Origin of the sequence: Flavobacterium sp. PS2 (assembly GCF_046250155.1) — a bacterium.
Lineage (GTDB): Bacteria > Bacteroidota > Bacteroidia > Flavobacteriales > Flavobacteriaceae > Flavobacterium.
The window spans coordinates 4094676-5017421 of the sequence record NZ_CP176426.1 but is presented as its reverse complement, the minus strand read 5'-3'; the positions used below and the strand labels follow the sequence as shown (position 1 = coordinate 5017421).

General features: G+C 32.8%; 704 protein-coding genes, 12 tRNA genes, 6 rRNA genes, 2 other RNA genes and 2 pseudogenes (1 of these 726 cut by a window edge). 367 read left to right on the top strand and 359 right to left on the bottom strand.

All coding sequences use genetic code 11. From position 1 onward, the window contains the following. Positions 1-115: 115 nt before the first annotated feature. The 8 genes and pseudogenes from ACJ6WR_RS21690 (at position 116) to ACJ6WR_RS21655 (ending at position 8276) form a co-directional block, all read left to right on the top strand. Positions 116-544, top strand: a pseudogene (locus tag ACJ6WR_RS21690) (DUF5713 family protein). A 143-nt stretch (positions 545-687) separates the two neighbouring features. After that, on the top strand, positions 688-1278 hold the full coding sequence (locus ACJ6WR_RS21685; RefSeq protein ID WP_409416467.1) for a hypothetical protein: 591 nt from the start codon (positions 688-690) through the stop codon (positions 1276-1278). A gap of 160 nt (positions 1279-1438) precedes the next feature. Next, positions 1439-1819: a hypothetical protein gene (locus ACJ6WR_RS21680; protein WP_323490313.1), complete on the top strand. Its 381-nt coding sequence runs from the start codon at positions 1439-1441 to the stop codon at positions 1817-1819. A 464-nt stretch (positions 1820-2283) separates the two neighbouring features. Beyond that, on the top strand, positions 2284-2568 hold the full coding sequence (locus ACJ6WR_RS21675; RefSeq protein ID WP_039114348.1) for an immunity 17 family protein: 285 nt from the start codon (positions 2284-2286) through the stop codon (positions 2566-2568). A gap of 510 nt (positions 2569-3078) precedes the next feature. Next, on the top strand, positions 3079-4467 hold the full coding sequence (locus ACJ6WR_RS21670; protein ID WP_409416466.1) for a serine hydrolase: 1389 nt from the start codon (positions 3079-3081) through the stop codon (positions 4465-4467). Between the two features lie 619 nt (positions 4468-5086). Next, complete coding sequence (locus ACJ6WR_RS21665) at positions 5087-5803, top strand: hypothetical protein (RefSeq protein ID WP_409416465.1); 717 nt, start codon at positions 5087-5089, stop codon at positions 5801-5803. 163 nt (positions 5804-5966) lie between these two features. After that, positions 5967-7400, top strand: a complete 1434-nt coding sequence (locus ACJ6WR_RS21660; RefSeq protein WP_409416464.1) for a hypothetical protein — start codon at positions 5967-5969, stop codon at positions 7398-7400. A gap of 168 nt (positions 7401-7568) precedes the next feature. After that, positions 7569-8276, top strand: coding sequence for a DUF2071 domain-containing protein (locus ACJ6WR_RS21655; protein WP_039114352.1), 708 nt, complete (start codon positions 7569-7571; stop codon positions 8274-8276). Positions 8277-8408: 132 nt separating this feature from the next. Here the strand turns inward: ACJ6WR_RS21655 and ACJ6WR_RS21650 are convergent. The 9 genes from ACJ6WR_RS21650 to ACJ6WR_RS21610 all read right to left on the bottom strand — a co-directional run bounded on the left by ACJ6WR_RS21650 (position 8409) and on the right by ACJ6WR_RS21610 (position 25332). Further along, positions 8409-8481, bottom strand: a tRNA-Met gene (locus ACJ6WR_RS21650). 218 nt (positions 8482-8699) lie between these two features. Further along, on the bottom strand, positions 8700-10328 hold the full coding sequence (locus tag ACJ6WR_RS21645; protein ID WP_409416463.1) for a glycosyl hydrolase family 18 protein: 1629 nt from the start codon (positions 10326-10328) through the stop codon (positions 8700-8702). A 175-nt stretch (positions 10329-10503) separates the two neighbouring features. Then, the gene (locus ACJ6WR_RS21640) at positions 10504-12447 is read right to left on the bottom strand and encodes a beta-1,3-glucanase family protein (RefSeq protein ID WP_409416462.1); all 1944 of its coding nucleotides are present in this window, start codon (positions 12445-12447) and stop codon (positions 10504-10506) included. A gap of 263 nt (positions 12448-12710) precedes the next feature. Continuing rightward, on the bottom strand, positions 12711-16040 hold the full coding sequence (locus ACJ6WR_RS21635; RefSeq protein WP_409416461.1) for a family 16 glycosylhydrolase: 3330 nt from the start codon (positions 16038-16040) through the stop codon (positions 12711-12713). A gap of 714 nt (positions 16041-16754) precedes the next feature. Then, positions 16755-19685, bottom strand: coding sequence for a triple tyrosine motif-containing protein (locus tag ACJ6WR_RS21630; RefSeq protein WP_409416460.1), 2931 nt, complete (start codon positions 19683-19685; stop codon positions 16755-16757). Positions 19686-20238: 553 nt separating this feature from the next. Next, on the bottom strand, positions 20239-21573 hold the full coding sequence (locus tag ACJ6WR_RS21625; RefSeq protein ID WP_409416459.1) for an anaerobic C4-dicarboxylate transporter family protein: 1335 nt from the start codon (positions 21571-21573) through the stop codon (positions 20239-20241). After that, positions 21570-22979, bottom strand: coding sequence for an aspartate ammonia-lyase (gene aspA / locus ACJ6WR_RS21620; protein WP_039118548.1), 1410 nt, complete (start codon positions 22977-22979; stop codon positions 21570-21572). Before aspA ends, ACJ6WR_RS21625 begins: the two co-directional genes overlap by 4 nt. 29 nt (positions 22980-23008) lie before the next feature. Then, on the bottom strand, positions 23009-24058 hold the full coding sequence (locus ACJ6WR_RS21615; protein WP_039114361.1) for an asparaginase: 1050 nt from the start codon (positions 24056-24058) through the stop codon (positions 23009-23011). 32 nt (positions 24059-24090) lie between these two features. Beyond that, complete coding sequence (locus tag ACJ6WR_RS21610; protein ID WP_409416458.1) at positions 24091-25332, bottom strand: DcaP family trimeric outer membrane transporter; 1242 nt, start codon at positions 25330-25332, stop codon at positions 24091-24093. 619 nt (positions 25333-25951) lie between these two features. On the opposite strand from ACJ6WR_RS21610, the gene ACJ6WR_RS21605 reads away from it, so the two are divergent. The 4 genes from ACJ6WR_RS21605 (at position 25952) to ACJ6WR_RS21590 (ending at position 32016) form a co-directional block, all read left to right on the top strand. Next, positions 25952-26608 (top strand): succinate dehydrogenase cytochrome b subunit, encoded by a 657-nt coding sequence (locus tag ACJ6WR_RS21605; protein ID WP_409416457.1) that lies wholly within the window; start codon positions 25952-25954, stop codon positions 26606-26608. Positions 26609-26615: 7 nt separating this feature from the next. Next, positions 26616-28526, top strand: a complete 1911-nt coding sequence (locus tag ACJ6WR_RS21600) for a fumarate reductase/succinate dehydrogenase flavoprotein subunit (protein WP_409416456.1) — start codon at positions 26616-26618, stop codon at positions 28524-28526. Positions 28527-28541: 15 nt separating this feature from the next. After that, on the top strand, positions 28542-29288 hold the full coding sequence (locus ACJ6WR_RS21595) for a succinate dehydrogenase/fumarate reductase iron-sulfur subunit (protein ID WP_039114368.1): 747 nt from the start codon (positions 28542-28544) through the stop codon (positions 29286-29288). Between the two features lie 346 nt (positions 29289-29634). After that, the gene (locus ACJ6WR_RS21590; RefSeq protein WP_409416455.1) at positions 29635-32016 is read left to right on the top strand and encodes a mechanosensitive ion channel family protein; all 2382 of its coding nucleotides are present in this window, start codon (positions 29635-29637) and stop codon (positions 32014-32016) included. 33 nt (positions 32017-32049) lie between these two features. Here ACJ6WR_RS21590 and ACJ6WR_RS21585 read toward each other — a convergent pair whose 3' ends face one another. Then, positions 32050-32916: an AraC family transcriptional regulator gene (locus tag ACJ6WR_RS21585; protein WP_039114369.1), complete on the bottom strand. Its 867-nt coding sequence runs from the start codon at positions 32914-32916 to the stop codon at positions 32050-32052. 163 nt (positions 32917-33079) lie between these two features. Here ACJ6WR_RS21585 and ACJ6WR_RS21580 point away from each other — a divergent pair, with 163 nt between their 5' ends. The 8 genes from ACJ6WR_RS21580 (at position 33080) to ACJ6WR_RS21545 (ending at position 49243) form a co-directional block, all read left to right on the top strand. Beyond that, positions 33080-34000 carry a dihydrodipicolinate synthase family protein gene (locus ACJ6WR_RS21580; protein ID WP_039114372.1) on the top strand — a complete coding sequence of 307 codons (921 nt, stop codon included), beginning with the start codon at positions 33080-33082 and terminating at the stop codon, positions 33998-34000. 300 nt (positions 34001-34300) lie between these two features. Next, the gene (locus ACJ6WR_RS21575) at positions 34301-35884 is read left to right on the top strand and encodes an aldehyde dehydrogenase (NADP(+)) (RefSeq protein WP_039114375.1); all 1584 of its coding nucleotides are present in this window, start codon (positions 34301-34303) and stop codon (positions 35882-35884) included. A gap of 3 nt (positions 35885-35887) precedes the next feature. Further along, positions 35888-36898: a 4-hydroxyproline epimerase gene (locus tag ACJ6WR_RS21570; protein WP_039114377.1), complete on the top strand. Its 1011-nt coding sequence runs from the start codon at positions 35888-35890 to the stop codon at positions 36896-36898. A gap of 77 nt (positions 36899-36975) precedes the next feature. Further along, positions 36976-38211 carry an NAD(P)/FAD-dependent oxidoreductase gene (locus ACJ6WR_RS21565; protein WP_039114378.1) on the top strand — a complete coding sequence of 412 codons (1236 nt, stop codon included), beginning with the start codon at positions 36976-36978 and terminating at the stop codon, positions 38209-38211. 4 nt (positions 38212-38215) lie between these two features. Continuing rightward, positions 38216-39511: an aminopeptidase P family protein gene (locus tag ACJ6WR_RS21560; RefSeq protein WP_409416454.1), complete on the top strand. Its 1296-nt coding sequence runs from the start codon at positions 38216-38218 to the stop codon at positions 39509-39511. A 632-nt stretch (positions 39512-40143) separates the two neighbouring features. Then, positions 40144-43338 (top strand): SusC/RagA family TonB-linked outer membrane protein, encoded by a 3195-nt coding sequence (locus tag ACJ6WR_RS21555; protein WP_409416453.1) that lies wholly within the window; start codon positions 40144-40146, stop codon positions 43336-43338. 11 nt (positions 43339-43349) lie between these two features. Continuing rightward, the gene (locus ACJ6WR_RS21550; RefSeq protein ID WP_409416452.1) at positions 43350-44807 is read left to right on the top strand and encodes a SusD/RagB family nutrient-binding outer membrane lipoprotein; all 1458 of its coding nucleotides are present in this window, start codon (positions 43350-43352) and stop codon (positions 44805-44807) included. A 473-nt stretch (positions 44808-45280) separates the two neighbouring features. Then, positions 45281-49243, top strand: coding sequence for a M43 family zinc metalloprotease (locus ACJ6WR_RS21545; RefSeq protein WP_409416451.1), 3963 nt, complete (start codon positions 45281-45283; stop codon positions 49241-49243). Positions 49244-49342: 99 nt separating this feature from the next. Here ACJ6WR_RS21545 and ACJ6WR_RS21540 read toward each other — a convergent pair whose 3' ends face one another. The 4 genes from ACJ6WR_RS21540 to ACJ6WR_RS21525 all read right to left on the bottom strand — a co-directional run bounded on the left by ACJ6WR_RS21540 (position 49343) and on the right by ACJ6WR_RS21525 (position 52703). Next, a complete protein-coding gene (locus ACJ6WR_RS21540) occupies positions 49343-49942 on the bottom strand; it encodes a hypothetical protein (RefSeq protein WP_409416450.1) in 600 nt (199 codons plus the stop codon). A 69-nt stretch (positions 49943-50011) separates the two neighbouring features. Continuing rightward, positions 50012-50611 carry a hypothetical protein gene (locus ACJ6WR_RS21535; RefSeq protein WP_409416449.1) on the bottom strand — a complete coding sequence of 200 codons (600 nt, stop codon included), beginning with the start codon at positions 50609-50611 and terminating at the stop codon, positions 50012-50014. Between the two features lie 73 nt (positions 50612-50684). Then, on the bottom strand, positions 50685-51284 hold the full coding sequence (locus tag ACJ6WR_RS21530) for a hypothetical protein (RefSeq protein WP_123912161.1): 600 nt from the start codon (positions 51282-51284) through the stop codon (positions 50685-50687). A gap of 12 nt (positions 51285-51296) precedes the next feature. Further along, the gene (locus ACJ6WR_RS21525; protein ID WP_086896386.1) at positions 51297-52703 is read right to left on the bottom strand and encodes a hypothetical protein; all 1407 of its coding nucleotides are present in this window, start codon (positions 52701-52703) and stop codon (positions 51297-51299) included. A gap of 330 nt (positions 52704-53033) precedes the next feature. On the opposite strand from ACJ6WR_RS21525, the gene ACJ6WR_RS21520 reads away from it, so the two are divergent. Both ACJ6WR_RS21520 and ACJ6WR_RS21515 read left to right on the top strand, forming a co-directional pair. After that, a complete protein-coding gene (locus tag ACJ6WR_RS21520; RefSeq protein WP_409416448.1) occupies positions 53034-53411 on the top strand; it encodes a hypothetical protein in 378 nt (125 codons plus the stop codon). 425 nt (positions 53412-53836) lie between these two features. Continuing rightward, positions 53837-54574, top strand: a complete 738-nt coding sequence (locus ACJ6WR_RS21515; RefSeq protein WP_409416447.1) for a hypothetical protein — start codon at positions 53837-53839, stop codon at positions 54572-54574. A 176-nt stretch (positions 54575-54750) separates the two neighbouring features. Here ACJ6WR_RS21515 and ACJ6WR_RS21510 read toward each other — a convergent pair whose 3' ends face one another. From ACJ6WR_RS21510 to ACJ6WR_RS21500, 3 genes are all read right to left on the bottom strand, one after another. Then, the gene (locus ACJ6WR_RS21510; protein ID WP_086896376.1) at positions 54751-55962 is read right to left on the bottom strand and encodes a Xaa-Pro peptidase family protein; all 1212 of its coding nucleotides are present in this window, start codon (positions 55960-55962) and stop codon (positions 54751-54753) included. A 366-nt stretch (positions 55963-56328) separates the two neighbouring features. Beyond that, positions 56329-57396: a proline racemase family protein gene (locus ACJ6WR_RS21505; protein ID WP_409416446.1), complete on the bottom strand. Its 1068-nt coding sequence runs from the start codon at positions 57394-57396 to the stop codon at positions 56329-56331. Beyond that, positions 57389-58363: an ornithine cyclodeaminase family protein gene (locus tag ACJ6WR_RS21500; RefSeq protein WP_409416445.1), complete on the bottom strand. Its 975-nt coding sequence runs from the start codon at positions 58361-58363 to the stop codon at positions 57389-57391. Before ACJ6WR_RS21500 ends, ACJ6WR_RS21505 begins: the two co-directional genes overlap by 8 nt. Positions 58364-58517: 154 nt before the next feature. Between ACJ6WR_RS21500 and ACJ6WR_RS21495 the strand changes: the two genes are divergently transcribed. After that, on the top strand, positions 58518-59810 hold the full coding sequence (locus tag ACJ6WR_RS21495) for a S28 family serine protease (protein WP_409416444.1): 1293 nt from the start codon (positions 58518-58520) through the stop codon (positions 59808-59810). Between the two features lie 193 nt (positions 59811-60003). Here the strand turns inward: ACJ6WR_RS21495 and ACJ6WR_RS21490 are convergent, their stop codons facing one another. Both ACJ6WR_RS21490 and ACJ6WR_RS21485 read right to left on the bottom strand, forming a co-directional pair. Next, complete coding sequence (locus ACJ6WR_RS21490) at positions 60004-62160, bottom strand: TonB-dependent siderophore receptor (protein ID WP_409416443.1); 2157 nt, start codon at positions 62158-62160, stop codon at positions 60004-60006. A gap of 95 nt (positions 62161-62255) precedes the next feature. After that, complete coding sequence (locus ACJ6WR_RS21485) at positions 62256-62594, bottom strand: hypothetical protein (protein WP_409416442.1); 339 nt, start codon at positions 62592-62594, stop codon at positions 62256-62258. Between the two features lie 145 nt (positions 62595-62739). Here ACJ6WR_RS21485 and ACJ6WR_RS21480 point away from each other — a divergent pair, with 145 nt between their 5' ends. Next, positions 62740-63174 carry an META domain-containing protein gene (locus ACJ6WR_RS21480; protein WP_409416441.1) on the top strand — a complete coding sequence of 145 codons (435 nt, stop codon included), beginning with the start codon at positions 62740-62742 and terminating at the stop codon, positions 63172-63174. Between the two features lie 283 nt (positions 63175-63457). On the opposite strand, the gene ACJ6WR_RS21475 is transcribed toward ACJ6WR_RS21480, so the two are convergent. Next, positions 63458-63811: a helix-turn-helix domain-containing protein gene (locus ACJ6WR_RS21475; protein ID WP_039114399.1), complete on the bottom strand. Its 354-nt coding sequence runs from the start codon at positions 63809-63811 to the stop codon at positions 63458-63460. A 109-nt stretch (positions 63812-63920) separates the two neighbouring features. Between ACJ6WR_RS21475 and ACJ6WR_RS21470 the strand changes: the two genes are divergently transcribed. Further along, on the top strand, positions 63921-64553 hold the full coding sequence (locus ACJ6WR_RS21470) for an NAD(P)H-dependent oxidoreductase (RefSeq protein ID WP_409416440.1): 633 nt from the start codon (positions 63921-63923) through the stop codon (positions 64551-64553). 271 nt (positions 64554-64824) lie between these two features. Here the strand turns inward: ACJ6WR_RS21470 and ACJ6WR_RS21465 are convergent, their stop codons facing one another. Continuing rightward, entirely contained in the window at positions 64825-65277 is a 453-nt protein-coding gene (locus ACJ6WR_RS21465; protein ID WP_409416439.1) for a hypothetical protein, read from the bottom strand. Between the two features lie 331 nt (positions 65278-65608). Then, positions 65609-66241: a hypothetical protein gene (locus tag ACJ6WR_RS21460; protein ID WP_409416438.1), complete on the bottom strand. Its 633-nt coding sequence runs from the start codon at positions 66239-66241 to the stop codon at positions 65609-65611. A 617-nt stretch (positions 66242-66858) separates the two neighbouring features. Here ACJ6WR_RS21460 and ACJ6WR_RS21455 point away from each other — a divergent pair. The 5 genes from ACJ6WR_RS21455 (at position 66859) to ACJ6WR_RS21435 (ending at position 70858) form a co-directional block, all read left to right on the top strand. Then, the gene (locus ACJ6WR_RS21455) at positions 66859-67404 is read left to right on the top strand and encodes a DUF4494 domain-containing protein (RefSeq protein WP_039118561.1); all 546 of its coding nucleotides are present in this window, start codon (positions 66859-66861) and stop codon (positions 67402-67404) included. Between the two features lie 724 nt (positions 67405-68128). After that, positions 68129-68617 (top strand): hypothetical protein, encoded by a 489-nt coding sequence (locus ACJ6WR_RS21450; protein WP_409416437.1) that lies wholly within the window; start codon positions 68129-68131, stop codon positions 68615-68617. A gap of 326 nt (positions 68618-68943) precedes the next feature. Beyond that, entirely contained in the window at positions 68944-69339 is a 396-nt protein-coding gene (locus ACJ6WR_RS21445) for a hypothetical protein (RefSeq protein ID WP_039114405.1), read from the top strand. Between the two features lie 369 nt (positions 69340-69708). Continuing rightward, complete coding sequence (locus ACJ6WR_RS21440) at positions 69709-70185, top strand: hypothetical protein (RefSeq protein ID WP_039114406.1); 477 nt, start codon at positions 69709-69711, stop codon at positions 70183-70185. A gap of 268 nt (positions 70186-70453) precedes the next feature. After that, positions 70454-70858, top strand: coding sequence for a hypothetical protein (locus ACJ6WR_RS21435; protein ID WP_039114407.1), 405 nt, complete (start codon positions 70454-70456; stop codon positions 70856-70858). 241 nt (positions 70859-71099) lie between these two features. Here the strand turns inward: ACJ6WR_RS21435 and ACJ6WR_RS21430 are convergent, their stop codons facing one another. Beyond that, a complete protein-coding gene (locus tag ACJ6WR_RS21430) occupies positions 71100-71522 on the bottom strand; it encodes an MgtC/SapB family protein (RefSeq protein ID WP_039114409.1) in 423 nt (140 codons plus the stop codon). A 363-nt stretch (positions 71523-71885) separates the two neighbouring features. On the opposite strand from ACJ6WR_RS21430, the gene ACJ6WR_RS21425 reads away from it, so the two are divergent. The 3 genes from ACJ6WR_RS21425 (at position 71886) to ACJ6WR_RS21415 (ending at position 73496) form a co-directional block, all read left to right on the top strand. Then, complete coding sequence (locus ACJ6WR_RS21425) at positions 71886-72092, top strand: hypothetical protein (RefSeq protein WP_409416436.1); 207 nt, start codon at positions 71886-71888, stop codon at positions 72090-72092. 12 nt (positions 72093-72104) lie between these two features. Continuing rightward, entirely contained in the window at positions 72105-72314 is a 210-nt protein-coding gene (locus ACJ6WR_RS21420; RefSeq protein ID WP_039118520.1) for a hypothetical protein, read from the top strand. Positions 72315-72608: 294 nt separating this feature from the next. After that, entirely contained in the window at positions 72609-73496 is an 888-nt protein-coding gene (locus ACJ6WR_RS21415; protein ID WP_409416435.1) for an S-adenosyl-l-methionine hydroxide adenosyltransferase family protein, read from the top strand. Positions 73497-73562: 66 nt separating this feature from the next. On the opposite strand, the gene ACJ6WR_RS21410 is transcribed toward ACJ6WR_RS21415, so the two are convergent. The 5 genes from ACJ6WR_RS21410 to ACJ6WR_RS21390 all read right to left on the bottom strand — a co-directional run bounded on the left by ACJ6WR_RS21410 (position 73563) and on the right by ACJ6WR_RS21390 (position 77986). After that, entirely contained in the window at positions 73563-74618 is a 1056-nt protein-coding gene (locus tag ACJ6WR_RS21410; RefSeq protein ID WP_323490280.1) for an NAD(P)-dependent alcohol dehydrogenase, read from the bottom strand. Positions 74619-74692: 74 nt separating this feature from the next. Continuing rightward, entirely contained in the window at positions 74693-75097 is a 405-nt protein-coding gene (locus tag ACJ6WR_RS21405; protein ID WP_409416434.1) for a cupin domain-containing protein, read from the bottom strand. A gap of 189 nt (positions 75098-75286) precedes the next feature. Then, positions 75287-75703, bottom strand: coding sequence for a cupin domain-containing protein (locus tag ACJ6WR_RS21400; RefSeq protein ID WP_086894490.1), 417 nt, complete (start codon positions 75701-75703; stop codon positions 75287-75289). A gap of 188 nt (positions 75704-75891) precedes the next feature. Beyond that, positions 75892-76764: a helix-turn-helix domain-containing protein gene (locus tag ACJ6WR_RS21395; protein ID WP_409416433.1), complete on the bottom strand. Its 873-nt coding sequence runs from the start codon at positions 76762-76764 to the stop codon at positions 75892-75894. Positions 76765-77302: 538 nt separating this feature from the next. Beyond that, positions 77303-77986 carry a Crp/Fnr family transcriptional regulator gene (locus ACJ6WR_RS21390; protein WP_039114420.1) on the bottom strand — a complete coding sequence of 228 codons (684 nt, stop codon included), beginning with the start codon at positions 77984-77986 and terminating at the stop codon, positions 77303-77305. A 178-nt stretch (positions 77987-78164) separates the two neighbouring features. Here ACJ6WR_RS21390 and ACJ6WR_RS21385 point away from each other — a divergent pair, with 178 nt between their 5' ends. Further along, positions 78165-78536 carry a glycine cleavage system protein H gene (locus ACJ6WR_RS21385; protein WP_039120345.1) on the top strand — a complete coding sequence of 124 codons (372 nt, stop codon included), beginning with the start codon at positions 78165-78167 and terminating at the stop codon, positions 78534-78536. Continuing rightward, the gene (locus tag ACJ6WR_RS21380; RefSeq protein WP_039114423.1) at positions 78533-79129 is read left to right on the top strand and encodes a methyltransferase domain-containing protein; all 597 of its coding nucleotides are present in this window, start codon (positions 78533-78535) and stop codon (positions 79127-79129) included. The genes ACJ6WR_RS21385 and ACJ6WR_RS21380 overlap by 4 nt, the downstream gene beginning before the upstream one ends. Before the next feature lie 84 nt (positions 79130-79213). Here ACJ6WR_RS21380 and ACJ6WR_RS21375 read toward each other — a convergent pair whose 3' ends face one another. Then, positions 79214-79747 (bottom strand): 5' nucleotidase, NT5C type, encoded by a 534-nt coding sequence (locus ACJ6WR_RS21375; protein ID WP_409416432.1) that lies wholly within the window; start codon positions 79745-79747, stop codon positions 79214-79216. A gap of 84 nt (positions 79748-79831) precedes the next feature. On the opposite strand from ACJ6WR_RS21375, the gene ACJ6WR_RS21370 reads away from it, so the two are divergent. Next, positions 79832-80581 carry a DeoR/GlpR family DNA-binding transcription regulator gene (locus ACJ6WR_RS21370; protein WP_409416431.1) on the top strand — a complete coding sequence of 250 codons (750 nt, stop codon included), beginning with the start codon at positions 79832-79834 and terminating at the stop codon, positions 80579-80581. Positions 80582-80891: 310 nt separating this feature from the next. Here the strand turns inward: ACJ6WR_RS21370 and ACJ6WR_RS21365 are convergent, their stop codons facing one another. The 5 genes from ACJ6WR_RS21365 to ACJ6WR_RS21345 form a co-directional block, all read right to left on the bottom strand. Further along, complete coding sequence (locus ACJ6WR_RS21365; protein ID WP_409416430.1) at positions 80892-81266, bottom strand: hypothetical protein; 375 nt, start codon at positions 81264-81266, stop codon at positions 80892-80894. 169 nt (positions 81267-81435) lie between these two features. After that, positions 81436-82869 carry a TolC family protein gene (locus ACJ6WR_RS21360; protein ID WP_409416429.1) on the bottom strand — a complete coding sequence of 478 codons (1434 nt, stop codon included), beginning with the start codon at positions 82867-82869 and terminating at the stop codon, positions 81436-81438. Then, positions 82862-86029 (bottom strand): efflux RND transporter permease subunit, encoded by a 3168-nt coding sequence (locus tag ACJ6WR_RS21355; RefSeq protein WP_409416428.1) that lies wholly within the window; start codon positions 86027-86029, stop codon positions 82862-82864. Before ACJ6WR_RS21355 ends, ACJ6WR_RS21360 begins: the two co-directional genes overlap by 8 nt. Positions 86030-86149: 120 nt before the next feature. After that, positions 86150-87232 carry an efflux RND transporter periplasmic adaptor subunit gene (locus ACJ6WR_RS21350; RefSeq protein ID WP_039114432.1) on the bottom strand — a complete coding sequence of 361 codons (1083 nt, stop codon included), beginning with the start codon at positions 87230-87232 and terminating at the stop codon, positions 86150-86152. A 176-nt stretch (positions 87233-87408) separates the two neighbouring features. Continuing rightward, a complete protein-coding gene (locus tag ACJ6WR_RS21345; RefSeq protein ID WP_039114434.1) occupies positions 87409-87792 on the bottom strand; it encodes a hypothetical protein in 384 nt (127 codons plus the stop codon). 450 nt (positions 87793-88242) lie between these two features. Here ACJ6WR_RS21345 and ACJ6WR_RS21340 point away from each other — a divergent pair, with 450 nt between their 5' ends. From ACJ6WR_RS21340 to ACJ6WR_RS21320, 5 genes are all read left to right on the top strand, one after another. Next, complete coding sequence (locus tag ACJ6WR_RS21340; protein WP_039114438.1) at positions 88243-88614, top strand: hypothetical protein; 372 nt, start codon at positions 88243-88245, stop codon at positions 88612-88614. Positions 88615-88694: 80 nt separating this feature from the next. Then, the gene (locus ACJ6WR_RS21335; RefSeq protein ID WP_409416427.1) at positions 88695-89546 is read left to right on the top strand and encodes a hypothetical protein; all 852 of its coding nucleotides are present in this window, start codon (positions 88695-88697) and stop codon (positions 89544-89546) included. A 65-nt stretch (positions 89547-89611) separates the two neighbouring features. After that, on the top strand, positions 89612-91606 hold the full coding sequence (locus ACJ6WR_RS21330; protein WP_409416426.1) for a TonB-dependent receptor: 1995 nt from the start codon (positions 89612-89614) through the stop codon (positions 91604-91606). A 125-nt stretch (positions 91607-91731) separates the two neighbouring features. Further along, entirely contained in the window at positions 91732-92802 is a 1071-nt protein-coding gene (locus ACJ6WR_RS21325) for a nitronate monooxygenase family protein (RefSeq protein ID WP_086894481.1), read from the top strand. Positions 92803-92833: 31 nt separating this feature from the next. Beyond that, positions 92834-94243 (top strand): MFS transporter, encoded by a 1410-nt coding sequence (locus ACJ6WR_RS21320; RefSeq protein ID WP_086894482.1) that lies wholly within the window; start codon positions 92834-92836, stop codon positions 94241-94243. Positions 94244-94470: 227 nt separating this feature from the next. Here the strand turns inward: ACJ6WR_RS21320 and ACJ6WR_RS21315 are convergent, their stop codons facing one another. Together ACJ6WR_RS21315 and ACJ6WR_RS21310 are read right to left on the bottom strand one after the other, a co-directional pair. Then, entirely contained in the window at positions 94471-95769 is a 1299-nt protein-coding gene (locus tag ACJ6WR_RS21315; protein ID WP_086894483.1) for a M20 family metallopeptidase, read from the bottom strand. 124 nt (positions 95770-95893) lie between these two features. After that, complete coding sequence (locus tag ACJ6WR_RS21310; protein ID WP_409416425.1) at positions 95894-96541, bottom strand: DUF1349 domain-containing protein; 648 nt, start codon at positions 96539-96541, stop codon at positions 95894-95896. A 67-nt stretch (positions 96542-96608) separates the two neighbouring features. Here ACJ6WR_RS21310 and ACJ6WR_RS21305 point away from each other — a divergent pair, with 67 nt between their 5' ends. After that, positions 96609-97400 (top strand): response regulator transcription factor, encoded by a 792-nt coding sequence (locus ACJ6WR_RS21305; RefSeq protein ID WP_086894484.1) that lies wholly within the window; start codon positions 96609-96611, stop codon positions 97398-97400. A gap of 97 nt (positions 97401-97497) precedes the next feature. Here the strand turns inward: ACJ6WR_RS21305 and ACJ6WR_RS21300 are convergent, their stop codons facing one another. From ACJ6WR_RS21300 to ACJ6WR_RS21285, 4 genes are all read right to left on the bottom strand, one after another. Further along, on the bottom strand, positions 97498-98883 hold the full coding sequence (locus ACJ6WR_RS21300; protein WP_086894485.1) for an efflux transporter outer membrane subunit: 1386 nt from the start codon (positions 98881-98883) through the stop codon (positions 97498-97500). A 350-nt stretch (positions 98884-99233) separates the two neighbouring features. Continuing rightward, positions 99234-102383, bottom strand: a complete 3150-nt coding sequence (locus ACJ6WR_RS21295; RefSeq protein ID WP_409416424.1) for an efflux RND transporter permease subunit — start codon at positions 102381-102383, stop codon at positions 99234-99236. A gap of 6 nt (positions 102384-102389) precedes the next feature. Further along, positions 102390-103514 carry an efflux RND transporter periplasmic adaptor subunit gene (locus ACJ6WR_RS21290; protein ID WP_409416423.1) on the bottom strand — a complete coding sequence of 375 codons (1125 nt, stop codon included), beginning with the start codon at positions 103512-103514 and terminating at the stop codon, positions 102390-102392. 8 nt (positions 103515-103522) lie between these two features. After that, on the bottom strand, positions 103523-104020 hold the full coding sequence (locus ACJ6WR_RS21285; protein ID WP_039120256.1) for a DUF2480 family protein: 498 nt from the start codon (positions 104018-104020) through the stop codon (positions 103523-103525). 471 nt (positions 104021-104491) lie between these two features. Here ACJ6WR_RS21285 and ACJ6WR_RS21280 point away from each other — a divergent pair, with 471 nt between their 5' ends. Next, a complete protein-coding gene (locus tag ACJ6WR_RS21280) occupies positions 104492-105067 on the top strand; it encodes a metalloregulator ArsR/SmtB family transcription factor (RefSeq protein WP_207621520.1) in 576 nt (191 codons plus the stop codon). A gap of 190 nt (positions 105068-105257) precedes the next feature. Here the strand turns inward: ACJ6WR_RS21280 and ACJ6WR_RS21275 are convergent, their stop codons facing one another. The 3 genes from ACJ6WR_RS21275 to ACJ6WR_RS21265 form a co-directional block, all read right to left on the bottom strand. Beyond that, positions 105258-107228 carry an OmpA family protein gene (locus tag ACJ6WR_RS21275; protein WP_409416422.1) on the bottom strand — a complete coding sequence of 657 codons (1971 nt, stop codon included), beginning with the start codon at positions 107226-107228 and terminating at the stop codon, positions 105258-105260. Positions 107229-107239: 11 nt separating this feature from the next. Continuing rightward, positions 107240-108145: a type IX secretion system membrane protein PorP/SprF gene (locus ACJ6WR_RS21270; protein WP_409416421.1), complete on the bottom strand. Its 906-nt coding sequence runs from the start codon at positions 108143-108145 to the stop codon at positions 107240-107242. Between the two features lie 64 nt (positions 108146-108209). Then, a complete protein-coding gene (locus ACJ6WR_RS21265; protein WP_409416420.1) occupies positions 108210-114788 on the bottom strand; it encodes a choice-of-anchor L domain-containing protein in 6579 nt (2192 codons plus the stop codon). 381 nt (positions 114789-115169) lie between these two features. Here ACJ6WR_RS21265 and ACJ6WR_RS21260 point away from each other — a divergent pair, with 381 nt between their 5' ends. Next, on the top strand, positions 115170-118118 hold the full coding sequence (locus tag ACJ6WR_RS21260) for an ATP-binding protein (RefSeq protein ID WP_409416419.1): 2949 nt from the start codon (positions 115170-115172) through the stop codon (positions 118116-118118). A 38-nt stretch (positions 118119-118156) separates the two neighbouring features. Here the strand turns inward: ACJ6WR_RS21260 and ACJ6WR_RS21255 are convergent, their stop codons facing one another. From ACJ6WR_RS21255 to ACJ6WR_RS21240, 4 genes are all read right to left on the bottom strand, one after another. Further along, positions 118157-118789, bottom strand: a complete 633-nt coding sequence (locus ACJ6WR_RS21255; RefSeq protein WP_086895904.1) for a response regulator transcription factor — start codon at positions 118787-118789, stop codon at positions 118157-118159. 129 nt (positions 118790-118918) lie between these two features. Next, positions 118919-120022 (bottom strand): lipase family protein, encoded by a 1104-nt coding sequence (locus tag ACJ6WR_RS21250; RefSeq protein ID WP_409416418.1) that lies wholly within the window; start codon positions 120020-120022, stop codon positions 118919-118921. Positions 120023-120327: 305 nt separating this feature from the next. Continuing rightward, positions 120328-120504: a hypothetical protein gene (locus ACJ6WR_RS21245; protein WP_165572124.1), complete on the bottom strand. Its 177-nt coding sequence runs from the start codon at positions 120502-120504 to the stop codon at positions 120328-120330. Positions 120505-120512: 8 nt separating this feature from the next. Continuing rightward, positions 120513-120728, bottom strand: a complete 216-nt coding sequence (locus ACJ6WR_RS21240; protein ID WP_039115590.1) for a hypothetical protein — start codon at positions 120726-120728, stop codon at positions 120513-120515. A gap of 181 nt (positions 120729-120909) precedes the next feature. Here ACJ6WR_RS21240 and ACJ6WR_RS21235 point away from each other — a divergent pair, with 181 nt between their 5' ends. After that, entirely contained in the window at positions 120910-121416 is a 507-nt protein-coding gene (locus ACJ6WR_RS21235) for a GNAT family N-acetyltransferase (RefSeq protein WP_039115591.1), read from the top strand. A 20-nt stretch (positions 121417-121436) separates the two neighbouring features. Here ACJ6WR_RS21235 and ACJ6WR_RS21230 read toward each other — a convergent pair whose 3' ends face one another. Together ACJ6WR_RS21230 and ACJ6WR_RS21225 are read right to left on the bottom strand one after the other, a co-directional pair. Further along, positions 121437-121826: a hypothetical protein gene (locus ACJ6WR_RS21230; RefSeq protein ID WP_039115592.1), complete on the bottom strand. Its 390-nt coding sequence runs from the start codon at positions 121824-121826 to the stop codon at positions 121437-121439. Between the two features lie 215 nt (positions 121827-122041). Next, complete coding sequence (locus ACJ6WR_RS21225) at positions 122042-122389, bottom strand: winged helix-turn-helix transcriptional regulator (protein ID WP_039115593.1); 348 nt, start codon at positions 122387-122389, stop codon at positions 122042-122044. A gap of 152 nt (positions 122390-122541) precedes the next feature. On the opposite strand from ACJ6WR_RS21225, the gene ACJ6WR_RS21220 reads away from it, so the two are divergent. The 3 genes from ACJ6WR_RS21220 (at position 122542) to ACJ6WR_RS21210 (ending at position 124543) form a co-directional block, all read left to right on the top strand. Further along, positions 122542-123345 carry a DNA alkylation repair protein gene (locus ACJ6WR_RS21220; protein ID WP_039115595.1) on the top strand — a complete coding sequence of 268 codons (804 nt, stop codon included), beginning with the start codon at positions 122542-122544 and terminating at the stop codon, positions 123343-123345. Between the two features lie 181 nt (positions 123346-123526). Continuing rightward, entirely contained in the window at positions 123527-123907 is a 381-nt protein-coding gene (locus tag ACJ6WR_RS21215; RefSeq protein WP_039115596.1) for a hypothetical protein, read from the top strand. Between the two features lie 33 nt (positions 123908-123940). Next, positions 123941-124543, top strand: coding sequence for a DNA-3-methyladenine glycosylase family protein (locus ACJ6WR_RS21210; protein ID WP_039115598.1), 603 nt, complete (start codon positions 123941-123943; stop codon positions 124541-124543). A 245-nt stretch (positions 124544-124788) separates the two neighbouring features. Here ACJ6WR_RS21210 and ACJ6WR_RS21205 read toward each other — a convergent pair whose 3' ends face one another. Continuing rightward, positions 124789-125544, bottom strand: a complete 756-nt coding sequence (locus tag ACJ6WR_RS21205; protein ID WP_039115599.1) for a 4-hydroxy-tetrahydrodipicolinate reductase — start codon at positions 125542-125544, stop codon at positions 124789-124791. A 238-nt stretch (positions 125545-125782) separates the two neighbouring features. On the opposite strand from ACJ6WR_RS21205, the gene ACJ6WR_RS21200 reads away from it, so the two are divergent. After that, positions 125783-126160 (top strand): YdeI family protein, encoded by a 378-nt coding sequence (locus ACJ6WR_RS21200; RefSeq protein WP_039115601.1) that lies wholly within the window; start codon positions 125783-125785, stop codon positions 126158-126160. Positions 126161-126238: 78 nt separating this feature from the next. Here ACJ6WR_RS21200 and gldM read toward each other — a convergent pair whose 3' ends face one another. Both gldM and gldL read right to left on the bottom strand, forming a co-directional pair. Beyond that, on the bottom strand, positions 126239-127777 hold the full coding sequence (gldM, locus tag ACJ6WR_RS21195) for a gliding motility protein GldM (RefSeq protein WP_039115602.1): 1539 nt from the start codon (positions 127775-127777) through the stop codon (positions 126239-126241). A 48-nt stretch (positions 127778-127825) separates the two neighbouring features. Beyond that, positions 127826-128479, bottom strand: a complete 654-nt coding sequence (gene gldL / locus ACJ6WR_RS21190) for a gliding motility protein GldL (RefSeq protein ID WP_039115604.1) — start codon at positions 128477-128479, stop codon at positions 127826-127828. A gap of 376 nt (positions 128480-128855) precedes the next feature. Here gldL and ACJ6WR_RS21185 point away from each other — a divergent pair, with 376 nt between their 5' ends. Then, the gene (locus tag ACJ6WR_RS21185) at positions 128856-128993 is read left to right on the top strand and encodes a hypothetical protein (protein ID WP_409416417.1); all 138 of its coding nucleotides are present in this window, start codon (positions 128856-128858) and stop codon (positions 128991-128993) included. Positions 128994-129210: 217 nt separating this feature from the next. Here the strand turns inward: ACJ6WR_RS21185 and ACJ6WR_RS21180 are convergent, their stop codons facing one another. From ACJ6WR_RS21180 to ACJ6WR_RS21165, 4 genes are all read right to left on the bottom strand, one after another. Continuing rightward, positions 129211-130263, bottom strand: coding sequence for a UDP-glucose--hexose-1-phosphate uridylyltransferase (locus ACJ6WR_RS21180; RefSeq protein ID WP_409416416.1), 1053 nt, complete (start codon positions 130261-130263; stop codon positions 129211-129213). 6 nt (positions 130264-130269) lie between these two features. Further along, entirely contained in the window at positions 130270-131436 is a 1167-nt protein-coding gene (galK, locus tag ACJ6WR_RS21175; protein WP_409416415.1) for a galactokinase, read from the bottom strand. 407 nt (positions 131437-131843) lie between these two features. Continuing rightward, positions 131844-132320, bottom strand: coding sequence for an MEKHLA domain-containing protein (locus ACJ6WR_RS21170; protein WP_409416414.1), 477 nt, complete (start codon positions 132318-132320; stop codon positions 131844-131846). 11 nt (positions 132321-132331) lie between these two features. Then, positions 132332-134038, bottom strand: a complete 1707-nt coding sequence (locus ACJ6WR_RS21165) for a thiamine pyrophosphate-dependent enzyme (RefSeq protein ID WP_409416413.1) — start codon at positions 134036-134038, stop codon at positions 132332-132334. A gap of 453 nt (positions 134039-134491) precedes the next feature. Here ACJ6WR_RS21165 and ACJ6WR_RS21160 point away from each other — a divergent pair, with 453 nt between their 5' ends. Then, complete coding sequence (locus ACJ6WR_RS21160; protein WP_409416412.1) at positions 134492-136270, top strand: ABC transporter ATP-binding protein; 1779 nt, start codon at positions 134492-134494, stop codon at positions 136268-136270. 95 nt (positions 136271-136365) lie between these two features. Here the strand turns inward: ACJ6WR_RS21160 and ACJ6WR_RS21155 are convergent, their stop codons facing one another. Together ACJ6WR_RS21155 and ACJ6WR_RS21150 are read right to left on the bottom strand one after the other, a co-directional pair. Next, on the bottom strand, positions 136366-136761 hold the full coding sequence (locus ACJ6WR_RS21155) for a DoxX family protein (RefSeq protein WP_039115611.1): 396 nt from the start codon (positions 136759-136761) through the stop codon (positions 136366-136368). Positions 136762-137002: 241 nt separating this feature from the next. Continuing rightward, positions 137003-137455 (bottom strand): Hsp20/alpha crystallin family protein, encoded by a 453-nt coding sequence (locus ACJ6WR_RS21150; RefSeq protein WP_039115613.1) that lies wholly within the window; start codon positions 137453-137455, stop codon positions 137003-137005. A gap of 319 nt (positions 137456-137774) precedes the next feature. On the opposite strand from ACJ6WR_RS21150, the gene ACJ6WR_RS21145 reads away from it, so the two are divergent. Together ACJ6WR_RS21145 and ACJ6WR_RS21140 are read left to right on the top strand one after the other, a co-directional pair. Next, complete coding sequence (locus tag ACJ6WR_RS21145) at positions 137775-138179, top strand: hypothetical protein (protein ID WP_039115615.1); 405 nt, start codon at positions 137775-137777, stop codon at positions 138177-138179. A 5-nt stretch (positions 138180-138184) separates the two neighbouring features. Then, positions 138185-138871, top strand: coding sequence for a VIT family protein (locus ACJ6WR_RS21140; RefSeq protein ID WP_039115616.1), 687 nt, complete (start codon positions 138185-138187; stop codon positions 138869-138871). Here the strand turns inward: ACJ6WR_RS21140 and ACJ6WR_RS21135 are convergent. The 14 genes from ACJ6WR_RS21135 to ACJ6WR_RS21070 form a co-directional block, all read right to left on the bottom strand. Next, positions 138868-139614 (bottom strand): rhamnogalacturonan acetylesterase, encoded by a 747-nt coding sequence (locus tag ACJ6WR_RS21135; RefSeq protein WP_409416411.1) that lies wholly within the window; start codon positions 139612-139614, stop codon positions 138868-138870. The two genes, ACJ6WR_RS21140 and ACJ6WR_RS21135, sit on opposite strands and share 4 nt — an antisense overlap. Before the next feature lie 330 nt (positions 139615-139944). Beyond that, entirely contained in the window at positions 139945-141306 is a 1362-nt protein-coding gene (locus ACJ6WR_RS21130; RefSeq protein WP_409416410.1) for a glycoside hydrolase family 28 protein, read from the bottom strand. 156 nt (positions 141307-141462) lie between these two features. After that, positions 141463-142284: a pectinesterase family protein gene (locus ACJ6WR_RS21125; protein ID WP_409417944.1), complete on the bottom strand. Its 822-nt coding sequence runs from the start codon at positions 142282-142284 to the stop codon at positions 141463-141465. Between the two features lie 50 nt (positions 142285-142334). Next, positions 142335-143459, bottom strand: a complete 1125-nt coding sequence (gene pelA, locus ACJ6WR_RS21120) for a pectate lyase (protein ID WP_409416409.1) — start codon at positions 143457-143459, stop codon at positions 142335-142337. 6 nt (positions 143460-143465) lie between these two features. Continuing rightward, positions 143466-144689 (bottom strand): glycoside hydrolase family 105 protein, encoded by a 1224-nt coding sequence (locus ACJ6WR_RS21115; RefSeq protein ID WP_409416408.1) that lies wholly within the window; start codon positions 144687-144689, stop codon positions 143466-143468. 21 nt (positions 144690-144710) lie between these two features. Then, positions 144711-145841 (bottom strand): glycoside hydrolase family 105 protein, encoded by a 1131-nt coding sequence (locus tag ACJ6WR_RS21110; protein WP_409416407.1) that lies wholly within the window; start codon positions 145839-145841, stop codon positions 144711-144713. Positions 145842-146178: 337 nt separating this feature from the next. Continuing rightward, positions 146179-147147: a DUF4861 family protein gene (locus ACJ6WR_RS21105; RefSeq protein WP_409416406.1), complete on the bottom strand. Its 969-nt coding sequence runs from the start codon at positions 147145-147147 to the stop codon at positions 146179-146181. A gap of 11 nt (positions 147148-147158) precedes the next feature. Beyond that, positions 147159-148094: an alpha/beta hydrolase fold domain-containing protein gene (locus ACJ6WR_RS21100; protein ID WP_409416405.1), complete on the bottom strand. Its 936-nt coding sequence runs from the start codon at positions 148092-148094 to the stop codon at positions 147159-147161. Positions 148095-148212: 118 nt separating this feature from the next. Then, entirely contained in the window at positions 148213-149916 is a 1704-nt protein-coding gene (locus ACJ6WR_RS21095; protein ID WP_409416404.1) for a RagB/SusD family nutrient uptake outer membrane protein, read from the bottom strand. 11 nt (positions 149917-149927) lie between these two features. Next, positions 149928-153101, bottom strand: a complete 3174-nt coding sequence (locus ACJ6WR_RS21090; protein WP_409416403.1) for a SusC/RagA family TonB-linked outer membrane protein — start codon at positions 153099-153101, stop codon at positions 149928-149930. A gap of 814 nt (positions 153102-153915) precedes the next feature. Continuing rightward, positions 153916-155472, bottom strand: a complete 1557-nt coding sequence (locus ACJ6WR_RS21085; protein WP_409416402.1) for a DUF4957 domain-containing protein — start codon at positions 155470-155472, stop codon at positions 153916-153918. Positions 155473-155508: 36 nt separating this feature from the next. Then, the gene (locus ACJ6WR_RS21080; protein WP_409416401.1) at positions 155509-157320 is read right to left on the bottom strand and encodes a RagB/SusD family nutrient uptake outer membrane protein; all 1812 of its coding nucleotides are present in this window, start codon (positions 157318-157320) and stop codon (positions 155509-155511) included. A gap of 18 nt (positions 157321-157338) precedes the next feature. Next, a complete protein-coding gene (locus ACJ6WR_RS21075) occupies positions 157339-160548 on the bottom strand; it encodes a SusC/RagA family TonB-linked outer membrane protein (protein WP_409416400.1) in 3210 nt (1069 codons plus the stop codon). Positions 160549-160589: 41 nt separating this feature from the next. After that, on the bottom strand, positions 160590-162023 hold the full coding sequence (locus ACJ6WR_RS21070; protein WP_409416399.1) for a glycoside hydrolase family 28 protein: 1434 nt from the start codon (positions 162021-162023) through the stop codon (positions 160590-160592). A gap of 292 nt (positions 162024-162315) precedes the next feature. Here ACJ6WR_RS21070 and ACJ6WR_RS21065 point away from each other — a divergent pair, with 292 nt between their 5' ends. Next, positions 162316-163344, top strand: coding sequence for a LacI family DNA-binding transcriptional regulator (locus ACJ6WR_RS21065; RefSeq protein ID WP_409416398.1), 1029 nt, complete (start codon positions 162316-162318; stop codon positions 163342-163344). Between the two features lie 578 nt (positions 163345-163922). Here the strand turns inward: ACJ6WR_RS21065 and ACJ6WR_RS21060 are convergent. The 8 genes from ACJ6WR_RS21060 to ACJ6WR_RS21025 form a co-directional block, all read right to left on the bottom strand. Then, entirely contained in the window at positions 163923-165545 is a 1623-nt protein-coding gene (locus tag ACJ6WR_RS21060) for a UxaA family hydrolase (RefSeq protein WP_039115644.1), read from the bottom strand. 2 nt (positions 165546-165547) lie between these two features. After that, entirely contained in the window at positions 165548-167014 is a 1467-nt protein-coding gene (locus ACJ6WR_RS21055) for a tagaturonate reductase (RefSeq protein ID WP_409416397.1), read from the bottom strand. A 196-nt stretch (positions 167015-167210) separates the two neighbouring features. Beyond that, positions 167211-167879: a bifunctional 4-hydroxy-2-oxoglutarate aldolase/2-dehydro-3-deoxy-phosphogluconate aldolase gene (locus tag ACJ6WR_RS21050; RefSeq protein WP_409416396.1), complete on the bottom strand. Its 669-nt coding sequence runs from the start codon at positions 167877-167879 to the stop codon at positions 167211-167213. 11 nt (positions 167880-167890) lie between these two features. Beyond that, on the bottom strand, positions 167891-168913 hold the full coding sequence (locus ACJ6WR_RS21045) for a PfkB family carbohydrate kinase (RefSeq protein WP_409416395.1): 1023 nt from the start codon (positions 168911-168913) through the stop codon (positions 167891-167893). Between the two features lie 344 nt (positions 168914-169257). Beyond that, on the bottom strand, positions 169258-170664 hold the full coding sequence (gene uxaC / locus ACJ6WR_RS21040; protein ID WP_409416394.1) for a glucuronate isomerase: 1407 nt from the start codon (positions 170662-170664) through the stop codon (positions 169258-169260). A gap of 21 nt (positions 170665-170685) precedes the next feature. Beyond that, on the bottom strand, positions 170686-171468 hold the full coding sequence (locus ACJ6WR_RS21035) for a gluconate 5-dehydrogenase (protein ID WP_039115651.1): 783 nt from the start codon (positions 171466-171468) through the stop codon (positions 170686-170688). 6 nt (positions 171469-171474) lie between these two features. Next, positions 171475-172311, bottom strand: coding sequence for a 5-dehydro-4-deoxy-D-glucuronate isomerase (gene kduI / locus ACJ6WR_RS21030; protein ID WP_039119502.1), 837 nt, complete (start codon positions 172309-172311; stop codon positions 171475-171477). Positions 172312-172391: 80 nt separating this feature from the next. Continuing rightward, positions 172392-173837: an MFS transporter gene (locus tag ACJ6WR_RS21025; RefSeq protein ID WP_039119501.1), complete on the bottom strand. Its 1446-nt coding sequence runs from the start codon at positions 173835-173837 to the stop codon at positions 172392-172394. A gap of 349 nt (positions 173838-174186) precedes the next feature. Here ACJ6WR_RS21025 and ACJ6WR_RS21020 point away from each other — a divergent pair, with 349 nt between their 5' ends. The 4 genes from ACJ6WR_RS21020 (at position 174187) to ACJ6WR_RS21005 (ending at position 177400) form a co-directional block, all read left to right on the top strand. Beyond that, a complete protein-coding gene (locus tag ACJ6WR_RS21020) occupies positions 174187-175131 on the top strand; it encodes an alpha/beta hydrolase (protein ID WP_409416393.1) in 945 nt (314 codons plus the stop codon). A 161-nt stretch (positions 175132-175292) separates the two neighbouring features. Further along, complete coding sequence (locus tag ACJ6WR_RS21015; protein ID WP_323491237.1) at positions 175293-175742, top strand: YhcH/YjgK/YiaL family protein; 450 nt, start codon at positions 175293-175295, stop codon at positions 175740-175742. A 107-nt stretch (positions 175743-175849) separates the two neighbouring features. Then, a complete protein-coding gene (locus tag ACJ6WR_RS21010; RefSeq protein WP_323491238.1) occupies positions 175850-176662 on the top strand; it encodes an SDR family oxidoreductase in 813 nt (270 codons plus the stop codon). A gap of 177 nt (positions 176663-176839) precedes the next feature. After that, positions 176840-177400, top strand: coding sequence for a DUF2911 domain-containing protein (locus ACJ6WR_RS21005; protein ID WP_409416392.1), 561 nt, complete (start codon positions 176840-176842; stop codon positions 177398-177400). A gap of 112 nt (positions 177401-177512) precedes the next feature. On the opposite strand, the gene ACJ6WR_RS21000 is transcribed toward ACJ6WR_RS21005, so the two are convergent. After that, positions 177513-178307 (bottom strand): AraC family transcriptional regulator, encoded by a 795-nt coding sequence (locus ACJ6WR_RS21000; RefSeq protein ID WP_409416391.1) that lies wholly within the window; start codon positions 178305-178307, stop codon positions 177513-177515. 128 nt (positions 178308-178435) lie between these two features. Here ACJ6WR_RS21000 and ACJ6WR_RS20995 point away from each other — a divergent pair, with 128 nt between their 5' ends. From ACJ6WR_RS20995 to nadB, 5 genes are all read left to right on the top strand, one after another. Beyond that, positions 178436-179602, top strand: coding sequence for an MFS transporter (locus ACJ6WR_RS20995; protein WP_409416390.1), 1167 nt, complete (start codon positions 178436-178438; stop codon positions 179600-179602). Then, on the top strand, positions 179599-180354 hold the full coding sequence (locus ACJ6WR_RS20990; RefSeq protein WP_323491242.1) for a metallophosphoesterase family protein: 756 nt from the start codon (positions 179599-179601) through the stop codon (positions 180352-180354). Before ACJ6WR_RS20995 ends, ACJ6WR_RS20990 begins: the two co-directional genes overlap by 4 nt. Before the next feature lie 183 nt (positions 180355-180537). Continuing rightward, positions 180538-181164, top strand: coding sequence for an MCP four helix bundle domain-containing protein (locus ACJ6WR_RS20985; RefSeq protein WP_086894979.1), 627 nt, complete (start codon positions 180538-180540; stop codon positions 181162-181164). 442 nt (positions 181165-181606) lie between these two features. Then, entirely contained in the window at positions 181607-182539 is a 933-nt protein-coding gene (nadA, locus tag ACJ6WR_RS20980; RefSeq protein WP_409416389.1) for a quinolinate synthase NadA, read from the top strand. Between the two features lie 18 nt (positions 182540-182557). Continuing rightward, on the top strand, positions 182558-184081 hold the full coding sequence (nadB, locus tag ACJ6WR_RS20975) for an L-aspartate oxidase (protein WP_409416388.1): 1524 nt from the start codon (positions 182558-182560) through the stop codon (positions 184079-184081). 63 nt (positions 184082-184144) lie between these two features. Here nadB and ACJ6WR_RS20970 read toward each other — a convergent pair whose 3' ends face one another. The 5 genes from ACJ6WR_RS20970 to ACJ6WR_RS20950 form a co-directional block, all read right to left on the bottom strand. After that, complete coding sequence (locus tag ACJ6WR_RS20970) at positions 184145-185305, bottom strand: FAD-dependent oxidoreductase (RefSeq protein ID WP_409416387.1); 1161 nt, start codon at positions 185303-185305, stop codon at positions 184145-184147. A 30-nt stretch (positions 185306-185335) separates the two neighbouring features. Next, positions 185336-186103, bottom strand: coding sequence for a DUF6597 domain-containing transcriptional factor (locus ACJ6WR_RS20965; RefSeq protein ID WP_409416386.1), 768 nt, complete (start codon positions 186101-186103; stop codon positions 185336-185338). Positions 186104-186401: 298 nt separating this feature from the next. Next, positions 186402-187682 (bottom strand): MFS transporter, encoded by a 1281-nt coding sequence (locus tag ACJ6WR_RS20960; RefSeq protein WP_409416385.1) that lies wholly within the window; start codon positions 187680-187682, stop codon positions 186402-186404. A gap of 22 nt (positions 187683-187704) precedes the next feature. Further along, a complete protein-coding gene (locus ACJ6WR_RS20955; RefSeq protein ID WP_039119484.1) occupies positions 187705-187932 on the bottom strand; it encodes a hypothetical protein in 228 nt (75 codons plus the stop codon). A gap of 9 nt (positions 187933-187941) precedes the next feature. Beyond that, complete coding sequence (locus tag ACJ6WR_RS20950) at positions 187942-188538, bottom strand: TetR/AcrR family transcriptional regulator (protein ID WP_039115701.1); 597 nt, start codon at positions 188536-188538, stop codon at positions 187942-187944. 341 nt (positions 188539-188879) lie between these two features. Here ACJ6WR_RS20950 and ACJ6WR_RS20945 point away from each other — a divergent pair, with 341 nt between their 5' ends. The 7 genes from ACJ6WR_RS20945 to ACJ6WR_RS20915 all read left to right on the top strand — a co-directional run bounded on the left by ACJ6WR_RS20945 (position 188880) and on the right by ACJ6WR_RS20915 (position 195278). Then, on the top strand, positions 188880-189611 hold the full coding sequence (locus ACJ6WR_RS20945) for a YggS family pyridoxal phosphate-dependent enzyme (protein WP_409416384.1): 732 nt from the start codon (positions 188880-188882) through the stop codon (positions 189609-189611). Between the two features lie 31 nt (positions 189612-189642). Continuing rightward, a complete protein-coding gene (locus ACJ6WR_RS20940) occupies positions 189643-190356 on the top strand; it encodes an AAA family ATPase (RefSeq protein WP_409416383.1) in 714 nt (237 codons plus the stop codon). A gap of 359 nt (positions 190357-190715) precedes the next feature. Further along, positions 190716-191015, top strand: coding sequence for an ArsR/SmtB family transcription factor (locus tag ACJ6WR_RS20935; protein WP_039119480.1), 300 nt, complete (start codon positions 190716-190718; stop codon positions 191013-191015). An 11-nt stretch (positions 191016-191026) separates the two neighbouring features. Next, positions 191027-192133 (top strand): NADH:flavin oxidoreductase, encoded by a 1107-nt coding sequence (locus ACJ6WR_RS20930; RefSeq protein ID WP_409416382.1) that lies wholly within the window; start codon positions 191027-191029, stop codon positions 192131-192133. Between the two features lie 500 nt (positions 192134-192633). Beyond that, positions 192634-193371 (top strand): DsbA family oxidoreductase, encoded by a 738-nt coding sequence (locus ACJ6WR_RS20925; protein ID WP_409416381.1) that lies wholly within the window; start codon positions 192634-192636, stop codon positions 193369-193371. 165 nt (positions 193372-193536) lie between these two features. Beyond that, complete coding sequence (locus ACJ6WR_RS20920) at positions 193537-194817, top strand: acetyl-CoA C-acetyltransferase (protein WP_409416380.1); 1281 nt, start codon at positions 193537-193539, stop codon at positions 194815-194817. 5 nt (positions 194818-194822) lie between these two features. Then, positions 194823-195278, top strand: a complete 456-nt coding sequence (locus ACJ6WR_RS20915) for a DoxX family membrane protein (protein WP_409416379.1) — start codon at positions 194823-194825, stop codon at positions 195276-195278. Between the two features lies 1 nt (position 195279). On the opposite strand, the gene ACJ6WR_RS20910 is transcribed toward ACJ6WR_RS20915, so the two are convergent. After that, the gene (locus tag ACJ6WR_RS20910; protein WP_323491254.1) at positions 195280-196194 is read right to left on the bottom strand and encodes an EamA family transporter; all 915 of its coding nucleotides are present in this window, start codon (positions 196192-196194) and stop codon (positions 195280-195282) included. A gap of 105 nt (positions 196195-196299) precedes the next feature. Between ACJ6WR_RS20910 and ACJ6WR_RS20905 the strand changes: the two genes are divergently transcribed. From ACJ6WR_RS20905 to ACJ6WR_RS20890, 4 genes are all read left to right on the top strand, one after another. Then, entirely contained in the window at positions 196300-197721 is a 1422-nt protein-coding gene (locus ACJ6WR_RS20905; protein WP_409416378.1) for a PLP-dependent aminotransferase family protein, read from the top strand. 422 nt (positions 197722-198143) lie between these two features. Further along, on the top strand, positions 198144-198725 hold the full coding sequence (locus ACJ6WR_RS20900; RefSeq protein ID WP_409416377.1) for a TetR/AcrR family transcriptional regulator: 582 nt from the start codon (positions 198144-198146) through the stop codon (positions 198723-198725). Positions 198726-198780: 55 nt separating this feature from the next. Continuing rightward, the gene (locus tag ACJ6WR_RS20895) at positions 198781-199266 is read left to right on the top strand and encodes an acyl-CoA thioesterase (protein WP_039115715.1); all 486 of its coding nucleotides are present in this window, start codon (positions 198781-198783) and stop codon (positions 199264-199266) included. Beyond that, positions 199259-199627: a nuclear transport factor 2 family protein gene (locus ACJ6WR_RS20890; RefSeq protein WP_409416376.1), complete on the top strand. Its 369-nt coding sequence runs from the start codon at positions 199259-199261 to the stop codon at positions 199625-199627. The genes ACJ6WR_RS20895 and ACJ6WR_RS20890 overlap by 8 nt, the downstream gene beginning before the upstream one ends. A gap of 337 nt (positions 199628-199964) precedes the next feature. Here ACJ6WR_RS20890 and ACJ6WR_RS20885 read toward each other — a convergent pair whose 3' ends face one another. Beyond that, positions 199965-202223, bottom strand: a complete 2259-nt coding sequence (locus ACJ6WR_RS20885) for an acyl-CoA dehydrogenase (protein WP_409416375.1) — start codon at positions 202221-202223, stop codon at positions 199965-199967. A 194-nt stretch (positions 202224-202417) separates the two neighbouring features. Between ACJ6WR_RS20885 and ACJ6WR_RS20880 the strand changes: the two genes are divergently transcribed. Further along, entirely contained in the window at positions 202418-203170 is a 753-nt protein-coding gene (locus tag ACJ6WR_RS20880; RefSeq protein ID WP_039115845.1) for a porin family protein, read from the top strand. A gap of 162 nt (positions 203171-203332) precedes the next feature. Here ACJ6WR_RS20880 and ACJ6WR_RS20875 read toward each other — a convergent pair whose 3' ends face one another. Beyond that, positions 203333-204121 carry an SDR family NAD(P)-dependent oxidoreductase gene (locus ACJ6WR_RS20875; RefSeq protein WP_409416374.1) on the bottom strand — a complete coding sequence of 263 codons (789 nt, stop codon included), beginning with the start codon at positions 204119-204121 and terminating at the stop codon, positions 203333-203335. 61 nt (positions 204122-204182) lie between these two features. Continuing rightward, entirely contained in the window at positions 204183-204755 is a 573-nt protein-coding gene (locus ACJ6WR_RS20870; protein ID WP_409416373.1) for a Crp/Fnr family transcriptional regulator, read from the bottom strand. A gap of 164 nt (positions 204756-204919) precedes the next feature. Between ACJ6WR_RS20870 and ACJ6WR_RS20865 the strand changes: the two genes are divergently transcribed. After that, positions 204920-205228 carry a hypothetical protein gene (locus tag ACJ6WR_RS20865; protein WP_323491258.1) on the top strand — a complete coding sequence of 103 codons (309 nt, stop codon included), beginning with the start codon at positions 204920-204922 and terminating at the stop codon, positions 205226-205228. Between the two features lie 300 nt (positions 205229-205528). Here ACJ6WR_RS20865 and ACJ6WR_RS20860 read toward each other — a convergent pair whose 3' ends face one another. The 5 genes from ACJ6WR_RS20860 to ACJ6WR_RS20840 all read right to left on the bottom strand — a co-directional run bounded on the left by ACJ6WR_RS20860 (position 205529) and on the right by ACJ6WR_RS20840 (position 213634). Further along, a complete protein-coding gene (locus ACJ6WR_RS20860) occupies positions 205529-206788 on the bottom strand; it encodes a BamA/TamA family outer membrane protein (protein WP_409416372.1) in 1260 nt (419 codons plus the stop codon). Positions 206789-206818: 30 nt separating this feature from the next. After that, a complete protein-coding gene (locus tag ACJ6WR_RS20855; protein ID WP_409416371.1) occupies positions 206819-208276 on the bottom strand; it encodes a DUF1254 domain-containing protein in 1458 nt (485 codons plus the stop codon). Positions 208277-208617: 341 nt separating this feature from the next. Further along, a complete protein-coding gene (locus tag ACJ6WR_RS20850) occupies positions 208618-210834 on the bottom strand; it encodes a glycoside hydrolase family 3 C-terminal domain-containing protein (protein WP_409416370.1) in 2217 nt (738 codons plus the stop codon). Between the two features lie 210 nt (positions 210835-211044). After that, positions 211045-212691 carry a DUF6377 domain-containing protein gene (locus ACJ6WR_RS20845; RefSeq protein WP_409416369.1) on the bottom strand — a complete coding sequence of 549 codons (1647 nt, stop codon included), beginning with the start codon at positions 212689-212691 and terminating at the stop codon, positions 211045-211047. Positions 212692-213016: 325 nt separating this feature from the next. Then, positions 213017-213634 carry an outer membrane beta-barrel protein gene (locus ACJ6WR_RS20840; RefSeq protein ID WP_039115730.1) on the bottom strand — a complete coding sequence of 206 codons (618 nt, stop codon included), beginning with the start codon at positions 213632-213634 and terminating at the stop codon, positions 213017-213019. Positions 213635-214051: 417 nt separating this feature from the next. Here ACJ6WR_RS20840 and ACJ6WR_RS20835 point away from each other — a divergent pair, with 417 nt between their 5' ends. The 8 genes from ACJ6WR_RS20835 to ACJ6WR_RS20800 all read left to right on the top strand — a co-directional run bounded on the left by ACJ6WR_RS20835 (position 214052) and on the right by ACJ6WR_RS20800 (position 222430). Continuing rightward, the gene (locus ACJ6WR_RS20835; RefSeq protein ID WP_409416368.1) at positions 214052-214606 is read left to right on the top strand and encodes a hypothetical protein; all 555 of its coding nucleotides are present in this window, start codon (positions 214052-214054) and stop codon (positions 214604-214606) included. Between the two features lie 87 nt (positions 214607-214693). Further along, entirely contained in the window at positions 214694-215371 is a 678-nt protein-coding gene (locus tag ACJ6WR_RS20830) for a response regulator transcription factor (protein WP_039115732.1), read from the top strand. Next, on the top strand, positions 215364-216626 hold the full coding sequence (locus tag ACJ6WR_RS20825; protein WP_086895032.1) for a sensor histidine kinase: 1263 nt from the start codon (positions 215364-215366) through the stop codon (positions 216624-216626). The genes ACJ6WR_RS20830 and ACJ6WR_RS20825 overlap by 8 nt, the downstream gene beginning before the upstream one ends. A 71-nt stretch (positions 216627-216697) precedes the next feature. Next, complete coding sequence (locus ACJ6WR_RS20820) at positions 216698-217132, top strand: PepSY-like domain-containing protein (protein WP_052250122.1); 435 nt, start codon at positions 216698-216700, stop codon at positions 217130-217132. A 177-nt stretch (positions 217133-217309) separates the two neighbouring features. Further along, positions 217310-219724 (top strand): TonB-dependent receptor domain-containing protein, encoded by a 2415-nt coding sequence (locus ACJ6WR_RS20815; RefSeq protein ID WP_409416367.1) that lies wholly within the window; start codon positions 217310-217312, stop codon positions 219722-219724. Between the two features lie 8 nt (positions 219725-219732). Further along, a complete protein-coding gene (locus ACJ6WR_RS20810; RefSeq protein ID WP_409416366.1) occupies positions 219733-220476 on the top strand; it encodes a hypothetical protein in 744 nt (247 codons plus the stop codon). Between the two features lie 96 nt (positions 220477-220572). Further along, positions 220573-221454 (top strand): diacylglycerol/lipid kinase family protein, encoded by an 882-nt coding sequence (locus ACJ6WR_RS20805; RefSeq protein ID WP_409416365.1) that lies wholly within the window; start codon positions 220573-220575, stop codon positions 221452-221454. 145 nt (positions 221455-221599) lie between these two features. Then, on the top strand, positions 221600-222430 hold the full coding sequence (locus ACJ6WR_RS20800; protein WP_409416364.1) for a helix-turn-helix domain-containing protein: 831 nt from the start codon (positions 221600-221602) through the stop codon (positions 222428-222430). Positions 222431-222805: 375 nt separating this feature from the next. Here ACJ6WR_RS20800 and ACJ6WR_RS20795 read toward each other — a convergent pair whose 3' ends face one another. After that, on the bottom strand, positions 222806-223564 hold the full coding sequence (locus ACJ6WR_RS20795; protein ID WP_039119462.1) for a phosphatase PAP2 family protein: 759 nt from the start codon (positions 223562-223564) through the stop codon (positions 222806-222808). Positions 223565-223823: 259 nt separating this feature from the next. Here ACJ6WR_RS20795 and ACJ6WR_RS20790 point away from each other — a divergent pair, with 259 nt between their 5' ends. The 9 genes from ACJ6WR_RS20790 (at position 223824) to ACJ6WR_RS20750 (ending at position 229613) form a co-directional block, all read left to right on the top strand. Continuing rightward, positions 223824-224258 (top strand): hypothetical protein, encoded by a 435-nt coding sequence (locus ACJ6WR_RS20790; RefSeq protein WP_409416363.1) that lies wholly within the window; start codon positions 223824-223826, stop codon positions 224256-224258. Positions 224259-224424: 166 nt separating this feature from the next. Then, the gene (locus tag ACJ6WR_RS20785; protein ID WP_409416362.1) at positions 224425-224973 is read left to right on the top strand and encodes a DUF2199 domain-containing protein; all 549 of its coding nucleotides are present in this window, start codon (positions 224425-224427) and stop codon (positions 224971-224973) included. A 7-nt stretch (positions 224974-224980) separates the two neighbouring features. After that, complete coding sequence (locus ACJ6WR_RS20780; RefSeq protein ID WP_409416361.1) at positions 224981-225436, top strand: hypothetical protein; 456 nt, start codon at positions 224981-224983, stop codon at positions 225434-225436. 51 nt (positions 225437-225487) lie between these two features. Next, positions 225488-225898, top strand: a complete 411-nt coding sequence (locus ACJ6WR_RS20775; protein ID WP_409416360.1) for a hypothetical protein — start codon at positions 225488-225490, stop codon at positions 225896-225898. A gap of 102 nt (positions 225899-226000) precedes the next feature. Further along, on the top strand, positions 226001-226381 hold the full coding sequence (locus ACJ6WR_RS20770; RefSeq protein WP_039115747.1) for a hypothetical protein: 381 nt from the start codon (positions 226001-226003) through the stop codon (positions 226379-226381). Positions 226382-226436: 55 nt separating this feature from the next. After that, entirely contained in the window at positions 226437-227456 is a 1020-nt protein-coding gene (locus ACJ6WR_RS20765) for a TQO small subunit DoxD (protein WP_409416359.1), read from the top strand. 119 nt (positions 227457-227575) lie between these two features. Beyond that, positions 227576-228034: an RDD family protein gene (locus tag ACJ6WR_RS20760; RefSeq protein ID WP_409416358.1), complete on the top strand. Its 459-nt coding sequence runs from the start codon at positions 227576-227578 to the stop codon at positions 228032-228034. Between the two features lie 8 nt (positions 228035-228042). After that, positions 228043-228435 carry a VOC family protein gene (locus tag ACJ6WR_RS20755; RefSeq protein ID WP_409416357.1) on the top strand — a complete coding sequence of 131 codons (393 nt, stop codon included), beginning with the start codon at positions 228043-228045 and terminating at the stop codon, positions 228433-228435. Between the two features lie 470 nt (positions 228436-228905). Continuing rightward, positions 228906-229613, top strand: a complete 708-nt coding sequence (locus ACJ6WR_RS20750) for a DUF4328 domain-containing protein (protein ID WP_409416356.1) — start codon at positions 228906-228908, stop codon at positions 229611-229613. A gap of 23 nt (positions 229614-229636) precedes the next feature. Here ACJ6WR_RS20750 and ACJ6WR_RS20745 read toward each other — a convergent pair whose 3' ends face one another. Both ACJ6WR_RS20745 and ACJ6WR_RS20740 read right to left on the bottom strand, forming a co-directional pair. Next, positions 229637-230026 (bottom strand): DUF1634 domain-containing protein, encoded by a 390-nt coding sequence (locus tag ACJ6WR_RS20745; protein WP_039115856.1) that lies wholly within the window; start codon positions 230024-230026, stop codon positions 229637-229639. Between the two features lie 4 nt (positions 230027-230030). After that, on the bottom strand, positions 230031-230867 hold the full coding sequence (locus ACJ6WR_RS20740) for a sulfite exporter TauE/SafE family protein (RefSeq protein ID WP_409416355.1): 837 nt from the start codon (positions 230865-230867) through the stop codon (positions 230031-230033). Positions 230868-231222: 355 nt separating this feature from the next. Between ACJ6WR_RS20740 and ACJ6WR_RS20735 the strand changes: the two genes are divergently transcribed. The 5 genes from ACJ6WR_RS20735 to ACJ6WR_RS20715 all read left to right on the top strand — a co-directional run bounded on the left by ACJ6WR_RS20735 (position 231223) and on the right by ACJ6WR_RS20715 (position 238896). Continuing rightward, complete coding sequence (locus tag ACJ6WR_RS20735) at positions 231223-231894, top strand: response regulator transcription factor (protein ID WP_039115752.1); 672 nt, start codon at positions 231223-231225, stop codon at positions 231892-231894. A gap of 2 nt (positions 231895-231896) precedes the next feature. Further along, positions 231897-233255: a sensor histidine kinase gene (locus ACJ6WR_RS20730; RefSeq protein WP_409416354.1), complete on the top strand. Its 1359-nt coding sequence runs from the start codon at positions 231897-231899 to the stop codon at positions 233253-233255. A 96-nt stretch (positions 233256-233351) separates the two neighbouring features. After that, complete coding sequence (locus ACJ6WR_RS20725; protein ID WP_086895964.1) at positions 233352-234638, top strand: TolC family protein; 1287 nt, start codon at positions 233352-233354, stop codon at positions 234636-234638. 27 nt (positions 234639-234665) lie between these two features. After that, positions 234666-235754: an efflux RND transporter periplasmic adaptor subunit gene (locus ACJ6WR_RS20720; RefSeq protein ID WP_086895963.1), complete on the top strand. Its 1089-nt coding sequence runs from the start codon at positions 234666-234668 to the stop codon at positions 235752-235754. A 37-nt stretch (positions 235755-235791) separates the two neighbouring features. Next, a complete protein-coding gene (locus ACJ6WR_RS20715) occupies positions 235792-238896 on the top strand; it encodes an efflux RND transporter permease subunit (protein ID WP_086895962.1) in 3105 nt (1034 codons plus the stop codon). A gap of 261 nt (positions 238897-239157) precedes the next feature. Here ACJ6WR_RS20715 and ACJ6WR_RS20710 read toward each other — a convergent pair whose 3' ends face one another. Further along, positions 239158-239985 carry a helix-turn-helix domain-containing protein gene (locus tag ACJ6WR_RS20710; RefSeq protein ID WP_086895961.1) on the bottom strand — a complete coding sequence of 276 codons (828 nt, stop codon included), beginning with the start codon at positions 239983-239985 and terminating at the stop codon, positions 239158-239160. Positions 239986-240086: 101 nt separating this feature from the next. Between ACJ6WR_RS20710 and ACJ6WR_RS20705 the strand changes: the two genes are divergently transcribed. The 21 genes from ACJ6WR_RS20705 (at position 240087) to ACJ6WR_RS20605 (ending at position 259655) form a co-directional block, all read left to right on the top strand. Continuing rightward, entirely contained in the window at positions 240087-241004 is a 918-nt protein-coding gene (locus ACJ6WR_RS20705) for a ketopantoate reductase family protein (protein ID WP_086895960.1), read from the top strand. Between the two features lie 454 nt (positions 241005-241458). After that, positions 241459-242052, top strand: coding sequence for a TetR/AcrR family transcriptional regulator (locus ACJ6WR_RS20700; RefSeq protein WP_039115765.1), 594 nt, complete (start codon positions 241459-241461; stop codon positions 242050-242052). Positions 242053-242476: 424 nt separating this feature from the next. Then, complete coding sequence (locus ACJ6WR_RS20695) at positions 242477-243622, top strand: efflux RND transporter periplasmic adaptor subunit (RefSeq protein WP_409416353.1); 1146 nt, start codon at positions 242477-242479, stop codon at positions 243620-243622. A 10-nt stretch (positions 243623-243632) separates the two neighbouring features. Next, positions 243633-246794: an efflux RND transporter permease subunit gene (locus tag ACJ6WR_RS20690; RefSeq protein WP_409416352.1), complete on the top strand. Its 3162-nt coding sequence runs from the start codon at positions 243633-243635 to the stop codon at positions 246792-246794. 131 nt (positions 246795-246925) lie between these two features. Then, a complete protein-coding gene (locus ACJ6WR_RS20685; RefSeq protein ID WP_086895969.1) occupies positions 246926-248344 on the top strand; it encodes a TolC family protein in 1419 nt (472 codons plus the stop codon). A 292-nt stretch (positions 248345-248636) separates the two neighbouring features. Further along, complete coding sequence (locus ACJ6WR_RS20680; RefSeq protein WP_409416351.1) at positions 248637-249989, top strand: hypothetical protein; 1353 nt, start codon at positions 248637-248639, stop codon at positions 249987-249989. Between the two features lie 404 nt (positions 249990-250393). Further along, positions 250394-250780, top strand: a complete 387-nt coding sequence (locus tag ACJ6WR_RS20675) for a hypothetical protein (RefSeq protein WP_409416350.1) — start codon at positions 250394-250396, stop codon at positions 250778-250780. A gap of 151 nt (positions 250781-250931) precedes the next feature. Next, positions 250932-251537, top strand: a complete 606-nt coding sequence (locus ACJ6WR_RS20670; protein WP_323491286.1) for a cyclic nucleotide-binding domain-containing protein — start codon at positions 250932-250934, stop codon at positions 251535-251537. Between the two features lie 74 nt (positions 251538-251611). Beyond that, on the top strand, positions 251612-252352 hold the full coding sequence (locus tag ACJ6WR_RS20665; RefSeq protein ID WP_409416349.1) for a GNAT family N-acetyltransferase: 741 nt from the start codon (positions 251612-251614) through the stop codon (positions 252350-252352). A 518-nt stretch (positions 252353-252870) separates the two neighbouring features. After that, on the top strand, positions 252871-253248 hold the full coding sequence (locus ACJ6WR_RS20660) for a DoxX family protein (RefSeq protein WP_409416348.1): 378 nt from the start codon (positions 252871-252873) through the stop codon (positions 253246-253248). A gap of 224 nt (positions 253249-253472) precedes the next feature. Continuing rightward, positions 253473-253682, top strand: a complete 210-nt coding sequence (locus ACJ6WR_RS20655; RefSeq protein ID WP_039115779.1) for a hypothetical protein — start codon at positions 253473-253475, stop codon at positions 253680-253682. A 92-nt stretch (positions 253683-253774) separates the two neighbouring features. Beyond that, a complete protein-coding gene (locus ACJ6WR_RS20650) occupies positions 253775-254161 on the top strand; it encodes a VOC family protein (RefSeq protein WP_039115780.1) in 387 nt (128 codons plus the stop codon). Between the two features lie 28 nt (positions 254162-254189). Further along, positions 254190-254699 carry a DinB family protein gene (locus ACJ6WR_RS20645; RefSeq protein ID WP_409416347.1) on the top strand — a complete coding sequence of 170 codons (510 nt, stop codon included), beginning with the start codon at positions 254190-254192 and terminating at the stop codon, positions 254697-254699. A gap of 44 nt (positions 254700-254743) precedes the next feature. Beyond that, the gene (locus tag ACJ6WR_RS20640) at positions 254744-255217 is read left to right on the top strand and encodes a DUF1440 domain-containing protein (RefSeq protein ID WP_409416346.1); all 474 of its coding nucleotides are present in this window, start codon (positions 254744-254746) and stop codon (positions 255215-255217) included. A gap of 69 nt (positions 255218-255286) precedes the next feature. Further along, positions 255287-255982, top strand: coding sequence for an alpha/beta hydrolase (locus ACJ6WR_RS20635; RefSeq protein WP_409416345.1), 696 nt, complete (start codon positions 255287-255289; stop codon positions 255980-255982). A 195-nt stretch (positions 255983-256177) separates the two neighbouring features. Further along, positions 256178-256633 carry an SRPBCC domain-containing protein gene (locus ACJ6WR_RS20630; protein WP_409416344.1) on the top strand — a complete coding sequence of 152 codons (456 nt, stop codon included), beginning with the start codon at positions 256178-256180 and terminating at the stop codon, positions 256631-256633. Continuing rightward, complete coding sequence (locus tag ACJ6WR_RS20625) at positions 256634-257197, top strand: YdeI/OmpD-associated family protein (protein WP_086895922.1); 564 nt, start codon at positions 256634-256636, stop codon at positions 257195-257197. It abuts the gene before it with no gap. 210 nt (positions 257198-257407) lie between these two features. Next, the gene (locus ACJ6WR_RS20620) at positions 257408-258199 is read left to right on the top strand and encodes a helix-turn-helix domain-containing protein (RefSeq protein ID WP_409416343.1); all 792 of its coding nucleotides are present in this window, start codon (positions 257408-257410) and stop codon (positions 258197-258199) included. An 89-nt stretch (positions 258200-258288) separates the two neighbouring features. After that, on the top strand, positions 258289-258717 hold the full coding sequence (locus ACJ6WR_RS20615; protein WP_409416342.1) for a DoxX family protein: 429 nt from the start codon (positions 258289-258291) through the stop codon (positions 258715-258717). Positions 258718-258740: 23 nt separating this feature from the next. Beyond that, the gene (locus tag ACJ6WR_RS20610) at positions 258741-259085 is read left to right on the top strand and encodes a cupin domain-containing protein (RefSeq protein WP_409416341.1); all 345 of its coding nucleotides are present in this window, start codon (positions 258741-258743) and stop codon (positions 259083-259085) included. A gap of 135 nt (positions 259086-259220) precedes the next feature. After that, a complete protein-coding gene (locus ACJ6WR_RS20605; protein ID WP_409416340.1) occupies positions 259221-259655 on the top strand; it encodes a DUF6526 family protein in 435 nt (144 codons plus the stop codon). Positions 259656-259841: 186 nt separating this feature from the next. Here the strand turns inward: ACJ6WR_RS20605 and ACJ6WR_RS20600 are convergent, their stop codons facing one another. After that, positions 259842-260552: a LytR/AlgR family response regulator transcription factor gene (locus ACJ6WR_RS20600; protein ID WP_409416339.1), complete on the bottom strand. Its 711-nt coding sequence runs from the start codon at positions 260550-260552 to the stop codon at positions 259842-259844. A 1-nt stretch (position 260553) separates the two neighbouring features. Next, positions 260554-261591, bottom strand: coding sequence for a sensor histidine kinase (locus ACJ6WR_RS20595; protein ID WP_039115800.1), 1038 nt, complete (start codon positions 261589-261591; stop codon positions 260554-260556). Positions 261592-261755: 164 nt separating this feature from the next. Here ACJ6WR_RS20595 and ACJ6WR_RS20590 point away from each other — a divergent pair, with 164 nt between their 5' ends. The 7 genes from ACJ6WR_RS20590 to ACJ6WR_RS20560 all read left to right on the top strand — a co-directional run bounded on the left by ACJ6WR_RS20590 (position 261756) and on the right by ACJ6WR_RS20560 (position 271005). Beyond that, positions 261756-263141: a TolC family protein gene (locus ACJ6WR_RS20590; RefSeq protein ID WP_039115801.1), complete on the top strand. Its 1386-nt coding sequence runs from the start codon at positions 261756-261758 to the stop codon at positions 263139-263141. Positions 263142-263153: 12 nt separating this feature from the next. Then, complete coding sequence (locus ACJ6WR_RS20585) at positions 263154-266438, top strand: efflux RND transporter permease subunit (protein ID WP_409416338.1); 3285 nt, start codon at positions 263154-263156, stop codon at positions 266436-266438. Then, a complete protein-coding gene (locus ACJ6WR_RS20580; protein ID WP_409416337.1) occupies positions 266428-267516 on the top strand; it encodes an efflux RND transporter periplasmic adaptor subunit in 1089 nt (362 codons plus the stop codon). The genes ACJ6WR_RS20585 and ACJ6WR_RS20580 overlap by 11 nt, the downstream gene beginning before the upstream one ends. Before the next feature lie 782 nt (positions 267517-268298). Continuing rightward, positions 268299-269261 (top strand): hypothetical protein, encoded by a 963-nt coding sequence (locus ACJ6WR_RS20575; RefSeq protein ID WP_409416336.1) that lies wholly within the window; start codon positions 268299-268301, stop codon positions 269259-269261. Positions 269262-269443: 182 nt separating this feature from the next. After that, a complete protein-coding gene (locus ACJ6WR_RS20570) occupies positions 269444-269641 on the top strand; it encodes a hypothetical protein (RefSeq protein WP_409416335.1) in 198 nt (65 codons plus the stop codon). A 336-nt stretch (positions 269642-269977) separates the two neighbouring features. Further along, positions 269978-270463 (top strand): hypothetical protein, encoded by a 486-nt coding sequence (locus ACJ6WR_RS20565; protein WP_409416334.1) that lies wholly within the window; start codon positions 269978-269980, stop codon positions 270461-270463. A gap of 98 nt (positions 270464-270561) precedes the next feature. Further along, complete coding sequence (locus tag ACJ6WR_RS20560) at positions 270562-271005, top strand: hypothetical protein (protein ID WP_409416333.1); 444 nt, start codon at positions 270562-270564, stop codon at positions 271003-271005. Positions 271006-271201: 196 nt separating this feature from the next. On the opposite strand, the gene ACJ6WR_RS20555 is transcribed toward ACJ6WR_RS20560, so the two are convergent. From ACJ6WR_RS20555 to ACJ6WR_RS20535, 5 genes are all read right to left on the bottom strand, one after another. Further along, positions 271202-272056 (bottom strand): DUF3828 domain-containing protein, encoded by an 855-nt coding sequence (locus ACJ6WR_RS20555; RefSeq protein ID WP_409416332.1) that lies wholly within the window; start codon positions 272054-272056, stop codon positions 271202-271204. Further along, positions 272057-272962: a hypothetical protein gene (locus tag ACJ6WR_RS20550; RefSeq protein WP_409416331.1), complete on the bottom strand. Its 906-nt coding sequence runs from the start codon at positions 272960-272962 to the stop codon at positions 272057-272059. Positions 272963-273064: 102 nt separating this feature from the next. Further along, positions 273065-273841 carry a hypothetical protein gene (locus ACJ6WR_RS20545; protein WP_409416330.1) on the bottom strand — a complete coding sequence of 259 codons (777 nt, stop codon included), beginning with the start codon at positions 273839-273841 and terminating at the stop codon, positions 273065-273067. A gap of 66 nt (positions 273842-273907) precedes the next feature. Further along, on the bottom strand, positions 273908-274792 hold the full coding sequence (locus ACJ6WR_RS20540) for a hypothetical protein (RefSeq protein ID WP_409416329.1): 885 nt from the start codon (positions 274790-274792) through the stop codon (positions 273908-273910). Between the two features lie 2 nt (positions 274793-274794). Next, entirely contained in the window at positions 274795-276939 is a 2145-nt protein-coding gene (locus tag ACJ6WR_RS20535; RefSeq protein ID WP_409416328.1) for a glycoside hydrolase family 104 protein, read from the bottom strand. A 296-nt stretch (positions 276940-277235) separates the two neighbouring features. Between ACJ6WR_RS20535 and ACJ6WR_RS20530 the strand changes: the two genes are divergently transcribed. From ACJ6WR_RS20530 to ACJ6WR_RS20475, 12 genes are all read left to right on the top strand, one after another. Then, positions 277236-277556 carry a helix-turn-helix transcriptional regulator gene (locus tag ACJ6WR_RS20530; protein WP_039119268.1) on the top strand — a complete coding sequence of 107 codons (321 nt, stop codon included), beginning with the start codon at positions 277236-277238 and terminating at the stop codon, positions 277554-277556. After that, positions 277553-278050 carry an SRPBCC domain-containing protein gene (locus ACJ6WR_RS20525; protein WP_039119269.1) on the top strand — a complete coding sequence of 166 codons (498 nt, stop codon included), beginning with the start codon at positions 277553-277555 and terminating at the stop codon, positions 278048-278050. Before ACJ6WR_RS20530 ends, ACJ6WR_RS20525 begins: the two co-directional genes overlap by 4 nt. A 499-nt stretch (positions 278051-278549) precedes the next feature. Next, complete coding sequence (locus tag ACJ6WR_RS20520) at positions 278550-278999, top strand: GNAT family N-acetyltransferase (protein WP_409416327.1); 450 nt, start codon at positions 278550-278552, stop codon at positions 278997-278999. A gap of 121 nt (positions 279000-279120) precedes the next feature. After that, positions 279121-279978, top strand: coding sequence for an EamA/RhaT family transporter (locus tag ACJ6WR_RS20515; RefSeq protein ID WP_409416326.1), 858 nt, complete (start codon positions 279121-279123; stop codon positions 279976-279978). An 8-nt stretch (positions 279979-279986) separates the two neighbouring features. Beyond that, complete coding sequence (locus ACJ6WR_RS20510) at positions 279987-280481, top strand: DNA-deoxyinosine glycosylase (protein ID WP_409416325.1); 495 nt, start codon at positions 279987-279989, stop codon at positions 280479-280481. Between the two features lie 99 nt (positions 280482-280580). Then, the gene (locus ACJ6WR_RS20505) at positions 280581-281150 is read left to right on the top strand and encodes a pentapeptide repeat-containing protein (RefSeq protein WP_039119274.1); all 570 of its coding nucleotides are present in this window, start codon (positions 280581-280583) and stop codon (positions 281148-281150) included. Between the two features lie 437 nt (positions 281151-281587). Beyond that, positions 281588-282112 carry a GNAT family N-acetyltransferase gene (locus ACJ6WR_RS20500; RefSeq protein WP_409416324.1) on the top strand — a complete coding sequence of 175 codons (525 nt, stop codon included), beginning with the start codon at positions 281588-281590 and terminating at the stop codon, positions 282110-282112. A gap of 686 nt (positions 282113-282798) precedes the next feature. Beyond that, positions 282799-283560 carry an MlaE family ABC transporter permease gene (locus ACJ6WR_RS20495; protein WP_039115822.1) on the top strand — a complete coding sequence of 254 codons (762 nt, stop codon included), beginning with the start codon at positions 282799-282801 and terminating at the stop codon, positions 283558-283560. Between the two features lies 1 nt (position 283561). Next, entirely contained in the window at positions 283562-284338 is a 777-nt protein-coding gene (locus ACJ6WR_RS20490) for an ABC transporter ATP-binding protein (RefSeq protein ID WP_409416323.1), read from the top strand. Positions 284339-284358: 20 nt separating this feature from the next. Beyond that, complete coding sequence (locus tag ACJ6WR_RS20485; RefSeq protein ID WP_039115824.1) at positions 284359-285171, top strand: MlaD family protein; 813 nt, start codon at positions 284359-284361, stop codon at positions 285169-285171. A gap of 85 nt (positions 285172-285256) precedes the next feature. After that, positions 285257-286456, top strand: a complete 1200-nt coding sequence (locus tag ACJ6WR_RS20480; RefSeq protein ID WP_409416322.1) for an NAD(P)/FAD-dependent oxidoreductase — start codon at positions 285257-285259, stop codon at positions 286454-286456. 21 nt (positions 286457-286477) lie between these two features. After that, positions 286478-286738 (top strand): SemiSWEET family sugar transporter, encoded by a 261-nt coding sequence (locus ACJ6WR_RS20475; RefSeq protein WP_409416321.1) that lies wholly within the window; start codon positions 286478-286480, stop codon positions 286736-286738. A gap of 56 nt (positions 286739-286794) precedes the next feature. Here the strand turns inward: ACJ6WR_RS20475 and ACJ6WR_RS20470 are convergent, their stop codons facing one another. From ACJ6WR_RS20470 to ACJ6WR_RS20460, 3 genes are all read right to left on the bottom strand, one after another. Further along, the gene (locus ACJ6WR_RS20470) at positions 286795-287814 is read right to left on the bottom strand and encodes a helix-turn-helix domain-containing protein (protein WP_409416320.1); all 1020 of its coding nucleotides are present in this window, start codon (positions 287812-287814) and stop codon (positions 286795-286797) included. Between the two features lie 255 nt (positions 287815-288069). Then, complete coding sequence (locus ACJ6WR_RS20465; RefSeq protein ID WP_039119281.1) at positions 288070-288408, bottom strand: hypothetical protein; 339 nt, start codon at positions 288406-288408, stop codon at positions 288070-288072. Positions 288409-288459: 51 nt separating this feature from the next. Beyond that, on the bottom strand, positions 288460-288621 hold the full coding sequence (locus tag ACJ6WR_RS20460) for a DUF1328 family protein (protein WP_039115832.1): 162 nt from the start codon (positions 288619-288621) through the stop codon (positions 288460-288462). A 547-nt stretch (positions 288622-289168) separates the two neighbouring features. On the opposite strand from ACJ6WR_RS20460, the gene ACJ6WR_RS20455 reads away from it, so the two are divergent. After that, positions 289169-291442 (top strand): glycosyltransferase, encoded by a 2274-nt coding sequence (locus ACJ6WR_RS20455; RefSeq protein WP_409416319.1) that lies wholly within the window; start codon positions 289169-289171, stop codon positions 291440-291442. A gap of 205 nt (positions 291443-291647) precedes the next feature. On the opposite strand, the gene rrf (ACJ6WR_RS20450) is transcribed toward ACJ6WR_RS20455, so the two are convergent. The 5 genes from rrf (ACJ6WR_RS20450) to ACJ6WR_RS20430 all read right to left on the bottom strand — a co-directional run bounded on the left by rrf (ACJ6WR_RS20450) (position 291648) and on the right by ACJ6WR_RS20430 (position 296925). Further along, a 5S ribosomal RNA gene (rrf, locus tag ACJ6WR_RS20450) occupies positions 291648-291757 on the bottom strand. A 167-nt stretch (positions 291758-291924) separates the two neighbouring features. Then, positions 291925-294809, bottom strand: a 23S ribosomal RNA gene (locus tag ACJ6WR_RS20445). Between the two features lie 174 nt (positions 294810-294983). Further along, positions 294984-295057: transfer RNA gene (locus ACJ6WR_RS20440), tRNA-Ala, on the bottom strand. A gap of 160 nt (positions 295058-295217) precedes the next feature. Beyond that, positions 295218-295291, bottom strand: a tRNA-Ile gene (locus ACJ6WR_RS20435). A gap of 120 nt (positions 295292-295411) precedes the next feature. Further along, positions 295412-296925 (bottom strand): 16S ribosomal RNA (locus tag ACJ6WR_RS20430). Together the 16S, 23S and 5S rRNA genes with 2 tRNA genes alongside form the textbook arrangement of a ribosomal RNA operon. A gap of 1548 nt (positions 296926-298473) precedes the next feature. Here ACJ6WR_RS20430 and ACJ6WR_RS20425 point away from each other — a divergent pair. The 4 genes from ACJ6WR_RS20425 (at position 298474) to ACJ6WR_RS20410 (ending at position 311465) form a co-directional block, all read left to right on the top strand. After that, positions 298474-307917: a gliding motility-associated C-terminal domain-containing protein gene (locus tag ACJ6WR_RS20425; protein WP_409416318.1), complete on the top strand. Its 9444-nt coding sequence runs from the start codon at positions 298474-298476 to the stop codon at positions 307915-307917. A 136-nt stretch (positions 307918-308053) separates the two neighbouring features. Further along, a complete protein-coding gene (locus tag ACJ6WR_RS20420; protein WP_039116682.1) occupies positions 308054-308965 on the top strand; it encodes a type IX secretion system membrane protein PorP/SprF in 912 nt (303 codons plus the stop codon). An 11-nt stretch (positions 308966-308976) separates the two neighbouring features. After that, positions 308977-310914, top strand: coding sequence for an OmpA family protein (locus tag ACJ6WR_RS20415; RefSeq protein WP_409416317.1), 1938 nt, complete (start codon positions 308977-308979; stop codon positions 310912-310914). 80 nt (positions 310915-310994) lie between these two features. Further along, positions 310995-311465, top strand: a complete 471-nt coding sequence (locus ACJ6WR_RS20410; protein WP_409416316.1) for a hypothetical protein — start codon at positions 310995-310997, stop codon at positions 311463-311465. A 161-nt stretch (positions 311466-311626) separates the two neighbouring features. On the opposite strand, the gene ACJ6WR_RS20405 is transcribed toward ACJ6WR_RS20410, so the two are convergent. Continuing rightward, a complete protein-coding gene (locus tag ACJ6WR_RS20405) occupies positions 311627-311818 on the bottom strand; it encodes a hypothetical protein (RefSeq protein ID WP_039116677.1) in 192 nt (63 codons plus the stop codon). Between the two features lie 224 nt (positions 311819-312042). Here ACJ6WR_RS20405 and ACJ6WR_RS20400 point away from each other — a divergent pair, with 224 nt between their 5' ends. Beyond that, complete coding sequence (locus ACJ6WR_RS20400; protein WP_409416315.1) at positions 312043-312309, top strand: helix-turn-helix transcriptional regulator; 267 nt, start codon at positions 312043-312045, stop codon at positions 312307-312309. Between the two features lie 275 nt (positions 312310-312584). Here the strand turns inward: ACJ6WR_RS20400 and ACJ6WR_RS20395 are convergent, their stop codons facing one another. The 9 genes from ACJ6WR_RS20395 to ACJ6WR_RS20355 all read right to left on the bottom strand — a co-directional run bounded on the left by ACJ6WR_RS20395 (position 312585) and on the right by ACJ6WR_RS20355 (position 327979). After that, a complete protein-coding gene (locus ACJ6WR_RS20395) occupies positions 312585-313769 on the bottom strand; it encodes an MvaI/BcnI family restriction endonuclease (protein ID WP_409416314.1) in 1185 nt (394 codons plus the stop codon). 75 nt (positions 313770-313844) lie between these two features. Beyond that, positions 313845-314735 carry an HNH endonuclease gene (locus ACJ6WR_RS20390; protein ID WP_409416313.1) on the bottom strand — a complete coding sequence of 297 codons (891 nt, stop codon included), beginning with the start codon at positions 314733-314735 and terminating at the stop codon, positions 313845-313847. A 170-nt stretch (positions 314736-314905) separates the two neighbouring features. Continuing rightward, a complete protein-coding gene (locus ACJ6WR_RS20385) occupies positions 314906-316507 on the bottom strand; it encodes a DNA cytosine methyltransferase (protein WP_409416312.1) in 1602 nt (533 codons plus the stop codon). Next, a complete protein-coding gene (locus ACJ6WR_RS20380) occupies positions 316507-316779 on the bottom strand; it encodes a helix-turn-helix transcriptional regulator (protein WP_409416311.1) in 273 nt (90 codons plus the stop codon). Before ACJ6WR_RS20380 ends, ACJ6WR_RS20385 begins: the two co-directional genes overlap by 1 nt. Positions 316780-316783: 4 nt before the next feature. Continuing rightward, positions 316784-317026 (bottom strand): hypothetical protein, encoded by a 243-nt coding sequence (locus ACJ6WR_RS20375; protein ID WP_409416310.1) that lies wholly within the window; start codon positions 317024-317026, stop codon positions 316784-316786. A 34-nt stretch (positions 317027-317060) separates the two neighbouring features. Further along, positions 317061-317384, bottom strand: a complete 324-nt coding sequence (locus tag ACJ6WR_RS20370; protein ID WP_409416309.1) for a hypothetical protein — start codon at positions 317382-317384, stop codon at positions 317061-317063. Positions 317385-317748: 364 nt separating this feature from the next. Next, complete coding sequence (locus ACJ6WR_RS20365) at positions 317749-318801, bottom strand: PD-(D/E)XK nuclease family protein (protein WP_409416308.1); 1053 nt, start codon at positions 318799-318801, stop codon at positions 317749-317751. A 7-nt stretch (positions 318802-318808) separates the two neighbouring features. Beyond that, complete coding sequence (locus ACJ6WR_RS20360) at positions 318809-324724, bottom strand: DEAD/DEAH box helicase (RefSeq protein WP_409416307.1); 5916 nt, start codon at positions 324722-324724, stop codon at positions 318809-318811. Beyond that, the gene (locus ACJ6WR_RS20355; protein ID WP_409416306.1) at positions 324725-327979 is read right to left on the bottom strand and encodes a hypothetical protein; all 3255 of its coding nucleotides are present in this window, start codon (positions 327977-327979) and stop codon (positions 324725-324727) included. Between the two features lie 535 nt (positions 327980-328514). On the opposite strand from ACJ6WR_RS20355, the gene ACJ6WR_RS20350 reads away from it, so the two are divergent. Next, positions 328515-329807, top strand: coding sequence for a PD-(D/E)XK nuclease family protein (locus ACJ6WR_RS20350; RefSeq protein ID WP_409416305.1), 1293 nt, complete (start codon positions 328515-328517; stop codon positions 329805-329807). Positions 329808-330033: 226 nt separating this feature from the next. On the opposite strand, the gene ACJ6WR_RS20345 is transcribed toward ACJ6WR_RS20350, so the two are convergent. After that, entirely contained in the window at positions 330034-330159 is a 126-nt protein-coding gene (locus tag ACJ6WR_RS20345; RefSeq protein ID WP_409416304.1) for a hypothetical protein, read from the bottom strand. A gap of 306 nt (positions 330160-330465) precedes the next feature. After that, the gene (locus ACJ6WR_RS20340) at positions 330466-330924 is read right to left on the bottom strand and encodes an RNA methyltransferase (protein WP_409417943.1); all 459 of its coding nucleotides are present in this window, start codon (positions 330922-330924) and stop codon (positions 330466-330468) included. 261 nt (positions 330925-331185) lie between these two features. On the opposite strand from ACJ6WR_RS20340, the gene ACJ6WR_RS20335 reads away from it, so the two are divergent. The 10 genes from ACJ6WR_RS20335 to ACJ6WR_RS20290 all read left to right on the top strand — a co-directional run bounded on the left by ACJ6WR_RS20335 (position 331186) and on the right by ACJ6WR_RS20290 (position 344477). Then, positions 331186-331719, top strand: coding sequence for a GNAT family N-acetyltransferase (locus ACJ6WR_RS20335; RefSeq protein WP_409416303.1), 534 nt, complete (start codon positions 331186-331188; stop codon positions 331717-331719). A gap of 405 nt (positions 331720-332124) precedes the next feature. Beyond that, the gene (locus ACJ6WR_RS20330) at positions 332125-333603 is read left to right on the top strand and encodes an ankyrin repeat domain-containing protein (RefSeq protein ID WP_409416302.1); all 1479 of its coding nucleotides are present in this window, start codon (positions 332125-332127) and stop codon (positions 333601-333603) included. A 48-nt stretch (positions 333604-333651) separates the two neighbouring features. Continuing rightward, entirely contained in the window at positions 333652-334134 is a 483-nt protein-coding gene (locus ACJ6WR_RS20325; protein ID WP_409416301.1) for a DUF2271 domain-containing protein, read from the top strand. A gap of 86 nt (positions 334135-334220) precedes the next feature. Continuing rightward, the gene (locus ACJ6WR_RS20320) at positions 334221-336410 is read left to right on the top strand and encodes a PepSY domain-containing protein (protein ID WP_409416300.1); all 2190 of its coding nucleotides are present in this window, start codon (positions 334221-334223) and stop codon (positions 336408-336410) included. Positions 336411-336620: 210 nt separating this feature from the next. Beyond that, on the top strand, positions 336621-337628 hold the full coding sequence (locus tag ACJ6WR_RS20315) for an FAD:protein FMN transferase (protein ID WP_409416299.1): 1008 nt from the start codon (positions 336621-336623) through the stop codon (positions 337626-337628). Between the two features lie 55 nt (positions 337629-337683). Further along, positions 337684-338325 carry a GNAT family N-acetyltransferase gene (locus tag ACJ6WR_RS20310; protein WP_409416298.1) on the top strand — a complete coding sequence of 214 codons (642 nt, stop codon included), beginning with the start codon at positions 337684-337686 and terminating at the stop codon, positions 338323-338325. 1027 nt (positions 338326-339352) lie between these two features. Then, positions 339353-339838 (top strand): DUF4625 domain-containing protein, encoded by a 486-nt coding sequence (locus tag ACJ6WR_RS20305; RefSeq protein WP_242667511.1) that lies wholly within the window; start codon positions 339353-339355, stop codon positions 339836-339838. 6 nt (positions 339839-339844) lie between these two features. Further along, positions 339845-342280 carry a TonB-dependent receptor gene (locus ACJ6WR_RS20300; RefSeq protein ID WP_409416297.1) on the top strand — a complete coding sequence of 812 codons (2436 nt, stop codon included), beginning with the start codon at positions 339845-339847 and terminating at the stop codon, positions 342278-342280. Between the two features lie 31 nt (positions 342281-342311). Beyond that, on the top strand, positions 342312-343229 hold the full coding sequence (locus tag ACJ6WR_RS20295) for a DUF4625 domain-containing protein (RefSeq protein WP_409416296.1): 918 nt from the start codon (positions 342312-342314) through the stop codon (positions 343227-343229). Between the two features lie 30 nt (positions 343230-343259). Beyond that, positions 343260-344477 carry a hypothetical protein gene (locus tag ACJ6WR_RS20290; RefSeq protein WP_409416295.1) on the top strand — a complete coding sequence of 406 codons (1218 nt, stop codon included), beginning with the start codon at positions 343260-343262 and terminating at the stop codon, positions 344475-344477. A gap of 264 nt (positions 344478-344741) precedes the next feature. On the opposite strand, the gene ACJ6WR_RS20285 is transcribed toward ACJ6WR_RS20290, so the two are convergent. Next, positions 344742-345533 (bottom strand): polysaccharide deacetylase family protein, encoded by a 792-nt coding sequence (locus tag ACJ6WR_RS20285; RefSeq protein ID WP_409416294.1) that lies wholly within the window; start codon positions 345531-345533, stop codon positions 344742-344744. Positions 345534-346190: 657 nt separating this feature from the next. Between ACJ6WR_RS20285 and ACJ6WR_RS20280 the strand changes: the two genes are divergently transcribed. Both ACJ6WR_RS20280 and ACJ6WR_RS20275 read left to right on the top strand, forming a co-directional pair. Next, a complete protein-coding gene (locus tag ACJ6WR_RS20280) occupies positions 346191-347186 on the top strand; it encodes a metal-dependent hydrolase (protein ID WP_409416293.1) in 996 nt (331 codons plus the stop codon). Positions 347187-347587: 401 nt separating this feature from the next. After that, on the top strand, positions 347588-348805 hold the full coding sequence (locus ACJ6WR_RS20275; RefSeq protein WP_409416292.1) for an erythromycin esterase family protein: 1218 nt from the start codon (positions 347588-347590) through the stop codon (positions 348803-348805). 116 nt (positions 348806-348921) lie between these two features. On the opposite strand, the gene ACJ6WR_RS20270 is transcribed toward ACJ6WR_RS20275, so the two are convergent. The 7 genes from ACJ6WR_RS20270 to ACJ6WR_RS20240 all read right to left on the bottom strand — a co-directional run bounded on the left by ACJ6WR_RS20270 (position 348922) and on the right by ACJ6WR_RS20240 (position 356606). Beyond that, the gene (locus ACJ6WR_RS20270) at positions 348922-349626 is read right to left on the bottom strand and encodes a hypothetical protein (RefSeq protein ID WP_409416291.1); all 705 of its coding nucleotides are present in this window, start codon (positions 349624-349626) and stop codon (positions 348922-348924) included. A 412-nt stretch (positions 349627-350038) separates the two neighbouring features. Beyond that, the gene (locus ACJ6WR_RS20265; RefSeq protein WP_039114121.1) at positions 350039-351496 is read right to left on the bottom strand and encodes a glycosyltransferase family 2 protein; all 1458 of its coding nucleotides are present in this window, start codon (positions 351494-351496) and stop codon (positions 350039-350041) included. A gap of 304 nt (positions 351497-351800) precedes the next feature. Then, positions 351801-352784 carry a helix-turn-helix transcriptional regulator gene (locus tag ACJ6WR_RS20260; protein WP_409416290.1) on the bottom strand — a complete coding sequence of 328 codons (984 nt, stop codon included), beginning with the start codon at positions 352782-352784 and terminating at the stop codon, positions 351801-351803. Positions 352785-352981: 197 nt separating this feature from the next. Further along, positions 352982-353452, bottom strand: a complete 471-nt coding sequence (locus ACJ6WR_RS20255; RefSeq protein WP_409416289.1) for a helix-turn-helix domain-containing protein — start codon at positions 353450-353452, stop codon at positions 352982-352984. A gap of 355 nt (positions 353453-353807) precedes the next feature. Further along, positions 353808-354302 (bottom strand): TlpA family protein disulfide reductase, encoded by a 495-nt coding sequence (locus ACJ6WR_RS20250; RefSeq protein WP_039114098.1) that lies wholly within the window; start codon positions 354300-354302, stop codon positions 353808-353810. Between the two features lie 460 nt (positions 354303-354762). Beyond that, complete coding sequence (mqo, locus tag ACJ6WR_RS20245; protein WP_409416288.1) at positions 354763-356355, bottom strand: malate dehydrogenase (quinone); 1593 nt, start codon at positions 356353-356355, stop codon at positions 354763-354765. Further along, positions 356352-356606: a hypothetical protein gene (locus ACJ6WR_RS20240; protein WP_039114095.1), complete on the bottom strand. Its 255-nt coding sequence runs from the start codon at positions 356604-356606 to the stop codon at positions 356352-356354. Before ACJ6WR_RS20240 ends, mqo begins: the two co-directional genes overlap by 4 nt. A 370-nt stretch (positions 356607-356976) precedes the next feature. Between ACJ6WR_RS20240 and nagA the strand changes: the two genes are divergently transcribed. Further along, entirely contained in the window at positions 356977-358110 is a 1134-nt protein-coding gene (nagA, locus tag ACJ6WR_RS20235) for an N-acetylglucosamine-6-phosphate deacetylase (protein ID WP_409416287.1), read from the top strand. A 333-nt stretch (positions 358111-358443) separates the two neighbouring features. On the opposite strand, the gene ACJ6WR_RS20230 is transcribed toward nagA, so the two are convergent. Next, positions 358444-358812 (bottom strand): helix-turn-helix domain-containing protein, encoded by a 369-nt coding sequence (locus tag ACJ6WR_RS20230; protein ID WP_039120302.1) that lies wholly within the window; start codon positions 358810-358812, stop codon positions 358444-358446. A gap of 163 nt (positions 358813-358975) precedes the next feature. On the opposite strand from ACJ6WR_RS20230, the gene ACJ6WR_RS20225 reads away from it, so the two are divergent. Beyond that, positions 358976-359506: an NAD(P)H-dependent oxidoreductase gene (locus ACJ6WR_RS20225; protein WP_409416286.1), complete on the top strand. Its 531-nt coding sequence runs from the start codon at positions 358976-358978 to the stop codon at positions 359504-359506. Positions 359507-359865: 359 nt separating this feature from the next. On the opposite strand, the gene ACJ6WR_RS20220 is transcribed toward ACJ6WR_RS20225, so the two are convergent. Beyond that, the gene (locus ACJ6WR_RS20220; RefSeq protein WP_409417942.1) at positions 359866-360348 is read right to left on the bottom strand and encodes a MarR family winged helix-turn-helix transcriptional regulator; all 483 of its coding nucleotides are present in this window, start codon (positions 360346-360348) and stop codon (positions 359866-359868) included. A 5-nt stretch (positions 360349-360353) separates the two neighbouring features. After that, the gene (locus tag ACJ6WR_RS20215) at positions 360354-360842 is read right to left on the bottom strand and encodes a GNAT family N-acetyltransferase (protein WP_409416285.1); all 489 of its coding nucleotides are present in this window, start codon (positions 360840-360842) and stop codon (positions 360354-360356) included. 397 nt (positions 360843-361239) lie between these two features. Here ACJ6WR_RS20215 and ACJ6WR_RS20210 point away from each other — a divergent pair, with 397 nt between their 5' ends. The 11 genes from ACJ6WR_RS20210 to ACJ6WR_RS20160 all read left to right on the top strand — a co-directional run bounded on the left by ACJ6WR_RS20210 (position 361240) and on the right by ACJ6WR_RS20160 (position 369750). Continuing rightward, a complete protein-coding gene (locus ACJ6WR_RS20210) occupies positions 361240-361617 on the top strand; it encodes a hypothetical protein (RefSeq protein ID WP_086894197.1) in 378 nt (125 codons plus the stop codon). A 271-nt stretch (positions 361618-361888) separates the two neighbouring features. Beyond that, positions 361889-362191: an urease subunit gamma gene (gene ureA / locus ACJ6WR_RS20205; RefSeq protein ID WP_039114087.1), complete on the top strand. Its 303-nt coding sequence runs from the start codon at positions 361889-361891 to the stop codon at positions 362189-362191. Positions 362192-362207: 16 nt separating this feature from the next. Beyond that, entirely contained in the window at positions 362208-362588 is a 381-nt protein-coding gene (gene ureB, locus ACJ6WR_RS20200) for an urease subunit beta (RefSeq protein ID WP_039114086.1), read from the top strand. Further along, a complete protein-coding gene (gene ureC, locus ACJ6WR_RS20195; RefSeq protein ID WP_039114084.1) occupies positions 362578-364293 on the top strand; it encodes an urease subunit alpha in 1716 nt (571 codons plus the stop codon). The genes ureB and ureC overlap by 11 nt, the downstream gene beginning before the upstream one ends. A 35-nt stretch (positions 364294-364328) precedes the next feature. Further along, on the top strand, positions 364329-364838 hold the full coding sequence (gene ureE, locus ACJ6WR_RS20190) for an urease accessory protein UreE (protein WP_039114083.1): 510 nt from the start codon (positions 364329-364331) through the stop codon (positions 364836-364838). Beyond that, positions 364828-365517 (top strand): urease accessory protein UreF, encoded by a 690-nt coding sequence (locus tag ACJ6WR_RS20185; protein ID WP_039120290.1) that lies wholly within the window; start codon positions 364828-364830, stop codon positions 365515-365517. Before ureE ends, ACJ6WR_RS20185 begins: the two co-directional genes overlap by 11 nt. Before the next feature lie 22 nt (positions 365518-365539). Next, the gene (ureG, locus tag ACJ6WR_RS20180; RefSeq protein WP_039114119.1) at positions 365540-366178 is read left to right on the top strand and encodes an urease accessory protein UreG; all 639 of its coding nucleotides are present in this window, start codon (positions 365540-365542) and stop codon (positions 366176-366178) included. Beyond that, positions 366178-366978, top strand: coding sequence for an urease accessory protein UreD (locus tag ACJ6WR_RS20175; protein ID WP_409416284.1), 801 nt, complete (start codon positions 366178-366180; stop codon positions 366976-366978). The genes ureG and ACJ6WR_RS20175 overlap by 1 nt, the downstream gene beginning before the upstream one ends. Further along, entirely contained in the window at positions 366975-367673 is a 699-nt protein-coding gene (locus ACJ6WR_RS20170; RefSeq protein ID WP_039120287.1) for a sulfite exporter TauE/SafE family protein, read from the top strand. Before ACJ6WR_RS20175 ends, ACJ6WR_RS20170 begins: the two co-directional genes overlap by 4 nt. A 76-nt stretch (positions 367674-367749) precedes the next feature. Then, positions 367750-368664 (top strand): urea transporter, encoded by a 915-nt coding sequence (locus ACJ6WR_RS20165; RefSeq protein WP_409416283.1) that lies wholly within the window; start codon positions 367750-367752, stop codon positions 368662-368664. A gap of 240 nt (positions 368665-368904) precedes the next feature. Beyond that, the gene (locus ACJ6WR_RS20160) at positions 368905-369750 is read left to right on the top strand and encodes a DMT family transporter (RefSeq protein ID WP_039114076.1); all 846 of its coding nucleotides are present in this window, start codon (positions 368905-368907) and stop codon (positions 369748-369750) included. Between the two features lie 276 nt (positions 369751-370026). Here ACJ6WR_RS20160 and ACJ6WR_RS20155 read toward each other — a convergent pair whose 3' ends face one another. Continuing rightward, positions 370027-371343 (bottom strand): hypothetical protein, encoded by a 1317-nt coding sequence (locus tag ACJ6WR_RS20155; RefSeq protein WP_409416282.1) that lies wholly within the window; start codon positions 371341-371343, stop codon positions 370027-370029. Between the two features lie 9 nt (positions 371344-371352). Further along, positions 371353-373938 (bottom strand): TonB-dependent receptor, encoded by a 2586-nt coding sequence (locus tag ACJ6WR_RS20150; RefSeq protein WP_409416281.1) that lies wholly within the window; start codon positions 373936-373938, stop codon positions 371353-371355. Positions 373939-374108: 170 nt separating this feature from the next. Between ACJ6WR_RS20150 and ACJ6WR_RS20145 the strand changes: the two genes are divergently transcribed. Further along, positions 374109-375158: a helix-turn-helix transcriptional regulator gene (locus tag ACJ6WR_RS20145; protein ID WP_409416280.1), complete on the top strand. Its 1050-nt coding sequence runs from the start codon at positions 374109-374111 to the stop codon at positions 375156-375158. A gap of 451 nt (positions 375159-375609) precedes the next feature. Here ACJ6WR_RS20145 and ACJ6WR_RS20140 read toward each other — a convergent pair whose 3' ends face one another. From ACJ6WR_RS20140 to ACJ6WR_RS20125, 4 genes are all read right to left on the bottom strand, one after another. Then, positions 375610-378192 (bottom strand): CotH kinase family protein, encoded by a 2583-nt coding sequence (locus ACJ6WR_RS20140; protein WP_409416279.1) that lies wholly within the window; start codon positions 378190-378192, stop codon positions 375610-375612. Between the two features lie 196 nt (positions 378193-378388). Further along, complete coding sequence (locus ACJ6WR_RS20135) at positions 378389-378859, bottom strand: DUF962 domain-containing protein (RefSeq protein WP_409416278.1); 471 nt, start codon at positions 378857-378859, stop codon at positions 378389-378391. 180 nt (positions 378860-379039) lie between these two features. After that, positions 379040-379543: a hypothetical protein gene (locus ACJ6WR_RS20130; RefSeq protein ID WP_409416277.1), complete on the bottom strand. Its 504-nt coding sequence runs from the start codon at positions 379541-379543 to the stop codon at positions 379040-379042. 163 nt (positions 379544-379706) lie between these two features. Continuing rightward, positions 379707-380921 carry a TMEM143 family protein gene (locus ACJ6WR_RS20125; protein WP_409416276.1) on the bottom strand — a complete coding sequence of 405 codons (1215 nt, stop codon included), beginning with the start codon at positions 380919-380921 and terminating at the stop codon, positions 379707-379709. A 436-nt stretch (positions 380922-381357) separates the two neighbouring features. On the opposite strand from ACJ6WR_RS20125, the gene ACJ6WR_RS20120 reads away from it, so the two are divergent. After that, positions 381358-381966 (top strand): YkgJ family cysteine cluster protein, encoded by a 609-nt coding sequence (locus ACJ6WR_RS20120; protein ID WP_039114067.1) that lies wholly within the window; start codon positions 381358-381360, stop codon positions 381964-381966. Positions 381967-382223: 257 nt separating this feature from the next. On the opposite strand, the gene ACJ6WR_RS20115 is transcribed toward ACJ6WR_RS20120, so the two are convergent. Beyond that, a complete protein-coding gene (locus ACJ6WR_RS20115) occupies positions 382224-382580 on the bottom strand; it encodes a hypothetical protein (protein ID WP_086894209.1) in 357 nt (118 codons plus the stop codon). 357 nt (positions 382581-382937) lie between these two features. Then, positions 382938-383264 (bottom strand): hypothetical protein, encoded by a 327-nt coding sequence (locus ACJ6WR_RS20110; RefSeq protein WP_409416275.1) that lies wholly within the window; start codon positions 383262-383264, stop codon positions 382938-382940. A 349-nt stretch (positions 383265-383613) separates the two neighbouring features. Here ACJ6WR_RS20110 and ACJ6WR_RS20105 point away from each other — a divergent pair, with 349 nt between their 5' ends. Then, positions 383614-385080 carry a glycoside hydrolase family 130 protein gene (locus ACJ6WR_RS20105; protein WP_086894211.1) on the top strand — a complete coding sequence of 489 codons (1467 nt, stop codon included), beginning with the start codon at positions 383614-383616 and terminating at the stop codon, positions 385078-385080. Between the two features lie 320 nt (positions 385081-385400). Here the strand turns inward: ACJ6WR_RS20105 and ACJ6WR_RS20100 are convergent, their stop codons facing one another. The 11 genes from ACJ6WR_RS20100 to ACJ6WR_RS20050 all read right to left on the bottom strand — a co-directional run bounded on the left by ACJ6WR_RS20100 (position 385401) and on the right by ACJ6WR_RS20050 (position 406559). Continuing rightward, the gene (locus ACJ6WR_RS20100) at positions 385401-386402 is read right to left on the bottom strand and encodes an isoaspartyl peptidase/L-asparaginase family protein (protein WP_409416274.1); all 1002 of its coding nucleotides are present in this window, start codon (positions 386400-386402) and stop codon (positions 385401-385403) included. A gap of 187 nt (positions 386403-386589) precedes the next feature. Continuing rightward, positions 386590-387492 carry an ROK family protein gene (locus ACJ6WR_RS20095; RefSeq protein WP_409416273.1) on the bottom strand — a complete coding sequence of 301 codons (903 nt, stop codon included), beginning with the start codon at positions 387490-387492 and terminating at the stop codon, positions 386590-386592. 177 nt (positions 387493-387669) lie between these two features. Next, positions 387670-389130: a glycoside hydrolase family 125 protein gene (locus ACJ6WR_RS20090; protein ID WP_409416272.1), complete on the bottom strand. Its 1461-nt coding sequence runs from the start codon at positions 389128-389130 to the stop codon at positions 387670-387672. Positions 389131-389134: 4 nt separating this feature from the next. Then, positions 389135-391420, bottom strand: a complete 2286-nt coding sequence (locus ACJ6WR_RS20085) for a GH92 family glycosyl hydrolase (protein ID WP_409416271.1) — start codon at positions 391418-391420, stop codon at positions 389135-389137. A 202-nt stretch (positions 391421-391622) separates the two neighbouring features. Continuing rightward, positions 391623-393899: a GH92 family glycosyl hydrolase gene (locus ACJ6WR_RS20080; protein ID WP_409416270.1), complete on the bottom strand. Its 2277-nt coding sequence runs from the start codon at positions 393897-393899 to the stop codon at positions 391623-391625. Positions 393900-394164: 265 nt separating this feature from the next. Continuing rightward, entirely contained in the window at positions 394165-396156 is a 1992-nt protein-coding gene (locus ACJ6WR_RS20075; RefSeq protein ID WP_409416269.1) for a beta-mannosidase, read from the bottom strand. A 647-nt stretch (positions 396157-396803) separates the two neighbouring features. After that, positions 396804-398318, bottom strand: coding sequence for a SusD/RagB family nutrient-binding outer membrane lipoprotein (locus tag ACJ6WR_RS20070; protein ID WP_409416268.1), 1515 nt, complete (start codon positions 398316-398318; stop codon positions 396804-396806). Positions 398319-398334: 16 nt separating this feature from the next. Next, complete coding sequence (locus tag ACJ6WR_RS20065; RefSeq protein ID WP_409416267.1) at positions 398335-401424, bottom strand: SusC/RagA family TonB-linked outer membrane protein; 3090 nt, start codon at positions 401422-401424, stop codon at positions 398335-398337. A 309-nt stretch (positions 401425-401733) separates the two neighbouring features. Beyond that, positions 401734-402744 carry a LacI family DNA-binding transcriptional regulator gene (locus ACJ6WR_RS20060; RefSeq protein WP_039114058.1) on the bottom strand — a complete coding sequence of 337 codons (1011 nt, stop codon included), beginning with the start codon at positions 402742-402744 and terminating at the stop codon, positions 401734-401736. A gap of 369 nt (positions 402745-403113) precedes the next feature. Further along, on the bottom strand, positions 403114-404079 hold the full coding sequence (locus tag ACJ6WR_RS20055; protein ID WP_409416266.1) for a type I phosphomannose isomerase catalytic subunit: 966 nt from the start codon (positions 404077-404079) through the stop codon (positions 403114-403116). Between the two features lie 377 nt (positions 404080-404456). After that, on the bottom strand, positions 404457-406559 hold the full coding sequence (locus tag ACJ6WR_RS20050; protein WP_409416265.1) for a glycoside hydrolase family 97 protein: 2103 nt from the start codon (positions 406557-406559) through the stop codon (positions 404457-404459). A gap of 268 nt (positions 406560-406827) precedes the next feature. On the opposite strand from ACJ6WR_RS20050, the gene ACJ6WR_RS20045 reads away from it, so the two are divergent. The 14 genes from ACJ6WR_RS20045 (at position 406828) to ACJ6WR_RS19980 (ending at position 422872) form a co-directional block, all read left to right on the top strand. Beyond that, positions 406828-407184, top strand: coding sequence for a hypothetical protein (locus ACJ6WR_RS20045; protein ID WP_409416264.1), 357 nt, complete (start codon positions 406828-406830; stop codon positions 407182-407184). A gap of 164 nt (positions 407185-407348) precedes the next feature. Further along, positions 407349-407711 (top strand): heavy-metal-associated domain-containing protein, encoded by a 363-nt coding sequence (locus tag ACJ6WR_RS20040; protein WP_409416263.1) that lies wholly within the window; start codon positions 407349-407351, stop codon positions 407709-407711. Positions 407712-407870: 159 nt separating this feature from the next. Next, a complete protein-coding gene (locus ACJ6WR_RS20035) occupies positions 407871-408359 on the top strand; it encodes a TlpA family protein disulfide reductase (RefSeq protein ID WP_409416262.1) in 489 nt (162 codons plus the stop codon). Between the two features lies 1 nt (position 408360). After that, complete coding sequence (locus ACJ6WR_RS20030) at positions 408361-408888, top strand: heavy-metal-associated domain-containing protein (protein WP_409416261.1); 528 nt, start codon at positions 408361-408363, stop codon at positions 408886-408888. A 2-nt stretch (positions 408889-408890) separates the two neighbouring features. Continuing rightward, on the top strand, positions 408891-409697 hold the full coding sequence (locus ACJ6WR_RS20025) for a hypothetical protein (protein WP_409416260.1): 807 nt from the start codon (positions 408891-408893) through the stop codon (positions 409695-409697). A 392-nt stretch (positions 409698-410089) separates the two neighbouring features. Then, positions 410090-410449: a hypothetical protein gene (locus ACJ6WR_RS20020; protein WP_409416259.1), complete on the top strand. Its 360-nt coding sequence runs from the start codon at positions 410090-410092 to the stop codon at positions 410447-410449. Positions 410450-410603: 154 nt separating this feature from the next. Then, positions 410604-411086 carry a TlpA disulfide reductase family protein gene (locus ACJ6WR_RS20015; RefSeq protein ID WP_039119092.1) on the top strand — a complete coding sequence of 161 codons (483 nt, stop codon included), beginning with the start codon at positions 410604-410606 and terminating at the stop codon, positions 411084-411086. A 72-nt stretch (positions 411087-411158) separates the two neighbouring features. Next, complete coding sequence (locus tag ACJ6WR_RS20010; RefSeq protein WP_409416258.1) at positions 411159-413129, top strand: cytochrome c biogenesis protein CcdA; 1971 nt, start codon at positions 411159-411161, stop codon at positions 413127-413129. 392 nt (positions 413130-413521) lie between these two features. Further along, complete coding sequence (locus tag ACJ6WR_RS20005; protein ID WP_409416257.1) at positions 413522-414202, top strand: response regulator transcription factor; 681 nt, start codon at positions 413522-413524, stop codon at positions 414200-414202. Beyond that, a complete protein-coding gene (locus ACJ6WR_RS20000) occupies positions 414199-415584 on the top strand; it encodes an ATP-binding protein (protein WP_409416256.1) in 1386 nt (461 codons plus the stop codon). Before ACJ6WR_RS20005 ends, ACJ6WR_RS20000 begins: the two co-directional genes overlap by 4 nt. Positions 415585-416205: 621 nt before the next feature. Continuing rightward, entirely contained in the window at positions 416206-417378 is a 1173-nt protein-coding gene (locus ACJ6WR_RS19995; protein ID WP_409416255.1) for an efflux RND transporter periplasmic adaptor subunit, read from the top strand. A 400-nt stretch (positions 417379-417778) separates the two neighbouring features. Next, positions 417779-420892: an efflux RND transporter permease subunit gene (locus ACJ6WR_RS19990; protein WP_409416254.1), complete on the top strand. Its 3114-nt coding sequence runs from the start codon at positions 417779-417781 to the stop codon at positions 420890-420892. Between the two features lie 11 nt (positions 420893-420903). Further along, a complete protein-coding gene (locus tag ACJ6WR_RS19985; protein ID WP_409416253.1) occupies positions 420904-422196 on the top strand; it encodes a TolC family protein in 1293 nt (430 codons plus the stop codon). 16 nt (positions 422197-422212) lie between these two features. Further along, on the top strand, positions 422213-422872 hold the full coding sequence (locus ACJ6WR_RS19980; protein ID WP_409416252.1) for an outer membrane beta-barrel protein: 660 nt from the start codon (positions 422213-422215) through the stop codon (positions 422870-422872). A 455-nt stretch (positions 422873-423327) separates the two neighbouring features. Here the strand turns inward: ACJ6WR_RS19980 and ACJ6WR_RS19975 are convergent, their stop codons facing one another. The 3 genes from ACJ6WR_RS19975 to ACJ6WR_RS19965 all read right to left on the bottom strand — a co-directional run bounded on the left by ACJ6WR_RS19975 (position 423328) and on the right by ACJ6WR_RS19965 (position 428645). Beyond that, positions 423328-424710, bottom strand: a complete 1383-nt coding sequence (locus tag ACJ6WR_RS19975) for a PepSY-associated TM helix domain-containing protein (protein ID WP_409416251.1) — start codon at positions 424708-424710, stop codon at positions 423328-423330. A gap of 279 nt (positions 424711-424989) precedes the next feature. Beyond that, positions 424990-426222 (bottom strand): DUF4374 domain-containing protein, encoded by a 1233-nt coding sequence (locus ACJ6WR_RS19970; protein ID WP_409416250.1) that lies wholly within the window; start codon positions 426220-426222, stop codon positions 424990-424992. A 26-nt stretch (positions 426223-426248) separates the two neighbouring features. Then, positions 426249-428645 (bottom strand): TonB-dependent receptor, encoded by a 2397-nt coding sequence (locus ACJ6WR_RS19965; RefSeq protein ID WP_409416249.1) that lies wholly within the window; start codon positions 428643-428645, stop codon positions 426249-426251. 108 nt (positions 428646-428753) lie between these two features. On the opposite strand from ACJ6WR_RS19965, the gene ACJ6WR_RS19960 reads away from it, so the two are divergent. After that, on the top strand, positions 428754-429785 hold the full coding sequence (locus ACJ6WR_RS19960) for a helix-turn-helix domain-containing protein (protein WP_409416248.1): 1032 nt from the start codon (positions 428754-428756) through the stop codon (positions 429783-429785). Positions 429786-429994: 209 nt separating this feature from the next. On the opposite strand, the gene rclC is transcribed toward ACJ6WR_RS19960, so the two are convergent. The 13 genes from rclC to ACJ6WR_RS19895 all read right to left on the bottom strand — a co-directional run bounded on the left by rclC (position 429995) and on the right by ACJ6WR_RS19895 (position 443545). Continuing rightward, complete coding sequence (gene rclC, locus ACJ6WR_RS19955; protein WP_409416247.1) at positions 429995-430552, bottom strand: reactive chlorine resistance membrane protein RclC; 558 nt, start codon at positions 430550-430552, stop codon at positions 429995-429997. A gap of 82 nt (positions 430553-430634) precedes the next feature. Next, positions 430635-431483, bottom strand: coding sequence for a helix-turn-helix domain-containing protein (locus ACJ6WR_RS19950; RefSeq protein WP_409416246.1), 849 nt, complete (start codon positions 431481-431483; stop codon positions 430635-430637). 7 nt (positions 431484-431490) lie between these two features. Continuing rightward, entirely contained in the window at positions 431491-431838 is a 348-nt protein-coding gene (locus tag ACJ6WR_RS19945) for a hypothetical protein (protein ID WP_039114036.1), read from the bottom strand. A gap of 107 nt (positions 431839-431945) precedes the next feature. Then, positions 431946-432170, bottom strand: a complete 225-nt coding sequence (locus ACJ6WR_RS19940) for a hypothetical protein (protein WP_409416245.1) — start codon at positions 432168-432170, stop codon at positions 431946-431948. A gap of 103 nt (positions 432171-432273) precedes the next feature. Further along, the gene (locus ACJ6WR_RS19935) at positions 432274-432516 is read right to left on the bottom strand and encodes a hypothetical protein (RefSeq protein ID WP_409416244.1); all 243 of its coding nucleotides are present in this window, start codon (positions 432514-432516) and stop codon (positions 432274-432276) included. A 282-nt stretch (positions 432517-432798) separates the two neighbouring features. After that, positions 432799-433581, bottom strand: a complete 783-nt coding sequence (locus tag ACJ6WR_RS19930) for a hypothetical protein (RefSeq protein ID WP_409416243.1) — start codon at positions 433579-433581, stop codon at positions 432799-432801. A gap of 199 nt (positions 433582-433780) precedes the next feature. Next, on the bottom strand, positions 433781-433993 hold the full coding sequence (locus ACJ6WR_RS19925) for a DUF5808 domain-containing protein (RefSeq protein ID WP_039114031.1): 213 nt from the start codon (positions 433991-433993) through the stop codon (positions 433781-433783). An 87-nt stretch (positions 433994-434080) separates the two neighbouring features. Further along, positions 434081-435430: a DUF4302 domain-containing protein gene (locus tag ACJ6WR_RS19920; protein WP_409416242.1), complete on the bottom strand. Its 1350-nt coding sequence runs from the start codon at positions 435428-435430 to the stop codon at positions 434081-434083. 44 nt (positions 435431-435474) lie between these two features. Next, complete coding sequence (locus tag ACJ6WR_RS19915; protein ID WP_039114029.1) at positions 435475-436341, bottom strand: putative zinc-binding metallopeptidase; 867 nt, start codon at positions 436339-436341, stop codon at positions 435475-435477. A gap of 19 nt (positions 436342-436360) precedes the next feature. After that, positions 436361-437836 (bottom strand): RagB/SusD family nutrient uptake outer membrane protein, encoded by a 1476-nt coding sequence (locus tag ACJ6WR_RS19910; protein ID WP_039119112.1) that lies wholly within the window; start codon positions 437834-437836, stop codon positions 436361-436363. A gap of 12 nt (positions 437837-437848) precedes the next feature. Next, the gene (locus ACJ6WR_RS19905) at positions 437849-441556 is read right to left on the bottom strand and encodes a SusC/RagA family TonB-linked outer membrane protein (RefSeq protein ID WP_086895868.1); all 3708 of its coding nucleotides are present in this window, start codon (positions 441554-441556) and stop codon (positions 437849-437851) included. 154 nt (positions 441557-441710) lie between these two features. Further along, entirely contained in the window at positions 441711-442844 is a 1134-nt protein-coding gene (locus ACJ6WR_RS19900) for a FecR family protein (protein ID WP_409416241.1), read from the bottom strand. An 89-nt stretch (positions 442845-442933) separates the two neighbouring features. After that, entirely contained in the window at positions 442934-443545 is a 612-nt protein-coding gene (locus ACJ6WR_RS19895; RefSeq protein ID WP_039114026.1) for an RNA polymerase sigma factor, read from the bottom strand. 755 nt (positions 443546-444300) lie between these two features. Here ACJ6WR_RS19895 and ACJ6WR_RS19890 point away from each other — a divergent pair. Beyond that, positions 444301-445170, top strand: a complete 870-nt coding sequence (locus ACJ6WR_RS19890) for a cupin-like domain-containing protein (RefSeq protein ID WP_039119115.1) — start codon at positions 444301-444303, stop codon at positions 445168-445170. A gap of 139 nt (positions 445171-445309) precedes the next feature. Here the strand turns inward: ACJ6WR_RS19890 and ACJ6WR_RS19885 are convergent, their stop codons facing one another. Continuing rightward, on the bottom strand, positions 445310-445936 hold the full coding sequence (locus ACJ6WR_RS19885) for an alpha-ketoglutarate-dependent dioxygenase AlkB family protein (RefSeq protein WP_409416240.1): 627 nt from the start codon (positions 445934-445936) through the stop codon (positions 445310-445312). Between the two features lie 120 nt (positions 445937-446056). Here ACJ6WR_RS19885 and ACJ6WR_RS19880 point away from each other — a divergent pair, with 120 nt between their 5' ends. Further along, on the top strand, positions 446057-446818 hold the full coding sequence (locus tag ACJ6WR_RS19880; RefSeq protein WP_086895864.1) for an XRE family transcriptional regulator: 762 nt from the start codon (positions 446057-446059) through the stop codon (positions 446816-446818). Between the two features lie 8 nt (positions 446819-446826). On the opposite strand, the gene ACJ6WR_RS19875 is transcribed toward ACJ6WR_RS19880, so the two are convergent. Together ACJ6WR_RS19875 and ACJ6WR_RS19870 are read right to left on the bottom strand one after the other, a co-directional pair. After that, on the bottom strand, positions 446827-447219 hold the full coding sequence (locus ACJ6WR_RS19875) for a response regulator (protein WP_409416239.1): 393 nt from the start codon (positions 447217-447219) through the stop codon (positions 446827-446829). 86 nt (positions 447220-447305) lie between these two features. Next, the gene (locus ACJ6WR_RS19870; RefSeq protein WP_409416238.1) at positions 447306-448721 is read right to left on the bottom strand and encodes a sensor histidine kinase; all 1416 of its coding nucleotides are present in this window, start codon (positions 448719-448721) and stop codon (positions 447306-447308) included. Between the two features lie 386 nt (positions 448722-449107). On the opposite strand from ACJ6WR_RS19870, the gene metN reads away from it, so the two are divergent. Genes metN through metQ form a run of 3 tightly spaced genes read left to right on the top strand, consistent with a single transcriptional unit; the run spans position 449108 to position 451633 of the window. After that, entirely contained in the window at positions 449108-450139 is a 1032-nt protein-coding gene (metN, locus tag ACJ6WR_RS19865) for a methionine ABC transporter ATP-binding protein MetN (RefSeq protein WP_409416237.1), read from the top strand. Beyond that, entirely contained in the window at positions 450132-450785 is a 654-nt protein-coding gene (gene metI, locus ACJ6WR_RS19860; protein ID WP_039114016.1) for a methionine ABC transporter permease MetI, read from the top strand. The genes metN and metI overlap by 8 nt, the downstream gene beginning before the upstream one ends. A gap of 29 nt (positions 450786-450814) precedes the next feature. Beyond that, positions 450815-451633 carry a methionine ABC transporter substrate-binding lipoprotein MetQ gene (gene metQ / locus ACJ6WR_RS19855; RefSeq protein ID WP_409416236.1) on the top strand — a complete coding sequence of 273 codons (819 nt, stop codon included), beginning with the start codon at positions 450815-450817 and terminating at the stop codon, positions 451631-451633. Between the two features lie 170 nt (positions 451634-451803). Here the strand turns inward: metQ and ACJ6WR_RS19850 are convergent, their stop codons facing one another. After that, positions 451804-452799, bottom strand: a complete 996-nt coding sequence (locus ACJ6WR_RS19850; protein WP_409416235.1) for an NADP-dependent oxidoreductase — start codon at positions 452797-452799, stop codon at positions 451804-451806. A gap of 92 nt (positions 452800-452891) precedes the next feature. Between ACJ6WR_RS19850 and ACJ6WR_RS19845 the strand changes: the two genes are divergently transcribed. After that, positions 452892-453266 (top strand): winged helix-turn-helix transcriptional regulator, encoded by a 375-nt coding sequence (locus ACJ6WR_RS19845; RefSeq protein WP_035627884.1) that lies wholly within the window; start codon positions 452892-452894, stop codon positions 453264-453266. On the opposite strand, the gene ACJ6WR_RS19840 is transcribed toward ACJ6WR_RS19845, so the two are convergent. The 4 genes from ACJ6WR_RS19840 to ACJ6WR_RS19825 all read right to left on the bottom strand — a co-directional run bounded on the left by ACJ6WR_RS19840 (position 453263) and on the right by ACJ6WR_RS19825 (position 457090). Next, positions 453263-453562 (bottom strand): hypothetical protein, encoded by a 300-nt coding sequence (locus ACJ6WR_RS19840; RefSeq protein ID WP_409416234.1) that lies wholly within the window; start codon positions 453560-453562, stop codon positions 453263-453265. The two genes, ACJ6WR_RS19845 and ACJ6WR_RS19840, sit on opposite strands and share 4 nt — an antisense overlap. 496 nt (positions 453563-454058) lie before the next feature. Next, a complete protein-coding gene (locus ACJ6WR_RS19835; RefSeq protein ID WP_409416233.1) occupies positions 454059-455417 on the bottom strand; it encodes an amidohydrolase in 1359 nt (452 codons plus the stop codon). Between the two features lie 10 nt (positions 455418-455427). Continuing rightward, positions 455428-456129, bottom strand: coding sequence for an ankyrin repeat domain-containing protein (locus tag ACJ6WR_RS19830; RefSeq protein ID WP_409416232.1), 702 nt, complete (start codon positions 456127-456129; stop codon positions 455428-455430). Positions 456130-456217: 88 nt separating this feature from the next. After that, complete coding sequence (locus tag ACJ6WR_RS19825) at positions 456218-457090, bottom strand: AraC family transcriptional regulator (RefSeq protein WP_052259454.1); 873 nt, start codon at positions 457088-457090, stop codon at positions 456218-456220. A 396-nt stretch (positions 457091-457486) separates the two neighbouring features. Between ACJ6WR_RS19825 and ACJ6WR_RS19820 the strand changes: the two genes are divergently transcribed. Both ACJ6WR_RS19820 and ACJ6WR_RS19815 read left to right on the top strand, forming a co-directional pair. After that, positions 457487-458071 carry a hypothetical protein gene (locus tag ACJ6WR_RS19820; protein WP_039114009.1) on the top strand — a complete coding sequence of 195 codons (585 nt, stop codon included), beginning with the start codon at positions 457487-457489 and terminating at the stop codon, positions 458069-458071. Between the two features lie 4 nt (positions 458072-458075). Beyond that, positions 458076-458900 carry a hypothetical protein gene (locus ACJ6WR_RS19815; protein WP_323490898.1) on the top strand — a complete coding sequence of 275 codons (825 nt, stop codon included), beginning with the start codon at positions 458076-458078 and terminating at the stop codon, positions 458898-458900. Between the two features lie 93 nt (positions 458901-458993). Here ACJ6WR_RS19815 and ACJ6WR_RS19810 read toward each other — a convergent pair whose 3' ends face one another. From ACJ6WR_RS19810 to ACJ6WR_RS19785, 6 genes are all read right to left on the bottom strand, one after another. Next, complete coding sequence (locus ACJ6WR_RS19810) at positions 458994-460964, bottom strand: OmpA family protein (RefSeq protein ID WP_165763231.1); 1971 nt, start codon at positions 460962-460964, stop codon at positions 458994-458996. Positions 460965-460985: 21 nt separating this feature from the next. Further along, the gene (locus tag ACJ6WR_RS19805) at positions 460986-461900 is read right to left on the bottom strand and encodes a type IX secretion system membrane protein PorP/SprF (RefSeq protein ID WP_039116768.1); all 915 of its coding nucleotides are present in this window, start codon (positions 461898-461900) and stop codon (positions 460986-460988) included. 9 nt (positions 461901-461909) lie between these two features. Beyond that, positions 461910-463157, bottom strand: coding sequence for a gliding motility-associated C-terminal domain-containing protein (locus ACJ6WR_RS19800; protein ID WP_409416231.1), 1248 nt, complete (start codon positions 463155-463157; stop codon positions 461910-461912). A 126-nt stretch (positions 463158-463283) separates the two neighbouring features. Then, the gene (locus ACJ6WR_RS19795; protein ID WP_409416230.1) at positions 463284-465689 is read right to left on the bottom strand and encodes a beta strand repeat-containing protein; all 2406 of its coding nucleotides are present in this window, start codon (positions 465687-465689) and stop codon (positions 463284-463286) included. Between the two features lie 83 nt (positions 465690-465772). Then, positions 465773-470434: a hypothetical protein gene (locus ACJ6WR_RS19790; RefSeq protein ID WP_409416229.1), complete on the bottom strand. Its 4662-nt coding sequence runs from the start codon at positions 470432-470434 to the stop codon at positions 465773-465775. A 944-nt stretch (positions 470435-471378) separates the two neighbouring features. Continuing rightward, entirely contained in the window at positions 471379-471849 is a 471-nt protein-coding gene (locus ACJ6WR_RS19785; protein ID WP_409416228.1) for a hypothetical protein, read from the bottom strand. Positions 471850-472082: 233 nt separating this feature from the next. Here ACJ6WR_RS19785 and ACJ6WR_RS19780 point away from each other — a divergent pair, with 233 nt between their 5' ends. Further along, a complete protein-coding gene (locus tag ACJ6WR_RS19780) occupies positions 472083-474653 on the top strand; it encodes a phosphatidylglycerol lysyltransferase domain-containing protein (RefSeq protein ID WP_409416227.1) in 2571 nt (856 codons plus the stop codon). Between the two features lie 339 nt (positions 474654-474992). After that, the gene (locus tag ACJ6WR_RS19775; RefSeq protein WP_131474517.1) at positions 474993-475397 is read left to right on the top strand and encodes a hypothetical protein; all 405 of its coding nucleotides are present in this window, start codon (positions 474993-474995) and stop codon (positions 475395-475397) included. A 356-nt stretch (positions 475398-475753) separates the two neighbouring features. Here ACJ6WR_RS19775 and ACJ6WR_RS19770 read toward each other — a convergent pair whose 3' ends face one another. Then, positions 475754-478309 (bottom strand): adenosylcobalamin-dependent ribonucleoside-diphosphate reductase, encoded by a 2556-nt coding sequence (locus ACJ6WR_RS19770; RefSeq protein WP_409416226.1) that lies wholly within the window; start codon positions 478307-478309, stop codon positions 475754-475756. Positions 478310-479610: 1301 nt separating this feature from the next. On the opposite strand from ACJ6WR_RS19770, the gene ACJ6WR_RS19765 reads away from it, so the two are divergent. Both ACJ6WR_RS19765 and ACJ6WR_RS19760 read left to right on the top strand, forming a co-directional pair. After that, on the top strand, positions 479611-480114 hold the full coding sequence (locus ACJ6WR_RS19765; RefSeq protein ID WP_409416225.1) for a CAP domain-containing protein: 504 nt from the start codon (positions 479611-479613) through the stop codon (positions 480112-480114). 326 nt (positions 480115-480440) lie between these two features. Next, on the top strand, positions 480441-480947 hold the full coding sequence (locus ACJ6WR_RS19760; RefSeq protein ID WP_409416224.1) for a CAP domain-containing protein: 507 nt from the start codon (positions 480441-480443) through the stop codon (positions 480945-480947). 112 nt (positions 480948-481059) lie between these two features. Here ACJ6WR_RS19760 and ACJ6WR_RS19755 read toward each other — a convergent pair whose 3' ends face one another. Beyond that, the gene (locus tag ACJ6WR_RS19755) at positions 481060-481956 is read right to left on the bottom strand and encodes a carbohydrate kinase family protein (protein WP_409416223.1); all 897 of its coding nucleotides are present in this window, start codon (positions 481954-481956) and stop codon (positions 481060-481062) included. Positions 481957-482103: 147 nt separating this feature from the next. Then, complete coding sequence (locus ACJ6WR_RS19750) at positions 482104-483270, bottom strand: MFS transporter (RefSeq protein WP_409416222.1); 1167 nt, start codon at positions 483268-483270, stop codon at positions 482104-482106. A gap of 104 nt (positions 483271-483374) precedes the next feature. On the opposite strand from ACJ6WR_RS19750, the gene ACJ6WR_RS19745 reads away from it, so the two are divergent. From ACJ6WR_RS19745 to ACJ6WR_RS19705, 9 genes are all read left to right on the top strand, one after another. Next, complete coding sequence (locus ACJ6WR_RS19745) at positions 483375-484208, top strand: AraC family transcriptional regulator (RefSeq protein WP_086895893.1); 834 nt, start codon at positions 483375-483377, stop codon at positions 484206-484208. Positions 484209-484635: 427 nt separating this feature from the next. Then, complete coding sequence (locus ACJ6WR_RS19740; RefSeq protein WP_409417941.1) at positions 484636-485625, top strand: type IX secretion system membrane protein PorP/SprF; 990 nt, start codon at positions 484636-484638, stop codon at positions 485623-485625. 310 nt (positions 485626-485935) lie between these two features. Then, entirely contained in the window at positions 485936-487042 is a 1107-nt protein-coding gene (locus tag ACJ6WR_RS19735) for a helix-turn-helix domain-containing protein (protein ID WP_409416221.1), read from the top strand. Between the two features lie 131 nt (positions 487043-487173). After that, on the top strand, positions 487174-487971 hold the full coding sequence (locus ACJ6WR_RS19730) for an SDR family NAD(P)-dependent oxidoreductase (protein ID WP_409416220.1): 798 nt from the start codon (positions 487174-487176) through the stop codon (positions 487969-487971). Beyond that, the gene (locus ACJ6WR_RS19725) at positions 487968-488951 is read left to right on the top strand and encodes an NAD-dependent epimerase/dehydratase family protein (RefSeq protein ID WP_409416219.1); all 984 of its coding nucleotides are present in this window, start codon (positions 487968-487970) and stop codon (positions 488949-488951) included. Before ACJ6WR_RS19730 ends, ACJ6WR_RS19725 begins: the two co-directional genes overlap by 4 nt. A 179-nt stretch (positions 488952-489130) precedes the next feature. Further along, positions 489131-489691 carry a 2'-5' RNA ligase family protein gene (locus tag ACJ6WR_RS19720; RefSeq protein ID WP_409416218.1) on the top strand — a complete coding sequence of 187 codons (561 nt, stop codon included), beginning with the start codon at positions 489131-489133 and terminating at the stop codon, positions 489689-489691. Positions 489692-489796: 105 nt separating this feature from the next. After that, positions 489797-490726 (top strand): helix-turn-helix domain-containing protein, encoded by a 930-nt coding sequence (locus ACJ6WR_RS19715; RefSeq protein ID WP_409416217.1) that lies wholly within the window; start codon positions 489797-489799, stop codon positions 490724-490726. A 102-nt stretch (positions 490727-490828) separates the two neighbouring features. Beyond that, positions 490829-491554: an SDR family oxidoreductase gene (locus ACJ6WR_RS19710; RefSeq protein WP_409416216.1), complete on the top strand. Its 726-nt coding sequence runs from the start codon at positions 490829-490831 to the stop codon at positions 491552-491554. Between the two features lie 19 nt (positions 491555-491573). Then, on the top strand, positions 491574-492341 hold the full coding sequence (locus tag ACJ6WR_RS19705) for an SDR family oxidoreductase (protein WP_409416215.1): 768 nt from the start codon (positions 491574-491576) through the stop codon (positions 492339-492341). A 98-nt stretch (positions 492342-492439) separates the two neighbouring features. On the opposite strand, the gene ACJ6WR_RS19700 is transcribed toward ACJ6WR_RS19705, so the two are convergent. Beyond that, entirely contained in the window at positions 492440-492811 is a 372-nt protein-coding gene (locus tag ACJ6WR_RS19700) for a DoxX family protein (protein WP_409416214.1), read from the bottom strand. 104 nt (positions 492812-492915) lie between these two features. Between ACJ6WR_RS19700 and ACJ6WR_RS19695 the strand changes: the two genes are divergently transcribed. After that, positions 492916-493275, top strand: coding sequence for a winged helix-turn-helix transcriptional regulator (locus ACJ6WR_RS19695; protein WP_039116263.1), 360 nt, complete (start codon positions 492916-492918; stop codon positions 493273-493275). Positions 493276-493535: 260 nt separating this feature from the next. Here ACJ6WR_RS19695 and ACJ6WR_RS19690 read toward each other — a convergent pair whose 3' ends face one another. Then, complete coding sequence (locus ACJ6WR_RS19690) at positions 493536-494630, bottom strand: DUF695 domain-containing protein (protein WP_409416213.1); 1095 nt, start codon at positions 494628-494630, stop codon at positions 493536-493538. A 426-nt stretch (positions 494631-495056) separates the two neighbouring features. Here ACJ6WR_RS19690 and ACJ6WR_RS19685 point away from each other — a divergent pair, with 426 nt between their 5' ends. The 7 genes from ACJ6WR_RS19685 to ACJ6WR_RS19655 all read left to right on the top strand — a co-directional run bounded on the left by ACJ6WR_RS19685 (position 495057) and on the right by ACJ6WR_RS19655 (position 502203). Next, the gene (locus ACJ6WR_RS19685) at positions 495057-496148 is read left to right on the top strand and encodes a sensor histidine kinase (protein WP_409416212.1); all 1092 of its coding nucleotides are present in this window, start codon (positions 495057-495059) and stop codon (positions 496146-496148) included. 5 nt (positions 496149-496153) lie between these two features. Further along, on the top strand, positions 496154-497488 hold the full coding sequence (locus tag ACJ6WR_RS19680) for a sigma-54 dependent transcriptional regulator (RefSeq protein WP_039116267.1): 1335 nt from the start codon (positions 496154-496156) through the stop codon (positions 497486-497488). A gap of 230 nt (positions 497489-497718) precedes the next feature. Beyond that, positions 497719-498282 (top strand): DMP19 family protein, encoded by a 564-nt coding sequence (locus ACJ6WR_RS19675; RefSeq protein WP_165572320.1) that lies wholly within the window; start codon positions 497719-497721, stop codon positions 498280-498282. Between the two features lie 214 nt (positions 498283-498496). Further along, a complete protein-coding gene (locus tag ACJ6WR_RS19670; RefSeq protein WP_039120246.1) occupies positions 498497-498880 on the top strand; it encodes a GreA/GreB family elongation factor in 384 nt (127 codons plus the stop codon). Positions 498881-498945: 65 nt separating this feature from the next. Beyond that, the gene (locus tag ACJ6WR_RS19665) at positions 498946-499926 is read left to right on the top strand and encodes a helix-turn-helix domain-containing protein (protein ID WP_039116270.1); all 981 of its coding nucleotides are present in this window, start codon (positions 498946-498948) and stop codon (positions 499924-499926) included. 194 nt (positions 499927-500120) lie between these two features. Next, on the top strand, positions 500121-501101 hold the full coding sequence (locus ACJ6WR_RS19660; protein ID WP_409416211.1) for a helix-turn-helix domain-containing protein: 981 nt from the start codon (positions 500121-500123) through the stop codon (positions 501099-501101). A gap of 70 nt (positions 501102-501171) precedes the next feature. Continuing rightward, entirely contained in the window at positions 501172-502203 is a 1032-nt protein-coding gene (locus ACJ6WR_RS19655; RefSeq protein ID WP_039116273.1) for a helix-turn-helix domain-containing protein, read from the top strand. Between the two features lie 146 nt (positions 502204-502349). Here the strand turns inward: ACJ6WR_RS19655 and ACJ6WR_RS19650 are convergent, their stop codons facing one another. The 17 genes from ACJ6WR_RS19650 to ACJ6WR_RS19570 form a co-directional block, all read right to left on the bottom strand. After that, positions 502350-502739 carry a hypothetical protein gene (locus ACJ6WR_RS19650; RefSeq protein WP_409416210.1) on the bottom strand — a complete coding sequence of 130 codons (390 nt, stop codon included), beginning with the start codon at positions 502737-502739 and terminating at the stop codon, positions 502350-502352. A 120-nt stretch (positions 502740-502859) separates the two neighbouring features. Next, a complete protein-coding gene (locus ACJ6WR_RS19645; RefSeq protein ID WP_409416209.1) occupies positions 502860-504827 on the bottom strand; it encodes an OmpA family protein in 1968 nt (655 codons plus the stop codon). A gap of 20 nt (positions 504828-504847) precedes the next feature. Further along, complete coding sequence (locus ACJ6WR_RS19640) at positions 504848-505768, bottom strand: type IX secretion system membrane protein PorP/SprF (RefSeq protein WP_086896373.1); 921 nt, start codon at positions 505766-505768, stop codon at positions 504848-504850. 36 nt (positions 505769-505804) lie between these two features. After that, positions 505805-507103 carry a gliding motility-associated C-terminal domain-containing protein gene (locus tag ACJ6WR_RS19635; RefSeq protein ID WP_409416208.1) on the bottom strand — a complete coding sequence of 433 codons (1299 nt, stop codon included), beginning with the start codon at positions 507101-507103 and terminating at the stop codon, positions 505805-505807. A 623-nt stretch (positions 507104-507726) separates the two neighbouring features. Next, positions 507727-510144: a hypothetical protein gene (locus ACJ6WR_RS19630; protein ID WP_409416207.1), complete on the bottom strand. Its 2418-nt coding sequence runs from the start codon at positions 510142-510144 to the stop codon at positions 507727-507729. 70 nt (positions 510145-510214) lie between these two features. Further along, positions 510215-514573 carry a hypothetical protein gene (locus ACJ6WR_RS19625; RefSeq protein WP_409416206.1) on the bottom strand — a complete coding sequence of 1453 codons (4359 nt, stop codon included), beginning with the start codon at positions 514571-514573 and terminating at the stop codon, positions 510215-510217. A gap of 627 nt (positions 514574-515200) precedes the next feature. Continuing rightward, on the bottom strand, positions 515201-516847 hold the full coding sequence (locus ACJ6WR_RS19620) for a hypothetical protein (RefSeq protein ID WP_409416205.1): 1647 nt from the start codon (positions 516845-516847) through the stop codon (positions 515201-515203). A gap of 98 nt (positions 516848-516945) precedes the next feature. Further along, positions 516946-519714 (bottom strand): hypothetical protein, encoded by a 2769-nt coding sequence (locus ACJ6WR_RS19615; protein WP_409416204.1) that lies wholly within the window; start codon positions 519712-519714, stop codon positions 516946-516948. Positions 519715-520548: 834 nt separating this feature from the next. Beyond that, complete coding sequence (locus tag ACJ6WR_RS19610; protein WP_409416203.1) at positions 520549-521772, bottom strand: sterol desaturase family protein; 1224 nt, start codon at positions 521770-521772, stop codon at positions 520549-520551. A gap of 141 nt (positions 521773-521913) precedes the next feature. Continuing rightward, complete coding sequence (locus ACJ6WR_RS19605) at positions 521914-523200, bottom strand: Glu/Leu/Phe/Val family dehydrogenase (protein ID WP_409416202.1); 1287 nt, start codon at positions 523198-523200, stop codon at positions 521914-521916. Between the two features lie 647 nt (positions 523201-523847). Continuing rightward, positions 523848-524441, bottom strand: coding sequence for a 2OG-Fe(II) oxygenase (locus tag ACJ6WR_RS19600; RefSeq protein ID WP_409416201.1), 594 nt, complete (start codon positions 524439-524441; stop codon positions 523848-523850). 160 nt (positions 524442-524601) lie between these two features. Continuing rightward, positions 524602-526065, bottom strand: a complete 1464-nt coding sequence (locus ACJ6WR_RS19595) for an AAA family ATPase (RefSeq protein WP_409416200.1) — start codon at positions 526063-526065, stop codon at positions 524602-524604. Positions 526066-526216: 151 nt separating this feature from the next. Further along, positions 526217-527335 (bottom strand): vWA domain-containing protein, encoded by a 1119-nt coding sequence (locus ACJ6WR_RS19590; protein ID WP_039115200.1) that lies wholly within the window; start codon positions 527333-527335, stop codon positions 526217-526219. A 106-nt stretch (positions 527336-527441) separates the two neighbouring features. Next, the gene (locus ACJ6WR_RS19585) at positions 527442-527822 is read right to left on the bottom strand and encodes a YchJ family protein (RefSeq protein ID WP_409416199.1); all 381 of its coding nucleotides are present in this window, start codon (positions 527820-527822) and stop codon (positions 527442-527444) included. Positions 527823-527840: 18 nt separating this feature from the next. After that, positions 527841-528062, bottom strand: a complete 222-nt coding sequence (locus tag ACJ6WR_RS19580; protein ID WP_409416198.1) for a hypothetical protein — start codon at positions 528060-528062, stop codon at positions 527841-527843. Positions 528063-528067: 5 nt separating this feature from the next. Further along, the gene (locus ACJ6WR_RS19575) at positions 528068-528220 is read right to left on the bottom strand and encodes a hypothetical protein (protein WP_165572120.1); all 153 of its coding nucleotides are present in this window, start codon (positions 528218-528220) and stop codon (positions 528068-528070) included. After that, on the bottom strand, positions 528220-528765 hold the full coding sequence (locus tag ACJ6WR_RS19570; protein WP_409416197.1) for a hypothetical protein: 546 nt from the start codon (positions 528763-528765) through the stop codon (positions 528220-528222). Before ACJ6WR_RS19570 ends, ACJ6WR_RS19575 begins: the two co-directional genes overlap by 1 nt. Positions 528766-528853: 88 nt before the next feature. Here ACJ6WR_RS19570 and ACJ6WR_RS19565 point away from each other — a divergent pair, with 88 nt between their 5' ends. The 4 genes and pseudogenes from ACJ6WR_RS19565 to ACJ6WR_RS19550 form a co-directional block, all read left to right on the top strand. Then, complete coding sequence (locus ACJ6WR_RS19565) at positions 528854-529105, top strand: hypothetical protein (protein WP_039115206.1); 252 nt, start codon at positions 528854-528856, stop codon at positions 529103-529105. 213 nt (positions 529106-529318) lie between these two features. Beyond that, a complete protein-coding gene (locus ACJ6WR_RS19560) occupies positions 529319-529759 on the top strand; it encodes a KTSC domain-containing protein (RefSeq protein ID WP_039115207.1) in 441 nt (146 codons plus the stop codon). Between the two features lie 252 nt (positions 529760-530011). Next, positions 530012-530773: a DUF4369 domain-containing protein gene (locus tag ACJ6WR_RS19555; RefSeq protein WP_035628626.1), complete on the top strand. Its 762-nt coding sequence runs from the start codon at positions 530012-530014 to the stop codon at positions 530771-530773. 18 nt (positions 530774-530791) lie between these two features. Further along, positions 530792-531178, top strand: a pseudogene (locus ACJ6WR_RS19550) (TlpA family protein disulfide reductase); the annotation flags it as partial. Between the two features lie 131 nt (positions 531179-531309). Here the strand turns inward: ACJ6WR_RS19550 and ACJ6WR_RS19545 are convergent. From ACJ6WR_RS19545 to ACJ6WR_RS19445, 21 genes are all read right to left on the bottom strand, one after another. Beyond that, positions 531310-531462: a hypothetical protein gene (locus ACJ6WR_RS19545; protein WP_409416196.1), complete on the bottom strand. Its 153-nt coding sequence runs from the start codon at positions 531460-531462 to the stop codon at positions 531310-531312. A gap of 389 nt (positions 531463-531851) precedes the next feature. Beyond that, positions 531852-531932 (bottom strand) — tRNA-Tyr (locus ACJ6WR_RS19540). Positions 531933-532215: 283 nt separating this feature from the next. Further along, positions 532216-532905: an MBL fold metallo-hydrolase gene (locus tag ACJ6WR_RS19535; protein ID WP_409416195.1), complete on the bottom strand. Its 690-nt coding sequence runs from the start codon at positions 532903-532905 to the stop codon at positions 532216-532218. Continuing rightward, a complete protein-coding gene (locus ACJ6WR_RS19530; protein ID WP_409416194.1) occupies positions 532905-533648 on the bottom strand; it encodes a 4'-phosphopantetheinyl transferase family protein in 744 nt (247 codons plus the stop codon). Before ACJ6WR_RS19530 ends, ACJ6WR_RS19535 begins: the two co-directional genes overlap by 1 nt. After that, entirely contained in the window at positions 533638-534609 is a 972-nt protein-coding gene (locus ACJ6WR_RS19525) for an acyltransferase domain-containing protein (RefSeq protein ID WP_409416193.1), read from the bottom strand. The genes ACJ6WR_RS19530 and ACJ6WR_RS19525 overlap by 11 nt, the downstream gene beginning before the upstream one ends. Before the next feature lie 88 nt (positions 534610-534697). Beyond that, a complete protein-coding gene (locus ACJ6WR_RS19520; protein ID WP_409416192.1) occupies positions 534698-535444 on the bottom strand; it encodes a polyketide synthase in 747 nt (248 codons plus the stop codon). Beyond that, entirely contained in the window at positions 535432-536220 is a 789-nt protein-coding gene (locus ACJ6WR_RS19515) for an enoyl-CoA hydratase/isomerase (RefSeq protein ID WP_409416191.1), read from the bottom strand. The genes ACJ6WR_RS19520 and ACJ6WR_RS19515 overlap by 13 nt, the downstream gene beginning before the upstream one ends. Then, positions 536211-537458 (bottom strand): hydroxymethylglutaryl-CoA synthase family protein, encoded by a 1248-nt coding sequence (locus tag ACJ6WR_RS19510; RefSeq protein ID WP_409416190.1) that lies wholly within the window; start codon positions 537456-537458, stop codon positions 536211-536213. The genes ACJ6WR_RS19515 and ACJ6WR_RS19510 overlap by 10 nt, the downstream gene beginning before the upstream one ends. 23 nt (positions 537459-537481) lie before the next feature. Continuing rightward, positions 537482-538741, bottom strand: a complete 1260-nt coding sequence (locus ACJ6WR_RS19505; protein ID WP_409416189.1) for a beta-ketoacyl synthase N-terminal-like domain-containing protein — start codon at positions 538739-538741, stop codon at positions 537482-537484. Positions 538742-538757: 16 nt separating this feature from the next. Beyond that, the gene (locus tag ACJ6WR_RS19500) at positions 538758-538991 is read right to left on the bottom strand and encodes a phosphopantetheine-binding protein (RefSeq protein WP_039119633.1); all 234 of its coding nucleotides are present in this window, start codon (positions 538989-538991) and stop codon (positions 538758-538760) included. A gap of 21 nt (positions 538992-539012) precedes the next feature. Further along, a complete protein-coding gene (locus ACJ6WR_RS19495) occupies positions 539013-540332 on the bottom strand; it encodes an FAD-dependent monooxygenase (protein ID WP_323491529.1) in 1320 nt (439 codons plus the stop codon). Between the two features lie 47 nt (positions 540333-540379). Continuing rightward, the gene (fabD, locus tag ACJ6WR_RS19490; protein WP_409416188.1) at positions 540380-542650 is read right to left on the bottom strand and encodes an ACP S-malonyltransferase; all 2271 of its coding nucleotides are present in this window, start codon (positions 542648-542650) and stop codon (positions 540380-540382) included. 30 nt (positions 542651-542680) lie between these two features. Beyond that, the gene (locus ACJ6WR_RS19485; RefSeq protein ID WP_409416187.1) at positions 542681-543991 is read right to left on the bottom strand and encodes an NAD(P)/FAD-dependent oxidoreductase; all 1311 of its coding nucleotides are present in this window, start codon (positions 543989-543991) and stop codon (positions 542681-542683) included. Positions 543992-544034: 43 nt separating this feature from the next. Further along, on the bottom strand, positions 544035-545837 hold the full coding sequence (locus ACJ6WR_RS19480) for a cytochrome P450 (RefSeq protein ID WP_039115224.1): 1803 nt from the start codon (positions 545835-545837) through the stop codon (positions 544035-544037). A gap of 22 nt (positions 545838-545859) precedes the next feature. After that, positions 545860-546195 carry a hypothetical protein gene (locus ACJ6WR_RS19475; protein WP_039119627.1) on the bottom strand — a complete coding sequence of 112 codons (336 nt, stop codon included), beginning with the start codon at positions 546193-546195 and terminating at the stop codon, positions 545860-545862. Between the two features lie 31 nt (positions 546196-546226). After that, a complete protein-coding gene (locus ACJ6WR_RS19470) occupies positions 546227-553957 on the bottom strand; it encodes an SDR family NAD(P)-dependent oxidoreductase (protein WP_409416186.1) in 7731 nt (2576 codons plus the stop codon). A 1-nt stretch (position 553958) separates the two neighbouring features. Further along, positions 553959-564902 carry an SDR family NAD(P)-dependent oxidoreductase gene (locus ACJ6WR_RS19465; protein WP_409416185.1) on the bottom strand — a complete coding sequence of 3648 codons (10944 nt, stop codon included), beginning with the start codon at positions 564900-564902 and terminating at the stop codon, positions 553959-553961. Between the two features lie 5 nt (positions 564903-564907). Continuing rightward, on the bottom strand, positions 564908-581188 hold the full coding sequence (locus ACJ6WR_RS19460; protein ID WP_409416184.1) for an SDR family NAD(P)-dependent oxidoreductase: 16281 nt from the start codon (positions 581186-581188) through the stop codon (positions 564908-564910). A 34-nt stretch (positions 581189-581222) separates the two neighbouring features. Then, positions 581223-594881: an SDR family NAD(P)-dependent oxidoreductase gene (locus ACJ6WR_RS19455; protein WP_409416183.1), complete on the bottom strand. Its 13659-nt coding sequence runs from the start codon at positions 594879-594881 to the stop codon at positions 581223-581225. Positions 594882-595270: 389 nt separating this feature from the next. Continuing rightward, positions 595271-597232 (bottom strand): ATP-binding protein, encoded by a 1962-nt coding sequence (locus ACJ6WR_RS19450; protein ID WP_409416182.1) that lies wholly within the window; start codon positions 597230-597232, stop codon positions 595271-595273. Between the two features lie 146 nt (positions 597233-597378). After that, positions 597379-597618 (bottom strand): hypothetical protein, encoded by a 240-nt coding sequence (locus ACJ6WR_RS19445; RefSeq protein ID WP_409416181.1) that lies wholly within the window; start codon positions 597616-597618, stop codon positions 597379-597381. A gap of 111 nt (positions 597619-597729) precedes the next feature. On the opposite strand from ACJ6WR_RS19445, the gene ACJ6WR_RS19440 reads away from it, so the two are divergent. Next, on the top strand, positions 597730-598404 hold the full coding sequence (locus ACJ6WR_RS19440) for a response regulator (protein WP_039115234.1): 675 nt from the start codon (positions 597730-597732) through the stop codon (positions 598402-598404). Positions 598405-598683: 279 nt separating this feature from the next. On the opposite strand, the gene ACJ6WR_RS19435 is transcribed toward ACJ6WR_RS19440, so the two are convergent. From ACJ6WR_RS19435 to ACJ6WR_RS19425, 3 genes are all read right to left on the bottom strand, one after another. Continuing rightward, positions 598684-600435 carry an alkaline phosphatase D family protein gene (locus tag ACJ6WR_RS19435; RefSeq protein WP_409416180.1) on the bottom strand — a complete coding sequence of 584 codons (1752 nt, stop codon included), beginning with the start codon at positions 600433-600435 and terminating at the stop codon, positions 598684-598686. A gap of 195 nt (positions 600436-600630) precedes the next feature. Continuing rightward, positions 600631-601350 (bottom strand): hypothetical protein, encoded by a 720-nt coding sequence (locus tag ACJ6WR_RS19430; RefSeq protein WP_409416179.1) that lies wholly within the window; start codon positions 601348-601350, stop codon positions 600631-600633. A 781-nt stretch (positions 601351-602131) separates the two neighbouring features. Beyond that, on the bottom strand, positions 602132-602962 hold the full coding sequence (locus ACJ6WR_RS19425; RefSeq protein ID WP_039115240.1) for a M57 family metalloprotease: 831 nt from the start codon (positions 602960-602962) through the stop codon (positions 602132-602134). A 530-nt stretch (positions 602963-603492) separates the two neighbouring features. Between ACJ6WR_RS19425 and ACJ6WR_RS19420 the strand changes: the two genes are divergently transcribed. Continuing rightward, complete coding sequence (locus tag ACJ6WR_RS19420) at positions 603493-606201, top strand: S8 family serine peptidase (protein WP_409416178.1); 2709 nt, start codon at positions 603493-603495, stop codon at positions 606199-606201. Between the two features lie 625 nt (positions 606202-606826). On the opposite strand, the gene rrf (ACJ6WR_RS19415) is transcribed toward ACJ6WR_RS19420, so the two are convergent. The 7 genes from rrf (ACJ6WR_RS19415) to ACJ6WR_RS19385 all read right to left on the bottom strand — a co-directional run bounded on the left by rrf (ACJ6WR_RS19415) (position 606827) and on the right by ACJ6WR_RS19385 (position 614524). Continuing rightward, positions 606827-606936 (bottom strand): 5S ribosomal RNA (rrf, locus tag ACJ6WR_RS19415). Between the two features lie 167 nt (positions 606937-607103). Continuing rightward, positions 607104-609988 (bottom strand): 23S ribosomal RNA (locus ACJ6WR_RS19410). Positions 609989-610162: 174 nt separating this feature from the next. Then, positions 610163-610236 (bottom strand) — tRNA-Ala (locus tag ACJ6WR_RS19405). A gap of 144 nt (positions 610237-610380) precedes the next feature. After that, positions 610381-610454: transfer RNA gene (locus ACJ6WR_RS19400), tRNA-Ile, on the bottom strand. A 120-nt stretch (positions 610455-610574) separates the two neighbouring features. Continuing rightward, positions 610575-612088, bottom strand: a 16S ribosomal RNA gene (locus ACJ6WR_RS19395). Positions 612089-613142: 1054 nt separating this feature from the next. Continuing rightward, entirely contained in the window at positions 613143-613835 is a 693-nt protein-coding gene (locus tag ACJ6WR_RS19390) for an SIMPL domain-containing protein (RefSeq protein ID WP_039119921.1), read from the bottom strand. Positions 613836-613885: 50 nt separating this feature from the next. Next, complete coding sequence (locus ACJ6WR_RS19385) at positions 613886-614524, bottom strand: rhomboid family intramembrane serine protease (protein WP_409416177.1); 639 nt, start codon at positions 614522-614524, stop codon at positions 613886-613888. 113 nt (positions 614525-614637) lie between these two features. Here ACJ6WR_RS19385 and ACJ6WR_RS19380 point away from each other — a divergent pair, with 113 nt between their 5' ends. Then, positions 614638-615507, top strand: coding sequence for a lysophospholipid acyltransferase family protein (locus ACJ6WR_RS19380; protein ID WP_409416176.1), 870 nt, complete (start codon positions 614638-614640; stop codon positions 615505-615507). A 114-nt stretch (positions 615508-615621) separates the two neighbouring features. Here the strand turns inward: ACJ6WR_RS19380 and ACJ6WR_RS19375 are convergent, their stop codons facing one another. Further along, positions 615622-616383: a hypothetical protein gene (locus ACJ6WR_RS19375; RefSeq protein ID WP_409416175.1), complete on the bottom strand. Its 762-nt coding sequence runs from the start codon at positions 616381-616383 to the stop codon at positions 615622-615624. Between the two features lie 253 nt (positions 616384-616636). Continuing rightward, positions 616637-618025, bottom strand: a complete 1389-nt coding sequence (glmM, locus tag ACJ6WR_RS19370; RefSeq protein ID WP_409416174.1) for a phosphoglucosamine mutase — start codon at positions 618023-618025, stop codon at positions 616637-616639. A 189-nt stretch (positions 618026-618214) separates the two neighbouring features. Here glmM and ACJ6WR_RS19365 point away from each other — a divergent pair, with 189 nt between their 5' ends. The 8 genes from ACJ6WR_RS19365 to ACJ6WR_RS19330 all read left to right on the top strand — a co-directional run bounded on the left by ACJ6WR_RS19365 (position 618215) and on the right by ACJ6WR_RS19330 (position 633012). Beyond that, positions 618215-618799: an ACP phosphodiesterase gene (locus ACJ6WR_RS19365; protein WP_039119914.1), complete on the top strand. Its 585-nt coding sequence runs from the start codon at positions 618215-618217 to the stop codon at positions 618797-618799. After that, positions 618796-620481 (top strand): gamma-glutamyltransferase, encoded by a 1686-nt coding sequence (ggt, locus tag ACJ6WR_RS19360; protein ID WP_409416173.1) that lies wholly within the window; start codon positions 618796-618798, stop codon positions 620479-620481. The genes ACJ6WR_RS19365 and ggt overlap by 4 nt, the downstream gene beginning before the upstream one ends. A gap of 130 nt (positions 620482-620611) precedes the next feature. Then, positions 620612-622396, top strand: a complete 1785-nt coding sequence (locus ACJ6WR_RS19355; protein ID WP_039116373.1) for a chloride channel protein — start codon at positions 620612-620614, stop codon at positions 622394-622396. A gap of 63 nt (positions 622397-622459) precedes the next feature. Further along, the gene (locus tag ACJ6WR_RS19350) at positions 622460-623413 is read left to right on the top strand and encodes a Fic family protein (protein ID WP_409416172.1); all 954 of its coding nucleotides are present in this window, start codon (positions 622460-622462) and stop codon (positions 623411-623413) included. A 333-nt stretch (positions 623414-623746) separates the two neighbouring features. Beyond that, positions 623747-626578, top strand: a complete 2832-nt coding sequence (gene uvrA, locus ACJ6WR_RS19345; RefSeq protein ID WP_409416171.1) for an excinuclease ABC subunit UvrA — start codon at positions 623747-623749, stop codon at positions 626576-626578. A 163-nt stretch (positions 626579-626741) separates the two neighbouring features. Further along, positions 626742-627470: a TIGR00730 family Rossman fold protein gene (locus tag ACJ6WR_RS19340; protein ID WP_409416170.1), complete on the top strand. Its 729-nt coding sequence runs from the start codon at positions 626742-626744 to the stop codon at positions 627468-627470. 198 nt (positions 627471-627668) lie between these two features. After that, positions 627669-630416 carry an aminopeptidase gene (locus tag ACJ6WR_RS19335; RefSeq protein WP_409417940.1) on the top strand — a complete coding sequence of 916 codons (2748 nt, stop codon included), beginning with the start codon at positions 627669-627671 and terminating at the stop codon, positions 630414-630416. A gap of 187 nt (positions 630417-630603) precedes the next feature. Further along, complete coding sequence (locus tag ACJ6WR_RS19330) at positions 630604-633012, top strand: thiamine pyrophosphate-dependent enzyme (RefSeq protein WP_409416169.1); 2409 nt, start codon at positions 630604-630606, stop codon at positions 633010-633012. A gap of 218 nt (positions 633013-633230) precedes the next feature. Here ACJ6WR_RS19330 and kdsB read toward each other — a convergent pair whose 3' ends face one another. Next, positions 633231-633965, bottom strand: coding sequence for a 3-deoxy-manno-octulosonate cytidylyltransferase (kdsB, locus tag ACJ6WR_RS19325; protein WP_039119328.1), 735 nt, complete (start codon positions 633963-633965; stop codon positions 633231-633233). A gap of 140 nt (positions 633966-634105) precedes the next feature. Between kdsB and ACJ6WR_RS19320 the strand changes: the two genes are divergently transcribed. Further along, the gene (locus ACJ6WR_RS19320; protein ID WP_409416168.1) at positions 634106-635431 is read left to right on the top strand and encodes a PQQ-binding-like beta-propeller repeat protein; all 1326 of its coding nucleotides are present in this window, start codon (positions 634106-634108) and stop codon (positions 635429-635431) included. Positions 635432-635665: 234 nt separating this feature from the next. Here the strand turns inward: ACJ6WR_RS19320 and ygiD are convergent, their stop codons facing one another. Together ygiD and ACJ6WR_RS19310 are read right to left on the bottom strand one after the other, a co-directional pair. Next, entirely contained in the window at positions 635666-636508 is an 843-nt protein-coding gene (gene ygiD / locus ACJ6WR_RS19315) for a 4,5-DOPA dioxygenase extradiol (RefSeq protein ID WP_409416167.1), read from the bottom strand. Positions 636509-636588: 80 nt separating this feature from the next. Next, positions 636589-638013 carry an ATP-dependent RecD-like DNA helicase gene (locus ACJ6WR_RS19310; RefSeq protein WP_039116366.1) on the bottom strand — a complete coding sequence of 475 codons (1425 nt, stop codon included), beginning with the start codon at positions 638011-638013 and terminating at the stop codon, positions 636589-636591. Between the two features lie 153 nt (positions 638014-638166). On the opposite strand from ACJ6WR_RS19310, the gene ACJ6WR_RS19305 reads away from it, so the two are divergent. Beyond that, complete coding sequence (locus tag ACJ6WR_RS19305; RefSeq protein WP_409416166.1) at positions 638167-638988, top strand: DUF3822 family protein; 822 nt, start codon at positions 638167-638169, stop codon at positions 638986-638988. Beyond that, positions 638985-639587 carry an RsmD family RNA methyltransferase gene (locus ACJ6WR_RS19300; RefSeq protein ID WP_039119323.1) on the top strand — a complete coding sequence of 201 codons (603 nt, stop codon included), beginning with the start codon at positions 638985-638987 and terminating at the stop codon, positions 639585-639587. Before ACJ6WR_RS19305 ends, ACJ6WR_RS19300 begins: the two co-directional genes overlap by 4 nt. Before the next feature lie 337 nt (positions 639588-639924). Here the strand turns inward: ACJ6WR_RS19300 and ACJ6WR_RS19295 are convergent, their stop codons facing one another. Both ACJ6WR_RS19295 and ACJ6WR_RS19290 read right to left on the bottom strand, forming a co-directional pair. After that, on the bottom strand, positions 639925-642021 hold the full coding sequence (locus ACJ6WR_RS19295; RefSeq protein WP_409416165.1) for a TonB-dependent receptor domain-containing protein: 2097 nt from the start codon (positions 642019-642021) through the stop codon (positions 639925-639927). Then, positions 642018-642974 carry a hypothetical protein gene (locus ACJ6WR_RS19290; RefSeq protein ID WP_409416164.1) on the bottom strand — a complete coding sequence of 319 codons (957 nt, stop codon included), beginning with the start codon at positions 642972-642974 and terminating at the stop codon, positions 642018-642020. The genes ACJ6WR_RS19295 and ACJ6WR_RS19290 overlap by 4 nt, the downstream gene beginning before the upstream one ends. A gap of 86 nt (positions 642975-643060) precedes the next feature. On the opposite strand from ACJ6WR_RS19290, the gene ACJ6WR_RS19285 reads away from it, so the two are divergent. Both ACJ6WR_RS19285 and ACJ6WR_RS19280 read left to right on the top strand, forming a co-directional pair. Next, a complete protein-coding gene (locus ACJ6WR_RS19285) occupies positions 643061-644476 on the top strand; it encodes a sensor histidine kinase (RefSeq protein WP_409416163.1) in 1416 nt (471 codons plus the stop codon). A gap of 105 nt (positions 644477-644581) precedes the next feature. Then, on the top strand, positions 644582-645271 hold the full coding sequence (locus ACJ6WR_RS19280) for a response regulator transcription factor (protein WP_409416162.1): 690 nt from the start codon (positions 644582-644584) through the stop codon (positions 645269-645271). On the opposite strand, the gene ACJ6WR_RS19275 is transcribed toward ACJ6WR_RS19280, so the two are convergent. Together ACJ6WR_RS19275 and rnpB are read right to left on the bottom strand one after the other, a co-directional pair. Beyond that, complete coding sequence (locus ACJ6WR_RS19275; protein ID WP_409416161.1) at positions 645268-646200, bottom strand: ketopantoate reductase family protein; 933 nt, start codon at positions 646198-646200, stop codon at positions 645268-645270. The two genes, ACJ6WR_RS19280 and ACJ6WR_RS19275, sit on opposite strands and share 4 nt — an antisense overlap. Positions 646201-646368: 168 nt before the next feature. Next, an RNA gene (gene rnpB, locus ACJ6WR_RS19270) (RNase P RNA component class A) lies at positions 646369-646688 on the bottom strand. Between the two features lie 123 nt (positions 646689-646811). On the opposite strand from rnpB, the gene ACJ6WR_RS19265 reads away from it, so the two are divergent. Further along, the gene (locus ACJ6WR_RS19265) at positions 646812-647105 is read left to right on the top strand and encodes a hypothetical protein (protein WP_039116360.1); all 294 of its coding nucleotides are present in this window, start codon (positions 646812-646814) and stop codon (positions 647103-647105) included. A gap of 421 nt (positions 647106-647526) precedes the next feature. On the opposite strand, the gene ACJ6WR_RS19260 is transcribed toward ACJ6WR_RS19265, so the two are convergent. The 4 genes from ACJ6WR_RS19260 to ACJ6WR_RS19245 all read right to left on the bottom strand — a co-directional run bounded on the left by ACJ6WR_RS19260 (position 647527) and on the right by ACJ6WR_RS19245 (position 649438). Then, a complete protein-coding gene (locus tag ACJ6WR_RS19260) occupies positions 647527-647943 on the bottom strand; it encodes an NIPSNAP family protein (RefSeq protein WP_409416160.1) in 417 nt (138 codons plus the stop codon). An 8-nt stretch (positions 647944-647951) separates the two neighbouring features. Beyond that, positions 647952-648392: a nuclear transport factor 2 family protein gene (locus ACJ6WR_RS19255; RefSeq protein ID WP_409416159.1), complete on the bottom strand. Its 441-nt coding sequence runs from the start codon at positions 648390-648392 to the stop codon at positions 647952-647954. Positions 648393-648579: 187 nt separating this feature from the next. Continuing rightward, positions 648580-648951, bottom strand: coding sequence for a LysM peptidoglycan-binding domain-containing protein (locus ACJ6WR_RS19250; protein ID WP_039119312.1), 372 nt, complete (start codon positions 648949-648951; stop codon positions 648580-648582). Between the two features lie 7 nt (positions 648952-648958). After that, positions 648959-649438: a BON domain-containing protein gene (locus ACJ6WR_RS19245; RefSeq protein ID WP_086896426.1), complete on the bottom strand. Its 480-nt coding sequence runs from the start codon at positions 649436-649438 to the stop codon at positions 648959-648961. Between the two features lie 406 nt (positions 649439-649844). On the opposite strand from ACJ6WR_RS19245, the gene ACJ6WR_RS19240 reads away from it, so the two are divergent. From ACJ6WR_RS19240 to dnaX, 3 genes are all read left to right on the top strand, one after another. Next, complete coding sequence (locus ACJ6WR_RS19240; RefSeq protein WP_409416158.1) at positions 649845-650264, top strand: lipocalin family protein; 420 nt, start codon at positions 649845-649847, stop codon at positions 650262-650264. A gap of 132 nt (positions 650265-650396) precedes the next feature. Next, positions 650397-651059 carry a hypothetical protein gene (locus ACJ6WR_RS19235; RefSeq protein WP_409416157.1) on the top strand — a complete coding sequence of 221 codons (663 nt, stop codon included), beginning with the start codon at positions 650397-650399 and terminating at the stop codon, positions 651057-651059. Positions 651060-651118: 59 nt separating this feature from the next. Next, positions 651119-652204: a DNA polymerase III subunit gamma/tau gene (gene dnaX, locus ACJ6WR_RS19230; protein WP_409416156.1), complete on the top strand. Its 1086-nt coding sequence runs from the start codon at positions 651119-651121 to the stop codon at positions 652202-652204. Positions 652205-652217: 13 nt separating this feature from the next. Here the strand turns inward: dnaX and ACJ6WR_RS19225 are convergent, their stop codons facing one another. After that, the gene (locus tag ACJ6WR_RS19225; RefSeq protein ID WP_409416155.1) at positions 652218-652415 is read right to left on the bottom strand and encodes a hypothetical protein; all 198 of its coding nucleotides are present in this window, start codon (positions 652413-652415) and stop codon (positions 652218-652220) included. Between the two features lie 85 nt (positions 652416-652500). On the opposite strand from ACJ6WR_RS19225, the gene ACJ6WR_RS19220 reads away from it, so the two are divergent. Next, the gene (locus tag ACJ6WR_RS19220) at positions 652501-652845 is read left to right on the top strand and encodes a DNA polymerase III (RefSeq protein ID WP_082001868.1); all 345 of its coding nucleotides are present in this window, start codon (positions 652501-652503) and stop codon (positions 652843-652845) included. A 140-nt stretch (positions 652846-652985) separates the two neighbouring features. Here the strand turns inward: ACJ6WR_RS19220 and ACJ6WR_RS19215 are convergent, their stop codons facing one another. From ACJ6WR_RS19215 to ACJ6WR_RS19185, 7 genes are all read right to left on the bottom strand, one after another. Further along, positions 652986-653564, bottom strand: coding sequence for an NAD(P)H-dependent oxidoreductase (locus tag ACJ6WR_RS19215; protein WP_039116351.1), 579 nt, complete (start codon positions 653562-653564; stop codon positions 652986-652988). A gap of 6 nt (positions 653565-653570) precedes the next feature. Next, entirely contained in the window at positions 653571-654602 is a 1032-nt protein-coding gene (locus ACJ6WR_RS19210) for a saccharopine dehydrogenase (RefSeq protein WP_409416154.1), read from the bottom strand. A gap of 58 nt (positions 654603-654660) precedes the next feature. Next, positions 654661-655221 carry a Crp/Fnr family transcriptional regulator gene (locus ACJ6WR_RS19205; RefSeq protein ID WP_409416153.1) on the bottom strand — a complete coding sequence of 187 codons (561 nt, stop codon included), beginning with the start codon at positions 655219-655221 and terminating at the stop codon, positions 654661-654663. A gap of 45 nt (positions 655222-655266) precedes the next feature. Further along, a complete protein-coding gene (locus ACJ6WR_RS19200) occupies positions 655267-655863 on the bottom strand; it encodes a TMEM175 family protein (RefSeq protein ID WP_409416152.1) in 597 nt (198 codons plus the stop codon). Between the two features lie 107 nt (positions 655864-655970). After that, a complete protein-coding gene (locus tag ACJ6WR_RS19195) occupies positions 655971-656861 on the bottom strand; it encodes a Ppx/GppA phosphatase family protein (protein ID WP_409416151.1) in 891 nt (296 codons plus the stop codon). Between the two features lie 56 nt (positions 656862-656917). Further along, positions 656918-658996, bottom strand: coding sequence for a polyphosphate kinase 1 (gene ppk1, locus ACJ6WR_RS19190; protein WP_086896183.1), 2079 nt, complete (start codon positions 658994-658996; stop codon positions 656918-656920). Continuing rightward, on the bottom strand, positions 658993-659478 hold the full coding sequence (locus ACJ6WR_RS19185; protein ID WP_409416150.1) for a SixA phosphatase family protein: 486 nt from the start codon (positions 659476-659478) through the stop codon (positions 658993-658995). The genes ppk1 and ACJ6WR_RS19185 overlap by 4 nt, the downstream gene beginning before the upstream one ends. 803 nt (positions 659479-660281) lie before the next feature. Here ACJ6WR_RS19185 and ACJ6WR_RS19180 point away from each other — a divergent pair. From ACJ6WR_RS19180 to ACJ6WR_RS19170, 3 genes are all read left to right on the top strand, one after another. Beyond that, positions 660282-668396, top strand: a complete 8115-nt coding sequence (locus ACJ6WR_RS19180) for a choice-of-anchor L domain-containing protein (protein WP_409416149.1) — start codon at positions 660282-660284, stop codon at positions 668394-668396. Positions 668397-668547: 151 nt separating this feature from the next. Beyond that, complete coding sequence (locus ACJ6WR_RS19175; RefSeq protein WP_086895497.1) at positions 668548-669465, top strand: type IX secretion system membrane protein PorP/SprF; 918 nt, start codon at positions 668548-668550, stop codon at positions 669463-669465. 98 nt (positions 669466-669563) lie between these two features. After that, positions 669564-671501 (top strand): OmpA family protein, encoded by a 1938-nt coding sequence (locus ACJ6WR_RS19170; protein ID WP_409416148.1) that lies wholly within the window; start codon positions 669564-669566, stop codon positions 671499-671501. 374 nt (positions 671502-671875) lie between these two features. Here ACJ6WR_RS19170 and ACJ6WR_RS19165 read toward each other — a convergent pair whose 3' ends face one another. From ACJ6WR_RS19165 to pyrR, 6 genes are all read right to left on the bottom strand, one after another. Then, positions 671876-672388 carry a CAP domain-containing protein gene (locus ACJ6WR_RS19165; RefSeq protein WP_039120355.1) on the bottom strand — a complete coding sequence of 171 codons (513 nt, stop codon included), beginning with the start codon at positions 672386-672388 and terminating at the stop codon, positions 671876-671878. 174 nt (positions 672389-672562) lie between these two features. Further along, positions 672563-673207 carry a pyridoxamine 5'-phosphate oxidase gene (gene pdxH, locus ACJ6WR_RS19160; RefSeq protein ID WP_409416147.1) on the bottom strand — a complete coding sequence of 215 codons (645 nt, stop codon included), beginning with the start codon at positions 673205-673207 and terminating at the stop codon, positions 672563-672565. 176 nt (positions 673208-673383) lie between these two features. Next, on the bottom strand, positions 673384-674289 hold the full coding sequence (locus tag ACJ6WR_RS19155; protein WP_409416146.1) for a ribonuclease Z: 906 nt from the start codon (positions 674287-674289) through the stop codon (positions 673384-673386). Between the two features lie 156 nt (positions 674290-674445). After that, positions 674446-674778: a hypothetical protein gene (locus ACJ6WR_RS19150; RefSeq protein WP_039120358.1), complete on the bottom strand. Its 333-nt coding sequence runs from the start codon at positions 674776-674778 to the stop codon at positions 674446-674448. Between the two features lie 73 nt (positions 674779-674851). After that, a complete protein-coding gene (locus ACJ6WR_RS19145) occupies positions 674852-675778 on the bottom strand; it encodes an aspartate carbamoyltransferase catalytic subunit (protein ID WP_039112741.1) in 927 nt (308 codons plus the stop codon). Between the two features lie 95 nt (positions 675779-675873). Then, positions 675874-676413 (bottom strand): bifunctional pyr operon transcriptional regulator/uracil phosphoribosyltransferase PyrR, encoded by a 540-nt coding sequence (gene pyrR / locus ACJ6WR_RS19140; RefSeq protein WP_035620405.1) that lies wholly within the window; start codon positions 676411-676413, stop codon positions 675874-675876. 297 nt (positions 676414-676710) lie between these two features. On the opposite strand from pyrR, the gene ACJ6WR_RS19135 reads away from it, so the two are divergent. Together ACJ6WR_RS19135 and ACJ6WR_RS19130 are read left to right on the top strand one after the other, a co-directional pair. After that, positions 676711-678186 carry a T9SS type A sorting domain-containing protein gene (locus ACJ6WR_RS19135; protein WP_409416145.1) on the top strand — a complete coding sequence of 492 codons (1476 nt, stop codon included), beginning with the start codon at positions 676711-676713 and terminating at the stop codon, positions 678184-678186. Between the two features lie 373 nt (positions 678187-678559). Then, positions 678560-678709, top strand: a complete 150-nt coding sequence (locus tag ACJ6WR_RS19130) for a type II toxin-antitoxin system ParD family antitoxin (protein ID WP_409416144.1) — start codon at positions 678560-678562, stop codon at positions 678707-678709. A gap of 131 nt (positions 678710-678840) precedes the next feature. Here ACJ6WR_RS19130 and ACJ6WR_RS19125 read toward each other — a convergent pair whose 3' ends face one another. Continuing rightward, complete coding sequence (locus ACJ6WR_RS19125; RefSeq protein WP_409416143.1) at positions 678841-681585, bottom strand: fibronectin type III domain-containing protein; 2745 nt, start codon at positions 681583-681585, stop codon at positions 678841-678843. Positions 681586-681856: 271 nt separating this feature from the next. Then, the gene (locus ACJ6WR_RS19120; protein WP_409416142.1) at positions 681857-683062 is read right to left on the bottom strand and encodes a DUF418 domain-containing protein; all 1206 of its coding nucleotides are present in this window, start codon (positions 683060-683062) and stop codon (positions 681857-681859) included. Between the two features lie 256 nt (positions 683063-683318). Here ACJ6WR_RS19120 and ACJ6WR_RS19115 point away from each other — a divergent pair, with 256 nt between their 5' ends. After that, positions 683319-683492, top strand: coding sequence for a hypothetical protein (locus tag ACJ6WR_RS19115; protein ID WP_165572322.1), 174 nt, complete (start codon positions 683319-683321; stop codon positions 683490-683492). Positions 683493-683553: 61 nt separating this feature from the next. Here ACJ6WR_RS19115 and ACJ6WR_RS19110 read toward each other — a convergent pair whose 3' ends face one another. The 9 genes from ACJ6WR_RS19110 to ACJ6WR_RS19070 form a co-directional block, all read right to left on the bottom strand. Continuing rightward, entirely contained in the window at positions 683554-685170 is a 1617-nt protein-coding gene (locus ACJ6WR_RS19110; protein ID WP_264207009.1) for an ABC-F family ATP-binding cassette domain-containing protein, read from the bottom strand. 291 nt (positions 685171-685461) lie between these two features. Further along, positions 685462-686235 carry a TlpA family protein disulfide reductase gene (locus tag ACJ6WR_RS19105; RefSeq protein ID WP_409416141.1) on the bottom strand — a complete coding sequence of 258 codons (774 nt, stop codon included), beginning with the start codon at positions 686233-686235 and terminating at the stop codon, positions 685462-685464. Between the two features lie 563 nt (positions 686236-686798). Beyond that, complete coding sequence (gene chiA / locus ACJ6WR_RS19100; RefSeq protein WP_409416140.1) at positions 686799-691640, bottom strand: T9SS-translocated chitinase ChiA; 4842 nt, start codon at positions 691638-691640, stop codon at positions 686799-686801. Positions 691641-692011: 371 nt separating this feature from the next. After that, entirely contained in the window at positions 692012-694078 is a 2067-nt protein-coding gene (locus ACJ6WR_RS19095; protein ID WP_409416139.1) for a beta-N-acetylhexosaminidase, read from the bottom strand. A 155-nt stretch (positions 694079-694233) separates the two neighbouring features. Continuing rightward, positions 694234-696171 (bottom strand): glucosamine-6-phosphate deaminase, encoded by a 1938-nt coding sequence (nagB, locus tag ACJ6WR_RS19090; protein ID WP_409416138.1) that lies wholly within the window; start codon positions 696169-696171, stop codon positions 694234-694236. A gap of 108 nt (positions 696172-696279) precedes the next feature. Beyond that, a complete protein-coding gene (locus ACJ6WR_RS19085; protein ID WP_039112754.1) occupies positions 696280-697857 on the bottom strand; it encodes a RagB/SusD family nutrient uptake outer membrane protein in 1578 nt (525 codons plus the stop codon). A 13-nt stretch (positions 697858-697870) separates the two neighbouring features. After that, a complete protein-coding gene (locus tag ACJ6WR_RS19080; protein WP_039112755.1) occupies positions 697871-700894 on the bottom strand; it encodes a SusC/RagA family TonB-linked outer membrane protein in 3024 nt (1007 codons plus the stop codon). Positions 700895-701484: 590 nt separating this feature from the next. Continuing rightward, a complete protein-coding gene (locus tag ACJ6WR_RS19075; RefSeq protein WP_409416137.1) occupies positions 701485-703074 on the bottom strand; it encodes a RagB/SusD family nutrient uptake outer membrane protein in 1590 nt (529 codons plus the stop codon). A gap of 146 nt (positions 703075-703220) precedes the next feature. Then, entirely contained in the window at positions 703221-706253 is a 3033-nt protein-coding gene (locus tag ACJ6WR_RS19070; RefSeq protein ID WP_409416136.1) for a SusC/RagA family TonB-linked outer membrane protein, read from the bottom strand. 443 nt (positions 706254-706696) lie between these two features. On the opposite strand from ACJ6WR_RS19070, the gene ACJ6WR_RS19065 reads away from it, so the two are divergent. From ACJ6WR_RS19065 to ACJ6WR_RS19055, 3 genes are all read left to right on the top strand, one after another. Then, positions 706697-707731 (top strand): sensor histidine kinase, encoded by a 1035-nt coding sequence (locus ACJ6WR_RS19065; protein ID WP_240474703.1) that lies wholly within the window; start codon positions 706697-706699, stop codon positions 707729-707731. Then, positions 707721-708422: a LytR/AlgR family response regulator transcription factor gene (locus ACJ6WR_RS19060; RefSeq protein WP_039112758.1), complete on the top strand. Its 702-nt coding sequence runs from the start codon at positions 707721-707723 to the stop codon at positions 708420-708422. Before ACJ6WR_RS19065 ends, ACJ6WR_RS19060 begins: the two co-directional genes overlap by 11 nt. Before the next feature lie 178 nt (positions 708423-708600). Further along, positions 708601-710070: an MFS transporter gene (locus ACJ6WR_RS19055; protein ID WP_039112759.1), complete on the top strand. Its 1470-nt coding sequence runs from the start codon at positions 708601-708603 to the stop codon at positions 710068-710070. A gap of 186 nt (positions 710071-710256) precedes the next feature. On the opposite strand, the gene ACJ6WR_RS19050 is transcribed toward ACJ6WR_RS19055, so the two are convergent. The 4 genes from ACJ6WR_RS19050 to ffs form a co-directional block, all read right to left on the bottom strand. Then, positions 710257-710751, bottom strand: coding sequence for a hypothetical protein (locus ACJ6WR_RS19050; protein WP_039112760.1), 495 nt, complete (start codon positions 710749-710751; stop codon positions 710257-710259). A 92-nt stretch (positions 710752-710843) separates the two neighbouring features. After that, complete coding sequence (gene fsa / locus ACJ6WR_RS19045) at positions 710844-711500, bottom strand: fructose-6-phosphate aldolase (protein ID WP_039112761.1); 657 nt, start codon at positions 711498-711500, stop codon at positions 710844-710846. A gap of 144 nt (positions 711501-711644) precedes the next feature. Then, entirely contained in the window at positions 711645-712448 is an 804-nt protein-coding gene (locus ACJ6WR_RS19040) for an SDR family oxidoreductase (RefSeq protein ID WP_086893909.1), read from the bottom strand. Positions 712449-712641: 193 nt separating this feature from the next. Beyond that, positions 712642-712739, bottom strand: an RNA gene (gene ffs, locus ACJ6WR_RS19035) — signal recognition particle sRNA small type. Between the two features lie 88 nt (positions 712740-712827). On the opposite strand from ffs, the gene ACJ6WR_RS19030 reads away from it, so the two are divergent. Beyond that, entirely contained in the window at positions 712828-713883 is a 1056-nt protein-coding gene (locus tag ACJ6WR_RS19030) for a glutaminyl-peptide cyclotransferase (protein WP_409416135.1), read from the top strand. A gap of 154 nt (positions 713884-714037) precedes the next feature. Beyond that, positions 714038-715276, top strand: coding sequence for an imidazolonepropionase (gene hutI, locus ACJ6WR_RS19025; RefSeq protein ID WP_409416134.1), 1239 nt, complete (start codon positions 714038-714040; stop codon positions 715274-715276). A gap of 616 nt (positions 715277-715892) precedes the next feature. Here the strand turns inward: hutI and ACJ6WR_RS19020 are convergent. Continuing rightward, positions 715893-716771, bottom strand: coding sequence for a hypothetical protein (locus ACJ6WR_RS19020; protein WP_323490751.1), 879 nt, complete (start codon positions 716769-716771; stop codon positions 715893-715895). A 95-nt stretch (positions 716772-716866) separates the two neighbouring features. On the opposite strand from ACJ6WR_RS19020, the gene ACJ6WR_RS19015 reads away from it, so the two are divergent. Continuing rightward, positions 716867-717928 carry a formimidoylglutamase gene (locus ACJ6WR_RS19015; protein ID WP_086893911.1) on the top strand — a complete coding sequence of 354 codons (1062 nt, stop codon included), beginning with the start codon at positions 716867-716869 and terminating at the stop codon, positions 717926-717928. Positions 717929-718015: 87 nt separating this feature from the next. Continuing rightward, positions 718016-719269, top strand: coding sequence for a DEAD/DEAH box helicase (locus tag ACJ6WR_RS19010; protein WP_039112767.1), 1254 nt, complete (start codon positions 718016-718018; stop codon positions 719267-719269). A gap of 83 nt (positions 719270-719352) precedes the next feature. Here ACJ6WR_RS19010 and ACJ6WR_RS19005 read toward each other — a convergent pair whose 3' ends face one another. The 3 genes from ACJ6WR_RS19005 to aroC form a co-directional block, all read right to left on the bottom strand. Beyond that, positions 719353-721536, bottom strand: coding sequence for a response regulator (locus ACJ6WR_RS19005; protein WP_409416133.1), 2184 nt, complete (start codon positions 721534-721536; stop codon positions 719353-719355). A gap of 200 nt (positions 721537-721736) precedes the next feature. After that, on the bottom strand, positions 721737-723029 hold the full coding sequence (locus tag ACJ6WR_RS19000) for a dicarboxylate/amino acid:cation symporter (protein WP_039117399.1): 1293 nt from the start codon (positions 723027-723029) through the stop codon (positions 721737-721739). Positions 723030-723087: 58 nt separating this feature from the next. Further along, a complete protein-coding gene (gene aroC / locus ACJ6WR_RS18995; RefSeq protein ID WP_039112770.1) occupies positions 723088-724146 on the bottom strand; it encodes a chorismate synthase in 1059 nt (352 codons plus the stop codon). A 189-nt stretch (positions 724147-724335) separates the two neighbouring features. Between aroC and ACJ6WR_RS18990 the strand changes: the two genes are divergently transcribed. Next, positions 724336-725160, top strand: a complete 825-nt coding sequence (locus ACJ6WR_RS18990) for a UDP-2,3-diacylglucosamine diphosphatase (protein ID WP_039112771.1) — start codon at positions 724336-724338, stop codon at positions 725158-725160. A 127-nt stretch (positions 725161-725287) separates the two neighbouring features. Beyond that, positions 725288-725773, top strand: coding sequence for a hypothetical protein (locus tag ACJ6WR_RS18985; RefSeq protein ID WP_039112772.1), 486 nt, complete (start codon positions 725288-725290; stop codon positions 725771-725773). Positions 725774-725827: 54 nt separating this feature from the next. On the opposite strand, the gene ACJ6WR_RS18980 is transcribed toward ACJ6WR_RS18985, so the two are convergent. The 4 genes from ACJ6WR_RS18980 to bshA all read right to left on the bottom strand — a co-directional run bounded on the left by ACJ6WR_RS18980 (position 725828) and on the right by bshA (position 728814). Next, a complete protein-coding gene (locus ACJ6WR_RS18980; RefSeq protein WP_409415691.1) occupies positions 725828-726679 on the bottom strand; it encodes an IS3 family transposase in 852 nt (283 codons plus the stop codon). Between the two features lie 14 nt (positions 726680-726693). Next, positions 726694-727128: a transposase gene (locus tag ACJ6WR_RS18975; protein ID WP_409415690.1), complete on the bottom strand. Its 435-nt coding sequence runs from the start codon at positions 727126-727128 to the stop codon at positions 726694-726696. Positions 727129-727213: 85 nt separating this feature from the next. Next, on the bottom strand, positions 727214-727639 hold the full coding sequence (locus tag ACJ6WR_RS18970) for a protease complex subunit PrcB family protein (protein WP_039112773.1): 426 nt from the start codon (positions 727637-727639) through the stop codon (positions 727214-727216). A 23-nt stretch (positions 727640-727662) separates the two neighbouring features. Continuing rightward, positions 727663-728814 carry an N-acetyl-alpha-D-glucosaminyl L-malate synthase BshA gene (bshA, locus tag ACJ6WR_RS18965; protein WP_039112774.1) on the bottom strand — a complete coding sequence of 384 codons (1152 nt, stop codon included), beginning with the start codon at positions 728812-728814 and terminating at the stop codon, positions 727663-727665. A gap of 361 nt (positions 728815-729175) precedes the next feature. Between bshA and ACJ6WR_RS18960 the strand changes: the two genes are divergently transcribed. Next, the gene (locus tag ACJ6WR_RS18960; protein ID WP_409415626.1) at positions 729176-730360 is read left to right on the top strand and encodes an IS4 family transposase; all 1185 of its coding nucleotides are present in this window, start codon (positions 729176-729178) and stop codon (positions 730358-730360) included. A 264-nt stretch (positions 730361-730624) separates the two neighbouring features. Here ACJ6WR_RS18960 and ACJ6WR_RS18955 read toward each other — a convergent pair whose 3' ends face one another. The 5 genes from ACJ6WR_RS18955 to ACJ6WR_RS18935 all read right to left on the bottom strand — a co-directional run bounded on the left by ACJ6WR_RS18955 (position 730625) and on the right by ACJ6WR_RS18935 (position 735666). After that, positions 730625-731107 (bottom strand): hypothetical protein, encoded by a 483-nt coding sequence (locus ACJ6WR_RS18955; protein WP_039112776.1) that lies wholly within the window; start codon positions 731105-731107, stop codon positions 730625-730627. A 118-nt stretch (positions 731108-731225) separates the two neighbouring features. Beyond that, positions 731226-732017 (bottom strand): (Fe-S)-binding protein, encoded by a 792-nt coding sequence (locus ACJ6WR_RS18950; protein WP_035620482.1) that lies wholly within the window; start codon positions 732015-732017, stop codon positions 731226-731228. A gap of 139 nt (positions 732018-732156) precedes the next feature. Beyond that, positions 732157-733491: a (Fe-S)-binding protein gene (locus ACJ6WR_RS18945; protein WP_039112777.1), complete on the bottom strand. Its 1335-nt coding sequence runs from the start codon at positions 733489-733491 to the stop codon at positions 732157-732159. 9 nt (positions 733492-733500) lie between these two features. Further along, positions 733501-734460, bottom strand: coding sequence for an MlaD family protein (locus tag ACJ6WR_RS18940; RefSeq protein ID WP_409416132.1), 960 nt, complete (start codon positions 734458-734460; stop codon positions 733501-733503). Between the two features lie 51 nt (positions 734461-734511). Further along, positions 734512-735666 (bottom strand): N-acetylmuramoyl-L-alanine amidase, encoded by a 1155-nt coding sequence (locus ACJ6WR_RS18935; protein ID WP_039112779.1) that lies wholly within the window; start codon positions 735664-735666, stop codon positions 734512-734514. Positions 735667-735748: 82 nt separating this feature from the next. On the opposite strand from ACJ6WR_RS18935, the gene ACJ6WR_RS18930 reads away from it, so the two are divergent. Then, a complete protein-coding gene (locus tag ACJ6WR_RS18930; RefSeq protein ID WP_039112938.1) occupies positions 735749-738454 on the top strand; it encodes a putative LPS assembly protein LptD in 2706 nt (901 codons plus the stop codon). A gap of 49 nt (positions 738455-738503) precedes the next feature. Next, entirely contained in the window at positions 738504-738884 is a 381-nt protein-coding gene (locus ACJ6WR_RS18925) for a RidA family protein (RefSeq protein ID WP_035620489.1), read from the top strand. Here the strand turns inward: ACJ6WR_RS18925 and ACJ6WR_RS18920 are convergent. The 6 genes from ACJ6WR_RS18920 to ACJ6WR_RS18895 all read right to left on the bottom strand — a co-directional run bounded on the left by ACJ6WR_RS18920 (position 738865) and on the right by ACJ6WR_RS18895 (position 747593). After that, on the bottom strand, positions 738865-739239 hold the full coding sequence (locus ACJ6WR_RS18920) for a methylglyoxal synthase (RefSeq protein ID WP_409417939.1): 375 nt from the start codon (positions 739237-739239) through the stop codon (positions 738865-738867). The two genes, ACJ6WR_RS18925 and ACJ6WR_RS18920, sit on opposite strands and share 20 nt — an antisense overlap. A 163-nt stretch (positions 739240-739402) precedes the next feature. Then, positions 739403-739777, bottom strand: coding sequence for a methylglyoxal synthase (locus tag ACJ6WR_RS18915; protein WP_039112940.1), 375 nt, complete (start codon positions 739775-739777; stop codon positions 739403-739405). Between the two features lie 14 nt (positions 739778-739791). Continuing rightward, the gene (locus ACJ6WR_RS18910; RefSeq protein WP_039117402.1) at positions 739792-740643 is read right to left on the bottom strand and encodes an N-acetylglucosamine kinase; all 852 of its coding nucleotides are present in this window, start codon (positions 740641-740643) and stop codon (positions 739792-739794) included. 136 nt (positions 740644-740779) lie between these two features. Beyond that, the gene (gap, locus tag ACJ6WR_RS18905) at positions 740780-741784 is read right to left on the bottom strand and encodes a type I glyceraldehyde-3-phosphate dehydrogenase (protein WP_039112782.1); all 1005 of its coding nucleotides are present in this window, start codon (positions 741782-741784) and stop codon (positions 740780-740782) included. Positions 741785-741875: 91 nt separating this feature from the next. Beyond that, entirely contained in the window at positions 741876-742862 is a 987-nt protein-coding gene (pfkA, locus tag ACJ6WR_RS18900) for a 6-phosphofructokinase (RefSeq protein ID WP_039112783.1), read from the bottom strand. Between the two features lie 291 nt (positions 742863-743153). Continuing rightward, positions 743154-747593: a translocation/assembly module TamB domain-containing protein gene (locus ACJ6WR_RS18895; protein WP_409416131.1), complete on the bottom strand. Its 4440-nt coding sequence runs from the start codon at positions 747591-747593 to the stop codon at positions 743154-743156. A gap of 227 nt (positions 747594-747820) precedes the next feature. Between ACJ6WR_RS18895 and tsaD the strand changes: the two genes are divergently transcribed. The 8 genes from tsaD (at position 747821) to ACJ6WR_RS18855 (ending at position 754948) form a co-directional block, all read left to right on the top strand. Continuing rightward, positions 747821-748843, top strand: coding sequence for a tRNA (adenosine(37)-N6)-threonylcarbamoyltransferase complex transferase subunit TsaD (tsaD, locus tag ACJ6WR_RS18890; RefSeq protein ID WP_039117404.1), 1023 nt, complete (start codon positions 747821-747823; stop codon positions 748841-748843). 3 nt (positions 748844-748846) lie between these two features. Beyond that, entirely contained in the window at positions 748847-749560 is a 714-nt protein-coding gene (locus tag ACJ6WR_RS18885; protein ID WP_409416130.1) for a 16S rRNA (uracil(1498)-N(3))-methyltransferase, read from the top strand. A 156-nt stretch (positions 749561-749716) separates the two neighbouring features. Then, positions 749717-750355, top strand: coding sequence for a DUF4159 domain-containing protein (locus ACJ6WR_RS18880; protein ID WP_409416129.1), 639 nt, complete (start codon positions 749717-749719; stop codon positions 750353-750355). Positions 750356-750365: 10 nt separating this feature from the next. Beyond that, a complete protein-coding gene (locus ACJ6WR_RS18875) occupies positions 750366-750860 on the top strand; it encodes a TrmH family RNA methyltransferase (RefSeq protein ID WP_409416128.1) in 495 nt (164 codons plus the stop codon). 158 nt (positions 750861-751018) lie between these two features. Next, complete coding sequence (locus ACJ6WR_RS18870) at positions 751019-751975, top strand: zinc metalloprotease (RefSeq protein ID WP_409416127.1); 957 nt, start codon at positions 751019-751021, stop codon at positions 751973-751975. 129 nt (positions 751976-752104) lie between these two features. Next, positions 752105-753196: an AI-2E family transporter gene (locus ACJ6WR_RS18865; RefSeq protein ID WP_039112792.1), complete on the top strand. Its 1092-nt coding sequence runs from the start codon at positions 752105-752107 to the stop codon at positions 753194-753196. A 2-nt stretch (positions 753197-753198) separates the two neighbouring features. Next, entirely contained in the window at positions 753199-754377 is a 1179-nt protein-coding gene (locus ACJ6WR_RS18860; RefSeq protein WP_409416126.1) for a THUMP-like domain-containing protein, read from the top strand. A 4-nt stretch (positions 754378-754381) separates the two neighbouring features. Then, the gene (locus ACJ6WR_RS18855; protein WP_039112794.1) at positions 754382-754948 is read left to right on the top strand and encodes a hypothetical protein; all 567 of its coding nucleotides are present in this window, start codon (positions 754382-754384) and stop codon (positions 754946-754948) included. Position 754949: 1 nt separating this feature from the next. On the opposite strand, the gene ACJ6WR_RS18850 is transcribed toward ACJ6WR_RS18855, so the two are convergent. From ACJ6WR_RS18850 to ACJ6WR_RS18790, 13 genes are all read right to left on the bottom strand, one after another. Further along, the gene (locus tag ACJ6WR_RS18850) at positions 754950-755615 is read right to left on the bottom strand and encodes a M15 family metallopeptidase (protein ID WP_409416125.1); all 666 of its coding nucleotides are present in this window, start codon (positions 755613-755615) and stop codon (positions 754950-754952) included. A gap of 137 nt (positions 755616-755752) precedes the next feature. Then, positions 755753-756214, bottom strand: coding sequence for an SRPBCC domain-containing protein (locus tag ACJ6WR_RS18845; protein ID WP_039117410.1), 462 nt, complete (start codon positions 756212-756214; stop codon positions 755753-755755). A gap of 4 nt (positions 756215-756218) precedes the next feature. After that, positions 756219-756695 (bottom strand): SRPBCC domain-containing protein, encoded by a 477-nt coding sequence (locus tag ACJ6WR_RS18840; RefSeq protein WP_039117411.1) that lies wholly within the window; start codon positions 756693-756695, stop codon positions 756219-756221. A gap of 251 nt (positions 756696-756946) precedes the next feature. Then, a complete protein-coding gene (locus ACJ6WR_RS18835; RefSeq protein WP_409416124.1) occupies positions 756947-757189 on the bottom strand; it encodes a phosphoribosylpyrophosphate synthetase in 243 nt (80 codons plus the stop codon). Positions 757190-757297: 108 nt separating this feature from the next. Then, positions 757298-757936 carry a hydrolase gene (locus ACJ6WR_RS18830; RefSeq protein WP_409416123.1) on the bottom strand — a complete coding sequence of 213 codons (639 nt, stop codon included), beginning with the start codon at positions 757934-757936 and terminating at the stop codon, positions 757298-757300. 55 nt (positions 757937-757991) lie between these two features. Beyond that, complete coding sequence (locus ACJ6WR_RS18825) at positions 757992-758630, bottom strand: isochorismatase family protein (protein ID WP_039112802.1); 639 nt, start codon at positions 758628-758630, stop codon at positions 757992-757994. A 40-nt stretch (positions 758631-758670) separates the two neighbouring features. Continuing rightward, positions 758671-759195: a YceI family protein gene (locus tag ACJ6WR_RS18820; protein WP_052259411.1), complete on the bottom strand. Its 525-nt coding sequence runs from the start codon at positions 759193-759195 to the stop codon at positions 758671-758673. A 30-nt stretch (positions 759196-759225) separates the two neighbouring features. Then, a complete protein-coding gene (locus ACJ6WR_RS18815) occupies positions 759226-760101 on the bottom strand; it encodes a pirin family protein (protein WP_409416122.1) in 876 nt (291 codons plus the stop codon). 7 nt (positions 760102-760108) lie between these two features. Next, positions 760109-760399: a GNAT family N-acetyltransferase gene (locus ACJ6WR_RS18810; RefSeq protein WP_039112804.1), complete on the bottom strand. Its 291-nt coding sequence runs from the start codon at positions 760397-760399 to the stop codon at positions 760109-760111. 275 nt (positions 760400-760674) lie between these two features. Beyond that, positions 760675-761265, bottom strand: coding sequence for a Crp/Fnr family transcriptional regulator (locus ACJ6WR_RS18805; RefSeq protein ID WP_039117414.1), 591 nt, complete (start codon positions 761263-761265; stop codon positions 760675-760677). A 308-nt stretch (positions 761266-761573) separates the two neighbouring features. After that, the gene (locus ACJ6WR_RS18800; protein WP_039112806.1) at positions 761574-762605 is read right to left on the bottom strand and encodes a hypothetical protein; all 1032 of its coding nucleotides are present in this window, start codon (positions 762603-762605) and stop codon (positions 761574-761576) included. Continuing rightward, positions 762596-763834 (bottom strand): hypothetical protein, encoded by a 1239-nt coding sequence (locus ACJ6WR_RS18795; protein WP_039112807.1) that lies wholly within the window; start codon positions 763832-763834, stop codon positions 762596-762598. The genes ACJ6WR_RS18800 and ACJ6WR_RS18795 overlap by 10 nt, the downstream gene beginning before the upstream one ends. A 241-nt stretch (positions 763835-764075) precedes the next feature. Then, the gene (locus ACJ6WR_RS18790; RefSeq protein ID WP_409416121.1) at positions 764076-764303 is read right to left on the bottom strand and encodes a hypothetical protein; all 228 of its coding nucleotides are present in this window, start codon (positions 764301-764303) and stop codon (positions 764076-764078) included. Between the two features lie 270 nt (positions 764304-764573). Here ACJ6WR_RS18790 and ACJ6WR_RS18785 point away from each other — a divergent pair, with 270 nt between their 5' ends. After that, complete coding sequence (locus tag ACJ6WR_RS18785; protein ID WP_409416120.1) at positions 764574-766514, top strand: oleate hydratase; 1941 nt, start codon at positions 764574-764576, stop codon at positions 766512-766514. A 156-nt stretch (positions 766515-766670) separates the two neighbouring features. Here ACJ6WR_RS18785 and ACJ6WR_RS18780 read toward each other — a convergent pair whose 3' ends face one another. The 8 genes from ACJ6WR_RS18780 to ACJ6WR_RS18745 form a co-directional block, all read right to left on the bottom strand. Further along, entirely contained in the window at positions 766671-767948 is a 1278-nt protein-coding gene (locus ACJ6WR_RS18780; protein ID WP_409416119.1) for a RidA family protein, read from the bottom strand. A 505-nt stretch (positions 767949-768453) separates the two neighbouring features. Next, positions 768454-770583: a DEAD/DEAH box helicase gene (locus ACJ6WR_RS18775; RefSeq protein ID WP_409416118.1), complete on the bottom strand. Its 2130-nt coding sequence runs from the start codon at positions 770581-770583 to the stop codon at positions 768454-768456. Next, on the bottom strand, positions 770583-771896 hold the full coding sequence (locus ACJ6WR_RS18770) for an ATP-binding protein (protein WP_409416117.1): 1314 nt from the start codon (positions 771894-771896) through the stop codon (positions 770583-770585). The genes ACJ6WR_RS18775 and ACJ6WR_RS18770 overlap by 1 nt, the downstream gene beginning before the upstream one ends. After that, complete coding sequence (locus ACJ6WR_RS18765) at positions 771893-773644, bottom strand: tellurite resistance TerB C-terminal domain-containing protein (protein WP_409416116.1); 1752 nt, start codon at positions 773642-773644, stop codon at positions 771893-771895. The genes ACJ6WR_RS18770 and ACJ6WR_RS18765 overlap by 4 nt, the downstream gene beginning before the upstream one ends. A 303-nt stretch (positions 773645-773947) precedes the next feature. Beyond that, positions 773948-774021, bottom strand: a tRNA-Arg gene (locus tag ACJ6WR_RS18760). A 117-nt stretch (positions 774022-774138) separates the two neighbouring features. After that, positions 774139-774212, bottom strand: a tRNA-Arg gene (locus tag ACJ6WR_RS18755). Positions 774213-774242: 30 nt separating this feature from the next. Further along, positions 774243-774317: transfer RNA gene (locus ACJ6WR_RS18750), tRNA-Pro, on the bottom strand. An 18-nt stretch (positions 774318-774335) separates the two neighbouring features. Then, positions 774336-774419, bottom strand: a tRNA-Ser gene (locus tag ACJ6WR_RS18745). Between the two features lie 239 nt (positions 774420-774658). Between ACJ6WR_RS18745 and ACJ6WR_RS18740 the strand changes: the two genes are divergently transcribed. The 3 genes from ACJ6WR_RS18740 (at position 774659) to ACJ6WR_RS18730 (ending at position 777708) form a co-directional block, all read left to right on the top strand. Next, positions 774659-775837, top strand: a complete 1179-nt coding sequence (locus ACJ6WR_RS18740; RefSeq protein ID WP_086895074.1) for an acetyl-CoA C-acyltransferase — start codon at positions 774659-774661, stop codon at positions 775835-775837. A 66-nt stretch (positions 775838-775903) separates the two neighbouring features. Further along, positions 775904-776665: a C40 family peptidase gene (locus ACJ6WR_RS18735; protein ID WP_039112820.1), complete on the top strand. Its 762-nt coding sequence runs from the start codon at positions 775904-775906 to the stop codon at positions 776663-776665. A gap of 98 nt (positions 776666-776763) precedes the next feature. Continuing rightward, positions 776764-777708 (top strand): DUF6985 domain-containing protein, encoded by a 945-nt coding sequence (locus ACJ6WR_RS18730; protein ID WP_409416115.1) that lies wholly within the window; start codon positions 776764-776766, stop codon positions 777706-777708. A 205-nt stretch (positions 777709-777913) separates the two neighbouring features. Here the strand turns inward: ACJ6WR_RS18730 and ACJ6WR_RS18725 are convergent, their stop codons facing one another. Continuing rightward, a complete protein-coding gene (locus ACJ6WR_RS18725) occupies positions 777914-778756 on the bottom strand; it encodes an AraC family transcriptional regulator (protein WP_039112821.1) in 843 nt (280 codons plus the stop codon). Between the two features lie 120 nt (positions 778757-778876). Between ACJ6WR_RS18725 and ACJ6WR_RS18720 the strand changes: the two genes are divergently transcribed. The 4 genes from ACJ6WR_RS18720 (at position 778877) to ACJ6WR_RS18705 (ending at position 781886) form a co-directional block, all read left to right on the top strand. Next, positions 778877-779863, top strand: a complete 987-nt coding sequence (locus tag ACJ6WR_RS18720) for an aldo/keto reductase (protein WP_409416114.1) — start codon at positions 778877-778879, stop codon at positions 779861-779863. A 150-nt stretch (positions 779864-780013) separates the two neighbouring features. Beyond that, the gene (locus tag ACJ6WR_RS18715; protein ID WP_039117384.1) at positions 780014-780616 is read left to right on the top strand and encodes an NAD(P)H-dependent oxidoreductase; all 603 of its coding nucleotides are present in this window, start codon (positions 780014-780016) and stop codon (positions 780614-780616) included. A gap of 2 nt (positions 780617-780618) precedes the next feature. Beyond that, complete coding sequence (locus tag ACJ6WR_RS18710) at positions 780619-780897, top strand: putative quinol monooxygenase (RefSeq protein ID WP_039117385.1); 279 nt, start codon at positions 780619-780621, stop codon at positions 780895-780897. Beyond that, positions 780894-781886, top strand: coding sequence for a zinc-dependent alcohol dehydrogenase family protein (locus ACJ6WR_RS18705; protein WP_409417938.1), 993 nt, complete (start codon positions 780894-780896; stop codon positions 781884-781886). The genes ACJ6WR_RS18710 and ACJ6WR_RS18705 overlap by 4 nt, the downstream gene beginning before the upstream one ends. Positions 781887-782001: 115 nt before the next feature. Here ACJ6WR_RS18705 and ACJ6WR_RS18700 read toward each other — a convergent pair whose 3' ends face one another. Next, positions 782002-782709: a class I SAM-dependent methyltransferase gene (locus ACJ6WR_RS18700; RefSeq protein WP_323490776.1), complete on the bottom strand. Its 708-nt coding sequence runs from the start codon at positions 782707-782709 to the stop codon at positions 782002-782004. Positions 782710-783147: 438 nt separating this feature from the next. On the opposite strand from ACJ6WR_RS18700, the gene ACJ6WR_RS18695 reads away from it, so the two are divergent. Beyond that, positions 783148-784416 carry a DUF2130 domain-containing protein gene (locus ACJ6WR_RS18695; RefSeq protein WP_409416113.1) on the top strand — a complete coding sequence of 423 codons (1269 nt, stop codon included), beginning with the start codon at positions 783148-783150 and terminating at the stop codon, positions 784414-784416. Positions 784417-784768: 352 nt separating this feature from the next. Here the strand turns inward: ACJ6WR_RS18695 and ACJ6WR_RS18690 are convergent, their stop codons facing one another. Then, the gene (locus tag ACJ6WR_RS18690; protein WP_409416112.1) at positions 784769-785569 is read right to left on the bottom strand and encodes an META domain-containing protein; all 801 of its coding nucleotides are present in this window, start codon (positions 785567-785569) and stop codon (positions 784769-784771) included. Positions 785570-785787: 218 nt separating this feature from the next. Here ACJ6WR_RS18690 and ACJ6WR_RS18685 point away from each other — a divergent pair, with 218 nt between their 5' ends. From ACJ6WR_RS18685 to ACJ6WR_RS18670, 4 genes are all read left to right on the top strand, one after another. After that, positions 785788-786372, top strand: coding sequence for a DUF4202 domain-containing protein (locus tag ACJ6WR_RS18685; protein ID WP_323490778.1), 585 nt, complete (start codon positions 785788-785790; stop codon positions 786370-786372). Between the two features lie 126 nt (positions 786373-786498). Beyond that, a complete protein-coding gene (locus tag ACJ6WR_RS18680; protein WP_039112831.1) occupies positions 786499-787158 on the top strand; it encodes a response regulator in 660 nt (219 codons plus the stop codon). Positions 787159-787608: 450 nt separating this feature from the next. Next, complete coding sequence (locus ACJ6WR_RS18675; RefSeq protein WP_409416111.1) at positions 787609-788877, top strand: alginate export family protein; 1269 nt, start codon at positions 787609-787611, stop codon at positions 788875-788877. A gap of 246 nt (positions 788878-789123) precedes the next feature. Next, positions 789124-789825, top strand: a complete 702-nt coding sequence (locus ACJ6WR_RS18670; protein ID WP_409416110.1) for a hypothetical protein — start codon at positions 789124-789126, stop codon at positions 789823-789825. A gap of 626 nt (positions 789826-790451) precedes the next feature. On the opposite strand, the gene moaA is transcribed toward ACJ6WR_RS18670, so the two are convergent. The 16 genes from moaA to ACJ6WR_RS18590 form a co-directional block, all read right to left on the bottom strand. Beyond that, entirely contained in the window at positions 790452-791459 is a 1008-nt protein-coding gene (moaA, locus tag ACJ6WR_RS18665; protein ID WP_409416109.1) for a GTP 3',8-cyclase MoaA, read from the bottom strand. Further along, on the bottom strand, positions 791446-792360 hold the full coding sequence (moaCB, locus tag ACJ6WR_RS18660) for a bifunctional molybdenum cofactor biosynthesis protein MoaC/MoaB (protein ID WP_039120569.1): 915 nt from the start codon (positions 792358-792360) through the stop codon (positions 791446-791448). The genes moaA and moaCB overlap by 14 nt, the downstream gene beginning before the upstream one ends. Before the next feature lie 3 nt (positions 792361-792363). Then, entirely contained in the window at positions 792364-792795 is a 432-nt protein-coding gene (locus ACJ6WR_RS18655) for a molybdenum cofactor biosynthesis protein MoaE (protein WP_086895088.1), read from the bottom strand. A gap of 213 nt (positions 792796-793008) precedes the next feature. Next, the gene (gene moeB, locus ACJ6WR_RS18650) at positions 793009-794085 is read right to left on the bottom strand and encodes a molybdopterin-synthase adenylyltransferase MoeB (RefSeq protein ID WP_409416108.1); all 1077 of its coding nucleotides are present in this window, start codon (positions 794083-794085) and stop codon (positions 793009-793011) included. A gap of 11 nt (positions 794086-794096) precedes the next feature. Then, positions 794097-794333 (bottom strand): MoaD/ThiS family protein, encoded by a 237-nt coding sequence (locus tag ACJ6WR_RS18645; RefSeq protein WP_409416107.1) that lies wholly within the window; start codon positions 794331-794333, stop codon positions 794097-794099. After that, the gene (cobA, locus tag ACJ6WR_RS18640; RefSeq protein ID WP_409416106.1) at positions 794330-795124 is read right to left on the bottom strand and encodes a uroporphyrinogen-III C-methyltransferase; all 795 of its coding nucleotides are present in this window, start codon (positions 795122-795124) and stop codon (positions 794330-794332) included. Before cobA ends, ACJ6WR_RS18645 begins: the two co-directional genes overlap by 4 nt. Then, positions 795121-795702, bottom strand: coding sequence for a molybdenum cofactor guanylyltransferase (locus ACJ6WR_RS18635; RefSeq protein WP_409416105.1), 582 nt, complete (start codon positions 795700-795702; stop codon positions 795121-795123). Before ACJ6WR_RS18635 ends, cobA begins: the two co-directional genes overlap by 4 nt. A gap of 26 nt (positions 795703-795728) precedes the next feature. Further along, positions 795729-796475, bottom strand: coding sequence for a sulfite exporter TauE/SafE family protein (locus tag ACJ6WR_RS18630; RefSeq protein WP_086895092.1), 747 nt, complete (start codon positions 796473-796475; stop codon positions 795729-795731). A gap of 8 nt (positions 796476-796483) precedes the next feature. Beyond that, the gene (gene glp, locus ACJ6WR_RS18625) at positions 796484-797656 is read right to left on the bottom strand and encodes a gephyrin-like molybdotransferase Glp (protein ID WP_409416104.1); all 1173 of its coding nucleotides are present in this window, start codon (positions 797654-797656) and stop codon (positions 796484-796486) included. 243 nt (positions 797657-797899) lie between these two features. After that, entirely contained in the window at positions 797900-798148 is a 249-nt protein-coding gene (locus ACJ6WR_RS18620) for a DUF6755 family protein (protein ID WP_039112843.1), read from the bottom strand. A gap of 23 nt (positions 798149-798171) precedes the next feature. Then, on the bottom strand, positions 798172-798684 hold the full coding sequence (locus ACJ6WR_RS18615) for a Rieske (2Fe-2S) protein (RefSeq protein WP_039112844.1): 513 nt from the start codon (positions 798682-798684) through the stop codon (positions 798172-798174). An 11-nt stretch (positions 798685-798695) separates the two neighbouring features. After that, positions 798696-799265: a 4Fe-4S dicluster domain-containing protein gene (locus tag ACJ6WR_RS18610; RefSeq protein ID WP_409416103.1), complete on the bottom strand. Its 570-nt coding sequence runs from the start codon at positions 799263-799265 to the stop codon at positions 798696-798698. A 17-nt stretch (positions 799266-799282) separates the two neighbouring features. After that, positions 799283-801499, bottom strand: a complete 2217-nt coding sequence (locus ACJ6WR_RS18605; RefSeq protein ID WP_409416102.1) for a molybdopterin oxidoreductase family protein — start codon at positions 801497-801499, stop codon at positions 799283-799285. Positions 801500-801577: 78 nt separating this feature from the next. Beyond that, positions 801578-802630, bottom strand: coding sequence for an MFS transporter (locus tag ACJ6WR_RS18600; protein WP_409416101.1), 1053 nt, complete (start codon positions 802628-802630; stop codon positions 801578-801580). Positions 802631-802658: 28 nt separating this feature from the next. Further along, complete coding sequence (locus tag ACJ6WR_RS18595) at positions 802659-804251, bottom strand: magnesium transporter MgtE N-terminal domain-containing protein (protein ID WP_409416100.1); 1593 nt, start codon at positions 804249-804251, stop codon at positions 802659-802661. 20 nt (positions 804252-804271) lie between these two features. Continuing rightward, entirely contained in the window at positions 804272-805747 is a 1476-nt protein-coding gene (locus tag ACJ6WR_RS18590) for an MFS transporter (RefSeq protein ID WP_323490789.1), read from the bottom strand. Between the two features lie 1120 nt (positions 805748-806867). On the opposite strand from ACJ6WR_RS18590, the gene ACJ6WR_RS18585 reads away from it, so the two are divergent. From ACJ6WR_RS18585 to ACJ6WR_RS18555, 7 genes are all read left to right on the top strand, one after another. Further along, positions 806868-809990: a SusC/RagA family TonB-linked outer membrane protein gene (locus ACJ6WR_RS18585; protein ID WP_409416099.1), complete on the top strand. Its 3123-nt coding sequence runs from the start codon at positions 806868-806870 to the stop codon at positions 809988-809990. Between the two features lie 15 nt (positions 809991-810005). Beyond that, positions 810006-811475, top strand: a complete 1470-nt coding sequence (locus ACJ6WR_RS18580) for a RagB/SusD family nutrient uptake outer membrane protein (protein ID WP_409416098.1) — start codon at positions 810006-810008, stop codon at positions 811473-811475. A gap of 29 nt (positions 811476-811504) precedes the next feature. Continuing rightward, positions 811505-813436, top strand: a complete 1932-nt coding sequence (locus ACJ6WR_RS18575; RefSeq protein WP_409416097.1) for an arylsulfatase — start codon at positions 811505-811507, stop codon at positions 813434-813436. Positions 813437-813806: 370 nt separating this feature from the next. Then, positions 813807-814886, top strand: a complete 1080-nt coding sequence (locus tag ACJ6WR_RS18570; RefSeq protein WP_409416096.1) for a sterol desaturase family protein — start codon at positions 813807-813809, stop codon at positions 814884-814886. 4 nt (positions 814887-814890) lie between these two features. After that, complete coding sequence (locus ACJ6WR_RS18565) at positions 814891-815616, top strand: thioredoxin domain-containing protein (protein WP_409416095.1); 726 nt, start codon at positions 814891-814893, stop codon at positions 815614-815616. 375 nt (positions 815617-815991) lie between these two features. Beyond that, the gene (locus ACJ6WR_RS18560; protein WP_409416094.1) at positions 815992-817254 is read left to right on the top strand and encodes a YeiH family protein; all 1263 of its coding nucleotides are present in this window, start codon (positions 815992-815994) and stop codon (positions 817252-817254) included. A gap of 40 nt (positions 817255-817294) precedes the next feature. Beyond that, entirely contained in the window at positions 817295-818938 is a 1644-nt protein-coding gene (locus ACJ6WR_RS18555; RefSeq protein WP_409416093.1) for an arylsulfatase, read from the top strand. A 312-nt stretch (positions 818939-819250) separates the two neighbouring features. Here the strand turns inward: ACJ6WR_RS18555 and rocD are convergent, their stop codons facing one another. After that, positions 819251-820504, bottom strand: coding sequence for an ornithine--oxo-acid transaminase (gene rocD / locus ACJ6WR_RS18550; RefSeq protein ID WP_039118170.1), 1254 nt, complete (start codon positions 820502-820504; stop codon positions 819251-819253). A 147-nt stretch (positions 820505-820651) separates the two neighbouring features. Between rocD and ACJ6WR_RS18545 the strand changes: the two genes are divergently transcribed. The 5 genes from ACJ6WR_RS18545 to ACJ6WR_RS18525 all read left to right on the top strand — a co-directional run bounded on the left by ACJ6WR_RS18545 (position 820652) and on the right by ACJ6WR_RS18525 (position 826356). Beyond that, positions 820652-821104, top strand: coding sequence for an Lrp/AsnC family transcriptional regulator (locus tag ACJ6WR_RS18545; protein WP_039112858.1), 453 nt, complete (start codon positions 820652-820654; stop codon positions 821102-821104). A gap of 43 nt (positions 821105-821147) precedes the next feature. Further along, entirely contained in the window at positions 821148-823349 is a 2202-nt protein-coding gene (locus ACJ6WR_RS18540) for a penicillin acylase family protein (protein WP_409416092.1), read from the top strand. Between the two features lie 102 nt (positions 823350-823451). After that, positions 823452-824225: a dienelactone hydrolase family protein gene (locus ACJ6WR_RS18535; RefSeq protein WP_039112860.1), complete on the top strand. Its 774-nt coding sequence runs from the start codon at positions 823452-823454 to the stop codon at positions 824223-824225. A 42-nt stretch (positions 824226-824267) separates the two neighbouring features. Continuing rightward, positions 824268-825332, top strand: coding sequence for a DUF3667 domain-containing protein (locus tag ACJ6WR_RS18530; protein WP_039112861.1), 1065 nt, complete (start codon positions 824268-824270; stop codon positions 825330-825332). Between the two features lie 7 nt (positions 825333-825339). Beyond that, positions 825340-826356: a M28 family metallopeptidase gene (locus tag ACJ6WR_RS18525; protein WP_039112862.1), complete on the top strand. Its 1017-nt coding sequence runs from the start codon at positions 825340-825342 to the stop codon at positions 826354-826356. Positions 826357-826578: 222 nt separating this feature from the next. Here the strand turns inward: ACJ6WR_RS18525 and rho are convergent, their stop codons facing one another. Next, the gene (gene rho, locus ACJ6WR_RS18520; RefSeq protein WP_039112864.1) at positions 826579-828420 is read right to left on the bottom strand and encodes a transcription termination factor Rho; all 1842 of its coding nucleotides are present in this window, start codon (positions 828418-828420) and stop codon (positions 826579-826581) included. Between the two features lie 186 nt (positions 828421-828606). Between rho and ACJ6WR_RS18515 the strand changes: the two genes are divergently transcribed. Together ACJ6WR_RS18515 and ACJ6WR_RS18510 are read left to right on the top strand one after the other, a co-directional pair. Further along, on the top strand, positions 828607-829017 hold the full coding sequence (locus ACJ6WR_RS18515) for a DUF4293 domain-containing protein (RefSeq protein ID WP_039112865.1): 411 nt from the start codon (positions 828607-828609) through the stop codon (positions 829015-829017). 166 nt (positions 829018-829183) lie between these two features. After that, the gene (locus tag ACJ6WR_RS18510; protein WP_035619889.1) at positions 829184-829846 is read left to right on the top strand and encodes a response regulator transcription factor; all 663 of its coding nucleotides are present in this window, start codon (positions 829184-829186) and stop codon (positions 829844-829846) included. A 107-nt stretch (positions 829847-829953) separates the two neighbouring features. Here ACJ6WR_RS18510 and ACJ6WR_RS18505 read toward each other — a convergent pair whose 3' ends face one another. Beyond that, the gene (locus ACJ6WR_RS18505) at positions 829954-830115 is read right to left on the bottom strand and encodes a hypothetical protein (RefSeq protein ID WP_409416091.1); all 162 of its coding nucleotides are present in this window, start codon (positions 830113-830115) and stop codon (positions 829954-829956) included. Between the two features lie 422 nt (positions 830116-830537). Between ACJ6WR_RS18505 and ACJ6WR_RS18500 the strand changes: the two genes are divergently transcribed. Both ACJ6WR_RS18500 and ACJ6WR_RS18495 read left to right on the top strand, forming a co-directional pair. Then, positions 830538-832232, top strand: coding sequence for an ATP-binding protein (locus ACJ6WR_RS18500; RefSeq protein ID WP_409416090.1), 1695 nt, complete (start codon positions 830538-830540; stop codon positions 832230-832232). Positions 832233-832405: 173 nt separating this feature from the next. Beyond that, positions 832406-834103 carry an ATP-binding protein gene (locus ACJ6WR_RS18495; protein WP_409416089.1) on the top strand — a complete coding sequence of 566 codons (1698 nt, stop codon included), beginning with the start codon at positions 832406-832408 and terminating at the stop codon, positions 834101-834103. Position 834104: 1 nt separating this feature from the next. On the opposite strand, the gene ACJ6WR_RS18490 is transcribed toward ACJ6WR_RS18495, so the two are convergent. Beyond that, complete coding sequence (locus tag ACJ6WR_RS18490; RefSeq protein WP_409416088.1) at positions 834105-834602, bottom strand: metallophosphoesterase family protein; 498 nt, start codon at positions 834600-834602, stop codon at positions 834105-834107. A 213-nt stretch (positions 834603-834815) separates the two neighbouring features. Beyond that, complete coding sequence (locus ACJ6WR_RS18485) at positions 834816-836732, bottom strand: SPFH domain-containing protein (RefSeq protein WP_409416087.1); 1917 nt, start codon at positions 836730-836732, stop codon at positions 834816-834818. Between the two features lie 535 nt (positions 836733-837267). Here ACJ6WR_RS18485 and truA point away from each other — a divergent pair. The 56 genes from truA (at position 837268) to ACJ6WR_RS18205 (ending at position 882199) form a co-directional block, all read left to right on the top strand. Then, positions 837268-838002, top strand: a complete 735-nt coding sequence (gene truA, locus ACJ6WR_RS18480; RefSeq protein WP_039112870.1) for a tRNA pseudouridine(38-40) synthase TruA — start codon at positions 837268-837270, stop codon at positions 838000-838002. 54 nt (positions 838003-838056) lie between these two features. Beyond that, the gene (locus ACJ6WR_RS18475; protein ID WP_409416086.1) at positions 838057-839811 is read left to right on the top strand and encodes an ABC transporter ATP-binding protein; all 1755 of its coding nucleotides are present in this window, start codon (positions 838057-838059) and stop codon (positions 839809-839811) included. 250 nt (positions 839812-840061) lie between these two features. Then, positions 840062-841450 carry a dihydrolipoyl dehydrogenase gene (lpdA, locus tag ACJ6WR_RS18470; RefSeq protein WP_409416085.1) on the top strand — a complete coding sequence of 463 codons (1389 nt, stop codon included), beginning with the start codon at positions 840062-840064 and terminating at the stop codon, positions 841448-841450. 186 nt (positions 841451-841636) lie between these two features. Continuing rightward, the gene (locus tag ACJ6WR_RS18465) at positions 841637-842095 is read left to right on the top strand and encodes a copper resistance protein NlpE (RefSeq protein WP_323490805.1); all 459 of its coding nucleotides are present in this window, start codon (positions 841637-841639) and stop codon (positions 842093-842095) included. 245 nt (positions 842096-842340) lie between these two features. After that, positions 842341-842850: a TPM domain-containing protein gene (locus tag ACJ6WR_RS18460; RefSeq protein WP_409416084.1), complete on the top strand. Its 510-nt coding sequence runs from the start codon at positions 842341-842343 to the stop codon at positions 842848-842850. Positions 842851-843294: 444 nt separating this feature from the next. Then, positions 843295-844740 carry a rhomboid family intramembrane serine protease gene (locus ACJ6WR_RS18455; RefSeq protein ID WP_409416083.1) on the top strand — a complete coding sequence of 482 codons (1446 nt, stop codon included), beginning with the start codon at positions 843295-843297 and terminating at the stop codon, positions 844738-844740. 201 nt (positions 844741-844941) lie between these two features. Continuing rightward, positions 844942-845709, top strand: coding sequence for a DUF6882 domain-containing protein (locus ACJ6WR_RS18450; RefSeq protein ID WP_409416082.1), 768 nt, complete (start codon positions 844942-844944; stop codon positions 845707-845709). Positions 845710-845718: 9 nt separating this feature from the next. After that, positions 845719-846492 carry a hypothetical protein gene (locus tag ACJ6WR_RS18445; RefSeq protein WP_409416081.1) on the top strand — a complete coding sequence of 258 codons (774 nt, stop codon included), beginning with the start codon at positions 845719-845721 and terminating at the stop codon, positions 846490-846492. Between the two features lie 96 nt (positions 846493-846588). Continuing rightward, positions 846589-847155, top strand: a complete 567-nt coding sequence (locus ACJ6WR_RS18440; RefSeq protein WP_323490810.1) for a hypothetical protein — start codon at positions 846589-846591, stop codon at positions 847153-847155. Positions 847156-847212: 57 nt separating this feature from the next. Next, positions 847213-848469, top strand: a complete 1257-nt coding sequence (locus tag ACJ6WR_RS18435; RefSeq protein ID WP_323490811.1) for a retropepsin-like aspartic protease — start codon at positions 847213-847215, stop codon at positions 848467-848469. A gap of 148 nt (positions 848470-848617) precedes the next feature. Then, positions 848618-849241 carry a class I SAM-dependent methyltransferase gene (locus tag ACJ6WR_RS18430; RefSeq protein ID WP_409416080.1) on the top strand — a complete coding sequence of 208 codons (624 nt, stop codon included), beginning with the start codon at positions 848618-848620 and terminating at the stop codon, positions 849239-849241. Positions 849242-849243: 2 nt separating this feature from the next. Then, positions 849244-850146 carry a PhzF family isomerase gene (locus ACJ6WR_RS18425; protein ID WP_409416079.1) on the top strand — a complete coding sequence of 301 codons (903 nt, stop codon included), beginning with the start codon at positions 849244-849246 and terminating at the stop codon, positions 850144-850146. A 38-nt stretch (positions 850147-850184) separates the two neighbouring features. Further along, the gene (locus tag ACJ6WR_RS18420) at positions 850185-851066 is read left to right on the top strand and encodes a DUF4349 domain-containing protein (RefSeq protein ID WP_409416078.1); all 882 of its coding nucleotides are present in this window, start codon (positions 850185-850187) and stop codon (positions 851064-851066) included. Positions 851067-851075: 9 nt separating this feature from the next. Further along, positions 851076-851507 carry a GNAT family N-acetyltransferase gene (locus ACJ6WR_RS18415; protein ID WP_409416077.1) on the top strand — a complete coding sequence of 144 codons (432 nt, stop codon included), beginning with the start codon at positions 851076-851078 and terminating at the stop codon, positions 851505-851507. A 559-nt stretch (positions 851508-852066) separates the two neighbouring features. Then, positions 852067-852969 carry an arginase family protein gene (locus ACJ6WR_RS18410; protein WP_409416076.1) on the top strand — a complete coding sequence of 301 codons (903 nt, stop codon included), beginning with the start codon at positions 852067-852069 and terminating at the stop codon, positions 852967-852969. Positions 852970-853079: 110 nt separating this feature from the next. Further along, positions 853080-853757: a carbonic anhydrase gene (locus ACJ6WR_RS18405; protein ID WP_409416075.1), complete on the top strand. Its 678-nt coding sequence runs from the start codon at positions 853080-853082 to the stop codon at positions 853755-853757. Between the two features lie 82 nt (positions 853758-853839). Then, positions 853840-854526: a hypothetical protein gene (locus ACJ6WR_RS18400; protein WP_409416074.1), complete on the top strand. Its 687-nt coding sequence runs from the start codon at positions 853840-853842 to the stop codon at positions 854524-854526. A 31-nt stretch (positions 854527-854557) separates the two neighbouring features. Then, positions 854558-854956 carry a hypothetical protein gene (locus ACJ6WR_RS18395; protein WP_039118195.1) on the top strand — a complete coding sequence of 133 codons (399 nt, stop codon included), beginning with the start codon at positions 854558-854560 and terminating at the stop codon, positions 854954-854956. A 112-nt stretch (positions 854957-855068) separates the two neighbouring features. After that, complete coding sequence (locus tag ACJ6WR_RS18390; RefSeq protein WP_409416073.1) at positions 855069-855404, top strand: hypothetical protein; 336 nt, start codon at positions 855069-855071, stop codon at positions 855402-855404. Between the two features lie 39 nt (positions 855405-855443). Then, positions 855444-855785: a nuclear transport factor 2 family protein gene (locus ACJ6WR_RS18385; RefSeq protein ID WP_409416072.1), complete on the top strand. Its 342-nt coding sequence runs from the start codon at positions 855444-855446 to the stop codon at positions 855783-855785. Positions 855786-855831: 46 nt separating this feature from the next. Next, positions 855832-856290 carry a DUF6896 domain-containing protein gene (locus ACJ6WR_RS18380; protein ID WP_409416071.1) on the top strand — a complete coding sequence of 153 codons (459 nt, stop codon included), beginning with the start codon at positions 855832-855834 and terminating at the stop codon, positions 856288-856290. Positions 856291-856402: 112 nt separating this feature from the next. After that, positions 856403-856942, top strand: a complete 540-nt coding sequence (locus tag ACJ6WR_RS18375; protein ID WP_052250013.1) for a GNAT family N-acetyltransferase — start codon at positions 856403-856405, stop codon at positions 856940-856942. Between the two features lie 35 nt (positions 856943-856977). Further along, positions 856978-857712, top strand: coding sequence for a class I SAM-dependent methyltransferase (locus tag ACJ6WR_RS18370; RefSeq protein WP_409416070.1), 735 nt, complete (start codon positions 856978-856980; stop codon positions 857710-857712). Between the two features lie 104 nt (positions 857713-857816). Continuing rightward, positions 857817-859316, top strand: a complete 1500-nt coding sequence (locus ACJ6WR_RS18365) for a serine hydrolase (RefSeq protein ID WP_409416069.1) — start codon at positions 857817-857819, stop codon at positions 859314-859316. Positions 859317-859331: 15 nt separating this feature from the next. Further along, positions 859332-859529: a hypothetical protein gene (locus ACJ6WR_RS18360; RefSeq protein WP_323490823.1), complete on the top strand. Its 198-nt coding sequence runs from the start codon at positions 859332-859334 to the stop codon at positions 859527-859529. After that, positions 859530-859856 (top strand): DUF2085 domain-containing protein, encoded by a 327-nt coding sequence (locus ACJ6WR_RS18355; protein WP_409416068.1) that lies wholly within the window; start codon positions 859530-859532, stop codon positions 859854-859856. A gap of 92 nt (positions 859857-859948) precedes the next feature. Further along, the gene (locus ACJ6WR_RS18350) at positions 859949-860491 is read left to right on the top strand and encodes a Crp/Fnr family transcriptional regulator (RefSeq protein ID WP_039112897.1); all 543 of its coding nucleotides are present in this window, start codon (positions 859949-859951) and stop codon (positions 860489-860491) included. A gap of 76 nt (positions 860492-860567) precedes the next feature. Continuing rightward, entirely contained in the window at positions 860568-860819 is a 252-nt protein-coding gene (locus ACJ6WR_RS18345) for a hypothetical protein (protein ID WP_039112898.1), read from the top strand. A gap of 48 nt (positions 860820-860867) precedes the next feature. Next, positions 860868-861380 carry a ClbS/DfsB family four-helix bundle protein gene (locus ACJ6WR_RS18340; protein WP_409416067.1) on the top strand — a complete coding sequence of 171 codons (513 nt, stop codon included), beginning with the start codon at positions 860868-860870 and terminating at the stop codon, positions 861378-861380. 577 nt (positions 861381-861957) lie between these two features. Further along, complete coding sequence (locus tag ACJ6WR_RS18335; RefSeq protein ID WP_409416066.1) at positions 861958-862179, top strand: DUF2798 domain-containing protein; 222 nt, start codon at positions 861958-861960, stop codon at positions 862177-862179. Further along, on the top strand, positions 862176-862844 hold the full coding sequence (gene ribB / locus ACJ6WR_RS18330) for a 3,4-dihydroxy-2-butanone-4-phosphate synthase (protein ID WP_409416065.1): 669 nt from the start codon (positions 862176-862178) through the stop codon (positions 862842-862844). The genes ACJ6WR_RS18335 and ribB overlap by 4 nt, the downstream gene beginning before the upstream one ends. 3 nt (positions 862845-862847) lie before the next feature. After that, positions 862848-863417, top strand: a complete 570-nt coding sequence (locus ACJ6WR_RS18325; RefSeq protein ID WP_409416064.1) for a Crp/Fnr family transcriptional regulator — start codon at positions 862848-862850, stop codon at positions 863415-863417. A 125-nt stretch (positions 863418-863542) separates the two neighbouring features. Beyond that, complete coding sequence (locus ACJ6WR_RS18320; RefSeq protein ID WP_409416063.1) at positions 863543-864241, top strand: formylglycine-generating enzyme family protein; 699 nt, start codon at positions 863543-863545, stop codon at positions 864239-864241. Positions 864242-864251: 10 nt separating this feature from the next. Next, on the top strand, positions 864252-864758 hold the full coding sequence (locus ACJ6WR_RS18315; RefSeq protein ID WP_409416062.1) for a GNAT family N-acetyltransferase: 507 nt from the start codon (positions 864252-864254) through the stop codon (positions 864756-864758). A 106-nt stretch (positions 864759-864864) separates the two neighbouring features. Further along, a complete protein-coding gene (locus tag ACJ6WR_RS18310) occupies positions 864865-866259 on the top strand; it encodes an alpha/beta hydrolase family protein (RefSeq protein WP_409416061.1) in 1395 nt (464 codons plus the stop codon). Between the two features lie 7 nt (positions 866260-866266). Continuing rightward, positions 866267-866581, top strand: coding sequence for a barstar family protein (locus ACJ6WR_RS18305; protein WP_409416060.1), 315 nt, complete (start codon positions 866267-866269; stop codon positions 866579-866581). Positions 866582-866616: 35 nt separating this feature from the next. Then, on the top strand, positions 866617-867198 hold the full coding sequence (locus ACJ6WR_RS18300) for a TIGR00730 family Rossman fold protein (RefSeq protein ID WP_323490832.1): 582 nt from the start codon (positions 866617-866619) through the stop codon (positions 867196-867198). A gap of 21 nt (positions 867199-867219) precedes the next feature. Then, on the top strand, positions 867220-867768 hold the full coding sequence (locus tag ACJ6WR_RS18295) for a hypothetical protein (protein WP_086894007.1): 549 nt from the start codon (positions 867220-867222) through the stop codon (positions 867766-867768). A gap of 87 nt (positions 867769-867855) precedes the next feature. Then, positions 867856-868506 (top strand): hypothetical protein, encoded by a 651-nt coding sequence (locus tag ACJ6WR_RS18290; protein ID WP_409416059.1) that lies wholly within the window; start codon positions 867856-867858, stop codon positions 868504-868506. Between the two features lie 37 nt (positions 868507-868543). Next, complete coding sequence (locus ACJ6WR_RS18285; RefSeq protein WP_409416058.1) at positions 868544-868924, top strand: VOC family protein; 381 nt, start codon at positions 868544-868546, stop codon at positions 868922-868924. Between the two features lie 38 nt (positions 868925-868962). After that, complete coding sequence (locus ACJ6WR_RS18280) at positions 868963-869721, top strand: hypothetical protein (protein ID WP_409416057.1); 759 nt, start codon at positions 868963-868965, stop codon at positions 869719-869721. Positions 869722-870062: 341 nt separating this feature from the next. Further along, on the top strand, positions 870063-870455 hold the full coding sequence (locus tag ACJ6WR_RS18275; RefSeq protein ID WP_409416056.1) for an ACT domain-containing protein: 393 nt from the start codon (positions 870063-870065) through the stop codon (positions 870453-870455). A gap of 16 nt (positions 870456-870471) precedes the next feature. Beyond that, a complete protein-coding gene (locus ACJ6WR_RS18270) occupies positions 870472-871329 on the top strand; it encodes an AraC family transcriptional regulator (protein ID WP_039116142.1) in 858 nt (285 codons plus the stop codon). A gap of 88 nt (positions 871330-871417) precedes the next feature. Continuing rightward, entirely contained in the window at positions 871418-871930 is a 513-nt protein-coding gene (locus tag ACJ6WR_RS18265) for a DUF1772 domain-containing protein (RefSeq protein WP_323490840.1), read from the top strand. A gap of 12 nt (positions 871931-871942) precedes the next feature. Next, on the top strand, positions 871943-872338 hold the full coding sequence (locus ACJ6WR_RS18260) for a DUF5367 family protein (RefSeq protein WP_409416055.1): 396 nt from the start codon (positions 871943-871945) through the stop codon (positions 872336-872338). Between the two features lie 44 nt (positions 872339-872382). Beyond that, the gene (locus ACJ6WR_RS18255; protein ID WP_409416054.1) at positions 872383-873075 is read left to right on the top strand and encodes an aspartate/glutamate racemase family protein; all 693 of its coding nucleotides are present in this window, start codon (positions 872383-872385) and stop codon (positions 873073-873075) included. Between the two features lie 52 nt (positions 873076-873127). Beyond that, a complete protein-coding gene (locus ACJ6WR_RS18250) occupies positions 873128-873877 on the top strand; it encodes a DUF3667 domain-containing protein (RefSeq protein WP_409416053.1) in 750 nt (249 codons plus the stop codon). A gap of 65 nt (positions 873878-873942) precedes the next feature. Continuing rightward, a complete protein-coding gene (locus ACJ6WR_RS18245) occupies positions 873943-875682 on the top strand; it encodes a CocE/NonD family hydrolase (RefSeq protein WP_409416052.1) in 1740 nt (579 codons plus the stop codon). A gap of 293 nt (positions 875683-875975) precedes the next feature. Next, entirely contained in the window at positions 875976-876734 is a 759-nt protein-coding gene (locus ACJ6WR_RS18240; protein WP_409416051.1) for a methyltransferase domain-containing protein, read from the top strand. A 25-nt stretch (positions 876735-876759) separates the two neighbouring features. Then, positions 876760-877224 (top strand): SRPBCC family protein, encoded by a 465-nt coding sequence (locus ACJ6WR_RS18235; RefSeq protein WP_409416050.1) that lies wholly within the window; start codon positions 876760-876762, stop codon positions 877222-877224. 238 nt (positions 877225-877462) lie between these two features. Beyond that, the gene (locus tag ACJ6WR_RS18230) at positions 877463-878263 is read left to right on the top strand and encodes a class I SAM-dependent methyltransferase (protein ID WP_409416049.1); all 801 of its coding nucleotides are present in this window, start codon (positions 877463-877465) and stop codon (positions 878261-878263) included. Positions 878264-878291: 28 nt separating this feature from the next. Next, positions 878292-878717, top strand: a complete 426-nt coding sequence (locus ACJ6WR_RS18225) for a DUF3995 domain-containing protein (protein WP_409416048.1) — start codon at positions 878292-878294, stop codon at positions 878715-878717. 52 nt (positions 878718-878769) lie between these two features. Further along, positions 878770-879225 (top strand): GyrI-like domain-containing protein, encoded by a 456-nt coding sequence (locus tag ACJ6WR_RS18220; protein ID WP_409416047.1) that lies wholly within the window; start codon positions 878770-878772, stop codon positions 879223-879225. A 151-nt stretch (positions 879226-879376) separates the two neighbouring features. After that, the gene (locus ACJ6WR_RS18215) at positions 879377-879949 is read left to right on the top strand and encodes a Crp/Fnr family transcriptional regulator (RefSeq protein ID WP_039117214.1); all 573 of its coding nucleotides are present in this window, start codon (positions 879377-879379) and stop codon (positions 879947-879949) included. A 78-nt stretch (positions 879950-880027) separates the two neighbouring features. Beyond that, entirely contained in the window at positions 880028-880474 is a 447-nt protein-coding gene (locus tag ACJ6WR_RS18210; RefSeq protein WP_323490850.1) for a carboxymuconolactone decarboxylase family protein, read from the top strand. Between the two features lie 297 nt (positions 880475-880771). Beyond that, positions 880772-882199, top strand: coding sequence for an L-serine ammonia-lyase (locus ACJ6WR_RS18205; RefSeq protein ID WP_086894021.1), 1428 nt, complete (start codon positions 880772-880774; stop codon positions 882197-882199). Between the two features lie 204 nt (positions 882200-882403). Here ACJ6WR_RS18205 and ACJ6WR_RS18200 read toward each other — a convergent pair whose 3' ends face one another. From ACJ6WR_RS18200 to ACJ6WR_RS18160, 9 genes are all read right to left on the bottom strand, one after another. Next, complete coding sequence (locus tag ACJ6WR_RS18200) at positions 882404-884122, bottom strand: ATP-binding protein (protein WP_409416046.1); 1719 nt, start codon at positions 884120-884122, stop codon at positions 882404-882406. Between the two features lie 373 nt (positions 884123-884495). Then, the gene (locus ACJ6WR_RS18195; RefSeq protein WP_039116163.1) at positions 884496-885623 is read right to left on the bottom strand and encodes a histidine kinase; all 1128 of its coding nucleotides are present in this window, start codon (positions 885621-885623) and stop codon (positions 884496-884498) included. Positions 885624-885712: 89 nt separating this feature from the next. Further along, positions 885713-886789, bottom strand: a complete 1077-nt coding sequence (locus tag ACJ6WR_RS18190; RefSeq protein ID WP_409416045.1) for a porin — start codon at positions 886787-886789, stop codon at positions 885713-885715. 492 nt (positions 886790-887281) lie between these two features. Beyond that, on the bottom strand, positions 887282-887848 hold the full coding sequence (locus tag ACJ6WR_RS18185; RefSeq protein WP_039116165.1) for a K(+)-transporting ATPase subunit C: 567 nt from the start codon (positions 887846-887848) through the stop codon (positions 887282-887284). Between the two features lie 91 nt (positions 887849-887939). Further along, positions 887940-889973, bottom strand: a complete 2034-nt coding sequence (kdpB, locus tag ACJ6WR_RS18180; protein ID WP_409416044.1) for a potassium-transporting ATPase subunit KdpB — start codon at positions 889971-889973, stop codon at positions 887940-887942. Positions 889974-889984: 11 nt separating this feature from the next. Further along, positions 889985-891706: a potassium-transporting ATPase subunit KdpA gene (kdpA, locus tag ACJ6WR_RS18175; protein ID WP_409416043.1), complete on the bottom strand. Its 1722-nt coding sequence runs from the start codon at positions 891704-891706 to the stop codon at positions 889985-889987. Between the two features lie 92 nt (positions 891707-891798). Continuing rightward, complete coding sequence (gene kdpF, locus ACJ6WR_RS18170; RefSeq protein WP_016362011.1) at positions 891799-891876, bottom strand: K(+)-transporting ATPase subunit F; 78 nt, start codon at positions 891874-891876, stop codon at positions 891799-891801. A 269-nt stretch (positions 891877-892145) separates the two neighbouring features. Continuing rightward, the gene (locus ACJ6WR_RS18165) at positions 892146-892427 is read right to left on the bottom strand and encodes a hypothetical protein (protein WP_035626556.1); all 282 of its coding nucleotides are present in this window, start codon (positions 892425-892427) and stop codon (positions 892146-892148) included. Positions 892428-892753: 326 nt separating this feature from the next. After that, positions 892754-894097, bottom strand: coding sequence for a sigma-54-dependent transcriptional regulator (locus tag ACJ6WR_RS18160; RefSeq protein WP_409417937.1), 1344 nt, complete (start codon positions 894095-894097; stop codon positions 892754-892756). Between the two features lie 738 nt (positions 894098-894835). Between ACJ6WR_RS18160 and panB the strand changes: the two genes are divergently transcribed. From panB to ACJ6WR_RS18130, 6 genes are all read left to right on the top strand, one after another. Beyond that, the gene (gene panB / locus ACJ6WR_RS18155) at positions 894836-895654 is read left to right on the top strand and encodes a 3-methyl-2-oxobutanoate hydroxymethyltransferase (RefSeq protein WP_039116170.1); all 819 of its coding nucleotides are present in this window, start codon (positions 894836-894838) and stop codon (positions 895652-895654) included. 205 nt (positions 895655-895859) lie between these two features. Beyond that, entirely contained in the window at positions 895860-896549 is a 690-nt protein-coding gene (locus ACJ6WR_RS18150; protein WP_409416042.1) for an RluA family pseudouridine synthase, read from the top strand. Positions 896550-896621: 72 nt separating this feature from the next. After that, positions 896622-897950, top strand: a complete 1329-nt coding sequence (locus ACJ6WR_RS18145; protein ID WP_039116172.1) for an aldehyde dehydrogenase — start codon at positions 896622-896624, stop codon at positions 897948-897950. Between the two features lie 197 nt (positions 897951-898147). Next, on the top strand, positions 898148-898945 hold the full coding sequence (locus ACJ6WR_RS18140; RefSeq protein ID WP_039117203.1) for a hypothetical protein: 798 nt from the start codon (positions 898148-898150) through the stop codon (positions 898943-898945). Positions 898946-899039: 94 nt separating this feature from the next. Continuing rightward, positions 899040-903068 carry a PAS domain S-box protein gene (locus ACJ6WR_RS18135; RefSeq protein WP_409416041.1) on the top strand — a complete coding sequence of 1343 codons (4029 nt, stop codon included), beginning with the start codon at positions 899040-899042 and terminating at the stop codon, positions 903066-903068. 97 nt (positions 903069-903165) lie between these two features. After that, positions 903166-904020 carry a neutral zinc metallopeptidase gene (locus ACJ6WR_RS18130; protein ID WP_039116177.1) on the top strand — a complete coding sequence of 285 codons (855 nt, stop codon included), beginning with the start codon at positions 903166-903168 and terminating at the stop codon, positions 904018-904020. Positions 904021-904354: 334 nt separating this feature from the next. On the opposite strand, the gene ACJ6WR_RS18125 is transcribed toward ACJ6WR_RS18130, so the two are convergent. The 5 genes from ACJ6WR_RS18125 to ACJ6WR_RS18105 form a co-directional block, all read right to left on the bottom strand. Then, positions 904355-904428, bottom strand: a tRNA-His gene (locus ACJ6WR_RS18125). Positions 904429-904765: 337 nt separating this feature from the next. Continuing rightward, a tRNA-His gene (locus ACJ6WR_RS18120) sits at positions 904766-904839 on the bottom strand. A gap of 77 nt (positions 904840-904916) precedes the next feature. Then, positions 904917-905633 (bottom strand): bacillithiol biosynthesis deacetylase BshB1, encoded by a 717-nt coding sequence (gene bshB1 / locus ACJ6WR_RS18115; protein WP_409416040.1) that lies wholly within the window; start codon positions 905631-905633, stop codon positions 904917-904919. A 129-nt stretch (positions 905634-905762) separates the two neighbouring features. Beyond that, positions 905763-906827 (bottom strand): chorismate-binding protein, encoded by a 1065-nt coding sequence (locus ACJ6WR_RS18110; protein ID WP_409416039.1) that lies wholly within the window; start codon positions 906825-906827, stop codon positions 905763-905765. 10 nt (positions 906828-906837) lie between these two features. Further along, positions 906838-907266 carry a PaaI family thioesterase gene (locus tag ACJ6WR_RS18105; RefSeq protein WP_409416038.1) on the bottom strand — a complete coding sequence of 143 codons (429 nt, stop codon included), beginning with the start codon at positions 907264-907266 and terminating at the stop codon, positions 906838-906840. Positions 907267-907391: 125 nt separating this feature from the next. Between ACJ6WR_RS18105 and ACJ6WR_RS18100 the strand changes: the two genes are divergently transcribed. From ACJ6WR_RS18100 to ACJ6WR_RS18065, 8 genes are all read left to right on the top strand, one after another. After that, entirely contained in the window at positions 907392-908888 is a 1497-nt protein-coding gene (locus ACJ6WR_RS18100; protein ID WP_409416037.1) for a hypothetical protein, read from the top strand. Positions 908889-909227: 339 nt separating this feature from the next. After that, on the top strand, positions 909228-911078 hold the full coding sequence (locus tag ACJ6WR_RS18095) for an endonuclease (RefSeq protein ID WP_409416036.1): 1851 nt from the start codon (positions 909228-909230) through the stop codon (positions 911076-911078). A gap of 877 nt (positions 911079-911955) precedes the next feature. Continuing rightward, entirely contained in the window at positions 911956-915630 is a 3675-nt protein-coding gene (gene purL, locus ACJ6WR_RS18090; protein WP_409416035.1) for a phosphoribosylformylglycinamidine synthase, read from the top strand. Continuing rightward, on the top strand, positions 915631-916599 hold the full coding sequence (locus tag ACJ6WR_RS18085) for a hypothetical protein (protein ID WP_409416034.1): 969 nt from the start codon (positions 915631-915633) through the stop codon (positions 916597-916599). A gap of 362 nt (positions 916600-916961) precedes the next feature. Continuing rightward, a complete protein-coding gene (locus tag ACJ6WR_RS18080; protein WP_086894033.1) occupies positions 916962-917399 on the top strand; it encodes a hypothetical protein in 438 nt (145 codons plus the stop codon). 504 nt (positions 917400-917903) lie between these two features. Next, positions 917904-919679: a long-chain fatty acid--CoA ligase gene (locus tag ACJ6WR_RS18075; protein ID WP_039113980.1), complete on the top strand. Its 1776-nt coding sequence runs from the start codon at positions 917904-917906 to the stop codon at positions 919677-919679. Between the two features lie 231 nt (positions 919680-919910). Continuing rightward, on the top strand, positions 919911-920960 hold the full coding sequence (locus ACJ6WR_RS18070) for a proline iminopeptidase-family hydrolase (protein ID WP_409416033.1): 1050 nt from the start codon (positions 919911-919913) through the stop codon (positions 920958-920960). A 325-nt stretch (positions 920961-921285) separates the two neighbouring features. Then, positions 921286-922746, top strand: the 5' portion of a protein-coding gene (locus ACJ6WR_RS18065; RefSeq protein ID WP_409416032.1) for a reverse transcriptase family protein. It continues 54 nt past the right edge of the window; 1461 of the gene's 1515 nt are visible here — the first part of the coding sequence; the start codon lies at positions 921286-921288; the stop codon falls past the right edge of the window.

The following is a 922746-nucleotide window of genomic DNA, read 5'->3' as shown; positions in this document are numbered from 1 at the left end:
GAATATATATGAAAATAAATAATGTGTGAAATTTATCACACATATCTACCTAAATTTGGATAGCTCTGTGTAGTTTTGTCACACATATAAATAAGTTAGTACTAATTTTATAAAAATGAAAAGACATATTATTGTAATAATTTCTCTGATTTTGTTTTCTTGTAATGGCCAGCAATTGAAAAATCAAAACGCAATAGTAAACCAAGAAAATTTAAAAAACGAGAAAATGAAAAATTATGCTTATTTAAAAGATATGTATGCTGATTCATATTTTCCAAAATTTCTCGTTGACAAAGTGAAAACAATTCTTATTTAACTATGCATTGATATTGAAAAAACATCGCCGAAAAATCTTGACGAACTTTATAAGTTAACACATACAGCGACTATAAAAATAAATGATTTACAAAACGAATTCTTTGAGCAAAACAGCGATATTGAAACTGGTGCTAGAGAATCGATTGGGGCAGACTTTGACTTTATAGCTAAAGCATATAGATTCAATGCTGATGTAGAAGAACTGATTGCTCCCAGAGAATGGTAAAAAACGCTAACAGCTACAACTACGGATTTAGGCAATTAGATTAATGGAAAGTTGGTTTTGTATTTGGTAAATCCGAGAATAGGGCTAAATTTCAAAACCCGCTTTGGCCCTAGAACATTACCAGCTATTTAACAGAATTGCATATGAAAGAATATTGGCTTTTTATAAAAACTCCAGATCATTACGGAAACTCGGAGATTATTCAGATTGATGAAGATATCATTGATTTTTTTGTTGTTGAAAAAATCAATGATATTTGTCTAATAAAAAACAGAAATGAAAAATTAAGTGAAACAGAACATAAATTTATAAATCAAAATCGAATTAGATTTTTTAGAAAAGGAAAAATTCATAAAATTTTAAGCGATGAAGAATCTATAACTGAAGATTGTATATTCGAAAACGATTACGAAAAACTAAACGCAACAGAAACTGAATTAACAGAAACTGAAATTCAGAATTTAAAGTTTGAGTTTAATTGGAATGGAGAAAAAATGAATCTTAGATTCAACGAGATTTTGGACTCACCAGTTATACAAGAAATAGACAAACGTTTGAATAAAGAAGGAAGTAAAATTGTACTTGAAAAACTAAATAAAACGCTATTTCTTTCACTTTATACAGACAATTATCTTGATAAACTAATTCCAATAAAATATGTTGACAAACAAAAGATGATATTATATGGTTTCCCAAAAGAACCTTATCAAATTAATTGTCCAATAGTAGAATAAAAAATGGCTGCTAACAGCTACTAGAGCGAATTTGAACAATCGGCTTAATCGAAAGTTGGCTTTGTATTTTGGAATGATTTAGCAAATTAGATAATGGGCTTAATTTAGTCCCAAAGCCTCTGTATTAGCAGAACGTTAGTAACTATTTTAAAAACCTTATATGAAAGAAACAATTTTGTTAATAATCCTTCTCATTAATCTCAATACTTATTCACAAGAAAAAAAATGTTCTGATTATAAAGTGGGTAAATTCACATATACCAATCCTATTTACAAAAATTGGAAGATATTGCGAAATGAAACTGAACAAATAGAAACTGACAAAGTAAATAAAATTGAACTCCGAGCTTCAATAAATTGGGTATCAGCTTGTGAATATATTTTAACTTACACAAAATTTAATGATTCCGAAAATCATTCAATTGTGGGACAAAAAATAAATGTCAAAATAATTAAAGTTGGAAATGAAAGCGTTATTTGTGAATCAGAGGGTTTGGGAGCTAAACTAGAATTAGAAATGGTTCTTGAAAAGGAAAAATAAAATGTTCAAAATACTTGAGAAAATAACGGAATTGATTGGTTGGTTTAAAATTGTGATTTCGCCAACTTTGTTAAGTTTGGAAATTGGATGCATTGTTTATTATAATATTTAAAATTTAGCCGGATTAATTTTAGGAATTAAAATTTCAATAATCGGGCTAATTTGTGGAATTGTGCTGGCTACAAAGAAGTTCAAAACAACTGGAACTATTCATTTTTTGTCAAGAGTTAGCGCAACGCCAGAATTGTACAACATAAACGAAACATCTGAAAAATAAAAAACAGTTGCTAATAGTTACTACAACGGATTGGGGCAATTGGCTTACTGGAAAGTTGATTTTGTACTTGGAATGATTTGCAAAGCAAAAAAATAGGACTAAATTTACTATCAAATCCTCAGTAGTACTGAGACGTTATGTGTCATGCTTTCACGACCACTTGCCTGACAAAAATAATTATTAAAAAATGGATGAATACTTAACAAAATATAGTGACATATTCTCAAATTTCATAAAACAAAACCCAGAATATTTTTATCTGTCTATTTCTGCTATTTCACTTTTATTTTTTATAGGGAGTATTAGAAAATGGGATTGGATTATAAATAAAAATGGAAATTATTATGAAAGAGGAATGTTCTTTTGGATAAATATTTTTGGTGAAAAATTAGTGAGACTTTATATTACAATACTATCAGCAACTGTAACTATAATATGTTTGATTATATTTTTTTATTATAAATCATTTTGAATACCCGATAGCACGGATTTGCAATTCGTGCCTCAAACGTTTGTCTCGTCCTAAAATAAGTTTACATATTTATTTTACCCTACTCCCCGAAGAGTTCTCATGGAAAGCTGTGCGAATGTCTCCTGACTTCGCTCAGGATGACAGACGAAAAAATTACTGCATAAAAAAAAGCTCCAGATTTCTCTGAAGCTTTGTCTTAGTAGCTGGAAGCATTCAATTATCTAACCATATTATCTTGGATTATTACAGTATTTTAGCATGCGTATCTTATTTTTTTCAGCTTGTTGTTTGTTTTAACACTCATATAAATGCTAAAAAGCATCACTCAAATTAAAAAGCCTTTTGAAAATTGTAGTGAAAAAAAATATATATTTGAAAATAAATATTGTGTGAAATTTATCACACATATCTACCGAATTTGGGGCTTTGTATGGTTTTGTCACACACATAAATAAGTTGGTGGCAATTTTGCGAAACATCTCACCTACATTAATTAACAAGAAATAAAAAATGAAATTAACAATTACAATCGGACTTCTTTTAATTGCACATCTTACATTTGGACAAGACAGAATTCAAAAAATTGACAGTTTGCTCAATTCTCTTTATTCAAAAGAGAAAATCAATGGAAATTTTCTAATTGCAGAAAAAGGGAAAGTTATTTATAGCCATAGTTTTGGACTTGCAAACGAAACAACAAAAGATAAATTGAACGAAAATTCGATTTTTGAATTGGCATCTTGTTCAAAGCAGTTCACAGCTATGGGGATAATGATACTTAAAGAAAAAGGGAAGTTGAATTTGGACGATGACATCAAAAAATACTTACCTGAACTTTCTTTTTATAAAGGTATAACTGTAAGAAACTTATTAAATCATACTGGAGGTTTACCAGACTATATGCAGCTTATGGATAGTTTATTTGACAAATCTAAAATTGCCACTAACAAAGACATAATTAATATATTTAGTGAGCATCAACCAAAAATAGTATTTGAGCCAAATACTAAATGGGAATATAGCAACACGGGCTATGCACTATTGGCATCAATAATTGAGAAAGCATCGGGTTTGACATACGCTGACTATCTAAAAACAGCTATTTTCCAACCGTTGAAAATGAAAAATACCTTTGTTAACAATCGTAGATTATCGCCAAAGAAAATTGACAATTATGCTTTTGGTTATGTTTACTCAGATAGTTTGAAAAAATATGTTTTACCAGACGAATTGAAAGAAACTAAAATTGTTATTTGGCTTGATGGTGTTGTTGGAGATGGATCAGTTAATTCAACTGTAAAGGATTTATTGATTTGGGATAGAGCATTATATACCAATAAATTACTCACAAAAGAGGGAATGAAAGCAGTTTTTGAATTAGCAATTTTGAAAGACGGAGCTAAAAGGAATTATGGTTTTGGTTGGGGAATTGAAGAAAATGCTGATTTTGGAAAAATTGCAAACCATGATGGGGGGTGGCCAGGTTATGTAACTTTTATCGATAGACATATTACAAATGATAAAACAATAATAATACTTCAAAATCACAACAACGTTTCAATTCCTTCTAAAGCAATTAGAAATATTCTATATAATAAACCATTGCCTGTGCAAAAAATCAGAAAAGAAATTATGATTACAACTGAAGAACTTCAAAAGTTTGTTGGGACTTATGAAGTTGAAAAAGATTTTGAAATCAAAATTTCATTAGATAAAGACCAACTATTTTCACAATTGACAGGACAAAAGGTGTTCCCGATATTTGTAGAAAGTGAAATGTTATTTTTCTACAAAGTAGTAGATGCACAAATTCAGTTTGAAAAGAGCGATAAAGGAGAAATTTCAAATTTGTTTTTATTACAGAATGGAAAGAAGATAGAAGCAAAACGGACGAAATAAAACTGTCCTGTTCTTCGAAGAGTTCTTATTAAACGCTGTGCGAATGTCTCCTGACTTCGCACCCACAATCTAAAGTAATTAAGCAAGAGTTGCTTTCTACGAATTTCTTGCGTAATTATCTTTGCGTTCCTTCGACTTCGCTCAGGATGACAGACGAAAAAATTACTGTATAAAAAAAAACTCCAGATTTCTCTGAAGCTTTGTCTTAGTAGCCCTAACGAGACAATTCTCGAACCATTTTGTGAATGACTTAAAAAAAATAAATATTATTTTATATTGATTTCCATGTTTAAATTTGATCTTAGTCATTTATAATATTGAATCAGTGGAATAAAAGTCTGTTTATTTAGTTCTTATTTTATTCTCAGAAAGTAGAATTAAATTAGAATTTAAACAAGAATTAGCTTGACATAAATTTTATACCTATTGAAATTGCACTCATATATGTACTAAAGGATTCAACAAATATAAGTTCGTTTGAATATTGTTAAGTAAATATCCTATTTTTGAAAACAAATAAACACTGACATTTGTCAGACATAGCACCCCACTTTAGGGTAGATAAGTCGGATTTTATCAGACATATACACAAGTTGGTAGAAATTTTAAAAAACACATCATGTCATTAAATATTACAGGAATTTTAATAGATTATCTTCCAGATTCAAAAGTGCATTACGATTCAAAAGATTTTGAAGTATCATTGATTAATCAACTTTCTCCAAAAAATCTTTCAATAACATTTATTAAAAATTCAACATTGATTTTACTTGACAAAATTTTCTTTGAAAATGTTAATGAAGAAAAAGAGTTGACAAGTTTAGAAAAAGACATTTCGGAAATTTTTCCAAAGAGTAATGTTTGGATTTTTGTGCTAAATGATATAATTGACTTTTTTGGTTTTAGTAGAATAGAAAATGGAATTAAAATTCGTTCAAAATTTATAGGACAGGGACGCCCTTTCCTTGACTATGGAGATTTGCATATTGTTGAACAAAAAATTTATGATGAGTATAGTGAAATTCTTTTTTCAGACGAATATATAAAATCAATATTTGACGAAAAATTTGAGAAACTTGATGAGATTGAGGTAAAAAAGCAATTTTTAGTTTTTAGAGATAAAATTTTAAATAAGAAAAACATACAAAATAATTTTGCTTATTTAAGTGGTAATATGGAATCGTATTATATTGAAAATCTTTTTGAAAAAATAATTGAAATAAAGTTGCTTGACCTATTAGAAATTAAATTTGTAACCTTTAAAAAATCTAAATTCAATTTTAATAAAGAATCATTAAAGAATTATATTTTAACGGCAAAGTCCCAAATCTTATAAAAAAACTACTGCCAACAGATGCTACAACGGATTTGGGCAATAGGCTTAATGGAAAGATGGTTTTGTATTTGGGATGATTTGTCAAATTCGAAGAAAGGGCTTAATTTAGTCCCAAACCCGCTGTAGTCCCAAGACGTTGGCAGACATTTTAACCTAAAAAATCGTGAAAAGAATAATATTAAGTATTTTACTGTTCAATTTCATTAATTGCAACTCTCAAATAACAAAAGAATTAGAAAATTTTATTAAACCTTTTGAGGATTATAAAACTTTCAATGCAATGGGTTGGAAAAATGATTCAATTTCAAAATTGTTAAATAAAAAAGCAACTGAAGAAGAATTAGTTTATCTTTCATTAAATGGTAAAAACACTTTTATAAAAGGAATTTCAATTGAAACATTAATAAATAGCAAAAGTAAAAAAGTATTTGATGTTTATGATAATTTGATTGATTCAAAAGACACGTTAGTTTATTCAACTGAATGTTTATCAAGCAATGAAAGTTTCCCGAATTTTATGTTTCAAAGCTTGACTTTTAATCGAAACTATTCAAAAGATGAAATAACTTCAAACAAAGAAATATTAGTTCATAAAATATTAAATAAAAATCCAATAAATGTAAAATTGTTGGAAAGCATAAATTATTGGATTCCGCAAAATGAAGAATTCTATGAACCAATAAGAAAAATTGTATCAGAAAATAAGTCTTCTGCCCTATTAGTTACTATAGCAAAATATAAAAAAGAAAATGATATAGAATTAATTAAAAGCTTCGGAATAGATGCTTTACCAGCAATTGAAGAATTTCCAAACAAACAATTCAGAGAAATATTAGAAAACAATATAAAATTTGACGATTTTCAATATATGTTTGCTTTAGCAAAATCCTGTACTCCAGAAACTGTTAAAACAGTTGAAAAAGCTGTTCAACTCAAAATTGAAGATTTGAAGAATAATGATTGTGGAAATTACTGTTTAAGTACAATTTACAATCAAATTGAAATGAATAAATGTGAATTATTTTATCCAACTTTAGAGAAATTATGGCTTACAAATAAAATAATCTCATACAATATTCTGGATAATTATAAAAAAAAACATTCAAAAATAGAAACAAAAAATTTCCTTTTCAATGGTTTAATGTTAAAAGGAAAAGCAGAAATTATTCATAAAAATATTTACGATGATAGTGATTTCGTAGAAAATATGGAAAGTGGTTTGACTTGGAATAAAGAAGGTAAATTAATTCATATCTTAAACGAGTTAAAAAAAATATCTAACGCAGAATATTTAAAAGCTTTAGAAAACAACATAATCGAAAGCGAGGATTTAGGTTTGCCAAATTTTGTTGAAGAATTAAACGACAATAAAAGTTTATTGATAGTTAAAAATTCATTCATTGATAAACTCAAAATAAATAAAAATGCTTATGGTTTGTTATCAATAATGGAAGCAATTAAATTATTAAACGATAAAGAAACTTTTAATAAAGGTTTTGAAGTTATAAAAACCAGAAAAGAGGAATTTAAAAAATTTCCTGGTTGGGAAAAAGACTTGAAAGATTTTGTAAATGAGAACAACTTAACATTAGAATAAAAAACGTATGGCAACACACGCTACAAGCAATTTAGACAATTGGCTTAATGGAAGTCAGTTTTGTATTAGGGATTATTTGGCAAATCCAAAAACATAAATCTTAATTTAATCCCAAACCCGCTGTAGTGCCAAGACGTTATAGCCAATGGTACAAAAACCGAAACAACAATGATAATCCCGACAATACACGGATATATGGACAGAAGAATTTTAATCAACTTCACAGCTGACCCAAAATCGGTGGAGAAAATTATTCCGTTTCCTTTTAGACCAAAACTATACAAAGACAAAGCTATCGTTGGAATTTGCTTAATCAGACTGAAAAACATAAAACCAAAAGGATTTCCTGACTTTGTTGGTGTAAACTCTGAAAATGGCGCTCACAGAATTGCGGTGGAATGGGATGAAAATGGTGAGACAAAATCAGGAGTTTATATTCCACGCAGAGACACTTCATTAAAATTAAACACACTTGTTGGTGGACGAGTATTTCCAGGCAAACACTATTACGCGAAATTTAATGTAGCTGAAAAAAACGGAAATTATCATATTGCCTTTAAGAGTTCAGACAACACCGAAATATTAATTGATGCCACGGAAACAAAAGTATTTAGCGATAATTCAATTTTTGAAACATTAAATAATGCTTCAGACTTTTTTGAAAATGGTGACCTTGGATATTCACTAAACAAAGATAAATTTGACGGACTAAGATTGAAAGCATACAATTGGGAAGTTCGACCTCTTAACGTTCAAAATGTAAAATCAAGCTTTTTTGAAAACGAAGATATTTTTCCAAAAGGTTCGGTGACTTTTGACAACGCATTGCTTATGACAAATATTGAACACGAATGGAAAAGTGAAACGGATAAATAACCACTGGCTATAACAGCAACTACAACGGATTTTGTTCTCTACTTGCACGAGCGTCCCGTTCGTGAACAAAACATGGACAAACATATCAAAACGAAAAAAAGCTCCAGATTTCTCTGAAGCTTTTTGTCTTAGTAGCGGGAACAGGACTCGAACCTGTGACCTTCGGGTTATGAGCCCGACGAGCTGCCTACTGCTCTATCCCGCGTTGTTTCGGGTGCAAAGATACGTAGTCTTTACGGTTATACAATGGAAAAAATGAATTATTTTTAAATAAAATTAAGTACTAAACTAAGTACACTACTTAATTTACTGTAAGTCAATAAACTTAGGGGTTTAATCTCAAAAAAAAGAAGTTCAGTTTATAAAACTAAAACCTGATTCTATGTAGAATCAGGCTTTTTAATTGTGAGGAATAGTCAAATACTATTTTTTTATAAAACGTTTTACTGTTTTTGTACCATCTTTATCTAAAACAATCAGATATATTCCTGCTTTTAAACTTGAAACATCAAGACTGTTATTAATAATCTTTTGTCCAGAGATTGCAGCTCCAGTTTGAGAATCTACAATACTAACATTAATACCAGTAACATCTGTTGTAAAGAAAAGCGTATTCTCTACTGGACTAGGATATACGATTAAAGAATCTGTTTCTTCTATTTCCGAATTTAAAGAAGCTACTTTTGCAGTTGATCCAGATTTAGTGATTTTAATCCAATTAATATTTACCCCACTATTCTGAATGTAGATTCCAAAATTATAAGTACCTGCATTTACATTTACCGTTTGAGATACAGTTTGCCAATTTTGCCAACCTCCCGTATTTGGAATGTTAACAGCTCCTAACTGAATTATACCTGCATTTAAATCCGAGGATATTCTGGCACCATTTACAGCACTTGCAACTCTATATTCAATTACGTATGAGCCTGATGTTGGAAAATTAATGTTAGAATATGCCATCCAATCTCCTGTATCGGCATAACCTACATTTAATCCTCCCCCTGTATCTGTTGTGGCTTCTGTTTGAACTCCACTCATCGATGAGTAATTTTCTGCTTGAATTAAAACTGTACCTACTGGTGGTTGCCCGGCATTTACTACTTGATCAATAGCTGTTAACAAAGATTTAGAACCAACTGCATCTTGAGATAATTCCCAAATCATAACTCCACCTGCATTTTGAATCGCAAATGTCGTTTTTTGCTTAATTGTTGGAATTCCGTTATAGTAAATTGTGCTGGCAACTTGATCCGTATTTTCTGCACCAGGATACGTATTTACAATATTAGCGTATGAAATTCCCTGATTTGCAGAACTTCCAAAACCGTATCCGTAAAACGGAAGTCCTATTATAGCTTTGCTTGCTGGTAATCCTCTGCCTGTCCAATAATTAAACTGATTAACTGCCATACTGTATGGAGAGTGTTGACCCGGACTTCCCGGAGCCCAAGGACCAGTAGCATCATAAGCCATAATATTAATCCAGTCAAAAGCGGCGAATGTAGATGATGGTACATTTGCTCCTCCATATCCTTCAGAAAGTGCTGCTGTAATTAGCTTACCATTTGCATGTAATTTGGCTGCAAGAGCAATTACAAAACCTCCGTAATCACTATTAATCGCTGGGCCTTCTAAATCCATGTCGACACCATCAAAATTATGGGCAACTACATAATCATATATTTTTTGAATAAATGCTGTCCTGTTGGCACTCTTAATCAGATTAAAATAATTGTCGCGAATTGCACCACCTTCAGATACGGAACCTCCACCTAGGGATACAAAAACTTTCACATTTTGGGCATGTGCTGCTTGTATAATTGTATTACTTCCTGAATTAAAAGATAAATATCCATTGGCATCTGGATTTTCGAATGCAATGTTAATGTGGGTTAATTTACTGTATTGAACGCTACTTGAAAATGCATTAAGGTCAATCCAGTTAGGGATGTAAGCTATTACTTTTTTCTGGGCAATTGACAAATTGAAAACTCCCAACATCAAAATGATTATACATCTTGATCGCATTGTTTTGTAATTGTTTTTCATAGGGCTTGTTTTTAAAATTAGTAGGATTTATAATAAATTAATTTATATAGTAGGTTACATAAATTTACACTAAAAACTAACCATATAAGTGATGTAAGTTCATTTTAGCTTACGCTTATTTATAGCGCTAATACTTACTTATATCACTTATAAGGTTAAAATAATTTCTCTAAAACTATTTTTTTATAAAACGTTTGACAATTTTTTTACCGTCTTTCTCAAAGATAATCAAATAAATTCCTGATTTTAAATGCGAAACATTTATACTATTATCTGTTGCTTTTTGTCCAGAAACCGCAGTACCAGTTTGAGAATCAATAATACTAACATCTCCTCCTGCTAGATCTGTTGTATAAAAAAGTGTATTTTCTACTGGGCTTGGATAAATAATTAACGAACTCGGTTCTTCTATTTTTGTGTCTATTGAAGCTACTCTTGCTGTTGCTCCTGTTTTAGTTATTTTAATCCAATTAATGTTTACGCCTGAATTCTGAATGTAGATTCCAAAATTGTAAGTACCTGCATTTACATTTACTGTTTGAGATACCGTTTGCCAGTTTTGCCATCCTCCTGTGTTCGGAATGGAAACATTTCCTAAGGGAATCGTTCCGGCATTTAAATCCGAAGATATTTTTGCACCATTTACAGCACTAGCAACTCTGTATTCAATTAAATATGCTCCTGTCGTTGGGAAATTGATATTATTATAAGCCATCCAATCTCCAGTATCTGTATATCCTACATTCGAACCTCCATCGGTATCTGTGGTTGTTTCTACTTGAATTCCGTTCATGGCAGAATAGTTTTCGGCTTGAATTAAGGTTGAAGATGGCGTTGTAGGTGTTGATCCTCCATATCCTCCAAAAACAGCAATTACTTTGGTAGGTTGTGTAGTATGAAGTGATGGAGATTGATCAGCAACATCATCATAAGCAAATCCGTAAGCCAGATTATCAACACTTATACCTGGCAAATGCCAAAATTTAGAATAATGATTGGTTGGGTTAACTTGGTAAAATTTTGATGCATCATACCAATTTTGTTGCCCAGGATTTGGAGTAGTCACATTTACTACATGCCTGTTAATTGCTGCTGTTAATTGTGCCTGAATTACAAGATCCAAATCACCATCTACAAGTCTTCTGTCTAAGACTCCTTTACCTTCAAGTGCTTCTTGAGTTGATGGTCGATATTGCACTCTTCCTGTACGTCCTACAAATCCTCCAGATTGCCCAACCATTTCTAGTTGTTCGCCTATTACTCTGCCTTTAAAAACACCTGCATCTCCTGCATAAAATATTAAATCTTCTGTTTTATATTTATTCCAGATGGCATCAATATAGGGTTTTAAATAATTGGCTTGAGCGCCTACGGTAGTTCCTCCTGTTCCATCTGCGAAGGCTGGAGTTTTAGACGGCGCAGTAATTTCACCCGTTGCATCATTAACACATCCCTGAAATTGTGATGGTACATTGGCTTTAAATGCTGCAACTATATCAGCATGTTTTTTTAACTCCCCTACTCTTTTTTGGTATCCATTGGCTCCAAATAATTCAAGTCCCATTGGGTATTTATACGAATCTACTCTGGATGGATTACCAAAAAATCCATATTGATTATTAGTAAGTTCTATAATTTCATATAAAATACCTTGATTAGGATCTGTTACGTTTAACGGATTTGGCGATGTATATCCAGATGGTGCTCCATTGGCTCCAAAAAAGTAAAAATACAACTGCTGTCCTTTGGCTATAAAAACCCTGCAACCTGCAATTTGAGGCAACGTAAATGTTTTATTCGGAATTTCACTCAATTTGGTAAAACAATTAGCGTATTTTGAGTTTTGTCCCGGTCCTGTATTTCCTCCAATAGTAGGTCCTGTAACGGTATTGTATGATGAACTCATTGGTAATACCTGACTTGTTTTTGCATTTACCCAAACGTGGTTGCCTGTTGTATAATCAATACCTACAATTGCTACGTACAATTCATTGTCATTAAATGTAGATGTGTTGTTTATTGTAAACGGTATCGGCCCTTGTCCGTACATAAAATTCGATAGCAGCATAAACAGCAATACTGCAATAAAAGGGATTTTTTTAAATTTAAAGTTCCTCATGTTTAAAGTTTTTTTGGGGTTAGTAATAGTATATATTCAAAAGTTAGTAGGCGTGAATGCAATATCATTAAGTTAAGAAAACAACTGTAATGTTTTGCCGAATAAATCTCTCGCAAAGACGCCAAGTCGCAAAGTTTAGGCTTGATTTTTTTTGCGACTTGACGTCTTTGCGAGAAAAATTATAGTTCAAAAGCTTAACTTAATGACATTGAATTAAATGTTGGTTGTAATTATTTAAGCTTATTACAACCAACAAGTTTTAATTATTCTTTAATGATTTTTTTAATCCAGGATTTTTGATCTGATGTAAAGTTTAGAATATAGATTCCTTTAGAAAGCCTACTAATATCGATAACACTTTCATTTGCTTTAGCATCAACCTTATTCTGTAACATAGCATTACCAGATAAATCATAAACGGTAATCATTTTATTATCTAATTTTCCAGATGATGAAACTTGGATATAACTACTCGCAGGGTTTGGATATATATTTAAACCTGTAGTTTCTTCTTCAGGAATTTCGTTTGTTACAATAGCCGACATTTTTGCTGTCGAAGCTGATCCATAAGCTTCTATCTCAAACAATGAATAACCGTAAGGAGTCAACGCTTTGGTTGTACATAAAATTCGGATGTATCTTCCTATTCCGCTTACTACTAAATCATCTGTACCACCATCACTAGCAGTTTGTGTGTTTACAGTTTCATTTTCGGTAAAAACATTATCCGCAGAAATTTGTACTTTATATTGTGTTGCGTAGGCAGCTTCCCATTTAAGAACAACACGATTAATATTGTAATTACTTTGTAGGTCAACATAAACCCATTCGCTTGTATTTGCAAAACTACTTGACCATCTTGTACCCGCATCTCCATCTGTTGCTTTCGCAGAAGAAAAAGTTGTATTTTCTTCGCTTGAAGCTAAAGTTGGTTTAGCCAAAGCCAAATTAACATCGTTACTTGGAACATCTGTAGTAACTAAATTTACACTTCGGATATTATCAAAATAATAAGTGTTTCCTGAACTCGTTCCTGGCTCGAATAAAAATACAAAACGATTTACCTCATTATCTAATGTAGATGCATCTGGCGCACTTGCATATGTAAACACAAGCGTGTGCCAAGTATTGGTTTGTTTTACAACCGCCTGATATACACTATGTCTTCCTACAGGAAAATTAGACGGGATTGATGCACTACTTTCTGCTTGCCAAGAAATAATAGATCCTACTGGTGCAGAAGTGTAAACATCTATTGCAAACTTTTTAGTTCCTTTTTTAAAATCTCCAATATTGTTTAAAGTTGTAGTAAACGAAAAGTTATCATATAATTCAGTTGATTTTCTAACATATTTACCAACTGATGATGACGTATTTATTCCGCTTGCACTAGGATTAACCGTATTTGGAGTATAGGTTCCGATGGCATCTCTAAAAGTAATATTATGTATGGTTTGATAATCTTCATAAACTACTCCTGCCGTAAAAGTATCTGGCAATTTAGTAGAACCAATTCTTATATTATCAAAATAGTATGTATCGCTTGTATAAGAACCTGAATTAACCAAGATTACCATTTGGTTTATAGCCAAATTTGATGTTCCTTCATCGGGGCTTGAATTATAATAAAAGGTAAGTGTTTCCCATTGATTCTGTTTAGTAGTCATTGCTACATAACTACTGTTTCTTCCTGTTGGAAAATTTGCAGGAAGCGATGTTAAACTGTTTTCCAGATTCAAACTAACAACTGTTCCTACTGGTGCTGATGTGTAAACATCAATCATTATTTTATTCGTCTGGTTCTTTAATAAACCTGCATCTTCGATACTATTTTGTGTATTAAAAAACAACACATCATATTGTTCGGTTACATTACGAACATACTTTGCCACATTTGCAGAAGCATTAACCGAATTTGCACCAGGATTAGCAACTACCGAATATGTTCCTGTTGTAGTTCCTTTTATAATCTTATTGATACCGTCATAATTTTGTAAAATATCGGTCGCAATAATTGGCTTTTCGGGTGCGGCTTTTGTGAGTAAATTATCAAAATAATATGTCGCTCCAGAATTAGAGTTGGACTCAAATAAGAATACTACATTATTAATAGACAAAGCACTTGTATTGGCATCTATTACTTTTTCAAATTCAAATTCTATCGTTTCCCATTTATTTTGTACAGTTGTAGTAGCTTTATAACCACTATGTCTTCCTGAAGGATAATTAATAGCTGTTGTTACCAAACTATTTTCTAATTGCATTGATATTTTTGTCCCCACTGGTGCAGAGGTATAAATATCAAATGAAAGTCTTTTTCTGCCATACACATAATCATTGGCATTGGTAATTGTTATGTTTTTTATATTTAATACATCATATATCTCTGAAGCATTACGAACATATTTCCCAACAAGTGCAGATGTATTCACTCCTGTAGCCGACGGATTTGCAACTGCCTCGGTTAAAACTCCTGTTTTATTTAGATAAACTATATTTCTGTTAGACTGAAAATCTTCATGTATTTTCTCAACAGGCAAAGACGGTTCTGTAGTTACAGCTATTTTATATGTTTTACTATCGCATCCATTTACTGTTGCCAATACCGAAACATCTCCTCCAGTTGCTCCCCAATTTACATTAATTACATTGGTTCCTTGTCCTGAAGTTATTGTTGCCCCAGATGGAACTGTCCAAGTATAATTTGCTCCCGCAATAGCGTTTACAGAATATGTTTTGTTGGTTGCATTGGCATATACTTTTGCAGCTCCAATTACGCCATTGGCAAAACTACCATCATAAACTCGTACATAATCTACTAATAATTTTGCAGGAAAATCAGCTGGATTAGGTGCTACTCCTGCACCATTTACACTTGTATAAGGCGTTCCTAAACTCCCGACTGCTAAGTTTAAAATGATATAAAATTTATTATCATTAAATGGCCATCCTCCATTTACAGTAGTATTAGGACTTGCTGTATGAAATAAATTCCCATCTATAAACCATTTTATACTATTTGGTCCCCACTCTACAGCATAAACGTGAAAGTCTGTAGATAAATCCGTTGGAGATGTATAACTTCTACCTGTATAATGATATCCGCCTGCATCGTAATGTAGTGTTCCATCTACCGATTTTGGACTTTTATGTTTGGCTTCCATAATGTCTATTTCACCTGTAAAAGGCCATGTTCCAGTTGCTCCCTCTGGCAACATCCAGAAAGCTGGCCATGCGCCCACTCCCGAAGATAGTTTCATACGCGCTTCAATTCTTCCATATTTTAAAGAATATTTCCCTTCTGTAGTGAGCTTTGCAGAGGTATATGGCTGATCAGGAAATTGTGAGTTTGGCTCATATTTAGCTTCGATATTTAAGTAACTATTTGTACCCTCTTTAACTATCGTTGCCTGGTTTGGATTATACCTTTGCGCTTCGGCATTACCAAAACCACAAAGCGATGGACAACCGTTACCTGTAATACTTTGCCATTTACTACCATCGATTGTAGTACCATTAAACTCATCTGCCCAAACGAGTGTATTACATTGAGAATGTAATTTAATAAAAGGTGACATTACTAAGAATGCCATCAGAATAAACTTTTTTAAAAATTGTAGGTTATTCTTCGGTGGTTGGCCGAGAAAAAAGTTTTTTTGTTTCATAGTTTTTTGTTTTTTGGGGTTAAAAATTATTAAACTCAAAAAGAACTATCTGTAAAAAATAGATTCTTTTTTTATTAATAACTCACAATATTAACAAACAAACTACTATAAACTCACATTTGCAAGTACGGTTTGACTACGGTGCTAAAAAAACAAACACTACAAAAACTTATCAATACAGCAAAATAAATGTGGTTTTATTAGGGATTAAAGCGTTCATTGACTGTCATTAATTTTAAAATCCTTTTAATCTGTGGCAAAATTAACCGCAAAGGACACAAGGGGTTACGCAAAGAGCGCAAAGTTTTAAAAATTAGTGCAATTAGTATAATCTGTGGCGAAAATTAACCGCAAAGGGCACAAAGCTTTTACGCAAAGTTCGCAAAGAATTAAAATCTGTTTAATCTTTTAATCTGTGGCAAAATTAACCGCAAAGGACACAAGGGGTTACGCAAATTTCGCAGAGAATTAGAATCTGTTTAATCCTTTAATCTGTGGCAAAAAGGAACACGGATTAAACGGATTTTCTATCTATTATTTTTAAAAATCTGTTTTTAATCCGCGTCTTTACTTTTGTAAATCCGTATCATCCGCGTCCCTATCCGTGTTCATTTATAGACAATTTAAGATTGCGGTTAAGCTTTAAAAGTTGAGTATAAACTCCGTAATATTTGCCTCAGATGAAAGGTGGAGTTTCTTACGGATACGATATCTGGTATCTTCTACCCCTCTAACCGAGATGCCTAAAAGTGGTGCTATTTCTTTGGTATTGAAATTCATACGCAAATAAGCACACAATCGCATATCGCGGGGCGTTAATTCGGGATAACTTGCTTTTAAACGTTGGATAAAATTATCGTGGAGCTGATTAAAAATTTCTTCAAACTCATTCCAATGTTTATCTCCTTGCAATTCATGATCAATTATTCGATTGATTTTGGTTAAGAAACCCAAATTTATAGCGGAATCATTCCTTTTATCAATTTGATTAATAAGTTCCTTTATAGATAATAAAATTTCATTAAGATGTATCAAATTGACTGTATTTGAAGCTACTTTGGCATTCTTGAGATTAATTGTAGCTTCTAAGTTTTCACGAATCACATTCATGTTTTCTTGTTCTAATAACAGTTTTTGCTCATTAAATGCTGCTTGGTTTAGCAATAGTTCTTTTTCCTGATCTAGAATTAATTGTTGTCGCTTACGTTCTGCTAATTTTTTTTGATATTTAATAATAACATAGATTAGAGTTCCAAAAAGGAATAAATACAAGATATAAGCCCAACTCGTTCTGTACCAAGGCGGCAGAATTTCAAATTTAAAAACAGCTTCTTCGCTTACTACATCATATATATTCTTGGCTCTTACATGAAAAGTGTATTCGTTTTCGGGTAGATTAGTGTATTCTTTTTCTGTTTGTAGTCCCCAATCAGACCATTTTGGTTCAAAACCTTCTAGCCAATATTCGTATTTTGTACCATCGGCATCATCATACCAAAGTGCAGCAAACGAAAAATGAAGTGCATTTTTAGAGTAAGGCAAGGCTGGATAAAATTTATCATTTGTAGTTGTTTCCTTTGCCGAAAGAACATCGTATCTGCTTGAATATAATAGACTGTCTTTTGGAAAAATACTTTTTACTTCGGATATAACTGCTTTGTATTTTAAACCATAGCTTTTATTTTTAATACTATTATAATGAATCAACCCGTCTTGAGTGCCAAAAAATACATCTCCCTCTTGAGTAGTTTGTATGTTTTCGAAGCCAGGAATATATAAATACCTCAGTTTTCTAAAAGGTAATTCTTCTATAGAAAAACTTCCATCCTTTTTTTTATCAATTCTTCCTGTATTATCTCCCGAAACATACCAAATAGCGCTTTTATTGTCGGATTTGAGTAATCTGATGTGATTATTCATACCCAAATACGTTTTAAAAACAGCATCGGGAATCATTCGTTTTGTATAAGAATCTTGTTTGTAAACCCCTTTTGTAGTACCAAAAAGAATTTTATTATTTAGCTTGACGGTATTCAAAAATATACTCGACGGAAAACCGTCTTTCTTGTCATAAAAATGCATGCTTGCAATACTATCAAACGTATTATTCAATCTTATTTTAAAGATTCCCTTGTATCCATGTGCTATCCAAATATTATCTTCTTTATCAATTGTAATTACTCTGCTACTTTCTTTAAAGCCTTTAATTTTAAACTGATATACCCAGGATTGATTTACCTTTTTTAATAAATATAATCCCGAATATCCTCCCACTAATAACAAATTGGGATGATTTGGCATAACTACACCTTGCCATGCTCCATCTGTTTTTGCAACTAATTTTGCTGCACTTCCGTTTATCTCGAATATTCCGTTTTTTTCGAAAGCCAAAAGTACATTATCAAAAACACCAATGTTCCATACCGTTTCAGACATTCCCGCTACACGCTGAAAATGTATATTTCCGTGTTGCCCAAGTTTATATTTCTCCCAATCCAACCAAAACAATCCATTATCCGTTCCTATATATAACTTATTTTGATAAATCTGACTGCAATATATTTTGGTTTCGAAGTTTGTGGTATCCAGAATTCTTGATAATGGCGATGAAATTTGAATAAGCGCAATCCCATCTTTAAGTGTTACCCACAAATTACCTGCTGCATCGAGCTTAAGATTGGTAACATACTCATTTTGCAAACCCATTTGCTTATTGATATGCTGAATTAAGTGTCCGTTTTTATCAATAATAATGAGTCCGTTTTCTCGTGTTCCAATAGCATAATATCCATCTGGAAGAAGAATACCAACAGAAACCTGATTTTGTTTTAAAAGATAATCTGCTTCGGTTTTTAAAGGTTTTAATTGGTTGTTCTTGTAAATAAAAAAGCCGTCTTTTTGAGTTAATACTGTTAGGTTATTTTCGGTTCCGAATAGCTTCAGGATTTTCATTCCTGCAAATTTAGAACCGCCATCAATAGAAATCAACTGATCATCTTTTACTTTAAGTAATCCTTTCTTATTATCTAATACATAAAGATTAGTGCTAATTTTAAAAAACTCATCAAAACTCGTAGTAGCTTTTATAACTTGAATTTTATTATTCTTATAAATAAAAAGAGCTTCGTACGAGAAAAAAATTACTTCATCATTATGAACAATAGTATGCCATACATCACTAAAATTTCTGGATGAAACTGGAAGTAATTTAACTAAAGATGTATAGTCGTATTGACCATTTGACTGTTTGGTTACAAACCCAAAATCGCCTTGAGCACCTATAAAAATTTTATCGTTTTTATCTATTGCGAGGGAGCGAACCATACTCTTGTTTTCTGGCTGCATAATTATCCCCCATCTTACTCCATCAAATTGTAATAAACCAAAATGATTGGCAAAATACATCATTCCTTGAGAGTCTTGTAAAACATCCCAATTCTCTGAAGCTGCTTTATAGGTTTTAGGGCTATAATTTGTTATAAAAGGAACACCTATTTTCTTAATTTGAGCGTTAAGTACGAAGGTTACAAATAAAATAGAGATACATAAAAATCTAATTCTAAATTTGATCATTTTGTTTTATACAGTAGGTTATTTTTGGTGCTTTTACAGCGACTATTATAAAAAAACTTCTGGGGCAAGAAATTCTTTTAAACAAAAAAAACGTTTTTAGTATTATTCAAAAAGCACTAAAAATTAGTATTTCGAATTAATTAAAAACGAATATATAAAATCAAATATATAAAAAAATATTTTGTAGTAAGGATGTAATAGATTGCTAATTTGAATTTTAGCAGCTACTTCCTGTAGTAATGGTAGCAGTAATACTTCAAGTAAAAAAAAGATTCCACAATACTCAAAATTAATCTGTTCGTTATAATTAGTTTTGACACATAGGCAGACTCAACATTAAAAGGCGTAAGTATTCTTTGATGCAGATTTCAAAAGATTTAAGCTGATATATGCAGATTCATTTACTAATAAATCTGCTCTAATCTGTATTATCTACGTGAAAAAAATCTTTTGCTGATTTTAAATCCTTAATCGAAACTTTATAGGTTTAAAATTAGTAATGATTTGCTTTTCTTGCATTATGAAACAAGAAAAACAAATCATTAATTAAGTACTATAAAAACATGCTTAATAAAAAACCTGAAGCGATAGTTACAGCAATGGTAACAAGTCCGGGAAGCATAAAACTGTGATTAACTACATATTTCCCTATACGAGTTGTGCCTGTACGGTCAAAATCCATGGCAGCGACTAATGTAGGATAACCCGGTAATATAAAGTCGGCATTTACAGCTGGAAACATCGCTATAAGATGTGGCTGACCAATTCCTAAAGACAATCCTATTGGCATCATAATTTTTGTTGTAGCAGCCTGACTAAAAGTCAATGCTCCCATAATTATCAAGGCAAAGGTAAAAGTAAAAGGATACTCTGATGTTATATCTCTAAAAGTGCTTTCTATTAAAGCATTATTTGCTCCCATAAAAGTGGCACTCATCCATACTACACCTAAAACTGAAACAATTGCAGTAGCCATTGATGTAAACAAACTCATTTTTGCTACCAACACTGGAGGCGTTTTGGTAATTATCATTATCAATGCCGAAGCCGATAATGTTATCATGATTATTAATCCTGTAAGGTTAATTGCTCCATCTGCTCCTACCGCAAATCCTGCAGTTCCTTCTCCAACATTTGGAATAAATTGCGGAAATGCTCCAAAAAATATGATGAGTAATATGGCACTACCAAAAATAAATACTGCTGTTTTTGCACCTGGTTTTAACTCTCTATTTGTTTCGGCTGTTTTGTTTATACTCTCAGTAAATTCAGGGTCTTTCATTTTTTCGATAAACTCTGGATCATCATTAAGTTCTTTGCCTTTTTTCCATACCGAAATAACACCCGCTATAATACCTATCATACAAGCAGGAATACATACTTTCATTATATCTACAACTGCTGTAGAATAAGCTAGTATTGCTGCCAATGAAGCCGTTGCCGCACTCATTGGGCTACCCGTAAGTGCCATGTGTGATGCGATAACAGATATACTTAACGGTCGTTCTGGTCGTATTCTTTTCTTGGCTGATACTTCGGCTATAATAGGTAGTAGTGAATATACTATATGCGCTGTTCCTGCAAATAGACATAAAAAGTAAACTGTAAATGGCGCTATAAAAGTTATATACTTCGGATTACGTCTAATAATCATCTCGGCAATACTTACCAAATAATCCAAACCTCCAGCTGCCTGTAAGGTGGCAGCTGTGGTTACAATGGCTAAAATGATAAGAAGTACCGCTATAGGCGGATCAGCAGGACGCATATGAAAAAACAAGACAAAAATAAGCAGTCCTATCATTCCCATAACTCCCAAGCCTATCCCTTTAAGCCGTGACCCAATAAGGATCATAGCCATAAGTATAGCGAACTGTACTAATATCATGAAGTGATGAATTTAGGATTAATAAGGTTTTCTATAGAGTAAATCTCCTCCCATTTGTCTTGGGTAATTAGCTTTCTTTCATTTACTACAATATCGTGTATCGATTTACCTGTTTTAAGTGCTTCTTTGGCAATACTTGAAGAAGCTTCGTATCCTAAAATTGGGTTAAGTTGTGTAACAATACCAATACTATTCATTACTAAATCTTTTGCATGTTCTGCATTGGCAGTTATACCTACAATACATTTATCTTTTAAAGTATTGCAAGCTTTAGTAAGATACTCTAATGATGTAAACAAGGCAAACCCAATTACTGGCTCCATTACATTTAATTGCAATTGACCCGCTTCTGCTGCCATTGTAACCGTTAAATCGGCACCAATAACATAAAAACAAGTTTGGTTTACTACTTCGGGTATTACAGGATTTACTTTTCCTGGCATAATCGAAGATCCTGGCTGAAGCGCTGGCAAATTAATCTCATTAAATCCACAACGAGGTCCGCTACTTAATAAGCGAAGGTCATTACAAACTTTACTCAATTTTATGGCACTTCTTTTTAAAGTTCCACTTACTTCTACAAAAGCACTTGGGTCGTAAGTCGCTTCAAATAAATCGCCTGCAAGCGTAACAGGAACTCCACTTACTTCGGCAAGGTATTTTACACAAAGTTCTGGATACCCTTCTGGAGCATTTACTTTACTACCAATGGCAGTTGCTCCCATATTTACCTCTGTAATTAATCTTTCTGATTGGCGCAAACGAATTACATCTTCGCCTATTGTTGTTGCAAAAGCATTAAACTCTTGTCCTAATGTCATTGGTACAGCATCTTGTAATTGCGTACGTCCCATTTTAATAACATTAGCAAACTCTTTTCCTTTCTGAAAAAAGGCTTCTTGCAGTTGCGCTAAGGCTTCTGTAAAATACTCTATTTTAAGATAAATTGCTATTCTAAAAGCCGATGGATAGGCATCATTTGTACTTTGTGAAAGGTTTACGTCATTATTAGGATGAAGGTATTGATACTCTCCTTTTTTATGTCCCATATATTCCAATCCCAAGTTGGCAATTACCTCATTAGCATTCATATTGGTGGATGTACCTGCTCCTCCTTGAATAAGATCACTTATAAACTGGTCTGCAAATTCTCCTGCAATTAATCTATCACAAGCATAAATAATAGCTTCAGCCTTTTTTGCATCTAATACACCAAGATCTCTGTTGGCCATTGCTGCAGCTTTTTTCACATGACCAAAAGCCTTAATAAATAAAGGTTCTGATCCAATAGGAATTCCTGTTATATCAAAATTTTCTTTGGCACGTACTGTCTGTACTCCATAATAACAATTGTTTGGTATTTCTTTTTCTCCAAGAAAATCATGTTCTGTACGAAAGTTGCTCATAATGTAATGTGTTAAATTATTAAAGGAAATTAAAAACGGAAGAAATAATCTTGCAGTTCTTTTTTGTTTTTTGATTTTGTAAGTCCAAGCATCAATAATATTCTTGCTTTTTGCGGACTAAGATTATCTGATACTACTGTACCAAGTTCATTGTCATTTGTTTCTCCATCAAGCACTACTCTGCCTTCTAGACAACGGCTTGAGCGACAAACTGCTATATTTGCTTTAGTAGCTTTTTTTATAGCTTCGGTAAAAGCTTTAGAGAAATTTCCGTTTCCAACACCAGCTATTACAATACCTTTTACTTTTTGTTTTACTAAATAATCTATATATTCTGGAGAGGCATCGGCATACATATATACAATTTCTACTTTAGGTAATTTTGTGTTTTTATTTACTTCAAAAGGTCCTTCTTTTGCTGTTTCTCTTACCGATGATTTGTAATATTCTACACGGCCATCATATACTTCTCCTAGCGGTCCAGAATCTGGTGATCTAAAAGCATTTACTTTTGTTGTACTAGTTTTAGTAACTTCTCTGGAATCGTAGATTGATTCATTAAAAGATACTAATACACCACGCCCTTTACTTTTAGGATCTGCAGCGACAGTAATTGCATCAAAAAGATTTTTAGGTCCATCTGCACTTATAGCTGTTGCCGGACGCATAGATCCTGTAATTACAACAGGTAATTCATGCGGTAAAACTAAATCAAGAAAATAAGCTGTTTCTTCCTGAGTATCAGTACCATGCGTTATAACGACACCATCTGCCTCATTTTTACTAAATATTTCATTAATACGTACAGCTAGTTTTTTCCATATTTCAATACTCATATCCTGACTACCTACAGAAGATATTTGTTCTCCGCTAATATCTGCAATAGCGTTTATGCTCGGAATACTTCCTATAAGATCAGCTACAGGAATTTTACCCGCAGTATATCCAGCTCTATCCGAAGATTTTCCTTCGCCTGCTATAGTTCCACCCGTGGCAAGAATTATGATTCTGGGCTTTTGTTGTCCAAAGGCCAAAGATGTTGCAATACACAACAAAAATACAAGTACTAATTTTTTCATTTTTTAAAATATTTATTTGGTTAATCCTGATATTAGAAATTAAATAGCATCCCAAAATTGATGCGAACGGCGTTAGCTCCTTGTGTACTTCCATCGGCATATTGCAATTGTTTGTACCCTATTTGTGGTTCAAGTGCAATTGTCAGAAAATCAAAGAAGTCATACGATGCGTTAAGCGTAAACTGGTAATTTGTCATTCGGTCCCAACCTGCTAGTGTACCTGCTCCATCATAAAAATGATTATAAGAAGCCATAACCATCGAGTGAAACTTTTTATTAAAGAAACGTTCGTACGAAATAAAACCAGCATGTACAGGTAATAGATCTAGTTTTCCTGAAAAATCTGATCTGGCAAAACCATCAAGACCTGATCCTCCTACAGCTAGAAAATAATCACTAATTCCCTTACCGATTGTCCATTGTGCTTGCAGATTATTTACTAAACCTGATTTTTTTCTAAAAAATATACTTGTCATGGCAGTAACACCACCACCACTTTGAGAATCAAATTCAAACTCTGTTTTTCCTGCTGCAATATCCTCAGAGTCATAAGCAATACTGCGATAAAGACCTGATAATTTCATGAAACCTCCGTTATCAAAAGCATATCGTATACCAGCCACAGCATCGGGAGCTCTAGAGGGAGCATAATCTACACCATGAGTTGGACTTAACGTATAATCATACAAACGGCGCGGCTCCATATACTCTGCCGAAAGCATAAAAGAGGTATGTCCGTTTTCTTTAAAAAGACCTGTGTAACGTACTTGAATCCTACGAGAAAGTACCATACCAGTAGGTCCGTCCCAATCTAATAATGGCGAAGGCCATAAGGATGAATCACCAAAATTTGACCAAGTTTGCCCTACTGTCCAATGATCATACTGAACGTAAGCATGACGCAGCCTAAACTGAGACGTATTATTAGCACCTTCAAAATCAGCTTCTAACATTGATTTTAATTCTTTACCATTATTTAATTGTATCGTGCTAACAAAACGCAACTGCGACTGTCTCATATCCATACTAAAAGAAGGTATATCTAAACCCGAAACATCATTATTATGAATAAGAAACGAACTATTACCCGCAAGGCTTCCCTTAATATCATAAATACCATTTAATTTAAGTCTTCCTATAAGTCTGGCTGTAACTTTGGGTTTCCCATTTAAAGTATCTTTAGACTCTACAGCCATTAATTGGGCATTTAATGAGTTGGATAACAATACACAGGAACAAAAAAGAACCAATAGCAAAAGTTTGTTTTGTTTCATAAATTATATAAATAAGGGGGGTATAATAACGAAGTTTAATTACTTTCTTTTTGAGAATAGTTTATATAATTACACCATTACAGATGTATTAACAACGGTATAGGATAAATTAGAATTTCTATCTAGATAAACTATTTAGAAAATTGCATTGTGGTATTGTAGACGGGCCTAAAAAATTTAATCCATTCTAATCGGATTAGGCTTATTGCTATAACAAAGCTTGTATTAAAACACAAAAACATCAGTCGGTTAAAGGGTATCTTTTTCATACAATTCCTAAGATTAGATTTAGTATACAAAATCATTGATACAAACAAATATAAAAATAAATAGTACAAAATCTTACAAAAAATAATTTGTTTATTCTTGAAAATTTACCTATTACATAATAACAGGGGTGCTTATTTTTTAATACTTCATTATTAATAGAATATTATGGCTAAATATTAAAGAATAAACAATGTTTAATTTTTAGGCATTTTTTTTCAGAAAAATAGGATATTGATTATTTACACCCATTCCATTTTACGTTTTTAATTAAAAGATTCAATCTAAAATTAAATGAATTATAGTAAATTAGGATTCCCTTAATATTAAGTCTTAAAAAATCTTGCAAATAATGAAATCTACTACTTTAAAAAACAAGATGATTATCGCAGCTACAGGCCTTTTCTTATGCTTTTTTCTTGTGATACATCTGCTTGGTAACTTACAACTTTTTTTACCCGAAGATCAGGCAAGAGAACAATTCAATTGGTACTCTAAATTATTGTCAGGCAATATGTTTATAAAAATTATTTCCTGGGTTTTGTATTTATCCTTAATCGGACATGCAATTTATGCAATAATTGTTACTATAAAAAATAATACTGCAAGTAAACAAAACTACCATTATGACAAAAGAAATTTTGCCAGTGCATGGAATAGTCGGAACATGGGCATATTAGGTACAATCCTACTCCTATTTCTTATCATACACTTTAAGGATTTTTGGTATGTATATAAATTTACTAACCTGCCTGTAGATGCAGCAGGAAATAAGGATTTATATGAGATTGTTGTACAATCGTATTCGCAACTATGGTATGTAATAATTTATGAGATATCATTTATAGCATTAGGTTTCCACCTATTACATGGTTTTTTTAGTGCCTCGAGAACAATGGGACTTTATCATCCTAAATATGTAAAAGCTATAAAAGTATTTGGATGGGGATATACCCTAATTATCACAGGAGGTTTCATGGCAATTCCCCTTTATATTTATTTAAAATAGTATGAAAATGAGAGATTCAAAAATACCAGATGGCCCACTTGCTGATAAATGGAATAATTATAAAGCCAAAGCAAAACTTGTAAATCCTGCTAACAGAAAGAAACTTACTGTTATAGTTGTAGGAACAGGACTTGCAGGATCTTCTTGTGCGGCATCACTTGCTGAACAAGGATACAACATTAAATCATTTTGTTTTCAGGATTCGCCCAGAAGAGCACATTCAGTCGCTGCACAAGGTGGTGTAAATGCTGTTAAGAATTATAAAAACGATGGCGACAGCGTGTATAGAATGTTTTACGATACTATAAAAGGTGGAGATTTTAGATCTCGCGAAGCCAATGTGTATAGATTAGCCGAATGTTCAGCTAGTTTAATAGACCAATCGGTTGCTCAAGGTGTTCCTTTTGCAAGAGAATATGGAGGTTACTTAAACAATAGATCCTTTGGAGGCGTACAGGTTTCCAGAACCTTTTATGCGCGAGGACAAACAGGACAGCAACTTTTGCTTGGAGCGTATCAATCACTTCTTCGTCAAGTAAACACTGGTAAAGTTACCATGCATACGCGTCACGAGATGCTCGAATTGGTTTTGATAGATGGCAAAGCCAAAGGAATTATAGCGCGTAATCTAGAAACTGGAGCCATAGAGCGTCATGCTGCCGATGCTGTAGTACTTGCAACAGGTGGTTATGGTAAGGTGTATTACCTTTCTACGCTTGCTATGGGCTGTAATAGTTCGGCAATATGGCGAGCACACAAAAAAGGGGCTTATATGGCAGGCGTAAGTTGGATTCAGTTCCATCCTACTTGTCTTCCTCAACATGGAGAAAATCAGTCGAAGCTTACTCTTATGTCTGAATCATTGCGAAATGACGGTCGCATTTGGGTTCCTAAAAAAGCGGGAGACGATAGAATTCCTAATGCTATCCCCGAAGAAGAAAGAGATTATTATTTAGAACGTCGATATCCTGCCTTTGGTAATCTTGCTCCTAGAGATATTTCTTCACGAGCTGCCAAAGAACGAATTGACACTGGTCATGGTGCCGGACCAATGAAGAATGCCGTTTATTTGGATTTTTCGGATGCAATCGCTGTACAAGGCAAGAAAAACATCGAAGCCAAATACAGCAACCTTTTTGCTATGTATGAAAAAATCAACGGAATCGATGCTTATAAAGAACCTATGCTTATCTCGCCAGCTGCACATTTTACAATGGGCGGACTTTGGGTAGATTATGAACTTATGACTACAATTCCTGGATTGTTTGCCCTTGGTGAAGCCAACTTTGCAGATCATGGAGCAAATAGACTTGGTGCAAATTCTCTGCTTCAGGCTTGTGTCGATGGCTATTTTATAGCTCCCTACACTATTCCTAATTATTTGTCTGGCGAACTAAACGCTTCCCGAATTAGTACCGACCATCCCGCTTTTGCGGAAGCAGAAAAAACGGTTAGAGATCAATTAAACCAATTTTTACAAAGCAAAGGAAATTTATCAACTGATTATTTCCATAAAACCATAGGACGATTATTGTATGAAAAATGCGGGTTATCCAGAAGTAAACAGAATCTTGAAGAAGCAATTGTAGCCATAAAATCTTTGAAAGCTTCTTTTGAAAAAGACTTACTAATAACTGGTGATGATACATTAAATAGTGAATTAGAAAAAGCCGGACGTGTAGCCGATTATATTGAATTAGCTGAGCTTATGTGTTACGATGCATTACAAAGAGAGGAATCTTGCGGAGCGCATTTTAGAGAAGAATACCAAAGTAACGAAGGAGAAGCAGTACGAAATGATGCCGATTTTTGTTATGTGTCGGCTTGGGAATGGAAAGGAGAATCAAATCCTCCTGAACTACACAAAGAGCCTTTGGTATTTGAATCAGTAGAACTTGCAGTACGTAGCTACAAATAATTAAAACTAAAAGAGATGAAATTATATCTAAAAATATGGCGCCAATTAAATGCCAATTCTAAAGGAGAAATGGTAGATTATGAAATAGATGGCGTAACCGAACATATGTCTTTCTTAGAAATGCTCGATCTTTTAAACGAATCACTTATCCAACTACGGGAACGCGTTATAGAATTTGACCATGATTGTAGAGAAGGTATTTGCGGACAATGCGGTGTTATGATTAATGGTAGAGCGCATGGCCCATTAAAACATACTACAACTTGCCAACTCCATATGCGAAGTTTTAAGGATGGCGACACTATATATATTGAACCATTTAGAGCAACGGCTTTTCCTGTAGTACGGGATTTAAAAATTGACCGAACCGCATTTGATTCTATTATAACTGCTGGTGGTTATATTGGAGCTTCAACCGGACAGGCGCCCGAAGCAAATAGTATTCCTATATCCTACGAAACCGTCGAAGCGTCCTTTGATGCAGCAGCTTGTATAGGTTGTGGTGCTTGTGTTGCGACTTGCAAGAATTCTAGTGCAGCATTATTTGTTGGCGCCAAAATAACTCACCTAGCATTACTCCCACAAGGAAAAATTGAAGCATCAAAAAGGGTTTTGACAATGGTAAACCAAATGGATTCTGAAGGTTTTGGAGCTTGTTCTAACACCGAAGCATGCGAAGTAGAATGTCCGCAAGGTATATCGGTACTTTCTATCGCAAAGATGAACTACGAGTATAATAAAGCATTGGTAATGAAGAAATAATCTTTCATATTGTTTGCCTATAAAACTATTTAAACTATATAAGTTTATAAACACTTCGCTTAAATAAACTTACATCACTTATATAATTAGCTTTTCTTAGATAACAGTTTTAAAGCCATTTAAGGGAATACTAAATCTTTAAACACGAATTGCACTAATTAACACGAATCTTAATGATTAAATTGGTTTGTGAAATTAATTCCACAAACCAATTAGTGAAAATTAGTGCAATTCGTGTTTCTTTTTTGTATCTATATCCAGAAAACTGGCAATAGTTTTTGACCCAAACAAAACTTAAAGTTTGGATTTTGTAAGCATATTTTTCTAAATTTGACGTCTTAAATACATGATTTATATTATGCGTCATAACAGAAATTTTATTTGTCTTTTATCCTTACTAACGATACTGTTCTTCTCACCGTTTGCTTACTCACAAGCCACAACAACGGCTACTCCAGATACTGCTAAAACACAAGGTAGTGGGAAATTATTTGAAGATTCGACCAAGACCGATAGTGACTATCTTATGGCTATCGAAAAAGCTGGAGAGGTTTTGCAATCTGCTTATAATGACGCAGTTTTTGAAGGAAGTACATTTCATCTGTTTACTGAAATAGATAGAACTCAAAATAAACTAGATCTTATTCTGGCTAATTTAAAAGGAGCTAATCCAAATGTACGAAATCAGCAAATGTATCGTATTGTATTAGAAGAAATTCGTCAGGAATTAGACGAACAAAATACTGCCATAAATTTACGCAACAAAAACCTTGATAAAATCAAAGGCCGATTTGCTGACTTACGCAAAGACAAAGCGCTAATTACACTATTAAAAGATACCATACTTCGCAAGCAATTTAAGAGCGAATTTTTAAATCTTAAAAAGACTTATTTAAGTACAGATAGCCTCATGAATCACAATCTAGAGGTTCTTAATACTAAAAACAGACTGACGGTACAAAGAAAAATAGCTGTTTCGAGTGCATTATTAACTGTAGAAAAAAAGCTTGAAAAATCTGGAATAAGTATTCTTGGCAGAGAATATCCTTTTATATGGAATACTAGCGATACGATTGCCAAAAAAGACATATCGCAAAATATTAAAGCAAAAGTAGCTATAGAGAATAGCGTGGTATCATACTATTTAAATTATAGTATCGGCGGACTAATCACTCTTACATTTTTTATGGGATTATTAGCTTGGTACATTTCTCGCAATCTTAAATACCTAAAAAATAACAATCATTTTGAGAACCTTACATTACTAAACTTTAAATACTTAAATAGTGGCATTATTATTCCTGTAATTGTAATTGGGCTTAATATTGCCATCGTAAGTAATTTATATGCTCCCGCCCTATTTATAGAATCATTACAGTTGATACTGCTTGTGGTACTTACTTTTCTATTTAAAAATCATTGGTCTAAGGAATCAATGCGAAACTTGTTTCTATTAGTAGGATTATTTTCTGCGCTTTGTTTCCTGGATTTATTTATCGGGGTTGGCTTGTTCCAACGTTGCGCTTTTATCCTAATTAATGTCTTCGGAATACGTTATGGATTAGTTCAGCTTAAGAGTATTAAGGATCAATTATACATAAAGGGATTCTTTAAATGGGCAAGTATAATATTCATAGGTTTAAATGGTTTGGCTATTGTTTTTAATATTTACGGTAGAGTTTCTCTCTCAAATATGTTAAGCCTTACTGCCTTTATTGCAATTACTCAAATTATTGCACTTAGCGTACTATTAAAAATAATTCTAGAAATAATTCTTTTACAAATATATACGACAAGAATCAAACGCGGAATCGAAACCATTTTTGATCATGAGAGTTTATCAGATAATCTAAAAAGACCTTTTATAATAATAATCAGTTATATGTGGTTGGTGGTGATTGCATCCAATTTAAACATTTGGGAATCGCTACGTGCATCATTTACATCACTATTAACCCACCCAAATACTATTGGTAGTATAACATTTACCTTGGGTAATATTGTTTTGTTTTTTATTATAATCTGGATGGCTCACCTTCTGCAAAAATACGTTGCTTACTTTTTTGGTGAAGTCGATGATGAGAATGAAGAAAATGTAAACAAACGCCAACATTCTAAATTATTAATAACACGTCTTGTGGTATTAATTGGAGGTTATTTATTGGCTGTAGCCGCATCAGGAATGCCGCTGGACAAACTAAGCATTTTATTGGGTGCTTTAGGAGTTGGTGTTGGACTTGGTTTGCAAAACATTGTAAGCAATTTTGTGTCGGGTATTATTTTAATTTTTGATAAACCAATACAAATTGGCGATGTAATCGAAATTAGTTCTCAATCTGGTCGCGTAAAAGCAATGGGACTTCGTACAACTAAAATTAATGCTCCAAATGGTGCTGAAATAATAATTCCAAATGGTAACTTATTATCTCAAAATATTACCAACTGGACTTATACTGATAACTTTAAACTAGTCGAAATTTCCTTTGATGTTGAAGGCGACATTGTTCCAGATGATATTAATTTAATTGTACTTGAAGCACTTGAAACTCAAACATTGATAAACAATTCCAGAACTCCACAAATTTATTATACCGCCATATCTGATGGTAATTATAAATTACTAGTGAAATTCTGGTGCAGTATTTATCGCACCGAAGAAACTATTAGTAGTGCACGCCAAGTATTGTTTAGTAATTTTAAAGCTAAAGGTTTAAAATTTTCAACATAAAAAACACTTAAAAAATGGATTTTAAAATCATAGCTATGCTTTTTCTTTCCATTTTAACATTTGAGATTTGCGGTATGCAAGGGGAGAAATTCCTTTTATTTCTTTAAATTTTCTATTGAAATTAGAAATATTATTAAACCCACATAATTCTGAAACTTCCAGTACAGATAACTCTTGTGATCTGGATAATAACTTCCCTGCCCGCTCAATCCGGATTTCTATCAGGAACTGAAAAAATGTCTTGTTGGTCCGGACTTTAAAGTATTTGCAAAAAGCATTTTTAGTCATATTTGATAATGCAGCGATTTCCTCCAGAGTAATATTCTTCTGAAAATTAGTCATAACGTACTCAAAAACCGTTTGCATTCGCTTTCCTTCATTATCTGTGATTTTCTTATCATATATATAACTAGAAAGTGGCGTTTTATTCTCTTGAGATAACTTCTTGGTTATTTCCAGAAAAAGAATAAAACGATCAAATTCATTTACCTTTTTTATTTTTTTAAATGCCTTAACAACTTTATTTGAAGGATTATTAACCACAAAACCATTCTTACTGTTTTCCCAAAATGGCTGAATGTCTTTTAAAGCAGGAAGCGTAAAAAAATCTTTCCCAAAAGAGTTAGTCGTAAAAAACAATGTTAGCATTACCGAAAGCTCGTTGGTATTATTTTCGCTTCTAAATACATGTGGTAAATTACTACCAATAACTACAACATCTCCTTTTTGATATGGAGAAATTGTGTCGCCTACAAAAATGGTTCCTTCGCCATTCTCGATATAGCTTATTTGTATTTCTTCGTGTTGGTGCAATTTATCATAAAAAACAAATTCTACGTCTTCTTGATAAATGAGCGAATCTTCTTTAGTTTTTGGAATCTTAAATGGAAATACTTTCATAACGGATTAATTATATTCTATAAATATAAAAAAATGTATACATATTAAGTAATAATTTTAAAAATTAGTATAAAATCGGATAATATAGTATCTTTTTGTGATAACTTACCTAATTACATATTTGCAGGTTATAAATATTTTTGAAAAAATTAAAATCGTAATTATGAGTATTCAATGGAAAGGCGTTATGCCAGCAGTTACAACAAAGTTTACTGCCGATGACAAGTTAGACTTCGACATGTTTGGAGTAAATGTAAGAGCTCAGCTCGAGGCAGGTGTTTCTGGGATTATCCTGGGAGGTACACTTGGAGAAGCAAGCACTTTATTAGAGGATGAAAAAAAAGAATTAATCAAAGAGACTATTAATATAGTTAACGGGCAAGTACCGGTGATTATGAATATAGCCGAGCAAACTACTCGGGCTGCGATTCAAGCTGCTAATAAAGCAGAAGAAAATGGTGCAAAAGGATTAATGTTATTACCTCCTATGCGTTACAATGCAGCAAGTCATGAAACAGTTACTTATTTCTCTGAAGTGGCAAAAAGCACTTCACTTCCTATCATGATTTACAACAATCCTATTGATTACAAAATTGATGTATCATTGGATATGTTTGAAGAAATTTTGAAATTTGATAATATTCAGGCAGTAAAAGAATCTACAAGAGATATATCTAATGTTACCCGAATTATAAACCGTTTTAAAGGTCGTTTAAAAGTATTATCTGGTGTTGATACATTAGCATTAGAAAGTATTTTTATGGGTTCTGACGGATGGGTTTCTGGTTTAGTAGATGCGTTTCCAGCTGAGACTGTCGCTATTTTTAAATTAGCAAAAGCTGGTAGAGCCGAAGAAGCATTGGCTATTTACAGATGGTTCTTGCCTTTGTTAGAACTAGACATTAACCCACTATTGGTACAAAATATAAAACTGGCAGAAGTTGCTACTGGTCTGGGAACAGAATTTGTTCGTGCACCAAGATTACCACTTCATGGAGCAGAAAGAGAAAGAGTTTTGGCAATCATTGCAGAAGCATTGCGCACTAGACCAACTCTTCCAGATTATAAATCCATAGTACTATAAAGCATACATTACCCGTTGAGGTAGATTATATTTTAACACGTAAAAACTTATTCGTTAAAATTGATTTGTAATTATATTATGTAAATGCAAATAAGTAAAACTTGTAGTACAATACGTCAAAATTATTTTTACAAAATCCTCCCCAACGGAGTTAACAATAATATTCTTTTTTAAGTTTAGTTAGATTTGTTTTTAGTTTGGTTTGTTTTTGAGCTGGTTATTAGAGTAGATAGCCAGCTCATAAAACATAATATTTTTTTTAACAAGTCTGGATTTAATTATAATCTTAATACATAAAAAATGATTACAGGAAAAAATTATATAGGAAGCAAGCTTAAAGCTGATGGAACAAAAACCTATAAAACAATAAACCCACAGTTAAACATAGAAAATCCCTGGACATTTACAGAAGCTACTCCAGAGGAAATTGATGAAGCTGTAGCATTAGCAAATGATGCTTTTAAAGTTTATAGAAATTGTCCAGCTCAAAAAAAGGCAGATTTTCTTAATGCAATTGCTGAAGAAATCCTTGCCCTTGGCGATGAATTATTAGAGGTATATTGTACAGAATCTGGTTTCCCAAAAGGCAGAGCCGAAGGAGAACGAGGTCGTACAATTTTTCAGTTACGCTCATTTGCAAATATGCTTGCTGAAGGAAGCTGGGTTGAAGCAACAATAGATACTGCAATTCCAGACAGACAGCCTTTACCAAAAGATGATTTACGTAAAATGTTAGTTCCATTAGGTCCAGTTGTTGTTTTTGGATCTAGTAACTTTCCGTTTGCATTTTCTACAGCAGGTGGCGATACAGCATCGGCATTGGCAGCAGGTTGTCCAGTAATTGTAAAGAGCCACTCTATGCATATAGGAACTGGCGAAATGGTAGCCTCGGCAGTTATAAAAGCAGCCAAAAAACACAATATGCCCGAAGGTATTTTCTCAAACCTAATTGGTAGTGGTGTAACACTTGGAGCAACTTTAGTAAAACATCCACTTGTAAAAGCGGTAGGGTTTACAGGAAGTATTAATGGTGGTAGAGCTTTATTTAATTTAGCATCGCAACGTCCGGAGCCTATCCCTGTATTTGCAGAAATGGGAAGTATTAACCCTGTGGTTATTTTGCCAGAGGCTTTAGAAAAAAATAGTAATAAATGGGCAACTGCCTATGCAAATTCTATTACCTTAGGAACAGGTCAGTTTTGTACTAATCCAGGATTACTATTAGGAATAAAAGGAGAAAAATTAAATCAATTTATGGAGCAATTAGCCGAAGAAATTGAAAAAATTGCGCCTTCATGTATGTTACATCCATCTATTAAAGACGACTTTAATAATGGCAGAGAAAAAATAAAATCTCAAAATGGAGTAAGTACTATTGCGGAATATAAAGGTGAAATATCTCCTAACTATGCACCACAAACTATACTTACAGTAAATGGTAAAACATTTCTGGAGAATGCTACATTAAGTCATGAAGTATTTGGTCCATTTTCTATTGTGGTACAATGCGAAAATGATGAGGAATTAGAAAGAATTATTAATAAATTAGACGGACAGTTAACAGGTACTATACTTGCAGAACCAAAAGAGATAGCTAATTCTAATACTATTATTGATGCTTTACAAAGCAGAGTTGGAAGATTAATTTTTAATGGCGTACCTACAGGAGTCGAAGTTTGTGCTTCGATGATTCATGGTGGTCCCTATCCTGCTTCATCGGATTCTAGATTTACAGCCGTAGGAATCCATGCCGTTAAACGTTGGGTACGACCATTTAGTTATCAAAATTGGCCAGACGAATTACTACCGAGCGCATTACAGAACCTAAACCCCTTAAAAATTACAAGAACCGTAAATGATATAATAACCAAGAAATCTATTTAGTTTATGCCAAGAAAAACTTTTTTTTGTGTCGATGCACATACTTGCGGTAACCCAGTGAGAGTGGTTGCCGGAGGCGGTCCAAATTTGGTTGGGAATAATATGAGCGAGAAACGCCAACATTTCCTGAAGGAATATGATTGGATTCGCAAAGGGCTAATGTTTGAACCACGAGGTCATGATATGATGAGCGGTAGCATACTTTACCCGCCAAGTAATCCTGAGAACGATTTTGGTATTTTATTTATCGAAACATCAGGTTGTTTGCCTATGTGTGGCCACGGAACTATCGGTACAATAACAATTGCTATCGAAGAAGGTTTGATTACGCCTAAAATTCCAGGGAAAATAAAAATGGAGGCTCCGGCAGGTTTGGTTCAGATTGAATACCAACAAACAGGCAAAAAAGTAGATTGGGTACGATTAACTAATGTAAAATCATACCTCGCTGCCGAAGGACTTACTGTAGATTGTCCTGAACTTGGCGAAATAGTTTTTGATGTTGCTTATGGCGGAAACTATTATGCAATCGTAGATCCTCAAGCCAATTTTTCGGGAGTACAAGATTTTACGGCAGGAAAAATTGTTCAATACAGTCAGGAAGTTCGCAAGCGCATCAACGAGAAATATCCTAACCTTTTCATTCACCCAGAAAATAGTACTATTCGCGATGTAAGCCATATGCTCTGGACAGGTGATCCTATTGATCCAACATCTTCAGGAAGAAATGCTGTTTTTTATGGAGATAAAGCCATTGATCGTTCTCCGTGCGGAACAGGAACTTCGGCTAGACTTGCTCAGCTTCATGGAAAAGGCAAATTAAAGAAAGGCGAAGATTTTATTCACGAAAGTTTTATTGGCAGCAAATTTATAGGAAGAGTTGAAGAAGAAACCACTATTGGAGATATTAAAGCCATCGTGCCAAGTATACAAGGATGGGCAAAAGTATATGGATATAACAATATAATCATTGATGAAGATGATGACCCTTATGCATTTGGTTTTCAGGTAATTTAACAAAAATATAATCCAAAATAAATCGTTGGTTTAGAGAGCATAATTCTTACCGATGATTTTTTAAATTTATAAGTATAATGAAAAAAGTAAGTATTATTGGTGGGGGAATAATCGGACTATGTTCAGCGTATTATTTAGCAAAAGAAGGATATCAAGTTGTTGTTTTCGATAAGTCGGATATGACAGATGGATGTTCCTACGGGAATGCAGGAATGATTGTTCCCTCGCATATTATTCCGTTGGCACAACCAGGAATGATTACACAAGGAATAAAATGGATGTTTGATAGTCAAAGTCCGTTTTATGTAAAACCTAGATTAAGCATGGATTTGGCAAATTGGGGATTACAATTCTACAAACATGCCAATAAGCAACATGTAGAAAAAGCAATGCCAGCACTTTGTAATTTATCTCTTTTTAGCAAAGAATTGTACCAGGATTTTATAAAAGAAAGCAATTCTTTCTTTTATGAAAAAAAGGGTCTTTTGATGCTTTATAAAACAGAGAAAACTGCCGAAGAAATAAATCATGAAGGAAAGTTAGCCGAATGTTTTGGTCTGGAAGTAGATTACCTTTCTAAAGACGGAGTAACAAAACTAGAAACAGGAACTAGTACTGATGTAATAGGTGGCGTACATTATAAAAGTGATGCGCATATCTATCCTCAAAAATTCATGCAATTTATAAAAGATGAATTAAGCCGACTGAATGTAAAAATCCATAACCGGACTACAGTAGAAGATTTTGTAATAAAAAACAATACTATAACCGAAATACTTACTGATATGGGACCTTTTATGACCGACGAAGTTGTTTTGGCGTGTGGATCATGGAGCCCAAAAATTGCAAAAAAGCTAAATCGGTCCATTTCAATATTACCAGGAAAAGGATATAGTTTTACTCTAAAAGATGTAAATATAAAACCTTCTATACCTGCCATTTTATGCGAAGGAAAAGTTGCTGTTACGCCTATGAACAATGATATCCGTTTTGGAGGTACAATGGAAATTACACATACAAACGATACCAAAATTAACAAAAACAGAGTTCAGGGAATTGTTAATAGCATTAATGAGTTTTACCCTGATTTAAAAATTGAAATGCCAAAAGAAGAAGAAACATGGTACGGATTTAGACCTTGTACTCCATCAGGAATGCCAATAATTGCAAGAGATAAAAGAATAAAAAACTTAACTTTGGCAACTGGACATGCCATGATGGGATTAAGCTTGGCACCAGCAACAGGTAAAATTGTTTCGGAAATTATTTCTGGAAAAAATACCTCTGTTAATACACAAATGTTTCAATTATAAAATTATGAGATACGAATCGATACCTTCTTCTTCATTTATCGAAAACAGAAAACGTTTTTCGACAAAAATGAATCCAAATAGCATTGCTATTTTAGTTTCTAATGATGTAATGCCTAATAATGCCGATGATGTTATGGGGTTTGCACAAAATAATGATTTGTTTTACTTAACAGGAATCGATCAGGATGAAACTATTTTGGTTCTTTTTCCAGATGCTTATAAAGAAGAAAATCGAGCTATTTTATTTGTAAAAGAAGTAAGTGAGCATACTAAACTTTGGGATGGTGATTTCTTAACCAAAGAAGAAGCAACAGCAATATCGGGTATAAAAAACGTAAAATGGATTCATGAATTTGAAAAATCTTTGCAGCTTTTTGCTTTTGAAGCTGATGCCTTTTATTTAGGACACAACGAGCATATAAAAAGAGTAACATCAGAAATGACTACTCGCCAAGACCGAATGATACAATGGTGTAAAGAGAAATACCCGTTGCATCAATACGATAGAGTTGCTAAGATAACTCGTGAATTACGACCAATAAAATCAGACGAAGAAGTTGCGCTAATAAAAAAAGCTGTAGCTATTAGTGTAAAAGGTTTTAAAGGACTTCTTAGCGCTGTTAAACCAAACATAAATGAGTTTGAACTAGAAGCAGAACTTATTTATGAAGTAATAAAAAATGGAGCTACACGTCATGCTTTCAAACCTATTATTGCGTCTGGAAAAAATGCCTGTGCCTTACATTACAATTCTAATGATGCGATATGCAAAGAGAATGATATGATTCTGGTAGATTTTGGTGTTTGTTATGCCAATTATAATTCAGACACTACAAGATGTGTTCCTGCAAACGGAGTATTTTCACCTCGTCAGCGAGAAGTATATTCATCAGTTTTACATTGCTTAAAAGAAGGTTCTAAGTTATTAAAACCTGGTATTAAACATAGTGATTACGAGAAGCAAATGGCTGGTTTAATTGAAATAGAATTAATTAAACTAGGATTAATTACCAATGAAGATATTGCCAATCAAAATCCAGATGCTCCTGCTTATAAAAAGTATTTTATGCACGGAACAGCACATCATTTAGGACTAGATGTTCATGATGTAGGATTGTATTCTCGTACTTTAGAAAAAGGAATGGTGCTTACCTGCGAGCCAGGAATTTATATATTAGAAGAAGGAATCGGTTGCCGATTAGAAAATGATTACCTACTTACGGCAGATGGAAACATCAATCTCTCGGAAGCATTACCAATAGAGATTGAAGATATAGAAACACTTATTAAAAATAAATAGTCTTATACCCTCCTTTAAGACTATTAGTTTAAACAGTTACAAGAGCAATTTTGTAGCTGTTTTTTTTGTCCTGCAAGGTCTTTTTTGGGATCTTGTAAGTAAGCTGTAAGGAACTTTAATCAAGGTTCCTTGCCCCTTTTTAACCATCGTGATAATGCGTGCGTTCCAACGGTTGAAACCGTGGGTTATGGTCTGTAACATCTTATTGTGTTTGGAATCCATATCGAGCTTTTAGTCTGCACCATATCATTTTAAGTTTCCTCATATTAAAAAGACAATATTATGTCTGTTTGCACAAAAAAAATCATAAAATCATGAAAGCAAGTTTCTTAAATTCCTGATTTTTAAATTTTACCAAAGACAAAATTTCAATCGAAAATTGGGCTTGTTCTATGCGATTTACCTTCGATTTATACCTCATCATTCTGGTAAATATTGTCCAATAATTTTTCTGATAAAAAACACCAAAACCTCTTTAGGTAAATAAATACTTTCAAATCTATAAAAACCCCAATATCTCAGATAAAATATACTCAAAACTAGATAACATAATCTGATTTTATGATAATATATTGGCATAAAAAAAGCTATAAATGCAAAATATTTGCACTTATTAATAATAAAACCAGTATATGAAATTCAAAATTAACTTTAGGAAAATTGCAATACTCTTTTTTGTATTTGCAACACAACTAATTCTTGCGCAAGAAAGATTAGTTACAGGAATTGTTACAGATGATGCAGGAATACCCTTACCAGGTGTTAGTGTATTAATTAAAGGATCTAAAACAGGCACACAAACAGATTTTGATGGAGCATATTCTATCAGCGCCTCGCCTACTCAGGTTCTTTTATTTAGCTATATTGGGATGAAAACCCAAGAATTACCTGCAACTACAACCAAAGTAAACCTTAAATTGACAGGCGGTTCAACTGTTCTTAACGAAATTGTTGTTACTGCATTAGGTGTAAAAAGAGAGAAAAAATCTCTTGGTTATGCTACACAGGAAGTAAAAGGTGAAGATTTAAATAAAATAAATAACGGTAACGTAGCAAACTCTATTTCAGGTAAAGTTGCCGGTGTTGATATTAGAAGAAATAATAACATTGGTGGATCTACAAATGTTATTATTCGTGGATCTTCTTCTTTAACTAATGATAACCAAGCATTATGGGTTGTAGATGGAGTTCCTTTGAACAATGACAACACAAATACTGATCAACAACAAAGTGGAGGAAATAAAGGAGGTTATGATTACGGAAATGCTGCCTCAGACATTAACCCGGATGATATCGAATCTATTAACGTTTTAAAAGGAGCTGCTGCATCTGCACTTTATGGTTCAAGAGCTGCTAATGGAGTTATTCTTGTAACACTAAAAAAAGGAAGTAAATCTAAAGGAGGGTTAGGTATTTCTTTTAATTCTGGTGTAACTATTGGATCTGTAGATAAAAAGACATTACCGCAATACCAAAATCAATATGGTAGTGGTTATGGTGATTTTTATGGTACTGTAGATCTAGGAAGTGGTACTCATCCTTATGCAGCAACAGACGATGCTTCTTGGGGACCTAAATTCGACCCTAGCTTATTGGTTTACAACTGGAACTCTTTCTACCCGGAATTACCTACTTATGGTATTGCAACTCCATGGGCTCCTGTAAAAAAGAATCCTAACGATTTTTACCAAAATAGTCTTACTTACACAAATAACATTGCTGTTGCAGCAGGAAATGATAGCGGTGATTTTAGATTTGGTTACACAAATTACAACCAAGTACAAGGTGTTTTACCAAACAGTAACAACAGAAAAGATAACTTCAATTTCTCAGGAAGTTATAAAATTAGTGATAAAACCAAAGTATCTGCTTCTGCAAATTACCTAAAATCATATGCTAAAGGAATGAATGAAACCGGATATGGTGATGGTGGAAATAACTACTTAAGCAGTGTAAGACAATGGTATAATATGAGTGCTGATTTTCAGGATTTAGAAGATGCTTATAACATAACTGGAAGAAACACAACTTGGAGTGTTGGTGGGCCAACAGACTTAAAAATTCAATTTCATGATAACCCATATTTTCAACGTTATAACAATTACAACTCATTAAACAGAGATCGTTTCTTTGGTAATTTTGCTTTAAGCACTGATGTAACAAGTTGGTTAAATGTTGTTGGAAAAGGATCTGTAGATTTTTACCAACAATTACAAGAAGAGCGCATTGCTGTAGGTTCAAAAAGAACTCCAAATACATTAGGACAATACTCAAGATTTGACAAAACATTCCGTGAGATCAATTTAGATTTAATCTTAAATTTTAAAACGAATATCACAGAAAAAATCAAATTTTACGGATTAGTTGGAGCAAACTCAAGACGTTCTTCAAATGGTAATACTTATGTAGAAACTAATGGTGGTTTAATTGTACCTGGTAAATACATGTTGAGTAATACAGTAAATCCAATTAATTATCCAAATGAGTTCTTAGAAACTATAGGTACAAATAGTGTCTATGCTAATGCAACTTTCAACTTTGATGAAACATACTTCATAGAAGGTTCATACAGGGTAGATCAATCATCTACATTACCTAAAGAAAACAACACGTATACTTATCCTTCTCTTACAGGAACTTACATCTTTAGCAATCACCTTAAAACTGATTGGTTATCATTTGGTAAACTACGTTTAAATTACGCAGAAACTGGAAATGATGCTGAATTTGCAGTAATTCAATCTACATATCCTAAGAATAGTAATTTTGGACCAAATGGAATACGTTTTTCTACTGAAAACAACAAAGCTAATAGTAACCTAAAAAGTGAACTTACTAAAGGTACTGAAGCTGGTATTGAACTTAAATTCTTAAAAAACAGAATAGGTTTAGATTTTTCTTATTACAGAACTAACACGACTAATCAGATTTTATCAATCGAGACACCAGTACAAACTGGTTATTCCAGAGCTTGGATAAATGGAGGTGATGTACAAAATAAAGGTTTTGAACTTTCATTGAATGTTATACCATTTAAAACCCAAAATTTCTCTTGGGAGGCAAGAATCAACTGGTCATCTAATAGAAATGAAGTAATTAGTCTTGATGGTGCCGATAGAATGTCTATTGGATCATTTCAAGGTGTAGGATATATTGCAGAAGTAGGAAAACCAATTGGGCAACTTATCGGAACTGGATTTAAATATTTAGATGGACAAAGAGTTGTGAAACCAAACGGAAGATATGAAACTGTAGCTGGTGCAACAATTGGTGATGTAAATCCTGAATGGACTGGAGGATTTAATAACGTTATTACTTATAAAAACCTCACATTCAACTTCTTGATAGATGTAAAAAAAGGTGGTGATGTATATTCTTTAGACCAACAATATGGTAATACAACAGGTATATACCAAAGTACTGTAGGAAATAACCATTTAGGAAATCCTGTAAGAAATTCTATTGCAGATGGTGGAGGAATTATTCTTGGTGGTGTAAAAGCTGATGGTTCACCTAATACTACAGTTGTCTTAGCTGATTATGATACTTACAACACAATGCCACAGGAAGCATACGTTTATGATGCTTCTTATGTAAAATTACGTGAAGTTGGTTTAAGCTATAGATTTCCATCAAAATACCTAAAGAATACATTTATTAACAGTCTTGTTTTTGCTGTAAATGGCAGCAACCTATGGATCATAAGTAAAAATCTTCCTTATGCTGATCCAGAAGCTGGAATGTCATCTGGAAACTTACAAGGTTTTCAAACTGGTGTATTGCCAACATCAAAAGAGTATAACTTTAATATGAAAGTTCAATTCTAAAAAATATAAAAATGAAAAAATTAAATATAATATTCTTTGCAAGTGCACTATTGCTTTCGGCAATTTCTTGTGACGATATCGATAGCCTAAACGAGAATACTAAAGCATATACTACTGCATTACCTAGTACTTTAATGACTAGCTCTCAAGTAAATTATTCTTATTTCCTGACTAATGCATCTGTAAATGATAACAACTTTAGAGGTTATGCTCAACATTGGACTACATCTACCTATACTGATGAGGTAAATTACAATCAAACCAAAAGAAATTTAGGAAACTCTCATAATGTAGTACTTTATAGAGATGTTTTACAAGATTTTGTAATGGCTAAAAACAAAACAAACGATGAAGTAGCTTTAGGACCAATAGAAGTGGCTGTTAAAAAGAATAAAATAGCAGTTTTAGAGATTCAAATTATAATGACTTACCAAACATTGGTAGATCTTTTTGGAGACATCGTTTACACGCAAGCTTTAAATATAGAAAGTTTTCCAAATCCTAGATATGATGATGCTAAAACTGTTTATTTAGATTTAGCTGCCAGACTAGATATCGCAATTGCTAATCTAGATGATGCTTACGGTAGTTTTGGAAACGCAGATCTTATTTATAAAGGAAATGTTGGTAAATGGAAAAAATTAGCCAATAGCGTTAAACTAAAAATGGGAATGCACCTTGCAGATGTTGATCCAGCTAAAGCTAAGACTATGGTCGAAAGTGCATTTACATCAGGTGTGATAATGAATAATGCTGAAAATGCTTTATTCCAATACTATTCAACTACAATAGATGAAAATCCATTGTATAATAGTTTGGTAAATGAAAGCCAAATTATGCCTACTGAATTTTTTGTAAATGAGTTAAATGGAAAATCCGATCCTAGAAGAGATATCTTTTTTGACCCAGCTTCAAAAATTGCAGGCGAATACAAAGGAGCGCCTTATGCACAACAAGTTTCTTATAAAAACTTCTCTAATGTAGGTTTAAAATTAAAAGAAAAAACAAATCCTGGTGTAATTTTCGACCATACAGAAACAAGTTTCTTACTTGCCGATGCAGCTAGCAGAGGATTTAATGTAGGTGGTACTGCTGCTGATTATTACGAAGAAGGAATTCGTTCTAGTATGAAATACTGGGGAGTTTCTACTGCAGATGCTGATACTTATTTAGCAAGAACCGATGTTGCTTTTGCAACAGCTTTCGGAACTGATAAACAAAAAATTGCTTACCAACTTTGGATTGCTTACTACAACCGTGGTTTTGAAGCATGGACAGAATACAGAAGATTAGACTTCCCTATTCTTATCGCTCCAATAACTGCTGTTAGTGAAGCTGAAGGAAAAGTTCCAGTAAGAAACATATACTCCCTTTTTGATTCAACATTAAACAGAGATAACTATAATGCAGCAGCGACTGCGATTGGTGGCGACAAAATGACCACAAAATTATTCTGGGATAAATTTTAATTTTGAGTTAGTAACATATTAAGTAATTCCATGAATTGAAACAGGCACCTAACAGTGCCTGTTTTTTTTATGTCAAATTTTATGGGTTTATTATTAAGCTTGGATACAAACATTTCAAAATATAGAAACATAGACTTTACAAACTCTAAAAAAGACGTTTCACTTATTTAAAATCCACATAGGAAACAGCTATGTCAAAAAAATATTTATCATTTTATATTCTTTTTTAGGTATAAAGTCTATAATTCTATGTATTAGATACCATCACATAGAATTACACTCAATGATAAATATTATTCAAAACAAATAATCGCAATATGAGAAATATCTATCATTTTATAAGAATAAAAATACATAATGTAATTTCTAGGTTAATTTATAGATAATTTGATATCATAAACGAATAAAATAGTACAACTACATAATTCAATATAAAAATATCTTTGGTTTCATACTAACAAATTCCTAAGATTATGAAAACAAAATTATTTTTATTTATGGCGTTCATTTTCGTTTTAAAGATAAGTGCTCAAGGATTACCTTGTCGGACTAGCGAAGAAAACGAAAAGATCTACAAACAAAATCCCCATGCATTAAAAGAAAAACTAGACTTTGATGCATTCAGCAAAAAATTCAGTGCTGAAAGAAAATCTAAAACATCCAAAAAAGTAGAAACGTCCTATGTTATACCAGTAGTGTTTCATATTTACGGTGATGTTCAAAGCGGGAAAACCATTACTTACCAAAAAATCGTAAACCACCTAAAAGAACTAAATGATGATTTTAATGGTCGTAATGCAGATTACGCAACTGTAGATCCTTTTTTTCAGGCAAGAAGAGGAACATTAAAAATTGAATTTAAACTTGCTAAAATCGACCCAAATGGAGGTTGCTCTTCTGGAGTTGTATTTCACCCTGCAAAAAATGGTTATGGTAATGGTGGCGGATACGATGACCAAATCGCTGCTGATGCATGGGATAATAAAAAGTATATGAATGTTTATATTCAGAACGATTTATATGCCGATGGAACACTTAACAATTCAGGAGTTGCCTGGTACCCAAGTACAGGTATGACTGCTAGTAATACAGCGAGAGTTGTATTTAACGGTGCTTATTTGTTTGACAACTCTTATAGTAAAGAATTTTCGGCTACATTAACACATGAGTTTGGTCATTTCCTAAATTTAATACACACTTTTGAAGGTGGTTGCACAGGTTCTGATGAAGTAGATGACACTCCTCTGGAAGATGGTAAACATACGTTGTCATGTACACAAGGAACAAATTGTAATGGTGACAGAGTAAATAATGAAAACTACATGGGTTACAATGGTGCTCAAGGTTGTTACAAAATGTATACTCAGGGTCAAATAGACAGAATGCTTGCTGCCTTAGAACATCCTGCAAGAAAAACACTTTGGCAAGAAAGTAACTTAATTGCTACGGGAGTAAATACAACAGGAGGATTATTAGCTTCAAGCACAAATTTCTTTAAAGAAGCAGTTGTTAATGATGGCTCGTTTGATACTGCTGCAACAATTACCCTTACAGGAACAGAGACATTTGCTCTAGCTTCTGGAACACTAACTTCTGGAACACATTTTACCCATACTTTTCCAGCAGGAATTACTCCAGTAATAACAGTTAATTCTAATTCTCAATTAACAGTTACTTTAACGGGAAAAGCAACAAGCCATTTAAAATCTAATAGTGCCAAAGGAACAATTACATTGTTACCAGCAGCTTTCTCAGGCGGAGCTTCGACTATGACTTGTACAGCTTTATACTATGATCTTAAATTTGCAGATCCATACGGAATTTACTTTGTAGATATGCCAGATGCAACTGCAAATGCGGCGCTTACATGGAAAGCATTTGATATCGAAAAAGGAGATGATCCATCATTTGGAGCTTGGAGATATGCAGCCAATGCATTAAAAATTGAAACCTATGCTAAAAAACTAGTATGTGAAACAGGAACCAGAAACATTTCATTACTTCATGCAAATACTCAAATAAGTGCTGCTAGTAATTTTAAAGCTCCGGGAGCATATCCTGATCAATTAGATTTACGTACTACAACATACAAAAACTGGGATGGTAAAACAGGATATGTAGGTTTTGACTTTCTGCTTGAGGGCGCAACTTGTTACGGATGGTTCAAAGTTACTGTAGATGCAGACGGAAACGGATATACAATATCTGAATATGCATATAACACACAACCAGGTTCGCCTATAACTACAGGAGTAACTGCAAAAGTTGGGGTAACATTATCACCAAGCACATTATATGAATCTGATAATAATGATGGTGCAGTTCCTACAAATGCAGTAATTACATTATCTACCAATAACGGAACTTTTACCAAAAGTTCAGGAGCATTAATTGTAGGTACCGATTATACAATTACAGGAGTACCAGCAGGATTAACTGCAACTTTAACATTAGAGAATAACACTAAAGCTGTACTTGCTTTAACAGGAAAAGCAACTTCTCACTTACCTAATAATAATTCTTCGGTAGTAGTTACATTTAAGGATGCAGCAATAACTGGCGGAATTACAACACTAGATAATGCATCTAAAACAATAAAAGTAGAATTTGAAGCTCCTTTTGGAATCTATTATGTAGACAATCCAGACTATGTAGCTTCACCAGCAGCAAACTGGCAATGGTTTAGCTTAATTATCGGTGATAATACCGAATATGGGGCATGGCAATTTGCAGCAAATGCATTAAAAATAGAAACTTATGGTAAAAGATTAGTTTGCGAACCAGGAACAAGAAATATCACTAAAGTTCCTGCAGGTGGTACTATAGGAGCATCAAGTAATTTTACAGCTCCGGGAGCATATCCTAATCAATTAGATTTACGTACGGCAACATACAATACTTGGGATAACGAAACTGGTTATGTAGGTTTTGAATACACTAATAGAGGAAGAATATGTTACGGATGGATGAAAGTAAAAGTAACTGCAAGCGGAGACGGATATACCGTTACTAATTTTGCTTACAATACTAAACCAAACGAATCTATAACAACCCCAATTATCAATGCGCCTAGCAATTTGGCAGGAACAGTAAATGTAACAGCACTTTCGGTTGCATTAACATGGGTAGATAACTCAGATAATGAAACAGGATTCACATTAGAAAGAGCTGAAGGAACTGGTGCATATAGCGTTATTAAAACTTTTGCTCCAAACATAACTTCTTATACAGATACAGGATTAACAAAAGGAAACGCTTATTCTTATAGAATAAAAGCAAATATGAATGCTACAAATTCTGATTACTCGAATGTGGCAACAGTAACAATCGAAGATTCTAATCCGAACCCAACATTGGCTAAGCCAATAATTAATGAAGGAGATACAGGAATTTATGCTGCAGGTTTTTATGTAACATGGGGATTAATCAATGGTGCAATTAGTTATGACATTCAGGTATATAATGAAACTGACGGATGGGTTGACCAAGGAACATCAACTGCTCATTTCTTATATATTAATAAAAAAGGAACACAAACAAGTTATAGAGTAAGAATGAGAGCTGTAAATGCAACAGGTACAAGTGACTGGAGTACTCCTAGAGACTTTACACTTCCTGGAGCTTTAGTAGCGCCATCTAATCTTGCTGCAATAGCAAATGCAGCTACTCTTGAAGTTGATTTAACATGGGATGATAATGCAGACATCGAAACTGGATTCTCTATAGAAAGAGCTTTAGGAAACGGAGCATATAGCGTAATTGCAACTCTTAGTGCCGACGAAACTTCATATACAGATACAGGATTAACTGCAGGAAGTACTTACTCTTATAAAGTAAGAGCTAGCGAGAATACGACTTATTCTACTTATTCTAATATTGCAACAGTAACTATCGATGATGCAAACCCAGCGCTACCAATTCCTGTATTTTACGATCCATCTAATGGAACTTACCCTTACGGATTTTACGCTACATGGGCATTAATTAATGGTGCTACTAGTTATGAAATTCAATTATATAATGCAGTAACAGGATGGGCAGATTTTGCAACCTCTACATCTTATAGTCAATATATTGAGAAACAAGGAGAAGAGAGAAATTACAAAATAAGAATAAGAGCTGTATACGCAAATGGAGCAAGTGATTGGAGCGCTCCTATGGACGTTACCCTTCCTCCTACGCTTGGAATTAATGAATTTGAAAACGATAAATCATTTACAATTTCTCCTAATCCAGCTTCAGATGTTGTAAACTTCTCACTTAAGAATATAGAATCAACTAATCTGGTAATTACAATTTACAACAACAATGGAGCGCTTATAGATACAGTTCGTAATACAACTACTTATCATGTGAACCACTTACCAACAGGTATATATTATGTAGTAATTACAGATGGTACACTTAAGCAAAGTAAAAAACTGGTAATAAAATAAACGATTCCTAATTTTTATAATAATACTCATAAACCTAAACCGCCGAAAAGAATATCTTTTGGCGGTTTTGCTTTTTATAATTAGAATCTAGAACAGCATCTAATTAAACCAATCTGGATATGCCTCATGAGTTTGTATCCATTTTCCATTTTTCTTCTCCATTACTACAACAAAAGTGCTTCCTCCGCCTATCATGCTAGATTTAGTCGTCACAAAAACCAAATATTTTTTTTTATGGTAATAAATTGGATCTGAAAAAAAATACATTTCATAATTGGTATCATTACGCATATCTAAATACTTATTAAGTAAATCAGTCTGTGTTTTATAATGCTCAATAATGATTCTTTTATGTCTAAAGTCTTCTTTTGTCCAAAATTCATTTTCCAATAGATATCCTTGTTCGGGCAATTGGATACGTCCATACTTTTTCTTCATTACTTCCCAATCTTTTTCTTTAAAGAAAGTTTTATCATATCGCTTCACTCCTTTAGCATCTACAGAACTTATTTGGTTCGCTTTTAGAACCTCTAGTGTAATATTTGAACTTTTTTTCTGTTTTATAACAATAACTTCTTTGGTTGAATCTTTTACAATGGTTTCAAAATAATTGTTCAAAGCATTGTATTTATCCTTAGTCGAGGAACAACCTGATACAAAAATTGAGATAGTTACGATACAAATAATATGGTTTTTCATCTTTCACATCTTTTAAAACAATCCAGATTCCTATTTAATAAGAATCTGGACTATTATTGTAATAAGCATTTAATTAAACCAGTCTGGATATCCTATATGTGTCTGTACCCATTTTCCGTGTTTCTTCTCCATTATTACAACATGAGAGTTTCCACCACCTTCCAAACGAGACTGAACTGCAGTAAAAATTAAATACTTCCTTTTGTGATAATAGATAGGATCTGAGAAAAAGTATACTTCAAAATTAAGACTATTATCAAAATTCATGTATTTAATAAGCAAATCATTTTGTGTTTTATAATGCTCAAAAATAATTTTTTTGTGCCTAAAGTCTTCTTTTGTCCAAAATTCATTTTCCAATAGATATCCTTGTTCGGGCAATTGGATACGTCCATACTTCTTTTTCATTGCTTTCCAATCTTTTTCTTTATAAAAAGTAGTATCCGCTTGTGTAACACCATTAACATTTATATAACTTATTTTATTTCCTTTTAGCACTTCAAGTGTGATATTTGGACTATATTTTCGCTTTATAACAATAACTTCTTTGGTAGAATCTTTTACAATGGTTTCAAAATAATTGTTCAAAGCATTGTATTTATCCTTAGTAGAGGAACAACCTGATACAAAAATTGAGATAGTTACAATACAAATAATATATTTTTTCATCTTTTACATCTTTTAAAACAATCCAGATTCCAATTGAATAAATAAGAATCTGGACTATTATTGCAATAAGCATCTAATTAAACCAACTGGGGTATGCTTCGTAGGTTTGTATCCATTTTCCACTTTTCTTCTCCATTATTACAGCAAAAGTGCTTCCTCCGCCTATCATGCTAGATTTAGTTGCCACAAAAACCAAATATTTTTTTTTATGGTAATAAATTGGATCTGAAAAAAAATACATTTCATAATTAGTATCATTACGCATATCTAAATACTTATTAAGTAAATCATTTTGTGTTTTATAATACTCAATAATGATTCTTTTATGTCTAAAATCATCTTTTGTCCAAAATTCATCTTCTAATGAATTTCCTTGCTCGGGCAATTGGATACGTCCATACTTTTTTTTCATTGCATCCCAATCTTTTTCTTTAAAGAAAGTTTTATCAACTCGCTTTACTCCTTTAGCATCTATAGCATTTATTTGATTTGTTTTTAATACGTCGAGTATAAGATTTGGGTTGTCTTTCTGTTTTATAACAATAACTTCTTTCATAGAATCTGTTACAACAGTTTCAAAATAATTGTTCAAAGCATTGTATTTATCCTTAGTAGAGGAACAGCTAGATACAAAAAGAGCGATAAGGTTAATGCAAATAATATAGTTTTTCATTTTTTAGATATTTTACTTACACGGTATTCCTCTTGGAGATTGGGCATTTGGCGTTCCTTCTCCCACAGGACGCCCCGATTGTTCTGCACGCACTCTATTATAAATTCTATTATAATCATTGCTTCCTACAGGAAATTTAGCTTTAAATGTTGGCGTTTCCATTAATCCACCCCATACTAGGTCTTTGTAAACTTGTAAATCAACATCAAAAATATTATAAGGAGGATTGTTTAATTGGTACCCGTAAATTGCACTTGCTATTGTATTGACTGTAGAAACCGCCATTGCCTCATGCTGTGCAGCAACAGTCATGTTAGGATCATGCGGGAATTTAGTAATATAAAACTCAAATAACGTGGGATAATCTTCAAAAGGGGCATTTGTTGGATAAGTATTATAATTATCTACAACACTTAAAAGATAGGCATGAACCAATTCATGTACAATGGCTGTAGCTTTGTATAAAGTAGTAGCTCCCTCATAATCTTGACTAATGGTAATTGTATAATCGTTTTTTCCATTTCTGTTTGTTTCGGCATAGTTACTAGATTTTTTTAGTGTCCCCATTACCATTTCTACATTATATTCACTTTCTGCTCCTAGACTTGTTAGCATCTTTGCTAAATCCCCTTTTGCTTCTTTTTTTAATTCCTCAAAAATTTCTTTAGGACAATCATCTAGATTTGTTACACCGATACGATTTATAACAATTTGCGCTGCAGATCGAGGTTGTCCATTACTATTGCCTCCGTAGTCATCTCCTCCTGCAGAAGCACCACCTCCATCATCACCTAATCCACTACCTCCCCAGTCATCACAAAAAAGTACTGAAACAAAACGACTACTACCGTCACTATACATTTCGTAAATTCCTATGCAAATCGCATCTTCCATATTTGTTTTACTAGTTTTTGAAGTAGCAGATTTCTTTTTAACAGAACTAAAATAATTAATTTTACTTTGAGAACCTAAGGTTGTTACAAATCCTTCAAAATTTGTTTTAACGTTATAGAAATTAAAATTCTTATCATTAACGTCAAACTTATCACTTTCGGCTGCAATTACAATATGTGATAGTTTATATACCCCTTTTTCATTTGGAGTAAACATCAACCTATTGTATGTTTTTAGTGGTTGACTTTCACTTGTTACTACAACATTATCTTTTAAAACAATTGGTATTTCTATAACAGTACCTTTTACTCCATCTGTTATAATAGCAGCACTCCAACTAATTTCTTTGGTGTGTTTTAGGATAGTCAATTCTGGATTATTATCATCAAACCAGTTTTTAGCCTCAATGACTTTGGCATCCAAGATTGGTTCCTCCCTTCCAATTTCTTCATTCGTACAATTTGTCACAAACACAACGGAGACAAAAACAAATAGAACTTTTGATATTTTTCTAAATTTTATCATAATAAAACAATTTATTAGTTAATAATTCCTTAAAATATTAATTATAAAATTATAGATATTCAACCCAAGAAAAGCTACTAAAAGTTTTAAAAATAATAGAATAAGACACATTAATTAGCTCTAATACATCGAGTAACTTAATAAAGAAACTTATAACACTCAATTTAAAATTAAACACTAATTCATCAAAAAATATATTTTAAGTAATAAATCAAGATAAATAAGATATAAATGCAAATAGACACTTTCTCAAATACACAAAAACACTGTTCAATCAAGTGAGTAAGCTTAATATAATTATAACTTTGTGTGATTAATTTGAGAAATGACATGAGAAAACAATATAACTTACGCCCAAGCAAAGATGGTTTAAGAGCTTGGGATGTACATCGATTAATAGAACTATCTAAAAACTTCCCTGTTAAACGTGTTTTATTGAGCGAAATTAGTGAAGTAAATGAAACATACTGGTTTCAAGATCCAAGCCAATTACCTACTTGTACAGCTATTCTGGAGCATATAAAACTCATGGAAGAAGCTAGTTTAGACTACCCAATTATTTTATGTGCCAATGGACGCTTGATGGATGGAATGCATCGCGTAATGAAAGCACTACAACAAGGTCATACCGACATTAAAGTAGTACAGTTTGAAACCACACCCGAACCCGACTTTATAGGTATTCCAGCAGACGAATTGCCATATTAAAAATTTAAAACCTTTGTTCTTTTACTTATTTAATCATTAACAATAAAAGCTAAAGAAGGAGCTATTTCCTGCTATATACTCTATCTTTTATGGCGAACCCCGCCACAAAAGGATGCCGTTCCTATCAGGGCTAAAAGAATAAAAAAACATCAAAATAATTTATTGGTCTCAGATATAGTTTAAAACTATCCACTTTAGTGCATTTCGCTTTAGCTTCTAAAAAATATTTTAGCCACAAATTGCACAAATTTTCACAAATTAATTAGCGCTAATTTGTGTAATTTGCGGTTAATAAATAAGTATTGTAACCTAGCAGACTTTCAAATCTATGAACTTTTAGTCCATAGTGGTTTAATTAAATAAAAAACAAACAACAACACTTTTTTATAGATAATTTCGCAAACAAACTAAAAAAATATTCTAATATGAAATACATATTGACCTTATTAATCACGCTGCTTTCATATAATATGCATTCACAAAATATTATTGGCGAATATTGGCGTATTAGCGAAATTATTGGACAAGACACAAATTACACTCAAGAATATGTTTTACAAAAAATGGATAAAGATGATAAACCTTATTCAATGTATGGAAATAGAATATTCTTTGAAAAGAACAACACATTTAAATGTAGTTATTCTGCTACGTGCGGAAATGATTGTTTTCCATCGTCAGTAGGTACATACAAACTCATAGACAACAAACATATCGAGATAGATATAAATGAATTTTCGCAAACAGGAGATTGTGAGCAAAAAAAGATTGCACTAAATCTTAAACTAAAATATTATATATCGCAAAAGACAGATAAAATAATTAAACTCATTAAGAGTGACGGAAATATATTTCAGGATAATCTAAATGAAAAATACTCTTTAATGCTTGACAATTATAGAGAAGAAGTAAAAAACGGAAGCTTCGATTTGCTTAATTTTAAAACAAACCAAAAAGACAATTTCCTACGAGTAAATGCATATATAAAGAATAAAACTAAAATTAAAAACTATAAAATTCTCTATACCAAAAAATTAGATGGCACTTTTCTAATAAATTTAGTTCAAAATGAAGACACAGAGAATGATTATTTTTATATTATAAATGCTTTTGTAGACAATTTCGAATACAACGTTGGATATTATAAACTCAAAAAGAAGTAAAAACTACTTCTTTTTGAGTTTATAATCCTAACAGGTTTCAAAAACCTGTTAGGTATTAAATTGTGCTAAACAATCTCTAAAAGGTCAAGAAAAGACCTTACAGGATAACATATTTAACCTTTAAATCTGCATCATCTGCGAAACTTTAAACTTTAAACTTTAAACTTTAAACTAGTTTAATATCCAAAAGGATTATCTACACTATCCATTGGCTCAGTAAACCACTTAGGACCATTTGCAGTCATATAAAAATGATCTTCATGGCGAATACCAAATTTCCCAGGAATACAAATCATTGGTTCATTACTTACAACCATTCCTTCTTCAAGTTCTATTTCGCTACCTCTTACCAAATAAGGATATTCGTGAATGTCTAAACCAGTCCCATGCCCTACTCGATGAGGTAATCCTGGTAAATTATAATCAGAACTTAATCCCGCTTCCGCTAAAGTTTTTCTGGCAGCATCATCTACAGAACCGCAAGTAGCACCTATTTTGGCAGCTACAAAAGCAGCGTGTTGTGTTGCCTTTTCCAGATTCCAAATAGTTTTATACTCTTCAGATGCTGTTCCATAAGCATACGATCTTGTAATATCCGAAATGTATCCTTCTAATTTACAACCTGTATCGATAATAACTGCTCCATTATCTTTTAAATCCTGAGGAACAGATACACCGTGAGGATATTGTGTATCATCGGCAAACAATACAATACAAAAATACGATCCCGAAGGTATACCCGCTTTTATATGCGCTGCATTAATAAAACTAGTAACCTCATTAGCGCTAATTCCTGGGCGTAATATCTTGGCAGCAGCACGTTGCACAACCATTGTAATATCTTTGGCTCTTTGGATAATAGCAATTTCATTTGCCGATTTTTGCATTCTGCAACCCGAAGTAATTGGCAAAGCATTTATAATCGTATAAGATTGATTCGTTTTAGTAACACCATCAACCAAGAAATATGGAGCCGACTCATCTAAAGCAATAGTTTCGCCAACTATGTTTTTATTCTTTAATAATTCACCCATTAAAGCATACGGAGATTCATGCTCTTCCCAACAGTTGATTTTTCCGTTTATTTCCATATACTTTTTAAAAGTACCTTCTTCAAACTTAGGGACAATATAATCTAGTGTTCCGTCATCGTATAGTAAAGCGCCAACCATTCTTTCAGATGGATTCCATTTTGTACCAGTAAAATAATAAAGGTTCGTTCCGGCGTTAACATAAGTCGCCTTTACCTTTACCTCTTTCATAATAGCAACTGCTTTTTTAATCCTGCCTAAATATTCCTCTGACTGAATTGGCTTTACATCCAAAGTCATATTTTCAATTTTTTCTAACTCAATAGCTGCGTTCGAGCCTCCTATTCCAATTGCCATTTATTAAATTTTTAAGTTATTTTATTTATCTAAAACCGTTAAGGTATATTATTTATATGTAGCGCAAAAATTAACCACAAGGTTGACACAAAGTTCGTAAAGTTTTTAAAATCTTTCTAATCATGAGGAAAATTTAACCGCAAAGTCCACAAAGATTTACGCAAAGCTCGCAAAGTTTATCCTCAATATTGTCTTTCTGAGGAACGAAGAATCTCCACAAAAAACTCCGCAATCTTTATCGAGCTACTCGCGGAGACCCTTCCTGCGTCAGGATGACAAGTTTGCGGGTATTCGCACACATTCTCAGAACCTTAGTATCTTAGCGCCTCAGAACCTCTGCCTCTCTGAACCTTTGCCTCTCTGAACCTACCTAAGTATAAACCCATTTTTCATAGGGTCTTTTGGATCGATGATAAAAGTATTTACGCCTGTTACAAAAGCAGTTCCTTGTACTTGCGGAATCACTGCCTGAAACGGACCAAAATCTTTTTCCTCAACAAGCGAACCTTTAAAAGTACTTCCTGTAATACTTTCTATCGTAATAGATTCATTCGGTTTTATGGCATTTCTAGCATTTTCAATGGCAATTCTGCCTGAAACACCCGATCCTGTTGGAGAACGATCTACTTCGCCATCGGCAAAAACACAAACATTCCTGCTATGATTAGCAATATCCTGTGGTTCATCTATAAAAATTGTTCCATAAAGAAAACTCAAATCATCTTCAAAAGGATGCAAAACTTCTTTATCCTGATTCATTACCGCATGTTTTATATCCATTCCACTCTGAATAATGGTACGATAATCTTCTTCGGTTAAACCGAAATTTAAATGTGTATTTTTTCTCAAATCTACATAAGCATAAAATGCACCGCCATAAGCCAAATCATAAACAACATTTCCTATCCCGGGAACATCTACAATACGATCCAATCCTACAACAAAACTAGGCACACAATGAAAACGTACTCCAGTAACTTCTCCGTTTTTAATCGTAACATAAGAGAATATTCTACCACAAGGAGCATCTATTTTCAGTTCATTTTCGCCTTCTATTACAGTAATCCAGTTCATTTTTGCGGCAAGCGTGCTTATCGCAATAATAGCATGACCACACATACTACTATATCCCTCGTTATGCATAAACAAAATTCCAAAATCGGCATCATCATCATTTGGCGGAAGCAAAATACAACCGTACATATCAGCATGACCACGTGGTTCAAACATTAATGAAGTTCTTAAATAATCGTAATTCTCTTTAATATCTCTACGATATTCCAATACACTATTTCCTTTAAGCTCAGGAAAACCCGAAACAATAACACGCAATGGTTCGCCACCAGTATGCATGTCAATCGTTTTTATTTGTAATGCATTCGATACTATTTTATATTCTGTATTACTACAAATATTACTATATGTTTTAGACATTTATCTCTGATTTTAAATTAAACTCTTTATAAAAATAAGCTGCAGCAACAAGGTCTTCTAAAGCATGACCAACCGACTTAAAGAAAGTGATTTCAGTATCAGATGTTCTACCTTGTTTTTTATTGCTACATAATTCAAATAAATCTGCTTTAATAGATTCTCTTGTAATAATCCCATTGGTTAACGGAATTAAAATATCGCCACTTTCCTTTAATCCACCCTGATAAGTATCAAGAAACACACTCGATTTTAAGATTGCTTCATCATCGGCTTCACGCATATCCTTTTTATATGCACCAACCAGATCCAGATGTTGCCCTGCTTTAAGCCATTTACCAAACACAAGCGGAATAGGCGACAATGTTGCCGAAGAAATTATATCAACTTGCGATATCACTTCTTCGATTGTAGAAACAGCTGTACAAGTAAACGGAAAACCTTTTAGAGCGTCACAAACCATTTGTGCTTTTTCTATTGTTCTTCCCCACACATATACTTGTGTTATAGGACGAACACTGGCATGAGCCTGAATTAAATTAATTGCCAAAGCACCAGTTCCTATCATAAGCATAGACGAGGCATCCTTGCGAGAAAGATAACTACTTGCCAATGCCGATGTTGCTGCTGTTCTTTTACCTGTTAAGGATTTAGCATCCAGAATTGCTTTGATATTCCCTTTATGTCCATCTAGATAAATGTATGTTCCTTGTATAGAAGGCAAATCATACTTACCATTATTAGGGCTTACGGTAACGATTTTTACTCCTAAATCTTTCCCAGGCTGAAATGCGGGCATTAATAATAATGTAGAATCTTTGTTTTCCTCAGGGTTAGAAAAATCATGGTGATGCCGAAGAGGTACTTCAATTTTTTCTGTCGAAAATCCATCACGAAGTCCTTCGATTAATTTTTTAAAATCACAATTTTCTTCAATAAAATTGTCTGAAATAAGTTGAATAGGTTCCATATTTAAAGTTGAAATTTCATTAAAAATAGCAGATTATTTTTTCCAAATCCAATTTTACAAAGAACTAGTTAACATAAGACAACTTAAGGTTAATATAGTATAAATTGATTAGTTTTGAAGACTATATTTTTATAAAAAAATCAATTTAAAAATAATGAAAAAGTTAAAACACATTTTATTACTTCTGGTTGTTTCCCTTACTTCATACTTGAGTTTTGCTCAAACAGAAACTGCCGTTAAAACCGATTTAGAGAATAAATTATCCCAATTATTTCCTGGTGTTGAAATTACCAAAATGAAAGATTTAGAAGGTTTTAAAGAATCGTATCAATTGGTACTTAATGAACCATTAGATCATAAGAATCCTAAAAAGGGAACCTTTAAACATTATATCTATTTATCGCATATAGATTTTAATAGTCCGATGGTAATCGAAACCGAAGGATATGCAGCTCGATACACAAAAACCGAATTAAGTTCTTTATTAAATGCCAATCAGGTTATTGTAGAATATCGTTTTTATGGAAAATCCAGACCAAACCCAATTCCTTGGGAATACCTGACAAATGATCAAGCCATTGCCGATTATCATAACATTGTTACTAAACTAAAACAATTGTACACAGGAAAATGGATTTCGACAGGAATTAGCAAAGGCGGAGAAACTACCTTAATTTACAAGTCTAAATACCCAAAAGATATTGATGTTGCAGTTCCTTATGTAGCACCATTAATTAATACACAAGAAGATCCAAGAATACAACAACATTTAGCAACTGTAGGTACAGCAGAATGTCGCGAGAAAATAGTTGAATTTCAGCGTGCATTACTTCAAAATAGAACTGCACTTCTTAACGAAATAAAACTATATGCAGCAGAAAAGGAAATGACTTTTACAGAAGTTTCTATGGATGAAGCATTAGAATATGCTGCTCTCGAATTTCCTTTTTCTTTCTGGCAATGGGGAGGAAAATGCGAAGACATTCCGAGTAAAAATGCATCTTCAAAAGAATTATTTGATTACATGAATAAAATCGTTGGAATTAGTTTTTACTGTGATAAAACCTTCGATGAGTTATTACCATCTTATTACCAACACATGAGCGAATTGGGTTATTATGGTTTTGATTTTACTCCAGTAAAAGATTTACTGACTGCTGTAAAAAGCACTTCAAATTCTCGATTTGCACCTAAAGATGTCCAAATAACCTACAACCCAAAATACATCAAAAAAGTTAGAGAATACGTAGAAAATAAAGGTTCAAAAATACTTTATATCTATGGAGGTTATGATACTTGGGGAGCTTGCTCGCCTACTCCAAACCCTAGCCTTGATGCGCTAAAAATGGTTAATCCGGGAGGAAGTCATGCAACAAGAATAAAAAATTTCCCAGAACAAGATCAGGAAAAAATAATGAAGACTTTAGAAAAGTGGTTAACCCAATAGATCTATAAAAAAAGAGAAAAGCAAAATGATTTTACCGCAAAGAACACCAAGATTTACGCAAAGTTCGCAAAGCTTAATGATTAAGCTTTGCGAACTCTGCGATTTTTCCTTGCGCTCTTTGCGGTTAAATTTTATTCTTAATGTAATCTAGATTCATTTATGTACTACATTTTCTTCTGTAAATCCTTAATATCTAAAATACAAAACCAAGATTAAGACGAATATTTTGAGGTGTTCCAGCAAACAAAGATGTTGTTCCGTATGCGCCTGGAAAATATAGTTTATCGGTAATATTATTGGCAGTTACACCAACAATATAATTTTTGTATCTGTAATTTGCCGACATATCGATATAAGAAAAAGCAGGTAATAAAATAGAATCAGCGCGGTAACTACCTCCTAAAGTATTTCCTTGAAACCTAATTCCTGCACCTAATTTTAAATTCTTTAATATTGTTTCGGTAAAATTGTATTCCAACCAAACATTACCAACATATTTAGGAGCATTCAAAGGTCTGTCGCCTACATTTCCTATCGATGTTTTTCCTAGATATTTAACCTCATTATAAGAGTAACTTCCCATCACTGACCAGTTTTGAGAAATAATACCTTGTACCGAAACTTCAATTCCTTTACTGTTTAAACCCGGAATTGCCATTCTTCTTTTCTTGTTTGGATCACTCGGATCAGCCACAAGTAAGTTTACATAATCTATATCATATAAAGCCAGCGTAGTACTTAGTCTATTCGAAAAAAAGTCACCTTTATAACCTATCTCATATTGTTTTCCTTTTTTTGGCGGAAATGGTCCACCAGCACCAACATTATTATTGGTTTGTGGTTCAAATGATTCTGTATAAGATGCATATAGAGATATATTCTTTTTAAGTTCATAAACCACTCCTACTCGTGGAATCCATGCATTAGCATCTGAAGTTATTTCTACTCCCGTAGCATCAAGTTCATCTACAGGCTTTTGTTTGTAACGATATTCATTATAGCGCATTGCCAAGTTTAATTTCCATTTTTCTCCTATCGAAATTTGATCCTGAATAAACCCTGCATAGTTATTCGTAACCTTAGTATTATTATCCATTCCCTCATCTCCTAGCGGTACATTTGGATCATTAATAACAATTGCATCTTGCGAATAATCTGGATTATCAATGCTTAACGACGGATATACTTTGCTTATATATAGATTTTTTAAAACACGATCCTGAATAATATCTGCGCCAACTATCAGTTCATGTGATATAAATTTAGAAGTCTTAAAGTTATATTTCAAAAATGCCGTATTAGCAATCCATTGCGTATTATATTTCCATGTAGTTCCTTCTCTCGGAATACTATCTTGTGTAGCATTTAATGGTCCAAATCCATAAACATCAAGCATATCCAAATTTCTTTTTACATATCGACTCATTAATGTAAAGCTAAGCTTATCGCTAAATTTATGTTTAAAAGTTAGCGAAGCCGAAGAGTTTTTATCTTTCCCAAACGAAGGATTTCCTTGCGTAGTAAAATTTGGATCAACATTATCAAAATCATAGCTTCCATCGTCTTTTTTCTTAATATATGTCCCTCTGTCATATTGAAAACGCGAATTCATAGTTAGGTATGTATAATCAAGATTTAAAGATGTTTTATCCGAGAAATCATATTGCAAAGTTGGCGTAATAAGCAAGTTTTTCATGTATTGAAAATTTCTATAACTATCGCTATTCTCTCCTCCTACAACCAATCTGTATTTTAATTTTTTATCTTTAGTTAATGGTCCCGTAGCATCGGCAAATCCTGTAAATAAATTCCAACTTCCGGTAGTAAAATTAACCTCATATCTTGCTTTATCCAGAGGTTGTTTGGTCGTTAAACTAATAACTCCTCCTGGATTTCCTACAGAATACATTACAGAGGCTGGTCCTCGCATTATTTCGATTTGATCGAGATTATATAATAATACTTTCTGGCTATAATGATATAGAGTACCTCGCATCCCATTGGTCAATAAATAAGAATCTCCATAATTATTAAAACCTCTCATAGAAAATGAGCTATAAGGCGTTGTATTAGCAACTCCTACCATATTTTTGGCAACCTCATTAAGATTTAAACTTCCTTGATCTTGCCAAATACCTTTGGAGATTACCTGTATAGATTGTGGTATATCTATAAGCTTTGTCGCAGTACGTGTTGCAATAGAAGAGATTGTATCGTTGTACCGCTTTTCTTTTTTTCCGTAAATAGTAATATTATCTAGTTCTTCAGTTTTGGCGTTGTCTTTTGTAGTTTTGTGCTGTGCAAAAGCAACTTGCCCCAATATTAAAAGGGCAAAAAGTATATTTTTCATTTAGTTTTATATAAATTTTAAATAATAACAAGTATTCCATTGGCAAAAAGCCATGAAAATTCATTTCAATACCGATTGAAAATTGAAATTAGATTTTATATAAAATAAGCTGGAGGTCGAAATGTTACTATAGAAACCGAGATAGGTTTCTTTGCAAAATGAAAAAAAGAAGTTAAATGATTCTCTTTATATTTTTTATCAAAGATATCATCGCTACTAAAATTTTGAATGAAAACAAGTTCTTGCTTTTCTTTTAGATGGTTTTGCATCTCTTTTTCATTAGCATCAAGCTTTAATAAGTTTTTTTTAAGCTCACACTTTCCATTACAAGAATTGAATTCTACTTTTCTTTGTACACAAATAGTTTTAGCAATTTTATCTTGGTTAATTTTAAACATCGCATAAACCAATACATTCCCAAAAGATGGAAACATTAGTATAGATGAAAGTAATATGATAAAAAACTGCTTCAGACTTGTTTATTTTCAGCAAAAGTAACGTATCTATCCAAAAATAATCATGCTTTTTTAATAAAACTCGATTAAAAACCTTTAAATTTATGTTCTAAAATCTTATTTTATGAAAAACTACGTACTACTTTTCGTTACTGTTTTAACACTCTCTTTTAACTCATGTACAACGATGAAAGACACTACAAAAACTGCAGATCTTTACAATACCTCTTGGGAACTAGAATATATTTCTGGTCCACGTATAGCATTTGAAGGTTTATATCCTGATAAAAAACCTTTTCTTAAATTTGATGAAGCTACAAAACAAGCATCTGGAAATGCAGGATGTAATGGATTTAGTGCTCCATTTACATTAAAAGGAAAAACACTAACATTTGGAGAACAAGGGCCAACAACTATGATGTTTTGTGAAGGTGGTGGAGAACAAACTTTCTTGCAAATGATTAAAAAAATCAATGCCTACTCTATTGATAAAGATGGTAAACTTAATTTATTACTAAATGACGTCCCGATGATGAGATTTAAAAAAGTAACTAAATAATCTTAGCATATAAAAACAAAATCCCTCAATATAGAGGGATTTTTTGTTTTTAAGATTCTAAGTTACTGAGGTTCTGAGCTACAAAGGTTCAAAGGGAAAAAATTTTGCGGTCAAATCTTTTGCCACTCACGAAGCTTCGGGATAAGAGGATTAAATAGATTCCGAACTTTGCGAACATAGCGTAACCCTTTGCGAACTTTGCGGTTAAACCCCTACTACATTATATTGAGAGTATATACTATCCTGAAATTTCGGGACTGAAACTAAAAACTGAAACTGAATACTATTTTTCCATTATTCTCTGGCGATGTTTAATACCCCAATCTGCGATTACTTTGGTAACATCTTTGAGCGTTGCACCATATTCTGTAATTTCATATTCTACCATTATAGGCTGAGTGCTTAAAACTGTTCTGGTTATAAGAAGATTTACTTCTAACTCTTTTAAATCTCTACTAAGCATCTTACCCGAAATACCTTTAATCTCTTTTAATAAGTCCGAATAACGCATTTTTTTATAGCATAAACAGGCAATAATCGATATTTTCCACTTCCCGTTTAATATATCCACCACATCCTGAATGGCCATTACTGTGCTATAGCACTGTTTTAATCGAATATCATTTTCTGTTTCCATACCATGTTACTTGGTTACTCATTTGTCACTATTACTTTTCGTTACAAAGTTACAAAAAGTAACAAGCTTTTATCTAGATTTGTATTTCCTAATTAAAAATAATTAAAAGATGAATTTAATAGACACATTAAAGTGGCGATATGCTACTAAAAAAATGAACGGTAATAAAGTACCGCAAGAAAAATTGGATTATATACTGGAAGCTGCCAGACTTGCTCCATCTTCTTCGGGATTACAACCATATAAAATTTTTGTAATTAGTAATCCAGATTTATTAGAAAAAATTAAAGCTATTAGTTGGAACCAAAGTCAGATTACAGATTGTTCGCATTTATTAGTTTTCGCAGCTTGGGATGGTTATTCGCTTGATAGAATTACTGCTGTATTTAACAAAACTCTTGCCGAGAGAGGTTTGCCAGCTGATACAATGGATGATTACAAGAAAACACTTTGGGGACTTTACGAACCTCTTTCTACAGAGTGGCACGCAAATCACGCGGCTCGTCAGGCTTATATCTCTATGGGAGTTGCAATTGTAGCTGCTGCTGAGCAAAAAGTAGACGCTACACCAATGGAAGGTTTTATTCCTGCAGAAATGGATAAACTTTTAGGTTTAGAAGAGCAAGGTTTAAAAAGTGCGTTATTGTTGCCTCTTGGTTACAGAGATGAAGCTAATGACTGGCTAGTTAACATGAAAAAAGTAAGAACTCCAATGGAAGAGTTTGTTACTGAAATTAAATAAAATATTTGAGGTACAAAGGTTCTGAGATTCAAAGGTTCAAAGGGAAAAATTTTGCGGTCAAATTTTTGCCACAGATTAAAAGGATTAAATAGATTCAAGACTTTGCTCCCGACGCTTCGGGATTGCTTAATCCTTTGCGAACTTTGCGGTTAATTATCAAACACAGATTTTAAAATATATTTATTGAAAATGAAAACTCAATATATACATCTTAAACACCAGTACAGCCCTTTGAACCTTTGCTACTCAGAACCTCTGTGCCTTAAAAAACTTATTTTTTTATCTCTTGAAATATAAATTCAGCATCGGTATAACTTATAGGAATCTCTGGAGCAAAACAAGGCAGACCAAGATATGTGGTTACGACACCTTTTCCTAAAATTAATTTATTGTCTTTTTTTAATAACGAAATCGGAACTCTTTTTAGGTCACCTCCATAAGTTCTACAATAAAATTCCCCAAGATATACATCCTTTTTGATGTTACCTTTTATACTTCCAGAATCTTTCGTTGTTTCTCCGTACTTTATTTCATATTGACCATAAAATCGGTCTTTATTTATCACAATTGATAAAACAGCAGTATCTTTATTTGTACTTATTGCCCGATAAACAACTTGCTTTTCTATAACTTTCTTTTCTTTTTGGTTACAACCAATTAACAATAAAACTATCCCAAATAAAGCAATTAATTGGGCTACTACATACCTTTTTATCTTTTTCAAATACATATTTTGATTATTTCGTTCCATCAAAAATAAGAAATAGTTAATTAGTTCAGTTATTTATTTTTAAAGTTATAAACATTCTGAAAATCATGAATCTATACCAAACGCAAAGCTTTTTTAAACTTGAATCAAGGAATTTTTTATTGAGAGTAAAGACTATATCAAAGTCAAGAAAGATTCAGAATGATATGAAGTAAAAATCTTTGCAGATCCTAAACCTTTTCTAAATAAAGAACCCAACTACATTTTGTAATCGGGTAAACTTTAAATCAAAAAAAATAAAAAACAACCAAATAAAAACATTAATAATGATTACCACCAATCATTATTACATATATTCTTTTGCAGGGACTAAATCGGCATTACGATTTAAAAAATTTGCTAATAATTTAAAAGAGATTCCTTTTAAGTATTCCTCGAATGAAACATCAAATATTGATTTTTCTTTTAAAGAAAAAATCAATATTAAACTATTGCTATCTATATAATCCTTATGGGGTTTATTACTATTATTAAGTTTATTATTAAGGAATTCTGCATGAGGCATTTCGTTAATAAATTTCTGCATCATAACGGCATCTATAAATAAACTAAAACCAAATGTCTTTTGATTTACTGCGGGTTCATAAGCATTTTCAATTTGATTATTTAAGATGGTCAAATCTAAATTTATTGCATCGTTTATTTCATCATCTAAATCGCCAAATTCAGTTAGATTATAATCAAATATATAAAACTCTTCCTCTGATGTCAGTTTACTCATCCTTATAGGGCTAGTTAACGTATAATCGCTAAAAAGTACCGAAATACCTGGCGCTACTTCTATAAAATAAGTATGTCCGGTTCCAATTGTTTCTGGAATAACAATTATTTTATCATCAATAAGTTCAGCATTAATTCCATCAGCAAACGACCGTTGCCATTGCGGTTTTAATGAGTAAAAATGTGTGGTATTTTTCATATTTTATATTTTAAGAAATATTCCTGAATATTTCAAAATGGAAATAAATAGTTTGAACATATCTGGATAAATTATTGGGATAAAATTAATATAAGTACATTTAAATATAACTCCTTTTAAATCAAAAAAACATCAAAAAAAGCCACAATTTCAACAAATAGCAACTAATTTTTTAATGATATTAAAAATTACTTATAATATCACAATTCACACAACATATAAAAAGAATAATTGAATTAAAGCAACGTGACCATAACTGTTATATTAAAATAAATCTACGTGAGATTACAATACACTCATAAAAATAAGATATATTTTATTGTGCCTTAATTCATAAGCAATATCGTTAATTAATTTAAAATTTTCGGCTTTATAGGTAATAGATTTACTAGTATTTATTTCGCATCAAAAAAAATAATAGGATTAATCTAAATATTTTCTATAAAATACAATCATTGCTTAAAATCTCTTTATTACCTAATATACTCTGTAACAATAGAGTAAAAAACACAAGAAACCGAATGTAATTATTTGATTTAAATTGTGAATATCTATTTTACGAATTGTCGATTTCTTTTTCTTTAAAATCTATCTTTGATACCCTTAAAAAAAAAGAAATGAGCACAATTTGGTACGAATGCAAGGTAAAATATAGAAAGACAGATGATACTGGAACACAAAAGGTTACAACAGAACCTTACTTGGTAGATGCGTTATCTTATACGGAAGCAGAAACCAGAATTAATGAAGAAATGTCAGCCTATATTAGTGAAGAATTTAAAATCACAAATATAAAAATGGCTAATTATGCCGAAATTCACCCTTTTGAAAATGCAGATCGTTGGTTTAAATCAAAAGTATCTTTAATGGCGTATGATGAAGAAAGCGGAAAAGAGCGAAGATCAAATATGTATATTTTGGTACAAGCAAATGATGTAAAAGAAGCCTATGATAATACAATCGGGATAATGAAAAACACCATGGGAGATTACTCGATTCCTGCTATTGCAGAATCACCTATTATGGACGTATTCCCATACTTTAGTGGTGAAGAAGGAGAAATGGAACAATTAGAAAGATTTAATGCGCTTAAAGCTTCAAAACCTGAATTAGTAGCCGCTGGTGAAACTGGTGATGACTTTGTAGGAGCTGAAAGTGAATAATTCGTTTTAGCATTTATAGTATATAAGGAGGGCTTTTTTAGTCCTCTTTTTTGTTTATTAAAGAATAAAAAAGCCAATCCGATTTTAATTAGATAAATGCTATAATACCAATATAATTTCAAAACGATTATCAGTAATTATTTTGAATCTCACTTTTTTTATTATCTTTATTTCTAGCTTAATTTATTAATATATTCTTATACCCTGATAAAATTTACAATGAAATTATCTTTAAACCCAAATTACATTAAATCATCAAATTTTATTTTTATCTCTGTAGGTCTTGGGCTTATTAATTTTTTACTTTCACCACATATACTTTCTTCAAAATCGGCAATGATTCTAAGTATAATTACTCTTTCCTTACTCTTTATAGCAGGATTACTAGTTAGATTTCAAATCTCATGGATTAAATATCTTTTATTAGCTTTAATCCTCATTGGTTTTAATAGTCTCCCGTCTCTTATAAAAGAAGAATTAACTACTCATCCCATAAATGCTATCTTCACTATATTACAAGCCATAACTCTAATTTATGCCACCCTTTTGTTGTTCTTTAAATGGTTTTTATATAAACGAAACAAGTAGGAACTGAGGTCTATTTGAGTTCCTACTTGTTTCTACTTTGTTTACGGATTTAGATTGTGGGTGCGAAGTCAGGGGGCTTTCGTACAGCACACACTACTAATTTATTTATTCATTAGAATTCTTTGAAGACCGAGTTATGAGATTAATATACTTTTTAGCAATTAGTTTAATGATAGTGGCATGTAATGACAAAAAGAAGTCTAAGGATAATGCTATAAATTTAGCAGAAAACTATGATGGTTATGGCATTATTCGATTTACGTCCAGTTCAACAGGCTCTATAAGATATTTAGAGTTTTATCCTTTATTAATTGAAAAAGATGATAAAATTGACTTCAAAGATATAAGCAAATTTAATATTAAAAACGGACTTGTTTTACGACAGACAAATAAATCTATATTATGGCAAAGTCTAATAACAACTAAGAATATTAAATGGGACGATGAGGGCTATGGATTAGCATTGATTTTAATCAAATACCATAAAAAAAATAATGATCATAAATTTGTAAATGAATTTGAAAGTTATTTAATTTTAAAAAATCGTAATATAACAGTTAAAATGTTTGACCCTGAATCTAATAAAATTGAGATTGATAATTTTAAAGTAATTCAAGGAATATAATTTTAGAATATTATTCCTGAAGTTTTCTTTCCCTCGATGCCCACTTCAAAAAAGCAAGTACAAGTTTAAAGTATGTATGAAGAAATTTGAATTGTTTAAATAAATAAAAATGACTTCGCGAATATTTTGACGAGGCTTTATATATTTCGTTTGATTATGAGTGGGAAGTCGGAGACGTTCACACTGCACTCGTTAGAACACTTTGGAGAGCAGGTGGATTACAATTAAGACGACAAGAAGATAATTTTGGCAATTTTTCAAAAGGGAAATTAGTTTAGAACTTCAATATCAAGAAAATAATTATCCAATAAATTATAAAAAAATCAATGAAGAAAATAGTAATTTTAATATGTTTATCTATTCAATTTTCTTGTACCAAACAAAATGAACTCAAAACTATTTTTATAGCCAAAGAAAATGAATATTGGCAATATAAAGATGATTGTCAAAGTCATGGAGTTTATTTTAAATTCAATAAAAAAGGTGATTATGATAAATATAATAGGTTCATTAACGGTGGTTTTGATTTATTCAATAACGATGGCGATTTAATAAGTGGTCCAAGATCTTGGGGTATAAAAAATGATTCTACATTCGTTTGGGATGATGAAGATTACAAAATAGAAAAATGTAATCCCAAGCAAATAATACTATCTTATTATCACTATAAAGAAAAAAACAGAAAATGCAAAATAACCCTTAATAAAGTATTAGACAAATAAGCTAAAAAAGTCAAACTTCAAAGGTACCCGACTACTAGGCTAGGATATGCATAACGATAAACCTGACAGCTCGGATATACACAACGATAGCGCTGATTTGCAATCAGTGCCCGTAATCTAAATCGATAATCTTCAAGTAAAATATGTAAATTCTTTTTGTGTCCGTAACAAATACCTCATGCAGATGCAGTGTATATATAAATTAAATGAGTGAGCTTTAGGCGTAGGATTAGGAATTGCTGCATGGCCAAAAACAGGTCACACAATTGGTAAATATCTTGTACGTTCAGTAATTCAAGGTGCTAGAAGTATTAATACTGCTGAGTCACCAATAGACCCAACAGTGTTTGGACATTAAAATAAAAAATTATGAAATTAGAAATAAAATTATGTTTGCTTTTTATATTACTTACCTGTATTACTTGCGATGGAACATTGGGCGGCTTTTCTACTATCCGTTTTCCTACATCAAAAGCAAAAATTAAAATTGCGATTGATAGTTTGTATTCTAAATATCCCGAATACAAAATCCCAAGCAAATGGGATGATAATGATAACTGGTCAAAAAGAGGGTATGATTTTTTAGAAAGTCACATATTTTATTTTAAAGATACTCCCGAAGAAATGTATTACATCTCTTTTATTGGAGATGAAGAAACATTTAAAGATACTACACATATAGATATTGCTATTCGCTCTGTTTTTACTAATCGTAACCAAAAATGGCTAAAACAAGAAGAATTTGGTAAAGATGAAGAAAATAGAATTCAAACAAGATTTAAAAACGAAATAGTTTCCAAACTTGAAAAATATACAAATACAAAATCAAAGGATTTAGAAAATTAATATGTGTCTGACTCGACCACTCAGGTATGCGCAACGATAGCGCTGATTTGCAATCAGTACCCGTAGTCTAAATCGATAATCTTCAAGTAAGATATGTAAATTCTTTTTGTGTCCGCAACAAATACCTCATGCAGATGCGGTGTATATATAAATTAAGTGAGCGATAATAGTTTTTGTTCGACTACGTCTAATTTTAAAATAGGTAAGGAAATTAGTTTAGAACTTCAATATCAAGAAAATACTTATCCAATAAATTATAAAAAAATCAATGAAGAAAATAGTAATTTTAATATGTTTATCTATTCAATTTTCTTGTACCAAACAAAAAGAACTCGAAAGTATTTTTATAGCCAAAAAAAATGAATATTGGCAATATAAGGATGATTGTGGTAGTAGTCATGTTTATTTTAAGTTTAATAAAAAAAGAGACTATGATAAATATTTAAGCAAGCCTATAAATGAGGGTAAAGGTTTTGATTTATTCAGCAACGATGGAGATTTAATAAGTGGTCCAAGATCTTGGAGTATAAAAAATGATTCTACATTCGTTTGGGATAATGAAGATTATAAAATAGAAAAATGTAATCCCAAACAAATAATACTATCTTATTATCATTATAAAGAAAAAAACAGAAAATGCAAAATAACACTTAATAAAGTATTAGACAAATAAGTTAAAAAAGTCAAACTTCAAAGGTACCCTGCTACTAGGTTAGGATATCCACAACGATAACCCGATTTCCCTGCCCGTAAATAATATTAAAATTAAAGCAACTCATAATCAAGTTGCTTTTTTAATACAAATTAAATCAACATCCTCATTCCATAAACAAACAATCGATTCCATCATGTGTGCTTAAAAGAAATTTAACTGCTAAGTCATACCTCACTTCTTTCATCTAATATGCCACTCCTTACTTCCTATTTCTTAACCATTTATCTACAGGTTCAAGAACCGTGTTCACGATAGTAACTAAGAATGTACAAATTAATGCTTCGGCAAAATAACCTGAAGCCGCAATACAGCCAATAGCTGCACTACACCATATTGTAGCTGCCGAGTTTAATCCATGTACATTTGGTCCTTCTCTAAAGATTACTCCTGCTCCCAGAAAACCAACTCCCATAACGACTTGGGCAGTAATACGAGTTACATCTATATTTGGTGCAGTTGCTGCAACTTTTATAGACAATAATACAAAAGCTGCTGCTCCTGTTGCGACCAGCATATTGGTTTTTAAGCCAGTTTCTTTATGATGCCATTGTCTCTCAAAACCTATAATTAATCCTGCGAAAAGGGCTATCACTAGTCGGGTTAAAAATTCTGTTGTAGTCAAAATAATTATTTTTTATGATTAAAAATCACTTTATATAAAGATATTTAATTTTTTAAAAATATAAGAGTTAAGCAATTAATATTATTCGAAGTATAAGAACATCAATTGAATCAAATCTTGATTTTTTCAACTTTCGACAACACCCGAAGAAATACTTGCAATAACCCAGAACAATTATTCTATTGAAAACCAAGACTTAATAGGTATCATTTCAAAAACTATTCTATGTTCTATTTTATAATTTGAAACCAAATAGTAAAACAAACGATACTTCCAATACTTTTTTATCATGACTTTGTCGAACTTATGCGTAACAATTTCTGTAGAAATAATATAAAGAACATCCATGTTAAGATGGTGTAAATGGTAAACTCTCTCGAATTAAAATCTGGCGTAACCTACGAATATCATATAGACCGAAAAATCATAGGCACATTTAAAGCCGGAATAAACAATGTTTTAAGCACTCGTGTTACCGAAAGAGGCGAACGAACCGACAAATATATTTATGACAACAAGCAAGATCCTCAAGGCTATTTTAGATTTGGTATATCTTACAATCCATTTTAAAAAAGAGAAATCATGATTGAAATTTTTAAAACAAACGTTCAAAACGAAACTGAAACAACTGTAATTATAAAAAGTATTCAAGACTATTTTCAAGACCATAAAATTAATTTTGACTTAGAAGATTGTGATAAAATACTACGAATTGAAGCCAATGAAATAGAATCAAATAAAATTATAGAACTACTTAATATTCTTAGCTTTGATTGTGTTAAATTAGATTGATTTTTTTTAAGGTTCTGAGATGCTAAGGTTCTAAGTCACTGAGACTAGATATTTTTTGCCACAGATTAAAAAGATTCTATCCCAAAGCTTTGCGACCTTTGCGTATCCCGACGCTTCGGGATTGCGTTCTCTGCGATTAAAACATATAAAACTTTGCAAACTTTGCGGTTAAACGCAGTTAAATACACCCAAAACTTTGCGACCTTTGCGTATCCCGACACTTCGGGATTGCGTTCTCTGCAGTTAAACACACATAGAGCTTTGTGGTAAAACATCTTCTAAATACGATAAAAAATGAAACTACGATTATTACTTTTTTTGTGTGCTGTTACTTTTAATAGCTTTTCTCAGAATAACGTATTGGTTTTTCAATCTGATTTTGGATTAAAAGACGGTGCGGTATCAGCTATGAAAGGAGTTGCAATGGGCGTTTCTACCGATTTGAAAATATTCGATTTAACGCACGAAATCCCAGTGTATAATATATGGGAAGCAGCTTATCGCTTATCGCAAACAGCTCAATATTATCCCACAGGAACAGTCTTTGTTTCTGTTTGTGATCCCGGAGTGGGAACAGCAAGACATTCGGTTGTATTGCTTACTAAATCAGGACATTATTTTGTAACTCCAGATAACGGAACGTTAACTTTGATAGCAGAACAATTAGGAATTCAGGAAATTCGCGAGATTGACGAAGTCAAAAATCGTCGTCAGGACTCAAATGAATCATATACTTTTCATGGTCGTGATGTGTATGCATATACTGGCGCGCGTTTGGCATCCAAAACAATTACTTTTGACCAAGTCGGACCAAAATTACCTAATGAAGTAGTAAAAATAGAATACCAAAAACCTGTTTTCGAGAAAGGAATCATCAAAGGAGGAATTCCGATTTTGGATATTCAATATGGAAATGTATGGACGAACATCGACAAAAAAACATTTGCCAATTTAGACTTGAAAGCAGGAGATTTGGTAAAAATTCAAATCTTCGATGGAACTAAAAAAGTATATGACGGCAAACTAAAACTAGTACATACTTTTGGAGAGGTAAAAATCGGAACCGATGTTTCCTACTTTAATAGTCTTTTAAACTTTTCATTGGCAGTAAACCAAGGGAGTTTCTCCGAAAAACATAAAGTTTATAGCGGTGCAAATTGGAATATAGTAATCAGCAAATAGCTTAATTATTAAATAAAAAAAGGTGTTCATCATTACAATGAACACCTTTTTTTATTTAATAATTCTCTAGTTTTTAAGAGAAGCCATGTCTATTACAAAACGATATTTTATATCGCCTTTTAATAATCTTTCGTAAGCATCGTTAACACCATTTACGCCAATAATTTCTATATCTGCGGTGATGTTATGTTTCGCGCAAAAATCAAGCATTTCCTGAGTTTCGGCAATTCCACCGATCAAAGAACCAGAAAAACTTCTTCTGCCTAATATAAGACTAAATGATGTTACAGGAAGTGGATCCATCGGTGCACCTACTAATGTAAGCGTTCCATCTACTCTAAGTAAGTTTAAATACGCATCGATATCATGTTGAGCCGATACACAATCTAAAATAAAATGAAGGCTTTTAGCATGTTTAGCCATTTGTTCGGCATCACTAGATAATACAACTTCGTCTGCTCCTAAACGTTTAGCATCTTCCGTTTTAGATAACGAAGTAGTAAAAACTACAACATGAGCGCCCATTGCTTTTGCAATTTTAATTCCCATGTGTCCTAAACCACCAATACCTACAATACCTACTTTTTGTCCAGGACCAACTTTCCAGTGTTTTAAAGGAGAGTAAGTTGTAATACCAGCACAAAGTAAAGGTGCAACACCGGCAAGATCTAATTTATCAGATATATGAAGAACAAAATTTTCATCTACAACAACACTCTCAGAGTATCCACCAAACGTTTGTCCACCTAAATGTTTATCCGGAGAATCAAATGTAAGTGTACTTCCTGAATCGCAAAACTGCTCTAAATCTTCTTTGCAATGTTCACACTCTCTACAAGAATCAACCATGCATCCTACTCCAGCTAAATCTCCTACTTTAAAGTTTTTTACATGATCTCCTACTTTGGTTACTCTACCCACAATTTCGTGTCCCGGAACTATTGGGTATGTCGTACCGTGCCACTCGTTTCTAGCCGAGTGAAGGTCTGAATGACAAATTCCGCAATACAAAATATCAATTTCTACATCATGAGCCGTTACCGCTCTACGTTTAATGTCTAATGTTTTTAATGGTGCTTCAGCAGCTTCAGTACCAAATGCTTTTATGTTTTTTGTTTCCATAGTTTTATAGTTATATTTAATTCTTGTTTACAAACAAATTCAAACTCAGTTTTTAAATAGATTCATTGCTAAAATTATTTAGAAAAACTGTTGTATTCTTCATCAGTAACTTGTTCCATCCAAGTCCCGATGCCTTTATCAATCTCGGTAATAATTGCTATATGTGAGAATCGACTATTTGGTGTTGCGCCATACCAATGTTCTACCCCTGACAAAATGGTAAGAACTTCTCCTTTATGAACCAATCGTATTGGTGTACCTCTTTCCTGAAAATATCCAACACCTTCAGTCGCAACAAGCAATTGCAAAGCCGAGTTAGTATGCCAATTATTTCTAGAACCTGCCTCAAAAGCAACTTCTTTTATAGTAGTATTACGTGGCTGAATATCGCTAGTACGTTTTTTATAAGAAACTGCGCCTGTAGTATATTTATTAGGAACTATTCCTTCTTCGATAACTGTTGTATAATGTGTTGACATAAATTAGTTATTTGTTGTAGTTTAATTTATTATTTAATGCTAACCCAATAAAAATGCAACCAATTTAAAAACAGTAAATTACAAAAATATTCTCTTATAATAATGTAGAGAACAAAAATTTAAGAATTACTTTTTTTAAGCTTGTTTTTAAATTAATATTGGATGAAACAACACACCTATACCTTAAAATTATTTAAAGCTATTGTATTGTTCGTCAGTTACTCTTTCCAGCCAATCTACAATACCATTTTGAGTATTAGTACTTATTGCTATATGAGTAAATTCACTCTCTGGAGATGCACCATGCCAATGTTTAACATCTGGTAAAATAGAAACAACATCACCTGCATTAAGCAACTGGATTGCTTTTCCTTCTTCCTGATAGTACCCTACTCCATGAGTAACTATAAGAACTTGACCTCCGGGATGAGTATGCCAGTTGTTTCTTGCGCCAGGCTCAAAAACTACATTTCCCATAACAACATTTAGTGCGCGATTATCAGGAACAAGAGTTTTTATCCAAGCATTACCAGTAAAATAATCTGCTGGTGCAGGATCTCCTTTGGGGAAAATTGTAGTATCGATTTGATCTGCTTGATTTTTCATAATTTTTCTGGTTTTATACATCAGATAGAAACTAAATCTTGAAGTGGTGGTCAATAATAACTTCGACCATATCATTTAGCTAAACAATCTAATATTGGTTAATACTAATTATTTCAATGCAAATTTACTTTGGCAAAGACATACAGATATAACGATTATCAAACAAAAAATTAAGAATTTCAAACAATCTACACTCTTAAAGTTTTAGGTATTGTTCCTGTAAGTCTTTTAAAGTAATTATTAAAGTAGCTAGGATACTCAAATCCTAACGAATATCCGATATCAGCAATACTCCAATCCGTATGTTGCAAAAGCGCTTTTGCTTCACTAATTATTCTTTCGGTAATATGTGCTGTCGTCGATTTTCCAGTAATTTCTCTCACCGAACGATTCAGGTGGTTTACATGCACAGCAAGATTTTGAGCATAATCCTGTGGTGTTTTTAACTTAAGCGGTTGGTTCTTGGTTTCTATAGGAAATTGTCTTTCTAAGAGTTCAAGAAAAAGAGTTGTTATTCTCGAAGATGCATTTTTATGCTTAAAGAAATTTTCCGATGGTTGCATTTTAAGCGCCTCATGTATAATAAGGTTGATGTAATTACGAATTAAATCATCTTTAAATATATAGTCAGTATTTTGTTCCGAGAGCATTTTCTTAAACATTGTAGCAATAAAACTCTCCTGTTCAGCAGTTAAAGAAAAAATAGGCGTTCCTCCTATTTTAAATAATGGGGACTCGTTAAGGCTCTGAGAACGATCTTGTTTCTTTATAAAATCTTCTGTAAAAACACAAGCATAACCATTATAAGATGGCGATTTAATTTCCCAAGAATAAGGAATATGAGGATTACCAAAAAACAATATAGTACCATCAGTCTCAATACCTCTGTCTGCATAATGAATAAAACTTTTGCTAGTATTAATGCATATCTTATAAAAATCTCTACGATTATAAGTAGGAATAGCATTAACACCACTTTTTACTTCATACACCTTAAAGCCCTTTAACTTTAAGTCATTAGTAGTAAAATCCGAAGCCTGAGTAACAATTTGATTATCCATGATGCAAAGTTAAGAAAATCAAATATAACTCAAACTAAAATTATTGCAATCAGTTTGTTATTATTTACCACAAACTTAAAGTATTAAAAATAGAAAATCCGTTTAATCCGTGTACCAATTCCGCAAAGAGTTAGCCCAGATTTATAAAACAAAAAATAGAAAATCCGTGTCATCCGCGTTTTCGCTTTAGCGAATCCGTATCATCCGCGTATCCTTTTCGCGAAGAGTTAGCCACAGATTTATAAAACAAAAAATAGAAAATCCGTGTCATCCGCGTTTTCGCCTTAGCGAATCCATATCATCCGCGTACCCTTTTCGCAAAGAGTTAGCCACAGATTTATAAAACAAAAAACAAAAAATCCGTTTAATCCGTGTTTTCGCCTTAGCGAATCCGTTTAATCCGCGTACCATTTTCGCAAAGAGTTAGCCACAGATTCAAAGGATTAAAATGATTCTAATACATACTTGGATTTAAAAACTTTGCGAACATTGCGTATCCTTTTGCGCCCTTTGCGGTTAAATACCACACAACAAAAAACTAATAAAAATTGGCTATTAATGTAAGTTGTTTAAGATCTAGTAATTGTATTTTCCGACCTTCCATCCAGATAAGATTATCTTCTTTAAATTCATGAAGTACTCTTGCCAGTGTTTCATTTGCAGTACCTGCCATGTTTGCCAAATCGGCTCTGGAAAGCATTATAAAAACCTTTTTTTCGATATCACTTATTTTATACTTATCATGTAATATTAGTAAACTAAGAGCGACTCTTTCCCTTACAGTTCGTTGAGATAATACAGCCATGAGGTTTGCCATAACACTAAATTCATGGCTTAAACTTTTTAATAATAATCTGGAAAAAACTACCGAAGTGTTCAGAATATGAATAAAATCGTCTTTAGAAATAAATGAAATGATGGCATTTTCTATAGCAACAGTGGTATCTCCATACGATTCCTCGCTTAAAATAGCCGAATAGCCAAAAAATTCTCCAGGATTGTAGATGTAAATTATCTGTTCCCTGCCATCGTTATCAACTTTGTATTTCTTTATTTTACCAACCTTAACATAAAAAATACCTGTAGGCAAAGTTCCTTCAGTAAATATAGCTTCATGTTTGCGATATTTTTTATTATGCATAACCTCTTCGAGCATATCCTTATCATCTTCAGGAAGCTCATTTAAAAGATATTGGTTATTAAAAATAAATTTTGATATCATAATAAACTCAAAGTTAAGCTATTTTCCTTCCTACTTTGTAAATATTGATTTAAATCAAATTTAAGCATCATTTTAGTCGTTATAATCTATTTTAAAGCTACTTACCTTTGTTTTATTCAAAAATTAAGTCACATTATACATTTTATAATAAAATGATATAATATAAAAAACAAAAATTATGTTTATTCCTAGAAGTCTTTATTACACTAAAGACCATTTGTGGTTACGAAAAATTGGATCATGCGATTTCTATATCGGTATTACAGATTATGCTCAAAAAGAAATTGGAAAAATTGATTCAGTTGAACTAAAACTAGAAAGCAATACTATTAAAAAAGACGAAACATGGGGAACTATTTATGGTACAAATAAAACTTTTACCCTTATCTCCCCTTTAGATTGTGAAATCACAGTAACTAATTGTATCTTAGAAAAAAATGCATCACATATTAATACCGATTCTTATTATAATTGGCTCTTAAGAGTAGTTATCACAATAGATAACAGTACTTTTTTGACCAATGAAGAGTACATACAGCTAACAAAATGATTTTTAAAAACCTAAGACAAAATATTGATATCGAAGACAGTACATTTAATCAATTGTACCCAACTCGTATTCAAAGACTTTCTGAACGACATTGGACACCTGTTGAAATAGCCAAAGTTGCAGCCGATTATCTAGTCGACAAACCTTATAAAAAGGTATTAGACATTGGTGCCGGAGCAGGAAAATTTTGCTTAGTGGGAGCTGCATCTACAAGAGGCTTTTTTTATGGAGTAGAACAAAGAGAATCACTCATAAAAGTATCTAAGAAAATAGCCGAAAAACACGATATAAAAAATGTAGAATTTATTCATTCAAATATCGATCAAATCTCATTTTCAGATTACGATGCGTTTTATTTCTATAACTCCTTTTACGAGAATATAGATATTACCTGTCCGATAGATAAAATCATACTTCCAGAAAAAGAATTGTTTCACACCTATTCTAATTATGTGAGAGAACAACTCGGCAAAACTCCCAAAGGCACAAGGCTCGTAACCTATTGGAGTACTTGGGAAGAAATTCCAGAAAGTTTTGACCTCGAAGAATCTGCTTGCGATGGAATATTGAACTTCTGGAAGAAAAAATCCTAATTGTTTATTGCAATTTATATCAAAAAACCTGCCCGAAAATGATTTTCCGGGCAGGTTTTCTGCTTTAATAATAAAAGCAATTAACTATACTGCTTTATTTAAAACTGCAACAACTTCTTTCCAATTGTTTACCCTTAAATGATGAGTTTGGTTTACATTATGAAACGCCGTAAACATAATAGGTTTTCCCATACAATAATCCAGATTCTTAGCATGATCATCAATCATATAATCTGTATTAATAATTCTTTTGCTTCCGCATAAAATAATATTTTCCCATTTTATAAAAGGAAAATGTTCCTCAAGCCAAAATACTTTTTCAGAAAGAGACATTGGAAACTCCATCGCTGCAGAAACTATAAAGAGCTCATAGTTTTCTTGTAATTCCAGTAAACTCTCCACAGCATTAGGCATTACAGGCAATGTTCTAAAAAAATTCTCCGAATTTAAAATCCTGCGCAAAGTAGCTCTCTCCTTAAAAGCTTCCTCTTCAGTTAGCCCCTGAATACTATCTTTTGTAATCGCAGTTCCAAATTCATTATTATAATACGTGATTAAATGCGCCTCAATATCCGCAAGTACGCCATCCATATCGATAGCAATTGTTTTCTTATTCATGATAAATTATTTTGCAACAAATTTATGCAAAAATTGCAATATATTGCAATTTTAACTTATTTTTGCAATATAAATCCGCAACACATGAAAAAGGAAGAACGTCAGAACGTAATTTTAGAATACCTTTCCAAAGAGCACAGAGTAACGCTAATAGAGCTTAGCGAATACTTAAACGTATCCGAAGATACCGTAAGACGCGATGTAAAAGAACTTTCTGATCAGGGATTACTCAAAGCAGTACGAGGCGGTGCAGTAGCTCCATCGCCAATACCGCTACATTATAGAAATAGAGAAAAACATGACCTCGAAAACAAAAAAATTATTGCCGAAAAAGCAATATCATTACTAAAAGATGGTCAGGTAGTATTTATCGATGGCGGAACAACTTCAGTGGCTTTAGTGGCTAGTTTTCCTTACGATTTAAAAATAACAATCATTACAAATAGCTTTCCCGTTGCGGCATTAGTAGAAGATTTGCCTAATATCGAACTCATTTTTGCAGGCGGAAAAATGTGCAAAACATCCTTTGCAACCTCCAGTATCGAAACAATAGATTTCTTCAGAAACTTTAGAGCCGATGTCTGCATCTTAGGAGTTTGCAGCATACATCACGAACGCGGAATTACAGGCATTATGTACGATGATTCGCAAATTAAAAAGAATATGATACAAAACTCAAACTTTGTTATCGCATTAAGTTCTATCGAAAAAGTAGGAACTGCCGAAGCTTATTTTGTTTGCCCAATCAAAGACATTAATGTTCTAGTAACAAATAATGATCCCGAAGATGAACTATTAAAACCTTATAAAGACGCAGGCATAACAATAGTCTAATACTATTTATAAGGAGCTAATCCAGCCATACACTATATCTTTGCTTGCCTAAAGAAGGCAAACAAAGGATGCCGTTACTGTCTGGGCTAGGACTCCCGTTTTCATAAGAAATCTAAATTTAGACAAATCTTAACTACTTAAAAAGCCTTTCAAAATCAAGATTCTGAAAGGATTTTACCCTTGTAAAAGTTTAAAACTTTGACTAAGGTTGTAATGGAGAATTTAATAGTGAATCAAATTGCAGAATCAGTTTCAAAATACAACATAACATACAAAATAAAGTCTCCCAGAACTCAACCTAAAATATCGTTTAATGAAAAGTAAACTTCTCTTGTTGCTTTAAAATTCCAATACTAATTTTTCCATTTTTTTTAAAATATGGACTTAGAATAATATATTTCTCTCCGGGATAAATTATACTATAACTAAATGTGGTGTCTATTAATTTTATTTCTAAGTGATGTATTCCTTCTTCATTTATAAAAACTTTAATCGTTTCATGTGTAGGAACAACATTGGTAGATTTTAAATATATTTCCTTAACTTTCTTCCTGTCTAAATTTATTTCAACTTTCAAGTCATCGAGCTGCCTATTTTTTGGCTGTTCAATCGAGATTATAAACTCTTTATTAGTACAACTTATCAAAAAAAACATCATTATAATTACTATTGTAAACTTTCGCATTATTGATTAATTTTTAGAAGTTTTTAAAAATAAATTTAACCTTATAAAAGTACTAATTTACTCAACAACAACTTTCATTTTAAAAAACTTCATTTCCATTAAATACACAAAAAAACCTCTTGAAATCTTACTTTCAAGAGGTTTTGTAATCTAAAACAAAAATGATTTTCTATTTCCAACCACCACCTAAGTCTTTATAAATATAAACTGCAGCATTAAGTTGTTCTTTTTTAGTATCTATTAATTCCAGTTTAGCTTCCAGAGCATCACGCTGCGTCATTAAAACTTCAAAATAATCAATTCTGGCAGATTTAAATAAATCATTAGAAATATCAATCGATTTGTTTAACGCATCTACTTGTTGCGATTTTAAATCATAACCTTTTTGAAGGTTATCAATTTTAGAAAGCTGATTAGAAACTTCTAAATAAGCATTCAGAACCGTACGGTCATAATTATACAAAGCCTGAAGTTGTCTTGCATTTGCACTTGCAAACTCCGCTTTAATCGCATTACGATTAATTAATGGCGCAGCTAAATCTCCTGCTAAAGAATAAAGCAATGACTCTGGCATAGTAAACAAATATGATGGTTTAAATGCTTGTACTCCTATTGCAGCCGAAATATCTAGTGACGGATAAAATTCGGCACGAGCTACTTTTACATCTAGTTTTGCAGCCACTAACTCTAACTCTGCTTGTTTAACATCTGAACGATTCGCTAACAACTGCGACGGAATCCCAGAACTAACCGATGAAGGTAACAAAGCCAAGAAGTTACTATTATCTCTTTTAATCTCTTGAGGATAACGTGCTAACAAAAAGTTGATTTTATTCTCTGCTTCTTTTATCTTCTGAAGAATCTCAAATTCCATACTTTTTGAAGTTAAAACTTCAGCCTGAAATTTCTGAACACCCAATTCTGTTGCTCTCGCAGCTTGCTTCTGAACTTTTACAATTTCCAAAGCATTCGTTTGCAATTTTATCGTCTGCTTTACGATTTCTAGTTGGCTATCAAGAGCTAATAATTCATAATAAGAATCAGCAACTTCTGCAATTAGGTTAGTAATTACAAAGTTTTTCCCTTCTACAGTCGCTAAATATCTGCTTACTGCTGCTTTTTTAGAATTACGCAATTTTTTCCAGATATCCACCTCCCAATTTGCATAAGCCGAAATAGTAAAATCACCCAGTGGATCTGGCGTTTCTCTACCAGGAGTTATTTCAGTAGAAGCATCACCAGCACCCTGGCTAGTATATCTTCCTACTTTCTCTACTCCTGCACCAGCACGTACGCCAACAGTTGGCAACAATAATCCTTTTTTAACGCGAATATCATTTTTGGCAATTTCTATTTCTTGCAAAGTGATATTTAGCTCCTGATTGTTTTTTAGAGCAACATCTATTAAATCTACAAGATTCTGATCTTTAAAGTAATTATTCCACTTAATAGCCGACATATTTGTCGTGTCTTTCTTGTCTCCAAAAGACTCAGGAACCGGAGTCTTTGGAGTTTCTGCTACTGTTTCTGGAGTCTTGCAACTTACTACAGCAAGACAAAGCCCTAAAGCAATAGCATATTGATGTAATTTGAATTTATACATGATTGTTATCAATTTCTTCTGTTAATGGGTTTTCTTCTTCATGTTTTACCAGCTTGTGTTTTTCGGCAATTCTACCAAATATGTAATACAATCCCGGAATAACAAATACCCCACAAATTGTACCTATAAGCATACCTCCGGCAGCAGCAGTACCAATGGTTCTGTTACCAATTTTACCAGGTCCCGTAGCAAAAGCAAGCGGCAATAATCCGGCGATAAAAGCAAATGAAGTCATCAAGATAGGACGGAACCTCGCTTTCGCTCCCTCCATTGCGGCTTCAAGAACTGATTTGCCAGCGGCATGCCTTTGTATAGCAAACTCTACAATCAATACGGCATTTTTACCCAATAAACCAATAAGCATTACCATGGCAACCTGAGCATAAATGTTGTTTTCTAATCCTGTTATTTTTAGCAGAAGGAAAGCTCCAAAAATACCTGCCGGCAATGAAAGAATTACAGATAATGGCAAAATAAAACTCTCATATTGGGCAGCTAAAACCAAGTACACAAATCCCAAACAAATCAAGAATACCCAAATTGCCTGATTACCCTGTGCAACTTCATCGGCAGAAATACCCGCCCAATCAATATCATATCCTCTAGGTAGCTTTTTGGCAGCAACATCCTGAATTACTTTAATAGCTGTACCAGAACTGTATCCCGGAGCTGCACCACCACTAATTTCTGTAGAATTGTACATATTATGTCTTGTAATTTCTGAAAGACCATATACTTTTTCTAATTTCATAAATGCCGAAAATGGCACCATTTCATCATGGTTGTTTTTTACATAAAGTTTTAAGATATCATCAGGTTGTGCACGATATTCTGGAGCAGCCTGTACGATTACCTTATAGTTAATTCCGTATTTAATGAAACTAATTTCATAGTTACTTCCCACAAGAGTCGATAACGTATTCATCGCATTTTCGATAGAAACTCCTTTTTGTTGAGCCAGATCATTATCGACCTTCATCATATACTGAGGGAAACTCGCACTAAAGAAACTAAACACGTTAGATAACTCAGGTTGTTTGTTTAATTCTTCAACAAACTCTTTATTAACAGCTTCCATTTTTTTGAAATCTCCCGAACCTGTTTTATCTAGTAAACGAAGTTCAAACCCTCCTGCAGCTCCATATCCTGGTACCGCTGGTGGTTGGAAAAACTCAATATTTGCACCTGGAATATCTTTCGATTTTTCTTCCAGTTCTGCCATAATCTCCACTACAGATTGTTTACGATCGTTCCAATCTTCTAAGTTAATCAAACAAGTTCCCGCATTAGATCCTGTACCTTCCGTCAGGATTTCATAACCTGCAAGGGCAGATACTGATTTTACACCCTCTACATCTTCAGATATTTTTTGCAGTTTTAATGCAATATCATTTGTTCTTTCTAATGATGAACCCGGAGGTGTTTGTATAATAGCATAAAACATACCCTGATCCTCATTTGGTATAAATCCAGAAGGAACTGTACTACTAACTAACCATGTTCCTACACAAAAAACCAGAAGTGCGATAATAGTAACAGCTCTTCTATTTACAATTTTGGCTAATACATTTTGATATTTGCCTTGAGCAAGATTAAACTTGTTATTAAAACCATCTATAAATCTGTTTACAGGCGTTTTCTTTTTAGGTTTACCATGATTATTTTTTAACATCATTGCACAAAGTGCAGGAGTTAAAGTCAAGGCAACAATACCCGAGAGTATAATTGCTGTAGCCATCGTGATCGAGAATTGTCTGTAAAATACTCCTACAGGACCAGACATAAATGCTACAGGAATAAATACCGCAGCCATCAGGAAAGTAATTGCAACAATAGCACCCGCAATCTCATGCATTGCTTTTTTAGTCGCTTTGTATGCCGAGAGATGTTCTTCTTCCATCTTGGCATGGACGGCTTCGATTACCACAATCGCATCATCGACGACGACTCCAATCGCCAGAACCAACGCAAATAATGTGATTAAGTTCAATGAAATATCAAAGAATGTCATGAAAATAAAAGTTCCAATTAAGGAAACTGGTACTGCAATGGCAGGAATAACCGTAGAACGCCAATCACCCAAGAAAAGAAATACAACAAGTCCTACCAGAATAAAGGCTTCAATTAAAGTATGAATTACTTTTTCTATAGAAGCATCCAAGAATTTAGAAACGTCATAAGAGATTTCATAATTCATTCCTTTTGGAAACTTTTGCTTAATTTTTTCAAGTTTAGCTTTTACATCTTCAATAACCTGATTTGCATTACTTCCAAAAGATTGTTTTAATACAATCGCTGCAGATGGCTTTCCATTTAAATTAGAATAAATATCATACATCGAACTACCAAATTCAACTTTGGCAATATCTTTTAAACGCAAAAGCTCTCCGCTACTATTAGATCTAACTACTATATTCTCATATTGCTCTTTTGTTGTAAAACGACCAGAATATTTTAATACATATTCAAATGCCTGAGAACGTTTACCAGAACTTTCTCCTGTTTTACCAGGCGAAGCTTCTAAACTCTGACTTGATAATGCTTCCATTACTTCATCGGCAGAAATTTTGTAAGCCAACATACGATCAGGTTTTAACCAAATACGCATTGCATATTCACGAGTACCTAAGATATCTCCTGATCCTACTCCATTTACCCTTTTTAATTCTGATAGTACATTGATATCTGCGTAATTGTACAAGAACTTCATGTCGGTATTTTTATCCGTACTATAAAGGTTCACATACATTAACATACTAGGAACTTCACGCGTGATCTTTACACCTTCACGAACTACCAATGGAGGTAATTTATTGGTAACCGAAGCTACTCTGTTTTGAACATTAATGGCTGCCTGATTAGGATCTGTTCCTAAATTAAAAACCACTTGAATACTTGCTTCACCGTCATTTCCTGCGTCAGAAGTCATGTATTTCATTCCCGGAACTCCGTTTAGAGCTCTTTCTAAAGGAATAACAACCGATTTAATCATCAATTCCCCATTAGAACCAGGATAATCTGCTGTAACATTTACCATCGGTGGAGAGATGGAAGGGAATTGAGTAATAGGTAAATTCATCACCGACAATATCCCTAAAAAGACAATTATTAGCGATATTACTATCGACAGTACAGGTCTTTGTATAAATTTATTAAACATTTATTTGTATTTTTTTAATGATTAAACCACATTGTGAAATGTAAGCTGTGAAATGTGAGTTGTGAAATGTAAACTGAACACTGTCACCGTAAACTGTTACTGAACACTGAACACTTCCCCCTACTCCGCTTTTAATCGTAAATTATTAATCACTTTTTGAGGAGCGATATAGCTAAATTTAATCTTATCATTATCTTTTACTTTCTGAACTCCTTCAAGTAAAATTTTATCATTTTCAGTAAGTCCGCTGCTTATTACATACAGATCTGGGATTTCGCCAGTAATACTGATTTCTCTAGAACTCACTTTATTATTTTTATCTACAATAAAAACATATTTTTTATCCTGAATTTCGTAAGTCGCTTTTTGTGGAATCACAATCGCGTTTTTAAGCGGTACAAGCATTTGTACTTGTCCTGTTTCTCCGTTTCTAAGTAATTTAGCCGAATTAGGGAATCTTGCTCTAAAGGCGATATTTCCTGTTTCATTATTAAATTCACTTTCGATAACTTCTACGTTTCCTTTATCTTTAAAAAGTTGACCATTTGCTAAAACCAAATTCACTTTAGTTTCTGCACGATCTTTCACATCCGTTTGATATTGAAGATATTCTGGCTCAGAAACATTGAAATAAGCAAACATCTGACTGTTGTCTGAAAGACTTGTCAATAATTCGCCTTCATCAATAAGACTTCCAAGTTTTAACGGAATACGATCGATTGTTCCGTCAAACGGAGCTCTGATTTCGGTAAATGACAAATGTAGTTTTGCCAATGCAACCTCTGCTTTTGCAGCCTGAAGTTTTGATAATGCTACCGCTTGTTCGTTTTTAGAAACGATATTTTTGTCTGCCAACATTTTAGTATTCTGCAATTCGATTTCAGCAGCTTTTTGTTCTGCCTGAGCTTTAAGCAACTCAGCTTCATACATTTTTGGCTGAATTTTAAACAATAATTGTCCAGCTTTTACAAACTGTCCTTCATCAACATAAATATTTTGTAAAAACCCTTTTTCCTGGGCGCGGAGTTCGATGTTACGTACAGATTTGATCTGCGAAACATACTCTTTAGTAAACGAAGTGTCTATTTTTACAGGGTTTGTTACTGTAAATTTTTCAGCTTCTTCTTTTTCTTCTTTTTTAGTTGTACAACTAGTTAGGCACACAAGGGCTATTAAGCCTGTGAACAAGATAATTCTCTTCATGGTATAAAATGGAAATTAAGCGATTGAATGCTTGGAATGCAATGATTCCTTTGGATGTTAAAAAGACATCAGTAGCCATAGTTATGCACGAACAGTCATACAAGAAGAAGTACTAAATATACAACAACAAGATATGCATCATAATCACACTTTAGGTAACCGATGTATCTTGTTTATCAGATTCTTAATACTCGTTGAGTAATATAAATAGGATTGGATTGGCCACAAAATGGCGTGAAGATTTTAAAACTATTTTGATGATGGTCTAAAATAGATTGACAAGAGAGTGTCAAATACCAATTATCTAATAAGCTATAATTTCCTGTAAAAAGTTTATCAGAAATTCCATCTTTGATATCTCCTCCAAGGTGTTCCTCGTCGATATCTAAGTCGGCATCTTCAATTAAAGAACTGCCTGAATCCTGATTAGTAAATTTTACTCGGTGTTTTTTCTCTAAACTATGAGAAGAAGAATTTTGATGTGTACCGGCATTAAGATATTGACCTCCGCCTAGCAGAAGCAAACTTAAATACACAAATATCACAACGATTTTTTTCATTTGGGGTCAAAAGTAAACAAAGTATTGAAACAAAAAAAGAATTTTCACTAGGCTTTAACAAGTAAAAGCCAACGAAAACGTTTTCTATTAGTTATCAAATAGTTAAATAACTCAAATCTTGTATTAATTTCTTAAAATAGTAACATTAATGATGTTTTTTTTAGAAATATTTTATCCCATTAAATGCTACATTATTTCTGGTAACTTAAAAAAAGATCTTTTTTGTGTATAGCTATTTTAGGACGATACAATAAAATTAAACCTAGAATACAGAGTCTTATTTTATTCTTTTATGCAGATGTAACTGATTTAGCGCTATTCTTTTAGATTTACTTCGGTTTTATTTTTAAACGTAGAAATTAAATATTCTTCGTGTCTATTTTGCTTAATATGACATGAATCATATTTTGTAAAAAAAACAGGCCATAACTTTGTGTTTTCTATAAGTAAATGAAAACCCTTGCCTATATATTTTTAATAACTATGATTTTAAGACCTGTCTTTCCTGTCTTAGATTACATTATTAATTATGATTATATAGCGACTGAACTTTGCGAAAACAAAAACCAACCAGAATTAGATTGTAAAGGGAAATGTCATTTAAAAAAGGAATTAGGAAAAGCAACCGAAGATGATTCTTCATCTTCATCAGAAAAAAAGAGCTTTCCTACTGGATTAGATCTATTATTTCTGGAAAAAATCAACTCATTTAATTTTAAACTCATTTTCAAATCCATTTTGAAGAATGATATTTTGCCTATAAATCTATATTCTCATTTCAATATTGATTTAATATTTCATCCACCTACTCTTCAGTATTAATTTTCGGAATTTTTATTAATTGTCTTATCGGTAATACAAACCGACAAGCTGCATATTATCCATTTTTAAATTTAATACTTATGAAAAATTTTAAATATTTATCTATTCTTTTTGTTGCAATTACTCTTTTTTCTTGTTCTTCTGATAGTGATTTTACACCCGAAAAACCTATTGATGAAATATCAGGACTTACAAAAATTCAAGAATTATCTAATGATAATCATATCATCGAACTTTATTCTGAAACTGGAAAACTAACCCAAGGTTACAATCAGATTTCATTAAGAATAAAAGACAAAAACACCAATACATACATTACCAACGCTTCCTTAAATTGGATGCCAATAATGAATATGGCTACCATGCAACATTCTTGTCCTAAGTCTCTAATCGAAAAGGTTTCTGGTAAACAAACACTATACGATGGTACTATTATTTTTCAGATGGCTCAGAATGACAAGGATTTTTGGGAATTAAAAATTAACTATACTATTAATGCTGTAGATTATACTGTAACAGCACCTATAAGTGTATTTGCATCTGAGAAACGTACTGTAAACTCTTTTACAGGAACTGATGGTGTAAGATATGTTTTGGCTTACATTGCTCCTAAAAGCCCGAAAATTGGGTTGAATAATATGACCGTAGGGCTATATAAAATGCAAGATATGATGACGTTTTCTGTGATTGATAATTTTAAAGTAAAAATTGACCCACGTATGCCAAGTATGGGCAATCATAGTTCTCCAAACAATACCGATTTAACACAATCGATAACGCAAGGATTTTATAACGGAAATCTTTCCCTGACCATGACTGGTTATTGGAAAATTAACCTCCAACTCTTAAATGCTTCTGGCGAAATATTGAAAGGAGAAGAGTTTACTCCCGAAAATACCTCAAGCAGTCTCTTCTTTGAGATTGAATTTTAATCATTTTATTAGTAACAAAATAAGGACTAAGTGGCAACGCTTAGTCCATCCCTATTTGTGATATTATGAAAATTATAGCAACAATTCTGTTAGCAGCATTTTCAACTATTTGCTTTGCACAGAAAAAAGAAAAAGATAGTATTTCGCCCATTGATCTTAATGAAATTATTGTTATTGGAAAAAAAATGCCAGTATCTCAAAAACAACCTAAATCTCTTGCGACTGTCGAAGAATATTTACAACAATCATCTAAAGTAAATATGGTACGAAGAGGCGGATATGCACTCGAACCTATTATCAATAGTATGGCTACAGAACGAACTGTTATCACGATTGATGGCATGCGTATTTTTGGAGCTTGTACCGATAAAATGGATCCTGTAACTTCTTATGTAGAGATATCAAACTTATCTGAAGCCAATATTGCTTCAGGTCAGCAAGGAAGTTGTCATGGCCCTACAATTGGCGGAGGAATTGATTTAAAACGAACCAATCTTACTCAAAGAGAATTAGGATGGAATGGGAATTTAAGAACGGGATATGAAACCAATAATCAGCACAAGATCATAGGGACATCTATAGGTTACAACAATAGTTCTTTTTATATCAATACTGATTTTATGTATCGTGATGCCGAAAATTACAAAGCGGGAAACGATGAAGAAATAAACTTTTCGCAATTTACAAAATACAACCTATCGGCAACAGCGGGTTATTATTTAAACAAAAAGAGTTTAATAGAAGGTTCGATAATTTATGATAAAGCTACGGATGTAGGTTATCCTGCGCTACCAATGGATGTTTCTTTGGCGAAAGCTACAATAACTTCGTTGCGTTATAGCTATACTCCTGCTTCTAACTATTTTGCCAATTGGGAAACCAAAGTATACTTTAATACCATTACTCACAGAATGGATGATACCAAAAGACCAAGCGTCCCTATTCATATGGATATGCCGGGTTGGTCAGACACCTACGGATACTACTCTAAACTAAAGGGGAAATTTAAAAACCATCACTTCATGGCAAACCTGAATAGTTTTTATAACAAATCGGTTGCCGAGATGACAATGTATCCAAACAATCCCAAAGAAAATGCAATGTTTATGTACACTTGGCCCGATGTGCGAACACTTTATAACGGATTATATCTAGAAGATGCAATACAAATTTCCTCAAATACTGATATTAAACTTTCTGCAAACATCGGAATGCATTCTAATAAAGGGGCTGATGAATTTGGTTTACAAAGTCTACAGATTTTTTATCCTGATATGGATGCATCCAAAAATAGAATTCTGAAAAGCCTTTCTGGGAATTACCACGTGCATCACGATAAATTAGAATATGGTTTTGGTTTAGCCTACGGCGAAAGAGCACCTTCAGTTTCAGAGGGATATGGATACTATTTGTACAATAGTAATGATTTTTATGATTATGTAGGAAATCCAAATCTGAGAAACGAAAAATCATTTGAAGCTAATCTCTCATTTGGATTTAAAACCGAAAAATTTACTTCAAAATTAACTTCTTCCTTTTTCCATATTCAGGATTATATCGTCGGGAAAATTGATGCTAACATACAACCTATGACTATTGGAGCCTCGGGAGTAAAAGTATATAATGCATTAAATTATGCATCAATTTTTAATACCGATTTAAACCTAGAATATAAAATAGCCGAAAACTGGAATTTCAAAACCATGTTCGTTTATAGCTACGGAAAAGATAATGATAACAATAATCTGCCATTTATAAGTCCGTTGCGTTATTCGGGAAGCATTCAATACAAAAAAGAGAACTTTAATTTAGGATTTGGCGCTTCTGGAAATCTGGCGAAAACAAAATTCGCTTCGGTATATGGAGAAACCAAAACACCTGATTATGTAATTTTTAATTTCAATTCTGGATATACATTTCCATGGAACGATAACAAGTTAAATATTCAGGCTGGAATCGAAAATATTCTTGATAAATATTACACCACATTCTCTGATTGGAATAAGATTCCGAGACAAGGAAGAAACTTTTTTATTAATGTTTCTTATAGTTTGTTTTAAGTAATGAAAATTAGGATTCTGATTATTTCTTAATTCAGAAATGATTAATTTTGATATCAACAGTAAATAAAAATCTTGTTTACTAATAATTACTTCTGTCATTAATCGTAAGAAAGAACAAAATTATGTGGCACAAAACCAAATTAACCAAAATTCTGAAAATTAAATACCCTATTCTTCAAGGTCCATTGGGTGCAGGTTTTTCTACTGTAGATTTACTTACTTCAGTTTCAGATGCGGGAGGTTTGGGTAGTTTTGGAGCTTATACGCTTACACCACAAGAAATTCTGGAAGCTGGCAATAAAATAAATGCAGCAACAGACAAACCATATAATATTAATTTGTGGGTATCGGATGTCGATGAACGATTGAAAAATTATTCGCCCGAAAGTTTAGCAAGAATAACAACCATATTTAAGCCTTATTTCGATCAATTAAACATTCCGATTCCTGATCTAAATATTGACATTCCATCAAAATTTGAACAGCAAGTTGAAGTTCTGTTCCAGATAAAACCTGCCATTTTCAGCTTTGCATTTGGAGTTCCATCAGAAGATATATTAAACGAATGCCGTCGTTTAGGGATTAAAACTGTTGGTAGTGCCACTACCCTAGATGAAGCTTTATTTCTCGAAAGTCATAAAGTTGATGCCATTGTTGCAGCAGGATTTGAAGCTGGTGGTCATCGCCCTTCTTTTCTAAAACCCGCAGAAGATTCTTTAACAGGTACATTTGCCTTAGTACAACAGCTGAAAGCCAAGATAAAAACACCCATTATAGCCGCCGGAGGTATTGTAGATGCTAAAGGTGTTGCTGCAGCACTTACTTTAGGCGCAGATGCGGTACAATTAGGAACTGCTTTTTTAGCTTGCGATGAATCGGGTGCCACACCCGAACATAAAAAAGCATTGTTTTCTGAAGCTTCACAATATACCTTACTTTCTAAATCGCTTACTGGAAGAATGGGTAGAATGATGACCAATCGCATTGCCGAAGAAATAAAGTTTGAAACCGAAGTATTACCATTTCCGCTTCAGACAAGATTAATAGCTGCTCTTAAAACAGCTGCATTCGCTCAAGGAAAAACCGAATTGATTAATTTCTGGTCTGGACAAAATGCAATTAATCTAAAGCATACTAATGCCAAAGAATTAATGCTCTCCTTAATTAATAAAACTAATAAAATATTGAAATAAATCCATATTTAAATTCTAACCAAACAAAAATATGAATGCAAATAGTGCAGGGCAAAATAATGAAACAATCAAAAAAGTATTACCACTTATTTTGGCGACTTCTATTTTTATGCAAATGCTTGATTCTACTATTCTTAATACGTCGATAACTTCTATTGCCAAAGACTTAAACGAATCACCGCTGGACATGCAAAATGCTATTATCAGCTATGTTCTGACCTTAGCACTCTTTATGCCTGTTAGCGGATTTTTATCTGATAAATTCGGCACCAAGAAAGTATTTATGTTTGCGTTATTGTTATTTAGTGTTGGGTCTTTATTCTGTTCGCTTTCCCAAAATTTAACTCATTTGGTTTTTTCCCGTGTGATTCAGGGTATTGGAGGAAGTTTAATGACACCAGTAGGAAAGCTTGCACTTATTAAAACATTCCCTAAAAAAGAGTTATTAAAGGCAATGAATTTTGCCATTATTCCTGCCTTAATTGGTCCGGTATTGGGTCCATTAGTTGGTGGGTATATGGTCGATTATTTATCATGGCACTGGATTTTCCTGATCAATATTCCGTTTGGAATTATTGGTATTCTTTTAAGTTTAAAATACATGCCTGATTACAAATCACCTATAATCGATTTTGATTTAAAAGGCTTCCTTATCTTTGCTGCAGCTTCGCTCCTCTTGTCTATTTCTTTAGAATTATTTGGCAACACAGTTCAGTTAACACCTGTTTTACTGATCTTAATGGCAGGTTTTTTAATGTTGTATTGGTACTATCGTCATGCTGTGACTGACAAAAATCCTCTTTTCCCTTTAAATTTATTTCAGGTAAGAACCTTTCGTGTGGGCATAATAGGTAATCTCGCTACTCGTTTGGGTTTTAGTTCAATCCCTTTATTATTACCTATGATGATTCAGATTGCTTACGGTCAATCGGCAGTAACCTCGGGGTGGATTGTTGCTCCCATGGCTCTTACTGCTATGTTTGGAAAATCGGCAGTAATAAAAATTTTAAATACTTACGGATATAGAAAGACTTTAATGGTGAATACCTTTATTATCGGTGTCCTAATTTGCGCTCTTGCCATTCCATCTATTCATACATCTATCTATTGGTATGTTCCTATTATTTCGGTATTGGGTTTCTTTAACTCCATACAGTTTACCTCTATGAATTCTATTTCTATTGCCGATTTAAGAAACTATCATACAAGTAGTGGTAACTCATTAGTTTCTGTAAATCAGCAGTTGGCTATTGGTTTTGGTATTGCTTTCGGACTATTGGTTCTCAAAATTTTTCAGGGTGATGTAAAACTCATTCACAACGAAATTCACAATGCTTTTCGATATACATTTTTAGTTGTGGGCTTTTTGACAATTCTATCTGGTTTAGTTTTCAGAAGACTGCATGATAAAGATGGTGACAATTTAAAGTCAGGAATTTAACTGCATTTTTTTGCTTCACCATAGCAATAAATTACTTGACATAATTTTATAAAAAAGCCTGTAAACATAATAATTACAGGCTTTTTTATATCTCTTTTTTCTTTACTTCTGTTTATTTATCGTCGAATAAATGATTAGGCTTCATTCTTTTTGTACAAAAGCATTGACAGATAAAAATGTTAAATCAATAATTATTCTATTTTTCATGCATAAAAGATGTGCGGTTGCTATTTGGTATTTAGTCTTTCAATTATTAAAGATGAGAAACTCCTAACACCTATTTTTATACTTTCTTCATCAACTGTAAAATTAGGGGCGTGATTCATTGCTACAATCCCTTTTTCACTATTTGATCCTCCCAACAAGAAATATACTCCTGGTATTTTTTGTTGAAAATAAGCAAAATCATCATTGAAATATGGAATTTGTCCAAAATCATTTACCATCAAATTATTTCCATAAATTTTATTTAGCGATTTTATGGCTTTTTTGGTCAAGTTTTCATCATTAATTACTGTTGGATTTTCTTGTATAAAAGATAGTGAGATCACTTTTTGGGTATATTTCTCTTTGGCCAGTAACTCTTCTATTTCAGGTATTATTTTTGGCAGATTCGATTTATTGGTTTCATACAGATAGGCTTCTAAAAAAAGTTCTCCATTTTTTGAGTAGACATTAAATTGACCGTCGACAAAAAGATAATCTTTAAAAATTGTATTCTGATTCATTAATCCAATTTCAGGATCAAGCATAGATTGTATTTCCCATGGTTTTGTACCGCTTTGGTTACGAGAAAGCAAACTCTGAATTTTCGCTGTAAGCGCTTTGGTTTCGTCTTTCGACAATTCATCTTTCAATTTGATTCTGATTCGTTTTTGGTACGCAAACATTTCATTTGGTTTCACCATAATTTCCCCTACCGGCAACGCGCTTATATGTAGAGCATAAATTTCTTCGGGATTTATTTTAGAAAATAAGCCTTTGTCGATCATACCTTTTGCTCCGACAAATGTTTCTTCTTCTGATTGAAATATAAAATAAACTGTTCCTTTTAATGATGCTTTGTTTTTCGAAAGTATTTCGGCTATTCCCAGTGCAATTGCAAGATGTACGTCATGTCCGCAACCATGCTGTATTCCTTTTATTTTAGATTTAAAATCAACCTTATCAGGAAAATCATTTGGCAAGGCATCCATATCCGCTCTCCACGCAATACTTTTTCCTTTTTTTTCTCCTTTCAAAATGCCCACAATACTATACCCGTGTACATCCATTACAACTTCGATCCCTAAGTCTAACAAATATTGCTTTATGATTTCCTGGGTACGTTTTTCATTTCCTGCCAATTCGGGATTTTCATGAAAATCTCTTCTAAGTTCTACCAGCTTACCGTAAATTTTGTCAGTATCTGCCGAAATGCGTTTATGAATTGCATTTTCGACAGATAGTCCTGACGGATTTTCTTTATCTATTTGTTCTAAGTTAAAGATAAATACCAGAATAAATATTGATAGAATAAGTTTCATATGTTTGAAGGTTGTTCTTTTATAGACGGCATTAATAATATAAAGGTTACATGTTTTTAATCATTCTTTATTAAATAGCCCAAAAAGCTTTCAAATTTAGAACTCCAAATAATGCAAAAAAGGTCTATTGGTGATCTTTAAGCCACTCTAAACGTCTCTGATCTGCAAGATGTTTTACAGAAAAATTTTCGAATTTTGCTTCAAATCCGTTTCCATCAGGACAAGCTGCCATAAGTCCTACCATAACAGGGATATTATCCTGCAATGGGGCATTACGAGTCAGAATATAGTTTTTATCATCCAAAGAATAATAAATTTCTACAGCGTCTAATCTGCGTACAGCCTTAATCCATACAAAAGGAGGAACTTTGTCCAGTACATTCACACTCCAGTCGCTCTTTTCATGTGTTACAACCGTACTGATATTAAACTTACCGTCTACAAACTCAACGCCGGTTTTAATATAATTTTTTTCATCTACACGAATCATAAGTCCCATCTGGTCGAAACGGTTTTTATAATTTCCTGTTAGTTTTACTTTTGTTTCAAATTCACCTCCGTACATACTGTAATAAAATGGACCATCGTCAACAGTAAATCCATAATGCGAGATTCTCCAATAATCACTTTTTGGTGTAACCTGCATAATTAAGCTATTGTCTTTTATCTGCCATTTTTCAGGCTCATTAAACCAATGCATTTTTTCAAGACTCTGTGCATTTATTTCAGTTAAGCTCAATAAGAGCCCAATAGCTAATATAGTTTTTTTCATAAGTTTGTTATAGATTTGAAATGTTACCTTGTGCATTCCAAAATTATAAATTAATATTCTACATCAAATGGCTATAAATAACCATCAGGATACTGAAAATATTCGTGAGTTACTTGATATAAAACTATTTTCTCAGCCTTTTTCAGGTTTTTCTCAGCCTAATATGCAACTCGACGATGGTAAAATGATCGCTAAACTATACGCCAAACTAGAAAACACAATTAGTGTACTTAGCGATTTAAAAGAAAGAAAAAGTTATATTTATTCTGGCGGAATCGCTCAGCAACTGGGATTTGAACCCAAGCAAACAGCCATAAACTCTATTTGGGAAGATGAATTATTGAGCCGGGTTCATCCGGAGGATCTTCAGAAAAAATACCGACTTGAGTTTCAGTTTTTTAAGCTACTGAAATCTATTAGTTTAAATGAGCGCCTTAATTATAATGTAATTACCAAACTGAGAATTAAAAACAACGAAGGTAAATATCTTTTGATAAAACATCGCTTACTATATCTTAGCAGCACAGATGAAGGAAATGTTTCACTAGTACTTTGCTTATACAACATGGTATATGATTATCCTGGATTTGATGTTCCTGATGGAGTGATTATTAATACCGCTACAGGGGTAATTTTAGATAGCGAACAAGGCCGTTTTGATGATTTGCTATCGATAAGAGAAGGAGAAATTATTCAGCTTATTAATTTAGGAATGCGAAGCAAAGAAATCGCAGATAAACTGTCCCTGAGCATACATACAGTAAATAGGCATCGCCAAAATATTTTTGAAAAACTCAATGTCAATAATGCCATGGAAGCCTGCAGAATTGCAAATGCCACGGGATTAATACCACGTTAGAATTTCCCCAAAAAAAAGAAGGGATAGTTTTTCAATTCAACTATCCCCTGCTTCAAATAAAACCAACAAATTAAATAATTATCATTTATTTTTTAAATTAATTCCATCCACCGCCAAGAGCGCGATACAAGTTTACAACGGCGTGCAATTTCTGACTTTGATCATCAATTCCTCTTAATTGTGCATTTAGTAAATTTTGTTCGGCTGTTAACACATCGGTATAATTAGTCGTCGAATTGTTTAATAATTCTTTATTAAAATCTACCGCTTTAAATAATGCTTCTAATTGTTTTTTCCTTTTTTCTTCTTTTAAAGCTGCGTTATCATATTTAGACAATGCATTCGAAACTTCTTCACTTGCTTTTAACATCGAAAGTTCAAAATTATACAACGCTTCTTTTTGCAAAGACAATGCTGTTGCCAATCTCGCTTTATTGATTCCTTTATTAAAAATTGGTTGTGCAAGCCCTCCGGCTATATTGCCAAAAAGTCCACCGTTTGTAAACCAATCTTTTAATCCGAAGCTAGAAAAACCAGCTGCTCCACTAATAGTCAAACTAGGATAAAAATAAGCTCTTGCTACATTACTTTCTTCAAATGCAGCTCTAAAATTATATTCGGCTTGTTGTACATCTGGTCTGTTTGCCAAAAGCTGCATCGGAACCCCAATTTTTAAATCATAAACAAGCTTTTGTTGTTCCAGAGAACCACGTACAATCTTAGTTGGAGATTTTGCCAGAAGCACACATAAAGCATGTTCGGTTTCGGTTATCTTTTGTTCTATATCCGGAATCGCTAATTCAGCTTCATAAAAGTTGGCTTCACTCTGCACAACAGCTACTCCATTAATAATAGAATTTTCGAAAAGAACCTTAATTGTTTCGGCATCAGTTTCTCTATTTTTGGCTGTCTTTTTAAGTACTTTTAATTGTTCGTCAAGTATAAGCAACTCATAATATGAATTGGCAATATTGGCTATTAGTTGAGTCTGAATAGCACGTTTGGCAGCATCTGTAGCCAATAAATTAGCAATAGCTCCTTTTTTAGCACTTTTTAATTTTCCCCAAACATCTACTTCCCATCCTGCTGTAATTCCCAAATCATATTGTGTTGATTGGTCGAAAAGTCCAAATCCTTGCGGGAAAGCCAATCTGGATTCTTTTACCGAAACATTCCCATCTACCGAAGGCAAGAAAGCAGCTTTTTTCAGTTTAAGATTTGCTGTAGATTGGTTAATGCGTTCTACTGCAATCTTTAAATCCAGATTTGCCGCTAATCCATCGGAAATAAGTTGCTGCAAAGCTGCATCAGTAAATAGCTCCGACCATTTCATCGTTGCCATATTTGTAGTATCCTTATTTTCAGGCTCACGATATTCTACTGTTGTTGCAGGTTTTGAATAGGATTTAGTGATTTTACACGAACTCCATATACTGGCAACAATCAGTATAATGACTATTAATTTATAATTATATTTCTTCATTATAATATGTTTTTATTTTTTATTTATTTGGGTGAAATTAACCGCAAGGTTCACAATCCCGAAGCGTCGGGATACGCAAAGTTCGCAAAGCAGGTTCAATACAAAGCTTTGCGAACTTTGCGTTTTTATAAAACCATCCTTGTAAAAAACTTTGTGTCCTTTGCGGTTAAAATTTTATCATAAGGTTCTCAAAGAAGGTTCAAGGCAAAGCTTTGCGAGCTTTGCGTTTTTATAAAACCATCCATCTAAAAAACTTTGCGCCCTTTGCGGTAAAATAATCGCAAAGCTATTCCCTCTGAACCTTTGAACCTTTGCTACTCTGAGCCTCCAAACCTTTGTTCCTTTCTTATCTAATCTAACATTCTCGGCTCATGCGCAGGTTCTTTTATTCCTCCAACTTTTTCCTGCATAGCCTGAAAAATGATAAACAAAACCGGAATCACAAAAACCCCGAATAATGTACCAATCAACATTCCGCCAACGGCTGCTGTACCAATAGACCTGTTACTTAATGCTCCTGCTCCTGTAGCAATCATCAACGGAATCAATCCGAAGATAAAAGCAAACGAGGTCATTAAAATAGGTCGTAATCTTGCTCTCGCTCCGAATATTGCCGACTGCACAAGACTTCTTCCGCTTAAGCGATGTAATAGTGCAAACTCTACAATAAGAATGGCATTTTTGGCTAAAAGCCCAATCAGCATTATCAAACTTATCTGAAGGAAAATATTGTTATCTACTCCAAAAAGATTCGCAAATATAAATGCTCCCGCAAGTCCTATTGGTAAGGATAACAACACCGAAAATGGTAAAATATAACTCTTGTATTGTGCACTTAGCAAGAAGTAAATAAAGATTAAACAAAGTCCGAAAATCAATGTTGTCTGACTTCCGCTGGAAAGTTCTTCTTTGGTTAAACCAGAAAATTCATAAGTATACCCTCTTTCTAGTGTTTGTGCTGCCACTTCCTCGATTGCTTTTATTGCATCTCCAGAACTATATCCTGCATTTGGCGCACCAGTAACTGTAGTAGATGTAAAAAGATTGAAACGATTTAAAAATTCTGGACCATACGTTTTTTTCAATGTTACAAACTCCGAAATTGGTGCCATTGCTCCTTTATCTGTTCGAACAAAAACTTTATTAATATCACTTTCTTTCGCTCTGTAATCAGGATGTGATTGTAACATTACTCGATATTGTTTTCCGAATTTATTAATATCAGAAGCGTAGATTCCACCAAAATAACCCTGAAGCGTATTAAGAACCGTGTTTACAGATACACCCGCGTCTTTACACTTTGCTACATTTACATTAACTTCCATTTCTGGGAAACCAATATTAAACGGACTTGTGGCATACATTATCTCTGGTCGCTGATTAATTGCTGCCATAAACTTCCCGATGTTCTTATCAAAATTCTGATAACTACCTCCCGTTTTATCTTGCAGTTGCACTTCGAATCCGTTACTGTTTCCGAATCCTTGCAAAGTTGGCGCAGCAAAGAAAATGATACTTGCTCCTTTTATATGTGAAGTTTTTTCAAACAACTGACTCACAATTGAATTAACATCCTGAGTTTTACCTTTCCTTTCATTCCAAGGCTTCAATCTAATGAATAATGCTCCGTAAGAACCTCCAGATCCGTGAATTAAATCCATCCCCGAAAGGGTCGATGATAGTTCTATTTCGGGAATACTTCTCGCGATATTATCTATTTCTTTTGTAATTTCTTCGGTACGTTCTAGTGTCGAAGATGGTGGTAAAACCACATTCCCAAAAATAGCTCCTCCATCATCATTAGGTACAAAACCTGTTGGTGTTGTTTTTATTAAAGCATAAAATACCATTCCGAATAGCGCAATTGCAACTAATGAAATCCATTTTCTGCGAATCAGGAATCGAACAGCACCAATATATTTATTGGTAACAGCATCAAAAGCAACATTAAAACTTGCATAGAATTTAGGCAGGAATCCTTTGGGATGATTTGATTTTTCTGAGTCATGTGGTTTTAGTAAAATAGCACAAAGAGCAGGACTTAAAGTCAATGCATTAATTGCCGAAATTAATATGGCTACTGCCAATGTTAAACCAAATTGTTTGTAAAATACACCCGCCGAACCTGTAATAAATGTAACAGGAATAAATACCGCCGACATAATTAAGGTAATAGATATTATCGCTCCGCTAATCTCGCTCATAGCATGAATGGTTGCTTTCTTAGCCGATTTTGCGCCTTGATCTAGTTTGGCATGAACTGCCTCGACGACTACAATCGCATCATCTACCACAATACCAATAGCAAGAACCAAAGCAAAAAGGGTCAATAAATTAATCGTAAATCCGAATAGTTTCAAGAAAAAGAAAGTACCAATAATCGATACAGGAACTGCAATCGCCGGAATTAATGTTGACCTGAAATCTTGTAAAAAGATAAACACAACTATAAAAACCAGAATAAATGCTTCGATAATCGTATAGATTACCTTTTCGATAGATGCGTCTAGAAAATCATTGGCATTTAAGAATGTATGATACTCTAATCCCGGAGGGAAATCCTTAGATGCTTTTTTTAATATATCTTCACAAGCAATAATTAATTCTCGAGCATTAGAACCCGAAATTTGACTTATCGCTCCTCCCGAAGAAACTTTTCCTTGGGTTATTAATGAAGTGGTATAATCTAAAGCTCCAAACTCGATATCGGCAACATCTTTTAAGCGCAATAAACTTCCTTGTTTACCGCTTCTCAAAACAATGTTTTCAAACTCTGCAGGGTTTTCAAGTCTTCCTGTAAATTTTAGAGCATACTGTACCGATTCTTTACTGTTTTCTCCAATTTTTCCAGGTGCAGCTTCAATATTTTGTTCTTGTAATGCTTTAATAATATCGTCTGGAACCAAGCCTTGATTTGCCATTGCATCGGGTTTTAACCAAATACGCATTGAATATTCCTGACTACTATAAATTTCAGTTCCTCCTACTCCTTCAACACGTTTCATCTCGGGCATGATATTTATCCTCAAATAATTATCAAGAAACTTTTCGTCGTACTTTCCGTCTTTGCTATATAACAAGAAACTAAAGGCGGTACTGCTTAACTGTTTGCTAGTTGTAATACCCGATTTAATAACCTCATTTGGTAACAAACTTGTTGCTTTAGTAACTCTGTTCTGAACATTTACCGCTGCCATATCGGGATTTGTTCCCTGTTTAAAGAATATGGTTATCGACGCTGTACCATTACTACTGGCTGTAGATGTCATATAGGTCATATTCTCGACTCCGTTTATTTGTTCTTCTAGCGGAACAATCACACTTTTCATAACCACATCAGCACTTGCTCCTTGGTAAGAAGCGGTTACAACAACTGTAGGTGGTGCAATTTCAGGGTATTGTGATATGGGCAGGGAAGCTAATCCCAGTAATCCTAAAATCACTATTATTATCGATATTACAGTGGATAATACTGGATTTTCTATAAATTTTCTAAACATGTCTTTTTATTTTTTTGATGATGGAACTATCGGTGCGATTTTCACTCCATCCCTTAAATTCCCTATTCCATCTGTAATTATAGTATCTCCAGATTTTACGCCTTCGGTTACTACATATTCTTTTTCTGTTGAGGTGTTTCTTATTTTTATTTCGGTATTATGCACTACATTTTTTGCATCTACAGTAAATACAAAAAAGCGTCCCTGTAACTCAAATACTGCTTTTTTAGGAACTAAAATCGCAGCTTCAAATTCTGTTGGAATGACAATTGTGGCACTTGCTCCACTCCATAATTTACCTTCTGGATTTGGGAAAACTGCTTTAAAATTTGCCGAACCAGTACTTGCATTTAATACTCCGCTTAAAGTCTGGATTTTTCCTTTTGATGGATATGTTCCTCCATCGGCAGTTACTAACGAAACCTCGGGCATATTCCTGAATTTATCTTTTAATTGATTCCCTGAATACTGACTCAAAAAAGAGTTTAATTGTTGCTGACTTAGCGAAAAATAAGCAAAGATATTTTTGGTATTAGCAACTGTAGTTAAAGGTTCTGGTGCCGAACTGCTTACTAAACTTCCTATTTTAAATGGCAAACTCCCTACTACTCCATTAATAGGACTCACGATATTGGTAAAAGCTAGTTTTGATTTAGACGCAGATAAATCGGCATTTGCCTGGCTTAATTCGGCTCTTTTTACTCGTTCAATATTTTTAGCAGATGTCAATTCATAGTTATTTATAATTTTCTTTTCTGCTAAAGCTGCTGTTCTTTTAGTCTGGATAACGGAGGTTTCCAGACTTGCTTCGGCTGCAAGAACTGCTGCTTTCTTATTATTTACTTCCTGCAAATAACTATTGGCATCTATTTTAAATAAAGGTTGTCCTTTGGCTACAGCCGAACCTTCTTCTACATAAACCTGCTCTATATATCCATCTACTTTGGAGCGTATTTCGACAGTTTGTTCTCCTTCTAAAGTCGTTGGAAATTCTACTGAAACATTGGCTTTTTGTGCCTTTAGCGTAAGCGTAGGATATGCTACTGGACTTTCTGTTTGTTCTGCGTTTTTGGAATTACATGAAACTATCAAAAGTGTTCCTATAATCAGTATTACTATTATTTTTTTCATTTGGTCGTTTATTTTCTTTTGTAAATCATTAAAGGAGAACCTGCTTCTCCCCACATTAGGGTTTGTACATATTTAATTAATTGGCTTGTGGCCAATACTAGAATTTCTTCGGGTATGGACGAATTGGCTTTTAGCACTACTTTTTGATTAATAAATGCCGAAAATTCTATTTTCCTTATTCTTTCCATCCATAAAATTCCTTCGTGATTTCCAATTGTCGAATACACCACTATCGATGCATGCGGAGCTAGTAATGAACTGATTAATACATACGCCCAAAGCGGAACTATGGCATCATTAGAACAAGTAATTACTACATCTTTTCCTTTATATTGGTTCCAATCGATATTAGCCATTTCTAATCGGAATGTCTTTTCTTGCAACATAAAATCTTCTATAAGAAATGGTACAATATCAAATATTATAAAATCATTTTCGATGGGTTTATACGACCGTAAATCGAGAGTTTGTATGCCTGAAGCATCTATTTTATTTATTATTTCCATATTTTGGATTATTAAAAAATTGGGTTATTTATTGAATTTTAATTTTTGAGTTTTGCTAATTTTTGGACATAGGTATCCCCCGCCCAACTTGAATACTATTTTTCTAGTATGTTGAGCACGTTGTAAAAACCGCTTTAATTTGAACTAAAGGTTTTTGAGATTTCTAAAATCTATAATGGAGAGTATGTACTATTTGTAGATTTTCATTAACACATTCCAGTACGGAACGATATATACAGGTAAATTAATCCTATCATATGAACTAATGGGTGGTGATTGTAATTCTAGTACCATAATCTATAGTTTGTATTAATAATTTCTGTAACTCTCAATATTGATTGCTCTTAGGATAATAATATCTGGCAATGAGCTTTGATAAGTTATGCAAAATTAATATTTTTGCATAATAAAACAACTAAATACTTGTTTTATTAATTTATGACTACAAATAAGATTTTAATGTTGCTCAAAATGCGAGGTCCTCTTACGGCTCTCGAGATTGCGCATGAGCTTAAGATAACAAAGGAAGGCGTTAGACAACAACTACTTAAACTTGTTGAAGAAGATTTTATTCATCCTCAAGAAGAGTCTAAAGGTGTTGGTAGACCTCAAAAAACTTTTAGCCTTACGGCGAATGGAAATTCGAAGTTTCCCGATACTCATGCCGAATTAACCCTAAAGTTGATTAACATTATTAACGCTATGGGTGGAGATACTATGCAAGCGGTTATTGATGTGTATGAAGAAAGTGGGAAAAAGAAGTATCATGAAGAAATTGATACTATTAATGATTTGGAACAAAAAATAGAAAAACTTGTCGAAATAAGAACAAGAGAAGGTTATATGGCGGAATACGCTAAGAATGACGATGGGTATCTTTTTGTCGAAAATCACTGTCCTATTTGTGCTGCTGCTACAATTTGCCAAGGTTTTTGTTCTTCCGAATTAAATACATTTAGATCTGTATTAGGAAAAGAAGTTAGCATTAATCGTGTGAGTCATATCATTGCGGGCGAAAGAAGATGTGCCTATCAGATTAGTATTTAGTTTTTAGTCGCGGTTTTCAGTGGCAGTTTTCAGTGGCAGTTTACAGTATCAGTTTACAGTAAAGCTTTGCGAAAAAACCTTTGCACTCTTTGCGGTTAATTTCTCTGCTACTGAAAACTGAAACTGAAAACTAAAAAAGCCCTTTCTAAACTTTAGAAAGGGCTTTTGATTGATTGACAATTAATTAAATTTAGTCCATTGAAACAACAATAAATTCACTTCTTCTGTTCAATTGGTGTTCTGCTTCTGTGCAAGGAACTCCATCGGAACAGTGGTTTACTAATTGACTCTCGCCATATCCTTTGGCGGTTAATCGATTAGATTTAATTCCGTTTTTTATCAACCATTGTTGGGTTGATTTGACTCTTCTGTCTGATAATGCCAGGTTGTATTTTGCTGTTTGACGACTATCGGTATGGGAGCGGATATCGATTTTCATCTTTGGGTATTGCTGCATTACTGCCAGGATTTTCTCTAGTTCGAAGGTGGCATCTTTGCGGATGATGGATTTATCTAAATCAAAATAGATGATAGGTATGTTTAGTGTTTTAGCTAAATCAGTTCCTACTGTGATTGGTTTGATGCGTTTTTCTAATTTTATATTTAGCTCTGTTTCTTCTGATTGTTCTTTTATGATTACTGGAGTTTCTATCGTTTCATAATCTTCTTTGGCTACTCGGATATGATAGGTTTTGTTACAATCTACCTTAAAGCTGTATGTTCCGTTTGCTGCTGTTGTAATCTCGCCTATTGTTTTAAATTGCTCGTCGAGCAGGGTTACTTTGGCGTTGTCTAGTATGGCGTTGGTTTCTTTGTCGGTTACTATTCCTTTTAGGATTTGTTCGCAGTTTAGTTTTCTGGTTTGGGTTAGTTTGTAAATATCATCGTTGCCGTTTCCTCCTTCTCGATTGGAGGTGAAGTATCCTTTTTGGGTTTTGCTATCGATGATAAATGCAAAGTCGTCTTGTTTGCTATTTATTGGTGCGCCTACGTTTTGTACTGTTGTAAAGGTGTTATCGTTGTTGTTCTTATCGCTGTTGTTATCATTGATTTTGGCAACGTATACATCGAGTCCGCCTAGTCCTGGTCGTCCGTCGCTGGCAAAATATAGCTGGTTGTCGTTTGCTATAAACGGGAAGGTTTCTCTGCCTTCGGTGTTGATTGTCTTTCCCAGGTTTTCTGGTTTTCCAAAGCTTTTGTCGCTGTTTATCGTTACGCTATACAAATCGGATTGGCCCAGTGTTCCTGGCATATCGGATGCGAAGTATAGTTTTTTCTCGTCATTGCTTAGTGCGGGATGCGCGGTGCTGTACTGGTCGCTATTAAATGGTAGTTCGCTTACGTTGGTCCATTTACCATCGATTTGTTCTGCTTTATAGAGTTTTAACAGGGTGATTTTTTGGTTGTCTTTGCCTCTTTTTCCTTCCAAGTAGTTGTTTCTTGTAAAGTACATTATTTTTCCGTCTTTGGTGAAAACGGGGGTGGATTCATTGAATTTGGAATTGATGTTCTTTTGAAATCGCTCTGGTGTTCCTAGTGTTCCATCGGCTTTTATTTCGGCGGTGTATAGGTTGGTGAAGGATTTATTGGTCCATTTGAATGTTTTTTTGGCTATGCCTCCGGTATCTCTGGCGGATGCAAATACGAGTTTGTTGTCGTAATAGGCGCTTCCGTAATCGGTTTGGGTGGAGTTGATTTTTGCGTCGGCTATTTCGTATCGTCCTGAGTTGGCTTTTATTTGCTCGAGGTAGTTTTTATTGTTTTCGAATAGTTCTCCTCTTTTATCGGCTGTCTTTTTTTTGTTAAAGGTCTCGAGGGTTTTATCTGCTTTGGCATAATCTCCTGTGGCTTTTAGGGTTTGTGCGTAGCGGTAGTAGTACTCGGGTTCTTGTTCTGGGTTCATTTCAAAAAGGGCCTGATACCATTTGGCGGCTTTGGTTAGTTCGCCATTAAAGTAGTAGGCGTTACCTAGTCTTTGGAACATTTCCTGGTCTTTGTATCCTTTTTCAGCTATTCTTTCGTAGGTGGCAATGGCATCGATATAGGCGTATTGGTTATAGTCTTTATCGGCTTTGTGCTGGCTTGCGCTTTGTGCTCTTCCGTTTAGTGTTATCAGTACTAAAAGGAGGGTGAGGGTGATGGCTATATAGTTTTTTTTCATCTTTGATGGTTTTAGAAGAATCTTGGTGAGGTTATTCGGCTGTAATTATTAAAGAATTCGAATCGCAGGAATATCTCGTGGGAACCTGAGTTGTAGTTGTTCAGGCGGGTGGTTTCGCGGTCGTAGGCGTAGCCTAGGTATAATCCGTCGCTTACCTGGAATCCTACCATGGCGCTTAGGGCTGCACTCCATCTGTAGGCGACTCCGGCTACAAATTTGTCATTGAACATGAAGTTGGCTGACAGGTCGACTTGTAATGGGGAACCTTCGACCATTTTGGTCAGTACGGCTGGTTTGAATTTGATATAGGGGTCTAGATCGAATACGTATCCGGCTATTAGGTAGTAGTTGATTTTGTCTTTGAAGATGGCGATATCATTATCGTTGTATCTGTTGGTTTCGATAAAGTTGGGTACGGATAGTCCGATGTAGGCTTTATCGGAATGCCAGTATACTCCTGCTCCTATGTTGGGGGTGAATTTGCTGTTTAGGTCTTGAAATTGTGGGTCGCCTTGTTGTTCTGGGTTTAGTTTACCGATGTCTAAATTGAACAAATTTGCGGTGGCTTTGATCCCGAAGGATAGCTTGAAGGTTTCGGATGTGGGTATGGTATAGGATAAATCGGCCGAGAATGTGTTTTCGTTTGTTGGTCCTATTTTATCATTTACCAGGGATACTCCAAGTCCTAAATTGCTATTGTTTAGTGGGGTGTTTAGGGAGAAGCTGCTGGTTTCGGGTGCTCCATCGAGTCCTACCCATTGGGTACGGTATAGTCCAAAGATGCTCATGGCTCCTCTGGAACCGGCATAGGCTGGGTTTATATTGATGGTATTGTACATGTATTGTGTAAACTGGGCATCTTGTTGTGCATGGCTTACTGCGGAAAAAAACATAAAAACGATTACTAATTTTCTCATTTATTTTTCTTTTAAGAATGGCTTAGCTTTTTAGGGCTAAGCCGTTTCTATTTGTTTTTTACTTTTATTTATTGATGTATAAATATCCTGCTTCCTGGTGGGCATTGGACTCGCTGTCTTTGTATTTTAGTACGTAGTAGTATGTTCCTACTGGCAGTCCATCGGATTGTTTTACGGTGGTGCGTCCTTCGGACATTCCTCTAAAGGCGCGTTCTTCGTTGTTGTAGTGTTCGCGTTCGAATACTAAAACTCCCCATCGGTTGTATATCTCTACGGTATTCTCTGGATAACATTCTAGTCCCTGGATATAGAATCTCTCGTTCATGGAATCTCCGTTTGGTGAGATGGCATTGAAGACTTTTATTACGCAGCCTTCTATTGGGGATACCGTTGGGTTGTCGTCTACATTGCTGGTGTAATCGGATTTGTCTTCTACTGTGATTCCGTTGGCACTGGTTCCAAATGCGGTGGCCTGGTTGCTTATTTTTCCGGCATTGATATCGGATTGTTTGATTACATATACGCCTATAAATGTGTGTTCATCGGTTTCATTTACGCCTAATGTGATTGGGCTTCCTGTCATAACTAGTCCTGGAAGTGGGTCGCTAACTGTTACGTTTGTCAGCGGGGTGTTTCCAGTATTGGTTATCTTGAAGGTATAGGTGATCGTTTCTCCTGCATTGGCATAACCGCTTTTGTTTTCGTCATTGAATGTGGCTGTTTTTATTACGGCTATCGATGGTACGGCAACAAAAATGGTCACTTTGGCACTTACGCAATTTGTTTTGTTTATCACATCACAAATTTGGTAGTTTAGGGTATAGGTACCTCCTGGTGTATTTGGCGCTACATCTATTGTTCCGTCTTCGTTTAATGTGATTCCTGATAATACGGTTAGGCTTTTTATAGTTACAATAGCTGGGTTGTTTATTCTGCTTCCGTTTAATTTATCATTGTCTAATACATTGATTGCTTCTAGTGTTCCGTTTATTCCGTCTGCAAAGAGTACGTTATCATCTGTTGCATCTATCACCGCTGCTCCTACTACAATTACTGAGGTTACTTCATCACAGTTTGTCGGATTGGTTACTTCGCATATTTTGTACGTTACATCGTAGTTTCCTGCTGGTGTATTTGGAGATACGGTTACAGTTCCGTCAGGATTTAGTGTGAGTCCTGTTGGTACTGTTACTGGCGTTAGTTTTACTTCGCCTGGGTTGATTCCGATAACTACATCTACTCCATTTAATTTATCATTGGCTGTTAATGGTGGCGTTTTTCCTCCTGTGTTTCCGTTAATTGGTGAAGTCGTTTCTGTAATTGCTTCGATTAATGGCTGACTTACTACAATTACTGAAGTTACTTCATCACAATTTGTCGGATTAGTTGCTTCGCATATTTTGTACGTTACATCATAGTTTCCTGCTGGCGTATTTGGAGATACGGTTACAGTTCCGTCTGGATTTAATGTGAGTCCTGTTGGTACAGTTACTGGAGTTAATTTTACTTCGCCTGGGTTGGTTCCGATAACTACATCTACTCCATTTAATTTATCGTTTGATGTTAATGGTGGAGTTTTTCCGCCTGTATTTCCATTTATTGGAGAAGTCGTTTCTGTAATTGCTTCGATTATTGGTTGACTTACTACAACTACTGAAGTTACTTCATCGCAATTTGTCGGATTGGTTACTTCGCATATTTTGTACGTTACATCGTAATTTCCTGCTGGTGTATTTGGAGCAATTGTTACAGTTCCGTCAGGATTTAGTGTGAGTCCTGTTGGTACAGTTACTGGCGTTAGTTTTACTTCGCCTGGATTGGTTCCGATAACTACATCTACTCCATTTAATTTATCATTAGCTGTTAATGGTGGCGTTTTGCCTCCTGTATTTCCGTTAATTGGTGAAGTCGTTTCTGTAATAGCTTCGATTAATGGTGGACTTACTACAATTACTGAGGTTACTTCATCACAATTTGTCGGATTGGTTACTTCGCATATTTTGTAGGTTACATCGTAGTTTCCTGTTGGTGTATTTGGTGCTATTGTTACAGTTCCATCTGGATTTAATGTGAGTCCTGTTGGTACAGTTACTGGCGTTAGTTTTACTTCGCCTACGTTGGTTCCGATAACTACATCTACTCCATTTAATTTATCATTAGCTGTTAATGGTGGTGTTTTTCCGCCTGTATTTCCGTTAATTGGAGAAGTCGTTTCTGTAATAGCTTCAATTAATGATTGACTTACTACAACTACTGAGGTTACTTCTGCACAGTTTGTCGGATTGGTTACTTCGCATATTTTGTACGTTACATCGTAGTTTCCTGCTGGGGTATTTGGCGCTATGGTTACGGTTCCATCTGGATTTAGTGTTAATCCTGTTTGTACAGTTACTGGTGTTAGTTTTACTTCACCTGGGGTGGTTCCGATAACTACATCTACTCCGTTTAATTTATCGTTTGATGTCAATGATGGCGTTTTACCTCCTGTATTTCCGTTAATTGGTGAAGTAGTTTCGGTGATAGCTTCGATTAATGGTTGACTTACTACAACTACTGAAGTTACTTCATCACAATTTGTCGGATTGGTTACTTCGCATATTTTGTACGTTACATCATAGTTTCCTGCTGGTGTATTTGGAGATACGGTTACAGTTCCGTCAGGATTTAATGTTAATCCTGTTGGTACTGTTACTGGCGTTAGTTTTACTTCACCTGGGTTGGTTCCGATAACTACATCTACTCCGTTTAATTTATCATTGGCTGTTAATGGTGGCGTTTTGCCTCCTGTGTTTCCATTGATTGGAGAAGTCGTTTCTGTAATTGCTTCGATTATTGGTTGGCTTACTACAACTACTGAGGTTACTTCATCACAGTTTGTCGGATTGGTCACTTCGCATATTTTGTAGGTTACATCATAGTTTCCTGCTGGTGTATTTGGAGATACGGTTACAGTTCCATCTGGATTTAATGTTAATCCTGTTGGTACTGTTACTGGCGTTAGTTTTACTTCACCTGGGTTGGTTCCAATTACTACATCTACTCCATTTAATTTATCATTGGCTGTTAATGGTGGCGTTTTGCCTCCTGTGTTTCCATTGATTGGAGAAGTCGTTTCTGTAATTGCTTCGATTATTGGTTGGCTTACTACAACTACTGAGGTTACTTCATCACAGTTTGTCGGATTGGTCACTTCGCATATTTTGTAGGTTACATCATAGTTTCCTGCTGGTGTATTTGGAGATACGGTTACAGTTCCATCTGGATTTAATGTTAATCCTGTTGGTACTGTTACTGGCGTTAGTTTTACTTCACCTGGGTTGGTTCCAATTACTACATCTACTCCATTTAATTTATCATTAGCTGTTAATGGTGGTGTTTTTCCGCCTGTATTTCCATTTATTGGAGAAGTCGTTTCGGTGATAGCTTCGATTAATGGTTGACTTACTACAACTACTGAAGTTACTTCATCACAATTTGTCGGATTAGTTACTTCGCATATTTTGTAGGTTACATCATAGTTTCCTGCCGGTGTATTTGGAGATACGGTTACAGTTCCATCTGGATTTAATGTTAATCCTGTTGGTACTGTTACTGGCGTTAATATGACTTCACCTGGATTGGTTCCGATAACTACATCTACTCCATTTAATTTATCGTTAGCTGTTAATGGTGGCGTTTTTCCTCCTGTATTTCCATTGATTGGTGAAGTCGTTTCTGTGATAGCACAAATAACATAATCAATAGTAATATTACTAGATGGAAGAGAAATACATCCTGCATCACTTGTTACGGTGAAACTATAACTACTTCCTTGTACTAAACCTGTTACAGTTGTAGTTGTAGTATTTCCAGAAACATTTCCAGGATTTATAGTCCAATTACCTGATGGTAAGCCATTCAAAACTATACTACCTGTTGAAATTGAACAAGTTGGTTTTGTTAAAGTTCCTAATCTTGGCTGTGCTGGAGTGGTGTTTACATTTACTACTACGGCAGTTCTTGCACTTTCACATCCGTCAATTGTCTGACTTGCATAATACGTTCCTGATGTTAAAACATCTGTTACTGAATATAATGTTCCGTTTGTGCTTGCGGAATACCATTGGATGGCTGTTCCTGTAGCTTGTAAATCGCCTACTTTTTTAGCTTCCGCTGAACAGAAAGTTTGCGTTGTAGCGGTTGGCTCTGCTGGTGTTGGAGTTATTTTTACCACTACAGCAGTTCTGGCACTTTCGCAGCCGTCAATTGTTTGGCTTGCATAATACGTTCCTGATGCTAAAACATCTGTTACTGAATATAATGTTCCGTTTGTTGCTGCGGAATACCATTGAATAGCTGTTCCTGTAGCTTGTAAATCACCTACTTTTTTAGCTTCAGCTGAACAAAATGTTTGCGTTGTAGCGGTTGGTTCTGCTAGTGTAGGAGTTATTTTTACCACTACAGCAGTTCTTGCACTTTCGCATCCGTCAATTGTCTGGCTTGCATAATACGTTCCTGATGCTAAAACATCTGTTACTGAATATAATGTTCCGTTTCTACTTGCCGAATACCATTGAATAGCTGTTCCTGTAGCTTGTAAATCGCCTACTTTTTTAGCTTCGGCTGAACAGAAAGTTTGCGTTGTTGCGGTTGGCTCTGCTGGTGCTGTTTTTGGAGCAGCAATTCCACTACCCGAATTGGTACATCCATTTACAGTAGTCGTAACAGTATAAGTTCCTGCTGTACTTACTATAATACTAGATGTTGTTTCGCCATTACTCCACAATAAAGTACCAGCAGCTGTAGTTGATAATTTTGATGTACCATCACAATTATCTTCAACTATTACAACTGGTGCTACTGGAGCAGAATTAATCGTTACAGCCACCGCTGTTCTCGTACTTTCATTTCCGTTTATAGTCTGACTTGCATAATAGGTTCTCGTTCCTAATACATGAGTTGCATCATATAGAATCCCTCCTGTTAAACTATCGTACCATTTTATTTCATTACCTGTAGCAGGTAAATCAGTTATTTTTTTTAGGTCAGCAGAACAAAATGTTTGTGCACTAGCTGTTGGTGGTTTCGTTTTTACAGTAATACTAATTGTAGCTTCATTAGATGTAAAACCATCGTTATCATTTACAACATAGTTCAAGCTTGCAGTTCCGCTAAAAGTTGCCAAAGGTGTAAATGTTACAATTCCTGAAGCATCTACAGTATATGTTCCTTCACCTGCTACTGTAAACGTGGGCTGAATACCTGGCGTAAGAGGATCCAGATCTACTGTTGCAACATTTATAGTTCCATCAGGATCAGTATCATTTGTTGTCACCGCAATAGTAACTGCTGTGCCACCAATAGTATTTCCTGAATCATTATTAGCCACTGGTGGTTTTACTGGCTCACTAGAGCTTTCGTTATTTAAAGGATCTGGATCTTCTTCATTTCCAGTAATTTTAGCAATATTATTATAATCTCCCTTGGCATTAAGAGTCGCTTTTACAGTCAAAGTAGCGTTTCCTCTATTGGCAAGTGTACCAATATTCCAAACTCCAGTACCTGAATTATAAGTACCTGTCGATGGGGTTGCACTTACAAAAGTATATCCCGAAGGTAATAAATCGTTTACCTTAACTCCTGTTGCTTCATATGGTCCAGCATTACTGGCAGTAATAAGGAAAGTTGCGACATCACCTACTTTTTTAGGAGTACCTACCACCTCTTTTTTTACCGATAAATCAGCACCATAACTAGCTGTAATTACATCTATAAATACACCTGAGTCATAAGATCCGTCACCAACATCTGCAATTGCAATTTTAAAATTATAAGTTGCTCCTGGCGTCAGTTGTGTAAGATCATAAGAAAGTCTTTTTGTTAAACCATTGTATTCTACAAATACTGGTTTAGGTCCAATTCCATCATTCGTTGTGCCATCATTTTTATGCCCATTATTTATATAATAATTTGTCTGTTGCAAGTCTGTCCCAGGTACACCATTCGCTCCGGTTTTACTAACTCCAAGCTTTCCTCCATTTACCGAATTAACAGAAATTTCTCTATTACTTGATGGTAATTTTGCGATATTTTGTGTCCCTGTAACTCCTGGTCCTGAAATAAAAAATCCAAAAACATCATTAAACGTACTTCCAACATAATCAGGATATTCTTCTGATCCAAACTGAAAAAAAATACGAATGGCTGTCATTTTAGCGTCCAAAGTTACCTTGAAGGTATATACAACTGCATCATTATTTGCTGAGCCATCAAGAGTTGCTAAATCCGGATCAATCGCTGAATTTCCATTTGGATTGGAACCTGCAGCTAAAGATTTATTCCTGTTGCTTAAATCTGAAGTAGCATCTCCTGTAGAAAACAGAATACCTCTGTCTATCTCTAAACCCGCATTTGTTCCACCCGAAAAAACGGCAATTTGTTTAGCTCTAACCCCTTTAACTAATGTAGGAACGCTCAAAACAACACCGCTACCATTTAATGTACTTAAAATTGTTGTATCATTAGGGCCTGCACTATGTGTGGTCTGGACTTGTGAGTAGCCTATGTTTCCAAATATAAACAGAAACAAGAAACAGACTAGAAATCGATTCAGAGCCCCCTCTTTATTTGGCATTAATAATTTAAAATAAGTAAAGTTCCTCATATAATAATTGTTATTAAAATTCTAAAAAATAGTATTCAGGGATATTTATTAATCTCTAAATATTGTAACTATTGAAATCAAACTATTTGGTATTCTATTCTGGTGGTTGCTTTAATCGAAATTTGCAGTTTTTAATCAATGTTTTTAACTGATAAACAACTACTTCCATATTAGAGTAATCCAGATGCGAATATCTTTCTAATCATTAAGAAGCCATGTAGAGAATACAGAATTGTACTGTAGAATTAATTCTACAGATAAAGGCTCCTGCTTTTTCGTAATATTGAACGGTAAATTTTCAAGGTATTTAAATGCCTTTCTCTAAGAAATATCCCAATAATCATTAAACATTTTAATAATTTAATAGCATTATTTCTGACATTGTTTTTTGTCAATTTTCTTTATTCTCAGATAGATAATAAAGACTATACTCTTATTTGGTATTCTGCAGACAATAATATACTTCCTCAAAACAGTGTAAAATCCATAATAAAAGATAATAATGGTTTTATATGGATGGCTACCGAAAATGGATTAGTAAGATATGATGGAAATCAATTTAAGACATTTAATACCGAAAATGTAGCAGGAATGACTACTAACAGGATGAGTCTTTTTCGAGGAAATGCACTTAAAGACAATATCTATTTACTCAATGATCTTGCCGATTATATTAGGATAAAAAACAATACTGCTTCTATAATTCCTAAAAATAAAATTCCTAAGCAATTTAAAATCAGTAATGCCCTTTATAAAAAAAGACGATTTTATAACAACAAAATTCATAGAACTGATAACAAATATTTTACGCTCTCAAAAAAGTATATTGGTCTGTATCAAGATGAGAACAAACTATTGTGGCAGGTTAAATATGCTTATGATGAGTATCAAAACTTTTTCATACTAAACAATATTATTTACAACTATGATGGAGAAAAATTCATAAAATTCGAGAATGGAAAAATTGATCTTATAAAAATAGATGGGCTAAAAACAAATAATTTTTCTATTATCATAAACAATGTTTCTCAACAAACCTTTTTTATCGTTGAAGGCAATTTTTACATCCTTGAAAAAAAACATAAAAAACTTGGACTTCGTTTGTTGTTAAAGAATTATGACCTTTCAAAAAGAAATATAGTATCTGCATATTATGACCTAGATGATCGAATTTTATATATCGGAAGTAGCACTGATGGATTGCTTGTAGTTAAGGAAAAACTTTTTTTGGCCATTCCTGGAAAAAATAAGGATGGTGTATATTACGCGCAGGTTCCATATCAGGATAATCAATTCTTGGCCACATCGGGAGAAATTTTCACGACAGATGGGCAATCATTAAGTAATCCTTTATTTAAAGTTCTAAATGATAATTATAGCCTGATGTTTGATAAAATGGGAAATATCTGGACTAAGGCTAATAATATTGTATACTGTTTTCATAAAAAAAGCAATTTTATTACCTATAACAAATGGAGTTTTGAAGATAGGGTTACACAAATTTTCCAGATGAATAATGGGGAAATAATAGTAGGAATGAGCGTTGGAGGTTCTCCAAATGGAAAATTATACACATTAGGAGGTACAAAAGATAAACCTCATTTTAATTTTTATATGAATGTTCCTTTTAATGTAACCTATATGCTTCAGATAAAAGATAATATTATCTGGACAGGATCACATTTAGGATTTCATCAAATTCATTTTAAAGAGAAGAAAATTGAAAATGTAAAGGAGACAGAAAACAATTATGTGAGAAGTGTATATATTGGTAAACCAGATGAAATATGGATAACAACTTATGGAAATGGTTTTTATCTATACAATCAATTTACTAAAAAAACTACCTCTTTTCCTGTAGATAAAAACAAGTATCTACTCACTTCTCATTGCATTATAGAAGATAAAAACGGATATTTTTGGATTACTACCAATAAAGGATTATTTCAGGTTTCTAAAAAAAATCTACTGGATTATTCCAACAAAAAAATAAAAAATATTTATTATCAATATTATGATAAGTCCGATGGTTTTGCAACCAATGAATTTAATGGCGGATGCCAGCCATGCGGATTATTATTAAAGAATAATTACGTGACATTCCCATCAATGAAAGGAAATGTTGTATTTGATTCTAAAAAAGTAAAAAGACTTTTACCTAAAGGAGATATTTATTTTGAGCAAGCAGAAGTCAACAATTCAAATGTTACTATTAAAAATGACACTCTTAACTTAAATCATGATTTTGAACGACTTAGACTTTTTATAAATAGTCCTTATTATGGAAATTCAAATAACTTAAATATAGAAACCAAAGTCGAAGGTCCGATATCTCAAAAATGGGAATCGATAATCGATAATAATATTTACTTTACGACTTTACCACACGGAACTTATCATCTGACAGCCAGAAAAATGACCGGACATGATTCTGAATACCGATATAAAACACTAACTATAATAATCGCTCCGGCATTTTATCAAACCATTTGGTTTAACGTATTGATTTTTATTTTAGCCTTTGCTACTCTATATTATGTTGTAAAATTAAGACTGAAATATGTTCGATTGAAAAACATTCATTTAGAAAAAAAAATAGCCGAACAAACTTTTCAACTCCGAAATACAATTACAACATTAAAGGATACAACCGAAAATTTACGTGAACAAATCACAAATCACAAAAAACTTATAGGAACAATTACACACGATATAAAAAGTCCATTGCGTTTTTTGGCAATGACTGCAAAACACGTTTATCAAAACCCAAATGATTCAGAAGCTGTTCAGGATGGCATAAAATCATTACATACTTCATCTTTCCAACTCTATAATTTTGTAAATAATATATTAGAATATACCAAAGTATCTAAACACGAAAATTTATCCAGTACGTATTGTTTATATGATCTGATCGAAGAAAAAATAAAAATTTTCCTGACCATTGCCTCTTCCAAAAAGATCGTAATTGAAAACCTCATTGATACAAACCAAACTATCAGCAATAATCGATTATTATTTTCAATCGTTGTACATAATCTTCTGGACAATGCAATAAAAAATACTCCATCAGGAAAAATTACTTTAGTCTCAGGAATAATGGATAATAAGCTTTTCTTTGCTATTAAAGATACTGGAAGCGGAATGTCTGGCGATATTGTAAACCTTTACAATAAACAGGATATAAAATCAATGCAAACCCAAGAAAAACCTGGAATGGGGCTACAAATTGTGACCGAACTTTTGGAAATTATGAAAGCTAAAATGAAGATTGAGAGTACTATAAATATCGGTACAAAAATTACAATTCTGTTTTTGAATACCAAATAAATCTAGTTTATGAGTTATAAGAAAGACTAGATTTTTGTCTAGTTTTTATAGATTTTTAAAATTTCGACTAGTCTAACAACATTGTTGATCCCTAGTTTTTCAAAGATTCTATTTTTAAAAGTACTTACTGTTGTCATCTGGATATTCAACTTATTCGATATTTCGAGATTCCCTTCTCCATTAACAAGAAGTTCGGCAACTTCAATCTCTCTATCCGAAAGGATTTCTAATGGATTTATTGGTGTTTTATTTAGGGCGTTTTGAAGAATTTTCTCTTTTACAACATCACTAATATATTTTCCGGTTTCTATAACAGAGCGAACAGCTTTAATAATTTCCTCGTCACTGCTGTCTTTATTTAAAAAACCATTGGCACCAGCATGAATATAACGCAAAGCATATTGCGTTTCATCATAAGCAGAAAACATCAAGATCAATAAATTAGGGTGATTTTGCTTAATTTTTTCAACCATTTTGGTACTATTCCCTCCAGGAAGGTTAATATCTAAAAAAATCAAGTCTTGTTTCTGGCGTAGTTTGCTTATAACTTCTTCAAAACTATCTGCATGAGTAATGTTAATACTTCGGAAAGCTTCTTTTAATAACAAAGAAATTCCGTGCCGTACTACACTATGGTCATCTGCTAATAATATATTGAAGTCTTTTTTCATAGAAAATTTTACAGCTCAAAATTACAATTATTTGCCTGAACTAAAAACATTTATGATAAATCAATGCTGTTAAATCATAATTTTAACACCTATAAAAGTTATTTTTATAATAAGATAAGACCAAATACTCTATTCCAACTGATCCAGAAGGTATAAGTAAGGCGGAAAAGAATGATGAATCATTAAATCCTTACTATTATTTGGGAATTTTTCATAATACACCGCATCATCTTGTTTAGGATAAAGTACAATAGTAGTACTTGTACGCACATAATTATTACTGTTATAAAAAGGTGGTGGTACAAACTCAGGCAAAAACTCTTTTACCCTCTTAGCCATTTCTTTACCTAACAACTTTTGATACGTTTTTACCGTTTTGCGTGATGGACTCGTTGCTTTATCATAAACCATGTTTAAAAGCATTCTTTTAAAGAAGTTTTGCTTCTTAATGGTTTCTTCTACCAAGGCAATTGGACTTACTATAGGTAAATCTTCAGGCATTTCTACAGAAAATGGTGTTTGAGGAACCCAATCTGCAGCACTTACAACATTATATGCCCAACCGTTTTGAGTTTTACGCTCATAATCATAAGCAAAATATAAATTACCGGGTTTAGGAGCTGCACTACAATAGGTTTTAAAACGAATATCGGCTGGTATAATACCTTTGCTTTGTAAATTATAAAAATGTGCTGTAAGCAAATAGCTAATTCCTCCGCCTTGGCTATGTCCCATGATTATGAAATTCTTAATCCCTTGTTTGTAACAAGAATCTATCTTTGGGAGCATTTCTTTAGAAAGAAAAGCAGTACTTAAAAGATATCCTGTATGAACAGCTGCATCTTTATTAGTAGATAATTCATATTTAAAAGTATCCGTATTAGAAATTTTTAATTCTCCCTTTGCCGGAGTCATTGCCGCATAAAGATTTGCAAGCCAACTTTCTCCTTTTTCGGTAGTTCCCCTTGTACACAATACAGCAGTTTTACCATCTTTAAGCCATAACTCCCACTGATTATCCAGCCCTATTGATTTGCTTTGATACACCAATTTTGAATGTTCTGGCAGCGGAATATCCTTTGCTTTCTCTGGAGATTCTGTCGATCGAGTGGCAATATAAACTAACTCACGATATTCTGCCTTATCAAATCCGGGTTTTAAATCTTGCGCAATGCTATGTGTAAAAGAAAACAAAAAGCAGAAAACAACTAAAGGTGATTTTAAAAATTTCATAAAGACCAAGGTGCTAATTTATTAGTAATAACGATTTTGATTAGAAATTAAAAAATAGCATAATTACCTATGTTTATCTAAACTAAGACTTTATATAAAACATTCGATATAATTATGACTACTTATTTATTTGAGAACTAATCTTACAATAAATATAGACATTATTTTGGTAGTACTTCCTGATTTTTATTTCCATAAGCATCAAAAACACACTTGTTGCATACAGAGTAAAGAGGATAATTACAGATCAAATCCATCTTTTAGACGATAATCTTTTGGTCTTTAAATCTATATTTGTTTTTATATTAATGATATAAAAACTTGTACAATCGGTACGAGAATAAAAGCATTCCTATGACAACAAAAAACCACCAGTATTTTTTCATCGAAGTATAACTCTCATTCTTTGAGTTCTTAATTGCAAATCCCATAACAATACTGATTAAAGGAATTATTAGCCTAACTATTTCTTCTATACCCATTTTTAATTTTAATTAATTGACTTAAATAAACATACTATTGCGCCTATTACAAAACCTATAATAATTACCCAACTATTAAAATTTTGAAGGTTTGTTTGTGGTTTTGAATACAAATCAGGATTTTTATTTCCATCTCTGCCTTCTAATGACCATTTGTTTAACTTATAATAGGCAATAGCACCAATTATAAATAAAAAGCAATACACTAAAAATCTATAATTCATAAATATAATACTGTCTTTCTTTATTGAAGTTTGCGAATATATGTATTTTAATTTTATCGAATAAAGATAGCTCGAATGTTGCTGAAAAAGTAAAAATAAAGCTAGAACAAACAATTATATTAACATTTCATCCATCTAAATAATATGTTTTTTTTACTTTTGATACATACAAAAAAATAATATGTCAAATTTATATCAAACTCCTAGAATAATTATTCGTGAGTTCTTGTCAGAAGAGCAACAAACGTTTTTAGATCTGTTTAAAGACGACGAAGTGACCCAATATTTACCTCAAGTTTCCCCTGAGAGATATGAGGAAATGTTTAGTGAACTTCTTGAAAATTATGAGAAAGGCAACCTAAGCCGATGGGCAATTTTTGATACTACAAATAATAATTTTATAGGTATGTGTGTTGCGCGTGTTTTTGTACACAACACCAATCAAATAGAAATAGGATATGTACTTAGTAAAGAATACTGGGGAAAAGGAATTGCTACTGAAGTATGTAAAGGTTTAACCCAATATTGCTTTACAAATACTGATATAAATGAGGTAGTTGCTATAACAGATCTTAACAATAGCGGATCCCAAAATGTATTACTGAAAGTAGGATTTGAGCGATTAGATAACATAATAAGAGATGACGAAGAAATAGCTTATTTTGTAACAAAAAGACCTTTGGTTTAATTAAAAACACTACTTGCAAGCTAGTAAATAGAGATTTTGCGTAAAATACTAGTAGAACATTTTAAGCTTTTCAGTAGCATTTTTTGGTGTATCGCCAGCATAATATCCCTATTGATGTGAATCGTAGGGCTATTTTTATCACTTATTGGTATTTGAGAAACTGTAAAGTAAAAATACTTTTCTAAATTAGTTTTTAGATAAGCAAACAATTTAGGTTGCTCATTATCAAATTCAAGAATAAAAGACCGCTCATTAATTGCCAGAATATCCAAAACTTTGGTATTAACCAATACGCATAGTAAATATTCTTTGGCCTCAGCATAATCTGTAAAATCATTTTCGCAATCGATGGTATCAAATGAGAAATGATATAGTTGTCTTTTGTGTATGGAGTCCTTTATTTTTGCCATGAGCGATTTTATCAAATTGTTCATTTGAAAGCAATAAAATGCGATTCTTTTTAATATTAATAAAATGATATAAACAAAACATAAAAAACCAAAATGAATAGTCGTTTATATTAAATTTATTCTCGAATTTAACTATGCTTAAAATTAAATCTACTTTTTTAAAGCCTAGTACTTTTTGCATCAAGAAATGTTTCATTTTAAAATTTGGAACACGTTTACTCAATATGAAACTCTTCTTCAGGAATCATTAATTTACCCCAATCGTTTAACATCCACAGAATATCCACCAACTTCACCCCTAGTTCAGTGAGCGAATACTCTACTCTTGGCGGAAGCTCATTAAATGAAACTTTAGTTAAGATACCATCTTGTTCCATTTCTTTTAACTGTTGATTCAAAACTCTTCTATCGACCTTGGCAATTCCACGCAAAAATTCACTTGGGCGCTTTTTACCTTCATTAATTTGCCAAACAATCGGAATTTTCCATTTACCACTGATAGAATTAACTGCTACTTCCAATGGACAAATTTTGTTTTCTATGCTTCTTTCCTTTGTTTTCATAATAGTGACTTTTTTACCCCTATGTGACAATAATATGCGTTATTGCACATATGAACTTTCTTTTAAACCTTTGTAAAATTAATAAACATTTTAGCAAAGCAAATGAGAAACCGCGCAAATGCATGTTTATTTAAACAATAGATAAAATCAGTATGACAGATATAAAACGAAAAGGCTCACGCTCAACAAAAGACATACCCAAAGATATTTTAGAGAAATTAAATAAAGGAGAAATCGAAACCGCTAATTTAGTCGAATGGCTCGCAATTGATCAAAAACTACTCCTTAAGAACTTTCTTGATCAGAATAATCGTTTAAGGTATTTAGAGCCAATCAATACTACAATTGATGCGTTAAAGAAACAAACTGTCAATACTATTAATGAAGCCATTGGAACAAGTCTTTTTAAATTAGCAAAATCAGAAGATGATACTGAACTATTTTCAATACTATCAAAGCATAAATCGGATTTAATTAGATGTTGGGCAACTTATACAATTGGAAAAAATACCGAGCTATCAATTGAAGAAATGTTAGAACAGATTCAGTTTTTTTCTGCCGATAAACATTTTGGCGTTAGAGAGATTTGCTGGTTAGCCGTAAGACAAACAATTGCCCAGAATCTAACCGAAAGTTTGGGAATCCTAGCTAAATGGACAAAACACTCAGACGAAAACGTAAGACGATTTGCTAGCGAAGCCACAAGACCAAGAGGAGTTTGGTGTGAACACATCGAAGAATTAAAGCAAAACCCTGATTTGGGATTAATCATTTTGGAACCTCTAAAATCGGATAAATCAAAATACGTACAAGATAGTGTTGGCAACTGGCTAAATGATGCGAGCAAAACCAAACCAGAATTTGTAATTGCTATTTGCGAAAATTGGAAAAACATAAGTCCCACAAAAGAAACTGTTTATATAATAAAAAAGGCACTTCGTACAATCGAAAAGTGATCTATGCCAGAAAAAGTATTCAGTCTCAGTTTCGGTTTTCAGTCTCTGTTTTCAGTCACAATTTCTTAGTCTCTTAGTACCTCAGAACCTTTGAACCTCAGAACCTTTGCGCCTTTGCGCCTTTGAACCTTTGAAAAAAACACTTATATTAGCATTAAACAAACCAAGTAATTTATAAATAATGCTAGATGTTATCAAGAAACTAAAATTTAAGGATAAAGGAACAGTTATTAATGCTCCAAAAGTAATAGAAGATGAGTTTATTCAGCTTGGTATGAAAACTACTTTTGATAAAAAAATAAAAAGTACAAACACGCTAATTTTCATCAATAATAATGAAGAGTTTTTAAATTACCTTAAAAATGATTTAGAAAACGTAGAATCTGATAGTGTCTTATGGTTTGCGTACCCAAAAGGAACTTCTAAAATTAAAACTGACATAAATAGAGATACGATTCATGTTACAGGTAAAGAATTTGGATTAAAAACAGTAACAGCTATTTCTATAAACGATACTTGGAGCGCATTACGTTTTAGACCTGTCGATAAGGTTGGTACCTAATATTTCTTATTTTCTAAATCTAATACCTCAACAATGTCACATCCCTATATATCACATCTTTCGAAAGATTCTGCATTCCAAAAAATTCTTGAAAATGCAGAACATCGTGAACTTAAAACAAACACTAATCTTGCTCAGTTTTTATATACATCAATTATTAATCAGCAATTATCTGCCAAAGTTGGTGATGTTTTTTTAAAACGTTTTCTGGATATATACGACGGACTAGAGCCTAATTCTTCTCAAATTCTTGAAACTCCAGATGAAACATTGCAAGCTATAGGTTTATCAAAACCCAAAGTTAGCTATATAAAAAATGTAGCACAATTTGATGTCGATTTTGGATTAGAATACAACAAATTTATCGAAATGACCGATCAGGAAATTATCGATTTGGTAACTTCTATTAAAGGTATAGGCAAATGGTCAGCCCAAAACTTACTTATGTTTGCCTTAGGACGCGAAGATGTTTTTTCGGCCGATGATTTAATTATTCGTAACAAAATGGCAATCTTGTTTAATCTCGATAAAACCGATAAGAAAAAATTTAATGAAGACATTATTCGTCTCTCGAAACCATGGAGCCCGTACAGAACATTTGCATGCCTACATTTATGGCGATGGAAAGATTTTTGAGTTACTAAGTTTTTAAGGTTCAGAGTTTAAGAGGTGCAAAGGGACAAAGGTTCTGAGGTACTGAGTTTTTGCAAACCTTATATAAGCCTTTGTGTACTTTGCGTAGTCCTTCGTGTCCCTTGCAGTTTATCTTTCTGTTAAAAATCACAATACAACCACAATATTGGGGAGAAACTTTGCGTAGCCCTTTGCGCCCTTTGCGGTTAATCCACACAGGTTAAAACCTTTACAATTATTCTTTAAACCTATTTATCAAGTTGAAAATAAGGCGCTAAAATATCCTCAAAATTATACAATCCGATACCTTTATTTTCTATGTTTTCGGCAACAAAAATAACTCCAGTTCCAAATGCTTCCCTCGAAATCGATTCGTGAATAAGTCGAACTGTTTGGTAAGGAAACCCGAATATTACTTCATGTTTTCCAACGATACCTCCTGCCCTAACTGAATTTATACTTTCTTTCTCGACATCTAGAGCTTCTGCAATTTTTATAGCAGTACCTGATGTTCCTTCTTTTAACTTAAAATGTTCTTCATTGACCTCAATATCAACCCAAGGTGCAATTTTCTTCAAAAATTTAGCTGCAAATAACAAATAGTTAACTCCAAGAGTAATATTTGGAGACCAAAACACCGTTGTTTTAATCGCTAATTCTTTTAAAAATTTTAATTCTTTATCTTTATAATGAGATATCGCCGATATAATTTTAATGCCTCTTTGGGCAGCAGCTTCACCATAAGTATGAATTCCTAAACTTGAAGAAAAATCAATTATAATATCGACAGGATGTTTGTCTAAAAGCTCTTTAATTGTTGTTTTGGAACTAGAATATATTAATCCTGGTTCATCTGAAGGAACACCAAAAAACTCTGGTACTGATCGATGTTCTAAAACTGTACTTTGTCTTAATACCCATTCTAAACAAAAATTTTTATTTTCAAGTAATACTGAAGCAACTGACTTTCCTGTTTTTCCAAATCCTATTAATCCTATTTTCATATTTTATAATTTAAATGGTTTCCAACTTATTTCAAGTTTAAAATTTTAATTTTACAAGTAAACAAATTGATTATTAATACTATTTAAGTAAAAATAGGTTAAAAAAATTAATCGAAATTATACGATAACAGCAATATATTACAATATACCAATATGATAATTCATACAAACTGCTAACATACTGCTGTCATAAGATCATCTTAACTTTGTTAATAGAAATCATAAATTATGGAAACTTATGGAAACTAAAGATGGAAAACTAGCAATCTATGCTATTACAAGAGCTGAATGGCGAAATTGGCTGAAAGAAAATAGTCAAGTCGAAAAATCTGTTTGGTTAATTTTATACCACAAAAAAAGCACTACACAAAGTGTTAATCTTAATGATGCAACCGAAGAAGCATTATGTTATGGTTGGATAGATAGTTTATGCAAAAAACGGGATTCCGAAAGTTTTTATTTGACATTCTCTCCCCGAAACCCCAAAAAAAGCAAATGGAGTAAACCCAATAGAGAACGAGCAGAACGACTGATAGAACAGGGCTTAATGACCGAACACGGACAAAAGCTAATTGATATTGCAAAAGATAGCGGTAAATGGGATGAAGCCTTATAACATTACAACTTTAGCAAAAAAAACCTGCTCAATTAAATGAACAGGTTTAAATCTATTTTAAAAAAGTAAATACTTTATTTATTGTATTTCAAAAATTACTGGAGCGGTTCTGGATACTTGATAGTTTCCTCCTCCAACAAGTCTAGTTTTAATTTCCGAAATCGTAGCTTGATCTCCTCTACCTGCTTTAGATAATGCAGCTTTACATTGCGCATTTAATTTATCACCAGAAACTACAACTGTAGCTTGTCCCGGGATTTTAAAATTAAATCCAACAACATCTAATCCTACTTCAAAATCAAAGTCTACCAATTTAGCTCCAATTGTAACTACTTCCAGATTCGATTTAGGCCCTTTTACAATACCCATTTCTCCTCTAATAGTTCCAACTGGGGCAGGAATACCTTTAATTCTAAAAGTTCTCTTATCAGAAACTGTAGAACCGTTTGGTAATGTACCTGTAACAGTAATTGTAGTTTCTGTGCCTGTACCCGGACTCATATTATATTTTCCTGGTCTACCAGCAGAAGATAATCCTGGAGCACTTGCTACAACTTTATTATCTGCAACACCTGCAAATGATACGGATATTGGATTAACAACACCTCTGTAAACTACATTCATTTTATCTGCAGATATTGTAGCTGAATTTGGCTTAGGTACTACAACATATTTTCCTTCAAATTTAAGTGGAATAGTTTTTCCATCTTCTAAGAAAGTAAATTGCCCGTTAATACTTTGTTCTCCTACTCCACCAGCAGTCATAGAAATAACAGCTTGTCCGTTTACAATTTTTCCTGGACCAGAGAATGAAGTTGGTATTGTATTTTCGTCATAACGACCTAAAACAACTTTACCTGTAACCGTTTCTCCCTGAAAGTAAGCATTTTTATCAAGAACTACAATTGCTTTATAATTGTTATAAGAGTTAGTCGTCATTGCTGCCTCTCCTAAAGCTGCACTGTAAACATCTGATTCCGTTTTTTGAACATCACTTTGCCAAGCAGATAATTTTGCAACCGATGCAACTACAGGGAAATTTTTAAAATGGTACGATAAAAATTTATCTTTTAAACCTTCTTTATTTTTAACGTCTGATGTATCAAATTTGCTATCAATCTCAGCTACAATTGCTTTGTATTTTTTGTCACTTAGTACCGCTTTCATATCAGCTTTGTACTTATTAATTTTTGCAACAATCTCGTTTCCTTTTGCAGTATACCCTTCTCCAACAAACCAATTATCAGTATTATCACCTTTCTCCATATCCTCATAAGGTAATTTTCCTGTTGCTGCATCTTTATCAAATCCTTTTACAACATCTGTCTTTAATGTATTTATATAATTGTAAAAATCTTTAGATATAGCTTCCACTTTATGAGCTGTTTGAGCCGCCAGAGCAAATTCTCCTTTTGCCTCTTCTGCTTTGGTATCTAATGAAGCTAACTTTTGTGCATTGCTCATATTTGAAGATGCATTGGCACTTTCAAATTTCTCATTCATTAAGCCAAAAGCAGACAATACTTCTTTTGACATATTCATTGCTAACATTGCGATAAAAACCAGATACATAAGGTTTATCATCTTCTGTCTAGGGGTTAATTTTCCTCCTGCCATATTTTCTAAATAATTAGTTCGTATTAATAATAATTGCTTTTTAACTAATTATCCTTTGTTACCCATAGCCGAAAGCATACCGCCATATACATTGTTTAAAGAAGCAATATTTGCAGTCATAGATTGCATTTGCTCTTTTAGTTTAGTTGCGTTTTCAGCGATTTCTTTATTAGCTTCTGCATTTCTTGAAGCACTTTGTAATTGAACTTTATATAGACTGTTTAATGATTCCATTTGAGAAGCCGCAATAGATAACTCATCACTGTATTTTTTAGTAGAAGCAATTGAATCAACAGTTGGAGCAATTCCTTTAGCAGCAGATTCAAAATTCTTAATACTGTTTCCTAAGCTTGACATTAACTCACCGTCAATTTTAGCTTCTTTAAGCATAATATCTAATTTTTGAGACAATAGCCCTTGTGCTTCAGTTGGAGTCTCCACTTTAGCCATTTTTGTTTCCTTTCTAGCTTTACCATCTCCTAATTCTGGATATACAATAGTCCAATCCAATTCCTTTTCTACAGGTTCAAAAGCAGAAAGAGCAAAGATTAATGCTTCAGTTACTAATCCGATTGAAAGCATCAAGGTTCCTGTTAACGGTCCGATTTCAAAATGAGTAATTTTGAATAAAGCTCCAATAATTACTACTGCTGCTCCCATACCATAAGCGAAATTCATTGCTTTTTTACTTAATAATGCCATAATTTTTTTGTTTTAAATTTTATTTTAAGTTTTAAATAAGAACTTGTTTTTATTTTTAATTTGCTCTAAATAATTAATCATCTTAATTCTCTGTCGCTTAAGTTTCCATATAAAATGATCTGATTTTTTATCTAATAAAAACATGCAAATGTCTTTATAAATCACTATCCCCTATAAACAACAAAAGCCTTTAAATAAACAGATTAAGACATTTCTTTGTTACTTTATAATTTTAACAGAAATAATCTGTCAAACAAACTCCTTAAATATTTTAAAAAAAGAATATTAGACAAAAAGGATGTAATAAAGGAATTTGAGTTTCATATAAATGCTAAAATAATACGACTTCAGAAATACAAGTCATGTCTTAAAAGCTATGGGAATAGATAATGAAACGGCTCAATCGACAATACGTTTTTCAATAGGAAAATACACAACCCAAGATGATATTGATTTTGCAATTAATAAAGTAGAAGAAGTTCTAACCACATTACGCCCTGTAAAATTGAAATAAACAAGCTGGCAACGTTGGATTAACTAATAAGTATTCTAAAAAAAATAAGGAAGCCGAAGCTTCCTTAATCTTGAAAAGAACTTATTTAAAAAATTACTTGTCTCATGGAGTAAGACAAATGAAAAATCTAAAGCAAATATCTCCTTATTCTAGAAGTAATTCTGCCTCAAAACGTTTTTAAAAACATATAATAAGACAAAAAAAACAACTTTAAAATTTATGATTCTAGTTTATAATGTATATCCGACTGCTCTCTTAAAGTTGCAGCACTTTTCTCTGGAGTAATATCTCTTTGGGACTCACCTAACATTTCGTAACCTACCATAAATTTCTTAACCGATGCTGATCGCAATAAAGGTGGATAAAAATGCATATGGAAATGCCATTCCGGATGTGCATTACCATCTGTTGGAGCCTGATGGATTCCTGATGAGTATGGAAAAGATGTCTTAAAAAGATTATCGTATTTTGTTGTCAACTGTTTTAAAATTTTAGCGAAAGCAGTTGCTTCTTCTTCGGTAAAATCAGTTATTCTTCCAAAATGTCTTTTGCTTATAATCATCGTTTCATAAGGCCATATTGCCCAAAACGGAACCAAAGCTACAAAGTGATCATTTTCTATAACGATACGTTCATCCTTTTTTAATTCAGCTTGAAGGTAATCTTGCAAAAGAGTAGCCTTATATTTATCAAAATAATTTTTTAAACTATTTTGTGTTTTTTCAACCTGAGTTGGCAACGACGATTGTGCCCAAATTTGTCCATGAGGATGCGGATTGCTACAACCCATAACGCTTCCTTTGTTTTCAAAAATCTGAACGTGATTTATATATTTAATTGCACCTAAATCTGTATATTCTTTTTGCCATGTTTTTACAATATTTTCAATATCCTTTACTTCCATTTCTGGTAATGTAAGGTCATGTCTTGGCGAAAAACAAACTACTCTTGAGATTCCTCTTTCTGGTTTAGCCAGAAAAAAAGTGTATTTAATATCTTCTTCATAAATGATTTCATCCTGTTTCATGGCAGCAAAATCATTTTCGAAAACAAAGCTTCCATCGTATTTAGGATTATTCATTCCGTTTGCCCTTACATTATCTGGACACAAATAGCAAGTTGGGTCATATTTAGGTAAAGGTTCGGTAATAACTAACTCATTTTGTCCTTGCCACGGGCGTTTTGCTCTATGAGGTGAAACTAAAACCCATTCGTTAAGTAATGGATTATAACGTCTGTGTGGGTCTTCGCTAATATTAAAATTTCTCATTTAATTTTATAAGTTGTAAAGTGATGTTCCATTTGCTATTTTTACGTCGTAAAATTTTAATTCAATCCCAAATATATCTAAATAAAGGGACGAAAACTTATTTTTTACTTCATTTTCTTCTCCTTTTTTAATTAAATTAATGGTGCAGCCTCCAAAACCGCCTCCCATCAATCGAGAACCTATTATAGAATCATCATCTTTTGCAGTAGCAACAAGCATATCTAGTTCTGGACAACTCACTTCATATTCATTAGACAAACCATCATGAGTATCAAAAAGCAATTGTCCTAAAAGCTCAATGTTGCCTTTATCAAGAGCGTTACAAGCCTGTGCAACACGATTAATTTCTTTTACAACATAGTGTACTCTTTTAAAAACTGTTGCATTCATTTTATCCTGAATACTTAATAACTGATCTTCTGTACAATCTCTAAAACTTTTTATTTCAGTAAAATGATTTTTAATTATCGACAAACCTTCCCCACATTCTTTACGACGCGTATTATATTCAGATGTAAATAAAGAATGTTTTACATTACTATCAAATAAAACCAAAACATAATCACTAAAATTAGCATCGTGATATTCAAATTCCAACGTTTTGCAATCTAATTTGATTACTTTATTTTCTTGCCCATGTACGCTAGAAAACTGATCCATTATACCGCAATTAATCCCCACCCAATGTTCGGCCTTTTGTCCTAATAAGGCAATATCTACTTTATTAATAGTAAGATTAAAAAGTGCAGCAATTCCAAAAATCATCCCACACTCTAATGCTGCCGAAGATGATAAACCTGAACCAACGGGAATATTACTGCTAAAAACGCAATTAAATCCTTCAAAAGAAAAACCATTATCCTGAAGTTGTTTTATAACTCCAAGAATATAATTTGTCCATACAACATTACTTAACTGAATCTCTTTTGTTAAATCAACTTCAAATTCGTCATTTAAATCTATTGCATAAATTTTTGATTTTTTTGAATTACTCTTCTCAAAAGCAAAACAAATAATTTTATCTATAGCTGCTGGCAAAACATAACCATCATTATAATCTATATGTTCACCTATAATATTAATTCTTCCTGGAGAGAGGACTACTTTTTGTGGTTGGTTACCAAATTTTTCTTTAAAAAAATGGGTCGTATTTTGGATTAAAATATCATTCATTATTATTTACTAATTAATATGGTTGATGGGTTAATTTATTTAAACTTTTAAAATTCTTATAAAATTCAATTAAAAGAAACTCATAAGATAAAGAAAAACTAATTTCATTAAATTATTTACAATTAATAGAAAACCAAAAATAAATACTTACACAAAACAATCCTACTAGTCCCTACTGGTTTTGAGAATATAAAAATAAAATTCTCTAAAATTACAACTTTATCAAAATAATATTCTATACTATTTTTTTAGTATATATCTTCTTTAACTCCCATAAACACAGCTATAATTTCTTAAAAAGCATCAGAAATAAAAACATAAAAAAAACCATTTCTTTAAAATGGCTTTAAGTTAATTTTACTTTTTATAACAACAAACTGGTATAGTTTTATACTGATATTTTTTAATTAAAGATCAAAATACCAATCTGGTCGTAGTTTTTCATCTCGCCAAAATAACGCTCCTTGTCCCCATACATCGCCATTTGTATTTTGTAATTGCCAAACTATAGTATCATGAATGGTAAAACTATTCTCGTACTTATCGACTCGATCTCCCCTATAATTATATACAATCCCCTCTTGTGCGACTTTATCAAATAATAATTTGCGTTCGTATCTATTCTCAATTGCAGCACTAAAACTAGATGGTATCGCTAGAATTTCCTCATTCGAGTATTTAAAACAAGACAAAGCATATTTATTAGCATAAATAAAATAAGAATTAGTATTGGCATTTTGAGCCAATATACTATAAGGCGCATTTTCATGTAACCATTGGTAACGGTCGGAAATATTGGGCGGAGATGGAAGTTTTTTTCCATTTAGAGCCAAGAAACAATCATCAATTTGTTTCAGCAGAATGTGTTCGTTTTTTAAAGACATAATATTTTGTTTTATAGGTTCTTAAGACGGGGATTACTTCCTAACAATTGCAGCGAATCGACAGTAATTTCTATAAGCAAAGATTGAGGAGGTTTATTTTTTATCATCATACTATCTAACAGATCATCTAGATTAGATAAATCGGTATTTAATATTTCGGCATTCCAGCCACATGCCCTCGCAATACTACAATAATCAAGAGATTTTAATCGGGCATGATAACGCTCATTATCAACATCTGGCATAATTTTGCCCAATCCTTGTTCGACAATTCCTAATGTTTCATTATTTAATAAAAATAAAACCAAACCAAGATCGTGAACTTCTCCCATGCTACCAGAGAATAGACGAAAGCAGCCATCACCCGTAAATAAAAAAACAGAGCGATCAGGACTTGCCAGTTTTGCTCCTACTGCAACACCAAATGCACCACCCATAGCCGAGCCTCGATAAAGTGAATAAAATTGAATATTATTATTAGGACGTTGGGTTACATATTGACGGTCTTTATAGGCTTGACAAACATCATCAATCCCTATAGAGCGTGCAGGCCACCAATTATCAAGCTTTTGATATAAAGTAACCATATCTACATAGTTATCACGGGCAAGAGCAAATGGCAAATTATTTAAGTCTTTTGGAGCAGACTCAAATGGGAGGTTCTCGAAAGGCAATAAATGGGCTGCATCAATTATTTTTTGAATTACTAAATCTAAAGGAGCATAAACATGATCATATTTACTTTCTATAATATGTTCTAAACTATTATCAACCAGTCCGTATGCATCGGGAATATTGCCAATAAAAAAGGTATGAGCAACTGGGAATTTATTAAAATTAACTGTGTATTCGTCTGGGCATGCACCAAGTATCATTAAAACATCATTTTCATCCAGAGCATTTATTAATGATAAGGCTTTATCATTTCCTCCGAACGATACATATCCGTAACCATAAGGATTATCACGATTTACAGCATTTGCGCCATTAATGCTCCAAATAACTGCTGGGCATAAAAGTTTACTTAACTCAGATGTATAATGTATCGCATCTGGATAACGTGTCATCTCTTCGCCCACAAGAAGAACTAATCGTTTACCTTTAATTGTTTCCTTAAAACTAGTTATAAAACTATCTAAGTTTGTATTCTTAAAAACATTTGACTGATTCGGATATGGAGATTTACATTCAGTAGAAATAATATTTAATCCTTCGTTATCAAGAACCAAAACAACTGGTTTAAAACGATCTAATTGTTTTTTTGCCTGAACTAAAGTTTCTTTTAATGTAGCTTGATTATTTAATATAAAAACAGAATCTGGCAATTCGGCTTTTAATTGCTCCACAATATTACTACCATATTGTGTGGAGTCTTGTAAAGGAGAAAAACCTACAGTACTATTCCCTGAAACAGGTATAATATATACAGCTGGAATATCATGTAATTTGGCATCGCTCAGGCCACAACTAATAAGCTTTGTAGCTGCTCCTGTGGTTGCCACAGTTGCTGCTATCTTACCTGTACTTAAGTAATAACCTAACGGCACAAAACCTGCGCTATACTCCCCAAAAGTTAAAAACTCTGTTGTATTAAAAGAATCCCTTTTATAAGGATTGAGGTATTTAAGAAAATGAATAACACCACCACCAGTAACACCGGTATATAGTGATATTCCCCAACTTTCTAGGGTATTTACTATTAACTGATTGCTGTCCATATAGTTTTGAAACTTTTAATTATTAAAGAATAATAAAAAGCTTATTGAATAAGATAACTCTAAGTATCTTTTTAATTAAGAGTTTATGATACCCAATTAAGCATCACAAACTTTTCAGAACAACAAACAACCTAGTTGTATTAATATGATAATTCGTTTCATAATGATAAGATTTGGGTCTTATAAAGATATAAACAAATTCCTGTATAACAGCAAGTAAATCAGTACAAATAAAACATAATTAATTGAATTACAGTATTTTAAAATAAAATAAATAATTTTAAAGTTTATATAATTATTATAGTCTGAAAATAAATAATCCTAAAAAATACCTGCTAAAAAAATTGAATTTTCAAATCCAAAATCAATACTACTAGTATTCATTTCTTTATTTAATATCTTTATAATTCTTTTGCTAGTTATAGCTGTGTATTCATTTCAATTAAGATTCATATGATTTTATTCTGGAAATACCTTAAACCGTATAGTTGGCTTATCGTACTTGTTTTATTTTTTGCTGGGATATCGCAAATACTCTCACTTTATGATCCAATTATTTTTGGAAAAATCATCGACGATTATGCCTTAAACAACAAACAAGGCAACAGTAGCAAAGAAGAAGGTGTTATAAAATTATTAATAATAGCTGTTATCGTAGCCCTTGCGGCACGTTTGTTCCTTTCGCTCAAAGATTATGTATTACGAATGATTGTGCAAAAGTTTGGGATGCAAATTTTTAATGACGGCTTGAGACAAACACTAAGATTACCTTTTCAGGAATTTGAAGATCAAAGCAGCGGAGAAATTTTATCGGTATTACAAAAAGTACGTACTGATACCGAGAAATTTATTTCGTCTTTTATAAACATCCTATTTACATCGGTAGTAGGCATCGGTTTTTTAATGTGGTATGCTATTACGAAACATTGGGCACTTATTCCTGTATTTTTTATTGGTGTAGTTGTCCTTGGCGGATTGACAAGCATTTTAAGTCGTTCGATAAAAACATTACAACGTTCGCTTATTCGACAAAACCGACAAATGAGTGGTACTATAACCGAAAGTTTACGAAACATAGAACTTGTAAAAAGTCTAGGTCTTACTTATCCTGAAATTAGACGTTTAAAAGTTCATACTCAGGAAATATATGATCTAGAAATGGAAAAGGTCAAAAAAATGCGAACTCTGACTTTTCTTCAAGGCAGTATTCTGATATTTCTAAAACAGTCTATTCTATTTATACTACTATGGCTTATTTTTAAAAACGTTTTATCTCCTGGCGAACTTATTTCTATGCAGTTTATATCCTCTGGAATTATAAGTCCGTTACAAGATCTTGGCAGCATTATAATATCCTACCGTGAAGCCGAAACTGCTTTGTTTCTTTTTAATGAGCTAATGCAAAAGCAACCAGAATATAGTCCTGAAGATCCTGTAGAAGTTGGCGCAATTAGCCAATTACATTTTAATGATGTCGTTTTCAGACATAAAAATGCCAGTTATAACGCCATTCAGAATATTACCTTTAAAGCAAAACTAGGCGATAATATTGCATTTGTAGGACCGTCTGGCTCAGGAAAATCAACTCTTGTAAAATTATTGGTAGGTTTATACCGTCCTGTAGAAGGCGATATTCTTTATGATGATATATCTATTAAAGATTTGCGATACAATCGTGTTCGCAGACAAATGGGGTTTGTAACACAAGATACCCAACTATTCTCTGGATCTATTCGTGAGAATCTACTATTTGTTAAACCCGATGCTACAGATGAAGAAATGCTTTCGGCAATAGAGAAAGCATCTGCAACTCCTATTATAATTAATTCTGGGAAAGGTCTTGATACTGTTCTTGGCGAAGGAGGAAAAAAACTTTCGGGTGGCGAGAAACAACGACTCTCTATAGCCAGAGCTTTATTACGTAAACCAAAGATATTAATATTTGATGAAGCGACTTCGGCATTAGATTCTCTTACTGAATCTCAAATTACACAAACTGTTAGAGAAATATCTGCAGACAAACAGCAAATTACCATTCTCATTGCACACCGATTATCGACCATAATGCATGCCGATACTATATTTGTACTCGAACGTGGGAAAATTATTGAACAAGGAAATCATAATGAGCTTGTAGAAAGAAAAGGATTGTATTATGCTATGTGGAGACAGCAAATAGGTGAACGTAAAGACGATTTAGCTCCATCAAAAAAACAGAATAAAACCAATTGAAAAAATATTTTAACCATATAAGTAATCTAAGAAAACATAAGCATAAAACTTAAATGAACTTACATTACTTATATAGTTAACTTTTGAGTACAATCTTATTTCCTAGCTTTATATTCATCAAAACTATAAGGCCCAGCTCCAAAAAAAGAAATCATTAATGCTGCCCCAATAATAGAAAGGTTTCTCATAAAAGTCATAAGAACCAATTGATGATGAACTGGATCTTCAATATTCCAGAAATCATGCATTACAAATGTTACTGGTAACAGAATAAGAATTATCAACCATGAACCCCATTTGGCCATGAACCCCGTTAAAATACTTAATCCTCCCAATAATTCAAAAATCCCCACCAAAGGAACCAAAATATAAGAACATGGTATTCCTTTTGCCGTAGCTTCATAAACAAAATAATCTGAAAAATTTGCGATAGAAGAATACATAAAAATTGTACTAAATAAGATTCTGCCGATTAAAGGGATATAATTCATAGTAAAAAGTATTAGTTAAATTGATAATAGTTTTATTTTGAAATAAATCTTTAAAAATTAAAGAACACTTAAATTTAGTGAATTAAAATCAAAGGACAAGGGCTTACTGAAATTCTTAGTAAGTCTAACTTGAATGTTTTCAATGCTAAACGATATAAAAAAAATAAAGGCCGTCTCATATTGAGACGACCCCTATTAAAAAAAACTAAATGTAATTGTTTTTGAGTTATCAAATTTAGTATTAACTAATTTCAATTACTCGTGGAGATTTACTTTCCTTTGCTTCTTCTTTTTTAGGAATAACAAGGTGTAAAAGTCCGTTATCGTAATGTGCTTTTATTTTTTCTTCGTCAACTATATTGTTTGGTAATTCAAAACTTCTTTGAAATGATTGATAACTAAATTCTTTTCGAGTATAATTATCTTCAACTGTTTCTTTCTCATTCTGTTTAACAGAAGATATCGTTAATAAATTATCGTTAAGAGTAACATTAAAATCCTTTTTATCCATTCCTGGTGCAGCAACTTCTACTTCAAAATTTTCATCAGTTTCTTTAATATTTATTGATGGTATAGTTGTACTTGTAGATGAAAAATTGCTGTTTTCCCAGTTAAAAAGTTCACGTCCGAAAAAATCGTCTAATAGTGATGGAAATGATTGTGTATTGTTTCCGTTATTTCTGATACTTAACATGATGATTTACTTTTAATAGTTATACAAATAATTTAATAATCATTAAAAATGTTGATCAACATCATGCATATAACAAAATAAATACCAAACCATAAAACCTGTCATTTTTTCATAAATAAATGAAGTATTGACATAAAAAATCCTAACATAAACTATTAACACTAACAAAATGACAGTATCTATCTATTTACCCCAATCATACCGACCTAAAGCTCTTAAAATAATCCCTTTCTAAAATTTAGAACCAGTCTAACCGACTAACAAAGATCTTTGCCAATTTTTAATACTAATTTTATCCTTTAATTATAAAATTATTACCATGAGTGCTATTGAAAATGAAACCTTGCTGAGTAAGGAACTCTCTGTAATAGACAAAAAATTAAATAAGCTTAATGATGAAAAAATAAAGCTTCTTTTTAATGCATTAGGTCTTACCTCACGCGAAGATATCCCGAAAAATTACCTTGACTGGGAAACAATTCTAATCATTGTACCAAACCGTCAAGTATCGCATGAACTAAAATCTTATAAATATTCAATCTCCAGAATTACCTTTGCTACAAATGTTTATGCAAAAGAGATACATATTTATGACTTAAATGATTGGAAAAAAGCATTTAGTAACAAAACACATTTGCAAATAAAAAATGCTTTAAAAGAAAGTTTTGGTGGTGTTCAAAGAACACAGGAAGAATATATCAAAACTATCCCGAAAGGCAACTAAATAGCATGGAAGCAGAACATCATTATATAAACAGAAGTGGATGGTTACGAGCAGCAGTTCTTGGTGCCAATGATGGTATTTTATCAACCACAAGTTTAGCTATTGGTATTGCTGCTGCCAGTACAACTCGTGAACCTATTATTCTGGCTACCATAGCTGGTTTAGTAGCTGGTGCTTTGTCTATGGCTGCTGGCGAATATGTTTCGGTAAGTTCTCAATCTGATATCGAAACTGCAGATTTAGAAAGAGAGCAAATTGCATTAAAAACAATGCCTGAAATAGAATTAGAAGAACTTGCAGACATCTATGAAAAAAGAGGATTAAAACCCGAACTTGCCAAAGAGGTTGCCAAACAATTAACTGCTCACGATGCTCTGGAAACTCATGCAAGGGACGAATTAGGTATTAACGAAATCACTCAGGCAAGACCTCTACAAGCTGCTCTTGCATCGGCAGCATCATTTATTGCTGGAGGTGTTTTACCGCTCTTTGTTTCAATTTTTGCTCCTCTTAAAGAAATTGTACTATATCAATATGTTTTTGCCATAATCTTTCTAGCACTTTCTGGAGCATTAGCCGCCAAAGCTGGTGGTTCTGATACTACTAAAGCAATATTACGAATTACTATTTGGGGTACTTTTGCTATGGGAATATCAGCATTAGTTGGTTATCTTTTTGGAGTAAATATTTAATTCTTAATTCCTTTTTTGAGATTTTTAAGCAACGGATTATCCGAAAGCTTAATTTGTTCCACCACTATTTTTGCAATTTCGGTTGCTCCCAATAAAGAAAGATGCGTATCATCATCTTTGCCTTCTGGATAAAATGCAATTTCTCCTGCCTTGTAATGCAAATGTAATTTCTTCGATTTTTCAGGACCGTAAGATTGTTCTAATAATTCCGTATAATATTCTAAGTCGATAAATGGCACATTTAATTCCTTAGCAACCAATCTGGCTTCTAAAGGGTAATCTCCATGTGTGCTAATTAGAACACCTTGTTCATTAAAATTTCTTCTGGCAATAGACGAAAACAGAATCGGAATTGCTCCTTTTTCTCTACTTTCTGTCACAAAACGAATTAGATTATGTCGATACGCCGTATGTGGATTAGTATATCTAAGAGAATCAGCTATTTTTTCATCGTTATGTCCAAACTGAATAAAAACATAATCCCCTTTCTTAAGTGATTTATATACTGCTTCCCATAGTTTTTCATCAATAAAACTTTTTGTACTTCGTCCGTTTACAGCTTTATTCTCAACAATAATACTTTCATTAAAAAATGGCTGCAATACCTGGCACCAACCATGTTCTGGATTTTGCTCAGGATCTTTTTTATTCGCCATAGTAGAATCTCCAATGCAATACAAAGTTGTTTTTTGTGCAGAAACATTAAGGGTAATTAGTAATATGATTAATAAGTAATATTTCATTTTTTTATTTTTTAAACATCTTAGATATAGATAAATCAATATTGCGTAGACGCACTGCGGTGCGCCTTTACAGAAAATCTTTGTGACTTAGAACCTTTGTTCCTTTGCACCTTTCTTTCCTCAATCTTGTCACCCTGAGGAACGAAGGGTCTCCGCGAGGAGCTCGACAATTTATGACAAGTTTGTGTTAGTTTCTTGTGGAGATTCTTCCTTCGTCAGAAAGACAAGTTTGGGGTTACTTTATGGATAAACCTAATATTGCGTAGACGCACTGCGGTGCGTCTCTACAGAAAACCTTTGCGCCTTTGTTTCCCTTTGCTTCTTTGAACCTTAGAGCCTTCCTAAAGAAACCGCCGTAGGCACAGTTGCTTTCTCTCCGATAAAAACCTCACTCATCGTTACATTTTCGGCATTACTATTCGAAATTGCATTCTTAGCCGATTTGATTTCGATGTTATCCAATGTGATGTTTTTAACTTTTTTCTCTGGGAATCCCTGAATTACAATTCCTGTTCCCGTAACTTTATTACACGAAATATTAGAGAATGAAATATCTGAAATTTCAGATGGGAAACCGCTTCCCTCTCCATGATAATTAGCGGTAATATACAAGCAATCTTCGACTTCGTCTAATTGGATATTTCGAACAAAAACATTTTTTATATAGCCACCTCTATCCGCATTTGTTTTTAAATAAATCCCTCTTTTTAAGTAACCAACAGTTTTGCAGTTCTCAACAAATACGTTTTTAATTCCTGCCGACATTTCACTTCCTAAAACTACACCATGAAGTCCTTTAAAATTACAATTTCTAATTACAATATTCTCACTTGGCGTATCCGAATTTGCTCTTCCCTCATGGTCTCTACCTGCTTTAATAGCAATATTATCATCGCCATTATTAAATGTAATTCGCTCTATCAATACATCTTTGGCATATTCAGGATCGATTCCGTCGTTGTTATGATTCAAAGATTTATAGCTTACATCTCTAACAGTTATACTTTCGGATTTTAATAAATGTAAACACCAAAATGGTGAATTTTCAATTCTGATTTTCTCAACCAAAATATTTTTACAATTGAAAAACTGAATCATCTGCGGTCTTAAAAAATATCCATCACCGAATTTTCTATCTTTTAACGGAACATTATTATGATTCATTTCGCGGCTTAATTTTTTACCTGCTCCTTCTTTGGCTTTAAAACTACGCCACGTATTTCCTCCTTCGCCATCTATTGTTCCTTCGCCTGTAATAGCAATATCCGTACATCCATAGGCGTATATTAATGGACTATAATTATAAAGCATTGTTCCTTCCCAACTTGTAAGTACCAATGGTAAATAATGATTAGGATTGTCACTAAATTTAATTTTAGCATCTTTTTCTATCACTAACCTTACATTACTCACAAAATGTATTGGTCCATTGAGTTTATAAATTCCTTTAGGAACTATTATCGTTCCGCCTTTATTTTTCTTGCACAATGCCATCGCTTTATCAAAAGCAGGTTTGCTATCACTCACAGAATCTCCTTTGGCGCCAAGCCTCACAACATTTATTTGATACGAGGGAATTACTGGTAATTTAATTCTGCTGACAATTGAATCGACTTTGCTTGTCGGAAAATCAACCGTTTGCGCAAAACAATTGAATGATATTAATAGTAAAAAAAGAAAGCTGTATTTCATAAATTAGACTTCTTAGATTATTAGACTTCTTAGAATATTAGACTTTTGGATTATTAGATTTGAGCCTTTATTGCGTAGACGCACTGCGGTGCGTCTCTACAGAAAACCTTTGTTACTTTGAACCTTTGTCACTCTGAACCTTTGTCACTCTAAACCTCAGTCCCTTTGAACCTTAGAAAAAACATTCTCAACTGTATATTTCTTAGCCTCTTTTTTTGTTAACTGATGCGACCATTTAACTCTTTCTTTTGGTTTAAATCCTTCACCACTACAATTGTATTCGGCATAAAAAGCTGTTTTTTCGGCTTCGGGTTTAGACCAGTTTTCCCAACCTTGTGGTACTATATGATTTCCCATTTTGCATTCTATAAAAACGGTTTTAGCATAAATACGCCATGGTCTCCCCAAGTATACTTGCGTTGCATTTTTATCGGCTGTAAGGGTACAGTTTTTAAAGACAAACCCAAATGCTGCGCCTTCGGGTGTTGATGCTGCTGTTATATATGAATTCTTAAGACTATGAATTTGACAATTCTCGAATAATACGGTGGCTTTCCCAAAAATAAAATCGGTTGTTCCTTCGATATAACAATCTTTAAAATACTGCCTGGAGTTGTTTCCCGAGGCATATAATGTATCTTGGTTTCCTAATATATTACAATTAAAAACATAGGCATTATCTCCCATAATAGATAAAGCAACTGCTTGTCCTATATCTCCTGATGAATTTTGAATCGTTAAATTAGATGCCGAAAAATCATTCCCTTCTACCAGCATTGTGTAGGTATAAAAAGTACTATTTCTGCCTAAATTCATCTTACCAAAATAATCATCGTAGGTAATGATCGTCTTCTCTTTACTCTCACCAATTAACGAAATATTGTTATTGAATTCTGGGATTCGTATTTTTTCATAATACGTTCCGTTTTTAATATGAATCGTTACATTTTCATACGGAAAAGCTTTGGCTGCATTTATCGCATCCTGAATTAACTTAAAATCTCCTGATCCATCTTGCGCAACAGTAATTACGTTTTCGGATTCAGCTTTTTTTTTTCGCTTTTTTCAAAAGCGTATTTTTTCTCCCAACTTGGGTATTTTTTTAAAGGTTCTTTTGGTTCATCTGTGTACCAAGCGTAGCCATTTTTGCGTTCTCCTCCTATTTCGTCCAGAGATTTCTTTTTTACTCCATCTCTATCACAAAAAAATGGTTCGTTGTTGTCTAGCTCCATAAACCTCGCCCAAATTGGTGAAACATTTGTTGCAGGAATCATTTTTTTATCGATAATTTTTCCTGCATCATTTAGAATTCGTTTTTCTTCGAGATTGGTGATTTTAGTTTTTTCAAACCAGGCACAAGCGCTTTTTACTGCTGTAATTACTTCTGGTGACGGATTATCTATAGACATTAATAATAATACTATTTTAGCCGATTCTTTTCCGCTTAAAGATGGTAATTCGTAAGCTCTTGCTTTGGCTGGAGCCAAAGTATTTTCGTCATGTTGTGCACACCAAGCTGTTAAGACTCCGTTTTGTTTGTACTGTGTTTTTATAATACAAGTTATTCCTTTATCAAAAGCAACTTTAGCTTTAGCAACATAATCTTGTGAAATAGGAATGCCATTATAATCTGAAGTTTCTGTGATTTGTTTTAATATTGATAAGATATGAAACATCGAATCGTCGTTGTAGGTAATATGGGTATAATATCCTTTTTTTAAGGGATAAAATTGTGGCCATCCTCCATTATCATATTGTGCTTCTAGCAAATAATCAAGTCCTAAAAGAAATGCTTTTTTATAACGTTCATCTAGTTTTTGCTTGTACATTTTTGCCAGAAAAAGCATTTCCTGACACGTTGCTCCATTATCGGTCGTGATATCGTGTAAGTCACTTTTTAATGCAATTAAACTTTGCTTTTCAGCTTCTGAAAGTCGTTTCTGCATTTCGATATTCTTTGGCCAACCACCAATGTTACGTTGGTATAGCAACACATTCTCGGCAATGGTTTGAGCTTCGGACGTTGCAAACCAAGCCGCATCGCTCTTTCTAATAATATCACTCCAATTTTTATAATTATTTTGTGCTTGCAACATTATGCTACACCCAAATAATGCAATTAGATTTAATACTATGATTTTAATATGTTTCATTTCAAATTATCTATTTAATTCTAATGCTGCCAAAATAAATGGACCTGTTGCTTTAGGATCGTTGTCTTTTTTTCTTTCGTTTACATAATATTCATAAGAACCGTCTCTGTATGGTTTTCCTCCTAATCCAGCCACAGCGCAAGCATTCGTAATTGTAATTTCTCCATCGGCATCAACTTTTATCAATTGTTTGGTTAATCCATCAAAAGATTTGTTTGCGATGTCTTTGTATTTTTTTGGTAAATATCCTTTGTTTGCTCCTTTCGCGAAAGCATAAATAAACATTGATGATCCTGATGATTCTAAATAATTTCCTTTTTTATCTCCCATATCGGTTACCTGATACCAAAGTCCTGTTTTTTTATCTTGAAATTTCACCAAAGCCTCTGCTAATTGATTTAAATACGTAACCAATTCTTTTTGCTTCGGGTGGTCTTTTGGGAAATAATCCAATACATCGACTAATGCCATTGCGTACCAACCTAATGAACGTGACCAAAAATTAGGCGATGTTCCTGTTTCTGGATTTGCCCAAGGCATTTTTTTACTTTCGTCCCAAGCATGAAAAAGCAATCCTGTTTTTTTGTCCAAATCGTTTTTTTGAATTAATTCAAACTGTTTGGCTATATCATTCAGTTCTGCTCCTTTTTCAAACTGGGTTGTATATTGTGCATAAAATGGTTCTCCCATATACAATCCATCTAACCACATTTGGTCTGGATAGATTTTTTTATGCCAGAATCCACCACTTGCAGTTCTTGGTTGTTCTTTTATTTGTTTCCTTAAAAGCTCTAATGCTTTTAAATATTTTTGATCTTTTGTTGTATCATACAAATTAAATAATAAACGACCAGCCGTAACCATGTCTATATTATAGGTTTCAAATTTATAGCTTTTAATACTACCATCTTCTTGAACTAAATCATCAACATACTTTTTTATGTAATTGTAATATTTAACATCGCCTGTCTTTTTATACAATTCTTCAAAAGATGTTAGTACTAATCCGTGCACATAATCCCATTTTGGTTCTTTTAAGTCATCAATCATATAGGCTTCGGGATGGCGTTTCATTATAGATAATGCCATTCTTTCAGACCATTTTAAATCTTTAGAAATTGCTATAGTAGTTTTTGCAGGTTCTTGAGAAATAGTTTTACAACTCATGAATGTCATTACACAAACCAATGCTATTGACCCAAAATAATTTCGTTTTATAATATTCTTCATTTTAAAATATGCTTTATATTTTTATTTATCCAACTCTATTGCGCTCAACATAAATGCTGTTAAAGCTATGGAACTGTTGTCTTTCTTTTTTCCGTTAACATAATATTCATTTGTTCCATCTCTAAATGGATTTCCTCCTAAACCTACATTTGAAGAAACGTTTATTATATTCAATTCTCCGTTCTCTCCAAATCTAACAAACTCTTTTATAAAACCATCAAATGATTTTTCGGCAATCTCTTTATATTCCGAAGGTAAATATCCATTATTTGCTCCTTTTGCAAAAGCATAAATATACATTGCCGATCCCGATGGTTCTAGATAATTATCTTTAAGCGCTGGTTTATCTGTTACCTGAAACCATAATTCCGACTTGTCTTTATAAGTAAGTAACGCTTTCGCTAATTGGTTTAAATACCCAACTAATACTTTCCTCTTCGGGTTGTTTTTTGGATAATAATCCAACGCATCAACCAATGCCATCATGTACCACCCCATTCCTCGTGACCAAATTGTTGGTGATGTTCCTGTTGCTGGATTCGCCCATGCAATTTGCTTGCTTTCGTCCCAAGCGTGATATAACAATCCTGTTTTTTTATCGACAAAATGATTTTGGACTATCTCAAATTGTTTTGCAATGTCATCTAGCTTTTTTCCTTTTTCAAACTCAACTGTGTACCGTGCGTAAAAAGGTTCTGCCATATACAATCCATCCAACCACATTTGATTAGGATAAATTTGTTTGTGCCAAAATCCTCCACTTTCATTTCTGGGCTGACTCTCGATTTGATTTCTCAAAATAACCAATGCTTTTCGATAGCGTTCTTCCTTGGTTAAATCGTATAAATCAAAAAGGATTTTCCCCGGATTGATGTAATCTATATTATTCTCTTTTGCGTCATAACCTGTTATATTCCCAGAACTATCTATCAATTCATTTGCGTATTCTTTTACATAATCCAGATACTTTGGATTATGGTTCTTTTGATATAATTTTTCAAAAGATAGCAATGCAAATCCTATTTTGTAATCCCATTTTGGTTTTTCGGCACCATCAATCTGCCATGCTTTTGGGTATTTGCTTATAATCGAAAGCGCAGTTTTTTCAGACCATTTTAAATCCTTAGTAATAACATATTTATTTTGTCCCATTATTAAACTACTGTTGAACAGAAGAAAAATAATTACCCAATTGGGATGGTTTATCTTTATAAAAACATTTTTAAGCATGTATTTCTTTGATATTTTTGCCACAGATTAAAAGGATTTAATTGATTAATCATGGTGTGTTTACTTTATGCTATTTTTCACGCAGATTAGGCAGATTAAGCAGATTATATTTTTAATCCATTATTATTTTTTGCCACAGATTAAAAGGATTTAATTGATTAATCATGATATGTTTACTTTATGCTATTCTTTACGCAGATTAAGCAGATTATATTTTTAATCGTTTTAATCCTTTTAATCTGTGGCTATTAAACAAAAATTACATTTTGCCTTTTTTATTCAATACTTCTAATCTTTCGTCAACGTATTTTATAAATTCTTCTTTGTTTTTTATACCATCTTTTTCCTGTTCCCAAGCGCCTAAGAAGTAAAACGAAGTTGCTTTTGCGGTTGGTTTAAAAACCAATAAATAATCTAAATCTGTATCGGCTACATTCTCGATTGTACTGGTTTCATAAAAAATCGCCATTCCTAATTTATCAGGAACTAATGATTGTGTTCCGTATGTAGCAAGGTATGCCCACTTTTTATTTTTGCTTTCTTTTTTAAGCAATTCAGCATTTTTCTGTTTTACAATTCCAGTACAAATTCCTTGAATTTCTTTAGACGCTTTAATGGTATGTTGCGTATATAATTGATCTGGTTTAATGGTTAATTCTGATGTAAAATCAATTTTATCTGATGCTGTTTTCCATCCAAAATAATTCACTTTTACTTTAGATTCATTTACCTTATTTTGTACATACGCCAATGTTGAATCGACTTCATAAAAATGTAGTTTTTTATTATCCAGATAACGATCTATAGAACCTATTCCGATTCCTTTTCCTGCTTTTAAAATATCTGCTCCCCAATCGCTCATTTCGTGATAAGAGTCAAAATTGTCTTGTCCTACTATTGGTAAAATCATTTCTGATGTTTTTTTGCCAAAAATATCAATGGCATTTCTCCAGTCTAAGTACAAACGATATCCTATTCTGTTACTTTCCCATCCTGGTCCTTCGTAACGAATATCAAATGAATGATCGGTATGTTCCGGAGCTAATTTTAGTTTATCAACATTCTTAAAAACTGTTCCTCCTATATACTTGCGCCCTTCCCATTTACCATCTGTTTTTACCGATATTTCGGCATAGGTTTTTGCTGTTTTTATATTGTATTTGCTTTGTGCTTTACAACTTGAAAGTCCTAAAATTAATGCTGCCGATACTGTTATTATTGTTTTCATTTTATTCTAATTTATTTAAATATTGTAGCTAAAAATTGTGTTGTGTATTGTACTGTTTCATCAAACCATGGATTAAAAAACCAAAATGAATGCGGCGAATTCTCTATCGTTTTTACCTCGTTATATATCTTATTTTGTTTCAAAATGGTTATCATATCGTCTCTTCCTGCATGAAACCTGTCCAAACTACTATTGATAAGCAGTATTGGTGGTGTGTTTTTATTTGTATGGGTTAATGCTGAAGCATTTTTCCAATTCTTGGGATTTTCTTCATAAGAACCATTTAACCACAAAGCTGCCATTTCTCCCTCTTCGGATTCTGGATGTTTAAAAGCTAAAATTCCATCTATATCAATAATTGCGTTTACTGCTGCCGATGATTTACTCTTAAACAAAGCATCTTCATAAGCTACATCTCCATTTGTTGTACCAATCAAAGCAGCCATTTGACCTCCCGAAGAACATCCTAAAATAGCTATTTTGTTTGGATCCACTCGGAATCTTTTGGCATTATCTTTTATAAACTTAATCGCATTTTTTACATCGTAAATTGCCTGAGGATATTTCGCTTCAAGCGATAATCTGTATTCTATTGCAAGACAAGAATATCCTTTTAATGCTATTTCCTGTCCTAGAACCTGCATTTGTTTTTTATTTCCTGATTTCCAACCTCCGCCATGTATCATGATTACGGCTGGATTTAATTTTTGTTTTTTATTGATGAAAGCATCAAGATGTAATTCTCTGCTTTTCTCCTGATTATAAACTATATCATAAACTGCGTTAACATCTTGATTCTTTTGTGCCTGAGCAATTGTTATAGAGGGATATCGCTTAATTAATTTTGTATAGGTGCTTTTTACGGTGTACGATGTATCGATCCTATACTGACTTTGTACATCAATAGCTTTGAAAAAAAGCAACAAAAAAAGCAATATTCTTATCATCTATAAAAAAATAATTTTTAGTTAAGAAAGGAGTTCGACATATAATCAAACTCCTTTTTAACTAACTCAAAAAACAATAATTTAAAAAAATTATGGAATTACTAATTACTAACGCTTCTTAATATGCTGGATTTTGAGGGAAATCATTATTTCTGTTCAAATCTAATGCTGCTTGTGGGATTGGTCTTAAAACTTTAAGATTTCCATTTTGTCCATTAAAAGCATTTGCACTTGTTACTTTAGGATTAAATAAAACGGTTCTTTGTACTAAAGTTCCTGTACGTTTTAAATCGAACCAACGGTGATATTCACCTAATAATTCTCTTCCTCTTTCGTCTAATATTGTATTAATATCTATTGTTGTTAGTACTGGTATTACTCCTGCTACTCCTCCTCCAGCTCTTTTTCTTACTTCGTTTAAACGTGCTAAAGCTATTGGAGAATCTCCTGCTTTAAAGTAAGCTTCGGCAGCAATTAAATATGTTTCTCCAAGTCTGGCTATGATAAAATCACGTGTACTGCTTCTGTTTGTCGCAACGGTATATGGCGTTGTATTAAAGTTTACGCTTGTTGCACCGCTATATGGTGCTTTTGGATCATCAAATTTACGAACCGGAATAAGGTTATAATCTCCTCCTGCTGCTGCAGCTGAAGAATATGATCCCCAAATATGGTATCCTGTAGGCGTTGTTGCTGGTGCAACTACTTTTCCTAAATCTTTATGTGCTGCTATATATGCATCTCTATCGGCTTGGGTAAACCATTTTGGCTCGTAAAAATGAGCAATTTTTAATGCTGTTTTATCGGCTACATCATAATAATCGTAATATCTGCTATAGATTTCGGTCATGAATGTTCCTTCCCAACGTTTGTCTCCTTTTTCAAATAATGATAAAGCGTAAACTGTAGGACAAAGTGTGTAACTTCTGTTAGGATATGGGTTTCCTGATGCAGCTGCTCCTAAATAAGAACTAAACCAATAGTTTTGTGAACTTCCTAATGATGTTGTTCCTGTAGCATTTGAAGAGATTGAAAATTGAACCGAAAAGATTGTTTCGGCATTCATTTCGTTTCCTGGTTTTACAACATTATCAAATGACACAGCTAATGCCTGACCATTAATTACTTTATCTGCCAAGGCTGCCGCTGTTGCAAAATCTGTTGCGTTTCCGAATGTTTCGTATCCTCTTGTAAGATATACTTTTGCTAATAAATTCTGAACGGCTCTTTTGTTAACTCTTCCTGTATATGCTCCGTCAGCTACTAGCGGAAGTGCTTCATCAAGATCTTTTATAATTTGAGTATATACTTGTTCTGCCGTATTTCTGTCAAATGAAGTAACTGCTGTATTGATATTTTCTAATACTACCGGAACTCCTCCATACGTTTGAACTAATAAGAAATAGGCATTTGCTCTTAAAAATTTAAGCTCTCCTATTCTTGTATCTAATGTGCTTGATTTTTCGGTTATTCCTGAATAATACAATCCTTTATTGGCTTGCTGAATAGATGAATAACACGTTCTATACAACTGATCGACTCCTTGCGAAGAAGATGAAAGAGTTAGATATTTAGCTAATCCTTCTGGTTCTTGATTTCTTCCTTCAGAGTACATATCTGTTCCTGCCTCAAACAACCATGGATCTCCTCCATAAACATCTTTTAAGGCTGCGTAGTTTGTATTTACCAATGATTCAAATCCTGGTGCAGTAATAAAATATTGCTCTGCTGAACCATAGGAACGATTATCTTCATCGATATAATCCGAGCAAGAGTTTAGTGTCGTTACTAGTATTCCTATAATTACTATTATTTTTTTCATCTTTCTTTAATTTAAAATTTTAAACTTAATCCCATTTGTACTGTCATTGTAGACACTCTATTAACTCCTAATGAGGCAGTTGCCCATTCTGGGTCATACCCTTCGTAATTTGTAAATACAAACGGATTCAAGAAGTTTACATAAAGGCGTAAGCTTTTAAGTTTTAATTTATTTAGCAATTCATCATTAAAACTATACCCTAAAGCAATATTCTGAATTTTAACAAATGAAGCGTCTTTATAAAATGCAACATTATTAGTATCATAATAAACTCCTGCTCCACGTGGTAATGGGTTTGTGTTTGAGTATTGTGCAGGTAAACCAGCTCCATTTGCAGGAACATACCAATCTCCTAAATCTAACTTCTGGCGTCCTCTATCGGTCACGTCGGCAAAGTTGTCGTGAAAACTACTAAATACTGTCATTCCCTGATTGGTTATCAAAGACATCGATAAATCAAATTGTTTTACTTTTAATGTTGTAGAGAAACTTCCTGACCATTTTGGATCATAATTTCCTAAGATGGCTCTATCATTATTAGCATCGATTTTACCATCATTATTTAAATCTTTTACTTTTGCTTCTCCTGGTTTTTGACCATAAGAAAGTGCCTGAGCAGCTTCGCTTTCTTGCCAAACTCCATCAAAAACATAGTTGTAATAAGAATGAATGTTTTCTCCAATAAATAAGTTATTCCCCACATCATCTACTTTATCTTGTCCGTAAATAGATTCTAATTTATTCACGTTTTTAGTAAATGTAAAACTGGTTTCCCAAGTCACATTTTCAGTTTGAATATTCTTGGTTACCAAAGCAACCTCAATTCCTTTGTTGCTTACAGAACCTACGTTTGAAGTAATTGTAGGAACTCCAATCTCTAATGGTAATGCTTGCTGGAACAATAAATCTTTAGACAAACGATCATAAACATCTACACTACCAGAGATTCTGTTACGTACAAATCCAAAATCTAAACCTAAGTTTACCTCTTTTGTTTTTTCCCAGGTAAGGTCTGTATTTCCTAAACTTGCAGATGTATATCCGTTTGCAACTGTACCATTAAAATCATAATATGTTGGCACTTTTAAAACGCTTAAACTTGAGTATGGACTTACGTTGTCATTTCCTGTATAACCGATACTTCCTCTTAATTTAAAGTTTGAAACAAATTTTAAATTTTTCATGAATGATTCTTCGTGAACATTCCATCCTAAAGCTACAGATGGAAAAGCTGTCCATTTATTTTCTTCGGATAAAACCGATGATCCATCGTATCGTACAGAAGCTGTTAATAAATAACGCCCTTTGTAAGCATAGTTTAAACGAGCTGCATAAGACTCTAATGTATTTTTGGAATACGGAATAAATATACCTGAAGGAATTAAAGCAATATTACCAGATGGTGTTAATGAATAAGTTGCTTGTGCTCCTGAAGGAAGATTATAAAAACTGGTCTCGAAAGGATTTTCTCTTGAAGAAGAAAAATAAGTTTCGGTTGTATTTGAATAAAAACTCTGAAGTCCTAAAAAGCTAAATACGTGAGCATCTTTTATAGTGTAATTGATATTAAACTGATTATCCCAAGTGTAATTAAAGTTATCTACATTGGTTACATCACCAGATGTTAAACTTTTGTTTTTAAGTCCAAAATCTGTTTGTGCTCCTAATGATCTACCTTCTCTGGCATCCATTTTTCCTGCTGAAAAAGTTGATTTAAATGATAACCAACTTGTAGCTTTGTACTCTGCAAATACGCTACCTATAGTAGTAAATCTTCTTATCTCGTCGCTAGAATTAGCAATTTCTAAAAGCGGGTTATATGAACCTGTTTTATTTATTCCAAGTGCTCCATTTGGATATTTTAAAGTACCTGGTTGTTGTGCATACGTACCTACTATTTCGTTACCCGATGCATCTATCGCCCATGGTGATGTATATGGATTTTGTCTAAAAGCTTCTTGCATTGCAGTTCCACTTCCTAATTGTTCGTCAGTTTTAGACATTGTTAGGTTTACCCCAAATGAGATTTTATCATTTATCTTATGATTCAAACCTGCCTTAAAAGTATATTTATCGATTCCTTCATTATCAATAACTCCAGTTTCTTTTTGTGCACCTAAACCTATGTTGTAAGCCAATCCATTATCGGCACGACCCGAAACTGTAAAGTAATTATTTTGTGTCATTCCGCCTTTAAGCACAGTATCTTGCCAATTGTAACTTTGGTTATTTGCTACCCTTTGAAACAAAACTGCATTGGTTCCGCCTTGACCTACAGCAGCATTTAACTCCGTTGGATCTATATCCATATAAGTTGGATTACTTGCAGAAATAGAAGTTGCCAAAAATGCTGATTGATGATAATACCACCATTTTTCAGGACTCATTAATTTAGGTAATCTCACAGCTTGTTTATTACCATAAGAAGTATCAAAAGTAACTGTTACACCAGCTTTGGCATTTGTTCCGTTTTTTGTAGTTACAATAATAACTCCACTTCCTCCTCTTGAACCATAAATTGCAGCCGAAGATGCATCTTTAAGTACGTCCATTCTGGCAATGTCTTGCGGATTTAAGAAATCGATATTATCTGTAGGCACTCCATCTACTACAAAAAGAGGTTTTGATCCATCTTTATTAATAGAGTTTGCTCCTCTTATAATAACATTAAATCCGTCACCAATTCTTCCTGAGTTTGAAGTCACCTGAACCCCCGCAATACTTCCCTGAATTGCTTCCATAGGATTGGTAACATTTCTTTCGGTTATTTTGGCAGATGATAAAGTATTTACTGCTCCCGTAAGATCTGCTTTCTTAACAGTTCCATACCCAACAACAACTACCTCTTTTAGAGAATTTGTATCTTCGATAAGGCTTATATTAATTTTTGATTTTCCAGCAACGCTCACTTCTTGAGTCTGGAAACCTAAATAGCTTAATACTAAGGTAGCTTTACTGTTTGTTACATTTATTTTAAAACTTCCTTCAAAATCTGTCGAAGTTCCGTTTTTAGTTCCTTTTTCTAGAATATTCACTCCTGGCAGAGATAATCCAGCGGCATCGGTAATTTTTCCTTCTATTACAGTAGATTGAGCATTTATGGTATTGCTCAACAGAAAATTCAGGAAAAATAAAAATACAAGATTGTATTTTATTTTTTTCTTTAATAATGGTTTAATGTTCATAGTTTGGTTTTAATGGTTTGGTTAATTGATAGTATTTTAATTCATAATTGATTCTATTTTTTTATCATTAGATAGGTAGTAATAAAATTTATGCTTTTAATATTCTTTAGTAAATAAACCTAATCTGCTTTTTTTTGCGATTAATCCCTCTTTTTCCATGGATTGGATTCAGAAATATTATGAACTTGTTTCTCTGTATGAAAAACCAACAGTATAATCACATTAAAAACTGCAACTATTTGTGACGTTATAAACTTACTTACAATCATCTATATCGATTATTAATGCCTTTTCTGAATAAAAAACAACAATTATGTAATCGATTACACGAAAGTATAAAATTAGTTTGAACGAGCCAAATTAAATTAAATAAAAATTACGTATTTAATTTATATACAGGATTAAAATTACAATAAGTGTAAAAAAACTGATAATTTGTTATTATAATAATTTAAATAAGATTCAAATATTACATTAAAGTAATCGATTGCTTTAAGTGTTCAGTTTCAGCTTGCAGTACTAGTTTACAGTTTCAGTTGTGGTGATTGAGAGATGTGAAATGTAAATTGTATAATATTTTAATCATAGCTCACGGTTTCAACCGTGTGATACAGGTTGTGATAATGTATTGCGCTCCAACGGTTGAAACCGTTGGCAATGTCTATAAATTGCGGAGAAAGTTTGTGGAGAAAAATTATCTGTAAGGAGCTACATACTGAGACTGGTACTGTAAACTGACACTAAACACTGAAGCTAAAAAAAGAGATATGCAAAAAATTGCATACCTCTTTTTAAACTAATTTATAAGATAACGCTATTTAAACCAACGCGGATCTCCTACATTATTCTCTTTTAATGTCTGATTTCCAACTGTAAAATCACCATTTAAAGCATTTGTGAATTTAGGATCTAATGTTGTGTAATTTCCAGAATTATCAAATTTTATAGGAGTTGCAGCTGTAGTAAAAAGTGCAGCTGAATTATAATAATTATTATTTACAAATGTTGGAGCTACTGTTACAGCTTGATTTGCAAAGATTGCAGCTGTTTGCGCAAACAATGTATTACGAATTGTCGTTGCATTAGATACAAAACGTATGTACAAAATTCTATTTGAAGCAGTCATTCCATTATTAAATATCGTACAACCATCAATTAATATATTAGTGATTAAACCTGTCCCTGTTAAATCTTTGGCATTATCTATACGGATAAAATCACGTCCTAATGCACAATTATTAAACGTACTGTTTTTTAATGTAAGCTGTCCTAAATGAGCAATCCTAAAGTCAATAAAATCACCATTATTAGTCAATACATTTGTTACAACAGTGTTCTCTACTATAGCCGAACCAACTCTTGTGTTGGCTTGACTTGAAGATATTAATGATTTTCCGAAATCATGGATATTACATCCACTTATTAAAAGCGGACCATACGTTACATTTGCTTCATTGTATTTAACAGCATCAGTAAGAGTTTTATCTCCGTTTAAATCTAAATCTATCAAATTAAGAATTGTAGATCCATTATTAAGTGAGAAGTTTACATGTAGTAATGGTTTCTTATAGCTATATAATCCTCTAATAGTGATTGATTTATTTAAACTGATTGTGCCTTTAAAAACAGTATAATCACCAGGCATCAATACTAATACGGCTCCTGGCGCAGCATCGGCAATTTTAGCACTTAAATCATCTTCTGGTTTAACCAAAATTCCTGTTCCTATATCAATTCCTGTTGTAAAATCTAAAAAACCTCTTTTTTTAGTACCATTAAACAATTCTGCTCTATAAGGTGTTTCTCCTTTTAATCCTGTTATTATCGCAATTCCGTTTGCTTTTTCTTCTGCAATTACAACATGTTTAATGGCGCCAGGATTAACAACTATTTCTGTTACATTACTATTAGCAATCCATCTCAAGGTAACTTTATTCGACTCTATGTCGCCATCTTGGCTAGCTAAGAAAATTTGCTCTGATGATGTGGTTGCCTTAGTAACAGACCATTTAGAATCTTCTAATCCTGTTGAACTCACTGCTTTTATTCGAATTGAATACGTTGTTTCTCCTTCTAATTGTATACGAACCGGCAATTCTTGTGGATTAACGTTAACTGTTTTATAAATAGTCTTAAAATCTACATCATCTGCGCTAAACTCTACAACATAATGATCTGCATCTTGATTTACAGTCCAATTTAAATCAACTGCAGTTTGATTCCTAACTACCGCAGTAAGACCTATAGGCGAAAACTCTCTGGTTGCTCCTATTCCGTCTAGTAATCCTTCATTATAAGTTTCGCAACTAGCAAAAGCAAGCATGAACAATAATGTGGCTATTAATCCTTTTAGTATATATTTTATTTTCATAAACTTAATAATTTATAATTAGTTTTAAGTTAGATATTAATAGCCATAATCATTAAACAATTTTCCATTGCTTCCTTCAATAAGCTTTTGCCATATTGGCCAAAACTGTCTTGTATCTGGATCAACTCCAATCTTGTAAATCGAATTTATCTTACTATCCGTAAGTGTATTCCAAGGAGAAGAGCTATAATCTGGTCCTGGATTTACATTCTCACCGCGATTTAATCCATAAATATCAAGAGTTACATTATCAGCTTTGTACTTATAATACAAAGTAGTTGGTACATCGGCATAATCTCCTGTGTGTTTTTGCAAATCAAACATTTTTTGCTTGGCTTCGTCTAATTTTACTTTAAGTAAATTCCAACGAATAAGCGCTTGTTTACGTTCCATTTCTCCAGTAAACTCATATTTATTTTCATCTACAATAGCATTGAACATTGCTGTTTTACTACTTAAACCATTTACGTAATTATCTACTTTTTGACTCTGATCTCCAGCAGCAAAAGCTCTTCTGCGTATTTCTTTTAAGTAAGGTGCAGCAGCTGCAGGACCTTCTAATTCATTAGCAGCTTCCGCAGCAATTAAAAGCACTTCGGCATAACGCATATAAATTTTATTTACTCCATCATCATTTGTAGAAGTCACAAAACGAGTCATCCATTCGTAACGGTATTTACCAAAATACCATTTATTTAACGCTCCTAATTCTTGCTTGGCAATTCCATTTACAGGTTTACCATATAAATAAGGCACACAGGTAACATCTCTACGACTATCTGCTTTATCGTAATCATAAAAAATAGTAGGTAGTGGTCCTGCCGAACCTCCGCGGTTAGGTCCATTTGCATGAAATTGATCTACATCTGTATGCTTTACAGCAAAACTGTATAACATTCTTCCTCTACCATCTGCAAAAGGAATTTCCCAAAGAGATTCCCCTCCTGCCGTAATATTTTCCTGGTTGTATTTTCTCCAGAATGTTTCAAACGAAGGTTCCAAATTAGCTTTTCCACTCTGAATAACCGAACGAGATTCATCTAATGCCAATTTATACATTTTATCTACCGAAAGTTCTGTATCATTACTTCTGTGAACACCGTCTGGATATTGCTGAAATCCACTAGCAACCAATGCTAAACGAGCACGTAATCCTTTTACAAAAGCTTTATTAATTCGTTCTACACTTGTAGTAGCAGCACTTTCATTTGGCCATGGAACTAGTGTAGCGGCTTCTCCCAAATCCTGAATAATTTGCTTATAAATTACATCACGACTTGATTTTGGCAAATAAATGGTTTCTGTATTAACTGGCTCAAAACGAGCAGGTACATCGCCATGTGCTTTAACCAAATCTGCGTAAAATACAGCGCGTAATGTTAATGCCTCTCCTAATAAATATCCAAATTCTGTTCCTGGTTTTGGGTCACCATATTTACGAATACCGTTGATACAAATATTAGCTCGCTCGATTCCCGTATACATAGATGTCCAAGGGTTACCTCCACCACCATCTGTTACCTCCAGATTCATCTGGCTATTGGTAGGCTTTGCGTCGTAAATACTTAAACTTGCTTTATCATCAGAAGTAGATTCTGAAGCATTATACCACTCAGTATCAGTATTAAATCCGTAAAAAGGAAGAAAACGACCTCTGTGTCCATTAGTTTCAGCGAAGGCCACTTTAATTCCATCAACTGCACCTTTGGTTAATCCCTCATTAGAAAAAATATCCTGTTCATCTAATGTTGATTTTCCGGGAGCATCCAAATAATCTTCTGAAAACTCTTGGCAAGCACTAAAAAGACTTGCTAAAATTAGTCCTGCTATTATTATTTTATGTTTCATCTTTTGATACGTGTTAAATTAAAAAGCTAGATTTAAACCAAAAACCATTTGCCTGCTACGCGGATATGCAGAATAATCTACTCCTGGAGTTAGCGGTGTTTTTCTTCTTGTAGAAACCTCAGGATCAGGTCCTGAATAATTCGTAAGAAGGAAAACATTAGTAGCTGTTAGGTAAAATCTTAATTTAGAAACTCCCAATGCCGAAATAAGAGAATTTGGAGATGTATATCCTAATGTAAGTGTATTAAGTCTTAAAAAAGAACCATCTTCGACCGCCCAATCATTAAAAACAAAACGATTCATATATGGTGACCACATTGTTGTATTAGCGTTAAGAGCTGCTAATTGAGTAGGATCTGTTACTAATTGTCCAGAAGCTGGGTCAAGATTTGTCCATCTGTTACCATCGGCCATATCAGTACTTAAATTTCTATATTGCCCATTTGACGTAGAAGTCGTAAATTCAACTTTATTAGCATTATAAACATCATTGCCAATACTATAGTTAAAAGAAGCTGAAAGATCAAATCCGTAAGCGTTTCCGTTAATTACAAAACCTCCACTATATTTTGGGTTAGAATTACCAATTATTGTACGATCATCTACAGTTACCACTCCATCACCGTTTAAATCTTTTAACTTCATACTTCCTGGTCGCACAGAACCAACAATACCCGAGCTGTTTGTAATTCCTGGTTTTAAAGTATATTTCGTTCCATCATAATCAAAATCAGACACTTCATAACGACCATCATTCTTAAAGCCATACATCATACCTATTGGCTGACCCACTTTTACCTGATAATCACCATCTATCGTCGAATTCCAAGTACTTGAAGGATTAAAGCTATCCATAACTCCAAGAGAATTAATGCGATTTTTATTTATACCTACGTTAAAAGAAAAATTCAAACCATAATTCTGTTTTTGTAATGCCACAACATTTAGAGTAGCTTCAAAACCTGTATTTTGAGTTTCTCCCATGTTTCGATATTGGCTCGAATAACCTGATCCTGCTATAAGGAAATTTATCAAAAGATCTTTAGTTACATTTTTATACATTTCTACAGAACCATTTACACGGCTTTTAAAAAAATCAAAATCTATTCCTAAGTTCTGCGTTACTGTAGTCTCCCATTTTAAGTCTGGATTAAACAAGATCGTTGGTGCAGCCCAATAGTTTTCTGTACCATCTATCCATGCAGATGGCGTTGATTCTAACGTTTTTACTGTTTGTCCAGTCGGGATATTATTATTCCCAGCTTCACCATAACTCAATCTTACTTTAAGTGAGTTTATCCAAGAAACCTCTTTTAAGAAACTTTCTTCAGATATTTTCCAAGCTGCTGCTGCTGCAGGGAAAAATCCCCATTTATTACCGTCGGCAAACTTACTCGAACCGTCGGCACGATATGTTGCTGTAAAAATATAACGGTCTTTATAATCGTAATTTAAACGTCCAAAAAACGAAAGTAATTTATCATCTGCAAAATAATAATTATCTACAGAGATAGGTTTACCTTGTGATGTCAATTTTTTAGCTTGTTCAAAATCAAAAAACGTCGGAAAACCTTGTAAAGTAGTATTTACATCATTTCTTTGATAGTTAATAGACTCTTCTCCTACAAGGATTTTTAAATTATGATTATCACCCAATGCTTTTTTAAAGTCATAATTAAGGGTATTTGCGTTTCTAAAACGAACTTCTGTACGATCACTCATTATAAGTGCAGGCATTCCTTGTAGTGTAGCTGCAGGTTTATTGGCCACATAATAAGTAGAACGTCCGTAAAAACGAGAATCCAAATAACTATAATTATCAAGTCCTAAATCTGTTTTAAAAACCAGTTTATCAGTAATTTTCCATGAAAAACTACCTAACATATTAAAGTTTTTTCTAAGCTGCTGGCGGTCATTATCGGCTACAGCCACAAAAGGATTTACAAGATAACCCGATACTGCCTCATCTGTATCATCTGTAGTTAAGCCTGGCATTGGTAATGGCGAATATCCCACAGCGTGTTTTAAACGAGAATCATTTGATGAAACTTCATTTTGCTCATTAGCTCCTCCTCCGTTTATTTCTGAATTAGAGTAACGCATCGTAAAGGTAAGATCAACTTTTTCACTCGCTTTACTTTTTAGCGCAAGCGATAAGTTATCTCTTTTAAAATCTGAACCTTGCATAATTGCAGTTTCATCATAATGCGCATAATTAAAATTGAAATTAATTTTGTCCGAACCACCACGTATGGCTAAATCGCGGCTTTGTACTTCTCCTGTGCGACCATAAATTTGTTTTTGCCAGTTATCCCCTTTTAAACCTTTGTAAATATCATAATCTTGCCATGATCCAAAATATTTTTCATACGAATCTACATTTCCTTTTTCGAGCAAAGCATATTCATATTGCCACTTTACAAAATCATCTGGCGCAAGAACATCAATTTCATTTGCCATCTTTTTCATTCCGTAGAACATATTAAAGTTCACTGCAATTTTACCATCTTTACCACTTTTGGTAGTAATAATAATAACTCCATTTGCACCTCTGGAACCATAAATTGCTGTAGATGCAGCATCTTTTAAAGTGGTAATAGTATCAATATCAGATGGAGAAATATCATTCATACTATTTACAGGAAATCCATCTACTATTATTAATGGTGAACTATCTTGCGTTAAAGATCCTCCACCACGAATTCTAATTTTAACTTCTGAATCTGGCGAACCTTCTGAAGATATTACCTGAACTCCAGCTATACGCCCTGTTAGAGCTTCGGCTACGTTTGCAATAGGTGTCTTTCTTACATCGTTACCCGATAAAGTAGAAACAGCGCCAGTTAAATCCCCTTTTTTTACTGATCCGTATCCAATTACTACAACTTCGTTTAATGTATTGGCATCTTCACTTAATACAATATCTATTTTGTTTTTTCCTGTTAGAGCAACTTCTTTGGTTTTAAATCCTATAAAAGAAAAAGTTAATATCGCTTTCGGATTGGTAAGTTTGATTTTATAATGTCCGTCAAAGTCGGTCGAAACACCATTCTTTGATCCTTTTTCTAATACATTTACACCCGGTAAAGTTAAACCTGCGGCATCTTTAACGGTACCTTCTATTGTTACATCCTGAGCAAAAATTTGATTGCTCATGAAAAATATCAGAAAAAAGGCCCAGACAAAATAACTTCTTGTCCCTTTTTTTAATAAATGGTTATTATTCATAAATTTGGTTTTAATAGTTAAGGTTTGTTTGTTTTGGTAGTTTATTTTATGCTTTTCATTTTAACACCATTGATGTAGGTATTATTAAACTTTAAATTCTTTACATGTTTAAGCGAATATGGTTTTTCTACTTTATCGATTCTAACATTGGTAAACGTGATATTTTCTATAGGCGATTGCTCATATCCATCGGCAAGAATACCAAACTTTCCTCCATTTTTTACTTTAATATTTTCTAGATTAATGTTTCGTATTGCTGGAATAAAATCACCTACTTGGCTACCATAGATATCATAAAACATGGTAACTCTCAAAACACTTTCGGCAACGGTTCCAACTTCAATATTCCTTACATAAACATTCTCTGTAAGTCCACCTCTTTTTGAGTTGGTTTTGATTCTAATAGCTCTATCTAGATTAGGGCTGTCCATGATGCAATTTTCTACAAAAACATTGCTTACACCAGCAGATATCTCACTTCCCATTACAACACCGCCATGACCATCTATCATTTTACAGTTTTGAACAATGATATTTTTACTTGGAATTCCAACTCTTCTTCCATCCCCATCTCTACCAGATTTTATGGCAATACAATCATCACCAGTATTAAAAGTGCAGTTTCTGATAATTACATTTTGTGAATATTCCGGATCGCAACCGTCGTTATTAGGACCATGACTTATTATAGTTACACCATCGACAATTACATCTCTGGATTTCATAGGATGAATAACCCATGAAGGCACATCGATAATTTTTACATCTTTTACCAAAACAGTATTACACTCGAAGAATTCTAAGAAGTTTGGGCGTATATAATATCCTTCTCCAAAAACTCTTTCGGCTACCGGAGTTCCTATTTCTCCCATTTCTACCAAAGCTGGACGATTAAGTGCATCATTCTGGCTCGGCATTCCTTTTTCCCAACCATACCCCTTACCAGCCCAAGTCCACCAGTTTTTAGTACTAGATTGACCGTTAAGCGTTCCTTTTCCGGTTACTGCAACATTTGTTTTTTTGTAAGCATATATAAAAGGAGAATAATTCATCATTTCAGTCCCTTCAAAAGAGGTATGAACTATAGGATAATCTTTAGGATTTGTACTAAATAAAATCTCTGCATTATCATCCAGAAACAAATTCACATTATTGTCTAAATGTATTGCTCCTGTAAAATATTTTCCGTTTGGCACTACTACTTTACCACCACCACTTGCAACACAAGCTTCGATAGCTTTTTTAAACGCTAGCGTATTATCTGTTACACCATCAGATATTGCTCCATACTCATTTATGTTAAAATTTTTATCTGGAAATTTTGTAGTAGGAATTTTTTTAATTATTTCTTCCATTTCCTTCCATGGATTTTTTTGAGCTTGTAATTTAAAAGAAGTAATACACGATAAAAATAAAGCTGTAATTACTATATAAATATATTTAGTATTCGCAAGTATTGGTTTATTTATAAGCATTGTGGTATAGTTTTTAGAATTCGTTTTCAACAATTAAATATTTTAATGTAATCGATTACACGAAAATATATAATTACTTTGAATGCGCCAAATATATTTAGATAAAAATTAGATATTTAATTTTTAATCACAAATAAAATTATATTTAGTTCAAAAAAAACTAATAAATTATTACTATAATGCACTTTTAAAAGCCTTACTAAAGAAATAAAGTAATCGATAACAACTACCAGTCATTAATGTTAAAAAAAATCTTATTTTTGTAACTTACTAATAAAAAGACTACTGCTGCATGAGCGAAAAAATAACTATTTATGATATTGCCGAAAGATTAAATATCACTGCTGCTACTGTATCTAGAGCATTAAATAATAATCCTAAGATCAAAGAAAGTACGCGTAAGTTAGTTATAGAAACAGCTGCTGCGATGAACTACAAACAAAACAGACTTGCTCTTGCTCTACAGAGTGGAAGAAGCAATAATGTAGGTGTTATTGTTCCTCGTATAGATAGTAACTTTTTTGCTTCGGTAATTAGAGGTATCGAAGAAGAATTACACCCACATGGTTTTCATGTTATTATTTGTCAAACACATGAGAATCCAAAAAGAGAAAATGAAAACTTACATACATTACTTGATGCTCAGGTAGATGGGATTTTAATGTCGGTTACCGATGTTACAAATGAAAACGATACAGCATTTATGAATATCGTTAACAATAATGTTCCGCTAATATTTTTTGATAGAAAAAAAGACATCAACGGAGTAAGTTCTGTAACAATCGATGACTTTAAAGGTGGATACGAAACTACCAAACATCTTATTAATCAGGGATGTAAATCTATTGCACATTTTTCTGGAGATCAGTCGCTGGAAATTTTCAAAAACAGGTTTCTTGGTTACAAACAGGCTTTATTAGATTCTGGATTAACATTTGACGAAAAATATGTTATCCAATCCAAGAGTAGCGTTGATGCAGGAAAAGAAGCATTAGATATTTTAATGCAATACGATACGCCACCAGATGCTATATTTTCTTCGAGTGATTTTGCGGCTTTGGGAGCAATTCAGGAATTGAGAGCCAGAGATATTAATATTCCAGCTGATTTTTGTGTTGCTGGTTTTAGTAATGAGCCTTTTACTAAATTCATGGAATTATCTATAACTTCTGTAGATCAGTCTCCACTAGAAATGGGTAAAATGGCTGCTCGTGTTTTCTTAGAACAAATGGAGAAAACAGATAAAATCATGATCGAAAAAAAGGTAGTCCTGAAGCCTGAATTACACATCCGTAAATCATCTGCAAGAACTACCCATTAATATTTTTAAACATTACGTTTAAGTTTTTTTACCATTAAGGTATTAAGAAAAATTAAGTTTTATAAGTGTTTCACTTAAATGAACTTATATAACTTATATGGTTAACTTTTATATTTTAAACCATTTTTACCATTTAGATATTTTCTTTTTACCATTAAGATATTAAGAAAAATTAAGTTTTATAAGTGTTTCGCTTAAATGAACTTATATAACTTATATGGTTAACTTTTATATTTTAAACCATTTTTACCATTTAGATATTAAGAAAAATTAAGTCTCCTGAAGAAGTAAATCGTAAAACTTATTATTTTAAGTAAAACAACCGCGAACTTGTCACCCTGAGGAACGAAGGGTCTCCACAAGAAACTAACACAAAGTATTTTTTAGGTTGTCGAGCTACTCACGGAGACCCTTCGTTCCTCAGGGTGACAAGATTGGGTGGGAATTAAACAAAAAAAGACCATCATTTCTGATAGTCTTTTACTTAACTTTTCTTAATATCTTAATGGTTCAAATCTTTGCGCTCTTTGTGTAAATCCTTGCGTCCTTTGCGGTTAAATTTTTAGCCACAAACCTTTCTAAAGTGAAACCCCACGTTTCCAAGGAATAAAATCATTTTGGTTTAAAATCGCAGCTTTGGTTTTGATCTTACCACTTGCTACATTTATTATAAATTCTAACATTTCATCCCCCATTTCTTCAATAGATTTTTCTCCTGTGATGATTCCACCAGTATCAATATCTATAATATCCGACATTTTTGCAGCCAACTCAGAGTTTGATGAAATTTTTACAACTGGTGCAATTGGGTTTCCTGTTGGAGTTCCTAAACCTGTTGTAAATAAAACCATATTTGCTCCAGAACCAACCATTGCCGTAGTACATTCTACATCGTTTCCTGGAGTACAAAGCAAGTTTAAACCTGGTTTTGTAATATATTCTCCGTAATCCGAAACACCTACAATTGGCGAAGTTCCGCCTTTTTTGGCAGCTCCAGCCGATTTCATTGCGTCGGTAATTAAGCCATCTTTTATATTTCCTGGTGAAGGGTTCATATCAAATCCAGATCCCGCATCGACAACTGTTTTTTCATACCATTTCATCAATTCCAAGAAACGTTTTCCGCTCTCGTCTTCTACACAACGGTTTACCAACTCCTGCTCTACTCCACATAATTCTGGAAACTCCGAAAGAATTGTAGTTCCTCCTAAAGCAGCCAATAAATCGGATGTTATTCCTAATGTTGGGTTAGCCGAAATTCCTGAGAAACCATCAGATCCACCACATTCTAATCCAATTTTTAATTTAGATAATGGAGCTGGCGTTCTTTGTATTTCATTCGCTTTTTTAATAGCTTCGAATGTATCTTTTACAACGCTACTTAACATTGCTTCGATAGTTCCTATTTGTTGCTGATCGTAAATTAAAACAGGCTTTTTACTATTAGGATTTATCTCGTCCAGAGCATCTTTAAAAATCTGAATTTGAAGATTCTGACACCCTAAACTCAATACGGTTGCCCCTGCCACGTTAGGATTGTTTACATAACCAGCCAAAAGTTTGGCTAAACTATGCGAATCCTGACGAATACCACCACATCCACCTTGATGGGTGATGAATTTTACTTCGATATTATTGAATAAATTAGAATCATTAGAAGCTGCTTCATTACTCGCTCCGCCACTTTCTGATTTTACCAAAGAACGAAGCAATAACTGGTAATCATTCTCTTTAGGTTTCATTAATTCCTTCTCGAAAATATCTTTTAGGATTTCGATATTTCTGTTTTCACAAAAAACCAAAGGAAAAAATAACCAAACATTTTCAGTTCCTACTTGCCCATCTTCTCTATGATATCCATCAAAAGTTCTGTCTTTCCATTTATCTATATTTGGAACAGTCCAACCAATCGATTCTGTTTTTTCGAATACTTTAGCGCTTTCATGTTTTACATTACTTATCGTAAGTACATCTCCTTTTACAATTGTTTGACTTGCTCTTCCGACCAAAACACCATACATAATAATTTTTTCGCCTGACGCAAAATCAGACAAAGCAATTTTATGTTTCATTTTCACATCAGTCTTAATAGTGATGTCTTCACCTTCAAAATTGATGACCTCACCAGCTGAAAGATTTACCAAAGCTACCGCTACATTATCGGTAGGATGAACTTTTATTAATTTTTTTTGAGTTGCCATGATTAAACGTTCTGAGTTGTTGTATTTAATTGTTTTTGGAAATTAGCAAAACCATTCTCAATTCCGTTTGCATCAATTTCCTCTAATGCTGTTGTAATTGCTTTTGTCAAGCCCAGAATCAGCGTTAAATCTTCATCCCAGAAACTTTTATTCTGCAAAGTAAGTCGTGCTATTTTCTCATAATCATCGGATTTCCAAAGTCCATCAAAGAAAGTAACAATATCCTCACTATCATTAATTGGTAAAGCTTGATTTTGCCAAGTGCCTTTATAAAAACGAATCAAACAAGCAAAAGCAAACGTTAAATGAATTGGAAGCTTATTGTGAATTGCAACATATTCGACTAAACTTGGCAAAACACGAACTTTAAATTTCGAAATAGAGTTCAATGCTATACTGGATAATAAATGCTTTATAAATGGGTTTCTAAAACGATCCAAAACTTCATCAGAGAAGCTTATTAGTTCGTCTTTGTCCATGTTTAATGTTTCGTTTATTTCATCAAAAACGGCTTTATTTACAAAGTCACCTGTAAATGGATTATCTACTGTTTCCTTTACCGTTTCATTTCCATAAAGAAGAGAAAACGGAACCATTGCAGTATGTGCACCATTTAAGATTCTAACTTTACGAGTTCTATACGGTTGCATATCGGCAACAATTTTCACATCCAGATTGGTTTTCTCAAACGGAAGTTTTGCCTTCAATTTATCATCCCCTTCTATAACCCACAAAAAGAATGTTTCGGCACTTACAATTAAATTATCTGAGTAATCCAACTGCTTGTTGTATTCTTCTATTTGATCTTTTGGATAACCTGGAACGATACGGTCTACCAATGTATTATGAAAAGTACAATGATTTAAAAGCCATAATGTAAAATCTACTTCAAGGCTCCAATCTGCACAATATTTTAATATAATCTCTTTTAAAGTATCCGAGTTATAATTGATTAATTCGCAAGGAATAATCGTTAATCCTTTAGACTTATCTCCATTAAAATGTTTGAATCTTTCGTGTAAAAGCACCGTTAATTTAGCAGGAAATGAAACTGGCGGTTGCATTGTAGGCTTATCACTAGCAATATATTCTATACCTGCTTCGGTAGTATTAGAAATGATAAAAGCTAATTCTTCTTCTTTGGCTAAAGCCAAAAACTCATTAAAAGAAGCATAAGGATCAACTGCTTTTACAATATTTGTAATCAATTCTTTTTCCTGAATTTCTTCTCCTTTTTTTATCCCTTTCATGAATAATGTGTACAAACCATCCTGGTCGTTAATCATATTAACCAAGCCTTTATCAATAGGCTGTACAACAGCAATTCCTGCATTAAAATTGGCATCTTGATTCAGTTTCTGAAAAGCAAATTCTACAAATGCTCTCAAAAAATTTCCTTCTCCAAATTGAACAATTTTTATTGGAAGTTTATCGGATAATCCTATATTTTCTCTATTTAGTTTTTTCATTATTATAACTTAAAGTGTTGTATATAATCGAATTAAAAGTTCCAAACCTTCAGTTGTAAAAGAAACATTATACTTGCTGTCAACAAAACTTGTTGTGAGGACTGGCAGGTTTTATTCTGCAAGAATAATGCTCTATTACAACTTAAAAATCAAAAAAACATTTAAAAACAATCTTTAGGAATGGCTATTCCGTATTTTATTTTCTAATTTTTTTAATAATCTCAAGAACTTCACTGACTTTGTTTTTTAGTCCTTCAAAATCCTTGTTGTCTATTATTTCTTTTGAGATTAATTGCGAACCAATTCCCACGCAAGTTGCACCAGCATTAAGCCAGGATGACAAACTTTCTTCGGTTGGAAAAACTCCACCCGTAGGCATAATACTCGTCCAGGGAGATGGTCCTTTTATTCCTTTTATAAATTCTGGTCCATAAGTATCTGCTGGAAATAATTTCACGATTTCGCAACCTAATTCTTCGGCTTTGGCAATCTCGGTAAGTGTGCCACAACCTGGTGACCATAATACTTTACGACGATTACAAACTATTGCTATATCTTCTCTAAGTACTGGCGTTACAATAAAATTAGCTCCCAATTGCATGTATAATGAAGCTGCTGCGGCATCGGTAACTGATCCTGCACCCAGAATCATTCCGGGCAATTCAGCCAAAGCATATTTATTTAAAGCGCCAAACACTTCAAAAGCAAAATCACCACGACTTGTAAATTCCATTAATCTAGAACCTCCATCGTAACACGCTTTTAATACTTTCTTACTTATCTCTATATCCGAATGAAAAAATAACGGAATCATACCGTTTACTTTCATTGTCGTAGCTACTTCTATTCTTGAATATTTTGCCATTTTTATATTATTTATCTTGATACTAATCCTGCCGAATTACCATCAAGCATATTTTCAACTTCTTTTAACGTTACCAAATTATAATCGCCTGCAATAGTATGTTTTAAACAACAAGCTACAACTGCAAAATCTAATGCTCTTTGGTTATTATTTGGGTATTCCAGTAATCCGTAAATTAATCCACCCATAAAAGCATCACCACTTCCTACACGATCCACGACAGGTGTTACCTCTTGTACTGCAGCCTGATAAATTGCTTTTCCGTCAAATAATACACCTCCAATTCTCTGGTGAGATGCGCTTACAGAATAGCGTAAAGTTGTTGCGACAGTTTTTAAATTCGGAATCAGTTCAAATAACTTACTATACAAAACAGGAAGTGATTTCTCATCCTGATAATTAGGGTTTACTTTAGGGATTCCAAGCATGAAATATGCCGTATCAATATCTCCTAAAATAACATTGCTATATTGTAACATCTCTGGCATAACATCGCTTGGAGCTTTGCCATATTGCCATAATTTTGATCTATAATTTAAATCACATGAAATCGGAATTCCCATTTTATGAGCCACTTTAATAGCTTCAAGACAAGCTTCGGCAGCACTTTGAGAAATCGCTGGAGTAATTCCGCTCCAATGAAACCAATTTGCCCCTTCTAAAACTTCCTCCCAATCAATTAATCCTTTTTCAATAGTTGCCATCGAGCTATGTGCACGGTCATAAACGACATTACTTCCGCGTGTTCCTGCACCTGTTTCCAGAAAATAAATCCCTAAACGCTCTCCACCATAAATTACATTTTGGGAAGCCACATTCATTTTCCGCATTTCTTTTACTGCCGAAGCACCGATTTCATTTTCAGGTAATCTTGTAACAAATTCGGCATTTAAACCATAATTAGCCAAAGACACGCAAACATTAAATTCGCCTCCACCATAATTAGATCCAAATGTTTTAGCTTGAGAAAAACGGAGGTGTCTCTCTGTCGAAAGACGCAACATAATTTCACCGAATGCAACTACTTTATTCATTATAAATACTTATTAATATTATTTATTTACCATTAGGATAATTTAACCGCTAAGAGCGCAAAGATTTACGCAAAGGGCGCGAAATTTTGAACCATTAAGAGATTAAGAAAAATTAAGATTTAGCCTTATAACCGTTTTTTCTTGCCACTGATTAAAAAAAATCTGCTTTATCTGCTAAATCTGCGTGAAACTTTTTTTTTACCACTCCCGAAGCTTCGGGATAAAATGATTCTAAAGCTTTGCGGTTAATTTTTTCACAATCCAATTCTTTTCATTCTTTTAAACTCAAACCCTTAATTTTTCTTAATCTCTTAATGGTTCAAATCTTTGCGGTTAATTAACCTTTAAAATTTAAAATATTCTTTTGCGTTATTATAAGAGATATCCTGAACCATTTTCCCTATCCATTCCATGTCATTAGGAAGTTCTCCTCGTTTTATTTCGTCACCTAAAAGATTACAAAGAATGCGTCGGAAATACTCATGCCTTGGGAAAGACAAAAAGCTTCTGGAATCGGTTAGCATTCCTACGAAACAACTAATTAATCCCATGTTTGAAAGTGCGTTTAATTGTTTGGTCATTCCGTCTTTTTGATCCAAAAACCACCATCCTGATCCAAACTGAACTTTACCTCTAATACTACCGTCATTAAAATTTCCTATCATCGTTGCCATAACTTCATTATCGGCTGGATTTAGGTTATAAATGATAGTTTTTGTCAATTTATCTTTGCTATCTAATGCATTTAAAAATGAAGATAGTTTTTGTGCTTGCGGATAATCCCCAATAGAATCCCAACCAGTATCTGGTCCTAAAATCCTGTGCATTCTCGCATTATTATTTCGTAATGCTCCTAAGTGAAATTGTTGTACCCAACCAAATTCATGATAGGTTTCGGATAAAAATAACAACACAGCACTTTGGAATTTTAAGGCTTCATCGGGTGTAATTGTTTGGTTTTCTCTTTTCTTTTTAAAAATTGAATTGATCTCATTTTCAGTGAAGTTTTCAAAGTAAATCTGGTCTAATCCATGATCACTAAGTTTGCAACCATTTTTAGCAAAATATTCAATTCTGTTTTTTAAAGCGCTGCATAAATCAGTATAAGAACTAATTGTAATCCCTGCAACTTCTCCCAGAGTATCAATGTATTGATTGTAACCATCATTAGAAATTAAAATGGCTTTATCAGGTCTAAAAGCTGTACTCATCTTAGTCCCAATTGGGTTCTTAGCTAATTTTATATGGTATTCTAAATTATCAATTGGATCTTCGGTCGTACAAACCACTTCGGCATTTACTTTTTTAAGCAAGTTTTGTGTGCTGTACGCTTCTGAATTTATTTTCTCCGAAGTTTCGATATAGATACGCTCAGCCGATTTTTCATTCAATAAATCATAAATATCAAAATAACGAGCCAATTCTAAGTGTGTCCAATGATACAAAGGATTACGCATCGTGTACGGAACTGTTTTTGCCCAGTTTATAAACTTGTCTTTATCAGAACCATTTCCTGTTATAAATTGCTCATTAATACCCAATGTACGCATAGCGCGCCATTTGTAGTGATCGCCATTTATCCAAACCTGAGTAGTGTTTTCAAAAATTTTATCTTCAGTAATAAATTGCGGATTCAGGTGATTATGGTAATCTATTATCGGTTGATTCTTGGAATAATTATGATATAATTCTTCCGCGAATTTATTTTCGAGTAAAAAATTATCGTTTATGAATGTCTGATTTGCGCTCATATTTTTTATAGAATTGAGTGGTTATTCGTTTGATGGTTTACCGATTGTGGCAAGGATTCCACCATCAACATATATAATTTGACCGTTTACAAATCGGCTAGCTTCAGAAGCTAAAAAAACTGCTGTTCCGGCTAAATCTTCTGGATCTCCCCATCGTCCCGCAGGCGTTCGACTTATAATAAATTCATTAAAAGGATTTCCGTCTACGCGAATAGGTTCCGTTTGCGAAGTAGCAAAATAACCCGGTCCGATTCCGTTAACCTGAATATTGTGTTTTGCCCATTCCGTTGCTAAGTTTTTGGTAAGCATTTTCAAACCTCCTTTTGCAGCAGCATAAGCAGAAACACTATTTCGGCCTAACTCACTCATCATCGAGCAGATATTGATAATTTTACCTTCGTTACGCTCAATCATTTTACGTCCCACTAATTGCGACATGATAAAAGCTCCAACTAAATCCACATCTATAACACGACGAAAATCTTCGATTGGCATACTCACCGCAGGTTCTCTCTTGATGATTCCTGCATTGTTTACCAAAATATGAATTGGTCCCTGATTCTTCTCGATTGCTTCTACTTGTTCGGCAGCAATTTTTTCGTCGGTTACATCAAAAATATATCCTGACGCTTTGTACCCTTTACTTTTGTAATATTCAAGCGCCTCTTCTAATTTGCTTGGCGTTGTACTACTAATTACTAACTCTGCTCCTGCTTGCGCTAAACCTTCGGCCATAGCCATACCCAGACCATGCGTACCTCCTGTTATTAAGGCTCTTTTATTACTTAAATCAAATAATTTCATGATTCTTTATTTTAGTTCGTTTGGTGCAACGATGTCCATATCTCCGTAATCTAAATTTTCTCCCGCCATTCCCCATATAAAAGAATAATTAGACGTTCCAGCTCCCGAGTGAATAGACCATTCTGGAGATAAAACTGCCTGATGATTTTGCATGAAAATATGACGTGTGTTTTGTGTTTCTCCAAGGAAGTGACAAATTGTTTGTGGCGCTTCTAGATCAAAATAGAAATATGCCTCCATTCTTCTGTCGTGTGTATGTGCGGGCATTGTATTCCAAACATTGCCTGGTAATAACTCTGTTAATCCCATTTGTAATTGACAGGTTTGAACAATACTATTCACAATCAACTTATTCAAAACCCTGCGATTTGCAGTTTTTTCTTCTCCTAACTGAATTACTTCGGCATTTTCTTTACCTACTTTTTTATTTGGAAATTTGGCATGAGCCGGAGCTGAGTTAATATAAAACAAAGCTTGCTCTCCATTGGCACTTGCAAACAAAACTTCTTTGCAACCCTGACCTACATATAAAGCTTCTTTTTTATCTAATTCAAAAACTTCTCCATCGACAGTTACAGTTCCTTTTCCGCCAACATTTATAATTCCTAATTCTCTTCTGTCTAGAAAATTTTCTGATTTTAAATATGGAATCGTTTCTAATTTCAACACTTTTCCAACTGGCATAATTCCTCCTACAATGTATCTATCGTACATAGAATACGTAAGCTGAATTTGGTTTTCGATAAATAATTTCTCAATTAAAAACTGAGCTCTTAATTCGTCAGTACCATACTTTTTAAAATCTGTTGGATTTGTTGCGTATCTAAATTCAAAGTTTGTCATAATTTCTATTTAAAAATGTAATCGATTACAAAACTACGCAATATATTCTAATTAGTTATAATCAAATCTCAATTTATTATTTATAAATCAGTGATAGGTGCGTATTTTGGCACTAAAAGTTTCATTACCGACCAACCTGTTAAGTAACAAACAGCACATATTGAAAAAATGATAAAATAACCCGCTTCAATTCCGTGAAAACCCATAAAAGACATATTGGTTTCTTTGCTATAATCAAACAACAAACCTGATCCTTTATTAATTAATGTTGATCCAATACCTCCTGCTAATCCCCCAATGCCTGTAATGGTTGCGATTGCTTTTTTAGGAAACATATCTCCTACTGTTGTAAATATATTAGCCGACCAAGATTGGTGAGCAGCACCAGATATACCAATTATAATCACTGGCAACCAATAGCTTATATATCCTAATGGTTGTGCGATTAATGCTAATAAGGGAAAGAATGCAAAAATTAACATGGCTCTCATTCTGCCTTCGTATGGATTCATACCTTTCTTCTCGACAAAATAAGTCGGCAACCAACCGCCAATAATTGAAAGTAACGTAATCATGTATAAAACAAATAATGGTAAAGCTGCTTGGGTAGAATCCATTCCGTAAACCGAACTTAAATAAGCTGGTGTCCAGAATAAGAAAAACCACCAAACACCATCGGTCATGAACTTACCAAAAGCAAAAGCCCATGTTTGTTTGTATCTAAAGCAATCTGCAAAAGTTACTTTGGTAGTGTTTTCGGGAACGTAACCTACAAGTTTACTATCGGCAATATCATCTTGCTGAATATATTCTAATTCAGCAGCAGATACCTTCGGATGTTTTTCTGGTTTATCATACATAAAAACCCAAAATCCCATCCAAACAAAACCTAAAGCACCTATAATAATAAATGCCATTTCCCAACCAAAAGATTTAGCTATAAAAGGAATAGATATTGGTGCTGCCAATGCTCCAACGGTAGCACCAGCATTAAATATACTTGTAGAGAATGCTCTGTCTTTTTTAGGAAAATATTCGGCTGTGGTTTTAATCGCTGCAGGAAAATTTCCTGCCTCTCCTATTGCCAAAATGAAACGGGCAAAAATAAACAGAGTAACACTCACATTTATTACCATTCCTGTATCGTTTATAGAACTAATTATTTCTTTAGAACCTTCAAATCCTACAAACCAATTACCAGTTATTATTCCTGAAGTTGCAATACCGCAAAACGCATGCAAACAAGCTCCTAAAGACCAAATTCCGATTGCCCAAAGAAATCCTTTTTTGGTATCCAACCAATCCACAAATCTTCCTGCAAACAATAAAGAAACAGCATAAAATATTGAAAATAAGGCAGTAATATTTCCATAATCATTGTTTGTCCAATGAAACTCAGGAGCGATATAATCACTCCATGTTAAAGAGAGCACTTGTCTGTCTAAATAATTGATGGTTGTGGCAAAAAATAACAATGCACATATACTCCAGCGATACTTTCCAGTGGATTTAGTGGTTTGGTTCATGGTTTTGGTTTATTATGGATAGTTAAAAAATTATTCTCTTTATTTATGCTTGTCAATTTCAAAATTAAGGCAGAAATAAATTTTAATGTAATCGATTGCACAAATATAGTTTTTAATACTAACTTAGCAAATAATTTAAATAATTTTTTAAAAAATCTATTTAAATAAACATATCACATAAAAAAACCAATACATAAGTAAGCATTAACCAATATATTTGTTAAATGGTCTTTTACCAAAAAAGATAGAATTAAAGGCCGAAAACTCAACCAAAAACTGCTAAATAAAAGCAAAATCAATAAAGAAAATATTGCATTGAAACGGCATAGTTTCGATAAAAAAATACAAAATGAAAAAAAATAAGAATCTAAAAAATTGCCTAACAGTTATAATTCTAATTGTAACCTTAAAGATAGGCACTCCGATATATGCTCAGGATAAAGTTATTCCGCTTTGGACAACTGCAATTCCAGACGCTATAAAGGCACCAAATTATCAAGAAAAAGAAATTGTGAAAGATGGAATAGTAACAGGTGTTAGTTTTGTTACAATACCTACATTGGCTATATACTTACCTCACGAAATCAAACCAAATGGAACATCGGTACTAATTCTTCCGGGTGGTGGATATTCGCATTTATCAATAGATAAAGAAGGTGCGAAAGTTGCTAAATGGCTTAACTCACTCGGGATTACTGCTTTTGTACTAAAATACAGATTACCAAGCGATTTAATTATGAAAGACAAAACAATTGGGCCGTTGCAAGATGCGCAAGAAGCAATGCGCTTTATCAGAAAAAATGTCAATCAATGGGGTTTAGATTCTGATAAAATTGGTGTTATAGGATTTTCTGCAGGAGGACATTTGGCTTCGACTCTATCAACTCATTATAATGATATTGTGTATAAAACGGATAATACTATTAGTGCCCGTCCGAGTTTTTCTATTTTAATTTATCCTGTAATTTGCATGACCGATCTAGTGGCTCACAAAGGATCTCAAACTAATTTATTGGGCGTAAATCCCTCTCAGGAATTAATCGAGAAATTCTCTAACGATAAGAGAGTTACTCCCGAAACACCTCATGCTTTTCTTGTTCACGCAACCGATGATACTGTTGTTCCATCTGAAAATAGTATTAATTATTATCTGGCTCTTAAAAACAATAAAGTTTCTGCCGAATTACATTTATACGAAAAAGGCGGACACGGTTTTGGTTTAGGCGTAAAAGATACAAGCTTCTTCTGGACAAAAGATTGCGTAGAATGGTTAAAGGCTAATGGGTATTTATGAAGGTATAGAAATAAGAAGTCACTATACAAAAACTAGTTTTTCAGTTTAATCTATGAAAATTAAAAAAAAGAAAAATACCTTTATTGACTTATAACTTATGTTCAATAAGCGAGAAAAAATTATACAAAACAAGAATTAATTAAATATAAAAAAATTAAACAATGATTATAGATTCATTAAATAACGCTGCAAAATATTATAGTTTACACCCTAACTTTAAAAAGGCTTTTAATTATGTAAACGAAAATGATATAAGTAAGCTTCCGGAAGGATCATTTGAAATAGCAAAAGGGGTAAAAGTAATAGTTATTCATGGCGAAGGACTTTTAAAAGAGGAAAGTATCAAAGGATTTGAATGTCACGACAAAAATATCGACATACAAATTTCTATAAAAGGCCCTGAAACTTTTGCCTGGAAACCAAGAGAAAAATGCATTAGTCCGAATGGAGATTATAGCAATGAAAAAGATGTACGTTTTTTTCATGATGCTCCAGATATGTTTTTTCAATTGCAAGAAAAACAGTTCGCTATCTTATTCCCAGAAGATGTTCATGCAGCAATGATTGGTGAAGGGATGTTAAAAAAAATCGTGATTAAGGTTGAGAAATAAAACATTCAGGCTGGACACAATATAAAGCAAAGAGAATTTGATTTGAAAAGTAACATGATAATCGATCATATCTCTTGATACAGAATAAAAAATAATACCTAATTTATATGGATTCAATATTTAATCTTAAAGGAAAAATTGCTTTAATAACAGGCGGTGCAGGCGTGTTGGGCAGTAACTTTGCTACTGTTTTAGCTAACCAAGGCGTTATCACAGGAATCGTATCACAATCTATTGAAAAAGCGAATAAAATAGTAGATAGAATACAAAATAATGGCGGACAAGCTTTTGCTATACAAGCAAACGTATTAAAAAAGGATGAACTCGAAAAAGCAAAAGATCACATCATAGCTCGATACGGACGTTTGGATATTCTTATAAATGCAGCTGGCGGAAACATGCCCGGAGCAACCATAAGTCCAGACCAGGCAATATATGATATGAATGTTGATGATTTGCAAAAGGTAATAGATCTGAATATAATTGGGACAATGCTACCATCTCAGGTATTTTCTGAACTTTTTGCCAAGCAAAAGCAAGGTATCATCATTAATATTTCATCGGCATCGGCACAAAGACCACTAACAAGAGTTGTTGGATACTCGGCATCAAAAGCTGCAATTGATAATTTTACCCAATGGATGGCAGTAGAACTAGCTACTAAATACGGAGAAGGTATTCGTGTAAATGCAATATCTCCTGGCTTTTTTATTGGTGAACAAAACAAGGCTTTATTACTTAACCCTGATGGTAAATTAACACCAAGAGGCGAAAAGATTATCGAAAATACTCCTATGAGAAGATTTGGGACACCAGAAGATATAAATGGAGCTCTTTTATTTTTATGCAGTGACATGTCTAAGTTTGTAACGGGAACAATCCTTAAAGTAGATGGTGGTTTTGCAGCCACGAGTATTTAAAAAGGAGTTATCTCAATAAAAACTAATGTCTTGATATCATCAATTCTAAAAAATATTCTCTGAAGAAACAAACATTAAGTTGCACTTAAAACATTGATATAAAAAAAGAAAAATGAATAATATGATTTCTCTTGGATATTCTCTTACTTTGTGTAAACTATTATAAATCATTAAACTATGAAAAAAATTAATTTACTAGCAATTATCTTATTGACTGCTTTTTCTGTTAATGCTCAAGATGTTAAATTCGCACCGTTGGATACAAGTCCAGTTGACATTAGTTATTATCCACACAAAGCCGTTAAATCTAAAAAAAAAGATAGTCCAACTGCTGTTATTAAGGTTATTTATTCTAGACCTTCGGCAAAAGGGAGAGCTATTTTTGGACAATTAATTCCGTTTGGTGAAGTTTGGCGTGTTGGAGCTAATGAAAACACAGAAATAAAATTCTACAAACCAGTTACAATTGGTGGTAAAAACATTCCAGCAGGAACTTATAGTTTATTTGCCATTCCTGAAAAAGACAAATGGACAATTATTATCAATAAAGAGATAGATCTTTGGGGAGCTTATGCCTATGACGAAAGCAAAGATATTGCCAGAGTGACAGTTCCTGTTAAGGCGGTATCAACTCCTATTGAAGCTTTATCAATTGCTTTTACTAATAATGGTTCCGTAGCAAATCTGGTAATTGGTTGGGACAAAACAACTGTAGAAGTTCCGATAACAATTAAATAATTATTTACAATTAGAACTAAATATAAAAGAGATACTTAATAAAATAAGTATCTCTTTTTTTTATACTGAAAACTGAGAGTAAATACTCAACACTGAGACTGAATACTAAAAACTAAAGCCTCCTAACTTCCTTAGGATTTAATCCTGTTTGTTTTTTCAGGAATTTATTAAAATGACTTACATCCGAAAATCCAAACTCATTGCTTATTTCTTTCATTAAAGCATTGCTGTGTTTAAGGCGATTTTCTATTAATTTGTATTTATAATCATCGATATATTTCTTTATTGAACCTCCTGTTTGTCGCTTAAACAAACTACTTAAATGATTGGGTGCCATATTAAAAAAACCTGATAAAACCGTTAAGTTTAAATTAGCAGGCACACGAATTTCTTTATGGATGTAATTCATAATTCCGACCAATAAGCCTTCATTCAAAACCATATTTACTCCTAATGATTCAAAAGCATTTTTCTTAATTACAGCAAATACACTTCGTATTAAATAAAGAAGCACCTCATTAGATCCGTTCTGGCTACCTCCATCCCACTCGCTCACAATCAATCGCATAAGGTGATTTATTTTATCTAACTCTTGAGGAGAATCAACCAGTTTGCCATCTGAGGTATTGCTTATACCAAGCAACTGATCCAGGACTTTATTCCATTCGTTTTTGGCAGTATCAGATGAAGTTCCGTCGAGATAGCGATTATTAAATTTTAAAACACTAAACTCTGTTTCTTTATCAATTATAAAAAGATGATAATCTGATGGACATAACAAGAATACACAAGGTCCTTTATACGTGACTTCTCCCCCATTTAATTGATGTAATCCGCTACCAGAATGAATAAAAACCAACTCAAAATGATTGTGATTATGCACAGGAAACGGCCAGGTTTCAGTCATAAAATGCCGAATAAATAAAGGAGTATGTTGGATAAAACGTTCCAAATGATTGTTGTTTTTTTACAAAAATAGAGTTTAAAAGTACAATTTTTACTTTTAAGAGTACAATAGCTTTGCAAAAAAAGTTTATGACAAAAACCAGTTTTAAACCAGCGGTGATTCCGCTTATGGCAGTTTCAGCCGGAGTAATCGTTGCTAATATATATTACAACCAACCCATATTACAAACAATAGCTTTGTCCCTTAAAGTTACCGAAACCCAAATCGGGAAAATTTCCATGCTTTCGCAATTAGGATATGGACTTGGAATGTTCTTTTTACTTCCGCTTGGCGATAAAGTCAACCGTAAGAATCTTATACTTTTATTGTGTGGATTATTGGTACTTACTTTGTTTTTTATAACATTGACATCTTCATTAACTGCCTTATATATACTCAGTTTTTTTGTTGGACTTTTCTCTACTCCTGCTCAAATTATATTACCAATGGCAGCAACATTGGGCAAAGAAAACAGAGGTAAAAATGTGGGCGTAGTTTTCAGCGGAATATTGGTAGGAATATTAGGAGCGCGGGTTATTAGTGGTTTCATAACCGAATTACTAGGTTGGCGTTATGTTTTTGGAATTTCGGGATTAATGGTTCTTTTGGTCACGCTTATGCTAAAGTTATACTTGCCCGAAGTACCTTCAAAATTCAAAGGCAGTTATTTTCATCTTATAAAATCAACATTAGCACTCATACCCAAATACCCTGTTTTACGTCAAACAGCACTTTTAGGATCATTTACATTTGGAGTGTTTTGTTCCTTCTGGACCACGCTTACTTTCCATCTTAGCAGTGAGCCTTTAAATTATCATTCGGGCATAATAGGATTGTTTGGTTTAATCGCCATTGGTGGTGCATTGGTCGCACCGTATTTTGGCAAAATAGCCGATAAGGGCAATGTACGACGCTCTTTATTAACTACAGTTTCTATGATTATAGGCAGCATTATCCTTATAAAAATCTTCCCATATTCTATTCCTGTGTTAATTCTTAGTGTTTTCTTCTTAGATATTGGTGTACAAGCAACCCAAATTACCAATTTTACACGTATATATAGTTTACACGAAGAAGCACATAGCAGACTGAATACCATATACATGACTACTTATTTTATAGGTGCCGCAGTAGGTACTTACTTCGGACTTTTAAGTTGGAAGTTAGGAAAATGGGATATGGCTACCTCGCAAATGCTTTTATGGAGTATTATTGCATTAATAATAGTAATTTTTTCAAACAAACGTAAAGCATGAAGAACATAGCAATAATTAGTGACATACATGGTAATTTACCAGCGCTAAAAGTCGTTCTCGAAGACATAAAACAAAGAAACATTGATCAAATATATTGCTTAGGCGATTTGGTCGATTTTGCTCCTTGGCATAATGAAGTAATCGAGCTAATTAATGCATTAGAAATTCCTTGCTTAATGGGAAATCATGATGAACGAATCGCATTTGATCATGAAGTAACTCCATTGCCAAAACATAATCCTGAAGAAAGAGCCGCACGCCTTAACGGAATTAATTATACCAAACAAACTATTAAACCAGAGAACAAAGTATTCTTAAAAACGCTTCCTGAAAGACTCTTACTTAATTTTACCATTTCTGGAAAAGAAACTAAAGTACTATTAGTTCACGGTAGCACCCGAAGCAATGATGAATACATTTATGAAAATCATAATCTTGAAGATGTTCAATCGATGCTTACTCAGGAAAAAGCCGATATCATCATTATGGGACATACTCACAAACCGTATGTTAGGTATATAGAAGCAACCACAGTATCTCCTGCTGGAACACTAATAAATTCTGGTTCCGTAGGTCGATCCAGAGAAGATAATCCATTAGCAACATATCTTATATTACATATTTCTGATAAAAATATAACTCCCGAAATTGTAAAGTTACAATACCCAATAAACGAAGTTATACGTGCCATTGAAGAAAGTGAAATTCCTGATTTTTATGCCAAATTTTTAAAGAAAGACCTAATCGTTTAATTTGATAAAATAAAAAATCTATAAAATATTATATCCCGTTGAGGCTTACTTTGTCTTTTTTAAGAGCGAAATTTCTATGTTTCTATCTGTTAAGGAATTACCTCCAGTGGATTATATATTTAGCCTAAAAATAGCAAGTTTGTTCCAAATAAATAATTATATTGCGATACAAATCAATACAATATGATGGGTTTAAAAAATAGTAGCAAGAAAACAAAAGCCGCTTTTATACTGGCAATTGTAATGTTAATTATAATACTAAGTACTTTTAATACACTACGAAACGCTGAAACCACCAATGAGAATATCAATGCAATTTACAAAGATCGCTTAATCGTTTCGACCTATATTTTTCATTATGCCAATGAGTTAAACCTTGTTAAGGCAAACGCAGTTAAAAACAGTAATGAAGCTGATAAAAACGATGCTGTTATTACGTCTATTCAAAATATCAAGGCAATAAACTTATTGTATCATAAAACGGTTTTAACACCCAAAGAAAAAGAAGACTTTAATACTTTTGTGGCTATCTGCTCCAAAATAAACAAACAAGCTCAAGACAAACAATGGCAAGAAGTCGAAAAATCGGCAGATGAAGCTTTAGTTACTTTAGAATCACTTTCTAAAATTCAGGTTGATGAAGCTAAATTACAATTAGAAAACGCCAATAAAGCATACAACCAATATAATGTATTGGCACAACTAGAAATTGCTTTATTAATAGTTCTTGGCGTTGCAATTATCTATTTATTGCTAACAAAAAGACACAAGCGAACTATAAAAATTCCCGAAGGCCCTAGCCTGAATTAATTTAAAAATCATATTTCTTAAATCATAAAGCCTGTTGAAGCAAATACTGCATCAACAGGCTTTTTCTATGTTTTCTGTATTTCTACTTCACTCCTTCTAAATATTAAAATATAAAAAATGCATTTCATGATTTTAATCATGAAATAAGATTAACCTCAATAATATCTTTACAACGCTAAAACCATAATTAAATAATTATAATTCAAAAAGTTATAAAACATTTGTAGTGAAAATTATGGAATAGGTTCCTCCTAGGCCGAATACAAAATTAGAAATTGCAATAATATGCAATAGCCTTCATAAAAAGCAAGGCAATTATATATAGAACACGTTTTCGGTTTGGGAGTTTTTTTCAATTTAAAATTCTGTTTTCTAAAAAAGTAACTAATCTAATTTGGGTATTCTTAACATGAAATATAAGAGTATCGATAAAAATAAATTCATGGATAAATTATTCTTAATTTCTGAAATAAACCGATTAAAACAAGAAAAAAACGCGATTATCCTCGCTCATTATTATCAAGAAAAAGACATACAAGATATTGCCGATTTTGTAGGCGACAGTCTTGAATTATCAAAAAAAGCAGCCACTACAAATGCAGATACAATTGTTTTTGCAGGAGTTTATTTTATGGCCGAAACTGCAAAAATTATCAATCCAAATAAAAAAGTGCTTTTACCTGACCTCAATGCAGGTTGTTCTCTTGCCGATGGATGCGACCCGGTTAACTTTAAAAAACTAAAAGAACTTTTTCCTAAACATGTTGTGGTAACCTACATCAATTCTTCAGCAGAGATAAAAGCTTTAAGTGATTGGGTATGTACCTCATCTAATGCTAAGAAAATAATTGAAGCGATTCCTAAAGAACAAGAAATAATTTTTGCCCCAGACAAAAACCTAGGAATGTATCTAAAAAAGGAAACAAAACGTGATTTACTTCTTTGGGATGGTTCCTGCATTGTACATGAAGCTTTTTCATTAGATAAACTAATCGAAATTTACAATACAAACCCAACCGCCAAGATTGTTGCCCATCCCGAATCCGAAAGACATATCTTGGAAACAGCCCACTATATTGGGTCAACATCTGGAATGCTCAATTTTATCAAAAATGATTCGGCTACAACATTTATCGTAGCAACAGAGGCAGGAATAATGCATCAACTCGCAAAAGATGCTCCGCAAAAAACAATCATTCCAGCTCCTTCTCACGAAGATAATACCTGTGCTTGTAGCGAATGTGCCTATATGAAGATAAATACATTAGAGAAGCTTTATTTATGTCTAAAGAATGAAAGCCCAGAAATTAGCATTAATGAAGAATTACGATTACAAGCTATAAAACCAATAGATAGAATGCTCAATTTCTCTTAATCACCAAAGCTTATCATCATGAAAAATACTGACATACTTATAATTGGTTCTGGAGTGGCAGGTTTATTTTTTGCAATAAAAATAGCGAAAAAACGTCCCGAATTATCGATTACGATCATGACCAAAGAAAAAGCTAAAAACTCCAATACACAATTAGCGCAAGGAGGAATTGCAGTTGTTACCGATAGTATCGAAGATAGTTTTGAGCAACACATTCAGGACACCTTAAAATCTGGTGGAGGTTCATGTGATGAGGAAATTGTAAAAATGGTAATACATCAGGCGCCAGAAAGATTAGGTGAACTTATTGATATTGGTGTTTCTTTTGATAAAAATAAATCCGGAATCTGGAATTTAGGTTTAGAAGGCGGACATTCTCAACATCGCATTTTACATCATAAAGATATATCTGGGGCAGAAATCGAAAAAAAACTAATTGATACCATAAATCAATTATCTAATATTACCGTATTAGAAAATCATTTGGTTATAGATATAAATACTAAAAACAATAAAGGAAATCCTTATGCTACAGGAGCTTTTTATTGTGACAAAGTCAATGACAGAATAAAATACATACAAGCTAAAACCATTGTTTTAAGCACTGGAGGATGTGGACAAATTTTTAAAAACACTACAAATCCCGAAATTGCAACAGGTGATGGAATCGCAATTGCATCACGAGCCGGAGCCTTAATAAAGGATATGCAATACATACAGTTTCATCCAACGGCATTATACGAAGAAGATAAAAATCCATTTTTTTTAATTTCTGAAGCTGTAAGAGGTTTTGGAGCGCATATCGTTAATGAAGATCAAAAACGTTTTATATTTAAAGATGATATTCGCGGAGAATTAGCTACAAGAGATATTGTTTCTCAAGCTATAAGCAAAGAAATAGAAACATCTGGAAAACCGTATGTTTATTTAGATTGCAGACATTTGGAATTAGAAGAATTCTATGCTCATTTTCCTTCCATCACAGATTACTGCAAGAAAATCGGATTAAATCCTAAAACAGACTTAATTCCTATTGTACCCGTTGCGCATTATCAATGTGGAGGAATAAATGTCGATAAGAACTCAGAAACAAATATAAAAAACTTGTACGCTATAGGCGAATGCTCCAGAACGGGATTACATGGGAAAAACAGATTAGCTTCAAATTCTTTATTAGAAGCTTTAGTTTTTGCACATCAAGCTTCAAAACATATTGATAGTATTATTGATGAAATAGCATTTTCTCCAAAAAAATCTATGATAGGCTTTAATGAACCTTTGGTTAAAACCAATTCTAATAATTTTATAAAGCTTAAAAAAGAACTTCAAACAATGATGACTCATTTTTACGCTAACAAAGATGCTGATTTTGAAAAAATAATAGACGAAATAGAATCGATGAAAATGAAAACTGTAGCATTGTTATTTAAAAAACAAAAACTAACAACACAACTCGTAGAATTTACAAATATGCTTACAGTTGCAAAAATTGTTATCGAGGATCATAAAGAACAAATTATTGAAAATATCTCGAGTTATTAAAACTCGAGATATTTTACTTGACATAGAATTAATAACTATCTGAAAATTATTAAGAATCACTAATTAATGCTCCACTTCATCAACACCATTAAACATATTTATCAGTTTGGTAATAGGATCGTCAGAATGCATCATTTCAGTAGAATCCAGAGTGATTTTTGTAATCTCCGAAGCTCTTTTGCACATTTGCTTTTCGTAAGCGGCAATTGCTGCCTGAACGTTTGGGAAGTTATCACCAGAAAGAACCTCAGCTAATTCAAAAGCATCTTGCATTGCCATATTTACACCTTCTCCTGCATAAGGCGGCATACGATGTGCAGCATCACCTAACATTGTAAGATTTGGCAAAGCATCCCATTGCTGATCTAGCGGGAAATGATATTGTGGTCTGGGAATAATCGACATTTCATCACTTTCGAATAATTCCTGCCAAACTGGATCCCATGAACCAAATTCTTTTTTAAACCATTGGTAAACCTGGTCTTTATTTGAGAAATCAATACTACTATCACGAACCCAAAATTCATCGACTTTACTACCTGTATAAAAAGATAGTGTTCCATCCCCTTTCATGCTTAAAATCAATGTTTTTTGGTCGCCAAAAGCAAATAATTTTCCACCATTTACAAGCTTAAACAATTTTGGAGCATTTTTTTCAGAATCATAAATGTTTCCTTCCACAATTGTAACACCCGAGTATATTGGTTTTATCGAGTTAATGTGAGGTCTTATTTTTGAGTTCGCTCCATCGGCTGCGATTACAATATCAGCTTCTGCTTTTGAACCATTTTTGAATGTTAATTCCCAACCCTCATTTTTTGGATCCATCGAAAGAAACTGACTGTCCCAAACCACAGTATCGGGTTGTAAAGAATCTAGAAGTATATTTCGTAATGGGCCACGATCTATTTCTGGACGATTCTCTTCATAATCATCAGCAGAATGCGTATCCATTGCAATATTCAGGTTTTTATCTAGAATACGCAATTTACCTGCTTCAGGACGATGATTGGCATAAAATGCGTCTATTAATCCTGCTCGGCGAAGTGCTTCTAATCCTGATTCTTCATGAAGGTCTAGAGTTGCTCCCTGAACTCTAACATCCGAATTAAAATCTCTCTCATATACTTTTACTTCTGCGCCTTTAAGTTGCAAAAGTCTTGCTAATGTTAAACCTCCTGGTCCTCCACCTACAATTGCTATTTTTTTATTTTTAATCAACATAACTCAATTCTTTAATTTTATAAGACAAAATTATTTCTTCTTGAGTGTCGATAATTGTATAAATCGGTCGTTTATATTCTTGTTCAGTTCCTTAGGAGTTACACCCGAGAATTTCTTGATGTTTTTTATAAAATGAGCCTGATCCGTAAAGTTTTGTTCAGGAAAAAGTTTGCCTTCTTTTATTTGTTGAAATGTAGCTCTAAAACGAAGAATGGTACAATACGCTTTTAATGATATTCCAAACCGTTGATTAAAGTATCGATTGATTTGTCGGCTGTTCCAATGAATTGTTTCGGCAATTTCAGCAATCGTAATTTCACCATTTGAATTATATATTAAATCAAATAATTTTCTCTTACGTTCGTCAATTTCATGATTCAGAATACTCAGGAATTTCGAAGAAAGTAAATCACAAAATCCTTCAAAATTCTCAAAGTTATCAATTGAAATTCCAAAATAATCTGAAGGTAAATTATAAGCAGTATCTATTAAAACAGGGAATTTATCTTTAAAAAGATATTCGATAGCCAATAGTTTAAAACTAACTGCAAACATAGCTGTCTTTGGAGCAAGCACTGCTCGTGAAGGCTCAAAATCGACTCCCAAAAGTGTAATATCATCTTTATCTTCAAAAGAAAATATAAGATCTATTCTCCCATCTGGCAGAATCACAATTTGTTTTTCCTGATCAGAAACATTCGAAAGCATCCAAAAACTTTCAACATAGTTAGACAACGGGAAACCAGGTTTCATTTCCCGATAGTCTATATCTAGTATTTCTTGATTAGTTTTATTCAATTTTTTTTTTACCATTAAGGCATTAAGACAAATTAAGCTTTATTTTTTTTTTGCCACAGATTAAAAGGATTATAAAGATTTTTTCACCATTAAGTAATTAAGAAAAATTAAGCTAAACCTTAATGGTGAAACTTTGTGACCTTTGCGTTAACCCTTGCGTACTTAGCGGTTAAATCTTAATCCCTTAATGGTAAAACTTTTTAGCCACAGCTCCTAAACTTTGCATTCTTTGCGTAAACCCTAGCGTACTTTGCGGTTAAATCTTAATCCCTTAATGGTTAAATCTTATCTCACAGACTTAAACACTTTCTGTTTCAATTACAACCTTCACTCCTGCATCTACAGCCTTACCTTTTGATTTAACCAATTGGTTTACTCTCCAAATAAAGAATATCGAACAAAGTGTTACTGCCGAAATTACATATCCCAGAATATCGTAATTCTCTAGCGGTGATGTCTTACTCTCTTGGTGTACAATAAATCCAGCACAAACTGCTGCAATGCCTCCTGCAATTTGTTGCATTGATGAAGTAATAGACATATAGGCTCCACGATCTTTCATATCTGGAATTCCAGTATTAAGTGTTGTCGATGGAATCATACGACTCATGATACCCATAAACAAAATCATATTGATTACCACTACTTCCCATAAAGGAATTGGCCCCAGATTGGTATAAATTAATATCATAATAATCGATAGTATTGACCCTGCGGTAAACAACCAAAACTTACTAACTCTGTCGCTTAATTTCCCCACAAGTGGCATGATAAAAAGTACCGAAAGACCTGTAAAGAAAAAGACCATTGGTAACTCTAATTGGCTAATATGAATGTTATTTACTAAGAAAGAACTTCCAAAAGGCTGCAACATAAATCCGCCTATAGATAAGAATGCAATTGCCGCAAAACCAACCTGATAGTTCTTATTACTTAAAGTATGCCATAAATGTAAAAAAGGGCTTTTATCCGACTGTAATTTAAGATGTTCGGTAACTGGTTTCATCTTGATTACAATTGTAACAAGTATAAGAATTCCTAGTCCTGCAATCATCAAAAAAGCGGAATGCCAACCCCAATGATTTGCAAAATAAATACCTACCGGAATCCCTAAAATTTGGCTTGAAGCAAAAGCCATTTGGATAAATCCCATCACACGACCACGCTGATGAATTACAAATAAATCGGTCACAATTGCCAAAGAAACGGATCCAATTACGCCTCCAAAAAGACCTGTTACAATTCTGGCAGAAAGTAACAACGCATAGTTAGTTGCTAAGGCACAACAAACTGTACCAATAATAAATCCTGTGTAAAAGAAAACAAGCAGTTTTTTTCGGTCAAACTTGTCGGCAAAACCAGCTGCAAGCAATCCTGAAGTACCCGCACTAAATGCATAAGCCGAAACTGTAAATCCAAAATTTGCGGTAGTCATATCTAGATTTTTCATTAGGATATCTCCAAGTGGAGAAAGAACCATAAAATCTAGTATAACCGTAAATTGTAAAAGTGCCAATAAGGCGATAATATATTTTTGATAAGAAGAAAAGGGTGGGATTTCTAATTTTGTTTTTTCCATTATAATATTTGTATTTTTTTGATTAATTTAATTCCTGGCATTCATGTCCAAGATCATTAATAATATTAATTATTGTTTTAACTGTAAGTGTTTCCGAAACAATGCGCAGCACATAATCAACATCATCGGTATCAACACTCCATTGCAGAATATCTGCGTGATTGTTTAGTGTTTTAGTCACCTTACAATCGGTACATAGTTGTTCTATGTTAGTTTTAAAAATATAGATTTTATCTAAATCTGTTTCCATAGTATAATTTTATGGTTTTAATGCTCTTATAGCAGCCCCAAAGGCTTCTTTCATCATGTCTTGAGTAAGCTTAAATGGCTTCCCTCCCATGCTTTTTCCTTCATTATGAAAATTCAACAAAGTATATAAAGGACCGTAAGCAATACTCCAAAAAACTTCAAATTGCATTGGCACTAGTTCCTTATTATGCAATGAATTTTCAATAAATTGTTTCATGATTATTCTAAAATCAGAGAATTTGGTTGTAGAGTTTAATATATCCTCAGCATGTGGGGATTGTTTAATTACTTCAAAGAATGCAACCTTCTTTGGATACTTAAATGTAAATGCAGCTCGGTTTTGCCATTGTATCCATAAACCTTCCTCAAATGGCATATCTGGCGAAAAATTCTCTATGGTGGATGTAAAGAATTCTATCGCAATTTCTGCCCCAATTTTTTTAATCAAATCATCTTTGTCTTTGTAATAAATATAGAGAGTCGCCACAGAAATATTACAAGCCTTCGCTAGCTTATTCATACTGAAGCCCTGAAAGCCATCCTGAACAATTAACTCAATCGCATTTGTAACAACTAACTTTTCTTTATCTATATCTCTTACTCTCATAATTTGGAAATTTTTAGCAAATATAAAACATTAAATGAATGAGCGTTCTTTTATTAATATTTTTTTCAGTTGAAAAGTAAAATTAATACAAGTCTTTTACTGTAGATCTGCAATTAACAGCAAAGAACGCAAGGGGTTACGCAAAGGACGCAAGGATTTACAATCAGTGCCAAAAAGGGTTAACCATTAAGACATTAAGTTTCATTAAGGATTAAGCTTAATTTTTCTTAATATCTTAATGGTAAAAAAAATAGTCACTCAGAACCTTCAAAAAAACTGGACCATAAGCAAAACTTAAAACTGGATTATCGTCATCATCCACAACTACTTACCTTTGTATTATGAAAGATATGATAATTTCCAATTTAAAACAGGTTCATGAGCGCATCGAAAATGCCTGTAAACTATCTGGTAGAAATGTATCAGATGTTCAGTTATTATTAGCAACCAAAACCGTTCCCGCCGATAAAATACGCATAGCTATTGAAGCTGGTGAAACTCTTATTGGCGAGAACAAAATGCAAGAACTGCGAGATAAAGATTCAGGATTACAAGGATTAGATATCAAACGTCATTTTATTGGTCACTTACAAACCAACAAAATAAAAGATGTTCTAAAATATGTAACTTGTATTCAGTCTTTGGACAGACTTAGCTTGGCTGAAGAACTTCACAAGCAATTACAAAACCAAGGAAGAAATCTAGATGTTTTTATACAAGTAAACACCTCATACGAAGAAAGTAAATTTGGGCTTCCGCCAAAAGACGTTGTTTCTTTTATCAGAGAAATAAAGAAATACAACACCCTAAATATTAAAGGTTTAATGACTATTGGTTTATTAGATGTAGAAAAAGAGAAAATGCAGCCATCACTTAGTTTACTCAGACAAATAAGAGATGAGATTTATGCAGAAGAAATTGAAGGTATTACCGAATTAAAACTTTCTATGGGAATGTCTCAAGATCTGGAATTGGCTATAGCCGAAGGTTCTAATATAGTTAGAGTTGGAACATCTATCTTCGGAAATCGATTTTTAGGAAAAGAAATCTGGAATGAGAATATTGCAGAATAAGACTTAATTTTGCATCAAATAAATAATTGAGATGAATCTATACGAACTTACCGTAAACGATACCGAGAAAATTGCCTTGAATGATTTGCTTTTTAGCGAAGAAAACAAAGCCGCTTTAGAACAAATAATAAAAGAACATCGCTATCTTGATGAATTAAAAAAATATAATCTTAAAGTAGATAATAAAATATTCCTGCACGGGCATACTGGCTGCGGAAAAACAACCACTGCCAAAGCAATTGCAACGGCTTTAAACAAAAATATTGTCATCATAAATCTGAGCACATTAATCAATGCGCGAATTGGAGAAACTTCCAAAAACATAAAAGCAATATTTGATAAAGCCATTCGTGAAAAGGCAGTTTTATTCCTAGATGAATTTGACCAAATAGGAAAAAGTCGTGAAAGCGATGATAAAGATGTGGGCGAAATGCGTCGTTTGGTAAACACAATTATTCAGTTAATTGATTATTTCCCAGATGATAGTTTGCTAATTTGCGCAACAAACCATTATAATATCATAGATACGGCTTTATTGAGAAGGTTTCAGATAAGACTGAAATTTGAAATGCCAGACGAGAACGAATTGGATATATACTATGATAAACTATTAGCATCTTTCCCATCGCATCTACAGGAAATAGTGCGTAAGTATAAAATTTCTTATGCCGAAGCAAAAGATTATATCAACACTACAATGAAAAAACAAATCATTGAAGAATTAGAGCTTCAGAAATTATTTTAAACATATAAGCGATATAAGTTAATATAAGCATGACCATCAACGTTAGACTTAACTGAACTTATATCTCTTATATGGTTATTTTTTTTGCAACAATCTCAAGTTTGAATAATGACTTATGCCGAAAACCAAGGATTTCATTAATATTTCTTCACAGAAAAAAACAAGATTATCTCCTGTTCAATTAAGACAATTCATTAACACGTTGGCGTTTTAAAGCCTCTATAAAACTCCCAAAAAGCCCAAAATACCTCACTATAGCACTGACTAACAAACAGTTCAATTTACCTCTTCTATCTTAAAGTTTTGCTAAAAAAATTTCTCAATATTGGCATATCGGAAAAAGTCGATACATTTGCATCATGGAACATATCGAAATTTTTAAAGCATTATCTAATAAGTCCAGACTACAAATGTTGGAATGGCTAAAAGACCCCGAACTAAACTTTCCTGGTCAAGAACCTTATGGTTTTGAGCATGGCGTATGTGTGGGACAAATACAAGCCAAAGCTGGACTTACGCAATCGACTGTTTCCGAATATTTATCTATTCTTCAGCGTGCAGGATTCATTGAATCTACACGTGTTGGACAATGGACTTACTACAAACGCAATGAAAAAACATTTGTAGAACTAAGCAAAATAATTGAATTTAATTTATAAAAAACATTGATATGAGTACAAATAGTCTATTTACGCCTTTTAAATTAAAGACGTTAGATCTTAAAAATAGAATAGTAATGGCGCCTATGACGCGTTCATTTTCTCCTAACGGAATCCCTACAGATGATGTAGCAAACTATTACCAAAAAAGAGCCGAAGGTGAAGTAGGTTTAATTTTATCTGAAGGAACTGTTATAAACAGACCTTCATCGTCTAATGATGCAAATGTTCCTCACTTTCATGGTGATGAAGCACTTGCAGGATGGAAAAAAGTAATTGATGGTGTTCATACAGTTGGCGGAAAAATGGGACCACAAATTTGGCACATGGGTATTATGGATAACCACCATTCAGGTTGGGTTCCTCCAGTTCCTTTTGAAGGGCCATCTGGATTAAACCGCCCAGGTTTTAGCAATGGCAACACCATGACTACAAAAGATATCGAAGATACAATTCTTGCATTTGGTCAGGCTGCTGCAGATGCAAAGAGATTAGGTTTTGACTGTGTCGAAATTCACGGTGCTCATGATTACCTTATCGATCAATTTTTCTGGGATGCAACAAACCACAGAACCGATGCTTACGGTGGAAAAACTCTTGCAGAACGTACTCGTTTTGCTGTAGAAGTAATTAAAGAAGTTAGAAAACAAGTAGGAGAAGATTTTGCAATTATCATCAGACTTTCACAATTTAAACCTGCTGATTACACTTATAAATTGGCTAAAAACGCACTAGAAATGGAAGCTTGGCTTGCTCCTCTAGTTGATGCTGGTGTAGATATTTTACACTGTTCACAACGTCGTTTTTGGGAACCAGAATTTGAAGGTAGCGATCTAAACTTTGCTGGATGGGCAAAAAAAATAACAGGTTTACCTACAATCACTGTAGGTTCTGTAGGTCTTTCTAGTGATTTCTTTGGTGCATTTGCAGGCGAAAGCTCTCAACCAACATCTTTAGATGAATTAACAAGACGTATGGACAGAGGAGATTTTGACCTTGTTGCTGTTGGAAGACCATTACTTTCTGACCCAAATTGGGTTGCTAAAATTAAAGCAGGAAAAACCGAAGAACTAAAAGGCTTTAGTAAAGAAGCTCTAGGTCAATTGGTTATTGAATAATTTTTTTAAGGCTCTGAGAAACAAAGGTTCTAAGGCACTAAGAAACTGAGAATAAACATTTATTTAACCATAGATTAAAGGATTTTTTACCATTAAGTAATAAAGAAAAATTAAGCTCAATCCTTAATGAAACTTAATGCCTTAATGGTTAAACTTTTTTTGATACTGATAATAAATATTTTTCACCATTAAGAAATAAAGAGAAAATTAAGCTTAATCCTTAATGAAACTTAATGCCTTAATGGTTAAACTTTTTTGACACTGATTGTAAAACTTTGCGCTCTTTGCGTAAACCCTTGCGCTCTTTGCGGTTAATTTTCAGTCACAGATTAAAGGATTTTTTACCATTAAGTCATTAAGAAAAATTAAGCTTAATCCTTAATAAAGCTTAATGCCTTAATGGTTAAACTTTTTTAACCTACAGATGATAAAACTTTGCGAACTTTGCGTAAATCATTGTGCTCTTTGCGGTTAAGTACAAAATATTAAAATAAAATACAATGGAAATAATAGGAACACCTAAAATGAAAGTAGAAGTTTGGAGCGACATCATGTGTCCGTTTTGCTACATTGGAAAACGAAATTATGAAACGGCTCTTAGCAAATTTGCAGATAATAAAGACATCGAAATTGTTTGGAAAAGTTTTCAGCTTGACCCAAACATTCCAGAGCATTTTGATAAAAAAGAAAATGTTTACGAATATCTTGCCAACAGAAAAGGAATTAGCTACGAGGATTCAGTAAGAATGCACCAAGGAGTTGTTCAAACTGCAAAAAACGCAGGATTAGAATATAACTTTGATAATGCTGTTGTTGCAAACTCTTTCAACGCACACCGAATGATTCAACTGGCAAAAACAAAAGGACTTGGTGATCAAGCCGAAGAACGTTTGTTTTATGCTTATTTCACAGAAGGAAAAAACTTTGGAGATCCAAAAGTTTTAGAAGAATTAGGAAAAGATATTGGTTTAACTACCGAAGATGTAAAACTATCTTTAACAGATAATCAATATGCCGATAAAGTAAAAGGCGATGTTCAGGAAGCTCAAGAACTTGGGATAAATGGAGTTCCGTTTTTTATCTTTAATCGCAAATATGCTATTAATGGCGCACAAGCTCCTGAAACATTTTTGCAAACATTAGAAAAATCATTCACAGAATGGAGAAAAGATAATCCTGCTACAAAATTGGATATAATCGACGGTCAGTCTTGTACTCCCGATGGAAATTGTAAGTAAAAACAATTTAGCTAAAAATCATATAAATAAGTCTTCAGTTTTAAATCAAAGCTGGAGACTTATTATTTTATAGAGAAGGCAATACTTTTAAATCTAATTCATTAAATTTATTCTTCTAAAGTAAAACTTCAACTTTGATCTTTTCATTTAAATAAAATTCTAAATATGAATAATAGTGATAAAATAAGAAAAGTTGCCATTGTAGGATACAACAGAATTCCTTTTGCAAGAGCAAATACTGCTTACGCAAAAGTAGGAAATCAAGATATGATGATTGCTGCTCTTAACGGATTAATAGAGAAACACAAGCTACAAGGAAAACTACTTGGCGAAGTTGCTGGTGGTGCAGTTATCAAACATACATACGACAGTAATCTTATAAGAGAATGTGTAATGAAAACGGCTCTTGATCCTGCTACTCCCGCTTGCGATTTGCAACAAGCATGCGATACAGGAATAGAAAGTGCCATTTATATAGCCAATAAAATAGCACTCGGGCAAATTGAATCTGGAATAGCTGGTGGAGTTGACTCTATAAGTGATATACCCATGGCGGTAAGCGAAAATTTGAGAAAGATATTGCTTGATGCGCGAAAAGAGAAATCATTAGGAGGCAAAATAAAACAGTTTTTTAAACTTCGTCCAAAAGATTTTACTCCTTTAGTTCCTAGAAACGAAGAATCTCAAACGGGACTTTCTATGGGCGGACATACTGAAATTACAGCCAAATACTATAAAATTTCAAGAGAAGACCAAGACAATCTGGCGCTAGAAAGTCATTTGAATATGGCAAAGGCTTATGACGAAGGTTTTTTTGATGATATGATTACTCCTTTTCAAGGACTTAATAAAGACAATAATTTAAGAAGAGATAGTACTATAGAAAAACTAGCAAAGCTTCCTCCTGCATTTGATAAAGTAAATGGAACACTTACGGCTGGTAACTCTACTCCTCTTACCGATGGTGCGTCTTGCATACTTTTGGCAAGTGAAGAATGGGCGAAAGAACAAGGTCTTCCTATCCTCGCCTATATTACTTTTGCTGAAGTTGCCGCCATCGAATATGTAAAAAAACAACAGAATCTTTTATTAGCTCCTTTATTTGCTGCAAGCAGAATGCTCGATAAAGCTGGACTAACGCTACAGGATTTTGATTATTATGAAATTCACGAAGCATTTGCAGCACAAGTTTTAGCATCATTAAAAATTTGGGAAAGTCCAGAACTCAGCAAAGAAATAGGATTAAAGAAATCTCTTGGTGCAATCGACAGAAATAAACTTAATGTAAAAGGAAGTAGTCTTGCTGCAGCACATCCTTTTGCCGCTACTGGCGGAAGAATAATTGGTGTAATGGCAAAACTACTTAACGAGAAAGGTTCAGGAAGGGGCTTTATATCTATTTGTGCAGCTGGCGGACAAGGAATAACAATGATTATTGAAAAATAAAACAAATGAAAAACACACAACAAATTGCTCAAATATTCTTAAGACTGGCTTTAGGAATTGGTTTTATATTACCTGTAATGGATCGTTTAGGAATGCTTGGCGCTCCGGGAGAACCAAATGTTGGTTGGGGAAATTGGGCTAATTTTGTAGATTATACCAACTCCTTAATGCCTTATCTCAATCATGATATTGCCAACGTTATGGGAATCATTGCAACGCTGGCAGAGGTTTTATTTGGCGTGCTACTAATTATTGGTTTTAAGACCAAATTATCTGCTTATGGTAGCTTTGCATTAACGTTATCTTTTGCTTTAAGCATGCTTCTTTTTGCTGGATATAGAGCGCCATTTAATTATTCGGTATTTACAGCAAGTGCAGCTTCTTTGTTATTAGCTTCAATTCCTGTTTATAATTGGAGTATCGACAAATTACTATCTAAAATGAAATTAATCGTTTTATAAATTAACTGCACTTTGTCATTGGAATCTCTTTTTGTTTATTTTTAAAAAGATGATGTGAATTAAAAACAAGTACCGAGATAAAAATTATTCCGTACGATAAAATTTGCAACGGTCCGCTTTGCTCATGATAAACAAAAGTTGCCAAACCAAAAGCAATCATAGGATTAATATTTAGCAACATTCCCACTGTAGATGAGTTAAGACCTGTAAGTGCAAATAAGTTTAGTAATAATGGAAAAATAGTGAAGCCCAAAGCAATTATTTCGATACATAGATAAAAGTTAAACTCCGTTGGAATTGGTCCGCTGTATGCAGGAAAAAATGGCAATAAAAACAATGCCGATAAAGTGATATGAAAAGTAAGTACGATAAATTTATCAAATCCAATATTTACTCTTTGGCTAACTAAATAACTCGCATAAGTCAGACCTATTACGATACTAAAAACCATATCCATAATATTAGCATACGATAAAAGCAAACAACCAGTAACGCTTAACCCTACTGATACCCATTGTGTTTTAGAAAGTTTTTCATGCAAAATAAAATAAGCCAACAATGTAGTTAAGATTGGGCAAACTAAGTAAGCAAGTGATGTTGCCTTAACGCTCACATGATTCATTACATAAATAAATGTAAACCAGTTGGCTGTTAAAAATATACTTCCACCAATATTTAATAAAATCGTTTTACGCTTTTTTGAGAGTGGTAATGCTTTAAAAGTTTCGATTGCATCTTTTACTCTTTTTCGTTTAAAAACAAAAGTTATCAGCAACAATAATATACTACAACTAAAAACGCGGTAGAACAAAATGTCTAAAGAAGCATAAGAATGTATTGGTTTTAATACCAGACTAAAAAAACCCCAGATTGTATATGCCGTAATGGCTGCCAAGTAATATTTTGTGCTTTTCATGGGAACTTTTATTTACATTTTGTAATACAGCAAATTTCTAGAAAATAAAATAGCAATACAGATACAGTTTTATTAAATTGCAGCGCAACAGTTATCATTTTTAAAATGAAAAATACCAACTATTTATATTTACAATTTGCCGATCGTATTGAGAAACAGATAAAAGCAGGTCTTTTTAATGTTGGCGATAAACTTCCATCAATACGAGAAGTATGTGCTGAAACTGGATACAGTATGAGTACAGTAAGCAAGGCATATTACGAAATGGAAAGCCGTTCTCTTATAGAATCCAGACCACAATCTGGTTATTATGTAAGTAACATTTCGGCAAGAGCAATTGCTGAACCTACACCAAGTAGCCCGATAATAAGTTGTGCCAATATCGAACGGGAAGATTTAATAGACCTTGTTTATGGCAGTATGATGGATAAAAATGTAACTATGCTTTCTTTAGGATTTCCATCTAATGAGCTACTTCCTATTACTAAATTAAACAAAGGAATGATTCAAGCCATGCGACAATCACCTAATAGTGGTACTTGCTATGATGAATTACAGGGAAATCTTAATCTAAGGAAAGAAATTGCCAGATGGTCATTTACCTGGGGAGGCACATTAACCGAAGATGATGTAATTACAACATCTGGTTGCATAGGAGCTATATCGCATTGTTTAATGACATTGACTAAACCTGGCGATACTATTATTACAGAAAGTCCTGTTTATTTTGGAATCTTACAACTGGCAAAATCATTGGGTTTATATATAATGGAATTGCCTACTAACATGACGACAGGAATAGAACTTGACGCTCTGAAAAAAGCACTTGCAACCAAAAAAATTACCCTTTGTTTATTAATGAGCAACTTTAGTAATCCATCGGGAAGCATGATGCCTGTGGAGCATAAAAAAGAAGTGGTTCGATTAATGGAGTATTATAATGTACCGCTTATTGAGGATGATATTTATGGTGATATGTATTTTGGAACTAGCAGACCAACCAATTGTAAAACTTATGACGAAAGCGGAATCGTACTTTGTTGCAACTCTGTATCTAAATCTCTTGCTCCTGGTTATCGTGTAGGATGGGTTTCGCCTGGAAAGTTTAAAAAAGAAATATTACGTACCAAGCTTTATCACACCGTATCTGCTACCACTATTACACACGAAGTAGTTGCTGATTTCCTCAAAAATGGAAGATATGAAAATCATCTTCGAAAAATACGCCAAATTTTGCATCACAATAGTATCAATTATATCAATACCATTCTGGAATCTTTCCCTGCAGGAACCAAAGTGAGTCAGCCACAAGGAGGATTTTTTCTTTGGTTAGAATTAGATAAAAAAATTGATACTGCCGTGTTTTATCAAATAGCCATGAAACATAATATTAGCATTGCACCGGGAAGAATTTTTACTTTTCAGGACCAATTTTGTAACTGCATGCGATTAAGTTTTGGGTTACCGTGGAGTAATGAACTACGACAATCTATACAAACATTGGGTATGTTGGTTAGTAAAATGTAGATTAAAATATTAACCGTAAAGTTTGCAAAGATTTAAATTAGTGCAAAAATTCTAAACCATTAAGACATTAAGTATCATTAAGAGTTAAGTTTAATTTTCTTTATTTCTTAATGGTGAAAAAAAACTGTAGCAAAAATTTAACCGCAAAGGTCACAAAGGCTTACGCAAAGGTCGCAAAGTTTAAATCTGTAGTAAAAAGTCTAACCATTAAGTTCGCAAAGGTTTTAAAAATCCGTTTTTATCCGCTTCTTTGCTTTAACAAATCAGTATCATCCGCGTTCCTTTGTAGGCAATACTTGCTAGTAAACAGCTCCTAAAATAATATTTCTAAAACTTTTATTAAAAAAATTAATTCCTCACATACCGATTGGTATTTATTTATTATTTTTGCTTTATAATTTATTCGAAAATCAATCAGCCCCATGAATACTTCGGAATTTATACTAGACAAAGTTGCTCCTATTTTTAACAAACAGGGATATATTGGTACGAGTTTATCGGATATTACTAATGCAACTGGACTGACAAAAGGAGCAATTTATTGTAATTTTGCAAATAAAGAAGATTTGGCTCTAAAGGCATTCCAACTTAATGTAAGTGTAGCTATAATACCATTATTTAAACTAATTGCTACCACAGAAGGCAGTATTAATAAATTGTACACAATAACCAATTATCATCGTAGTTATTATGATCTGGTAAAAGACAGAGGTGGCTGCCCTATGCTAAGAGTTGGAATTGATACAAAATTTGTTAATCCGTTATTGTTCAAAGCAGCCGAAAAACTATCTCAAAAGTTTATTTATGGATTAACAGATATTCTAAACGAAGGAATTGAGTCGAATGAAATCACCCAAAATATTGATGTAAAAAAATATGCTCAAATAATTTTATCTCTAATCGAGGGAAGTTCGCTTTTATCGTTTACCCATAATGACGAAACCTACATAAACAATGCAATGGATTGTATTGATAACATAATAATAGAAACTATTAAAAAGTAAAAAAAAAATTAACTCCCTATATACCAATTGGTATGCAGTGTAATTTTAAAAGAAAATGGAAAAAGTATTAAAGACAAAAAGAAAAATCAGATTTCAGGATTGTGACCCATTCAATCATTTAAACAACTCAAAATATCTAGAATATTTTATTAATGCCCGCGAAGACCAAATCGCTGAGCATTATGGATTAGATATCTTTAAACTCATGAAAACATCAGCTTTAAGTTGGGTGGTTGCATCTAACCAAATAAGCTACATGAGACCAGCATTTACAATGGAAACTGTTGTTATAGATTCGCAATTAATTCAATATACTGATAACGTATTATTGGTAGAAATGAAAATGTGGAACGAAGACGAAACGGAACTAAAAGCTGTTCTTTGGATTAAATTTATTCATTACAGTTTTCAAACAAAAAAAGTAGCAAATCATGCTGATGATTTAATGCGTTTATTCCAAGCAGTTGTAGTTCCTGTAGAACAAACTGTTTTTGAAAATCGTTATATGGAAATAATAAAGAAGCTGAAAGAACATGCCTAAATTAGAAACTGTAGAGCAATTTATCTCGATGGTAGAAGCCAACGAGCATGATAAAGCGATCGAAAGATTTTATACCGAAGATGCATCTATGCAAGAAAACCAAGCGGAACCTCGTGTTGGTAGAGATTTTCTTGTTGCCAATGAGAAAAATGTACTTTTGAGAGTAAAATCATTAGTTTCTAAATGTATTCGTCCTGTTTTTATCAATGGTGATTTTGTAGTCATTCAATGGTATTTCAAATTTGAATGGAAAGATGGAACTTCTACGGAAATCGAAGAAATGACGCTTCAAAACTGGGAAGGAGAACTCATAAAGAAGGAACAGTTTTTTTATGATCCAAAACAATTCATCCCTGTTTAACAGTTTTACTAAACATAAATTTTGATACGATTTATTTAAACCATTAAGAGATTAAGAAAAGTTAAGTTTTTAATCTCTTAATGGTTTGTTTTTTTCTTACCGTTCAACACAAACTTGTCATTTCGAAATAGCATTAGATTATGCGCCCTTTGACTCCGCTCAGGGTGACAAAATTGTGTTAGTTTCTTGCGGAGACCCTTCGTGCCTCAGGGTGACAAGATTGTCGAGTTCCTTGCGTTGACCCTTCGACTCCGCTCTGGGTGACAAGATTGAGTATAATCTGTGTGCAATTATACACAGCTATATAAATTAATAATCAACAACTGATAATTAACAATTACTTTAAGATTGGCGCAGCAAGACAACTTTCGGGAATATCAAATGCATTTACCAAAGCAACAGCATCGGGTCTTATATCCCAACAAAGCTGGTTAACCATTTTACGAATTGCTTTTGTTTTTACCGCTTCCATATATCCATCTTCAAGATACCAACCTTTATTTTTTTCGATTTGAGCGAGTGCATACAAATGGCACAATTTCGATAGAATCTCTTTAACGTTTGTATCTTTAACTGTTTCAATTGCAATTTGAAACTGCTCCAAAACGATTCTTTCCAAATATGCCTGAGCAACATCTATCATTTGGTGTTGCACCACATTAAACGCATCATAAGGCTCGAGTCCGCTATCGATAAGTTTTTTTATTCGCTTTGCAGCAGATGCTAAAGTCGTTTTTTCTCTATGCTGAAAAGCTAATAAATGAAATTCATTGTCAAGCAAATGAGCATCTTCTGTTTTTCTAGTCGCAATTGGATTTTTTTCAGAAATAGCCGTTTTCGCATTTTCAAAAACATAATTTACGATTCCCAATGCTCCCATTTCGCCAAATGATTTCCTGAATTCAGATAAGCGATTTTTTGCAACCAATTGCATTAAAACTGTATTATCACCTTCAAAAGTGGTGTAAATTTCAGTATCATTTTTTAAGGCATCGATTCTGTTTTCAGATAAATATCCTTTCCCTCCACAAGCTTCACGACATTCTTGCAAAATATCTCTTGTGCTCCAAGTTGAGTATGATTTCATTCCTGCTGCAAGTGCTTCAATTTCCTGCATTTCGGATTCTTTCTTATTCAGGAATCGATTCGTAAGGTATTGCAAAGCAAAATGTACTGCATAGGTTTTTGCTAGTTGCGGAATCAAACGACGTTGATGCATACGATAATTTAAAATCGGAACTTCCGATCCTCCTTCTGGTCCAAATTGTCGGCGTTGATCACTATATCTAATTGTTATTGCCAGTCCAGATTTGGCTGCAGCCAATGCCGAACGCGGAATTCCGATACGTCCGCCAACTAATGTTCCAAGCATGGTAAAAAAACGACGGTTATCACTCGGAATCGGACTTTCGAATTCTCCCTTTTCATTTACCGAAGCAAATCTATCCAGCATATTCTCTTTTGGGATAATCACATTATCAAAACTTATTGTTCCGTTATCCACCCCATTCAATCCCATTTTATGTCCACAATCTCCAATTGTAACACCTTTTATATTTGTACCGTTTGTGTCTCTTAAAGGCACTACAAATGCGTTTACACCATAATCAACTTCATTGATGATTAGTTTTGCAAAAACAGTTGCCATTTGTCCGTGTACAGCTGCATTACCAATATATTCTTTTTGTGCGTTTTTGTTCGGCGTACGAATTGTAAATGTTTGATCGTTGTGATTGTAAGTTGCTGTAGTTTCAAGCCCTTTTACATTCGAACCATGATGTGTTTCGGTCATGGCAAAACAACCAGGTAATTTGAGTGAACCTATATCTTTTAAATATTTACTATAATGTTTCTCTGTTCCCAATGATTGTACGCTCATTCCCCAAAGTCCAAATTGTACACCAAATTTTATTACCAAGCTTAAATCGTGATAACTCAGGGTTTCCATAATAGCAAAATAATCAGCGATATTTTCTCCTCCGCCATATTGCTTTGGATACGCCATATTACCAAAATTTTCTTTAGCAAGGATTTTACACCAATCATATACTTTTGCACGATACACATTAATATCTGTAGAAGTTTCATAAGCAAATTCAGGTTTACTAATAACCGTTTTTACTCTTTTTATAATTGCCGCTTGTTCTCCATCCAGAATCTCTGTTAGTTTTGTAGAATCAAAACTGCTTTCTGTTTTATAATTTGAAGTCAGAGAAGTTGCTGTTTTTTTGAAAGTACCAATGGCTTCCTGTCCAAAAACTCCAAGATCATTTTCTAATTTTGTAAAAACAGGTTCTAGCTCTTTAAGATTTTTATCATCTCCCGAAAGGGCAACAACAATATCGTATATAGATTTAACAGACTGTTTATCCTGAATACTTTTCTCTATTTCTAGTTTCCAACTAGTAAGTTGTTCTCTTGATGGTGGTACCGAAATATCTATTTTAGAAAGCAATTCTTCTCTCTCTTCTTTGGTAAGCCAGTTTTGTGAGCGAATAAATTCTTGCAACGTAACGAACTCTTTTTGGGTTAAAAGATCATCCGACCAAACAAGGTAAAAAAGAGGTATAAAGGATTTGAGTCTTGAGTTTTCCATAGTAATCTTATTTTTTAACTTTTGTTAAATTAAAGAATTTTGTTAACTAAAGTACGTTAAGGATGTCATAATTAATTTTATTTAGTGATTTATATGAAATGTTAAAGAAATAATTCTGTGTGAGAAATAGTTTATTTTGTATCTTCGTTAATCAGGTGATGCTCAGTACTATTTTAAACTTCAACAAAGATTTTATGAAAAAAAGTATTCTATTGCTTATTACATTCTTTTTCGTATCTACCTCTTATTCTCAAGTTTTAATTTCTATGGTGTTTGGAGACAAACTAAACTCTCCTTTTCTTGAGTTTGGTCTGGAAGGTGGTGTTAATTTATCAACCATTTCTAATCAGGAAACCACTGGTTCGAACATCGGGTTTAACCTTGGTTTTTATTTTGATATCCATTTGAAAAAAAGTCTAAACTGGATGGTAAATACTGGAGTTATTGTAAAATCTCCAATGGGAGCTCATGGTATACCAGTGTATTCTTTAGAAAACGAAACCTTAGATAATACTTTTGAAGGTGGATATGTGGATAGAGAAATTCGTTATTTTAATGTCCCGATTTTAATTAAATATAAATTTGACAACAATATTTATGTCAAAGCTGGCCCTCAATTTGGGCTACTAAGTAAAGCTTTTGATAGATTTAGAAACAAAATTGACGGTGATAACGTAATCTACAAAAACGATATTAAAGATCAGGTACGTGTCATAGATGCTGGTGTCGCCCTTGGTTTAGGATATCGTATAACTGCAGGAAATGGTATAAATGTTGGGATGCAATATTATTATGGTTTGGTTCCTGTAATGAAAGGAGATGGACCTAACCAATACAATCGTTCTCTTTATTTAACGGCTGCATTCCCAATAGGAAAAGGTAAAGCTGCCAAAAGAGCCGCTGAGAAAAAAGCACTCGAAGAAAAAAATGGCATTCAATCTAAATGATTTTGGTGAAATACAAAATGTAATTAATTGTGTAAATTAAATTGTTCTTTATATTTTATAATATGAATATAATCAAACACTAATTGCACCAATTATCAAGAACTGATTCGTGATAATTGGCGCAATTTGCGGCGAAAAACAATTTGATATTAGCTTTAGAATTTATCCATTTACTTTAGCATTCATCATTTTGCTAACAATATTAATCACTGCTTTTCTAGGTAATAATCTTGGCAAAAATGATTGTAAATAGTTTGTAGTACCAACTATTTTAAAGCTTTTGTTTTTTAATAATGCCGAGATTCCTTGTTTGGCAACTGTTTCTGGAGTATTTGCAGCCATTCCTTTAGTATTTGCTTTTGCGACTGATTGAAATCCTGTAGTAGTATTCCCTGGGCAAAGTGCTGTAATCGTTACTCCTCTTTTAGAATATTCGCCATATAATGCCTCTGAGAAATCCAATACAAATGATTTACTTGCACAATATGTTGCAACATAAGGACATGGTTGTAATGCTCCAGTCGAAGCTACATTTATGATTCCGCAATCCCCTTTTTTCAGCATATCTGGTAATACGAGATGGCATAATTTTACAAGAGCATTAATATTAATTTCAATCATTTCGTCATAATCTTCCATACTTTCGTCAAGAAAATTTACCCATTTACCAAATCCTGCATTATTTACCAATAAATCTACCGACAATCCGGCTTGTTTTATTTGATTATACAATTTCTGTGGAGTATCTTTTTGCAAAAGATCACCAGTAAATACATTCACTTGCACGTTATGTTCTTTTGAAATTTTATGAGCTAGAATTTGTAGTTTATCTTCTGATCTGGCTGTTATGATAAGATTTGCTCCTTGCTTTGCTAATTCATAAGCAAATGCTTCGCCAATACCAGATGAAGCTCCAGTGATAAGTGCGGTTTTGTTTTTTAGTGTTTTCATTTCTTTAATTATTATCTGATACAAAATTCAGTAATAACCAAAGCAATCTACTTAACGTATGTTAGGAAATTATCTGTTTCCTAATTCGGCTTAAACTCTCTGGTTTAATTCCTATAAACGACGCTATATATTGTAGTGGAACATTTTGGATCATAGCAGGATTATCTTTTACTATTTTTAGATAACGCTGTTCTGCTGATAAAGCAACAATATCATTGGTTCTTTGTTCATTATAAATTAAAGATTTCTCGTAAATGATTCTAGCAAAATCTGCCCACTTTTGGCTTTTATTGCATAATACATCAAAATCCTTTTTTGTAATTCGTAATACTTCGCACGCAGTTATACATTCGATATTATCTACAGCAAGAGTTCCTGTTACAAAACTATTAAAAGAAGTAATAAATCCCGAAGGACAATTAATATGTGTTGTAACTTGATTGCCATTCTGGTTATAAAAAACTCTAATAAAACCCGAGTTAATAAAGTATAAATACCGAGCTACTTTACTCTCATTTTCTAAAATTTCTCCTTTACTACAACTTACTGGCTCAAAGAAATTTTCGACCAATATAACATCTGAATTATCGATAGCAATAATCTCTGCTACAAGCTCAAGTAGTTTTGTGTACATGAATTACATTGGTTTAATAAGTTCCTGCAAAGCTACAAACTCTTTCTGAGTTAAAAGATTATTAAAGCTTCAAAGGTTTTTTTAAGGTGCAAAAGGACAAAGGTTACTTTTACTCTAAAAAAATAGAATATATTAGTATCTCTAAATAATTAAACCCTAAAATTATGAAAACAGATTTTTATACTAAATTCATATTAACTGTAATTGCAGTATGTCTGACTATTTTAACGTTACAAAATGTAGACATTATTCCGAAAGCATATGCTATTGAGAAAAATGATAATCTAAATGTACTAGCTACAAAAAATTATGGTTTAGTTCCTGTAAATGCAAATGGTACTATTGATGTAAATATTAAATCCTGCGCTCCAAATTTAAACGTTAATGTAAACAATAAGGTCGATGTAAATATTGATAAAGTTGGTGGCGGTTATGTTTCTAGTGGCGGTCCGATTCCTGTGAAGATAAAGTAGGTTTCTTTTAAGGTGCAGAGGTGCAAAGGTTCTGAGGTACTAAGGTTTCTCTCTTAAGGTACAAAGTTGCAGAGGTTCTGAGGTACTAAGGTTTCGAACACTTATGGCGGGACGCTCGCACTAGCACAGAGAGATAGCAATTGCAAATAACATGTTATAAACATTGCCAACGGTTTCAACCGTTGGAGCGCAATACATTATCTCAATCTATATCACACGGTTGAAACCGTGGGCTATAAGTTTCTGAGCAATTCTAAATTATCAATTGTCAACTATCAATTATCATTTGTTAATTATCAATTAAAAAGTTTCTCCTGCATTAAGATAGAATCCTTTTGAGCTTCGTCCCCAAGCATAATCAACAATAAGGTTTGTGCGGGTTGCTTTATCTATTAAAATACGTAAACCAACTCCTATTGCTGGCTGTACGTATTGAAAAAGTTTTTCGTTGGTACCTGAATTACTTGCTGTTGTAAAATTTGTAAACACAGTACCACTAAACATTTGGTTGCAAGTTATAGGAAATCTAAACTCTGTAGATAAATATACTAAGTTGGATCCTCTAAATAATCCTTGTGTATACCCTTCTCCGCTCCTACTACGCTGATCCCATCCTATTGCGGGTAAATTTAGGTAAGGAACTTTTCCGCTTGTTACAAACTGCCCATATGCCCAAAATGCTAAGATATAACGTTCGTTTGTTTTACTTAGCGGAATAAATTGTCTGTATTCCGTATATAATACATTACTATTTCGCTGATTATTGAATAGATCCGGATTTATTCGATAATTAAAATTCGCAAATATTCCATGCGTTGCATTTACCTGATTATCTCTGGAATCATAGACGAGATTTAGACTAAAACCATTTACAAAATATTCTAAATCATTAAATCCATTTTCCTGACTATAATTGTAATGATAGGTATATTGCCCGTTGGCAACATCGAGGTTGTAATCTTTTATCGAAGCATACCAATCAATATCGATTCCTGCTCCTACATAAAAATTCTTTTTTACTTCCCATGACATCGCCTGATGGAATTTAAAATAATTATAATCCATAGGCTGAGCCAACGCATCAATATCAAAATCTGCATCTTGATTATTACCCGGAATAATCGATGTTCCTAACCCGTAATTTGGCTGAGAAAAAACATATAATCTATAATCTCCGTTTAGATATATTTTATTGCCTTTTAATAAAACACTATTCTTTGCATTAATAAGTAATTGCTTTTTTGTAGTGTACGTTACTCCCAAATTTATAATCGAATATTTATCTTCAAGTTCTTTGCCTTTAAATGTATATTGAGCAACTCCCCCAAACATAAATCCTGTAGCTGGTTGCGAACCAATTACAGGAATTACGAGAAAAAAACTGTTTTTAGCAGGTTTTTGATCCTTCAGTGTATCTTTCTTTTTGAATAGGTCAAAGAATGTTTTAGGCTCGCAAACTTCTTTTTCGTTTTGTGCAATCGTACTATTTTGCATGAATATAACCAACAATATTATTGTCGTTTTAGTGAAGTATTTTTTCTTTCTAAAGAGTATATTCATCTACAAATATCATTTTGTTCCTAAAACTAATTATTCAACTGTTGCTACTACATCTGTTGCTGGTACAATTGGAACTATTTTTTTAATTGCTGGTATCTCCCATTTGCCTTTTAGCATTTGTTCATTTGGAGAATATACGCGCAATACGATATTAAAATCTCCTGATGATACTGGCAACCAATTACTTTCTCTGATTTTCCCTGGATATGATCTCTGAAAATAGATATCTATTGAACCATCTGCGTTTCTAATTAACTTATCACGATTACCTATCGTAAAACGATTCATCGGATTGCCTGCCGCGAATAATCCTTTAGAGTCATAGGCTGTTAATGACCAGAAAGCATTTGCCAATGGAACCTGTTCTTTATTAAAGTGAATTGTATATTTATTAGCGCCATTAAGTTTTTCACCATCTTCGTCATTTATACAAAATGAGTAAATTAAATCTTGCGGAAGATTAATTTCTAATCCTGAGTATGCAACCTCGGCTCTGCGTTTATAATCGGTTCCAAATACTCCTATTTTTGTATCTATTGGACTCCATCCATTTTCGAGCTTTGGTGGCGATTTAATGTCTTTATCTAAGTCTCCTAATATTTTCTCCGGAAGTCCTCTTAAAGCAGCTTGTACTGAACTATTAAAGGAACTTAAATTGAATTTTGTTCCTGGTTTAATTCCTATCGTTGCAAGCAATTTTATTGTTTCGGCATCTGCTTCTTTTGGCGGATTATTTGCCATTAACTGATTTACATAATTAAAAAACTCTCCGATAGGTATTTTCGAAACAATTTCTGTTGGCGTACCTTTTGGTACCGATGAATCGATTTTTCCTATTGGTGCAATATAATCTGCTCCCCAACTACTTAAAGGTATAAGTTTGTATAAGCGTTGTAGTTTGTAAACCTTTAGTCCATCGACATAACTATTCATCTGGATTCTGCTAATAACACGAACTATATTGGTTGGTGATTTAATCTCCTCCATTCCTATAGGAACAGGCTCATTAGATTTTGGTCCTGTTATTAAAAAATTTGCCGCAGTTGTTCCTGTTGTTCTTTTGCCCACAGAGGAGAATACATTTGTATAAGCATCCTCCATAGAAAGTTGGTAATATCTACCATATGTATCTGGAACAGAAAGCACCACAGGCCCTTTGCCTAAATCTAGCCAAGCTGATGAATAATAGGTGTCGGCATTAGGATATAAACCATTTTTAAGGGTTGCATCAGGAAACGCCGATTTATGACTAAACTGGTTCATGGGTGCTACTACATTATTTGGCACCTCAGTATTAGTTAATTGTCTTCGGGTAATATCCATTATTACTAATGGTAATCCATATAAATAGGCTGCTTCAGCTGCTTCTATGATGGTATTATCATCGGCAACAGCAACTGTTTCTTTTGCCTTTCCCTCTTTTTTTTCCTCTTTCTTGCATGCTATAAATAAGCAAATTATAAAAAGTGTAATAGTAAAGTTTTTCATAAGTTTTGGAATTTAATACAAAGCAAAATTATATACTTTGTAATTAATAAATATTCTCGAAACATCAATTATTAAAAAAATTATGTGACTAACTTAATTAAATTAAAAAATTTCTTACAAGTTACGTTTTATAATTAAACTCTCAAACCTTAAAATTAATTTTACTTTTTAACCTATCCTATTTAAACCTGCGAATTCTGTTGCATTTTAAAATATGCAACAGACTTACTTAATTTAAGGCACAAAAAAATCCCGATTACAAAAAGTAATCGGGATCATGCAAACTAACTAACCAACCATTGAAGCCCTAATTATTAAGCTCCAAAAGCATCTTTAGTGAACTATTTTAATTTAAATTTCACTTTCGTTTTAACGTCTGTAGAAGAAGCTCCAATTAATGCCTCAAAATCACCAGGTTCTGCAACCCAGTCATGTTTAACAGGGTCGAAAAAGCTTAAAGCAGCTTTATCTACTGTAATTGAAACTGTTTTTTCTTCTCCAGCTTTTAAGCTTACTTTTTCAAATCCTTTCAATTCTTTGATAGGACGTGGTAAAGAAGATTTTAAATCACTTATGTATAACTGAACCGTTTCTGAACCATCTTTGGTTCCTGTATTTTTCACTTTTACAGTAAATGTAATTTTATCTGCAGCCGTTATTTCTTTCGCGCTAGCGGTAACATTTCCGTATTGAAAAGTAGTGTAGCTTAATCCGTGTCCGAAGCTGAACAAAGGTTTTACTTTTTGCTTATCTGCCCAACGGTATCCTACAAATATACTTTCGTTATAAGTAACTTCTGGACCTCCAGGAAATTCTCCTAAAGCGTGTGCTCCATTGTCTTTTAATTTTACTGGGAAAGTAAATGGTAATTTTCCTGATGGATTAGTATCTCCAACTAAAATTGATGCCAAAGCATTACCTGTTTCTGATCCTAAAAACCATCCTTGTACAATTCCTGGTACTTCGTTTACCCACGGCATTGCTACTGCATTTCCAGAAATATTTACAAATACAAGGTTTTTATTTGCTTTAAGCAATTCAGTTACAATTTTATCCTGATTGTACGGAAGGTCTAATGACAAACGATCTACACCTTCAGCATCTTGATGATTACTTTTGTTTAATCCACCAATAAACAATACAATGTCGGCCTTTTTAGCAACATCTATAGCTTCTGCTAATAATTGTTCTGCCGAACGTTTTTCTGATAAATCTTGCCCAGATGCAACTCCGTTATAACTACTTTCTGCATCTCCTACATATCCACGAGCGTACGTAATTTCAGCTTGAGATCCGATTCTTTTCTTTAAACCATCAAGGGGCGAAATTTCATATTTTGCTTTCAAAGATGAACTACCACCTCCTACTGTCATCATCTTGATTGCATTTTCTCCAATAACTGCAATTTTCTTAGTTTTGTTAAGATTAATTGGCAATATATTATTTTTGTTTTGCAATAAAACAATTCCTTCTTCGGCAATTTTACGACCTGCAAGACCATGCTCTTCTGTTCCAAACGAACCAAAAGGTTTGTTTCTATCCATTGTTGTAAGGAATGCCAATCGAAGTATGTTACGTATTTTTTGATCTAATTCTTTCGTTCCTACTTTTCCTGATTTTATTAAATTCAGGTATGGTTTTGCCAAATAATAGTTATCATATGCATTGCTTGTTCCTGCAGATAAACCATTTGTCCATGTTCCGAATTCCATGTCCAGACCATTTGTAATTGCTTGTTCGGTATTACTAACGCCTCCCCAATCGGCAACAACAGCTCCTTTAAACCCCCATTCTCCTCTAAGAATATCGTTTAACAAAAACTCATTGTGGCAGTTAGGTTGTCCTTTGTATTTATTGTAAGACCCCATAATTGTCCAAGCATCTCCTTCTTGAACTGCTGCTTTAAATGCTGGTAAATAGATTTCGTACAAAGCACGATCATCTACATTTACATTTACTGTATGACGATTTGTTTCCTGATTATTTAATGCAAAATGTTTTACACAAGCTGCAACTCCGTTTTCCTGAACACCTTTAATGTAAGGCACAACCATTTTTGAAGCCAAAAACGGATCTTCGCCCATGTATTCAAAATTACGCCCGTTAAGTGGTGATCTGTAAATATTTACTCCAGGTCCTAATAAAACATTTTTATTACGGTAACGAGCTTCCTCACCTATAGATTTTCCGTATAATGCAGACATTTCTTTGTTCCAGGTTGCTGCAAGAGCTGTAAGCGCAGGAAATGCAATACAAGAATCATTTGTCCATCCTGCCTGATCCCATTCATCCCATAAAACTTCTGGGCGAATACCATGAGGACCATCGGTCATCCAGAAATCAGGAATTCCTAAACGTGGTACTCCAGGCGAACTAAATTTTGATTGCGCATGAACCATTGCTATTTTTTCTTCTAATGTCATTCTCGCAAGTGCATCCTCTACACGTTCCTGAATTGGCTTTTTATCATCTAGATAAACTGGCACTTTATTTTGTGCATTCATTCCGAATGAACCCAATAAAAGCAAAACAACAACTGCTTTAATGTTTCTAAACATAACTACTTATTTATTTTAATATAAAGACTAAACTTAAATTCTAGCTAATCTTAAACTAAGATTCCTATAATTAATATTGTAAAACTAAAACGTTATAGTTTACATAAGAAGTCTTATTATAGAAAAGTAGTGAATTCAAAACATAAGCAACTAATTAATAGATAGTTAACTAATTTTATAGCACAAAAAAAGTAGTAGATTTAAAATAAATTATTGCGTTTTGGCTACAATTAAGCCAATTTTCATAACCATTTCTTCAAAATCATTACGAGAAACTGCAGCCTTATTTCTCGCCCTTGTACGATAATTGTAAATGGTGCTTAATGAGTAACGAAGAAAAGCTGCAATTTTTACACTATCACTAATACCAAGACGTATTAGTGCAAAAATTCGTAGTTCGGTATTTAATAATTCGCCCTGCTTAAGTACAATTTGTTCTTCTTTTATAAGCAAAGAATTAAAGTCTTTTACAAAAGTGGGATATAGATTTAAAAAGATAGTATCAAAGTTCTTGTACAACTCTTCGAGTTCATTATCGACCAAGGTGGTTGATTTTAAAATTTTATATAACTCATCAAACTGTTTGGCGGTAGCCTTCTTGTTTAGGGTAATACGGTAATTTTCTAGTTTATTGATGTAAGTAGAACAAAGACTAAAAAAATGCGCGATGTACTCTTCTTTAATATGATTAGATTCTGATAATTGAGCGTTTCTTTCTTGCAACTGATTATTTGTGTTACTAATATCTGCATTTAGCTTTACCAGTTCTTCGCTTGTTTTCGAAAGTTCTTCTTTTATTCTCGAAACTCTTTTCATCTGTTTGTAAACATAGATTACAGCCACAACAAGAAAAACAGAAAGTATGCTTATAAATAAAAGGTACAATTGCAATTGACTTTTGCTTTTGGCTTCTTTCTCTAAATAGGCAGTATTGATAATCGAATATACTTCGGACATTTGTAGCGTACGGAATTGTACATTACAAAAAATAGCATCTTCGATAGCCGATCTTGTTAATTTATAAGCCGTATCTACATCTCCTAATTCGTAATAAACTAATGCCAATTCCTGGATAGAAGCATTGTCTTTTATAGAGTTTTTTAAATCCGCAGTAGCAGAGATTGCGTAATATATTTTCTTTAATTCCAGATTCTCTTTCTTTTTATTGATACTTCCCAAAAGATAAGCAATCATGGCATATTGCGGATTATCATCATTTGTTTCTTTCAATAATTTTATCAAATCTTTCTCTGTACTATCAATTCTTCCTTCAGAAATATTCTTTTCGGCTAGATTGATCTTGTATTTCAGCGATTGCGGATTTAGTATTGCCAATAATGAATCGCGATACTTTATAACCTGTTCTACATACATCGGATTATAACTATTGGTCGAATAATGCGAGAAAAACTCACGATATCCTTCATAGTAATCTGGAAGTAATTGGGGGGATAATTGCTTTTTGTTTATGCCTTTTAAAATTTCTTCAGACTCGCGGTATCTCCCCGATGAAGAATATAGATTTGCTAATTGCAATTGAGCCGTTTCTTCTAAATCTTTTTTATGAAGTTCATTGGCAATCTTCAGATTCTTTTTTACATAAAAAATAGCCGAATCTGAATCAAATTTTTGGTATTCTTTGTATAAACTCTTGTTGTAATTATACTCTTGATAATCCGTTAAGTCAGTCGATTTTATCTTTTTGAAATTAGCAATACGCTCTTCCTTTAACTCAACATATTTCTGCTTGTTCTTTAATGCTAAATTCAGTTTTACAAATACCGAATCGGCTCTGTTTTCAGCATAAGCAGGAAAGCATACAATAACCAGAAAAAGAAACAAAAGAGTATTTTTCAAAACCGTTTTTAGATATAAATAATTATGATAGCCAAAGATAGTAAAGTGCAATTAATTTTAAAGGTTCTTTCTTTATAAGGCTCATTCTTTATAAGGTTCTAAGAAACTAAGGTTCTAAGGCACTAAGAAACTTTGCGTAATCCTTTGCGAACTCTGCGGTTAAAATTTTGCCACAGATTAAAAGGATTTTTTTACTTTGCGCTTTGCGACCTTTGCGTAATCCTTTGTGAACTCTGCGGTTAAATTCCTTAATGGTAAATCGTTCTAAATGAAAAAAGCACCCAATCATGGATGCTTTTAATTTATCTTGTAAAAGATTCTGTTCTTATTTAAAATTGAAGCTAAATACAGCTCCTAATCCAAACTGATACGAAGCTACATAATCGGTTACAGCTACCGGACCATAATAATATGTCCAATAATAGCTATTTCCTACCGCAGTGCTCACAGATTGCAAATAGGCATTTAGGTTTATTGATAGTAATGAACTTGTTCTTAGTTTTACACCAGCTTTAACATCCCATGCAAAATTAGTATCGCTACCATTTCTTGGTATTTGGACAATTGCAACTCCAAGACCACCTCCTAAATAAGGAGAAACATTAGATGAACCTGTATCAAAATAATAAGTTCCTTCACCAAGAATAAAATTAAAAGTTGATTTATCATCACCTGCATTAATTTGATTTCCTAATATGTATATAGGTAAATCAACCTGCTGTCTTAAATATTTTAATTCGACAGAAGCGTTCTTTGTAATAAAATACTCAAAACCAGCACCATACTCAAATCCATCACCTACTTCTCCAGAGGAATTATAATACGATACTTTATCAGAAAAAGTATATCCTCCGTATAGGTTAAGGGAAAAAGAATTTGCGTCTTGGGCTTTCACTCCCATCGACACTAAAAAAACAACAAATAATAGACTGAAATGTTTCATAATTTTTGATTTTGATTATTAAAATGTAATTCCGTTTGGGGCAATAAAATAATTACAATCCTAAAATTAATCTTACTTTTTTAATCAGCCTATTTTTCTCAAATAAGTATGTTTCATTTTCTAAAATGGAACATAATTTGCCTAAAATCTCCAAAAAAAACTAAAAATTTGCGTTTTAAATAGTTAGTATTTTCCATCTAAAAAAATAAAAATTTAATTCTTTAATTTATCCCAAAAAGTCTTATTAATTTATAACTTCGGTTTTTTTGACCAAAAATCAGGCGCGTCAAGTCAATATTTACGAAAGAAAAGGAAAAATATTTTTTTATATGATTTACAAGAAATCACTTAAAGCAAAGAATAGAACAGAGCCTGTTTTAATAAGAACATTATAAAATATCTAAAAACAAAAAAACAATGCACAAGATTAGTACGCTAAGATTTACATTCCTATTACTATCAGCCATGACGATAACTTTAAATGGAAATGCACAATCTAATAAAGGATTAATATCTCCATCAAATGCTACAATAAATAATGCAGCTAATAAGCAAAAAGTAGAAAGTCAAAATCAGGAAAATGCAAAAAAATGGTTGATAAAAACTATTGAAACCAATTTTAATAAAGACACTTATGAAATGAGTGATATGACAACCAAAACCTATGCTCAGTATAAAAGTGATGCCATAAATATTGAGTATGATAATGGACTAACAGAGGAGTCTTTTAAAAAGAAATGGAAAAGTAAATTTGACACCAAATATGTTGGCATGAATGGTTTTCTTGTTCCAACACAAGATTATGGAAAAATAAAAGTATCTAGCTGCAAATTATTATATGTAATAAAAGACAAAGGCTTTGTTTTTGAAACCATAATTAAAGATCTTACTTTTAAAACAAGTTATAAAAGAGATATAAAAGTGATTCCATCTGGCAAATCATTTTTAATAGCCGATGTTAAGGAATATTAATAAAAAATGAAACATATTTTCTTTATTAAAAACCAAGCAAATTTATAAATTCAGATTTCATTCAAAATTGAATTAGTAAATTGCAGTATGAAAATTTTAATAATAGAAGACGAATTAGAAATAGCTGCAAGTATAAAAAGCTATTTTAAGCCCAATGGTATTCATTGTGAGACATCTGGAACATACAAAGATGCTCTTGATAAAATCAATGCTTATGATTACGATTGTGTATTATTAGACTTGATGCTTCCTGATGGAGATGGTTTTGACATCTTAAAAGAATTAAAAAAAAGAAATAAAACCGAAGGCGTTATTATTATTTCTGCCAAAGAAACACTGGATACCCGAATTGAAGGTTTTAACCTTGGAGCCGATGATTATTTGACTAAACCATTTCATTTATCTGAATTACTAGTACGAATTCAAGCGCTTATTAGACGTAAAAACTTTAAAGGAAATAATAATGTTATCTTTAATGAAATTGTCATTGATATTCTTTCTAAAACTGTCACAGTAAACAATACCAGACTAGATATCACAAAAAAAGAAATAGACTTATTACTATTTTTAATTGGTAATGAAACCAAGGTACTATCCAAAGGTGCTATAGCCGAACATCTTTCGGGAGATATGGCGGATATGCTCGACAATCATGATTTTGTTTACGCGCATATAAAAAACTTAAAAAAGAAACTAAACAATGCAGGAAGTGGCGATTATATAAAAACGGTGTATGGTTTAGGATATAAATGGGATAATGAATAAGAAACTTTTAAATAAAACAACGACCAGTTTTTTGATATTTTCAGTTTTTATACTGTTAATATCAGTTCCTGTTTTTTACTACATTACCGAGCGATTGTACCTGGAGGAAACCGATGAAACGCTCACTTTGCATAAGGATGAATTCTTAAAAAATGAGTTATCAAAATTTGATAACAAAGACATCGCTTTATGGAATAAATACAATCGAAACGTTCAAATTATTCCATCTCATATTGCTGTTAAAGACACCATTTTTAATAAAGTTTATTTTGATGAACTAGAAAATGAAAATGAACCTTACAGAGAACTTAATGCTCCAATTATAATAAATGGACAACCATACACTTACATAGGAAGAATTAACCTGATAGAGACTGAAGATTTAGTAACTAGCATTGCTATGTTATTTCTCGTTGTAATTATCATTTTACTTTTAGGGATATTAATCATTACCAAAATTTCGTCCAGAAAACTTTGGAAACCATTTTACGATACGCTAGACCAAATTCAAGGATTTGAAATAGACAAAAATAAGACCCCTCGTTTTATGGATACTGATGTAGAAGAATTTGACCGTCTTAATAAAAGTCTTAATCGTCTTATCGAAAAAAATACTGATATTTATAACAATCAGAGAGAATTTGTCGAGAATGCTGCACATGAGTTACAAACCCCATTGGCACTTTTTCAGACAAAAATTGATACCCTTTTTCAGCTTGATATAACCCAAGAACAATCGGAGGTTTTAAGTTCTCTAAACAAAGATGTTTCCAGGCTTAATAGACTTAATAAAAATCTTTTGTTATTATCTAAAATTGAAAACGAAAATTATCTCGACAAGCAACCTATTGTTATAAATGAGTATTTAAAAAAGCATCTCGATTTCTTTACAGAACAGGCAAAGGCTAAAAACCTCAACATTGTTATCGAATATACCGAAAAACTAAAAATAGAAGGAAATCCATCGCTAACAGAAGTACTTATTAATAATTTGTTTCTTAATGCTATTAGACACAATATTAAAAACGGAAAAATTAGCATTATAATTACTGGCGATTCTATTACGTTTTTAAATACTGGTCAGGAAACACCATTGGTTGTCGATAAATTATTCAATCGTTTTTCTAAATCAAATCCTTCATCACAAGGCAACGGACTAGGAATGGCGATTATAAAGAAAATAACTGAAATAAGTCATTGGAAAATAGACTACGCATTCGAAAATAATTTGCATCGTTTTACCGTTAAATTCTAAAAATTCAAACTTCCTACAGATTCCAAGAGTAATTTTGAAGTAGATATTCATCAATCAAAAAATAAAAAAATATGAAAACCTCAATACTAACACTTTTTGCAATACTAACTTCGGCTTTTGCAATGGCACAGGCTCAGGATTTAGACCCAAAAGATGTTCCTGGAATTGTAAAATCGACTGTTTTAATAAAATTTCCAGATGCAACAAATATAAAATGGGAAAAAGAAAAGGATAATTACGAAGCCTCATTTATTTATGAAAAACAAGAACAATTTGCTTTATTAGATCCTTCTGGAAACCTCATCGAAACCGAAATAAAAATAACGAAAGATGATTTGCCTAATAGTGTTTTGCCATACGTTAAAGTTAATTACCGTCGCAAAAAAGTTAAAGAAGTCTCTAAAGTTAAAGACGCAAACGGCAAAGTTTTTTATGATGTAGAAATCTATAAAAAAGATATACGATTTGACCATAAAGGAAATTTCGTAAAAGAAATCGACGAATAACCTACATCTTTCGTCTAGAGAACGTATCAGAATCTCCCTAGTCCTGATACATTTTTAACTGAAACACATTTTTAAAAACAGAATTTACAAATGCTATATAGAGTAATCATCTATAACTAGCAAAGGAATCTATTTGCCTATTTTTTTGGCAAAACAAATCATTGAATACCATATAAAATGAAAGCAAAAATAATTTTGTTGCTTGCTCTGGCTCTATTTATAGCTACAAAAGTAACAGCACAAACCAAAACGGTTACCATATCTGGAATAATAAAGGATAAGACTTTAAAGACTTCAATACCTTATGTAAATATTGTTTTAAAATCATCCAAGAATCAAACATTTATTGCAGGAACAGTTAGTAACGAAGAAGGTCGTTTTACATTATCGAATATTAACTCTGGGAATTATATCTTAGAAATTAGTTTCTTAGGATATAAAACAAAAAATCAATCCTTATATGTAGGAACATTATCTGAATTTCTTGATTTATCCAATATAGAACTTGAGGAAGATATAAACACATTAAATGAAGTGGTTGTAAAAGCATCTAAAACCGATGAAGTATCGGCTAAAATGGATAAAAAAGTTTTCTCGGTAGCCGATAATATTACCCAAAGTGGTGGTTCGGTTTTACAATCTATGCAAAGTCTTCCCGGCGTTACTGTACAAGACGGAAAAGTACAATTGAGAGGCAATGATAAAGTAATGGTTCTTATCGATGGGAAGCAAACTGCGTTGACTGGTTTTGGTAATCAATCGGGATTGGACAATATTCCTGCATCAGCAATAGAGAAAATAGAAATCATAAATAATCCTTCGGCTAAATTTGATGCCAATGGTAATGCAGGAATTATTAATATTATTTACAAAAAGAATAAACAAGAAGGTTTTAACGGAAAAATAGGTATTGCATCTGGATATGGTTCTTTATGGGAACGTAAAGCTAATTTGCCAACCATACGACCACAATACCAGGTTACACCAAAAATTAATCCTTCGCTTTCGCTAAATTATCGCAAAAACAAAATTAACGCCTACTTACAAGCCGATTATTTATATACCGAAACGCTCAATAAAAATGAGTTTGTTACCCGAACTTATGATGATGGTACTATTATAAACCAGCAAACAAAGAGAAATCGCAATACCCATTTTACAACTATTAAAACTGGACTTGATTGGAATTATAATGAGCAAAATACATTTGCATTCTCAGGTATGTTTGGGAGCGAAAAGATTATTGATAATGGCGATGAACCTTTTTTTAATCAAGACTATTCGGAACGTTTACGATTATGGCAATTTCTAGAAGATGAATTAAAAACAACAGCAATGGTTTCGGCATCCTACCAACATAAATTTAAAGAAGCTGGTCATAAATTAAACGCAGGAATTAATTACACCTATCACAGAGAAGACGAGAAGTATTTCTTTGATAATATTATGCCCACCTTTACAGGAAAAGATTCCTTTAAACTACTATCTGATGAAAAAGTAATCGATATAAATGTCGATTATATTCAGCCTTTAAAATACGGTCGTTTTGAAACTGGATTAAAATTCCGAAACAGAGAAATCCCTACCAATATGCAATTTTTCCCTGGTATAAATTCTCCTTTGGATCCAAATGCTGGTGGTTGGGCAACCTACAAAGAAATTATTCCGGCATTGTACGGAAACTATATATTCGAAAATAATAAAATCGAAGCCGAAGCTGGTTTACGTGTCGAATATGTTAAGTTACAATATGACGTAAATCCCAACCATCCTACATACAAAAGTGATGGTTACGATTATACACAGCCCTTCCCTAGCCTTCGATTTGGTTATAAAATAAATGACAAGAATAAAATAACGGCTTTTTATAATCGTAGAGTCGATAGACCAAGTGAAGTAGATATTAGAATTTTTCCTAAATATGATGATGCCGAAATTATAAAAGTGGGGAATCCTGCCTTAAAGCCACAGTTTACAAGCGCATTTGAACTTGGTTACAAAACGAACATTAATAAAGGTTATTTATTTGCATCGCTTTACCATCGGTTTGTAAACGGTACTATAAGCCGCATAGCAACCACAGCGCCAGATAGTAATCTTATTTATAATGTTTTCCAGAATGCAAACAGAAGCTCATCTACAGGCATAGAAGTAGTATACGCTAAAGAAATTAACTCTTGGTATTCTTTTAATTTAAACGGAAACGGATATCAAAATGATATAGAAGCATTTACTGTTACCAATTTATATCCTGTACCAACAACCTATTTTGGGAAAAGACAACAGATTTTTTCTGGAAATATAAAGTGGAACAATACTTTTCAGTTAAATAAATCTACCAGTGGTCAATTATCTGCCGTATATCTTGCACCAGACATTATTCCGCAAGGAAAAATAAACTCTCGTTTCTCAATAGATTTGGGCGTTAAAAAGACGGTTCAGAAAGGAAAAGGCGAAATTTTTCTTAATGCCACAGATATCCTAAATACACTTGTAATCAAGAAAGAGATTCAAGGCGATGGCTTTAGCTATAACAGTCGTGATTACTACGAAACACAAGTTGTACGATTTGGTTACAGTTATAAATTTTAAGAAGTACAATGAAAAAATTGCCAGAAATTACAATCGCATTTTGGATCATGAAGATTTGCGCCACAACATTAGGAGAAACCGCAGGCGATTTAATGTCTATGACGCTAAATATGGGTTATGGCTGGAGTTCTATCATTCTTTTATTCTTATTTGCAGCTGTTCTCATTGGGCAATTAGTTTCAAAAAAACATATTCCGCCACTTTATTGGGCAGTAATATTAGCAACCAGTACAGCCGGAACAACCATGTCAGACTATATGGATCGTACTCTTGGCCTTGGCTATGCCAAAGGGTCGGCAATACTAATCATACTCTTGCTAACGGTTCTTTTTGGTTGGAAAAAAACCGAAAATTCATTAAATGTTACAACCATAAATAGTTTCCGGGCAGAAACATTTTACTGGACTGCAATCCTTTTCTCCAATACTTTAGGAACTGCTTTAGGAGATTTTCTTGCCGATAATACAGGTCTGGGTTTCTTGGGCGGTGCATTACTAATAGGGAGTTTACTCTTACTCATGATTTTAGCATATTATTTTCTTAAAATCTCACATATAGTATTATTCTGGCTCGCATTTATACTCACACGCCCATTTGGAGCTACATTTGGAGATTTACTTACCAAACCAGTCGAAAAAGGAGGTTTAAATTTGGGGACTATTGGTTCTTCCTCACTCCTATTTGTCATTCTTTCTGGTTTGATAATTTTTTCTACTTTTAAAGACCAGCAAACGAAAAGGATAGATACCTAAAATTAATTCAGAATTTGATTAGGAACTTTAAGCCATTTTATTCATAAAAACACTAGATTGCGCACTATATTTTTTACAAAAAAATTAAAATAAATAATGACATATATTCACTTTATAGTTAACCCAATTTCGGGCAATGGTAAACACAATATTACAGGAGATTTTTTAAGAGATTCTTTCCCTAGTTCTGAATTTAAAATCGAAATTGATTACACAAACCACAAAAAACATGCTATCGAATTAACGAAAGCTGCTGTAGCTAATAATCCAGACTATATCGTAGCTTGTGGTGGTGATGGTACTATAAATGAAGTTGCTTCTTGCCTTATTGGTACTACTATAAAATTAGGAATTATCCCTGTGGGTTCAGGAAATGGTTTAGCATCTAATCTAAATATTCCAAGAAAATTTGAAAAAGCAATCGAAATCATCCGTAAAGGAACCGTTTCGACTATAGATGTTGGTAAAATAAACAATCAATATTTTTTTAGTAATACAGGAATCGGAATCGATGCAATGATTATAAAAAAATATGAGAACTCAGGCAAACGTACGCTTATCGCTTATGTAAAAGCAGCATTATCATCTAGTCTTGAATTTAAAACTCAAGAAACAAAACTATCTTTTGATAATAAAGAGATAATTGCAAATCCGTTTTTATTATTCATTTCAAACTCTAACGAAATGGGATATAATATGAGCTTAACGCCAAAGGCAAGTCTTAATGACGGCTGGCTGGATATGATAGTAGTACCTAAATTATCGTTTCTTGAAAAAATGACACTTGGTTACCATGTATTACGTAACACTGTCGAAAAATTTAAAAAAGCCCAACATACATTAATACAAGATTTAACGATAGAAGTTCCTGTAGCAACATCTCTAGATGCGCAAATAGATGGAGAATCTTATAATCTTAAAACCAATAGCATAAAGGTATCTATCATTAAAAATGGACTTACCGTTATTACCGACTAGAGAAAATCATAGCATTTTTTTACTATTCTTACTATAAGCCTCAATAAAATGAGGCTTTTATTTTTTATGCTTTATATAACATAGGTTTTTTGATTATATTTGAAAGCTAAATCGATTTATTAACAACTATTATTTCATTGCAATTATGGATCTGAAACTTTTCATTCCTCAAAGTAAATTATTGCAAAATTATATCGATTATTTTTATATTCTAAAAAAAGCTCCAGATACAGAAAACGTTCGCTATTATACTTTTCCTTACGTAAACTCTATTGTTTCTATTAATCAATATCCAGAGTTTATATTCGAAAAGAACAAACTAACCGTTGATAAAAACATCAATAATCCGTTACTAGCCACGCTTATATGCGGATATACAAAACCAATTGAAATAAGCATTCCAGGTTATATTCACGAAATCACGATTAGTTTTAAGCCATTAGGATTAAATGCTTTTTTAGAAAAAAACCTCAACTTTTATAACGGAAAATCCTTCTCGTACTTTAATCCGTTTAGTGATTTTAGTGCTTCGATGTCGGATATTATGAATACCGTTTTAGCAGAAGATAAAATAAAAAAATTAGAACAATATTTCATTAGTAAATTCAAAGGATTTAGTCATCCTTTTTTAGGGTCAATCCTTAAGGATATGCAAAATAGCGAAGGTAATTATACGATTAAAGACCTTGCCGATAAATATAAAATAAGCCGTAAGACGTTATGTAAACATTTTGAAATACATATAGGCAAAACACCATCTGAACTACGTAAAATCATTAGGTTTCGGCAAGCAATGCACCAACAAATGAATATGCGTACAAAGAACAATTTTTCGGATATTACTTATCAACTTGATTTTTTTGATCAATCGCATCTTATCAAAGATTTTAAATCAATAACAGGCTTTACGCCTAAGTCATTTTTCAACAGAATAACGGCTCATGAAGACGGAAATATTAATTGGTTGTATATATAATTACTTAGGGTTACATTTTTACAATTTTAGAAGAATACAACTAGATATTTTTGTTAGATAATTCCCATATTTCATAATCACAATCAGTATGCTTGTATCACTAATTACAATCTTATTTAGGATGATCTTAAATCTGATTTAGGAAAAAACGGAAACAAATTTAACCTCATAATAGACCAGAAAACCAGTAGATTGAGAAAAATGCAAAAATAGAGCCGCGCTATTTTTGCATTAATTTTTTAGGAGAAGCAATATACTCTTAAAATTAGGGCAAAAAGCTAACCCTAAAAGTTATCTAAATCCATTTAAATAAAACTTTTACAAAACTTATATTTCCTTAAATTACTTACATGGTTTTAAACAAAACTATATGTTCTAAAACCCCATTGCAAACCCAAACCCTATTTGTTTGCCATTATAAAAAGGAGTAATTACCGAAGTAACCCTTTTTTCTCGTTCTCCAAAAATTTTCTTAGTTACATAAGGACTTACCCAATATGCGATTTTTGTACTTAAGATACCAATTCCTGCACCTGCAGCAACATCAGTAAGCCAGTGTCTGTCGTTTACCATCCTAAATATTCCTGTTCCTGTTGCAACAGCATAACCCGCAATACCGTACCATATCGACTTATCTTTATATTCCTGATATAAGAATTCGGCTCCCGCAAAAGCAGTTGCAGTATGTCCCGAAGGAAATGAATTGTTTGAACTTCCGTCTGGCCTTTCGACCTTTGTAATAGATTTTAACGCTAATATGGTAGCTGTCATAATTACATAAGATGTCCCTAAGATTATAGTTCTGTCTTTTAAATTATTCTTTCCTTGAACACCTAATCCATTCAGGGCATAAACAGAAACTGCCGGAGCATACTGCGAAAAGTCATCAATTGTAATTCTGGTATCAATATCCTCTTTTACTTCATCATGAATTTGAGAATTAAAACCTTTTAACTGATCACTTTCAAGACCTATAATCCCATATCCAATTAAAACACCCGGAATAATAAGCTGTTTGTAATTGAATTTCAAATTCTGAACCGTATCATTTTTCACAGTTACGGTATCTTTTACAGTATTTTGAGCTTTAAGAGTTATAACGCTCAACAATGAAAACAGAATGATTTTTAGCATTTTTTAAAAGATTATAAATTAATAATACACAAGTGAATAAATAAACAAGCGTAATTTTTCTTCATAACAACTATTTAAAATGTTTTGGGTTTTATAAATTCAATGCTAAATATTAAACAATACCAATGTTGTATTGTACTACAAATTTCATATCCAATTTTGAATAAATTCTGCATTTTGAATAAACCTTCTATCTTTTTAATTAATATCTTCGCTAAGTCCTAAACCATAAGACGACTATTGCATGAAATCTATTTAAATGAAAGAAGATAGCTCCATAAGACAACGAACTATAACAGCAATAAATCGATCTGTAATGAATTCAGAGGAATGGCTTTATTCTAAGGTTTCAACTGATTTAAAAAATGATACTTTTTTATTTGAGGATAATGAATTACCTATTTTTGAAATTGAAACCTCAAAAGCAATTATTACAACTCGTCGGATTTTAGAAAAAGAGAATGAAAATTTGAAACTAATTAGTTTTGATGATATTGACGATACAATTTTTGGTGATTTTAAAGGACAAATAAATAAACCTGAATTATCAATATTCCGAATTGTAGATATTTACGGTGAAGAACAAAATTTTCAGATGGAGACAGGAAAAGCTGCAATTGGATTGATAAGAGCTATCAATACTGTTACAAGATTAAGAGCAAATATAAATAGTAAAATCCGCTATGAATTCTAAACCTGTTCTACTAGCATCAGCACTAATAATAATTGTAACTATATTTTATTCTTGCAATCAAAAAAAAGAAAATGAAGTTATAGAAATAGATCCATTATCAATTGAATATCATTAATATTCTCTAAAACAAAAACTCAATCAATAATAAAACCTAATAGCATACAAATTGAAATTAATACCCTTTTTAAATCCAGAAACAAATAAAACAGCCTATAAATGTGATTGTTGCGATGTTGTTTATAATGATCTTCCGCTTTGTTTTGGTTCCGATTATCCTGAATATTATTTCTCTGTTCCACCAGAAGAAAGAGAAGAAAGAATTCAACTCGAAGAAAGTTTATGTATTATCGATGATAAATACTTTTTTCATCGTGGCAGATTAACAATTCCGATTATTGATCATCATGAAGATTTTGCTTTTGATATTTGGACATCTATAAGCGCAGAGAATTTTGAAATCAGAATGAATTTGTGGGAAGACGAAAACCGAACCAAACAAGAACCTTATTTTGGTTGGTTACAAACCATGGTACCTAATTACGGAGAAACATTAAGCTTAAAAACAATCGCTATAGAGCAAGAACTTGGATTTATTCCTGAGATTAAATGTATCGAAGAAAATCATCCGCTAACCATCGACCAAGAAAACGGAATAACATTTGAAAAAGCAAAAGAAATGGTTGAAAATATATTGAGACAATCACATAATCAATAATTCAAGAATGAAAAAAAGTATATTATTTCTAATGTTTTTACTCTTAGCATCGTGTAATGAATCTGAACCAAAAAGACAACGGATTAAATCCGGATTCATTAATAAGCCAGGAATATATTCTGTTTTTCAAAGAGATCTTAAAACTAAAAAAATAGTTTTAAAGCAATTTAAAGATGAATCTATAATATTTGCAATAACTGATATTCATAATAAAATATTATTTCAACAAGATTTAAATGAAACCTTTAGTGCTTATCATTATTGGTGTTTATATGTTGATGAGCATGCTAATGTATGGTATTATAATTCTGATTATGATTCTCCAAAAGCTATTATATTAAATCCTGAGACAGAATTATATGAGATTAAGGATTTTTGCAAAACAAAGTTATTATTACCGACAGAGTTTAGAAAGGAATTAGAACTGAAAAATGCATTCACAAATTGTAAGTCATTCAATTAATCAAAAAGAAATTTTAAAGTGATTTAATAAAACAATCATCTAAACTAGCCCATGAAAATAAGTCATGCATTTTATATCGCAATTATTCTATTCTCATTTCTGTTTACTTCTTGTACAGAGAAGAATTCCGATGACCCAAATGAAGTATATGAATTATGGTCTTTTCGTGAACCCGAAAAGGATATAAAAATTACTAACGGACAATATTGGCAATCTGCACATTTTACACGAGAATATGAAATGTATCTGGAACTATATGCATCTCCCGAATGGCTAGATGAATTCATCAAAATAAATAATTTAAAAGTTCACACCTCCGAAATTTATTTACCAGATGATGCTCCTTCTTGGTTTAAACCAAAAATAGGTTTGATCGCTTTTTCATCTCCTAACAACCTAACATCAATCTATTTTATAGATTTAAAAAAAGGATATTTACTTTTTCATGAAATGCAATTATAAAATAGATTCTTTTTTCAATGCAACCCAGTAGTTTGTCATTAACATCTAAATTTTTCCATACTCCCCACGCTAAAGCAAAACAAAAGCATATCTTTGAAAAATATGAAAAACAAAAGAACCTATCCTAAAAACATGCGACTTGTCGTGATACTACTTGCTGTGGTGTTTGCGCTTACTCCATGTTCGGTAAAAAGTTCTTTATTTGCTGCTTTTGATATAGAGTACTTCCAAACGCTTAATAAGAACCAAACTACCCAAACAGCAGTTTCTTATTGCGAAGTAGAAGAATCAAACGTTAATCAGTCAGAAAATAGCGTTGAGAAACTCCACAAACAAATTCCTGTTTTACCCGTTTCTGTTTCTCGAAATCAAATCATATTAGCAACAGCATTACATAAAAAAGATATTTATGTAAATGTAGCCGCTGTAAACACTCCCCCTTTGTATATTTTATATAAACGATTAAAATCCGATTTGGCATAATCCAGAACAGTCGCATTTTATATACAATCGTTTTTTAAAATTAAAATATACACTTATGAAAAATATTCATTCGAATCAGTCATACAACTTGGCTGGTCTTTTTACGCTTTCTATTAGGCTTGTTATTGGCTGGACATACTTTTCGGCTTTCTGGCGAAGGCTTGTTCTCGAAAACAAATTAATTCAGGATGAAGCAGGATATATTGGCGAAAAATTCAATCATTTCCTTCCCAATGCTTTAGGAATAAAACCTATAATCGAATACTTAGTTACAAATCCCGAAGCGCTTTGGTGGTCTATGGTTAGTTTTACCATCATCGAAGCCATTGTAGGATTATTGATAATGCTAGGGTTCTTTACCCGATTAATGAGTATCGGAGTCTTTAGTTTAGCCATGGGAATTTTGTTAGGTTCTGGTTGGATTGGTACCACTTGTCTAGACGAATGGCAAATCGGAGTATTGGGAATTGCTTGTGGTTTTACGCTATTTTTAAGCGGAAGTGGTTCTTATTCCCTAGACAATTATTTCATGAACAAAAACTACGCATTTACCAAAACAAAATGGTTTTCATGGCTTGGTTCAGGTAGTCTTCCTATTGCTAATCTTAAACCAGTAGTTCTTGTTATTTCCTTGCTTATATTCTCGCTTACTTTGTATACCAACCAATATTTTCATGGTGGCGTATTTGGAAAACTACATAACAAATCGGTAAAACCAAAAGTAGAAATTAGCGATGCAACTATAAAAAATGATGTCTTACAATTCCAGATATACCGTACAGAAGGTGTTGATGTTTATGGTTCGTTCTTAATTGGGATTCAGTTAAAGAATGGACAAGGAGAAATAATCTTTGATTTAAAAGGTGCTGATTTGTCTAAATTCCCTAAAAAAGATATAGCAAATATATATGTTACAAAAGTAAAACCAGGCAAACACAGTTTAATAATTCCGCTTGGCGCAAAAGCAATTCTGAATATTGATTTAAAGAATTACCAATTACTAAAAGGTAATAATTATACTTTAACTCTTACTGATATTAGCGGAACAGAATGGACGAGTAAAGTGGCAAAATAATCTATAAAATAATTTTAAGTTTGGCGAGATAGAAGCATATTTTTATTTGTATTTTCGTTCAATAGAAAATACATTGTTTCTATTTCGTCGAACTTTTTTTAATTATTCAAAATCTTATAATGACCGTTACAGAACTAAATACGAATGAAACTATAGAAATTAAAACGGCTACAAATATTAGAAGACGATTTCTTGCTGCTTTTATTGACTATGGAATTATTAATACAAAATGCTATTTAATAATAACAGTATTTGGAACTCCAGACGAAAACGGAAATTTTCATTTATCAGGTTGGTCAGCTTTAATCCCCTTTTTAGTTTGGGCATTTTGGACAATTGGATTAGAGCAATACTTTGGAGCTACCTTAGGAAATTCTATCGTAAACTTAAAACCAATCTCATTATATAATTCTAGATTAAGATTAACTTTTAGTCAATCTCTAAAAAGACACCTACTTGACCCAATTGATATGTTTTTCTTTGGTTTAATTGCTTATTTAATCATCAAAAACACAGAAAAAAATCAAAGATTAGGAGATTTATGGGCAAATACTACAGTTATAAAAATAAATAATTAAACTCAACAATGGTAAAATTCGGCTATACAATATTATATGTTAACGATGTAAGTAAATCAATTTCGTTTTATGAAAATGCATTTGGTTTTACTAAAAAATTCATAACTCCCGAAAATGATTACGGAGAACTTAGCACTGGAGAAACTACGATTTCATTTGCATCAAAAGAATTGGCTAATTCTAATTTAAAAGACGGTTTTATCGAAAGTGATTTAACCAATAAACCTTTTGCAACCGAATTGGGTTTTATAACCGATAATGTAAATGAAGTACTTGCTAAATCTAAAGAAGCTGGCGCAATCATTTTGCAAGAAGCAAAACAAAAACCTTGGGGACAAACAGTTGCTTATGTAAGAGATATTGATGGCTTTTTAATCGAGATTTGTACTCCGATGGGATAAATATTACGAACAAAGAAATCTAATTTATCAAAAATCAACACAAAGGCATGAGTAGCAGCACAAAATAAAGGACATTATTCATTTCATAAATTCTATCCTATTTTGACCATAGCCCACAGTTTTAACCGTGTGATGCCAATTGTGATAATACATTGCATTCCAACGGTAGAAATTGTAGACTATGTTTGCAATGTATTATCAATTATTCACAAAATAGCCACAATCTTGTCACCCTGACGAAGGAAGGGTCTCATCAAGTAGCTCTACAAAAATTATGGAGTTTCTTACGGAGATTTACTACGTCTGTTCGCTACCGCTCGGGTCTCTTTCATCGGAATGAAAAGATTATCTAAAATCAAGCTATTTCAAAATATAAATTTAGAATAACAATAAATTTAATTAGTAATTATAGTACAAAATAGAATATATTAGCTTCGCCTAAAAAAGTAAATAAAAGCTAAAACAAAACAATGGAAGAATTAAGACCTAACGGACAAAGAGCTAAAAATGCAATGCTATTAATATGGATTGTTATGGCAATTGAATTGGTAGCGTTAATTTCTAAATGTTTTCAATATAATTTACTGCAAACTGCTGTAAATGGAGGCGTTATAACTACAGATGAAGCAATTGCAAATGATACTACCGAACAAACTATTGCAATCCTTTATTTGATTGTTTATATTATTTCTGCAGTAACTTTTATCCAATGGTTTAGACGTGCTTATTACAATCTTCACTTAAAAACTGAATTTTTATCCCATTCTGAAGGTTGGGCTGCAGGAAGTTGGTTTGTTCCAATTATTTCTCTTTACAGACCTGTACAAATAATGAGAGAACTATATGAAGAAACAGAATCTTACTTAACAGAAAAAGGGCTGAATATTGATGATAAACTCAAAACTAATATGCTAACTCCATGGTGGACACTTTGGATAATTAGTAACATATTAGGACGAATAATTTCTAAATACCCAACTAATAGTATAGATGACTTAATTAATAGCACAATTGCAAGTATAGTTTTAAATATTATTGGAATACCTCTTGCACTAATTGCTATAAAAATAATTAAAGATTATTCACGTGTAGAACCATTACTTATTGAAAATGAGATTAATGAAAAACAACTTAAAACTACAGAACCTTTAGTCGAATCAAATCTTGAAATATCGTAGATTATTTTATTCCACCTCAACCGTCAATGAGAGAAACCTAAAGAAACACTTACCAGAATTATAAAGATTACGATTAAAGTGATTACTACATACAGATAGTCTTTCTCTAATAAAAAAGAAAATAACGATAATAATACACGCAATACAGGAGTAAGAAAAAGCAATATTACACCAAAAAATATTATCGATTCTCCATTACCCTGAATAACTCCGTTGTAGATTGCAGAGATTACCTCGAAGATGTTTCTGTCGTTTTCTTTAAATACCGAATAATCTTCGATATCATTACCGTGATGCATCAAATAAACAACTCCACCAATAAAAGCAACCGATAACGAAATCCATACTCCGTAACGCAATAAATTACCTATAATGGTCTGAAAATCTTTTTCTCCAAATTTTTCGTGTGTCATAATCTTAGATTTTTCCGTTAAGTCCATTATAAATCATATTTACTGCAAGTACAAAAATAAGACAAGCAAAAAAGATACGAAGCTTTTTAGGATTTGTTTTTACTAATACTTTGGCTCCAGCCATAGCTCCAAATAGTACACCAATAACAACTGGCATACAGATTCCTGGTTCTATATATCCTTTTTGGATATAAATTACAGAACTCGCCATTGCTGTAACTCCCATCATAAAATTACTAGTTGTGGTAGAAACCTTAAACGGAATTCGCATGATATTATCCATTGCAATTACCTTAAAGGCACCAGAACCAATTCCTAACAATCCCGACATCATTCCTGCAATTCCCATCATACTAAATCCGCCAACAACATTTTTTGTTCCGTAGCTAATAACCTCCCCGTCATGCGAAGGATAAGTTCCTTGTAAACGCAACTTTTTAGCCAATGGACTTGACTCTAAAACAATATGTTCTTCTTTTTTTCGTAGTGAATTAATAGCCGAAAATATTAATGTAAGTCCGAATAAAACAGCGATAAAAGATGTTGGTGCAATTGTAGAAAGTAATGCGCCACCAACAGCTCCAACAGTAGTTGCGATCTCAAGGAAAATTCCTAAACGCATATTGGTAATCCCCTCTCTTACATAAGCTGCGGCTGAGCCTGATGAAGTTGCAATTACCGATACAAGTGCCGCTCCAATTGCGTAATGTATATCGACTCCCAGAATGACTGTTAATAATGGTATAATGATTATTCCACCTCCTAAACCTGATAATGAACCTATGAAACCTGCTAAAAAAGCACCAAAAAGCATAATCAGGGTAAATGTAAGTACTGTCATCCGAATGTATTTATATCGCTGCTAATTTACGAATTGATATTTATTATTTCAGATTTCTGTTTCATAACAAAATATTAAAAAACCTTATCCCTTCCTTTTTAATAGTAGATTCCCGTAATTAAGTGTTATTTTTGATATTCATTTTTAAATCGATTTATGATGAACGTTGTCTAAAATGGGACGCAGATGACGCGGATTCGCCAAGGCGAAAACACGGAAAAAAACGGATTTTAAAACTGATAGAAAGAAAAAGAATCCGTCTTTATCAGCGTCTTTACGTTAGTAAATCCGCGTCATCCGCGTCCCATCTTACACAATCTTTGCAATTAGAATAAATACAAGAAACAACTATTATATGAATGTTTTACTCATTGAGGATGATAAACGCATAAGCGAATTTATTGTAAAAGGTTTGGAAGAAAACAATTTTACAGTGCATCTTGCCGAAACTGGAGAGATTGCCCGTGACTTGATACAAGACAATACTTGGGATATTATCCTGATGGATATTATGCTTCCAGGCATCGATGGTATTCAACTAACTAAATTGATGCGTTTTAAAAAAATTCATACACCCATATTAATGCTCAGTGCACTTAGTAATACCGATGATAAAGTAAATGCATTAGATTCTGGTGCCGATGATTACCTCGTGAAACCTTTTCATTTTCAGGAATTAATATCGAGAGTTAATGCGCTTACGCGAAGAACCAAATTTAACTATGATAAAGTCGAAACGTTATACACCTGCGGAAGCTTAACCATAAACCCTGAAGAACATAAAGTTACCGAGAACAACATACCTATAGATTTATCCCCAAGAGAATACAAACTGTTATTGTTTTTATTAGAAAACAGAAATAAAGTAATGTCCAGAACCCAAATATTAAATGCTGTCTGGGGAATTAATTATGATAATAACACCAACGTAGTCGATGTTTATATTTCTTACTTAAGAAACAAAATCGAACAAAACCATAAATTTATCCATACCATAAAAGGAACAGGATATATGATTAAAGAATAGTCATGAAAATACGCAACCGATTTACATTAATATCATCATTTACGTTTAGCATTGTATTTATAATTGCTTCGATTATAACGTACTTTTCTTTTTACAGCTATTCTGAAAAGATAATGTATAATGAACTTCAAAAAACGTGCTTGCTTACAGGGATTTTCTACTTAGAAAAAGATGAGTTACCCGAAAATCAACATTTAATCATCGGGCAGCAATTCAGAGAAAATTCACTCGAAATAGTTACTCGGGTTTATAACAAAGAAAATCAAATTGTATACGGCGATAAAGGAAATGATAAGAATATAAATAAAGAGCGACTTGATTATATCCGAAAAAATAGAAAGTTGAGTTTTAAATCAAACCATCATTTTTATTTCGGAAGTTATTACCATGACAATCAAGGAGATTTTGTTGTTTTTGTAAAGAAAAATGATGTCGAATTCAAAACCATTACAAACCGATTGCTTATCATCATGATTTTGGTTTTAATTATCGGACTTGTAATAATATATCTGGTTAGCCGTAAACTATCAAATCTTGCTTACAGTCCTATAAAAAACATTGTAAATCAGGTAAACGAAATCGAGGCTTCATCACTAGACAGACAAATTATTTCTCCTGATACTAAAGACGAAATACAAGAACTTATAGAAACCTATAATAATTTGTTCAAGCGATTATCTGATACTTTTGTAATCCAAAAAAACTTCATCAATTATGTTTCTCATGAATTTAAAACACCATTAACTGCTATATCTGGAAACCTGGAAGTATTTGCTCAAAAAGAAAGAACTAGTGCCGAATATAAAGAAATGTCCGAAAAAGTATTAGAGAATGTTTATCAAATAGAAGATACGCTCAACACGCTTATGATGCTTTCGGGATTAAGAGATAATACAGAGCTTAATGAAATTTTCAGAGTTGATGAACTTGTATGGGATATTAACGACCAATTGCCAGATGTTTATCAATTAAAAGATGCTCAAATACAAATTGCAATAGAGATTGTTAATGACAAACTACTTTCGATAAGAGGAAATAGTAACGAAATTAAGATTGCCTTGTACAATATTATCGAGAATGCTGTAAAATATTCAAAAGGGAATCCTATAAAAATAAGTCTATTACAACAAGATAATCAACTAAAAATCGTAATCGAAGATCACGGAACTGGCATTAGAGAAGAAGACCTAAAATTCATCAAACAAACCTTTTACAGAGGTAAAAATGTAAATGATATAAAAGGTAGCGGCGTAGGACTTTCTTTGGCTAATATTATCTTTAAGCAGAATAATATTCATTTTACGATTACTTCAAAAAAAGGCGAAGGCACTACAGTAACATTACTATTCCCGCCACTCTAATCGTTTTCTAATGTTGCTCTAATCCTCTTTTAACATACATCAAATTATCATTTAATATGGCGCAAGTAGCTTTGCATCATCTTAAAATAACTTAATTTGAAACGTATAATTTTAACCCTACTCGTTATTGTATCATACAAAGGTGTGGCACAAACTGCTGCAATAAACGATACAATTGTTCTTTCCCGAACACAGGCCGAGGCTTTGTTTCTGGATAAGAATATTTCTCTTATTTCCGAAAAGCTGAATATTGACGTTGCCGATGCTCAAGTTATTCAGGCAAAATTGTGGCCTAACCCTACTCTTACTATTGGCGAGATAAATCTTTGGAACAATGCTACGGCGCAACAATTACCACCTTTATGGGGCAATTTTGGAACTACATCGCAAGTAACTGCCGAACTGGAACAACTTATCCAAACAGCTGGAAAGCGAAAAAAGCTAATTGCCATGGAAAAAGTGAGCGTAGATATCGCCAAAGAATACTTTAAAACTTTTTTACGCAATCTAAAAATTGAGTTTAGAGGTAATCTTACCGAATTACAATTTGTACAAGCCCAAGAAGCTGTTTATCAAAAACAACTTTCTTCGATGCAAACTTTGCTTAAAGCATATAGTAATCAAGTTGCTCAGGGAAATATTGGTAAAGGCGAATACATAAGACTAAAAGCAACTGAGCTACAATTCTTAAAAGAAATAAGTGACCTTAAAAAAGAAAATAACTCGTTGCAAAAAGAACTTAAAGTCCTGATGAATCTTCCTGCAACAAGTTATATCAAACTTACCGAAGATGGTTTTCTTCCTGATAATAAAAACATCGACAATATAAACTTAGGTAATCTTATGGCTTCGGCTGTAGAAAACCGACCAGACATGAAAGTCCTTAAACTAGGAAATGAATATAATACTAATAAGTACAAATACGAAAAAGCAATGCGAACACCAGATGTTACCCTTGGTGTGAGCTATGACCGTGGCGCCAGTTTAATGAATGATTTTGTTGGTGTTGGATTCTCTCTGGATCTTCCTTTTTTTAATAGAAACCAAGGAAATATAAAAGCAGCAAAAATAGCTATCGACCAAGGTAAATTACTTGCCGAAGAGAAAACAATAAGTGTACAATCGGAAGTATTACAAGCTTATGAAGATTTAATAGTTACCAAAAAATTATATGATAGTGTAGATGCAGCTTATGAAGGAGATTTAGAAAAACTTTTAGAAAGCTATCGCAAAAACTTCATGCAACGTAATACAAGTATGCTTGAGTACCTTGATTTTGCAGATGCTTATTTAGAAAACAAATCGATATTACTTAATTCTAAAAAAGACCTTAATAAAAACCTTGAAGAACTACGCTATATAGCAGGTCAGGAAATTAATTAAATCCCAAATTATTTAAAAATAATAACAATGAAGAAACTTATTTTACTCCCTATACTTGGATTAATGCTCGTTTACGGATGTGGCAAAAAAGAAGAAATTAAAGATACAAAAGAGGAAAAATTTTGTATTGACAAAGACCTAAAAGAAAAAATCACTATCGAGCCTGTACAAAAACGTGCCGTTAGTGAATCCATAAATCTTACTGGAAACATAACCTATAACAACGATCATGTAGTGCAGTTTAATAGCCTTGTAGAAGGAATTATAACAAAAACTACATTTTCGTTGGGGGATTATGTGAAAAAAGGACAAGTACTTGCCGAGATAAAAAGTACAGAACTTAACGGTATGCAATCCGAAAGCAAATCCTTGCAATCACAAATAGCTGTTGCTCACCGCCAGTTACAAGCTACAAAATCAATGTTTGATGATGGTATTGCATCACAAAAAGATTTAATGCAAGCACAGAGTGAATTAGATGTTTTAAAATCATCTCTTGAAAACGTAAGAGCAAATCTTGCCATGTTTAGCGCTAGTAGCGAAAGAGCAGTTTTTCAGATAAAAGCACCTACAGAAGGATATGTAGTCGCTAAAAACATTAGTCCTGGAATGCAAATAACTGAAGGTAGCGAGCCGCTTTTTACTATTTCTGACTTAAAAGAAATTTGGGTATTGGTAAACGTTTATACCAGTAACTTAAAAAATGTAACCGAAAATATGCTTGTAGATGTAACTACACCTGCATATCCTGGCGAAATTTTTAAAGGAAAAATTACCATGCTTGCTAAAGTTTTTGATGCCGATGAACATGTGCTAAAAGCAAGAATTGTTATGGAAAACAAAAACTTAAAATTGAAACCCGGAATGACTGCAGATATCATTATCGATAAAAGTTTAGGTGGAGAAATGCTAGCAGCAGTTCCTGCAAAAGCAGCCATTTTTGATAATAATCGTGATTATATCTTAATCTATAAAGATGATTGTACCATCGAAACCAGAGAAATTAATCCTACTATAAAAAACAACAACTGGATTTATTTTGATAAAGGAGTTAAAGAAGGTGAAATGGTTATTACTAAAAACCACCTGTTAATTCACGAAAGATTAAAAAACTAAGTATCCCGCATAAAAACGGATAAACACAATACAAGATATGAAAAAATTTGTACAAGGCTTAGTTGCTTTCTCGCTAAAAAACTCCCTTATAGTTTTTTTCCTGACAGCTGTACTACTAGTCGCTGGTATAGTAAGCTATATCCATACCCCCATAGAAGCTTTTCCTGATGTAACCAATACCCGGGCAAGAATAATTACACAATGGCCAGGAAGAAGTGCCGAAGAAGTTGAGAAATTCATCACACTTCCTATTTCTAAACAAATGAACACGATACCTAAAAAAGCCGAAGTACGCTCTATTTCGCTTTTTGGATTATCAGTTGTTACCGTATTATTTGATGATGATGTTGAGGATTTTTACGCCCAACAATATGCATCCAATCGCCTTAACGGATTAGATTTACCAGAAGGAGCCGATGTAGAAATTGAACCACCATCCGGTGCAACAGGCGAAATATTTAGATATATTATAAAAAGTGATTTACCTATTAAGGAAATAAAAGCCATTCAGGATTGGGTAATCGAAAGAGAATTGATATCTGTACCAGGAGTTGCCGATGTGGTAAGTTTTGGTGGAGAAGAAAAGATTTTTGAAATAAAAATTAACCCAACACAGCTAGAAAATTACAACCTATCAGCGTTAGATGTTTATGAAGCTGTTTCTAAAAGTAACGTAAACGTAGGTGGGGATGTTATACAACGTGGCGATCAGGCTTATGTAGTACGAGGAGTTGGTCTTATTAATAAAGTAGAAGATATTGGGAATATCCTTATCGAAACCAAAGGCTCATCGCCAATATTAGTAAAACACGTAGCGGAAGTTACAATATCTGCCAAACCTAGACTTGGCCAAGTAGGTTTAGATGGTGATGATGATGTTGTAGAAGGTATTGTAATTATGCTTCGTGGAGAAAACCCTGGTGAAGTTATAAAAAGACTTAAAGATCGTTTAACCGAGCTTAATGAAAGAGTACTTCCTGATAATGTAAAAATAATTCCGTTTATAGATCGTACCAAATTGGTAGATACAACAGTAAAAACAGTTACAAAAAACCTTGTAGAAGGGATTTTATTGGTGTCTCTAATTGTATTTATTTTCCTTTACAATTGGCGTACCTCATTAATTGTGGCATCAGTGATTCCGCTTTCGTTCTTGTTTGCCATTATAATGCTACGAATTCAGGGATTACCTGCCAACTTAATATCTATGGGAGCGCTGGATTTTGGACTTCTTCTAGAAGGAACGTTAGTTATTGTCGAGCAAGTATTTGTCTCGCTCGAAAAGAAAGCGCATAAAGTGGGAATGGAACGCTTTAATAATATGAGTAAAATGGGGCTTATCAAGAAAAGTGTAGGTAGTGTAGCTACTTATATATTCTTTGCTTTAATTATTTTAATTGTTGCGCTTCTGCCTATTTTCTCATTCACGAAAGTAGAAGGGAAAATGTTCTCTCCCCTAGCCTTTACTTTAAGTTATGCGCTATTAGGGTCATTAATTTTGTCACTTACTTATGTACCAGCAATGTGTAAAGTAATGTTGACCAAGAACATCGTTGAGAAAGAGAATATGATTTCGCGTTTCTTTAGAGAAAACCTATTTAAATTATTTAAATGGAGCACACGCAATCGTAAAGCAACATTATACGGTTTCTTAATTTTACTTGCCGTATGTTGTGCGAAATTTGCATTTTATGGTTCAGAATTTATTCCTAAGTTAAACGAAGGAGCGATTTACGTAAGAGCAACTTTGCCAAATAGTATCAATCTAGATGAATCTGTGAGGCTTACCAAAGAGATGAAAGCTAAAATAAGGAAATTTGAAGAAGTAAAATTTGTACTGACCCAAACAGGACGACCAAATGATGGTACCGACCCAACGGGATTCTTTAATATCGAATTACATATTGAGTTATTGCATCAGGATGAATGGAAACGTAAAATTAGTAAAGAAGAGTTAATCGCCGAGATTAAGAAAGAACTAGATGTATATCCCGGAATAGGTTTTGGTTTTAGCCAGCCGATTCAGGATAATGTCGAAGAATATGTTGCAGGTGTAAAAAGTCCGCTTGTTATAAAGATTTTCGGAAATGACCTATTTCAACTCGAAGAAATGGCTGCAAAAGTGGCTAAATCTATCAAAGACGTAAAAGGAATTGAAGATATCAATGTGTATAAAAACATTGGATTACCAGAATTAAGAATTCAACTTGATGATGAAAAAATGGCGCGTTATGCCATTACAACAGCCGACGCACAAGCTGTTATCCGAATGACAATTGGTGGACAAGCAGCAACCAAGTTTTATGATGATGAAAAGATATTTGATATTACATTACGGTTCGAAAAAGAATACCGTGACTCGAAAGAGAAAATTGAAGATATCCTTATCCCAACCATGAATGGTAAAAAAGTTCCTTTAAAAGAAATCGCAACTGTCGAGTATAAAACTGGACCTACATTCATTTATCGTGAAGGAAACAGTCGTTATATTGCCATAGGATTTAGCATCGAAGGACGAGATTTAGGAAGTACAATTGATGAAGCACAGAAAAAAGTTGCTGCAGAAGTAAAACTACCTAAAGAAAATATAATGAAATGGGCAGGAGAATTTGAAAGTAAAGAAAGAGCTTCTAAACAATTGGCTATGATTGTTCCAGTTGTATTAGTATTGATTTTATGTCTGTTGTATTTCAATTTTGGAAATTTCAAAGATACTATGGTTGCGATTAGTGCAATGCCATATGCCTTTATTGGTGGTTTCCTATCATTATGGATTACAGGAACCGTATTTGGAATATCCGCAGGAATAGGTTTTATTATACTCTTTGGGGTCAGCGCAATTGATAGTATTGTCCTCATCGGAATAATAAAAGAAAATATGAAAGCCAAGATGCACTTAAAAGATGCTATCTCAAATGGTATTTACGCCCGAATTCGTCCAATTGTAATGATTGCACTTATGGGAGCTTTGGGATTATTACCTGCAGCATTATCTACAGGAATGGGATCGGAAGTACAAAAACCATTGGCAATTATGATTGTAGGAGGATTAATAACCTGTATGATATTATCTTTAACCGTATTACCACAAGTATTTTACTTAGTATATCGCAAAAAAGATCTTAGTAACACAGAATCTTAATCAGAATAAATAAAATTTTAAAACACCTTTATGCTTAATGTTTAAAGGTGTTTTTTATGTCTTATTTTGAGTTGCCTAGATTGTCTAAAAATGGAACGCGGATTAAACTGATTCGCTTAGGCGAAAACGCGGATAAAAACGGATTTTTTAGTTTTATTATTTTTAAAAATCAGTCCCGACGCTTCGGGATCCGCGTCTTTCCTTTAGGAAATCCGTGTCATCCGCGTCCCTTTCCCCTTTGTTCCTCTGCACCTAAAAACCTTAAAATCTCTTCCTAAATTCAGATGGAGAAATTCCGGTACTACGCATGATGAATTTATTAAAATGACTACTGTCTATAAACCCCAAATCATTACTAATCTCGGAGAAAGTCAAATTACTTTTGCTTAATTTTTCAGTTACAACCTTCAGTTTCGTTTGTTCGATATAATCCCTTAAAGTAATATTTAAATGATTTTTAAAATATTCGCCAATGTAATTTATAGAAACATTAAAGTGATTTGCCATTTCTTTTTTCTTTAGCAAATGCGGATTAGCAATATTCGAACGAATGTAACTTAAAATAGTATCTATCTTTAAAACCTCGGTAGTTTGGATATTTAAATTACTTTCGTTTATACTCGCATTCCTCCTTATTATCTGAATAAGCGACATCATCAAGCTCTTGATTATGACTTCATTCTGCCCTTTTGGTTTGGCAACTTCATCTAATATTTTCAAAATAACCAATTCGCAAAATGCTTTATCATCTTCGAAGAAAATCAAATTTCCATTCAATTGATTATGATAATAGAATAGCTTTTCTATTTCTTCAATTTCTTTTTTATTCGAAAAAAAATTCGGCAAGAAACGCAAACAATGAAACTTTGTTGGTTCTAGTGTTTTAAAAGAATGATAGTCCTTTGGCGTAAGCAAATAAATATCATGCTCTTTATAATTATGATGAATCGAATTTAAGATATGGTTTCCTGTACCATATTCTATATATAAAAGCTCGAAGAAATTATGTCGATGTACTTCTTTCTTCCAGGTTAATTCTTCGACAGAGTAAATTTCGAAATCTTTGTATATAAAAAAAGTGTCTTTCATAATCCTTAAATTATACAAATATAACCTATATTTTTACATCAATTAATGAATGCGAACCTATTTACTTTGTATCACTAATTTAAAACCCAAAATACTAAAAGATGAAATCTGATACAAAAAAAATAGGAATTCTTGGCATTGGTGGAATCGGCGGATTTGTTGGCGCTCCATTGGCAAAAAAATATAAAGACACAAATACTAAAATTATATTCATTTGCAGAGGCGAAACCAAAAATGCCATACAAAATGAAGGTTTAACATTTGAATCTAAAGACACAAAAGATACCATATTCCCTGACTTAGTATCTGATAATCCAACCGAAATCGGAATCTTGGATGTATTGATAATCACCAGTAAATCGTATTCTGTAAACGAGATATTGGCAACTTATAAAGATTGTATAAGTAATGATACAATTATAATCACTTTGCAAAATGTTGTAAACGCTAGAGAAATCGTTCGCGAAACTTTACCTGAACTTGGAGAAATAATGGAAGGTTGTATTTATGTTGCTTCCAATATAAAAAGTCCAGGACATATTCAGCACGTTGGAGGTCCAGGAAAGATTTTCGTAGGAGGACAAAAAGAAAACAAATGGCTTATTGATTTACTAACTGCTGGAGGATTAGATATTACTTATGTTGATAACATCAATCAGATACTTTGGAAGAAATACCTATTTGTAGCACCAGTTGCTGGAATAACTTCTGCTTACAATGTTTCTTTTGGTCAACTTCTCGAAGATAAAAACCTAATGCATATTCTCGAAAATATGATGGTAGAAATTCAGTCGCTTGCCAGCAAAAACAATATCAGCCTGACAAAAGAAGATATCGAAACCTCAAAAGATTTATTAACTAAATTTCCATTTGAGTCTAAATCATCGTTGCAATTAGATTTTGAAAACAACAATCAAACCGAGAAACAATTCTTAGTAGATTACGTTATCGAAAACTGCAAGAAACACGGAATTCCTACTCCCTTTTACGAAAGTGTAAACGAAAAGATTATTTCTTAAAGCAGAGTTATTTCGCAAAGTTTTACAAAGGCTGAAAAAGAAAAAAGCACAGAGATTCTCTAAGTTTTTTATCCATAAACTTGTCTTCCTGACTGAGGAAGGATCTCCACGAGTAGCTCGCCAAAGATTGTGTATAATGAGACGCAGATAAAACGGATTTCCTAAAAGAAAGACGCGGATAAAAACAGATTTTTATGCTTCGCGAACTTTGCGTAACCTCCTTGCGCCCTTTACGGTTAAAAAACTTTGCGACTCTCTGTGCTTTTTTCTTTGCGAAACTTTGCGAAATTTCACGAAATAATTCCCCGTTTTCCTCACATTTCCCTCCAAATAGCAGCAACTTTAAAAATCTCTTATCAAGCAATAAGAAAAAACTATGAAAGATTTATTTTGTAATCCCGAAAATTGCCATACATTTGCCTAACGGTGTTAAACAATTTAATACTCTATAAAAATGGCAAGCAAAGATCGAATTTTAAGACAAAAAGAAGAAACCAGAAAGAACATTCTGGATGCTGCCTGTACTATTGTAAAAGATGAGGGATGGCAAGGTCTTAGTATGCGAAAAATCGCTGATAAGATTGAATATACTGCTCCAATCATTTATGAATACTTTTCTAATAAAGAAGCAATATTACAAGAACTAACAGGTAGAGGTTTTGTAAAATTAACTATTGAACTAGAAAAAGCCAAAAACAAATACGATAATCCTGAAGAACAGCTTGAAGCAATGTGGATGGCATATTGGGATTTTGCATTTACCGATACCGAAATGTATCAGTTAATGTTTGGTGTACAAATGACTTGCTGTAATGAGCGATGTTCGGCTTCTGAAGCACCTTACAAACTATTTGTTGCTGTTATTGCCGAAGTAATGAAAGATAGCAAACCAACTGAAGAAGTAATAAAACAAAAGTATTTTACTTTCTTTTCTGTTATTCACGGTTTAATTTCAATCAATATCATTAACAAAAGTGAAGTTTTAGAAACAATCAATACACAAATTTTAAAAGATGCCATAGGCGGTATCATAAAATCAATACGTTAAAAAAAATTTAATGCTCACTTAACGCTGATAAATAATTTAATGTAGTAATTTTGAACCAAACTTAATTACTCCATTGTCATTCAAAGTTGAATCAAAGAAAAATCAAAAGTTTTTTTTACAATTCCACTTAACAACGTTAGAAAATTTAATACAGTAATTTAATACCACAATTTCAATTTATTATCGATCTGAACGGAATCGAAGGAGAAATTGAAGTTTTTTTGCCACTTCACTTAACGGTGATAAATAATTTAATACCAATTATAGCATATTATAACTGGAAGGAATACTTATATGGATTTTTACACTATTTTACTTAACAACGTTAGAAAATTTAATACAATTAAATGTGAATCAAAATAATACAAAACCCAATCAGAATTCAAATTACCAAAATGTCCAACAAATTAAAATTAAAACTAAAATGAAAAAAGTAATCTTAACCAGTATCCTAATTGCCTTAGTTGTAATAGGATGTGCAGATAAGGCTCAAGCACCAGCTCCTGCAGCCCCATTATTACCAGTGCTTGCAATTAAAAATACCGAAGCAACTACAGATTCTGAATATCCTGCTTCGATACAAGGAACAATTGATGTAGAAATCCGACCACAAGTAAGTGGTAATCTAGACCGGGTTTTTGTAGATGAAGGTGCTTATGTTTCTAAAGGACAATCTTTATTTAAAATAAACGAACGTCCTTTCCGTGAGCAACTTAACAATGCACTAGCAAACCTTCACGGAGCCGAAGCGGCATTAATCAACTCACAATTAGAAGTTGATAAACTAACACCACTTGTACAAAACAAAGTAGTATCTGATTATCAATTAAAAACTGCAAAAGCATCACACAGAATTGCAGCTTCAAATATTGAGCAAGCAAAAGCAATGGTAGAATCGGCAAGAATTAATTTAAGCTATACCACAATCACTGCGCCTGTAAGTGGTTACATAGGTAGATTGCCTAAAAAACAAGGAAGTTTAGTTTCTGCAACAGATGTAGAACCATTAACCAAACTTTCAGATGTACACCAAGTATATGCTTATTTCTCATTAGGAGAAACAGATTTCATCAACTTTAAATCTCAATATTCTGGAAATACAATTGGTGATAAGATTAAAAACTTACCTCCTGTTTCTTTAATATTAGCCGATGGAAATGCATACACCCAATTAGGAAAAATCGATATGGTCGATGGACAATTCGATAAAAACACAGGTGCAATCACACTTAGAGCTACTTTCCCTAATGCAAACGGAACATTACGTTCAGGAAACACAGGAAAAATACGTTTAGGGATTCAGCATGACGATGCCATCTTAGTTCCGCAATCTGCTACTATAGAAATGCAGGATAAAGTTTTTGTTTATACACTAAACAAAGGAAATAAGGTTAACAAAATGCCTATCACGATTATTGGTAAAACAGGAACTGATTATCTTATTAAAGATGGTGTAAAATCTGGAGACCAAATCGTATTAAGTGGTATCGACAAGCTACAGGAAGGACAAGTAATCCAGCCTGAGAAATCAACACCAACTAAAGTTGCCCAAATAATTAACAAAAAATAATTAAACGAAAATGTTCAAAATATTCATACAAAGACCTGTACTGGCAACTGTTATCTCCATTTTATTGGTGATATTGGGTGTACTTGGGCTTACAAAATTACCCCTACAACAGTTTCCCGATATTGCGCCACCATCGGTTTTGGTAACGGCAGTATATCCAGGGGCGAGTGCAGAAACCGTTTTGCGTTCCGTAGCGCCATCACTAGAAGAGTCTATAAATGGTGTTGAGAACATGACTTACATGAGTTCAACAGCCAGTAATGACGGTACGCTAGCCATTACAGTTTTCTTTAAGTTGGGTACAGATGCAGATCAGGCAGCCGTAAACGTACAAAACAGAGTTGCACAAGCAACAAGCCAGTTACCTACAGAGGTTGTTCAGCAAGGTGTAACAACCGCCAAGCAACAAAATAGTTTCATTATGGGTATCGGTTTATATACTGAAGACGAAGCTAAATATGACCAAACATTTGTTGCCAATTATGCCCAAATTAATATTATCCCAGAAATCAAACGTATTCCAGGAGTAGGTTCAGCAAGTATTTTTGGTGGTGTAAGAGATTATTCTATGCGTGTATGGTTAAACCCAACACAAATGGCAACTTATCAGGTTACTCCAAATGAGGTAATGAAAGCTATTCAGGACAAAAGTTTAGAGGCAGCACCAGGAAAATTTGGAGAACGAAGCAAAGAAGTTTTCGAATACGTAATTAAATACAAAGGAAAACTTACCAAACCCGAAGAATATGAAAATATTGCCGTACGTGCTAATGCAGATGGATCAATACTTCGCTTAAAAGATGTAGCAAGAATAGAACTTGGAGCATATTCATACAACAGTTTAACTCGTTTAAATGGTAAAAAGGGAGTTGTAATTGGTATTATACAATTAGCAGGATCAAACTCTAATGAAATTCAGGTAGCTATTAATAAGCTGATGGAAAAATCGGCTAAAAACTTTCCTGCAGGAATAAAACAAAATGTTTTTTATAGCACAAAAGTTTCATTAGATCAATCTATAGATCAGGTAAAACATACTTTGGTAGAAGCATTTATACTAGTATTTATTGTGGTATTTATCTTCTTGCAAGATTTTAGATCAACATTAATTCCTGCAATTGCAGTTCCAGTAGCTATTTTGGGTACGTTCTTTTTCATGCAGCTATTCGGCTTTTCGATAAACCTGTTAACACTGTTTGCATTAATCCTTGCGATTGGTATTGTCGTCGATGATGCGATTGTCGTCGTCGAGGCCGTCCATGCCAAAATGGAACACAAACATTTATCGCCAAAAGTGGCTACAAACGAAGCGATGCACGAAATAACTGGAGCAATTATTTCTATTACTTTAGTAATGGCAGCCGTATTCTTGCCAGTAGGTTTCATGGAAGGTTCAACAGGAGTTTTCTATCGTCAGTTTGCCTTTACAATGGCAATTGCAATTGTAATCTCGGCAGTAAACGCATTAACTTTAAGCCCTGCCCTGGCAGCCTTATTCTTAAAAGACAATCACGCTGCAAACGGAGATAATCCAGAAACCAAAAAAAGTTTTAAAGAAAAATTCTTTACAGGATTCAACAAAAGTTTCAATTCCTTAACCAACCGTTATGTAGGTAGCTTAAGATTCTTAATCCGTAATAAATGGGTTAGTTTAGGAGGTTTAGCAGTAATAACAGCAGCGACTATCTTAATGGTAAAAACTACTCCTGCAGGATTTATCCCTACAGAAGATCAAGGATTTATTGCCATTGCGGTAAACACACCATCAGGAACATCATTAGATGGAACTCAGAAAGTAATGACCGATGCAGAGAATACTTTAAGAGGATTAGACGCATCTCGATTTGTAACAGCTATTTCAGGTTTTAACCTGTTAACGAACTCAACAAGTCCATCATCGGCAGTTATTTTCGTATTGCTTAAACCAAATGAAGAACGTGGAGCAATCAAGAATATTGACCAAATCATGGCAGATGTACAAGGAAAATTAGGTGCTATTTCAGCAGGTAGTTTCTTCGTATTCAGTTTTCCTACCGTTCCTGGTTTCAGCAACGTAGAAGCATTAGATATGGTGTTGCAAGATAAAACAGGTGGTAAACTAGATAAATTTAGCGGAATCTCACAAACCTTTATTGGCGAGTTGATGAAACGTCCGGAAATTGCAGTAGCCTTTACAACCTTTAAAGCCGATTATCCACAATTACAATTAGATATTAATGATGAAAAAGCAGACCAATTGGGAGTAAATGTAAAAGACATTCTACAAACCATGCAAGCTTATTTTGGTAGCGCACAAGCATCCGATTTTAACCGATTTGGAAAATATTACAGAGTCGTTGTACAAGCAGATATTGCCGACAGAGCCGAGCCATCATCAATTAATAACGTATTTGTAAAAAACAAAAATGGCGGAATGGTTCCAATAAATACCTTAGTAAAACTAACCCGTATTTATGGTTCCGAAACGGCTTCGAGATACAATTTATTTAACTCGATTTCGATTAATGCAATCCCAAAACCAGGATTTAGTTCCGGAGATGCGATTAAAGCAATCGAAGAAGTTGCTGCCCAACAATTGCCAGCAGGATATAGTTATGAATTCTCAGGACAAACCCGCGAAGAAATTTCTTCAGGAGGACAATCAACAACGATTTTCCTATTATGTCTTATGTTCATTTACTTCCTACTTGCAGCACAATATGAAAGTTACATTTTACCATTGGCAGTAATATTATCAATCCCAGTTGGAATATTTGGAGTATTTGTAGCAATCGGATTAACAGGAATCGAAAATAACATTTATGTACAAGTTGCCCTGGTCATGCTTATAGGACTACTAGCCAAAAATGCGATTCTTATTGTCGAGTTTGCCTCACAGCGACGAAAATCAGGAAAATCATTAGTAGCAGCATCTATAGAAGCTGCCAAACTAAGATTACGTCCAATTATCATGACATCACTAGCATTTGTAGTAGGGTTAATCCCGATGATGAGCGCCACAGGACCATCTGCCAAGGGTAATCACTCTATTAGTATTGGTGCAGCCGGCGGAATGATTTCAGGAGTAATTCTTGGGGTATTAATCATCCCGGTTTTATTTATCGTATTCCAACATTTACAAGAAAAGGTTTCTGGAAAATCATTAGCCGTAATTCATAACGAAGAAAAATAAAAAATGGAAAATTATATAACATCAGTTCTGATAACAGTATTTGTTGTCTTCGCATTAATATCCTGGAAAGTTTCAAAAGTACTTGAAGCACCAGAAGATAAATGTCAAAAAAATTAATGATAAAGTATAAAATGAAAAATTATATAACCAAAACTGTTGTGGCGGTCCTTTTAATCACAACATTCATATCCTGTAAAGTCTCGAAGGATATCGAAGTTCCAAAAGATGCATTTCCTGATAATTTCAGGAATGCATCCGCTTCAAGCGATACCACAAGTATTGCCAATTTGGAATGGAAAAGTTTCTTTACAGAGAAAGACATCGTAAAACTGATAGACAGTGCTATTACAAAAAATAATGATTTGCAAATTGCAACTAAGAACATTGAAATTGCACAATATCAATTAACGCAGGCAAAATGGGGAAATATTCCGGAGCTAAATCTACTTGTAAATGCAAGTACCAATCGTCCATCCGAAAATAGTTTTACAGGTCATAACTTAAGTCAGGCTTTGCAAACAAACCATATCGAAGATTATTCGGCAGGGATCGGACTATCATGGGAAGCAGATATTTGGGGTAAAATCCGTAGCCAGAAAAAAAGTGCTTATGCAGGATATCTTCAATCCGAAGAAGTGAAGAAAGCATTACAAACAACAATAGTTTCTAATGTTTCCAAAGGATATTATAACCTTTTAATGCTAGATTCACAGTTAGAAATTGCTAGAAAAAACCTGAAATTAAATGACAGTACAACCTTCATCATCAAGTTAAAATATGATGCTGGCCAAGTAACATCATTAGCCATTCAGCAATCGGAAGCACAAAAACTAATTGCGGCACAATTGATTCCTTTATTGGAACAAAATATTGCAATACAAGAAAATGCATTAAGCGTATTAACAGGTTCATTCCCTAGTTCTAAAGAGCGAACAATCACGCTAAATTCAATTCCGTTAAAAGAGAATCTAACAGCAGGAATTCCGTCATCATTAGTAAGACAAAGACCCGATGTTAAAAGTGCCGAATTGGCCTTGGTAAAAGCAAATGCAAGCGTAGGAATTACAAAAGCAAACCTATACCCATCGCTTAAAATCACAGCAAACGGAGGTTTAAATTCGTTCGAAACAAGCAATTGGTTTAATATTCCAGCTTCATTATTTGGAACAGCAATTGGTGGATTAACACAACCATTGCTAAACAATAAAAAGATCAGAACACAATACAATATTGCCAAAGCCGAAAGAGAAAAAGCAGTATTAAATTTCAGACAATCAGTATTGGTTGCCGTTAGCGAAGTATCAGACGCATTAGTAAAAATAGAAAAACTAGAAAGACAGCAATTCTTTCTTAAAGAACGCGTAAAAACGTTACAACAAGCGATAACCAACTCGAATATGTTGTTTAAAAACGGAATGGCAGACTACCTCGAAGTAATTACAGCACAAGCTAATATATTACAAAGCGAGTTGGAACTTGCCAATATTAAACGTGAACAATTAACTGCCAATACCGAATTATATCGCGCACTTGGCGGAGGATGGAAATAATAAGGTTTTATTATTAATTTGAGGCGGGAACGCTGTAAGACTTAGGTTTTGCAGCGTTTTTTTATTACTTAAAATTGTCATCCTGAGCGGAGTCGAAGGAGGAGCTATTTCCTGATGTACACTATATCTTTTATGGCGAACACCGCCACAAAAGGATGCCGTTTCCATCAGGGCTAAAAATAAAATTTCATAGAAAGACAATTACATTTATTACGAAAACAATTACATTTACTGGACTTATTACCCCACATTTAAGTCAATTTAAAAAACTAATTACCCTAACTAAAACAAAATGAAACATTTATTAAGTATTGTACTTATTCTTACACTATCATTTCAGGGAATTTCCCAGAAGAAAAAAACTAAAAAGAAATCTAAACCCAAAACAGCAGTAGTAACATCAGACATAGCAGTCGAAGATATGTACGTTACAGAAGAAATAGTAATTGATACATTACGTATATCACAAGGAAAACGATATGTATTATTAGTTGATGTAGATAAATACTCAGGTCAAAGTGAAGTTACTTATACTTTCGCGGAAAGAACTGAAAAAACAGAATTGATAGAAAATTTTGGAAAAGAAAATCTGGAAGTAATAACTATTAATAAATATACTTATGTAGTTTTCGAAAACAAGCAAACACTGGACATTAGCGGTGAAGGTCAATCCTATCAAGCATTTGCCTATTGGAGCGGAAAGATAAAAGACGATGTACAGGTAAAAGAAGGTACAAAAATGGCTACCGAATTTGTCGCAGAACAAATGGGGGTAAAAAAGGAATCTTCCTATGTCATTAATACTAAAAAATATAAAAAAGAAGTCGCTTCATTACAGAAAAAAAATAAAATTACATCAAAATCCAGAGAAGTAATGAATGCTTTATTAAGTAGTTATGCTTTACCAATAACTGAAGTTCAATTAGAAGATATTCCGGTATATCAACAATCAAACGCAAAAATAAAAACTATAGAATCTTATTTGTTTAAAAAAGGCGGAACCAAAACACTCTTAAAAAGCATTTATTTAGATGAAAAAGGACTCCCTACAGCAATATCATATTATGACAGAGATGGAGGTGCTAAAAGCAAAAAAGACTATGTTTATAAAGACGGAATGCTTGTACAAATAAAAAAAGGGGATGAAGTAACATTATCTATCAATTACGATGATAATAAAATGATTTTTACTGGAAATGTTGGGGATGCAAATGAAACAAGAATCGTTTGGCTTGAAAATGGAAAGCTATTGGTAAAATCATATACCTTAATGATAGATGACAAATACTCATACATGAACACTCTTGTAGAAGAAAAAATTGAAGACAATTGTGTTTCGTATTCTATCAACAACGTTCGCTGGTCAATAAATTGCAGTAGTCAAGCTAATATTTTTCCATTTATTCATAAATATACTTCATTTCAAAATGGTGATATACTTCAATTCACAAAATCTAAAATAGAGAAAAAAGGAGAAAAAACATTCGAAAAATATTACTCTAGTGCAGAACGAGAAGAACAAAATGATATTTTTAAATTATGGGGAACTTTTCAGTTAAATGACCAAAATTTGGTAAGTACTTACAGTTTTTCAAAAGACAATAAAAAGGAAGTTATCAAAATAGATTATACGTACTACGAATAAGTTGTCATACTATTTTCAGAAAATACTTTTTAAACGCTGTAAGACTTAGGTTTTACAGCGTTTTTTTTATGAAGCCAATCCTGTTACGCATTGTAAGTGTCGGAATTCCCATAAAAAAATGTCGTTCCCATCCTACGATGTATAAGAACAAAAAGTGAACACGAATTTCACAAATTGACACAAATTTTAATGGTTAACTTAGTTTGTGAAATTAATTCCACAAACTAATTCGTGTCAATTCGTGAAATTTGTGTTTAAAATTCATTTGTAATATTTGTGTCCATACGGTAGGTTCTCATCAGGGCAAAAAAACAAAATTCAGAAAAAACAAAACATATTAAATCACATATAAAATATACTTTTGTAGTTATCAATACGATCTGTTTTAATAAACCATAACCAATATGAAACTCATTTACAACTTGCTTTTTTGCTTAATTTTTATAAACTGTATTTCCCAAAATAAAAAGATTTCTAATTGCGGAACCGAAGATTTGGCAATACAAACAATTTCGAAATTAAAAGAAGTTCAATTACAACAAAAATATATAGATTCCATTTCAAACCATACAAAAGGAGTCTCCTATATGACTGATGAAAAAATCATTAAAAACAAAGCTTATTATGAAGTCGCTACTGGTTATAATGGTGAATTGCGTTGGGAAACCTATTATCTTTTTTATGTAAATAAGAAAAACTGCGATGATATCTATGTAAATGAAGTCGTTTCTGGTGATATTATTTCAATCGCACAATGGAGAAAACTGAAAGCAAAAAAAGCGAAATACTAATTGACTGTTCAAAGTCTCCTTACTTCACACAGCATGAAACCTTTGTCAAAGTTTTTTTAACTTTGACAAAGGTCGCGCAAGATTGAGATAACCAAAATATTCATAACACTTTCTCCTTAATTAAATACTTTTGATAGGATAATAGAAACTCATGACATTCAATAAAGATAAATACAGCAACGATTTAAAATTGAAATTCCTAAGCTATGCTCCTATTACAGATGCTTCTTGGAAATTAGTTGAAGATATTATTGAATTCCAACTCCTAAAAAAAGGAGAAATCCTTTTAAGAAATGGACAGATTGCCCGAGAAATCCATTTTATATGCAAAGGAGCATTAAGAGCCTATATCACCGATAAAGAAGGTAATATCTATAACAAAAATATCTTTCTTGAAGGCTATTTTGCAGGTTCAAAAGTTTCATTATTACAACAAACACCATCAAATTTTACAATCGAAGCGCTAGAAGATTGTATTCTTATTGCCATAAACTACAAGAAGTACAGAGAGCTAATTAATCAAAATGATGATTTAAAAAATTATTATATTGCTTATCTCGAAAAAAATTGGGTAATCGAAAAAGAACAAAGAGAAATCGCATTGGTTATGGAGAATGCAACCGAAAGATACCTTGACCTTCTTGCCAAACATCCTGATATTTCGCATCGAATTCCCCTACTCCATATCGCATCACATTTAGGAATCACGCCAACACAGTTAAGCCGAATAAGAAAAACTTTAGACAAAAATAGCTAAATCAACATATGTAAAGGTTCAAGTAAAATCCTAAACATATCTTTGTTCTATATTCCGCTATAAATAGTATCGAAATGAAAAAAAACGCAGACTTAATCGCAGACAATATTAGTAATCTTACCCGTTTATGGAATACAGTAGGAACACCTTTTCAATCGAACCATAAAAATGATACATTCGAATATTGCAAAATAGAAAACTCAGGTTGGCCAAACAAATTGTGGTTTAATCAAGACCTTACACTAGATAGTGCCGAAAAAGCAGTTGAAACACTACAATCCAATCCTAATTTGGTTATTCCGTATTGGAATATTTACGGAACAAATTCTAATGAAATTCTGGAAGCCAAAGGTTTGATAAAAAAAACCGAGCAAGTAGCAATGGCATTAAAACTAGACAAACCATTTGAACTACAAGACACACTAGAATTTAAACGTATTTGGAATAGTGAAGATGCTAAAATCTGGTCTGATTTATATCCAAATGCATTTGGTTATGTTATTAGCAAAGAGATACTAATTCATAATTACAACGAAGTACAATTTCATTTAGTCACTTACCAAAACCAGCCAATAGGCACTTTTATGTTATTCCAAACCGAAAACAACGTCGGAATCCATGGCGTGGGCGTAATTCCTGAAATGAGAAGAAAAGGCTTCGCCGAAGAAATCATGAAATATGCTCTTAATCTTTCGATAGATTTAAAAGCCGAATATGCATTACTACAAGCATCCGTAATGGGAAAAGGCATCTACACTAAACTTGGCTTTGAAGACTTGTTTATTATAAAAAATTACATTTTAAAAAGTGAATAAAAATTTTAAACCATTAAGTGATTAAGAAAATTAACCGCAAAGAACACAATCCCGACGCTTCGGGATACGCAAAGACTGCTAAGTTTTTGACAATCTAATTCTCATAATATTGTCTTTCTGAGGAACAGCAGCATCTCCACCAGAAACTCCATAATCTATGTCGAGCTACTAGCGGAGACCCTTCCTACGTCAGGGTGACAAAAATGAGAGTAAATGTCTGTGAAAAGATAAAAAAATCCTTCTAATCCTTTTAATCTGTGGCATTAAACTTAACTTTCCTTAATCTCTTAATGGTAAAAAAAATCCGTTTAATCCGCGTTCCATTCATCGTAATCCTCCTAATCAGTAACACAAAAAACTTAACTTTCCTTAATATCTTAATGGTTAAATAACCTTAATAGTATAAAAAAGCGATTGTCGCATACGCCCCTAAATTAGTCGTAAATGCGTATTTAATCAAAAAAAGAACAACTGTAAGTTTGTATAAGTAATTAATAACCACTTAAAAAACTAACAAAATGAAATCAACAAAAATTATTTTCTGGATAACAACCATTATCATTTTCCTATTTGAAGGAGTTATGCCAGCCTTTACTTCGCAAACCGAACTAGCAAAAGAAGGAATCAGACATTTAGGTTATCCCGAATACTTCGGAAATGCATTGGTAGTATTTAAAATCGTTGGCGTATTACTATTAGTAATCCCTACAATTCCTAATCGTGTTAAAGAATGGGCTTATGCAGGTTTTGCATTCGACTTCATATTTGCTTCAATTAGTCATTGTGCTGTCGATGGAATTGGCTTTCAAGTATTCTTCCCATTAATTTTTTTGGTAATTTTGATACTCTCATACACCAGCTATCACAAATTATTGAACTACAAATCATCAAATTAAATCTATGCTAACTTAGATTGTCTATAGAGGTACGCGGATTAAACGGATTCGCTATCGCGAAAACACGGATTAAACAGATTTTACATTTATCATTTTTAAAAATCCGTTTAATCTGCGTTTTTACTTTTGTAAATCCATATCATCCGCGTTCCTTTCGCAAAGAGTTAGATAGATTAAAAAATAAACTAACAATCAATACGTTATAGTTTAAAATCAGAAAACCCATGATAGAAGTTTTCAAAACAAATGTTCAAGAAGTAGAGCAATCCCAAATGATTGTTGCAAAACTTCTTGAGCATTTCCCTAATGGCAATATAAACTTTGACTTAGAAGATTGTGATAAAATTTTGCGTATTCATGATCTGAAGATTTCAAATAAAAAAATAATCGAACTACTTAATTCGTATGGGTATCATTGCGAGGTACTTCCGTGATAAAACAAATACACAAATAACTGATTTTTAATACTTTAAAAATATTAAAAAGTGTAATTTTATTCTATTATTAAACTTTAAATTATAGAAAGATGGAAATCCCAACAACACATCAAGCTGTAATGCCTTATTTAATGCTAAAGGGAGCTTTAAAATTTATAGACTTTACAAAAAATGTTTTTGATGCACAACTAATAACAAGTATGCATAAACTACATGAAGATGGAGAAACAATAAGACACTCAGAAATAACAATTGACGGAAGCACAATAATGTTTACCGATGCAACAGAGCAATGGAAACCTCAACCAGCGAACTTATTTGTTTATGTAGACAATGCCGATGAAACCTATAAAAAAGCTCTAGCTAATGGCGCCACAACATTAATGGAATTAAGTAATCAGGATTATGGCAGAACCTGTGGTGTAACCGACCCTTTTGGTAATGTATGGTGGATAACATCATCTGTAAATAGATAATAAACACAACCTTTAATTAATCAATAAAATGAAAACATTACTCCAAAAAAAAATCACTGAAACATTTGAGCAGCTCTACAAAATACTTTCTTCACTTTCAGAAACGGAGCTAAATACAGTTCCTTATGAAGGAAGCTGGACAGCTGGGCAAGTACTGCAACACCTCATCCTGGCGAGTTCTGGTTATCCTGAAATGTGCAGTGGTCCAACAGAAAAAACAACTCGTGAACCCGACGAAAAAGTAAAAGATATAGCAGCTCTTTTTCTAAACTTCACCATAAAAATGCAAGCTCCAGAATTCATAATACCATTGGATAAAAAATACAATAAAAATTCGCTAACTTTATCTCTGCAAAAAATAGAAGAAGAATTATTGCATGTATCCGAAACTTATGATTTAACTTTAACATGTCTCAATTCAGAAATTCCAACATTTGGAAAATTCACAATTTATGAATGGATTAATTTTTCTCTTATTCATATACAAAGACATATAAAACAGTTAAATACAATTTATCAGGAAGTAACAAAAAAGTAAGTTTACCAAGTAATCTTAGGCACTAAACACAAACAAACATTTACATGAAATCAAAAGTTGGAACAGTTTTATTATCAGGTTTGGTTGCTGGCACATTGGATATTATTACCCCTATTCTTATTTATGCCGTTATTTTACAAAAAACTACTGCTCTTAAAATTTTACAATCTATAGCTAGTGGTGTTTTTAAACAAGATGCCTACTCGGGCGATACAAAAATGGCATTTTACGGACTCGCATTTCATTTTATAATTGCGACCATCTTTGCTTTATTCTATTTTAAAATTTATCCGTACGTTTCGTTTTTAAAAAACAATACTATAATCTCAGGAGTACTATATGGAATTTTTGTTTGGATTATAATGAACCTAGTTGTTCTGCCAATTGTTTTTCCAATACTACCTGCCAAAAGTTTAGATTTTCCGTTACTATTATCAATCCTAATATTGATTTTTTGCATCGGGATTCCTATTGCATACATTACAAAAAAATACTACACATACACATCAAATCGGTGATTACAAAAAAAGTCCCAATGAGATAAAACCTATGCATTAAAGAATTGATTTAACTTAAAAATTATTATCATGGCAACAAAAGATTTAAACATTGTATTGGTTCATGGGGCATGGGGCGATGGCTCACATTGGCAACATATTATTCCTGCTTTGCATAAAGAAGGATACAAAGTGCGAAGCGTACAAAATCCGTTAACATCACTAGATGATGATATCCAAAAAACAAAGGATTTAATAGATGCACAAGATGGCAAAGTATTATTGGTAGGACATTCTTATGGAGGTTCTGTAATAAGCGGCGCAGGACATCATGACAAAGTAGTAGGTTTGGTTTATATTGCGGCATTTGCACCAGATAAAGGTGAAAGCTTAGGCGGTATATTCGGACGCAGAGAACAACCTGCGGGCGGAGCAAGCATATACCCTGATAGCAAAGGTTTTTTATGGATTAAATATGATGAATACCATAAAAGTTTCTGTCAGGATTTAAATGAAAAAGATACCCTGACTATGGCTTTGGCACAAAAACCTATTCATAGTAGTTGTTTTGGAGCAGAATCTGGAGAACCAGCCTGGAAAACTAAACCAAGTTGGTATCAGGTATCCAATAACGATCATATGATCCCTCCTGCAACTCAAATAGAAATGGCTAATAGAATGAATCCTAAAAAAATAATTCATTTAGACGCAAGTCATGCTTCATTGGCTTCACACCCAAAAGGAGTATTAGAACTAATTCTGGAAGCTGCAAAAGCTGTTGAATAAATAACAGTTTTTTATTTTACTTAAGTAAAATAATTAACCTGTTAGAATAGAGTTTCTGTTAACACATAGTAACATAGCTTAAATAACATAACAAAGATGTTTTCCAGAATTCATCGTAGGTTATAATTTTAAATTTATGTTCCTATGTGTTGATTTTTTTATACTGGCTACAAACTAAAATAATATAAAATAATCATGGCAAACCAATTAACAGTTAACAATAGTATCGAGATAAATGCTCCAGCCGATAAAGTATGGGATGCATTGACAAATCCTGAAAAAACAAAAGTTTATATGTTTGGTTGCGAAGCTTTGTCTGATTGGGAAGTAGGAAGCGAACTTCTTTGGCAAGCCAATTACGAAGGTCAGGACTTAGTTTTTGTAAAAGGACATATTGTAAGCATAGAACCGAATAAAAAACTTATTTATTCTACATTTGACCCAAACTCTACTATTCCCGATATTCCAGAAAATTATCTAAATGTAACCTATGAATTGGCCGACAATAACGGAAAAACAATCTTGAATGTTTCTCAAGGCGATTACTCAACTGTGGCAGATGGACAAAGAAGATATTGCGAAGCTTTAAATAATGGAGAAGGTTGGAATCCGATTTTGGTAGAAATAAAAAAACTAATAGAAGAAAATTAAATGAGTCCAATGTTTTTCGAAAATCAATCTGAGTTTAGAAAATGGTTAACCCAAAATCATCTACTCGAAACGGAATTACTGGTTGGTTTTTATAAAGTAAATAGCAATAAACCAAGTATGACATGGTCACAATCGGTAGATGAAGCACTTTGCTTTGGCTGGATTGATGGCGTTCGCAGATCTGTTGATGCCGATAGTTATTCCATACGTTTTACACCCAGAAAAGCTACAAGTATTTGGAGTGCTATAAATATTAAAAAGGTCGAAGATTTAACAGAACAAGGATTAATGCAACCCGCAGGAATTGCTAGTTTTAAATTGCGAAAAGAAGATAAATCCAGAATTTATACGCACGAAATCGAAGAAGTTCACTTTTCTGATGAATTTGAGGAAATTTTTAAAACCAATGAAAAAGCTTGGAATTTCTTTCAGGCACTTGCACCTTCTTATAAAAAAGTTTCAAAAAATTGGGTCATGAGCGCTAAACAAGAAACTACAAGAATAAAACGCCTAAACGAACTTATTGCTGATAGTGCAGAATCCAGAAATAAATGGAAATATTAATTACTAAAAACAATTATCAAATTGTATAACTCAAAACCATTTAAGTCATTTAAGAAAATATAAGCTTTAAATACTTCTCTTAAATGAACTTACATAACTTACATGGTTTCTTTTATTAAAAGTTCATGGTTTTAATAAATTACTATTTAGCCATATAACACAAACCATTTATTCTTACTTTTGGTTAGAACAAAAATTATGAGAAGCTAAATGATTGATATAAAAACTTTTGACAAGACAATTGGTTTAGAAAAACCGAGACGGGTTTTAAAATATGTTTTAATCTTTTGTACTTCGGGTTCAGTGACCATTTCAGTAGATGAAAATGAATTTGAGTTAACAGAAAATACTGTTCTTACCATTACCTCAGGACAAATTCATTATTTTAAAAACATTCATAATGCCAAGGGAATTGTTCTTGAATTTACTTATGATTATTTCTGCAAAAATGATAATGACATCGAATTAATCTTTCATAATGGTTTGTTTTGCCACTTTGCAATGAACGAAGTTATTCCTGTAGATAATAGCGAAACCATACTACAAGAATTGCAATTAATAGAAAAAGAATTAGCCGAAACTCCCTATCAATATCTAATTTCTACACACAGCCGAATTGAGTTAATTTTGATTGAAATAAATCGTTCTAAAATAAATCGTGGTGACGAAATTTATAAACCCGATGCTTTATTTCTTGCCTTTCTGGAAACAATACTTAAAAACTTTGAGAAAAACTTATCTGTAAACGAAATTGCCACTTTACTTGGTACTACAGAATCTAAGCTAAATGAACTCTCTAAACTTCATACTAACAAAACGGCACAGAATGTAATTTTTGGGCTAATCATATCCGAAGCAAAACGCCTTTTTACCTACGAGAAATTATCGGTAAAAGAAGTTGCATATATGTTAGGCTTCAATGATCCTTTTTACTTCTCTAATTTTTTCAAGAAACATACCAAAATAGCTCCAAAAACATATAAAGAAAAAGTCATGATCTAATAGTACATGCTTTTTCTAATATTCTCTATTCTTTAGCGAATAACCATATTGCACCTTTGTCCTGATAATAATTACTAATAAAAAAGTAAATGAAAAAACATCAGGACACAGCAACTTTGCTATTACGTATTGCGCTTGCAATTGGTTTTTTATCGGCAGTTTCCAGCCGTTTAGGTTTATGGGGAGAATACTCTTCGGGATGGCAAAACTTTATTGCCTATGCTGAGAAAGTAAACTCTTTTGCTCCCAAAAACAGTATTTCACCTATTGCAATACTAAGTACACTTTTAGAAACCCTGTTTGCATTAATGCTTTTGATTGGCTACAAAACCCGATTAGCAGCAACTGGAGCAGCAATCCTTACATTATTATTTGCTCTCGCAATGGCTTATTCTTTTGGAGTAAAAGAACCATTAGATTATTCGGTCTTGGTATTTTCTGCAGCCGCATTTCTTTTGGCTACAATGCCACAATACCGTTGGAGCATTGACGAATTACTTCTTAAAAACAAAAACTAACCCTAATTTAAACTATACACAAAATGAAAAAGCAAATCACAAAAAGTAACGAAACCAATTGGAAACCGCTAGTAGAAGAAGGAATAAAAACAGACGGTGTTTATGTAAAAGTTCTACGCTTTGACGACGCTACACAAAGGCCTCCTACTTTTTTATTAAAATTTGATGCAGGTGCCTCCTACCCTAATCATAGTCATCCTGCTGGCGAAGAAATATATGTCTTAGAAGGCGAAGTACGCTTTGGCGCAGACCAATTAAATAGTGGCGATTATTTGTATATGCCACCAGGAAGTACACATTCGGCATTTTCTAAAAACGGATGTACCATGTTATTCGTTGTGCCAGAAGAAGTTATAATATTAAAATAGACAGTATCCATTTTTTAAAACGAACCTTCAGGATGAATATTTTGAAGGTTTTCTTTTTTATTTAAACTCTTAACGTATTGATAAATAACATTTGATAAGTTACAGTTTTGATTACCTTTAAAAAAACTAACTCAAATGGAAACACAATCCTACAACAATCACATTCGGTATTATAAACCTCATCATTTTGTTTATTATCCCGTATTATTAATATTACTTGTTTTTAGTATCTATTTTTCCTTTACAACCGATGACACAATTATCTGGATTTTTATAAGTCTGATATTAGTTGTTTTATTAGGATTAGGATTTATGCTCCGTCAGCATTATGCATTAACGTTACAAAACCGAATCGTAAAACTAGAGCTTCGATATCGGTATTTGTCGATAACAGGAAAAAGATTGGAACTTATCGAAGACCAATTAACCGATGAACAAATATTTGCATTACGATTTAGCCCAGATAATGAACTTAATCTACTAATCGAAAAAGCGCTGGATGAGAATCTCTCAGGAAATTCTATCAAGAAATCCATCACAAACTGGAAAGGTGATTACGAGAGAGTATAGTTTTTCTCGCAAAAACACCAAGTCGCCAACTTAAAACTATTTAAACCATGTAAGTGATGAAAGTAAATATAAGTGTGATTAGTCAACTTAAAACTTAACTGAACTTACATCACTTACATGGTTAACTTTTTGTAACAATTTTAAATTTGTGTAAGCGTCTAATTAAACTTTTATAAGCATTGGTATTTAAAGAATATTTTTATTCTTCAATCTATCTAGTAATTCTCTTTTATAAGTAATTCCTATAGGCAATCGTTCCTTTTTAATCACAACAAAATCTTTATCAGTAGCTTCTATTTTGTCCAGAGCAACAATATAAGATTTATGAATGCGCATAAAACCCAATTCGGGAAGGCCCTTTTCGAATTCGCTAGTTGTAATAGATGCCAAATAGGTTCTTTTTGTAGTGTGTAATTTTACGTAATTACCAAAACTTTGTGCAAACAAAAGATTCTCCAATTCGAGTTCGATAAAGTGACCATCTACTTTTACAGAAACTGTATTGGCAATAATTTCAGCAGGTTTATTTTGAACATTTTCGATAGAAAAGAAACGGTCAATTGCTTTTAAAAATCTCGGAAAATATATAGGTTTTAGCAAATAATCGATCACTCCATAATCATAACTTTCCAAAGCAAATTCTGAGTAAGCAGTTGTCAGGATTGTTTTTGGTGGTGATGGGATAATCTTTAATAATTCTATACCCGTTATTTCAGGCATATTAATATCAAGAAACATTAAATCGACTTTATTCTCCCTAAGATAATTCATGGCTTCAATGCCATTATAACATTGAAAAACTAAATCTAATTGTGGATTTTGCTTAATATAATTCACCAAAACATAATGCGCAGCAGGCTCATCATCGACAATAATACATTTTTTTGGCTCTTTCATTTTATACAAACTTCTTGAGTTGCAATTTCAAATCTACGATATACGTATTATTATCATCCTGAATATCTAATTTATATTCTTTACCATAAATTAAATTCAAACGTTCGATGGTATTCTTCAACCCTATTTTGGTCGAAATAACATTTGTTTTTTTAGTTGGAATAGAATTTATCACATGAAGATGCAACAACCCATTTTCGACCGTGATAAAAATACGAACAAAACAGTTCTCTATTGCACAAGCTCCGTGTTTAAAAGCATTTTCTATAAAAGCAATCAATAACATTGGCGAAACTTTATAAGCATTCTCATTATCAATCTTGCAATCATAAGTAATATCACAACGATACCCTACTCTTTCCTTTTCTAACTGGATGTAACTATTAATAAACGAAAGTTCCTCCTCTAGCGATACACATTGTTTGTTATTACTCTCAAGCTGATAACGCATTAATTGCGACACTTTCATGATTAAATCGGGTGTACGATCTGGGAATTCAAGACTAATTCCGTACAACGTATTAAATGTATTGAATAAAAAATGAGGATTTAATTGTCCTTTAAGAGCATTTAGCTGCATTTGATTGAACAACAACGTTTCGTCTGTTTGTTTTTTATGGATTCTGTAGAATTTAAAAACAATTATCGGACTCAAAATACATACTAATGTTCCTAAAACACTTGCCAGTTGATAGGCATAACTTCGTTGATGTGAGTTTTGGTACAAACGACATTTATTAAACATATCCAATGTCGTTATTTCATATAAAACTATCGAAAACAACAATACTCCAAGGAGTGTGAGGAATATGTATGTTAATGGTCTTTGATCCTTAAATAAAATAGGAAGAATAAAAAAACGGTTAAACTGGGCATGCATGTATAAAACCAAGTAAAAAAAAACGCCCATGGATATAGATGCTAAAGAACTAAATAACATCCAATCATTTTTTAACGTGTAGATTGTAAACGAAAAGGCTATAACAGCAATTTCTTGCCACCATTTGTTATCCAATATCTTGTTAAACTTCTTATTCATTTTTAATACTTAAATAGTTTACAAATTAACCACATTTTTTTAGTTTTTAAGATCAATAAATGACCAATTCAATTCGTCATTTTTTATCGCATTACATCATTTAAGAACTGTTATTTCGGCACAAGTAAAATATTTTTGTTTCATAATTTCTTATTTAGAGTTTTATGTATTTCAAAAAAATTGCCTTATTATTTTTATTGTTTTCCGTTTCGGCAAGCTTTGCCCAAACACTATCATTAAAAGATGCTATTAAAACAGGTCTTGAAAATTATGGTAGTGTCAAAGCAAAAAGCAATTATGCTAATGCCTCCAAAGAAACGCTAAAGCAAGCAAATCGGGATTATTTACCCAATTTAAACTTATCTGCACAACAAGATTATGGAACCATAAATGGGCAGAATGGTGCCTTATATGGTTTTAATGGTTTAGGAACTGCCTCTTCTGGTCCTGCATTGCCAGAACAAAACTGGAACGCTTCGTTTGGAGCATTATATCTGGTTAACATGAATTGGGATTTTTTTACTTTCGGGAAAATCAAACAAAAAATCAATCTTGCCAAAGTCGAAGTTCAAAGTCGTGAGAATGATTTACAACAAGAAAAATTTCAGCAAGAAATTAAAATCTCTGCGGCATATCTTAATTTGCTGGCAAGCCAACGTTTATTAATTTCTCAGCAAAAGAACTTAACACGTGCCGTAGTTTTTAAGAACACTGCCGTGGCAAGAGTAAAAAACGGATTACTTGCCGGAGTAGATTCGACATTGGCTACAGCCGAAGTTTCCCGTGCTAAAATCGCATTGAATCAAGCTAAAGATTTTGTAAAAGAACAAAACAGCAAACTCGTTATTTTAATGGGAGTTCCTACTCAGGATTTTATTCCAGATACTTTATTTGTGAGTCAGATTCCGAAAGAAATGATACAACCTACAGAATCTAATGATAGTTTGCATCCAGTACTTCAATACTACAAAAGCAAAATTGATTACAGCAATCAACAGGTTAAATTATACAAAAGAAGTTATTACCCAACAATGAGTATGTTTGGTGTTTTACAAACCAGAGCATCAGGGTTTAACTCCGATTATGTTACAGACCAAACTTCTTTTAACCGAAATTATATCGATGGTATTAGCCCCGACCGAACCAATTATCTGGTAGGAGTTGGAATTACCTGGAATCTTACTACGCCTTTTAGAACAAGCAAACAAGTAAGTGCTCAAAAATTTATTTCGCAAGGTTTACAAGATGAATACAACCAGATTGATACCGAGCTTAAAGCACAATTAAATCTTGCCGACGCAAAAATTAAAATCACGATGGATAATTATGTCGAAGCCCCTATTCAGGTTAAAGCTGCTGCTCAGGCGTACTTACAGAAATCGACTTTATACAAAAACGGATTAACGACATTAACCGATATTACCCAAACACTATATACGCTAAATCGTGCCGAAATAGACCGTGATATTGTCAATAATAATGTTTGGCAATCTTTCTTACTCAAGGCTGCTGCCACAGGTAATTTTGACTTATTTATAAATGAATTTTAATTATAGATCCTAATGAATTTAATACGTTTTGCACTTCGCAAACCCATTTCCATACTGGTTATGGTTGCAGGTTTATTCTTCTTCGGAATTGGTGCTATTAAGGATATCAAGGTAGATATTCTTCCGAAAATGAATTTACCGGTTATTTATATTGCACATCCCTTTGGTGGTTATACACCAGACCAGATGGAAGCTTATTTTGCCAAAAATTATGTAAATATTCTACCTTTTGCCAATGGAGTAAAATCGGTAGAAACTAAGAATATTCAAGGGTTAATGATTATGAAATTAACCTATTATGAAAACACAAATATGGCTCAGGCTGCTGCCGAATTGAGTTCATTATCGAATAGAATTCAAGCGGCATTTCCTCCCGGAACGCAACCACCATTTATCATACGTTTTGATGCTTCGTCTTTGCCTATTGGGCAATTGGTATTAAGCAGTAAAATACGTTCCAATAATGAGTTGCAGGATTTAGCCAATGTCTATGTTCGTGCCTCCTTTACCTCTATTCCTGGTTTATTATCTCCGGCACCCTTTGGCGGAAGCCCAAGAACAATCGAGGTAAATGTAGATCCCGATTTGTTGCGTTCGCATAATATGACACCCGACCAGATTGTTGAAGCCATTCGTGTAAACAACCAAACGGCTCCATCAGGAAACGTGCGTATGGGCGACAAAAACTATATTACGCCAACCAATAACACGATTAAAGAAGTTAAAGATTTTGAGAACATTCCGTTGTTTAAAGGAAGCGTTCAGAACTTAAAATTAGGCGATGTTGCCACTGTAAAAGATGGTGCCGATATTACGGCTGGTTATGCCTTGGTAAACGGAAAACGTTCGGTTTATATAAGTATTGCCAAAGCGGGAGATGCTTCGACTTGGGATGTGGTTCAGAAATTAAAATCAGAACTGCCAAAAATACAAAGTACACTTCCCGAAGATGTAAAATTATCTTATGAATTTGACCAATCGGTTTATGTAATCAATTCGGTTAAAAGTTTAATTACCGAAGGAATCATCGGAGCTGTATTAACCGGATTAATGGTTTTACTTTTCCTTGGTGATAAACGTGCGGCTTTAATCGTAATCTTGACAATTCCTATTTCGATTATCTCGGGTGTTTTATTCCTGAAATTATTCGGACAAACCATCAACTTAATGTCTTTAAGCGGATTGGCTCTTGCTATAGGAATTCTGGTAGATGAAAGTACCGTTACGATCGAAAATATTCACCAGCATCTCGACATGGGAAAACCCAAGGCACTCGCCATTTGGGATGCCTGTCAAGAAATTGCGTTACCTAAATTATTGATTCTTCTTTGTATTCTTGCCGTATTTGCTCCCGCATTTACCATGGTCGGAATTCCGGGAGCCTTGTTCTTACCGTTGGCATTAGCAATTGGATTCTCGATGGTTATTTCGTTTTTGCTATCACAAACTTTTGTGCCTGTAATGGCAAACTGGTTAATGAAAGCACATCCTGTTCACGCACACGCACCGGGCATTACCGATGATGAAGCTGAATTTAATGATTGCGGATTAACTCCTGAGTCAGAGAAAGATTTGATTACTCAGAAAAAACAAATGGTCGAAAGAGACGATTTTAATAATGATGGAAAAATAAGTCATTTTGAGAAATTCAGAATCCGATTTATGAAAACATTAAACCGTTTGTTTCCGCATAAAAAAGGAGTTACCCTCGCCTATCTATTCGGAATCACTTTCTTAGCAATATTACTGATTACGTTTATCGGGAAAGATGTTTTCCCAAAAGTAAACTCAAGCCAGTTCCAACTAAGAATGCGTGCTCCCGACGGAACTCGTTTGGAACGTACCGAAGAAAAAGCAATTTTAGTACTGAAAGAATTAAATAAAATGGTTGGTAAGGAACATATCGGAATTTCATCTGTATATGTAGGACAGCATCCATCGTTGTTCTCTATAAACCCTATTTATTTATTCATGGCAGGCTCTCATGAAGCGGTTTTTCAGGTAAGTTTAAAAGACTATCATGCCGACATGGATGAGTTTAAAGATGAGTTTAGAAACAGGCTTAAAAAAATCCTTCCAGATGTAAAAGTCTCTTTTGAACCAATCGAACTTACTGATAAAGTATTGAGCCAAGGTTCTCCTACTCCTATCGAGGTACGAATTGCCGGAAAAGACAAAAAACGAAATGAGCTTTATGCTAACCAAATAGTCGAGAAACTAAAGAGAATATCCTATTTCCGAGATGTACAAATTGGGCAACCCATACATTATCCAGCAATGAATATTGATATTGACAGAACTCGTGCTGCCGAATTAGGCGTTGATATGAATGATATCTCACGTTCTCTGGTAGCTTCAACCTCATCGTCAAGATATACGGAGAAAAATACATGGGTCGACGAAAAAGCTGGATTATCCTATAGCGTTCAGGTACAAGTGCCGCTAAACAACATGAAAAGCAAAACCGATATTGGCGAAATTCCAGTATTAAAAAATTCGCTTCGTCCTGTTTTAAGCGATGTTGCCAAAATTACACCGGGATTTGTGAGTGGAGAAAATGACAACTTAGGTGCTATGCCTTACATTACAGTTACAGCCAACATTAGCCAAACCGATTTGGGTACGGCAGTAAAAGATGTAGATGCAACTATAAATTCATTAGGAGAGTTACCACGCGGATTATTCATAAGCCCAATTGGTATGAGTAAAGTATTAGTAGAAACACTAAGCAGTTTACAAGTAGGTTTATTGGTTGCAATTTTCGTGATATTTTTAATGTTGGCGGCAAATTTCCAATCTTTCAAGGTTTCGTTAGTAATCTTAACAACAGTTCCCGCAGTAGTTCTAGGAGCTTTATTAATGCTTACGATTACAGGCTCAACATTAAACTTACAATCGTATATGGGAATCATTATGTCGGTTGGGGTTTCTATCGCCAATGCCGTTTTATTGGTTACCAATGCCGAACAATTACGCAAACACAATGGCAATGCATTAGAGTCGGCTCGTGAAGCTGCAGCATTGCGTCTTCGTCCTATTATCATGACCTCTGTGGCGATGATTGCAGGAATGTTACCTATGGCAATAGGTCATGGCGAAGGTGGCGATCAGGTATCACCATTAGGACGTGCAGTTATCGGCGGATTATTCTTTTCGACCTTTACAGTACTACTTATTTTGCCATTAATTTTTGCGTGGGCACAAGAAAAAGCAACCACACAATCAGTTTCTTTAGATCCAGAAGACGAAGAAAGTATTCATTATATATCCTCATTAAATCCAAAAAATGAAAAATAAAATATTACAAGCAACCATGCTATTTTTAGTAGCAATAAGTTTATTAAGCAGCTGTAATTCGGGCAAGAAAGAAGAAGCTGTTGCCGAAATCGAGCCGAAAACTGAAACGTTTCTTTTGCAAAAAGAGAAGCTAACAACCGAGCTAAGAATGCCAGCAGAATTATCTGGTTTCCAACAAGTAGATTTATATGCAAAAGTGAGCAGCTTTGTAAAATTACTTAAAGTAGATATTGGCTCGAAAGTAACCAAAGGACAACTTTTGATAGTATTAGAAGCACCCGAAATTAGTTCGCAACTTGCAGCTGCCGAATCGAGATTAAAATCGATGGAAGCGATTTACAATACAAGCAAAAGCACGTACAATCGTCTTTACGAAACCAGTAAAGTCGAAGGAACAATCTCCAAAAACGACTTGGAAATGGCAAACGGAAAAAAGAATTCTGACTATGCACAATACCAAGCAGCCGTGGCTTCGCATAAAGAAGTGGCAATTATGAGAGGTTATCTGGAAATTCGTGCGCCTTTTAACGGAATTGTAACCGCAAGAAATGTCAATTTAGGCGCTTATGTTGGTCCATCAGGAAAAGGATCTGATTTGCCGTTATTGACAATCCAGGAACAAACAAAATTGCGTCTTGCCGTATCTATCCCTGAGCTATATACAGGATATTTAAAACAAGGAGACGAAATGAGTTTTAATGTAAAATCATCGCCAGATACTTTTAAAGCCAAAATACAACGTATGTCTGGAGCATTAGATTTAAAACTACGTTCAGAACGTGTAGAGATGGACGTAAACAATACAAGCGGAGATTTATTACCAGGAATGGTAGCCGAAGTTTTGCTTCCGCTAAATGCAAAAGACAGCACATTTGTAGCGCCAAAAACTGCCGTTGTAAGTTCTGCCGAAGGTGTTTATGTTATAAAAGTAGTAAACCATAAAGCAACAAGAATCAACGTGAAAAAAGGAAGAGAAATCGATGATAAAATCGAAATCTTTGGAGGTTTAAATGCCAATGATAAACTGATAAAACTTGCCAGCGAAGAAATAAAAGAAGGTGATACTGTAAACGAATAACCACCGTTTAGCTTTCTTTTTTATTAAATTACCCAAAGAACTGTACGCAATTATTAATTCCCGCATTTAAGAATCTGAAAGGATTTAAAAATGCATATTAAAAATTGCCCTAAAGGACGATGCTTATAAAGTATCGTCCTTTTTTTGTGGTGTAGAAATAATCTCGTAAAGGCGCAGAGTCGCAAAGTTTTATTCTAAAAGCCTGAATTGCCTCCTGCTTTAGCTGGAGGGATTTTATATAGCAAGAACCAAGGCTTTAGTCGAACATGTACATTTTGGCTAAAGCTTTTTTTATTATTCTATCATAAACCTCCAGCTAAAGCAGGAGGCAATTCAAAAAAACTATTGAAACTTTTCATTTTTTTAGGAGCTAATCCTGCTATCATTCCAATCTTTTTTATTGAGAAAAACAATAAAAAAGGATTTTCCCTTCTATCAGGGCTACAAACCTGACTGTGTAGATATACGCAACAATAGCGCGGATTTTCAATCCGTGTCCACAACAATAAAACCTAACTTTTTCTTTAATACAACTTTGCGGGCAAGGATTTCAAATCTACTATCTAGTCTAAATAAGAAATTTCATTCGATTAAATAAACAGGTATATATACTTGATTGTTAGAGATTCGTAATTGGTATTTTTGAAAAATATGATTAAATTTTATAAAGTAAGGTTTTCCGTAAAATTATAATAAATCAAAAAATTAGATTTGATTTATTATAATTTTTAATAAGGACATTACAAATTAGGCATTAAATAAAACAACTAAACTTTTGATTTATGAATAGAGCAAGAATTATTAGTACTAACGAGATTGTTATGGCTGAAACTTTACTGAAACTTTATCCAAATTATAAAGAACTTGAGTTTATTTGTATTGACGAAAAATGTTCTGTGCCAATGGCACCAAGTTGCATAAAAAAAAGAGAACTTAGAAAACCCCATTTTAAAAAATATAGAAATAAAGAACACATAGAAACTTGCGAATATGCAACTTTAAATGAACTATATCAAAAAGGGAAAGGTGGAAAATTAAATAAAACACAAATTAATAAAATTGGTTATCCCTCAGTTTTTAATTTGAATGAAAATGATGGTGAAGCAGAAGAAAAAAAAACATCTCAAGCAAGAAATAATGACGATGAAGGAGTTACTGGTCGTGGAGGAATAACAAAAGTATATGAATTTGATGGTGAAAATCTCAAATTTGATAGAAAAAACAGAGTTCAAAGCATCGATAGAATTGTAGATTGGTATTTAGGATTTCCGTATAATAGAGATGTTGAAATAGAAATAAATGGTAAAAAAATCCCATACCGATTTTTTTTCAAACGTATAGAAAGTCATACAGAGCCATCAAGTTTGCAAAATGATCGAATATTTTATGGCAGGATTATGCTATCAGAAAAAAATAAAAATATTTTCGATAAATATTCCGATAACGTTTTTTTTACTCTACTTGGATTTAAAAATAAATCAGATAACATAATATACAATTATTCAATAAAAATTGATAAAAAGGCAATATCTAAACATGTTTTATCAAGGTTGAAGAATAAATACAACACATTATTTAATGAAGCAATTATAGATTTTAAAAATGACATAAATGACATAAATATAGGATTATATGTTTTTGTATATGGATCAATTGATGAGAATAATGATACTATATTGAATGTAAAACAACATCATATAACGTTTAGATACGATGAAGTTAGAAAAACAATGAATGAAGTTTAATAATTTTCCAGTTTTCTGAAGTCATCCTAAAAAAAGGAATATTATGAAACTTTGCGAGAGAAAGTCAGATCCTTATTATGAATATTCAAAAAGCTAAAATTAAATAAAAAAAATATTTTCCAATATATTTTTTTTTCATAAAAAACCTTTTGACCTTTACATATAATCTTAAAATGAAATTTATGAACTATACTATTAACGATTTTACAGTAGGTGATTCTGTTTTTTTTAATCATCCAAGTATTACTAACTATGATCTTTATTGGAAAGTAATTAGTATTGATATTCAAAATCAAAAGTTAGAACTAAAAGTAAACGAAAATGGAGAAAATGATCACCAATGGATTGATCTGAAATACATTTATCGTAAAGAATTTTAATTTTTAGTAGCTCATTCATGCAAAAAAATGAGCTGCTTTTTTTGTCTCGTTCTTATAAGTCTTACATTTAGCATAAAAATATTCTTAAAATTCATGTGCTGCACTAAACCCAGTTCTCCGAAGTTTTCTTAAAAAAGAAAATATCATCATAATTTATGCGTCTCTGCTCTGTACGAAGTCTCCCGACTTAGTACAGGTACACATTGCTATAATCCATTTCTACTTTATCCAAATCTCCTTTTGTTTTTAAAACATATTGTTCTAATATTGTTGTCAGAAAATCCAGTAGCTTCACTAGACAAACACTTGCTCTAAAAATACAATAACCAATTATATATGAAACAATTTAAAACAATACTTATTCTTTTAAGTTTCTTTTTATTTAATTGTGGAAACTCAGAGAAAAAGAAAGTTGACAATCAAAAAATCAATAAGATGATAGAATCTAATTTACTAAATCAAGTTAAACTTGCTATTAATCCTAAATTTCAGGATTGGGTTTTGTTTAAAAATGGAACATACATAATATTTGACAACGCAGACTCAATTCCGAATTTAGAAAATGAAGCTATGAAATTAATGAAAGAATTTGGTCCCGTTCATGTTGGAGGCTCGGCAGGAGATTTTGGTGTAACACACTTAAATAAAACTGAAGGATGGGTTGTTTCAGGACATGGATACGGAATGTATACTTACGTAAATCCAAAAGAATTAAAACCAGAAAAACCAAATGATGTAGAAATTGGTTTATTTGGGCGCAATAAAAGAGATTTAGACGGCAAAAATCCAATTATCGTACACATTAATCGAAAGATCAAATAAGTATCTTATACTATTAACCACACTTTTCAAAGTCTTTACAACAACGAAAATATCATTTGAAATTGTGCGCTGTGCATTCTATGATAAAAATATAATCAATGACAAAAATTAAAATAGCAATATTACTAATACTTTCCATCATCATCACTGGGTTTAAAGCTGAAAATAATAGTATTGAAGGTTTGAGTATTAAATTCAAGAAGGTTTCTGAAGACTATATGAGACCTGGTGATCCAATACCTTTAATGCCACGAATACCAATAGAAGCTGCAGAAGGGATGAAATTTGTCAAATTAAAACTTACTTTGAAAAACGAAGGTGAAAAAGATTGCATTTTTGATTTTGCAGAAGTATACATTTCGTCTGAACAAGATACTTTATATAGATTCTTAAAATTTCAAGCCTATTTTACAGATACAAAAACGAAAATCAAACCCAAAAAAGAAATTGATAGAATTGTATTATTTGAGTTTCCTGATAAATCCACACCTAAAGAACTATTTATTGAAGATAAGAGGTACAAAATTATTGAGGATAAATAAAATTAAATGACCTATTAAATCCCCTCTGTGAACCCGAGCGTCTCGCTCATGAACGCAAAGAATGGCAATAATTAAAATAAAAAAACTAGTAATAGTTTACCAAAAAAAACTTAAAGAGCCAATATTCGTTTTGTTAAATTTAGATTGCGTTCACGAGCGAGACCCTCTCGTCAGCTGAGATTGCGGGAATCACATCTTAAATTTTTTTTCTAGATAATTCAACAATCTTTCTTTCTCCCAATAAATTATTTATATAGGAACTTTCTAAAGTATATTTATTTTTACTTCCTCTATTATTTATTTTTAGAGTATTATTATTTCCCATATTTAGAGTTATACTCTTTTCGTTAGCTTTAATTAGCTTTAATTTTAAATTCTTTTCCTCTAAATAGCTGAATAAATAAAAACTTAGAGAATCTTTACTCAGTTTTATGTTAATTGTAGCCCAACCTCTCGGATCTGCCGATTCGTCTTTCATTCTCAAAAATGAACCTTTATAGTTTCCAAACCATTTACTTAAACTCTCACCAGAGTCTATCTTATTAGCAGCATCTAAATTTTTATCTACTCTTTTTATATTTAGATATTTATCATTTAGAATACTCGCAATTACAAAATCTCCTTTCTCATTTTTCTCTAATAAAAAATCTACATTAATCTTTTTTTCATTTTCATCATCAAATAAAAAAAAACTTACTCTAAATTCATTTTTATTTTTTAAAGGTTTTATCTCTAATGTATTTTTAATCGCATTGTGGCTATAATCTTGTCCTTTTATAAATGGATCGTAATCTAAAATAAGATTCTCTCCATTTCTTAAACTATCTATTCTTTCTAAAATAGTTGTTGAAACAAATTTTCTTTTAAGATCTTTATCATTAATTACTCCATCATCTAAATAACATGAATAATAGAAATCCTTTAACATATTAGCCCCAAAATCATTGCTATCAATTATTAAAGTATCTCTATTTTTTATGCTTTCGTTAATTGATGGTGTGTGTTTTTTGCATGCTGCAAAACATAAAAATAATATTATAATTTTTCTCATTTAATTTATCTTTTCGCTTTCTATTTCTATATTCTTTTCAAATGTATTACTCTTTTCATTCCAATATTTTATTATAGGAGATTGTATATAAAATTTATTATTTCGTTTGATAATCTTTAATAAATAATCTCCTTCCGATAATGATTCAACATAAGAGACATCATATGGTGACTTTTTAAATTTTTCTGATTTTATATATAAGAATAGTTCATTACCATGCCTATCTACAATACATTCAATCTCACATGCAGGTAAGTCATCTTGATACAAAATACAAGTGTTTTTTTCTATTTTAATATGATAGCTTTTATAGCTTTGTTCAAAATTTCCATTATCAAAATTGTAATTACCTTGCCACAAGTTTAAATCTGTTTTTTGAGAATTTATTTTATCCCAATTTTTAGTTTTTAGTTTTTCATATAATTCATCATCTTCTGTTCCTATTCCAGATATAAAAGATGTTCTGTACTTATTATTTTTGCAAAAATAAAGGAACGTGATATTTTTATCATTTGTTAAGTAAAAATAGGAACCACCATTGATTTTTAGCTCATACTTTTGCTTTCCTACAATCATATCAGCCGTTATCCAAATCGGAAAATCTGATGAAGTATAATGAAGTGCTCGAGAATCTCCTTCTCCTCCATCCCCTAATTCTCCTGATTTTAAAATCTCTTTTATTTGAGATCCATCAAGTATTTTCCACTCTTTACATAAATTATAGTCGTAAATATTTCTTTCTTGTGCTTCATCACAATTTTTTGAAATATTTTCTATAAGTGTATCTTGTTTTTTTAAGATTGAATATTCTTTATTTGAAATGTCCTTTGATAAGGAAGTATTTTTTTTACTCTCTTTACAAGAAATCATTAAACATAGTATTGGTAATAAAATTATTTTTTTCATAATTAATAGCAACATTACTTTGTTAAGAAACTATCTTCCTAATTCTTCTCCAACCATAATCCATCATGGTTGCAAATCTCCTCTATCAATGTAAAATCTAGATTAATCAGCGCTATTGGTAATAATTCTTTTCACATTATTATTAATCTGAATTATTTCAAGAGTTGTTACCCCTCCTTCATAATTCATAGTAATTTCTAGTTTTTTTGAGGTCATTATTTTGTATTCAATATTTATAATTCCTTTTTCATTTATCACAATATTCTGATTTGATTCGGGAAAAACTTTACTTAAATATTCTGAATCGTTTATCTCTTTATTCAAAATTAATCTATCATAAATATCTTTTATATTAGTGTTTTCAAAAATACATACTTGAGTTGTTTCCATTTCTCTAGTAGTGGTTTTACAATTTTCTTTTCCTAATGGTTTATCATCTTCTTCGAAATAATAACTTCTATCATTATCAAAAAAACATTCAATAATTTTATTCCATAACTTATGCTCAAAAGTCAATTTTATAGGATTCTTAATATCATTTGTAATATTTAAAAGTCTCATGTTTTCGGCATCAAAAACAATCCAACCAATGGTACTTTCAGACTTATCATTTGCATCAAACAAACGTAGTTTCATATTAACCCCATTATTATTTTCAATCTCAATTTTCAAATTATCCTTAAAAGGATTTTTAAAGTTTGAACTTTTTATTAAATCAATAATAACTTGGTAACAATCAGTTTTTAGATTACTAGATGGATTTATATTTTTCTCAAGTAATCCATCTTTTTCTTTACCTCCAACTTCTTTATCAATATCTTTTTTACAACCAACGGCAATAAAAATCATAACAAATAAACAAACAAAAATGTTTTTCATAGTCTACTTTTTAATGAACACTCGTACTTATAAATCGCGAAATCTAAAACATAAACCATCATTTCATTAATAACATTTTTTTAGAATAGTTGGATTCTCATTACTAATAAGTGATTCTGTATTTTGTCTTTCTTTATTCACTTTGTTATAAAAGCCTAACCAAGTAAATTCTATTTTGTTATCCTCTAAAAATTTTACAATCGCAATTTCATTATCATTAAAATAACTTTGAGCATTTATATCTTTAGATCCAATTCCTTCAAATCCTTTTAATTTATATTTTAAAATTTTGTCCTCCTTTTTTTTATTAATCTTAGTCAAGTGTATATAATAAACATTAGGCTCAACACACATTATTAATTCATTTTCTTTTATTACTATTCCAATTGGATTTTCGCAATTTGTCCCCCATTTACCAACTAAATTTTCACCTTTTACTTCCTCTTCATTATTTTCAGAACATTCACTAAGAGGCTGCATTTTATAGGCTATCTTCCCAATTTTTATATTTAAACTATCTGATAATAATACTTTGTTTTTATTCGACTCTTTTCCGAATTCCCATAACAGATTATTTTTTTTAGTTAATGACCAAACACTGTTTTCTGGAATTAATTTATCATTCTTAAAAAAATAATAGCCATCAGATGTGATTTTATATTTATTGCTATTTATTTTTTCAACATTTTGAATATTATAGTAAGCTCCTTCTTGTGGATGGTAATAATAAAATTCTTTTTCAGAAATTCTTAATACACCATTTCCTCCGTCACATCTATTATAAACAGTATACAAACTATCCGTTTTCTCAACTTCTAATAAAGTAATCCCCTTTAAATCATTAACTTTTTGATTATTTGAATTATTTATTACTTCATTCTTATCTTGACCTTTACAAGAGAACATTAGCAATATCAAACTTCCAATAATATATTTTTTTACTTTTTTCATTTTTAAAATGTAATTAATGAATTATCATCTATTTTTTTATTTCTCCTAATTTGACTAACAACATATGATTTACCTTTATGAAAAATCTCGTCTGAATATAATTTATCTTCATGTTTTGTAAACTTATAATCATTTATTTCTCCATTCTTTGTTCCAACATCCCAAAATCTGTATTTTAATACATTGTTATCACAAAATCTCCCTACAATTATTACATAATGATCTGTAGTTGGGACACTGGTTTCATTATATTTATAAATATTTGAATGATGAACACCTACCATTATAGGATATCCTTCTTCTAAAGACTTATCAATATAGTTGATTCCCTTTTTAAAATTATCAATATTTAATGTTAATCCTTTTCTATCTTTTGTTTCCAATGCAGTTTGGTAATATGATTCACCATCTTGTTCTGTTGGATTTTCTGGGTAAATATCAATAATTTTCATGATTTTTCTACAAGTAATATTACAATCTGTACTTGTCTTCTGGGCATAAAAGGTCATTTTATTTCTCAAATCAATATCACTTTTATCGCTACATCCAGTATTTGAATTACTATATCCATCACAACAACTATATCCAAATTCTTTTAAAAACCCTTTTTTAAGATAAAGCTCATTACTTGTTGCAACTAACTCTTCCTTTAAATAGGAATCGTATATTTTTTTTACGTCTATAAAAGTATATAAAGAGCTTTGTTGACCATAAGGAGAATCAGGTAAACTAGCCCAACATAAACTAGAAAGCAATGCAGCTCTTTTAATATCATCATCAATAATTAATTGAATAATGTCAGCTTGCTGATTTTTAAACCTTTTTCTCCATTCTTTAGATTCAACACTTTCGGGATTATAAAAACTATTTGGTCTATCATCTTTGTAATAATGCTTCATTAATATTAAACACATTTTATCCTGAGACTCTTTTGTGAAATTTGAAATTTTATATCTTTTACCGTAATTTCTAATAATTTCATCATAAGTATCTCCCATAAATTGATATGCACCAGCTGCATTAGAATTTTTATTAATTCGTTTAATGTATATGGAAATTTTAGGATGTGTACTCCAATCTTTTTTATAATCTTTTATAAAAGATTTCCCTCCTACATTTTTTTCGTAACCAGAATCGCCGACAGTATCTTCTTTTACCCTCAACATCCTCATAAAAGCTCGAACTCTTGCCTCACTCTCACAAATACCGTTTTTCTTTTCCTCCTTCTTCTTCCACCAATTATTATCCGTATTAACCTTCATCAAACTATTAATTTTTTCCCAGACAGGATTAAAGTCTGTTGTAGGTTTTATAGCTACTTTCGCTTCATGATAGTCATAAACTTTATTCTCAGATTTATTTATTCCTTTTTCTTCTTTTTTAGATGGGCCTTTTTTCTCTGCAGGAGTTTGTTTTATAACTACTTCTGGTTTATAATCAGGATTAGGCACATTAGTGTTTAAACTAGGTACTCTTTTTAATTTTCTTTCTAAAAATTCTGCTGTTACATAATACTCATGATATTCGCCTTCGTTAGTATCTCCTTCTGCTAGTTTCATATTAGCAAGCCAGGCATTACTAGGATCTAAATAAAACGAAACATCAGCTATACCGTTTAAAACATTTCCTATTTTTTCTTGTATTCTTACGTTAGTAGTGTTTTGTTTAGTTTTACCTCCATCATCTTCCCATAAAGTAGCCTTTATAGAGAACCTGTCCATCCCGACACAATGCACACGAGCAACAATCCAATCACCATAAACAAACGGCTTTGTTGGCTTACTTAAATTAGCATTTAACAAATCAACATGCACTATTTTGGCTTGCGATGCTCTTAGTGGCTTTATATCAAAAATAGCTTTTTCTCCATTAACTTCAACTGATAGTTTTATCCCTTCACGAATAAGGCTTTTTTGATAAAAAATATAATCTACTGTTATTCCTGTTTTATTATTTTCTTTCGTTTTTCGCCAAGAACCTTTATCAAATATCCAAACAGACCATTTTACTTGATCATTAGATGCAACTTGATATTCTGGTAGAATATTTTGTTTAGAAGATGAATCTCCAAAGAAATCATTTATTGAATAATATTCTTTGACTCCTACTACTGGATTGGGATTTCCAAATATCTTTAAGTTTGACATATCCATTTATATTTTTAAAATAAATACAAGATTAATTATACGATATTATAAACAATTATTTAATTAAAATAATATTTATATTACAAAATTACATTTTACTTTATAGATACCCTCAACACGACATACTTTACCCCTTCTTTAGAAAGGAAAAGATATAGTGTCCAGAATTGAGACAGAAATTCATATTAATCAGATTGTCAGCTCTTAAAAAAAATAATCATCTAAAAATTTGCGAAACCGAATAGTTGCGCGTAAATTTGCAACTGATTGGTTTCTTATTTTAAACTTTAAGTAATATGAGACGAGATATATTTCAGGCAGTAGCCGACCCAACAAGGCGATCTATAATTGCCTTACTTGCCATACAAGCAATGACTCCCAACGCCATTGCAGAGAACTTTGACACTAGCCGACAATCTGTTTCTAAACACCTAAGGATACTTACCGAATGCGAACTTGTAAAACAGGAACAACAAGGCAGAGAAATTTATTATTCACTCGAAATTGAAAAAATGAAAGAGATTGATAAATGGTTAAACCAATTCAGAGAAATCTGGGAAACTAAATTTAATCAACTCGACGAAGTATTATTAACACTTAAAAATCAGAAAAAATGAAAAATTTACAATTTGATTTTACCGTTGACAAATCCATAAAAACGGTATTCATAAACCGAGAATTTAATGCGGAACTTCCGCTGGTTTGGGACGCTTTTACCAAACCAGAACTTCTGGATCAATGGGTTGCTCCTAAACCATGGTCAGCTAAAACAAAACACATGAATTTTGAAGTTGGCGGACGAAGATTTTATGCTATGGTAAGTCCCGAAGGTCTGGAACGCTGGTCTGTTCAGGAATACACTTCGATTACTCCAAAGACTAATTTTAAAATGTACAATACTTTTGCCGACGAAAATGAAAATAAAGAAATACCCGGTTCTGATTGGGATTACAATTTTAGCGAACAAAACGGCATAACAAAAGTGAGCATTACTATTGTAAATGAATCTCTGGAGCGTTTGGAGAGAATGATTGAAATGGGCTTTAAGGAAGGCTTTACAATGTCTATTGATAACTTAGAAAAATTATTAGGGACTTTATCTCAAAAGTAATTTATGCTTAATTTATATAAATCTCCTGCAAGGTCTTTTTTTGACCTTGTAGGTATGATAATTAATAAGATGCCTAACAGGTTTTATCCCGAAGCTTCGGGACTCTTAAGATAATAATACGAAATCTTATAGTTCGTAAAAATTATACCTACAAGGTTGAAAAAAACCTTGCAGGAATAGAAATCCTATTGAAAAACAAGCTTAAAAAAGGTGATAGAATCAATAATCTTCCCTCCTAGCCCCGATGGGAACGGCATCCTTTTTATGGCTCCTTTAGCCATGAAAAGATATAGTGTACAGCGGGACTCAAGTTGATATTAACTAACTCTTGTTCTGCTCCTGAAAATAGACTCTTCTATTTATTTAATATTGTTTTACAGGAAAGATTATTGCTTGCTGTATTAATAAAACTTAAAATTTTCTTATTGATTTTGAATATATGTAGTCAACTACGTATATTTGCATATAAATTATTTTTTGACAGCATAAATCAATTAAAATGGAGAATAAATCAAACGCAACTTTGACCAATATAATTAAGACTGAACAAATCGATAACCAAGATCAAATAGATCTTGCGTTCTTTATACGAAGACAAGTTTTTGTAGAGGAACAACATGTATCGGTAGAACGCGAATCGATGGATGACAACGAATCTGTTCATTACTTAGCTACTTATAATGAGTTGCCTGCTGGTGCAGCGAGATATAGAAAAACAGAAAAAGGAACTAAAATAGAACGTATTGCGGTACTGAAAAACTATAGAGGAAAAGGTATTGGCGAAGCATTATTGCTTAAAATTCTGGATGATGTAAAATTGGAAGAAAAGATATACTTGCACGCTCAGGTTGTTGCGAAACAATTTTATATAAAAAATGGTTTTAAAGAAACTGATAATTATTTTGTAGATGCTGGAATCGATCATCTCGAAATGGATTTTATTAAATAAACCTGATTTTCAGCTAAATATAAAGCCTTCTAAAACATACGTTTTTGAAGGCTTTTTTTAATTAAAATAGAAGTAAATTTGGTAGCGAATAATTTCATCGAAAATAAACCAGAAAAAATATATGTTATTTCTAATTTTAAGTATTGTATGTAGTGTAAGTGTTGGTGTTTTATTTAAGATAGCACGAAAATACGATACTAATAATATCCAAATTGTCGCTTACAATTACATCTTTGCATTGGCGCTTTGTTATATATCATTTAGCCCAGATATTACTGCAATTACAGCTGCTGCACCATGGAATCTTTACATTGTGATTGGGGTTTTATTACCTTCTATATTTCTCTTTTTGGCTCTGTCTATAAAACATATGGGGATTGTAAAAACCGATGCTGCACAACGCCTTTCGCTATTTATACCTATTCTTGCTGCTTGGTTATTATTTAAAGAAGAATTTAATATTCTTAAAATAACTGCGCTTTTAATTGGATTTCCTGCCCTATTGCTTATCCTGAATAAACCCGCAGACAAGACCACTAATAAATGGTTTTATCCTGCAATTGTATTATTAGGTTTTGGAGTAATTGATATTCTTTTTAAGCAAATAGCAACTCACACCGACCTTCCCTACACTACCTCGTTGTTTGCAATTTTTGCAATCTCAATGACGATAATGATTGTAGTAGTTCTTTATCAAACTCTTATTAAAAAAGTAAAACTAACTGCTAACAATATTCTTTTTGGAGGGTTAATTGGTATCCTTAATTTTGGTAATATTCTTTTTTACTTAAAAGCACATAAGGAATTTGCCGATAATCCGTCGACTGTTTTTGCAGGAATGAATATGGGTGTAATCATTATAGGAAGTCTTACTGGTATTTTAGTCTTTAAAGAGAAACAAACTAAGCTAAATTATCTCGGGCTTTTCCTTGCGTTAATAGCCATTGTTTTAATTGTGATTTCTCAAAATAGTAAATAAGCTAAATAATGGAAAGTTATTCTTTTGATCCCATATCGTCACCAAATGCCTCTGTTTTAATTCTGGGAACTATGCCTGGAATAAAATCTTTGGAGTTAGGACAATACTATGGACATAAACAAAATAACTTCTGGAAAATACTATTCACCGTTTTCAATGAAGATTCTACTGATGTTTATGAAGCTAAAAAAGAAATCTTAATAAAAAACAACATCGCATTATGGGATGTTTTAAAATACTGTGACAGAGTTGGAAGTCTTGATAGCGCCATTAAGAATGAAATAACAAATGATTTTGATACTTTCTTGAAACAACATCCTGACATTAAAACTATCTTGTTTAATGGACAAAAAGCAGCCGCATTTTTTAAAAAGTATATTAAAGTAAGTAACGATTACAAACTTATTACGCTTCCGTCAACCAGTCCTGCAAATGCCGGAAAGTCATTCGATTCTAAACTAAATGAATGGAAAATTATTTTGGAATTACAGCAAAAAATTTAAAAACCAAATCTTGAATTCTACAATAAATATTTTCGTTTATTTGTATCATCTTTTCATTTTTTACATTTCACTTTTTATCTTTTTCCATCACTAATTAACATGACTGACTATTTCCTTGATATTGAATATAAAGACATCACTTATAACATAGATGATGCGAATTTCAAGGATTTTGAATCTTGTACTTTTACCAATTGCAATTTTTCTGCCTGTACTTTTCTAGCCGTTACTTTTATCGATTGTGTTTTTAATAATTGCATCTTTAGCGAAGCCAAAATAAACTATGTCGCTTTTAGAACCGCTACTTTTAATGATTGTGAAATCAAGGATGTGAATTTTGCCATGTGTGACAAACTCATCTTTGAAGTAAATTTTAATAATTGTGTTCTCGATTTTTCTAAGTTTTATACTTTAAAGATAAAAGGAACTTCCTTTACCGATTGCAGTTTGGTTGCTGTCGATTTTATGGCAAGCGATATTACAAATGTAATTTTTGATAATTGCGACTTATATCGTGCCGAATTTGATAAAGCTATTGCAAACAAAACTGACTTTAAAACTAGTTATAATTATACCATCGACCCATCTAGAGTAAAACTCAAAAAAGCTATTTTTACCTTAAAGGAAGTAAAAGGATTGCTTTTTAAACATGATATTATAGTAAGCTAAACAGATTTCAAGAAAATGTGTGTGTTTTATAGTTACTAACTTAAATTGTCTAGAAAGGAACGCGGATTAAACGGATTCGCTATGGCGAAAACGCGGATAAAAACGGATTTTTTTAACAATGGTGATATCGATTCTGAAGCTTCAGGACGGAAAGGGAGAAATCTGTTTTTATCTGCGTCTTTACTTTTAGTAAATCAGTATTATCCGCGTTCCTTTCGCAAAGAGTTAGATAGAAATAAAAGAATTCAGTCCTATCTCGACATTTCGGGATTGCGACCTCTGCGTAAACCATTGCGCCCTTTGCGGTTAATTTCTTAAGTCTAAAATATTCACGACTTCATCTATTAATTTTAAAAATCAGTTTTAATCCGCGTACATTGACAAAGAATTAAAAACTATATATTTACTTCTTCAATATTAACAAACCATATTAGATTATGAATAACCAAGAATATACCATCCGAAATGCTAATGCAAATGAATTTGAGGAAATCGGAAAATTGATGGTTCTGGTTTATTCGCAATTAGAAGGTTTCCCTAAAGAATCTGAGCAACCCAATTATTATAAGATGCTTGCCAATATTGGTGATTTAACTACTAATCCCGAAACAGAACTTTTGGTTGCTGTTTCTTTTGATAACAAAATAGTTGGTGGCGTAGTTTATTTTGGCGATATGCAATATTATGGTTCTGGCGGAATTGCTACCAAAGAAAAAAACACCTCTGGTTTCCGATTATTAGCAGTAGATCCTATGACAAGGGATCAAGGAATTGGTAAACTATTAATAAATGATTGCATCCAGAAAGCTAAAGGTAAAAAACAACATCAGCTAATTATCCATTCGACCAAAGCAATGCAAACTGCTTGGAAAATGTATGAACGATTGGGTTTTAAAAGATCTGAAGATTTGGATTTTATGCAAGGTGAACTTCCTGTTTTTGGTTTTAGATTATTGTTCTAAACAAAAAATAGATATGTTCCTTTAAATAAGACACTTTAAAACTTCTACTCTCTTAAATCACTTATATAATTTAAGAAAAACGAAACATATAAGTCATGTAAGTACATTTAAGCGTAATCTAATAAAACTTATAATTCCTTAAATGGCTTATATGGTTTAAGAAAAAATAAACATATAAATGATGTAAATACATTTAAGCTTACTCCAATAAAACTTATTTTTCCTTTATAGTGTAATAATATTCTACTTTCTTAAATCACTTATATGGTTTAAGAAAAGTCAATATATAAGTTATGTAAGTACATTTAAGCGTAGTGTATCAAAACTTATATTTCTTCTTTGGCGAAAGCCAATAAATCTTTAGTTTATCGGATTTATTATTCTTTTTTTACTTTTTACAATACCTATTTACATCATTATTGCTTAATCGATGCGAATTATATAATCTTTATTTAAAGTTATATAATGAAAATTGTATGTAAAATACTGACCTTTATCATTACAATAACAAACATAACATTTTACAAATCAATAATTTAAAACACCCTGATTTGTAAAATCATAGTGTTTTTCAAGAAAATATAAATTACCTTTAGTTAAGTATTTTTTTACAGACTAAGAATTTTTCCATTTTTTTAATACGCATTACGATTATAAAATGATTTTTCAACAACTAAAAATATACTATGCCACTTTTCTACTTAAAAGACACTTTTACAGATATTGGTGATGTAACACTTTTTACCAAAAAGTTTTTCAAGGAAGTTTTTATTCCTCCATACGAAACCAAAGAATTCTTTAGGCAATGTTATCTTATTGGCTATAAATCTCTTCCGTTGGTAGCGATAACAGGCTTTATAATGGGATTAGTGCTTACATTGCAAACAAGACCTACATTAGCCACTTTTGGCGCAGAATCCTGGTTACCAGGTATGGTTGCATTATCATTAATTCGAGAAATTGCTCCAGTAATTACTGCATTAATTTGCGCAGGAAAAATTTCATCCGGAATTGGTGCCGAACTAGGTTCGATGAAGGTAACAGAGCAAATAGATGCTATGGAAGTAGCAGCCATAAATCCGTTCAAATACTTGGTTGTAACCCGCATTTTAGCCACAACTTTAATGGTTCCTATATTGGTAATTTTTGCCGATGCAATAGGAATTTTGGGCGGCTATGCAGGAATTACAATTCACAGCGATGTAAATGCTTATCGCTATATGTCGCAGGTTTTTGAATCCCTAGACTTTATAGACATTTTTCCCGCCACTATAAAAACTTTTTTCTTTGGTTTTTTTATAGGAATGATTGGCTGTTACAAAGGTTTTAATGCCGCAAACGGTACCGAAAGTGTTGGTAAAGCTGCAAACTCAGCAGTAGTTACAGCATCGCTTACCATTTTTATCATAGATATGCTCGCAGTACAAATCACTGATTTATTCTTTTAATATGAAATCTGAACAAGAAAATATAGTACAAACAGTTGCTCCCAATAAAAAAACTCCTGTAATTGAGATTAAAGATTTGCATAAATCTTTTGGCGATAACGATGTTTTAAAAGGAGTAAATCTAACTGTAAATAAAGGCGAAGACTTAGTGATATTAGGAAGGTCTGGCGAAGGAAAATCTATAACTATAAAATGTATTGTAGGATTGGTAATTCCTGAGAAAGGAAATATAAGTGTTTTAGGCGAAGAAATAATTGGATTAGGAAAAACTGAACTCAATAAGATAAGAGTCAAAATTGGATTTCTTTTTCAAAGTGGGGCTTTATATGATTCGATGTCGGTAAGAGAGAATTTAGAATTTACATTAAAAAGACATAACAAGGAATTATCCCCTCAGGAAATAGAAACTGAAGTTATGGATGTTCTCGAAAGTGTTGGTCTGGCCGATGCTGTAGATAAAATGCCTTCGGAATTATCCGGCGGTATGCGAAAACGAATTGGTCTTGCCCGAACATTAATACTAAAACCCGAAATTATTCTATATGACGAGCCTACCACGGGATTGGATACAATTACATCTAAAGAAATAAGTGAATTAATATTAGAAATTAAGAAAAAGCGTAAAACAACCTCGATAATTATTACCCATGATATGTCTTGTGCCAAACTAACTGCAGATAGAGTTATGATTTTAAAAGATGGTGTAATACATGCTGAAGGGAAATACGAAGAATTAGAAAAAAGTGAAGACGAATGGGTAAGATCATTCTTTATATAAACATTTAATAAAACGAAATTATGAATAAGGAATCTGGATATAAATGGAAACTAGGAATGTTTGTAACAATAGGCTTAATCCTTTTTATGGTAACTATTTACTTTATCGGAAAACAACAAAATCTATTTGGTTCAACATTTCATATAACATCAACTTTTAAAACCGTAAGTGGTTTACAAGTCGGAAACAATGTACGTTTCTCAGGAATTAACATTGGTACTGTCGAAGAAATACAATTGATAAACGATTCTTCGGTAGTTGTAAAACTGGTTATAAAAGAAGAGGTCAAGCAATTTATAAAGACTGATGCCAGAGCTAGCATTGGCTCTGAAGGATTGATGGGTGACAAAGTTCTTACCATATCTCCGGGAAACAAATCTAATAGAATCATTGCTAATAATGGCAAAATTGCTTCTATAGATGCCATCGAAATGGATGATATCATGAAAAGTGTAAAGAAAAGTGTGGACAACGCAGGTGTAATATCCGAAGAACTTGCCATTTTCACCCATAATATGAATAATGGGAACGGTGCATTATCTAGATTAATGACTGATCCTAAACTTGCAAATACACTGACCAAAACAATTACCAATCTAGAAAATGGTACACAAGGGTTTAGTCAGAACATGGAAGCTGCCAAAAGTAATTTCTTGTTTAGAGGATATTACAAAAAACAGGAAAAAGAGAAAGAAAAGGAACAAGAAGAAGCTGATAAAAAAGCAAAGGAAGAACATGAAAAACTAGAGAAGGAGAAAAAAGAGAAAGAAAAAGAAAAAGAAAAGGAGAACGAGAAAAAAGAAGAAGCTACAAAAGAAAACACAAAAAAATAATATATAAAAATACTTCTACTTTAACTTCTAATATAATTACTTGTTCTAAAAACAGTAATCAAATGATTATCGAAAAGATACAATTATGAAACTACGTTCAACCGAAACTTTTTGGCCTATAAAAAATGCTATGGACACAAGTTATCCATCGTTGGATGCAGACATTACTACGCCTGTTTTAATTATAGGCGGAGGAATTACCGGAGCTTTAATAGCTTATAAACTAATCTCCGAAGGTAAGAAAGTAGTTCTTGTAGACAAACGAGATATCTGTAACGGTAGTACGGCCGCAAGCACAGCGCTATTACAATATGAAATTGATATTTCTTTGCATGAATTAATAGAAAAAAGAGGCTTCGAATGTGCCGTTTCAAGTTATAAGAATTGCGAAAAAGCAATCTTTGATCTCAAGAAAATTATCGATACAATAAAAAGTGATTGTCAATTTGAGTTTAAAAAGAGTATTTATTTTTGTTCATTAAAAAAAGACATTCCGTTTTTACAAAGAGAATTTAAAGCCCGAAAAGAGAATGGTTTTAAAGTAAAGTGGCTTGAAGAAACTGATTTAAAAAAACAAGGTTTAAATGCTTGTGCTGCCATAGAATCAGAATCTGGAGCAATAATGGATCCGTATAAACTGGCACATGACCTTCTGAAATATTGTAAACAAAAAGGAATGCTAATCTTTGACCGCACTAATATTACTGAATTTAAATATCTGAAAGGAAAGATCATTGCTGTAACAGAAAATGGATTTACAATTACTACTGAAGATATTATACATTGTACTGGTTATGAAAGTACTGAAACCCTTACTGAAAAAGTTGTAGATTTAAAAAGTACTTATGCATTAACATCAGAAAGTTTTATAGAAATTCCTAACCCTTTTAAAAATGCTATTTATTGGAACACATCTGAACCTTATTTATATTTTCGAGGAACTTCCGATAATAGAATTATTATGGGCGGTGGCGATGAAGAATTTCATAATGCCGAAAAACGAGATAAATTATTACACCGAAAAGAAACCTATCTTTTAAAACAATTCGAGAAATGTTTTCCTGATATAAATTATAAACTTGATTATTCCTGGGCTGGTACATTTGGAGAAACTCAAGATGCTCTACCCTATTTTGGCAAACCCAATCCTAAAAAAAACGAGCATTATGTTTTAGGATTTGGTGGTAACGGCATTACTTTTAGTGTCATGGCAATGAATTCTATTATAGCATCACTAAACGATTCTCAACATCCTGATTTAAAATTTTATAAGTTTAATAGATAATTAAATTCCTAAAACAATGTTATGGAAACTACTAATATCATAGGACTTGTAGCAGGAATATGCGTAACCGTAGCTGTTATTCCGCAAATTATAAAAGTATGGAAATCTAAAAAGGTGAAAAATGTTTCTTTAACGATGTTTAGTACGCTAACGCTGGGTATTTTTTTATGGGTCGTTTATGGTTTTCTTAAAAAAGATTATCCGATAATGATAACAAATAGTATTTCTTTATTTCTTAATTTATTGATGATCTACTTTATTAGTAAATACGAAAAAGAATAAACAAAAAAAACAGCTTTATAAAAGCTGCTTCTTTCCTTAATAAACCAATAAATATATTAGGCTGTTTTAGCTATCGAGTTCTGGTTGTATTTATATTCTTTAGGACTACAGTTGTACTTTTGTTTGAATATTTTAGAGAAATAACTTCTGCTTGTAAAACCTATAGAATATACAATCTCAGAGATATTTAAGTCTGATGTTCTAATTAAATTTTCTGCTTTTTCTATTCTCATAAAAGTTATAAAATCATTCACCGTTCGATTATGCACGAGCTTAAATCCTTCTTGCAATTTATTTGGTGATAATCCTGTTTTTTGAGTTAAAAACTTAATAGTAAATTCCTCTGCAGGAAAATTTATAATGAAATTTGAAATCCTTTTGATTTCATCAATTTGTTTTAATGTAAGACAAGTTATAGCTTGAGATATCTTAGCAAAACTATCAGTATGCTGCTCGATTTCCATTGCCAAAATAATTTGCAAAATTCCTTTTTTTAGCAAACTCCGAACAATTCCTGTTTGGGTTATAGCATTAAACTCTTCAATTTTTTCGGCAATCTTAAAATTTTGGAATCTAATATCTAAGTAATTTTCTTTCTTATTTAAAAATGTATTTTTTAGCTTATTTATTAAATCATCATTATGTCCATTAGTAGATACACTAATACCAACTCCTATTATAGAAAATTTAATCGGAATATTTTTTTCAAAGTATAAAATACTATTAATACTAGAGGAACTTTTTAGTACTCCTGAATTATATTTCTTAAGACTCTTTTTATCTCCATTCTCTCCAAAACTATGCTTAAGAGCACCTTCGGAACAATAAGCAAATAAAATCGGGGATGTCTTAAAAGATTCCATACTCAACATTACATCATCAGAAAAAACAAGATCAAATTGCATGTACGCCATCCCTTCCTGAAATGTTATTCCTTCGATATTACCTTTTACAAAATCTGATTCTAGTGCTAAATTATATTCTTCATTATTCAAGGTCAAAGTACCTTTAAGACTTTCTTTTAATTCATTAAAAACATCTTGTGCTTTTCCGGCTTTTAGATATATATTTTTCATTTTTAATAATTTTTTAAAATAATTCTTAATTCTTTTGAATGTTCTAAAAAAACAGATGCTCTAAATCTGTTTTAGTTCGTTCTTGATACTTTCAAATTTCGCATTATAAACAAGAATATTGTTATAGAATTTCGACATTAAGTTTCATAATTAACTAGATATCAACACAAAACACAAAAAAAAGTCTTATCATTATAATGACAAGACTTTTTAAGCAAAATAATTTTATTGATCCCCCAATCAAATAAAAAATAGTTATGGATTATTTATACTTTCTTTATCTGAACAATTAATCTCCGGAATATCCTTAAAAAATTCAGAGGCATCTAAATCACTAGTGGGACCATAGCCCAGTAAAAATGTTCCTTTTACTGAGTCGGCAGTTTCAATTATGTACAAAATAGACATATCATCGGGATTACTCATACCTTCATATCGATGTTGCGCTACAATAAATATCTCCTCTGGTTTATAGGAGTATTTTGTTTCTGTATCAATTAAATACCCATTTTCGAAAAGATAGTTAGATGTATATCCTTTTTCTTGATACTCTTTAATATAATCCGTTTCGTGTTTTGCATATTCTATTTTCATAATTAATAATTTTTTTAAAGAGATAAATACAATTTTCTATCATCTTTTAATTTATACTTTTCTTCTTCCTGTAACCAATGAAATTACAAACAATACAATGAAGATAAAGAATAGCACTTTGGCTATACTTGCGGCTCCAGCAGCAATACCACCAAAACCAAAAATTCCGGCAATAATTGCAAGAATTATAAAAATGACTGTCCAACGTAGCATAATGATATATTTTTAGTTAGTAAATAAGCTCATAATGACCTTCTAGTTATTACAAATTTCTCTTTTCTTAAAGAATTGAATTAACTCAAACACAAAAAATATTACCTCAATTAAACATTAACCTTATAAATACTTAAAAAAATAAATTATGTCTTTTTTAAATCTAGTATTTTAAACAATTCGTAATTATCTAAAAACAAGCCAATTACATCGTTTTTAATTCATTTTTACTAGCTATTTATCCTTACATTTGATAAAAGCAATTTTATCTGTTTTGCGGTTTTAAACTTTAAATTTCAACCAAATCTTCCATTTTAACGAATAAACATAAATGAGTCAATCAAATAATCGATTGAGTTAATCTATGTAATTCTACAATACTAATTTTATAAATTCAAGATTTGTTACAAAACGGTTACTAGATATAAAACTAGAATAGAATAACTTATAAGCCCCATAATACATCTAGTACATGTTGTCGATAATAAAGTTATAGTAGAATAATAAACATAAAATGATTTATTACAAGAACTAAAAATTAACGCCCATGAAAACGAGAGACACAAAATCGAAAATAATATTCCTTTCTACATTTCCGCCAACACAATGTGGTATTGCTACCTATACAGAAGACAGTATTAATGCGATAAATAAAGTATATGGAAAAAGTATTGCCTGTGAAATATGTGAATTGACCGATAAAATAAATCCAAATACTAAATCGGGATATATTTTAAATACTAAAAATAGAGATGAATATAAGAAGGTAGCGCTTGAAATAAACAAAGACGATGCTGTAAAATTAATCCATATTCAGCATGAATTTGGATTGTTTGGCGGAGAATATGGTAATTTCCTAATCGACTTCTTAAATGCAAGTAAAAAGGCTATAACTTTTACTTTTCATAGCGTTATTCCAAATCCAAACGAAGAATTAAGAAGCTTTGTTAAGTTATTAGCATCATATTCTGATTCGTTTTTTGTAATGACAAATCAATCTAAAAAAATTCTCGTTGAAGATTATGGAATAAATAAAGAAAATATTGTTTGTGTTCATCATGGTACACATATCGTAGAATATGAAAATACATCAAAAGCAAAGCAAAAATTTAATTTTGAAGATAGAATAATACTTTCCACTTTTGGATTATTAGGTGAAGGTAAAAATATTGAGACAGGATTAAAAGCACTTCCGAAAATTGTAAAACAATTCCCTACTGTATTGTATCTGATTCTTGGGAAAACTCATCCCAATAATATTATTAATAATGTAGATGAATACCGCAATCATTTAGAATCTATTGTAGATGATTTGAACTTAAAAAACAACGTCCTTTTTGTTAATCAATATTTAGAAGTTAAGGAACTTTTAAATTATTTAAAAGCAACCGATATCTATCTTTTTACATCAAAAGACCCAAATCAGGCTGTAAGTGGTACTTTTTCGTATGCTATGAGCTGTTCTTGTCCTATTGTAGCAACTAAGATACCTCATACTATAGAAGTACTCTCTCCTGATACCGGTATTTTGGTAGACATTCAAAACTCGGAACAATTTGCAAATGCGACTATAAAACTTCTTTCTGATTCTGGATTGCGAGAATCTATGGCTTTAAATGCATTCGAAAAAACCAGAAAAACTTCCTGGGAGAATGTAGCAATCAAGCATATGATTACCTACCAGAAGATTATAAAAGAGCCTATAGAAGTTAAATTTACGTATCCAGCAATAAAAATGGATCATCAAAAAAATATGACTACATCGCTAAGAATGATACAATTTAGTAAAATCTCTGAGCCTGATATTACTTCTGGTTATACACTCGATGATAATGCGAGAGCATTAATTTCTATGTGTTTACATTACCAACTTAAAGAAGATATCAATGATATTTATTATATCAATACTTATCTTAATTTTATTGAAAGATGCCAACAACCTGAAGGTAATTTTATAAATTATGTAGATGAATTTAATAATGTAGATCCTAAAAATGATACTGTAAATCTGGAAGATTCAAATGCAAGAGCAATTTGGGCTTTAGGAATGCTAATTTCATTAAAATCGATACTTATACCTCCTTCTACGCTAAACAAAGCATCTAAATGTATTTTTAAAGCATTAGATTGGACAGAAACAGTTACTTCACCTAGATCAATTGGTTTTATAATCAAAGGATTGTTTCTATACAACTCCGTTGAACCTACACCACGCATTATCGAAATAATAGATAAACTAGCTGATAGACTTTCTAAGAATTATAATGATCATGCAACCAAAAATTGGAATTGGTTTGAAAATTATCTTACTTATGCCAATAGTATATTATCTGAATCGATGCTATATGCTTACTTAGCAACGGATAGGTTACTATATAAGAAGATTGCAATTGAATCTTTTGATTTTTTATTACCCAAAATGTTCATAAATGGAGAATTTAAAGTCATTTCTAATAATGGATGGCATCATAAAGGGTCGATACCCTACCAATATGGCGAGCAACCTATAGATGTTTCGTATACTATACAGACATTAGACCTATTCTATAAAACTTTTAAAGATCCTTTTTACAAAAAATCCATGAAGATGGCCTTTAATTGGTTCTTGGGTCAGAATCATTTAAACCAAATTATGTACGATCCAATTACTGGCGGTTGTTATGATGGTTTAGAAAAAGAAAATGTAAATCTAAATCAAGGTGCTGAGTCTACGATTTGTTATTTAACTGCACGTTTACTCATGGAGAATAATATTGTTTCTAATAGTAAGATTATAAAGCTGGAGAGCACAAAAGAAAACTTAGCATATAAATCAATTTAGATTACAGTATCTCTCGAAGTTGCTAAGAATAATAATTTAACCGCAAAGAGCGCAAAGGATTACGCAAAGAGTCGCAAAGTTTAATAAATAGCTTTGCGATCCTTTGCGTTTTTTTTCTTTGTGTACTTTGCGGTAAAATCTTTTTGCTTCTTAAAAAGTAAGGCACAAAAAAAATCCTCATCAATTACTTGATGAGGATTCAAAAGAAAGGCGACGACATACTCTCCCACATAACTGCAGTACCATCTGCGCAGGCGGGCTTAACTACTCTGTTCGGGATGGGAAGAGGTGAGCCCCGCCGCAATAACCACCTTAAGGTCGTTGTTACTTGAGGTAACTTTTAATTATTAATTATCAATTATAAATTGTTAATTATCAATTAAACAATATCTTAACACACTGAGATAAAGAAAAAAGTATTTTTTAGAAAGTTTCTCCCAGCCCCTTTGTTCCCCCTTCGGGGGTTAGGGGGCTGGAAAAGCGTACATAAGCTTACGGATTATTAGTACTACTCGACTATGACATTACTGCCTTTACATCTATAGCCTATCAACGTGGTCATCTCCCACGATCCTTAAAAGAAATCTCATCTTGTGGTGGGTTTCGCGCTTATATGCTTTCAGCGCTTATCCCTTCCAAACGTAGCTACTCTGCGGTGCTCCTGGCGGAACAACAGATACACTAGAGGTTTGTCCAATTCGGTCCTCTCGTACTAGAATCAGATCCACTCAAATTTCTTGCGCCCACAGTAGATAGAGACCGAACTGTCTCACGACGTTCTGAACCCAGCTCGCGTGCCACTTTAATGGGCGAACAGCCCAACCCTTGGGACCTTCTCCAGCCCCAGGATGTGACGAGCCGACATCGAGGTGCCAAACCCCCCCGTCGATATGAGCTCTTGGGGGAGATCAGCCTGTTATCCCCGGCGTACCTTTTATCCTTTGAGCGATGGCCCTTCCATGCGGAACCACCGGATCACTATGCTCTACTTTCGTACCTGATCGACCTGTATGTCTCTCAGTCAAGCTCCCTTATGCCATTGCACTCTACGCACGGTTACCAAGCGTACTGAGGGAACCTTTAGAAGCCTCCGTTACTCTTTTGGAGGCGACCACCCCAGTCAAACTACCCACCAAGCAATGTCCCCCGCAAGCGCGGGGTTAGGCCTCAGATAAACAAAGGGTTGTATTTCAACAATGACTCCACAACGCCTAGCGACGCCACTTCACAGTCTCCAACCTATCCTACACATCATTTATCCAAGGTCAATACTAAGCTATAGTAAAGGTGCACAGGGTCTTTTCGTCCCACTGCGGGTAAGCGGCATCTTCACCGCTACTACAATTTCACCGAGCTCATGGCTGAGACAGTGTCCAGATCGTTACACCATTCGTGCAGGTCGGAACTTACCCGACAAGGAATTTCGCTACCTTAGGACCGTTATAGTTACGGCCGCCGTTTACTGGGGCTTCAATTCAATGCTTCTCCGAAGATAACATCTCCTCTTAACCTTCCAGCACCGGGCAGGTGTCAGGCCCTATACTTCATCTTACGATTTTGCAGAGCCCTGTGTTTTTGATAAACAGTCGCCTGGACCTCTTCACTGCGGCCAGCATTGCTGCTGGCGACCTTTCTCCCGAAGTTACAGGTCTATTTTGCCTAATTCCTTAGCCATGAATCTCTCGAGCACCTTAGGATTCTCTCCTCGACTACCTGTGTCGGTTTGCGGTACGGGTACTTATTACCTGAAGTTTAGAGGTTTTTCTTGGAAGCCCTTAGGCGCACTATCTCTTTGACCGAAGTCTCCGAGTACTATCGTATTTCCCCAAGCCGCGTGGATTTGCCTGCGCAGCTTATAGGTAGGTACTTCAACGAACTATTCCGTCAGTTCGCGGCGCTTTCATCACTCCGTCACCCCATCACAGTAATAAGTAGTACGGGAATATTAACCCGTGGTCCATCGACTGTCCCTTTCGGGTTCGCCTTAGGTCCCGACTAACCCACAGCTGATTAGCATAGCTGTGGAAACCTTAGTCTTTCGGTGTGCGGGTTTCTCGCCCGCATTATCGTTACTTATGCCTACATTTTCTTTTCTAACCAGTCCAGCACGCCTTACGACGCACCTTCAACCCTGTTAGAATGCTCCCCTACCACTTTAACTTACGTTAAAATCCATAGCTTCGGTAATATGTTTATGCCCGATTATTATCCATGCTCGTCCGCTCGACTAGTGAGCTGTTACGCACTCTTTAAATGAATGGCTGCTTCCAAGCCAACATCCTAGCTGTCTGGGCAGACAAACCTCGTTCTTTCAACTTAACATATATTTGGGGACCTTAGCTGATGGTCTGGGTTCTTTCCCTCTCGGACTTGGACCTTAGCACCCAAGCCCTCACTGTTGTGAAACATTATATAGCATTCGGAGTTTGTCAGGAATTGGTAGGCGGTGAAGCCCCCGCATCCAATCAGTAGCTCTACCTCTATATAACTTTATGCACAACGCTGCACCTAAATGCATTTCGGGGAGTACGAGCTATTTCCGAGTTTGATTGGCCTTTCACCCCTACCCACAGGTCATCCGAAGACTTTTCAACGTCAACCGGTTCGGTCCTCCACTGTGTGTTACCACAGCTTCAACCTGCCCATGGGTAGATCACACGGTTTCGCGTCTAACACTACTGACTAAAGCGCCCTATTCAGACTCGCTTTCGCTACGGATCCGTGGCTTAACCACTTATCCTTGCCAGCAACGTTAACTCGTAGGCTCATTATGCAAAAGGCACGCCGTCACCCCACGAAAGGGCTCCGACCGCTTGTAAGCGTATGGTTTCAGGATCTATTTCACTCCGTTATTCACGGTTCTTTTCACCTTTCCCTCACGGTACTGGTTCACTATCGGTCTCTCAGGAGTATTTAGCCTTAGCGGATGGTCCCGCCAAATTCAGACAGGGTTTCACGTGCCCCGCCCTACTCAGGATACCACTATCCTTTACACTCATTACCTATACGGGACTATCACCCTCTATGGTTCTACTTTCCAGTAGATTCTAATTCTTTGTGCAAGAAATGTCGTGGTCCTACAACCCCAACATTGCCGTAACAACATTGGTTTGGGCTAATCCGCGTTCGCTCGCCACTACTTACGGAATCACTTTTGTTTTCTTCTCCTCCGCCTACTTAGATGTTTCAGTTCAGCGGGTTTGCCCACCTATCGGTGTACTATGTCTTCAACATAGTGGGTTGCCCCATTCAGGTATTTACGGATCAATTCGTGTGTGCCGATCCCCGTAACTTTTCGCAGCTTATCACGCCTTTCATCGCCTCTGAGAGCCAAGGCATCCCCCATACGCCCTTATTTTGCTTATTGTACCAGTCTTGATAAATCAAGACCGTTTTCTTTATCGTCTGTATCACTACTTTCAATAAAAAATGCTTTCTACTTTTTATTATTTTCTTATCTCAATATGTCAATGAACTTTATTATGCTTTAGGCTTTACGCTTTAGGCATTAAGCTTATAGCCTACGGCTTATAGCTTTTTGTGGAGAATAACGGAGTCGAACCGTTGACCTCCTGCGTGCAAGGCAGGCGCTCTAGCCAGCTGAGCTAATCCCCCATTTTTCAATCTTAGATTGTAGAATTCAGATTTTAGACTTCTTAATTCTTATCTAATTTCTTTTGGTGAATTCCAACTTCTAGAATTTCCTTTTTTTTAAGTTTACAGTCTTTCTAATTAGAAATTGTCAATTATTAATTGTCAATTACTTTTTAAAAAGTAGTCCCGGGCAGACTCGAACTGCCGACCCCTACATTATCAGTGTAGTACTCTAACCAGCTGAGCTACGAGACTCTGTTTTACTTAATTGTATTATTTGAACTAACAGCAGAGTAATATAATCTTCAATTTAACCTATAGGTCATTTCGTCTTCTTTCCCTAACGTGCACAAGTGCTAACATATAGGGCTCTAGAAAGGAGGTGTTCCAGCCGCACCTTCCGGTACGGCTACCTTGTTACGACTTAGCCCTAGTTACCAGTTTTACCCTAGGCAGCTCCTTGCGGTCACCGACTTCAGGCACCCCCAGCTTCCATGGCTTGACGGGCGGTGTGTACAAGGCCCGGGAACGTATTCACCGGATCATGGCTGATATCCGATTACTAGCGATTCCAGCTTCACGGAGTCGAGTTGCAGACTCCGATCCGAACTGTGACCGGTTTTATAGATTCGCTCCTGGTCGCCCAGTGGCTGCTCTCTGTACCGGCCATTGTAGCACGTGTGTAGCCCAAGGCGTAAGGGCCGTGATGATTTGACGTCATCCCCACCTTCCTCACAGTTTGCACTGGCAGTCTTGTTAGAGTTCCCGACATGACTCGCTGGCAACTAACAACAGGGGTTGCGCTCGTTATAGGACTTAACCTGACACCTCACGGCACGAGCTGACGACAACCATGCAGCACCTTGTAAATTGTCTTGCGAAAGATCTGTTTCCAAACCGGTCAATCTACATTTAAGCCTTGGTAAGGTTCCTCGCGTATCATCGAATTAAACCACATGCTCCACCGCTTGTGCGGGCCCCCGTCAATTCCTTTGAGTTTCATTCTTGCGAACGTACTCCCCAGGTGGGATACTTATCACTTTCGCTTAGCCACTGAGTTTGCACCCAACAGCTAGTATCCATCGTTTACGGCGTGGACTACCAGGGTATCTAATCCTGTTCGCTACCCACGCTTTCGTCCATCAGCGTCAATCAATTAGTAGTAACCTGCCTTCGCAATTGGTATTCCATGTAATCTCTAAGCATTTCACCGCTACACTACATATTCTAGTTACTTCCTAATAATTCAAGTTTAACAGTATCAATGGCCGTCCCACCGTTGAGCGATGGGCTTTCACCACTGACTTATTAAACCGCCTACGGACCCTTTAAACCCAATGATTCCGGATAACGCTTGGATCCTCCGTATTACCGCGGCTGCTGGCACGGAGTTAGCCGATCCTTATTCTTACAGTACCGTCAAGGTTCTACACGTAGAACTGTTTCTTCCTGTACAAAAGCAGTTTACAATCCATAGGACCGTCATCCTGCACGCGGCATGGCTGGATCAGGCTTGCGCCCATTGTCCAATATTCCTCACTGCTGCCTCCCGTAGGAGTCTGGTCCGTGTCTCAGTACCAGTGTGGGGGATCTCCCTCTCAGGACCCCTACCCATCGTAGCCTTGGTAAGCCGTTACCTTACCAACTAGCTAATGGGACGCATGCTCATCTTTTACCGTTGTGACTTTAATAATTGCTCGATGCCGAGCTATTATACTATGAGGTATTAATCCAAATTTCTCTGGGCTATCCCTCTGTAAAAGGTAGATTGCATACGCGTTACGCACCCGTGCGCCGGTCTCTACTTCCGAAGAAGTATACCCCTCGACTTGCATGTGTTAAGCCTGCCGCTAGCGTTCATCCTGAGCCAGGATCAAACTCTTCATCGTATATTTTAATATTATATTCGACTAATGATTCTATCGGTTTTATTCAAATCTATCGATTCTATTACTCTTATTTTGTTGTTCTAAGATCTCTCTTAAAACGGCTGTCAATTCAATATGTCTAGGAACGTGTTCTTCTTTTTTAATATCGCTTGTTTCTCAAAGCGGGTGCAAAAGTAGAAAAGTCTTTTCTAACTGGCAAGAAATTTGTGAAGTTTTTTTTTGGAAAATTTTCGTTTCCGTTTTCTTCTTTCTTATCAATCTTTCAAGGAACTTTGCTTGTTTTGCGGGGTGCAAATGTAACATCCGTTTTCCATTCTCACAAGCTTTTCGAAATCTTTTTTTTTAGAATTTTATTTCTAATTTGATTCGTCTTGCTTGTCAGTATTTAAAGGAACGTTTGTCGTTGTTGCGGGTGCAAAACTACCACCTTTATTCAGTTAAACAATACTTTTTAGAGAGTATTTTTGGTTTATTTTTTAACAGTCTGATAACAGTATGTTTACGGGTGTTTTTTTTTCTTTCTCTCTGTCTTTTTTGAACTCTTCCTCTAGGTTTTCCTTGTTTTTACTGGATTTCGCTAGGTTTCGCGCAAAGGCGCAAAGTCTCTTTTATTGTCGTTCTTATGGGGTTTTTGTTATGTTTTGTCGCCCCTAGCCCTGATAGTAGCGGAAATCCTTGGCCTTTTTCCTTTAAAAAGGACAAGATTGTAGCGGATAGCAGGAAATAGCTCCTATATATTATAGTACAATCTTACTCCTATATATAAGGCCATAAAAAAACGGCTACTATATACAGTAGCCGCTTAAATATTTAAAACCCGAATTAACGAATCCTTTTTTTTACTTCTCTCGTAATGCTTGATCCTTCTATAGTATTTATTAAGATTATGGTATTAATGACGCGAATAATTATTATACAATACTACTCAAAGGATAGTAAATTATACGACAAAATAATTTGATCTTGTAATCCTCTCTCTGAATTGCAATAAAATAAAATTGAACAATATAACTTCTCATTTCAATTATTCGATAGATAGCATTTTGTCTATAAAAATTGCATTTAATCGATTTTCTAGCTATACGAGCACCTAGCATAATGTCTTGATTTTAAACAATATATAGTTTAAAAAAATACCATTTTGAGCATACTTCTTAAAAAAAAATACAAGACTTAAGAAGTAAAATTTCTCTTTTTTTTTGTTTTCATATCACAAAATTGTCATTTCAACGACTTTTTAAGTTATTGAAAGGAAAAAAAATAATAATAAAAATAGAGTATATAACTTTGATTATGTTAAAAAGATAAATATTTCATAAATTTTAAATTAAAAAAATATGGAAACAAAAATTACTCTCCTCATACAGACAGTTTAGTTCTGTTATTTCTGACAATAGACAGTTATTCACAAACAAATCCAACGATTAGCCTAGGTGAATCAACAGCTTTTAAATATTCAGGTTGTCCTTCAATAGAGATAACAATCCCAACTTTTTATTAAAAAAAAATAATAAAAAATTAATTACTGTTTTATTTAAAATAAAGATTATGAAAAAAATTACTTTTATTCCGTTTTTAACTTTTTTAATATTATTGTTTTCAACGACAGTTAGTTATTCACAAAATACTAATGTTACATTCGATAATGTTAATGCTTCATTAACAACGACTCCTGCATGTTCCTTTTCGCAATGTAATGCTCAAGATGTAAATTTTGGAGATGTTTATTTAGGTGATAATGTTGGGAATGTGGCTACTTTGGCTTATATTTCAAATCCTGTAAATGGATTGTATATTTGGGTTACTATTTCATCTAACAGTTCCAAATATGATTTGTTATTTCAATTTGACTATCTGGTTGGAGGAGTTCGAAAAAATTTCGATAACACTAATTTTGTTGGTGCTGCAACTGATAGGTTAACTATTAAAATTAGAGGGAGTATAATTACAGCCGGTTCCAAATACAGAATGGCTCAAATTACAAACTATACTGCAGGTCAATCCCTTGAATTAAAAAACATTTACTTAAGTTGGGAAACAAGTGGGCAAGCCATTACGCCTGCTCAAAGTCTTTCTTTGATAACTTGTAATCCTCCTAAATGCAGCAGTGCACTTTCTAGTGGGATAATTATAAAAACACCTTTGTTCGCCGATTTTTCTATTACTAAAAGTTGTGATGGAGGTACTTATCAAAAAGTGGTTTATACCAGTACTTCAACAGGAGTTGAGCCAAACACTAATTATAGCTGGTCATTTCCTGGTGCTGCTACAATTTCCCCAGTTAGTTTAACAACAATAGGTCCTTATACTGTGACTTATTCTTCAGCTGGTCCGTTTAGTGCCAGTTTAACTGTCTCAGATCCAACAAATCAAGTTATTCCAAATGCTAAAACAGTCAATAATATAACTTTAGTAGCGTGTTGCACCCCACCAGTGATAACAGCAATAACTGCCTCTAGTATATGTAGCGGAGGTATCTTTACTGTAACACCAGTGAATGGAACCAACGGAACAGTCCCAGCTGGTACTCTTTATAGTTGGGCAGCTCCAAATGTAATTGGAATTTCGGGAACTGCTGCTGGAAACAATGCCACTAATATAAGTGGTACATTGACAAATTCAACCAATGCTCCGATAAACGTAATATATACCGTAACTCCAACGTCGGGAATCTGTACAGGAAGTACTTTTACGGTAACAGTAACGGTAAATCCGAAACCAGCATTGAACAATATAACTGCTACTAGTATATGTAGTGGAGGTACTTTTACTGTAACACCAACAAATGGAACCAATGGAACAATTCCGTCTGGTACCACCTATAGTTGGGCAGCCCCAAATGTAGTTGGGATTTTGGGAACTGCAGCAGGAAACAATGCCTCAAATATCAGTGGTACTTTAACAAATTCAACCAATGCCCCGATAAACGTAATATATACCGTAACCCCTACTTCGGGAACTTGTGCAGGAAGCACTTTTACGGTAACTGTGACAGTTAATCCATTACCAGTATGTTTGATAACAGGTCCAGATGGCCCAATTTGCCCATCTTCAACAGGTAATAGTTATTCAGCACCTGCAGGAATGAGCAATTACACTTGGTCAATTTCAGGAAATGCTACTATTAATGGTAATACATCTTCCCAAACAGTTTTAATAACTGCGGGTGCTAACTGTGGCGCTTCATTTACACTAACCTTAGTTATCAAAGACATCAATGGATGTGAATCAACATGTACTAAGATAATTAATGTTCAAGATGCAACCGCACCAACCTGGACAACTGCTCCAGCTTCTCTAGATGTAACGCTGGAATGTAGCGATACTGCAGGATTAACTACTGCGCAAGCTAATGCTCCTGTGGCAACTGATAATTGTGGTGGAACAGTTACGTATACTAAAATCAGTGGAACTTTTGCTCAAGGCAACTGTGTTAACTCTGGAACATATACTAATACCTGGACAGCTACTGATGTTTGTACTAACGTTTCTTCTGTATTTACTCAGGTAATTACTATTCAGGATACCACTGCGCCAACATGGACAACTGCTCCAGCTGCGCTTGATGTAACGCTGGAATGTAGCGATACTGCTGGATTAACAACTGCTCAAGCCAATGCTCCTGTAGCAACTGATAATTGTGGTGGAACGGTAACCTATACTAAAATCAGCGGAACTTTTGCTCAAGGCAACTGTGTAAACTCTGGAACGTATACTAATACCTGGACAGCTACTGATGTTTGTACTAACGTTTCTTCTGTATTTACTCAGGTAATTACTATTCAGGATACCACTGCGCCAACATGGACAACTGCTCCAGCTGCGCTTGATGTAACGCTGGAATGTAGCGATACTGCTGGATTAACAACTGCTCAAGCCAATGCTCCTGTAGCAACTGATAATTGTGGTGGAACGGTAACCTATACTAAAATCAGTGGAACTTTTGCTCAAGGCAACTGTGTAAACTCTGGAACGTATACTAATACCTGGACAGCTACTGATGTTTGTACTAACGTTTCTTCTGTATTTACTCAGGTAATTACTATTCAGGATACCACTGCGCCAACATGGACAACTGCTCCAGCTGCGCTTGATGTAACGCTGGAATGTAGCGATACTGCTGGATTAACAACTGCTCAAGCCAATGCTCCTGTAGCAACTGATAATTGTGGTGGAACGGTAACCTATACTAAAATCAGCGGAACTTTTGCTCAAGGCAACTGTGTAAACTCTGGAACGTATACTAATACCTGGACAGCTACTGATGTTTGTACCAATGTTTCTACTGTATTTACTCAGGTAATTACTATTCAAGATACCACTGCGCCAACCTGGACAACTGCTCCAGCTGCGCTTGATGTAACGCTGGAATGTAGCGATACTGCTGGATTAACAACTGCTCAAGCCAATGCTCCTGTAGCAACTGATAATTGTGGTGGAACGGTAACCTATACTAAAATCAGCGGAACTTTTGCTCAAGGCAACTGTGTAAACTCTGGAACGTATACTAATACCTGGACAGCTACTGATGTTTGTACCAATGTTTCTACTGTATTTACTCAGGTAATTACTATTCAGGATACTACTGCTCCAACCTGGACAACTGCTCCTGCTTCTCTAGATGTAACATTACAATGTAGCGACACTGCTGGATTAACAACTGCGCAAGCCAATGCTCCTGTAGCAACTGATAATTGTGGTGGAACGGTAACCTATACTAAAATCAGCGGAACTTTTGCTCAAGGCAACTGTGTAAACTCTGGAACGTATACTAATACCTGGACAGCTACTGATGTTTGTACTAACGTTTCTTCTGTATTTACTCAGGTAATTACTATTCAGGATACTACTGCTCCAACCTGGACAACTGCTCCTGCTTCTCTAGATGTAACATTACAATGTAGCGACACTGCTGGATTAACAACTGCGCAAGCCAATGCTCCTGTAGCAACTGATAATTGTGGTGGAACGGTAACCTATACTAAAATCAGCGGAACTTTTGCTCAAGGCAACTGTGTAAACTCTGGAACGTATACTAATACCTGGACAGCTACTGATGTTTGTACTAATATATCAACTGTATTTACTCAGGTAATTACTATTCAGGATACCACTGCGCCAACTTGGACAACTGCTCCAGCTTCTCTAGATGTAACATTACAATGTAGCGACACTGCTGGATTAACAACTGCGCAAGCCAATGCTCCTGTAGCAACTGATAATTGTGGTGGAACGGTAACCTATACTAAAATCAGCGGAACTTTTGCTCAAGGCAACTGTGTAAACTCTGGAACGTATACTAATACCTGGACAGCTACTGATGTTTGTACTAATATATCAACTGTATTTACTCAGGTAATTACTATTCAGGATACCACTGCGCCAACTTGGACAACTGCTCCTGCTTCTCTAGATGTAACATTACAATGTAGCGACACTGCTGGATTAACAACTGCGCAAGCCAATGCTCCTGTAGCAACTGATAATTGTGGTGGAACGGTAACCTATACTAAAATCAGCGGAACTTTTGCTCAAGGCAACTGTGTAAACTCTGGAACGTATACTAATACCTGGACAGCTACTGATGTTTGTACTAACGTTTCTTCTGTATTTACTCAGGTAATTACTATTCAGGATACCACTGCGCCAACCTGGACAACTGCTCCAGCTGCGCTTGATGTTACGTTGGAATGTAGCGACACTGCTGGATTAACAACTGCGCAAGCAAATGCACCTGTTGCAACCGATAATTGTGGTGGAACAGTAACATATACTAAAGTTAGTGGAACTTTTGCTCAAGGCAACTGTGTAAACTCTGGAACGTATACTAATACCTGGACAGCTACTGATGTTTGTACTAACGTTTCTTCTGTATTTACTCAGGTAATTACTATTCAGGATACTACTGCGCCAACCTGGACAACTGCTCCAGCTGCGCTTGATGTAACGCTAGAATGTAGCGATACTGCAGGATTAACTACTGCGCAAGCTAATGCTCCTGTAGCAACTGATAATTGTGGCGGAACAGTAATATATACTAAAGTTAGTGGAACTTTTGCTCAAGGCAACTGTGTAAACTCAGGAACGTATACTAATACCTGGACAGCTACTGATGTTTGTACTAACGTTTCTTCTGTATTTACTCAGGTAATTACTATTCAGGATACTACTGCGCCAACCTGGACAACTGCTCCAGCTGAGCTTGATGTAACGCTAGAATGTAGCGATACTGCAGGATTAACTACTGCGCAAGCTAATGCTCCTGTGGCAACTGATAATTGTGGCGGAACAGTAATATATACTAAAGTTAGTGGAACTTTTGCTCAAGGCAACTGTGTAAACTCAGGAACGTATACTAATACCTGGACAGCTACTGATGTTTGTACTAATATATCAACTGTATTTACTCAGGTAATTACTATTCAAGATACCACTGCGCCAACTTGGACAACTGCTCCAGCTGCGCTTGATATAACGCTAGAATGTAGCAATACTGCAGGATTAGCAACCGCTCAAGCGAATGTTCCTGTAGCAACTGATAATTGTGGTGGAACGGTAACGTATACTAAAATATCTGGAACTTTTGCTCAAGGCAACTGTGTAAACTCTGGAACGTATACTAATACCTGGACAGCTACTGATGTTTGTACTAACTTTTCTTCTGTATTTACTCAGGTAATTACTATTCAGGATACCACCGCGCCAACTTGGACAACTGCTCCAGCTGCGCTTGATGTTACGCTGGAATGTAGCAATACTGCAGGATTAACAACTGCGCAAGCTAATGCTCCTGTAGCAACTGATAATTGTGGTGGAACAGTAACATACACTAAAATATCTGGAACTTTTGTAGCGGGAACTTGTGCTAACTCTGGAACATATACCAATACCTGGACAGCGAAAGATGTATGTAACAATACTTCTACAACATTTACTCAGGTAATTACAATACAAGATACTACTGCGCCAACATGGACTACTGCTCCAGCTGCGCTTGATATAACGCTGGAATGTAGCGATACTGCAGGATTAACAACTGCGCAAGCTAATGCTCCTGTAGCAACTGATAATTGTGGTGGAACGGTAACGTATACTAAAATCAGTGGAACTTTTGCTCAAGGCAACTGTGTAAACTCTGGAACATATACTAATACCTGGACAGCTACTGATGTTTGTACTAATATATCAACTGTATTTACTCAGGTAATTACTATTCAGGATACAACCGCGCCAACCTGGACAACTGCTCCAGCTGCGCTTGATCTAACGCTAGAATGTAGCGATACTGCAGGATTAACAACTGCGCAAGCCAATGCTCCTGTAGCAACTGATAATTGTGGTGGAACGGTAACCTATACTAAAATATCTGGAACTTTTGCTCAAGGCAACTGTGTAAACTCTGGAACGTATACTAATACCTGGACAGCTACTGATGTTTGTACTAACGTTTCTTCTGTATTCACTCAGGTAATTACTATTCAGGATACTACTGCTCCAACTTGGACAACTGCTCCTGCTTCTCTAGATGTAACATTACAATGTAGCGACACTGCTGGATTAACAACTGCGCAAGCAAGTGCTCCTGTAGCAACTGATAATTGTGGTGGAACGGTAACCTATACTAAAATCAGCGGAACTTTTGCTCAAGGCAACTGTGTAAACTCTGGAACGTATACTAATACCTGGACAGCTACTGATGTTTGTACTAACGTTTCTTCTGTATTCACTCAGGTAATTATTATTCAAGATACAACCGCACCAACTTGGACAACTGCTCCAGCTGCGCTTGATGTAACATTACAATGTAGTGATACCGCAGGATTAAATGCAGCACAAGCTAATGCGCCAGTTGCTACTGATAATTGTGGTGGAACAGTTACTTACACTAAAATAAGCGGTCAATTTCAGGGAGGAAATTGTGGAAGTACAGGAACTTATACCAATACCTGGACAGCTACTGATGTTTGTACTAATATCTCAACAATCTTTACTCAAGTAATTACTGTTCAGGATACAGCTATCCCAACTTGGATTACTCAAGCAGGAACATTAGATATTACATTACAATGTAGTGATGTTACTGGATTGACAACAGCACAAAATCAAGCACCAACTGCAACTGCAAATTGTTCAATCGTTACTTATACCAAAACTAGCGGTCTGTTTGTAGCTTCTACTTCATGTGCAAATGCTGGAACGTATACTAATACTTGGGTTGCCAAAGATGATTGTGGTAATATTACCGATGCTTTCACGCAAGTGATAACTATCGAAGATACTACAATACCAACATGGACTACTCTAGTTGGAAGTTTGGATGTAACCATTCAATGTAGTGATGCTGCAGGTTTAACTTCAGCGCAAGCGAATGCTCCTACTGCAACTGATAATTGTGATAGTGATGTAACTAATATCGTTAAAACTAGCGGTCAATTCGTTGCTTCTCAATCTTGTGGTAATGCTGGTACTTATACTAATACCTGGACGGTTAAAGATGAATGTGGTAATACTTCGGACACTTTCACGCAAGTGATAACTATCGAAGATACTACTAAACCGACATGGACTACTCTAGCTGGAAGTTTGGATATAACTATTCAATGTAGTGATGCTGCAGGTTTAACTTCTGCCCAAGCTAGCGCTCCTGTTGCTACTGATAATTGTGATAGCGATGTGTCTAATATCGTTAAAACTAGCGGTCTGTTTGTAGCTTCTCAATCTTGTGGTAATGCTGGAACGTATACTAATACTTGGACAGTTAAAGATGAATGTGGTAATACTTCGGACACTTTCACTCAAGTGATAACCATTGAAGATACTACTAAACCTACTTGGACTACTCTAGCTGGAAGTTTGGATATAACTATTCAATGCAGTGATCCTGCTGGATTAACTACTGCGCAAGCTAACGCTCCTGTTGCTACTGATAATTGTGATAGTGATGTAACTAATATCGTTAAAACTAGCGGACAGTTTGTAGCTTCTCAGTCTTGTGGTAATGCCGGAACATATACTAATACCTGGACGGTTAAAGATGAATGTGGTAATACTTCTGACACTTTCACGCAAGTGATAACTATCGAAGATACTACAATACCTACTTGGACAACTCTAGTTGGAAGTTTAGATATAACCATTCAATGTAGTGATGCTGCAGGTTTAACTTCTGCTCAAGCTAGTGCTCCTGTTGCAACTGATAATTGTGATAGTGATGTAACTAATATCGTTAAAACTAGCGGTCAGTTTATAGCTTCTCAATCTTGTGGTAATGCTGGAACGTATACTAATACCTGGACGGTTAAGGATGAATGTGGTAATACTTCTGACACTTTCACGCAAGTGATTACTATTGAAGATACTACAATACCTACTTGGACTACTCTAGCTGGAAGTTTGGACATAACTATCCAATGTAGTGATGCTAATGGATTAACTTCAGCGCAAGCTAGTGCTCCTGTTGCTACTGATAATTGTGATAGCGATGTAACTAATATCGTTAAAACTAGCGGGCTGTTTGTAGCTTCTCAATCTTGTGGTAACTCTGGAACGTATACTAATACCTGGACGGTTAAGGATGAATGTGGTAATACTTCGGACACTTTCACGCAAGTGATTACTATCGAAGATACTACGAAACCTACTTGGACTACTCTAGCTGGAAGTCTTAATATAACTATCCAATGTAGTGATGCTGCAGGTTTAACTACTGCGCAAGCTAGTGCTCCTGTAGCAACTGATAATTGTGATAGTGAGGTGACCATCGAAAAAACTAGTGGACAATTTGTAGCTTCTGAGTCTTGTGCAAATGCAGGAACTTATACAAACAGTTGGATAGCAAAAGACAATTGTGGTAATATCACTGATACTTTCACGCAAGTGATAACTATAGAAGATACTACTAAACCAACATTTAACGGTGAGCTTCCTACTGATATCACAGTATCATGTGATAAAGTTCCTGAAGCAGCAAATATAACTGCATCTGACAACTGTAATGTTGATGTGCCTGTAGTTTATACTGAAGTAAAAAGCGGTATCGAAAACGAATGTAGCACCAATTATATACTAACTCGTAAATGGACAACAAGTGATTGTTCTGGTAATACAACCACATTTACACAAGTAATCACGGTTAAGGATACTACGCCTCCAACAGGAACTGTTCCTGCTGATATTACAAACTTGCAAAGTATAGCCGACATTCCTGTAGCGAATCCTAATGCAATAACTGATGCTATTGATAACTGTAGCCAAACTGTAAATGTAACGGTAAGTGATTCTGATAACGGTGGTACTGGTTGTGGAGGTAGTCCATATATCTTAACAAGAACCTATACATTATCTGATTGTGCTGGTAATAAAACCATATTGGTACAAACAATTACAGTTAGAAATGAGGTTATACCAACTGCAACTTTTAATAGTGAAGCTTGTAATGCAGATTCATCTACGGTTAACTTATTTAATTTATTACCTAGAAGTACAACTGCGGTTGGTACCTGGATAGATACTGATAATTCTCATGCTATAAACGGTAACATAGTTACTTCTTTTGGACTTCCTGTTGGTAACTATTTATTTGAATACCAAATACAAGATGAAGTTTGTCCTAGAAGCATATTTGTAAACCTTTCTATCAATGATGATTGTAAAGTATTAGCATGCGGAACAATACTGGTACATAATGCATTTTCTCCTAATGGTGATAGCTTCAATAATAAATTTGTTATCGACAATATAGAAGACACAGTATGTTATCCAGATAATACTGTCGAAATATACAACCGTTGGGGAGTACTAGTATTTGAAACTAGAAATTATAACAACACAACAAATGCTTTTGACGGTATTTCAAGAGGAAGAACAACCGTAAAACAATCAGACGGTCTTCCTTCAGGAACTTACTTTTATATTCTAAATTACACTTCTGTGGATGGAAACGGTGCAATTCAGACGAATAAAAAAGATGGCTATCTATATCTTTCCAGATAAGCAAAATGCCATCTTGATAATATATAATCAAGATGGCATTTAATTAAAAAATTCGCATTTTAAACTTACGAATTAATATACACTTGTTTTTTAAGATTAAAGGGTAATGACAATAATAACATAATATACACCTACTATGAGAACAAAATTATTTTCTTTCGTTTTGATGTTTACAGCTATAGTAAGTTACGCACAACAAGATGCACAGTTTACACAATATATGTACAACACCATAAATATCAACCCCGCTTATGCAGGGTCACGAGGAGCTCTAAGTATTTTTGGTTTATACCGTACGCAATGGGTCGGACTTGATGGTGCCCCAGAAACTAGTAGTTTCTCGGTAAACACCCCAATAAATAACAGTAATCTAGGATTAGGAGTGTCATTGGTTAATGACAAAATTGGACCTACAAATGAAAATACTTTTTCTGTAGATCTTTCTTATACCATACAAACGTCCGCAGATTTTAAACTTTCATTTGGTATTAAAGGTTCAGCTAATTTATTCAATCTGGATGTCAACAAATTAAATCCAGCTGATCAAGGCGATCCTCAATTTCAGAATTTAGATAATGTATTCAAACCAAACATTGGAGCTGGTGTCTATTGGCACTCAGATAAAGCATACATAGGTCTGTCAATTCCAAATTTCATCGAAACCAATCGTTATGATGATAATGATATTGTAATATATAAGGATAAAATAAATTACTATTTTATGGCAGGATATGTATTTGATTTGGGACCTGAGTTAAAATTCAAACCAGCAGCACTTATAAAAATGGTAGAAGGTGCACCATTACAGGCAGATGTTTCGGCAAATTTCATGTTTATCGATAAGTTTGTTGTAGGAGTTGCTTACAGATGGAGTGCTTCACTAAGTGCTATGGTAGGTTTTCAGGTTAGCGATGGACTATATATAGGCTATGGTTATGATCGTGAAACGACCAACTTAGATAATTATAATTCTGGCTCACATGAAATATTCCTGCGCTATGAATTATTCAAAAACAATGGTAAAATGACAACTCCTCGTTTCTTCTAAAAATATTTATCATGAAAAATTATATACTCCTTTGCATAATAATAGTACGTGTTTTTTCATTTAACAGTTATTCGCAACAAGGCAAAGTAGCTGCTGGCGATAAAAAGTACGATAACTACGCATACATAGATGCCATTAAAACTTATGAGCGTGTAGCCGAAAAAGGATACAAATCTGAAGATATGTTCAAGAAGTTAGGTAACTCATTTTACTTTAATTCCGAGTTTGATAAGGCCGCAAAATGGTATGGCGAATTATTTGCCATGAATACCGAGGTAGAACCGGAGTATTATTACCGATACGCACAATCATTAAAATCTACCGGAGATGTTGTTAAGGCAAATCAAATGCTTGATCTATTTAATCAAAAGTCAAAAAATGACAATAGAGCTAAATTGTATGAAGAAAGCAAAAACTATCTTGATGAAATTAAAGCTAATTCGGGGCGCTATAATATAGGTCCAACAGGTATAAACAGTAAATATTCTGATTACGGAACTGCATTTTATCAAAACAAAATTGTTTTTGCCTCGGCAAGAGATACGGGTAATTTTAATCAACGAATACACAAATGGACTGGTGAGCATTTCACCAATCTATACCAGTCAGATGTAGATCAGGATTTTAATCCCAATGCACCTAAAAAATTCAAGTCTAGAATAAACTCAAAATTTCATGAATCCACTCCTACTTTTACAAAAGATGGAAAGACAGTTTATTTTACAAGAAACAATTACATTGGTGGAAAAAAGGGAAAAGATGAAAATAAAATTACTTTAGTAAAAATATACAAAGCGACACTTGAAAACAATGAATGGGCTAACATAAAGGAGGTTCCTTTTAATAGTAATAATTACAGCACGGCACATCCTGCCTTGAGTCCAGATGAAAAAACATTATATTTTGCATCGGATATGCCAGGAACATACGGACAATCGGATATCTATAAAATAAGTATCAATGATAATGGTGAATTTGGAACACCAATAAATTTAGGTTCATCGGTTAATACTGAAGGAAAAGAAACTTTCCCATATGTAACCGACGAAAAGGAAATTTATTTTTCCTCAGACGGACGCCCCGGACTTGGAGGATTAGATGTTTTTGTTGGAAAAATAGCTGACGATGGCACAATAAGCAATGTTCAAAATATTGGAGCAGATATTAATTCTCCCAAAGATGATTTTGCTTATATAATTGACACCAAATCCAGAAGAGGATTTTTTACATCTAACAAAGATGGCGGACTGGGATCTGATGATATCTATAAATTTTTAGAAACAAGAAAGTTATACTGCATTCAGGAATTATACGGAGTCATAACAGATAAAGAAACAGGGGAAGTTTTACCGAATACAAAACTGACCTTATATGACGACAAATACAAAATTATAGCTACTAGTTATTCTGATCAAAATGGTAATTATACTTTTCCCGTTGAGTGTGGTATGTCATATTTTGTACGTGCCGAAAAAAACAAATATACTACTAGAGAGTTAATGGTAAATATTTTAAAAGAAAACGGAAGAACCAATTTACCAATAACATTAGAAAAATCAGAATGTATGGTAACAATTGGTGATGATCTAGGTAAATGTTTTGGCATCAAAATGATATACTTCGATTTGGATAAATCTAATATCCGTACAGAAGCCGCATTCGATTTAGAAAAAATACTAGATGTATTGAATCAATATCCAAAAATGAAACTTGATATTCGTTCTCATACCGATAGTCGTGCCACACATAAATACAATGAAGCATTGTCTGACAGAAGAGCTAAATCAACCATACAATGGCTAGTTAAAAATGGTATTGATCCAAACAGATTAACTGGAAAAGGTTATGGAGAAACCCAACTTGTAAATGGTTGTTCTGATGGTGTAAAATGTACCGAAGCTGAACATCAAATGAACAGACGAAGCGAATTTATTATTTCGGCATTATGATAAATATTTGTGAAAAAACAATTTTAGGTTCGGTTTTTGTTTTTATCAGTGCATTATTAATTTAATAAAAAATTGAAACCATGAAATCTTTAAAACTTTTATTCATAAGTATATTTTTCATTACTGTAAGTTCTTTACACGCTCAAGTATCAGTTAATGTTAATATTGGAACTCCACCTGCATGGGGTCCTGTAGGCTATACAGATGTACGCTATTATTATCTGCCTGATCTTGAAATGTATTATGATATTAATGCATCTAGTTACATTTATATCAGTAATGGAAAATGGACAAGAGCAAGAAGCCTTCCTAGAAACTATAGAAATTATGATCTTTACAATGAATATAAAGTTGTTCTTACCAATTACAGAGGCGATTCTCCATATGATAACTATAAGACTCATAAAGTAAAATATGGCAAAGGCTACAAAGGTAAACCACAAAAAACTATTGGTCTAAAACCAGGTAAAGGGAACAATAAAGAGTATAAAAATAATGGAAATGGAAATGGACATGGGAATGGAAAAGGGCATGGAAATGGAAAACATTAAATTGTAAAAATTAAAGGGGTACTTAGTAAGTACCCCTTAATTTTTATAAATAAGATATTTAATCATATCCTCTAAAATTTCTTGCTCGACACAAAAACCTATTCAATTAAAAAACAGGTTTAACATAATAGTTAAATAAAGAGTCTGCTTATAAAAACTGCTTATCTTTTTTTCTGCTGACCAGGTGCGTAATTTTTTGCACTCTTACTTCCTGATATTTTTTTTGCCTGCCCAGGAGGAATCTTCCCAGAATTTGAAGATGAATTATGAACAGTATGAACACTGCAACTTGTTATAAAAAGTGTTAAAGAAATAGTAATGAATACGTTTCTAAAAATTCTAGCGGTTTTCATAGTTGTTTTTTTTTCAAAGTTACACCTTTTGCTATTACTATAAAAAGATTTGCTTTTTCGAATTTAGCCTATTTATAATTCCTTTAATAAATTCAAGACCACTATTACTCCTTCCTTTTCATTATATCTTCAATATCAAAAAAGAAGAATCATACTTAAAGTAAAAGAACATTCCTGCTTATTATTTTATGCAGCATCTTATTTTTTAGTAATAGAAAATAGCTGTGGATGATGTAGTTAATGCAACAGCATTGTCCCGAAGGGTTTTAAAAAAAAGATTTCAGTTAATTTTAAAACGAAGTATTCTAGACGAAATCAATACGTTACGTATCAAACAAGTCAAGCAACTTCTGATCGAAACGGATTTATCCATCACAGAAATCTCAGATGTTTGCGGATATACCGATACCAAAAACCTTTCAAGATATTTTAGTCGATATGAAGGCGTTAATCCTTTAGAATTTAGAAAATTAAAACATTCCAAATACTAAAATTTTGATATCATCTAGTAATGGATATTAGAGGTTCTTTCTTGTGAAACTATTAATATACCTACTTTAAAAATCACTCTTTATAATTGTGGAAATTATAATCTATGACACCGTATACACCCATAATATCTGCATAATTATTCATAACAAAACATCTTAAACCACTAATGTGCTCCTAGAAAAGAGATTAACAAATTATCAAATGACATCTACTCTATTAAAATAATAGACAAACCTTTATTTGCTATCATTATGCATTATTATTTCAAGATAACTTACTTAATTAATAAGTCATATGTAATACTAGGAGGAAATAATAAATTTAAAGCATTCGGTTTTATTTTGAATAATGGTCCTTTTTCAGCTGCAGCTCCTGAAGGAGTTTTTTTAATTAAATGATCAAGTGTAATTATTCCTTGTTCTAACAGAATATCAAATTGAGTTACAATAGGTTTTCTTGTATGCTCTACTTTTTTATATTGAAAATACTCCTTTCCATCATCAATAATTGAATCAGCAGCGATCCAAAAAGTTTCGTTGTGTTTTTGAAGTAATCGTTTATGTAATGTTTCTAGCCCCCAAACAACAAAGTCACCGATATTTGATTGGTCAGAGTTTTCCTTAAGCTGATTTAATTTAGAATCAATTTTCAATTGTAAACCTTGTGAATTTCTAACAATTGTAGAAACAGTACAATATAATTTAAAATCGTTACCTCTAACGTAACCAAAACTATTCAAAATGTCTGATGAACTATTGAATTTACTATCTTTCCAATCCGGAACTTGCGCAAATAAAGTTTTTCTGTTGCCCCTTTTATCACGGAAAGATTTCAATTCTATACCTTTATAGTCTGGGCTCTTAGATGAATTGATATCAATACCTAACAGTGTTTCAAGTGTCCTTCCAATTGCAGTATCTGCGTTTAACATCGCAGGAACCGGACCTAACAAAGCAATTCCATTCAATAATTGTAATAATTCATCCGAAACTTCATTTGATATCTGGTTAATTTCATTAACAAGCTCTTGTAAAGGATTTATAATAACACTGCTCAGAAGTTTTTTAATATCTAATTGAGTAATATTTAAAACATATAACTCATCTCTAAAATAAATGACACCAAAAATATCATTTGCATTTACATACTGTCCCAATCCTTTAAACCAAATTCTTGGATCTCCTTTTTTTGTATTGGGACGATAAAGTGACGCTATCGATTTTATTAAACCCTGAGCTGAAATAAAATAAGAAAGTACTTGAATCTTATTCTCAGGACCTTGCTTCTGCAATTCATAATCATGAACACGATTAGACTTAAAATAGGCTCTGACAGAACCTGTAGCATCCATAATTGACTTTTTCAAACCATTTTCAGTTGGTTCAATCAAACAAAGTTCTACTGACTTTTCTGTTAACAATTTTATCCTATCTATTTCAATACTTGAAAGTTGCCTCATTCTTTTAACACATGAATTAATAATTATTTCAACATGAATTTATCAAATTGATATTAAGCTTATATTTTTTAAATATTAATGAACACTCTCTAATTTTATTTTTTCACTAAGAATTCTTTCTTTTTCTACTATTCTTTGGGATAAATCATTTTTAATTTTTGTCTTTGTTACCCCAAAATGAGCTTCTCTGTGGCAATTAGGGCAAATTGCGGCTACATTAATAGGATGATCTGGTCCATCGTCGGATAAACTAAAGATGTGATGAACTTCTAAAAAAGGAATTCCGAGCTGATTCTTAAAAGGAGCATTATTATCGCATTTCTCACAAATACCATCTGCTCTTAAGAGTGCATATTTTTTTATCTGAAGAGATCTTATTCTATATTCTTTCAGCCCCATTGGCTTTGGTTTTGAAAATTGTTCATTATCACTCATCACCCTATCTCTAAGGCTTTTGAAGTCAAATTTTTTAATTGATATATTCTCTAAAGGATCGTGGATGCGAAAGTTTATTTGATCAATTTCCTCTACTATGGGCCTCAGCGTGTACTTTATTAATTTATCTCCTTTTCGATTGCCCTGATCAGGAATATCAATTGACCAAGAAATAACATTAAACAATCCTTCAAATTGGTATAATTTTTTATAATTTCCTCGATCACGAACTTCTTTAGAATTCGGTTCACGAGTTGAAAATATTAATACTTTTTTTTCTTTATTAGTTAATAATGAATTAGCAAAACTATTAGGGTTTTGATCACCCTTTCCTCCTTGTCCCGTGTATATCCAACTTCCATCTTCTTGCAAAGAATCACTATAACTTACTTTTTTTGTATGTCTTCCACCGGTAGTAATAATTACAGTATCATTAACTTTCCTATTCCATATAATTCCAGATTGTTGTTGTTTACTTCCAATAAAATCTAAAAGTTTATCCCTCTGATATAAATTACCAATTTCGAACATAGTATTACTTATCTATAATGTTTTAATTGCTGAATTACGATTTGTTTTTAATTGAATTCTCTAAATATATAATATAAATTAAACTAAAATTTAATTTACCTAAACTATTACAATATCATCTGAATTATGATCAATCCACAATATTGACCTTTGGTCAATATATTTTAAGATTACTCTATCAGTTTCAATTGTTTTTTCAACACTTCACCTAAAGATTTAGCTAATAAGGGTGGCACTGCATTACCCACTTGAGTATATTGAGGTACTTGGAATTTTCTCATTTTACCACCAGTGGTTACTTTTGATCTAAATTCAAACCAATCGGGAAATGATTGAAATCTTGCCATTTCCCGAACCGTTAATGTTCTGGGTTGCTCAGAGTGATAATGGCACAAATCATCTGGTACAGTCAACTGAGCTGGAGCAGGACCAAATTCTTTTAATGCCCTCTGAGAATGTTTTTTAGTCGGTATAGATTTCATTAACACTTCAACTTCCTCTAAATTTCTTGGATACTTTGAAATTTCCCCCTTATCTTTAATAAACAATAATTTGTGCTGAGAAAATTCTACATTAAGTTTAGCCAGTACATCTGGTGATACTTTTTTTCCTGAGAATAAATCTGTAGCTCCCTTTTTTAATCCATTTTGGAATTGTTCTATTACTTGATAAAATCTAAATCTTGACCTTATAATTGGATTATGATTTCTAGGCTCATGGTTTTTTATTTTAGAGAAGTCTTCCAGTGTGTTTTTACTAAAAATATTGTTAAGCGAAGTAGCATATTTCCCTGCAGTTTTATTAATATCATATTGAATATCGGCTCTTAAAATATCTCCTATAGCTTCACTTGTACTAATAAAATCATCAAGACTATATGTCATTTTGGGTAAAACTAAACCATCAAATAATTCGGGATTAGATTCTATATCATAGTAGTTAAAATCTTTGATAGTAATCTTTTCAAGTGAATTTATATTCTCCGAGACAATTTTATAAAATTTGTCTGAGTTTTTAAGTATTTCGTTCTTGTTATTTTTCTTTAAAATTTTATTAAAAATGTCCTTTCTGTAAGCCATCAAAATAAATCTAGGTCTGTTTTGAGGAACACCAAAATATTTAGAGTTCAACATCATACACACCGGAACAAAGCCTTCAAGAACAAACGCTTTACATACCTCCAACCATGCATAATATTTTTCTCCATTTTCTGTAAAAGGAGCAGTAATACCCTTTACATTTTCTAGTAATACAATCTTTGGCTGAATTAAGCCTGCTAGTTTTGAAAAAGATAGTGGCAATTGATTCTTTTCATTATTTTTTTCTCTTTTACCTGCTAAGCTAAAACTTTGACAAGGAGGTCCACCTGATATTAAATCTACATTCTTCTTTTTAAGTTGATTTACTATCTTATTGTTCTTGTTTAGAAACTCTAAGAAATAATCAATATTTCCAATTAAAAGTTTTCCATTTAAATCTGTTTTTGCATCTAAATCTGAATATTTTCCTTTTGCTGTCTCAAAAGGATTTTCTCGTAATCTATCTTTTAAATTATCTTGAGCATAATTACTTTTGATCCAAAGCGTATTATTTGCTTTTTCACCAAGTTCTGATTTACGTTCCAAGTTTTCTCCTAAAATATTATAAGCAAACGTTTCCCCTGCCATGGGCGATAATTCATTTGCGAAAAGTAAATCAAATCCGGCAGTCTCTAATCCAAGACTCATTCCTCCACATCCAGCAAAAAGTTCAATATGTGTTAATTCACTCATTATTTTAATTTATTATTTTCTCTTACATTGATAACAAAATCAAATTCCAAAAACCATGAAAACTTAGACAGATAATCTATACTGCAATTGAACTTACCGCTTTCAATTTTAGAAATAGTAGTTCTACTAACTTTCATAATTTCTGCCAGTTGTTCCTGATTATATCCTCTTTTTTCTCGAATTTCACGAATTGAAACGCCCATTTTTAAACGACAATCTTGGAGGTAACTTATCATAGAATTCTCTGCTATTTGAGCGTCACTGTTTGTCATTTTTTTATGCTTGCGTTATTTGCCTAGTAATAATTTCAATAGCCTCACTTTTACTTACTATATTTCCAAACTCTTGTAATGATTCGTCATCTTTGTAAACTCCATTACGGTCGTTCCAACTAAGCCATTCTATTAAATCTAATCTAGACTTAGAATTTAATTCTGCTTCCAGAGCATCACCTCTTAATTCCATCAGTTTATAGTAAGGATGCTTTAGTTTTTCCTCATCATTTATGTATGTACTCATAATAATCTCAATTTTGATCGTTCTATTCTATTATTTACTCTGGCTTTACAAATAAGGTTCCTAAATGTTCTATGCCATTACTATCAACGACAGTAAGCCAAACATTAGTCTCAACACCATAAACTTCATTGGATAAGTTTACTTCTATTTTTTGGTCACTCACTTTAATTACCCTTCCTTCCACTTGAGAATAATCAGATTTATTGATTGTGACTTTATGACCAATTAAATCATCCATATTTACTTCTACAATTTCTAATTCTCCTAATCGTACAGTATTTATTGGAGCAAAAGATAATCCCGTATTCAAAGCTTGAATTTCGGCCCTAGGTCTTTCATCATCTTCTATCACTTCCAAAACAACATATATTTGATTGGGATTTTCCTCTGGTAAAGGAGTGTGAAATTTTACGATTTGCCCCTTTTTAATTGTCTTCATAATAAATCTCTTTATATGGATTACTTGTAATTCTATTTAGCAAATATAGAAAAACGAATTCGAAAAAGTGCAATATACTGAACATTTTATTAACAAGTTTAATTATGGAATTAATAAGAATGTGAATTCATTAAATAACAAGCTCAAAATTATTTTAAAACCTTTTAATTATAAAAAAATCACAGAAGCTTTCCTATCTTTCATTACAATATTTCTTGTTTCACTTATTCTGGTTATTTCGTATTACTTATACAAACAGGATGTGGTTACTTGGACCTTTGTCTTAAACAACTATGTACTTTGTTAGTTTACTCCACTTTTTAACATTAGAATTATGAACTTGAAATAATTGCGTAATTAGTACTTCTTTACCAAGCTCATTCCTTTTTTTAATCATCACAAAATCCTTTTCTGGGATGTTGTGAATAGATACAGTTTTGTCATTAACTATTATATTTATTGAAAGTTCCTTAAAGTCAAAGCTCGTATTTATTTTTTCCAATAAAACAATTTTCTCCCATTTTTCTAACTGATTTCTTACAGAGAAATGAAGTGCTGGACATTTAAATTGATGATTACAAAAATCACAAATATCAGCTTTAGGTGTTGCTAAAAGATTTGTGTTTCCTAAATCTATAAGAGTATTAGTCTCATTTATCAAGTTGTCAATCTTTATGCCATGTTCAACATATTCTTCATGAGTACAATTGAAAGAATATATCTCATTATTTCCCAATCCTTTAATTACTAACTCAATGTTTTGCGCTTGGAACCCGGTGGTTTGATATATTATATATCCATATGTTTTTAATTGTTCAATATAAGCTTCTTTCACACCTATATTCATTCCGTCTTCAGTATTAAATAAGATCCCCGTTTTAAAGTCTGTAATACGTATTTTATCATCACTTATCTCATACAAGTCAATAATTCCATAGACATTTTTATAATGCACTTTCTTTTCTGGATAAATAATACCTCCAGCCAATAGCTTATAGTTGGTCAGAATTTTAAGAGTATTTATCTTTTTAGGGTAATAAGCCGGAACCCAATATTTAATATATTCTAAAACATCATCTTCTGATTCAAGTCTAAGGTATTTACTCATTTCTATTAAAGAGGCTTCCCACTTATAATCAAACAGTTTTAAATCATAAATTTCTTTATAATAAGTTTCTAAAACTTTATGAATTAAACTACCCAAAAACGAATTTATATTAAGCTCATGACTATATCCTCTTCCTACGCTAATATTACTATCCAGACTAAATTTTAACTTGCATTTTTCAAAAGAAACAAGCATACTTGGACTTATTTTTTCAATTTTATTTATCACAGTTAAATCATTGATTATTACTATTTCTTAACCATTCGAAAAACTCTTCATAACACCAAGCCATTCTTCTATTTAAGTTAAAAGTATCTACAAAAAATATTTTATTTAAATTCTCACATTCAGCTACTACTATTGAAAGAGCAGATTTATTTGGAAAACTTTTTGTATTCCAAAAAGGATGTGTGATTACAATGTTAATATTCTTATAAGTGATAATAGGAATATTTTCTATAACGCGGTAATAACTTGGGTTTTGAATAATATCAATACCCAAATTCATAGCGAAATCTCTAGCATATTCATCTGCCATTTCAGGCCAATCTCTAATTTCAATATAATCCCAATTGCCATCTAAACCTGATAAATATGAAGCATCTGACAAAACTCTTATAAGACCAACTGCCAATCTCCAATCTAGGATTCCATGATAATTTAAATTCCTATAATTCCTTAAATCTTTATAGCAAGAATCTTTACATATTTTGGCATGCTCTTCATTGATAAAACTGTAAGTATATCTATTTTGAGGACTAGGCTTTAAACACATTTTAAAGAATTCATCAATATTATTATGAAGATAATCAACAAAGCCAGATCCATTAGGTAATTCATCGGACAACACTATTCTTCCAGTGCTTCTTCCTGTCAAATCATCCAGTTCTTGCTCCGTAATTGCAGCCAATTCAATCTCTTCAGGTGAAACATCTAAGAGATCCGCTAGACACCTTTGTAATAAATAGGCCGCTGAATGAAATGCTCCCTTGGAACTAACTTTCTTCGCTTGATTTGTAGTATGGAATGGGTTTATATCCAATGAAAAATCTAAGTTTTCAGGATGTAAACGTATTACATTTGTAGTTTTTTTAGCTCCTAAAGATAACTTTTTGCCATTTTGAGTTTCATCTGATAATTTAATATTAATTCCAGATTTTTTAATTGCCTCATTAAAACCGAAACCCAATTTCTTTTTTAAACCCAAATCCAAGAATTGATTATTAAAATCTGCATAATATTTATCAGTAGTCTGCAGAAAATTAAACCCTTCTTCTCCATTAGTATTCAATCGCCAGGTAAAATCACTAAGAGCGATGCCAACAATGCAATTTCCCTGTTTTTTACCTTTCTCATCAGGGCTTATAGCTTCAGAAAACAATAGTGGTTTAGAAGTGCTAATTTCTTGATCAACCTCTCGATCTTGTGGTTCATTACTCCAATCCGTCCTAAAAGCATTTGGAAAAACTACTAAATAAGCTTTTTCACAATTTTTATTAATTTTATCATCTACTGATTCACCTTCTATATGTTGCAGCGTTTTTAAAATATTATTTTGTAAATTCACCACAACCCATACTGGTTTTTTATAGGCATCATTATCATAGCAACGGGCTTTCCAAGTTCCTTTATTACTAAAATCTTTATATATTTCCCCTATGTTTGGAGTCAATCCAACACTTGTATAAATTCTTTTATCTTTAGTTTTTTGAGCCCCTGGGGCAAAATCAAATATAGCTCTCTCAATTGGACGACTTATTGTTTTTGGCATAAAACTATTTTCTGATTTTTTTTCAAATCCTACAATAAGATTCCTTAAACCTGTTGGCATTCCAGACATTGGTAAAATTCCTGAATCGGCCATAGCTTCAGATAAGTCACCAGATGCATATCCTTTTTGAATGTCAGAAAATTTTTGTAGAAATTTTTCTTCTATCCATTGTGTAAAACCATCAATATTATAACCCAGATACAATTTATTATTAACAAATAAATTTAAAGTTAAAGAATCATAGATATCCTTCCAATTATCTTGAACATCGACCCATTTTTTAAGGTCATTGAAATTGTTATGATCTTTATTAAAAAAATCTTCTATTTTACCGAACTCTCCATGTACAGATCCAGATGTAGTAAAATTTTCAAAATATCTCTGTAAAATCCCTTTAATAATCATTCTATAAAGAATTTGATCTTGAGCTTGACTTAAAAATGGAACTGGTGAAAGATCTCCTGTCATTCTTTCTGGATTATTGAAAAAATATTCATCATGGCTTCTTCCTCTACAAAATGTTAAAGCAATATTAAATGCTTGTCCAGCTCGTCCAGCTCGTCCTACTCTCTGTTGGTAGTTAAATCGCATCGGAGACATATTTCCTTGATAAACAGCTTGCAAAGATCCAATATCAACACCCACTTCTAAGGTAGTGGTAACACTTAATAGATCTATTTCTTCTACAATTTTATTTGGACCTGTTATAATTCCTTTAAAAAGTCGTTGTCTTTCAAGTTGATTATCTGTTTGCCCTGTTAATTCTTCACAACGCATTCTAATAACTTCATGATTATCTAATAATTGCTTAGCATAAAAATTACGCTTTCTGGTTTCTTTAGTGGTTCTGCTTGAAGTTTCGGGTAATTGCTTAAAGCAAGATTTACAAACACCAGCAGAAGGGTGTAAGTGAATGGTCTTACAATACCCACATTCATAAACTTTATCATCATCGTCAGCAAAATTAATCCTTAAATTTTCTAATTTTAATACTCCGTCAGAATGTCTATATTCATTAGTTAATGAATTCCATAAGGCTTCTCCTAATTGTTCTTCATCAATTGCTTTATTTAGAGCAACGCTTTTTATATATTTTCTTTCAGGTCTCTTTTTAGATAAATCGCCATAATTTCTTATCAATTTTTGAACATAGGTGCTATCTGTTTTGTTGTGTTTATAATTATCTCCTAAAATTCTAGCTAAAGTATTTAATGCTTGTGCATAATCGGAATTAGTAATTAAACTTGGTAAAGGGTTTTTTGTTTTAGTGGATATCTCAACCAATCCTAAAGCAGAAGACTCCATACTATAGAATAGGCGTCCAAAAATAAAAGAACTTATTTCCTTATAAACAGGTACTCTTATCCCATTCATTAGTATTTCTTCAGAATGCACACCAACAATTTTTCCTTCATTTATTGTAGCTTGTTGCCAATCAAAGCAGTCTTTCCAATGCTCAGTACTTTCAAAGTATTTACCTTCTCGCACTAATAACCTTTCTTTTGATGAAGCAGGGCCAGCAGGATTAATACCTTTCTTAACTAAACCAAATATAATTTTATCAACTAAATCCTCCAATTTAATAGTAGCTTGCTTTACATCAGCAACAAGTCTTTCATCTTGTGTCTGTGCAGGAATAACATCATCATTTATTGCACTGTATGCCATCTTTATTTTTCTTGCATATTTTTGATCCATTTTTTTAAATAGATCCCTCTGCAGATTCAAATTTCCAACTTCCAAAGCATCAAGAAATTCTTTTGCAAAAATTGTTTCTTCACGCTGATCTAATAATAATTCCTTAATTATTTGATTATAATTCTCTTTCTCAATATCATTAGCAAATCTGGCAGACTCCTCTCTACTGTCAGAAAAAGCAACTAACTTTCTTGGTTGTTTTTCCGTGTTTGGTATGGCAGTAAATAACTCCTTCGCTAATATTTGATTTGTTTTACCAAAACCAGTTCTAAACCCTCTTATAGGTGATTTTCTTTTCTTACGATATTCATAATCTGCTGCACAATTAGGGCAACTATGTGGTAAGGCTGTTCCCGACTCATTTGATGGTTTTACACCTCCACTGGGATTAAAATATAATCCTTCTACTGTATTGGGTCTCCGATTATAATAAAGTTTTCCATCGTTGTTTCCTAAATACCTTATCTCCCATAAATTTTCTTCCAGTAAATCTGAAATGATCTCGTCTCCTTCTAAATATTTTGGCCAAAAAACTGCATAATCGAGTTCAGATCGTCTTTCGACCATTGCAGATTGAGACTTTTCAGGAATGCTTTCAATTTCTGGTGGGGTAGTAATTATTTCATCCCTAAATGTTTTTTTATCAGTATATTTAATTTTCGTTCCTCCAACAAAAGTTGTCCCACAATTTTCACAATAAAGAGACTCAAAAACCCGCTTTTTATGATGCTTAATACTTGAAAATTCTAATAGTTCATCAAATGGATCTTCATTTCTGTCTCTACTTAATTCTCCTCCTTCATCATTTTTTAATGTTGTCCACAGTCCTTCTATATTTCGAATAAAAAAATGCATTCTAAATCTAGGCAAGTTACATTTTATACCTTTACCATATTTAGTATCAAATAGACCACGAATCAATAAAAGACCTTTTATAGCTTTATAAATTTGTTCGTCATTTTTTAAATCTCCAAATAATTGTCTTCCTATGGAAATGAACTGTTCTGTTTTATCCTCATCATTTTCCTTATTAAATACTGGAAAAGGTCTGAATCGATAATTTTCTGATCCCTTATCCAAAGACTTAAAAGCAAAAACTAATTGCGAATTTAAATTCTCATCTAAGTTTATTTCTTTCAATAGTTGAGACACTCCTTCTTCAACAACACATTGCTTCCATTCAGCTACTTTTATCCCCAACTCATCTATAAAATCCTCTTCATTTGAGCTGGAAATTTCAGAAGCGAAATCCGCTAATTTAATATAGGTTGATGGCTCGATAGGTTTTCTAATCTCTTTTGGCAATTTATAAGTTCCATCAATTACTTTCATTTCTTTATTTAGTCCAAAGAATCCTTTAAGAAATGATTGGCTATCCTCATATTCTCGACTTCCTTCCTGTCCATCCAAAGAAGCTGAAGAAGCTAAAAATCTTACTTTTGATGAAGAAGGATCTAGACCTAATCTAGAATATAATAGTCTTAATAAATACGAAATTTCAGTACCTGGTGTACCACGATACAAGTGAAGTTCATCAATTACAATATGAAAAATTCTTTCTTCTTTTTCTTTTGTTCTTTGGGCATCACTTAAATTTTTCAAATCCCAATCTGTAGTGCATTCTAACCATTTTTTAGTCTCTTCAAGCATTCCACTCTCTATAGCTCTCATAAGAATAATACTAAGCATTGAAAAGTTGGTAATTAGAATATCTGGAGGTGTTTGATGCATATCAAAACGTGATCGCATCTCTGCGCCATCTAATCTTTGAAAATTAGTTTTCAATTCTAATTTTTCTTTATCTGATAATTTCTGCCCCTCATCTGATACTAAATAGGCTTCAATTTCATCATAGGTTTTTTGGATATTACTTAGTTCTGTAGCCAATTGTTGCCATTTTGACTCATTTATTTCAATTTCACCTAAATCATTTATCTTTGAAAGACTACCTGAAACAGGAGTTGTACTATTATATCTTCCAAAAAATATTCTGTTACCATTCAACTCTTTATCACAAAATTTACGGATTACATCATTGTCTAAAGTCATTCTTAATCTTGTAAGCTGATCCTCAACAAGGGCATTCATAGGGTAAACAATAAGCGCCTTCATAACTTGTGGACGATTTTCATTAGATCGCTGTAAAACGCAATCAGCTAATCTAGCATCATTACCATCAAGTAGTATATTTCTTTTACCTTGTCCATTTGTGTGCGGACCAATTTCATTAACACATGCAGTAACGTGGATATATTTTGATAAATCTTTTAGCAAGTATGCAATTAATGGGAGTAAAAAAGCTTCTGTTTTACCAGATCCTGTTCCTGAAGTAATAACACAGTTATTTCCTTGTAATGCAGATTGAAGCATTCTAAATTGATGCTCATACAATGGAAAATCTCCCATAAATAGACCTTTAGAAACAAAGCCCTTAAAGAGTTCCACCTCTTCTTTTGTGAGTCCTGATAGATCTCTTTGTGATAAATTTTTAATTTCTTTTCCTTCTGCACTTTTGTATTCAAGCAAAGGTTCAATCCAAGGTTGTCGATACAAAACTTTATCAGTATTAAGTAAGTTCTCTCTATTACTTTCAAATTCCTCATAACGAGTACCGAAAGCAGTTTTGATATATGATATATAACCTTCTTTTACTTTTTCAAAAATTCCTAATGGATTTATCATTTAATTTATAATATTACATTGTTGATTTAATTTACTTTCAATTAATTGTATTATACTATTATGAATATTTCTATATACTCGATAAGATTTGTTTTGATACCTATCCAAAATAGGTATTCTTGCATCAATTAAAAGCAACCCTCTTTCTATCCAAAATGGTAGTTTCATGTTTAATGGAATATACAAATCAGAAACATCTTGAACGCTATCCTTTTTTTGATAGAAAACATTATTTTCAATGAGTTTGAAACTGCACAATGCATAATCATCTAAAACTTTAGTGCCATTTTCATCCTTATATATGTGAATCATTTGTCTATCCTTAAATCCATCATATCGTATAAGGGCCGGCCCTGAAACAGTATTTATATCTTTTGTCGATTCTTTCCAGATGTAACTTTCTGAATCAAAAATTAGTTTCCTATGGTGATCAGTTGCATATAAAAGTTTTGTACTTAGATAAGCATCAAGTTCTTTAATGGACCTTTGTGTATAAAAACAGGCCAATTGATATACAGCATAACTGCTGTTGAATGGATTCTCTATATTGTTAATATATTCAATTCCTATTTTTTGAGCAAGCTTTTTGAACCTGTCTAAATCACCCAATTTATCATAAATTTCTATTCTATAAGGCAATATTTCTGATTCATTTCCATAATGACTTGTCGATTGAATTATCAAATTTAGCTCCAGACAGGCAGCAACTAATTTTTCAATAAATGCGTTGTTTCTAAAACCAGTTAGAAATGCTTTTAATCCTTTTGGCGACTCAATAAAAAATAAATTAGTAGGAGAAACTCTAATTACTTCACCATATGTTTGAAAATTAATATAGCCTAAATCTCTCCAATAATGCATTACCCTTTTACTAAACTGAGAGCTTATTGTTGGGTTTAATTCTTTGATAAGGGTAACAAATTCAAATGTCTTAATAGAATTATTAACTGATAAATAATTTAATAGTTTTTCCCCTTTATGATCTTTATTGTAACTAAAACTATTCAAGTTTTTTGTAATATAGTCACTCTCCCCGGATTTAAAGATATTCCACAGATTTCCGTTCCATGTATTGAATTTAACAGTATCAAAGTCCTCTCTGTTAAAGTTTATCGGAATATCAAATATATCTTCAGACTGAATCACTCTTTCAACAATATTTACCCCATCTTGATCTTTTGAATATGGGCGAAAAACATTACTATGTTCTCTATTGCTTAACTCTCCTGTTGTATAAAAAAAGTGGCTTTTTACATTTGACTGCCTCTCGTAAACATAGAATTGTACATTTTCAGGAATATTGTTGTCCAACACAAATAATCCATCTGTTCCATTTAGAGCCATTGCTAATTCCCATTCTTGATCATCTTCTATGCTTTTGGCAATTAATTTTGGTTCTGCCACGGGCCCTGAATATTTAAACGAGCTTTCAAATTCTTTTAAAATAACTCTTCTTCTATCGAGCAAGAAATTACCAACTAGCTCAATTTTCCCCTCGATTATCTGTTTATACCCAAGAAGATTATTTAAGTTTTTAAACTGAGATTCTGTTAAATTTTCAAATTCAACAAAACTATAATCTAACCATGGAGTTTCATAAACTTCAATCTGCATATTAAATGCTTCTTTAACAAAAAGTAGTTTTTCAGAATTAACTAATACAAGAATATTTATTGCATTAGTAGGTACTAAAACTTCAATCCATTCTTCTAATTGTCTATTTAAAACTAGCCATTTACAAGCTCCTGTAATTGAATATCTTCCACTATTTCCATTTCTAATTGAAAAATCTTTTTTTGGTATCCAGTCAAATACTATTTTCTTGGAGTATTCTTTGTATTCATGTTCAACATTTAAAACAACACCTTGTAAATTAATAATATCTTCATCTAATTCATTTGAAAAGGCCCTAAAATAAATATTCTCTATTTCTATTTTACTAGACCATCGAGGCAACTCTTTTAAACAAAAAAGTAATGGAATACATGGCTTACGAATATTCCCTGAATTTGAAGATATTATTGAATCTATAAAATTATTTTGATAATAGTCATTTATAAATTTCAACAAAGTTTCTTTTAATTCTGAGTCTTCTTTTAAATAATCAATAATGATTTCAGAATTGCCAATTCTCTTTTTATTTTCTTTAAATATTTCTAACCATTTTTCAGCAAAAATATTTTCTTTGGGAGTTATCCCAATATCAATCAACACATTAAACAATTGCCTAAAGTGGTATGAATTAAATAATCCATGTCTTTCTATTCGAGAGACATATTTTCTTTGCTTGTTCTTAGGCTCTTGTATACTAAAATAACCTATTTTCTTAGCTTTGAAATTTTTAGACCAATCTTCTAAATCAATCCAGACTAACTCTAAAATATCCTTTGCAAATCCTGTATTGATATCGTTCCATTTATTTTTAAATCGACTTTTTCCAATAGTATTTATTCGAGTATAAACATTTGAGACACTTAGGGTTTCATTTTGTGATTTACTCAAGCTTAAAATTAAATATATTAACAGCCCAAAATACTCAGGTATTGGCTTCCTTAAAGTTCTCCCTTCAATTGTATTTGGCTTACTTAATTCATATAATTCACTAAATTTGTCTGAAAATAATTTAGATCTTAATTCTTTTTCTATAGATAATTCAAAATCAGAATATGTATATTTAAAGTCTGAGATTTCTTCAAATAATTCCTCATATACAAAAAAACATGGTATTTCTTTTGCTTCGTTCTTTGAATTAAAAAAATATTCGATAAGTAGTTTATTCCATTTTTTGTAATTAAAAATTAAGATTTCATTTTCTTGATCATCAATTACGATTGATATATAATCTGAATTAATTTTTGAACTTTCATTACTTAATTCTTCCTTTTCTAAATTAGAATAAGATAATAAATTTCCAGGCTGGGATTCATTTATAACTTTAATATTCTCAAAAGGTATAATTGGTTTAAAATTTCTTTTAAACTCAAATTCATTCCAAACTTGAATACTTAATTTATCGATGTTGCCATGATTATAAGTACCTATTCTCTCTAATGAACTAAATATTAGTATTTGTACTTGTATCGATCTAATATTTCTATCTAATTCATAGGCCAATTTTTGAATTTCGGGATTACTCTCATGTAAACCCAGCCCATTGAGTTTTCTAAAAAGATAATAGACTTTTATTATTTCTTCTTTAGACCATTCTTGCCCAGATTCTATGATTTTCTCTTCACCTATTATTTTATCTGCCATTATTTCGTATTCTTTAATTGATCGCACATAATAGGCTATTTAGTAATATTTTATAATCCAGCGTAAAAACTTATCATTCTTACTGTCCAAATATCGCCCGTATAATTGATTAAATTACGTTCAAATCATTGTAATTTTTAAGCTTTTCTTGAAATATTTTTTAATAGAACTTTAAAACCATTTTGTTAGCTTAACTAATCCTCTTTTTTCTCTTCTTTGTATTCTATACTGATCTATTTTTACATTTAATCACGTTACCTATTAAATATTTACCTGCAAATAAGCAAATATTATAATTTATTTCACAAGGTTATTACGTAAAACCATAATTGATTTATTAATCTCAAAAATATTAATTATCATATAAAGATGAACAAATAGTTTTGGTGTTTATAGAATATAAATGAATGTCAGATTTGATACTTTCATGTCAAAGAAAGGTTAAATTTTAAAAAATAAATATAATAAATTTTATAAGTTTAATTTAAATCTAACTTAGCTAACTTGTGAACAGAAAAACATTACACTAATCAATATGACAGAAAAAATAAATGTATCCACAATAAAAAGTCTACTTTATCATGTGCATATAATACAAAAAAAGTATGATGATATCGCCGAGATTACAGGAGAAAAATTTAATATTTTTTCTGTATTGAATTTAACCAACAATGAGGTGCGAACTCATTCTGCATTTATTGGCGAACTTTTAAACACTAAGGGCTCACATGGTTTAAAAGATAAACCCTTAAAACTTTTCATTAAAATCCTAGAAGATAAATTTATTTCGAATGAAGTCGAAGAATCAGAAATTATGATTGATTTAGATCGATTTAAATTTAATACTGAAACTGCAACAACAATAGTTGAAAAAAACATCAAAAAATTGAATGAGGACAAAACTGAAGGAGGTCGTATAGATATTATTATAGAGGATCGGGATAAATTAAATGCACTTATTATTGAAAATAAAATATATGCAGGAGAACAACAAAATCAACTAGTAAGATACTATAATTATTGTAAAGAACACTTTCTAAAAGAAGTACCTATATTATACTTGACACTGGACGGAAGTTCTCCCACTTCTGGAATAGGGCTCATTGAAAAACAACACTATTTTAATATATCATACAAAGAAGACATCATAAATTGGTTAGAACTCTGTATAAAAGAAGCATCTGATAAACCAATGCTTAGAGAAGTAATAAAACAATATATTTATCTAATTAAAAAGCTAACAAATCAAACAATAAACAAAAAAATGAGTGAGGAAATACAAAATATAATTTTAAAAAATTTTTCATCGGCAGAGCAGATTGTCAAAGAGTTTGATAAAATTAAATATAAAATTTCAGGCAATATAAGAAACAGAGTAGCAGAAGTTTTAATTTCTGAGTTGGGTGAAAAATATGACATCATTAAACGCAGGGATAAAATAGGAGAAAAAAATTCTGGAATATGGTTGTCTCTAAAAAAATATCAAAAAACTGGAATATATTTTGGAATTGAACCTTTTAGTGGAAAAGGGAATGTTCGTAATGAATTATTTTTTGGAATTTTAGATCTAGAAGATAAACATAAAGCTACCTTTCTAAATCATAATTTTAAATGTGCTGGATGGTGGCGAGATGTTGAATTATTTAATAATTTGGAAGATTTTAAAAATAACCGAATAAATTTTAGCGATTCTGCTTTTATGAGCTATTTAGGACAAGACCCCATGAAACAAAATGAATTAAGCAGAAAAATAGCTAAAAAAATGATTGAATTCATACAATCAAAAGAAAATTCAATAATTAATATTTACAAAGAATTATACACTTAAATAAATACATCAAAAAAATGAATTATTATTTACAATTTTATTGCTAAAATAAAAACAGATTAACAATTTATGGATTTAAATACATATTGATGGAAATGAGCTTTTGAAAATCTAGTTTTTACAAAAGAATTAGCAAATTTTGAAGAGGGTAAAAAGATGTTTAGATTTTTTATTGATTAAATAATCTAAAATACCAATCATCGTTTTATGACAAAATCATGATACATTAAAGAGATGCAAACATCTGACCTTTATTATTTTCTTGCGTTAAGTTTGCATTGTGAGCTGAATTAAATGATTTACTGATTTTAGATTCCCATTGTACCTGAAATTCTTGGAATATTGTAAACATGGACTTGCTAATTACTGGCTCCGAAAGTAACAGAACAAAACATCCCAAAATAAAACTACGCACCTAAACATCTGAAACCCATAATAAAACAAGTCTGTCAATTTCTACATCTGGGAGTAAAATATTAATATTATTGCTTCATAATCCATAAAACTTTTCGATTGTTTACTCCATATTATTCCATTCCCCTAAAACAATTTCACAATACTCAATAAGTGGATTATTAACAAAATTATTTAACGATTCCTATAAAAAAAACTCCGAAGTCATCATACATCGGAGATCATAACATTAGTAAGTTTTGCTTTAAGAACGTGGTTTAGACAAGTTCCTGTCGTACATAATAATAGTTCCTGCCACGGCCACATTTAAACTTTTTTCTGATTTAAATTTGACTAAATGATGGCATTTATCCATTACTTTATGAGATAAGCCATGATCTTCTGCTCCCAATAAGTAAACACAACGCCTTGGATGTTCAAAAGTCTCTAAATCGGAAGCTTTTTCATCTAATTCAACGCCAACCAATCGCGCACCTTTGGGCAAATTTTCAAAAAAGGCTTCAAAAGTATCATAATGAAAATAAGGAATTGCTTTTACTGCATCGTGAGTATCACAAGCTTGTTTGGCATATCGATTACCTATGGTAAATATAAAAGTAGCGCCTAAGTTTTGAGCCGATCGCCACAAAACACCCAAATTTTCAGGCGTTTTACCATTTTGTATTCCTATCCCAAAATACTCATTTATAAAATTATCATTCATAAAGGCAAAAGTACAAACTGTAAGTACATAAGTCAATTTTTTATTGAGATGAAACGAACTACTTATGACTTACTAGAAACAAAGAAATAGCTTAAATCAACTTAGATGGTCAATTATTTAAATAAAGAAATTTATTATATTAGCCTGAGGTAAATATCCATTTACAACTCAAAGCTAATTAATTTGACCTTATTGAAACCTTTCTTTGGCTAGCCTAAATAAGTTAGCAGTCAGAACATTAATGAATTAAACTATGACAAAATGGTAAATAGAGGTTTTACACCTTTCCCAATTTTAACAACTGAAAGACTAACTCTTAGACAATTATCGGCGGAAGATAGTTCAGCTATTTTTACATTGCGTTCTGACACAGAAATAAACAAATATCTTGGCAGACAAGCAAGTCGAACAATTGAAGATGCAATAACTTTTATCAACAATATTAATGATAACATCAAAAGAAATGATTCGATTTATTGGGCAATAACTTTAACAAATAGCAAGATTTTTGTTGGAACAATTTGTCTTTTTGACTTTTCAAATGAAAAAAATAAATGCGAAATCGGTTATGAACTTTTGACAAATTTTCAAGGTCAAGGAATAATGCAAGAAGCAACTACAAAAGTTATTGACTATGCCTTTCAGATAATACAACTTAAAAAGATAGAAGCATTTACTCATAATGACAATTTGAGTTCGATTAAACTTTTGACAAAACTTGACTTTAAAAAATCAAAAGAAGCTGACAACGAAAACCCTGAGTGCGCTATTTTCACCTTAACAAATTCACTTTAAGCATTTTAAATTAAATTTTCATAAAGAATACTCTGCTAGTCAAATCAGCAACTTCGATTACTTGCGAAACTTTCTATACAATTAAAAAATGAAAATGAGTATTTAAGGAAGAAACTTCGGAAACGATACTGATTATGTAATCGTATTATCTCCGAACATTATTTTATACTTTTTTCGGATACTTTTAGAATATTTAAAATACCCTACTCTATATTTTTAGTTCTAAAGCTTTTCAGACAAACTAATAAAACTTCCTTAAAAATGGGCATTAACAAATAAGTAATAGCATTAATTGGTATTATTTTTTACATTTGCTTAATCTTATTGATTCTAAATAAATCACGCTATTGAGTCGTGAATTTTATAAGAATCAACACAAATTAAAAAGTAATAAATATCTATAATATGAAAAAAAACATTCTTCTTTCTTTCGCATTAGTCGCAACTTTATTTGTTAGTGCTCAGCAAAAAAATACTTTATTAGAAGCTTCTTTTTGGAAAACAGCGCCAAGTGTTGATGTTGTTAAAGCTGAAATTGCAAAAGGAAATAGTCCATCTGAAGCGAATGCAAATGCTTTTGATGTACCAGTTATTGCCATTAATAATGATGCGCCTTTTACAAGTATAAAATTCTTATTAGAACAACCAGGAAATCCAGTAAATAAATCTACTCACGACAATCGTATTTACTTACACTGGGCGGCTTACAGAGGAAATACCGAACTGGTAGAATATCTTATTGCCAAAGGTTCAGATATTAACTTTGAAGACAGCCATAGTACTACTCCACTTGTTTTTGGTGCTACTAGCGGTTTACTTAATTCAGGTATTTGTGATGCTTTTTTTAAAGCTGGAATAGATCCGAAGAAAAAATATGCTAATGGAGCAAACCTATTGCTTTTGGCAGTTCCGTTTGATAAAGACCTTACGATTACCGACTATCTTACCAAAAAAGGATTGTCTCTAAAAGATGTTGACAACAACGGAAACACAGCATTTGATTATGCTGCAAGAACAGGAAATGTTACTCTTTTGAAAAAGTTATTAGAGAGAAAAGTAAAATATACTGATAATGCACTTCTTATTGCAACTCAAGGTACACGTAGAGAAACTACTCCGATTGAAACTTATAAATTTTTAGTGGAAGAATTAAAAATAAAACCAACCGCTACAAATAAATCTGGAGAAAACGTATTGCATCTTTTAGCAGGAAAACCAAACCAAGCCGAAATAATTACTTATTTCCTTGCTAAAGGTGTTGATGTTAATGCGATTAATAAAGATGGAAACACTCCTTTTATGATTGCAGCCGGAGCTAAAGAAAATGGAGTATTAGAGCAATTATTACCAGCAGCAAAAAATATCAATTTACAAAATGCCAAAGGAGAATCTGCCTTGACTATAGCTGTAAAATCTGGAACTGCAGAAGCTGTTGCAATACTTTTGGCAAAAGGTGCCGATGTTAAAGTTATTGATAAAGAAGGTAATAATTTAGGTGTTTATTTAGTACAATCTTACCGACCAGATGCTAAACAAGATCCATTTACTGCCAAAATAAAATTACTACAAGAAAAAGGATTAGACCTTACATCTCCTCAAAAAGATGGGAATACATTGTATCATCTTGCAGTTCCTAAAAACGATTTATCTTTGCTTAAAAAATTAGCTGATTTAAACATCGATGTAAATGCTAAAAACAAAGACGGTTTGACTGCTTTACACAAAGCTGCAATGGTTGCCAAAAATGATACTATCCTGAAATACCTTCTTTCTATTGGAGCTAAAAAAGATATTATTACCGAATTTGACGAAAGTGCTTATGCTTTAGCCAAAGAAAATGAGTCATTAACAAAACAAAACATATCAATTGACTTTTTAAAATAATACTTTTAAATTTTCAAATACCAATTCAATTAAAAATATAAAACCGGAATGAAATCAATATTTAAAATAGCTTTTACAAGCGCATTAATCTGTCTTATATCTTTTCAAGCTTCAGCACAGGCAAGTAAATACAAATGTATGCTTCAAATGTCTAACTATATGGGAGAAGGTGCTTACATCGTAGTTTCACTTATCAACCCTAAAGGAGAATACGAAAAAACACTTTATGTAATGGGAGACGATAAAAAATGGTACAACTCATTAAAAGAATGGAATAAATTTCAAACTAAAAAACTGGTAGATATCAGTGCAAAAACTGGAGCGTCTGTTACTGGTGGAGATCGTAGTATGACAACAATTGAAATTGAAGATTCTAAAATAAATAAAGGATATAAATTAAGATTTGAATCTGCTGTTGAAGATCAAAAGTACCATGTAAGCGATGTTGAAATCCCTCTTACAACTGAAGGTCTTGCTGCTAAAACAGAAGGTAAAGGTTATATTAGATACGTGAGATTAAATAAAATTTAATCTCTTAAACCTGAAATTCGAGCTTTGTCAAAGTTTTAAACTTTGACAAAGCTTAAAACATTTGATTACCTTTTAGATTACACTCAATGACTCTTTCTTTCTGGCGTTACACTCACTTGGCTTTGGCTTTGTTTTCTTCTTTATTTCTACTGTTGGCATCTGTAACGGGTATCATACTGGCAGTAGACGCAATTCAGGAAAAAACACATCCGTATAAGGTTGAAAATTTTGATCAGATAACTTTGGGTCAAACTTTGCCAGTTTTAAAAAAGATATATCCTGAAATAACAGAATTAAGTGTTGATTACAACCAGTTTGTAACACTTCAGGCAATTGATCAGGATGGTAATGATGTTAATGCTTATATTGATCCCAGAACAGGGAAAAATTTAGGAACACCAGTTAAAAAAAGTGAATTTATCCAATGGACAACTGCCTTACATCGTTCTTTGTTTCTTCATGAAACAGGACGCTTTTTTGTTGGCGTTATTTCTTTTTTATTGATTTTAATTGCTTGTTCTGGTTTTGCACTTGTTTTAAACAGACAAAGAGGAGTCCGTAACTTTTTCTCTAAAGTAATTAAAGAGTATTTTGCTCAATATTATCATGTTGTATTAGGAAGATTAACTTTAATTCCGATTCTGATTATTGCTATTACCGGAACTTATTTATCACTGGAAAGATTTAATTTTTTCATGGATAAAGAGAAAAATCAAAAGGAAAAAACAGAAATTATAAAACCTTCTAAAGGTAAAACTGAATCAGTATTTACTACTACCCTACTATCTGATGTAAAAAAAATAGAATTTCCATTTACATCTGATCCTGAAGAATATTATATCATCGGATTAAAAGACAAAGAAATTGAAGTTAATCAGGTTACAGGAGCTGTAATAACTGAAAAACGTTCCCCGATGACGGTTCAATTATCTGATTTAAGCCTTGACCTTCATACCGGAAGAATAAACGCTATTTGGGCTATAATATTAGCTATTGCCTGCATCAACATTCTCTTTTTTATATACTCAGGTTTTGCCATTACATTAAAGAGAAGATCAAGCCGAATTAAAAATAAATTCAAAGCCAACGAAAGTAAAATCATTCTACTCGCAGGTTCAGAAAATGGAAGTTCATTACGTTTTGCCAATGCTATTCAAAAACAATTAATCGCTCATGGCGAAAAAGTTTTCCTTACGGAACTTAATAATTACAATCTATATCCGAAAGCAGAACACATTATCGTTTTCACCTCTACTCATGGTTTAGGCGATGCACCTTCTAATGGAAATAAATTTGTATCGCTATTAAAGAAATACAATCAAGAACAAAAAATCAATTTTTCGGTGGTTGGTTTTGGTTCAAAAGCTTATCCTGATTTTTGTGGTTTTGCTATTGAAATTGATCAACTTTTAGCCACTCAAAATTGGACGGAACGCTTTTTAGAAATTCAAACCGTAAACGACAAATCTGTTCTCGAATTTCTAGAATGGATAAAATTATGGAGTGCCAAAAGCGGAATTCCATTATCAACAACGCCTTCATTATACAATCATGTTCCTAAAGGTTTACAAAAATTAATGGTATTAGATAAAACATTAGTTTCTGAAACGGAACAAACTTTTATATTGACTTTAAGAGCTAATATGAGAGCCAAATTTACTTCGGGTGATTTACTGGCTATTTATCCCGCAAATGATACCAGAGAGCGTTTATACTCGATTGGTAATCATTCTGGCAATATACAATTGGTTGTAAAACTTCATCCTCACGGTTTAGGTTCTGAGTTTTTGAATAATCTTAAACCTGGGAATACTATTAAAGCTAGAATCTTAAATAATAAAGCTTTTCATTTTCCTAAAACTGTGTCTAAAGTTGCTTTAATATCTAACGGAACTGGTATTGCTCCTTTCCTTGGAATGATTGAACAGAATAAGAAAAAAGTTGAAACTCATTTATACTCTGGCTTCCGAATGGAAACTGAAACTGTTTTAGGTTATAAAAAATTTACCGCAGAAATGATTCAAAAGCATCAACTTCAAAGCTTTCATTTAGCTTTATCACGTGCAGAAAATCATCATTATGTAATGGATTTGATTAAACTAGATGTTGACTTTTTTATTGATTTATTACATCAAGGCGGCGTTATCATGATTTGTGGTTCGCTTGCAATGCAAAAAGATGTAGAATCAATTTTGGATGATTTATGTCTTTCCAGAGAAATGAAATCTATTTCATATTATAAAGATAATGGTCAGTTGTTGACAGATTGCTATTAAGTTAATTGATAATTGTTAATTGATAATTGTTAATTGATAATTGTTAATTGATAATTGTTAATTGATAATTGTTGGATTGTTGGATTGTGTAAGTCCCTTCGGGACGACATATTTATAGAGATTTATTCGACAAAAACCAAACCCCATCGGGGTGACATATATTGGCTATCAGAAAAATATCGCTCCGCTGGAGCTTAATCAAAAGAAATCATGCATACATCAATCCTACATAAGTTTTTAGTTGTTTTTATAATTGCGGTTAGTTTTTCAGGCAACGCACAAGTTCTCCGAAAAAGAACGACGCTGCTTATGGGAGGGCGTTTTGACATTACTATTGTTGCAAATGATACTGCATCTGCTGAAAAAAATATTGATGCTGTAATTGCCGAAATTACCCGAATTGAAAATTTAATTTCTGATTGGAAACCCGACTCACAAGTATCTGAAGTAAACCAAAATGCAGGAATCCGACCTGTAAAAGTAGATCGTGAGGTTTTTGAATTAACACAAAGAGCCATAAAATTATCTGAAATAACAAATGGCGGCTTTGACGTTAGTTTTGCTGCAATGGACAGAATATGGAAATTTGACGGTTCGATGACCGAGATGCCTTCGGCGGAAGCCATAAAAAAATCAGTAGAAAAAGTAGGCTATAAAAACATCATTTTAGACAGTGTACAATCTACCATATTCCTAAAACTTAAAGGAATGAAAATAGGATTTGGAGCTCTGGGCGAAGGATATGCTACCGATAAATGCAGAACTATGATGCTATCTAAAGGAATCAAAGCCGGAATTATAAATGGATCTGGAGATATGAGCACCTGGGGAAAACAACCTAACGGTGAACCATGGAAAATTGGCATTACAAACCCATTTAATACCGAAAAACTTTTAGCTGTTGTCCCTTTAGAACAAGAAGCTGTAACCACTTCTGGAAGCTATGAAAAGTTTGTGATTTTTAATGGCAAAAGATATTCTCATATAATAAATCCTGCAACTGGATACCCCGCAACTGGATTATGCAGTGTTACCGTTTTTGGTCCTGATGCAGAAACAGCAAACGGACTTAGTACTTCTTTAATGGTTTTAGGTCAAAAAGAAGGTTTACTTTTACTTCAAAAATATCCTGATTATAGTTGTTTGATGATAACAGATAATGAAAAAGTAATCAAATCAAAAAACTTCAAAATCAAGAAATTCAAGACTAAATTTTAACCTTATAATCTACGGATTCTCTAGCAGCTATTTACAATCTTAACTTCTTGGTACAATGAAAAACCACACCCTTCATGATGTTCTCGAAAAATGGATTAAAGCATGGTCTTTATCAAGAGAATTATCTTTACCCGCAAAATACAAATCGGGGTGGATGGTAGATGTGGGATATGAAAACCAAAAACAACGTTATGTTTTTCCTGAACTTAACAATGATTTTATTCAATTATTTGAGACTATTGATGAACCTTGGGTATATTTAAAAGTTTGTGCTTCACCCGATGAACTAAAAGGCAAATTATCTGAAAAATGGGTAATTCAGCCTCAAGGTTATATGATGTCTTGTTTTAAACAAATGAGTTTTGCCAGTGGTAATTTACCCGATAAATACAAGTTCGAATATGAGAGTTATAGCTCTACTTTTGTTGTTAGAATTGTTACTAAAGATGGCGAACTAGCATCGATAGGACGCGTTGTTCTTGTTGATGATTTAGCCGTTTATGATAGAATCTCAACCGAAGCAAATCATCGTCGAAACGGTCTTGCTACTTTCTTAATGAAAGAACTCGAAAAAATTGCCTTAGCCAATAGCGTTTACAACAATTTTCTGGTTGCTACAGAAGATGGGAAATCCTTATACCAGACTCTGGGATGGGAAATCTATAGCCTTTATACATCGGCTGTTATTGTTGATTAAAACAAAATAATCCCATTCAAAACTCATTATTATTTATTTTTTAATGAAACAATGTTGCATTTGTGAATAAGATTTTTATATTTGCAACAGTATTGCGTTAAGAATAGAAAAACAGAAGGAAATAACAACTTTCTTCATCGTTTTATATCATAATTCTTTATTATTTTTATTCTTAAATAAACATGCTTTATTAAATCTTGATTCGTCTGAATGAAAAAGAAATTTAAATTTATTAATCTTCTTATGCCACTAATAGTAGTATTCGCTATACTATTTCCGGCAATCCATTCTTATGAACATATACAAAGTCATGATACTCCCCATAAAAACACACAGCATTTAAGTACTGCTAAAACGGAACTTATAACACACAATCATTCTTCTGAAGAGTGTGCTATATGTCATTTTAAATTTACTCCTGTAAGTACGTTTACTTTCATGTCTTTTGAGTTTTATAAAAGATGTAGCATAACCTCGTATGTCTCTTTTTATTACAAATCTTATTCCTATTTCTTTAAGGGATCCTTATTTGCTCTTCGAGCGCCTCCTACAATTTAAAGTAAAATCAATTACTTGGCATTAATCCATTTTTAATAGTTTTCTTTTAGATGTTACTACAAAAGCTAATTGTATTAGTTATGTAAATTCATTTAGACGAAGTGTTTATAAACTTATATTTTCTTAAATGACTTATATGGTTTAAAACCACTTTTCTATAAAAATTTCTATAAAAACTAACCATATAAGCTATGTAAGTTCATATAAACAAAGTGTTTATAAACTTATATTTTCTTAAATGACTTATATGGTTAATAAAATTTTATAAAGCTGTCATTCGGTTTCGTTTATTCAAAAAGCCAAGATTTTACTTCTGCTTAATTGCAATTCCATTTTTAAACAATTCACATTTCATAGAATAATTATCTATGAATATGTCCTTCTGTGCTCCTTTTTAAGTTGGCATTGCGTATAGCTGTATCATTTAAAAAAGCGCATTCCCCTACTCTGTAACCAAAAATTAATACATATGAACAAAATGAAAATCTCAAAACTTGTACTGGCATCTTTTGCTGTAGTCAGCATCTTTACAGCGTGTGATAGCAGCGATGATGCTAAAATTGATACCGAATATCCTGTTATCGATATATCGGCAGCAAATGCTTTCCCAATACAATGCAGCGAAGCAATCCGTGGGCAAAAATTTACTTTCAGAGCTAAGTTTACCGACAACTCGGCATTAGGATCGTATAGCTTGGATATCCACCATAATTTCGACCATCATAATCATAGTACCGAAGTAAATGATTGTACTCCTGAAGCTATAAAAAAACCTGTAAAACCATTGTTATATATCAATTCTGTCACTATTCCCGAAAATTTAAAAAGCTACGAGGCAACTCAGGAAATCAACATTCCGACAGATATTGATCCCGGAGATTACCATTTCCTTATTCGCCTAACCGATAAAGAAGGCTGGCAAACAATTAAAGGTTTAAGCATCAAAATTAAATAAGTGACTTTGAAGAACGAATATAAATCAAATCGATTACGGATTATTTATCTGTTGCTGTTTTGCGCTGTTATTTTTACGAAAGTATCTGCACAAACCGTCAATATATCAGGTAGCGTATTCTCTAATAGTCATAAACCTTTAGAAGCTGCAACTGTAACGATTTACCCCTCATCTATTACCACTCTTACAAATAAAGAAGGTGTTTATTACTTTAATCAAATTCCGAAAAACTCAAAGAAACTTATTGTTAGTTATTCGGGTTATATCAAATCTGAAATTGAACTTTCGTTAGACAAAAACTCAAATGTACAACCTCATATTATCTTACATCAGGAAGTTAAAGAACTACAAGAAGTTGTAATAAAAGATAATTATGCAACGCGTCTTAACAAAAAAGAATCACTTAATATAGATGTAGTAAATAGTAGTTTTATTCAGCGTAATCTTGGCGGCAGTTTGATGCAATCGCTCCAAAGATTACCTGGTGTAAAGACTATTTCTATTGGTTCTGGAGGTTCAAAACCTCTTATCCGGGGATTAAGTTTTAATCAGGTTATTGTTGTCGAGAATGGCATTAAACACGAAGGACAACAATGGGGTGCAGATCACGGGCTCGAAATTGACCAATATGCTGTAAATCGTGTAGAAATCATTAAAGGCCCATCTTCATTTATTTATGGTTCTGATGCTATTGGCGGCGCCATTAATATAAAACCGTTACCTGTCCCGGCAAAACATACTTTGGGCGGAAGCCTAGATATTACTGGCAAAAGCAATAACGAACAATATGGTGGTTCTTTTAACCTGTTTGGGCGTAATGAAAAATGGTTCTTTGATACCCGAATCACTACAATGGATTATGGCGATTATCGTGTTCCTACTGATGTTGTTCAGGTTTATAATTATGCTGTCCCGTTGTATAAAAATCATTTACGCAATACCGCTGGACGCGAACTCGATATGCATGCGAGTACAGGATATATAGGTGAGAAATTTAAATCGGTTATGTATCTAAGTAATGTATATAGCAAAACTGGCTTTTTTGCCAATGCTCATGGTCTTGAACCTCGAAATGTAGATACAGAACTTCATGACAAATCCAGTCGTGATATACAAATGCCATATCAGGAAGTAAACCATACCAAGATAAGCAATACTACTTCTTTTCGATTAGGCGAACATCAACTGGAAACTCAAATAGGTTTTCAAAAGAATTTTCGTCGAGAATGGAGCCATTATGTTAATCATGGTTATATGCCACCTATATATCCCGATGATATGTATGCTCCAAAAGATCTAGAGCGACAATATGATAAAGAAGTTTTCTCCGCTTCGGTAAAAGATGAATTCTCATTGGGCAATCATCAGTTTACTGTTGGAGTAAATACAGAATTGCAACAAAATAAAATTGGTGGCTGGAGTTTCCTGATTCCTGCTTTTACGCAAGTGAACGCTGGAGCATTTGCTTATGACAAAATTCAGCTCAATGAAAAATGGCTGCTACATGCTGCGCTACGATTGGATTATGGAAAAATTAAAATGAAACAATACACAGATTGGTTTGAAAGTGAAGTAACTACTAATGGGCAAACAAATTTTGAATACTTAGAACGTTCGGAAGAGCTTACGAGAACATTTAAAAGTTTTACCTGGTCGGCAGGAGTTAATTACAATCTGGAAAAATTCTCATTGAAAGCAAATGCAGGAACTAGTTTCAGAATGCCGATTGCTAAAGAATTGGCTTCAAACGGTGTAAATTATCATTATTTCCGATTCGAAAAAGGAGATCCAAATTTATCTGCCGAACAATCCTATCAGTTAGATCTTGGGTTAGAATGGCAGGATAATAAGTGGTCTGTACAATTGAGTCCGTTTTTTAATTATTTCCCCAATTACATCTACCTAAACCCTACTTCGCAACATGATATTTATTATGGAGCAGGCAATCAGGTTTTTGAATATGAGCAAAGTAAGGTCATCCGTTATGGAGGTGAATTGCAAACGCGCTATCAATTCTTAAAAAATTTAAGTGGTGAAATTCTTGTCGAATATCTTTATTCTGAACAATTATCGGGTAGTAAAAAAGGCTATACCCTACCCTTTTCTCCTCCTGCATCGGTTTTGTTTGGGCTTACTTATAGTCCCGAAATTAAGAATCTAAGAGAATCTTATTTCTCCTTAGATTATCGTTTTACTGCCGAGCAAAACCAAATTGTTCCACCAGAAAAGAAAACTGCCAGCAGTAATGTTTTCAACCTTGCCTTGGGAACAAAAATAAGAACTGGACAGCAGGATTTAGCCATTTCACTGCAAGTACAAAACTTGTTTAATGCTAAATATTTAAATCATACTAGTTTTTATCGATTAATAGAACTCCCTGAAGCAAGCAGAAACATTATTCTATCGGTTAAAATTCCCTTTTTAATACATAATCAAAAATAATATGAACCCTTTTAAACAAACAAAAAAACCTATGAAAAAAGCAAAATTATTCCCCTTGTTTTTACTATTTATTGGCGCATTTACAGCGTGTAATAATGACGATGATACTACCCCAGAAATTGCAAAACCTACAATGACAAATGTTGAAATTGGTTCTGCCAATAATAAGCAAGGAGTCATTGGTCGCGATTTTCACTTTAACGCCGATGTTACTGCTGGAGATAAAATTGCAGCCGTGCAGCTTAAAATACTTCCTAAAAAAGGAGAAAAATATACAAGCGATTGGAAATTAGAACTAAGTTGGGCTGAATATGTTGGTGCAAAAAACACTACAGTACATAAGCACTTTAATATTCCTAATGAAGCTCCTGAAGGTAAATATGACTTTTTCTTTACAGTATTGGACAGCAATGGTTCTAAGCTGGAAATTAAAGAAGATTTTACCATTGTCGATGCTGCAAATTTACCTACTGATCCATTAATTGGCCGAGATATGATTTCTCGCAACGAAACTTTAATTTATCATATGGGAACTTGGGTTGAACCTGAGCTAATCTTTAAAAAGGACGACATATTAACGGCTCATGCTCAGATAAGTCAGATTAAAGGTGATGGAATATTATACTCTGTACTAATTAAAAAAAGCGCCAATTACCATCCTGAGAGTATTGACAATCTCGATTTTAAAAAAGTAATCGTGATTTCTAAAGTCGAGCATAAAGGTCTTGCCGCAGCATCAAAAATTTCGACTTTACAAAAGATAAATGATGTTTGGGGCGGCGAAAAAATTGTTATCGGTGCTGCAACTGATGCTAACCTACCTAATGCAAACCCAATAACTGGCGAAAAAGCATGGGAATCTGGTGTATATAACTGGGTGGTTTTGTATAAAAATACAACTTACAATCTCAATGTATATAAGTCAATGCCTATTACCATTAATTACTAATCTAAATATTATCTTAAACACCCTTTTACAATGAAAAACATTAATTTTAAACTGATTTTCTTATTTGCTTTATCCACTTTTGCAATCTCTTGTAGCAATGACGACGATGACAATACTACAGAAACTCCAAAGGAAACTTTGGCTGAATATAAGTATTTAAGAGTATTACTTTCTGATGAAAAAACAACAGAAATTACTCTTGTAAATCCAGTTGATGGTACTTCGAGTTTCTTTAATGCAAAATTTGCAAAATCAACTATTTACACAACAGAATCTGGTAGATATGCAGGAATTATTCATAGAGCTGATAATACTGTAGAAACTTTTGACAGCGGATTTGAAGGTCATGGCGATCATGTTGATGTAGACGGAATTCCAAAGTTTGGAGCATTAACAGGTCAATCGCCTATGCCAACTCATTTTAAAAGTAAAATTGGAGAACTATTAACTTTTAATGATGGTGATGGAACATTATCTGTAGCCAAAGAAGCTGATGTTAATACGGCAGGAGCAAAATTTAAAGTAATTAATGCTGGTTTATTAGCTCATCACGGTGCTATGGCCACTTTTACTAATGGCACTTATGCTATTACCCAAAAAGACAATTCGGTTGCAGGAACGCTTCCTGAAAAAGTAAAAATTATAGATAATACGGGTAAAACTCTTTTTGAATCTACAATTTCTACAAAAGGAATCCACGGAAATGCATCTGACGGAACGTATGCTGTTTTCGGTTCAGCAAGTGGTGTTCTTGTGGTTGAAAGTTCAGGAAAACAAAAACTTATTGCGCTTCCTGAAGGTTTTGGAACAGCATGGTTTGGAAGTATCTTGGAAACAAAAGCTCAAGGAAAATTTATAGGTTTTACTGCTGAAAAAGGGGCTTACTTAATTGATGTTATTAACGGAACAATTAAGCCAATTATACAAAGTGCTACTATTGCACAATATAAAGTAAGCTACAACATGAGCAAACTAGGAATTTTATTAAATAGTGGTGAATTTAAATTATTCAATTTAACTACGCTGCAAGTTGAAAAAGAAGGAAAAGTAATTGCTGAAATTGCAAAAGATGCGACTATGAAACCTCAAATCCAACTAACAGAAAATTTTGCTTATATAACTTCTCCAACTACAGGAGAATTATTGCAACTGAGTTTATCTAATATGACAATTGTAAAGAAAATAAAAGTATCTAATACTCCATACAGAATTACGATTCTTGGTTTTGAAAACAGCAAAAGTCATTAATCTTAATTTTCTAGTCTTATTCTAAAATCTTATTTAAACACATAGAAACATAGTCAAAGTGTGCAGAAAAGAACAAGAAAGAGAAATATTTTTCTTTCACATAGCTATGTGCATTTAAAATAAGTGAAACGCCTATTTTAAGAATACAAAATCTATGTTTCTAAGTGTTTAAATTAATTTATCAAACATTTTAAATAGTATTAATTAATAACAGCAGATGCTAAAATATTTTAGCATCTGCTGTTTTATTTCAATATTTTATATTTATAAGTTTTTCAAATCGTCAACTGTATAAAACTTAAGTTTATTAGCCTTTGCATACTCGCATATTTCTTGTAAAGCTGCAAGCGGTGTTTCTATTTTTTCATCGGCAACATCTACAGTTTTATGCCCATAAAAAATAACAATCTTATTATGTTTCTTGGCATAATCCATAAGAGTTTTATAATACGCAACATCAAACTGCTTGTAATCATCATCGATACCCAAACCATAAATAACTCTGTTTCCCTCATAATAACAATATTGTGATTCTGGATAAAGTTTACCATAAGTTGTACCTCTTATAATGTCAAAATATTTTAATAATTCTTTGTCCAAATCTGCATTGCGTGCTCCATCAGGATAGGCAAATGAGCGCAAATTAAACCCGTCTTTATCCATAGCAACTTTTAGCGGTAGTATCTCCTCTTTTATATACTTATCGATCCCGTATTTAGCCGAATATTTAAGTGCATTTTCATGATTATATCCATGGGCTGCTATATCGTGTCCCATATCTTGCAAATAGTGCAGTTTTTTCTTTTGCGTAGCATTCAAAGAATCATATTTACATATAAAAAAAGTCGCTTTCCAGTCTAAATGGCGCAGTCGTTTTTCGGCATTATACCAATCATCAATATAATTATCATCGAAGCTTAATATGATACCTGGCTGAGATTCTTTCTTTACTGGAAGAAGCGGTTTAGATTTCTTCTCTTCAGAATAAGTACTTGCTGTATAAAGTAAAATACCTATGGTAAAAAGACCAATAAGTGCATATATAATTCGCTTCATAGTGTAGATTTTGTAATCAAATTTAAGTATTATCCTGTAAAAAAAATCTACTTACTGTTATTAATTAATTTATTAATAAAGCTTCCCGATTTCATTGGTTTATTAAACTGCTGTGACAAAGTTTAACCCACTTCTTTGCCTAGGGAACACGGATAAAACAGATTCGCTAAAGCGAAAACGCAGATAAAAAACGGATTTTTAAAAACAAAAGAAAGAAATCCGTTTTGATCCGCGTCTTTACTTTTGTAAATCCGTATCATCTGTGTCCCATTATAGATAATATTGGCTATAAACATTCCACTCCGCTGAAGCTTTGACTATTTTTTTTACCACGCAGATTACAAAAGATTTAAGCCGATAAGCGCAGATTTTTTCTTCAATACTTATAAAACTAAATCTGCTTAATCTGCAAAATCTGCGTGCAAAAAAATAATATTTAATCTTCTCTCGCAGATTCTAAAAGATTTAAGCTGATGAACACAGATTTATTAATGACTAATTTTTAAAAATCCGTTTTGATCCGCGTCTTTACTTTTGTAAATCCGTATCATCTGTGTACCATTATAGACAATATTGGCTATAAACACTCCGCTACAGTTGAAAAACATTTTAATACTTTAGATCTTTCTGTTTAAATTTGCTGTTCAACTACAACTCATGGATTCTTTTACTCAAATTGTGTTAGGAATTGCAACTGCCGAATTATGTGCAGGTGAAAAATTGCAACGCAAAACGATTTTATATGGTGCAATTCTAGGAACTATACCTGACTTAGATGTTTTGTTTGGGCAGTTTTTAAACCCAGTAGATGGTGTAGCTATTCACCGGGGATTAAGTCATTCCTTATTATTTTTTGGCTTATTATCGCCCATTTTAGGTTGGCTTATTTCTAAAATAGAACAAGAGAAAATTAATTTCCGAAGTGCTACTGTTTTAGTATTTTGGTGTTTATTTACCCATGTATTACTGGATATGTTTACATCTTGGGGAACACAAATTTTCTGGCCTCTACCCGACCGAATTGCCTTAAAAACTATATTTGTAATTGATCCTTTATATACGCTTCCGTTACTTATTTGTTTAATTATAGGATTGCGCAAACCTACTTTCGCTTTGCGAAAAAAATATGTTTTACGCGGAATATATATTAGTTCGTTTTATCTCTTGATAACCTGTAGTTTAAAATTATATGCTTTACAACAATTTAAAAATGCATTGCAAGAACAACATATATCTTATAGTGATCTTATTGTAAAACCTACTGCCTTTAATTGTATTTTATGGAATGCTAATGTGGCTACAAAAGAGGCATATCTATTGGGCGATTATTCCTTATTTGATAGCCAGTCGATAACTTTTGAACGTTATGAAAAAAATAATACGTTATCAAAACAACTTTCTGGCAATCCAGATTTTGAAACCTTAAAAAAAGTGAGCGAAGGATGGTTTATTGTAACCAAAAAAGACAACGATTATTACTTTAATGATTTGCGCTTTGGCTTGCTTACTAAAGATCCCAAACAGCCTCAATTTGCCTTTAGCTACGTTTTTAAGGATGAAAACGGAAAACTAAAGGCTCAAGAAGTTCCTAAGCAAAAACGTGATGGAAAAGCCTTAATGCAAGGAATCTTAAATCGCATAAAAGGAAATTAAAAAAGGAACTATTCCATTTTGAGAAATATAATATCATTTTGATAGTATTCATTTTATAAAAAAGCATTAAAAAAACACATAAAACACTAATATACAATCGTTTAATTCATTACAGAATTTACAGGTATTATGTTTGCTTCAATAATGAAAATCTAAATCATTATGAACAACTATCCTGAACAAAAAAGACTACTGCATCGCAATAAATTAAAAAAATTGGCTCGAATAAGAATGAAAATAACCACAACCCATTTGCTATTCATCACTTATGCTGTTGTGTTAGTTTTTATTGCAATTTTCAAGTTAACAGGTCAATAGCATAAATAAATTATTAAAGTACAAAAGGTATTGCATTACATCATATAATTATTATTTGTATTTTAGTAATCAAAAACTACTATATGACCAAAAACCTCCTTTACTCCGTTTTGTTCAGTTGCTTTTTTTCTGTTTGCACTTTTGCTCAAGGACAATCCCTAAACTGGATAAATTCTCATGCATTACCCATTACCGACAATGAGAATGACAATAAGGCATATTACTCGCAGTTAACCAATCTGCTTAAGGATAACAAAATTTGTGGACTGGGAGAAGCTTCTCACGGAACTCATGAATTTTATACCGAGAAGAATCGCATTATTAAATACCTAATCACAAATGCCCAATATAAATCGATTGGTTTTGAGTTTGGCTATTCGGCGATAGAACCAATTAATGTTTATTTATTAACTGGAAAAGGGGATTTAAAACAACTCATGAAACCATTGCGATTGTTTAATACAAAAGAAATATATGATTTGTTTGAATGGGTAAAGACATATAATACCTCCAAAACTCCTAAGGATAAAGTTAATCTTTTTGGTTTTGACACCAATTATATCAAATCTGATATTGATGCGTCTGCCAACTTTTGTTCTGCTTATTTAACAAAAAATGCGTCTCTTTATACTAATGGATCAGCTGCAATACCAGTTTTAAAAAAGATAACAACTCCAGATTTTCCTCTATATGAATTATCTGATGATGAAACGGGAATTATTTCTCGCTTAAATACCGAAGTAAAACTTAAAGGCACATCGACAATTAAAGGTTTTAACGAATTTAAAAAATACATATCCCTTTTATACCAAGGAACATTATTATCTAATCCTTTGGCCAGAGATCAATTTATGGCCGAAAACCTTATCGACATCCAACAAGAAACTAAAGCCAAAACTATTATTTGGGGACACAATATCCATTTTGCAAAAGATACCAATATGCCTAAAGCAAAAGGAATGGGATATCATGTAAAAGAGAAATATGGCAATGAATATTACGCAATAGGTTTTGATACTTTTAAAGGAAAAGTGACTGTACTAGATGGCAATGATTATGTAGAACACAGTTTTGAAGCGCAACCAAAATCTTATTCGGCATTGTTTGCAGAAGCTAAGTTCCCTACTTTCTTTGTAGCCTTTGATACTGCCGAAGAAAGTCCTTTTTATAATGCAAATGGCAACATAACCAATATATACTCTAACTGGACTAATGTAATAGCATTACCTATGAAACCAGGTATTGATTTTGATGCATTAATTTTTATACGAGAAACAACTCCCTCGATTATATTAAAGTAATTAATTTAACCATATAAGTGATGTAAGTAAATATAAGCTGGTCTTTTCGGCAAAACTTAAATGAACTTACATCACTTATATGGTTCGAGAAATAGTTATTTTCTTTTTATAAAATATTACTTTAAATCATCAAATTCCAGATACAATTGTTTTAAGAGAGTAATAGAATAATTCGTTCCATTTGCATCAACCTGAATATCATTTCCAGCTACTCCAATTGGACTATTTTCAGATTTATTCACATTGATTAAACTATATTTTTCATTTTTTATAAGTGTAGTCAAATCTGTTTTTACTTCTAAAATCTGCTCAAAATCGGGTTTATTTGTAAGCTCATGAACCATAAATTGTTCTTTTACATTACCAAAAATTATAAAATTAGTTGTAGCCGGTTTTACTTCATCTGGATTAAACTTTTTATAAAAAATCACTTGTTTGATAGTTACCACAACATCCGAAGCTATTTTCTTCCCTCCTCTCTCAAAATGACCTCTGTAAAGATTTACTTTAAATGATTTAGGATTGTTAATCATATCTGGCAAAACAAATTCTTCGGGCTCAATCATATAAGTGTTATAATCCGGGTTCTTTTCCTGATCTGCTACAAATAGTTTCTTTGTTTTACTATCCAATTCTAGTTCCAAAATAATTTGATAATTATGTGGAGAATGAAACATTGGTAAGTGTGAAGCATAAATTTTTTCTTTACCAAAAATCAACATTCCATGTGTCGACGGTTTATCTGTACTACTATTATGATGTTGCGCATTTGACAATGTAATGAAAAAGAAAAAAAGCAATGAAATTGAATAAGATCTCATAATCAAAATTTAAAATATTTTTTGGCGAAGATAAAAAACACTCTAAAAAGTAATTGTTAACTAGTTGGTAAAAGATTAAATTAACTCTTTCGGATGCAATTACTGTTAAAACATAGAGCGCAAGGTTTTATGCAAGGTGCACAAAGTTCTTCCTCAATATTGTCACCCTGAGGTACGAAGGGTCTTCGCAAGAAACTAACACAAACTTGTCTTACATTATCGAGCTACTAGTGGTGACCCTTCGTGCCTCAGGGTGACAAGTTTGAGAGTATATTGAGTATATGTTCTACAAAGCTGTTATCAGTTTTGTAGAATCGTTTTTACCCCAACGACACATCATAAAAAAAACGAGTTAAAATATTTTTATAAATATTTTAACTCGTTTGAGTTTATAAAATCACAATCGTTTTATCTATTTAACTTCAGATAAACCACGTGTTAACCAACCTCTTTTATTTGCTGTAATAATTGCATAAGGAGTAATCCAGAATAAACCAAAGGTGTAAAACACGCTATAAGAATAAGCCCAGAATGACTCTGATACATTATGTCTTTTGGCATAAAATAAAGCCGAGAAACTAGATACAATCAATATACTTAAAAGCGTAGATCCTAAAAACAATAATGGATGTACTACTATAAAAAACAGCATAAATAACATGAATGGATATGCCATAACAATCTTAAGCGATTGATCTATAAATAATAATCTTGTACCAAATTTAGATCCTTTTCTAAAATCTTTAAAAACATATTGTGCCATCATTAAGTTTTCACGCACATTACTTCTTCCCCATCTAATGAACATTTTATATAAACCAGTATAATTTTCGGGTACGTTTGTTAATACGTATGAATTTCTTTGAAACAATACTTCATGTCCTTGTTTTAAGATCATGTTTGTCATTGCACGGTCTTCGCCAATGTCTGATGGTTGTCCCATAAAAGTTTGATCAATCCATTCCGGAAGACATGCAAATACTGCATCGCTACGATAAGCTGCTAAAGCTCCAGGAGTACAAAGTACAGATCCCAATACACTTTCGGCAGAACGCATGAACTCAAAACTCATTACGAAACTTACGTTTAACATTTTAGGAAGTATTGCTTTTTTATTATTTAAAACAAGTACATTTCCTGCAACGGCTCCACAATTTTTATTTGTAATAAACGGACTTACTAAGTTTCTTACTGTATCTTTTTTTACTACTGAATCACTATCTACAGTAACAAAAATTTCTCCGTTACCTAGATTAAATCCGCGGTGTAATGCATGACGTTTTCCTTGGTTTTTAGGCTGCTGATAGATAGATAAACGATCCCCTAATTTTACTTTTGCTTGTTGCATCCAGTACCAGGTATCATCTTTACTACCATCATCAATGGCAAGTATTTGCATTTTTTGCTCTGGATAATCGCTATCTGCTAAACTTACTAAAGTATCCCAAACCAGTTTACCTTCGTTGTAAGCAGGAACAATTATGGTACAAGTTGGCAATAACTCATCTGTAACAGATTCTATTGGTTTATATTTAAAATAAAGGAATAAATTAAATAGAAAAACACCCGTTTTAAAAAGAAAAAAGACTGTTGTTATAACCAAAAATGGATATCCCCACGTAGAATTTATTCTGTCTATATGAAATTGGTCAAAGTCTGATTGAAATTTATATACTAAGAAAGCTCCAGCAATCATTAATAAAAAAGTACTGATAAGTACCATAATCCCTAACGGACTTGATGTTTCTTTTATCGCTTTTGCGAATGATTTATCGTTAATACGAAAAAAAGAACCTGTTAATGAATCTCCGCTATTACCTGTATTGCTGCTTGTAGAGAATAATTGTTTTGAAATTGTTTCAGTTTTCATGCTTGTATTACTATCGTTTTCTATATTAAGGCTTTTATCTAAATGCCATTCTTTTTCGTTTCTTTTTCTCGTTTGTAAAGAATGGACAAATCCCAATTTAGCAAGCCCCGTGCCATTGTCCTTTTAAATAGAAATTGAGGCGATTACGATAGTTTTTGCATACTAGCTGTGTATAATTAGTATACAACTTGTGTAAAAATTATACACATTGTATCCGTTTTTATAAAAATAGAAGTCCGTTTTCACGAAAGAATCAGGAATAAAGCCTGTTGTATTTTGCAAAGATGATTATACGATTTTCATCTCATAATTGCTTGATAAAAGTACTGGGAGATATCCCAAAAAACTTTTTAAATTTTGCCCCAAAATAGGACGTATTTCCAAAATGCAATCTATCCGAAATTTGTAATATCGTTAGTTGTCTACCTTCAAGGAGTTCTTTTGCTCTATGCAATTTATTATTCATAAAGAACAAATTTGGCGTAGTTCCTGTTATTTCTTTAAAAAGAACTTTAAATTTTGATAGAGACATATTTGCATTAAAAGCCAGTTTTTTAATCGTGGGAAAATTACTTTCTACGTTATCCATTAAATACATTTGGCTAGAAATGATAGCATTAAAATCATTTCTATTAACTTCTTCGAGGATGATTCTTTTTTTTGATAATTTATTTAAATAGTTTGAAAGTAATAACTGAACACTTCCTTTTAGATTTAAATCAAATATTGCTTCTCCAACTTTTAGTTTGCGTAAATCGTTGAGAATATGATAACTCTCGTTGCTCATTCGGTCAAATTTTACAATTTCCCTATCTTCGTGATTCCTCTTTTTTTTAATACTATCAAAAGGTATATTATTCTTTTGAGCAAAAACTTGTAAGATATTTTTTTTTATAAAAACACAAAGCATATAAATTTTACTTCCTGCTTTAGCATAAAAATCTGATTGTAAGGCACCATCCATAATTAGTAAATTATATTTCCAAAGCCCTAAGTCATATACAATATCATCTTTTAAAATAGAAACTTCTCCTTCTGTCAGATTATAATACATCGCAACGAAATCATCTTTTACATTTTTCTGGGTTACTTGAAAATCAATATTATGAACCACATCTACATAAAACGCAACAATACCTTCATTACATTCTAGAAAATAACATGTTCCGGAATAATGACACTTCTTAGGAATAACTATAAAATTCCCTTCTATTTTAGCTCCAAGTTGCGCTGCAAAATGAGCAACCCAATCTAGATCTGCGCTACAAAAATGTTCAAATGTTTTCATAAAAACACCCGTTTTATAATTTAATTCATCTGAACAATTTAACCTCAACTATTTAATTTAAATAACAAATCAAAAAGAAACAATCGTACCAAAAGTGAATACTTAACTAAAACATCTAATATAAGCAATTGATTTTTCTTACATAATTTTCTAATGAAGAATACTCTGAATATTTATAATACAGAAATAAAATCTTCTTAACAACAACTCTTTTTTATAAATTTAATGTAGTCTGAAGGAGATTTTCCTGTATGTTTTATAAATGCCCTAAAACAAGTTGTTCTGGATTTAAATCCCGAATTCCAAGCCATTCCTTCAATAGTCAAATTATGATCAAAGTTGTCTATAAAATAACTTACTCTTTTACTATTAATATAATCCTGAAAACGAAGGTTATATTGTGTATTAATCAAAATAGAAAGTTGATGTACAGGAATACTCGTTTTTTTAGATAAATCGCGAATAACAAGATTTCTATTCAAAAAAATCTTTTCTTTTATTACAACTTCGTTCAAAGCCAAAAGATATTCTTGCCTTTTCTGCTCATCAAATAAACTTAATGTTTGCAAAGTATTTTTTATAGATGTTTTTATAATCTTATTTTTATACTTCGCAAAAAGGAATAATCTATCAATAACTTTAGCACTATAAATCTGGAGTTTACGCATTTTTTTTAATCAACATTAAGAACTTTCTATTATTTATAACACGGCATATATAATAACAAACCTTAAATAAATAACCATACACAACTGTATCACAAACAAATACAGTTGCGTTTTTAGGCTTAGAAAATAAAATTATATTAGGAAGTAAAGGTCTAGAGTATTCTTTTATACATTGTTCACTAAAAAGCAATAATGTCTTGCGTTAAGCCATTTTTGATTTAAAACATAGGTAAAACTCAAAAAATAAAGGCATAAAAAAGCTGTAATATTGCTTTACATTAGGAACTAGAAATACTAATCCTGAGCAATATAATGGAAAGGGAATTATTTAATAAAGAGGAAAATAAAAAGAAAACTAGTTAGCAGTTGTTAACGTTTTAATAAGCTCATCTAATTTACTACCGTGAATATTTTTGGCAAGAATAATTCCGTTTTTATCAATTAAAAAATTAAGTGGAATTGCTTGAATTTTATAGTTTAATACAACAGGAGAATCCCAAAGTTTTAAATCACTTACTTGTATCCATGGCTGTTTTATTTTTGCCATTGCGCCTAACCAAGCCTGTTTTTTAGAGTCTAAAGAAACACCATAAATCAAAAACTTATTAGGATATTTTTGGTACAATTTTATTAATTCAGGTTGTTCCTTAACACAAGGTCCACACCATGAAGCCCAAAAATCAACAAATACCAAAGAACCTCTTAAAGAGGAAAGAGTAACTACATTGCCTTTTGTATCCGGAAGATCTATATCTGGAATTATGTCTCCTACATCAAGACCTTCGGTTTGTGCATTGATACTCGTAAATGAGCAAATTAAAAATGTAAGCGTAAAAAATAAATTCTTCATAGGTTATAATATTTTCAGGGCATTGAAACAAAACAGTCTATCTAAAAAGAAATAGCACGATTAATAATAGTAGGATCGTTTTTATTTCTTGTGGCGAATTTATAAATATTTTTTTCCTTAACCTACATTAAAAAGTTCCTTCGATTATTAATTACTATGATTAATAATCGAAGGAACTCAATACTTTTTAAAACTAAATTCATGACTACATTATAAAACAAAATAAGCATTGCAAATCTTAAAACAGCTTTTTTTGTTATTATAAAACTGACGTATTTAACATATAATTACGAACCAAAACCTTCTAATTTATTTTAGAAACACATTTTACCTTCATTTTGTAATCTATTATTGCATTAAATAATATCGTAATACATTCTTTTACGGCTATTTAAATTGCAAAAAAAATCCATACATCTTTTATAACATATGGATAGATTCTTTAAAAATCAGAAATCAATTAAGGAGTCTCCGTTTTAGGAGCAACTGTATGGATTTCTTTCCAAACAATTCCGAGTTTCTCACTATTATTTTTCCTTATTTTATTAGCGAGAGGAATATTATCTGATAATTTTAGTCCGTATGACGGAATCATCTCTTTTATTTTCTCTTGCCATTTTGGTGTCTTAAGTTCATTTTTAAAACATTTTTCTATTACCTTGAGCATAATCGAAACCGAGGTTGATGCTCCTGGCGATGCACCAAGCAAAGCAGCAACACTTCCGTCTGACGCTGTTACGACTTCGGTACCAAATTGTAAAATCCCCCTTTGTGTTGTATTGTCAATTTTTATAACCTGAACCCTTTGCCCAGCAATTTTTAAATCCCAATCTTCCATCTTGGCTTTAGGAAAATATTCCTGCAATGCCGCCAATCTTTGTTCGGGTGTGAGTACAACTTGTTCTACCAAATACTTTGTAAGCGGAACATTGTCCAAACCAGCTTCTAACATAGGTCTTATATTATAGAAATTAAACGATGCAGGCAAATCTGCCCAAGTTCCGTTTTTAAGAAATTTGGATGAAAATCCTGCAAAAGGTCCAAATAAAAGTTCTTTTTTACCATCAATAACTCGCGTATCAAGATGCGGAACCGACATTGGTGGTGAACCTACCGAAGCTTTTCCATATACTTTGGCTTGATGCTGCGCTATTATTTTAGGATTATTACACACCAACCACTCCCCGCTTACAGGAAAACCTCCATAACCTTTTGCTTCAGGAATATGTGTTTTTTCTAGTAATGGGAGCGTTGCTCCTCCTGCTCCTATAAAAACAAACTTCGCATTAATGGTTTTGGTTATATTATTTTTTAAGTCTTTAATATACACTTTCCAAGTACCATCTTCATTCCTTTTAAAATTGGTTACTTCATGATTTACTTCCAACTTCATTTTTCCAGATTTCACAAGATTAGAAGTCAGCTCATTAGTAAGTGCTCCATAATTAACATCGGTTCCAATATCAATTTTTGTAGCAGCAACTTTTTGCGAAGGATCTCTTCCGTTCATTACAAGCGGAATCCAATTATTGATTTGTTTTTGATCATCAGAAAATTCCATTCCGGTAAAAAGCGGTTCTTTCTGTAATGCCAGGAATCTTTTCTTAAGGTATTTTACATTGTCTTCCCCTATCACAAAACTCATATGTGGCGTTGGATTAATGAAAGTTTTTGGTGGGCCGATTTTATTATTTCCTACCAAATACGACCAAAACTCTTTTGAGATTTCAAAGGATTCATTTATCTCAACCGCTTTATGAGTATCAATACTACCATCTTTTAGTTCGGGTGTATAGTTCAGTTCGCATAGTGCAGAATGTCCTGTCCCAGCATTATTCCATGCCGATGAACTTTCCTGACCTACAGCATCAAGCCTTTCGTAGGCAACCATGGTCATGTCTGGATCAAGCTCATTTAGCATATTTGCCAAAGTCACACTCATGATGCCACCACCAACCAAAACTACATCTACTGTTTCGCCTTCGCTACTTTTCTTATCAGCGCATGATCCTAATATTAGAATGCATAACAAACAGATGAAATTCTTTTTCATTTGCTACTGATTTCAATTAGAATATTTATAATTTTTGAAAAAGAGAATAAAAATAAAAACAGAATGAATCCCGAAAAAAAAGTAGATGCTGGCAAAATCCATCCCCCAATTCCTCTTGGAGTCGCAATAAGGTACACTGTCCCTATTAGTGTTACTAAACCAACAACATAAGCCAAAAACTGGAATATAGATGCTAGCGTTTTAAGTGTTTTTTGCTGTTTTAAAATGGTAATAGAAGTAGCTGTAGTCATAATTATTACGTTTATAAGTTATTAATAATAAGATACTTAATTCCTATTAAAGATAAAAAAAAATATCATTACCTCTAAAAATTAATAATGCTAATTGCCTAATTACTAACTATTAGCCAAACCCTAATGTGTATATTTTACTTTTATAAAATTGAAGTTTCCCATTTTGTATTCACAAATTATCTATGAAATTTTGCTACTCTGGTGCTTTACGAAAATATATTTTTAATAAAAAAACAATCTAATATTGAAAATCAAATCCTTATCATTGTTTAAGAAATATGCTAAGTTTGTATTACAAGATTAAATATAAAAAGTAGTGCAATTAATGTAAAATACTTAATTAAACATTAGCAATAAAATTATAAAAATGAAACAAGCCATTATCAATACAACTATACATACTGGTGACGAAATAATAAATAACGGTGTCATTATTATCGAAAACGGAACGATTCTTTCTGTTCAAAATGATATTCCAAATGATATTGAAACGATTGATTTACAAGGAAACCATATTGCGGCAGGATTTATCGATATTCAGATAAATGGTGGCGAAAAACATTATTTTAGTCAGACTCCAACCGAAGAAACGATTCAGGATATATATGATTCAAGTCTTAAATACGGAACAACTCATGTGCTTCCGTGTTTAATATCATCATCTAACGAAACGATTCTTAAAGGAATTGAAGCTGTGCGTAGTTACAGAAAAAAGCATAACAATGGCGTAATCGGAATGCATCTGGAAGGTCCTTTTTTAAATCCTTTAAAACGTGGAGCACATAGTATTGACCAAGTGCGTAAACCAACTAATTCTGAACTTGAAGAAATTATACGACATGGAAAAGATGTTATAAAAGTAATCACGATTGCTCCAGAATGTTTTACTGATGAACAACTGAATATGCTATTAGAAAGCGGAATTACAATTTCGATAGGACATTCGACCATTACCCACAAAGAAGCGCAAGTTTACTTTTCGAAAGGGATAAAACTCGTTACCCATTTATTTAATGCCATGACACAATTTGGTCATCGCGAACCTGGTTTAGTTGGAGCAACTCTCGAAAATGAAAATGTTTATGCGCCCGTGATTCTGGATGGCGCACATTGTGATTATGCTGCAGCAAAATTGGCTTATAAACTAAAACAAGATAAATTTTTCTTAATTAGTGACGCTACATTTTTAGGGCGAAAAGTTTCTGATTTTAAATGGGATAATTTTGATGCACATCTGGAAAATGGCTTTTATAGAAACAACGATGGCAATCTGGCTGGAGCAGCTATATCAATGCAAGATGCAGTACAAAATGCCTATAATCATTTAGATGTTTCTGCAGATGAAGCTATAAAAATGGCAACTTCACACGTGGCTAATGCCATTGGTTTAGGAGATCAATTTGGGAAAATAAAAAATGGTTTCCCTGCTAGCTTTGTTCAATTCAATGCTGATTTATCGGTAATAGAAACATTAAATTTTGATGCTGTTACGGTTATTTAACCGCAAAGGTCGCAAGGATTTACGCAAAGAACGCAAAACTTTAAAATCTGTGGCTGAAAAAAGGAACGCAGATTACGCAGATTCGCTATCGCGAAAACACGGATAAAACGGATTTTTAAAGTTAAAATTCTTTTAATCTGTGGCAAAAAAATTAATCGCAAAGGCTCGCAAAGTTTAATCAATAGCTTTGCGAGCCTTTGCGTTTTTTTCTTTGTGTACTTTGCGGTTAAATCGAATCGGATTAAAAAGTTGAGGATTAAGCAACAAAATAACCGCAAAGGACAAGTTTGTGGAAATTCGTGTAATCTGTGGCAAAAAACTTCCTCTCCTAGTCTAAACCTCTACTTCTAAGCTTTCTTTTTCTAATATCATTTGCAACTGAGGAGCAAAACCCAATCCCCACTTATCGAGTGCTACAATTAATGGCAAAAGAGATTCTCCTGTTTCGGTAAGATAATATTCTACTCGTAGCGGAACTTCTGTGTAAACTGTTTTACTTAAAAGTCCATGAAATTCCAGTTCTTTTAATTGGTTTTGTAATACGCGCTTGCTAATACCACTGATTTCTTTTACTAAATCTTTAGGGCGCTTTATCCCTTTAGAAATTTCATCTAGTAAACAAAACTTCCACTTAGAACCTACCACTTCCATTGCAACAGTAAGACCACAATTATAATCTATTGGAATTTTTCGTTGATACATATCTTTAGTTTCATTTGTTAATTTACAAAAGTAAAGATAAAATAGAGTTCTTACTTCAGTTTTCAATGGTGATTAATTTATCACTACATGATTAATTCGCCCCTTATTGATTAATCCCTCTATGTATTTGACCTTTGCAGTAGCAAATTTTAAAACTCATAACATGAAAACTTTAGTAATTATTATACATCCCAATTTAAAGAATTCGATTATAAACAAACGATGGATTGAGGAACTAAAAAAACATCCCGAAAAGTATCTCTTACATGATTTACATAGCGAATATCCAGATGAGAAAATTGATATTGAAAGAGAAAAACAGCTCTTAGAAACCCATGATTCAATTATATTTCAATTCCCTTTTTACTGGTTTAATTCACCGCCTTTATTCAAGAAATGGCTGGATGAAGTATTAACACACGGATGGGCATATGGCTCCAAAAGTGGATATAAACTAAGCAATAAAAAAATTGCTTTAAGCATCGCCGCAGGAATTAATGAAGAAGACTACAGTTTAACGGGTAGATACAAATACACATTAGAGCAACTAACTGCTCCCTTTGAAGTTACTTTTAATTATATAAAAGCCGATTATAAACCATTATTCGCTTTTTATGGTGCAGAAAATAATGCTACCCCAGAAAGAATAGAAAAGAGCACACATGATTATATTTCATTTATAGAGCAATTATAATAACTGAAATTAAACTTGTTTTAAACTTAACCTCATTTTAGACGCACTGCGATGCGTCTCTACTATATTGTAATCGCACAAAGGTGCATGCGTAAACAAAATGAAATAACCTCATGTTAGACGCACTGCGGTGCGTCTCTACTTTATATGGTTATCGCACAAAAGTACATGCGTAAACAAAATGAAATAACCTCTTGTTAGACGCACTGCGGTGCGTCTCTACTTTATATGGTTATCGCACAAAAGTACATGCGTAAACAAAATGAAATAACCTCTTGTTAGACGCACTGCGGTGCGTCTCTACATTATATTGTAATAGCATAAAAGTATATGCACAAAAAAAATAATCTTAAAACAGGTTACAATCTACTTTCTTTTAATTGTAATGCTCGTTGTAAAAAACTCTGATTAGCAATTTTGCTTTCAGCTTCATTAATCGCTTTCAATAAATTATTTTCATTATCAGTAATTTCATTGAGAACTTCGGAGATAATATCCCAAACAGGTTTCATTTTTAAGATAAGTTCTTGTCCTTTTGTAGTAAGCACAATTAAACGTTTACGCTCATCTTCTTTATCTTTTTTGGATCGGATAAGCTTCTGTTTTTCTAATTCTTTTAGCAAACTAATTGTAGAGGGATGTGTATAACCAATCTCATTGGCGATTTCTACAATACTCAATACGCCTTTATTATAAAGTGTATAAATTACTGGAAACCATTTAGGTTCAAACTCAATATCAAATGATTTGTAGAGCAAAGCGCCGTCTTTACGCAATTGTTCGCTAAGGCGTTGTAACCTTGTAGATAGTGCTAAAATCCCCGATTCATCTATAATATTCATCATATCTAGTTTAATTTTAAATGACAAAACACATTATCGGCTCCCATTACAGGAAAAGCCTCTGGAAGTGTTTCTTTCTCAATTCTTATAAAATTATTTCTCTCATAAAAACGTAAAGCTGCTTCTAATATCGAAACTGTTCCCAAATATAAATCAAGTATGTCATTTTCTTTGCTAAAAGCAATTAAAGTATCCAAAAGCTGTTGGGCAATGAATAACTCTTTGCCTCTGAACTCTTTTTTTACAAACATCTTTCTTATTGCGCCTTCCCTATCATCATATCTTACCAAGGCAATAGTACCAACCAATTCTCCATCTACAAATGCTCCCCAAAAACAACCTCCTTTTTCATGATAAAAACTATTTATTTCAAGAAGATCAGGCTGGTCTTGTAAAGTAATAGGAACATTAAATTCTTTTTGCTGAATGCTTAGTATTAAATCAACTACTGCTTCTGAATAGTCATTATTGATAGGAACAATTATTGTTTTCATTGCCAAAATATTTTATAACTCAAAACTACGTAGTTAAATACATAAAACAAAATTATTCTAAAAAAATATACTATTTGTAAAAATATAAACAATGATTTACCATCATAAAAAAAAAACAACAAGAAATCATAGTACCAATTATAAACGTCAATCAATATCAGTCATCTTTTATAGAAAATAGTTTACTCAAACTTTTTTCAAACAAAACAGATAATCTAAACCTTATTCAAAAATCACTTAAAACACTGCAAATAAGATACTTACGCATAAAACAAATTCTTTAAACAACGACAATTTATTTTTTTAGTATTATATTTAACAAATCTTTAGCAGGTAGAGCAGCCTACAAATTACTAAAAACAGTAATTTTGTAAAGTAATTTCTACAAAAAAAATAAATGCATAATCTAAAAAGCGAGATTTTAAAAATTAAGAATAAGACAAGATTTGTCCTATTCTTCTATTTTATATTTTTCCTGTTTTTTGGACAAAATTTGTTAGCAGATAATAACAAAGCAATACCATTATTAAAGAGTAGTCACAAAAAGGAAGTGTCTATTCAAAAAACCTTATCAGGAATAAATAATGATATTGATTCAATAATTTCAAATGAAGATTTAGATATAGAAAACCCATATTTCATTCCTTATGAAATTCTGGTTTACTTACAAACTAACTCATTTGATAATAGATTCTCACTTCTAAAAGAGAGTCCAAATAGTACGCAGTATAATTTACCGTTATTCTTACAATACCACGCAATAAAAATACCATAAACCTTCGGGTTAACTATTTTTAATACACAGAAACATAACTTCCAAAGTGTAGAAAAGGTATTCTTATCAAAAAAACGCATAACTCTATGTGCTAACTTTTTGATGTTTTAAAATTGCCTGAAACTTAATTTCGGAATCTATCTCCCTATGTATCAAGTGCCATTTTTACGAATTACATACAACAAATTACTTTACTGTTTTCCCCACTTTCGATGTACTCAAATTCGAAAGTAATTCACCGTATTCTTTAAACAATTTAAAAACAAAAAATATGCACTTAACTCCAAGAGAGACCGAGAAATTATTGGTCTTTTTAGCGTCCGAGGTCGCTTTAAAAAGAAAAGCTAGAGGATTAAAACTTAATTATCCCGAAACTATTGCAATCATAACAGCTTTTGTTATGGAAGGTGCCAGAGATGGCAATACTGTTGCCGAACTTATGCAAAGTGGTGCCAAAGTACTAACACGAGACGATGTAATGCCGGGTGTCCCAGAGATGATTCATGACATACAAGTAGAAGCAACTTTCCCAGACGGAACTAAACTGGTAACTGTTCACAACCCAATTCGTTAATCTAAAAAAACAAAAAATGATACCAGGAGAAATATTTATAAAAGAAGGCGATATCATCTTAAATGAAGGTCGTGAAACAACTAGTATAAAAGTAATTAATACAGGAGACAGACCAATACAAATAGGTTCACATTTTCACTTTTTTGAGGTAAACAGAGCCATGGAATTTGATAGAGAAAAAGCATTTTGCATGCGTTTAAACATTCCATCTGGCACTGCGGTTCGTTTTGAACCAGGCGAAGAAAAAGAAGTTAGCCTTGTAAAAATAGGTGGAAATCGCAGAATTATGGGACTAAATAATCTTGTAAACGGTGATGCCAATTCATCACATAATAAAGACATGGCATTAAAATTAGCTGAGCAATTAAATTTTAAAAATACATCAAATGAGTCTTAAAATAAGTAGAGATAAATATGCTAATCTAGCAGGACCAACAACTGGAGACAAAATTAGATTAGGAGATACCGATTTAATAATAGAAATCGAAAAAGATTATGCAGTATATGGTGACGAAGTAATTTTTGGTGGAGGAAAAACGGTACGTGATGGTATGGGACAATCCACAACTTCTATCCGTGAGCAAGGTTCGTTAGACCTTTGTATTACAGGAGTTATTATTATTGATCATTGGGGAATTGTAAAAGCCGATGTAGGTGTTCGCGATGGTAAAATCGTAGGTATTGGTAAAGCTGGAAATCCAGATATTATGGATGGTGTAGATTCTAATCTTATCATTAGTGCCTCTACCGAAGTTCATGGTGGTAGCGGTTATATCCTTACTGCTGGCGGAATCGATACACACATTCATTTTATTTGTCCGCAACAAATAGAAACTGCTTTGTATAGTGGTATTACAACAATGATTGGTGGTGGAACTGGACCAAATGACGGAACTAATGCTACAACAATTACTCCTGGAAAATGGAATCTTGAAAAAATGCTTCAGGCTGCAGAAGAATATCCTATGAATTTAGGTTTCTTCGGAAAAGGAAACTGTTCTACATCTAAACCGTTAGTAGAACAAATTGAAGCTGGTGCATTAGGATTAAAAATTCATGAAGATTGGGGAGCAACTCCTGCTGTTATTGATGCTTCTCTTACTGTAGCTGATGAATATGATGTGCAAGTTGCAATACATACAGATACCTTAAACGAAGCTGGTTTTCTAGAAGATACTATGACAGCGATTAATGGTCGTGTTATACATACTTTTCATACTGAAGGTGCTGGAGGCGGACACGCTCCAGATATTATTAAAGCTGCAATGTATAAAAATGTTTTGCCAGCATCAACAAATCCTACAAGACCATTTACAGTAAATACTATAGATGAGCACATGGATATGTTAATGGTTTGTCATCACTTAAGTAAAAACATTCCTGAAGATGTTGCTTTTGCAGATTCTAGAATTCGTCCAGAAACTATTGCTGCCGAAGATATTTTACAAGATATGGGAGTATTTAGCATCATGAGTTCTGACTCGCAAGCTATGGGGCGTGTAGGTGAAGTTGTTACCAGAACTTGGCAAACGGCTAGCAAAATGCGTTCTCAAAGAGGATATTTAGAGCCAGATACCGAAAATGATAATTTCCGTGTAAAAAGATACATCTCTAAATACACTATTAATCCAGCAATTGCTCACGGTATTTCTGATTATGTTGGATCTATCGAAATAGGTAAAATAGCCGATTTTGTACTTTGGAAACCTGCATTATTTGGTGTAAAACCAGAAATAATTTATAAAGGCGGATTTATTGCTGCTGCAAAAATGGGAGATCCAAATGCTTCTATCCCTACTCCACAACCTATTGTTTACAGAACTATGTTTGGTGCTCACGGAAAAGCTAAATATGGTACTTGTGCCACTTTTGTATCTCAAATTTCTATCGAAAAAGGAATTGTTGAAGAATATGGTTTGCAAAAAATGGTTTTACCAGTAAGAAACTGCCGTAACATCTCTAAAGCAAACATGATTCATAATGATGGAACTCCTGATATTGAAGTAAATCCTGAGAATTACAAAGTATTGGTAGATGGTGTACATATTACATGTGAACCTGCTACTAAATTGCCTTTGGCTCAATTGTATTTTATGTTTTAAGAGCTTAGCTAAAACTAAATTAAAAAAGTTATCACATGCTTATTAAAGAAATATTAGGTAATACTGCCCAGCAACCTTTAGGTAAACTAAAGGTTGACTTACTGGAAATAGAATGGTATGAATCTACCAAGCGCATCCAGCGAAAAACTAGCAATGGTGGTACCGAATTGTCTATAAAGTTCTTAAAAGAAGGACAACGATTACGTGATGGCGACATCCTTTATCAAGATAATGATACAGCTATTGTTGTGTACATAAAACCTTGCGAAGCTCTTGTAATAAAGCCTACTACGATGTTGCAAATGGGAACTGTTTGTTATGAAATTGGCAATAAACATATGCCACTTTTTATACAAGACGATAAAGTATTAATGCCTTTTGAAATGCCCATGTTTAGATGGTTAGAAGCCGCAGGTTACCAGCCTACAAAGGAAGAACATCAATTACTGAATTTATTAAAATCAAACGTAGAACCTCACGGTCATGCGGGAAGTACTTCTTTATTCAGCAAAATTATTAATATCGCCTCAAAAAATGACCAATAAATTTTTAGGCAGTTTACTGCATATAGCCGATCCCACATTGCCCATAGGAGGATTTTCCCATTCTAATGGATTGGAAACTTATGTGCAAAACAATATCGTAAAAGATACCCCATCGGCTGAAATTTTCATTGAAAACATGCTTAAATACAACATCAAATTCAATGATGCCTCTTTTATGAAAATGGCTTATGAAAAAACGCTAAACAATGATTTGCAAGCCCTGATTCTTCTGGATCAGGAATGTACTGCATTAAAATCTCCCAGAGAAATGCGGGATGCCAGCCAAAAATTAGGGCTGCGATTCATTAAAATTTTCAGGCGGCATAAAGAATTTGATCTGGCTTTGCAATACGAGCAAAGCATTTATAAAGGCGATACAACGGGTCATTATGCTATTGCTTTTGGGATGTATGCCTGCTTAATGGAAATCCCTCTGGAAGAATCTTTGTTTGCCTTTTTTTACAACAGTTGCATCGGAATGATTACCAATAGTGTAAAATTAGTTCCTCTGAGTCAGCTTGACGGACAAGATATGATGTTTCGCTTTCAGCCTAAAATAGCGCAATTGGTAGCAGAAACCCTTTGTTTAGATAAAAACCTAATCGGAATGTGCAGCATTGCTTTTGATATAAGAGCCATGCAACATGAGAGATTATATTCAAGACTATATATGTCTTAAAACAATAATATTTAGAATAAAAATGGAAGATAGAAAATATGTGAAAATAGGTGTCGCTGGTCCTGTAGGATCTGGAAAGACAGCACTTTTGGAAAGACTTTCCAGAAAAATAATGGACGATTATAATATCGGGGTAATTACCAATGATATCTATACTAAAGAAGATGCCGAATTTATGGCAAAAAACAGTCTTTTACCAAAAGAGAAAATCATCGGAGTAGAAACTGGTGGATGCCCTCACACGGCCATTCGCGAAGACGCAAGTATGAACTTAGAGGCTGTAGATGAACTGGCAAAACGATTTCCTAACATCGAAATTATTTTAATCGAAAGTGGTGGTGATAACCTTTCGGCAACCTTTAGTCCAGATTTAGCCGATGTAACCATTTTTGTTATTGATGTATCTGGAGGTGAAAAAATTCCAAGAAAAGGTGGGCCAGGAATTACACGTTCTGATCTATTACTAATTAATAAAATTGACCTTGCTCCTATGGTTGGTGCAAGCTTAGAAGTAATGGAAAATGATGCTCGCAGAATGCGTCAGGGAAAACCATTTGTTTTTAGTAATCTTAAAACAGATGAAGGTCTTGACAGTATTATAGGATGGATTAAAAAATATGCCCTTTTAGAAGATGTCGAAGAACCAAAGTTATACCGCTAATGGATTCTAAATTAAGCATCGTAACAGGCTGTAGAGACGGAAACTCTTATATGAAAGATGTGTATGTAACACCTCCTTTTCGCGTTGTTCCTGTGGGGCAATTAAAAAAGGATGGTGGCGCATACTTAATGATAACCAATTCGTCACCAGGGATTTTAAATGGTGATAATTATTATATCGATATTCTGGTAGAAGAAAATGCTCGTTTGCAGCTATTATCACAATCCTACCAGCGTTTATTTAATATGGATGGTCATGCAACGCAAAATCTTGTTGCAAAAATGGAAGCAAACACTTCTTTCTTTTATGTACCACATCCGATTGTACCACATGAAAATTCAACATTTATAAGTACAAATACAATTTACATCGAAGATGATTGTGATCTTATGATGGGTGAAATAATTACTTGCGGGAGAAAACACCATGGAGAAATTTTTAAATATTCTCATTTTCAGAATAAAACTGAAGTCTTCCATAAGCAAAAATTAATTTTTAAAGACAATATTTTATTACGCCCCCAAATAATCCCATTAGATTCTATAGGTTGCTTAGAAACATTTACTCATCAAGGCACTTTAGTTTATCTGAATACTAAAAACATTAAAACTGATGATTTTATAGAAGATATTTACGAAATGATGGCAACTGAAAAGGAGTTGGAATTCGGAATTTCATCTTTACAAAATGATGGTTTTGTTCTAAGATTATTAGGCCACGGAGGAGAACAAATGTTTAATTGCTTCCAGAAAATACAGGAAAAAGTATGGGCTTTTAAAACCGAAAATATTTTATCATGACAGAGACATTATGGGCATTATCGCTCACCGCCATATCCATTAGTTCCATACATACCATGTCGGGACCAGATCATTATTTACCTTTTATTGTATTATCACGTTCAAGAAAATGGTCTGCTTTTAAAACCTATATGCTCACAATAGTTTGTGGTTTTGGTCATGTTTTAAGTTCTGTAGTTCTTGGTCTGATTGCTGTGTTTTTAGGCTGGCAAATGAATAAAATAAGCTGGTTTCAGGATATACGCGGAAACATTTCTGGCTGGGCTTTATTGATTTTTGGACTCATTTATTTAATCTATGGAGTTTGGCAAGCTTATAAAAACAAACCTCATAAACATTTTGATGTTCTAGGTGAAGATGTTTATGTTTTTGAACACAAACATGGCGAAATTGTAATGCCTGATAAAAGAGTAAAAGTAACACCTTTGGTTCTATTTGCAATTTTTGTTATGGGTCCAAGCGAACCCTTGATTCCTCTACTCTTTTTCTCAGGAACACATCGTTCTGTAACCGAAATCGTGGTACTTATTAGTGTCTTTACAATTTCTACCGTTCTAACCATGTTACTTATGGTAATCTTAGGTCGTTATGGATACAGCCTTATCAAGACTGAAAAACTAGAGCGCTACTCTAACGCAATAGGTGGTTTTGTAATTACAACTTGCGCATTCGGGATGGTATTCTTAGGATGGTAAACTGTTATAATTTCTTTATAAATAATTACAATTATAGCAAACAAAAAATCTACAAATTAGATTAAAAAAGAAAAAGATGAACAAAATAATAGAACAAAAATTTCCCCTTGCAAGTGAAGTTTTAAAAGGTGTTGGACAAATAATGCTACAAGAAAACATCTATACTGGATTGCTTTTTACCATTGGACTTTTTGCAGGATCTGCATCAATGGGTATTGCAGTACTTCTTGCATCTTTAACGGGTACACTTATCGCTAAGGTTTTAAAATATGACAAAGAAGAAATTAAAATGGGATTATACGGATTCAGTCCGTCATTAGTAGGTGTTGCATTGGTTTTTTTATTCAAAAATGAAGCTGTTATTTGGCTACTCGTTATTCTGGGATCTATTGCTGCTGCAATGCTTCAGCATTTCTTCATTAAAAGAAAAATTCCTGTTTTTACTTTCCCATTCATTTTTGTTACCTGGATTATAGTATCATTACTTCACCACTTTTCGAATATTCCTCCATCACCAGAATACCTAACCGTTCCCGATTTAACAGATATTGACGCTTTTTCTTCTGAGGTTAATGGCTTTGGAGAAGTAATTTTTCAGGCAAGTATTTGGGCAGGGCTTCTTTTCTTTATCGGAGTTTATATTAATTCGCCTATTGCTGCTTTATATGGTTTAATGGCTTCTGCAATAAGTTCGGCACTTTCTTTTCATGGACACGAGCCTATTAATGAAATTCATATGGGATTATTTAGTTTTAATGCAGTACTGTGTGCCATTGTTTTTGCTGGAAATAAAAAAATAGACGGTGCTCTGGTTTTAATTTCAGTAGTAATCTGTGTCATAATCAATATCGGATTAGTAAATGCTAAAATTGAAATTCTTCAAAATGCTGGTGGTGCATTTACGCTACCATTTGTTTTGGCAACTTGCTTGGTTTTACCTCTTAAAAATTATATTTCAAGGAATGATTTTTTCGCCAAACTAGAGGATTAATTCTTGAGTTATATCATTAAACTAAAAAGTTAACCATATAAGAATATAACTTTCATGTAAACGAAACTTAAGTTTTCTTAAATGACTTATATGGTTAAAAATCACCGAAAAACGCTTAAAAATATTGTAGTGTTTTTCCTGTAAAATATTCAAGAAAAGATTACAAATCATTTAACTTTTATTACAAAATTTTAAGTTAGTTTTTTTGTAATTTCGCGCCCTCATATTTTGAATCTTTCCATGAAAAACAAACTAATAAATATCCCTCCATTACCAGCAATTATCTTAGCAATTTTAAGTGTACAATGCGGAGCGGCCATTGCAAAAAGTCTATTCCCTGTTCTTGGTGCAGCTGGAACTGCATCGTTACGTATAGGAATTTCTGCAATAATATTATTATTAGTTTATAGACCAAACTTACGTATGATTACTCCTCCTCAATGGAAACTTGTAATTCCTTATGGTTTGTCTTTGGGAGCAATGAACTTAATTTTCTATCTAGCTATAGAACGAATTCCGGTTGGTCTTGGTGTTACATTAGAGTTTGTAGGACCTTTATTAGTAGCCGTTTTTGGTTCTAAGCGTTTAGTCGATTACTTATGGGTATTACTTGCTGCAATAGGAATTGCTCTTATTGCGCCGTGGTCTAGCAATGGTATCGATCTTGTTGGTGTTTTATTTGCATTATTAGCAGGTGTTTTCTGGGCAACATATATCATATTAGGAGGAAAAGTTTCCAGAGTTATGAAAGATGGTGATGCAGTATCTACAGGAATGTTATTTGCCTCTATACTTATCGTCCCTTTTGGAATTATGGAAAACGGATTAAGTAATCTAACACCTGGTTTATTAGGAATGGGTATTGCACTTGCACTTTTATCGAGCGCAATTCCGTTTACATTAGAAATGAAAGCACTAGGACAACTACCTCCGCGCACCTTTAGTATCTTAATGAGTTTAGAACCTGCTGCAGCCTCGATTTGTGCCTTTTTCTTTTTGCAAGAACACCTTACTATAAGCCAAATACTAGCTGTTGCCTTGGTAGTTATAGCTTCTGCTGGCGCAACAATGACTGCGAAGAAATAGAAATTTTAGTCCCGAGGCTTCGGGGTAGATTTTAGATTACTTTGTGCCCTCTGTCCCTTTGCCTCTTAGAACCTCAGTACCTTCTTAAAAAACCTCTGAACCTTTGCATCTTAGTGCCTTAGTCCCTTTTCAAAAAAAACCTTAGCACCTTACAAATAAACAAAGGTCCAAAAGTTACTCAGTTTATACATAAACCAAACAACCTTTGAACCTTTGCTTCTTAGTTCCTCTGTACCTTTCTTAGTACCTCAGCACCTTTCTTAAAATCTCAGAACCTTAAAAAATTCCGATATAATATTGATCTGCACCTGCTGTTATTCTTGCACCCAAAGTACCATTAGCATCTGTAGAATTTACATCAAACATATAGATGTTACCCGGAGTTCCTACTGGAGTTAATGCAATATAAAATTTACCATTTTTAACAACTGAAAATTGGTATTGAGTTAACCATAATCCAGCAGGTACATTTAAGTCTACAATCGTATTGTTTTTAAGGTCAATTCTTGCCAATCCCCAAGGAGCAGAATAGCTTGGATCACCATTTTTATCAACACCAATCTGAATTTTTGTGTCACCTTTCTTTTCGTAAGGCATATATCCAATTCCGTTACCAGCATAGAACCAACCATTACTAGAAGCATCTCTACCTAACAATCCGCTTACGCTATATTTATAGGTTTCATCATATTTACCATTTATAATTTTCACGATATTTAAATCCTTACCGTTACTTACCATTTGCATGATTTCACCAGCTTCATTAAAGTGTTGTGTTGGTGTACGGTAACCATTTGTAGCTCCTTTAACTTGCGAAGTACTAATTACAGTAGCATTAGCTAAACTTGGATAGTCTAATACAAGAGTAAATGTTTTATCAGTTGCATCATTAGCACCAGTTGATGCATTAAATTTACTTACAGATGTACCGTAATACAATTTATTACCAGAAATAACCGGGCAATCAATACGATCAATATAATACCCCTCACTTGCCAAAGTTCCAGGAAGAACTACATCAATATCTTTCTTAAAGTTACTACCAAAATTCATGACTTCTAAATCAAGAAGACCGATACTTGCAGTTATCTTATGTTTTAAAAACTCTGTATTATTAGCTCCTCCAAATACTTTAACAGAAGCAATACTATGAACAGATCCAACTTTATCAGTCATTTTTGTAAAACGTACTGCCTTAACCCCTAATGGAATAGAAGCATCAAAAGTTACTATTTTATTATAATTATCTCCACCATGGTACGTTAACTTATCAATAGTACCAATTGTATAATTAAGACTGTAAACAAGCGAACCATCCGATGATGTAAATACTCTTGCTGTACGAGATGAAGTCATTGAATATCCTTTTTTAGAATATGAAATTTCACCTTGAGAAAGATCTGTAACCCCTTGAAGATAAGTACCAGAAATACTACCAGAACCACTAGCAAAAGCCAATTGAAAATCAGTTTTTACCTCTGGCGATGTAGGAGTGTCTCCATTATTATCATTACTGCTGCATGAGCTCAATAAAGCTATTGCACAAGCACCTGATAGTAATGTACTTTTTAAATTTCTAAATTTAATTTTCATTGCGATTATTTATTTTGAAGTTAATGAATACGTTAATTTGGCATAAAATGCCCTGCCTGGTTTTTGCAAACCAAAATTGTCAAATATCTGTTGATCAAATATGTTTTTTGCATCTACACTAATCGTAAATCTATTAGAAGGAAAAGTATAAGCGATTCCTAAACTATTAGAAAATTGTGTTGGAATATAGTCTAAGTTCTTTCCTCCCACATTTGCCCAATTCCTAAGAAATTCATCCACATAGCTGATATTATAATAAATAGAAGCCTTTGAATTTTTTGCAAATAAATCATCCTGATAATAAACTGCATTAATATTAAATTTAAACGAAGGCTCGTTTCTTATTTGCATACGGTAAAATAAATATGGAGCACCATTGGCATCAAATTGAGTATTAAATAAAGACTCAAACTTAGATACATTAAAAGAGAGATTAAACTTCTTGGCATAATCATAAATAATCTCAGCATCTATACCACGAGACATTACATTCTCTAAGTTTTCAAATTGCGAGTAAGTAAAACTTCCTGCCCTTATAGATTCCCTAATCATACCTTTTGTATCTCTATAAAAAAGAGAGGTATTTAGTCTAATAGAATGATCCCCAAATTTTAATCCAGACCAATTTACTCCAATGTTTACATTGTAACTCGTTTCAGGTTTAAGCTCTCCTGCCGGAGCGAGTAAATTATCATTAACATTACCAAACAATTCGTTAGGACTAGGTAATCGCATCGCTTTCTCTGCAGATCCTAACAAATACAAATTAGGATTTAATTCATAAGATAAAGTAATACCATAACCGCTAAAATCAGATTTTTTGGTAAATACTCTCATTTCGTAATTAGGAACTCCTGTAACAATATCTTTCCTGTAAGGTTCATTTGAAGTTGCCTTTTGAAAATAATGTTTATAAAAAATATTAGTTCTTAATTTTTGAGAGAAAGCCAAATTCTCATACGTAAACGAAACGATATTTTTTTGTAAATCCCTGGTATTCTCTAGTAATTGCAGACCTAAAGGTTGTAATTCATCCGATATACCACGTATAAAATTATTATACATATAATTGGCATATATCGTATTATTGCTATTTATTGTATATCCTAAGTTCGTACGAACAAACAAAGTCTTATCAGTATTAATACCTAGAGTTTTAGCACTTGCTACCTCTGCCCCACTACTATATTTTACATAAGTTCCGTCAGGATACATTATTGGTTTTCCTGTCCAGTCATACATAACACCTACAGTATCTATAGCCTGTCTTTTTAAATAAGAATAACTTGCATCAACTTTTAGCGAAAATCCTTTTGCAAAAAAATCATTCTTACTATAAGTTAATGTCGCAATACTAGAATTACGTCTGGTATGGCGGTCACCATATACATTATCCATTGTAATACCATGCTGAACCTCTTTATAATCCTTAGATAAAATACCACCAACCATAAACCTATCTGCCCATTTAACATCTGTAAAACCAGCTTCAAACTTTACTCCAGATGATTTATAAGCATCATGAAAACGTTTTGCACGTTGGTCAGTCTTAGTTTGCCCTGTATAATCCTTAAAAGCAATACTTTTTCCCCAAACTTCATAATTATTATCGCTATAATTATAAAATGCAGAAGCATCAACTGTTAACCCATTTTCTTTTCGGTAATTACCCGCTATATTCCATTGATGAGTATTAAAAGAACCCAATGAATAAGATGTAACAAGCGTGTTTCTAGTTTTCTTTTTAAGAATAATATTAATCGCTCCACCCAATGCATCTTCAGAAAGATTAGCAGGAACTACCCCTTTATAAACCTCGATACGCTCAATTAATGCTGGAGGAATGCTATTTAAAGAATATGAAGAACCAAAGTTAGAAGCAGGAACACCATCAATAAAAACCTTTACAGCATTACCCGATAAACCATTAATATTATAATCAATCTTAGAACCCAATCCACCATCTTGCCTAATACGAACCCCTGCCGAACGATCCAGCAACTCATTAGTTTGTATAGACTGCAAAGCCATCTTTTGAGTATCAATAACATTTACAGCAAAACCCTTAGTTTCAACCTCTTTTTTCTCAGTCTTTACATTAATAACAACCTCTTTTAAGCCTAAACTTTCTGAAGGTTCAACAACCAGAATAATCCTTTCGTTGCTGCCTTTAAATTCTACATTAATGCTCTTTCTGGTAATCTCGATAGAACTTACCTCAATCTCATACTGCCCAAAAGCAAGACCTCTAAATTCAAATTTACCTTCATCATCTGTAATTACCTGATTTTTGGTGTTTTTAACAGCAACAGCTGCATAAGTAATTGGAGTTCCGTTTTCTAGTTTTAAAACTCCCGAAAGAGTTCCGTTTTGAGCAAATGCCCCAGAAGGCAGAAAAAACATACCAACAAATAACAAACTATATTTTAGAGATTGTAATAAAGAGTTTTTCTCTTTTAAAGGCTGAGTATTTGTATTGGTTACAAAAAAAAGTTTTTCTTTTAACCCAAATACCTCATCGCATACATTTGTAATACAAGCAGTTATTATATTCTTGATTGCTATAAAACAATCGATGTAGTTTTTGAAACGCATTAAAAAGTAAAATTGGCATTGTTAATTTGCCTGCAAAATTACCTTTAGTCTCTCGGGTCAAGGGTGTCAATAAGGGATTATAACATACACAAAAAGGATTGTTTTTATTTAGACTCAATACAGATATTAAATATAAACGTATCTTTGTAACCAACATAGTAAGAATTAGAATGCAACTTAAAACCACGATAAAAGACATAGATTACAAGCTCTGTGACCAGACTTTTTTTGAAGAAAAAGATCACGCTTACGAAATTATTGAAGATATTATTACATTCAGTGATTCCAAATATGGCAGCATAAAAGATAGCCAAACTTTAGCAGGATCGTTTTTTATAAACTTTATCGAGGTAGATTTATTACAGCCTATAAAAATTGAATATTTTACAGACGAACCAGTCATGCAGATGTTCTTTTTTATGAAAGGATGTACCAACATGATGCATCACCAAATACATTACTTACCCGCTGGTACAAAACTGGCTAAACTTCCCGCTACACCTACAGCAATAGAATACCTCTCGATATTAATACCGCAAGATACCTACAACACACTAGTAGATTCTTTAGATCTGGATTTTCAATTCATCTCAACATATTCTAATGAGAATCCAGCAAAACAAGTAAAAAACAGCGAGATCATGACGCCAGAGATTTTGGCTGTAGTAAGAGACATAAGTTCTTGCGAAAGAACTGGTCATTTTCGTAGAATGTACATGGAAACAAAAGTTTCTGAATTATTATTGTTACAAGTAGAGCAATTAACTCAAGCGCAAAAGGTTTTACATTCAATTCCGAAAATTGATGTCGAAAGAATGCACCATGCCAGAGAAATAGTTACTCAAAACATTATGGCACCCTGCTCATTAATAGATCTTGCCCGAAAAGTAGGAACTAATGAATTTAAGCTAAAAAAATACTTCAAAGAAATATTTGGCACAACAGTTTTTGGTTATCTAAATGAACTAAAAATGACTGAAGCCAAACAAAAATTACTAAAAAGCGAACTAAATATATACCAAATAGCAGAATCGTTAGGTTATAAATCACCTAATCATTTTAGTACAGCATTCCGTAAATACTTTGGGTATCCGCCTAGTCAAATCAAGAATCAAAATAATTGCATAGGTTCAGGACTTATGAAAATAAAAGAAGTGGTAATAAGTATGTTCTGCCCTTTTGTAACAGAATTATCGGCACTAGACCTATTAATTATCTAGATTTATTATTACCCCGATTATTTTTATAAGGAGCTAATCCAGCTATCCACTCTATCTTTTCTTTGTTAAAGAAACAAAGAAAAGGATGCCGTTACTATCTGGGCTAAAAGACAATAAACTCAAAAAAACATTCAAAAAAAGCGCAAAGTCATAGACAATGCGCTTTTTTAAAACCTTTTGTTTGCAAGAATTAATCAACCCATTGGGCGCAATTACTGCGTCTATTCATTTCCCTCGGGTCGTGAAAAAAAAATATTTAACACATAGAAACATAGCTTTTATGTGTAAAAAAGAGAACAAAAAGAAATACATTCCTTTCACATAGCTAGTTCCGATCCCAAAGCATCGGGACGCGATGCATTTGAAAACAAGTGAAACACATTTTTTGTGCGCAAAAGACCTATGTTTCTATGTGTTGAAATTAATTGCACCCAACGAACCTAATTAGTTTTTATTTAATAATCTTTTTAACTACTACTCCATTATCCGTGTAAATACGCAACAAATAAACACCTTTACTTAAAAAAGAAACATCAAGAGGCATTTCCTCTGGTACAACTCTCTTTACCAAAGAACCATTTATAGCGTAAAATTCGACTGCTAATATCGTATTTCCATCAGCAGTAATCGTAAGGATATCTTCCGTAATTGGCACAGGATATAGTCTAACATCACTTGCTACCAACTGTTTATTTAATTCCTCGATAACAACTTTGTTCTCAGATAAACTCACATCCGAGGATTTCATTGTATTATCATCCTTTGCATCTACAGTAGTATCTTCATCATTCTTTTTAGTTTCAGAACTTACAGTATCATTGTCATAAACAGCAGTAATAACAACATTTGTTGCTTTAGCAGGAATTACTCCAGAATAAGTAACACCAAATTCTTGACTACTTACATTATCTATTTTAATATCCCAATATCTAAAAGTATGACCTGCTTTAGGTTTAACTTCCAAAGAATAAGAAAGACTTTGTAAATATTTCCCTTTAAAATTATTCAACAATTTAATAGTATTTAACAACACATCCCCTTTAGAAAAATCATTATTTACATTCAATGCCATCTCATTACCGCTCAAACCAAAAGAAGATTTTACGTGTTTAGTAGCATAGGGTTGTCTTTTAATCCAATAATCTTTCATTGATTGGATATTTTTTTTCCAAGTTGCCAAAGTCGGAACCGAAGAATGAACATCATGTGTATAACCTATTTCATTTTCAATCTTTTTTGCAAGACTATCAGTAATAGGTGTTGTTCTGGTAGGATCAAATGTTTGATAAGCATGAACAATATACTGACCAGCAAATTTTTGCTTAAACGTTGCATTTTTACAAAGACTATAAAAAACATATCCCATCGAGCTTGTAGAACTCTTTTGTGTACGGTTTATGTTATTATCCGCAGATGAATAAACTATTAAAGCCAAATCGGCATCATGCAATATATAACGCCATTTTGTTTTATTAGTATAAGGTCTCCATGCTTTAATGTTATTATCAGGCTGATCACGATTGTTAATATAAGTTTGTACTAAAAAATAATTTAGTACTTCAGGCTCATCAATATACTTCTCTACATATTTAAGATAATTAGCTTCAGTTTTAAGGTCATTTGCTTTAAGATAACTTACCATTTCATTCCACTGATTCATGTTTCCCTGAGAAGCACGAATAGTAGAATAATCGTTATGTTTACCTAACAAATCGTATTCGTTAGTCTCCAAACCATAATTAGATTCCAGATAATCCTTTTGAGTTCTTTCTCTAATATTCATCAAGCCATTATAATTACCATTAATATATACAACAGCAGGCTCATAAGCTCTACGGTCTATATCCATTTGATCTTTTATCAAAACATGAACTAATGCATCCTGTAGCATCGTTTTTTTACCATCCTGTCCCGAAGTTCTTAATGTAACCGACTTTCTTTTTTGACCTTTCTTTTCATTAAAAAAGTCATATTTCATTCGATTATTTCCCTGAAATCTTTTGTCTGCTATAATATTAAATTGTTTGTGCTCTTTTGCACGCTGACTAGCTGCAAATATCTCAACATTCATTTGATAGTTAAAATTAGACGTCCCATTTTGAGTTGGAAAAAATTCAACATTAGAAGGTCTTTTCATAACCTTATTATTATAGTTTCTCCATATTCCCAGCGTTCCATCATTTCGATATTTTTCATTCATAGAAACCGAAAAAACAGGCAAATCAATATTTCGTTTATTTTGCAAATAAGATTGAGTAATAACAGTACTTGGTAAATAACCAGGTGCATAAACTTTTGCTCTAATAACAGCATTAGTAACAGAGATTGCGCCATTATAAAGCAACGCTTTTCCAGTAAGCATTTTAGATGCATCAGTTACCTGAGTTGTTGCATCAAAAGGTTCGTCACCATTTAAAGTATAATAAATTAAAGCTCCAGGAGTTTTACTCGTTAATGTAATTTGTTTCGTCCCACTAATAAATCCTCCCGCTTCACTAAACAAAGGTTGTTCAGCCTGTTTACTTGCAGGAAAACCTTTAGCATTAGTTGTTTTAGGAGTAGGATAACTCATAAGACTCCATTCATTACCACCATCTGTAGCTCTGCCATACGATATATTACCATTATTTAAAGGAGGATAAGTTATTTTATCTACAAGATTTTTACTGGCATCAAACATATAGATAGTTCCACCTTTAGGCTCCAACCTAAAACTTGCATTTGTGCTTGTATTAGTTTCATCAAAATAAACTAGCAAATATCCAGCTTTAGAGATACTAGCCTTAGAGCTTGTAATTTGCCATTTAGTAGGCAAATTGATATCATCAGAAAAATAATAATTTCGAAAGCTAACTGTAGTATTCGCTGGATTATATAATTCTATCCAATCCGAAAAGTTGTATTGTGTAGGATCATAACTCATGGTATTACTCGCCATGATCTCATTTATTTTAATCTGTGCAGTTGTAGAGATTGATACTAAAACTATCAATAAAAAAAAACGCTTAAAAATTTGGTGTAAAGTTCTATTCATAAAGGTTTATATTTAAGTTAAAAAATTTAACTCCAAAAATGCCTTTATTTTTTTTCTTCTTTAACTTTCAAAAGTTTTATAATTAACAAATTAGGACAATTGTTTAATCATAAGTATTCTAAAATTTCACGAGCTGTTTTACCTGTTAACCCGCCACCGTTTTGAACTTGTGGTTCTTATCACCTCAGCACCTTTTTTAAACCCTTTTCTTCGAGAATAAATTCTCAACCACCCAAGCTGGACCAATCATTAAAAACTGAAGATCTTTTAAGAAAGAAGGCTTTTTCCCCTCTATATTGTGTCCATAAAACTGCCCAATCCACGCAATAATGAAAACACCAATAGAAAATATCCATAACGGAAAAACTTGTCCGATATAATAATTTACAACCAGACAAATAGCCGAGAAAATTGCAATCTTAAAAGCCATTGCAACCGACAATCGAATATAGAAAACGAGTACAAAAAGTAACACAACCACAGCCCAATTTTCGATTATTGGAGCATTCAATTTTAGAGTATGAGCAATTAAACCACTCGGAATACTCATTAATAAACCTACAATCGAAAAGAAAATTGCAGGAACACATACATAATGTATCGCTTTATTCTTTGGGTTTTGGTGACTTACTGCATATTCATCAAACCATTGTTCTAACGTTCTCATATTTCAGGATTTAGGTATACGTAAATCTAATAAAATTTATGAAAGATACAAAAAAGGTTTTTTAAAGAAGGTACTAAGGGATAAAGGTTCTCAGGTGCTAAGGCTTTTAGTTTGCGGATAAAATGATTATGATACTATCACCCTATAAAAGTTCTTAAACAAGATAACTACCGCATTTCTTTATTCTTTAAAAAAGTGTTTATACCTTAAACAATCCTTTTTTAAATAAATATTTTTATCAGAAAGAAAACTTGTAAAACAATACTTGTTGCATAAAAAGTCAAATTTCGCGACACCTATTAACTCTTTCTTGTTGTAAAAAATCAAAATATCTTGATAACAGTTTAAACATCTATAGTCAGGGAAATATTTTCCAGGATTTTTATCTGTCAGAAAATCTTTTATATTGGCCTCAAAATCGTTACTTATTTCTCTTTTTAAAAATCCATACTGAGCTAATTTTGTATAATTGAATTTATTTTTTTCCTGCACAAAATCAGAATAATAAATATCAAACCTATCTGTATTATCTGGTGGACCAGCCAATTTATAAAAGCTACTGTGATAATACTCTACCTCATCAAATATTAATACATTATTTTTATCTTTTTGACAACTCAAAAAAAATACACCTGCTAACAGTAATAGAATCTTTTTTGTCATGATTGATTTTATATTTATCATTCCTTTTTTTTAACAATTATTTACTCATTCTTAAATATTAGTACCAAATTGTTCCTCAAACTATGTCGAGTTACTTATGTATCACAATCCTTTTACTCGCAAACTAAGCAACCTTTGTACCTCAGTACCTTTGAACCTTTTAAAAAAAACCTTAGAGTCTTTCCTAAAAAACTCCATCCCATAATTCATCAATCTTAAGGAGCGCTTTATCAAGCGAGATAACTTCCCATTTTCCATTTGTTTCTATACCAAGACCAATGTTTTTTAATTTCAACAGAGCGTCATTTACATCAAAATCTAAATCTGTATTTAGCTTTGTCATAAACCAAGATTCAATTTGATAATCGAGTTCATCTGCAGTTAAAGGATTCTTACTTCTTTCTAAAAATGCATAAGCCAAGATAGTTTCCTTAAGTACTTCCTCCTCTGATGAGTTTAATAAAGAATAAAACGCACCACTATTATTTCCTAGGTTCTTAAAGTAAAGACTATCAGAAAGCATCTTAGAATATTTTATCTTCTTATTCACAAAATTGCTATACTGCCTAAATAAATATGCAGATAAAATTCCTAATGCAATTAAACCCTGATTTAGCGAAGCTTTACTATTTAGCAAGTCAAGAGTTTCTCCCGATTTGTATGCAGCATACATACGAATCAATGCCGGAATTACGGTAGTACTCAATAACGAAACACCACCAAAAATACCAGGAACCCACAACAAGAGTTTGTCTGTAGTAGACATCTTGGGGATTGCATTTGGAAATATCGTTTCGAGGTCATTTTTAGGAACGCGCTTAAAGATTTTTAAAACCACAGAACCAGGCTCAATAGGCATTTTTCCTAATTTTACTTTTTTCTCTCTAAGATAATCGGCATCATTATAATTAAGATAAATCATGACACGATCATAATATTCTATCTCAATTTCTTTCTTCCAGAAAATAAATTTAGTGACCTTTTCTTTTGCCTTATGATTGCCTCTAACATATAATTCGTAATCTTTAAAAGCATTAAAATCTATTGCTAAATTTAGACCTATTAAATCTGAATCTTTAAAAGCCTTATCTAATGTTTCCTTGTCAATGCGACTATAATTACCATGTTCCAAAACTGTAACAAGCGTTTCTTTAAAAACAGAAAAGTCACTCTTGCCTATAAAACTTTCACGTTCCTTATGGCTTAAATCAGGATCGAATAGAGCATAATTTTGTTTTAAATTTCGGTTAAGATTAAAAGCTTCATAATGATAATAATGCTCTATAATATCGAATAATTTTATAAAATAATCGACCTTATTTTGGTCTTCACTAAAAGTTGCAATTTGTTGTTCGAGTAAGAACTCCTTGTTAAAGGGAATATAATGTTCTCGGTTCATATAAAATTTGGGGGCTTATTTTAAAGGTTCAAAGGTACAAAGCTTTTTAGTTTCTGAGGTACAAAGGTTCAAAGAAACAGAGGAACAAAGACTGCCTAGTTTGCGGATAAAGTATAATGCTAGAGAGCTTTCTCTACACAAACTAAATAGCCTTTGAGCCTTTCTAAATTAAAAAAAACTCTGAGAGTAACTTGAGAAGCTACTTATACAGATTCTAAGACTATTTCTTTTAGAAACAAATATAATAACTAAAAAAAACTATTTTATTCATAAACGAAGCTGCCTTTGTCCCTCTGTTTCTTAGCACCTTAGTGTCTTTCCTAAAAAACCTTTGTTCCTTTGCTTCTCTGCTCCTTTGAACCTTTGAACCTTTCTAAATTAAAAAAACACCTAATGTAGCATGAGCCATTTCTATTAGCCTACCTTACACAAAAAAATGGCAATAGAACATAAAGTTCGGCTCGTAGAAGCATTGTTTGACCGCCTTGAAATTGAAATTACTGCTTTTCAATCTGAAACACATATATTTTGTAACGCTGGTTGTGGAAAATGTTGTTCTAAACCTAATATAGAAGCTTCACCCCTAGAATTTTTGCCCTGGGCATTTCATTTGTTTTTAAATGGTTTGGCTGAAGAAACTTTAGCAGAATTAAACAATACATCCAACAAAAATTGCCACTTATACCGCCCACTTTCTGTTTTGGAACATCATAAAGGAAAATGTAGCAATTATCGTTATCGCGGCTTAATATGTCGCCTTTTTGGTTATGCCGCAAATACCGATAAATACGGAAAACTGCGATTGGCAACCTGCAAAATCATAAAAGAAGAACAACAAGATAACTTTAATACAGCCGAAGAATTGATTAATAAAGGACAGTACGTGCCTATTTTTACTGATTATTATATGCAATTAGCACAAATAGACCTCAAAATGGGAATTACATTGCTCCCTATAAATGAGGCTTTAAAAATGGCCATCGAAGAAGTCTTACATTATTATGCCTACAGACCATTTCCTGGTGGATTAGAGAATATTGCTTAGTTTTTTTTGGCACAGAGGTTCTGAGGTACAAAGATTCAGAGATACAAATCTTCTTTTAAAAGATTAAACCTTAATTTTTATCTCTTACTAACATATTATGGTCTTGCTTTTTGAAAAATTCTATATACTTCTAGCTAATAGAAAAACAATCAATGAAAAGACTAGAGATCTTTTTAATTAGTTTATCATAAAAAAAAGCACAAAATCAGAGACTTTTGCACTTTTTCATGATAGATACTTCCAGAAGGAATATTCTTTTAAGCTTTTTTTCTCATCAAGTAATGATACACATTCTGTCCTCCAACTGTCACAACATTTGACGCTACAAATTCATACCCGTTTGAAGACATATAATTTAAAGCATCTATCATCGAATTGAATACTAAACCTTCTCCATTTTCATCTTTTAAAAGTGTTGCATCTGTATTACTTGCAAAATATTTAGTTTTTTGCCCAATGTCAATTGTTATAGTAAGTTTTGAAGACATCATTTTAGAAGTCCCCAAAATTTGCAAATATTGTACATCCAAATCTTTAATAGGAATTCCGTTTATAGTTTGCCCAAAACTTACAAACCCAAATAGCAATGCGAAACTCAATAATGTTTTTTTCATTTTCTTAATTATAATTAATATTCTAATCTTATAAAATCAAATGTAGGATTTATTATAACTTTAAGTTCTTAATACATTTAATTATTTATACTCAAGCCAACTCACACATAAGAATTTTAAATAATGTGTTTACTTCTTTAATTTCAATAAATTCATCTTTAATTGATTTAAAACTTATAATGATTTATTAATAAGTTTAATTAATTCTTGAATTTTATTCTATTATCAAGAACATATATATATTCTTTACTAATTGTTTTTTTTAAATTTTTCCATAGACTTTATTATGCCTCTTCAATTGGTACTCTCTCCCCTTTTCCTAAAAAAATTAAACTACTCTTCCATAAACACTAACTTTTATATTTGTATTATTTTCAAAATTATTCCTTTGCCTAAACTTATACTAAAGCTTGACTTCTTAACAATTTTTCCATCTGCTTCGTAAAATATCTTAAAAGATGGAGAATATGCTATCTTTCCATTGTCATGATAAGCTGTTCCCAATGAAGAATATGCAATCTTTCCATTATCGTGATACGCTGTTCCCAATGAAGAATATGCAATCTTTCCATTATCGTGATACGCTGTTCCTAATGAAGAATATGCAATTTTTCCATTATCGTGATATGCGCTTCCTAAATTATTCCATTTTATTTTTCCATTAGAATGGTAAGTTGTTGCCATAATTATATTTTTATTAGATTGTTTTAATTCAAAACAAATATCATCACTAGATAATCCCCTTCCTTACGGAAAACCGCAATCGAGTTAAAAAATTTATTTCCAACAAGGATACCAATAAATAAAAGTAAAGCCCCCAGTATAAATACCCATTTTGTTAAACTGGTAAATCCTGAAAATTCATTTCTACTGTAAACCAATTATTTGCAATTATTTTATTTATTATTTTTTCGTAAATTTGGAATAATCCCTTTATCGGAAGTTAATACTTCCTAAGAATCCTAGATTTTTAAAGTTGATTTCTTCAAAAATAAATAGCGTTCCTATTTTATTCTAATTAAAAAATAAAACTATGCGAGTACCTGTCATCCGAAAAAATATACGATTTATCCCAGATTCCAAAAGAGTTGTTGCCCGATATTTTATGAATGGTGATGAACGGACAATCCAAATGGTTGCGCGCATAATGACACTCGATGAAAAACAAGTCGTAGAAACCTTAGAACATACACTTCGTGAATTTGCAAGACGTCACCGAAATATTTCAAGCATCTTTCTTAAACATTCCGGAAAAATAAGAGGTATAATCGAAGGGATGAAAATAGACTATGAAGCCATGTCTCTCGACCGAAAAATGCTTATAGGTTCTTACTGCACGATGGAATATGCTATTGAATCGGCTGCTATTTTCAACCCATCTATTGTCGAAGATTTAGATCAGTCGGATCTTCAAATAGGCGAAAAACGAGTTATTATTTCATTCCGAGCCACAGGCGAAGGACATATTTCGTCAATTGTTTTTAGGAGAGGAATTCTTGATAAAGATAACAACCTCCAAGTAATGAAAATTGGGCATAATATCGATAAAGCCGAGATTGAGCACAAAAGCCTATACAACAAAGAACGATTCCTCTTAAAATTGTCCGAAATGCATACACATGACAAATACATAGCGCAAATCATGCAGGATTTGCCTAATGAATTTGAATATGCTGTATTAAAAAGTATGGTAAATATCGCATTAAGCGATCCATCAATTCGTCAGGAAAGGAGAACAGCGCTCGAAGAAATAATTTGGTTAGCCGATTCCTTTTATGATTTACAATTCAAACACGACTCCGATATTACCGAACGCGTTATATTCCCAATATCTGACTCTGAAAGCAAAGGAATCGAAGATGCTCGTTTTGTACGTTTTGTAGATGATGATGGCTCCAATCGGGTTATGGCAACTTATACAGCTTATAATGGGCATACCATACTCCCAAAACTTATTTCTACCGAAGACTTTTATACCTTCAGGGTAATGCCACTGCATGGCGCTGGTGCGCAAAATAAAAACCTGGCGTTATTTCCCCGAAAAATAAAAGGCAAGTATGCTATGCTTTCTCGTATCGATGGCGTAAACAATTACATCATGTATTCCGACAGAGCCACTCAATGGAACAATCCTATCCTACTCCAAGAACCACGTTATACTTGGGAATTTACACAAATAGGAAACTGCGGATCTCCACTCTGGACTCAAGAAGGCTGGCTCGTAATAACCCACGGTGTGGGCGCCATGAGACGTTATTGCATAGGCGCATCACTATTTGACCTTGATGACCCTTCCAAAGAAATCGGAAGACTTAAAGAACCACTACTTTCGCCACTCGAGGATGAGCGAGAAGGTTATGTACCCAATGTAGTGTATTCCTGTGGAGCAATCATCCACAACAACAGCTTAATATTGCCCTATGCCGTATCCGATTATTCATCGACATACGCCATAGTCGATATGGTAGAATTAATAACTGCATTAAAAGACAGTAAATAATAATCAATATTTAGAGCTATTTCCAGCTATCCGCTATATCTTTTCTTTGTTAAAGAAACAAAGAAAAGGATACCGCTTCTATCTGGGCTAGGGGTTTACGTTTATATTCAGGTTATGACTTTTCTCTAAACTTTCATTCTCTCAATCTTATCTCCCTGGCGAAGGAAGACAAGATTGAGGGCAAAACAACCACAAACTTGTCTCCCTGAGGAACGAAGGGTCTCCGCTAGTAGCTCGACAAAGATTACAGAATCTCTTTGGAGATTCTTCTCCTGAAACCTCGGGATAAGAAAGACAAGATTGGGGATAAAACAAAGAAATTACTTCAAAAAATAATCGGCATCGATTAATCGGTTGCCAGTATCGTCATAAACAGCATAATTAAAACCACCCTGAATACAATACGAGCCATATTCTCCCGCTTTATTCAAAGCGATAAAACCTACTTGAATATCTTTTAAATCTTTGTTTCTATTCTTCGTTAGTTTTACGATTCTTGCTACGGCTTCCTCGCAGGCTTTTTGAGGTGATTTTCCTTGACGCATTAATTCAACAACAAGGTGACAACCCGAAATCCTTATTACTTCTTCGCCGTGACCTGTGGCAGTTGCAGCGCCAATTTCGTTATCAACATATAAACCCGCTCCTATAATTGGCGAATCTCCTAAGCGTCCATGCATTTTAAAAGCCATTCCGCTTGTAGTACACGCACCCGAAAGATTTCCGTTGGCATCCAGAGCAATCATCCCGATTGTATCGTGATTTTCGATATTGGCAATTGGTTTGTATTTACTGTCTTTCAGCCATTCTTTCCATTCTTTTTCGGACTCTTCTGTTAGCAGGTTTTCTTTTTTGAAACCTTGTGCTAATGCAAATTGCAAAGCTCCATCACCAACCAACATTACGTGTGGTGTTTTTTCCATCACGGCTCTTGCAACAGATATAGGATGTTTTATAAACTCTAAACAACCAACTGAACCTATGTTGGCATTTTCATCCATAATACAAGCATCTAGTGTTACACGACCATCTCTATCAGGGCGCCCACCATAACCTACGCTTCGCTCTTTTGGATCGCCTTCGGGAATTTTAACTCCTGCTTCTACAGCATCCAGAGCACTTCCTTTGCTTTTTAAAACTTCCCAAGCAGCTTCATTTGCAGGAATTCCAAACTTCCAAGTAGAAAGCACAATTGGTTTCTTTACTTTCTTAGATACCAATATCTTTTCTTCTTCTTGGTCTGTATTAAAAGATTGCAATGCTACAGCAACTGAAGCTATTGCTGCTGTTTTTATAAAATTTCTACGATTTGGGTTTGTCATATTAAATATTTTTTAAACCATATAAGTTATATAAGATCATTTAAGTGGGCTGTTTATAGCAACTCAAAATTAAATCATATAAGTAATTTTTAGAACATTTACAGTTATTTATAGCTACTAAAAAATTAAAACCAAGTTATCAAAAATTCTTTTACATGAACTTATATAACTTATATGGTTTAACTTATTAAGCTTTATAAAGCAAACTTGTCGCTCCTAATAAAGCAGCTTTTTCATTATCTGTAGAAATAGAAACATCGACTTTACTTCCTGCTTCTTTTATTTTTTTAATGAAAGTAGGCAAGAAAAACTCACTTGCATTTGCAATTTTTCCACCTATAATAAAACTATCAGCAGAGAATTTTTCTAACCACGGAATAACAATTGCAGCTAAATCCTCTCCCATTTCTTCGAATACTTTTATTGCCATTTCATCTTCGGCTTTAGCCAAATTAAAAAGCTCTAATCCGTTGTTGAGTTTTTTTCCGCTTAAAGCGAAATAACCAGCTATAAGTCCTCGTGCCGAAACATAATCTTCTGCTATTCCATCTTTATAAGGTTGGTCATATATTTCGCCATCTTTAGGAACTAAATTCCCTGTACTAATCGATTCTCCTTTGTCTATAAAACAAGCTCCAAGTCCTGTACCAAGCGTGATTGCCATTACTTTTTTAGAAAGATTATCTGAATCTTTAAAGACTTCGCCTTTACCAAAACATACCGCATCATTTTCAAAAAGAATCGGAAAATCTGTCGAAAGATTTAATTTATCCTGAAATAAATCACGAACGTTTAATCCGTAAAAATGCTCGTATTTAGATTGTCCTTTTATCCAACAAACTCCATTAATATAATCAAACGGACCTGGCATACAAACTGCTAATCCTGTCGGTTTTTCTACTTTAGAATTTTCTATAGAAGTTCTAATTGCTTTTTCCCAAATAGTCATCACTTCTTCCACTGGCAAATTAGAGTCAAATGATTCTTTATGCAGCGAAAAATCAATCACTTTCATGCTTACTATATCTATAATTGCTGCGGTAATATGTGTGCCCCCAATGTCTAATCCAACGGCATATTCTTTATTCATTCTTGTTTTTTTTTTGGAATTGAATCATTAAGAGATTAAGTTTTTTTTACCATTAAGAGATTAAGTTTATTAAGTATTGTTGCTTAATTTTTCTTAATTTCTTAATGGTAAATATTCTCTCGATTTAAAAAAATAAGTTTTTTTAAATCTCTTAATGGTAAATATATTTTTAGTTATTTAAATGTTTTTATCTTTTAAAATTTGAGGATAATGGATGCTTGTATGTACTATCATTTCTCCAAATAGTGTATTTGCCCAAGCAAACCATTTTCGGGTAAACTTAGTAACATCGTCTTTATGAAATGACTCGTGCATAAATCCTGTATCGGCATTTGTTTTTATCAAATTACTAATACACGCTTTTATCTCTTTTTCGTCGACACTGGTAATAGCTCTCAAAACAATACTCATTGGCCAGATGGTATCTGTTCCTGTATGTGGTCCTCCAACCCCTTCGCCTGCTTTTCCTTTATAAAAAAACGGATTGTTTTCTGAAAGTACCACTTTACGCGTATTCAAATATAACGGACTATCTGGTTCTATGGCTCCTAAATATGGTAATGATAATAAGGATGGAACATTGGCATCATCCATCATATGGAAACTTCCGTAACCATTAACCTCAAAAGCAATAATTTTTCCGAATTTTGGATGTTCGATGATTCCGTTTTCTTCTAATCCTTTCTGAACTTGTCCTTGTAATTCTTTGGCTTTAGCCACTAAATCATTGTCCTTTAATGCTGGCAAAGAGAAAATTTCCTGAAGGTATCCAAGTACTTCGATAGCAAACATATTACTCGGGATTAAATATCCAAACAATGTACTGTCATCACTTGGTCTGAAAGTCGAAACGATTAATCCGCATGGTTTTACAGGATATCCGTAACCGCTTAATGGTACACCATCGGTAGCCCAAGCTGTTACTCTCTGGAAATTATATGGTCCTTTATCTGTCCAGCGTTGTTGTTCTTTAAAAGTTTGTAATACCAAAAGCATGGCTTCTTTCCATTTATTGTCAAACAAACTAATATCTCCAGTTTCTTTCCAATATCCGTGCGCCAGTCTTATTGGGTAACATAAACTGTCAATCTCCCATTTGCGCTCGTGGATTCCAGGCTGCATTTTGGTCATATCATTTTTCCACTCACTTACCTGATTAAAATCTTTGTAAAAAGCATTTGCATAAGGATCAAGCAAAATACATTTTGTCTGACGATTGATTACTCCTTTTACTAATTCTGCCAGTTTTTTATCTTCTTTTACAAAAGGAATATACGGCCAAATTTGCGCTGTACTATCACGCAACCACATCGCATCAATATCTCCTGTGATAACATACGTATCTGGTTTTCCGTCGATGATTTCAAAATCGACAGTTGTGTCTAATGTATTTGGGAAACAATTTTCAAACAACCAAGCCAATTCTGGATTTGCTATTTGTTTTTTGATTCTTACAATTGCTGCTTCAATAGCCTTACTTGTAAATTTTCTTTCTGCTAATGGTGGTCTTTTGGTAATAAAATCTTTTAATGCAAAATTGAAAGCATCCGACTGCATTCCGAAAACATCAGATTGAAGTGCCAATAATCCTGCTGAAAAAATCCCTGTGTTTTTTATAAATTTTCTACGTGATTGCATAGTATTATTTTGAAGTTGAATAAGAATATGGATAGGCACTTGCTGAAGTTCCTCTTTGTAAATTATGTTTGCTGGTCATGTCAAAATTTAATTCACCACCTTTTAATACATCAAAATGATTGATATAATTTTTGGTGTGAGTTGCATTATTCCATTTTAAATCCTGAACATATTTATTAGTTTCAGAATTATTTGGTGCATTTATAACAAGCTCTTTTCCGTTTTCTAACTGTAATGTTACTTTCTTAAATAATGGTGCTCCCAGAACATATTCGTCTGTTCCCGGACAAACTGGATAGAATCCCATTGCTGAGAAAACATACCAAGCCGAAGTTTGTCCGTTATCCTCGTCTCCGCAATATCCATCTGGAGTTGGTTTATACAAACGGTTCATTACTTCTCTTGACCAATATTGTGTTTTCCAAGGTTCGCCAGCATAATTATACAAATAAATCATGTGCTGAATTGGTTGGTTTCCGTGTGCATATTGTCCCATATTCATGATTTGCATTTCGCGTATTTCATGAATAACTGCTCCATAATAACTATCATCAAAAACTGGTGGAGTGGTAAAAACTGCATCTAATTTGGCTGTAAATTTTTTCTCGCCTCCCATTAAATCAATTAAACCATTTATGTCGTGAAATACACTCCAGCTGTAATGCCACGCATTTCCTTCGGTAAAAGCATCTCCCCATTTAAACGGATTGAAATTTTTAGGGAAACTTCCGTCTTTATTTCTACCGCTCATTAATCCGATTTCTGGATTATAAAGTTTTTTATAATTCATCATTCGTTTTTCGAATAAACTAATTTCTTTTTTCGGACGGTTTAGAGCTTTCGCCAATTTCCAAATCGTGAAATCATCATAAGCATATTCTAGTGTTCTGGCTGCATTTTCGTTGATTTTTACATCATAAGGAACATACCCTAAAGTGTTGTAATACTCCGCTCCTTTTCTTCCCACAGCTTCTAACGGACCTTCGTTATTGGCTCCATGCAACAAGGCTTCGTATAATTTATTGATGTCATAACCACGTAATCCTTTGATATAAGCATCAGAAACTACAGATGCCGAATTGTTCCCTACCATTACATTTCTAAACCCTGGACTTGACCATTCTGGCAAGAAACCGCCTTCTTTATAATCGTTGATTAATCCTTCTTGCATCTCTTTGTTTATAGAAGGATAAACTAAATTAAGTAAAGGATATAAAGCACGGAATGTATCCCAAAACCCGGTTCCTGCGTACATATAACCCGGCAATACTTTGCCATTGTAAGGACTATAGTGTACAATTTCTCCCTTAGCATCTATTTCGTATTGTTTTTGAGGAAAACAAACGGTGCGGTATAAACAAGAGTAGAATGTTTTTAGTTGCTCTTCGCTTCCACCCTCAGCATTTAATTTTCCAAGAACTTTATTCCATTCTTGTTTAGATTCGGCTACTGTTTCATCAAAAGATGCTTTTCCTAACTCGCTATTCAAATTTAATTCGGCTTGCTCTATACTGATAAAAGATGATGATACTTTTACATTTACTTTCTCGCCTTTTTTGGTTTTAAATCCGACTATTGCGCCTACATGATTATCTTTTAATTCTAGTTTGTCTTTTTCCAGAACTTTATCATGCCATGTATAATTTGTTGCAAATGGTTTATCGAATTGTAATACAAAATAGTTTTTGAAATTCTCTGGAACTCCTCCACTATTGCGAGTTGTATATCCTATGATTTTATTTTCTGACGGAATTATTTTGATATAAGAACCTTTGTCAAATGCATCGATTACAATAGAAGATTGTTCGTTTTCTGGGAATGTAATCTGAAAATGTGCTGCTCTTTCGGTTGCTGTAATTTCGGTTGTAACATCATAATCGGCTAGATATACGCTGTAATAATAGGGCTTTGAAACCTCGGCTTTGTGGCTAAACCAACTTCCTCTTTCGTCTTCTGTAAAAGCTAATTTTCCTGTTACTGGCATGATCGAAAACTGCCCGTAATCATTCATCCAAGGCGAAGGCTGATGTGTTTGTTTGAATCCTCTAATCTTTTCGGCTGTGTAAACATACGCCCATCCGTCACCCATTTTTCCTGTTTGTGGTGTCCAGAAATTCATTCCCCAAGGTCGGCAAATTGCAGGATACGTATTTCCGTTAGAAAGGCTATGCAAAGATTGTGTTCCCATTAAAGGATTAACATATTCTACCGGATCTAACGTTTTAACTTGGGCATTTACGAAAACGCAACATTGCATTATCCCTAAAAAAATTAAACTCTTTATTTTCATATTCTGTGTTGTTATCCTAACAGGTTTTTAAAACCTGTTAGGTATTTATTGTAAAACGTGAATTGTCGACTTTCAAAGCTTTGTCAAAGTTTAAAACTTTGACAAAGCTTACATAAACCTGAAGACTTAAATTATACCTAACAGGTTTTAAAAACCTGTTAGGAAACTGAATACTGAAACTGTAAACTGCGACTGAAAACTCTTAAAGCGGTCTATCTTCTTTCTTCACTCCAAAAGTTGCTGATGGTTTACTTCCCATATACAATTTTAATTCTCCTCCTTTTACAATCATATCATGTGTAATGTATGATTTTGTGTATGGTTTTCCGTTATACTCTGCTTTTTGGATATAGATATTGGTTTTACTATTATCTATTGCTTTTAATGTAAATGAAATTCCTTCTTTGTGATGGATTGTCGCTGTGTTCACTAATGGGCTTCCTAAAACGTAAATTCCGTTTGCCGGATTAACAGAATAGAATCCCATTGATGAGAATACATACCAAGCCGACATTTGTCCTAAATCCTCATTCCCGCATAATCCATCTGGTTTTGTCGAGTAGAATTTATCATCGATTTCGCGGATTAATTTGGCGGTTTTCCAAGGTTGTCCTGCGTATGCATACAAATACGGAATATGGTGATTTGGCTCGTTTCCTTGCGCATATTGACCAATTAATCCACTGATATCTGGTGAAATTTCTTCGCCTTCTACTTTATCTGTTATCAGGAAAAGTGAATCTAATTTGGCTAAAAATTTATCTTCGCTTCCAAATAATTCGATTAAACCGTAAGGGTCTTGTGGAACTAACCATGTGTATTGCCATGCATTTCCCTCTACATAATCGTCTTTACGATGTGCTGATGAAAGCGGGTTGAATGGCGTTCTCCAATTTCCATCAGTTAATTTCCCTCTCATAAATGTAGTTTCTTTATCGAAATACAATTTGTACAAATTGGCTCTTTTTGAGAAATAATTGTAATCATCAGTTTTGCCTAATGATTTTGCCATTAATGCCACACAATAATCATCAATAGCATATTCTAGAGCATTACCAACTGATTCTAATACTTTATCGGCTGGAATATATTCTAGTTTCTGAACATAATCCATTCCGTCACGAGTTTGCATTGCTGTTTTTTTGATGGCTTCATATGCCAATGTGGTATCGTAATCTCTGTAGCCTTTCATGTAAGCATCTACAATAACTGCAATCGAGTGATTTCCGTTCATTGTATTGGTTTCATTCCCCATTAAATGCCAAACTGGTAATCGTCCTTGTTGCTCGTAGATTGCTAGAAATGACTTAACGATATCATTAATTTTATCTGGCTGCGTAATGGTATATAATGGATGTAAACCACGATAGGTATCCCAAAGTGAAAAAGTTGTATAATTGGTAAAACCTGCTTTTTCGTATACTTTTTTATCTGTTCCTCTGTAATCTCCGTTTACATCATTAAAAATTGATGGTGCAAACATGGTATGATATAAGGCTGTATAAAAAACTTTTGTTGTTTTATCGTCTGCTTTTATCTGAATTTTATTTAGCTCTTTGTTCCATTTTGAAGTCGCTTCTTTTGTTACAGCATTAAAATCCCAACCCGGAATCTCAGCTTTGATATTCGCGGAAGCGTTCTCATAACTTACCGGAGATATTCCAACTTTTACTAAAACCTGTTTGTTTTTTAAAGCTTTAAAATCTAAAACCGCTTTCATTCGTACTGCTTCGCCTTCGCTTCCTGCAACAGCGGTAGTATTATCATACAATGCCATACTAGCGATTGGTTCTGAAAATTCCATCGTAAAGAAAATACGCTGATCTGCAGCCCAACCCGCAGAATATCTATATCCTACAAGTGTTGTTTCGTTTATTTTTTTGATAAACGTTTTTACTGGTTTGTCCCATCCCACACCATCGGCTAAATCTAATAAAACGTGATTATCGGTAGTGGTATTAAATGTGTATTTATGAAAACCTACTCTTTCGCTTGCTGTTAGCTCTGCTTTAATTTTGTATTTATCAAGAATAACGCTGTAATATCCTGCTTTGCTTACTTCGTTTTTATGAGAGAAATATGAGCCATAACCTGTTACCATATCTTCTTTTGTTCCTTTTGTAAGTGGAACTTTTCCTGATACTGGCAACAACAGAATATCGTTTAAATCTCCAATTCCTGTTCCGCTTAAATGGGTGTGCGTGAATCCTAATATGGTATTACTAGCGTAGTTGTATCCGCTGCACCAATCCCAACCCTCAAAAACATTTACGGGTCCTAGTTGTACAGCTCCAAAAGGAACATTGGCACCAACAAATACGTGTCCGTGTCCCGCAGATCCTATTAATGGATTTACATATTGGGTGTAATCTATACTTGTTTGTTTTGCTTTCTTTTCCTGTGAAATTACTGGATTAGCAAAAAATAGGTTTAAAGCGATAATACCACTAAAAGCTATTTTGTTATATATTTTAAACATATTTTATTTTTTTATTTGACTTGTGTAATGGCACGCAGATGACACGGATTAAACAGATTTACGCGGATATTTTTTTAATCTTTGAACATAAAAATTTAACCGCAAAGTTCGCAATCCCGAAGCGTCGGGATACGCAAAGCTCGCAAAGTTTCCCCTTTGAACCTTTAGACGCACTGCGGTGCGTCTCTACAGAAAACCTATGAACCTCTTTTTATTCACAATACAAGAAACCTTTGTCCCTTTGTCCCTCAGAACCTTAGTACCTTTAATTGTACCTCTTCAAAACATCATATAGTGAATATACTCTAACCTCTGGCTTAGCTATTTTCCCTTCGAACGTAATTGTTCTTTCTTCTCCTGCTTTTAAGTCGATGTAGTTATCGCTCCATTTGCCTGTGTATCCTTTTATGGAAACATTTACATATTTAGCAAATTTTGATGCTTTTAGAGTCAGTTTGTTTCCTTGTACTTTCCAAGTGATTTTTGGGTCTTCGAGTTTTAAATCTATCGGACGTGTTAAATCAATTGTCGGAGTTATATCATCTCTGTAAGCTTCTTTCATGGCGTACCAAGCAGCTTTGGGTTGTCGGTCGTAATAATCGGTTACACTCCAACTTGCTACTGGCCAACAATCGTTAAGTTGCCAAACCAATGTTCCCATATTATAAGGTGCTTTTGAGCGATGGATTCCGATAATATTTTTAAGCGAATAATACTGTAAACATTGTGTGAGATACGTATAATCCTCGACATTCATTTTCTTTATTTTAGTCGAATCGATAAAATAACGACTCAAATACGAATCTAATTTCATGAATCCTTTTCCAGCTTTTTGATGTGCCTGCAAAATATCTGAATATAAATATCGGTCTTCAGCTTTTGTAAATCTTTCGATAGAAGAATAATTTGGCATTGCCTGCATTCCATACTCACTCACAAAACGTCCTGTTTTTTTCTGCACTGCTTCTATATCTTCTAATCCCCACCAGGTTCCCCAATAATGGCTATCTCCTTCGGTAATACTTTTTTCTTTAGACCAATGAAATAATGGTGATGAACTAATGTATGGTCTTTTATTATCGACTTCTTTTACCCATTTTGGGATACTATCCTGAAACAAACGAACGTAATCTTTCCACAATCGTGTTGAATCTTGTTTGGACATTTTCATGCTTTTTTGCCATCCCCAGTTCTTAAATGCTTCGTCGGCTTCGTTATTTCCGCACCACAAAACAATACTCGGATGATGACGCAAACGCTTTACTTGGTATTGCACTTCTTTTTTTACATTGTCAAAGAAAGCATCATCTCCTGGTACCATCGTTCCTGCAAACATAAAGTCTTGCCAAACATTAATTCCGTATTTATCGCATAAGTCATAAAAATAATCATCTTCATAAACTCCTCCTCCCCAAATACGTAACATATTCATATTGGCATCTTTTGCCATACCAACTACTTTTTCGTATTCTTTTTTGGTCACTCTGGAAAGAAATGCATCCGAAGGAATATAGTTTGCTCCTTTCATATACACTGGCTTTCCGTCGATTTTAAAGTAAAATGATTTACCCAAGCTATCTGGTTGTTGCACTAACTCTATCTTACGATTAAGCACATATGGTTTCTCTGGAGTTTTTTCGTCATAAGCTTCCAATCGTGGTGTTTTCCAAATTCCGCAAGTGGTGAATTTTGGTCCCCAATCCCATCCAAAATGGTATTGTGCTTTTCGCACATAAGCACGAGGATTGTCTGGAATTACAAATGGTAAATCTTTCTTTGCAAGTGAATCGACCACATTTTGTGCCGATTTAAATACGATTACTAAATCATTATTCCCTGATTTGATTATTTTCTTTACATCAACTCTCCATTGGCGGAACATATTATCGGCTTTTAAAACCAATTGATTGTTCAGGTAAACTGTTGCGTAAGTATCTAATCCGTCAAAAACTAGTTCTGCATTCTTTTTGCTAAACGTTGCTGGTGTAACCTGAAAAGTTGTTTTATACTCCCAATCTTTCTTTTCTATCCATTCTAGTTTTTTCTCATTGTCCCGATAAAATGGATCTGGGATTAATTTGTTGTTTAACAAATCGGTATGAATCTCTCCAGGAACTGTTGCCGGATTCCACTTTTCAGTTTTTACTTCCCGATATTGCCAATCTTTTTTTATATCTATATTTTGTGCATTTAATGCAAATGAAAAATTTGCAAGACATATGCCGACAAACCAATAAAAGCTTTTTTTACATTCCATTTTTACTGAGTAATAAAATTATTATTTATGTCTAATTTTTAAGTGTGTGTTTGCAAATAGCAAAAGGTAATTTAACCGTTGGCAGTGGGAGAAGGGTAATTGTTTACACAATTAACTCCTTCTCTTTTTAGGTTTTATATCCTAGAATAAGAGTAACTAACAAAAATATCTAGACATTATTTCCTTTTTTACGGCTGCCAAACTTATATTAATTTTGGTCTCGATAGCTATTTTACTGTCTGAGCATAATTTTAAAAAGCAAACACGAATTTCACAAATTGACACGAATTAGTTTGTGAAATAAATTTCACAAACTAAGTTAACTCTTAAAATCTGTGGAAATTCGTGAAATTCGTGTTCAAAATTTATTTATAATATTTGTGCCCATATAGTAAGCTAACTATCAGTATTAGATTTTAGATTGCTCAAAAAATTATTCGTTTATTTTAAGTTCTTTGGAAAGTAATTCCATCTTTTTCAGCAAAAAGCAATTTTTCTGATTGCGAAAAAAAAGGTACTAAAAAACAATATATTAACCTCTTTATAACAAATGTTTTTTTTTATAAAAATCAAAATAGAAACTTAAAAATAAGCCGGGAGGGTATATCCTACCCGACTTATTCTAACTAATCAACCAAATTAATTATTTATTTATCCCACCAAATTCTAGTTGTCATTAAATCCAACCCTTGACGTTGTATTGCTTCTTTGTAGTTTGCTCCGTTTGTAATTAACTCCGATTGATCGTATATTAATCGTCTCGGGATTGTACCATTGGTTTCTCCTAAAGGATCGTCAACTGGTACTAAAACAGGATATCCAGTTCTTCTCCACTCAGAGAATGCTTCGAAACCATTAAATAATAAAACAATCCATTTTTGAGTAATAATTTGCTCTATTTTCTCTGCTTCTGTTCCAGTAGCTTTAAATGGGTGAGCTGTAATATAATCGTTATATTCTGCAATGGTAACTGCTGGTACTTTGTCTCCAAAAATAGATAAGATTTCCATTGCTCCTTTTACTCCATCTTCATAATGTTGTTGAGCTGTTCCTGATACATTCCAACCTTTTGCTGCTGCTTCTGCCAATAAAAATTGTACTTCGGCATAAGACATGATTAAAGTTGGTGCATCTAAACGCAATACGGTAGAAGTATTAGGATCTGAGAAAAGTTTTTTGTCTCCACCCGGAAACTCTTTTGCATCATTTGCAAGTCCTTGCTGATCTGCTGGATTATTATTTCCTGAAGCTTCTAATTTTGCATAAACTCTTAAACGTGGATCGTTTGTATTCTTTAATAAATCTATAAAAGTTTTACTGTATTTTATATTTGATTCTCCTCCGTTTAAGTCATTTCTAACCCAAGATGATGTTATTGAGTTTGTTCTAACTCCTTGTGGTCCTGCATCATGTTTTAATACTGCACTATCAATATTAGAATTAAAAACTCCTTTTGCAAAAGCTTTTTCTACATATTGTTTTGATTTTGCCGGATCTACTTTAGACAAACGCATTGCAACTCTTAACATTAATGAGTTTGCAAACTTTTTCCATTTTGCTACATCACTTTGGTAAAATAAATCTGCATTACCTACAAAAGGTTTATTAGCATCTAATGCGTCTCCTGCTTCATCCAACTCTTTTAATAAATCATTGTAAATGACTTGTTGCGTGTCGTATTTAGGAGCAAAAATATTTCCGTTAAATCCTTGTCCTGCTTCAAAATATGGAACCTCTCCATACGTATCTGTCAGTTTCTGGAACATGAATACTTTCATGATTCTACATGCCTGAATCATATTTGAGTTTTCTGCCGTTTCTGGTAAAACAGACATCAACTGAAGGATTTGATTTAATCCTTTACCGTATGACTCTCCAAACAATGAACCTGAATACTCTGATGAATAAGTATATTTAGAACCTGGTCCTCCTAATGAAGAAAAGTGTTGTACTATTTGTGCAGCATATCCATTATTTCCTCTTGTGTTAGAATAATCTTGTCCGTCGATATATATTTCAGCAAGTGTGAACATCGATTTTGGTGCTGGATCTATTAATGCATTTGGATTCTTGTTTAAATCCTCGAATCCTTCATCGCATGCTGTGAATGTCATTGCACTAACAATAGCGATACAGAATATTTTTATATATTTATTTTTCATCTTTCTATTTTTATTATTAGAATTTGACATTAAGTGTTACACCATAATTTCTAGTTAAAGGCATAGAAGCTCTTTCAAGTCCTTGTGCATTGCTATTAGAATAATTTGACTCTGGGTCAATGTTTGGCGTTGCACTATAAATTGTCCATAAATTATGAGCAGAAAATGCTAAACTAATAGATTGAAATGGTGAATGCGCTAGATATGCTTTTGGAAAATTGTAGCTAAAAGAAACTGCTCTTAGCTTAACAAAATCGGCATCATAAACAAAATTTGATGTTATATCGCTATAACTTCTCCAATAATCGTATGCCGAAACGTGTGCGCTTACGCTATTTCCAATAGGTCCAACTCCCTCTACGTCAAATCCAGTTTCACGTCCTTCAACAGTCTTATCCGTCAATCCATAACGTGTTCCTAACTGGTTTGTGGCCGAATAGATTTCTCCTCCAAATTTAGCGTCTACAAAAACCGAAAGTGTTAGGTTTTTATAAGTAAAATCATTAGATAATCCCATAGACGTTGGAGCTACTCCTTGTCCTGCAATAATTAAATCTCCTCTCATGAATTTACCATTAGAATCTAATGCAATGTTTCCTTTTTCGGTTCTTAAATAATCATATGCTTTAATTACTCCAAAAGGCTGTCCTTTTTCTAAAACTACCGAAGCTCTGGAATCTCTATTTCCTTCTAATGTTTTGGTATTAATTTTGTCTGATAAACTCAATACTTCACTATTATTGTAGGCAAAATTATAACCTACATTCCAACTAAAGTTTTCTGTTTTTATCGCTTTTAGATTTACTGCAAACTCAACCCCTTTATTTAAAATCTCTCCCACATTAATCTTGGTTGTTCTGTAACCCGAACTTTGAGAAATATCTGCATCAGTAATATCATTTGTTGTTTTCTTGTAGTAGAAAGTTAAATCTGTACTAAGTCTATTATTGAAGAATGTGTTTTCGAAACCAAACTCAATTGTACTTACATTATAAGGTTTTAGGAATTTGTTAGGAACTGTTTCTCCTTTAATACCCAAAATTGGTTGTCCTAGTGCGTCTGTTTGTCCGTCTGGCGCAGTATAATTCAAAGATAAGGCATAAGCTTCTTGCAATCCACCTCCTACGTTACCCCAACCTGCTCTAAACTTACCATATGACATCCACTCTGGGAAATCGATAACTTCTGAGTAAACAAAACTTGTACTTACAGATGGGTAAAATGTACTGTTATTAGCAGGGTCTAAAGTAGAGAACCAATCCTCTCTTCCTGTAACATTTAGAAATAAGAAATTTTTATATCCTATATCGGCAGAATAAAAAAGAGAGTTTACTTCAGTTTCACCATATAATTTCTCCGTTTTATCAGGCAACGTGTTTCCATAAAAGTATTTAAACGGAACGATAAAGTTGTTCCCTTTCATTTTAATACCACTAAATCTGTTATGCTGACGGTTTGCTCCAATAAAAGCATCTAATGAAATATCTTTAGCAATATCGCCTTTGTATCCTAAATAACCAGATGCATTAACCTCTGAACGGTTTTCAATCCTGTTTTCATAAGATCCTCCTGGGTTATAATTAATTCCTGTAGGTTCTATTTCAGTATATTCGTAATTAATATCATCAATTCCAATTACTGCTTTAGCGTAAATTTTGTTTGTGATGTTATAATTTACTTTCGCAGAACCAATAAAACGTTTTCTAAGATCATCGTTTAATGTTTCTTGTGTTGCAAAATATGGGTTAGTTTGGTACGTATTTGCTCCAAAATAATCTGCTTCTCCTCCGTTTTCATCATATCCGTTACTTAACCATCTAATATCTGATCCTGGAGTTAAAAATGTAGTAGGAAAAGATGCATTTCTTGGTGAATCATTCAAATAAGGTCTGTTATGACTTTTCTCAGAAATATATTGTGCATTAGTTTCAATACTTACTTTTTCATTTACTGTAGAGTTTAAACTCAAAGCAACATTACTTCTTCCAAAATCTGTTCCTGGTAAGATTGACTCATCTTTTGTATTTCCAAATGACAATCTAAAATTTGTATTCTCGTTACCTCCAGATACTGCTAAAGTATTACTGAAAGAAAATCCTGTTCTATAAAAATTGTCTACATTATTTTTACCGTAAGCTTGGTATGGTCTAGTTTGCCCATCAAGAGAAAGTGAAGGTGTTCCGTCATATTTATCTCCCCAGGCAAAATAGTAAGAATCTCTAAGTTCCTGCAAGTTATTAAATCTTGTAGCAACTCCATTTACAGGTGCCCCCGCTCCGTATTGATCTTGCCATTTTAATAAACTTATAGGAGTATTAAATGTAGCGTTTGTGCTAAAATCTACTCCAATACCTTTTCCCGCTTTTCCTTTTTTAGTTGTAATTAAGATTACTCCATTTGAACCTCTATATCCATAAAGTGCAGATGCTGCACTACCTTTTAATACTGACATAGATGCAATATCATCTGGGTTAAATGATGACATACCATCACCTTTATCTGCTCCACCCCACATATTTGCATTTCCTTGCTGACTATTATCAATAGGAATACCATCTACTACATACAAAGGTTGGTTAAGTCCTGAAGCCGAAGTTGCTCCACGAATTACCACACGACTTGAACCTGATGGTCCAGAAGCTGGTGCAGAAACATTTACCCCTGCTATTTTACCCTGAAGTGCATTTCCTAAGTTAATTTCTTTGGTTTTTGTCAAATCATCTCCTTTGAGTTCTCCAACTGCGTATCCTAAACTTTTCTTTTGTTTTTTTACTCCAAATGAAGTAATCACAACATCTTTTAATTCTTCTACGCTAGATAGTAATAATATATTAATAGTATTTTCTTTCTCTCCTACTTCTATATATCGTGTAACATAACCAATAGATGATACTGTTATACTAATTCTTCCTTCCGGAACTGTCATTGAAAAACGTCCATCGGTATCCGTTATAGCACTAATGGATTTTCCTTTTACCTTTATTGTTGCAGAAACAATTCCCTTGTTATCTGCATCTGCTACTATGCCTGTTATTGATCGATTTTGTGCCACAGCCCCTAAGCTTGTCAACAATACCATTCCTAACACTGCTAAAATTTGTTTCATACGCATTCGTTTTGGTTTATTTGTTTTGATTTGTTTTTGTGTTTGACTTGTTTGTTTTTAAAATATTAATAAAAAATATGAACTCAATTTTAATATGCCATTCGTAATCTCTAAACTATGAATGTCATTGATTAGCATCAACTTGATACTTCTGCCATTTTGCTAAATCGATATAGTAAACTGATCAAAAAATTTTAATAATTCTTCTTTTTTGATAAATTAAAACTTACTAAAACGATTTAGTAAAAAGAATAAAAAAAAACAAAAGTTCCCTTCATTCTTTTTTTTAGAAAATGGCATTTTATTATATTATACCGATTCTCTTATTATTAAATTTCCTTTTTTACGTATTCCTTCAATAACAAAAGGTTTAATCCCTGTCATTTGATCCATCAATAATTTTATTGCATTTTCGGCGATTTCTTTAATCGGTTGTGCAATAACAGATATCGTTGGTGTATGTAATCGAAAACTATCGTGATCATCAAAACTTATAACCGAAACATCTTCTGGAATCCTAAACTTCATTCCTCTAAAAGCCTGAAGTCCTGCTAATCCCATATAATTCGCCAAAAACAATACAGCATCGATCTTTGGGTTCTTTGTAAAAAAACTGAATATATCGGCAATTTTACTTTCCTCACTACTATTGTAATCCATATGGAGAACAAGGGAATCATTATAAATACCTTCTTCTTTTAAAGCATCTCTATATCCCTCTTCTCTAAGCTTCATCTGGATCATTCCAGAATTAGTATTAACAACAGCAATATTTTTTCTTCCTTTATTTAATAGAAATTTAGTTGCAGAATGCGAGCCTTCGTAATTATCCATAACTACATGACTTACTTTCTGGTTAGGAAAATATCTATCTATTAATACAACTGGTTTTTGCAATTTTAAAAGTAGATCTATACTTTTTTCCAACTTTTCTGTTGGTGTAATTATAAAACCATCCACATTAGCTTGTAAAAGACTATGTATCAATTCTTCAGAACGTTCATCATCACCACCTGTACTACAATAAAAAACTCTATAATCAATACTCTTAGCTTCATCCTCTATAACTCTGGCAAGATCTGCAAAGAACTGATTCGAAATATCTTCAACAATAAGTCCGATAGATCTAGTCTTTCCTGTTCTAAGACTTGTCGCAATCATGCTAGGCCGATAATTAAGCTTTTCGGCAACTTCTTGCACTTTTTTAATTACCGCAGGACTAATGCCCATTTTTTCGCCTTTATCATTAATGACAAAAGATACAGTAGATATAGACACTTGCGCCTCAGTGGCAATATCCTTAATAGTAATCTTTTTCATCTAGCGAGTTAATTTTTTATTAAGCTGTTATTAATTATATCACAAATATATATAAAAATAGTTACTAAAACGATTTTGTAATTATTTTTTTGAATAAAACATTATTTTATAGACACTTCTAAGAATTATCATCAGCAATTATAAGTGTTTACCGATTAATTAGCATATTTACTTAGTGGTCAGTCTTCAGTAGCAGTATTCAGTTTACAGTCTCAGTAACAGTATTCAGTAGCAGTGTTCAGTAGCAGTGTTCAGTCGCAGTTACAAAGTTTAATCACAGTTTATTTCTTTAATATCTTTCCCTATTTTCCCTCTGAACCTTTGTCTCTTTGAACCTCTGAACCTTAGCATCTCAGAACCTTTGAACCTCTAAATAAAAACTTCCAAAATTGATGCTTCTCCATTTAACACATAAGCATCCATTGCTGCAGGAATTAAAACTGTATCTCCTTTTTTATATTGATACGTTACATTTTCATATCTAATTTCAAAAATACCTTCAATACACATATAGACTGTAAAAGTATCTCCTTTTTTATTTACTTTCACTACTCCGTTTAGCGGAATATAATTTGTTGTAAAATATGGACAATCTACAACTACATTAGATTTATTTACAGTCTTTTTATACTTCTTGTACGTATCAACTTTATTATAATTAATGGCATCTAAGGCTAAATCAACATGTAATTCTCTTTTATTTCCCTGAGCATCTTCTCTATCAAAATCATATAAACGATACGTAATGTCTGATGTTTGCTGAATCTCAGCCACAACCAATCCTGCTCCAATAGCGTGAACTGTTCCTGTTTCCAGAAAAAACACATCGCCTGCTTTGGCTTTTACATCATCAAGAATAGAAACCAACGTTTTATTGTTTAGATTCTCTAGATATTCTTCTTTACTCGAATCTTCTTTAAAACCTACAATAATCCTTGCATCGGTATCAGCTTGCATAACATACCACATTTCGGTTTTACCAAATGAATTATGACGCTCTTTTGCCAACTGATCATTAGGATGTACTTGTATCGATAAATCTTCGCGAGCATCTAGGTATTTAAACAATAATGGAAATTGATTCCCGAATCGACTATAAACATCTGTTCCCAGAATTTCGTTAGGCAATGCATCAATTAAATCTGTTAATGACTTTCCTTTTAATTCGCCATTGGCAACAACACTTATATCTCCTTCTACTGTAGATAATTCCCAACTCTCTCCTGTAATTTTAGAAATGATAGGTTTGTTAAGAATTGTTTTTAATTTTTCGCCACCCCAAATTCTCTCTTTTAAGATTGGTTCAAATTGTAAAGGATAAATTTTTATGCTCATTTTATGTTTTTTTTAATTATTATTTTTTTTTGGATTGTCAAAAAGGGAACGCGGATGACGCGGATTCGCTATCGCGAAAACACGGATAAAAACGGATTTTAAAACAATACTTTGTTTTGTCTTTTTACCACAAATTGCACAAATTTTCTCAAATTATTTTTCATCTAACTTAAATCTGCTCAATCTGCGTGAAACAAAAATCTTTTTAATCCTTTTAATCTGTGGCTAAACTTTTTCTCTCGCAGATTTGGCAGATTAAGCAGTTTTTTTTATCAAAGATTAAAACAAAAAAACCGTGTTCATCCGTAAAATCCGCGTCATCCGTGTGCCATTTCTACATCTCACATCTCACATCTCACATTACTACTTTCCACATCTTACATTATGGAAATTGCCACCCCACCACTTGCTGCTAATTTTTGTTTTAGTTTAGTTTTACTGTTTACAGTAACTTTTCGGATGTTGTACGATTGCGGATTGGTTTTATAATCTGCCGTTTTTCCGTCTTCGTAAATCGTTGCAGTAAATGATTTTCCTGTTGGTAAAAAGCTAAAATCAATTATAGCCGTACGCGAATTTTCATCGGTTATTCCGCCTACAAACCATTCTTGTTTTCCTTTGGTTTTTCTTGCAATGGTAATATAATCTCCCGGTTCGGCTTCGAGGATGTATGTTTCGTCCCAATCTAGTGCAACATCTTTTATAAACTGAAATGCATCTGGAAAACGCATATAATTTTCGGGTAAATCGGCAGCCATTTGCAACGGACTGTACATGGTAACATACAATGCCAATTGTTTTACTAATGTTGTGCTTAACTTATTCTTTTTGGAACCATAAACCGATAAATCTCCCTGAAAAATCCCAGGTGTATAATCCATTGGACCTCCCATAAGTCTAGTAAAAGGTAAGATTGTAGTATGATCTGGATGAATTCCTTCCATAGCTTCAAACTCTGTTCCTCTTGCCGATTCCTGAGCAAACCAGTTAGGATAAGTTCGGTGCAAACCTGTAGGTCGAACTGCCTCATGAGAATCTACCATAATCTTATGCTTCGCAGCCTCTTTGGCAACATACGTATAATGATTCACCATTTGTTGCCCATCATGATGCTCTCCTCTCGGAATAATTGGTCCAACATATCCTGTCTTAACCGCATTATAATTATTATCGACCATAAAATTTAATGCGTCATTTAATTGTCGCTCATATTCGCCAGTCGAAGATGTGGTTTCATGATGCATTACAATCTTCACGTTCTTTTTACTTGCATAGTCGCTTAAATCTTTTACATCAAAATCAGGATATGCTTTAGTAAAACTATAAATGCGTTCTTTCTTAAAAGCCGTATTATCTTCCCATCCTTCATTCCAACCTTCGACCAAAACAGCATCGAAACCGTTTGCAGCAGCAAAATCTATATATTCTTTTACATGTTTCGTATTTGCGCCATGGGTTTTATTGGGTTTTAATTTAGAGAAATCGGTAGAACCAATAACAACATCTTGATTATCTGAGTACGCCCAAGTAGATCCTCCACCTGTAAAATATTCCCACCAAACACCAATATATTTCACTGGTTTAATCCAAGAAGTATCTTCAAAATTGCATGGCTCGTTAAGGTTCAATATCATCTTTGAAGCCAAAATATTTCTAGCATCATCACTTACAACAATTGTTCGCCAAGGCGTAAAACTTCCTGTTTGAATATATCCTTTATTTCCTAAAGCGTCAGGAACAAGATGTGAACTCAGCGAATAGGTTTTATCATCGACATTAAGGCACATTGCCGGATAATTTTTTAAAGCTGCTTCATGGATATTGACATAAAGTCCTGCATCGGTCTTTATCATTAAAGGTGTTTGTGTAGCCAGATTTTTAATAGTCGTTTGTGCTGCCAAAGAAACATGAGTTGCATTATATACCAAAGATTGCATCTCGGATATTTTAGAAGTTGTATAACTATATTCGTTGGTATCATAATCTCCCGGAATCCAAAAAAGTTTATGATCTCCTGTCAAGTTAAACTCGGTTGTTTCTTCCTGAATAATAAAGTGGCGCAAGTTATCTTGCACAGGAAATTCATATCTAAACCCTAATCCATCATTAAACAAACGGAAATAAATTGATATTTTTCGTTTGCTTTTCTCTTGAACAAGCTCCGCTTTTAATTCATTATAGTGATTTTGTATTTCTTTTTGTTCCCCTAAAACAGGTTTCCAAGTACTGTTTTCTGACTGAAATTTGGTGTCAGCAATCTGGAAACCTTTATTCAGCATGATATCAGATTTTATGATAAAGCCTAATTTACTTTCCTTAATCACTTCTTTTTTCTTATAACTCAAAGAATAAATTGGTGTTCCTTCAGGATTTAAATGAAACTCTAAAATCAAATTTCCATCGGGCGATTTAAGTTCCTGAGCATTCATAAATGAAGTTGAAACAAAAGTAAAAAAGCAGATAAAAAGTATGTTTTTCATAATTTTAAGAAAGTTATATGAGTTGCTAAATCGATTTAGCAAACATAATAAAAAATGTCATACTTGCATACTTAATACAAAAATTATGATTATAAAATAATTAATCTCGCATGAATATGAGAATATATCTAGTTAGTATTCAAAAAACTGTAAATAATTACAAACCTAAAAGCAAGTATTAAAAAGTACTAAAAATCAATCAACCTAAAAGGTTTATAAAAAAATTAACAACTACGACAGCCAAGAAAAAGTATCTTTGCCCTCAACTATGACAAAAAAGTTCTACATATTGCTACTCGTTACGCTTGGTTTCCTTATGGGACCAACGCTTACTTATGCGCATGGAACAAAAAATGAAATGTCATGTTGCAAAAAAGAATCTACAACAAAAGACTGTTGCAAGAAAAAGCATTCTAATAAAAAAGAGCATAATTGCGATAACAGTTGTTCAGGGAATTCTTGTGGTTCTACAAGTGCAAACTGTGGATTTTCGCCAATGGCACTTTTTCAAACAGAAAACAATTCACTTTTTAGTTTTTCTGAAAGAAAGCAAAATTATTATTATTCTGAAATCTTTATTTCTTCAGATTTCCGTTCTATCTGGCTTCCACCTAAAATAAGCTAGATTTAATTTCCCGACAGCCATAAGTCTGTCTCATTCAAAGTCATTTTAAGGCTTTAAATCAAAAAAAACATTTTTTAATCCCAATTCTATTCGCAGAAATAGCTGTATTTGCTATAGTTTCTGTTATGTTTTAGGATTAATCCATCCAAAAAAAATTACATACAATGAACTCAATAAAAAAATTATTGATGGTAATGACTCTATTACTATCAGTTACTTACGCCAGTGCGCAAATAAAAAACAAATCTACCGAAACTGTAAAAATCAATGGTAACTGCAGTATGTGCAAGAAAACCATCGAAACTGCAGCAAACATAAATAAGGAAGCCAAAGTAAACTGGAATGAAAATACTAAAACGGCAACTATTACTTACGATAACAAGAAAACTAATCTTGATACTATACTAAAACGTGTTGCTGATGCAGGATATGATAATGAAAAATTTACTGCACCAAATACAGTTTATGATGAACTACACGGATGTTGTCAATATGATAGAGACGCAAGCCCAAAAAAGGTGCAATAATCTTAATCATTTAAATAACCATGTTTGCCTGTAATGCTAAATGGAGCGCAGATTGAACCATATAAGTCATTTAAGAAAATATAAGTTTTAGATGCTTCTCTTAAATGAACTTACATTACTTACATGGTTAGCCTACACACAAACATTAAAAAAAATATCATGTTCAAAATAAAAAATATAATCACATTATTCGTCCTTGTAGCGACTGTTTCTATAGCAAGTGCACAAATAAAAATAGGAGATTCTTTTCCAGACGTTCAGCTTCAAAACAATAAGAATGCTATCGTTAAACTAAATTCTTTTAAAGGAAAAACAGTTTTAGTAGACTTTTGGGCTTCTTGGTGTGCTCCTTGCCGAATGGCTAATAAAAAATTGGTAAAACTATATGACCAATACAAAGGTCAGAACTTTGAGATTGTTGGAATATCAATAGACATCGACAAAACAAAATGGTTAAAAGCGATTGAAAAAGATAAAATGAAGCACCAGCAATTAATCGACCCTAAAGGTTTTGATGCTAAAACGGCTGTAACTTTTGGAGTTGATGCTTTGCCATCGACCTATCTTTTTGATGCATCAGGAAAACTGATTGCTATAAACCCAACTGAAGCGCAAATAATTGCTCAAATCAAAAAAAACAAAAAATAAAATGAAAGCCTTACATATAAAATTCATAGCCGCGGCACTTTTAACAGTAATAACAAGTGTAAATTCTTATTCTCAAATCACTAAAGCCGAAATAATAGCAACAGGATTAACTTGTTCTATGTGTTCTAATGCCATAAACAAGCAATTAAAATCTTTTACAGAAGTAGATAGTATCGCTACAGACTTAAACACAAATACGTTTACGGTTTACTTTAAAAAAGATAATTCATTACAACCTAAAGTATTAAAAAAAGCAGTTGAAAAAGCTGGTTTCTTCGTAGGTTCACTGGTTTTAACAGCTAAATTTCATACTGATAAAATCGAAGATAATACAACCTTAAAAGTTGATGATGCTACTTATAATTTCATCGATATTAAAAACCCAGTAGCTCATGCTGAAGCAAAATACAGAGTTCTGGATAAAGGTTTTGTAACCCAAAAAGAGTACAAAAAACTAGTTAAATCATATTCTAAGTATCCTGGTTATGCTACAGAAAATGAGGATGAATATTACTTAAAAGCATTATAAAAATGAAATATCTATCATTAGTCTTCCTATTTTTTATTTCATATAATATAGATGCCCAAGAATTATTTGTAGTAACCGAACCCGCTAGTAACGCTTCGGCGGGTTCTATTGGGGTTCGTGTTGGGCAATCACTTATGGATAACAAACATGAAAGTGGTTCTATGTACAATTTAACGCCTGAAGTTACTTGGGGAATTAATAAAAATCTGATGGTTCGTACCTCAGCGTTTTTAAGTAACCAAGAAAACGGATTGGGTCTTAAAGGTGGTGGTTTTTATGCCAAATACCGATTCTTTTCTGTAGATGATTTACAGAGTCATTTTAGGATGGCTGCCTTTGGAAGATACAGTTATAATAACTCCTTTTTTAATCAGGAAGCTATAGACCTGGCCAACGGAAATTCTGGTTACGAAGCAGGTTTAGTAGCAACTCAGTTAATTCATAAAGTTGCCTTGAGTTCATCTGTAAGTTATGTGCGTGCGCTTAACAACCCAGATTATAGTTTTCCAGATGCTTTGGGAAAAAATGCTGTAAACTATACGTTTTCGGTTGGTAAATTAATGTATCCAAAAAAATATACGAGTTATAAGCAAACTAATATTAATGCAATGTTGGAATTTACGGGACAAACAATTACCGAAAACGGAAAATCATATATGGATGTAGTTCCATCAATTCAGTTTATCATCAACAGTCAGGCGAGAATTGACCTTGCTTACAAAAAAGAATTGTATAGCTCGATGCAACGTGCCGCATCTGATGGTGTTTTCTTAAAACTGGAATATACTTTTTTTAACGTAACTAAATAATTTTAATTCTATCTAACTCTTTGCGAAAGGAACGCAGATGATACGGATTTACAAAAGTAAAGCCGCGGATTAAAAACGGATTTTTTAAAATAATATCTAAAAAATCCGTTTAATCCGTGTTTTCGCCTTAGCGAATCCGTTTAATCCGCGTTCTTCTATAGACAATTTAAGTTAGAAAAAAATAAAATAGAGATCTCTTTTTAGCTGTGTAAAAGGTCGTTTTACTCAAAAAAATAAGGTCTCATTCCAAGCCTAACAGGTTTCAAAAACTTGTTAGGTTTATTTCTATAAAAGTGTAATTACCATCAGAACAAAACCTTCTGATTAAACGCATAACATTTACATCAAAATTAACACCCTTCTGATAATTAAATTTTATTTTCGTATTTCTTATGGCAAAAAAATTCTACATACTATTAATTATAACGTTTGGTTTCTTTTTGGGACCAACGCTTAATTTTGCCCGTGGAATTAAAACAGAAAAGATATGTTTTAAAAACAAAACATTCTTAAAAGCCGCTTGTAAAGAAACAGACTTTAAAACAAAAGAACACAGATGTGCTAATGGTTGTATAGAAAGTGCCGCAGATTGTCCTGTAGTTTACTGTAGTTATTTTTCACCAATGATTTCTTTTCAAATAGACAATCATTCATTTTTTAATTTTTCTGAAAGAAAGCAAAACTATTATTATTCAGAAATCTTTATTTCTTCAGATTTCCGTTCTATCTGGCTTCCGCCAAAAATAAGCTAGATTCCTTTTGCGACAGCCATAAATGCGTTTTATCCAAAACCATATTAAAGCTGTAAATCATTAAAAAAAATCCAATCCTATTCAGGGAATATAGCAGTATTTGTTATGTTTTCTGCTGTGCTTTGGAATTAACTCTTTCAAAATTACAAAAACAATGAATTCAATAAAAAATATATTGATAGCAATAACCTTATTACTATCTGTCACTTCTGTTAATGCACAAATCAAGAAAGGTGATGCATATCCAAATATCCAATTACAGAATAATAAGAATAAAGTAATCAAACTAAATTCTTATACAGGAAAAATAGTTTTAGTAGAATTTTGGGCATCTTGGTGTCCGTATTGCCGAATAGCCAACAAAGATTTGGTGAAGCTATATGACAAATACAAAGGGCAAAATTTTGAAATTGTTGGAATATCAGTAGATATTGAGAAAGCAAAATGGTTACAAGCCATCGAGAAAGACAAACTGAAACACCCACAATTAATAGATCCAAAAGGATTTGATGCAAAATCGGTAGCAATCTTTGGAGTAAAAGGAATACCAAGTACCTATCTTTTTAATACTTCAGGAAAATTAATTGCCATCAATCCAACAGAAGCACAAATTATTGCTCAAATCAAAAAACAATAATTATATCAATATATAACACTATATAAAAATCAAATTATCACCAGAACAACTCGTTCTTATTAAACTTATAAAATGAAGAAAATCTTATATTTATTACTCCTGGTTTTTGCTTTTGCCAAAGTTCAGGCACAGATTATAAATCCTGTGAAATGGGAAGCTTCAATTGAGAAAAAAACCGATACCGAATTCTTTCTTTCTTTTAAAGGAGCTATCGAATCAGGCTGGCATGTATATTCTCAATTCACTCCCGAAGATGGTCCGCTGCCTGCCGAATTCCTTTTTCATGATAACAAAAACAATTATGAACTAGTTGGAAAAGCAACCGAAAGCGAAACAAAACGTGCCTTTAATGAAATCTTTGGCGTAGATGAAATCTTCTTTTCTGATAAAGTAGTTTTTACTCAATTAGTCAAACAAATTAATCCTAAGAAAGAAACAATACAAGTAGAACTTGCTTATCAGGTTTGTAAAGAAAACTGTATTAGCGAAACGAAATATTTTGAGTTTAATCTTAAAACGCTCGAGGCAAAAGAAATACAAGCTGCTGATATTGCAAACGAAAAAACGACCAAAGTTGATGTAAATACTGTAGTAGAAAAGCAACCAGAATCGGATAAATCTGACTCTAGTTTATACATGATTTTCTTTATTGCTTTCTTATCTGGTTTTGCAGCATTGCTTACACCTTGTGTATTCCCGATGATCCCAATGACAGTAAGTTTCTTTACAAAACAAAGTAAAACCAAAGCCAAAGGAATTAAGAATGCTATTATATATGGAGTTTCTATCATCTTGATTTATGTATTTCTAGGAAGCGTAATTACTTTACTATTTGGTGCCGATGCTCTAAATGCATTATCTACCAACGTTTGGTTTAATGTTATTTTCTTTGTGTTATTGGTCGTATTTGCTTTATCCTTTTTAGGTGCTTTCGAAATCATGTTACCTAATTCCTGGGCTAATAAAGTGGATCGTCAAGCGGATAAAGGAGGAATATTAGGAATCGTGTTCATGGCATTGGCACTAGCAATCGTTTCTTTTTCTTGTACTGGACCAATTATCGGAACTTTACTTGTAGAAGCAGCATCTAAAGGTGGTATTGCTCCAATTGTAGGAATGCTAGGTTTTTCATCTGCTTTAGCATTACCATTTATGTTGTTTGCTATGTTCCCAGGTTGGTTAAATACATTACCAAAATCTGGTGGATGGTTGAATACTGTAAAAGTATTTTTAGGTTTTCTAGAACTGGCTTTAGCGTTTAAGTTTTTATCAAATGCCGATTTGGTTCTGCAATTACATTGGTTTGAAAGAGAAATTTTCTTAGCCATTTGGATAGCGATATTCGGTACGTTGGCATTCTACTTATTCGGAAAAATAACCTTGCCACATGACTCCCCTACAACTTCTATTTCGGTAGGAAGATTATCTATAGGATTAGTTGTATTGGTATTTACCATTTATATGATTCCGGGATTATGGGGCGCACCTTTAAAACTAATAAGTGGCTTCCCTCCTCCTATGACGTATAGCGAATCTCCTTATGGTGTAGGTGGCTCAAACAAGCAAACGGCTTCGGCAATAGCATTACCAGACGGAGCACATAAAGGTCCGCATGATATCATGGCTTTTACCGATTATGAAAAAGGATTGGCCTACGCCAAAAGTGTAAACAAACCAATTCTCTTAGATTTTACAGGATTTGCTTGTGTAAATTGCCGAAAAATGGAAGATTACGTTTGGTCTGATCCACGTATTTTATCAATCTTAAATAATGAAGTTGTATTGATTTCATTATACGTTGATGACAAAAGAGAATTGCCTATTGAGGAACAATATGTATCGAAAGAAACAGGCAAAAAGATAAAATCAATAGGTAATAAATGGAGTGATTTTCAGATTACTTGTTATAAAGCAAATGCTCAGCCGTATTACATTATATTAGATACTAATGAACAAAGCTTAAATAAACCTACTGGATATACGCCAGACATTACTGAATATGAACAATGGTTGAAATCTGGAATTCAAGGATTTAAAAAATAGTTTCTAGGAAATATTAACCGAAAAGTTCGCAAAGTACGCGAAGTTTCAAAATCTGTGCCTAAAGATGGAACGCGGATGACGCGGATTCGCTATCGCGAAAACACGGATAAAAACGGGTTTTTAAAAAATTAAAATCTTTTAATCTGTGGCTAAAGAAGTATTCAGTACAAGTATACAGTCTCAGGACCTTTGCATCTCTGTACCTTTGAACCTTTGAACCTTTGCATCTCAGAAACTCAGAACCTTTGCAACTTAATAAAAAAGGCTATCCGAAAATAATTTGGATAGCCTTTTTTGTAATAATTTCATTACTAGAATCATCATAGACAAAAAATATCTTATTTTTTATATTTGAAGGCTAATCTAAAAAAGGAAGTAGTAACTTTATAACGATGAATATTTTAGTAATAGAAGACAACCAAAGAGTAGCAGAACTAATCCTAAGAGGACTTGAAGAACATGGATTTATACCTACAATCGCTTACGATGGTCGCTCAGGAAAAAAGTTAGCCCTTAGTAATCAGTATGATTTGATTATAACAGATATTATTTTGCCAAAACTCGACGGACTTGATTTATGTAAAGAAATACGATTAGTAAAACCCGATTTACCTATAATAATGCTGACAGCTTTAGGCACAACCGACGATAAAGTAGACGGTTTTGATGCCGGAGCAGATGATTATCTAACTAAACCTTTTGAAATGAGAGAGCTTTTAGTACGAATAAGAGCTTTATTAAAACGTAGTAATAACAACATAAATAATACTGGATTTATCTTAAAATATGCCGATCTTGAAATGAATCTGCAAACCAAAAGCATAATAAGAAATGAGACTGCAATAAACCTTACTCCAAAAGAATTTAAACTCTTGGAATATATGCTGCAAAATTCTGAGCGTGTTTTATCCCGAACAGAAATTGCTGAAAAAGTATGGGATACCCATTTTGATACAGGCACCAATTTTATTGATGTATATATAAACTATCTGAGAAAAAAAATTGATAAAGATTTTGATAAAAAACTCATTCATACCCGATCTGGCATGGGATTTATTTTAAAAGCAGAATGAAAATCAGAACTCGATTAACCATATTATTTACATTTATAACAGCCACTATCTTATTAGTGTTTGCTTCTATTATACTTATTTCTGCTAGAGAAAATAGAGAGAAAGAATTTTATGCGTTATTAAAAAAAGAGGCAATTACAAAAGCCAATTTATTCTTTAATGCCAAAGTAAATAGTAAAACATTACAAAACATTTACAGAAACAATAGGGAAACATTAAACGAAGTAGAAGTTGCCATTTACACAACTTCATTTCATTTATTGTATCATGATGCTGTAGACATTGATGTTGTAAAAGAAACAAGACCAATGATAGATGAAATCGCTAAAAAAAGCGAAATACAATTTTATCTAAACGATTGGCAAGTAATTGGAATTAAATATAAATTTCAGGAAAAAGAATATATTGTTACTGCTGCGGCTTACGATGGATTTGGGTATATCAAGCTAAATAATTTGCTTAAAACCTGTATTATTGTTTTCATAATATCTATTTTACTGCTTTATATGATTGGTCGTTTTTTTTCAAAAAAAGCGTTCGAACCTATTGTTAAAATGACCGATAAAGCCAAAACAATTTCAGCCACAAATCTGGATTTACGATTATACACAAACGAAAGTAAAGACGAAATTTCTGAACTAGCAACGACCTTTAACAAAATGCTGAATCGTTTAGAAAACTCATTTGATTCTCAAAAACAATTTGTTTCTAATATTTCTCATGAACTCCGAACACCTCTTTCGGCTATTATTGCAGAACTAGAACTATCAACTCATAAAGAACGTAATAATGACGAATATAAAGTTGTTATTCTTAACACCCTGCAAGATGCCAAAAAGCTAGCTAAACTATCTAATAGTTTGCTGGACTTTGCCAAAGCAAATTATGACCCTTCAGAAATTGCATTCAAACAAGTTCGCATCGATGAGATTTTACTTGATGCCAGACAACAAGTCCAAAAATCAAATCCTACATATAATATTGCAATTCATTTTGAAAGTGATTTTGAAGATGACAATCAAATTTCGATTAATGGAAACGAATACTTACTAAATGTAGCATTTATAAACCTATTTGAAAATGGTTGTAAATTCTCTGAAACCAAACAAAGCAAAGTTATTGTATCACTCGAAAAAGAGAAGATTATTTTACAATTTATCGACAATGGTATTGGTATTCTGGAAGAGGATTTAAAACATATTTTTAAGCCATTCTACCGAGGATTAAATAAAATCTATGCAGATGGTAATGGTATTGGATTGTCTTTAACCCAAAAAATTATCTTACTCCATAAAGGAACGATCTCCGTTACTTCCGATAAAAAATCAGGTACTATATTTACTGTTGAGCTTTACCATGACATAAAAAACACTACAGTTTAAGTCTCTTTTATCTTTATTATATTGGGCTAACTGTGCGTAAAAAAGAACGCGGATTAAACAGATTCGCTATCGCGAAAACACGGACAAAAACTGATTTTCTTTCTATCGCTTTTTTAAAATCCGTTTTTATCTGCGTCTTTACTTTTGTAAATCCGCATCATCCGTGTTCCATTATTTGACGTTAATCTTTTAGCATCTATGTGTAAATCCGTATCATCAGCGTCCCACTATAAGATACGGTTTCTAATAAAATTCTAATTTTTTTCTAAAACATCTCTAACGGCCCCTCTTCAGGGGTTGTTCTATTTTTGCACCATTATAAACGGAAAATAATTTATTCAATAATATCAAAATGGATATCCCTCCTCCCAGTAAACAAAAATTATAAATTTCGCTTCTGCAGATATGTCATTGACTTTTTCGCAGCAGCGAATTAAAATCAAAAAATCATGTCAAAAAACTTCTTTAAAACTCCATTTAAAAAATTTAATGCTGATTAAAAATTAGTATTAAATGCACCTAACTCAATCTTTAATCTGACTTGTGTCTCAACTTTATTAGAGATACAGACTTGTTATTGCTTGTTAATACAATTCGTAAAATATATTAATAAAAACTACTATGATTCCTAAAAGAAACCAGAACTGCAGAATCCAGATAATTAAAGCTTTAAACAGAAAATTAGAATATCCGAATATTATAATTTTTTTCATGATAATCACATTTTTCACTGCTTGCAATGATAAAAAAGCTGTAACCGAAAATGAGAATTATTCTTTAAAAAGTGATACAATTATTGTTCCTGCAACATCGACAATTGCACCTAAATTAAAACTTGAAACGGTCAAGAATGAGCCTTATCAATTAGAACTAATAACCGCAGGTACAGTAAAAGCTATTCCTAATTTTTATGCCGAAATTGCTCCTCCATTTTCTGGCAGAGTTACTAAAGTATATTTAAAACTAGGAATGAAAACTCAGGCTGGAACACCCCTTTTTGAGATGGTTTCACCTGATTTTATCGATGCTCAAAAGAACTTCTTTCAGGCAAAATCAGCTTATCAGGTTGCTAAGCTTTCATTAAAACGTCAACAAGATTTAAAAAGTAATGGAGTTGGTTCTCAAAAGGATTTAGAAGAAGCCGAAACCAATTTTGAAGTCAACGAAAAAGAATATCAAAATGCAATTGCAAGCCTAAAAATATTTGGAGTAAATGTAAATAAACTAGTCTTTGGTCAGCCACTTGTAATCACCTCTCCTATTGCTGGAGAAATTATTACAAACGAAGTCGTAATGGGACAATATATAAAAGCTGATGATACGCCCAAAGCTAAAGTTGCCGATTTAAAAAAGGTATGGGTAGCAGGACAGGTTAAAGAAAAAGATATTCGTTTTATACACGAATTAGATGGTGCCGAAATTCAGGTTGCTTCCTATCCCGATAAAAAAATTACAGGAAAAATATACCATGTCGATGAAATGGTTGACGAAGCCACCCGAAGCGTACAAGTATTAATAGAATGTGCCAATAATGACCATGCCCTAAAACCGGGTATGTATGTGACTGTAAAATTTATTGATACTCCCGAAAATACTTTGTTTGTTCCTGCTAAAGCTGTCTTACAATTTAATGACAAAAGTTTTGTCCTTGTACAGATTACCAAAGGAAAATACGCCAGACGCTATGTAGAAACTGGAATTTCCAGCAAAGGAAAAATAGCAATCCTATCCGGGTTAAATCCTAATGAAACAATTATAAGCGAAGGTGCTTTTTATCTGCTTGAAGCGAAGTAAAAGTGTTCAGTACTAGTATTCAGTCTCAGAACCTTAAACTTTACAATAGCTTTTTTAATCAGTTGCAGAAAAAATTAACCGCAAAGTGCGCAAAGGTTTACGCAAAGCTCGCAAAGTTTATCCCAAATATTTTTTTCGACGAAGGAGAAATCTTCGTGAGAAACTCCATAATCTTTGTCGAGCTACTGGTGGAGATTCTTCCTACGTCAGAAAGACAAGTTTGTGGTAAAAAAACTAACCATTAAGATATTAAGAGAAATTAAGCTTTGCTCTTAATAGAACTTAATTCCTTAATGGTAAAAAAATCTTTTAATCCTTTTAATCTGTGGCGAAAAATTAACTACAAAAGACACCTTAGAACCTTAGTTCCTCAGCGTCTTTGAACCTTATAATAAAAAAAATGAAAAAAAATATATTTGAAACAACAATAGCAAAACGCTGGCTAATTCTAGCGTTATTTTTACTCCTATCCTTATTTGGGTATTATTCATGGACACAACTTTCGGTGGAGGCTTACCCAGACATTGGCGATGTAACCTCGCAAGTCGTAACACAAGTTCCAGGATTGGCTGCGGAAGAAATAGAACAGCAAATTACAATTCCGATAGAACGTGCTATAAATGGTTTGCCCGGAATGCATGTTATGCGAAGCAAAAGCACTTTTGGTTTATCTATGGTAACCATTGTTTTTGATGATGGTGTCGAAGATTACTTTGCCCGAACAAGAATTCAGGAACGCTTAAACGACGTCGAATTACCTTATGGAGCAACACCCGGTTTAGACCCGCTTACATCTCCTACTGGCGAGATTTACCGCTATATCATCGAAAGCAAAAGCCATGATTTACGAGAATTAAGTGAATTACAAGAATACACCATTATTCCTCGTATCAAGCAAGTTTCGGGTGTTGCCGATGTTACCAATTTTGGAGGAATCACAACTCAATATCAAGTTGAACTTGATCCTCGCAAAATAGAACAATACGGTTTATCACTAAGTGAAGTAACCGAAACTATCGAAAAGAATAATGCCAATGTTGGCGGAAGCGTCATTAATCGCGGAGATCAATCGTATGTGGTACGCGGAATAGGTTTGGTAAAAAATCTGGATGATATTGGTCGTATTGTAGTAAAATCGGTAAATGGTGTTCCTATCTATTTAAACGATATTGGCACATTAAAATACGGAAATCTGGAGCGCAAAGGCGCATTGGGATATACAGACAAACGTGGTACAGATTATTCGGATAATATTGAAGGAATTGTGCTTTTGCTAAAAAACCAAAACCCATCGGTAGTTTTAAAAGGTGTAAACGAAGCAGTTGATGATTTAAACAAAAATTACCTTCCCGAAGGTGTTCAGATTCATGCTTTTTTAGACAGAACCGATTTGGTTGATACAACACTTACAACCGTTTCTCATACTTTACTGGAAGGGATGTTACTGGTAATTATTGTATTAATCGTTTTTCTGGGTAGTTGGAGAGGCGCATTATTAGTCGCGATTACAATTCCTATTTCGCTGTTGATTGCATTTATCTTAATGAAATTAACCAACATTCCTGCCAATTTACTTTCATTGGGAGCAATAGATTTTGGAATTATTGTAGATGGCGCAATTGTAATGATGGAAACTATTCTGAAAAAACGAGAAGATAATGAAGCCGAAGAACTCACAGAAAAAAGCATTGCCGAGAGAGTAAAAAGCGTCGCTCGTCCTATCTTTTTTGCCACCTTAATTATCATTACTGCTTACTTACCATTATTTGCTTTTGAGCGTGTCGAGAAAAAACTATTCACACCAATGGCATTTACTGTTGGCTATGCTCTTTTTGGAGCATTATTGGTGGCATTATTACTTATTCCGGGACTGGCTTATTTTATTTATCGCAAACCACAAAAAATGTATCATAATAAGTGGTTGGATAAACTGACTAATTCCTATCATAACAGAATTCTAAAAATAATGAAGGCTCCAAAAAAGGTATTTGCTCCTTTAATTGGTGTATTATTCCTTGCTTTTATTCTTACTGTAATGGTCGGAAAAGATTTTTTACCTCCACTGGATGAAGGGTCAATCTGGTTACAGGTTTCGTTACCTCCAGGTAATACTTTAGAGAAATCGAAAGAAATGAGTGATACACTTCGCCATCGGACTTTAAAACATGATGAAGTAACTTATATGATGGTTCAGGCAGGACGCAATGATGATGGAACCGATGCATGGACGCCTTCTCATTACGAATGCAGTATTGGCTTAAAGCCTTATAGTCAGTGGAAATCGGGTAAGACTAAAGCCGATTTAATCAAAGAACTTGCTGCTGAATATGCTACAATGCCTGGATATAATGTTGGTTTTTCGCAACCTATGATTGATGGCGTAATGGATAAAATCTCCGGAGCGCATAGCGAATTGGTCGTAAAAATATATGGGGAAGATTATAAAGAAACCCGCCGAATTGCCGAGGATATTATTAAAACCCTAAAAGATGTAAAAGGCGCTGTAGATCTTGCCATAGATCAAGAACCTCCATTGCCACAAATTCAAGTTATTGCCGACCGTCAGAAAATCGCTCAATACGGATTGAACGTAGATGATGTATCGGAATTGATTGAAGTTGCAATGGGAGGAAAAGCTGTTTCGCAAATTTTTGTAGGCAATAAAGTTTATGATATTATAACGAGATACAATGAAGAAAGTCGCAATAATCCTGAAAAAATAGGAAACCTAATGTTGACAAATTCCGAAGGCATAAAAATTCCATTATCTCAAGTATGCGATATCAAACTCAATACTGGAGAAAGTACCATTGCCAGAGAAATGAACAAACGCCATCTTACGGTTCGGTTAAACTTAAGAGGAGCCGATTTAAGTTCTTTTCTTAAAGAAGCACAAGCTAAAATTGAACAAAATGTAAAATACGACCATGAGCAATTTAAAATAAAATGGGGCGGTCAATTTGAAAATCAAGAACGTGCCTATAGCCATTTGGCAATAATAGTTCCGCTGGCTTTGGCACTAATGTTTGTATTATTATACGGTGCATTCGGAAAATTCCGTCAGGCAGGATTACTAATGAGTATCGTTCCGCTGGCATTATTTGGAGGAATGCTGGCACTTAATGTTCGTGGCATGACGCTCAATGTATCATCTGCAGTAGGTTTTATAGCCTTATTTGGGGTTGCAATACAAAACGGAGTCATCATGATTTCGCATATTAATCAGCTTCGTAAAAACGGAATGGATTTACTAAGTGCCGTAACAAATGGTGCTAAACAACGCTTTCGTCCTGTATTAATGACTGCAACTGTTGCCGTATTAGGATTATTACCTGCTTCATTAGCAACTGGTATAGGCAGCGATGTACAGCGACCTCTTGCAACGGTAATTGTTTACGGACTGATGTTCTCTACAATACTGACACTATTCGTTTTACCTTCTCTTTATTATCTCATCGAGAAAAAATTTGATACTGAAAACGAAGCACTACAACATCAAATCGATAATCAATAAAACGATACATTATGATTAAAAATATAAAACATAAATGGGTATTTCTTTTGTTACTGCTGAATATTTCGGCAGTAATAAATGCCCAAATTGATACCACATTTACACAAGTAAAAATGAATTATCCTGATTTCTTATCCTTAGTAAATAAGAATAATTTAGGATATGCAGCCGAAAAATTTAATATGAATATAGCTGAAGCTAATGTAGAAGCTTCAAAAGTATTTCCTGATCCTGAACTCGCTATTGGAGCTAGTGATAATGGACAACGCAGAATGCAAATGGGCTATGGTTTTTCGACTGAATTAAGTTGGACATTGGAACTTGGCGGAAAACGAAAAGCCCGAATAAATATAGCAAAAAGTACTAGCGAACTAACAAAAGCTTTATTAGAAGATTATTTTCGTAACCTACGTGCCGATGCAACTTTAAATTATTTAACCAGCTTAAAGCAAAAGGAAATATTTAAGGTACAATTAAACTCTTATACAATTCTTAAAAATATAGCTGTAGCCGATAGTATTCGGTTTAAATTGGGTAGCATAACCGAAATTGATGCACGCCAAAGTAAACTAGAAGCCAATACGATGCTGAATGAAGTGTACCAAAGTGAAGCCGATTGGAAAACTACTCTATTAGAACTAGGAACTTTGGTAGGTAATCAAAAAGCAGATACTTTGTATTCGCCTATTGGGGATTTAACAAAATTCGATCGCTTATTTGATTTGAATGAACTTATAATTTCTGCCGAAAACAATCGAGCTGATTTATTGGCTGCACTTAAAAATAAAAATGTATCACAGGATATTTTAAAATTAGCCAAGGCAAATAGAGTTCTGCATTTAGGATTAAATATGGGAGTAGAAAGTGCTTCTGTAGTAACAAATAGTGTTGCTCCTACTCCATCTTCTTCGGCGGTTTCTGGAGGTATTTCTATTCCTCTTAAATTTTCTAATCGAAATAAAGGCGAATTAAAAGCAGCTGAATATAGTGTGCAACAAGCCGATATATTGTACAAACAAACGGAATTACAAATCCAGATAGAAGTACGAAAAGCATGGTTTAATTATCTCACTACACAAAAACAAGTACACCAATTTAATACTGGTTTATTGGCCGATGCACAACGTTTGCTCGATGGAAAGGTTTATAGCTACAAACGCGGAGAAACCAGTTTACTCGAGGTATTAAATGCGCAACGAACCTATAATGAAACTCAACTTAATTATTATGAAACTCTATATAATTATGCTGCAGCACTGGTTGAACTAGAAAAAGCAGCTGGTATTTGGGATATTAATTTTTAAAATAATACTGATAACAATGAAAAATACATATACAATTTGCATCATGCTTTTTTTTATACTCAAAATTAGCGCGCAACAAGATGGTATCACCTTTGGAATAAGTGGTGGTATAAACTGGACATCATTAACAGGTAGAGATGTTGATAGTTTATCTAATGATGGATCTCAGAAAAGTTTAATCGGACAATCAATCGGGATTACGCTCGACAATAAAACATCTAAATACTTCGGACTAAAACACGAATTATTTTACAGCCAGCGAATAATGTCTATCAAAATCGATGATGGAATAAACCCTGAATTCTCAAGTAAATTTAAACGTCAGTATATTGATATATTCCCAGTTAGTCCAACTTTATATTACAAAGGATTACAAGTCTATACAGGACCATATCTGGCCGTTTTATTAAATGCTTCCATACAACGTAAAGATGCCGATGGAAACCTATATACCGATAAATCGATTTATGGTTCTGGCGAAGCTTCTAGTAATTATAGTCAGAAAATGGATGCCGGATTTGTTGCAGGTTTAAATTACGAATTCAAAAATGGAATTAATATTGGCGGAAGATTTATTCGTGGCTTTGTGCCAATAATAGAAAATGCGAATACCAAACAACAGTTGAAAATTTATAATGAAAGTTTTTTTGTTATGATAGGATATAGCTTTTATTAAGTTACTAAGACTCTGAGGCACTAAGGTTCTGAGAGGCAAAGGTTCAAAGGTTTCTTGTATTGCGAATAAAAAAGGTTCATAGGTTTTCTGTAGAGGCGCACCGCAGTGCGTCTTCAATAGATATTAAAGATTAAAATCTTTGCGTCCTTTGCGGTTAATTTTTTTTGCCACAGATTAAAAAGGATTAAAAAATATTTTTTACCATTAAGGGATTAAGAAAAGTTAAGTTTTGTCCTTAATGGAACTTAATGTCTTAATGGTTAGTTTTTTTCACCACAAACTTGTCTTTCTGAGGAACGAAGAATCTCCAAAATCTTTGTCGAGTTTCTTGCGGAGATTTCTCCTTTGTCGAAATGACAATATTGGGGATTTTCTATAAATATAACGTCCCGTTGGGACTTGTTCATAATGAAACCTAATTTTCTTAATCCCTTAATGGTAAAAAAATATTTTATCTAAAATGACATTTCTTCTTCTAGTTCTTTAGGAGCTTTCACGGCTCTGGAAGCTACTTTGGGTGCTGGAGCTGTTTTTACTTTTTTGCTGAATTTTTGTTTTCCCCACCAAATTAAAAATCCTGTAATAGGTAAACTGGCAGAAATTAAACTTGCGAAAAAAGCTAAAATTTTTCCTGTAAGTCCCAAGACTGCTCCTACGTGAATATCATAATTCATTCGGCGTATTTTATCTGGAACGCTGGCATCTTCATACTTTCCAGAAAAAGGGGTTTTGATTGTAATGTCTTTGAGTGATTGCTGATCGAAACTATAGCGATCCATATTATAAAACGTATGACTTTTTTTGTAGACAAAAGCTCCAATAGGATCTGATGGTTTTTCGGGCATTGATATTAAAATCCCAGCTGCCTGAGGACTTTCTTTTGCTAATTTAAGCATTACTTTATCTACTGTAGCAACATGAAATGCTTTAACGTTTGTTGTATCTGATTTAGGTGATTCTCTATTTTCTACTAATGGTTTTCCTCCAGAAGTTACCCAATATAAAGATTTACTAAACCAGCCAAAGCTCCAAACTAAACCTGTTAATGAAATAAATAATAGAAAAAACATACTGTAAAAACCAAGTACATTATGCATATCATAATTTACACGTTTAAAACTAGCCGCCCATTTAATTTTGAAACTCTTATCACGGATCGATTTAATCCATTTTGTTGGCCACCATAAAACTATTCCAGTAATTAATATTACAACGAATATTAAAATAGCAACTCCTACAATAGGACGACCAATATCATAAGGCAACCATAAAGCACGGTGCCCATTAAGCATAAATCTAAAAAAATCGGGGTCTTCTCTAGAAAATGCTTTAACATTAAGAACTTGTCCTGTATAAGGATTCATATACACATTAAAAGTCGTACCGCTTCGTCTTTTTTTACGTTTTGGTTCTTTATCTTTAGGCTTCTCATTTGAAGCCAGATTACCAGCTTTTGCTTGTTTTTTCTCTTTTTGTGCTTCTTCTTCCTTACCTTTATTATCTTCTTTCTTTTCTTTTTTAGCAACAAAATATCCAACAATTGCTGCTTCGTCTTTTTCTCCAAAAGTAACACTAGTGGCTTTTTTGCCTTTCATTTCCTTATCGGCAATACTTATAAGTTGCGATGGCAACAAATAGGCTTTTTCCTGAGGAGTAACAAAACGCCAATCTTCTATAAAATCTTTTATTTCATGCTCAAAAACGTACATGCAGCCAGTAAGACTCACAATAACTACAATGATACCAGATCCTAATCCTAACCACAAATGCAGCCAGGCTGCAGTGCGTTTGAAAAGTGACTTTTTACTTTTTTTCTTTTTTTGAGTAGTGGTAGACATGTTTTTGAAATCTATAAAAATTATGTAATAATAACCATAAGCTCTAAAGGCAAAAGGTTAGCAAAATAACATCCTGAAAACGCAAATTTATAAATTTACTTTTATTTAATAAGACTAATTATAAATAATTTTCATATCAGAATAGCAATAATTTATCACTTAAATTATCTTTATACGCCTATACTTACAGAGCTTACTAAGGATTAGTAAACAAGTTTTATGTTGTTTACTAAATTTATAAAATGCCGTTTCAAAAATGAAACGGCATTTTTAATCACATTAATATTTTAATTTAGCAATAGCTGTAATTTCTCCACCTTCAACTTTCATACCTTTAGTAGCAACTCCTGTTGAACCATTAATTGTATAAATCCAGTTACCGTCTGGTGTATTAATTCCTAATATTAAAGAGTTATTATCTTCTGTAGTAATATTATAATTTGTAGTAGTTGATTTAATTACCTCAGGCCCATTAGTAACCCACTTAAAAGTTTGAGCGTACACATCGGCTACAGCCAATTTAGCCACTCCGTAATTTTTACCAGCATTACCATACATTTGTAACAACACTTTTCCTTTACCGATATAACTGCTTGAAGAAATTTTATGTCCACCAGATTTTTCTTCTATATTAAAGAAGTAAGATTGATCAAATTCTGTAGTTCCTTTTTTAATTTTCAATACCGCAGATGGTTTAGTCGAAGTTATAACACTATTACTTGTTGCAACTGCACTAGAAAAACCGTATGCATCTCCATTTTCATCCTGAATTAATCCATTTGAAAAATAATCTCCTAAATAACTTGTACGGTTATCTTTGATTACTTTTTCTAATTTTAATTCTGGGTAGTTATATACGGCAACCCATGTACTATCAGGATATTTAGTTCCAAAGGTATCTACCTCGTCTCCTTTAATACTCATATAAGGCATATATACCTTATCTCCTACCTGTGTTGCCCACGTATAATGTGCTCTTTCTCCGTTTTTAGCCAGTTTTTTGATATCTTGTTGTGCTCCACCCACGATAAGTGATGATGTTGCATCAATTCTATACATAGATGCTATAGATGACGCACCTCTTCTTGGTATTTTTATTGTTAAAATTTCTTTGTTTACTGCTGCAAAAACCTGTACTGTTTCAGCTTGAAAGTTAGATGTTTTAGTCAATTTACCTTCAGCTGTCAATGCATAAGTAGTAACTGCTCCAGGATTTCCCTGTCCATAAAGTAAACTAAAAAATTTATTCTGATTTGTAATATAAAAACGGTACGAACCATCTTGCTCTAATCCGTTACCAGTTGTTGTAATAGATCCTTTAGTAATATCATCTGTAGTTAATAAATAATCAGCAATTCCTTCTGCCCCTGTAGTTGCTGTAATGATATATTTTGTTTTTTCTGTTCCTGTGCTTGGTGTTCCACCATCTGGAGAGCTAGAGTCACTGCTACAAGAAAATGAAGTAAAAGCTAATAAAGCTGCGAATATCGCTAATGTGCTAGTTTTTTTCATAATGATTATTGTTTGATTTATTTGAATTATTTATTTGATTTGGTAAAGAAATACCTGAATTTTATATTGAATGAACGACTTGGTTTTTGCAGCGAAAAGTTGTCGTAAAGCTTATTATCTAATACATTTTTACATTCTAAAGCAATATTATATTTACCATCTGCAAAAGTGTATACTGCATTTAAATCATGATTAAATTGTTGCGGTATATCCAGTTTACCATCCTTGGTACCTTGACTTGGCCATGACAAATAATAAGTGTGTACGTATAAAAAATTATAACCAATAGATAAATTATTTCCCTTTTTTATGAAGTCATAAAAGAAAACGGAAGCATCGGCATTACCAAAAAGATAAGGAATATTAGGAACTCTGTCTTTATAATATGCTGATTCAACATTTTTGCCTGGCTCATATTGTGTCATATTACGAATATTTTGATACGTCATGTTCACGCCAGCAGTAAATCTATTTTTATAAGAATATCGCACCTCACCATCTATACCATAATTTGTAACGCCTTTTTGGTTAACGCTAGTAGCCATCATTTGATTTAAATACATTTCTGAACGAATAAAATCGGTTGCATCACGATATAAAAAATTCACATCAAATGTCATTGCATTGACTTTCTTGAAGCTTGTTTGATAACTTAATCCTACATTAAAATTATTACTCGTTTCTGGCTTAAGTCTGCTATTCCCTGCCACATTATCATTAACATTTCCGAATAATTCATCAGGAGTTGGCAATCTGTAACTTTTTTCGAAAGATCCTTTTATCTGTAAATTCTGCTTTAAGTAATAACTGCTTGAAGCACCATATCCAAACAAGTTTTTATTATCTGCATGCTCTATATAGGCAATATCCCCCCAATTCCCCGAAGGGTTATAACTCTCTGAATAGGTATTTCTCAAAGAATAATTTTTAACAAATACCGAAGTACTCCATTTTTCGTTATAATCAAATTTATAACCTGCTCCTATAATATTTTTTTGAGATTTCTTCGGTTGCTGATATAGTAGCGATTCAGGAACCAACTCATCACTTTCTTTACGATTAAAGGTGTTAAAAGTGTTGTTCAGCATAAACGAATGTCTTTCGTTTAAATGGTAAGTGAAATTTGCTGTAGCGATTCCATTATTGTTTTTGAACTTACGTAACGTACGGCCTCGCTCTCCTCCTAAACCAGGTACTACTAAATAATCTCCAAACCAATTATATCTTCGAAAAACCGTATCAACATTTTGTTCTTCTCCAAAATTAAAATTACCTGTAACACTAACATCTAACCCTTTTGTAAAGAAATCTTTTACCTGATATTTAACAGTTGGCATCAAGATATTTCCTTTACCATACACTTGACCAAATACACTAGTCATACGGGCTCCTGTTTGTATATCTGCTTTATTTTGACCTGCTGTAAAACCAAATAATAATTTATCTGCATATTTTTTTCCAGTTATACCTACATTCAGTATTACGGTTTCATTACAGTATTTATCATGAAATCTTCTTACACGAGCATTTGGAAAATAGGCCCCCGTATTTAAATCTGCGGCTTCTACATTTACCCAATAATTATTATCTGAGTAATTCTGAAAAGCATTTATTTCGGTAGTAAAACCACTCTTGGCAGTATATCCAGCATTTACTGTCGTACGATGTGTGTTAAATGATCCAAAAGAATAAGAAGCATCAAGATAAGTACGAGGTTTAGAATTGGTAACAATATTAATGGCTCCTCCAAGTGCATCACCACCTAACCAAATAGGCACAACCCCTTTGTAAACCTCTATTCTATCGGCAAGATTTACAGGAATATTATTCAGTTGAAACGATGATCCAAAATTATCCATCGGTACTCCATCAATAAAAACTTTTATCTGATTCCCTGAAAACCCATTAATAGAAAGCTCTGATTTAGAACCTACTCCACCCGATTCACGAACACGAACACCAGAAACTCTATCTAAAGCATGTGACAAATCTAGTGTCGAATTATGCAGCTTTTTAGCATCGATTGCTGTTACGCTATAGGATTGTTTATTTATTTTCTCCGTTTGGGTACGTCCCATTACTGTTATATTTTCTAATTCGTTTAATTCACTTTCTAAACGAACAGAGAAAATTATCTCGCTTGTCCCCTTAACTTCGATGTGTTTTTTTGAAGTGGAGAACCCTATTGCGGAAACTTTTAAAACATAATTTCCTGCTGCAACATTTTTAAAATTATATTTTCCGTTTTCATCGGACATAATGATAAAATCTGTTTTTTCTAAACTTACTGTTGCAAATGGAATACTCTGCCCTGAACTCTCCGAAATCTGTCCTGAGACGGCTATCCCCTTATTTTGTTGGGCAAATGAAAAGAAGGATACTAAAAAAAATATACTTAAAATTGAAAATTTATGAGTTGACATATGTTTACTTAGACTAATTATAAATAACTTTGCGACAAAAGTACCACGAACGCCTCCTTTTTATATAGGGAAAAACGGATTATTATTTTGTAAAAACGGATTATTATTTTGAAAATTAAATCGAAACTTCTGAGTCATGAGCGTCCAATAATTTCTATTGCAGTTCATGATGGCTACGACCCAAAAAGTCACTTGGCAGACGAAAACATATTTATAAAAAATGAAACTTTAGAAGAAATAAAAAGTCATCATTTGATAACCGATGGTCTTGTGATTATTGATACTCAGATGTATTTCTCGGAACCACAAACGGTATTATTTGAGATTACTTGTGAATCCATTGTGATGAATTTTATATGTTGCAATAATGTCGAAACTTATATTGACCAACTAGAAACTGAAAAATATTCGCGGGAAAATACCCATAATATTTTCTATACTTCAAATTATAAAGCCACTTTTAAAATTCCGCCATTTGAGCAAATAAATTACTTTTCTATCATCTTATCAAAAGATTTTTATTACAATATTATCAATGAAGACTGGGAACTTCATCAAAAATTCTCCAAGAATATTCTCTTAAAGAAATCGAGTTATTTAACTTCAAGATATATTCCTTTTACATCATCAATACAATGGGTAATCCACGAAATTAAAAATTGCAATCGCCAAGGTGCTTTAAAAAGGATGTATGTCGAAACTAAAATTAAAGAACTATTAATTTTACAATTGGAATCTCTTATTGAAAAAACAATTCCTAACGATTTAATAGATGAGGAGGATTATATCAAACTACAAGAAGCTAAATTAATCTTGGATAAAGATTATGTTCACGCCCCTTCTCTTCCTGAACTTTCCAGGATGATTTCTCTTAATGAATTCAAGTTAAAAAAAGGATTTAAAGCGTGTTTTGGAACTACTGTAAAAAGTTATATTATCGAACTTAGGATGAAACATGCCAAAGAATTATTCAAATCTAAATCTATAAGTGTTAGCGAAGTAGCTTACAAATGTGGTTATAAAGATGTATCGCATTTCTCGGCTGCTTTTAAATCTTTCTATGGTTTTTCTCCTCAAAAATTTAAGATTAATTGGAGCAGTATTAATGCTTGGATAACAAGTTTTTTATTGCTTGGTTAATAGTAATTACTGCATTTATTTGCCATAGATTGTCTATGATAGGACGCGGATGACACGGATTCGCTAAAGCGAAAACGCGGATTAAAACGGTTTTTTTTCAATAGTTAAAAAATCCGTTTTAATCCGCGTCTTTACTTTTGTAAATCAGTATTATCCGTGTTCCTTTTGCAAAGTTTTTAGGAAAGAAAATTGAATCTTTTAGAAAGCAATTATTTACTTTGAGTAATTATTCTTTTCGCACAATCGGATGCACATAATAATCCACCAGCCATCATGATAACATCTTTAATAACCAATCGTCCTGCTCCTGATAAATAAGGAAATCCATGTGTAGAACTACCCAAATCAGGAACCCAAGTTTCGGGTGTTGTAATTAAAAAAGTTAGCGTAACCAATGCCATACCAGCAGTAAGAATTCCTCCTACAAGTCCTATACGAGCATTAAAAATTCCAAATAAGGTTAGCAATCCTATAATTATAATTACTGTACCCAATATGTACGAAAAAACATAAGTACCGTTCTCATTATGCCATTTGATATTTTCCTGAACAACTTCACCTTCTTTATTTTTGTGATCTTTATACTCACTCGGATTGTTATAAAAGAAACTCATTAATGGGCTATTTGCAACAAAAGGTACAATTCCATCTGCTTCATATTTAAAAGCTTTAAGTCCGCCAATCCACACCATTACAATAAAAATGGCTATTCGCATTAAATTAAAAAACTGATTTTGTAGATTTGATAACGTCGATAATATGTTCATACTTTTATTTGTTAATGATATTTACATTTAAATGCCAAAATTAACTACTCTATGATCTGCTCACAATGGACAAATATGGCTATTACCTAGACGAATCTGCAACGATAGATATACCAACATTTTCTCGAAATGCAGTTGGTGTAATCCCTGTATGCTTTTTAAAATAACGACTAAAGTAATTTTCATCATCGAAATTTAATTCAGCTGCAATTTGTTTCATGCTTTTATAACTAAGATGAATTAACTTTTTTGCCTCAAGTATAACTCTTTCCTGAATTAATGTAGATGGTGTTTTTAGAAAATAATGCTTACTTAATTTCGAAAAATTATTGGGCGAAATTCCCATTTGCGTAGCATAAAAAGAGGGTTGTCTTTCTTTACGAAAGTTGTTTTCTAATAAATCTTTAAACTGAATTAATGGGTGATGTATGCTCTTTTCTTCGTGAACAAGATTATCTTCTGATTTTATTTTGCTACATAATGCTAATATTAATTGCAAATAAGAACGTACAACTGCCATAGCATAACTACTAGTGTTTTCAAGTTCTATAATTAGTTTTCCTAAAATATAATCCAACTCAATATACTCTTCAGTCGCAAGATTTACATAAGGTTTCTGATAAATATTATTGAATAAAAGTCCGTTACAGGCAACCTCTTTTTTATGATATTCTATACAATAAAAATCACCATGAAATTGTAATCTTCTGGTTTTAATTGGCTTTTTTATGTCAAAATGAATGATTTGGTATGGTGTTGTAAACAGTATAATTTTACCTTCAAAAGTGTATTCTACCAAATCTACGCTAACTTTTCCATTGCCTTCCAATAGAAAAATACTGTACATTGGTGAACTTCCATTCAGGTTAATATAATCTGTATCGCATTCCTGAACGGTACAATTTTCATGGTCAAATTCATTATCTATCATTAATTTTCTATTTATTCTTGCTGTACCATTTTATCTTAAAATAGTTTTCATTTCTAGTTTTATCTACTGAATCATTTTTACGAAGCTTGGCACCAATTGCAACTAATTCCCAAAAAGAAGTTGAATCTTCGGGATATGGAATCTTATAAAAATTAGTTTTATCTCCATATTTACAAATCACGGCATTGATATAATCCAGCACATGAAATGTATTAAAACTTTCTCTAAATTCAGGTCGAACTTCATCATTATTTGCAAAACATACTGCTCCTATAGCATAAGAATCTGATATAAAAGGGATACCAATTATCTTTTCTATCTTATCTAAAACGTCTTTATCAAAGTTAGGAATCATAATGTATTGTGTAAATATTTTTTTTAATTTATGATGAGAAAATGATATTAAAACTAAAAAACCGTTTCAAATTAAGAAACGGCTTTTTTATCTTTTTTCAATATTTATTAGCACCCAACTACACTTCCATCCTCTAAAAGTGTTGGTAGGCAAGGTCTTTCTTGAGGACCAATACATGGATAATTAGGATAGTCATAAGGATTAACACCTGGACCTGAAGGCGCCCAGTCACCATCAGAACATCTAGGTACAGATATCGGGCCATTATAACCTTTACCAATTGTGTTTTTTTGTTGATCTTTACTTAGTAATTCTACCCCATTTAAATTCAAAATTGTTTTTAACATAGTAACTTAAATTATAAAATTTTTAGATTTATCAATCATTTTGAGTCCATTGATTTTTAGACTTTTTAATATAGAGAATCCTATTTATTTAGCATTCAGTTACGGTACCGTCTGCATGAAATGTAGGAAAACAAGGTTCTGTTACTGGTTCAGCAATATCTGCACATGGATAATTAGGGTAATATGCAGGATTAGCTCCTGGAGGTGCCCAATTACCATCTGAACATCTAGGAGTATTTCCCGACCCTCTTTGTCCTTTTCCGACAATATTTTTTTGTTGATTTTTACTTAGTAATTCTACTTCATTTAAATTCAAAATTGTTTTTAACATAGTAACTTAAATTATAAAATTTTTAGATTGATCAATCATTTTAAGTCCATTGATTTTTAGACTTTTAAGTAATTAAATATAAGAAATTACTTTTAAACTGAAACACTTTTTTTATGTAAATTATCTAATAAAACAATTAAAAAAAACTAACTTTTTTTGCGACAAGAAATACCTATAAACAAAAAAAAGCAGCAAACTTACGCTTGCTGCTTTTTTGGGAAATTAACTTATATTATATTAATTCGCTATTTTCTTTTAGGAACTAAACTTAGAGATTCTATACTAGTACGTATATTCATAAGTTTCTCCATTACTAACTTTTTTCGTCAAGAAATTGTTTGTATCATAAGTGTTCTCATAAGTATGAGTTCCTACAATTACGTCTCCTTCTTTTTCTATTAGTTTAGTAAAATTATTTACTGTATTAGCTTCCTGATCAAAAGCTTCAGAATCTAATAACTGTGCATATCCTAAAATATTTTTAAACGGACTATTTTTAGTATCATACTCAAATAAATTGATACTATCATTAAATTCTACCTTAACTATATTACCACTAGCGTCTAAAGTAAATATGCTCGAAGAATCTAATGTTTCTACTTGAGCAGTCGAAATTAAAAAAGTAGCAGTCGAAATTGTTCCATTTGCATTATAAGTATAATCTTTTCTTCTCTTAGAAGAATTACCAGATGGAGTTTCCAGATACGATTTTAATTTATTGTTTTCATAAGTAAAAACCGTAGTTGTAAGCAATACATTTTCTTCATAATATTCGGTTTTGGTAATTAAATTCCCTGTGTAGGTAAATAAAGTTTTATGACCTCCATCAGCTACAAGACTCACAATTTTATTTTCATCATAAGTATAGGTAGTCGTCGAATTTTCTTCTGGATGAGATGCATATGTATACTTTTCTGTTTTAGGTAAAATAACAGTTTCAACGGTAGGAAGGATAGGAATGACAGGAACGTCAGAAATGATAGAAGCAGCATTGTCATCAGTATCACTAGAGCAAGAAGTAAATACTAAACTTGCAGCACAAAATAAAAGTAAAAGTTTTTTCATTGGTTTTGGGGTTTTAAATTTGGCACAAAAATATAATAATATCTATAATAATAAACTTGTTTTTTATGCTGTTTTAAACTGTACCTCTTTTAATTCTTTTTGTTCTTGAACCGATATCCTAATCCTATTAACACAACCAAAATTGATAAAATAAATATTGAATTATTCATAAAATTTCACTTTCTATTTTAATTATTATTTAATGATATTTTGATAAAATATAAATCACTACAAGTAAGATTAACAAAAAGAAAACTGAATTTGGATTTGCAAAATTTATTGTCCAGCCTAATTGTTTTATTCTCTTTGGAGGAAGTATTCTTTTGTCTTCTTTATTAAAATAAAAAATTCCCCAAATCCAATTTGATGGATCTTGATGCCACTTATCTTTGGTCTCTTTACTTGGTTCCATAAATTTTACTTTTTGTTATACATTAAAAAAAACAAAAGGACTATCTTTTTATGACAGCCCTTTTGTAAAATTATTTTTTGCATTTAACTATTGAAAAGCATATGTTGCTAATCTGAAATTACTAGCAGCTGAAGTAAAAGTATAAACATTATTAGGTACTCCTCCTAGTTTATAAGTTTCTTTTTTAAAGTATAAACCTTTTGGATTTGTTAGTTCCTGATCAAATTTCTTTAATAATACTGGCTCAGCAATAAGTGCAGTTGCAGTTTGCCAAGAAATATGTTTAAGGACAATTGTTTTATTTACGGCATCCTCAACAACTTCTACATTATGATATAGTGTTGCTTTTCCTCCTGTGAATGTATATACTATATACGTACTTCCTGCATCATTAAATTGAAATTGAACTCTGTTAACCTTTTGTGCTGCAGGTAAACTAGCATTAATTTCATTCAATAATGTTTTACATAAAAGAGAATTTCCAGCCGTATTACTCAAATACTGTGCAATGTATCCAAATGCTGTTGCTGGTTGTCCATCTAAAATGATTTTATAATCATCTGTTAAAACTAACGGTTTTGTAGTGTACTTAATAGTAGCAGATACCCCATTTGTTCCAGTTGCTGTAAAGCTACCATCCGCATCATTATAAACAAATTCAGACAAAGCTTGATCTTTAACTACAATAGCAGGGCTTACTATCATTCCTGTTGCAGAATAACCAACACCTACATTATAACTTTCAGAAAAACCAGCTGTAATAGGATCAGCAGTGGCAAAACGAGTCGCATCATCAAAATTAAAATCAAACTGACGTACAGTTGTTCCATCATTTGTTTCTAATAATCTAAAAAGTGGTCGTGTATTTGCTCCAATTACATTCTGCTCCATTATTGTATTTTGTGGTAAGTTATCCCAATCGGCAGCAGTAGCTTTTACAAAACGTAATTCTATAGACTTTCTGTTGGTTCTAAAGATAATATCTCCTTTATCTTCTCCATAAAATAAAAACTGAAAATCACCCAGATATCCTTGACCTTTCAAATCTTCCGTTGGGTATGATCTTGAGTCAGATAAAAGGTGTATTCTGTTAGCAGTAGTAAAAACTACACTTACAGTACTCCCTAATTGAATCTCGTATTGACTATCATACTTTTTTGTATCACTGTCAAAATCTGATGCCATTGTTACTTTCCCTCCAGGAGAGAATTTAAATAAATGTGTATATCCTCCTAATTGTGTATTATCAGTAAAATAAACGGCTTTCCATCCATACTCTGATGCCAGCAATAACTCATCTAATTTTTTAGACTGAGCATTTGTTCTTGCAGTAGGTGTTTGATCAAACTTTTCCTCAGTATCACCGTTACTGCAAGCAACTAATTGAATTGCTACAAAAGCAACAATTAGCAACTTATATAAATATTTTATTTTCATAATGTTATTTTAAGTTAATGTTTTAGAACTTAATAGTATAATTACTAATTGCCATTAATTACAATTGTAGTATTTTTTTCAGCCTCGTCTCTTAATGCATAGAAATCCATATCAAAGGCATCTTTAAAATACTTCACTACAATAGCTTCTTTCTTTTTAATATCTTCTCTTCCTTTCGGACTTGTTATACTTGCTAAAATAGCTGCATATTCTGCCTTAGAGCTAATTAAGATTATAGAAGCCGTTTCAGCAAAATCTTCAACAATATTGTTTCTTGCATAATTCGTTATAAATCCTAATTCTCTCGATGCCGAATTAGTTTCTAAATGCCAGGTTGCTGTATATCCTGAAGGAGTTAATTTACCCCAAGCTTGCTCATCAAAAGGTTTGTTCTGATTTAAAATATGAACATACTCATGCTGAATAGTATGAATAAACTCCGAAACTATTGCACGATTTTGTCTGTTGATATAATCTACTTCAAAAAGTGTAATTCTTTGTCCACCTTCTGCAATTCCTAATGTTCTGGTACCATTGTCATTCATATTTACTCCACCAACTAAAACAACTTCTCTTGGTGCAATTTTCTTAACAAAATCAGCTCCACCGATGGTTGCGTAACTAGACAACCATATTTTTTGAACAATTTCTAAGGCTGGCTGCACTTTATCAATCGTTGGAGGAAATAAAAACCTACTATTATCAACCGTGTTCTGATTCCATTTGTATCGTGCGTTAATATTGTACGGAATAAGGTAATTTGTAGTAATCCATTTATCTAAATCTGTTTGAACTGGCTGAGTAAAATCTAACTGGCTTTCACCTGGTTGATCCTCATGAGCACAACCAGAAAAAATCATAACTACTCCAGCAATTAATGCTAATTTTTTATATTGGTTTAATATTTTCATAATACTTTATATTAAATTTTTATCTAGGATTTATTTCAACTCCGTTGCTTGATGCACTTAGCGGTATTTGTAACGCTCTGCGTTTATCATCTTTAACTAATGTGTTTGACGGACTATTGAAAATATCATGCTTCACTACAAGATTAAAACGCTTCACATCAAACCATCTCATACCTTCATGAATAAATTCTCTTCTTTTAGCCTCAGCAATAGCTTTTACATACGATGTCTGTACTGGAGTCATAGTATAAAATGGTGTATACTCATCTGTAATAACTGGATATTTAGCAACAATTTTTGCCTCTGTTAACTTATCAGTTGCTGCATTATAAGCCTTTGTTCTCATTCCTAAAAAGAACTCTAACTCTGTATTTGCTTCAGCAATTCTGTTAGACATAACAAGTGCTTCAATTCTGTTTAAATAAAATTCATCGTTTGTAAAAAGCACTGTCCCTAAATAAGGTTCTCCAATTGCAGCTGTTAGGTTAGTATACTTGAAATATTCTTTGTATTTAGGACGGAAATCTGTCTTACTGTTATAAGAGTATGTAGTATAGTACCAAGCTTTGTTATATATATTTGTTGCGTTCCCAAAAATTTCAATCGCTTGATTTGAACCTAAATAAAATCTATTTTGTTGAGTCGCTCTAGAATAAATAGAATAAGATGAAATTACTAATAAGTTTGTAGGATGTTCAGCTTTTGCATAATCGATAAACTGTACGTTTGGATCTAAACTTGTATATGCTAAATAATCTCTGATTTTTCCAGCAGGTTTTGATCCTAGTCCTTCTGTAACCTCTAATACTTTAGCCCAGTCCCCTTTTATAAGATAAAAACGGCTTGCAAATGCTTTTCCTGCTTCTCTATTAAAATGAAACTTTGGTTCTTTATACTCGTTTGTTACATATTTCAAACCTTCTTCTATATCTTGTTGAATGAAATCATAAACTTCTGCAACAGTATTTCTTGTATATTTTTTAATTAATACTTCTTCTGGTTCGTTTACATACGGAATACCTAAATCAGTCGCAGCAGTAGCTGGATTGTATCGATTAGACCAGAATGTCACTAACATAAAATGAGAATAGGCTCTTGCCAATAATGCTTCTCCTCTTTGTGAATTTAAATTAGAAGGATACCCTAACTGTTTAATAGCCTGCAATGCCTTGTTAGCATGCGCAATAGCTCTATAACATGCATCCCAATAGTTTGCCTGAGTGTCTATATTAGTTTCATCCTGCATTTCCCAATTATAATTCTGCAGGTTTTTAGGTAATGTCTCTGTTAATCTTCCATCAGTAACGTTATCAGACATTGTTTCGGCAAAATCCATATAAGTTCCACCCACTGGATAGGCATTTACCAATAATTCTGATATTTTTTCCGGAGTATCTATTTGTGTTCTGTTATCTGGTGTTTCCGAAAGAAACTCATCGCAACTACTAATACCTAGAAGTAATAATAATGCTAGCGCTATTTTTATATTTTTCATAATTTAATACTATTATAATGAAATATTTAAAGTAAATGTGTACTGAGAAGTTATAGGAAATGCTACTCCTCCTGTATTACGGAATTCAGGATCCTGACCGTTTAATCTTTTATCAGAATAAATTAACCAAGGGTTAACTGCAGATCCTTTAAGAGTAAAGGTATTTACACCAATTTTTCTCTTAAAATCTTTAGGAAATTCCCAGCTTAATGAAATGTTTTTCAATCGTACAAAATCACCATCAGCTATTCTAACATCTGAATAATTGTAAGTGTTATATGCTCTTGCAAGCGTACGTGCACCATCATAATTAGCATTTAATCTCTTATCTGCAATAACTGGAACATTAGTAATGTTCTCGTCACCTGGATTGATCCATCTGTTAGTAAAGTCTTTTGTAAATACTGTTAAATCATCATATTCACTATCATAAATAGGGTTTAAACGAACTTTATTTCCTGCTGATCCTACAAAGAATACATATAATGACCAGTTTTTATAAGTAAAAGTATTAGCAAGTCCAAATGATTTATTTGGCTCTATTGATCCTTCGTATTTTAAATAATCTGTTACGTTATTATTATCCTGAAAATTAGCTCCAGTAATGTTATTTGCCGCTCCATCTTGCATTTTAAATGTTGGAAGACCTTGATTATTTAAACCTGTAAATTGGTAAGAATAAATAGAGTTTCTAGGACGTCCTATAGCATTACCTCCATTTCCATCAATTAAATCAAAAGCAGTTGGTTGGTTTTCTAACTTCGTTATTTCCTGATTAAATACTGAAAAATTGAATGTTGTAGACCATTTAAAATCTTTACTTACGATATTTTGCGTTGTTAAACCAATCTCTAAACCTTTGGTTTCCATGTTTGCATTATTACCTTGTTTAATTTTTTGTCCACCAATACCTGATGTTACAACATAATCAACTAAGTCAAACGCTTTACGTCTGTAAACATCAGTTACTAATTGTACTCTGTTATTAAACAATCCTAAATCTAAACCAATGTTAGTTTCAAATTGTTTCTCCCAAGTTAAATCACCATTTTGTAGTTGATCGATTTCAATACCTGTTTCTCTATCATTTAAGTTTAAACGATTAGCTATCATACTCTTATATATAGCCAAAGAGTTTGTTGCTGGTCCAGCAGTTGCTGTTAAACCATACGAACCTCTTAGTGCTAAATTGTTTACAGCTTTTAAGTTTTGCATGAATTTTTCTTCAGTAACATTCCATTTACCACTAAAAGTATATGTTGGTAACCATCTAGAAGAACCACTATTTCCTTGTCTGTTAGAACCGTCGTAACGTCCTGTAACAGAAGCAGTATAACGACGATCAAAAGTATAACCTACTTTTCCGAAGAAACCTACAGTTCTTTCTTTTTCTGCATTAAATGCAAAATAAGAGTTCCCTTCATTAATTACTTTTTCGATCATTCTAGGGTCTGTAAAAGCAGTAAGCCCTCTGTCATATTGAATACCTGCAGCTGTAAAATTATCGCTGTTTCTATCTAATGATCTTAACTCAGTACCAAAAAATCCTTCTACTTCATGTTTGTCATTAAATGTATTTCTATAGTTCACACTATTTCTAATGTTATAAGAAGTCATATCATTTGTAAACTTTCTTAAGAATCCACCATTTGGTAAAACTGATACTGGTGGTATAGATATATCATTTGGATTTTTGTATAAGAAGATATTTGCATCTCTTACAATTGTAGTTTCCATTGCGTTATAAGCTCCAACAACATTTGAATCTTCTAAAATTTTATGCTCTCTAGTTGTATTTGCATAACGAGCAGATCCAGTAAGGTTATAAGTTAAATGTTTGTTTATTTTATAATCTAAATCCACCTGAAAACGGATATCTTTTACATTAATATCCAAATAGTTATTTTCTAACTCATTAATAATGTTCATAGGAGCCCAGTTATTACGATAGTACTCCAGGTTTCCTTTTTCATCATAAGGTCTTAACGTTCTGCTTGTATTTAAAACATAGCTAAATGGGTTAATATCAAAATCTCTGGTAACTTTTCCAAAAACCTCATCCTTTTGGCTTTCGTATGTACCCGGAGCTTGTTGATCTCTAACAGATGCCATTGTAGATAAAGTAATATTTAAGTTGTCATTTATATAAAATGTTCCTTTAATATTTGTAGATAATTGTTTCACTTGATCAGCAATAGTCCATCCCGGATCTGTATAATATCCTAAAGACGCATAAAATGTATTGTTTTTTCCTCCTCCAGAAAAACTCAAAGAGTGGCTTTGTGTGATAGATGGTCTAAATAAAACTTTAAACCAATCTGTATTAGCTGATTCATATTTTTTCAAAAAGTTATTACGACTTACAGGGTCATTGTTTACTAAATAACCACCAGTTTCTGGTACGTAAGTATTAATAGCTTTTCCTAGAATATTATATACTCCACCGTATCTTCCTTGTACAGTTGATGGCAAATCTAAATACCCTTTAGATTCCATTTCTTTAAAAATACTCATAGATTCTTGTGAGTTCAAGATATCATATTGAGTATAATTTGGTACTGATCTAACAGTTTGCTCTAAAGAGTAGCTTACTTTTAAAGGAGAATCTCTACGTCCTTGTTTAGTTGTTACAACTACAACTCCATTTAAAGATCTTGATCCATAAATAGACGTAGCCGAAGCATCTTTAAGAATTTCAATACTCTGAATATCGTTAGAGTTTAATCCTGCAACAGATGAACTTAATAATGTTTCTGAGTTTCCAGAAGCTAAATCTGCAAATGAAATATTGATAATATCTTCTTGTACAACACCATCAATAACCCATAAAGGTTTTGTATCTCCAAAAATTGAAGATGATCCACGCACAGTAATTTTAGGAGCAGTACCAAATGTTCCAGTAACGTTTTGTACAGTAACACCCGCAGCTTTTCCTTCAATCATTCTGCTGATATCTACAACTCCATCAACTTTTAATTCAGTTCCCGAAATTTTACTAATCGCTCCTGTAAAAGTTCTTTTAGATGTTTTTTCGTAACCTGTAGTAACCACAACCTCTTTTAAGTTTTGTCCTTGTTCACTTAAAGTAATTGTAAGTGGTGAGTTTGTTATATTTACTTCTTTTGTTTCCATACCTACGTAAGAAACAACCAATTTTGTAGTGTTAGCTGGCATATCGATAGTAAAATTACCATCGAAATCTGTAAGTACTGCAACCTTGCTTCCTTTTGCAAGTACAGTCGCTCCTGGTAACGGATCACCACTTTGGTCTACAACTTTTCCTTTTACAACTGGAATAAATAAACTCTCAAACAATGAGCTTGGGAGGTCTATATCTTCAAAATTAGCTGCTTGTGAGCTATCTTTTTGCAAGATAATCTGATTACTTACCTCTGAGTAAGTAATATTAAATGGTTTTAGTACTCTATTAAGAATACTAGATAAAGTTTCATCATTGGCTTCGATACTCACTTTCTGATTCAATTGAGTCATTCTTGAGTTGTACGAAAACTTAACTTTAGCTGATTTTTCAAGTTTAGATAACGCGTTATCCAAACTCAAATTAACAACGTCAATAGTCACCTTCGTATCCAATTTTCTTTGTCCTTTCACACTATTTGCCATAGTGACAGTTGAAAAGACAAATGCCAAGACAAACTGAAATAATGTTATTTTCATGATTCGAAAGAGTAATCGTTGTTTAACAACATGTTTTTTCATAATTTTGGTTTGTTTAATTAATACTATTTACTGGGTATTGAGGAACATTACAAATTGCCCTTTACAGAGAGCAACTTGATATTATCTAAGCGTCGAAAATGTTACAGCATCTTCGGCGCTTTTCTTTATATATTTATTACATAAGCACTAGGGTTTATTCACATCCATTAGATGTAATAATGATCTGATTTCCATTCATTTCATAACTTGTATTATTACCGAGGCTTTTACAAATAATTTTTAGTTTCTCTGGTAATGGTTGATCACTCAACGAAGTAGTAAGATGGCAATCTTTTAATTTCGAATAAGGAAAATCAATTTTCACCAAATACGCTTGTTCTATTGTCCTAAATATTTGGGTAACTGGAATATCATTAAACTCAAAACTTAATTGTTCGATATTACCTACCGAGTGCGCCAAAGATTCATCTAGTGTGATATCGGTGATTTTATTAAAAGTAAATTCCTCACGTACAAAACGTAGCGCTTGGTTAGGTAATAAAACAACTTCTTCTCCTTTAGAGCTTGATTTTGAATTTGTAATTAATTCGTTAGATTTTACCGTTACTTTTCCTGTACGTACAAGTACCTCAACATTAGGCTGATCAGAATATGCTTTAATCCTGAAACTTGTTCCTACAACTCGGGTAACTATCTCATTGGCGAAGACGAAAAATGGTTTTTTGGGATTCTTACTAATTTCAAAAAAGCCTTCGCCAGATAGATAAACTTTTCTTTCGTTTCCTATAAATATTTTAGGATAACTAAGCTTACTGTTTGGTTTTAACAAAACAGAACTGCCATCAGATAAAGTTATAATTTGTGATTTGTTTGTATTATTGGTTTGTTCTACTAATCCTTCATTATTCTCACTTACCAATTCTTTATAAGTAACAACTTCAGTATTAATAATACTATTTGTGTTGTTGGTATAAAACCAGCTAGCAACTAATCCAAAAAACAAAACTGCTGCAGCTCCACTAAACCAATAATTCTTCCAAAGTTTAAGTACTGGAGAATTTGTAGCTTTTTCAGCAATTTCTTTTCTTTCGATTTTATTCCAAGTAGATTCTAATGCAGATTGAATATCTGCCGGAGATAAAGTAGTTTCTGGAACATTCATGGCTAGCAACCATAATCGTGCTTCTTCTACCAATTTGGCACGTTTAGGATTTTCTAGAGTCCATTCTTCCCAGCGATCAGAATCATCTTCAGATTGTACCCACAATCGAAATGATTCGTCAGCCAAAAAATCTTCTACTTCTGTATAATTGTTACGTTCTTGCATCTAAAAATAAGGTTACAAAAACATAGAGGACACTTTTTTATTTATATACTCACCAAATTATGATTTTTTTTACATTTAATTAAAAAAAACTAAAAAAGGCTTGATGATAACAGCAATAAAAGGGAAAGATTGCCTTTCCATTCTTTGCGAAGATTTAATAAAGCGCGATGCAACAAGTTATTTGCCGATTGATAATTAACATCCAGCATGTCGGCAATTTGCTCCACACTAAGTCCCTCATTATATCTTAAATACAAAGCTTCTTTTTGCCTTCCTGGCAAAGCATTTAATAATTTATTAAGATGTGATACTTTGCCCAACGTTTCTTCATCGGCAATAAGTTGATGCTCTACCGAAAAATCAAATAAAAATTCAATGGAGTCTGTAGATGTTGTTTTACGAAAAATATGATCACGTTCATGAAGTCTGGCAATTCGCTTGCGTACGCTTGATAGCAAATATGCTTTTACAACAACCGAGTCATTTAGTGATTCTCTGTAAACCCAAACATCCGTAAATACATCCTGCACGCAGTCTTGTACTTTTTCGGCAAAGGGAGACAGTGAATTCCCGTAACGAACTAAATGAGCATAATGCTTTTCAAAAAGTAATGAAAAAGCCTTTTCATCTCCCGCTTTCAGATTATTCCATAGTATGGAATCATCAAGAACATCTACTTGTGTTATTGTTTGGCTTTTCATAATTTGGTTTTGGTTAATTGGTAATTTTCAATGCGAATATGCTGACGTACAAGCCAGTCGAAATTCTCATTAAAGTTTTTTGGTTTAAGAATTTTAATGCTAACAAATAAAAACCTACAATTTATTTTTTTGATGAATTGATGTTCTACTGTATTTTTTAATTTATAAGTAGAAGTCAATTTAACAAATGATTTTATTTTTATTAACATTTCAATGAATTTCAATCTTAATAGCATTGCGTTAAATCAAGCAAATACTCTTATTTACAACACTTTACAACCCTTACTATCAGGGGACATTTTAGTAATAGGCTCTTTTTTATTAAACAAAACATCCTAAAACATAAAAGTTAATTTTAACCTTATATTTAATGTTTTATTAACAAACATAAACAATTATGAATAGAAAAATAATTTATAATCACAAATTTTTAAAGAAATGTAACAATCAAAATGAAATTGCATTTTTTTATAGAAATTTACTTTTTTTGAGCATGTAAATTAAAAATTCAATAACTTTAGGTTAACAAATAATCCACCGAAAAAACTGAAAAACCTTAAGGAATATGCCTTGTTAGTAGATAACCACATTCTATAATAATATAATTTCATCTCTCAAAACACGTTAAATACTATAATCTTCTTACAGTTTATACGTTTATCTTGTTGTAAATAATACTGAATATCTCTAACTTATATAATAAAAACCAAGAATATGTGACTTTATAATTTTCGAACAATTTTAAAATTTTAATTATGGCATTTGAATATATAGAAATTGAAAGAGTAGAAAAACTTACAAAAAAAGAATTTATCGAAAACTATTATAAGCCTCAAAAGCCAGTAGTTATAACCAATCAAATAGAAGATTGGCCCGCATTTACAAAATGGAATTTTGATTTTTTAAGAGAAGTTGCAGGCGATAAGACTGTTCCTTTATACGACAATCGTAAAACCGACCATACTAAGAAAGTTAATGAACCAGATTTTACAATGACTATGTCCGAGTATATCGATATACTCGAAAAAGGACCTACACATTTACGCATATTTTTATATAATTTAATGAAAGATGTGCCTTCTATGAAAACCGATATACGATGGCCTAAGTTAGGTCTTCGGTTGATAAAGAGTTTACCGCTAGTTTTTTTTGGAGGTCAGAATGCAAAAGTTTTTATGCATTATGATATTGATTTCCCTAATATATTTCATATTCATTTTCAAGGAAAAAAACAATGTGTTTTAGTAGATCCTAAAGAAACAAAATACATGTATCGTCTTCCCTATTCCTGGATTTGTAATGAAGATATCGATTTTGATAATCCTGATTATGAAAAATTTCCAGCTCTTAAATTAGTAAAACCATATATTACTAATTTGCAACATGGCGAAATGCTTTATATGCCCGAAGGCTGGTGGCATTACATGAAATATACCACTCCGGGATTCTCCTTAAGTCTGCGTTCTTTATCCGGAAGACCTACCAATGTACTAAAGGCATTGACAAATGTAGCCATTATTCGCTATTATGATAACTGGATGCGAAAACGCAAAGGACAAGCCTGGCTGGATTATAAAGACGAAGAATCTATTCGCAGAACAAATGCTTTGCTACAGGAACAATGATTTTACCATTAAGAGATTAAGAAAATTTAAGCTTTGTTCTTAATGTAACTTTATTTCTTAATGGTTCAATTTTTATTTTAAAACAGCTTTAAAACTTTGCGCTCTTTACTGTTAACTTTTTACTTCACAGACTAAAAAATCATAACTTCCTGTCTACAATCCTAAAAGTAAGATTAATTCTTGGCAGAATATCCTTGGTCGTTTTAGGAACCTGATGCTGCCAAAAACTTTGTGTTGTTCCGCCCATCAATAAATATGAACCATGATGTAACGGAATCTCTAATTGTGGAATTTCTTTTTTAAATTTATGTCGCAACTTAAAAATTCTTGTTTCACCAAAACTTACTGAGGCAATAATAGCATCTTTTCCAAAATTTTGCTCCCTGTCGCTATGCCAACTTACTCCATCTTTTCCGTTTCGATATAAATTGAGCAGAACACTATTAAATTTAACTCCTGTCTCTGCTTCTACTCGCTCCTTAATCAGCAATAATTCGGGTGTCCAATCTGGGCGATCTGGTTCTGCACCAATATTATTTTTATCTTCATACCAAGAAATCATTCTAGGCACTTTAAGCGTTTTATCATAAATCTCCATTTCATATTCACGCCATGCTGTTGTGTTTAGCAAAACATTATAATATAAATCAGCCTCTTCTTTTGTAAAAAGAGTATCACACAATATCAATTCTGTATCTGGAAGATCAAAAACCTTTTTCTCTCTATTACCAGTTGTAAATATCTCGGTATCATTAAAAAGTAACATGCTTCATGAATTAAGTGAAATGAACTAATAATTAGTCTCTTTGTTTTTTATACAAAACAAAATTAGTATATATCGTCACAAATTTCATATATTTACTGTGACGAATTATCCCATTAACATATGTCTTTATTTTCTGATAATATTAAATACTTAAGAGCCCGAAAAGAAATTTCACAACGTGAAGTTGCCGAAGGCTTGCTCATATCCCGTGATCGTTATGCCAAATATGAAGATGGAAAAAACTCTCCTCCTCCAGAAATATTAGTAGCCATATCGCGCTTTTTTCATATTAGTATTGATATTTTACTTTCGGTCGAAATGAAAAAGATTCCCATGGGAGAATTGCTAAAACTGGGAGATAATCGGATACTATTGCCTATTACAGTAGACCGAAATGGTGATAATTTAATAGAAATTATTCCGCATAAAGCAAAAGCTGGGTATCTTACTGGTTATGCCGACCCTGAGTTTATAGAAAATCTGCAACATATATCGCTTCCGTTTTTAGGACACGGAAAACACAGGGCTTTTCCTGTAGAGGGCGATTCTATGCCACCTCACGAAAATGGTTCTTTTATAGTTGGGCGTTATATAGAGAATTTAGGCGAAGTCCTGGATGGCAGAACCTATATACTTATTACAAAAACTGATGGTATCGTTTACAAACGTCTTAACAAAAATGGGAAGAATGATTTAATGGCACATTCTGATAATACTTTTTATCCTCCATATTTAGTAAAGGCATCAAATATTCTGGAAATTTGGGAATATGTATGTAATATTGGTCGAAATGATAAAGAGCAAAAATCTTCAGAAATCGACGATGTCAAAACAATGTTTTTGGAATTAAAAAACGAAATTAAAGCATTAAAGAATAGATGATTTTTATGCTATCCCATTTTTCTTTTTAAAGTTGGATATAATATATCTCCAAACTCTTTTATAGCGATTGGCTTGCTTAAAAATTCGGTTACATACTGATTGCTTTTAATACGTTTTATCTCCTCTCTTACTAACGAAGATGAAAGTACGAAGATTTGGGTTTCATATTTTAGATCATCCGAAAGCTTATCGTAAGCCAGCAAAAATTCAAAGCCGTTCATGATTGGCATCTGTATGTCTAAAAGAATAACTAGAGATTGGTTAAAATTCTTCCTATGATTTATAATCCATTCTATTCCCTCTTTACCATTATTAACAGTATTTACATTTGTTACGTCAAGCACTTTTTTTAGTAATTGTTTTATAACAAGTTTATCGATATCACTATCTTCTATTAGCAAAAAAACATATTTAAATTCCATATATAGGTCCTATTTTTTTTTAGAAATATGTTATCAAGTTTATAATTTTAAATCATACGCAGCTCCTATAATTTAGGAATCGTTACAGTAAATTTACTTCCAATTGTAAATTCAGACTCTAACTCAATTGTTCCATTAAGGCTTTTTATAGCTTCTTGTACTATATAAAGACCTAACCCAGACCCTTTATTACTATCTACAACATAAAACATTTCGAATATATGTCCCTTTGATTCTGGTTTAATCCCAATTCCGTTATCAGTTACTTCAATTTTATAAAAATTCCCTTCAAGATAAGTCTTAATCGAGATACGCATTACATCTTTACTTTCATCAGCATACTTTATGGCATTCGACAGCAAATTATTTACAATGATTTTTAGCCTAAGACTATCACTCTGAACTTTGTCTGCCATAATATCTATATCAAGCATAATACGATCTGCATTTTTTATATGGGTATGCTGTATTATTGCTCCTTCAAATAAACTTACCAGACTTACGGTTTCAAAAACAACATCTTTCCTTTTATTTTTAGAGTAGTCAATAATATCATTTATAAACTGATCTTGCTTAATTAAGCTTTGACTCATCAGGTTCAGATATTCTCTTATCTGCTCTAAGTCGTCTTCCATTTGTGTAATCTCGATTAATCCTTTAAGCGAAGTAATCGGAGATCTTAAATCATGTGAAGCACTATAAACAAATCTATCTAGTTCTTTATTTGCAAGCGTTAAATTTTCATTCTTAACTTCAATTTCTCTTTTTGATGCTATTATCCTTTTTACCATTATCGAATAGTAAATGCAAACACTACTTATAATGATTAGAATAAAGAATATATTCGTGAAAATTAATCGATCCTTAATTGTTCGTGTTCCCTCACCTAAGGTATTCGAAAAATTACGCTCATTTATGGTTAACCTATCACTTATTATACTAATTAAGCTTAGAAAAGCTTTTTGATCCTCAGGCTTTAAACTAGAACTCTTTATTTTTTTATCAATCTCTTTTCCTATCTCAGCTATCTGATTAATTAATTGATCGGCTTGCTCCCATTCTTTGATTGCTTTGGCTAAAAAAGAAACTGATCTAAAGTTTCTAAACAGCCATATCATATCGTCTAAATCCTTTTCGTGATTGCGTCCGTCTCTTAATCCTTTTTTAATGATTTTAATATCTCCATTAACTAAAAGTAAGATTCTGGCAATCCCATCACCTTGCGGAACCTTTAATTCTTCTTCGTAAAGCTTCCATTGCTCTTTATCTCCTGTGTACAAATACGTAATAAGATGTCTTACTGCGTCTTTCTGTCCTTTTGAATAATGTGATTCCCCATTAACATAAGCTCTGTTAGCAGATAAAATCTTGATGGTAAAAAAGTTAATAAAAATTAATAATGTACATGATAAAAATACTATAAGTAAAAGAATGTAGACATTAGGAAGTTTTAGGTTTTCTATAATTTTGTTATTCGGCATATTTTAAATAAATCATTTAGAGGCGACATTTAATACCAAGCAATTTTAAATCAATCTAAAATTAAGCATTTATTATACAATTCTAACAAAAATAAAAATCTTAAATAATATATTTAACAAGTCTTATTTTATGTATAATACTAATTTAACTATTATAGTAAAAAAAATGCATGCTGTAAATCAAGCTATAAAGTGCAATTAGCCCTAAAAATTAACATTTTATTGTTATTCTACTTAACCCATAGATTTTAATATAAACTAAATCTGACTTACATTTGCATCATAATTTAAAGGTCACAAATAAATAAGAAGAGCTAAATCATTTTTAATTCTCTAATAATTAAGTGCTTCCTTTACATTATTTAATGATTACAAATAGCTAGAATATGATAGAATTAAAAAATATAACCAAGAAATTTCACAAAACCGGGAGGGAGATTACTGCACTAAAAGGTGTATCTCTGCATGTACCCGAAGGTAAAATTTTTGGTGTAATTGGTACTTCGGGAGCAGGAAAAAGTACACTTATACGTTGTATTAACTTATTAGAAAAACCAACTTCAGGAGATGTAATCGTTGGAGGGAAATCGTTATTACAACTATCTAATGCCGAATTGGCTCAGGAAAGAAGACAAATCGGAATGATTTTTCAGCATTTTAATTTACTATCATCCAGAACTGTTTTTGATAATGTCGCTTTTCCATTGGAATTAGCCGGGGTTTCTAAAAATCAAATTAAAGACCGAGTAAAAGAATTATTAGAGCTTGTAGGTCTTGAAGAAAAAATAAATGATTATCCAGCAAGTCTTTCTGGTGGTCAAAAACAACGTGTTGCCATTGCAAGAACTTTAGCAAACAATCCTAAAGTATTACTATGTGATGAAGCTACAAGTGCACTGGATCCTGGAACTACAAGATCTATTCTAAACTTATTAAAAGACATTAATAAACGCTTAAATATTACCATATTACTTATTACACACCAAATGGAAGTTGTAAAAGCAATTTGCGATGAAGTTGCTGTAATTAGTAATGGTGAATTAATTGAGCAAGGAACAATTGGCGAAATATTTGCAAATCCTAAGCATGCTCTAACAAGCGAATTTATTGCCTCTTCGTTACATATTGATATTCCAGATTTATATCAGGAACGTCTTTCGGCAGTGTATAAAAAAGGACTGAATCCTTTATTGCGTTTGGAGTTAAACGGTAAATCGGTAAATGAACCTATTCTTACTCAAGCAGCAAGAAAATTTAATGTTAATGCTAATATTATAACGGCTCAAACTGCATTTGCTGGCGATGTAAATTTTGGAATTCTTATTGTAGAACTTTCAGGTGATGAAAGTGAGCAAAACCAAGCAATTAATTTTTTTAAAGAGAAACATATTAAAACTGAAATATTAGGCTATGTCTGAATCTATTATAACATTATTATTAAAAGGTACATTAGAAACCATTACCATGACTTTGCTTTCTGGTTTCTTTGGTTTTCTTTTAGGTCTTCCGGCAGGTATATTTTTATTCCTAACACGCAAAGGGCAAATTATGGAGCATGTTTTATTTAACCGAATTTTATCGGTTGTTGTAAACATATTCAGATCAATTCCTTTCATTATTTTAATCGTTTGGATGATTCCTTTTACCAGAGCATTGGTAGGAACTTCTATCGGAGTAAGTGCTGCATTGGTACCGCTTAGTATTGGAGCTGCACCTTTTATCGCAAGATTAGTCGAAAACAGTCTTTTAGGCTTACCTTCGGGATTAATAGAAGCTGCGAGAGCATTAGGAGCAACTCCTTTTCAGATTGTTTACAAAGTATTATTGCCAGAAGCACTTCCGTCGATTATCAATGCTGCTTCAATTACCTTAATTACACTTGTAGGTTATTCTGCAATGGGCGGTGCTGTAGGTGCTGGTGGTTTAGGACAAATTGGGTATCAATATGGTTATATCGGTTATGATGCTACAATCATGAATACTGTATTAGTTCTTCTTGTTGCGCTTGTATTTATCATACAATTTGCAGGAGATGCACTTTCTAAACGCTTTGATCACAGATAAAAAAATAATTTTAATATTAAAATAAGAACATGAATACAAGAAATAAATTTTCAATACTAGCCGGAATAGCATTACTTACATTAGTATTTGCAAACTGTGGAAAAGAGAAAAAAAACGATCCTAATCATATCATAGTTGGAGTTGCTGCAGGACCAGAATTTGCAGTTGCTCAAGCAGCTCAAAAAGTGGCAAAAGAAAAATACGGACTGGATGTAGAACTTATTACATTTAACGATTATGTGGTTCCCAACGAAGCATTAAATCAAGGTGATATTGATGTAAACGCTTTTCAGCACAAGCCTTATCTTGACGAACAATCTAAACAAAGAGGTTATAAACTAGCTATTATCGGAAAAACTTTTGTTTATCCTATCGCTGGATATTCTAAAAAAATAAAAACGCTGGCCGAATTACAGCCAGAAAGCACTATTATAATTCCTAATGACCCAACCAATGGTGGTCGTTCGTTATTATTATTGCAAAAAAATGGTCTTATAAAACTTAAAGATGGTGTTGGGCTTCTGCCAAAAGTAACTGATATTGCAGAAAACCCTAAGAACCTAAAAATAATGGAACTAGAAGCACCACAAATAGCCAGAGCGCTAGATGATGCTAATGTAACTATTGCGATTATCAACAATACATTCTCTTCTCAAGCTGGTCTTGTACCATCTAAAGATGCTATATTTGTAGAAGATAAAGATTCTCCTTACGTAAACTTAATCGTTTCCAGAGAGGATAATAAAAACGAAGAAAAGGTTCAAAAATTCCTTAAAGCATTCCAATCTGAAGAAGTAGAAAAAGCTGCTGAAAAAGAATTTAAAGGTGGCGCCGTTAAGGGCTGGTAGGTTTTAGTATTCAGTCGCAGTATTTAGTACCAGTACTCAGTTGCAGTTACAGTAAAAGGCAGATATTGTATCAATATCTGCCTTTTACTTTTTCTACTTTCTACACAATCCACTGAAAACTGCCACTGGTACTAAATACTGCGACTGAAAACTGCGACTGAAAACTGTCACTAAAAACTCACTTGCATGATTAGCTTCTTGCCTTTTGTTTTATTCAAGCGAAGTATCTCGTGTGCTTTGGTTACAGTTTCAATATTTAACTCCCCGATAATTTCAATATTTGGCGGAGTTACGGATTCCTTTTCTATTAATCGAACCATCTCTGATAATCCATTTTTATAATACCCATACTCTTTTTCTAAAGAATAGGTGTAATTAGAAATATTCATAATTATAGCTCCTTTATTAAATAGCGTTTCTCTGGATTCTTCGGTAGAAAGTGCAGTGACATCCAGAAACGTTCCATTTGATTTTAAAAGCTTGGCTGCAATTTCTCCTATTTTATTTCCGACTAAATCCACTACAAAATCAAACTTTTGCTGGTTATTTTTTGCTAAAGCAAAAGTTGCTACATCATCTGTTTTATAATTAATAATTTGACTCTCCTTTACTCCTATTTCTTTTAATGATTGAATGCTTTCTTCATTTCCGGCTGTAACAATAAAGTTTGAGAATTTATTTGCTAAGAGAATTTTCACCAGCATTGCACCAACTCCTCCTGCTGCACCAGTTATTAAAACCGAATCGGAATTTTGTAATTTCATTCGGTTAAAAGATTGCAAGGCTGTTAATCCTGCCGAAGGAATCCCTGCTGCTTGCGCAAAAGATAAAAAGTCTGGTTTATGTATTACAACAGATTCTCTAATAGCGATATATTCGGCATAAGTTCCATTCGAACCCATACTTCCTGAACCTGAAAACACGGCATCGCCGACTTTAAAATCTTTAACATTTTCTCCAACTTCAGCTACAATACCCGAAAGTTCTCGTCCTAAAATTGGAGAATGCATTAGTTTTCTTTCCAGTTCATTTTCTAACATCTGATAATCGATTGGATTAAATCCCGAAGCGATAATCTTTATCAATAATTCACCTTCTTTTATTGTTGGCGTATTTACATTTTCTAAATGTAATTTACCTTCTTTATCTGCTATAATTGCTTTCATATTTATCGATTTAAAACACAAAAATATTCTGAATATCATTTATATTTACTATCCGTTAACTAATGGTTACTAGTTACCTTAAAGAAACTATTATGGCAAAAATTAAAAGAGATGGTGTTTTGCGTGAAGCAAATTGTACAGAGGAACTACTTGCAATGCGAGATAGTCTGGACGTTTTGGGAGGAAAATGGAAACTGATGATTTTAAGATTCTTAACGAACAGAACGCATCAAGTTATTCATTTTAAAAAAATGCAACGCGAAATTGAAGGAATCTCTGCTAAAATGTTGAGTAAAGAACTCAAAGACTTAGAGGTTAATTTGCTTATTACAAGAGTGGTTCAGGATACTAGACCAATTACTGTTGCTTACTCAGTTACTGAATACGGAAAATCAGTTTTACCCGTTACCGAAACCTTGGTACAATGGGGATTAAACCATCGTGAAAAAATTATTGAATCGATTTAATTAGTTAAGTCTAGCGTTTTGATAACTACAATAATCAGAATTCCCATTAATGCCATTCCGAATAAATAATCGGCTATTGTTTCTAATTTTCTCTCTAATTTTTCTTTTAATGTCTTAATAGATAAAAAGGAAAAGAAGCAGGAAAAAATAAGAAATATAGCTATGATCGATGTGAATTCGTCTATATAAGTCGTTTCTGATTTATCTGTGATATGCAAAGACGTTATAACAATCAGGCAAAAACCCAAAAGATTTGCCGATGTGTTTAATATATGTTGTGAGGTTTTATTAGCCATATCGTAATCATTTTAATTACAAAATTATAAAGCTACATTTTTATTATGAAGAAGGAGCAATTGTTAATTGATAATTATTAATTGTTAATTATTGACGCTCAAGATGGTGTAAAATTGGACCAAAGGTTCTCTGTAGAGACGCACCGCAGTGCGTCTACGCAATAAGAGTTAATACGTAAAAGTAACCTACTTCGAAAGCGGAGTCTAAGCCCCGTAAGCCCTTCTCCCGAAGTTTCGGGACGCTCAGGGTGACATGCGGTTAGTTTATGGTGTAACATCTTTACTTCTTAACTCACAAGAAACTCAACAAAGATTGTCGAGCTACTCGTGGAGATTGCTTCGCCAGTTCGCTATCGCTCGTGTCTTCCTTTGTCAGGAAGACAAGTTTGGGGGTTAGTTTATGTGTAAACCTATATTGCGTAGACGCACTGCGGTGCGTCTCTACAGAAAACCTTTGGGACACTAAACCTTTGTTTCTCAAAACTCTGAACCTTTATTAAAAAACCTCCCCCGCAATCATTTTTCCATTAAAAAACACGCCTTCTCTTTTTGGCAAACGGGCAACTGCTTCGGCTGAACAACTTGCTTTTACCAGAATAAAATTAGCATCATTTCCTACTGCTGGCCATACTCTGGTTCCTGCGTCGTTAAGAGGTAATATCTCGTTTGTAGTGGCAATATGCAAGGCACGACTTAGGCTATATTCGTCTGTCCAACCATAGAGTTGTGCACATAATTTTGCTTTTTCGAGCATATCACAAGTCCCAAAAGGCATCCAGTGATCAACGATACTATCTGTACCTGTCATTAATTTTACACCGTATTTTTTTAAAGTCGGAATTGGCATAATTGTTCTTCCGATAGGAATTGTAGAAACAACTCCTATACCAAGTGCTCCCATTTGTTCAGCTACTTTTTCCAGATCTTTGGGTTCCATTTTTGCAAGAGCAAAACCATGGCTTATATATGTTTTTCCTTGTAGTTGTTTGTTTTCTTCGGTTCTTTTAATAATATACTCTATAGCGGCTTGCCCTGACGGAAGTCCTTCGTGCAAATGGATATCTATCCCTTTATTGGTATCTATTGCAATTTGAAACATGGTATCCAGCGATTTTTCCATATTACCATCTACACTTGTTGGATCTAATCCGCCTATGAAGTCTACTCCCATTGCAGCAGCTTCTCGTAGCAATGGTTCTGATTGTGAGTATAAAATTCCGTGTTGCGGAAAAGCTACAATTTCCCACCCAAAACTATCTTTATTTTTATCTAATGCTGCAAGCAAATGTTCTAAACTTTTAAGTCCGCTAACAGGATCAATATTACATTGACAACGGGCAAAATAACTCCCTTGGCTTTGCATTAGTTTAATGGCTTCTTCTGCTTTATGCTGAGAATCTGTAAGCAATTGTGGTATAATCTTTTGCTCCAGGGTTATCATATCTTTTACGGTATATCCTTTTCTTGGCGCAGCATTCCAGTTTCCTCCGTAATAGGTTTTATCAATATGAATGTGCATATCACGTAATCCCGGAAGCATCAGAAGTCCTTTGGCATCAACCGTTTTTAATTTTGTAACTGGTTTGCCTGTAGTAATATTTTTTATTTTACCATCGGCAATATGTAAATTATATAAACTCGTTTTGGTAGCTACTACTTCGTTTTTATCGTTGTATTCAAAACCTTCTTCTAGTCTTACATTAACTAAAATATATTCTTTTAAATCCTTATTTTTTTTATCCTCAGCTTCTGTTTGTGTCATTGCTGTAGCGCCAATTCCAGAAAACAATGCAGCTCCTGTTGCAGCAGCTCCAAGTCCTAAGAATTTTTTTCGGCTTATTATATTCTCTTCCATAAATTATATTTTATTTTGCTCCGGCTTGTTGTAGTATTTTAATCATTTCTGTATAACCTAATTTCTTAGCATGTCCTAATGGTGTTACGCCGTACTTATCGCCAATATTTACATTACAACCACCATCTATTAAAGCTTTCACGATATTTACATGCACTGGCCCGCCATCGCTAAGCAAAACTGCTTCTAACAATGCTGTCCATCTTAAATTATTAATATGGTCTATAGGAAAGTTTGGTGTATTTACTAAAAGTTTTACCACCTCTAGATGTCCTTTTTCTGCTGCTGGAATAAGTGCTGAACCTCCATAACGATTATATACTCTGAAATTTGCTCCATGTTGCAAAGCTAGTTTTACGACTTCAAGATTTCCTTCTGCACCAGCGTATAAAAACGGACTATTTAGCATATTATCTTGCGCATTTACATCGGCACCTGCTTTAATTAATAATCTTGCTATTTCGTTATTATTATCATAAACAGCTCTCATTAAAGGGGTTTCACCTTCTTTGTTTTTTATTTCTAATAAGGGTTTCTCTTTTAAAAGTGTAGTTACACTAACAACATCTCTGGTTTCGACTGCTTCAAAAAGTGTTTTACTATTCATTTTTTCTGTTTTTATATCTGCTTGTTTAGAAGAACATCCGGCTAATAGCAGGATATTCAAAACTAAACAGTATAGCAAATTGCATCTGTTTTGTATTTTTTCCATATTTTTTTAAAATCATAATTGCTTCTGCAAACAATAATTATTTATCATTTACAAAAATCGCTTAGAATTTTAAACAGCAATGGTATTTTTAATGAGAAGGATGGTAAAGATTATAACTTTCTTTAAAATCGCCTGGTGTTTTCCCAGCATATTTCTTAAATACTTTACTAAAATAGCCATTATCATTAAAGCCTAATTGATACGCTATTTCTTTTATGGATAAGTCGGTGCTTGTAAGCAATCGTTTGGCTTCGAGAATTGTTCGCTCTTTTATTACATCACTGGCTGATGTTTTTAAGAACTTTTGGGAAAGGATATTAAGATAGTTTGGTGTAATGTTGAGTTTATTGGCATAAAAATTTACTGAGGTTTCTGTTTGAAAATTTTTATCTATTAGTGTATTGAAGTTTTTTATAACTTTTTCTGGTCTTGCCGAAAAACTATATTCTGGAAATTGTTTGAGATAGTCTTTTTGCAATAGCTTAAATAATAAATGCAATCGAAGTAAAACTGTTTCTTTTGTAAGCAAATCATTTTGAGGTAATGCAATTTCTATTTCATGCAAATGCTTTTTAAATTCTTGAAATTCTTCTTGAGTTAAAGAAAGACAAGATGGTACGCTTTGCTCAAAAAATGGAAGTTGTGATAAATTTGAAAAAATAGTGATTATCTCTGATGATACCATAAGCTGGAATCCTGTTGTATTTACATTAAGCGACCAATTATGTACTTGCCCTGGTCGTATAAAATATACCTGATTATCGGCTACTGTATGTTGTGTAAAATCTATGCTATGAAATCCTGAACCTTTCTCTACAAAGAACACCATATAAAAATCATGTTTATGTGGTTGCTCGAATGCATTACGTCCTTTTACACTATGCTGAAATAGTGTAATACCCAAAGTTTCTTCGCCAAGTATATTGCCTACTGATAAAGTGGGAATAGGAAATTTGTTCAAGTGTATGGTATATTAGTTATGTATTTTCAAAAATATATAAATAAAGTTATAAAGTCCCACTATCAGTGCTCTTTTCTGAGATTAGCTGTTTTGCCGTTATTAATTACGAGTACTTTCTACTTTTAATCTATTATCTAAAAACTTAAGCAAATAATTATATATACATCAAAGAACTCTATTTTTTTTTATCTAATTCATATAAATATCTGTAAATCAATATTATACATACAAATATCACAAGAAACATGTCGAAATAAATAAAAAAACAACTACATTTGATTCACTACCACACTGATACTTAAATATTTAAAATAGTATCATCCTCTAAAAACATTTTCTTCAAAATTTCCCCCATCTATTTTAGAAATAAAATCTAACCATTTAATAACTACTACAATGAAAGAAACATTATTAAAAAATTTAGAAAAAACAAGAGGTAATGATATTTTCCCCTCCTTAGAATTAAAAGAAGAAATTGTCAATGCTTTTTTTCCAGAAAGCACTTCTTCTCTTACCCAAAATTTATCTAATGTAACTGGTGCTTTTTATGGCTTGTTATTAAAAGATATTGGAGAAACTTATGGTTATGATAAAATGGACAACCATTCGAAAAGATTATTCTATGAATTAGGAAAATTAAAAACAATACAGACATTTGGTGTACATCCCAAATTAGAGAAAGATACGAGAGCATTTGCTGCTGTAGTAATTTATGCGCTATACAACTCTAGTCCTGAGTATAACTTTAAAATAATAAAATACACTCCTAATAACACTATTATTGAACTAACGGGAGTTGATCGGTATTTAAGAATATTGACTGAATTAGGTATAGAAAAACATATAACTATCCCAACTCTTTTACCATTTGTAGAAGGGATTAAAGAGATTGTAAATATCAATTGTGAAATAGAATATACTTTTGAAATAACCGATCAAAATTTCAACATTAAATCTGTGTATAACATCAAACAATTGTAATATCATGATACCTAAGCCCCAAAAAAACATAGCTGAATTAATAGGCGAAACGCCTCCTTATTTGTTTGAAAATGCAGATAAAATTATATTCAACCAAAGTGATACTGAAATTCCACTTTACAAATCATTTCAATCTTTTGACAAGGAAAATTTCACCGATCTTCTTAAAATCCTCTCCACATTGGGAAGTCTAAATTTAGCCAATAAATTGAATTCAAATGAGAAGAATTATTTTCTTGGTGAAAAAGTAAGGATAAGAAAAATTTCCTATAACCAGCCATCGGGATCATTAAGTGCCAAAATAACATCTCAATTAGAAAACATTCAAAAAGGAAGGGCTTTAATAGAAGTTGTAGATGAAAAGACTAAAATATTTCAAATGGAAATTGATTATTTTATCATAGATGAACCATCATTTAAGAAAATATTTGATTCTCATTATTCTGCAGGAGAGAACAATCCTCTTACAACCGTATTACCTAACTCTACTTTTGAATATGTGGGTGATGATGAATTTAATATAAATATTGACGTTTTTACCCGAAATCACTGTTCTGGACATTTTAATAATTATGAAATTGTTCCTGCTGTATTTATGGGTAAATGTATCCTGAAAAACATTTTTAAAACACATCCTGATAGTAATACGGAAATAGAAAATATGGAAATATTTTTAAACAGAGCGATGCCTGTAAACACGGCATTTAAAGTGAACATAAAAACGCAAAATTTGTCAAAGAGTTTAAAAAAATATAAATGTACTGTAAGTGATTCCAATAACGAATACGGGCATTATTTCATTACATTAAAAAATTTATTTTTAAACTAAAATAAAGAAAAGAGGTTTAGCTTTATTTAAAGCTAAACCTCTTTATGGCTAAATAAATTCATTTTTTTGACAATCTTTTATTCAACATCAATATTACTTATTATTAAAATTTATTATAAACTCGGAGCGTCTGTTTAGTTGATGCTCTTTGTCTGTACATTTTACTCCATCGCTACATTTATTAATTAATTGACTTTCTCCATATCCTTTACCAGTTACTCTACTTGGTCTGGCTCCTTTGTTTAGGAGATAATCTACTGTTGCTTTGGCTCTTCGTTCGGATAATTTAAGGTTATACTCATTATCTCCTCGACTATCCGTATGTGATCTAATATCAACTGTTATTGTTGGATAATCTTTTAGAACTTGTACAATCTTATTCAACTCTTTTTCGGAAACAGGTTTGATTCTTGTATCATCAAAATCAAAATAAATTGGTTTTAATCCTAACTTTTTTGTTAGATCAGATCCGTCTGTAATCGATTTGTTATCTTCGGTTGTAAGCTCACTCGCATTGGGATCTGTATCAAGATATTTATTGATTTCAATCATTTGATTTTCGTTTTTTTGAACAATCTTCAAATCTTCTTTTCCTTGCAAATATCCTACCTTATCATACGTTAGGTGATAATCTCCCGGAGGGACTTTTATAAGATATTCTCCTGCATTATCGGTATAATAATCATCTATCTTTTTTTGATTAGAATCAAACAATGAGATTTTAGTTTTTGGTAATAATTCGCTATATTTTTTATCATATACTTTTCCAAAAACAAGAACATCATACTTTATTTTTAAAGGTTCTAGCTCTACAAAACTATAAATTTGGTCATCGCCTGTTCTGTTAGAAGCAAAATATCCTTTGCGTGTTTGCGGATTAATTATAAGTCCAAAATCGTCTCCAGGAGAGTTAATTGGTTTCCCAACATTTACCACTTTATAGGTGGTATTATCTGCGTTTTTAACTGCTTCAAAAACATCTAAACCTCCAAGTCCCGAATGTCCATCGGAAGCAAAATAAAACTCTCCTGCTGTGGATATTGTGGGGAATGTTTCTCTACCAATGCTATTAATCGAGGGTCCCATATTTTTGACTTCTCCAAATGTACCATCCTGATTTATTGCTACTTCATACAAATCTGTCTGACCAACTGTTCCCGGTCTGTCTGATGCAAAAATCAAACTCTTTCCGTCTGGTCTTAATGCTGGATGTGCATTTGAAAAGGATTCGTTATTAAAAGGTAAATCTTCGATATTGGTCCACTTATCATTTACAAGTGTTGCTCTGTAAATCCTTAATCGGTTGGTTTTTGTATCATCGACTCCATATTTATTACCTAAAAAATTACTTCGGGTAAAATACATTTGGGTACCATCTTTGGTAAATGCTGGTGTAGATTGATGAAAAACTGAATTTACTTTTCCATTCAACTTTTTAGCATCAGCCAAGTCGCCATCGCCAGTAATTGTAGCTTCATAGAGTTTAAAGAATGGCTTTTTATTCCATCTGTCTTTCATTCTCTCTACCACATTTGTATCTCTGGCTGACGTGAAAACTACCTGATTTTCTTTGTAAAATGTAGCTCCATAGTCTGGCATTTTCGAATTGATACTAACCGGTTTTATCGTATAACGATTAGATTGCCTCTCGACTTCTTTTAGATAATCGGTTCCGGAATTAATAGCTTCTTTTCCTGACTTGCTATTAAGTTCTTTTATGATTTTTGAAGCTTCATCAAATTGCCCATCTGACTTAAGACATTGCGCATAACGAAACAGTTGCTCATCGGTAAACTTATAATTATCTTTTAATTTACCTATCTGATTATAAGCCTTTAAAGCATTTTTGTAATCTCCGTTAAAGTAATAAGAATCTCCTAATTTTGCATAGATTCCCGAAGAGCCAAATTCTTTCTCTACCAGCTTATCATATAAATCGCTTGAACTTACGTATGCATAAGCTTGTTTATCGTATTCTTTTTCTGCTTTATCAACTAATTTAGTCTGCGAATGCATACTAAATAAGCCAAATAATGCTATCCAAAGTAGAAAATGTTTTTTCATAAGTATTTTTTTAATCATTAATTAAAAGAATCTTGGATTTATCATTCGTTTATTTGACTTATTGAAAAGATCAAACCTTAAGAAAATTTCGTGTGAACCTGAGTTATAATTTCCCAGATTTGTAGTTTCATAATCATACGCATACCCAATTTGTATCCCATCGGTAATCTGGAAACCTGCCAAACCACTCACACTGGAATCTATACGATAGGCTAATCCGAGGGTTAGTTTATTACTAATTAAGAAATTAGCAGATACATCTACAGCTATTGGAGCTCCCTTTACTACTTTTACCAAAACTGCTGGCTTGAATCTTAAATTAGGGCTAAAATCAAAAACATATCCTGCAATACCATAATAATGAGCGTTTGTTGTATAAACTGTTGAAGCTACATCATCATAATAATCTGTTTTTAATAATTTAGGAACTGATACTCCTATATACCAATTGTAGGTATGCATATAGAATCCCGCTCCTACATTTGGCAGAAACTTAGATTCTTTTCCGTTTAAATAGGGATCTGGATTTTGAATAGTTAATTTATTATAATCAACTACATAATTATCAAACCCTCCAGAAATACCAAAAGAGAATCTTAAGTCGTTATTACCTATAATTGTATAGGCATAATTAACCATTACTCCTGTATTATTTGTTGGCCCTATCTCGTCACTAACCACATTTAATCCAATACCGTTGGCATGGTACCCTAATGGACTTTGTATTGAAAAGTTCATTGTTTTTGGCGCACCATCTAAACCAACCCATTGTGTTCTATATAATCCCATTGCACTTACTACTTCCCTTGATCCTGTATAACCTGGATTAAAAGCCATAGTGTTGTACATATATTGCGTATACTGCGATTCTTGTTGTGCCGAAGCATTAAAAACTCCCAATAACAATATTGCTACTATGTAAAAAATCTTTTCCATTAGTTTATTTTATTGGTTATTGATATATAAATATCCTGAACTTTCGATCCCATCTCTACCATTACTGTATTTTAATACATAGAAATAGGTTCCTGTTGGAAGTTTTGCTCCTTTGTTTACCGTTACGCGCCCATCTGAATATCCTGTGAACATATTATCGCTCTCGTTATATGATCTTGCATCATATACTTTTACTCCCCAGCGATTGTATATCTCCACTCTATTATCTGGATACTTGTTAATTCCTTCTATAAGGAAACTATCATTAATACCATCTCCATTTGGTGATATTGCGTTATTTACAACGATATCAAGATTAGGATTAATGTCTGGTTTGTTAACTATAGCAATTGTAAAAATTCCATAGCCCCTTACTTGTGAAGTAACTAGTTTTGAATAACTTCCACTAATATTCGGATTGCTTGTAATACCGCCTTCATCTACCCATTTTGCCAAAGCTGTATCCCAACGTACTATAGATAATTTTTTATTGGGATCTGTTACAAAAAAGGCAGCAGGTGTTGTAGCTGGATCTAATGAAAGACTTAAAACAATCTTTTCGCTTCCTAAGTCTTGGGTTGTATTCCAATACTCTACCTCATCAATAGTTAGAATAATATCTTCTTTACTTGTATATGGACGGGTGCTTCCTGCATTATCGAGAAAATATTGGGTTACATAAACATTATTTGCATCTGTACCTACACCATGAAATGAGGGTCTGAAAAACAAATCGTCTCCAACTGGAAACTCAAACAATGCAACTCCTCTTTTTTCTACTTGTCCATCTACAAAGCTCAAATTACTAACATCTATGTGAGTCGCTTTTTCTTTGAAAATTACTTTACCATTATAAGTAGCAGCATCGACAATTCCGCTTTTAAAATCCACCTGCTTCCCTACAGAAATTTTGGTATACAAATGAAAAGGAACTAATGAGGATAGATTATCAAAGACTATATTCTGGAAATCTGAAACTGACCTGCCTTCAATATTTTGCGCAGTTGTGCCTATAAAAAAGGTTATTCCGTTATTAGCTTCTGTATATCTGACTATTCCATCATTATTAAAATCTGAATAAACGATGAAATTTCCATCATTTAAAACATTACCCGATATACTATTATTAAAGTCTGATACTGTAGCAAACTGTGTATTAGGCATAATCGTTAGTACTCCCGAATTTGCTGTTTGTGCACCAAGCCTACTTATAAAAAACATCGATATAATAATAGCTTTTATATAAAATTTAATCATATCATTTTATTTAAAGTGTTATCCCTAATTCATGACAAATTGTGTCTTAATTAAAACATTAGAGTTATTAAAACACCTCGATTATCTTATTTATAAAAGAGGTGTTTTTTCTACTTTTATCCTTGATTAAGGAATAACATAGTCTACATTGATATTATCTTGCACATATCCGATAGCCCAAGCCATTGAATTAGCATAAAAAATACTATTGTAAACTGTTGTACCACCGTTATAAGGTTTAGAAAGCGGTAGTCCAGTTGTCGTGATTTTTGCAGGATAATCCGTTGTAGAATTATTTGTACTTGATGTACCTGTAAGCAATCCTCCATCTCCACAGAAAACATATCCTAATGTATTGTGTCTAAATGTTGTTACCCTGGCAGGAAGTCCGCTTATTGTTGCTAAACTAGTAGTATTTGCTGGTAGTGTCATAGAATAAGAGTTGTTATTATCACCACCTATAGCTAGTCCTTGTATGTTCCCAAAAGGACCATTAAAGATTGGATCGGCAATATTAGCCAATGGGTTTATATAGGTACAATTATCTCTATTAACATCTGCCGCAGTTATTGTAGAACCACAAATAGAATTAACTAAAGTTGCTATACCTGCATTACCATTTTCTTGCGCCTGAATTAATACTCCTCTTTTGTTTTTAACAAAATCTGCAAGAATATTTAAAGTTGTCGCATCTGTCGTGTTATAATTATATCCTAAAACTATGATATCAATTTTATTGTTATTGATTAAGTTTCTTAATGTAGTTCCTGTATTAGTTCCTCCATTAACAATCTTAATTCCATCTACCTGTACTGTACCTGTAGGTCCAAAGTTTGCTAATGAAGCTAATACTGCTCTAGATGCATAAGCCCCTCCTGTACCTGGCTGATAAATACCATCTCCTAATCCTAAAACGTTCATTAAACGAATAACGAATGATACGCTTTTATTACAAGGAGTAGCTCCATTGGTACTATTTGCCGTAATAGCATAAGTAAAAGGCCCTCCTGCTGTTGGTGTACCAGTTGCCGTCATTACTACACTTTGCAATCCTGGTGTAGCAAATGTTCCTGATGCTGAAAAACTAATACCATTAACCGTATTTGTTGTAATGGTGTACGCTCCAACGTAGGTTACTGTTACAGGAATTGTCATAGTATTTGTTGCATCCATAGCTACTCCTGGGGCATAAGTTCCTGCCACTACTATTCCTCCACAATTAGTTACGTAGGTAACTGGTTGTGCTGCAATAGTTACATTTAATGAACAAGTTCCTACCGTACCTGGGGTTCCCGTAACTGTAAAGGCTATTGCTCCTGAAGCTGTTGGTGTTCCTGAACCACTTAAAGTTACATTTTGAGGTCCTAAAACTGATAAATTAATTAGTCCGGATGTAAATGTAATTCCGCTAGCTGTGGTAGTACTTATTGTTGTTTGCCCTGTTGCGGTTACATTAATTGGTAAAGTGATTGTATTAGCAGCAATTAAAGGAACATTTTGCATGTAAACTCCGTTTTGTGTTGCTGTTGTACAATCCATTGTATAAGCTACAGGAGCGACTGGAACTGAAATACCAGAACAAGATCCTGTGCCTGCTGTTGTAGCATTAGAGGAAAGATTAAAGCTATTTGTTCCTGATGCAATTGGTGTACCAGTTCCTAATAGATTAATTGTTTGAACTCCTAATGTTGTATAGTTACCCGTTGCACTAAATGAATATCCATTTACTGTATTGGTACTCATACTCCAGAAACCTAGATTTGTTACATTTACTTCTACAGATAACTTATTTGCAACTGTAAGTGGGATCCCGATATTATAAGAACCTGTTGGCGCTATACTTGCACAAGTTATTGCAAAATCGACATTGGCTTTTTCTACATAAACATGAGGTACACATGAAACTGGTACTCCATTTAATGAAATCGTAAGTGCATCTCCCGGATCTCCTACTGTAAAACCATTATTTGGTGTTCCTGTACCTGGCAAATTCAAAACATAAGAACCTGCACTAGGAAAAGTTCCGCTAGTTGTAAAATAATATCCGTTACTATTTGTTGCTGATATAGTGTAGGTTCCCGGTTGAATGGCTGTAACTGGAACTGTCAAATAATTTGCCAGTGTTAAAGCTACCCCTTGTTTATAGGTACCATTCCCAAGTATTTGAAGACATTCGTCTGCCGAAATTCCAAATACTGCCGGTGGTGGTGTACCACAAATACTTAACCATACTCCTTGTATCTGACTCCAATAATCAAAACATCCGGTTGTTGTATTAAATATTAATAATCCATCGGTTAAATTAGCAACAGCAATTCCATCACGTTGTGCTGTAGTTAATCTTGAAGTTAACATTCCTTTGTTGTTACTTTCTAATTCAAACAATGCTCCGGGAAAGGCTTTGGTTGCCCCGGTACTTATTGTACCGTCCTTTAATTTTGTATTATCCGTTTGTGCAAAAACTGAGCAAAAACTGAGCAAACTAAATAATGTTGCTAGGATAATTTTTTGCGTTTTATATATATATTTCATAATCTTATTTTTTAGTCTAGAATAATATTAGTTGATACTTACGCTTTTTGTACTGAATACTAAAAAGCTGATAAGAACTTTTATCATTTTTTCTCTAGTATTAGTTTTTCTAATTTTTCCAAACGTTGATTCATCGATTCTGAAGCTAATTTCAATTCTTTAATTTCTTTGTCTTTTGCTTCAATTTCTTTGTTTTGCTCGATTATATGAAGGTATATCTCTTCTGTTTTTTCTAATAACTGAATTGATAACTCCGACATATTAAATGAATACCCTTCTTTGGTTTTTTCTAACTCTGTAATTGGAGTTATTCCTGGAAGATGTTTGTTCTTTTTGATATAATCCTCTACCTCTGATAAACGTTTGAATTTATAATCGGCTTTGATTTCAGAAAAACCTTTAAAATAATCTTCGAATACATAATCCGCATAGTAACTATTGATTGTTGTAATAGCACCATTTACTCTCAATTTTTCATTGGTTGCTGCAGATGGTGTTGTGTATCCAATTCCTACCCATCCGTTTGTATAAATATTTTCGGTATTTAATGTAGCACCAACATTAGTTGTTGAACTAAACCAAGGCTCTTTTACAGCAGCACTCAAATCTATTGGGTTTACTGTTCCGTGTTCATCAGTAAAATCTAAAGTACCTGTTGCAAGATTTACTTGTAATGTTGTTAATGTTTGCGCATCTCCAACTAAATCTGTCAATTTAAAATCAGAAGAATTTCCTTCTTCATCTTGATAAATCAATGACTGAGTTGTACCATCATAACTCAATGAAGTTAATGTTTCTACTCCTTTAACTAAAACGGATAAATCTATTCCATTAGGAGTACCTACCTCATCTGTATAAGTCAATGTGTGTAAATCCTTAACATTCCCAAATTCATCTGTAACTTGTGTCACAACATCTGTTAATGATGTTAGCGTTTCTTTAATATCTACTGGAGTTCCCGCAGCTTCATTTGTATAAGTTGCAATGGTATTTCCTGTAGTTACTATTGGAGTTATTACTGTTACTGTTTCATTGGCTTTAATAATAGCGTTATCTACAAAAGCTCCACCATCTGCTCCAACTGTTACAATATTACCAGCATCGGCACTTACTACTTGCGAAGTAACTGCTGTACCGGCTTCATTTGTATAGGTTATTGCTCCTGTTGTTAAATTTTGAGATTCTGTTGTCAATGTTTCGTTGGCTTTAATAACTGCATTGTCTACAAAAGCTCCACCATCGGCTCCAACTGTTACAATATTACCAGCATCGGCACTTACTACTTGCGAAGTAACTGCTGTACCAGCTTCATTTGTATAGGTTATTGCTCCTGTTGTTAAATTTTGAGATTCTGTAGTCAATGTTTCATTCGCTTTAATAACAGCATTATTTACAAAAGCTCCACCATCTGCTCCAACTGTTACAATATTACCAACATCGGCACTTACTACTTGCGAAGTAACTGCTGTACCGGCTTCATTTGTATAGGTTATTGCTCCTGTAGTTAAATTTTGAGATTCTGTTGTCAATGTTTCGTTGGCTTTAATAATAGCGTTATCTACAAAAGCTCCACCATCGGCTCCAACTGTTACAATATTACCAGCATCGGCACTTACAACTTGCGAAGTAACTGCTGTACCTGCTTCATTTGTATAGGTTATTGCTCCTGTAGTTAAATTTTGAGATTCTGTTGTCAATGTTTCGTTGGCTTTAATAATAGCGTTATCAACAAAAGCTCCACCATCTGCTCCAACTGTTACAATATTACCAGCATCGGCACTTACAACTTGCGAAGTAACTGCTGTACCTGCTTCATTTGTATAGGTTATTGCTCCTGTAGTTAAATTTTGAGATTCTGTGGTCAATGTTTCATTGGCTTTAATAACAGCGTTATTTACAAAAGCTCCACCATCTGTTCCAACTGTTACAATATTACCAGCATCGGCACTTACAACTTGCGAAGTAACTGCTGTACCAGCTTCATTTGTATAAGTTATTGCTCCTGTAGTTAAATTTTGAGATTCTGTGGTCAATGTTTCCTCTGCTTTAATAACTGTTGACAGCTCTGTTTTAAAAGCTGGATCATTTAAGATTGTAGAAGAATTGGCAATTACATCACCTACAACATCTATTGTTGTAGCTGTAGTATTCTCACTTGTGTAAACATATTTACCATTATTAGCAGCATCTTTTGTTAATGTGGTCAATGTTTCGTTTGCTTTTACAATGGTACTTATATCTACTAATTGTGGAACTCCGGCTGCGTCGGTATAACTAAACTGATTTGTTGTAGAATCAAAAGTTACAGCACCAGCTGTTTTAGTTGCAATTTCCTGAATAATAGTTGTTACCGCAGGGTTATTGGCAATTGTACTAAAGTTTGTTGTTACATCACCAACAACATCAATATTTACAGCTGTGCCTGCTTCGTTATTATAAGTATAAGAACCTCCTCCGTTATTAACAAGAGTTGTTAATGTCTCCTCGGCTTTAATAACATTTGTTAGCTCTGTTTTAAAAGCTGGATCGTTAAGAATCGTAGAAGAATTAGCAATTACATCGCCTACAACATCAATAGTGGTAGCTGTAGCATTCTCACTCGTATAAAGATATTTACCATTATTAGCAGCATCTTTATCTAATGTGGTTAATGTTTCCTCTGCTTTAATAACCGTTGTTAGCTCTGTTTTAAAAGCTGGGTCGTTAAGAATTGTAGAAGAATTTGTAATTACATCGCCCACAACATCTATTGTTGTAGCTGTAGTATTCTCACTTGTGTAAACGTATTTACCATCATTAGCAGCATCTTTTGTTAATGTTGTCAATGTTTCGTTTGCTTTTACGATGGTACTAATATCTACTAATTGCGGAACTCCGGCTGCATCGGTATAACTAAATTGATTTGTTGTAGAATCAAAAGTTACAGCACCTGCAGTTTTAGTTGCAATTTCCTGAATAATTGTGGTCACCGCAGGATTATTGGCAATGGTACTAAAGTTTGTTGTTACATCACCAACAACATCTATGTTTACAGGCGTTCCTGCCTCGTTATTATAGGTATAAGAACCTCCTCCATTATTTACAAGCGTGGTTAATGTTTCGTTTGCTGCAATAATATTAGTCAGCTCTGTTGTAAAAGTAGGATCGTTAAGAATCGTAGAAGCATTACTAATTACATCACCTACAACATCTATTGTTGTGGCTGTAGTATTCTCACTTGTATAAACGTATTTACCATCATTAGCAGCATCTTTTGTTAATGTGGTTAATGTTTCGTTTGCTTTTACAATTGTGCTAATATCCACCACTTGCGGATTACCTGAGGCATCGGTATAACTAAATTGATTTGTTGTAGAATCAAAAGTTACTGCGCCTTCGGTTTTTGTTGAAATTTCCTGAATAATAGTTGTTACCGCAGGATTATTGGCAATGGTACTAAAGTTTGTTGTTACATCACCAACAACATCAATATTTACAGGCGTTCCTGCTTCGTTATTATAAGTATAAGAACCTCCTCCATTATTTACAAGCGTGGTTAATGTTTCGTTTGCTGCAATAATATTGGTTAGTTCTGTTGTAAAAGTAGGATCACTAAGAATCGTAGAAGCATTTGTAATTACATCGCCTACAACATCTATTGTCGTTCCTGTAGCATTCTCACTCGTATAGAGATATTTACCATTGTTAGCAGGATCTTTATCAAGTGTGGTTAATGTTTCGTTCGCTTTTACAATAGTACTTATATCTACTACTTGCGGATTACCTGCGGCATCGGTATAACTAAACTGATTTGTTGTAGAATCAAAAGTTACTGCACCTACTGTTTTTGTCGCAATATTTTCTATAATCGTAGTTACTGCAGGATTATTTGCAATCGTACTAAAGTTTGTTGTTACATCACCAACAACATCAATATTTACAGGCGTTCCTGCTTCGTTATTATAGGTATAAGAACCTCCTCCGTTATTAACAAGCGTGGTAATTGTTTCCTCGTCTTTAATAACATTGGTTATTTCGGTTTTAAAAGCAGGGTTGTTTAAAATTGTTGAAGAATTTGTAATTACATCACCTACAACATCTATTGTAGTTCCTGTAGCATTTTCACTCGTATAAAGGTATTTACCATCATTAGCAGCATCTTTTGTTAATGTGGTTAATGTTTCATCTGTCTTGATAACATTTGCGAGTTCGGTCGTAAAAATTGGATTGTTTACAATACTTGAAGCATTATTAATTACATCACCTACAACATCTATTGTAGTGGTTGTAGCGTCTTCACTCTTATAAACATATTTACCATCATTAGCAGCATCTTTTGTAAGTGTGGTTAATGTTTCACTTGATTTTACTACTTGAGTAAAGTCAACTGTTTGTGTTACTCCAGACGCATCAACATAAGTAAATTGCTGAGTTGTTGGGTTATAAATAACAGTTCCTGTACTTGGCGCAACTTCATTAGAAATAACTATTCTATTCCATTTATTATCATACCAATAGTAGTATCCGGCTTTAATGTCTGCAACATTCGCTGTATTAAATACTAATAAACTGTTTTGATTACCATTTGTAATTGTGGTAGCATCCGTAGAACTTGTTAAATTAATTCTTGGGATTAAAATACCTTTGTCACTAGCAACAACTTCTAACTGTGAAGAAGCATTTGGCAATGGTGTTCCGATACCTACCTGTGAGTAAGCCGAATAACTACCTAAGACAAAAAGCAAGGGGAGTAATTTATTCTTCATAAGATTCATTATTGGGGGTTAATAATCTATTTTGAATTTAAACTAGAAATAGAGAGACTATCTCTAAAAATATAAGAACTTGAAATTTTAGATAAAGTAATAGGTGGTATTCTTCAAAAAAATATAATATTCAGAATATGTAGGTTCTCTAAATTCTAAATACAGATTGTCTACAGATATCCCATAGGGAATCCATTTTGGCGTTTAATTAATCTAAGTATTAATTTTGGGTGATGACTAAAGACAATATAAATTACAACACTTTACTTGTCTGAGTATCAATTTTGAGTGATGATTAAAGACAATGTAAATTACAACACTTTACTTGTCTAAATATTAATCAACAATATATATTTTAGGCTTTTATGTTTTTTCAATATATTTTATAAAATCATTATAAATTGGTGAAGTGATGTTTAAACCATTTATACTACTTTAATACTATTGATAAACAAAAGCTTTTTTAATGTTAAAGAACCTTAAAGTGGTATTTTAGTTTTCTTTAACGAAATCTTATTAAAGTTTCTTTTTAACAACAACTCACGCTAAAATGTAAGTTATTGAAAATAAGAATATTAAAAGTAATAAAAAAATTATACAAAATAAAATAATGCTTGAATTTTTTTTCACCTTAATGTTTTCTTAATATTATAATTGACTCTATATCTATAAAAAATTCTCAAAAAAAAAGCTAAAGCCCCGAATACCCAGTGTATTCGGGGCTTTTAATTTTTTAATTTTTGAGTTGAAAACAATTAAAAAAAAACAATTACAACACATTTACAATCAGATAATTGTGTTTTTGTAGTATTTTTTAAGCTAATTAAATCGGATAAACGGCTAAAAACATCGCCAAAGCGTCTTATTAAATACATTTTACAAATAAAAATCTTATAAAAAACAAAACGCTATTCACTAATAATCAAAAAAAAATGCTGCTACAATTAATCTTTTTCTGTTACCTCAAGAAATTCTCCTTTTTTATCAAATACTAAATCAAGGAATTTTCTATCTTTTACAACTCCTACTTCATAAGTTATAATATTATTGCCATCGATAAGTCTTGCTGCTTCTCTAATGGTTTGGTCTGGGTAGTTTTTTTGTATGTAGCTTAAAGCTGCTTTAGGAAGTTCTGTTCTGGCAATTGCCAGTTCATATGCTTTTAACATCCCATTATTATCATAAACTGCTAATCCTACAGATGTACCTGTATTAAATTTAGCCAGATAACGAATGTGATCTGAATCTTCGCCTTCATAATCCTTTGTCCAGGTAGGAACTTTGCCTGTAAACTCTTTTTGAAAAGCAATTGTTACTGCCACAGGAGGAACAACTTCTTTATCTGATTTAACTTCTGTTTGACCAATCATACTTGCTCCATATAAAATGGTTAACGCTAGAAATAGTTTTTTCATAATCACTAATATTTAAAAATTAATAATGGGGGTTAATTTGAATTTAAAATTACTACTGCTAAATGAAAAACAGATTAACTTTTAATTATTTAACACGTATATTTATCATAATTAAGAATTCTATCATATTCAAAAAATATTGTAATACATTTATACTAAGATAATTAATTAAAACAATATTGAAAACACCATCTAAAATTGATTATTGCATAAATTTTTTCAAAGAAAGAAGTGTGCCGTTATTATCCCGAAACGGGAAAGTGATTACGCAATTTATTATAACTCTTTTCTTTCTTGGCGTTGCGATTTGGTTTCTCAAACAGGAACAAACAGAATTGCTTCAGGTAAGGAATAGTTTTACAACTGCAAAACCGCAATGGATTATTGTTGGGATTTGTACAACTATGCTTTACATCTTACTTCAGGGAGTAATGTATATAAATGCATTTTCGGCAATTGGGGTTAGAATTAAATTAAAACAAGCTCTTGCTTTATTCTTAAAACGAAATTTTGTTAGTGTATTTATTCCTGCTGGCGGAGTTACTTCGCTATACTTTTTTACAGAATCTCTAACTAAAAAGGGGATTGAAAAAGTACAAATTCATTTAGCGTCTGCCATATATGGTTTTATAGGTATCTTATCTGTTATAATTATCGGAATCCCATTATTTATTTACGCTTTATTAAAAGGGTCAATAGCATCGGGTGAATGGATTGGAATGCTGGTAATTATTCTCTTAATTCTTGGATTGTTCTTATTATTTAATTCGATATTAAACAAAGGAACTGCCAACAAATTGCTCCTTAAATGGTTTCCTAAAACTGAAATTTTCTTAACCGATTTACAAAACCATACTATAAATCGAAGCAAATTTTTTTATACAATTCTAATTTCTATTTTTATCGACTTAGTGGGAATTACTCATTTATATATTGCAATGATGGCTTTACAATTTGAACCTTCATTAATTGCAGCATCAATGGGATATACAATCTCTGTTATTTTTCTTATCATATCTCCTTTTCTTCGTGGTCTTGGCCCTGTAGAAGTCTCAATGAGTTTTATATTAATACGTTATGGATTTACCAATCCCGAAGCAATTTCGATTACGTTACTATATCGGGTGTTCGAATTTTGGATTCCGTTATTTGCAGGAATACTTACTTTTTTATCCAAAATAAATAGACTCTTAATGCGAATCGTTCCGGCATTGTTATTATTTTGTCTCGGAATAATTAATATAATTTCGGTTTTAACACCTGCAATTAGTGGCCGATTAATGCGTTTAAAAAACTTCTTACCTCTAGAAGCAATTCATTTATCTAATTATCTGGTTTTTACCTCGGGATTGTTCCTATTAGTCACCTCATCATTTATGCTAAAGGGTTTAAAAATGGCTTGGTGGTTTGGCTTAGGATTATCTGTAATTTCGATTATAGGAAATCTTACCAAAGCAATAGATTTTGAAGAATCTATTATTGCCTTAATAGTATGTATAAGTTTAATTGCAACTCGCAAAGAATACTATATTAAAACCAATCCCAGGCTTCGTCTTTTGGGTTTACAAACCGCAATTTTAAGCGTAATAGCTGTATTAATTTACGGGGTAATTGGCTTTTATTTTTTAGATAAAAAACATTTTAATATTGATTTTAGTATTGGTCAGTCAATTCGATATACTTTGCAAAATTATTTTCTGCTTGGCAGTTATGATTTAAATCCTCTGGATAATTTTTCGAGACACTTTCTAGCATCAATTAAAATTAGCGGATTTGTTTCTTTTACCTTTTTAATTTATACGTTGATAAAACCTTATATTTTTAAAGATCCTGTAACTACTGCTGAAAAAGAAATTGCGAATGGACTTTTAGAAAAATACGGAAATTCGCCTTTGGATTATTTCAAAACTTACTTTGATAAACTGCTTTATATTTCACAAAACAATGAGGCTTTCCTAGCTTATCGCGTTTCGGGTAATTTTGCAGTAGTACTCGAAAATCCTGTTGCTAAAAACAATGATGAAAGTAAACAATGCATCATCGAGTTTGATAATTTTTGCTATGAAGCAGGTTTAAAAAGTATCTATTATCGTATTCCCGAAGAAAATCTGGAGTTGTATAAATCTCTTGGTAAAAAATATTTTTTTATAGGGCAAGAAGGTGTTGTAGACTTATCGACTTTTAGCCTCGAAGGCGGAAGTAGAAAATCGTTGCGCAATGGATTAAAAAAGATTAGCGATTTAGGATTAAAAGCAACCATAAATTTACCTCCTATAAAAGATGGTTTATTACAAAAAATACAATCGGTTAGTGACGAATGGCTGGAGGAAACGGGACGGAATGAAATCCTTTTTTCTCAAGGTATTTTTTTATGGGACGAATTAAAAAAACAAACTATAATTACAGTCGAAAATAGCGAAGAAAAAATTATTGCTTTCCTTAATATCATTCCTGATTATACCAAAGGCGAAGGAACGTATGATCTAATCAGGAAAACTACCGATGCTCCAAACGGAATTATTGATTTTATTATGATTGTACTTTTTGACTACTTAAAATCTCAAAATCTTACTGCTGTAAATATCGGTCTTGCGCCAATGAGCGGTATCGAAAACCCAAATACGATTCAGGAAAAGTCGATGAAATATGTGTATGAAAAAGTAAAGTCATTTTCTCATTACAAAGGCCTAAGGGATTATAAAGAGAAATTTTCGCCTTCATGGCATAATCAATATATTGTCTTTTCTGATGATTATGATTTAATACAAATCCCGCAAATACTATCCAAAGTAATTAAACCGTAACTTTTTTTAGCTTTTCACTAAGATTCCCTAAACAAGAGCACTGATGATACGGATTTACTAAAGCAAAGATTCGGATAAATAAAGATTTTTTATATCATTATCTTTTTTAAACAATAGACTGTTCAGGTTTGGTTATGCTACCTGTATGATTCAGAATACATAAGAATAAATCAACTTTATTAAGTCACAGTAAAATATGGGCAAAACCGTCCTTTATAAAAAATAGATTTAACCACATAGAATCAAACATTTCTTTCAATTCACATATTTTTTGTTTAAATTCGTTTCTTATCAACAACAAACAACACACTATAAATTAAACACTTACATATAACCCTTATGAAAAATATTTTAAAGCAAGCCTCAGTAATAATGTTATTTCTTACCGTTATAAGCTGTCAGAAAAAATCAGTATCAGATGAGTTAAACGGAAGTTGGGAACTCCGCCATATCGAGGGTATTCAAGTAGCTCGAGTCGATCCTAACTTTAAACCAGGAAACGGTACATTACTTAAATTTGAAGGGCAAAAATATGAGCGCTATTATGAAGGTAAAAAAGAAGAAGACGGCATCTTTGCCATTACCCCAGAAGACACAGTAATAAACAATAGTAAAGCCAATTACAGTTTTATATTTAATAACAATAAAGAAAAAATATATGTATTATTGGAAGGGAATAAACTAGTAATTTTTAATGGAATTATAGCTGCCGATGGAACAGAATCGACTTATGAAAAACTGTAATTTAAACTATGAGACGATAGCCTTATAGAAACAAGACTAAATCCTCATTATCTGTATTCTTTTTTAAACAAAAAGCAAAACGCCTGCAAAGAAAATCCTTGCAGGCGTATTTTATATAATTCATAGTTTTAAACTATCTTTTTGTTGTTTTTGTCACAGATTAAAAGATTTAAAACTTTGCGTTCTTTGCGTAAACCATTGTGCCCTTTGCGGTTATTTTTTAACACGCCCTTCATCAAAGATTATGGAGTTTCTCAAGAAGATTTTCAACTCTTCTCAGAATAACAATATTGCGCAAAACTTTGAACCTTTGTCCCTCTGAACCTTTAAAAAAACCTTTGAACCTCAACAAAAACCTATCCACATTTAGATGATCCACAATCATTACAAGTAAGGCAACCTTCTTGATATATAAGATTCTCAGAGTTACAATTACTACATTTTTGACCATGAGCTTCTGTACCATCTACGATATAACGTTTAAGGGCACGCGCAACACCATTTTTCCAGGTATTTATAGATTCACCGTCAAGCTGAAGACTGCTAACTAACTCAACAGCTTTATCTATAGGCATACCATGTCGTAAAGTACTCGATATTAGTTTAGCATAATTCCAGTATTCAGGATTAAATTTATGCGAAAGTCCTTCGATGGTTGTTTTATAACCTCTGGTGTTTTTATATTGAAAGTCATAACGAGTAGTTCCGTCTTCTTTTTTATTTTTGATAATAAGTCCTTCCGAAACCCAACGCGGAATTAAAATTCCATCTTCATCATCTACCAGACCTGTGAAAATTTCATAAGGTCTGCCATCAATTAATCCGATAAAAGCAATCCACTTATCTTTACTATTCTGAAAACGAACCACATCAGCTTCTAATACCTGAGGGCGTTTTGTCGAAAAAATACTTGGTACAGTCGGAGCAGCTTCTTCTTTCTTTTCAGTATTAGCAATAAGTACTCCCGAACGTGAACCATCACGATATACAGTAACACCTTTGCATCCTGCCTCCCAAGCTTCCATATACAATTTATCTACCATTTCTTCGGGTGTTTCGTTAGGCACATTTATGGTAACAGATATAGAATGGTCTACCCATTTCTGAATCTTTCCTTGCATACGAACTTTACTTAACCAGTCGATATCATTACTTGTCGCTTTATAATAAGGAGATTTTTTTACTAATTCATCTATTTCTTCCTGACTGTAATTTTTAGTAATATCATATCCATTAATAAGCATCCATTCTTTAAACCTATGATGAAACACAACATATTCTTCCCAGCTATCTCCTACCTCATCAACAAAATCTACACGAGCATCTTTATCATTTGGATTTACCTTTCTTCTGCGTTTGTAAACAGGCAAGAAAACAGGCTCAATTCCCGATGATGTTTGTGTCATTAAACTTGTTGTTCCTGTAGGTGCTATAGTAAGCAAAGCAATATTACGACGACCGTGTTCTTTCATTTCATAATACAACTCTTCATCGGCTTCTTTTAATCGAAGTAAGAACGGATTGTTCTTTTCTCTTTCAGAATCATAGATAGTAAACATACCACGTTCTTTGGCTAGGTTTACAGATCCACGATAAGCCTCGATAGCAAGTGTTTTATGTATCTTTTCAGAGAATACAACTCCTTCATCGCTTCCGTAACGTAATCCAAGTGCAGCAAGCATATCACCTTCAGCAGTAATTCCAATTCCGGTACGACGACCTTCTTTGGCTTTATTTCGGATATTAAGCCATAAATTTCTCTCTACTAATTTTACCTCATCACTTTCTGGATCAGCATCTATTTTTCCTAATATAGCATCAATCTTTTCTAATTCAAGATCAATAATATCATCCATTATTCTTTGAGCTGCAGCTACATGTTTTTTGAAAAGTTCAAAATCAAAAGAAGCCTCTTTAGTAAAAGGATTATTTACATAAGATAATAAATTGATAGCCAACAAACGGCAAGAATCATAAGCGCAAAGCGGAATTTCTCCGCATGGGTTTGTAGAAAGTGTTTTGTACCCTAAATCGGCATAACAATCAGGCAAAGATTCCTTAATGATAGTGTCCCAAAACAAAATTCCTGGTTCTGCAGATTTCCATGCATTATGAATAATTTTATTCCAAAGTTCTTTGGCTTTAATCTCTTTAGAATACAAAGGATTATCGCTAAATATTGGATATTTCTGAACATATATTCCATCTGCCTTAACAGCTTTCATAAACTCATCATCAATACGTACAGAGACATTTGCCCCAGTAACTTTTCCCTGTTCCATTTTGGCATCAATAAAATCGGCTGCATCAGGATGATTAATAGATACCGAAAGCATCAATGCACCACGACGACCATCTTGTGCAACTTCGCGAGTCGAATTAGAATAACGCTCCATAAATGGCACTAATCCTGTAGATGTCAATGCCGAATTTCTTACTGGCGAACCTTTTGGACGAATATGAGATAAATCGTGACCAACTCCTCCTCTTCGTTTCATAAGCTGAACTTGCTCCTGATCCGTTTTCATGATTCCCCCATATGAGTCTGAATTATCATTACCAATTACAAAACAATTTGATAATGATGCAACCTGAAATGGGTTTCCAATTCCTGTCATCGGGCTACCTTGAGGAACTAAATATTTAAAATCTTTTATCAAATCAAAAACTTCAACTTCTGATAACGGATTAACATACTTTTTTTCAATACGAGCAATTTCTCTTGCAATACGTTGATGCATATCATTAGGAGATAACTCAAAAATATTGCCTTCAGAATCTTTAAGTGCATACTTACTTACCCAAACAGTTGCAGCAAGACTATCTCCTTTAAAATATTCTAAAGATGCTTGTACAACCTCTTCTTGAGTGTACATAATCGCATTGTTTTTTGTAGCTAATAATTTGTCCATGATATTGATAATTTTTAGTATTAAATTCTGATGTAAATTTAAAAATAATTAAACTACTAAAAAAATCAAAATAAAAAAGTTTACAAATAAAACAATTTAAAAAACTAAAAATCAATAGATTAAAAATTTACTAACATAGAAAAGTTAACAAATTTTTATTTTTAATGTAATACCGAATTAATTTTTAATCACAATTAAACTTCTTTAATAAAACAATTTTCATGCTGTTAAAAACCATCAATAATTCATAAAAATTTTGACTTTTTTTACAGAATACTTTCCTTATTAAGAGTTTTAACAAATAATAATTTTTGATGTTTAAAACGTAACGTTGTGCTCCTCCCATAATACATTTCAGCGTGAAGTTAATTTTGGTTCACGCAGATTTTGCAGATTTTTTTGTTTTGGTTTTAGGATTCGGCTTGTGGAATATATTACGGGAGACGCACTGCGGTGCGCCTCTACAAAAAACCTTAGTACCTCAGCACCTTTGCCACTTTGCTCCTTTGAATAAAAAAGAGTAAATACCCTCAATGTTTTAAACACCCTGCTATACATCCCTACAAAAGACCCTATAACCCCAGTATGTTTGTATCTTTGCACTTCTAAAAACAAGAGTAAATACCCTCAATATTCTAGACACACTGCTATGCGTCCCTACAAAAACCTTAGTACCTCAGCACCTTTGTCCCTCTGCCACTTTGAACCTTTGAACCTCTGAACCTTTGAACTAAACCCTCAACATTTAAGACGCACTGCTATGTACTTCCCATAATGCATTTCAGCGTGAAGTTAATTTTGGTTCACGCAGATTTTGCAGATTTTGCAGATTTTTTTTTGTTTTGGTTTTAGAGAATATATTACGGGAGACGCACTGCGGTGCGCCTCTACAAAAACCTTAGAACCTCAGCACCTTTGCTCCTTTGCTCCTTTGAACCTCTAAAGAAAAAAACATAATATAAAGAAAAAATAAATACATATTACATTGACTTTAAGCAATATACATATATAACTTAAAATATTTTAACCGAACTTTACTGTAATAAACAACTACATTACAATTAATAAAAATACCCGCTGGGTGTAAATTAATTTAAAAACTGAGCAACAGAGATTGGTATAAGCAAACAAAACTATTTCTTTCGGCTAATAAGCTATATCTGTTTTAAATAAAGAAAGCGTCTTTTTTTTGAAAGTTAAAAATCATTTCCCCTTTACCTGTTAGATAAAACTTTCATGACGGTAGCAAAGCAAACAGACGGAGTAATTACAGCCTACGAGTTAATAAAATATATTTTATTATGGCAAAAAAAATAAATCAAATAGCATCCCTAATCGTAATATTATTTACTATCCATTCCTGTGCTAACGATACAAGCATTAGCAACGAGCCAGAACCTATCCCCATAGTTGTTGTAGAATACAATTACACCCCTATAGAGCTAGAAACAATGGACTTAATAAACAAATACAGAGTTAGCAAAGGCCTAAATACGCTAGGCACAATAAACTATCTTTCACTTAAAGCCGAAGAACATACTAATTATATGATGGTCAATAATGCTGTAAGTCATGATAACTTCGCAGTTCGATTAAAAGACATCATCAGAACTTTAGGTGTTATTAAAGTCAGTGAGAACATTGCCTATAATTATAATACTCCGCAAGAAGCCTTAGATGCTTGGCTAAATAGCCCCGAACATAAAAAAAACATTATGGCCGATTATACTAACTTTGGTATTTCGGTGAGACAACATCCAATTAATGGAAGAAAATATTACACAAACATCTTTGTAAAATATTAATCTATTAGCTTATACTCTCTGCATTAACTCTTCTACTCCAGAATAGAAATTTCAAATCTTATTCCAGTCAACTCTGCTCTAAAAGTTCCTGCTGCACAAGCAATACTTATTAATTCCTGCGAAGATTTCTTTTTCACAGAAAAACAAAATTACGATTACTTCAAGCATAAACTAAGCCTTTATCTCTCAGAATCTTTACATTACAAAACTTAAAAAAAACCTTATTCTATTGATTTTAAACCCTATACAGATATACATTAAAATAAATTGACCAGACCTTTGCCGTATCAAATAAATCTAACTGAATCAGTAAATTATTTTTTATTATGGCAAAAAACATAAGTCTAATTATATCATTAATCACAATAGTATTTACGCTACATTCATGCTCTAATGATAGTAGTAATAGCAATGAAACAACAAAACCTATTCCTGAAATTGTAGTAGACTATAATTATACTCCAACAGAATTAGAAGTAATGGATTTAATAAACGAATATAGAACTAGTATAGGTTTAAACACATTAGAAAAAATAAACTACATTTCTGTTAAATCCGAAGAACATAATAATTACATGATTACTAATAATATTGTAAGCCATGATGATTTTGTAGCTCGTTCAGAAGACATCATTAAAGCTCTTGGTGTTATAAAAGTAAGCGAGAATATTGCCTATAATTACAACACCCCAAAAGCTGCTCTCGATGCTTGGTTAGCTAGTCCTGAACACAAAAAAAACATTACAGGAGATTATAGCAATTTTGGTATTTCGGTTAGTGAAAATCCTATTAATGGCAGAAAATACTACACCAATATCTTTGTAAAATATTAATACCACAAATACCACATCTTAGATTATTTTAATGTCCAAAAGCAGAAAAACACTCTCAAAAGGAGTGTTTTTTTTTGTTTCTTATTCATTAAAAAAAATGAAAGATCTAAGATTATTTTAGCATTAACTCTTCTATTTTAGAATAGGAAATCTCAGGATTTGCTCCTGCCGATCCTGCTACTAAAGCTCCAACTGCACAAGCAAGATTTATTGATTCCTGCGGAGATTTACCCGTAAGTAATGAACTAATTAATGTTGCAAGAAAGGAATCTCCTGCTCCTACAGTATCTACAACTTTTATCAAGTAACCGCTATTATGATACAATTTGCCTTCCCATAATAATGATGCTCCATCTTTACCCTTGGTTACACACATGGCTTTAGCATTTGTTTTTTTAGCAATAAATGCTATGTTTTCCTCTAAACCAACATAAGACGACCCCATAGCCGAGGCAATTTCCTGCAACTCTTCGTCATTAAACTTTATAAAACTAGCCGATTGCATTAACTTCTCGATTATATCATACGAGTAATGCGGTTTCCTTAAGTTTACATCAAAAACCTTGTAAAGATCATTTTGAAGCAATTCTTCTAATGCTAAACGAGAAACAGAATCCCTACAAACCAAACTCCCGTAAATAAGTACATCGGCTTGAGTAACCAACTTTTTTGCCGTTTCATTTAAAACAATTTTATCCCATGCCGATGGATAATTAATTTCATAACTAGCCGATCCATTTTCACTTAAAGAAACCTGAACTAAACCAGTCGGAAATTCCTCTGATTTGATAATAGCATCGGTTTCGAGACCAAGACTTTTAACCTGATTTATTATTGCTATTCCGTCTGTATCATTACCCACACAACTCACCATCGCAACATTACAACCCAATGCTTTCATACGTAAAGCAACATTAAGCGGAGCACCTCCTATTTTTTTTTCGTTTCCAAAAACGTCCCAAAGTACTTCACCGTAAGAAACAGCATTAAGTTTTTTCTCTTTATTCATTCTAAAATCAATTTAAGTATTGCTATCAAAACCTACATCAGTAAAGTAAAAATAATCTTTTATTTCATGTAACCAAATGAGCAAAAGCTATATCTATAAACAAAAAGACAAGCCTATTTGACTTGTCTTTTATAAATATATTCATTTTTAAACTCTTTGTAATTGCATCACGTATTTTTTTCTTTGTATAAATATAAAGGTAAAAAGTATTCCCAAAAATGACATTCCTACTCCTATTAAATTAGGCGAAGCATAACTGTAACCAGCTATTAGAGGCAATCCTCCTAAAAAAGCTCCTAATGCATTTCCTATATTAAAACTTGCCTGAATTGCTGCCGAAGCAATCATTTCGGCACCCGTTGCTGTCTGAATCATTAACATCTGGATTGGTGCTACAATCGAAAACGAAACACAACCTGTTAAGAAGGTCAAAAATAAAGACGCATACTGATTATATGAAAAGAAATAAACCAAAAGCAAATCGATAGCCATTACAAAAAGCAACATTATAACAGTAATTGATGCCGAAAATTTATCCGCTAATTTTCCTCCTATAAAATTCCCTATTACCATTCCTAATCCTGCTAAAATTAAGATGTAGGGAACATTCTCTGGCGAGAAACCAGATACATTTGTTAGCAAAGGTGCGATATAACTAATCCAGGAAAACAATCCTCCAAAACCTATTGCTGTAATTGCAATTATTAACCAAGCTTCAGTCTTCTTAAAAAACTGCAATTGAGTTTTCATACTTTCGCTTTTATTAGATTCCAGATTTGGCATCCATAAATAAATAAAAAGAAACGTAAGTAATCCGATTACTGCAATAAGTACAAATGTATAACGCCATAAAAAATGATGCCCAATATAAGTTCCGATAGGAACACCTATTAAATTTGCCAATGTTAATCCCGAAAACATAATGGAAACAGCCTGTGCTTCTTTTCCTTTATCAGCAAGTCGGCTCGCTACAACAGCTCCCACCCCAAAAAAGGCTCCGTGAGGTAAGCCCGATAATAATCTCGATGCAAATAATATTTCGTAAGTAGGCGCAATAATCGAAAGAGCATTAAATACAGCCAACATCATTGCCAGAATTAAAAGCATTTTCTTTGGCGGATAATTTCTTCCTATAATAACTAATAATGGTGCACCAATTACAACACCTAATGCATAAGCAGAAATTAAATATCCTGCTACAGGAATAGAAACATTCATATTCTGAGCAATATCAGGCAATAAACCCATCATCACAAACTCTGTGATCCCAATAGTTAAACCGCCCAATGAGAGCGCAATAAGACTTTTTTTCATTTGATTTTTTATAGAAAAGGAATAGATTTTCTATGCAGCAAATTTACATCCGGTAATGTTAAAATAAGTTGTATATTTACGACATTAACTTGTACATATCGAGCATGCCGAAATTAAATCAATTTGAAACACTTGTTATAGATGAATTTGAAGAAGAAAAATTTCACCTTCCTTTTCATGGTCACACCTATTATGAAATTATTTATATCGTAAAAGGCAATGGAATTCATCATCTTAATCAAAACTTACTTCCGTACAAAACAGGTGACCTATTTGTAATTTCGCCCGAAGATGAACATTGTTTTGATATCAAGAAATGCACTCGGTTTGTATATATAAAATTCACAGATAATTATTTCAATTCTAATAAAAGTCTTTTCTGTGATGATTTATTACTCAATACTCCAGAGTGTTTTATGCGGGATAAACTCCTAAAAGAAACTGTTCTGAAATTAGATGAGCCTTGTAAAACAATCCTAAAAAACACAATAGAAAACATTACAGCTTACAACAGCCGAATAGATGTAACAACTTCTCCAATTGTATTCTATCAGATCCTTTCAATCTTTGGACTAATCAAAGAAACCATGCGTGGTATGAATCCTAAAGCACAAGGAAATCATTTTGATAGCGAGCAAATCACATCTTATATCCATCAGAATATTTATTATCCCAAACTGGTTCAGATAAAAGCAATTTCAGCTCATTTTAATATAGCCGAAACCTATTTTAGCGCCTATTTTAAAAGAACATTCGCCATTAGTTATCGTGATTATATCAATAACCTAAGAACGATATTAATCGAAAAAAGAATTACCAACAACCAAATGCCTATCAAGCAAATTGCCTACGAATTTGGCTTTACAGACGAAAGTCATTTATCAAATTACTTCAAGAAAAGAAAAAACATGAATCCTAGCGATTTCAAAAAATTGTAAATTCTAAGACGTGTGTATATTTATTGATTGCCTATAGAGGGAACACGGATAAAACAGATTCGCTAAAGCGAAAACACAGATAAAAACGGATTTCTTTCTATTGTTTTTTATTTACGTAAAAGTCACAAACTAAGCAACCTTTGAACCTTTGCCTCTTAGTACCTTAGAGCCTTAAAAAAAAGTCATAAATCACAACGATTATTTCAAACAAAAACTAAGCAACCTTAGCACCTCAGAGCCTTAGTACCTCTGTACCTTTCCTAAACTAAAAATGTCTTATTCAGCTATTTTTATATCTTATTACAGCAATAAATCCATCCTTTCTGAGCTTACTTTGCAAAAATCCAGGTGTTTATTATATCGTGAAAACAAGTGTATTTCAGTATAATACCCTATTACAGTTTAATAAATACCATTTACGGCTTTGATATATACTAAAATTAGATTTTCAGTTCTTTTATTATTTATATTTTCCTTTTCTTATTCCCAAGAAGGAATTCCTATATACTCCGATTATTTATCAGACAACTATTACCTGATACATCCATCAATGGCAGGAGCTTCTGATTGCACTAAATTAAGAGTAACATCACGCAGCCAATGGTCTGGACAAGACGATGCGCCTTCGCTTCAAACATTAAGCCTTAGTAGCCGAATTGGAGATAGAACCGGTGCAGGTATTATACTCTTTAATGATAAAAATGGATATCATTCTCAAAAAGGGATAAAACTTACTTATGCCTATCACATTCTTTTTTCAAGAGATGAAATGGACTTAAATCAACTTTCATTTGGTATGAATGCTGGAGTTATTCAAAGTCAGTTAGACGAAACTTCATTCATTGGTTTTGATCCAATTGTTAACGGAGGTGTCTTAAAAGATTCTTACTTTAATGTTGATTTTGGAGCGTCTTATAATTATCTAAATTTTTATACCCACGCTACGGTTCAAGGTGCTCTCGAAACAAGACGTCAGTTATATACAGAATATGAAAGTAAAAATATCCGAAAATATCTTTTGAGTGCAGGATATACTTTTGGGAGCAAAAAAAGAATATGGATAGAACCTTCATTCCTTTTTCAGCTAGTTGATAAAACCAAAGAAAAAATAATCGACATTAACTTAAAAGCTTATAAAAAAATTGGAGAAGGTAATATATGGGCAGCCTTGTCATACCGAAGAAATTTTAATGGTACCGAATACTATGATGGTATTGATGTTTCTAAACAAAACTTACAATACGTAACTCCTATTTTGGGCGCTAAGTACAAAAATTTCATGTTTGCATACACGTATTCTAAAGTTATAGGTGATATACAATTTGATAGCGGAGCATATCATCAAGTTACATTAGGAATAAATTTATTCTGCAAAAAAGAACGATATGAATGTGAATGCCCTGCAATAAATTTATAATTCTGATTTAAACAAAAACAACCGATTATAACAAATAAAAAAGCGAATATCCATTTTTAGGCTATTCGCTTTTTAAGTAACTTGGCATTGATATTTTTTTTGCTAATATATTGAATCCTAAAAAACATAAAAAATCTTTTCAAACTTAATTTTGTGATTTTTCAAGAAAAACTAAACCGTTATATATTTCGGTAACATTCACTTAAATTCCATACAAACCTACCCTCTTCTTTATACAGTTTTTTAACTTAAAAAGTTTATCGAAAGCCGAAATGCTTAAATTTGATAAACTATTTTAAATAAAACCGTAATGAACATAAGCGAACTTAATTCTTTAATAATAATTTTGATTTTTGGGTCGCTCATTCTGCTTTCATTTCTTAAGATAACTAATCCTCTAAACGTAAATAAAAAAGCTAATTTTTATTTCGGAATATTCCTGTTCTTGTGGGCAACATTCTGGATTGATGAAATTTCTTTATTCTTGAGCAATCACAAAGTAAGTGAACCTTTAAATTCGTTTATCCACTTTATTCAGTTTACTACTCCTCTAGTGTTTTATTTTAGTATTGTGTTTTTTACAAATCCCAATTATAAATTCAGCAAATCCGATTTTAAATACCTCATTCTCCCAATAGTATTCTTTTTTGTATTGCTTCTAAGATCAAAAGAAAACTCAACTTCTCTTAAATTACTTTCGATTACACTTATGCTAACACAATCAGTTTTCTATGCCTTAGCTTCATATTTAAAGATTAGAAAACACAAAAAAAATACACTTCTTTTTTCATCTAATGCAAATGAAATTGACTTAAATTGGTTAGAATACATTATTTTATTAATCCTATCAATGAGCTTAATTATTACGGTTTATAATGTGTTTTTTTATTACTCAACATTAAACGTATTTATAAATAGTGCTTCGTTAATTATAATCTTCGTTATTGCGTATTACTCTCTTAAACAAAAAGAGATTTTTCCGTTGGATGAAAAACAACGCTCTGAGATAATACTAATAAATGAGCAAGAAGAACTAATCGAAATAAAACGAAAAGTGATTTCTGATGCCGAATTGATTGTTATAAAAACAGAGCTAAATCGTATAATGCTTGAGCAAAAACCTTATCTGGATAGTGAACTAAATCTTATAAAATTATCCGAACTCGTAAATCGTACGCCACATCAAGTATCCTATGCTATTAATTCAGGCTTTAACGAAAACTTCTTTCAGTTCATTAATAAATATCGTGTCCAAAAAGCAAAAGAACTATTAGTAAAAGAAGAAATGAACAATCTTTCTATTTTAGGGATTGCATACGAATCTGGCTTCAACTCGAAAACTTCATTTAATAATACATTCAAAAAAATCACCAATCAAACTCCATCCGAGTACAAAAAGAATAGTCCAAGTTTATAAGTTCGAACTTTTACCTAAAACCGACAACTCATTTCCAAACACTTATGCAAACATAAAACTGGTTCTCATTTATAAACACGAACATTTACGGTTATAATCAAATCTACATTTGCTACAATAAATTAAAGATTATGTCAGCCGAAAAAAAATCAGAAGAATCATTTGTTGTCATCACAGGTGCAAGTCAGGGATTAGGAAAAGAATTTGCTTTGGAATTTGCCAAAAGAAAAATGAACCTCATATTGATAAGTTTACCCAATCAGGGCCTTTTGGATTTATCCAACGAAATTACTGCCAAATACAATGTAAAAACATCTTACTTCGAAACCGATTTAAGTGTTTCTGATAATGTTATAGCGCTTTCTAATTGGATAAACGAAAACTTTAATGTTCATATTTTAATTAATAATGCCGGAACTGGCGGAACAAAAAAGTTTGTCGATGCCAAGGTCGATTATATCAATACCATTATGCAGGTAAATGTTGTGGCAACATCCATCCTTACGCATCAGTTATTGCCTAATTTAATGAAGCAAAAACAATCCTATATCCTAAATGTTTCGAGTATGGCAGCTTTTTCTCCCATTGGTTACAAAACTGTTTATCCTGCATCCAAAACCTTTATCCATTCTTTTTCCCGAGGTTTATATCAGGAATTAAAAGATACAAACGTATTTGTAAGTGTTGTAAATCCTGGCGCAATGAAAACCAACGACGAGATTAAAGCCAGAATAGAAAAACAAGGTTTTTTAGGAAAACTAACTTTATTAGATCCCGAAAAAGTTGCACAATATTGCATCAAACAATTATTTAAAAAAGATAGTGTAATCATGGTAAATCCTATAAGTTGGGCAATACTAAAAATTTTACCAATAGGAATACGATTGCCTTTAATGACACGAGCTATTAAAAGAGAAATTGTATCATGAAAAAAGTATTTGTAACAGGTATTAGTGGTTTACTAGGTACTAATCTGGTCGAAACATTATTAGACAATGATTTTTTTGTAAAAGGATTAATACGTGATAAAGCCAAATTTGAAGGTCAGAAACATTCAAATCTGGAATTATATCAAGGTAATTTATTCGATGATTTAACCTCAGCATTAAACGACGTAGATTTTGTGATACATATTGCTGCCGAAACAAATCAAAACTTAATTTATTATCGTGATTATCAAAAAATAAATTACGATGCTACTATCCAATTATTCAATGCAGCTATTTACTGCAAGGTCAAAAAATTTATTTTTGTTAGCACAGCAAATACATTAGGATTTGGTTCTCTGACTGATTTGGGAGATGAAACGAAGAAGATAAAATTACCTTTTACAACTTCATATTATGCCAAAAGTAAATTAGAAACCGAAGAGTATTTATTGCAAAAAAGTAATAAAATTGAAGTTTTGATAGTAAATCCAACTTTTATGCTTGGCGCTTATGACACTAAACCAAGTTCAGGGAGAATTATCTTGATGGGCTGGAAAAAGAAGATTCTGTTTTATCCGCCAGGAGGAAAAAACTTTGTTCATGTAAAAGATGTTGCTTCTGGAATTATCAAGAGTTTAGAAAAAGGAAAAAATAAAGAAAAATATATTTTGGCTAATAAAAACCTCAGTTACTTCGAGTTTTTCAAGAAGCTCAATATAATTGCAAATCAAAATCCTATTATGATAAAAATCCCAAAACAAGTTTTAATAGGATTAGGCTATTTGGGAGATGGCATTAGATTATTAAAAATTAAAACCAGCATTAGTTCTACCAATATGAAAGCACTTTGTATTGATAATTTTTATTCTAATGAAAAATCCATCCACGAATTAGGAATAAATTACAGACATACTGAAGTAGCTATCAATGATGCTTTAAAATATTTTGAAAGCAAAACTAAAAAATTAGGGAGAAAGTAATTATCGAATGACTTACTTAAAAACCCACGGAATTACAAAATAATCACCCCTCCTTCATGGAAGACGCACTGCGGTGCGTCTCTACAGAAAACCTTTGAACCTCTGCATCTTTGAACCTTTGAACCTTTGAACCTTTAAAAAAGATTTATTCCTTAATTTTGCTTCAAAACGAAACCACCATGCAAAAGCATTATTCAGTAGCTATATATCCTCCAGAGGCGACTATCGCTTTGATTAAATCAATGAAAGAACAATTGGCTGATGAAATAAAATGGTTTAACAGCAAAAATTCAGTTGCGCATATCACCATTTGCGAATTTAAAGCTACGGATAAAGAACTTGAAATAGTTAAAGCTAAATTAAGCCGTTTATGCGATTCTTTTGAACCTTTTGAGGTACAACTCGATAAATTTGATTCTTACCCTAATGGAGCTTTTGTAATAACTCCAAACGAGGTTTCCAGAAACAAATTAAAACCAATTATGAAACGGGTTCACCAATCACTTGTTATTCCGAATATGAAAAAAAGTGATAATCCGCATCTATCTATTGCAAGAAGATTAACTCCTGAAAATATAGAAATTGCAAACCGACTATTTACTACAATTAATACCAACTTCATATGCGATAGTATTGTACTAAGACAATTTAACGAAGTGGTAAAACAATTTTCAGTAATCGATACTTTTCAATTCAACAGTAATACACAACCAGAATTAATACAAGGAACACTTTTTTAGTATAAATGCAACCAACAACTTTAAACTATCAACAATCAACTATAAACTAACAACAATAAACAAATAACCAAATTTCGTATATTTGAATTTCACAAATCATTTGGTATGAAAACAACATCTATAGACGAGTTTTATAAAAATCTCACTGAAGGTTCGGATATTGAACCAAGTTCGTTATTACCGAATGATATTAAAAAAGAAATCGGTCACTTTAATGTTTTCAATACAAAAGAACTTTGGGAAAAACTCCGAGAAAAACCTTTTATGCCTTATGACCGAAGAGCATACTACAAAATAAGTTTAATAAGAGGTAAAAACAGAGCCGAATACGCCGATAAAGTAATTGATATTGAAAAAAATGCTATTCTATTTGCTACTCCAAAAATTCCTTATCATTATGTTCCCCAAGACATCTATCAATCGGGGCATTTTTGCGTTTTTACATCCGAATTTATAACAGGAAATAAAAACGGAATAGAACTCGATGAACTTCCTATTTTTAAATCAGATGGTTACCCAGTTTTTCTATTAACGGATGAAGAATCTACAGAAATTGAATTCATATTCCAAAAAATACACAAAGAAATCAATTCTGTCTACCTTTACAAGTACGATTTAATTCGTAATTATGTATCTGAATTAATTCATTTTGGGCAAAAATTACAACCCATAACAGCTTTATATTCCAAACATAATTCCGCAGCCAGAGTTTCTTCATTATTTATAGAATTACTTGAGAGACAATTCCCTATAGAATCTCCACACCAAAGATTGGAATTAAAAACTGCTAAAGATTTTGCAGCACGATTATCTATTCATGTAAATCATCTTAATAAAGTACTTAAAGAAAATACAGGTAAAACTACTACCGAATTAATAAGTAGCCGACTAACACAGGAAGCCAAAATTCTATTAAAAGAAACGGATTGGAATGTATCTGAAATTGCATATTCACTTGGTTTTGAAGAACTAGCACACTTTTCTAATTTTTTCAAAAAACAAACTACACTTACACCATTATCATTTCGTACATAATTAGTCTGATTTGAATTTCGCAAACATCAGATTGATATTTGCAACTCTCCAGTTTTACTTCGTTCCTACCTTTGTCTTATCAATTTAAAAATAAATAGAGCAATGGAATTACTGAACAATAAAATACTAATTACTGGTGGCGCAAGCGGTATTGGCTTGGGACTTACCGAAAGATTTATTAAAGAAAATAATACTGTGATTGTTTGCGGAAGACGCGAATCTGTCTTAAAAGAACTTACCGATAAATTCCCGACAGTAATTACTAGAATATGTGATTTATCGATTGAATCTGAACGAATAGATCTTTATAAATGGATATCAGAAAATCACAGCGATCTAAATGTCCTTGTAAATAATGCCGGAATCCAGCAATGGATGAATCTTTCTGACGAAGATTTCTTTGAACGTGCAAAAACTGAAATAGCAACCAATATTGAAGCTCCTTTACATTTAATTTCGCTTTTTATTAATTTAAAATCGCTTAAAACGGTTATGAATGTTACCTCGGGACTTTCTTTTTCTCCTTATGCCAAAGTACCTGTTTATTCAGCTACAAAAGCCTTTTTTCGTTCATTTACTTTGTCTCTTCGTCATTTACTAAAAGCTAAAAACATTGAGGTAATCGAAATAATTCCGCCTGCATTAAATACTGACCTTGGAGGTATCGGTTTGCATAATGCAGCACCAAGTGTAGAAAGTTTTATCGAATCTATTTTTGAACAATTAAAAGAAGGAAAAGACCAACTTACATTTGGATCTAGCGAAACAAGAGCTAATGCAAGTGCAGCCGATTTAAAAACTGCATTTAACCAAATGAATGCCAATTAATAACAATAAAAGAATCAAAATGACAACAAACACAAAAATAGCCTTGGTAACTGGTGGTAGCAGAGGATTAGGAAGAAATATGGCAATAAGCATCGCTAAAAAAGGAATTAATGTAATACTTACTTATAATAGTAACGAAGATGAAGCTAAAGCTGTTGTAGCCGAAATTGAAAAACTAGGACAAAAAGCAGTTGCGTTACAACTTAATACTGGCGGGGATATAAAGAGTTTTGATACTTTTTACAACCAAATTACAACTGTATTAAAAGAGACTTTTAATACAGAACGCTTTGATTTTTTAATCAATAATGCCGGTATCGGAATAAATGCTCCCTTCGCTGAAACTACCGAAGAACAATTTGACCAGTTAATGAATATCAATTATAAAGGTGTTTATTTCCTGACCCAAAAAGCATTGCCTTTTTTACAAGATGGTGGTCGAATAATTAATATCTCAACAGGATTAGCGCGCTTTACAGGACCTGGTTATTCTGCTTATGCTTCGATGAAAGGTGCGATAGAAACATTTACAAAATACCTTGCAAAGGAACTTGGTAACCGAAAAATCACTGCCAATGTTGTAGCTCCCGGAGCAATAGAAACCGATTTTGGTGGTGGAGCCGTTAGAGACATCCAGCAATATAATGATTACGTAAAATCTGCAACTGCCTTGGGTCGTGCCGGATTACCAGATGACATTGGTGGTGTTGTAGCTTTTTTATGTACCGAAGATGCCCGATGGATTAATGCGCAACGTATTGAGGTTTCGGGAGGAATGAATTTGTAAAACCATTCACCATTAAGAAATTAAGTTTCATTAAGGATAAACACTTCCCTTTTCTTAATCTCTTAATGGTGAAAAAATATTTAGACAATTAGCTACTTTTATAAAATTATTTTAAAAGTCTTGTCTGTCCATAACAGTAATACAGTGAGAATACACATTATAAGAGAATTATAAAAATGATTGTATTCCTGATGAGCCATATGAGCTGTAAATGCACCTATTGCAAAAGGAAACAACAATAGAATCCCGATTGTTTTTATAGGCGGATTAAATAATCCTATAACAATTAGCAAGACACCGATAAGTTCTCCGATACCAATATAAATTGTCCAAATCTTGTTAAAGCCTAAAGATTCCATGCTTTTCATCATAGATTCTTTTTGAAAAACTTTGAAAAGTGAGGCATACCCAAATACATAGAGATAATACAAATAACTCGCCCAATAAATGATTGTTTTAATAGTTTCCATTTTTTACAAATTTTAATTTTTACGCTGTAAATGTATTTACTAACTTGCATTTATTAAAGTACATACAAAATTGTAGGGTACTGATAAAAAAGTAAGTACACGCTATGAGAAAAGAAAACTCTACCAATAGTATTAATGAAAATTACTTAAACGAGAATTGTGGTATCGCCTATACGCTATCGATAATTGGAGGGAGATGGAAAATAAACATATTAAGCTATCTTATAAATGAGAATAAACTCCGATACAGTGAATTAAAATTAAGACTTACAGGAATTTCAGAGCGTATGCTTATCTCTAAACTTAAAGAATTAGAAAATGATGGTTTAATAAATCGGATTGTTCACGCACAAGTTCCTCCTAAAGTAGAATATGAATTAACAGAACTTGGTAAATCTTTTAAAGAAATTTTAGATTTAATGTCCAACTGGGGAGAGAAAAATAACAAGGTACTAAGGCACTGAGTTGCAAAGGTTCTGAGGTTATTCCGCTTGAACACAAAACATTCATCATCTTGTCATTCTGAGCGGAGCCGAAGAATCTCCATAAGTGAGTCTATAACCTATTTAGAGTCACTTATGGAGATTGCTTTTTCAACTCACTATAAATTCTTATCTTCTTACATCAGGATAACAATAGTGTAAATACTATTTTTAACTTTTTTATGTTCAAACTGAGCAACCTCAGAACCTTTGCAACTTAGTGCCTTAGTACCTCAAAAAGACTAATTCATATATCTATTAAAAGATTGCCAGTATTTGTCTTTGTAAATTTCATATTCAATCTCAACTTGAGAGGCAAATTTATTCTTAATCACTTCCAGTACTTTTGAAGGTTTTCTAAAATCTTTACAAGCAAAATAAATTTCTCTTAAATTTTCCGCAGTTTCACGCCCTAGATTAAGATATCCTTCGGAATCTTTAAGTTCTTTCATTAAAAAATTATCTTCGATTTCATTTAATAACTGAAATGTTTCATTATCAGGAAATCCGTTATTATCCTCTCCGTTATAACCTATTTTTACGGTTACAATCCACGGATGTGATGGTTTAGCATCCCATTCAAACAATGTAGAATTAATAACTGCAATTAGAGGTAAACCACTACTAAGTGTAGCTTCAAGACTAGAATAACCATCATTCTCAGTATTATGCCTTACTCCTTCATACTTCTCAACAAATTCCTTTTGTCTCCAAATCAGGAAATCTTGTAGTTTCTCAATAGGTACTAATTCTTTATTTGCTTCATCTTTACCAATTACATCAATTATATCTATGTTTTCGGTAAAGTGTAATTCTCCCAGATAATTATCTAAAAAAATATAAGTTCCGTTAGTTATAATTGGCTTATTCTCTTCATTACAATCTAAATGTACTACTGTAATATCTATTTTATCTGGATATTCCTTATCATCATTTGAGTAAAAAAACAGATTATCACTACCAAAAGTATAATCTCCCATTTTTATAGAAACATTTTTAATATCTGTCGCTGGTTTTAAGGCGGTAAATTTCCAGTTCGGAAGTTTAGGAGCTGCATTAACTAATTCTTCTACAAAAACAATATTCTTTATGTTTCCATCTGCAGTAAGAACCAATTCAGCAGTTTGTTCATTAAGCATTCCTGTCAAAAAAAAATAACCCTCTTTTAGACTTTCTAGCTGGGGAGATAATTTATCAAAAAAATCTTTCTCGATATTTGTACCTCTATTCACCGCGTTGTAAAAATCCTTTTCATTTTTTTCAAACCAATTCCAAAAATCAGCATTTGACTTTATAGCTTCACTTTTTTTTCCAAAAATATTTTTAAGCATACTCATTATATTATTTTCTAATTATTCTTTTAATTTCAATTTATATTCAAATATAACAAAGTGAAAAATTATAAAGAAATTAAAGACATAAAAGGTAACAAAATTATAAAGATTGTTTACCTCTCTCATTTATATAAAAAAACACCTATTTCTTCCTCACTGCATCTATTTTCAATTTCTTGATCTAAATAAAATTTTAAAAAAAATGTCGCTTTTTTATTAAAAACATTACGCTTTTAAGTTAATCAAAAAAGCAATTGCTAAATAGCCCTGAAAAGTTATAATAATAGCAGAATAAGTCACATTACAACAGTCTATTTAGTTCATTTTTAAATAGTTAAAAGAAAATCAGAATTCCTAGTTTCAATTAGGAAATTTATTTAACTTTGATTAGTTTTATAAATTTTTTAACCTTTTTCCTACAAAAAAGCAATGATTAATAGTGCCCCAGAAGAAAAACTAAAAGAAAGAATTAAAGAATTATTATGTCTTTATCAGATTTCAAAAATAATTTCAAAATCTAATAATGTTAATAAAGTTACTCTGGAAGAAATCATTTTTTCTGTGGTAAAAGCATGGAGATTTTGTGATGATTCTATAGTCGAAATTCAGATAAATGATTATACACTAGCTACAGCATTAATTCCAAAAAACAATGTTTCCCAACATCGTGAAATAATAGTATCAAATAAAGTCTCAGGATTTATCAAAGTATATTATCCTCAGCCAAAATATAATCTTAATCATTTTCTAAAAGAAGAACAAGAACTTTTAGATACTGTTTCTTTTGAAATTGGCAATTACATAGAAAAATATCAAAATTTAGACAAAAAAGCTACTCTAAGGAAAACTTTAGAGAGAAAAGACAGACTATCTATTCTTGGAGAAATGACTGCAGGAATTGCACACGAACTTAATACTCCCCTTGCTAACATATTAGGGTTTGCAGAGCTTATTAAAGATGAAACTAAGGATCAAATAATTATTGATGATATCGCCAAAATCATAAATTCAGCAATCTATTCACGCGAAATAGTCAAAAAATTAATGTTTTTTTCTTGTGGTATGCCTCAACAATTACAATTGCTGAAAATAAAGCCAATAGTAACTGATGCTCTCACCTTTCTTAAGCAGAATTTTCAGAAAAAGAGTGTACAATATCAACTTGATTTTCAAGACGATGATATTATTGCAAAAGTAGATTCCATTCAACTTACTCAAGTTTTATTTAATCTACTTATAAATGCAATATACGTAGCCCCAAAGAATAGTATCATCTATATAGGAGTGAATAGTGATGAAGAAAATATGATACTAAAAATAGCAGACAATGGCCCTGGAGTTCCTCATGAAATTAAACAAAAAATATTTGACCCATTTTTTACTACAAAACCTGTAGGCGAAAGCTGTGGCCTTGGACTTAGTGTAGTACATGGAATAATTAAAAATCATAATGGAGATATAGAGATGATTGATAATACCCCAAGTGGAACGATTTTTTTAATAAAGTTACCATTACAATAATTAAAATGAACTTAAAGAAAGAAAACATACTAATTGTAGATGATAATTATGACATGCTAGATTTGCTTCAGCGCAATCTAAAAGCATTAAATTATCATATCTATAAAGCATCATCAGTAAATGAAGCTTTAGGTATTTTAAAATATACCAGTATAGACCTCCTTATTACCGACCTTAATATGCCGGAAATAAATGGTATTGAATTAATAAAGTTTACTGAAGAACATTATCCATTAATGCCTAAATTGGTAATAACAGGTTTACCATCAATTAATAGTGCCGTAATTTCGATACAAGCTGGTGCATTCGATTATTTGGTTAAACCATTCACAAATGAAGAACTTAAAAAAGCGGTTGAGAATTCCTTTATAAAAACAAGAAATAAAGCAAAAACTCTACTACCGAAAAAAAACTCTATACCAATAGATAATAATTATTCTGGTATTGTAGGTAACTCTGATCAATTAAGAGATTTAATTGAGATAATAAAAAGAGTTAAAAACAACATGGCAACAGTACTTATACAAGGAGATAGTGGTACTGGAAAAGAACTTATCGCTAAAGCAATACATTATAATGGTGTTCTAGCGAAAATGCCTTTTATTACTGTAAACTGCGGTGGAATTCCAGAAGGACTAATGGAATCTGAACTTTTTGGCTATGTAAAAGGAGCATTTACCGGAGCTAATGAATCAAGAATCGGATTGTTTCAAGCAGCTTCTGGAGGAACAATTTTTCTAGATGAAATTGGTACAGCTTCATTATCTGTACAAACAAGACTTCTTAGAGTACTTCAGGAAAAAGAGATTACAAGAGTAGGATCACAAATTCCCGAGAAACTTAATGTTAGAATAATTGCTGCATCTAATACCGATTTATTTCAAATGGTACAAAAAAATGCTTTTAGAGAAGATTTATATTATAGACTAAATGTTGTTAATATCAAGACAACACCTTTAAGAGAAAGAAAAGAGGATATCATTCCTATAATAGATACTTTTTTAAAAAAATACAGTATTGAATATGATAAACCAAACATCTCAATCACCGAAAAAGCGATCGAAATATTACTACGCTACTCTTGGCCTGGTAATGTTCGTGAACTCGAAAACATTATACAGCGTATGATAATAATGAGCGATGATATTATAGATATTCAACAAATTCCAGAGCATCTTAAATATCACATCTCAAGTGGAGAAATAAACATTCTTAAATCACTAAAAGAATATGAAAAAGAACAGATTTTAAAAGTTCTTGCAGCTGTTGATAATAATAAAACTCATGCTGCAAAAATATTACAAATTGACCGTAAAACACTTAATCAGAAAATTATATGAGTCTGAATTGGGTAATTATTCCTCGAATGACACCAAATTCCCATGGCTCAAAAACAAATGATTTTATAAGCTTCTATATCATTAAATTGATTAGCAACTTGTTAACTTTTATATGAGTTTAAGGCATACATTTTGCCTTAATTCATACATAAATACATACAAAAGCAATATTTATATTGTTATACAAAACGAATTAAAATAACCTCAATAAAGCAGAAAAAATGGAAAAGATGATGAAAACGAAAATGGATATGATAATGGAAGTGAAAGCTGAAATAAAAACAGGAACTATAAAAAATACATTACCAAAAATTACCAAACAAGAAATTTTAGAAGCAAAAGAAAATACTTGGGATTTTTTCTTTCTATTACTTTCTAAATATTATGAATTAATGGATGGGCAATATGATGAAACTGAAAATGAATTTAATACTGCCCAGCATACATTAATGGCATATAATATACTATATGGCGAAGTTACTAATGGAGGCTATTTATCCCTAATACAAAATGGATATGGTGGTTATATATTTGAAACTCTTTTCTCTGAAACAATGAAGGTATGGGGAATAAAAGAAATGGCAATAAATATAGATAAAGCCAAAGAAATTTATTTAGTACATAAGCCTTTTTTAGAAATGGAAAGGACAGAGGAACAATTTTCAAGAATGTATCAAGAGTTTCCACATTTTAATTCTATCGATAAAGATTTCTTCAAGATTATGGACGATGAAAGCGAAAAAATTAAAATACATATCCAGGAAAACATGAGTGATTTCGCAACTGCAATATAATCATCATCTATAAAAAACTGTAAACATCATCATCCTAATCAGGATAAATACGACATGCCTTAAGATTAAACAATAATATCATTGTTACTCTTAAAGATTTGTCATATAGTTTCTAACTGCAACTTACTTAAGAATGCTGAATGTTTATAATTAAAATAACTAAAAAAAATAAACTGCTATAAAGCATACGTTTATTAAGTAAAATCAAATTACAATGGAAAATAATAAGATAATAATAGAAGCAAAAGAACTTGAATTATTAAAAGAAATTATATCAACAACACAAAACAATAACGATAGAATATACAATCTTTCCATTAAAAGATTATCGAGAGAACTTGAGACAGCAACAGTTATGGCTCATAATCAGATGCCTGAAAAAATTGTAAGAATAAATTCAAAAGTAACCGTGCAAATAGCAACCAACATCATTAAAAATTTCCAGATTGTTGTTCCTGAAAAAAGCAATTTAAATCAGAATAAACTATCCGTAATGTCTCCAATGGGATTAGCTCTATATGGATATTCTATTAATGATGAAATCTCGTGGCAGTTTCCTTCAGGAATAAATAAATTAAAAATATTAAATGTCGAATAAGCAGCTTTTCAAATATGAATGCTATTTAAAAACAAGCTGTATAACTTTATTATATCAATATTACTGTGAAAATAATTAAACACTCATATGGAACCAACTTAGATTGGGTAGCTCCACTAGCTGAGCAATTGGGCGCCAAAGTTGATGGTAATTTTATAATTTCATCAGATGGTCTTTTCTCTGGAAATAGATATTTTTTAGATTGTGAAGACGATATTGTTGCCTATTATGTCGATGGAATAAACAATATGGATTTTAACTTAATCCAAAAAAACACTAGTGATGATTTTATCGGAATATATTACAATTTAACTGAAGGGGGAATAAAATATTCTAGTAGCAATTTTGAGCAAGAAATAGGTCGCTGGCACTATAATCTCTTAGTTATTGATAGTTCACTCGAAACAAATTATTTGATTAAATCGGGAACTAAATCATTTGTTTTTTGCATTTTCATCAAAAAAAACATGATGGAATCCTATGCCAAAAAAAATAACATTACACTAAAAGATATAGACAAAATTACAGATCCAACAAAAAATACTATAATACGATTTGATAGAATGAGTAGTGATAGTTATCATATCCTTACCGACTTACAAAAACTAAAAGTTGGCGGTCCGATATTTGACTTAAACCTCAAGGGAACAGTACATTTATTGTTATCTAATTTTTTCAAAAAAATGTCGAGTACAAGAATTATCATCCAAACTGTAAATAAAACAGACTTGGCTAATATTGTAGCTGTGCAGATGTTTTTAATCGATAATATTGAAGACCACTTTCCGACTATCAAATTCATTGCGAATAAAGCAAACATGTCTGAGTCTAAGTTTAAAAATTTGTTCAAAAAAATAACAGGTATGACACCTAATGCATTTTTCATGGACAATAAGCTACTTAGAGCTAAGGAACTATTAGAAAAAAATCAGCTGTCAATATCACAAGTATCCGATAAGCTTAATTTTACTAACAATTCTTATTTCGCATCAAAATTTAAAGAGCATTTTGGTATTTCACCTAAAACATTTATTAAACAATTATAACATAAAACAAAACTACTTTTTTAATCAACTGTAAAACGATAATACTATATTTTAAAACATAGGACAAGCAAATAAAAAATCCTTATATGAATGATACAAAACAAAATCACTAGTAAATAACATATAATAAATACTGACAATCAATATTTTAATATAAAAAAACTTAACTTTATAGTGCATAAAAATATATCTCTGTGAAAATAATAGAACATACTTATGGTGCCGACCTGAACTGGGTTGCTCCTTTTGCATTACAAATGGAAGGAAAAACGGATGGTAATTTTATAGTTATACCAGATAGTATCCAAACCGGAACAAGATATGTTCTGGACTGTGGCGATGGCATTATCGCCTATTATATTGATGTAGCTTATAATAAGAGTTTACATTTTATCCAGAAAAACAATACTAATGATTTTGTAGGGATTTATTATAATTTAACCGAAGGAGAAGCTTCATTAAAGAGTAATACTTTTATGCATGATGTTGGGCGTTGGAAATATAATCTGTCAGTTATTGATGGTGGACTGGAATCAAATTATTTTGTTAAGAACGGAAGTAAAACATACAGTCTTTGCATATTTGTCAAGAAAACTACGATAGCTACATTCGCAAAAAAAAACAATATTACTTTTCATAATATTGATAAAATTGCTGATCCTGAAAAAAATACAATTATTAGATTAGACAGAATGAGCAGCGAAAGTTATCACATACTAACCGATTTGCGTAAGCTAAAAGTTGGAGGACCTGTATTTGATTTAAATCTAATTGGTACTGTTCATCTATTACTTTCTAATTATTTAAGAAAAATAGCAAGTCATAGAATTATTATACAAACAGTAAATGAATCTGATTTGGCAAATATTGTAGCAACACAAATGTTCTTAATTAGCAATATAGAAGATCATTTCCCGACAATAAAATTAATGGCAAGCAAAGCAAACATGTCAGAATCAAAATTCAAGAATTTATTTAAAAAAATTACAGGAGCAACACCAAATGCATTTTTCATGAATAATAAAATGCTATTAGCTAAAGAACTACTGGAAAAAAAACAATTATCGATATCTCAGGTTTCTGACAAGCTTAATTTTACCAACAACTCCTATTTCGCTTCGAAATTTAAAGAGCAATTTGGAATAACTCCAAAATCATTTATTAAACAATTATAAAAATACCGGATTAAAAATATCCATAGCAGTGAATAGAAAATAAAAAAGACTAAACAAAAACTTATCTGCAATGAAAAAAATTACACATTTTTATTCTTTAACTCCAGAATGGCAATACAAACTTGCTGAAGAAATGGGTGGAGAACTTATTGATGATAAAATAATTGTTATTCCTGAAACATTAGGGCACGGGCAATCCTATTTTACTCAAATAACACCTGGAATTTCCGCATTATTTATGGATTTTGTTTTAACAACTCCTTTAAAAATAAACCGTCTTAAATCTGAAAACGAATTATATATATTCCATTTTGATTTAAGTGACCATACTAATTTAATTAAAATACAAGATATCGATTATGAAATCGGTTCTGCAATAAATGTAGGGCTAGCAATTATAAGTAATGATATAGAGAGCTCCTTTAAACCTGCAGTAGGACATAGAACATTAGCATTACGTCTACTTGTTGATAAAAACTTATTAAACGAATTTGTAGAAAGTCATCCTAGCGAAGAATTTACTAATAGAAGAATAAAAATAAAAAAAACAGTACCTTATTACTACGATAATATGGATAGTAATAGTATATTACTTATCCAATCCCTAAAGAGTAGATCAGTATATGACAGTTCATTTGATCCCTATCTTAAAGGAATTTCTTTAAAATTATTAGGTAATTTTTTAAATAGATATACAGATTCTGAAGCAGTAAAGAATGAAACTACCGAAATTGAAATAGAAGCTATTACCAAGACAAAAAACTACCTTCTAGATCATTTATACAACCCATTCCCTTCTGTACCTTTTTTATCTAAAATGGCTGGAATGTCACCTTCAAAGTATAAAATGTTATTCAAGAAAGAATTTCATAATACCCCAAATAATCTTTTTATAAAAGAAAAAATGCTTCTTGCAAACCGTCTTTTACAAAGTGGAGATTATAGCACTTTAACAGAAATAATTTATGAGTTAAATTACACCAAATTAAGCTATTTCTGCACAAAATATTATGACCTTTTTCATAGAAAACCTTCTGAGGATTTTATTAAAAAAAAGAAACAAAAAAACTTTGCTGTTCTTAGACCAGATACTTATCTGTAATTATACAAGTACTACTCTTTCTTAGATAAACTAAAAAGAGTAGTATTTTATATTATCTCCTTTTCAATACTTATCTTGCAGTTCAATTTAATCTTTTAATTTATTCTGCATTTTACAGACATTGCTATTTATTTCATAATCAAGCATTACCATTCTCTCCAAATATCCGAAATCCCTTTCCCGTTTGCATAAATTTCAGGATTAAGACCCGCAACTAAAGTTATTTCATCTACCAAGTCACATAAATCTTCACTTACACCAAAATCGAATAATCCTTTCTCATCATTAAATCGATTGAGTAAATTAATAGTAATTTCAAACAATTCAATTTTATTTAATTCTGATGCTTTTTCTCCTAGTAAGCATAGTTTACCTAATAAATAGTCAAAAATGGCTTTTATAACATCACAATTCTCTTGAGTATATTGCTCAATCCCTTTATCATTTTTATCCTCTGTATCTGCCGAAAAATTATCTATCCATTCATCAAATGGATAATTATCCTTGATTTCATTTAATCTTTTCTGATAAATCATTACACCTTTTTTTTACTCAATTTAAATCCTCTCGATTTATGTATCTCATATGATCAAAACAAAAAAGTGGATATCATAATGATATCCACTTTTTTTAAAACATATTTCTATTCAAATACCTTATTCGTGATGAAAAGAAATAATGAACTCTGAACGTCTGTTTAATTGATGTTGTTTCTCAGAACATTTTACACCATCAGCACATTTATTTATCAATTGAGTTTCACCATAACCTTGGCCTGTAACTCTATCTGCTTTGATTCCTTTACTTACAATATAATTAATAGTAGCTTTAGCTCTTCTATCAGAAAGTTTTAAGTTGTAAGCATTATCTCCTCGACTATCTGTATGCGACTTAATATCAACTGTTAATCTTGGATAATCTTTTAAAATTTGCACAACTTTATTCAATTCTTTTTCTGAAGATTTTCTAATATTAGCACCATCTAAGTCAAAATAAATTGGTTGTAAATCAAGAGTTTTTGTTAAATCAGAACCATCAGTAATAGTTTTTCCTCCTTCACCTTCTAACTCTTTTACACTAGGATCAGTTACCAAATATTTATCAATCTCAAAACTTTGATTTTCAAATTTCTTAGGAATCAGTAATTCATGCGTTTGTTGATAATAACCAACTTTATCATAAACTAAAGAATAATCTCCTACTGGTACCTTTAACAAATATTCGCCTGCATTATCAGTATAAAATTCATCTACCATTTTCTTATTTGCATCAAGAACAGTAATCTTAACTTTTGGTAACAATTCATTTTGTTTACTATCATATACTTTTCCGAAAACTACAAGATCATATTTAACTTTAATCGGTTCTAATTCTGTCAAACCATAAATTTGATCATCATTAGTTCTATTAGATGCAAAGAAACCTTTATGTGTTTCTGGATTAATTACAAATCCAAAATCATCTCCAGATGAATTTATTGGTTTCCCAACATTCACAATTTTATAGGTGTTATCAGTATTCTTGAATGCTTCGAAAACATCTAAACCACCAAGTCCTGGATGTCCATCAGATGCAAAATAAAGTTGCCCTGTAGTTGACATAGAAGGAAAAGTCTCTCTTCCTATTGTATTAATAGTTGGTCCCATATTTTTAACTTCACCAAAAGTCCCATCCTCATTGATTGCAACTTCATATAAATCCGTTTGTCCAATAGAACCTGGTCTGTCTGAAGCAAAAATTAAGCTTTTACCATCAGGTCTCAAAGCTGGATGAGCATTTGAAAAAGAATCACTATTAAAAGATAAATCTTCAATGTTTGTCCATTTGTCTTTTACAAGTGTAGCTCTGTAAATTCTAAGACGATTTGTTTTTGTTTCATCAACACCATATTTATTACCCAAAAAGTTACTTCTGGTAAAATACATTTGATTACCATCTGCAGTAACTACAGCTGTTGATTGGTGGAAAACTGAATTCACTTTTCCATTCATTCTTTTAGCATCAACTAAATCTCCATCATCAGTGATTATCGCTTCATAAAGTTTGAAAAAAGGTTTTTTATTCCATCTGTCTTTCATTCTCTCTACAACATTTGTATCTCTTGCAGAAGTAAAAATAACCTTATTGTCTTTATAAAAAGATACTCCATAATCAGGCATATTAGAGTTAATACTAACAGGTTTAATTGTAAAACGATTTGACTGTTTTTCAATATTCTGTAAATACTCAGTACCAGCTGCAATTGCTTGCTGTCCTGATTTACTATTAAGCTCTTTTATGATTTTTGATGCCTCTTCAAATTGTCCATTAGATTTTAGACACTGCGAATATCTAAATAACTGGTCATTTGTGAAAACGTAATTATCTTTTAATTTTGCTATCTGATTATAAGACTTTAGAGCATTCTTGTAATCACCATTAAAAAAGTACGAATCCCCTAATTTTGCATAAATTCCAGAAGAGCCAAATTCTTTTTGAACTAGTTTGTCATATAAATCACTTGAACTAACGTATGCATATGCTTGTTTATCGTAATTTTTTTCTGCTCTATTAACTAATCTGTCTTGCGAATAAGAATTATGCAGACCAAATAATACTATCCAAAGTAAAAAGTATTTTTTCATATGTATTTTTGTAATCATTATTAAAAGAATCTCGGATTAATCATTCGTTTATTTGACTTATTGAAAAGGTCAAATCTTAAGAAAAATTCATGTGAACCTGAATTATAATTTCCTAGGTTTGTAGTTTCATAATCATACGCATATCCAACTTGGATACCATCTGTTACCTGGAAACCTGCTAATCCACTTACACTGGCATCTACACGGTATGCAGCTCCAATAGTAAATTTATTATTAATTAAGAAGTTTGCAGATACATCGACAGCTATCGGAGCTCCCGATACAAATTTTGCTAAAACTGCAGGTTTAAATCTTAAGTATGGATTAATATCAAATACATATCCTGCAATACCATAAAAATGCGATTTTGTAGTATAGACAGATGATGAAACATCATCAAAAAAATCTGTTTTTAATAATTTTGGAACCGATACTCCAACATACCAATTATAGGTATGAACATAAACTCCTGCTCCAACATTTGGTGAGAACTGAGATTCTTTACCCATTAAATACGGATCCTCTGCATTTTTGATATTTAATTTAGAATAATCTACTACAAAATTGTCAAATCCTCCAGAGATACCAAAAGAAACTTTTAAGTCACCATTATTACCCATAATTGTATAGGCATAATTAAGCATAACTCCAGTATTTTTTGTTGGTCCTATCTCATCGCTTACTACATTTAAACCAATTCCATTAGCATGATATCCTAAAGGACTTTGTATCGAAAAATTCATTGTTTTTGGAGCTCCATCAAGACCAACCCATTGTGTTCTATATAACCCCATTGCACTTACTACTTCTCTTGAACCCGTATATCCTGGATTAAAAGTCATTGTATTGTACATGTACTGTGTATACTGAGACTCTTGCTGTGCCGAAGCATCAAAAATCCCTAACAATACAATTGTTACTATGTAAAAAATCTTTTTCATTAGTTGTAATTATTTTTAATTTAATGATTTTTAATTTTATTGATTATTGATGTATAGGTATCCTGATTTCTCTTTTCCTTGTACTCCATTGTTATACCTCAATATATAGAAATAAGTTCCTGTAGGAAGTTTTTCTCCTCTATTTACTGTTACACGACCGTCTGAGTATCCTCTAAACATCACATCACTCTCATTGTATGATTTTGCGTCATATACTTTTACCCCCCAACGATTATATATTTCAACTGAATTATCAGGGAAATCTTTAATTCCTTCAATAAGGAAAGTATCATTAACTCCATCACCATTTGGAGATACAGCATTATAAACAACTACTTCTTCATCATCGATTTCTCTATTAACTAATGCCATTGTGAAAATTCCATAACCACTAACTTCTGCTGTTAATAATTTTGAATATCCTGCTTTACTTGTACTTGGGAAAGGATCACTAACAGCTCCTTTTTCTTTAACCCATTTCAATAAAACATCATCCCAACGAACTATAGCGACTTCTAATTTCGAATCAACATTAAGAAATTCATCAGGAGTTGTTTGTGAATCTAACGTAAGAGTTAGTACAATTTTATCAGTTCCACCATCACGTGTTACATTCCAATATTCTTTATCATTTATCAACAAAATAGTTTCTTCTTTACTTGCATGTTTGTAAAGATTATCAGAGTTTTGATGAAAATACTGGGCTGTATAAATACTACCATCACCAATACCATCAGTAGCATGGAAAGTAGGTCTAAAATAAAGATCATTCCCTACTGGAAATTCAAACATACTATTTCCTATTTTCTCCACTTTTCCATCAACAAAACTTAAGTCACTAGCATCAGAATGAATGGCATTTTCATTAAAAATCACCCTACTATTCTTATCCGCTTCTATTATTCCATTTATAAATTCCGCCTTACCGTTAACTGTAATTATTTGATTTAAACGAAAAGGAACCAATGTATCCGATTTACTATCAAAAATCACATCATGAAAATTACTAGTTGTACGACCCTCAAGCGTCTGCACTTTTTTACCATTGAAAAAAGTTTGTCCTTCGCTATTCTTACTATACAGTACCTCACCATTATTACTCCAGTTATCAAAAATGTAAACAATTCCATCATTTGTAAAACCTCCTGAAGGTTTGTTTACATATGGCTCATAGACCGATAAAATTGTTTTATCATCTACCTTTATGATACCATCATTAATAAACTGCGCTTGCCCACTTTGAGAAGCCAACAAAACCAGTACAAAACTTAAGATACCACCAGGGTAGCTAACAATTGATTGTTTCGTCTCTTTATATAAGTCATTTTTTTTCATATATAATATTATAATTTATTACACAAATCACACTTTCTATTATGATACAAAGCTAAATCAATCACAAAATCAACTTAACCCGTAAAAGTTATTGCTATATCAAAATAAGACGAATTAATTTCAGCTATATCTAGCTTATATCTCCCTTCAATCTATCCTTAGTATTCACTATCTCATCATTTTATTTCAAGTCATTTCCTTAATACTTAAACCAAATCCAATTAAATAGTTTTTTATAAATTTCAAATAAATAAGAGCTTATAAATCCTCTGAAAAAGAACAAAAAAGAGAACCGAAGTTCTCTTTTCATACAAAAATCTAATCATCAAAAACCATAATATTCAAAATCAAAAGTTGTCCTTCTTTTCACTCAAACACCCTGTTATCAACATTACAAATTTCTTATTAACCCATCATTATTTTTACCTCTAAAAGCTTTTAAACTTATAGATTTGGGTATAAAAAAAGAGAGAGCAAAAGCTCTCTCTTTAAAAAATAAAAAACTATGTTACAAATTGATTGTAGATTAATTTTTCTATAATAAAATATTAGTGTGTTTTATTAAACACCTCAATTATGATTTCCATAAAAGAGATGTTTTTTTTACCTTCACTTACTTCTTACTATTTAAATGTATATTTTGTATTTGTATTATTTTGTGCATAATCTACAGCCCAAGCAAAAAGATTCGCATAAAAAATACTGTTATAAACAGTAACATTACTATCATATCCATAACTAGGTTTTACAACAGGAATACCACCAGATTGCATTCTTGCAGGGTAATTTCCATTTTGATTATTATTTACCACACCCGCATTATAACCCGCATCTCCAATAAAAACAAATCCATATGTATTATCTCTAAAAGAGAAAACTTTAGATGAACCTTTTTCAGTAGCTAACACAGTACTATTCGCTGGTGCTGCAGTAAGAAATATTGAGTTATCAACATCTCCACCCATGTTAAATCCAGCTGTATTACCAAAAGGACCATTTAAAATAGGATCAGCAATATTTGCCAAATCAGTTATATTTCTACCAACTCCATTATTAGCTGCAACAGTTGAAACATTAGTTCCTAAAATACCATTTATAACATTTGGTATGTTACCATCTCTTTCAGAAGCAAAAATAACCACTCCCTTTTTATCCTTAACAAACTCTGCTAAAACTGCAATTACATCTGCATTAGGCTGGAAGTTGTATGCAATATGAATAATATCAGTATTATCTCTAATAATATTACTTTTAAGTGTACTTGCACTCGGCCCACCGTAATTAATAAGCTTAAATCCTCCTAACATCTGAACTTTACCATTAGGTCCAAAATTATTTGCATTATTCAATACTGCGTATGAAGTTTCACCGCTGGCAGCACTTCCAGGGTTATAAAGACCATCTCCAATACCAGCAATAATCATTTGACGGTATGCAAATGTAATTGCTCTAGAACAAGTTACACTACTTGAAGTACTATTAGTGCTAATTGTGTAAGAATATGATCCTCCAGCAGTTGGAGTTCCAGAAGCTTTTAACGTTATAGTTTGCGCTCCTGTACTAGTGAAAGTTCCAGTAGCTGAAAAAGAAATTCCATTTAACGTATTAGTAGAAATACTATAATCTCCTTTGTAGGTAACATTTACTGGAACTGCCATTGAGTTTTCACTTGTCATAGCTACATTAGGAACATAACTTCCTGATGTGGTAATACTATTACATGTCATTGTAAATGCAATAGGTTGTGCTGCAATAGTCAAATTATAAAAACATTCTCCACCAGCTCCTGGGGTTCCTGTTACTGTTAATTCTGTTGTAGCTCCACTCGTAGGCGTCCCTGAACCTTTAAGAACAACAGTATCTGCACCAAGTTTTGTCAATACAATTGGCCCTGAAGAGAAAGATACTCCGTTAACAGTGTTGGTTGAAATTGTTGTTGAACCTGTAGCTGTAACATTTATAGGCAATGTAATTGTATTATTAGTTGAGTTAAGCGCAACATTTTGCATGTATACTCCACTTTGTGTAGCTCCGGCACAATTCATAGTATAAGCAACTGGTGCAATTACTACTGGAACTGCATTACAAGATCCACCTGCAACTGTATTGGCGTTTGATGTAAGATTGAAAAGATCTGTTCCAGAAGCTACTGGAGTTCCTGTTGCTAATAATTCAACCGTTTGAAGCCCTGTTGTAGTAAAAGTACCTTGTCCCATAAATGAATATCCGTTTACAGTATTCGTTTTCATACTCCAAAAACCTGTATTTGATACATTAACATCAAGCGTTAATTTATTATCAGCAGTTAAAGCGACACCAATGTTGTAACTTCCTATCGTAGTAAGACTACCACAAGAAATAGCAAAATCAACACTAGCTTTTTCTATATAAATATGTGGCGTACAATCACAAACTACACCATTTAAAATCACAGTTACCACGTCACCTGGATCTCCTGTAGCATAACCTGTATTAGGTCTTCCTGTTCCTTTTAATGTTATATCATAAACCCCTGCAGTAGGAAAATTTCCACTTGCCTCAAAATAATACCCATTGGCAGTTGTAGCTGTCATTGTATATGTACCAGCTTGTGTAACTGTAACAGGAACTGTAAGTGTATTATCTCCTGATAAAGTAACTCCTTGCTTGTACGTACCATTAGCTATAACCAATGAACATTGTGCTGCAGAAACATCAAATACAGCTGGTGGAGGCGTACCACACATACTTAACCATTGTACCCTTAAAGAATCCCAATAATCAAAACAATTTGAATTGGTATTAAATATTAATAATCCATTTGATAAATTAGCCGTAGGGATAGCATTACGTTGTGCTGTAGTCAAACGTGAAATTAACATTCCTTTATTATTACTCTCTAATTCGAAAATAGCACCATCTTTAGCTTTGGTTGCACCACCGCTAATAGTTCCGTCTTTGATCTTTGCTGTTTCTACCTGAGCAAAAACAGAACCAAAACTTAATAAACATAGGATAACCGCTAAGGTCATCTTCTGTATTTGATTTATATAATTTTTCATATTCTTAAATTTTAATCAGTGTCAAAGCACTTTATAAGTGCTTTGACCAGATTAATTATTAATTGATTTACTATTTATTTGACATTAATTTTTCCAATTTTTCTAAACGTGCATTCATTTCATCAGTTGCTGCTTTTAATGATTTAGATTCAACTTTTAGTTTTTCAATTTCATTATTTTTAGCTTCCAATTCTTTGTCCTGCTCAATAATATGTAAATACAACTCTTCCGTTTTTTCAAGTAATTGTATTGATAACTCAGAAACATTAAATGAATATCCTTCTTTTGTTTTCATCAATTCGTTAATTGGTGTAATACCTGGAAGGTGCTTATTCTTTTTAATAAAAGCATCTACTTCATCAAGTTTTTTGAATTTATAATCTGCTTTAATATCAGAGAATCCTTTAAAGTAATCCTCAAACACATAATCCGCATAATAGGAGTTTACAGTTGTTATAGCACCATTTACTCTCAATTTTTCATTTGCAGCTGTAGATGGAGTATCAAAACCAATTCCTACCCAACCTTGTGTGTATATATTGTCAGTATTTAAAGTTGCTCCTTTTTTAGAATCAACACCATACCAAGGTTCTTTTACAAGATCTGCTAGATTTAAAGGATGCAAAGCTTTGTTCTCATCAGTATAATCTAATGTACCTTCATCAGAATTTATCACTAACTTGGTTAATGTTTGATTTGCACCAACCATATCAACCATGTTAAAACTTGTAGTAACACCTGCCTCATCTTTATAATTTAATTCACCTAGAGAACCATCATATTGAAGAGAAGTTAAGGTTTCCACTCCTTTTACTAATGTTGACATATCGATAGGAGAATCAACTCCTGCTTCATCTGTATATGTCAAAGTATGTTTATCAAATACTTGTCCACGCTCATCTGTAGTCTGTGTAACAACATCTTTTAAAGAAGTAACAGTTTCTTTAATAGCTGCAGGATTTCCAGCTGCATCTGTAAAAGTTGCAATGTCATGTCCAGTAGTTACAGTTGGTACAAATGAAGTAACTCCATCAGCTCCTTTTAATCCAGCAAGTTCCTCTGCAGTAAAATCAGCGTATGTAAATGATTTACCATCTTTTCCGTTGGCACCGCTAACTTTAACCCATTCTTTAGTAATTGGATCTAGAACATAAACATTACCAGTAGTAGTATCTATCCAAGTAGTTGTACTTGCTGGTATAGTAACTCCAGGATCTCCAGGAACTCCAGGACCTCCAGCAAAACCAGCAGCACCGTCAACTCCATCTTTTCCATTTACTTTAACCCACTTACCGTCGGCATCTTTAACATAAACAATACCTGTTTCTGTATCAATCCAAGTAGTGGCATCTGCAGGGATTGTGACTCCAGGAGCTCCAGGAGCCCCAGGACCTCCTGCTAAACCAGAAACTCCATCATTACCGTTTATTTTAACCCAGTTTGGAGATTTTGATGCCCATTCTGCATCTCTTCCTGCAACTGTTTTATCTGTACCTGTGTAAACATAAATATCGCCATTTGGTGATTTTATAATCGCATCAAGTGTAGTGATTGAACCCGCAGTACCTGGTTCTCCAGTTGCTCCAGTAATTCCATCTTCTCCATTTAATCCGTTGATTTTAACCCAGTTTGGAGATTTCGATGCCCATTCTGCATCTCTTCCTGCAACTGTATCACTTTCACCAACATAAGCATAGATATTACCATTAGCATCTTTTACAATCGCATCTAGCGTAGTAATTGTACCTGCTGTACCTGGCGCTCCATCTATACCTTTAATTCCATCTATACCATTTTTACCTGATAAAGGAATCCATTTGTCATTATTATTTGGATCACGTACGTAAACAGTTCCTGTTTCATTATCTATATAAATAGCCACATTATCTCCAGGATATCCAGTTTCTCCTTTAGCTCCAGGAATTCCTTTGCCTCCAATTACACCATCTTTTCCATCTTTTCCATCAAGTCCATTAATCTTAACCCAATTTGGAGATTTTGATGCCCATTCTGCATCTCTTCCTGCAACTGTTTTATCTGTACCTGTGTAAACATAAATATCGCCATTTGGTGATTTTATAATCGCATCAAGTGTAGTGATTGAACCCGCAGTACCTGGTTCTCCAGTTGCTCCAGTAATTCCATCTTCTCCATTTAATCCGTTGATTTTAACCCAGTTTGGAGATTTCGATGCCCATTCTGCATCTCTTCCTGCAACTGTATCACTTTCACCAACATAAGCATAAATATTACCATTAGCATCTTTTACAATCGCATCTAGCGTAGTAATTGTACCTGCTGTACCTGGCGCTCCATCTATACCTTTAATTCCATCTATACCATTTTTACCTGATAAAGGAATCCATTTGTCATTATTATTTGGATCACGTACGTAAACAGTTCCTGTTTCATTATCTATATAAATAGCCACATTATCTCCAGGATATCCAGTTTCTCCTTTAGCTCCAGGAATTCCTTTGCCTCCAATTACACCATCTTTTCCATCTTTTCCATCAAGTCCATTAATCTTAACCCAATTTGGAGATTTTGATGCCCATTCTGCATCTCTTCCTGCAACTGTTTTATCTGTACCTGTGTAAACATAAATATCGCCATTTGGTGATTTTATAATCGCATCAAGTGTAGTGATTGAACCCGCAGTACCTGGTTCTCCAGTTGCTCCAGTAATTCCATCTTCTCCATTTAATCCGTTGATTTTAACCCAGTTTGGAGATTTCGATGCCCATTCTGCATCTCTTCCTGCAACTGTATCACTTTCACCAACATAAGCATAAATATTACCATTAGCATCTTTTACAATCGCATCTAGCGTAGTAATTGTACCTGCTGTACCTGGCGCTCCATCTATACCTTTAATTCCATCTATACCATTTTTACCTGATAAAGGAATCCATTTGTCATTATTATTTGGATCACGTACGTAAACAGTTCCTGTTTCATTATCTATATAAATAGCCACATTATCTCCAGGATATCCAGTTTCTCCTTTAGCTCCAGGAATTCCTTTGCCTCCAATTACACCATCTTTTCCATCTTTTCCATCAAGTCCATTAATCTTAACCCAATTTGGAGATTTTGATGCCCATTCTGCATCTCTTCCTGCAACTGTTTTATCTGTACCTGTGTAAACATAAATATCGCCATTTGGTGATTTTATAATCGCATCAAGTGTAGTGATTGAACCCGCAGTACCTGGTTCTCCAGTTGCTCCAGTAATTCCATCTTCTCCATTTAATCCGTTGATTTTAACCCAGTTTGGAGATTTCGATGCCCATTCTGCATCTCTTCCTGCAACTGTATCACTTTCACCAACATAAGCATAGATATTACCATTAGCATCTTTTACAATCGCATCTAGCGTAGTAATTGTACCTGCTGTACCTGGCGCTCCATCTATACCTTTAATTCCATCTATACCATTTTTACCTGATAAAGGAATCCATTTGTCATTATTATTTGGATCACGTACGTAAACAGTTCCTGTTTCATTATCTATATAAATAGCCACATTATCTCCAGGATATCCAGTTTCTCCTTTAGCTCCAGGAATTCCTTTGCCTCCAATTACACCATCTTTTCCATCTTTTCCATCAAGTCCATTAATCTTAACCCAATTTGGAGATTTTGATGCCCATTCTGCATCTCTTCCTGCAACTGTATCACTTTCACCAACATAAGCATAGATATTACCATTAGCATCTTTTACAATCGCATCTAGCGTAGTAATTGTACCTGCTGTACCTGGCGCTCCATCTATACCTTTAATTCCATCTATACCATTTTTACCTGATAAAGGAATCCATTTGTCTTTATTCTCTGGATCACGCACATAAATAGTTCCTGTTTCACTATCTATATATATAACTACATTATCTCCTGGGTAATTAGTTTCACCTTTGGCTCCAGGAATTCCTTTGCCTCCAATTACACCATCTTTCCCATCTTTTCCATCAAGACCATTAATCTTAACCCAGTTTCCACTAGCATCTTTAACATAAATATGACCTGTCGTGGTATCAATCCAAGTTGTTGCATCACCAGGAACTGTAACTCCAGTCATTCCAGGTGCTCCAGAGCCTCCAGCTAAACCAGCAATCCCGCCAGAAACTTCACTTGAAATAGCAAGTCTTTGCCAACTATTATCAGATACAGACCAATAGTAGTAACCTGCTTTAACATCTGAAGCAGCTTCTAAATTATAAACCAGTAAACTTTCTTTATTACCATTTGTAATTGTAGTTTGATCCGTTGAGCTCGTTAATTTAACTCTTGGGATTAACATACCTTTGTCTGTAGCATATACTTCCAGCTGAGCTGAAGTATCTGGGTTCAGTTTTCCTATACCTACCTGTGAGTAAGCAGAATAACTACCTAAGACAAAAAGTAAAGGGAGTAATCTATTCTTCATATTATTTAATCTTTAATGGGTTATTAAAATTATTTTTATTCTAGAAATTGATTCTACTGCTAAAAAAACCTCATCATAACTTGATATTAAGTCAATTTGTAAAGGATTGAAAGCATACAATCTACTTGCTCGAAAAGACAAATCACATTCTGGCTTCATAGATTTTCTACTATTTTAATTGCTTTATAGAGTTAATTTCCACACATTATCAACATCAATGTTCTTCGTAATTAAACACTTAGTTTCAAAGCACAAAGTTCCCTGTAAACAAAACTTATTTATACCCTTAAAAGTTTTTATACTTACAATTTAAGGCATACTTACAAAACCTTTAAAACATAGAAATAAGACACTTACAACATTTTAAATATCAATATCTACCTATTACTCTAACCCATTATTCATAACATAAATCAGCTTTTTAATTATTTAAACAAGAAAAAAGAACTATGAAATAATATCTTCAAGAAAAAGACAACAAATTTTTCTTTTATAAATACTTTTTTAATAATATATCGACACCGTTCATTTAAAATTCCATAAAACATCCTAAGGTTTATTCATAAACAGGAAAGGGCAGTTCATTTCTGAACTGCCCTTACATCTATAATAAAACCCAATTTAAAGTTATGGTTTATAATTTATTCCATTTGTAGTAGCTCTGCTTACTGCCCATGCCATAATGTTACCCCATAATGCAGAGTTTGCTCCTCCGTTTCCACTAAGTTTTGGTGTAGTTCCATCAAGTAAATTTCGGTTTAACCAACCTCCATCACCTACAAAGAACAAACTAGTTCCTGTAGCTCTAAACACTCTTGAACCTCCCGCATTGGTATTATAATCAACAATTGCTCCAGCTGGGAAACCTTTCATAGCATTACCACCACCACCATCATCTTCCCAGCCTAAGCCAGTTAAATCTCCAAAAGGCCCTTTGATGATTTGATCATTAACAGCGTTAAACTGTTCTACCCTCGCTTGTGTAACATTTGAATTGGTAAGAATATTACTTGGATACCCCATCATTGTTGCAACATTCAAAGCAACTTGAGTATTACCAGATTCAGTAAAATAAAGTACTACTCCTCCCGCATCAAGATATCCCTTAAGCAAAGTTGCTTCAGCTGTATTCATATTATACGGATAATGCACTACGATAATATCTGGTTTACTCGCAACGGTACTTGCCATATTACCACTATTAGAAACAGTAAATCCTTGTGCTTTTACTATACTAGTAGTAGAAGTACCAAAATTTGCAGCGGCTTTTATAAGAGCCAGTGCCTCTCCTGAATTAGCACCATAACCACCTCCATTAAAATCGACTAATCTTAAATTAGGAGAAGCTACAGTATAATTCATGGTAACAGAATTTGGGGTTAAGGTACCATTTGAAGTTATAGTAACTGGAAATGTTCCTCCAGCAAGCGGCGTGCCTCTACCTGTTAATGTAATTGTCATTGGGTTTTGAGTAAAGGTCCCTGAAGACGGTCCAAATGTCATTCCATTAACTGTAACAGCTGGAATACTATAAGTAGAACCAAATGCACTTGTATTTCCACTAAGTGAAATAGTAATTGAGTTTGTTGAAGAATTCAATGGTGAATTCACAATCCCAATACCATTAGCACTTACACCATTAAGTGCAAACATAGGAGGAATAGCCGAAGGTGCCACCAATACATCTTTTGTACAAGTAGACTCTACATCATTCATGGTAATATAAATTTTATCAGGATTTGATGCAGTTCTTTCCGCTTTAGGAGATCCCATTCCTCCAATAATAAGCTCTACTGGTCCAGTACTCGAGAACGTACCCGAAGCATTGTAATAATACCCATTATCAGGTTTTGCTGCTACTGAAATAATATAAGATCCTTTTTTTTCTACATTTAATTTCAAAGTAAGTGTTGTATTAGAAACACTCTGTCCTTCTTTAAAATCTCCTGCAATAACAACATCGCTATCACAGTTAAGAATCTTAATCATTGCTTTTGGCGTACCACAATTACCTACCCAATCCTCACCAGTATAGCTCTCAATACAATTAGTTTCTAGATTAAAAATTGTCAATCCAACTGCTGGATTTGATATCCCATCTCTTTGCTCTGTAGTTAAACGAGGTAGCAAAAATCCTTGATTGGAAGACTTTAATTCCAAAACCGCAGATGCATCCGCTTTTTGGGTTCCTATTCCTATGGGATCTGCATTTTGCGCAAAAACCTGCGCAAAAGACAAGATTGTTATTAATAATACTAAAATAATTTTTTTCATTGTTCTTAATTTTTAACGTTATTTTTCTAGCCATAGCCAATAAGCCTTGGTCAATTGAATGACCAGGCTTAAGAACTATAAGTAAATAATAATTTAAATTACATAGTGTACGTAATTACGTACCAGTTTACTCCATTTGATTGTAACGTAACTTTCATACTTCCTGCAGTTGCTCCTCCAAATAAACTTCCTGCCATATATGTATATCTAGCTTTACTTGAATAGCGTATTTCGTGATTAAAATTAACCACAATAGGTGTGTCATCTGCTTTTACCATATCAAACTGGTTTATTACTAATATTCTACCTTTGCTTAAAGCTGGATCTGGAAGTGTGATTGTAATATCTTTAGTTAAGTTTTCTGCAATAACTGTATAATCATCAACTGTTACTACATAATCATCATTAATTACCTGTATTCCCAAAATGTTATTAGGCGCTACTTTTCCACTTACAGCAATCCATTCTCCCGCAGCATCTTTTACATAGATAACTCCATCTGTTGTATTAATCCAAGTTGTAGTACCTTCTGGAATTATAACACCTGTATCGCCAGGTGCCCCAGGACCTCCAGCTAAACCAGGAGCTCCATCAACTCCATCTTTACCACTAATTCTAACCCAGTTTGGAGATTTATCCACCCATTCTTTATCACGACCTGCAACTGTTTTATCAGTCCCGACATAAGCATAAATATCGCCATTTGGTGATTTTACAATCGCATCAAGCGTAGTGATTGACCCTGGAGTACCTGGTTCGCCATCTGCACCTGGAATTCCGCTCTCACCATTTAGTCCATTAATTTTTGCCCAGTTTGGAGATTTTGCTGCCCATTCGGCATCTCTTTCTGCAACAGTTTGACTTGTTCCTATATAGGCATAAATATCACCATTTGGAGATTTTACAATTGCATCAAGTGTTGTGATTGAACCTGCTTTACCTGGCTCCCCTGTTGCTCCTGCAATTCCTTCTTTACCATTTAAACCATTGATCTTAATCCAGTTTGGAGATTTTTCTGCCCATTCTGCATCTCTTTCTGCAACAGTTTGACTTGTTCCTACATAAGCATAAATATCACCATTTGGAGATTTTACAATTGCATCAAGCGTAGTAATTGAACCCGCTTTACCTGGCTCCCCTGTTGCACCTGCAATTCCTTCTTTACCATTTAAGCCATTTATTTTAACCCAATTTGAAGATTTCTCACTCCATTCTTTATCACGACCAGCAACAGTTTTATCTGTTCCTACGTAAGCATAAATATCACCACTTGGTGTTTTAACAATTGCATCAAGTGTGGTGATTGAACCTGGCGTACCTGGCTCTCCGTCAATACCTGGAATCCCATCTTCTCCATTCAATCCATTTATTTTAACCCAGTTTTGAGATTTATCAACCCATTCTTTATCACGACCTGCAACTGTTTTATCAGCCCCAACATACGCATAAATATCACCACTTGGTGTTTTTACAATTGCATCAAGTGTAGTGATTGAACCTGGCGTACCTGGCTCTCCATCAGTACCTGGAATTCCAGCTTCTCCATTTAATCCATTTATTTTAACCCAGTTTGGAGATTTATCAACCCATTCTTTATCACGACCCGTAACTGTTTTATCAGCCCCAACATATGCATAAATATCACCACTTGGTGTTTTTACAATTGCATCAAGTGTAGTGATTGAACCCGGCGTACCTGGCTCTCCGTCAGTACCTGGAATTCCAGCTTCACCATTTAAGCCATTTATTTTAACCCAATTTGGAGATTTTGCTGCCCATTCAGCATCCCGACCCGCAATTGTTCCATCAGATCCTACGTAAGCATAAATATTTCCACTAGAATCTTTTACAATAGCATCAAGTGTAGTAATTGTACCCGCTTTACCCGGTTCACCATCTATACCTTTAATTCCATCTATACCTCTTTCACCAGTTAATGGAATCCATTTGGCAGCATCCTTAGGGTCTCTTACATATACAATACCTGTAGATTGATCAATATACATTTGGATTGTTCCATCTATTCCAGCTGTACCTTCTGCTCCTGGTACTCCATTACCTCCAGATAAACCATTTTTACCGTCAAGTCCATTCTTACCATTAATTGAAGTCCAACTTGCAGGGTCAGTTGGATCTGCTCCAGGTGTCAATACATAAATAGTACCTGTAGTATTATCAATCACAATTGTTGATCCAGATGGTATTGATACACCGTCAGTTCCTGGTTTACCATTAACTCCATCAATTCCATTCTTAACACTTAACGGAATCCAATTATCTTTATTTTTTGGATCTCTTATATATATAATACCAGTAGACTGGTCAATATACATTTGAATTGTTCCATCTAAACCTGCTTCTCCCGGTAAGCCAATGCCTCCAGCAATTCCATTTTTACCGTCAAGTCCATTTTTACCATTAAGAGTTGTCCAAGTTCCATCTACATTTTGCACATAAACAATACCTGACACTTGATCTGTATAAATACTTACATCTGCACCAGGATACCCAGCTTCTCCTCTATTACCTGGAACACCATTACCTCCAACAACACCACCACTACCTCCAGTGGCTTCACTTGAAATAGTAATTCTATTCCACTTACCTTCATACCAGTAGTAGTAACCTGGCTTAATATCAGAAACAGTTGCAGTATTAAAAACTAATAAACTTTCTACGTTACCGTATTTAATTGTAGTTGCATCCGTTGAGCTTGTTAATGTAACTCTTGGAATTAGGATACCTCTATCGCTAGCAAAAACTTCTAGTTGCGATGAAGTACTTGGCGTTAGTGTCCCTATACCTACTTGTGAGTAAGCGGAATAACAACCTAAAACAAAAAGCAAAGGGAGTAATCTATTCTTCATATGATTTATTATTTAATTGAATTATTATGTGTTTTTAATTTATTGTAGAAATAAAAAAATCTTAAATCACATCACAGTAAGATTTAATTAAATCTATCTCTCTTCATTTATTTCTTCAAACACAGTTAGTTTGAAGCTACAAAGGTCTCCCATAAGCTTATCTGTTTTTACCAATAAAAGTTTTTAAACTTATAGAATAGGACAATACTCGTTTATAAGAAAAGTTTTAAATAATAATCTATAGAGCGATTATAAAAACACCTATTAATATGTTTTTTTTAGCAGAAGTTTAAATAAGTAAAAGAGTAACCGAAAGAAATAAAAAACAAAAGGCATTAAAATGGTAAAAAAGATTAAATCAATCTTTTCAGATAAAGAAAAATAGAATACAATATCCTCCTAAAAATAGAAATGAGGAAACCAAAGTTTCCTCATTTTCTAACTAATAACAAAGCCCAAAATAAAATTGAATTCAAAAAAATTGTTTACCCTACAATTTAAAATACAAATCTACTCACAAACAATAGTTACAATAACCCCTAAAAGTTTTTTAATCCATAGATTCGGACATTATTTAAAAAACATCAAAAAAGTAAAGAATCTAAAGTATTAAAGTTCGAAGCATTAAAAGGGAAAAATAAATAATAATTTATAATGAAGTTTTTGAATAAAAATATTAATTCTCAAAACAATATAAAAAAAGCCACAGTTTATTTAAATCAAAGAAAGATATAACCAGATTGGTATCAAGTAAATCTCTCTAATCAGCAAAAGTCTGTGGCAAAAAAAATTCTTTCGAAAAGAAGTGCTTTTAAAATCTCATTTCTTTATAATTCATTCTGATGTTTCTAACTGAAGTACGACATTTTGGTATTTCTCTCCCAAAGAAAAAACCTGTTCCGCTAAAAACATTATAATAACAGGGATAATAAAAAATTCAACTTCGTTTACGATATATAAAAAATAAGTTGTACAAATAAAAATGCGAAAATATTCTAGATAATAAATCCATTTGCGTTGTTCTAATAAAGCACCACAATTAATAAGCGTAATAATAATAAAAGATAAAACAAATATTTTATCGGATGCATCCAAAGAATCAAAATAATAGGTAAAAATTGTTAACAAAAAGGTACTTACTCCCAATTGTAAATAAAGATAATTCTTGAACTTAAGCCGATGACTAGGATTGTCTTTGTCTTGCAAAAATCGTTTCTCTAAAATTGGACGAATATCTTGATCCATATCAGCAGGACTTCCAAATATAGCATTCCAACGGTCTTTAAATCCTTTAGACCGTTTCCATAATTCATAAATCTCAAAATAATAATGAAAATGCTGCCAAAGAAAACTATAGCTTTTTAAAGGATGAGTCAGACCATATTTTGGTTTTTCTTCCTCTTCTTGGAAAGTCCCAAAAATGCGATCCCAAAACGTAAACATATCTCCATAGTTTTTATCTAAGTATTTCTCATCTGAAGCATGGTGTATTCCATGAACTGATGGAGTAACGAAAACATATTCCAACCATTTTATCCTTCCTATAATCTGAGTATGCGTAAAAAAAGAATAAGCTCCATGCACAATAAGCATCGTAATAACCATCTTGGGATGAAAACCCAAAAACGGTAAAACACACCAAAACCCAGTGCGAATAATTGCCTGAAAAGTAGTTATTCTTGCTGCTGCTGTAAAATTGAATTCACTGCTATGATGGTGTACAATATGAGCTGCCCAGAAAAAATTTACTTCATGCCCTAATCTATGATACCAATACCAAACAAAATCTGTAGCGAGAATCAATCCTATCCAAACTAAAAAATTACTCGGTATCTCAAAAAGCCTATAATTATTATAAATCCAATAATACAATTGATAAAAACTAGCAGCAATAAAAAGGTTAATTAGCCGCTCGGCAATACCAATACTTATATTCGAAACAGAGCTTTCATAGTTAAATAATTCGGACCTATTACTTCGCTGTGCAAGTCGAAACTCGATATACACAAAAAGAAAAAAAGCAGGCATAGCAAACGCCAAAAAATTAATGTGTTCCATTTTTTAAATAGTATGTTCGTATTTAGGGAAAGAGGTCTTGTAAATAATTGAAAGTTTAAGAAAAAGACATTTCCATTGATTATATGTAACCAATGGAAATAATCTTAATCTAGTTGAAAGTCAAATTAGTATCTAATAAATTTAATTCTGTTTGAATTTTTTCTCAATCAATTTAATCTCTTTTACAGCCTGAATATCTGCGACTTTACGCAAAGCAATTATATAAGCCGCAATACGTGGTGTTACTTTATATTTTCTTGAAGTAGCAAAAACTGTTTCGAAACTTTTCTCCAGTATATCTTCCAAGCGTTTATTAATCTGACTGATTCTCCAGGACTCTAAAAGACAATTCTGAAGCCACTCAAAATAGGATACCGTAACTCCTCCCGCGTTTGCTAAAATATCTGGCACAACCAAAACATTATTTTCATGCAAGATTTTATCTGCATCTGAAGAAACTGGTCCGTTTGCTCCTTCAACAATTATTTTTGCACGAACATCCCCAGCATTTACGGCAGTAATTACATCTTCTTTGGCAGCAGGAATAAGTACATCTACATCTAGTAATAATAAATCTTCATGTTTTATAGCAACTGCATTTGGATATCCGTTAACGCTTTTGTTATTTAGATTATAATACAAAATAAGCTCAGGGATATTAATTCCTTCTGGATTATAAAAAGCTTCAGAAACATCACTAACAGCAACAATTTTCAGTCCTTTTTCGAATAAAAACAAAGCCGAATGAAGTCCTACATTTCCAAATCCCTGAATGGCAGCTGTAGATCTTGCAGGTCTTAATTTTAATTTTTGAAGCGCCAGAATACTAATAATACTTACTCCTCTACCAGTAGCTTCTACTCTACCTAAGGAACCACCCGAATGCAAATGTTTACCAGTTACAACAGCATGAATGGTTTTACCATGAACTAATGAAAACTCATCCATTAGCCACCCCATCTCGTCTGGGCCAGTTCCCATATCTGGAGCCGGAACATCTTTATCAGGACCAAAAATATCTGATAAAGCATTAGTATATTCTCGTGTTATTTTTTCTAATTCGGATTTAGAATGCAATCTTGGGTCACAGATAATACCGCCTTTGGCTCCACCAAATGGGATTCCTGTAACAGCCGATTTCCATGTCATCCAGGCTGCAAGTGCTTTAACCTCGTCTAGATTAACAGCAGTATCATAACGAATACCTCCTTTAGATGGTCCTAAAGCAGTATTATGAATTACGCGATAACCTTCAAAATTTTGTTCGGTACCATTATCAAGTGTAATCGAAAAATTAACTACTATTTGTTTCTCTGGTCTTTGCAATTTTTCTCTAACCGATTCATTCAGTTGAAGAATGTCGGCTGCTATATTAAAACGATCAATCATCGATTGAAAAGGGTTCTGTTTTACGATTTGTGAACTCATAATTTTATGGGAGTGTTAAATTATATTTTTTATTAAATAAAGTATAGTAATTGAAAATGAACTGCATAAAAAAACCCTTTTGTAGATGTTACAAAAGAGCTCAAAATATTATTTTATAAATAACAGCAACTTCTGCAACAGGGAAGGATTTTCATCTGGCAGCATTGCATCATAATGTTCGTATTTATAGAATATAAGCTCATAATTTATTTTTATTTTACCATTAAGAAATTAAGCTCATTAAGTTTTAAATATTTAATCTCGTACTTTTTTTAGCATATAATTTCAAAAAAAAACAGATGACACAGATTCAAACGAATTTAATTTTTAGCTTAAAAAAACAAGAGCAATACTTAATGAAACTTAATTTCTTAATGGTTTAAAATTTTCTTTTTAAAAATCTTAAGTAAAAAGCCTTTTAAAAGTATTTAAAAAAGGCTTTTTCTTTACTAACTAACCAAACCATAGAATGCCTGTTCATACAATAAATCATACATATAACACATTATCGTGTTACAGTCATAAGGAATTGTATTTTGGCTTTCATTTCTCATTTCTTTTACAAATCTATAAATATATTTCTAATATTCTATAGAATAAGTAGAGTTATTTTTATAAAAATTTAAAAAATACTGGTAAACAAGCAATTAATCACTCTTTAACCAGCCCGTAATACTCATTCTTGTGTTTTGGGTAACTAATACTTCATGAACTAATTCATCACTTTTAAAAAAGACAGTTTTACCTTGAGTAGGGCTAATTTTCTGATTGTTATTTAACTGATGAATAAGTAGTTCACCTCCATCACTTTCTTTCCAATCAGCATTTAAATAACTAATCATTGAGTATTTCCTACTCGGATTATTCTTAAATTGATCTAAGTGTCTCAAATAAAAATCTCCCGTTTCATATAAAGAATAATGAAACTCATAACCAGTTATACCAGCATAGCAACTAATGTTTAAATAAGCTATAAAAGCTTCAATCTGAACAAAAAATTCATTTTCGAATGCATTATTATGCTTTTTATCAAGCCAGTAAATCGAATCACTACGAATAGCTCCATCATAAGTTACTTTCTCCGAATTTCCTATTCCCGCATCCTGCAGTAAACTTTTAGCATTTAAATCAATAAGATTTTGTTTTAAATTATTTGCTAATTCCGTACTCAAAAACTGTTCAGATATTCCTACTTTATTTTCAATATAAGTAGCAATCAAAGCCTCAAAGCTATTCTCCATTTGTGTATTTGCTGGAATACAAATGCAACCAACGGGACAAGGTAGACTAATTAAAATATGCAGCACTATAATTGAAGATAAATATCAAAAGCTAAATCTTTTAAATATAAAATAGCATAAAAAAAGGGAGCGACAATTATCTCTCCCTAATTTTAAATCTTTACAGTTTACTGATATAACTACCATACATATCCTTGAATTCATATCCTTCGGAAAAACGATCTTTGCTTAATTTTTTATATTCTACCAAACCCCATAATATGAACTCTTTCATAAAATAACGATCTTCAACTGGCAATTCAGACTGATATTTTTTAAGTAAAATATCAAGTGGAGGAATCCCATCAAGAATTTTTTTGTATTCGGCATCCGAACAATCATCTAACAATTCAAAACCACTTTCTGTAAAAAACCATTCGATTGTATCGGTATATGGTGTTTTCTCATTTGGTTTTTCAAGTTTTTCAATCTTAGGGAAATACGTCGGAAAAAAAGTTCGTATTGCATCACCTATTAAGTGTTGTGCAACAATTGCCGCCCCCTCCTGCTCTCCTTCATAAACCAATTCGACTTTTCCTGTAATAGCTGGAATAATCCCCATAAAGTCAGATAAACGCAAAACTGTTTTATCAATGCCTGCACGCAAAGCACGACGCTCAGCTGTACTCAATAAGTTTTCGTAAGCAGTAATACTCATTCTGGCACTCACACCACTTTTATTATCTACAAACTCACTTTCGCGAGCTTCAAAACTTATTTGCTCCAATAAGTCCTTGGCCAAACTAGGAATATAAACCGATTCATTCTGGCTTGCATCTAATTTAGCTTCCTGTTCTGTAATCGTTCTGGCAATAGCAACAGTTTCAGGATAATGTGTTAGGATTTGTGAACCAATTCTATCTTTTAATGGCGTAACTATACTTCCTCGATTCGTGTAATCCTCAGGATTTGCAGTAAATACAAATTGCATATCTAGAGGCATTCTTAACTTAAATCCTCTTATCTGAATATCTCCTTCTTGCAAAATATTAAACAAAGCTACCTGGATTCTTGCTTGTAAATCGGGCAATTCATTAATTACAAAAATACAACGATTGGCACGCGGAATCATTCCGAAATGAATCACACGGTCATCGGCATAAGAAAGCTTTAAATTGGCAGCTTTTATTGGATCAACATCCCCTATTAAATCAGCAACTGTAACATCTGGTGTAGCTAGCTTTTCGAAGAAACGATTATTTCTATGCAGCCATTCTATGGGTGTTTCATCTCCTTTTTCGGTAATTATATCTTTTGCAAAGCGAGAAATTGGATTGAATGGATCATCATTAATTTCTGACCCAGCCACAAATGGAATGTATTCATCTAATAATTCCACCATTTTACGAGCCAATCTTGTTTTGGCCTGACCACGAAGACCTAACAAATTAATATTATGGCGTGATAAAATAGCACGTTCTAACTCCGGAATAACAGTATTTTCAAAACCATGAACACCCTCAAAAACAGGTTTACCAGATTTTATCTTTTCACGAAGATTATTTCGTAATTCATCTTTAATGCTTTTACTTTTATATCCAGAGGCTTTTAATTGACCTAAAGTGTTTATATTATTTATTTCCATTTTTATTGAAATATCAATTTGTTGTTTATTTTATATTTGAACTATTAAACGCAGCTGTGCATCTATGAAACTTTATCTAAAGTTAGACGCACTGCTGTGCGTCTCTACGGCAAATCTTTGTCGCTTTATTGCTCTGAACCTTTGAGACTCTTTATCGAACCCTCTTTTTTCTATTCGCTTCATAATCTTCAAAAATCATTTCGCCAAGACCCTTTAATCCCGTATAGAATGCTTTTCCCTGATTAGCTTCGGTAAAATGGTTGACAAAACGTTGCAAATAAGGATCACTTGCAATCATAAATGTGGTAATAGGAATATGTAGCTTTCTAGCTTGTTGTGCCTGATTGTAACATTTGTCTACAATATATTCGTCCAAACCATTACTGTTCATATAATAAGATCCATCACGCTCACGAACGCAACTTGGCTTACCATCAGTAATCATAAAAATTTGTTTGTTTGTATTTCTTTTTCGGCGTAATAAATCCATCGCCAGTTGCAAACCAGCAACTGTATTGGTATGATATGGTCCAACTTTTAAGTACGGTAAATCCTTGATAGCAATTGTCCAGGCATCGTTTCCGAAAACCAGAATATCAAGTGTATCTTTAGGATAGCGAGTAGTAATTAATTCGGCGAGCGCCATGGCAACTTTTTTGGCTGGAGTAATACGATCTTCGCCATACAAAATCATACTATGACTAATATCTATCATTAAGACTGTACTCATTTGCGATTTGTATTGTGTTTCCTCCACAACCAAATCGTTTTCAGTAAGCATAAAACTCTCCACTCCATTATTGATTTGAGCATTACGCAAACTTTCTGTGAGTGAAATTCGTTCTAACCCATCGCCAAAATGAAACTCACGGAATTCCCCCGTATGTTCATCTCCATTTCCGGCATATTTAGTTTTGTGGTTTCCGTTTCCAGAACGTTTTAAATTTCCGAATATCTGATCAAGTGCTTGTTGCCTTATCGCACGCTCAGTTTTGGCAGTAATTCCAATTCCTGAAGAACCATCTTCTTTTATTTCGTCTTTTATATAACCTTTCTTTTTTAGATCTTCTATAAAATCGTCGATAGTATAATTCTCATCTGTAAGTTTGTATTCTTTATCCAACTCACGAAGCCAATCTATAGCTTCATCAAAATCACCCGAAGTATGGGTAATTAGCTCTTTGAAAATACCAAAAAGTTTTTCAAACGGAGACTGATTTGGCGCTTCATACGTTTTAAAATAAAACCCTTTTTTATGTTCCTCTTTCATAATTCTAAAATTACATCATTTTAGAATGTAGCTAAAACAAACAGATATTAATTTTTAGTTAAAAGATTTAATCAAAATTAGCTGATAATCAGTTAAAAACTACTAATTATTCAAACTTTCCTTCAAGATAATACCAAACCCCATTTTCTTGTTTAAAAGTAGAAAACTCATAATGTGTTTGAGGTTGTTTCTTTTCATCCAAGAAGTAAGCTTTAAATGCAACTGTAGTTTCTGTAAAACTTATAATTTCCAATCGTTGCCATTCATTGGCTGTAGCCCAATTCAAGATATCCTCTTTCGAATAATATTTCCTTTCGGAAGAATGGGTCGTAGACAATAAATAATTGGCATTTTTAATAACATAAGCCGAAAAACGAGAACGCATTAAAGCCAATGCAGTTGGTGCATTTTGATTATTCTTGAGATATAAACCACAACAATTATCAAAATATAAACCTGTATCGCAATAACATTTGGAATTTTCCATAAAGACAAAAATCTAAAATTATTCGGCAGTATTTATCTTTTGATGTAATTGGTTTAATAAAACCTGATATTTACTAATCTCGATTAAATCTTCATCCTCTTCCGAAAAATCGAGCAAATCATCCAAAATATCACTTACTTCTGTCAATTTATTGTTCGCAGATTTATTTTGTTTAGCAGCAATTAAATCTATTATTTCCTGAACACTTTCTTTTAAACCACTGAATTTATCGTTTTCCATATATTTTATTTATCAGATGAAGATTTATCCTCATTAAACTTCTTTACAATTTGTTTTAATTTCTCCTTACGCGCAATTTCAGCTTGTTTTACTTTGTCTTGTGCCTTGTGCAACTTATCGTTGTGTTTCTTAATATTCCTTTCGTTATTCCTTCCCATTATTCTATTTCTCTTTTAATTTCTTCTAAAGTTTTTTCTGTAAAAATAAGTTCATTTATAATTGCTTTACGCAAAGTATCGATGTCTTCATAATCAAAATATTTTGCCCATGAAGTTAATTGTTGCAAATTTCTAATTTGTTTAATCCTTTTTGTTGTTTCAAAACTGGTTCTAAGTATAGCTTTATTATCATATTCTGGATTATTCTTGTGTTGATAATTAACCGTATTTCTAAAATAATCAGCTTCAATATAATATATTTTATCAATGGCATTATCAGGATAAAAAGAACTCCAAGCCGCAAAACCCAGTTTAAATTTAGATTCTGTTTCAGGTTCCATAGCAACCAAACGCCATTTGCTATTAGCCAATCTTCCCCAATGGTTAGAGAAACGATACATTCCTAAATCGGAATAATAATACCTACTTCCTGCTTTACTTTCAAATTGAATTTTCAAACCTTCGACTTCTTTCGAAGTTACTTCCTGAAAAACACAAAATGTATTTTTGAACGAATTAGGATTTGGTCTAAAGTTTTTTTGCATGTGCAAATATACTTAGATTGTCACGAACTCCCTAAACCAAACAATATATTGATTAACTTTGCAGCTTCAATTTTTAAATAAAAATATCATGACAAAGGCTTCTCAAGAAAAAATGTTACAAAAAGGGGTTTATACTGGGATAATGGAGAAGGATGAAAACAACAACTATTTTTGTGGTGAATACCTTTTAGATTACAAGATAGCACATGCTAATCACGTAGTTGGAGATTGGATTACAATAAAATCTATAATCGAAAACCCAAGTGATATTAGCTATAACAAGTATCCTAAAAAATCAAAAAACTTTGACAAGGCAAATAATAAGCCTGAACAAAAATAAAACAATCATTTTTTAATCTTTTGCTTTTTCAGTACATAGTATTAAGAATCAGCAAACTTATTCTATTTAAAAATCAAGCTTTTACATATTTTTTGAATATTTTTTACTACGAAAGTAAAAAGTTAAAAAAAAGTGTACCTTTGCAAAAAATTTGTCTTTTTTGAATTAAACAAATATTAATTTCAATCTAATAGACAAGTAGTTATCTTATTTATGAAAAAAATAGTTGAATACCGCAAGTTACTAAACGTAGACAAAACTGCAGAATTAAAAGATTTAAAAACCATTTACCGTAATGCTATGAAAGAATGTCATCCTGACAAATTTCAAGGTAACGACGCTGGTTTGAAAGAAGCAGAAGAAAAAAGTAAATTAGTTATTGAAGCTTACCACTTTTTGGTAAGTATCAATCCTGAGACAATTAAACTAAACTTGCCAGAATATACAGAAACAATCGCTACTTCATCTATTACAGATTACAAATTTGTAGAAGGTAGATTAATTATTGATTTCTCAAATGGTAGCGTTTACGAATACATCAGCGTACCAAAAGCTACTTATGTAAAAATGGTAAATGCAGATTCTCCTGGAAGATTTGCAAAAAGACATATTCTTAACTCTTTTACTTGGAGAAAGAAAACAAATCAAGACTAAAATTATAGTCTCTGTAAAAAAGCATCCACCATTGGCGGATGCTTTTTTTTTGCTGCAAAAACACCTAAAATATTATTTTTTATTTTAAAATTAAATCAAAAGAGTCACACATCCTTACAAAAAACACCCTAAACCAACTGACTACAAGGTTTTTATCTTACAAAAAACTATAACAAAATTTTAGGTTACAAAATTATTTATCTTTTATAATTTTAAATACTTTTGTTCCACAAATCAATTAACTAATTAATAATGAAAAAAATATTTTTTTTACTTACTGCTTCTATAGCAATAATTTCATGCAACAAAGTTAAAGACGGTGAATACCTTATTACTGGAACTGCAACAGGAATTGAAAACGGGAAAACTATAATCCTACAAACTCAAGATCAAACTACAGGAGCTCTTATTGCTCTAGACACTGCAAAAGTTGAAAATGGAAAATTTGAAATTAAAGGTAAAGTTACTGAACCTGCATTTCATACATTACAATTACAAGGAGCTCAAGGACCAATTCCTTTTATCCTAGAAACAGGAGAAATTAAAGTTGTTGTGGATAAAGATAGTATCCATAAATCTAAAATTTCTGGAACATACAACAATGATGAGTATGTGAAATTTAATGATGAACTTATGAAAGTTCAGAAGAAATTAGTTGATTTCCAGAAAAAAAACACACAAACTATGAATACTGCTCAACAAGCTAAAGATACAGCAGTAATCAATGGTTTAATGAAAGAATTCATGAAAATCCAAGGTGATGTTCAAACTGAGACTAAAGCAAAATATACTACATATGCTGAATCTCACCCAAAATCTTTCATCAGCGCTTTAATTATCAAAGGAATGTTGAATGATCCATCTACTGATGTAAAAAAAGCAGAAGCTCTTTATACTAGTTTAGATGAATCAGTAAAAAACACTAAACCTGGTAAAGAAGTAAAAGAAAAAATCGGTCAAATGAAAATGCCTGCCGTTGGTGCTACTGCTCCTCCAGTTGGTAGCGCAAACTGAAGGTCAGATTTTTCTGCTCCTAATCCAGAAGGAAAAATAGTATCGCTTAAAGAAAGTTTAGGCAAAGTAACTATCGTTGATTTCTGGGCTTCATGGTGTGGACCTTGTAGAAAAGAGAATCCAAATGTTGTAGCTATTTATAAAGAGTTACATTCAAAAGGTCTTAACATAGTTGGTGTTTCTTTAGACAAAGAAGCTAAAGCTTGGAAGGAAGCTATTGCAAAAGATAACTTAACCTGGACACAAGTTTCTAACTTGAAATTTTGGGAAGAGCCAATCGCAGCTCAATACGGTGTTCAATCAATTCCTGCAACATTTATACTAGATGCAACAGGAAAAGTAGTAGCACAAGATTTAAGAGGCGATGAACTTAGAGCAAAAATATTAGAGCTTTTAGCTAAATAACATCAATTTTAGAATAAAACAAAAAAATCTCCCTAGTGGAGATTTTTTTTTGTTTATACATTACCGATTTATCATCACTAATTCATAACTTAAAATTAAAACAAACGAATAAACATTCAAAACAATATAAATCAACCTTCATAACATTCTAACACCAAACACATCAATAAAGTCGCCATATTAGATTTTAAGCCTATCCACAATAAAACAACGCCTTTCCAGTCCACATAACTCTTATACGGAACCATTCCGTAATCATTTTGGTTTTCTGCTTTAAAACTCATAAAAAACACATCTAGAAAGACTCCATGAATCAATATTAGATCTACAGAGTACTAGTCGTCGTAAATTTACCTTTCTAAAAAAAAAGAAGCCCAAAAGGAGCTAACACAAACTATTCCTAGATTACGAACTACCCGTAAAAACCCTTCATTCCTCAGGGTGCGACAAGTTTGCGGTTATTTTGCAATAAAATTCTTTTTAATCAGGTTATCTATTTTTTACTTCTCTACAGTTTTTATTTGCATCAATCCCTTCTAATCTGTTTTTATAAATATCAAAACTGTTTTTAAACAAAAAAACCCTGCAAATCTAAAAATTTGCAGGGTTTTAACATTTTCAGGATTAAAAAAAAGCTTGACTAAGTTGCCTTTTCACTTCTTTTCCCTTTTCGTGGGGAGAGCAGGATTCGAACCTGCGAAGTTTACACAGCAGATTTACAGTCTGCCCTCGTTGGCCGCTTGAGTATCTCCCCGAAGCTTGTATTAATACGCTTTGTTGTTCTAAGCGGTTGCAAATATAGGAACGTTTTTGATGTATACAAACTAAAATTGTACTTAATTTTAAGATATTTTTTAAATCATTGGTATTGAATAAAATAAAAATCATTAATTAGAAAGAATTTTCCGTCTTACTTAAAATATTGATATTTTTTGACTAAAAGCTAAGTAGTTTTACTCAAAATTAACAGTCTTTAAATATAGGAAGATAGGTTAAAATACATTTTTTATAACCTCTGTCAACTATAAATTGTAGTATTATGAAGAGGAGCTATCCGTTTTTTTTTTGCCAAAAGGCCACTTAAATACTGTAGGTTGATATTTTCGAGTTCGAAAACCTACAAAAGATTTTTTTGAGTTAAATTGAAAATAAATATTATAGAGCATTAAATAAGACATATCTTTTCCTGGTGCTGTGCCATATGAATGACCAGGCCAAAACAGTGAATAAACAGGTAAGTAACTTTTCAAGAATTGAACGGAATCATACAAATTTCCAGCTCCTTCTTTGGAACAAACTCCAACACCCTCGATAAAAACGGTATCTCCAGAAAACACATGCTTATCTATTAAATAACAAACACTACCTGAAGTATGCCCTGGGGTAAAAATCGGAGTTATTTCTATTGTACCAATTTTAAAACTCTGTAAGTGAGAAACCAATTGTAATTTAGAGTATGTTAATCGAAAATTAATTGCATCTATATCCGAAATCCATATTGGAACATTATTTTTTTCCGAGAATTCTTCTGCCAGGTCTATATGATCTAGATGCCCATGTGTAATCAACACTCCCTTTAATAAGATTCCATTTTCTTCTATGTAAGAATTGATAAGCTCATAATTCCAAGCCGGATCAATCAAAATACCTTCATATTGATTATGAATTAGGTAACATTGATTATTAAAAACACCATTAGTAACCTCAAAAAGTTGCACATAAATCATTAAGACAGTGAGTTTAGACAGGTTAGATCTTTTGTGAAATCAGTTAAATTTATATTTGTATTTCTGGGGCAAATAATAGAAATAATATAATATTTTAAAACTATAGAAAATGATTTGTACTGCGTAAAATTTTTAAAGTTTCCCGTGTATATTCCATCTTTATAATTAAGAGAATCTAATTCTAAATATTTAAAATCAATCATCATCCCTGTCTTTAAAATTTTAGAAAGGCTTTCCTTTACTGTCCAAAGCAGCGTATAGGCAGTAGCCTTATCATTAAGTTCTGAATTTACTAAAATTATTTCTTCTTTGGTAAACATACTAACCATCAAATCGACTTTATCGGGATTAATTCTCTCTATATCTACACCAATAGGATGAGCTTCTGGATAAGCCATAGAAATACCAATAGCATCACAGTGGGTAATAGAAACCTGAAAGCCAGAGTAAGGTAAATGCTCTATGACAGGAAATTGAAAAACTCCAAAACCTACTTTAAAAGAATTCATTGCTATCTTGTCTGGAATAATTTTGCTTAAAGCATTTTTTGCGCTTATACGTCCTAACAAATAACTAGATTTTCGTTTATCGAATTTTAAAGAATTTAGATAGGTTATCTCATCTAAATGCAAATCTTTTAAATATCCATACAAATCTGCTAATTCTTGCTTTATAATAGTATATCCAGCTGAATAATGTACTGAATTTTCTCTTGCGAGTTTTATAGTGCCTTCAAATAGCATAATTGGAGGGATTAGAAATTAAACCATTTAATTTTTCTAGTTGTCTGAGCTCATTCCCAAAAGGAGATAAAATTGGCTGTATGTATGACTCTGATGTTTTTGGTATTGAATATTTAGTAAAAGTAGCACTAGTACCAGAAGGCCCTAAATCAATATATATACATGGACCGAGTTGTTCTAAAAAATCAATTCCTTTTATATGACTAGAATATGAACTTACAACTTGATTATAATACTCTGTATCTATGCTTGTTAATAAATCCGATGTTAGACTAGACACATAAGGCACTTTAGGTTTAGCCAATTCAATACCTTGTTGCATATAAAACGAAAAATCTTTTAAACCTTCATAAATAAGGGGAGAATGAAAAGGAATGGTGACTGGAATCCGTGCATGCATTATCTCTTCTTTCTTTAAGATTTTTTGATATTGATCTAAATTAATTGCTGTACCTGAGACAGTATAACTTCCCTGAAAATTATCGCTGGCAAGACACAAATCATACTGCTCATATATTTTGGATTTATGGTGCGCCTCAGCATTTATAACCGTAAGCATACCTCCTTCAAGGTTGCTTCTCGTTAAAGATTTGGACTGTTCTACAGCCGCTTTTATAGCTGTAGGTGCAGACCAAACACCAGCTGCAACACCGGCAGCAAACTCCCCAAGACTTTGTCCAAAAACATAATCTGGCAAAATGTTATAAGATTTCATTACCTCTATCATAGCAATCTCTATTGCCACAATAGCCGGATGAGTGATTAATAGCTCATCAAAATCTGTATCATCATTACCATATAATTCATTCACAAGGGATCTATGCAAGTATTTCTGAAAAATTAAATCACTTTCTTCAATACTTGATCTAAAAACGGCATTGTTCGTAAATAGATCTTTACCCATATTACGATACTGACTGCCTTGACCAGAAAATAAAAAGACGACTTTATACTTTTTCATACTTGTGTAAGATTACTACATTTTTTTTAAATTACTAAATATATCCCATATGAGTTTGACCTGTTTTTATGTAATATCTTTTAGTTATTTACCTCCCGAACAAGGCTTTTATATTTTCTTTGACTTGTGATTGTTGAAAAGTTATTTCGTGCATTTCTAATTCCTGATCAAATACTTCTTTTAAACTTGCCTTGATTTTTGATGTTAAATGCTTTTTTAATATCACTAATGAAAGCCTTGGTTTCTCGGCTAACTTCTTTGCTAATACTATTGCCTCTGTAATAACTTCTTTTTTTGAAACTACTTGTAAGGATACACCTCGTTCTTGTAATTCTCCTCCTCTATAACTTTCGGCTGTAAAAAGCATTTCGCATCCTAAAGAGGAGCCAAACCGTAAGGGTACCATATATGTCGCTCCCATTCCTGGAGTAAATCCGTATTTCATGAAGTTAGCTGTATATATGTTTTCTTTTCCTAAAATTTGAAAATCTGCATAACATCCAAACACTAGTCCTCCTCCTATAGCATGTCCTTGCATGGCAGCAATTACAGGTATTTCACAATCTATTGGTGCTGTAAAAAAATCTAATTCGGTAAATTTTAACTCTCCATCATATATTTGTTGTAATTCATCCTGAGTTCCTCCGCAAGAAAAATAGCTATCATACCCTGTTAGGATTACTACTTTATATTCTTTCTTTTGGTTTACGATAGCAAAAGCATCTTTTAATCCTTTTATTAACTCTTTAGAAAATGTATTTCTTGACTCTTTATCTTGCATCGTAATTTGTACGATATCTTTGGTGATTTCTGTAATACTTACTACTTCTCCCATGGATACTCTCCTTTCTCTACAAAGTTTTTTATATTATTTTGTACAACTTCTGATTCTATTAGTGATTGTAATTTATTAACTGCTACTATTTTGGTTTCATCCTTAATTATCCAAAGTTTTGCTGTATAGGATTTAATTTCCTGAATTGTATTAGTTTCTAATCGACTAAGTCGCAATAAATTTTTCCTTACCTGATTACTAATTTCGTCTGTTACCTCATCTATTAAACCTATTTCATAAGCTCGCTCTGCCGTTATTCCATGTGTAATTAATGTCAACCATTTGGCTTTCTGCGGCCCAACTCTTTGTATTAAAAAAGGCAATACACAAGCGGGTAACAATCCGAATAGAGCTTCGGATAATCCAAAAGTTGCCTGATTACCTGCAATTACTATATCACTAGCTGCGACTAATCCTAACCCTCCGGCATTTACTTTCCCTTCTACTTTTGCTATTACAACCTTATCAATTTCGCTAATTGTCTGCAATAAATTATAATATTGATCAGGTTGTTGACTCATTAAAGCTTCATCCTTCTGATGTACTACAGCTTCAAAATCCATTCCTGTACAGAATTGATTTTCGTTTCCTGATAATATAATGATTTTTACTTTGGTGTTTTGCTTTGTATTTTCTAAAACCTCCAAAAGTTCATTCACCATTACTGCATTAATACTATTATTCTGTTTGGGTCTGTTGAGTTGAATGTGGATAACTTCTCGTTGTTGACTTACTAAAATAGTATTGTATATTTTATCGACTTGTATCATACCCATTCGTAAATTCTGTGATAATTTTTAATTTCAGAAAAGATTAGTTTCTTTTTTCCTTTTACTTTACTAAATGGTTTTGGAAATAATGAGGTGTCTATTTTGAAATCTCTGGTTCCGAATTTGATTTCTGAATTGACTCCAAAAGTATTTTCATATTCTTCCATTGATAATACCACCCGTTCATCTAAATGTTCCTCTATAGCCAAGGATGAAATTAAAGCTTGGCTTTCGGGATGTATTATTCCACTAAAAAATTCTGAACAACATCCTGATCCATACGAAAAGATACCCACTCTTTTTGGGGTTTCGAAGTTTCCTTTTTCAATCATACTTACTAATGCTAAATAGGTAGTGGCTCCCATAATATTTCCAACTCTCTGACAATATTCTAAAGATGGAGCTACACGTTCTTGAAAATCTCTTTCAATTTGATCTGGTTTTGCCTTCTTGAATTTTCGCATATTGGTTCGGTGTGCTCCTTTTACCATTCCTCCAAAAGGTGTATGAAAAACTAAATATTGAAAACTATCCTGATAATCTGCATCTTCGACTCTCTTTTGATATTCTTTAAAGCTGTTTTCACAACAATCCAGATATGATAATAACGATAAATCGGAGTCACCAGCTTCTTTATCGGGAACAGGTCTACAGGTATCCATAACTTCATAACCGTAATAACCGCTAGCACCTTTGTCTATTTCAAATATCTTGGGTTTATCACTAATTAACATTGCTACAGCTCCTGATCCTGATGAAGGTTCTACAAAAGACATTTCCATAGCTGCTCCTTCTACTGTACTCATCCTCATGATATCTGTAGCTATTACTAAAACTTTTCTGCCGGGAGCTGTACCTGAAAGAATAAAATTAACAGCCATCTGTAATCCTGCTGTTCCTGAATAACATGCGTTCTTAAGTTCAAACAATCTGCAATTTCTACTAAGTTTTAAATAATCATGCATGTACGTACTCATCGACTTTCCAAAATCAATTCCTGATTCTGAACAGCTGATTAGCATATCTATACTTTCTATTTCTTCTTCTGTCAATGCATCCAATATGGGTTTTGCTGCATTTACTCCGTTAGAAATAGGGTCTTCATAAGGCATTGGTACTGTTTTTTCTTTCATTAACAAATTTTCAAATCGATCTATATTTAATTGTCGATGTTTTGCTAATTCAACTACGTTTATGGCTGCTGATCCACAATATATATTTATAGCTTCTATTCCTGCTCTCATATTTTTTTTTGATTCTATATTGATTACGCTTCTAAAATGATTGCTGTATTAATACCTCCAAAACCAAAGCTATTGCTCAATGTGTATTGTATCGAATGTAGGTCTCTATAACTTTGTATCCAGTCCATAGGGTAATCTATTGGTGTTTTTAAATTAAGGCTTTCGTGTACAAAATTCCCATTCATTTGTATCAAACTCGCAATGGCTTCGACTGTTCCTGCTGCTGTAATGCCATGACCTATTAATGATTTTGTACTATTTATAGGTTTGTTTTTGAGCTGTAAATTAATCAAAGCTTCAACCTCTGTATGATCTCCTAGTTTTGCTCCTGTGCCATGTGCATTGATATAATCAATTTGTTCTGGTAAAATCCCCGCTTTTTGCATCGCTTTGGCTATCGCTCTTTGCTCTCCATCTACAGAAGGATTTGGATTCCTATTGGCATCCAATGTAACTCCATATCCAGATATAGTTCCGAACACTTTTGCCTTTCTTTGTTGTGCATATTTTTTTGATTCTAATATAATTGCTCCTGCATTTTGTCCATATATAAATCCTCCATGATCTATATCAAAGGGTTTGTATAGCGGAACTTCGTCTATCGCTGATGCTATTGGTTGCATAGCTCCCAAAGCAGAAAGTCCTTGATATTCGAATACCGATAAATCCATCATAGGAGCAATTACCATAACGACATCATATTCATTATTTTCTATAAGTCTGCAGGCTTGAATGATTCCCATATTTCCGCTCGTGCTGGCTGCACCAATAGTAAATCCTTCTCCTGTAATCTCGAATAATTCTGAAGCAACACCTATCATATCACTATCCAAAAAATTGAATCCGTAGGAGGGTTTCATGAATTGCATTTTACTTTTGTATGTATCTCTAATCTCTTGACAATACTGTTGTTGTGTATTACTACCTGCTACAACTATAGCAATTTTGCTTTTATCAATCGTTAAAGGAAGCTTGGCATTATGCCAAGCTTCCAGAGCACAAAATATTCCATAAGCAGTGCTTGATGAAATATCTCGTAAACGATTTATTTTTAGTTTCCAATGTTCCTCAAACTCACTGTCTGCTATGCTTTTTTTGAGATCAAAATTTTCTACTTTTCCATATATGTAGTTAAAAATTCTGTCTTCAACAGTATACTCTTTTATAGCAAAATTCGATTTCCCTTTTTTTAAAGCCTCTGTAAAGGCAGGGATTCCTATTGCTATAGGCGTTATTACTCCCATTCCCGTTACACAAGCTTTATATATTTGATCCGGATTCATATAAACGTTGGTATTTTTATTTTTCAGCAATCAATTCTGCCAACTCATTTATGGTTTGTGCTCCTGCTAATTCTATTCTGGGGATTTCTTTTTCTAATTGTTCTAATGTTAGTGCAATTAATTCTGCTCTATCGATAGAATTTGCTCCAATATCTGATAGTTTTTCATCATTAGATATTGTTTGTCCTTCTAATTCTGGAATAATCTCGATTAAATTTTCTCTAATTTGTTCTACTATTTTACTTTTCATGTTGTAATGTTTTTATGTTAATTATATGTTTCCTTTAAATACTTTCCACAAAATTTTGGGTCTGAATAAATCTTTTCCTGATTTAAGATATCCTGCTACTTCTAATAATTCTTTAAATAATTCGGTGTCTTTATTAGCTGCTTTTTGTAAAGCTTTCATATATCCATTAACCATTTTAAGTCCAGCAGGTTTTTCTCCTTCTGTTTCTGGATATTTAAAATCTTCATAAGATCCCGAAGTCCAGAAATCTTCTATTACTTTATTTACTTTGTTTATATAAGTCTTAAAAACTTTATCATTCGATGGTGTAATTCTCAATACTTCGTCTAGAATTTTGGCCTGACATATAGCTGATGCCATTCCTTGGGCATACATTGGGTTGAAGTTTGAAACTGCATCCCCTAAGACTAAATATGACCCCGGAAATCTCTCTAGTTTTTCATAATGTCTTCTTATGCTATGTGGACATTTAAACACTAGAAAATCTGTAAGCCTTGTTGCTCCTGATATGGCATCATATAATCCTGAAATAGGTAGTCCTTTTAAAAACTTTAATAGTTCTTCATCATTTTGAGGTGGTTCAACTCCTCTCATTCCGATTAATGTAAGTACCCATCTATTATTTTCGATAGGCATCAGCACGGCTCCTAATTTTTCATTTGGTGCCTCTGGAGTATAGCTAATTACTTCTAATTTTTCTTCCGGAAGCATTTTTTTACGTTCAAATAATATGGTTACATACATGATATCAATCTTGATTTTAGTTTCTTCTGGTGTTGGATATCCATATTGTTCTAACCATTTATAAGCTTTGGTTCCTCTTCCTGAAGCATCTACTACAAAATCGGTATTTATAATCTGTTTTTCACCTGCTTTTTCTAATACCAAAGCGTTGACATTCTCATTTTGCATTTTCATTTCTAAGGCTTTGGTTTCATCTTGAATCGTAATATTCTTGATATTTAAAACCTGTTTTTTTACATGATATTCTAAAAGCTCCCTTGTCATCGTAAGTGCAGTAATTCCTGTAACTCCTTTTTTCTTGAACCCTCCGTATGAATACCAATTGTAATCATTACCGACATCCAGTTCTGATGCGCCATTTTCTATTAATTCTTTTTTTAGCGATGGAAAATACGCTAAGAGTATGTTCATTGCATGGGCTAGTACCAAATGGATATGTCTCGTTTGTGGTTGTCCTTTTCTCGTTTCTGGTTTATTATCTACTTTATCTTTTTCTATAATGGTTACTTTTTTAAAATGGTTGCTTAATGCTCTTGCTGCAACTAAGCCTGCCATACTCCCCCCTATTACTACTGCATGTTCTCTAGCGGTATTCATATTTTTATTCGTTTTAATATTTTATACTTTTTTATCCGACACTATCTTTAAACCAATGCAGCTTTTTTATTCATTAATTTTTCTGCAGATTCCATGATTTTCATTCCTATTTGATCTACATGTCTGTTTTGCCATTCTTCTAATGGTGTTCCTTTTACCCATTGATTAAATGCACCTAAAGCTGCTCCTGACTGTATTTGAAAATTAGCTTGTTCTTCTGTAGCTCCTTCTAATGCATATTGGTTTGCCTGCCTTAAATAATATTTAAATATAGTAGCCATCTTTTTCTTAGGTCTTTCTTCTATACTCGCTATTTGTGCTATTTCATCTCTTTGTATAAACTCTTGTTTGATAATTTGCCATACTTCTGGTAATGTTTTCTTGAAGTATTTAGCCTCTAGTTGTTCTCTTACATCAATGGGCAAATCATCTAAACCATCATAGCGTTGATACAACTCGTATAGTTTTTTTGCACGTGTTGCAAAGAGAACTCCTTTCTTTAATACCTGTGCTTGTATGCCAATTTCAAATAGTTCTTCGTCTGGAATGTATGCTGTATCCTGTACATCACTATTTTGTAATAACTCTTTGGCTATAGGGCTTAAACCAGATTCTACTGTACATTGATTAATTGAACCTGTGAGTACAAAATCGGCTTCCATGATAAAAGCACTAACAACAGCTTCCGGAGTTCCTATTCCTCCTGAAATCCCCAGATGTATTGGGTCTTTATACTTATATTGCTCTTGGATTTGGTTACGCAAACTTTTTATCGATGGAAACAATACAAATGCAGAACTCCTATGCGTTACCCCTCCCGGATCTGCTTCTATGCAGATATCTCCACTTAAAGGAATTTCTCTTGCCATTTCTGCCTGATCTTGTGTAATCCATCCGTTATCTAACAACCTTTTGATAAGCCTTTCCGGAACTGGTTTCATAAAACCTTCTGCAACTTCTGGTCGCGATATTTTGGCTATGATTTGGTTATTACAAACTATATTTTGACCGTCTTTCCTCTCTAAACCTACAATTCTAAAATACGCTAAGGCTGAGGTAATTTGACTAAATCCTCCTGCTTCTATTATTGTTATCCCTTGCTTTAGCAAACTATTGACTAATTCTATCTCTTTGTTAGGATCCAGAATATTGTGATATAAATTAACTCCAAAAGTTTTCTCTTTTGCTACTTGTTCCTGAAGCCTTTCTATATCATTATTAATTTCTTTTATGGTACGTCCTTTGGTTCCCAAAAAACTTAACATTTGAGAATTTGCCATTTTCTTCACCATCTCTACCGAAGTTATTCCCATATGAAGTCCACCTGCAACATAAGCATAAGATGTATTGTATCTTTCGCAAAACGTACTACTTCCTAACGTATTTTTTTTATGAATACCGGTTGTTTCTTCCGCTATATTTTTTACTTGTTTTTCACTAATAAGGATTGGCTCTTCTATCTTTATTTCTTCATAAATAGGCGAACAACTGCTCTGAATTTGCTCAACCATTTTGGTTAATCTATCTCCTCCTACTTCTTCATATTCTTTAACATTTTTTCCCATCAGATAACGGATAGAATCAACCCATTGTACTGAACTTGCTATTTGTGTTCCGAGCAAATCTTTAATTTCATGTTGGGCGTAACTTCTTGCTGTAACATTAGAAACTACTGGAACTTTAAGACTATTAAACTCTAGTTTATGAATAAAGCCGTTAAACTCTTCTACTGCACTTTTCATATACCTGGAGTGAAATGGTGCGGTAACTAGTAATTGAATAATTTTTATATCTTGCCTGTCAAAATCTTTTACCAGCTGATTAATTGCTTCTTCAGGACCTGATACTACTACTTGACTAGGTGTATTGAAATTAGCTATATCAATAGCTTCATGTCCTCCCTCTTTCAATTTTTCTTTTAAAGTGATTTCATCTAATCCTAAAACAGCTGCCATTGCCCCTCCAGAAGCTTCTCCCATTAAGGCACCTCTTTTTTGTACAATTCGTACTCCCGTTTCAAAATCAAATGCTCCTGCCGCCAATAAAGCATTATATTCTCCTAAACTATGACCGATAAAATAATCTGCTTGGATTGAAGCAAATTGTTCATCATATTTTAGTGCGTTAACAACAAACAAAGCAGGTTGTGTAAACTCTGTTTTGTTAAGTTCTCTTTTGGGATCTTTAAGACATAATTCTTCTAGGTCATATCCAAGGATATTTGAAGCTATTTCCGTTTTGTCTTTATACTTATCAAAAAGATCTTTTCCCATTCCTTTGTATTGGGCTCCTTGTCCTGGAAACATTATTGCTTTCATTGATTTTTCTTGGTTTTAATTAATAAAAAACTATTTACGCATATTAGCCACAAATACTTTCCACATAAAATTGGGAGAGAATAAATTTGTTACAGGTTCTATCATGACAGAAACCTTTACAAGTTCACTATATACCGATGCATCCTTATTGGCTGCCTTATGAATTGCTACCATATATTTATTGACTAGTTTTACTCCTTTAGGTTTTTTACCTATGGTTTCTTCATACCTGAAATTTTCATACGATGAGGCATCCCAACATTGATCCAAGATCTTAGCAACTTTTTCAAAATATATCTTTGACATATTTGCCGGATCATGTTTCTCTATTAGTTCTTCTAAAATTTCTACTTGTAAACAAGCAGAAGTTATACCTTGTCCATGTGCAGGATTTAAATTGCAAAACACATCTCCTATCGGAAGGAATCCTTTAGGGAATTTAGATAACTTCTCATAGTATTTCCTTAAGCAATACGGGAACTTATAGGCTACAAAGTCACTTTCTTTTTGGCATGCAGCTAGCACATTATAAAAATTTTTGTCTGGTAATTGTTTAAGAAATTCCATTAAATCTTCGTCTGTCGGAGGATCTTCTTTATGCCAACCAGCTACACAAACCAAGTTTTTATTATTTTCAATGGGTTGTATTACCACTCCTATTTTATCGGGAGATTTTGGTGCATACATCATTACCTTTCCTCCCTGAAGTCCTCCTTCAGGTCTCGTGTATATAGCTGTTTTGTATGTAATGTTAACTATCGTTCTCTCTTCTTCTGGCTTTGAATAATTGTTGTTTTCTAACCACTTAGGTGTTAAAGAACCTCTTCCCGTCGCATCAATTATCAAATCGGATTCTATTACATATTCCTCAGTATCTATACCCTTAACTTTTACTCCTTTAATCGTTCCGTTTTTTTCAATTAAATCGATATATTTTGTTTTATCGACTATTTGCACATTCGGTATTTTTTCTACTCTTTTTCGAACTCTATAATCAATTAATTTTCTACTACATATCAATGTATTTATCCCCGTAATCATGTTTTTTTTTATACCTCCATAAGAATACCAGTATGCTCCATTGGCAAGGTCTAGTTCTACAGCTCCATCATCTTTTAATTCTTTTGTAATCCTTGGAAAATAGTGTTCTAAAGTATTTAACCCTCTAAGCAACAACACATGAAACTGTCCTCCGTGAGATTGACCTTGTCGCACTTCTGGCTTGTCCTCTAGTTCATCTTTTTCGATTAGAATTACTTTTTTATATCTTTTACTGAGTACTTTTGAAACCATTAATCCAGAAATTCCTCCCCCTAATATAATTGCAGTTTTATTATTCATTTTATTGTTTTTAAAATTTTAAGGCTCTTGTTTACAATTGCATTTATACAACCAAAACAGGTGTGTTCAAACGCTTAATTTTTATATTGAATTTACTAGGTCCAAGAGTTGTATTAAAATGATCTTCTACACTATTTTCTTTATCTGCTTTTGTGATTTCATAATTTTTTAAAATCATACACAAAATGGTTTTCATTTCTACCATTGCCAATGATTTCCCAGGACATATTCTTTTTCCAAGTCCAAAGGGTATAAGGTTACTTTGAGTTGTATGAAACGTGATACTTTTGCTATCTACCCAGCGTTCCGGATCAAATGCTTCTCTTTTTAAAAAAGGACAACTTTCCTGATCTCTATAATGGGATAATAAAAATACATCTGTATCTTTTGGTATTTCATATTCTCCAATAATACAGTCTTCATTTGTAGTTAATGCGATGACTGGGATTACTGGTTTTAACCTCATTACCTCATAAATAACTGCATTTACATACTCTAATTGATTGGAATCGTCCATTACTTGTAAAAACTTTTCTTCTCCTAAAACAAGCGATATTTCTTCTCTCATCTTCTTCTGAACTTCGGGATAGTCTGTAATATAATGTAGTACCCATAATATAGTATTGGCAGTTGTATCTTCTCCAGCTACAAGTGTTCCAAATATACTTGGATAAATCTCTTCATCTGTTAAGTGTACTCCATCATCATCTGTTGCCTGTAATAATGCCTCTATATAGTTTGTCGGGTTTTCTTTCAGTTCAGGATTTAATCTTATTCTTTCCTTTGCTTCATTTATATACTTCCAGATACCTTGTTTTATTTCTTTTAAATCTCTATCTAATTTATAATCCTTAGGTAGTTTAAAAAATTTCCAATATTGAACAGGAACTACAATTCGAAATTGTATCATGTTCATTACTCTTTTATAATTGTTTTGAATTTTATTTCCGTCATTTCCAACAGTTCCTATTTTCTGTCCAAATGCTAAATAGGATATAATATCAAATGAGTAATTAAAAATATCTTTATGCACGTCTATTTCTGACGTTTTTTCCAATGTTCTCTCCCAATGATTATAAAGGTCTTCTGTAGTTTCTTTTATAGATGGATAAAAGGACCTAAGTACTTTATTAGAGAGTGCTTGAGTTACGTATTTTCTGCTTCTTTTCCATTCATCTCCTTCTGTTGAAAAAAGGTTATGAACATCCATCTCTTCTAATACGGGTCTGATATTTTTAAAACGTCTGTATTTATAAGGGCGTTGGTTTAGAATTTCCTTGATAAAAGACACTTCAGAAATCACTACTCCGTTTTCGCCATTAACATTAATTTTATAAAAAGATCCATATTCTTTTGCCCATTCTTCGTATTGCAAATGCACTTTTGTCATCTTAGAAAGAAAGCTTAACGAATTACCAAAAACTGGTATTGTTTTGGGACCTGGCAAATCTTTTAATGATTTTATAGGTATGTATCTTTGCTCAGGTGTATTTTCCATCTCTCTTTTATGAGCCAAAAGTTCATTTTTATCAATAAAGATATCCCCATTAACTATTTCATAATAGAATGTTTTTAAACCGTCTTTTGATTTGCATTTATTTTCTCCTGATGTGCAATTAAACTTCCATTGATGCGCTGGGCATACTATATTTTGCTCTCCATCAATTTCTCCAAAACTCAGCAATTCTTTTTCGTGCGGGCAGAGTCCTTGAAATATTTTAATCTCATCGTTATTATTAACTATTACAAGCTCTACATTTTCTTTATTTATACCTATCATTTTCTTATCCTCCAATTCACTACTATTTATTAGTCTAATTGGATGAAACTGTTTTTTAATTTCCATATTCTATATTTTAAAAGGCCAATTAATAATTTACTTTTTTCCCTTTTTCATCTAACATCTTTATGGCAGATCTCCATGAAGGACTTTTTTCTGTCTCATAAGAAACATAAGCTCCGTATACTGCTATTTTACCAATATCTTTCATCACATTTCTATGTTCACCATTGTTTCTAAATTCCAACATATGCTCATGGTCTCTCCATAATGTCATTGTATAGACAATTCTAAAAAGTTTCAAACTTCTATATTTTAAGCACTTTACCTCTTTCATTTGTTTTTTTAATCTGTATTCTACACCGAATAATGACATTGATTTTAATAGTGAAACACTTTTTATCTTAGTTATAGATACTATCATTGCTAATCTTTTTAATGTTATTTTATGTTATTTAATTCAAGGATTCTTGTTCTTTTTGTTCTTTATAAAATGTTATTTCTTTAACCCATTTGGAGCAATGAGGTTCTCTTATTATCGAAAAATGATCTCCTTCTACATCTATTACTTCTACCTGTTCAAAATATGGACTCCAACCTAAATCATAGGATTCATTTGTAATTACCTGATCTTTTACTTTGGCTAGTGTAATAGGAACCTGATGCTGAATATCCATTTCGTAAGTACAACTCATAGATACATCAAAAACATCCCATAGTTTTCCAAACATTTGTTCATTTACTGTTACTCCATTTGTTGTAATGAAATCATATAATAATTCCTTTCTAACTGTATTTTTTTCTTGTAGAATGGCTTGTACTCTATTTTTTAAAGCTTCTATTTCTACTTTATCAAATATTTCAGGGAATAAATTAAGGAACAAAACAGTTTTATCCATCTCGTTGCTGGATAATGTATTAGGAAAACAATCGAGCATAAATATTTGTTTAACTTCTATACATAATGCTTGTAACTGCTTTACCATTTCATAACTAATTAGTCCGCCAAAACTATGCGTAACAAGATATATCGCTGAGTCTGGTTGTGCTATTTTAGCAATCTCAGCTACATTATGGCTAGCCATTTTTCCTATGCTGTCTAATGGTTTTTTATTATCAAAAATTCCTTGCATAGTGATTCCATAACAGTTTCCATATTTAGAGAACTGCTCTGCTAATTCATAATATCCGTACGCAATACCCGGAACGCCTGGTATAATAAAAACATTAGGTTTTTCGGGTACTATCTTATGAAATTGTATCAAATAAGAAGACCCTTCTATGGTACTTTGTAATTCGTTAGTATCTAGCTGACTTAGGCTATGCTCGTTATTTTTTGTACTCGATGAGGTGTTTTTATTACTTAATCCGTTTTCTGAAATTACTGCATCAATGTCTTGATGTTTATCATGAACGGCTGCATTATATTCCTCTAATAAATGCTCAGCTAAACTTTCTATAGTTGTATTATTGTAAAATACTGACGGTAATAATGAAATCTCATAATAAGCATTCAGCTCAGAATTTAATTCGGTTAGTAAAATTGAATCTACTCCATATAATGCTAAATCTTTATCTCTTTCTATTTTATTTTTATCTAGCTTTAATAGATCTGCAATCAATAAGTGTAACTTATCCGTGAGCGCTTCTCTAACATTTTTTCTAATTTGTTCTACTGCATTTTCATCCTTTTTCTTTTCAGTAAAATGGTTCGTAATAACATTTCCTATTTTTTTCGAATCTCCATAGGCTACTATTATATTTTGAGAATTTGTAGATAAAATTGTTTCAAATAATTCTAATCCTACTTCTGTTGGCATTGGTTTCATCCCCCATTGAGTCTCTAAATAGGCTATTTGTTCATTTTGCAATCTCATTCCTCCATCTTGCCAAAATCCCCATCCAATACTATAGGTTTTACCTTGTCTGTTTCCTTGTAATCGTTCCTCTTCTCTATATAAAGCATAATTATTAAGATAGGCATTGGCTGCAGCATAATCTGATTGCCCAATATTTCCTAATTCACTTACGATAGAAGAAAATAGCATCATAAAGTCTAAAGGTTCATCTTTACATACTTCGTCTAAGTGTTTTAGTCCTTCCATTTTTGGAGTAAAAACACTTTTAGCTTCTTCTTCTGTTTTGGCTAGGATTAAACTATCTTTTGTGATTCCTGCTGCGTGAATGAGTCCGTTTATATTTCCAAACTTTGTTTTAATTTTAGAAATTGTATTCTGTACTTTTTGCTCACTTGCTAAATCACAAATCATGTAGGTTACATTTGGCAAATTCCCAATAAAATCTTGTTGACTTTTATTTAATCTTTTACGTCCTAAAAGAATGACTTTAGCTTTTTTATGACTACTTATATGTGTTGCCAAAATGCGTCCTAAACTCCCCATTCCTCCAGTAATCACATAGAGACCATTTCTTTTAATAGCTGTTTTTCCTTTAGAATTTGGAAGGCTAACTAGTTCTAGCTGTTTACAATTTCTGTTTCCTTTCGTATATTTAATTTCCTGATCTGTTGATGCTATTTCATTTTCAATTATTTTAGAAATAACGACACTATTTGATATTGTAAACTCCTTATCAACTCCTATCATTTTTGTTATGATTTTTGAGTTCTCTAGCGAAGCTGTTTTTAATAAAGCACTTAAAAACGCTATGTCTAACTGCTTATTTATAGGATATGCAAAGATTAGTTCGACAGTTTCTTTGCTTGTTATCAATTCCTTGATTATTGCTATTGTCTTTTCAAAATAAGTTTCGGCAGAATTGGCTTCAATCACAGCTATATCCGTATTTAATAATTCATGAAAATGTGCTGCCATTTCTGGAGCAGCATCACAGATTACTATTTTACGTTTTACTTCGGCATTTCTTTTAGCACTTATTGGAGTCTCTTTCCAAACTGGTTTATAAAATTGTGCTTGCTCAGTTGTTATTATTTCTGGCGTTATTTTTCTTTCTGGTAGAAATAATACATTCTGAAATGCGATTAATACTTCTCCATTCAGATTACAAATATCAACGTCATAATTAATGACTTCATCTGATTTGTTGTTTTTACTTTTTCGTACATACGACCATATATTCTCTTCTAATGGTTGGTAAATATCAATCTGCTCTACGCTAAAAGGAAATAGAAGTCCTGTTACTTCTTTTTCTAAATTGATCCCTATACATGTTTGCAAAGCACTATCCATAATACCTGGAGTCAAAGCATATCCTTCTCCTTTTGGCAATTCAATTTTAGAAATTGCTTCAGAAGAGTTATACCACAAGTGTTGCACTCCTCTAAAAGAGGCTCCTAACTCTAATCCTATTTCTTGGTATGTCTTATAGAAAGCATCTCTGGAAATACTTTTGTTAAGAGATTTTTTAATTTTCTCTATATCATGTTTTATAGGTGTTGAGACTTCGATTGAGATCAGTTCTCCTTGGCTATGAATTTGTTTTTCCGAACCCAAAGTATCTTTTCCTTCTATGTTACTATATACAACATATTGAAGGCTTCCCTTTTGTTTGATGATTTCTGTTTCAATTTTTACTTCATTTCCTTGATGCCATATAGGCTGAAGCCATAACACGTTTTTAAATTGCGTAATATGTTTTTCTATACTCTTTTCTCCAGCAGTTTTGGCTAGCTCTAAATAAGCTACTCCTGGTAATATTTTTTTATTTCTAAAAATATGATCTCTAAAAAAGTGCTCTTCTCCTAAATAAGTACTGCTAAATTTTTGAATTCCCTCATCTACGCTTACACTTTGATGTAACAAAGGATGTCGTTTTTGTATTCCTTGATTCGACTCGATAATGGTATTGTTTTTTAACCAATACCTGTCTTTTTCAAAAGCATACGTTGGTAAGCTTATTCTTTGAGGTTTCTCTTTATTATCACTATATAATTTATTCCAGTCGACAGCTACGCCCATAGCCCATAAACTGGCCAAAGACTGATATTCATTATGTTCTGTAGCATATTTTATATAAGCTTCTCCCGCTCCGTTTGACAAAAAGGTCTTGAATTGATTTTTTTCTTTCGCCGAGATTGCGCTTGAACTTACAGTACTCTTATCGTTCTTTAGCTTAATTAAAAAGTCTGTTATAGAATCTGTTATAAATACGCTACGGAATTCCATCGATTGACGTCCTACTTGCAAAGTATACGCTACATCTTCAATAGAAATTACTGGTTTTTGCTCCAGGTAATCAACAAGTTGTTTTATTTGGCGTTCAAGAGCTTTCTCACTTTTTGCAGATATTGGTATAACAAACTCTTTATTAGAACGATTTTGTTGATGCTTATTTTCATAGTCTTCTACAACCAGATGGGCATTTGTTCCGCTAAATCCAAAACTACTTACGGCTGCTCTCCTTGGTGTTGCATCAGCAGTAACCCAGTCTTGTATTTTATTTGTTATATAAAAAGGACTGTTTTCTAAGTTTATTAAACTATTTGTCTTTTCATAATTTAAAGTTGGCGGTATTTTTTTATGCTGTAATGCCAATATTACTTTTTGTACTCCTGCTACTCCTGCTGCATAAACGGTATGGCCTATATTAGTTTTTACACTCCCTAATCCGCAATAATTAGTGTTATTGGTTTGTTTTCTAAAAGCACGTGTTAATCCTTCAAACTCTATAGGATCACCAAGACCTGTTCCAGTACCATGCGCCTCTATATAAGTTATGCTATCTGGGTGAATATCATATTTTTGATATACTGCATTTTCTAATTCTTCCTGAGATTTCATACTTGGTGCTAAAATCCCATTTGTAGTTCCATCCTGATTAGTTTCTACTCCTTTTATAATACCATGTATATAATCGCCATCTCTTTTTGCATCTTCTAATCTCTTAAGTACCAGAACGCCTACCCCTTCTCCTGGTACAAACCCATTGGCACGATGATCAAAAGCATAACATTGACCGTCTTTACTTAGCATACCTGCCTTGCTTGATAATTTGTAAAATCTAGGTGTTGTATTAATAAATACGCCACCGCTTAATGCTACATCAATTTCTTTGTGATATAAACTTTTGCAAGCCATCTCTATTGCCACCAATGATGATGAACATGCTGTATCTATAGCAATAGCAGGACCTTTTAAATTAAGGAAATAGGATATTCTTGAAGCTAAGATGGCACTACTATTTCCCCAATAAATTGCTGCATTTTCCAGATTATTTGTTTGCACATAATCTCCTTGTCCTGCTCCAACATATATTCCGCATTTTGCCCCATTTAACTGATCTGATACAATAGCTGCATCTTCAAAAGCCTTCCAGCAATGTTCTAAAAATAAACGTTGTTGCGGATCCATACCCTCCGCTTCTTTACCAGATATTCTAAAAAACAGGGGATCAAATTTATCTATGTCTCTTAAAAAACTTCCCCATTTACTATAGGTTTTATTAGCTACTTCCTGATCTGCAGAGAAATGTTCTTCAATATTCCATCTATCATTTGGTACTTCTTCTATAAGGCTTTCCCCTTCTTTTATTTTTTCCCAAAAATCATTTAAATCCTTTGCACTACCATATTGCCCACTCATTCCAACTATAGCTATATCCAATGCTTTGGCGTTTTGATTGGATTTTTTACTTTCTGTAGAATTACGTAATGGAATTTCTATCTGTGACGTTCTTGCCGAATTGGCTCTTACAATGACTTTACCAATATTATTTCTGTCTTCTAATATTGTATAGGCTTTTTTATAATCTTCAAAAGCAACTTCTGTACTTATCACTGATTTTAAAATTCCCTTTTCTATATATTCTTTACATTCAGCCCATAAGCCTTCAATATATTCTCGATCTTCGCCTATTAATTTTCTTAAATCAACTGCTATAAAGGTTTGATTGTTTGAAAATTTACTCAAATCGATTTTATTTGCTGATTTTAATGCTGTCATCGATAACTCTATATACTGCCCTCTTTTTCCTAAACAATTGATTCCTTTCTGAATATTTTCGCCCGAAAGCGTATTCACAACAACCATTACCCCTTGGCCATTCGTTATTTTATTTACTTCTTCTTCAAAATTTTGTTCTCTATAATTAATCGTATATGGAACTCCTATTTGCTTTAAATAATTTATTTTATCATCACTGCCTGCTGTGGCAATAATCTTTAATTCAAAATATTTGGCTAATTGTACAGCAATATGTCCGATACCACCTGTGGCGGTTTGAATTAAAATATAATCTCCTTTTTTTATCTGTACTCTCCTAAAAGCTTCTACCATAGTCATCGCTACTGTAGGAATTGCACATGCTTCTTCAAAAGATTGATTTTCGGGTATGGATAACAGCTGTAATTCATTAGCAACACAATGTGTACTATGCAATCCGTAACTCCCATCAGTCATTACTATTACTCTATCTCCAGTCTTAAAATTGGTTACTCTTTCGCCTACTTCCATAATCGTTCCCGAGGCCTCAAATCCTGGCGAAAAAGGATACGGAGGCATTGTAGGATATAATCCTTTTACACAAAGTAAATCCCCAAAATTGAGCGAGAAATGAGAAATCTCAACCAGAACCTCATCTTGTTGTATTGCGGGTAAATTAAATTCAACAACCTTAATATCTGCTATCGTGGCAGGTTTTTCTAACCATAGGCGTTGCGCTTGACTTTTTTCTTTATTTATAAAAAAAGCTGTTTCTTCTTCTTTTATTGTTTCTACTGGTTGCTTTAAGACTTCATTCTCTAGCCTGGTTTCATTTTTTGATACTGCTGGCTGCATAGTAAAAGCCGAACTATGTTCTTCTGCCAAGTATTTAGAAAATTCTTTTATGGTAGGATAATCAAATAATATTGTAGTTGGAATTGCATCTGTTAGCGTTTCATTTATTTCCTTTATTAATTCTAATCCTATAATTGAATCTACTCCATAATCAGACATTGGTGTTATCTCATCAAATTCTGAAACCTCCATTTTTAGCACTAAAGCTAATTTTGCCTTTATAAAATTTTCTATCTCTCTAATATCTACAGTTTGTGATGATTCCGTAGCATTGTTAGAATCTATTGCTGCTTTATCCGATTTAATTTCTCTAACACTTTGTGCTACTTTAACCTCCTCTTTTACCAAGATAATTTCGCCATCACTTTGAGATATTATAATTTGTTGAAATAATTCTTCGTCTTCTGGGTAATTCATCGCATTGACAAAGCCTGTATCTGTTAACACTTTTTGCCATCCCACGGTAGATAATCCCGGGCTACCTTCCAGCCTTACTTCTGCATCTTCATACAACCACCAGCCATCGAGCAATCCAAATGTGAGGGTTGCGTATATATCATTCTGAGTTATTTCATTTAATACCAACACTCCATTTTTCTTGAGCACTCCTTTTATATTTTGAAGGCTATTTCTAATGTTTTTTGTTGCATGTACTACATTTGCTCCAATTACCATATCAAAACTTCCTAATGGGAGTTCCTGATTTTCTGGTGACTTTTCGATATTAAAAAGTTTAGTTTCCAGATAAGGCGCAATGCTTTTGTAATGCTTCTCTGCATGAAACAAGAAGCTTTTGGATAAATCTGTGTATACATAACTTATTTTATCTTTGTATGCACTTAATACCTTAAATAATAAATTACTTGTTCCTCCTGTACCTGCTCCAACTTCCAGGATAGTAAATTTTTCTCCTTCTCCTAAGGCTTCAACATTATCTGCTACAATATTTTCTACTACCTGACATAGTATATCATTAAAATAATCGGCTTGTTCATTCCCTTTATAGACTCCAGAAACCAGCTCCATACTTCCATCAGGAAACATTACATCTGTTGCATTAACTTTTCCTTGAAATATGGACTGTAACCCTTCCAGACATGCAAATAATAATTTAGCATGATTTGCCATTTCTGGCATTTCTATAGTGCTTTTTTGTAATGTTACCTGCCAATCAAAATCTCTTAATTCATCCTGAATTACTTTAGAAATCGTTAGCATCCCTTCATTTTCGTGAAGATATTTATGGCTTTTCAAACTACGAATACATTCTTCCAGCAAACGAGTGTGTTTATCAATAACCTTTAATTCTATTTTTAACAGGTCTATTTCGTTAGCTATGTCATTTCTAAACCCCATACTCATAAAAATACTGAGTAAGGATTTATAACATATCCTTTCCATTTCTATAGCATTATTTTTTATAGTAGTCATTTTAATTTAAGATTTGTTTTGGAGACGTTAATTTGATTCTTTTAAGTTCTATTGTTGCCACTTTTGGAGGTTGAACTTTTTGCTTTTTCAATTGAAAAATATTCATTCTCTTAATTACGGCATCATTTAAAAATTTCATTACGAAAAGTTGACCGCTTTTTTGTGTGAAAACTTTTTCTAACGCTTGCATGCCTTCAGCTTCATTAATACTTCCTATACCCATTTGTTGCATACGTTGTTCGTACCCCTTAGTAGAAACAATTCCTGTATTCCCCCAATATCCCCAATGGATTACATAGGTTGGGATGCCTGATTTTTGCTGAACTTGTTTTGCTAAACTATCTTTATAGGTACATCCTGCTGCGTAATTAGATTGACCAGCTGCTCTAAAGAAACTTTGTGCTGAGGAATAAAAACAAATAAAATCCAATTCTTCCTGGCTAAAAGCCTCTATTAAATATTGACTTCCTACTGATTTTGGGTAGAATGATTTTGTAAAATCTTCTTCGCTCATATTGGCAATTATTTTATCATTGAGCACTATAGCCGAATGAAAAATCCCATTGATATCTTCAGATGTAAGCTTGATTTGTGTATACGCCGATTGCATGCTTAGCTTATTGCCTGCATCACATTGGATATATGTTGGAGATACTCCGTATTGTGCTATTTCTTCAATTGCTGCTGTAATAGTATCATCTTGCTCTTTTCTTCCTAACCAATACACTTTGGCCTGATATTCTTTTACTAAGTATGAAGTTGTAACTTTTCCTAAACCACCTGCTCCTCCTAAAATCACATATACTCCGCCTTTTCTAAATTTTGAATATTGCTTTTCTATTTTATCTTCTACTGGTACAAGTATATTTTGATATAAATTGAGATTTCTAATCGCAAATGATTCTCCCATTTTAGAATAGGAAACTTGAAGTATGCTCTTCATATCATTGGACTCCGAAACATCTACACTTTTAAAAACCCAGTTCATTTCTTCTTTTACCAATGAACCAACAAATCCAACAATACCTGCTCCTTTTTCAGTAACTATGTCCGAAGAAATTACCTTTTGAGTTTGTTTAGTTACAAATACTATTTCTAGTTTTTCGGTACTTCTTTTTTGTAAAGCTTTTATATTGTTAAATACATTTAATTCTATTTTATCAATTTGCTCAAGCACCTCGCTTTTATCATTTGCATCCCATATACCTTGTAAAAAATAAATAGATTTTATGTCCAGAGGAACTTCCATTACATCTCTATACCAGCTTACACTTCCTCCATTGGTTTGTATTTCTTTTTCTAATCTTAAAGAGTATTCATTTTTAGTTCCAATAAAAGCATTCTTTTTATGAGCAACCAGAACTTGATTTTCGAAAGATGTTTGCTCCCATACAGATTCATAATAAATTCCAATAGACTCACTATCGTTCTTTTCTTGCTTTATTTTTGGTTCCGGACTTAATTGTATCGACACAAAATCTCTCATTCCTATCAATACATTTCCATCCTGATCCAATACTTGCATTGAATATTTTTGTGTTCTGCTTTTTTCATTATGCTTTTGTACATAACACCAAGAAGCTCCCGATAGGTCTTTAGCATAGATATCTACCGCCTGAAGGCTATATGGTAATTGAACTCCTCCTTCTTTGTTATTAAAATCTACACCAATAGTTGCTTGCAATGCCGCATCTAGAACACCTGGATTTAATGCAACACCTTCATATGTAGGTAAATCAATGCTAACCAAAGATTTATGATCATTAAAATACATTTTTTTGATTCCTTGAAAACTATCACCATATTCTAAACCTACCTTTTTAAAAGCCTCATAACATACTGCGCCTTCTTTCTCTCCTTGCATTTGTTCTTTTAAAAGCGAAATATTGTATTGCAAGGGTTGTTTTAACTCTTCTCTGCCCAGTTTTATCTCGGCATGCGTTATACTTTTCCCTTCTTCATTACTTGATATTTGAACTACAATTTCGCTTTTATCTTTAGATACCAGAGTGGTAACTTTTTTTGTTTTATTTTCAACTTTTAATGGTTTCAACCAAGTAATGTCTTTGAGTTGTAATACCTCCTGATGTGTTACTTCTTCTAATACTTTTCTAGCCAATTCTATATAGGCAACTCCTGGAAATAGTTTTTCAGAATTTACCAAATGATCTTTTAAGAACGTTTCGTTTCCTGAGAAATCACTTTGAAATTTAATTCCTTCCAAATCCGAAATGTTTTCATGAAGCATAGGATGTATCTGTGTGGCTTCTTTTGATTTTACAACACTTTCGCTAGCTTTATCAATTTTAGAAAACCAACAATGTTTTTTTACAAAAGGGTATGTAGGTAAGCTTATCTTTTGAGGTAATTGTTTTTTATCATAGTACATAGACCATTCAGTCTTTCTTCCCAAACACCATAATTCTAATATCCTTGCATCCCCGGTTTCCCATAATCTTTTGATTTCAGTATCTGCTACATCGTCATTCATTAGTACATCTGGATTTATAGTTCCGTAATAATAATCTAACGAAACGCCATCCAAATAAGCATTTAATTGGGTGATTGCTTCCTCAATAGTAGTAGCATAAAAAGCGAGTCTATGCGACATTGCTTCTCTTCCTATCTGAAGCGTGTATGCAACTTCTTGTGGTAAAAGTTCTTCCTGATCTTTTATAAATTTCAAAAGCTTCTCTACATATTCCTTTAGTTGTTTCTCTGATTTTGCAGACATAACCCATAGCGGTATTGGCTGGTCATAGTTATCTTGCCTTTCTTGAATATTGTATTCTTCAATAATCAAATGAGCATTACTACCTCCTGCTCCAAAACTACTAATACCTGCTATTCTCGAGTTTCCATTAGTATCCCATGGTTCTAATATTTTTTGTACCCTAAATGGAGTATTACTAAAATTAATATTAGCATTTTGTTCCTCTGCATGAATAGATGGTACTAATTGTTTATGCTTTAATTGTAGTAACACTTTTGTTATTCCTGATATTCCTGCAGCCGATTCGCAATGTCCTATATTAGATTTTACAGAGCCAATCTTGCATAAATAATCTTCATCATCAACCTGAAATGCTTTTTTAAGACTCGCTACTTCTATCGGATCTCCTAAACTTGTTCCTGTACCATGAGCTTCGATATATGAAATTTCATTTGCGTTGAGGTTAGCCTTTTCCATAGCTCTTTTAATTACCGAAGTTTGAGCTTTTGGATTAGGTACCGTGTATCCATTCGTTTTTCCGCCATGGTTTAACGAAGCGCCTCTGATAACGCCATAAATATGATCTCCATCACGCTCTGCGTCAGACAATTTTTTTAGCAAAACTGCCCCAACTCCTTCAGATGGTACATAGCCATCGCCACCTTCTCCAAAACTTTTACAACGTCCTGTACTAGATGCAAATCCAGCTTTACTTAAAAGCAAATATTTATTAGGATGAATACTTACGTTTACTCCACCTGCAATTGCTGCCTTACAATCTCCGTTCATAATACTCTGGCAAGCCAATTCTACCGCTGTTATCGAGGAGGAACACATCGTATCGAGAGCCATACTTGGCCCATGAAAATTAAAGAAATAAGAAACCCTATTGGCTATACTACTCGGATTACCTACAAGATGAATCTGATTTCCTTTATGCTGTTCTTCTATACCATATAGTTGATATTCTTCATACATTACGCCTACAAAAACACCTACATTGCCAGTCATTTCATTTGCTTGAGTCGACTGTCCTAATTGCTCTCTTGTATAACCTGCATCTTCAATAGTTTCCCAAGCTGTTTGTAAAAACAATCGCTCTTGAGGCTCCATAATTTCTGCTTCTCGAGGAGATATATTAAAAAATAATGGGTCAAACTTATCTACTCCTTCTATAAAACCGCCCCATTTACTATAACTTTTACCTGATTTACCTTTTTCTTCATCATAAAAAGTGGTCATATCCCATCGATCATCTGGTATTTCGGTTATACTATCTTTTCCTTGTTTCAAATTTTCCCAAAACTCTTGTACATTATTTGCTCCTGGGTACTTTCCTGCTAATCCTATAATTGCTATTTTTTCTTCGTTATCTGTATTTTTGGCTACTGAAAAAGCATCTTGATATTTTGGATTGTCCTCCGCTATAAATTGACCTAAATCTTGATTTTTTTCTTCAACGACTTCATCCAAAAATGTTTCATTACCTTCTTCTTTATGCGATAATGAATACAATGAATCTTCATTTTTTAGCAACAATTCTTGTATTGTTGCTTGTTGGTTTTCTAGAAAATACCCTATTAACTCTTGAAGTGAATGGTACTCAAAAAATAAGGTTCTCGGAATATCATTAAAAACAGCATCAAAACTGTTCGTTAATTTGGTAATGCTAATCGAATCTATTCCGAAATCTTCAAAATATTTATGAAGTTCAAATCGTTCTTTAGGCAACTTAAATTCTTCTGATAAAAGATCTATTAAATAAGAAGTAATAAATGATGTTACTGTTTCCTGATTGTATTCTTTGTCTTTCTTCTCCTTTACCTCTTTTACAACCTCTTTAATACTTGCTTTATGTGTTTTAATTTTTTCTAATAAACCATATACTGGCATCATCTGCGTATGCTCACTAAACAATATGAGATCAAAACTATTGGTCCCTATCTCATTAGGCATTGGTAACATACCTGTTTGATTTTTTATATACTGTTTTTGTTCTTCAGACATTTTCATTCCCCCATTTTCCCATAGCGGCCAATTAATGCTTATGCTCTTACCAAATCGATGTCCTTGCTCACATTTTATCCTTCTGTAAGTCATAAAATTGTCCATGTAAGCATTGGCAGCAGCATAATCGCTTTGCCCCTGATTTCCCATTACTGCTGCTACGGCAGAAAAACTTACAAAAAAATCTAATTTTTCATTTTTAGTAACCTCATCTAAAAATCGTATACCGTCCATTTTAGGTTTTACTACTTCTGTTGCTTCTTCCATAGTTTTATGAATTATCAAACAATCTCTTATAATTCCTGCACTATGTATGATTCCGTCCAGACCACCAAATTGTTGTTTTATTTGCTGAAACTGAAGTGCTACTGATTCTTTATCAGATACATCGCAGCTACTATATACCACATTTGGATAGGAGTCTACTATTTTTTTATAAGCATCGTTACTAACACTTCTACCAGTAAGAATTACTTTTGTATTCTTGGTTTTCAAAATATGTTCTAAGAATATTTGTCCTAAACCACCCATTCCTCCAGTTAACCAATACACTCCTCCTTCCTTAATTTTTACTTCTGGAGTTTGTTTTTCTGGTGTTATGGCTTCCAAAATTCTTTCTTGTCGCTGTCCATTTATATATCGAACTTCTAGACCTTCCAAATTTCTTTCTGATGATAGAATTTGAAGAATTTCTTCTATACTCTTTCTAGCCGCATCTTCCAGAACTATAACTTTCCCTGCTACTTTAGAACATTCTAATTGAGCAGATTGAAGTAATGCTACCAAATATCCATATTGATTGTACTTGCTGCTTTCTATCACGATAGTAAGCTGTATCTCCTCTTTTGCTGTTATAATTTCTTTAAGCTTCTTAAAAATAACCCCAAATGCATCTTTAGGATCTTGACTATCTGATAGGACACTAACATTCAAACCATTGTACTTTATTTTTTCGGCTATCTCATTTTGAAATCCTGCCAAATAAACCAATTGCTTATTTTCTTTATCCTTACTTATTTGTGGGGCAGTATTTTTCCATACTTTATTAAAATATTGGATTCCTTCTTTGCGATCTTCTTGTGTTTTATCTTTATCTGCAGGAATGCTTTCTAATGGCAATAGTGTGAATTCATTTAACTTTAAAATCGTTTCTCCTAAACTATTTACCAAAACCATATTATATTTTCGGATGCCCGCAGCATTAGATTTAGTCGCTATTAACTCAACCAAACACCAGGCTTTGAGAGGTAGGTCTTTATAGATAGTAAGCCTTTGTATACTATATGGAACATAAATTATATTGGTTTTTCCTTCTAATGAAAGTCCTATAGTACATTGAAATATACTATCTAACATACCTGGCTCTAAAACAAACTGATCCTGCTTTTTAAATGTTAATTCAACTAGTGCTTTGTTCTGAGAATATTTAATATTTTCAATTCCTTGAAAGTTTTTTCCATAATCAAATCCTAAATCATTAAAGTGTTCATATATCTCCTTTTTATTCTTAGACAGAGATAACTCAGTTCTTATTTTCTCTACATCTAATCGTTCTGAAAGCTCAGTATTAGCGGATGTTTTTCTCAATTTACCTGAGCTATGTATAACTTTTTTCTCATTGTGAGTTGAAAATATTTGATATTGATATTCTGAACTTGCCGTTTTTGAGATTACAGTATTAAGCTGAGGCCAGTTTTCTTTATCTCTTAAAGGTTCTTGCCATGTAAGATCATATAATTCATTAATCTCAGTATTAGTACTAATTTCTCCTGCTTCTCTTGCCATTTCTATATATGCAGCTCCAGGGAATAAACCAGAGCCATTTACTATATGCTCTTTAATAAAATATTCTGTACCATTAAAGTCACTTACAAATCTCTGCGCGTTAAGTGTCGATGCATTTTGATGAATTAATGGATGTATTTTTGAAGTTTTTTGAGATTCTATTTCTGTTTCCTCAATCCAATATCGATCTCTCTCGAATGGATACGATGGTATTTTAATTTTCTTTATCGTTTGATTATAAAATAACTCCCAATCTATTTTTACACCTTGTGTCCATAATTCTGCTACAGTTTCTAATTCTGCATGTTTAATAGCACTTTCTACAAATAGTTTTCCCGAAATACCTTTTATAGTAGTGTTCTCTTGTACTCTTATATTATTTGTATAAAAACCTGAGACGCTAGATTTTTCACGATCCAGATTTAAAAAGTTTTTTAACTTCAATAGTAGCTCTTCTTTATTCTGTGCTACACAGGCAAAACGCTCTTCCATTGCAGTACGCCCTACTTGAAACGTATATGCCAAAGAGTTTAATGAAATATTTGGGTTGTCCTGAACAAACGATAATACTTTTTTGCCATATCGCTCTAGACTATTTTTATCTTTTGCAGATATAGCGATGATTACTTTACCATTTATCTCTTCTCCTTTTTCTGAAGGAGAAGGAATATATTCTTCAATAATAGCATGCGCATTAGTTCCGCTAAAACCAAAACTGCTAATGGCGGCTCTTCTTTTACCTCCTACATAATCATCCCAAGGTTTGAGCGCTGTATTTACATAAAAAGGACTATTCTCAAAATCTACAAATTCGTTATTTTTTTGATAATTTAAAGAAGGTGGCATTTGTTTGTGTTGCATTGCCAAAATCACTTTTTGCAATCCCGCTAATCCTGCTGCATGCAGAGTATGTCCAATGTTGGTCTTTACACTTCCAATACCACAGTAATTCTTTTTTTGTGTTTTTGTTCTAAAAGCCTTAGTAAGAGCTTCCACCTCTATGGGATCTCCTAATTTAGTTCCTGTTCCATGCGCTTCTACATAGCTTATAGTTTCTGGATTTATATTAAAAGTTTCATATACTTGTTTTTCCAAAGCTTCTTGTGATGGTGCGCTTGGTGCCAAAATTCCATTGGTTGCTCCATCTTGGTTAGTGAGTATTCCCTTAATTACGGCATGAATCATATCACCATCTCTTAGAGCATCGCTTAATCGCTTAACAACCACTACGCCTACACCTTCTCCTGGTACAAATCCGTTTGCTCTATGATCAAATGTAAAACACTGCCCATCCTCACTTAACATTCCTGCTTTGCTTGCCATTTTATGAAATAGTGGCGTGGCTGCTAAACTTATGCCTCCACAAATCCCCATATCAATATTTCTTGTTAACAGGTTTCTACAAGCTGCTTCTAATGCTACTAATGATGATGAACATGCTGAATCAATTGCTATTGCAGGTCCTCTTAAATTTAAATAATATGAGATTCTGGCTGCAAGAATTGAATTATCCATACCCCAAAAAACGGATACATGCTTGTTTTTTGGATTTTGTATATAATCGCTATTTCCTACTCCGGCATAAACTCCTACTTGTTTACCATCTAAATGAATTTGCGTTAAATTTGCATCTTCTAATGCATGCCAACAATGCTCTAAAAACAATCGTTGCTGTGGATCCATGTTTTCGGCTTCTATACCTGATATTTTAAAAAATCCTGCATCAAACTTATCCACATTATCCATAAAACCACCCCACTTACTATAGGTTTTATCTTCTTCCCCTTTAATAGGACTGTAATGAAGCGCAGCATCCCATCTTTCTATTGGGGTTTCTCTTATTAGACTTTCTCCTCCTTTTAGAGCTTCCCAATATTCTTCTAAATTAGAAGCTCCTGCATAAGCTCCGCTCATACCAACAATTGCGATATCACCTGAATCTATTTTTTCATCTATTGTTCGGGTTGCTATATACTCTTCCTTATTAGGTACTGGTATATTTACATTTTTGATTTCTATTATCTTGTGTTTCCAACCGTCCTTATTTTCGATAATATATTGCACCAATGATCGAATACTAGGATAATTAAATAAGTCCGTTGGTTGGATATCAATATTTAGTTCTTTGTTTATGTATTCGCTAAGTTGACTACTCAAAATAGAATCGTACCCCATTGTTGAAAAAGGTTCGTCTATATCAAACTCTTCCTGAGGAAGCTTAATTAGAGAAGCTGCTATTTTTTGTACTATGGCTAATACACTATTTTGATGTTCTTCACTATCTGAGGCATTTAACTCAAATTGATCCATCAGTCTTTTCTCTTCAGTAATCTTTTTTACTAAGTAGTCCTTTTTTATTCTGGACGTTAAACTTTTTGCAATCGTTTTTTTAGAAAACTTCACTGCATATAGTTCCTTTTTTTCGCCTTCCAGAATTTTTTCAAAGGCAATCATTCCTTCTTTTGCTTCAATGCTCCCTATTCCCATTTGATCCATTCGATCCGCATATTTAGCATCCGAAGCCACACCTATATTCCCCCAATATCCCCAATTAATGGTATATGCAGGTATATTATATTTTTGCTCAATTACCTTTGCTAAAGCATTTTTATAGGTACATCCAGCGGCATAATTGGCTTGTCCTGGACCGTTAAAAAATCCTTGAATAGAGGAATAAAAACACATAAAATCTAAAGGTTCGTGTTTGAATGCCTGAACCAAATTTTGAACTGCTATTGATTTTGGAGCAAAGGCTTTAGTAAAGTCCGAAAAACTCATTGCATAAAATGGTTTATCTTCCAGCACTAAAGCAGAATGAATTACACCGTTTATAGTTTCTCCACTAGATTTTATTTGTTCAAAGACAGCTTTTACATCTTCTAGTTTATTCGCATCGCATGAAATATAAACAGGCTTCCTGCTATATCCGGAAAAATCTTCTATAGTAGCTTCTATAGATATATCTAATGGTCTTCTTCCTAACCAATATACTTTGGCATTATATTTATTAATCAAGTGTTCTGTAGTGATTTTACCTAATCCACCAGCTCCTCCAAGAATTACATACGTTCCGTTTTTTCTAATTTTATTAGAATAAGGTAATGCAGGTAATACATCTATAGTATTTAATAGTTTCTTATAAAAACTTCCGTTTCTATACCCCACTAATGTTTCGTTTGCTTCTAGTATTTTAATAGCTAATTTTTCAAAATCTATTAACTCTTTTTCATTGATATCAATTACTCTAAAATTCCAAGTTGGCATTTCGGCAGCTACAGTACCAACTAAACCAAAGATTCCAGCTCCTTTTTCCTGAACTATATCAGGAGGGAAAACTTTCTGCGTCTGGTTTGTAATAATCTGTATCTGAGAATTATTAGTTTTTAATTCTAAAAGCTTTTTTAAACATATAAATACAAATTCTTCTTCTTTTCCATAAGATATACTTTCGTTATCATTGAGTACCAAAGAACGATCTGGAAATATAAATACATAATCAAAAGATCCTTTGATATTCTCCATAGATGGGGCATGAATTACGGCTGCACCATGTTTTGTAAATGCATTTTTAAAGTGAAGAAGTACATCATTAGTATCGCCCAGACATAGAATTTTCTTTTCCTGAAAAGGATTGGTTTCTTGATTGATTTCTTTAATCTCTTCCCATACTTCTTCAAAATATTGCAATCCGAAAACACTATTATCCGAAAACAACTTTACTCCTTCAAATACTAACAGGACTTCTCCTCCCGCACTAAGCAGATTAACGGTATAGAGTACCTCTTTACCTTCTTCCTTGATTACCTGACACCATTGTGTATCCTTAATATCTCCATATATATGCATTCCTTCAATGCTTTCTATCCTTGAAGTATTACTGTCTTGCTGCCCTTTTAAAGTCTGAAAAGCACTTTCAATTATATTTAATGGTAACACATACTGCTCATGTTCCTCTTTGGGAGTAACCCTTGACCATGACTGATTTTGTATTTGAAATACAGAATGAATACTCTGTAATTCATTACTATATTCAAATGATTTATTTGCTAACTGCTTATAGAATTCTTCTTTGTTTAACTCAGGAACTATACCCGCCAAGTGCTCCAATTTAATCTTCGTAGGTATAACTCTGGAAACATTTAATAAATTTCCTTGTGCATATATTGTTTTATGAAAAGCATCATTTTCCTGATAGAATTCAAAAGAGAATCCCTCTTTTTGTTCCCATAATTCGATATAAAGTACCAACGGGTCCTTTTCTATTATAATAGGCAGATTCCATTTAAAGTTTTGTATTACATTGATTTCTCCATTATTTACTTTACATCCTGCAACTCTTATCATCTCTATATAAGCTGATAATGGTAAAGTTTTCTTTCCTTTTATTTTATAATATTGAAAGAATGACTCTTCTCCTGTATATATAATCTTGAATTTCATGTGATTTAATTTTGAAATAATGGGTGAATAGCTTTTGATACCTTTTCTCTTTTATCTAATTTCTCTGAGATTTCTGGTAACCAATACCTCTTCTTTACAAATGGATATGTTGGTAAACTTATTCGCTTGGGTTGTGTATTATAGAGCTTTTCCCATGCAATGTATTCTCCCTGAATCCACGATTTTGCCAGTTCATTTAGATCTTTATTATCCAAAGCTGTTTTATACAAAATATCTGTATTGACTGTTTTATTTAATTCGTAGCTTTTTAAGGTATTTTTATACCCTAAAAACTGATCTTGCAAATAGTCATAAAGTTCTTTTTTTAGTGCTTTTACAGATACAACTTCTATGCATAATCTCGTTTCCATAGCCACTCGGCCTAGTTGTAATGTAAAGGCTAAATCAGTCAACGAAATAGTATCATTTTCATTCAGAAATTGAATAAGTTCTTCGGCTTTCTGCTTTAATCGTTCGGTATTCTTTGCCGATAAAACAAGGAGTACTGGCTCTATCTTATGAGTATCTCTTTCATCATTTCTTTGATATTCTTCGAGTATGATATGCCCATTACTTCCTCCTGCTCCAAAACTGCTTAAACCCGCTCTTCTTTTCTCTGAATCTTTAATTATCCAATCTGTGAGTTCTTGCTGAACCTCAAATGGACTTTCATCAAATTGAATATGCTTATTGAGTATAGCACTATGAATCGAAGGCGCTATTTGTTTGTTTTTAAATTGAAGCAAAATTTTTGTCAATCCCGAAATTCCAGCAGCCGACTCGCAATGCCCAATATTAGATTTTACAGACCCTATTTTGCAATTAGCATTATAACCAAGATTTAAAGCCTGAGATAACCCTGCTATTTCTATTGGGTCTCCTAAACTTGTACCTGTACCATGAGTTTCTATATACTGCAATGAGGAGGCTTCTATCCCTGCTTTTTGAATTGCTTTTTGAATAACCTTGGCTTGCGCATTAGGATTAGGTACATGAAAACCATTGGATCTTCCGCCATGATTGATTTCTGTAGATCGGATAACACCATAAATTTGATCTTTATCTTTTATAGCTTCTGATAGTGGTTTTAAAAGTACTGCTCCAACTCCTTCACCTGGAACATACCCATCTGCCCCTTCGCCAAAAGCGGCACATTTTCCCTGACTCGATACAAAACCAGCACTACTTAGCGAGAGATATTTATACGGATGTAAATTAAGATTTACTCCTCCTGCTATTGCGGTTGTACATTCTCCTTTTCGGATACTCTCACAAGCCAAATGTATTGCGGTAATAGAAGAAGAACACATGGTATCGATAGCCATACTCGGTCCTTCAAAATTCATTACATAAGAAACTCTATTGGCTATACTACTATGGATTCCTTTTGGTGTTACAAATTGGTCTCCATGCATGGCATCTATACCAAACATGGCATACTCACTGTACATTACCCCAACAAAAACACCTACTTTTTGATTCAGACCTTCTGGCGTATATCCTGCATCTTCGACCGTCTCCCAGGCTGTTTGTAAAAACAAACGCTCCTGTGGATCCATTAGCTCCGCTTCTTTGGGCGATATATTAAAAAATATAGGATCAAACTTGTCTACATCCTCTACAAAACCACCCCATTTACTATACGTTTTTCCTTCTTTACCTTTTTCCTTATCAAAGAATAATTCGGTATTCCATCTGTTTTTTGGAATTTCTGTAATACTATCTTTTCCTGTTTTTAAGTTCTCCCAAAATTCTTCCAAGGTATTAGCTCCGGGGTATTTTCCTGCCACACCAATAATTGCAATAGGCTCTTCAATAGCTTTAGAATTAACTGCTATTGGTTCTTTTACTTCTTTATGGTAAAAAGTTTCACTTTTATCTGCTACAAATGTTTGTTTTCCTTGCTGAGATTCTGTGAGTTTCAACATCGAATCCGACTGATACTTCATGAAGTATATTGCTAAATCTTCCAGAGTTGGATTCTCAAAAAACAATGTATTTGAGATGTGGTCAAAATCTTCATTCAACTTATTGGTAAGTTTTACGATACGGATAGAATCCATTCCATACGTTTCAAATGGTGTCGTTAAACCTATTCTCTCAGGTTCTATTTGTAACTCTTCGGCTATCAGATTTCTAAAATATTCAATACAAACCTCTTTTGTAACTACAGAATTATTTGTAGCTGAGCCTATTATTTTTTGTTCTTTCTTTTCTATGAGTTTAGATGCTTTCTCATACACAACCATTACTTGCGACGGCGCTTCTTTAAAAATACGAGATAATGCTTTAAGCCCTTCTGTTGTAGGCAATGGTATCATTGCCCAGTAATGCTCTAAATATTTCTGACTTTCTTCATGAATTTGTAGTCCTCCATTTTCCCATAATCCCCAATTGATTGTAATGGATTTTCCTGAGCGTTTTCCTTCTTTTACCAATTGGTTTCTATATAGCGCATAAGCATCCATATAGGCATTGGCAGAGGCATAATCAGCTAATCCTATATCTCCCATAATGGCAGAAATGGAAGATACATACATAATAAAATCTAATGGCAGTTGCTGTGTCAATTCATCTAAAATTCTAGTTGCATCAATCTTTGGGGATAATACTTTATGTATTTCTTCTGGGATCTTTTTTATTATCTGACTCGCTGTTCCTATTCCAGCACTATGAATAATTCCATTAATTTGTCCTTCTTCTGTAAGGATTTCATTAATTACCATAGACATAGCTACTCGATTAGTAACATCACAACGGATATACTTTACATTATTTAATGCATTGATAGTGTTTTTCTTTTCTTGAGATAATTCACTTCTTCCAATCAAAAAGAGTTTGGTGTTTTCAAATTGATTCAAATAGTTTGCAAAAATCATCCCTAGTCCTCCAGCTCCTCCAGTAATGATATAAACTCCATTAGGTTTAATGGTAATCGTATTTTCATTGAATGTCTTCTCATAGAATCCAATTTCTTTAACTTCACGACCGCTATTGCTATATCGAACTTCTGTATCTTTTGTATTTTTTTCTTCTTTTATAATCTTGCACAGAAGGTCTATGTTCTCTATTGAAATTTGATTTACCGTTATCGTTTTCCCTGAGATTATAGGGTTCTCTTTGTTTGCAGATTTCAATATTCCAGAAACAAAACTATACGCCAAACTTTCTTGGTTTTCAAATACAATGAAGAAATGAGTCTCTTTTTTATGAATCAGTTTTTGTTTAACACAATCCAGAATAGCATTAAAAAATTCTTCCTCGTTCTGGCTTTGTATACTCGTAACCTGAATTTCCAGTTCATCAGTTAATCGTTCGGCTATTTCTGAAGTTGAACCTGCCAGAATAACTTCATAATTTCTATTAGAGTTGATTATTGCACTCTCTGTGATTGGTTTAGATTTCCACTCATAAGAATATAATTGTGTGTAAGCTTCTATTTTATTCGATACTGCTTGCTCTTGATTTATAAAGGGTAGCGTTACAAAATCTATAAAACTCATTATTACTTCTCCCGTTCCATCTATTAATTTTACATCATAGTGTTTTAGCGCGTTTTGTCCTTCATCTTGTTCTTTTATAGTTACATAAGACCAGAACGAAGAAGGTAATTCTTTGTAAATATTTACTTCTTTAACACTAAATGGGATTGATAATGGCAATTGTTTTGTATTCCCATTAAGGTGAATTCCTAAACAGGTCTGTAAAGCACTATCCATTGCCTGAACAGCCCAATACTGATCTGATAAATCTTTATCAATACTAATTTTTGCTAAGGCCTCATTTTTGGAATATTGGATATATTCGATTCCTTGAAAACTTGTTCCATAATGAAATCCAAGTTCTTTAAATAATTTATAATATTCTTCTTTATAAACAACATCCAATAATCGATTACGGATTAATTCTGTATCAACTCTTTCTGTTTGTTTTGAAAAGGCGGTACTGATTTTACCCTGACTAAAAACAATGTTTTCTTGTTCTTTATCTTTAACAGTAAAAGTAATTTCTTCATTTAATGTCTGTAATTCAGTAACTATTGATCTGGAATGTCCGTTAACTTGTAATGGAGACATCCAAAATACATCTCTTAATTGCGCTATTTTTTTATCTATATATAATCCTCCCGAAATTCTTGCTATCTCAAGATAGGCCACACCAGGTAAGATTTTTTCTGTATTCAGGATATGTTCTGACAAAAATTGTTCGGTACCCGAATATTTACTTATAAATCGAGAACTATCTAATTTATGAAATTGTTGATGTACTAATGGATGCTCTTTTTTAATTGCTATTGCTTCTTTTGGCTTAAACCAACAATATTCTTTGGCAAATGGATAATTTGGCAGACTAATGATATTAGGCGTTTTATCATGCAAACGACTCCAATCAATACGTTCTCCCTGAGTCCATAAAGTAGCCAAAACTTCCCGATCTTTTTGTATTATAGCCTGCTCAGCGTCATTGCTTATTTCTTTATGATGAAACAATTTATTGGTCTCTATTTCGCCTAGTATTCCTACCGTAGGTTCTACTAGATATTGCTTTAGTTTTGCAACCAATTGGTGTGCATCTGTAACTATAAAAGCAACTCTGCTTTCCATTGCTTCTCTACCAGTTTGCAAAGTATAGGCTATATCATTAATCGTAAACTGCGCTATATTTTCTTCTAAATAGTTGCCTATATTTTGGACATATTCTTTTAATCGTATAGCGTCTTTAGCCGATATAGGAACGATAACAGGATCTTGATTATCTGCCAAATCCTGTGTAGCATTTTCATATTCTTCTATCACAAGATGTACATTGGTACCTCCTGCTCCAAAACTACTTATACCTGCTATTCTTGGCCTGCCATCTGTAGTAATCCAATCTTCTAATTCTTGCTGTACTTTAAATGGACTATTTTCAAAATCGATATTGGTATTTAATTTCTTAGAATGTAATGAAGGAACAAGTTGCTTATTCTTGAGTTGCAAAAGCACCTTCGTAACTCCAGATATTCCTGCTGCTGCCTCGCTATGTCCAATATTTGATTTTACCGAACCAATCTTACAAGATTGATTTTCGGCCCCTGCAAATGCTTTTTTAAGTCCAGCAATCTCAATAGGATCTCCTAATTTAGTTCCTGTACCATGAGCTTCGATATAACTATAGGTATTAGCCGAAACACCAGCTTTTTCCATTGCTTTGGAAATTACTGCGGCTTGCGCATTAGGATTAGGTACCGTATATCCGTTTACTTTTCCACCATGGTTTATAGCTCCACCTTTGATAACCCCATAAATTTGATCTCCATCTTCTTTAGCTTTTGCCAAGGATTTTAACATGACTGCGCCCACTCCTTCTGAAGGAACATACCCATCTCCACCTTCACCAAAGGTTTCGCATTTGCCTTTTTCTGATACTAGATGTAAATCGCTCAACATTAAATATTTGCCCGGATGTATGCTTAAATTAACACCTCCCGCTATAGCTGCTTCACAGTTACCAGAATGTATGTTTTCGCAAGCCATCTGGATGGCAATTAACGAGGAAGAACACATCGTAGCTACAGCCATACTTGGCCCATGAAGGTCTAAAAAATAAGAAACTCTATTGGCTATACTACTGGCATTTCCCGTTGGAGCGATAAAATTACCCTTGAATCTTTCTTCTATTCCGAACAATTGGTATTCTTCATACATTACTCCAACAAAAACACCTACGTTACCTCCTATATCTGTAGCTGTGTTTTTTCCTATATTTTGTAATTTCTTTTTGGTATATCCCGCATCTTCAATCGCATGCCATGCAGTTTGTAAAAACAAACGTTCTTGTGGATCCATCATTGAAGCTTCACGTGGCGAAATATTAAAAAACAAGGAATCGAACTTATCTATATCATCAATAAAACCTCCCCATTTGCTATAACTTGTTCCTTTTTTTCCTTTCTGCTCATTATAAAACTCATCAATATTCCATCGTTGTTCTGGTATCTCTGTAATACTATCTTTACCTGCTTTAAGATTTTCCCAGAACTCCGCAATATCCTTTGCCCCAGGATAGATTCCGCTCAATCCAATTATGGCAATATCTTCGTTTTTTATTTCTTCCTTTTTTACAACCGAAACTAATTTTGGTTGCATAAAACGCGTGTATTCTTTTGCTTCAATTATAGCAAAATATTCTTCTTTCTTAATTATTTTGTCAACGGGAACATCATATGTATGTTTTGTAGCTTTTAATGCTTGCAAAGTAGCTGAATGTTCTTTTACAAAATAAGACACAAGTTGGTCTATTGTTTGATATTCAAACAGTAACGATACCGAAACGTTATCAAAAACATCTCCTAATCTATTGGTTAGTTTTACTACCAACATTGAGTCTATACCATACTCCTCAAAAGGTAGTTGGGTTTGAATATGTTCTTCTTTTAATTTTAGCTCTTTCTTAAATATTTCGACTATTTTCTGATAAGCAATTGTCTTTAAATCTTCTGTTGGTTGCTCAGAAATACTATTTTCATCAAGAACTACTATATCAATTCCTTTAACTCCAAAGATTTTGTCTAGTTTATTTTTAGCACCATATACCACAATGGTTTGTTCCTTTGCTAGTTGTAGTACCTTATCCAAAGCTTTTGCTCCTTCTGCCTCAGGAAGAGGAGACATTCCCCATTGTTTTGATAAAAACTCTATACTCTCAGCATTGGCTTGCATACCTCCACTTTCCCATAATCCCCAGTTTACAGAAAGTGTTGTTCCTTTACGTTTACCATCTTGAACTAAACGATTGCGTTTTTTTGCAAAATGATCCATATAAGCATTAGCAGCTGCATAATCAGACAATCCTATATCTCCCAATACCGAAGAAATGGAAGAGCAATACATCATAAAATCTATTGTTTCATTTTGTAATGCTTTGTCTAAATTTTTAACTCCTGCAATTTTTGGTGGCAATACCTTATAGATTTCTGTTACTGTTTTCTCTATAATTGTACTTGCCAAACCTATACCTGCACAATGAATAATTCCATCTATTTTTCTGTAATCGGTCAGGATAGTTTGTATCAGGTTTTCTACTTCTTCATACCTGCTAACATCACATGCGTAATATTGCGCGTTTGGCAGGTTTCCTATACACTTTTGGATTGTTTCGTTTTTAGCGCTTCTTCCTGTAAGTACAAGTTGAGTTCCTTGAGTTTTAGCAATATGCTCGGCAAAAACACTTCCTATTCCGCCTGCACCACCAGTAATTAAATAAACGCCTCCTTCTTTAATCCTAAGATTAGAAATCTGGTTTAGAGATACCGAAGTTGCCTTTTTCACTTCTCTAATTCTATTTAAGTAACGTACTTCTGCTTGTTCATCCTCAGTTTCCTCCTGCAAGATCTGTACTAATTCATTTCCTGATTTACCATTTATTGATACTATAGAAATAAGTTTAGTCTTAACTCTTGGATTTTCTTTTGAAGCCGATTTCAACATTCCTATAATAAATCCGTATTTATCATAGTCTTCGTCATTTATAAGTACCGAAAAATGTCCTCTCTGTTTCTGAGACATTCTTTTTTTAAGCAGCTCATTTATTTTCAGAAAATAAGATTCTTCTATTTCGTCGTCTATACGATATACTGTTCCCTCAAAAGCTGCACTAAATTGTTGTGTCAAATTTTGAGTAGTCTCTACTAAAACCACATCATTGTAATCTGTGGCATGAGCATACGTTTTTTCTAATTCAGTTGCGTTCCATTGGTAATCATAAACTTCTGTAGCCAAGGATTCTCTTTTGGAGTTTTTATTTAAAAATCCTCCATCGTATGGTAATATGACAAAATCTTTAAAACTTACTACAACCTCACCTTTGTCGTTTAGTAAATCCATATCACATTGGGGCACAACTGCTTTTGGGTTAGCCTTTGGACTAAACCTTGCATATGACCATACCGGAAATATAATCTCTTTATAAACCGTTACTTTCCCTACACTAAATGGTATAGACAAAGGCATTTTATTACTGTCTTTTAGAAGTAACCATGCCAAACATCCCTGTAGTGTACTATCTAGTACTCCAGGATCTAAGGTCATGTCACTATCCTTACGCAATTCTATTTTGGCCAGAGCTTCTGTATCATTGTAATACAACTCTTGTATGCCTTGAAAACTTTCTCCGTATCCAAACCCAAGACTACTAAACATTTCATAACAAACTGCTCCCGAAGCTGTCTTATCAGTACGAGATTTAATTTTTATTAAATCATACGGTTTAGGGGCTTCTTGAGCAATTGTGGTTACAATTCCTTGTCCATGAACACTTTCTTCTTCTTGTTCCTTAGAATATACCTGATATCTAATTTCCGTTCCTGAAGGTTCTAGTCTTATCGTAACTTTTTTCGGTTGTTCGAGTACTTTAATAGGATGTAACCATGTTACGTCCTTAAATTGTGTTACTTTTTGGTGTGTACTTTTTTCAACTGCTTCTCTAGCCATTTCCAGATAGGCTACACCTGCAATAACTTTTTCATTTTGAACAAAGTGATCTTCTAAAAAATATTCTGTTCCTGTAAAAACACTGCTAAATTTTTGCGCTTCAAAATCGGATTCATTCGTATGAAGCAACGGATGTAGTTTAGTGATTAATCCCTGTTTTACATCTGTATTAATTGTTTGTACCCAATACTTTTCTTTAGCAAAAGGATATGTTGGCAAGCTTACTTTCTGTAAAGAACTGGTATTTGAATATAGTGATTGCCATTTTATTTCAACTCCTTTTGTCCATAATTGAGCTATAGATGCTACTTCTTTTTCCTGAAGAGCTTCTTTAATATAGGCTGCTCCAGCTTTACCTTTCAACAAAAAATCAGCACTTTCGTCTTTTATATTCCCCGTAAAAATATCTTCTGTAAAAACCACATCGTTTTTAACAAAATGTTCTAATTGTCGTGTCAACTCTTCTTTAGAACTAGTTACTATTGCCAATCTTTCGGGCATAGCTTCTCTGCCAATCTGCAAAGTGTACGCTATATTTTGTAACGTTTCCGGAGTTTTTTCTAAGTAAGTTGTTAATCGACTTGCATAGGCTTTTAATCTATTTTTGTTTTTAGCCGATAAAACTACTATAACTGGTTCTTTATTAAAATCATCAACTATATTCGCTTTTGGATACTCTTGTATAAGAATATGCGCATTGCTCCCTCCCGCACCAAAACTACTAATGCCTGCAGTTAACAATTTTTCTCCTTGGTAGTGCCAAGGTTCTAATTCTTGTTGAACTAAAAAAGCGGTTTGATCGAACTGTATGTTTGGGTTTAATATAGCCGAATGAATAGATGGAACTAACTGTTTGTATTTAAGTTGCAACAATACTTTAGTAATCCCTGAAATACCTGCTGCCGATTCGCAATGTCCAATATTCGATTTTACAGAACCTATACGACATTTACTGGCATCGGTTATTTCTAATGCATTTTTTAGCCCTACAATTTCTATAGGATCTCCTAAACTAGTTCCTGTACCATGTGCTTCGATATAAGAAATAGATGCTGGTTTAAGATTGGCTTTTTCAATAGCTTCTTTAATTACCGCTGTTTGCGCCTTAGGATTTGGAACAGTATAACCCGTAGTTCTTCCGCCATGATTTAATGCCGTTCCTTTAATCACGCCATAAATATGGTCTCCATCTTTCTCTGCCTGCTCAAGAGATTTTAACAAAACAGCTCCAACGCCTTCTCCTGGAACATATCCGTCTCCTCCTTGTCCAAAACTCTCACATCTTCCTTTACTACTTGCAAAACCACCATCGCTAAGCATCAAATATTTGTTTGGGTGTACACTTAAGTTTACACCTCCTGCAATTGCTGCATTAATTTCTCCTTCTTGTATGGCTTTACATGCCAAATGAATAGCTGTGCTTGATGAGGAGCACATTGTATCTAAAGACAAACTAGGTCCATGAATGTCAAAAACATACGAAACTCTGTTCGCAATACTACTTGAACTACCTCTAAGCGTTGTTGGATTCCCTTTTAGTGTTTCCTCTACTCCATATAACTGGTACTCCTGGTACATGACCCCCACATAAACCCCCACTTTTCCGTCTGGTTCTCCCGTAAAAGGATTTCTTTTTAAAGTTTCATTAGTATATCCTGCATCTTCTACTGCCTCCCAGGCTACTTGCAAAAACAATCGCTCTTGGGGATCTATTTTCTCTGCCTCTAAAGGTGTTATGTTAAAAAATAATGGATCAAACTTATCCATATCATTTACAAAACCTCCCCACTTGCTATAGCTACGCCCGGATTTTCCCTTTTCTTTATCAAAAAAACCATCAATATTCCATCTATCTTTAGGAACCTCCGTAATACAATCTTTTCCTATCTTAAGATTTTCCCAGAATTCGGATATAGAATCTGCTTGTGGGTATCTACCGCTTAATCCTACAATAGCCACATCAGTATTCTTCTTTGGAAGGTCTTGTTTAGTTTGTGACAGTTGTATAAACTTATTCGTTGTAACCTTTTTAAAAGTTGATTTTATTTTTGATGAAATACTAATTTGATTATTTATTTCAGCAACTCCTTTTTTACTATTCCCTATTGCGTTTAATTCATTAGGATATTCCTCTACGAAAAAGGCAACCAACTCTTCTATGGTTAAGAATTCAAAAAATAAAGTCTTCGGAATGTTCGGAAAAGTTTCTTCTAAACGATTTGTCAGGCTTGTCATCATTATAGAATCTAATCCGTATTTTTCAAAAGCATCTGTGATTTTGAATTTACTTTTTGGAAAACGTAGCTCTGCTGCCAAAATTCCCACAAGATATTCGTAGGTAACCTCTTTTATATTTTCTTCAGTTAGTTCTTCGGTTAATCTTCCCGTTTCACTTCCGTTATTTTGATGTATAATATTCGCTGCCACTCCTTTTATATCCGATAAAAATGTTTCAGACAAAGGAGCTTTTCCGTAATGCAATACAACTGACTCAAGGGTACTGGCAAGTACTTTTTCTAACCAATGTATTCCCTCTTTTTGGGGTAAAGGAACTATATTCAGTTTCTTTTCAAGAGATTGCTTATTGCTATCATTCATTTGCATTCCGCTACCAGCCCATAATGGCCATGCAATACTTATTGTTTTTCCAAAAGCTCTCTGTTGTGATACTTCTTTATTTCTGAATTTCGCAAAATCTCTCAGATACTCATTTGCAGCAGCATAATCAGCCTGTCCTGAATTTCCTAAAACAGCAGATAATGAAGAAAACATAAGCATAAAATCTAATGAAATATGCTGTGTGGTTTCATGAAGATTACGTATTCCTTTGGTTTTTATTTCTAAAACCTGTAATGCTTCTGCACTATTTTTTTGCTGAATAAAATTATCATTTACGATACCTGCCGCATGAATAATTCCGTTGAGTTTACCGTACTGGCTTTGTACCTCATCAATTAATTGTTGAGTCGCTGGCTTATTTGTAATATCACAACGATAATATACCAGATTCTTAAATGATGCTACATATTCCTGATTGTCTGCATCTAAAACTGATCTTCCACTAACAATAATTTTAATATCATTATAAGATTCAAAAAGGTATTCTATCAATGTTTTTCCAATACCGCCCATACCACCTGTAATGATATAAACTCCTCCTTTAACGAATTTGATATTTTCATTTGATACCGTTAGCGGTTCTACTATTGGAACAATTGTTTTTACTTCTCTTTTTAAATTATCATAGCGAACTGTTGTTTCTTTTTCATTTAATTCAACTGTAATAATTTTCGATAGTTGTTCTACATTGGTATTTGTGTCTAAATCAATACCTATACATTTCCATAAAACTTTAGGGTTCTCGATAGCTGCAGTTCGTAATAATCCTGATAAGAACTGCACCTTATGTTCGTTCTTATAATCATAAATAATTACAAAACGTACCGGAGTTCTGAAAGTTATTACTTGCTTAACTTTATCAAAAACCGAAGAAAACAATACTGTTTCTTCAATATCATTAATTCTTGTTATAGCGCCCAGTAATTCGACTTTAGGAAAATCACCAACCACTATAAATTCGTTAGTTATAGTAGAATCGACTATATTATTTGTATTTACTTTATGTTGCCATATAGATTCATATAAATACGTTTGTGCCGTATTGGGTTTAACTCCCAAAATTGGCATCATTCTATAGCCTGATAATGCAATAAGAACTTTTCCTGTTGCACTTAATAATTCTATTTCAAAGCTTTTTTTATTTTCCTTATCAGAATAATAGGCATAACAATATTTAATTTCCTCCTCTAGATTGTACCATGTAATATTTTCAATAGAATAGGGTAACGCTAACTCTTCTGAATTTTGTAACCATAATAATGCTCCTGTTTGAAGTGCATTGTCTAATATTTCAACTGGAAGTTTAAAAGTACTTTTATCAAAAACCGAAATACTTGTAAGCACTTCGTCTTTTAGAACATTGGCCGAATTTATATGTCTTAAACTATCGCCATAATTAATTCCTTTAGTTCTGAAAATTTGATAACAATGCTCACCAGTATAAAATGCAATACTTTGCTCTTTTATAGCAGATATATCTCTGTAAAGGGGGGCTTTTTTTTCTTTACTCTCTCCTATACTGGACTGAAAATGAATCATTATTTCATCATTATCTATACTCTTTATTTCAACATAAGTGCCCTCTGCATTTATATAAATTTCAGTTTCAATTGACTTTGATTCTTTATGTATTTCTATTGGTTGCAACCATTTTATATTCGAGAAACTATGTGGCTGTAATCCACTGCGTTCTACAGCTTCTCTTGCCATTTCTATATACGCAACTCCCGGAAGTATCTTTTTATCTTGTACGATATGATCCAACAGGATAGCTTCTTTACCAGTTAAACGAGATGAAAATTTTTGTGATTCAAAATCCGATATGTTTTCATGTACTAATGGATGTAATGTTTTTATATTAGAGAATGATGTTTCTGCTTTAGGAGTTATCCAATATGATTCTTTAGCAAAAATATACGTAGGCAAATGAATTTTACTAGGTTGCTGTACATCGTACAAACTCAACCAATTTATAGTATTTCCTTGTTCCCAGTATCTTGCTATTACATCATATTGCTTATCATAAATTGCCTGCTGAATTTTTAATTCACTAACTTCATTTTCAATCTTTTTATAAATACCAGTCGTTTCTTCCAGAACAAATTGTTGCAATTGAGCAATCAATTCTTCTATATAATTCACAACAAAAGTTTTACGACACTCCATTGCTTTTCTACCTACTTGTAATGTATAGGCAATGTCACGAAGGTTTAGGTTCTTTTCATTTTTAATAAAATCGGCAAGTTGTTGTGCCTTAACCTTTAATCTTTCTTCGTTTAATGCTGATAAAACTATTAGTATCGGTTCATCAATTTCCTCCTCTAGATTGTTTTTTTGTAAATGTTCTTCTAAAACTACAAATGCGTTGGTCCCACTAATGCCGAAACTACTTACTGTAGCTCGTTTAGGTTGTTTGCTATCCCAGGCAGTTAATCTTTCCTGAATCTTAAAAGGACTGTCTTTTAATTGGATATGCTTATTGATGTTTTCATAATTAATAGATGGAGGCAACTGCTTGTTTTTCATAGCTAGTAATACTTTGATAATACCCGCCATTCCTGCTGCTCTAAGCGTATGTCCTACATTTGTTTTTACACTCCCAATTCCGCAATAATTCACTTTGGAAGTATACTCTTTAAAAGATGCCTTAAGAGCTTGTAACTCTATCGGATCTCCTAATTTCGTCCCCGTTCCATGAGCTTCTACATAGGTAATTGTCTCTGGATTAATATTATATCTTTTAAAAACTTCTTTCTGAATGTCTTGTTGGGATAATACACTTGGAGCAGTAATTCCGTTAGTTGCCCCGTCCTGATTAGTAAGAATCCCTTGTATAGTGGCATAAATAGGATCGCCATCTCGTATAGCATCGTCTAAGCGTTTCATAATTAGTACCCCTACACCTTCACCTGGTACAAATCCGTTGGCTCTTTCATCAAAAGTATAGCAATGTCCATCTGGAGATAACATTCCTGCCATGCTGGTTAGTTTGTAAAACTCTGGCGTTACCGATAATGAAATGCCTCCTGTTATAATAAGATCGGTTTCTTTTGCCAATAAACTTTTACAGCCCATATCCATCGCAACCAATGAACTTGAACAAGCGGTGTCTATTGCTACAGCAGCTCCCTTTAAATTTAAAAAATATGAAATGCGCGCTGCTAATATAGAGCCCGAAATACCCCAAAATGCAGAAGGTTCATTTGCCTCTTCTAAAAAGGTTTTGTAGTAATCCCCATCTGTTGCTCCAACATATACACCACATTTAAAATCTTGCAAAAGATCAGGGTCAATTGCCGCATCTTCAAGTGCTTTCCAACAATGTTGTAAAAATATACGTTGTTGCGGATCCATATTTTCGGCTTCCTTACCAGATATCTTAAAAAACTCGGGATCAAACTTATCTATGTCTCTTAAAAAACTTCCCCATTTACTATATGTTTTTTGCTTAGCTTTTGGATCTTCATCAAAATGCAATGCAATATCCCATCTGTCTTCTGGAACTTCCTCTACAAGATTTTTTCCGCTTTTTAGCGCCTCCCAAAACTCCTCAAGATTATTAGCTTTACCAAATTGTCCACTCATTCCTATGATAGCAATAGTATCATTTTCCTGAGTAGTTTTCCTTTTTGATAAGTTAGGTTCTACAACCTCTTTTTCAGAAATCTGATCCAACTCTGATGCTTCTATTTTACTTTTTGCATGAAACAACTCTGGGTATATATCCAGTATATGCTGTGACAATAAAGGAATTGTTGGATAGTTGAATATAGCTGTAACATCTAAAGTTATCTCTAGACCTTTATTAATGTTTTTAATAAGTGTAAGCCCCAAAATCGAATCAAAACCATAGTCTGAAAACGGCTTTTCTTTCTTAAAAGCTGTTAACGGAAGTTTGATTGTGCCAGCTGCAATAGCTATCAATTTCTGCTGAAAATCATTTAAATCTATTGTAGTATTTGAAGCAATTGCTACAAACTCTTTTTCATTTTTTTCTGCTGTTACCTTGGCAAATTCCTCTGGTTTTTGAGTATCAACTAATACTCTGCCATTACTTTTGGCTATTATTATTTGTTGCGGAATATCTTCTTGTTTGGGATATACATCACAATCTACAAACCCAACTTCCGATAATACTTGTTTCCATCCATTAAAAGTCAATGCCGGACTACCTGAAATTCTCAATTCCTTATCTTCATGATTCCACCAATCAGAGAGTAAACCAAATGTTAATGTTGTAAACATTTCTAGCGTACTCAACTCATTAATAAGTAACAGCCCACCATTTTTAAGAATTGGTTTTATATTTTTAAGTGTTTCAGCAATATTAGCAGTCGCATGAATAACATTAGCTCCTATTACAATATCATATTTGCCTGTAGCTATTTCTTGTATGGATGCTGATTGGGTAATGTCAAATATTTTGGTTTCAAAATAAGGTATAATGTCTTCGAATCTTTCTTCTGCTGCGATCAAAAAACTTTGAGATACATCAGTAAAAGTATATGTAACATGATTTCCATAATTTTTTAATCGTTCCAAAATGCGCACAGTTGTTCCTCCTGTACCACCTCCTACTTCTAATATGTTTATCTTTAAATTATTCCCTTCATAATTCTTAATTGTGTTTTCTACAATTGATGCTGCTATTGAGTTGAAATAATTAGATCTATAATCGCCATTATAGATAGCACTCACTAACTTGGAATTTCCTTCGGGAAACAATACATCTGTAGCCTTAGTTTTTCCTTTCAAAATTTCTTCAAAAGATTGAATCGTCTGTTTCAATAATGCATAGTAATTATGATGGCGATTTGCTTCTCTTCTGGCTTTTACTAACTGATTTTCCAGAGAAAAAAACGCCGCTTTTTCTTCAATATGTTTTGGTATAACTACTCCCTGATTTGTAATCTGGATATAAAACATTCTCTCGAGCTCTTCGAGAATAGTCTGAAATAAAGAATTATATTGAGGAATAATATTTAGTTCTTTTCGCCATTCTACTATTGTATTTGCGCGCAAAGATTGAATTCCCATTCGAATTAATATTTGTAATATCGCCAGACCACAATCCTCTTTAAAATCATTCTCAGCAATTACATCTTTTTTATACAATGTTAAAGTCGGAATTTGAGGAGTCAAAAACGTGCTTTCTTGCACCAAAGTCACTTTTTTATTTTTGTTAATCTTAATCATAATAGTTTGTTTCAATTAATGTTACCTTAGGCTTTTATATGAATTTTGCAGCAATAACTTGTTGGTGTTCTTGTGCAATTACTTCTTCTAAAATTGCCATTCCTTCATCTGCCTCTATACTCCCAATACCTAATAACTTCATCTTATTCCTGTATTCATCAGAAGCGACTACCCCGACTGATCCCCAATACCCCCAGTTAATAATCTGTACCGGGATATTGTATTTTTGTTGAACTGTATAGGCGAAACTATCTTTATACATACAAGCAGCGGCATAATTTGCTTGTCCCAAAGCATTTACCTGAGATTGCATAGAGGAATAAAAGCATATAAAATCCAAAGGCTCTTTGGCAAATACATCTATCAGGTAGTGACTTGCTGTAGCTTTGGATTCAAAAACTTCAACAAAAGTTTTTTCGTTCATTTGATGCATTAAGCTATCCCTAAGTACCAATGCAGAGTGAAATACACCATTAATATTTTGATACGTTTGTTTAATTTTATGATAGGCTGCTTTTACTTCATTTTCTAAAATTGCATTGCATTGGATATATGCTGGTTTAGGTCCCCACTGTGCTATTTCTTCTTGCGCATCCAGAATGCTTTCATTTTCTGCACTACGTCCTAACCAAATTATTTGAGCTTGATATTTTTTAACCAGATAGGCTGTGGTAACTTTCCCGATACCACCTGCGCCTCCTAATATTACATATACCCCTCCATTTTTAAATTTGGTGGTAATGGTTTGTGTTTCTAGCGGATATAGATTTCTTATATAGGTATTTTGATTGCGATACGCTATTATTTCTCCATTAGAATCAAATGGTATTGTTAGCAATCGCCTGATATCCTTATCTGTTATTTCATTTGATGCATCCACATCGATAATACGAACATTCCAATTGCTTTGTTCTTTTGCCAATGAACTCAACAGTCCTAAAATCCCACTACCATGACACTGTACTTTATCATTAATTACTACTTTTTGCGTACGATCTGATAAAACGGTAATGTTTAAACCTTTATGTATGTAGGATGAGGATAATAGTTTTTTGAGCAGTTTAAAAACCGCCAATTCATTTCTTTCCCAAAATGTTTCTGATACCAAAAGAGCCTCTTCTACTGGCGCATCATGCACAATATACAAATCAGTAATTCCTTCTGGTAACGCAGACGAATCATCCGAATTAAAAATAGTTACATCTTTATCAATTAAATAAGCACTTAATTGATTTACCATCTTACTTCCTTCATTTTGATAAGAAATAATTAAGGCGTTTCCGTTATGAGTCTCTTCCTGTTTAAATAGTCTTTCTCTTTTCCATTCAGAAACATACATCAAATCTTCTATCGAATAAGACAGTTCTTCTGCAATAGGTTCTGACTTTATATTTAAAGCAACAAATCCTTCAAATTGAACTAAAATTTCGCCATCTCCAGCTATTAAATCTACATTGTATGTAGGAAGAACTTCTCCTTTTGCAGGAGCTATTTTTTTAGCATACGACCAAAATTGTTGTGGCAATTCTTTATAAATTTTCACCTCTTTAATACGAAAAGGAAGTTTGGTAGGGTTCTTTTTATCAAATCCAAAACTCAGCCCCATCACAGTTTGTACTGCACTATCCAATAAAAATGGAGAGAGCATATATTTATCTTCCGTTTCTGTTAAATAAATTTGTGCTAAAACTTCGTTATCTGAATACATAATTTCCTGAATACCCTGAAAATGTTTTCCATAAGTAATTCCCTTATCATTCAGCAATTTATAGTAATCCTCCTTGCTTAAACTATTAGGTAATCGCAAGGCTATATTATCTATAACGACTGTTTTTATTGCTGGTAATAAATCGTACTGAATTGTACCATTACTGTAAATTGATGTTGTATCTGATTTCTTTTTAAAGCTATAGCTCAATCCATTTTCAGTTTCTTCTAATGCTACAACAACTTCAACTTGTTCATTGTCATTTTCCTGAATAGCTTCTCTAAAAACTACATCGGTAATTCTAGTCACAGGCTTTTCCTTATAACGATTTCCTACTTCGCGAATCCATTCAATTTGAGCAGCTCCCGGTAAAACATTTATTCCATTTACTTTGTGTGAAGCAAAAATGGATTCTCTTCCAGAAAAAACACTTTCGTAAGTAGTATCGTTTATAGTTGTTTGTACTAAAGGATGAACTTTTCTAAAAGGCTTTGCTATGGTTTCTTTTTCATTTTTTGTTGGAACAAACCAATAGTGAGCTTGCTTAAATGGGTATGTAGGCAAATGAACTTTTTGGGGTGTTTTATTTCCGTATAAAACTTTCCAATCAATTGCTACACCTAAACTCCATAATCTTGCAATTGTATTTACATCTTTGTCAGTAAAAGATTCGTTCGTAATATTCTGAAATTCTTCTTTATCTGTATCAGTAATACTATCTTCATTAGTACCAATGTACATATCGTTTAGTCCGTGATCAGACGTAATAAATTCATTTAATCGATTAATACATTCCTTTTGGTCATTTACAACAAATGCCAATCGACATTCCATTACTTCTCTTCCTGACTGTAGCGTATACAATACATCCTGAAAAGCTGTATTATTAGTCAATAAATATTCCCTTATCGTTTTTGCCAAACGATTTAAATCATCCATGTCTCTGGCCGATATTGCAAAAACAGGAATTGCTTTTAATGAATAATTTGGTTTCTCATTTGCTATATATTCTTCGATAACTATATGCGCATTTGCCCCTCCAAAACCAAAACTACTTACTCCTGCAATTTTATGTTTTCCCTTTGTTACCTTCCAATCTGTTGTTTCTTTTTGTAGATAAAAAGGAGTATTCTCTAATTTTAAATAATGATTGGGTTGCTGCAACAATGGATTTCCTGGGATTGTATTGTTTTTCATCGCCATCAAAACCTTGATTGCTCCTGCTACTCCCGCTGCAGCTTCCAGATGTCCTATGTTTGTTTTAATACTGCCAATAGCACAATGAGCCTCTTGTCCATAAATAGATTCAGAGTCTTTATATAACGTTTCAAAAGCTAATTTTAAACCTTCAGTTTCAATAGGATCTCCCAATGGCGTTCCAGTTCCATGAGCTTCAATATAACTAACTAATCCAGGGTCTACCCCTGCCAGTTGATAGGCTTTTATTAATAGCTTTTGTTGGGCTTTAGGATTAGGAGAGGTTAAAGTATTGGCTTTCCCTCCATGATTTTCTGCACTTCCTTTTAAAATTCCGTAAATAGGATTTTTATCTTCAATGGCTTGGTCTAAATCTTTTAATATTAAAATTCCAACACCTTCTCCTCTTACATAACCATTTGCTCCCTGATCAAACGTTTTGCAACGTCCATCTTTGCTTAGCATTCCTGCCTGACTAAAAGATAATGTTAACTCTGGCGATAATATGGCGTTTACACCTCCTGCAATTGCCATTGTACCATGACCATTTCTTATATGTTCTGCTGCTCTATGAATGGCAATTAGAGAACTGGAACATGCTGTATCGATAGGCTCACTTGGTCCATGTAAATCGAAAATATAAGATATTCTGTTTACTAAAACAGAATGGGCAGAGCCTGTTGCAAATTGAGCCATACCTATTTGATTGGTTTGCTCTTTTAATAAAGTCGAATAATCAGAACTTGAAACTCCTATAAAAACACCAGTATCAGTCCCTTTTATCGTATCGATTGAAATTGCTGCATCTTCTAAAGCATGATACACTTCCTGCAATACTAAACGTTGCTGAGGATCCATCAGTTCGGCTTCAACAGGCGAAATATTAAAAAATAAAGGATCAAACTCCCCTATTTTGTCCAGAAAACCTCCCCATTTACATAAAGTTGTATTCTCTTTTTGCTGTGGGTCTCCATAATACGTTCTCCAATCCCATCGACTCTCAGGAACCTCTGAAATTAAATCTTCTTTATTTTTTAAACGCTCCCATAGTTCATTCACATTTGCCGCCCCAGGAAAACGTCCGCTCATTCCCACTATAGCAACTTCTTTTCTTTTTGAAGCTTTATTCGAATAGGCATCAAAATCTGCTTTTTTCTCTTCTTCCTGAATTGTAAAAGTTTCTATGTTTTCCTTTTCCTGATTGTATGGTTCATTCTCTGCCGAAAAGGTATAATTCGCCTCTAAATGTGTGGCTAATTCATCTAGAGTAGGATAATTAAAAAACAATGTTGGTGTTATATCTAATTCATAAAACCCATTAATTTCATTACAAAACTGTGTATATAAAATCGAATCAAATCCATAATCTCCCAGTTCTATATGCGAAATTATTTTCTCTGGATTCATTTTAACCAATGTAGCTGCTAGTTGAGTTAATTTTTCCAGCAGCGTTTTTGTCGAAATTCTATTAGAATTCGTGGCATCTTCAATTTTTGTTGGCACCTTTTCTGATGAAACTTTATATATAACTGAAGTCTGAACAAAGTCTGAACTCAAAATTTGTTTCAATGCTCTTATACCTTCTTCATTAGGCATAGGTTGCATTCCCCATTTTTTTTGCAAAAATGTTTCAGTATCTGCACTAATCTGCATTCCTCCGTTTTTCCACAAAGGCCAATTGATACTTTTAGTAATTCCATAACGATTTCCTTTTCTACGTTGCGTTTCTCTATATCTTGCATAATCATCAAGAAAAGCATTAGCGGCAGCGTAATCCATCTGCCCTATATTTCCATAAATAGCAGCTATAGAAGAAAAGAATACCATAAAGTCTAAAGAATCGTACTGTGTTTCTTTATCGATATTCTTAATACCTTCTATCTTTACTTTTAAGACTTTTGTAACATCTGGTATCGTTTTGTTTTTTGCATAACTATCTGCAGTTATACCTGCCAGATAAATAACACCATTGATTCCTGTAAACTGTTTCCTAATTTCTTTAAAAACTGTAGCTACAGCATACGCATCTGTACTATCACATTGATAATAATAAGCCCCTTCGGGTAATCTTTTTTCAGGCTGCTCACTTCTTCCTAAAAGAATCACTTTAGTATCTGGAGTTTCCAGAATATAATCACAAACAGTACGCCCTATTTCTCCAGTCCCACCTACCAATACATATACTCCTGCTGTTTTAATAGCGCTATATTGCTGTTCATGAATAGTAAATTGTCTATTGCTTTTCTCTAACCTTTCAAGAGATGTATATTTTACCTCAACCGCTTTATTAAATTGTTCTTTATTTAATATTTCGAGTATCTCATGACTATTATGAGTCGAAAAATCTTTAATAGCAATTACTTTCCCTTCAAAATTTGGATGTTCTAATGTTAGTGTTTTCAGCATTCCCGAAAGGAAACCATACTGTTCGTATTCTTCATTTGATCCTAATACAATTACTTGCGTTCTTATTTTAGAATGAAGTCTTTGTTTCAAATCTTCAAAAATTTGAATATAAGTCGAAATCTCATTTTCAATGGTTATAGACTGAATCTCTGCTTCATAAGAATTTCGGATTGCATCTGCCAAAATAGGATTGCCCCCAATCACGTACACAATTGTATGATCATAAACTAAATCATGATTCTTGATGTAAGGTGTTTTTTGCCATGCAATCTCTTGAATATCTAAAGCATTAGCAGACTCTTTTTCTCTTTTTTCTTTTATAGGAAGAAATACACATTGCAGAAATTGTACTAAGACATTCCCTTGCTCATCCAAAATATCTATATCATATTCCTGAACTTTATGAGCTGCTTGATTTGATTTACTTTTGCGGGCATACGACCAAAATGTTTCTGGTAATTGATCTACAAATCGATAGCAAGTTTTCATACTAAACGGAAGTGCCTGATCCAATACCCCTTCCATCATAATCCAGCCTAATGCATTTTGTAAAGCACTATCCAGTGCACCTGGTTGCATCTTATAACCTGATTGTAAAGGCAGCTGAATTCTCGAAATAGAAAATTCAGGAGTAGAATACTGTTCTTGTATTCCTCTAAAACTTTCACCTAAATCAAAACCTTTTGTTTTAAGAAAAGCATAGAATGCTCCTTTCGAAGTATTTTTATGAGTTAAACTCAATAACCTTCTTACATCTATTTTTTCTGGTTTCTGTGGCTCTTGTAAAATAGCTAATCCTTTACCATGAATTAAATCACTTCCATTTTCTTTGGTATAAATCTCATAACTATTGTTTTTTGAGTCAGAAATTATTCTGGTAAACACTTCTTTTTTAGCATTTACTAGTAGAGGTTGTTGCCAAAAAATATCTTTTAGTCCCCATATTCTTTGACCAGTTGCTTGTTCTAAGGCAATACTTGCTTGCTCTATATAAGCCACCCCTGCCAAAACTTTGTTACCATTAACTACATGATCCTTATAAACTGTTTCTTGTCCCGAATACTCGCTTATATATAAATGTCCATCCGATGTAGAAACATTGCGATGTACTAATGGATGTAATTGATTTTGAACAATTTTTACAGCAGATTCATTTGTTATACCTGAATTTACAGGTTCTGTCCAGTACCTTTCTTTTTCAAAAGCATAGGTTGGTAATTGAACTTTTCTTATTTGCTCATTACCATATACAAGTGCCCAGTCTACATTTGTACCCAAAATCCATATCCTGGCAAGCGTTCTGTAGTCCTTTTTTAAGATCGCAGCATCCATTTCTTCTTGAGTTATAGATACTGTAGTCTTTTTTCGTTTATCAACTGTTCCTCTTAATACTTCATGATTTGATTCATTAAGAAATTGAGACAGATGATTTATAATTTCTTCTTTAGAGTTGCCTATAATAGCTAATCGCTCTTGCATAACATCTCGGCCCAATTGTAGTGTATAAGCAATTGCTTTTAAAGATTCTTTAGACTCTTTAAGGTAATCCACCATTTGTAACACCTGAGCTTTAAGACTATATTCTGTTTTGGCAGAAAGTAGTATCAATTGTTCAGTACCATCATTAGGTATTTTATCTGATTTTGATTCTGGATATTCTTCTAATACTAAATGGGCATTGGTTCCGCTAAAGCCAAAAGCACTTACAACTGCCCGTCTAGGATGTTTTATATTGAGTTTCCAGGGTTTAAGAGTTGTATTAATATAAAATGGAGTTTTCTCTAAAGATATCTCATCATTGAGTTGCTCAAAATGTAAGCTAGGTACAAGGAACTTATTCTTAAGCATAAGTATTGTTTTAATGACTCCCGAAACTCCTGCAGCTTCGGCAGCATGACCTATATTGGTTTTTACTGATCCTAGTGCACAGCTATTATCTAATTCCTGTTTTATCCCGAAACTCGTTTTTAGAGCCTCAATTTCTATAGGATCTCCTAGTTTAGTTCCTGTACCGTGAGTCTCTACATATTTTATGGTTGCAGGATCTATATTATATTGGTCATAAATACGTTGCTGAAGTAAAGATTGTGCAACCCCATTAGGTGCCGTAATTCCATTGGTTTTACCATCTTGATTGATACCACTACCTTTAATGATAGCATGTATCTGGTCTCCATCTTTTATAGCTGCATCTAATCTCTTTAAGAATAGTACTCCAACCCCTTCAGAAGAAACAATTCCATCTCCTTTATTATCAAAAGTTTTGCATTTACCATCTTTCGAAGCCATTCCTACCTGACTGGTCCAAATATGCAATAATGGTGTACACATTAATTTAACACCACCCGCAAGAGCCATATCTGTTTCGCCCGAAACAATGCTTTGATATGCTCTGTCAATAGCTACTAAAGATGAGGAACATGCTGTATCTAGAGTAAGAGCTGGTCCTTTTAGATTTAATAAAAAAGCAATTCTTCCTGCCAATATAGCCTGAGAATTCCCCATAAAAGCAAAACCATCTTTGGCAGCTTGATTCTGAGCCAATAGATGCTGATAATCTCCTGAACTTGCCCCTACAAAAACACCTACATTTTGTTTGTCGATTGATTTTGATGTGTAGCCTGCATCCTCTATAGTTCGCCAACATTCTTGTAAAAACAAACGCTGTTGAGGATCCATTAATTCAGCTTCCCGAGGAGATATTCCAAAAAACAAAGGATCAAATTTATCTTTGTCTTTTATAAAACCACCCCATTTACTATAGGATTTTTTTTGTTGTTTAGGATCATTATTGTACCAATCGATATCTTGCCATTCTTCTGCATCAATTTCTGTAATAGAATCGACCCCTTGTTTTAAGTTATCCCAAAACTCTACTATATTTTCTGCTCCGGGAAAACGACACGACATTCCAATTATAGCCACATCAGATTGTGCAGATATTCCGGAATTTACTATATCCTCTCGCTGTACATTAGTACTTACTTTTCTCTCTTGTGGTACTAATAATTGTTTCTGATCAATTTTTCTAAGTTCTAAGTTCTGAATTGAAATTAATTTACCCTGATCTGAAGTTATTTCTATCGAAAAAAGTAATTTATCCTCATCAGCTTCATGACAAATCATATGGCAATCATAGTTTACGTCGGGTTGTGCAGACGCATGTATATTTATGGCTTCTACGCGGTAAGGCAAATACATAACCCCATCTATATTCCCCTGACGTTGTTGTATTGCTGCATACTGTATTGCAAATAGTAATGCTCCATCTAGCCATTGAGACACATAACTAATAGCCTGATTTTGTGGTCTGGTAACTGCTAGAATGCCTTTGGCAAATTCCTCTTTAACCTCTAGAGATTTTCTTACCTGAAAATAACTATCCGATAAAATATCTTTAGTCCAATCGGTTAGTTTCTCTAAGTCCAACTGAATTCCTGATGCAGTAGGTCTATAAACCAAATCATCGATTAAAGCAATTTCTTCGACAATAGTCCCCCTAACATAAACTTTTTGTGTTTCTTTATTACTAATTATAAATCGAATAGTTCCTTCATTAACTCTTTTCAAATTGAGCAAGACGGGAACCGTCTCCTCTTTTTGAGCAATTAAAGCTTCGGAGATTCGAAATTGTTTTAGCGTTAAACTTTTTTTACCAAGTTGCTCGCTAAAAAAAGCATATAGCATTTCAATATAAGCATCCGTTGGTAAAATGTATTCATTAAACACTTTATGATCTCTTAAACAAGGTGTATTTGCTATGTTTAAGTGATATTCAATAGTAGATTCTCCATCCTTTTCTATAGTGCCAATGATTCTAATTGGTTTAAAAAAAGAATTAATAGTATGCTTTTCTTCTTGTTTACTGCTTTTAATTGTATAATTCGAAATCAAATACACATACAACTCAGACAAGGTTGGATAATTATAGAGTAAAGATGTTGCGCATTGTATACCAAACTCTTTGTTTATTTTCTTAACGAATTCTACACCCAAAATAGAATCTAATCCTAATGATGCAAAAGTATCTGTAGATGAAATTTCTTCTTTCTCCAGATATAAAAGCGCTGCCAGAACATTTTTTAGTTCTCCTTCATTAAACACATTTATAACTTCCTGCTCAGAGCTTTCTACAAAAGTCTTTTTTGTTTCACTGGTTCCTGCTAATCCAAGGCTTAACGATATATAGTTACTTAATTCTGATACCGTAGGATAACTATAAATTTGCGATGTAGGTATTGAAAGCTTCCATTTATTATTGATTTTCTTCACCAACTCTACACCTAAAATAGAATCTAATCCTAATGCTACAAAAGTTTGTGTGTCGTCTACTTCCCCCTCTTCCAAATACAATAAATCGGTTAGCAATGTTACCAACTCCTTTTGAATATTAGGATGTTGGTTTGTGTGATAATCCTTTACTGTGTTAATTTTATCGATTTCTATACCCGATAATGATATTTTGTTATCAGAGGCGATAAAAACAGAATTTGTGTTGTCTAATGTCTGTAAGTAAGTCGCTAATTCTTTTAGGGTAGGATGATTATACAACTGTGCTGTAGCAAAATCAATATTCCATTGTTTCCTGATTTTTTTCGTGAATTCAACTCCTAAAATAGAATCTAGTCCCAATGCTACAAAAGTTTGCTCGGGTTCTAATTCTTCTGTTGTCACATATAATAAATCACATAAAAGTTCTTTTAACGTTTTTTCATAATCCTCGTTTAAACTTTCATTCGATTTTATTTCCTTTACTTTTTCAACGATATTTTTATTATCACTAAAAGTTTCAATGGGTTGTAGCTTAATCTTAGGAAAGCCCTCTTTTTTATTATGAATAGATGTTTCGCCTACAGGCTTAAGTGCACTTGCCAACTCTTTTACCGAAGGATAGCTATACAATTTTGCAGTATTTAATGAAATACCTAAAGCTTTATTTATGTTTTTTGTAAACTCAACTCCTAGAATAGAATCTAAACCTAACTCAACAAATGTCTGGTCTACATTAATTTCTTCCAGATCCAGATATAATAAGTCTGCTAGTATCTGAGATAATAATGACTCTATATCTTCAAACTTTTCCTCTTGATAAGAAGGTACTGCTACAACTTCACTCTCAATAGCTTGTACCTGATTTACAGGAATTAGTCTAATTTTATTTTCGGTAAAAATTTTCTTTGATTCCATAAAAGTGACCACTCGCTCTTGCGGAGTTATAACAGCTTGATTTGAAAAATCTTTAGAGTTTATAATTGGAGCGGTTGGATTTTCTTTCCTTTGAATCTCTTTGCCTATCCAAAATCTTTTTTTAGTGAACTGGTAAGTTGGTAAGGCTATTTTATACATTTGAACCTTGCCATATAATTGCTCCCAGTTTACAGTTCCTCCTTTAGTCCAAAAAATTGCTAATGCATCAAAGTTTTGTTCTACTATATATTGCTTTGATATAGACTCTTCTTTATGAACCTCTTTGCATTGTTTTATATTTTCTGTATAGTATAATGCTGATGTTTTATTTTCTTTCGAAAGAAAGCTTTCCAATTTAACTAGCAAGTCTTTATGATCTTTGTAGGTAAAGGCTAATCGCTCTGCAAATTCTTCTTTGGCTATTTGTAATGTATATGCCAAAGATGCTAATCGGATTGTTTCTTGCTTTTGTATCCAGTTATATATTTTTTGAACATATCTTTCCAGGCTTTCTTGGTTTAAAGCTGATAATACAAATACGTACGCAGGTAGTTCGATGCTTTCTTCCTCATCTGGCATCAGATTTTTATTATATGCTTCAACTACCACGTGAGCATTGGTCCCTCCTATCCCAAAACTACTAATACCTGCTCTAAGTGGCTCATTAGTGGGTGATTTCCATACTTGCCCCTCCTTTTGAATTATAAAGGGACTGTTCTCTAATTCTATATGTGGATTTAATATTTGGAAATTTAGTGATGCAGGCAAATATTGGTTTTGCATGGCCAATACTACTTTTAATAATCCGGCAACTCCAGATGCAGCTTCCAGATGTCCGATATTCGTTTTTACCGATCCTAAGCTGCACCAATTTGTTAATGATTTATCTTTTTGTATGTGTTCAAATGCATCTCTAAGAGCTTTAACTTCTATAGGATCTCCCAGTGTCGTTCCTGTTCCATGGGCTTCGATATAACTAACTGTTTCTATTGGAATATTGGCATGCTTATAGGCATTTGTAATCAGTTTTTGTTGCTGAAACGGATTAGGTACAGTTACTCCTCCTGAATATCCTCCATGATTAACTTCTGCACTTTTTATTATTCCTAAAATTTCATCTCCATCTTTCTGAGCTTTATCCAACGGTTTTAAAAGCATTACAACAGCACCTTCACCTCTTACATATCCATTTGCTTCTATATCAAACGTGTGACATTTTCCATCTTTGCTAAGCATATTTGCATTACTGTAAGCTATACTTTTTGCTGGATGGCACATCAAATGAATTCCTCCTACAACTGCCTGATCACATTCTTGTTGTCTCAATGCTTTTACAGCTTCGGCTATTGCTACTAAAGAGGAAGAGCAAGCAGTATCAATACTCATACTTGGGCCTTCAAAATCATAGAAATAAGAAATACGATTGGCCAAAAGAGCAATAGCATTGCCTGTAGGTGTTCCCGGCTGTATGGAGTCATGCTCTGCCACTACTCGTTCATAGTCACTACCACTTACCCCAATAAATACTCCTGTATTACTTTTCTTGTATTGACTTGGTTTTTGCTTTGCATTTTCAAACAACTCCCAGGTTAACTCTAAAAGCATTCGCTGTTGAGGATCCATTAACTGGGCTTCTCTAGGTGAAATTTCGAAAAATAAAGAATCAAAACTTTCTATATCGTTTAGATATCCTCCATAATTGATTCCTTCATATTTATCCTCAATCCCTTCAGGCCAAACCCATCTATCCTCTGGTGTAATTATTATCGATGAAATACCATTCTTAAGATTCTCCCAAAACGACTGCGGTGTATCTGCTTGAGGTAATCTGCAACAAGTACTTATTATTGCTATATCCGCAGTATAATTTTTATCTTTTTCTTCTCTTTTTAAATCTTCTTTTACCGCTTTTCCTGAACAATACCCTATAATTTCCTTGACCGTATACAAACCAAAAAAATGACTTGGATTTGTTTTTAATCCACACTCAAGGTTAAGATGTTCTGATAGTTCTGTATAAATAATCGATTCTACACCTAATTTGCGCAAGTCCGTATTTAAATCGATTTCACAACCTTCATAGACTGAATTAAAAAAGCCTATGACTGTATTAGTAAGTTCTTCAGCTGAAACTCCAGCATTATTATCAGCGATTCCTTCAAGAGATCTTTGAGGAGTTTCTATTTCTTCTTTTTTAATAAAAGAGTTACTTTTATTATCCTGTAAAATCTCTTTTTCCTTTTGTACTCCGTCTGAAATTTTACTGGATATAGTTACCTTTTGACTTAACCTCTTTACTGTAAATATTTTGGCAATAATCTGACCATCATTTTCCCTGTATAATGACGAAGTCAATCGTACAGTCAAATCATCCTCTAATAAGGCTTGATCAAGCTGATATCTTAATTTTTCATTAGGATTAGCATTCCCGTAATAATGAATATCTCTGGCAATACAAGTAGCATGAATAGCCCAATTTATTTTTTCGTTTTCAATAAGAATATGCTCTTCAAAAAAATGACGCTCACATTTATCACTTATGTTTGGATAAGATGCAAAATATAAAAGCCCAACCCCATTAATATCGTCATAAGGCTCTACTTCATAAGTTCTGGTAAATAATGGTTCTGCCAGTATTGTAAATTCTGTGTCGTAAAAAGAATGCTTATTAGAAGTTTCTTCCTCATTGGATAAAGAAGATATATGGTTCTTTACATTAAAGAAGGCTTTAACGTATTTAGGTATTATTTGTAATAATGGTACTTTAGAATCTTCTTTTTGAATAGGTGTGCCTTTGACTAAATTTTGATTATCATCATTCTTTCTAGCCGAAAAAATCGAAATCATTGAAGTTTGCAAAGTACTGTCTCTTGTTACATTTTTAACAGTCCCATTGCTCAAAAACATTTTGGTTCTATATTGTTCTATACACGATTCAATTGTAGTTTGATCGTTCTCTACAAAACTTTTTAATCCAATATTGTTTTGGCAACTCCATTGTATCCTAACAAAACTGGCATAAAGACGCTCTCCATTACTATCAAAGATAGCATCTGAGGGGGCCCCCAAACCCTTTGATATCATTTCCCAATGGATGTCTCCTAATTCTTTTAAAAGCCAATTCTCAGACATTCTCCCGTATAACATCTGAGGGATATTTAAAGAGTAATCTCTTTTTAGACAGTACGTATTCATGCTTTTTACTTTTTTTACTATAGCAATAAACTCGCATTGATTAGTAAAGACAACTAAAAACAGCTAATCCTTTAATCTCATACATAGGGCGTCAACTTCCCCTTTGTTTACTTCTACATTTCAAAAAACCAATTTTAAGCTCTGCGTCCTTTATAACCTAATAGTAGATAACCCTCAAATTCATTAACCGTTTCTTTAACAAAAAGAATAAATAGCTCTTATAATAATATAATAAGCTATTGGATTTTTATTGGTGAGACTATTAAAATAATTTAGTCCATTTACATTAATAATGGCACAGCCCACGATTGATTTTTACGTAAAAATAGCAGTTAGATTCCTCTAAAAATTACGGACTTTTAGAGTAAAAATTACGGACTTTTACTTGCTTAAGGAGTAAACGTAACTTCAATTTTTGTCCCGTTTCCAATTTTTGATTCAATCTTAAATTTACCTTTTAATGAATTCGTTCTTTCTTTCATATTATTTAAACCAATACCACTTTTTTTATTTTTAATATCAAAACCTACTCCATCATCTGTAATACTCAGTTTTAAACGATTCTTGTCTGTTTTCTGAATCATTACCTCACATTTTTTTGCATTTGCATGTTTATTAATATTTAAAATAGCCTCTTGAATTATACGATATAAGTTTATCTTGTATATATTTTGAATCGCTCCCCATTCAACAGTTTTATCTTTTATATATTTAAACCTGGTACTACTTATATCTTTCTGATTTTCGATTAAATTTGACAACAACACATTAAAATCATTTCCTTTAAAAAAAGAACTTCGGCTTAGGTCATGCGATATCGTTCTTATCTCATGCTCTATATTTTGTAATTCAAAAATATACTCTTTCCTTTTTTCAACCATTACTTCGTCCGTTTTAGAATTTAAAAAGCCTAAATTCATCCGAACTCCATAAATTTTGTTCAATACACCGTCATGTAATTCTTTGGCTATTTTAGCCTTCTCATTCTCTTTGGCAATATCTATTTTTTTATGTTGCTCTATTAATAGCATATACACCTCATCATTAGCTTTTTGCTGTCTTTTTAAAAACTGCACTTCTTTGCTTTTATATCTTAAAAATCGCACTATAATAATTATTACTAATACTAAAATTAATATCAACGAAACAATTAAAATGTAAAAGTTACTCTTGGTCAATACTTTATTTTTGTCCTCAAGTCTTGAAGTTTCGTATTCAATTCGGGCATATTTATTATGAGAGTTTTTTTGAATAGTATTAATGCTATCACTCACTTTTATATATTCGTTTGCATAAAACAAACTATTCTTTAAATCTAATTGAGAGAGTAATCGCAATGACGTTAAAACTTCATTACAGTTCTTAATTTTAATTGCTAACTTTTTTGCCTCTTTTAAACTTTGAATTGCTTTTATGGTATCTTTTTGAGTTAAAAAATACTCTCCAATACGTATCTTTTTATACAAAATATCCGATTCGATCCCTATAGAATCAACAATTCTTAAAGATTCTAAAAACATGGATTCAACATTATTATACTCTCCACTTTTCATCTTAGAATAAGCCAGATTACTCAAAACATTGGCATATAATCTAGGCCACTTTTTTTTCAAATCTTCAGAAAGTAAATCTTGTAATGCTTTTATAGACTCTGAGAATTCACCTTTTAAATCATATAAATTGCAAATGTTAATAGTAGAGGTTACATTAAAATTATTTATTTCGTCTTTATCATTATTATGGGTTTTCATTTTTTCTAACTCACCCAATGCTAACCTGTGATACAGTAATGCCCCATCATAATTAACTAATTTCTCTAAGCAATTCCCCATTAAAGTATTGCAAGCATAGATTAAAGAATAATCTTTAGATTTTTTTAAATACCGTAATGCCTTAGAAACTTCGGCTTCGCATTCTATATAATTCCCATCATAAAATAAAACGTAGGCTTTATTAAATAACATTCTGCCAACATTATCATAGTCATGAATTTTTGTATATACTTTTTGAGCCTGCAGATAATAGAAATAAGCGCTATCTTTTTTAGAATTTTCATAGCAATCACCTACATAATACAATGACTTCGCTATTCTCACACTATCATTAGAATCTTTTGATAATTGTAAAGATTTTAGACTAGCATGCAACGATTTTTTAGGTTCATTGATATAGTAATATTCAGCGGCAATCTTTAAATATAAATCTCTTACAAGGGAGTCATTATTTTTAGATTTTAATGACTCAGCTATCGAGTCCAGATATTTCTCCTTTTTGATTCCGGATAAACTATCAATATGACTTTTGTCAAATAAAATCGTTGTATCTTCTTTACAGGAAAAAAGAAAAAACATTAAAAACAAACAAATATTTTTCGTAGGAATAATCAAAGTGTAATTATTAATTTACGACTTCAAATATAGTTTATTGCAATAAAGAAGACTATGTAATTAACAATAATTCACATAGTCTTCCTTTTAAATAATTACAGAATCAAAAGTTATCTTTTTGATGGTTTCGGATTACTTGGATCTCCTTCACCAGGATTCTCTTTAATATAAAAAAACACATTAATTGAATCCTTTCTTTTTTCATTTACTACCGTTTTTAAACTTACGTCTGGTACAATTTGAGAACTATTGCTTTTAACTTCTGAAACTTCATAAACATCATCATTAGAACATGAATAAGTCAACCCTAAGATCAAAACAAGCCCTACAATACTTAATTTACTTTTCATAATAATTTAATTTAAATTAATGATCATTTAAAGCAAAAAAACACCTTCAGCTTGTTCTAATTGTACGGTATATCCGTAATATTTGAGTAATTTTGATACAAATTTGACAAAATGAATACGAGTCTTACTATTTTGATAGTCGATGATCACCCTATGACAGTTGATAGCTATATAAACCTGTTATCCGGTAATGATTTTCAAAAAAATGAACCCACTTTTATAAAGAGTTATAATTGTGAAGAAGCTTACAACAAAATAATTTTTCAACTAAAACAAAACGTAAATATTGATTTTGCTTTATTAGATATTAGTCTTCCTCCTTATAAAGAATTTAATATTGATAGTGGTATTGATTTGGCAATACTCATTAGAGAAAAATTTCCAAATTGTAAAATAGTTCTTCTTACAATGCATAGCGAACCCTTAACTGTAGATAAAATTATTAAGGGAATAAAACCAGAAGGATTCATATCAAAAAGCGACATTGATTTTGAATCATTCCCAAGTATTTGTAAAAAAATCATTGAGGGAGAAATATTCCTAAGTAATAGTATAATAAAGTCTCAAAGAAAATTATTCAAAAAAAATATAAATTGGGATAATCATGACAATCAAATTTTAATCTTAATTTCTCAAGGGGTCAAAACCGTTAATCTTCCAGATTATATTCCCCTTTCTATGAGTGCTATCGAAAAAAGAAAAGCAAACATAAAAGACCAACTTTTAAAAGGAAAAGGAAGTGATAAAGATCTAATCGAGAAAGCTAAAAAATTAGGATTATTATAACTTAAAAAAAATGGAGTTGCTCACTAATTTGCTACAAAAAGCTAAGCCTAGCTATCATTACGATTTATTATCAATAAATTTTGATAGAAACTTATGCATACAAAACTCTTCCGTTGATTTCATCTTACATTTATTAACACATCAATTATCAATGCTTAATTTAGAAATATTCAAAGCTATAGAATAAAAAAAATCGGAACACGATTACTCCTGCTCCGATTTAATTCACTTAATTTTTGAAACTTCTGAAAAAACTTCAATCATTATCGAATGAGATTTCTATGCTATGGTATATTTTTTTTCTGTTACAGTATTGGTAGTTTCACTTGTTACACTATCTACAAATCGCCATTCAGCTTCAGAAACAGATGACGTAAATTTAAGATATGTGTATCCACGTTTATACAAATTTGCATATTCTAAATCATCTATCAGCACTGTAAATGCCTGTGCTAATTCTATCGCCTTTTTAGGGTCGGATGTAATTCCAAGATAAGCTTCCAATCCTGGCGATGAAACAGAACTGCACGCTATTTCAGTTCCTATAAATTTCCCTTGCATATCGGTAAGTTTACCCATCCAGGCATTATGAGTATCTCCGGCTAAAACCACAACATTTTTTCCAGAAAGCATGCCATAGAGCTGTTCTCTTTCTGCAAAATAACCATCCCAGGCATCCAAATTATATGGCAAAGTTGTCGTAACTCTCGCAATTTCCTGAGCAGTTAAAGAAGGATCACTTTGTTTATATCTCATTTTAATAACAACAAGTTCAGAGATTGCACTAATAAGAGCCTGCATGGTCGCTGGCTGTGCACTTCCGAAATGATCCACTTCTGCTAAAACTTGATTCAAAAGCATCAGCAGCTCTGCAGGAATCATCATTTTTGTCATTAAGATCTGTTGTCCCAATACTTTCCACTTAGCAGTATCTACATTGATCTGTGATCCCAGCCAAGTCATTTGTTCACTTCCAATTAATCTTCTGCTGGTACTTAACAGATCTGTTTTAAATTTTGTCTGATCAAAATTTCCGCCATTATCAATATAATCTGAATAACTCATCTGCTTATCTCTCGCAATAACTCTAGTATCCATCATATAAAGAGAAAGGATATTACCGAAATTAAAACTTCTGTAAATTCTAAAATCTTTTCCTGTTTTAAGCGGAATATATTCACTGTAGGCTTGAAAAGCTGCCATTTTTCTCATCTGAAAATCTCCTTCGGCAGGCTGATGATTTTCTGCGCCGGTTTTATAGGTATCGTTAGCAAACTCATGGTCATCCCAGACACATATAAAAGGTTTTTTCTGATGAAGTAGCTGAAGATTTTTATCCCCTCTATATTGTCTGTAACGCTCTCTGTAATCACTGAGACCTATAATCTCCCTAGCAGGTTTATGTTCTCTACCCAGTGGGTTGGTAAAAGGATTTGTACCATACTGTCCTGGCGCATATTCGTAAATATAATCTCCAAGATGTACCACTACATCAGCATCTGAAGAAGCAATCGCTCCATATACATTAAAAAGTCCAGCTGGAAAATTAGAACAGGAAACAACAGCCATTTTTACATCATTTACAAGATCTGTTTTAGATGGCAGCGTACGCGTTTCTCCGATAACAGTTACCTGTTTGGTTTTGGCATTATAAAATCTATAATAATATTTTGTATTGGAAGAAATATTCTGAACATCTACCGCTATTGTAAAATCATTTATAGAAGATGCTCCGGCCTGCCCTTTTCTTGTTATTTCAGAAAATGCAACATCCTTGCTTAGCTCCCAGGTAATTTCAGCGTCTGAACCTGCTGAATATCTTGTCCAGATAATCACTCCTGTTTCAGTCGGGTCAAAACTGGCTACTCCTGTCTCAAACCCTTCATTTTTCATTCCGTCTGGCGCACCGCTGTTATCGGTTTTATCATCGTCACTACAGCTTTCAATAAGTGGAGCGATAAAAACTCCTCCGGCGGCCAATAAAGAATTTCTAAGAAACCTTCTTCTGCTTAAATCATTGTTGTTTTCCATAAAAAATTTTTATATCAAAAAAACAATGTAATATTAAAACACAGGTTATGGCACTTTTAAAATTACCTTACATTACTATTAACAATCCATTTACTATAATAAATTATTGATCTGTTTAAGAACTTTAAACTGGGACATGGACCATTTTTACCCTATTAAAGTCTCCTCTTTTTTCTTGTATAAAAATTCCGCCATTTAAAACAATATAGAAAAGCCTTTAGTATATTTTGTAAACAAATCGATTGCAATCAGGATGATAATTAAGAAAATAAGAATTAGTATATAGGTAATTATTTGAGCTTTTTTATTGAATTCAAAAGTGGCGGGATTTATAAAATAATCAGCATAGACGGCCTGAGAAATTTTTATATGTGGGGAAAATAAAGTAACGCCCTGCAGAAAATGTCCAATTAGATGATATTTATTTTTCGGGATATAGGTCATTCCATTCTCAGGTTTAGAAAAATCAATGGGAATCTGTTTGCCTTCTTTAAAACCGAAAATATATCCCGGAGAATATTTTGTTCCAATTTTTCTATCGATATCACTCACATAAGCTTCTCTGCTCCTTTCAAGCTCCTTGTATAAAATACTCTGGATAATGCCATTGTATTGGTGATGATGTATACCATATTGATCTACAGAAATGAGGATGATTTTTTTAAGTTTTTGATGCTTGTAATTCTTGCAAAAAGCCCAAATACCCCAAAGAAGTATGGAGAAGTATATTAGATCGAAGATCATCTCGCCGATAGATAAGCGGCTATTATGTTCCAGCTGAATGCTCAAAGGAAGTCCTATAAATAAACAAAGCATTGCGATACACAAAAGTCCGAACAGTATATACACAAAAATAGTAGCAGTTAAATTACGTTCAGAAGTTACTTCAGGAAAATTTTCTTTGTTATAAATCATTAACTACTTATTATTTAAAAACATCATTCAAATCAGGCATCGCTCTTTTCCTAAGTTTGTTTTACTACATCAAACCAGTAAAATCCGATATGCTCTTTGTGTCCCAAGCGAATTCTATATTGTTGCAGTTAAAAAGACAAAACCTCTTTAGGTAAGTTAACTATGAGTTTCTATGTTAACATATACCTTTTCTTGAGCTCAGGGGTTTGTTCTAAAACATTTCCGGGATCAAAAATCTAAAAGCGTAAATTCTAATTCTGTTGAGTTGCCATACAAATCTACTAAATTTGGAACTTCATAGATCAAATTATTTTTATCAAAGCAATAATTAAACACTTAGCTATTTAGTACTCTTTTCTATTTATCAAGAAATTATTTAATTTTGATTATAAATAAAAAACGAATTACAACATTCATTTTAAAAAAGTTAAACTACAAATTCAACTGAAAAATGTTGATGGAATTATCATATTAACTTTTATGGCAGAATCGCAACACCTAAAATACACATAGAACATCACCTAAGCAACAATAAATACATTAGAGGCCCAAGGAAGTCTTTCATATAATTCTACCTTTATTACTATCGAATTTAATATTTTAATTTACCGTATACAAATACCAAATAACGCAAATTTAAAATAGTGAGCAACATTTTAAAATCTTGCACTATTCATATTGTAAAGCAATTAGAATAGTGACATTCAATAAAAAAATAGGCTGCTTCACAAATTATGAAACAGCCTCCTAATATTTTGTAAAGAGAACTCTAATTCAATTTCTAATATAAATAATTCAGAGCTGTAACATCATTAGAATTAAAAGCTCCTGTCTCACTTGAACTAAAACATGCTCTCATATAAGAAGTTGCATCATATCCTGAAGGTGTTCCTGGGATTAAAATTGCTCCCACACCAGCAGTACCTTCGTTTGAATTTTGTCCACAACTTTGACGGCTGAACCAATCTGTATGACGTAAACCAATACAATGGCCGATTTCATGTGCAGCTACGTGTGCATTTACACCTGTTGAATACGTGTCTAACCCAGAATATAATGTAACTGAATTATAAGGATTTCCACCTGAAGGGAAACCTGCTACTCCACCTGCAGATCCGGTTTGTCTTCTTACAACAATGTTTGCACCTGAAGTACTTGAACTAAAAGTTAGAGTAAATTTAATAGTCAGTCCTAAATTATTATATCTGTTTACTGCTGCTTGCAATCCTGCACGCATATTTGTACTTAAAGCTGTTGTACCAGTCCCTGATAATCCAACAATTTTGATAGTTTTTGGAGTAGATACTAAATTAGTAGTACGGTATTGTTCTGTGGTAATACCTCCATGAAGATCCATTTTGTTTAATTGATCTTCCGACATTACAATACATCCTTCTATAAGAAACGCATCCTCAGTGGTACCATCTAACTTAGTGTTTTTAATCACTTGAACATCTGTGGAATTTAATGAAAGGGATCTAATTTTATTTAACACCTCTGGCGTTACTTTAAGAGATCCTTGATTTGATTGATCTGTCTCGTCTTCTTTGTTGCAAGATAACAGCGTTAACGCTATAAATGACAAGGCTAAAATTGATTTAATTTTTTTCATAATAGGTTTTTTGGGGTTGTTAATAATAAATTGGTAAATAGGGGCTTTACAAAATATTAGTAATATTTATAATCAAATTTATATAATTTTTAATCTTAAAATACTGATAAAACAATTATTTAACAAATTTAACATTTTTTGTTAAATTATTTTAAGTAGATTGTTTAGTAATAATTATCTGATTATTAATAGAAGCCCTGTAAAATCAATAATTAAATACAAATCAAGTGGTTACACACAATAATACTATTCAGATATCTTATTTTGATTAACATGTGTAAAAAAAATACTGTACAATTTTACATAACATTTAGACGAATAGAGTTATAAAAAGAGAATATTACTTATATAGATTTTGAAGTTACAGAATGAAATAAAAACTAATATTTTTTTTTCAAATAATTTAATAACTTTGATTTACCTACAACGGATAAACATTTCAGATAGAAATCATTAAGTACAAATTTCATCTTTGATTTATCTAAATTCATTAATAAAAATGTTTAAAATTGCCCCAACATCTACTGTAAATGAAGACACAAATTACTTTTCTCTTTTTTATGATAACGACAATCAGTCTCTCTCAAAGCTCTGAAAAATGGAAACAATACATAGAAAAAGAAAACGAAACAAAATTTGAGAAATACTATTTTACATCTTTAGAAAATGCACATCACAATAAATACAAAGTTGTAAAAAAATTGGATAGTACTTTTTGTATAGTAGAAAATTTAAAATCTAATCAACCTTTAAAGAAAACACGCTCAGTAAATAGCTTATGGAAATTACCATCCAATTTTTCAAATCACACCGAAGACAAGCAATATATAATAGCAACTGATAGTATCAAATCATTAATTACAGATTTAAAAACAATCAACATTTCTGAGATCGAAATACTAAATAACCATCTTATAATCATAAAAAGTGATTCAAAAAAAATTATTGACCACATTATAACTTTGAGCAGTGTATCTTCTATTTCGCAAGAGTCCCTTCAACCAAAAGTTGAATCTAAAATAATCGATCAAAATTTTAGTATCAATTCTATAAATAAAGCCAATACTAATTTCCCTCTTATAACAGGCGAAAACCAAATTGTAGGTATCAAAGATGATTTATTTGATGTAAATGATATTGATTTACTAAACAAACACATTCCTTCTCAAACAGAATCTGCTATTGTATCGAGCCATGCAACAGCTATGGCAACTATAGTTTCTGGATTAGGAAATAGTTCTGCACTAGGAAAAGGAGTTGCTCAAAAGGCCAAAATACAATCGTCTGACTTTTTGAATATCTATCCTGATGAAATAGCATCTTTTCAAGATGTTACTATTCAAAATCATTCCTACGGTACCAATATTGAGAATTTTTATGGTTCTCTGGCCAATGCTTATGATTCTCAATTATTCTTAAATCCTAATTTGACTCATTGTTTTTCTTCTGGCAATAGCGGACTTCAAGGTTATAAATCTATTACTGGTAATTTCAAGCAATCCAAAAACAGTATCGCAGTAGGGTGTATTGATCAAAACGAAGTAATTATGCCGTTTTCTTCAAAAGGACCAGCTTATGACGGTCGAATAAAACCTGAGTTAGTAGCCTACAGCACGCAAGGAACTTCAAATTCTACAGCAATAGCTACAGGGATTATTGCATTAATGAAACAACATTATAAAACTATAAATAATATCTCTTTATCTAATTCCCTAACAAAAGCAATTTTAATTAATAGTGCAAAAGATTTAGGGAACATAGGTCCAGATTTTACCTATGGTTATGGTAATATCAATGCTGATAAAAGTTTAAGAACAATCAGTGAAAATAGAATTATATCAGGTAATTTGACATCCGGACAAACAAATTTACATACCGTTACCCTCCCTCCAAATACAAAAAACTTAAAAATCACATTAGTTTGGAACGATTTGCCGACTGCAATCAACAGTAATATAAGTTTGGTAAACGATTTAGATATGGAGGTCAAGTCGGCCGACAACACCACTTTTTTGCCATGGATTCTTAATCCTGACACCCCACAGCAGCAAGCTGTAAGAGGAAAAGATAAAATTAATACTATAGAGCAAGTTACTATTGAAAATCCCGCATCTGGATCTTATACTATCAATATTATTGGCTCATACATATCGAACACATCCCAGGAATACAGCATCGCATACGAATATGAATTGGAAAATCGATTTGAATGGAATTACCCAGTTAATAATGATAATTTCCCTTATGATGGCAAAACTATTTCCCCTTTCAAATGGAATTCTTCATTTTCTAATATCCCTGGACAATTATCTATTAGTTATAATAATGGGCAGACTTGGGAAATTCTCGCAAATGATATAAATCTAAATACGGAACAATTTACCTATACCCCTGCAGAACAAAAATTTTCAAAAGCAAAATTGAAAATGACCATTGATAATACCGATTATATCTCTGATAGCTTTACAATATCTTATGATTTAAATATCAGTACCAGCTTAGTTTGTGATGGCACAACAGAAATTAATTGGGACAAACCTGCCGATGTTTCTTCATTTAATATTTATCAATTGACAGGAGATTATTTGGAATTTAAAGAACAAACAACAAACACGACTTACACCTATACAGATGAAAAAACTCATACTGTTATTCCTGTATTTGACAATATCGAAGGAATAAAAAGTGAGTCAACATTACAGTATGTACAAAACTCAAATTGCTATTTCGAATTAGCTTTAGCAGAAGTTTATGAAGAGAATAAAATAAAAATTAATGCCAGTCTTTTCAGCTTGTACAACATCAAAAGAATTGAGATAATAAAAATAATTAATAATTCAGAAGGTGTTATTAACACAATAGATAATATCACTTCAAAAACATTCTCTTTTTTAGATCCGGCTCCCTTAAAAGGAAGTAATAAATATAAAATAAATATAATTTTAAAAAACAATAATATAGTAAGCTCCCTAATTCTTGATACTAATTATCTAGGCAATGATTTATTTTTTGTACACCCTAGCCATTTAAGCAAAAATGAAGAATTAAATATTGAAGCCAAAAAAGAAGAAAATGCTATTTTTTATTTATATAATATTAGTGGACAAAACACTATTACTTCCCCGTTACTTTCTAAAACCAATAACATTAATCTAAAAAATATTGCCACAGGAATTTATATCTATAAAATCATTACAAGCTTAGGCGAAATTCAAACAGGAAAAATTGCAGTTTTTTAAGATATTATTTTTTTTGGAAGAGATATTTTTAATATATAAAATCACATGGCATCTTTATACAAAATCGTTGCGCAATTCTTTGCCGCAACATAAGTTTCAAAAGACTCAAAAGGGATATCTTTTATTCCAGCAATAAGAAAATTATCTCAGGACCTCATTAAATAGCTTTAAGAGCCTAAAAAACAAAAAGGATAAGAAAACCACTTACAAATCACTAGAACTAAAAGAAATTATCTCATTTAAGAAAGCTTTAATATACTTTCAGATGTAATTACACAAATACTGAAGAATATTTGCTTATATCGATGCATATTAACTAAAAAGGACAAACAAAAAAGATTCTTTGATTCAAATTGCTCAATTATGTCTAAAGAACATAAAATAGATTCATAATCTAGATATAATTTACGTTCGTTTTTTGTATAATGCTTCCGATTTTAACCGCAGAGTAATGAAATAGAAAAAACACAAAGCTTCGCAAAGCTATTGATTAAACTTTGCGAACCTTTGTGTAATCCTTTGCGCTCTTTGCGGTATTTTTTTACCTAATCACTCTCAGCTCAACAAATCCCAAAAAGTAAAGCCCAAAAAAAATCCTCATCAATTACTTGATGAGGATTTAAAAGAAAGGCGACGACATACTCTCCCACATAACTGCAGTACCATCTGCGCAGGCGGGCTTAACTACTCTGTTCGGGATGGGAAGAGGTGAGCCCCGCCGCAATAACCACCTTAAGGTCGTTGTTACTTGAGGTAACTTTTAATTATTAATTATCAATTATAAATTGTTAATTATCAATTAAACAATATCTTAACACACTGAGATAAAGAAAAAAGTATTTTTTAGAAAGTTTCTCCCAGCCCCTTTGTTCCCCCTTCGGGGGTTAGGGGGCTGGAAAAGCGTACATAAGCTTACGGATTATTAGTACTACTCGACTATGACATTACTGCCTTTACATCTATAGCCTATCAACGTGGTCATCTCCCACGATCCTTAAAAGAAATCTCATCTTGTGGTGGGTTTCGCGCTTATATGCTTTCAGCGCTTATCCCTTCCAAACGTAGCTACTCTGCGGTGCTCCTGGCGGAACAACAGATACACTAGAGGTTTGTCCAATTCGGTCCTCTCGTACTAGAATCAGATCCACTCAAATTTCTTGCGCCCACAGTAGATAGAGACCGAACTGTCTCACGACGTTCTGAACCCAGCTCGCGTGCCACTTTAATGGGCGAACAGCCCAACCCTTGGGACCTTCTCCAGCCCCAGGATGTGACGAGCCGACATCGAGGTGCCAAACCCCCCCGTCGATATGAGCTCTTGGGGGAGATCAGCCTGTTATCCCCGGCGTACCTTTTATCCTTTGAGCGATGGCCCTTCCATGCGGAACCACCGGATCACTATGCTCTACTTTCGTACCTGATCGACCTGTATGTCTCTCAGTCAAGCTCCCTTATGCCATTGCACTCTACGCACGGTTACCAAGCGTACTGAGGGAACCTTTAGAAGCCTCCGTTACTCTTTTGGAGGCGACCACCCCAGTCAAACTACCCACCAAGCAATGTCCCCCGCAAGCGCGGGGTTAGGCCTCAGATAAACAAAGGGTTGTATTTCAACAATGACTCCACAACGCCTAGCGACGCCACTTCACAGTCTCCAACCTATCCTACACATCATTTATCCAAGGTCAATACTAAGCTATAGTAAAGGTGCACAGGGTCTTTTCGTCCCACTGCGGGTAAGCGGCATCTTCACCGCTACTACAATTTCACCGAGCTCATGGCTGAGACAGTGTCCAGATCGTTACACCATTCGTGCAGGTCGGAACTTACCCGACAAGGAATTTCGCTACCTTAGGACCGTTATAGTTACGGCCGCCGTTTACTGGGGCTTCAATTCAATGCTTCTCCGAAGATAACATCTCCTCTTAACCTTCCAGCACCGGGCAGGTGTCAGGCCCTATACTTCATCTTACGATTTTGCAGAGCCCTGTGTTTTTGATAAACAGTCGCCTGGACCTCTTCACTGCGGCCAGCATTGCTGCTGGCGACCTTTCTCCCGAAGTTACAGGTCTATTTTGCCTAATTCCTTAGCCATGAATCTCTCGAGCACCTTAGGATTCTCTCCTCGACTACCTGTGTCGGTTTGCGGTACGGGTACTTATTACCTGAAGTTTAGAGGTTTTTCTTGGAAGCCCTTAGGCGCACTATCTCTTTGACCGAAGTCTCCGAGTACTATCGTATTTCCCCAAGCCGCGTGGATTTGCCTGCGCAGCTTATAGGTAGGTACTTCAACGAACTATTCCGTCAGTTCGCGGCGCTTTCATCACTCCGTCACCCCATCACAGTAATAAGTAGTACGGGAATATTAACCCGTGGTCCATCGACTGTCCCTTTCGGGTTCGCCTTAGGTCCCGACTAACCCACAGCTGATTAGCATAGCTGTGGAAACCTTAGTCTTTCGGTGTGCGGGTTTCTCGCCCGCATTATCGTTACTTATGCCTACATTTTCTTTTCTAACCAGTCCAGCATGCCTTACGACACACCTTCAACCCTGTTAGAATGCTCCCCTACCACTTTGACCTAAGTCAAAATCCATAGCTTCGGTAATATGTTTATGCCCGATTATTATCCATGCTCGTCCGCTCGACTAGTGAGCTGTTACGCACTCTTTAAATGAATGGCTGCTTCCAAGCCAACATCCTAGCTGTCTGGGCAGACAAACCTCGTTCTTTCAACTTAACATATATTTGGGGACCTTAGCTGATGGTCTGGGTTCTTTCCCTCTCGGACTTGGACCTTAGCACCCAAGCCCTCACTGTTGTGAAACATTATATAGCATTCGGAGTTTGTCAGGAATTGGTAGGCGGTGAAGCCCCCGCATCCAATCAGTAGCTCTACCTCTATATAACTTTATGCACAACGCTGCACCTAAATGCATTTCGGGGAGTACGAGCTATTTCCGAGTTTGATTGGCCTTTCACCCCTACCCACAGGTCATCCGAAGACTTTTCAACGTCAACCGGTTCGGTCCTCCACTGTGTGTTACCACAGCTTCAACCTGCCCATGGGTAGATCACACGGTTTCGCGTCTAACACTACTGACTAAAGCGCCCTATTCAGACTCGCTTTCGCTACGGATCCGTGGCTTAACCACTTATCCTTGCCAGCAACGTTAACTCGTAGGCTCATTATGCAAAAGGCACGCCGTCACCCCACGAAAGGGCTCCGACCGCTTGTAAGCGTATGGTTTCAGGATCTATTTCACTCCGTTATTCACGGTTCTTTTCACCTTTCCCTCACGGTACTGGTTCACTATCGGTCTCTCAGGAGTATTTAGCCTTAGCGGATGGTCCCGCCAAATTCAGACAGGGTTTCACGTGCCCCGCCCTACTCAGGATACCACTATCCTTTACACTCATTACCTATACGGGACTATCACCCTCTATGGTTCTACTTTCCAGTAGATTCTAATTCTTTGTGCAAGAAATGTCGTGGTCCTACAACCCCAACATTGCCGTAACAACATTGGTTTGGGCTAATCCGCGTTCGCTCGCCACTACTTACGGAATCACTTTTGTTTTCTTCTCCTCCGCCTACTTAGATGTTTCAGTTCAGCGGGTTTGCCCACCTATCGGTGTACTATGTCTTCAACATAGTGGGTTGCCCCATTCAGGTATTTACGGATCAATTCGTGTGTGCCGATCCCCGTAACTTTTCGCAGCTTATCACGCCTTTCATCGCCTCTGAGAGCCAAGGCATCCCCCATACGCCCTTATTTTGCTTATTGTACCAGTCTTGACAAGTCAAGACCGTTTTCTTTATCGTCTGTATTACTACTTTCAATAAAAAATGCTTTCTACTTTTTATTATTTTCTTATCTCAATATGTCAATGAACTTTATTATGCTTTAGGCTTTACGCTTTAGGCATTAAGCTTATAGCCTACGGCTTATAGCTTTTTGTGGAGAATAACGGAGTCGAACCGTTGACCTCCTGCGTGCAAGGCAGGCGCTCTAGCCAGCTGAGCTAATCCCCCATTTTTCAATCTTAGATTGTAGAATTCAGATTTTAGACTTCTTAATTCTTATCTAATTTCTTTTGGTGAATTCCAACTTCTAGAATTTCCTTTTTTAAGCTTACAGTCTTTCTAATTAGCAATTGTCAATTACTTTTTAAAAAGTAGTCCCGGGCAGACTCGAACTGCCGACCCCTACATTATCAGTGTAGTACTCTAACCAGCTGAGCTACGAGACTCTGTTTTACTTAATTGTATTATTTGAACTAACAGCAGAGTAATATAATCTTCAATTTAACCTATAGGTCATTTCGTCTTCTTTCCCTAACGTGCACAAGTGCTAACATATAGGGCTCTAGAAAGGAGGTGTTCCAGCCGCACCTTCCGGTACGGCTACCTTGTTACGACTTAGCCCTAGTTACCAGTTTTACCCTAGGCAGCTCCTTGCGGTCACCGACTTCAGGCACCCCCAGCTTCCATGGCTTGACGGGCGGTGTGTACAAGGCCCGGGAACGTATTCACCGGATCATGGCTGATATCCGATTACTAGCGATTCCAGCTTCACGGAGTCGAGTTGCAGACTCCGATCCGAACTGTGACCGGTTTTATAGATTCGCTCCTGGTCGCCCAGTGGCTGCTCTCTGTACCGGCCATTGTAGCACGTGTGTAGCCCAAGGCGTAAGGGCCGTGATGATTTGACGTCATCCCCACCTTCCTCACAGTTTGCACTGGCAGTCTTGTTAGAGTTCCCGACATGACTCGCTGGCAACTAACAACAGGGGTTGCGCTCGTTATAGGACTTAACCTGACACCTCACGGCACGAGCTGACGACAACCATGCAGCACCTTGTAAATTGTCTTGCGAAAGATCTGTTTCCAAACCGGTCAATCTACATTTAAGCCTTGGTAAGGTTCCTCGCGTATCATCGAATTAAACCACATGCTCCACCGCTTGTGCGGGCCCCCGTCAATTCCTTTGAGTTTCATTCTTGCGAACGTACTCCCCAGGTGGGATACTTATCACTTTCGCTTAGCCACTGAGTTTGCACCCAACAGCTAGTATCCATCGTTTACGGCGTGGACTACCAGGGTATCTAATCCTGTTCGCTACCCACGCTTTCGTCCATCAGCGTCAATCAATTAGTAGTAACCTGCCTTCGCAATTGGTATTCCATGTAATCTCTAAGCATTTCACCGCTACACTACATATTCTAGTTACTTCCTAATAATTCAAGTTTAACAGTATCAATGGCCGTTCCACCGTTGAGCGATGGGCTTTCACCACTGACTTATTAAACCGCCTACGGACCCTTTAAACCCAATGATTCCGGATAACGCTTGGATCCTCCGTATTACCGCGGCTGCTGGCACGGAGTTAGCCGATCCTTATTCTTACAGTACCGTCAAGGTTCTACACGTAGAACTGTTTCTTCCTGTACAAAAGCAGTTTACAATCCATAGGACCGTCATCCTGCACGCGGCATGGCTGGATCAGGCTTGCGCCCATTGTCCAATATTCCTCACTGCTGCCTCCCGTAGGAGTCTGGTCCGTGTCTCAGTACCAGTGTGGGGGATCTCCCTCTCAGGACCCCTACCCATCGTAGCCTTGGTAAGCCGTTACCTTACCAACTAGCTAATGGGACGCATGCTCATCTTTTACCGTTGTGACTTTAATAATTGCTCGATGCCGAGCTATTATACTATGAGGTATTAATCCAAATTTCTCTGGGCTATCCCTCTGTAAAAGGTAGATTGCATACGCGTTACGCACCCGTGCGCCGGTCTCTGCTCCCGAAGAAGCATACCCCTCGACTTGCATGTGTTAAGCCTGCCGCTAGCGTTCATCCTGAGCCAGGATCAAACTCTTCATCGTATATTTTAATATTATATTCGACTAATGATTCTATCGGTTTTATTCAAATCTATCGATTCTATTACTCTTATTTTGTTGTTCTAAGATCTCTCTTAAAACGGCTGTCAATTCAATATGTCTAGGAACGTGTTCTTCTTTTTTAATATCGCTTGTTTCTCAAAGCGGGTGCAAAAGTAGAAAAGTCTTTTCTAACTGGCAAGAAATTTGTGAAGTTTTTTTGGAAAATTTTCGTTTCCGTTTTCTTCTTTCTTATCAATCTTTCAAGGAACTTTCCGTTGTTTTGCGGGGTGCAAATGTAACATCCGTTTTCCATTCTCACAAGCTTTTCTAAATCTTTTTTTTTAGAATTTTATTTCTAATTTGATTCGTCTTGCTTGTCAGTATTTAAAGGAACGTTTGTCGTTGTTGCGGGTGCAAAACTACCACCTTTATTCAGTTAAACAATACTTTTTAGAGAGTATTTTTTGTTTATTTTTTAACAGTCTGATAACGGTATGTTTACGGGTGTTGTTTTTTATTTCTATCTGTCTTTTTTTAGCTTTTTCCTTGTTTTTGCTGGGTTTCGCGCAAAGTCGCTAAGGCGCAAAGTCGCTTTTATTGTCTTCCTTAATGGGAGTTCTGTTGTGTTTTGTATCTCCTAGCCCTGATAGTAGCGGAAATCCTTGGCCTTTTTCCTTTAAAAAGGACAAAATTCTAGCAGATAGCAGGAAATAGCTCCTAAAAAAACTTCTCCTATATAGTATAGTAGAATATGACTCCTATATATAAGGACATAAAAAACGACTACTATATATAATAACTTGACTGGAGCATTCCTGAAACCTATAACTCGGCTTATTCATCAATTCTACCTACTCCTATATATAAGGACGATATCACACCTTATATATGTAGGCATACAAAAAAAGATTGCCTGTTACCTCAAAAAACCTCATTGAATCAGCCATTATTACTTTTTACAAAACTTAGCCTCTGTTTTGAGACAAGAAACAGCTAAGCAAAAAAAATCCCGTCATTTATAAAATGACGGGATTTACTATTTAGAGGATTTTATTTATTCTAAAATAAAACTCACACTTACATTTGATACGATTTCTATTTCTCCAATCGCAAGCGTTTCATTAGAAGCAGCACCTGCACTATCCATAGCCATAGATTTCATAGCTGCATACATAGGTTGCGGACGGTATCCTTGTGAGTTATCTGAAATAACAATTGCTTTACCTACTTTTTGCCCTAAAACTGAAACATAATCTTCTGCTTTAGACTTCGCATCTTTTATTGCCAATTTTCTAGCTTCTGACTCATGTTGTGCTAGTTTTGAAGATTCGAAAGTAACACCATCGATACGATTGATTCCCTGATCAACCAAACCTTCCATTAACTCATCGTACTTAGTTAAATCTTTCAACGAAATTTCTACTGTTTGTGTAGCGTTATAATTATGTTTCTTTTTTTCATAATCATATTGTGGATTTAACGCAACTTGTTTTGTTTTAAAATCTGCAGTTGGAATATTCATTTTTTTTATGAATTTTAAAACAGCATCCATTTTCTGGTCGTTTTGCTTTTTTACATCTTTAGCATTACTTCCTTTAGTTTCAATTGTTGCTAAAATTGTTGCCTGATCTGGAGCAACTTTTACTTTTCCTTCTCCAGACACACTAATTTGCGGAATTTGTTTTGTTTCTTGAGCGTAAGACATAGTCATAAACATAAGGGTTAAAAATAGAGCTACTTTTTTCATATTTGTATTATTTAATTGTTCTTTATTATTCCTTTTCAAAAGTTGTGCCATTATAGTTTTCCTAGCTTAGCCATTACAAAAAGTATAACAATTGGTATCGCTAACAGAACAACCATAAGACTGTGATCGTAAACTAAAGATGGGTCTTTTATCAATGTAATCATATAACCTCCAATGGCTCCGCCAAAATGCGCTATATGACCAATATTATCATTTTTAGCTCTCATCCCGTATATCGAATACAATAAATACAAGATTCCGAAAAGATAGGCTGGCATCGGAATTATAAAAAATATCCCCAACATCATGTCAGGTTGTAATAATATCGCCGAATACAATATTCCTGTTACCGCTCCGGAAGCTCCTACTGCGCGATAACTATAATCATTTTTATGGAATAACATGGTTAGTAAACTACCAAAAACCAAACTACCAACATAGATCAATACAAACGAAAAGTTTCCTAAATGATTAATAACTACTGGCGCGAAAAACCAAAGCGTTAACATATTAAAAATTAAATGCATCATATCTACATGCAAGAAACCTGATGTCAACATTCTTATTTGTTCTCCTGAACGTATACTCCCTACGTGAAACTCATATTTTCTAAAAAAAGAAAGATCATTAAAACCCTTGTAACTAACTAAAACATTGGCAACAATTATTCCTATCAAAATGGTATTCATATTCTATATTTATTGTGAATTGTAAATATAGTCATTCTCCCAGAAATCACAGTTACTGATTAAAATATATACGTTATCCATTTTTGAGTTATATTTGTAAAAAATAAAACTGCATGCAATTCCTCGTTTATATACTGGCATATCCATTACTTTGGATTATATCTATTCTTCCATTTCCAATTTTTTATTTATTTTCTGATGTTGTTTATTTCATAGTTTACTACTTGGTTAGATACCGAAGAAAAACAGTGAAAGAAAATTTAGCAATTGCCTTACCGCATCTTACTGATAAAGAAAGAAAAACAATCGAAAAGAAATTTTACCAACACATGTGTGACATGTTCTTGGAAATGATAAAAACGATGACTATTTCTCCTGAAGAAATGCGCAAACGTTTTGTTCTTACCAATGTTGAGCTTATAAAAGAATACGAAGAAAAAGGTAAAAGTGTCGTTCTTGTGGCTTCACATTATGCAAGCTGGGAATGGCTGTTAACTCTAAATGCTCAAATAAAATTTAGAGGAATTGGTGTTTACAAAAAAATTGTAAATCCTTATTTTGATAAACTAGTTAGAAAAATTCGCTCTAAATATGACGCTGATTTAGTCGAAACTAAAAAAATAATCCCACTCATGGCACAAAACCAAAGAGATGGTATTTTAAGCATGTATGGCTTAGCGAGTGATCAATCACCAAAACTAGACAGGGCTTTTCATTGGGATACCTTTATGGGAATTGAGGTTCCTGTACATACTGGCGCTGAAATGTTAGCTAGAAAATACAACTTGAGTGTTTTATTTGTAAAAGTAAAAAAAGTAAAACGTGGATATTACGAAGCTACTTTTATCCCTATTTGCGATACTCCAAAAAAAGCGGATGGTTTTGAAATTACTCATACTTATCTAAAAGAAGTTGAAAAACAAATTCTGGAAGCTCCTGAGTATTATTTGTGGACGCACAAAAGATGGAAACACAGAAGATAACTCATAAAAAAAGCTCCAAAACTTAATGATTTGGAGCTTTTTTTTATGTAAACATTTAGATACAATCTGTTTTATCACCAAACAGAGAAAAGAAATAAACTGTTTTTTTAAACATTAATAGAAATATTCTCTTGTCGAGATTTTATTATTATTATCAATACTACTTCTTAAAATTGGAAATCCTTTTGAATTGTATGAGTATTCAAATATACTTATCGTTTTTTGAAGAGAATCTGAGAAAAACTCTTGTATATTTGAAGTAGTTGACGTAGTTTTAACTATGTTATTTCTATTACCATTTAACATACTAAGAAATCGGTCATCATCAAACAATAAATCACAACCCAAAATATTTTTATACGGATTATTCATAGTATCATATTCTTTTATTGCCGTTTGAATCACAACTTCTTGATTGTCTTTATATACATACTCTTTTTTTACAAGATTACCATTTTTAAATGTGAGAGTACCAGTTGCTTTTTCTGTTTCTGTTGAGTTAAAAACAAAATACTTTTTAAACGAAACAGTTCCGTCTACGTTATGCGTATAAGCAGTTTTCGAGAAACCATTATCCCCAGTAAATTTTTCTGTATAACTAACTAACTTTCCATTATCATATCCAAACTCATATGTATAGTAAGCTGAAGCCTGTTTAGTAATATAATTTCCTGTATACGTAAAACTAATGTCACCACTACTAACTATTCTATTTCCGTTATATACATTTTCAGAAGAGTATGTCTCTTTATTATTTTCTTTACCAATCTCTTTTCTTAATAAAATATTCGTAGAATCATTTTCATAATCATCATCTTTAGAGCAAGAAGAGAGTATTAGTACAGAAACTAAAAATATATAAAATATTTTTTTCATTATTTTTGATATTATTATTTTTAAATTTAGAATATTATTTTCGATAAAAATAAAACTGATCTATTCCAATAATTCAAGTTATTGCAATCAAATTAAAGTTTATGAATAAAATACATTTTAAATATTAACGATGACAGAGTTCAAATATATAAATCCCAACAAATTTATTAACTAATAAACATCATGTTAATTTCACAAACAAAAATACCCGAAATTGATTTCGGGTATTTTTTATTCCATTTTATCGTGAAAATTAAATTCCTGCGATTGCTTTTATTTCGTCTATAATTCTCAAAGCAAGAACATCTGCTTTTTCTTGTGATGGTGCTTCTGTATAAATACGAATAATTGGTTCTGTATTTGACTTTCTTAAATGCACCCATTCTGTAGCAAAATCAATTTTTACTCCATCAATAGTAGTAATATCTTCATTTTTATATTTCTCTGTCATTGCAACTAGAATCGCATCAACATCTATTTGTGGTGTTAATTCGATTTTGTTTTTGCTCATATAATACTCTGGATATGAAGCACGCAAAGCCGAAACTGTCATTTTTTTATTTGCCAAATGTGTCAAAAACAATGCAACTCCTACCAAACTATCTCTTCCGTAATGAGATTCTGGATAAATGATTCCTCCATTTCCTTCTCCTCCAATAATAGCATTGTTTTTTTTCATCAACTCTACTACATTCACTTCTCCTACAGCGCTGGCTTCGTATTTTCCTCCATGAGCAACTGTGACATCTCTTAAAGCACGAGATGACGACATATTCGAAACTGTATTCCCAGGCGTTTTACTTAAAACATAATCAGCACAAGCTACAAGAGTATATTCTTCGCCAAACATTTCACCATCTTCACAAATAAAAGCCAAACGATCTACATCTGGATCTACTACTACTCCTAAATGCGCTTTTTCTTTCACAACCAATTCGGAGATATCTGTAAGATGCTCTTTTAACGGTTCAGGGTTATGAGGGAAATGTCCGTTTGGTTCGCAGTATAATTTTACTACTTCAACTCCCATTAATTCTAATAATTTTGGGATAATAATTCCTCCAGAAGAATTCACACCATCTACAACAACTTTGAATTTTGCTGCTTTTACTGCTTCAACATCTACCAAAGGCAAATTCAAAACTTCATCGATATGAATATCCATATAAGCGTCATTAATTGTAATTTCGCCTAAACTATCTACATCTGAGAAATCGAAAGCTTCTGCTTCAGCAATTTCTAAAATCTTTGCTCCTTCTGCTCCATTAAGGAATTCTCCCTTTTCATTCAATAATTTTAATGCATTCCATTGTTTTGGATTATGTGATGCAGTAAGTATTATTCCTCCATCTGCTTTTTCTAAAGGAACAGCAACTTCTACTGTTGGTGTTGTCGAAAGACCTAAATCTATTACATCAATCCCTAGTCCTACTAATGTATTTACAACTAAGTTATGAATCATTGGACCTGAAATTCTTGCGTCACGACCAATTACAACGGTTAGTTTTTCTTTTTTAATATTATTTTTAAGGAAGGTTCCATAGGCCGAAGCAAATTTTACTGCATCTACTGGAGTAAGATTATCCCCTACTTTACCACCAATTGTTCCTCTTATCCCTGATATCGATTTTATTAAAGTCATTGTATTGAGTTATGGTTATAGCTACAAATATAAAAAAGTTGCCGAGTAAGTAAGAGAATAAAAAGCCAAGATTTTAAAAAAGTCGCTAAAGCATTCCGTTTTTAATCAAATGAGTTGAAAAGTTTTTATACTTTTACATGAGTAAACTTAGTGCCTTCTGTTTTTAGAACCTTAGTAACTCCTATAAAAATGAATTTCCTAGCTCATATATATCTTTCTGGCGACAATGATTTGATTAAAATCGGCAATTTTATGGCCGATGGAATTCGGGGGAAACAATTTGAAAGTTTTCCTGCTGAAGTTCAAAAAGGGATCATTTTACATCGCGCCATAGACACTTATACTGATGCTCATCCTGTTTTTAGACAAAGCACCAAAAAACTTCATGAAAAATACCATCATTATGCTGGTGTAATTATTGATATATTTTACGATCATTTTTTAGCCAAAAACTGGAAAACTTATTCAGATGAAAATCTCAATGATTTTGTTGATCGATTTTATAATTCTTTAACTGAAAATCATAGTATTTTAAGCGAAAAAACACAACGCATAATGCCTATTATGTTTCACGAAAACTGGCTCGTTAGTTACCAAACCATCGAAGGGATTAATCATATCCTGACTCAGATGGATCGCAGAACAAAAAACACTTCAAAAATGCAATTCGCTACAGCGGAATTAAAAGAATTTTACACCGAATTTGAAGCTGAATTCACTAATTTTTTTGAAGATTTAAAACAACACGTTAATCACAAATTACTTTCATTATGAAGAAGATTGCCTTTTTATGCTATTTTATCTCGCTTACCTCTTTTGCCCAAAACACAACTAATCAACTAACAGGATTAGTTACTAGCAAAGCAATGGTTGTTTCGGCACGAGCTGAAGCATCCAAAATTGGTTCCGACATTATGAAAAAAGGAGGAAATGCATTTGATGCTATGGTTGCCACCGAATTAGCATTGGCTGTAGCCTTTCCATACGCAGGAAACATTGGCGGAGGAGGATTTATGGTGTACCGAAAAGCAAATGGTGAAGTTGGATCTATTGATTATAGAGAAAGAGCTCCTCTGAAAGCTACCAAAGATATGTTTCTTGATAAAGACGGAAACGTTATTAAAGGAAAAAGTACTGAAACTGCTCTAGCTATTGGAATACCTGGAACTGTTGCAGGAGTTTTTGCAGTACACAAAAAATTTGGCTCCTTACCTATGTCAACAATTTTAGAACCTGTTATTGCACTGGCAGAAAGAGGTGTAATTGTGACTAAAAAACAAGAAGAGCGTTTAAACAATTACCGAGATGTAATTATAGAAAGAAACGGCAAAAATACTTTGTTAGCAACCGTATATAAAGAAAATGATACTATAAAATATTCTGCTCTTGCAGAAACTTTAAAAAGGATTCAGAAAAATGGTCGTGATGAATTTTACAAAGGAAAAACTGCTAAAATATTAGTTGATTATCTTAACAAAAGAGGTGGGATTATCTCTATGAAAGATTTAGCATCATATGAAGTAAAATGGAGAAAACCATTAACTTTTAATTACAAAGATTTAAAAATTACTTCGATGTCTCCACCTAGTAGTGGTGGAATTTGTTTGGCTCAAATACTAAAAATGATTGAACCTTATGATTTAGAAAAAATGGGACATAATTCAGCAGAAGCAATTCAAGTAATTGTAGAAGCAGAAAGAAGAGCTTATGCTGATAGAAGTTACTTTTTAGGCGATCCTGATTTTGTAAAAATCCCATTAAAAGGATTACTTTCTGATGATTATTTAAAACAAAGAATGTCTACTTTTAGTTTTGACAAAGCTACTTTGTCTTCGGATGTAAAACATGGAGAAATAAAATATAATGAAAGTACTGAAACAACTCATTATTCAATCGTAGATCAATTTGGTAATGCTGTTGCAGCAACAACAACAATTAACGATGCATACGGTTCTAAGTATTACTGTGATGAACTAGGTTTTTTCCTAAACAACGAAATGGATGATTTTAGTGTTAAACCTGGAGAACCTAATATGTTTGGATTAGTAGGAAATGAAGCTAATAGTATTGCTCCTCAAAAAAGAATGCTAAGTTCTATGACTCCTACAATTGTGGAAAAAAATGGTAGTTTATATATGGTTGTTGGAACTCCTGGTGGGTCTACAATTATTACATCGGTTTTGCAAACTATTTTAAATGTGCATGAATACAATTTTAGTATGCAGGAAGCTGTGAATGCACCTCGTTTTCATCATCAATGGTTACCTGACAACATTAGCTTTGAACCAAAAGCTTTTGATTCGAAAACACTTGAATATTTAAGAACCAAAAATTATATCATCAACGAAAAAAATCCTCCTGTAATTGGAAAAGTAGATGCTATTTTGGTTTTACCAAACAAAAGTCTAGAAGGTGGTGCTGATTTCCGTGGAGATGATACAGCTGTTGGTTTTTAATTAAATAACATATAAAATGTCTTTTTTTTTGAAGCTGTTAATTTCTTTCGAGAGATTAACAGCTTTAAAATTATATAGTTTGGGTTCTAAAAGCTAAATTTGCACTATTACATAACTTTTTTAAAACATAATGTTAAAAAAATACATCCGGAGATTTGAATCGATTATTGCAATGCTGCAATCTGTATTGACGCAAAAGCAATTTATATTCTTGTCCAGTGTTTTGGTTGGTATTTCATGCGCTTTTGCTGTAATTGTTTTAAAGACATTTGCCCACAGCGTATTTTCGTTTGCCACTTACATTAATGGTATTTTAAAATTAAGCTTCATCAATAGTATATTACCTATTATTGGTATTTTACTTACTGTTTTTGTTGTAAAAAGAGTTTTAGGCGGAACTATTGAAAAAGGTACTTCGCAGATATTATATACTGTTGCCAAGAAAGCGAGTATTATCCCAAAAAAACAAATGTATGCTCAAATTATTACAAGCTCTCTTACTGTTGGTCTTGGTGGATCTGCAGGTTTAGAAAGCCCAATTGTAGTTACTGGAGCAGCTTTTGGGTCTAATTATGCACAAAACTATAAACTACCTTATAAAGACAGAACTTTACTTATAGGTTGCGGTGTTGCAGCTGGAATTGCAGCGGCATTTAATGCGCCAATTGCTGGAGTTCTTTTTGCTATCGAAGTTTTATTGGTCGATGTAAGTATTTCGGCATTTACCCCAATTATGATTTCGGCTGCCACTGGTGCTTTAGTTTCTGCAATTGTTTTAGACGAAAACATCTTATTAAATTTTAAGCAACAACAAACATTCGATTATCATAATATACCTTTCTACGTACTTCTAGGTGTATTAACTGGATTTGTAGCCGTTTATTACGCTAGAAATTTTCAGAGAGTCGAACATTATTTTTCCAAATTAAAATTAAGCCCTTATAAAAAAGCTTTATTTGGTTCTTCGATGTTAGCAGTTTTAATTTTTATCTTTCCAACATTATTTGGTGAGGGATATGAAAGTATAAAAACCTTATCCGAAAGTGATCCCGGAAAATTATTAGATAATACCTTATTTGCAAGCTTCAGAAACAATCAATGGGTTTTACTACTTTTTGTGGGATGTACTATGATGATGAAAGTTTTTGCTTCTGGCTTAACTATTGGTAGTGGTGGTAATGGAGGAAACTTTGCTCCTTCTTTATTTTTAGGTTCTTATCTAGGGTATTTCTTTTCAAAATTTGTTACCCTAATCGGACTTTCAAAATTGCCTATTAGTAATTTTACCATGGTAGGAATGGCTGGAATATTAAGCGGATTATTTCATGCGCCTCTTACAGCAATTTTCCTGATTGCAGAAATTACTGGTGGTTATAGCTTAATGATTCCTCTTATGATAGTTTCATCTATAAGTTTTGCTATTTCTAAACGTTTTGAGAAATATTCGCTTGACGTAAAAGGTTTAGCAAAAAAAGGTCATGCTTTTACTAGTAATAAGGATTCTAACATTTTATCAACCTTAGAAATTGATTCTATCATTCAAACTGACTATTTAACTGTTTCTCCAGATGAGCATCTTAGTAAACTAGTCGATTATATATCACATTCTAATCAAGTTGTTTTCGCGGTCGTAAATAACGATGGTGAATTAGTAGGGATTGTACATTTTAATGATATTCGTGAGATTATATTTAATGTGTACCGAGTAAAATACACTTTAATAAAAGATGTTATGAAAACTCCTCCAGCAACTATTTCTTCTATAGATAGTATGGAAACGGTGATGAATAAATTTGAAGCATCTAAAGTGGCATTTTTACCTGTAATAAGAAATGGGAAATATTACGGCTTCATCTCCAAATCTATAGCTTTAGAAGCTTATAGAACTAAGTTAAGATCTATGACAATAGAATAAGCTTAACATCGGATAGGCTTTAAATTAGATTTATCCGATATTAAGACATACCTTTGGGGTATTATGTGGAATATAGACTTAACATATAGAACAGAATTTCAATCAACATTTGAAAGACTCTACAAAAAAAGACAAGATTTGCAAGCCAGCAGACCATTGCCTAACATTGCTTTGCATAAAATTCGTGAAAGCTTATCGATAGAATGGACATACAACTCTAATAGTATCGAAGGTAATACTATGAGTTTACGAGAAACTCAAATGGTGATTCAAGAAGGGATAACTATAAAAGGAAAATCGCTTCGAGAACATTTTGAAACTCATAACCATGATAAAGCCATCGATTATTTATATTCAATTGTAAGCGATGATTATAAACTACGAAGCATAGATATTCTTTCTCTTCATGGATTGGTCTTACGCTCTATCGAAGATGATTTTGCAGGACGCATCCGTAATGGTGGTGTTCGTATTTCGGGAGCTAATTTTATGCCTCCGAATGCTAACAAAGTATCTGATTATCTTGATGAATTAATTGATTTTATAAATACAAATCCGTTAGGCTTAAATGATATTGAGTTGGCAGCAATTTTCCATCATAAATTTGTTTGGATTCATCCTTTTTTTGATGGTAATGGACGTACCGTTCGCTTGAGCATGAATTTATTATTGATGCGTTGTGGTTTTCCCCCAGCAATCATCCTGAAAAATGATAGAAAAAAATATTACGAGGCGCTCAATCAGGCTAATAATGGTAATTATCAAAAATTGATTCTTTTGATGAGTCAAGCGCTAGAAAGAACACTTAATATTTACCTAAACGCAATGCCTGGTAACGAAACCGAGTACCAAACAATATCTGATATTGTAAGCGAACCAAGTGCGCCTTACGGTCAGGAATATGTAAGTTTATTGGCTAGAACAGGAAAAATTGATGCTTATAAAGAAGGCAGAAATTGGTATACAACCAAAGAAGCTATTGATGATTATATTTTAACCCGCAAAAGAAAACGCTAACTACTTAAGTTGGCGTTTTTTTTATCTGTGCGAGTAATGGAACGTGGATGAAACGGATTCGCTATCGCGAAAACGCGGATGAAAACGGATTTTTTACAAACTTAAAATCTGTTTTATGATTCTTTTAAAAATCAGTTTTCATCCGCGTCTTTACGAAGTAAATCAGTTTTATCCGCGTTCTATCTTATCGCAACATATGTTAAATCAGTATTTTTAGATGAACATTATATAACAGTAAATTAATTTTATCCGCAATCTATTTTAACACAAACTTCTATACTGTTATATCAAAAGAACAAATCAAAATGGTAACTTTGCTTTTTTGCAAAAACTATGTCAGATACAAATAATACTATTGAAGTTCTTGGCGCAAGAGTTCACAACCTAAAAAACATCGATATTTCTATTCCTCGTGAAAAACTAGTCGTAATTACTGGTTTATCTGGTTCGGGGAAATCTTCTTTGGCATTTGATACTATCTATGCCGAAGGACAACGTCGTTATGTAGAAACTTTTTCGGCTTACGCGAGACAGTTTTTAGGTGGTTTGGAACGTCCTGATGTTGATAAAATCGACGGACTTTCGCCTGTAATTGCTATTGAGCAAAAAACAACCAGTAAGAGTCCGCGTTCTACCGTTGGGACTATTACCGAAATATACGATTTCCTCCGTTTATTATATGCCAGAGGTGCAGATGCCTATAGTTATAATACAGGCGAAAGAATGGTGAGTTACAGTGATGAGCAAATCAAAGATTTAATTATCCGAGATTTTCTGGATCAACGAATCTATGTACTTGCACCAGTAATTCGTGCCAGAAAAGGACACTATGCCGAACTTTTCCAACAAATAGCGAAACAGGGTTTTTTAAAAGTTCGAGTAAATGGTGAAATCAGAGAAATCACCGCTGGTATGAAACTGGATCGTTATAAAACTCACGATATCGAGATTGTTATTGATCGAATTGCTGTAACTGCTGTTTCTGAAAACGAAAAACGCATAATGGAAAGCATCAATACCGCAATGCATCATGGCGAAAATGTATTGATGATTCTGGATCAAGATACAAATGAAGTACGTTATTTTAGTCGTAACTTAATGTGTCCTTCTACAGGAATATCATACCAAAATCCTGAGCCGAATTTATTTTCTTTCAACTCCCCGAAAGGTGCTTGTGCGCATTGTAACGGATTAGGAACTGTAAATGAAATCAATGTTAAAAAAATAATCCCTAATCCTAAATTATCTATAAAAGCTGGTGGATTTGTTCCGCTTGGCGAATATAAATCATCATGGATTTTTAAACAACTGGAAGTTATTGGAGAGAAGTTTGGTTTTAAAATTACCGATCCTATCGAAAAAATTTCTGATGAAGCCATGAATATGATTTTGCATGGCGGAAAAGATAAATTTACCGTTAACTCAAAAGATTTGGGTGTTGCTCGTGATTACAAAATAGATTTTGAAGGAATATCTAATTTCATCAAAAATCAGCATGACGAAAGTGCTTCGACTACAATAAAACGTTGGGCGAAAGACTTTATGGACGAAGTAAAATGTCCGGAATGTCATGGTTCTCGATTAAAGAAAGAAGCTTTATTTTTTAAAATAAACGAAAAGAATATCACCGAATTGTGTGATATGGATATATCTGATTTGACTGCATGGTTCTTGGACTTGAACAGTCACTTATCAGACAAACAACTTTTGATTGCTTCTGAGGTTGTTAAAGAAATAAAAGATCGTTTGAACTTCCTTATGAATGTGGGTTTAAATTATTTGGCTTTAAGCCGAAGTTCAAAATCTCTTTCGGGTGGTGAAGCGCAACGTATTCGATTGGCAACCCAAATTGGTTCGCAATTAGTTGGTGTATTATATATTCTGGATGAGCCAAGTATTGGTTTACACCAAAGAGATAATGAAAAATTAATTCATTCTTTGGAACAATTACGTGATATCGGGAACTCGGTTATTGTTGTAGAACATGACAAAGACATGATAGAACGTGCCGATTATGTAATTGATATTGGTCCGAAAGCAGGAAAATATGGTGGGGAAATTATTAGCAAAGGAACTCCTGAAGAGATTCTGCAGCACCATACTATCACGGCTATGTATATGAACGGCGAAATGAAAATCGAAATTCCTGCAAAACGTCGTGAAGGAAACGGAAAGTTTTTAAAACTTACGGGAGCAACAGGAAATAACCTGAAAAATGTTTCTATTGAATTGCCTTTAGGAAAAATGATTTGTGTTACGGGAGTTTCAGGAAGCGGAAAATCGACTTTGATAAACGAAACACTTTACCCTATTCTTAACGCTTATTATTTTAATGGAGTTAAGAAACCGCAACCGTATAAAAAAATAGAAGGTTTGGAACATATTGATAAAGTTATCGATATTGACCAAAGTCCGATTGGGCGAACACCTCGTTCGAATCCGGCGACATATACCGAGGTTTTTACTGAAATAAGAAATCTGTTTACGATGACTTCCGAAAGTATGATTCGTGGATATAAAGCAGGTCGTTTTAGTTTTAATGTAAAAGGTGGTCGTTGCGAAACTTGTGAAGGTTCGGGTGTAAGAACTATCGAAATGAATTTCTTACCAGATGTTTATGTAGAATGTGAAACTTGCCAAGGAAAACGTTTTAACCGAGAAACTCTTGAGATACGTTATAAAGGAAAATCAATATCGGATGTTCTGAATATGACTGTTGACGAAGCTGTTCCGTTTTTTGAAAACATTCCGAAGATTTACAGAAAAGTAAAAACAATTCAGGATGTTGGTTTAGGTTATATCACGCTTGGACAGCAAAGTACAACACTTTCGGGTGGTGAAGCACAACGTATTAAACTTGCTGGAGAATTATCTAAAAAAGATACCGGAAATACGTTTTATATTCTTGATGAACCTACAACAGGATTACATTTTGAAGATATTCGGGTTCTTATGGATGTAATTAACAAACTGGTTGACAAAGGAAATACGATCCTGATTATCGAGCATAATATGGATGTAATAAAACTTGCTGATTATATTATTGACATTGGTCCTGAAGGCGGAAAAGGTGGCGGACAACTTATTGCAAAAGGAACTCCTGAAGAAATAATTAAAAATAAGAAAAGTTATACAGCGCAGTTTTTGAAAAAAGAATTATCTTAGTATATTGCGCCCCGCTTTAGGGTAAAATAAAATTGATAAAGTATAGCCTAGCCCAGATGGGAACGGTATCCTTTTTATTTTTTCTTTAAAAATAAAAAGATATAAGTGGACAGCTGGTCCCGAAGCGTCGGGAGCTCCAAAAAAATAAATTAATACAAAGAAAATGAGATTAGAAGATTTTGATAATGACGAAGACAAAGTAATCCAAGATAGATTAAAACAAAAAACATGGAACGAAATTAGAACCAACGATAGTTGGGCGATTTTTAAGATCATGGCTGAGTTTGTAAATGGATATGAAAACATGGGACGTATTGGTCCGTGTGTATCTATTTTTGGTTCAGCGAGAACAAAACCAGAAGATAAATATTATTTATTGGCAGAAAAGATTGCCTATAAAATCAGTAAAGCTGGTTATGGTGTAATTACTGGTGGTGGTCCTGGAATTATGGAAGCTGGTAATAAAGGTGCTCACTTAGGCGGAGGAACTTCGGTAGGTTTGAACATTGAGTTACCATTTGAACAGCATTTTAACCCTTATATCGACCGTGATAAGAACTTAAACTTTGATTACTTTTTTGTACGTAAAGTTATGTTTGTTAAGTATTCGCAAGGTTTTGTGGTTATGCCAGGTGGTTTTGGAACTCTTGACGAAATGTTTGAAGCAATTACTTTAATCCAAACGAAGAAAATCGGTAAGTTCCCTATTATTTTGGTTGGAACTGAATTCTGGTCTGGATTAATTGATTGGGTAAAAACTGTATTGGTTGAGAGAGAACATACGGTAAGTCCTGATGACTTGAACTTATTTAAAATCGTTGATTCTGAGGATGAAGTAGTTGAAGCTCTGGATAAATTCTATAAGAAATATGATTTAAGCCCGAATTTTTAAATTTTAAAAAAGCTGTGTAAAAACAGCTTTTTTTTATGCTTTTTTATCAATAAGTGGCTTTATAAATCCACAATTAATAGTATATTTATTTCGTTAATAAATCTTTAAGGACAATCATTGAAGTTATTTTATAAAATTACTATTTGCACTTTTGTTTTATTGAGCTCGATAAAACAGTACGCACAGCATCATTCTAAAATGACGGTTGCGGTTAATCTCGAGCTAAAAACTCTGAATATCAGACAAGACATTACCTTTAATAATGTATCGAATGATACTTTAATTTCGGTAGTTCTTAATGATTGGAATAATTCTTTTTCGGATAAAAATACCCCTCTTGCCAAACGTTTTTCGGATGAGTTTTACAGAGGATTTCACCTTGCTAAACCTGAAGAAAGAGGGAATACTACGATTATAAGCCTGACAGATACAGAAGACGGAGCTTTGGCATGGGAAAGATCAGAAAAAAATCCCGATTATATTGTAGTCAAACTAAATCGAAAATTAGCTCCAAACGAAACAATTGTCTTGCATCTTACCTACATCGTTAAGATTCCTAGTGATAAATTCACACGATATGGCTATTCTCAAAACGGAAGCTTAAACCTAAAAAACTGGTTCTTAAGCCCTGCCCGATTTGAAAACCATCGCTTTATAAAATACAATAATTATAATCTGGATGATATTGCCAATGCTGCAACTGATTATGAGGTAGAAATAAAAGTTCCTAATAATTACACCATTACCACTGACTTAAATAAGACTTCGCAAGAACAATTTGAGAAATACACCAATACTTTTTATTCTGGTAATAAAAGGACGGATTTAAGCTTATTTATTGAACCCAAAAACAGTTTTACTAGATATAAAATAGGATCTACAGAGGTTGTTACTAATTTAAAGAACAACAATTTAAATGAAATCCAGAAAGCTCTTGCGATAAACAGAATTGTAGATTATGCTAATAAGTATATTGGCGAATATCCGCATGAAAAAATTACGGTTTCGCAAATAGATTACGAAAGGAATCCGTTTTATGGTCTGAACCAATTGCCTTCGTTTATAAATCCTTTTCCGGATGAGTTTATGTTTGAAATTAAGTTTTTAAAAACCTATTTAAATACCTATTTAAAAAGCAGTTTACGCTTAGACCCAAGAAAAGACAACTGGATTTATGATGGCATACAAATATATGTCATGATGAAATACATTGAAGAAAACTATCCTGATCAGAAAATGATGGGAAGTCTCTCGAAACTGAAGATTTTAAAAAGCTACAAAATAACTAATCTGAGTTTTAATGAGCAATACAGTTATTTTTATATGCTTATGGCTCGCAAAAATCTAGACCAACCTCTGGGCGACCCTAAAAACACGCTTATAAAATTTAATGAACAAATTGCTAGTAAATATCGTGCTGGACTTAGCCTTAGTTATCTAGACGATTATTTGGGTAATAATAGTGTACAAACTAGTATTCAGGATTTTTATGAACTTAATAAAATAGAGCAAGTAAGTCGTAGTAATTTTGAAAGTCTTTTGAATTATAATGCAAAAAAAGACATCAATTGGTTCTTTGATATTATAATAAACTCTAGAGATATAATAGATTATAAGTTTAATAATGTTTCCAAAACTAAAGACAGCATTACATTTTCGTTAAAAAATAAAACAGAAACCTATGTTCCTATTCCTGTTTATGGAGTAAAGAAAAAGGAGGTAATGTTTAAACAATGGATTGATCCTAAAACTACAGATACTACATTTACGATAGAAAGAAAAAATGCCGACAAAATTGTTTTAAACTATGATAATGAAGTTCCTGAGTATAACTTAAGAAACAACTGGAAATCACTAAAAGGTTTTTCGCCAACCAATCGTCCTATAAAATTTAATTTTGCCAAAGATCTCGAAGATCCGTATTATAATCAGATAATTTATATCCCTACGCTTAACTATAATTATTATGATGGGATTACTCCCGGAATACGTTTTCATAACAAAACGATATTAGACAAACCGTTTACTTTTGATATTAATCCTGCTTACTCTATAAAAGCAAAAACAATATCGGGTTCATCGGGTTTCTCATATGTTCAAAATTTTAGAAACAGTACTTTATATAACGTAAAATATTCTTTTTCTGAATCTTATTTTCACTATGCGCCAGATGCAACTTATTTAAAGTTAAATCCATCTGTACAGTTGCGAATAAGAGAAGAAAACTTTCGTGACAACAGGAAACAACTTATTACGTTGCGTCAGGTTATTGTTAATAGAGAAAAGAGCAATTATGTTACAGACAATTCCAGTCCTAATTATTCTGTATTTAATGCCCGCTATTTTAATACTAAAACTGAAGTTACAAATCATTTTAACTTTATGTCGGAAGTACAATTTGCAAGTGAATTCGGGAAAGTGGCCAGCGAAATAGAGTTCAGAAAACTTTTTGAGAACAATCGACAGGTAAATTTAAGAATGTATGCTGGAACGTTTATATACAACAATACCAATTCTGATTATTTTAGCTTTGGTATAGACCGTCCTACAGATTATTTGTATGATTATAATTATTACGGAAGATCTGAGAGTACAGGTCTTTTTAGTCAGCAATTTATAATGGCCGAAGGTGGTTTTAAATCAAAACTAACTCCGCAATATGCAAATCAATGGATAACTACTTTAAATGCAAGTTATTCTCTTTGGAATTGGATTGAAGCATATGGAGACGTAGGTTTTATTAAAAGTAAAGGTTTTGCAGAAAAATTTATATATGATAGTGGTATCCGATTAAATTTTGTTCCAGATTATTTTGAATTGTATTTTCCGGTATACTCTAACAATGGGTGGGAAATTTCTCAAGATAAATATGGAGAAAAAATACGTTTCGTAGTTACTTTATCACCTAAAACATTAACCAATCTTTTTACAAGAAAATGGTTTTAATCAAATAAAAACCAAACAAAACATAAATTATTATTACTAAATTACACAAAATAATAAAAAAACAACAAAAAAAGCATCCTATTATACCCTTTTAAATACAGATAATTAAATTATATTTTTTTTAACGAATTATGATAATTGCTAGTTTTTAATTAATTTTGTGATCTAACATGACCCATTCCAGATTATGATAAAAGAAAAAAACAATACTACACTTACTTTCGAAGATTTCAAAACCGAAGTTTTGAACGACTACAGAATCGCTATTATTAGCCGGGAATGTAGCTTAATAGGTCGTAAAGAAGTATTGACAGGAAAGGCCAAATTTGGAATTTTTGGCGATGGTAAAGAAGTTCCTCAATTGGCGATGGCAAAAGCCTTCAAGAATGGTGACTTCCGCTCGGGATATTACCGCGATCAAACTTTCATGATGGCAATTGGCGAGTTAACTCCTAAACAATTTTTTGCTGGTTTATACGGTCATACCGATTTAAACTTTGATCCAATGTCGGCAGGTAGACAAATGGGTGGACATTTTGTTACTCATAGTTTAAATGAAGATGGTTCTTGGAAAGATCTTACCAAACAAAAAAACTCTAGCGCAGATATTTCTCCTACCGCAGGACAAATGCCTAGATTATTAGGACTTGCACAAGCATCTAAAATATACAGAAACGTAGACGGAATAAAAATCAAAGATAATTTCTCTGTAAATGGTAACGAGATTGCATGGGGAACTATCGGGAACGCTAGTACATCTGAAGGATTATTCTTTGAAACTATAAATGCTGCCGGAGTACTACAAGTGCCAATGGTAATGAGCGTTTGGGATGATGAATACGGAATTTCGGTTCATGCAAGACATCAAACTACCAAAGAAAATATCTCGGAGATATTAAAAGGATACCAACGCGACGAAAACTCAAACGGGTACGAAATCTTTAGAGTTAAAGGTTGGGATTATGCCGAATTAATTGCAACATACGAAGAAGCTGCAGCTATTGCACGCGAAAAACATGTCCCTGTATTAATTCATGTAAATGAATTAACACAACCTCAAGGCCACTCAACTTCGGGTTCTCACGAACGTTATAAAAACGCAGCAAGACTGGCTTGGGAAAAAGATTTTGACTGTATTCGCCAAATGCGTTTATGGATGATTGCTATTAATATAGCATCACCAGAAGAGTTGGACGAAATTGATATGGAATTAAAAAAAGAAGTTCTCGATGCCAAAAAAGAAGCATGGAACTCTTTTATAGATCCAATTATTCAAGATCAAAAAGTATTGCTTACTTTATTAGAAACTACTGCAAATAACAGTACTGATAATAAGGAACAAATCTTAAAACTAACAAGCGAATTAGCGGCTATAAAATCTCCTCTAAAAAAGGAAATGCTTGCAACAGCCAGAAAAATATTGCGTTTAGTTGTAAATGAAGACAGTAAAACCGAATTAGCAAACTGGATTACTGCATACATTGCAACAACGCAAGAAAGATTCAGCAGCAATTTATTTTCAGATTCTAATCTTAATGTTTTCTCTGTAGAGAAAGTTTTACCACAATACGAGGCAAACAGCCTAGATGTTGATGGAAGAATGATTGTAAGAGATAACTTTGATGCCATCTTTACTAAATATCCAGAAACCTTAATCTTTGGAGAAGATGTAGGAAACATTGGCGATGTAAACCAAGGTTTAGAAGGAATGCAAGAAAAATATGGAGAACTTCGTGTTGCCGATGTAGGTATTCGTGAAGCAACCATAATAGGTCAAGGAATAGGAATGGCTTTAAGAGGATTACGCCCTATTGCCGAAATCCAGTATTTAGATTATTTACTATATGCAATCCAAATCATGAGTGATGATTTGGCTACTTTACAATATAGAACCGTAGGAAAACAAAAAGCACCATTAATAATCAGAACACGTGGACACCGTTTAGAAGGTATCTGGCATTCGGGTTCTCCAATGGGAATGATTATAAATGCAATACGTGGAATACATGTACTTGTACCTAGAAACATGACTCAAGCAGCTGGGTTTTACAACGCATTATTAGAATGTGATGAACCTGCGCTAGTAATCGAATGTTTAAACGGATATAGATTAAAAGAAAAAGCACCTACAAACTACGGAGAATTTAAAACACCAATTGGTGTTGTTGAAACCCTAAAAGAAGGTAAAGATATTACGCTAGTTTCTTACGGATCGACTTTGCGATTGGTAGAACAAGCAGCTATCGAGTTGCAACAAGTTGGTATTGACTGTGAAATTATCGATTTACAATCATTACTTCCGTTTGATATCAATCAAGATATTGTAAAAAGTATTGCCAAAACAAATCGTCTTCTTGTAATAGACGAAGATTTACCAGGTGGAGCTTCTGCTTATATCTTGCAACAAATTATCGAGCAACAAGATGCATACATGCATTTAGATAGCAAACCACAAACATTAACTGCAAAAGCGCACCGACCAGCATACGGAACCGATGGCGATTACTTCTCTAAACCTTCAGCCGAAGATATTTACGAAAAAGTATACAGCATGATGCATGAGGTTAATCCTTCTAAATTCCCTAATTTATATTAAGAATTTAGTTTGATTATCAAATATAAAAAAAAGCTCCAAATTGTAATGATTTGGAGCTTTTTGCTTGAAGGTTTTGAGATGCAAAGGTTCAAAGGTACAAAGGCTTCTGTTTGAGTAAAACAGGATTGAGAGTATTTACTCACTACTTTTGTTTACTCACAATATTGCCAGGCGGAGTCGAAGCCCCGTTTACAGAATCGACAATTATACAATAAATTCTATTTAGACAACAAAAGCACTCTGGCCTTCTCCAAATCCTCCGGTGTATCAATTCCAATACCTACATGAGTAGTTTCGACCATTTTTATGCGCTTTCCAAACTCCAAATAGCGCAATTGCTCCAACTTCTCCGAAGCCTCAAGCGATTTCATTGGTAAGCTATAAAAATCTAATAAAGCTTGTTTTCTAAAAGCGTAAATCCCAATATGCTGAAAATAACGCACACCAACTGCTACATCTCTAGGATACGGAATAACCGAACGAGAAAAATACAAAGCAAACCCACTTTGATCCACCACAACTTTTACATTGTTAGGATTATTTATTTCGGTTTCATCTTTAATTTCACGCATTAAAGAAGCCAAATCAACTTTTTTGTCTGAGTCATTTCTGAAAACTTCAATTACTTTTGCCAGCGGCTCAGCATCGATAAAAGGTTCATCGCCTTGTACATTTATAACAATATCAACTTCCAGATTCTGGATAGCTTCAGCAATCCTATCACTCCCCGATTCATGTTCTTTAATACTCATAATGGCTTTACCTCCATTTGAGACAATCTCATCAAATATAATATCCGAATCTGTTACAACAAATACATCATCAAATAAATTGGTTTGTATTGCGGCTTGATACGTTCTTAAAATTACTGTTTTGCCGCCCAAATCTTGCATTAGTTTGGCGGGAAATCGTGTAGAAGCGTAACGTGCGGGAATAACTGCTATTATTTTCATTTCTTGAATGTATTAGTGATAAATCGTAAAAACAAATATACCTATTCACAATCAGGTATTAAAAAATTATTTCTAACATATTTCTTAAATAATTAAACTTTAATATGTTATAAAATATTTATTTTTATGAGAAAAAAAGTATGAAAAGATTATTAGCACTTCTCCCTCTCTATTTCTTTTTAGTAATAAATAATTCATTTGCGCAAAAGAATGAACCCTCAATTATAAACTCATTTTCAGACCGAGTATTTCCTGGTAAAGGATATTTACCATTAGGCGACATTAAATGGAAATTTAAAACCGATGGCAAAATATTCTCTTCGCCAATAGCCAAAAACGGAATTGTATTTATTGGTAGCGAAGATGGTTTTCTTTATGCTATCGAAGAGAAATCTGGAAATTTAAAATGGAAATTCAAAACTAATGGAGCAATCCATAGTTCACCAAGTATTTACGAAAACACTATCTTTTTCGGCAGTTTCGATGGCTGTTATTATGCCGTAAATACAACAACTGGTAAAGAAGTCTGGAAATTTAAAACAGGTGGAGAAAACTGGTATAGTGATCTTAGAATATTGAGCACGGAGCCAAATAACAAACCCATGGATGATTTATGGGACTTTTATTTATCATCGCCTGTGGTTTATAAAGACAATAAATCGGCTTCGGTATTATTTGGGAGTAGTGATGGAAATGTATATTCGCTTGACGCAAAAAAAGGAAGCTTAAACTGGAAATTCAAAACCGAAGGTCCAATTCATAGCACACCAGTTCTAGATAAAAATACTTTATACATTGGTAGTTGGGATGCTAAACTATACGCTATAAATTGTAAAACAGGAAAAGAAAAATGGAAATTTACTACCGAAGACAAAATAGGATTCAAAGGAATTCAATCTTCTGTAGCTGTTGCGGATGGAATGGTATATTTTGGTGCCAGAGATCCTCATTTTTTTGCTTTAGATTCTGAAACAGGAAAACTAATCTGGAAATACGATGCCGAAAGTTCATGGATTCTCAGCTCTGCTGTAATACTAAACAATATTATATATGTTGGAACTTCAGACACTTATGCCTTACTTGCTTTAGATTCTAAAACTGGAAAAGAACTATATCGCTTTAGAACAAGCGGATATGTATATTCAAGTCCTGCAATTTCTGGAAACACTATTTATTTTGGAGATTTTACAGGTAATTTCTTTTCATTGGATATTCTTTCGCTTGGCAAAATATCTAATTTTATAAGCACCGATAGTAGAAAAAAACATGCTGCCGAAATTCTAAAAAATGACCAACTAGACTTTACATACGCAGCCAAAAATTCGGATTTATCTCAATATAAAGAAACTAAAAAAGTTATGGATGAGTTTTATAAACTTGGTCCAATTGTTTCTTCTCCATTTATTAGTAACAATACCATTTATTTCGGGAGTACCGATGGGTATTTTTATGCTATTGGATTGTAAAATTTTATTTAGCTCACTTCAAAAAGGAACGCGGATGATACTGATTCGCCAAGGCGAAGACGCAGATAAAAACGAATTTTTAAAACAATAAATAGAAATCCGTTTTAATCCGCGTTTTTACTTTTGTAAATCCGTATCATCCGCGTTCCACTTATAGACAATCTTTGCCAAAATCGCAAAGAAAAACACTTTGTAGAAAACTGGAACTGTGACTAAAACTGTACACTATTTCTGTTATATAATCTTAACCGAAGTCATACTCAATGAACCAGCCAATAGTTTATCATTAAATAAACTTAACTCTTCGGATTTATCTTTTAAGCCTAACGTATAAAGCAACGGTAAATAATGATCTGGTGTTGGAATCGCTAATTGAATCGCTTTATCCATTTTCTCGTAATTAATAAGCGGTTGAAAGTTTCCATCCAGCAAATAATCATTAATAGTTTGTCGAGCTTCTATCGCCCAATCGTGGCCATAATTATCTCTATCGTAATTATGAAAATCGACTAATCTTAAATTATGGACAATATTACCACTACCAATAATCAAAACTCCTTTATGACGTAAGGATTGTAATTTTTGAGCCAACTCAAAATGATATTGCCCCGATTTTGTATAATCAATACTTAACTGAATCACCGGAACATTTGCTTCAGGATATAAATGCTTTATCACACTCCATGCCCCGTGATCCAAGCCCCAGGTTTCATCTAATTCTATTTCGACAGGAGTAAGTATTCTTTTAGTTTCAACAGCTAATTCCGGACTTCCTTTGGCAGGATATTGTACATCAAACAAGGCTTGTGGAAAACCTCCAAAATCATGAATAGTTTTAGGCATTTCCATCGCCGTAACTTTTGTTCCTTTGGTGTACCAATGTGCTGAAATACACAAAATAGCATTCGGCTGAGGCAATGTTTTTGCTAAGTTTCTAAATCCTGCAACAAACTCATTTTCTTCGATAGCATTCATCGGATTCCCATGCCCTAGAAACAAAACTGGCATTTTATCTGTATTCGAAAACGTAGACGAAAACGTAGACGAAATCGAATGTAAATCGTTTAGTGTTGTCATTGTAAAACTGATTTTCTAACACGAATTGCACTAATTTTCACTAATCTCAATCTAAAAAACAATTCGTGCTTATTCGTGTTTTATTCCTCAAAGCTCTCATCTTTAAAGCCTATCAAATATAATTTATTTTTTGCTCTTGTCATAGCAGTGTACAACCATCTTATGTAGTCACGGTCGATACCGTTTGGCAAATAAGGTTGTTCTATAAAGACTGTATCCCATTGCCCACCTTGCGATTTATGACACGTTATTGCATAAGAGAATTTTACTTGTAAACCATTAAAATACTCGTTGGCTTTTACCTTTTGGAATTTCTTATATTTTGTAGTTTCATTATCATAATCTTTCATCACCTCTTCATACAATCTATTCGATTCTTCGAAGGTTAACGATGGTGATTCGCTTTTTATAGTATCCAATAATAAAACCGTTTCAAAAGGTTTCTGATTTGGATAATCGACCATTCGTATTTTTACTTTCGCAAATTTGAAACCGTATAATTCCTGAATACTAAATATTTCCAGAATCTCGATAATATCACCATTGGCAATAAAACCAGCTTCATCAGAATCTTTTAGCCAGAAATAATTGTTCTTAACTACCATCAGGAAATCTCCTGTAGAAAGATCGCTTTCTTTAAACAAAATCTTGGTACGAATTTGTTCGTTATACTGATTGGCTCTTTTATTAGAACGCACAATAAACGCCGTATCTTCAATACTATAATTACTATATGCAGAGTTTATCGCATCCTGAATATCGTAACCATCTGTTAATCGTACAATATCTTTAAACTTCTTTACATCAAACCTAAACTCGGTAATAAAACTTTCTTTTAGTAATTCACGTAATTCCGTAGCATTAAATAAGATTCCTGAGTTTTCCTCCTGACGCATTACTTCGTCAAGTTCTATATGCTCAATTTCTTTGTTATAATTTACGCTTAACGTATGAATATCTAGTGCTGGACTAATATCTAAATTTACTGGTGGCAACTGAGCCGTATCTCCCAATAAAATCATTTTACAATTGGTTCCCGAATACACGTATGAAATCAAATCATCTAATAAAGAACCGTTTTCATATAATTTAGAATCCGAATTACTATCTGAGATCATCGAAGCCTCATCGACTATAAAAATGGTATTTTTATGCTTGTTTTGCTGAATGGTAAACGAAACTCCACCGCCAGAAGATTTCTTAGGGAAATATATTTTTTTATGGATTGTAAAAGCGGGTTTCTCCGAATAATTAGCAATTACTTTTGCAGCACGACCTGTTGGCGCAAGCAAAACATATTTCTTATCAATCTCGGCTAAATTATTTACAATGGTCGAAATTACCGTAGTTTTTCCTGTTCCTGCATATCCTTTTAGTACAAAAATCGTATCATTTGCTGTATCGGTTAAAAATATAGCAATCTTCTGAAAAAAAATATCCTGTTTATAGGTCGGAGAAAAAGGGAATTTTTTTTGTAAAAGACTATAAAACAGGGAAGAACTCATAACGGTTATATTAATGTAAAATTATCATCAAATATAGGTATCAAACGCGAGGGAACCACATAAAATCCCAAATGAATAAAAAAAAATTGTAAGTTTGTCATCACGTTTAATTCTATCTTGATTCTTAACAAGAATTGAATTCTAAATCCATTTATGCAATCACAAAATACAAATATAACATCAAAAAAGTACAAAAAGCTTTCCATTCAGGTTTCACTGGCTGGGCTTTCGTTTTGTTGTTTTGATACATTAAACAATACAATATTATCTTTAAACGAAGTCACTTTTGACACGTCTCACAAAACTAGCAAAATTGAAGATTTGTTTGCCGATGCTTTTAGCAAACATCCAGAACTTAAAGATACTTATGATCAAATAACGATAATACATAACAACAATTTATCAACGTTTGTTCCTACTGCCCTATTTGACGAAAACTTTTTAGGCAGTTATTTACAATACAATACCAAGGTTTTTGAAACTGATTTTTTTGTTTTCGACGAAATTTCTAATTATCAAATGAATGCTGTTTACATTCCGTATGTAAACATCAACAACTTTTTTATTGACCAGTTTGGCACTTTCGAATACAAACACGCCAATAGTATTCTTGTCGAAAAGCTTTTGGATGGATCCAAAAACAATGACGATAAAACAATGGTTGTCAATTTTAATTTGGGACATTTCGAAATTATTGTGGTGCAAAACCAAAAACTATTATTATTTAATTCTTTTGAATATCAAACTCCTGAGGATTTTATTTATTATTTGCTGTTTACAGCAGAACAACTTAATATGAACCCCGAGAGTTTTAAACTTGAATTGTTAGGAACGATTTCTGAAAAAGACGATTTTTTTGCAATCGCTTATAAGTATATCCGAAATGTATCCTTGTTTGACGTATCTAACTTAGAAAAAAATAATTCTTTTTCGACGGCTCAAAATCAACAACATTTTATACTTTTTCAATCATGAGAATCATTTCAGGAAAATACAAAGGAAGACGCATATCTCCACCCAAAAACCTTCCGGTAAGACCTACAACTGACATGTCTAAGGAAGCATTATTTAATGTTTTGAATAACCATTTTAGTTTTGAAGGCTTAAAGGTATTAGATTTGTTTGCGGGAACTGGAAACATCAGTTATGAATTTGCATCTCGTGGTTGCACTCCAATTACATCTGTAGATGGTGATTTTGGTTGTGTAAAATTCATCAAGCAAGTAGCAGCCGAATTTGACTTTAATATTGCCGCAACAAAAAGTGACGTATTTAAATTTTTAGAAAGCTGTAAAACATCTTACGATATTATTTTTGCAGATCCTCCGTATGCTTTGGATCAGGCTACATTCGAAAAAATTGTAATGTTAGTTTTTGAGAGAGAGCTTTTGCAAGATGATGGAATGATGATTATCGAACATTCTAAATATACTAAATTAGATCATTTGAGTAATTTCTCATTTAAGAAAAGTTATGGTGGTTCATTCTTTAGTTTCTTCGAATTTGATTCTTCCGAAGATGAAGAAATAAGCCTTAAAGCTGCAACAAAAAGTACCGAAGAAGACGAAGGTTAATAAACACCCAAGTTATCATAATATAAAGAGGCTGTCCGAAAAGTAATTTTCAGACAGCCTCTTTGCTTATTTAAACAAGTTTATGACATTCTAAGTCCCAGAGGGACGTTATATTTATAGAAATTCACAAACCCATTTTATAAACCCCATCGGGGTGACATATATAGCAATCTAAAAAAAACAAAATGGCGCTACGCTGTAGCTCTTTAGCAATAGATTCTATAAAAAATGCTATAAACATTATGCTCCGCTGGAGCAATTAGCAATCATGTTTTCAAAAAACTCTAAAAAACTAACTTAATGACATTACGCTTCGGGACTATGTGTTAAATAAATTTTATCGAATCCTGTTTGAATCATCTACATTTTTTTCCTTAAACTGTGAATCTTTTATTTTTCCGAAAGAATATTTTATAGCAATCGAAATTTCGTGCCAATCAACCTGATATCTTGCCTTCGAACTAACGTTATTAATAGTAAACTGTTCTTCTTCGATATTACTATTAAAAACATTATTACACGTTAAAGTACAATTCCAGTTTTTGAAAAAAGTTTTAGAAAGCGCCATATCTACAATAAATCTTTCGTTTCGCTCAAAAACACCTTTGTTTTGTTTAGTCAATCCCCAGCCAGATACAGTAAGAGTAAATCCTTTGGAAAGTTTAAATTCATTATTTGAGTAATAATACAAATAGGGTTTTGAAGCTAAAAACATAGCTGATTTATCTTCTATTTTTTCTAAAATAAAAACCAATGAATTTGTCGTTGTCCAAAATCTATAAGTAAATGGTAATGTGAAATCCAGGTTAAATCCTGTTTCTTTATCAAAATTGATATCTTTAAACGTCATGATATTTTGTTCCTCATCATATATAAAACTATTATAAACTGGGTTTGTGTTTTGATAATAACTTAGCTTAACCGATTTGTCATGATACTGAAAGGTAGATGAGATTTCATTAATAATAGTCGGATCCAAATTTATATTTCTGCCATATAAAAAGTAAGGATTAATATACGTTGTTCCCTGACTTAAAGAAGAATAATTGGGTCTCGAAATACTTTTGGCATAATTTACACTAATGCTTTTTGTACTATCTATTGGGAAAGTAAGTTGTGCTTTGGGGAAAAAATTAGTGTAATTCTTATCAATCAAAGGCAATAAATCGGTTTTAAATTTTCCGTTTACATTAGTATTCTCCACTCTTATCCCAACCGAAAAATCTACTTTCTTAATCTTACCCGATAACTGACTATATCCCGCTAAATTTTGCTCTTTAAAATCATAATGGCTCAATACATTTTTATTGGTTTCAGAATAAAATATATCAAAATCTGATTTTGAATCGGCAGAAGAATACAATCCTCCAACTTCGAATTTCATTTCATTTTTAAACTTTTTCTCAATATCTATTCTTCCTAAAAAAACACCAACTTTAAACTTTTGATCTCGGATTTGTGTCAAACCAAACTCTGTATCATTAAAATTGTTTTCTACTTCACTCCATAATCCCTGATCAAAATTAGAATATTGCAAGCCTGTAAAAACCTGCGTATCGATAGCTTTTATTTTCTTAGAATAATTTAAAAATGTGTTTACAAAATCCTTATTGCTATCATTATCACTAAAGGTTACAACATTGTTTTCGACATTATCTTTTTTATTATAAGTACTCGTATTAATATCAAAAGTGTCTTTTTGCAACTTGCTGTTTATACTAAACGAGAAATAATCATCCTCATTTAACTTATAAAATAATCCACCTCCAAAAATATACTGTTTGCGTTTGGTATAAGCTTCAACATCATAATCTGAAACAATATTTGCATTAGCAATCTCATAATCGATACTATGATTTTCCCAAGGTTGCAATTGATTGTAATTAAAATTAGCCTTCCATTCTAGTTTGTTTTTCTTGAAACTAGAATTAAACCCAAGATAATTATTGTATCTTTTTTTAAAAGACGCTACTTCAGAAATGTCCGTTTTAAAACTATCTTTTTTACTAAATTTTCTTGTTATCAAAATCACAGCACGTCCTTCGGCTTCATATTTAGCCGATGGATTCTGGATAATCTCAATATTCTTTATATCATCTACCGATAGCGCATTTAAGTCATTCATCCCCACTCTTTGGTTATCGATGTAAATAAGGGGCGTTCCTTTGCCTACAATCGAGATATTCTCTTTGTCTGAACTTATAATAATAGTAGGTAACTTAGATAATAAATCTAGTGTGTTAGGAACAGAGTTATAAACCGAATTAGCAACATCTATTTTAATATTTCCGTTTTGATTCGAAAATGTTTTTGCTTTTGCACTAATAACGACTTCTTCTAATTTATTCGAAATACTATCCTTTGGCGTTTCGCTTTGTGCATATCCAAATGCAGAAACTAGAAGACAAATTGCAATTATTATTATTTTAATCATCTTTTAAGTAAATTAAGAATCCAATTCAAACAATCTTCTGTATCCATTATCGACCAAGAATGCGGATTTTTACTCCCGTTTAATCTCACTCCTTTTCCTTGACTTATAATTACACTTGCATTATTATTCCCCATAACTTTCAATTGGTTTATCATCCCAACTATGTCAATCCCGTTCCAGTCATACAAATCACGGTGACGTTCATTAATTAGCCAGTTAACATCGAGATCTGTGTACATGCGAATAGGCATATTTTTTAAATATTTTGCATTGCCTCCATCTTTTGCTCCATAAGAAAAAATAGAAGCATCAATATATTTTTCCGGGAATTGATCAGGCGAACCGCCATACAAAGTATCCCAATTATCCTTTATCCATTTTGCTTCATTTGCTCCAGCTTCAGAAAAATTTCTTTTAATTTCTCTTTCACAATATTTATAAAAACGAGCTTGATCCAGCGGAGCATCCAAAGCGAAAATTCCTTTAGGAGTTAAGAATAATTTGTTTGGATTTTTAATGGCGTTTTCCGCATAAGTCAAAGAAATAATACCGCCACTCGATAAACCTCCTAAAATAAAATTCTCCTTAGAGACCTTGTACTTTCTTACAACTTCATCAAAAATCTTGTCTAAAAAAGAAAATTCAGCTTCACGACTATCCGTTCCCCAATTTATTGAAGGAATAATTACCAGAATACCTTTTTTAACAGCTAACTCATGCAGTGTTATTTGTTTTAATAAATCTTCTGTAGATTCCCCTCCAGATGGCAAAATTACCAAAGCCCCTATAATATCCGTTTTTGGAACCATTTTGTAATAATGCAATGATTGAGAGTCTTCGTCATTGACATATATATCATTGGTATCTAAATAATCAACAGTTACTTTTTCCACTTTTTGCCCATAACAAAATGTAATTCCAAACAGAATCAGCATTGATAATCGTTTTTTCATAATTTGTCTTTTTTCTATATATTTCGATTGCAAAAATGGTTCTAAAAACTCCTGTTGAAAGTTAATCGTAGGTTAATGCAGGGTTAATGCATAAATTAAAAGATAAAAGCTTTATTTTTGGGATGTATTTATTGGATGAAATGAAACACAGAATCAACTTATTAATCTTTTTATCAGCTATCGCTCTGGTGGTTTTATCTGTTGTGCAATGCTATTTGGTAAAAACAACTTATGATTATAAAGTAGCACAGTTTCACTCAGAGATTAAGAATGAAATTGCTTTTATCACAAATGATTATAGCGATATCGATTCGACAATTGTCAACAAAAAAGAACATCTCTACAAGCAATTAGCTGAGAATTATATACATGATAAGAAAACAAAATCGGACATTAAAACCGCTTTGCTTCAAAATGAATTTCGAGGTGAACTAACCCGAAAATTGCAACAGAAGTTTAATAGAGAAATTCCAAATTTCTCTATAGATTTTGCCATTGTACTCAACAAGTTTATCATCTATAATAGTTCTAAAAAAGCCGATACAATTTTCTCCGAAAAGCCATTTATAAAAAACAAATTATATGGTAATCTGGCTTCTTTAGACAATGCCTTTTTAGTCCGAAATTATGTGGGTACAACAAACGGAACAGCACAAATGCAAGATTATAATTTGCTCACCGAAGATTCTATGTACGTATCGGTTATCGATTGGGAAATGATAATATTAAAAAGGATGAGCATGATTTTATTCTTGTCCCTACTATCAATCTTAACCTTGATAACACTTTTTGTAATTGCCATAAAAGCATTGATAAAACAGAAAAAAGTAAGCGATATAAAGACCGATTTCATCAATAATATCACACACGAGCTCAAAACGCCTTTAACGACTCTGGCTATTTCAACCAAAATACTAGAGCGAAAAGACATTCGTGACAACGAAATTCATTTCAACTCGATTCTTAATACCATTTCGCGTCAAAACAACCGTTTACAGAGTTTGATAGACCAAGTTCTGGCAAATTCTCTAGATGAAAATGAAATGGAAATGCAGAAAGAAAAGATTATTACCGAGTCTTTCTTAAATGCAATTATCGAAGATTTTAAAATTGCATATCCTAAAGTTAAGATAGAAACTCATTTCGGCACAAACGAAACTACTCTTGTATTAGATAAATTTCACTTAACAACAGCAATCTTAAATGTGCTCGAAAATGCAGTAAAATATGGCTCGAATACCATTGTTATAAAAACTACATTAATCCAAAACCAATTTAATCTTAGTATTCAGGATGACGGAATCGGGATTTCTAAAAGCAAACATTCTTTACTTTTTGATAAATTCTATCGTGTAGAACAAGGCAATCTACACAATTCTAAAGGATTGGGATTAGGACTTTATTATGTAAACCAAATCATCAAAGCCCATCAAGGTACGATTGCGGTAATAAGCGATTTAGGAAAAGGAGCTAAGTTTTATATTAGTATTCCGTTAAGTTAAGTTTTTAGTTGCAGTTTCCGTTTTCAGTCGCAATTATTACTCTAAAAACAATATCAATTTTCCGTCTCTTTGTGCCTTAGCTGCAAAATAAATTTATAATCCAAAATGAAAAAAATACTTTTAGCCGAGGATGATTCCGATTTTGCAAACGTGCTCAAACAATACCTAGAATTGTATGATTATGATGTTACTTGGGCCGAAAACGGTCAGGAAGCATTAGCTATTTTTCAAACTACAACATTCGATATTTGCGTATTCGATGTCATGATGCCTATTATTGACGGATTTACGCTTGCCGAAAAAATCATCAAAATCAATCCCGAAATTCCATTCATCTTTCTCACAGCAAGAAAACTTAAAGAAGATAAAATAATTGGATTAAAACTCGGTGCAGACGATTACATTGTAAAACCCTTTGAAGCCGAAGAACTTATCTTACGCCTAAATAACATTCTGAAAAGAAGCCAACAAAAAACATCTCTTTTCTCAGAAACCAACGAGTTACAAATTGGAGATTATTTATTTGATACCAAACGATTATCATTAAGAAAGGACAACAAAAACCAACAACTTACAGAGAAAGAAGCTGCGCTTATTCATTTCTTTTACACGCATAAAAATCAAATGCTAAAAAGAGAACAAATCCTAAAATCGATTTGGAAAAATGACGACTTTTTTTCAGGCAGAAGCATGGATGTTTATATCAGTAAAATTCGAAAATACTTTAAAGACGATTCCCGTATTAGTATCGATAGCATCCGTAATATCGGACTGGAATTTAAGATAAGTGATTAATTACTCTCGTGTGTAGCTAATTTATCCAAAATCATCTGATATGTTGGTGTTTCAATTTCATACTTCAAACCTTCATTTACTACAAATTCAGTAAGAGATGAAAGTTCGATTTTTCTTCCTGCCAACAAATCACGGTGCATAGACGAAGTGGCATCACGAGGTGTTTTCTCCAATTTCAGGATAGTTTGCATTACAATATCATTAGGAAGATTCAGTCCTTTTACAGCCGCAATCATAGTGATTTCATTCAGCAATGAAACATATAAATTTCGGCTAGAAGCATTTTCCATGATTTCACCAATATTCTGATTCAAGTAAGAAGTAGCTGAAGCCAAAGACGATATAAAAACAAACTTCTCCCAAACTGTTTCTTCTATATTATCAACAAGATAACTTTCGATTTTAGCATTCTGAAAAATGGTTTGCAATGCCTTCATTCTATAAACCGAAGCACTCTCAGAACCAAAAAACAACTTTTCGTAAATTCCTGTTTTTTTAATAACACCAGGCTCAGCAATCATCGAAACGATGTAAACACAACCTTGCAAAACTTCATTATCAGGAAAAATGATACTAATACGTTCCGTGGCATCAACGCCATTATATAAAGGAAGGAAAACAGTATTCTTGGTAATACATTTTTTTATAGCATCAAGACTTTCTTCAATATCATAGGTTTTAGTAGCACAAATAAGGTAATCTAGTTTCCCAATTACATCAGGATCATTAGATACTACAGTCGGGAAAACAATCGTTTCTCCTTCATCAGTACTAATTTTAAGACCCGATTTGGCAATAACCTCCATAGTTTTACCACGCGCAATAAAAACGACTTCTATAGCATCGTTTTCGGCGTAGGCTTTCGCCAAAAGTCCACCAAAATAACCACCTACTCCACCCAATCCTAAAATTCCAATTCTTGTTTTCATATTATTTTTTTTGCCACTCCCAATCTCGACGGTTCGAAACGGGATAAAAAGATTCCACAGATTAAAAAACGTAAATATTCATAATCTACGTCTTTGCATCATGTTTAATTTCAGAAATAACTAGTGAAGATTTTTCATGAAAATAAATTTAATACTCTCACAAATATAAAAAAATGCAGACCTATAAGCCGGATTCTGTTCTTGTTATTACTAACAATACCTTATCATTTATCTAGACTTACAATTACTCATAAGTTCAAGCTATCTACCCTTCAGCAACGAACGAGAAGCCCTTAAATGCTGATATACTTGATATTTCACCGCATAGAGTTTACCTGTTTTCACTACAGCATTACCTGTACATACTTTCTGCTGCACTTGTCCTAACGCTATTTCTAACGCCGACGGGTGTTACCCGCTATGCTTCTCTGTGGTGTCCGGACTTTCCTCCCCTCACCTAAATGAGCGACGATAAGGCGGTCTGCGAGGCAAATTTAGCGTTTTTATTGCTCTCTTTTCTCCATTATAAAATTTACTTTAACACTCCTTTTACAAACACTTAATTTTAAAATAGTTATCTTTAAACGTTAACCACCAAAATTTCATTTATCATGATTAGAATGTATCACTACGCAACTGTATCCAAAGCTTTGGATCAATTAAACGAAAAAGGATTTACTTATGATTTTAATCTAAATGAAGATGTAATAAAGAAAAATCCTGAAAAATTTGAAATCGTACATGTGTATCGATACGAAGGAGAATCAGATCCAGGCGATGAAGCCGTGGTTTATGGAATAAAATCTACATCGGGCAAAAAAGGTGTTTACGTCGCTGGATTTTCAGCCAATTCCGATTCTGAAACCGCAAAAATCTTAAGTGATTTAAGCATCAGAGGAAGATAATTTTATTCAGGAGCTATTCCTGGTATCCGCTGTATCTTTTTCTGGCTAAAAAAAAGCCAGAAAAAGGATGCCGCTTCTATCAGGGCTAGGGATTTGGGTTTTCATCAGAATATCTAATCTCAAATTTCAACTAAATTAATATTTAGTCATTTTTCTTTTCTTTTAATCACCAGCACTAGCTCGCAATATCGTTAAGTTAAGCTTTCTGAACTAATACTTTTTCTCGCAAAGCCGCAAAAGCGCAAAGATTTTAGGCGTAAACTTGGCGGCTTGGCGACTTTGCGTGAGAATTATTCGGTACAGTATTTCCCACGCTAGCGCGAGCGTCCCGCTCGTGAACATTTATAAGGCAAGATTTTGATGACTATCTTAACACTGTAGTCACGAGCGGGACGCTCGCGCTAGCTAACAACTAAGATAATCAATATGGCGAATAATCCATTTTTGTCAAAACTCGATCTTCAATATTGCCTATTAAATCTCCAAATTTAGTACTCGTTTGTTTTTTAATTTCTATCCATTCTTTATCTGCTCGAAATTGTTCCCAAGCTTTCTTCATTGTAGCTTCATCAGTCCATTCCAAAAGATAAACGAATTCTGTTTTCTTATCTGATTTTGATTCCCAGATCGAAGAAATTTTAAAATTATATTTCTTCATAATCTCCATTGCATTATTTCTAAATCGATCATGAAAACCCTTTTTGTTATTTTCGAATATTTCATAAATACGTAGTTCATAAACTGGAGCTGCCTTACTGCCATCAGATACAGCAGTTGCATTTTGACATTTTACAACCGATGTTGTAATTAATAACAAAGTCAATAAAAGTAGTTTCATATCTAAAATTAAGGAATTCTATAAAATGCTTTAGAGACAATTCTCCAACCTTCAGAAAATTTATACAGCGTCAAATGATCTGTAAAAATTTTCTTTTTGTTCTTAGATACATTCATAACAACTGTTGCTGCATTTCCTGATACTATTACATTCAAATATTCACTTTCAGCCTTTATTATTGGTTTACCAGCATTTTGCTTACGTCCCTTTTCAATTCCTATTATCCATTCCTCCAATGCAACCGACACAACATCATTGTTATCTAATCGTAACATTTTAAAAGTAGGGTGAAAACCTTTTCGTATATCTTCAATTGGTCCTCCATTATGTATTCCGCCTATATAAGCACTTTCAACAATTGCTTTAATCGAATCCTCGTCTGCCTTGCTTTGTCCAAAATTTAGATTACTTACCAGAAGTAAAAAAAGTAACAGTTTAATTTTTCTCATAATTAATTCATTAAGTTCTATTTAGTCAATAAATTTCACAGATAAAAATAATAGATTTTAATATAAAAAAAACATTTCTTGATTTATATTATACTTATAACAACCAAGAAACCAATTAAGTAACCTATATCCATAAAAAAAGTCCATCATAAAATGATAGACTTTTAAGAATAACAACATAAATAAATTATGCTGTTGGTATTTTTAATTTCCAACCAACTTGTATTAGGTCAGGATTTTTAATCACATCTTTATTAGCTTCGTAAATTGCTTGCCATGAAACTCCATGTGCTTTTCCAATTTTTGATAAGGAATCACCACCTACAACAGTATAATCTGTTGTTGTTCCCTCAGCAACAGCAATATTCATAACAACATCTGCTGCTCTAAAATCAGGATCAATTTTTCCGTAAACAGCCCAAAGTTTTTCTTTGTCCTCAGCAGATTTTGCAGTTCCATCAACATACAAAACATTATCCTGCTCTCTTACTTGCAAATTAGCGATACCTAAATCAGTAGCTAAACTTGTTAATTCTCTGTATTTATCTTGTAAACTCATAAAATCTTTATTTAATAGTTAACTTGTTTTCAACTTTTTTAGGTTTCAATTCTTGTACACTTTTTATCAAAGCTGGTAATTGGTCTCTTTTAATATCACCTTTTAGTGTTACCACACCATCCAAAACTGTAGCAGTTACACCACTGTACGTTTTTACTACCTCGTTTATCGAAGTATTCAAAACACTATCGGCATTAATTACAACAGGCGCAGCAGTAGCTACAGGCTCAGGAGCAGCAATTTCGCAGTTATTCACTACCGATTTTACTCCTTTAATTCCTTTTGCAATAGCCTCACAGCTTTCTTTGCAAGCAGCATCTTTACAAACTCCCGAAATAGTAGCTATACCATCTTTTACTGTAACTTCCATTCCTGGCATGTCACCCATTTTTGCAGCAATCTCTTTTTGAATATCTGCATCTTTGGGACCACAAGCCACTAATAAAAAAGCTAAACTCATTCCTAACAAAATAGACTTAATTTTCATAATCATGTTTTTTTTAAAATTAATTAAACGATTTAAAGTTAACGAACAAAACAACAAAATATTACAAATTATCTTACAAATTAAATTTTAATCAATTACTAAAAGTCAAAGTATTGAATAACTCTAAAACTTTTAGTTATGCAACACCTATTTTCAGTAACTACGAGTATTTCCAACCTAAGAACCATTAATATTATTTCTTAAAAAATTGAATCCAATTTAGTTGTTATAAAATTCAGATTTAGCAAAAAATAGAAATTATTTATAAATATAATAGATTAAAACAACATTTACCAATTATATTTTATTCCAAATCAACTAATTATGTAAATGAAATCGAAAATTGTACAACATTACTTCCTTGTGTTGCAACTATATTAGCATCTAACCTTTTAAAGATTTTAAAATGAAAAACAGAAGCATATTACTCGCAATATTATTTAGTATCAGTTTATTTTCAGCTTCATGCAGTAGTGATGACAACGAAGGAGAAACACTGATACCTCTATCAGGAAAATGGGATCTTAGCAAAGTAGGTACTGTTGTTAGCGGAACAGAAACTTTGGTAGACGCTCCACAAAATCAAACAGGCTGTAATAAGGATTATCTTGAACTTAAACTTGATAATACTGCAACCGAAGGTGATTATGATTCTACAATTAGTGCTTGTGCATTAACAACTAGTGCTGGAATTTATTCCAGATCGCATAATAACTTAACAACAGTTATTGATGGCGAATCTAAAACTCAGGATATAGTAAACCTAACTCTTAGCGAGTTAAAACTAAAAGATGCAGCAGGAATCATAACTGTATATACTAGATAAAGACAATCGTTTTTATTAGTATTAACCTAAAACGGAAATAACTATTTAAAGTTATTTCCGTTTTTTATTTGAGTTGCATCAACTTCTAAATACTATAATTAAAAATAGTATTATTGTATTAAAATCAGCTCCATGAAATTAAAGTACATCTTATTCTTAGCATTCTTTTGCTTTTATAATTATTCTTATTCAAGTGAATTTAGACGCTTAAAAAAAGAAGCAATGGTTAATCAAGGGATTAAGGGTGCTGATATAATCTTTTATGGTGAACTAATTAAAATAGATACAATCAATAAAATCTCTACTTTCAGAATTTTAGAATTATTTAAAGGAAATTATAATTCCAAAATTATTAATGCTAAAAGTGACGAAACTGATTATCCCATATATCCTTTAAAAAAGGATTTATGGATAGTTTATGCACTATTCAATAAAGACAAGAAAACAATAACCCTAGATTTAAGATCTCCAACTCAAACAATGGAAATAGGGACTGGTTTTCTACCTCCGGTTCCAATTCATGGCATTTACGGCAAGAAAATCACTAAACTAGATTCTATTATTTGTGAAGTAGAAAACTTAAAAATAAGAAATGAAACACTTTCAGCTTTCTTTTATCAATTAGAACTGCTTAGAGCATACAAATCTTCTCAAAATATAATTTCAGAAAAAGAAAAAACAGAGCTAAAAATAGAAAGCTACAGCAAGTATATTATCATTTCTTTGATTGTCAATATACTATTATTTTCATTTTTAATCTTTATAATTCTGAAGAAAAAGATATTCATCAAATAAACAAAATACCCCTAAAAAAATAAACAAAAATCTTATCTTTGCTACCCAATAAACAAACTATGGAACAATTTGTAGTATCGGCTCGTAAGTATCGCCCGCAGACATTTAAGGATGTTGTGGGACAAAAAGCCATTACCAACACTTTACTTAATGCCATAGATAGTAATCATCTTGCTTCGGCTTTATTATTTACAGGACCACGTGGAGTTGGTAAAACGACTTGTGCTCGTATTCTTGCACGAAAAATAAATCAACCAGGTTATGATGATCCTAATGAAGATTTTGCATTTAATGTTTTCGAACTCGATGCAGCTTCAAACAACTCTGTAGACGATATTCGTAACTTGATTGATCAGGTTAGAATCCCGCCACAAACAGGACAATACAAAGTATATATTATTGATGAGGTGCATATGTTGTCATCAGCAGCTTTTAATGCTTTCTTAAAGACATTAGAAGAACCGCCTAAACATGCCATCTTTATATTAGCAACAACAGAGAAACATAAAATCATTCCGACGATTTTATCTCGTTGCCAGATTTTTGATTTCAAAAGAATTACCGTAAAAGATGCTAAAGAACATTTAGCTGAAGTTGCAACAAGTCAGGGTGTTGTTTTTGAAGACGATGCACTACATATTATTGCACAAAAAGCAGATGGCGCTATGCGTGATGCTTTATCAATTTTTGATAGAGTTGTTTCTTATTGTGGTACTAATTTAACACGTCAGGCAGTTACCGAAAACCTGAACGTTCTAGATTATGAAACCTATATTGCTATCACCGATTTTATCCTTGAAAATAAAATCCCTGAATTATTAATGGCATACAATGATATCCTAGCCAAAGGTTTTGATGGGCATCATTTTATTGCTGGTTTAGCATCACATTTTAGAGATTTATTGGTAAGCAAAACTCCTGCTACTTTATCACTTCTAGAAGTTGGTGAACAAGCACAACAAATGTATGGGGTACAATCTCAAAAAGCTTCTCAGGAATTTTTACTTAAAGGAATTAAAATTGCTAATGATTGTGATTTAAAATACAAATTGAGTCAAAACCAGCGTCTTTTGGTTGAACTTAGTTTAATGCAATTGGCCTCTATCAATTTTGATGGAGAAAAAAAAAAGTTGACCAATATATAATTCCGCCCACTTATTATAGAAATCCTACTTTCTCCATCACAGAAGTTAAACCTTCTGCCGAAAAGAAAGAACAAACTTCTGTACCCGTAACTCCCAATGTAGCTCCTGTACCTGCTGCTAAAGCAGAAACTGTAGCCCCACAGAAAGCACCTGTTGTACCAAGCACAACAATATCTGGTATTTCGGCATTTTCATTATCGAGTATTCGCAAGAAGAAAGAATTAGAAGAAAGCAGTAAATCTTACGTAAAGCCTACTACAGCTGATTTACCTACGGAAGATTTTACTGAAACTGAAATGTTATTGCAATGGAATAAGTATGCACAACGTTTAGGTGAAAAAGGATTTAAGATAATGGAATCGTTATTACTTATAAACGATCCTGTTTTAAACGGAACTTCTATTAGCATCGAATTACCTAATGAAGGTTCTAAACTTGATTTTGAGAAAGAAATGCACGGTATCTTAGGTCACTTAAGAGGTCATTTGCATAATCATGATATCACAATTAATGTAATTGTAAATGAAGCTTACGAAAGTAAAAGAAGCTATAATGACCAGGATCGTTACAACCGTTTATTAGAAATAAATCCAAACATTGAACTTTTAAAAACAACATTTGGATTAGATTTACAAGGGTAATTTTAAAAGAGGTTCAAAGGCTTTTTTTTAAGACTCTAAGGTTCTGAGACGCAAAGGTTCAAAGGTTTTATGCTAGGTTCTCAATCCCAATCCCGAAATATCGGGACGGGATAAATCATTTAAATCAGTGGCAAAAAAAATCACTTATTTTTTAATCCAAGATTGTAAACTTTAGTCAACCATTTTTCTCTTTGGTTATTATCAGATGTTTTTATAACTCCGATATAACTTACCTTAACTGGTGTTATACCACAAAACTCTAAAGTCGATTTCTTTAACTGATTCACACTTGGTCTTCCAAAAACCAATCTGTAATACCAGCCGGGCTGATCGAGAGTTGTAATAATATGAGCCGTTTTACCTTTTAGAAGTTTGTCCCACCAAACGGAATTTTCACGATACTGAAAAGCCATTCCAGGTAAAAAAAGACGATCAATAAACCCTTTGGTTATTGCTGGCAAACCTCCCCACCAAACTGGATGTATCCAAACCAAATGATCTGCTTTTTTTATTTTGTCCCAAGATTCTATTAAATCAGGTTCTAATTCGGTTCTTTTTTGATAACCAAATTTCAAATTAGGACTAAATTTTAAATCGGCAATTGTAATCGTTTCTACTTTAGCATCAGTTTTTAATGCTCCTTTTTTATAAGCTTCGACTAAAGCAAAATTAAAACTCGCTGGATTAGGATGTCCGTTTATAATTAGAATATTTTTCATGTTCTGCTAGCTTATTTTAAGATTGATTGTGTTATAACTATTTAATGCTTCATAAACTTCTTTTGATGAATGCATTTGATGACTAAAATAGATTCCGCCAGATAAAGTCTCACTTAACATCTTTTCGACATGTAAAACAGTAGAAAATGCAGTTAATTCGGCTTGACCTTTACTACTTTGTAAGCTAATCTTTTTTGTTTTAGCCTGAGTTTTAATAATAACTTCAAAAACAGTTTGATCTCCGTTTCCACTTGAACCAAACATCAATTGTCTTTCTTTTAAAGACATGATATTAAAAATCTTAAGCGACTGAAAATACCCCATTAAACTAGTAACAAATTTAGAGTTATAAGTCATCTTAACCGAAACCGTTGGTATCTTTTCTACCTGATTTAAAATAAACAAATCCGGAACATCCAGATTATAAGCTTGGCGTTTTCCTATCCCAAACTCAAAATTAAACTTCTCAGAATCTAAAAAGTGTTTTGCTTCCAGTGGTTTATTATTTTTATAAACGATAAATGGTTTGCAAACATTTTCGGCTAAAAAATTGGCGGAGCTTTTCCCTGCTAAATCTTTTACCGAATAATAGATATAAAGATTGGTTTCTTGAATTTTACGCTTATCAGGTTCCACAAAATCAATCAAACTACCTACAATTCCTCCCATCCAACCTGAGCTAAAAACAATACGACTATTTACGTTTTGCTTATTTGTTATAGCCAAATTATAAGCTACAGTTAAATCTGGAGTTGGTTTTGTAATATCAATATAATCGAGTTTGTTTTGTATTGCAAATTGTAAAACTGCATTGTTACTATCTTTAGTACACATTACTATCAAATCGATTTTATTGTGTGTAATCGAATCAAATGTTTTTGAGTTATTCACATCAATAACCAAATCATTAGCCGTATTTCCTAATTGACGGCTCCCTATAAATAGATTGTAATCAGGATTTCTTGCTTTAAGAATACGTAAAATAACTTTGCCTACTAATCCTGTTCCTCCAATTACTAAAATATTTTTTCTCATCATTACTATTGTTTTCAGCAAAATTAATGACGTAATACCTCTCAGTAACTAGACAAATGTCCTATAAAATAGCTTTTCTAATCCTGCTTAAATGTCTTGGCGTAACTCCTAAAAACGAAGCTAAATATTGTAACGGAATTAGCTGAATATAGTTAGGATGATTTTTAAAAAGTGTTTCGTATCGTTCTTTTCCTGTTAGTTTTTGAAAAGATAAAATGCGTTGTTCTAAGTTTATATATTGCATTTCGGCTATTATTCGCCCTACTTTTTGCCAATATATACTATTCTCATAAAGGTGTTCAATACTGGAGTGACTTATCACTTCAAGCTCAGTATCAAATAATGCCTGGATATTCTCTTCGGTTGGTTTTTGGGTAATAAAACTAGCAAAAGCAGACATAAATTCATTCTCGAATGTAATGCAGTTTGTGATTTCTTCTCCTTCGTTATTGATATAAAAAGAGCGCAAAGCACCCGATTTTATCAGAACTATCTCTTTGGATATTTGACTTTCCTGAATTAAAAAATCTCCTTTTTTTAATTTCCTCTTGGTAATTAAACCATCTAATTTGTCTAATTCATCCGAAGGTAAAATCTGAAGAGATTGAAATATTGATTTCATTATGTTTTATTATGGGTAAAGTAAAGCGGAAAGAATTGTGAGGTTTTATGAATCGATTGCTTTTTCGGCTGAGATAAAAATATTTTCGATTCTTTTATCTGGAATCAACCATAATAACGCTACTATAAAATAACAAGCTCCAGAAATCCATTCGTTATAAAAAGAACTAATGATACCTATAGCATACAAAACCATAGAAGCTTTTCCTTTTAAATCTTTACCTAATGTTTTGGCTAAAGCCGAACTTTTACCTTCGCTGGAAACAATAATTTTTTGCAGAATAACATAAGCAATTGCAGACAATAGTAATGTAAAACCATATAAAGTCATTGCAGGTTTGGCAAAATTATGCTCTCCCATCCAGCCTGTAGAAACAGGAACTAATGAAAGCCAAAAAAGTAAATGCAAATTTGCCCAAAGAATTTTAGCATTGACTTTGGTGAGTCCGTGTAGCAAATAATGATGATTATTCCAGTAAATACCGATGTAGATAAAACTTAAAATATAACTGATAAATTTAGAAAAAAGAGGCATTAAATCCTTAAAACTTTCTCCGTGGGGAACTTTAATTTCAAGAACCATTATGGTAATTATAATTGCCAAAACACCATCGCTAAAAGCCTCTAATCTCGTTTTATTCATCTATTATATTATAAAATCAACCACAAATTACACAAATTTTCACAAATTTTTTATTCCTATTATAAAAAACAATTCGTGCTAATTCGTGAAATTCGTGGCAAAAAAAATTAAATTTTACCGTAATACATTGCTTTTACAATACCATCAGAAAGACCTATTTTAGGAACATAAATTTGTCTTGCTCCACTCCATTTCATTGCATTAAGATAAATTCTTGTTGCAGGAATGATAACATCGGCACGATCGGGATTAAGTCCTAATTCGGCTATTCTCTGATCATAGCTAAGAGAATTTAAGAAAGCATATTGCGAATTCATATAGATATATGACAACGGTTTCTCTTGTTGTTTCCCCGACATTTTAAACAATTTATTGATGTTTCCTCCTGATCCTATAAGGGTTACTTCCTCATATTCTTCAGTATTTATTCTGATCCATTTTTCTATTTCATCCCAAACTACATCGCAAACCATACCGTTTAATAATCGTACTGTTCCTGCTTTAAATGATCTTGAAGTTACCATTTTCCCGTTAGAGAATAATGTAAACTCTGTACTTCCACCACCAACATCAACAAAAAGATATGTCTGGTCTGTTTTTAATAAATGATGTAAATCTGTAGAAGCAATAATGGCTGCTTCTTTTTTCCCATCGATAATCTCAATTTTTATATCCGCTTTTTTCTTGATGATTGCCACCACTTCTTTTCCGTTATAAGCTTCTCTCATTGCCGATGTAGCAAATGCCATATAACGTTCTACTTTATGTACTTTCATTAAAAGATTGAATGCCTTCATTGCATCACACATTCTTTCAATATTTTCTTCAGATATTTCTCCAACTGTAAAGGCATCTTGACCTAAACGAATTGGAACACGAACCAGGGAACTTTTATTAAATTGAGGTTCCTTACCCTCTTGTTCTACCACATTGACAATCAACAATCGCATGGCATTTGATCCAATATCGATTGCTCCATATTTTGTTATTTTAATCATTCTCGCTTATGATTTGAAATTAAGTATCTTGATATAAAAGCAGTGTTTATTAGGTTTTACACAACTTCTTCTATAGCATTTACTTTGTTTTGGTAATATTTGTATGTTTCTAATTGTGCTCTAAATATGGCGTGGTGATTTCTCGCTTTGTATTTATTATCCAGTTTATAAGAATGAAAACGCACTTTTACATTCCCTTTCCAGGCAATATTAAAGTTATCTATTAACTCGTTTTTTATTGCCTGATCATAAATTGGACAAGTTACCTCCACTCTTCCGTCTAGATTTCTGGTCATAAAATCGGCTGATGAAATATACACTTCAGTCAATCCGGCATTACCAAAAATATAAACTCTGGAATGTTCTAAGTAATTATCGACAATGCTTATGGCTTCGATATTCTCACTCATTCCCGGAATTCCCGGAATTAAGGAACAAATTCCTCTTACTTGCAATTGTACTTTTACTCCTGCATTACTCGCTTCGTATAATTTATCTATCATTTTAAAGTCAGACAAACTATTCATTTTAAGCTTAATATACGTTTTACGTCCAGCCAAAGCATGTAGAATTTCTCTATCGATTAATTTTACAAATTTTGACCTTGTATAATGTGGCGATACTATTAAATGCTTATAACGATGTACTCTATAATTGATATCAAAGAATTCAAATATCTTGGAGATATCTTTTAGGATTTGCTGATGACTCGTAAACAATGTTACATCGGTATAAATTTTAGCCGTTGATTCATTGAAATTTCCTGTCGAAATAAACCCGTATCTTTTGGTTTTATCCTCATCAACTCTTTCGATTACACATATTTTACTGTGTACTTTTAGTCCTTTTATTCCAAAAATAAGTTCTATTCCTTCTGTTTGCATTTGCTCTGCATACGAAATATTCGAAGCTTCATCAAATCGGGCTTGCAACTCTATTTGTACAGTTACTTTTTTTCCGTTTTTGGCAGCATTAATTAATGAACTAATAATTTGGGAATTCTTTGCTAAACGATATAATGTAATCTTGATTGATGTAACTTTTGGATCTAAAGCTGCTTCACGTAAAAACTTTGTTACATATGAAAATGACTGATATGGTGCATTTAGCAAATAATCTTTTTTACCGATTTTTTCCAGAATACTTCCTTCCATACTCAATCCCGGAATTGGTAATGGTACATTTGTTTTGTATAACAAATCATATCTCCCCAGATTAGGAAAATTCATATAATCACGTCGGTTATGATATCTTCCTCCAGGAATAATACTATCTGTAGAGATGATTTTCATTTTTTCGAGAAAAAACTGCAACGTATCTGGTTCTATCAATTGGTCATAAATAAAACGAACTGGTTCTCCTATTCGTCTATCTTTAACTGATGTTGCTATTTTTTCGAGCATACTTTTACTCAAATCACTATCGATATCTAATTGGGCATCGCGAGTAATTTTTATCATATGTGCCGAAACACTTTTATAATCAAAAATGGTAAAAATGCTACTAAGATTATGTCGGATAACATCATCTATCAAGATAATATAGTGTTTATCGTCATGCGAAGGTAAAACTACAAATCGATTAATGGTTTTTGGTATTTCGATTACTGCATATCGCACTTCGGCGGTATGATTCATCTCTAAACGCACTGCCAAATAACCCAGAGTATCTTTTAAAACAGGAAATTCGGCTAAATCATTTAATATAATTGTAACGAGTTCCGGACTTAATTTTTCAATAAAAAAGTTCTTTAAGAACTCTTCCTGATCTTTTGTAATTTCATTTTCAGTAATTATAAAGATATTCTCTGTTTCCAGTTCTGTTTCGATATTACTTAATATCCTCAAGCTCTCAGATTGTTGCTGAATCACGATCTCTGTAATATCTTTCACCAATTGTTGGGCAGATATTCCGCCCAAATATTTTTCGCCAGAAATCCCTGAAAGACTTAGTCTTCGAATGGCTGCATAACGAACTCTAAAAAATTCATCTAAATTATTCGAAAAAATTCCTAAAAAACGTAATCTGTCTAAAAGTGGTACTGTAATATCGGCTGCTTCCTGTAATACTCTTGCATTAAAAGCCAACCAACTTTTTTCTCGGTCTATATATTTTTGTTCGTACACTGTATTCATTTTAAATCTTTGGGGAAAATGGTTTTGAGAGTTCTGCCTTTATCTAATTTGTCCCAACTTTCTGTATCAAACTGTAATGATACAAAACCTGATGTGGGAACATTATCTATAAAAACATCCCCAAATTTATTAACAAAATTTGTAATAGCCTCGTTATGTCCGAAAAGAATAACACTTTCGAAAGCATTATTACATGATTTGATAACCTTTTCCAATTGTTTCTCATCAAATGTATAAAGATCATCCTTATAAATGATGCTTTCTATAGGGTATGAAATATTTTGTGCAAAAATAAGTGCTGTTTCTACTGCTCTAGCGGCAGTGCTGCTCCATATTAAATAGGTCTTAGGAAGAAATTTTGAAATACTAGCTGAAACGTCATGAGCATCATGAATTCCTTTTTTTACCAAAGGTCTGTCAAAATCTTTTAAAGGTGCTTCCCAACTTGATTTTGCATGTCTGATCAATATTAAATTTTTCATATTACGGATACTATTTGTTTATATGGAATATAACCTTTTGCTTTTTTACTGTATTTACTCTTTGCTTTTAATCACAACAACTTCAAAAAAAAGAAGAAGTATTTATGATTAAATCGCAAAAACAGCTTTGAAAATTTAGCTACAATTTACAAAAGAATTTTATAAGGTCATCTCTTTTGTTGATTTTTTATATTTCTTCTTTATTGTGATGAACTATTTATAGTGAAAAATATTCCTAATAAATTCTTAAAAAAAATCACAAAAATTTTAGCATCCCATTTTGTCAATTACAAATAATCTAAAGATTTAACTTTTTAAAAACATCTCCAGTTTTTTTTATACAAAAAAGATGTACTTAGTCTATGATAAATGTATTTCGTCGATGTTTCAAATAAAAATTTAAAACTTTTAAATTGCTGATTATCAATTAATTAAATAATAATAAAAAATTATTTATCATCTAAATTTTGACAAAAATCACTTCAATAAAAAATAAAAAACACAAAAAATAAACGCCTTTTTTACGATTTTTTAGGTCAAAAATGGCTTTTCAACGAGTATTTGAGTCATTTGCAGGAAAAAAAAATCAATTAAAAACAGACTATATAACTTTGATTATGTTAAAAAATTAAAAATTTTACAAAACATAAAGTTAAATATATGAGGGCGAAAAAAAGGAAAACCAAACAGAAAAAAATCTATTCAAAGGGTCTTAACTCCCAAACACACCAAAATTATATTTAAATAAAATTACACGTAGGATATCACTTTAGAGAAACTATTATTTTTTGAGATTAAAGATTATGAAAAAAACTACTTTATTAACTATTTTAGGATTATTCTTTTTTTCTTTTGGTTTATACGCACAAGAAAAAAATATTCCAATTAGAATTGGGAATACGCCTTACCAAAATAAATTTACTGCCAAAAAAAGTGCCTTATTAAGTTCAGATGCTGTACAAGTACAGGCACAAGCACTAGCGGTAGCAGGATCTATAGATGTTGCTAATCCAGCTGCCGGAAACAATGGATATAATGCAGATCAGTTAGTAAGAAACATATTAACTTCTGGCTGCTTGATTGTGAGTAACGTTAGATTTGGTTATTACCAAAAAAGTGGAAATAACTGGAACTGGACTAATCATGCTTGGTCTGGGACGGCTGGCGATAGACAATTAGGATATTACAGTAAAGGAACTTCTACTTTCCCAATTGATGAGGGACTATTAATCTCAACAGGAAAGATAAATTCTGCTATGGGACCTAATACCTATACAAATAAATCGGATGCAATGGTTAATGATGCAAGTGATCCAGATTTAACAAATATTTCTGGTCAGACAATGCGTGATGCTGCCATTCTTGAATTTAATTTTGTTCCTGATGGAAACCTTGTTGAATTTCAATTTGTATTTGCTTCTGAGGAATATCTTGAATATGTCCATACTGGCTATAATGATGCTTTCGGTTTTTTCTTAAGTGGTCCTGGAATCACAGGTTCTTATACAAACAATGCAGTAAACCTAGCCCAATTACCTAATAATGACGCGGTAACCATAAACAATATCCATTCTGCAGGAACTAATATATATGGAGATCCTTTTCCTGCTCATAATGCAGCTTACTATGTAAATAATGCAGCTGGATCTACAGTTATGGAATTTGATGGATCAACTACTGTTCTTACTGCAACTTATGCAGTTACTCCTGGACAAACCTATAAAATAAAAATGGCTATTGCCGATGCATCTGATCAACTTTATGATGCAGGTGTATTCTTAAAAGCAAAAAGTTTTGCCACTAATACTTTAGTAATTACCAATCCTGCTCCTGTATGTTTCCCTAATACGGTAAACCTTACTGCTGCAGCTGTTACTGCTGGAAGTACTGCTGGATTAACTTATACTTATTGGCAAGATGCTGCAGCTACTATTCCTTACAATACTCCAACGGCAGCAACCGCTGGAACTTATTACATAAAAGGAAAAAACCTTATTTCTGGCTGTTTAGATATTAAACCTGTTGTTGTAACCGTAAGTAATGTTATTGTAACCGAAGCTGTTGCATCGCATGTTAATGTAAAATGTTTTGGAGCTGCAACTGGGGCAATTACTCTTAATACCCCTACTGGTGGTGTTGCACCTTACACCTATTCATGGAAGAAAAATGGAACTGCTTATGCAACGACTCAAAACTTAACAGGCTTAACTGTTGGCTCTTATGAAGTTACTGCAACAGACGCAAATGGATGTAAAGGAATTTTGACTATTGCAATTACACAACCTACAACTGCCTTAGCTGTTACTTTGACTTCTAAAACTGATGTGCTATGTAATAATGACGCTACTGGCGCAATAGACATAGCGGTAACTGGTGGTACAGGTGCTTATACTTATAGTTGGACAAAAGATGGAAATCCATTTGCTCCAACAACACAGGATTTAACAAACCTTCTTTCTGGTGCTTACAACGTAACTGTAACTGATGCTAATGGTTGTCAACAACAACTTCCTGTAACCATAAATAGTGGGGATTCAACTAAACCAATAGTGAATCCATTACCAGCACCTTCAACAATTAATTGTCCACAAGTGCCGGCATTTACCCAAGCTACTGCTACCGATAATAGTGGCACAGTATCTTCATTAACGTTTGTTGATGTAAACACTCCTGGATCATGCGCAGGTACGTATTCAATAACCAGAACATGGACTGCAAAAGATGCTTGTAATAATACATCTCTTCCTGTAAGCCAAACTATTAATGTTGTAGATACAACTCCGCCAACTTGGACAACTGCTCCAACCGCGCTTAATGTAACATTACAATGTAGCGATGCTGCTGGATTAACAACTGCTCAAGCAAATGCGCCTGTTGCAACCGATAATTGTGGTGGTACAGTAACGTATACTAAAATATCTGGAACTTTTGTAGCGGGAACTTGTGCCAACTCTGGAACATACACCAATACCTGGACTGCGAAAGATGTATGTAATAATACCTCAACTGTATTTACTCAAACAATCACCATTCAAGATACTACTGCGCCAACATGGACAACTGCTCCAACGGCGCTTAATGTAACTTTACAATGTAGTGATGCTGCTGGATTAACAACTGCTCAAGCAAATGCGCCAGTTGCAACTGATAATTGTGGTGGAACAGTAACGTATACTAAAATAGCGGGAACTTTTGTAGCGGGAACTTGTGCCAACTCTGGAACATATACCAATACTTGGACTGCTAAGGATGTATGTAATAATACCTCAACTGTATTTACTCAAACAATCACCATTCAAGATACTACTGCGCCAACATGGACAACTGCTCCAACGGCGCTTAATGTAACTTTACAATGTAGTGATGCTGCTGGATTAACAACTGCTCAAGCAAATGCGCCAGTTGCAACTGATAATTGTGGTGGAACAGTAACGTATACTAAAATAGCGGGAACTTTTGTAGCGGGAACTTGTGCCAACTCTGGAACATATACCAATACTTGGGTTGCCAAAGATGTATGTAACAATACCTCAACTGTATTTACTCAGGTAATTACAATTCAAGATACAACTGCACCAACTTGGACAACTGCTCCAACGGCGCTTAATGTAACTTTACAATGTAGTGATGCTGCTGGATTAACAACTGCGCAAGCAAATGCGCCTGTAGCAACTGATAATTGTGGTGGTACAGTAACGTATACTAAAATATCTGGAACTTTTGTAGCGGGAACTTGTGCCAACTCTGGAACATATACCAATACTTGGACGGCCAAAGATGTATGTAACAATACCTCAACTGTATTTACTCAAACAATTACAATTCAAGATACTACTGCGCCAACATGGACAACTGCTCCAACTGCACTTAATGTAACATTACAATGTAGCGATGCTGCTGGATTAACAACTGCGCAAGCAAATGCACCTGTTGCAACCGATAATTGTGGCGGAACAGTAACGTATACTAAAATATCTGGAACTTTTGTAGCGGGAACTTGTGCTAACTCTGGAACATACACCAATACTTGGACTGCCAAAGATGTATGTAACAATACTTCGACAACATTTACTCAAACAATTACAATACAAGATACAACAGCACCAACTTGGACAACTGCTCCAACTGCGCTTAATGTAACTTTACAATGTAGTGATGCTGCTGGATTAACAACTGCACAAGCAAGTGCTCCTGTTGCAACTGATAATTGTGGTGGAACAGTAACGTACACTAAAATATCTGGAACTTTTGTAGCGGGAACTTGTGCCAACTCTGGAACATATACCAATACTTGGACTGCTAAGGATGTATGTAACAATACCTCAACTGTATTTACTCAAACAATTACAATTCAAGATACAACTGCACCAACTTGGACAACTGCTCCAACGGCGCTTAATGTAACTTTACAATGTAGTGATGCTGCTGGATTAACAACTGCGCAAGCTAGTGCGCCTGTTGCTACTGATAATTGTGGTGGAACAGTTACTTACACTAAAATATCTGGAACTTTTGTAGCGGGAACTTGTGCCAACTCTGGAACATATACCAATACCTGGACTGCGAAAGATGTATGTAACAATACCTCAACTGTATTTACTCAGGTAATTACAATACAAGATACAACTGCTCCAGCTTGGACAACTGCTCCAACTGCGCTTAATGTAACTTTACAATGTAGTGATGCTGCTGGATTAACAACTGCGCAAGCAAATGCGCCTGTAGCAACTGATAATTGTGGTGGAACGGTAACATACACTAAAATATCTGGAACTTTTGTAGCGGGAACTTGTGCCAACTCTGGAACATATACCAATACCTGGACGGCCAAAGATGTATGTAACAATACCTCTACAACATTTACTCAGGTAATTACAATACAAGATACAACTGCTCCAACTTGGACAACTGCTCCAACTGCACTTAATGTAACTTTACAATGTAGTGATGCTGCTGGATTAACAACTGCGCAAGCTAGTGCTCCTGTAGCAACTGATAATTGTGGTGGAACAGTAACGTATACTAAAATATCTGGAACTTTTGTTGCTGGAACTTGTGCCAACTCTGGAACATATACCAATACCTGGACTGCGAAAGATGTATGTAATAATATTTCTACAACATTTACTCAGGTAATTACAATACAAGATACAACCGCACCAACATGGACAACTGCTCCAACTGCGCTTAATGTAACTTTACAATGTAGCGATGCCGCTGGATTAACAACTGCGCAAGCAAATGCGCCTGTTGCAACTGATAATTGTGGTGGAACAGTAACCTATACTAAAATATCTGGAACTTTTGTAGCAGGAACTTGTGCCAACTCTGGAACATATACCAATACCTGGACTGCGAAAGATGTATGTAATAATATTTCTACAACATTTACTCAGGTAATTACAATACAAGATACAACCGCACCAACCTGGACAACTGCTCCAACTGCGCTTAATGTAACTTTACAATGTAGCGATGCCGTTGGATTAACAACTGCGCAAGCAAGTGCACCAGTGGCAACTGATAATTGTGGTGGAACGGTAACGTATACTAAAATCTCTGGTGCCTTTGTTGCCGGAGCTTGTGCCAACTCTGGAACATATACTAATACTTGGAAAGCAACTGATGTTTGTAATAATGTTTCTACTGTATTTACTCAAACAATTACCATACAAGATACAACGGCTCCTACTTGGACAACTACTCCCGCATCTCTTGATGTAACCTTACAATGTAGCGATACTACAGGATTAAATGCAGCTCAAGCGAATGCTCCTGTAGCAACTGATAATTGTGGTGGAACGGTAACTTATACAAAAGTAAGTGGTCAATTTCAAGGAGGTAATTGCGGAAGCACAGGAACTTACACCAATACTTGGACAGCAAAAGATGTTTGTAATAATACCTCAACTGTATTTACTCAAGTAATTACTGTTCAGGATACAGCTATCCCAACTTGGATTACTCAAGCAGGAACATTAGATGTTACATTGCAATGTAGTGATGTTGCAGGATTAACAACTGCGCAAAATCAAGCACCAACTGCAACTGCAAATTGTTCGATAGTTACTTATACCAAAACTAGCGGTCTGTTTGTAGCTTCTACTTCATGTGCTAATGCCGGAACGTATACTAACACTTGGGTTGCCAAAGATGATTGTGGTAATATTACTGATGCTTTCACGCAAGTGATAACTATCGAAGATACTACTAAACCAACTTGGACTACTCAAACTGGAAGCTTAGATATAACTATTCAATGTAGTGATGCTGCTGGATTAACTGCTGCGCAAGCGAATGCTCCTGTTGCAACTGATAATTGTGATAGCGATGTAACTAATATCATTAAAACTAGCGGTCTGTTTGTAGCTTCTCAATCTTGTGGCAATGCAGGAACTTATACTAATACGTGGACGGTTAAAGATGAATGTGGTAATACTTCGGACACTTTCACGCAAGTAATAACCATCGAAGATACTACAATACCTACTTGGACTACTCTAGCTGGAAGTTTGGATATAACTATCCAATGTAGTGATGCTGCAGGTTTAACTTCTGCTCAAGCTAGTGCTCCTGTTGCAACTGATAATTGTGATAGCGATGTAACTAATATCGTTAAAACTAGCGGTCTGTTTGTAGCTTCTCAATCTTGTGGTAACTCTGGAACGTATACTAATACCTGGACGGTTAAAGACGAATGTGGTAATACTTCTGATACTTTCACGCAAATGATAACTATCGAAGATACTACGAAACCAACTTGGACTACTCTAGCTGGAAGTTTGGATATAACTATCCAATGTAGTGATGCTACAGGTTTAACTTCTGCGCAAGCTAATACTCCTGTTGCTACTGATAATTGTGACAGCGATGTAACTAATATCGTTAAAACTAACGGTCAATTCATTGCTTCTCAATCTTGTGGTAATGCAGGAACATATACTAACACCTGGACGGTTAAAGATGAATGTGGTAATACTTCTGACACTTTCACGCAAGTGATAACTATCGAAGATACTACAATACCAACTTGGACTACTCTAGCTGGAAGTTTGGATATAACCATCCAATGTAGTGATACTGCAGGTTTAACTTCTGCGCAAGCGAATGCTCCTGTGGCTACTGATAATTGCGATAGCGATGTAACTAATATCGTTAAAACTAGCGGACAATTCGTTGCTTCTCAGTCTTGTGGCAACTCTGGAACGTATACTAATACCTGGACGATTAAGGATGAATGTGGTAATACTTCTGACACTTTCACGCAAGTGATAACTATCGAAGATACTACAATACCTACTTGGACAACTCTAGTTGGAAGTTTGGATATAACTATTCAATGTAGTGATGCAGCAGGTTTAACTTCTGCGCAAGCGAATGCTCCTGTGGCTACTGATAATTGTGATAGTGATGTGACTAATATCGTTAAAACTAGCGGTCAGTTTGTAGCTTCTCAATCTTGTGGTAATGCTGGTACTTATACTAATACCTGGACAGTTAAGGATGAATGTGGTAATACTTCTGATACTTTCACGCAAGTGATAACTATTGAAGATACTACTAAACCTACTTGGACTACTCTAGTTGGAAGTTTGGATATAACCATTCAATGTAGTGATGCTTCTGGATTAACAACTGCGCAAGCTAGTGCTCCTGTTGCAACTGATAATTGTGATAGTGAGGTGACCATCGAAAAAACTAGCGGACAATTTGTAGCTTCTGAGTCTTGTGCAAATGCAGGAACTTATACAAACAGTTGGGTAGCAAAAGATAATTGTGGTAATATCACTGATACTTTCACGCAAGTGATTACTATCGAAGATACTACGAAACCAACATTTAACGGTGAGCTTCCTACTGATATCACGGTATCATGTGATAAAGTTCCTCAAGCAGCAAATATAACTGCATCTGACAACTGTAATGTTGATGTGCCTGTAGTTTATACTGAAGTAAAAAGCGGTATCGAAAACGAATGTAGCACCAATTATATACTAACTCGTAAATGGGTAACTAGCGATTGTTCAGGAAACACAACTTCGTTTACTCAAGTAATTACCGTTAAGGATACCACTCCTCCAACTGGAACTGTTCCTGCTGATATTACTTTGGAAAACATTGCAGCTATTCCTGTTGCAAATCCTAATGCAATAACAGATGCTACTGATAACTGTAGCCAAACTGTAAATGTAACGGTAAGCGATTCTGATAACGGTGGTACTGGTTGTGGAGGTAGTCCATACATCTTAACCAGAACCTATACTTTATCTGATTGTGCTGGTAATAAAACCATATTGGTACAAACAATTACGGTTAAAAATGATGTTATACCAACTGCAACTTTTAATAGTGAAGCTTGTAATGCCGATTCATCTACAGTTAACTTATTTAATTTATTACCTAGAAGTACAACTGCGGTTGGTACCTGGATAGATACTGATAATTCTCATGCTATAAACGGTAACATTGTTACTTCTTTTGGGCTTCCTGTTGGTAACTACTCTTTTGAGTATCAAATACAAGATGAGGCTTGTCCTAGAAGTTTATTTGTAAACCTTTCTATCAATGATGATTGTAAAGTATTAACCTGTGGAACAATACTGGTACATAATGCATTCTCTCCTAATGGGGACAACATGAATGCCCGATTTGTTATCGACAATATAGATGATACAATCTGTTATCCTGACAATACTGTCGAAATATACAACCGTTGGGGAGTACTAGTATTTGAAACTAGAAATTATAACAACACAACAAATGCTTTTGACGGTATTTCAAGAGGAAGAACAACCGTAAAACAATCAGACGGCCTTCCTTCAGGAACTTACTTTTATATTCTAAATTACACTTCTATAGATGGAAACGGTGCAATTCAGACGAATAAAAAAGATGGCTTCTTATATCTAACAAAATAACAAAGAACACAACTCACTGATAATATAACAGCTCTGTTATCAGTGAAGTGTTTTAATAAAAACAAGTCTTTTTTTGATACACGAATGTATTACTACTTCTTTATCATTAACAAAAAGAACCAATGCAATAATAAAATAATAAATATCTACTATGAGAACAAAATTATTTTCTTTCGTTTTGATGTTTACAGCTATAGTAAGTTACGCACAACAAGATGCTCAATTTACACAATATATGTACAACACCATAAATATCAACCCCGCTTATGCAGGGTCACGAGGAGCTCTAAGTATTTTTGGTTTATACCGTACTCAATGGGTCGGACTTGATGGCGCGCCCGAAACTAGTAGTTTCTCGGTAAATACCCCAATAAATAACAGTAATCTAGGATTAGGAGTGTCATTGGTTAATGACAAAATTGGACCTACAAATGAAAATACTTTTTCTGTAGACCTTTCCTATACTATACCTACTTCACCAAACTATAAACTATCTTTTGGTATTAAAGCCACAGGTAATTTATTCAATTTAGATGTCAACAAATTAAATCCAGCTGATCAAGGCGATCCGCAATTTCAGAATTTAGATAATGTATTCAAACCAAATATCGGAGCCGGAATATATCTTCATTCAGATAAAGCATACATAGGTTTATCAGTACCAAACTTCATCGAAACCAACCGTTATGATGATAATGATATTGTAATATACAAGGATAAGATAAATTATTATTTGATGGCAGGATACGTATTTGATTTGGATTATTACCAAGACATTAAGTTTAAACCTGCTTTATTGACTAAAATGGTAGAAGGTGCACCACTACAAGTAGATGTTTCGGCCAATTTTATGTTTGTCAACAAATTTGTAGTTGGAGTAGCTTACAGATGGAGCGCCTCATTAAGTGCGATGGTAGGTTTTCAGGTTAGCGATGGATTATATATAGGATATGGCTATGACCGTGAGACCACCAACTTAAACAATTATAATTCTGGCTCACATGAAATATTCTTGCGCTATGAATTTATCAAAAACAATGGTAAAATGACAACCCCTCGTTTCTTCTAAAAATATTTATTATGAAATCGGCAATGATTCCAAAATAGCCAATAATAAAGAAGAATGGCGATACCATGTTCCTTTAAAAAACAAATAAATAGATCAACATGAAAAATTTTACAATCCTTTACATAACAATAGTAAGTGTTTTTTCTTTAAACAGTTATTCACAACAGAGCAAGATTGCTTCTGGAGATAAAAAATATGACAACTATGCCTATATAGATGCCATTAAAACCTATGAACGTGTAGCCGAAAAAGGATACAAATCTGAAGATATGTTCAAGAAACTAGGCAACTCCTATTATTTCAACTCCGAGTTTGATAAGGCAGCAAAATGGTATGGCGAATTATTTGCCATGAATACCGAGGTAGAACCAGAGTATTATTACCGATACGCACAATCATTAAAATCTACCGGAGATGTTGTTAAGGCAAATCAAATGCTTGATTTATTTAATCAGAAATCAAAAAAGGATACTCGTGGTAAACTCTATGAAAGCGACAAAAATTACCTTGAACAAATTAAAGCTAACTCTGGACGCTATAACATTGAGGATGCAGGAATAAATAGTAAATACTCTGATTACGGAACTACTTTTTATCAAAACAAAATTGTATTTGCTTCGGCAAGAGATACTGGTGGTTTAGGGCAACGCAAACACAAATGGACTGGTGAACATTTCACCAATCTATATCAGTCAGATGTAGATCAGGATTTTAATCCCAATGCACCTAAAAAATTCAAGTCTAAAATAAACTCAAAATTCCACGAATCTACTCCAGTTTTTACAAAAGATGGTAAGACTGTTTATTTTACAAGAAACAATTACATTGATGGTAAAAAAGGAAAAGATGAAAATAAAATTACCTTAATAAAAATATACAAAGCCACGCTAGAAAATGATAAATGGACTAATATAATGGAAGTCCCATTTAATAGTAATAATTATAGTACGGCACATCCGGCACTTAGTCCAGATGAAAAAACATTATATTTTGCATCGGATATGCCAGGAACATTTGGACAATCGGATATTTATAAAGTAACCATTAATGCCAATGGAGGATTTAGTTCTCCTGTAAATTTAGGCCCTGGAATAAATACAGAAGGAAAAGAAACATTCCCATTTATAACAGACGAGAATGAAATTTATTTTGCTTCGGATGGTCATCCCGGACTTGGAGGATTAGATGTTTTTGTTGGAAAACTAAGTGATAATGGTGTGAGCAATGTCCAAAACTTAGGATCAGATATCAATTCTCCCAAAGATGATTTTGCTTATTTAATCGATACTAAATCACGAAGAGGATTTTTTACATCTAACAAAGATGGCGGACTGGGATCTGATGATATCTATAAGTTTTTAGAAACAAAACCATTAGTATTTTGTACTCAGGAATTATACGGAACCATAACCGATTTGGCTACTGGAAAAGTTTTACCAAACACCAAATTGACTTTGTATGACAATAACTTTAAAGTAATTACAACAGGCTATTCAGATCAAAACGGAAATTATACTTTCCCAGTAACATGTGGTCTAACCTACAACGTAAGAGCCGAAAAAGAAAAATATACAACCAAAGAGCAAAGTGTTACTATCTTAAACGAAAAAGGAAGAACACAGTTATCTATAGCACTTGAAAAATCTGATTGTGTTGTAACAATTGGTGATGATTTAGGTAAATGTTTTGGAATCAAAATGATTTATTTTGATCTGGATAAATCTAATATCCGTAGAGAAGCAGCTTTGGATTTAGAAAAAATACTAGATGTATTGAATCAATATCCAAAAATGAAACTTGATATTCGTTCTCATACCGATAGTCGTGCAACGCATAAATACAATGAAGCATTGTCTGACAGAAGAGCAAAATCGACTATAAAATGGTTGATTCAAAACGGTGTGGCTCCAAACAGATTAACTGGAAAAGGATATGGAGAAACCCAACTTGTAAATGGTTGTTCTGATGGAGTAAAATGTACCGAAGCCGAGCATCAAATGAACAGACGAAGCGAATTTATAATTTCGGCTTTATAACAATAAATCAAAGTATAGTTTTAATAAAAAATTGTTAGTTATGTATTAAACCTAAACCAGTGAAATCAACTTCACTGGTTTTTTGTATAAACAAGTATTGTTTCTCTACAAACTTGTCTTTCTGCGTCAGAAAGACAATATTATGGTTGTTTTGTGGTAAGCCACTCTACAATATTAACTAGATTACATTTATTTAAAACACCCAAAAAAGGCATCCATAAAAAAAGCTGTCTATAAAGACAGCTTTTTACCACTACAAATTAAATAGCCGTTATTAATTAAAATAACGGCTATTAACCTCAACTTAAATAAACCAGTAACATAAAAAGGGTCTTTTTACTTCCATTTTCTTCTGTAAAAAAAAATAGATTCAATTATATTTTTGCAAAAATATTAGTATAATATTTTCTTCCGTTTTCTGGATCTTGTTTTATAGCTATACCAAAATGCGTATAGTCACCTACTATATTTTGTTTATGTCCTTCGCTTTCTAACCACGCTTTTAATACTGCTTGTGGTGTATTATAATTGTAGGCAACATTCTCACCTACTTTTTTAGCTCCTAGTACTTTAATAATGTTTTCTGAGCGATCTACAAAACCATCATGATTTACTACATCATGAGCAATCATGTAATCATCATGCTGTTCAGATTTAAAAGAAACGTGATTTATTGTTTTTAAAGCATTTAATCCAACACTAACTCTATAATCATTAATAAGTTGCATTGTTTCAAGCTCCGTTTGATTATAAGTATAATCGGTAACTAGTTCAGAAGAAACACCTGATTCTGGATTTGAAACTGAGTCAACCGAATCAGATGCACAAGAATTCATGGTAAGCGCCGCTATTACCAAAAGCGATAAAAAATGAATTCTTAATTTCATAAATATTAGTAGTTTAAGCTTAAAGTAGATTGTGGGGCAAACTCTTTAAATTGTATTAAATAAATTATGCTTCTTTTTAATTATTAGTTAAATCTACATATTTTATCGTTAAACTACCAAAAAAAATCGATGAACTACACTATAAAATATTTTTATAATGTATTTTTCCTACTTTTAAGACGAAAGTCGTTCAATCTTCCAAGAGTAATCATCTTGAGCAACATATCTTATTCTGTCATGCAAACGATTTGGTCTTCCTTGCCAAAATTCAACCTCAACAGGAGTAACAAGAAAACCTCCCCAATGTTTAGGTCTGGGAATAGCTTTCCCTTCAAATTCTTTCTCAAGTTCTTTTAGGTTCTCTTCTAGAAATGTTCTTGATGGAATAACTTCACTTTGATGAGATACAATTGCTCCTAACTTACTTCCGTCAGGTCTTGAATCGAAATAACCATCCGAAACCGACTCAGATGTTTTAGCTGCTATTCCTTTTATAATAACCTGGCGTTCTGAGCTTGGCCAGAAGAAAGACAAACAAACATGTGGATTATTCTGTATTGCTTTTCCTTTTTCAGAATTATAATTGGTATAAAAAATAAAGCCTTCTTCAGAGAATTTCTTCAATAAAACAACTCTCGATTTAGGAAAGCCATCCAATCCTATTGTCGAAACTGTCATTGCATTTACCTCATCAACTCCACCAAAGTCTTCTACTTCATGAAACCATCTGTTAAAAAGATTAATAGGGTCTTCTGGAATATTAGTTTCCAATAATTCACTTTTCTCGTAGGACTTTCTATAATTACTTAGATCATTCATTTTTTTTTAGATTAGTTAGATTGTTAGATCTTTTAGACTACTTAGATTATTAGACTTTCTTAGACTACTTAGACATCTTGGATTATTAGACCTTTTAAACTTCTTAGAATTTTAGAATTAGTAACCTCATTCTTTGGATTGCCTAAAGCTTAGAACTTAATGCCTTCGGCAATTATTTAAAATTCAAAACTCTTTCCATCATCACCTAATAATACATTAGGAAAGATAGTTTCGGCTTCTTCTCTAAACAATTCGATACTTTCGTATCTGGTAGAATAATGCCCCAGAACCAAATGTTTAGCATTGGCTTTTAAAGCAATTGTAGCAGCTTCTTTGGCTGTTGAATGTAATGTTTTAGAAGCCAGTGCTTCTTCCGATTGCAAGAAGGTACTTTCATGATATAATACATCTACATTATTTATAATCGGTATTACGGCTTCATGATATACAGTATCTGAGCAAAAGGCATAACTCTTAGGAGGCAAAGGGTCAAATGATAATTTTTCGTTGGCGATAATTGTACCATCATCCAACTTTATATCTCCACCGTTTTTAATTTTCTGATAATAACAAGTATCTATATTATAATGCTGAACAGCATCTACATCTAGTTTACGCGGGTCTTTTTTCTCCTGAAACAAAAAACCATTTGTATAAACCCGATGATTTAAAGGTATTGTCGTTACAGTTACTTTTTGATCTTCAAAAATAACTTCACTTTTATCTGACACTAATTCATGAAAGTACAAACCATAGTTTGTCCATGAACTCGATAATTTCAGTTGTAGTAATATGATTTCTTTAATTCCTTTTGGACCATGAATATGCAAATCGGTAGTACGTCCTAAAAGGCTAAAAGTAGATATTAACCCGATGAGCCCGAAGAAATGGTCTCCATGTAAATGCGAAATAAAAACATGATTTATTTTAGAGAATTTTACCTTGTTTTTACGCAATTGTACCTGAGTTCCTTCACCACAATCGATAAGAAACAATCTGTTTTTTATTTCTAATACCTGCGAAGTAGGATTAGTAAAAGTTCTTGGAGTTGCGGCATAACAGCCTAATATTGTTAACTTCAATTTTGTTTATTTGTTTATTGGGTAAAATCGTTTAATCGTTCAAGAATAAAACATCAAAATAAATCGACTAAACAGTTAAACAAATAAACAACTAACCCATATTTTATATTAATATATCTAAAATTTTAAGATTCGTTCAGTATTTAAAATCTAAAATTAAAAACCGAGGTCTCTTTCTATTTCGTCCATTTCAATAATATCATGCGCCTCTAAAACCGAAGGAACAACAATTAATGCATCTGGAACGGCATTATAATCTATATCAGAAACAACAATGGCAAAAGATTTTTTGGCTTTTTTTTGTTGTTTAGAAAGAGGTAATAATAATTTGATATCGTTTATGGTTAAATCTTTATGCGCTAATAAATCGATAATAATATTGTGATTTCCGAAGGTTTTAAACTGCTGTGTTATTTTCTCCAGAAAAGAAGTAAAATCTCCCTGAGTATCTTTAATTATTGTTGTATGTCCTTTTTGATCTACTTTCATTTTTTCTCTTGCTTTACATTCATTAATCCCTAAATACCTCTTTGGAACAACGAAGGTAGTTTCTTTTTGGAATTTATTGGATTTTTGAAGCCAAAAGATAAATAACCGCCATACGAACAGCTACTCCATTTTCGACTTGATTTAAAATAACCGAATGTTCTGAGTCGGCTACTTCAGATGTTATCTCTACTCCCCTGTTTATTGGTCCGGGATGCATGATTACAATTTCTTTGTTCAAAGAATCTAATAACGCTTTATCTACACCATATTGTTGTGAATATTCTCTTGTAGAAGGGAAAAAGTTCACATCCATTCTTTCGTTCTGCACACGTAACATATTTGCTACATCACACCATTCTAATGCTTTACGTAAATTAGGTTCTACAGTAACTCCTAATGATTCAATATATCTAGGAATTAATGTTTTTGGACCACATACTTTTACCTCAGCACCTTGCATTTTCAAAGCATAAATATTAGATAAAGCTACTCTTGAGTGTAGAATATCACCTACAATTACTACTTTCTTTCCTGCTACATCTCCTAGTCTTTCTCTAATAGAATAACTATCTAGTAATGCTTGTGTTGGGTGTTCATGTGCTCCATCTCCTGCGTTTACAATACTTGCTTTTACATTCTTGGATAAAAAGTAAGCTGCTCCAGGATTGGCATGACGCATTACGACCATATCCACTTTCATCGAAAGAATATTATTTACCGTATCGATAAGTGTTTCTCCTTTTTTAACCGATGATTGCGCTGCCGAAAAACTAATAACGTCGGCCGATAATCTTTTTTGTGCTAATTCGAATGAAAGTTTTGTTCTGGTACTATTTTCAAAAAATATATTGGCAATAGTAATATCTCGCAACGAAGGAACTTTTTTAATTGGTCGGTTAATGACTTCTTTAAAATGGTCGGCTGTTTCAAAAATTAGGTTAATATCATTCTCATTGATGTATTTTATTCCTAACAAATGATTTACGCTTAATTCTTTCATCTTTTATGTTTAATTGTTTTATTTGTTTAATCGTTTTTTGCTAAACCGTTTAATCATTTCTACCGATTAAACAATTAACCGGTTAACCGATTAAACTAATTTGTCACTAAGTAAACGACATCTTCACCATCATTCTCTTTCCAACTCACAATCACTTTCTCATTATTGATAGCATCCACCTGTCTGCCGCGATAATCGGGTTGAATTGGTAAATGTCGGCTAAAACGCCTGTCGATTAATACCAATAATTCAATTTCTGCTGGTCGGCCAAAGGATTGAATAGCCGTTAAAGCCGATCGAATACTTCGTCCTGTGAATAATACATCATCTATAAAAATGACTTTTTTATTCTCTACAATAAAGTTGATTTGGGTTTTATTAGCTTCTAGGGGTTTATCTGTTCTTCTGAAATCATCTCTAAAAAAAGTAATGTCTAAATATCCCAATGTAATCTCAGGCGTTTTATATTCTTTTTCTAATAATTCTTTCAGTCGCTCTGCCAAGTAAACACCTCTAGGTTGAATTCCTACCAAAATCGTGTCTGAAAAATCAAGATGCTTTTCTATCAATTGACAGGCCAAACGATGTAATATGATAGTAACTTCTTTTGAATTAAGTAATACTTTTTGACTCATAGTAAAGTGTAGTGTTTGGTTGGGCAAATATACAAAATCAGATTTTATTTGTTGGGGTGTTGGGGAGGGAAATATTTTTTTTTGATTTGGTGGGGATTTGAGAGGTTTGGAAGTTGAGTTTTTAAATAACTTTTTTATTATTATTTTAGAAATAAAAACTTACTTTTTAGGGATTTTTTTGATACAAAAAATTTATTTTAGCATAAACAAATTCACATTTACCAAATACATGATTCTAAAACACATTTTTATCTATTCAATTTCTTTTAATGCAACTCTAATAACAAACAAAATTATATGAATACAAAATTACTTTTCTTAAATCTTTTTCTACTTTTTTCATTCAATTTTTCGCATGCGCAATTTAGCTTAGTTAAAAATTTTTCTGAAACCCCATCTAATTTTCATGTACACAATGGTCGTCTTTATTTTTCTGCAACCGAAACAAACTTGAACAATAATGAGCTATGGGTATATGATGCAAACGTATCCCTTTCTTCTTCAAACCCAAAGCTATTAGCAGATTTAAACAATGACTTAAATATAAGTTCCTATCCTAGAAATTTCACTTCATATAATGGTAAATTATTCTTTAGCGATAATACTTTTTTATATTCGTATAATAGTGAAGAACCAATTTCTCAAACTAATCCTCTAAAAATTGGAAATAAAGGGAACGGTCTTGTAGTATACAATAATAAATTGTATTACGAAGAAGCAACTGAGTATCCTAAATCTTGGTTATGGGTTTATGACGACACACAAAGTATTAGCACTGCTAATCCAAAAAAACTAAATACTAATTCAGAACTTAACTCAACATCTTTAGGATTTCGTTTCAAATCAATTGTTTTTAACAATAAACTTTATTATTGCGGGGATAATTTAAATGATAAAAACTATGAATTATATGTATATGACTCTAAATTACCTATTTCAAACACAAATCCAAAAAAAATAAATGATATAAATGCTGGAGCAAATCCTTCAACTCCACAGGGTTTTATAATCTTTAATAATAAATTATACTTTAGCGCAGATGATGGAACAGGAGAAGAATTATGGAGTTATGACGAAATTAGTAGTCCTATAAAAGCATATGATTTAGATCCATCACGTTATGGCGGATATTTTCAAGATAAAACTCTTTATAATTCTAAAATGTATTTTTCTGGACATACAAATTTAGGTACTGAACTATTTAGCTATGATGGGATTAGTACAGTAGAATTAGTTGCAGATATTAACCTAGGTACTGAATTTTCAATTCCAAAAAAATTAACTGTTTATGAAAATAAGCTTTTCTTTAATGCTGCTAATGGGACTCAAGGACGTGAATTATGGTATTATGATAGTAATATCCCAAGTTCATCAACAAACCCAAAAATTATAGATTTATTTAATGGCCCAGAAAGTGGTATGGATTTAAGTAGTGATTTAATTGAATACAACGGTATCTTGTATTTTAGTGGAAAAACAAGTAATACAAACATTGGTTTATTTGCTTTAAAAAATAATAACCTAGGCGTGATTAATTATGAAAGAAAACTAGGCAATATACTTTATCCAAATCCAACTTCAGGAATTATTAATATAGAAAGTCCCGAAGAAATTATTGATCAATTAAACATAATAAATTCCTTAGGACAAGAAATTTCTTCATTAAAACCGAACAATAAAAAACAGGTAATTAATTTAAAAAATAAAGGGCTTTATTTTATTCAAATAAAAACCAAAAATGGTATTGAAACACAAAAAGTAATCGTGAATTAATATTGTTTCGGAAAAATCTAATAAAAATCTACGCAAATGTCTTTTGACTTTGCGTTTTTTTTATTCTTACTAACTCGACTAAAATGACATACACAACGATAGCGCGGAAATTTTTTCCGTGCACACAAAGTATATTCACTAATCAAAACATAAGTTTATATCATTCTAACCCCTAGAGAACGCAAATATTTATAGAAATTCATAAGGTCGTTTTACAAAACCCCATCCGATGATATATTAATCTGAAGCAGTAACCGAAATATCGCTACGCTGTAGCTTTATCGCAAGAAACTATAAATTAGCTATAAATATGATGCTCCGCTGGAGCTTTTATTTACAAAAAGGTGACTATTCATTATTTAAAACATCAAAAATGTTCAAACAAAAAGAAAGAAAAAAAGAAGAACTTATTAAAGAATTAAAAAAAGGGGAGAAATCTGAAATGATAAGAGATTTTGATCGTGATTCTTTTATAAAGAATCTTCACAAAAAATATTTAAAGAATTACATAATATCCAATTAATTTCGATTGCTTGAATATGTATCACTCCTCTGGAGCAAATCCCCATCATGTTTTCTAAAACTTATAAAAAAAGAGGCTATCCAAAAATTACTTTTCGAACGGCCTCTTTGCTATTTAATATTCTTTTTTTACTATTTCACAATTAATTTAGCTGTAAACAATTTACGAGAATGTATTTTTAAGATATAAACTCCTTTTGGTAAATCTTGGTTTATTAAAGAAAACTTATTGTTGTTTACATTTTTTGTAGCGTATAATAGTTTTCCTTCCATATTATAAATTTCTATTTCATCAATAGGATATTCTGACTGAATAAAAGTTTCTGCACTACTATTAGTAGGATTTGGATATACTTTTAATCCATTATCAATTTTAAACTCATCGTTACCTAGAGAGCTATCTATTACTTCAAAAGAAACTCTGTTTGATACTTCGTTATAAGAATCATTGGTAAACATTACCAAAAAGTAATTTCCTTTTTCGGTAGGTAACTCAGTGGTAGCAATAGCTTTTGTTCCTTCCGAAAGTCCTTCAAAATAAGTGTAACTCACCAATGGTTTTTCGTTAGGATTATCGCCTTCATGATAAATTCCCAACCAATCTTTTACAATTCCTGGAGCATCAGTCCATGAAGCTGTGATTTGTTCGCCAAGATCATATACGGGTTTATTAATCCATAATTCGGTAACCACAGCTCCGATTTTAAAGAATACTTTATTTCCGATAGCATTAAAACTATCCTGCAAATAGTATTCGGCATAATAATATCCTTTTGGTAAATTGTTAAATGATTTAGTATCTGCAACTGTGGTAACATATTGCCAACTTGTTGAGGCAACTCCAGATCCTGGATTTACTCCCATTCTATATATACCAATCCAATCCTTTGCCAATTGTGGTCCATTAGTATAATTAACAATTACTGGTGTTCCTACCGAATATTCGGTATTATCTGTAGTTAATACAGGAACTGGCCCAACATAAAAATATTTTCGTGGTGCAATTTCCGTATATCCACCATTAGAGAATATTACAGCATAATAACGTCCTTTATTAGCCAATCCGTTAGGGAAATTAATAAATCCGCTTGGGCTACCATTTGTATATTGCCAAGTTAGCGATGGAGTCGATGATCCCGGTGTTTGCCCTTCTTTATACAATCCTATCCAAGTTTTTGTACTCGCTGGTGCATCGGTAAAATCAACTTTAATAGGTGCACTTTGCGAATAAGTTAACGCATCGGTAACGATCTCAGTATTTACATTATTACTTCCTGTTACAGTAAATGCTTGAGTATCGCTCCAAGGAGACCATTCTAGATTGCGGTCTCTATATCTTAATTTCACATAATACTTACCATTAGGAAGCGAGTTCGAAGCTAAATCCATCTTGGTAATATCTACACCTAGATTTATATCAACAGTTGAATCTTTTTGGGTCTTATATTTTCCATATAAATTTTCGAAATCGCGATATACTTCTTTTTTGATTATATCGAATGTTGGCGTTTGCGAAATTAAAAACTGACTTGTATTTAATAACTCATTCGTTGTTGTACTATATGCCGAACCTGAAATTGTTAATGGCAAAGTAACATTTGCAGCAAAGGTATTTGTAATAGTTGGCTTTACTGGTGCAACTTTGTTTTTATATCTATGGAACTCGTCCATTAACTGGTTGTTTTTCCATTTATCAACGCTTCCGATAGAATAGCTTTCGATATCCATTTTTCCGTTGGTAACATCAATATCAACAATTTGGTAAATCCAATTGCATATTGTTTTCTGCACATCTTCAAAATCCTGTTCTGTAGATGATCCCCAATATTGATCCCAAGCTGTTCCGCCCGAAATAATATTGTAGGTAGGTGTATTTTTTAATTGTCCTCTATGATACAAATGGTGGTGTGCCCCAATATGCATAGAATATTTTGGAGAAGTTACCAATAAAGGAACAGCCGTATTACGAACCCATGTAGAGATATCTCCAACATATTGCTCTGCTTGATACGGTCTGTGGCTAAGTGAAAAAATCCACTCTACGGTATTATCAGCATTTGCAGCAGCAAGAACCTGTTGTAACCATGTTAATTGTGCAGCTCCTGTATGTTCAGAACTTAAACTAATAAACAAAACATTTCCTGCTTGTTGCGCATAATAATTCTCTGTTCCTGATGAAATTCCTTTATAAGAAAGCTCACTAATATAGAAGTGATCATAATACGAATTCATCCCAAGTGTTCCATACGTTTCATGGTTTCCTACTGTGGTCTGAATCGGTATATTGCCCGATAATCCTCTATTCTTCTTGAAGTGTACGTTTTCGTAATGATCCAAAGTTCCTACATCGACTTGATCTCCAACCATAAATGTCATGGATATATTATCTTCTGGAGATAATGTAGAACCCCATTTTTGTTTTATTTTTCTTTTTGCAGCCGATACTAAAGAATCGTAACGAGGTACAGCTTTTAACTGATTATCTCCCATAATCAAAAAGCGAATATGTCCATCGGCAGTTGCTGCTTGCCCAGGGTTTGGCAATGTTTTAAATGAATAAACGGTAGACACATCTGCACCCGTTTTTATTCTGTAATAATATTTTGTGTTCGGCGACAGATTCATCAGTTTCGCGCTGTGGTAAAAATAATTCCCAGGATAACCCGAATCTGTAAAAACGTTAGTATTACCTGTAACAGTAACATTAAGGGAAGATTCAGTTGTTCCGTATTCTACAATAGTTTCTGGGTTGCTTTCTGTTTTCCAGTTAACATAAATAGATGTAGGGGTTGCGTTTTGCAAATAAGGAAATAGCTTTTGTGCTTGTGCAGTAAAACCTATTCCTAAAAGAGATAATAGAAAGTAGAGCTTTTTCATATGTTGTTGTTTCGTTGTTAGACGAAGCAAAAGTATTCTACCAAAATGCAAATACTTTTAAGACAACATTACCCTTCTTTTATCTTTACTTCTCTTTATTGTAAAGTTAATAATACTTAAAAAGGGTACGCAGATGAGACGGATTTACTAAAGTAAAGACGCGGATAAAAACAGATTTTTTCCTTTTGGGTAATTTTAAAAATCCGTTTTTATCCGCGTTTTCGCCTTGGCGAATCCGTTTTATCCGCGTCCCTTTTTAAGTTAGAGAATCTTATGCAGTAACAGCTTTTTTCTCTTTTCCGAAAGAAATCCAGGTTGCTTTATGCCAAATATATTCTAATGGTCCTTGTTTGTGTGTTTTTAGCCACCAAGTACAAAATCCTAATTGTAGCAAAAACAAAACAATACCTATTATCAAACCAAATGTTGCGCCTGTATATTGGTATAATCCTAAACCAAAACGGTAGTATATAAACGACCCTAAAATAGATTGAGAAAAATAACTTGTTAAGCTCATTTTTCCGAATGGGATTAATTTTATCAGAACTTTATTTATAGCTTCTTTTTGATATAACAATACAAATGTACTTACTAAAACGACCATAAAGGAAACATTAGACCAAGATGTAAAAATGATTAATAAACTATTTACCATGTCTTTATTTGCTATAAGTTCTGACAAATAAGTTTTGAATGCAAATAACGGGATAAATAATATAATTGCATATACTAATGCTTTTTTCCAAAATGCAATACTAGCTTCCGAAATAACAAAGAGTTGTTTTCTTCCTGCTATCATCCCAAACATAAATAATGCTGGTGCCTGAAAAAATCTTCCGTTTTCCCACGACCAGAATACTGATGCCCATCTTCCTATTGATAAATTCCCCACTGCATGATCTACAAATGAGTTCCCGCTTAAATAAGTTTGCATACTTCCATAATAAGCATTTGATCTATTTGCAGGAAGTATATAATCGGGATTAAAAAGTATATTAAAAAAGTTGAACCACTCCATAGGAAGCATCAACAAGAAAGTTGCTATTGTTAAAACGTATTTGGTATTTAAATTGCAAACCGGAATTAATATTAATCCTAAAACGGCATACATCATTAATATATCTCCTGAGAAAAAGAGTGTATTTACTAATCCGAAAACAAATAATATTGCCAGTCGCCAAACGTATCTCCATCTAAAATCATTACCTTTTTTACGCTGATTATCGTATTGTATAAAAAAACTAAAACCGAAAAGAAGTGAAAAGATGGCATATGATTTTCCTGCAAAAAGAAAGAATAATGTATCCCAAATTATTTTATCTAATACCTTGATTGGTTCAGGTAAATATTCGGGCAAATAATAGAAATCAAAGTGTTCTAAATTATGAAGTAACATAATCGCCATAATGGCTAAACCACGTAATGCATCTATGACTTCTATACGGGGAGTTTTTAAACTAAAAGCATTTTCTGACATAATATTTTAAGGATTAATTTATAGTATTTTAACTCAAATATAATTTTATTTAGCCAAAATCTACAATCCAAATCCTCAATTATAGCGCAGCCTAACAGTCTAATTTTCAATTATTCTCAACTATTTTTCATAAAATTAAAAATCAAATAATAAAACATTTTACAGGAATTATATAACATTCTTTTTGTGGTATTTATTAATTTCACAATAAGACAATAATGATTGTCATTTTTAATTAATTTAAAAACACGAAATCATGAAAAGTAAATTATCTACAATACTAGTCGCTTTAATTATATCGTTATCTCTTACTAGCTGTGAGGCTATTGAAGGCATTTTTAAAGCAGGAATGGGTGTCGGTGCTTTTGCAGTAATTATTGTAATTGTTTTAATAATTTACCTGATTATTAAAATCTTCGGTAAAAAATAATAGAATAAAAAAAATCCCAATCGGTGCGCCGATTGGGATTCTTAAAAATATGTTTTAAGTATTAAGAATACATTTTCACTCTTAATTCTTGTACTTTTTCATCATCAAGATATTCATCAAATGTCATGTAACGATCGATAACTCCATTTGGTGTAAGCTCTACTACTCTATTACCTACAGTTTGTGCAAACTCGTGATCATGTGTTGTAAAAATCACTGATCCTTTAAAGTTTTTTAGTGAGTTGTTAAATGCTGTAATCGACTCTAGATCTAAGTGATTTGTAGGCTCGTCTAGCATTAATACATTGGCTCTTTCCATCATCATTCGAGATAACATACAACGTACTTTTTCTCCTCCTGATAAAACTCTACTTGTTTTTAAAGCTTCTTCTCCTGAGAAAATCATTTTCCCTAAGAATCCTCTAATAAAAACTTCATCGCGCTCTTCTTCGGTTTTTGCCCATTGACGTAACCAGTCTACCAATGTTAAGTCATTCTCAAAAAATGAATGATTCTCTGCTGGTAAATAAGCTTGATTTGTTGTGATTCCCCAATCAAAAGTACCTTCGTCGGCTTTTTGATTGTTATTTAAAATTTCGTAGAATGCTGTTGTTGCACGTGAATCTTTAGAGAATAAAACAATTTTATCTCCTTTTGCCATATTCAAATCAACACCTTTAAATAAAATATCTCCCTCGATTGAAGCGCTTAAGTTTTCAACATTTAAAATTTGATCTCCAGCTTCTCGATCCTGATCAAAAATAATTGCAGGATAACGACGGCTTGAAGGTTTAATCTCAGAAATATTAAGCTTACTAATCATTTTTTTACGAGAAGTTGCTTGTTTAGACTTAGCAACGTTGGCACTAAAACGACGAATAAATTCTTCTAATTCTTGTTTCTTTTCTTCAGCTTTTTTGTTTTGTTGTGCACGTTGTTTTGCCGCTAATTGGCTAGACTCATACCAAAACGTATAGTTTCCTGAGTAATGGTTGATTTTACTAAAATCGATATCTGATATATGTGTACAAACCGAATCTAAAAAGTGACGGTCATGCGATACTACAATTACTGTATTTTCATAATTTGCAAGGAAGTTCTCTAACCAAGCGATTGTTTCAAAATCCAAGTCGTTGGTAGGCTCATCCATGATAAGTAAATCTGGATTTCCGAATAAAGCTTGTGCCAAAAGGACACGTACTTTTATTTTTCCCTCTAGATCTCCCATTAATGTATAATGGTGCTCTTCGGCAATACCTAAGTTAGACAACATCGAAGCTGCATCAGAATCAGCGTTCCATCCGTTCATTTCTTCAAACTGAACTTGTAACTCTCCTATTCTATCTGCGTTTTTATCGTTATAGTCTAAATAAAGTTCATCCATTTCTTTCTTAACCGCGTACAATACTTTGTTACCCATAATTACGGTTTCAAGTACGGTATGCTCATCGAACATGTTGTGGTTTTGATTTAAAACCGACATACGTTTTCCTGGCTCTAAATGGATATGTCCTGAAGTAGGATCCATTTCGCCTGAAATTATTTTAAGAAAAGTTGATTTTCCAGCACCATTGGCTCCGATAACTCCATAAATATTTCCGTGTGTGAAAGTTGTATTTACTTCGTCAAACAAAATTCGTTTGCCAAATTGTACCGATAAATTATTGACTGTTAACATGAATGTCTATATTAATTAATTTTGTGCAAAAGTAGTGAAAAAGGTTCAGAGGTACAAAGAAACTGAGTGGCTAAGTTTTTTTAATATGAAAATAGCTAAAATTATCTTTTACAACAAATCATATCTGTAAAGGAACGCGGATGATACGGATTTACAAAAGTAAAGACGCGGATAAAAACAGATTAAAAAAATAATGGATAGAAAATCCGTGTTTATCTGTGTTTTCGCCCTAGCGAATCCGTGTCATCCGTGTTCCCTTTAAACACAATATTAGCATTTAAAAAGATTTAATTATAATTTACTTTCTTTCTCCAAAGCTACTTCTAAGCTTTTATAATTATTTAAAACTTTGGTAATTAATCCTTCTTTGTTGATGATGAAATGTGTGGGAAAAGCATTTAACTGCAACGTTTCATTCATATAGATTTTCATATTTGGAATAACGGAATATGATAATGGTTTTCTAGCCAAAAATACTTTTAATTGTTCTGGTGTGTCTTCTGCTAAACTTACAAAAAGAATGTCTTTTCGGTCTTTGTATTTCTCTACCAATTTATTTACATCTGGAAATTCTTTAATGCATGCAGCACAATGAATATACCAACATTTTATCACTATAATCTTTCCTTTCATAGTTTCATTAGAAACCAGATTTCCGTTTAAATCCTTAAAAGAGAATTTAGGGAATGGAGTGTTTTCCATTTTGAAGTTCTTATACGCATCAAAAGCTTCTTGGTTAATAGTTGCTTTTATACTTGTATCGGAATTAGGCTGAATTTTGAATAATTTATAATAATAAATAGCATCATCCGATTGTAATCGAATGGGGATATAATTACTATTTGCTAACTGATCTAAAAAAGTCTCTTTTGGTATTTCTTTCGAGAGTGTATCTAGTGCTATAAAATCTGTGGAAAGCATTATGTTTTTACTCTGATACGCCCACCAACTACTGTAGTCTTTTTGGATTTGTATTGGATCAACTTCTGGATTTTCGTATTTTGTTTGTGCTAAACAAGAAGTAAAAATTAAGAATGTTAGTATAAGGCTAAATGTTTTTTTCATGAAGTTGTGATGCAATAATTGGGTTTCAAAAATAGCTAAAAAATAGTTTCTAATAATTGTAACCTTTGTCAAAGTTCAAGTTTAAAGTTGGTCTGTTCATTTTTGTCATTTCAGAAATGACAAGTTTGTGATTATTTTGTGTAAAATTAAAGTTCCTTACACTCTTCGTTTTGAACTTTGACAAAGGTCTATTTGAAATGTAATTACTTTGTACTTCGCAATGGTGATTCCTAGCCCTGATAGAAATGGAAATCCTTTTATGTTTTTTCTTTAAAAACATAAAAGATTGAAATGGATAGCAGGAAATAGCTCCTAATCCTTCGACTCCGCTCAGGATGACAAACTTCGGGCAAAAACAACTGTATCTCTCCAATCGCGATAAGGCATAAAAAAACCTGGCACTAAGTGCCAGGCTCATAATGATTTCCTCTAGGTAAAAACCAAATAACAAATTACCCAAATTCAATGCATTTATCCAAAATATGAAAAATCAAATTAAAAAATAAATAACCAAACTCAATTTTAACTGCCCCAATTTTTCATTTTTTTGAATTCTTAAAATCTTAATTTAAAAAGTTCATTACCTTAAATGATTTTCTGTTTCCAGATTTATCAGTCACAACTACGATAAATAATTGTTTGGTTAAGAAACTTCTGTTTTCTAGCAACAAATTGTTACTATTTTGAATGTTTTCGTAACTTAATACCGATTGTCCGATTGTGTTATACACCTCAACTTTACCGATATTATTTGCTTCGTTAGATATTGCTAGTGCATTATCTTTAAAGTATGCAATTGTTTTATTGCTTGTTACTTCTATCTTATCTTCTGCTTTTATTTTAGCAGTTTGTGATGCAAAATAAGCTGCATATGCTTTAGACAATTCAGATGAATTACCACAAGAAGATGCATCCCAGTTTACTGACCAAGTCATTAAACCTCTTAAAGAAGGATATGGCCCGCCTGGTTGCATAGTGTAGGTTCTTCCTGAAAAAGTAGTTCCGGTTCTTAAGTAATGCACAGCATTAATTCCTTCTGTCGGCGTTAAATAACCGCTACCTGCTGCACTTGGACAAGCTGGTAATGCAATAAGAACTTTTGAGGCTGGTAAACCATCAAAACGCATTCCTGTTGTGCCAATGTTATACCCTTTTATAATCATATCTGTTAGGGCTGTTACCATGTTTGATTTCTTAGCTGAACCATAATATTGACCATCTAATCCGTTTTCTCCTCCTGTATTATACAATTGTACCGCTAACAAATCTAATTCGTTACGCAAGTTTTGAATGATTGGAAGGAAAGAACCAAAAGTATCATTATAGGTAGAATATCCTCCTTGTACATATTGTGTTTCTGGAGCTGCAGTTAATAAAAATCCAGGACCATAGTAAGCTTTTAATTCTTTGAAAGCATCTACTACGTTTTTTAATCTTGGATAAGCAGAAATACCCGCATAAGAAATATCTCTTAAAGCTCCTGCATTAAAATTCATCGATCCACCTTCAAAATCAATATCAACTCCATCAAATTGATACTCATCAATAATTGCTTTTAGACCATTAACAAAAATATTTTTTTGAGTTACATTGTCTAAAACAACATGACCATTTTGACCTCCAATAGAGACAATAACAGGAACTCCGCTATCTCTTAAAGATTTTATATCGTTTTTCAACAATTGCTTATCGAAAACTCCATTGGTCAAATATCGAGTATCATTTGTAGTTAATACTGGTGTATAACCATCACGATTAACTGTTTCTACGAAAGAATAATCGACTACGTTAAACTTACTTCCTACCATTTGAGAAAAATATAAAAATGGAGCACCAGCATTTTCCCAAGAATGTGCATATCCTAAAAGAACTTTAGATGGAAGCGGGATAAATCTATTAGTGCCCACTTGAGCAATTTTAATTGTATTATTTAATGTAGTTACAGCAGCTTTATTATCGGTTGCTTTGATTACAACTGGATAATCCTGATAAGCTGATGGTGTAAAATTATACGTATAGGTATTATTTGTACCTGCTGTCATGTTAAATGTACCTCCATTTATTGTAATCGCAACACCTGAAACCGATCCGTCACTATCAACAGCTGTAACTGAAATTGGCACAACTTGAAAAGAATTTTGGTATATAGTCGTATTCGATGGTGTATTCCAAGTAATTACCGGCAATGAATTAGGACAAGTTGTTCCTGAACATTGTAAAGAGAATGCTTTTGTATTTTCTGCCGTTGTACCACTTGACGCCGTAACAGTTGCTTTCAAGGTATAATTTTTGTTGAAATCTGCTGCAACTGGTGTCCAGTTTGCTACATATTCTGTTCCTGAAAGTGCTGCTGTAATATTTTGTCCGTTAATGTTGAATACAACTGACGAAATAGTTAAGCTGGCATCTACACTTGCAGTTGCTTTCAGCTGAATCGCTGTTCCCGGAGCAATCGCTACAGTTGCAGCTGAAGGAGCTGTAATGGTAACCTGAGGTGGTAAAACTGTATTTGTATTAAAGTTATACACCTGAGGCGTTGTTGGCATAGCAAAGTTTACCAGATTATTTGGAAAATATGCGGTATTATTATTCTCCCAAGCATTTAATTTTAAACTTAAAACTTGTGTATAACCTGCTGTAACTGTATTATCGTAGCTAAAAACTCCTTGTGCATCTGTTGTTGCAATAACACTTTTCCAGTTATGTGTACTATCTGTCCAAGGCACAACTAATTCTACTTTGGCTCCTGATACCGGAGTTGTTCCATTCTTAACTGTTCCACTAATTATAGTACCTGGTGCAACAAGCTCTTGAGTAACACTTAAAACTTTACTCTCTACCAAGCTTTTATCAACTGTAGTCGCTGATGGAGTTTTAGTTTCTGATACTGCAACTACTTCGCTCGGTACGCTTTCGCCTGCAACTTTTAATGGCGCTACTGTTCCTGTACTAAAGTCATAGACTTGTGATGTAGCCGGAATAGGCAAGTTTGTAAGATTAGAAGGTGAATAAGTAACGTCATTATTCTGCCATGAATTCATTTTTAAACTAGCGATGATTGTATATCCTGAGAATATTGCATTATCAAAACTATATTTTCCTTGCGCATCTGTTGTTGCTAGAAAACTAGCATATGGATGTGCATTATCTGTCCAATTAAAAATTAATTCTACTTTGGCACCTGCTACTGGATTTGAACCATTCTTAACTGTTCCGCTAATTTTACTAGCTGGAGCTGCATTTTGTGTAAAGTTTAAAACTTTACTTGCCGTAAGATTGTTATATACCGTAGAAGCTGGTGAAAATGTTACTCCTGCTTTAGCAATTGTTACTGTATAGTTTGCTCCCGAAGGTAAATTAGCAATACTATACGCTCCTGTAGCACTAGATACTGATGTAAATGTTCCTGCTGTAGAAGTTGCTGTAACTGTTGCTCCAGAAACTGCTGTTGCTCCATTCATTACGCTTCCGCTAATAGTATAATATACCGTTTGAGTAAAATTCAAAACTTTGTTTTCACTTAAAACTGAATATACTGTAGATGCTGGCGTAAATGTTACTCCTGTTTTTGCAGCTGTAACTGTATAATTAAGTCCTGCTGTTAAAGCTGTAACAGTGTATGCTCCGCTTGCATTAGTAACTGCAGTAAATGTAGTTGTTCCTGCTGTTGCTGTAACTGTTACTCCCGAAACTGCTGTAGTTCCGTCTAGTACAGTTCCGCTAATAGTATAAAGCGGCTGTGTTCCCTGAATAACAACGTTGGCTTGGTTTGCTACAAGATTTGTTAATGTTACTGGCGTAAAAGTATAGGATGCTTTTAAAGCTGTAACGGTGTAATTTGCTCCTGAAACGACATTGTTAAAAGTATAATTTCCATCTGTAGAATTAACTGTTTGAACAATTGCATTAGTAGCATCTTTTAGCTGAACTGTAACTGTTGGAACTAAATTTGTACCATTTTTTACTGAACCACTTACCGTTAATGTTCCTATAACGGCAGCACTAAAAGTAGTATTTACTTGACCTAATAATGCGTTAGGAATTGCTCCTCTTGTATCTTGAGATAATTCCCAAATCATACCTCCTCCAAGATTTTTGGATTTAATATACTCTGCTTTTAACTCCATCGATTGTTTATCTTCATAACTAATAAACTGATGTAAGGAAGCATTGTATAGGTAAGGAACTTTGGTTGCATTATCCCAATATCTTACCCATCCTGCAGATGCTGCTGCTGGAGTAACCAACATAGTGTTTGGGTCTAAATAAGGATGTGAGTTTGTTACCGGATTACCTACTAAATCGCAAATCTCGATACTTCCTGATTTTTCGCAAGCTGCGGGACCATCCCATGTTCCTGTTGGATTTTGCGGGTTTGTACATCCTGAAACTGCATCTCTTGGTGCTGTAACAAATAATCCTGGCATATTAGGCACTGTATTAGTTGTTCCAACATTTTTAAATATTTTTCCGTAAAAAGGCAATCCCATTACTAGCTTATTAGCAGGAATACCGATAACGTTTAAATATTGGTTTGTTAACTCATCTAATGATTCTGATTGAGTTGCATTGTATAACGGATCATTTGTATTTCCGCTTGGATATAAAGGGGCATTGTAGCATGTTTTATCATACCAGTTTCCTCCAAAATCATATCCAAAATAAGTGATATAATCGCAATAAGTCGAAATATCTTCTGTCATTCCGTATTGTGCTCTATTGTTTGGGCCTAAATATTGTGCTCCTACTTTTCGAACATTATTACCTGCAGCAATTGTAACTAATTTATTAGGCATTGCTTGTCGCATTGCTTTTAATAAATAAACCAAATTCTTGTTATCATCCGGACTGTATTTTTGTGGAGGTATTGGTGCTCCATTAATAACTTCTGTTCCGTCTGTTCCTCCAGAAAGGGGATATTCCCAATCGATATCAAATCCGTCAATAAAAGGATAAGTTACCAAGAAATTAGCCATATCTGCCGCTAAAGCTGCTCTTGCAACCGGGCTTGCAGAAATTGGTGAAAGATCTTGTCCTTTTGTCCAACCTCCTACGGAGATTAAGATTTTTAAATGTGGGTACTTTTGTTTAAGTTTCATTAAATCATAAAAATTTCCTTTTACAGGAGCATCCCACGGTATTCCGCCTTCCATATGCTCAAAATCAGCATAGGTATCCAAACATTTTAATTTGGTATTTTCTGGGTGTGCCGGATCGAAAGTGGTTCCGTAAAAAGAATAATTTAAATGGGTTAATTTACTTCCGTCAATTTTGGGGACATTAAAATCCCTTGCATAAATGGCCCATTGAGCATAGTATCCGACAACTTTTTTATTATGTGCTGGTTGGGCAAATAATACAATCGGAAACAAAAATAATAACAGCAATCTGTAATAATGTTTCATAATTAATAAATAGGTTGGTTAATAAAAAATAAATATCCAATTGGATCAAATGATTGGTAATACAAAAACCAAAAATCACTTTAAACAAATGGTAATCGCTAACTCAGTTACATTTGGGGCAACTGAATCATTTTTAAATTAAAACAGATAAACTTGGGGCTTAGCAATCTTAATTGTAAATCTTTATTATATTTTAAATTTTAATATCTATTTTATCATGGATTCGGTATTCTAAAAATATCCAAACCGAATCTTTACCATAATTTATCTCTCCTGGAAATTCCAGAAGAGATAATTAAATTACTAATTAATTATGGCAACTAAACTTCAACTAATTCAATTATTAATCTAACACAACTTTTAATCTTACTCTATATTAATTTTTTTAAACTTTCATATACTGCTAACTCTACATCTCCATAATCTTTAGAGTTACATTTCTCTAATAATTCATTTAAAACTACTGGTGCAACTGTTGCTTTATTATCTAAAACATTTACTAATTGCTGTGATAAATCACTAAGATTATTAGCAAGTGGTAAAATTGGCTGGATCAAAGGCGCATTTTCACTTAAACTTGTTAGGCTAGCTTTTAAACCAATCCACTTGTTTAAGAATGAAGTTACTTTGGCTTTATTAGCGGCTGATTTGTCTGCTAAATATTCTTTTACAACTGTATCAAAAGCAATTGCATCTGAAGCATCTGGTGTACATGCATCTGCAAAAAGTGTAAATGGTGAATATGTTTGATATTCAACTCCTCCTTTATTTCTCTTATACCCTTTAAGAGGCTCACATACATTAGAGAAATCGGTTAATGCTGCAATGTTTTGATTGTTTGCAATATTTCTTAAGATCACATCTTTGTTTCTAATATGTGTAATTCCTAGTTCTTCTAATCTAAATGAAACAACTGCTAATCTTCTGCGCATGCTGTTTAAATCTGTAATATCTTCTGCAGACCATAATCTTTCGGCTATTGCTGCTGTTCTTGGCCAAAGTCTTGAATCCATGGTTAAAGGCGTTACAAGTTCTGTCCACATTGTAGCTTCTCCTCCTAATACTCTTGCTTTTTCTTCTGGGGTAAAGTTTGCGCTTTTAGGTAATGGATCGTTTAAATAATGTGCTTCTACTCCTTGAACTAAATCAATATAATAACCATTAGATAAGACTGTTTTATAACCATTTTTTACAGATTCTGTTAATGATTTTCCAACTGCAACTCCTTCATTTGGTCCTCTCCATGCGTGAATAATTGCATCTTTAGACATATCTTTTGTCATAATCTCTTCCCAACCCATCAATTGTTTACCATGTTTTTTAAGCATCGGAACTAATTGCATCGTAAAATAAGTTTGCAAATCATGATTGGTTACTAACTTATGTTTCTTTTTAAACTCTTGTATCTTAGGGTTTGAATCCCAGTCTTTACCTTCGTTTTCATCTCCTCCGATATGAAAGTATGCACCTGGAAATAACGGACATGCTTCATCAAAAATCTCGCTTAATAATTGGTAAGTTTTAGGATTAGATGGATCTAATGTTGGACTGAAAATTCCTGCATTACGCTCTATACTATATGTAGAGACTACTGCTGCTTTTGCACTACTCTCTGAAGTTCCATTAGATATATTTACTACTTTACTTCCTATTTCTGGGTAAGCTGTTAAAATAGCTGATGCATGACCCGGAACATCGATTTCTGGCACGACCAAAATTCCTCGCTCATCAGCATATTTAACAATGTTTTTAATTTCTTCTTGTGTATAATAAAATCCATCTGAAGCTAAATCAGTAAGTTTAGGATGTTTCTTTAATTGTATTCTCCATCCTTGATCATCTACTAAATGCCAGTGAAAAACATTCATTTTCATAGCTGCCAATGCATCAAGGTTTCTTTTAACAACATCTACTGGTTGAAAATGTCTTGCAACATCCATCATTAAACCTCTCCATGTGAATCTTGGAAAATCTGAAATTTGAGAAACCGGAAAGTAGTAAGACGTACTATTGTTTTGTAACATTTGTAACAACGTTTCAAGGCCATGTAAAGCTCCTAAATCACTTGTTGCATTAATTGTAATTTTATCTTGCTTTATATCAAGATGATAACTCTCGTCTTCATATAAACCAATTTTACCACTTTTGGTGCAATTTATTTGTAATTGTGCTGTAGGTGCTGAATTAAGTTTGGTCAAAAAATCTTGCTCAAAAAACAATCCTGTTCTACCGTCTAATCTTCTTAAAAAACGAGTTGCCCCGCTAAAAATTCTCGGATTAGGGTTTCCTGTAATATTTATTCTAAAACCTTTAGTTAAAGCAAATGTACCCTCGGATAAATTTATTGTTTGTGGCCATGGCATAAGGTTTAATTGCTCTTTTTTTATTTGAGCATTAGCTACTATACCTGAAAATAATAAAATCAATATATATTTCATATTTTTTGTTGTAAAAGAGTCTTTTGCAATCAATACATATTGACTTAAAAACTCGGATAAAAACAAAACTCAGAATAAAACCTAATTGAACCTCTTTATCACCAAGGTATCACTCTGAATTTTGTAACTTAAATTATTCTAACTCGTGTAATCTTTTAATAATCAAAACGTTTAAAGGCTTCGATTGCTTCGTATTCGGCAAGTCCTAAATCATCGTATAAAATCGCTGTGTTTTTATTACGATCTTCAGCTCTTACCCAAAACTCTCTAGAGTCGTTTCCTTGAAACATTACTCTGTCTTTTTGAGATTGGTGGTATAAAATAGCGTGACGTTTTAATAATACTTCCGATGGGCTTAATGGTACTGCCATGTCTATTTCATGTATATCCCATTCGTGCCAAGCGCCTCGGTACAACCATAACCAACAATCATCCATGAATGGTTTTGGTTTTAATTCTTTCATTGCCGCAAATATGGCATTCAGACATACTTCGTGTGTGCCGTGTGGATCTGCTAGATCTCCTGCTGCAAACACTTGGTGTGGTTTTATTTGTTCGATAATGTCCTTTACAATTGCGATATCTTCTGGACCTAACGGGTTTTTCTTGATTTGTCCTGTTTCATAAAATGGTAGATCCAGGAAATGGGTATTACTATCTTTTAATCCAATATATCTTGTAGCGGCATAAGATTCTCTTCTTCTTATTAATCCTTTTAGTTTACGAACTTCTAATGAATCAATCTGATTCTCTGATTTATTGTTCAAAAACTCTATTACTGATTTAAAGTTTATTTTGGTATCTGCATCTGTTATAAAATCATTACTTACTTCTGCAAATTTTAATGCCTCATCATCGGTAACGGCAATATTTCCTGAGGTTTGATATACTACATGTACATCATGCCCTTGCTTTATTAATTTTGAGAATGTTCCTCCCATCGAGATAACATCATCATCTGGGTGTGGACTAAAAAGGATAATTCTTTTCTTGGCTGGATTGGCTCTTTCTGGACGGTGTGAATCGTCAGTGTTTGGCTTTCCTCCTGGCCATCCTGTAATGGTGTGTTGCAATACATTGAACATATTAATGTTCAAATCGTAAGCTGAACCTTCCTGAGCCAATAAATCGGACATTCCGTTATTGTTGTAATCTCTGTCGGTTAATTTTAAAATTGATTGTTTTGTTTTTTGGCATAGCCAAACAATCGCTTTGCTTTTTAATTCCTGATTCCAAATACATTCTCCTACCAACCATGGTGTTTTAAAACGGGTTAATTCAGATGCTGCCGATTGGTCCAGAACAAATGTTGCATTGCCATGATTTTGCAAAAAGGTTGCCGGAACTTCTGAACTGATATCTCCCTGAATGGTTCTCTTGATGATATCGGCTTTGTTTTGTCCCCAAGCCATTAGTACAATTCTTTTAGATCTGAGAATTGTAGATACTCCCATTGTAATGGCCCTTTTTGGCACATTATCAATTCCGTTAAAATCGGAAGAAGCATCTACTCTCGTTATATGATCTAAAGTAATGATACGTGTTCCTGAATTTATGTGTGAACCTGGTTCGTTAAATCCTACGTGTCCGGTACGACCAATTCCTAATAATTGGAAATCGAGTCCACCAGCATTTTTAATATTCATTTCATAATCAATACAATATTGATTTAACTCTTCGATTGCAACGGTACCATCTGGAATATTAACATTATCCGGATTGATATCGATGTGATTAAAAAGATGCTGATGCATGAAATGGTGGTAGCTCTGATTATTCTCTTTGGTCATTGGATAGTATTCATCCAAATTAAAAGTAATAACATTACTAAAACTTAATCCTTCTTCATTGTGCATTCTAACTAATTCTTCATATACTTTTATAGGTGAAGAACCAGTGGCTAAACCTAGTACACAAGATTTGTTCTTTTCTTGTTTAGATCTAATTAGTTGTGCAATTTCCTGCGCAACAATTATTGATGCTTCGGTAGAGTTCTTAAAGATTTCATTGTGGATTTTTTCAAATCGTGTTTCTTCAAACTTCCCAGCACTTTTATAGCTAATGTCAGGTTTAATTTCTATAGCACTTTTCATTTTATATTTTTTTATACTATTATATAAAGACATGCGTGTTTAAAAGTGGCATAAGTAATTTTCATTACTTATGCCACTTACACTCTTTTTTAAAAAATCTGTTTTTAATTAAAAGTTTGGACCTGTAGTATCCCACCAAAGTCTAGTTGCTCCATTATCTGGACCTCCAAGTTTTGCAATTCCTGTTTGAACACCTCCGTTATTAAGTGCTTTTTCAGAATCTGCAAAAGGTAGCCTTCTAACACCTAAATTAGTATCGATAATACCTCCACTTTTATTATTAGATATTGGAAACAATTTCGGATAACCTGTTCTTCTAAATTCAGTCCAAGCTTCTTGTCCCTCAGGAAAATTAGCAATCCATTTTTGAGTGATAATTTTCTGTAATTTAATTTCATTAGATGCAGCCTCATCCCAAGCTACTGTAACTTTATTAACTGCTGCAATACTATTTTGACTTGCTATACGGTCAACATAATCTTTGGCCATTTTTGTGTTATCTGCTAAATAACTATCAGCTCCAGATACCCCAACTTGTTCAAATGAAGCCTTAACACCCAATTCATATAACGTTTTAGCATCTCCTCCCATGTTCCAGCCTCTTAAAGCACCTTCAGATCTTAAGAAATAAACCTCAGCAGTAGTCATCCAAACATTTTCCCCCGTTCTTGCAACTGCTCCAGTTTGTGAAGTCCCATTATACATGGTATTACTTGGATACTCAATACCTGTTCTTACTCCAACATATTTATCAGGAAATTGTACCGATTTATCAAAATATTTTGCAATTCTAGGATCATCATACCCAGTCAGTATAGATTCCATATCAGCTCCCATATATAAACCATCCCAAACATGACTAATTACATCAATAGGGTTAAGATTTTGTGGTGATTTTATCTTCATAACATCATCATTTGTGTTCATAACTCCTAATTGATGATTAACGGCTTTTTCTGCCTCAATTTTAGCCAAAGCCGGACTAACTTTAGCAATACGCATAGCTAATCTTAAACGCAATGAATTGGCATATTTTACCCATTTTTCATAACTTCCTTTATAAGCAGACAAATCCGTTTTCTTAAATTGTTGCTCTTCTCCAGATTTTACTCTAGCTGTTAAATCTGCTACTGCTATATCTAACTCTTTGAACATTTGATTATAAACTTGCTCTTGAGAATCATATCCAATTGGAACTGTAGTTTTTCCATATTCAGAGTAAACAACAGGTCCATACATATCCGTTAATCTTTGCATTGATGCAACTTTCAATATTAACGACCATGAATAAAACTGATCTGCAGTACCTTTGGATGCTACACCAATTTTTCTAATATTCCCCATTAAATTAAGATAACCATCATCCCAAGCTGTACTAGTCCAACCAGAGTTCAAAGCATAATCGTGATTATTAAAGGCTCCAAATATAACTGGTGTAGTCATGTAGCCCGACCACATGTCTCCTTGTAAGTTTTGTTGAGTTTGATACTGCCAAGTAACGTCAATAATTAAAAATCTATTAAAAATTGGAGCAAATAAACTTCTAATATGATTATTATCTTGCATTAATTGCTCTTCACTAAATCCGTTAGGATTAGTATTTATCTCCTCGAAACTATCTGAACAACTAAATGTTGCCAGTAAAGAGAAGCATATCGCTGTTCTTTTTATTTTATTTGATATCATGATTTTATTAAGATTAGAAAGTGAAATTTAAATTAAGACCTATACTTCTTGTAGATGGCAAGCCATAAATATCTACACCTTGTAAACCTTGACCAGTACTTAATGCAATATTTGGATCAAAAGGTGCATCTTTATAAATAAAAAATAAATTTCTCGCAATCAATGAAACACTTGCTGATTGTAAAAATGGAAGTGATTTAGGATTAAAAGTATAACCTATAGAAACCTCTCTAACACTCACATTTGTAGCATCATATACATATTCACCTGTAGCTCCGTTTCTACCGGCAATATTAGTATAATAAGCTTGTGCATCCATTGTAGTAATAGGCGCACCTGTTACAGCGTTAACACCATTAACTTTAACACCTCCAGCATTTCTAGCATCTCCTGTTGCTTTTGAAACTCCATTGTAATCATTTATTGATTCTGTTAAGCTTAAAACATCCCCTCCAAAACGACCATCAATTAATATACTTGCAGTAAATGGACCATATTTAAATGTATTTGAAAGACCTAGCATAAAATCAGGGTTTGCATTACCAACTTCCTCAAAACCAGGATTTCTTTGTACAGTTCCGTCAGCATTAATCAATATTCTACCTTGTGCATCTTTTTTTAAGTTAATTCCTTCAATTACACCAAAAGGTCTACCTTCTATTATAGAATATCTGTAAGTATTATTTCCAGAAGGAGTTAAGATAATTTGACCTCCCTCAGTCGGTATATCTTTAACTAAATTTTTATTTTGAGAATAATTTACTGTTGCATCCCAAGAAAATTTATCAGCTCTAACGATTCCTGCATTTAAAACAACCTCAAAACCTTCGTTTTGAATTTCTCCTGCATTAAGTGCGAAGTTACTAAATGACTGTCCACTTGAAGTTTCTGCAGGAACTTGTATTAATTGATTTTTAGTTTTTGATTTGTAATATGATAACTCAAATCCTAATCTATTATTAAACATTCTCCATTCTGTACCTAGTTCAATTTCAGATTTTAATTCTGGTTTTAAAGTTTCACCTGCTCTAGGTCCAACTCTTGGTATAGTTACAACACCTCCAATTACTGAATAAAACGGAACAGTTAAAGTAGCAGGAATATCATTACCAACTTGAGCATAAGTAGCACGCACCTTACCAAAGTTTATAAAGCTAGGTAATGTTGTCATTTCACTTAAAATAGCACTTAAACCAACTGATGGATAAAAGAAACCTAAATTATCTGTATTTACTAAAGTAGATGACCAGTCGTTTCTTGCAGCTAAGTCTAAATATAAATAATCTTTATATCCAAAAGTAGTTGTAGCAAAAACTGATTGTACTTCTCTACTAGACCCGTTTTGTGCGTTTAAGAAATTATCTGTAAAGTTTCCTAGTGTAAACCAGTTTGCTTTAGATAATCCTTCTCCACGACCTGAATCTAAAACATATCCATTTGATTTAGAATTATTAAGACTAATCCCAAATGTAGAATTGAACGAAATACTTTCAGAAAAACGTGTATCTATTTTACCTAACAAATCAGCATATGTTTGTGTTGTTGTTACATTCGTGTTAATATACCTTCCTGTTATAGGAACAAGTGCAGTATTTGACGTTGCAAACATTTTTTTCTCAAAACCATTCTCTGAACGATTATAACTGAATCTTGAAGTTAAATGAAACCATTTTTTAATTTCATAATCCAAAGCAATAGATCCATTAAAGAAATTACTAACATCCTCTGACTTATTTCTATTAATTAACCAATAAGGATTTTGATAATATTCTGAAATCTGAAAAGGATAATTTTGCGCCATAAGGTTTCTTACTGGGTCATAAACCTCAAATGTCTTTAAATCATTAAAATTTGTCCCTCTTGGATGTTCATAAACACTTGTTAAAGGATTAAAATATAATCCATTGATAGGTCTATTATCTACATTTTGTACAATATAGTTACCAGTTACTGCAACATTTAATCTATTATCAAAAAATGATGAAGTTTGGCGAATACCAAAATTATTCTTTCTAAGATTGTTTCCTGGCATTACACCAGAAGCGGTAGTATTTGAATAAGTAAGAGATGTAGATGCACCATCAGTCCCTTTACTAAAACCAAATGATGTAATTTGAGTAACTCCTGTTTCAAAAAAGTCTTTCACATGATCATCAGTTTTTCCAGCTGCACCCCAAGTTAAAGTTGATCCTGGAGCTGCTACATAATCTGTTTGAAATTTTGGTAAATAAGCAGCTGTTTCGAATGTAGTTACAGAATTAGCTGTAAATACTTCTTTTCCAATTTTAGCTTTTTTAGAAGAAAGCAATATTACTCCATTTGCACCTTGGCTACCATATAATACTGATGCTGCAGCTCCCTTAAGAACTGTCATACCTTCGTAATCGTCAGGATTAATAAGCGAAACAACATCTCCTCCATCTTTATTACCACCCGCAGTATCTCCAAAAGCATCATTTGGCTGTCCTCCACCTGCATTAGACAATGGAATACCGTCTATTACATAAAGAGGTTGTGTATTAGTAAATGAAGAATTCCCTCTAATTAACACTTTAGTAGAACCTCCTGTACCTCCTGAACTTTTAGTAACTGCAACACCCGCTATTTTACCAGCAATAGTATTAATAACGTTAACATCTCTTACTCTGGTTAACTCCTCAGCTTTTAGTTCCTGAGTAGAATAAGTTAAAGATTTTTTTGCTTTTTTTATACCCAATGAAGTTACAACAACTTCATTCAAAGCATTAGAAGCTGCATTCTTTAACTGAACATTAATTGTAGTAGCATCACCAACTACAATATTTTGTGTTTCTAAACCTACATAAGTAAAAACCAAAGTTTGGCCTTTCTGAGCATCAATAGTGAAAACACCATCAAAATCAGTAACAGTCCCTTTTTGTCCCCCTTGCACTGCAACGGAAGCCCCTGGCAACGGCATTCCATCAGAATCTGTAATCACACCTTTAATATTTTTTACTTGTGCAAGCGAAACCTGCGCCGTAAAAACAATCATAAAGATTAAGAAAATTTTTTTCATGTTTATTTATTTTTGTTAGTTATGGTGTAAATTTATTCTTAAGAGATTGTTAATAAAAATAAATTATACCAACAACAACAAACTTTAAACAAACGACATAAAATAATCAATAATACGTTATACGAAAACGTTTTCCTTGTATGTATTATGATGTATTTTGTATTTTTTTTAAAGCTTAATGTAAAAAAAAGTTGATTTCATTAACTAATCATTTAAAGTCATAAAAAACTTTTTTATCACATCTTAAAATTCACTGCTAATTAATACTAAATCAATAAAATAAGGAGTTACCAAGAGATTAACTCACATTAAATTACAATCTGATTTTATACTATTTTCAATCTTGTATCCGATTAAAACACGTTAAATGCAAGTTCTATAAACTCTTTTAACATAAAAACTCATGAAAAAAATACCCCAAGATTAAACTTCTTATTACTAAAGATTCTAGGTTTAATTTCTATAGCACTTTTCATTTTATATTTTTTTATACTATTTATTATAAAGACATGCGTGTTTAAAAAAGGCATAAGTAATTTTCACTACTTATGCCCTTTACACTCTTTTTTAAAAATTTGTTTTTGTTTTGATTAGAATTTATTAACTCCTGTATCCCACCAAAGTCTAGTTCCTCCATTATCAGCACCACCAAGTTCTTGAACTCCTTGTGCATATCCTGCTGGATTAGAATTTTTCTCTTGAACTGGGAAGTTTAATCTCCTTACGAAAGTTCCGTCTGGAATTTTACCCGAAGAAAAGTTATTTGTAGGTAAAAATAATTTAGGGTAACCTGTTCTTCTAGTTTCAGCCCATCCCTCTTGACCATCAGGGAAACCTGCAATCCATTTTTGAGTAATAATCTTTTGAAGCTTAACTTCGTTAGATGCAGCATCAGACCATTTAACAGTAACAAGATTTTGAGCAACAATATTATTAGCTGCATTTAAAGGATCTACAAAGTTTTCTGGTAATAATACATCATTATTAATGTAGCTAGTTGCAATACCTGCACCGTTCTGTGCGAAAGATAAACTAATACCATCCTCATAGAAAGATTGAGCAGTACCGCCTCCCATATCCCATCCTTTTATAGCTCCTTCAGCTTTTAGGAAACTAGCTTCAGCAGCAGTAAACCAAGGAATTTGCCCACTACTTAGTACTATATCACCAATTCTGGAAAACTGTTTTTCTTTTGCAGTTTTATAATCATCATTAACAAGAGATCCCATTCTTATTCCTTGATATGTTCCAGTAGCTGTCTTTGTAAAATAACGACCTCTTCTTGGATCATCATACCCATTCATCATAGAAGTAAGGGCTGCTCCAGCTTTAATGTCTTTCCACTCGTCAGAGTATGTTTTAACTGGATGATCTGCTAAATAAAATACGTTCTCAGCGTTTGAATTAATAGTACCAAATCCTTTAACAGCTCCTTCTGCTTCTGCTTTCGCCTTTGCTGGGTCAATATTCGAAATTCTCATTGCTAAACGAAGACGTAATGAATTGGCAAATTTAATCCAATTTACAACTACTCCTTTTGCAGTTGTTCCGTCTGTTCCATCTTTTGCATCTACGAAAAAGGTACTTTTTACATCAGCAGTTGCAAAAGGTGTCAAAATATCTACAGCCGTTTTTAACTCTGTAAAAAACTGGTCATAAACTGCTTTTTGAGAATCATAAGGTACTGTCGCAGCCTCTGATCCAAAAGCTGAATAAACTATTGGTCCATGATAATCCGTTACTTTATGCATTGCATATACTTTTAAGATCAAAGCCCATGCATAATACTTAGGACCTTTTTCCTTAACCAATCGCTCTACCTTAAGTGCATTAACCATTTCTCTTCTATAGGCATTCTCCCATTCTGCACTATTCCATCCGTCAAGAAGAACATAAGTAGAATTGTTGTTATTACCCTCAAAAGCAGTAGGAGTTGCCATATATCCAGAAAAAATATCTGCATTTAGATTAAACTGTATCTGACCTCTCCAGTCATCTTCGACCAAAATATACATGGCTCTTTGCATCGCTCTAAGAGGTGCCTTTACATTGTTAAAGTCTTGTTCTAAATCTTTATCTGAAAGAGCAGTATCATTAGAATTGACATCGTCAAAATTACTTGTACAGCCTCCAAAAGAAAAAGCCAGGACTGCACCTAAAATTAATAATTTATTTTTCATTTGTAAAATTTTATTGTTGATTAAATTATTTTCATCAATTTATGATTAAGCATATTAGACCTCATTAACTATTTCATTTCCATCTTCAGCCCAAACAATTAAAACATCATAAATCAAAAGGTTTTATCCTTTATAAGAAAACATTCTTAGAATGTTAAATTCAAGTTCACACCAATACTTCTAGTAGATGGAGCACCAAAAATATCAATACCTTGCAATCCTTCACCAGTACTTAAAGTTACGTTTGGATCAAACGGAGCATCTTTGTAAAAGAAAAATAAGTTTTTCCCAACAAGAGAAAGATTCACAGTTTTAAAAATAGTTTCTTTACTAAAATCAAAAGTATATCCAAAAGAAAGTTCTCCTAATCTTACATTTGTAGCTTTGTACATATACTCTCCAGTAGCTCCACTTCTATCTCCTACAACACCATAATATGTTTCAGTATCATATAAACCAGTATATTTAGTACCATCTGCATTTACAGCATTTATAGCAACTCCACCTGCAGCTCTGGCATCTCCTGATTTTTTAGAAACACCATAACTATCCAACATAGCTTCAGTTAAACTCATCACATTTCCACCAAATCTTCCATCGATAAGTACATTTAAGAAAAACTTCTCATATTTAAATGTATTAGAGAATCCCAACATAAAATCAGGATTTGAAGTTCCCATTTGTACCCAGTCTGTTTTTTGGATCTTCCCTTTATCATCAAGTAGAATTTGTCCTTGATCATTTTTTACAATATTTTTTCCTTCGATAATACCAAATGGTTTTCCTTCAATTAAACGGTATCTATAACTATTTGGATCACCATTTGTTAAAAGAACTCCAGTATCTTTAAATTCTTCACCCAAAGATTTTACTAAGTTTTTGTTTGAAGCATAATTAAGAGCTATATCCCAAGAAAATTTATCGGTAACAATTGCTTTTGCAGATACAGTAATCTCAAAACCTTTATTTTCGATACTACCTGCATTAAAAGCATAATTAGTATAACCGAAAGGATTTGTTAATGGAGCTGGTATAGTTACTAACTGATTTTTTGTTTCATTTTGATAATACGTAAAATCAAGTCCAAATCTATTATTAACAAATCTCCACTCTGTACCAATCTCAAATGAGTTTTGTTTTTCAGGTTTCAAAGAAGTCCCAGGTCTTGGACCTGTTACTGGGCTAATCACACCTCCAAAAGAAAGACTATTTTCAGGCGAAGTTAAATAAGGAGTAATATCATTACCTACCTGAGCAAACGATGCTCTTACTTTTCCATAGCTTATTGCTTCTGGCAACTTAACCACCTGGCTTACAATAGCAGTAACACCCACAGATGGATAAAAGAATCCTAAACTTTCAGTATTAACCAATGTAGATGACCAGTCATTTCTTCCTGTAACATCTAAGAAAAGCATATCCTTATAACCAAAAGTAGCACTACCAAATACAGATTGCACTTCTTTTTCTGCCCCAATAGTTTGACTGTTTCCTGAAGTTGCAACAAAGTTATTGATGTTAAACCAGTTTGCATTTATCAATCCTTTTACACCCGAGTCATTAGTTACTGTATTATTAACTGTTGATTTAGTAATACTTGCTCCTAAAATAGCATTAAAACTAAAATCACTACTAAATTTTGTATTTACCGTACCAATAAAATCTCCGTATAATTGAGAACTTTCACTGTTTGATAAAATATATCTACCAGTAGTTGCAGCTAAAGTTGTATTAGTTCCTGCATAAACTTTCTTATCATATTTACTGTACATTTTATTGTAACCACCTCTGGTTTTAAAACTTAACCACTCATTAGCCTTGTAAGATAATGCGATAGAACCAATAAAAGATTGGTTAATATCAGTAGTTACGTTTCTATTCTGAATCCAATATGGATTTTGAATAATATCTGTAGTAGCACTAGCCCAATTTTGAGTATTTAAATTTCTGATAGGATCAAATACCTCAATGTTTTCTTTGTAGTAATTAAAATCATTCCCTCTTGGAAACAAGTACACCCCAGTAAGAGGATTATAATACAAAGCATTCGTTGGCTTGTTAGTAATTTTCTGATCTGCAAAAGAGAAAGCAGCATCTACATTTACTCTATCTTCAAACAATTTTACACTTTGGCGAATACCAATATTATTTTTCTTCAATTCATTTGTTGGCATAACACCAGCAATGTTAGTATTTGCATAAGTAAGACTTGTAGTAGCTTTTTCACTTCCGCTATTAATTCCAACAGAGTTTATAAAAGTCATCCCTGTATTGAAAAAATTATCTACATGCTCAGGAGACTCTTTAGCAGCTCCCCAAGTTTTTGCACTTTCGGCAACAGATCCATAAGATGTTTGAAATTTAGGTAGCGATATCACATTGTCTACAAAAAGACTTGAAGTATAATTTGCAGTAACAGTTCCAACTTTACCTCTTTTAGTAGTTACAAGAATAACTCCATTTGCTCCCTGACTACCGTATAAAGCAGCTGCAGAAGCTCCTTTTAGTACCGTCATAGACTCGATATCCTCAGGATTCATCATAGACACAGCATCTCCACCATCTCTGTTACCACCCGCTTTATCTCCAAAAACATCATTTCCTTGCGCAGTAGAAGAGTTCAATAAAGGAATTCCATCAACAACATACAATGGTTGGTTGTTTGAGATTGATGAATTACCACGGATAGTTACTTTAACAGAACCTCCAGAACCAGAAGCACTTCTACCCACAACTAAACCAGATACTTTTCCTGATAAACTATTAATAAGATTCGCATCTTTTACACGAGTCATTTCTTCACCCTTTACCTCTTGTGCGGCATAAGTTAAAGACTTCTTAGCCTTCTTGATACCTAATGAGGTTACAACAACTTCATTCAATGCATTCGAAGCAGCGTTCTTTAACTTTACGTTAACAGTGGCAGCATCTCCAACAACAACATTTTGCGTTTCCAATCCTACATAGCTAAAAACTAAAGTTTGCCCTTTTTGAGCTTCAATAGAAAATACACCATCAAAATCGGTAACTGTACCTTTTTGTCCTCCTTGAACTGCAACTGAAGCTCCTGGCAACGGCAATCCATCAGAATCTGTAATCACACCTTTGACATTTTTTACCTGAGCAAGCGAAACCTGCACCGTAAAAGCAATCATAAAGATTAAGAAAATTTTTTTCATGTTTATAAAATTTTTGTTAGTTATGGGATAAAATTATTCTTAAAGAATTGTTAAAAAAAATATTTTATACCAACAACAAAAAACCATAAACAAACGACATTAAACAATCTATAATATGCTAAACGAAAACGTTTTCTACATACCAATAATTCAATATTTTAAGTTTTAAACTAAACTTAAGTCATAAATACGGGTTTTTTAACAAATTATTACACATTTAAAAATAAAACTGAGCAAATAAGCCAGTATATCTAGGAAACAATCAATTATGCATTTTACGAAAACGTTGTCTAGACTAAATATTTCATGTTTTAAGATATTTTTCAAATTTTTATTCAAAAAAATTGTGTTTTCATTAACTAATTGATTAAAGTTGCAAAATAATATTTTACTAATTACCTAACCCAACCAAAACCTCCTACTAATTGAATAGAATCAGTAAAATGAAATTCGATATTAAACTTCAAAATCATCTTTGGTTTTGGGGAGTTTATTTTATATTGAATTTCTTAAGATGGGGAGCTTACTTCAATAACTATCAATATTCATTTAAATCAAATCTTATTGAATTCTCATTACATATACCATTAGTATATTTTAACCTATTTGTTTTAGTACCACGGTACGTTTTAAAATCTAAATACATCACCTATACTTTTAGTCTTATAGCGAGTCTATTTGTAATTTATTTAGTAAAAACCGCACTTACCTATTACTTAATATCCCAAAACATTTGGCCAGAGGCAAATCGCGAATACAAACCATTCGAGATAAATCATATCGTTGCTGTATGTATTGGTGAATTATACGTATTAGCAATGGCATCATCTGTTTACCTGACACTTACATGGCTACGAGAAAGAGAAAGAAACCGATCCTTGAGAGAAAACCAGTTTAAGATTAAATTAAAATATCTTGAAAATCAGATACAACCTCATTTTTTCTTTAACACTCTAAATAATCTATATGCATTATCACTGGAATCTTCAGACAAAGTTCCAGATGTGATTATCAAACTTTCCAAATTAATGGAATATGTTTTATATGACATAAAAGGAACAAAATCTGTTAAATTAATTCAGGAAATAGACTATATTCATAACTATATTGAGATAGAAAAACTACGATTTCAAAATGTAGAAGTTAGTATTAATTTAGAGTCAGATATAGACGATGTCGAGGTACCGCCTTTAATCTTCATCTCCTTAATAGAAAACGCCTTTAAACATGGTGGACTTAATAACCCAAATTTAAAAATAAAAGTAAACTGCAAAATCATTGATAACAAAACACTCGATTTTGAAGTATTAAATAATTTTGTACATTCACAGAATTTTAAGACAAAAAGAGGAATTGGCTTAGTCAATACCCAAAAGAGATTAAAACTAATTTATAAGAATAATTACAATTTAGAATATAAAACTAAATTTAATTACTACATAATTCGCTTGCAAATACCTATTAATAATGAAAATTAAATGCGTATTGATTGATGATGAACCATTAGCAATCAAAGTTCTACAAAACTACTTTACAAATTTTACCGATTTTGAAATTACCGGTACATTTGTTAATGCGCTAGAAGCACTGGACTTTATAAACAACAACAGTGTAGATGCCGTTTTCCTGGACATTAACATGCCCATGATGACTGGTTTTGAACTCATTAGTTTAATAGAAAACAAAACCAAAGTTATCATTACTACCGCTTTTAGAGAATTTGCAGCCGAAAGTTATGATCTTGAAGTTTTAGATTATTTAGTAAAACCTATCCCCCTTCCTCGATTTATAAAATGTATCAATAAAATTACGACAGAGTTCAATTTAAAGAACAATATCAAAGTCGAAAATCATCGTGTCGAGCCTCATCTTTTTATCAAAGTAGATAAGAAAATGATCAAGATAAATATCGATGAAATTTTATTTGTAGAAGGAATGAAAGAATACATCAAGGTAGTAACCCTTGATAAAACGTACATTACACATAAGTCATTAACCGCATTATCAGATGAGTTACCGGCCGATAGATTTATGCGTATTCACAAATCTTACTTAATTGCAGTGAATAAAGTCAAATCTATTGAAGGAAATCGCATACAAATCCAATCTTTCACTTTACCAATAGGTAGGAATTATAGCAAAGATGTAAAAAGTAAAATACTAGAATAACCTCCTCAAAATCATCGATTTTACCTCTCCAAAAAATAACACTTTGTTGAATAAATCATACCGTTGGTATAAATTTAACATTATTTGTTCTGTTTTATTTTTTTTTAAACGAGTTTACAAATATATTTACGCTCATCAAAAAACAAATAAAAACAAATAAAATTAACCTTATAACATTATGAGTTCAGAAAATGTACAAACAAAATGGGGACAATTTATCTCCTTGATAATAGTTTTCTTTTTTTGGGGCTTTGTTGGATCTGCCAATGACATCCTAATTCCAGTATTCAAAAAAGTTTTCACTTTATCTCAGGTACAATCACAATTAGTTGCTTGGGCATTTTATGCAGCTTACTTCGTAGGATCTATGATTTTCTTCTTAGTATCTTTAAAAATGGATGTACTGCAAAAATTTGGATACAAAAAAACACTTTCTGCTGGTTTAATTCTTTCTGCTGTAGGTTCGTTTCTATTTGTTCCCGCTGCAACTATGGAAAGCTTCCCTTTCTTCTTAACCGCTTTATTTACTGTAGGTTTAGGATTTTCGATTCAACAAATTGTAGCCAATCCTTTAGCTATTAAAATGGGAAGCCCACAAACAGGGGCTCACCGTTTAACTTTAGCAGGAGGTATCAACTCTTTCGGAACAACAATTGGAGCTATTTTATTAGGGATCGCTTTGTTCGGAATGGGAGATAATAAAAATACTTCTCTTTCATTAGAAGACATCAAACTACCTTTCATCATTCTTGGTCTTGCTTTTATTGTAGTAGCCATTTTCATGAACTTCTCTAAAATTGAAGATCCTGCAAAAGAAGAGGAAGAAGTAGTTAAAGTAGCACACGAAAAATTCAACATTTCAGACTACCCACAACTATATTTGGGAATGTTAGGAATCTTTATATACGTAGGAACAGAAGTAACAATTATTAGTAATTTACCAGCTTTACTACATACTGCCGAATTTGGTAATATTCTAGAAGATGCTATCGCCCCATTTATCGCTCTTTATTGGGGAAGTTTAATGATCGGACGTTGGAATGGTGGAGTAAACGTTTTCAACACTTCTACGTTAGTAAATACAGCCTTAAAATTCATTGTTCCAGCTATCGCCTTTGGAGTAATTATTGGAGCTAATATTTTTGCAGCACATGACGTTTCTTCATTCTACATTTACCCAATCTGGATTTTATTATTCATAGCAGTAAGTTTTGTAGGTGGTAAAAATGCTGGAAAAACTTTAATGCTTTTCGGAATTTCAGGTTTATTAATGATGGTTGCCGGATTAATTTGTCCAGATCCATCAATTGCTAAATTCTTCTTTATCTCTGGAGGTTTATTCTTATCTATCATGTGGCCATCTATATTTGATTTAGCTATTGCTGGTTTAGGAAAAAACACCGGAAAAGCATCTTCATTCTTAATCATGATGATTCTTGGAGGAGGAGTAATTCCTTTGATTCAAGGAAGTATTTGCGATATCGACCTTACTAGCCCAGAAGGAATATTTGGTATTACATGGACACACTTTTCTTATATCGTTCCGCTACTTGGTTTTGCATATTTAGGATTCTACGGTTATTATTGTCCTAAAATACTAAAGAGACAAGGAATTAATCATACTCAAAGCGGAGGACGAGGTCATTAAAAACCCACCGTATTAAAATAGAAAAAGTCCCATTGCAAAATGGGACTTTTTTATGCTTTACAACTTTCCATTAGGAATTAGATTTAACCACAAAGTCCGCAAAACTTAATAATCAAGCTTTGCGGACTTTGTGGTTTTCGACTTTGCACCCTTTACGGTTAAATAGCATACCACATGATAATATAATCATTTAGCATTAAGGATATTCTCCAAATTCTTTTTAAAAATCACCTTATTCTTTTCAGGAATAGTATACACCACATCTTTGTTAGCATGCACTATAATTTGCTTTATATCCAGATCCAAAAGCTTTCTCGGTTCTTTTAACTTCAAGGTACAAGCACCATCAAAATAACCATCATCTTCAATAATTTTTTGAGTTTTAACAATACTTCCATCACCAAATACTGCCGAAATTGTCATCGAATTATTTAATGTTGTAGTATAAAAACCATCCATAACCAACATAACGCGGTAGCTGTTTTTCATTTCCGCACCTTTAAACTCATGTCGTACAATTGTATAACGCAATCCTTTATCAAGAACCTGAAAGCTTTTTGAACAATCCAGTTCAAATGTAGCCACGTCACCAGCATCATTAATTCCTTTTATTACTTTGGCTTGCGCAGTAACCGACAATCCAACTATTGTAAACGCAAATGCAATTAGTAGCTTTTTCATATGTAGATAGTTAATTTTGAGATACATAAAAATATAAAAAAAACGCCATGTTTTTGACAAACATGGCGTTTTAAAATAAATTTTAAGAAAAATTACTTATTTCCTTTTTCAAAATCAGCAACAAACTGCGCCAATCCGATATCTGTTAATGGGTGTTTTAATAAACCATAAATTGCAGAAAGAGGTCCAGTCATAACATCAGCACCAATTTTTGCACAGTTTACAATATGCATAGTATGACGTACAGAAGCAGCTAAGATTTCAGTTTCATAACCATAGTTATCATAAATCAATCTAATCTCTTCTATAAGCGCTAAACCATCTGTAGAAACATCATCCAAACGACCAATAAAAGGAGAAACATAAGTTGCTCCAGCTTTAGCAGCCAATAAAGCTTGTCCAGCAGAGAATACTAAAGTTACGTTTGTTTTAATTCCTTTATCCGAGAAATATTTCGCAGCCATAACACCTTCTTTCGTCATTGGCAATTTAACTACGATTTGCTCGTGTAAATCAGCCAATTCTTCACCTTCTTTAATCATTCCGTCATAATCCAAAGCATTAACTTCGGCACTAACATCACCTTCAACAAGATTACAAATATCAACGTAATGTTTCAAAATGTTGTTTTTTCCAGTAATTCCTTCTTTTGCCATCAATGATGGATTAGTAGTAACCCCGTCTAAAACACCTAAAGCTTGTGCTTCTTTAATTTGAGCTAAATTAGCTGTGTCAATAAAAAATTTCATATGTATTATATTTAATTGTGTTCCTAAATAGGGCGTGTTCGCCGCGGCGAACGGGTTTTACATTACAATCTTTTATTTTTTAAAGAAAAAAATAAAAGGATTTCCATTTCATCCCCTCACGCAAAATGAAAAATCGCTGCAAAATTACAACTTATAATGATTCATTAACATCTTTTCATAAACTTTATCAGGAAGAATACGTTTCAAAACAATTGAGAATTTCTGCATAAAAGCCCCAACTTTATAATGTCCTTTAGGCTCTTTAGTTTGCATAATTTTATAAATAGCTTCAGCCATTTCATTAGGATTTCCACCCGCATCTACATGCTCATTCATCGTTTCAAGCGTACGTCCATACACAGTCTCGTAAGCCGAACCCTTTATTACAGGTGCATGATAACGCCCTGCAGCAATATTAGTAGCAAAATCACCTGGTGCAACATTGGTAATATTAATCCCAAAAGACTTAACCTCCATACGCAAAGCTTCCGTAATTAACTCCAAAGCTCCTTTCGAAGCCGAATATACACTTCGATAAGGCAACCCCATATAACCAGCAATAGAAGTAATATTAATGATCAAACCTGACTTCTGCTCACGCATTTGTGGCAAAACAGCTTTCATTACCTCGATTGGACCAAAAAAGTTAGTTTCAAAATTATTCTTGATTTCCTCTGTCGGAATTTCTTCCAGAGGACCAGTAATCCCTACACCAGCATTATTAATAACAACATCAAGACGCCCTGTAGTTTTTATAATTTTAGCAACCGCAGCCTTAATCGACTCTACATCACGAACATCTAAAGCAACTAAAGGAAAAACAGAATTTAAAACCTTCTCAGGAGTTCTACTAGTTCCATACACTACAAATCCTTTGTTATGCAAAAATTCTCCAATAGATTTTCCAATCCCTGAGGATCCTCCGGTAATTAAAATAACTTTACTCATGATTTAGATTAGATGTTAAATGTTATAGTTAAAAGTAAGTGCCTATGCCTAAAATACGATGTTAAAGAAAACTTCTAACATCCCACATATGACTTCTAACTTCAGACAGGTCCAAAAATAAAAAAATCCTCCCGAAGGAAGACTACTTTTAAATTTATTCTAAAAAAAAATCCCGAAACATCGGGAGACTAAAAAAAGGCAAGCGACCTACATCGCATCGCTCAACCACTTACCCTTGCTATGTTCCCATCCTGGGGGAGTCTGCAGGAGCAGATCGTGTAGGACTTGCCGGTGCAAATATACAATCTTTTTATATTTTTGCAAGAGCTTTGTGCCTATAAAAATAACATTGTATATTGGCTACTTCAAATTTTAGACTATGAAAAAACATAACTTCTTAACTTTCATTTTATTAGGAATCACACTGGTTGGTTGTAAAGAGACAAAAAAAGATGAAAATTCTATATTTTCTTTTGATGATTCTAATTTTCCTGCCCATTTTTTAACAAATCAGTCTATTTCTTTAGGTATTTCAAACCCAAATTCGAAACAAATCGACAGCATTGTGTACTTTGTTAACGATACAAAAGTTGGCGCAGTAAAAGGTTTAAACAAATTAAATTTTGAATTAAAAGATCAAAAACTAGGATACCAAAAACTAAAAGCATTGGTTTATTACGACGGAGAAAATGCTGAAGCAACCTCAAGAATTGAATTAGTTTCGGATATTCAACCTAAATTATTGAAATATAAAATCGTAAACACATATCCTCACGACACCAAAGCTTTTACAGAAGGCTTAGAGTTTTTCAGAGATACTCTTTATGAAAGCACAGGACAAAAAGGAGATTCGTACTTTAGAAAATACGATTACAAAACTGGTAAAGTATATAAAGAAATCACACTTGATAATAAATACTTCGGAGAAGGAATTACTATTATCAACAACAAACTATACCAATTATCCTGGCAAGAAAAAACAGGTTTTATATATGATATCAATACATTAAAACTTGAAAAAACTTTTACCTACGATAAAGAAATCGAAGGTTGGGGAATGACAAATGACGGAAAATACATTTATCAAGGTGATGGAACCGAAAAGATTTGGAAAATGGATCCTGAAACTCAAAAAATGATTGATTATATCAATGTATATTCAGGAAGCTCAAAAATCAAAGCTATAAACGAATTAGAATTAATCAACGGGAAATTCTATGTAAACGTATTCCAAAAAGATGCAATTGCAGTGGTAAACCAAACAACTGGTGCAGTCGAAGGAATCCTAAACATGTCAGGATTACGCAAGCAACTAGCTCCTAGCATAACAATCGATGATGTTTTAAACGGAATTGCTTACAACCCAAAGACAAAAACAATATTTGTAACAGGTAAAAACTGGGACAAAATGTTTGAAATAACCGTTTCTGAATAACATACAAAGACAATATTCGAATTTCACAAATTTTCACGAATCGATTAGTGTTAATTTGTGACACGAGACCGTAGGGCGAACTGACGAAGTAAATTTGTGTTTTATTTCAATACTATAAAACAATCAGTATCCTTTTTTAAACTAAATTTATACAATGATTACTTTAATTACAAACATAAAAGAGCTTATACAGGTTCGGGAAACTCCAATTTCTAAAGTTTCCGGAGCCGAAATGGCAATACTTCCAACCATCAAGAATGCTTATTTATTTATAAAAGACAATCTAATTGCAGGATTTGGTTCAATGGAAAACATTCCTGAAATAAAAGCCGATTCAACTATTGATGCAACTAGAAAAATGATTCTTCCCTCTTGGTGCGACAGCCATACACATATTGTATATGCTGGCAACAGAGAACAAGAATTTGTAGATAGAATAAATGGACTTTCTTACGAGGAAATCGCTAATCGCGGTGGTGGAATTCTAAATTCTGCAAAAAAGCTTAACGAAACCTCCGAAGAAGAAATATACAACCAATCCAAAGCCAGACTAGAAGAAGTTATGCGTTTAGGAACTGGAGCTGTCGAAATAAAATCAGGTTATGGACTTACTGTAGACGGCGAATTAAAAATGCTAAGAGTCATAAAAAAACTTGCCGAAAATTACCCAGTAACTATAAAAGCAACTTTTCTTGGCGCACATGCATTCCCTTTAGAATTTAAGGAAAACAAAAAAGGATACATCGATGAGATTATCTACAAAATGCTCCCTGAAATTGCCAAAAACAAGCTAGCAGATTACGTAGATGTATTTTGCGAAACGGGTTACTTCTCTGTCGAAGAAACAGAGCAAATTATGGAGGCAGGTATCCAAAACGGATTAATACCAAAAATCCATGTCAACCAGTTTAATTCTATAGGCGGTATACAAGCAAGCGTTAAATACAAAGCCCTTTCTGTGGATCATCTCGAAATAATGAACCCAGAAGACATTCAGGCATTAAAAAACACCGAAACGATGCCTGTAGCTCTGCCATCGTGTTCTTATTTTCTGAGTATTCCATATACACCAGCAAGAGAAATGATAAAAGCAGGATTACCAATTGCATTAGCTACAGATTACAACCCAGGCTCTACTCCATCCGGAAACATGAATTTTGTCGTTGCAACAGCATGTATCAAGATGAAAATGACTCCCGAAGAAGCAATTAATGCAGCTACAGTAAATGGAGCTTATGCAATGGGAGTTTCAGATACCCACGGTAGTATAACAGTAGGAAAAAAAGCTAACTTTATACTAACTAAACCTATTACCTCCTATTACCAATTACCTTATGCTTTTGGTACTAATTTAATAGAAAGCGTTTTTATCGAAGGTGAAATTTTCGAATAATAAAATCGAAAACTAAAAAATACAAACTCTTATTTTAAAAGACTCTAAAATAGCTACTTAAATTAGGTAATCCCTAAATAAGTTACTATCTTCATCTTTTTAAAATAAGAGTTTTTTATTCATGAATACATTAGGCCTCATTTTAGATTTATGCAAATTTAGTTTGAAACAAAAAGGTTTCAATACTAGCATAAACTGGGTCCCTAACACAAACGTTCCTATAACGTTTACAAATTCATTTAAACAAAAAATCTTCCCGAATTATTAAGCATCCGCGAGTGTGCTTAATACATCCTATAAACTTTATTTTTTACAATCCCATTTCCAATACAATTTTGGATAATGTTACTCGCTATATAAAGTTTTATTTATATCTATAAATTTTAGGATCAAGGCTATTTTATACTATTTAAATAATTTTAAAAAAAAATAAGATCATGGCTAAGGTTAACAATATGAAAGCACCTTCAAAAGATTTAAAGGCGAAGAAACAAGAAAAAGCATTAAAAAAACTAGAAGATAGTCAGAATAAAAAACGAAAATCCAGATAAATAAACCAAAAAAAAGGGCAGCAAAACTATGTTTTACTGCCCTTTTAATATTATTAAGTACTTTTTTATCTTAAAGTAAAGCTTGTTTTAGAAACCAACTCGTCATTATCAAAAACGTTGATAAAGTAAGTTCCTTTTTCAAAATCTTTACCAGGTAAATCTTCAGAAACATTTACTGATTTGTTTTCATACTGAACTTTTGTAACAAAGCTATAAACTAACGATTTATCTCCAAAAGATTCTGTTTTTTTATCTCCTAAGACATTGTTTTTACTATCGATAACTTGTACATAATACGTTTTATCTCCAGATTTAGCAATTTGATTTTCAGCAATTGTAAAACTAATTTTTAATACATCAGCTCTACTAGCTTTATCAGTTTCAATTTGTTTTCCTGAGCTTCTTAATTTGTAAGCTGCAGTTTTTGTATTAAGGATAGATAATTTCGATCCTTTTTCAACAGTTTTAGCCAATTCTTCATTTTGACCAACTAATACTTCGTTGAATTTTTTAGATTCTCCTAAAACAACAATTGTGCTATCACGTTGAACTGTTAACACTCCATTTTGTTTTTTCAACTCATCGTTTTCTGCAACTAAAACTTTCATTTTACCTTGCATAGCCTGAACTTGAGTTTTAAATTTAGATACGTCCCCTTTTGTTTTATTCAAATCATCCATTAAAGTAACTACTTTGTCTCTTTCCTGAATTAACTCATCAGACATAGATGTATTCTCAGCAATTGCAGCATCATAAGTTGCTTTTAATTCCTGTAAATCTTTCATTACAGACTCTTTTTCTGTTAATGTAGAAGTAAGTTCAGTTTTAACAGCATCAGTGTCTGATGTCATTTTAAATATATACACTAAACTACCTACTAATAAAATTGCTAAAACTGCTATTACTGCTTTTAGACTTGAGTTGTTGTTCTTTTGATTTTCCATATTTAAATAATTTTTGTAAACAAATTTAATAATTAATATAAGCTAATAACGTAAGTTGCTACAAATATATTATTTTTGGAAAATATATTTTTTTTATGGAAAAACTAATCCCTTTTACTATTAACGACTTAGCTAAAGTTACAAATCACAGAAGTGGCGAAATAAAATTTGGCGAAAAAATGATAATAGTTCCCAAAGGTGCTGACACAATTGATTTTCTTAAAAATTGTGAAGCTAAGTATGTCCTTTTAGGAATTCCAGAAGACATTGGAATACGCGCCAACTACGGAAGACCTGGGGCTGCGTCTGCTTGGGATAGTGCCATAAAGAGTATTGCAAACATCCAACACAACCGTTTTTGCAAAGGAAATCACATTGTAGTTTTAGGTCAAATTGATGTAAAACAAGAGATGAAAGAAGTAGAACATCTTGACTTTAACGACATCGACGACCGATCAAAACTTAGCCAGTTGGTAGAGCGTGTAGACAAAGAAGTTTCGCATATTATATTTAACGTTATCAAAGCAGGAAAAATCCCAATTATCATAGGCGGAGGTCATAATAATGCCTACGGAAATATAAAAGGAACAGCACTTGCTCATGGAAAACCTATAAATGCAGTAAACTTTGATGCGCATTCAGATTTCAGAATTCTGGAAGGAAGACATAGCGGAAATGGTTTTTCATACGCTTACGAAGAAGGTTTCTTAAAAAAATACTTCATATTTGGATTACACGAAAATTACACCTCCAAAAGTGTACTCGATATTATTAAAAAAATTGAAGACCGAGTTCGTTACAATACGTACGACAGCGTAAAAATTAGAAAAGAAAAAGATTTTAATGCCGAAATGCAATTTGCTTTAGATTTTGTTAAAACAGATATCTTCGGAATCGAAATCGATTTGGACGCAATTCCAAATATTGCAAGTAGCGCTATGACCTTAAGTGGATTTTCGATTGAAGAACTACGCCAGTTTGTATCTTATTTTGGACAACATAAAAATGCAGCTTATTTGCATATTTGCGAAGGAGCACCAGATTTAGGCGAAGAAAAAAACAATCATTTAATTGGAAAATTGATAGGCTATTTAGTTACAGATTTTATAAAATCGAACTTTGAAAAAATCGAAATAAAAAGCTCAATAACTAAATAAACGCATATTCAAATAAACGATTAAGCGAATAAACCTATCTTTGCACAGAATTTTAGTACTTAAAACTAAATTCTTAATACCGAAAATATGTTATTCGAAGACTTATCACTTTCTAAAAGTATACAAAAAGCCGTATTTGAAGAAGGCTATACAAACCCTACTCCTATCCAAGAACAATCTATTCCGATTGTACTAGCTGGAAGAGATTTAATTGGGTGTGCCCAAACAGGTACTGGAAAAACTGGAGCATTTGCTATTCCTATCATACATCAATTACACAGAATTGTAGGTTCATCTAAAAAAGCCAAAGTAATCCGTGCACTTATAGTTACACCTACAAGAGAATTAGCGGTACAAATTGGGCAAAGTTTTGAAACTTATGCAAAATATACCAACTTAACTCAACTTACAATATTTGGTGGAGTATCACAAAATCCGCAAGTAGATACCCTTAAAAAAGGTGTAGATATTCTTGTGGCAACACCAGGAAGATTACTTGACTTACAAAAACAAGGATTTATAGATTTAGATCATTTACATGTTTTAGTATTAGATGAAGCAGATCAAATGCTGGATATGGGTTTTATAAACGATGTAAAAAAGATTGTAAAACTTACTCCAAAAAACAGACAAACCTTATTGTTCTCGGCTACAATGCCAATTGCAATTCGTGAACTAGCTGAGATGTTCTTACAAGATCCAGCAAAAGTTGAAGTTTCGCCAGTATCATCTACAGCCGAAAATGTAGAACAACGTGTTTATTTTGTTGAAAAAACAGAAAAAAGAAATCTTTTATATCATTTGATAAAAAATGAAGATTTATCGAATGTTTTGGTTTTTTCAAGAACAAAACATGGAGCCGATAATGTTGTAAAAGCACTTAGAAAAAACAATATCGCTGCCGAAGCAATTCACGGTGATAAATCTCAAAATGCAAGACAACGTGTTCTTGATGCCTTTAAGAACAAAGAAGTTGGAGTTCTTGTAGCTACAGATATTGCTGCACGTGGTATTGATATTGATCAATTACCATTTGTTATTAATTTTGATTTACCAAACATTCCTGAAACGTATGTACACCGAATTGGTAGAACGGGACGTGCAGGAAACGGAGGAATTGCAATTTCTTTTTGTAGTAAAGACGAACATGGATATTGGAAAGATATACAAAAACTAATAAAAGTTGATGTAAAAACGATAAGTGATCATCCGTACCAATGGCATGCAGGAAGCCCTGAAGCGGCAGCGGCAGCAAAGCCTAAAAATTCAAACCGAAGTGGCGGAGCGCACAAATCAAGAAAATCAGACGCATCTAAACAAAACAAAAAACGTTGGTATTAATCTTATCACGTAAACATACCGAGTTAAACCCGAACTCATAATTATCAGTAATTAGCGAAATTCGTGTTTAAAATCAATCAGATTCAAACGTTGGCACTATAGCCAACGTTTTCTGTTTCTACAATAAGGCAATTTATAATTTTGAATAATTTTACAGATTCAAAAGGCTTTATTATAATATCATTTATCCCTGCAGAAATAGCTTCATCGGTAATCTCATCTTTATCAAAAGCAGTTAATGCCACAATAGGCGTTTTTATGCCTTTTAAGCGTATTTTTCTAGTTGTTTCGAATCCATTCATCATTGGCATATTAATATCCATTAAAACAACGTCAAAAGATTCCGTATCTAATATCTCCAAAGCTGCAAACCCATCATCAACAACAGTACAGCTATAATTATTTTTTTCGATAATCTTTTTAGTCACAAGCTGGTTTATTCGATTATCCTCAACAACCAAAACCCTGAACACCTGATTAGAGGTTAGATCAACCTGAATTTCATTAATTATACTTTTTGTTTTCTCCGGATCATATTCAAAAGCTATAGTAAATGTAAATGTAGTTCCTTCCCCTACATTACTTTCTAGCGAGATTGAACTACCAAACAATCCTAATAATCGTTTTACAATAGTTAACCCTAAACCTGTTCCTTGATAATCTTGTTCGTTACGACCTACCTGAACAAATTTTTCGAAAATCTTATCCTGATCAACAACGGCAATTCCCATTCCAGTATCTTTTACCTGAAACTCTATAAAATGTGCCTTTCCTGCAACTTTAACTAGATTTGCAATAATAAATACCTCTCCTTTTTTAGTGAATTTTAAGGCATTGCTTACCAAGTTCATTAATATCTGAGCAAGCCTTAATTTATCTCCAATTAAATACTCAGGAATATCCGAATCGATAATTACAGTAATATGATTATTATTCTTTTGTGATAAAAAAGACAATGAGTTCTTAATCATATTAATCTCATCAGATATATTAAAAGTCAAACTTTCCAGAACAACTTTATTTTCTTCTATTTTATTAATTTGAAGAATATCATTTACCAGAGACAATAAATACCTAGCCGAGAATTTTAAAGAACTTAAATGTGGGCTTCTGGCTAATTCTTTATGTTCCTCCAGCAGCATATTAGTTATCCCTACAACACCATACAGGGGCGTTCGTAATTCGTGACTTATGGTAGATATAAATTGAGTTTTAAGAACCGAAGCCTCTTCTGCCTGTTCCTTAGCTTTTATTAATTCCTCATTTGTAAACAATAACTGTGCATTAGTTCTCTTTTTAAAAACAACATTTTTATATAATGTAACTATCAGAATAAGAAAAATACAAGAGGTTAAAACAAATAACAAAACGATAATTCTGGACTTCCTTAAATCCTGATACTGAACACCTTTTTCAATTTCAATTTTACCAATTTGTCTTTTATACTCATCCAATTCTAGATTAAAACCAGCCTTTTCAGCACTTTTTAATTTACGCTCGTTATAAAGATTCTCCTTAACCGCATTGTGCTTAATAATATTTTGATAAGCTTGTTTATGATCCCCTATTTTATTCAAAAACTTAGAATATTCTAGATATGAATACAATAAATCAGATTTTTCCATTCCTGCTTGCCCCTCTTTAATTGCCCGAATAAAATATGCGGCAGCTTTAGCTTTATCTTCGATATGAGAATAATACATTCCGTTAAGCAAATTAAACGCTACAATTGTAGATTCGTTAAGATGATTGCTATGATGTTCATTTATATATTTAAAATAAGGCAAGGCCAATGAAAACTCACCAATATCAAAATACGCCCAGGTAATATTTAAGTTAATCAAATAAACAAGCGAGCTATCTTTCTCTTTCTTACTGTAATCAAGGGATTTTTTATAATACTCTATTCCTTTTTCATATTGCTTTTTTTCAAAACAATACATATTACCTAAGTTATTGTTTATTCTGTTTTTTAAGATGTTATTGGTAGTTTTATTGGCAAAGGATAATGCCTTTTTATAGTAGAATATTGCTTTGTCAAATTCCGAAAACTCGTTATAATTTGCAGCAATGATATTGTATGAAACAGCTATTAGGTTATTATTTTTAGCTATTAATGCTTGTTGTAAAACTATTCTGGAAACAATTAATGATTTTTCAAAATCAGATTCTTTTAGATATTTTAGTGCCTTATCAGCTGTTCTTGTGATATCTTGTTCTGTTGGCAACTCTGTCTTAGCAATTACAGGCTTCGTGACACAAATCATCAAAAATAGCGATAAAATAATCCGAATATTAAACATAAATTAACTATAGTTTCATCAAATATACATTTAAAAACAAAAAAGGAGTTGTATTTTATAAATAAAATACAACTCCTTATAATATATTTTGAATAAAAAAGAATACAAGTTACTCTTACAAATAGTACTCTTTTTAAACTATCTCACTATTAAGAATTTCTCTCTTAACTATTAGAATCTACTGCATCAAAATTAATCTCTTTGTCAGCTTCCCATTTTCCTACTACCGATGTAGCAAGTGCATTACCTAATACATTTGTAGCACTACGGAACATATCACAAAAATGGTCAATTGGCAAGATTATAGCAATACCCTCAATAGGAATATCAAACATACCACAGGTTGCAGCAACAACAACCAAACTGGCTCTTGGTACACCTGCAATACCTTTACTAGTTAACATTAAAACCAAAAGCATTACCATTTGAGTTCCTATATCTAAATGTACACCATAGAACTGTGCAATAAAAATACTTGCAAAAGTCATGTACATCATACTACCATCCAAATTAAAAGAATAACCTAATGGCAACATAAATGATACAATTTTATCTTTTACACCAAATTCTTCCAACTCTTCTGTTAATTTAGGAAACACAGCCTCGCTACTTGTTGTTCCAAAAGCAATAGCAACAGGTCCCATAATACGTCTTAACAATTCAGTCATTCTTCCTTTAAGGAAAATATAACCTACTATAATTAAAACAACCCATAAAGTACTAATCCCTATTAAAAACGAACCGAAAAATTTAAAATATGTGATCAATAATTCTTCAGCATCTCTTACAGCAAATACACCTGCAATGGCTCCGAAAACCCCAATTGGAGCGAAGTTCATTACATAGTTTACCATTTTAAGAACAATGTGCGACATTTTATCCAGCGCATTTATAACCGGTTTTACACTAGTTCCTAATGAAGCTGCTGCTAATCCGAAGAAAATGGAGAATATTACAATTTGTAAAATCTCATTTGTAGCCATTGCTTCAAAAATACTCTTAGGTACAATATGTGCAATAAAATTCTCAAACGACAACGATTGCGTTTTCCCTGTTACCTCAGTTGCAGCCGACATATCTACGTGGTCTAATTTTAAACCTACTCCTGGTTGCAAAATATTTATATAGAACAAACCAATCAATAATGATATAAAAGAGGCTGTAAAAAACCAAGCCAATGCTTTTCCTCCAATTCTACCTACTGTTTTTATATCTCCCAATTTAGCAATACCAACTACCAAAGTGGTAAATACTAAAGGCGAAATAATCATTTGAACCAAACGAATAAAGATAGTAGCTAGCATCTTTATCTTATTACTAAACTCTACTGCCGCATCATGCGAAATATAATTATGCAATATAATACCCAGTGTTGCACCAAGAAACATTGCAATAAGAATTTGCCCAGTTAAGCCTCTGAAAAAAGATGTTTTTTTGATTTCTGTATTATTGTTCATCAAGTGTTTTTTGTATTATTAATTAAATATAAGACGCTCGCCTGTCTTACGTATCTCTCTAATATGTTTTATTTATCAAATGAAAATCTGCAAGAACTATTGCAGCCATAGCTTCTACAATTGGTACAGCACGAGGAACAACACATGGGTCATGACGTCCTTTACCAGTCATAGGAGTAATATTTCCTTTGTTATCTAATGAATCCTGTGTTTGCATAATTGTTGCAACAGGTTTAAAGGCAACTCTAAAATAGATATCCATTCCATTACTAATTCCACCCTGGATTCCTCCCGAAAGATTTGTCTTAGTAGTTCCGTCAGGATTATATAAATCGTTATGCTCGCTTCCTTTCATTTCAGAACCCGAAAAACCACTACCATATTCAAAACCTTTTACAGCATTGATAGAAAGCATAGCTTTTCCTAATTCGGCATGCAATTTATCAAAAACAGGCTCACCTAAACCTACAGGCACGTTTTGAATCACACAAGACACAACCCCACCTACAGTATCACCTTGTTTTCTTATATCTCTAATATATTCTTCCATAGTCGCTGCAGCAGCTTCATCCGGACAACGCACAGGATTACTTTCTGTTTTAGAAAAATCTAATTCCTGATAAGGAGTATTTAAATGAATTGGTCCTACAGACGAAACGTAGGCATTGATTTTAATAGTAGGTAACATTTGTTTCGCAATCGCTCCAGCAACAACTCTACTGGCAGTTTCGCGGGCGGAGCTACGACCTCCTCCACGATAATCACGAAAACCGTATTTTTTATCATAAACATAGTCAGCATGACTAGGTCTGTAATTATCTTTTATATGAGAATAATCGTCTGATTTTTGATTTGTATTCGGAATAATAAAACCAATTGGAGTACCAGTGGTTTTTCCTTCAAAAACTCCAGATAAAAATTGTACATCATCTGGTTCCTTCCGTTGGGTTACTATTGCAGATTGTCCAGGTTTTCTTCTTGACATCTCAAACTGTATTGCTTCTAGATCTAATGTTATTCCTGATGGACAACCATCAATAATTCCGCCTAAAGCTTCCCCATGCGATTCTCCAAATGTTGTAATTTTAAATAGTGTTCCGTAGCTATTTCCCGCCATTGTAATTAGTTTTGAGCAAATGTAAGTTTTATGAATTAAATTAAAAAATTTTAAATTGGTATTATTATCTAAAGGTTAATTTGCATTATCATCACGATTTCTTAAAATTGAAGAACAATTGATAACTATTTATTAAAAACAAATCGGCAGCAGATTCTTTAAATTTGTTAAACACCAAATCAAAACCAATTGAAAAAAAGAAATGTTGAAGTTGTAGTAATATCAGATGTTCATTTAGGAACTTACGGAAGCCATGCCAAAGAACTAAGCAACTACCTATCAAGCATTAAACCGAAAATTTTAGTATTAAATGGCGACATAATTGATGCATGGCAATTTAGGAGATCTTACTTTCCTAAATCCCATTTAAAGGTAATTCAGAAAATTATCGGCTTTGCTTCCAAAGGAACTAAAGTGTATTATGTAACAGGTAATCACGATGAAATCTTAAGAAAATTCAGCGAAATGACTATGGGAAGTTTTGCCTTAGTCGATAAATTAATCTTAGAATTAGATGATAAAAAAGCCTGGATTTTTCACGGAGACGTATTTGATGCCTCTGTACAACACTCTAAATGGATTGCTAAACTAGGCGGAATAGGTTATGACTATCTAATTTTAACCAATCGATTCATAAACTGGTGCTTATCTAAGATTGACAGAGAACCTTATTCTTTTTCTAAAAAAATTAAAGCCAGCGTAAAAAAAGCTGTTAAACATATATCCGATTTTGAAACAACTGCAACAGATTTAGCTATCGAAAAGAAATACGATTACGTAATTTGTGGACACATTCATGAACCAAAAATTGAAAGAAAAGAAAATAAAAACGGATCAACACTTTATCTAAATTCTGGAGATTGGATAGAAAATTTAACCGCATTAGAATACCATAAAAAGCGATGGAAATTATTTCATTATTCTCAAATGAATTTCTCTGAAGAAGAAAACCTTTTTGAAATGGAAGATAGTTTAAGTAGCCAATTAATGACCTCACGCTTTATCCCTAAATAATTTTATCCAGATTTGCATCAAGTATGATTCAGCAAAGCAAAAATGTGAATTATGAAACATTTAATATAATTTCTATAATTTTAACATTTTGTTTATACAATAACTTTGTCTGAATAAATACTTACTTATGAAAAAAATAATTTTGTCAGCTATCATGTTGCTAGGATTAGCATTTACAGCACAAGCTCAAGACATTTCTAAAAATGCGCTTGGATTGCGTTTAGGAGATAACCACGGATTTGGAGGAGAGATTTCTTACCAGAGGGCATTATCTAAAAATAATAGAATTGAAGCCGATTTAGGTTGGAGAAATAGCAACGATGTAGATGCTTTTAAATTAGTAGGGCTATACCAATGGGTATGGAACATAGACCAAGGTTTTAACTGGTACGCAGGTGTCGGTGGTGGTATTGGCAGCTGGGATCATGATTACCATGGCTATAGTGACAGTGGAACTTTCGTATTTGCAGCTGGAGATATAGGTATTGAGTACGGATTTAAAGAAGTGCCAATTTTACTTTCACTAGATGCAAGACCAGAAATTGGTTCTGGATATTACGATGATGATAATTTTGGATTTGATATCGGATTAGGAATCAAATTTCAATTTTAATAAATGTGTCTCGTCCTAAAAAAGCGATACGGATTATTACATAAAAATAATTAATTAAACAGTTGCAAGAACGTTCTTGCAACTGTTTTTTGTTTTATAAGTTCTCATTTGGATTTTATTTTGAGTATGCATTTGATTTGGTGTTAACATGTGATTAGAATAATGTGGTCTTAATTCATTATAAATATTGATAGATTCCTTTATTATTAGGTTTGTGATTTTTCTTTTTTGATGATACTTATCAATCATAAATTCTTGTTTTAAAATTCCATTGATTCTTTCTGCTATTGCATTTTCATAGGGATCCGAGTTTTGAGTCATGCTACATAGTACTTTGTTTTTGATAAGCTCTTTTTGATATTCATTAGCACAATATTGCAAACCTCTATCAGAATGATGGATTAGAGTTAGCGTATTATGCGTTCTTTGTTTAAGAGCCATTTTTAGAGCTTTTAAACTACTTTGAGTATTGAGATTCTCAGCAACATAATATCCCATTATCTTCTTTGAATAAGCATCAGTGATTAAGCTTAAATAACATGGATTGTCTCTTTTTCCGATATAGGTAATATCGGAGACCCAAACTTGTTCAGGACGATTTATTTCAAGATCTAAAATTCGATTTTCATGCTTTCTAAAACGATGATGTGAGTTTGTGGTTATATGATAGCTACGTTTAGGTTGTATTAATAAATGATTAGCTCTAAGTATATCAAAGAATTTATCTCTTCCAATCTTCATTAAATGGAGTTTATCCAATAAAAGATAATATAGTTTTCTAGTACCTATTCTAGGCATTAATCTTCTAAGATCATTAACCATTAAAACAACTTCTTTAGCCTTGTTTTGTTTGATTACTGTTCTTTTAATTTTTCGATAATAAACCTGTCTGTCTATCCCGAACAAATAACAGGTAAATGCTATTGTTTGTGGTTCTCTTTGTCTGAAATGGGCGATTGTTCGGGTACAGAGTTTTTTCGGATATCAATATGATATTCTTTTTCGGCTAAATCAATCATCATATCAAAGAGGATCGCTTTTTTGTCAGCAACAAAAGCCTGTCTTTCTAAGAATGCTTTTTGTTTCTCTAAAAGTTTGACTTGAGCTTCAAGCTCCATAATTTTTTGTTCAGGTGTTTTTGCCATTTTGATTGAGGTTTGGTTCTCCCAATCAAAGTTACCAAATTTCCGAAGCCATTGAACAACTGTCCTTCTACATTGAATACTGTATTTCTTTGTAGCTTCGGTTGCCGTAAGCTTTCCGTGTTCAATTTCTTGAACAACTTGTAATTTAAAAGACATTGAATAGTCTTTTTGTGTTCGCTTTACATAGCGTGATTCTTGAGATGATTCCATAACGATACTTTTTGTGTATCGCTATTTCAGGACTAGACAATGTATTTATAAAAAATCCTGTCATACTTAATGACAGGATTTTTTTTTATTTAATGATAATTTCTTTTTTCGAATTTATTTTTACCACCGCATAAGGATAAGTAATCACTTGCATTACCATACTATCGGGTGCAGGAGCAGTTTCTTTAACAGTTATAATAATATTTTTATCTGTTTCTTCTACTTTTTCAACTCCTATAGAATAACCTCCAGTATTTTTCTCTCCCATATTCAGGACAATATAATTTGCCTTTTTTATATCGTCTTCTTTTATTTTTCCTTTTAAGCTCTCATCACTGGTCAACATCTTGATTTCATTAGGTTCGCTCAATATTTCAAAAAAATGAATATTTCCACCACCATCACTTTGCTGAGTCAAAACTTCATACAAAGCAGTATTTTTATCTCCAGATTTTGTTGCCCCACAAGAAATTACAAGAACCGAAACAAATAAGACTAGTATTTTTTTCATTGTTAACTTTTTAAATTAATATTTTACTGTACTCCTTTGTGATCTTTATAATCATTAATCGCTTTTTGATATAATGCTTCATACTTTGGCAATATATTCTTAATATCAAATTTCTTCGCAACCTCCAGAGCATTCGCTTTAAACACATTTAAAGTCGCATCATCCTTAAGAATCTTAAGAGCATTCACAGCCATTTCTTCAACATTACCTACATCGCTTAAATATCCCGAATAACCATCAAAGTTTACCTCAGGCAAACCGCCCGAGTTACTAGAAATTACAGGAACACTACAAGACATTGCTTCAAGCGCTGCCAAACCAAAGCTCTCTGTTTCAGACGGTAATAAAAATAAATCCGTAAAACACAAGATTTTATCTATTTCGTTACTATTCCCAAAAAAGATTACTTTATCATAAATCCCTAGTTCCTGGCATAAAATCTCGGCTTTCTCCTTTTCAGGCCCATCACCTACCATCATTAATTTTGCAGGAATCTCTTTTTGGATATTATAAAAAATCTTGATAATATCCGGGATTCTTTTTACTTTTCTAAAATTACTAATGTGTGTAATAATACGTTCGTTTTCCTTTGCCATAACATAACGATGACAAGGAGCGTCAGGATCTTTTTTAACCTTATCCAGTTCGATAAAATTAGGAATCACCTTTATCTTATTCTTAATGTTGAACAATTTTAATGTATCATCTTTCAAACTCTGAGAAACCGAAGTCACATAATCTGATTTGTTAATACTAAAAGTTACTGCAGGTTTATAAAACGGATGATTTCCTACCAAGGTAATATCCGTTCCGTGAAGCGTTGTAATCATCGGGATATGAATTCCCTCATTTTTAAGCATTTGCTTGGCCATATAGCCTGCATACGCATGAGGAATTGCATAATGTACATGAAGCAACTCAATCTTATACAACTTTACCATATCTACCAATTTGCTTGACAAAGCCAACTCATACGGCTGGTAATGAAACAAAGGATATTCAGGAACATTTACTTCGTGATAGTGTACATTAGGATTCAAAAGTGCCAACCGAACAGGCTGACTATAAGTTATAAAGTGAATTTCGTGACCACGTCTTGCTAATTCAAGACCGAGCTCTGTTGCTACAACCCCGCTCCCACCAAAAGTAGGATAACAAACTATTGCTATTTTCATGTATTAATTTTAGTCTTACGAAAGTACTTAAAATTAGTGTTGAATTGAAATTTTAGAATGTTAATAATGTTCAATCATTAGAGTTTAAAATTTTCAGAAGCAGTAGTTTTCATTTCTAAAAGAACCATCTGTCCCGCTGTCCACTATATCTTTTTTAGTAAAAAAAAAAGACTAAAAAAGGATATCATTCCCATCGGGGCTAGATTAGAAGATTAGTTTTCATAAGACGTTATTATTCCACAATACCTCTCACCTTCGATATCACTCACCAACCTTTGTCAAAGTTTTAAAACCAAGGCTGTAAGGAACTTTAGTAAAAAATATTATTTTTATTTTCGTATATCTTTAAACATATCATGAAATGCAAATCAGAACAGATGTGAGAGAAATATTAAGTTATATCTCAGATGATCAACTTGATTTTTTTGCTCGAGAAACTATGGTTGATTGGAATGCTAAAAAATTAAAAGGTAAGGAATTATTTAAACTTTGTGTTTTTGGAGTTCTAAATGAAAATAGAGCTAGCTCTAGAGTATTTGAGAATTTTTATGAAAATCATTTCTTTTGTAAATATGCTCAAATTCCTAAAGATAAAAGTGTTAGTCACAGTAGTATTGCTGAGAGAATAGGAAAAATAAACGTTGCGTATTTTGAGAAATTATATCAGCATACTGTTACTATCTTTGAGGATAAACTTAATGAAAAAGATAAAGCTAAATTAAGTTTATATGACTCAACAATTACAAGTTTATCAGCTTCTTTACTGAGTTTTGGAATGCAAAATGGACAAAAGAACAAAAAAGGCGAACAAGGAAAAAATAGTATAAAATTCACGATTGGCTTTAGTGAGCTGCCTTTTAATGTCAAGTTTCACAAAGATCAAAAAATGATTAGTGAGGATTTGGCTTTGGGAAATATTCTAGAAGAACACATAGCCAATAAAAAAGATATTGCAGTTTTTGACAGGGGAATGAAGGATAGAAAGACAATGGTTGAACTCTCTAATGATGATAAGTATTTTGTGACCCGAATTTATAAATCATCTAAATATGAAGTAGATAAAGGTAGTAAAGTAACTCTATTAGATTTTGAAAATGAAATCCTTAAACTAACAAGACATAGCAAGGTTTACCTTTATGCTAATCAAAAGAAGACTAAAATAGTTTTTAGATTAGTTGAGGGGATATTAAAATCTGATGGAGAAAAAATATTGTTTTTAAGCAATTTACCTGAAGATGAATTTACAGCAATTCAAATAGCTGAAATTTACAAAAGACGTTGGGATATTGAGCGTTTCTTTAGATTTATAAAACAAGAATTGAATTTTAAACACTATTTTTCAAGACAGTGGAATGGAATTCAAGTAATGATTTACATTATTTTAATTGCATCAATATTGCTTTTGAGTTACATAAAACTAAATCAATTAAAAGGATATAAAATCCCCAAAATGTCATTTTGTAATCAATTGCAAAATGACATTATTCAACAAGTAGTAATACATTGTGGTGGAGATCCTACTAAATTAGAAACATTTAATGCATGAAACCAAGTTCCTTACAGCCTTGGTTTTAAAACTTTGACAAAGGTCTCCAGACGATATAAACCAAGCTAATAGCGCGATAAACTATTGCAAAACAAATAACACATTACAAACATTGCCAACGGTTTCAACCGTTGGAGCACAATGTATTATCACAATCCGTATCACATGGTTGAAACCGTGAGCTATAATCAAAATGCAATAGAGCAAAAAAAAAGGCACAAAATCTAAATTTTATGCCTTTTGTAATTTATCTATAATAAAGATTTAAAAGAATCTACTATGCCAGCTATCTGCTGCTGGAACTTCCCACGATTCATTAAACTCTTCAATATTGTTTACCAAATTATTAAAAACGATAGTATTTTCAGTAACTGCTTTGTCCTTCACCATTTTCTTAAAATCAATCAATGGCTTGTGAGCAATATGTTCTCCTAATTTAAAAGTAACATTCATCTTATCTAGCAAGTCTACATTGTATTTTTTCTCAAGACTTTGGATAAACTCTACCGATGAATCGATAGAACATCCTGTTGCAGCTTGTACATCTTGATCTACAGCAATAATTATAAATCGGTTGTATTTAAGCAAGTATGATGATTCTAAACTAGTTCCGTGTGCTGCCCAAGATTCAAGGAAACCTTGTAAAGCAGTTTCTATTTCAGAAAATTCTTCGTCCGAGAACTTTCTATTGGATTGATAAATCCAAATCTTTGATTCTCCGGGTAAATTTTCAAAAGGAATATACATTTTTTTTTATTTTAGATTTTAAACAGTTTAAAGTTTCATGTTTAAAGTTCAAAACCTTAGAACCTCAGAACCTTTGCAACTTTGAACCTTTTTTTTTAAACTTTGAACCTTTCCTAAACTACAAATCCTGTGCATTAGCGATTAACTCGGCAATGTCCATTACTTTAGTTTCAGCTTCTTTTTCTTTATTTTTGATACCATCCGTTAGCATTGTATTACAAAACGGGCAAGCAGCAGCAATAATATCTGGTTTTACTTCCAGAGCATCTTCAGTACGTAATACGTTAACTTCTTTGTTTCCTGGCTCTGCATCTTTAAACATTTGCGCTCCACCAGCTCCACAACATAATCCGTTTGCTTTAGAGCGTTTCATTTCGACCAACTCGATATCAAGTTTCTCAATTAATTCTCTTGGCGCTTCGTATATTTTATTAGCTCGTCCTAAATAACATGGATCATGAAACGTAATACGTTTTCCTTTAAACTGTCCGCCTTCAATGGTCAATCGACCATCATCCAGCAATGATTTTAAGAATTCTGTATGGTGTACAACTTCATATTTTCCACCAAGTTCAGGATACTCATTTTTTATTGTATTAAAACAATGCGGGCAAGCAGTAACTATTTTTTTTGCTTCATAAGCATTCAGAACTTCGATATTCATCATAGCTTGCATCTGAAATAAAAACTCATTTCCAGCACGTTTTGCAGGATCTCCAGTACAACTTTCTTCTGTACCAAGAACCGCAAAAGAAACATCTGCACGATTTAATATTCGCACAAACGCTTTTGTGATTTTTTTTGCTCTATCATCAAAACTTCCTGCACAACCTACCCAGAATAAAACTTCTGGTTGTTTTCCTTGGGCTAGCATTTCTGCCATTGTTGGCACAACTAAACTTTCTGACATGTTCTTTTTTTGTTTAATCGGTTAATCGTTAAGTGGGTAATTGTTATAAAACAAATCTACCTTCAAACTTTCACTAAAAACCGAAAAATTATTTTATTCTATTAATTAAACGAATTACCGATTAACCAATTAAACTTTTTTAATTTTCGTTTTTCCAGTTCAATCTATCTTGCTGATTGTACTGCCATGGTGCTCCATTATTTTCAATATTCGTCATCATTGCATTTAAAGGCATTGGCGCAGCACTTTGCTCCATAACCAGGTAACGACGCATATCCATAATAATAGATAACGGACTAATATTTACAGGACACTCTTCTACACATGCATTACATGATGTACAAGCCCATAATTCTTCAGGAGTGATATAATCATTCAATAAAGACTTATTATCTGGAACAAAAACTCCTTTATTAGCATCTATATTTTTTCCTACTTCTTCTAATCTATCTCTTGTATCCATCATAATTTTACGAGGAGACAATTTTTTTCCTGTTTGATTTGCAGGGCAAGATGAAGTACAACGACCACATTCTGTACACGTATAAGCATTTAATAACTGAACCCAGTTTAAATCCTGAACATCACTTGCACCAAATTTAGCTGGTGCAGCATTTTCATCTGCCGGAGGTGCTGCTGCAAATGGATCAGCGTTAGGATCCATCATTAATTTAACCTCTTTTGTAACCGATTCTAAATTATCAAATTGTCCTTCTGGTTTCAAATTAGCAAAATACGTATTTGGGAAAGCCAATAAAATGTGCAAATGTTTAGAGAAGTACAAGTAGTTCATAAAAATTAAGATACCTATAATATGCAACCACCAAAATACTTCAAACAACAATACAACCAATTCGTTTGACAATCCGTTAAACATTGGTGCTATAAACTGACTCACAGGAAAACTACCTGCTTTATGAAAAACTCCTCCAGGAACATTTTGCAAATGAAAGTCAGAAGCATTCATCAATAAAAACAATACCATCAATACAACCTCAAAATACAAGATGTAATTTGCATCATTTTTAGGAAATCCATTTAAATCTGGATTAATAAAACGCTTTAATCGAACAATATTTCTTCTTATCCAGAAAACTGATACTGCAACCAAAACTAACAATGCTAATATTTCAAAAGAAGCTATCAATACATCATATACTGGTCCTAAATATGGTGCAAATACTCTATGCGTACCAAATAAACCATCAATAATGATTTCGAGTAATTCAATATTTATAATTATAAAACCAACATAAACAACAATATGCAATACTCCTGCTATTGGTCTTTTTACCATTTTAGACTGACCAAGGGCAATCATAGCCATGTTTGTCCAACGTGCTTTTGGATTGTCTTTACGGTCTACATCTACTCCAAGCTTTATGTTTCGGATGATTTTTTTTACGCTAGACGCAAAAAAACCAAAACCAATTATAAGAAGAATGGCAAATAAAATATTATCTAAATAACTCATATCTTAAGCTTATTTTTTAGAAATCGAATCGTTTACTGGTGCTACGTATGGTTTGTTTTTCTTACCAAAAAGAGAAACATTTACATAACGTGTTGGCGACAAACGTACATCTTGTAACAACAACTCTAGTTCTTTAGATGTTGCTTGTAGGTTATTATAAAGCGCTTCGTCTTTTAGTAATTTACCCATTGTACCTTTACCTGAATTTAATCCATTCATTATACCATCAACTTTAGCCAATGTTTGGTTTAAATTTCTAACCGTTTTTCCTAGATCTGCTTTATTTAATGAATCTGATATTTTAGAAAAATTCCCAGAAACTTTATTAAAGTCAGTTACAATACCGTGAATTTGGTTTTTGTTATTATCTAAGATTGAATTTACACTAGCTGAAGCTTTATGAAATTGAGCCATAGTTTCGCTTAATTCTGCCAAAGTCTTTTTTAAATCTTCTTGCCCTTTTTGATCAAGAATATTGTTTAATCCAGAAACTAGTTTATCTATATTAACTAACATCTTCTCTACTTTATCCTGAACCGGAGCTAATTTATCTGCCAAACCTGCTGTTAAACCAAGTTTAGTAGTTCCTCGTAACATTTGCCCGTCTTCTGCTGGCTCTTTATCATTAAAGTTCGGAATGATTGAAATTTGTTTTCCTCCAATAAATCCAGGCTCATATATAGATGCAGTACTAGATTTAGAGATTGGAAAATCAGTTTTCAACTGTAATTCCACTAATAATTTTCCAGTAGCTTCGTTAATTTTTATACCGTTGATTTTTCCAATTGCTAAACCATTTAGAGTAACAGGTGCAGATGTAGCTAATCCTTCTACATTGTCATATTCAACATAAAATGTTTTGTAGTTTGTAAAGAGGTCTTTGCCTTTTAGAAAGCTGTACCCCCAAATAAATAATAAAATTGATGCGATGACTAAAATAGCCGTTTTAATTTCTCTTGTTAGTTTCAAAATTGTAAGTGTTTGTACAAATTTAATATAAAAATATTGAACTTGTAATTATTATTTAAGCGAGTCTTGGATACTAATTTTTTCTCCATTTTTAAATGCAATCAAAAAAGCAGAGTCAAACCCCTTATCTTTTGCTTCTTGCAAATATTTTTTTGCTTGATTATAATCCGCTGTTTGCTGGTAGGTGTATTTATAAACATTATTCTCATATACTACAGAAACTCCAGATAATCCCTTAAAGTTAGATGGCGCCAATGGAGTCTTTTTTATACTAGCCAAAAGTTGTACCTTATATATAGAACCTGTTAAATTAGGTTTTACTGTATTTTTTTGAGCTGGCGCAGTATTTACATTTCTTACAGGTGTAGAATCTTTAACTGCATTTTCTATCATCTTAGTAGATGGTTTTTCATCAACAGCATCGGCAGAACCAGTACCGAAATATTCTTTTTTATAACTGATAATAGCATCAGCAATTGCTTTTGCATATTCGTTTTGTCCAGCATCAGAATTTAAAATATCTCCTTCTGTAGGATTAGAAATAAAACCTGTTTCTACCAAAACTCTTGGCATATATGCTTTATGAAGTACCATAAAAGGAGCTTGTTTTACTCCTCCATGACGTAATTTTTTCCCGAGAATATCAAAACCTTCTTCTATTTTACTTGCTAATGCAATACTATAATCTAAATATTCTTCTTGCATTAACGTCATTCCGATCATAGATTCTGGCGAATTAGGATCAAAACCTTCGTATTTACGTTTGTAATCTTTCTCTAAGGTAATAACGGAGTTCTCTTTTTTTGCCGCTTCAAGATTCGAAGCAATTTTATTCATACCCATAACATAGGTTTCTGTACCAAATGCAGCAGTATTTTTATTTGCATTACAATGTATAGACACAAAAATATTAGAATTTGCTCTATTAGCAATATTGGCTCTTTCGACCAAATCTATAAAAACATCCGTCTTACGAGTATAAATAACATCAACATTCGGATAAGACTCTAGTAATTTACCTACTTTTAAAACTATAGCCAAAGCAATATTTTTTTCAATTCTTCCGCTATAAACCGCTCCAAAGTCATGATCTCCGTGACCCGCATCCAGTGTTACTTTAAACACATTGGACTGACTATAAGCAGAAATCGATATTATAGTTAGAAATAAACTAAATATTACCCTAATTTTGCTAAATATATTCATAAATTTAAAAGTTAATTTTAATAAAACACAACTGTTATAATTTTTTCAATTGATTATTTTTGACAAAAAATTATATGTAAGTTTGACATGTCAAAAAACAAGCCATATTTTTACAAAAATAGTATTTAAACCTTTGCATACAAACTTATTTAATATCGTTTTATTATCATTTTTCCTAACGCTAGGATGCGGTAATCTATATTCTCAAGAAACAAACAAAAAAAAGAAAGCTGCAAGCGCTAATAAACAGCCAGATAGCATCAAAACTGCAACTATTGATACCATAAAGGTAGATAGTATAAAACCCAAAAAAGCTTTTTTGGATGGCAAAGTAAAATACAAAGCCAAAGATTACGCAAAGATTGATCAAAAGCGTAAACTTATCACCTTATATAATGAAGCTGAATTATATTATCAAGATGTCGAACTAAAATCGGGTATCATTGTTTTGGATTATGAAAAGAATGAAGTTTATGCAGGTCGATTAAAAGATTCTGCTGGAGTTTATACTCAATATCCAAATTTCAAACAAGGCGCAAGTGCTGTAGAACCCGATTCTATACGGTTTAACTTTAAAACCCAAAAAGCTTTAATTTGGAATTCGAGATCTGAACAAGGTGAATTTAGAATAAAAGCTGGTATCACGAAAAAAGAAAACGACTCTGTTTATTTCTTAAAAGGGGCTCGATTTACTACTGCAAAAGATGTAGATAATCCTGAATACTATTTCCAGACCAATAAAGTTAAATTTATTCCTGGAAAAAAAGTAATTACTGGTTTAACCAATATGGTAATTGCCGATGTACCTACTCCTATCGCCTTACCATTTGCCTATTTCCCGATGACAAACGAAAAAAGTGTTTCAGGTTTAATCCTTCCAAGTTATAATGACTCTAATACTCGAGGATTCTCATTACAAAATGGAGGTTATTATTTTGCTTTAAGCGATAATTACGACTTAACAGTCCTGGGAGATTATTACACCAACGGAAGTTATGCCATGCGATTTGAGTCGGCATATGCAAAAAGATATAAATATAGAGGTAATATTAATGTTCGTTTTGAAAACCTGATATCTAGTGAAAGAGGATATCCAGATTACTCTAAACAAAACATCTACAACATTCAATGGTCACACTCTAAGGACACAAAAGCAAGTCCTAATTCAAGTTTCTCTGCTTCGGTGAATATGGGTAGTAGTAAATACTTTAAACAATCTATCAATCAGGCAAACATCGGGTCTAGCTTAAACAATACTTTAAGTTCATCTGTTTCTTACAGCAAAAACTTTAATACGTTACCACAAATACGTACATCGATAACTGCCACGCACTCGCAAAACACGCAAACGGAAGTTATTAATATGACGTTACCAACGCTTGAAGCAAGTGTAGACAGGATATATCCATTTGTTGGTAAAAATGGAGTTAAAAAAGGTTTTATCAAAAATATTAACTTTCAATATAACCTGAGTGGAAAAAATAGTATTGTAACAACTGATTCTTTATTTTTCAAACCTCAAATGTTTGATAATGCAAAAATTGGAGCTAAGCACAGCATTCCTATTAGTACCAACTTTAAAATATTTAAATATTTTAGTGCCAGTACAACTGCCAATTATCAGGAAGTATGGCAAACAAAAACTGTCGAAAAACATTACGATACTGACCAAAGTAAAGTAGTAGAAAATGTTGTAAATGGTTTTGACGCCTATAGAACTTACTCTTTTAGTTCTAGCCTTGGTACAACAATATACGGTACTTTTAATTTTGGCGAGGACAAAAAGATAAAATCGATACGCCACGTAATGCGTCCGTCTGTTTCTTATGGATACACACCAAGTTTTGAGAAATATTATGATACTTATGCTACTGATGCTACTGGTACTATAACTAAAGAATATAGCCGTTTTGAGGGTGGTATTTTTGGTGCTCCGGGTAATGCTAATTCTAATATTATAGGATTTGATTTAAGCAATACTTTTGAAGCTAAAGTTACAGACAGAGACAGCACAAAAACAGAGCCTAAAAAAATAATGCTGCTTAACAATTTAAACTTCTCTACGAGTTATAATTTTAATGCCGATGGTATAAACTCATTTGCATGGCAACCAGTTAGAGTTAGTGGAGGAACACAACTTTTTCAAGACAAAATGAATGTCAATTTTGGAGCAACTTTAAACCCATATGCAATTGACAATTCCGGGAGACAAATAAATAAATTCAATATTGACAACGGAGGAAGTTTATTCCGAATGACGAGTGCCAATATGACTTTAAACTATTCTATCTCAAATAAGGACAAGGATAAAAAGAAGAAGGACGAGAACAAGCAAAGTGAAAGAAATGGTGGTCGTGAGGATGACTTGTTTGGAACAAATACCGACTTAAATGATCAACGTAAAAGTCAGTTTGATGGATCTGAAGAAGATGATAATGCAATAACTGAATTCTTTAATGCAAAACTTCCTTGGGATATGACACTTGCTTATTCCTTAACTTATGGAAATACTGCCAGAGAAAATAAAATCATCGGAAACTCTATAATGATTTCTGCTAACATGGACATTACCCCTAAATGGAAAGGTGGTATATCTACAGGATATGATTTTGTACAAAAAGGAGTTACTTTTACCCAACTTCGTTTTGAAAGAGATTTATTAAGCTGGAGAATGGATTTTAACTGGACTCCACTAGGTACAAATTCTAACTGGAATTTCTTTATCGGGATAAAATCGGGTGTTCTTAGTGATATCAAATGGAACAAAAGAAGTACTAATAACAGATAATATTATCTTGTTACAAACAAAAATACATTTAATTTAAATTGAGATAATCATGAAAAAAATCATTTTTACCGAAAATGCACCAGCTCCAATTGGACCATATAACCAAGCTGTTTTAAAAAACGATACTCTTTATGCTTCTGGTCAAATTGCTATTAATCCTCAAACTGGAGAATTAGTAACAGATAACATTCTTGATGAGACAAAACAAGTAATGGAAAACATAGCTGCAATTTTAAAAGCTGCAGATATGACATTTGAACACATAGTAAAAGCAACCATTTTTATTATGGACATGAATAATTTCGCTGCAATAAACGGCGTATACGGAGCTTATTTTGACGAAAAAACAGCACCTGCGCGCGAAACTGTTCAAGTAGCTTGCTTACCTAAAAATGTAAATGTAGAAATTTCTATAATTGCAATACGATAGCATTAAGTAGTAATTGTGCCGAGGCTTCATTTGTAGCCAACGGCACATTATGTACATCGCACACCCGCACAAGCATATTAATATCGACCCCATGGGCATGACTCGCTAGTGGATCTTTGAAAAAGAAAACTATCTGGATTTTACCCTCAGCTACTTTTGCAGCAATTTGAGCATTACCTCCCATAGGTCCAGGAAGCATTTTAACTACTTTAAAGCCTGAATTCTCAACACTCCTTCCTAATATTCCTGTTGCTATAAGCTTCATTCTTTCATCCTGCAAAATGATTCTATTTTTATCTAAAAACTGAACCATGTCTGCTTTCTTCTTATCATGAGCAATAATCGCGATTACTATATATTTTTTCATGAATTAACACTAGATTTAATATCAAATTTACGCAAAAAAAGACAACTAAAAATCTAAATCAATAAATACCAATCGATTACACAAAACAAGAAACAAAAAAACCGTTTCAAATAATTGAAACGGTTTTTATATATTTTTAATATCTTGATATTTATAATTGCAAAGCGATGGCATTTAATAATAACTGTGCAGATGCTTCATTAGTTGCCAATGGTACATTATGTACATCACAAACACGGATTAACATATTAATATCAACCTCATGAGCATGGCTTGCAAGTGGATCTTTAAAAAAGAAAACCATTTGCGTTTTACCCTCTGCTACTCTTGCAGCAATTTGAGCATCACCTCCCATAGGACCAGAAAGCATTCTTCGAGCTTTAAAACCAGCGTTTATAGCCTTGCTTCCTGTAGTTCCGGTAGCGATAAGTTTAATATTTTCCTGAAGTAAGAGCGTTTTATTTTTATTCAAAAACTGAACCATATCTGCTTTCTTTCCATCGTGAGCAATAATAGCAATCTCCATACTTTTCATGTATCTTATTTATTAGAAATATGATATGCGATAAGTCCATCGATTGGACGTCTCAAAACATTACCTAATTGCAATTCATATTTATCAAAAGTTTCTTGTAACTCATCTTTCAAATAATAAGCAATAGAACCTACAAAATGAACTGGAACTTCTTTACAATTATCAAATTGTTTGATGTAATTCTTAACAAATGATTTCATCCCTTTAAAGATGATTTTTCTACAAAATTCTGAATCTTTATGTTTGATTAAGAACTTTGCAAAAGTTGCCAAATAAGCATTTGGATTTGGCTCTTTATATAATTTATTTTTAATAAAATCTGGATCCATGTTGTATTCTTTTGCAAATTCAACTGCTAAATCCTGAGGCATTTTATTAAAGTAATATTTTCTAATTAATTCTTTTCCAAAAACATTACCACTACAATCGTCCATTGCAATGTATCCTAATGATTGTACTTTTTGGAATAATTCTTTACCATCAAAATAACTACAATTAGATCCTGTTCCTAAAATACTAACAATTGCTTTCTCTCCTCTTGGAGTTGTAGCATATACTGCTGCATACGTATCTTCGTGAACATCTACGATTGCATTAACGAAATATTCCTGAAAAATTTGTGATAGAGCGATTTTCATTCTATCTGTACCACAACCTGCTCCATAAAAGAACAAATGTGTAGCTGTATTTTTATTCTGTAAAATATCAAAACGATCATTTAATCGGGTTACGATTTCATCTCCATTAAGAATTTCAGGATTTAATCCTAAGGTTTGTGTTGTGAATAATATCTTGCCATTATCATCAATTGCTATCCAATCTGCTTTAGTAGATCCACTATCAACTATTAATTTCATTTTATTTTATTTAGTTTTCGGTTTAGTTTTTCATCTTACAATATTAAGTGTAATTATTTACATTATTGGAGAGTCAAACAAAATAATAAAAATCCCGCTATCTATTCAATAACGGGATTTTGAAATGTATATAAAATTATTTAAGACCTGCGATATGCACAGATAAATCAATTAATTTACTAGAGTATCCGTACTCATTATCATACCAAGATACAATCTTGAAGAAAGTTGAATTTAAACCAATTCCTGCATTAGCATCAATGATCGAAGTTCTTTTATCAGAAATAAAATCTTGAGATACAACTAAGTCTTCAGTATATCCTAAAATACCTTTCATTGTAGTTTCAGAAGCTTTCTTTAAAACAGCCATAATTTCTTCATAAGAAGTTTCTTTAGCCACTTTTACAGTTAAATCTACTACAGAAACGTCAGCAGTAGGAACACGGAAAGACATTCCAGTTAATTTTCCATTTAAAGATGGAATTACTTTTCCAACAGCTTTAGCAGCTCCAGTAGAAGAAGGGATGATGTTTATGCTAGCAGCACGTCCACCTCTCCAGTCTTTTCTAGAAGGACCATCAGCAGTCATTTGAGTTGAAGTTGTTGCGTGAACAGTTGTCATTAAAGCTTCAACAATTTCGAAATTATCGTGAATTACTTTAGCCAAAGGAGCTAAACAGTTTGTAGTACAAGATGCGTTAGAAACTACTAAATCAGAAGCTTTTGCAGTTTCATGATTTACTCCCATTACAAACATTGGAGCATCTGCAGATGGAGCAGAAATAATTACTTTTTTAGCACCACCTTTAATGTGCTCATTTGCAGTTTCGATAGTTGTGAAAATACCAGTACATTCAGCAACTACATCAACATCAACTTCATTCCATTTTAAGTCAGCTGGGTTTCTTTCTGCAGTGATACGGATGTTTCTTCCGTTTACAAAAAGTTTTCCTTCTTTTACTTCTACAGTTCCGTCAAAACGACCGTGTACTGAATCATATTTTAATAAATAAGCTAAGTGATCAACATCTAATAAATCATTGATTGCTACAACCTCTACATTATCTCTATTGAAAGATTCTCTGAAAACAATTCTTCCAATTCTTCCAAATCCGTTTATTCCTAATTTTACTTTTGACATTTTACTAAATTTTTATTTATTTTTTGTTATTCTACTTATTTTCAAAGTCTAATTTCCTCACAATAAACTTCAATTTTTTTATTCTATATTTTTATGTTGACATGATCTCAGAAACGCGTAGCAATTCTCTATCTATTTCAGATTTACCTTTAATTGCTTGTTCCAAAGGCGTTAAAGTAACTTTGTCATTTTGTAAACCAACCATATAATTTGATTTCCCTTCAAGTAAAGATTCTACAGCTTTTACACCTAATCTACTTGCAAGAACACGATCAAAACAAGAAGGAGAACCTCCACGTTGCATGTGTCCTAAAACAGAAACTCTAACATCATATTCAGGTAAGTTAGCCTCTACATAATCTTTTAGTTCAAATACGTTTTTACCGATTTTATCTCCTTCGGCAATAACAACAATACTTGATGATTTTCCAGATGCTTTACTTTTTTGAAGTGATTCTAATAATCTATCTAAACCTAAATCTTCTTCTGGAATAAGAATTTCTTCAGCTCCAGCTCCGATTCCTGCATTTAGAGCAATATGACCTGCATCTCTACCCATTACCTCTACAAAAAACAGACGGTTATGAGAACTCGCAGTATCACGTATTTTGTCAATACAATCTACAACAGTATTTAGTGCCGTATCGTACCCTAAAGTATGACTCGTACCAAAAATATCATTATCAATAGTTCCTGGGATTCCCATTACTGGGAAATTATATTCAGAGTTAAATAATAGGCCTCCGGTAAAGCTACCATCTCCTCCTATTACAACCAAAGCATCGATTCCTGCTTTTACAAGATTCTCATGAGCTTTTTTTCTTCCTTCTGGAGTTTTAAATTCTAATGAACGAGCCGATTTTAAAATCGTCCCTCCTTTATTCACAATATTATTTACACTTCGAGGTCCCATTTCTTTGAAGTCACCTTCAATCATTCCTTGATATCCTCTATAAATTCCGATACATTCGATGTTATGATAAGCACAAGTTCGAACTACTGATCGAATGGCTGCATTCATTCCTGGTGAATCTCCTCCTGATGTAAGAACACCAACTTTTTTTATTGTTTTTGGCATTATTTAAGTATTAAAGTGTAAAATTAGCAAACATTCACCACTATTCGGGCTATATTTATAATAAGTTAATAAAATATGTTAAATTCAAACGTTTTCGTTAATAAGTTTTCGGATAGTAAAAAAAATCAATAAAATAAAAAAAGACATTTATTTTAATTGATAATTTAAAAATAACAATATACGGCTGAAGTGTTACAAAAAATGGGATGTAACTAAACTGAAAGATAAGGAAATTGTAAGGCTAAAAAAAATCATTAACAAAACTAAAACACATTAGTAACTTAAAGTGTGTTAATCTTCTTCAGGAATGTATCCCTGATCATTAGTTTTCACCTTTTCTTTTTCCTTTTTATTATTCTTTTTTGACTTTGAGAAATCAATATAATCTGGATTTATAGCAGAATCCGGAACATCATTATTCTGGTTCGAAGTTTTAATCGCACGTTCTAGTTTATGGTCTTTAAAGATTTTATTTACCAATTCTCTAAAAGTATCAAAATCTACTTCATAAGAAACCCCTATACCTTGTGTATAACCAACTCCCTGACCTATATAATTAATATCGTTTTCTCGGTTAAATAAACGTAAGTTCATACTTCCGTCTTCATTAACTCTGTATTGCACCTCTACGTCGCCCACAATTGCCGATTCGTTGATTCCTCCTACTGGTACTCCTACTTTACCGTTTATGGTAATTCTCTCATTGATCTGAGATGAAATTGTCGCTGCAAATTGACCATCGGCTTCCTGACCAAGTCGTCTGTCGGCAGAGGTATATGTAAAACCAATATCTATCTTATCACTATCAGAATGAATTATCCCTCCCAATAAATTGGTGGCTGTTTCGAATAAACTACTAGAAAAATCAGATTGACTCACTCCCTCAGGACTTAAGAATCCTCCTGAAGACAGCAAATAAAGTGCTTGTGTTTGTCGCACATCTTTATCGACTAACTTATACTGGATTTCAGACTTTAATACATTACTTACCGTTGGGAACTCAATATTAAAATCTGGCTCTGGGCTCGTTAAATCTCCTCGAATACCAATAACTACCTCTACAGGTACTTTTTTGCTAAATGAAGAGTTCTCTAATAATACTGCAGGATTTGCAGATGTTTTATAAACTGCTTCAAGATTTAACTGCGCTTTCATCGGGTTACCTTCCCAAGAAATCGAACCTCCTTTTTTTACAACAAATTTCTTATCGATTAATCCACCATACTTAAAGTTATAGGTTCCTTCATATGCCTGGAAATCCCCCCACATATTAAATTTACCAAGTGTATTAATTTTAAATAATAAAGATCCAAATCCTTTTCCTTTCATTCCGTGTCCAGAATTTCTATCTAAAATTACTTCGACCTCGGCGTCTGGAGTAATATCAAAATCAAACTCCAATTCCAGACCATTATAGTTTCTTGTCTTTTCGACAATACCATTAGCAAGATTATACTTTTCTTTGGCTGTGATAAAATGAATAAAATTATTATCACTCATTGTTTGCGCATCATTAATCGGGATCTTCACAGATGTTCCTTTCTCTGATTTTGCATCTACTTTTATAAATAATGCCGTAGTTGGCCCTTTAATAGTTGCTCTACCATTAATAAATGCTGTACCAAAATAAGCCGCATCTTCACTGTCTTTAGTATCTAATGCTAACAATCTTTTTGAACTGATATCTAAATCTAATTTCCAATCGCCAAAATTATTATGCTCGACTGTACCATTTAAAATCCCTTTAGTTCCGTATTTAGAATCGGTGATAGTATTATTTCGTAACAAGAATTTCTCATCGGTTACATCGACAATAGTTTTATCACTCAGCTCATAATCTATATTTAAATAAGGAATAGTCATTCCGGCTTTATCCAGATATAAACGCCCATTAACATCAGGTCTTTTTAAATTCCCGATAATAGCCGCGTTACCCGAAACATAGCCTCGAATATTCGACAACACTTCTCCTCCCAAAGAACTAAGCGAGGCTAAATTAAATGTGTCAAATTTAAGCTGTAAATCGAGTATTGTTTCTTTATTAATAATTTCGAAGCTTCCGAATAACTTAAACATCTCCAATTTATCATTTTCGATAGAAGAATTTATTGTAAACTTTCTAAGGTTTTCATCACCTACAATATCAAATTTTAATCCTCCTAAATCGGTCTTATTTACATTTAGCTTATCAATAAAGATGGAAGCTGTTGGCTGGAAGACATTCTTTTTTTGCTTAAAATTAATCTCTCCGTTAATATTACCGTTCAAAACAAGCTTATCATTGGTTGGTGTAATTTTATTAAGATCTACATCTTTAAAACTTAGTTTCAAATCTTTAAAATCGGCATCTTTTATTTGCCCGACTAATTCTATCTTTTGGTTTTCGTGAGATAGAATAATATTATCTATGTCAAAATTCTTGAATTTTTTATCAAAAACGATTTTATTATCTGGTTCGTCATTTTCATTTAAATACCATAAATAGTCTTTAAATTTCAACTCGGATTTATTGATTCCGACAACGTTGTTCTTATCTTTATCAATAGTATGATATAAGTTGAAGTTAAAATAATCTTCTCCTTTTGAACCTCCTTTAAACTCAGACCTTACAAATAAGGTATCTTTCATGGTTACGTTTATCAAACTAAAATCACGTACCTTATAATACTTCGTTTTAATACTATCTAACTCGATATAGGTATTATACAATGGATTTTTATTATCTACAGCAACTCTTATATTGTCAAATGTATTTTGTGCTGCTTTAATTTGAGGAGAATTAAACTTAAACTTGAATTCATCCTTATCGGCGTCGATTTTCCCTCTCACAACTGTATTGGTTGCTACCTCTATCTCAGGATAAAAGATTTCGATAATCTTATTGTATATGGTAAAATTAAAATGTAGAAACTGTCCTTTACTTACCTTAAGTGGTTTATAATTGGCATATAAACTACCTACAGAATTTGTAACTAAATTTTCTAATTGATTAAATTTAAACTTCCCTACAATTTCACCATCAACAACATCGGTAGAACTTATTGTTATTGTACGTATTTTATCGGCATCAAAATTTGAGCTTACTTTTACCTGATCAAAAACATAAGTCGATTTTGGATTTTGATAAACCGCATCATTAATCTCAATATCCCCTTGAAGATTTTCGATTGTATTTCCTGATACGTGAACCGCTACATCACCTTTAAAAACAGATATAGAATCTTTTATGAATTTAAGTTTGTGTAAATCGGCATTTTCTACCTTAATATGAAAATCATAGTCACTATCTTTTCTACTTAAATCTATCAAACCATCAAATGTCATACTCAGGTTAGGATCATTCACAGAAAGCTGTCCTTTATAATGTGGCAATTTAAAATTACCATTTAAGACTATATTATTATAGGTATAGTTATTATAATAAAATTTCTGAACGTCTCCTTTTATAACTGTGTTCAGGTATTTCTCGGTAAATCCTTTCCCATCTACATCCAGATTAAGGGTTGTTTTACCAATATCTTTTCGACCAAGCAAAGTACCAACATCAAAATTCTCTAAGACAATATTTCCCGAATACGAAGCTTTATCGATAACATCGATATTATTCATATTCAAATCAATAAGTCCATTTCCTAAATCCGTTATCATTGTAAAATCGGTATCCAAAGCTGTCTTAGATACTTTTGCTCTACCTACAATCGAGAACTTACCAATACGTTGTAATTCTTTAGGCAATTTTTTCCCTAATACATTTGGCAACAAAACAACCAAGTTATCATAACTAGACGAAAGCTTATCGAATTTACCATTCATAAGAAACTCTTGTCCGTTTTTACCAAAAAGATTTTTGAAATTTATATCTCCATTTATAGTCGATTTATGCAAATCAGACAATCTAAGATGTTTTAAATTTAAATCATTTAAAGTTCCGTCAATTTTAGACTTAACACGGAAGTATTGGTCTTTTCCTAGTTCTTTATAAAAATAACGAATATCGTTAGATCCAATATTAGCAGAATCTAAAACTACATCAAACTGAACTTTATCGGTAAACTTAGCAAAATCTTCTATTCGATAATTTAATGTAGCCGCTCCGTATATTTTAGAGTACTTGGTAAGAATAGACAATTTTTCAAGCTTCATTTGCTTTTTAGTATAGCTAAATCTTGATGTTAAATTAGCTACATACAAACCTCTATGATCCAAAAACGATAATTTATGAATCCTTGTACTTACATCGGGTCCATAAAGTTTAAAATCACTTATGTGAGCATTAAGTTTTGTAAAATCGACATCTTTAGGAACTACTCTATTTTCGTCTGTTAGAATAAAATGTCCGTTGGTAATATAAGCATCTTTTGCGGTAAGCAAGAAACGTTTTGCTGAAGGTTTTTTTGGTGGTCCTGTTTCGAAAGCCTGAATGAATACATCGAGATTGGTTTTCTTTTCGCTTTTATAGGTTTTTAAATTAAAAAGTAAACCTGTCATACGAATTTCGCCAAAAATCAAATCGCCATCAAGAACTCTCTTAACGGCCAAAATATTAGTTTTAATTAAATCAGAATAGATTAAAGTATCTTTATGGTGATCCATTATTAATACTTTCCTGAGTTTTACTCCACCAAAAACACTTACAGAAACTTTCTCTACAGATATATGTGTACCAAAATCTGAGTTTAAAGTGTCGGTAATATAATTTGCAATTTTTGTCTGAACGACCGGTAGAGACAATGCGATAGCCAGTACTAACAAAAGTAGAATTAGTCCGATTAAGGAACGAGATACTATTTTTTTTATTTTTCTGATACTGGTTGTTTTTTAGTTTTTCTTTAAATTTAATTTTAGAGCAAACAAAGGAAGGTTCCTTTGATAAAAATTCTTTAATTTTGGCTTCTGCTTTTAAATAAAAAAATTTAAAATTTGATTCGTCAAATATAATTCAAAATTCGTGCCTTTACATGCAAAATCCTGAGGTTTTTATTCTAGCTATCGAAAGTTCTTGTGATGATACTGCAGCGGCTGTTTTACATAACGATAAAGTCCTGTCAAATGTTGTTGCCAACCAACTGATACATACGCAATATGGCGGTGTAGTACCCGAACTTGCGTCTAGAGCTCACCAACAAAATATTGTTCCTGTGATTGATGCTGCTCTTCGCAAAGCAAATATAAAAAAAGAACAATTATCTGCAATAGCATTTACACAAGGTCCTGGTCTTATGGGCTCATTGCTAGTAGGAAGCTCTTTTAGCAAATCGATGTCTTTGGCTTTACAAATCCCCTTAATTGCTGTTAATCATATGCATGCGCATATATTAGCTCATTTTATTGATGAAGATGGTTATGACAAACCTACATTCCCTTTTTTAGCATTAACAATAAGTGGTGGTCATACACAGATTATTAAAGTAAATGGCTTTTTTGATTTACAAATTATCGGAGAAACTACCGATGATGCTGTTGGAGAAGCATTTGATAAAAGCGCCAAAATTCTTGGACTTCCCTATCCTGGTGGCCCACTAATAGATAAATACGCACAATTAGGAAATCCAAAAGCTTTTGCATTTACAAAACCAAAAGTACCTGGATTAGACTTTAGTTTTTCTGGTTTAAAAACGGCTATTTTATATTTTATTCAGAAGAAAAAACTAGAGAACCCAAATTTCATCGAGGAGAATCTTAATGATATTTGTGCTTCCATACAATATACAATTATCGAAATTTTAATGGATAAATTAAAATTGGCGGTAAAAGAAACTGGAATCAATCAAATTGCGATTGGCGGTGGTGTTTCGGCTAACTCGGGCATTAGAAACAGACTGAAAGAAAGCGAACAAAAATACGGTTGGAAAACTTACATTCCGAAATTTGAATACACTACCGATAATGCTGCAATGATTGGAATTGTAGGTTATCAAAAATATTTATCAAAACAATTTGAAACAGCTGCTGTTGTTTCTAAAGCACGAATACAATTTTAAACTATGCAATTATTTTACAACCCAAATATTGACGAAACAACTCAGGAATTTTCTTTTGATAAAGAAGAAAGTAAACACATTATAAAAGTATTACGAAAAAAAGATTCTGATATATTACATGTAACAAATGGATTGGGTTATTTATTTGAAACCGAAATTACACTGGCTTCTGATAATAAATGTACTGTCAAAATAATTTCTGTTGAGAAAGCTCAAGATCCAAAATACCGTTTGCATCTTGCAGTTGCTCCTACCAAAATGAATGATCGTTATGAATGGTTTCTGGAAAAAGCTACCGAAATAGGTATTCATGAGATTACTCCAATTATTTGCGATAGATCAGAACGTAAAGTGATTAATATGGAGCGTTTCGAAAAGATTATTTTATCGGCAATGAAACAATCAAATGAATTGTATCTTCCTAAACTTAATGAAGCTATTTCATTTAAAGAATTTGTAAAACGCAAAAACGAAGGTTTACAATTAATTGCGCATTGTGAGGAAACAGATAAAAAATCATTAAAATCAGTTTTAAAACCAAATGAGAACGTAACATTGCTTATTGGTCCTGAAGGTGACTTTTCGGAAAAAGAAATTGCTTTGGCTATCGAAAATAATTTTCAGCCAGTATCTTTAGGAAATACAAGATTACGTACTGAAACAGCTGCAATGGTAGCTTGTCATAGTGTTGCTTTTTTTAATGAAATTTCTAACTAAAAGTGTAACAATTAAGACAAAGCTTTGTCATTTCGACGAAGGAGAAATCTTCGCTAGAAACTCCGCTAACAAATGTCAATCTTTGTCGATTTTGCAACGAAGATTTCTCCTTCGTCGAAATGACAAAAAAGCGAAATACCAGATAATATAAATTATATGAAAAGAATATTCTACTTATTGTTACTTTTATCGGTTTCTTCTTTTTCGCAAGAAATTGCATTACTAAAATATAGTGGTGGTGGCGATTGGTATGCAAATCCTACTTCATTACCTAATTTGATAAAGTTTTGTAATGCTAATATTGATACTCGTATAAAAGCAAAACCCGGAACTGTAGAGCCAAGCAATCCCGACTTGTTATCCTATCCTTTTGTACACATGACTGGACATGGAAATGTAGTTTTTAGCGATGCTGACGTTACTAATCTTCGTAATTATTTATACGGTGGAGGATTTCTTCATATTGATGATAATTACGGAATGGATCAATACATTCGAAAAGAGATAAAAAAAATATTCCCAAACAATGATTTAGTAGAACTTCCTGCCAATCATGCTATTTTTCAGAAGCCGTTTCTTTTTGCAGGTGGTTTGCCTAAAATTCACGAACACGATGGAAAAAGACCTCAGGCATTTGGGATTTTTATCGAAAATAAATTAGTGTTGCTTTATACATTTCAATGTGATCTTGGTGATGGCTGGGAAGATGCCGAAGTACATAACGACCCTCTCGAAGTACGACAAAAAGCTTTAAAAATGGGCGCTAACATTATCAATTATATCTTTACCAATTAATTTAAGTCAAGTGCAATTAACACACGAAGAAATACAATTCGAAAGAAAGACATTCCCTATTACATTAGTTTGCGATCATATCTATTTTCAACAAAACATTGGTTCTCTTTTTAGAATAAGTGAAGCTTTTGGAGTTGAAAATATTATTTTTTTAGGTAAAGACATTCCGCTTAACCCAAGAAAAATCAATAAAACTTCCCGTAATACCCATCTTCATATTCCATATACAGTAATTGAAGAAACACAAGATTTAGTTACTCATCTGGTTGATTTAAATTGCGAAATCATTGCATTAGAAATCACAAATAGTAGCAAACCTTTAAAAGAAGTTATACTACCTGCTGATAAAAAAATCGCATTAATAATTGGAAGTGAAATCAATGGAATTTCAGAAGAATTATTAAAAATTTCGAGTCAAATAGTTCATATTAATATGTTTGGAAAAAATAGTAGTATGAATGTTGTACAAGCCGCCAGTATAGCGTTGTACGAATTTACATCTTAAAAAACAAACCTCTTTTTTTGTAAGAACTAAGCTATGCAAGGGTTTTTAAAATTGTGACAAACAAAATAATAATAAAATTTTGTCTGTTAAGTTTTTTGTTATAAAATTGCTTTAATTATTAACTAAACTAAAATTTTATAACAAAACCCCAAACTATTATGAAAAAGATTGTTTTATCCGCATTTGCAGCGCTGCTGCTATTCTCATGTCAAAACGACCAAACAGAATCTACAACTCCAGAAGCTTCAGCAACTGCTACTACTCAACGTGGTTGCGCTACTCAAGATGTTCTTGAAGCTCAATTAAAAGCCGACCCTACTTTGGCTATTAGAATGAATCAAATCGAAGCATTTACAGAAAACAAGTTACTTACGGGCAAGTTGGTAAATGGAAAAGTTCAAATTCCAGTTATTGTAAATGTATTATACAAAACGGCAGCAGAAAATATTTCTGATGCTCAAATCCAAACACAAATTGATGTCTTAAATAAAGATTTCAATGCTCAAAACTCAGATTACAACAGCGTTCCTGCTTTATTCGCAGGAGTTAAAGCAAATGTTGAAATTAGCTTTGTTTTAGAAAAAATCAATAGAAAATCTACAACAAAAACTTCATGGGGAACTAATGATGCTATGAAAAAAACGGCTAACGGTGGTATAGCTCCAACATCTCCAACTACTAAGCTTAATTTATGGGCTTGTAAAATTGGTGGTGGAATATTAGGTTATGCTCAATTTCCTGGCGGATCTACTACTACTGATGGAGTTGTAATTGACTCTAAATATTTTGGATTATCTGGATCTGGTGCTGCTCCTTACAATTTAGGAAGAACTGGAACTCACGAAGTGGGTCACTGGATGAACTTACGTCACATTTGGGGAGATGCTAATTGTGGAAGTGATTTAGTAAATGACACTCCTGTACACAATACAGCAAATTATGGTGTACCTGCATATCCTCATTATAGCACATGTACAGGAACTCCTGTTGAAATGACTATGAACTACATGGATTATACAGACGATGCAGGAATGTATATGTTCTCTTTAGGTCAAAAAAACAGAATGGCTGCTATATTTTTATCAGGTGGACCTAGAGCTGCTTTTGGTATCTAATACAATAACCATATAACTAAACAGGTTAATAATTATTAAAAGCGAGATATTAAATCTCGCTTTTTTTGTTTTATAAATGTAATCTTTCCCTGCTTTTTTCTATATTTATGCTCTAAAGAAAAACAGACTATGATTACATCTAAAGTAATTTCAAACGGGATTTTAAGAGCTATCGCAACTATTTTGGGAGTATCGCTAATATTGTATTTTTTATATCAAATACAAACTGTGATTGTTTACTTATGTGTTTCTCTCATACTGTGTTTAATAGCAAACCCTTTTGTGAAATTCCTGAAAGAAAAATTAAAATTCAATAGCTCATTTGCAGCTATAACAACTATCGTATTTTTTATATTATTAATGATTGGGTTCATCTTATTATTTGTACCGTTAATAATATCTCAGGCTAATAATTTATCTCTTCTTGATACTGATAGTCTTCAAAAACAATTTATGCTGATAGAACGTGATTTCGAAAATTATTTCAACTTGCAACATCTCGATTTACAAGCACTTTTAAAAAAACCTGAAATAACGTCTAAACTAGATTTTAGTTATTTTACGGCTTTTATAAACTCAATCCTAAACATGCTTGCAGGTTTTGGAATGGGATTAGTATCTGTTTTCTTCATTACTTTTTTCTTTATCAAGGATCAAAACATTTTTAAAGAAAATGCAAAAAGAATACTTCCTGATAACAATGAAGACAAAATTATAAACTCGATTACTAAAATAAATCATTTGCTAACACGCTATTTTGTAGGCTTGTTGCTACAATTAACAGTTGTATTTATTCTTTATTTTATTGTGCTAATAATTTTTGGTAGCCAGAATGCATTTGTAATTGCTTTTTTATGTGCTGTCTTAAATATCATTCCTTACGTTGGACCCATTATAGGAACCATTCTTGCAGCTATATTAACGATGTTGAGTTTAATTGGCGGGGATTTTCAAACAGAAATTTTACCTAAAACCATATATATAGTAATTGGATTTTTATTGGTTCAGGCAATTGATAATAATGTTAGCCAACCTATTATTTCCTCAAAAAGCGTAAATTCGCACCCGCTGGAAATATTCTTAATTACTTTAATAAGCGGAATAACTTTTGGAATCGTCGGAATGATTATTGCAATCCCGTTTTATACTTGCCTTAAAGTTATTGCCAAAGAATTTTTTCCTAACAATAAAGTTGTTATTGTATTAACCGAAAAAATATAACCTTGAATTTAGCCCTTTTACATAATTCTGTTCAGGATTTTATAAATAAAAAAGTAAATGAATCTATCTCAAAATTAGCACTTCAAAAAAATCCTTTTCCAGAAATAGAATGGATTGCAATTTTGAATCAGATTGAGGCTAAAACAAAAGCTAAGGATAAATTACCAACTTGGTTTGCGACCGAGAATATAATTTATCCAAGTAAAATTTCGATTGAACAAACCTCATCAGAGAAAACAGCTCTGTATAAAGCCAACTTAGTTTCGGGTGAGAGCATAATAGACTTAACTGGAGGCTTTGGTGTAGATGATTATTATTTTTCCAAAAAAATAAAAAATGTAGCACATTGCGAGATAAACCCTGATTTATCTGCAATTGTGCAACATAATTTTAAGCAATTAAAAATTGACAATTGTACTTGTTATCCCGAAGACAGTTTTGATGTTCTTAAAAAACTAAACCAAAAATGGGATTGGATTTATATAGACCCTTCCAGGCGGAATGATGCCAAAGGCAAAGTTTTTATGCTAAAGGATTGCTTGCCAAATGTACCTGACTTATTAGATTTCTACTTTGAAAACTCTAATTCTATTTTAATAAAAACGGCTCCTTTATTAGATATTTCTGCTGGTCTTTCGGAATTAAAAAATGTAAAAAACATTCATATAATTGCTCTCGATAACGAGGTTAAGGAATTACTGTGGGAAATTCATAAAGGCTATTCTGGGAAAATTACGCTAAAAACTGCTAATATATTAAAGGATAAAACGGAGACTTTTGAATTTGCATTAAATGAAGAACCTGAATTTGTAAGCTACAGTTTACCTCATAAATATTTGTATGAGCCTAATAGTGCAATTATGAAATCGGGAGGATTTGACGAAGTAAGTACTTTTTATAAAACAGATAAGCTACACAAACACTCTCACTTATATACCTCGGCCGATTTAATTACATTTCCTGGAAGAACATTTGAGATTCTGGAAACCATTCCTTACTCTAAAAACGAAATAAAACTCCATCTTTCTAATAAACAAGCTAACATTACTACTAGAAATTTTCCTGATAGTGTAGAAACCATCCGAAAAAAATGGAAAATAAAAGATGGCGGAAATTTGTATTGTTTTTTTACAACTGATAAAAATGATAATAAAATAGTTTTAATTTGCAGAAAAATATAATAAAATGAAACAACTAATTACTTTAACTTTATTCTTATTAACTTTTAATTTATTTGCACAAAAAGATTGTGAATACACTGTAAACGTTACCGATTCTATAGGAACATACAAATCGACTAAAGAAACCATGATTTCCGAAAAAAACTTTGCAGGAACTGCGAGTTATATCTTTTTCTCCTTAGCACAAACAGATGGTCTGCCAACACTTAATGTACAATTGATTAAAAAAAGTAAAGAGTTTACAGCCGCAAATTGCTTTGATAAGAATTCGAAATTATTTTTACAATTAAGCAATGGAAAAATTGTTACGCTTATCCATATTGACCAAGAAAACTGCGGAACATTAATTCGTGATGACAAAGGATTTGATAATCGCGTTACTCCAGGTATTTTTATGTTCTTAAAAGATAATTTTGAGGATTTAAAAACTTCACCTATCTCGATGATTCGTATTAAATACTTATCAGATACTGAAGATTATGTTATGAAAAAAGAATTCACATCTGAACTAAATGATAAAACATACCGACCTGAAACATTCTTTATTGATAATATAAGATGTGTTGAATAATCTAATTACAATCCCATTTTGTATTAGAAACTTTATCGTTTAAACCTGCTTTTAAATTATAATGCCACCACTCTGAATCGAATGAATTAAAATTATGTTTTATCATTATTTTTTTCAACAACAGGCGATTGGCTTTAATAGTATCTGATAAATTTAAATAGCTATGACTGGCTTCTTTTCCGAAAAAATCAAAAGAAGTTCCCATATCTAACTCTTTACCATTACGGTCTACAAGAGTAATATCTACGGCTCCTCCTCTATTATGGATGGAGCCTTTTTTTGGATCAGCCACATATTTAGGGTTAGAAACTATTTCCCACATTCTTTTTTGGATAAATAGAGGTCTGTAACAATCAAACAACTTGATTTTATACCCTTTCTTCATAAAACTTTTATTAGCTTCTACTAGTGCTTTTACTGTTTTTAAACGCAAGAAACATTCGGCACAATCATACACTTTTGCTTTAAGAAAATTATCTTCTGTAGCATATTTCATATCATACACAAAATCGCTACTATAATCTTTTAAATTAACAAAAGTAGTATCTGCAATTACCTGATTGGTTTCGCTTGCATATGACTCATTTTGAGCATTTGAAGAGGCAGTAAAGAAAAATATTATTATGAAAAATAAAGATTTAATATATGAAGTTGTTTTGATTATCATGTTTGGAAATTTATTGTAAAAGTAAATGTAAACAAAAGTAAACCATATAAGTTATGTAAGAAAATATAAGCAAGGCTAATCAGCGTAGAACTTAAATGAACTTACATCACTTATATGGTTAAAACAATTCTTTTAAATTACTTACTTTCTACTTCTTCTTTTAAGTTTGGTTGTCCTTTACCTGTAGTAATTAAATTGTATAAACTATTTTGTATGTAATTGGTCCAGGCGTTAAAGCAGATATCGTAACATTCATAATCTGGAACTAAGCCTTGATGTGTTAAACGAACTTCTGTTTTATTGTCTTTCTGATTAATTTCAAAAATAACTTTTGTACCTACCCATTCGCTTTTATCTGTAGTAAAATTAAAATCATTTTCTAAGACATCCCAAACTACTTTTTTGTTAGGAATAACTTCTATTAATTTCATTTTACAGATATGAACATCTTTATAATGATACTTAAATACATCATCTAGTTTTGCTGTACCTCCTTCTATTTCTTCCGACCACCATCCTCTAACATTCGTTATAGCATCAAATGCTTCTTTGGGACTTTGGTCTACCAAAATACTTGTAGTAAAATCTTGATTATCCATGATATTATTTTTTAATTGATTTATCTTCTATTTCCTGATTCAACACATTCAGATTTCCTTTACCAGTAGTTATCAAACTCAATAAACTATTCTTTAAAAATTGATTCCATCCATTTGAGCAATCGTCAAAACATTCTATTTTTGGCACTAATCCTAAATGAGTAAACTGAATTTTTGTTTTATCATTTTCTCTAGAGATTTCAAAAACAATTTTAGTATCATTCCATTCTGATTTATTTTTGAGGAAACTCAATTGACTGGCTGTAACGAGCCAAACAATCTTTTTTTCGGGTACTAGCTCAACTATTTTTTGTTTGGAATAATGAACATCTCCAAAACGAACTTCAAATTCATCATTAAGCTTTTGTGAATCTCCTTTAAAATCTTCTGACCACCAACTCCGAACTTTCATAATAGCATCAAATACTTCTTTGGGAGTTTGGTCTACCAAAAAAGTTGCATTAAAATCTTGATTATCCATGATATTAATTGTTTAAAAAATTAAAACCTCATTTGAACTAAACAAAGTTAACATTCTCATTTACAATTAATAGGGCGTAAAATAGACTTTTACAGGGTTAATTAAGACATATTAATGTTTAACTTAATCTTCTTGAGTTAAAATTTTATTTTTAAACTAAAATTATCCAAACAGTCTAACAGTTATCCGCTTTATATTTCAAAATTATAATCTAAAAACAAATTCTCTCTTATTGATACTTTAGATTGTCTTTAATTTATTAGTATTCCTTTCAAATTATACTTTTCCGATTCTATAGCATACAAAATGGACTGATCTGAAGGATCTTCATTTACATCAAAATGAAATGATTTATTTATCACAAACTCCTCATGAAAGATTTTATATTTTCCGTTTCGACATTCAATACAATTTTGTTTTAAATTAAAATCTTCTACGTAACCTTGAGCCCTCAAAGCATCTATTCCTTCTATAAGTGTATCGTACGTTTCCATTTCTTTATAATTAAGTTTTATTTTAATTAATTTCTGTTCTTTATTTATAACACCAAAACAGCATCACAAAATGCAATACTGTTTTGGGTTAATTAAAAATAAAAAGAATTATTCTCTATCATAAGAAAACTGAATTCCTGCTGTACCTCCTGTTTTAATAAACAATTGCATAAATTCCTGAGCCGTTTCAGAACGTCCCCAATCACGTTGCAATTCACAAAATAATTGAGGTGTACTAACCAGAATTGCTCCGGCTTGCTCCATTCTTCTTAATGCTGCATTATGCGCCTCTAAAGAAGTTCCTCCTACAGCATCAACTACCAAGTAAACATCATAGCCTTCTCTTAAAGCATCTAGTGCAGGAAAAGAAAGGCAAGCCTCTGTCCATAAAGCGGTCATTATTAGTTTTTTCTTTCCAGTTGCTTTAACAGCTTCTAAAAATTCTTTGTCTTCCCAAGAATTTATAGTAGTTCTGTCATAAGACGGTATTCCTTCTAATTCTCTTTTTAATTGAGGAATCGTTTCTTTATTAAATCCTGTTTTTACATTCACCGTCGAAAGTACAATCGGTAAATCATAAACTTTGGCCATTTTGGCTACACCACAAATATTATTAATAAGTATCTGTCTATCCATTGATGCAATAGAATTGACTTGTACTGGTTGATAATCGATAATGATTAATGCTGCATTTTCTGGTGTTAACAAATGATCACTTTTCTGATCACGAATTGGTAAACTGCTCATAATTTCTATTTTTTATGTTAATCTTAATTTATTATTACTGCCTATTATAATCTCTTTACTTTTTAGATGTTCCTATACTTTCTGCTTTTAAGAAACTTTCGATTACTGCCTGGTAATTTGGCATAACCGCTGAATAAGCTTCTGCAAATTGTAAAGCATCTGGACGATTCCATGTTTTTTGAATTTCGCTACAAACAGCTGTTGTTGTGATTGGAACCACTCCTGCAAGTGTCAATCTGGCAAGTGTTGTTTGTGATGATAAAGGACTCATATCGCCAGAAGCATCAATGACAGCAAATACTTCATAACCTTCTGTTACAGCCGAGATAGAAGGAAAAGCTACACATACGCTAGTTAATACACCTCCAATAATTATTTTTTTCTTACCCGTTTTTTTAACTGCTTCAACAAATGCTGGCGTATCCCAAGCATTAATTTCACCATTACGAGGCACATAAACAGCATGTGGAGCATATTTATGAATTTCAGGCATTAGCGGTCCATTAGGTCCATTAGGCTCAGAAGCTGTTGTTATTACAGGAATATTTTCTATTGCTGCAATTTTAGCTAGTGTGGTTACATTGTTACGCAATGAGGTAACGTCAATGTCTTTTACGGTTTGAAACAAACCACTTTGATGATCGATAAGTAAGATTACTACTTCGTCTGAATTTATTCTAGTTACTACTGACATGTTTTTTAAGTTTATTTGTTATTATTATGTTTATCTTAATTTATTCCTTTGGAAATTCTCCATCCATTTTTATTAGTACATCGTCCTTAAGTCCATCAAAAGGTAAAATCAACCCTACTTTAAAATCAGAACGTTTTAACGTTGCCAAAACCTGAAATCCAGATGTGATTTTGTTCGAATTCGGATTAAGCATTGTTCCTCGATAAATAAAATCTACCGTAACTTCTTTTGTAAAACCATGCATACTAAGATTGCCAGTAACTTTATAATTATCTTTACTGCTTTCTTTTATCGCATTACTTTTAAAATTTAGAGTAGGATATTTTTCCGCATCAAAAAAATTGGGACCGCGTAAATCTTCGTCTCTTCCTTCTGAATTTGTAAACACCGAATTTATTTCTGCTGATAATTCAAAAGAGGCATCACTAAAATCTGATTTGGTCGTTACTACTGTCAAATCAAAATTGTTAAACTGACCTACAATATCATTAATCATCATATGTGTTACCGTAAAGCCAAGTCTTGAATGCTCATGATCATTTCGCCATATTGTTTGATTTTCCATATTCTTATTATTTAATTCTTAATCTATTAATTACTCTAAATACCCGAACCTTCCCATATTTACATCATCGAATGCCTGAATGATTTCTTCCTGGGTATTCATAACAAAAGGCCCATGAGCAACTATTGGCTCATTTATCGGTTCCCCACTCAATATCAACACTATCGAATCTTCAGATGCTTTAATTGTAAATTCTTCACCTTCATTTGCAAAAAGCAAAAAATTATCTGCAGGTACATTTTCACTATCATTAACACTAATACTTCCTTCTATCACTAAAAGTGCTGAGTTGTGATTAGCAGGGAAATTAAAAGTTGCAGTAGCTCCTTTGTTTAATTTTGCATTAAACAAATTCACAGGAGTAAATGTTGTGGCTGTTCCTGGAGTACCATTATATTCACCTGCAATAACTTCTATAATACCATCGCCATTAGGCAGCTTATGTTTATTGATTTCGCTATTAATAATCCCCTGATATTTGGGTTTTGTCATTTTATCCTTGGCAGGAAGATTTACCCAAAGCTGTACCATCTGAAAATCTCCTCCTTCTTTGCTAAACTGCTCTTCGTGATATTCTTTATGTAAAATTCCAGAAGCAGCAGTCATCCATTGTACATCTCCTTCACCAATTACACCACTGTTTCCAGAACTGTCATGATGTGCTACTTTCCCTTTATAGGCAATCGTAACTGTTTCAAAACCTCTATGAGGATGTACTCCAACACCTCTTAATTCATCTGTTGGCGAAAAATAAAATTTAGAGTTATAATCCATCATTATAAATGGGCTCATTCTCTCCATGCTCATCCCTTTTCCGTAAGGAATAAAATTATGTACTCTAAACCCGTCTCCTACCATATGTGGTGCAGGCGGCGTTAATACTTGTTCTATTTTTTTTGTTTTCATTGTGATATTATTCTTTATTATGAAACAATGAGTTTGCCTGATATTCAGGATGCTTATCGATATAGGCTTTTATGTATGGACAATAAGGTTTTACTTTAAGATGATTCTCTTCTGCATAATCCAAAACATATTTAGCGATATACGCTGCTATGCCCCTTCCTCCTAATTCTGGCGGAACTTCTGTATGGATATAAGCAATACCGCCATCAAACAATTTGTATTGTTCAAACGCTATTTTTCCATCTAAATGAATCTCAAAACGTTTGTCTTTTTCGTTATTTATAACTGTGTATTCCATGATCTAGTTTTTTAGTATTGTAAAATTAGTGAGGATAAAAAACTAAGTACTTGATCTATGATAAGAAATATAAAAAGGGAGGGTAAAAATATAAATCAATGATTATCAACTTATAGAAATACAGAAACATGACAGTATTATGCTTCAAAGTTTAATTTGAAACAAATACTCTCTATTGTAAAGAATAGGCTTTGAGCCTAAAAAATATTATGAAGATGTTATTGTATTAACAATAATTATTAATAACAACTATTATGGAGTCTGTACTGAATAACTTAGTACTTGAAGTTTTTTCTGGCTAGTTCTTTTCGGACTCTACTCAAACTTTCGGGGGTAATGCCAAGATAAGAAGCAATCATTTGAAGTGGTAATCTAAAGGTAATTTCGCGATGCGTTTCTATAAAATCTAAATATTTTTTTTCAGCAGTGGCTGCCAATAAATAATTTATTCTTTTCTGCATCTGGCGAATGTTTTTTTGCAAAGCAAGGGTATTAAAAGAAACAAAATTTACAGAGATCTTCTCAGCATTTTTAAGAAACTCCTTTTGAATATAAACTATCTCTGCATCTTCAATTACATCAATAAATAAATCTGATGGCTCATCAAAGTAAAAACTGCTCCTGTCTGCAATCCACCAATTTTCTGAAGCAAACTGGATAATATGATCCTTTCCCATTTCATCCACAGTATAGGAACGTAACAAACCTTTACATACAAAGAATGCCCTATCGCAAATTTGATTTTCTTTTAATAAAATTGTTCCTTTTTTTATTTTAAGAGAATGTACCAAATGCTCTAACTCTTTATACTGTTCCTCTGATATATCAGTATTACTTAGTATATATTTTTTAAATTGTTCCAGCATTTGTATAAAGAGATTAAATTGTAAAATGAATACATGCAAAATTAATTAAAATGATAAAGACTTATAAATAATACCTAGTTTAATTTAAGAAAGTAACTCCATAACAATAGGAACAGAGGTAATATTTCAGGTTTTAGGCATTCTCTGTTTTAACTAATCTTTACACATCATTTCTTCTAAAATCAAAAAAAATTGAATCTTCTAAGCATTCCAATTAAAGATTAAAATATTAGATAAAACAAAAAAGCCCACTCGATTGAGTGGGCTTAAATATGAATATTTTCAATAAAAAAATATTACAATCGTTATTATCTTTGTTCAGTAATTGCAGATTGGTTAAGTTTAATAACCCTAATTTTTTGGTTTGTATTATCCGATAAAAAAAGACGGTCATTAAGTTGTGCTGTACTTACAATAGTTCCAAAATTATTTTGTCCCATAACATCCGAAGCATTTACTCTTGGATTGTAAATCTTGTCCATAAATTCTCTTCTAGGATAAATACGCAAATAATTTAAATCCTTAACATTTTCTGAGGTAATAGCCCAATCTGCACTAATAGCAAGTGCAAGAGGTTTTGCCTCTCCAAACGGGATTACTGTAGCTTGTATAGGAACTGTAAGCGAAGCCGCTCCATTGGCACGAATACCTGCAATATTGTAATATAAATACCCCTTTGCATTTCTTCCTGCTACAACTAGATTCCCATCTGCAACATCCATTGAATATACCTCATCATAACCTTTTAAAGTATTTAACTTGGCCATAGGAGCTAAATTCCAATCGCTTTTATCCGTAATTTGCGATGTCTCAAAAACTTTAATACTCGTTTCTTTTTCTTTAACGAATACTAATCCGTCTTTTACTACAACTCCAAAAACGTGCACAAAAGTTTTCCACCATTGACCGTTTCCTACTGTACTAATCCCTGCATTTGTAACTTCATCTATAACAAAAAGTCTAGACTCGACACTACCAATATAAATTCTGCCATTATCTACACATACCGAAGAAAGTTGCGTTAGCGGAATAGTGGTACTTCCTTTAGTATAATTTGCAATTGTTTTTATATGAGCCAATGTTTGAGCGTTAAAAATATCAAGTACATCACCATTACAAACATACAATTTGTCATTTGCTACAGCGATACCTTTAGGGTTAAATGTCCCTTTTCCGTCTCCAATTTGACTTACAGTAATTGATGCTTCGTCAGTAGGATAATAATAACTATGATTAGGAGAAGCCCCCTCAAAAGAATCCTTACTGCAGTTTGTAAAAATGCAAAGCAGTAGTATAAAAAAAGCTATTTTATTCATTGTAGTTTTAGGTGTTAATTCCATTTTCCGTCTCCTTTATATTTTATTAAGAATGGATTTTTGGGATCAATTTTAAAAACAGGTTTTTTGTAAGTTCCTGTTAAGTAGTTTGTTTTAGTATATCCTTTTAAAACATCTGGATCTGTAAAAGGAAGATCGTTTAGGTAAATCAAGTATTTGTAAAAATGAGTCAACATCTCTTGTTGTCCCCCACCTTCGCCACTATTGGCTAAATTACTACTATGGCTAAAACCGATATGATGTGAATATTCGTGTGACCAAACCGACATATCACCTTTCCAGTGTCCAGTTACATAACTTGACTCCCATTGAGAAGCCAAAGCTCCGCCACCCCAAGCAGATCCTCCGCCTACCATTGCCATATCAACAGTTCTGCTATCAAGATAATTCCAATATATTTTCTCTATTTCAGCTTTAGAAAGATAATCATAAGCACCACCAACATCATCAACATTTCCATGCCAATAAGTAGCTCCATTTATTGCTGTACCAGCTTGAGCAGCTTGTTCTTGCTTGTATCTGTCAAAATTAATAAAAGTGTCATAATATATTGGATGACTTAAAGCATACGAATAGTTGATAATCATTGCTATTGCTTCTTTAGCCAAAACAGGATTCATAGGTAAGTACACATAAGACGCATCACCACTAAGATGATACCAATCGTTAAATTGAACTAAATGTGAAGACTTAATCTTTTTGAATTTTGCAAATAATGGATCGCTAGATTCTACTGAAAATTCGATTGCTCCAGAAGAGAAACCATCAATTTTATCAATTGTTACCGCATTACCACTTTCTAATAAATAATCATTTTTGCCAGCAACCAAAGGAAGTTGGTGAAACGAACGATGAAAAGCTGGAACTTTACTAAAATTATAAATTAAGAATCGCTTATCATAATTAGGCAATTTTGCATAGATTCTTACATCTGTAAGTCCAACAGGAGAGTAAAGAGAAATTTGTACAGAATCTTTTCCTTTTTGTATTACTTGCATTGGTTGATTTACTCGAAACCAACGATCTTTTTTGTCATACATTTTTGAAGGACTTTCGTCGTCTTCAAACATAGTCATAGCTCGATTACCTGGTTGTAAATTTGTTGCATCAATGCTTGGCAAATAGTTGGCTTCATAAGCCGTAGATTGGTCATCCTTATCACAACTTGTAGATATAAGAAAACCAGTAAGTAGTAAGCTGGCATAGAGCCACCTCTTGATGTTTGTAATCATTGCTTGTAGGTTAATTAAAATTGTTTTTAGTCTTTGGGATATTAGATTTAAAAATCTAATGGGTGCAAATATCTTTTATTATTTTTTAAATAAAAATTTATTTTTATTATTTATAAAAAAGGGTAATCTTTAAACAATTCTTGTCAGAAAAACGATACTGTTACGAAGATTTACAAAAACCAAAACTCGCTAAATTAGCGAGTTCGTATTTTGACCTTTATTATATTATTGAATTAATTGTTTATTTCCAACCACCTCCTAAAGCGCGATACAAATCGACAACTGCCTGTAACTTTTGTAAATTATCATTTACTCCGCTCAATTGTGCGGCCAAAAGATTTTGTTCAGAAGTCAGTACATCCGTATAATTGGTAGCCGAACTGTATTCTAAAAGTTGTTGTGTAAAGTCAACTGATTTTATCAATGCTTCAATTTGTTTCTCTCTCGAATCTTCTTTTTCAACCGCCATCTCATAAGCATACAAAGAAATGTTTAAAGTTATCGTCGATAGATGGATAAAATAAAAGACGACTATCCAAAATAGGCAGATATGCCGCTAATCGCTAATCCTTTCTATATCAATCAGATTAATCAAATCCTTAGCTGACTTTGTAAAACGCCCAATTATGTTCTATTCGAAAAGAAGAGAAGCTTAAATTTAACGAAAGAGAAACCTTATTTCATATTGTCTTTTAGGAGAAAACACTTAACTTTATTTGATTCTTAAAATAACAATCAAATGAAAGGAATCACATCTAAATTCGATAAAATTTTAAATGCCTCTACAGAAAAAGGGAAAGTAAATCATGAACCCGATTCTAGCAAAGAGCAGCAACGTAATACTCCAGAAAAGTCCATGCCGTTTTCAGATCAAATTGGAAACTATCAACGTAACATAGGAATACCAACGAAATCCTATAAAGACAGTAAAGTCTATATTATAGGTAGCGGAATAGCTGGTATGGCAACTGCCTATTACTTTATTCGTGACGGACAAGTTCCCGCAAAAAACATTATATTTCTAGAACAATTACCTATTGATGGAGGCTCACTAGATGGTGCCGGAAATCCTAAAGATGGTTACATCATTAGAGGTGGTCGGGAAATGGACATGACTTATGAAAACCTTTGGGATATATTCCAAGACATTCCAGCTCTAGAAATGCCTGCTCCATATACTGTTCTGGATGAATACCGTTTAATAAACGACAATGACTCAAATTATTCCAAAGCTAGACTTATACATAACAAAGGTGAAATAAAAGATTTTAGCAAATTCGGTCTAAACAAAAAAGACCAGTTAGCCATTATCAAACTTTTGCTAAAGAAAAAAGAAGAACTAGACGATATAACCATTGAAGGCTATTTTAGTGAATCTTTCTTAAGTAGTAACTTCTGGACATTCTGGCGTACTATGTTTGCCTTTGAGAACTGGCATAGCTTACTTGAATTGAAACTTTATATGCATCGTTTCCTCCATGCTATTGATGGATTGAACGACTTATCATCTTTAGTATTTCCAAAATACAACCAATACGACACCTTTGTAACACCTTTGCGCAAATTTCTACAAGAAAAAGGAGTTAGTATTCAATTTAATACACTCATAAACGACCTCGATATCCATATCAATACCGATGGAAAAGTAGTAAAAGGAATTATTACAGAAAAAGACGACAAAGAAATCATTATCCCAGTTGAAAAAGATGATTATGTAATTGTAACTACAGGATCTATGACAGAAGACACCTTTTATGGTGATAACAAAAAAGCTCCTATCATAACGATAGACAACAATACTAGTGGAAAAAGTGGAGGATGGAAACTATGGAAGAATCTTGCTGCAAAATCTAACGTTTTTGGTAATCCGGAAAAATTCTGTAGTAATATCGAAAAATCATCTTGGGAATCAGTTACTTTAACTTGTAAGCCTTCTGCATTAGTAGAAAAACTAAAGGAGTATTCTGTAAATGATCCATATTCAGGAAAAACAGTTACCGGAGGAATTATTACTATTACAGATTCTAATTGGTTAATGAGTTTTACATGTAACAGACAACCTCATTTCCCTGAGCAACCAGATGATATTTTAGTACTTTGGGTTTATGCATTGTTTATGGACAAGGAAGGAAATTACATTAAAAAGAAAATGCCACAATGTACAGGAGATGAAATTCTTGCCGAATTATGTTACCATACAGGTATTATCGATGAGCTAGATAATGTAATTAAAAACACCATCGTACGTACAGCTTTTATGCCCTATATTACTTCGATGTTTATGCCTAGAGCCAAAGGAGACCGTCCAAGAGTAGTACCTGAAGGATGTAAAAATCTTGGGTTAATAGGACAGTTTGTAGAAACCAACAATGATGTAGTTTTTACAATGGAAAGTTCTGTAAGAACAGCAAGAATAGCCGTTTACGAATTATTGAATTTAAACAAACAAGTACCCGATATCAATCCTTTACAATACGATATTCGTCATTTGCTAAAAGCGACAAAAACACTAAATGACAATAAACCATTTTTAGGAGAAAGCATATTGCGTAAAGTACTAAAAGGAACTTACTTTGAACACATCTTACCTGTTACTGAAGAAGAAGAGGAAGAACATGAGTCTTTTATAACAGAACAAGTAAGCAAATTTAAAGATTGGTTAAAAGGCGTAAAAGGCTAATAGTCATTTAAAACTCATATAAAAACAGAAATCCTCAAAATCAAAAATTTTGAGGATTTTTTTGTGACCACGGTAGGGTTCGAACCTTAAACCCACCCAATTTTAATCAAGAAGGTCTTTCGGGTGAACTACGTATTTTTATAAAATAAATCTCTGTTATGCTTTTGGAGGAGTTCCTTCTGCATTTGCTACAACTACATCAATTTGGATTAACGCATCATTAAGTAAAGCTGATACACCTACAGTTCTTCGTGCAGGAATACCACTTGGGAAGAATGTTCTATAAACTTCATCTACAGCATCAATATCTTCAATGTTTTTAAGGAATAGATTTACTTTAACCACATCGTCCATAACATGGTCAATACTTTCTAAAATTACCTTAATATTTTTTAAGCACTGTCCTGCTTGCTCTTTTACACCGCCAGATATTATTTCACCCGATTTTGGATCCAAAGGTAATTGAGCTGAAATGTGATTGTAATGAGAAAACGCTACCGTTTGTGTAGACAAAGGACTCTTTGGTGCATTTTCGGTATCGTTTGCCTTAATAACGATTCCATGTCTATCTTCAATAGCTTGCGGAGGCGTACCATCACCGTGTGACACTACTGCTTCAATTTGTACCAAAGCATCCATAGGTAAAGCTGAAACTGCGACTATTGTACGCGCAGGAACATAAGCTACAGCTCTGGCAATAGCAGAATCTGGGAAAAATGTTGTGTAAACTTCATTTACAGCTTCAATATCCGAAAGGTTTTTAAGGAAGATATTAATTTTGACAATATCATCAAAAGGAACATCGATGCTTTCTAAAATTACTTTAATATTTTTTAAGCATTGTCCCGCTTGCTCTTTTGCACCGCCTACTACCACTCTACCCGTTTTTGGATCAATCGGTAATTGAGCCGAAAGATTATTGTAATGAGAAAATGACACCGTTTGTGTAGATAAAGTACATATTGGTGCATTTGCAGTATTATTTACAAGCTTAATAAGATTGCCTGCTTGTGGCGCATTTGGAATTGTCCCCTCACCGTTTGAAACAAGTGCTTCTATTTGTACCAATGCATCTATAGGTAAAGCCGCAACAGCAATTACAGTTCGTGTAGGAACATAAGTTGGGAAGAATGCTTTATAAACGTCATCTACAACAGCAATGTCTTTGATATTGGTAACAAATACAGAGATTTTAACCACATCACTCATAACATGGTCGATGCTCTCTAGAATTGCCTTGATATTTTTAAAACACTGTTCAGCTTGTTTTTTTACACCACCAGCTACCAATTTGCCCGATTTTGGATCAATTGGTAATTGAGCCGAAAGATTATTGTAATGAGAAAAAGCAACTGTTTGTGAATATGAACCAATACTTTTTGGAGCATTTTCAGTATTCTTTGCTAACAATGAATTTTCTTTATTTGAAATCATTTTGTCTATATGTTTATCTAATTAATAATTTAGCTTTAAAATTTTAGCTAAATCAAAATTATTCTGATTCCAATTTAAAATCATTCACGGCAAGACATAAAAATATAACCATAGGACTTTCTTGCAAACACAGAATTCTGAGGCTTTCAATAATGGATAAATATCTATAGCTTCTTTTTTTTAGAAAGTAAAAAAAAGTGAATCAATGAAAAACTAATTAATCGGGATTAGAAATTGGGATACTCTATCTGGCTGAACTATACGCTCGTTTATTTCCAATAAAAAAACCACTCGATTGAGTGTTTTTTTGTGTGAAGACAGAAGGATTCGAACCTTTATAATTTGAAATATTTTCTATGTACTTTATAGAAAGAATTCGTAATCTTTGATATTTTAAACTTAATATGATATGTTTTAATTTAATCTCAATCTCTTTTCCTCCTTTAATTTATATAGAATATTTGTACAAAATCTCATTTAAAAATTATCATCAAAGCATGAGAACCTATAGATTTGTAACAATACTATTGATATTAAGCAAGAACTCTTGCGTTTGTTTAATATCAAAATAATTTTGTTTCATCCATTCAATTTGATATTTAACTGGAAGATAAATCCCCCATTTAGAAATGACTAATGATTCTGGATTTATTTCTAATTCTTCGGTTATAAGTTTATCAACAACCTGTACGTTAGCGTTTAAAAAATTTAATTTAGATAAAAAATCATCTTTAGAAAGATAAATATCAAATGAACTATTACTATCTTCTAGTGAGTTTTTTATATCTAAAACATTAAAAATAAATTCTAATGTTCTGTTTGTCTTTGTTCCTGTAAAAGTATAGAATACGAGTTTTTTATCTGAAACTAGCAATGGTCTTTCTGATTCCATATTTTTAATAGCAAAAGGTGAAAAATCACTTCTCATTTCATCTAATATGTCTGCAGATTCATCATTGAGTTCAGCATAAATCTCATCTTGATAAAGTATATCAAACATTTTTTGTCTAATAGCAGCATGCACAATTCCACCACCTCCAGAGAACTTGGGCTTTTTGCCATCGTTTGTTGGTATAACTTCAATTTTTTTTGACTTGAGATCAACAAACATAATCTTCCATATTTTAGCCGCCAGTAAAATATTTTCATTTTCTATAATTTGCGGACTCAACGGAATTTCACCTATTTTGATCCCAGCGTTTACCACTTTAAAATTATCTTCGAGAGTGAACGCGCTGTAGAAATCCCTGTGATTTACTATTTTCTCACCTTCAATTCCTATTATTACTTCGTCTCTCAATTTTTCCATCAAATCGATATCAATCAAATGATTTAAGATTTTTTCTATATCAGAGACTTCTATGTCATTAAATGCAAAGTTTTGCTTTAAAAGTGTAACCAAGTCAATATATCGAATGCCCGAATGTCCTTTTGTAATCGATAATGCCTGATGTAGTAACAGATCATACGCAAATCCCATTGATTCTTTGGGTTCTATAAAACCGTCTTTATATAAATGCCAGCAAGCCAGTGATTGTAGTAAACTCCAGCTATCTGTTGCGTATAATAATAGAAAACTTTTGGCACCATCTCTACGTCCGCTTCTCCCAATACGCTGTATTAAAGATGCAATACTATATGTTGCATCGATTTGCACAACCTCATCAACAGAGCCTATATCAATACCAAGTTCTAATGTAGAAGTACAAGAAATACAAAAATTTTGTCTGTTATTACTTTTAGCAAAAGATTCTACATATTCTCTAACCTCCTTGTCAACTGAAGAATGATGTGAAAAATAATTTATATGTCCATTTACCTTTTCAGAAATTTTCTTCAGTTTTACTGCTACTTCTTCTGCAAGTCCTCTACTATTAGGAAAAATAAGGACTTTACTATCTTTAGTTTCCTTATATAAATCTTTTAAAAGACCTAAAGGTAATTCTCCAGTTTCTCTTTCAAAATACTTAAACTTGGCTTCGATTTCTTTTGATGCACTGTCTCTCAGCACTACAGTTTCTAAACTATTACCCGCAAATTTCTTTGCTTCCTCATAATCTCCTAAAGTTGCCGACAGACCAATTATTCTAAAATTATTTTCATTTACATGCTGTAATCTGGATAAAAGAGATTTTAATTGTATCCCTCTTCCTGATCCAATAAAAGAATGAATCTCATCAATAATAACAAATTTGAGATTCGAAAAAATATGCTTTACATTATGAGGTTTGTTGACAAACATGGCTTCCAGAGATTCCGGTGTCATTAAAACAATTCCTGTTGGATCTTTTACTAATTTTTCTTTTGAAGTTTTATTCGCTTCTCCGTGCCATTTTACAACATTGACTTCTAAGTTTTTACACAATTCCTCAACGCGGAAAAATTGATCGTTTATTAAGGCGATAAGTGGAGAAATATATAAAACCTGAACTCCTTGTTCATTAAAATTTACTTGAGATAAAACAGGTAAAAAGGCTGCTTCAGTCTTTCCTGAAGCAGTTCTTGATACTAGAATATAATGTTTATCTGTAGTTAAAATTCTCGTAATTGCTGCATTTTGAATAGGACGCAATTGTTCCCATCGTTTATCGCGAATGTATTTTCGGATGGGTTCTGATAATAGCTCAAAAGACATTATAATTCTTCAATACTATCAATTAAAACAGTATCTGGTCTTTCGTCCGAAATTTCGATGTCGCCAAATAATTTGTTTTTGTCTAAATCTGGATTTTGTCTGATTATATTTAGAATATTTAAGAAATCCCTAATAACTTCACGTGGAGTTAAAAACTCTGAAGCGCCTGGTTTATTAAACATTTCTTCCATAAAATTCTGTATATCATCGTCGGAAATATTTGTTGTTACTTTATAATTGTAATCAAAAATTGCTTTTAGCTTTTTGAGTAATACAAAAACTTCATTATGATCCAGTGGAAGTAATTTAATTACTGGTTGTGCAAAATCTCTAATTTCAGCAGTTTCAAATTTATTACTTTCTAATCTTGATTTTAAAGCATGATAACTGAATAAACCTCGTCGTTCATTTTCAAGAACTTCTTTTGTTCCTGCAAAATTGAAAAATAAATTACTCACTTTTCCCTGAAAACAATCATTATAAATACTCAAAATCTTCTCATAATTTTTTTCTCTCATTACTGATGTTGAAATTTTATAAAGATTTATTGCTTCATCAAGATTAATCATAAAACCGCTATACCCCATGCTTACAAATAGTTTACAGAAGTTTTTAAGCATGTCATAATAGTTCAGATCATTTATTATTTCTCTTACTCCTAAATCTTGTTTTGCTTCCGTTTTTGTATGATATTCACCTTTAAGCCATTTTAAAGCATTTCGTCTTAATTGTTCATCATCTTTAATATAACCCTCGTAATATTTCATCACAACAGTTCCAAAATCAAAACCTCCAACTTCTGTAATTTCATTGATGGTTTTCATTATGTTGTTTTGAATGAGATTTAAATATTTCTCATCTCTTATATTCTCTATTCCTATATTATTATCCTGAGCCGTTTTTAAAACTACCTGTTCTATCCATTTTTCCATTAAAGTAGGTAATGCTCCGCCTTCAGGTTTAGTCTGGATTGCAATATTATCCATTATAGCTGAATATAGCGCAACACCTTTCCCGTCATTGGAGTAAAGCCTGTTGTCAGGCGTAAAATCGGCATTTGTAACTACAAACTTTTGTTTTAGTGCTACAGTGTTTAGTAAATGGAGCATAAATGATTTTCCAGATCCAAAATCACCAATCCAAAACTTCACCATACTATGTCCATTTTTCACGTCTTCTAGCGCATTTACAAATGCGCTTATTTCTTCAGAACGTCCAACGGTAATATGCTGAACACCAATTTTAGGCACTACGCCTCCGATTAATGAGTTAATAATTGCTGTGGCTTCTTTTGGTTTAATGTTCTCTATCATTTTGCTAATATTCGGTTAAAATAAGTTTCGTTTATAATGTAAAATTCTTCATCTTCTTCAATTAAAACATCATCTAATGTTTCATAACAAATTTCATTAATACTTTCTATCAGTTGATTCTTAAACATTCCTTTTGATCTTGCTACTATTTCAAAATCAGCCTGAAGAATAGAAAGATTTGCTTTTGAAAAAATATCTAAAATCTCTTGTTGAATTTTTGTAAAATTAATTGAATCTTCAAAAGAACTTGTTTGAATCTGTTCTGACGGAGGAATTATTTGCAGGAAAATCTCATTATCCATATGTAGTTTTTCAACTTCCTGTATATCCTCTTCATCACGTAAATATTCATTAAGTAGTTCAACAGTCCCAGAATGTTTATCATGTACTTCCTGAATAGCTTGTCTGTCTAATTGTATTTTTTTTCTCTTTGCTGCATATACAGCTGGAATCGATTTTAATGCTTTTTCTAAGTCTTTATCCTGTACAAAATGATTAATAATAACCTGAAAATCATTCAACTGTTCAGTAGTTTTAAACAGGTTTTTTTGAGTTGTTATATTTAATTGCTTATTATCAAATTTTACCGAATTGAGATCATAGTAAATATAATAAACGTATAAATTAAGTGCAGTTTCTTTATCATGACTTGCTATAAACTTTGAAGCTTCATAAAAAATATTCTCAACAGATGGATTATTTTTGTTCTGAGTTCCCAAATTGATAATCTTCTGAGTAAATGCTTTTGAATCGTTGTTATACTTACTCACCAATTCATCAAATTTTATTTTCCAACGAGTTGTATTTTGTGCATTAAGTTCAACATCTGTTTTTTCATCTGGCTCATTTATGGTAGGAAGGTAAACTTGCATTATCTTTTTTAATCGTAAAACTATTCGATTATTATATTCTTCAGTAATCGAATCAGAAGTATATTGTAAATCAACATTCAGTTTTCTTTTATGCCCAAAATTCTCTCGAACAACGTTTTCACAGTATTTAAAAATATTAGAATGAAGTTCATTAACAATTGTCTCTATAGAGTATTTATAATTACTACTTCCTTTTCGATAATTATAATGTTTACAAGCTATACTATCGGCAACTTTATCAAGTTCATCGTTTAAGGAAGATGATTCTTTTTCATACTTTTCTTCTAACTTTTTAACTACATATAAATAAAATTTGACAACCTCAAGTCCGCAAAATTCAATACTGAAAAAGTTGTTTTCCGGATTCCATAGCTTGTTTAGCAATTCTACATCCTGATCACTTAAATCCAGTTTGGCTCTAAATTGAGCGCCTAATTTTAAATAATCATATCCTGAATAATCATCATAGTAATTTTCTTCTTTCCTTATTCTTTCCACATCTTTATGAAGATTGTGTTCTAGCAATTTTTTAACCAAATACGAAATACAATATGATTTAGTTTTAGGATGGTAAATCCTTAACTCTTTTAATTGTTTTTCGAGACGAATAGTATTTTTGTGATTTTCATATTCATTTAAAAGATCAAAAAGCAAAATAAACGCATAGTTATTATTGCCTTCAAGATTTGTATAAATATTGTTTAGAAAATTAAATTTATAAGTTTTATAAAAAACACGCTGCTGACTCGTTGCAGAGTTAATTTCAGAATAGGAATATACATATTGATGTCCCCAATACGGAACATTAGAGTTTCTCGATAAATTATTAGAAAGGCTATAGTATTCGCCAGTGACATCGATAATTGAATTATCCATATATTCTGAATTTTAAATATTATCAAATATTAGTATTTTAACTTTCACTTTATTACGGAAACCCATAATTTATGATCGTATAAAAATACCATTCCAAAATTATAATGAACTAAATATACTTGTTTTTATCAACTTAATATCAATTTTAATTTTGTTAAAATATTATGAATATTTTAAAACAATAATTTTTATATATTAAACTTGTAAAATATATAATAATCTAAAAAACTAGTAAATCATAAAACAAGTAAGAATTGAGAAAGTATCAAAAACAAAAAAACCACTCGATTGAGTGGTTTTTCGTGAAGGCAGAAGGATTCGAACCTTCGACCGCCTGCTTAGAAGGCAGGTGCTCTATCCAGCTGAGCTATGCCTCCATTTTATTTCTAACTTAACCTAGACTTAACTTATTCAAAATAAGCATACTTTTATCTAGCTAAGCTATACGTCCTTGTATTTTAACCGAAAACCCGCTAATTTAGCGGGTTTTAGTGTGAAGGCAGAAGGATTCGAACCTTCGACCGCCTGCTTAGAAGGCAGGTGCTCTATCCAGCTGAGCTATGCCTCCATTTATTTTAAAACTAATGGAAAGTTTTAGTCGGGGTGGCAGGATTCGAACCTGCGGCCTCCTGCTCCCAAAGCAGGCGCGATAACCGAGCTACGCTACACCCCGAAGGCAAAATTTTAATCGCGGAGAGACAGGGACTCGAACCCTGGCACCGATCACTCGATGACAGTTTAGCAAACTGCTCCATTACCACTCTGGCACCTCTCCAACGCTCAAGAAACGTGTTCTGTTTTGCGGTTGCAAATCTAAGACATCATTCCGTATCTCACAAGTATTTCGGAGACTTTTTTCAATATTTTTTCATCTTTTTTCAAAAGCACTTCACTATCAAACAAATAGAATTATATAAATTTTACTAATAATTTAAAAACACAATCAAAACACACAAAATTTGAATTTGTTTAAATAAAGATTAAATTTGCTTCATTAACTAAATCACACAGAAAATGAACAAAAGAGTTGTTATTGTTTCTGCCGTTAGAACCCCTATCGGAAGTTTCATGGGAGGATTATCTACAGTCTCAGCCCCAAAATTAGGTGCTGTCGCTATTAAAGGAGCTTTAGAGAGAATACAATTAGACCCAAATTTAGTTGATGAAGTATTCATGGGTAACGTAGTACAGGCAGGAGTTGGTCAGGCTCCAGCACGTCAGGCAGCTATATTTGCTGGATTATCTAATGAAGTAGCTTGTACAACTGTAAACAAAGTTTGCGCATCAGGAATGAAAGCAGTAATGTTAGGTGCTCAGGCAATTGCTTGTGGCGATGCCGAAATCGTAGTTGCTGGTGGGATGGAAAACATGAGTTTGATTCCACATTACGTACAAATGCGTAACGGAACTAAATTTGGTCCAACTACAATGGTTGACGGAATGCAAAAAGATGGTTTGACAGATGCTTACGATAACAACGCAATGGGAGTTTGCGCTGATTTATGTGCGTCTGAATATAACATCAGCCGTGAGGAACAAGATAATTTTGCTATTCAATCATACGAAAGAAGTGCAAAAGCTTGGGACGCAGGAAAATTTGATTCAGAAATTGTTCCAGTTGCCGTACCACAACGAAAAGGAGATCCGATAATCGTATCAAAAGACGAAGAATACACTAATGTTAAGTTAGACAAAATCCCTTCATTAAATGCTGTTTTTACCAAAGACGGAACTGTAACTGCTGCAAACGCTTCAACAATAAATGATGGTGCAGCTGCTGTAGTATTAATGTCAGAAGAAAAAGCAATTGCATTAGGTTTAAAACCGCTTGCTTACATAAAAGGCTATGCCGATGCTGCACAAGAACCAAAATGGTTTACAACAAGTCCGGCAAAAGCATTACCTAAAGCATTAGATAAAGCTGGGATTTCAATAAGCGATGTAGATTATTTCGAATTCAACGAAGCCTTTGCAGTTGTTGGATTAGCAAATTCAAAAATATTAGATCTAGATAACGATAAAGTAAACGTAAATGGTGGTGCCGTTTCATTAGGACATCCACTAGGTTGTTCAGGAGTTAGAATTATCGTAACTTTAATCAATGTTTTAGAACAAAACAATGCCAAAATTGGTGCTGCAGCTATTTGTAATGGTGGTGGTGGAGCTTCGGCAATTGTTATCGAAAGAGCATAAATAAATATCAATCAGGAGTTATTGCATAATAATAACTCCTGATTCTTAACTCATAAAACACCTTAAATGTTCGGAATTTGTAATCTAGCCATAGTGCCTGTTCGATTTGAACCAAGTGATAGAAGCGAAATCGTTACCCAAGTTTTATTTGGAGAACACTTTGAGATTCTGGAACAGCAAAATCAATGGTCTAAAATTAAAATCCAATTCGACGATTACGAAGGTTGGGTCGATTCCAAACAATACCAAATAATATCCGAGGCAAATTATAACTTACTATCTTCGGATGCACAAATACTAAATGCCGATTTAATCGACTATATCACATCACCAAATAATTTATTATTACCAATTCCGCTTGGTGCATCACTAACCTTTCTGAATAATAGCGAGATAAACACTTCAAATTTTGAATTTGAAGGCACAAAAACCAGCGGCATAAAACCTAAGAAAAGTTTAATAAACACCGCTTTTATGTACCAGAATGCACCATATCTTTGGGGAGGAAAAACTCCTTTTGGGATAGATTGCTCTGGTTTTACACAAATGGTTTACAAGTTAAACGGATATAAAATTAAACGCGATGCATCGCAACAAGCCTTAGAAGGAGCTCCTTTAAGTTTTATTGAAGAAAGCGAAGCAGGCGATTTAGCCTTTTTTGACAATGAAGAAGGAAACATCACGCACGTAGGTATAATCATGGACAACAACTACATCATTCACGCCAGTGGAAAAGTACGAATTGACCGTTTAGACCATTTAGGAATTTACAATCCCGAAACAAACAGACACACTCATAAACTGCGTGTTATCAAAAAGATTATCTAATATTTCTTCCTTTACAAATTACAGAAACTTCATAGCTAGTTTATACATAGCCTAAGTAACTTACGTACAAAAATCAGACTAAACTTAAAACAATTAGAATGTCAAACGCATCCCAAATAATTGCAGAAATTGATAATTTTTTAGATAAGTATTCACTGAAGAAAAACACATTAACATCTCAGGATTTAATTAATTATATTGAAGAGAAATGGCATCAGGCTGACGATGAAAAATACAACATCCAGCAGGGAAGTATTTTTATTGGCAGGATGATAAATGAATATATAAGATTACAAGACTATAATAATATGCAAAGATGGCTGGATATGATGAACCTTCATTCCCTATCACAAAAACACCCAGATTATATAAACAATTATTATAATGGCGAATGTTGTTTAGAATGCGGAAACGAAGAAAAAGCATTAGAATACCTTCATTTATCCTATAAAGAAAACCCTGAATATCTATTTACCAGAGCACCATTTTGTTTTGAGTTTTTCAATAAACATCTTGAAAACCCTAAAGAACTTCCGGAAAAAGAACAAGATGATGAAATCTATTACAACACTATCAACCTAAAAGATTGGCAGTTATTTTTTAGTGAAAACGAAGAAAGACTAGATTACGTTATATTAGACGAGGATTCAGATGAAATTGAAGAACATTCTACAGAGCACAATAACGGAATCGAATATTTACAAAACAATCAGACCAGAATTCTAGAAAGCATTCTTTCTGAGCTTTTAAGTAAATACCCCGAATTACAAGAAATCTATGATTATCCAGAGGATGAAAAACAAGATTTCATGCCAGATATATCTCAAATAAAAGATTTCGCAGATCTATTATCTCCATCTACTTTTTATATAACATCAGTATTTAAAGATGATATCCCATACATTGGTTATATGTTTTCTTGTTCTTGGGATCAGGAACACGGATTGGGCGTAATGACACATAAAAACAAAATAATAGAAATAGGCGGTGCAGACACAGCATTCTCAACTTGGTCAGCAGAAGAAGATTTAAAGAAAAACTAAGAAATCTTTTTAATCCTTATAATTCCTATCTACCACTTTGCGAAAGGGACGCAGATTAAACAGATTCGCTAAGGCGAAAACACGGATTAAAACTGATTTTCACCCATACCGAAACTTCAGAATTATCATTGTTTAAAAAAATCCGTTTTAATCAGCGTCTTTACTTTTTGTAAATCCGTGTCATCTGCGTTCCTTTATAGACAATTTAATTAAGACGTATCACTTTTCTAAATTCCGAAGGACTATTCCCTCTTTGTTTTTTAAAGAATTTATTAAAGTGGCTTTCATCCGTAAAACCAAATTCATACGCAATTTCGTTAATGCGTTTATCACTAAACTGCAAGCGATGTTCTATGAGTTTCGTTTTATAATTACTAATATATTGCTGCATGGTTTCATTGGCATGTTTCTTAAAATAACGTCCTAAATACGTATTCGAAATCCCAAAATACTCACTTAGCGATTCCGCTTTTATTCTTTCAGGATAGTAAATATTATTCTGAATATATTGCAAAATATCCATTGCTTTAGCCTCACATCCAATATTTACCTGCTCCGGCAAATACTTCGCAATATTTCTGGCAACAATAATAATTAAAGTGTTCACCAATTGCTGAATCAACTCCTTGTTATAAACATCTTTATCCTGATGTTCACGACAAATAGCTTCAATCATCACTTTTACCAAACATTTATCAGCATCATTTTTCAAAATACAACCAGGCTGATGATTGGCATTTTGTAAAATATATTCCAAACGCTGAATATTCTCATTCTGCAAACTAGAATTTTTCAAATAAATATCATTGAATCTCAAAAAGAAAAACTTTGTTTTAGTCTCAATCGTAAAATTATGGCAATCCTCAGGAGTTAGTAAAAACATATGTCCAGCATCATATTCAAAAATATTTTTGTTGATACATTGCGAACCCGTTCCTTCCAAAATATAAACCAATTCAAAGAAATTATGACGGTCTCCAACATCAGGATATTCATCCAGCGTTTCAAAAGAAACCGTAAAAGGTTCGTATAAATTTTCTTTCTTCATAATACCGCTTAATTAATTCAGTTTGCAAATATACCTAAAAAACACAAATATATACAAGTTAACAGTCTTAAAAACAGTATAATTTTGCCAAACAAATTTTAAGCATCAAAATACAACATCATGGAATATAGAAAATTAGGCAATACAGAACTCGAATTATCAGCAATTACATACGGCGCATTTGCCATTGGCGGTACAATGTGGGGCGGAAACGAAAAGAAAGATTCAATAGCATCAATACACGCCTCAATCGATAATGGAGTAACAACATTAGACACCGCTCCATTCTACGGATTTGGATTAAGCGAAGAAATGATTGGCGAAGCCCTAAAAACACAAGACAGAACAAAAGTACAACTACTAACTAAATTTGGACTAGTTTGGGACGGAAGCAACAACGGAAAAGGAGAATTCTTTTTTGATGCCGAAGACAACGGAAAACAAATTCCCGTATATAAATACGCTTCCAAAAATAACATTATAAAAGAAGTCGAAGAAAGCTTAAAACGCCTTCAGACCGATTATATCGATTTATTACAAATACACTGGCCAGACGCAACAACACCCATTAGCGAAACCATGGAAGCCATGGAACTATTAATCCAACAAGGAAAAATAAGAGCAGCCGGAGTTAGTAATTATAGTACAGCTCAAATTCAAGAAGCACAAAAAACAATACAATTAGCATCAAATCAAGTATCATACAGCATGCTTAATCGCAGTATCGAAACCGATTTGATTCCGCTAACAGTTGCTGAAAACATTGGTATTATTGCTTACAGCCCAATGGAAAGAGGATTGCTTACTGGAAAATATTTTACCGATAGTAAACTAAAAGACAACGACCATCGTAATGGATATTTTAACCAATTCGACCTCGTAAAAGTAAAAACACTAGTCGAAGAACTAAGCTCATTAGCCAATGCCAAAAATGCAACATTAGCACAATTAGTTTTGCGTTGGACAACATTACAAAAAGGAATTACAATAGTTTTAGCAGGTGCGCGAAATGCCGAACAAGCAATTTCTAACGCAAAAGCAATGGATTTCGATTTATCAGCATCAGAACTTGATTTTATTAATCAGGCAATTTCAAAAACAAAATAAAAAAAATTTGGGTGTGACCCCGCACTCTCGAAACCTCGAAAGCGGGGTCGGGTCATCCGCTAAATCTTTTATTTTTTTAAAGAAAAAAAATAAAAGGATACCGCTACTCCCCCTCACACAAAACCAATAATGCAATTAGAAGATTAAAAGATGAAAAAAATATTTATTATTAACGGCGGACAAAATTTTGCTCATTCAGGAGGAAGATTCAATCAAACCGTTACCGATTGGACAATCGAATACCTAAAAAGTAAAAACTACGAAATAAAAACAACCGATATAAAACAAGAATTCGATCTGGATCAAGAAGTTGAAAAATTCGTTTGGGCAGATGTCGTCATTTATCACACACCCGTTTGGTGGTTTCAGGTACCAAATGGTTTCAAAAAATACATCGACGACGTATTTACAGCAGGACACAATAAAGGAATTTACAAAAGTGACGGTAGAACCAGAACAAATCCAGACATTAATTACGGAACTGGCGGACTTTTGCATGGGCGTAAATATATGCTAACCACAAGTTGGAATGCTCCCGCAGCAGCATTTACACTTCCTGGAGAATTCTTCGAACAAACATCTGTAGATGATGGAGTAATGTTTGGTTTTCATAAAATGAATAAATTTGTAGGAATGGAAAAATTAGACGGATTCCATTTTCATGATGTCGAAAAAGGCGCTACTGCAGAAAATATTGGTATCTTTAAGCAGGAATATACTACACATTTAGAACAACTTTTTAAAACTATATAAATATGATTTCAATTACAGCCATTATTAAAAGTAAAAAAGAAAGTATACAACAAGTAAAAACCTTGGTTGAAAATCTGGTAAATCAAACCCGAAAAGAAGACGCTTGTGTGCGTTACGATTTACACAACGCCGAGAATGTTTTTATCATTTGGGAAGAATGGAAAGACCAATCAGATCTTGACATACACGACAATCAACCTTTCTTACTAGAGTTCATTACAAAAAGCGAAAATTTACTTTCAGCACCAATTCAAGTTTACAAAACAGTGCAAATACTATAATCAAGAAGATGAGAGCACTTTTTATAAATACTTACGAATCTGAATTTGTAAGTACAGATATTGAAAAACCAACTCCTAAAAAAGGAGAAGTTTTGGTTAAAATACACGCAAGCGGCGTAAACCCAATCGATAACAAAATCAGAATTGGAGTTTCTCCCTATGCATCGCCAGTATTACCAGCTATTTTAGGTACAGACCTTGCTGGAGTAATCGAAGCAATTGGTGAAGGTGTAACCCAGTTCAAAATTGGCGATGAAGTTTACGGACTAGCAGGAGGTGTTTTAGGACTTCAAGGAACTCTAGCAGAATACACCGTTGTCGATGCTGATTTGTTAGCCATAAAACCAAAAAACCTAAGCATGAAAGAAGCTGCCGGAATTCCGCTAGTGGTACTTACAGCTTGGGAAGGTTTAATCGACAGAGCAAAAGTAAAAAAAGGAGACAAAGTCCTTGTACATGCAGGAGCTGGCGGAGTTGGACACATTGTGGTACAACTTGCCAAAACTCTAGGTGCAGACGTTTATGCAACAGTTTCTAAACAAAAAGAAGACATTGTAAAATCGTACGGAGCAACTCCTATTGATTATAAAACCACTCAAGTCGAAGATTATGTAAATCAATACACAGACGGAAAAGGTTTTGATATTATATATGATACCGTTGGAGGTCAATCTCTTGACGATTCATTTAAAGCCATTCGTCATTATGGTCAAATTAGCAGCTGTTATGCTTTTGGAACACATACTCTTGCAACAAGTTCGCTACGTTCAGCAAGTCTTCATGGTGTTTTTGTATTACATCCAGCAATCAGTGGTGAAGGAAGAAAACACCACAGCGATATCCTGACACAAGCCACAAAATTATTTGAAGAAGGAAAATTAAAACCTCTTATTGATCCTCGAAAATTCACTTTGGACAATGCCATCGAAGCCCATAAAGCAGTGAGCGATGGTTCTTCTACTGGACGAATTGTTGTAGATATCGTTTAAATTTATAGGTCATCAATTTCTATGACTTGCCGTTGGTTTTAACCAACGGTTTAATAACAATAATAAAAAAGGCTTTAGCCGAATCTATAGTGATTCTGCTAAAGCCTTTTTTAGATTATTTAATCCCGCCAAAAGCACCAAAACACATATTCTTGTGTAAGATTTCGACACTCCTAAAACCTACCTTTTTCATTAAATCTAACTGATAATTCATCGATCTGGGAGAATCTTCTTTGGCAACATAATCTAATACATTTTTGCGATATTCCTTTCCTCCTAACCCCTCAAGATAATCTCCATATCGCTCCCAGGTATATTCATTTAGTAACTCTGTATCCTGAGTAATTAAATCCGAAATCATAAAACATCCACCAGGTTTTAATAGTTTAAATATCTTAGTAAATGTAGTTTCCCAATCCTGATCATCACGTAAATGATGCAAAACTGCTCCAGCCAAAATAATATCATAATGATTCTCCTGTAATTCGACTTCGCGAATATCACCTTGCTTCACCTCTACCCTTCCGTCAGTTTCATCAGACACTCTTTCATAAGCTTTATCTAACATTGGTTTACTCAAATCAACCAAAGTGCAATTTAAATCCGGAACTTTTGAAAGCATCATCAACGTATAATTTCCTGCACCACAACCAATATCCAAGATATTTTTTGCATTAGGAACAATTCTCTTAGAAGCTTCTGTTATAAGTTCCAACGAAATTTTAGCATCAATTGTAGATAATTGACCCGTATCTAAATTTGAAAATCGCTCGACATCATTATCAAAACGTTCCCTAATTTCTGTAGTAGTTGATTTTTCCATAGTTTTTGTTTCAGGTTTTCACGCAGATTTGGCAGATTAAGCAGATAATCGTAGATATTAAAATCTTTTTAATCTGGAGTGGCTAAAAAAATAATCCGCTCAATCTACCAAATCTGCGTGAAACATTTTTTTTCAAAAGTCTTCTTTTGATATATACTTCAAAAATACTTGTTTCATAATTCATCAATACACACCAAATTTATAAAACTACGCCATCTAAAATATTTTTTGGCTCAAGCCAAAGAAATAAATCCTATTATAATTCCCCAGAACATCACTTTACTTGGCATAAAAATCAAGAAATTATAAAATCAAAATACGAAACACAAGCAAATTTATTTACCCAAATAAAATTACTGAAGCTATAAAACATTATGCATATCGCTAACTTTTAAATACCTTAGCAGAAAATAATATTACCCATAAAAAACAAACAAAATGGCTGAGCAATCTTCAATTCAGTGTCCAAATTGCGGAACAACAATCGATGTAAACGATATCCTAAAACATCAATTGGAAGATAGCATCCGTAAAGAATTTCAGCAAAAAGCTACAGCACAGTCAAAAGAACTGGAGCTTAAAAACGAGCAATTCGAAAAAGCTAAAGCAGAATTTGAAGCCAAGAAAAAGCAAGAAAACGAACTTTTTACAGAACGCTTAGACCGAGAAAAAAAGATTGCTGAAAAAGAAATCACCGAAAAATTAAAAACAAAGCTAAACGAAGAAAACAAAGACCGTTTGCTTTCGATGGAAAAAGAACTTTCGGAAAAATCAGAAAAATTACGCGAACTAAATAAAATGGAAGGCGAGATTGCTAAACTTCAGCGTGAAAAACTGGAAATAAAAGAAGCAATCGAAGCTGAATCTCAAAAACAACTCAACGCAACTTTAGTTTTGGAACGCGATAAAATTCGCAAGCAAGAAGAAGAAAAAAACGAGTTAAAAATAAAAGAATACCAAAAACAATCCGACGACCAAAAGAAGCTTATCGAAGAAATGAAACGCAAGCAAGAACAAGGTTCTATGCAATTGCAAGGAGAAGTAATGGAATTAGCAATTGAAGAATGGCTAGCTTCTAATTTTCCTTTAGACAGTATCGACGAAGTTAAAAAAGGAGCCAATGGAGCCGATTGTTTGCAAATAGTAAATACACGCGAATTACAAAATTGTGGTTCTATATATTACGAAAGTAAGCGTACAAAAGCCTTTCAACCCGCTTGGATTGAAAAATTCAAGAATGATATTCGAGATAAAAAAGCCAATATTGGAGTTCTTGTTACCGAAGTAATGCCAACCGGAATGGACCGAATGGGAATGCGCGACGGAATCTGGATTTGTACTTATGATGAATTTAAAGGTTTAAGCGCTGTTTTACGTCAATCCCTAATACAAGTGAGCCAAGCAGTACAAGCACAGGAAAACAAAGGCGATAAAATGGCCATGTTATACGATTTCTTAACCAGCAACGAATTCCGTTTACAAATAGAAGGAATCGTAGAAGGATTTACACAAATGCAAAGCGATTTAGATTCAGAAAAAAGAGCCATGCAACGTATCTGGAAACAACGTGAGAAACAAATAGAAAAAGTAGTCAATAATACCCTAGGAATGTACGGTTCTATACGTGGTATCGCCGGAAACGCAGTCCAAACCGTAAGAGCATTAGAATTGGACTTTGTAGATGATCAAGCGGAAGAATTAGAGTAAACTCTAAGGTACAAAGGTTCTAAGATGCAAAGGTTCTAAGAAATTGAGATAAAAGAGCTTCAGAGTCGTAAAGAAACAAAGGCTCTGAGGAATTACTTCAAGTCGACCTGACGTAGAAAGGACCGCACTAGTAACTCAATATCGTTTGGTTAACTGTTTGCGAAACTCTTTATTCACGTGACAAGACTATGAAAAATCCCATTGAGTATTTACTCTATTTTATATATAAATGAATTCATAACATAGTTAAAAAAGACAAGCCACATAATTATGTAGCTTGTCTTTTTTAATCTCAGTACCTTAGAACCTTTGCATCTTTGAAGCTCTGAACCTTAGAAACTTTGAACCTTCCTTAGTCAATTTTTCTGAAAACTAAAAGCAATCCAGACGGATTAGACAATGATAATCTATTATTGGCTACAGTATAAGTTGTAGTACTTTGAAGCGCTTGCAAAAATTCATCTTCTTTATTATTTCCACTACATGCCATTAACGTTGAAGCCACATTTGTGAAACGCAATAAATCTTTCTCATAAAAGATACTTCCGTTAACCTGATTACATCCTGCAAAGCCTAAAAATCTATTCTCAGCACTATAAATTTCAATTCTAGGTAGTTCTCTTTGAAAATCAACTACAGCAACTTTTTTTCCATTTAATTGCTCCAAAACCCAGATATCATGTAAGCGATAATCAGTAATATATCTTCCGCAACCTTCGATATTTTTTACGCTACCATCGCTATTATTTGTGATTTCGATTTTAACATTATAAGGCGATTTATCTCCCGACATTGTATCAGTACAATCCATTTGCTGAATCGTAATACTCATACTACCTGTTTTAGTATTAAAACGATACAACTTAACATTTGCATCCATCGCTCTAATAGGCTCTATATAAGGAGAACTAACTTCCTCTAATCCTTCAATCAACGAGGTAAAAGTAATTTTTTCTTTACCTATTTTTAAGCCCCAAAAAGGTTCGTTTCCAGTAGCCTTAAAAAACGTAGAACCATCATATTCGTCTGCATTATTTGTATTCATAGATGCGGGGTTTTCTTCCTTTGGTTGTGTTAAAGGTTTAGGCTTTACTGTCGTTTTACAACTGAATGACAAAATTGCGACCGAGACTAATAGTAAAAGTTTTTTCATGTGTGTAATTTTAAATTAACATCCTAAATTTAAAGATGTTAACTTCTTTAATAAATAAAATAGATTTTTAGCTAATTTACAATAAAAAAATAAGTGCAACAATCAGCTGTGATAAAGCGCTAACTCATTTGTACTACTGCTAGTACGATTCCTATTGACTTTTAGATTATTTATATATCTTAAATTATGTATCTTTGGTTGTATATATCTCCTTATAAATGACAACACCTTTTCAGAAAGCAAGCGAATGGATTGATGCCGAAAATGCTCAGGATCCAAATCATGAAACCGATAATAACACGACATATCCTAAAGAGTTGCTTTACTCTAACAGGATGTATGCAAAATTAATGGAGTTTCATCCAGAAGCTTCAGAAGAAGTACAAATTGCTTCTAAAGCGCAACATATTTGCAGATGGAAAGTTGCCCGAGAATCTTATCCAATGGATCGTGTGGGATATTTAAAATGGAGAGAAGATTTAAAAAAGTTTCACGCTAAAACAACTGCTGTAATTTTAGAAAAAGCAGGTTATAATTCAGAATTTATAGCTCGCGTTTCTTTTTTAATCGAAAAAAAATTACTTAAAAAAGATGCTGAAACCCAATTGTTAGAAGATGTAATTTGTCTCGTATTTTTAGAATATTATCTTGATCCGTTTGTGCATAAACACGATGAAGAAAAGCTAAAAAACATCATAAAAAAAACTTGGGATAAAATGTCTGATAAAGGACATCAGGAAGCCTTAAAAATAAACTACAGCAAAGAAAATCTCGAATTAATTAAAGCTTCTTTAGGCTTATAATTTATCATTTTCCTACCATACAATTTTACTTTTAAATTAATATCATCTCAAAAAATTAAGAATTACGTATATTAGCATAATAATCTAGCAGAATATACGTAAATCCTAATTTGTAAATTAAGTAAAATGGCAGATATCATTCGCGTTGTTCTGGCAGATGACCATGTATTTGTAAGGGATGGCATTAAATCATTATTAAAAAACGAATCTAATATTGAGGTTGTTGGGGAAGCAGCAGATGGCTTAGAAGCCCTGGAAATTGTTATAGACAAACAACCCGATTTACTTATAGTAGATATTAGAATGCCACACTTAAATGGCATCGAAGTAGTAGAAAAACTTAGAGATCAGAATCAATCTGTTAAAATAATCATATTAACAATGCATGAATCTGAAGAATATGTTTTAAAATCTATTAAGGCAGGTGCAGATGGTTATTTATTAAAAGGCTCCAGCAAAGAAGAATTTTTAAAAGCGTTACATACTGTCGCTATGGGCGGTAAATACTTTAGCGGTGATGTATCGGCAATATTAATCAAACAGTTACTTCATAACAATTTCAATGTTGATTTAAGACAATCTTCGGGTGAAGAAACAATGATTACCAGAAGAGAGAGAGAAATTCTTAAACTATTATTAACTGGAAAAGGAAACAAAGAAATTGCAGAAACTCTTAATATTAGCAAAAGAACTGCCGAAGTTCATCGATTCAATTTAATGAAAAAACTCAAAGTAAAAAATCTAATGGAGCTATCTAATAAGGCTTCAGAATATTCTTTGATCTAGATTAAAACATCTCAATTCCTACAACTTCAGGAAACAAGTATTTATACTTACTATTAAAATGCATTAATTAGCCTTTTATCTAAATACGATATAAGTATGTATTATAATTAAATCCCTTTATTACATCATAATTATTGTTTTTTCTACAATAATTAACTTCACTACTATTATATTTCACCCACCTAAAAACTAATACAACTATTTAAAAATCTTACAGTTATAAATAAATATTATATCTTTATTAATAACTTTTGCCCTAGTTCTTCGATTTATTGTTTTCGCAACCTACTTAATAAAAATGCATCTAACTATAATAAAATACTAAGTTAAGAAGCATCTTGCAAAATAATAAATAACAATAATTTACCATAAATTTAGATTGTATGACTTTTATCACATAAAAAGACCTTTTTGTCCTTTAATTTTACACTGTATATAAATAACTTAGTTATGAAGAAATTTAAAATTATCGCTTTATTAATATTAGGAGGCATAAGCATTGATATGCAAGCACAGGAGTTTGACGCAAATTTACAGCTTAGACCCCGCTATGAGTATAGAAACGGATATAAAACTCTTATCCCATATGGTCAGGAAGCAACATCTTTTGTTTCTCAACGTACAAGATTAAATTTAAACTTTGCGCAAGACCAGCTAAAAGTTAAATTAACTTTACAGAATGTTAGAACATGGGGAGATGTGGGAACAACTACAACGAAAGATGCAAATGGTGTAGCCCTTTTTGAAGCATGGGCACAATATGACATAAGTGAAAAATGGAGCGCAAGAGCGGGACGTCAAGTACTCTCATACGACAATCAACGTATTATGGGAGAAATCGACTGGTTACAACAAGGACAAAGTCATGATGCCTTAATGGTTTCTTTTCATCCAAAAAACCATCAGCTTGATATGGGATTAGCCTATAACTCTGACGCCGAAAGCAACTTTCAAACTCCATACACAGTAGGTAACTATAAAACAATGCAATATGCATGGTATCATACTAATGTAGACAAATTAGGAGTTAGTCTATTAGTTTTGAATACAGGTTATGAGTATATGAATAATGATGTCGACAAAAAACTACTAATTGATTACAAACAAACTTTTGGAACTTACCTGACTTACAAAACAAAAAAAATTGATGGTAATTTAAGTCTCTACGGTCAAACCGGAAAAAGTGCAGACAAACAAGTAAGCGCCTGGGATGGAGCTGTAAACTTTGCATACAGTATAACAGATTCATTTAAAGCTGGTATTGGTTACGAATATCTATCAGGAAAAGATACAAATGACGGAAGTACAGTTATCAAATCATTCAACCCCATTTTTGGTACCAATCATGCTTTCAACGGGTATATGGATTATTTTTATGTTGGAGGAGGTCATCAAAACAGCGTTGGTTTACAAGATGCTTCTTTAAAATTCAATTACAATGTAAAAAAATGGCAATTTGCATTAATGCCACACGTATTCTTATCTGCTGCTGATGTAGTTGTAGATAACAAAAAAATGGATTCCTATTTAGGAACTGAGGTCGACTTTACAGCTGGATTCAATTTCAAAAAAGATATCACACTTACAGGAGGTTATTCTCAGATGTTTGGTACTAAAACTTTAGAAGTTTTAAAAGCTCCTGGATATGCAGGACATACCAATAACTGGGCTTGGTTAATGATCTCCGTAAATCCAAGGATTTTTACTTATAAAAAATAGAATCTTTTTGTAAAGTACTCCTCTTTAAACTCAATTTTATAACTTCCCTTTTGCACAAAGCAAAGGGGATTTTTTTTGCAGATAATGTGTAAAATAATCCAAAAGCGTATGATTGAGGAAAAACTTAACATTGCCGTACATTTATATTGATTATATTTACTTAACTGAAAGTTAACAATTTAGACACATCCTTAACCTTTCATCATTACTAACTTCAAAAGTTTTCAATTATAAAGCCAATATCATATGGAAAAAAAAGCGACAGAAGGTATTACTCAAAATACTGATTTACCCAAAACAGATGACGTTCAACCAATTGTAGAAGACAAAAAACCAGTAACAACACCAGTAGCAAAAACACCAGCTAGAAAAGCTCCTGTTAGAAAAACAATCACAACTAAACCTGTTGTTAAAACACAAACTAATGCAACTACAACACCAGTAAAAGTTGCACCAAAACCACCTGTAAAAAAAGCAACACCAACAAAACCTGTTGTTAAAGCACAAACTACAGATACAACTCCTACACCAGTAAAAACACCTCAAACTATTCCCGCTAAAAAAGTAGCTACTCCAGTTGTAAAAACTGTAGAAAAAACAATAGTAGAGAAACCTGTTGTAGCACCAAAAAAGAAAAAAGGCACAGCTCCTAGTACAGGTAATTTAGTTGATGCAATAGGAGAAATTATTAAAGAAAAATCAAAAGATAAAAAGAAGAAAAAGATGAAAGACAAGGATAAGGAGAAAGAGAAAGAAAAAAAGAAATTAGCTAAGAAAAAAGAAAAAGCTAAGAAGGATAAAAAGAAAGAAAAAGCTAAAAAAGCAAAACTTAAAGCAAAAGCCAAAAAGAAAGAAAAAACTAAGAAAGCTAAAGAAAAAGCTAAGGCGAAAAAAATAGCAAAAAAGAAGGCAAAAAAATCGAAATCGAAATCGAAAAAGAAGAAATAATTAAAATAGGGTTTAACTTTAAAAAGTTGAGCCCTTTTTTGTTTGGAGATGCTAAGACTTTACTTATTCTGCATGTAGATCAATCTGTTAACCTTCTAACCTTTGTCAAAGTTTTGAACTTTGACAAAGGTGTTTTGCGTAAATTAGTCTAATCACTTTGTAAAAATTCCAAGCACAAATAACATATTATAAACATTGCCAACGGTTTCAACCGTTGGAGCATAATGCATTATCACAATCCGTATCACACGGTTGAAACCGTGAGCTATGACAATATGATAGAATTTAAAAAATGAAAGGAATTATAACCCTGACTTAAACTCAAAACCTTAGTAACTCAGAACCTTTGTCCTTTTGAGCCTCAAAAACCTCTGAACCTCTGCTCCTTTTTCTCTCCAATCTTGTCACCCTGAGGAACGAAGGGTCTCCACAAGAAACTAACACAAACTTATCCTAAATTGTCGAGCCACTCGCGGAGATTCTTCCTACGTCAGAAAGACAAATTTGGGCTTGCATTATAAATAAACCAATATTGCGTAGACGCACTGCGGTGCGTCTCTACAAAAAACCTTTGCATCTTTGAACCTTTGAGCCTTAAAAAAACCTTTGAACCTCAAAAAAAAAAACTACCCCCCAATAGCAATCATACTGCGATTGTCCTGGTTTAAATTTGGGTTGTTCAATTCTTCTATTGTAGTCATTCCTGCTCTTACTTTTTTCTTACTATCAATGGCCGCAGAAATCAAATCGGTAATCGTTTCTCCATTCCTAAAAGGAGTTAATAAATCCGTTTCGGCATTAGAGAACAAACAGTTTTTTATTTTACCATTTGCCGTAAGGCGGATTCTATTGCAACTATCACAAAACGGATTTGTAACCGAACTGATAATTCCGAAACTTCCTTGATAATCTTTTATTTTAAAAGTTCTGGCTGTGAAGTTTTTTTCATCCTCTAACTTTTCAATTTCAGATGGATTATAATGATTGGAAAGAGTTTCCAAAATTTGTTTTTGGGAAACCATTTTGCTTTTATCCCATGCATTTCCTGCAAAAGGCATAAACTCTATAAACCGAATTGATAAAGGTAAAAATTTCGTTAATTTAATAAAATCAATAACCTCATCATCATTAAATCCTTTTATCAGAACGACATTTACTTTTACATTAAAATCATTGTTTAAAAGCAAATGCAGATTATCAATTACTTTCTCAAACTGATTACGAAGCGTTATCGAATTGAATTTTGAAGCAATTAAAGTATCCAGACTCAAATTAATGTCCCGAACATTAAATTGTTTTAAAACGTCTAAATGTCGGTCTATCAAAATACCGTTGGTGGTAAGAGACAGTTTAATATTAAAAGTGGCTAATTTTGAAATAATTTCAGGAAAATCCTTTCTTAAAAGTGGCTCCCCTCCTGTTAATCGGATTTTGTCAACACCGTTTTGTACAAATGTTTGTGCGATAGCAAAAACCTCATCGGCAGTCATTAACTCATTTTTCGGAGTTAATGTAATTCCGTCAGCAGGCATGCAATAGGTACAACGCAAATTGCATTTTTCAATAAGAGAAATACGCAAATAGTTGTGCTTACGCCCAAAATCATCTGTTAAAACTGTTTTATTTGGCATCATGATTATTGCCTTTTAAAATATGAAATACATGTAAAACATGTGGAAAAATTGCATCCATAGATTCTCTGGCTCCATTAGTTGATCCTGGCAAAGCCAAAACCAAAGTCTTCCCTAAAGTTCCTGCGACTGTGCGTGATAACATGGCATACGGCATACGTTGTTGCCCATAGTTACGAACTGCTTCTTCAATACCCGGAATACGACTCTCTAATAATGGCGCTAGTGCTTCGGGAGTTACATCACGTGGTGACAAGCCTGTTCCTCCTGTAAAGATCACTAACTGATTCTCTTTTGCGTAAGCTTTAGTTCTTTCCTGAATAATATCAACCTCATCAGGAATAATCTCATAATGTGCTGTTTCTACCCCATAAGATGCTAGTTTTTCAACAATGATTTTACCTGAACGATCTTCTTTATCGCCTGCAAAAATAGAATCAGAACATACAAAAACTGCCGCTTTTATAGTTGCTGGAAAACGGTTCTTAAATGACGATTTTCCTCCTTCTTTATTAATTAATTTTATTGTCGAAATCTCAATCTCTTTATCAATCGGTTTAAGCATATCATACATTGTAAGCGCCACAATCGACGCTCCGTGCATTGCTTCGACCTCTACTCCTGTTTTGTAAACTGTTTTAACTCTAAATATAATTTCGATCGTTAAACCTTCAATTTTATATTCTACAGCCGTAAATTCGATTGGAATAGGATGACAATCCGGAATGGATAAATGGGTGTTTTTTACAGCAAATAATCCTGCTGTTTTTGCCATTTCCATAACATTCCCTTTCGGTACTAAATTATTAACAACTGCATCAATAGTCGCTTGTTGACTCACTTTTACAATTGCTGTTGCTGTTGCTGAACGTAATGTATTTATTTTATGGGTAATATCAACCATTTTCTAGGTATTTTGCTTCCAGGTGAAAGTATCGTTTTCAAATAATTCTTTGCCAAAAATAGGCACATCGGTTTTTATCCAATTTACAATAGCTTCTGTAGCTTCATAAACTTGTTTGCGCCTTGTAGCCGAAACAAAAACAAATAAACAAATCTCACCTGCTTTTACTACACCCAAACTATGATAAATATGCATACATGTTAAATCATATTTGGCAAACGCTTTTTCTCTAATTGCATGCAAAGCTTCATTCGCCATATCTGTATAAGCCGAATAATCAATGGCGACTACAGTGTTCTCATGAATTACATCGGCACGAACTTGTCCCAAAAAAATATTGTGCGCCCCAATAGTATGTTTCGATTGATGTTTCGCAATAGATTCGGCGATAAACTCAGAAGAAATTGGTCCTTCTACAAATACATTTTTACTCATTATTTTTTATTTTTATTTGCCACGAATTATTTTTAAAAAAACTTTTTGCCACTAATTACACAGATTCTCACAGATTTTCTTTAATCCTTTTAATCTGTGACTAAGAAATTAACCGCAAAGTTCGCAAAGCTTAAAAACATAGAATCTCAGAGCCTTAGAACCTTTTTTTTTAACCTTTGAACCTTTGTTCCTTTAAAAAAACCTTTGTTCCTTTTAAAAAGCCTTTGAACCTTCTTTCAATAATTGATTCAGTGCCAAAGCTCCTCCGATTATACTTTTTACATTTTTGAACTGATTCTTACTGAGTAATTCAACTGCCATTTTACTTCTTATTCCTGATTGACAGAAAACATAAATAGTTTGATTTTTATTCAGTTTCTCCATTTCATCTTCTAAATTCAATAACGGAATCTGAACTCTATTTTTGAGATTAATTTCTGGAAGTTCTCCTAAATTTCTAACATCTAAAAAAAGTATCTCTTCAAAATCTATTTGATTCAAAACTGTTTCGACCGTAATTTCTTCTGCTTGCTTTTTGATTACTTTATATTTTGCTTCAAAAGTAGATTTATCGATAACTAAGTTTTCCTTTTTCTCAAAGTCATACTTTTGCTGTTCATTATTCAATAAACTATAAACCAGTATTTTACCACTCAGCACCTCGCCTATTCCTAAAATCATTTTTATGACTTCATTTGCTTGTAGCATTCCGATAATCCCTACCGAAATTCCAATTACTCCTGCATCATTACAATTTAAAGATTGACTATTTTCATCTGAATATAAACAACGATACGTAGGTCCGTTTTTATAATTAAAGACCGAAACTTGCCCTTCAAATCTATAAATAGAACCATAAACTAATGGTTTGTTTACAACGCAACAGGCATCGTTTATAAGATATTTTGTTGATAGATTATCTGTCGCATCAACTATTATATCATAATACTTAAATAAATCAAGTGCATTTTCTCCCGAAAGTCTTTCGGATATAGCGTTTATTTTAACTGTTGGATTTAATTCGGTCGCCATGCGTTTTGCCTCTAGCACTTTACTATTTCCAACTGCATCATTTTTATAAATAACCTGACGATGCAAATTACTCAACTCGATTACATCATCATCTACAATTCCTAATTTTCCAACTCCCGCAGCAGCCAAATAAGGCAATATAGCCGATGCTAAACCACCTGCACCAATTATCAATACTTTGGCTTTAAATAATTTTTGTTGACCAATTTCTCCCACTTCAGGAAGTATAATTTGTCGATTATAACGTGATGCTGACATATTAAATGTATTTATCCACCTGCAAATGGTGGCAATAAAGCAATAATATCATTGCTTTTTAATTCATAAACAGTTGTTTTGGGAACTATCTTCTGATTGATTGCTATACTAAACGAGAGTGTATTTAACTGATATTTTTTATCTAAATCGTTTAATAATTGTTCCAATGACAAATTCCCCAAAGGAATTTTTTCTGTTGGGCAATTTGTTTTTTCTGCGACAGCACCAAAATATTTAACCTCTATCATGGCTTTAAATTTAAATTCTGATAAATAAACTCATCTTCTAAGTATTCTTCAAAATAGGAGTTTAGTTCTAATATATTTCTTACTACTTCACCAATAACTATTATTGCTGGCGAAGTTATTTCTTTATCTTTAACCTGTTGAACAATTGTACTAATCGTTCCTGTTACTTTCTTTTGATTCTCTTTTGTTCCGTTTTGAATAACCGTAATAGGCAAATCATCCGTTCTGTTTTTTTGATATAAAGCAATTATTTCACCTAGCTTATGCATTCCCATTAGGATAACTACTGTTGCTGCCGATTGGGAAGCTAAATTTATATCCTTTGATAATTTATGATCTGCAGTTGTTCCTGTAATAACCCAAAAACTTTCGGCTATTTCTCTTTGTGTCAAACTAATTCCGTTTGTAGCAGGAACTCCTAAAGCCGATGAAATTCCGGGAACAACAGCTGTTTCCAAATTAAACTTTTGAGCATATTCTATTTCTTCAATCCCACGCCCAAATACAAAAGAATCTCCTCCTTTTAACCGAACTACATGACCATAACGATCAGACATCGATACAATTAATTCGTTTATCTGATCCTGACTATACGCATGGCATCCCAAACGTTTCCCTACAAAAACAATTTCTGCATTTGTAGCATATTTTAATAATTCTTCGTTTACCAAAGCATCATACAAAACCACATCGGCATTTTGTAATGCTTTTATTGCTTTTATCGTAATTAACTCTACATCGCCTGGCCCAGCTCCTACAACGGTTAACTTAGGTCTTAATGATATTTTCATAACATCGAATTTAAATTGGCATTAAGATCATTTAATTCATCAGGCGAATTTATATTCGTAAAATTAAGACTTTGACTTTCGTCGAAAGTTATAATTTGATGCGGTACTTTGGCTATCAGATTCATTAATTTTAAATCTCCTTGGGCAATTGCTTCTTTAATAATTGGAAGATTTTTTTTAGCATAAATCCCAATCAAAGGATGCATCCGACTCTCTGATGATAAAACAGTAATCGCTGCTTCTTCATCATGTTTTTCGATTAACTCAGATAATAATTCGGTAGATATCAAAGGAATGTCACAACTCAAAATCATGCTAAATTCACTTTCTGAATGATACAAAGCAGTATAAATTCCTCCCAACGGACCTTTGTCAATTTCGATATCACTTATTTTATTATACTCCAAATAGTCATAATCATTTCCATTTGTAACCAAGTGTATGTTATTTGTAATAGGCACAATAGCCTGAATGATATGTTCTATAAAGGGTTTGCCTTTAAACAATACTAATCCTTTCTCAGATTGCATCCGGGAACTTTTTCCTCCACATAGAATAAAAACTGCCAGATCTTTCATATCAAAAATTTTACTTGCTTTTAATTTTATGGAAATATCAATTTTACACTTGCGAGCAGAATAACAACTCCTAAAACATATTTTAATGTTTTATTAGAGAAATATCCACTTCCGTAATAACCACCTAAGATTCCTCCAAAAACTGCAATTGGTACTAAATAAAAACTATCTATCGGAATGGTTTTTCCTCCTAGAAAATAACCTGTTATTCCCGCTAGTGAATTTACGAAAATAAATAGACTTGAAACCGCTGCGGACTCTTTAACTGATGCCCAACCTAAAAATAATAAAATAGGACTTAATATAATTCCGCCTCCGATTCCTAGCATTCCTGATAATAAACCTATCCCAAATCCTAAAGCCAATGCAAAAGGAAGTTTAATTACCACAGCTTCTTTTTCTTTAAAATTAAAAAAACCAAATAATCTAAATGCTGCAAATACCAAAACTAATCCTAATATTACTTTGTAAACCGTACTATCTAATGTTATAAACCCTCCTATAAAAGCTGCTGGAATCGATGCTATTGCAAAAGGATAAAAGAGCTTGGGTTTAAAATAATTCATCTTATAATAAAAGAAAAAAGAGATACTGGACACAAACAAATTAAGCAACAGCGCCGAAGGTTTCATTATACCAATCGGAAAGGCAAAAATTGCCATAAGCGCCAAATAGCCTGAAGCTCCACCATGACCAACACTTGAGTATAAAAAAGCAATTACTACAAGTGCAATGCTAAAAATGATTAAATTTTCGGTCGTTAATATGTTCATAATTATATTTAATCTAATGGTAACAAGATTACATCTTCATCTTTTTTAATTTCTGTACTGTCGTAAGGTACAAAAAGCAAAGAATTTGCTGTAGCAAAAGTATTTAACATTGCCGAGCTTTGGCTATCTAATACACTTACATGAGTTTCATTATATAGCGCTTTTAAAAATAATGTTTTCCCTGTAGTATTAATTACTGCTGTACTTAGTTTTCTAACAATTCTTTTTAAATGAATATCCTCAAATCCCATCATTTTTTTTAGTGCTGGTAAAACATACACATAAAAACTGGTAAGTGACGATGCTGGATTTCCTGGTAATGCAAAAACTAATTTTTCTTCTTTATTTCCAAAGAACAATGGTTTTCCTGGCTTTTGGTTTATTTTATAAAACAACTCTTCTACTCCATTTTTTAATAAAGCTTCTTTAACAAAATCATAGTCTCCAACCGAAATCCCTCCCGAAACAAGAATCATATCGTATTTTTCTAAAAGCTTTTTCAAAACTTTTTTAGTGGCTTTTAAATTATCTTTTACTCTAAAAACTTTTACTTTTTTTATCCCTGCAGTTTCAAGAGCTGCTTGCAACATAATCGAATTACTCTCGAAAATCTTTCCTAATTTTAATTTTTTACCTGGTTGTACCAATTCATTTCCTGTAACAAGAATTGCTACTTTTGGTTTACTATACACTGTAACTTCTCTAATTCCTAAACAGGCCAAAAAACCAATTCCAGCTGGAGTTAATAGCGTATCTTTTTCGAGCATTATATCGCCATCGTTAACCTGTTCTCCTTTTGCTCTAACATTTGCATTAGCTTCTGGCATTTTATCTATCGTAATCGAATCTCCATCGACAGTAACATGCTCTTGCATTACTACTGTATCTACAGAATCTGGTACAAATGCTCCAGTAAAAATTCGTATTGCCTGATTGGCTTTTATCTTATGCTTATCACTATCTCCTGCTTGCGAAATACCAATTACATCATATTGCTTATTATCTGAATGTGTAAAAGCATAACCATCCATAGCCGATTGACGAAATGGTGGCATTGCGATAGGTGCATAAACCGTTTCGGCAAGTATATAACCAAGTGATTTACTCACTTTTATTTTACGAACTGGCATTTTAATACTGTTGTCAGCAATAATGGATAAGGCTTTATCTACTTGAATCATGTTGATGTTTTATATAAGTAAAAATACGTATTACAAATACAAGTATTTTAATTTGGTAGAAATCTTTACTAATTTAAAATTTCTAAGGAGTATAAATTTAAGCTTAATTCTTTAAATACTGTGTTCTAAATTAACACAACCTTTGTCAAAATTAAAAACTTTGACAAAGGTATTCAAAGACATTTACAGGTATAAACTCGTTTTTAAACCTATATATTAAGCAATTACAATTGTAGAAATATCTTATTTCTTTTTAAAGTTTCCTTGTGGTAAATAATACATCCATGAAAACCCAATTAAAAACAATACAGCAGAAGCTATAAATGCAGGCAATAATATTTCTGTGTTATTATCCAATGCGTTGTTCAGGGAAGCATATAACAACCAAATTTGGATACTTACATTTAAGATTAAAATAAAAATTAGTGTCGAAAGTATATTGTTCAACTTATTTGGATTGGCACGATTCTGACTTCTTCTAAAAGTACTCATACTACTATTTTTTTAGGGTTGCTCTAGCTTTCTTTCTGTTCTACAAATTCTTTTACAAAAACGCCTTTATCTTTAAAAAACACTTCTAATTTTGGTAATGCTCTAGGCGGAGGTCCAGAAATTACATCTCCAGTCGCAGCATCAAATGAGCCATCATGGCAAGGACAATGAATTATTCCTGTTCCCGGTTTATAAAATACAGAACAAGACAAATGCGTACATTTTTGTTCATATGCTTTGAAATCTCCGTTTTCCAGATGTATCAAAATATAAGGTACAGTACTTCCTTCTATTACAAATCCTCTTGTTCCTCCTACTGGAACTTCATCTTTATTGCAAATAAAATGCTCTCCTTGCACTCCTTCTTTTGGTAATAAATAGGCTTTTGCAGCAACAAATCCGCTACCTACCATTAATCCTCCTGACACAAATGTTAGGAATTTAGCAAAATCACGTCGACTTACCTGAGTAGATTCTTGCTTTTTTATTGGGAAATCTTTTTTCCAGTTTTGATTTAAATTATCTTCTTTTGACATGGATTTTAGATTTAATATATTCTTAATTCATTACTGCCTTTAGGCATCATAATGTTTACTTTGGTATTTACTACTTCTTTTCCGAAGATAAATGTGTTGATTGGTGTACTATTTGGTCTCATTTCTTCAATTTCGGCTCTTGTTCCGTAAAATAAAGCTCCACTAGGGCAAACAGTTGCACACATTGGTTTTTTACCCACACTTGTTCTATCATAACACATCGTACATTTCATCATTAAATCGTACTCTTCCATCTTTTTAGGCACTCCAAACGGACATGCCATCACGCAGTTTGAGCAACCAATACATCTTTCGGTATTGGCAGTATGTACGATTCCGAATTCGTCTTGTGAGATTGCATCGGCTGGACATACGTTTGCACATACAGGATCTTCACAATGCATACAAACCTGTACTGTAGTTTGAATGGTTGATGAACGCTTGACATAGTTCACACTGATCAATGATTCTTGCCCGTTAGTTTCACATTCGGCACAAGCCATTTCGCAAGCCTTACAACCAATACAACGCTGCAGATCTACAAAAAACTCTTCATTTGTATTAAAATTAGTTTGGTTCATAGTCACGTTTTTATAGATTAAATACTTGCATAAGCTTCAGATTCTGTAGATGGTGGCGCAATTACTCCTTGTGGATCCAATAAACAGGCACAAACTTTAAATTCTGGCATTTTAGAAACCGGATCTAATGTTCCGATTGTTAATTGATTTGCTGATTTTGCTCCTGGCCAATGATAAGGGATAAAAACGGTATCTTTTCGGATTGTCTCAACAATATTTGCTGGAAAAATCCCTTCTCCTCTTCGGGTTTCAACTCGCACTAATTCACGCTGTTTAATTCCGTATTTCAAAGCTAGCTCAGGATGAATTTCTAGTAAAGGTTCTGGAATTTGATCTACTAACTTCCCTATTCTTCGTGTTTGAGTTCCGCTTAAATATTGAGAAACAACACGCCCAGTTGTGAGCGTTATCGGATATTTATCATCTGTAACTTCACTTGGTAATCTATATGGCGCCGGATTAAAATGAGCTTTCTTATCTGGAGTACAAAATACTTTATCTTCCCATAATCTAGGTGTTCCTGGGTGATCATCTGTTGGACAAGGCCAAAAAACTCCCATATTATCTTCTATTTTTTTATAAGATATTCCAAAATAATCTGCTGTTCCTCCTTTTGAGGCAACTCGAAGCTCATTAAAAATAGCTTCACTATTTTCATACGTAAACTTATCTTCTTCACCCAGTCTTTTTGCCAGTTCTAAGAAAATAGAAGTATCTGTTCTTGCATCTCCTGGAGGAGTAACTGCTTGGCGAATTCTGATAACTCGTCCTTCTGCCGATGTAGTTGTTCCTTCTTCTTCTTCTTGCAAAGATCCTGCAAGAACAATATCTGCATGACGGGCAGTTTCATTCAAGAAGAAATCGATACAAACATAAAACTCTAATTTTTCAAGTGCTTCTCTTACATAACTATTATTTGGCAATGATACCAACGGATTAAAACAAATAGAAAGTAATCCTTTTATTTCTCCTCTATGGATGGCATCAATGATTTCGTAAGCTGATAGCCCTTTTCCTGGCATATCTTTTTCATCAATTCCCCAAACTTGCGATATGTATTTACGATGTTCCGGATTTTCAATATCTCTGTTTCCTGGCAATTGATCGCATTTATGACCATGCTCTCTTCCTCCTTGTCCATTTCCTTGTCCGGTTATTGTTCCGTATCCGCAGTAAGGTTTGCCTAGTCTTCCTGTTGCCAGAACTAAATTGATACAGCCTACTACATTATCAACTCCTTTAGTATGTTGTTCGATTCCGCGTGCGTGAAGCAAAAAGCTCGTTTTGGCTTTACCCCATAATTCTGCCGCAGCTTTAATTTTATTCTTATCAATTCCTGTAATTTCTTCAGCCCATTCTAAGGTATAATCTTTTACAGCATCTATAGTTTCCTGAAAACCTGATGTATAGTTGTCTATAAAATCATGGTCTAACATATCGTGATCTACCAAATATTTTAGCATCGCACCATATAATGCCGAGTCGGTTCCAGGTTTTATGTCTAAATGAATATCTGCAGTTCTTGCCAACGGAATCATTCTAGGATCTATAACTATAAGTTTAGCTCCTCTATCTCTGGCTTTCCAAATCCAATGGGTTAATGTTGGGAATGTTTCGCTAATGTTTGCACCACTAACAATAATTACTTCGGCATATTCTAAATCAGAATAATTATTTGAAGCACGGTCCAATCCAAAAGCTTTTTTATTTCCTGCTCCTGCACTCACCATACAAAGTCTTCCGTTATAATCTAGGTTTCTAGTTTTTAACGCTACACGCGCAAACTTTCCTACCAAGTAACTTTTTTCGTTGGAAAGTGATACTCCAGATAACATAGAAAAAGCATGCTTGCCATATTTTTCCTGAATTCTTTTTATCTCAGATACGGTTTTATCCATTGCTTCATCCCAAGTAGTTTTCTCAAAACCTTTTCCTTCTACTCTTTTTATAGGATGCAAAAGTCGGTCGGGATGATTATTTTGTAAATAGCGCTGTACTCCTTTTGGACACAAACGCCCTTCGTTAAAAGGAAATTCCATCCAAGGTTCAAAACCTACTACTTTATTTTCTTTTACTAATAATTGAATACCACATTGCATTCCGCAAAAACAACAATGTGTTTTTACTATTTCATCTGGTTCATCTCTACCTTCGTAACCATCTTTAGGCGCATAATTTAAATGCGGTCCAAAATCTTCAATTATCTTCTCGGTTGATACAGGTAATTTTGCCATGTTTTTTCTTTGTTTGTTTTGTTTAAAGTTTAAAGTTCTAAACTGGTACTGAATACTGCCACTGTAAACTGTAAATATTTATCCAAATAAGCTTCCGCCACTTTCTAATCTTGCTTTTAAATGTGCTTGCGCCAATCGGGATCTTTTTCCTTCTGGACTTAAATCAAGGTGTGAAGTTCCATCTTCGTGGGTAAAGTCAAAACCTAATTCTTGGGTAACAATCTTTAAATCGTTAATATGTAATTGGGTAGCAAATTCTTCTCCGGTATGCGGACAAACTGCCATTCCTTTTTTCATTCCTTCTTTCTTGTAAATATGGGCTCCTATCTGGGCTGGACGCTGAATGATATGGAAGAATTTCCCGAAAGGAATCCATATTAAAAACATAATTACTGTTACGGCATGAATTACAGCCAGGAAATCAAACGCAAATCCTTTCATAAATTGATAAGAATAGGTAAGACATAATCCTGTAACTGATATTGCGATTAATAAAATAAGTGGTAATAAATCGCCCTCAAAAGATTGCGTAGCTATTAAACCTGGATTTGTTAATCGTCTTCGCAAATAATAAACTGATCCAATTATAACTAACCAAGATGACCAGTTTAAAGCATGAAAAATCATGAATGCCATAAATGATCCTATTTTGAAATCCATCATTTTAAATCCAAAAAAATGGGCTTCATAAATTGAAATAGAATCTGGTGCCAATGTAAAATGTATCCAACCGAACGTAAGCGGAATTGTTATTGCAAATGCCGACATACAACCTAATGCAATACAAAAGTGTGCTATCCAACGGTATTTACTTCTTGGGTAAATGAATTTCTGAACAACAATATTCTCTACCGATTCTTTTCCTAAAAACCATAAATGGGAGAATATTTTTCCTGTAAATAGAAACTTGATACTACGCTTAAAATACATCCATGTGGGTGGGCGTTGTAACCAAACTGAATAACGATATACGATACCGAAGAAGGCAAACACAGTTCCGAATAAATAAGTAACTAGTGCAGCATCAAAATTTTGTAGTTGTCTCGACCCGTAAAACACAAGTACTATAGTTAATGCAGATACAAGAGTTGCAACAAGTAAAGCTTTGGTATTAAAAGTTTTATTTTTCATCCTTAATTAAAATTTAATGAATTACTTATTAACTCGGTTTCTCACAACCTTTACGATTATAGAACCACCAATTGATACCTGTAGCTAATATAGTGAAAATAGCAACGCCAATAAAGAATTGATTTACAGTACCATTAGCAGAAATATTGTTCCCGATTAATTTTGAAAAGATAAATGGCCCAAAAGCTGCGATTGCTGCTGTCCAACCAATAACTCCAGCTGCCTGACGTTGGTTTTCGGCAAAAATAATTGGGTATTGTCTAAACGTACCTGCGTTTCCAATTCCTGTAAAAAAGAACATCGCTAAAATTACTGTTACAAAAAGAGGAAATTGATCCATACTTGTTGGTGCTACTAATCCTTCTGTAACTAAAATAATTGCTCCTGCTAAAATTCCTAAACCAGTAATTGTAGTAAGTATAGCTCCTCCCACTTTATCTGCAACAAAACCAAAAGCAATACGGCTCGCAGAACCTATAAGTGGTCCGTAAAAAGCATAAACTAAAGGATCTGGTGCATTAGGGAAATCTCCATATAAAAACTTAATCATTAATGGGAAAGCTGCAGATAAACCAGCGAAAGTTCCAAAAGTCATTACGTAAGTAATTGTACAATACCAAGTATGCTTGTTTGAAAAAATGTCTAATTGCTCTTTAACCGATGCTTTCATTGGAATACTTTTTAAGTAAAACCAACTTATAATAGACAATAATATTAGAAAGGGAGCATACCAAAATGCAGCCGACTGTAAATAGATTTCTTTATTATTAACTGCTGTATTTTTTGGACTGATATCATTTAATATTTTTTCAGCCATTTTTGGGTTTGCATTTGCAATAGCCTTAGCTTTTGCTTTTAAAGGCAGTGACGTAAAAAGAGCCACTTTATCATCTGATTGTATTGATGTACTTACAGAGTCAATAACAGTTTTCTTTACATTGGTCAATATTCTAGCTTGTACCTCAGGATCTAATGCAGCAAAAACCTCTTTTTGTTTTTCAATACTAGCATCCTGAAAAACAACTATTGCTTCTTTATGATCAATACTTGTAAATACTAACGAGGCTCCAAAAATACTGACGCTTATAATAAGTGGTGTTACAAATTGTGCTACCGAAACACCAAAATTTCCAATTCCCGCCTGAATTCCGAGTGCCGTACCTTTAAGCCTTTTAGGGAAAAATAAACTTGTACTTGGCATATAAGAGGAGAAATCTCCACCTCCAAAACCTGTAGTAAAAGCTAAAACTGCAAATACCCAAAATGGAGTATTTACATCCATCACTGCAAAACCAATTCCTATTACAGGAATTAATTTAATAAGTGTAGCAATCGACACTATATGTCGCGTTCCAAATATTGGTAATATAAAAGTGTGAATAATTCTTAAGATTCCGGCAGCTAATCCAGGAATTGCTGTTAGCCAGAAAAGTTGATCTTTAGTAAAACGAAACCCTAATCCTGGTAATTTAACCGCTATAACACTCATCATAAACCATGAGGCAAATGATAATACTAAAGTTATTGTTGTTATTGTTAATGTCCTCCAAGCAATTTTACTTCCGGTAGAACTCCAAAATGCTTCATCTTCGGGCTCCCATTTGTCTAACCAAGTTTTCATATATTAATTTATTTTAATTTTTAATGTTTGTCTTCTATTTCTCTGGTAAAATTTGGAGATTTTGCTCTCATTGCATTTATAATAGTTCGGTGCATCCATAACAAGCAAAGAACTGATACGATGAAAATAAATATCCAGGAACTAGTCCAGAGCCCAGTATAATTAAGGAGATAACCAAAGATAATCGGGCCTACAAATCCGCCTAATCCACCTATTAAACCTACCATTCCACCAACAACACCTACCTCATTAGGAAAGTATTCCGGAATGTGTTTATATACAGCTGCTTTACCAATTCCCCATGAAATACCTATCAGGATTACCAAAATCACATAGACCCAAAGATTGGCGCTAAATTTTATTTGAGTGATTCCCTTAGCTAGTAATTCTTTCTTTTTTACTTCTTGATTTTGTTCTACAACTATTTCCTGCCAAGAATTTTTAACTGGAAAAATTGCTGTGTCATCATTACCCGAAATTACTTTTGTATTGATTTTATGCTCTTTACCATTTACAATTACTGCATCGGCAGCAACTTCGGTAACAATACCATTATTACTAGCCAAAACTCCAGGACCTGCTGTAAAGATTTCCATTTTTGGGAACATCAGTAAGAAACTAATAACTATCGATGAGCCTAAAACCCAATACATTACTTTTCTAGCTCCGAATTTATCAGATAAATAACCTCCAAAAGCTCTGATTATTCCAGATGGCAAACTGAACATTGTTGCAAACATCCCTCCCATTACCAATGAAGTATGGTAAACATTCATGAAATTAGGTACTAACCATTGTGAATAAGCTACGAAACATCCGAAGACTAAAAAGTAATAGGCTCCAAAACGCCAAACTCGGATGTTTTTAAGCGGAGACATTAGCTCTTTCATTGTTTTTGAAACTCCTGGATTGGTTTTATTTTTAGCAAAAACAATAAAAAGTATTCCTATAAGAACTAAAACACCTCCATAAATTATTGGTAGCATTTTCCAACCATTTAATGGATCCTTTTCTGATAGATGATTTAATAAAGTTGGCGCAACAAAAGTTGTAATCGCTGCACCTGCATTTCCCATTCCGAAAATACCCAAAGCTCTTCCTTGCCAATTTTGAGGATACCAAGCCGAAGTATATCCTATACCTACAGCAAAACTGGTTCCTACTAAACCAAATAAAAAGCTTAAAACTGCAAAACTCCAGAATGAATTTGCAAACGGAAGAAGAAAAAGAGGAACAGAACATAATAACAATAAAACAGAAAATATAATCTTCCCTCCATATTTATCTGTTAATATACCTATAGGAAGTCTGAAAACTGATCCTGAAAGAATAGGGATTCCTAGCAACCAACCTGTTTCTACAACTGTCCAATTAAATATACCTTTATCTACAAGATACGTAACCAAAACACCATTTAGTGTCCAGCAAGCAAAACAGATTGTAAATGCTAAAGTATTTAAAAATAAAATTTTGTGTGATTGAGATAAACTACTCATAATTGACTGTTTTTAATATCGTTTTTAATTAAATCAGTACTCTAGTTATGAACCTCTTTAATTAAAAATCAAAATTAAAGAAATCAATTTCCACTTAAAATGACATTTGTCATATTAAGGACAATATTATCCTTAATAGGTTTTTTATAGCCAATCGGATATTATTTTAAACAATGGTGGTTTTATTCCGAATAAAATTAACAAAAAATTTTACACAAAAAGGAATTAACACGTATTAATAAAGAATATAAATAACTTAATATCAATACCATAAACTAAAAAATTTTGATTATCGTTTATTAATAAGAGAATAACGAAAATCCTTTTCTGCTCCACTTTTGTTAAAATTTCAGTTGCAAATGAGATAAACAGCACTTTCATACCAAAACAATAATAAAAAGGAAGATTTTGATAGTCAATAAATTAAGATTCCATATTGAAATTGTATTAAAAAAGCTATTTTTTATTAATTACTATATCTTTTTTTAAATAAAAAAAGAAGTAACAAACAAAAACAAACACCTAGTAATCAATAAATTAAAACACAAAAAAAGAATAATAAATTGTATCTCCCCTATTTATTTTCAAAAATAATTATATAAATTTTTGGTTTTTATTATATATAATTTAACTTTGTCTATAGAATTAGTAGAGTTTAAATAAAAACAATCTATATTTTGAAAACAATCGAGAGAATATCTAACTACAGTCTTCCTAAAGTATACACTTATAACACCTTCTGTTATATGTGTATCTGTTGCTAATTCTCATCGTAATATTTTCGTTTACCTATCATAAAACTATAAACTCATTATAGTTTTACTTAAACGAATTTTATTAAACACCCTCCACAATTATCTTACTGAAAAGACAAAAACTATTCTTTACCACATGCGTAAGGAACAAGTTGGTGGAAAAACATGTAAAAAACTAAAATAAATAATTAACTAAAAAAAGGAAAATGAAAACAATGTATAGAAGTTGCTGTAAATAAAAAAAGCCATTTCTGCGGCAACAGAAATGGCAGGCTTAAAAAAAAATGTGAATCTCTTTATAAAGGAAACGATTGTTGATTTCTCAGCTTTCGCTATGCCTTTACTATTTAAACCAACACAAAGAAATGAAAAAAAAATTAAACATATACTCATTGCTATTACTTCTGCTTGTATCTGCCGGAATTAATGCACAAGATACAACACCTCTTATACAATCTAAACTCGACGGAACCATAGTCGATGACATTACAAATCAGCCCATTATTGGAGCTTCTGTAAATATTAAAGGTACTACGCACGGAGTAGTAACAGATGCCGAAGGAAAATTTTATTTTCAGACAGGTCAAAAATTTCCATACACATTAATAGTAAGTTATATAGGATATAAGAAAGCCGAGGTAATAGTTGAAAAAAATCCTATTACCATCAGTTTAAAAGAAGAACGCCAGGAACTAGACGAGTTAGTAGTTGTGGGATATGGAGCTCAAAAAAGAAAAGACATTACAGGTTCTATAGCTTCTGTTCCAAAAGCAAATCTGGCACAAGTTACCTCATCGGCAGATAACTTACTACGAGGCGCAATTCCCGGAGTGGTTGTTACCCAAAGTTCAGGACAGCCCGGAGCATCTTCGAGTGTACGTATTCGGGGAGGAAACTCGATTACTGCAGGTAACGAACCGCTTTATGTTGTAGATGGAATATTAATTTATAATGACAATAGTAATAGTACTGCAGGCGTATCGTATTCGGGAGCAACTGTTAATGTACTATCAACCATAAATCCCGGAGATATAGAATCTATTGAAGTGCTAAAAGATGCATCGGCAACTGCAATTTATGGATCTCGTGGTGCAAATGGTGTCGTACTTATTACCACCAAAAAGGGAATAAAAGGACAAGACAATATTTCGTATCAAGGATATTTCGGATTTCAGAATGTTTCAAAAAAATTAAACTTGATGAATGCCAGCGAATGGGCAAGTTTACGTAATGATGTTCAGGCAAGTATAGGACAAGCACCTTCTTTTTCGCCAGCTCAAATAGAAGCTTTAAAAACTTCTGGAGATTATGACTGGCAAAAGGCAGCTTTTAGAACTGCTGCTCCTATTCAAAATCATCAGTTAACGTTCTCTGGCGGAGATGATCGCTCCAGATATGCAGTTTCTGCAGGATATTTTGACCAAGAAGGAATTTTACTCGGATCAGATTTTAAACGAATTTCTCTTCGCGCTAATTATGAAAGAAACTATTCTCAAGCTTTTAAGTTTGGTGTAAATGCTAATTATAGTAACTCTATATCTAATGGCGTAGGTTCTAACTCTAGTAGCAGACAACCTAATCCGCTAGTTGCTGCTTTGCTAATGGCTCCTGTAGTTCCTATCAGAAATTCTGATGGTTCTTATAATGTAACTCAAAATCCTTACGCTACATCTGTTAATGGTTACGTACCAAACCCTATTAATGATTTGGAAAATACAACCAACGAAACTAAAATTAATAGAATATTGACTAGCCTGTTTGGGGAATATAAAATAACTAAAAAGCTTGTAGCCAAAGTCGCTGTTAGTGGAGATGTTATTAGTACTAAACAAAATTATTATGCGCCATCAAACACTACAAATGGTGCAGGAACTAAAGGATTAGCGTCTGTAGGTGACCGATTAGTAAGTTCTGTACTGAATGAAAACACCTTAAATTACAATACTACTTTTGGTGAAAACCATAAATTCTCTGCTTTGGCAGGATATACACTTCAATACACCGAAGGAGAAATAGTTAATGCTGGTGCAAATACTTTTGTAAATGATGCAAATACTTACAATGCTTTACAAGATGGTGTACCCGTAAAACCATATAGTGATGCTTTTGAGAGTGTGTTGAAATCATGGTTAACCAGAATAAATTATTCTTATAAAGGCAAATATAATTTTACATTATCTGCTCGTGCGGATGGATCTTCGAGATTTGGTTCGGAATCACTTTGGGGTTATTTTCCGTCGGCAGGATTTTCATGGAACATAACCGAAGAAGAATTTGCTAAAAATATTAAAGGTGTAACCGAAGCAAAACTAAGATTAAGTGCTGGAACAACAGGAAATCAGGAAATAGGAAATTATCTTTCTTTGGCTTCAATGGGTTCTGTTAATTATGCTTTTGGAGGAACTTTACAAACTGGATTAGCTCCTACCCGATTGGCAAATCCAGATTTAAAATGGGAAAAAACCAATCAATATAATATAGGTTTAGATTTATCATTATTAGACAGAAGAGTAAATTTTGTTTTTGATGTGTATTATAAAAAAACAAACGATTTGCTTATAAATGTGCCAATTCCGCTTACCTCAGGATATGCAACAGTACTACAAAACATTGGTGGAGTTGAAAATAAAGGGATCGAAATTGGTCTAACAACAGAAAATTTAAGAACAGAAAACTTCTCATGGAATTCTAACATTGTTTTCTCTGCCAATAAAAACAAAGTAGTTTCAATAGGAAATGGAGTTGACCAATTTTTTCCTGTAGTTCCAAATGGTTCTTTGTTGCAACAACAGCCTGTAACGGTAAAAGTAGGTTCGCCTTTAGGAACTTTTTGGGGATATAAAACCAATGGTATTTTCCAAACTCAGGAAGAAATTAATACCCAACCTAAAATAAACAGTCTTGCCAATACCAAAGTTGGAGATAGAAAATATGCAGATACTAACGGAGATGGAGTAATATCGGCTGCTGATAAAGGAGATCTTGGAAGTTCTCAACCAAAATTTGTTGGAAGTTTTAGTAATACAATCTCCTATCACGATTTTGATTTGAATTTCTCACTACAAGGATCTTATGGAGGTAAAATTTTTAATGCACTTAACCAACAATTAGAAATTTCTACTCTTGGTACTAATGCTGCAGCAACTCTAAATGATCGCTGGACACCAACAAACCCAAGCAATGAAATCCCTAGAGCATCTAGTTCACCGCTAGGTATAGTTTCTGAACGCTATGTAGAAGATGCTTCTTTCCTGAGATTAAAACTGATCACTTTTGGATACACATTACCTAAAAGCCTTTCATCTAAACTAGGAACAAAGAGCATTAAATTTTATGTATCTGCCGAAAACTTAATAACATGGACTAAATACACTGGTTATGATCCAGAGGTAAGTTCTTATGAACAAAATAATTTATATCCCGGAATTGATTTTGGAGCTTATCCAAACTCTAAAACATTCATTTCTGGCTTGAACGTAACTTTCTAAGTAAAAAAATAAACGATGAAAAAAATAATAACATTACTATTAAGTGTCGGTCTGTTTATATCGTGCACCGAACTTGAGGTAACACCAACCTCATTTGTAACCGAAGATAATTACTTTAAAACCCAAGATGATGCAGTAGCAAGCGTAAATGCAGTATATGCCTCTTTGAGTCTTGATCCGGGAGAACAAAGTTTATTTGGCAGAAATCTTTATTTCCTAACCGATATGGCGACTGATTATGCAGCAGCAGGAGTTTCGGCAACAAATCCTCAAGTAAGAGCATTGAGTAGTTTAACTCATGATGCAACTTCTGATCGTGTACAAGTGGCTTGGCGCCAAATATATGCCGGGATAAACAGAGCCAATGTATCTATCGATAATGTTCCCAGAGTATCAGGTTCAGAAGTAGTAAAAACCAGATTGATAAATGAAGCTAAATTCATTAGAGCACTATTGTATTTTCAGGCAGTTCGTCTTTGGGGCGGAGTTCCGATAGTTTTACACGAACCAAAATCTATTGATTTAGAGAATCTAAAAGCAAATAGAGCAACAGTAGATCAAGTGTATGCTCAAATTATTACTGACTTAAAGGATGCCGAAAGCTTACCAACTACTTACCCTGCAAATGATGCTGGACGTGCTACATCCGGAGCTGCAAAAGCTATTTTGGCAAAAGTATATTTGACAAAAAAAGATTGGCCAAACGCAATCCTTAAATCCAACGAAGTTATTAATGGCGGATATGGATATGCTCTTTTTGAAAATTTTGCTGATGTGTTTAATAAAACAAAAAAGAACGGAAAAGAACATATTTTCTCGGTGCAATTTGAGCCAAATCAAGCAGGAAATGGATCTAGCGGAAGCACTTTTCAAGGTACCTCATTTACAGGATTTACCGCCACAGAACCAGCAGATATCATCTCGGATGTAGCTTTATTTTATGATACTTATACCGCTGGAGATACAAGAAGAGATGTGAGTTATGCAAAACAATTATTGAATCCTGCTACAGGAACACTTTATACTTTTCCGAAACCGATATTTAAAAAATACTTAGACCTTACAAATCTGGCTACACCTGGTAATGTGGCTATTAATTTTCCGATTATTCGCTATGCCGACATCTTATTGACTTTAGCGGAAGCGACAAATGAACAATCCGGACCTACTACCGAAGCCTATGAAGCTTTAAACCAAGTAAGAAGGAGAGCTTATGGAAAACCAATTAACACGCCAGATCCTACGATAGATTTATCAGGATTAACCCCTGCAACATTTAGAGCAGCGATTCAGGAAGAACGCAAAAAAGAATTTGTACAAGAAGGACAACGCTGGTATGATTTAGTACGTTGGGGAACATTGGTTACCGAAGTAAAAAAAGTAACTGCAAAAAACTCAGTTTCAGAAAGAAACAATCTATACCCAATTCCACAAAGCGAAAGAAATATTAACCCAGTTGGTTTACCACAAAACCCTGGATATTAACTACAAACCATAAATAAAACTATTAAAAAATGAAAAAAATCAATACAAACAGTAAGATCAAAAGTCCTAAAAAGGGGCTTTTGATTACTGCTCTACTAGTTACACAATTAGGAGCAGTGCAAGGATTTGCACAAACAAATCCAGATGCAAACTTTAAAGGTGTAATAGGAAAAACCTTGGCGGAGTCAAAAGAATATTGGCCAGAACCAGTTACAGCGCCAAAAGGTGCACCAAATATTATCTGGATTTTACTAGACGATGTTGGCTTTGGTGCATCAAGTTCTTTTGGAGGATTGGTACAAACACCAACATTTGATAATTTGGCAAATAATGGTTTGCGCTATACTAACTTTCATACAACAGCTATTTGTGCGCCAACTCGTGCCGCACTATTAACCGGAAGAAATTCGGGTAAAGTACATGTTAGCGGATTTTCGCATACAGTTATGTCAGCAGGTTTTCCTGGTTGGGACGGAAGAATTCCATCTGATAAAGGAACAATCGCTGAGATTTTAAGAGATAAAGGATACAATACTTTTGCAGTAGGTAAATATGGATTGACTCCTGATGAAGAAGCTACCGATGCCGGACCGTTTGACAGATGGCCAACGGGTAAAGGTTTTGAACACTTTTTTGGTTTCTTAGGATCACAAACAGATCAATACAAACCAGATTTAGTCGAGGATAATGCCCATGTTACTCCAGATGGAAGACACTTAACGGATCAGATTACCGATAAAGCCATTAGTTATATCACCAAGCAACATAAAGCTGCTCCCGATAAACCATTCTTCTTGTATTATGCACCTGGAGCTGTTCATGCACCTCATCAGGTAGCTGAATCTTGGAGCGATCAATACAAAGGGAAATTTGACGAAGGTTGGGATGTATATCGTGAGAAAGTATTGGCTAATCAGAAAAAATTAGGAGTAATTCCTGCCAATGCCGTATTACCAGAACGCAATCCTCTTATTACCGATTGGAAAAAATTATCAGCCGATCAAAAGAAAGTGTACGCCAGATTTATGGAAGTATATGCTGGATATCTTACTTATACCGATCATGAGATTGGAAGAATCGTAAATCATTTAAAAGAAACCAATCAACTAGAAAACACATTAATTTTCGTTGCAATTGGTGATAATGGAGCTAGTAAAGAAGGTACTTTACAAGGTACAATTAACCAATCACTATTTTCTAAAACGGTATCTGATGAACAAAATCTTCAGAATAATTTAAATAATATCGGAGAAATTGGAACTGCAAAAGGTTTAAATACAAATTTCCCTTTAGGATGGGCACAAGCAACAAATTCGCCTTTTAAAAATTGGAAACAAGATGCACAATCAGAAGGAGGAACACGTAATCCGTTGATTGTTTATTATCCAAAAGAAATTAAAGAAAAGGGCGGAATCAGAAATCAATACAGCCATGTAACCGACTTACTTCCTACAACCCTGGATATTGCAGGAATTAAAGCTCCGGAATATATTAGAGAAGTTAAGCAAGATGCGATACAAGGCTCTACATTATATGCTTCGCTAAATAATGCCAAAGCAGAGTCATTACACAAAATACAATACTACTATATTTTTGGAAACAGAGCCATTTACAAAGACGGATGGAAAGCTGCTGCAGCACATCTTCCTGATTCATTTGCGATAAAAAATTCATTAGGTAAAAATGAAGCCCCAGCGCCAAGCAATTTCGATACTGATGTTTGGGAATTATATAACCTAAACGAAGATTTTAACGAGCGCGTAAACTTGGCTAAAAAGTACCCAGAAAAATTAGCAGAACTTCAGAAATTGTTTGATGAACAAGCAAAAGAAAACAACGTTTATCCGCTAATCGACTGGCAAGATGTATTTAATAGAAGAATACATAATCTTGGTGCCGATAAAGGAAAAACACTTCAGGAATTGGCTAAAAAAGCAACACAATCTGGAGCAACAAATTAATAATAGCTGTAAAATGTATTTAACACATAGAAACATAGTTCAAAAATAAATTTTAAAGAGTTTCTAGAAAATTATAATTTTTTCGCATAGCACTATGCGGTTTATTTTAAGTGAAACGTCTTTTTAAGACTTTGAAAACTATGCCTCTATGTGTTAGAAATAATTATACACAAAGAATTTATAAATCTTGATTCAGGTTTTTTACAAGAACATTAAAGACCTGAATCCTTTAAATAAAATTATCATGAAACGAGTAGACTTTGAAATTATAGGAAAAAAGATTCTTGTTGGTGCAATACTCTTTTTAGTTCCGCTAATCATTTTGGCAGGAGGTTTAACCTTAGTAAATCAACTTTTAAAATAAGAAATCATGGCAGTAGTACAGAATTCAAATAAAAATTTAAGAAGAGACTTAGTGATTAGTCTTTTTATATACTCATTGCCAGTATTGGCAATTTACCTTTACTTTAAATTAAGTAACGGCATCGTAACCGAATCGCATATAACATTACCATCGTTTTTAGAATTTGCAAAACCTGTATTTTCAAACATAAGAACATGGGGATTAACAGTATTTATGCTCGTTTTGGGTATCATAGAATTCACCGCTGGTTTATACGATGATCAATGGACGGGTGAAGAACGCAAAATAGATATTATAAGCTTCTTAGCTCCTAAGTTAATCTTACCTCCTGTTATTGCTTTTTTCAGCTTAACGATTTTACCAATTGTAATTCCGAATCTTGAAAATGCGCTTTCTTGGGTTCCTTTTTGGGGAGGTTTTTTCTTAATTGCAGTAGCCGATGATTTAACCCAATATTGGTACCACCGTTTGCATCATCAAGTACCTTTTTTATGGCGTTTTCATAGAACACACCACTCAGCCCCGTATATGGGAATGGCGATGCTTTCTAGACAAAACTTCATTTATACCGTGTTTTTCTCTCAAATATACCTAACAGCTACATTAACCTATTTAGGATTAGGATTGCCTGCTTTATTTGTTTTGGTTATAAAAAGTTTCATCACATTAGGAGCACATTCTAGCATTGCTTGGGACAAACCTCTTTATAAATACAAAGTATTACATCCTATTGCATGGGTTTTAGAACGATTAATTTCGACTCCTGCCACACACCACGCGCATCATGCAGATACTAGCGGCGACGGAATCGGACATTTTAAAGGCAACTTTGGGAATATGTTTTTCATTTGGGACGTAATCTTCGGGACTGGTTTAATTACCCGAAAATTCCCAAAATCGTACGGAATCAAATCATACAAACAAGAAGAATGGTATGCACAATTTCTTTGGCCAATATTCAAATCTAAAAAAGAAGGAAGTGCTCTCGCCGATGGTGTTTTTTCAGTTCCGCTAACACAAAAAGCGAATAATACAGCTACTCAAAGTCCAAGTCCTGTTTATTTTGAACAACAAACTCAATCCTAAAAACATGAGAAATTCAAACATAAAAAACAGCATCACAGCATTGATCTTACTATTTACGATTGTAAGCTTTGCTCAAGATAAAAGCTCAAATATCGTATCGCTAGATGTCTTTTATTCGAAAATAAAAAGTCAAAAAAATCCGCAGATAATTGATGCCCGAGGCGCAGAAGAATTTGCATTGAACCACATAAATGGTGCAGTCAATTTTAATTTGCAATCTGAGAATTATGCTAAATCAGTAGCTGCATTAGATAAATCAAAACCTGTATTTATTTACTCCATCGGAGCTGGGCGAAGTGTAGCTTTAGAAAAAGAATTATTAAAAAATGGCTTTAAAGAAGCTTACAGCCTAGAAGGAGGAATAGCCAATTGGATTGGAAGCGGAAAACCATTTTATGCTAATCCCGATAGCTATCGGGATAAAAGCAAATTATCACTAGCAGAATACAACAAAATCATTGCCGATAATAATTCTGTATTAGTAGATATTGGATCTAAATATTGTGGCGCTTGCAAAAAAGTAAAACCTGTTCTGGAAACCATCAAAGCACAATATGGAGAAAACTTAAAAATCGTAGAAATTGATTTAGAAGAAAACCCACAAGTCATAGCCGACTTAAAATCAATAAAAGTTTTCCCAACCTTGATTCTATATCAAAAAGGGAAAATTGTTTTCAAAAAAGAAGGATTAGGTGATTTGAAAAAAGATGTTGATCTAGCTTTGAATTAAAGGTTCTGAGGTTCTGAGGTGCAAAGGTGCAAAGGTTTTCCCGTAGAGACGCACCGCAGTGCGTCTAACCATTCAAAGGTTTAAAAAAAGGTACTAAGACACTAAGATTCTGAGGTTCTAAGCCGCAAAGGTTTTCCTGTAGAGACGCACCGCAGTGCGTCTACACTAGGGTTGAAAATTATTCTCGCAATATTGTCATTCTGAGGAACGAAGAACCTCCGCAAGAAACTAACATAAAGTATTCTTAAATTGGCGAGCTACTCGTGGTGATTCTTCGTTCCTCAGAAAGACAAGTTTGGGGTAATTCTCTCCTTCATTTCCACACCTACAAGGTCAAAAAAAGACCTTGCAGGAAAATAAATTAATAAAAATTAAATGTCAATTAAAACAAAACAATATACCATTCACGAAGACTGGACAGTCGTTATTCTAGGATTTTTAATAATTGGGATATCCCTATTTATTTTTCTTCCGGAAGTTCCTGTATTCAAATGGACAAATGGAACAGATTTATTAAAAGATGTATTTGCTTCAGATAATTTACAAATCATCGCATTGCAGTTTTTATACCTTATCACTATAGGTACAATTGGTGCTTTCCTAATCGGAAAATCAGTAAAAAACTTTTTACTCGGTTTCCCAATAGTTTATATACTAACCGTTATTGCCTTGATTATTGCAGGAAATGCAACAATAAAAGGATTCAATCTCGAAGCAGTAATTTTTAGTTTGATGATAGGTTTAGTCATTGGGAATTTTTTCAAACTACCCGAATGGTTTCGTACAGCACTTGCTACAGAGGTATTTGTAAAAATCGGATTGGTTTTATTAGGCACAAGCGTAATCTTCTCCGACATTCTTAAAGCAGGCACTTTAGGATTAGCCCAAGCTTTGGTAGTCGTATTATCTGTTTGGTACTTTGCTTTTTGGTTGTGCAAAAAACTAAAAGTCGATGATGAGTTAACAATGATGATTTCTAGTGCTGTTTCCATTTGTGGAGTTTCTGCTGCTATTGCAACATCAGGCGCTATCAAAGGAGATTCGAAGAAACTATCCTATGTCATTTCGATGGTATTAGTAACGGCAATACCCATGATGATATTTATGCCCATAATTGCCAAGTATTTCAACTTCCCCGAAGAAGTAACCGGAGCTTGGTTAGGCGGGAGCATCGATACCTCGGGAGCCGTTGTTGCTTCAGGTTCGCTAGTAGGAGAAACAGCTTTAAAAATAAGTACAATTGTAAAATTCTCTCAAAATGTATTATTAGGATTAGCCGCTTTTGCCATATCTGTTTACTGGACATATACCCATAATAAATCAGCCGAAGCAGTCGCATCCAAACCTACATTAGGAATTATTTGGGAACGCTTCCCAAAATTTGTTATCGGTTTTATAGCTGCTTCATTGATCTTTTCGTTCCTGCTTACTCCCGAAGTTAGAGATCAGGTCAAGGATAGTTTAAAGAATTTACAAGGAATTTGGTTTGCATTAGCATTTACAAGTATAGGTCTGGAAACCAACTTTAAAGATTTGTTTAACAACAACAGCAAAAAACCATTATATGCCTTTTTAATCGCGCAGTTATTCAATGTAATCATAACCCTTATAATCGCCTTTTTACTATTTAGTAACTAAAATTACAGATTAGAATTAGCTCACAAAATTTAAAATGAAAATGAAAAAAATAATTATCACACTAAACCTTCTACTGACAACAGTTGGTTTAGTTCAGGCACAAAACAACACTTCAAAACCTAACATCATCCTAATCATGGTTGATGATATGGGCTATTCGGATTTAGGAAATTATGGCTCCGAAATAAAAACACCAAACCTAGATAAACTAGCCACAGAAGGATTACGATTACGAGAATTTTACAACAACTCTATTTGTGCTCCAACCAGAGCATCCCTATTAACAGGACAATATCAGCATAAAGCAGGCGTAGGTTTTTTTGATGTAAATCTTGGCTTACCAGCTTATCAAGGTTATTTAAATAAAGAATCATTAACCCTAGGCGAAGTTTTCCGTTCAGGCGGTTACAGTACTTTATTGTCTGGAAAATGGCACGTAGGATCAGAGGATCAGGCACAATGGCCCAACCAAAGAGGATTTGATAAATTTTACGGAATCCTAAAAGGAGCATCAAACTATTTTGATACCAAACCATTACCATTCGGAAAAACACCTTATCCAGTAAAACTGATAAAAAACAATGTCGAATTACACCCAAAAGACGATTCGTATTATTTTACAGATGAAATCGGGAATAATGCCGTAACATTTCTAGAAGAACAAAATAAAGAAAACAAACCATTCTTTTTGTATTTAGCCTTTACAGCGCCACACTGGCCATTGCAGGCAAAACCTGTAGATATAGCCAAATACAGAGGTAAATTTGATGAAGGTTGGGATGTATTGAGAGAAAAAAGAATCCAAAAACTAAAAGAAAACGGAATCCTTCAGGCAGATCAAACCATTGGACCAAGAGATACCGAAGTACCAGAATGGAATAAATTAACCTACGACGAGAAACAATTCTGGAAAGCCAAAATGGAAGTTTATGCCGCAATGGTCGATAATATGGATCAGAATGTTGGAAAAGTTTTAGACGAATTAAAAGCATTAAAAAAAGATAAAAACACCCTAATAATTTTCATTTCAGACAATGGTGCACAAGGCGGATTCAATAGTTACAATCCGTTAAACAGAGGACTTGTACGAAATACAGGACCAGTAGGAACATCAGGTTCATTTGATTATCAGGAACAAAACTGGGCGTATTTATCCAATACCCCATTGCAACAATATAAAAACAATATGCACGAAGGCGGTTTTAGCTCCCCATTTATCGCATGGTATCCATCACAAATAAAAGCTGGACGAATCGATAAAGGAATAGGACACATCATCGACCTTGCCCCTACTTTTTACGAATTGGCAGGAATACAATATCCCAAAGAATATAATGGTGTGACGACAAATCCTTTGGTTGGAAGTAGTTTGATACCTGTTTTATTTAATAATGTTTCGCAGGTAGATCGAGGCACACCATTATTTTGGGAAAGAGCAGGAAACCGAGCCGTGAGAGATGGCAAGTGGAAATTAGTTTCCATATATCCATCCTACGAGTGGGAACTTTATAACATCGATACCGATAGAGGCGAAACTACCAATGTAGCCCAGAAAAATCCTGGAATCGTAAATCAGTTATCGGCAAAATATTTTGATTGGGCAGATAAAACCGGAGTAGTCGAATACAGCAAATTCAAACTAAAAACCGAAGTAATACCCGGTGGATCCCCATTAAAGAAATAGTTGCTTTTTTTGATATTTTAAGCAATTATAAACGAAAAGCGATAGTCCTCAAACTATCGCTTTTTTAATTTTCAGGAGCTAAATCCTGCTGTACACTATATCTTTTTCTGTCTAAAAAAGCCAGAAAAAGGATGCCGTTCCCATCAGGGCTAGGCTATGAATATTGTAAATAAATTTTAAACACGAATTACACTAATTTGCACAAATTTTAAAGATCAAATTAGTTTGTGAAATTAATTTCACAAACTAATTAGTGTCAATTCGTGAAATTCGTGTTTATTTTTATATCAAAACTAGGCTATAAATTGCTACTTATTTTTTAAAATCATTAAGTGCTTTTTCTATAATAGCAAGACATTCCTTAATTTGATCTTCGGTAATAACCAAAGGTGGAGCCAAACGAATTTTGTTTCCATGAGTAGGTTTAGCTAATAAACCGTAATCTCTAAATCTCAAACAAATTTCCCAAGCAAGATCAGATTCTTCATCGCAGTTAATTACAATTGCGTTTAGTAAACCTTTACCACGAACCAAAGTAATAAGGTCATTTCGCTTAGCAATATCATTTAAACCATTACGTAATATAATCCCTAAACGCTCTGCATTTTCAGATAAATTCTCATCTCTTACAACCTCAAGAGCTGCAATTGCAACAGCAGCTGCAACAGGATTTCCTCCAAAAGTTGACCCGTGTTGACCTGGTTTAATAACGTTCATGATAACATCATTACACAATACAGCCGAAACAGGATATACACCACCAGAAATTGCTTTACCTAAAATTAAAATATCAGGTTGAACATTTTCATGGTGTACAGCCAATAATTTTCCTGTACGAGCAATTCCCGTCTGAACTTCATCAGCAATAAACAAAACATTATGTTTTTCGCAAAGTGCTTTGGCTTTAGCCAAATAACCTTCAGAAGGAACATAAACCCCAGCTTCACCCTGAATAGGTTCTACAAGGAAACCAGCGATATTTTTAGACGATTCCAACACTTTTTCCAAAGCATCAAGATTATCATATTCTATTTTTATAAAACCAGCAGTATAAGGACCAAAGTTCTTACGTGCACTCTCATCATTAGAAAACGAAATAATAGTAGTCGTTCTACCATGAAAGTTATTCTCACAAACAATAATTTGTGCTTCATGCTCAGCAACACCTTTTACTTCATACGCCCATTTACGACATAATTTAATAGCCGTTTCTACAGCTTCAGCACCAGTATTCATTGGTAAAACCTTATCAAAACCAAAAAACTTAGTTACAAATTCTTCATAGTTTCCTAGTTTATCATTGTAAAAAGCTCTCGAAGTCAATGTTAATGTTTGAGCCTGATCCACCATTGCTTTCACAATTTTAGGATGACAATGCCCTTGATTTACCGCAGAATATGCCGATAAAAAATCAAAATATTTCTTTCCGTCAACATCCCAAACATAAACCCCCTCACCTCTTTCTAAAACAACTGGTAATGGATGATAATTATGAGCACCGTATTTATTTTCTTTCTCAATTAATACATTAGATTTTGACGAAAGAATTTGTTGAACCTGTTCCATGATCTTTATTTTTAACTTTTTACAAAAATAAGACTATTTTTTAATTTTACAATAATTTTTAATACTTTTGACTTGATTAAGGGTATAAAAAGTCAATTTATATTTATTTAATTAAAAATAAAGTCAATTTAATTTAAAACAAATTTCATGGATTCATTAGACGAATTTGACATCAACATCATCAAACAATTAGAAAAAGACGGTCGAATGGCATATTCTGCTATTGCAACCAACTTAAAAATTTCTAATACAATGGTGCATCAGCGCATTAATCGTTTAATAGAACAAGGTGTATTATCTGGGATAAAACCAGTTGTTAACGAAAAGAAAATTGGGTACGATTGGGCATCATTTACAGGAATAACTCTTAATAAAGATTCAGATTCCGACAGGATAATCGAGGCATTAAAAAAAATTCCCGAAATCACCGAATGTTATTATGTTACAGGATCCTTTACCCTTTACATAAAAATTATAGCCAAGAATCACGAACACATGAGAAAAATACTCTACGAAAAAATCGATAGCATTCCAGGAATCGCCAAAACAGATTCTATTATAGAATTAGGATGCGCTTTTAAAAGAAATGCAAGTCTATAAAAAATAGACTAATTTCGAAAGAAACTTAAACTGGCTAAATCATATGGTTTATTCTAAAAAAAACATACTATTTATATTCTTTTTTTTCCTTTTTAGCTTAACCCTTTTTTCGCAAAAAACAAGGAAAAGAGAGGTTAAAAAACTTCAGGAAAAAGCACAAAAAGTAACCATCATACGTGACAATTGGGGTATCCCTCACATTTATGGAAAAACAGATGCCGATGCTGTTTTTGGCTTAATGTATGCCCAATGCGAAGACGATTTTAAACGTATTGAAATGAATTACATAGAAAAACTAGGACGCCTTTCAGAAATAAAAGGAGAATCAGTTTTATATAATGATTTAGAAATTAAACTTTTAATAGATGCTAATGAGGCCAAAGCCGATTATAAAAAAGCGGCTCCATGGTTAAAAAAATTATTGAATAGTTATGCTGACGGAATTAACTACTATCTATACAAACATCCCGAAGTAAAACCTCTTTTATTAACCCATTTTGAACCTTGGTTTCCTTTGCTTTGGACTGATGGAAGTATTGGTGCCATAAGCACAGCCGATCTTTCTACAGGAGAATTAAAAGCATTTTACTCTGGAAACAATGACAAAGTAGCGTATGTAGAACGAGAGAAAAATGTGCAAACTGGCTCAAACGGTTTTGCTTTTTCACCTTCTAAAACTGCATCTGGAAATTCAATTCTTTATATAAATCCACATACTACTTTTTATTTCAGACCCGAAGTACAAGTTACAAGCGAAGAAGGACTTAATGTTTATGGCGCAGTAACTTGGGGGCAATTTTTCGTTTATCAGGGATTTAATGAAAATTGTGGTTGGATGCATACTTCTTCAAATGTAGATGTTGCCGATATGTATGCCGAAAAAATAGTCGAAAAAAACGGAAACCTATTTTATGAATATGACCAAGAATTGATTCCTGTAATTGAGAAGAAAATCACAATTAGCTATTTGGAAAACGGAAAATTAATTCCAAAAAAATTCAAAACCTATTTTACAAACAATGGTCCCATAATGGCTAAACGAGATGGGAAATGGATTAGCCTTAAATCTAACAATCGCTCCATGAATAGTTTGGTTCAAAGCTGGATTAGAACAAAATCAAAAGGATTTGAAGATTATAAAAAGGCCATGGATTTAAAAGCAAATACATCCAACAATACCGTATATGCCGATAACAAAGGAAACATTGGGTACTGGCATGGGAACTTTATACCTATTAGAGATAAAAAACTAAATTGGTCAAAAGTTATAGACGGCACAACATCGGCCACACAATGGAAAGGATTACACGACGTATCCGAAACAGTTCATTTATATAATCCCGCAAATGGATGGTTACAAAATTGTAATTCTACACCTTACACTGTAGCTGGAGATAATAGCCCTAAAAGAGAAAACTATCCTGCATATATGGCACCCGACGGAGAAAATTTTAGAGGTATAAATGCCGTTCGCATTTTTAGTAAAGGCGAAAAATATACACTGGACAAAGTAATCGCCGATGGCTATGATAGTAAACTCTCCATTTTCGAAATATTAATTCCTGCCTTACTTACTACTTTTGAAAAAGACATAAGCCTAACTGATTTAGAATTTAGTGATTTATCCGAACCTATTGCTGTTTTAAAAAACTGGGATTATTATGCCCGAGAAAATTCTGTTGCAACTACACTAGCAGTCGAATGGGCATACAAATTAGACCCAATTATACAAAAAGCATACATTAATGAAGGAGAAGCCGATCAGGTAGAAAACACTAAAAACTTTGCAAAAAATGCAACCGACAGTCAATTAATTCCACAACTACAAGCTACAATAAAAGAATTAAAAGATAAATGGGGAACATGGCAGGTTCCTTGGGGAGATATAAACCGTTTTCAGAGATTATCAGGAGATCTAAATCTAACTTATAATGATTCACAGGCAAGTTTACCTATAGGATATGGCCCAGGATCCTGGGGCAGCTTACCCTCATTTAAAAGTAGTTTCCAGAAAAATACTAAAAAGCGTTACGGATATAATGGCAATAGTTTTGTTTGTGCCGTAGAATTTGGTACTAAAGTAAAAGCAAAATCTTTACTTGCAGGCGGAAACAGCGGAGATGTTAAATCAAAACATTTTTACGATCAAGCCGAAATATACCAAAAAGGGCAATTTAAAGATGTTTTGTTTTATAAAGAAGATGTCGAAAAAAATGCCGAACGTACCTATCATCCAGGTCAATAATTTACAGAATCTACGACAATCAATATAAACCTCAGAAGAAAAATCTTTTGAGGTTTTTTTCTATTATTATATTTCTGATATTTGTCTTAAAAACATATTATTATGAAAACCATATATCTATTTATTTTAGGAATTTCACTAAATACCACAATTATGTTTGCACAATTAAAGCCCATAAAATATACCGATGGCAGTCAGACTCTTAACGGCTTAGCCATTCAGCCAACTACAAAAAGCAATAATAAACCAGGTATACTAATGATTCCTGCTTGGCTAGGAATCGATAATGCTTCAAAAGCAATTGCCGAAGATTTGGCTAAACTGGGTTATCATGTCTTTATTGCCGATATATATGGAGAAGGTAATTACCCAAAAAATACTACTGAGGCTAACAAAATTGCTACCCATTACAAAACCAACTATACCGAATTCCAGAAAAGAATTAATCTTGCCTTGCAACAATTGGTAAAATCTGGAGCTAATGCCGACAATATCGTTGCAATAGGATATTGTTTTGGAGGAACAGGCGTTCTGGAAGCTGCAAGAGGGCATCTTAATTTAAAAGGTGTTGTTTCATTTCACGGAAGTTTAGCCAGAGATGCAGCCAGAACCAACGAAGCTATTACAACCAAAGTTTTAGTTTGCCATGGTGCAGATGATCCATATGAATCTGCAGAAGAAATTACCGCTTTTCAACAAGAAATGCGTGACACCAAAGCCGATTGGCAAATGATTTATTATGCCAACGCGGTACACTCATTCACCAATCCCGAAGCAGGAAACGATAATTCTAAAGGAGCTGCATACAATGAAAAAGCTGCCAAACGTTCATTTGAACACTTAAAACTTTTCTTAAACGAAGTGTTAAAAAAATAAATACAATAATCTCAAACCAAAAAATACCAAACCAAATAATTTATGTCAAAAAGTCCATTAAGAAAAGACAAAACCTGCTTAAATTGCAGACACGTTGTCGAACAACATTACTGTCCAAATTGTGGACAAGAAAACACTGATACCAGAAAAACATTTCATCATTTATTCATTCACTTTTTTGAAGATTTAACGCATTATGAAAATGCTTTTTGGCGTACGATTAAAAACCTTTTATTTAAACCATCAGCTTTAACTAAAGAGTATCTTTCTGGAAAACGATTATCTTATTTGGCACCAGTTCGTCTTTATATTTTTATCAGTTTTGTAACTTTTCTTTTAATCGCCATGTTTCCTCTTCATGTAAATGACGACACAAGCGAAGCTATTAATCCAGAAAACGTTCAAAAGCAAACTACAACCATTACCAAGTCATTAAAAGAAAATAAAGATGTAAAAGCACTACTAAACTCTGAATCAATATCGAAAGAAGATAAAAAAGCGATTGAAGAAGTTTTAAGTAATCCCAAAGCAAGCAAAGAAAGCCTAATTCAATTTGGATATACATCTGTTAATCAACTAGACTCCATTCAAAAATATGGTCCAGAATCTAAAAAACTTTCCGACTTTAGTTATTGGCTGAACAGAAAAGTCCAACTTATAAAAGATAAAAATAATGGCCGAGAAGTACTCGATAAATTCGTAGAGTCATTTATACACAATTTACCTAAAGTTTTATTTATCATCATGCCATTTTTCGCTTTCTTTTTATGGATTTTTCATAATAAAAAGCGTTGGTATTATTTTGACCACGGGATATTTACCCTACATTATTTTTCATTCTTATTGCTAATATTCTTAATTCTATTTACAATAGGAAAAATAGGAGATGCAATAAACTATCCATTTCTTTCTACTATAATTAATTGGTTCACGGCTGCCGGAGTACTGTGGATGTTTTATTATTTTTTCCCTGCTCACCATAGATTTTACGGAGAGTCAAGAATTGTATCATTTATTAAAAGTATGGTATTATTTTTCATAAATTCAATTTTTATACTATTTTTACTAGTTGCATTCGCTTTTTACACATTTATCAATTTACATTAAATAAACAATGAAAAAATTATTAATTCTATTCGTAATTGCTTCGGCATTTTCATGTAAAAACACCCAAGGTGTTGTTGCAAAGGATAATTCGGATCCAACCAAATACATGAACACTATTACTGCCAAAGATTTAAAAAAGCATCTTTACATAGTAGCTTCTGATGAAATGGAAGGAAGAGAAACAGGATCAGAAGGACAAAAAAAAGCAGGAGTTTATTTAATTAATCAGTACAAAAAAGACAAAGTTTCTTTTCCTAAAGGGGCAGCCGATTACTACCAACCCGTTCCGGCTTCTTACCTTAATGCCAAAAGAAATCAAAACTTACCCGATTCAGAAAATATTTGGGCGTATATCGAGGGTTCAGAAAAGCCAGATGAAGTCTTAGTTATTTCTGCACATTATGACCACGTAGGAGTAAAAGATGGCGAAGTATATAATGGTGCCGATGATGATGGCTCAGGAACAGTTGCTTTACTAGAAATGGCACAAGCTTTTGCAAAAGCAAAAAAAGAAGGACATGGACCTAAACGTTCTATACTTTTCTTACATGTAACTGGAGAAGAACATGGTTTACACGGTTCACGTTTTTACTCAGAAAACCCATTGTTTCCGCTTGCAAATACAATCGCTGATATTAATATTGACATGATTGGACGTCGCGATGTAGAACATGCAAAATCAAACAATTATGTATATGTAATTGGTGCCGACAGATTATCTAGCGATTTACATAATATTGTAGTAGCCCAAAACGAAAAGTACGCTAAACTCGATTTGGACTTCAAATTCAATGATCCAAAAGATCCAAATCACTTTTATGAGCGTTCTGATCATTATAATTTTGCTAAACATGGTATTCCATCTGTATTTTTCTTTAATGGAGTTCACGAAGATTACCACCAAAAAGGCGATGAGCCAGAAAAAATCGAATACGATGCTTTAACAAAAAGAACGCAGCTTGCTTTTGTAATTGCCTGGGATTTAGCAAACAGAGAAAACAGACCAGTAGTTGATAAAAAGTAAAAAAGAAGGCTCTAAGGTTCTAAGTTACAAAGGTTCAAAGATTCAGAGGTTTTCCGTAGAGACGCACCGCAGGGCGTCTTTGATAGAGAGTTGCAAAAGTTCTGATGTTCACAAAAAAAGGGATGAGTTAAAAACTCATCCCTTTTTTTATATTTATAGATTCCAAAAGTAAAACCTTTGAACCTTTGAACCTTTGTAACTTAGAGACTTTGAAACTCTCCTCTAGTCATTCATAGAAATTAAAAACTCTTCGTTGTTTTTGGTTTTCTTGAAACGATCGTTGATAAAGTCCATTGCTTCAACAGGATTCATGTCTGAAAGGTATTTTCTCATGATCCACATTCTTTGTAATGTTTTCTCGTCTAGTAACATATCATCACGACGCGTACTTGAAGAAGTCAAATCGATTGCAGGGAAAATACGTTTGTTAGCAATCTTACGATCCAATTGTAACTCCATATTACCTGTACCTTTAAATTCTTCAAAGATAACCTCGTCCATTTTTGATCCGGTTTCCGTTAATGCTGTAGCAATAATACTTAATGAACCTCCATTTTCTACATTACGAGCAGCTCCAAAGAATCTTTTTGGTTTTTGTAATGCATTCGCATCAACACCTCCACTTAATACTTTACCAGAAGCTGGCTGTACCGTATTGTAAGCTCTAGCCAAACGTGTAATCGAGTCTAACAAGATTACTACATCATGACCACATTCTACTAAACGTTTAGCTTTTTCTAATACTATATTAGCAATTTTAACGTGTTCTTGTGGTTCTCTATCAAAAGTAGAAGCAATTACTTCTCCACGTACACTACGTTGCATATCGGTAACCTCCTCAGGACGCTCATCTATAAGAAGAACGATTAAATATACCTCTGGATGATTTGCAGCAATAGCATTTGCAATATCTTTAAGCAACATTGTTTTACCCGTTTTAGGCTGTGCTACAATCATACCACGTTGTCCTTTTCCTATTGGAGAGAACAAATCGATTATACGAGTTGAAATTGTACTTTGCTTTTCGGCTAATTTAAATTTTTCAGAAGGAAAAACTGGAGTTAAATGTTCGAATGAAACACGATCGCGAACTACTTGTGGATCATGTCCGTTTATTTTTAGAACTCGAACTAATGGGAAAAACTTTTCTCCTTCTTTAGGAGGACGTACTACTCCTTTTACTGTATCACCTGTTTTAAGACCAAACAATCTGATTTGTGAAGTTGATAAATAAATATCATCTGGAGAGGCTAAATAATTATAATCTGAAGAACGTAAGAATCCGTAACCATCCGGCATCATTTCCAGAACACCTTCACTTTCGATAATTCCGTCAAACTCAAAATCAGAGTCTCTGAAATTATTCTTTTTATTCTTAAAGTTTGGATTTTGATTACCATTATTCCCGTTTTGATTTGGATTTTGATTCGGGTTCTGGTTTGGATTTTGATTTGGATTCTGCTTATTCTGGTTCGGATTTGTCTTTTTTACCTGAACTGGTGCTTCAGTTTTTTCCGATGTAGCATTTGTTGGAGTCTCATTTTCAGTTTCAGCTGAATTTTCATTTGAAATTTCTGCTTCTGGCGCAACCTCTTTAGCTGCTTCTTTTTCCTTTTGTAAAGCGACCTTTTTTTCGTAGGCCGATTTATTGAATTTTATAATTTTTGATCCTTTTTTCTCAGGAACAATCTTTTCTGATGTTTGAACAGGTTCAACTGTTTCTATAGATTCTGCTTCTGGAGCAATTGGTGCTACTGGAGTATCAAGAATTTCAGTTGGTTTACTTTCTTTTTCTTCTTCAAAAACTAAATTCTTTTGAACTGTATTCTTTTGTATAGCTGCTTTTTTAACTGGAACAATTCGAGCTCTTTTAGGCTTATCATCTTCAACAACTTCATTTTCTTTTTGAACAACTGGCGGTTGCACAGTCGTTTCTTGATGTGCTAAAATCTGACTTATTAATGTGTCCTTTTTTACACCGTTAAATTTTATTGTTTTAGCTAACTTAGCTATTTCTTGAAGCTCAGAAAGCTTCATTTCTTTTAATGCAGAAATATCAAACATGAATGTTCTATGAATTTAATTAATTTTCGGAAATACTGTAAAAGAATAGGTAGTACTGTTTTTTTTTGAATCAACCGCAGTATGAAGTGCTTACGGTATTGTGATGCAATAATACGAATAAAATTTTATCATACAATAGTATTTGTAAAAAAGAAAATATATTTTTGTAAAACAATAATCAAGAAAATGATACAACGAATTCAAACTATATATTTACTTTTAACATTTGCGGTTACTATATTAATGACTTTCGTTCCGCTTTGGACAACAGCAGATGCTAAGCCTTATTATTTCATGCAAAATCAACTTTACGTTGTTTTACTAGGTTTAAGTGCTATGTTATCTATAGTAAGTATTATTTCATATAAAAAGAGACAAAACCAGTTTGTCATGGGCAGACTGAATATAATATTAAATTTAATTTTATTAGGATTGTTTGTATATCATTCACTAAATGTATCTGGAGAAACACCTGCTGTTTCTGAGAAAGGTATTGGGATGTTTCTACCTATAGTTGCTATCGTATTATTAGTGTTAGCTAATAAAGCCATCAAAAAGGATGAAGATCTTGTAAAATCTGTGGATAGATTGAGGTAAACCTATAAACTTAATTTATTTTGTGCGAAGAAGACCCGAATTATATAATTCGGGTTTTTTTGTGGGAAATATCAAGATTTTTGCACTACTATGATTAAATTAAGCCCTATAAACACTTATAGTCCCTTATTTTTTCATAAATTTGAAACGAATAGTTATCATTTTTATGAAAGACAAAATACGAGTACATCTAGCCGATGATCATCAGGTACTTATTGACGGGCTTACCAATTTATTACATACCGTTTCTGACTTTGAGGTTGTAGGCTCTTCTTTGAACGGAATGAATATTTTTGATGATGTATCTACAAATAACACTAGTATCTTAGTCCTAGATATTAGTATGCCTCAAAAAGATGGTATCGAAGTCCTTAAAGAATTCTCAGAAAAAGGTTTTCCCTGCAAAGTAATAATCCTTTCTAGTTATGATGATTTAAAAATCATTAAAGAGGTAATGAATCTTGGAGCCAGTGGTTATCTAACCAAAAAATGTGCTGGCGAAAATATCATTGAGGCTATTGAAGCTGTTAATAAAGGTGAAGAATATTTTTGCGATTCGGTTAGAGAAAAAATATTTACCACTTTTACAAGAGGTAATCCTAAACTCAACGAACGTACGCGAGAAGAAAATTCTATATTAAGCTCTCGTGAACTTGAGATTATCACATTAATTTCTCTTGAGTATAGTGGAAAAGAAATTAGTGAATTGCTTTTCATCAGTACTAATACTGTCGAAACACATCGCAAGAATATCATGAAAAAATTAAAAACAAAAAACACTATTGGTCTTGTTAAATACGCAATTAAGAACAATTTGATTAAATCATAAACATAAAAAGTGCTTCAAAAACTGAAGCACTTTTTTTATTCTTTACTAAATTAATTTACACCTTTTTATTTAAGTTAATTAGTAGTAGATCATTTTAAGAAACTTTATTAAACATCAGTTTTTCCACCTTTGTCAATATCTACCTTTTCTTCTATTGGCTCTTCTGGTTGATTTTCATCTTCAGGAGTTGGTTCACCTCCAGTATTAGTGTTTGGGTCTTCTCCTGCTAAATTGTAATTTTCTTCTCCTTCTAAAAATTGTTTTGACATTTGTTATTTTATTTAAATTAATTAATACCCAAATCATTTTAAGACACTTTGGGTTCTGTCCTTATTATTAATTGAGTTATATATTTTTATCTATTTTTGTCAGAATTTAAGCTTCATATACCTAAAATAATCTTTAAAATCTTCTGGTCGTTTCCTGAATTATATAGTATATATAAAACTCCATAAATGATGCATTTTTATATAAACAAGCTTTACAGCTATCTCAGTCACTCTTAATACATCTATTTAGTATTTAATTACTTACAAATTAATTTCGCAAATCAATTCATGAAAAGCCACGACTAACTAGAAACATTACCAACACAATAATAACTTATTTTTTTCAAACATGAAGGGATTTAATTATTAAATTTGGCGCTAAATGTTAGAAATTCTTATCTATAAAATAACAGTCGTATTAAATGCATAAAACTCGATTTTTCTTATTACTCATTATATTACTAATATGTTTTAGCACCGACTCTTACTCTCAAAATAAGCCCCTTTTAAAAAGTGAAATAGAGAAACTATTAGAAGATGCGATTGTTAATTATAAAATTAATAACTACGAGAAATCTTTAAAAGAATCTAGAATCGCTCTAAAACAATCAATCGAAATTAATGACAATAATCTTATTGCACGTTGCTACAACACAATAGGTGTGAATTTTGATGATTTGATTATGCTTGATAAAGCTTTAGTATTTTACCAAAAAGCGCTATACTATGTTGATAAAACTAATGATAGCAAATTAAAAAGCAAAATCCATAACAATCTGGGAAATACCTATTTTTTCTATAAAAAAGAGTATCAAAAAGGAATCAATCATTACGAAAAATCACTTGAATACAGCCAGAATTCACCGGATAATGCAAAAATATATCTTAGAAAACTTAATATTACCTGGGCCTATTTTGAGATCAAGAATTATGACAAAGGTTTAGATTATTTAAATTATATAAATGAATTTAAACTACATGGAGATGAGTCAACTCAGGTTGCTCTTAATATGCTAAATGCAATATATTATGATCATAAAAACGATACGATAAAAGCAAATGCATTTTTCACGAAAGCAATTGCACTAGGAAATAAAAGTAACGAAAAATTTGATTTAGCAAAAACACATGAAAAATATGCTGATTTTTTATTCAGAAAGCATGACTACAAAAAAGCGTACGAAAACATCACTAAACTTAATGCACTAGAAAAAGAACTTACTGAATCTATAGAATTAAAAAAGACAAAACTGGTAGGTGTTAATCTTGAATTAGATGAATACAAAAGAGAAGTTGATAAAATTGAATCTCAATATAAAACCAAACAACAATCTTTATTAAAGGAACAATCCCGCAACAAAAAAATTGTTAGCATTATGTTTTCCTTATTTATTGTTACTATCATCTTATTCTATTTTTTCTATCAAAATACCAAACTTAAACAGAAAAACAGACTTAAAGATGTACAGAGCAAAATACAACAAAACATCATTAATGCCAGTATTGACGGTCAGGAAAGTGAGCGCAAAAAAATAGCATTATTTTTACATGACAACATTAGTGCCTTATTATCTACCGCAGGAATGCATCTGAACGTTTTTTCGACACAAAACGAACCTGCATCTGAAGAAATTCTTAAAACAAAATTTATTCTCGAAGAAGCGCATGATAAAGTACGTGATTTGTCTCATGAACTTTTACCCACATTATTAGTTCGCTTTGGTTTGTTTTATGCTCTTGAAGATTTGTGCGAAAAAAACTCGAACTCGACTCTTCTTTTTGAATACTCCTGTACAATTCCCCCGAAGACACGTTATCATGAAAAATTCGAAATGAGAATCTACTTTATAATTTCAGAACTTTTAAATAATATCATAAAACACAGTGAGGCTACCATTGCAAGTGTTTCGTTAGTAGAGAATAATTCGAATCTTATCATTAATGTAAATGATAACGGAAAAGGATATAATACCAATGAATTTAACATCGCTGAAGGCTTTGGTCTGAATCAGATTAGAGCAAGAATAAAAAATTTAAAAGGAGATATCGAAGTTATTTCCAAAATTGACATGGGAACCTCAATAAAGATAGATGTTCCGATAATGTCTGAATCGTAATTTAATCCTAAAAACTGATTTATATAAATCATCAAATATTAAATTACTTACTATTGTATTCTAAATTAACATGTCACGTTTTGAGCATCAATTAAACATCAATAGCAATAAAATTAATTATTAAATTTGAACCCTAATCTTTGAAATTACATATATAATAATCATTATATTAAATGCACAAAAATCGAATTGTCTTATTACTCGTCATATTGCTAATTTGTTTAAGCAACAAATTTTACCCTCAAAGCAAGCCTCTTTCTAAAAAAGAGACAGAAAAACTTTATGATGAAGCTGTAAAATTTATGCGTGAAGGACAATACGAAAAATCCCTAACACTGTCTCGTCTCACTTTAAACTATGCCATTGCTGCTAATGATCCAAATCTTATTGCAAAATCATACAATACAATTGCTGCCAATTTTGATGAATTAACAGAACCTGACAAAGCCTTATTTTATTACAAAAAAGGATTAATATATGCCGAGAAAACCAACAATGGCGAACTTAAGAATTGGCTTTATAATAATTTAGGTAATATTTACTGCTTTAATAAAAAGGAATATGAAAAAGGAATTTCTTATTATAAAAAGTCTCTTTTTTACAGTACTAAAATAAAAGACTCGGTACAAGTAGTGTTTACAAAACTAAATATTACTTGGGCTTATTTTGACATCGGTGGTTATAAAGACGGTTACCCCTACTTGAGTTACATTAATAAGTTCCACTCAAAACATGGTGACGCTTCTACTTTGGTAGTATTAAATATGCTTAACGGTATGTATTATAATCATGAAAACAATAACAAAAAAGCAGATTTATTTTTTAAAAAAGCAATAAAAATTGGTCGAGAAGGAAATGAAAAATCAGATTTATGTTTCACTTATCAAGAATATTCTAAGTTTTTATCAAAAATAGGAAAACCTAAAGAAGCCTATGACAATCTAGCTCTTTATACTACTTTAAACGAAGAACTAAATAATGAAGATAAATTACGAAAAGTAGATGTTGCTGGTCTTAATCTAGAAGTAGATCAATACAAAAGAGACATTGATAAAATAGAATCGCAGTACAAATCAAAACAACAATCTTTATTATCGGAGCAATCCCGTAACAAGAAAGTGGTTAGTATTATGGTTTCTCTATTTGTGATTAGTATCATCTTGTTTTATTTTTTCTATCAGAATACCAAACTGAAACAAAATAACAGACTAAAAGATATTCAAAGCAAAATACAACAAAACATAATTAATGCCAGTATCGACGGTCAGGAAAGTGAACGAAAGAAAATTGCTTTATTCTTACACGATAATATTAGTGCCTTATTATCTTCGGCAGGAATGCATTTAAATGTTTTTTCGACTCAAAACGAACCTGTTTCTGAAGAAATTCTTAAAACAAAATTCATTCTGCAAGAAGCTCATGATAAAGTACGTGATTTATCTCATGAACTTTTACCTACCCTATTAGTTCGATTTGGTTTGTTTTATGCGCTAGAAGATTTATGCGAAAAGAATTCTAATTCGACGATACTTTTTGAGTATTCTTGTGCTATTCCATCGAAAACCCGATACAATGAAAAATTTGAAATGAGAATCTATTTCATCATTTCGGAACTTTTAAACAACATTATAAAACATAGTGAAGCTTCTCTTGCTAGTATTTCGTTAGTTGAAGAAAATGGCCACCTGATTGTCAATGTAAATGATAACGGCAAAGGATATAAAACAAATAAATTTCATATCGACGAAGGCTTTGGTCTAAACCAAATTAGAGCCAGAATAAAGAATTTAAAAGGTGAAATAGCAGTTATATCTAAAATTGATATTGGCACCTCGATTAGAATAGAAGTTCCAATAGTAAACCTAGTATAAATTAATTACGTTTCTCGATTTCTATAATTTCTAAATCTTTTATTTTATCTCCGTCAATCACAAATCGCAACATCGTGCGCACTTGATGAAAACCACTTTTACCAGCAGCTCCAGGATTCATATGCAGCAAATTATTCTTTTTATCGAACATTACTTTTAAGATATGTGAATGTCCGCAAATAAATAATTTAGGAGGATCAGAAGCCATTTCTGCTTTTATAGCGGGATTATACTTTCCGGGATAACCACCAATATGAGTAATCCAAACTGAAACATCTTCACACATAAAACGATTGTTTAACGGAAATTCTAATCGAGCTTTAGCATCATCGATATTTCCATAAACGCAACGTAGTGGTTTTACTTTTTTTATAGCATCGGTAACCGATAAATCACCAATATCTCCCGCATGCCACACTTCATCAGCTTGGGAAACGTATTTTAAAATTGTATCATCAATATGGCTGTGCGTATCGGAAAGTAGGAGGATTTTTTTCATTATAGGTACAAAGGTTCTGAGTTGCAAAGGTACAAAGGTTTTCTTTAAAGATGCTAAGGTTCTGAGGGGCTAAGTTGCTGATTTTTTTAATAAAAAAATCCGATTCGCTTTCGCAAATCGGATTTAAAACTTTGTGTTAGACGCACTTCTGTCCGTCTCTACGTTATACGATGTCTTTTACATTTCATCTCTAACGTTTTACATTTACAATAGCTACTGTTTCTTAGGATTTTTAACATCTTTAGAATCTTTGGTATCTATCATTTCCATTAGTTTTAATCCTAACAAACCACTAATAGAACCATCAGAACCACCGTTTCCGGAAATTAAAACATCAGGAATTATTTTGATGTTTCCTTTTCCAATTTCCTCGGTAACTTTATATCTGGTAAAATTATCTCCACCCATCGCGCTAACCTGAAGTTGGTACGATTCTGCAGTCGATTTACCAATTGCCATAATTTTCTCTGCTTCGGCTAAACCTGTTTTAGAAATCCTTTCTGCCTCTGCACTTGCGTTTAGTTTTGTTGCTTCGGCTTGTGCTCCTGCTCTTGCTTTTGTCGCTTCGGCTTCGGCATTTGCACGCATTTTTGTCGCTTCGGCTTCGGCGTTTACATTCAGTTTTAAACTGGTTGCATCTCCTTCAGCTTTCTTCACGGTTGCATCTGCGGTACGTTGTGCAATTTCTACACTTTGCGAAGCACGCACAATTTCTTTCTGCATATCTGCAATCGCGGTTTCTTTCTCCATTCCCTGGCGTTGTTCCTGCGCCATTCTTTGAGTTTGATATGTTTTTTGCTCCTCTTCTGCTAATTTTCTATCTGTCAAAGTTTTCATCAATGAATCTGGCGGAACGATATCTCCAATCAAAGTATCAACAGCATTTACGTTATATTCATCAAGAACTAATTTAATATGATTTTTAGCCGATTCCTGACGTTCTTTTCTTGTAGACAAGAAAGAAATAACATCGCTATCCTGAGCCGAGTTTCTGAAATAGTTACCAATTGTAGGCTCTAAAACCTGAGAAACTAAGTTATTCATGCTTCCAAAACGAGCAATTACTTTTGGCGCTTCGGCAGCCGGAACGTGAATGATTTGTGCCACATCCAGATTAAATGGGAAACCATCTTTTGAACGAACAGTAATCGTAGAAAGATTTTTATCTAAATCATGCGACTCGCTTCTGGCATTTGCCCAGTTCAGAACCAAGTTGGTTGTTGGAACTGCTTCTAACTTAGTCGTATATTTATTTAAGGCATATTTTCCAGGTCCAAAAGGTTCCATCCAAACACCACGTTGTCCTTTTGAAACAATGTTCCCGTGTTTAAAAGTATCTCCGGTAACATCTTGACCATCTTCTCCAATATACGAAATAACTACTCCAACATATCCAATAGGCACATCGGTCATTGGATTTTGTTCTATCAAGATTCCCCATGTATTAATATAGTACGATCCTGCCAACATTACCTGAGGCTGTAAACCACGATTTCCGCCGGTATCTAAAAACTTGTCAAAATCCTGAAAATTATTATGACCTTCAACAAATTTCCCTGCAATTTGTCCTTGCGGAATTGGTTCTCCGTCAAGAGCTGTTACAATACCAATCATGTTCTCATAAATCTTGATTTGGTCTGCAATTACAATTTCGAACAAGAACGTATTTATACGATACGAACCTGTGGTAATAAAAGCAGTCTGACGCCCTTTTTGTCCACCATTGTCCAGGAAAAAAGTAGCATCCTGAAAGTTGTCACTTTCTACTTTTCGGGCTAAGATTCGACCGGTTGGAATTTCCTTTCCGTCTTTACTTAAAACAAGTCCAATTTTTCCTTCCGGAATAACTGTAAATCCAGTCATATCTATCGAATATTGCCAGATCCACATTCCCCAGTATAAACCCGGAGCAAGCGTTTTTGCCTGATAACCTGCTTCTCCTTTTGTCGCAATAATACGACCATCAGGAAGCGATTTATCGGTTCCGAACAAAACGAATTTTTTAGTCACAAGACCAATCTTATCCTCTGGAACCATCACCATCCCGAAGAAAACACGCAAAATAAACTTGTAAAAAAAGATGGAGAATAAGATTAAAATTATCCACCAATAAGAAGTAATTTCATTCATAGTTTTGATATATTAGATTACAAACATAGCAGAAATACTTCCTGTTAAAATGAAATATTTGTAAAATTAACTTTTGTTAATTTTACTTAAATAATGTTTAAAAAAGCCCCTGATTAAATCGTTAGAATTGTCAATTTCTGACACGATTTTTTGCTAAACAAACTATGATTGGTATTTTTGATTTTAACAGTTTTTTGAGGAAGGTACATAGGTTCAGAGAAGCAAGGGTTCTTTAATTAGGTTCAAAGGAACAGAGATGCAAAGGTTTTCTACAGGGATACATAAACATTGTGTCTTTGTTTATTTTCATATCTAACGTGAGACGCACTGCTGTGCGCCTCTACGAATAACCGATAAAAATGATTACACATCGTATAGACAAAAAACCTTATCCCGTTGTGTTAGACGCACTGCGGTGCGCCTCTACAATGCGTCCCTAAAAAAACCTCAGAACCTCAGAACCTTTGCACCTTTGCATCTCTGTTCCTTTGAACCTTTTTTGTACCTTTGCATCTTAGAACCTCTGCACCTTAAAATGAGATATTTTATACAATTTGCATACAACGGCACACATTATCATGGTTGGCAATTTCAGCCTAATGCGTCATCAGTTCAGGAAACTTTAAACAAAGCACTTTCTGTTTTATTAAATACTCCTATTAATTTAATGGGGGCTGGTCGTACTGATACTGGTGTTCATGCCAAAGAAATGTTTGCTCATTTTGATTATGATTCTCCTATTGTCGTTCCGAATTTGGTTCACAAACTCAATTCTTACTTACCAAAAGACATTGCTATTTATGATGTTATATTGGTTCAGGACGAAGCGCATTGTCGTTTTGATGCAACCAAACGTACTTATGAATATCATATTAATACAGTGAAAGATCCTTTTCTGGAGGAACTGAGTTGGTATTTTCATCAATATCTGGATGTTGCTTTGATGAACGAAGCTGCTAAAATTTTGTTAAATCATACCGATTTCCAATGCTTTTCGAAGGTGAACACTGATGTAAATACATTTGATTGTAGTATTTTTGAAGCGTATTGGAAAACCGAAGATAATAAGCTGATTTTTACCATTTCGGCCAATCGTTTTTTACGAAATATGGTTCGCGCCATTGTTGGCACTTTGATAAACATTGGTTTACACAAAATTACGCTGGATGATTTTGAAAATATCATTGCTAGTAAAAACCGAGACAAAGCTGGTTTTTCGGTTCCGGCTCACGGATTGTATTTAACTAAGGTTGTTTACGATTATTTATAGCTTTAAGCTATAGGCAATAAGCCTAAAGCCTAAAGCCTAAAGCAAAAAAATAAAATGAAAGCAAAAGCATTTGATACTGGCCTCTTCAAACGAATTCTTACTTATACTAAACCTTACAAATGGCGCTATAATGGTGTAATCATTTTTGCGGTTTCGCTCTCTATATTTGCCGCTCTTCGCCCCTATTTGCTTAAGCAAACGGTGGACGGATATATTAAAACGCACGACCAATTGGGTTTACTTTTTTATGTAACCCTAATGGGAATTGTGCTTTTACTGGAGGTTTTCTCGCAGTTTTATTTTGTGTATTGGGCAAACTGGTTAGGTCAGGATATTGTAAAGGATATCCGTACGAAGTTGTTTAAACACATTTTGAGTTTTAGAATGAAATATTTTGACCTTGTACCTGTAGGACAATTGGTTACTCGTTCGGTTTCGGATATTGAGTCGATTGCCAGAATCTTCAGCCAGGGTTTATTTATGATTATTAGTGACTTGATGAAAATGCTTGTTGTGCTAATTTTTATGTTTTATATGAACTGGAAACTTACTTGGATTGTGGTTATTGCCATGCCTATTTTGGTTTATATCACTCGTATTTTTCAGCGCAAAATGCAGGTTGCTTTTGAGGAAGTTCGAACTCAGATTGCCAACATGAACTCGTTTGTACAGGAGCGCGTTACGGGTATGAAAATCGTTCAGCTTTTTAATCGTGAGAATGCTGAGTACGAAAGTTTCAAAGACATAAACGGAAAGCATAAAAAAGCATGGATAAAAACGATTTTATATAACTCTATTTTCTTTCCTATTGCCGATATTATTTCGTCGCTTACATTGGGTTGTATTGTAGTATTTGGAGGATTTAAAATCCTGAATGGCGATAACTTTACGACTTTTGGAGATTTATTCTCCTACACGATGTTTATCGGGATGTTGTTTAATCCCTTACGTCAGATTGCGGATAAATTTAACGAGATGCAATTAGGAATGATTGCTGCCAATCGTGTTTTTGATATTATCGATACACAAGACCATATTCAGGATACTGGAACTATCGAAGCTCCTATTTTTAACGGAAGTATTGAATTTAAGAACGTTCGTTTTGGATATATCCCAGAGGAGGAAGTTATTAAAGGCATCGATTTATCGGTTGAAGCTGGGCAAACTATTGCTATTGTAGGTTCTACCGGAGCTGGAAAATCGACTATAATAAACTTACTGAATCGCTTTTATGAAATTAATAGCGGGACAATTTGTATTGACGGTCATAATATAGAGAACTATACGCTGGCTTCATTACGCAAGCAAATCGCTGTAGTTTTGCAAGATGTATTCTTGTTTGCCGATACGATTTACAATAATATTACGCTTAATAATCCTGAGATAACCAAGGCCCAGGTTGTAGAAGCTGCCAAAGTAATTGGTGTACATGATTTTATTATGAGCTTGCCTGATAATTATGACTTTGATGTAAAGGAACGTGGTGTAATGCTTTCTTCGGGTCAGCGCCAACTAATTGCTTTTTTGCGTTCGTATGTAAGTAATCCGAGTATTTTAATATTAGATGAAGCAACTTCATCTATAGATACCTACTCTGAAGAATTAATTCAGCGTGCTACCGAAACGATTACCAAAGGCAGGACTTCGATTGTTATTGCGCATCGATTGGCAACAATTGTAAATGCCGATAAAATTGTGGTTATGGACAAAGGTCTTATTGTAGAGCAAGGAACGCATCAGGAATTGATAAATCGTGCCGAAGGGTTTTACAAAAACTTATACGACTCACAATTTGTGATAGCAAATTAATTTAGAACTCTGTTTTAATTACTGCTGTTTTCGTAAAATAAAGGTGATTATTTGCTTAATTTTAGCAAATTAAATCACTTTTATTTCAATCTCTGTGAAATAGCCAATGTAAATTGACCTTGAAATAAAAATTAAACCTTTTTTTAAAATAAATCCTTAAATTCGCAATCTCTATTCATAGTTGAAAAATAGAAAATGAAATGCGTTTTTAACCGCTTTCAATTTTAAAAATAAAATAAATACTTAAAAAATGAAATACGACGTTATTGTTTTAGGAAGTGGTCCAGGCGGATATGTAACTGCCATTAGAGCATCACAATTAGGCTTTAAAGTAGCCGTAGTTGAAAAAGAAAACCTAGGTGGTGTATGCTTAAACTGGGGTTGTATTCCTACCAAAGCATTACTTAAATCGGCTCAGGTTTTTGATTATCTAAAACACGCTTCCGATTACGGATTGACTGTTTCTGAATTCGATAAAGATTTCCCTGCGGTTGTACAACGTAGCCGTGGTGTTGCAGAAGGAATGAGCAAAGGTGTTCAATTCTTGATGAAGAAAAATAAAATTGACGTTATAGATGGTTTTGGGAAACTTAAACCAGAAAAAAAACTTGACGTTACTGATAAAGATAATAAAGTTACAGAATATAGCGCTGACCATATTATTATTGCTACAGGTGCTCGTTCTCGTGAGTTACCTAACTTACCTCAGGATGGAGTAAAAGTAATAGGATACCGTCAGGCAATGACTTTACCTACTCAGCCTAAATCGATGATTATTGTAGGTTCTGGAGCTATTGGAGTTGAGTTTGCACATTTTTATAACTCAATGGGAACTGAAGTTACTATTGTAGAATTTATGCCAAACGTTGTTCCTGTAGAAGACGAAGATATCTCTAAACAATTTGAGCGTTCTTTGAAAAAAGCTGGAATTAAAATCATGACTAACTCTTCTGTAGAGCGTATTGATACAACTGGTGCAGGTGTAAAAGCATTTGTTAAAACTGCAAAAGGTGAAGAAGTTCTTGAGGCTGACATCGTTCTTTCGGCTGTTGGAATTAAAACTAACATCGAAAACATTGGTCTTGAAGAAGTAGGTATCGCTGTAGACAGAGATAAAATCTTGGTAAACGCTTACAACCAAACTAATATCCCTGGATATTATGCTATTGGTGATGTTACTCCTGGACAAGCTTTGGCTCACGTAGCTTCTGCTGAAGGAATTAACTGTGTAGAGAAAATTGCTGGTTTACACGTAGACCCAATCGATTACGGAAACGTTCCTGGTTGTACTTACGCAACGCCAGAAATTGCATCTGTAGGTTTAACTGAAAAACAAGCTAAAGAAAAAGGATACGAATTAAAAATTGGTAAATTCCCATTCTCTGCTTCAGGAAAAGCTAAAGCTGCTGGAACTCCAGACGGTTTTGTAAAAGTAATTTTTGATGCTAAATATGGCGAATGGTTAGGATGCCACATGATTGGTGCTGGTGTTACAGATATGATTGCCGAGGCAGTTGTAGCTCGTAAACTAGAAACTACCGGACATGAAATCTTAAAATCTATTCACCCTCACCCTACAATGAGTGAGGCTGTTATGGAAGCTGTTGCTGATGCTTACGGCGAAGTAATTCACTTGTAATATTCCCTTAGTTAAGAATATAATTTTCAATCTAAAATCCGATTTGCGAAAGCAAGTCGGATTTTTTTTATGATTTACTTTTTTTAATTAATTCTAAAACCCTGCCCTAACACGTAATAAAAAAATTACTAGCACGTTCTTATTATATAATACTTAAATTTACTTAATCTAATAAAACTCAACTAAATGAAAAAGCAAATCGTAACACTGATAATGGCAGGGCTATTAATGGCGAGCTGTAAGGATAAAGATGCCATGAAACAAGATACAATTACGCAAGACACAATTGTAACTCATGATGAACATACATCACAAAATTCATTAGATTGGGTTGGTACTTATAAAGGAATTGTACCATGTGCAGATTGTGAAGGAATTGAGCAGGAAATAACAATAAATGACGACAAAACTTTTTCTATAAAAGAAACATATCTGGGTAAAACAAAAGATAATAAATTTACCGATGAAGGAACAACTACATGGAATAAAGAAGGAAACATAATCACGACTATAACTAAAGATAAAACTAGAACAACATCTTACTTAGTGGGAGAAAGAACACTAACACAGCTTGATATGGACAATAAAGAAATTACTGGTCCTCTTGCTAAAAATTATATTTTAAATCAAATAGAACCTAAATAGAAAGTCAATTTTATAATTGGTCTTAATTCTATTTCATAAATATTTAAAAATCCGATTTGCAAAAGCAAGTCGGATTTTTTTATGATTTTACTTCTCGATAATGTCAAGTAAAAGTTTCTATTTTGTTAATTCACATACTTCACATAAAACCAATAAAATATTAACCATTTCATACAAATTTGAAGAATGTTTTATCATAATAAAGTCTTATTTTCGCACCACCAAATCTAACCCTCAGTACTAATATGAAAAAGATCTTCTTTATTATTACAATTACCTTATTTTCATTAAATAGTTTTTTTGCCCAAACAAAAAATGCAGTAAGTTCAACCTCTGAACCTCAAAATGTTTTTTCGAAATCATATGATTATGTAAATGACTTCGAAAAAATATTATCTCCAAGTCAAATAGCAACTTTAAAAAACACTTTAAAATCGTGCGAGACAAGCTCGGGTCATAAAATTATTCTTGTTACAACTCCATCCATAAAACCTTATTCTGATATTCCAGAATACTCATTGGATTTGAATACTTATTTAGCCAATAACCTAAAACTAAACACAGCCGTTTTAATTGTTTTTAGTAAAGAGTTGAGACAAATCCAGATACAAGGTAGTGACCAGGTACGTAACACACTTAATTATGACGAAACTAAAGATATTATATCTAGCTATGCCTTACCAGAATTTAAAAAAGGTGATTTTTATAAAGGTTTAGAGGAATCAGTTTCTGAAATAATCAAAAAAATAAAATAGCGTTTTTAAGAAAAATTGAAAACTTTTAAAGAATCCAATTTGTGCAAACAGGTTGGATTTTTTTTTTATGGCGTGCCCCGCAGAAAAAGCGGGTCAGGCTTTCGGCTTTATCTTTTGTTTTGCTTCGCTTACAAAAGGATACCGCCTCTATCCTTCACGCGAAACTGCAATACAATGAAGTTTTATTTTCAATTATAAATTAACACTAAAAAAACTATATATTAGTCGTCTAATAAAAAACTTTTGCGACTTACATTACCTAAAAGTCAACCAAGAAATATAAAAACTTATAATAGATATATCTAAAGTATGAATTCTAATTTTACTAAAAAACTTAAGCTACTTTTTGTTCCATTTTTAATTACGATGCTAAGCTTTTGCATTATTTATACTTTTTTAAACTGGTTATTATTTATCAAATTTCAACTCTTTTCAGTCAAAGAAATGATAATTGATTTTGTAATTCCATTGATATTTCCTGCAATACCGATCATATTTTATTTACACAAGAGATTAAACATTTTAAACCTAAAAGCGAAAAACGGAAAGACTTATACCGATTTTTATATTTTTATTCTTTGGCTTTCCATTTCAGTTCCAACAATAATTGCTCAAGACTATCTTAAAACAGCAACAGGAAAATTAACCCAAGTCGAGAATGTTTCTGCAATTTCCAAACAAGAACAAACAAAGTATTATAAAATAAACAGAATATTCATAGACAAATCAAAAGCTAGTTCTTATACTTTATTTGAAGTAAGTGGCAAGCACGATACTGATTTTAACATGACTATATATGTTGTTGTTCCTGTTTTTGATAAAAAAAATAATGCTTCGACCGCTACGAATTGCAAATATTGGTTAGGAATAAAATACCATAATCAGGTTAGTAATAGTATAAGCGATTCTAGAAAAGAAAGTGAATACCAATCTTTTGCAAACTTTAGCGAAACCGAATTTAACCGAACAGATTTAAGTGATTTTATATACTTAGAAAGAGTTGGAAATTCAGAAACTGGAGATGGTTATAAAAAAGCCTTAAAAAATTGCATTAAATTAAATACTGAAGGTGCAACTATTTTTATTTCTCACAAAGAACCTTTTGAAAACAAAAATGGAAATTCCTTCCTATGGTTTATCTGCACATTATTAGGAGGAATAGTTATATCACTAATTGCGATTTTAATTCCAAAATTTAACCAAAGAGAATTAAAGAACCTAGAAAGCGGAAATCCCCAAGAAAACAAAGATTTAAAAGAATTCTTGGAATTTATAAAACCAAGAGAAGGCTATTTTGTTACTCCAATTTTAATATACCTAAATATTGCAATCTTTTTAGTGATGTTTATATCAGGCTTAGGCTTTATATCGTTTAATGGGCAAGATTTACTAAACTGGGGAGCAAACTACCAACCTTATACAAGCAATGGCGAATGGTGGAGACTTATTACAAATGTCTTCCTTCATGGTGGTTTCATGCATTTGCTATCAAATATGTTTGGACTTTTATTTGTCGGAATATTTCTGGAGCCTCTATTGGGTCGAACGAAATACTTAACAATTTACCTAGTTACAGGAATTATTGCCAGTTTAGCTAGTATTTGGTGGTATGATGCAACAGTAAGCGTAGGTGCTTCGGGTGCTATTTTTGGGCTTTATGGATTATTCCTAAGTTTGTTATTGACAAAAGTTTTTCCTCCACAAATCAATAACGTATTCTTAATTACAACGCTCATTTTTATAGGATATAATTTGCTTATGGGACTTACTGGAGGAATTGATAATGCAGCACATATCGGAGGACTTATTAGTGGTTTTGTAATTGGATTGATTATGAGTAACTCTTTAAAATCGGAAAAAAAACAACATCCAAAAGAAATAAATGATTGAAAAAAAGGCTCTGGCTTATAAAGAATCTTTTGCCAATCCTGCCTAATTCGCATAAATATAAATTGACAATAATCTTAAAAAAACTATTATGGGTTTATTTGACTTTTTTTATATTAGCAATTGGACTAACAGCTTTACAATCTTATAAAGCATAACAAATACTAACTTTCAACAGATTGCATCTATTTTAACAAGACATAAATGAAGAAATATTCTGATTTTGCAATAAATATTTGCAATGAATTCAAAAGCATCCAAGAAAAGTTCGTAGAAAAATACAACTTAAACGATTTTACAGAATGGTTTTACGATGAAGAAACATCATTAATTACATTTAAAAAAGGGCAAACCGAACTAAATTTTGAATACATTCCAATTGGTAGTTATTCTAATTCGGGTAAAACTTGGTTATGGGCATGGAATAATAAAGAATTGCTTCATAATAATAAACTTAAAACTTTATTAATAAAACAGTTTGGAGAAAAAAACAATTATTCAAAACTAACTGAAGGTTTCTTTGATGCTGATAAATATGTTGGTTGGGAATTGACTGCAATAGCCTATAACATGATTGAAGCAATCGGTTCGTATCGAATTGTTAATGATAATAATCTTGAAATATATTTTTTGTTAACTGATAAAATTGAAAGCAATTTCGTCGAAGAACTAAAAATTATAAATAAAAGTAAAACAGAAAAACAGATTCAATGCAAAAAACACGGTTCTAACAGGCTCGCCTTTATTTGCCAACATCTTAACGAAATAGATAAAACTGGTTTTGAAGAAGCATTTGAATCAGAAATTGGAATGTATTTAGGAGAAGATGATGATTTATCTGCTTGGTGCAATAAATGTGAAGAAACTAGAATTAAAGATGATGGTTGGAATGAAGAAAATATAAAAATGGCTAAAATAAAATTAGTTTGTGAAGAATGCTATTTCGAAATAAAAGAAAAAAATTTAATTTAAAATCACATTATGAAAAAACTTATACTCCTTTTTTTCTTCGCAATCGGGTTAAATTCTGCTCATGCAGAATGTGGTGCAAACGGAATGCAATTTTTCCCAAAGAAAACAAACATAAGTTTAAATTCGATGTTTATCATACAGGGATATTACATGAGTGAAAAAACAATCAATAGTTTCAAAAATCGAACTGTTTATTTACAAAGTAAGAAAGGTGAATTGGTAAAACTTAATCTTGTTGAAATTCTAAAAGGTCAAATGAGTCTGACACAGGCCATTTTTAAACCTGCAAAACAACTAAAACCTAATACCATTTACTTCTTAAAATACTCTAAGCAAACAGAGAGAGAAACAGAAGAAATGACACAGTGGAATACTGAAACGAACCAAAATGAAAAAGTTTACTGGAAAACAACAAACAAAAATTCAGCTGAATTATTAAATCCTAATCTGAAGATTAAATATCAAAAAACAGAAGTTAGAGAATATGGTTGTGGTCCTGCTGCAAATGCAATATTCAATGTTACCAATAAATCTGATTCTGAAATCTGGTACAAAACAGAAATGGTTGACCTTAATACAAACCAAAAAATTGTGTTTTATATCAAAGAATGGGATGGAAAACTTAATGTAGGACATGGAATGTGTTCCGGAGCATTTACTTTTACCAAACTTGGAAAATATAAGGTCCGATTCACTCCAATGAATACGGATGGAAAGTCATTAAATACAACAAAGTGGATAAATTTTGAAAGTCCATTTAGGAATGATAAAAGCAGTTCTTAAAGAAAAAAAATCAACCCGAAAAACCAGATTTGTAACAAATTATAAAAAATAGTGTCTATATAATAAAACCAATTATTAACAACCAAAAATAAATTTATGAAATCAAGAACTATTTGCTTAATCGGATTACTGCTTTTTGTTAGTAGTTATATCATGTTTTCACAAGGTTCTAAATTTGCTTATTTTCAAAAGCCTATAGATTTTGCACACTGGTTTAATTTAATTGGAGCTGTATTATTACTTTCTTTTAATGATGTATTCCCTAAGAATAAACTTAATTCAGTAGCTTCTTTTCTAACCATTTTAGGAGTTATAGGTCACGTTGGGCTTTGTACTATTGACTTTATAATGTGGAGTTTTGGAGATGACGAAATCTCAAAAACGGAATTAAGTAATCAGATAAGTAATACGCCATCTATTTTATATCCTTTTGTTATTATTGGTCCATCTTTACTTTTTATAGGATTGGCAGCGCATGCCTTAAATTTTATTAAAACTCATACCTTTAGTGCCTTAATGGTTATAATTGGAGCACCCGCAGTAGGTATTTCTTTCTTTGTATTAAAAAACGGATCGTATATGGTACTAAGTTGTATTCTTTTTGCTTTAGGATTGTTTTCATTACTTTACAGAAATGATGACAAAACAATATTAACTGAATAGCAAACCACATTTCCTAAATTCATATACTACAACAGCACATTACTAATCTTCTTAAAAATGAAAAAACTTCTAATCCTTACCCTCTTATTATTAGAAACTGGAGTAGCCTTTTCTCAAATAAAAACGGAGAACAATCTTAAAAAACTCAGTGAGCAACATCAATTTGTAAAGATGGATAGCTTAAATAATAAAATTAGAACTAAAGATTATTATTTTTATAAAGCACTGTTTGCCAACGTATGTAATAAACCTGATTTATCAAACTTATATTTAGATAGCTTAAATAAAAGCCAAATCACCAAAGAATTTAGATATTATAAATTAAAAAATGACAACTATATAAAGCTGTTTGATTATGCAAATGCTTTTAAAACATCTGGTATTTTAACCTCTACATTTTCAGAAAAATTCACAAAAGAAGAACTGGATGATGAACTGAATACAAGACGTATTTGGGAAGTTTTGAAATTACAGAAACCTCAAATAATCGATTCTTTTTCTAATCTTTCAGTGGCAACAAAAAAAGATAAAGCAGGTTTAATTACCACTAATGTTTTAGCAAATACTATAGATACTGATTTTGTTTTTGATACTGGAGCCGGAATTAGCTGCATAACCGAAAGTTTAGCAAAGAAACTAGGCTTTATCATCTTACCAGATAACAACATCGAAGTTATGAGTTTTACTGGCGTTAAAAACAAAGTGCTTATGGGCATTGCCCCAGTTTTAAATATCGGAGATATAAAAATTCATAATGCCGTCTTTTTGGTTTATCCAGATTCAGCATTTACATTTGCAAATGGTAAATATGTAATAAATGGCATCATCGGATTTCCTATTATCAAAGAATTAGGAACTGTTACAATTGAAGAAAATAGCCTTACTTTTTCTAAAAACAAAACGATCAAGAGCAACGACAAAAACTTATTCATCGATGAACTTCGTGCCATTGTAATGCTAAATTTTAAAGGAAAAACTCTTCCATTTAATTTTGATAGTGGTGCAAAAACAAGTTCATTTAATAAATCTTTCTACGAATTATTCAAAACTTATTTGGATAAAAATAGTACTCTAATTTCTGCAAAAACAGCCAGTGCAGGCGGACAAGAAATTACTTCAGAACTTTTGGAACTAAAAGATCAACAAATTTTATTAGGGAAAAATCAAATAAACGTACCTAAATTGCAAGTCGATAAATCTGATTATGGTGTTTATGGAAAAGTAAATTACGGCAATATCGGACAAGATATAATTGGTCAGTTTAAGAAAGTCACCATTAGTTTTGATCATAATTATCTCAAATTAGAAAATTAATAATCTCCGTTAAAGCCTAAAACCTGGAAAACCATACAAAGTAAAATAACTATTAACAACATTATATCTTCGATAAAATTCCCTTTTTAAATTCGTATTTTCGTTAGATAAAAAACATTTCTATTTAAATACTAAATCCTACGAAAACATGAATGACACTTGGACTGAAAGATGGAATGACAGATATAGCGCAGATGAGTTTGCTTATGGCGAACAACCTAATAATTATTTAAGAGAACAATTAGAAAAAGGTAATCCCGGAACAATTCTTTTTCCTGCTGAAGGCGAAGGGCGCAATGCCATTTTTGCAGCCAAACTAGGTTGGACAGTTTCGGCATTTGATATAAGCATAGAAGGAAAAAACAAAGCCTTACGACTTGCCGAAGCAAATAATGTAACTATCGACTACCAAGTTGGCGAATTGCAAACATTAAATTATACTTCAGAACAATTTGATGCAATTGCATTAATTTATGCGCATTTTCCTGGCGACATTAAATCTTCATACCACAAAACACTTAGTACGTTTTTACGAAAAAGTGGCTTGATCATTTTCGAAGCTTTTAGCAAGAAACATATCGAATACAACTCTAAGAACGAAAAAATTGGTGGACCAAAAGAATTGGATATGTTATTTTCTATTGAGGAAATACAATCTGACTTTCCAGATTATGAAATCATCGAATTAGTAGAACAAGAAATCGAGTTAAACGAAGGTCTTTTTCATAATGGGAAAGGCTCTGTAATACGATTTGTTGGTCGAAAAAAATAATAATGAAAAAACTAATAACATACCAGATTGATTCTTTTACCAAAGAAAAATTTAAAGGAAATCCTGCAGGAGTTGTAGTAAATGCCAATGGTTTGAATGATTACGAAATGCAGCAAATTGCGAGAGAATTAAACAACTCGGAAACGGCTTTTCTTTTTCCTCCAGATAGTAATGATTGCGATGGTGTAATACGATACTTTACGCCAAGTACCGAAGTTCCTATTTGCGGACACGCTACTATTGCTGCAATGTATGCCAAAGCTGTCGAAGAAAACTTAGATTCTTGTGTATTAAAATTCAAAACCAAGATTGGTACTCTTCCTTTTGAAATCATCAAAAATAATGGAGATTATCAAATTGTAATGACTCAGGGAAATTTTGAACTTAGCCCTACATTCGATAACAATATAAACAACAGAATGCTAACTGCATTAGGACTGGAAGAATCTGATTGGGATGAGAAATGCCCGATTCAAATAGCTTCTACAGGACATTCGAAAGTTATGATTGGTATTAAAAGCAGAGCAAAACTCAATACTTTAACTCCAAACTACAATGCTCTCGCCGACTTAAGTAAAGTGATTAATTGCAATGGGTATTTTGTCTTTACATTCGACTCTGATGATAAAGATATCTTGACTTACGGCAGAATGTTTGCCCCTGGAATTGGTATCAATGAAGACCCTGTTACTGGTAATGCAAATGGACCACTAGGAGGATATTTAATAGAAAACAAAATCGTTGATTTTACTGGCAATGAATTCGAATTTAACGGAAGACAAGGTGAAAAAATAGACCGCCTTGGTCTAATAAAAGTTAAAGTTAAGATTGAAAATAATAAACCATCATTGATTCAGATAAAAGGAGATGCTGTGGTAGTTTTTAGAACCGAAATTGAGATTTAAAATAAACTATATTAGTTAAAACCTTAAACTAAACAAACATGAAACAATACTTTTTAAGTATAATTATTTTAGTGCTTGCGGCTTCTTGTAATTCCAATAGTAACGAAACTAGCAATGACGCTAAGGTAATGGCAATGGAAATACCTCCTCCTCCTCCACCTTCTACGGGTTCTGATACTAATTATAAAGATAAAAAAGAAGTATCTGAAGACAAAAATACTGAACCAGAAACTATTAAGCCTGTAGTAAAAGAAAAAAAAATCATAAAAGACGGAACTGTTTCGGTTAAAACAAATGACATTGCTGCAAGCAAAAAAAACATTGATGAATTACTAAAAAAACTTAATGGCTATTATGAAACGGAGGATCTACAAAATAATGATCAGTCGATTTCATACGATTTAAAAATACGAGTTCCAGCCGATAACTTCGAAAAACTAATATCTAATATCGAAAATGGAAAAGATGAACTTACGAGCAAAAGCATACAAGCTAGGGATGTAACCGAAGAATTTGTTGATATTACAACTCGTTTGGCTAATAAAAGAGAATATTTAAAACGTTATAAAGAATTACTTTCCAAAGCTTCTACCGTAAAAGATATTCTTGCCATCGAGGAAAATATAAGAGTAATCGAAGAAGAAATAGAAAGTACAGAAGGACGCTTAAAATACCTTAGCGACCAAGTATCTTTTAGTACACTGAATTTAAATTTGTATAAAGAAAAAGAGTATATCTATAAAGCTCGAGAACAAGATAAATTTTCGGAAAGAATTAAAAATTCTATTAGCGAAGGATGGACTTCTATTGTTGATTTCCTATTGTGGTTATTTTCAATTTGGCCATTTATCATCCTAATAACTGGTATTATATACATCTTTAGAAAAATTCGTAGAAAACGTAAAAACCAAGCACAATAATAAGTGTAGATGAAAATTGTAGAAATTAGAAAAAGTGACCTAGATTCTCTAAGGAAGATATTCTTAGAAGAAAGGCAAACAACATTTTCGTGGGTAGATCCAGCTACATTTCATTTACATGATTTTGATACTGAAACCGAAGGTGAATATATTCTGGTTGCTATTCTCGATGATATTACAATTGGATTTATTTCTATTTGGATGCCCGATAACTTTATTCACCATTTATATGTAGATAAAAAATATCATGGCAAAGGCATAGGAACTCAGTTGCTAAAAGCCGCTCTCAGGAAAACTAATTTTCCCGTTACTTTAAAATGTCTAGAAAATAACATCCAAGCAGTAAATTTCTATAAAAGTAAAGGCTTCATCGAGAAAGGAAAAGGAGAATCTAAGCAAGGAACTTTTATTGTATTTGAGTTAGTAAAGAATCCAGAATAATAAGATTATAATTAATTTTAACACATAGTCTCAATCCCGAAGCACAATGTCATTAAGGTTAAGAAAAAAAACTGTAATACTGTGCCGAATAAATCTCTCGCAAAGTCGCCAAGCCGCCAAGTTTACACCTAAAATCTTTGCGCTTTTGCGACTTTGCGAGAAAATAATTAATTCTATTTTGCTTTAAAAACTTAATGCAAATCTAAAGGTTAAGAGAAAAATGATAAAAATATTTAAGATTTTTGACTAACGTCCCGAAGCGTCGGGATTGATTTCAGATGTATGAAACCTCAGAAAAATCGACAGTCTTATTATTTACAAACACTAAATATAAAATCTCTTAACCTTAATGACATTGTCCGAAGCGTCGGAACGGGAGAAAATCCATGTTTAATCCGTGTTTTCGCTATAGCGAATCCGCATCATCCGCGTTCCTTATAGACAATCTTTGTTGAGAATATAATTAACCATAATTAGCTCAAAAAGGCCTAACTTAATGACATTGGCTGCGGGAATATGTGTTAAGTTTTTTTCAAATCATCATCTTAAAACAAACTTCATGAAAAAGATATGTATCGTTGAGTTTCCTTCAAATTTGGGTTTAAAAGAACCTCAACCAGGAAAAGAACCTGGCGTAAAACTTTTACCAGATTGGTTAAAGAAACACAATTTGCATAACTTAATAAATCCAGAAAGTATTCTCAGGCTTGATTCTCCTGCATACAGCAGCAAAAAAGATCCAGAAACTAAAATTCTCAACGCAAATTCTTTAGCAGATTATGCGATAAAACAAGCTGAATTAATACATAACCTAATCACAACAGATAAATTTCCATTTGTAATTGGTGGAGATTGCAGCATTCTTTTGGGCGCAGCAATTGCCTTAAAACAAAACGGGAATTATGGTTTGTTTTACCTAGACGGACATACCGATTTTATAGATATTTCTTTGTCGGAAACTGGTGGTGTTGGCGGCATGGCCGCTTCTATAGTAACTGGCAACGGACATAAAAAGTTAACCAATATCTTAAATCTTTCGCCTTATATAAAAGAAGAAAACCTTTGGTGTGTGGGTAATCGCGAATACGATGACGAATATGAAAATGAAATTCGTAAATCGGAAGCCACATATATTAGCCTGGATTTATTAAGAAAACGAGGTATTGCAAATTGCATTCAATCGTTTCTTTTAGAAATTGAAAATAAAAATCTAGATGGATTTTGGCTCCATATCGATGTTGATGTTTTAAATGATTTGATAATGCCTTGCGTAGATAGCCGAACACCTGATGGTTTAACGTATCAGGAATTTAACGAACTTACTTCCCTCCTATTCCAAAGCAAAAAACTTACTGGATTTGAGATAACAATCCTAGATCCCGATTTAGATACTACGGGAGAATATACGGCAGCTTTTGTAGATAATCTTGCTGCGACTTTTAATTCTACATGGTCCAAATAATTCCTAAGATAATCATATTTAAAATAAAAATTATATTTTTGTAGTTATATTCTGACTCAAATGGTTTTCTAACTAATTGGTTCTATTTTTAACAATTAAAAACAAAAATAATGAAAACAAGTATTTTAACTTTAGTAGTTGCAGTACTTTCTTTAGTAAGCTGTAAAAACAATGACAATCCAAAAACTGTAACTACAAATACAGATAGTAATTTGGCTCCTCTTGAAAAATTAGTAACAGGAAATCAAAGATTTTTGAATGAGAAATCAATTCATCCACACCAAAACAAAAAATCTGTTCTTGAAAATCAGGATGGACAAAAACCATTTGCTGTTATCATAACCTGTTCTGATAGTAGAGTTTCTCCCGAAATTGTATTTGATCAAGGTATTGGCGATTTATTTGTGATTAGAAATGCTGGCAATCTAATTTCTGATATTGATATGGGAAGTATAGAATATGCTGTAGAACACTTGGATACAAAATTAATTGTCGTTTTAGGGCATACAGAATGTGGCGCCATAAAAGCATACATTAACGATAAAGATGGTGAATATAAAAAACACTTTAACCATATAGATGATATCGTAGAAATGATAGCAAAAGAAAATGAAGAAATAGAAGCTGATAAAATAACTCCTAAGGCAACTAATTATCTGGGAGCAATTAATGCCAACATTAAGCATTCGACAAAACTCATCCAGGAAAACAAAATCATAAAAGAACACAAAACACAAGTTGTGTCTATGCAATATGATGTTCATACGGGAAAAATAATACAATTGTAGTAATACTAAAAAAAACACTTGCAAAACGTAATAAAAAACTTATATATTTGTTTCTTTATCAAAGCTTAATTATAAAGAAACCATGAAAAAAATAACCAGCATTCTTCTGCTTCTAGCCTTTAATATTTGTTTCTCTCAATTCGGAATTATAAATGACCCTGATGGTTATGTTAATGTTAGAAATTCTGCGGGAAAATCGAACAAAATAATTGACAAATTAGATAATGGAGCAATCCTTTATAATTATGAACCAGATGGTAACTGGGTTAATATTGACTACAAAAAAGGTAAAGAAAACTTAAACGGATATGTCTATAAAGACCGAATAATCGATTTAACAAACTTCACAAAAATACCTGTTAGAGAAAATAAAAATGGAGTTATAAAACTCGAAAACAACAATATTAAGGTAGTGATCACCGAAATTGCATTTAGCCCAAAAAACCACAAACTAAAATATAATAGTGAAAGTCCAACTTTATTAGAAACTATTGATGATCAGGTTATATTTGGAACTGATGGAAATATTCCTAAAAGAAAGTACAAATCAATTGAAATAGAAGTTGATAAAATTTTAATAAACGTACCCGAAAATGCTTTAAAAAATGCATTTGAACCTAATCTGGAACAAACTATGGTCAACTACGATTCTGTAAATGACATATTGTATATACAATCTACCAATGGTGATGGCGCTGGTGGCTACGTGATATTATGGGTAATCGAGAAAAAGAAATTCAAAACCAGAGCTGAAGCCCGTCCTTTCTAAAAATCATAGAGCATTATAAAATTAAAAGTCCATGAAATACTTATTTTATATACTAATCCCTCTCATCATTTCGTGTCAAAATAGAGCAGAAACCAAACAAGAAGATAGTAAAAAGAATAAAAACCTGATATACTTTAATTCTCATTTCATGGCAGACTTAGGCGATGATGAATGGTATAAACTACAACCTAAAATGGACTCACCTATTAAAGCGCAGTATCTGGATGATGTTATTTATGTCACAAAATATATTGATGTAAATGCATGCGGAACCTATGTGGGAGATATAGAGATAAAGAATGATACTATTTACTTAATTCATAGATTAGTATCTGATGAAATCTGCGCTACGACCTCGATAAATAAGGTAATCTATATTATAAAAAATCCAAATCAAAAAAAGTACAAAATGATTATTCGCTATGAATAATTAAAAAAAACATTACAATTCTTACTTTTAATTATTACTTTTAGTTGTAAAACAATTACGAATGTAAATAATATTAACTCCTGTTTTTATTTTTAAATAAAAAATTACCGCTATGAAATATAAAAAATATTTAATTTGGAGTTTATTGTTTATCATGTTTTACGTATTGTTCGTTTCTTCTTTTCTTATGAACGCATGGGGATATATTTCTGATAAGAATTACCATTTACCAAAAGAATCAAACTTACTTATTTTTAATGCTACCACCATGCAAAGCCCTACTAGTGATATTTGGGTATATGGCGAAGACTACAATAACTATTATTACAATGCTGGTTTAAAAACCGAAGATATTATTACGATATCCAAAGAAGATATGAAAAGCTGTCCAAACTTTAATCCATTAAATGTTAGTACTTGGTGTGGAGCAGAAAATCCTCATAAATAAAATATAGATTAAAAAAAACAATTAAGCATTCCCCATAAAATGACAATAGACCAAATTATTGATGATCAAATGTTGGCTTTCAACAATAGAGACATCAAAAAAATGATGCCCTTATGTAGTGATGAAATTAAAATTTTTAATCACGCTGATAATACCATAACTATTGATGGCATAAATGAGTGTGAAAAAATGTTTATTACATTATTCGATAATTCACCAAATCTTTACGCTGAGATAATTAAAACTATAAATTTTGATAATAAAGTAATTGTTCACGAATACGTATGTGGACGAAATGGAAGCGATGAAAAAACGGAACAAGTAGTTATTTTTGAAGTAAATAATCAAAAAATAACACGAATGGATTTGATAAGAAAATAGATCTTATAAATTTTCAAAACAATAAACACCATTCACAAAATTAACGATGAAAACATTGCAGAATGAAATAATAATTGAGGTGCTAAATGCTATGGATGAATTTGAAACTATAGCAGAGCAACTAATTAATAAAGTTATCTCCGAAACAAAGCAACCTGAAATTGAAGCAATAAAAAAAGGTGATTATTTCGAAATTGAAAATGCCGATTTTATAAACGAAGAAGAAATATTATCCGATAATTGGCTTTATGATGTTCATGGAGAACATTGCATGTTTGAAAATAAAATAACTGGACAAACTCTGGAAGTTTCTCTTGGTCATAAAGAGCATATTGCAAATCTAGATCCTTATTTTTTCTATAATTTCCTTAAAACAACCAAGCATTTTACACATCTTACCAAACATTTTGAAAGTCCTTTTAAAGATATGTTAGATTTATTTGAAGATCTTGAACAAAGAAAATTACTAAAACATATTTATAGAATTGAATATAGAAAAATATAAATAGTTCCTCTTATTTGCATTCAATAATCACAAACTCAAAGTATAGGATGATTATTAATTTATTTTCATAATTTCGTTTAATAAGGCAACTCCTTTTTAAAACCCAAATATTATGAAATTAGATTTTACTGAATTTCCAAAACTCGAAACTCAAAGATTAGTTTTGAGGAATCTCGAAAATCAAGATTTCGAACTCATTCATAAATTGCATTCTGATCCAATTGTAAACGCATTTGTAGGCAGAGATAATTCCTCTAGTTTAGAAAAAGCAAAAGCATACATAATCAGAATGGATAATCTGATTGCCAAAAACGAATGCATTTATTGGGTAATCACAACAAAAGAAAGCAATGATTTAATAGGTTCTGTTTGTCTTTGGAATTTTGACACTGAGAACAAAATTGTCGAGATTGGTTACGAAATGTTATCGCAATACCAAGGAAAAGGTTTTATGACAGAAGCATTAAAAGAAGTTGTAAAACATGCTTTTGAAGAAATAAACTCAGCAATAATAACCGCTTTTCCTTCTTCTGACAATGTTAATTCAGTCTCCATTTTAAAGAAACTTAATTTTCAATACGAAGACAAACCTTATAATAATACCCATCTAAATATAGAGAATTTGGTAACTTATACATTGAGAAAAGCATAAACAAAAACCTTAGCTGCAAAAAAAAAATACCACACATGAAACAAAATAAATACGACGACGAATCCTTTTTTGATAATTATAGCAAAATGCCTCGTTCTGCCGAAGGATTAAATGCTGCTGGCGAATGGTATATTTTACGCAAAATGTTTCCTGAATTTAAAGATAAAAATGTTCTTGATCTAGGATGTGGATATGGATGGCATTGTATTTATGCCAAAGAACAAGGCGCAAAAAAGGTTGTTGGTATCGATTTGTCCCAAAAAATGATTAAAAAAGCCAAAGAGAATTCGAAAGACTTAGTTATAGATTACAGACAAATGGCAATTGAAGATATCGATTTTAAATCCGAAGAATTTGATGTTGTGATTAGTTCACTAGCATTTCATTATGTAAAAAATCTAAAAGACATTTTTGATAAAATCAATACGTATCTAAAAAAAGGCGGAAGCTTTATTTTTTCAATGGAACATCCTGCTTTTACCTCTCGACCAGAACAAGATTGGTTTACCGACTCAAGCAGAAATCGCTTGCACTGGCCAATAGATAATTATCAGGATGAAGGTATAAGACACACACATTTTTTAGGTCATGAAGTAATTAAATACCATCGAACTTTTGAGACTATTGTAAACACATTAATCAATGCTAACTTTACAATTAAACAAATATCTGAACCTAAACCTTCTGAGGAAATAGTAGAGAAATATCCTGAAATGATTGACGAAGCCAGAAGACCAATTTTCATCTTGATATCAGCAGTTAAGAATTAAACTTAATACTTAAACCAAGTAATTGTCTGAATAGTAGAATATAGACATTATGATTTTTTGTAACAAAAAAATTCATATTACGTCATATAAAAAAATCATCAATCATGACAATCAAAACAATCAACCGTTATTTATTACTGCTATTCTTTCTAGCATCGCTCTCATTATCAGCTCAGGTTGATAAAAACTCCGATTTATACAAAACCATCATTTCCAGAGATAGTTTGCTCTTTAAAGTTGGGTTTAATACTTGCGACATCAGACAATTTGAAACTTTATTAACCGAAGATTTTGAGTTTTTTCATGACGAAGACAGTATATCTAATAAAAAGAAATTCATTTATAACCTTCGTAACGGATTATGTGCTTCTACTAAGACATATCAGTTAAGAAGAGATTTAATTACAGGAAGTACCGAGATTTACCCACTATATAAAGACAAAGTACTCTATGGAGCAATACAAATCGGAATCCATAAATTTTACAGAATAACTCCTGACAAAAAAGAAACTCCAGGAAGTAGCGCTCGATTTACCCATTTATGGCTACTACAAAAAGATACTTGGAGACTAGCTCGCGCTCTTAGTTACGATCATGATAATACTACAACTACTGCTAATAAAACTGCTATTTTTGACAATGACACCGAAATTGAAAAATGGCTTAAAGAAAACAATGTTCCAACTCTTGGATTAGGAATCATCAATGATGGAAAACTACAACAGATTAAAGTTTTTGGCGAACTAAAAAAAGGAGTCACAGCACCATACAATACCATTTTTAATGTTGCATCACTTACCAAACCAATCACTGCGATGGTAACCCTAAAATTGGTTAGTTTAGGCAAATGGGATCTGGATGAACCTCTTTATAAATACTGGATTGATCCAGATATTGCAAATGATCCCAAAACAAAAAAAATTACAACAAGACAAGTTTTAAGCCATCAAACTGGTTTTCCTAATTGGCGCTGGAACAGTCCTGATAAAAAACTACACTTTGAGTCTGAGCCAGGAACAAAATACCAATACTCTGGTGAAGGGTTTGAATATCTTAGAAAAGCATTAGAAAAAAAGTTTAATAAAACCCTGGATCAATTAGCAAAGGAATTACTATTTACTCCGTTGCAAATGAACGATACCAATTATATCTGGGACAAAAAAATTGATGAATCCTGCTTTGCAATTGGATATGATCCGAAAGGAAATGCATACGAAACAGAGAAGAGAAAAACTGCCAATGCTGCCGATGATGTATTAACAACTATCGAAGATTATGGAAAATTTTTGATTAGTGTTATGAATGGTGACGGATTATCTAAAAAAGTTTTTGATGATATGAGAACAAACCAAGTAGAAATGAAACCCAAAGAATATTATGGCTTAGGTTTCGTTATTTACGATTTAGGAAATGGAGAAATAGCATTGTCTCATGGTGGTGCAGACCAAGGAGTACAAACAATCTTTTTTATTCTCCCAAAAATAAAACAAGGAATACTAATTTTTACCAATGTCGATGATGGTTATAAAGTATATGAAAAACTACTTTTCCATTATTTGGGAGATAACGGAAGAAAAATATTCGAAATTGAAACCAAAAATTAACCCGAAACTAAAACCATGAACACTATCAATCAAGACAACCAAATTAGATGTCCAAAATGTCATTCGAACCAAATATATGTAGATAAAAAAGGCTTTAGCGGAAAAAAAGCGTGTTGCGGAGCAATTCTGGCTGGACCTTTAGGACTCTTATGTGGCACTCATAAATCGAATAAAGTTAGAATGACTTGTTTAAATTGTAAACGTACCTGGTAAATGAAACTAGATGATTTTACTTTAGGTTGCCACGGAATCCCCGAGAGGTGTTATAAAATTAATGACAAGCACATGCCTTTTTGCGCAAGATGTTTGGGTGCAAGCATCGGACATATTTTTTGTGCTATTTGTTACTTTTTTTATTTCCTCCCTCCTTTTTACTTTTCGATAATTGGTTTAACATTAATGCTTGCAGATTGGTATTTCCAAAATTCATTGCACAAATACCATAGCAACTTTATGAGACTTTTGACAGGTACAATAGGAGGTTTTTCGATGGGAATAATCATTTGGAAAACGGTTGATTTTATACTAAAAATGATTTAGAAAAAACAGCTCCTTTGCTTATCTTTATTGATAATTTCAATCTTATCATTGACCTAAGCATCACTATTTTTTTAGCTATAAAAACAAAAACTATGTTGAACCATTTAAATCACAATGAATCCTTTTGGGAAGCTTCGAAAGATTTTTTTTACTCTGAGAAATTAAAATCAAAAACGGTATTACTGAGCGAAGGAGAAATTTCTAAAAAAATGTTTTATGTAGAAAAAGGATGTCTACGAGTTTGGTTCAATAGCAACGGAAAAGAAATCACCTTTCAGTTTTTCTTTGAAGGACAAATGGTTTCCTCATTTGAAAGTTTTTGGACAGGACAACCCAGTTTATATAGCATCGAAACCATAGAAGATAGCATAATTCATACTATAAAAAGAAGTGATTTTCAAGAAGTCCTCGATAGCAACCCGAGTACAAAAAAAGATTTTGAAAATTATATTTACAAACGTCTCGGTAACTATGTGAAACTTTTTCTTTCCCGAATTGCAGACAAACCCGAACAACGGTATAAGGAATTATTAAAAACCAATCCTGAAATTTTACAGCGTATTCCTCAACATTATATTGCCTCTTATTTAGGAATATCGGCAGTATCGCTAAGCAGAATTAGGAATAGGCGTTAATACATTAATTAACAATTGTTATCGTTGGACTATTTTTAAATGAAGAATTTTGTCATTCACATTTAAAAATAAAACAATGAAACCAGAAGATATTTTAAAAGAAAACGAAAATTTTGTAACGATACAAGGACAAGAAATCCGCAAAGGTTCCATAGGTGCATTTATGGAAAATTGCAAAATTATTAATCAAAACAATCAAAATTCAGAAGAATACAAAACAGCAATTCAAGATATAAAAGTGCAAGCACATTTGTTGAAAAAAATTGGCTTATTTGATATATTTGAATTAAAATCCTCGAGATTAAAAGAAATAATTGAACTAAATTAAAGAATGCCTCTTCTTTATAATTGAGGTATTCTGTTATCTAAAAAAATAATGGCTGTACCTCAAAATAAAACCGAACTTTTAAAAGAGATTGAAATAACATATGTAAAACTTCGAGAGGATTTAAAAACAATTCCTATTGAACTTACAGCAAAGGAAACACTCGAAGGACATTCTAAAAATACCATGATGAGCGTGAATAATTTAGTTTCATACCTAATAGGTTGGGGTGAATTAGTCCTAAAATGGCATCATAAAAAGAATAATAACGAAGTTGTAGATTTTCCAGAAACAGGCTATAAATGGAACGAGTTAGGCAAACTTGCGCAGAAGTTCTATGCCGATTATCAGGATTTAGATTTTATTGCACTACAAGAAAAACTAGATGCAACAGTAAATAAGTTACAAATCCTGATAGAAAGCCACAACAATGAAACTCTTTATGAGCAAGCATGGTATAAAAAATGGACAATGGGAAGAATGATACAATTTAATACCTCATCACCATATAAAAATGCCCGAGCACGAATAAGAAAATGGAAAAAAGAAAATAACCTGAAATAAAGAGCGCAATGCATCATCCCAATCCGTATCACACAGTTGAAACCGTGTGCTATGATAAAAATAAATAAAACCTTCTCCCATTGCTAATGCGAGCGCAATGTCATTAAGTTAAGAAAAAACAGTTGCAATACTGTACGGTATAAATCTCACGCAAAGATGCAAAAGCGCAAAGGTTTGTCTTTTCGACGAAGGAGAAATCTCCTCGAGAAGCTCGACAAAGATTGGATTCCCGCTGCAGAGTTACTTACGGAGATTTCTCCTTCGTCGAAATAACAATATTGCGTTTAATCTTTGCTTCTTTAAAACAATTTGCTAGAAAAGAGCTTAACTTAATGACATTGAGCTCGCGTTAGCATTGGCTCGTCAACAGATTGCCAACAAAAATAACATGCTATAACATTGCCAACGGCTTTAACCGTTGGAACGCAATACATTATCGTAATCCGTATCACACGGTTGAAACCGTGGGCTATAATAAAAATAGGATATATTTTTTGTTTTTTTTGATGTACATCAATGTTTTCCCTTTCTTATTTAAACAATTTTGTTCCTTCAAAAATTTAATAATTAATTAAAAATGAACAAAAAGTATTTTAAATACACCAACACTTTATTTGTTATTACTCCTATAGCTCTCATTATGGCGTTTGTGGGTTTTATGCGCAATTATAGCTTTGGAGAAGATTTGTCCTTCAAATTCCTAAAAGCTTGGGGCGTCATAATTCCTGTTGCCTATAGTACCGCTTTTATAATTATTCCAAATGCTAGAAAGCTAGCACAAAAAACAACATCAAAATGATTACCGAAATAGAAAACGAAAACCCATTAGTATTATTTGGTACAACTAGTCAAGAACGCGTTGAAAATGCAATTAATGAACTTAGGCTCGGAAAAGGAATTTTACTACTAGATGACAAAGACCGTGAGAACGAAGGCGATTTAGTTTATTCAGCCCAGCATATGTCAGTCGAAGATATGGCATTGATGATACGCGAATGTAGCGGAATTGTATGCCTTTGCCTCACTAACGAGAAAGCCGATGAATTAGAATTACCTTATATGGTAAAAGAAAACACCAGTCTTTTTCAGACTCCGTTTACTGTAACTATAGAAGCAAAAGAAGGAGTTACAACAGGGCTTTCGGCATCAGATAGGATTCAAACCATAAGAACCGCATCTGCAGAAAATGCAAAATCTTCTGACTTAGTAAAACCTGGACATATTTTTCCGCTAAGAGCAAATGATAACGGTGTACTACAGCGCAACGGACATACCGAAGGAAGTGTCGATTTAATGAAACTGTCAGGTTTAAAACCTGAAGCTGTATTATGCGAATTAATGAATCCTAACGGAACGATGGCAAGATTACCCGAGATTTTATCATTTGCCCAAAAGCATCAATTGGTAGTTTTAACAATAGCAGATATTGTACATTATCGTAAATTTGTTAAAGATTTTATTTAAAACATGAAAGAGCAATTAATCGAATATATAAAAGAGGTATCAACGGTTACAGACGAAGAACTGGAGAAAATAATCAGTTACTTTAATCCTATAGAAGTCGAGAAAAATGAGCTCTTGGTTTTCCCAGGGCAAACCACCCAACGAATGTATTTTATTTGCAATGGTTGCTTGCGCATATTTTTTATAACCGAAGAAGGGCAAGAAGCAACACGATACTTAGGATTCGAAAGTAATTTTGTAACCGCCTTATCTAGCTTTGTGCTAAATGAACCTTCTTTAGAATTTGTTCAGGCATTAGAGCCAACGGAATTACTTTATATTTCGCGTCAGGATTTTTATCATTTGTTGGAAATCATACCTAATTGGGGAAGTTTTTACAGGCATTATATGGAAATGGCTTATGTAACAAATACCAAAAGACTCATGTCGTTCTTAACCCAAAATGCGACCGAAAGATACAAGCAATTACTAGACACCAGCCCTAAAATCACACAACGTTTGTCTAACAAGATTGTATCTTCCTTTCTTAACGTTTCGCAAGAAACACTAAGCAGGCTAAAATCTAAATCTTAAAGATTATTCAATTCTCAAAATACAAAAAGGCAATACTAGATTCTGGTAATTGCCTTTTTTTTGTTTAAAAGCACACCTATATTTTTCATAACTTCGTTTACAATTGCAAAAGCAATCAAACGTGCATGAATCAAGATAGTATACATATATCAAATAATAAAGCCATTAGCCTGCAAATGGTCGAAATTCCTCAAGGTCAGATTACATTGAGAGACGATAGGATTAAACATATCTGGACCGCAAATATTCAGCCTTTCTTAATGGCAAAATACCTTGTAACACAAGATTTATATTTAGAAATCACGCAGGATTCTCCAAGTACTTTTAAAGGAAATAAAAAACCAGTTGAAACTGTATCTTGGAAAGAAGCTATCGTTTTTTGTAATTTACTTTCAGAGAATTCAGGACTTACCCCTTGCTACTCTTGGAATAATAACAGCGAAGAAATACTTTTTGATAGCAAAGCAAATGGCTACCGACTTCCTACCGAAGCCGAATGGGAATATGCATGTAAAGCCGGAACTACAGGCATAAGATACGGCGAGATTGATACAATTGCATGGTATAAAGAAAACGCTGAGAAAACGACACAAGATGTCGGAACAAAAGAACCCAACGCATATGGTCTTTATGATATGCTGGGAAATGTATGGGAATGGTGTTCGGATATATACGATGAAACCGTTTATGGTTCCTACCGTACTATTCGCGGTGGTGGCTGGTATGATGATGAAAGAGGTTGTATGGCTACAAATCGCAGACGCAGCCATCCTAAATCGTTTAAAATTGATGATTTAGGCTTTCGATTAGCTCGAAATTTATAATAAGTGAAAAATGATAAAACTAGAAAAATTCGATAATACCGATTTTGAAAGATTAATAAAATGGGCAGATAATGAAGAAATGTTAGTTCAATTTTCAGGTCCAATTTTTAAATTTCCATTAACAACTGAGCAGTTAGATGATTATCTAAAAGAAGAAAATAGAATTCCTTTTAAAGTAATTGATACCGAATCCAAAGAAGCACTTGGACATGCCGAAATATATCAATCCGAAGATAATTTGGCGAAACTTTGCCGAATACTTATTGGTGATGCAAAATATAGAGGAAAAGGAATTGGAGAAAAAATAGTTAATCTTCTTGTACAATATTCTTTTGAAGAATTAAATGTAGAGAAAGTAGAACTTAATGTCTACGACTGGAATAAACAGGCAATAAAATGTTATGAGAAATCGGGGTTTGTCATAAATCCAGACAAAATAAGCGAAATCATAGTCCAGGAAGAAGTTTGGATCTCACTCAATATGATAGTTACTAAAGACAATTGGAAAATAAATTAAAAAGAGAATAATCTTTTTACATCATTTCTGTAACAGAATACATTTTAATCGTCTATTAACTAAATCATAGAATATAAATTAACCATTTATTAAAAAAACCAACCAAATGAAACATTACATAGTAACAATACTAACTTTTTTAACCACATTAACCGCTTTTGGACAAGATATTACAGGACAATGGAATGGTCTTTTAAATGTTCAGGGAACACAATTAAGATTAGTTTTTAATATTAATAAATCCGACACTGGTTTTAAATCCACAATGGACAGTCCTGATCAAGGTGCAAAAGATATTCCGGTAACTACAACAACTTTTGAGAACTCAACTTTAAAACTTACTGTTGAGAATGCTAAAATCGAATATGAAGGCATACTTGGCAAAGACAATAAAATAGTCGGTACTTTTAAACAAGCTGGTCATGCATTTCCTATGAATTTATCGAGAGAAAAAATTGAAAAAGAAAAACTAGTACGACCGCAAGAACCAACTAAACCATATCCATATTATTCTGAAGATGTAACTTTTAAGAATGAAAAAGCAGGAATAACTCTGGCAGGAACACTGACTCTACCTAAAAAAGAAGGTGTTTTTCCTGTTGTTATTTTAATAAGCGGAAGTGGCCCACAAAACCGTGATGAAGAATTAGCAGGACACAAACCTTTCTTAGTATTATCGGACTTTTTGACCAAAAACGGAATTGCGGTTTTACGATATGATGATAGAGGAACAGCACAATCTACAGGTAACTTTAAAAATTCAACTTCTTTAGATTTTGCTACAGATGCTCTGGCTGCAGTAAACTATTTGCAAACCAGAAAAGAAATTAACAAACAAAAAATTGGTTTAATCGGTCATAGCGAGGGAGGATTAATTGCTCCAATTGTAGCTACAAACTCTAAGAATGTCAATTTTATTGTATTACTGGCTGGTCCCGGACTTCCTGGAAACCAATTACTTTTATTACAACAAAAATTAATTGCAGAAGCAGCCGGAATGAGTGAAGCTGATATTCAGAAAGCACAAGAAATAAACAAAACAGCTTTTAATATTATTGCTAAATCTAAAGGCCCAGAACAATTAAAAACCGATATAACGGCTTACATAACCCAAGTTTCTAAAAATGACCCCAATAAACCCACAGGAATGACTGAGGCTGAATATATCAAAATGCAAACAGATAAGATTCTAACTCCTTGGATGGTAACTTTCCTTACCTTTAATCCTGTGCCAACATTAGAGAGGGTAAAATGTCCTGTTTTAGCACTTAATGGAGCCAAAGATTTACAAGTTGCACCAAAAGAAAATCTAACCGCCATAAAAGAAGCCATCTTAAAAGGAGGAAATAAAAATGTAACAACCAAAGAATTACCAAATCTGAATCATTTATTTCAGGAATGCAAAACTGGTTTACCTCAAGAATATGCAACTATAGAACAAACATTTGCACCAACAGCTCTAAACGAAATTCTGGATTGGGTAAAAACACAAACGAAATAATTTTTAGATGAAAAATAAATCAGCAGCACAAAATAGCAAACGAAAAATATTCATTAACGGCAATGTTTGCAACAGTCGTGAAGATTTCTGGAATGCCTACGCAAAAGAAATCGACTCAGAATCGGCTAAACATTTTGGGAAAAACTTAGATGCATTTAATGATGCTATTTCGGCTGCTGGTCCGGGATATCCCGGAGAATGTATTATAGAAATAACAGGAACAGAAAATTTAAATAAAATATTTGGTACAGAAAATTTTCAATACATAATCGAATTACTTACAAAGGCGGACTTTGTAGATTTAATTACTCAGGAAAACTAATTACCGATTACATAATACATTTTACAATTAAACAAATGAATAGAATTACCGTTTTTTGTGGGTCAAGCTTTGGAAACAAAAAAGAATACGAAACTCAAGCTTTTAAACTTGGACAAACAATGTCCGAAAACAATATCGATTTAGTTTATGGCGGAGCCAAAGTTGGACTTATGGGTGCAGTTGCAGATGGAGTTTTAAATAAAAACGGAAAAGTAATTGGTGTTTTACCAGACTTCTTAATGAAGAAAGAAATTGCACACGATAATTTAACCGAATTAATTATTGTAAAAAGCATGCATGAAAGAAAAACCAAAATGAACGAATTAAGCGATGGCGTAATTGCTTTGCCAGGCGGATTTGGAACTCTTGAAGAGTTTTTTGAGATGCTTACCTGGGCTCAACTTGGTCTTCATAAAAAACCAATCGGGATTTTAAATATTGGTGGTTTTTACGATTTGTTATTAGAGTTTATACTAAAAATGGTAAATGAAGGTTTTTTAAAAGAGATAAACCAACAAATGATACTCGTAAGTACAGATTCAGAGGATTTGCTCCTTAAAATGAAAAATTACGTGGCTCCAGAAGTTGGTAAATGGATTAAAAAAGGAAATGAATAAATCATTTAAAAATCAAAAAACATGCCTGTAGATAATTTAAATTTAGAAATTCCGAAATTGATTTTTAATGCACACGGAGAATTAATAATCCTACCTTCCCCTACTTCATCCAAAGATGATTTTGATTTTTTTCAGGGAAAATCTAATATTATAAATAAAAAACTAAAATACCGATTTTCGAATTGTACTGAATGGATTGAATTTCCATCAACACAGGAAATGTACAAGATTCTTCAGGGAATTGGTAATATCGATAATTTTCTGGCTGAATTTGATGGTGTTCCTTTTGAAGGAATGACGGTACGATTATTTAATCCCGAAACAAAACTATGGAGTATTTATTGGTCCGACTCTAATACCGGAGTTTTAGATAAACCCGTAATTGGTTCATTCGAAAAAAAAGTAGGTCATTTCTTTTCAAGAGATATTTATGAAGGAAAAAAAGTAATTCAACTATTTCGTTGGGATGCCAGAGACAAAAACAATCCTATTTGGAGTCAGGCAATGTCTGCTGATAACGGAGAAACCTGGGAATGGAATTGGTATATGTATATGACCAAAGTGAAATAATTTAGATACTTTTCATCTAGTAAAAAAAGCTATATTACTGTAGTAAAACAAGATAGATTTTTTAATTGAATTATGATAAATATTAAAATGGAATTAATTAATACTATTGAGATTTTACCTTCAGAATACTCGAATAATGATTATAAAAGCCCTAATACTAGTTTTTTAGAAAGTAAACTTGAATGGTATAATTATTGGAAAAAATGTATCAGTGATAGTAAGTTAACGGAATTAGAACCCATAGAAAAAGGTAGTTTCTTCGTTGATTTAAATACTTTAAATGATAATGAGTTAAAAGTAATTTTACTAAAAACACTTATAGAAATTGATTTCGAAAATATTGATGATGAAATCTCACATCTTTATGGTGGAATTGTATTAAAATTAAATGACCAAATAATTATCCAGCCTAATTGTTGTTGCGACATTGGAAATTTATCCGAATGGTTAAAAATTTTAATTTCAAAAGAAGATGAATGGCACCAACTATGGATTGGACATCCTTGGGTATTTTTTAAAACAGTTGATGATTTAATTTATTTTTCAGATTATACTGAAAAAAATAATGGTCAAAATCTAGATGAGAAATTCTCTATCCCTAAAGGTTTATTGGAGAAAAATTTAAAAAAAATAAAACAAGAACAAGAAGAATTCAGAACAAGAATAGAAAGAAATCTCATAGAATTAAATATTCAGCAACCAAAAGAAATTGCTGATTTACTAGCAAGCTTAAGATAAAAGAAATAATTTAAAAAGAACACCACTTAAATTAAATATGAAAAACAAATCAAATCCAGTTGTCTATTTTGAGATTCCTGTAACCGATATAGAAAGAGCCATACAATTTTACACAGCAGTATTCAATTTCGCCTTTGAGCGAGATATTATACATGATAACGAAATGGCTTTTTTCCCTCTTACCGAAGGCAATAACGGAATTTCGGGAGCCTTGGCAAAAGGAGAAATATACAACCCAACGATAAACGGTACACTTATTTATTTTAATACAGAGGATATCGAGGAAACTTTAAATCTTGCATTGCAAAATGGTGCCGAAGTTTTATTTCCAATAACATCAAATGGTGAATATGGTTCTGTAGCAGAATTTAAAGACTGCGAAGGAAATAGGATTGCATTACATATGGCTAATAAATAATATAACAACTTATACAAAACAATACTTTAACAATAAAAATGGAAGGATTAAAAGAGAATGAAGTGCCTACGCAAAAAATTTATAAAGACCGAGCTATCTGGGTTGGAACATTTTTAGGAGGACCACTTGCAGCTGGATATTTGATAGCTGAGAATTTTAAGGCATTTAATGACACAAAAAAAGCAAAAACAACATGGATAATAGCTATTATAGCCACAATAGCAATATTTGGTGGCGCTTTTTTAATTCCTGAAGATGTAAAAGTCCCAAATCAGATAATCCCTTTAATATATACTGGAATAGCTTTTTATTTCGTACAACATTTTCAGGGACAAAAAATAAATGAACATATAAATTCTGGTGGTTCATTTTTTGGTTGGTGGCGAACAATTGGAATCAGCTTTATTGCCCTTTTAATCACATTTAGTGTTATTATATGTGTAGTGTTATTTACAGAAAATGAACAATTTGATGGAATAACAAAAGAATATGGCGTTATGAAAAACGAAATTGTTTATCAAGATAATATACCCGTAACAGAAGTAGACAAACTAGCAGAAGGCTTTGAAAAAAATGCATTTTTTGAAAATACAACTAAAAAATATGTGTATATAAAAAAGAGTAATTCTACTTATGAAGTTTCTATTCCATGTAATCAAACTATTGAAGACATCCCTGAATCACAAATTCCTTTTGTCCTATTAAGAAATGAAATACAAAAAGAATTCCCTAATAACAAAATCGTTTTAAATTTAGTAGTTGATAATCTTGATAATGTTGTAAAACGAATCGAATAATAATTATCGTACTCACTGAATTTAAAGACTGCGAAGGAAACAGGATTGCATTGCATATGACTAATAAATAATTATGTAATTATAGAATTGATTTAACACATAGAAACACAGATTTTATGTGCAAAAAAGGATACAAAAAGAAATACATTTCTCTCACATAGTAACTAGTTGAGATAATACATTTGAAGGTAGAGATACGCCGCAGTGCATCTAACGAGATATAGTTACTATGCGGTTGTATGTAAAGTGAAACGTCTATTTTTGAGAGTGCTAAATCTATGTTTCTATGTGTTAAAATAATTGCGCTCAACGGGTTAATAAAATAAAAACAATCCATTAAAATGTCTGGAGAAAAAGATTTAAAGAAATTACTCAAAAGCATGAAACCCAAACACAATGTTGGTGATTATGTTTTTTGCACTGTAGAAAGTCTTGAGAACATAGCAATCAAAGATATTGTAATGTCATTTACAGAAAGCGAAGGCATTACTTTAATCTTAAAAAAAGAAATTGCCGATGAACTTAAACTAAGTTATTCGGTTGTAATGTCGTGGATAACACTAACTGTACATTCATCATTAGAAGCTGTGGGTTTAACTGCCGCTTTCGCGAAAGCGTTATCAGACAATAACATTAGTTGCAATGTTGTAGCTGCATTTTATCACGACCATATCTTTGTAAATAAAAAAGATACAGACAATGCCATTACTATTTTAAATAAATTTTCTGAATAGAATTAATTAGTATTCGATGACAACAGATATCATAGAAATAAACAACTTCGTCGTTTTAATAGAGCAATCAAATGCTGATAAAACGATTATCGAAAAATGTGAAATCGATGGAGACGCTGTTGGTTTTGCTTTCTATGGTTCAGGAAATGTCGAATTAGAAATTACGTATGAAAATAATAGTATAATTATAAACAATACTACAGGAATTGCAATTTCATTTTTTGGAAACAGCAAAGTCGGATTTGCTCATAAAATTTCGCCTAATAAACCATTGCAATCTATTAGCGTATTTATGAAGATAAAAAATCTTAATATGCTGCCAGAACGTGAAAGCGAAATCTTCTCTGAGTATTTACAACAACTCCTTAATCCCGAAGCCAATTTTGTAGAAGGTCCAAGTTTTTATATGTCACCCGATATGCAAAATGCAGTTCAAAAAATATTTAATACCCAATACAAAGGAGACACAAGATTGATGTTTCTTAAAAGCCAGATAACCGAATTACTGGCACATTTCTTTGCACATCTTGCTACCGAAAAAGAAAAAACTACCAACAAAATTGACCGTGATAAACTCTTTCATGCAAAAGAAATTATGACCCAAAATATTGCTACTCCACCCTCATTAAGTGAGTTATCTAAGCAAATTGGTCTTAACAACAACAAACTCAAAAAGAATTTTAAAGAACTTTTTGGTATTCCTGTATTTAAATACCTTCAGGAACAACGACTAAATAAAGCGCATGAATTATTAAGCAATACCGACAAGAACATTCAGGAAACTGCATGGTTTGTGGGATATGAAAGTTTAAGTTCTTTCTCGAATGCTTTCCATAAAAAATTTGGAGTACGCCCAAGCGAACTAAAAAAATAATTCTTTTCGAACAAACTTTAATCCTTTTAAAACAAACAACTGATAATCAATAGTTCTAATTTTATTTTGTTAACTAAACATCATAATCATGGAACCATTTATTATCGACACAAAAACTATTGTTTTATTATTTACCACATTATTAACCGGACTTCTGGCTGGGATCTTTTTTACTTGGTCTAATGCTATAACTCCAGGTATTGGCAGGCTTGATGATATTAATTATCTAAGAGCTTTCCAGAACATGAACCGTACTATTGTAAACCCATTATTCTTAGTGATAATTATGGGGCCAGTATTTTTATCTTTTGCTACAGCTTATCTTTATAAATCCAATCATCCTTATATTTTCTGGTTATTACTAATTGCAGCAATACTATATTTTGTAGGCGTATTTCTGGTAACAATTATGGGGAATATTCCGCTAAATAATCTTTTAGACAAAACTGACTTAACCAATATCTCTCTGGAAAATGCCAGAAGTTTAAGAGATCAATTTGAACTTAAATGGAATAATCTGCATTTGGTTCGAACTATAACATCTGCACTATCATTCTTCTTATTAATTATAGTGTGTTTGTTTAGAAATAGTAACTTTTAATATTAAAATGAAATGAAAAAAATGAGAGCAATTTTAGTTGGAGCGTTAATCTGGCTATTAATATTTAGTACTTTCGGTGTATTAAGTTATCTTCCAAACATTAAAGATTCTGCATTACAACAATTCTTAGTTGTTGCACCATTGGTAATTCCATTTACAATTCTTGGTGCTTTTATTTTCTATAAAAACGGAAATAAAACCAACGGATTCATACTTGGTTTAATTATAGTTACAACTGCTTTAACACTAGATGTACTCATAACTGTACCTTTTACCATAATCCCAAATCAGGGAAATTATCATAGTTTTTTTACTAGTAAATTCCTCTGGATTCTTGTTGCAGAGGTGGTTACTATTGCATACTTTTATTGGAAATTAAAGATTAAAACCAAATTACAAAACATATAATTAGTTTTTAAATCAGTACAAACAATATAAAGTTTAAACAAAATATGCAAACATTAGGGCTTATTGGCGGAATTAGTTGGGTATCTACAGTCGATTATTACAAACTTATTAATGAAGGAATAAATGAAAAATTGGGCGGATTAAACTTTTCTCAATGTATTATTTATTCATTTAATTATGAAGACATCAAAAAAAATAATGATAATAATGATTGGGAGAAAACTTTTCAGATGCTATATGAAGCATGCAAACATTTAAAATCTTCGGGAGCAACGGCAATTGTATTATGTGCCAACACTATGCATCATATTGCCGATAGACTTGAAAAAGAAATCGGAATCCCACTAATTCATATTGCCACAGTAACAGCCGAAGAAATCGAAAAAACCGGACTAAAAAAAGTAGGATTACTGGGAACTAAATTTACAATGGAACTTGATTTTTTCAAATCTAAACTTACTGATAGAGGTATCGAAACAATTATTCCTGATGATGAAGACAGAGAGTTTGTACATATGACAGTTTTTGAAGAATTAGGAAAAGGAATTGTCACTGAAAAAACCAAAAAACGATACTTGGAAATTATTGATAAATTGATAAAAAACGGAGCCGAAGGAATCATACTTGGTTGCACCGAAATTCCGCTTGTTATAAAACCCGAAGATGTAACCATCCCAACATTTGATACTGTATTATTACACTCGAGAGCTGCAGTAGCATTTTCATTAAATACATAAAGTTTATCATATAAAGCAGCATAAATAAATGATTAAATAATAAATAATCAAGATGAATATAATCTGTAAGAACTGTAATCAGCATTTTAAAGGGCATTATTGTAGTAATTGCGGACAGCCAGCCGATACTCACAAACTCGATTTTCATTTTCTGATGCATGAAATCCAACACGGATTAATTCATTTTGATAAAGGTATTTTATACTCCGCCAAACAACTTTTTACGCGTCCCGGAAATACCATAAGAGAGTTTATAGAAGGAAAACGAATTAAACATTTTAAACCACTTTCCTTAGTAATTATTCTCGCAACTCTTTATGGAGTTCTTTATCATTACTTTCATATCAACCTAATTGCAGATGCTCCCACAGATAGTGAGACACTATCGATAATTAATCCCAAAGCAGCAAATGAATGGGTCGCGACTCATTTTTCATGGATAACATTAGCAACAATACCATTTTACTCATTAGGAACATATATCGCATTTAGAAAACAAGGATACAACTATATCGAATATTTTATACTCAACACCTTTAAAGCCTCGCAACGACTCTTTGTACATATTGCTTTATTTCCGTTGCTTTATTATTATAATGGAACTCCCAATATAAAAACCATAACCCAAATTCTATATGTTATAGATATCATATTAATTTATTGGACAAATGTTCAATTTTTTAATAAACTCACTAAAACCAAAGCTTTTCTATTATCTGTATTGAGTCACGTAATATTCCTTGTTAGCTCTGTGTTAATTTTATCCATAATTATCACAATTTTAAACAAATTACACAATTAATAATCATATTATTTGTTTAACATTTAAATATTTAACAACCTAAACAAACTTTAAAACAATTCTTAATGAAAGTACTTCTGAAATTTATGTTTCTCTTCCTAATCGTTCTCAACACATCAGCACAACAAGCAAATGGTACAAAACCCGAAGATTCCAAATCACTTTATGATATACAGGATGATGTTTTAATTAAAACCAGAGATGGAGCATTAATTTCCGCAATTATAGTCCGCAAAAAAGGAATAACAACACCACAACCCGTTATTTTACAATTTACAATTTATGTACGCGATCGAGATATTAAAGGTTTAAAAGAAGCCGCAGATAATGGTTATGTTGGAGTTATGGCATACTCCAGAGGGAAAAGATTAAGTCCCAACGAAATATTTCCGTACGAGCATGATGGCAAAGATACCTATGATGTTATCGACTGGACAAGCAAGCAATCATGGTGCAATGGAAAAATCGGAATGTTTGGCGGTAGCTATAACGGTTTTACACAATGGGCATCGGCTAAAAAATTGCATCCTGCACTTAAAACAATCGTCCCTTATGTTGCCAACAGACCAGGAATGGGATTACCAATGGAAAATAGCGTATTTATAAATCCTAATTACGAATGGGCATTTTATGTAACCAATAATAAAACCTTAGATACAGTTGTTGGAGACGACAGAAAACGTTTCCGAACCATGCAGGACAAATGGTGGGATTCGGGTACTGCTTATCGCAAAATTGACAGCATTGATGGCACACCAAATAAATATTTACAAAAATGGTTATTACATCCTGGTTATGATAAATATTGGCAAGATATGGTTCCGTATAAAGATGAATTTGCCCAAATAAACATCCCTATTTTATCTATCGATGGTTATTATAACGATTCCCAAATATCTAGTTTATACTATTTAAGAGAACACGTTAAATACAATAAAAATGCTGAGCATTATCTTGTTATCGGACCTTATGGACATTTTGGTGCTCAAAAAGGTGGAGACCCTACCATAAATGACTATAAAGTAGATCCTATAGCAATTTTTAATACCAAAAAACTAACCTACGAATGGTTTAACTACATTCTTAAAGGTGGTCCTAAACCTGCCGTTTTAAAAGATAAAATAAACTATGAAGTAATGGGTGCTAATGAATGGAGACATGCACCATCATTAGAAAAAATGAGTAATGGTTTTCTTAAACTATATTTAACCAATACCAAATCGAAAGATAAGTATCTGTTATCAGATAAAAAACCCACCAAATCTGGGTTCTTACCTCAGGAAGTAGATTTTGCCAACAGAGAAATTAGTAATAATGACTATTACCCAGATCCAATAATTCGTAAAGAACTCGATACTATAAATGGCTATTTTTTTATAAGCGAACCTCTTGATAAACCTATTTTGGTTAATGGTGCTTTTGAAGGCGAAATAAAAGCGCTTATCAACAAAAAAGATATGGATTTAGGTGTGGTATTATATGAATTGATGCCTAATGGCGAATACTTTCACTTATCCTATTTTTTAGGCAGAGCCAGTTATGCAAAAGATATTACAACCAGAAACCTTCTTGTTCCTAACAAAATAGAATCTATCCCATTTACAAATACCAGATTAGTAAGCAAGCAATTAAGCAAAGGAAGCCGTTTGGTTGTGGTAATAAATGTAAATAAAAATGCTTTCGCCCAACTAAATTATGGAACTGGTAAAGACGTAAGCGATGAAACCATTAAAGATGCCAAAGAACCTCTAAAAATAAAATGGTATAACGATAGTTTTGTCAAAATTCCAATCTGGAAAGATTAGGGAATATAACCTCTATTTGCTGCCATAGATAATCTATAAATGGGACGTGGATAAAACGGATTTACAAAAGTAAAGACGCAGATTAAAACAGATTAAAAAAATAGAAAAAAATCCGTTTTTATCCGCGTTTTCGCCTTAGCGAATCCGTTTTATCCGCGTCCCTTTTTTTAATCAGGGATTCAAAAAACTTTGCGCCCTTTGCGGTTAATTTCTCTACCACAGTTTATTGTTTTTAACTAAATAAAAACTTTAATTTTCTTAACTTCGTTTGCTACATAAAAACGCTGAAAATTATGGCATGGAATCCCGAAAAATACAACGAGTTTAAAACACTTCGATACAAACCTTTCTTTGATTTGATTGCCCATATTCAGGATAAACCAAATATGACCGTTATCGATTTAGGTTGCGGAACCGGAGAGTTAACCAATATGCTATCCGAAAAGCTAACCAATCCTTCAGTAAAAGGCATCGATTCCTCGAAAGAAATGCTGGAGAAAGCCAAAGAATTTACTTCGATGCAATTTGATCAAAAAACCATCGAAGAACAAATTAATACGGGAGAAAAATGGGATTTAGTTTTTGCAAATGCATCCATTCAATGGGTTGATAATCACGAAGAATTATTTCCTAAAATTATATCATTATTAAATCCCGATGGACAATTAGCAATCCAAATGCCTTGTCAGAACGAGAATTTACTCAATCAGATTGTAATCGAATTAGTGCAGGAAGAACCATATAAAAGCGCATTGAATAATTGGAAACGACTTTCTCCTGTTCTTACAATGGACGATTATGCCCAGATTTTATTCGAAAATGGCGGTACAGATATGGTTATTTACCAAAAGGTATATCCTATGATAGCCAACTCGCATGACGAATTATATGAGTTTATTTCGGGTTCAACATTAGTTCCCTATTTCGAGAGATTAGAAGGTGCAGTTAAAGAACAATTCATCAAAGAATTTAAAAAGAGAATAGAAAAAAGGTTTAGTAAAACGCCATCATTATACGCGTTTAAAAGAATCCTTTTATACGCAAAATTCTAAAAACATAACTAGAAAAAATATCGATATGAGTAGTAATCCAAAATCTGTTGAAGCCCAAATGCTGATAAGAAAACCAGCTGCAATTGTTTTTAATGCTTTTATAGACCCGAATGTAACCAAGAGCTTTTGGTTTACAAAAGGAAGTGATAAACTGGCTGTAGGCAAAAATATAATCTGGGAATGGGAAATGTACAAAGTATCAACTACCGTTTTTGTAAAAGAAATTATCGAAAACGAGAAGATAACTATCGAATGGAACGAACCTAAAACAACTGTTGATTTTGAATTCAGAAAAATAACCGACGATACAACTTATGTGATTATCAAAAATTATGGTTTTGATAAAGAAGGCGACGAACTTTTAAACACAATCAAAGATTCTACAGGCGGATTTACCACTGTTCTAGACGGGCTAAAAGCCTATTTAGAACATAACATCAACCTGAATCTTATAGCCGATAAATTTCTTAAAGAAGCGTTTAATACATAAAAAAAGAGCGAAAAAATTAATCGCAAAGATCACAATGATTTACGCAAAGGTCGCAAAGCATAAAAAATCCATGTAATCCTTTTATCCCGATAGCTATCGGGAGTGGCAGAAAAATTAACCGCAAAGGGCGCAATCCCGACGCTTCGGGATCGTGTTTTCGCCTTAGCAAATCCGTTTCATCCACGTTCCTTTTTATAGATAACCTGCAAAAAACACATTATTAATTCATATCAACAAAATGAGCTTAGAAAACAATTATATAGAAGTTAATAAACAATCTTGGAACAGTCGGGTTGAGTCACATCTTACATCTGACTTTTATGATTTAGAAGGTTTCCTAAAAGGAAACACTTCATTAAATAGTATCGAATTAGAATTACTTGGTGATGTAAAAGGAAAATCAATCCTGCATTTGCAATGTCATTTTGGTCAGGACACAATTTCTTTGGCAAGACTTGGCGCAAATGTTACGGGAGTCGATTTGTCTGACAAAGCAATAGATAGCGCCAACAAACTTGCGCAAGAAGCTGATGCTGAAGCTACATTTATATGTTGTGATATTTATGATTTACCAAACCATTTAAACCAGAAATTCGATATCGTATTTGCAAGTTACGGAGCAATCCCGTGGTTGCCAGACCTTGATAAATGGGCAAAATTAATTTCTGATTTTCTTAAGCCGAATGGGAAATTAGTCTTTGCCGAATTTCATCCAGTAGTTTGGATGTTCGATGATAATTTTGAAAAAGTAGGATATAATTATTTTAATTCGGGAGCAATAATAGAAACCCAAGAAGGAACCTACGCAGATAGAGAAGCTCCAATAGAACTAGAGTACGTATGTTGGAATCATAGTATGAGCGAAGTTGTAAATAGTCTAATAAAAAACGGACTAGAACTAAATGCCCTAAATGAATATGATTACTCGCCATATAATTGCTTTAATAACACAATCGAGTTTGAACCAAAAAAATACAGAATAAAACATTTGGACAATAAAATTCCAATGGTATATTCGATAGTTGCCACAAAAAAGTAGTAGACCAAAAAATATAACTCATCACATTATGCAAACAACAATTGGATTAATTCTAGTAACCATCTTTCTATTCCTGGCAGGAATTCATATTTATTGGGGATTTGGTGGGAAATGGGGAAATGATGCCGCTATACCAACAACCGCAAACAATGAAAAAGTTATCAATCCGAAACTAAAAGAATGTATGGTAGTTGCAATTGCCTTACTGAGTCTTTCGGTTTTAGTTTTAATAAAATCAGAAATAATAGTCTTTAGTTTGCCTAATTGGTTACAAGAATATGGACTTTGGATTATTTCGATATTGTTTATTGTGAGAGCAATTGGCGAATTCAAATACGTTGGATTTTTTAAAAAAGTCAAAACCACAAAATTTGCACAAATGGATACCAAATACTTCTCACCATTATGCTTATTTATTTCGATTTTAGCAACAACATTAGCATTAACAGCATAATTTTTTGTGCTACTTTTACATAGAATAACATTATAAATTGAAATCAAAAACCATGGAATTAATTACTATCGAAGAGTTTTTTATTATCGGATTATCGATAAGAACTACCAATGAAAATGAACAATCTGCAACGGATATTCCAGCGCTTTGGAACAAATTTATGTCTGAAAATACAATCGAAAATATTCCAAATAAAATAGATAGCTCAATCTATGCTGTTTACACCGAATATGAAAAGGATTATACAAAACCATACACAACAATTTTAGGCTGTAAAGTTTCAAGTTTAGAGAATATCCCAGCCGGAATGATTGGAAAAACCATTGCAAAAGAAACCTACAAACAATTTACAGCCAAAGGAAAATTAGCCGACGGTGTTGTAATCCAGAAATGGATAGAAATTTGGAATACTGATCTTAACAGAAAATATACTGCCGATTTTGAGATATACGGAGAAAAAGCATCTAATCCGGAAAATGCCGAAGTGCCTATTTTTATAGCTATTTAGTGAATTTACTCATATCAGTTAATTTCAAAAAAATGCTTTAATTTTCTAGATTCTCTCGCAAAGTCGCAAAGACGCCAAGTTAAAATTTAGCTTTCTTTGCGACTTAGCGTCTTTACGAGAATTTATAACTACAACACTTATATAAACAATAATGCAACCAAAACTAATTGAACACATAAAAAAGTACGTCGAATTAAACGATGAACAAACCCAATTAGTTTTGGCTAATATGAAGCCAATTACCCTAAAAAAGAAAAGTTATTTACTAGAAGAAGGACAAATATGTTCTTCGCTTTATTTTGTAGAAAAAGGGTGTTTACGTTTCTTTTTTATCAATGATAAAGGAACAGAACAGATCACACAATTTGCAATCGAAAACTGGTGGATTGCCGATTATATGAGTTTTGATACACAATCGCCATCACAGTTTTACATTCAGGCAATCGAAAATACCGAAGTTTATGTATTTGATTATCACAATCAGGAAAAAGTTTTTAGCCAATTACCTCAACTAGAACGCTACTTCCGACTTGTTTTGCATAGAGCTTATTCGGCTGCCCAATTGCGAATGAAGTATTTATACGACTTTACAAAAGAAGAAAGTTACCAGCATTTTATTACCAGATTTCCTGAATTTGTGCAACGAATTCCGCAATATATGCTAGCATCTTACTTAAATCTTACTCCGGAATATCTAAGCGAGATAAGAAAAAACGTACTTTAATCTCATTTCTTAAACCAGCTTAAGATTTTTCATGGTTCCTATAAATATCTTTGCTTAATAATTAAAAACAAAGAAATCATGAGCAAGAGAATTAAAATCGCACACACTCAACCAACTGCTGTTAAACCATTATTGGATTTGAATACCTATTTAGACTCAACTCCTTTAACCCACACACATCACGAATTAATAAAAATTAGAACATCACAAATAAATGGTTGTGCTTATTGTATCGATTTGCATACAAAAGATGCCCGAAAATATGGCGAAACTGAACAACGTATTTATTTATTGAATGCTTGGAGAGAAGTTGATTTTTACTCTGAAGAAGAAAGAGCAATTTTGGCTTTGACCGAAGAAATTACATTAATAAGTAATGGAGGAGTTTCAGACGAAACCTATCAAAAAGCAGCTAGTTTATTTGATGAAAACTATTTATCAAATATTATAATGGCGATTATTACAATAAATGCCTGGAACAGAATTGGGGTTACAACCGAAATGAAACCAGCTTTAACTCGTTAAAAATTAAAGGTTCCAACCATTAAGATATTAAGTTTTAATTCTTAATTTACTTAATCTCTTAATGGTTTGACAAAAACATCCTTTCTTTCTTATTTAACTGATTTTTCCTACTCGTTGTTGTTAAAACCCTTATTTTAAGATAATCAAAAAATTATAATCAATACTTTTTACATTATTATTTTATTGCCAAATTATTAATATTAAATACAAATTTTAATAAATACGCAACATTAACAATTTTTCTTTTAATTTCATTGCGTTATTCAATTATCTTTGTGATAATAAAATTATAGTATAATGGAAGAATGTATATCGGTATTTGATATGCTTAAGATTGGTGTAGGACCATCAAGTTCACACACCCTTGGACCTTGGCGTGCAGCAGAACGTTTTCTTGCTGAATTAAAAAGTGAAAATCTGTTTTCTCAAATCACTCGTGTCAAAGTCGATTTGTATGGTTCTCTTTCTTTAACAGGAAAAGGTCATGCTACAGATTTGGCAGTTATGTTAGGATTAAGCGGTCAGGATCCCGAATATATTCCTATAAACGACATTGCAGGAATTATCAAATCTATCGAAGAAACCAATACAATTATACTTGGAAACGAGATAACCATTCCGTTTTTCTTTTTACAAGACATTGTTTTCAATAAAGAATTCTTGCCTTTTCATGCCAATGGTTTAAAATTTACGGCTTACGCCAAAGATGATTCCGAATACGAATCTATCTTCTACTCTATTGGTGGTGGATTTGTGGTAAAAGAAGAACGTGAAAATGCTAAAATAAAATCGGAGATAAAATGTGCATTTCCGTTTCCTATACAAAACGCAGCAGAACTTTTAGAATATACCATTACTCAAAACAAATCCATTTCGGAGATTGTTTATGAGAATGAAAAATCGATGCGTTCTGAAGAATTCATTAATAACGAATTAATGCGTATTTGGAACACCATGCTCGAATGTATGTATATCGGTTGCCATTCTGAAGGAATACTTCCAGGCGGACTAAATGTACGTCGTAGAGCATTTGATATGCACCAAAACCTCATCGGTTTATCTAATTATAATTCTCCACAAACGTGGCTAGAAGAAATAAGAAAAACTGAGGTTAAATTTCGTCAAATCCTAAAATGGGTAAGTTGTTTTGCACTTGCCGTAAATGAGGTAAATGCTGCTTTAGGACGTGTAGTTACTGCCCCGACCAATGGTAGTGCTGGTGTAATTCCTGCCGTTTTAATGTATTATTTGGTAATTGAAAACCATGACGCAGGCGAAAAAGAAATCAAACAATTCCTGATGGTTGCTGGCGAGATAGGAAGTATCTTTAAGAAAGGATCTACAATTTCTGCCGCAATGGGTGGTTGTCAAGCCGAAATAGGTGTTTCGTCATCTATGGCAGCAGCAGCACTTTGCGAATTAATGGGCGGAACTCCTGCTCAGGTTTTAATGGCTGCCGAAATCGCTATGGAACATCACTTAGGATTAACCTGCGACCCAATTGGTGGATTAGTACAAATACCTTGTATAGAAAGAAATACAATGGGAGCTATAAAAGCCATCAATGCAGCCGAATTAGCACTAGAAACAGACTCTAAAAATGCAAAAGTGCCTCTCGATAAAGTAATCGATACGATGTGGCAAACAGCAAAAGATATGAACTCTAAATACAAAGAAACCTCCGAAGGAGGATTAGCAATTGCCGTGAATATGGCGGATTGCTAGTATTCAGTCGCAGTTTTCAGTTTTAGTTTACAGTCACAGTATTCAGTATTCAATAAAAAAAGTGTTCAGTTGCAGTCGCAGTTTTAAAAAACTACAGATTGTACTGAACACTTTTTTTAATTATACCTTTACAATTATCAAAACTGTAAACTGTCACTGGTACTAAAAACTGAGACTGAATACTGCAACTGAATACTGAAAAACTTACGCTTTAAGCAGTTTAAACCAGAACGAACTTCCTAATCCCAACTCGCTTTCTACGCCAATTGTTCCGTTTTGTGCTTCGATAAATTCTTTACTGATAGATAAACCAAGTCCAGTTCCTGATTTATGACTTCCCGGAATCTGGAAAAACTTATCAAATACTTTGGATTTATAATGGCTATCGATTCCTTTACCAGTATCGACTACTGCAAAAACAATCTGATTTTTTTCTTTTTTCAGTTTAACTGTAATACTACTTTTTTCATAAGAGTATCTAATAGCATTCGTTAAAAAATTAATCATCACCCAAGTTGTTTTCTCCGAGTCTGCTTTTATATCTGCAAGATTAGGTTCGCTTTCAACAATCAATTCAATTTGCTTTTGCTCAGCTTGTACTTTCACAGCTTCAAGAGCATAATCTATAATTTTATACGGACTACATTGTCCAATATCTAGCTTAATATTACCTGTTTCCAGTTGTGCCATATCCAGCAATTCACCCGTAATTTTCAGCAAGCGTTGGCTATCATCCTTAATACTATCTATTAATTGTTTTTGCTCCTCATTAATACTTCCTGTGTTCGGCTTTTCTAATAACTGAAGGCTTAATTTAATAGATGATATAGGCGTTTTTAATTCATGCGAAACTGTTGCAATAAAATTAGTTTTGGCAAAATCAAGCTCCTTAAACAGTGTAATATTTCGTAAAATAATTACATCGCCAATATTAATCGTTTTATCCTCACCTGTTGGCGTAATAGTAATATTAACAGTCTCTTTATCAAAATAGCTTTCTTTACCATCGGCAAAAATCTTCATCGGGTGCGCTTTCGTACTTTCGAGATCATTGATGATTAAAGATTTCATCAAATCATTTTTCAAAGCCAGCGTTGTAGCCAATTCTCCAATTACTTCCTCCGATTTCATTCCGATAATCTTCAGTGCTTCATCATTTACAAATAAAACTTTCCCCTGATTATCAAGCCCAATAATTGGGTCATGCATATTATTTATTAAAGTCTCGAGTCGTTTCTTTTCAAATGATAATTTATACAAATTACTATCATGATATTCCTCGAGTTTTTCGGCCATTGTATTAAACGATTTTGCTAAATCCCCAAATTCGTTATGATTCATAAAATGTACCCGTTCTGAATAGTTTTTATTCGCAATTTGCTTAATACTTTCGGTCAATTCCTTAATTGGATTTGCGATATTATTAGGCAAATTAATTAGCAAATTAAAAGCAATCAAAAAACAAAGTGTGCCTACAATTGCAATCGAAAAATTAGCCGTTTCGGCAGTTTGTTTGGCAATATCACTTTTCTGTTTTATGGCATTCATATTAAGTTTCATAATTGCAAAAATATCCTGACGAATCTGACTTTTAACCGCTTGATCCTCCCAGTTCTTTTCTAATTTATTAAAACTCATTTGTAAATTAGTCGTTACCTTATCTTCTCCAGCTTCAGTTACGTTGATAATTTGTTTGTCCAAATTGTTTTTAAAAAAAACAATTGCTTTATCTTCATTACCACTTATTTCATCAAGCGAAGTGAGCATATTTCTAGAATATTCCAATGTGTTATAATTGGCTTTCAAAATATTTTCGGTATCTCCTTTTATCAAAAAAATATAAAAGGCACTAACTAATGCAAGGATAATTATCATTAAAAATAATAGTCCAACGCCCAAGTTTAATTTCGTTTTAATTTTCATTTCCTATGATTTACAAAACATTTTATTTTTATCCAAGTATCTAACTTTTCTAAACAGCTTAATAAGTACTTGCATAACTTAAGTGATTAATCTTTTTTTAAACATATAAGACATTTAAGAAAATATAAGCCTATCCAAAACTGAGCTTAAACGAACTTACATAACTTATATGGTTAATCTCTTCACATCAAACAACATTAATCTTTTTTAAACATATAAGCCTTTTAAGAAAATATAAGTTTCCTAAAATACTTTAAAACTATAAAGTAACTCTCCTCAAACAACTTAAATGAACTTACATAACTTATATGGTAACTCTTTTCACGTCAAAAATCTCAAATCTTGCTTCTCTACATCTAACAACTCTCAACACCTAAGACAAAATAACAAGATCAACATTCGATAAAGAAAGACGAGTTAATAAACGTCTAAAAATCGATGTCGCCAAAATTACCTTAAAAAAATTAAAATGAGGTTTCCCAATACAAACCGTTGTAATTTCTTTTTGTTCTACAACCTTAAGCATTGTATCAGTAATATTGGTACTTTCTATTTTAATTACTTCGGCACCGAGTTGAGTCGCCAATTTAAAATTATTAATTAAGTGACGTTGTTTATCCAGCGCTATTTTATCACTGCTTTCTCTTGGTAACTGAACATACAAAACATACCAATCACTATTATAATAACTAGCCAATCGAGCCGTTTTTCTGATAATATTCTTTGCCGTTCTCTCATTACTACTTATACATGCCAATAATTTTTCGTGTCGCAGCGCCTGAGTTTTAGGAACTTCATTTTCTACTTTTCGCAACACCTGACTCGCTACTTCTTTAAGAGCCAATTCTCGCAATTGTAGAATCTGATCAGACTTAAAAAAATTATTCAGCGCAGTCTGGATTTTATCTTCCGTATAGATTTTCCCTTCTTTTAATCGGTCAATTAAATCTTCCGAAGTCAAATCGATGTTTACAACCTCATCCGCTAATCGTAACACATTATCAGGAATCCGTTCTTTAACATCAACATTTGTAATTCGTTTTACATCTTCGTTTAAACTCTCGATATGCTGAATATTAACTGCCGAAATCACGTTTATTCCAGATTCTAAAATCTCCAGAACATCTTGCCAGCGCTTTTCATTCTTACTACCTTCTATGTTTGTGTGCGCCAACTCATCTACAATAACCACTTCTGGTCGCAAATTAATTATGGCTTGCACATCCATTTCCTCCAGTTGCTTGCCTTTGTAAAAAATAGAACGACGCGGAATCACAGGCAAACCATCCAGCAATTCATGCGTTTCCTTACGATTATGCGTTTCTATGTATCCGATTTTTACATCTATTCCATTCTTTAATAATGTATGTGCTTCCTGTAGCATACGAAAAGTTTTGCCTACACCAGCACTCATGCCAATGTAGACCTTAAACTTTCCTTTACGGGATTTCTGAATTAAATCGAGAAAGTGCTTAACATTATTTTCCTTTTCGTTATCCATAATTTTATTTGCATTATGCTATAAGCAGTAAGCTTTAAGCAATACAAACTTTTAAAAAAGCTTATTGCTTAAAGCTTATAGCCTAAAGTCTAAAGAGTAATTGCCAAAGAAGTCGTTATAAATACGTTACTATCTGTTGGATCATTATTTTTCAAAAAGATATCATCTTTACTATTCAAAGTTCGTGCTTCTAATCTAAATATTACATTTTCTGCGGCTAAATAATCAAAGTTTGCCGAGAAACCATACGTTTTAAAACCGTTTGGAGTATCAGTTGCAATGATTACACCTTTTTTATCCTGATAATACTCTCCCCTTGCTGCAACCATAATTTTATTTGTTGGTTTATATTGAGCCACTACAATTGGCGAATACCAAACATCATAATCAGAACTTCCGTTAGTAGCTTGTTGCAATCCAATATCAAAACCTGCAATCAGGTTTACTTTTTCAGACACTTTAAACTGTCCGTAAAAATCATTAAAGTATCTCCATTTTCTATCCACATCCGGTTGTTCATTCCCAACATATGTACTCCAGTTTAATGTAACTGCCGAAGTTGGTTTATAAGTAACCTGTGTTCCAAAAGCCGGAGTCTGATTTCCCTCAACCTTCTGGATACGTTGCCAGCCATTTAAATACATTACTGCCAAATACCATTTTTCACTTTTAGATGTATATCCTAACTTAACACCCGCCTCATAATATGGAGAGTTCTCCGCAAGAATACTTCTGGTTAAAGTCATACAATCTTTCCCGATTGCACTTTCAAAACCAATGTGCGAAGGCATAACTCCCGCATCAACCCAAAGATTATGCTCTTTTGAGATTTTTACTCCCACATTAGCTTCATAAACATTTTTTAATAAGCCTTGTTCAGCAGCCATATTATATTCGGCATAAGTTCCAGCCATAATTGCAAAATTCCCTCGAACATTGTCTTTAGCATAATTCACTTTTGCCAAACCTAAATTCAAGTTTACCTCATTGTGTTTGTTATAATTATAAAGAAAACTTGGGCGAGTATGATTATCAGGATTTCCAAAATCATAACTGTAATAAGTATCTATATACCCCGAAAACGTAAACGGACTTTTAGATTCTTCCTGAGCATTCATTGTTGTGTATCCAAAAGCTATTAAAGCTGTAAATATTATTTTTTTCATTTTATTTTGTCATTGCGAGAAACGAAATAATCTCGTCCTCTTAATTATTCTTTTTTGTTATTAGTTTTTTTTTAGGAGCTCCCGAAGCTTCGGGACCAGCTGTCCGCTATATCTTTTTCTGTCCGCCGCGGCGGACAGAAAAAGGATACCGCTTCCATCTGGGCTAAAACACTTGGGGCAACAAGGGCTTTAGTCATCCTAACAGTCCCGACGCTTCGGGATAAAACCTGTCAGGCTGTAAAGGGCAAACTCAGATAAAACAACTACAAGTCTATCTATATTTTATCCCAAAATTTTCATACACACAAGGCACTAGAAACCTTGCCAACAGGTTTTTATCCCGAAATTTCGGGACTGTTGGGTTTAGTATTAATCATCATATTTACAAGTATTTTTGTTATCCTAACAGGTTTCCAAAACCTGTTAGGTATCTAAGTACTGATTACTGAATATCATACCTACAAGGTTTTAGAAACCTTGCAGAATAAAAACTTAAGAACCTTTTTTAGAAAGTTCGTCAAGAGCAATGTTCAGTTCCAGAACATTTACCATTGCAGTTCCCATAACCTTAGGAGTATTGATTTTAGATTCAACCAAAGCCTTAACTTTATCCTCAGCTAATTTTCTTTCTTTAGCAACCCGTTTTACCTGAACCAAAGCTCCTTGAGGAGAAATATTTGGGTCTAAACCACTCCCTGAAGCAGTAACCATATCGGCAGGAATTTCAGATTTTCTTAAATAAGGATGAACAATTAAGAAAGTATCAATTCTTTTTTGAACCACTGCTAGGTAATCAGCATTACTTGGTCCTTTATTGCTTCCACCACTACCAGCAGCATTATAATCTACAGCCGAAGGGCGTCCCCAGAAATAATTAGATTTATCAAATTTCTGACCTATTTTTTGATACCCTACCACTTTACCATTAACCGAAATAGTTTCTCCCTTACCTTGGTTAGGTGCAAGCTGAGCAATACCATAAATTGCCAGAGGATAAATAACTGCAAACAGAACCACCGTAAGTAGGGTAAATTTTACTATTGAAAATATATTTTTCATTGTTTTTATTTTTTGAGTTTCTAAGAGACTAAGCTTCTAAGACACTAAGAAAAAACCTTAGAACCTTAGTATCTCAGAACCTTTTTTTAGATTACATAAATAAAGCTACTGCCAAATCAATTAATTTAATTCCGATAAAAGGAATAATCAATCCTCCTAAACCATAAATCAACAAGTTTCTTTTTAGGATTGCACTTGCTCCGATTGGTTTATAATCAACACCTCTTAACGCAAGCGGAATCAATATTGGGATAATAATCGCATTAAAAATCACAGCCGATAAAATCGCACTCTCTGGACTATGCAAATGCATAATATTCAAACCTTGCAAAGCAGGAATCGCAGTGATAAAAAGTGCAGGAACAATAGCAAAATACTTCGCTACGTCATTTGCAATAGAAAATGTTGTAAGTGTACCTCTGGTCATCAACAACTGTTTTCCAATTTCAATAATCTCAATTAACTTAGTTGGGTCATTATCTAAATCGACCATGTTTCCGGCTTCCTTAGCAGCTTGAGTTCCGCTATTCATTGCAACACCTACATCTGCTTGTGCAAGAGCCGGTGCATCATTCGTACCGTCACCCATCATTGCGACAAGTTTACCCATTTGTTGCTCATTTTTAATGTAGTTCATTTTATCCTCAGGTTTCGCTTCGGCAATAAAATCGTCAACACCAGCAGCTTCAGCAATAAACTTAGCCGTAAGAGGATTATCTCCAGTAACCATTACCGTTTTTACACCCATTTTTCTCAAACGGTCAAAACGTTCTTTCATTCCAGTTTTAATAATATCCTGCAATTCGATAACCCCTTGTACTTGGTTGTTTTTAACCACTACCAACGGCGTTCCTCCTTTAGACGAAATATCAATTACTTTTTGAGCAATATCTTCAGGGAAACTATTTCCAGCCTGAAGTGCAATATTTTTTGCCGCATCCTGAGCCCCTTTTCTAATATTAGTTCCGTCTTTTAAGACAACACCACTAGTTCTGGTTTCAGCAGTAAATTTGATTAAAGTAGCACCTTCAATAGATAAGTTTTGAGCTACAGTTGGGCCTGCCAACTCTACAATACTTTTTCCTTCAGGAGTATCATCTGCAAGAGAACTTAATACTGCAGATTCGATAAAATCTTTTTCTGTAACACCTTTAGCAGGATAAAAATTAGTTGCTTTTCTGTTACCAATAGTAATAGTTCCTGTTTTATCAAGAAGTAATACATCAATATCTCCGGCAGTTTCTACCGCTTTTCCGGATTTTGTAATTACGTTAGCACGTAACGCTCTATCCATTCCCGCAATTCCGATTGCTGAAAGTAAACCTCCAATTGTTGTTGGAATTAAACATACAAAAAGAGAGATAAAAGCAGCAATTGTTATTGGCGCATTAGCATAATCTGCAAATGGTTTTAAGGTAACACAAACAATCACGAAGATTAGAGTAAATGCTGCCAACAAAATAGTCAATGCAATTTCGTTTGGCGTTTTCTGACGGCTTGCTCCTTCAACCAAAGCAATCATTTTATCAAGAAAACTTTCGCCAGGCTCAGATGTTACGATTACTTTAATTTTATCCGACAATACTTTTGTACCTCCAGTTACCGATGATTTATCACCACCAGCTTCACGAATTACAGGAGCACTTTCTCCAGTAATCGCACTTTCATCAATAGTTGCCAAACCTTCGATGATTTCACCATCAGTTGCAATTAAATCTCCAGCTTCACAAACGAAAACATCTCCTTTTTTTAATTCCGAAGAACTAATATTTTTGATTTCTCCATTAGCTAGTATTTGTCTTGCTGGTGTTTCTTCCCGTGTTTTTCTTAAACTATCGGCTTGAGCTTTACCTCTTGCTTCGGCAATTGCTTCGGCAAAATTGGCAAACAAAAGAGTTGCTAGTAAAATTAAAAACACAATTAAATTATATGCAAAACTACCTTGATCGTTTGCTCCCATCAAAATGGAAATACAAACAGCAAACATAATGGCAGTCCCTATTTCTACGGTAAACATTACCGGATTTTTAATCATCAATTTTGGATTAAGCTTCACAAAAGATTGCACTAAGGCATCTTTTACCTGCTTACTTTCAAACAATGAATTGGATTTATTGTTAGTCATTTTCTTTTATATTATTTTAATGTAAAATATTCTGCCAATGGACCTAAAGCCAACGCTGGGAAGAATGATAAGGCGGCGATAATTGCAATTACTGCAAAAACCATTACTCCAAAAATAGAAGTGTCTGTTTTTAAAGTTCCTGCACTTTCTGGGATATATTTTTTATTAGCCAATAATCCTGCAATAGCCAATGGCCCGATTATAGGAATGAAACGACTCAATAGCAATACAATTCCTGTAGTAATATTCCAGAACGGATTATTATCTCCTAAACCTTCAAACCCAGAACCATTATTGGCTGCACTAGAAGTATATTCATATAACATTTCTGAAAATCCATGATTTCCCGGGTTGTTTAACCAACCTGTTGCATTCCCATTAAACCACCATCCCATTGCTGTATCATGTGCAGCAAAATACGAAGCCAAAGCTGTTCCTGATAATATTAATAAAGGATGAAGAATAGCAACAAAAGCAGCAATCTTAACTTCCCGAGCTTCAATTTTCTTTCCTAAAAATTCAGGTGTTCGACCAACCATTAAACCAGAAATAAATACTGCCAGAATAATGAAAACATAAAAGTTAAGAATACCAACACCACAACCACCATAAAATGCATTAACCATCATGGCAAGCAATTCCATAGCACCAGATACTGGCATCGAGCTATCATGCATACTATTAACCGAACCTGTAGAAATTACCGTTGTTGCAATACTCCAGAAACCAGAAATAGCTGGACCTAAACGAACCTCCTTGCCTTCCATTGCTCCTGTTGCCTGGGTAATTCCCATTCTTTCGATAGCTGGATTTCCGTTAATCTCACTAATAACCGTTGGGATAACCAGTAATAAGAATCCAACCGTCATAACGCCAAAAATAACGTATGATAATTTTCTTTTCTTTAGATAAAAACCTAGGGCAAAAATCATCCCAAACGGAATAATTAATTGAGCCCATAATTCGACAGCATTAGAAAAATAAGTAGGGTTTTCTAATGGATGTGCTGAGTTAGCTCCAAAAAAACCTCCACCATTTGTACCTATATGTTTTATGGCAATAAATGCTGCAGCAGGTCCGCGAGAAACCTCTACATTATCACCTTGTAAAGTAGTGATAGCATCTTTACCTTCAAAAGTCATTGGTGAACCGCTAAATACCAAAGCAGTAGCTACAATAGCAGCTAATGGTAATAAAACGCGAGTACAACTTTTGATAAAATAGTTATAAAAATTACCTAATTTATCTGTAGATCTTTCTTTCATTGCAGTAAAAACCATTGCTGCAGCAGCAAGTCCAACACCAGCCGAAACAAATTGCAAGAACATCAAGAACATTTGTGATAAATAAGACACACCACTTTCGCCCGAATAATGCTGTAAATTACAGTTTACTATAAATGAAATGGCAGTATTAAATGCCAAATCTGGACTCATCGATGGATTGTTGTCGGGGTTTAAAAATAGTGACCCTTGAAACAATAAAATAAAGAAGCAAAGAAAGAACCAAACCATGTTTATACTTAAAAGTGCTTTTAAGTGTTGCTTCCAGTTCATTTCTTCGGTGGAATTTATTCCACTGATTTTAAAAATAAGTTTTTCAATTGGATTGAAAATCGGGTCAAGTAATGTTTTATCACCCAAATAAACTTTAGCAATATATTTTCCCAAAGGAATGGCTAAAACTATCGTAATGATAAAAATACTGATGACGCCAAATAATTCTGTGTTCATAATTTTTTAAATTTTAGTAAAATGTCAGATGTGATTTGTAAAAGGAGACCGACGTATAACATCTAACATCTCACTTATAACTTTTAACATCATTAAAATTTTTCGGGTTTGATTAATACGTAAACCAAATAGCCGAAAACGGCAAGGGCAATAATAAATAATGCAGTCATGATTTAAATTTTTTCAAAAAATTCGACAGATTTAAAACAAATCGCAAAGAGCAAAACTGCCAGTGCGAGTAAAAGAATAGTGATTAACATAGGTTTTGATTTATTTAGATTATTGGATTATTATTTTTTAGACTTCGGAGAGGCAAGATTTAAAGATGAGGAGAAACAAGAGGCAAGACTAAGAGATAATAGATTTAGTCTTTTTATCTTGCGTCTATCATCTTGTTTCTATTCTCTTGGCTCTATTCTCTTGACTCTATCAGTCTTTCCTAGACACCCGACGCATTAATTTGCTTTATATATTCAGCCTTCAATGATTTTGGAAATAAATCCGAAATCGTACAATGCCGTAATTCCATGAAAGAAGAAACCGAGAAAACGTATACGTTCGAAATGGCACTTTTAGTTTCGTAACTCCCTGTAGTATATAATCGCTCGGCAAGCGCCAGACATTTTTTTGCTCTGACAATATTCCCGCTAATGATTGCTGTCTTAGTGATTTCGGCAAACCGTTCAGCTTGCTTATAAATCGTGGTGACTTGATTTTTCATAAGAATGATTTTTTTTGTTCTTCCTCCCTTATGCCAAAATACATTCCAAAAAAAAACTTTTAACCCAATACACTATAAATTAACACCTTATCAAATTTACTTAAAATTCAGGCATAAAAAAAGCCTATCAAAATGATAGGCTTTTATTGAAATGATAAGGATTTTAATTTTTTAGTTTTGAGTCCCATTGGGACAATATATTCATAGAAAAATTAGAAATTAGTAGACAAACGTTTCGTAATCAAAATATGTATCGCTCCGATGAAGCTTTTAAATTGGAATTTGGAATTTATCCCGATAACTATCAGCATTGGAATTTTAAATAATTATTGAATATTGTATTCGTCTAATTTTCGATAAAGCGTTGCAATCCCTATTTCGAGTAATCGTGCCGTTTCGGCTTTATTACCTTTAGTATAATTAAATACCTTCTGAATATGTAATTTCTCGACACTTTGCATAGAGAATGCCGACACGCTTTTATTCGTTTTAACTACTTGGTGTTGCATTTCATAAGGTAAAACATCTTGAGTTAAAACATCGCCATTTACCAGAATAACCGAGCGCTCAATAACGTTCTTTAATTCTCTAACGTTTCCTGGCCATTGGTACGATTCCATTTTTTGCATAAACCCTTCATCAATAGATAAAGCTTTCTTATTTATTTTTTCAGAAAATTGCTTTACGTAATAATGTGCCAACGGCAAAATATCCTTAACCCTTTCTCGCAAAGGCGGAATCTTGATTTCAAAAATATTCAACCTGAAATATAAATCCGAACGAAAACGGTGTTCTTCACTTTCTACTTTTAAATCTCGATTGGTAGCTGCAATTAATCTAAAATTCGATTTTCTTGGCTTCGTATCTCCAAGCTGAATGTATTCGCTTGTTTCCAGAACACGTAATAATTTAGCTTGTAGTTCTAATGGCATCTCTCCTATCTCATCCAGAAATAAAGTACCACCATTAGCCTCCTCAATATATCCTTTTTTATCTTTTATCGCTCCCGTAAAAGCACCTTGTTTGTGTCCAAACAATTCGCTTTCCAGAATTTCTTTACTAAAAGTACTGCAGTTTAAAGCCACAAACGACTTACCAACTCTATTACTGTTTTCGTGAATTGCCTGAGCAAAAACCTCTTTACCAGTTCCCGTTTCTCCCATCAAAAGCACAGTCGAATCTGTTTTAGAAACCCTTTGAGCCAAATCGATAACCTGCTCAAGCCCTTTAGATTTTCCTATAATATTATCAAATGAATATTTATCAGAGATACGCTTTTCAAGTTGTTTAACTTTCTTTTGCAATTGCACTTTTTCCAAAGCTTTGTATAAAAGCGGGATAATTTTATCATTATCATCACCTTTTACGATATAATCGAAAGCGCCATTTTTCATGGCTTGAACACCATCAGAGATTTTACCGAAAGCCGTCAGTAAGATAACTTCTGTAAACGGGAAAGCTACTTTTATTTTCTGAAGAAAATCAACACCATTTCCATCAGGAAGTTTTACATCACACAACACAGCATCAATATCATTGTGTTCTAACTTTTTGAAGCCCGATTTTAAATCTGCTGCTTCAAAAACTTCGAAACCTTCCGAGCGTATAATTCTGGCGAGAAGATGGCGTAATTTTTCTTCGTCGTCAATAATAAGAATATTTTTCAAAATGGGGATTTGTGAATTAGTTTTTCAAAATTAGTTATTTTACCCATTTGTCAATTAAATACTTCCAAATACTTTTTTAGCATAAAATAATCTACCCTTTTATTTAGGAGCTAATCCCGCTGTACACTATATCTTTTATGGCATCCCGATAGCTATCGGGACAGCCATAAAAGGATGCCGTTCCCATCAGGGCTAGAAACAAAACAGATTGCTCAGTCCCGAAAATATCAACACAACGATAGCACAGAAATACTTTCAGTTACTTCGAGTTTTAAATTGACTCCAGTTAAAGCACAATGTCATTAAGTTAAGCTTTTTTTTATCCAATTATGGTTAATTGTTTTCTCGACAAAGATTGTCTATAAGGGAACGCGGATGACACAGATTCGCTAAAGCGAAAACACAGATAAAAACGGATTTTAAATTAAAAGATTTTAGATTGAAGGTTTGGCATTTGTAAATATAAGATCGTCGATTTTTCTAAGGTTGCATACATCTGAAATGAAAAATCGTTAATCAAAAATCATCAATCATTTTTCTCAATTTTCCCTTAACTTAATGTCATTGAACTAAAGCAGGAAGCAATTTATAATTTAGTACATATACTCTTCTCAATTAATTTTACTTCTCATTTTTTATATTCCCTACCAAAATTCATTTTAAAAAAATTCATTTTATTACTTTTACAGATTCAAAATATAAATCAATCCCGATTCTATCGGTACTAAATCATAGATTACAATGTCTGTAGCAAAAAAAGATTACAAAAGAATTACTACCAAATCATTAATTGAGATGAAAGCCAATGGGCAAAAAATCTCAATGCTTACGGCTTACGATTATACAATGGCCAAAATTGTTGATACTGCCGGAATCGATGTAATCCTTGTAGGAGACTCAGCTTCGAATGTAATGGCTGGTCACGAAACTACCTTACCAATTACTTTAGACCAAATGATTTATCATGCGTCGTCTGTAGTAAGAGCTATCGAAAGAGCTTTGGTTGTTGTTGATTTACCTTTCGGAAGTTACCAATCAGACCCTAAAGAAGCATTGCGTTCTGCTATCAGAATCATGAAAGAAAGCGGTGGTCACGCAGTAAAATTAGAAGGTGGAAAAGAAATTAAAGAATCAATTAAAAAAATATTAAACGCAGGAATTCCAGTTATGGGACACTTGGGTTTAACACCACAATCAATATATAAATTCGGAACATATACCGTTCGTGCCAAAGAAGAAGACGAAGCCGAAAAACTAATTGAAGATGCAAAATTGCTAGAAAAAATTGGTTGTTTTGCTTTAGTTCTTGAAAAAATCCCTGCACATTTAGCTCAAAAAGTTGCCGAAAGCATCTCTATTCCTGTAATCGGAATCGGTGCTGGTGGTCAGGTAGATGGTCAGGTTCTTGTAATTCACGATATGTTAGGAATGAACAATGAGTTTAGCCCACGTTTTTTAAGACGCTACATGAATTTATACGAAGGAATGACTACTGCAATTAGCCAATATGTTGATGATGTAAAATCTGGAGATTTCCCTAACTCTGGTGAGCAATATTAATTTTTTAAGGCACTAAGGTTCTAAGCAACAAAGGTTCAAAGGTTTTAAAATTGAATAGCCTCCTGCTAAAGCAGGAGGAATATTTTAAGTTAATCAGGCTTTAGCCAAACTTCTTTAAGGTCCTAAAATGCTAAAGAAATAAGGTTCTAAGGTTTCTTCTTAGCATCTTAGAAACTTAGCCACTTAGGAACTCCAAAAATAAACTATGAAAATCATTTCCAATAAAGATAATCTCCAGGTTCTACACGAAGACAACCATATTATTGTTGTAAACAAACGCGTAGGCGATATTGTACAAGGTGACAAAACAGGCGATAAACCATTATCGGATGTTGTAAAAGAATACATAAAAGACAAATACAATAAACCTGGTGACGTATTTTTAGGTGTAATACATCGATTAGACCGTCCTACAACTGGAATTGTAGTTTTTGCCAGAACAAGCAAAGCATTAACGCGTATGAACGAATTGTTTAGTAATCGCGAAACTCAAAAAACCTATTGGGCTGTTGTAAAGAATAAGCCTGTAGAAACAAGCGCCAAATTGGTTCATTTTCTAAAAAGAAACGAGAAAAACAATACTTCAAAAGCGCATTTAAAAGAAGTTCCAGATAGTAAATTGGCAAGCTTAGATTATACTGTTTTTAAAGAACTTCAGAATTACGTAGCCCTCGAAATTAATTTACATACAGGAAGACACCACCAGATTAGAGCACAACTATCAGCTATTAGATCACCTATAAAAGGAGATTTAAAATATGGTTTTGACCGAAGTAATCCCGATGGAGGAATACATCTTCATGCCCGAAAATTAACCTTTATACATCCTGTAACCAAAGAACCACTTACCATTATTGCTCCTACTCCAGATGAAGTGATATGGAATGCTATATGATTTTTGGGTAAAATCACTTTTATTTAAAATTTTAAAATTAACTTGCATAGTAAAAACTAAGCAGATTTTAAAATGGACTATAAAAATGACATCGGTTACAGAAAAGAGACGCTTAAAAAACTATTGTTCAACATACAAAAAAGCGAAGATTTAATCATTAAAGCTTTGTATGATGATTTCAAAAAACCTGCTTTTGAAGCCGTTCTAACCGAAACCAATTATGTTATTTCGGAATTAAAAGATACCATTAAAAATATTTATCGCTGGGCAAAACCACAACGTGTTTTTCCATCGATACTTAACTTTCCTTCTACCGATTATATTTACAAAGAACCTTACGGAAAAGTATTGATTCTTGCTCCTTGGAATTATCCTTTTCAATTAGCTTTATGCCCATTAATATCAGCTGTAGCAGCAGGAAACAAAGTCATTTTAAAACCATCAGAACTTACTCCTAAAACTGCCGAAATTATAACCGAAATCATTCAGAAAACATTTCACATTAATCATGTCGAAGTGGTACAAGGAGGAGTTGATGTTTCGCAAAAACTTTTAGAGAAACGTTGGGATTACATATTCTTTACAGGAAGTGTAGCCGTTGGGAAAATTGTAGCAAAAGCCGCTGCAGAACACCTTACTCCTGTTACGCTGGAGCTTGGCGGAAAAAACCCATGTATTATAGATGAAACTGCTAATTTAAAACTAGCGGCAAAAAGAATTGTTTGGGGAAAATTTATAAATGCAGGACAAACCTGTATAGCCCCCGATTACATCTTGATTCATAAAGATATGAAAACTCATTTTATAGGATATCTAAAAGATGAGATTAATAAAGCTTACGGAGCAAATCCCGAAGAATCACCCGATTTTGCCAGAATTATAAATACCAAAAACTGGGTACGATTAGATAGCATGATCGAACCTGGCAAAGTGGTTTTTGGAGGACATACCGATGCGAAAAAACTATATATCGCGCCAACTCTTATAGACGAACCAGGTATGGAAAGTAATATTATGCAAGAAGAAATTTTCGGGCCATTATTACCTATACTTGCTTACAAAACCGAAGCTGATATAAAAAACATTATCGAGCAATATGAAAAACCTCTTGCCTTATATGTTTTTAGTGACAACCAGAATTTTACAAAAAGAATAATTACACGTTACTCATTTGGCGGAGGATGCATTAATGATACCGTTGTTCATTTTTCAAATAACAGACTTCCGTTTGGAGGTGTTGGTCATAGTGGCTTAGGAGCCTATCATGGCAAATTAAGTTTTGATACTTTCTCTCATCATAAAAGCATTGTAAAAAAAGCCAACTGGCTCGATTTACCAATGCGATATGCACCATATAAAGATAAATTAGCGACTATAAAAAAATTATTAGACTGGATCTAAATTTATCTTAGTTTAAACAATCAATTAATCAAAATTATTTTCCGTAACTAAATCAGATAATTGCGTTAAATCATTTTGCTAAAAACCCGATTTTAACTTTGCCGACTTAAAAAATATACTATATTTACTTCTGATATTTTATAAAAAGATAATCTAAAAAAAATCCAAAATATAACGAATAACTACTTTCAAAAATTATGAATCGTACGCAACAACGAATAGAAGAAATCAACAAAATTGGTTATCAATTAGACTTTTCAAATGTATTTAATCATGCTTTCGAAAATTATAAAAAAATAGCGCTTTACGCAGGATCTATTCTTCTTATTTTTTACTTTGTACTTGCTATTTTCGGTTCGAGTATTGTGATTTCTTTATTTGGAATCGGAAGTCTAACAAAAGAATCTATAGAAAACTTACAACATTTAAAATTATCTGGAAATTTCCTTATAATATATATGACATCTATGATTTTATTGGCTGTATTTATTGCTCCCTTTACTGCTGGATTTTTAAAAATGGCCGATTGTGCAGATAAAGACAAAGAATTTAATTTTGCTACAATTTTTTATTACTACAAATTACCATACTTAACAAATATCATAGGAGCTACTTTTATTATATCGGTTATAAGTATCGCCATATCAATAGCGACAGAAATGATAAATCTATCAATTTATGGAACAGTAATTTCATTACTAATTTCGCTTTTTACTTACCTAACAATTCCATTAATTGTCTTTGGAAATTTTAATGCCATTGATGCTATTAAAACTAGCTTTATGCTTGTTTCAAAACAACCTCTAATTCTTATTGGGTTATTAATTGTTGCCGGGATCGCAGCAATGGTAGGATTTATAGGGTGTTGTATTGGGGTAGTTTTTACCCTTCCTTTTATTTATTCTATGACCTATGCCATTTATTGCGCAATTATCGGTGTAGATGCATTAGACGAAATTGAAGAATCTAAATCAGGACCAAAAACATTTTTATAACAGATAGAATTGATATAATAATTTCTCCAGGAATCTATTTAATTAAACCTAAATTAACCAAAAATCTATGGTATTTTACTGTAGTTTTATAACAATGATATCCTCATGGCCAAACCTAACAGGCTTGGCCCATAATTTATTGTTATTTAGCGACGTAAACCTCCAATGGATTGTTTCTTACAACAATCCTAAATTTCCTGCACTAGGACTGGCTTTATTGGGCTTTATTATTTTTTTAGGTTATCATTTTTTCAATATAAAAAAGCAATTAGGTAATTTTATCGAAAAAGAGAAAGAAAATGATACTACTGATAAAGAGTATCTTCTTTATTTTTTGTTTTTTGGGATTACCATTATTGTAATGGAGATTGTTAATGAGCTATTTAAAATTAGACCAAAAAGCTTACTTATCATTAATACCTCGATTGGTCTTTTCTTTTTATTATTCTATTTTATAACTAGTAAAGTTAAATACTTACGTAAAAAAGTACAATTTATCTTCATTGCATTATTTTTACTATTCTTTGGTTATATATTACGCAATATCATTTCTCTTCCTAATGATATAACCCCAATAATTAGTTTTGTCGTAGCCTATTACTTTTCTTATACTATTTTAAAACCTATAAAATTATATTGGTTTTTTACAGCCTTATTATTTTTGTTTTTAGTTGATGTTACTATTTCACATTCTATTCCTTTAAAAACATCTGTAATTTTAATTAATTTTTCTCTTATTGTATTTGTTGTCAACTACGTAAAATATGCTGTTTTATTAAACGAAAACGACAAATTTCGGTTTTCTAACGAAATAGTACATAAAGGAAACTCTCTTACAATTGCCAGTAATCGCAAAGGAGAAATCTTATTTTGTAGTGAAACTATAATCGATATTTTAGGATATTCACCCGAAGCAGTTATGGGAATTGGATTCTGGAATCTTACAGAAGATCCCGAGTTTATTGGCGAAGATTACCATTTAACTTATATCGACAACAAACTCTACATCCGTAAATTAAAATGTAAAAACGGAGAATATAAATACATTCAATGGAAAGATAAAAAATTCTCAGAGGACCTAATAATTAGTATAGGACAAGATATAACTGAGCAAATAAACACTAAAGATTTATATAAAAATCTAATCCAGACCGCTACCGATTTGATTTTTGAAGCCGATGATGACGGTAACTTTACTTTCATCAATGAATTTGCAATTTCATCATTAGGATATTCAGAGTCAGAAATTATTTCTCATAATTATTCAGAATTCATTCACGTTGATTACACCATAAATACGGTGAATTTTTATGAAAATCTGGAAGAAAACTTAAAGAAAAAGGAAAATGATTTTCCAGCTATAGAAATTCCGTTATTGAAAAAAAATACCGAAGAATTATGGGTTTCCCTAAAAGTAATTATCCGTAAAAATGATGCCGGCCAAATAATTGGTTATTCAGGTATTGCCAGAGATATTACAAAACTAAAAAACATTGAAAACGAGAATAAAATCAGGCATGAAAAAATTGAAGATTATAATACTGTCTCCAAAAAATTATCGACCACAAACTTCAGTAATTACGATGACATAGATAGTGTTGTAGAACTGATAATAAAAGAAGCCGCAATTGTTTCTAAAGCCAATCGGGTTAGCCACTGGAAATATACTGAAGATATAATTATTTGTACTAATTTATTTAGCGTAGACAATCACAAACTAGAGAAAAAAAAGATTTTAAAAAGAGAATTATACCCTATCTATTTTAACTCAATAAAAAACAAAACCATCATCAATGCTCCAGATGTTTTTAATCATTTAGAAATATCAGAATTTACAAAAGAAGCTTTCTTAATAAACGATATTAAATCGATGCTAGATGTCCCTATTTTTACGAATGGACAACTAACTGGTATTCTTTGTTTTGAATCTACTAAAACCAAACGGATTTGGGATAATGAAGACATCAATTTTGCCCGAACCATTTCGGATATTATTTCATTAGCAATTTCTTCGCAAATGAGGTTAATGACCGAAAAAAAATTAGAATTCAAGAGTCAGCTATTATCCGCACTTGCTTTATGTACCGAAAAGTTTTTACTAAGCAAAAGCACTTCTAAAATGTTTGAAGAAACCTTTGAAATAATAGGAAAAGCTACAAAGGTGGATCATATGTTTTATTATGAAAAAAATAATGATACCCATCTTGTAAGTCAGAAATACAAATGGGCAAGAGAAGGAATTACTAAGCAAATCACCGAATTACGAGGTTTTACCTCCGATAATTTACATGAGATATTCAATCAGGCTCAAAGCAAAAAAATCTTAAATACACTAACAAGAAAACTTAAAGATTCGTTTTTTAAAGAGCTATTAATAGCCAATGAAATCAAATCAATCTTGATACTTCCGCTATATATAAATGACGATTTTACTGGCTTTATAGGATTTGATGATTGTACAAATGAAAAAAAATGGTCCGAAGACGAAATTTATATTTTACAATCGCTTGCTAATAACGTTTCTTCGACCTTAGAAAGAAACAGAAATGAAGCTAGAATTCACGAAAGTGAAGAAAAATTTAAGCTAATTGCTAATAATATTCCTGGTACAGTTTATTTATCCAAATTTGATGAATTAGGCTCCAAAGTATTCCTAAACGATGAAATCGAGAATTTAACTGGATATCCAAAAACTGAGTTTCTCGAAAATAGATTATCCTTTATTTCATTAATGCATCCAGAGGACAAAGAAAACATCATTAAAAACCAAATAAATGATTTAAAAAGAGGAATACCAATACATTGTGTTTACAGAATACAAAGAAAATCTGGCGAATACATTTGGGTAGAAGAATTTGGCGATGTAATTAAAAAAGGAAATACAATTGATTTTGTTGGTGGAATTTATTTTGATATTACAAGCAAAAAAGAAACTGAAGATGCTATAAAAGCAAAACAATTAGCAGAAGCAGCAAATAAATCAAAATCAGATTTCCTGGCAAATATGTCTCATGAAATCCGAACACCTTTAAACGGAATTATTGGTTTTACAAATTTATTGATGAAAACCAATCTTCAGGAAATTCAGCAAAAATATATGATTACCGTTAATCAATCGGCTCAATCATTGCTAAATATTATAAATGATATCCTTGATTTTTCTAAAATAGAAGCTGGAAAATTAGAACTAAATATCGATAAATATGATATTAGAGAAATACTCAATCAAGTAGTCGATTTAATATTATACGAATCTAATCTCAAGAAACTTACATTAGAATTAAACATAAATGAAGATGTACCAAATTGCTTTTGGATTGACGTACTCCGAATAAAACAAATCCTGATTAACTTACTAGCAAATGCCGTTAAATTTACCGAGAAAGGAACTATAAAACTAAATGTGTCCGTACTCGATAAGATTAACGATACATACACAATACGCTTTTCGGTTTCTGATACTGGCATTGGGATTCTTGAAGAAAACAAAAAACGAATTTTTCAGGCGTTTTCACAAGAAGACAGCTCGACCACCCGCAAATTTGGAGGTACAGGATTAGGATTAACCATTTCTAATAAACTACTTAGTTTAATGGACAGCCATTTAAAACTAGAAAGCAAACTAAATATTGGAAGTACTTTTTATTTTGATTTAGATATCAAAAGTTGCGATACATATGTGCCTTATCTTTTCATAAATGAGACCGAAAACAGCAATAGCACTTCTACTTTAAACAAAGACCTACTCACTAGAGAAATAAAGTTCCTTGTTGTAGAGGATAATAATGTGAATAGATTATTACTTAGAGCCACTATAAAAAACCTATTTGTAAATGCTATTATTTACGATGCCGAAAACGGTGAAGAAGCCGTTAGATTACACAAAGTAATTAATCCAGACATTATTTTCATGGACATACAAATGCCTGTCATGAATGGATATGAAGCTACAAAAGCAATACGTAAATTAAAATCAGGTAAAAAAACCCCTATAATCGCAGTAACTGCTGGTGCAGAAAAAGATGAAAAGCAAAATTGCATCAATGCCGGAATGACTGGTTATATATCTAAACCAATTATTAAAGGCAGCATCGAGAAAGCTATAATTAAATCGATTTCCTAAATAGTAAAGAAATAGAAGATAAAAGCTACTATTTCAAAAAATATCAATAAATTCGTGTACATATAATTTCGAATAAAAACATTAAAACCATATAATTATGAAATGGCAAGGCAGAAGACAGAGCGATAACGTTGAAGATAGAAGAGGAATGTCGGGAGGTGGAAAAACTCTTGTGGGAGGTGGAATCATCGGAATTATAATTTTACTAGTAAATGTTTTTGGAGGCGAAAATGCACAATTAATAACTCCAGTTTTAGAACAAATGCAAGGTTCTCAATCAAACCAAACCGAAGCTGCTGCACCATTAAGTAAAGAAGATGAAGAAATGGGCAACTTTGTTAAAGTAAATCTCGCCGATAATGAAGATATATGGGGCAAAATATTTTCGGAAAACGGAATGACATATAAAAATCCAAAACTAGTACTTTTTAGAGGATCTGTAGAAACTGCTTGCGGTGGAGCTACATCGGCATCAGGACCTTTTTATTGTCCCGGAGATCAAAAAGTATATATGGATTTAGCCTTTTTTGAGGAACTAAAAACAAGATTTGGTGCCAAAGGTGGGGACTTTGCTATTGCATACGTTATAGCGCACGAAATTGGGCATCACATACAAACATTACTAGGCACATCGGCCAAAATGCGTAAAGCACAAGAAGGCAAAAGCGAAGCTCAAGCCAATAAACTATCTGTAGCATTAGAACTTCAAGCTGACTTTTATGCAGGAGTTTGGGCGCATTACAATCAGGCAAATTTAGATCCCGACGATATTGATGAAGCTTTAAGCGCAGCAAATGCAGTTGGAGACGATGCAATACAAAGTAAAATGCAAGGACGAGTTGTTCCAGACTCTTTTACACACGGAACATCAGAACAACGCAAATTTTGGTTTATGAAAGGGTTTAAATCTGGAGATATTAGCCAGGGCGATACGTTTGCCGAAATTAGATAAAAGATTTTTTCTCTAGAGAAACAAGCGACTTAAAGCAGTTATTGAAAAATAACTGCTTTTTTTATGCAATGTTGTCTTTCTACAAAACTCTCTTTCTCCGAAGCTTGTTTACCCATAAACTTGCCTTTCCGACGAAGGATGTACTTTTTAAACGCAAAGCACGCTAAGAAAAAGAACGCAGAGGTTCGCAAAGCTATTTATTAAGCTTTGTAATCCTTTGAGTTCTCTACGGAAAACCTTTGTCGCTTTGAGCCTTCGAATCTTTTTTTACCTTTCCTCAAAAAACTAAACGCACAAAAAAAGCCTTGAATTTCTTCAAGGCTTTAAATTTCTGGGTGGATGACCGGGTTCGAACCGGCGACCCTCGGTACCACAAACCGATGCTCTAACCAACTGAGCTACAACCACCATTTTTGCTTAGCGAGTGCAAATATAAAGTAAAACTTTACTTCTACAAAGAAAAAAATAAAAAGGTTCACTAAACTATTTATTAAACTTTATGAACCTCTGCATAACCCTTTGCGCTCTTTGCAGTTAAATCTTTTTTGTATAAGACAATCTTTATCCCTTTGAATCTTTAGAATCCATTTTAAACGCAAAGCACACAAAGACAAAAAAAAACAAAGGTTCGCAAAGCGATTCATTAAACTTTGTGTAACCCTTTGCACTCTTTGCGGTAAAATTTTTCTCAAAAAATTAAACATACAAAAAAAGCCTTGAATTTCTTCAAGGCTTTAAATTTCTGGGTGGATGACCGGGTTCGAACCGGCGACCCTCGGTACCACAAACCGATGCTCTAACCAGCTGAGCTACAACCACCATTTCTGCTTAGCGAGTGCAAATATAGAGCAAAACTTTACTTCTACAAAGAAAAAAATGAAAAATTTTCATCTTTTTTACATCAAATTCCCTAAACTATTGACGGCCAAACACCTTTCAACAGTAAAACCTTCGGCAAAATCCACACCAACTAATCTTCCTAAGTCTTGTGCACGATAATTTAAACTTTCAAGAAAATTTTTACTCGTTATCGGGGTAGCAGGTTCTTTAGAATTCGCATCATAAAACTGCGATCCATACGCTAAAATCGATTCTATTTTCTTTTCAGTAAATCCTGTGATGTCCACAACAAAGTCTGGCTCGATATTTTTCCACTGAATATAATGGTATACAACCTTAGGACGCCATGCTGTTTGTTGCTCTCCATTAAGAGTTGTTTCTATCTTCATCAAACCAGATAAGAAACAAGCATCAGAAACTAATTTGCTACCTTTTCCGTGATCAATATGGCGATCATCGATTGCATTACACAAAACAATCTCAGGTTTGTATTTACGGATCATTTTTATGACTTCTAATTGATGCGCTTCGTCATTTACAAAAAAACCATCACGCATCGCTAAATTTTCACGTACAGAAACTCCTAATATGTTTGCCGCAGCAGCAGCTTCCTGATCTCTTAATTCGGCAGAACCACGTGTTCCTAATTCTCCTCGGGTCAAATCGACAATGCCAACTTTCTTCCCTAGAGAAACTTCTTTTAAAATTGTCCCTGCACAACCTAATTCTACATCATCTGGATGTGCTCCAAAAGCTAATATATCTAATTTCATATTTTATATTTTAGTACCAGTTTCAGTATCCAGTCGCAGTTTACAGTTTTCACTGATTACTGCTACTACTTACGGATTACTGTTACTGATTACTGTTACTGATTACTGCGACTGAAAACTATTCAACAGTTACACGTTTAAAACCCTTTTCATCGTCATTGACTTATTCACACTTTCCTCCCACTCGTTTTCAGGAATACTTTCTTTTGTGATTCCGCATCCCATATACAAAACGGCTTCAGAATTACGTATTTGCATACTTCGTAAATTTACAAATAAATCAGAGCTTATCGAGTCAGATGCGAAACTGCTATTTAGTTCGCCTAAAAAACCTGTATAAAAAGTTCTATCGTAATTTTCATTTTCCAGAATAAATGCTCTGGATTTCTTTTTAGGATAACCACAAACTGCAGGTGTTGGATGCAATAAATCTATCACTTCATCTAAACTAGAATCTGTATTTAAAGCCCCCGAAATATCGGTTTTTATATGCCAGATACTTCCAGCATTAGCACTATAAGGTTCAGTAACTACTACCGAAGAAGCTACGTCCTGCAATCTTTTTACAATAAAGTCGGTAACATATTGTTGCTCATCTTTTTCTTTCTGATGCCAGATAACATCTGATGCCAAAGCAGCCTTTTGAGTTCCCGCCAAAGCAGTTGTTTCAAATATATTCCCATTTGCTTTAAGCAATTGCTCAGGCGTTGCTCCCATCCAGAAACCAACTTCGGGATGATAAAAACAATACGCTAATGTTGTTGGATATAAATTTGCTAAATTTTGAAAAGTCTCAATAAAATCAAAATCATTCAAAGGAACAATTTCACTACGAGATAAAACTACTTTTTTAAACTCATCATTCACAATGGCCTGAACACCATTAACAACTAATGTTTCAAATTGTTTTTTAGCTTCAGCATCAAAACCAGAATCAGCAACATCAACTAAATTTATCGATTTTCGTTCTAACAGAGTCGTACAAATTTCAGATTCCTTTTCGGGAATAAGGACAATTTGTTTTTTATCAAAAGAAGCAAATACAAAACCCTTTTCTTTATAATCAACAACCTTATACAACGTATTATTTTGTTGTAGTAAAGCTATGACTGTATCCGATTTTGGTTTCTTATAAAGTACAAAGGGCAAAAGCTGCTCTTTGTGTTTTTTAATTTTAGAAAAAAATTCATTCATGATTTCCAGATTACTTTTTTTGTCTGTCTAAAACCATGTTCGTCAATTTACACAATGAAACCAGATTACCTTCTTCATCAGTAATTTTGATCTCCCAAAGATGCAAACTTCTTCCTTTATGAATAATTCTTGCCGTTCCGAAAACATACCCCTCACGAATACTTTTTAAATGGTTTGCCGAAATTTCTATTCCGCGTACTTCTTGTAATTCAGGATTTATAAAAAAAAATGATGCTGCACTACCCACACTTTCTGCAAGTGCTACCGATGCACCTCCGTGTAATAATCCCATTGGTTGGTGAACTGCTGGATTTACTGGCATTCTGGCTACTAAAAAATCTGCTCCAGCATCAATGTATTCAATTTGTAGAGTTTGCATTAACGTGTTTTGAGAAAACTGATTGCAACGCTCCAATATTTGTTCTTTACTAAAATTCATTTGTTTGGCTTTAAAATGTAAAATTAAATAAAAGATGAGTCACAAAACAGAAAATGCAATTCTAAATTGAAAATCATATGTTAATCGAATTAGTTTTTTGCTATTTTTACATAAATTCTATTCAAATGCGTACTTTTTTTTTACTATTTACTATCGGAATACTTTTAGCAACAAGTTCATGTCGAAGTGATTTTGAAACCGTTGCCAGTACTGGAGATTTAGTTTTCTCAAAAGACACCGTTTATCTAGATACTGTTTTTACGAATATTGGTTCGAGTACATACCAACTCAAAGTATTTAATCAAGGTAAAAAAGACATTACAATCCCGTCTATCAAACTAGGAAAAGGCTTAAGCTCTAAATACAGAATGACTGTTGATGGAATGCATGGAACCGAAGGTAAAATCTTTAGCGATGTAACGCTTTTGGCCAAAGACAGTATGTATATTTTTATAGAAACAACTGCAGCAATTGCCGATGCAAACCCAACCGATTTTTTATACACCGACCAAATCCAGTTTGATAGTGGTGCAAATCTTCAAAACGTACAATTGGTAACACTTATTCAGGATGCTACTTTTTTATATCCAAAAAAACTCTCTGACGGAACTATCGAAACATTACCAATTGATGGCAAGGAAGTAGCAGGTTTTTATCTGGAAGAAAACGAATTACAATTTACAAACCAAAAACCGTATGTAATATATGGCTATGCAGCCGTTCCCGAAGGAAAAACCGCTACGTTTGATGCTGGCTCAAGAGTCTATTTTCATTCAAATTCAGGGCTTTTGGTTAGTAAAAAGGCAAGTATTAATGTAAATGGAGCTCTTTCATCAACAGAAAAATTAGAGAAAGAAGTAATTTTTGAAGGAGATCGTTTAGAACCACTATACTCCGATGTTCCAGGACAATGGGGAACAATCTGGCTTGCTGACGGAAGTACAAATAATATCATCAATCATCTTACGATTAAAAATGCAACCACTGGTTTACTAATAGAAAATAGCGACCAAACAGCTGTTAGCATCAAAAATACACAAATTTACAACTCTGTAAATCATGGTATTCTGGCACAAAATGCAAAAATAAAAGGCGAAAACATTGTAATAAATCGTGCAGGATTATCGAGTCTAGCTTGTTTATATGGCGGAAATTATGAATTTACACATTGTACATTCAATAACAATTGGCAAAGTTCTCAACAAGCTGCGGTTTCCCTTAGCAATACTCTCGCAGGCGCAACTCCCGAAACCAAAGATTTAACACAGGCAACTTTCAATAATTGTATTGTTTACGGATCAAATACAAACGAATTATCTTTAAACAAAAAAGCAAATTCAGCCTTTGTATATCAGTTTAATAATTGCCTAATCAAGTTTAGTAACACAAGCACTAATCCCGATTTTCAGTTTAACACCGATACCCAACATTATAATGCAATTATATTAAATCAGGATCCTAAGTTTTATAATGCTTCAGAAAACAAATTTAATATCGACACCAATTCTGGCGCTTTCGCAAAAGGAAATCAAGCGTATAACATTCCGATTGATATTATAGGAAACACAAGGACTTCACCTCCCGATTTAGGCGCTTATCAAAGCATGCCATTTCCGAAATAATTGTTTTTTTTTACAAAAATGCTAAAGCACTAAGTATTTTTGTTTAAGCAACTATTAAGCGTACTGTCTGTCTTTTCGACGAAGGAGAAATCTCCGCAAGTAACTCCGCAACTAGAATCCAATCTTTGTCGAGCTTCTCGCGAAGATTTCTCCTTCGTCGAAAAGACAATATTGAGGAAAACACGAGTAAGAAAAATGCTGCATAAATTAAACATCTCTTAACACAAGGTATCGCCAAAAGATGTAGATTTGTTTCATTGTAAAACTAACCAACTCAAAATCAATTTTTTGAAAGTTTCACAAGCCCTATTTTTTTAACTTTAAACTATTAAATTAATTATGAAGAAAATCTACTCTTCCATTTTATTACTGCTTTTTAGTTTTGTGACTTTTGCTCAAATTCCTTCGGGATATTACAACACTGCAACAGGTACAGGTTACGCCCTTAAAACACAATTGTACAATATCATAAAAGATCATACAGACAATGGTTATGCCGGTTTGTACGTCACTTATCAAGCATCTGACATTGATAATTTTTATGAAAACGATGGAACAGTTCTAGACATGTATTCTGAAAATCCATCAGGAACAGATCCTTACAATTATAGCATAGGAACTACACAACGATGTGGTAGTTATGTCGTAGAAGGAGATTGTTATAACCGCGAACATATAATCCCACAATCAGTATTTAGTGAAAAATCACCTATGGTTTCTGATGCTCATTTTATCACACCAACCGATGGAAAAGTAAATGGTATAAGATCAAATTATCCTCATGGAGTTGTAAACACACCAACTTACATTTCTAAAAACGGAGGGAAACTTGGAGCAAATTCAACTTCGGGATATTCAGGAACTGTTTTTGAGCCAATCAACGAATTTAAAGGAGATATTGCCCGAATGTATTTTTATTTTGCAACACGTTATGAAAATACCGTTGCAGGTTACAGCTACCCTATGTTTGAGGGAACAAGTAATAAAGTATTTACAGCTGCCTTCTTAAATATTCTTTTGGCATGGAACGCGCAAGATCCAGTAAGCGCAAGAGAAATTGCAAGAAACAATGCTATTTACGCACGTCAGAACAATAGAAATCCTTATATCGATCATCCCGAATATGTAAATCAGGTTTGGAATCCATCTAGCGATACGCAAGCACCAACTGCACCAACAAGTTTGGCAAGCACCGCAAAAACGTCCAGCACTATTTCTGTAAGTTGGACAGCATCTACAGATAACGTAGGAGTTACAGGTTATAATGTATATGCTAATGGAGTTTTAAAAACTACAGTTGCAGGTTTAACCGCTACTATAACTGGCTTAACAGCTTCTACCAGCTATAATCTTACTGTAAAAGCCAATGATGCTGCAGGAAATATTTCGGCTACAAGCAATACAATTACCGAGACAACCGATACCGGTACTGGAACTGGCGGCGGAACAACAACCGATTTATTATTCTCAGAATACATCGAGGGATCTGGAAATAACAAAGCTTTAGAAATTCTGAATGCAACAGGTAGCCCAATTAACTTATCTGGATACACTATAAAAAGACAAACAAACGGAGGCGGAACATGGAGTTCTGGTCTAGCCTTAAGCGGAACTTTAAATAGCGGAACCAAATTTACTATTGTAAATAGTTCTATTGCTTCTACATGTTATCCTAAAGCTTCAGCCAATATTTCGACAACAGCTTCAGAGATTACTTTTAATGGAAATGACCCTATGGGTTTATTTAAAAATGGAGTACTCATCGACATCATCGGAACTTTTAATGGTGGAGCAGCTGACTTTGCAGCTAATGTAACTTTAAGAAGAAAATCGACTGTAACTTCTCCAAGCTCAACATTTAATTTAAGTTCACAATGGGATTCATTTGCTGTAGATTCTTGTGAAAATTTAGGAAATCGTACACTAAAAGTAACAAACCCTGAATTAATGTCAGATTCAGATGAAATTCACTTATATCCAAACCCTTCAGACGGTAACTTTTTTATTAATTTCGATAATTCAAACACTCCTTATACGATAGAAATAATTTCAGTATCTGGACAAAAAGTATTCGAAAAAGCAAACACAATTCAACAATCTATAGCTGTAAGTAATCTACCTAAAGGGTTGTATATAGTTAAAGCTACAAAAGAGGAAAAAACTTTCATTAAAAAGATAATAATCAATTAATTAAAAATTAGATCTCTAATAATTAAAAAGCGGCAAATTGTCGCTTTTTTTGTTTTAATACTAAATAAAACAGTCATTTTTTCACGCAGATTTTGCAGATAAAGCAGATACAAAAACCTCTAAAGAATTTATGCAGATTTAATAATTCTCAATCAATTAAATCTGTTCAATCAGCCAAATCTGCGTGAAACAAAAATATTTGTGTCTTTTTAAGATTAAAAAAAACTTCTATAAAAGAAATATCTTTCACGCAGATTTTATAGATAAAGCAGATACAAAACCTCTAAAGAATTTATGCAGATTTAATAATTCTTAAATCAATTAAATCTGCTCAATCAGCCAAATCTGCGTGAAACAAAAAACTTTGCGTCTTTTTAAGATTAAAAAAAACTTCTATACAAGAAATATCTTTCACGCAGATTTTATAGATAAAGCAGATACAAAACCTCTAAAGAATTTATGCAGATTTAATAATTCTCAACCAATTAAATCTGCTCAATCAGCCAAATCTGCGTGAAACAAAAATATTTGCGTCTTTTTAAGATTAAAAAAAACTTCTATACAAGAAATATCTTTCACGCAGATTTTACAGATAAAGCAGATACAAAACCTCTAAAGAATTTATGCAGATTTAATAATTCTCAATCAATTAAATCTGCTCAATCAGCCAAATCTGCGTGAAACAAAAAACTTTGCGTCATTGCAAAATTTAAAAAAAACGTACTACTCTGCGCCTCTACACATTACCATTGAACCTCCCGACATTATCATGAAAAAAAATCACTGCATTTTTTTTTAAAAGAGTTCGTTTTCAAATTTGCGCTTACTATTTATTTACACTAAATTTGCAGCTAAATACAACAAACTACACAACACAATGATTCATTTCTTTGAAAACCAAAGCAAAACTGTTTTTGCAGTACAAACGCAAAACGAAATTTCGGCTCAAGACATTTCAAAATTAAACTGGCTTTTTGCCAACTCCAATAAAATAGAAAAATCCGTACTGACGGATTTTTTTGTTGGTCCTCGTGCCACTATGATTACCCCTTGGAGTACAAATGCTGTAGAAATTACTCAGAATATGGGTATTCCTGGCATCATCAGAATTGAAGAATTTTATCCGGCAACAGCTGATTTTTCAGATTTTGACCCGATGCTTTCGCAAAAATATACTGAACTGAATCAAGAAATCTTTACTATCAACGTGCAACCAGAAGCAATTTTGGACATTGATGATATTGCTGCTTACAACAAAACCGAAGGGTTGGCTTTAAGTCAGGAAGAAGTAGATTATCTAGACAATCTAGCTGTAAAACTAGGACGTAAATTAACCGACTCTGAGATTTTTGCTTTCTCACAAGCAAATTCAGAACACTGTCGTCACAAAATTTTCAACGGAACTTTTGTAATTGACGGAGAAGAAAAAGAAACGTCTTTATTTAAATTAATCAAGAAAACATCTCAGGAAAACCCTAACGATATCGTTTCGGCTTACAAAGATAATGTGGCTTTTGTAAAAGGACCACGCGTACAACAGTTTGCTCCAAAAACAGCAGACAAACCAGACTTTTACGAAATAAAAGAATTTGATTCGGTTATTTCATTAAAAGCCGAAACACACAATTTCCCTACAACTGTTGAGCCTTTTAACGGTGCTGCAACAGGATCAGGAGGAGAAATTCGTGACCGTCTTGCAGGAGGACAAGGTTCTTTACCACTTGCAGGAACAGCCGTTTACATGACTTCATATTCTCGTTTAAAATCTGAATCTACACAGGATGACAGAACATGGGAAAACGCAATGGACGAAAGAAAATGGTTGTACCAAACTCCAATGGATATCATGATCAAAGCTTCTAACGGAGCATCAGATTTCGGAAATAAATTTGGTCAGCCACTTATTACAGGTTCAGTTTTAACATTCGAACATGAAGAAAACGACCGCAAAATTGGTTACGATAAAGTAATCATGCAAGCTGGAGGAATCGGTTACGGAAAATTAGATCAAGCCATTAAAAAGAAACCACAAGAAGGAGATAAAATCGTTATTCTTGGTGGAGAAAATTATAGAATCGGAATGGGTGGAGCTGCAGTTTCATCTGCAGACACAGGAGCTTTTGGTTCAGGAATTGAATTAAATGCAATCCAACGTTCTAATCCAGAAATGCAAAAACGTGCTGCCAACGCCATTCGTGGTTTGGTAGAAAGCGATAACAACCCAATTGTATCAATCCATGATCACGGAGCTGGAGGTCACTTAAACTGTCTTTCTGAACTAGTAGAAGAAACTGGAGGTTTAATAGATTTAGATAAATTACCTGTTGGAGATCCAACCCTTTCTGCTAAAGAAATTATCGGAAACGAATCTCAGGAAAGAATGGGATTAGTAATTGGTCAAAAAGATATTGATATCTTACAAAGAATCGCCGACAGAGAGCGTTCGCCAATGTACCAAGTTGGAGATGTAACTGGAGATCACCGTTTTACTTTTGAATCTAAATCGACTGGAGCTAAACCTATGGATTATGCACTAGAAGATTTCTTTGGAAGTTCTCCTAAAACGATTATGAATGACAAAACTATCGATAGAAAATATGCTGATGTTTCTTATACAGCAAATGACTTCGAAAGTTATTTACAAAATGTTTTACGTTTAGAAGCAGTTGCATCTAAAGACTGGTTAACAAATAAAGTTGACCGTTGTGTAGGTGGAAAAGTTGCTAAACAACAATGTGCAGGACCATTACAATTACCATTGAATAATGTTGGTGTAATGGCTTTAGATTATTTAGGTAAAGAAGGAATTGCAACTTCTATCGGGCATGCTCCTATCGCTGCTTTAATTGATCCTGTAGCAGGAAGCAGAAATGCTATTGCCGAATCATTATCAAACATTGTTTGGGCTCCGATTAAAGATGGTTTAAAAGGAATTTCACTTTCTGCAAACTGGATGTGGGCTTGTAAAAACGAAGGTGAAGATGCTCGTTTATACGCAGCTGTTGAAGGTTGTTCTGAATTTGCAATTGAGCTAGGAATCAATATCCCAACAGGAAAAGATTCACTGTCAATGAAACAAAAATATCCTAATGATGAAGTAATCGCACCGGGAACGGTTATTATTTCGGCAGGTGGAAATTGTACAGACATTAAAAAAGTAGTAGAGCCAGTTTTACAGAAAAATGGTGGTTCTATTTATTATATCAATTTATCTCAGGATGCGTACAAATTAGGAGGTTCTTCTTTTGCACAAATCAGAAATACTATCGGAAACGAAACTTCTACTATTAAAGACGCTTCTTTCTTTAAAAATGCATTTAATACCATTCAGGAATTAATTGGCGAAGACCAAATTCTTGCTGGACACGATATCGGAAGTGGAGGTTTAATCACAACTTTATTAGAATTATGTTTTGCTGATGTAAACCTTGGAGCTAAAATTGATTTTAGTGCTTTCGCAGAAAAAGATTTATTGAAAATTCTTTTCGCTGAAAACATCGGAATCGTTTTCCAGGCAAAATCTGATGCTACTGTTGAAGCTAAATTAAACGCCAACAATATCGAATTCTTCAAAATTGGTTCAGTTCAAAGCAAACCAAGTTTGGAATTTGGAATTTATAATTTGGATATTGCGAAGTACAGAGATATCTGGTTTGAAACTTCTTATTTATTAGATCAAAAACAATCTAAAAACGGAAGAGCGCAAGCCCGTTTTGAGAATTATAAAAATCAAATTTTAAACTATACTTTCCCAGCACATTTTACAGGAAAGAAACCAGTAATCGACGCTTCGAAACCAAGACCAAAAGCAGCTATTATTCGTGAAAAAGGAAGTAATTCTGAGCGCGAGATGGCAAATGCAATGTACTTGGCTGGATTTGATGTAAAAGATGTTCACATGACCGATTTAATCTCTGGTCGTGAAACACTTGAAGATATTCAGTTTATTGGTGCTGTTGGAGGATTCTCTAACTCGGATGTTTTAGGTTCTGCCAAAGGTTGGGCTGGAGCATTCTTGTACAATGAAAAAGCAAAAACAGCTTTGGATAAATTCTTTAAAAGAGAAGATACATTATCTGTAGGAATCTGTAATGGTTGCCAATTATTTATGGAACTAGAGGTAATTAATCCGGAACATGAAGTACATGGTAAATTATTGCATAATGAAAGCAACAAACACGAAAGTATCTTTACTTCTGTAAAAGTACACGAAAACAACTCGGTGATGTTATCATCTCTTGCAGGAAGTACTCTTGGAGTTTGGGTTTCTCATGGAGAAGGAAAATTCAATTTACCATTAGCAGAAGAAAATTACAATATCGTATCTAAATATGCTTACGAAGGATATCCTGCAAACCCAAATGGATCTGATTATAACACAGCAATGATGTGTGATAAAACAGGAAGACATTTAGTAATGATGCCACACATTGAGCGTTCAACATTCCAATGGAACTGGGCGCACTATCCAAAAGACAGAAACGACGAAGTTTCTCCTTGGCATGAAGCGTTTGTAAATGCAAGAAAATGGATTGAGAATAAAAACAATTAAATGAAAAAATTACCATTATTCCTTTTAATCTTAGTGTCATTGTTTTCGTTCTCATGCGAAAACAATGACGAAACACCAGAAGTTCAAAAAATTGATGATGATTATAAACTTCTTTCGATTACTTCTGAAGGGAAAATTTTTGAAATTGGTAACAATAGTGGAAAAACGACTACTATTGGACAAATTAAAAATTCATCAAATTTGATAATGCTTTCAACTATTTGTAATGTAGGTTCCAAAATCTATGCATTTGAAGCCACATATATTCCCCACCCAAATATTTTAATTATTTATGACAAATTAACAGGAACTACTACAACGAAGCAAATCACTTTACCAGTCTCCCTTACAGAAACGATGCTGGATCCTTTTATCACAAATTTAAAATACAATGGCTCAGAACTTGTCGCAATAGTGAGTGAAAATCAGCCAAATAGAAGTCAGCCAAATAAAATCATATCAATAAATATTCAAAATTATCAAACAACCGATTTAGGCATTAATTTTTTTCTAAGTTCATTCACTACTAGTACAGAACTCATCAATAATAAATTATATGTTTCGACTGTATCTAATGGTCTTTTAGAAATAGATCTTACTGATAAAACAGTTAAAGAGTTGCAAGCAGACGGTACAAGGATAAGTGCAACAAGATTGGCTAAAATTAACGATACAAAACTTGGTCTTATGAATTTAAAAGTACCAAAAGTAATTAATGGAGTAAAACCTTTTGACTTTAATTTAAGTAATAATTTATTATCAGATAAATCTTCTGAAAATTTATTTGCAGTAGGTAATATTATAGGAGGAACGATTTTTTACAATGAAGAATATCTGAATTTAGTATTCCGTACAGACTCCAAGTTTGGAATTTTAAAAATTAATCATGAAAATAACTCAACAAAATTTGTAGAACTTGATAAAAATGTTTTGGGTCAAAATGCAATAATTATTGATGTCATTAAATAATTTTAAACGTTGTCGCTAAATATTTAAAACGACGAAGTTTCTCCTTGGCATGAAGCGTTTGTAAATGCAAGAAAATGGATTGAGAAAATCTAATTTTTATACTCATACTAAAAAAACTCATTCGTAACTGAATGAGTTTTTTTTATTAAGTAAGACTACTCTCATACACAAAATTGAGCACTAAAAACACAACGAGTTAATTCTCAATACATCCCATTTTTGGTATAAAAAAGATAAAATTAGTACGCTGATTTTGTCTTTTTTTTTGACCTGATTTTATTAGTTTTGCCCTCCCGCATAAAAAATAGACTTATTTATTGTGCCCCAAAAACAAATAAAATTAATCCCTAAATACCATATTAATGAAAGTTAAAAACCTACTTTTTATCACACTTTTTCTTTGTTTAACAAACGTATATTCTCAAATTAAAACTGAAAAAATTACAGCTAAAAATCAAGAACGTTTCATTACTACTACAATCTCTTATCCTGTAAACGGAATTTATTTATATGATGGAAAAACGGAACCAATTGTTCAGTTAAATGCAAATGGAACCGGAATTTATCAATATGAAGATCTTACCAAGAAAAACATTACTTGGGGATTTGAATGTTCTGAAATTGGAATCCCTATATTTAAAGAAGGATTTGATAGTGCTTCATATTCTCTTTGGTACAAAACAAATGATAAAGAAGACAGCGAATGGATTTACGCGCAATTCTCTATTCATTTTAAGAAAAAGAAAATGTATATTTCTGGAGAGAGAGTAAAAGAATATGTTGAAGAAGTAAAGAAATAAATATTTCTGAATCATTAAAAAATTAAGAAAGATTAAGCGATTTTAGATTGTAGATTTACGATTGTAGGTTTATGATTTATGATTTGGTGTTGGTAAAAAAGATTGTCATTTTTTGGAGGCTTCATATAACTGCAATCAAAAATCGTTACCCGAACCTGATCCTGAAATTTTGGGACAAAACAGGCGAAGCAATCTAAAATCCGTAATCTTTTTTTCTTAATTTAATTGCATTATTCTAAAAACAAGAAGCAATCCAGAAAAAACTTTAATCATAACTAACACAAAGGCGGTACTTTAAATCTGATGTCTAAATTTAGTTTTTCAAACAAATAATATCATTATCCTATTGTTAATTAGCAATATAAATAAAATAAAATATATCGCATAAAGAAATCGATTTCGTAATTTATATTAATTAGAATTAAAGTTTTCATATTTAATTTATTAAAAATAAAAATTAACGATAAATTTTATTAATTTGCGGTAAAATTCAATCTAAACGCCATGGTTACAATTACGAGACTTTTTGATTTTCCTTATTATCAGAAAGAAAAATATAATAAAAAAGATGCTTTAGTAACCAAACGTAATGGTGTTTGGGAAAAAACCTCTACTGAAGAATATATTGCAAAAGCCAATGCCGTTTCTCGCGCGTTATTACGTATGGGAGTTCAAAAAAATGATAAAATTGCTTTAATCACTTCTACAAATAGAACGGAATGGCATATCATGGACATTGGAGTTTTACAAACTGGAGCGCAAACCGTTCCTATTTACCCTACTATATCTGAGGAAGATTACGAATATGTTTTAAACCATAGTGGTAGTAGTTATTGTTTTGTATCTGATAAAGAAGTACTAGACAAAGTATTAGCTATTAAACAAAATGTACCTACATTAAAAGATGTCTTTACTTTTGATGAAATCGCTGGAGCCAAAAACTGGACTATTGTATTAGGCGAAGGTGCAGATGAAAGCAATCAGAATGAAGTTGAAGCAAGAAAAGACAGTATCGATACTGAAGATCTTGCTACGATAATATATACATCTGGAACAACTGGACGTCCTAAAGGTGTTATGCTTTCGCATAAAAACATCGTTTCTAATGTTCTGGACAGTGCTCCAAGAATTCCGTTTGACCCAGGAAATAGTGTAGCATTAAGCTTCCTTCCTATTTGTCATATTTTCGAAAGAATGATATTGTACATTTATCAATATTATGGTATTTCGGTATACTTTGGAGAATCAATTGATAAATTAAGCGATAACTTAAAAGAAGTTAGACCAAATGTAATTACAGCTGTTCCTAGACTTCTTGAAAAAGTATATGATAAAATTTATGCTAAAGGAGCTGAATTAACGGGAATCAAAAAGAAATTATTTTTCTGGGCTATCGATTTAGGTTTAAGATATGAGCCTTACGGAGCAAATGGTTTTTGGTATGAATTTCAATTAAAAATAGCACGTAAATTAATTTTCAGTAAATGGAAAGAAGGTTTAGGTGGTAATATAGATTTAATGGTTTCTGGAAGTGCCGCTTTACAAACAAGATTAACTCGCGTTTTTGCAGCAGCAGGAATACCAGTTATGGAAGGTTACGGTTTATCTGAAACTTCGCCTGTAATATCTGTAAACGATACTAGAAACAGAGGTTTTAAAATTGGAACTGTTGGAAAAGTAATTCGTAATGTAGAAGTTAAAATTGCCGAAGATGGAGAAATCCTTTGTAAAGGACCTAACGTTATGATGGGATACTACAAAGATGAAGAAAAAACTGCCGAAGCATTACAAAATGGATATTTCCATACAGGAGATATTGGTGAAATCGACAGCGAAGGTTTCCTTAAAATTACGGATCGTAAGAAAGAAATGTTCAAAACTTCGGGAGGAAAATATATTGCTCCTCAAATGATTGAGAACATGATGAAACAATCTCGTTTTATCGAACAAATAATGGTTATTGGTGAAGGCGAAAAAATGCCAGCTGCTTTTATCCAACCAAACTTTGAATTTGTAAAAGAATGGGCTAAAATTCACAAAATAGTTTTAGGAGATTCTAACAACGATATCATTACAAATGTTCAAGTAATTAAGCGTATTGATGAAGAAGTTGAAGCTGTAAATGAAAAATTTGGTCATTGGGAAAAAATCAAACGTTTTGAGCTTACTCCAGATGTTTGGTCTATCGATGGCGGACAATTAACTCCAACTTTAAAACTAAAACGTAAAATAATCAAAGAAATTTACGCGCCACTTTATAAGAAAATCTACGGCGAATAAAATATATTACCTAAAGAAGTAACGCGGATAACGCTGATTTACTAAAGTAAAGACGCTGATAAATACTGATTTTTAAAACTTGTAAAAAGAAAAAATCCGTTTTTATCAGCGTTTTCGCGTTAGCGAATCCGTCCCGACGCTTCGGGATCGCATTCTATTTTTTAGACAATGCTAGCAATTTCAATAAATTTATCTATTTTTAAGATTCCGAATAATCCTAAAATAAAAATCATGAGAGTAAAATTTATTATTTGTTTTTTAAGCATTATATTATTTTCTAGTTGTAAAGATGAAGCCAAGGTAGATCCTGTTAAAGCTAATTATCTAGATTTTTCTAAACGTGATGATCAACTTACTGGCGGAATAAAAATGATTCCGATTACTACTCCCAAAGGAAATTTTAAAGTATGGACAAAAACCGTTGGTAACAATCCCACTATAAAAGTTTTACTACTACATGGTGGTCCAGGACTTACGCATGAGTTATACGAATGTTTTGACGGTTATTTCCCTAACGAAAGTATCGAATACATATATTACGATCAATTAGGCTCTTACTATAGCGACCAACCTACCGATAGCAGTTTATGGACAAATGAACGTTTTGTAGAAGAAGTAGAACAAGTACGCATTGCATTAGGCTTGGACAATTCTAACTTTTATATTTTGGGTCAATCTTGGGGCGGAATCCTTGCTATGGAATATGCGCTAAAGTATCAAAAAAACTTAAAAGGTCTTATTATCTCAAACATGATGGCAAGTGTTCCTGAATATAATAAATATGCCAAAGATGTTCTGGCTCCGCAAATGGATCCAAAAGTATTAAAAGAATTACAGGATATTGAAGCCAAAAATGATTTTAAAAATCCTAAATACAGCGAACTTCTTTTTAAAAATTATTACACACAACATATTTTAAGAATGCCTCTAGAGGAATGGCCGGAATCTATAAACAGATGTTTCAAACACATTAACCCAAGCGTATATGTGTATATGCAAGGTCCGAGTGAATTTGGGATAACTGGAAATGCTACATTAAAAAACTGGGATATTAAATCAAGATTAAAAACGATTACAGTTCCTACTTTATCTATTGGTTCTAAATACGATACTATGGATCCGGAACACATGAAATGGATTGCAAACGAAGTACAAAACGGGCGCTTTTTATTCTGTCCTAACGGAAGCCATCTTTCTCAATATGATGACCCTAAACATTATTTTCCTGGTGTAATCCAGTTCCTTAAAGATGTGGATAACGGGAGTTTTAAAAAAGGATAATCTATTTTAATTTTATTAGTATTCAATTAAAAGTTTTTTAGTATGTTTGTTTTGAGTTTAAGAAATACCTTGCTTTTCTTGTATAAAGAAAATGATGATGTTTCGTCATCGATGTAAGATTATTTAACATTCAGCACTACTTCTATCTTATGGATGAGAAAGGGTACTATACGTACAGTTTCGGTTCCACCTCCTCGAGATTAACTGTACGTATAGTACCCTTTCTCGGGAGTTGATAGACATAGTCCTTAGAAAATACGAAGGTTTTAAACTTTAAGCCCTATTGCTACAATAGGGCTTTTTAATGTAAAATAGCGATTGTAATATGTCTGAACAGCTTAGTAAACAACAAATTTATGATAGAATAAAAGCTACCTCAAAGGATAGCTACATATTAGAAGAAATGCAACGTTTAGGATTTTGGCAATCAGGATCTGAACCTACTCTATCTGAAATTCTAATTAATCAGGAAGCAAAGATTGAGAAGGAATTAAATGATCTTTTAGCACAAGACAGAAAGTTTAGCAATAAAGAAGCTATGGTTCTTGAAATGCGTAAAGCACGTATGAAAATTGCTAAAGAAAAAAGAGCTGAAACCAAATTAAACCAAGAGAAGAAAAGACTGGATAAAGCTGAAAATTGGAAATTATTGCAACAGCAACAAATTTTACATTTAGGTGAATCTGTATCTAGAGGTTTAAATGCTAAAGAAACCGATTCTACACTTTTAGAAAAATATAGTCTGCCTATTTATGAAGATGCATTGGCATTGGCAAAAAGCATGCAGATAGACTTAAAAGCATTACAATATCTTGCTTATAACAGAAAAGTTTCTAAAATCAATCATTATCATACATTTGAACTTGAAAAAAAATCAGGTGGTAAGCGCAAGATATCTGCTCCAAAACCAAAGCTAAAAGAAGTTCAAACCTGGATTTTAGAAAACATACTCCACAAAATACCTTATACAATAGAAGCGCATGGCTTTATAAAAGAGCGTTCTATTGTAACCAATGCCCAACCACACATTAATAAAGACATTGTTGTTAATATCGATTTAAAAGATTTTTTCCCAACAGTAACTTATAAAAGAGTAAAAGGATTATTTCATAAAATAGGCTACTCTGAAGAACTCGCTACAATTTTAGGTTTATTATGCACCTACTCCGAGATTAATGAAACTACACTAGACGGAGTTACTTATTATGTACAATCTGGCGAACGCAAATTACCTCAGGGTTCTCCTGCAAGTCCAGCAATAAGTAATATGATTGTTTATAAAATGGATAAAAAAATTAATGGGTTAGCCAAAAAATTAAATTTTAGCTATACCCGTTATGCAGACGATATGAGTTTTTCGACTACTGAAGAAAATAGTCAAAATGTTTCCCGATTATTATATTATACTAAAAAAATTATTGAATCTGAAGGTTTTATAATTCATCCCGACAAAGTGCACGTAATGCGAAAAGGGATGCAACAAAAAGTTACTGGAGTTGTTGTAAATAAAAAACTAAATATAGATAGAATTCAATTACGAAAATTTCGTGCCTTACTACATAATATTGAAAAAAATGGATGGAAAGACCAACAATGGGGAAAAGCTATTCATCTAATTAATGCCATAGAAGGTTATATTAATTATGTGTACATGGTGAATCCTGAAAAAGGAACGGCATTTAAACAAAGTTTAAAAACCATTATAAAGAAACACGGTCAACCCAATATAGCAAAAACAAGTATTCCTGAAAAAGTAACTCCAATAGTTGTTCCCGTTCTTGAAGAA

Bases quoted from the DNA above. Each gene is read 5' to 3' on its own strand.
- ACJ6WR_RS18680 (WP_039112831.1), top strand. From the start codon at position 786,499: ATGGCAGATATCATTCGCGTTGTTCTGGCAGATGACCATGTATTTGTA.
- ACJ6WR_RS21100 (WP_409416405.1), bottom strand. From the start codon at position 148,094: ATGATAAGAATATTGCTTTTTTTGTTGCTTTTTTTCAAAGCTATTGAT.
- ACJ6WR_RS21070 (WP_409416399.1), bottom strand. From the start codon at position 162,023: ATGCTTATAAATAAACCAATACTTGCGAATACTAAATATATTTATATA.
- ACJ6WR_RS19915 (WP_039114029.1), bottom strand. From the start codon at position 436,341: ATGAAAATATTAAACCAATATAAAAAATTAGCATTAATTGCTGGAGTA.
- ACJ6WR_RS19765 (WP_409416225.1), top strand. From the start codon at position 479,611: ATGGCAAAAAAAATAAATCAAATAGCATCCCTAATCGTAATATTATTT.
- ACJ6WR_RS20325 (WP_409416301.1), top strand. From the start codon at position 333,652: ATGAAATCAATATTTAAAATAGCTTTTACAAGCGCATTAATCTGTCTT.
- ACJ6WR_RS20635 (WP_409416345.1), top strand. From the start codon at position 255,287: ATGGCAACAAAAGATTTAAACATTGTATTGGTTCATGGGGCATGGGGC.
- ACJ6WR_RS18305 (WP_409416060.1), top strand. From the start codon at position 866,267: ATGAAAAATAAATCAGCAGCACAAAATAGCAAACGAAAAATATTCATT.
- ACJ6WR_RS20625 (WP_086895922.1), top strand. From the start codon at position 256,634: ATGAGTCCAATGTTTTTCGAAAATCAATCTGAGTTTAGAAAATGGTTA.
- ACJ6WR_RS19565 (WP_039115206.1), top strand. From the start codon at position 528,854: ATGACAAAGGCTTCTCAAGAAAAAATGTTACAAAAAGGGGTTTATACT.
- ACJ6WR_RS18335 (WP_409416066.1), top strand. From the start codon at position 861,958: ATGAACAAAAAGTATTTTAAATACACCAACACTTTATTTGTTATTACT.
- ACJ6WR_RS18955 (WP_039112776.1), bottom strand. From the start codon at position 731,107: ATGTATATTCCTTTTGAAAATTTACCCGGAGAATCAAAGATTTGGATT.
- ACJ6WR_RS20690 (WP_409416352.1), top strand. From the start codon at position 243,633: ATGTTCAAAATATTCATACAAAGACCTGTACTGGCAACTGTTATCTCC.
- ACJ6WR_RS21170 (WP_409416414.1), bottom strand. From the start codon at position 132,320: ATGTCTTTAAAAAACGAACACATTCTGCTGAAACAAATTGATGATTGT.
- ACJ6WR_RS20315 (WP_409416299.1), top strand. From the start codon at position 336,621: ATGCATACATCAATCCTACATAAGTTTTTAGTTGTTTTTATAATTGCG.
- ACJ6WR_RS20615 (WP_409416342.1), top strand. From the start codon at position 258,289: ATGAAAAAACATCAGGACACAGCAACTTTGCTATTACGTATTGCGCTT.
- ACJ6WR_RS20455 (WP_409416319.1), top strand. From the start codon at position 289,169: ATGAAAACGAGAGACACAAAATCGAAAATAATATTCCTTTCTACATTT.
- ACJ6WR_RS18430 (WP_409416080.1), top strand. From the start codon at position 848,618: ATGAATGACACTTGGACTGAAAGATGGAATGACAGATATAGCGCAGAT.
- ACJ6WR_RS19705 (WP_409416215.1), top strand. From the start codon at position 491,574: ATGACAACAAACACAAAAATAGCCTTGGTAACTGGTGGTAGCAGAGGA.
- ACJ6WR_RS20510 (WP_409416325.1), top strand. From the start codon at position 279,987: ATGGAAAGTTATTCTTTTGATCCCATATCGTCACCAAATGCCTCTGTT.
- ACJ6WR_RS20280 (WP_409416293.1), top strand. From the start codon at position 346,191: ATGGATTCTTTTACTCAAATTGTGTTAGGAATTGCAACTGCCGAATTA.
- ACJ6WR_RS20620 (WP_409416343.1), top strand. From the start codon at position 257,408: ATGATTGATATAAAAACTTTTGACAAGACAATTGGTTTAGAAAAACCG.
- ACJ6WR_RS19700 (WP_409416214.1), bottom strand. From the start codon at position 492,811: ATGGAAACTATTAAAACAATCATTTATTGGGCGAGTTATTTGTATTAT.
- ACJ6WR_RS18260 (WP_409416055.1), top strand. From the start codon at position 871,943: ATGAAAAAAATGAGAGCAATTTTAGTTGGAGCGTTAATCTGGCTATTA.
- ACJ6WR_RS20215 (WP_409416285.1), bottom strand. From the start codon at position 360,842: ATGAAAACAATAATTGTTCCTATCAATAATGACTATTCAGAAGCAGTA.
- ACJ6WR_RS18375 (WP_052250013.1), top strand. From the start codon at position 856,403: ATGAAATTAGATTTTACTGAATTTCCAAAACTCGAAACTCAAAGATTA.
- ACJ6WR_RS20535 (WP_409416328.1), bottom strand. From the start codon at position 276,939: ATGTCAAACTTAAAGATATTTGGAAATCCCAATCCAGTAGTAGGAGTC.
- ACJ6WR_RS18540 (WP_409416092.1), top strand. From the start codon at position 821,148: ATGGTTTATTCTAAAAAAAACATACTATTTATATTCTTTTTTTTCCTT.
- ACJ6WR_RS18620 (WP_039112843.1), bottom strand. From the start codon at position 798,148: ATGAGTACTTTTAGAAGAAGTCAGAATCGTGCCAATCCAAATAAGTTG.
- ACJ6WR_RS19500 (WP_039119633.1), bottom strand. From the start codon at position 538,991: ATGAAAAGTAAAATAGTAGAACAAATTAGAGAAAATTTAATCGAGATT.
- ACJ6WR_RS19060 (WP_039112758.1), top strand. From the start codon at position 707,721: ATGAAAATTAAATGCGTATTGATTGATGATGAACCATTAGCAATCAAA.
- ACJ6WR_RS20255 (WP_409416289.1), bottom strand. From the start codon at position 353,452: ATGCGTAAACTCCAGATTTATAGTGCTAAAGTTATTGATAGATTATTC.
- ACJ6WR_RS18630 (WP_086895092.1), bottom strand. From the start codon at position 796,475: ATGAACATATTAACGACCGAAAATTTAATCATTTTTAGCATTGCACTT.
- ACJ6WR_RS18165 (WP_035626556.1), bottom strand. From the start codon at position 892,427: ATGAAAAATCAAGTCACCACGATTTATAAGCAAGCTGAACGGTTTGCC.
- ACJ6WR_RS18885 (WP_409416130.1), top strand. From the start codon at position 748,847: ATGCAATTATTTTACAACCCAAATATTGACGAAACAACTCAGGAATTT.
- ACJ6WR_RS20260 (WP_409416290.1), bottom strand. From the start codon at position 352,784: ATGAAAACATTTGAACATTTTTGTAGCGCAGATCTAGATTGGGTTGCT.
- ACJ6WR_RS19645 (WP_409416209.1), bottom strand. From the start codon at position 504,827: ATGAAAAAATACTTTTTACTTTGGATAGTATTATTTGGTCTGCATAAT.
- ACJ6WR_RS18670 (WP_409416110.1), top strand. From the start codon at position 789,124: ATGGAAAAAAAAGCGACAGAAGGTATTACTCAAAATACTGATTTACCC.
- ACJ6WR_RS20165 (WP_409416283.1), top strand. From the start codon at position 367,750: ATGAACAAAATAATAGAACAAAAATTTCCCCTTGCAAGTGAAGTTTTA.
- ACJ6WR_RS21055 (WP_409416397.1), bottom strand. From the start codon at position 167,014: ATGAAAAAACTAAATAGAGAAAATATAGGATTATCCGATAAACTTCCA.
- bshA (WP_039112774.1), bottom strand. From the start codon at position 728,814: ATGAAAATAGCAATAGTTTGTTATCCTACTTTTGGTGGGAGCGGGGTT.
- ACJ6WR_RS19800 (WP_409416231.1), bottom strand. From the start codon at position 463,157: ATGATTAAATTTTATATAAAAGCTATTATTATATCGATGTTTTTTATA.
- ACJ6WR_RS20905 (WP_409416378.1), top strand. From the start codon at position 196,300: ATGAAAAATACCAACTATTTATATTTACAATTTGCCGATCGTATTGAG.
- ACJ6WR_RS20875 (WP_409416374.1), bottom strand. From the start codon at position 204,121: ATGAAAACACTAAAAAACAAAACCGCACTTATCACTGGAGCTTCATCT.
- ACJ6WR_RS18790 (WP_409416121.1), bottom strand. From the start codon at position 764,303: ATGGCGGTTGAAAAAGAAGATTCGAGAGAGAAACAAATTGAAGCATTG.
- ACJ6WR_RS20810 (WP_409416366.1), top strand. From the start codon at position 219,733: ATGAAAAAATTGCCAGAAATTACAATCGCATTTTGGATCATGAAGATT.
- ACJ6WR_RS19970 (WP_409416250.1), bottom strand. From the start codon at position 426,222: ATGAAAAAAACTAGCACATTAGCGATATTCGCAGCTTTATTAGCTTTT.
- ACJ6WR_RS21365 (WP_409416430.1), bottom strand. From the start codon at position 81,266: ATGCGAAAGTTTACAATAGTAATTATAATGATGTTTTTTTTGATAAGT.
- ACJ6WR_RS18835 (WP_409416124.1), bottom strand. From the start codon at position 757,189: ATGGAAACGTACGATACACTTATAGAAGGAATAGATGCTTTGAGGGCT.
- ACJ6WR_RS19040 (WP_086893909.1), bottom strand. From the start codon at position 712,448: ATGAGTAAAGTTATTTTAATTACCGGAGGATCCTCAGGGATTGGAAAA.
- ACJ6WR_RS18150 (WP_409416042.1), top strand. From the start codon at position 895,860: ATGAAAATCATTTCCAATAAAGATAATCTCCAGGTTCTACACGAAGAC.
- ACJ6WR_RS19205 (WP_409416153.1), bottom strand. From the start codon at position 655,221: ATGAAATCAATATTTCAATCTCTTCAGATTTTACCTTCGGATGAATTA.
- ACJ6WR_RS20410 (WP_409416316.1), top strand. From the start codon at position 310,995: ATGAAATCTTTAAAACTTTTATTCATAAGTATATTTTTCATTACTGTA.
- ACJ6WR_RS20595 (WP_039115800.1), bottom strand. From the start codon at position 261,591: ATGAATAAGAAGTTTAACAAGATATTGGATAACAAATGGTGGCAAGAA.
- ACJ6WR_RS20580 (WP_409416337.1), top strand. From the start codon at position 266,428: ATGAAAAATAAAATATTACAAGCAACCATGCTATTTTTAGTAGCAATA.
- ACJ6WR_RS18645 (WP_409416107.1), bottom strand. From the start codon at position 794,333: ATGATAGAGGTTAAATATTTTGGTGCTGTCGCAGAAAAAACAAATTGC.
- ACJ6WR_RS19150 (WP_039120358.1), bottom strand. From the start codon at position 674,778: ATGAAAGTAGATCAAAAAGGACATACAACAATAATTAAAGATACTCAG.
- ACJ6WR_RS21610 (WP_409416458.1), bottom strand. From the start codon at position 25,332: ATGAAACAAAACAAACTTTTGCTATTGGTTCTTTTTTGTTCCTGTGTA.
- ACJ6WR_RS18390 (WP_409416073.1), top strand. From the start codon at position 855,069: ATGAAATATAAAAAATATTTAATTTGGAGTTTATTGTTTATCATGTTT.
- ACJ6WR_RS20395 (WP_409416314.1), bottom strand. From the start codon at position 313,769: ATGAGGCAACTTTCAAGTATTGAAATAGATAGGATAAAATTGTTAACA.
- ACJ6WR_RS18310 (WP_409416061.1), top strand. From the start codon at position 864,865: ATGAAACATTACATAGTAACAATACTAACTTTTTTAACCACATTAACC.
- ACJ6WR_RS18675 (WP_409416111.1), top strand. From the start codon at position 787,609: ATGAAGAAATTTAAAATTATCGCTTTATTAATATTAGGAGGCATAAGC.
- ACJ6WR_RS18105 (WP_409416038.1), bottom strand. From the start codon at position 907,266: ATGAATTTTAGTAAAGAACAAATATTGGAGCGTTGCAATCAGTTTTCT.
- ACJ6WR_RS19095 (WP_409416139.1), bottom strand. From the start codon at position 694,078: ATGAAATATATATTGATTTTATTATTTTCAGGTATAGTAGCTAATGCT.
- ACJ6WR_RS19015 (WP_086893911.1), top strand. From the start codon at position 716,867: ATGGAAAAACTAATCCCTTTTACTATTAACGACTTAGCTAAAGTTACA.
- ACJ6WR_RS21165 (WP_409416413.1), bottom strand. From the start codon at position 134,038: ATGGACAGCAATCAGTTAATAGTAAATACCCTAGAAAGTTGGGGAATA.
- ACJ6WR_RS21145 (WP_039115615.1), top strand. From the start codon at position 137,775: ATGAGTGCTATTGAAAATGAAACCTTGCTGAGTAAGGAACTCTCTGTA.
- ACJ6WR_RS19595 (WP_409416200.1), bottom strand. From the start codon at position 526,065: ATGGAAATAAATAATATAAACACTTTAGGTCAATTAAAAGCCTCTGGA.
- gldM (WP_039115602.1), bottom strand. From the start codon at position 127,777: ATGGCAGGAGGAAAATTAACCCCTAGACAGAAGATGATAAACCTTATG.
- ACJ6WR_RS20110 (WP_409416275.1), bottom strand. From the start codon at position 383,264: ATGGCAACAACTTACCATTCTAATGGAAAAATAAAATGGAATAATTTA.
- ACJ6WR_RS18810 (WP_039112804.1), bottom strand. From the start codon at position 760,399: ATGGAATACACAGTTATAAATAACGAAAAAGACAAACGTTTTGAGATT.
- ACJ6WR_RS21080 (WP_409416401.1), bottom strand. From the start codon at position 157,320: ATGAAACATAAAATAATAATAGCAGGACTAATTTTAGCAAGTCTTTTT.
- ACJ6WR_RS19730 (WP_409416220.1), top strand. From the start codon at position 487,174: ATGTCAGCCGAAAAAAAATCAGAAGAATCATTTGTTGTCATCACAGGT.
- ACJ6WR_RS19980 (WP_409416252.1), top strand. From the start codon at position 422,213: ATGAAAAATACATATACAATTTGCATCATGCTTTTTTTTATACTCAAA.
- ACJ6WR_RS21140 (WP_039115616.1), top strand. From the start codon at position 138,185: ATGGAAGCAGAACATCATTATATAAACAGAAGTGGATGGTTACGAGCA.
- ACJ6WR_RS21345 (WP_039114434.1), bottom strand. From the start codon at position 87,792: ATGAAAAAAATCGTTGTGATATTTGTGTATTTAAGTTTGCTTCTGCTA.
- ACJ6WR_RS19995 (WP_409416255.1), top strand. From the start codon at position 416,206: ATGATTCCTAAAAGAAACCAGAACTGCAGAATCCAGATAATTAAAGCT.
- ACJ6WR_RS20330 (WP_409416302.1), top strand. From the start codon at position 332,125: ATGAAAAAAAACATTCTTCTTTCTTTCGCATTAGTCGCAACTTTATTT.
- ACJ6WR_RS21105 (WP_409416406.1), bottom strand. From the start codon at position 147,147: ATGAAAACAATAATAACAGTATCGGCAGCATTAATTTTAGGACTTTCA.
- ACJ6WR_RS19510 (WP_409416190.1), bottom strand. From the start codon at position 537,458: ATGAGAGCAGGAATAGAAGCTATAAATATATATTGTGGATCAGCAGCC.
- ACJ6WR_RS19805 (WP_039116768.1), bottom strand. From the start codon at position 461,900: ATGGAAAAGATTTTTTACATAGTAGCAATATTGTTATTGGGAGTTTTT.
- ACJ6WR_RS18495 (WP_409416089.1), top strand. From the start codon at position 832,406: ATGCACAAAAATCGAATTGTCTTATTACTCGTCATATTGCTAATTTGT.
- metQ (WP_409416236.1), top strand. From the start codon at position 450,815: ATGAATACAAGAAATAAATTTTCAATACTAGCCGGAATAGCATTACTT.
- ppk1 (WP_086896183.1), bottom strand. From the start codon at position 658,996: ATGAATACAGTGTACGAACAAAAATATATAGACCGAGAAAAAAGTTGG.
- ACJ6WR_RS19925 (WP_039114031.1), bottom strand. From the start codon at position 433,993: ATGGAACCAAGTAAAGAGACCAAAGATAAGTGGCATCAAGATCCATCA.
- ACJ6WR_RS21555 (WP_409416453.1), top strand. From the start codon at position 40,144: ATGAAATTCAAAATTAACTTTAGGAAAATTGCAATACTCTTTTTTGTA.
- ACJ6WR_RS21350 (WP_039114432.1), bottom strand. From the start codon at position 87,232: ATGAAGAGAATTATCTTGTTCACAGGCTTAATAGCCCTTGTGTGCCTA.
- ACJ6WR_RS20265 (WP_039114121.1), bottom strand. From the start codon at position 351,496: ATGAAAACTGAAACAATTTCAAAACAATTATTCTCTACAAGCAGCAAT.
- ACJ6WR_RS19895 (WP_039114026.1), bottom strand. From the start codon at position 443,545: ATGAAAAGCCAAACAATAACACAAGTAGATGTTCTTGATGATTCCATA.
- ACJ6WR_RS19575 (WP_165572120.1), bottom strand. From the start codon at position 528,220: ATGGGAAGGAATAACGAAAGGAATATTAAGAAACACAACGATAAGTTG.
- ACJ6WR_RS20770 (WP_039115747.1), top strand. From the start codon at position 226,001: ATGAAAAACAAAAGAACCTATCCTAAAAACATGCGACTTGTCGTGATA.
- ACJ6WR_RS20570 (WP_409416335.1), top strand. From the start codon at position 269,444: ATGAACTATACTATTAACGATTTTACAGTAGGTGATTCTGTTTTTTTT.
- ACJ6WR_RS18635 (WP_409416105.1), bottom strand. From the start codon at position 795,702: ATGAAAGATCTGGCAGTTTTTATTCTATGTGGAGGAAAAAGTTCCCGG.
- ACJ6WR_RS20355 (WP_409416306.1), bottom strand. From the start codon at position 327,979: ATGGCAGATAAAATAATAGGTGAAGAGAAAATCATAGAATCTGGGCAA.
- ACJ6WR_RS19425 (WP_039115240.1), bottom strand. From the start codon at position 602,962: ATGAAAAAAATTAAATCAATTTTAGCCTTGTCATTTATAGCGTTAACG.
- ACJ6WR_RS19235 (WP_409416157.1), top strand. From the start codon at position 650,397: ATGAAATTAAAGTACATCTTATTCTTAGCATTCTTTTGCTTTTATAAT.
- ACJ6WR_RS20630 (WP_409416344.1), top strand. From the start codon at position 256,178: ATGGCAAACCAATTAACAGTTAACAATAGTATCGAGATAAATGCTCCA.
- ACJ6WR_RS18445 (WP_409416081.1), top strand. From the start codon at position 845,719: ATGAAAAAACTTATACTCCTTTTTTTCTTCGCAATCGGGTTAAATTCT.
- ACJ6WR_RS20030 (WP_409416261.1), top strand. From the start codon at position 408,361: ATGAAAGCCTTACATATAAAATTCATAGCCGCGGCACTTTTAACAGTA.
- ACJ6WR_RS19385 (WP_409416177.1), bottom strand. From the start codon at position 614,524: ATGAATACCATTTTGATAGGAATAATTGTTGCCAATGTTTTAGTTAGT.
- ACJ6WR_RS18605 (WP_409416102.1), bottom strand. From the start codon at position 801,499: ATGGCAAAATTACCTGTATCAACCGAGAAGATAATTGAAGATTTTGGA.
- ACJ6WR_RS20740 (WP_409416355.1), bottom strand. From the start codon at position 230,867: ATGACAGTACTTACATTTACCCTGATTATGCTTTTTGGTGCTTTTTTA.
- ACJ6WR_RS18425 (WP_409416079.1), top strand. From the start codon at position 849,244: ATGAAAAAACTAATAACATACCAGATTGATTCTTTTACCAAAGAAAAA.
- ACJ6WR_RS20745 (WP_039115856.1), bottom strand. From the start codon at position 230,026: ATGACACACGAAAAATTTGGAGAAAAAGATTTTCAGACCATTATAGGT.
- ACJ6WR_RS18195 (WP_039116163.1), bottom strand. From the start codon at position 885,623: ATGGATAACGAAAAGGAAAATAATGTTAAGCACTTTCTCGATTTAATT.
- ACJ6WR_RS18245 (WP_409416052.1), top strand. From the start codon at position 873,943: ATGAAAGTACTTCTGAAATTTATGTTTCTCTTCCTAATCGTTCTCAAC.
- ACJ6WR_RS21380 (WP_039114423.1), top strand. From the start codon at position 78,533: ATGATTTTTAAAAACCTAAGACAAAATATTGATATCGAAGACAGTACA.
- ACJ6WR_RS20225 (WP_409416286.1), top strand. From the start codon at position 358,976: ATGAAAACTTTAGTAATTATTATACATCCCAATTTAAAGAATTCGATT.
- ACJ6WR_RS21395 (WP_409416433.1), bottom strand. From the start codon at position 76,764: ATGGATAATCAAATTGTTACTCAGGCTTCGGATTTTACTACTAATGAC.
- ureA (WP_039114087.1), top strand. From the start codon at position 361,889: ATGCACTTAACTCCAAGAGAGACCGAGAAATTATTGGTCTTTTTAGCG.
- ACJ6WR_RS19535 (WP_409416195.1), bottom strand. From the start codon at position 532,905: ATGATTTATGTGCAACTTTTTGAGGTTACTAATGGTGTTTTTAATAAT.
- ACJ6WR_RS20460 (WP_039115832.1), bottom strand. From the start codon at position 288,621: ATGCTACGTTGGACAGTCATTTTTATAATTCTTGCAATTATTGCCGGA.
- ACJ6WR_RS19050 (WP_039112760.1), bottom strand. From the start codon at position 710,751: ATGAAAAAGCTACTAATTGCATTTGCGTTTACAATAGTTGGATTGTCG.
- ACJ6WR_RS20485 (WP_039115824.1), top strand. From the start codon at position 284,359: ATGAATAAGGAATCTGGATATAAATGGAAACTAGGAATGTTTGTAACA.
- ACJ6WR_RS19555 (WP_035628626.1), top strand. From the start codon at position 530,012: ATGAAAAAAATATTTTTTTTACTTACTGCTTCTATAGCAATAATTTCA.
- ACJ6WR_RS20415 (WP_409416317.1), top strand. From the start codon at position 308,977: ATGAAAAATTATATACTCCTTTGCATAATAATAGTACGTGTTTTTTCA.
- ACJ6WR_RS20730 (WP_409416354.1), top strand. From the start codon at position 231,897: ATGAAAATACGCAACCGATTTACATTAATATCATCATTTACGTTTAGC.
- ACJ6WR_RS18350 (WP_039112897.1), top strand. From the start codon at position 859,949: ATGTTGAACCATTTAAATCACAATGAATCCTTTTGGGAAGCTTCGAAA.
- ACJ6WR_RS18460 (WP_409416084.1), top strand. From the start codon at position 842,341: ATGAAAAAGATCTTCTTTATTATTACAATTACCTTATTTTCATTAAAT.
- ACJ6WR_RS18230 (WP_409416049.1), top strand. From the start codon at position 877,463: ATGAGCTTAGAAAACAATTATATAGAAGTTAATAAACAATCTTGGAAC.
- ACJ6WR_RS18255 (WP_409416054.1), top strand. From the start codon at position 872,383: ATGCAAACATTAGGGCTTATTGGCGGAATTAGTTGGGTATCTACAGTC.
- ACJ6WR_RS18690 (WP_409416112.1), bottom strand. From the start codon at position 785,569: ATGAAAAAACTTTTACTATTAGTCTCGGTCGCAATTTTGTCATTCAGT.
- ACJ6WR_RS19835 (WP_409416233.1), bottom strand. From the start codon at position 455,417: ATGGAAGAGAATATAATAAGCCGAAAAAAATTCTTAGGACTTGGAGCT.
- ACJ6WR_RS21565 (WP_039114378.1), top strand. From the start codon at position 36,976: ATGAAAAAAGTAAGTATTATTGGTGGGGGAATAATCGGACTATGTTCA.
- ACJ6WR_RS21640 (WP_409416462.1), bottom strand. From the start codon at position 12,447: ATGAGGAACTTTAAATTTAAAAAAATCCCTTTTATTGCAGTATTGCTG.
- ACJ6WR_RS18250 (WP_409416053.1), top strand. From the start codon at position 873,128: ATGAATATAATCTGTAAGAACTGTAATCAGCATTTTAAAGGGCATTAT.
- ACJ6WR_RS19935 (WP_409416244.1), bottom strand. From the start codon at position 432,516: ATGTTAAAAACAATTTTGAATTTAAATGAAGTAGAATTACTAAGTAAA.
- ACJ6WR_RS21595 (WP_039114368.1), top strand. From the start codon at position 28,542: ATGAAATTATATCTAAAAATATGGCGCCAATTAAATGCCAATTCTAAA.
- ACJ6WR_RS18395 (WP_039118195.1), top strand. From the start codon at position 854,558: ATGAAATACTTATTTTATATACTAATCCCTCTCATCATTTCGTGTCAA.
- cobA (WP_409416106.1), bottom strand. From the start codon at position 795,124: ATGAAAATATCATTAAGACCTAAGTTAACCGTTGTAGGAGCTGGGCCA.
- ACJ6WR_RS21540 (WP_409416450.1), bottom strand. From the start codon at position 49,942: ATGAAAAACCATATTATTTGTATCGTAACTATCTCAATTTTTGTATCA.
- ACJ6WR_RS19475 (WP_039119627.1), bottom strand. From the start codon at position 546,195: ATGATAGTATCTATAACTAAGATAAAAAGTGTTTCACTATTAAAATCA.
- ACJ6WR_RS19020 (WP_323490751.1), bottom strand. From the start codon at position 716,771: ATGGAAAATCAAAAGAACAACAACTCAAGTCTAAAAGCAGTAATAGCA.
- ACJ6WR_RS18565 (WP_409416095.1), top strand. From the start codon at position 814,891: ATGAGAAATTCAAACATAAAAAACAGCATCACAGCATTGATCTTACTA.
- ACJ6WR_RS21385 (WP_039120345.1), top strand. From the start codon at position 78,165: ATGTTTATTCCTAGAAGTCTTTATTACACTAAAGACCATTTGTGGTTA.
- pyrR (WP_035620405.1), bottom strand. From the start codon at position 676,413: ATGAGTCAAAAAGTATTACTTAATTCAAAAGAAGTTACTATCATATTA.
- ureG (WP_039114119.1), top strand. From the start codon at position 365,540: ATGGAAGATAGAAAATATGTGAAAATAGGTGTCGCTGGTCCTGTAGGA.
- ACJ6WR_RS20130 (WP_409416277.1), bottom strand. From the start codon at position 379,543: ATGATAAATATAAAATCAATCATGACAAAAAAGATTCTATTACTGTTA.
- ACJ6WR_RS20090 (WP_409416272.1), bottom strand. From the start codon at position 389,130: ATGCAATCACGTAGAAAATTTATAAAAAACACAGGGATTTTTTCAGCA.
- ACJ6WR_RS21045 (WP_409416395.1), bottom strand. From the start codon at position 168,913: ATGAATAAAGTAGTTGCATTCGGTGAAATTATGTTGCGTCTTTCGACA.
- ACJ6WR_RS19750 (WP_409416222.1), bottom strand. From the start codon at position 483,270: ATGAAAAAAAGTCTTATTGCGCTCTCATTGGGCGGTTTAACTATTGGG.
- ACJ6WR_RS18085 (WP_409416034.1), top strand. From the start codon at position 915,631: ATGAAAAAATTACCATTATTCCTTTTAATCTTAGTGTCATTGTTTTCG.
- ACJ6WR_RS20955 (WP_039119484.1), bottom strand. From the start codon at position 187,932: ATGGAAACAGATTTAGATAAAATCTATATTTTTAAAACTAACATAGAA.
- ACJ6WR_RS21095 (WP_409416404.1), bottom strand. From the start codon at position 149,916: ATGAAAAAAATAATAGTAATTATAGGAATACTAGTAACGACACTAAAC.
- ACJ6WR_RS21075 (WP_409416400.1), bottom strand. From the start codon at position 160,548: ATGAATAATAACCATTTATTAAAAAAAGGGACAAGAAGTTATTTTGTC.
- ACJ6WR_RS20530 (WP_039119268.1), top strand. From the start codon at position 277,236: ATGAGACGAGATATATTTCAGGCAGTAGCCGACCCAACAAGGCGATCT.
- ACJ6WR_RS19180 (WP_409416149.1), top strand. From the start codon at position 660,282: ATGAAAAAAACTACTTTATTAACTATTTTAGGATTATTCTTTTTTTCT.
- ACJ6WR_RS18910 (WP_039117402.1), bottom strand. From the start codon at position 740,643: ATGAAATTAATAGTTGATAGTGGATCTACTAAAGCAGATTGGATAGCA.
- kdsB (WP_039119328.1), bottom strand. From the start codon at position 633,965: ATGAAAATAATAGCAGTTATTCCCGCACGTTACGCTTCTACACGATTT.
- ACJ6WR_RS20830 (WP_039115732.1), top strand. From the start codon at position 214,694: ATGAAAATTTTAATAATAGAAGACGAATTAGAAATAGCTGCAAGTATA.
- ACJ6WR_RS19735 (WP_409416221.1), top strand. From the start codon at position 485,936: ATGAACATAAGCGAACTTAATTCTTTAATAATAATTTTGATTTTTGGG.
- fabD (WP_409416188.1), bottom strand. From the start codon at position 542,650: ATGAAAGCAATAATGTTTCCAGGACAAGGAGCCCAATACAAAGGAATG.
- ACJ6WR_RS21155 (WP_039115611.1), bottom strand. From the start codon at position 136,761: ATGAATTATATCCCTTTAATCGGCAGAATCTTATTTAGTACAATTTTT.
- ACJ6WR_RS20775 (WP_409416360.1), top strand. From the start codon at position 225,488: ATGAAAATAAGTCATGCATTTTATATCGCAATTATTCTATTCTCATTT.
- galK (WP_409416415.1), bottom strand. From the start codon at position 131,436: ATGAATGATATTTTAATCCAAAATACGACCCATTTTTTTAAAGAAAAA.
- ACJ6WR_RS20425 (WP_409416318.1), top strand. From the start codon at position 298,474: ATGAAAAAAATTACTTTTATTCCGTTTTTAACTTTTTTAATATTATTG.
- ACJ6WR_RS19585 (WP_409416199.1), bottom strand. From the start codon at position 527,822: ATGGAAAATTCCAAATGTTATTGCGATACAGGTTTATATTTTGATAAT.
- ACJ6WR_RS19340 (WP_409416170.1), top strand. From the start codon at position 626,742: ATGAGATTAGAAGATTTTGATAATGACGAAGACAAAGTAATCCAAGAT.
- ACJ6WR_RS19215 (WP_039116351.1), bottom strand. From the start codon at position 653,564: ATGAAAAATATTCTAATTATAAACGGACATCCTAATCCAGCGAGTTTT.
- moeB (WP_409416108.1), bottom strand. From the start codon at position 794,085: ATGTCAGCATCACGTTATAATCGACAAATTATACTTCCTGAAGTGGGA.
- ACJ6WR_RS21275 (WP_409416422.1), bottom strand. From the start codon at position 107,228: ATGAAAAAAAACTATATAGCCATCACCCTCACCCTCCTTTTAGTACTG.
- ACJ6WR_RS19620 (WP_409416205.1), bottom strand. From the start codon at position 516,847: ATGAAAAAAATTATTTTAGTATTATTAATAACAATCTTGTCTTTTGCG.
- ACJ6WR_RS20310 (WP_409416298.1), top strand. From the start codon at position 337,684: ATGAAAAACCACACCCTTCATGATGTTCTCGAAAAATGGATTAAAGCA.
- ACJ6WR_RS20095 (WP_409416273.1), bottom strand. From the start codon at position 387,492: ATGAATAAAGAATATGCCGTTGGATTAGACATTGGGGGCACACATATT.
- ACJ6WR_RS19030 (WP_409416135.1), top strand. From the start codon at position 712,828: ATGAAAAAACATAACTTCTTAACTTTCATTTTATTAGGAATCACACTG.
- ACJ6WR_RS18535 (WP_039112860.1), top strand. From the start codon at position 823,452: ATGAAAACCATATATCTATTTATTTTAGGAATTTCACTAAATACCACA.
- ygiD (WP_409416167.1), bottom strand. From the start codon at position 636,508: ATGACAACACTAAACGATTTACATTCGATTTCGTCTACGTTTTCGTCT.
- ACJ6WR_RS20520 (WP_409416327.1), top strand. From the start codon at position 278,550: ATGGAGAATAAATCAAACGCAACTTTGACCAATATAATTAAGACTGAA.
- ACJ6WR_RS20940 (WP_409416383.1), top strand. From the start codon at position 189,643: ATGAATCTATACGAACTTACCGTAAACGATACCGAGAAAATTGCCTTG.
- ACJ6WR_RS20910 (WP_323491254.1), bottom strand. From the start codon at position 196,194: ATGAAAAGCACAAAATATTACTTGGCAGCCATTACGGCATATACAATC.
- ACJ6WR_RS19950 (WP_409416246.1), bottom strand. From the start codon at position 431,483: ATGATAGATAATGAATTTGACCATGAAAATTGTACCGTTCAGGAATGC.
- ACJ6WR_RS21460 (WP_409416438.1), bottom strand. From the start codon at position 66,241: ATGAAAAATACCACACATTTTTACTCATTAAAACCGCAATGGCAACGG.
- ACJ6WR_RS20115 (WP_086894209.1), bottom strand. From the start codon at position 382,580: ATGAAAAAAACATTATTGAGTTTCGCATTGCTATTTGGGTTTGTAAGT.
- ACJ6WR_RS20780 (WP_409416361.1), top strand. From the start codon at position 224,981: ATGAAAAAAAGTATATTATTTCTAATGTTTTTACTCTTAGCATCGTGT.
- ACJ6WR_RS18295 (WP_086894007.1), top strand. From the start codon at position 867,220: ATGCCTGTAGATAATTTAAATTTAGAAATTCCGAAATTGATTTTTAAT.
- gap (WP_039112782.1), bottom strand. From the start codon at position 741,784: ATGTCAAAAGTAAAATTAGGAATAAACGGATTTGGAAGAATTGGAAGA.
- ACJ6WR_RS18715 (WP_039117384.1), top strand. From the start codon at position 780,014: ATGAAAAAAATATTTATTATTAACGGCGGACAAAATTTTGCTCATTCA.
- ACJ6WR_RS19350 (WP_409416172.1), top strand. From the start codon at position 622,460: ATGTGGAATATAGACTTAACATATAGAACAGAATTTCAATCAACATTT.
- ACJ6WR_RS18880 (WP_409416129.1), top strand. From the start codon at position 749,717: ATGAAAAGAATATTCTACTTATTGTTACTTTTATCGGTTTCTTCTTTT.
- ACJ6WR_RS19470 (WP_409416186.1), bottom strand. From the start codon at position 553,957: ATGACTACTATAAAAAATAATGCTATAGAAATGGAAAGGATATGTTAT.
- ACJ6WR_RS20900 (WP_409416377.1), top strand. From the start codon at position 198,144: ATGAATACTTCGGAATTTATACTAGACAAAGTTGCTCCTATTTTTAAC.
- ACJ6WR_RS19265 (WP_039116360.1), top strand. From the start codon at position 646,812: ATGATTAGAATGTATCACTACGCAACTGTATCCAAAGCTTTGGATCAA.
- ACJ6WR_RS18845 (WP_039117410.1), bottom strand. From the start codon at position 756,214: ATGGATAATCAAGATTTTACTACAAGTATTTTGGTAGACCAAAGTCCC.
- ACJ6WR_RS19945 (WP_039114036.1), bottom strand. From the start codon at position 431,838: ATGATTCCTAACTTTGATAAAGACGTTTTAGATAAGATAGAAAAGATA.
- ACJ6WR_RS20170 (WP_039120287.1), top strand. From the start codon at position 366,975: ATGACAGAGACATTATGGGCATTATCGCTCACCGCCATATCCATTAGT.
- glp (WP_409416104.1), bottom strand. From the start codon at position 797,656: ATGATTCAAGTAGATAAAGCCTTATCCATTATTGCTGACAACAGTATT.
- ACJ6WR_RS20175 (WP_409416284.1), top strand. From the start codon at position 366,178: ATGGATTCTAAATTAAGCATCGTAACAGGCTGTAGAGACGGAAACTCT.
- ACJ6WR_RS21065 (WP_409416398.1), top strand. From the start codon at position 162,316: ATGAGCGAAAAAATAACTATTTATGATATTGCCGAAAGATTAAATATC.
- ACJ6WR_RS21320 (WP_086894482.1), top strand. From the start codon at position 92,834: ATGAATGCAAATAGTGCAGGGCAAAATAATGAAACAATCAAAAAAGTA.
- rocD (WP_039118170.1), bottom strand. From the start codon at position 820,504: ATGGAACAGGTTCAACAAATTCTTTCGTCAAAATCTAATGTATTAATT.
- ACJ6WR_RS18590 (WP_323490789.1), bottom strand. From the start codon at position 805,747: ATGAGTAGTTTATCTCAATCACACAAAATTTTATTTTTAAATACTTTA.
- ACJ6WR_RS21005 (WP_409416392.1), top strand. From the start codon at position 176,840: ATGAAAAAAATTAATTTACTAGCAATTATCTTATTGACTGCTTTTTCT.
- ACJ6WR_RS18925 (WP_035620489.1), top strand. From the start codon at position 738,504: ATGAAAAAAATCATTTTTACCGAAAATGCACCAGCTCCAATTGGACCA.
- ACJ6WR_RS19320 (WP_409416168.1), top strand. From the start codon at position 634,106: ATGAAAAGATTATTAGCACTTCTCCCTCTCTATTTCTTTTTAGTAATA.
- ACJ6WR_RS21505 (WP_409416446.1), bottom strand. From the start codon at position 57,396: ATGTCTAAAACATATAGTAATATTTGTAGTAATACAGAATATAAAATA.
- ACJ6WR_RS18140 (WP_039117203.1), top strand. From the start codon at position 898,148: ATGAATCGTACGCAACAACGAATAGAAGAAATCAACAAAATTGGTTAT.
- ACJ6WR_RS21500 (WP_409416445.1), bottom strand. From the start codon at position 58,363: ATGGAACCTATTCAACTTATTTCAGACAATTTTATTGAAGAAAATTGT.
- ACJ6WR_RS20850 (WP_409416370.1), bottom strand. From the start codon at position 210,834: ATGTTTAGAAACATTAAAGCAGTTGTTGTTTTGCTTTTATTGGGTTCA.
- ACJ6WR_RS18655 (WP_086895088.1), bottom strand. From the start codon at position 792,795: ATGAGTAAAAATGTATTTGTAGAAGGACCAATTTCTTCTGAGTTTATC.
- ACJ6WR_RS19775 (WP_131474517.1), top strand. From the start codon at position 474,993: ATGAAAAATATTTTAAAGCAAGCCTCAGTAATAATGTTATTTCTTACC.
- ACJ6WR_RS21135 (WP_409416411.1), bottom strand. From the start codon at position 139,614: ATGAAATATTACTTATTAATCATATTACTAATTACCCTTAATGTTTCT.
- ACJ6WR_RS19810 (WP_165763231.1), bottom strand. From the start codon at position 460,964: ATGAAAAAACATTTTCTACTTTGGATAGCATTATTTGGCTTATTTAGT.
- ACJ6WR_RS20660 (WP_409416348.1), top strand. From the start codon at position 252,871: ATGAAATCAACAAAAATTATTTTCTGGATAACAACCATTATCATTTTC.
- ACJ6WR_RS19880 (WP_086895864.1), top strand. From the start codon at position 446,057: ATGTCTTTATTTTCTGATAATATTAAATACTTAAGAGCCCGAAAAGAA.
- ACJ6WR_RS20760 (WP_409416358.1), top strand. From the start codon at position 227,576: ATGACCGTTACAGAACTAAATACGAATGAAACTATAGAAATTAAAACG.
- ACJ6WR_RS19145 (WP_039112741.1), bottom strand. From the start codon at position 675,778: ATGAAAGAATTAAGCGTAAATCATTTGTTAGGAATAAAATACATCAAT.
- ACJ6WR_RS19545 (WP_409416196.1), bottom strand. From the start codon at position 531,462: ATGAGTTTTAAAGCAGAAAACCAAAATGATTACGGAATGGTTCCGTAT.
- ACJ6WR_RS18785 (WP_409416120.1), top strand. From the start codon at position 764,574: ATGAAAGGAATCACATCTAAATTCGATAAAATTTTAAATGCCTCTACA.
- kdpF (WP_016362011.1), bottom strand. From the start codon at position 891,876: ATGACTGCATTATTTATTATTGCCCTTGCCGTTTTCGGCTATTTGGTT.
- ACJ6WR_RS19975 (WP_409416251.1), bottom strand. From the start codon at position 424,710: ATGTCTACCACTACTCAAAAAAAGAAAAAAAGTAAAAAGTCACTTTTC.
- ACJ6WR_RS18215 (WP_039117214.1), top strand. From the start codon at position 879,377: ATGCAACCAAAACTAATTGAACACATAAAAAAGTACGTCGAATTAAAC.
- ACJ6WR_RS21185 (WP_409416417.1), top strand. From the start codon at position 128,856: ATGGGAATAGATAATGAAACGGCTCAATCGACAATACGTTTTTCAATA.
- ACJ6WR_RS20040 (WP_409416263.1), top strand. From the start codon at position 407,349: ATGAACTCAATAAAAAAATTATTGATGGTAATGACTCTATTACTATCA.
- rho (WP_039112864.1), bottom strand. From the start codon at position 828,420: ATGTTTGATATTTCTGCATTAAAAGAAATGAAGCTTTCTGAGCTTCAA.
- ACJ6WR_RS20230 (WP_039120302.1), bottom strand. From the start codon at position 358,812: ATGTATCAACGAAAAATTCCAATAGATTATAATTGTGGTCTTACTGTT.
- ACJ6WR_RS21520 (WP_409416448.1), top strand. From the start codon at position 53,034: ATGAGAAAACAATATAACTTACGCCCAAGCAAAGATGGTTTAAGAGCT.
- ACJ6WR_RS19115 (WP_165572322.1), top strand. From the start codon at position 683,319: ATGAAAAGTAAATTATCTACAATACTAGTCGCTTTAATTATATCGTTA.
- ACJ6WR_RS19905 (WP_086895868.1), bottom strand. From the start codon at position 441,556: ATGAAAAAACATGTTGTTAAACAACGATTACTCTTTCGAATCATGAAA.
- ACJ6WR_RS18825 (WP_039112802.1), bottom strand. From the start codon at position 758,630: ATGTCAGTAGTAACTAGAATAAATTCAGACGAAGTAGTAATCTTACTT.
- ACJ6WR_RS21625 (WP_409416459.1), bottom strand. From the start codon at position 21,573: ATGATATTAGTACAGTTCGCTATACTTATGGCTATGATCCTTATTGGG.
- ACJ6WR_RS19365 (WP_039119914.1), top strand. From the start codon at position 618,215: ATGAATTTCCTAGCTCATATATATCTTTCTGGCGACAATGATTTGATT.
- ACJ6WR_RS18075 (WP_039113980.1), top strand. From the start codon at position 917,904: ATGGTTACAATTACGAGACTTTTTGATTTTCCTTATTATCAGAAAGAA.
- ACJ6WR_RS21025 (WP_039119501.1), bottom strand. From the start codon at position 173,837: ATGAACCAAACCACTAAATCCACTGGAAAGTATCGCTGGAGTATATGT.
- ACJ6WR_RS18385 (WP_409416072.1), top strand. From the start codon at position 855,444: ATGACAATAGACCAAATTATTGATGATCAAATGTTGGCTTTCAACAAT.
- ACJ6WR_RS21285 (WP_039120256.1), bottom strand. From the start codon at position 104,020: ATGGAAATAATAAATAAAATAGATGCTTCAGGCATACAAACTCTCGAT.
- uxaC (WP_409416394.1), bottom strand. From the start codon at position 170,664: ATGAGCGCAAATCAGACATTCATAAACGATAATTTTTTACTCGAAAAT.
- ACJ6WR_RS19505 (WP_409416189.1), bottom strand. From the start codon at position 538,741: ATGAATCCGGATCAAATATATAAAGCTTGTGTAACGGGAATGGGAGTA.
- ACJ6WR_RS19680 (WP_039116267.1), top strand. From the start codon at position 496,154: ATGAACTTAAAGAAAGAAAACATACTAATTGTAGATGATAATTATGAC.
- ACJ6WR_RS19795 (WP_409416230.1), bottom strand. From the start codon at position 465,689: ATGAAATATATATATAAAACGCAAAAAATTATCCTAGCAACATTATTT.
- metI (WP_039114016.1), top strand. From the start codon at position 450,132: ATGTCTGAATCTATTATAACATTATTATTAAAAGGTACATTAGAAACC.
- ACJ6WR_RS19195 (WP_409416151.1), bottom strand. From the start codon at position 656,861: ATGATTAAAATAACAAAATATGGAGCAATCGATATTGGATCAAATGCC.
- ACJ6WR_RS18870 (WP_409416127.1), top strand. From the start codon at position 751,019: ATGAAAAAGATTGTTTTATCCGCATTTGCAGCGCTGCTGCTATTCTCA.
- ACJ6WR_RS19520 (WP_409416192.1), bottom strand. From the start codon at position 535,444: ATGGGAGAAGTAGTAAGTATTACAGAAATCACCAAAGATATCGTACAA.
- ACJ6WR_RS21550 (WP_409416452.1), top strand. From the start codon at position 43,350: ATGAAAAAATTAAATATAATATTCTTTGCAAGTGCACTATTGCTTTCG.
- ACJ6WR_RS18935 (WP_039112779.1), bottom strand. From the start codon at position 735,666: ATGAATATATTTAGCAAAATTAGGGTAATATTTAGTTTATTTCTAACT.
- ACJ6WR_RS21315 (WP_086894483.1), bottom strand. From the start codon at position 95,769: ATGAAACTTATTCTATCAATATTTATTCTGGTATTTATCTTTAACTTA.
- ACJ6WR_RS18720 (WP_409416114.1), top strand. From the start codon at position 778,877: ATGGAATATAGAAAATTAGGCAATACAGAACTCGAATTATCAGCAATT.
- ACJ6WR_RS20550 (WP_409416331.1), bottom strand. From the start codon at position 272,962: ATGAAAAAAATAATTTTATTACCAATACTATGTTTAATGATTTCTTGT.
- ACJ6WR_RS19110 (WP_264207009.1), bottom strand. From the start codon at position 685,170: ATGTTAACAGTCAATAATTTATCGGTACAATTTGGCAAACGAATTTTG.
- ACJ6WR_RS18190 (WP_409416045.1), bottom strand. From the start codon at position 886,789: ATGAAAAAAATAATATTTACAGCTTTAATAGCTTTTGGATACACAACA.
- ACJ6WR_RS19650 (WP_409416210.1), bottom strand. From the start codon at position 502,739: ATGATTTATCAGAAAAGATTAAATGAAATCAAGGATAATTATCCATTT.
- ACJ6WR_RS21160 (WP_409416412.1), top strand. From the start codon at position 134,492: ATGATTTTATTCTGGAAATACCTTAAACCGTATAGTTGGCTTATCGTA.
- ACJ6WR_RS21290 (WP_409416423.1), bottom strand. From the start codon at position 103,514: ATGAAAAAAATAATAGTAATACTGATTATAGGAACACTTTTGATAGTT.
- ACJ6WR_RS20805 (WP_409416365.1), top strand. From the start codon at position 220,573: ATGACATATATTCACTTTATAGTTAACCCAATTTCGGGCAATGGTAAA.
- ACJ6WR_RS19120 (WP_409416142.1), bottom strand. From the start codon at position 683,062: ATGTCAGAAAATGCTTTTAGTTTAAAAACTCCCCGTATAGAAGTCATA.
- ACJ6WR_RS20025 (WP_409416260.1), top strand. From the start codon at position 408,891: ATGAAATATCTATCATTAGTCTTCCTATTTTTTATTTCATATAATATA.
- ACJ6WR_RS19985 (WP_409416253.1), top strand. From the start codon at position 420,904: ATGATTAAAAATATAAAACATAAATGGGTATTTCTTTTGTTACTGCTG.
- ACJ6WR_RS20525 (WP_039119269.1), top strand. From the start codon at position 277,553: ATGAAAAATTTACAATTTGATTTTACCGTTGACAAATCCATAAAAACG.
- ureB (WP_039114086.1), top strand. From the start codon at position 362,208: ATGATACCAGGAGAAATATTTATAAAAGAAGGCGATATCATCTTAAAT.
- ACJ6WR_RS20560 (WP_409416333.1), top strand. From the start codon at position 270,562: ATGACAAAAATTAAAATAGCAATATTACTAATACTTTCCATCATCATC.
- ACJ6WR_RS18280 (WP_409416057.1), top strand. From the start codon at position 868,963: ATGGAAGGATTAAAAGAGAATGAAGTGCCTACGCAAAAAATTTATAAA.
- ACJ6WR_RS20480 (WP_409416322.1), top strand. From the start codon at position 285,257: ATGAAACTACGTTCAACCGAAACTTTTTGGCCTATAAAAAATGCTATG.
- ACJ6WR_RS20820 (WP_052250122.1), top strand. From the start codon at position 216,698: ATGAAAACCTCAATACTAACACTTTTTGCAATACTAACTTCGGCTTTT.
- nagB (WP_409416138.1), bottom strand. From the start codon at position 696,171: ATGAAAAGTGCTATAGAAATTAAACCTGACATTAGCTATAAAAGTGCT.
- ACJ6WR_RS19635 (WP_409416208.1), bottom strand. From the start codon at position 507,103: ATGAAAAAAAATGACTTATATAAAGAGACGAAACAATCAATTGTTAGC.
- ACJ6WR_RS19625 (WP_409416206.1), bottom strand. From the start codon at position 514,573: ATGAAGAATAGATTACTCCCTTTACTTTTTGTCTTAGGTAGTTATTCT.
- ACJ6WR_RS18210 (WP_323490850.1), top strand. From the start codon at position 880,028: ATGAGCAAGAGAATTAAAATCGCACACACTCAACCAACTGCTGTTAAA.
- ACJ6WR_RS21340 (WP_039114438.1), top strand. From the start codon at position 88,243: ATGAAAACCCTTGCCTATATATTTTTAATAACTATGATTTTAAGACCT.
- ACJ6WR_RS20375 (WP_409416310.1), bottom strand. From the start codon at position 317,026: ATGAGTACATACATAAATGATGAGGAAAAACTAAAGCATCCTTACTAT.
- ACJ6WR_RS18865 (WP_039112792.1), top strand. From the start codon at position 752,105: ATGATTACATCTAAAGTAATTTCAAACGGGATTTTAAGAGCTATCGCA.
- ACJ6WR_RS18095 (WP_409416036.1), top strand. From the start codon at position 909,228: ATGAAGAAAATCTACTCTTCCATTTTATTACTGCTTTTTAGTTTTGTG.
- ACJ6WR_RS18915 (WP_039112940.1), bottom strand. From the start codon at position 739,777: ATGGAGATTGCTATTATTGCTCACGATGGAAAGAAAGCAGATATGGTT.
- ACJ6WR_RS20340 (WP_409417943.1), bottom strand. From the start codon at position 330,924: ATGAATGATAATTTTATAAATGAGTATTTTGGGATAGGAATACAAAAT.
- ACJ6WR_RS21250 (WP_409416418.1), bottom strand. From the start codon at position 120,022: ATGAAATTTTTAAAATCACCTTTAGTTGTTTTCTGCTTTTTGTTTTCT.
- ACJ6WR_RS20585 (WP_409416338.1), top strand. From the start codon at position 263,154: ATGAATTTAATACGTTTTGCACTTCGCAAACCCATTTCCATACTGGTT.
- ACJ6WR_RS21390 (WP_039114420.1), bottom strand. From the start codon at position 77,986: ATGATATCAAAATTTATTTTTAATAACCAATATCTTTTAAATGAGCTT.
- pelA (WP_409416409.1), bottom strand. From the start codon at position 143,459: ATGAAACATATTAAAATCATAGTATTAAATCTAATTGCATTATTTGGG.
- ACJ6WR_RS21115 (WP_409416408.1), bottom strand. From the start codon at position 144,689: ATGAAGAATATTATAAAACGAAATTATTTTGGGTCAATAGCATTGGTT.
- ACJ6WR_RS19685 (WP_409416212.1), top strand. From the start codon at position 495,057: ATGATTAATAGTGCCCCAGAAGAAAAACTAAAAGAAAGAATTAAAGAA.
- ACJ6WR_RS18265 (WP_323490840.1), top strand. From the start codon at position 871,418: ATGGAACCATTTATTATCGACACAAAAACTATTGTTTTATTATTTACC.
- ACJ6WR_RS18610 (WP_409416103.1), bottom strand. From the start codon at position 799,265: ATGAACCAAACTAATTTTAATACAAATGAAGAGTTTTTTGTAGATCTG.
- ACJ6WR_RS20755 (WP_409416357.1), top strand. From the start codon at position 228,043: ATGGTAAAATTCGGCTATACAATATTATATGTTAACGATGTAAGTAAA.
- ACJ6WR_RS21445 (WP_039114405.1), top strand. From the start codon at position 68,944: ATGAAGAAAATAGTAATTTTAATATGTTTATCTATTCAATTTTCTTGT.
- ACJ6WR_RS18730 (WP_409416115.1), top strand. From the start codon at position 776,764: ATGTCAAACGCATCCCAAATAATTGCAGAAATTGATAATTTTTTAGAT.
- ACJ6WR_RS19605 (WP_409416202.1), bottom strand. From the start codon at position 523,200: ATGAGTTCACAAATCGTAAAACAGAACCCTTTTCAATCGATGATTGAT.
- ACJ6WR_RS20015 (WP_039119092.1), top strand. From the start codon at position 410,604: ATGAATTCAATAAAAAATATATTGATAGCAATAACCTTATTACTATCT.
- ACJ6WR_RS21515 (WP_409416447.1), top strand. From the start codon at position 53,837: ATGAAATACATATTGACCTTATTAATCACGCTGCTTTCATATAATATG.
- ACJ6WR_RS21440 (WP_039114406.1), top strand. From the start codon at position 69,709: ATGAAATTAGAAATAAAATTATGTTTGCTTTTTATATTACTTACCTGT.
- ACJ6WR_RS19570 (WP_409416197.1), bottom strand. From the start codon at position 528,765: ATGCAAAAAAACTTTAGACCAAATCCTAATTCGTTCAAAAATACATTT.
- ACJ6WR_RS18525 (WP_039112862.1), top strand. From the start codon at position 825,340: ATGAAAAAATTATTAATTCTATTCGTAATTGCTTCGGCATTTTCATGT.
- ACJ6WR_RS19335 (WP_409417940.1), top strand. From the start codon at position 627,669: ATGACGGTTGCGGTTAATCTCGAGCTAAAAACTCTGAATATCAGACAA.
- ACJ6WR_RS21590 (WP_409416455.1), top strand. From the start codon at position 29,635: ATGATTTATATTATGCGTCATAACAGAAATTTTATTTGTCTTTTATCC.
- ACJ6WR_RS18355 (WP_409416068.1), top strand. From the start codon at position 859,530: ATGAAACTAGATGATTTTACTTTAGGTTGCCACGGAATCCCCGAGAGG.
- uvrA (WP_409416171.1), top strand. From the start codon at position 623,747: ATGTCAGATACAAATAATACTATTGAAGTTCTTGGCGCAAGAGTTCAC.
- ACJ6WR_RS18740 (WP_086895074.1), top strand. From the start codon at position 774,659: ATGAACAAAAGAGTTGTTATTGTTTCTGCCGTTAGAACCCCTATCGGA.
- ACJ6WR_RS20545 (WP_409416330.1), bottom strand. From the start codon at position 273,841: ATGAAAAACATTTTTGTTTGTTTATTTGTTATGATTTTTATTGCCGTT.
- ACJ6WR_RS20795 (WP_039119462.1), bottom strand. From the start codon at position 223,564: ATGCTAAAAATCATTCTGTTTTCATTGTTGAGCGTTATAACTCTTAAA.
- ACJ6WR_RS21480 (WP_409416441.1), top strand. From the start codon at position 62,740: ATGAAAAACTACGTACTACTTTTCGTTACTGTTTTAACACTCTCTTTT.
- ACJ6WR_RS21310 (WP_409416425.1), bottom strand. From the start codon at position 96,541: ATGAAAAAAACTATATTAGCTATTGGGCTCTTATTGAGCTTAACTGAA.
- pdxH (WP_409416147.1), bottom strand. From the start codon at position 673,207: ATGAATGATCTAAGTAATTATAGAAAGTCCTACGAGAAAAGTGAATTA.
- ACJ6WR_RS18365 (WP_409416069.1), top strand. From the start codon at position 857,817: ATGACAATCAAAACAATCAACCGTTATTTATTACTGCTATTCTTTCTA.
- ACJ6WR_RS21225 (WP_039115593.1), bottom strand. From the start codon at position 122,389: ATGAAAACAAAGGAAAGAAGCATAGAAAACAAAATTTGTCCATTGGAA.
- ACJ6WR_RS20020 (WP_409416259.1), top strand. From the start codon at position 410,090: ATGGCAAAAAAATTCTACATACTATTAATTATAACGTTTGGTTTCTTT.
- ACJ6WR_RS20735 (WP_039115752.1), top strand. From the start codon at position 231,223: ATGAATGTTTTACTCATTGAGGATGATAAACGCATAAGCGAATTTATT.
- ACJ6WR_RS20880 (WP_039115845.1), top strand. From the start codon at position 202,418: ATGAAAAAAAGTATTCTATTGCTTATTACATTCTTTTTCGTATCTACC.
- ACJ6WR_RS18700 (WP_323490776.1), bottom strand. From the start codon at position 782,709: ATGGAAAAATCAACTACTACAGAAATTAGGGAACGTTTTGATAATGAT.
- ACJ6WR_RS19280 (WP_409416162.1), top strand. From the start codon at position 644,582: ATGAAAAAAATACTTTTAGCCGAGGATGATTCCGATTTTGCAAACGTG.
- ACJ6WR_RS20895 (WP_039115715.1), top strand. From the start codon at position 198,781: ATGGAAAAAGTATTAAAGACAAAAAGAAAAATCAGATTTCAGGATTGT.
- ACJ6WR_RS19770 (WP_409416226.1), bottom strand. From the start codon at position 478,309: ATGGACAAATTATTAGCTACAAAAAACAATGCGATTATGTACACTCAA.
- ACJ6WR_RS20075 (WP_409416269.1), bottom strand. From the start codon at position 396,156: ATGGAATGTAAAAAAAGCTTTTATTGGTTTGTCGGCATATGTCTTGCA.
- ACJ6WR_RS21600 (WP_409416456.1), top strand. From the start codon at position 26,616: ATGAGAGATTCAAAAATACCAGATGGCCCACTTGCTGATAAATGGAAT.
- ACJ6WR_RS18325 (WP_409416064.1), top strand. From the start codon at position 862,848: ATGAAAGAGCAATTAATCGAATATATAAAAGAGGTATCAACGGTTACA.
- ACJ6WR_RS20790 (WP_409416363.1), top strand. From the start codon at position 223,824: ATGAAAGAAGATAGCTCCATAAGACAACGAACTATAACAGCAATAAAT.
- ACJ6WR_RS21615 (WP_039114361.1), bottom strand. From the start codon at position 24,058: ATGAAAAAATTAGTACTTGTATTTTTGTTGTGTATTGCAACATCTTTG.
- ACJ6WR_RS18285 (WP_409416058.1), top strand. From the start codon at position 868,544: ATGAAAAACAAATCAAATCCAGTTGTCTATTTTGAGATTCCTGTAACC.
- ACJ6WR_RS20685 (WP_086895969.1), top strand. From the start codon at position 246,926: ATGAAAAATTATATAACCAAAACTGTTGTGGCGGTCCTTTTAATCACA.
- ACJ6WR_RS21475 (WP_039114399.1), bottom strand. From the start codon at position 63,811: ATGGAAACAGAAAATGATATTCGATTAAAACAGTGCTATAGCACAGTA.
- ACJ6WR_RS19910 (WP_039119112.1), bottom strand. From the start codon at position 437,836: ATGAAAAATATAAAAATAGCGCTAGCATTATTATTACTTCTAGGTATT.
- ACJ6WR_RS20145 (WP_409416280.1), top strand. From the start codon at position 374,109: ATGCAACTTAAAACCACGATAAAAGACATAGATTACAAGCTCTGTGAC.
- ACJ6WR_RS21110 (WP_409416407.1), bottom strand. From the start codon at position 145,841: ATGGGACAAAATAAATATGTTATTACTAAGGATTTAAAATGGTCTGAA.
- ACJ6WR_RS21000 (WP_409416391.1), bottom strand. From the start codon at position 178,307: ATGACTGAAACCTGGCCGTTTCCTGTGCATAATCACAATCATTTTGAG.
- ACJ6WR_RS20945 (WP_409416384.1), top strand. From the start codon at position 188,880: ATGAAAGATATGATAATTTCCAATTTAAAACAGGTTCATGAGCGCATC.
- ACJ6WR_RS19440 (WP_039115234.1), top strand. From the start codon at position 597,730: ATGAATACGAGTCTTACTATTTTGATAGTCGATGATCACCCTATGACA.
- ACJ6WR_RS19990 (WP_409416254.1), top strand. From the start codon at position 417,779: ATGAAAAAAAATATATTTGAAACAACAATAGCAAAACGCTGGCTAATT.
- ACJ6WR_RS21375 (WP_409416432.1), bottom strand. From the start codon at position 79,747: ATGAATAAGAAAACAATTGCTATCGATATGGATGGCGTACTTGCGGAT.
- ACJ6WR_RS19615 (WP_409416204.1), bottom strand. From the start codon at position 519,714: ATGAAGAATAGATTACTCCCTTTGCTTTTTGTTTTAGGTTGTTATTCC.
- ACJ6WR_RS18185 (WP_039116165.1), bottom strand. From the start codon at position 887,848: ATGAAAAATATATTTTCAATAGTAAAATTTACCCTACTTACGGTGGTT.
- ACJ6WR_RS20870 (WP_409416373.1), bottom strand. From the start codon at position 204,755: ATGTACACAAAACTACTTGAGCTTGTAGCAGAGATTATTGCTATCGAT.
- ACJ6WR_RS20160 (WP_039114076.1), top strand. From the start codon at position 368,905: ATGAAAAACAAACTAATAAATATCCCTCCATTACCAGCAATTATCTTA.
- ACJ6WR_RS18410 (WP_409416076.1), top strand. From the start codon at position 852,067: ATGAAAAAGATATGTATCGTTGAGTTTCCTTCAAATTTGGGTTTAAAA.
- ACJ6WR_RS20715 (WP_086895962.1), top strand. From the start codon at position 235,792: ATGAAAAAATTTGTACAAGGCTTAGTTGCTTTCTCGCTAAAAAACTCC.
- ACJ6WR_RS18600 (WP_409416101.1), bottom strand. From the start codon at position 802,630: ATGAAAAATAAAACTTTTAATACCAAAGCTTTACTTGTTGCAACTCTT.
- ACJ6WR_RS20240 (WP_039114095.1), bottom strand. From the start codon at position 356,606: ATGACTACAGCTACTTCTATTACCATTTTAAAACAGCAAAAAACACTT.
- ACJ6WR_RS18300 (WP_323490832.1), top strand. From the start codon at position 866,617: ATGAATAGAATTACCGTTTTTTGTGGGTCAAGCTTTGGAAACAAAAAA.
- ACJ6WR_RS20865 (WP_323491258.1), top strand. From the start codon at position 204,920: ATGAAAACAGATTTTTATACTAAATTCATATTAACTGTAATTGCAGTA.
- ACJ6WR_RS19175 (WP_086895497.1), top strand. From the start codon at position 668,548: ATGAGAACAAAATTATTTTCTTTCGTTTTGATGTTTACAGCTATAGTA.
- ACJ6WR_RS18290 (WP_409416059.1), top strand. From the start codon at position 867,856: ATGGAATTAATTAATACTATTGAGATTTTACCTTCAGAATACTCGAAT.
- ACJ6WR_RS21050 (WP_409416396.1), bottom strand. From the start codon at position 167,879: ATGGCAAAATATTCAAGAATAGAAGTAGCTACGACAATGAAAGTAAAC.
- ACJ6WR_RS18320 (WP_409416063.1), top strand. From the start codon at position 863,543: ATGAATCAAGATAGTATACATATATCAAATAATAAAGCCATTAGCCTG.
- ACJ6WR_RS20070 (WP_409416268.1), bottom strand. From the start codon at position 398,318: ATGAAAAATAAATATATAAAAATATTCTGTATCGCTATTGTTAGTGCA.
- ACJ6WR_RS19290 (WP_409416164.1), bottom strand. From the start codon at position 642,974: ATGAAAAAACGATTATCAATGCTGATTCTGTTTGGAATTACATTTTGT.
- ACJ6WR_RS18490 (WP_409416088.1), bottom strand. From the start codon at position 834,602: ATGAAAAAAATCCTCCTACTTTCCGATACGCACAGCCATATTGATGAT.
- ACJ6WR_RS19670 (WP_039120246.1), top strand. From the start codon at position 498,497: ATGGAAAATAATAAGATAATAATAGAAGCAAAAGAACTTGAATTATTA.
- ACJ6WR_RS18275 (WP_409416056.1), top strand. From the start codon at position 870,063: ATGTCTGGAGAAAAAGATTTAAAGAAATTACTCAAAAGCATGAAACCC.
- ACJ6WR_RS21230 (WP_039115592.1), bottom strand. From the start codon at position 121,826: ATGGCAAAAATAAAGGACTCCATACACAAAAGACAACTATATCATTTC.
- ACJ6WR_RS20815 (WP_409416367.1), top strand. From the start codon at position 217,310: ATGAAAGCAAAAATAATTTTGTTGCTTGCTCTGGCTCTATTTATAGCT.
- ACJ6WR_RS20140 (WP_409416279.1), bottom strand. From the start codon at position 378,192: ATGAATAGAACTTTACACCAAATTTTTAAGCGTTTTTTTTTATTGATA.
- ACJ6WR_RS18240 (WP_409416051.1), top strand. From the start codon at position 875,976: ATGGCATGGAATCCCGAAAAATACAACGAGTTTAAAACACTTCGATAC.
- ACJ6WR_RS20970 (WP_409416387.1), bottom strand. From the start codon at position 185,305: ATGTTGATTAAAAATAAAAAAATAGCAATTGTAGGTGGAGGACCAGGA.
- ACJ6WR_RS21685 (WP_409416467.1), top strand. From the start codon at position 688: ATGAAAGAATATTGGCTTTTTATAAAAACTCCAGATCATTACGGAAAC.
- ACJ6WR_RS20005 (WP_409416257.1), top strand. From the start codon at position 413,522: ATGAATATTTTAGTAATAGAAGACAACCAAAGAGTAGCAGAACTAATC.
- ACJ6WR_RS19840 (WP_409416234.1), bottom strand. From the start codon at position 453,562: ATGGCTAATAAAACCTCACAACATATATTAAACACATCGGCAAATCTT.
- ACJ6WR_RS20825 (WP_086895032.1), top strand. From the start codon at position 215,364: ATGAATAAGAAACTTTTAAATAAAACAACGACCAGTTTTTTGATATTT.
- ACJ6WR_RS18510 (WP_035619889.1), top strand. From the start codon at position 829,184: ATGAAAGACAAAATACGAGTACATCTAGCCGATGATCATCAGGTACTT.
- ACJ6WR_RS20185 (WP_039120290.1), top strand. From the start codon at position 364,828: ATGACCAATAAATTTTTAGGCAGTTTACTGCATATAGCCGATCCCACA.
- purL (WP_409416035.1), top strand. From the start codon at position 911,956: ATGATTCATTTCTTTGAAAACCAAAGCAAAACTGTTTTTGCAGTACAA.
- ACJ6WR_RS21670 (WP_409416466.1), top strand. From the start codon at position 3,079: ATGAAATTAACAATTACAATCGGACTTCTTTTAATTGCACATCTTACA.
- ACJ6WR_RS18110 (WP_409416039.1), bottom strand. From the start codon at position 906,827: ATGAATGAATTTTTTTCTAAAATTAAAAAACACAAAGAGCAGCTTTTG.
- dnaX (WP_409416156.1), top strand. From the start codon at position 651,119: ATGGAACAATTTGTAGTATCGGCTCGTAAGTATCGCCCGCAGACATTT.
- ACJ6WR_RS20995 (WP_409416390.1), top strand. From the start codon at position 178,436: ATGACAAAAACCAGTTTTAAACCAGCGGTGATTCCGCTTATGGCAGTT.
- ACJ6WR_RS21035 (WP_039115651.1), bottom strand. From the start codon at position 171,468: ATGAAATTATTTGATTTAAGTAATAAAAGAGCCTTAATAACAGGAGGT.
- ACJ6WR_RS20750 (WP_409416356.1), top strand. From the start codon at position 228,906: ATGGAAGAATTAAGACCTAACGGACAAAGAGCTAAAAATGCAATGCTA.
- ACJ6WR_RS21205 (WP_039115599.1), bottom strand. From the start codon at position 125,544: ATGAAAATAGGATTAATAGGATTTGGAAAAACAGGAAAGTCAGTTGCT.
- ACJ6WR_RS19445 (WP_409416181.1), bottom strand. From the start codon at position 597,618: ATGAAAAGTAAATTAAGTATTGTAGGGCTTGTTTTGATCTTAGGGTTG.
- ACJ6WR_RS18135 (WP_409416041.1), top strand. From the start codon at position 899,040: ATGATATCCTCATGGCCAAACCTAACAGGCTTGGCCCATAATTTATTG.
- ACJ6WR_RS19250 (WP_039119312.1), bottom strand. From the start codon at position 648,951: ATGAGTTTACAAGATAAATACAGAGAATTAACAAGTTTAGCTACTGAT.
- ACJ6WR_RS19690 (WP_409416213.1), bottom strand. From the start codon at position 494,630: ATGAGTATGCTTAAAAATATTTTTGGAAAAAAAAGTGAAGCTATAAAG.
- ACJ6WR_RS21255 (WP_086895904.1), bottom strand. From the start codon at position 118,789: ATGAAAAAAGACTTCAATATATTATTAGCAGATGACCATAGTGTAGTA.
- ACJ6WR_RS20925 (WP_409416381.1), top strand. From the start codon at position 192,634: ATGGAAATAATAGGAACACCTAAAATGAAAGTAGAAGTTTGGAGCGAC.
- ACJ6WR_RS19170 (WP_409416148.1), top strand. From the start codon at position 669,564: ATGAAAAATTTTACAATCCTTTACATAACAATAGTAAGTGTTTTTTCT.
- ACJ6WR_RS20285 (WP_409416294.1), bottom strand. From the start codon at position 345,533: ATGAAGCGAATTATATATGCACTTATTGGTCTTTTTACCATAGGTATT.
- ACJ6WR_RS21245 (WP_165572124.1), bottom strand. From the start codon at position 120,504: ATGGGTATAGAAGAAATAGTTAGGCTAATAATTCCTTTAATCAGTATT.
- ACJ6WR_RS21060 (WP_039115644.1), bottom strand. From the start codon at position 165,545: ATGGCAACTCAAAAAAAATTAATAAAAGTTCATCCTACCGATAATGTA.
- ACJ6WR_RS18440 (WP_323490810.1), top strand. From the start codon at position 846,589: ATGAAATCAAGAACTATTTGCTTAATCGGATTACTGCTTTTTGTTAGT.
- rclC (WP_409416247.1), bottom strand. From the start codon at position 430,552: ATGAACATATTATCGACGTTATCAAATCTACAAAATCAGTTTTTTAAT.
- ACJ6WR_RS21215 (WP_039115596.1), top strand. From the start codon at position 123,527: ATGCTAGATGTTATCAAGAAACTAAAATTTAAGGATAAAGGAACAGTT.
- ACJ6WR_RS18595 (WP_409416100.1), bottom strand. From the start codon at position 804,251: ATGAAAACTTGGTTAGACAAATGGGAGCCCGAAGATGAAGCATTTTGG.
- ACJ6WR_RS19495 (WP_323491529.1), bottom strand. From the start codon at position 540,332: ATGAATACCGCTAGAGAACATGCAGTAGTAATAGGGGGGAGTATGGCA.
- ACJ6WR_RS20065 (WP_409416267.1), bottom strand. From the start codon at position 401,424: ATGAAACAAATTTTAGCAGTGTTAGGAATGGTATTGTTGACAAGCTTA.
- ACJ6WR_RS21235 (WP_039115591.1), top strand. From the start codon at position 120,910: ATGTCAAATTTATATCAAACTCCTAGAATAATTATTCGTGAGTTCTTG.
- ACJ6WR_RS20045 (WP_409416264.1), top strand. From the start codon at position 406,828: ATGACAAAAAAGTTCTACATATTGCTACTCGTTACGCTTGGTTTCCTT.
- ACJ6WR_RS20700 (WP_039115765.1), top strand. From the start codon at position 241,459: ATGGCAAGCAAAGATCGAATTTTAAGACAAAAAGAAGAAACCAGAAAG.
- ACJ6WR_RS21535 (WP_409416449.1), bottom strand. From the start codon at position 50,611: ATGAAAAAATATATTATTTGTATTGTAACTATCTCAATTTTTGTATCA.
- ACJ6WR_RS18555 (WP_409416093.1), top strand. From the start codon at position 817,295: ATGAAAAAAATAATTATCACACTAAACCTTCTACTGACAACAGTTGGT.
- ACJ6WR_RS20575 (WP_409416336.1), top strand. From the start codon at position 268,299: ATGAATAGAGCAAGAATTATTAGTACTAACGAGATTGTTATGGCTGAA.
- ACJ6WR_RS20500 (WP_409416324.1), top strand. From the start codon at position 281,588: ATGAATAACCAAGAATATACCATCCGAAATGCTAATGCAAATGAATTT.
- ACJ6WR_RS19715 (WP_409416217.1), top strand. From the start codon at position 489,797: ATGAAAACAACATCTATAGACGAGTTTTATAAAAATCTCACTGAAGGT.
- ACJ6WR_RS19745 (WP_086895893.1), top strand. From the start codon at position 483,375: ATGCCGAAATTAAATCAATTTGAAACACTTGTTATAGATGAATTTGAA.
- ACJ6WR_RS21605 (WP_409416457.1), top strand. From the start codon at position 25,952: ATGAAATCTACTACTTTAAAAAACAAGATGATTATCGCAGCTACAGGC.
- ACJ6WR_RS18515 (WP_039112865.1), top strand. From the start codon at position 828,607: ATGATACAACGAATTCAAACTATATATTTACTTTTAACATTTGCGGTT.
- ACJ6WR_RS18960 (WP_409415626.1), top strand. From the start codon at position 729,176: ATGCAAATCAGAACAGATGTGAGAGAAATATTAAGTTATATCTCAGAT.
- ACJ6WR_RS21585 (WP_039114369.1), bottom strand. From the start codon at position 32,916: ATGAAAGTATTTCCATTTAAGATTCCAAAAACTAAAGAAGATTCGCTC.
- ACJ6WR_RS20645 (WP_409416347.1), top strand. From the start codon at position 254,190: ATGAAAACATTACTCCAAAAAAAAATCACTGAAACATTTGAGCAGCTC.
- nadB (WP_409416388.1), top strand. From the start codon at position 182,558: ATGAAAAATACTGACATACTTATAATTGGTTCTGGAGTGGCAGGTTTA.
- ureE (WP_039114083.1), top strand. From the start codon at position 364,329: ATGCTTATTAAAGAAATATTAGGTAATACTGCCCAGCAACCTTTAGGT.
- ACJ6WR_RS18420 (WP_409416078.1), top strand. From the start codon at position 850,185: ATGAAACAATACTTTTTAAGTATAATTATTTTAGTGCTTGCGGCTTCT.
- ACJ6WR_RS19460 (WP_409416184.1), bottom strand. From the start codon at position 581,188: ATGATTAAGATTAACAAAAATAAAAAAGTGACTTTGGTGCAAGAAAGC.
- ACJ6WR_RS21485 (WP_409416442.1), bottom strand. From the start codon at position 62,594: ATGTTTCCATCTTTTGGGAATGTATTGGTTTATGCGATGTTTAAAATT.
- ACJ6WR_RS19590 (WP_039115200.1), bottom strand. From the start codon at position 527,335: ATGAAAGAGGAACATAAAAAAGGGTTTTATTTTAAAACGTATGAAGCG.
- ACJ6WR_RS21680 (WP_323490313.1), top strand. From the start codon at position 1,439: ATGAAAGAAACAATTTTGTTAATAATCCTTCTCATTAATCTCAATACT.
- ACJ6WR_RS21370 (WP_409416431.1), top strand. From the start codon at position 79,832: ATGAAAAAGGAAGAACGTCAGAACGTAATTTTAGAATACCTTTCCAAA.
- ACJ6WR_RS19815 (WP_323490898.1), top strand. From the start codon at position 458,076: ATGATACCTAAGCCCCAAAAAAACATAGCTGAATTAATAGGCGAAACG.
- ACJ6WR_RS21410 (WP_323490280.1), bottom strand. From the start codon at position 74,618: ATGGAAACAAAAAACATAAAAGCATTTGGTACTGAAGCTGCTGAAGCA.
- kduI (WP_039119502.1), bottom strand. From the start codon at position 172,311: ATGACAAACTTTGAATTTAGATACGCAACAAATCCAACAGATTTTAAA.
- metN (WP_409416237.1), top strand. From the start codon at position 449,108: ATGATAGAATTAAAAAATATAACCAAGAAATTTCACAAAACCGGGAGG.
- ACJ6WR_RS18435 (WP_323490811.1), top strand. From the start codon at position 847,213: ATGAAAAAACTTCTAATCCTTACCCTCTTATTATTAGAAACTGGAGTA.
- ACJ6WR_RS18380 (WP_409416071.1), top strand. From the start codon at position 855,832: ATGAAAACATTGCAGAATGAAATAATAATTGAGGTGCTAAATGCTATG.
- ACJ6WR_RS20490 (WP_409416323.1), top strand. From the start codon at position 283,562: ATGAAATCTGAACAAGAAAATATAGTACAAACAGTTGCTCCCAATAAA.
- truA (WP_039112870.1), top strand. From the start codon at position 837,268: ATGAGATATTTTATACAATTTGCATACAACGGCACACATTATCATGGT.
- kdpA (WP_409416043.1), bottom strand. From the start codon at position 891,706: ATGAACACAGAATTATTTGGCGTCATCAGTATTTTTATCATTACGATA.
- moaCB (WP_039120569.1), bottom strand. From the start codon at position 792,360: ATGGTTGATATTACCCATAAAATAAATACATTACGTTCAGCAACAGCA.
- ACJ6WR_RS20380 (WP_409416311.1), bottom strand. From the start codon at position 316,779: ATGACAAACAGTGACGCTCAAATAGCAGAGAATTCTATGATAAGTTAC.
- ACJ6WR_RS19080 (WP_039112755.1), bottom strand. From the start codon at position 700,894: ATGAAAAAAATTTTCTTAATCTTTATGATTGTTTTTACGGCGCAGGTT.
- ACJ6WR_RS18815 (WP_409416122.1), bottom strand. From the start codon at position 760,101: ATGAAAACAAAAAAAATAGAACAAGTATTAACGCCGCCTGCACCACAT.
- ACJ6WR_RS20800 (WP_409416364.1), top strand. From the start codon at position 221,600: ATGGATCTGAAACTTTTCATTCCTCAAAGTAAATTATTGCAAAATTAT.
- ACJ6WR_RS20705 (WP_086895960.1), top strand. From the start codon at position 240,087: ATGAAATCTGATACAAAAAAAATAGGAATTCTTGGCATTGGTGGAATC.
- ACJ6WR_RS19300 (WP_039119323.1), top strand. From the start codon at position 638,985: ATGAGAATCATTTCAGGAAAATACAAAGGAAGACGCATATCTCCACCC.
- ACJ6WR_RS21645 (WP_409416463.1), bottom strand. From the start codon at position 10,328: ATGAAAAACAATTACAAAACAATGCGATCAAGATGTATAATCATTTTG.
- aroC (WP_039112770.1), bottom strand. From the start codon at position 724,146: ATGGCGGGAAATAGCTACGGAACACTATTTAAAATTACAACATTTGGA.
- ACJ6WR_RS20250 (WP_039114098.1), bottom strand. From the start codon at position 354,302: ATGAAGAATTTATTTTTTACGCTTACATTTTTAATTTGCTCATTTACG.
- ACJ6WR_RS21355 (WP_409416428.1), bottom strand. From the start codon at position 86,029: ATGTTTAATAAATTTATACAAAGACCTGTACTGTCGATAGTAATATCG.
- ACJ6WR_RS18775 (WP_409416118.1), bottom strand. From the start codon at position 770,583: ATGTCTTTTGAGCTATTATCAGAACCCATCCGAAAATACATTCGCGAT.
- ACJ6WR_RS19580 (WP_409416198.1), bottom strand. From the start codon at position 528,062: ATGGAAAACGATAAATTCAGTGGTTTAAAAGAAAGTGTTCAGGAAATA.
- ACJ6WR_RS18270 (WP_039116142.1), top strand. From the start codon at position 870,472: ATGACAACAGATATCATAGAAATAAACAACTTCGTCGTTTTAATAGAG.
- nadA (WP_409416389.1), top strand. From the start codon at position 181,607: ATGGATAAATTATTCTTAATTTCTGAAATAAACCGATTAAAACAAGAA.
- ACJ6WR_RS21425 (WP_409416436.1), top strand. From the start codon at position 71,886: ATGGTAAACTCTCTCGAATTAAAATCTGGCGTAACCTACGAATATCAT.
- ACJ6WR_RS19435 (WP_409416180.1), bottom strand. From the start codon at position 600,435: ATGGAAAACAACAATGATTTAAGCAGAAGAAGGTTTCTTAGAAATTCT.
- ACJ6WR_RS19560 (WP_039115207.1), top strand. From the start codon at position 529,319: ATGAAAAAAATAGTTGAATACCGCAAGTTACTAAACGTAGACAAAACT.
- ACJ6WR_RS20290 (WP_409416295.1), top strand. From the start codon at position 343,260: ATGAAAAACATTAATTTTAAACTGATTTTCTTATTTGCTTTATCCACT.
- ACJ6WR_RS19255 (WP_409416159.1), bottom strand. From the start codon at position 648,392: ATGAGAAAAATTAAACTGTTACTTTTTTTACTTCTGGTAAGTAATCTA.
- chiA (WP_409416140.1), bottom strand. From the start codon at position 691,640: ATGAAACATTATTACAGATTGCTGTTATTATTTTTGTTTCCGATTGTA.
- ACJ6WR_RS20935 (WP_039119480.1), top strand. From the start codon at position 190,716: ATGGAACATATCGAAATTTTTAAAGCATTATCTAATAAGTCCAGACTA.
- ACJ6WR_RS20100 (WP_409416274.1), bottom strand. From the start codon at position 386,402: ATGACAAACCCAAATCGTAGAAATTTTATAAAAACAGCAGCAATAGCT.
- ACJ6WR_RS21015 (WP_323491237.1), top strand. From the start codon at position 175,293: ATGATTATAGATTCATTAAATAACGCTGCAAAATATTATAGTTTACAC.
- ACJ6WR_RS21455 (WP_039118561.1), top strand. From the start codon at position 66,859: ATGAGCACAATTTGGTACGAATGCAAGGTAAAATATAGAAAGACAGAT.
- ACJ6WR_RS20930 (WP_409416382.1), top strand. From the start codon at position 191,027: ATGAGTACAAATAGTCTATTTACGCCTTTTAAATTAAAGACGTTAGAT.
- ACJ6WR_RS18570 (WP_409416096.1), top strand. From the start codon at position 813,807: ATGGCAGTAGTACAGAATTCAAATAAAAATTTAAGAAGAGACTTAGTG.
- ACJ6WR_RS18970 (WP_039112773.1), bottom strand. From the start codon at position 727,639: ATGAAAAAAATACTAGTCTTATTTGTTTCGGTTCTTGTAATTTCTTGT.
- bshB1 (WP_409416040.1), bottom strand. From the start codon at position 905,633: ATGAAATTAGATATATTAGCTTTTGGAGCACATCCAGATGATGTAGAA.
- ACJ6WR_RS20320 (WP_409416300.1), top strand. From the start codon at position 334,221: ATGACTCTTTCTTTCTGGCGTTACACTCACTTGGCTTTGGCTTTGTTT.
- ACJ6WR_RS19920 (WP_409416242.1), bottom strand. From the start codon at position 435,430: ATGAAAATAAAATATTTATATAAGTTGCTAATTGTTGCTTTTGTAGCA.
- ACJ6WR_RS21675 (WP_039114348.1), top strand. From the start codon at position 2,284: ATGGATGAATACTTAACAAAATATAGTGACATATTCTCAAATTTCATA.
- kdpB (WP_409416044.1), bottom strand. From the start codon at position 889,973: ATGACTAACAATAAATCCAATTCATTGTTTGAAAGTAAGCAGGTAAAA.
- ACJ6WR_RS18315 (WP_409416062.1), top strand. From the start codon at position 864,252: ATGATAAAACTAGAAAAATTCGATAATACCGATTTTGAAAGATTAATA.
- ACJ6WR_RS20990 (WP_323491242.1), top strand. From the start codon at position 179,599: ATGAAGAACATAGCAATAATTAGTGACATACATGGTAATTTACCAGCG.
- ACJ6WR_RS21400 (WP_086894490.1), bottom strand. From the start codon at position 75,703: ATGAAAAATCAAGCAGATCAAATCGATACTACAATTTTCCCCAAAGGA.
- ACJ6WR_RS21420 (WP_039118520.1), top strand. From the start codon at position 72,105: ATGATTGAAATTTTTAAAACAAACGTTCAAAACGAAACTGAAACAACT.
- ACJ6WR_RS20670 (WP_323491286.1), top strand. From the start codon at position 250,932: ATGACATTCAATAAAGATAAATACAGCAACGATTTAAAATTGAAATTC.
- mqo (WP_409416288.1), bottom strand. From the start codon at position 356,355: ATGAAAAAGAATTTCATCTGTTTGTTATGCATTCTAATATTAGGATCA.
- ureC (WP_039114084.1), top strand. From the start codon at position 362,578: ATGAGTCTTAAAATAAGTAGAGATAAATATGCTAATCTAGCAGGACCA.
- ACJ6WR_RS20655 (WP_039115779.1), top strand. From the start codon at position 253,473: ATGATAGAAGTTTTCAAAACAAATGTTCAAGAAGTAGAGCAATCCCAA.
- ACJ6WR_RS20860 (WP_409416372.1), bottom strand. From the start codon at position 206,788: ATGAATATACTCTTTAGAAAGAAAAAATACTTCACTAAAACGACAATA.
- ACJ6WR_RS20350 (WP_409416305.1), top strand. From the start codon at position 328,515: ATGACAGAAAAAATAAATGTATCCACAATAAAAAGTCTACTTTATCAT.
- ACJ6WR_RS20840 (WP_039115730.1), bottom strand. From the start codon at position 213,634: ATGAAACATTTCAGTCTATTATTTGTTGTTTTTTTAGTGTCGATGGGA.
- ACJ6WR_RS19630 (WP_409416207.1), bottom strand. From the start codon at position 510,144: ATGAAAAATTATATAAATCAAATACAGAAGATGACCTTAGCGGTTATC.
- ACJ6WR_RS21330 (WP_409416426.1), top strand. From the start codon at position 89,612: ATGAAAATTATAGCAACAATTCTGTTAGCAGCATTTTCAACTATTTGC.
- ACJ6WR_RS18710 (WP_039117385.1), top strand. From the start codon at position 780,619: ATGATTTCAATTACAGCCATTATTAAAAGTAAAAAAGAAAGTATACAA.
- ACJ6WR_RS20295 (WP_409416296.1), top strand. From the start codon at position 342,312: ATGAAAAAAGCAAAATTATTCCCCTTGTTTTTACTATTTATTGGCGCA.
- ACJ6WR_RS18370 (WP_409416070.1), top strand. From the start codon at position 856,978: ATGAAACAAAATAAATACGACGACGAATCCTTTTTTGATAATTATAGC.
- ACJ6WR_RS21665 (WP_409416465.1), top strand. From the start codon at position 5,087: ATGTCATTAAATATTACAGGAATTTTAATAGATTATCTTCCAGATTCA.
- ACJ6WR_RS20335 (WP_409416303.1), top strand. From the start codon at position 331,186: ATGGTAAATAGAGGTTTTACACCTTTCCCAATTTTAACAACTGAAAGA.
- ACJ6WR_RS21525 (WP_086896386.1), bottom strand. From the start codon at position 52,703: ATGATAAAATTTAGAAAAATATCAAAAGTTCTATTTGTTTTTGTCTCC.
- ACJ6WR_RS18685 (WP_323490778.1), top strand. From the start codon at position 785,788: ATGACAACACCTTTTCAGAAAGCAAGCGAATGGATTGATGCCGAAAAT.
- ACJ6WR_RS20000 (WP_409416256.1), top strand. From the start codon at position 414,199: ATGAAAATCAGAACTCGATTAACCATATTATTTACATTTATAACAGCC.
- ACJ6WR_RS21510 (WP_086896376.1), bottom strand. From the start codon at position 55,962: ATGGCAATTGGAATAGGAGGCTCGAACGCAGCTATTGAGTTAGAAAAA.
- ACJ6WR_RS20305 (WP_242667511.1), top strand. From the start codon at position 339,353: ATGAACAAAATGAAAATCTCAAAACTTGTACTGGCATCTTTTGCTGTA.
- ACJ6WR_RS18505 (WP_409416091.1), bottom strand. From the start codon at position 830,115: ATGTCAAAACAATTTTTAGAAGGAGAAGAAAATTACAATTTAGCAGGA.
- ACJ6WR_RS20515 (WP_409416326.1), top strand. From the start codon at position 279,121: ATGTTATTTCTAATTTTAAGTATTGTATGTAGTGTAAGTGTTGGTGTT.
- ACJ6WR_RS19845 (WP_035627884.1), top strand. From the start codon at position 452,892: ATGGCAAAAATTAAAAGAGATGGTGTTTTGCGTGAAGCAAATTGTACA.
- ACJ6WR_RS20680 (WP_409416351.1), top strand. From the start codon at position 248,637: ATGAAACATTTATTAAGTATTGTACTTATTCTTACACTATCATTTCAG.
- ACJ6WR_RS19330 (WP_409416169.1), top strand. From the start codon at position 630,604: ATGATAAAAGAAAAAAACAATACTACACTTACTTTCGAAGATTTCAAA.
- ACJ6WR_RS19085 (WP_039112754.1), bottom strand. From the start codon at position 697,857: ATGATATCAAATAAAATAAAAAGAACAGCGATATGCTTCTCTTTACTG.
- ACJ6WR_RS20885 (WP_409416375.1), bottom strand. From the start codon at position 202,223: ATGGAAAACTCAAGACTCAAATCCTTTATACCTCTTTTTTACCTTGTT.
- ACJ6WR_RS19720 (WP_409416218.1), top strand. From the start codon at position 489,131: ATGCAAAAGCATTATTCAGTAGCTATATATCCTCCAGAGGCGACTATC.
- ACJ6WR_RS19480 (WP_039115224.1), bottom strand. From the start codon at position 545,837: ATGGAAATTAAAAAACAGTTTCATCCAATTAGACTAATAAATAGTAGT.
- ACJ6WR_RS21470 (WP_409416440.1), top strand. From the start codon at position 63,921: ATGAATTTAATAGACACATTAAAGTGGCGATATGCTACTAAAAAAATG.
- ACJ6WR_RS19200 (WP_409416152.1), bottom strand. From the start codon at position 655,863: ATGAATAAAACGAGATTAGAGGCTTTTAGCGATGGTGTTTTGGCAATT.
- ACJ6WR_RS19900 (WP_409416241.1), bottom strand. From the start codon at position 442,844: ATGCAAGAACGTAACAATTATACAGAAGTAGAAGATTTTTTGGCTGAC.
- ACJ6WR_RS18360 (WP_323490823.1), top strand. From the start codon at position 859,332: ATGAACACTATCAATCAAGACAACCAAATTAGATGTCCAAAATGTCAT.
- ACJ6WR_RS21220 (WP_039115595.1), top strand. From the start codon at position 122,542: ATGACAGATATAAAACGAAAAGGCTCACGCTCAACAAAAGACATACCC.
- ACJ6WR_RS19965 (WP_409416249.1), bottom strand. From the start codon at position 428,645: ATGTCAACTCATAAATTTTCAATTTTAAGTATATTTTTTTTAGTATCC.
- ACJ6WR_RS21490 (WP_409416443.1), bottom strand. From the start codon at position 62,160: ATGAAAAATATACTTTTTGCCCTTTTAATATTGGGGCAAGTTGCTTTT.
- ACJ6WR_RS19790 (WP_409416229.1), bottom strand. From the start codon at position 470,434: ATGAAGAATAAATTACTCCCCTTGCTTTTTGTCTTAGGTAGTTATTCG.
- ACJ6WR_RS19285 (WP_409416163.1), top strand. From the start codon at position 643,061: ATGCATAAATTAAAAGATAAAAGCTTTATTTTTGGGATGTATTTATTG.
- ACJ6WR_RS20345 (WP_409416304.1), bottom strand. From the start codon at position 330,159: ATGTTTACAATATTCCAAGAATTTCAGGTACAATGGGAATCTAAAATC.
- ACJ6WR_RS20985 (WP_086894979.1), top strand. From the start codon at position 180,538: ATGATGGGTTTAAAAAATAGTAGCAAGAAAACAAAAGCCGCTTTTATA.
- ACJ6WR_RS21325 (WP_086894481.1), top strand. From the start codon at position 91,732: ATGTGGCACAAAACCAAATTAACCAAAATTCTGAAAATTAAATACCCT.
- ACJ6WR_RS18345 (WP_039112898.1), top strand. From the start codon at position 860,568: ATGAAACCAGAAGATATTTTAAAAGAAAACGAAAATTTTGTAACGATA.
- ACJ6WR_RS18985 (WP_039112772.1), top strand. From the start codon at position 725,288: ATGAAAAAAATAATTTTGTCAGCTATCATGTTGCTAGGATTAGCATTT.
- tsaD (WP_039117404.1), top strand. From the start codon at position 747,821: ATGCAAAATCCTGAGGTTTTTATTCTAGCTATCGAAAGTTCTTGTGAT.
- ggt (WP_409416173.1), top strand. From the start codon at position 618,796: ATGAAGAAGATTGCCTTTTTATGCTATTTTATCTCGCTTACCTCTTTT.
- ACJ6WR_RS19260 (WP_409416160.1), bottom strand. From the start codon at position 647,943: ATGAAACTACTTTTATTGACTTTGTTATTAATTACAACATCGGTTGTA.
- ACJ6WR_RS21655 (WP_039114352.1), top strand. From the start codon at position 7,569: ATGATAATCCCGACAATACACGGATATATGGACAGAAGAATTTTAATC.
- ACJ6WR_RS18615 (WP_039112844.1), bottom strand. From the start codon at position 798,684: ATGTCAAAAGAAGATAATTTAAATCAAAACTGGAAAAAAGATTTCCCA.
- fsa (WP_039112761.1), bottom strand. From the start codon at position 711,500: ATGAAATTTTTTATTGACACAGCTAATTTAGCTCAAATTAAAGAAGCA.
- ACJ6WR_RS21495 (WP_409416444.1), top strand. From the start codon at position 58,518: ATGAAAAAGTTAAAACACATTTTATTACTTCTGGTTGTTTCCCTTACT.
- ACJ6WR_RS21450 (WP_409416437.1), top strand. From the start codon at position 68,129: ATGAGATTAATATACTTTTTAGCAATTAGTTTAATGATAGTGGCATGT.
- ACJ6WR_RS21545 (WP_409416451.1), top strand. From the start codon at position 45,281: ATGAAAACAAAATTATTTTTATTTATGGCGTTCATTTTCGTTTTAAAG.
- ACJ6WR_RS20210 (WP_086894197.1), top strand. From the start codon at position 361,240: ATGCATAATCTAAAAAGCGAGATTTTAAAAATTAAGAATAAGACAAGA.
- ACJ6WR_RS20950 (WP_039115701.1), bottom strand. From the start codon at position 188,538: ATGAGAGTAAGAGATATAGATAAAGAAAAGTTAGTTGTTACAAATGCG.
- ACJ6WR_RS19870 (WP_409416238.1), bottom strand. From the start codon at position 448,721: ATGCCGAATAACAAAATTATAGAAAACCTAAAACTTCCTAATGTCTAC.
- ACJ6WR_RS19125 (WP_409416143.1), bottom strand. From the start codon at position 681,585: ATGAAAAAGCTCTACTTTCTATTATCTCTTTTAGGAATAGGTTTTACT.
- ACJ6WR_RS19655 (WP_039116273.1), top strand. From the start codon at position 501,172: ATGAAAAAAATTACACATTTTTATTCTTTAACTCCAGAATGGCAATAC.
- ACJ6WR_RS18840 (WP_039117411.1), bottom strand. From the start codon at position 756,695: ATGGATAATCAAGATTTTAATGCAACTTTTTTGGTAGACCAAACTCCC.
- ACJ6WR_RS21240 (WP_039115590.1), bottom strand. From the start codon at position 120,728: ATGAATTATAGATTTTTAGTGTATTGCTTTTTATTTATAATTGGTGCT.
- ACJ6WR_RS19245 (WP_086896426.1), bottom strand. From the start codon at position 649,438: ATGAAAATTAAGTCTATTTTGTTAGGAATGAGTTTAGCTTTTTTATTA.
- ACJ6WR_RS20475 (WP_409416321.1), top strand. From the start codon at position 286,478: ATGGAAACTACTAATATCATAGGACTTGTAGCAGGAATATGCGTAACC.
- ACJ6WR_RS19075 (WP_409416137.1), bottom strand. From the start codon at position 703,074: ATGAAAAATAAATTATTAATTTTAGGTGCAGTCCTGGCTTTTTCTTTT.
- ACJ6WR_RS21435 (WP_039114407.1), top strand. From the start codon at position 70,454: ATGAAGAAAATAGTAATTTTAATATGTTTATCTATTCAATTTTCTTGT.
- ACJ6WR_RS18400 (WP_409416074.1), top strand. From the start codon at position 853,840: ATGAAAAAAATAACCAGCATTCTTCTGCTTCTAGCCTTTAATATTTGT.
- ACJ6WR_RS21180 (WP_409416416.1), bottom strand. From the start codon at position 130,263: ATGAGAAATTTTAATATTAGCGAAGACCCACACAGACGTTATAATCCA.
- ACJ6WR_RS20420 (WP_039116682.1), top strand. From the start codon at position 308,054: ATGAGAACAAAATTATTTTCTTTCGTTTTGATGTTTACAGCTATAGTA.
- ACJ6WR_RS20470 (WP_409416320.1), bottom strand. From the start codon at position 287,814: ATGAAAAATATATATCTAAAAGCCGGAAAAGCACAAGATGTTTTTAAT.
- ACJ6WR_RS20960 (WP_409416385.1), bottom strand. From the start codon at position 187,682: ATGGAAAAAACAAAATTAGAAATCCCACCCTTTTCTTCTTATCAAAAA.
- ACJ6WR_RS20465 (WP_039119281.1), bottom strand. From the start codon at position 288,408: ATGAAAATAGAATATGCAAAACACGAAACGGATTATATTAAAGAGTAT.
- ACJ6WR_RS19010 (WP_039112767.1), top strand. From the start codon at position 718,016: ATGTTATTCGAAGACTTATCACTTTCTAAAAGTATACAAAAAGCCGTA.
- ACJ6WR_RS19420 (WP_409416178.1), top strand. From the start codon at position 603,493: ATGAAGACACAAATTACTTTTCTCTTTTTTATGATAACGACAATCAGT.
- ACJ6WR_RS20505 (WP_039119274.1), top strand. From the start codon at position 280,581: ATGACTGACTATTTCCTTGATATTGAATATAAAGACATCACTTATAAC.
- ACJ6WR_RS21630 (WP_409416460.1), bottom strand. From the start codon at position 19,685: ATGATCAAATTTAGAATTAGATTTTTATGTATCTCTATTTTATTTGTA.
- ACJ6WR_RS20675 (WP_409416350.1), top strand. From the start codon at position 250,394: ATGAAACTCATTTACAACTTGCTTTTTTGCTTAATTTTTATAAACTGT.
- ACJ6WR_RS19890 (WP_039119115.1), top strand. From the start codon at position 444,301: ATGGCATTTGAATATATAGAAATTGAAAGAGTAGAAAAACTTACAAAA.
- ACJ6WR_RS18235 (WP_409416050.1), top strand. From the start codon at position 876,760: ATGAGTAGTAATCCAAAATCTGTTGAAGCCCAAATGCTGATAAGAAAA.
- ACJ6WR_RS20125 (WP_409416276.1), bottom strand. From the start codon at position 380,921: ATGAACCGAGAACATTATATTCCCTTTAACAAGGAGTTCTTACTCGAA.
- ACJ6WR_RS18080 (WP_086894033.1), top strand. From the start codon at position 916,962: ATGAAAGTTAAAAACCTACTTTTTATCACACTTTTTCTTTGTTTAACA.
- ACJ6WR_RS21090 (WP_409416403.1), bottom strand. From the start codon at position 153,101: ATGAACATTAAACCATTATTAAAGAAAAAAATAAAATACAATCTTGTA.
- ACJ6WR_RS20105 (WP_086894211.1), top strand. From the start codon at position 383,614: ATGCGAGTACCTGTCATCCGAAAAAATATACGATTTATCCCAGATTCC.
- ACJ6WR_RS19070 (WP_409416136.1), bottom strand. From the start codon at position 706,253: ATGAAAAAAATTTTCTTAATCTTTATGATTGCTTTTACGGTGCAGGTT.
- ACJ6WR_RS19760 (WP_409416224.1), top strand. From the start codon at position 480,441: ATGGCAAAAAACATAAGTCTAATTATATCATTAATCACAATAGTATTT.
- ACJ6WR_RS18580 (WP_409416098.1), top strand. From the start codon at position 810,006: ATGAAAAAAATAATAACATTACTATTAAGTGTCGGTCTGTTTATATCG.
- ACJ6WR_RS19885 (WP_409416240.1), bottom strand. From the start codon at position 445,936: ATGTTACTTTTTAATGATACCGAGATATTTACAACTGGTAATAGAGAG.
- ACJ6WR_RS19675 (WP_165572320.1), top strand. From the start codon at position 497,719: ATGATGAAAACGAAAATGGATATGATAATGGAAGTGAAAGCTGAAATA.
- ACJ6WR_RS21575 (WP_039114375.1), top strand. From the start codon at position 34,301: ATGATTACAGGAAAAAATTATATAGGAAGCAAGCTTAAAGCTGATGGA.
- ACJ6WR_RS18475 (WP_409416086.1), top strand. From the start codon at position 838,057: ATGAAAGCAAAAGCATTTGATACTGGCCTCTTCAAACGAATTCTTACT.
- ACJ6WR_RS18585 (WP_409416099.1), top strand. From the start codon at position 806,868: ATGAAAAAAAAATTAAACATATACTCATTGCTATTACTTCTGCTTGTA.
- pfkA (WP_039112783.1), bottom strand. From the start codon at position 742,862: ATGCCAAAAACAATAAAAAAAGTTGGTGTTCTTACATCAGGAGGAGAT.
- ACJ6WR_RS19525 (WP_409416193.1), bottom strand. From the start codon at position 534,609: ATGAAAAAGTATAAAGTCGTCTTTTTATTTTCTGGTCAAGGCAGTCAG.
- ACJ6WR_RS19130 (WP_409416144.1), top strand. From the start codon at position 678,560: ATGTTCAAACAAAAAGAAAGAAAAAAAGAAGAACTTATTAAAGAATTA.
- ACJ6WR_RS21560 (WP_409416454.1), top strand. From the start codon at position 38,216: ATGAGATACGAATCGATACCTTCTTCTTCATTTATCGAAAACAGAAAA.
- ACJ6WR_RS20120 (WP_039114067.1), top strand. From the start codon at position 381,358: ATGGCAATAGAACATAAAGTTCGGCTCGTAGAAGCATTGTTTGACCGC.
- ACJ6WR_RS21295 (WP_409416424.1), bottom strand. From the start codon at position 102,383: ATGTTTAGAAAATTTATAGAAAATCCAGTATTATCCACTGTAATATCG.
- ACJ6WR_RS20565 (WP_409416334.1), top strand. From the start codon at position 269,978: ATGAAACAATTTAAAACAATACTTATTCTTTTAAGTTTCTTTTTATTT.
- ACJ6WR_RS20920 (WP_409416380.1), top strand. From the start codon at position 193,537: ATGAATAATAGTGATAAAATAAGAAAAGTTGCCATTGTAGGATACAAC.
- ACJ6WR_RS20665 (WP_409416349.1), top strand. From the start codon at position 251,612: ATGAAAAAAAACGCAGACTTAATCGCAGACAATATTAGTAATCTTACC.
- ACJ6WR_RS18530 (WP_039112861.1), top strand. From the start codon at position 824,268: ATGTCAAAAAGTCCATTAAGAAAAGACAAAACCTGCTTAAATTGCAGA.
- ACJ6WR_RS20555 (WP_409416332.1), bottom strand. From the start codon at position 272,056: ATGAGAAAAATTATAATATTATTTTTATGTTTTGCAGCATGCAAAAAA.
- aspA (WP_039118548.1), bottom strand. From the start codon at position 22,979: ATGAGCAACTTTCGTACAGAACATGATTTTCTTGGAGAAAAAGAAATA.
- moaA (WP_409416109.1), bottom strand. From the start codon at position 791,459: ATGATGCCAAATAAAACAGTTTTAACAGATGATTTTGGGCGTAAGCAC.
- ACJ6WR_RS20385 (WP_409416312.1), bottom strand. From the start codon at position 316,507: ATGAGTGAATTAACACATATTGAACTTTTTGCTGGATGTGGAGGAATG.
- ACJ6WR_RS18340 (WP_409416067.1), top strand. From the start codon at position 860,868: ATGGCTGTACCTCAAAATAAAACCGAACTTTTAAAAGAGATTGAAATA.
- ACJ6WR_RS20085 (WP_409416271.1), bottom strand. From the start codon at position 391,420: ATGAAAATAAAGAGTTTAATTTTTTTAGGGATAATGCAATGTTGCGTT.
- ACJ6WR_RS19240 (WP_409416158.1), top strand. From the start codon at position 649,845: ATGAAAAACAGAAGCATATTACTCGCAATATTATTTAGTATCAGTTTA.
- ACJ6WR_RS18820 (WP_052259411.1), bottom strand. From the start codon at position 759,195: ATGGAAAATCAAACAATATGGCGAAATGATCATGAGCATTCAAGACTT.
- ACJ6WR_RS21010 (WP_323491238.1), top strand. From the start codon at position 175,850: ATGGATTCAATATTTAATCTTAAAGGAAAAATTGCTTTAATAACAGGC.
- ACJ6WR_RS20080 (WP_409416270.1), bottom strand. From the start codon at position 393,899: ATGTTTAAAATATATAACAAAATAGCTTTTAGTGGTATTATCGCTTTA.
- ACJ6WR_RS18455 (WP_409416083.1), top strand. From the start codon at position 843,295: ATGATAATTGATTTTGTAATTCCATTGATATTTCCTGCAATACCGATC.
- ACJ6WR_RS20405 (WP_039116677.1), bottom strand. From the start codon at position 311,818: ATGAAAACCGCTAGAATTTTTAGAAACGTATTCATTACTATTTCTTTA.
- ACJ6WR_RS20720 (WP_086895963.1), top strand. From the start codon at position 234,666: ATGAAGAAACTTATTTTACTCCCTATACTTGGATTAATGCTCGTTTAC.
- ACJ6WR_RS18465 (WP_323490805.1), top strand. From the start codon at position 841,637: ATGAAAAAGCAAATCGTAACACTGATAATGGCAGGGCTATTAATGGCG.
- ACJ6WR_RS21530 (WP_123912161.1), bottom strand. From the start codon at position 51,284: ATGAAAAACTATATTATTTGCATTAACCTTATCGCTCTTTTTGTATCT.
- ACJ6WR_RS20035 (WP_409416262.1), top strand. From the start codon at position 407,871: ATGTTCAAAATAAAAAATATAATCACATTATTCGTCCTTGTAGCGACT.
- ACJ6WR_RS19515 (WP_409416191.1), bottom strand. From the start codon at position 536,220: ATGGGTATGATACAAGTCGATAAAATATACAATACTATTTTAGTAAGT.
- ACJ6WR_RS21130 (WP_409416410.1), bottom strand. From the start codon at position 141,306: ATGAAATACAGCTTTCTTTTTTTACTATTAATATCATTCAATTGTTTT.
- ACJ6WR_RS19600 (WP_409416201.1), bottom strand. From the start codon at position 524,441: ATGGAGAATAGCTTTGAGGCTTTGATTGCTACTTATATTGAAAATAAA.
- ACJ6WR_RS20765 (WP_409416359.1), top strand. From the start codon at position 226,437: ATGAAAAATATTCATTCGAATCAGTCATACAACTTGGCTGGTCTTTTT.
- ACJ6WR_RS19830 (WP_409416232.1), bottom strand. From the start codon at position 456,129: ATGGAAAAAATACAAAACAGATGCAATTTGCTATACTGTTTAGTTTTG.
- ACJ6WR_RS18725 (WP_039112821.1), bottom strand. From the start codon at position 778,756: ATGAAGAAAGAAAATTTATACGAACCTTTTACGGTTTCTTTTGAAACG.
- ACJ6WR_RS18575 (WP_409416097.1), top strand. From the start codon at position 811,505: ATGAAAAAAATCAATACAAACAGTAAGATCAAAAGTCCTAAAAAGGGG.
- ACJ6WR_RS21335 (WP_409416427.1), top strand. From the start codon at position 88,695: ATGAAAAATTTTAAATATTTATCTATTCTTTTTGTTGCAATTACTCTT.
- ACJ6WR_RS18220 (WP_409416047.1), top strand. From the start codon at position 878,770: ATGGAATTAATTACTATCGAAGAGTTTTTTATTATCGGATTATCGATA.
- ACJ6WR_RS19390 (WP_039119921.1), bottom strand. From the start codon at position 613,835: ATGAAAAAAGTAGCTCTATTTTTAACCCTTATGTTTATGACTATGTCT.
- ACJ6WR_RS20640 (WP_409416346.1), top strand. From the start codon at position 254,744: ATGAAATCAAAAGTTGGAACAGTTTTATTATCAGGTTTGGTTGCTGGC.
- ACJ6WR_RS21085 (WP_409416402.1), bottom strand. From the start codon at position 155,472: ATGAAAATAAAATATATACTAAAAGGATTAATAGCCACATTATTGTTC.
- ACJ6WR_RS20270 (WP_409416291.1), bottom strand. From the start codon at position 349,626: ATGAGATCTTATTCAATTTCATTGCTTTTTTTCTTTTTCATTACATTG.
- ACJ6WR_RS18145 (WP_039116172.1), top strand. From the start codon at position 896,622: ATGGACTATAAAAATGACATCGGTTACAGAAAAGAGACGCTTAAAAAA.
- ACJ6WR_RS18100 (WP_409416037.1), top strand. From the start codon at position 907,392: ATGCGTACTTTTTTTTTACTATTTACTATCGGAATACTTTTAGCAACA.
- ACJ6WR_RS21360 (WP_409416429.1), bottom strand. From the start codon at position 82,869: ATGTATAAATTCAAATTACATCAATATGCTATTGCTTTAGGGCTTTGT.
- ACJ6WR_RS20360 (WP_409416307.1), bottom strand. From the start codon at position 324,724: ATGATAAATCCATTAGGAATTTTTGAAAAAGTAAAAGAAGGTTATATA.
- ACJ6WR_RS20060 (WP_039114058.1), bottom strand. From the start codon at position 402,744: ATGAAAAAGATTACTATTAAGGATATTGCCACTGAGGCGCAAGTGTCT.
- ACJ6WR_RS21580 (WP_039114372.1), top strand. From the start codon at position 33,080: ATGAGTATTCAATGGAAAGGCGTTATGCCAGCAGTTACAACAAAGTTT.
- ACJ6WR_RS18415 (WP_409416077.1), top strand. From the start codon at position 851,076: ATGAAAATTGTAGAAATTAGAAAAAGTGACCTAGATTCTCTAAGGAAG.
- ACJ6WR_RS19065 (WP_240474703.1), top strand. From the start codon at position 706,697: ATGAAATTCGATATTAAACTTCAAAATCATCTTTGGTTTTGGGGAGTT.
- ACJ6WR_RS21270 (WP_409416421.1), bottom strand. From the start codon at position 108,145: ATGAGAAAATTAGTAATCGTTTTTATGTTTTTTTCCGCAGTAAGCCAT.
- ACJ6WR_RS18200 (WP_409416046.1), bottom strand. From the start codon at position 884,122: ATGAAAATTAAAACGAAATTAAACTTGGGCGTTGGACTATTATTTTTA.
- ACJ6WR_RS19165 (WP_039120355.1), bottom strand. From the start codon at position 672,388: ATGAAATTAAGAATTCATTTTTTATCGCTTTTGGTAATAGCGGCGCTT.
- ACJ6WR_RS18975 (WP_409415690.1), bottom strand. From the start codon at position 727,128: ATGGAATCATCTCAAGAATCACGCTATGTAAAGCGAACACAAAAAGAC.
- ACJ6WR_RS18805 (WP_039117414.1), bottom strand. From the start codon at position 761,265: ATGCTGGAACAATTTAAAAAATATATACTAAGTAATACTGATATATCA.
- ACJ6WR_RS20275 (WP_409416292.1), top strand. From the start codon at position 347,588: ATGACCAAAAACCTCCTTTACTCCGTTTTGTTCAGTTGCTTTTTTTCT.
- hutI (WP_409416134.1), top strand. From the start codon at position 714,038: ATGATTACTTTAATTACAAACATAAAAGAGCTTATACAGGTTCGGGAA.
- gldL (WP_039115604.1), bottom strand. From the start codon at position 128,479: ATGGCATTATTAAGTAAAAAAGCAATGAATTTCGCTTATGGTATGGGA.
- ACJ6WR_RS21150 (WP_039115613.1), bottom strand. From the start codon at position 137,455: ATGTTAAGTATCAGAAATAACGGAAACAATACACAATCATTTCCATCA.
- ACJ6WR_RS20605 (WP_409416340.1), top strand. From the start codon at position 259,221: ATGGAAACACAATCCTACAACAATCACATTCGGTATTATAAACCTCAT.
- ACJ6WR_RS21265 (WP_409416420.1), bottom strand. From the start codon at position 114,788: ATGAGGAACTTTACTTATTTTAAATTATTAATGCCAAATAAAGAGGGG.
- ACJ6WR_RS18130 (WP_039116177.1), top strand. From the start codon at position 903,166: ATGAAATGGCAAGGCAGAAGACAGAGCGATAACGTTGAAGATAGAAGA.
- ACJ6WR_RS19220 (WP_082001868.1), top strand. From the start codon at position 652,501: ATGTTATTGCAATGGAATAAGTATGCACAACGTTTAGGTGAAAAAGGA.
- ACJ6WR_RS19000 (WP_039117399.1), bottom strand. From the start codon at position 723,029: ATGAACAATAATACAGAAATCAAAAAAACATCTTTTTTCAGAGGCTTA.
- ACJ6WR_RS21210 (WP_039115598.1), top strand. From the start codon at position 123,941: ATGTCACATCCCTATATATCACATCTTTCGAAAGATTCTGCATTCCAA.
- ACJ6WR_RS19820 (WP_039114009.1), top strand. From the start codon at position 457,487: ATGAAAGAAACATTATTAAAAAATTTAGAAAAAACAAGAGGTAATGAT.
- ACJ6WR_RS19185 (WP_409416150.1), bottom strand. From the start codon at position 659,478: ATGAAAAATTTAATATTGATCAGACATGCAAAATCAAGTTGGGAAGCA.
- ACJ6WR_RS18560 (WP_409416094.1), top strand. From the start codon at position 815,992: ATGTCAATTAAAACAAAACAATATACCATTCACGAAGACTGGACAGTC.
- ACJ6WR_RS18695 (WP_409416113.1), top strand. From the start codon at position 783,148: ATGGCTGAGCAATCTTCAATTCAGTGTCCAAATTGCGGAACAACAATC.
- ACJ6WR_RS19930 (WP_409416243.1), bottom strand. From the start codon at position 433,581: ATGAAAAAACTTTTACTTTTATTTTGTGCTGCAAGTTTAGTATTTACT.
- ACJ6WR_RS19355 (WP_039116373.1), top strand. From the start codon at position 620,612: ATGTTAAAAAAATACATCCGGAGATTTGAATCGATTATTGCAATGCTG.
- ACJ6WR_RS19295 (WP_409416165.1), bottom strand. From the start codon at position 642,021: ATGATTAAAATAATAATAATTGCAATTTGTCTTCTAGTTTCTGCATTT.
- ACJ6WR_RS20540 (WP_409416329.1), bottom strand. From the start codon at position 274,792: ATGAAAAAAGTAAAAAAATATATTATTGGAAGTTTGATATTGCTAATG.
- nagA (WP_409416287.1), top strand. From the start codon at position 356,977: ATGAAACAAGCCATTATCAATACAACTATACATACTGGTGACGAAATA.
- ACJ6WR_RS20710 (WP_086895961.1), bottom strand. From the start codon at position 239,985: ATGAAAGACACTTTTTTTATATACAAAGATTTCGAAATTTACTCTGTC.
- ACJ6WR_RS18405 (WP_409416075.1), top strand. From the start codon at position 853,080: ATGAAAACAAGTATTTTAACTTTAGTAGTTGCAGTACTTTCTTTAGTA.
- ACJ6WR_RS19755 (WP_409416223.1), bottom strand. From the start codon at position 481,956: ATGAATAAAGAGAAAAAACTTAATGCTGTTTCTTACGGTGAAGTACTT.
- panB (WP_039116170.1), top strand. From the start codon at position 894,836: ATGTCTGTAGCAAAAAAAGATTACAAAAGAATTACTACCAAATCATTA.
- ACJ6WR_RS18830 (WP_409416123.1), bottom strand. From the start codon at position 757,936: ATGAGCAGTTTACCAATTCGTGATCAGAAAAGTGATCATTTGTTAACA.
- ACJ6WR_RS18500 (WP_409416090.1), top strand. From the start codon at position 830,538: ATGCATAAAACTCGATTTTTCTTATTACTCATTATATTACTAATATGT.
- ACJ6WR_RS19640 (WP_086896373.1), bottom strand. From the start codon at position 505,768: ATGAAAAAGATTTTTTACATAGTAACAATTGTATTGTTAGGGATTTTT.
- ACJ6WR_RS20390 (WP_409416313.1), bottom strand. From the start codon at position 314,735: ATGTTCGAAATTGGTAATTTATATCAGAGGGATAAACTTTTAGATTTT.
- ACJ6WR_RS19005 (WP_409416133.1), bottom strand. From the start codon at position 721,536: ATGATTTGTGTCACGAAGCCTGTAATTGCTAAGACAGAGTTGCCAACA.
- ACJ6WR_RS18765 (WP_409416116.1), bottom strand. From the start codon at position 773,644: ATGGATAATTCAATTATCGATGTCACTGGCGAATACTATAGCCTTTCT.
- ACJ6WR_RS20915 (WP_409416379.1), top strand. From the start codon at position 194,823: ATGAAAAACACACAACAAATTGCTCAAATATTCTTAAGACTGGCTTTA.
- ACJ6WR_RS19530 (WP_409416194.1), bottom strand. From the start codon at position 533,648: ATGCTATTTGAAGGCACTATAAAACTCGCAAGAGAAAATTCAGTACAT.
- lpdA (WP_409416085.1), top strand. From the start codon at position 840,062: ATGAAATACGACGTTATTGTTTTAGGAAGTGGTCCAGGCGGATATGTA.
- ACJ6WR_RS18850 (WP_409416125.1), bottom strand. From the start codon at position 755,615: ATGATAATCAAAACAACTTCATATATTAAATCTTTATTTTTCATAATA.
- ACJ6WR_RS19725 (WP_409416219.1), top strand. From the start codon at position 487,968: ATGAAAAAAGTATTTGTAACAGGTATTAGTGGTTTACTAGGTACTAAT.
- ACJ6WR_RS19450 (WP_409416182.1), bottom strand. From the start codon at position 597,232: ATGTTTTTTCTTTTTTCCTGTAAAGAAGATACAACGATTTTATTTGAC.
- ACJ6WR_RS21570 (WP_039114377.1), top strand. From the start codon at position 35,888: ATGCCAAGAAAAACTTTTTTTTGTGTCGATGCACATACTTGCGGTAAC.
- ACJ6WR_RS19695 (WP_039116263.1), top strand. From the start codon at position 492,916: ATGAGAAAAGAAAACTCTACCAATAGTATTAATGAAAATTACTTAAAC.
- ACJ6WR_RS20650 (WP_039115780.1), top strand. From the start codon at position 253,775: ATGGAAATCCCAACAACACATCAAGCTGTAATGCCTTATTTAATGCTA.
- ACJ6WR_RS21200 (WP_039115601.1), top strand. From the start codon at position 125,783: ATGGAAACTAAAGATGGAAAACTAGCAATCTATGCTATTACAAGAGCT.
- ACJ6WR_RS20155 (WP_409416282.1), bottom strand. From the start codon at position 371,343: ATGAAAATTAAATTTAGAAATTTAAAAAGTACATTACTATCAGGTGCT.
- ACJ6WR_RS19210 (WP_409416154.1), bottom strand. From the start codon at position 654,602: ATGATGAGAAAAAATATTTTAGTAATTGGAGGAACAGGATTAGTAGGC.
- ACJ6WR_RS19055 (WP_039112759.1), top strand. From the start codon at position 708,601: ATGAGTTCAGAAAATGTACAAACAAAATGGGGACAATTTATCTCCTTG.
- ACJ6WR_RS18545 (WP_039112858.1), top strand. From the start codon at position 820,652: ATGGATTCATTAGACGAATTTGACATCAACATCATCAAACAATTAGAA.
- ACJ6WR_RS20055 (WP_409416266.1), bottom strand. From the start codon at position 404,079: ATGAGCATAAAAATTTATCCTTTACAATTTGAACCAATCTTAAAAGAG.
- ACJ6WR_RS20495 (WP_039115822.1), top strand. From the start codon at position 282,799: ATGCCACTTTTCTACTTAAAAGACACTTTTACAGATATTGGTGATGTA.
- ribB (WP_409416065.1), top strand. From the start codon at position 862,176: ATGATTACCGAAATAGAAAACGAAAACCCATTAGTATTATTTGGTACA.
- ACJ6WR_RS21635 (WP_409416461.1), bottom strand. From the start codon at position 16,040: ATGGCATTCTTAGTAATGTCACCTTTTATTAAATTACATTCTCAATGT.
- ACJ6WR_RS18780 (WP_409416119.1), bottom strand. From the start codon at position 767,948: ATGATTTCAAATAAAGAAAATTCATTGTTAGCAAAGAATACTGAAAAT.
- ACJ6WR_RS18795 (WP_039112807.1), bottom strand. From the start codon at position 763,834: ATGATTACAAACATCAAGAGGTGGCTCTATGCCAGCTTACTACTTACT.
- ACJ6WR_RS20890 (WP_409416376.1), top strand. From the start codon at position 199,259: ATGCCTAAATTAGAAACTGTAGAGCAATTTATCTCGATGGTAGAAGCC.
- ACJ6WR_RS20855 (WP_409416371.1), bottom strand. From the start codon at position 208,276: ATGAAAAACTTTACTATTACACTTTTTATAATTTGCTTATTTATAGCA.
- ACJ6WR_RS19465 (WP_409416185.1), bottom strand. From the start codon at position 564,902: ATGAAATTCAAGATTATATATACAGGAGAAGAGTCATTCTTTCAATAT.
- ACJ6WR_RS19485 (WP_409416187.1), bottom strand. From the start codon at position 543,991: ATGAATAATAAAACTGCAATTATATTAGGGGGAGGAATTTCTGGATTA.
- ACJ6WR_RS19275 (WP_409416161.1), bottom strand. From the start codon at position 646,200: ATGAAAACAAGAATTGGAATTTTAGGATTGGGTGGAGTAGGTGGTTAT.
- ACJ6WR_RS21300 (WP_086894485.1), bottom strand. From the start codon at position 98,883: ATGAAGAAATATAATTATAAATTAATAGTCATTATACTGATTGTTGCC.
- ACJ6WR_RS20590 (WP_039115801.1), top strand. From the start codon at position 261,756: ATGTATTTCAAAAAAATTGCCTTATTATTTTTATTGTTTTCCGTTTCG.
- ACJ6WR_RS20010 (WP_409416258.1), top strand. From the start codon at position 411,159: ATGAAGAAAATCTTATATTTATTACTCCTGGTTTTTGCTTTTGCCAAA.
- ACJ6WR_RS18800 (WP_039112806.1), bottom strand. From the start codon at position 762,605: ATGGAATTAACACCTAAAACTACAATGAATAAAATAGCTTTTTTTATA.
- ACJ6WR_RS18450 (WP_409416082.1), top strand. From the start codon at position 844,942: ATGAAGAAATATTCTGATTTTGCAATAAATATTTGCAATGAATTCAAA.
- ACJ6WR_RS20220 (WP_409417942.1), bottom strand. From the start codon at position 360,348: ATGAATATTATAGATGAATCGGGGATTTTAGCACTATCTACAAGGTTA.
- ACJ6WR_RS19375 (WP_409416175.1), bottom strand. From the start codon at position 616,383: ATGAAAAAAATATTTTATATATTTTTAGTTTCTGTACTAATACTCTCT.
- ACJ6WR_RS19305 (WP_409416166.1), top strand. From the start codon at position 638,167: ATGCAATCACAAAATACAAATATAACATCAAAAAAGTACAAAAAGCTT.
- ACJ6WR_RS21415 (WP_409416435.1), top strand. From the start codon at position 72,609: ATGAAACTACGATTATTACTTTTTTTGTGTGCTGTTACTTTTAATAGC.
- ACJ6WR_RS21305 (WP_086894484.1), top strand. From the start codon at position 96,609: ATGGCTATAAATAACCATCAGGATACTGAAAATATTCGTGAGTTACTT.
- ACJ6WR_RS20695 (WP_409416353.1), top strand. From the start codon at position 242,477: ATGAAAAAAGTAATCTTAACCAGTATCCTAATTGCCTTAGTTGTAATA.
- ACJ6WR_RS18855 (WP_039112794.1), top strand. From the start codon at position 754,382: ATGAAACAACTAATTACTTTAACTTTATTCTTATTAACTTTTAATTTA.
- ACJ6WR_RS18735 (WP_039112820.1), top strand. From the start codon at position 775,904: ATGTTCGGAATTTGTAATCTAGCCATAGTGCCTGTTCGATTTGAACCA.
- ACJ6WR_RS18485 (WP_409416087.1), bottom strand. From the start codon at position 836,732: ATGAATGAAATTACTTCTTATTGGTGGATAATTTTAATCTTATTCTCC.
- ACJ6WR_RS19430 (WP_409416179.1), bottom strand. From the start codon at position 601,350: ATGATTTATAACAAAGAAAATTTTCCTGAAGTAACTTCTGAACGTAAT.
- ACJ6WR_RS21280 (WP_207621520.1), top strand. From the start codon at position 104,492: ATGCGAGGTCCTCTTACGGCTCTCGAGATTGCGCATGAGCTTAAGATA.
- glmM (WP_409416174.1), bottom strand. From the start codon at position 618,025: ATGACTTTAATAAAATCGATATCAGGGATAAGAGGAACAATTGGTGGT.
- ACJ6WR_RS19310 (WP_039116366.1), bottom strand. From the start codon at position 638,013: ATGAGTTCTTCCCTGTTTTATAGTCTTTTACAAAAAAAATTCCCTTTT.
- ACJ6WR_RS19785 (WP_409416228.1), bottom strand. From the start codon at position 471,849: ATGAAAAAACTATTTCTAGCGTTAACCATTTTATATGGAGCAAGTATG.
- ACJ6WR_RS18225 (WP_409416048.1), top strand. From the start codon at position 878,292: ATGCAAACAACAATTGGATTAATTCTAGTAACCATCTTTCTATTCCTG.
- ACJ6WR_RS19105 (WP_409416141.1), bottom strand. From the start codon at position 686,235: ATGAAAAAAACATTTAGCCTTATACTAACATTCTTAATTTTTACTTCT.
- ACJ6WR_RS18770 (WP_409416117.1), bottom strand. From the start codon at position 771,896: ATGATAGAGAACATTAAACCAAAAGAAGCCACAGCAATTATTAACTCA.
- ACJ6WR_RS18945 (WP_039112777.1), bottom strand. From the start codon at position 733,491: ATGAGTTATTTAGATAATATTTTATTTGCCATTCTTCTTATAATTGGT.
- ACJ6WR_RS18205 (WP_086894021.1), top strand. From the start codon at position 880,772: ATGGAAGAATGTATATCGGTATTTGATATGCTTAAGATTGGTGTAGGA.
- ACJ6WR_RS20050 (WP_409416265.1), bottom strand. From the start codon at position 406,559: ATGAAAAACATACTTTTTATCTGCTTTTTTACTTTTGTTTCAACTTCA.
- ACJ6WR_RS19710 (WP_409416216.1), top strand. From the start codon at position 490,829: ATGGAATTACTGAACAATAAAATACTAATTACTGGTGGCGCAAGCGGT.
- ACJ6WR_RS19380 (WP_409416176.1), top strand. From the start codon at position 614,638: ATGCAATTCCTCGTTTATATACTGGCATATCCATTACTTTGGATTATA.
- ACJ6WR_RS20150 (WP_409416281.1), bottom strand. From the start codon at position 373,938: ATGCGTTTCAAAAACTACATCGATTGTTTTATAGCAATCAAGAATATA.
- ACJ6WR_RS20600 (WP_409416339.1), bottom strand. From the start codon at position 260,552: ATGAAAGAGCCAAAAAAATGTATTATTGTCGATGATGAGCCTGCTGCG.
- ACJ6WR_RS20835 (WP_409416368.1), top strand. From the start codon at position 214,052: ATGCACAAGATTAGTACGCTAAGATTTACATTCCTATTACTATCAGCC.
- ACJ6WR_RS19610 (WP_409416203.1), bottom strand. From the start codon at position 521,772: ATGGAACACATTAATTTTTTGGCGTTTGCTATGCCTGCTTTTTTTCTT.
- ACJ6WR_RS19135 (WP_409416145.1), top strand. From the start codon at position 676,711: ATGAATACAAAATTACTTTTCTTAAATCTTTTTCTACTTTTTTCATTC.
- ACJ6WR_RS18950 (WP_035620482.1), bottom strand. From the start codon at position 732,017: ATGTCAGAAAGTTTAGTTGTGCCAACAATGGCAGAAATGCTAGCCCAA.
- ACJ6WR_RS20610 (WP_409416341.1), top strand. From the start codon at position 258,741: ATGAAAAAGCAAATCACAAAAAGTAACGAAACCAATTGGAAACCGCTA.
- ACJ6WR_RS19455 (WP_409416183.1), bottom strand. From the start codon at position 594,881: ATGAATACGTACTGTCTAAAAAGAGATTACTCTTTAAATATCCCTCAG.
- ACJ6WR_RS21020 (WP_409416393.1), top strand. From the start codon at position 174,187: ATGAAAAAAAATAAGAATCTAAAAAATTGCCTAACAGTTATAATTCTA.
- ACJ6WR_RS19850 (WP_409416235.1), bottom strand. From the start codon at position 452,799: ATGAAAGCAATTATAGCAGATAAAGAAGGTAAATTACATTTAGAAAAT.
- ACJ6WR_RS20135 (WP_409416278.1), bottom strand. From the start codon at position 378,859: ATGAGAACGTTAGAACAATGGTTTGATGAATATGCAGTAAGTCACCAA.
- ACJ6WR_RS21405 (WP_409416434.1), bottom strand. From the start codon at position 75,097: ATGTCAACACATTATACAACAGTTATCGAAGAAGGAATAGTTCCTAAT.
- ACJ6WR_RS18070 (WP_409416033.1), top strand. From the start codon at position 919,911: ATGAGAGTAAAATTTATTATTTGTTTTTTAAGCATTATATTATTTTCT.